Genomic DNA, 915,255 nt, shown 5'->3' with positions numbered 1-915,255 from the left:
GCGGATCCGCCGCGGTGGCGGTGCGGTTCCAGACGGTGGTGCGGTGGCCCGCGGCGAGAAACGCGTGCGCGAGGGCGCGGCCCATGCGGCCGAGTCCGAGGACGGTGACTGCGGTGTCGTTCGAAGGATTCATGGCACCATCGTCAACGTTGATACCGGTGTGAAGGTCAAGGGAGAAACGCGATGCGGATCGGGGAATTGAGTCGCCGGACGGGCGTCAACGCCCACCAGCTGCGCTACTACGAGGCCCAGGGCCTGCTCCCGGCGGACCGCGGCGCCAACGACTATCGCGACTACGACGAGAGCGCGGTGCTGCGGGTGACCCAGATCCGCCACCTGCTCGGCGCGGGCCTGTCCTCCACCGATATCGCCTATCTGCTGCCCTGCGCGAACGGCGAGGCACCGGAGCTACCCGGCTGTCCGGAACTGCTGGCCGCCATGCGTTCCCGGCTGCGCCGGATCGAGGAGCAGATGGCCGCGCTGACCACCTCCCGCGACGCGCTCACCGTCTACATCGCGGCCGCCGAGCGGATGGGTGGCGAGAACTACCCACCACTGACCGGCCCCGCCTGACCTAGTCGAGCCGCATCGTGGCCGAATTCTGTTCCTGCCCAGCGTAGGTCGACCCCTCCCCCGAGATGATGCGGGTCAGCATCGTGCGCAGCCGCTCGACCTCGCCCGCCCCGACCACCTGATCCAGGTGCCGGTCGAACCGCTCGACGACCCGCACCCCCGCCGCCACCACCGCCCAGCCCGCGTCGGTGAGGCGGACCAGGCGAGCGCGGCCGTCGGCCGGATCCGGCCCGACTTCCACATATCCGCGATCGGTCAGGTGCCGGATCAGCTCTCCCATGGCCTGTTTCGTCATGCCCGCCCGCTCGGCCGGCACGGTGAGCCGGGTTCCCTCCGGGTCGATGACCTGACCGGGCTCGATGTCGCGCTGCTCGTCGGGATCCGGACCCGATTCACCGCGTCCGCGGCGGCGGCGCTGTTCGCGGTGTTCGCCCTGGCCATGCTGACCTCGGTGGGTTTCGCGGCGACAGCCGAGTACGCGGTGCCCGTGCTGATCGGCGGCGCGCTGATCGTCGCCGCGACCGCGGGCGCGAGCGGGACCGCGCACACCGATCACGGTGTGGAGCAGCGGTATTCGGCGACGAGCGGAAACGCCCGATCCCGGTGAGCGAGTTCCGAGTCCTGCTGGACGGCGCCGTGGCCGGGAAGCGGCGGCGGCGCCGGGACGCGGAAATACCGTCGGCGAGCATGAGTAATTCATCGGTTTCGCGGAAGCGGAAATCACTGTTGTCGTCTGTGTTCGTGCCGCTCGTGGCGCTCGGGTTGGTGGCCGCCGGGTCGGTCGGGTCCGCGGGCGCGGCCCCGGCCGCGGGGGCGCCCACCAGGATCGAGCTGCAGGGCGCGGCCAATGTCCGGGATCTGGGCGGCTACGTCACCTACGACGGAGCCAAGGTCAAGTCCGGGAAGCTCGTCCGGGCCGACGCGCTGGCCAAACTGACCGACGCGGATCTGCAGAAGCTCGCGGGCCTGACACTGAAGCAGGTCATCGACTTCCGGACTCCGGCCGAGGTGCAGGCGATGGGCGCGGACAAGCTGCCCGCGGGAGTTCCCCTGGTGGCGCGCCCGATCGACGACGGCGGCATGTTCACCAAGATGTACCAGGCGATCTCGTCCAAGGACCCGGTGCAGCAGCAGAACATGCTCGGCGACGGCAAAGCCGAGCAGATCATGCAGAACGTGTACCTGAACTTCTTCACCCCCGACGCGCTCGGGAAGTTCGGCCAGTCGGTCCGGGATCTGGCGGACACCGCCGGCGCCACCCTGTACCACTGCACCGCGGGCAAGGACCGCACCGGCTGGCTGTCCTACGTGACGCTGCGCGCGGTCGGCGTGCCGGAATCGGTGGCTCGCCAGGACTATCTGCTGTCGAACCAGTACCGGGCGGCGGCGGATGCCGCCCTGCGGACCCAGCTGAAGCAGGCGGGCGTCATGCAGAACCCGGACCTGCTGATCCCCCTGCAGGAGGTGCGGACCGAATACCTCGAGGTCGCGCTCGCCCAGATCGACCAGAAGTACGGCGACTTCGGCACATTCCTCACCGACGGTCTCGGCCTCGACGGCTGGACGCTGGTGAAACTGCGCAAGAACCTGGTGTCCTGACAACGACGAAGGCCGCCCGGTCGATACCGGGCGGCCTTCGGTCGTCTGGATCAGCCGCGCAGTTCGGCGCCGACCGCGGCGGTGGCCGAGGCGACGGCGGCGTCGCGCGCGGCACTGGCCTCGTCCTCGGTCAGGGTGCGGTCGGTGGCACGGAAGCGCAGGGCATAGGTGAGGGACTTGCGGCCCTCACCGGCCTGGGCGCCTTCGTAGACGTCGAACAGCGAGATCTCCTCGAGCAGGTCACCGCCGCCGGAACGCAGCGCCGACTCGACGCTCGCGGCGGGCACCGCCTTCTCGACGCTGACCGACACGTCCTGCAGCACGGCGGGGAACGCCGACACCGTCGGCGCGGGACGGGCCTCGACCAGCGGCAACGCGTCGAGATCCAGTTCCAGCGCGCAGGTGCGCGGCGGCAGACCGGCCCGCTCCAGCACCGCGGGGTGCAGTTCGCCCGCATGGCCGACCACGACACCGTCGACGACCAGTTCGGCGCAGCGGCCCGGATGCCACGGCAGGTACGCCGCCGACCGGCGCTCGAGGGTGACCCCGGCGGCGTCGGCGATCTCGTCGGCCAGCGCGAAGGTGTCGGCGGCCTCGGCCTGCCTGCCCGGGCCCCACGGCCCGCGCGGGTCACGGCGTCCGCTGAGCACCGCGGCCACGTGCACCGGCTGGGCGGGCAGCGAGGCGTTCAGTTCCGCGATCTGCTCGTCGGTGGGCCTGCGGTCCACCGGCAGCGCGGCGACCGCGTGCGTCTCGGCGCCGGGCCGCACGACCTGGGCGATGCCGTAGATCGTGAGATCACGGGCGCCGCGGGAGATGTTGCGGGCGGCCACTTCCAGCAGACCGGGCAGCAGCGTGGTCGCCAGCTCGGGCCGCTCGGCGTCGAGCGGGTTCAGCACACGGGTGGTGGCGCGGCGGTCGTCGTCTGCGTCGAGACCCCACACGTCGAACACCCCGGCGGGCAGGAACACCGGCGCGGGCACCTCGACGGCACCGGCGAAGGCCAGCGCCCGGCTGACCGCGCGACGGCGCCGCTGGGCGGCGGTCAGGCCACGGCCGGCGGGTGCGGACGGCAGCACCGACGGGATCTGCTCGAGACCCTCCAGGCGCAGCACCTCCTCCACCAGGTCGGCGGGCTGGGACAGGTCGGGACGCCAGCTCGGCGGGGTCACCAGCAGCTGGGTCTTGCCCGCGTCGTTGACCTCGATCTCCACCCCGGCGCCGATCTGGGCGAGCCTGCGCACGGCGGTGCCCGCCGGGTAGGTGACGCCGGCGACGCGGTCGGGCAGGTCGATGTCCATCGCGATCGGCGCGACCGGCTCTAGCGGAACCCGGATGTCGGTGAGCGTGGATTCGATGGTGCCGCCGGTGATCTCGGCCAGCAGGGTGGCCGCCCGGTCCAGCGCGACGATGTTGATCTCCGGATCGACGACGCGCTCGTAGCGCTTGCCCGCCTCGGAGACCAGCTTGTGCCTGCGCGCGGTCCGGTACACCCGCAGCGGGTTCCAGGTGGCGGCCTCGAGCACCACGTCGGTGGTCTCGGGACCGACCTCGGTGCTGGCGCCGCCCATCACACCGGCCAGCGAGACGACGCCGGAATCGTCGGCGATCACCACATCCTCGGCGTCGAGGGTGCGCTCGGTGTCGTCGAGGGTGCGCAGGGTCTCGCCCTTGTGCGCGGAGCGAACGACCAAGCCGCCGTTGAGCTTCGCCGCGTCGAACGCGTGCAGCGGCTGACCCAGCTCGAGCATCACGTAGTTGGTCACGTCGACGGCCGGGGAGATCGGGCGCATGCCCGACAGCATCAGCCTGCGCTGCAGCCACAGCGGGCTCACCGCGTTCGGGTCGATCCCGGTGACCCGGCGCGCGCCGAAGCGGGTGCACTCGGAGTCGGCCTCGAGCCGCACCGGCCACGCCACCTCGTCACCGTCGGGCAGCGTGCGCACCGCGGGGTCGGCGTATTCGAGGTCGAAACCGCAGGCCAGCTCGCGGGCCAGGCCGCGCACGGAGAAGCAGTAGCCGCGGTCGGGGGTGATGTTGAGCTCGATGATCGTGTCGTCGGTGCCCAGCAGCACGTTCGCGTCGTCACCGGGCTGCGCCGAGCCGGGCTCGAGCACCAGGATGCCGTCGTGATCCTTGCCGATGCCGAGTTCGGCGACCGAGCAGATCATGCCGTTCGAGGTGTGCCCGTAGGTCTTGCGCGACGAGATCTTGAACCCGCCGGGCAGCTCACCGCCGGGCAGCACCACGACGACCAGATCGCCGACCGCGAAATTGCGGGCGCCGCAGACGATTTCCTGCAGTTCGGGGTTACCGACGTCGACCTTGCAGAAGCGGATCGGCTTCTTGAACTCGGTGAGCTCGGTGATCTCGGCGACCCGGCCGACGACCAGCGGCTTGTCGATGTCACCACCGATCGGCTGAAGCTTGTCGACCTCCTCGACCTCCAGGCCGACCCGGACGAAACCGGCGTCGAGCTCTTCGGCGGACACCGACCATTCCGGGGTGGTGCGCTGCAGGATCTCGGTCAGCCAGGACTGCGCTACTCGCACGTGACTTTTCGCTCTCTCTCAGGACCGGATACCGAAGGGCAGGGTGAACCGCACGTCGCCCTCGACGATGTCGCGCATGTCGGGGATGCCGTTGCGGAACTGCAGCGTCCGCTCCATGCCCATGCCGAACGCGAAACCGGAGTAGACCTCGGGATCGATGCCGCTGGCGATCAGCACCTTCGGGTTGACCATGCCGCAGCCGCCCCACTCGACCCAGCCCGCGCCGCCCTTCTTGTCCGGGAACCACACGTCGACCTCGGCCGAGGGTTCGGTGAAGGGGAAGTAGTTGGGGCGCATGCGGGTTCGGGTGTCGGGGCCGAACAGAGCGCGCGCGAACGCGTCCAGGGTGCCGCGCAGGTGGGCCATGGTCAGGCCCTTGTCGATCGCCAGACCCTCCACCTGGGAGAACACCGGGGTGTGGGTGGCGTCGAGCTCGTCGGTGCGGAAGGTGCGGCCGGGGCACACGACATAGATCGGCAGCTCGCGGGTCAGCATCGAGCGCACCTGCACCGGGGAGGTGTGCGTGCGCAGCACCTGGCGCGAACCCTCCGGGGCGATGTGGAAGGTGTCCTGCATCGTGCGCGCCGGGTGGTCGGGCAGGAAGTTGAGCGCGTCGAAGTTGAAGTGCTCGGTCTCGACCTCGGGACCCTCGGCGACCTCCCAGCCCATGCCGACGAACACGTCGGCGATCTGCTCGGAGATCACGGTGATGGGGTGACGGGCGCCGACCGGGCGGCGGCGCGCGGGCAGGGTGACGTCGATCTTCTCCGCCACCAGCACGGCCTGGTCCCGCTCGGCGAGCAGCGCGGCGCGGCGTGCCTCGAACGCGTCCGACACCCGCTTGCGGGCGACGTTGACCCGCTTGCCCGCGTCGGCCTTCTCGTCCTTGGGCAGCGCGCCCAGACCGCGCTGGGCCAGCGCGATCGGCGACTTGCCGCCGATGTAGTCGGTCTTGGCGACCGCCAGCGCATCCAGATCAGCCGCCGCGGCGAACGCCTTCTCGGCCTCCGCCGCCGCCGCTGCGAGTGCCTCCTCGGTCAGCAAGGCGTTCTGCTCGACTCCACTGTTGTCGTCGGCCACGATCGTTCGACTCTCCCCTGGGGATCGGTTCACGGGTGCGTCATTGCCTACCCGTATCGGTGCTGCACAAATCCTATGGGATGGGGTTCGCGCGGTTCATCCGGATTCCCGGCGACACCGTCGCAACCGGCCCGAAGACCCTCCCCGGGTCGTCTCCCGGACCGACAAGTCCAGGTCAGGGCCGTCTTCGCCGAGTTCGCAGCCCGGCCCGCGATCGCCGGGAATTCGAGGGAACCGAATCGGCGCCCGTTCCGTCCAATCGTGCATACACATCAGCGTGTTCGACTCGAGAACAGGACCACTCGATGCCTGAACAGACTCGCGATTCGATGCCCCCGGGCCGCCGCACGCGCCCGGGCAGCGGGCTGGCCCGGTGCGGGCTCGGTATCCGCGGCCCCCTGCGTCGTCCCTTCCCGCGCGCGGCGGGCCGGTGTCCGCTGGGACCGGACCAGGCCATCGCGCCGCAGCCCGACCATCGGGACCGCTCGCGTCTGGACCCGGACGAGCTCGCGTGACGCGCCCGCCCGTCCGCTCCGGCCGCTCCGAGCCCCCTGTCCCCGGCCGGTACGTCCGGTTCCAGGGGATCCACCCCGACGGCTCCGGCCGCCATCCGGGCGTCGCCGTGCTGGCGGAGCGGCTGTCGGCCGCCGGCCAGCTGACCGCGGAGCAGGAACGATTCCGCCGCAGCGGCGACGAGTGGTTCGCCGCGCACCTGGTCGACCCCTACCGGGTCCACCCGCGCGTCCGCCGTCCCGGCGCGGCGGCCTGGTTCAAGTCGACCGCGCTGCCGATGCTCGACCGGGTCACCGGATACCTCACGCTGCTGGACGCGCACGGCGTCGGCTGGGAACGCCTCGACACCGATACCCCGGGCATCGTCCTCTACGACGACCCACTCCAGATCGTCGCGGTGACCCAACGTCCCAGGGCCGCCCGCGAACCCCGCCGAGAACCCCGAGCGGACAGCCACGACACACCACCCCGCCCACGCGTCCGCCGCTGGCCGACCATCCTCAACTGCACCAGACATCGCTGCCGGATCGAGGGTTCCACCACGGGAAGCCCGTGACGGCAGGCGACGGCGGGTCTCCCTGCTACCAGGAAGACCCGCCGTCGAGGGGTCAGGCCGCGGGCCTGGAGTGGCGGGGGAGGAAGGCGGCGATGACGGCCGCCGCGGCGACCAGGGCGGCGCCGACCCAGACGGCGGGGACGAGGCCGTCGACGTAGGACTGGGGGTCGGAGTAGGCGCCGTAGGAGGCGAAGACCGAGGCCAGGATGGCGATGCCCATGGCGACGCCGACCTCGCGGACGGTGCTGTTGATGCCGGACGCCATGCCCTGGTCGTCGGGGGCGGCGCTGTCCATCACGATGGTGGAGGACGGGGCGAAGGTGAGGCCCATGCCGATGCCACCGAGGACGAACGGGGCGACGAAGTTCACGTACGGCAGGTCGACGGTGATGATCAGCGCCATCCAGGCCAGCGAGATCGCGAGGAAGACCTGGCCCGCGGCGATGAGCAGCCGGGGCCCGACCCGGTCGATCACCAGACCGGCCAGCGGCGCGACGACCATCGGAACCATCGTCCACGGCATCGTGCGGATCCCGGACTCCAGCGGTGAATACCCTTGCACCACTTGGAAATACTGGGCCAGCAGGAAGATCGCGCCGAACACGCCCGCGGAGAAGGCGAACGACACCAGGTAGCTCAGGCTCAGCCCGCGCGAGGCGAACATGTGCAGCGGGAGCATCGGGTCGGTGGTCCGGTTCTCCCAGAGCACGAACGCGGCGAGCAGCAGGCCGCCGCCGATCAGCGCGGTGAGCACGGCGGGCGCGGTCCAGCCGTCATCGGCGCCGTGGATGACGCCCCACACCAGGGCCAGCACACCGCCCGCCGAGAGCAGCAGGCCGAGCAGGTCCAGCGTGCGCGCCGCACCGAAGGACTCGGCCAGCATGCGGGCGGCGAACGGCAGCGCCAGCAGCCCGACCGGCACGTTCAGCCAGAAGATCCACTGCCAGTTCAGCCCGTCGACGACCGCGCCGCCGACCACCGGGCCGACCGCGACACCCAGCCCGGCGATGCCGCCCCAGATGCCGATGGCCGCGCTGCGCATCCGCTCGGGCACCGCGGCCGCCAGCAGCGTCAGCGACAGCGGCATCACCGCCGCGCCGCCCGCGCCCTGCACCGCCCTGGCCGCGATGAGCATCCACGGCTCGGTGGCCATGGCGCAGGCCGCCGAGGCGACGACGAACAGCGCGATCCCGGCCAGGAAGACCCGGCGACGGCCGAGCCGATCGCCCAGCGCCGAGGCCGTGAGCAGCAGCGACGCGAACGAGAGCGTGTAGGCGTTGACGAACCATTGCAGATCCGACAGCGAGGCGCCCAGCTCGGTCTTGATCACCGGCAGCGCGTTGGTGACCACCAGATTGTCCAGGGTGACCATGAACATCGGCACGGCGACCGCGGCGATGACGGCCCCCACCGGCGCGGTCGATTTCCTGGTCTCCGGCGGCGATGCCGCGGTCTCCGTCCCGTCCGGTTCGAGCGTGTGCGTCATGGTCGAGCCCCTTAGTTGTTATTCGCTGATAACTTCCTGCCTCATGGTTATGCATCCGCTGATAACATGTCAAGGGCAGGGGGTCGACGAGGAGGTGGACACCGGATGACCGGCACGACCAGAACGCGGATGACCGCGTCGGAGCGCAGCGCCCAGGTGCTCGCCGCCGCCGTCCGCGCGTTCGCCGAATCCGGTTACGCCGCAACGAAAACCGACGAGATCGCACGCCTGGCCGGGGTCTCCCAGCCCTACGTGATCCGGCTGTTCGGCACCAAGCAGCAACTGTTCGTGGCGGTACTGCACGAGGTGTGCGCGCGGATCGAGCAGGTGTTCCGCGGCGCGGAGATCGAGCCGGGCACCGACACGGCCGAGGCCCTGCGCACGCTCGGCCAGGCCTACGAGACCTTCCTCGCCGAACGCGAACTGCCGCTCAACCTGCTGCACGGCGCCTCCGCCAGCGCCGATCCCGCGATCGGCGAGCACATGCGCGAGCGCTTCGGGCGCATCTATCGCCTGGTCGGCGAGCTCACCGGCGCCGACGTCACCGAGGCACGCCGCTTCGTCTCCACCGGCATGCTGCTGACGATCATGACCGCCATGCAGGTGGCGGGCCCGTCCGCGATGCCCCTCCCCTGGGCCACCGAGATCCTCGACGACCTGCGCAGCACCATCGACCCCGAATGCTGACGCGCTAGCCCCGGTGCTGCACCCGGGAACCGGCGTAGAGGCAGATCGCCGCCGCGGCGGCCAGGTTCAGGCTCTCGGCGCGGCCGTGGATGGGAATGCGGATGCGATGGTCGGCCCTGGCGGCCACGGCCGGATCGAGGCCGTGTGCCTCGTTGCCGAACAGCCAGGCCACGGGCCCGGCCAGGATCTCGTCGGCGGCGTCCAGGTCGACCTCGCCGGTGGCGGCGGTGGCCAGGATCGTCGCGCCAGCGGCGGAGATCGCGTCCAGCGTGGCGGTGACGTCGCGGCTGCGCGCGATCGGGACGTGGAACAGGCTGCCCGCGCTGGCACGGACGCATTTGCCGTTGTGCGGGTCGACGGTGTCGCCCGCCAGCACCACACCGTCGGCGCCGACCGCGTCGGCGACCCGGATCAGGGTGCCCGCGTTGCCGGGTTCGGCGATCTCGACGGGGACGGCCAGCATGCGCGGGCCCCGGTCGAGGATGTCCGACAGCGCCACGTCGACCAGGTCGCACACCGCGACCAGGCCGGGCGCGGTGACGGTTTCGCCGAGGTGCTCGGCGGCGCGGTCGCTGACCAGCGTGGTGCGCACCCCGTCGGCGGCGGCGCCGGCGATCAGCGCGGTCTCGCGCGCGGCACCGGTGACCGAATAAAACAGCTCACGGACGCGGCCGGTCTCCAGCGCGGCGGTCACCGCGTTGGCGCCCTCGGCGAGAAACTGCCCGGTCTTGCGGCGCTGCGCCGCGCGCTGGAGCTTGACAGCGGAAACGACCCGCGGATTGCGCTCGGAGAGCGCGTCCACGGGTCGTTCCGACAGATCGCTGTGCGTCGTCAAGCTCAGGCAGCGGTGGCCGGGGCGTTGACGTCGGCGGGCAGCGCGGCCTTGGCGACAGCGACGAGACCGGCGAAGGCCTCGGCGTCGGAGACGGCGAGCTCGGCCAGGATCTTGCGGTCCACCTCGACACCGGCGGCCTTGAGGCCCTGGATGAAGCGGTTGTAGGTGATGTCGTTCAGACGCGCGGCGGCGTTGATACGAGCGATCCACAGCTTGCGGAAGTCACCCTTGCGCGCCTTGCGGTCGCGGTAGGCGTAGGTCAGCGAGTGGAGCTGCTGTTCCTTGGCCTTGCGGTACAGGCGCGAGCGCTGGCCCCGGTAGCCCTTGGAGGCCTCGAGGATGGAACGGCGCTTCTTCTGAGCGTTGACGGCCCTTTTGACGCGTGCCACTTTTCAGTCCTTGATCATCTGGGGGCGCGCGGCGGCGCCCGAATTCGGTAGTTGCCGGCGTCCGGTTATCCCGGCCGCGGAATCGTCAGGTTGCGACGGTCTCAGGCGAGACCGAGCAGCCGCTTCACGCGGGGGGCGTCGACGGAAGCGACGGACTCCGTGCCTTCCAGACGACGAGTCCGGCGGGTGGCCTTGTGCTCCAGGAGGTGGCGACGGTTCGCCTGCTCGCGAAGCAGCTTGCCACTGCCGGTCACCTTGAATCGCTTCTTGGCGCCGCTGTGGGTCTTGTTCTTCGGCATGGATTCCTCTATCTGTGTCGTTTGAAATCGGTGTTACTGCGGGTCGGCCGGCGCTGCCTGCTCGGCGGCGGGCGCGGCCTCGGCCGTCGCGGCCGGTTCGGCGCTCGCGGGACCGGTCGGCAGCGGACGTGCCGGCGCGGAGTCCTGCTGGGCCTTCACCCGCGTCTTCGCGCCCTTGTGGGGAGCGAGGACCATGGTCATGTTGCGGCCGTCCTGCTTGGCCGAGGTCTCGACGAAGCCGAGTTCGGCGACATCGGAGGCCAGACGCTGCAGCAACCGGAAACCGAGCTCGGGTCGCGACTGCTCACGGCCACGGAACATGATCGTGACCTTGACCTTGGACCCGGCCTCGAGGAAGCGAACCACGTTGCGCTTCTTGGTCTCGTAGTCGTGGTCGTCGATCTTCGGGCGGAGCTTCTGCTCCTTGATCACGGTCTGGACCTGGTTCTTCCGGGACTCGCGCGCCTTCTGCGCCGTCTCGTACTTGAACTTGCCGTAGTCCATGATCTTGCAGACCGGCGGACGGGCATCGGGTGCCACCTCGACCAGGTCGAGATCGGCTTCGAGCGCGACGCGTAGTGCATCTTCAACACGCACGATCCCAACCTGTTCGCCGCCGGGTCCGATGAGACGGACCTCGGGAACACGGATGCGATCGTTGATGCGGGTCTCAGTGCTGATGGGGCCTCCTAGGTCAAGCGGTGTCGTCATAACGACCGCACGCAATAACTGCAACCCCTGTTTCAACACGAAAGCCCCGTTGCGGTATTTCTCCGCGACGGGGCCCGATGTCGACCGATCGCCCACAGCCGAAACCCGCGAGGGCTCGGTGTCGACTCCCGCGTGCCAGGCACACGGGAAACCCCTCACATCGGAAGGGTGACCGGGACCGTTTGTCCAGTACGATTGCTCGCCGGTAACGGTGGGAGTCGGGCTCCACTTATCTGCCCCAGGTCTACATGACACAACCAGGGGCGGTCGTCAGCGAAAAGTCTAGCATCGCATTCCGCTATCGCCGAATCGGCCCGGCAGCAGCGACCCTCATCGGCCCCGCTATAGCCTTGTCGCCATGACTGACGAGCTCGATCCCCCCGTGCGCGACCTGGCCGACATCCCCGCCGTCGAAGTGATCAGCCGGGCCGCCGTGATGCTGATGAGTTCGGCCGCGGAGAAGCTGGGCCTGGCCGGGGACGACCCGCACTCGGGCGCGAACGTCGACCTCGACGAGGCGCGCCGGGTGATCACCGCGCTGGCCGGGCTGGTCACCGCGTCGGTGGAGTACCTCGGCCCGCACGCGGGCCCGATCCGCGACGGGCTGCAGGCCTTGCAGCGCGCCTTCCGCGAAGCCTCCTCGGTGCCCGACGCCCCGGGCGCGGGGCCGGGCGAGAAGTACACCGGCCCGGTGTTCTGAGCGCCGCCCTCCCGGAGACGAAAAGATCCGCCGACGCTCGCGTCGGCGGATCTTTCGCGTAGGTGGGCCGTCGCCGGCCGCTATCCGGTCGGGCTCAGACCGTGGGGGTCGGGGCAGGCGGGGTGCCGGGGGTGACCGACACGGCCGAGCCGGAGGTGATCATGTTCGCGAGGGCGGTGAACAGCGCCGCGCTTCCGGTGTCCATTTCTCAGGTGTTCCTTTCGGCTCAGCCGCGTCAGACAGTCGGCTTGGTGGGCTCGTAGGCCAGCGAGGAGCCGCCGCTGAGGAAAGACAGAATCTGGCCGATGAGCGCCGTGGTGGCTTCATCCATGGGGGACGTTCCTTTCAAACTGCACGACATCGCGATCGCGCCGCCCACTGGCGCGAGACACGTCGGGATGTCGGTTCGACTGACCGTTACTCTCCGGTATTCCGGCAACGGTGAGGCGAATGCTACCCACACGTGTTTCACTTTGTCGCGTTTTCGGAAAGTCCCCGCGCCGGAGGATATCCGCCGTCAGCGCAGCGCGGCCGCCTTTCGCGCCAGCCGTTTGGCCGCCGCCGTCTCGGCGGGCGCCTTCTTGGCCGCCGGGGCCGCCTTCTTGGCCGCTTTCTTCGCCGGAGCGCGCACCGGCGCGGGCGCCGCGAGCACCTCCTTGAGGAACTGACCGGTGTAGCTGCCCGACACCTCGGCCACGTCCTCCGGCGTGCCGGTGGCGACGACGGTGCCGCCGCCGGAACCGCCCTCCGGGCCCATGTCCACGACCCAGTCCGAGGTCTTGATGACATCGAGGTTGTGCTCGATGACGATCACCGTGTTGCCCTTGTCGACCAGGCCGTTGATCACCTTGAGCAGCTTGCGGATGTCCTCGAAGTGCAGACCGGTGGTCGGCTCGTCGAGAATGTAGACCGTGCGTCCGGTCGAGCGTTTCTGCAGCTCGGCGGCCAGTTTCACGCGCTGGGCCTCACCGCCGGACAGTGTCGGCGCGCTCTGGCCGAGCCGCACGTACCCCAGACCCACCTCGACGAGGGTCTTGAGATAGCGGTGGATCGAGGTGACCGGCTCGAAGAACTCCGCGGCCTCGTCGATCGGCATGTCCAGCACCTCGGCGATGGTCTTGCCCTTGTAGTGCACCTCGAGCGTCTCGCGGTTGTAGCGGGCGCCGTGGCACACCTCGCACGGGACGTAGACGTCGGGCAGGAAGTTCATCTCGATCTTGAGCGTGCCGTCACCCGAGCAGGCCTCGCAGCGGCCGCCCTTGACGTTGAACGAGAACCGGCCCGGCTGATAACCGCGCACCTTGGCCTCGGTGGTGGCCGCGAACAGGGTGCGGATCTTGTCGAAGACACCGGTGTAGGTGGCCGGATTCGAGCGCGGGGTGCGCCCGATCGGCGACTGGTCGACCTGTACCAGCTTGTCCAGGTGGTCCAGCCCGTTGATCCGGGTGTGCCTGCCCGGCACCTGGCGGGCGCCGTTGAGCTTGTTCGCCAGCACCGTCGCCAGGATGTCGTTGACCAGGGTCGACTTGCCTGAGCCGGACACACCGGTGACCGAGGTGAGCACGCCGAGCGGGAAGGCCACATCGATGCCGGCCAGATTGTGCTCGGTGGCGCCGACGACGGTGAGCTTGCGCTTCTTGTCGATCGGCCGCCGCACCATCGGCACCTCGATCTGCTCCCGGCCGGAAAGGTAAGCGCCGGTGAGTGATTCGGGCTCGCTGAGCAGCTCGGCGTACGGACCGCTGTGCACCACCCGGCCGCCGTGCTCACCGGCCAGCGGGCCGATGTCGACCACCCAGTCCGAGGCGCGGATGGTGTCCTCGTCGTGCTCCACCACGATCAGGGTGTTGCCCAGCTTCTTCAGCCGCAGCAGCGTCTCGATGAGCCTGCGGTTGTCCCGCTGGTGCAGGCCGATCGACGGCTCGTCGAGCACGTAGAGGACACCGACCAGGCCGGAGCCGATCTGGGTGGCCAGCCGGATGCGCTGCGCCTCGCCACCGGACAGCGTCGCCGCCGCCCGCGACAGCGTGAGGTACTCCAGGCCCACGTCGAGCAGGAAGCCGAGCCGGGCCTGGATCTCCTTGAGCACCTGGCCCGCGATCGCGGCCTCGCGCTCCCCCAGCGTCAGCGAGTTCAGGAAATGCGCGCAGTCGCCGATGGACAGGTCGCTGACATCGGCGATCGACTTGTCGGTGCCGTCGGCGGCGAGGGTGACGGCCAGGATCTCCGGACGCAGGCGGGCGCCGTGGCAGACCGGGCACGGCACGTCGCGCATGTAGCCGTCGTAGTGCTCCTTCATCTGCTCGGACTCGGTGTTGTCCATCCGCCGGTGCAGGAACGGCATCACGCCTTCGAAGTCGGCGTAGTAGGAGCGCTTGCGGCCGTACCGGTTGGTGTAGGACACGTGCACCTGATCGGAACTGCCCTCGAGCACCGCCTTGCGGGCCTTGGCGGGCAGGTCCTGCCAGGGCGTGTCCATCGAGAAGCCGATGGCCTCGGCCAGGCCCGACAGCAGCCGGTTGAAGTACTCGGCGGTCTGCCCCCGCGACCACGGCGCGATGGCGCCGTCGGCCAGGCTCAGCTCCGGATCGGGCACCACCAGCTCCGGGTCGACCTCCTTGCGGATGCCGAGGCCGGTGCAGTCGGGGCAGGCGCCGTAGGGCGAGTTGAAGGAGAACGAGCGGGGCTCGAGATCCTCGATGTCGAGCGGGTGGCCGTTCGGGCAGGCCAGCCGCTCGGAGAAGCGGCGCTCCCGGTCATGGGCGTGTTCGTCGCGGTCGACGAAGTCGAGCACCACGATGCCGTCGGCCAGCCGCAGCGCGGTCTCGATGGAGTCGGTGAGCCGCTGCTTGGAGGCGGGCTTGACCGCGAGCCGGTCGACCACGACCTCGACGTCGTGCTTCTCCTGCTTCTTCAGCTTCGGCGGATCGGTGAGCGGGTACACCACCCCGTCCACCCGCACGCGCGAGTACCCCTGGGTCTTGAGCTGGTCGAACAGGTCGACGAACTCGCCCTTGCGGGTACGCACCACCGGCGCGAGGACCTGGAACTTCAGGCCCTCCTCCATCGCCAGCACCTGGTCGACGATCTGCTGCGGGGTCTGCTTGGCGATCAGCTCGCCACACACCGGGCACCGCGGCGTCCCCGCGCGGGCGTAGAGCAGGCGCAGGTAGTCGTAGACCTCGGTGATGGTGCCGACCGTGGAACGCGGGTTGCGGTTGGTCGACTTCTGGTCGATCGACACCGCGGGCGAGAGGCCCTCGATGAAGTCGACGTCGGGCTTGTCCATCTGCCCCAGGAACTGCCGCGCGTAGGCCGACAGCGACTCGACGTAACGACGCTGCCCCTCGGCGAAGATCGTGTCGAACGCCAGGCTCGACTTCCCGGAACCGGACAGGCCGGTGAACACGATCAGGCTGTCCCGAGGCAGATCGAGGTCGACACCCTTGAGGTTGTGTTCCCGAGCTCCGCGCACAGTGAGGCGTTCCGCCACCTGGTGAATCCCTTCTTCATCGTCATCCGCCGACCGGACATGAACCCCCGTCAGCCATGCTAGGCGGACCCACAGACAGAAACAGTGGAGCGCTGGCGCGCCTGAGTTCGCGGCCCCTCGAGTCCCGTCGATCGGCGACCGTTGCTTGCTCCTTCGTCGCCTACGCGACGACCGCTGACCGACAGGACGGCCGCGACGCGGCCTGCCCTCCTCGGGGTCGGGGCGTGGTGGCCGAGTTCTCGGTCTGCGCCCACTATTTCGGCACGCGGATTATGTTTGACGGCAGGGGCGGGGACGATCGACATGATGAAGGAGCAGGCGTGCTCGAGGTGTTCCTGGTCGACGACCACGAAATCGTCCGGCGCGGCCTGATCGACCTGCTCGAGGGTGATCCAGAACTCACCGTGATCGGCCAGGCGGGCGGCGTCGCCGAGGCGATGACGCGGATCAGGGAGACCAGACCCGACGTCGCGGTGCTCGATGTGCGCCTGCCCGACGGCAACGGCATCGAACTGTGCCGCAATCTGCTGGCCGAGTTCGAGGACCTGCACTGCCTGATCCTCACCTCGTTCTCCGACGAGCACGCCATGCTCGACGCGATCCTGGCCGGTGCCAGCGGTTATGTGGTGAAGAACATCGACGGGATGAAGCTGGCCGACGCGATCAAGCAGGTCGGGGCGGGCCACTCGCTGCTCGACACCCGCGCGGCCGACGCGCTGCGCGCGCGTCTGCGCCGCAGCACCGAGCCGTCGGGTGCGCTGGCCGGGCTCACGGAGCAGGAGCGCCGATTACTGGAACTGCTCGGCGAGGGACTGACCAACCGGCAGATCGCCGCGCGCATGTTCCTGGCCGAGAAGACGGTGAAGAACTACGTCTCCCGGCTGCTGGCCAAGCTGGGGGTGGAACGCCGCACCCAGGCCGCCGTGCTGGCGACCAAGCTGCGCGAACCGTAGCGCGCGAGGACGGCGCTCAGGTGGGGACGACGATGGTCAGGTCGCCGTCGTAGCGGCGGTAGAGCAGGTTGCCGCGGCCGGAGTGGGTGTCGGTGAAGAACAGGTAGGGCAGCCCGCCGGTGCACAGCACGTCGGCGGCTTCGTCCTCGGCGTAGACCGGCGCGGAATCCTGGACGACCTTGACGGGCATCGCGCTCGCGGTCAGCGGTAGCTCGGCGGCCGCACCGGCCGCGGCGGTGTGGCGCTGCCTGGCCAGGCGCACGCCGTGCGGGTCGGCCCAGCTGACGATCGCGTCCTCACCGGTCTGGGCGTCGGTGAACAGGTAGGCGTCGTAGTCCATGGCGTCGAGGACGGTGCTGGCTTCCAGCGGGGTGCCGGTCAGCAGCGCGCAGTCCTTGCGGCGGATGATCGGGCGGGTCTCGGTGATCCGGGCCAGCGGGCGCCGGGCCGGATCGGGCCACGCGCCCCGGGTCTCCTTGCCCGCGCGGCGGGCCAGCTGCCGGTCGAGCCGCTCGGCGGCGAAGGTGACGGCGAACCCGCCCGGCCCGGTGACCTGCACGCGGGTGAGGGTGTCGTTGGTCCGGATGTTGGCCTGCACCAGGGTCGGCTCGTCGGTGGCCTGCGGTGCGGTGACGCGCACGCGGGCCGGACTGTCCAGGTGATGCCTGCGCATGACGCGGGTGATGGCGCGGACCGCGCGGGTGACGTCCTGGGGTGGTACCTCGCCGCAGGTGGTCACCGCGAGCTCCGGGTCCGCGGCGGTCGTCCAGTGCTGGGTAGTCGACAACGAATTCATCTCTTGCCCCACTTCTCGATCCCTTTTCCCGGTGACCTATGCCATCATCTGGCTCCTTGTCGGTGAAGGGCCGAAAGTCCCCACCTTGCGGACTAGACTTGCCCGTGACTCAATCGAGGTGGTGCGGCGACGGGATACGGCGATGGCGAATGACGGTCGGGGTGGCCGCTATTCGGCGGGCCGGACGGTGTCGCAGCAGCGATTACGCACCCTGCTCGGCGAGGTGGCCGATCGGGTCGAGGTGATGATCGGCTCGCGCGACCGGATGGACGGCCTGGTCGAGGCCATGCTCACGGTCACCGCGGGCCTGGACCTGGACGAGACGCTGCGCACGATCGTGCGCACCGCGATGAATCTGGTCGACGCCCGCTACGGCGCGCTGGCGGTGCGCGGACACGATCAGCAGGTCACGCAGTTCATCGACGAGGGCATGCCCGAACAGATCCGGGAGCGTATCGGCCGCCTGCCCGCCGGCCACGGGGTCCTCGGCGCGGTGTTCGCGCAGAAGGCGCCACTGCGGCTCGACGACCTCTCCGAACACCCGTCGTCGATCGGGTTCCCGGCGGGTCATCCGCCGATGCACACCTTTCTCGGTGTGCCGGTGCGCATTCGGGACGACGTCTTCGGCAGCCTGTATCTGACCGAGAAGTCCGACGGTCAGCCGTTCACCGAGGAGGACGAGGTCCTGCTGCTGGCCCTGGCCGCCGCGGCGGGCATCGCGGTCGACAACGCCCGGCTCTACGAGCAGGCCAGGACCAGGCAGGCCTGGATCGAGGCCACCCGCGACATCGCGACCGAGTTCCTGGCCGGCACCGAGTCGGACCGGGTGCTGGCGCACGTGGTCGACCACGCGCGCGGGCTGACCGGTTCGCATCAGGCGTTCCTGGCCTCGGTGCCGGTGCCCGACGAATTGCCCGGCGAGATCTCGGAATTGGTGATCACCCAGTGGACCGGTCCCGACGCGGGCCAGGACTGGCAGACCGTCCCGATCGCGGGCACCGCGCTGGGCGACGCCTTCTCCCGGCGCACCCCGCTGCGCTTCGACGACGTGTCGGCGGTGACGCTGGGCGTGGAGTTCCCCGACGCCGAATCGCCCGGCGCCGGACCGGCCCTGGTGCTGCCGCTGTGCACGCCCGATGCCACCCTCGGGGTCCTGGTCACCATCCGGCCGCCCGGTTTCGCGCCGTACTCCGACGAGATGCTGGAGCTCACCGCCGCGTTCTGCGATCAGGCCGCGCTGGCGGTGCGGCTGGCCGACGCCCAGCGCCGGATGCGCGAACTCGACATCGTCGCCGACCGCGACCGCATCGCGCGCGATCTGCACGACCATGTGATCCAGCGGCTGTTCGCGATCGGCCTGACCGTACAGGCCACCCTGCCCAAGGCCGTGGTTCCCGAAGTGCGGCAACGGCTTTCGACGGTGATCATGGATCTGCAGGAGGTCGTGCAGGAGATCCGGACCTCCATCTTCGACCTGCACGCCAGCGGCCCCGAGCACAGCGCGGGCCTGCAGCAGCGGATCGAGATGGCGATCCGGCGCCAAACCGCCGACATCGCGCTGCGGGCCACCATCCAGGTCTCGGGCCCGCTGTCGGTGGTCGACCCGCAACTGGCCGACCACGCCGAGGCGGTGGTGCGCGAGGCGGTGAGCAACGCGGTCCGGCATTCCGGCGCCGACACGGTGGCCATCGTCATCGACGTGGCGAACGACCTGACGATCATGGTCACCGACAACGGCTGGGGCATCCCCAACCACGTCATCCGCAGCGGGCTGCGCAATCTCGAGCAGCGCGCGCAGGAAGCGGGCGGTCTGTTCGACGTGCGGCCCGCCCAGCGGCCCGACGCCGAGGGCAATCATCCCGAGATGCCCGGTACCCAGCTGCGCTGGTCGGTGCCGCTGCCGCAGGACTCCCCCGCCACCGACGGCTACGAGCTGGCCGGCGGCCCGGAGGCCGGCCAGGGCGACTGAGCGACTCAGGCCGGACCGAGGACGACGGCGGCGTTGTTACCGCCCATGCCCATCGACAGTTTCAGGGTGAGCCCGTCGGTCATCGGGGCGGTGCCGTCGAGCAGCCGGGGATGCGCGGGCGCCACGATCGGCGCCGAGACGGCGATCCCGCGCTCGTAGGACAGGGCGATGGTGGCCACCTCGACGGCCGCGGCCGCGCCCTGGCAATGGCCGGTGAGCGGTTTGAGCGCGGTGATCACCGGGCGGTCGGCGAAGACGGTGGTCAGCACGTCGCGTTCGGCGGTGTCGCACTGCACGGTGCCGGTGGCATGCGCGTTGACGTAGGCGATGTCGGCGGCGTCGACGCCCGCCGCGGTCAGCGCGCGCCGGGCGCAGGCGATGATCTGCGTGTGCGCGGGGTCCACCGAGACCACGTGGAAGGCGTCGTTGGTCATCGCGCCACCGAGGACCCGGGCGTAGGACTGCTCGACGGCGTCGGTGAGCAGGAAGGCGACCGAGGCCTCGGCCATCGGGAAGCCCAGCGTGCCCTCCTGGAACGGCTTGCACGCGGTCAACGGGTCGGCGTCGGCGACCGCGGCGCCGAGCCGGACGAAGTGCTCGACCATCTCCGGGGTCGCCGAGATGTCGGTGGTGACGCACAGCACGTCGTCGACCAGGCCCGCGTCGCGCCACATCTTCGCGGTGAGCAGGCCCACCGAGCCGGAACTGCAGGCCGCCGAGACGTTCATCGCGGGTCCGTGGAACCCGAATTCCTGCATCACCACCGAGATGGGGGTGGACGGCAGCAACCGCAGATAGTCGCGGGAACGCCGGTGTCCCTCGTCGACGAGGTAGAAATCACGCCAGTCCGCGACATCGCCGAGGGTGAACGCGTGCACCAGCCCGACCGTGCGCCCGGCCCGGCACCAGCCCCTGGCCTCGGCGTCGGCGATGGCCTCGGCGGCGGCCGCGTGCACGGCGCGCCCGAACAGGCCGCCGCCGTGGGCGAGGTCACCGTCGTCGGGGATCCGGGCGATCCAGGCGTGCTGGTCGCGGTCGGGGCCGTATCCGGGGTACAGGCGCGCCGCCGGTTTGCTGCCCAGCACCCCTTTCCACAGGTGTTCGCGCCCCCAGCCGTAGCCGGAGACGACACCGATCCCGGCGATCGACATAGAATCGACTCGGTGGGCCATGCCGCCGGGAAGAACGTCCGGTTTCACTTCGCTCCTCGCGGATCTCATCGAGGGTCACCACAATAGTCCTGTTCGCCGTCGTCAGACCAGGTCGAGATCGGGGGTATCGCAGTGGGAGAAGTCAATACCGACGCCGCGAGCGCCGAGCAGCTCGCGCAGCGGTACCGGTCGCTGGTCGAACACACGCCCGACGCCATCTGCGTGCACGAGGCGGGAACAGTGGTGTACGTGAACCCGGCCATGGTGCGTTTGCTGGGCGCTCGCTCGGCCGACGACCTGCTCGGCATGGCGATCACCCACTTCGTGCATCCGGACTCGATCCCCCCGATGCTCGACCGCATCGCCCAGCTCACCGCCGAGGGCGCGGCCTCCCCGCCGACCGAGATGGACCTGGTGCGCATCGACGGCCGGACCGTGCCGGTGCAGACGGTGTCGGTGCTCACCGCCTGGCAGGACGCGCTGGCGTATCAGGTGGTGGTGCACGACCTGACCGCCCAGCGGGCCGCCGAGGCCTCGGCGCGGCGGGCCGAAGCGCACTTCACCACGGTGGTGTCGCAGCTGGAGGAGGGCGTGCTGGTCGTCGATCGGCGCGGCCGGGTGGAGTCGATCAACCCGGCGGGCAAGCGGATCCTCGGCCTCGACGACGCCATGCCGGTGCTCGGCCGGGCCATCGCCGAACTGCCGGTGTCCATGGTCGACCGCAACGGACTGCCGCTGCCGACCTCGCGGCATCCGATGGTGCACACGCTCACCACCGGCGAGGCGGTCACCCAGTTCATCTTCGGCGTGAACCGCACCGACGGGCGGCAGGTGTGGCTGTCGTGCAACTGCAGGCTGCTCAATCCGGAGAGCCCGGATTCCTCGGGCGTGTCCTCGTTCGCCGACATCACCGAGTTCCGGGCCAGCAGGCGCCAGCTCGAGTATCAGGCCACCCACGACGCGCTGACCGGCCTGGCCAACCGCTCGCTGATCCTGTCGCAGCTCTCGACGGCGCTGGCCGACGAGGGCGGCAGCCTGGTCACCACCGTGCTGTTCATCGACCTGGACGGATTCAAGGCGATCAACGACACGCTCGGGCACGCCATCGGCGACACCGTGCTGCAGATCGTCGCGCAGCGGCTGCAGGGCGCGCTGCGCGCCGAGGACGTGGTCGGCAGGCTCGGCGGTGACGAGTTCCTGGTGCTGCTGGCCGGTCATCCGCAGCGGGCCGATCTGCCCGGGCTGATCGAGCGGTTGCGCACCACGATGGCCGAGCCGATCATCGCCCGCGGGCACCGGCTGGAGGTGAGCGCCTCGATCGGCATCACCGAGCTCGGCCCGCACGAGAACCGCACGCCGGAGGCGGTCCTGCACGACGCCGACCTGGCGATGTACCGGGACAAGCCCTCGGCCCATCGTGACCTCGGTCTCGGTCAGAATCGACGATCGAACAACACCCACGCCTCCTGACAGACTGGTCGGCGTGATCATCGAGCACGCGGTGCTGCCCGTCCGTTCCGGCCACGCCGACGCCTTCGAGGCCGCGTTCGCGCAGGCCTACCCGATCATCGCCGGGATGCCCGGGTTCGGCGGGTTGTCGCTGTCGCGGTGTGTCGAACAGCCGGGCAACTACCTGCTGCTGGTGCGCTGGGAACAGCTGAGCGACCACACCGAGGGCTTCCGCGGCTCGCCGGAATACCAGCGGTGGCGGGCGCTGTTGCATCACTTCTACGACCCGTTCCCCGTGGTCGACCACTACACGCCGCTCGTCGGCGACGACGTCTTCCCCGAGTAGACTCGACAACTCTGTTCTCGCCGGTGACAAAGGAGTCCTGTTTTGCCCGACCGCCTCGCCGATGAACGCGCCGCGGAACAGCAGTACCTCACGGTGCTCTACGACCGGCTCGACGGCATGCGCGACTACGCGCAGAACCGGCTCAAGACCGTGCTGCTGGAGTCCGGCGGCACCCCGCAGGCGCGCAGTGAACGCGAGTCCTTCACCCAGCTCTACAGCGAGGACCTGGCCAAGTACGACGCCGCCGAGCACGGCCTGTGCTTCGGCCGGATCGATCTCGACGGCGACGAACCCGAGGCCCGCTACATCGGCAGGCTCGGCATCCTCGACGAGGACAACGACTACGAGCCGCTGCTGCTGGACTGGCGCGCCCCGCTGGCGCGACCGTTCTACCTGGCCACCACCGCCAACCCCGAGGACGTGGTCCGGCGCAGGCACATCCGCTCGCGCAACCGCGCGGTCACCGCGATCAACGACGAGTACCTCGACCTGAACGCCGCGCAACGCGACGGCGCGGTCGGCGCCGACGACGGTGTCGGCGGCGAGAGCGCGCTGCTGTCGGCACTCAACGCCGCCCGCACCGGGCACATGAACGACATCGTCGAGACGATCCAGAGCGAGCAGGACGCGATCATCCGCTCCGAGCACAAGAGCGTGCTCGTCGTCCAGGGCGGACCCGGCACCGGCAAGACCGCGGTCGCGCTGCACCGCGCCGCCTACCTGCTCTACACCTACCGTCAGCAGCTGGCCAAGAGCGGCGTGTTGATCATCGGCCCGAACGCCACCTTCCTCGACTACATCGGCCAGGTGCTGCCGTCGCTGGGCGAGACCGGTGTGCTGCTCTCGACCATCGGCGACCTGTATCCCGGCGTGAAGGCGGTCCGTGAGGACTCGCTGCGGGCGGGCGAGATCAAGGGTTCGCTCGACATGCTCGAGGTGCTCAAGCAGGCGGTGCGCGATCGTCAGGAGGTGCCCGCCGAGCCCGTGCGGCTCACCTTCGACGGCTACCCGGTGACGCTGGACCGCAAGATCGCGACCAAGGCCCGCGGCCGGGCCAGGTCCTCGCGCCGCCCGCACAACCTGGCCCGGCCGATCTTCGCGTCCTCGGTGATCGACGCGCTCACCGACCAGCTGGCCGCGACCATGGGCGCCGACCTGTCCGGCGGCACCAGCCTGCTCAGCTCGGCCGACCTGAGCGAGATCGGCGACGAGATGCGCGCCGACCCGCAGGTGCAGGCCGCCATCGGCGCCCTGTGGCCGATCCTGTCGCCGCAGGAAGTGCTGGCCGACCTGCTGGCCGACCCGGCCCGGCTCGACCGCGCGGCCAAGACGCTGAGCGCGGCGGATCGCGCCGAGCTGGTGCGCTCCGACGACGGCACGTTCGGCGCCGCCGACGCGCCGCTGCTCGACGAGCTGGCCGAGCTGCTCGGCGTCGACGACACCGAGGAACGCGAACGCGCGCGCCGCCGCTGGCGCGCCCAGCTGGCCGAGGCGCAGGACGCGCTCGACATCCTCACCGGTTCGGCGCCGCAGGACATCGAGGACGAGCTCGACCCCGAGATCCTGATGGCCTACGACCTGATCGACGCCTCCCAGCTGGCCCAGCGCCAGGAATTCGGCAACCGGCAGACCACCGCCGAACGTGCCGCAGGCGACCGCACCTGGACCTACGGTCACGTGATCGTCGACGAGGCGCAGGAGCTGTCGGCGATGGCGTGGCGGATGGTGATGCGGCGCATCCCGAACCGGTGGATCACCGTGGTCGGCGACGTCGCCCAGACCGGCGACCCGGCGGGCGCGTCGTCGTGGCAGCGGGTGCTGGAACCCTATGTGGCGCAACGCTGGAAGCTCACCGAGCTGACCGTGAACTACCGCACCCCCGCCGAGATCATGGCCGTCGCCGCCGACGTGCTCGCCGCGATCGACCCGGGCGTGCGGGTGCCGCGCTCGGTCCGCGAGACCGGCAATCCCCCACGCGCGTACCGGGTCCGACCGGCCGAGGTGGCCGGCGAAGTGGCGCGGCTGCTCGAGACCGAGCACGGTCCCGGCACCAGCGCGGTGCTCGCCCCCGCCGCGCTCGTCCCGTCCCTGTCGGCCCTGGCCGGTGAATCGGTGCAGGTCCTGACGGTGCACGATGCCAAGGGCCTCGAGTTCGACCGCGTGTATCTGGTGGAACCGCAGGCGATCCTGGACGAGTCGCCGCGCGGTCTCAACGATCTGTACGTCGCCCTGACCCGAGCGACCCAGCGCCTCGCGGTCGTCCACACCGCCGACCTCCCCGAGGTGTTGTCCGCGCTCGGCTAGTCCGCCTGCGCCAGCAAGCCGTCGACCAGGGCTTCCAGACCGGCGGCGTAGCTGCTGACGGCGTCGAATCCGGTCCAGCGGGAACCGATCTCGGCGAGCCTGGGCATGGTGTCGGGGTCCAGGTTCGCGAAGACCTCGGCGCGGTAGGTGGGGCCCTCGGCCGCCCGGCGGACCGAACGTCCCGTGACGATCAGCTCGCCCGCCGTGTAGTGCCAGATGGCGCGATAGGCGGCCACCGCCCCGTCCAGGCTCAGGCCCGCCGCGACGGCCGCGTCGATGATCGTCTCGGGCACCCACAGGGCCGAGCGGCCGAACAGGTCGCCGTTCGCCAGGACCTCGACGATCCAGGAGTGCGCGGCGAGCGCTTCGTGCATGGCGGTCGCGGCCACCAGGATGCGCTGCCGGGGATCGGCGGGCGGTTCGGGCCACTCGATCTTGTCGGCGTAGTCGTCCAGCAGCAGGCGCAGCAGGTCGTCCTTGTCGCGGACGTGGTGGTAGAGGGCCATCGGCGTGCAGCCGAGTTCGCCGGCCAGCCTGCGCATGGTCAGCTTGGCCACGTCCTCGGTCTCGAGCACCGCGTGCGCGGCCGCGACGATGTCGGCCCGGGAGATCCGGGCCGGTCTGCCGGTGCGCGCCTGCGGCGCTGACGGAGTCGACATGCCTCCATCTTGACCCATCGGCGAGCGCGGGTCTGGACACGGGGCGGATCGCGTGGTTAATTTTTATACATGTATAAAAACTCGTCTCCGCCACGTCCGCGCGCCGTGCTCACCGCCGTGGCTGTCGCGCAGTTCATGGTCGCCCTCGATATGGCCGTCGTGAACGTCGCGCTGCCCGCCATCGGCGACGCGTTGCGCTTCGCCCCGCTCGACCTGGCCTGGGTGGTGCACATCTACGCGCTGACCTTCGGCGGCTTCCTGCTGCTCGGCGGCAAGGCCTGCGATCTGTACGGGCGGCGCAGGCTGTTCACGATCGGGTTGGTCGCCTTCGGAATCGCTTCGCTCGCAGGCGGACTCGCGCAGGCGCCGTGGCAGCTGGTGGCCGCGCGGGCCGCGCAGGGCATCGCCGCGGCCGCCGTCGCGCCCGCCGCACTGGCCACCCTCACCACGGCGTTTCCCGAGGGGCCGGCCCGCGTTCGGGCGCTCGGGGTGTGGGGCGGGGTGAACGCGGCGGGCGGCGCGCTGGGTGTGCTCGCCGGCGGGCTGCTCACCGAGTACGCGGACTGGCGCTGGGTGATGCTGGTCAATCTCCCGATCGTCGCGGTCGCCCTGGTCGCCACCGCCGCGGGCGTACCCGCCGACCGGCCCGCGGACGGACCCGGCCGCCTCGACATCGCCGGCGCGGTACTGGCGACGGGTGGCATCGGGCTGCTCGTCACCGGCATCGTGCGCACCGACCGATTCGGCTGGGCCTCCCCCGAAACCGGCCTGACACTGCTGGCGGCGGCGGCCCTGCTGGCGAGTTTCGCGGTCGTGGAACGACGGGTACGCACCCCGCTGGTGCGGTTCGGGCTGTTGCGCAACCGCTGGGTACTCGGCGGCAATCTGTTCGTCCTGTGCGCGGCCGCGGGTCAGTTCTCGGCGTTCTACCTGGTGTCGCTGTATCTGCAGCGAGTGCTGGGACTCAGCGCGGGCGCGGCGGGCGCCGCATTCGTCCCGTTCTCGCTGTGCGTCGTCGCGGGCACCGTGGTGGCGACCCGGGTGGGCGCCCGGCGGTCCCCGCGCCCGCTGCTGATCGGCGGCGGGCTGCTGACCGCCGCGGGTATCGGAGGGTTCGCGCTCATCAGCCCCGGGGGCAGTGTCCTCGCCGATGTGCTCGGGCCGTCGATCGTCGGCGGCTTCGGTCTCGGCCTGTGCCTGGCACCCGTCGCCGCGGCGGTACTCGCCGCCACGGTCCTGCCGGGGCGTGACCACCCGAAAGTCGCTGTCCGCGAGAACATTCCCGCGGCCGCACAGTGAAAGGAAGACCGATGTCCCCCATCGATCTGTTCGACCGCGCCGTACACCTGCTGCCCGACGGCACCGTCGAATCGGGCGAGCGGCGGATGGCCACCGACGGCGGCGGCTGGCAGCTGGCCGTGTTCCACGTCGACTCCGACGCCGACGTCCACGCCGAGCACTGGGAGATGCACCCGGCGAGTGACGAAGCGGTGTGCTGCCTGCGCGGCTCGTTGCGCCTGTACCTGCGACCGGACATCGCGGGCGCGCCGGAGACCACCGTCCACCTGACCGCGGGCACGGCGTTCCTCGTCCCCCGGCGGCGGTGGCACCGCTTCGAACTTGACGAGCCATCGGACATCATGTCGATCGGATTGCGGGGCGGCACAAGACAGGAGCCCGTCTGATCAGCTCGGCCCGGAAACACTCGAGGGCGCCGCGATCGCGGCGCCCTCGAGGTGTTCTGTGTTCAGCTGTCCTAGCGGACGGTGTGCACGATCAGCACGTCGGACCGCGACTTGCGGGCGACGTCCGACGGGACCGAGCCGAGTAGGCGGCCGGTCAGGGTGTTCAGGCCACGGTTACCGACGACGAGCAGGTCGGCCTTGGTCTCGTTGACCAGGTCGAGCAGCGAATCGACCGGCTCGCCGACGATGGCCCGCTCGACGATGTTCTTCGCACCGGCGGCGGTGGCCTTCTCCCGGGCGATGTGCAGGATCTCGTTGGTCGGGGCCGAGCCACGCACCTGGTAGGCCTCGTCCTTGAGCACGTCGGCCGCGGCGGCGACGTCGCGATCATCGGTCGGGAAGTAGGCGCAGGCCAGCACGAGAGTCGCGTCCGCGTCGCCGGCGAGCGCTGCGGCCTTCTCCACGGCGACGTACGACGAGTCCGAGCCATCAGTACCGACGACAATGGTCCGGTAGGCGGTCATCTCTCCTCCAACTTGGTCGGTGCCGACGCCGACCGACCCGGGAATCGAGCGTCAGCGCGGCAATTGGGTCGACCCTAACGCCAAAACAGGCCGATTTATCGACAAATCGCAACAGATCACATCGGGAGTGTTGACGCCGATGTCCGCGATGCCCGTGGCCTTCGCGACAGTCGTGAAGACCCACCTGCGACGATCAGACCGCGATACGGGAAAACTGTGGCATATCACAACACAATCAACCCGCTTGCGCGACTGGGACTTTGCTCACATCAGCCGGAGAAACTGGGCAGTCCACAGGCGGCGCTGCCGGTGCCGGTCGACGGCGACACGGTCACCGTGAGCGGCACGATCCACCGCGCGCCGACCACGCCGACCACCTGCGCGGTCAATTCGTGCTGACCGGCCGCGCCGGGACGCCAGGTCGTCGTGGTGGACCCGATGCCCGGCACCTCGACCGTGCCGAACGCGACGCCGTTGTCATAGAAGGTCACGTCGGCACCGGAGTCGCTGCTGCTGTAGCCGACCACGTTCACCGCGGTGACCGTGTACGAGCACCCGGCCTGATGATCACTGCCCTCGACGCCGACGCGCTGGGTCGAGTCGGCGTGCGCGAACGGGGCGACCAGCGCCGCCGTGGCCATGATCGTGGCGATGCCGAACCCGGCCAGGCCGAGCCGCGAGTTCCGGCGGAAAGTTGTTGTCACCGTTGCTGTCCTCACTCCCACGCAGCAGCACCCGCTGCGAATGCGGTGACACTATCGACGGACAACACCGTTCCCAGTCGAAATGCTGATATTTCAGACACCCGAATTCCTGGGTCTGGACACCGCTTCACCCGGCTGTGGGCGCCGCGCTCGCCCGCGCTTTACGCGCGTATTCCGAGGGCGACATCCCGATCTCCGCGGCGAATTCCCGGCAGAAATGCGCCTGATCGAAATAGCCGAGCCCGGCGGCCAGCTCCGCGAGATCCGCGTGCCCGCCCCGGGCCAGCAGATCGGCGGCATCCTGCAACCGGAATCGGCACAGCACCCATTTCGGACCGGCCCCCACATAGCGCCGGAACAGCCGCTGCAAGGTCCGGATGGGGACCGCGAAACGATCGGTGACCTGGTCGACCCGGGTGAGCGCGCCGTCCTCGGCCATCGCGGCGACGATGCGGGCCACCAGCGCGTACTGCGGATCGTCGGCCCGGCCGCGACCGGCGAAGAACTTCTCGACCAGCGCCACCCGCGCCGCGTCCGAGGGCTCGGCCAGCACCCGCTCGGCCAGTCCCGCCGCGCCGGGCAGCACGGCGGTCAACGGTGCCGAGTCATCGCGCAGCACAACGACATCCAGGCCGGTGAACGCGCCGAAGCCACCGGGGCGGAACCGGATCCCGAAGGTCTCCCCCTCGCCGTCGAGCTCGCGGATGTACTTCGTGGTGCTCACCCCGTTCACGAAGCCGCCGGTGCGCGTGCTGCTTCGCTCGAAGGTGACGTTCACGCACGGGAACGACAGCACCTCGGCGCGATAGGCGGGTTTACCGCGCAGGTCCCAGCGCACGACCCAGTACCGGTCCGCGAAGCCGGACAGCGCGGGCCCGACCGTCAACCGGTCCAGCGACCGGTGCCTGGCCTGCTCCTCCGGATGCAGAATGCCCTTCATGTCCGCGGGATCGGGAGACGTCACCGGATCTGTCGCTTTCTTACAAGATCGAAAGCCGCCCACCGGCGAGGATTCATGACATGACCGAACCCGTTGCGCCCGTTCCGGAGGGCTACCACTCCATCACCTGTTTCCTGGCCGTGCCGGACGGCAACGCGGCCATCGACTTCTACACCGAGGTCTTCGGCGCGAAGGTGCTCAGCCGGGCCGACCGGCCCGACGGGCAGCCCGCGCACGCCGAACTGCTGATCGGCGATTCGACCATCCAGCTCGGCATGCCCATCCCCGAGAACAACGTGCGCGCGCCCGAGGACTGGGTACACACCTCGATCGTGCACTACTGCCCCGATGTCGACACCGTGATCGCCCGGGCGATCGACCACGGCGCCCGCACCGCGGAGGAACCGCAGACCTTCGTCAACGGCGAACGCTTCGGCGTCGTGATCGACCCGTTCGGGCACCGGTGGGCGGTGATCACCCGGGTCGAGGACATCTCCCGGGAGGAAGCCGACCGCCGGATCGCCGCCTGGATGGCGGAGCAGAGCTAGCGGTCGGCGCCGCGGGGTACCGGGCCGGGCCCGCATCTCAGCTCAGCCCCGCGGCGTCCATCCCGCGCAGTTCCTTCTTGAGGTCGGCGATCTCGTCGCGCAGCCGGCCGGCCAGCTCGAACTGCAGCTCGCGGGCCGCGTTCATCATCTGGTCGGTGAGCGAGGCGACCAGGTCGGCCAGCTCGGCGCGCGGCATCGACTTCACGTCGCGTTCGGCGTAGATGCCCGCGCTCACCGCGCGGCCCGGCTCGCCCTGGGCGCGCCTGCCCCGGCTGACATTGCGCCCGGACCCGCCGACGGCCACTTCGTCGTCGGCCTCCAGGTACACCTGGTCGAGGATGTCGGCGATCTTCTTGCGCAGCGGCTGCGGGTCGATCCCGTTGGCCTCGTTGTAGGCGACCTGCTTGGCGCGGCGGCGATCGGTCTCGTCGATCGCGTGCCGCATCGAGTCGGTGATCTTGTCCGCGTACATGTGCACTTCGCCCGAGACGTTGCGCGCCGCGCGGCCGATGGTCTGGATGAGGCTGGTGCTCGACCGCAGGAAGCCCTCCTTGTCGGCGTCCAGGATCGCCACCAGCGACACCTCGGGCAGGTCGAGACCCTCGCGCAGCAGGTTGATGCCGACCAGTACGTCGTACTCGCCCAGGCGCAGCTGGCGCAGCAGCTCCACCCGGCGCAGGGTGTCGATCTCGGAGTGCAGGTACCGCACCCGCACGCCGAGGCCGAGCAGGTAGTCGGTGAGGTCCTCGGCCATCTTCTTGGTCAGCGTGGTGACCAGCACGCGTTCGTCGCGCTCGGTGCGCTCGCGGATCTCGTGCACCAGATCGTCGATCTGGCCCTTGGTCGGCTTCACCACGACCTGCGGGTCGACCAGGCCGGTCGGACGGATCACCTGTTCGACGACCTCACCGCCCACCTGACCCAGCTCGTACGGACCCGGCGTGGCCGACAGGTACACCGCCTGACCGATCCGGTCGGCGAACTCCTCCCAGGTCAGCGGGCGGTTGTCGACCGCGGACGGCAACCGGAAGCCGAACTCCACCAGATTGCGCTTGCGCGACATGTCGCCTTCGAACATGCCGCCGATCTGCGGCACGGTGACATGCGACTCGTCGATGACGAGCAGGAAGTCGTCGGGGAAGTAGTCGAGCAGCGTCGCCGGCGCGGACCCGGCGGGGCGGCCGTCGATGTGACGTGAGTAGTTCTCGATGCCGGAGCAGAACCCGACCTGGCGGATCATCTCCAGGTCGTACTCCGTGCGCATGCGCAACCGCTGCGCCTCGAGCAGCTTGCCCTGCTTCTCCAATTCGGCCAGCCGCTCGGCCAGTTCGGCCTCGATGTCGGCGACCGCGCGTTCCATCCGCTCCGGGCCCGCCACGTAGTGGGTGGCCGGGAAGATGCGCAGCGAGTCGACCTGGCGAACCACGTCGCCGGTGAGCGGGTGCAGGTAGTACAGCGCCTCGATCTCGTCGCCGAAGAACTCGATGCGAACCGCGAGCTCCTCGTAGGACGGAATGATCTCCACGGTGTCGCCACGCACACGGAACGAGCCGCGGGTGAAGGCCATGTCGTTGCGGGTGTACTGCACGTCGACCAGCAGCCGCAGCAGCGCGTCGCGGTCGATCTCGGTGCCCACCTCCAGCTGCACCGACCGATCCAGGTACGACTGCGGGGTACCGAGGCCGTAGATGCACGACACCGAGGCGACGACGACGACATCGCGGCGCGAGAGCAGGCTCGAGGTCGCCGAGTGCCGCAGGCGCTCGACGTCGTCGTTGATCGAGCTGTCCTTCTCGATGTAGGTGTCGGTCTGGGCGATGTACGCCTCGGGCTGGTAGTAGTCGTAGTACGAGACGAAGTACTCGACCGCGTTGTGCGGCAGCATCTCCCGCAGCTCGTTGGCCAGCTGCGCGGCGAGGGTCTTGTTGGGCGCCATCACCAGGGTGGGCCGCTGCAGCTTCTCGATGAGCCAGGCGGTGGTCGCGGACTTACCGGTACCGGTGGCACCGAGCAGCACCACGTCCTTCTCCCCCGCGGTGATCCGCCGTTCCAGTTCGGCGATGGCGGCGGGCTGGTCACCGGCGGGCTTGTGCTCGCTGACCACCTCGAACTGTCCGCCCGCGCGCTCGATGGTGCCGACGGGGCGGTGCTCGGAATGAGCCAGCGGGTGTCCCCGCTCCTCGTACCCTTCCGTCGGGATCTCGGTTGCGAATGCCATGCTCTCCAGGTTAGGCCCGACCACCGACAAGTCGCGACGAGCGCCGTCGTGGCCGCGACACGAGCGGACGCCACGCCGGGCGGGCGCCCCGCGCCCGGTGTCGTCGCGATGAATTTCCGCTCATCGAGCCACGCGGCCCGCTGCGCGCGGATCGGGGGGCAACGCGCACCGGCAGCATCGTGGCGATCGCGATCCGGCGACCCGACGGCCAGGTCCGGCTGCCGCGCCCGACCGGACCTGGCCGGACCGGCAATCTTCCGGCACCCTCCGGCGATGTCCGAAAAGTCCCATGTACCAAGGGCATTCACCGTGGTGTGGCTCAGCGGACACCGTGCACGATGCCGAACCCGGCGTACCCTGAGCTGATCATCGGCACGTGGTGAGGACAAGGCCATGAGCGCACTGCTTCCCCTGCTCGTCGCGGCTCCGGCGGTGACCGGATTCGCCGGATACTTCGCGCGCGAGATCCGCGGCCCGCAGCCGCCGCCCGTCGCGACTCCCACCGCGCCGCCGCCGGGCAGACCCCGGGTGGAGTTCTTCGACGTGGCCGAACTCACCAGCACCGACGCCCGAGGCTTCATCCGGCCCGTCGACCGGTACGAAGTGCAGCCGTGGGGGCTCTACCTGGCCCGCACCGTAGGTCCGCGGCACCGCCACGAGGAGTCCTGGCTGCTGTCCGGACCGGGGGTGCGCGCCACGGTCACCCACGACCGGCCCGGCCATCATCGCAGCCACGACTACGTGCTCGACATCGTCGAGGTGGAACGGATCGGGCCCAAGCGCTGGCGCGCCACCGACTACCTGCTCGACGTGGCGGTCCGCCGCGGCCGGTCGGCGACCCTGCGCGGCGCCGGCGAACTGCTCGCCGCCCACGCCGCGGGGCACGTCGACACCGCACGCGCCGACCGGGCGTTCGAACGGGCCGCGGCGGTGCTCGACGGACTGGCCGCGCACGAGTACGACGTCGAGCGGTGGCTGCGATCCAGGGAGATCACCCTCACCTGGATGTGACGCGATCGGGCGCCGACGCCCGGTCACCGGTAGATTTTCCGGTCATGACGCAGGCATCCACCGTGCACGTGCATCCGCCCAAGATCGAGTACTTCGATATCGCGGCGCGGACGAACACCGATCCCAAGGGTTTCGTCCGCCCGGTGGAGGTCTACCGGGAAGAACCGTGGGGCCTGTACATGGGCCGCCACTCCGACCACGCGAACTTCTACTACCTCGAATCGTGGGTGCTGCCGGAGCTGTCGCTGCGGGCGACGAAGTTCCACTACAACCCCGGCGTCGACCAGTGGCAGGACGTCTACGTCGACGTGGGGGCGTTCACCCGGGAGTCGGCCACGCTGTACAAGTCCGTCGACCACTACCTGGACCTGCTGGTGCGGACGGGCCGTGAGGTCGAGCTCGTCGACGTCGACGAGCTACTGGCCGCGCACGCGGGCGGCCTGCTCGACACGGCGGAGTCCCAGGCCGCCATCCAGCACGCGACCGCCGCGATCGACGGGATGGCGGCCAACGGGCACTCGCTCGAGGGCTGGCTGGCGACCCGGGGCATCACGCTCACCTGGCGCTGAGACGACGAAACCGCCCGGACCTCGGTAGCGGGTCCGGGCGGTTTCGTCGATCCACGCGGCGGGGATCAGCCTGCCGACAGGCTGGGGAACAGATCCGCCAGGCCACCACCGCAGCCGGCGCTGCCGGTCGCGGCGGCCTCGCCGACGGTGACGGTGATCGAGTCGCTGATCAGCAGCTGACGCGCCTCGAGCTTGTGCTGACCCGTCGTGGTGGGCTTCCAGGTGATGCTCACCGTGCCCGAGAGCAGCGACGGCGAGACCGGGCTGCCCGGGATGTCGACGCCGTTGTCGGTGAACTTCACCGAGGTCAGCCGGTCGACTTCGACGCTGGCGGTCAGCTTGTAACTGCAGCCCACCTTGTGGCCGGAGCCGTCCACGTTGAGATTGCCCACCCAGGCCGAGGCCTGCGGAGCGGCCAGCACGATGCTGGCGGCGACGGCGCCGAGTGCGGTGACGCCGATACCCGCACGGCCGATTTGACGGTGATGTGTTGTCATACGCGCTACAACTTCCCTGTGAACCGAGTCACCAGCTGGTGACTCGGCACAATGTACACAGCGTGTAACCCGCGTTCACGGCTTTTTGAAACATTGATGTTTAACAGTTTGGTGTCGGGTCACCCGCGCGCGTGCGCCCAGGCGGTGACCTCCGGGTACACCGCGTCGAACCAGGGTTCCTTCACCGCGTAGTAGGCCTCGCCCGCCGCGTCGCCCGCCTTGTCGGCCGCCGCCTGCTCCGCTTCCCGCTTGACCGCCAGGTACGCCGCGCGCGCCTCGTCGCCGGCGCGCAGCCAGTCGCGCAGGTCGAGGGCGAAGCGCTGGCCGGGCGAATCCTGTACACGCAGATGGATGTTCGCCGGGCGGGCGGGATCGGCGTTGCCGTGCAGTCGCTTACCCCAGCGGGACAGGTCGGTGCCGGCCGGATCGCCGGGGGTGGGCTTGGGGTTGTCGTGGGTCACCGCGGCCGCGAGCGGGAATCCGGCGCCGGTCAGCGCGTCGGCCAGCGACTCCGCGGTGGTCATGTCGGCCACCGTCACCTGGATGTCGATGACGTCCTTGGCGGCCAGGCCCGGCACCGCGGTCGAGCCGACATGGTCGATCCGCACCGCCGAGGCGCCGCAGAGCAGATGCAGGCGGGCGATGATCCGGCGCGCCTGGGCGGGCCACTCCGGGTCGGCGGGCACCAGCCGGTAGTCGGCGCGCGACCGCACACCCTCGCGCTGATTGCGCTCGAAGGGCACCAGCCGCTGCTCCCACAGCGCGCGCACCTGCGCCTCGACGACTTCCGGGGCGCCGTTGTTGTCCAGCCAGACGTCGGCGACGGCGTGGCGCTGCTCGTCGGTGGCCTGCGCGGCGATCCGGGTCCGGGCGTCGGCCTCGGCGACACCGCGGTGCTCCACCAGCCTGCGCAACCGGGTCTCCACCTCGGCGCCGACCACGAGGACCAGCTGCATCAGCGGGGCGAGGCCGTTCTCGACCAGCAGCGGAATGTCTTGCACCACAATCGCATCGGCGGGGGCGGCGCCGATCAGCTCGGCAGTCCGAGCCCCGACCAGCGGGTGGGTGATGGCGTTGAGCTTGCCCCGCGACACGTCGTCGGCGAAGGCCACCGCGGCCAGCGCGGGCCGGTCGAGGCTGCCGTCGGCGGCGAGGATGTCGGGGCCGAACGCCTCGACCAGCGCCGCCAGTCCCGGCGTGCCGGGCGCGACGACCTCGCGGGCGATGGCGTCGGAGTCGATCAGCACCGCCCCGAGCTCGACCAGGGTCCGCGCCACTGTGGATTTACCCGCTCCCATGCCTCCGGTGAGGCCGATCCGCAACATGGCGCCCAGTCTCGCAGACGCCGCCGCGCCCGGGGGCACGCCGTCGGATTCTTCCGACACGCCCATGCGCCCACCGGCCAAAATCCGGGGTCGGGCGCGTCGCGTGGACTACTGTTCGCCGAGGCGAGAAGGCCGGCTCCAGCTACCGAAGGATGATGATGGGCACCAGAGACCACCGAACGGCTCGCCACCGTCTGGGAATGCCCGGTGGTGTGCATTGCGTCGAATACCCCGCTGTCGCAGCGACTCTCGCCGAATACCGCCGATCCTGGTTCACCGCCCTGATCTCCCCCGCCAGACACAGTTTCGCCGCGATGCGCAAACGCCCCAGCATGGCCGCCGGCGGCTACTGGGTGCCCGCCGCCGCGAGCTGACGCCCCGACCTCAGGACACTAGGTGGAGGTCATGTCGCCGGTGACGCCACGCCGTCAGGTTCGGCACGTCCGCCCCGAACCTGGTCTCGAGCAGCCGCAACTGCGAGGAGTGGTCGAAGGTCTGCGAGGCGACCAGCCCGCCCCGGCTGTACGGCGAGACCACCAGGCAGGGCGCCCGGTAGCCCAGGCCGGCCAGACCGTCGGGGTCGAGGGTGGCGCTGACCCAGTACAACCGGTTGGGATCGGTCGATTCGACGAAACCGTCTGCGGTGGGCCCGATTTCGGGCGACCAGCCGTATCGGCGCCACGACGCCGACGCCTCACCGAACCCGCGCACCCCCGACAGGGTGCCGAAGTAGTGGTCGAAGGACCGGTTCTCCTGCCACCGCGCCGGCGCCGACACTACCGCACCCCTACCAGGAAAAAGGCCGAAGGCCCCGGTCCGTGTGGACCAGGGCCTTCGGTACTGCTCTACCCGAATCAGGCGTTGCCGGAGAGCTTCTCCCGCAGAGCCGCCAGCTGGGCGTCGCTCGCGAGCGAGCCGCCGCTGGACTCGGCCGCACCCGAGGAGGCCTGCGAGCCGCTCTCGGAGGAGTAGTTGCCCGAGGTGGCACCGCCGTTGGCGGCCTCGGCGGCAGCGTCGGCTGCCATCTTCTCCATCTGCGCGGTGTGCATCTTGTGGCGACGCTCGGCCTCGGCGTAGCGGCCTTCCCACTCCTCGCGGACCTTGTCCGAGCCCTCGAGCCATTCGTTGGTCTCGGGGTCGAAGCCCTCGGGGAAGATGTAGTTGCCCGCATCGTCGTAGCTGTCGGCCATGCCGTACTTCGACGGGTCGAACTCGGCGTGGTAGTCCTCGTTCGCCTGCTTCAGCGACAGCGAGATCCGGCGACGCTCCAGGTCGATGTCGATGACCTTGACCATCGCGTCGTCGCCGACGGCGACGACCTGGTCCGGGACCTCGACGTGGCGCTCGGCCAGCTCGGAGATGTGCACCAGGCCCTCGATGCCCTCTTCGACGCGCACGAACGCACCGAACGGAACCAGCTTGGTGACCTTACCCGGCACGATCTGACCGATCGCGTGGGTGCGGGCGAACTGACGCCACGGGTCTTCCTGGGTGGCCTTGAGCGACAGGGAGACGCGCTCGCGGTCCAGATCGACGTCGAGAACCTCGACGGTGACCTCGTTGCCGACCTCGACGACCTCGGACGGGTGGTCGATGTGCTTCCAGGACAGCTCGGAGACGTGCACCAGACCGTCGACGCCGCCCAGGTCCACGAAGGCACCGAAGTTGACGATCGAGGAGACCACACCCTTGCGGACCTGGCCCTTCTGCAGCTGGTGCAGGAACTCGCTGCGGACCTCGGACTGGGTCTGCTCGAGCCAGGCGCGACGCGACAGGACCACGTTGTTGCGGTTCTTGTCGAGCTCGATGATCTTGGCCTCGATCTCCTTGCCGACGTACGGCTGGAGGTCGCGGACACGACGCATCTCGACGAGCGAGGCGGGCAGGAAGCCACGGAGGCCGATGTCGAGGATCAGGCCGCCCTTGACGACCTCGATGACGGTGCCCTTGACGGCCTCGTCCTTCTCCTTGAGCTCCTCGATCGTGCCCCACGCGCGCTCGTACTGCGCCCGCTTCTTCGACAGGATCAGGCGGCCTTCCTTGTCCTCCTTGGTGAGAACCAGGGCCTCGACCTCATCGCCCACGGAAACGACCTCGTTGGGGTCGACATCGTGCTTGATGGAGAGCTCACGGGAGGGGATGACGCCTTCGGTCTTGTAACCGATGTCGAGCAGGACCTCGTCACGATCGACCTTGACGATGGTTCCCTCGACGATGTCGCCATCGTTGAAGTACTTGATCGTGGCGTCGATGGCGGCGAGGAAATCCTCGGCGGAGCCGATGTCGTTGACGGCTACCTGCGGCGAGGTGACGGTGGTGGGCATATGTGGATTTGCTCCGGACGGATTGTGGTCGGTTGCGGACATTGGAACTTTCGGTACGCTGCGAGATCACCGCGACGAGGCGACGAAGGATACCGGGTAAGTATCGCACGGACCGCCACACTTGCTGGTGATCGAACTCAGCACGGGCGACTCCGTCATCGGATACTGTACGCATTCAACCCCGGCGCACAGCGCTCCTCGAAAGACACTCGCGTGCCTCAGCGTACGCGACCGCTGTCCAGCCGGGCAAACCACCCCCTCCACCCCGCCGATACCCTGGTCGCCGTGTCCGACGACGAACGCCATGCGCAGGCCAACGCGCTGCTGGGAACCACCGCGACCACCCGGACCAAGATCGGTTCGGCGGACAGCGAACGCGCGAGCAGGCGCTGGTGGGACGCCGACGCCGACCAGTATCACCAGACCCACGCCGACTTCCTCGGCGTCGACTCCCCCGGCGGCGAGTTCGTGTGGTGCCCGGAGGGCCTGCACGAGGGCGACATGGGCTTCCTCGGCGAGCTGACCGGCCGGACCGTGCTGGAGATCGGCTGCGGGTCCGCGCCGTGTTCGCGCTGGCTGGCGGGCCAGGGCGCGTACCCGGTCGGGCTGGATCTGTCGATGGGGATGCTCGAGCGCGGTGTCGCGGCGATGGAGCGGGGCGGGCCGCGGGTGCCGCTGGTCCAGGCGGGCGCCGAGGCGCTGCCGTTCGCCGACGCCTCGTTCGACCTGGCCTGTTCGGCCTTCGGCGGGGTGCCCTTCGTCGCCGACTCGGCGCTGGTGATGCGCGAGGTCGCCCGAGTGCTGCGGCCGGGCGGGCGCTGGGTGTTCTCGGTGAACCATCCGATGCGCTGGATCTTCCCGGACGATCCGGGCGAGGACGGGCTGGTGGCGCGGATCCCCTATTTCGATCGGACGCCCTATGTCGAGGTCGACGGCGACGGTGTGCCGACCTATGTGGAGCACCACCGCACCATCGGCGACCGGGTCAGGGAGATCGTCGGCGCCGGCCTGACGCTGCTCGACATCGTCGAGCCCGGCTGGCCGGAGTGGCTGGACCGGGAGTGGGGTCAGTGGTCGCCGCTGCGCGGGGAGATCTTCCCCGGCACCGCCATCTTCGTCACCGAGAAGCCGGGCGCCTAGAACTCGGGCAGCGCCGCGAAGGCCGGATCGACCCGCACGTTGGGCACGGTCTCCGCGACCCAGCGGCGCGCCCTCGTCAGGGCGTGGTCGGGGAAGACCGCGTCGAAGCGCACGTCGTCGGACAGCAGATAGGGCAGCCGGCCGCGCAGGCCCGGCGCGTACGGGTGCGGCGGGCACATCTCGCTGCGGTGCACCTGGGCGCCGATCGAGGACTCGCGCAGCCCGGGGATCCCCGTCTCGGGGCAGATGATCTGGAACACCGCCGAGCACCGGTCCTTGGGCACCACGATCGACGCGGCGAAGACGAGCTCCCCCCGCGGGCCCGGCAGCTGCGTCTTCTCCACCCGCAGCAACGCGGGCAGCTGGTCGACCCACACCACGAACGCCTCGATGAGACAGCCGGTGCGGGCATGGTGCTCGGCCAGCCGCCTGCGCAGCCGTGGCAGATCGTGCAGCCGCGCGGGCAGGTCGGGCGCGCCGTTGACATAGGTCAACGCGACGACATCACGAGTGGCCGGATTCCCCCAGGTCGTGTTGTCCAACTGCTGCATTCCAGGAATGTCGAACGAGATGGGCACCGGGACAACTTACCGGCGCGGACGAGTTCGGTTGTCGCCGTGCGCGGTAGAACGCGCCGCTCAGGCCGGAACGCGCTCTTCGACCAGGTCGACCAGCCACGATTCGTGACGAATCACCATGGCACGACTGCGCGAACTCGCGAGGACGGCGCCCAGCGCGGTTTGGAAGGCCTCGGCGCCCGCGCGGTCGTCGAAGTCCAGGTCGACCAGGACGCGGCCGGGCGCGCCGTCCACCAGGCCGATCCGGTAGGCGCGCACGCCGTGCTCGGCGCGGAATCGCGCGTAGGCGTCGAAGGCCGCCTTCCAGTCGTCGTAGTCGTGGACGGTGTTGTCGATGTGCAGGGTGGTGGTCATGATCGCCTCCGGGACGGGTCGAATGGGACTACTCGAGTGTCGGCCCGTCGCGGGCCCGCCGGACATCCCTGATCCTGGGGATCTTCGACGTAAACTGGGCCGGTGCCGAGCGCCCTGGCCGACCGGGTGGGCCGGCTGTGCCGCACCGGTCTGGCCGTCAAACCACTGCGTGAACTCGTCGTGGCCGAGATCCGGCGATCGATACCGTTCACCGGGTTCGTCTTCGCGCTCACCGATCCGGGTAGCGCAGTGGCGGCAGCGCCGCTGGCCGATGTGCCCGGACTCGCGCTGGACCGGCTCCCGGAGCTGATCCGGGCCCGCTATCTGACGCCGCTGAATCGCTGGGACACGCTGCGCGGCAGCGGCGCCCGGTCGCTGCTCGGCGCCACCGAGGGCCAACCGGAGCGTTCACCGCTGTGGCGGACCGCCCAGCGCGAACTCGGTGTCACCGACTCGGCGACGGTCACCTTCGCCGACCGGTACGGCTGCTGGGGCTTCCTCGAACTGCTGCGCACGGCCGAAACACCGTTCACCCAAACCGAACTCGCCGACCTGACCGCGCTCGCCCCGACCGTCACAGTTGCGCTGCGGGACGCGATCGGCGCCTGCTTCGTCGAATCCGAGGCGCAGTTGCCGCCGCTGGGCCCCGCGGTGCTGCTGCTCGACGGCACCCTGCACGTGCGCTCGCAGACCGTGGCCGCGGCAGAGTCCCTGCTGCGCCTGCTCCCGCCCGACGAACCGATCCCGCCGGTTCCCGCCTCGGCCTACAACGTGGGCGCGGCCCTGCTGGCCGCCGAAGCCGGCACGCCGATCGGCCCGGCGTCGGCCCGCATCCACCTGGGCGGCAACCGCTGGCTCACGGTGAAGGCCGACCGGATCGGTGAGCACGACATCGCGGTCGCCCTGGAACCGAGCACCGCCGCCGAACGCCTCGATCTCTTCGCCAGGGCCCACGGCCTCTCGGCCCGCGAGACCGAGGTCCTCACCCTGCTGGCCACCGGCCTGGACTCGCGCGAACTGGCCGCCGAGCTGGTGCTGTCCGAACACACGGTCAACGATCACGTCAAGGCGATCCTGGCGAAGTCCGCCACCCGCACCCGCCATCGGCTGCTCACCCGCGTCCTGGGCATCGCCTGACGCGACGCTGCCGGCGGTGGTGCGCCGAGTCCGTGGGCGACCGGACTCTGTCGCCGCGAGCGCTACGTCTCCTTCGACCGGGGTTTGCGGCCCGCCTGCTCGAGCGCGAGGCGCAGGGCGTATTCGATCTGGGAGTTGACGCTGCGCAGGTCGTCGGCCGCCCACTTGGCGATGGCCTCGTGGACGGCCGGGTCGAGCCGCAGCAGGACCTTCTTGGGTTCCTTCTTCGGCGCGGTCATGCGACTCAGGCGTAGAGCGATCCGGTGTTCACGACCGGCTGGGTGGCGCGGTCGCCGCAGAGGACCACCAGCAGGTTCGAGACCATGGCGGCCTTGCGCTCCTCGTCCAGTTCCACGGTGCCCGCGGCGGTGAGCCGGTCCAGGGCCAGGCCGACCATGCCGACCGCGCCCTCGACGATCTGCGTGCGCGCGGCCACGACCTGGGCGGCCTGCTGGCGGACCAGCATCGCCTGGGCGATCTCGGGCGCGTAGGCGAGGTGGGTGATCCTGGCCTCGATGACCTCGATGCCCGCGGTGAGGGTGCGTTCACGCAGTTCGACGGTGAGTTCCTCGGCGACCTCGGCGCCGTCGCGCAGGCTGGTGCGCTCGTCGTCGTGGGCGTCGTAGGGGTGGGTGGTGGCCAGGTGCCGGACCGCGGCCTCGGACTGGGTCTCCACGTACTCCTCGTAGTCGTCGACGGCGAAGGCCGCCTTGAAGCTGTCGACCACCTTGTAGACCACGACCGCCGCGATCTCGACCGGGTTGCCGTCGGCGTCGTTGACCTTCAGCTTCTGGGTCTCGAAATTGCGCACCCGCAACGAGATCGACTTGCGCTCGGTCAGCGGCAGCACCGAGTAGAAGCCGGGATCGCTCACAGACCCGACGTAGCGGCCGAAGAAGGTGACGACCTTGGCCTCGTTGGGGTTGACGATGATCAGCCCGGTGGCGGCGAACGCGAGGATCACCACCACCAGCGCGGCGGCACCGGCGCCGGCCCAGGCCACGGCGCCGCCGCCGTGCTGGGTCGCGGACAGGAATGCCAGGACGGCGCCCGCTCCGAACAACAGGGTGAGCACCAGCCACCCCAGCAAGACGACGAATCCGTTGACGCGGAATGCGGACCGCAGCTCCATGACATCCTCCCGATATCTGAGTGATATCACCAAGATAGTAGATGCCGCCTCGCCCGGCAAGCTCGCGAGCCCGACAACGCTTATGCCGGAGCGATATTGCGGTTGAAACGGAACATGTTGCGCGGGTCGTAGGTCGCCTTCGCGGCGGCCAGCCGGGTGTAGGTGGCGGGCGCGAATCCGGCTTCGGTCTGTGCCGCGTCCGCCGCCGCGCCCGCCCCGTACAGGAAGTTCAGGCTGTGCCCGATCGTCCACGGCGCCAAGGCCGCTCGCACGGCCGCGAGTCCGGCGGGGGCCGCGTCGCCCGGCCCGGCGTCGGTGATCACGCGCACGACATAGGCGGCGTCGCGATGGTCCACGGCGGCGGCGCTACCCCGGCGCAGCGCGCCACCCAGGTGCCGGATGTCGACGACGGCGTCGACCGGTCCGCCCGGTGCGGTCTGCCCGCGCAGCGCGGCGAGGGTGCCGGGCGTGAGCTCGGACAGCAGGGCGTTGGTCGCGGCGTAGGCGTGCGGGAAGTCGGGGTCGCTGTGGATGGTGTGCGAGTCGATGTAGGGCATGGTGCGCAGGTCGTCGCGCAGGCGGTCGCCGATCGCCCGCAGCGGCGCGACCAGCCGTTCACCCTCGGCGGCCGGGCCGTCGTAGGCGACGCGGATCGAGGCGACGTGCCTGCCGCGCAACGGTTCCGGCACCGGCGCGATGTCGGGAAAGGTGACGACGGCGACGGTCGAGGTGAGGGTGTCGGGCAGCGTCGCGGTCCAGGCGCGCCAGGCTTCGAGCGCCGCGTCGACCAGCGGGGTGTCGAAGATCAGCTGCCCGCCGTAGACCTCGGTGACCGGCATCAGGTCCAGCTCCAGCCCGGTGACCACCCCGAAGTTGCCACCCGAGCCGAGCACCGCGCCGAACAGGTCGTCGGCAGGGGTCAGGGTGCGCATGCGACCGTCGGCGGTGACCAGGTCGATCGCGCGCACATGGTCGGCGGCGTAACCGAATTCGCGGGCCAGCAGGCCGACTCCGCCGCCCAGCACGTAACCGACCACCCCCACCGACGGCGACGACCCGGTGAGCGGCGCCAGCCCGTGCCGGGCCGCGGCCTCGACCAGGGCACCGGCCCGCACACCGGCGCCGACGCGGGCCGTGTGGGCCCGCGCGTCGACGGTGACGGCGTCCATGCGGCGCGTGGTGATCAGCACCCCGCGGTCGGCGGCCACCGACAGCCCGTGCCCGGTCGCCTGCACCGCGGCCGGGAGCCCGTGCCGCGCGGCGTACTCCACCGCGGCCCGGACGTCCTCGGCGTGCACCGCGCCGACGACCAGCGCCGGCCGATGCGTGTAGGCGGTCTGGAAGCCGGCGATCTCCGCGGCGTAGCCCGCGTCGTCCGGGGTGAACACCGGGCCGGTGAAGTGTGTGGAATCGATGGTCTGTGTGACGTTCTCGGTCATGTCTTCGACCTTGCCGCCGTCACGGCGATAAGTACAACAGATGGTTCTTCTTACTCCGATAACTGCTAGTTATGGGATTGGCTCGGCGGCCCTTAGACTCCGGGTATGGAACTGCGCCAGCTGCGGTACTTCGTCACCGTTGTCGACGAGGGCGGGTTCACCCGCGCGGCGCAGCGGCTACACCTGACCCAGCCGGGGCTGAGCGCGCAGATCAGGCAGCTCGAACGCGAACTCGGCCGACCGCTGCTGGACCGGGGCGCGCGGACGGTGACCCCGACCGAGATCGGCGCGGCGGTGCTCGAACACGCCCGCGCCGCGTTGGCCGCCGCCGACCGCATCGGCGAGACGGTGCAGGAGTTCACCGGATTGCTGCGCGGGCACGTCCGGCTCGGCGTGATCTCCGGGGCCGCGACCGAGGAGTTCGATGTCGCCGGGGTGCTCGCCGACTTCCACGACGACCACCCGCAGGTGAGCATCAGCCTCACCGAGGACACCGCCGAGCAGATGCTGGCCGCGCTGGAACGCGGCGAGCTCGACATCGCGCTGGTCGGCCTCACGGGCGCGGCGCCGAATCCCGGTATCGGCCTGCACGTGATCCTGGAGACGCCGGTGGTCGCGGCCGTCGCCGCCGACGCGCCGGTGGATCCCGCCGAACTGGCGGGCACCATCACCCTGGCCGCCCTCACCGACCGGCAGCTGATCTGCCTGCCACCGGGTACCGGCCTGCGCGGCGTGTTCGAACGATCCTGTGCCGCTTCCGGTTTCAGTCCCGAGGTGGCCTTCGAGGCGGCCGCTCCCCCACTGCTGCTCCAGCTGGCCGCGCGCGGGCTCGGCACCGCCGTGGTGCCCGCGCTCAGCCCGGCCGAGGCCGCGGCGTTCGGGGTACGCGCGCTCGAGATCGTGGAGCCGCGCATCCGCGGCAGACTGGCCATCGCCTGGCGCACCGACCGGCCGGGCAGCCCGGCGGCGAAGGTACTGCTCGGGCAGATGCGTATCGCGTTGGGGCGCCGCGTCTCCGCCTAGCGCGCGGGCGCGGTCGCCTGGGCGCAGGCCCGCGCGTAGCCGCGCACCAGCGGGCGGTCGTCGTCGCGCCGCCAGGCCAGGGCCAGTTCGCACGGGCTGACCCCGGCCACCGGGCGGGTCACCACACCGTCGCGGGCGACCAGCGGCGCGTTGCCCGCGGCCAGCAGCACCACGCCGTCGCCGTTGATCAGCGCCTCGTAGGTCTCCTCGGTACTGGATACCTCGGCGCCCACGATCGGCGCCCGGCCCGCGCGTTCGCCGACGGCCAGCCAGTACTCACGCAGCGGCCCCGCGGCGGCGGGCAGGGCCAGGAAGGGCTCGTCGAGCAGGTCGGCGAAGTCGACGAGGTCGCGCCCGGCCAGCCGGTGCGTCCGTGGCAGCGCGACCAGGCGTGGTTCGGTGGCCACGACCAGCCAGTGATAGCGATCGGCAGCCGGAAGTGGCAGCCAGACGAAGGCCACGTCGGTCGACTCGTCGGCCAGTCCCGCGGTCGGGTCCTCCCAGCCCACCTGGCGCAGCACGGTGCGCGCGTCCGGGAACGCGGCCGTGAAACGGGAACGCACCGCGGGCAGGATGCCGCGGCCGGGACTGGTGCTGATGCCGATCGCCAGGCTCGCCGCCTGGTCGGCCTTGGCCGACTCGACGGCGGCCCTGGCCGCGTCCCAGGTGGCCAGCACCCGCCGGGCGTGCGGCAGCAGCGCGGCACCGACCGGTGTCAACGCCACCGACCGGGTGTTGCGCGCGAACAGCGGGGCGCCCAGCTGGGCCTCGAGCTTGCGGATCTGCTTGCTGAGCGCGGGCTGCGAGACATACAGCGCCTCGGCGGCCGCGGTGAAATTCAGCCGCTCGGCCACCGCGGCGAAGTAGCGCAGGTCGCGTCCGTTCACGTCCATAACCCTTGGTTATCACAACGGGTATTGGACGGCATCCGCTGACGACGGAAATATCGTCGGTGAAATCCGAACGGACACAGGAGAATCCGATGAGCACCCCACAGATCTGGCTGGTCACCGGCGCGAGCAGCGGCTTCGGCCGCGCCATCGCCGAAGCCGCCGTCGCGGCGGGCGACACCGTCGTGGCTGTGGCCCGGCGCACCGCGCCGCTGGACGATCTGATCGCCGCGCACCCGGATCAGGTCGAGGCCATCGCCCTCGACGTTACCGAGACCGCGCGCATCGACGCGGTCGTCGCCGATGTGCTCGCCCGGCACGGACGCATCGACGTGCTGGTCAACAACGCGGGACGCACCCAGGTCGGCGCGGTCGAGGAGACCACCGACGCCGAACTGCGCGACCTGTTCGACCTGCACGTCTTCGGGCCCGCCGCCCTGACCCGCGCGGTGCTGCCGCACATGCGGGCCCGGCGCTCCGGCGCGATCGTGCAGATGAGCAGCTTCGGCGGCCAACTGTCGTTCGCCGGTTTCGCCGCCTACAGCGCGACGAAGTTCGCGCTCGAGGGCCTGTCGGAGGCACTGGCCGACGAGGTCGCGCCGTTCGGCATCAAGGTGCTCGTCGTGGAACCGGGCGGTTTCCGCACCGGCCTGATGAGCCCGGGCGCCGCCACCCTCAGCGCCGCGAACGACGCCTACGCCGACACCGTGGGCGCCACCCGCCGCATGATCGCGACCAGCGACGGCAGCCAGCCCGGCGACCCGGCCAAGGCCGCCGCCGCCATCCGCGCCGCGCTGGCCGCCGACAAGACGCCGCTGCGTCTGCCCCTGGGCAGCGACGCCGTCGACGCCATCCTCGGCCACCTCGACACCGTGCGCACCGAGGTCCTGGAATGGGAAACCCTGGCCCGCGATACCGAATTCGACTGAGCGAGAGTCATATCGGCGGTGGCGGCGGACCGGCCCGCCGCCACCGCACCGTTAGGACACCGATACTGCGTCCGGGACCGTGCGCGCCGTCGTCCGGCCCGCGAACTCGCGCAGCACCAGGTAGATCGGGAACGCCACGGGCGACAACAGGATCGTGCCGACCAGCAGCGGCCCCATCACCAGCGGGTGGATGCCGCGCTCGCGGCTGTCGAGATAGATCCAGCGACCGAGGAACAGGTCCCAGGCGATGATCTGCGCCCACAGCGCCGTCAGCATCGCCGGGTCGGCGACCGCCTCGGTGATGGCGGCCAGCGACGGCTGCGTGACCAGCGACCACAGCGCGCCGAGCACCGGCACGGCGACGATCGCCCAGACCACCAGGGGTACCAGCGTGATCCACGGCGAGCCGATGATCACCCGGGTCCATCGCCAGGCGGGCGCCAGGATCATCAGCGCCCAGAACGGGACGGTGACGAAGAACGACAGGTCGAACAGGGTGCTCATGCGGTGACTACCTTTCGGGTGCCGATCGCGCTCGCGATCGAGATCAGGGCGCCGAGGGCGACGCCGGTGAGAATCGCGGCGGCCGCGGTCAGGGTGGTCCGATCGGGATGGATCAGCGGCTGTCCGCGCAGCGCCTGCCAGGTGAGCAGAGCCAGAGCCGCGGCGTATCCGGCGGCCATGGTGACGACCAGCCCCAACCGGACCCGGACCTGGGCGAGCAGCGGGACCCGCGGCGCGAGGACCACCAGCAGCGCGACGAACAGCGGCAGCACCTGCAGGGCGTGCATGCCGAAGAAGTGCGGGATGCGCAGGTCACCATGGGTGGTGCTCCAGCCGGTCACAGGCATGCCCGGGGTGCCGTCGGGCGCGCCGACGGTGTGCGCGCCGGCGATGTCGGCGACGCCGGATTCGCGGTTCGGCATCAGATTGCCCAGCGCCAGCCCCACCAGGGTGATCGCGAGACCGAGGCGGATCGCCCAGGTGGTCGCCGCGTCGCCGATGCGGGTCAGCGAGAGCTGCGCGGCGACCACCATGGTGGCCAGGAACAGCACGATGATGGTGCTGCCCATGGTGATCCAGAGGACCGAGTCGAAGGCCGTGGTCATGTTGTAGTGGCTGCGCGTGCCGCGCACCACCTGGCCGACGATGATCAGCTGTTCGATCGTGCCCGCGACGACGATCACCGTCGCCATCCACCCGACGAAACGGGAAGCCTTGGGCCGCAACGCGATCAGCCAGGCGAGCGCGACGCTGTAGAGCAGGAACGACAGGGCGAACTTGGCCGGTTTGAACCAGGCGGCCGAGCCGGTGATCACCCGGTCGTCGACCACCATGCCGACGACGGTGACGACGAACAGCAGGGCGTTGGCGGCCGCGAAATACACCAGCGGGCGATGGAGGCGAGTCTGCCTGCGCGGCAGGGAATCGAGGGCGGTGAGGGCAGTCATGGCTATTCTCCCAAGATAGATAGCTGCACTATCCGTTATGGATAGTTAGACTATCCGCTACCGGGGAGGTGGGCAAGGGGGCCGACGGAACACGGAGGGCAACGGTGCGGATCTCGGAGTTGAGCGAACGCAGCGGGATCGCGGTGGCGACGATCAAGTACTACCTGCGGGAGGGCCTGCTGCCGCCGGGCGCGCGCACCAGCCCCAACCAGGCCAGCTACGACGAATCCCACCTGCGCAGGCTGCGGCTGGTGCGCGCGCTGATCGAGGTGGGCGGACTGCCGGTGGCCACCGTCGGCGAGGTCATCGCCGCCGTCGACTCCCCCGACCTGCCGATGTTCCACCTGCTCGGCGTGGTCCAGGACAGCATCACCGCGCCGGTGCCCCAGGCCGACGACGCGGAATGGGAACGCGCCGCCGCGACCGTGCGCGCCGAGATGGACCGGCGCGGCTGGGACATGAAACCGAGCCCGGCCGCCATCGACACGCTCACCTCGGTGCTCGTGCGGCTGGCCCAGCTCGGCTACGCCGACTGGGGCGCCACGGCCCTGCCCGCCTATTTCGACGGGGCGCGCACGATCGCGGAGAACGACGTGACGACCGCGCTCGCCGCGGGCGGGCGCGACGACATCATCGACGCCGTCGTGGTGCTCACGATCCTCGGCGACACCGCGCTGGCCACGATCCGGCGCATCGCCCAGGCCCAGGTCTCCCTGGAACGCCTCGACGGCAGCACGGCGGACTGAGACGCGAAACGGCCCCCACGACAGGTTCGCGGGGGCCGTTCGTCCGTGCCGAGCTCAGAGCAGGCGGGACAGGAACGCCTTGGTGCGTTCGTGCTGCGGGTTCGCCAGCAACTCACGTGGCGGACCCGATTCCACGACCACACCGCCGTCCATGAAGACCAGCTCGTCGGCGACCTCGCGGGCGAAGCCCATCTCGTGGGTCACCACCAGCATGGTCATGCCGGAGTCGGCGAGCTCGCGCATGACGGTGAGCACCTCGCCGACCAGCTCGGGGTCCAGCGCCGAGGTGGGCTCGTCGAACAGCATCAGCTTCGGGTCCATCGCCAGCGCCCGCGCGATGGCGACGCGCTGCTGCTGACCGCCCGACAGCTGCGCCGGGTAGGCGTTGCGCTTGGCGGACAGGCCGACCCGGTCGAGCAGCTCCTCGGCGCGGGCGATCGCCTCGGACTTGCGGATCCCGCGCACCTGGGTGGGCGCCTCGATGACGTTCTCCAGCGCGGTCCGGTGCGGGAACAGGTTGAAGTGCTGGAACACCATGCCGATGTCGCGGCGCTGCAACGCGGCCTCGCGCGGGTGCATCTCGTAGAGCTTGCCGTTCTTCTCCCGGTAGCCCACCAGATCGCCGTCGACGTACAACCGGCCGGCGTTGACCTGTTCGAGGTGGTTGATGCAGCGCAGGAACGTCGACTTGCCCGAGCCCGACGGGCCCACCAGGGTCAGCACCTTGCCGCGCTGCACCTCGAGCGAGACGCCCTTGAGCACCTTCAACGCGCCGAAGTTCTTGCACACCCGGTCGGCGAGCACCATCGGCGGTGTGGTCACTGCTGGTTCGCTCATTTCGCCTTCACCGCCGCCTGCGCCGTGGCCAGTTCCTCGAGCTGCTTGGCCGTCAGCTGCCGGGTGGCTCCGCGCGAGAAGTAGCGCTCCAAGTAGTACTGCCCGACCATCAGGACGCTGGTGATCGCCAGGTACCAGGTGGCACAGACGAGCAGCAGCGGGATCGGCTGGAAGTTGACGCCGTAGATGTCGCGCGCCCGGCCGAACAGGTCGGTGCTGAGCGGGATGCCGATGACCAGTGAGGTGGTCTTGAGCATGCCGATCAGCTCGTTGCCGGTGGGCGGGATGATCACCCGCATCGCCTGGGGCAGCACCGTGCGGCGCATGGTCTGCGTCCACGACATGCCCAGCGCGATCGATGCCTCACGCTGGCCCTCGCCGACCGAGTTGATGCCGGCGCGCACGATCTCGGCCATGTACGCGGCCTCGTTGAGACCGAGGCCGATCACCGCGAACAGGAAACCGGCCTGCAGGGTCTGCACGTCGAAGTGGAAGAACTGCGGACCGAACGGGACACCGAGCTGGATCTGCTTGTAGAGCGAGGGCAGCAGGCCCCAGAACACCAGCTGCACGAACACCGGGGTACCGCGGAAGATCCAGAGGTACACCCACGCGGTGGTGCGCAGGACCGGGTTCGGCGACAGCCGCATCACCGCCAGCACCGTGCCCAGCGCGACGGCGATGGCCATCGAGAGCACGGTGAGTTCCAGGGTGACGATCGCGCCCGCGGTGATCCGGCTGTCGAACAGGTACTTGCCGTAGGTGTCCCACCGGTAGGCGGGATTCGTCGCGGCGCCGTAGACGAACAATCCCACCAGGATCAGGATGATTGTCGCCGCGATCCAGCGGCCCGGCCTGCGGAGCGGGACCGCTTTGATCGGTTCGGGTTCGGTGCCCGGTCCGGGCACCTCCACCGTGTCGTCCTTCTCGGTCACGTCAGCTCACTGCGCCGTTGATCACCGAGGTCTTGATCTGACCCTCCTGGACACCCCAGTTGGTGGTGATCTCGCCGTACTTGCCGTTGTCGATCAGGTGCTGCAGCGCCTTCTGCAGCGACACCGCCAGCGGCGAGCCCTTCTGCACGGCCCAGCCGTAGGGCGCGGAGTCGAACAGCGGACCGGCCGCCTCGATCTTGCCCTCGCTCTGCTTGATCGCGTACGCGGTGACCGGGGAGTCGGCCGACATCGCGTCGACCTGGCCCAGCACCAGCGCGTTGGTGGCGGCGCTCTGCTCGTCGAAGGCCTTCATGTCGATGGCCGGCTTGCCCTCGGCGACGCATTTGGCGCTCTTGGCGGGAATCTCGTCGGTGTGCTCGACCGTAGTGGACTGTACGGCGACTTTCTTGCCGCACGCATTGTTCGGATCGATGGCTTTACCGGTTTGCTGGGCCCACTGGATGCCCGCGGAGAAATAGGTCGTGAAATCGACCTGCTGTTCGCGTTCGCGCGAATCGGTGATCGAGGACATACCCACGTCGTAGGTGCCTGCCTGAATCGCCGGAATGATCTTCTCGAAGGAGGATTCGACGTAGTCGACCTTCAGGCCGAGGGTGCTCGCGACGGCGTCGAGCAGGTCCACGTCGAAGCCGACGATCTTGCCGCTCGCGTCCTTGTACTCGTTCGGCTGGTAGGGCACGTTGACGCCGACGACCAGCTTGCCTGCCTGCTTCACCTTGTCGGGAACGGCCGCGGCGAGCGCGTCGACCTTCTCCACCGACACCTTGGGCACCGCGGAGGTGTCGCCCTCGGTGTTTTCGGCGCAGCCACTCAACATCAGCGCACCGGCGGCCGCGGTACACAACAGCCGCACGGCGCCGCGGCCGAGAACAATACGAACAGACAAAGGAGCCTCCACATTTCACGTCGACGCCGGCCACGTGTCAGCGCCTGTTTGGCAATGTATGCGAACCGGACACAGCGTGGTGCGACAGTAACCGAAGATTAATCAGCCAATGTGAAAGGGGTCCCTTCACCTCCGGTGCACGCGCGCGCTGACCTGCTCGGTGAATTCGCTGGTGGAAGCCAGACCGCCCAGATCCGCGGTCGCGATTCCGGCCGCCAGGGTGGCCGCGACCGCGTGGGTGATCCGGTCGGCGGCGTCGTCGAGCGCGCGGTCCCCGTCGCGAACGGCCAACCACCGCAACAACATCGCCGCGGACAGTTGCAGGGCGGCGGGATTGGCGCGATTGCGGCCCGCCAGTCCCGGCGCGGCGCCGTGCACCGCCTGCGCCATCGCCCTGGTGTCGGAGCAGTTGAGCGAGGCGGCCATGCCGAGCGAGCCGGCCAGCTCACCCGCGAGGTCGGACAGGATGTCACCGAACAGGTTCTCGGTGACGATCACGTCGTACTCGCCGGGCGCGCGCACCAGGTGCGCGGCCATCGCGTCGACGTGCTCGTCGTCGACCCGCACGTCCGGGTACTGCTCGGCCACCTCGTAGCAGACGTCGCGGAACAGCCCGGTCGTCATCGGCAGCACGTTCGCCTTGTGCACCACCGTGACCCGCTTGCGCCTGCCCCGCGCCAGCCGCAACGCCTGGTGCGCGATCCGCTCACAGGCCTGCCGGGTGATCACCGCGACCGCCATCGCCACGTCCGGCGTCGGCCGGAACTCCCCCGACCCGGCGTACATGTTGCGGTCGGCGTAGAAGCCCTCGCTGTTCTCCCGCACGATCACCAGATCGATGTCGGGCGCGCTCGCCCGCACCCCGGCGAAGGCCGCCGCGGGCCGGATGTTGGCGTAGAGGCCGAGGCGTTTGCGGATGGCGCCGCCGGGGGCCACCCGCAGGTCGGCGGGATAGGACGCGTTGTCGTGCGGGCCCAGGATCCAGGCGTCGAGGTCTTCCAGCGCCGTGAGCGTCTGTTCGGGCAGCGGGTCGGCGTAGGCCGCGATGGCCTCGTGCCCCATCAGCAGCGGCACCCACTCCACCGGCGCCAGCCCCACGGCGCCGACGGCCTCGTCGACGACCGCCCTGGTCGCGGCGACCACCTCGGGCCCGATTCCGTCACCGTCGATCACACCGAGCCGCAGGCTCGTCTTCGTCGCGTTCACCCGTTCATCCTCGCGCCCGCCGGTGCCGACCTGCGCGCGGGGACACGCCGGAGCGACTATTTTCTGCAGACCATGGTGCAGTCGGTGGAGTTGCTGCTCGACGAACACGCCGAGGCCGAGGTCCGCAGGCAGTGGGCGGTCCTGGCGGCGGCGGGGATCGCCAGTCCCCGCGGCCCGGGCCACCGGCCGCACGTGACGGTCGCGGTGGCCCGCGAGATCTGGCCCAGGATCGACCGCGCGCTGACCGGGCTGGATTTCCGGCCGCTGCCGATCCGGCTCGGCGGGCTGCTGGTGTTCGGCGCGCGCAGGCCGATCCTGGTGCGCTCGGTGGTGGTCACCGCCGACCTGCTCGACCTGCAGCGACGCGTACACGCGATGGTCGAACCGTGCCCCGGGGTGCCCGCGACGATGCGGCCCGGCGCCTGGACACCGCACGTCACCCTGGCCCGGCGGGTGCCGCCGGAGCGGCTGGGCCCGGCGATCACCGCGGTGGCCGCCGACCACGATTTTCCCGCCGTTGTGGTGGGCATTCGCCGCTGGGACGGGGAGGCACGGCAGGAGCGTGTCGTGGTCGGTGGAAGATAGAGGGACGCCACGGCGTTACAGCCGAGGAACCGACAAGGAAGGGACGTCATGGCCACCCAGACGCTGACCCAGCAGAACTTCGACGAAGTCATCACCGGAAACGACGTGGTCCTCGTCGATTTCTGGGCCTCCTGGTGCGGACCGTGCCGCAGCTTCGCGCCGACCTTCGAGGCATCGTCGGAGAAGCACACCGACGTGGTGCACGGCAAGGTCGACACCGAGGCCGAGCAGGGGCTCGCCGCCGCGGCGAACATCCGGTCCATCCCCACCATCATGGCCTTCCGCGAGGGCGTACTCGTGTTCGCCCAGCCGGGCGCGCTGCCGCCCGCCGCGCTGGAAGACCTGGTGACCCAGGTCAAGGGCCTGGACATGGACGAGGTACGCAAGCAGATCGCCGAGCAGGCCTCCGCCGCCGAATAGGCGCGAAAAGCGAAGGGCCCGTTCACCTCCGGTGAGGTGAACGGGCCCTTCGCGTACTCGTGGCGGTCAGCCGGCGAGCTGGTTGACGCAGGCGATCATGGCGCGGACGGTGGATTCGGCACCGTCGGCGGCCATCGCCGCGGCCCAGCCGCGCCTGCCGTTGAACTCGCACTGCACGTAGGTGGCGGTGCCGTCGTCGGTGCGGCGCTGGTGGAACCGCAGGATCTCGAGGGGGTAGCCCTCGTCGTAGAGCGCGGAGGTCATGGCGGCGACGGGGCTGCCGGCCGCGATGACGGTGCGCAGGTGGTCGGCGAATTCCAGGGTCGCGGTGAAATCCGTTCCGGAACAGGTGAATTCACCGAGGGCGATGGGTCCCGCGAGGCGGGTGTACCGCGCGAGGAACTCGGCGGGAGTCAGGTCGAAGGTCTCGGCGCGCAGGCCCTTGGGGGCGGCGTCGAACAGGGCACGGTCCAGTGTCAGCAGTGTCATTGCAGGTGAGGTCTTCCCGAAGATGGTCTTCGTTGGCAGGTGGGGACCAGCAGAACAATGAAAATCAGCCCGCAGCGAGGGGGCCGGTCCGAATCAGACCCCGCTACGGCGGGTTACTACGAGAAGAATCTGCCGTGTGGCTGCCTGCGCGGTCTGCGCAGCAGCAACCGCGCGGTCGCGGTCAGCGACAAGCAGCGCGGTGAAGCGGTCGGCGGGATTCGGCACGCGTTCGAGAATAGGGCGATCGTCGCGAAACCGCAACCTGCATATCTTCCCGTCGTGTCTACTCGTGAGTACCATCACTGCAGCTCAGCACAGTGACCCGACCACCCGGGTACGGTGAGATGTATGGGTACGGTCTTCGCGATGACGATCCCCGGGCTGGCGATCCTGCTGATTGCGCTCGCCCTGCTCGAAGTGGTGGTGAACCGCCTGACCGGGACCCGGATCCTGCCCTGGACCCGCAAGCGCACCGGACCCGCCGTCGCGGCCACCGGGTTCGAACACCTCACCGCCATGTTCCAGGGGTCCAAGCATCACGAGTTCGAGCAGCGGCAGAGCACCCTGATGCACCGGGAGACGCCCTCCGAGGGCGCCCCACCCCGTGATCGGGTGGATCTGACGGGCGGCTCGGCCCGGTTGGTCGCCCGCACGCAGGCTCCCCCGCCCGCCTAGAGCGAGATCGCCTGCGGGCGAACTGCTTTCGTGTCCTACCGGGTGACCAGCCGGTCGACGGAGGCCAGCGCCCGCGCCGACCCGTCCACGTCCAGCTGCACCCGCAGACCCTCGGGGCGCGCGCTCGTGCGCAGCACCACCTTGTCGCCGATCATCACCGGTCCTACGTGCTCGACGATCGCCCGGTACGGCAGTTCGTGGTGGTCCGGATGCGCGGCGAGCGCTTCCTCGACCGCGCCCCAGTACACCGCGTTGTTGACGTGGCCGAGCCGGTCCACGTCGGTCACCCGCAGCGGGAACGCCACCGCCTCGACCTCGGGGTCGTCGAGTTCGGTGAGCGCGGCCCGCCAGCGCAGCCGGTGCTCGGTGGTGCTGGCCAGCATCGGCGCCATGAACGCGTCGCTCATCCGGGCGGGCCTGCCCGCGACCGGATCGATGTGGATCAGGAACGCGGCGGCCTCGATGTGCCCGCCGCGCTCCCCCTTCAGCTGAATCCGCATGTCGCACCAGCGGTTCGACAGCGCATCGCACCAGCGGCGCAGCTGCACCCGGTCACCGAACTCGATCGGTTCGTACACGTCGATGACCGTGCGCCGCACGATCCACGCCTGGTGGGTGTCGCCGTCCTCGACCGCGTCCAGGTGGTCGAACCCGATGTCCTGCAGGTAGCGCGCCACAGCGTCGAGCCGCAGCCGGTCCTGCCCGTCGGTGTCACCGAGCCGCACCGGCCACGAGACCGCGAAGGCGCGGGTGATGTCGGGGCAGTCGGGCAGCGGGCTGGCGATGACATCGGCGCTCATAGCGCCGATGCTGCCACACCGCGCGCACGAAACGGTGACGCATCTCCGGTCGACGCGGCACTACCCGCCCTCGGCCGCCGCCCTGATGCCGTCGACATGGCCGGTCCACATGGACCGGGCATGCTCGGCCTCGTCCGGGCTCGCGTTGTTGTCCTGGCTCAGCGACAGGTGGGTGCCCGCCTCGCTCGCGGTCAGCTCGTAGGTGAGCGTGTGGTAGTTCTCGGGCAGGTCGGGCGCGCCGCCCAGCGGGCTGTAGTGGGTGAGTTTCAGCAGCTTGCCGGGGTCGGCCGCCAGGATCGTGCCCTTGTCCTCGTAGCGCGTGCCCTCGTACTCGCCCTGCCAGACGATCGGGCTGCCCGGCTGCCAGTCGGTGTCGACCTCGGCACCGAACATGAACCGGCGAATCTGCGCGGGATCGGTCAGTACCTCCCAGACCCGCTCGGGTGACGCGGCGATCTCGGTCTCCGCGGTGGCCACGAATCCGGTCATGACTCTCATCTCCTCGGATCGGCTATCTCGACTCTACGACCGCCACCACCGCCGGGTCTTGGACGAACACGTCAACCGCTCCGGTCGCCGGGGTGACGCGCGGTCACCCCGGCGACGAGGCTCAGTGCGCCGCGGAGTCCCAGCTGCGGCCGGTGCCCACCGAGACGGTGAGCGGAACCGAGAGCTCGATGGCCGCCGACATCTGGTCCCTGGCCAGGGTCTCGAGCGCTTCCCGCTCGCCCTCGGCGACCTCGAAGACGAGTTCGTCGTGGATCTGCAGCAGCATCCGCGAACGCAGGCCCGCCTCGCGAATCGCGTTCTGCACGTTGATCATCGCGACCTTGATGATGTCGGCCGCGGTGCCCTGGATGGGGGCGTTGAGCGCCATCCGCTCGGCGGCCTCGCGGCGCTGGCGGTTGCTGGAATCCAGGTCGGGCAGGTAGCGGCGGCGACCGAACAGGGTCTGGGTGTAGCCGACCTTGCGGGCCTCGTCGACGACCTCGGACAGGTAGTCGCGGATACCGCCGAAACGGTCGAAGTAGACGTCCATCTGCTCCTTGGCCTCGGCCGTGCTGATCTTCAGCTGGGCCGACAGTCCGTAGGAGCTCAAGCCGTAGGCCAGACCGTAGGACATCGCCTTGATCCGGCGGCGCATCTCCGGGGTGACCTCCGACAGCGGGATGTCGAAGGCCTTCGAGGCCACGAAGGTGTGCAGGTCCTCGCCGGAGTTGAAGGCCTCGATCAGGCCCTCGTCGCCGGAGAGGTGGGCCATGATCCGCATCTCGATCTGGCTGTAGTCGGCCGTCATCAGCTCGGTGTAGCCGGCGCCGACGACGAAGGTGTCGCGGATCTGGCGGCCGGTGTCGGTGCGGATCGGGATGTTCTGCAGGTTCGGCTCGGTGGAGGAGAGCCTGCCGGTGGCGGCGATGGTCTGGTTGAAGGTGGTGTGGATGCGGCCGTCGTCGGCGACCGACTTGAGCAGGCCGTCGACGGTGACCTTGAGCCGGGTGGCGTCGCGATGCGCGAGCAGGTGCTCGAGGAAGGCGTGGCCGGTCTTCTCGAACAGCGATTCCAGCGCGTCGGCGTCGGTGGTGTAACCGGTCTTGGTGCGCTTGGTCTTGGGCATGTCGAGCTCGTCGAACAGCACCACCTGCAGCTGCTTGGGCGAGCCGAGGTTGATCTGCTTGCCGATCACGTCGTAGGCGGCGTTCGCGGCCTCGGTGACCCGGTCGGCGAACTGGCGCTGCAGCGATTCGAGCTGGGCCACGTCGACCGCGATGCCGGCCTCCTCGAGCTCGGCGAGCACGCCGAGCAGCGGCAGCTCCATCTCCTCGAGCAGGGCGGTCGACTCGATCTGGGCCAGCTCGGCGTCGAGGGCGTCGGCGAGATCGGCGACGGCGCGGGCGCGCAGCATCAGCTCGCGCGCGGTCTGCTCGGCGACGGTGTCCTCGTCGTCGAGCAGCGAGAGCTGGCCGGAGTCGCCGGTCTCGGCGCGCAGCTCGCGCTTGAGGTAGCGCAGCGACAGGTCGTCGAGGTTGAAGCTGCGCTGACCGGGCCGGACCAGGTAGGCCGAGAGCGCGGTGTCGCTGGTGAGCCCCGACAGGGTGAACCCCCGCCCGCGCAGCGCGTGCCCCGCGGCCTTGGCCTCGTGCAGCGCCTTCGGGACGGCGGGGTCGGCCAGCCAGGCGGCCAGCGCGGCCTCGTCCTCGGGGGTCAGCACGGTCAGGTCGATGTAGCCGCCCTCACCGTCAGCGGCGGCGATGGCCAGCGCGCGGGCCTCACCGTGCACCGGGGTGCCGGTGCCCGCGATCGAGATGCCGTGCCGCACACCAGCTTTCGCGTGCTCGACCAGCCAGTCGGTGACCGCGCCCTGGTCCAGGGCGCCTCCGCTGATCTCGAACCCCGACTCGGCTTCCGGCTCGGCGGACCCGAGGGTCTCGAACAGCCGGTCGCGCAGGACCCGGAACTCCAGGTCGTCGAAGAGCTGGTGGATCTTCTCCCGGTCCCACGGCGCCTGCGCCAGCTGATCGGGGGTGTAGGGCAGCGGTACCTCGCGCACCATCTCGGTGAGCTGGCGGTTGAGCACCACGCTGGACAGGTTGGCCCGCAGCGCGTCGCCGACCTTGCCCTTCACCTGGTCGACCTTGTCGACGAGGGTGGCCAGATCGCCGTATTCGCGGATCCACTTGGCGGCGGTCTTCTCGCCGACGCCGGGGATGCCGGGCAGGTTGTCGCTCGGATCGCCGCGCAGCGCCGCGTAGTCGGGGTACTGGGCCGGCGTGAGACCGTACTTGGTCTCCACCTCGGCGGGAGTGAACCGGGTCAGGTCGGAGACGCCCTTGCGCGGGTACAGCACGGTGACGTCGTCGTTGACCAGCTGGATCGCGTCGCGGTCGCCGGTGACGATGAAGACCCGGTAGCCCTGGGCCACGGCCTGGGTGGTGAGCGTGGCGATGACGTCGTCGGCCTCGTAGCCGTCGATGGCCATCACGGGGATGCCCAGCGCGCCGAGGACGTCCTTGGTGAGTTCGACCTGGCCGCGGAATTCGTCCGGGGTCGCGCTGCGGTTGGCCTTGTACTCCGGGTACGCCTCGGTGCGGAAGGTCTTGCGGGACACGTCGAACGCCGCGGCCACGTGGCTGGGCTTCTCGTCGCGCAGCAGGTTGATCAGCATCGAGGTGAACCCGTACACCGCGTTGGTGGTCTGCCCGGTGACGGTCTTGAAGTTCTCCGCCGGTAGCGCGAAGAACGCGCGGTACGCCAGCGAGTGCCCGTCCAGGAGCAGCAGCGTGGGCCGCTCACCCCCGGAGGCAGTGGTCGTTGTCGATGCCTGAGCAGTCGTCGGTGAACTCACCCGGATGAGTGTAGGGACCACCACCGACACGGGCTAACGCCGCCGCGCCGAACGGCCCGACCTCGAGGAGGGGCCCCGGCGGGTCGCGGCCGTCCCGCCGATCAGGTGCCGTTGCGTACGCGACGAAGGAGCAAGCAACGGTGCCTGATCGGCGGGACCCCCAGGGCCGCGACTCGAGCGCGCCAGCGCTCCGATAACTCAGTGCCCCAGGTAGGCGGACATGACGGCGGGGTCGGTGAGCAGGGCGGCGCCCGCTCCGGATTTGGTGACCTCGCCGGTTTCCAGGATGTAGGCGCGGTGGCTGCGGGTGAGGGCCTGCTGGGCGTTTTGCTCGACGAGCAGCACGGTGGTGCCCTGGCGGTTGATCTCGCTGATGATCTTGAAGATCTGCTGGATCACCATCGGCGCCAGACCCATCGACGGTTCGTCGAGCAGCAGCAGTTTCGGACGCGCCATCAGGGCCCGGCCGATGGCCAGCATCTGCTGTTCACCACCCGAGAGGGTGCCGCCGACCTGCTTGCGCCGCTCGGCCAGGCGCGGGAACAGCTCGAAGATCCAGTCCAGCGTCTGCTGATACTCGGCCTTCTGCTCGAACGGCCTGCCGTAGCAGCCCATGTCGAGGTTCTCGGCCACCGTCATCCCGGGGAACACCCCGCGGCCCTCCGGCGCCTGGATCAGGCCCTGCACGACCCGGTCGTGCGCCTTCATGCCGGTGATGTCCTTGCCCTCGAACAGGATCCGGCCCGAGGTGAGCGGCAGCAGACCCGACAGCGCGCGCATGGTGGTGGTCTTACCCGCACCGTTGGCGCCGAGCAGGGTGACCAGCTCGCCCTGCGACACCGACAGCGAGATGCCGTGCAGCGCTTCGATTCTGCCGTAGTGCACGACCATGTCGCGCACCTCGAGCAGCGGCACGTCCGCGGCGGCCGCGGGCTCCTCCTGCGCCGCTTCCACCACCGCGACCGGGGCCCGGGTGGGTTCGGCCGCGGCCGCCGCGGCGGCGCCGGCCTCCTCGCGGACCTCCGCGACGGTGTCCGCGTCGGGTACGCCGAGATAGGCCGCGATCACGGCCGGGTCCTCGCGCACCGCGGCGGGCAGGCCGTCGGCGATCTTGCGCCCGAACTCGAGCACCACGATCCGGTCGGTCACGCCCATCACCAGGCGCATGTCGTGCTCGATCAGCAGCACGGTGTAGCCGTCGTCGCGGATCTTGCGGATCAGATCCATCAGCGCCGACTTCTCGCTGGGATTGAACCCGGCGGCCGGTTCGTCCAGGCACAGCAGCTTGGGTTCGGTCGCCAGCGCGCGGGCGATCTCGAGCCGGCGCTGATCGCCGTAGGACAGGTTGCGCGCCTTCTCCACCGCGCGCGGCGCGATACCGACGAACTCGAGCAGCGCCATGCCGCGTTCGATGGCGTCGCGTTCCTCGCGCCGGTGCTTCGGCGTGCGGAACACCGCGCCCGGCACCGAGGTGGTGTGGCGGGCGTCGGTGCCGACGACCACGTTCTCCAGCGCCGTCATCTCGCCGAAGAGCCGCACGTTCTGGAACGTGCGCGCGATCCCGAGCCGGGTGATCTCGTTGCGCTTGGTCCTGGCCAGCGGCTTGCCGTCGAAGTGCACGCTGCCGGCGGCCGGCTTGTAGACGCCGGTGATGGCGTTGAAGCAGGTGGTCTTGCCCGCGCCGTTGGGGCCGATCAGGCCCAGGATCTCGCCGCGGCGGATCTCGAAGCTCACGCTGTCGAGCGCGGTCAGACCGCCGAACTGCACCGTGAGCCCGTCGGTGCGCAGCAGCGGCTCGCCCACCGCGGTGTCGATGTCGCGATGCGGGGCGACGACATCGGCCACCGTCTCCGCGTCGCCCAGTTCGGGCAGGACCGCGGTGACGTCGACCTCGCCCACCGGCTCGACCTCCGGCGCGGGCTTGTACCCGGCCGACATGTCCTCGTTGTCGTACAGCGCGTCTCCCGCGCCCGGGCCGGTCATCGCTGTGCTCCGATCGATCCGGCGGCCGGTTTGCGCACGACCGCCTGGTACACCTGCCTGCCATAGGTGAGCAGTTTCTGCCGCACCGGGAACAGACCCTGGGGCCGCAGAATCATCATCACCACCAGGGCGATACCGAAGTACAGGTACTTCAGGTCGCCGAGGGTCTGCGCGCCGCCCTTGCGGAACAGCAGCACGCTGCCGAACAGCAGCAATCCCCAGATCACCGCGACGATCGAGACGCCGATCACCGCCCGCTGTCCCCAGACGCCGATCGCGTCCCTGCGGTACTTCCACAGTGCCCACAGCCCGATCAACAGGACCGCGTCCACCGCGAGCAGCAGGTAACCGGTCGACTCGGTCGACACCAGCTGCACCGACTGCAACCGCAGCGGCAGGTACGCGATGAGGAAGGCGCCGACGATCACACCGAGCTTGTTGCCCGAACCGCCGAGCACGACCGCGCACAGGAACAGCATCGACAGGATGATGTCGAACTGCTTGGGATTGACGTAGGTGACCTGACCGGCGTACATCGCGCCGGACAGGCCGCCGACCGAGGCGCCGATCGTGAACGCCCACAGCTTGAACTTGAAGGTCGGCACGCCCATGATCTCGGCGGCGTCCTCGTCCTCGCGGATGGCCACCCACGCGCGGCCCACCCGGCTGCGCTCGAGGTTGCCGATGATCAGCAGCACGATGATCACCAGGACCATGCCGAGCCAGAACCACCAGGTGCCGTTGTTGGCCCGCTGGAACGGATTCCAGGTGTCGGGGTCGCCGAGGTTGCCGGGTGAGAAGTAGCCGCCCGGCAGTTCCTCCGACTCGCCCACCTGCGGGTAGGCGATCTTGGACAGGCCGAGGCTGCCGTTGGTGAGCTCGCCGAGATTGTCGGCCATCAGGCGCACGATCTCACCGAAGCCCAGCGTCACGATGGCCAGGTAGTCACCGCGCAGGCGCAGGGTGGGGGTGCCCAGGATCAGGCCGGACAGCGCCGTGAGCGCGACCGCGATCGGCACACACGCCAGCCAGGCCCAGCTCGGATTCAGCCAGCCGCCGTCGGTCTGGTTCCACGGGCTGTTCGCGCTGGTGAGCAGGCCCACCGTGTAGGCGCCGACGGCGTAGAAGCCGACATAGCCGAGGTCGAGCAGGCCCGCCTGGCCGACCACCACGTTCAGGCCGATCGCGATCAGCGCGTACATCGCGAACAGCGCCATCACGCCGCCGAAGCTCACCCCGGGGGTGTCCAGCAGCGGCGGTGGGAACAGCGGCACGATCGCCAGCACGGCGATGACCGGGATGCCGACCACCCACTGCTGCTGCCGCGACAGCCCGTCCCACCAGGTGCGGATCGCGTCGCCGACGCCGCGCCGATCAGGCTGTGCCACCGGGGTTTTCGTCAGGTCGGTCATGCGCGCGCCCTCCCCAGACTCTCGCCGAGAATACCGGTGGGCCGGAACATCAGCACGGTCACCAGCAGGACGAAGGCCACCACGTCGCGCCATTCGAAGCCGAACAGGATCTGGCCGTACTGCTCGGCCACACCGAGCAGCAGACCGCCCAGCAGCGCGCCGCGCAGGTTGCCGATGCCGCCGAGGACCGCGGCGCTGAAGGCCTTGATGCCGAGGATGAAGCCGCCGGAGAAGATGATGCCGGTGGGCACCCGCAGGGTGTACAGCATGGCGGCGGCACCGGCCAGCAGGCCGCCGATGAGGAAGGTCAGCACGATGACCCGTTCCCGCGAGACGCCCATCAGGGTCGCGGTGTCGGGGTCCTGGGCCACGGCGCGGATGGCGCGGCCGAATTTGGTGCGGTTGATGAGGATCTCGGTGCTGACCGCGAGCACCACGGCCGCGACGATGATCACGATCGCCACATTGGTGACGTCGGCGCCGAGGAAGCTGAACTGCACCTTCGGCTCGACGAGCCGGATACCGGTCTGGGCGTTGGTGCCGCCGAGGCCCGGCCGGATCTTGGGCAGGATGTAGTGGACGAACTCCTGGATCACGAACGACATACCGATCGCGGTGATCAGGAACGCGAGAGGTTTGGCACCGCGTTTGCGCAGCGGCCGGTAGGCCACCCGTTCGAGGCCGACCGCGGCGACGCCGGAGACCAGCATGCCGAACAGCATCGCCAGCCCGAGGTAGGTCACCGTCAGCACGACGCCCTGCGAGTACACATTGCCGCTGGGGGCGAAGCCGAGCAGTTCCAGACCGACGTAGGTACCGAACATGCCGAGCATGAAGATTTCGGAGTGGGCGAAGTTGATCAGCCTCAGCACGCCGTACACCAGGGTGTAGCCGACGGCGACGAGGGCGTAGACCGAGCCGTAGGTGAGACCGTCGACGGTCAATCGCCAGAACTGGTCGATCACCCCGGAGACGTTGAAATCGATGGAACCCTCGGCCAACAGGGTCACACCGAGCGAAGCCGCTGATGTCATGGTTTCTCTCGCGTCAGGCGAGCGGTGCGCGTGGCATGGCCACGCGCACCGCTACACACTTTCGTGGGGACTACTTGACCTCGTACATCCAGATCTGGATGTTGGCCAGCTCGCCGGTCGGACCCCACTTGTACTGGCGGGCGACACCGGTGCCGTCGTAGTTGCGGACGTAGTCCACCAGCTCGGGGCGGGTGATCTTGCCGGAGTCGATGCCCTTGAGCAGGATCGTGGTCAGGTCGTAGCCCTCGACCGAGTAGACGCCGGGTGCCTGGCCGTTGAGCGCCTTGTACTCGGTGGCGAACTTCTCCGGCGCCGGGCTGCACGGGCACGACAGCAGCGCGTCCTTGGACGAGCTGCCCGCCTGCCGCACGAACTCGGGGTCGTTGCTGCCGTCGGCGGAGACGAAGGTCGCGGTCACCCCGCCAGAGCGCAGCTGCTGCACGAACGGCGCGGCCTCGGCGTAGTACCCGGCGTAGAAGATGGCGTCGGGCTTGGCCGCCGACAGCTTCGACACCGCGGCGGAGAAGTCCTTGTCACCTTCCTTGACGCTGACCGCGCAGGACGGGTCGGCGGCCGCGCCGGCGGCGGCGTTGAAGGCCTGCGCCAGACCGGCACCGTAGTCGGTGTTGTCCTGGACCACGCAGATCTTCTTGTAGCCCTTCTCCCCGGTCAGGTAGTTGGCCACGGCCGGGCCCTGCGAGTTGTCGTTGCCGAGGCCGCGGAAGAAGGTCTTCCAGCCGTTCTCGGTGAGCGTCGGGTTGGTGGCCGAGGCGGTCAGCGTGGGCATGCCCGCCTCGCTGAGGATCTGGCCGGTCGCCTTGGTCTCCCCGGAGAAGGTCGGACCGACCAGCGCGACGATGCTCGGGTCGCTGACGATCGTCGGGATCACCTGGCTGGCGATCTGCGGCTTGCCCTCGGTGTCGAACTGCTTGACCGAGACCTGACAATCCGGGTTGGCCTTGTTGTGCTGGTCGAGGGCCAGCTTCACGCCGTTGATGATGTTGATGCCGAGCGCGGCGTTGCCACCGGTCAGCGGGCCCGCCATCGCGATGGTCTGCGGCGCGCACTTGGCCTTGCCGTCGCCGGCCGGGTCGGCGGCGGCCCCGGCGTCGGTCTGCGCGACAGCCTTACCCTGGGTATCGAGCTGGACCACCGGCTGGATCGAGAGATCGGTGTTGCCGCCACCGCCGCCGTCGGACGACTTGTCGCTGCATCCGGACAACACCAACGACGCGGCAGCTCCGATTACCAGAACTCCTCGCGTCGAACGACTGCGCCATGTCGAACTGAGCACGTCTCACCTCTATGTCCTGTGCTCCCCGGGGTCACCGAGGGGGCCGACCACGTTCAGCCCGGACAGAACATATCGCCGGTTTGTTAGATCCGCATCACATTCGCATCATGTCGGACGCTTCGTGTCCAGTCGTAGTTCACATTATTGTTTCGCTTACGTAAAGTTTTCCGGCTTTTCGCTCGCGATCCGACGTGCGGTTCTACGTCACTGCGGGGTGAGGTTCTCCAGGACCACTTCGGCGACCGCCTTCATCGTGGTGCGCCGGTCCATCGCGGTGCGCTGAATCCATTTGAACGCCTGCGGTTCCGAGAGCCCCTGGGTCTGCATGAGCACACCCTTGGCCCGCTCGACCAGTTTGCGCGTCTCCAGCCGATCCGACAGATTCGCGACTTCGGTTTCCAGCGCGGTGATTTCGTGGAAACGGCTCGCGGCCAGTTCGATCGCGGGCACCAGATCCGATTTGGTGAACGGCTTCACCAGATAGGCCATGGCGCCGGCGTCGCGGGCCCGCTCGACCAGGTCGCGCTGACTGAACGCGGTCAGGATCACCACGGGCGCAACACGTTTCGACGCGATCTCACCCGCGGCGTCGATACCGTCCCGGCGCGGCATCTTGACGTCCATGATCACCAGATCCGGACGCAGCTCCTCGGCCAGCTCGACGGCCTGCTGTCCGTCGCCCGCCTCGCCGACGACCTCGTAGCCCTCTTCCTTGAGCATCTCGACGAGATCCATCCGGATGAGGGCCTCGTCCTCGGCGACGACGACGCGCTTGGCCACGGCCTCACGTGCGGCGCCGGCGCCCCCTGCATTCGTGCTCATAGGTTCGACCCCTCTGGATTCCGATGCCTGTCGATCACACCACGACGGTCGACGGCATCGGACGAGCCGGCCGATAAACCCGTCGTGGGTGACCGAGTGATGTAAAGAGTACCTTTCGCTTCCGCACAGAATGCATTGAGCGGTCGGAAACCGCCGGTGAACGTCAGCGCGGAGACGTCGCGCACACCCCGCGATCGATACTCCCCCGCGGAGCGCGATCGCCTCGCGCCGCCGCCGTGGTGCCGAGTGTGGGACTCGAACCCACACGTCCTTTCGGACAACGGTTTTTGAGACCGTCGCGTCTGCCAGTTCCGCCAACCCGGCGCACCGCGGTCACTATAGCGTCTCGGCGCGCCGCGACGCGAACCGCCGGTCGAACCGCGCGCACCGCCAGGTCGTTGTACCGGTGAGGGCGGGACGGCGAAAGGGCTCGGACATGCGGGTGAACCGGCTGACGGTGGATCTGGACGACTATCCCGACCTGGTGATGATCCTGCTCGGCATGCGGGTGCGCACCCCGCGCGGGCTGCTGCGCCTGCTCGGCGTCGGCCCCAAGCTCTACCGGTCGCACGCCGACCGGCCCGACGGGCTGCTGCTGCACGAGGACGTGGTGTGGTCGATGCTGCCGCCGCACTGGGGCGCCCGGCAGTACTGGCGCGACCTCGACTCCCTCGAACGCTGGACCCGGTCGGCGCCGCACCGGCAGTGGTGGTCGGAATTCCTGCGCGATTCCGGTGGCACCGGCTTCTGGCACGAGGCCTACTTCCGCCGCGGCGGTATCGACGCCGTCTACGACGACATGACCCGGCCCGCGGGCCTGGCCGCGTTCGCGCCGGTGGTCCCCGCCCGCGGTCCGATGTTCTCCACCCGCGGCCGGGTACACGGCGACCAACCGGCCGTGCCACCGGTTATTTCCGAATCGAATTACTACGACACCGGCGAGTGACGCTCGACACATATGATCGAAAGGTTTTCAGACGTTATCTCGCGGGTATCACGGTCACACACAATGGATTTGCGCATCGCGATTCGTGTACGCAATTCAACCGAGAGGTGAATAACCAGCACCGCGCCTGTGATCGTTCCGATGTAGCTCTACTGCGCGACAATCGACGGGATTACGGTGTCGATATGCACGTGCTGTTCGTCTGCAACTCCAACGTCTGCCGCTCGGTGATCGCCGAACGGCTCACCCGGGCGTTCGCTGCGGACAACGGCCTGCCCGGGCTCACCGCGGAGAGCGCGGGAACGCGTGCGCTGGTCGGTTTTCCGCCGGAACCGCTGGCCGCGGAGACCATCGCCGGACTCGGTGGCGACACCACCGGATTCAAGGCCAGGAAAATCCGGCCCGAGATGGTGGATCGCGCCGATCTCGTGCTCACGATGACCGAATCGCTGCGGGAACAGGTCGTCGAGCTGGCCTTCGGGGCGGCGCCGCGGACCTTCACCCTGGCCGAGGCGCATCGCATCGCCAAGGTCACCGGGGCGAAATCCATTGCCGCGCTGCACCGGGCCCGCAACGACCTGGCCTACGTGGGCCGGGAGAACATCGCCGACCCCCTCGGCCTGTCGCCCGAGGCGTTCCTCGAGGTCGGCGACCGCATCGCCGAGCTGCTGTTCCCGCTGCTGGCCGCGCTGGCTCCGCACGAACGGAGCGAACTCGCCGACGACGACGATCGCCCCGGGCTGGTGATACAGCCCGGTCCGGCCCGGCCGCTGTCGGCGTTTCTGGCCGCGCAGCGCGCACGCTGACCGCTGTCGGGCTGTTCGTCCGGGCCCGTAGCGATTACACTTCGGCGCGGACGTGGGAAGTTCCCCTAGCTGGTTCGACACACGACAAGGACTGGAGACTTGCCGAAACGCATTTCGGATGTTTCGCTCCACGTGTTTGTGACGCCGGAAACGCTGGACCGCATCGTCGCCGGAATCCGGGCGGTCCTCGACGACCATCTGAGCGACCGCGACGTCTTCGCCTGGCGGTTCACGCTGCCCGTCGACGCCACCGATCCGGTCCACCTGGACCTCGAATCACAGTGGCGCCGTGCGCGTCCCGGTAGCGAACCGGACGGGGAGGCCACCGCCGAGATCGCGCTGAGCCTGGTGGGCGATCCGGCCGACCTCACCGACGCCGACATCGCCGACCTCGAACACGGACTGGCGCTGGCGGTGTACGGCGCGGCGAGCCACGCCGTCCCGTTCCGGCTGCGCGCCCATCAGCGCACCGACGTCGAGCTCGAACTCGACGTCGAGCGCCGCCGATGAGGCCGGCTCAGCGCGCCGGGAAGTGGCGGATGACGCCTTCCTGCACCGTGGTGGCCAGCAGTTCGCCACTGCGCGAATAGAACCGGCCGGTCGCCAGGCCGCGCGAGCCCGCCGCCACCGGCGACTCGGTGGCGTACAGCGTCCAATCGTCGAACCGGAACGGGCGGTGGAACCAGATCGAATGGTTCACCGTCGCCGCCAGGATCCGGTCCAGACCCCACGACAGTCCGTGCGTGGTGATGATCGAATCCAGCACCGTGGTGTCGGAGGAGTACCCCAGCGCGGCCACGTGCAGCAGCGGATCGTCGGGCAGCGTGCCGTCGGTACGCATCCAGACCCGGTTGTGGTTGAGCTTCTCGCCGGTGCCCTTGAGGATCCACGCCGGATCGTTGGTGTAGCGCATGTCGATCGGGTGCGGCGCGTTGATGAACATCTCCAGCTTGTCCTCGAAGCCGGCGAAGCTCTCCTCGATCCGCGGCAGCGACTCCGGATCGGGCACCTGGGGACCCTCGTGGGCGTGCTCGAGGCCCTTACCCCAGTCCTGGAACGCCGCCAGCATGACGAACAGCTCCTGGCCGTCCTGGCTGGCGGTGACGGTCCGATTGGCCAGCGCGCGCCCGTCGCGGTGCCGCTGCACGTGATACTCGATCGGCTTCTTCACGTCGCCGCCGCGCACGAAGTGCGCGTTGATCGCATGCAGCGGCCGCTCCCCCGCGGTCCGTCCGGCAGCGACGATCGCCTGCGACACCAGCTGCCCGCCGAAGGTGCGGCTCCACACCTTCTCCGGGTGGTTGCCGACGAAGACGTCATCCCCGATCGACTCGAGGTCGAGCAGGTCGAGCAGCACCCGCAGATCGGGTGACTGCTCGCCGTGCACTGGCTCGACCTCGGTCGATCCGCCTGCCGAACTGTTCACGACTAGTGGTCCTCCTCGCCGATGCGATGAACGTGGATCAGGTTGGTGGAACCGACGGTACCCGGCGGGGAACCGGCGACGATGACCACCAGGTCACCCTTGCGGTACCGATCCATCGACAGCAGCGCCTGGTCGACCTGATGGATCATCGCGTCGGTGCTCTCCACCATCGGCACGATGAAGGTCTCGGTGCCCCAGGTCAGCGTGAGCTGGCTGCGCACCTCCGGCAGCGGGGTGAAGGCCAGCAGCGGCAGCGGGGTGTGCAGCCGCGCCAGGCGGCGCACGGTGTCACCGGACTGGGTGAAGGCCACCAGCGCCTTGGCGTTGAGCCGCTCGCCGATGTCGCGGGCGGCGTAGGAGATCACACCACGCTTGGTGCGCGGCACATGGGTCAGCGGAGGGACCCGGTTCGTCTCGGACTCCACCGCGGTGACGATGCGGCTCATGGTGCGCACCGCGTCGATCGGCCAGGCGCCCACCGAGGTCTCGCCCGAGAGCATCACCGCGTCGGCGCCGTCGAGCACCGCGTTGGCCACGTCGGAGGCCTCGGCGCGGGTCGGGCGGGAGTTCTCGATCATCGACTCCAGCATCTGGGTGGCGACGATGACCGGCTTGGCGTTCTCGCGCGCCATCTGGATGGCGCGCTTCTGCACCAGCGGCACCTGCTCGAGCGGCAGCTCCACGCCCAGGTCGCCACGGGCCACCATCACCGCGTCGAAGGCCAGCACGATCGCCTCGAGGTTCTCGATCGCCTCCGGCTTCTCCAGCTTGGCGATGACCGGCACCCGGCGGCCGACCTTGTCCATGATGTCGTGCACGAGTTCGATGTCGGACGGCGAGCGCACGAACGACAGCGCGATGAAGTCCACGCCCAGCTTCAGGGCGAATTCCAGGTCCTCGATGTCCTTCTCGGACAGGGCGGGCACCGACACGTCCATGCCGGGCAGCGACAGGCCCTTGTTGTTGCTCACGGGGCCACCCTCGGTGACCCGGCAGACGACATCGTTGCCGTCGATGGACTCCACCGTCAGGCCGACCTTGCCGTCGTCGACGAGCAGGCGGTCACCGGCCTTGGCGTCCTTGGCGAGCTGCTTGTAGGTGGTGGAGACCCGGTCGTGGGTGCCGTCGACCTCGTCGACGGTGATCCGCACCTGCTCGCCGTTGGCCCAGGTGGTCCGGCCGTCGGCGAAGCGGCCGAGGCGGATCTTGGGGCCCTGCAGGTCGGCGAGGATGCCGACCGCGCGGCCGGACTCGTCCGAGGCCGCGCGGACCATCTTGTAGTTGTCGGCGTGGTCGGCATGTTCGCCGTGGCTGAAGTTCAGCCGGGCCACATCCATGCCGCTGTCGACGAGCTCACGAATACGGTCCTGGGTGGCTGTGGCCGGCCCGAGGGTGCACACAATTTTCGTCCGTCGCATCACGACCTAGAGCGTAGTCCTGTCCCGACTCTCCGCGTACTCAGCCGGTCGGCGGGTGCCCGACCGCCACCCGGCCGGACCGGCGGATATCGACGGGGCCCGGCCCGGGCGTTCCCGGCGAGTTACCCAGGTGTTCACGAAATCGGTTGTCACCGAACGGCGACGTGCCGCGAGAGCCGGGTTTCCAGGCGGGTCTGGAAGAAGCCGAGGATCAGGCAGATCACCCAGTAGTACAGGGCCGCCACGCCGTAGAGGGCGAAGAAGTCGAAGGTCGGGGCGGCGGCCAGCTGGGCGGTGCGCAGCAGCTCGGTCACCAGGATGGTCGAGGCCAGCGAGGTGTCCTTGACCAGGGAGATGAGGGTGTTCGACAGCGGCGGCACGGCGATCCGCGACGCCTGCGGGAACACCACCCACCACAGCGTCTGGGGGTAGGTCATGCCCAGCGATTCGGCCGCCTCCCACTGCCCGTGCGCCACGCTCATGATCGCCGAGCGCACCACCTCGGCGGCGTACCCGCCGACATTGAGGCTGAACGCGATGACCGCCGCCGGGAACGGCTCGATGACGATCCCGAACTGCGGCAGCGCGTAGAACACGATGAACAGCTGCACCAGCAGCGGGGTACCGCGGATGATCGAGATGTAGAAGCGGGCGGGCAGCGACAGCACCCGCTTCGACGACATCCTGGCCAGCGCCACCCCGACGGCGATCGCCAGGCCGATGACGAAACTGATCGCGGTCAGCGGCAGGGTCACCGTCACCGTGGCCTTCGCCATCGGCCACAGGTTGTGCCAGATCAGCTCCCTGGTCGCGGAATCCATCCGCTACTTGCTGACGTCGGTGCCGAAGTACTTCTCCGACAGCCGGGCCAGGGTGCCGTCGGCCCGCAGCTGTTCGAGCGCGGCGTCGATGTCGGCGATCAGCGCGGCGTCGTCCTTGCGGGCGGCCAGGGCCTGCTTGCTGGTCTCGCCGGTCTCGGCCGCGATCTTGATGCCGGTGTCGCCGGTCTTCTTGGTGTACTCGCCGACGGCCAGGGTGTCGTTGACGGTGGCGTCGACGCGGCCCGCCTTCAGCAGCTGCACCGCCTGCACGAACCCTTCCACCGCTTCGACTTTCGCGCCCGCGCCCGCGGCGACCTTGCCCCAGTTGCTGGTGGCCGACTGGGCGGTGGTCTTACCGTTCAGGTCGGCGAGCGAGGTGATGGTGGTGTTGTCGGCCTTGGTGACGATCACGCCCTCGGAGACGGTGTAGGGCTGCGACAGCGCGTATTTGGCGGCGCGCTCGGGATTCACGGTGACCTGATTGGCGACCAGGTCGAAGCGCTTGGACTCGAGGCCGGCGAAGATCGAGTCCCACGGGGTCTGCACGAACTCAACCCGCTTGCCGAGCTTCTCGCCGACCGCGCGCGCCACCTCGACGTCGTAGCCGGTGAGCTGGCCGTTGTCCTGGTAGCTGAACGGCGCGTAGGTGCCCTCGGTCCCGACCTTCAGCACGTTCGGGTCGGCGTCGGAGGAGCAGGCCGACAGGCCCGTCGCGGCGACGACGGCGAGTACGGCGGCGGCAAGCAGTGTGCGCACGGACATCCCTTTCTCCGCTGCGCGTATCGGGCACGCGCAGGCCAAGCGACGCTACGGCGCCACCACGGTGCGACACAGAGTATTGCGCATGGTGATCGCAATTCCGGCCGGGAAACGCGAAACGGGTACTCCGCCGGACGCGGAGTACCCGTTCACGAAGGGCAGGCGATCAGTCGCGCAGCGGGCGGCCCTGGGCGTCGGGCACCTTGCCGGTGAGCATCATGATGCCGTCGATCAGCGGCCAGATGGCGCCGATACCGCAGGTCAGCCAGACCACGGCGATCTGGGCGATGCCCAGGCCGGTGTAGCCGAGGTAGAAGCGGCCCACACCGAAGCTGCCGAGGAAGATCTCCAGCAGACCGGCCATCAGCTTCTGCTTGTCCGAGAACGGGACGCCGTACATGTCCCGGCCGTAGGGCGCCTCCGGGTCGTTCGGGTTGTACCCCTGCGGCATGGCGCCGTAGGGCTGGCCGTACGCGGGCTGCGGCTGACCGTAGGGGTCGGCGGGCTGACCGTACTGCGGCTGCGGCTGGCCGTACTGCGGCTGACCGTACCCCGGCTGCTGCTGGCCGTAGCCGGGCTGCTGGGCGTACGGGTCGGACGGCTGGCCGTAGGCGGGCTGACCGTACTGCGGCTGCCCGGGCGCGTCGGGCTGCTTGCTCAGGTCGGGCCCGTATTGCGGGTTGGGGTTATAGGGGTCGGTCACTCATGTCCTCCATCATTCGTGCGGGTACCCGTCGTGGCCCCCGGCCGGTGTGGCGATCTGCCGAACGGCGATGCGCCACCGACGATCACCGGCCATTGTGGTCATACCGACCGGCCGTTGTCTCCTCGGGTCCCGCACGGAACTGCCCTCGACACTCGCTCGCAATATCGCGACGGGCGCCCGGAATGTTGCCGGACGCCCGTCGGTGACTGGATGCGAAGCCGTGATCAGGCCTTTTTCGCTCCGCTCTGCTCGGGCTCCGCGGTCGCCGCGTCGTTGCCCGCTGCCGCGGATTCCGTCGATTCGGCGTCCTCGGTGGGCGTTTTGTCCGCGTCGTCGGCTTTCGCGTCGACGGGGTCCTTCGCCTCGGTAACGGCGGCGGCGTCCGCCGCCCGCAGCGCCGAGAACTGCCACGGCCAGGGCCGCGGCTCACCGCCCGGCTGCAGCTGGGCGGGCGTCTCGCGGCCCTTGGTGGCCAGCGCGAAATAGGCCATGGCGCCGAGGAACACGAGCGCGGAGGTGAACGAGTTGATCCGGATGCCGAGGATGTGGGTGGCCTCGTCGCTGCGCATCAGCTCGACGAAGAACCGGCCGAAGCTGTAGCCGGCGACATAGAGCGCGAACAGGCGGCCGTGCCCGATCTTGAACCGCTTGTCGATCTGCACCAGCGCGATGACGACCAGGACGTTCCACACCAGCTCGTAGAGGAACGTCGGGTGCACGACCTCGAGCACCTGACCGGTGGAGACACCGTTCATCATGTCCCGCGCGCCGGTCTCCGGATCGAAGCGCTCGTAGATCTCGAGACCCCACGGCACCTCGGTGGTGCGGCCGTAGAGCTCCTGGTTGAAGTAGTTGCCGAGCCGGCCGATGGCCTGGGCGAGCAGCACGGCGGGCGCGATCGCGTCGCCCAGCGCGGGCAGCGGGATCTTGTACACGCGGCAGCCGATCCAGGCGCCGATGCCGCCGAGGAACACCGCGCCCCAGATGCCGAGGCCGCCCTGCCAGATGTAGAGCGCCTCGATCGGGTGCTTGCCGGGGCCGAAGTACTTCTGCCAGTCCGTCGCCACGTGATACAGCCGGCCGCCGATCAGGCCGAACGGCACCGCGAACATCGCGACGTCGAGCACGGCGCCCGGCTGACCGCCGCGCTGTTGCCAGCGGCGCTCGCCCCACCAGATGGCGACGACGATGCCGAGGATGATGAACAGCGCGTACGCCCGCAGCGGGAAGGGTCCGAGGTGCCAGACACCCTGCGGCGGACTCGGAATGTAGGCCAGGACTGAGTTCACGGCCACCACGTTAGTTCAGTGCCGTACCGGCGAGTGACTGTGACCCTGACGGCGGTCGTCGTCGACATGACGAAGCCACGCGCGCCAGACTCGAATCCGTCCCGGCACGACACCGGTTCGCGAGGACATGGGTAACTCACCGGGGACGGGCTGCCCCGGCTCCCGCCCGACCGCCGGCCGCGTGGCCGTCCGACCCCGCACCTGGATCTGGCCAGAAGTCGCGGAGAGGCGGTACAACGCGGAGAGGCGGAACAGCTAGGAGCGAACGGTCGCCGACCGCACGCCTTCGGCGAGTTCGGCGGTGAGGGCGCGGACCGCGTCCAGGCCCTCGGCGGCGGCCGAGACCAGCGCCGATCCGACGATGACGCCGTCGGCGTAGGCGGCGATCTCGGCGGCCTGGGCCCCCGAGCGCACACCGAGGCCGACACCGATCGGGATGTCGGAGTGCGCGCGCACGCGGGCGCACAGCGCGGGCGCGGCCGAGGAGACCGCGTCGCGGGCACCGGTCACACCCATGGTCGAGGCCGCGTAGATGAAGCCGCGCGAGGCCTCCAGGGTCTTCACCAGGCGCTCCTCGGTGGAGGACGGCGCGACCAGGAAGATCCGGTCCAGGTTGTGGGTGGCCGAGGCGATGAACCAGTCGTCGGCCTCGTCCGGGATCAGGTTCGGCGTGATGATGCCCGCGCCACCGGCGGCGGCCAGGTCACGCGCGAAATTGTCGACGCCGTACTGCAGCACCGGGTTCCAGTAGCTCATCACCACGGCCTGGCCACCGGCGCCGGTGATCGCCTCGACGACGGAGAACACGTCGCGCACCCGCACGCCACCGCGCAGCGCCTGCTCGGCGGCGGCCTGGATGGTCGGACCGTCCATCACCGGGTCGGAGTAGGCGACGCCCACTTCGACGATGTCGCAACCGGATTCGACCATGGCCTTGCAGACCTCGATGGAACCGGCCAGGTCGGGGTAGCCCGCGGGCAGGTAGCCGATCAGCGCGGCCCGGTCCTGCGCGCGCGCGGCGGCGAAGGTGTTGGCCAGACGGGACTGCTGACTCACTTCGGGTTCTCCTCGGCGGCGTCGTCGTCGAACAGACCGAACCAGCGGCCCGCGGTGTCCATGTCCTTGTCGCCGCGGCCGGACAGGTTGACCAGGATGATCGCGCCCTGGCCGAGTTCCTTGCCCAGCTTCAGCGCGCCGGCGACGGCGTGCGCGGACTCGATCGCCGGGATGATGCCCTCGGCGCGCGAGAGCAGCAGCAGCGCGTCCATCGCCTCGGTGTCGGTGATCGGCGCGTACTCGGCGCGGCCGATGTCCTTGAGGTGGGCGTGCTCGGGGCCGACGCCCGGGTAGTCCAGACCGGCCGAGATCGAATGCGATTCGATGGTCTGGCCGTCCTCGTCCTGCAGCAGGTACGAGTAGGCGCCCTGGAAGGCGCCGGGCGTGCCGCCGGTGAAGGTGGCCGCGTGCCTGCCGGTCTCGACGCCGTCACCGGCGGCTTCGTAGCCGATCAGCCGGACGTGGGCGTCGGGGATGAAGGCGTGGAAGATGCCGATGGCGTTGGAGCCGCCGCCGACGCAGGCCACGACCGCGTCGGGCAGCCTGCCCGCGCGCTCCTGGATCTGTGCGCGCGCCTCGATCCCGATGATGCGCTGGAAATCGCGCACCATCAGCGGGAACGGGTGCGGGCCCGCGGCGGTGCCGAAGCAGTAGTAGGTGTCGTCGGCGTTGGACACCCAGTCGCGCAGCGCCTCGTTGATGGCGTCCTTGAGCGTCTGCGAGCCGGTGGTCACCGAGACTACCTCGGCGCCGAGCAGCCGCATCCTGGCCACGTTGAGCGCCTGGCGGGCGGTGTCGACCGCGCCCATGTAGATCACGCAGTCCAGGCCGAGCAGCGCGCACGCGGTCGCGGTGGCGACACCGTGCTGGCCCGCGCCGGTCTCGGCGATGACGCGGGTCTTGCCCATCCGCTTGGCGAGCAGCGCCTGGCCGAGCACGTTGTTGATCTTGTGCGAGCCGGTGTGGTTGAGGTCCTCGCGCTTGAGGAAGATCCGCGCGCCGCCGGCGTGCTCGGCCAGCTTGGTGCACTCGAACACCGGCGACGGGCGGCCGGTGTAGTCGCGCTGCAGCCGGTCGAGCTCGTCGAGGAAGCTGTGGTCGGTACGGACCTTGTCGTACTCGGCGGTGACCTCCTCGATCACCGCCATCAGCGCCTCGGGGACGTGCCGTCCGCCGTAGACGCCGAAGTGGCCGCCCGCGTCGGGCTCGTAGTCGCTGTGCTGGGCGACGCCGGCACTGGCCTGGGGCAGCGCGGTCACCGGATGCTCCGGCGGGCCGGCTTCGGGCAGGACGGGTGGGTACCGGCGGTCACCAGCTCCGACACCGCGGCGCGCGGGTTGCCGCTGGTCACCAGGCCCTCGCCGACGAGCACCGCGTCGGCGCCCGCGCCGGCGTAGGCCAGCAGGTCGGCGGTGCCGCGGATACCGGACTCGGCGACCCGGATGACCTCCGACGGCAGGCCGGGGGCGATCCGCGCGAACACGTCGCGGTCGACCTCGAGGGTCTTGAGGTTGCGGGCGTTGACGCCGATCACCGACGCGCCGGCTTCCAGCGCGCGATCGGCTTCTTCCTCGGTGTGCACTTCCACGAGAGCGGTCATGCCCAGTGATTCGGTGCGGTCGATCAGCGAGGACAGCACGTCCTGTTCGAGCGCGGCCACGATCAGCAGGATGACGTCGGCGCCGTGCGCCCTGGCCTCGTGGATCTGGTACGGGCCGACGACGAAGTCCTTGCGCAGGACCGGGATGTTCACGGCGGCGCGGACGGCGTCGAGGTCGTCGAGCGAGCCACCGAAGCGGCGGCCCTCGGTGAGCACGCTGATGATGCGGGCGCCACCGTCCTCGTAGGCCTTGGCCAGGACGGCCGGGTCGGGAATGTCGGCCAGCGCGCCCTTGGAGGGGCTGGCACGCTTCACCTCGGCGATGACACCGATCCCGTCCTCGTGCAGCGCGGCGCTCGCGTTCAGCGGCGCCTTCGCGGCGGCCGCGGCGGCCTTGATCGCCTGAAAATCGAGGAGGGCTTCGCGAGCGGCAACATCCGCCCGAACCCCGTCGAGAATCGAGTCGAGTACCGTCATCTGGCTCGAATCCTTTCTGGGGAGACGAACTTCTCACCTGAGAGTCCCCTCAGGCGCTGTCTCACCGATGCTTGACAACAATAAATGGCCGCCGCGCGTGTCACTGCGGCGGGGGTGCCGGGGGTCACTCCCACTCGGCGGGCACCGCGGACCGGTCCCCACCCCCGGCGTGTCACGGCGTGCGGCCGGGCGGCGTGGCGTCGTCCGGTCCCTCGTCGGTGTCGGTCGGGTCGGTGCCCGCGTCGAGGGCGTCCCACAGGACGCGATCCGACAGCGGTGCCGCCGTTGCGGTGTCCTCGCGCTGCTTGTTCACCTGCGCGCTGGCGTCGGCCCGGCGGAACACCGGGTTGTCGTATTTGCCGGAGAGCTGGCCGCTCTGGCCGGTCCGGCGGGTCAGCAGCACGCCGGCGGCCAGGGCGAGCACGGCGGCCACGATCGACAGGATCGCGGGCGCCACGTGCACGTCGGCGCTGCTCACCACCGCGCGCACCGGCAGCTCGGCCAGCGTGCCCGCCCGCTCGGCGGTCCGGCCCTCCCCCATTACCAAGGCGAAGCCGGGCACCGCGGCCACGGCGGCCACCACGGCGATGACCACGCCGAGCAGCTGACGCAGCCCGCCCTTCACCGCGAACACCGCGGCGATCGAGGCGAGCAGCACCAGCGCCAGCGGGGTGAGCGCGCCGAACCAGGTGGCGCCGACCAGCTCGTCGGTGCGCGGTTCGGTGAGGCCGTCGGCGGAGTGCACCGTCACCCAGGTCATCCGCGTGGACGCCCACAGACCCGCCGCGGCCAGCGCCAGCAGCGCCACCGGCAGGATCGGCCGGGCGGCCGGAGCGGGCGCGGCTGCCTCGGTCATGCCGGGCCGCCCTCGTAGGTTCGTAGCGTCTGGGCGGCCGCGATCGCCTTGAGCACCGCCATGGCCTTGTTGCGGGCCTCGGTGTCCTCGTAGACCGGATCGGAGTCGGCGACGACACCCGCGCCCGCCTGCACGTAGGCGGTGCCGTCCTTGAGCAGCGCGGTGCGGATGGCGATGGCGGTGTCGGCGTCACCGGCGAAGTCGAGGTAGCCGACCACGCCGCCGTAGACACCGCGCCGCGTCGGTTCCAGCTCCTCGATGAGTTCCATCGCCCGCACCTTCGGCGCGCCCGACAGCGTGCCCGCCGGGAAGCAGGCCTGCACGGCGTCCAGCGCGATCTTGCCCTCGGCGAGCTGACCGGACACCGTCGACACCAGGTGCATGACGTGGCTGTAGCGCTCGACGTGGCGGTACTGGGTGACCCGCACGGTGCCGGGACGGCAGACCCGGCCCAGGTCGTTGCGGCCCAGGTCGACGAGCATCAGATGCTCGGCGTTCTCCTTGTCGTCGGCGAGCAGGTCCTTCTCGAGCAGGATGTCGTCCTCGGCGCTCTGCCCGCGCCAGCGGGTGCCCGCGATCGGGTGCGTCGTCGCCACCCCGTCCTTCACGGTGACCAGCGACTCGGGGCTGGAGCCGACGATGGAGAACGCGGTGCCCCCGTCGCCGTCGGGAATGTGCATCAGGTACATGTACGGGCTCGGATTGGAGGCCCGCAGCATCCGGTACACCGCCAGCGGCGAACCGGTGTAGTCCATCTCGAAGCGCTGCGAGAGCACCACCTGGAAGGCCTCGCCCGCCTCGATCTCCTTGATCAGGCGCAGCACGCCGGCGCCGAACTCCTCGGTGGTGCGCCTGCGCAGGAACTGCGGCTCGGGCTGGTCGAAGACCGACACCGTCGACGGCGCCGGCGCGGCCAGCGCGGCGGTCATCCGGTCCAGCCGGGCCACCGCGTCGTCGTAGGCGGCGTCGGCGTTCTCGTCGGTGCCGTTCCAGTTGACCGCGTTGGCGATGAGGGTGATCGCACCCTCGTGGTGGTCGAACGCGGCCAGGTCGGTGGCCAGCATCAGGACCAGCTCGGGCAGCTGCAGGTCGTCGGTGGCGATCTCGGGCAGCCGTTCGATCCGGCGGACCGCGTCGTAGCCGAGGTAGCCGACCAGGCCGCCGGTGAGCGGGGGCAGGCCGGGCAGGCGTTCGGTGCGCAGCAGTTCGAGAGTCTCGTGCAGCGCGCGCAGCGGGTCGCCGCCGGACGGGGCGTCGGCGGGGACCGCGCCCAGCCAGGTCGCCTCGCCGTCGACGACGGTCAGCGCCGACGGGCTGCCCGCGCCGATGAACGACCAGCGCGACCACGACCGCCCGTTCTCGGCGGACTCGAACAGGAAGGTGCCCGGCCGGTCGTCGGCCAGCTTCCGGTAGGCCGAGAGCGGAGTTTCGGAGTCCGCCAGCACCTTTCGGGTCACCGGGACCACCCGGTGTTCGGCGGCGAGCAGCCGGAACTGGTCGCGGGTCGTGGTGGTTGGTGTCGACGCGCCCTGCATGAGCCCATCATCCCAGGCGGGTCGCGGCAGCCGTGCGCTGACCCGACCCCGCGACGCGACAACCGGTGATCGGGCTCACTACACTCGCGCGCGTTCCATGTCGCATGCGGTATTCCCACTCCCCGAGAGGAGCAATGTTGTACCCCTCGCATCAGGGCGCACAGGACGGCCGGCTGGCCGCCCCGTCGCAGCAGCACTACGGACCCGGTCAGCTGTCGGCGGCGAGCGCGCTCACGTCGTTCGTGACCTACGCCAAAGAGGTCCAGGATCTGGACGCGAAGACCTATCCGGACGAGTACGCGGCGCACTGCGACCGGATCCGGCAACTCGAGCCGATGCTGCGGGTCCACGGCATCCTCGACGTGATGGAGATCCGCAACCCGGAGATCGCGGCCCTGCTCAAGCGCTAGGCGCTCATGGTCCCCGTTCGCGTCCGCGGGCGGGGATCTTCCGTCCCCGCGGCCCGGTCGATAGGGTCGGGTCATGCAGCCAGGCCAGCGCGCTCCCCAGTTCGAGCTTCCCGATCAGACCGCCCAGCTCCGTTCGCTCGACAGCTTGCTCGCCGCGGGCCCGCTCGTGCTGTTCTTCTATCCCGCGGCCAACACCCCGGTGTGCACCGCCGAGGCCTGCCACTTCCGCGATCTGAGCGCGGAGTTCGCCGCCATCGGCGCCTCCTGCGCCGGCATCAGCACCGACAGCACCGAAGTCCAGGCCGGGTTCGCCACCAAGCAGCGGCTCGACTACCCCGTGCTCTCCGACGCCGACGGCGCGGTCGCCGCGGCGTTCGGCGTCAAGCGCGGGCTGCTGGGCAAGCTCGCGCCGGTCAAGCGGCACACCTTCGTCATCGACACCGACCGGACCATCCTGAAGGTGGTCACCGGAGAACTGCGCGCCGCCGTCCACGCCGACGAGGCGCTGGCGTTCCTGCGGGCCAGGACCACCGCGGGCGAGTAGCGAGCGATCGCCGAAACGCCGGGCGCCGGATCGGCGTCCGGCGGGTACCGCGCATCTACCCTGGTGCCATGACATCCGGCGAGGTGCAGACCAGCGGTCAGAAGTCCTCGATGACCGTATGGCGCAACCGCGCGATCATCACCCTCGCGACAGCCGTGGTGCTGGTGATCGCCTATTTCATCCTGTCGTCGTTCATTCCGCGCTGGTGGGCCCAGCAGCTGGGCAGGCTGGTGAGCGGCAGTTTCTCGGCCGGTATCTGGTGGGGTCTGGTCTACGGCCTGGTCTTCACGCTGGTACCGCTGCTGTTGCTGCTGCTCGCGGTGTCGGTGTGGAATCGCAAGGGCGGCAAGTTCATCGCCGGCGCGGCGGTGATCATCGCGCTGGTCGGCGCGATCCCGAACCTGATGACACTCACCATCGTGCTGGGCGGCAACAACGCCGCGCACGCGGGTCAGCGCATCCTCGATGTCGACGCGCCCGCGTTCCGCGGCGCCTGCCTGGTCGGCGCGATCGTCGCCGGGCTGCTGTTCCTGCTGGCGCTGGCCTGGGTGACCAAGCGCGGCTACACCCGCCGCAAGGCCGCCAAGGCCACCGCGACGCCCGCCCCGCAGATGACCGAAGAGAAATAGCATTTCCACATAATCCCTGCAACACGCCCTCGCGGAGCCGCCGCGGACCCGCAGCGCTGACCTAAGCTCCGTGCTCATGCGGGGGTGCGGCGAAACGACGACGGTCCTGGTGCTGGGTGCGGGCCCGGCCGGCCTGGTCCTCGGCAACATCCTGCGCGCGGCCGGCATCGACGTGGTGATCCTGGAACGCCGCGACCGCGCGCACATCGAACAGCGCGCCCGCGCCGGTTTCCTGGCCCCCGCCGGTGTCGCCGTCCTGGCCGAGCACGGACTCGACGCCGGGCTGCGTGTCGGCGGCCACGCCCACCGGACCTGCGAATTCCGCAGCGACGGCGGACGGATCGAACTGTCCTACGACACGCTCGGACGCGGCGAGGTGCACACGGTCTACCCGCAGCAGCGCCTGGTCACCGATCTGGTCGCCGAGTATCTGCGGCGCGGCGGCGACCTGCGGTGCGCGACCACCGCCGAGCAACTCGGCGACGAGCACACCGACCGGCCGTGGGTCCTCGCCCGCACCGCGGACGGCGACAGTCACCGGATCACCGCCCGGTACCTGGTGGGTTGCGACGGCGCCCAGGGTGCCGCCCGCCGCGCGGTACGCGGCCCTCGCTCCACGCACGACTACGCCGTCACCTGGCTCGCGCTGCTGGCCCAGGCCCCGCCGTCCACCGACACCGTCGCCTACGGCGTCCACCCCGACGGCTTCGCGGGCCAGATGCCACGCAGCCCGGAGGTGACCCGCTACTACCTGCAGTGCGCGGACGCCGACGCGCTGCGCTGGAGCGAGGACCGGATCTGGACCGCGCTGTCGCAGCGGCTGCGCGCCGACCGGTACGGGCCGCTGCGGACGGGTCCGATCATCGAGCGCGGCCTGGTCCGGTTGCGGTCGGAGATCCTCGATCCGATCCAGCAGGGGCGGCTGTTCCTGGCCGGCGACGCGGCGTCCACCATCAGCCCGTCCGCGGCCAAGGGCGCCAATCTGGCCATCCTCACCGCGCACTCGCTCGCCGCGGCCCTGGTCGCCGCGGTCGAGACCGGCGACGAGTCCGCGCTGCGGCGGCATTCGGCCGACTGTGTCCCGCGTATCCGGCGCGCGCACGAGTTCTCGCACTGGATGATCGGCCTGCTGCATCCGCCCACCGGCCCGCACGCGAACTTCGAGCGCGAACTGCAGCGGGCCCGGCTGCACAACCTGGCCACTTCACGACCACATCAGGACTTCTTCGCGCGCAACTACGTCGGTATCTGATTCCAGGAGGACGCGTGACCCGCTCGCCGGCAGTGCAATCCCGGATCGACCCGCTCGATCACGACCGCATCGCCGCGGCCGTGCGGTTCGTCGGCACCCAGGACACCGACAGCGTGCTCGCGCGCCTGCTGCCCCGGCTGAGCGAGGCCGAGCGCGTCGCCATCGCGGACCGCTGCCGGTTCGCGCACGCCGCGGTCCTGGTGTTCCCACCCGATCTCGCCGCACTCGACGACGTGCTCGCGGCGCACGACCTCACGATCGCCTCCGACGAGCCCAGCGTGGTGGTCCGGCAGCGGCTGGCCGCCCGCCACGGCCTGGATCCGCAGCGGGTGCCGGTGCGGATCGTGCGTGCCGCGCTCCCGGCCGCCGACGGAACACCCTGCGCGATCGAGATCTTCGCGCTGCCCGGCGCGCCCGCAGCGGTCACCGCCGCCGAGCGCGCCGGTGAGCACGAGGCCCACATCGCGCTGGCCACCGGACCCGTCGACCACGTGACACTGGCCGGGCTGCGCGCGCTGCTCACCGGACCGGGCGGGCTGCGCCCCGACCACGGCGGCTACAACGACCGCGAGGACGCGACCAGCTTCTACTTCCGCAGGCCGGGCGCACGCACCGACAAGCGGGTGGAGCTCTACGTCGAGGGCGCCCACCCCGGTGAACTGGCCCGCCACACGAGCGAATCCACCGACCCCGCGACCCGCCTGCTCGGTCTGTTCACCGGAGCGTGGGCGACCCAGGCGCTGGCCGTCACCGCGCGTTCCGGCATCGCCGACCGGCTCGCCGCCACCCCGGGCTCGGCGCTCGACGAGCTCGCCGCGGTGACCGGAACCCACCTCGACGCGCTCGGCCGGCTGCTGCGCTATCTGGCCCAGCTCGAGGTCGTCGAGCCGCTCGGCGACGGTTACGCGCTCACCGAGACGGGCGCGTTGCTCGTCGCCGATGCCCAGCCGTCGCTGCATCCGCTGGCCTGCCTCTACGGCGGCGCGTTCTACGAGTCCTTCGGCGAGCTCGGCTACGCCGTGCGGACCGGCCGGACGGCCTTCGACCATCATTTCGGCCTGCACCACTTCGACTACTTCCGCGCGGACCCGGAGCGGGCGAGCCTGTTCGACCGGGCCATGGCGGCGAGCGCGTCGATCTTCGGCCAGGTCGCCGGACTGGTCGGGGCCGCCACCGCGCGCACGGTGGTCGACGTCGGCGGCGGCTCCGGCGAATTGCTGGCACGCGTGGTGGCGGCGAACCCGCAGCTGCGCGGCATCCTGTTCGAGCGCGACACCACCCTGCCGCGGGCGCGGGCCACGCTGACCGCGGCGGGCTGCCTGTCCCGCTGCGAATTGGTCGCCGGTGACTTCTTCACCGCCGAGGTGCCGACGGGCGGTGACATCTACCTGCTGTCCCGGGTCCTGCACGACTGGGACGACGCGGACTGCCGCACGATACTGCGTGGCTGCGCCGCGGCGATGTCCGAGCACGCCCGGCTCTACCTCGTGGAACGGCTGCTCCCCGAGGACGGATCCGATTCCCTGGCCCCCGCGTGGGACCTGCACATGCTGTGCAATGTCGGCGGGCGCGAGCGCACCCTGACCCACTATCGCGCGGTCCTGCGATCGGCCGGGCTCGAGCTGATCGGACACGACGACCTGCCACTGGGATTCGCGCTGCTGGGCGCACGCCGCGCGGGCTGAGTCCACCCGGACGCCCACAGCCGCTGGGGCGAAGCGCTTTTCGCGATACGCCGCTCGCCCCGCTGTGAGTGACCTCACGACCCCGGCCAACTCGCGGACGTCGCAGCGACGTCGTGGCAAACTCGGTTCGGTGCGCGCATCCGAACACCCGCCCTGTCGTCTCGCCGCGAGTCAGTGCCTGCCATGACCCATTGGCTCGATCCTGTCGAACAGCGCGCCTGGCAGGCGATCGTGGCGCTCATGGCCCGGATTCCGGGCGCGCTGGACACCCGGCTGCAACGGGAGTCCGGGCTGACCCATTTCGAGTTCCGGGTGCTGAGCTTGTTGTCGGAGGAAGCGGGCCATCGGTTACAGCTGAGTGATCTCGCCCACAAAGCAAATGCGTCGCTATCGCGGCTGTCGCATGTGGTGTCGAAATTGGAGCGGCTGGGCTGGGCCCGGCGCGACACCACCGCCGGCAGGCGCGGCGTGCACGCGGTGCTCACCGACGCCGGTTTCGAGAAGGTCGTGGCGGCCACGCCCGGCTATGTCGACGCCGTGCGCAGGCTGGTGCTCGACGCCCTCGACGCCGAGCAGACCGCCCAGCTCGCGGCGCTCGGAGAGACGCTGTCGGAGCGGCTGAACGGCGTGCTCGCCGAGGACGGCGACTAGTCGGCGGCGAGCAGCACGTCAGTGTCGAAACAGGTGTGCGTGCCGGTGTGACAGGCCGCGCCCTCCTGATCGACGATCAGCAGGATCGTGTCGCCGTCGCAGTCGAGCCGCACTTCGTGCACGTACTGGGTGTGGCCGGAGGTCTCGCCCTTGACCCAGTACTGCTGCCGGGAGCGCGAATAGTAGGTGCCCCTGCGGGTTTCGATGGTCCGGGCCAGCGCCTCGTCGTCCATCCACGCCATCATCAGCACGTCGCCGGTCGACTTCTCCTGCGCGACGGCGGCGACCAGCCCCGCCTCGTTGCGCTTGAGACGTGCGGCGATGGCTGGATCGAGGCTCATGCCTCGTTTATAACAGCCGCCCCCGGCCTGCCCGGTTGCCCGGTCTGCAACTCGATCGCCACCAGCAGTTCGACCAGGTCGTTGACGCTGCGGACATTGCGGCCGGTGAGTTCCTGGATCCGGCCGAGCCGGTACTTGGCGGTGTTGAGGTGGATCCGCAGCGTGTCGGCGGCCTCGCGCAGGTTCATGTCGGCGGCGGCGAAGGCCAGGATGGTCTCGGCCAGCGAGCCGCCGCGGGCACGGTCGTCGGCCAGGGCGGCGCCGATGCGCGGGTCGACGAGCTGGCGGGTGGTGTCGTCGGCGCGCAACAGCAGGTAGCGGAACGGCGTGAGCTGGGGCAGTGCCAGCACGCCACCGTCCTCGGGCAGCAGCGCCAGCGCGGCCTGGGCCTGCCGGTAGGCGCGCGGAATCTGGGCGACCTCGGTGACGGCGGTGCTCACCCCGACGGCGAGCGCGATGCCCTCGGCGGCGAGGTCGGCGCGCAGCGTGCGCAGCCGTTCGCACAGCTGCTCGGCCGACCCGTCGGTGCCGAGCGCGGGCACGGCGACGATCTCGGCGCCGCGCACCACCGACAGCGTGCGCAGCCCGTTGACGCCCACCCGGGCCGCCGCGGCCGACACCAGGTGCCGGGTCTCGGCGATGCCGTCGCTGTCGGCGCGGGCCGAGCAGTCCAGCACGACCGCGGTCACCACCACCAGCGGCGTGGTGCGTTCGGCGCCGATGCCGTGCGCGGTGGCCACCGACAGATGCGGCCCGCTGGTCGGCAGGGTCCCGTCGAGCAGCGCGTCCATCAGCGCCTGCCCGTCGCGCCCGGATTCGGCCGCCACGTACTGCTGGAACTCCAGGTAGGCGTCGGTGGCCTGGGTGCTGATCAGATCGGTGTAACGGGCCAGCGGCCCGGCCAGCGACAACACGGCCTCGCGCCCGGCCTCGCTGTCGCCCGCGTGCGCGAGCAGCGATTTCCAGATCGCGCGCTGACCGAGCCGGAAGGCGGCGATGTAGTCGACCAGCGGCAGCCCGGACCTGGCCCGCCGGGCCGCGGCCTGCCGGGCGTAGGTGACATCGGCGGGGGTCACCCGCTTGCGTTCGAGCAGGGCACCCAGGCCGGTGCGGCTGAGCCGGGCCAGCTGGTCGTGCACGTCGGCCAGGAAACCGGAGTCGGCGGTGCCGTAACCGGGCAGCTGGACCCGGATGGTGGCCATCACGTCGTCGGCGATGTCGTCGGCGTGCTCGTAGGCGCAGGCCACGATCCGTGCGCGTTCGGCTTGCACCGTGTCCGACACCGGCGCGCCGACCAGATGTGATCCAGCTGACATGTCCGGGGAGTTTGCATGTCCGGTTTCCCGGTGTCAACCGGCCGCGGGCCTGTCCGCAGCGGACGAGAGGCCGCCGCAAAGTTGGTCCACAACGTCCGATGTGGCCGGTGACCTGTGCTTTTAGTTTCGTCCCATGCTCGAAACAACCAACCTGACGGTGCGCTTCGGCGGCATCACCGCGCTGCGGGAGGTCGGCTTCACCGTCGCTCCCGGCGAGATGGTCGGCCTGATCGGACCGAACGGCGCGGGCAAGACCACCCTGTTCAACTGTCTGACCCGGCGCACCAGCCCCACCTCGGGCACGCTGCGCTATCTCGACACCGACCTGTCGACCGTGCGGCCGGACGCCCTGGCCGGACTCGGCATCGCGCGCACCTTCCAGAACCTGGGTCTGTTCCCCCGGCTCTCGGTCCGCGACAACGTGCTGGTCGGCGCGCATCACCGGGCCCGTGCCGGTTTCGTCTCGGCCGGTCTGCGCCTGCCGAAGGTGCGCCGGGAGGAGCGGGCGCTGCGCGCCGAGGCCGACGCTCTGCTGGACCGGCTCGACCTGACCGCGGTGGCCGAGCATCCGGCCGCGGGGCTGCCGTTCGGCACGCTCAAGCGGATCGAGCTGGCCAGGGCGCTGGCGGTGCGGCCACGGCTGCTGCTGCTCGACGAGCCGGTCAACGGCCTGAGCCACGGCGAGGTCGACGAGTTCGCCGAGCTGCTGCGCGGCCTGCAGGCCGACCTCGAGCTGACCGTGGTCGTGGTCGAACACCACATGGGTTTCGTCATGGGCACCTGCGACCGGGTGGTCTGCCTGGAGTTCGGGCAGGTCATCGCCGAGGGCGAACCCGAAGCGGTGCAACGTGATCCGGCGGTCGTGCGCGCCTACCTGGGGACGGCGGCATGAGCAGCTACTTGTCTGTCACCGATCTGCACGCGGGCTACGGCTCGGCGAAGGTCCTGCACGGTGTGAGCTTCGCGGTCGCCGAGGGCGAGGTGTGCGCGATCCTCGGCCCCAACGGCGCGGGCAAGACGACGCTGCTGCGCGCCCTGTGCGGCATGGTCAAGGTGCGCGGCTCCCTGCGGCTGGCGGGCACCGAGGTGACCGGCCGCGCCCCGGAGGCGATGGCCCGGCTCGGTGTCGCCCACGTGCCCGAGGGCCGCGGCACCTTCGCCCCGCTCACCGTGGAGGAGAACCTGCGGCTCGGCGCGTACGCGCGCCGCGACCGCTCCGACACCGAGGCGAATCTGCGCCGGGTCTACGACTACTTCCCCATCCTGCGCGACAAGCGCCGCGATCCGGCGGGCGGGCTGTCCGGCGGCCAGCAGCAGATGCTGGCCATCGGCCGGGCACTGCTGCTGCGCCCGCGACTGCTGCTGCTGGACGAGCCGTCACTGGGGCTGTCCCCGCTGGTGACCCAGGAGCTGTTCGGGATCGTGCACACCATCAACGAAGAGGAACGCACCACCGTGATCGTCGTCGAACAGAACGCGCACCTGGCGCTGGGCATCGCCCACCAGGCTCATGTCCTGGAGACCGGGCGGATCGTGTTGTCCGGCACCGCGGCCCAGATCCGGGCCGACGACCAGGTCACCCGCTCCTACCTGGGATACCGGGTGCGGCCGTGACCGATCTCGTGCAGCAGCTCGTCGAGGGGCTCTCGGCGGGCGCGATCTACGCGGGCCTGGCTCTGGCGCTGGTGCTGATCTACCGGTTCACCGGGATCGTCAACTTCGCCCAGGGCGAGCTGGCCATGTTCTCGGCGTTCCTGGCCTGGCAGCTCAGCCAGACCTTCCCGTTCTGGGTGGCGCTGCCGCTCACCCTGGTCATCTCCTTCGGCGCGGGCATGCTGATCGAGCGGGTGATCATCCGCCCGGTCGAGGGCGCGCCCGAGATCACCCTGGTGATCGTGACGGTCGGGTTGTTCTTCACCGTGCACGCGGTGGCCGGCTGGATCTGGTCCTACCAGGTGAAGTCGTTCCCGAATCCGTTCCCCGACGGCGCGTTGCGCGCGGGTGGGGTCAGCGTCGGCTACGGCAGTCTGGGCATCCTGGCCATGGTCGCGATCGTGATGACGCTGCTGTACCTGCTGTTCCGTTTCACCGGGATCGGGCTGGCGATGCGGGCGGTGGCCTGCAATCCGTCCTCGGCCCGGCTGGTCGGGATCCGGGTGGGCACGGTGCTGGCCCTCGGCTGGGGTCTGGCCGCGCTGGTCGGCGCGGTCTCGGGGGTGCTGTCGGCGCCGCTGCTGTTCCTCGAACCCAACATGATGGGCGGAGTCCTCATCTACGCGTTCGCGGCGGCCACGCTCGGCGGCTTCGACTCCCCCGGCGGCGCGGTGGCGGGCGGCCTGATCGTCGGCGTCGCCGAAACTCTCACCGGCGCGTACGTCGATGCGATCGGCACCGAACTCAAGATCGGTGTGCCGCTGGTGATCATCCTGGGCGTGCTGTTGCTGCGCCCGCAAGGTCTGTTCGGGCACGCGGCGGTGGAGCGAGTATGAGCGAGTTGAACACTGCGGCGAATCCTGTTGCCGTACACACTGTTTCGATCGCCGACCGGTTCCGGCGGGTCCCGCTCCCGGTCGTCGCGACCGCGGTGGTCCTGGTGGCGGCCTGCGCGGCGCCGTTCCAGCTGGTGCCCTTCCACACCTTCCAGCTGGCCATGGCGATGATCTACGCGGTCACCCTGCTCGGCCTGAACCTGCTGGTCGGGCACACCGGGCAGATCTCGCTGGGCCACGGCGCGTTCTTCGCGGTCGGCGCCTACACCGCGGCGGTGGCGATGGAACGCTGGGACACCCCGTACGCCGCGACGATCCCGCTCGCGGCCGCGGTGACCTTCGTCCTGGGCTTCGCCCTCGGCATCCCGGCCCTGCGGTTGCGCGGACTGTATCTGGCGCTGGTGACCCTGGCGATCGCGATCTTCCTGGTCCCGCTGCTCAAGCGGTTCGACGGGCTCACCGGCGGCTCGATGGGCCTCACCGTCACCAAGCCGGTACCGCCCGCTTGGACGGGGCTCGCCGAAGACCAGTGGCTGTATTTCCTGGCCCTGGCCACCACCGTCGTCACCTTCGTGCTGGTCGCGGGCATGCTGCGCTCCCGGGTCGGCCGGGCGCTGCACGCGGTGCGCGACAACGAGATCGCCGCCGAGGTGCTCGGGGTGAACCTGGCGCACTACAAGACGCTCGCCTTCGCCTGGAGCGCGCTGCTGGCCGGGGTGGCCGGCTGTGTCTACACCTGGGTGATCGCCTTCGTCTCGCCGGACTCGTTCGCGCTGACGCTGTCGGTGACGCTGCTGGCCGGTCTGGTCGTCGGCGGGCTGGGGACCACGTGGGGTCCGCTGCTCGGCGGGTTGTTCGTGATGTTCGTGCCCAGCTTCGCCCAGGACGTCAATCAGGCCGCGCCCGGCGTCATCTTCGGACTGCTGATCATCGCGGTCATGTACCTCGCGCCCACGGGCCTGGCCGGACTCGCCGGCCGCCTGGCGCCACGGCTCGGACATCTGGTTCGGAAAGGGAAAACACATGCGCACTAAGGCGATCCACACTCTCGGCGTGACGGTGGCGCTGCTCGCGACGCTCACCGCCTGCGGTGGCCGCGGCGCCGACACCGGCACCGCCGCGACCGGCGACTGCCGCGGCCAGCAGACCACCGGCATCACCGACACCACCCTCAAACTCGGCGGGGTCTATCCGCTGTCGGGCCCGGCCTCGGCCTACAGCGAGGTGCCCAAGGGCATCAAGGCCTACTTCGACTACGTCAACGCCGAACAGGGTGGCATCGACGGCCGCAAGGTCGAGTACCTGGTGCGCGACGACGGCTACCAGCCGCCCAAGACCGTCGAGGAGACCCGCAGGCTGGTCGAGCAGGACCAGGTGTTCGCCGTCTTCCAGACCCTGGGCACCGCGACCTCCTCGGCGGTCTGGGACTACCTGGGCCAGCGCAAGGTCCCGCAGGTGTTCGTCGCCACCGGCGCCACCAAGTTCGGCGCCGACGCCGGGCACCCGTGGACCATGGGCTGGCAGCCCAGCTACCGCACCGAGGGCCTGGCCTACGCCGAGTACGTGCGCAAACAGCGCCCGAACGCGACGGTGGCGGTGCTGTACCAGAACGACGACTTCGGCAAGGATCTGCTCGCCGCGTTCACCGAGGGTGTCGCGGGCAGCGGGGTGAAGGTGGTCGCGCAGCAGAGTTTCGAGGTCACCGACCCCACCGTCGACCCGCAGGTCCGCAACCTGGCCAACACCAGAGCCGATGTGCTGCTGAACTTCTCGACGCCCAAGTTCGCCTCCCAGGCACTGGCCGCCGACGTGCGCAACACCGACTGGAACCCGCTGCACGTGCTCACCCAGGTGTCCAACACCATGGCCACGCTGCGCCCGGTGGGCCTGGAGAACGTCCAGGGCGCCGTCAGCGCCGCATTCCTCAAGGACCCGGCCGACCCGCGCTGGGCCCAGGACGCGGGCATGCAGACCTTCAAGACCAAGCTGGCGCAGTACGCGCCCGGCGCCGACCCGGACAACCAGCACACCCTGGCCGGCTGGGCGATGGCCGAGAGCTTCCGCAAGACCATGGACGCCGCGACCTGCCCGACCCGGGAGGGCCTGCGCGACGCGATGCGCGCGCTCGACGACGTCTCGGTCGACCTGCTCCTGCCCGGCATCACGATGAAGACCGGCGCCGACGACGGCTACCCGCTCGAAGCCGTCGGCATCCAGACCTTCGCCGGCGATCACTGGTCGCTCACCGACGGCCTGATCAACACCGGCAAATAGCCCCCGAACGTTCCGCGGTCCGCCGCGAAACACCCGAAGTACACCCCCGATCGATGAGGATCACCGATGAAGATGTCCACCACACTCGCCACCGCGGCCATGACGGCACTGGCCCTGTGCGTCGGCGCGGGCACCGGCACCGCCCAGGCCGACCCGGCACCGCAGTCCGAGGTGCACTACGAGGTCAGCAGGCAGGGTGACACCGCCGTCGTCACCACCAGTGACGGCAAGCTGCAGGTCGTCGGCGACCAGCTGGTGCTCACCACCGGCGCCGACGTCCCGGTGGCCGCGCTGCCGCTGTCGTACCGGATGGACGACAAGGTCTTTCCGATCGCCGCCGCCATCGACGGCGGCACCGCGACGCTGACCCCGGCCAAGGAGGCCGGCGCCCCGGTCGCCGCCGCGACCAACGTGATCACCCAGGACGCGGCCGTGAAGCAGGTCGCCGAGTCGTTCACCCCGCGCGATCAGACCGCGCTCGGCATGTTCACCCAGCGCCTGACCATCGGCAGCGCGGTCGCCGCCATCATCGGCGCGGTGCTCGGCGGCGGGATCGGCTGCCTGGTCGGCGGCGCGGCCGGGGCGACCATCGCCAGCCCGGTGATCGTGCTGCTGGTGCCGTGGGTCGGCGCGACCGTGGCCGGATGCGTGCTCGGCGCGGCCACCCTCGGCGCGGTCGGCACCATGGTCGGCCTGGTCACGGTGGGTGGCCCGCTGGCGCTGTTCTCGGCGTACCAGTACTTCTCGACGATCCTCGCGCCGTGCCCGGCCGAGCTCGGCGCGTACTGCAAGGACCCCGCGGTGCCCGCCCCCGCCAAGTAGGACCGCACCCTCGCCGGTCCGCCCGTTCCACGTCCGGGCGGGCCGGCTCGTGGCCGTTTCCGGCCGGTAAGGAATTCCCGATGCGCAGAACAGTTTTCGACACCGAGCACGCCGAGTTCCGGGCGACGATGCGCGCGTTCATCGAAGCCGAGGTGGTGCCGAGTTTCGGCAAGTGGTACGACGACGGCCTGGTGCCGCGCGAATTCTATTACCGGCTGGGCGAACTGGGCGTGCTCGGCATCGAGGCGCCGGTGCGGTTCGGCGGCGCCGGGCGCGCGTCGCTGACCTATCGCACCGTGCTCGCCGAGGAGATCGCCAGGGCGGCGGTGTCGTTCGGCGGGTCGAGTGCCCATATCGCCCGCTGCCTGCCGCTGGTGAACGCCCTGGCGACGCCGGCGCAACAGGCCAGGTGGCTGCCCGGCATCGTCACCGGGGAGACGATGTTCGCGCTGGCGGTGGCCGAGCCCGGTACCGGCGCCGAACCGGGCACCGGCGCGGCGGCCGCCGACATGCGCACCACCGCGCCGCTGTCGGCCGACGGCGGCGCGTATGTGGTGAACGGGTCCAAGACCTATGTCGCGGGCGGCGTGCACGCCGATCGGGTGATCGTGTGCGCGCGCACGGCCGCGCCGCGCCCCGGCGACCCGTCCTACGGGTTGTCGCTGCTGGTCGTGGACACCGCCTCGCCGGGTTTCCGGGTGGGCCGCAGGCTCGACACGCTGGGCCGCAAGGTCAGCGGCACCGCCGAACTGATCTTCACCGATGTGCGGGTACCCGCCGACGACCTGCTCGGCCCGCCGCATCTGGCTGTGGCCCATCTCGCCGGTCAGCTGCCCAGCGAACGGCTCGGCATCGCGGTCGGCGCGTACGCCCAGGCCAAGGCCGCGATCCGGTTCGCGCGCAGGCACACCGCCGACCGCGTCGCGTTCACCCGCCCGGTCGCCGCGTTCCAGAACACGAAGTTCGAACTGGCCGCCTGCCGCACCGAGGTCGACGCGATCGAAGCCGTCGTCGACCGTGCCCTGGCCGCCCACGAACGCGGCGAACTCGACGCCGCCCACGCCGCCTCGGCCAAACTGTTCGCCACCGAGACCGCGGGCCGGGTGATCGACCGCTGCCTCCAATTGCACGGGGGCGCCGGGTATCTCACCGACTCCCCCATCGCCCGCCTCTACGCCGACCACCGCATCGACCGCCTCCAGGGCGGCACCAGCGATGTCCTGCGCACCATCGTCGCCACCGACATGGGCCTGTAGCTCACCGGCTCCGATTCAGCTCGCCGAGCAGCCGCCAGGTGCGCCGCTGGTCTTCGGGCGTGGTGAGATCGGTCTGCGTGAACACCACCTCGGTGGCACCCGCCGCGAAGTAGTCGGCCACCCGCGCGGCGACGGTCTCCTCGTCGCCGTACACCACCAGCTCGGCCGCGCGCCGGGCTCCGGACAGCTCCACCACCCGGCGATACGACGGAATGGTGTCGTAGAAGGCGGTGTTCGCCTCGGCGGCGGCGCGGGCGGCGGTCACCTCCGAGGTGACGACCCCGGGTACGAAGGCGACGACGCGCGGCCGCGGCCTGCCCGCCCGCGCCGCCGCGGCCGTCAGCGGCGCCACGATGTGCTCGGCCAGCGCCTCGGGGCCGACCAGGAACGGGAGGGTACCGTCGGCCAGTTCCCCGGTGACCGCCAGCGCCCGCGGCCCCATCGCCGCGACCAGCACCGGGACGGTGGGTGTCGCGCCCGCGACGGTGGCGGGCATCGGGTTGGCCGCGGTGAGGAGCTCGCCGTGGAAGTCGGCCGCGCCGGTGTCGAGGATCGCGCGCAATGGCGTGAGGAACTCGCGCAGCAGGGCCGCGGGGCGATCGAACGGGCCGCCGAAGGCGCGCTCGGACAGCTCCCGGGCGCCCAACCCGAGACCGAGCGTGAACCGCCCGCCGGTGGCGGCCTGCGCGGTCTGGGCCTGACTCGCCACCAGCAGCGGGTGCCTGCCCGGCACCGGGATCACCGAGGTGCCCACCTCGATTCCGGGTACCTCGCGGCCGATCAGCGCCGCCACCAGCAGCGCGTCGTGTGAGAAGGTCTGGCCGAGCCACACCGAGCTCAGGCCGGCCGCGGCGGCGGCGCGCCCCAGGTCGACGGCGGTGTCCACCGCGTTACCGGACTGGTCGAGGGCGAACGGGGACAGTGCGATTCCGATGCTCATCCCGGAGACAACAAGGACGACACCGGAATTCATCGTCATCGGCGCGCGGTGATTTCAACCGCGCCCGGCTCAGCGGACGGTGATGCCGTCCGCCCGCATGACGTTCTTGACCTGGCCGATGGTGAGGTCGCCGAAGTGGAAGACACTGGCGGCCAGCACCGCGTCGGCACCGGCGTGCACGGCGGGCGGGAAGTGCCCGACCGCGCCCGCGCCGCCGCTGGCGATGACCGGCACGTGCACCGCGGCGCGGACGGCGGCGATCATCGGCAGGTCGAAACCGGCCTTGGTGCCGTCGGCGTCCATCGAGTTCAGCAGGATCTCGCCGACGCCGAGTTCGGCGCCGCGGATGGCCCATTCGACCGCGTCGATGCCGGTGCCGCGCTTGCCACCGTGGGTGGTGACCTCCCAGCCGGACGGGGTGTCGGGCTGACCGTCGGGCACGGTGCGCGCGTCGACCGAGAGCACGATGCACTGCGAACCGAACCGCTGCGACATCTCCGAGAGCACCTCGGGACGGGCGATGGCGGCGGTGTTCACCGACACCTTGTCCGCGCCCGCGCGCAGCAGCCGGTCGACGTCCTCGACCGTGCGCACGCCGCCGCCGACGGTGAGCGGGATGAATATCTGCTCGGCGGTGCGGGTCACCACGTCGAGCATGGTGCCGCGGTCGCCGGTGGAGGCGGTGACGTCGAGGAAGGTGAGTTCGTCGGCGCCCTGCGCGTCGTAGGTGGCGGCCAGTTCCACCGGGTCGCCCGCGTCGCGCAGGTTCTGGAAGTTCACGCCCTTGACCACGCGGCCCGCGTCGACATCGAGGCAGGGGATCACGCGGACGGCGAGGGTGCTCGGCGCCGCCGTGTCCGGCCGTTCGTCGGTGCGCGGTGTCATGGTGTTCAGCCTCGTTCCTCTTCGCTGACCGTGCAAATCATTTCCAGGAGTTCCTCGTGGACGCCGGGCGCCGCGGCCAGCACCGATCCCGAGGTGATCGTCCAGGGCGCACCCGCCAGGTCGGTGACCACGCCGCCCGCCGAGCGCACCAGCGCCACACCGGCGGCGTTGTCCCACGGATGGTGCCCGAAGACCACCGCCCCGCCGAGCACGCCCGAGGCGGTGAACGCCAGGTCGATCCCGGTGGCGCCGTGCATGCGCACCCGCGAGGACAGCCTGCTGAGCGCGCCGAGCAGGTCGAACCGGAACTGGCCGGGGATGCGGCCTGCCGAGTCGACGTTGAAGGCGCCGAAACCGATCATCGCCTCGCTCAGTTTGCCCGGCCGCAGCGGCGGCAGCGCGACACCGTCGAGCAGCACCGGGCCGCCTCGCACGGCGGCGTAGCGGCGGCCGAGCAGCGGCAGCCAGGTCAGCCCGATCACCGGCTCGCCCTCGTGCACCAGCGCCAGCAGCGTGCCGGACATGGGGTGGCCGGAGGAGTAGTTGAAGGTGCCGTCGATCGGGTCGAGGACCCAGGCCGTGCCGGAGGTGAGCGCGGGTCCGCCGAATTCCTCGCCGTGCACCTCGATGCCCGTGCGCTGCCGCAGCTGGTCGCCGATGGTGCGTTCCAGTTCGAGGTCGAGCTCGGTGGCGAAGTCGTTGCGGCCCTTGGCCACCGCGCTGGGCGCACCGATGCCCTCGACGAAACGCGGGACGATCCCGTCCAGTACCTGCGTGGCGACGGCCAGCAGATCGGTCAGTTCGGCGGTGCTCGGTGCGGCGGTCATCGTCGGTGTCAGCGCACCGCGGCCAGGGCCTCGGGCAGCGTGAACCGGCCCGCGTACAGCGCCTTGCCGATGATCGCGCCCTCCACGCCCTCCTGCGCCAGGCCCGCGATGGCGACGAGGTCGTCGAGCACCGAGATGCCGCCGGAGGCCACGACCGGGGCCTCGGCCGCGTTGGCGACCTCGCTCAGCAGTTCCAGGTTGGGGCCGGTCAGCGTGCCGTCCTTGGAGACGTCGGTGACCACGTAGCGCGCGCAACCGTCGCGTTCGAGGCGCTCGAGCGCCTCCCACAGGTCGCCGCCGTCGGTGACCCACCCGCGACCGCGCAGCCGCCATTCGCCGTCGATCTGCTTGACGTCGAGGCCGACCGCGATCCGGTCGCCGTACTCGCCCAGCACCCGCGCGCACCACTGCGGGTTCTCGATGGCCGCGGTGCCGATGTTGACCCGCGCGCACCCGGTGGCCAGCGCCGCTTCCAGCGAGGCGTCGTCGCGGATGCCGCCGGACAGCTCGACCTTGACGTCGAGTTCGCCCACGACCTGCGCGATCAGCTCGCGGTTGCTGCCCTTGCCGAAGGCCGCGTCCAGATCCACCAGATGCACCCATTCGGCACCGGCCTGCTGCCACGCCAGCGCCGCGTCCCGGGGCGACCCGTAGCTGGTTTCGCTACCGGCCTCCCCCTGCACGAGGCGCACGGCCTCCCCATTGGCGACATCGACGGCGGGCAACAGCACAAGACTCACGTGATCAGACTAGTGGGTCCGCACTGCCGATCTCCGCACCGGTCCGTACCGCTGAGGCCCGTGTCACTCCCCGGACGGCGCGCAGCGGCTGCGCAGTTCGGGCACGCCGCCACCGGTGAGCTCGTCGAGGACGACGTCACGGCCGACCACCGCCAGCGCGATGGCCTCGCCGGGCCCGCGCACTTCCGGGCCGTCGCCCCATGTCCAGTCGACGTCGGTGGCCACGAAGCGCAGGCCCCTGGTCCGCTTGCCGGGGAAGGCGAACGGGTCGGGGTAGGACAGGACCGCGATCAGCCGGTCGGCGGGAATGGCCCGGGGCCGGCCGAGTGGGCGGCGGATGTCCTGCTGGTGCACCAGCAGATCCGAGAGCATGAGCCGCGGCGAGAACCGCGACAGCCGCCCCGATTCGTGCTCGAACCGGCGCACCAGCTCGGCCGTCGGCAGGTGCGCGAACGACATCGACAGCGCGTTGTTGATCCGGTCGACCGAGCCGCGGTGGCGGGCGGCGGCCGCGGCGTACTGCAGCGGGCCCAGCGTGTCGGTCAGCAGATGACCGATGACGTCCCGCACGCGCCACCCCGCGCACAGCGACGGCGCTTCCCATTCCTGCTCGGTCAGCCCGTGTAGCAGCTCGACCAGCTCGCGGCGCTCGTCGGCCAGCATCCCCCGGTAATTCATATCGACAGCCTATGTCAGCGAGCCGGGTCACGGAACCGTCTCGGCCCGTACTTCCTTGTGGGAGAACCTGATCCGATGCTCCGATGCTGGCGCGGTGTGGGAGTCCGGGCAGGTCGGCGCGGGCCATGGCGGGTAGGGGGCCGATAATGCATCGGGCCACCCGAGGTCGTTGCGGCGGTGGCCCCCTGTCCGTACCGGCGAAGGAATGACGCGATCGTGGCCAAACAGAATCGTCGGCGCCGTACCGGGCGCAAGCCCGTCGCCGCGGACGCGCTCCCCCTCGACGCCGCGCTGTCGGGCGACCCCGGCCAGGTCGCCGACGCCGTCGCGACCGTCGCTTTTCTCGCGGCCCAAGGGGATACGACCGTCATCGAACGGTTCACCGCGCAGGTCGCCGCCGCCGATCTCACGGCGGGCGTGGCGCTGGCCGGACGACGGATCCTCGACCGCGCGATCGAGTTCGGCTGGCTGCCCGGCGATATCGCCGAGGCCGCGCGCAGGCAGGTCGACGAGTTCGCCGCCGGCTACCTGACCGATCTGCTGGCCGCGCACCGGGCCGGTTTCGCGGCGGGCACCGTCGACGAACTCTGGCAGGCCCAGCTCGACGCGCTGGGCGCCACGGTCTGGTGGCACGAGGACCGCCCCCACCTGCGGCAGTGGGCCGACCGGGCCCTGCTCACCGACGCCGAGGCCGTCACCGCGGCACTCACCGCCCTGGCCCTGCTGATCCGGCTGCCGAAACTCGCGCAGCTACTGCCGCCGCCCGGCGCCGCGCCCCGGTCCGCGCACCGGCACGTCGACGAGAAGACCCTCGGCCGGGTGCGCGGCCTGCTGGCCAAGGCCGAGTCGACCGCGTTCGCCGAGGAGGCGGAGACTCTCTCGGCCAAGGCACAGGAGCTGATGACCAAGTACGCGATCGACCGCGCGCTGCTCGACCGCGCCGGCGCCGACCCCGAACTGCCCGGCGCCCGCCGCATCTGGCTCGACACCCCCTACACCGACGCCAAGGCGCTGCTGGTCGACCGGGTCGCCCAGGCCAACCGCTGCCGGGCGATCTTCGTCGCCGACTGGGGTTTCGTCACCGTCGTCGGCGACGACACCGACCTCGACGCCGTCGAACTCCTGTCGACCTCGCTGCTGGTACAGGCGACCCGGACGATGATCGAGACGCCCGGCGCCGAGGCGGATACCCGCGCCTACCGCAAGGCCTTCCTCACCGCCTACGCGACCCGCATCGGCGACCGCCTGGCCACCGCCGCGGCCGCCACGGTCGCCGATTCCCCCGACGCGGGCGACCTGCTGCCCCTGTTGGCCTCCCACGACCGGCGCGTCGAGCAGGCCTTTGCCACCTATTTCCCCACCTCCCGGGCGCGCGGCATCACCGTGCGCAGCGCGCGGGGGTGGGATGCGGGAACCGAGGCCGCCGACCGCGCCCGGCTCGACGACCGCCGCTGAGTACCCCGAACCGACCTGGGTGACGGTCTCGGGGTGGGGTCCCCCGAACGGGTGACGACACCGCCGCGCGGCGCCGTGAAGATGAACCGCATGGTGATCCCGAAAGCCCTCGTCTGCGGTGTCGTCCTCGTCTCGGCGCTGGTCACGGGCGGGTGCGGCGCCGCGCAGCGGCAGGCGAGCGGTCCGGCGGCGGCCGAGCTGGTGGCGCAGGCCGATGCCGTGGCGACGCCGCGTATCGCCTGGGCGCCGTGCGCGCCGCCGATCCGCGACCTCGACTGCGCCGTCGTGCCGGTGCCGCTCGACTACGCGAATCCCACCGGGCCGCAGCTCACGCTCGCCGTGACCCGCCAGCCCGCCCGCGACCCGGAGCGGCGGATCGGCACGCTGTTCACCGCGGCTGGTGGCCCGGGTGGTTCGGGCCTCGAGTGGGCGGCGAAAGGCGAACTGTTCTCCGGCGAGCTGAGCGAGCGCTTCGATGTGGTGACCTTCGACCAGCGCGGCGTCGGGCGCAGCTCCGCCGTCCGCTGCTTCCCCGATTCCACTGCGCAGCAGGAGTTCTGGCGCACCCTCGCGCTACCGCCCACCGACGAGACGCAGCAGCGGGCCACCGAGGACGCGAGCAGACGCCTGGCCGCGGGGTGCGAACGCGGCGACGGCGCGCTCATCGCCCACCTCACGACCGTCGACGCGGCCCGCGACCTGGACCTGCTCCGCCGCGCGGTCGGCGATCGGCAGCTGACCTACGAGGGCGGCTCCTACGCCACCTACCTGGGCATCGTCTACGGCACGCTGTTCCCGGATCGGGTTCGCGCCCTGCAGCTTTCGTCGCTGATCGACCCGGTCGCCTACACCACCGACACCCGTGCGCACATCGCGGCGACGGCGGTGGGCACCGAGGAGGTGCTGGCCGAATTCCTGCGCCTGTGCGCGGCGGCGGGCCCGTCACGCTGCGCTTTCGGCGCGACGGGAGCCTCGGCGGCCGAGCTGCGGGCCCGTGACCTGGCCCTGCTCGAGCAGGCGAAACCGGCGGCCCTGCCGGTCGGCACCGGCCCCGACGCCGTCTCGGTGAGCTACGGCGAACTGATCCAGGCCCACGCGACGTTGCTGTACGACCCGGTCCGGGGCTGGCCCGCGCTCGCCGTCCTGCTGGCCCAGCTCGAGCTGGGGCCCGCCGGGAATCCCGCGGTGGTGCGGGAAGTGCTCGGCGCCGTCACGATGTCCGAGGATTTCCTCGACTCCTTCGTCGCGATCTCCTGCGCCGACAATTCCCTGCCCGCCCAACCCGGCCGATGGCCCGAATTCGCGGCGCAGTCCGACGCACCCGTCTTCGGCCCCTTCTGGCTCTACCTGCGCCAGCCGTGCGCCACCTGGCCCGCCCCCGCCACCGGCTACCCCCAGCGCTACACCGGCCCGTGGACCCAGCACACCACGGCCCCGGCCCTGCTCATCAACAACCGTTTCGATCCGGCCACCCCGCTGTCGTCCGCGCAACGCGCCGCCGAGGCACTGGGCACCGCCCGACTGGTGGTCGTCACCGACGGCTACGGCCACGAACCTGCCGGCCCCTGCGTCACCACCCTCCGCGTCCGCTATCTCGTCGACCTCCACCTCCCGGCCCCCGGCACCACCTGCACGACCGACCGCACACCGTTCACCGGCTGAGCCACGCCGGACGGTCCGCCGACGTGCGCTTCGCCGGGACGAACCGACGGGAATTTTCGTCCAAGACCCCGCCCCGGTCCGCGGGCGACAGTTGCGGTATGACGTCGAATCCCGCACCACCGCAGACAAACCCCATCATGGCCGGCCACGACCCGCTCACCCTCGCATCGACTCTCGCACCGTTCGACTTCCAGACGCTGGCGCCGTTCAACGACTCCGCATTCTGCTTCTTCTACGGTGACAAACTGCCGGCGTCGGACTGGGAACTGCACCCCGACACCGACGAACTCCTGCTGATCCTGCGCGGAAAGGTGACCGTCGAGATCCTCACCGACACCGACAGCCACCGAATACCGCTCACCGCAGGTCAATTCGTCATCGTGCCGAAGGGACACTGGCACCGCCACCTCGACGTCGACCACGTCGTGGAACTGTTCTACACCCCGGGCACCACGATCGAATCGACCGCCGAGGATCCGCGGACCGCCTGACGAATCGCGCGGCGTTACAGCGAATCCCGTTGGGTGGGCGGCGATTACCGGTTCGGTTCGGCACCGTGGATAGAGTCCGGGCGACGCGCGGGTCCGCGTCGTCTGAATCTATCGGAGGTAGAACAGTGTCACGTTCCGCAGTTCTGGGTGGGTTGCTGGGTTCTCTCGCGCTGGCCGGAGTCCTCGGCGCGCCGAACGCCGCGGCCTTCTCGCCCGAGCAGGCGCGGGTCGCCGCGTGTGACTTCGCGCGCGAGGTGTCGACCTACGACTACGCCCACGATCTCGACGGCTACTTCCAGCGGGTCGTCGACCGCACCAGCGGTACCCTGCGCGCCGAATTCACCGGCGCCAGGGCGGCACTCATCACGGCGATGCGGGACGCCGAGGTCACCTCGACGGCCGAGGCGGTCACCTGCGGGGTGATCGGGGGCGACATGCTCAATGCCGAGATCATGGTGAACCTGACGCAGGCGCGCACCACCGGGGGTGTCGGCAGCCGTCAGCACGTCGCCATCACCATGCGGCTCAACAACGACTGGGGCCGCTGGCTGGTGAACGAGATGGATTCGCCGATGCTCTGACCGTCGAGTATGCGCGTGCCGCCCGGTTCGGATGGAGCCGGGCGGCACGGACGGCGGCGAGCTACAGCGAGCCGATCCAGTTGCGCAGCAGCTGGGCGCCCGCGTCGCCGGACTTCTCCGGGTGGAACTGGGTCGCGGACAGGACACCGTTCTCCACGGCCGCCAGGAACGGGACGCCGTGCTCGGCCCAGGTGAGCTTGGCCGGAGCGATGTGCTCGGTCTCCGGCAGCTCCCACTGCTGGGCGGCGTAGGAGTGGACGAAGTAGAAGCGGGTGTCGGCGTCCAGGCCCGCGAACAGGGTGCTGTCGGCGGGCGCCTTCACCGTGTTCCAGCCCATGTGCGGCAGGACGGGGGCGTCCAGGCGCGCGACGGTGCCCGGCCATTCGCCGCACCCCTCGGTCTCCACGCCGAACTCGACACCCCGGTCGAACAGGATCTGCATGCCGACGCAGATACCGAGCACCGGGCGGCCACCGGCCAGCCGCTGACCGATGATCCGCTCACCACGCACCTCGCGCAGCCCGGCCATGCACGCCGCGTACGCGCCGACACCGGGGACCACGAGCCCGTCGGCGGCCAGCGCGGCCTGCGGGTCGGCGGTGACCTCCACCTGGGCACCGGCGCGCACCAGCGCGCGCTCGGCCGAATGCAGGTTGCCGGAGCCGTAATCGAGCAGGACGACCTTCGAACTCACAGCACGCCTTTCGTGGACGGGACACCGCTCACCCGCGGGTCGATCTCGACCGCGGCCCGCAGCGCCCTGGCGACCGCCTTGAACTCGGCCTCGGTGATGTGGTGCTGATCGCGGCCGTACAGCACGCGCACATGCAGGGCGATCCGCGCGTTCTGCGCGATCGACTCGAACACGTGCTTGTTGAGCACCGTCGAATACGAGGCGCCGGGGCCCGCGCTCGGAATGATGGTGTGCACCAGGTGTTCCGGCTCGCCGGTGAACACGCAGTAGGGCCGGCCCGACACGTCGACGGCGGCGTGCGCGAGGGTCTCGTCCATCGGGATGAACGCGTCGCCGAAGCGGCGGATGCCCTTCTTGTCGCCCAGCGCCTTGCCCAGCGCCTGGCCGAACACGATGGCGGTGTCCTCGACGGTGTGGTGCGCCTCGATCTCGATGTCGCCCTCGGCGCGCACGACGAGGTCGAACCCACCGTGCTGGCCCAGCGCGGTCAGCATGTGGTCGTAGAACGGGACACCGGTGGAGATCTCGGTCTGCCCGGTGCCGTCGAGGTTCAGTTCCACCAGGATCGACGATTCCTTGGTGACCCGTTCCACCCGTGCGGTTCTGCTCATGATGTGTTCCTCCACAGGGGGATTCGTCAGTGGGTCAGGTCGGTGGCCGCGACGGTGGCGCTCACCCGCAGGAACTCGTCGTTCTCCGCGGCGAGGCCGATCGTGGCGCGCAGGTAGCCGGGGATGCCGACGTCGCGGATGAGGACTCCGGCGTCGAGGTAGTGCTGCCAGGCGCGCGCGGCGTCGGTGAACCGGCCGAACAGGATGAAGTTGGCGTCGCTGGGGATCACCGCGAAGCCCTGCTCGGTGAGCGCGGCGGCGACCCGATCGCGCTGGGCCGCCAATTCCGCGACGCTGCCCAGGGTTTCGTCGGCGTGGCGCAGGGCGGCGCGGGCGGCGGCCTGGGTGACCACCGACAGGTGGTACGGCAACCGCACCAGCAGGATCGCGTCGATCACCGCGGGCGACGCCGCCAGGTAGCCGAGACGGCCGCCGGCGAAGGCGAAGGCCTTGCTCATGGTGCGGGTGACCACGAGCTTGGTCGGGAACCGGTCGATCAGGGTGATCGCGCTCGGCGCCGCGGAGAACTCGCCGTACGCCTCGTCCACCACCACGATGCCGGGCGCCGCGTCCAGGATCCGCTCGAGCTCGTCGACCGGGATGCTGTGCCCGGTCGGATTGTTCGGGCTGGTCACGAAGACCACGTCCGGGCGGCGTTCGACGATCTGGGCGACGGCGTAATCGATGTCGAGGGAGAAGTCGCCGCTGCGCTTGGCCTCGATCCACTCGGTGTCGATGCCCTCGGAGATGATCGGGTGCATCGAGTACGAGGGCACGAAACCCAGCGCGCTGCGGCCGGGTCCGCCGAAGGCCTGCAGCAGCTGCTGCAGGATCTCGTTGGAGCCGTTGGCCGCCCACACGTTCGCCGCGTCGACCGGAACGCCGGTCTGGCGGGTCAGGTAGGCGGCGAGGTCGGCGCGCAGCGCGACGGCGTCGCGGTCCGGGTAGCGGTGCAGGTCGGCGGCGGCCGCGCGCACGGATTCGGCGACGTCGTCGATCAGCGCCCGGCTCGGCGGGTGCGGGTTCTCGTTGGTGTTGAGCTGCACCGGCACGGTCAGCTGCGGCGCGCCGTAGGGCGATTTGCCGCGCAGGTTGTCGCGCAGGGGCAGCTGGTCCAGGGTCGCCGCGGCGCCGGGAACGGTGGGAGTGCTCACGACAGCGCCTCGAAGCGCGCGCGGACGGCCTGACCGTGGGCGGGCAGATCCTCGGCGTTGGCCAGCGCCACGACGTGTCCGGCGACGTCCTTCAGCGCGGCCTCGCTGTACTCCACGATGTGGATGCCGCGCAGGAAGGTCTGCACGCTCAGCCCCGAGGAGTGCCGCGCGCAGCCCGCGGTGGGCAGCACGTGGTTGGAGCCCGCGCAGTAGTCGCCCAGGCTCACCGGCGCCCACGGGCCGACGAAGATCGCGCCCGCGCTGCGCACCCGCGCGGCGACCGCGGCGGCGTCGACGGTCTGGATCTCGAGATGTTCGGCGGCGTAGGCGTCCACGACGCGCAGACCCTGGGCGATGTGGTCGACCAGGACGATCCCGGACTGCTTGCCGCTCAGCGCTTCCCGCACGCGGGCGTCGTGCTTGACGACGGCGAGCTGGGCGTTGATCGCGGCGTCGACCGCGTCGGCCAGCGCCACGCTGTCGGTGACCAGCACGCTGGCGGCGAGCACGTCGTGCTCGGCCTGGCTGATCAGGTCGGCGGCCACGTGTACCGGGTCGGCGGAGGCGTCGGCCAGGACCGCGATCTCGGTGGGGCCCGCCTCGGCGTCGATGCCGACCAGGCCGCGGCACAGCCGCTTGGCCGCGGTGACGTAGATGTTGCCGGGGCCGGTGATGAGGTCGACCGGGGCCAGCGCGGCATCGTCGGTGTCGGTGCCGCCGTAGGACAGCAGGGCCACGGCCTGCGCGCCGCCGACCGCCCACACCTCGTCGACGCCGAGCAGCGCGGCGGCGGCCAGGATCGTCGGGTGCGGCAGACCGCCGAACTGCGCCTGCGGCGGCGAGGCCACCACCAGCGACTCCACCCCCGCGGCCTGCGCCGGGACGACGTTCATCACGACCGAGGACGGGTAGACGGCGTTGCCGCCCGGCACGTACAGGCCCACCCGCTCGACCGGCACCCACTTCTCGGTGACGGTGCCGCCGGGCACCACCTCGGTGACGGTGTCGGTGCGCCGCTGGTCGGCGTGCACCTTCCTGGTCCGCTCGATGGCGACCTCGAGCGCGGCGCGCACGGCCGGATCGAGCTCGGTCAGCGCCTTGGCCAGCTCGCCGGCGGGCACCCGCACCGAGGCCGGGCGCACCCCGTCGAACTTCTCGCTGTAGTCCAGCGCCGCCGCGACGCCCCGGTCACGGATGTCCTCGACGACCGGCCGCACATGATGCAGCACCGAGTCCACGTCGACTCCTCCGCGCGGCAGCGCGGTGCGCAGCTCGGCAGCGGAAGGAGTACGACCGCGCAGATCGACGCGGGCGAGCTCGATGCGGGAAGTCATATCGGGGTGCAGTCCTGTCTGTGCAGTGGCTCAGGTCAGGTACCAGCCTAATGGGCGGCCGCCATCGCTTTTCCGGCACATCCCGCCGAGGCGGCCGGGCCCCGTGCCGGATCCTCGATCCGGACCCGGACGGCAGATGGCCGGTCCGCGCGCTCGGCGCGGGACCGGCTACCTGTCGGACGATGTCAGCGGGTGTCGCCGTCGATGCGTAGGCTGCCGCCGGAGTTCACCACGCGCATGACCATGGCCTTGGTCTGGCCGTTGATGGTGATGCTGGCCAGGCGCATGTCGGTGGAGCCGTCGGCGTTGTTGCCCTTCACCGCGGTGATGCTGGCGAAGGTGTCGACGGTGCGGTCGGCCCAGTACTCGCGGAACGCGGTCTCGCTGCCGTAGACCTTCTGCGCCGCCGGGGTGAGCATCGACCAGGAACCGGCCGGGTTGCTGTAGAAGTTCTCCACCAGCAGGCCGGCCGAGCCGATGTCGACGGTGCCGACATTGGCGGTCTGCCCGAGCGCGGCCGGGATGGCGGCGCTGCTGGAGGCCGGGCCCGCCGTCGACTGCACCGAGGACGGCGGGTTCGCCTGCACCTTCGGCGAATCCGAGTCCGAGCTGCTCATGGCGCTGATCGCGACCGCAATCGCGGCGATGACGGCGCCGACGCCGGAGCCGATCAGCACCGCGCGGCCCTTGCCGCCCTGCTTGCGCGGGACGGGGGCGGGCTGGGTGGTGGTCGGCGGGTGCGCCGCGGTGTCGTGGCGCATCGGCGGACGCGGGTTGGACCGGATCTGCCGGGTGGTCGCGGTGGACGCGCCGGCGTGCGAGGCGCGGTTGCCCGACTGCCGGATCACCTGGGTCGCGGCCGCGGAGTTGCGGCGGCCGTAGGCCTCGCTGGCCGGCACGAACCCGGCGGGCACCGCGTCGGCGTCGGCGAACGCGGCCAGCGCGTCGCGGGACTCGGTCATGGTCGGCCGGTCCAGCGGTTCGGGGCTGAGCAGGTCGAGCAGGAAGTCGGTGGCCGGGCCCGCGTTGCGCGGCTCCCTGACCTGGCCGTTGGCCGCCGCGTACAGCACGGCCAGCGGATTGGCGTTGGCGCCGTAGGGCGGCTCGCCCTCGAGCGCGTGGAACAGCGTGGCGCCCAGCGCGAACACGTCGGCGGCGGGCGTCGGATCGGAGCCGCGCGCCACCTCGGGAGCCAGGTAGGCGGCGGTACCGCAGATCAGGCCGGTCTCGGTGAGGGTGACGTCACCGGCGGCGCGGGAGATGCCGAAGTCGGTGATCTTCACCTCACCGTGGTCGCCGAGCAGGATGTTGCCCGGCTTCACGTCCCGGTGCACCAGACCTGCCTGGTGCGCGGCGATCAGCGCGGACGCGACCTGTTCGCCGATGCGGGCGACCTCGGTCAGCGGCAGCGGACCCTTCTGGCCCAGCTCGGCGGCCAGGCTGACCGACTTGAGGTACTCCATCACCAGACACGGGTCACCGTTGTGCTCGGTGATGTCGAAGACGACGATCGCGTTGGGGTGCTGGAAGCGTGCCGCGTTGCGGGCCTCCCGAATCGCGCGCTGGCGCAGGACATCCCGCTCGCCCTCGGGCAGGCTGGGTTTGATGTGGATCTGCTTCACAGCCACGGAGCGTTGGAGGCGTTCGTCGACAGCGCGCCACACGACGCCTGTGCCGCCGCTACCAATACGCTCGACCAGGCGGTAATGCTCCGCGATCTTCTGACCGGTATCGATGGCGCCTACTCCGAACCTTCTCGAAATTGTGACATCCCGCGTATTGACCATGGATATGGCCCGCGGACGAGTGTAGCTGCCCCGGTGCGGACCGCGTGCGGCAGCGTGGGTATTGCTCGCCCACAGAGCGTGACATAGATCATCGTTTGGCTCGCAACATGCGTCCCGCGGCCTCCACGGCGGGCCCGGAGCTGCCCGCGTCGGCGACGAAGACGGCGAACGCGAGGTCGCCGTCGATGCCGACGAACCAGCCGTGCGCGTGCTCGTCGTCGAGGTATTCGGCGGTGCCGGTCTTGCCGAGCAGACCCGGGATGTCGCGCAGCGCGGTGGCGGTGCCCGCGGTCACGGTCTCGGCCATCATGGTCTCTATCTGCGACGTCACGGTCGCGGGCACCGGCGCGGCGGTCCGGTCGGCGGTGCCGGGCTGCCCGCGCACGATCGACGGCGCCGGCGCCGAGCCGTGCGCGAGCGAGGCCGCGACGAGCGCCATCCCGAACGGCGACGCGGTGACCGTGCCCTGCCCGATGCTCGACTCGACCCGCTGGGCCGGGTTCGGCGCGGACGGAACCTTCCCGGTGACGGTCGTCAACCCGGGTGTCACATAATCCACGCCCAGACCCAGCTGCGCGGCGGCCGCGGTGAGCCCGTCGGCGGGCAGCCGCACCCCCAGTTCGGCCATCGTGGTGTTGCACGAGCGCGCGAACGCGGTGTGCAGCGGCACTTGCCCGAGATCGAAGCCGTCGTCGTTGGGGATGGTGCGGCCCTCGATCGTGGCGCGGCCGGGGCACGGCAGCACGGTGTCGACGGTGACGCCGCCCGCCTGCAGCGCGGCCGAGACGGTGACCGTCTTGAAGGTCGATCCCGGCGGGTAGAGGCCGGTCAGCGCGATCGGGCCCTGCGCGTCGGCCGGCGCGTTCTGGGCGACGGCGAGCACCTCCCCCGTCGACGGGCGCAGCGCCACGATCGCGGCGGGCTGGGTCAGCGGGGTCAGCGCGGCCTCGGCGGCGTTCTGCAGGTCGATGTCGACGGTGCTGGCGATATCGGTGGTGGGGCTCGCGTCGGGACCGGCGACGCGCTGGGTGCCCTCGGCGGTCTGCGCGCGCACCGCCCAGCCCGCGGCCTTGTCGGCTTGCTGCTGCCACAGTTCGGCCAGGCCGGCGGTGGTGGGGCCGGCCAGGGTCTTGTCGACGGTGAGCAGCCGGGTCTGGGGGGCCAGCGTCACCCCGCGCACGCCGGTCAGCGCCTGCTGCACGGGGGCGATGTCGGCTTCGCGCAGTGCGACCGCGGTGACCGGTTTGCCCTGTGCCGCGGCCAGATCCGCGCGCAGCGTGGCCTCGGTGACACCGTGCGCGGCGAGCAGCCCGGCCACCGCGGGCAGGTCGGCGTCCGGGGCGAGGTTCACCAGCGTCACCACCTGCTGGGTCATCAGGTCACCGCCCGAACTGTCCAGCACCCTGGCGGGTTTCGGGTACACCGGGCTGTAGCCGAGGGGGCCCAGTTCCAGTCCGGGCGCGACGGTCGCCGGGTTCCAGGTGATCTTCCAGCCGTCGGTGTCGGCGGCGGTGCCGGTGCTGGTGTAGGTCCACTCGTTGCGGCCGTCCGGGCCGAGTTTCCAGGTGGATTCGAGGGTGAACGCACCGTCTCCGGCGGTGGCGACGCGCACGGTGTCGGTGCGGCCGAGGTTGTCGAACAGGGTGGTCAGCGCGGGCAGGGCGCGCTCGGGTGCGTCGGTGAGGGCCGCGGCGGCGGCCGCGTCACCGCTGCTCAGGGCGGCGGCGAAGGCCTCGGCGACGGTCTGGGGCTGGTCGGGTCCGGACGAACACGCGACCGGCAGCAGGGCGAGCGCGGCGAGCAGGACCGGTGTCTTGCGGGAGATGCGCATCCGACCGAGGGTAGCGCCAGTCCCGGTGACGGACGGGATCTCGCGCTACCACCAGCCGGTGATCGCGCCGATCTGGCGACCCAGTTCGGGGGCGAGCGAGCGCGCGTAGCTGGCGGTCAGGTGGTGTTCGTCGCGGTAGATGAGCACATTGCCCTCCACCACCCGGCAGCGCTGCGGACGGCAGACGGCGTCGGACAGATCGAGCAGGTAGACGTTCGGATAGCCCGCCGCGGGTTCGGTGGCCGGGTCGTGATCGGCGAGCGCGTCGGCGCGGTCGAGGCCGCAGCTGTCGGCGGTGCCGCGATGAGCCAGGCAGTCGGTGGCGCGGTAGAGCACCCCGTCGCGGCGCAGGCGCGGAGTGTCGCGCAGCGCGAGCACATTCAGCCCGCGATCCTGCAGCGCCGACCACACCTCGAGGTATTCGCCGGGCACCTCGTCGCCCAGGCCGTCCTTGCGGTAGCGCGTCGACAGCGTGAGCACCCAGTCCGGTGGCTCGGCGGCGAGCCGGTCGAGCACCTCCTGCGACCACTCGTGACATTCCGGGAACGGCCACTCGGCGTAGGACGGCTGATCGGCGAGGGTCACCGGACAACCCTCCTTGAGGTAGGAGATCACCCGGATGCCGTATTCGGCGCCGAGCAGTTCCAGCGCCGGAATCCAGTGTTCGGAATGCGATCCGCCGACCACGGCGATCGAGCGGGTGCCCGCCGGATCGCCGTAGATACAGGTGCGGACCTCGCGGTTCGGGGTGATGCAGCCGTCGGTGGTCGGCGGCGGGGTGTCGGCCTGACCTTCGAACACGGTGGGCCGCATCGGTTCCGGTGAGTACTCGGCGCCCGAGAGCAGCGCGGCCGCGCCCGGATAGCGCTGGGTGTCCAGCGCCTGCGGCGGCACGGCGGGATTGGCGCGCAGCACCACCTGCCAGCCGACAGCGGCGACCAGCACGGTGACGGTCAGCGCGCCGACCAGCAGACCGGCCGGTCGCGACCGGCCCGCGACGCGCTCGTGCCCGCCCGAGGGCAGCCGCAGCGGCGTCTCGATCCACCGGGTGGTGGCGTAGGCCAGCACCAGCGAGACCGCGATCACGATCAGCCCGTCGACGAGTCCGGCGTGCGCCCGGCCGGATTCGGCCAGGTAGAAGATGAGGATCGGCCAGTGCCACAGATACAGCGGGTAGGCCACCGCCCCGAGTTCGGTGCACACCCGCCCGGCCAGCATCCGGTTCGGCCAGGCCGACATCGACACGGCCCCGAAGCCGGACGCGATCACCAGGCACGCCGCGGCCACCGGCCACAGCGCCGCGACTCCCGGAAACTGGTTGGCGCCGTCGAAGATCGGGCCACAGGCGAGCACCATGAGCAGCCCGGCCGCCGCGGCGAGTGCGCGCAGCCGCGGCGGGATCCGCAGCCAGGGCGCGGCCACCGCCAGCGCGGCACCGGCCAGCAGCTCCCAGCCGCGCGCGACGCTGTCGTAGTAGGTCCAGGCCTGATGCTGGGCGGTGCCGACCGTGGCGTACCAGAACGAGAGCAGTCCCAGCGCGAGCAGCGCGCCGAGCAGCGCGGGCCGCCCGGCCGCGCCGCGCCGCCGCAGCCACGCCCAGCCCGCCAGCACCGCGACGATCAGCACGTAGAACTGCCCCTGCACCGACATCGACCACAGATGCTGCAGCGGACTCACCGACGGGTCGGGGGCCAGATAGTCCAGTTCCGCGGTGGCCAGATACCAGTTCTGCGCGTAGAACATCGTGGACAGCGTCTGCGCGGCGGTCTCGCCGAGCTGGGTGTAGGGCCGCAGCACGACGGTCGCGACCCCGATCGCCGCCAGCACCACCACCAGTGAGGGCAGCAGCCTGCGCAGGGTCCGGCGCGCGGTGGCCCCGGCGGCGACGCCACCGCGGCGCTCGACGCCGCGCACCACCGCGCCGGTGAAGAAGAACCCGGACAGCACCAGGAACACGTCGACGCCACCGGACACCCGGCCCGCCCACACGTGGAACGCGACGACCAGCGCGATCGCGACCCCGCGTAATCCGTCGAGGTCACCGCGGCGCACGACCGGATCGGGTCGGGGGGTCGCCGACGGCGGACTCGACAGCGCGGATCCAACCTTCGGCACCTGATGCCCCCACAGACTCGGACCCGACCACGGCGGGTGTTTCCCGGCAAGTAACCATCAATTTGCCGTAGCGACACCGTGGAAGCAAACCGCCGAGCCGTGACCCGCGCCGCGGATGTGAGCGACTAGTCGGTGCGCCAGGGCGCGCGGGCCAGGACCGCGGCGTCGGTGTCGTCGAGGTCGATGTCGAACACGTCGGCCGCGACTTTCGCCAGCTCGGTGGGCTCGAGTTCGCGCACGGTCGAGGTGCCGTCGGGGTACTCGGTGATCAGGGTCAGGTCGTCGAGCACGTGGTGGACGCCGGGGACGAACCGCTGCAGGAACGGGCGGGTGGTGAACGGCGAACGTGGCGAGGTCGACACGAAATGATTGCCGACCGCGTAGTCGATCCGGTACTGCGGGTTCAGCGTGAAGCTGTAGCGGTCCTGCCAGCCGTCGCGGCCGAACTGGTGCAGGACCCACAGGTCGGTACCGAGGTCGCCGGTGCGGCGTTCGAGCCGGAATCGCCACAGGCCGAGGGCGAATTCGCCGGGCGCGTCGACCAGTTCGAACGGTGCGAGCGGTCCGGCGCCGAAGCCGACGTCGCAGATCCAGACCCGATCGTCGTCGCCGGTGGTGACCCGCAGCAGCGCGTGGGTCGCGGGCCGGATCGCCCCGGAGTCCAGCGAGCCCATGCTCACCCGGCCGCTGAGTCCGGTGACGCCGAACCCGATGCGTTCCAGCGCGGCGGCGAACAGCCCGACGTTCTCGTAGCAGTAGCCGCCGCGACGGCGGCGCACCATCTTGTCCTGCAGCGTCGCCAGGTCGAGCGGGATGCCGCGGCCGAGCAGGATCTCGAGGTTCTCGAACGGGATGGTGGTGGTGTGCGCGGCGACCAGCGCCCGCAGGGTCTCGACCGTCGGGGTCAGCGGCCCGTCGTAGCCGATCCGGGCCAGGTAGGCCGTCAGGTCCAGCTCTTCGCCCTGCCAGCGGTCCGCCCGCTGTGTCGGTTCGGTCACCGTGCCCTCGCTTCCGGTCGACGTCCGTCCACCACCTGTGGGGACAACGCGCGCGCCCGGAGCCGTGTTCCGGTCACGCCGCGCATTTCGCGCCGGCCGGGGTGGGCGGCGCGGTGACCACGCCCGCGGCCACGTCGACGACGTAGTCGCCGATCGCCGGCGCGAGCGGTTCGGCGCCGGCGAGCAGCCGCAGCACCACGCAGCCGCCTTCGAAGAACGCCGGCCCGATGTCGTGGTCGCCGGGCACGACGGCGCCGGTCAGGTCCCGGCCGCTGACCACGGTGTAGAACGAGAACGGCTTGCCCGCGGCGGCCAGCGCGGATCGCAGCTCGACGCTGGCGCCGAACGGGATGACGGTGTCGGCGGTGCCGTGGATCAGGAACGCCCGGCGCATGCTCATCCGCTCGGCCAGCAGCGCGGGTGAGCGTTCGGCGTAGGCGAGCGGGCAGATCATCGGGGTGCAGCCGCCCGCGTCGCGTTCGATCTGGCGCGGCAAGGCCGGGCTCACCTCAGCGCCGCGCGCCCACATCGTGAAATCGTCGGCGGGACCGTAGTTGTCGACCCAGTAGTCGAACAGGCCGGCGGGTCCGTGGGCCACCGCGAGGCCGCTGGTGATGCCGCCCTGGCTCCAGCCCCACAGCACGGTGGTCGCGATGCGGGGATGGGTGTCGCGGTACCACCGGGTCGCCGCGACCACGTCGTGCCAGCCCGCCCACAGGTTCCACTCCCCCGCCCGCCACCGGCCGTCGGCGCTGCGCAGGTCCATGAGCAGGATCGGGGACCCGCCCGTCGTCGCGAGCGAGGTCATGTACCCGGCGAAGTCGGCCGAGGAGCCGCCGTGCCCGTGGACCGCGACCACCAGCTGATCGTCGGCCAGGTCGCCGGGGACGCACCGGTACGGCTCGTAGACCCGGCCGGTGGCCCGTTCCCCGTCGACGGTGAGGGCGACCGGGACCACGGTCACGCCCGGCACGCACCCGGGTTGCGCCCCGGACGGCGGTACGCCGATCAGCGTCCCGGTCGTCATCGTCACGACTGCCGCGAATACCCGGCACCACCGAACCATGGCGCGATTGTCGTCGGCCCGGGGCACCGAATCCGGCGAATGCGGCACGACACGCGGTGCGGAGCTCGCGTCAGCCCAGCGCCACCTCGGCCCCGCGGTGCAGCTGGACCGGGGCGGTCTTGCTCGCGGTGGCGGCGTCGATGCCCTTCGCGGCCGGATTCGCCTGTTCCAGTTGTGGTTTGCGGGCGAGCAGGGTCTCGGTGAGCACGCAGGCCAGGTTCGCGTCGAGGTCTTCCCGCACGACGAGCAGGTTGGGCACCACGATCGTCGGCACATCGGCGCCCAGCCCATAGGTGGCGGCCGGGATGGCCGCGGTCTCGTAGACCGGGTTGATCTCCTGCAGCTTCGGCAGCACGCCGGTGATGTCGAGGAAGCGGACCTTGTCCCTGGCGGTGGTGAACAGGTCGGTGATGCCCGGCGTCGGCAGGCCGCCGGACCAGAACATGGCATCGATCGACCCGTCTTTGAGGCCGTCGACGGTCTTGGTGAGATCGAGGCGCTGGGCGGCGATGTCGCTGTCGGGGTTCAGGCCCGCGGCCTGCAGCACCCGCTGGGCGATGACCTCGGTGCCCGATTTCGGGGAGCCGGTGGAGACCCGCTTGCCGCGCAGGTCGGCCAGGGAGTTGATCCCGGCATCGGATCGGACGATCACCTGGGTGTAGTTGTCGTAGAGGCGGGCCAGCGCGCGCACCGGCTGAGCAGCGGTGAAGCTGCCCTTGCCCGCCACGGCGTCGGCCGCCGAGTCGGCCAGCGAGAACCCGACCTGATAGGTGCCGCCGACGACCTGCTGGATGTTCTGCACCGAGGCGCCGGTCTCGGCGGCGGTGGCCTTGATTTTGCCGTCGGTGGCGGCCGAAATCTGCTCGGCGTAGGCGTTGCCCAGCGCGAAGTAGACGCCGGTGGCATTGCCGGTGGCGATGCCGATCCTGGTGTCCTGCGTGACCTCACATGTCACGGCGCCGCCCGCGTCGGTGGTCGGGGCGTCCTGGCGTCCACCGCAGGCGGTGAGCAGTGTGGCCGCGGCCGACACCGCGGCCACGGCGGCAAGTGTTCTGACCATCGGGTTCCCTCTCGTGAGCTGATATCCACGGATCATGGTGTGGCGGTTCGGCGTCGCCGCCGGTCGACCACGCCCGCGAGCACGGCGGTGAGCAGCATCCCGAGGCCCAGGACGGTCGCGGCCGGATTCGGGTAGAGCAGGGTCAGGCCCGCCGCGGCGGCCAGCGCGCGCGGCACCGGTCCCACCGCGCCGATCCCGAACAGCCAGCCGCCGGTGGCCGCCGCCAGCGCCGCGACGCCGACGCAGGCGGCCGCGCTCACCCACAGCACGTCGACCAGGGCGCCGCGGCCGAGCAGATGCTGCCCGTCGTCGGTGAGCACGAACATCAACGGCACCAGGAACGCGGGCAGCGCGTAGCGCAGCGCGGCCCACATGGTCGGCATGGCCTGGGCTCCGGTGACCGCGGCCGCGCCGACGGCGGCCAGCGCGGTCGGCGGGGTCACCTCCGAGAGCACCGAGAAGTAGAAGACGAACATCGCGGCCGCGGGCGCGGCGACGTGCAGGTCGAGCAGGGCCGGCCCGATGATCACCCAGCCGATCACGAACGAGGCGGTCACCGGCACCGCCAGCCCGAGCAGCGACAACGCGATCGCCGCCAGCACCGCGGTGGTCGCCAGCACCACGGCGGGATCGTCCGACAGCACCGACCCGGCCCGGACCAGCAGGGACGCCAGTTGCGCACCGAGGCCGGTCTTAGTGGTCATCGCGGTGATCACGCCCGCCGCCGCGCACACGGCGATGACCGGCAGGGCCGCGCACATGCCGAGCGACAACGCGCGCAGGGCGTTCAGCGTGAACTGCCCGGCTGCCCGCGCCGACCATCCTTGTCCGGTCTTGTCGTCCGACGCGTCGTCGCGGGCGTCCCGCGCGCGCAGGATCCGGTCGGGCACGGCCAGGATCAGCGCCAGCACCATCGCGTAGACCACCGCGCGCGTCGCGCTCATCCCGGCCAGCAGCAGCACCACGATCAGGATCAGCGAGGAGAAGTGATACCCGAAGCGGCCCAGCAGTTTCCACCACGGCGTGGGCAGTGGGCCGTCGGCGAGGTCGGCGGGCGCACGGCCCTCGGCGTGAATCCTGCGGGCGTCGATCTCCACCGACAGCAGGATGCCCAGGTAGTAGAGCAGCGTCGGGATCAGCGCCCAGCCGAGCACCGTCACATAGGACACGTCCAGGTATTCGGCGACGATGAAGGCCGCCACCCCCAGCGTCGGCGGCGACAGGATCGCCCCGACCCCGGCCGCGGCGAGCATGCCGCCCGCCTGTTCGGGCCGGTAGCCGGCCCGGCGCAGGATCGGCCAGGTGACCGCGCCGGTGCTCACCGCGGTCGCGGTGCCCGACCCGGAGACGGTGCCGAGCAGGAATCCCGACACCACCGCGGTGCGGCCCGCCGCGCTGTGCGAGCGCCGGAACAGCGACACCGACAGATCCACGAAGAACCGTGCGGCGCCAGAGAATTCGAGCACGGCGCCGTAGAGGGTGAACAGCACGATATAGCTGGCCGCCACATCCAGCGGGGTGCCGTAGAAACCGCTGCCCGAGTTGTACAGCGCGTCCACGATCTGGTCGACATCCAGTCCCGCGTGCGCGATGGCCCAGCTCTGCGGGAGGAGTCCGCCGTAATACCCGTAGGCGAGGAACACCAGGCAGACCAGCGGCAGGATCCACCCGGTGGTGCGGCGGCAGGCCTCCAGGATCAGCACCAGCAGGATCGCACCGAAGACGACGTCGACCGGGGCCAGCATCCCCTGCCGGTCCAGGAAGGCGTCGTATCCGCCGCCCCCGGCGCCGATCGGGAACGGCAGCACCGGATACAGGCACACGACCAGCGTCAGCGCCGCCAGCACCCAGTCCAGCGGCGCCGGTCCGTCGGCTTTGTCGAGCCTGCCCCAACCGGAGCGGTAGCTGAGGAACACCAACGGCAGCGCGACGGCGAGGAACACGACCAGGTAGTACTGGCTGCCCTGCGGCAGCGGCCGGAACACCTGCCACAGCGCCAGCGCCGCCAGCCCGAGCGCGACGAGGCCGACCAGCCGGGCCGGGAATCCGAAGAGGGTGCGGGCCGGGCGTTCCTGGTCGTCGACGCCGAGTTCGGCCGAGGTCACGACCGGTGGCGCTGCGCTCATGAGCGCGACGATAACAACACCGGCTCGCGCCCGGCGGCGAAAACGACGACCGGGAATTCTGCACAAAAGTGACAGAACTCCCCACCGTCGGGTCCGGCCGGTGTTGTGTGACAGCATGATCCGCCTTGCGCCGCGCCGGGTACCGCGGGCGAGGACGCGGCTGGATTGCGCGGGATGTCGGTGGGCGCGCTTACGATCCGCGCATGCCTTCGATCGATACCGCGCAGCGCCGGGCCCGCCTGGCGACCAGGCATCGGCTCGCGCCGTCGACCCGTTCCGCCGACCCGGCCGAGATCGCGCGCTCGATGGTGGTGCTGCACGCGACCGACCCGGCCACGGTGTACCTGTCGGTCGGCGCGCGCGGCACCGGCCTCACTCCGGGCGACATGGAGCGGGCGCTCTACGACGAGCGCAGTCTGGTGCGGCTGCTCGCCATGCGGCGCACCATGTTCGTGGCGCCGACCGAACTGGTGCCGGTGTTGCAGTCGTCGTGTTGCGACGCGCTGGCGATCAAGCAGCGCAAGGCCTATGGCCGCTACATCGAGCTGGCCGGTGTCGTTGAGGGCGATATCCAGGCGTGGCTGTCGGAGGTCGAGGCCGAGACGCACGCCGCCCTGCTCACCCGTGGCGCGGCGACCGGCGCCCAGCTGAGCAAGGACGTGCCCCGCCTGCGCACCCAGATCGATACCGCGCCGGGCAAGCCGTATTCGAAACCGACCAGCATCACCACCTGGGTGCTGGTGGTGCTCGGCGCGGAGGGGCGGATCGTGCGCGGCCGTCCCAACGGCAGCTGGACCAGCAGCCAGTACACCTGGTCCCCCGCCGAAACCTGGCTTCCCCCAGACCTTTCCCCGGTTCCGGCGGCCACGGCCCGCGCCGAGCTGGTCCGCCGCTGGCTCTACGCCTTCGGCCCCGCGCCGATCACCGACCTCAAGTGGTGGACCGGCTGGACCCTCGGCGATGTCCGCAAGGCGCTGGCCGACGTGGACACCGTCGAGGTCGGCCTCGACGACGGCACCACCGGCCTGATCCTGGCCGACGACCTCGCCCCGGTCCCGGCCCCCGAACCCTGGGCCGCCCTCCTGCCCGCCCTCGACCCCACCCCCATGGGCTGGCAGTCCCGCGACTGGTTCCTCGGCCCGCACGCCCCGGCCCTCTTCGACCGCAACGGCAATATCGGCCCCACCGTCTGGGCCGACGGCCGCATCGTCGGTGGCTGGGCCCAGCGCCCCGACGGCGAGATCGTCACCCGCCTCCTCGAAGATGTCGGCCCCGACACCGAGAAACTGATCGACGCCGAAATCGACCGCACCACAACCTGGTTCGGCGACATCCGCGCCATCCCCCGTTTCCGCACGCCCCTCCAACGCGAACTCACCGCTTGATCCCCGCCCGAATCGCGACCCACCAGGTCTCTGCCTGCCGGTGGCAAGCCGCTTCGGAGCGCAGCCCGTGCGGCTGCGAGGCAATACGGGTCAAGCAGTGTGCGCGAGCTGAGCCGCGTGCGCGCGTCGAGCAGCATGCACGCGTCGAGCAGCCGGGCACCATGCGGGAGCTGCGTCGTACCGGCACCGACCATGAGCGGCTGGGTCTGGACCTGATCGCCATCCCGGCCGACGCCGTGGTGGAACTCGACCATGCACGCGTCGAGCCGCGTGTCAGACGACCGGAAACCGCTCGCTGATGCTGAGCACCGATATCAGCCGGCTACAGGGAACGCCGGTCGAGCAGCGTGGGCGAGTCGTGCAGCGTGCCAGGGCTATCGGGAACACTCGCCGATGCCGAGGGCCGATATCAGTCGGCGGTGAGGTCCAGGCGGTCGAGGACGCCGGCGAGTCCGCTGCGCACCGTCTCGGGGTCGGCGATGTCGGCCCCGTAGGTCACCTCGTGCCAGGGGCCGAGCTGGTGCCACAGCAGCGCACGGCGACGTAGGGGCTCGGTCACGCCGTACGTCACGGCCACGGCGGTGGCGAAGTCGGGCGGTGCGCCGTACAACGCCCAGGCCAGATCGACGGCGGCGTCGCCGAGGTGGGCGTCGCCGAAGTCGATCACGCCGGTGACGTGGTCGTCGTCCACCAGGATGTGCTCGGGACCGAGGTCGCCGTGCACCACGGTGTCCACGGGGGGATCCTGAGCGGCGTCGAGGATCGCCAGCGCCGGTGCTCGCCGATCGGCAGGCAGCAGGGGAACGACCTCGGCCCGAAATCGCCGAAGCGTCATCTCCCGGTCGTTCCTGGTCACCGTCGTCGACAGCACTCCGCGGCGTACCGCTTCGGCGGCGGGGCTGTCGTGCAACGCGCGAAGGAAGGCCCCGATCTCGCGACCGTGCTCGGCGGTCGGTCCCTCGATCGCCTGGCCGGGTACCAGCGCATGCCGCACCACCAGCGGGGAGTCCCCGATCACCGTGGGAACCGGCACCGCCAGCGGTAGTCGCGGCGCCAGCCACGGCATCAGCCGGGTCTCACGCCGGAGCTGGTCGGAGACCTCGGGACGACGCGGCCTGCGCTCGACCCAGCGACCGTCGACCAGGACAGCGATACTGTCCCACCCTTGCGAGAACTCCACGCCCCAACGGTAGAGCACCGGCCGTCGGGCCGGCTGGCGCTGAGCGCGACCAGACCGGCTACTCGCGCCGACGGACCGACCCGGCCGCGATCGTGGTGGGCGAGCGTCCCGGCCGGCGCCGGACTCACATGTCCAGACCGAGGTCCAGGACTCGCACCGAGTGGGTCAGCGCGCCGATGGCGAGGTAGTCGACGCCGGTGCGGGCGTAGTCGGCGGCCTGTTCGATCGACAGGCCGCCCGAGGACTCGAGTTTCGTGGCCGGGGCGGCGGCGTCGCGGCGCTGCACGGCGGCCTGGGTCTGCCAGAGAGGGAAGTTGTCGAGCAGGACCAGTTCGACGTTCTCGGCCAGCACCGCGTCGAGCTGTTCGAGGCTGTCGACCTCCACCTCGCAGGCGATGTCGGGGGCCAGCTCGCGCACGGCGCGCAGGGCGGCCACGACCGAGCCCGCGGCGACGACATGGTTGTCCTTGATGAGCGCCGCGTCGCCCAGACCCATGCGGTGGTTGACGCCGCCACCCACCCGCACCGCGTACTTCTGCAGTGCCCGCAGCCCGGGCAGCGTCTTGCGGCTGTCCCGGATCTTGCAGTCGGTGCCGTCGACCTCGTCGACCCACGCCGCGGTGGCGGTCGCGATGCCGGACAGGTGGCACACCAGGTTCAGCATGGTGCGCTCGGCGGTCAGCAGGCCGCGGGTCGGCGCCTCGATGCTCAGCACCGCGGTGCCCGGTTCCACCCGGGTGCCGTCGGCGACGCGGTCGGTGACGGTGTAGTTCCCCGCGCCGATCACCTCGTCGAGCACCAGCAGCCCGGCATCGAGACCGGCGACGGTGCCGACCTGCCGCGAGACCACCGACGCCTTGCTCACCGCGTCGGCGGGCACGGTCGCGACCGTGGTGACGTCGGGTCCGTAGCGCAGGTCCTCGTCGAGGGCGGTACGGATCAGCGTCAGCAGTTCCTCGCGATCCAGGGCGGCATCCAGAGCCATCACTGCACTCCTCTTGTCGGGCGCGTGGTGCGCCGGTTCCGTGACGGCGGTGGGCAGGGTCCGCCGCCGATGTTGTGTTGTACGACTACCGATTTCCGCGGTTCACCGCGCGCCCGTCGGCACAGCCACGGCGTCGACCGCGGAGAGGGCGAACCGGCCGTCGGCATCCCATCGCACCGCCGTGCTGCGGCGCCGATCCTCGACCGGGACCGGATACTCCGCACGCGTATGGCAGCCCCGGCTCTCGGCGCGGTCGGCGGCCGCGACGAGCAGTGCGCGGGCCGTCAGCGTCAGCGCGGCGTCCTCGATCCGGCGCAGCGTCCGCGCCGCGTCGAAACCGCTACGGCCGGAGCAGGTTCCGTCGTCGGGAACCGGATTCGCGGCGGCGTCGAGCGGTGCGGCCGCCGTGCGCGCCGCCTCGATCCGGGCGAGGGCGGTGGCCAGTCCCGCACCGTCGCGCACCACGGACGCGTGCTCGGTCATCGCCTGCTGCACCACCGCGCGTTCCGCGAATTCCACCGTCCACGTGGGGATCTCGCCCACATCGGTCGGTGAGCCGAGCCGTTCGAGAGCGGCCGCGCCGGCCCGCTCCCCCACGACCAGACCCTCCAGCAGGCTGTTGGATGCCAGCCGGTTGGCGCCGTGCAGCCCGGTCCGGGCCACCTCGCCCGCGGCGTAGAGCCCGGGCACCTCGGTCCGTCCGGCGGTGTCGGTGAGCACGCCGCCGCACTGGTAGTGGGCGCCGGGTGCGACCGGAATCAGTTGTGCCGCCGGGTCGATGCCCGCCGCGAGACAGGAGGCGGTGATCGTCGGGAACCGCTGGGCGAAGCCGGTGATCGCGCGCGCGTCGAGGAACACATGGTCGGTTCCCGTCGCCCGCATCCGCTCCGCGATGGCCCGCGACACCACGTCGCGCGGCGCGAGATCACCGCGCGGATGCACGCCCGCCGTCACCGATTCACCCGCGGCGTCGACGAGAATCGCGCCCTCGCCGCGCACGGCCTCGCTGATCAGCGGCCGCCTGCCCACCCCGCCCGGGGTGTAGAGCACCGTCGGATGGAACTGCACGAATTCGAGATCGGCCACCGCCGCTCCGGCCCACAGGGCCAGCGCCACGCCGTCGCCGGTCGCGCCGGGCGGGTTGGTGCTCGAGGCGTACAGCTGCCCGAGCCCGCCGGTGGCGAGCAGCACCGCCGGCGTGCGGACGACGCCGAAACCGTTGTCCGACACCGCGACCACACCGCGCACCCCGTCGGGGCCGGTGAGCACCCGCAGCGCGGCGGCGCCGAAGATCACCGGCAGCCCGGCCGCGTTGAGCGCGCGTTGCACCTCGGCGCCGGTGGCGTCACCGCCGGCGTGGATGATGCGGCGGGTGCTGTGCCCGCCCTCGCGGGTGCGCGAGATCTGGCCGTCGCGGCCCAGATCGAACACCGCGCCCAGGTCGGTCAGCGCGGCGACCGCGGCCTGCCCGCCCGCCACGATCGAGCGCACCGCCTCGACCTCGCACAGCCCGGCGCCGGCCTCGACCGTGTCGTACACATGCGAGTCGACCGAATCGCCGCGCGGCGCGACGACCGCGATGCCGCCCTGCGCGTACTGGGTCGAGGTGTCGGTGGGACCGCCCTTGCTCAGGATGAGCACGCGCAGCCCGCGCAGCGACGCCGTGCGCGCGGCCGTGAGCCCCGCGACGCCACCGCCGACGACAACCAGGTCGACCTCGGCCTCCCAGGAGACCGGAACCGTCGCCGTCATGGTCGTTACCGGTTCGACCACGCGGCGCGGCGCGGGGTCACTCCCCACCGCCGGGGTTGCCGATCGAGATCATCCGCTGCACCGACGCGCGCCCGGCCTCGGCCATGGCCAGGTCGACGTGCACCTCGTCGGCGCCCTCGACCAGGCAGCGCAGCAGCGCGGCGGGGGTGATCATCTTCATGTACGGGCAGGAGGCGCGATCGTTGACGGCCTGGAAGTCGATGCCGGGGGCCGCCTTGCGCAGCTGGTGCAGCATGCCGATCTCGGTGGCCACCAGCACCTGGGTGGACTTGGCCTGCTTGGCCGCGTCGATCATGCCGCCGGTGGACAGGATGTGCACCCGGTCGGCCGGGAACGAGCCCTCACCGGCCAGGTACAGCGCCGAGGTGGCGCAGCCGCACTCCGGGTGCACGAACAGCTCGGCGTCGGGGTGGGTGCGCGCCTGCTCGGTGAGCTCGTCACCGTTGATGCCGGCGTGCACGTGGCACTCGCCCGCCCAGATGTGCATGTTCGCGCGGCCGGTCTCCCGCTTGACGTGCGCGCCGAGGAACTGGTCGGGCAGGAACAGCACCTCGCGGTCGGGGTCGATCGAGGCGACCACGTCGACGGCGTTGGAGGAGGTGCAGCAGATGTCGGTGAGCGCCTTCACCTCGGCGGTGGTGTTGACGTAGGAGACCACCATCGCGTCGGGGTGCTCGGCCTTCCACTCCCGCAGCTGCTCGGCGGTGATGGAGTCGGCCAGCGAGCAGCCGGCCCGCTCGTCCGGGATCAGCACGGTCTTCTCCGGGCTGAGGATCTTGGCGGTCTCGGCCATGAAGTGCACGCCGCAGAACACGATGGTGTCCTCTTCGGCTTCGGCCGCGATCCGCGACAGGGCCAGCGAGTCGCCGACGTGGTCGGCCACGTCCTGGATCTCGGGCAGCTGATAGTTGTGCGCGAGGATGGTGGCATTGCGCTCGCGCGCCAGCCGCCGCACCTCCTGCGCCCACTCCGGCGTCGCCTCGACACCCGTGTACCCCGAGGGTCCGTCGAAAACCGAACCCATCAGCGTCGGCTGTGCGGTCGTCGTCGCCATGGTGGCTCCTTCCTCGTGCGAACGGCTTTCTCGCCTCGATTCGCACCTAACCAGGTTTTCGACTTATAATCGAAAACGTGCCCCATAGTAACACCATCCACGAATCGCTTACCGCGGTGTTCCAGGTTCGCCGCTTCCCCGCCGACATTTCCACAGGTGGAGGCGCTGCGAGCCGGTCGAGGCACCCGGAATTGGCCGTTCTGCTGTGGGAGCGGGCACTCGACCCACAGAAGGGCACCTGGTCGCTGCCCGGCGGCCGGCTGCGCGACGACGAGGACCTCGACGCCTCGGCCCGGCGCCAGCTCGCGGAGAAGGTCGACGTGCGCGAACTGGCCCACCTCGAGCAGCTGTCGGTGTTCAGCGCGCCCGATCGCGTCCCGGCTCCGCGCCGCATCGCCTCGGCCTACCTCGGCCTGGTCCCGCTGACCACAGAGCCCGAACTGCCCTCCGACACCACCTGGCACCCGGTCTCGGCACTGCCCGGCATGTCCTTCGACCATCGCACCGTCGTCGACCACGCCCGGACCCGGCTGGCCGCCAAACTCTCCTACACCAACATCGCCTACGCGCTGGCGCCGGACACCTTCACCATGTCGACGCTGCGCGAAATCTATTGCGCCGCACTGGGTTATGACGTCGACACGACCAACCTCCAGCGCGTCCTCTCGCGCCGCAAGGTGATCACCCCCACCGGCGACACCGCCCCCTCGGGCCGCGCGGGCGGGCGCCCCGCCGCCCTCTACCGCTTCTCCGACTCGGGCCTGCGCGTCACCGACGAATTCGCCGCCCTGCGCCCGCCGAGCTGATCCCCGGAACTTGTCGGTGGCCACTGTCACACTGGCCGACATGGACGAGGACGCGACCAAGACGCAGATCACTTCCTACGACGACCCGGACGCACCGTGGAACCGTGCGTACAGCCCGGACGAGATGGCCGGCTGGAACGACGACGTGATCCGTGAGTTCCGGGACAACGGCGGCCGCGTCGGCGGCGACTATCAGGGCGCGACTTTGTTGTTGCTCACGACCACCGGGGCCAGGAGCGGCAAGCCACACGTCGTCCCGCTCGGGGCCCTGTATCGCGACGACGTGCTGTACGTGAGCTCGTTCATCGAAGACCGCTATCCGGCCTGGTACCACAATGCGAAGGCCGATCCGCGGGTCACCATCGAGCTCGGCGGCGAACGGTTCGCCGCGACGGCCGAGGTACTCACCGGCGAGCGCTACGACGAGTTCGCGGCCTGGGCACTGACCGCGAACCCCCTGCTGGCCGAGTACCAGGCCAAGGTCGACAAGCCGCTACCCCTGGTGATCCTGCGCCGCGCGTAGCGATCCGCACGGCCGCGGCGGCGGTTCAGCTGTCGTATCGGCGATCTCGGTGCTTCGGCGAGCGCCGGTAGGTGCGGCCGCTGGGCACGGCGGTGGCTGCCGACGAGCGGCGTAGCGCGTGTCTGCGGCGCCAGGCGGCGAGGTCGGGCCGCTCGGCGGGTGGTTCGGTGTCGGTGTTCTCGGTGGCGCGCACGGCCAGGTCCTCCCCCGGTGCTGATGCTGACCGGTCGACGGTAGGTGAGCCGGTGCGGTGCGCGCCACCGGTTTTCGACGTGGTCAGCGCGCGCCGGTCCGGACCGCGACGAGCAGGTGCGCCAGGGTGAGCAGCAGGTCGGTGTCGGCGAGCACCGCGGGGCCGCCGTCGACCGGTCGTCCGCGCAGCGCCTGGCGCAGGATCGCGGCCGACAGGGCGGTCGGTGAACCGTCGGGTTCGGGGAAAGCCGCGCCGGCGCGGTGGTCGACGGCGGCGATGAGCGTTACCCGTTCCACACCGCCCGCGCCCTGCCAGTCCCAGCTCAGCCATGTCCAGCGCAGCGGTGTGCCGTCCTCGACGACAGTGCGCATCCGCCCGACGACACCGGCGCCGAGCTCGAAGTACGAGAGTGGGCCGAGTCGCGGAGCGGCCAACCGGTACTGCGCGAAGTCCGGGTATCCGCCGACGCGTTCGCCGCTCGCCACGCGGACCACATCGACTGCGACCCGGCGCTTACGCCCAGCGACATCCCAGTCGAGATCGACCTCCCCGGCCTCCAGAATCCGCCTCGAGCCGACGGCGTCAGGACCGAAACTTCGTGGTTTCCAGACATGTTCGTCCCCGTCGACCAGGTTCCACCCCGGCGCGCCGACCTCCTCGCCCACCACGACACCCGCGACCGTGGCGGGCACAGCGACGTCGCCTCCGGGCAACGGTATCCAGGCCAGCGCCGCCGCGACGATCACAACGACACCGACACCGGCCACCTCACCCCCTGCACCGGTGGACAGCGTGGCCTCACCTGCACGATGCCTGCTCCGGTCCACGCCGAGCGGCGTCGACCGGACAGCCCACGGGCGTGGTGCTGATCCGTGGCCCTCGTCGGCGCCGGCGCCGCAGCTGTCGCGGGAACCTCGCCGGTACCCACCGCGCACTCCCCGCCGGTCGATGAACCTGCCGAACGGCGGAAGCCACTTCTCGACCGCGATCAGCGACACCGCACCGATCAGCGCGGTCACCGCGACCGCCGTGACCCGGCGGATCAGCACCCCCACCGCGAACCCGGCGAACACCACCAGCAGCCGGCCCGCCGCCATATCGCCACCGCCGAGCAGCGCGACCCCGCCCTCGTACACCGGCGGCAGCAGCCCGAGCAGCAGCACCCACACCGGCCAGTACCGAGCAGCCTGCCGCCACCCGAAAACCAGCACCGCCGAGCTGATCACGAACACCAACGCCGCGGCCAGATCCAGGCGCAGCGGTAGGTACTGCTCGCCCAGCCGGACCGTCAGCAGACCGAGCAGACCCGCGGCGACGATCAGCCCCGTCAGGCCCAGTGCGACGTCGAGGCCCCGATCCCGGGGCACCCACGGCGCACGCCGCACGGCGATCCCGAGCGCGACCACGCCCGCCAGCACGAGCAGCGCCCCGCCGAACACCGGGTCGACCGGCGGACCCATCGCGCGCCAGGTCCGTCCGAACGCGATGGTGGTCGCGAGGCCGACGAAACCCCACCCCAGCAGCGGAACGACCGGCACCGCACGCGAACGGCAGGCGGTTGCCGGACCGGCGATCGTGCTGGTCGGCGCGGACATGGCGGCTCCGGTCTGTCGGGACAGCGGCGAACGGCGGGTCCTTCCGGCTCAGTAGTGGTCGGGTTCCCAGGTGCTCACCGCCCAGAGGACGGCCACGTCGAGCAGGATCACCACCACCGACCACCACGGGTAGTACGGCAGCGACGCGAAATTCACGATGATCGACAGCCCCGCCAGCCCGGCCGCGACCACCAGCGCCCACCGCGCGCCCAGGATCATGCCGAGCGCGACGGCGACGCCGGACAGCCCGGTCAGCAGGTGCAGCCAGCCCCACGTCGTGAGGTTCAGCTCGAAGGTGTAAGGCCTTGTCCCGTCGACCATCTCGTACCCGGCCACACAGGCGATGCCGCGCAGGATCTCCAGAATGCTCGCGACGAGCAACAGCGCCACGCCGAGCATGGTGACGCCCGCGGCGACGGACTGCCGCAGGGGACGCGGCGGAGCCATCAGCGCCGTCGTCACGGCTTCTCCGCTTCCGGCGCGGGCTCCGTTTCCTCTTCCGGCACCGGTGTGGGCAGCGGCGCGCCGATCAGCACGTCGGCCCACCGGGTCGACGGGTCGATGTCGAGCAGCAGTGCCTTGACCAGCAGGGTCAGCGGGATGGCGAGCAGGGCGCCGAGCGCGCCGATCACCCAGGCCCAGAACACCAGCGACAGGAAGGTGACCGTCACGCTCAAACCGACGGCGTCCCCGACGAATTTGGGCTGGATGATCGACTGGATGACGAAGTTGATGGCCGAATAGACCACGATCACCCAGACCATCAGCACCGGCCCGCTGTCCAGCAGCGCCAGCAGCGCGGGCGGGATGACGCCGATGACGAAACCGATGTTCGGGATGTAGTTGGTGATGAACGACAGCAGCGCCCACAGGATCGGCAGCGGCACACCCATCAACCACAGTGCGCCACCGTCGATCACCGCCACGATCGCACCGAACACGGTCGAGACCACCAGATACTTGCGGGTGCCCTCGGTGAAGGAGAGCAGCGCGCTCGCGATGGCGGGCCGCTGCCGCTGCACCACGGCCATCCGCCGGTCCATCGTCATCCCGTCGACGGCCATGAACAGCAGCAGCGCCAGGACGAAGAACAGATTCGAGAAGACCCCGAGCACGCCGCCGAGCAGTTCCTCGACGACCGCGGCCACCTTGCCGACATCGATACCGTCGAGCACCTTGTGGATCTGCTCGGTACTGATGCCCAGATCCGTGAGCAGCCCGCGGACATTGTCGAGCAGCGAGTCGAGCTTGTCCGCGTAGTCGGGCAGCAGCGAGGCCAGCTGCCACGCCGACAGCACCAGCGCCGAGCCGATCCCCAACAGAATCCCCACCACCGCCAGCAGCGCGATGGCCATGCCCGCCCACGCGGGCCAGCCGCGCCGCTGCGCCCAGCCCTGCAACGGTTGCACCGCGATGGTGAGCATGAGCGCCAGGAACACCGGTCCGACGATGCCGGAGAACACTTTCAGGCCCGCGATCGCGACCACACCCGCCGCCAGCGACAGCAGCACGATGAGTCCGCGGGGAATCGACCAGGTCGGCGGCGCGGCGGCGCCCGTGCTCGGCTCGGACATCGACTCTCCCTCGGTCTGGTGAACACAGCCGGAGAAGACTTCGCGCGGGTGGCCCAGTCCTCCGAGAACAAACGGTAGGGAGGGCAGTGGGCTCGCACATCGCCCGTTCTGGGTGAAGTTCGGCTAGGCCGTCTTCATCTGCGGGGTGGGCGGCGGTGTGGTGGTCCGCCTGCCGAGCCGGCCGGCGGCCCAGAAGATCAGCTCGACCACCCAGAACACCCACAGCGCCAGCGTCACCACCACGACGGGCACCGTCAGGAACACCAGCGACGGCACCGCGACGAGCACCCAGCGCGCCACGTCACCGGGCGTCGCGCCGCGCAGCCTGCTGCCCAGACGCACTGCGGCCCACATCATCCAGCGCCGCGGTGTCGAGACGGCGAACTCGTGCAGGCACCGGCGGAAGATGCCGTCGGCGTCGGCCCGGCTCACCGTGCCGGTGCGGCACAGGTAGTCGTGCAGGATGGCGGCGCGGGTGTAGGCGCCGTAGCGCGGGATCAACCACACCAGTGCCCGTGGCACCGAGGCGAAGTCGGTGCGAAAGCCCGCGGGGACCGTGAACGTCTGCTGCGCACCCTGATACGTGAGCGGTTCGATCAGGCGCCAGAATTTCGCGTCCAGCTCTTCGACGACCGGACCGCCACCGATGAATCCCACGACCGCCTCCCGAGCCGTCTACCTGCCGATATCGGCGATGGTAGCGCTCGGTCGGGGCCGGAAAGCGGCTCAGGCGCGCGGTTGCGCAGTCGAATCGAAATCGCCGCTGGGCCGATACTCCGCGACGGTTCCGGGCATCGGAAAGTCGTCGAGATCGGCCGGGCGCAGGTCACCGAGCAGCCCCACCGCGCCCGAACCGAGATCGGTGCGCGGGTGCAGCGCGGCCAGGAACAACAGCACGAGCGCGGCCAGGAACGGCTGCACCAGCAGGACGAGATCGGTGCCGATCTCGACCGGCAGGGCGATGATCTGTCCGACCGCCGGATCGTCCGGCCGGGGATGGCGGGACTCGGCGACGGCTTCGCCGAGCCACATCATCACGGCCGCACCGAGTCCCGAGGCGAGCAGCACGCCGACCACCAGGGCGGGACCGCGCGCGCTGCGCACCCGCCAGCCCGCGGCCGCGGACAGCACCGCGACCACCGCGCCCAGGCACAGGAAGATCCCGACGGCGTCGAACAGATGCAGGCTCTCGCCGATGAGCACCGCCGCGCGACCGGGCTGGGTCACCCGCAGCCGTTCGGTCGGCGCGAGGATGCCCCAGACCACGCCCGCGACCGCACTGGCCACGAGCACGCCCGCCGCGACCCCGGCGACGCCGATCAGCTCACGGCGCAACACCTCCGGACGCGGCTCGACGCCGACCTCGGCGACCACTACCGGCGTTCCAGCTGCGCCGAGTCGATGACCCCGTGCCGGGAGCACTTGGCCCACCAGCCGTCCGGGTTCACCTGCACGATCATCCGGCGACCGCACTGCTCGCAGAACCGCGGCGGCTCGAGCCCGAGCGCGGCGGCCGCGGGCATCGCGTCGTCGAGTCCGGGCACGATCCGCTTGCCGGTGAACGGGTTGTAGCGCTCGTCCATGTCAGTCACCCTACTGTGCCGCTGCGTCAGAGGGTTTCGTTCAGCGCCTTGATCGGCATCTTCAGCTCACCCAGCAGGTCCAGGTCCGACTCGGCCGGACGGCCCAGCGTGGTGAGGTAGTTGCCGACGATGACGGCGTTGATGCCGCCGAGCATGCCCTGCTTGGCGCCCAGGTCGCCGAGGGTGATCTCGCGACCGCCCGCGAAGCGCAGGATGGTGCGCGGCAGCGCCAGGCGGAACGCGGCGATGGCGCGCAGCGCGTCGGCCGCGGGCAGCACCTCGAGGTCGCCGAAGGGGGTGCCCGGACGCGGGTTGAGGAAGTTCAGCGGCACCTCGTCGGGCTCGAGCGAGGCCAGCTGCGCGGCGAATTCGGCGCGCTGCTCGATGGTCTCGCCCATGCCCAGGATGCCGCCGCAGCACACCTCCATGCCCGCCTCGCGGACCATCCGCAGGGTGTCCCAGCGCTCCTCGTAGGTGTGCGTGGTGACGACCTTCGGGAAGTGCGACTTGGCGGTCTCGAGGTTGTGGTTGTAGCGGTGCACACCCATGGCGGCGAGCTGGTCGACCTGCTCCTGGTTGAGCATGCCCAGCGAGCAGGCGACCTGGATGTCGACCTCGTTGCGGATGGCCTCGACACCGGCGGCGACCTGCGCCATCAGGCGCTCGTCCGGGCCTCGGACGGCGGCGACGATGCAGAACTCGGTGGCGCCGGTCTTGGCGGTCTGCTTGGCCGCCTCCACCAGGCTGGGGATGTCGAGCCAGGCCGCGCGCACGGGCGACTGGAACAGGCCCGACTGCGAGCAGAAGTGGCAGTCCTCGGGGCAACCGCCGGTCTTGAGGCTGATGATGCCCTCGACCTCGACCTCGGGGCCGCACCACTTCATCCGCACCTCGTGGGCGAGCTCGAGCAGCGCTTCCAGGCGGTCGTCGCCCAGGCGCAGCACCTCGACGGTCTGCGCCTCGGTGAGGCCTTCGCCGCGCTCGAGCACCTGCTCACGGGCGATGGCCAGAATGTCGGTCTGGACGGGTGCCTGCGTCACGACGTGATGTCCCTTCGACGGGTCGATGCACGCGCACAGGTGTGATCCACCCGGCGTGGCCGTGCAACTTGAACGGTGTTCAGGCTAGGGTAGCGGCAAGAAGTGAGACCCGACACCCGGGTCGGCGAATTCGATCGGAAGGACGCGCGTGCAGCTGCGGAAGACGGATGTGGTCGACGCCGCCGTCGAGATCCTGGATCAGTACGGGCTCGCCGACCTGACGATGCGCCGCCTGGCCGGATCGTTGCAGGTCCAGCCCGGCGCGCTGTACTGGCACGTGAAGGACAAGCAGACGCTGCTCGGCGCCGTCGCCGACCGCATCCTCGCGCCGATGGACGAGCCGATCGCCGCGGCCGAATGGCCCGAGCAGCTCACCGAACTCGCCCATCGGCTGCGCGACTGCCTGCTCGCCTACCGCGACGGCGCCGAGCTGGTCTCGGCCACCTACGCCTCCCGCCTCACCACCAGCAAGGCCCGCGAGCGGCTGGCGGGCATCGTCATCCGGGCGGGCATGACCAGGGAGGAAGCCGAGCTCACGGCCTACACCCTGCTGTACTACGTGCTGGGCCAGACCGTCGACGAGCAGTCGCGCATGCAGATGGACTCCGTCGGCGCGCTCCCCGACGGCGCCTCCCCCCTGCTCGACACGCCCGACCCCACCGCGCGTTTCGACTTCGGGTTGCAGCTGTTCATCGCGGGCGTGCGGACCATCCTGGGGCACCGGGTGCGCTGACGCCGGTCAGGGCGGCCCGTTCCTGATGTCGGTCTGGTACCGGCGGACGAACGGCAGCACCTGATTCTCGATGATCGCGTTGTAGTCCTCGGGCCGCTGGATGGGATTGGCGTGCCCGATCCCGCGCGGCCGCACCACCAGCAGCGTGCCGTCGACACCGCCGACCTCGTCGATCAGCACCTGGTGCGTGCGGTCCACGTCGACCACCCGGTCGCGGGCGCCGTCGCGGGGCCGGATGAACACGATGGCCGGGCGTTCCTTGTCCGGGCGCGGGCGCGACAGTGCCCGCAGATCCGCGGTGCTGCCACTGGCCACGATGGCCAGGAACTGCGCCTCGATCAGGCCGTTGCTGGCGACGTCGCGCGAAAAGATCTTGTCGCGCAACACTTCCGACACCACCGACCGCAGCGCCGGGAAGTCGAGCTCCGGAAACAGCCCGCGCCGACGGGCGAATCGGTCGCCCCGCGCCGAGACCTCGACCCCGAAGCGCAGCAGCCGGCTCTCCCGCGCGCCCGGCAGCCAGCCCATCCAGCGCACCAGATCCGTGCCGCGGCTGCGGCTCTCGGGCCGCACCGCGTCCAGGTCAAGCGGCGTGCAGTCCAGCAGCACCGCGACCAGCCGCCGATCGCTGCTCGTGTGGATGTGGCGGGCCACTTCGAGCGCGATCACCCCGCCCATACTGTGCCCGACCAGCACGATATTGCGCACCGCGCCGTAGCGGGCGGCGCGCACGATCATGTCCGCGATGACCTTGGTGTCGATACCGGCGTTGTCGTAGCGCACGGCCCACACCACGCCGAACCGGCTCAGCGCGGGCAGTGCCTCGGCGGTCGGCACCGCGTTGATCCCGCCGAGTCCCACCAGGTCGACGACGGCGGTGTCCCAGTCGCGCGCGTCGGCGGGCAGGTGCGCGGGCAGCAGATCCGGCGCGGTCTGTGCCAGCCGCTCGCGTTCGGGGGCCACGTCGTGCACCCAGTACTGGGTGAACACCGTCGCCGCGATCAGCAGTACGCCGACCACGCGCAGGAGAGTCAGCCGGGTACGCCGCAGGCGGCGCCACCCGTGACCGAGCCGGGTCTCACGCAACCGAGCCCGCCGTCGGCCCTCGTCGAAGTCCGCGACGGTGGACGGATGCCTGTCGATCGAAGGCATTCCTCCACTGTAGGAGCCCGTTTCCCGTACGGCTCGTGTCGATTCCGTGAACCCGGCGTCAGCGCTCGTCGTAGCGCCGCGCGTACCGGGTCGGCGGTTCGCCGAAGATCCGCCGGAAGTCCCGGCTCAGGTGCGCCTGGTCGGCGTAGCCGAGTTCGGCGGCGGTCGCGGCCCACTCGATCTCGATGCCGGCGGCGAGTCGTTCGGTGATCTCGTGCAGGCGATAGCGGCGCACCACCCATTTCGGTCCGAGGCCGACGTACTCGGCGAACAGCCGCTGCAACCCGCGCGTGCTCAGCCCGAACCGGTTCGCGATCGCGTCGACCCGGGTCACCGTGGTGTCCTCGGCGATCGTCGTCACCACCTCGGCGGCGAGTTCGGCCTGCGGATCGCGCGACGGTAGGTGCGTGGCGAGGAACCGCTCGACCGTGCCGACCTCGGCCATCGATGGGAGGGCGGGGCCGAAAACCGTTGCGGCGTCGACAGTCCGGTCACGCAACTCGGATACCGGCCGGTCGAGGAACGGACGGAACATCCCGGGCCGGAACGCGACACCGAACACCGAGCCGGTCCCCGAAAGCTCCCGATACACGTGCGAGGAGGACGGCCCGTGCAGTTCGGCGCGGCCGTCCCGGAAGCTCAAGTGCACGTTCGGCAACGGCACCACCAATTGCCGATACGGCCGCTCGTACGCCCAGCGCACCGACCAGTACCGCTCGACCCAGCCCGCGAACTCGTCCGACGGCTCCGCGAACGTGTGCCGCTGCGCCGCGCGCCAGGCGCCACCGAGTTCCCGCGGATCGCGCTCCACGCGGCGAGTGTATGTCGCGTTTGTTCAAGACAGACCCCGTCGGCCGGTGGTTACCTCGGAACATGTCCGAAACCGAACGCGTGGCCCGCGCCGCCGAACCCCTGTCGAAGCTCGTCCGCACCATCACGCCGGACCTGCTCGACGCGCCCACCCCGTGCGCCGACTTCGACGTGCGCGCGCTGCTGAACCACCTGCTGTTCTGGGGTCCGTCGCTGGTGGGCGCGGCCCGCAGACAGGCGATCACCCCGCCCGCGGCCACCGAGTCCGCGGTCGACCTCACCGCGGGCGACTGGACCGCGAGCCTCGACACCCACCTCGACGACCTCGCCACCGCCTGGCGCGATCCCGCCGCCTGGCAGGGCAACACCCACATGGGCGGCCCGACGGAACTGCCCGCCGCACTCGTCGGCGGCATGGTCGTCGGCGAACTGATCGTGCACGGCTGGGACCTCGCCCGCGCCGTCGGCGCCACCCTCCACTGGGACGACGACCTGCTGCGCTACGCCCACACCGAAACCGCCGCCACCGCGAGCCAGGGCCGCGACATGGGCATCTACGGCCCGGAGGTCCCCGTCTCCCCCGACGCCCCGCTCCTGGACCGCCTCCTCGGCCTCACCGGCCGCGACCCGGCGTGGACGCGCACCGGATAACACCGCTACTCGTCGCTCACCACCCGGGTCTGGACCCGGCCCGGGAACCAGCGATAGATCGCCATCGTCCCCAGGCCGATCCCGAGGGCGAGGACCGCACCGGCTGCGGCCAAGCCCGCGAACGCGCCGATGACGCCCACCGCGACGGGGCCGGCGAACATCCCCACGTCATGGGTCAGTCGCCAGGCGCCGAGGAATTCCGCGCGCCGGTCGGCCGGGGCGGCGAAGGCGCCGACGGTCATGATCAGCCCATTGCTCAAGCCGTTGGCCAGGCCGAGCAGCAGGGTCGAGACGCCCATGGTGAGCACCGACGAGGTGAACGGCAGGCTCGCGTAGCCGGCCGCGAAGCAGATCCCGCAGGCGATACCGGTGACCCGGCTGCCCGCCCGGTCCAGCCACACACCGGCCGGATACGACATCAGCACATCGATCGCCCCGGCCAGTCCGAACAGCAGACTGGTGGTCGCGGCATCGATGCCCAGATGGGCCGCCCAGAGCGGGAGCAGCGCGCTGCGGGAGGCCCGCGCGGCGCCGATCGCCACCGACGCGAGCCCGAGAGTGCCCAGTGCCCTGCGGTTCTCGGACAGCACGGTGTGCAGCGGCCGCAGTGCCGACGGGTCGCCGATCTCGGCCGACCGGATCGTCACCATGGCGGCACTGGCCAGCAGCGTGGTGACCAACTGCAGCCACAGAGCGCCGACCGGCCCGAATCCGTGCACCAGCGCCGCACCGAGGAACGGCCCGCAGAAGAACCCGAGCCGATGCGCGCCCGCGAGCGTCGACATGGCGCGGCCGCGCTGCTCGGGCGCGACCACCGACACCAGATAGGTCTGCCGGGCCAGCCCCCACACCGCGCCCGCGGCACCGTTGAGCAGCAGACCGACAGCCAGCACGGCCAGGTTCGGCGCCCAGATCGCCGCGAGCACGCCGACCGTGCCCAACACGCTGCCGACGCCGATGGCCGCGCGCTCCCCGATCCGCGCCACGATCCGCCCCGCGGGCAGATCGGTGAGCACCATTCCCAGCCCACCCAGCGCGACGATCAACCCCGCCGCACCGGTCGACGCGCCCAGATCCAGCGCCCGCAACGCGTACATCGGCGCGGCCGCCCCGACACCCACCCCGTACAGCGCCATCGGCGCGAACACCGGCCACACCAGCGACCGCAACCGCACCGGCGCCGGATCGATCACCTCAGCGGTCATCGGGTCCCGCCAGGTTCGACGGACCAGGCTGGAGGGAATTTCTCAGCGGTACAACAGTTTCCGTCGTGCGACCCACTCATCCGACGGTAGCCGGTTCCGGCGCGTACCGGCTGCGCGGACGGGCCAGACCGAAGTGGTCACGCAGCGTGGTCCCGGTGTACTCGGTGCGGAACAGGCCACGCTCCTGCAGGATCGGCACGACGGTCTCGGTGAACACCTCGAGCCCGCCCGGGTAGTACGGCGGCATCACGTTGAAGCCGTCGGCCGCGCCCTGGGTGAACCATTCCTCGATGGTGTCGGCGACCTGTTCCGGCGTTCCGGCGAACACGCGGTGCCCGCGCGCCCCGGCCAGCCGGTGCAGCAGCCCGCGCAGAGTCGGACGTTCGCGCTCCACGATGCCGGCCACCACCTGCAACCGGCTGCGCGCGTTGTCGGTGACATCGCCCGCCCCGGCGAACACCTCGACCGGCACCGGCTCGTCCAGCGCGAGGGCGCGCAGCGAGGTCCCGGTGATGGATTCCAGCTGCTTGATCCCGTATTCGGGCACGGTCAGCTCGTTGAACTCCTGTTCCAGCCTGCGCGCGCCCGCCTCGGTGTCGGCGATGAACGGGCTGATCCCAGGCAGGATCTTCACCTCGGTCGCGTCGCGCCCGAACTCGGCGGCCTTGGCCTTGATGTCGGCGTAGAAGGCCTGGGCGTCGGAAAGCCGCTGGTGCGCGGTGAAGATCGCTTCCGCGTACTTTCCGGCGAAGGCCCTGCCCTCATTGGAGGCGCCGGCCTGCACCAGCACCGGATGACCCTGGGGCGTGCGCGCGGCGTTGAACGGTCCACGCACGCGCAGATGTTCGCCGACGAAGTCGATCGGGTGGATCTTGTCGGGGTCGGCGTAGATGCCCGCGGCCCGGTCGAGCACGATCGCGTCGTCCTCCCAGCTGTCCCACAGCGACACCACCGCGTCCACGAATTCGCGGGCGCGCGCGTACCGGTCGGCGTGCTCGGGATGCCGGTCGAGCCCGAAATTGGCCGCGGCCAAGTCGGTTCCGGTGGTGACGATGTTCCAGCCCGCCCGACCGCCGGAGATATGGTCGAGCGAGGAGAACAGCCGGGCCAGGTTGTAGGGCTCGTAGTAGGTGGTCGACGCGGTCGCGATCAGGCCCAGACGCGTGGTGGCGGCGGCGATCGCGGTGAGCAGCGTGATCGGTTCCAGCCCGGGTGCCGCGTTGTGCCGCACGTCGGTGCGCAGGGCGGGGCCGTCGGCGAAGAACACCGCGTCCAGCTTGGCCGCCTCGGCGGTGCGCCCGATCTCCTGGTAGTAGGCCACGTCGTAGATGCGGTCGGGCCTGCTGTCGGGATGCCGCCAGGCCGCCTCGTGATGCCCCGACGGGTAGATGAACGCGTTGAGACTCAGTTGCCGGGGTGCACTCATGACGCTGCTTTCACTTCCTCGAATTCGGTGGTGTCCACGCCGAGCCCGGCGAGCAGGACCTCGCGCAGGCGGATGAACTCCGGGTGCGCGTGCCTGCGCGGGCGCGGCGTGTCGATGCGCTGGTCGAGCGCGATGCGGCCCTCGTCGAGCACCAGGACCCGATCGGCGAGCAGGACGGCCTCGTCCACGTCGTGGGTCACCAGCAGCACGGCGGGCCGATGCCGCTCGCACAGCGCCTGCAGCAGCGCGTGCATGCGGATGCGGGTGAGCGCGTCGAGCGCGCCGAACGGTTCGTCGGCCAGCAGCAGTTCGGGTTCGCGCACCAGCGACCTGGCCAGCGCCACCCGCTGCTGCTCACCACCGGAAAGCTCCCGCGGCCAAGCCTTCTCCCGGCCCGCCAGGCCGACCTCGGCCAGCGCGGCGCGGCCACGCGTAGCGGCGTCGCGGCCGGTCAGCCCGAGCACCACATTGTCGAGCACCCGTGCCCACGGCAGCAGCCGCGAGTCCTGGAACACCACCGCCCGCTGCGTGGGCACGGTGAGTTCGCCGGAACCGGGCACGTCGGCGTCGAGTTCGGCCAGTGCCCGCAGCAGCGTGCTCTTGCCGGAGCCGCTGCGCCCGAGCAGCGCCACGAACTCGCCGCGCCGGATCTCGATGTCGATGCCGTTCAGCACGATTCGCTCGCCGAAGCCGCGGGTGAGCGCGCTCGCGCGCACCACGGTCCGCTCGTCGGCGCTCAGTCGCCCAGTGTCTGTCGCCATGCCAGCGCCTTCCGTTCCGCCGCCCGCACGGCGAGATCGCCGAAGAGCCCGAGAAGTCCGTAGATCACCAGACCGACGACGATCACGTCGATCTGTCCGTAGGTACGCGCCTGCGTCATCAGGTAGCCGATGCCGCTGGTCGCGTTGACCTGCTCGACCACCACCAGCGCCAGCCACGAGATGGTCACCGCCAGCCGCAGACCGAGGAAGAAGCCGGGCAGCGACCCGGGCAGCGCGATCCGCCGCAGGAACCCCCACCGTGACAAGCCCACCGTCTCGGCGAGCTCCACATAGCGGGCGTCGACACTGCGCAGGTAGGCGTGGGTGTTGATGTACACCGGGATCAGCACGCTGGTCGTGATGACGATCAGCTTCATCTCCTCGCCGATCCCGAACCACACGATGAACAGCGGGATCAGCGCCAAGGTCGGGATGGCCCGCTTGATCTGCACCGGCCCGTCGACGATCGCCTCGCCGAGCCGGCTCAGCCCCGCCACCAGCGCGAGCACCACGCCGATCGCGACGCCGAGCCCGAGGCCGAACGCGGCGCGCTGTAGCGAGGTCAGCAGGTTGGACTGCAACCGGCCGTCGGCGATCAGGTCGCCCGCGGTCTGCGCGACCGTCCACGGCGCGGGCAGTGTCTCCGGGTCGATCGCGCCGGTGGCCGAACCGAGCACCCAGGCACCGACGAGCAGTCCGGGGCCGAGCGCGAACCCGAACGGGATCGGTGTGCCCGGGCCGAGCCTGCGCCGTCCGCGGCCCCGGGGCGCGAGCGCCGCCGCGGGGGCCGGGCCGCTGCGGATCTTGCGCAGCACACCGGCGTCGAGAGTGGCCATCAGCTCACCGCCGGCGCGAACGCCGCCCCGGCGCCGGTGACCGCTTCGGTGATCGCGGCGTCGAAGCGCAGGTCGAAGCCGTCGGCGGCCTTGATCTTCTTCGGCAGTTCACCCACGGCGTCGATCGCGTCGATGGTGGTCTGCTGCCGGGCGACAAGCTGCTGGTCCAGGTGCGGGAAGGTGTAGGTGCCCAGCGATTCGACGATGCGCCGGGCGTCGTCGGCGCTGACCTTCTGGCTGTCCACGTAGTACTTGGCCGCCCATTCGTCGCGGTGGGTGTTGGTCCAGTGCCAGGCCCGCACGAACGCGCCGACGAGGGCCCGGGTGGCGGCGGCCTTGGCCGGGTCCTGCACGACCGCGCGCCGCGCGTACAGGTACGCCAGACCGCTGTAGATGCCGGTCGTCTCGGAATCGGGGATGATCGAGGCGCCCTGGGTGCGCAGCAAGCGGGTCACATTGGGCTCGATCAGCGGCGCCACGTCGACCTGCCCGGTCCGCACGGCGTCGAGGAATTCGGCGAGCTGCAACCGGACCAGCTGCACGTCGGCCGGCTTCAGCCCGGCCTTGGTGAGCGCCTTGAGCACGGCGGCCTGCTGCGCGGTGCCCTCGGCGTAGGCGATCTTCTTGCCCTTCAGATCAACGAGTTTGGTGATCGAACGGCCCGGCGCGACAGCGAGTTTCAGCGCCTGCGGGTTGGTCTGGTACGAGCCGACGATCGGCACGTCCTGCCCGGCGGCCAGCGCGTGGATCGGCGGCACGTCGCCCACCTGGCCCACGTCGGCCGCGCCGGCCCGGAACGCCTCGAGAATGGCGGGCCCGCCGACGAAGTTGGCGAATTCGATCTTGAACGGCAGCTTGTCCAGCTCACCGGAGAGCCGCAGCGCGGACTGCAACCGTTCCTGCTGATCGGCCACGATCAGGGTGGTGCCCGGTGGCACCTCGGTCGGCAGGGGCGCGTCGGGGGTGCCGACCGGTGCGTCGCCGCCGTTCGAGCATCCGCTCAGGCCGAGCGTCGCGACGGTCGCCACCGCGAGGAACGCGGCGGTGGCACGGCCCCGCAGGCCGGGCAGGAAGGAATTCGGTCGGTGCATAGGGGGATTCAAGCAATCCGCGGTTTTCCCGAACAGCATTAGCCTTACCGTGATCGGAACATCGGTGACACTCACCCGCCCACCGCGGCCCCCGGTAACCGCCTGGCACCGCGTGCCAGGCTAGAGTTCGGTCGTCATCCCCGGCGGGTGCGGGAATCCGGTGCAATTCCGGAACGGTCGCGCCACTGTGATCGCCTCGCGGCGAAAGTCAGACCTCCCTCGCCGGGCACCCTCTGAAAGGGCCGCGCCTTGCCTCTGGAGACTCCGCGATGATCCGTGCCCGGACATCGTTCGCCTTCCCCCTGCTCGGGGCGCTGCTGCTCGCCGCCATGATCGCCGCGACCGGTTTCGGCGCCGAGATCATCCCCGTGCCCGCGGTGCTGGACACCCTCGGCGCCCGCCTGACCGGGACGGCGCCCACCGACCTCGGCGTCGACACCATCATCTGGCAGCTCCGGGTGCCACGTACGATCCTGGCCGCCGTGGTCGGCGCGGGCTTGGCGCTGGCTGGGGCGGCCATGCAGACCCTGGTGCGCAATCCCCTGGCCGACCCCTATCTGCTCGGCGTCTCCTCCGGCGCCGGTGTCGGCGCGGCCGCGGTGATCACCTCGGGACTGTTCGCGGGCGCCGGCATCTGGGCCCTGTCGGGTGGTGCGCTGGCCGGGGCGTTCGGTGCGGCCGCGCTCGTCTTCCTCGTCGCCGTCGCCCAGGGCGGTCTCACCCCGCTGCGGCTGGTCCTCACCGGCACCGTGCTCGGCTCGGCCTTCGCCGCGTTCAGCAGCTATCTGGTGTTCCGCAGCACCGACCCGGCGGCCGCCCAGTCGGTGCTGTTCTGGCTGCTCGGCAGCCTGGCCGGGGCCGACTGGACGACCCTCACGGTCCCGCTGGTCGTCGTGCTGTTCGCGGGCGCGGCCCTGCTGGCCGTCGCCGGCTGGCTCGACGCGCTCAGCCTCGGCGCGACCACCGCGTCCTCGATCGGGGTGCCGGTGCGGGAACTGCGCATCGGGTTGTTCGTCCTGCTGGCCGTCCTGGTCGGGGTACTGGTCGCCGTCTCGGGCGGTATCGGTTTCGTCGGTCTGGTCGTCCCGCACGCCGCGCGCATGATCGTCGGCCCCCGCCACCGGGTCCTCCTCCCCGCGTGTGTCCTGTGTGGCGCCCTGTTCCTCGTCGTCGCCGACGCCGCCACCCGGGTCCTGGTCCGCCCCACCGAGATCCCGGTCGGCGTCCTCACCGGCTTGATCGGCGCCCCTGCCTTCCTCCTCCTGATGGGCCGCCGCCGCTACCAGTTCGGTGCGTCATGAGGACGCCGGAAGGCGGTGCTCATCACCCGCCACCGACGCCCGACGGCGAACCCTGCCTACCTGGCGAGGCCACGCGAATCGCCCGCTCGGCTACCGAGGCGCAGCCGGATGAACTGGCGTGTGCAGTCGACGGCCCCCGCGGTGTTGTTGTCGGCGCGAGCTTCCCGGTCGCACCGAGTGAGTCTGTCGGCATCAGCGGCGCTTCCGCCTGCTACTCCGGCAGTGGAACCAGCGGTGGTTCCATTCCGCTGCGCGTCGAAGGCTTCGGGGGAGGTTCGGGTGCCGGGTCGATACAGGCGGAGGGGCTGACGTGTGCCGTCGGCCGCCGCCGCAATGTCGTTGTCGACGCCGACTTCTCGATCGCGCCCGGTGAGACTGTCGGCATCGTCGGTCCCAACGGCAGCGGCAAGACGACGTTGTTGCGCACGCTCGCGGGTTTGCGGAAACCTGGGCGCGGGCGGGTGCTGGTGGACGGGCGGGTGCTGCACGAGCTGCGGGCGCGGCAGCGGGCCACCGCGGTGGCCTTGGTCGCCCAGGACGAGAGCCCACCCGCAGACATGCTCGTCGGTGAGGTGGTGGCTCTCGGGCTGACCCCCTACCTGCCACCCTGGGGCCTCGGCGATCCGCGCGAACGGAAGCAGATCGTCGAAGCGCTGGCGGCCGTGGATCTTTCGGGCTTCGCCGATCGTCCCGTCCAGCAGCTGTCCGGCGGCGAACGGCAGCGGGTCCTGCTGGCCCGCGCGCTGCTGCAGGACACCCCGGTCCTGCTGCTGGACGAGCCCACCAACCACCTCGACATCACCCACCAGCTCGAACTCCTCGACCTGGTGCGTGGTCTGCGCCGCACCGTCGTCGCCGCCCTGCACGATCTGTCGCTGGCCGACCGCTACTGCGACCGGATCATCGTGCTGCACAACGGCATCGCCCGGCCACCGGCACCACCCGCCGAAGCGCTGACCCCCGAGGTCGTCTCCGAGGTGTTCGGGGTGGACGCGAGCCGGGTCGAGCATCCGGTCACCGGCGAACCCCATCTGTTGATCACCCCGCGAAAGGCGCGCTGATGAAGAACCCCGGCCGGATCCTGGCCACCACCGCACTCGCCGCCGTCCTGGCCGCGTGCACCGGCACCTCCGCCGACACCGCCGCGACCGTCACGATCCGCAACTGCGGCAAGGAGACCCGCTTCCCGGCGCCCGCGCAGCGGCTGTTCGTCAACGACGGAAACCTCGTCTCGATGGTGCTGGCGCTCGGCGCCCAGGACCAGGTGGCCGCGGTGTCGAGCATTCAGCGCGACGCCGACACCCTGCGCAGGCACTACGGTGCCCCCGCCGTCGACGGATTGAAGTCGGTCGCCCCGGAGTACCCGTCGCGCGAAACCGTCCTGGCCCAGCGCCCGGACGTGATGGTCGCCGGTTGGAGCTACGGCTACGACGAGACGAGCAACCTCACCCCGGCGGGCCTGGCGAAGGACGGCATCGCCGCCTACGTCCTCACCGAGAGCTGTCGCCAACAGGACGGCGCCGCCGCCCGTGGCACGGTCGAACCCTGGACCGCGCTGCGCACCGACCTGACCGACCTGGGCACGATCACCGGCCGCCCCGACCGCGCCGCGGAGGTCACCGCCGACCTCGACAGCCGCCTCGCCGCCCTGACCGCGGCACCGAAACCGGCGCGGACCCCGACGGTGTTCCTGTTCGACAGCGGCACCGACACCATCTTCTCCAGCGGCAGATTCGGTGCGCCCCAAGCAATTCTCGAAGCCGCGGGCGCGCGCAACATCCTCGACGACGTGGCCGACACCTGGACCAAGGTCTCGTGGGAGCGCCTGGCGGCCGCAGACCCGGACGCCATCATGTTCGTCGACTACCCCGGCCAGAGTTACGCCCAGAAGGTGGAACTGCTGCGTGGCAAGCCGGGCATCAACGATCTACGCGCTGTCCGCGACGGCCGGTTCTTCAACCTGCCGTACGCCCTGTGGACCAGCGGCCCCCTCAATATCGACGCCGCCGAACAGATCCGCAAGCAGCTCGAGTCCTGGAACCTCGTCCCCGCCTCGGGCATCACACCCCGCGCCGACGACGCCGTACGCTGACCGACGCTACCGGGCGCGGCCGGTCAGCCGACCGTGCCGCGTTCGGCCAGGGCGACCATCTTCCCCAGCGCCACCTGCCAGGCCACGTCGTTCTCGGCGAGCGTCATCCCTGTCGGCACCCCCTCGTGCAGTACCTCGAGATCGGTGCCGTCGCCCGCGTCGGCCAGCATGAAAGTGATGGTCTGCGCGCCGGCCATATCCGGCATATCGGTGACGAACTCCAGCACCTCCATCACCCGCTCATCCGGAACCAGTGACACGAACCGCCCGTAATAAGCATGGTGCTGCGGCGCCGTCGCCCCCGCATCGGACGTCTCGTCCCGCTCGACGGTGATCGAGAAGACCCCGCCCTCCTCAGGCTCGAACCGGTGCACCGCGCTGACCATCCCGTCGGGCACCATCCAGGCCCGCACCGCCTCGGCGTCGACCAGCAGCCGATAGACGGTTCCGCGGGGCGCGTTGAAATGCCTGCCGATCCTCGTGGTCGCCATAGCTCCACGGTAGTCCCCGAAGCCCCCGAACGGGCTCACGGACGCGACCGGTCCGGGAACGCAAAAAGGCCCTCCAACCGAAGTTGGAGGGCCTTTCGCAATGATGTTCCGGCGGTGTCCTACTCTCCCACACCCTGTCGAGTGCAGTACCATCGGCGCAGGTGGCCTTAGCTTCCGGGTTCGGAATGGGACCGGGCGTTTCCCCACCGCTATAACCGCCGTAACACTATGAAACTGTCACACAGAGAGCCACAACCTCCGCCTGCTCGAAAGAGCAGACAAGAATCGTTGTCTCGGTGATCTGTGTGTTGTTTCAGATACCGCACAGTGGACGCGTAACACCTTCGTAATAAGCCCTCGGCCTATTAGTACCAGTCACCTACACACATTACTGTGCTTCCAGTTCCGGCCTATCAACCCCATGGTCTGTAGGGGGCCTTAACCCATCAAGTGGGAGAGAAACCTCATCTTGGAACAGGCTTCCCGCTTAGATGCTTTCAGCGGTTATCCCTTCCGAACGTAGCCAACCAGCAGTGCTCCTGGCGGAACAACTGGCACACCAGAGGTTCGTCCGTCCCGGTCCTCTCGTACTAGGGACAGCCTTCCTCAAGTTTCTAACGCGCGCGGCGGATAGAGACCGAACTGTCTCACGACGTTCTAAACCCAGCTCGCGTGCCGCTTTAATGGGCGAACAGCCCAACCCTTGGGACCTACTCCAGCCCCAGGATGCGACGAGCCGACATCGAGGTGCCAAACCATCCCGTCGATATGGACTCTTGGGGAAGATCAGCCTGTTATCCCCGGGGTACCTTTTATCCGTTGAGCGACACCGCTTCCACTTGCCGGTGCCGGATCACTAGTCCCGACTTTCGTCCCTGCTCGAGCTGTCACTCTCACAGTCAAGCTCCCTTGTGCACTTGCACTCGACACCTGATTGCCAACCAGGCTGAGGGAACCTTTGGGCGCCTCCGTTACATTTTGGGAGGCAACCGCCCCAGTTAAACTACCCACCAGGCACTGTCCCTGAACCAGATCATGGTCCGAGGTTAGAAGTCCAATACGATCAGAGTGGTATTTCAACGACGACTCCACCTGAACTGGCGTCCAAGCTTCACAGTCTCCCACCTATCCTACACAAACCGTACCGAACACCAATACCAAGCTATAGTGAAGGTCCCGGGGTCTTTTCGTCCTGCCGCGCGTAACGAGCATCTTTACTCGTAATGCAATTTCGCCGAGTCTGTGGTTGAGACAGCAGAGAAGTCGTTACGCCATTCGTGCAGGTCGGAACTTACCCGACAAGGAATTTCGCTACCTTAGGATGGTTATAGTTACCACCGCCGTTTACCGGGGCTTAAATTCTCAGCTTCGCGCCGAAGCGCTAACCGGTCCTCTTAACCTTCCGGCACCGGGCAGGCGTCAGTCCGTATACATCGTCTTACGACTTCGCACGGACCTGTGTTTTTAGTAAACAGTCGCTTCTCTCTGGTCTCTGCGACCCCACCCAGCTCAGAGTGCAAGACTCGTCACCAGGCGTGGTCCCCCTTCTCCCGAAGTTACGGGGGCATTTTGCCGAGTTCCTTAACCACAGTTCTCTCGATCGCCTTAGTATTCTCTACCTGACCACCTGTGTCGGTTTGGGGTACGGGCCGTGTACCAACTCACTAGAGGCTTTTCTCGGCAGCATAGGATCACTGAATTCACCACAACGGCTACGCATCACCTCTCAGGCTACATGTTGTGCGGATTTGCCTACACAACGCCCTACAGGCTTACACCAGGTATTCCATCACCTGGCCCAGCTACCTTCCTGCGTCACCCCATCGCTTGACTACTACAGCCAGGGTCTCGTGCAGCAATTCTCCCTCTCACCCGAAGGCTCGATAAGAAAACATTTGGACGATTAGCACAACTGATTCGCCATTGGGCGCGGATACACGGGTACGGGAATATCAACCCGTTGTCCATCGACTACGCCTGTCGGCCTCGCCTTAGGTCCCGACTCACCCTGGGCGGATTAACCTGGCCCAGGAACCCTTGGTCATTCGGCGGACGAGTTTCTCACTCGTCTTTCGCTACTCATGCCTGCATTCTCACTCCCGTGGCCTCCACAGCTGGATCACTCCGCTGCTTCCACGGCCACAGGACGCTCCCCTACCCATCCCAGCTCCTGGCTCGAAAGCAGGATAATGCTGAAATGCCGCGGCTTCGGCGGTGTACTTGAGCCCCGCTACATTGTCGGCGCAGGATCACTTGACCAGTGAGCTATTACGCACTCTTTCAAGGGTGGCTGCTTCTAAGCCAACCTCCTGGTTGTCTAAGCGACCCCACATCCTTTTCCACTTAGTACACGCTTAGGGGCCTTAGCCGGCGATCTGGGCTGTTTCCCTCTCGACTACGAAGCTTATCCCCCGCAGTCTCACTGCCACGCTCTCACACACCGGCATTCGGAGTTTGGCTGACTTCGGTAAGCTTGTGGGCCCCCTAGGCCATCCAGTAGCTCTACCTCCGGCGTGAAACACGTGACGCTGCACCTAAATGCATTTCGGGGAGAACCAGCTATCACGGAGTTTGATTGGCCTTTCACCCCTACCCACAGCTCATCCCCTCAGTTTTCAACCTAAGTGGGTTCGGGCCTCCACGACGTCTTACCGTCGCTTCACCCTGGCCATGGGTAGATCACTCCGCTTCGGGTCCATAATGTGCGACTAAAGAGCGCCCTATTCGGACTCGCTTTCGCTACGGCTACCCCACACGGGTTAACCTCGCCACACACCGATGACTCGCAGGCTCATTCTTCAAAAGGCACGCCATCACCCCACTGCAAGCAGAAGGCTCTGACGGATTGTAAGCGCACGGTTTCAGGTACTATTTCACTCCCCTCCCGGGGTACTTTTCACCTTTCCCTCACGGTACTAGTCCGCTATCGGTCACCAGGGAGTATTCAGGCTTACCGGGTGGTCCCGGCAGATTCACAGCAGATTTCACGGGCCCGCTGCTACTCGGGTACTCACTACAACAGCCAAGAAGTTTTCGTTTACCGGACTATCACCGTCTATGGCAGGCCGTTCCAGACCACTTCAACTAACCACTTGGTTTCTTACTGTTGCTCAACTCGGCAGAATTGAGAAAATGAGCCCCACTACCCCAGCTAGACAACGACTGCCGTCTATCACATCTAACTGGTTTAGCCTCATCCGCTTTCGCTCGCCACTACTCACGGAATCACTGTTGTTTTCTCTTCCTGTGGGTACTGAGATGTTTCACTTCCCCACGTTCCCTCCACACACCCTATATATTCAGATGCGGGTAACACGACATCACTCGTGCTGGGTTTCCCCATTCGGAAATCCTCGGATCTCAGCTCGGTTGACAGCTCCCCGAGGCTTATCGCAGCCTCCTACGTCCTTCATCGGCTCCTGGTGCCAAGGCATCCACCGTACGCTCTTAAACACTTACTAACAAAGATGCTCGCGTCCACTGTGCAGTTCTCAAACAACACACCCGCATCGAATCGAATACTTGGACCTACCGGCAAAGCCGAGTGGTTTCACAAGAGATCCGAGCGGATCGTTTGTCTTGCCTGGAAAGAACGTCTGTTCTTTCAGGACCCAATAGTGTGTCGGTATATCACCGCGGTCGAAGACTTTGCCCCGACCTTGATGCGATGAGTCAGTCAGTGTTCCACCCATGAGCGTCCGCAGTTCCACGAATGGGAACTAAACGGTCTCTGCCACAACCACTTTCACCTGTGTGAAGCGTCGTGGAGATGTGCTCCTTAGAAAGGAGGTGATCCAGCCGCACCTTCCGGTACGGCTACCTTGTTACGACTTCGTCCCAATCGCCGATCCCACCTTCGACGGCTCCCTCCACAAGGGTTAGGCCACCGGCTTCGGGTGTTACCGACTTTCATGACGTGACGGGCGGTGTGTACAAGGCCCGGGAACGTATTCACCGCAGCGTTGCTGATCTGCGATTACTAGCGACTCCAACTTCACGGGGTCGAGTTGCAGACCCCGATCCGAACTGAGACCGGCTTTAAGGGATTCGCTCCACCTCACGGTATCGCAGCCCTCTGTACCGGCCATTGTAGCATGTGTGAAGCCCTGGACATAAGGGGCATGATGACTTGACGTCGTCCCCACCTTCCTCCGAGTTGACCCCGGCAGTCTCTCACGAGTCCCCGCCATTACGCGCTGGCAACATAAGATAAGGGTTGCGCTCGTTGCGGGACTTAACCCAACATCTCACGACACGAGCTGACGACAGCCATGCACCACCTGTACACCGACCACAAGGGGGCCTACATCTCTGCAGGTTTCCGGTGTATGTCAAACCCAGGTAAGGTTCTTCGCGTTGCATCGAATTAATCCACATGCTCCGCCGCTTGTGCGGGCCCCCGTCAATTCCTTTGAGTTTTAGCCTTGCGGCCGTACTCCCCAGGCGGGGTACTTAATGCGTTAGCTACGGCACGGATCCCGTGGAAGGAAACCCACACCTAGTACCCACCGTTTACGGCGTGGACTACCAGGGTATCTAATCCTGTTCGCTACCCACGCTTTCGCTTCTCAGCGTCAGTTACTTCCCAGAGACCCGCCTTCGCCACCGGTGTTCCTCCTGATATCTGCGCATTTCACCGCTACACCAGGAATTCCAGTCTCCCCTGAAGTACTCTAGTCCGCCCGTATCGCCCGCAAGCTTGGGGTTGAGCCCCAAGTTTTCACGAACGACGCGACGAACCGCCTACAAGCTCTTTACGCCCAGTAATTCCGGACAACGCTCGCACCCTACGTATTACCGCGGCTGCTGGCACGTAGTTGGCCGGTGCTTCTTCTACAGGTACCGTCACTTGCGCTTCGTCCCTGTCGAAAGAGGTTTACAACCCGAAGGCCGTCATCCCTCACGCGGCGTCGCTGCATCAGGCTTTCGCCCATTGTGCAATATTCCCCACTGCTGCCTCCCGTAGGAGTCTGGGCCGTGTCTCAGTCCCAGTGTGGCCGGTCGCCCTCTCAGGCCGGCTACCCGTCGTCGCCTTGGTAGGCCATTACCCCACCAACAAGCTGATAGGCCGCGGGCCCATCTCGTACCGATAAATCTTTCCACCCTCAGACATGCATCCGAAGGTCATATCCGGTATTAGACCCAGTTTCCCAGGCTTATCCCGAAGTACGAGGCAGATCACCCACGTGTTACTCACCCGTTCGCCGCTCGTGTACCCCGAAGGGCCTTACCGCTCGACTTGCATGTGTTAAGCACGCCGCCAGCGTTCGTCCTGAGCCAGGATCAAACTCTCCGTTGAAGACTCTCAACCACACCCCGAAGGGTGCAATCAGAATAATCTAAAGACTAGAGTCCGAAAACCTAGCAAAACCGAACACCAGCAAAAGTTTGCTGACATTCACAATGTCCACTCCTCAACCGGGGGGTATGAGAAGCGGAGCCAATAATAATTGGCACTGACATTCATCGACACACTATTGAGTTCTCAAAGAACACACGCACAAGCCTCTACCCACGACTCTTTGAAGGGGTTTCAGCAGGGCAAGGGTTCTAACTTTAGCGCAGGCAATCCGCCGGAACAAGTCCGGAAGACAGTGACCCTGCACACATGATCAGTCAGGCGCTCATCGTCCTACCTCGTTTCCCTGTGCGATCCGTTAGCCTCAAGAGGCTGTTCGGTTCGGCACCGGGTCGGTGTCCGTGTCGCTCTGACTCGAACTAAGTTACGCACCGACGAATACGAAGTCAAATCGCCTGGTCAGGATCGGTTTTGGACACCGTCCATGATCATCGGGTGGTCATGGACGCCAGTCGGGGGCGAACCAGCTGGGGGCCGCCGCGGTGAAGCGAGTGCGGTCCCATCGCCCCGCTCCTTCGGGGATGGTGCCGACCAGTCGGGTTTCAGTGACGCGCGGGAGATCGTCGTGATTGCACCGCGCGGCGAGGTCGGGGTCGGCGGGCCAGGAACCGATGACCAGGCCCGCGCAGGGCACGCCGGCGGCGGCCAGGGTGCGGGTGGTGAGTTCGCTGTGGTTGAGGGTGCCGAGGCCGGCCGCGGCGACGACGAGCACCGGGGCGCCGAGTTTCTGCGCGAGGTCGAGGAGCGTGAACTCCCCCATGCGCACGAGCAGGCCGCCCGCGCCTTCCACCAGCACCAGGTCGGCGTCGCGCTGCGCGTCGACGGCGGCGACGGTGTCGGTCAGCGACAGCAGCGGCATGCCCGCGCGCCGGGCCGCGGTGTCGGGCGCGAGGGGTTCCGGATAGCGGGCGAGCTCGACGGTGCGGGTGACGCCGGAGAGCCGGGCGACCTCGGCGAGGTCGCCGGGTTCGCCCGGGGCGATGCCGGTCTGCGCGGGTTTGCAGACCGCGACGGAGCGGCCCGCCGCAGTGGCCGCGGCGGCCAGGGCGGCGGTGACGACGGTCTTGCCGACGTCGGTGGAGGTGCCGCTGATCAACAGGACGCTCATGCGGTCACGACCTCCTTGCCGCGGGCGGTCGCGAGAACCTCGCCGAGGACTTCGGCGATGGTGTCCAGTTCGGCGGGGGTCAGGTTGGCGCGGGCGGTCAGCCGCAGGCGGGAGGTGCCCTCGGGGACCGACGGCGGACGGAAGCACCCCACATCGAGGCCGCGGGCCCGGCAGGCCTGGGCGGCGTCGAAGGCCAGCTGGGCCTCGCCGAGGACGACCGAGACCACCGCGGACTCGGGTTCGGGCACCCCGGCGATGCGGGCGATGTCGGCCGCCCGGTCCAGCACTCGCCGTGCCATGGCGGGTTCGCGGCGCAGCAGCGCGAGCGCGGCGCGGGCCGCGCCGACGGCGGCGGGCGCCAGTCCGGTGTCGAAGATGAAGGTGCGGGCGGCGTCGATGAGGTGGGCGCGGATCCGCGCGTCGGCCAGGACCACACCACCCTGGGCGGCGAAGGCCTTGGACAGCGTGGCGGTGATGACCAGGTCGGGAGCGCCGGCCAGGCCTACCTCGTGGACCAAGCCGCGGCCGCCGACTCCGCGTACGCCCAGGCCGTGCGCCTCGTCGACGATCAGTACCGCGCCGTTGGCCCGGGTCACCCGGTGCAGCTCCGCCAGCGGCGCGAGGTCGCCGTCGGCGCTGAAGACCGAGTCGGTGAGCACCAGCGCGCGCTCCTCGGCGCGTTCGGCGAGCAGGCGTTCGACGGCGGCCACATCGCGGTGCGGGGCGATCTCGACCCGGGCCCGCGAGAGCCGGCACGCGTCGACCAGCGACGCGTGGCTGCCGGCGTCGGAGACGACCAGGGCGCCGCGGCCCGCCAGCGCGGTGACCGCGCCCAGGTTCGCGGCATAGCCGGAGGCGAACACCAATCCGGTTTCGGCGCCGACGAATTCGGCCAGTTCGGCTTCCAGCTCGGCGTGCTCGGCGGTCGTCCCGGTGACCAGGCGCGAGCCGGTCGAACCCGCGCCCCAGCGGCGCACCGCGGCGACCGCGCCTTCGACGACCTCGGGATGCCGGACCAGTCCGAGGTAGTCGTTGGAGGCCAGGTCGATGGCGGGCGACTCGGCGGCGCGCACGCGCAGCTGCCTGCGTAGCCCGGCGTCGACCCGCTCGGCCGCACGCTCGTCCAACCAGCTCAACGGATCCGTAGTCACAGCTGAGGAGCATACTTGAACGCCGTTCAGGCGAGTCTCCCGCGTCATCCGAGCGACGCCTTCACCGCGGCGCGGACGGCGCCGGTGATGGTGGCGACGTCCGCGGTGGTGCTGATGAACGGCGGCATCGTGTAGACGAGATCGCGGAACGGGCGCAGCCAGGCGCCGGCGTCGACGGCCGCGTCGGTGGCGGCGCGCATGTCGACGGGACGGTCCAGTTCGACCACGCCGATGGCGCCGAGTACCCGCACGTCGGCGACGCCGGGCAGGTCGGTGAGCGGTGCGAGTCCGTCGCGCAGTTCGGCTTCGATGCGGGTCACCTCGCCGCGCCAATCCCGTGCGAGCAGCAGTTCCACCGAGGCCACCGCGACTGCGCAGGCCAGCGGATTGCCCATGAAGGTCGGCCCGTGCATCAGGCCGCCGTGCGCGGCGCTGAGCGTCTCGGCGATCGCGGTGGTGCACAGGGCGGCGGCGAGGGTGAGATAGCCGCCGGTCAGCGCCTTGCCGACGCACATCACATCGGGGGCGACACCGGCGTGGTCGGCGGCGAACAGCGCGCCGGTGCGGCCGAAACCGGTGGCGATCTCGTCGAAGACCAGCAGCACGTCGTGCTCGTCGCAGATCCGGCGCAGGGCGGTGAGGTAGCGCGGGTCGTGCCAGCGCATGCCACCCGCGCCCTGGACCACGGGTTCGACGATGACCGCGGCCAGTTCGTCGCGGTGGGTCGCGACGGCGCGTTCGAGTTCGGCGACGTAGTCCGGTTCGAAGGACGCCGGCGGCGCGGGGACGAAGACCTGCGGGGTGAGGACGTCGGTCCACAGCGCGTGCATGCCGCCGTCGGGGTCGCACACGCTCATCGGGGTGAAGGTGTCGCCGTGGTAGCCGCCGCGCCAGGTGAGCAGGCGATGCTTGCCGGGCTTGCCGACGCCGCGCCAGTATTGCAGGCACATCTTGGCCGCGACCTCGACCGAGACCGAGCCGGAATCACAGAGGAAGACTTTGTCCAGGCCGGCGGGGGTGATCTCGACTAGCAGCTGGGCCAGCCGGGCGGCCGGCTCGTGGGTGAGCCCGCCGAACATCACATGGCTCATCCGCTGCGACTGCGCGAGCAGCGCGGCGTCCAGCACCGGGTGCCGGTAGCCGTGGACCGCGGCCCACCACGAACTCATGCCGTCGACCAGTTCGCGCCCGTCGGCGAGGGTGAGCCTGGTGCCCGCCGCGCTCGCGACGATCAGCGGCTCGGTGGTCGCGGGAAACCCGCCGTAGGGATGCCACACGTGCTCGGCATCGATGGCACTGATCTGTTCGGGAGTCAGGTCCACAGGTTTCCTCGTCGTCGCCCGGCGCCGCCGTCACCGACAGCCTTGAACACCGTTCAAGTTAGCATTCACCCGGCGTCGACGCCCGGGCACCGGCGATCACGCCGGGCAGCCGAGCCAGCGCGTCGCGCACGCCGGCCAGCTCGGATGCGCCGAGTTCCGCCGCGACCGCGTCCTCGATCCCGCGGATGTACCCGGCCGCCACCGCGACCGCCGCCCGGCCCGCGGCGGTGGCCACGATCAGCCGGGCCCGCCCGTCGGCCGGGTCGGGCCGGCGCTCGACATACCCGCAGCGAGCGAGGTGGGCGACGAGCTCCCCCATCGACTGCTGCGTCATCCCGGCCGCCTCGGCGAGCGCGGTCACCCGGGAGCCCTCGGGCGCCAGCTGCCGGAACACCGCGTAGTGCGCGGGCCGCAGGTCGGCACCCAGCTCGGCGCGCAGCCGGTCGTTCAGGGCGCGCTCGTAGGCGCCGGTGGCCTGGACCAGCAACTTCAGCAGGGTCGTCGGCGGATCTCGGCGAGAGCTGGACGGTGCGGTCGGGGCGGATGCGGTTCCGGGTGGACGGCGCCGAGATCGTGGCCGGTCCGGGCGACACGGTGAGCGCGCCGCCACGGGCCGTGCACGAGTTCTGGAACGAGTCCACCGACACCGTGGTCGACCACGTGGTCCGGCCGCCGCTGCGGCACTGGGCGATGTTCGAGTTCTGGAGCGAGCTCGACAATGCCGGACGGACGACGGCGAGCAGGCTGCCCCGCAACCCGCTCGCGCTCGGCCTGCTCTGGGAGTACCAGGACGGTTACCTGGCCGGAGCGCCCGCACCGGTGCAGCGGCTGGTGTTCGGCGGACTGGCCGCGCTGGCCCGCCGCACCGGCTATGCCCGGCGGCTGCGGGCGGGCGAGGAGCAGGGGTGACGAAGTAGCCAGGCGCAGCGCGCGCGGGCGGTGGGCGGGTTCCATTACTGTCGTGGCATGTCGAGCCCGCACGACCGATCCGGTGAGGTGACTCCGCTGGGCGTGTGGCCGGGAACCGCGTATCCGCTGGGGGCCAGCTACGACGGCGCGGGCACCAATTTCTCGGTGTTCTCCGAGGTCGCCACCAAGGTCGAGCTGTGCCTGATCGCCAAGGACGGCGGCGAGACCAGGGTGGAGCTGGACGAGGTCGACGGGTATGTCTGGCACGCCTACCTGCCGACGGTGTCGCCGGGGCAGCGGTACGGCTACCGGGTCCACGGGCCGTACGAGCCTGAACTCGGGCTACGGTGCGATCCGGGCAAGCTGCTGCTCGACCCGTACGGCAAGGCCTTCGACGGACAGTTCGGCAACGATCCCTCGCTGTACACCTACGGCCAGGATTCGCTCGGCCACACCATGACCGGCGTGGTGATCAACCCGTTCTTCGACTGGGGCGCCGACCGGCCGCCGAACCGGCCCTACCACGAGACGGTGATCTACGAGGCCCACGTCAAGGGCATGACGATGACCCACCCCGACGTGCCGGAGGAACTGCGCGGCACCTACGCGGGCCTGGCCCATCCGGCGGTCGTCGGGCACCTGAAAAGCCTGGGCGTCACCGCGATCGAGCTGATGCCGGTGCACCAGTTCTTCCACGACCACATCCTGCTCGACCAGGGGCTGCGCAACTACTGGGGCTACAACAGCATCGGCTACCTCGCCCCGCACAACCAGTACTCGGCCCGCCCGCGTGGTGACGCCGCGGTCGCCGAGTTCAAGGCCATGGTCCGGGCGATGCACGCCGAGGGCATCGAGGTGATCCTGGACGTGGTCTACAACCACACCGGCGAGGGCAACCACTTCGGGCCGACACTGAGCCTGCGCGGCATCGACAACGCCGCCTACTACCGCCTCGACGACACCGATCCGGCGCTCTACAAGGACTACACCGGCACCGGCAACAGCCTCAACGTGCGGCATCCGCACACGCTGCAGCTGATCATGGACTCGCTGCGCTACTGGATCCTGGACATGCACGTCGACGGCTTCCGGTTCGACCTGGCGGCGACGCTGGCCCGCGAATTGCACGACGTGGACCGGCTTTCCGCGTTCTTCGACCTGGTACACCAGGACCCGGTGGTGAGCCAGGTGAAGCTCATCGCCGAGCCGTGGGACGTCGGCGAGGGCGGCTATCAGGTGGGCAATTTCCCGAGCCTGTGGACCGAGTGGAACGGCAAGTACCGCGACACCGTGCGCGACTACTGGCGCGGTGAGCCCGCGACGCTGGGCGAGTTCGCCTCCCGGCTCACCGGGTCCTCGGACCTGTACGAGCCGACCGGCCGCCGCCCGAGCGCCAGCATCAACTTCGTCACCGCGCACGACGGGTTCACGCTGCGGGACCTGGTGTCCTACAACGAGAAACACAACGAGGCCAACGGCGAGGACAACCGCGACGGCGAGAGCTACAACCGGTCCTGGAACTGCGGCGTGGAGGGCCCCACCGACGATCCGGCCGTGCTGGAACTGCGGGCGCGTCAGCAGCGCAATCTGCTGGCCACGCTGATCCTGAGCCAGGGCACGCCGATGCTGGCCCACGGCGACGAGATCGGGCGCACTCAGCTCGGCAACAACAATGTGTACTGCCAGGATTCGCCGCTGTCGTGGATGGACTGGTCGCTGGCGGAGACGAACGCGGAGTTGCTGGAGTTCACCCGCTCGGTGATCGCGCTGCGCACCGCGCACCCGATCTTCCGGCGCCGCCGCTTCCTCGCCGCGGGGCCCGGCGACGGGGGCGAGCGCAGGCGCGAGATCGCCTGGTTCACCCCCGCGGGCGCGGAGATGACCACCGGCGACTGGGACAGCGGCTTCGGCCGCTCGCTGGCGATGCTGCTCGACGGCGACGGCATCCCCGAACCCGGCCCCCGCGGCGAACGCATCACCGACGACTCGTTCCTGCTGTGCTTCAATGCGCACGACGAAGAGCTCGCGTTCGTGCTCCCCGGACCGGAGTTCGGCGCCGAATGGACCTCGGCGCTGGATTGTTCGACCCCCACCGGCGCGGCCGACGCGGTACACCTCGCGGCCGACACGCTGTCCGTCCCCAGCCGCTGCCTGCTAGTCCTGCGCCGAACCGCCCAGCCGAAACGATGACCGAGACCTACGTGACCGATCCGCTGACCCTGCTGCACCGCGCCCCCATCCGGCCGAGCACCGTGCGCAGCACCTACCGGCTGCAGCTGCGGCCCGACGCGCTCACCTTCGCCGATGCCCGCGCCATCGCCGAGTACCTCCAGCAGCTGGGGATCTCGCATCTGTACCTGTCGCCGATCCTCACCGCGACGCACGGTTCGACCCACGGATACGACGTCACCGACCCCACCACGGTGTCGGCGGCGCTGGGCGGGCCGAGCGGGCTCAAGGCGCTGTCGGACGAGGTGCGCAGTCGCGGGATGGGCCTGATCGTGGACCTCGTGCCCAATCACGTGGGGGTGGCCGATCCGCGGCAGAACCCGTGGTGGTGGGACGTGCTGCGCAACGGCCAGCAGTCCAAGTACGCCAGGTACTTCGACATCGACTGGAGTCCGGGCAACGGCGCGGGCGGGCGCCTGGCGCTGCCGGTGCTGCAGAACGAGAACGATCCGGCCGCGCTCACCGTCGACCGGTCGGGCGCGGAACCGATGCTGGCCCTGCACGATCTGCGGTTCCCGATCGCGCCCGGCACCGACGGCGACAACGCGCTGCGCATCCACGACCGTCAGCACTACCGGCTGGTGAGCTGGAAGGCCGGTGTGTGCACCTACCGGCGGTTCTTCGCGGTGAGCAGTCTGGCCGCGGTCCGCCAGGAGGACCCGGAGGTCTTCGAGGCGACGCACCGGGAGCTGGCCGCGTGGTGCGAACACGATCTGATCGACGGTGTCCGGGTGGATCACCCGGACGGGCTGTCGCATCCGAGCGCCTACCTGACGCGGCTGCGCAGGCTGATCGGCCCGAAGCGGCTGCTGCTGGTGGAGAAGATCCTGGCCAACCGGGAACCGCTGGACGCGACCCTGCCGGTCGACGGCACCACCGGCTACGACGCCCTCGCCGACATCGGCGGGGTGCTGATCGACCCGGCGGGCGAGGCCGCGATGACCGAGCTGTCCCAGCACGTCGCCGGGCACGGCAGCGACCGCGCCTGGTTCGGCGAGACCGAGCACCGGATCAAACGCGCGGTCGCGGAAACCATTCTGGCGCCGGAGATCCGGCGGCTGGTCTCGGCGATCAAGCGCGACGGCAACGCGGGCAGTTTCGACACGCTGGCGGTGAGCAACGCGACCATCGAGGTGCTCGCGTTCATGCCGGTGTACCGGGTGGACTACGCGCCGCTGGCCGGGATCACCGCGGCGGTCGTGGCGGAGGTGGAGAAGCGCAACGCCGAACTCACCGCGCCGCTGTCGGTGCTGGTGACCGCCCTCGCCGTGGGCGGTGAGGCGGCCACCCGGTTCTCCCAGGTGTGTGGCGCGATCACCGCCAAGGCCGTCGAGGACACCATGTTCTATCAGGGCGCCCGGCTGGTGTCCTTGCAGGAGGTGGGCGGTAACCCGGCGCGATTCGGGCACTCCGTCAACGACTTCCACCTGTCCAACAGCGAGCGCTCGCAGCGCTGGCCCGCGACCATGACGACACTGTCGACGCACGACACCAAGCGCGGCGAGGACGTGCGGGCCCGGATCGGGGTGCTGTCGCAGGTGGCCGAGATCTGGTCGCAGCGGGTCCGTGGCTGGCTGGAGACCACGCCCGCTCCCGACGGCGCGACGGCACTGTTCCTGTTGCAGAACATGTTCGGGGTGTGGCCCGCCGACGGGCGGCCCGCGTCGTCGGTGCCGGGGCTGCGGGACCGGTTGCATCTGTTCGCGGAGAAGTCGATTCGCGAGGCGGGGACCAAGACCTCGTGGGAGGAACCGGACGCGGAGTTCGAATCGGCGGTGCACGGCTGGCTGGACGCGGTGATCGACGGACCGGTCGGGACCGGCATCGGGGATCTGGCGCACGAGCTCGCCCCGCACGCCTGGTCGGATGCGGTGGCACAGAAGCTGTTGCAGCTGTGCGGGCCGGGCATCCCGGACATCTATCAGGGCACCGAGGTGTGGGAGGACTCGCTCGTCGACCCGGACAATCGCCGCCCCGTGAACTTCGCGGTGCGGGCCGGGCTGCTCCAATCCCTCACCGAGCCACCGACTCTGGACACCACCGGGGCGACGAAGATGTGGGTGGTGGCCTACGCGCTGTGGTTGCGCCGGGAGCGGCCGGAGTGCTTCGTGGGTGGCTCGTACCGGCCGCTGTACGCCGTCGGCGAGCACGCGCACCGGCTGGTCGCCTTCGGTCGCGGGCCCGCGGGCGAGGCGCCCGAGGTGATCGTCGCGGCCACCAGGCACTCGGTGGGACTGGCGGCCACCGGCTGGCTCGACACCGCGCTGCCGCTGCCGGAGGGCAATTGGGTCGACCGGCTCAGCGGCAACACCTTCGCGGGCAGTGTCCGGATGGACAAGCTGTTCACCCGGCTGCCGGTCGCGCTGCTGGTGCGCTGACACGACGTCGTGGGGCCACGATGATCGTGACCCCACGGGTGCCGGGCGCTCAGCCGCGCAGGCCGCGGTACTGCAGGGCGGCGAACGCGCCGACCGTGCCCGCCTGCACGACCGTCCAGACCGCGCCCACCGCGGTCAGCCCGAGCACGCCGGTGACCAGGGCGAGCAGACTCGCGACGACCCAGGCCGCGTTGCCGATCGCGACCGCCGCCGCCCCGGTCCTGGATACCGGCGACGTGCGGCCGACCACCGCCACCGCCAGACCGTAGGCGGTGAGGAACACGCCGATCGCCAGGCCGGCCCGGGAGTCGAGGCCGAGCAGATTTTCCAGTGGCCGCGCCAGGGCGAGGTAGGCGAGCCCGTTCACGGTGGTGACGACGGCGTCGAGGCGCAGCGACAGTCGCAACAGCGGCTCGCCCGGAGCGAGCAGGGTGGACAGGCGGGACGGGGCGGTGGCGGTGGTCATGGCGGATCTCCTGGTTCGGGGCTGGGTGGGGTCAGGCGGTGGCGGGGACCTGGTCGAGGAAGCCGTAGACGCTGTCGATGCGGCCGTCGGCGAGCACGGCGACGTCGAAGCCGATCACCACGGGGTCGGCGTCGGCGGGTCCGAGGCCCCAGGTGAACCGCACCTGGTCGTGGTGGGCGTCGACCGGGCCCGCCAGGCGGAAGGACCAGTCGGGGAACTGGGTCTGCACCCCGGCGATGGCGGCCTCGAGTTCGGCGTGACCGGTGACGGCGACCAGCGGGTCCACATAGCGGGCCTGCGGCGTGAACAGCCGGGCCACGGCGGCGCGGCGGGCACCGGGCTCGCGGGTGTTCCATGCCTCCAGGTACTGCGCGACGACGGTGTTCATCTCGACCTCCGAAAAGTGCTGTGAGCTGGTGTTTCGCGGGTTGTTCCCGCGATGACACCTACGGTATGGCGCAGCGGGGGCCGGTCGAATCAGTCGCCTATAGGTACTTTCCGTGACGCGGTGACCGCCGGTACCGGTACGGCGATACCGTGGTGCGCATGCTGCACGGACGCGACACCGAACAGGCCACGATCGACGCCCTGCTCAGCGGCGCGCGGGCCGGGCGCAGCGGGGCGCTGGTGCTGCGCGGCGAGGCGGGTATCGGCAAGACGGCGCTGCTGGAGTACGCGGCGGCACAGGGTGTTCCGACGGTGCGCAGCGCGGGCATCGAATCGGAGGCCGAATTGCCGTTCGCGGCACTGCATCTGCTGGTGCGGCCCGGGATGGCGCTGGTGCGGCAGCTGCCCGACCGGCAGCGCGCGGCGATGGAGGCCGCGTTCGGGCTCGGCGCCGACGCTCCCGCCGACCGGATGCTGATCGGGCTGGCCCTGCTCACCCTGCTGGCCGAGGAAGCGGCCGAGGGCCCGCTGCTGTGCCTGATCGACGACGCGCACTGGCTGGATCGCGCGACGGCGGAAACCCTGCTGTTCGCGGCGCGCAGGCTCGACGCCGAGGGGGTGGTGATCCTGTTCGCCACCCGGTCCGGACCGGACGACTTCCCCGCGCCCGGCCTGCCCGAGCTGGCCCTGTCCGGCCTGCGTCCCGACGCGGCGGCGGCACTGCTCGACGCGCACCCGGCCCGGCTGACCCCGGCGACGCGCTATCGCCTGCTCACCGAGTCCGGGGGCAATCCCCTGGCGCTGCTGGAACTTCCGTCCGCCGTCGGCGTCGAGGGCGTGGACGATCCGAACCCGCTGCCGCTGACCCAGCGGCTACAGCTGGCGTTCCACGGCCGGGTCGCCCGTCTGCCCGCCGCCACCAGGACGATCCTGCTCATCGCGGCCGCCGCGGGCACCGACGACCTGGCCCCGGTTCTGCGCGCCGCCGCGAGTCTCGGCGCGGCCCTGCCCGACCTGCAACCAGCCGCCGACGCGGGGCTGGTCCATACCGACGGCACCACGCTGTCCTGGCGGCATCCGCTCTCCCGTGCGGCGGTGTATCAGGGCTCGGCGCTGGCCGACCGGCTCGCCGCGCACCGCGCGCTGGCCGCCGCCCTCGACGACGCCGACGCCGCCGACCTGCGCGCCTGGCATCTGGCCGGCGCCGCCACCGGCCCCGACGAGACCGTGGCCACCGCCTTGGAGCAGACCGCCGACCGGGCCCGGCGCCGCACCGGATTCCACGGCGCCGTCGTCGCCTACGACCGGGCCGCCGCGCTCAGCGTCGACCCGCGGGCCCGGCTGCGCAGGCTGGTCCTCGCCGCCGAGACCGCCACCGAGGCCGGGCTCACCGAGCAGGCGGGCCGGCTGGCCGAGCGCGCCGAATCGATGACACCCGACGACGAGGTCGGGCGGCGGCTGGACCTGGTGCGCGCCCAGGCCGAATTCGCCGCGGGCGCACCGGGTTCCGCGCACCGTCGGCTGATCGCGGCCGCGACGGCGGCGCGCGGGGTCGATCCGCGCGGCGCGGCACGCATCCTGAGCCGGGCGGTGCACACGGCCTGGTATCTCGGGCCCGCCGAATTGGACGAGGTGGCGCGGCTGCTGGAGACGGTGCGCCTCGACGACGACGACCCGGGCACGCCGATCGTGCGATACCTGACCGGGTCGGTGTCCGGGCGGCGCACCGTCGACCTGCGCGCGGCCGCGGCGGCGGCCCGCGCGCACGGCGCCGACAGCCCGGCCGATCTGGTGCAGCTGTGCGGCAGCGGTCTGGTCGTCGGGCAGGACGACCAGGTCGGTGAGCTGGCCGATTCGCTCATCGGCGAGGCCAGGGACCAGGGCCGGATCGCGCTGCTGGCGCCGCTGTTGTTCTTCCGCGCCGAGGCCGAGCTGTTCGGCGGGCGTCCGGGGGAAAGCCGGATCGCGGCCGAGGAGGGGCTGCGCATCGCCGAGGACATCGGGCAGCCGCAGTGGATCAGTCAGCTCACCGCCTTCCTCGCCTACGGGGCCGCGCTGCGGGGTGACGAACCGTCCTGCCGCGCGCACGCCGACCGGGCGGTGGCCGAGGCGTTCGGTGGCGCGACCGCGGTCGGGGCGCCGTGGGCGCACGCGGCGCTGGCGCTGCTGGCGCTCGGGCAGGGCAGGCTCGAGCAGGCGCGGGCCGAGCTGGCGCACATGACCGTCGAGCCGGCCCGGCACCACGTCAGCGGGCTGCGCACGCTGGCCGACCAGATCGAAGTCGCGGTCCGGCTGGGCGACACCGAGCGCGCGCGGGACGCGCTGGACCGGCTCACCGCCTGGTCGGAGCGGGCCGGGGCGGACTGGATCGCGGCGCTGGTGGCCCGGGGCGCGGCCCTGCTCGCCGACGGCGCGGACGCCGAAGCCCGGTTCGAGGCGGCACTCGCCGGGAACCGTCCGTTCGACGAGGCGCGCACCCGGCTGCTGTACGGGGAATGGCTGCGCCGGGACAAGCGCAAAGTCGACGCGCGGGCACAGCTGGAGCAGGCCCTGGCGCTGTTCGACCGGCTCGGCGCCGGGCCGTGGCAGGAGCGCGCCCGGACCGAGCTGGCCGCGCTCGGGGTCGGCACGGCGGCACGGCCGGGTGGCGGGCCGCTGAGCGTGCTCACGCCGCAGGAGTCGCAGATCGTACGGCTGGCGGCGCAGGGGTTGTCGAATCGGGAGATCGCGGCGCGGCTGCTGCTGAGTCATCGCACCGTCGGCCATCACCTGTACAAGGCCTATCCCAAGCTGGGGGTGCTCTCGCGCGGGGAGCTGAGCGAACTCGACCTAGCGGAGTGAGTGGGCCCGCGCCGCGCCGACCGTCCATCGCAGGACGGCGACCGCGGCGCCACCGAGGACGGCGGCCTGCGCCGAACCGAGGATCAGCAACAGCAGGGCGGCCACGACAAGCGCGGCGACCAGCGCCTCGAGCTTGTAGACCGGCCAGGCACTGCCCGCGATGTCGACCGTCGCGGATGCTGCCGATGGGGTGACCACTGCCATGCACACAGGATAGACGCACACCGAAGTTCGGTCCACCGAACTTCCGGATACGGCACTGTCGGGAACATCACCGGGCCCGCGGTTGTTAAGCGGGGCATGCCATTGACAGGAGAGTACGCACCGAGCACTTCGGACTGGGCGCGGAGCCAGGCCGAGACCTACGAGAACTCCGGCGGCGCCGAGGGCACGTCCCTGCGCGGCGTGCCCGTCGTCCTGCTCACCACCAAGGGCGCCAAGACCGGCAAGCTGCGCAAGACCCCGCTGATGCGGGTCGAGCACGACGGCGAGTACGCCGTCGTCGCCTCGCTGGGCGGCGCGCCCAAGCACCCGGTCTGGTATCACAACATCACCGCCGAACCGCACGTCGAACTGCGCGACGGGACCGAGACCAAGGACTACACCGCACGCGAGGTCTTCGGTGACGAGAAGGCGCTGTGGTGGGACCGCGCGGTCGCGGTCTGGCCCGACTACGCCGAGTACCAGACCAAGACCGATCGCCAGATCCCGGTCTTCGTCCTCACCCCGCGCTAGCACCGCTACCGCCCCGCGGGACGCGCGGCGGGTCCGGTGTGTATACCCACGCGGGGCGCCGGATCCGCCTCGGTAGCATTTACCGGGTGTCCCCCATCGCTGACGTCGCCGAAGTGTCCGTAACCCGTCCGCCGCTGACCGCGGACGAGATCGACGCCGCCGCCAAGCGAATTTCCGACATCATCGAGCCGACGCCGCTGCAGTACTCCGCGCGGCTGTCGGCGAGCACCGGCGCGCAGGTGTACCTCAAGCGCGAAGACCTCACCGCGGTGCGCTCGTACAAGCTGCGCGGCGCCTACAACCTGATGGACCAGCTCACCGCCGCCGAGCGCGCGGCGGGTGTGGTCGCGGCCAGCGCGGGCAACCACGCCCAGGGCGTGGCGTTCGCGTGCCAGGCCATGGGGGTGCGCGGGCGGATCTACGTGCCGACCACCACGCCCAAGCAGAAGCGTGACCGCATCCGGGTGCACGGCGGCGAGTTCGTCGAGCTGATCGCCGTCGGCGAGACCTACGACGCGGCCGCCGCGGCCGCCGCCGCCGATGTCGCCCGTACCGGCGCCACCATGGTGCCGCCGTTCGACGACCCGCGCACCGCCGCGGGCCAGGGCACCATCGCCGCCGAGTTCCTCGAGCAGCTCGGGACCGCCCCGGATCTGGTCGTGGTGCCGGTCGGCGGCGGCGGCTGCCTGGCCGGCATCGGCACCTATCTGCGCGAGCGGGCGCCGCGGGCCGGTCTGCTCGGGGTGGAACCGGCGGGCGCGGCCTCGATGACCGCGGCGCTGGTCGCGGGCGGCCCGGTGACCCTGCCCGAGATCGACCCGTTCGTCGACGGTGCCGCCGTGCGCCGCATCGGCGACCTGCCGTACCAGGCGGCGGCCTCCTTCGGCGGCCGGGTGGTCTCGCACGCCTCGCTGCCGCTGCTCACCACCACCGAATCCCCGGGCGGCACCGCCTCGTTCCGGGTGATGCAGGTCGACGAGGGCGCCATCTGCACCGCGATGCTCGACCTGTACCAGAACGAGGGCATCATCGCCGAGCCCGCGGGCGCGCTGGCCACCGCGGCACTGTCCGAGCTCGAGATCGAGCCCGGGTCGACGGTGGTGGTGCTGGTCTCCGGCGGCAACAACGACGTCTCCCGCTACGGCGAGATCATCGAACGGTCGCTGGTGCACCGGGGCCTCAAGCACTACTTCCTGGTGGACTTCCCGCAGGAGCCCGGCGCGCTGCGCCGCTTCCTCGACGACGTCCTCGGCCCGGACGACGACATCACCATGTTCGAGTACGTCAAGCGCAACAACCGGGAGACCGGGGCCGCGCTGGTCGGCATCGAGCTCGGCGCCACCGACGATCTGGCCTCGCTGCTGCACCGCATCGAGGAGTCCCCGATCCAGGCCGAGCGCCTGGAACCGGGGTCACCCGCGTACCGCTACCTCACCTGAGCCCTACGCGGCCGCGCGGTCGAGCCTCGGCCCGCGGCCGCGGCCGGCGCGCGCACCCGCCATGACCAGCGGCAGCAACCAGCCCATCGCCACCTGGTCGTAGGCGAGCAGGCCCTGGTCCAGGCGGTTGTGTACGAAGCCGACCGACAGTCCGGACTGCGGGTCGACCCAGCCGAAGGATCCGCCCAGACCGATGTGGCCGAAGGCGTTCCTGGCGCCGGGCATCGGCATGGAGTGGTAGCCGAGGTGCCACATCATCGGCAGGTAGAACAGCGCGTGGTCGAGGTGGTAGGTCTGCACCCGGCGGATCCGCGTGTGGGTCTGCGGCCGCAGGTAGGGCCTGCCGTCGATGGTGGTGCCGTCGGCCAGCGCGGCGTACATCCTGGCCAGGCCGGTCGCGGTGCACACGCCGTTGCCCGCGGGCATCTCGGTGTCGAGGATGGTCGGTTCGTCACCGTCGAGGATGCCGTTCAGGCCACGGACGAACAGGCAGCGCGACGCGGCGCCGAGCGGACCGGGGACCAGCTTGCCGACGCGGTCGAGAACCCCCGCGGCGATCGGATGGCCGGCCACGCTCAGGTGCGTGCCCGCCAGCGGCGCGTACTCGGTCGACGAACCGGCCCGCGGACGCCCCAGATGGATACCGTCGAGCCCGAGCGGGTCGGTGACCTCGGTGCGGATCAGCTCGCCCATGGACCGCCCGGTGACGGCCCTGGCCAGCCCGGCCAGCAGCCACCCGTAGGTCAGCGCGTGGTAGGTCGGCACGCCGCGCAGTCGGTCGGGGGTGGCCAGCGCGAGCCGGTCCTCCATGAGTTCGTGGTCGAGGGATTCGGCGGCGCTGGTGGCCACCGCGCACAACGACGACAGCCCGGCGCGGTGGGTGAGCACGTCGGCGACGGTGATCGCGCCCTTGCCGTTGGCGGCGAAGCGCGGCCAGTATTCGGCCACCGGAGCGCGGTAGTCGAGCAGGCCGCGGTCGGCGAGCCGGTGGATGACGGTCGCGGTGACACCCTTGGTCGCCGAGAACACGATCGGCGCGGTGTCGGCCGTCCACGGCCGGTCTCCCGCGGTGCCGGTCCACAGGTGGGCGACGGGCTCGCCGTGCCGATAGATCGCGAGGGCGCCGCCCGCGGCGCGGCGATGACCGATCAGGGCCGCGAAGGCGCGCACCAGCGGACCGAATCCGGCCGGGGCGAAACCGCCGACACCGGCCGGAAGGGCAGCACTGTCCTGTCCGTAAGCGTCGTTGCTCATCGTTCAACCGTACGGTCGTCCGTTCGGTTGGGCAACGGTCGCGACCCGACCGTGCCCGAGCCGTGCCCTTGCCCCGGTCAGCCGGTGATCACGGTGCCCGCGCCGTCGCCCTCTTCGAGGACGGCGAAACTGTGCCCGGAGATGAGTGTTCCCGCACCGGATTCGGTAGCGGGCGCCCAGGCCAGCAGCACCCGCCCGTGGACCGGGATCACCGCTTCGTCCTCGGACAGGTTGCACACCACCGAGATCCGGCCGCGCCGCAGCACGAACCAGCGCCTGGCCTCGTCGTAGTCGGCCCAGACGTGGTCCAGCCACGGATCGGCGAACTCGGATCTGGCCTTGCGCAAGGCGATCAGGGCGCGGTAGCAGGCCAGCAGCCGGGCGTGCGGTTCGCGCCGGGGTTCGGTCCAGTCGAGCTGGGAGCGGGTGAAGGTGGCCGGATCCTGCGGGTCGGGTACCTCGTCAGCGGACCAGCCGTGCTCGGCGAACTCGGCGCGCCGTCCCGCCGCCGTCGCCGCCGCGACGACCGGATCGGTGTGCGAGGTGAAGAACTGGAACGGGGTGCGCGCGCCCCACTCCTCCCCCATGAACAACATCGGGGTGCTCGCCGACAGCAGCACCAGCGCCGCCTTCACCGCGAGCTGACCGGGCGTGAGGTATTCGCTCGGACGGTCACCGACGGCGCGGTTGCCGATCTGGTCGTGGGTGCAGGTGTAGCCGAGCAGGGCGCTGCCGGGGATCAGCTCCCGTGGGATCGGGATGCCGTGGGTGCGGCCGCGGAAGCTGGAATACGTTCCGGCGTGGAAGAACCCGTGCGTGAGGGTCTGCGCGAGGCAGGCCAGGGAGCCGAAATCGGCGTAGTAGCCCTGCCGTTCACCGGAGACCGCGGTGTGCACGGCATGGTGCAGGTCGTCGTTCCACTGGCCGGTGAGGCCGTAGCCGCCCGCGGCGCGCGGGGTGATCAGCCGGGGGTCGTTGAGATCGCTCTCGGCGATCAGGCTGAGCGGACGGCCCAGATGCGCCGACAGCGCGGTGGTTTCGACGGCGAGTTCGGTGAGCAGGTGGGTGGCGGTGCGGTCGACCAGGGCGTGCACGGCGTCGATGCGGAGCGCGTCGAGGTGGAATTCGCGCAGCCAGCGCAGGGCGTTGTCGATGATGTGGCGGCGCACCGCGTCGGAGCCGGGACCGTCCAGGTTGAGGCTCTGCCCCCAGGTGTTGTGCCCCTCGCTGAGGTAGGGACCGAAGCGCGGCAGGTAGTTGCCGGAAGGCCCGAGGTGGTTGTAGACCACGTCCAGGCAGACGGCGAGGCCGCGCGCGTGGCAGGCATCGACGAAGCGTTGCAGGCCGTCGGGACCGCCGTAGCTCTCCTGCACCGCGTACCAGAGCACGCCGTCGTAGCCCCAGTTGTGGGTGCCGTCGAAGGCGTTGACCGGCATCAGCTCGACGGTGGTGACGCCCAGGTCGACCAGGTGGTCGAGCCGCTCGATCGCCGCGTCGAAGGTGCCGTCCGGGGTGAACGTGCCGATGTGCAGCTCGTAGAACACCGAGCCGGCGAGTTGCCTGCCGGTCCAGCGGTGGTCGGTCCAGCGGGCGGGATCGAGGTCGTGCACGGCCGAGGGCGCGTGGACGCCGTCGGGCTGCCGTGGCGAGCGCGGGTCGGGCAGGACGGTCGGGTCGTCGTCGATCAGGAAGCCGTATCGGGCGCCCTGACCTGCGTCGACGGTGACCGACCACCAGCCGCCGCCGTTGCGCCGCATGGGCTGTGCCACCCCGTCCAGTTGCAGCCGGACCGTCCCCGCCTCCGGCGCCCACACCCGAAACTGCCTCATGGGCACAGCATGGCACGCGCGCGGTCATCGGGCAGGGCGACCGGTGTCGCCGGATGATCAGTCGTGCGCGACGACACCGACCGGACCCGTGCCGAGGCACAGTTCGAGGCCCGGGGTCAGCGCCCGCACGCGCAACGCGGAGCCGCCGCCGAGCATGCGGAGGTAGACCGGGTGCAAGCCGCGACCGATCTCGGTGACGGTTTCGGCACCGCCCTCGAACGACACCGCGATCATGGCGTCCCGGTCGGCCAGATAGTTCAGCTGGGCGGTCCATTCACGGGTCTGCATCGGGCCGTCCAGGGGCAGCCGCACCGACGACCCGCCGGTCACCCGGTAGCCGCAGTCCGGTTCGGGGCCGGGCAGGATCGAGCGGTTCCACCACACCGCCGCGTCGACGAGGGCGCCGTCGTCGGTGAACATCCGCAGCCGCGGGGTCGCGCGGGCGAAGGTGTCCGGCCCGGCCAGCGGGGCGAACACCTGGTCGGTCATGTTCTGCGGAAAGGCCAAGGGGTTGAGCACGTTCCATGGCACTTCCTGTGGCAGCAGCGGCGCGTCGGCGGTCGGCAGGGCGGCCCGTACGCCGGTGACGTAATCGCGGGCCGGGCTCGGTGACCACGAGCGGGTGAAGCTCACGGTCGAATAGGTGCTGCCCGCCACGAACAGGACCGCCATGGCGAGCCCGGCGACCTGTCGCCCGGACCGCGCACCGGGCTTGCCACCGGATAGGGGCGACCGTGGCGCGCGCATGATCAGGGCGAGCCCGACGCAGCCGACGACGGCGAAATCCGCGAAATACCGGATGGATTGCAGCAGCAGCGCCGCGGTGCCCGGCCCGTCGCGCAGGATCACTACGGGCGCGACCGTCACGACGGCGTAGGCGGTCAGGGCCACCCAGATCGGTCCGGTCCGCGTCCGGGTGCGAATCGTCCACGCGGCGAACAGGATCAGCGCCACCCAGCACAGCACGACCGCGACACCGGGCGGATCGGCCCACGGCGTGGCCGGTTGCCACCGCTCCCACCGCCACGGACCGCCGAACAGGGCGGGCACCAGCCCGTCGGACAGGGCTTGGCGCAGCAGGGCGGTCGGCTGTTCGGGGCGCGACAATCCACGCGGCTTCTGGATGACGAGCAGGAAGAACGCCGACCAGGCCAGCAGCACCGCGCCGGCCGCCGTCCACAGCACCGCACCCCGCCGCACGGCCGCCCGCACCGGCTCCCCCGTCACCCAGGCCAGCAGCGCCACCACGGCGACCGCGACCGGCAGCACCACCACGGCCTTCTCGAAGAACAGCAGCGCCACGGCGGTCACCGCCGCACCCGACACGGCGTACCGCGTGCGCCCGGTGCGCACCAGCCGCACGGCGTCGGCGCTCACCCAGGCCAGCGCGATCTGCAACGGCAGCGCGTTCACCGCCGCGGCCCACCAGGCGAACGCGGGCACCGTCAACGGCACGAACAGATAGAAGATCAGCGGCACCAGCAGGCGCGGCCCGGTGCCGAGCAGGACGACGAGCAGCCGCGACACCGCCAGCGAGGCGAGCAGTTGCAGCGCGACGAGCACCGCCGCCGCCACCCCCCACTGCAACGGTGCCACCGCGGTCACCAGCCACGTCAGCACGAACGCCAGCGGCATCACATGCCCGTCGTGGCTGGTGACCAGCAGATCGGGCGACCACAGCGCGTGCCTGCCCGCCTCGCCGATGAGGATGAAGTCGTCCCAGTAGAAGAACCCCGACGCCGCCACCCAGGCCCGCAGGGCCAGCTGCGCCACGATCAGCATCGCCGCGACGAGCAGCACCCGCCGTGACCTCGCCGACGGCGACAGCCGTGGCGGATCGGCGGGATGCGGTGGCGAGTCGAGCAGCAGCGCGGACATCACGCCACTCGACGCTAGCCCGTACCGCGCCGCGGGGCCATCACCCCCGGCGCCCGGGCGCGGCTCAGTCCAGGAAGTCCCCGATCGCGGCGCGGAAGCCGCCGGGATTGTCCTCGTGCACCATGTGCGCGGCATCGGGGACGAGCGCGCGACGCGCCGACGGCAACTGGGCCAGCACCTCGGTCGACTGCTCGACCGGGATCCAGGTGTCACCGGAACCCCACACGAGCAGCGTCGGCGCGGCGACGCGGGGGAGCAACGCGGTCACCGCCGCGAGGTCGAGCCCGCTCGCGCGCCACATCGCGGCGCGGTTGACCGGGCGGCTCGCCGCGTCCCAGTAGGCGGCGGCCACCTCGGGCGTGAGCCGTTCGGGATGGGCGTAGGAATTGCGCAGGCCGGTCGTGAACACGGGCTCGGTCATGAGCTCGGCCGCCGCCTGGCCCACCCCGGGCACCCGCACCAGGCGCAGCGCCGGATTGAGGTCCCGGTCCAGGACCAGCGGCGCGGCCAGCACCAGCCGGTCGACCCGCTCCGGATACCTGGCCGCGAGCGCGACCGCCAGCGCACCGCCCATCGAATGCGCGACGAACGACGCGCGCTCGATCCCGGCCGCGTCGAGGAACTGCACGATCGCGTCGGTGGTGGAGGTCAGGTCGAAGCCGAAGGCGGGGTCGGTGGGCGTGGTGTAGCCGTAGCCCGGCGGATCGACGGTGACGACCGTGTGACCGGCGGCCACCGCGGGCGCGATCTCGCGCCAGGTGTAGGACCACACGGTGCCGCCCGGCAGGAACACCACCGGCGAGCCCGCGCCCAGCTGCCGGTAGTGGAACCGCGCGAGCGGCGTATCCACGTACCGCGCCGGACCCAGTGCCTGCTCAGCGGCTCCCGGCGCCTCGGCCGCGGCCGGTACCGCCGTCAGCCAGACCGCGGCGGCCAGGACCGCCACCACCGCTCGCGACCGTCGCCGGCCACCCGTACTCCACCGCATCCGTCACTCCCCTGTGCCTCCGGCCGACGGCCGGATCGTCCGATTGTCTTCTCGACAGTCGGACGAGACACCGGCCCGAAAGGTGACGGCGGGTGTGGCAGATCACCTTTCGGCGAGTCAGCCCAGGCAGCCGGGACCGAGCAGCGCCTTCAGGTCGCCCATCAGCGCGGAGGAGGGACTGACCCGCCAGCTGTCGTCGAGCTTGAGCAGGGTGGTCTTCTCGCGGGCGCCGACATGGCGGACATGCACGTCGGAGGTACCGGGATGACGGGAGAGCACCTTCTTGAGCTCGCCGATCTTGTCGGGTGTGCACATGCGCGTCGTCATCACCACCGACACCGGTTTGGCGACACCGATGGCCGAGAGGTCGGGCACCACCAGGTCGTTGGCGATCAGCGAGATCCGGTCGTCACGGACCGACACCCGCGCCTTGACCAGCACCACGGCGTCCTCGACCACGTCCATGCCGTACACCGAGTAGGACTGCGGGAAGAACAGCACCTCCACACCACCGGTGAGGTCCTCCAGCTGCGCCGAGGCCCAGGCCAGGCCGTTCTTGTTGATCCGGCGGTTGACCGAGGCCAGGATGCCGCCGATGGTCACCTGCGCGCCGTCCTTGACGTCGCCTTCCAGGATCGCCGGGATCGGGGTGTCGACCTGAGCGGCCAGCACGTGCTCGACACCGTTGAGCGGATGGCCGGAGACGTAGAGGCCCAGCATCTCCCGCTCGAGGGCGAGTTTGTGCTTGGTCTCCCACTCGTCCTCGGGGACCTTCACGTTGAACACCGAGGCGACCGAGTCGTCACCGTCGTCGAGGCCACCGAACAGGTCGAACTGGCCGATCGCCTCGGCCTTCTTGGTCGACATCACCGCGTCGATCGCGTCGGAGTGGATCAGCAGCAGGCCCTTGCGCGGATGCCCGAGCGAGTCGAAACCGCCTGCCTTGATGAGCGATTCGGTGACCTTCTTGGAACAGGCGATCGCGTCGATCTTGTTCAGGTAGTCGGAGAAGTCGGTGAACTTCGACTTCTCCTTGCGGGCGGCGATGATCGAGGACACCACGTTGGCGCCGACATTGCGGACCGCGCCGAGACCGAAGCGGATGTCCTTGCCGACCGAGGCGAAGTTCTGCTCGGACTCGTTGACATCCGGCGGCAGCACCGTGATGCCCATCTTGCGGCAGTCCGACAGGTAGATGGCGGCCTTGTCCTTGTCGTCGCCGACGGAGGTGAGCAGACCGGCCATGTACTCGGCGGGATAGTTGGCCTTCAGGTAGGCGGTCCAGAAGGACACCAGGCCGTAGCCGGCGGCGTGCGACTTGTTGAACGCGTAGCCGGCGAACGGGAGGATGGTGTCCCACAGCGCCTTGATGGCGGGCTCGGAGAAGTCGTTGGCCAGCATGCCCTCGCGGAAGCCCGCGTAGGCCTCCTCCAGCACCGACAGCTTCTTCTTACCCATGGCGCGGCGCAGGATGTCGGCCTGGCCGAGCGAGTACCCGGCCACCTTCTGCGCGATCTGCATGATCTGTTCCTGATAGACGATCAGGCCGAAGGTGTCGGCCAGGATCTCCTTCAGTGGCTCTTCGAGCTCGGGATGGATCGGTTTGACCTCTTGGCGGCCGTTCTTGCGGTCGGCGTAGTCGTTGTGGGCGTTCATGCCCATCGGACCGGGCCGGTACAGCGCGAGAACGGCGACGATGTCCTCGAAGCCGGTGGGCTGCATGCGGCGCAGCAGGTCGCGCATGGCGCTGCCGTCGAGCTGGAACACGCCGAGGGTGTCGCCGCGGGCGAGCAGTTCGTAGGTGGCCTTGTCGTCGAGCGGCAGGTGATCCATGTCCAGATCGATGCCGCGGTTGGCCTTGATGTTCTCCAGCGCGTCACCGATGACGGTGAGGTTGCGCAGACCGAGGAAGTCCATCTTCAGCAGGCCGATGGCCTCGCACGACGGATAGTCCCAGCCGGTGATGATCGCGCCGTCCTGGGCGCGCTTCCACACCGGGATCGCGTCAGTGAGCGGCTCGGAGGACATGATGACCGCGCAGGCGTGCACGCCGGCGTTGCGGATCAGGCCCTCCAGGCCCAGCGCGGTCTCGTAGATCTTGGCGACATCGGGATTGGACCCGATCAGCTCGCGGACCTCGGCGGCTTCCTTGTACCGCTCGTGCTCCGGATCGGTGATGCCCGAGACCGGGATGTCCTTGGCCATGATCGGCGGCGGCAGCGCCTTGGTGATCTGGTCGGCGATGGCGAAACCGGGCTGGCCGAACAGGACTCGCGCGGAGTCCTTGATCGCGGCCTTGGTCTTGATGGTGCCGAAGGTGATCACCTGGGCGACCCGGTCGCTGCCCCACTTCTCGGTGGCGTAGCGGACCATCTCACCGCGGCGGCGATCGTCGAAGTCGATATCGATATCGGGCATCGACACGCGCTCGGGGTTGAGGAACCGCTCGAACAGCAGACCGTGCGGGATCGGGTCGATATTGGTGATGCCCATCGCGTAGGCGACGAGCGAGCCCGCGGCCGAACCACGGCCGGGGCCGACGCGGATACCGACGTCGAGGGCGTGCCGGATGAGGTCACCGACGACGAGGAAGTACGCCGGGAAGCCCATCTGGTTGATGACCGAGAGCTCGTACTCGGCGCGGTCGACGTAGTCGCGCGGGGGGCCGTCCGGGAACCGCCGGTCCAGGCCGCGCATGACCTCCTTGTGCAGGAAGGTGGCCTGGGTCTCGCCCTCGGGCACCGGGAAGATCGGCATCCGGTCGCGGTGGGCCCACACGTCGTCGTAGGACTGCACGCGTTCGCCGATGATCTCGGTGTTGTCGCACGCGCCGGGGACTTCGGCGTCCCAGATGGCGCGCATCTCCGCGGCCGACTTCAGGTAGTAGCCGTCACCGTCGAACTTGAAGCGGGTGGGGTCGGACAGCGTCTTGCCGGTCTGGATGCACAGCAGCGCTTCGTGGTTGGTCGACTGGTCCTTGGTGACGTAGTGGCAGTCGTTGGTGGCGATCGGCGGGATGTCGAGCTGCTTGCTCACCATCATCAGGCCCTCGCGGACCCGGCGCTCGATCGACAGACCGTGGTCCATCACCTCGAGGAAGAAGTTGTCCTTGCCGAAGATCTCCTGCCACTTGGCGGCGGCCTCGAGGGCTTCGCGTTCGTGACCGAGGCGCAGCCGGGTCTGCACCTCACCCGACGGGCAGCCCGTCGTGGCGATGATGCCCTCCGCGTACTGCGCGATGATCTCCTCGTCCATGCGCGCCCACTTGCCGAGCTGGCCCTCGATGGAGGCCAGGCTCGACAGTTTGAACAGGTTGCGCAGGCCGGTCGCGTTCTCGGCGACCATCGTCATGTGGGTGTAGGCGCCCGAACCCGAGACGTCGTCGCCCTTCTGGCCGGGATCGCCCCACTGCACGCGCTTGGTGTCGAACCGGGAGCCCGGCGCGATGTAGGCCTCGATGCCGATGATCGGCTTGATGCCCGCCTTCTTGGCGCTGTTGTAGAACTCCGAGGCGCCGTACATGTTGCCGTGGTCGGTCATGCCGACGGCGGTCATGCCCAGCCGTTCCGCCTCCGCGAACAGCGGCGAAATCTTCGCCGCACCATCGAGCATGGAGTACTCGGTGTGGTTGTGCAGGTGAACGAACGATCCGGACGAAGCCAAGACGGTCCTTCCTCCCATGGTGTCGACGGGGGTTGGCCTTGGCATTCTATGCACGGGGGTACGACAACATTTCGCGTGCCACACGGGCGCCCCGCCCCCGCCTGGCCCGGTCCGGCGTGTCGTGGCGAAGGTCACCGGCGAGTCCCCAGCAACCGTCCGTTTTCCGCCAGTCCCCGACCGGGCCCACGGCACGGCGCGCGCGTCCGCGATCACCGGAACACCGGCTGCGCGAACGGCGATAATCGGCGGATGTCCGCACGAGCGGTGCGGCAGGGCGAGGAGACGGGAGCACACGGTGACAACCACGGCGGTGGTGCTGGCTGGTGTCGCGATCGTGCTGGTCATCGCCTGGCTCGTCTGGCGGCGGACGCAGCGGGTGGTGACGACGCCTGCGCAGCGGGCGGTGCATCAGGCGCTGCATACCGCGTCGCTGGCGGCGGTGCCGTTGCGGCGGGGGTTGACGGCGGAGGCGGCCGGGGAGGCGGCGCCGTATCTGCGGGGGCTGGCGGGGGCCGAGGCGCTGGGGGTGGTGGACGCCGAGGCGACGCTGCTGGCCTGGGACGGGCCGCACCCCGGGATGGTCGCGGTGTTCGACGAGGCGGCGCGGCGGGCGATCGCCGAGGAGCGGGCGGTGCTGGTCACCGGGGACGAGCATTCGCTCATCGCGCAGCCGCTGTCGATCGACACGGGGGCGGTGGTGGGGGCGCTCGGGATGGTGACCACCGGGAAGCCGGGGCCGGGGATGCTGGGGGCGGCGGGTGAGGTCGCGCGGTACGCGTGTGGGCAGTTGGAGCTGGCGGAGCTGGATGCCTCGCGGGCGCGGGTCGATCGCGCCGAGTTGCGGGCGCTGCGGGCGCAGATCAGTCCGCATTTCATCTACAACGCGCTCAACACGATCGCCTCGTTCGTGCGCACCGATCCCGACCGGGCCCGCGAACTGATTCTCGAATTCGCCGACTTCACCCGCTACTCCTTCCGTGCCGCGGGCGAATTCACCGTGCTGGCCGACGAACTGCGCAATATCGAGCGCTACCTCGCCCTCGAACAGGCCCGCTTCGGGGACGCGCTGGACGTGCGCCTGCAGATCGCGCCGGAGGTCCTCGGCGTGGTGCTGCCGTTCCTGGCGCTGCAACCGCTGGTGGAGAACGCGGTGCGGCACGGGCTGGGCGGCGGCGGGCGCGGCGGCCAGCTGAGCATCGTCGCCACCGACGCGGGCACCGACTGCCTGATCAGCGTCGAGGACGACGGCATCGGCATGGACCCCGACCTGCTGCGCTCGGGCGCCCTCGACGCCGTCGACACCGGCACCGGCCCCGCCCGCACCGGCGAAGCCGCCCACGTCGGCCTGGCCAATGTCGACGACCGCCTCCGCGCCGCCTTCGGCAACGACTACGGCCTCGTCGTCGACACGGCCCCCGGCGCGGGCACCAAGGTCAGCATGCGCGTCCCCAAATTCCGCGCCGGCATCCGCGCCTGATCCGAGCCCCGCCGATCCGCAGGCGGCTGCGCCTGAGTCCCCCCATCGGCCCGGACGGCGACCTCACCTGACATCCGCCCGCCGGGCGACCGGGGATCCTGACCGACCGGGCAAGGAAGACAGCTACCATGGATGGGCTGTGACCTGGACCACCGATGAGACCTCGACCGCGTTGCGGGTGCTCGCTGTCGACGACGAGAAGCCCGCGCTCGACGAGCTGGTGTATCTGCTGAGCGCGCAGCCGGGGGTGGGGGAGATTCATCGGGCCGGGGAGGCGACGGGGGCGTTGCGGTTGTTGCGGGCGCATCCGATCGATGCGGTGTTTCTCGATATCGATATGCCGGGGCTCACGGGGATGGAGCTGGCGGGGATTCTGTCGGAATTCGCGGAGCCGCCCGCGGTGGTGTTCGTGACCGCGCACGACGATCACGCGGTGGCGGCGTTCGATCTGGGGGCGGTGGACTATCTGCTCAAGCCGCTGCGGGAGGCGCGGCTGGCCGAGGCGGTACGCCGGATCCTGGCCGCCAGGGTGCCCGCGCCCGCGGCGGCACCGCCCTCGCCCACGCACCCGAGCGAGGTGATCCCGGTGGAGCTGGGTGGCGTGACCACGCTGGTGAACCGGGCCGACGTGGCCTGGGTGGAGGCCGACGGCGACTACGCGCGCCTGCACACGGCGACCGGCTCGCATCTGGTGCGGATTCCGCTCTCGGCACTCGAATCGCGCTGGGAAGACGCCGGTTTCCTGCGTGTGCACCGGTCGTATCTGGTGGCGTTGCGGCTGGTCACCGGGCTGCGCAGCGCCGGAACCGGGACCGTGGTGTGCCTGCGCGCCGAGGGCGCGGCCGGTGCGGTGGAGCTGCCGGTGAGCAGACGGCAGGTGCGCGAACTCAAGCAGCGACTGGTGCACGGACCGCGGCAGAACTGGTCGCAGCGGTGACCGGCCCGCAGCGCCCGCCCCGCGAGCGGGTGGTGCTGGCGCAGCGGCGCGGCGCGCGGCAGATCCGGACCCGCACGGAGGTGGTCGAGCAGACCGATCTCGGCGCCGCGCTGATCGGCGGCCTGATCCGCGCGCAACTGGGCCTGGCACTACGGCTCGGGCTGGTGGTGGTCGCAGGGTTCGGCGCGCTGCCGGTGCTGTTCGGGATCGACGCGATCGCCGACGCGACCGTCCTCGGTCTCCGGCTGCCGTGGATCGTGCTGGGCCTGCTCGCCTTCCCCGCGCTGTACGCGGTGGGCCGGCTGTATGTGCGGCTGGCGCAACGCAACGAGGACGACTTCCTCGAGCTGGCCGGGGAGTGACCGCGTGAGCACCTTTCCCCGGCGGACCAGATGACACCGGACAGTCCGGCACTCACCATCGCCGCCCTGCTGCTGGCCGCGGTCGCCACCATCGGCATCGGCTTCTACGGAGTCCGCCTCTCGCGCACCACCTCCGACTTCCTGGTCGCCTCACGCACCGTGGGTTCCCGATGGAACGCCGCCGCGATCTCCGGTGAATACCTTTCCGCCGCCTCCTTTCTCGGCGTGGCGGGACTGATCGCCAAATACGGCGCCGACGCGCTCTGGTATCCGGTGGGCTTCACCGCCGGATACCTCGGTCTGCTGATGTTCGTCGCCGCGCCCCTGCGTCGCTCCGGCGCCTACACCGTGCCCGATTTCGCCGAGTTCCGGCTGGGTTCTATCCGGTTGCGGCGCTTGGCGGCCGGGCTCGTGGTGCTGGTCTGCGCGGTGTACCTCATCCCGCAGTTCCAGGGCGCGGGACTCACGCTGCACATCCTGCTCGGCGCTCCGCCGTGGGTGGGCGCGGTGGCGGTGGGCGCGATCGTGCTGGCCAATGTGATCGGCGGCGGCATGCGGTCGGTGACGCTGGTGCAGGCGTTCCAGTACTGGCTGAAACTGACGGCGGTGGCGGTGCCCGCGCTGGTGCTCGGCCTGCATTTCCTCGGTGACGAACCGCCTCTCGGCTCCCCCGCGCCGCCGACGGTGGACCAGCGCACCACCGTCGACATCTCCACCGATGTGGTGGTCCACCTCGACGTCGCCCAGCAGGTGCACGTCACCGGCACTGTCGACGGCGCGGCCGCGCGGGGCCCGGTGCTGCTCACCCCCGGCGACCACACCCTCACCGCCGGCACCGAACTGGTCCTGGAACCGGGAGCGGCGGTCCCGGTGGTCGCCGGCGCGCCCGCCGACGGGGCCAGCTGGGTGGCCGCCGGTGGCGGTTTCGGCGGCGAACATCCGCAGTACCAGGTGTTCTCGCTCATCGTGGCGACCTTCCTCGGCACGATGGGCCTGCCGCATGTGCTGGTCCGCTTCTACACCAATCGCGACGGTCCGTCGGCCCGCCGCACCGCGCTGACGGTCATCGGGCTGGTCGGGCTGTTCTATCTGTTCCCGATCCTGCTCGGCGTGTTCGCCCGCCTGTATGTGCCACAGCTGCTGATCACCGGCGCGTCCGACGCCGCGGTGGTGCTGTTGCCGGGCGCGGTACTCGGCGGCCTGGGCGGGCAGCTGCTCGCCGCGCTGGCCGCGGCGGGCGCGATCGCGGCCTTCCTGTCGACGTCCTCAGGTCTGCTGGTGAGCCTGGCCGGGGTGCTCAGCACCGACGTGCTGCGCGGGCGGATCCGCGACTTCCGGGCCGCCGCCCTGGTCGCCGGGCTCGTCCCGCTGACGCTGGCGCTCACCGTCGCCTCGCTCGATCTGTCGCGCACGGTCGCCCTCGCGTTCTCGGTTGCCGCCTCGACGCTGTGCCCGCTGCTGGTGCTCGGGATCTGGTGGCGTGGCCTGACCGCGGCGGGGGCGGCGGCCGGTCTGCTCACCGGCGGTGTCACGGCCGGCGGCGCGACGGTGCTGGCCGTGCTCGGTGGCGTCTCCCCCGAGCTGGCGGACGGCTGGGCCTCGGCGATCGTCGACTATCCGGGCGCGGTGAGCGTGCCGCTGGCCTTCGCGGTGACGATCCTGGTCAGCCTGCTCACCCGGGGCCAGGACGCGCGGACCGTCGCGGGGATCTTCGTGCGGATGCACGCGCCGGAACGGCTCGGGCTCAGCGCCGACCGCGACCCCGAATCCACCGCCCACCGGTGATCTCGCGCCGACCGTTCGTCGCACCACAGCGACCGTTCACCGCAGCGACGGCCACCTTCGGCGAGTGACCCACGCCACATCATAGTGCGCCCACGCCGGGAGCCTTACGGTCACTGCACGCACGACCACCCTCACGCTAGGACCCCAGGCATGACCGACACCGACACCGCAGAAGCGCCCGACCGGCGCACGCCGAGTGCCGACGAATGGCTCGCCGTGCAGCAGAGCCCGCAGTTCCAGGAACTGCGCAACCGCCTGCGCCGCTTCGTCTTCCCGATGACCGCCCTGTTCCTGCTGTGGTACCTCAGCTATGTGCTGCTCGGTGCCTACGCGCACGACTTCATGGCGACCGAGGTCTTCGGCAACATCAACGTGGGCCTGCTGCTCGGCCTCGGGCAGTTCGTCTCCACGTTCCTCATCACCGGGCTCTACGTCCGGTTCGCCAATCGTGAGCTGGACCCGCGTGCCGCGGCCATCCGCGCATCTCTCGAGGAAGGCCGAGCGTGAACATCCTCGCCGCGGAGACGACCGTGGGTAACCCGGTCGCCAATATCGCCATTTTCGCGCTGTTCGTCGCGGTCACCATGGTCGTGGTGATCCGGGCCAGCCGCAACAACGCCAGTGCCGCCGACTACTTCACCGGCGGCCGCGGATTCTCCGGTCCGCAGAACGGCATCGCCATCGCCGGTGACTATCTGTCGGCGGCGAGCTTCCTCGGCATCGCGGGCGCCATCGCGGTGTACGGCTACGACGGGTTCCTGTATTCGATCGGGTTCCTGGTCGCCTGGCTGGTCGCGCTGCTGCTGGTGGCCGAGATGCTGCGCAACACCGGCAAGTTCACCATGGCCGACGTGCTCAGCTTCCGGCTGAAGGAAGGCCCGGTGCGCACCGCGGCCGCGCTGACCACGCTCACCGTGTCGCTGTTCTATCTGCTCGCGCAGATGGCGGGCGCGGGTGGCCTGGTGGCGCTGCTGCTCGACATCTCCTCGCGCGCTGGGCAATCGGTCGTGATCGCGATCGTCGGCGTGCTGATGATCGTGTACGTGCTGGTCGGTGGCATGAAGGGCACCACCTGGGTGCAGATCATCAAGGCGGTGCTGCTGATCGCGGGCGCCGCGTTCATGACGGTGCTGGTGCTGGCCAAGTTCGGCTTCAACTTCTCCGACATTCTCGGCGCCGCACAGGAATCGGTGAGCGAGTCGGCCAACAAGGCCGTGGCCGCCCGCGACGTGCTGGCGCCCGGCGCCCAGTACGGCGGCAGCGAGACCTCCAAGCTGAACTTCGTCTCGCTGGGTCTGGCGCTGGTGCTCGGCACCGCGGGTCTGCCGCACGTGCTGATGCGCTTCTACACGGTCCCGACCGCGAAAGAGGCTCGGCGCTCGGTGGTCTGGGCGATCAGCCTGATCGGCGCGTTCTACTTGTTCACCCTGGTGCTCGGGTACGGCGCGGCGGCCATCGTCGGCCCGGACCGGATCCTCGCGGCGGCGGGTGGCCAGAACTCGGCGGCGCCGCTGCTGGCGTTCGAGCTGGGCGGCGTCATCCTGCTCGGGGTGATCTCGGCGGTCGCGTTCGCGACGATCCTGGCCGTGGTGGCCGGTCTGACGATCACCGCCTCGGCCTCGTTCGCCCACGACATCTACGCCAGCGTGCTCAAGAAGGGCAAGGTCGACGAGCGCAAGCAGGTGCGGGTCTCGCGGATCACCGCCGTGGTGATCGGTGTGCTCGCGATCGGGCTCGGCATCCTGGCCAACGGCCAGAACATCGCGTTCCTGGTGGCGCTGGCGTTCGCGGTGGCCGCGGCCGCCAACCTGCCGACCATCCTGTACTCGCTGTTCTGGCGCCGTTTCAACACCACCGGCGCGCTGTGGTCGATGTACGGCGGCCTGATCTCGACGATCGTGCTCATCGTGTTCTCCCCGGCGGTGTCGGGCACCAAGACCTCGATGATCACCGGCGCCGATTTCCACTGGTTCCCGCTGTCCAACCCGGGCATCGTGTCCATTCCGCTGGCCTTCGTCCTCGGCATCGTCGGCACCTATGTCGGCGGCCGTGGCGAGCAGGCCGACAACGCCAAGGCCGCGGAGATGGAAGTCCGGGCGCTGACCGGTGTCGGTGCGGAGAAGGCGATCTCGCACTGACGTTGCCCTGCCCGTGCCGGTGGTCCCAGCCACCGGCACGGGTTTCACCCCTGTTCGTTCGAAGGAGATTTCTCGTGACCGGTGCAGTCACCGACCCCACCCGGCCCGACCACGCGACCAGCTACCCGCCCGCCGCGGAGTTCGTCGCCCAGGCCAACGCCGATGCCTCGCTCTACGCCCGCGGCGACACCGACCGTGACGGCTTCTGGGCCGAGCAGGCCGACCGGCTGCACTGGCACACCCCCTTCACCCAGGTCCTGGACTGGAGCGACGCACCGGTCGCGCGCTGGTTCGCCGACGGCGAGCTCAACGTCGCCTACAACTGCGTCGATCGCCACGTCCTCGACGGCCACGGCGACCAGGTCGCCATCCACTGGGAAGGCGAACCCGGCGACTCCCGCGCCATCACGTATCGCGAACTGCTCGACGAGGTTTCGCGCGCGGCCAACGCGTTCACCGCGCTCGGGCTGGTGGCGGGCGATCGCGTCGCGATCTACATGCCGATGGTTCCCGAGGCCATCGTCTCGATGCTGGCGTGCGCGCGGCTGGGTCTGCCGCATTCGGTGGTGTTCGCCGGGTTCTCGCCGACGGCGTTGCGTCAGCGGGTCGACGACGCGCAGGCCCGCCTGATCGTCACCACCGACGGGCAGTGGCGCCGCGGCAAGCCCGCCCCGCTGAAGTCGGCGGTGGACGAGGCGCTCGGCGACGATCCCACCTCCGTGGAGCACGTGCTGGTGGTCCGCCGGACCGGGCTGGACGTGCCGTGGACCGAGGTGCGCGACCTGTGGTGGGACGAAACCGTCTCCCTCGCTTCGCCTTCCCACGAAGCCCAGCCCTTCCCCGCCGAACACCCCCTCTTCATCCTCTACACCTCCGGCACCACCGGAAAACCCAAAGGCATCCTGCACACCACCGGCGGCTACCTCACCCAAACCGCCTACACCCACCACAACGTCTTCGACCACAAAGCAGGCACCGACATCTACTGGTGCACCGCCGACATCGGCTGGGTCACCGGCCACAGCTACATCGTCTACGGACCCCTGGCCAACCGCGCCACCCAGATCGTCTACGAAGGCACCCCCAACTCCCCCACCGAACACCGCCACTTCGAAATCATCGAAAAATACGGCGTCACCATCTACTACACCGCCCCCACCCTCATCCGCACCTTCATGAAATGGGGACGCGAGATCCCCGACGCCCACAACCTCACCACCCTGCGCCTGCTCGGCTCCGTCGGCGAACCCATCAACCCCGAAGCCTGGCGCTGGTACCGCGAGGTCATCGGCGCGAACAAGACCCCCATCGTCGACACCTGGTGGCAGACCGAAACCGGCGCCATCATGATCTCCCCGCTGCCCGGCGTCACCGACACCAAACCCGGCGCGGCGACGGCGGCACTGCCGGGGATCTCGGCGGCGGTGGTCGACGACGACGGCACCCCGCTCGGCAACGACGCCTCGGGTCTGCTGGTGCTGGACCAGCCGTGGCCCTCGATGCTGCGCGGCATCTGGGGCGACATGGACCGGTTCCGCGAAACCTATTGGCAGCGTTTCGCTTCCGAGGGCTGGTACTTCGCCGGCGACGGCGCCAAGGCCGACGCGGACGGCGACCTGTGGATCCTGGGCCGGGTCGACGACGTCATGAACGTCTCGGGGCACCGCATCTCCACCGCCGAGGTGGAGTCGGCGCTGGTCGGACATCCGGCCGTAGCCGAGGCCGCCGTGGTCGGCGCCTCCGACGCCACCACCGGGCAGGGCATCGTCGCCTTCGTCATCCTCACCGGGTCGGCGGCGACCGGCGACGAACTCGTCACCGAGCTGAAGGCCGCGGTGTCGCTGGAGATCAGCCCGATCGCCCGGCCACGCGAGATCCACATCGTCCCGGAGCTGCCCAAGACCCGCAGCGGCAAGATCATGCGCCGGCTGCTGCGCGACGTGGCCGAGGGCCGCGAACTGGGCGACACCTCCACGCTGGTCGACCCGACCGTGTTCGAGGCGATCGCCAAGGGATGAGCGGACTTTCCGGCACGCGCGCATGTCGGATGGGCGCGGCGCGCACGACACCGGGCATGCTGTGATGGTGGAGATCCCTATGTTCCCGCTGGGCGCGGTCCTGCTGCCCGGCGAGCCGCTGTCGTTGCAGATCTTCGAACCGCGCTATGTCGCGCTGGTCGAGGACTGCCTCGACGGGCACCGGGAGCCGGAGTTCGGCGTGGTGCTCATCGCCCGCGGGCACGAGGTCGGCGGTGGCGACGTGCGCACCGATGTGGGCGTGATCGCGCGCATCGTCGACGTGATCGAGCTGGCGGGGTCGCGGTTCCGGCTGCGCTGTGTGGGCACCGAGCGGATCCGGGTCGACGAGTGGCTGACCGACGCGCCCTACCCCAGGGCCGACGTGCGGGTGTGGCCGGACGAGATCGGCGCCGACGACACCGATCTCGTGGCCGACCTGCGCAAGCGCGCCGATCGGCTGCACACGCTCACCGCGCAGCTCGCCCGGCGCTCCGGGATCCGGCGACCGCCGCCGTCGGCGTCGCTGGAGGACCTGTCGCCCGATCCGGGCATCCGCTCCTACGAGCTGGCCGCGCGCCTGCCGATCGGGCCAACCGATCGGCAGGCCGCCCTGGCGGCGCCGGACCCCCATGCCCGCCTGGAAACCCTCGTCACCGCGGTCGACGACGCGATCGCGATGATGGAGTTCCGCTTGCAGTGACCCCGGTCAGCCGACGGTGACGGTGATCTTCGCCCTGGCGTGCTCGGTTTCCCTGTAGTGGATCGCCGCGGACCAGATCGACATTGCGGGTGCTGCACACCCCCGTGACCACCGCGCCCGCGGCCTGCGCGATCTGCACCGAGAAGGTGCCCACTCCGCCCGAGGCGCCGATGATCAGCACGCGCTGCCGGTCCTGGACATGCCCCAGGCAGGTCAGCGCGGTATTGGCGGCCAGCGGGACGGCGGGCCCGCGACGGGCCGCTCGACCTGCGCCACCTCCAGCACCGCCGATGACCCGTAGACCTGCTGCACGATCGCCTTCACCCAGGTGACGGTAGGCCCTCGGACGCGGTGTCCACATCAGGGAATCCCTCGATTCGAACCCGGGACGGGCGGGTTCCGTTGAACCGATAAGGAGCGGGCCCCGGAGCAGCGGTCGCCTTGCTCATGTCGACAGCTTCGATCGGAGTTCCAGCGATGACCAGTAACGAGATCCGGATCGACCGCAGAACCGCGTTCGTCGGCGCGGGCGTACTGGCGGCCGCCGCGACCGTGGCGGCGTGCGGCGGGAAGGACGAGACCGCGCCCGCCGGGGCGCAGGCGCCGGCGGGCGGGCCGACGGGGGCACTGGCGAAAACAGCCGACGTGCCGGTCGGCGGCGGGGTGATCGCCGGGGACACCGTGATCACCCAGCCGTCGGCCGGGACCTTCGTCGGCCTGTCGTCCACCTGCACCCATGCCGGCTGCCGGGTGGGCGACGTGTCGAACGGGACGATCAACTGCCCGTGCCACGGCAGCCGGTTCGGGCTCGACGGAAGCGTCAGCGCCGGTCCGGCCACCACCCCGCTGCTGGCGAAACCGGTTCGGGTGGAAGGTGATTCGATCGTGCCCGCCTGAGCGCCGGCTCAGCCCGCGTCCATCATGGCGTCCATGCGGCGCTGCATCTCCTCGGGCGAGACGTCCTCGACGTGGGTCGCCACGGTCCAGCGGTGACCCCACGGGTCCTCGAAGGCGCCGCTGCGGTCGCCGTAGAACTGGTCGGTCATCGGGTTGATCTCGGTGGCGCCCGCGCCGAGCGCGGCGGCGAAGGCGGCGTCGGCGTCTTCGACGTAGACCATCAGATTCACCGGCGAACCACCGACCGCGGTCGGGTCGAGGAAACCCATCTCCGGCGCCGGGTCGCCGACCATCAGCACCGAGTCGCCGATGAGCAGTTCACTGTGCGCCACGGTCCCGTCGGGGCCGGGCATCCGCATGCGTTCGGTGACGCCGAAGACGGCGGTGTAGAAGTCGATCGCGGCCGCGGCGCCCGCGCACGAGATGCCGGGACAGATCCGCGGATAACCTGCGGGAAAGGGCGAAACATCAGACATCGGATTCCTCCGGGTCGAGGTTGATGCTCGGACCGTTCCGAGCCTATTCCCCTCGTCCAGCCGGGGAAAGGGCCTCCGCGCGGGTCTTCCGGCCGACCGGAAAGACTGATAGAACTTGTTCTAGTTTCATTGTCGAATCCGGAGGGGCCGAACATGCGGTACGGGCTCGTGTTGTTTACCAGTGACCGGGGCATCACGCCCGCCGATGCCGCGCTGGCCGCGGAGAAGGCCGGGTTCGATTCGTTCTACGTGCCGGAGCACACCCACATCCCGGTGGTGCGGGCCGCGGCGCATCCGCAGACCGGCGACTCCTCGCTGCCCGACGACCGCTACCTGCGCACCCTCGACCCGTGGGTCGCGCTGGCCACTGCCGCCGCGGTGACCGAGCGGATCACCCTGTCGACGGCGGTGGCACTGCCCGCCGAGCACCATCCGATCACCCTGGCCAAGACCATCGCCTCCCTCGACCACCTCTCCGGCGGCCGGGTCGAACTCGGCGTCGGATTCGGCTGGAACACCGACGAACTCGCCCACCACGGCGTCCCGCCGCAGAAGCGGCGCACCGTCCTGCGCGAGAACCTCGACGCGATGCGCACCATCTGGTCGCAGGAGGAAGCCGAGTTCGACGGCGAGTTCGTGCGATTCGGGCCGAGCTGGTCCTGGCCGAAGCCGACCAGCCCGACCATTCCGGTGCTGCTGGGCGCGGGCGGCACCGAGAAGACCTTCGGCTGGCTGGCCCGCCACGCCGACGGCTGGATCACCACCCCCACCGAGGGCGAGCTGGGCGACAAGATCGCGCTGCTGAACCGGGTCTGGAGCGAGGCGGGCCGCGAGGGCAGCCCGCGTGTGATCGCGCTGGCGGGCCGCCACAATGCGGCCCAGCTCGAGCAGTGGGCCGAGCTCGGCGTCACCGAGGTGGTCTTCGGGGTGCCCGACAAGTCGGCCGACGAGGTGCGCGGCTACATCGAGTACCTGGGCGGCAAGCTCGCCCCCGCCGCCGTCAGCGGCTAGCGGGTCAGCCGCGCAGCTTGCGAACCTGCGCGGCGGTCAAGTCGGCCAGCACGCCGGGATCGACCGATTCCGGCGCGGTCACCACCACCTGCACCAGGGTGTTGCCGACCTGCACCAGCGCCGTCGCCGAGGTGAGCGTGAGCCCCTCGCTGCTCGCGCTGAGGGTGAACGCGGAACTGGCGTCCCCGGCGGGCGGCTGGTCCAGCGCGGCGGTGCGGTAGTCGATGTGCACGCCTGCGTCGTCGCCGGTATAGCTGCCGCATCGGCGCGGCTGGGCCTGGAGCGCGTCGAACGCGGCGGCCAGCGCGGCATCGGGATAGCTCGCCGCGTCGATGTCGATGGTGGCGTAGCTCGGGCCCGCGAACTGCACCGACGCGGCGGCCGCCGAGCCCGGCCACTGCTCGGCGACGGGGCTGAGCAGGCGCCCGCAGTCGGGCGGATTCGTCGGTGCGGCGGGCGGCACCGCGGCGCCCTCGCCCGACGTGGTGCGCGGCGGCATGGCGGTGAAGTCACCGGGCAGATCGCCCGCGCCCAGCAGGCCCGCCGACAGCTGGGCGTTGTCGCGCACGACGGCGCCGGTGCCCGGCGCCGCGGTGGCGGCCGACGGGAAGGACGCGGTGGACTCGTCGTCGGACCCGCACCCGGCGACTCCGGCCAGCGCCGCGCACGCCGACACGGCCGCGCCCGCGCGCAGCAGGGTCGCTCGCATCATTCGGTCCAGGACACGCGCGTGGACTGCGTCTGCACGAGGGTGCTCACGCTGCGCTCGTCGCGGTAGATCTGCTGACCACCCACGTCGATGGCGCCCGCGACCGGTAACGGCAGCCCGAGATCGACGGTGATGGTGCCGGTGCCCTCCATGACATAGCCCGCGATGTCGAGCGCGCCCGCGTCGTTGGGCAGTTCCCAGACCTTGTCGGTCGGGGTCTGGGTCACCTGCAGGTCGATGGTGAGCCGGTCACCGTCGCGGCTGGTCAGGGTGGCGGTGGTGATCTGGTCGAGGGTGACGCCGCCGGTGATCTCCTGATGCACCGTCCATACCGCGCCCACGCCGACGGGCTCGTCGGGGAACGCGATCGAGCGGTACACCGCCTGGTAGAACGCCTGTTCCAGGGCCGCGCGCGCGGTATTGGGGGTATCGGGTGACGGCGCGAGGCGCAGTTCGGTGATCGCGCCCAGATCGCTCATCTCCAGCCCGGCGTGCGAGCCGTCGGCGGTGGTGAAGGCCTTGTTCAGGGCCGGGTCGGGCGTGGTGACGGTCCCGACCGTGAGGTCGACACCGTCGGCGCCCGCGGTCGCGGTCATCGGGATGGTCAGCGCGGCGGGCGAGAAATCACGCGCGGGCTGATCGTTGACCTGCTGCTGGATGCGGTAATCGGTGCGCAGCGTCACCTCCTGGGTGGTGCCTGCCGCGTAGCGCGGGCGCAGCAGGTCGCGCGGCTCGTCGCCGGGCGAGACCAGCGTGGTGACCGCCGCCGAGATCGGCACCGTCACTTCCTTGCCGTAGCCCAGCGGCTCGGTGCCCTCCCCGTCGACGGGCGACGCCGACCGATCGGCACAGCCCGCGCCGAAGGTCGCGAACCCGACCACGAGCGCCACGAGAAACACCCCGGGGCGCGCGACGCGGGGTAAGCGGGAACCAGACAACACCGTCACAGCCATCAGCGTACGACCGCTTCCTGAGTAACAGCTGGGACTGCGGGACACCGCGGCGCACCGTGGATCGCCACTAGGGAATGATGGACGCGTGAGTGAAGACCGGCCCACCGACAACGCCGCCGTCCCCGAGACGGGCGACGACACCGCGGCACCGGCCCCCGACGCCGCGCCCGAGGCCACCGGCACGAAGAAACCCGCTGGTCCGCGCCGGTTGACGACGCTGCTGATCATCGCCGTCGTCCTGTTCGGGCTCGACCTGCTGACCAAGTGCCTGGCGGTGGCCTTCATCGATCCCGGCGAATCGGTGCCGATCATCGGCGATTTCGCGCGGTTCACCCTGGTCCGCAACCCGGGCGCGGCGTTCTCCATGGCCACCGGCATGACCTGGCTGCTGACCCTGATCGCGGCGGCCGTTGTGATCGGCGTGATCCGCATCGGGCGCACGCTGCGTTCGCTGTGGTGGGCGATCGGCCTGGGCATGGTGCTCGGCGGCGCGCTGGGCAACCTGGTGGACCGGATCTTCCGTTACCCCGGCCCGCTGCAGGGCCATGTCGTCGATTTCGTCGCCGTGGGCTGGTGGCCGGTGTTCAACGTCGCCGACTCCGCCATCGTGTGCGGGGCGATCCTGCTGGTTGCGCTCACTGTCTTCGGCTTCGAACCGGACGGCACCCGCAGCGGTCGCAAGCACACCACCGAGGAGAACGCTGCGTGAGGGAAACAAGGACGATGCCGGTGCCCGACGGGCTCGACGGCATGCGGGTCGACGCGGGCCTGTCCCGGCTGCTCGGGCTCTCGCGCACCGCGGTGGCCGCGCTGGCCGAGGAGGGCTCGGTGCAGCTCGACGGCGTCGCCGCGGGCAAATCCGACCGGCTGACCGCGGGCGCTTGGCTCGAGGTGGTGTTCCCGGAGCCGAAGCGGGAGCTGACCGTCGAGGCCACCCCCGTGGAGGGGATGAACATCCTCTACGCCGACGACGACATCGTCGCGGTGGACAAGCCGGTCGGCGTGGCCGCGCACACCGGCGTCGGCTGGACCGGCCCGACGGTGGTCGGCGGCCTGGCCGCGATGGGCTACCGCATCTCCACCTCGGGCGCGCACGAACGCCAGGGCATCGTGCACCGGCTCGACGTCGGCACCTCGGGCGTGATGGTGGTGGCCCAGTCCGAGCACGCGTACACGATGCTCAAGCGCGCCTTCAAACAGCGCACGGTCGACAAGCAATACCATGCCCTGGTGCAGGGACATCCCGATCCGAGCAGCGGCACCATCGACGCGCCGATCGGGCGGGCGCGCGGCAACGACTGGAAGTTCGCGGTCACCGCCGACGGCAGGCCCAGCGTCACCCACTACGACACCATCGAGGCGTTCCAGGCCGCGAGCCTGCTCGACATCCATCTGGAGACCGGCCGCACCCACCAGATCCGGGTGCATTTCTCCGCCGTTCGCCACCCCTGCGCCGGTGACCTCACCTACGGCGCCGACCCGACCCTGGCCAAGCGGCTCGGGCTGGAACGGCAGTGGCTGCACGCGCGCCAGCTCGGCTTCCACCATCCCGCCGACGGCCGCTGGCTCGAGATCACCAGCGAGTACCCCGACGACCTGTCCGGCGCCCTGGACGTGCTGCGCAATGCCTGACGACCCGCGGTCGTCAGCTCCGGCACCGGACCCGGTGCCGGACGACCGCGGGCCCGAATCCGAGCACCACTCCCCCTGGCGCACGTGGCTCGCCGTCGCCGCCGCCGTCGTGCTGGCGGTGGTGATCGTGGTGCTCGGGATCGTGAACCCGAAGCCGTCGACGGGCATCACCACCGATCGGCTGGGCCCCGCGCAGGGCGAGCGCGTCGAGGACTATCTCGCCGACGCGCGCACCTCGCTGGCCGGCGGCGACACCGACCGGCACTGGGCCCTGGTGTCGTTCACCGATTACCTCACTCCCGACCGGATCCCCGCCGCCGCAGGCGGATTGCGGATCTCCGGGGTGATCCAGCACGTCCCGATCGACCGGGTGCAGACGCCGGTCGTCACCGTCGCCACCCCGGCGGGCGACGAGCCCGCGCGCAACTCCGCGGACGCGGCCGCCGGGCTGCTGCTGGCCCAGCAGTTCCGCGACCCACGCAGTGCCGAGATCGCCCGGGTCACCGCGGCCCGGCTCCGGGCGGACTGCGCGTGCACCGCGGGGATGGTCGTCCGCGGCACCCTGCCCCAATTGCGGGAGCTGGCAACGACACCCGGCGTCCGCGCCGTCCAGGCCCTGCCCGCCGACGCGATCGCGGGACGCTTCGCGGTGGCCCCGCTACTGCCGGAGGCGACCGGCGTCGTCGCCCCCACCCCCGACGACGCGCCCGTACCCGCCGAATAGCGCTCAGCCGGGCAGGGTGACCACGCCGTCGAGGTAGCGGCGGCAGCGGCCCAGCAGCAGCACCCGGTCCTCGGCGAGTTCGGCGCGCAGCGTGCCGCCGCGGCGCGACAGCTGACGCGCCGTGAGCACCGTGCGGCCCAGTTCCCGGCTCCACAGCGGCACCAGCTGCGCGTGCGCCGACCCGGTGACCGGGTCCTCGGCGACACCGACGCCGGGGGCGAAGAAGCGGGAGACGAAGTCGGTGCCGGTGCCGGGCGCGGTGATGATCGCACCTCGCGACAGCTCCGGGAACGCGCCGAGATCCGGTGTGGCGGAACGGACTTCGTCCTCGGTGGCGACCACGATCACCTCGTCCTGGCCGGTGTAGGCGCGCACCGGGGTGACGCCGAGCGCGGCGACCAGCGCGGGGTCGGGGTCCACCTGGACCGCGGCCAGGGCGGGCAGGTCCAGTACGTACTCGTCGTCGTCGGTGCGGTCGACGTGCAGCCAGCCGGAGCGGGTGTAGAAGCTCACCCGGTCGTGCTCGGGGTGCAGGTCCTCGATGATCTGGGTGGCCGAGGCGAGGGTGGCGTGCCCGCACATGTCCACCTCCACCGCGGGGGTGAACCAGCGCAGGTGGAAGGCGGGCCAGTCACCGGGCGGGCCGCCCGCGTCCGGGGGTAACTCGGAGGTATAGAACGCGGTCTCGGCGAGGTTGTTCTCCTCGGCCAGTTGTTGCAGCAGCGTGTCGGGCAGCCAGCGGGGCAGCGGCATGACCGCGGCCGGGTTGCCCGAGAACGGTGCGTCGGCGAACGCGTCGATCTGGTGCAGCAATACCTCCATAGTGCGCAAAGGTACTCCAACACCGAATGTTCATCCGGCGCAAGGGTTCTCGAGGCGAACCGGGCCTGGTCAGCGCGGGTTCAGGCGCCCTGGGCGCCCACCGGCGGCACGAACTTGCCGGTGTTGCCGGCCAGCCGCGCCTGCACCCACCACGCCAGCTCCACCAGCACGATGCCCACCGCGCCGCAGGCGAACGCCGCCAGCGTCAGGCGCGGATTCGACGGGTCGAGCTTGAAGAACTCGCGGGTGAACGGGATCGTGAACAGCGCGACGTAGGCGAGTACCGACACCGCGATGAGCACCACCTTCCACCACACGTAGGGCCGGGCCACCAGCGCGAGCACCCAGACCGCGATCATGATCAGCGTGATCAGCGCGGTGGTGCCCGCCTGGATCTTCTGGGTCTCGGTGGCTTCCGGACCGGCGTAGGCGATCAGGTACGCCACGAACGTCGCGACACCGATCACCACGCCCGAGGGGACCGCCAGCCGCATGACGCGGCCGACGAAACCGGTGCGGGCGCGCTCGTTGTTGGGCGCCAGCGACAGGATGAACGCCGGGATGCCGATGGTGAACCAGGCCGCGATGGTGACGTGGCGCGGCAGGAACGGGTAGCCGATCGGGTCGTACCCGAAGATCTGCGAGCCCACCCCGGCCAGGCCGACGAGGAACGCCAGCAGCACCGAGTACACGGTCTTGGTGAGGAACAGGTTCGAGACGCGCTCGATGTTGCCGATCACCCGGCGGCCCTCGCCCACCACATATGGCAGCGTCGCGAACTTGTTGTCCAGCAACACGATCTGCGCCACGGCGCGGGTGGCCGGGCTGCCCGCGCCCATCGCGACGCCGATGTCGGCGTCCTTGAGGGCGAGCACGTCGTTGACGCCGTCGCCGGTCATCGCGACGGTGTGCCCGCGCGACTGCAGCGCGCCCACCATCGCGCGCTTCTGATCGGGCCGCACGCGGCCGAAGGTGGTCTGCTCGTCGAGCACCCCGGCCAGTTCGGCGCGATCCTCGGGCAGGGTGCGGGCGTCGACCGCGTGGTCGCCGCCGGGCAGGTCGAGCGAGGCGGCGACCGCGCCGACCGAGACGGCGTTGTCGCCGGAGATCACCTTGATGGAGACCTGCTGGCTCGCGAAGTACTCCAGGGTGCCCTTGGCGTCGGGACGCACCTTCTGCTCGAGCACCACCAGCGCGACCGGCTCCACCCGGCCGGGAGCGTCGTCGGCGTCGACCGGCCGGTCGCTGCGGGCCAGCAGCAGCACGCGCAGCCCGGACGACCCGAGTTCCTCGGCGCGGGCGGCGTCGGCGGAGCCGGAGTCGAGCAGCACGTCGGGCGCGCCGAGCAGCCAATCACCCTGCGCGCCATAGGAGATACCGCTCCACTTCTTGGCCGAGGAGAACGGGGCGATCCCGGTCCGCGACCAGCCCGGCGCGTCGGGCAGCGCTTCGGCGATGGCCTGCACACTGGCGTTGGGGCGCGGGTCGTCGGCGGCGAGCGCGGCCAGCGCCTGCCTGGCCTGCTCCGCGTCGGCGCCGCCGAGCGGTTCGATCTGCGCCAGCCGCATGCCGTTCTCGGTGAGCGTGCCGGTCTTGTCGGCGCACACCACGTCGACGCGTGCCAGCCCCTCGATCGCGGGCAGTTCCTGCACCAGGCAGTTGCGCTTGCCCAGCCGCACCACGCCGACGGCGAAGGCGATGGAGGTCATCAGGACCAGGCCCTCGGGCACCATCGGCACCAGCGCGGCGACCATGCCGGTGACGGCGGGTCGCCAGGCCTCCTTGCTGGAGACCAGCTGGTTGTAGATGCTGAGCAGACCGGCCGGGATCAGCAGGTAGGTGATGAATTTGAGGATCTTGTCGATGCCCGAACGCAGTTCGGAGTGCACCAGGGTGAACTTGCTGGCCTCGTCGGCCAGCTTCGCCGCGTAGGCGTCCTTGCCGACCTTGGTCGCCCGGTAGGCGCCCGAACCCGACACCACGAAACTGCCCGACATGACCGGGGCGCCGACGCCCTTGTCGATCGGGTCGGCCTCGCCGGTGAGCAGCGACTCGTCGACCTCGAGCGCGGCGGCTTCCTCCACCTCGCCGTCGACGACGATCTGGTCGCCGGGGCCGAGCTCGATCAGGTCGTCGAGGACCACCTCGCCGGGCGCGATCTCGGTGGCCACCCCGTCGCGGCGCACCGTCGGCTTGGCCTGACCGACGATCGCCAGCTGATCGAGGGTCCGCTTGGCCCGGACCTCCTGGATGATGCCGACCGCGCTGTTGGCCACGATCAGCAGGCCGAACATGCCGTCGATGATCGAGCCGGTGGACAGCACCAGCAGGAGCAGGACGCCGAGAATGGCGTTGATGCGGGTGAAGACGTTCGCGCGGACGATGTCGCGGACGGACCGGCTGGCTCTGGTCGGTACGTCGTTGGTGCGTCCGTCCCGACGGCGTTCCTCTACCTGTGCCGCGGTCAACCCGGTCGCCGCGGGCTCCTGCACGGAAATGGACATGCTTGTCAGGCTACGTCAGTCGTAACATGGGATGAATGCAGCGCAGCGTGTCTCCGCCCGGTGTCGTCTTCGGTACCGGCGCCTATCTGATCTGGGGCATGTTTCCCGCGTTCTTCGGGTTGCTGGCGTTCGCCTCGGCCGCGGAGGTGGTGGCCCAGCGCATCATCTGGACGCTGGTGGTGGTGCTGATCGTGCTGGCGCTGGCCGGCAGGCTGCGCGAGCTGCGCGCCATCGACGCGCGGACCTGGCGGCTGGCGGCCGCGGCGTCGGCGGCCATCGCGATCAACTGGGGCACCTACGTCTACGGGGTCAATTCCGGCCAGGTCGTGCAGTGCGCGCTCGGGTACTTCATCAATCCGCTGGTGACGGTGGCGTTCGGGGTGGTGCTGTTCCGCGAACGGCTCACCAGGGCGCAGTGGATCGCGCTGGGCCTGGGCGCTGTCGCGGTGCTCGTGCTGACCGTCGACTACGGCCGCCCGCCGCTGATCGCGCTGATCCTGGCCTGCTCGTTCGCCACCTACGGCCTGGTCAAGAAGGTGATCCCGCTCGACGCGCTGCGCGGGATCGCCGCCGAGGGCATCGTCGCCGTCCCGTTCGCGCTGGCCTTCCTGGTCGTGCTGATGGTCACCGGCCGCACCGAATTCACCTCCACCCCGGCGCATTTCGGGCTGATGCTGGCCACCGGCCCGGTCACCCTGGTGCCGCTGCTGCTGTTCGCCGTCGCCGCCCAGCGCGTCCCGCTCTCGACCATGGGCATCCTGCAATACCTCACCCCGGCCCTCCAGATGGCCTGGGGCGTGGCCGTGATGCACGAACCGATGCCGGCGTCGCGCTGGGCCGGATTCGCCCTCATCTGGGCCGCGCTGGCCGTGTTCACCACCGATGCCCTGCGCCGTGCGCGCCGGGCCCGCCGCGCGGCCGCCGCCCCCGCGCCCCTCGGCGAAGTGACCACTCCGTAGCCGGGTCGAGACAGGCGCGCCGGAGTCGACGGCCGGTGTGTCGCACAAGCCGACCGGTAGGCTCGACAGCTGGACACAGACGGAATCGGACGCCCGAGAGGGGTGGGTTCGGTGCACGATGCGGGGTTCTCCGACCGGGTCGCCGGCGTGCTCGTCGGCGGGGCCGCGGGGGACGCGCTGGGGGCGGGCTACGAGTTCAGCGTGCCGGGACCGCAGGCGGTGATCGACATGGTCGGCGGCGGGCCGTTCCACTGGGCGCCCGGCGAGTGGACCGACGACACGTCGATGGCGCTGGCCATCGTGCTGGCCGCGGTGCGCGGGCCCGGCATCGACCTGGACGCGGTGGCCGCAGGCTTCCTCGCCTGGTACGACACCGTGCCGCCCGACATCGGCAACCAGACCCGGAATGTGTTGTCGGCCAGGCCGTCCTCGGCGTTGAGCATGCAGGCGGTGGCGATGTCGCTGTCCGGGCGGACCGGCGGCAACGGCTCGCTGATGCGGACCGCCCCGGTCGCGCTGGCCTACCTCGACGACGCCGAGGCCTGCGTCGCGGCCGCGGGCCGGATCGGGATGCTGACCCACTACGACGAACACGCCGTCGAAGCGTGCAAGCTGTGGACCTACGCCGTGCGGCACGCGGTGCTGCACGCCGACTTCGCCGGCGTCCGCGAATACCTCACCGGCTCACGGCATTCCGCCTACTGGACCGAACGGCTCGACGAGGCCGAGCAGGGCTCGCCCGCCGACTTCCCGGACAACGGCTGGGTGGTGCACGCCCTGCAGACCGCCTGGTGGGCCATCACCAGCACCGACCAGTCCACGCCGGAGCACCTGCCCCGCGCGCTGGAAGCCTGCGTTCGCGCGGGCAACGACACCGACACCACCGCCGCCATCGCGGGCGGTCTGCTGGGCGCCCGCTGGGGCGCCTCCGCGGTACCGCCGCGCTGGCGGGCGATGCTGCACGGCTATCCCGGCCTCACCGGCGCGGATCTTCCCGACCTGGCGCAACGGATCGCCGCGCACCAGCGCTGACGTGGCCCCGGCTTACCAGGCGGTGATGATCGGGCCGGGAGTCCATGTCCCCCAGCGGTTCTCGGAGTCGACCCGCGGGCGGGCGGGCACCGCGGCGGTGTCCAGCGGCAGGTACTGCTCGATCGAGCCCCAGTCCCGGCCCCACGCGTTGTTCAGGTAGGTGGGCAGGGTGCGGGCGGTGAACAGCAGCTGGGTCCAGCCGAGCGGGCCGCCACCGTCGTGGCCCTGCCACAGGTTGGTGATGGTGGCGCCGTTGCGGTCGGGCAGGATCCGGTAGGCGGGCAGCTCGGCGATGCCGTTGTAGGTGGGCAGGTGGTTCTGGCACGGGAAGTGCAGGCCCACCGCCCAATCCAGCAGCACGGGCGTCTCGTGGCCGACCAGCGCGTCCAGGGTGGTGGTGCGCGGCATCCGCGGCGGGGTCACCGCCAGCCACTGGTCGGCGCCGAGGTCCTTGTCCTGGGCGACGAGCCGGACGACGCCGGTGTCGGCGGGCAGCTGATCGAGTGGGACACGCAGGTTGCGCCACATCGGCGCCGGGCCGATGTCGATCGGCGCCACCTGTCCGGTGACGGTGACCGCGCCGTCGGCGGTCACGGTGCCGTACTCCACGGCCAGCTCCTGACCGGGATGCACCACCCCGTCCTCGTCGACCGAGCGGATCCGGCCCGCCACCGACACCGCGAGCAGCGGACCGCGCGGACCGTCGGGCAGCCGGAACCAGCCGCTGGTCAGCGACGCGGGCTCCTGCGCGCCGGCCCGGTAGCTGCCGAGCACGGGCGTGGTCGCGGGGTCGAGCCCGAACGGCAGCGCGAGCGAACCCTGGCGGGACTCCGAGCCCGCCGAGGTGGAGGCGTCGCGCAGCTCGTCCGGATCGTCGGAGACCGAGTTCGCCTGTCCCGTGGTCGATTCCACCTCGTCGGAGGTGAGGACCGGGGCCACGCCGCCGGGGCGGAAGCCGGTGGACTCACCGGTGAGCGCGGTGGTGGTGTCGCCGGACAGCGGCGCGAGCATCGAGGCGTTGGGGTCGGTTTCAACCAGCACCTCGTCGGCCATGCCGCAGCCGCCGCCGAACGCGGCCTCGAGGTTGGCGCCCGCCAGCGAGTACGCCGGGTACTGCTTGACGGTCGCCTTGGCGAAGGAGGCCAGCTCGAACAGCACCATGAGCGCCGCGACGACGGCCAGCACCGGCATCCGCGACAGCCTGCTCGACCGGGTCGAGGGGCGGGGGTGGACGTGGAACCAGGCCGCGACGGCCAGGCACAGCGCGGTGAGCCCGGCGAACACCGTGGAGATGCCGAAGCCCGCGACACTCGGCGGCTTGTCCCACCAGGGGATGCCCCACGACGAGACATACCAGTACCCGTTCGCGCCGACGAAGGTCATCGCCAGCGCGAAGAACACCGCGGCCGCGAACAGCGCCCGGTTGCGCAGCGGACGCAGCACCGCCGGGCCGACGGCGACGGCGGTCACCGCGGCGACACAGGTGGCCAGACCGGCGAACACCCCGAACTGGTGGGTCCACTTGGTGGGCGAGAACATCATCAGCACCATGGCGGCGAGCGTGATGCCCAGCAGTCTGCGGGTCGGGCCCACCGCGGTGCCCGGAATGTGGCCGCCGCGGCGCAGCATGGTGGCCGCGCACACGATCAGCCCGAGCAGCATCGCGAAGACACCGAAGCGGCGGGTCAGCCAGCCGTCGGCATTGAGCTGCAACAGGTACTGGTAGCGCAGGAATTCGAAGAACCAGGACTCCCCCGGCCCGATCTTTCCGTGCACCTCGAACATCTCCAGCACTCCGGCCAGCGTCCGGTCGGCGAACACGACCGTCAGCACCACCGTGCCCGCGGCCAGGATCGGCAGCAGCAGCGCGAGGTACCCCACCGACTTGGCCCGGCGCAGCACCACCGCGGTCACCACCCGCGCCCCGGCGACCAGCGCGCCCAGGCAGATCAGGCCCGACGGCGCGCCGGTGAGGGTGAACGCGGCGACGATCACCGCCACGGCGAAGGGCAACAGCCGCCGCGTCGCGATGGCCCGCTCCACCGACACCCAGGTGACCAGCACTCCGAGCGCGACCACGAACTCCGCGCGCAGGCCGTTGTTGTAGGGCAGCCAGAAGGCCAGGAACACCAGGGCCGCGGTCCAGGTCACCACGCGCTGCTTGCGCACGGCCATGCCGAGGCGGGGCAGCACCTCGCGGCTGATCAGCCACCAGGTCAGCAGGCCCGCGCCGAGCGCGGGCAGCCGCACCAGCGGACTGACCGCCGACAGGTGGGTGAGCCAGCCGATGATGTCGGTGTAGGGGGTGTAGAACGGCCCCTCGTCGACGCTGAACCAGCGGTAGTAGTTCGACATGTTGCCGGAACTGCGCGCGCCCCTCGCCATGCCGAGGATGTAGCCGTCGTCGGAGGTGTTGGCGCCGATGAAGTGCCAGACCGCGAGCACGGCGAACACCAGCCAGTCCACCGGGCGCAGCCGCCACCAGCGCTGCGGCAGGAACCGGCGGGCGGAGCGGCCGTCGAGGGCGTCGAGGCGGTGCAGCGCGAACAGCGAGATCGCGGTCGCCACCAGGCACAACACGATCGCGGCGAGCTTGATCGCCGAGGGCGAGGTGATGTAGCGGGAGTCGGCGACCACCCGCACCGCGAGGTCGGCGGGCGGTGCACCGGTGAGCTCGCTGAACACCCCGACGACCTGCGGGCGCAGGTCCGACGCCAGCACGGCGCCGGAGGCGGCCAGACCCGTTGTGGTGACGGCGGCTTCGTCCGGGGTGAGCCGCACCGAGATCGCGCACCCGCTGCCGAGCACGTCGGCCAGCGGGACCGTCCACAGCAGCGTCGAGCGCGACACCACGTCGACGCGGCCGGGCCGTTCGGCGGTGTCGGCGACGACCTTGACGACGAAGCCGTACTTCTCCATGTCGGCCGACTGGCGCGGAATCGTCGACACCGCGACGCCGCCGGTCTCGGCCAGCGTCCCCAGCGCGGCGCACGGCACGGTCGCCGACAAGGCGGCGGGAGCGTAGGCGACCAGCGGGGATTCGACCGAGGTGGTCGTGCCCCGCTGAGGCCAGGACACCGTCGCGGTGTCGACCCGCACCGGCAGGAACGGCAGGGCGACCGCGCTCAGCACGCCGATCAGGGCGGCGACGATCGCGACGACGCGCGCCCAGCCGCCGGCGGCCCGTCGCGCGGGCTCCGAAACATCCTCGGGCGGATGCCCCTGCCGCACGATCGTCTCTACCACGGGGCCCGATAGTAGCCGCGCCGCCGACGGGCCGCGAAACACGGACCGCCGCGCCGGGAACGGCCGGGGAACGGCGAAGCCCCGGCCGCGAGGAGGTCGGGCCGGGGCTTCGTCGAACTCGATCAGGCGCAGGCCACCGACTGCTGACCCAGGTTCGTCAGCATGGTGCACGCCCACACCTTCTGCACCTTCCACTTACCGTCCTCGGCCACGAACGGCACATCCACCACATTCGTCTGACCGTTGACCGTGAAATTCGCCTTCGCGTTCACACTGTCACCGAACGAGGTCACCTCCGTCACCTGCACCTGGACATTGGCGTCCTTGGCCGCCTGCGCCAGACGGTTCGGCAGCTCCGGATCGGCCTCGCCACCCTGCACGAAATCGGTCTTCTGCTCATTCGGGATCGACGGATCCAGCGCCGTGTTCAGCTGCGCGTTCAGCTGATCCACCGTCGGCACCGCAGGCAGATCCGCGGCGGCCGACGCCGACGCCTTCACACTGGTGGTGGTCTTGGCAGCGGGCTTGTCACCCTTGTCGTCACTGCACGCGCTCAGTCCCAGTGCGGCGACCACGGCCAGGCCGGCGATCGCGACACGTCCGGTCGTACGAAGCTTCAACTGCTCGTCCTTTGCGTTCGAGGTGGGGAGTGGGTTCCTTCGCGGTAGCCGAGGCTACTACTCACGCGAGGCTGCCGAGGGGATCGGCTCGGGTCAGGTGCTCGTCGTCGGCTGGAAACGTACGCGCCGGGCCGGGGCCTGTCGAGCTGGTCTCGAAGCGGACGGTCACCACGCCGTAGCCCGCGCCCTGGACCCAGCCGTGGCCGAAATCGGGGTGGGTGACGTCCATTCCGGGGTACCACCGGCCGGCGGGCAGGTCCTGCCGCCGGTCGTCGACGGGTGCCGGTGCGGTGTCCTCGACCTGGTCGAGGGTGAGGTCGTCGGGGACGGCCTGATCCAGTTCGGGGAACAGCGATTCCTGGCGGACCAGCGACAGTCCGCCGTAGCCGACGCCGACGAGGCGGATCGGCCCGAGCTCGGCCGGGTCGATGGCGGACCGCTGCGCGGCCGCGGACAGGGTGGCCGGGTCGGTGGTGGCGTAGGGCAGGGTGAACGACCTGGTCACCACGCTCATGTCGGACTTGCGGAGTTTGAGCACCACCGTGCGGGCCGCGCGGCCGTCGCGGTCGAGCCTGCGATGCGCGGCCGCCGCCATCGCGGTGATGGCGACGCGCAGGTCGGGCAGGGTGACGATGTCGCGCTCGTAGGTGTTCTCGGCGCTGATCTGTTTGGCCTCGGCGCGTTCGGCGACCGGCCGGTCGTCGATGCCGCGCGCGAGCCGGTGCAGCGCCGCGCCCACACTGCCGCCCAGGATCGAGGCCGCCTCCGACTCCGGCAGCGCCGCGAACGCGCCGACCGTCTCGATCCCGAGACTGCGCAGCCTGCCCTCGGCCACCGGCCCGATCCCCCACAGTTTCCGCACCGGCAGCCCGGCCAGCAGGTCGCCCTGCTCTGCGGGCGAGATCACCCGCATGCCGTCGGGTTTGGCCAGCCCGGAACCGATCTTGGCGAGCTGCTTGCCGGTGCCCGCGCCGATCGAGGCGGTGAGCCCGGTGCGGTCGGCGACCAGCGCGCGCAGCATCGCGCAGTAGTCCTCCACCTCGGCGACGCTCGCCCCGGCCAGCTCGGCCGGTTCGGCGAAGGCCTCGTCGAACGACAGCGTCTCCAGCACCGGCACCCGGCTGCGCAGCGCGTCGAACACCTGGCCGCTGAGCACCGAGTACACCGCGCCGCGCGGCGGCACCACCACCGCCGACACACCGATCAGCCGTCGCGCCTGATGCATCGGCATGGCCGAGCGCGCGCCGAACACCCTGGCCTCGTAACTCGCGCCCGCGACCACGCCGCGCTGCCCGACCCCGCCGACGAGCACCGGCCTGCCCCGCAGCGTGGGCCGGGTGAGCTGTTCGACCGAGGCGAAGAACGCGTCCATATCGATGTGCAGCACCCAGCGGCGGGCGGTGACCGCCGCATCCGCCCTGGCCGGGACGCCGCCGGTGCCGGCATCGGTACGCACGTCCGCAATCTACGCGGCGCCGCCGACAGATTCGGTCAGCAGGTTGACAGCCATGGCACAGCGATCACCCAGCCGGATATGTGATGATCGGGTGATGAAGATCCGCAAGGCTGTCATTCCGGCTGCGGGAATCGGCTCCCGGCTGCTTCCGCTGACCAAGGCGACGCCGAAGGAAATGCTGCCCGTCGGGGACAAACCGGTCATCGAACACACCGTCCGCGAGCTGGTGTCCTCCGGGATCACCGACATCACCATCGTGGTGAGCGGCGGCAAGTCGCTGATCCAGGATCACTTCCGCCCGAACCCGGCGCTGGTCGCGCAGCTGCGCGCCGACGGCAAGTCCGCCTACGCCGACGCGGTGGAGGAGGTCGGTGAACTCTCCCGCGCCGGTCACATCACCTATCTGGACCAGCACGGTCCCTACGGCAACGGCACGCCGGTGCTCAACGCGGCGCGGCACCTGGGCGACGAGCCCATGCTGGTGCTGTGGCCCGACGACGTGTTCGTCGCCGAGGTGCCGCGCGCCCAGCAGCTCATCACCGCCTACGAGTCCACCGGCTGCCCGGTGCTCGCGCTGCTGCCGATGGAACCGGGCGAGTCGCAGCGCTACGGCGTTCCGGTGGTGCGCGAGGACCTCGACGACGGTCTGCTGCGCATCTCGGGCCTGATGGAGAAGCCCAAGCCGGAGGACGCGCCGTCGGCGTTCGCGGCCATCGGCGGCTACGTGGTGACCCCGGGCATCATCGAGGAACTGCAGACGCAGACCGACAACTGGTACACCCACCAGTCCGGCGAGGTGTACCTGACCGACGCGATCAACACCTACGCCGCCAACCACGCGGTGTACGGCCAGGTGATCCAGGGCCGCTGGTACGACACCGGCAACCCGGCCGACTACCTGGTCGCGCAGTTCGCCTCGGCGCTGGCCCATCCCGAGTACGGGCCGCTGCTGCGTCAGCTGGTCGACTGACTCCGGTCAGAACCGGCGAATGGTGAAGATGTCGAATTCGCGCAGGGGATGCAGGCCGACCGGAACGCCCCAGTCGTGGGCGTCGAGGATCTGGCCCATCCCCGCGTAGATGCCGACGTGCGAACCGTCGCCGTTGAGGATGACGACGTCGCCGGGCGCGAGCCCGCGGAAGGTCACCGGCATGCCGACCTTCGCCTGTTCCCAGGTGGTACGCGGCAGCTCGACGCCGACCTGGCGGAAGGCCCACTGCACCAGGGCCGAGCAGTCCCAGGCGTGTGGGCCGTTCGCGCCCCACTCGTAGGGTTTGCCGATCTGGGTGGCGGCGGCGGTGAGCGCGCCGATCCCGGTGGCGCTGGGTAACGGGATCCCACCGGAGCCACTCGAACTGCCGGACGCGGAACCGGATCCGCCCGAGCCCGAGGCGCTGCCGGTCTGCGACCAGGCGGGGCCGGCGAGCACGAGGGTGGTGGCCAGGGAAGCGACGAAGCCGAAAGCCAACCGCCGCAGAACTTTTCGTTGCATTGCGCGCGTCCCGTCCTCACGGCCGGGACCGGGGTCACCGGCGGGTCGGTTACCGGGTGGCAGCACCGTGTCGACGGACCGGCCACCCCTTGTCGCGGCAGCGCGCCGACAGCTCGTCACCCCCGGCGCGTCACCATTTCCACAGCACAATCGTCACGAGCAGCTACTGCCGCCTCAGCGGGTTCCATGCGCATCAGCAGTAACACGCTCGATTGTGCCCGATGATCTTGGCATTGTCACCGATTTCAGCAACATTCCAGCATCGATCGTGACACGCGGGATCCGGCTGCCGGGTAACCGATCCCGGACACGCCGCGGGGGCGGACCGAATCGGTCCGCCCCCGTGACGATCTCGGTCAGGCCTTGGTGACCGTGGCGCGGGCGCCGCCGGTGAGTTCGGCGGCGTCGGCGCCGACCGTACCGAAATCCAGTGTGGTGGCCAGGATCTCGCCCGCGATCAGGTCGCGGTGGGCCAGGGCCCAGGCGGCGCGGTCGGCGGGCACCTCCAGGACCACGGTGATCCGGTCCGAGACCTCGAGGCCCTGGGACTTGCGGGTCTCCTGCAGGTCGCGGATGAGGTCGCGGGCCCAGCCCTCGGCCTCCAGTTCCTCGGTGACCACCGAGTTCAGCACCACCAGGCCGGCATTGCCGGGCAGGGCGGCGGTGGACTCGGGTTCGGCGGCCACCAGGCGCTGGGTGTACTCCTCGGGCAGCAGGGTGATCCCGGCGGCGGTGACGACACCGTCGGCCGACTCGCTCCACTCCCCCGCCTTGACGGCCTTGATCACGGTCTGGACCTCCTTGCCCAGCCGCGGACCCGCCGCGCGGGCGTTGACGGCCAGCTCGAAGCGCCCGTGCACGGCCACGTCGGTGGTCAGGTCGACCTTCTTGACGTTGACCTCGTCGGCGATCAGCTCGGTGAACGGGGTGAGCCGGGCGGCGTCGGCCGCGGCGATGGTCACCTCGGCCAGCGGCAGCCGCACCCGCAGGTTCTTGGCCTTGCGCAGGCTCAGCACCGTGGAGCAGACCGTGCGCACCTCGTCCATCGCGGCCACCAGCTCGGCGTCGTGCGGCAGCTCGGTCTCGGCGGGCCAGTCGGTCAGGTGCACCGAGCGCTCGCCGGTGAGCCCACGCCAGATGACCTCGCTGATCAGCGGCAGCAGCGGGGCGGCCAGGCGGGTGACCACCTCGAGCACCGTGTGCAGCGTGTCGACCGCGTCGCGGTCCTCGGACCAGAACCGCGAACGCGACCGGCGCACATACCAGTTGGTGAGCGCGTCGGCGAACGAGCGCAGCTCGTCGCAGGCGCCGGCGATGTCGTAGGTCTCGAGCGCCTCGGTGATGACGTCGCGGGTGACCGCCAGCTTGGCCAGGATGTACCGGTCGAGCACGTGCGGCGAATCCGTGCGCCACACCCCGGGCTTCGAGGCGTAGAGCTGCAGGAAGGTCCACGCGTTCCACAGCGGCCGCAGCGCGTGGCTGACGCCCTCGCGGATGCCGCGCTCGGTGACGATGAGGTTGCCGCCGCGCAGGATCGGCGAGCTCATCAGGAACCAGCGCATCGCGTCGGAGCCGTCGCGGTCGAAGACCTCGTTGACGTCGGGGTAGTTGCCCTTGGACTTCGACATCTTCAGGCCGTCGTCACCGAGCACGATGCCGTGCGCGGCAACGGTTTTGAACGACGGCGAGTCGAACAGCGCGGTGGACAGCACGTGCAGGGTGTAGAACCAGCCGCGGGTCTGGCCGTTGTACTCGACGATGAAGTCGCCCGGGAAGTGGCTGTCGAACCAGTCCTTGTTCTCGAACGGGTAGTGCACCTGGGCATACGGCATAGAGCCCGACTCGAACCAGCAGTCGAGCACCTCGGGCACCCGGCGCATGGTCGAGTTACCGGTCGGATCATCGGGATTCGGCCGGGTCAGGTTGTCGATGTGGGGGCGGTGCAGGTCGTCCGGGCGCACGCCGAAGTCGCGCTCGAGCTCGTCGAGCGACCCGTAGACATCCACGCGCGGGTGGGCCGGGTCGTCGGACACCCACACCGGGATCGGGCTGCCCCAGTAGCGGTTACGGCTGATGTTCCAGTCGCGCGCGCCCTCGAGCCACTTGCCGAACTGGCCGTCGCGGATGTGCTCGGGCACCCAGGTGATCTGCTTGTTCAGCTCGACCATCCGGTCGCGGAACTTGGTGACCGCGACGAACCAGGACGGCACGGCCATGTAGATCAGCGGCTGGCCCGAGCGCCAGCTGTGCGGGTAGGAGTGCTCGATCGTCTCGTGCCGCAGCAGCTTTCCGGCGGCCTTGAGGTCCTTGATGATCACCGGGTTGGCGTCGAAGACCATCAGGCCCTCGTACGGCGGCACCATCGAGGTGAACTTGCCCGCCGGGTCCAGCGGCTGCACGATCTCGATGCCGTTGGCGGTGGCGACGTCCATGTCCTCCTCACCGAAAGCCGGTGCGAGGTGGACGATTCCGGTGCCGGAGTCGGTGGTGACATAGTCGGCGGTGAGCACGCGGTGCGCGTTGGGGTGACCGACGAAGAAGTCGAACGGCGGGGCGTAGGACAGGTCGGCCAGGGCCGCGCCGTCGTACTCGCCGAGCACCGTCGGCTCCTCGCCGAACTCCCGGGCGTAGTGCGACACCCGTTCGGCGGCCAGCACATAGCGCTTGCCGTCGGCGGCCTGCACGTGCACGTAGCGCACGTCGGGGTGCACCGCGATCGCCAGGTTGGACGGCAGGGTCCACGGCGTGGTGGTCCAGATCAGGGCGTTGGCGCCGTCGAGGGCGGCCAGCGGGTGCTCGGCGGGCACGGACAGCACCATGTCGACGGTGACCGCCGGGTCCTGGCGCATCTTGTAGGCGTCGTCGAGGCGGGTCTCCTGGTTCGACAGCGGCGTCTGCTCGTACCAGCTGTAGGGCAGCACCCGGAAGCCCTGGTAGATCAGGCCCTTGTCGTAGAGGGTCTTGAAGGCCCACATCACCGACTCCATGAAGTCGAGATCGAGGGTCTTGTAGTCGTTGTCGAAATCGACCCAGCGCGCCTGGCGGGTGACGTAGTCACGCCACTCGCCCGTGTAGCGCAGTACCGAGGACTTACAGGCGGCGTTGAACTCGGCCAGCCCCATCGCGTCGATCTGCGACTTGTCGGTGATGCCGAGCTGCTTCTCGGCCTCGATCTCGGCGGGCAGGCCGTGAGTGTCCCAGCCGAAGCGGCGGTCGACCTTGTTGCCGCGCATGGTCTGGAAGCGCGGGATCAGGTCCTTGACGTAGCCGGTGAGCAGGTGGCCGTAGTGCGGCAGGCCGTTGGCGAAGGGCGGGCCGTCGTAGAAGACGAACTCGCCCGCGCCGTCGCGGTTGTCGATGCTGGCGCGGAAGGTGTCGTCGCGGCCCCAGTAGTCGAGGACCTGCTGTTCGAGTTCCGGGAAGGACGCGCCGGAACCCGCGCCGAAGTCGACCCGGGGGTACGCACCGGTGGTTGTCTCGTCCGCCATCGCGGATCTGCTCCTCGTGCCGCCGCGCCGTCGGCGCGAATGGTGGGCACGGGGACGATGCCGGCGCCGGTGCGCCGAAACCGCGGTACCACCCCGTTTGCCTGTGCCGACCCTGGCGGGACGAGACGGGCCTCTCGTTGTGTGAGCTGTGACGGGCTCACCCGTTCGGTTCTACTGAGCGCGTGGCGCCGTTCTTCCGAAGGCTCCCCGGTGATGGCCGGATCAGTGCCGTGATGTTCTTCGATTCTAGCGGGAGCCGTCCAGCGGTTATTCCGCGGCGGTCAGTGACGCCGGGCGTGCCTGCCGGGCGGAACCACGTCGTTCTCGGGTTTTCGGGTGGCCAGCGCGCTGACGAGCAGGGTGGCGGCACCGATCACGCAGATCAGAATGCACCCCCAGGCCCACAGCACCGAACCGGTGGCGAGCGCCGCGACGAGCAGAGCGAAACCGATTGCCGCGAGGACGAGCGTCAAGACGAGCATGCTGACTCCCAAGAAACCCGAGCAGCCCGACGAAAGCAGGGCGTTCCCGGGTCACACGGCGGACCGTGTGACCCGGGTCCAGTTTACTTGCCGCCCTTGGCGAAGGAGGCGGGAGCCAGACTGTTGGCCGAACCGTTGGTTTCCCCGGCGAACTCGCCGCCGTCGACCGGGACGGCCGACCCGCGGTTCTCCAGCTCCTCCAGCTGCGACTCCAGGTACGACTTCAGCCGCACGCGGTACTCGCGCTCGAAGGTCTTGAGCTGCTCGATCCGGCTCTCCAGCACCGTGCGCTGCTGGGTGATGGTGGCCATGATCTCGGCGTGCTGACGCTCGGCGTCGGCGGTCAGCGCCTCGGCCTTGTCCTTGGCCTGGCGGATCTGGGTGTCCGAGCGGTTCTGCGCGTCCGACAGCATCGCGTCGGACTTCTGGCGCGCGTCGGCGATCATCGCCTCCGAGCGGGTGCGGGCGTCGCCGACCAGTCGCTCGGAGTTTGCCCGCGCGTTCGACAGCAGGCCCTCGGCCTCGGTCTTGGCGTCGGTGGTGAGCCGGTCGGCCATCTCCTGCGCCAGCGTGAGGACCTTGGCGGCCTGCATGTTCGCGTCGGGGCCGGAGTTGTCGCGCACCGGAGCGGCGACCGGCATGGGCGCCGGCGGTGCCGCGGGCACCGGTGGCGCGATCGGTTCAGGTGCTGGGGGCGGTGCTTGCTGCACCGGCGCCTTCACGGCGTTGACCGGGGCGGACCCGCGGTTCTTCTTGGCGTCGGCAAGCTCGGTGTCGAGTTCGGCGACCCGCTGACGCAGGTCGGCGTTCTCCTCGATCAGGCGCGAGAGCTCCTGCTCGACGAGATCCAGGAAGGCGTCGACCTCGTCCTCGTTGTAGCCGCGCTTCCCGATCGGCGGTTTGCTGAACGCGACGTTATGCACATCGGCAGGAGTCAGCGGCATCGAAGGATCCCTTCACGCGTCTTTTGGAGAACTAGCAAGCGGTCTTCTCGATTCAGTATGTCACACGGAGGTCACGGGCTGCCCGAGCCTACCCACGATGGACATCAGGATGAAGACCACGAAGAGCAGGACCATTATCGACAGATCGAGCCGAATACCCCCGAGATTCACAGGAGGTATCAATCGCCTCAGGAGTTTCACCGGCGGGTCGGTCACGGTGAAGATCACCTCGAGGATGATCACCACCACCCCGGTCGGGCGCCAATCGCGCGCGAAACTGCGAATGAACTCGACGATCACCCGGCTGATCAGCAACAGCCAGAAGATGAAAAGCACCAGGTACAGAACCGCGAACAGGGCCACGGCTTCACTCTGCCGCAAAATCGGCGGCGTGCAAAATGGCCGCGCCGCGCGGTGCGCGGGCGGCCATCACGGTGCAGTGGACGAGGTGCCTATTTCTGGTTGTAGAAGCCGTTTTCGGCGATCCGGCGCCGCTCTTCCGCCGATACGTCGACATCGGCCGGTGAGAGCAGGAACACTTTCGTCGCCACCTTGTCGAACGAACCGCGCAGCGCGAACGCGAGCCCCGCCGCGAAATCGACCAACCGCTTCGCATCGGCATTGCTCAGGTCGACCAGGTCCATGATGACCGGGTTGCCCTCGCGGAAACGCTCACCGATGATCCTGGCCTCGCTGTAGTCCCGGGGACGCAGCGTGGTGATCTTGGACAAGGGACCTCCGTCCTCGAAGATCCCGGGGCGCCGCGCGGCGGCAGGCTCGGGGCGCATGCGCTCCTCCAGCCTGCGCTCCTCGGCGTCGGGATCGACCGCGAGCGCGCCGCGCGTCGAGCCGCGCATACCGGGAGCGACACCGCCCGCGCGGAACGAGCGTCCCGAGGACGGCGCGGTCTCGATCCTGGTGGGGCGACGCGGCGTCTCGTAACGATCGTCGGCATAGGTGTCGGCGACGTAGTCGTCACGACGCGCCTGGTAGGCCGACTTGTAGGCCGGCTGCGGGTAGTCGTCCGCCTCGTCCTCGAAACGGTCGGAGCCGTAACGGTCTTCGGCGTATCGGTCGTAGCTGCGCGGACGAGGGCGGCCCGCGCGCTCTTCGGCGCCACGAGGGGCGTGATCGTCGACGTAATCGTCTTCGTACTCGTCGAGCGGAACCATGCCGAAGTACGCCTTGAACTTGTGCAGCGTGCTCATCTGGTCGACCTTCCTTCGGCCCCGGTGGCGGCCGGGTGTTGAAGTTCTTGCTCAGCGCCTCGTCGGCCCAATCGTATGTGTCGAATGTGACTGATGAGGTTTCTTTGCTACGCCGAGGTTATCGGTCGCGCGCCCATCAAGGCGGTACCGACACGCACACAGGTCGAACCGTGTTCGACCGCAACTTCCAAATCACCCGACATACCTGCAGAAAGTTCGGTGGCGTCGGCGTGTCGCTCCAGCAGCGAAGTGTGCAAAGTCGCAAGATTCGCAAACGACGCATGAGTATCGGCGTCAAGGGGCGGAATCGCCATCAGACCGGCCAGATCCAGCCCGGGAGCCTTCGCCACCAGGTCGGCCAGGGCGGGCAGATCGGCCGGTGCGACACCCCCGCGCCCGGGGTCGTCGTCGAGGCTCACCTGGAGCAGCACGCGCAGCGGCGCGGTACGCTCGCCGGCTGCCAGTGCGTCCTGCGCGGCGCTGTCCAGCGCGGTTGCCAGGCGTTCGCTGTCGACCGAGTGGACGGTGTGCGCCCAGCGCGCCACCGCGCGGGCCTTGTTCCGCTGCAACCGGCCGATCATGTGCCATTCCACGTCGTCGAAAGCCAGCTCGGCGACCTTGGCCGAGGCCTCCTGCTCGCGGGACTCGCCGAACTCGCGCCTGCCGAGGCGGTGGAGGATCTCGACGTCGGCGGCCGGGAAGAACTTGGTCACCGGCAGCAGCCGGACCGAACCGGCCGGTCGGCCCGCAGCGGTCACGGCGGCGTCGATCCGGGCGAGCAGGCCGTCGAGCCGCGCCGACAGTTCCGCGGTGCGCGCATCGCTCATGCGGTCGGATCCATCCAGATCACACCGGCGATGCGGCCGGTCGGGGCGCCGCGCCGGTGGCTGAACAGGGTCTTGTCCTCGATGGTGCAGCGCGGGTCGACCGCGATACCGGCGACACCCGCCTCGGTGAGCTGCCTGCTGATACCCGCGCGCAGGTCGAGGCCGGGGGTCTTGCGGACCGTGGTGGTGGCGCTGCCGGGCAGGTGGGCCTCGACGTCGGCGCGCATCGCCGCGGGCACCTCGTACTGGCGGCCGGAGGCGGCGGGGCCGAGGAAGGCGCCGATCCGGTCGACCCGGGCGCCGACCGAGACCATCGCCTCGAGCACCCGCGGCACGATCCCGATCCGGGCGCCGATCCGGCCCGCGTGCACCGCGGCGATGACGCCCGCCTCGTCGTCGGAGAGCAGGATCGGCACGCAGTCGGCGGTGAGCACCACCAGCGCCAGCCCCGGCACGGTGGTGACCAGCGCGTCGGTCACCGGCACCGGCTCGGCGCGCGGGCCGTCGACGATCTCCACGGCGCGGCCGTGCACCTGTTCCATCCACACCAGCCGGTCGGGGGTGAGCCCGATGCCCTCGGCCAGCCGAACCCGGTTGCGGCGCACGGCTTCCGGATCGTCACCGACGTGATCGCCCAGATTGAACGAGTCGTACGGGGCGGCGGAGAAGCCACCGGCGCGGGTGGTGGTCACCCGGCGGACGGTCACGGTGGGAGGTGCGGAAGTCATGGCTCCGAGCGTAGTGCGGTGGCGGCGTGGTGGGTCGCCCGCGCACCGTGACGTCGGTCAACCCGGGTCCGCGGCGGTGAGCCGTGGTCAGGCGGGACCGACGGTAAGGTCGTCCAGCTTGCGGGCGATGCCCGCGCGGCTGGTCAGGCCGAGTTTGCGCAGGACGCGGCCGAGGTGGTCCTCGACGGTGCGTGGGCTCAGGTAGAGGTGGGTGGCGATGTCCTTGTTCGTGTGGCCCTGGGCCGCCAGTTCGGCGACTTCGCGTTCGCGCCTGGTCAACATGGTCGCGGTGCCCGGTGACCGGCTGCCCGCGAGGCTGCGCTGGGCGGCCGTCACCTCGGCCAGCAGCCGCTGCGCGCCCGCCTCCGCGAACACCGCGCGCGCCGCGGCGAATCGGTTCGTCGCCGCACCGAAGTCGCCGCGCCTGCCCGCCACGATCCCCGCGGCGAGTTCGGCCTGCGCGCGATGCACGACCATGCCGGCCCGCGCGAACGCATCGATCGCCACGGTGGCCGCCGCGTCCGCCGCGGCGAGATCGCCGATCACGGCGGAGTACTCGGCCCGGGCCAACGCAGCGACCCCGATCTGACTGCCCAGCCCGGACCAGTCGCCGGCGGAAACCGCTCCCCCGGCCGGGCCGTCGTCTGCCGGAGCGGTACCGACCACGGCATCGCCCACCGGAGCGGCACCGACCACGGCGTCAACCGCAGAAGCGGTACCGACCACGACCTCACCCGCCAACGCAGTACCGACCACGGCCTCACCGGCCGAAGCAGTGCCGACCACGGCGTCGTCTGCCGGAGCGGTGCCGCCGGCCGGGGTTTCGGCGGGGGCGTACTGGGTTCGGGCGGCGGATTCGGCGTGGGTGATGAGGGTGGCGGCGGTGGGGAGGTCGCCGGCGGACAGGGCGGCGTGGGCGGCTCGGGCGAGGTGGGTGGGGTGTAGGGGGCCGGGGCGGGGTGGGGGTGGGCCGGGGTCGGGGACGGGGAGGTCGAGGGGGCGGGCGGTTTCGGTGAGGGTGGTGTCGACGACCTGGCGCCACCAGCGCATGACCGGGCGGGGCAGGGCGGCGACGGTGTGCCATTGGGCGCGGGCGGTGTCGGCGGGTGCGGTCAGCAGCAGGGTGCGGAGTTTGATCGCGCCGGCGAAGGCGAGCAGATCGGGATAGTGGAAGGTGCTCGCGGCGTCGGTGGCCTCGTCGGCGGCGATGAGCGCGGCGTCGAGGCGGCCGAGTTTGGCCAGGGCGTAGGCGCGCACGGTCTGGAGTTCGGCCAGGGCATAACTGCGGCCGTAGCGGTGGCTGACGCGGATCGCGCGGTCGAGGTGGACGAGACCGTCGCGGTCGTGGTCGAGGAAGTACGCACACCAGCCCAGGGCGGGAATCGCGTGGATCACCTCGCGGAATCCGGTGTCGGTCAGGTTCTCGAACGCCTGGTGACAGTGCGGGTAGAGCTCGGCCGCGGCCCGGATCTGGCCGTCGGCGACGAAGCCGAGGCAGCGCAGCGCGGTCGCGGCGGCGCGGACCGCGGGGTCGTCGATCTCGGCGGACCCGAACAGCGCGTTGAGGCGGGCGTGGCCCTCGGCGTCCTGGTGGTCCTGCATCTCCAGGATGGCCAGTTCCAGCTGGACCGGGCCGTCGCCGGCGCGGCGGGGCAGGCGCGCGGCGATCGCGAGCAGTCCCCTGGCCTGGTCGACCCGGCCGAGCATGCGCGCACCTCGGGCCGACAGCAGCAGCGCCTCCAGCTGGTGCGGGCCCGGTTCCCCGGCGGCCGGTTCGAGGGCGGCCGCGGCGCGTTCGGCGGCACCCGCCAACAGCAGCGCCCGGCCCAGCGACACGGCGTCGGCGTACGGGTCGGTCGACGGCGCGATGCGGTGCGCGAGCGCGAGCCAGCGCGCGGCCGAGGCGGGCGCGTCGGCGAGAACCTGCGCGGCGGCCGACCGCAACTCCGCCCCCGACTCCTCGTCGGGGCCGAGCATGGCGTGCTCGAGGTGGGCGGCCCGCGCGGGCAGCGGGGCTTCGCGGGCGCGCAGGGCCAGCGCGGTCCGGCGATGCGCCATGGCCAGCCCGCCGTGGCCGGACAGCCGGTAGGCGGCGGTCCGGATCAGCGGATGGACGAAGGTGACCGCGCCCTCGGTCAGCCGGACCACGCCGCGCGCGTCCAGACCGTCGAGGGCGTCGGCCACCGTCGGCAACGGCAGATCCGCCGCCGCGCACAGCAGTTCGAGGTCGGGCGGCGCGCCACACACCGCAGTGGCCTGGGCGACCGCGCGTTCGAGGTCCGGCAGCTGGGCGAGTTCGGCGCGGATGGTGCGGTCCAGCGCGGCATAGCCGTTCGACGTGGGGTCCGGGTTCTCCCCGCGCAGCGCCCGATCCAGCTCCCGGTCGGGCAGGTCGGCCAGCAGGGCCAGATACAGCGGATTCCCGTGCGACGCGGTGAGCAACCGAGCCCGCCGCCGCGGCTCCTCCCCCGGCAGCAGCCCCGCCACATCGGCTTCGGTGAACGGCGGCACCCGGACATGGGTGGCCCGCACCCGGGGGCCCCGCAGCAGCCGGGTGATCGCGGGCGGACAGCCGCCGTCGCGGAACGCCAGGAGCAGCCGGAAGCCGTTCGCCGGGCGGTTCCGGATCAGGAAGGCCAGCAGCCGCACCGATTCCGCGTCGGCCCACTGCGCGTCGTCGACGATCAGTACGGTCTGCACCACGCCCAGCGCCCGGCGCAGCCGCCGGGCGACGGCACCGTCGGCGAGCACATCCGCCGCGCCCACACCACCGCGCAGGTCCTCGACGGAGGACGGCGGCGCATCGGCAACCAGGTCCGGGCCCTGCCTCTCCCCGCGGCCGAGGTCACCGAGCACGGCGGTCCCGGCGCCGACCGTGCCCGCCCGCGGGTCAGCGCCGCCATCGTCCAGTTGCTCGACGAGATCGTCGGTGAGATAACCCGGTTGCGCGCGGGCGTCCTCGGCACCGGTGACCGAGAACACCCGGCACGGCACCGATTCGGCGAAACGGGCGACGAGGCGGGACTTCCCGATGCCGGCGGGTCCTTCGACCAGCAGCACCCAGGGTGCGTCGGGGCCGGTGAAAGTGGTGGTCAAGGCGGCGAGTTCGGCAGCGCGGCCGACGAAGGCGCGGTCGAGCACCGCTTCACCCCCTCTCGCGCCCGGATCGATCGGTGTGAGCCTAACCCGGACCACCGACGGGCGAAATGCCGTGGTTTCCCGGATGTTGCCGGGGCGGGCGTGGGGTTGGGTGGGCGAGGCCGATCACCGCCGAAGGGTCCGCGGTGAGGTTCTTCAGAAAGAAGGTTCGCATGTCATTCACCGGCAAGGGCAGGGTTTCCCGGTTCGCGCTCGCACTGCTGGCGGTCTCGGCCCTCGGTGCCGCCGGCTGCTCCGCCATCGACAAGGCCACCGAGGTGGCCAAGGACGCGGGCAAGTCCGACACCGCGCGCTCGAAGGTCGGTGACTGCATCAACGTGATCTCCGCGTCGATGATCGACTCGAAGACCGAACCGGTCGCCTGCACCGCCGAGACCGCCGTCTACAAGGTCGTGCAGGTGCACGACACCAAGGTCGACTGCCACGAGGACTACACCTCCTACGAGGAGACCTTCGGCAGCGGCGGCACCCTCGCCTTCCTCTGTCTGGCGCCCAACTTCAAGGAGGGCAGCTGCTACAACGAGGGCATGATGACCGGCTACAAGTTCGTGCCGTGCACCTCCACCGAGGCCGACTTCAAGGTCGTGTCCCGCGTCGACGGCCAGGTCGACGAGCAGTTGTGCGGCGCGGACGCCGACTCGGTGCTCGTGGTCAACGACCCGAAGACCACGTTCTGCCTGGGCGACGCCAAGAGCTGACCCCCGGCACGAGAAAGCGCCCGAACTCCTGGGAGTCCGGGCGCTGTCGTCTGTCCGCTAGCGGCGCATGAAGATCGGCACCTCGATGTCGTCGTCATCGTCGCCGTCGTCGCGCTGATCGGGATTGTTCACCCGGTTCATCGCCTGCTCGGTGACCCGCTGCCGCTCGGACTCGCGGTACCGCTCGGTGTCGCGGTAGCTCGGCGCGCTGGTCCGGCCGCTGGAGACGCCGCTGGTGGCGGGCTCGGTGGCGCGCACCGGCGCCTCGCTCGCCCTGGCCTGGCCGACCTCGCCCGCCCGGCCCGCGCCGATCGGGTTGGTGCCGACCCGGGTGCCCGGGTTGTTCTCCAGCACCCGGCGGGACGGACCGCCGCCGTCGAAGCCCGCCGCGATGACGGTGACCCGCACCTCGTCGCCCAGCGAATCGTCGATGACGGTACCGAAGATGATGTTGGCCTCGATGTGCGCGGCCTCCTGCACCAGCGACGCCGCCTCGTTGATCTCGAACAGGCCGAGATCGGAGCCGCCCGCGATCGAGAGCAGCACGCCGTGCGCGCCGTCCATCGACGCCTCGAGCAGCGGCGAGTTGATCGCCGTCTCCGCGGCCTTCACCGACCGGCCCTCACCGCGCGCCGAGCCGATACCCATCAGCGCCGAACCGGCGCCGGACATGACGGACTTGACATCGGCGAAGTCGACGTTGATCAGGCCGGGGGTGGTGATCAGGTCGGTGATGCCCTGGACACCGTTGAGCAGCACCTCGTCGGCGGAGCGGAAGGCGTCCATCAGGCTCACCGCCGCGTCGCCCAGCTGCAGCAGCCGGTCGTTCGGGATGACGATGAGCGTGTCGCAGGACTCGCGGAGCAGGTTGATGCCGACCTCGGCCTGGTTGCCACGGCGCTTGCCCTCGAAGGAGAACGGCCGGGTGACGACACCGATGGTCAGGGCGCCCAGCTTCCGGGCGATGCTGGCGACGACGGGGGCGCCACCGGTACCGGTGCCACCACCCTCGCCCGCCGTGACGAAGACCATGTCGGCGCCCTTGAGCACCTCTTCGATCTCGTCCTTGTGGTCTTCGGCGGCCTTGCGGCCGACTTCCGGATCGGCGCCGGCACCGAGGCCGCGCGTGAGCTCGCGGCCGACATCGAGCTTGACGTCGGCGTCGCTCATGAGCAGGGCCTGTGCGTCGGTATTGACCGCGATGAACTCGACTCCCTTGAGTCCCTGTTCGATCATTCGGTTGACGGCGTTCACGCCGCCGCCGCCGATACCGACGACCTTGATCACTGCAAGGTAGTTGTGCGGGGGCGTCATGGGCTCTCGCCTTCCTTCGATCTTAAACCCTCAACCTCAACCATAGGGTTGGCGTTATGTCAAGTATCCGACTGTTGCGGAACGCTATTCGCAGCCAGCGCGATCACGGCGCAGGCGCGCCGACGTTTCGCTCACTTTACCGTGACCAGATTCGGACTCGACACGTCGAACACGGTCCCCTCACGGGTCAGCAGCGGCAGTACGACAGCAGCTTTTCGCTCGCCGTCGCCGGTGCCGCCCCAGACTACCTTCCTACCGTCACGAAGGTTCAGCGAGACGTCCGAAATCGACCGCGCGACAACCTCACCCACCTGCACAGATAGCGCGGGCGGCAGCGTGACCAGCACATCCACCGCGGCCTTGGCCGCCGCGGGCCCGGTGAAGGACCCCTCGGTGATCAACTTGGGCACGCCGATGGGCGAGGCGGGCTCGATCGCGAATTCGACGCTCTCGGCATCGATCAGGTGCGCGCCGTCCGGTGATTCGATGTACAGCACCGGTGTTCGTTCCACCACCGTCACCAGGACGGTCGAGGGGAACTTGCGCTGCACCCGAACCGAACGCACCTTCGGAATCGCGGCCACCCGCTGGGCGATAGCGGTGGTATCGATGCGCAACATCGAACGGCCGTCCGGGATTTCGAGCTTTCCCCGGACCTCCTCCTGGGAGACCGCGGCCAAGCCGTCCACGCGCACGGTGCGCACCGACAGCGCGGGGGTGAACCAGGCGAGGACGACCAGTACGGTCACCACCACCAGCCCGACCACCGTCCAGAGACGGTAGCCGTGCCACCCGCGCGCGGCGGGCATCGGCAACCTCACCGGCCGCCCTGCTGGGGCCGGGCCCGCAGGCCGTCGAGAATCTGGCTGCCGAGCATGGTGACATCGCCCGCGCCCATGGTGATCACGACGTCACCGGGCTGGGCCAGGCCCGCGACCTGCCTGCCCACCTTCGACATATCCGGCTGATAGTGCACCGCGACGGTCACCGCCTGCGCCACCAGCGCACCGTTGACGCCGGGCAGCGGCTCCTCGCGGGCGCCGTAGACATCGAGCACGACCACCTCGTCGGCCAGGCTCAGCGCGGCGCCGAACTCGGTGGCGAAGGTGGCGGTGCGGCTGTAGAGATGCGGCTGGAACACCACGATCACCCGGCCGCGCCGGGTGCGGGCGCCGTCGGCGGCCTCCTGGGCGACGAGCTGGGCGGCGGCCTCGAGCACGGCGCGCACCTCGGTGGGATGGTGGGCGTAGTCGTCGAAGACGCGCACGCCGTTCTCCCGGCCGGTGAACTGGAACCGGCGGTGCACCCCGCCGAAGCCCTCCAGCCCCTGCACGATCTCGTCGATGTCGGCGCCGGTGGCCTTGGCGGCCAGCAGCGCGGCCAGCGCGTTGAGCGCCATGTGCCTGCCGGGCACCGACAGCCGCACCGTGCGCGGCGTGGTCTCCCCCGCCAGCTGGAACTCGACGATGCCGCCCACATCGCGCGGCTGCCAATCGATCAGCCGCGCGCCGACCGGGACCGGGGCGTCGGCGAGCTCGCCGGAGCCGTATCCGAGCACCTCGACGCCGCGCTCACGCAGGCGCGGCGCGACCCGGTGGGCCAGCGCCAGCGAACCCGGGTCGTCCAGGCAGACCACCAGCAGGCCGCCGGGCGCGAGCCGGTCGGCGAAATCGTCGAAGACCTGGATATAGGCCTCGTCGGTGCCGAAGAAGTCCAGGTGGTCGGATTCGATGTTGGTGACCACGGCGACGTCCGGGTCGTACTGCAGCAACGAACCGTCGGACTCGTCGGCCTCGGCCACGAAGACGTCACCGCTGCCGTGGTGGGCGTTGGTGCCCGCCTCGTTCAGCTCGCCGCCGACCGCGAAGGACGGATCCGCGCCGCAGTGCTGCAGCGAGACGATCAGCATCGAGGTGGTCGAGGTCTTGCCGTGGGTGCCCGAGACCAGCAGCGTCTTGTGCCCGCGCATGAGCGCGGCCAGCACGGTCGGGCGCAGCAGCACCGGGATGTGGCGCCGATTGGCCTCGACCAGTTCGGGATTGGTCTTGGGAATCGCGGCGTAGGTGGTGACCACCACGGTCGGGCCGCCGGGCAGCAGGTCGAGCGCGTCGGCGTCGTGGCCGATGCGGACCTGCGCGCCGCGGGCCCGCAGCGACAGCACGCCACGGCTCTCCCTGGCGTCGGAGCCGGAGACCGCGCCGCCGCGCGAGAGCAGGATCCGGGCGATCCCGGACATGCCCGCACCGCCGATGCCGACCATGTGCACCCGCTCGAGCTCGGGCGGCAGGCTGGTCCCGGCGGTTTCGCTGATCCCGTTCGAGCTGTGCTTGTCACCGATGACCGGGCGGCCTCCGTGGTTACGCTCCGCTTCCGCCTCCGGCCGCTGACCGTTCATCGGGCGACCTCGGTGACGATCCTGGCCACCGTGTCGGCAGCGTCGCGATGGCCCGCGCCCGCGGCGGCGCGGCTCATCTCGGCGAGTCGAGCGGGGTCGAGCAGCAGCGGAATCACCTCATCGATCACGTATTTCGGGGTCAGGTCGGCGTCGGCGACAATTCTGCCACCTCCCTGGGCGACCACCGGCCTGGCGTTGAACTCCTGCTCGCCGTTGCCATGCGGCAGCGGCACGTAGAAGGCGGGCAGGCCGACGGCCGACACCTCGGCCACGGTCATCGCGCCGGAGCGGCACACGACCGCGTCGGCGGCGGCGTAGGCCAGGTCCATCCGGGACAGGTACGGCACCGCGACGTACGGCGCGGCCGCGTCGGCGGTGCTCACCTCGACGCTGTTCTTGGGACCGTGCGCGTGCAGCACCGAGATGCCCGCGGCGGCCAGCTGGGTGGCCGCGCCGGAGACGGCCTCGTTGAGGCTGCGCGCGCCCTGGGAACCGCCGAACACCAGCAGCACCGGGCCCTGCGCCGGCAGGCCGAAGTGCGCGCGTGCCTCGGCGCGCAGCGCGGCGCGGTCCAGGCCGGTGATCGATGCGCGCACCGGAATGCCGACGACCTGCGCGTTCGCCAGTCCCGAATCGGGAACGGCAGCAAGCACCTTGGCCGCGATCTTGGCGCCGACCTTGTTCGCGATGCCCGCCTTGGCGTTGGCCTCGTGCACGACCACCGGCACCGCGCGCCGGTCGCCGATCAGCCCGCCGCGCGCGGCGAGGTAGGCGGGCAGCGCGACATAGCCGCCGAAGCCGATGATCACGTCGGCCTGCACCTCGTCGATGACGGCCCTGGTGCGCTTGACCGAGGCGCGGACCCGGCCGGGCAGGCGCAGCAGGTCGGCGGAGAGCTTGCGCGGCAACGGCACCGGCGGGATCAGCTCCAGCGGGTAGCCGCGGGCGGGGACCAGCTCGGTCTCCAGGCCGCGTTCGGTGCCCAGCGCGGTCACCCGGATCGAATCGTCGAGCGCGCGCAGTGCGTCGGCGACGGCGAGCGCGGGTTCGATATGGCCTGCGGTGCCTCCGCCTGCGACGATCACCGACAACCCCGGACGCGGGTGACTCACTTGGATCTACCTCGTTCTTTAGCGTGTGGCATCGGATAGGTCGGTTCCCATGCTCGGGTCGACCGTAGCGAACTGGTGCCGCGGCTCTGTGGGGCACGTCGGCGGCGCGGGGCCGGGCCCTCCCGGCGCGGCGCCTGCCGCGGCCGCTCGGCCTTGGGCTTCGGGGTGGCGCGACGCGGAGCGTCGGCCTTGAAGGGGGTGTACACCTCGGGCACCGGCAGCCGCAGCATCCGGCTCACGCGGCCGTCCTGACCGGCCTGCAACGCCGAGACCGCCTCCGGTTCGTGCCGGGCCGCGCTGGCGATGATGCCGAACATGAACAGCGTGATCGCCAGCGACGAACCGCCCGCCGACACCAGCGGCAGCTGCAGACCGGTCACCGGCAGCAGGCCGACGACGTAGCCGATGTTGATCAGCGCCTGCGCGGTGATCCAGGTGGTCGCGGTGGCGGTGAGCAGCCGCAGGAACGGATCCACCGACCGCAGCGCGATCCGGATGCCCGTGTAGACGAACAGCGCCAGCAGCGCCAGCACCAGCATGCAGCCGAGGAAGCCGAGTTCCTCGCCGATGATGGCGAAGATGAAGTCGTTGTGCGAGTTGGGCAGATAGCTCCACTTCGCGCGGCTCTGGCCGAGGCCGCGGCCCCAGATGCCGCCGTCGGCGAGGGAGTACTTGGCCTGGCGCGCCTGGTAGTTGGCGCCCTGCGGGTCGTCACCCGGGTTGAAGAAGGCCCGCACCCGGTCGGAGCGATACCCGGCCGACAGCGCCAGGATCGAGGCCGCGACCAGGCCGGAGACCATGATCCCGACGAACAGCCGCACCGGCAGGCCGCCGAACCACAGCAGCGCCATCAGCACGATGCCGAGCGCGATCGTGGTGGACAGGTTGGGTTCCAGCACCACCAGCAGACACACCAGCAGCCCGGCGGGCACCAGCGGCACCAGGATGTCCTTGAGCTGGGCGCCGCGACGCGAGGCCAGCAGATGCGCGCCCCACACCACCAGCGTCACCTTGACGACCTCGGACGGCTGGATGGAGACCGGGCCGATGTCGAACCAGCGCCGGGCGCCACCGTGGATGGCGCCGATGCCCGGGATGAGCACCAGCACCAGCGCCAGCACCGAGATGCTGAACACCGGGAACGACCACTGCCGCAGCAACCGCAGCGGCAGCCGCAGCGCGATGTAGAACGCCACCGCGCCCAGTGCCGCGAACATCGCCTGCTGGATGAACAGCGAATAGGCCGACCCGCCACCGGCATAGGCCTCGACGCTCGACGCCGACAGCACCATGACCAGGCCGAGCACGGTCAGCAGCGTGGCGATGGTGACGATCAGATGGAAGGACGCGAGCGGACGGGCCAACCAGGCGCCGAAGCGCTCCCCCGCCCAACCCGTTCGCCGCGTCTCGCTCATAGCGCCCGCCCGATGTCACCGTCTTCCAGTGCCGTCACCGCGTCCACGAAGCAACGTCCGCGGTGGGTGTAGTCGTCGTACATGTCCAAAGAGGCGGCCGCGGGCGCGAGCAACACGGTGTCTCCGGCGCGGGCCAAGCCCGCCGCGGCGCGCACCGCGCGGCCCATGACCGCCTCGGCACGCTGGGATCTCGACGACTCCATGTCTGCATCGTCTCCCGCGTCCAGCTCGATGACCGGGACCTCGGGTGCGTGTCGCGCCAATGCGGCCGCGATCACCGGCGCGTCGGTCCCGAACAGGACCGCGCCGACGAGCCGGTCGCCGATCTCCTCGATGAGGTCGTCCACCCCGGCGCCCTTGAGCAGTCCACCGGCCACCCACACCACGTGCGGGTGGGCGATGATCGCGGCCCTGGCGGCGTGCGGGTTGGTGGCCTTGGAGTCGTCGATGAACTCGACGCCGCCCAGTTCGCGCACGAACGCGGTGCGGTGCGGGCCCACCTTGTGCTCGGCCAGGCCCTCCTTGACGAACTGCGGCGCCACGTCGATCGCCCTGGTCAGCGCGGAGGCCGCGAGGGCGTCGGCGATCCCGGCGGGCCCCTGCGGGCTGATGTCGGAGGTCTCGGCGAGGATGGCGGCCTTGGTGAACGCGCGGTCGAGTAGCTTGCCGTCGACCACGCCGAGTTCGCCGTCGGCGGGCACACCGATCCGGAAGCCGACGGTGCGCCGGGCCTTGGCCTTGCGGGCCAGCGAGCCCGCGACCGGGTCGTCCAGGCCGACGACGCCGACCCGCCCGGTCAGCGCCCGGGCCTTGGCGGCGGCGTAGGCATCGAGCCCGCCGTGCCAGTCCAGGTGGTCCTCGGCGACATTGAGCACCACGCCCGCCTCCGGCCGCACCGAGGGCGCCCAGTGCAGCTGGAACGAGGACAGCTCCACCGCGAGCACCTGCGGGCCGGGGTTGCGGCGCAGCGCGTCCAGGATCGGCAGGCCGATATTGCCGCAGGCCACGCTGGCGATGCCGGCGGCGCGCAGGATCGAGTGCGTCATGTTGGTGGTGGTGGTCTTGCCGTTGGTGCCGGTGATCACCAGCCACTTGCGGACCGGACCGTAGATCCGCGCCTGATCCACCCACCAGGCGAATTCGACGTCGCCCCAGACCGGGATGCCCTCGGTGACGGCGGAGACCAGCACCGGCGAGTCCGGTCGCCAGCCCGGGCTGGTGATGACCAGCGCGAACCGGCTCAGATCGGCGGTCTCCAGCTCGACGCTGGTGGCGACCTCGAGGCCCAGTTCGGCGGCCTCGGCCAGCGCCTTGGCGCCGCCGTCGGTGACCACCGGGTGCGCGCCGATATCGCGCAGCGGTTCGATCAGCGAGCGCCCGGAGACGCCCCAGCCGGCAACCAGGACATCACGGCCACGCAGGAATTCGAGCATCGGGCCCGGTGAGCGGAGTGCGCGGGGAGAGTGTTCGACCATGTTCGTCCTCACCCGATCTGGGAAAGATATTCACTGTAGAACAGCCCCAGACCCACGGCGGCGGCGATGCCCGCCAGGATCCAGAACCGGATGATCACCGTGGTTTCCGCCCACTTGCTCAGTTCGAAGTGGTGGTGGAACGGCGCCATCTTGAACAGCCGGTTGCGGGTGGTGCGGAACACCGCCACCTGCAGCACCACCGACGCCGCCTCGGCGACGAACAGCGCGCCGATGACCACCATCAGCAGCTCGGTGCGGGTGGTGACCGACAGACCGGCCAGCATGCCGCCCAGCGCCAGCGAACCGGTGTCGCCCATGAAGATCTTGGCGGGCGCGGCGTTCCACCACAGGAAGCCGATGCAGGCGGCGGCCGCGGCGGCGCAGACCAGCGCCAGGTCCAGCGGGTCGCGCACGTCGTAGCAGCCGGCTGCCGGATTGGTGGAGCACGCGTTGCGGTACTGCCAGAAGGTGATGATCACGTAGGCGCCCAGCACCAGGCTCATCGAGCCCGCCGCCAGACCGTCCAGGCCATCGGTCAGGTTGACCGCGTTGGACCAGGCCACCACCAGCAGGCAGACGAAGATCACGAACACGATCGCGCCCATCGACACCGTCGAGATGTCCCGCACGTAGGAGATGTGCTTGCTGCCAGGAGTGAGCCCGTTCTGGCCACGGAACTGCAGCACCAGCACCGCGAAGATCACCGCGGCGCCGATCTGGCCGATGTACTTGCCCGCCGCCGACAGGCCCAGATTGCGCTGCTTGCGCAGCTTGATGAAGTCGTCGAGGAAACCGACGACGCCGAGCGCCGTGGTGAGCCCGAGCACCAGCAGACCCGAGGCGGTGGGGCCCTCGGCGTCGTAGCCGATGCCGATCAGGTGCGAGCCCAGATAGCCGGCCCACATGCCGATCAGGATGGCGACGCCGCCCATGGTGGGGGTACCGCGCTTGGCCTGGTGGCTGGCCGGCCCGTCGACCCGGATCTCCTGCCCGAAGCCCTGCCTGGCGAAGATCCGGATCAGCAACGGCGTCAACAGGATCGACACCGCCAGCGCGATCCCCGCCGAGAATAGAATCTGCCTCATCGAGCCGCCTCCGTGCTACCTTCCCCTGCCCTGGTCAGGTGCTCGGCGACGGCCCACAGACCCACCGCCTTCGACGCCTTGACCAGTACCACATCGCCCGCGGCGATCTCGTCGTCGAGCAGCGCGATCGCCGCGTCGATATCGGGCACGAGAATCGACTCCTCGCCCCATGAGCCTTCCATCACCGCGCCCTGGTGCATGCCCCGGGAGGGTCGTCCGGTGCCGACCACGATCAACCGGTCGACGTCGAGGCGCACCGCGAGGCGTCCGATCGCGTCGTGCTCGATCACCGAGGTGTCGCCGAGCTCGCCCATCTCGCCCAGCACGGCCCAGCTGCGGCGCGGCTCCTCGCCCGCCTTGGCCAGGGTGACCAGCGCCTTGAGCGCGGCCTTCACCGAATCGGGATTGGCGTTGTAGGAGTCGTTGATGACGGTGACACCTTCGGCGGTGGTCCGCACGTCCATCCGGCGCGCCGAGGCCGCGGTGGCCCCCGACAGCGCCGCGGCGACGGTGGCCAGGTCGGCGCCGCATTCCAGCGCGACCGCGGCCGCCGACAGCGCGTTGCCGACCTGGTGCTCGCCGTGCACGGCCAGCCGCACCGGCACGGACTCACCGCGGGCGTGCAAGGTGAACCGGGCGCGTGCCTGCTCGTCGGTGACCACGTCGGTGGCGCGGATGTCGGCGTCGCCGGACAGGCCGACCAGCACGACCCTGGCCTCGGTGCGCGAGGCCATGGCCGCGACGTTCGGGTCGTCGGCGTTGAGCACGGCCAGCCCGTCGGCGGGCAGGGCCTCGACCAGCTCGCCCTTGGTCTGCGCGATCGCCTCGCGGCTGCCGAACTCACCCAGGTGCGCGGTGCCGACATTGAGCACCACACCGATCCGCGGCGGCGCGATGCGCGCCAGCGCGGCGATGTGGCCGGGGCCGCGGGCCGACAGCTCGAGCGCGAGGAACTTGGTGTCGAGACCGGCGCGCAGCGCGGTCCACGGGTGTCCGAGTTCGTTGTTGAACGATCCCGGCGGCGCGACGACCGGACCCAGCGGCGACAGCACGGCCGCCAGCAGGTCCTTGGTCGAGGTCTTGCCGGAGGAACCGGTCACGCCGACGACGGTGAGCCCGGTCCGCGCGGCCAGCCGCTCGGTGCTGGCCCTGGCCAGCTCGGCCAGCGCCGCCAGCACGGCGGCACCGGACCCGTCGGCGTCGGCGCTCAGCGCGACCGAGGTCGCGGGCACCGAGCCGCTGGCGGGCGCCACCACGATCGCCGGCACGCCGACCGGACGGGCCGCCAGCACGGCGACCGCGCCCGCGGCGACCGCGGCGGCGGCGTAGTCGTGTCCGTCGGAGTTGGCGCCCGGCAGGGCGAGGAACAGATCGCCGGAACCGATTCGGCGCGAATCGAATTCGACCGAACCGGTCACCAGTGCCTGGGGGTCGGGAACGTCGTGCAGCTCGCCGCCGACGACGTCCGCGATCTCCCGCAGTGTCATCTCGATCATGAAACCGTCAAGTCCTCCGAGTCCGTCTGCGGACTGTGTCGTGTGGGCAGGGTTTCCAGCGCCGCCGCGACCACCTCGCGGTCGTCGAAGGGATGCTTGACGCCCTGGATCTCCTGGCCCGCCTCGTGGCCCTTGCCCGCGACGAGTACCACGTCGCCGGGCCGCGCCCAGGCGACGGCCGCGGCGATGGCCGCCGCGCGGTCACCGATCTCGCGGATCTCGCCGCGATCGGTGGCCGGGAGTTCGTGCGCACCGGCCACCACGGCGGCCCTGATGGCCGCCGGGTCCTCGGTGCGGGGGTTGTCGTCGGTGACGATCAGCAGATCGGCACCGCGGGCCGCCGCGGCGCCCATCAGCGGGCGCTTGGCCGCGTCCCGGTCACCGCCCGCGCCGACGACCACCGCGAGCCTGCCGTGCCCGGCCTCGGTGAGGTGCCCGCGCAGGGTGGCCACCACCGACTCGACCGCGGCGGGCTTGTGCGCGTAGTCGACGACGGCCAGGAAGTCCTGGCCGCGCTCGACCCGCTGCATCCTGCCCGGCACGTCGACGCCCGCCAGCGCGGGCGCGGCCACGGCCGGGTCCACCCCGGCCGCCGCGCAGGTGGCGACGGCGAGCAGCGCGTTGGCGACGTTGTAGCGGCCGGGCAACCGCAGCCGCACGGTGAGCTCGCCGTCGGGGCCGGTCGCCGTGAAGTCCTGGGTGCCGCCGGTGGCGTGCACGTCACCGGTGACCTGCCAGGTGGCCGCCCCGACGGTCGACACGGTTATCGGCGCGTCGAGATCGCCGGCCAGGCGGGTGCCCCACTCGTCGTCCACGCAGATCACCGCGGTGCGCGCGGCGACCGGCGAATCCGCTTCGAAGAGTTTGCGTTTCGCGGCGAAGTAGTCCTCGAAGTCGGCGTGGAAGTCGAGGTGGTCCTGGGACAGGTTGGTGAACGCGCCGACCGCGAACCGCACCCCGTCGACCCGGCCCAGCGCCAGCGCGTGGCTGGACACCTCCATCACGACCGCCTGCACGCCCTGCTCGACCATCGCGGCGAACATCGCGTGCAGCTGGGGCGCCTCGGGGGTGGTGAGCGCGCTGGGCACCCGCCTGCCGCCGATGCGGGTCTCGATGGTGCCGATCAGCCCGGTGGACAGGCCTGCCGCGGCGAGCCCGGCCTCCACCAGGTACGAGGTGGTGGTCTTGCCGGAGGTCCCGGTGATGCCGATGATCCGGAGCCGGTCGCTGGGATGGCCGTAGATCTCGGCCGACAGCTCACCGAGCACGGCGCGCGGCTGCTCGCGCACGAGCACGGGGACGGCGACGTCACCGATCAGGGCGGCGCCCTCGGGGTCGGTGTACACCGCCACCGCGCCGCGGGCGATCGCGTCGGCGGCGAAACGCGCGCCGTGCGCGTTCGCACCGGGCAACGCGGCGAACAGGTCACCGGGGCGCACCGCGAGGGAACGCTGCTCGATACCGGTGACCGTGATCTCGGTGGTTACCGGGGTCGGCACCGTGGCGCCGGTGAGGTCCAGCAGGGCCTGCAGCGACGTCGACGGCGGCGTGTTCGGCCGGAGCGCGTGCGGGCTGGACTGCGCGGGCACAAGGCTCCTCTCTGAGAGTGATCGAGCGCGTGGGCGAGACGACGTGTCAGGTTACCGACGCGCGGTGTCGGGCGGACAACGCGGGTTGCGCCAAAGCCGGCTGTCAGAGCCCGGCCTCCAGGACCAGGCGCTTCGGTTCCGGCGAGGGGGGCACCCGGTCGCGCTGCAACGCCCAGGAGGCGATGCTGTGGAACAGCGGTGCGGCCGAGCCGCCGCCGGTGCCGTCGGAGCTGCGCACCGGCGCGTCGAGCATCATGCCGATCACGTACCGGGGGTTGTCGGCGGGCGCCATGCCGGCGAAGGTGATGTAGAACGACGAGGTCGAATAGCACCGGCAGGCGGGGTCGACCTTCTGCGCGGTGCCGGTCTTGCCCGCCACCTGGTAGCCCTCGATCGCGGCGGGCGCGCCGGTGCCCATCTGGTAGCCCATCGGGTCCTTCTGCACGGTCGCCTGGAAGATGGTGCGCAGCGTGCTCGCGGTCTGCGGGCTCACCACCCGCACGCCGTCGGGCTGCAGTTCCTCGGTGCGGGTGCCGTCGGGGGCGACCCTGGCCTTGACGATGCGCGGCGGGATGCGCAGGCCGTCGTTGGCGATGGCCTGGTACATGCCGGTCATCTGCAGGGTCGTCATCGACAGGCCCTGGCCGATGGGCAGATTGGCGAAGGTGCCGCCGGACCACTGATCGCGCGCGGGCACCTGGCCGGGGCTCTCGCCCGGCAGCCCGATCCCGGTGCGCTTGCCGAGGCCGAACCGGTCCACCATGTCGGCGAAGCGGTCCTCCCCCACCCGCTGCGCGAGCATGAGCGTGCCCACGTTGGAGGACTTCCCGAAGATCCCGGTGGTCGTGTACGGCGCGGTGCCGTGCTGCCACGCGTCGTTGACCGTGACGCCGGACATCCGGATCGAGCCGGGCACCTGCAGCACCTCGTCGGCCGTGGTGAGCCCGTACTCGACGGCGGCGGCCGCGGTGACGATCTTGTTCACCGAACCGGGTTCGAAGGGTTCGGCCACCGAGGGGTTGCTCATGTCGGCCGAGGCCCAATGCTGGGGCCCCAGTGCGGGATTGAAGGTGTTGTCGTTGGCCATGGCCAGTACCTGGCCGGTCTTGGCGTCGAGCACCACCGCCGACGCCGAGGACGCGCCAGAGGCCTGCTTGGCCTGCTGCACCTGCTGCTGCACGTAGTACTGCAGGTCGGCGTCCAGGGTCAGTTCCACGCCGTAGCCGTTGACGGCAGGCTGCTGGTCACGGTAGCTGCCCGGGATCACGGCACCGTCGGAACCCTTGTCGTAGGTGCGCGATCCGTCGGTGCCCGCGAGCACCGAGTCCAGGGCGGATTCCAGGCCGATCTGGCCGTGCCCGTCCCAGCCGGTCGCGCCGACCACATTGGCGGCCAGTGCGCCGCCGGGGTATTCGCGCAGGTCCTGCCGTTCGGCACCGACCTCGGGGAACTTGGCGGTGATCTCCGAGGCCACCCGCGGGTCGACATTGCGGGCGAGGTAGGTGAAGGTCTTGTCGCTGCGCAGCTTGTCGAGCAGCTCGTCCTCCTTGGGCGCCGCGGCGCCGAGCTTCTCGTGGACGAACTTGGCGATGTCCTTCAGCCGCTGCTCGGGATCGGGCGCGCTCGCCTTGGCCTTCCTCGCGTCGGCCAGCTGCTGGCGCACCCGGACCGGTTGGAAGGTCAGCGCTTTCGCGGTGATGGTGAAGGCGAGCTGGTTGCCGTACCGGTCGGTGATCGGGCCGCGCACGGCGGCCTCGGTCTCCTTGGTGGTGCGCTGCGAGGCGGCCTGCGCCGACAGCCCGGGCGCGGCGATGCTCTGGACGTAGAGCAGTTGCAGCGCCACCACGGCCAGCGTCGCCAGCAGGGTGACCCGGCCGACGCCCAGACGCAACCGGATCGGCCGGTCCGGCGAGAGCGAGCCGCCGCGACGGGCCCTCGACGACACCGGCCCGCGTCGCTGTCGCGACGCGGGCCCGCTGTTCTTCATCGGCCACCTTCCGGAGCGACGATCTGCGGTGTCTCGCTCGGCGGTCCGGCCGGTCGGCCGGGTAGGCCGGCCGCGACACCCGGTGCGGGCGGCGGCGTATCGGCCGGCGCGAGGGGGTCGCCCGGGGTGGCGACGTCGACCCGGTCCGGCACGGTGACCGGCGCGAGGGGGTCGCCGGGGGTTGCCACGTCGACCCGGTCCGGCGCGGGAGTACCGGCCGGAGCCTGACCGTCGACCGGAGCGGGCGCGTCACCGGCCGACGCGAGCGGAGCCGGTTCGGTAGCCGCGGGGGCCAGCGGCGCGGGCGGTGCCGCCACCGCGGGCTGCGGCGCCGGTGCGGCCTGGACCGTGGGGGCGGCCTGAGCACCCGGCGCGGCGAGGACCGGCGCGGGCGTGCCACCCGGGGTGGCCGGGCTCGAGGTCGGCGCGCCGGGCTGGACCGGCACCACCCGCTCGCCTTGGGCCTGCACATGACCGGGCAGCGGACCGTTGGGGGTGGTGGTCGGCGGGCCGTTCAGCGGCGGCACCGGGGCGCCCTGCGCGGGCGTCGGCGTGCCGATGACGGTGACCTCCCCACCCGGGCCGAGCACCAGCCGCGCCGGATCCTTGGCCGGGATCATGCCCAGTTCCCTGGCCCGCGAGGCCAATTCGGGGGCCGAATCGGCGGCGGCGACCTCACGCTGCAGCGCGGCGCGCTCGTCGGCGAGCTTGCGGTTGACGGCCCTGGCGTCTCCGAGCAGGTAGCTGTCCTCGGCGGCCCGGGTGGTGAGCAGCAGGGTCAGCGCCAGGCCGCAGCCGAGCAGACCGATGATCGCGGTGACGAAGGGGATCCGCCCGGCCATCGTGGATGCCCGTTCGGGCAGCTCGATGCCGTCGAGCAGCTGTTCCCTGGTGCGTTTCCGCGCGTAGGCGCGCTGCGCAGCACCGGATTTCACCCGCTCGGCCGCTTCGACGCGCCGGGCCGTCCGACTCGGCACCGCGACGGTGCTCGTCCGCACGCTCATCGTGTCCCCTCCTGTGTCCTCCCTGACCTCTCCGCGATCCGTTCGGCCGCGCGCATCCGCACCGGCGCGGATCGCGGGTTGACCTCGATCTCGGACTCGGTCGCCTTCTCCGCACCACGGGTCAGCATCCGGAATTCCGGTCCCATGCCGGGCAATTCGACCGGCAGGTCGACCGGGGAGCGGGACACGATCCGGGGTGCGAACTCCTGTTTGACCAGCCGGTCCTCCAGCGACTGGTACGACATCACGCAGATCCGACCGCCCACGCGCAGCGCGTCGAGCGCGGCGGGCAGCGCGGCCCGCAACGAGTCGAGCTCGCCGTTGACCTCCACCCGCAGGGCTTGGAACGTGCGCTTGGCCGGATGCCCGCCGGTGCGCCGCGCCGCCGCCGGGATGGTGGCGTAGAGCAGCTCGACCAGTTCGGCGCTGGTACTGAACGGCTTGACCGCGCGCCTGCGCAGCACCTCCGAGGCGATCTTGCCCGCGAACCGTTCGTCGCCATAGGTTTTCAGCACCCGGGCCAGATCGCCGTGGCTGTAGGTGTTGAGCACGTCGGCGGCGGTCGGGCCGGTGGTCGGGTCCATCCGCATGTCCAGCGGCGCGTCGACGGAGTAGGCGAAGCCGCGATCGGCCTCGTCGAGCTGCATCGACGACACACCGAGATCCATCAGGATCGCGGAGACCGAACCGATCTCGGACAGGCCGGCCTGGTGCAGCGCGTCGGCGATGCCGTCATAGCGGGTGTGCACCAGTGTGATCCGGTCGGCGTAGGGCGCCAAGCGCTCGCCCGCCAGTTTCAGCGCGGTGGTGTCGCGGTCGAGACCGACCAGGTGCGCGTTCGGATAGGTGCGCAGGAAATGCTCCGCGTGCCCGCCCAGGCCGAGGGTCGCGTCGATGTAGACGGCGCCCGGTTCGCTCAGCGCGGGGCCGAGCAGGTCGTCGGCGCGTTCGAGCAGGACCGGCACATGACGGGGGTTCTCGGTGTCATGGTTCACCTCGACCTCCCGGGATACTGCCTCGCGTCGCAGACGGGTCGCCTTGCCACACAGTGCTTTACGAATGAGATTGCGGTCCGAATGAAGCTGTTCCACCGCCCTTGCGGCGGAACCGGCGAATGCGTCGAGGTCTCTGACCGAGGCGCGGCACCTGGCGTCGGGGAAGTACGTCAGGGTCCGCGCCCGGGCAGAGGCCTCGCAGCACTCGCGTGCTCCGGGCTAGAAGATCCCGCCCAGCGACTCGTCTCTGGCTTGTGCGTAGTCCTCCTCGTGCTCGGCGAGGTAGGACTCCCACGCCTGCTTGTCCCATATCTCGAGGAAGTCGACCGAGCCGATCACCACGCAATCCCGGGTGAGACCGGCGTAGCGACGATGGTCCGGCGACAGCGTGATCCGGCCCTGTGCGTCCGGACGTTGCTCGTCGGTGCCCGCCGCCAGCGCTCGGACGAAAGCCCGTGCCTGCGGGTTGCTTCGAGACGCCGCGGCGGCTCGCCGCGCGAGCGCGGTGAACTCGTCTCTCGGATACACGGCCAGGCTGTGGTCTTGACCTTTGGTGACCATCAACCCTCCCGCCAGATCGTCTCGGAACTTCGCAGGCAACGTGAGTCGCCCTTTGTCGTCCAGCCGGGGGGTGTAGGTACCGAGAAACATCCCGGCCACCTCCCTACTGGATCACCTCGCCGTACGGCATGTCCTGTAGTGCGCGACCCACATTACCCCACTTTCCCCCACTTTCAATCGAAACCCTGGGTGATCTCGCTCCCCGCCAACACAATTCCGCAGGTCATGTCAGCTATCACCGAGATTCGGGGTTATCGCGTGTTCGGGCAACCCGCGCGGGTCGGCAACCCGGGGTTCCGACAACGTTCAGCAAACATCGCAGGTGCGACCGGCGCCGGCGCGCGCCGGAAATCCGCGTGGGGGCGCGGTGGGGAATGGTGGGGAAGGTGGGGGAACCGCCCTGATCACCGGCCCGGCAACCGATCCGCACCGGGCACGGACGAAGGCGGCGCCGCACCCGATCCGGGTGCGGCGCCGCCTTCGATGTCGTGACGCTCCGGCTACGGCCGAGCTACTCCTGCTCGAACCTTCGGCGGAACCGGTCCTCCATCCGCTCGGAGAAGCCGCCCGACTTACGGGGGCGACCACCGCGCCCGGTCGAGCCACCCGAGGGGCCGGAGCCCGCGGCGGGATGCTCGGTCGAGTCCGGCCGAGCGGACCTGCGCGAGTTGCCGATCATCAGCAGGACACCAGCGCCGAACATGGCGATGAATCCCACGAGACTGATGATCGGGAAACCGCCCGGCTTGAACGGGGCGGCGATGCCGGCGACGAGCAGGAACAGACCGACGGCGAACAGCGCCGCGGCCTGCAGTCTGCGTCGACTCGACGTGGAGCGAAGACGTCCGCCACGGACGGACGAGGCGAACTTCGGATCCTCAGCATAGAGAGCGCTCTCGATCTGTTCGAGCATGCGCTGCTCGTGCTCGGAGAGTGGCACGGTACCTCCCCCGGCACTAGGCGTGGCTGGTCGCCTCCGGGTAGGCGACGGGTAGCCGACCTTGGCGGCTATCTCCCCCCATGATACGAGTTCGATCGAGGCCGTACCACCTACTCGGTGATAACTAAGCGGTCATGTCCCGGTCGCGACTCGGCTGCGGGCGTGTCTTCGCGGCGGCGACCAGCGCATCGTCGACGTCGTAGAGGAACGCGCCGACCCGTGAGCAGAATTCGTCGGCGCGGGTGTCGGTGATCGCACGGTCCAATCCGGCCTCCAGATCGGCCCGCAATTGCGAGTGCGCCTCGAAGTAATCCGCCCACATCGCGAATTCCGGGGAGGCCCGCCGCAGCAGCACCCAGGCGCTGCGGGACCGGGCCCGCGGCGCCCGGTCGGCGCCGGTGAGCGCGATCATCGCGCCCGCGCCGCGCAGGGCGGCCAGGTAGGCGGTGCGGAACCGCTCCCCCGGCTCGTGCTCCCAGGCCGAATCGGTGAGCAGGGCGTCGGCCTGACGTAGCAGCCCGCCCGCGCGACCGTCGTGCCCCGCGTGCTCCCGACCATCGTTGCGACCAGCCATCTGCTGCCCCTTTCGCCCCTCGCACAGATCGAACAAGCATTCGAACGTTTGAATTGGGATTGAATATAGGGACACCCACCGACAACTTCCGCGCCAGCGCGCCATCGACGAGAGCCATGACAGCCGTCAAGCCGAATCACACCCCAGCACCCGTCGTCGTCGACCTCAGTGTCGCCGCCCTGCGCGCGCGCCTGCACGACGCCCTGTCGGTGTATGTCGCCGCCATGGACTATCCGCGCGGCACCGAGCACCACCGGGCCCCGATGTGGACCGAGCACACCACCAGGGCGGGCTGGCGCGCCGTGGCCGCCGTGCTGCCCGACGACTCCGGCGCGGTCGACCTGCGCACCGCCCCCATCCTGGCGATCGCCTACGGCTACCGCGGCGCGCCGCGGCAGTGGTGGCATCAGCAGGTACACACCGGGATGCGCCGCTGCGGCTGGCCCGAGGCGGCCGCGCGTGACCTGCTGGCGGACTACTTCGAACTCACCGAGCTGCACGTGCACCCGGCGGCGCAGGGCCGGGGAATCGGGTCCACGCTGCTCGAGCGGCTGCTGGCCGATCGCACCGAGGCCGCGGTCCTGCTGTCCACGCCGGAGGTGCCCGAGGAGGCGAACCGGGCCTGGCGCCTGTACCGGCGGGCCGGATTCACCGATGTGATCCGCAATTTCGTCTTCGCCGGCGATACCCGCCCGTTCGCCATCCTGGGGCGGCGGCTCCCGCTGCCCGCGTCCGGCCGGTGAGGGCGCCGGACACGGCGATCGTCGTCGGCTCCGGCCACAACGCGCTGGTCGCGGCCTGTTACCTGGCGAAGGCCGGCGTGCGGGTGCGAGTACTCGAACGCGACGAGGTGCCCGGCGGCGCGGTGTCGACCGTGGAGCGGTTCCCCGGTCACCGGGTGGACCGTGGTTCCTCGGCGCACATCATGATCCGGCACACCGGGATCGTCGAGGAGCTCGAGCTCGAACGGTTCGGATTGCGCTATCTCGACTGCGATCCCTGGGGTTTCACCCCGTCCGACGGTGTCCGCCCGCCGATCGTCTTCCGTCGCGATCTGGACCTGACCTGCGCCTCGATCGCCGCGGCGTGTGGGGCGCGCGACGCCGACGCCTACCGGCGCTTCGTCGGGGTGTGGGGTGAGCGCAGCGCGCGGGTGATGCGCGCGTTCGGCGGTCCGCCGACGCCGGGCAGGCTCGTGCGCTCGTTCTGGGGTCTGGACGCGCGCGACGGCGGCAGCGCGCTGTCGCGGGAGTTCCTGCAGACCGGTGACGCGCTGCTGGACTACTGGTTCGACGACGAACGGCTCAAGGCGTCGCTGGCCTGGTTCGGCGCGCAGTCCGGGCCGCCCATGTCGGAGCCGGGGACCGCGCCGATGGCCGGCTTCGCCGCGCTCATGCACACCCTGCCGCCCGGGCGGGCCGTGGGGGGAAGTGGGGCACTCAGTGCCGCCCTGATCGCCCGGCTGCGGTCCGACGGCGGCGAGCTGCACACCGGGGACGCCGTCACCGCGCTGCGCCACGCCGGCGACGGCTGGCAGGTCGACACGGCGTCGGGCCGGAACCTGCGCGCCGACACCGTGATCGCGGGCGCGCACATCCTGGCCACGCTGGACCTGCTGCGCGCGGGCGGTTTCGACGACAGCGTCCTCGACGACTGGCAGCGCCGCATCCGCGTCGGCCCGGGGATCGGCATGGTGGTGCGGCTGGCCACCGACCGGCTGCCCGACTATCCCGGCGCCACCCACGCCGAGTCCGCGCACGGTCTGCAGTTCCTGGTGTCGGACCGCAATCAGCTGCGGCTCGCGCACGGTGCGGCCATGGGCGGTGCGCTGCCGCCGCGGCCGGTGGTGCTGGCCATGAGTTTCAGCGCGCTGGATCCCTCCATCGCGCCGCCGGGGGAACACCAGCTGTCGCTCTGGGCGCAATGGCATCCCTACGCGCTGGCCGACGGCGGCGACTGGGCCGCGCACGGTGAGCGTGAGGCCGACCGGATCGTGGCCGAGGTCGAGCGGTACGCCCCGGGCTTCGCGTCCTCGGTGCGGCAGCGGTTCACGCAGACACCCGTCGACCTGGAACGGGAGATGGGTCTGCGCGGCGGCAATGTCATGCATGTGGAGATGTCGCTGGACCAGATGATGCTGTGGCGGCCGCTGCCGGAGCTGTCGGGTCAGCGGGTGCCGGGCGCCCCCGGGCTCTACCTGACCGGCGCGTCGACCCATCCCGGCGGCGGCGTGTCCGGTGCCAGCGGGCGCAGTGCCGCGCGCCTGGTCCTCGGCGATCGCCGCACGCGCCGATTCTCGTTGTCGCGTAGACGATGAGGAACCGGTCCGCCTGCGGGCGCCGTACCCAGCGCGGCGGGCGGCGGTACTCGACGAATTCCGAACGGGACGCCGGGTCACGCGTGCAACCGCGCGATTCCGCCGCCGCGACCCCGAACTGCGGCAGCGCCTCCGGCAACAGCGATGACGGCAGCGGCAATGCGAGCATCAACGGCAACGGCAGCTTTAGCAACGGCAACGGCAGCAGCAGCGGCGGCAGCAACGGCAACGGCAGCAGCAGCGGCGGCAGCAACGGCGGCAGCAGCAACGGCAGCAGCAGCAACGGCAGCAGCAGCAGCGGCAGCAGCAGCAGCAGCAGCAACGGCAACGGCAACGGCAGCAGCAGCAGCAACGGCAGCGGCAGCAACGGCAGCGGCAGCAGCAGCGGCGGCAGCGGCAGTGGCGGCGGCAGCAACGGCAGCAGCAGCAACGGCAGCAGCGGCAGCAACGGCAGCAGCAGCAACGGCAGCAGCGGCAGCAACGGCAGCAGCAGCAACGGCAGCAGCGGCGGCAGCAGCAGCAGCAACGGCAGCAGCAGCAGCGGCAGCAGCAGCAGCAGCAGCGGCGGCAGCAGCAGCAGCGGCAGCGGTAGCGGTAGCGGAAGTGATGGGAGCGGGCCGATGATCGGGGGGCCGCGGTGATCGGCGCGCGCAGCGGGCGGGTGCGTGGAGTCGCCGCGGCGTTCGGGCGGTGGGTGCGGGCCGAGCCGGGGCGGGCGCTGCCGGCCGCGACGGCGATCCTGCTGGTCGCGACGCAGATCGCCTATCCGTTGAGCGCGGGCACGACGCGGGATCGCATCACGATCGTCGTGGTCGGGCTCTCGGCCGCGACCGCCGTGCTGCACGCGGGGACGACTCGCGGTTGGCGATGGGCCCTGGGTTTTCTGGTCGTCGTCTCCGGGTTGGGGCTGAGCGCCGAGATCGCCGGGACCGCCACCGGGTTCCCGTTCGGCGCGTACGCGTATGCCGTCGAGCGGCTGGGGCCCGCGCTCGCGGAGGTCCCGCTGGTCGTCCCGCTGGCCTGGACCGGCGGGCTCTATCCGATCTGGATCGTCGCCACGCTGGTGGTGGCGCCGTCCGGAGCCGGGCCGGCCGGGGGCCGTGCCGGTTTCGCGGTGCGCCGGGCCTGCCTGTTCGTCGTCGGCGCGGTGGGGTGGGACCTGTTCCTCGATCCGCAGATGGTGGCCGACGGGCAGTGGACGTGGCGGGTCACCGATGCCGGGCTGCCGGGGCTGGCGCAGATCCCGTACACCAACTACCTCGGCTGGGCCCTCGTCGCGACGGTGATGGCGCTGCTGCTGACCGCGCTCGACCGGGCGGTCCCGGCCGCGCACGACCCGTCGGTGGCGGTTCCGGTGGCGGTGTTCGTCTGGACCTGGCTCGGCTCGACCCTCGCGCACGCGGTGTTCCTCGGGCTGCCCGCGTCCGCGGTGTGGGGGTTCCTCGGGTCGGCGCCGCTCGGTATTCCGCTGCTGCTGCGTGCTCGCAAGCTCGGCGCACCGAGCTGACGGGCCCGGTCGGCGCGGGTGAATCGCCTGGTCGACGTGGGTCGTCCCGGCCCGGTGGGCCCGTCGTGTGTGTTCTCGGGCCAGAGCCTGGCACGATGTCACCCGTGCAGCCGAGTCTCGTCGCCGACATGCCCACTCCGTCTCCGCGCCGGCGCGCGCGCCGCGTGACGGCCGTCGCCGTGCTGCTGGCGCTGCTGGTGCCCGCGCTGGCCGGGTGCCTGCGCGTGCAGGTGTCGATGGGTGTGTCGTCCAACGACCGGGTCTCGGGGCGGATCGTGGCCGCGGTCGTGCCGACCGGGCCAGCCGACAAGGGCCCGCAGCTGAAGGCGCCGGACCAGCTGGCCGCCAAGGTGCGCGTGGAGAACTACAACCAGGACGGTTACGTCGGCACCCAGGTGTTCTTCGATGACCTGACCTTCGGCGAGGTCGGCCAGCTGGGCGGGCTCTCGGACCAGACCCAGGGCATGTTCACCCTGGAGTTCCAGCGCACCGGCGACCTGGTGAGCCTCACCGGGCGCGTCGACCTGGAGTCGGTGCCGCCGCACGGTTCGGACGTGCAGTTCTCCATCGCCTTCCCGGCCCGCGTGGCCAAGACCAACGGCACCCGCGAGGGCGACAACACGGTGTCGTGGAAGCTGCCCGCCGGGGAGACCTCCACGCTGCGCGCCGAGGTGAAGTACGCCGACCCGAACACCCGCTCGTTCGCGGGCTGGGCCGGCATCGTCGGCGGCATCACGCTGGCCGTGGCGGCCCTGATCGCGGGCATGGCCTTCCGCGATCGCAACCCCGCTCCCCCGAACTCCCCGCGCGGCCCGTTCTCGCCGCAGGAGATGTGGCGCGAGATCGCCAGCCGCAGGCTGGGCCGCTGACATGGGCGCGGCGGGCCGTTACCTGACCTGGGCGGGCACCGGCCTCGCCGCGCTGGGCGCGACCACCGCCGCCTACAACCTGGCCACGCTGCGCACCCTCCCGCGCCGGGTCGCCGGGGTGATCGAACCGGTGACGGTGTGTGTCCCCGCCCGGGACGAGGCCGACCGCCTGCCCGCCCTGATCGCCGACCTGCGCGCCCAGACCGGCGTGCCGCGGCTGCACGTCCTGATCCTCGACGACGCCTCCGCCGACGATACCTACGCGGCCGCGCTCGCCGCCGTCGACGGCGACAGCCGGTTCACGGTGCTGCGCTCGGCCGCCCACCCCGCGCCCGGCTGGACCGGCAAGGCCGCCGCCTGCGCGCGCCTGGCCGCCCGCACCGACGCGGCGGCCCTGGTCTTCGTCGACGCCGACGTGCGACTGGCGCCGCACGCGATCGCCGCGGCGGTCACCGAACTGCGTGCGCGCGGTGCCGGTCTGGTGTCGGCGTGGCCGGTGCAGCGAGCCGGGTCCCCGGCCGAGCGGCTGGTGCAGCCGCTGCTGGCGTGGTCGTGGGCGTCCACCCTGCCGCTCGGCGCGGCCAACCGCAGTCTGCGCCCGTCGACCGCGGTGGCCTGTGGCCAGTTCCTCGCCGTCGACGCGGCGGCGTACCGGGCCGGTGGCGGGCACGCCGCCGTCGCCGCCAGCGCCACCGAAGATCTCGATCTGGCCAGGGCGCTGCGCCGGGCGGGTCATCGCACCGCGCTGGTGACCGCGGGCGAGGCCGCGAGCACCCGGATGTACACCGGCGCCACCGAACTCGCCGACGGCTACACCCGCTGGCTCTGGTCGGCCTACCGCGGCCGCCTCGACACCGGCGCCGCGGTGGGTCTGCTCGCCGCCCTGGCCTATTGGCTCCCCCCACTGGCCGCGCTGTGCGGCCGCGGCCGGGTCCGCCGCGCCGGCCTGCTCGGCTACCTGGCCGCGGTCGCGGGCCGCCTGGCCACCCGCAGCACCGAAACCCGCCGCCCGCCCACCCGCACCGACCTCACCTCCGCCCTGGCCCACCCGGCCGGCGTCGCCGCCTACCTCTCGCTGTGGCTGCGCTCCCACCACCGCCACCGCACCGGCACCCTCCGCTGGAAACACCGCCCCCTCGTCACCCCCGAACCCGCCACCGCCCGACACGCCTGACCCGCCGAATCGCGGAGGTGTTCGCAGCCCGCGGGATCGCTGACGAGCCTGTCGCTCAGGGGACTTCGGTGAGGCCGATGGTGGGGAAGAAGAAGCAGGAGCGGCCCGCGTTGTCGACGGTGCCGAAGACGGCGGCCAGGACGGTGCCCCGGCCGGTGTCGACGGGGACGGCGCGGACGCCGCCGACGGGGATGGCGGTGAAGAGGAAGTCGCGGATGGCGGTTTCGGCGAGGGGACGCAGTTCGATCGGGACCTCGGGTGGGACCAGGGCGCGCACGATGTCGGCGATCGAGCCCATCGAGGCCATCCCGCCGCGGCCGGTGCTGATGTTGAGCCAGGCCACCTGCATACCGGCGGTGCCGGTGGCCGGGTTGTCCGGCGCCAGGCCGTAGGGCAGGAAGGTGAACATCGTCTGCCCGGATTTCACGGCGTTGAGGTCCAGCCCCGGGATCTGCACCTTGCCGGCGGGCCATGGACCCGGCACGGCACCGGCGACGGCGGGGACGAGGCCCAGACCGTCCCCGGCGCAGTTCGCGGCCACCGTGGGATACAGGAACGGCTGAATGCCCAGTGCCTGCAAGGTCTGGACCACCGACTGATACGCGGTGAGCAGGTCGCCGGGCCCGGCCGTGGCGGCGGCGGGCGCATCCCTGGTTACCGCCGGTTCCGCGGCCGCGACCGGCGCGCTCAGCAGCACAGCGGCGGCGCAGGCCGCCAGCGTGATCACCCGGGTGGAACGACGCGGCTCGGTCACGACGCACTCCTCATCGACGCGGACAGATCCGACGCTACGCCGCCGACCGGCCGGATCCGCGCAGGCGAGGCCCTCGCGACGTCGGCGCGTCGCGGACAGTGTGCACCGGTGACACTCCGGAGCCAAGCTCTGCGCTCACGCTGATCCTTACCGTTGTGAAGTATCCCGGCGGTGCCACATGCTGATTCGGCACCGGCACTCGTGGCCGCGGCAACCATCCAGAGCGACCGAGAGACCTGGCTCCATGACGTCGCAGCAACCCGCCCGTTCCCGGGTGTGGGTGCTTCCGCCGGGTTCGATGGAGGAGAGACGTGGCGAGGTTCGCTGTCGCATGAAAATTCCCACCCCTGGCCGCAGGCCGCGTATTCCCTGGAGTCACCCCGTGATCGGTCCCCGTCATCGTCTCGCCGCCGTCGCCGGCGTCCTCGCCGTCGCCACCTCGGTGGTGGCCTGCGGCAGTGACAGTGGTGGCCCGGGTGGGCAGGCCGGTCCGCCGCAGCCCGGCGGCACCCTGCGCTACGGACTCTCGCAGGCACCCTCCTGCTCGGACCCGGCGCAGGCGGGCACGAACCAGACCATCTACGTGGCCCGCCAGATCGTCGACTCGCTCACCGATCAGGATCCGAAGACCGGGGCCATCACCCCGTGGCTGGCGCAGAGCTGGGAGGTCAGTCCCGACGCGAAGGTGTTCACCTTCAAGCTCGCCGACGGCGTGACCTTCAGCGACGGCACCGCGCTGACCGCCGATTCGGTGCGCGACACCTTCGACGCCGTCGTCAAGCTCGGTGGCGCCAAGGCGCCGCTGGGCGCGAGCTACCTGACCAACTACGTGGGCACCACCGCGGTCGACAAGCTCACCGCCCGCGTCGAGTTCAGCCAGCCCAACGCCCAGTTCCTGCAGGCCTCCTCGACGCCGCAGCTGGGCATCCTCGCCCAGGCCACCAACGCCAAGCCGGCCGAGGCCAGGTGCGCGGGCGACAACATCGGCAGCGGCCCGTTCACCTACGCGGCCTACAAGCAGGATGTCTCGGCGACGCTGGCCAAGCGGGCCGGATACCACTGGGGTTCGGCGGTGTTCGGCCACGAGGGCGAGGCCTATCTGGACCGGATCGAGTTCACCGTGGTCCCCGAGTCGGGCGTGCGCACCGGCAGCCTGGTGTCCGGGCAGCTCGACGCGATCAGCGACGCGCTGCCGCAGGACGCGCCGCAGATCGAGGCCGTGGGCGGTCGCATCCTGTCCACGTCGAACCCGGGCACCCCGTTCGGCTTGCAGCCCAATGTGAATCGCGGTCCGCTGCGTGACCCGGCGGTGCGCCAGGCACTGCTGCCCGCGCTCGACCGCAAGCAGCTGGTCGACACCGTGCTGGGCCCGCAGTTCAAGTTCGCGACCTCGTCGCTGGCCTCGGCCACGCCCGCCTACACCGATCTCTCGGCGCAGCTGCCGCACGACCCGGCCAAGGCGAAGTCGATCCTGGACCAGGCGGGCTGGGTGCCCGGCGGCGACGGCATCCGGACCAAGGACGGTGAGCGCCTGAGCTTCTCGGTGACCTTCAGCCAGGTGTTCGCCGGCAACCAGGCGATCCTGGAGCTGGTGCAGCAGCAGCTGCGCCAGGTCGGGGTGGAGCTGAAGCTGGACCTGGTCTCGGGTCCGGAGTCCACCGCGCGGATGGGCACCAAGGACTACGACGCCATCTACGGCAACTCGACCCGCGCCGACGGTGACATCCTGCGCACGAGCTTCTCGCTGGGCGGCCGCAATCTCAACGCGCGCGGCCCGATCCCGGCACTGGACGAAACCCTGGACAAGCAGCTGGCCACCAGCGACCCGGCCGCTCGCGCCGCGCTGCTCGGCACCGCGCAGCGGCAGATCCTCGACAACGGTCTCTACGTTCCCACGGTCGAGCTGTCGCAGGCGATCGGCGCCGCGGCGACCACCCAGGACCTGACGTTCGAGGCCTCGGCCCGGCTGCAGTTCTTCGACACCTGGCTGAGCGGGCGCTGAGCATGCTCCGCTACGTGGGTTCGCGCGTGCTGCAGGCGCTCTGGGTGTTGTGGGCGGCGTTCACGCTGTCCTTCGTGGTGCTGTACCTGCTGCCCGCCGATCCGGTCTCGATGGCCGCCGACGGCGGCGGCGTCGGCACCCCGGTCGACCAGGCCGCGATCGCCGAGCTGCAGGCCAGGTACGGCCTGGACAAGCCGCTGTGGGAGCAGTACGTGACCGCGCTCGGCAACGCCGTCACCGGTGACCTGGGGCGCTCGATCAGCACCGGCGCGCCGGTGACCCAGACCATCGGCGACGTGCTGCCCGCCACCCTCGGACTGGCCGCGCTGGCTCTGCTGTTCGCCACCCTCGGTGGCACCGCGCTGGCCTTCGCGGCCACCTACACGCGGCGGCCGTGGCTGCGCGACGCGCTGGCCGCGCTGCCGCCGCTGGGGGTGTCGGTGCCGACCTTCTGGACCGGGCTGATCCTGTTGCAGCTGTTCTCGTTCCGGCTGCACTGGTTCCCCGCGTTCGGCGGCACCGGCCTGCGCGGCACCCTGTTGCCCGCGCTCACCCTGGCCCTGCCGATCGGCGCGGTGATCGCGCAGGTGCTGGCCGCCGGGCTGGCACAGACGTGGCGGCAGCCGTTCACCGAGGTGGCGCTGGCCAAGGGCGCCTCGCGCTGGTGGGTGCAGCGCAGGCACGTGGCGCGGCTGGCGAGCGTGCCCGCGTTCACCATCGCGGGCGTGCTGGTCGGCACGATGCTGGCCGGGTCGGTGGTGGTCGAGTCGGTGTTCGCCCGCGCGGGCGTGGGCCGGTTGACCCAGACCTCGGTGCTCAATCAGGACATTCCCGTGGTGCAGGGCGTCGTACTCCTGTCGGCGCTGATCTTCGTGCTGGTGAATCTGGCGGTGGACCTGCTGTATCCGCTGCTCGATCCGCGGATCACCGGCACCCGCCGGACCGCGCGGGCGGACAGCTCCGGGACCACCGCCGCGAAGGCGGTGTCCGGTGCCTGACGTTTCCCATTCCTCCGAGACCGAAGGGAGCGACCATGGTCGACCTTCTCGTACGCCGTAGCACGGTCGCTCCCGCGACGGCGGCAGGCGAGGGCACCGCGCGCTCGGCCGGGTTCGGCGTCGTCGTGCGCTGGGTCCGCGGGCATCTCGGGCTCGTCGCGGCGAGCGCGGTGCTGGTCGTCGCGATCGGCTGGGCCCTGGTGCCGTCGGTGTTCGCCTCCGGTGACCCGCTCACCGGGGTACCCGCCGAGAAGTTCCAATCCCCCAGCGCCGCACACTGGTTCGGCACCGACAATCTCGGCCGCGACCTCTACACCCGGATGGTGCACGGCGCCGGCCTCTCGCTCACGGCGACGCTCACCGCGGTCGGTATCGCGCTGGTGGTCGGGTCGCTGTTCGGCCTGCTCGCGGGTGCGGCGGGCGGGATCGTCGACACCGCGATCATGCGCGTCGTCGACGTGCTGCTGTCGATCCCCGCGCTGCTGCTCTCGCTGGCGCTGGTGACGGCGCTCGGGTTCGGCACCCGCAATGTCGCGCTCGCCGTGGGTATCTCGCTGATCGCCAACTTCGCCCGGGTGATGCGCTCGGAGGTGCTACGGGTGCGGCACGCCCCGTATGTGGAGGCCGCGCACGCCTCGGGCGTCCGCTGGTACGCGGTGCTGGCTCGCCACGTCCTGCCGAACTCGGTGCAGCCGGTGCTGGCGCTGGCCGCGGTGGAGTTCGGGATGGCGGTGCTGGCGGTGTCGTCGCTGAGCTTCCTGGGCTACGGCACCAAACCGCCCACCCCGGAATGGGGTTCGCTGATCTCGGAGGGCCGCAACTTCCTCGCCTCGGCGTGGTGGCTGACCACCCTGCCGGGCCTGGTCATCGTCGCCGTGGTGCTCTCGGCGCAGCGACTGGGCCGGTCCGTCGGAAAGGCGGAGAATCGATGACGGCGCCCCTGCTGCGGGTCAGCGACCTGCGCGTCACCTACCGCTCCGGGTCCGGTCCCGTCGACGCCCTGCGCGGCGCCTCGATCGAGGTCGCGCGCGGTGAGGTGGTGGCCCTGGTCGGCGAATCCGGTTCGGGAAAGTCGACGTTGGCGCATTCGGTGATCGGCCTGCTCGGCGACTCGGCGCGCATCGTCGCCGGCGGAGTCGAGTTCGCCGGTGAGCCGGTGGACCCCACCGACGAGAAGTCGCTGCGCCGGTTGCGCGGAGTGCGGATCGGGTTCGTGCCACAGGATCCCGGGCTGTCGCTCAATCCGGTGCTGCGGGTCGGCGAGCAGGTGGCCGAAACCCTGCTCGTGCATCGGCTGGCCGATCGGCGCGGCGCCCGGTTGCAGGCGCTGGACCTGCTGGCGGAGGTCGGGCTCGACCGCCCCGAGCTGCGGGCGCGCCAGTATCCGCACGAGCTGTCCGGTGGACAGCGTCAGCGGGTGCTCATCGCCATCGCGCTGGCCTGCGGGCCGGAGCTGATCATCGCCGACGAGCCGACCAGCGCGCTCGACGCCACCGTGGCCAGGCAGGTGCTCGACCGGCTCGCCGAGCGGATCGCCGCGCGCGGGACGGCGGTCCTGCTGATCACCCACGATCTGGCGGTCGCCGCCGAGCGGGCCGATCGGCTGGTCGTCCTCGAGCACGGCGAGATCGTCGAATCCGGCCCGGCGGCACAGGTTCTCGACCGGCCGACGCACCCGTACACGCGCCGGCTGCTCGCCGCCTCCCCCGCGCTCGCGCCCACCCCGTTCCGGGCGCCGCGCCCGCGCGCGGAGTCGCCGCTGCTGTCGGTCCGCGCCCTGCACAAGCGGTTCCACGCCGCCGACGTGACCGCGGTCGACGATGTGGAGTTCACCCTCGACCGGGGCGAGACCCTGGCCCTGGTCGGCGAATCCGGGTCGGGCAAGTCCACCACCGCCCGCATCGCCCTGCGGCTGACCGAACCCGACAGCGGCACCGTGACCTTCGACGGACACGACCTCACCGGCGCCCGCAGGCGCAAGCTGCGGGAACTCCGGCGGCGCTTCCAGGTGGTGTACCAGAACCCGTACTCCTCGCTGGATCCGCGCTGGCAGGTGGGCGATATCGTCGCCGAACCGCTGCGCGCCTACGGCCTCGGCGACCGGTCCCGGCGGGTCACCGAGCTGCTGGACCAGGTGGCGCTGCCCGCCGAGTTCACCGCCCGCAGGCCCGCCGAACTGTCCGGCGGCCAGCGCCAGCGGGTGGCGATCGCCCGCGCGCTGGCGCTGCGACCCGACCTGCTGGTGCTCGACGAACCGGTCTCGGCACTCGACGCCTCGGTGCAGGCGCAGATCCTCGACCTGCTCGACACCCTGCAGGCCGAGCTCGCGCTGGGCTACCTGTTCATCTCCCACGATCTGGCGGTGGTCCGCCGGATCAGCGACCGGGTGGCGGTGATGCGGCACGGCCGCATCGTCGAGATCGGCCCCACCGCGACCCTGTTCACCGATCCGCAGCACGCCTACACCAGGGAGCTGCTCGCGGCGATCCCGGTGCCGCGCGCCCGGATCGCCCCACTCGACGGAAAGGACCTCACCCGATGAGCACCGACGGCTTGTTCCTCGGCATCGAAACCGGGGGCACCGGCGTACATCCCGCGTCCTGGCGGCGCGCCGATTCGCGCGCCGAGGACCTGTTCACCGCCGGCTACTGGACCGAGGTGGTCACCAGGGCCGAGCAGCTCGGCGCCGACGCGGTGTTCCTGCCCGACTCGTTCGGGCTGCAACCGGGCGGCACCACCGTCACCCGCGGCAGGCTCGACGCGGTCGCGATCGCCGCCCGCACCGCGCCGATCACCCGCCGGATCGCGCTCATCCCGCAGGTCCCGGTGACCCACACCGAACCGTTCCACGTGTCCAAGGCGATCGCCGCGCTCGACTTCGCGAGCCTGGGCCGCGCGGGCTGGGAGGTGGGCGTCTCCCCCGGCACCGCGCAGGCGAAGGCGTTCGGGCGCAAGGACGTCCAGACCGACGTGTCGCTGTGGCAGGAGGCCGACGAGGCGATCGAGGTGGTCACCCGGCTGTGGGACAGCTGGGAGGACGACGCGGAGATCCGCGACGTCCCCACCGGCCGGTTCATCGACCGCGACCGCCTGCACTACATCGACTTCACCGGCGCGCACTTCGCGGTGAAGGGCCCGTCGATCACGCCGCGCTCCCCGCAGGGACAGCCGATCGTGACGGTGCGCGCCGACGACCCGGTGGCCATCGACGTGGCCGTCCGGCGCGGCGACCTGCTGCGGATCAGCGCACCCGACCTCGCCACCGCGGCCGCCCGCCGGGTCGCCCTGCGCGCCACCCTGGCCACGGCGGGACGCGACCCCGACACGGTCCGCGTCCTGCTGGATCTGCCGGTGCACCTGGCGGATTCGGCCGCGCGGGCCCGCGCCGAGGTCGACGAACTGGACCGCTGGCACGCCGCCCCCGCGCCCGAGCTGCTCCACGCGGGCACCGTCGCCGACCTCGACGAACTGCTGGCCGAGATCGCCGCCTCCGGCATCGCCGACGGCGTCGTCCTGCGGCCGCTGGCCCTGCACGCCACCCTGGCCGCGCTGACCGCGCACCCCGCACGCCCGGCGGGCACCCTGCGCGACCGTCTCGGCCTCCCCCGTCCCACCAGCCGCTACGCCCGCCGAGGAGCCACGCTGTGAGCGCGAAACCCCGCAAGCAAGTCCATCTCGCCGCGCACTTCCCCGGCGTCAACAACACCACCGTCTGGGCCGATCCGGCGTCGAAGTCGCAGGTGGACTTCGCCTCGTTCGAGCATCTGGCGCGCACCGCGGAGCGCGGCCTGTTCGACTTCTTCTTCCTGGCCGAGGGCCTGCGGCTGCGCGAGCACCGCGGCCGGATCCACGACCTGGACGTCGTCGGCAGGCCCGACACGCTCACCGTGCTCAACGCGGTGGCCGCGGTCACCGAACGGCTGGGGCTGGCGGGCACCATCAACAGCACCTACAACGAGCCGTTCGAGCTGGCCAAGCAGTTCGCCGCGCTCGATCATCTCTCCGGCGGGCGCGCCGCCTGGAATGTCGTCACCTCCTCCGACGCGTTCACCGGCGAGAACTTCCGCCGCGGCGGCTACCTCGAGCACGGCGACCGGTACCGGCGCGCGGCCGAGGTGGTCGAGGCGACCAGGGCGCTGTGGGACAGCTGGCCCGCCGACGCGCTGGTGGTCGACCGGGAGCGCGGGATCTTCGCCCACGACGTGCCCGGCGCCGCGTTCCACAGCAGCCAGTTCGACATCGAGGCGCCGTTCGTGGTGCCGCCGAGCCCGCAGGGGCACCCGGTGCTGTTGCAGGCGGGCGATTCCGACGAGGGCCGCGAGTTCGGCGCCCGCACCGCCGACGCGATCTTCACCGCGCACGGCACCCTCGAGGCGGGCCGCGCCTTCTACGCCGACATCAAGGGCAGGCTCGCGAAATACGGCCGCGACCGCGACGAACTGCTGGTCTTCCCGGCCGCCACGTTCGTGCTCGGCGACACCGAGGCCGAGGCGCACGAGCGGGCCCGGCACATCCGCTACCAGCAGGTGAGCCCGCAGACCGCGCTCGCCTTCCTCGAACAGGTGTGGGGCCGCGACCTGTCGGCCTACGACCCCGAGGGCCCGCTGCCCGACATCGAACCCGACGCCACCGCCGAGATCACCCGCGGCCGGGTCCGGCACGCGAAAGACCCACTGGCCGTGGCGAAGGCCTGGCGGGCGCAGGCCGAGGCGGACAACCTCAGCATCCGCGAACTCATCATCGAGGTCACCAGCCGTCAGCAGTTCATCGGCACACCCGCCCAGGTCGCCGAGCAGATCGACCACTACGTGCAGTCCGACGCGGCCGACGGCTTCATCCTCGTCCCGCACCTGACCCCTGCCGGTCTCGACGAATTCGTCGACCGGGTGGTGCCGGAACTGCAGGAACGCGGCAGTTTCCGCACCGCCTACACCGGCACCACGCTGCGCGACCACCTCGGTCTGCGCCATCCCCAGCATCCCACCGTCGCCGAAGGAGCACGCGCGTCATGACGATCACGGTCGAATCCACCAGCACCGCAACCCCGTTCACCGACGACTGGCGGCGCTGGCACGAGGCCCGCGAGGACGGCCTGCGCGAGCCGCTGGGCTGGCTCAGCCTGGCCGGGCTGCACTGGCTCACCGACAGCCCGGAGCGGCTCGACGGTCTGCCCGGCACCTGGTGGGTCACCGACGAGAAGGTGTTCATCACCGCCCAGCCCGCCGACCTGCTCGACGTCGACGGCGAACGGATCGGCGGCGTGCAGATCCTCGTCCCCGTCGAGGGGGCGCCCGGGCTGACCGTGGTCAACGAGCGGCGGGTGTTCGAGGTGATCCGGCGCTCCGGACAGTTCGCGGTGCGGGTGCACGATCCGGCGGCGCCGGCGCTGGCGGCGTTCACCGGGGTCCCGCACTACCCGGTCGATCCGCGCTGGGTGGTGACCGGCCGGTTCACCGCCTTCGACACCGCTCGCACCGTCACCACCGGCGCGGTCGTGGACGGGCTCGCGCATCATCACAGCGCGGCGGGCACGATCGAGTTCCGGATCGGCGAGGTCACCGAGACGCTGGTCGCCTTCGGCACGCCCGGTGAGCTGAAGGTGCTGTTCACCGACGCCACCAGCGGTGTCACCACCTACCCGGCCGCGCGCTCGCTCGCGATCGGCGCGGTCGCGGCGGACGGCACCGTGACGCTGGACTTCAACCGGGCGGTGAATCTGCCCTGCGCCTTCACCCCGTACGCGACCTGCCCGGTGGCGCCGGCCGCGAACCGGCTGCGGGTGGCGATCGAAGCGGGCGAACAGGATCCGGCGCTGTGACCGTTCCGCTCTCGATCCTGGACCTCTCGCCGATCAGCGCCGGATCCAGCGCCGCGCAGGCGGTGCGCAACACCGTCGACCTGGCCCGGCACGCCGAACAGTGGGGCTACCACCGGTATTGGCTGGCCGAACACCACTTCGTCGCGGTGGCCAGCTCGTCCTCGCTGACCCTGCTCGGGCTGGTGGCCGCGGCCACCTCCCGGATCCGGGTCGGCACCGGCGCCGTGCAAGTGGGGCACCACACCTCGGCCTCGATCGTCGAGGCGTTCGGCACCGTCGACGCGGTGGCACCGGGCCGGCTCGATCTGGGGCTGGGCCGCTCGGGGCATCGGCGCGGCCAGTTCGGGGCCGAGGCCTCCACCGCCAAGGGCGGGCATCCGGTGCTGGACGCGGTCACCGGCCGCACCGAGATCCGCGACGGGGTGGTGGTACCGCCGCCGTTCGACCCGCGCGGGATCACCGACCGATCCAAGTTCGTCGCCTCGATCGAGGCGTTGCAGCAGCCCGGCGCCGAAGCGCCCGACTTCGCCGATCAGGTCGACGAGGTGCGCGCGCTGCTCGACGGCAGCTACGTCGGGTCCAACGAGGTTGCGCTGCACGCGGTTCCGGGTGAGGGCGCGCAGGTGGAGCTGTGGCTGTTCGGCAGCACCGCCGGGGAGAGCGCGGAGCTGGCAGGCCGGCTCGGACTGCCGTTCGCGGCGGCGTATCACGTGGCGCCGGGGACCGCGCTGGACGCGGTGCGGGCGTATCGGGCGGCGTTCCGGCCGTCGGCCACCCTCGCCGAACCGCACGTCATCGTGTCGGCGGATGTCGTGGTGGCCGCCGACGAGGTCACCGCCCGGCACCACGCGAGTACCTACGGGCACTGGGTGCACAGCATCCGCAGCGGCTCCGGCGCGAGCGAGTACCTCGACCCCGCCACCGCGGCCCCGCTCACCCCCGACCAGCACCGCCTGGTCGAGGACCGGCTCGCCGCCCAGATCGTCGGCGCCCCGGACACCGTCACCACCCGCCTCGCGGCGTTGGCGGCGCTGACCGGCGCGGCCGAGCTGCTGGTCACCACCATCACCCACGACCACGCCGACCGCCTGGAATCGCACCGGCTGCTCGCCGATGCCTGGGGCCTGCGCCCCGCCCGCGCGGCCTGACCCGATCCGGGGGCGGGGACGCTCCCGCCCCCGGACCCGGCGAGAGCTGACCGTGGCGGGCCGATTCAGCCTGCCGAACGTCGGCGTCAAGCGCTGATTCGTCACACCGGCGCGAGCTATACGTCGGCGTATATCAGCGGTATCCTCCTTTCCATACGCACCCGTACGGAAAAGGGGTTTCTCATGCGAGTGGAGACGTCGGCGCATACGGCACGACCGTGGCGGATTCACGAGATCGCGACCGATTTCGAGGTCGAGGACGTCTGGCGGTTCCGGACACCGGGTGGGCGCGCGGGCGACTTTCCCGCCCTGCTCGCGGCACTGCGCGCGAACCGGGCCTCGGACGACTCCGGGGTCAGCGGGGTGTTGTTCAAGATCCGGTGGAAGCTCGGCGAGCTGTTCGGGTGGGACCGGGAGTCGGCGGGCACGGGCCGCCGGGTTCGGTCGCTGCTGGACCGGTTGCCCGCGGATCTGCGGGACCTCCCCCGACCCGACGATACGGGCAGCCCGTTCACCAGCGTGTACGCGCTCGACGACGAATACGCCGCCGAACTCGCCAACAACACCATGCACGGGGTGCTGCACCTGGGTTGGGTGCCCGACGAGAGCGGACCCGGTTACCACTTGCAGATGGCGGTGCTGGTCAAGCCGAACGGACTGTTCGGCCGCGCCTACATGGCGTTCATCAAGCCCTTCCGGTACCTGATCGTGTACCCGGCCATGACGCGCTCGTGGGAACGCGTCTGGGCCGAGCTGGCGCTCACGCGCTGAGCGGGGCCGCCGTCACGCCGTAGCCGAGGTTGGTGAGCACCTCACTGGTGGCCTTGGCGAAGTTCAAGGTGATGAAGTGCAGGCAGGGGGCGCCCTCGTCGATCAGGCGCTGCGCCATCTCGGTGGCGATCTGGATGCCCTCGGCCCGCACGGCGGCCTTGTCCTCCTCGGGACCGGTGCCCGCCGCGCGGGTCAGCCGATCGAGCACCGCGGGCGCCAGCGGACGGCCGCACAGCTCCTCGGCGCGCTGCACGGTGCGCAGCGAGGTGATGGGCATGAGCTCGGGGATGATCGGCTTGGCGCCCTCGATCGGGTCCATCGCCACCACCCGGTCGCGCAGCCGCAGGTAGTGCTCCACGTCGAAGAACATCTGAGTGATCGAATACTCGGCGCCCGCACGCAGTTTCGCGGCCAGCTGACGGGTGTCGTGGTCGAGGTCGGGCGAGCGGTGGTGACCCTGTGGGAACGACGCGACGCCGACATGGAAATCGCCCAGGTCGCGCACGATCCGCACCAGTTCCTCGGCGTACTCGACGCCCTCGGGATGCTTGCGCCACTCGCCGAGCGGGTCGCCGGGCGGGTCGCCGCGCAGCACCAGCAGGTTGCGGATGCCCGAGTCGGCGTAGGAACCGACCAGCGCGCGCAGTTCGTCGAGGCTGTGCCCGACCGCGGTGAGGTGCGCGACCGGCAGCAGGGTGGTCTCGGTGGCGAGCTCACCGGTGATCCGCACGGTGCGGTCCTTGGTGGAACCGCCCGCGCCGTAGGTCATCGACACGAAGGCGGGGTGCATGCACTCGAACTCGCGCACCGCACGCCACAGCCTGGCCTCACCGGCGGCGTCGCGGGGCGGGTTGAACTCCACCGAGAACGGCACGCCGGAGCCCGCATGGGTCTGCAGGCTGCGCACCACCGAGGGGGTGTTCGAGACGATCGGCTGCTTCTGGGCGGGTCGATCTGGGGTCGAACGTCCCCGTCCATCGTCGAAAGTCACCGGTTCAGTGTAGTGGTGTGCACCGGCGCCGCGGCGCCGACCAGGAATCGGGCGAACCCGGCGGCCCGAAACCGGGCGCCGACCTGCCCGGCGAGCGTCAAGTCCGCTCGACGAACATTCGCAGACGCCGCCGAATCGCCGGGTGTGGGGTCGGTCGCAGCGGCCCCGTGCGCCGACGACACCCCCGCCCCGCCCGCGTATCCTGCGACGGAACGCCGGTGCGCGCGCCGCCGCGTGCGATCCCGGTCCATCCGCTCGCCCACTTCCGCCCCTGGAGGCCACCCTGTCCGCCGGAATCGGTACCCCACTCTCCCGGTCCGTCGCCGACACCACCGCCGCGGTCGACCTGGTCACGCTCACACCGGGCACACCCGCGTTCGTCAGCGCGGTCGAGCAGGTCCTCGCCGAGTTCTTCGCCTCGCGGCGCGAGATCGTCGAGCCGCTCGGCCCGGTCTTCGTCGACGCCGCCGCGTCGCTGGAACAGTTCGTCATCCGGGGCGGCAAGCGGACCAGGCCGGGTTTCGCCTGGACCGGCTGGCTCGGCGCGGGCGGCGATCCGGCCGGACCCGACGCGGCCGCGGTGCTCACCGCCTGCTCGGCGCTGGAGCTGGTGCAGGCGTGCGCCCTGGTGCACGACGACATCATCGACTCCTCGCAGACCCGGCGCGGCTACCCGACCGTGCACATCGAGTTCGAGGACCGCCATCGCGCGGCGGGCTGGCCCGGCGACGGCGCCGAGTACGGCAGGGCGGTCGCCATCCTGATCGGCGATCTGGCCCTGGCCTGGGCCGACGACCTGGTGCACGAGGCCGGACTCGCCCCAGCGGCGCTGGCCGGGTTCGCGCCGGTGTGGGCGCGGATGCGCACCGAGGTGCTGGGCGGGCAGCTGCTCGACATCAACGGCGAGGCGGGCGGCGACGAGTCGGTCGAGGCCGCGCTGCGGATCAACCGGTACAAGACCGCCGCCTACACCATCGAGCGCCCGCTGCACCTGGGCGCCGCGCTGGCCGGCGCCGACGAGGCCCTGGTGGCGGCGCTGCGGACCTACGGCACCGACGTCGGCATCGCCTTCCAGCTGCGCGACGACCTGCTGGGTGTGTTCGGCGACCCGGCCGTCACCGGCAAGCCCTCCGGCGACGACCTGCGCGAGGGCAAGCGCACCGTGCTGATCGCCGAGGCGCTGCGCCGGGCCGACCCGGAGTCGGCGGCGCTGATCCGGACCGGCCTGGGCACCGACCTCGACGACGCCGCGGTCGACCGGCTGCGCGCGCTGCTCACCGACCTGGGCGCCGTCGACGAGGTGGAACGCCGGATCACCGAGCTCACCGACACCGGCCTGCGCGCCGTGGCGACGAGCGGCGCGACCCCGCAGGCCAAGCAGCTGCTGCACGACATGGCACTGGCCGCCACCCGGCGCATCGCCTGAGCCTGATATGAAAAGCGTTGTGGGACAAGCGAACAATGTCGTGGTGGTCGGCGCGGGACTGGCCGGGCTGGCCGCCGCGCTGCACCTGCGCGGCGCGGGCGCCGAGGTGACGGTGCTCGAACGCGCCGATCATCCGGGCGGCCGGGTCGGGCGGTACCGGTTCGACGACTACGAGATCGACAGCGGCGCCACCGTGCTCACGCTGCCCGAACTGATCGACGAGGCCCTCGCCGCCGTCGGGCGGACCCGCGCGGACGTGGGCCTGCGGATCCACCGCATGGCCCCGGCCTATCACGCGCGCTACGCCGACGGCACCGACATCAAGGTGTTCGACGACGCCGAGACGATGGCCGCCGAGGTCGCCGCCACCTGCGGGCCCGCCGAGGCCCGCAACTACCGCAGGCTGCGCGACTGGCTGGACCGGATCTACCGCGCCGAGTTCGACGACTTCATGGACGCGAACTTCGACTCGCCGCTGGACCTGGTGCGCGGCCGCCGCTCGCGCGCTTCCCTGGCCACCCTGGCCCGGCTCGGCGGCTTCGGCAGGCTGGGCCCCAAGGTGCGGTCCTACCTGCGCGACGAGCGGCTGGCCCGGCTGTTCACCTTCCAGGCGCTCTACGCCGGGACGGTCCCCGACAAGGCGCTGGCGCTCTACGGCGCGATCCCGAACATGGACACCTGCCAGGGCGTGTACTTCCCCGAGGGCGGCATGCGCGCCGTCACCACCGCGCTGGCCGAGGCGTTCGTCGCCGCGGGCGGCACCCTCGTCCTCGACGCCGAGGTGACCGGCATCCGGTACGCGCCGGGGCGCGGCAGCCGCCGGGCCGAGGCGGTCCGGCTCGCCGACGGACGCAGTTTCGCGTGCGACGCGGTGGTGCTCACCGCCGATCTGGGCTCGCTGCCGAAGTTCGGCGTGCGGTACCGGCGTGGCCTGCGCGCCTCGCCGTCGGCCGTGGTGGCCCACGGGACCGTGCCCGCCGAGATCGCGGCGCGCTGGCCGATCCAGGCGCACCACACGATCGATTTCGGCGCCGCCTGGGCCGAGACGTTCCGTGAGATCGCGGCGCCACGCGGACGCGGCGCGCTGATGAGCGATCCGTCGATGCTGCTGACCAGGCCCGCGCTCACCGACCCCGGCCAGTTCGTCGACCGCGCCGACGGCCGCCACGAACCGCTCTCGGTCCTCGCGCCCTGCCCGAACCTGGACTCCGCGCCCCTGGACTGGGACCGGCTCGCCCCCGCCTACCTGGGCGAACTGCTCGCCGAGCTGGAACGCCGCGGGTACACCGGAATCGCCGAGCACTTCACCGTCGACCACGTCGACACTCCGGCGACCTGGGCGGCGCGCGGCATGATCGCGGGCACACCGTTCTCGGTCGCGCACCTGTTCCGGCAGACCGGTCCGTTCCGTCCACGCAACCTGCCACGGGGCATGGACAACGTCGTTCTCGCAGGTTGCGGCACCACTCCGGGGGTCGGGGTGCCCACCACGCTGCTGTCGGGCAAGCTGGCCGCCGCGCGAATCACCGGTGGCCGGACGCACAGCCGCACCGACCGCCGGGTTAGTGTTCGGAGTTGAAGCCGTAAACTTGCGGCCGACCATCAGCTCGCGGTTGCGACCGCCGACCATCCGGGGGGACGAACCGAATATGCCGCCCCCCGAGACGACCGTAGGCCCCATGGACACCACGCGCACCCTCGAACCGCAGCGCCACATGCCCACCGGGATCGATCCCGGCGTCCGGACCTGGCTACGCACCGCGGGCGATTTCGCCCGCAGCCCCGAAGGCCACGCGGCCATGATGGGCTTCTTCGGCGCGGCGATGATCACCTTCGGCGGTTTCGGCGCGGGCGCGGTGCGCAAGCGCGACCCACTGCTCGAGGCGCTACACCTGTCGTGGCTGCGGTTCGGCCACGGCTACGCGCTGTCCACGATCCTCATCTGGGCCGGTGTGCTGATGATGATCACCGCGTGGGTCCGGTTGGGCCGCACCACCATCGGCACCCGCGGCGCCGGGGTCACGCCCAACGAGCTGCGCGCGATCGTCGGCATCTGGATCACCCCGCTGCTGTTCGCGGCGCCGATGTTCAGCCGCGACGCCTACTCCTATCTCGCCCAGGGCGCGCTGCTGCGTGACGGTTTCGACCCCTACCAGGTGGGTCCCGTCGCCAATCCCGGTGTGCTGCTGGACAATGTGAGCCCGGTCTGGACCACGACCACCGCGCCCTACGGCCCGGTGTTCCTGCTCATGGGCCGCGCCATCACGCTCATCACCGGCGACAACGTCATCGCGGGCACCATCGCCCTGCGGTTCGTCATGCTGCCCGGCCTGGCGCTGATGATGTGGGCGGTGCCGTACCTGACCAAGCACCTGGGCGGCAAGCCGACCGTGGCGCTGTGGCTGGCGGTGCTCAACCCGCTGGTGCTCATCCACCTCATCGGTGGCGTGCACAACGAGATGCTGATGGTCGGGCTCATGTGCGCCGGTATCGCGCTGGTGCTGGAGCGTCATCACGTGGCGGGCATCGTCGTGGTGGCCATCGGCGTCGCGATCAAGGCGACCGCGGGCGTGGCACTGCCGTTCCTGGTGTGGATCTGGATGCTGCACGAGAAGGAACGCCGGGCGGCGCAGCGGGCCGCCGAGCATCCGGACGCGGCGCCGACGGAGGACCAGCGGCATCCCGACGCGGCCAGGGCCAGCGCCGACATGCCGCATCCGCTGTTCATGTTCGCCAAGATCGCCGGTCTGGGCGTGAGCGTGTTCGCGCTGGTGTTCGTGGCGGCCTCGGCCATCGCCGGCGTCGGCTTCGGCTGGGTGACCGCCCTGTCGGGCTCGAAGAAGATCATCAACTGGCTCTCGCTGCCGACGGTCCTGGCGCACATGATCACCTGGGTGACCCCGCTACGGATGGAGTCGGTGATCGGGGTGACCCGCACGCTGTGCGCGGCCGCGCTGGTCGCGGTGCTGGTGTGGACCTGGTGGCGATTCCGGCACAGCGAGCGCGAGGCCGTGATGGGGATCCTGATCGCGTTCGTCGCGATCGTGCTGCTCTCCCCCGCCGCGCTGCCCTGGTACTACTCGTGGCCGCTGGCCCTGGCCGCCGGTTTCGCGCTGTCGACGTCGACGTTGCAATGGCTGGTCGGCATCTGCACCTGGCTGATGCTGGTGTTCCAGCCCGACGGCTCGATCGGGCTGTACAACTTCTGGCACGTCGCGCTGGCCACCTTCGCCGCCGTCGTGGCCGCGGTGTCGCTGCGGGTCGTCGACCCGCTGCACCTGCGCTCGGCCAGTTCGCAGCCCGTCAGCAGGGAACCGGCGCCCACCCTGCGGGCATGAGCGAGCAGTCCCGCAGCACCCTCGCACCGCCTCCCGGCGGCACCGGAGGCGGTGACACCGCCGTGGCCGACGCGGCGTACGCGACCTGCCGCCGGATCGCCGCCGAGCACGGCCGCACCTACTACCTGGCGACCACCCTGCTCACGCCACCGCGCCGCCGTGCCGTGCACGCGCTGTACGCCTTCGCGCGCATGGTGGACGACATCGTCGACTGTGCCGACGATCCGGCGCACGTACTCGATCCGCGCGACGGCGCCCGCCCGCCGACGCCGGGCGACCCCGCCGCGATCAGCCCCGCCCAGCAGCTCGATCTGGCCGAGCGGCAGCTGCGCCGCGCGCTCGAGCACCGCGACATCGATACCGCCGACCCGCGCCGCGCCCAGATCCTCACCGCCGCCGCGGACACCATCCGCCGCTACGACATCGCGCACCGGCATTTCTGGACGTTCCTCGACGCCATGCGTATGGACGTGCCCGGTACCGCCGGTCACCGCACCCGCTACGCGACCATGACCGAACTCCGCGAGTACATGCGCGGTTCCGCGGCCGCCATCGGTCTGCAACTGCTCCCGGTGCTCGGCACGGTCGTCCCGGTGGCCGAGGCCGAGCCCCCCGCGGCGGCGCTGGGCGAGGCGTTCCAGCTGACGAACTTCCTGCGCGATGTCGCCGAGGATCTCGACCGCGACCGGATCTACCTGCCGGCCGAGGAGCTGGCCGCCTTCGGCGTCGACGAAGATCACCTGCGCGCCTGCAGGGCCACCGGTCGCACCGATCAGTCGCTGCGGCGCGCGCTGGCCCATCTGATCGCCGTCAACCGCGACATCTACCGCCGCGCCGAGCCCGGCATCGATCTGCTCGAGCCCCGGGTCCGTCCGGCCATCCGCACCGCGGCCGCGCTCTACGCCGAGATCCTCGACCGCATCGAGGCGGCGGAGTACCAGGTGTTCGACCGCCGGGCCACCGTGCCCAACCGCCGTCGAATCCTGGTCGCCGCCAAGGGATTGGCCACCGTCCGGCGCTGAAGGCGGGGCTCAGCCCACGATCTCGGGCCGTTCGACCAGGCCGAGACGCAGGTGCTCGCTGTGATAGACCGCCTCGTCCAGCAGCTGGGCGACGTGCTGGTCGTAGAGGCTGTAGACGATGTTGCGCCCGGCCCTGGTACCGGTCACCAGTCCCAGATTGCGCAGCAACCGCAGCTGATGGGAGACCGCGGACTGTTCCATCCCGACCGCGTCGGCGAGCTCGGTCACCGGACGCGGGCCCTGCCGGAGCTCGGACAGGATCAGTAGCCGGCTCGGCGTCGCCAAGGCCTGCAATGTCGTCGCCACGTGTGCAGCGGCCGCGGCGTCGAGCCGGGTCGCAGGCCGGTCGCCTTCCACACCGTGTCCCATGGCCGGAGTGTAGCTGACCCGTCATACATGAAAACCTCTTCATATGATCTGTTATTCTCGGGTCCTCGTTCCCCGCTTCGGAGGTGCCCTGTGGTCTCGTCCACCACCACGCTCATCCGCCCGGCCGACCCGGCCACCCGCGTGCCGCCGGCGCGGACCCGGCTGTTCGCGATTCCCGAGATGCGCTGGGCCGCTGCGGCGACCGCGCTGTTCGCCCTCGGACTGGTCGCGAAGTTCACCGGCGCCCCGGCGTGGCTGTGGTGGTCGCTGCTGCTGGCCTGTTACGCCACCGGCGGCTGGGAGCCGGGGCTCGAGGGGCTGAAGGCCCTGCGGGACAAGACCCTCGACGTGGATCTGCTGATGGTGGCGGCCGCGATCGGGGCGGCGGCGATCGGCCAGGTCGTGGACGGGGCGCTGCTCATCGTCATCTTCGCCACCTCGGGCGCGCTCGAGGCGCTGGCGACCGCCCGCACCGAGGACTCGGTGCGCGGCCTGCTCACCCTGGCCCCCGACACCGCCACCCTGCTCACCGCCGACGGCGAACAGACCGTCGCCGCCGCCGATCTCGCCGTCGGCGACGTGATCCTGGTGCGCCCGGGCGACCGGATCGCGGCCGACGGGCAGGTCGTCGACGGGGCGAGCGAGGTCGACCAGGCCACCATCACCGGCGAACCGCTGCCGGTCGACAAGGCCCCGGGCGACGAGGTGTTCGCCGGCACCCTCAACGGCACCGGCGCGCTGCGTGTCCGCGTGGAGCGCAGGGCCGAGGACTCGGTCGTCGCACGCATCGCGGCACTGGTCGAGGAGGCGGGCCGGACCAAGGCCAAGACCCAGCTGTTCATCGAGAAGATCGAACAGCGCTATTCGATCGGCATGGTCGTCGCCACCCTCGCGGTGTTCACCGTGCCACTGATTCTCGGTGCGACGCTGCGGGATTCGCTGCTGCGCGCGATGACGTTCATGATCGTGGCCTCACCGTGCGCGGTGGTCTTGGCGACCATGCCGCCCCTGCTGGCCGCGATCGCCACCGCGGGGCGCCACGGCGTGCTGGTCAAGTCGGCGGTGGTGATGGAACAGCTGGGGACCACCACCCGGGTGGCCTTCGACAAGACCGGCACCCTCACCCGGGGCCTGCCCGAACTGGTGGAGATCCACCCCCTGGCCGACATCTCCGGCGATCACGTCCTGCGCCTGGCCGCCGCGGTCGAGCTTCCGAGCGAGCACCCGCTGGCCGCGGCCACGGTGCGCGCCTGCCGTCAGCGCGGTCTCGCGATCCCCGACGTCACCGACTTCGCCGCCCAGCCCGGCCGGGGCGTCTCGGGCCGTATCGACGGCAGTCTGGTGCGAGTCGGCTCGCCCGCTGTCCTCGCCGAGCGCCGGACCAGCAGCGCGGCGGTACCAGGCCGAGACTGCACCGAGGCAGACGCTCGCCGGTCCGGTTCCGCGATACACAGCACCGGCGATCAGCCGCCTGCCATCGCGAAGGTCCCGCCGCCTACCCGCTTCGCCGCCGCACCCTCCACCGAAGCGCCGGAAGGGCACGCGCCGGCCCGACCCGCCGACCGCGCATCGAGCCTGGACTCTCCGCCCGCGACGCGAGCGGGGAAGGTGATCGCGGACCTGCAAGCACGTGGGCGTACCGCGGTGGTCGTGCTGCGGGACGGCGAAGCGATCGCGGTGCTGGGGTTCACCGATCAGGTACGACCGGAAGCGGCGGACGCGGTGGCCGCGCTGACCGAATCCACCGGCGGCACACCGGTTCTGCTGACCGGTGACAATCAGGCCACCGCGGATCGGCTCGCACGCGAGCTCGGCATCACCGAGGTACGGGCCGGGCTGCTGCCACACGACAAGGTCGCGGCGGTGCGCGCGCTGGAGGCCGACGGGTCACGGGTGACCATGGTGGGTGACGGCATCAACGACGCGCCCGCGCTGGCCGCCGCGCACGTGGGTATCGCCATGGGCGGCGCCGGTTCGGATCTCACGATGCAGACCGCCGACGCCATCGTCGTCCGCGACGACCTGACCGCCGTCCCGGCCGTCATCGCGCTGTCGCGCCGGGCCCGCCGGGTGGTGCTGGCCGACCTCGCCGTCGCGGCCGGTTTCATCGCCGTCCTGGTCGTGTGGGACCTGGTCGGCCACCTGCCGCTGCCGCTGGGCGTCCTCGGCCACGAGGGTTCGACCGTCATCGTCGGCCTCAACGGCCTGCGGCTGCTGCGCTCGTCCGCCTGGCGGCGCGCGCAGACGGAGGCGACAGGCACCGCCGTCGCGGCGAAGACGGGCGACTGAGCGCGGCCCTGCCCGTCACCGGCAGCTCGTCGGCGACGGGCAGGGCGCGGGGCTCAGAAGGGTTCGGCGGCGGCGCGGCGGACGACCTCGCGGGCCAGGGGACCGTGCAGCGCGTCGACGGGACGGCCGGGCAGCGAGTCGTCGGGGGTGTAGATCCAGCGCAGGATGTCCTCGTCGCTGTACTTGCCGTCGCGCATCACGGTGATGAGGCCGGGCAGCATCCGGACGATCTCGTCGTTGTCGTCGAAGAAGCGGGACGGAATGCCTGCGACACCGTTGCGGCGGATGGCGAGGAGCTGGTGGTCACGCAGCAGCTGGTGCACTGCGGTGACCGGAATACCGAGTATCTCGGCGGCCTCGGGAAGCGAGACGAGGGTTTCGGTGTCGGGCAGCACATCGTCGCTGCAGGGGAAGGCACTCACCCGCACAACCGTAGTACGTGCGAGCTGGTACGCATCGGCTGGCATGCCGTCTGGGCCCGGCTACGATCGTGGTGGCCGCACACGGTGGCCTGGTCGCTTGTCGCAGTGTGGCGAGGGGTGCGAAGTTCGTGAAAGCCGGAGGACATCACTTGATCGGCCAGATGCTGGAAGGGCGCTATCGGATCGATGCGCCGATCGCCCGCGGCGGAATGTCGATGGTGTTCCGGGGGACCGACACCCGGCTGGATCGGCCGGTCGCGATCAAGGTGATGGATCCCAAGTTCGCCGGTGATCCCCAGTTCCTCACCCGCTTCGAGTTCGAGGCGCGCGCGGTGGCCAAGCTCAAGCATCCGTCCCTGGTCGCGGTGTACGACCAGGGTATCGACGGCGAGTACCCGTTCCTGATCATGGAATTGGTGGAGGGCGGCACGCTGCGCGAACTGCTGCGCGAGCGCGGCCCGATGCCGCCGCACGCCGTGCGCGCCGTCGCCGAGCCGGTGCTGCGCGCCATCGGCACCGCTCACGACGCCGGGCTGGTGCACCGCGACGTCAAACCGGAGAACGTGCTCATCTCCGACGCGGGCGAGGTGAAGATCGCCGACTTCGGCCTGGTCCGCGCCGTCGCCGCGGCCAACACCACCTCGGCCAGCGTGATCCTGGGCACCGCCGCCTACCTGTCGCCGGAACAGGTCACCACCGGCACCGCCGACGCCCGCAGCGACGTGTACTCCTTCGGCATCCTGATCTTCGAACTGCTCACCGGCCAGGTGCCGTTCACCGGCGACAACTCGCTGTCGGTGGCCTACCAGCGGGTGGAGAACGACGTGCCGGCGCCGAGCACGCTCATCGGCGGGGTGCCGCCGGAACTGGACGCGCTCGTGGCCAAGGCCACCGCCCGCGACCCGCAGCAGCGTTTCGCCGACGCCAACGAGATGGCGGCACGCCTGCAGACCATCGCGATGGAACTGAACCTGCCGCCGTATCGTGTTCCGGCGCCGCGGGATTCGGCCGAACACCTCAGCGAGAGCTACCGCACCGGCGCCGCGCACCATCCCGGCGAGCGCCCGATGACCCCGCCGCCGGTGGCCCCGCACCCGGTCGCCGTGCATCAGGCCGCGCCGCCGGATCATCAGCCCCAGCACACCCGGGTCGTCACCGCCCCGCGGCCGCGGCCCGACGAGTACGCCTCGGCCCACGCGGCGCACAACCCGTTCGCGCCGAACGAGAACACCTCGCGCCGCACCGGGCTGGTGTGGGCGAGCATCGTCACCGCGCTGACCCTGCTGGTCGGCATCGGCGGCTGGTGGCTCGGCGTCGGCCGCTACACCGCGGTGCCGCCGATCGCGGGCATGGACTCCGAGCGCGCCGTGGCGGTGCTGCAGGAGGCCGGGTTCGAGACCGTGCTGCGCAACAAGGCCTCGGACACGATTCCGGTGGGCGGCGTGGTCGGCACCGATCCGTCGGCCGGCTCGCGGGTCACCAAGGGCTCCACGGTCGCGGTGCTGATCTCCAACGGCAAGCCCCGGGTGCCCGACATCAAGCCGGGCGACCAGATCAGCGCCACCAACCAGGCCATCCGCGACGCCGGGCTCCAGCCGATCGACAGCGGCGAGGCGCCCAGCACCGCGCCGAAGGGCACCCTGGCCAAGGTGGACCCGGCGCCGGGCACGATCCTGCCGATGGGCGCGCAGGTCAAGGTGTATCGCAGCAAGGGGTCGCAGCCGGTCAACGTGCCGGATGTGCGCGGCAAGTCCGCCGAGGAGGCCGCGCAGGCGCTGGCCACGGCGGGCCTGACGGTCCGCGACACCCGCGTGCAGTACGACAAGAGCGTCGAGGGCGACAAGGCGATCGGCACCGACCCCGCCGTCGGCACCACCCTGCAGTCGGGCGACAGCGTGACGCTGATCGTGTCGAACGCGGTGAAGGTGCCCAACGTGATGGGTCAGACCGTCGGCAACGCCCGCGCCAAGCTGCAGCAACTGGGCCTGCGGGTGGAGGTCAAGTCCATCACCGACTCCGACAGCTCCCTGGTCATCGGCCAGGTGCCCGGCTTCAACTCGAACGTGGAGGCGGGCAGCGTCGTGACGCTCACCGCCCTGCCTTGAAGAGATCAGGCCCCGGACAAGGACGACAAAGACAAGGAAAAGCCCGGACGCGGTCATCATCGCTGACCACGCCCGGGCTCGTCCCGGACTTCAGCGCAGCATCTCGGCGACCAGGAAGGACAGTTCGAGGGACTGCTGGGTGTTCAGGCGCGGGTCGCAGGCCGTCTCGTAGCGGTCCTCGAGGTCGAGGTCGGAGATGTCCTGCGCGCCGCCCAGGCACTCGGTGACGTTCTCGCCGGTCAGCTCGATGTGCAGGCCGCCGGGGTGGGTGCCCAGCGCGTGGTGCACCTCGAAGAAGCCCTGCACCTCGTCGACGATGCGGTCGAAGTGGCGGGTCTTGAAGCCGGTGGACGACTCGTGGGTGTTGCCGTGCATGGGGTCGCACTGCCAGATCACCTGGTGGCCGGTGGCCTGGACCTTCTCGATGATCGGCGGCAGCACCTCGCGCACCTTGCCGTTGCCCATCCGGGCGACCAGGGTGAGCCGGCCGGGCTCGTTGTTCGGGTCCAGCCGCTCCACGTATTCCACGGCCTGATCGGGCGTGGTGGTGGGGCCGATCTTGAGGCCGATCGGGTTGGCCAGCAGCTCGGCCAGCGCGATGTGGGCGCCGTCGAGCTGACGGGTGCGCTCGCCGATCCACAGGAAGTGCGCGGACAGGTCGTAGAGCAGCGGCTCGCCGGTCTCGCTCTCGCTCAGCCGCAGCATGGCGCGCTCGTAGTCGAGCACCAGGGCCTCGTGCGAGGCGTAGATGCGGGCCGACTTCAGGCTCGGGTCGTTGACCTGACAGGCGGTCATGAACCGCAGGCCGCGGTCGATCTCCTCGGCCAGCGCCTCGTAGCGGGCGCCCGCGGGCGACTGTGCGACGAAGTCGCGGTTCCAGTCGTGCACCTTGTGCAGGTCGGCCATGCCGGCGGTGGTCAGCGCGCGCACCAGGTTCATCGCGGCGCTGGCGTTGGCGTAGGCGCGGACCAGGCGCGACGGGTCGTGGCGGCGCACCGCCTCGTCGGCTACCAGCGAGTTCACCATGTCGCCGCGGTAGGACTTCAGACCGAGCGAGTCGACGTCGGAGGAGCGCGGCTTGGCGTACTGGCCCGCGATCCGCGCCACCTTCACCACCGGCAGGCTCGCGCCGTAGGTGAGCACCACGGCCATCTGGAGCAGTGTGCGGATGTTGCCACGGATGTGCGGCTCGGTGTTGTCGGCGAAGGTCTCCGCGCAGTCACCGCCCTGCATGAGGAACGCCTCACCGCGCGCGACGGCGGCGAGCTGCGATTTGAGCTCCTCCACCTCGGCGGGCAGGCAGATCGGCGGCACGCTCTCGAGCACCGTGCGCATGGTCGCCGCCTCGTCGGCGTCCCAGGACGGCTGCTGCAGCGCGGGCCGCGCGAGGGCGGCGTCGAGCCGGTTGCGCAGCTCGGCGGGCAGCGGCGGCAATTCCGGCAGGCGGTCAATGGGTACGTCGACGGTCCAGGTCACCAGATCAGAATACGGACCCGAGGGCTCGGGCGGAATCCGGCGTACCGGCTACCCCTGCGCAACGCGCCCGGACCGGCGGCATAGGGTTTCGTCGACCCATCGTGGGTCACGGACCGCGTCGTCCGCCCGGGGCGGACGCGGCCGCCCACCGGCACGAAGAGGCGATCTCCCTGCGATATTTCTACGACTCGGAATTCATCGAGGACGGGACGACGATCGATCTGATCTCGATCGGCGTGGTCTGCGAGGACGGCCGCGAGTACTACGCGGTGTCCACCGAATTCGACGCGGAGCGCGCGGGGCCGTGGGTCCGCAGGCATGTGCTGCCCAAGTTGCCGCCGGCCGGGTCGTCGCTGTGGCGCACGCGGACCCAGATCCGCGACGACCTGTTCAAGTTCTTCCTGCCCCGGCCCGGTGTGCAGCCGGAGCTGTGGGCCTGGGTCTCGGCCTACGACCATGTGGCGCTGTGCCAGCTGTGGGGTGACATGACCGCGCTGCCCAAGGGCATGCCGCGCTACACCAACGAGCTGCGCCAACACTGGGCCGCACACGGCAGCCCCGAACTGCCGCCGATCCCCGGCGACGCGCACGACGCGCTGGCCGACGCCCGGCACAACCTGGCCAAGTTCGAGGCCATCGAGACCTACCGCCGCGCACCCCGCCTGTAGGTTCCCCGGACACGCCGAAGGCCCCGAGTCACCTGGACTCGGGGCCTTCGTGGTGTGCGGGCTACACGATCAGTGACCGTGCGGCTCGTCGCCGTGGGCGCGCGCCTGCTCTTCCGCGAGCGCGGTGAGCATCTTGTGCTCCTCGGCGTGCTCGTTGGCGAAGTAGGCGTCCGACTCGGCGGTCGGGTCGGGCCGCAGGAAGCTGCCGGTACCCGGCTTGCCCGCCGAACCCAGCTTGTTCATCTTCTTGGGCACCGGGGCGCCCTGGTATTCCAGCGGGACCGCGTGGCCGTGGCCGTCGACCGGACCCAGCGGCTGGTGCACCTCGATGTACTCGCCGTGCGGCAGACGCTTGATGACACCGGTCTCGATGCCGTGCTCGAGCACCGCGCGGTCACTGCGCTGCAGGCCGATGCAGAACCGGTAGGCCACGAAGTAGGCCAGCGGCGGCAGCAGCAGCACGCCGATACGACCGATCCAGGTGGTCGCGTTCAGCGAGATGTCGAACTTCAGCGCGATGATGTCGTTGACACACGACAGCGTGAGCACCACGTAGAACGCGATGGCCATGGCGCCGATGGCGGTACGCACCGGCACGTCGCGCGGACGCTGCAGCAGGTTGTGGTGCGCGGTGGTGTCGCCGGTGAGGCGCTTCTCGATCCACGGGTAGGCGATCAGCAGCGTGAACACCAGACCCATGACGAGGGCGACCCAGAACACCGCCGGGATCGTGTAGCGACCCAGGTAGAGCTCCCACGGCGGCATCAGACGCGCCATACCGTCGGTCCACATCATGTAGAAGTCGGGCTGCGAACCCGCCGAGACCTGCGACGGGTTGTACGGGCCCAGGTTCCAGATCGGGTTGATCTGCAGGATGCCGCCCATGATGCCGACGATGCCGAGGGTGAACGCGAAGAACGCGCCCTGGTCCGCGGCGAACACCGGCACGATGCGCGCGCCGACCACGTTGTTCTCGGTCCGGCCGGGGCCGGGGAACTGGGTGTGCTTCTGGTACCAGACCAGCGCGACGTGCGCGCCGATCAGCGCCAGGATGATGCCCGGCAGCAGCAGCACGTGCGCGATGTAGAGGCGCGGGATGATGATGTCGCCGGGGAAGTCGCCGCCGAACATCAGCCAGTGCAGCCAGGTACCCACGACCGGGACACCGATGGTGATACCCGAGAACGCGGCCCGCAGACCGGTACCCGAGAGCAGGTCGTCGGGCAGCGAGTAGCCGAAGAAGCCCTCGAACATCGCCAGGATCAGCAGCAGCGAGCCGATCACCCAGTTCGCCTCACGCGGCTTGCGGAACGCGCCGGTGAAGAAGATGCGGAACAGGTGGATGATGATCGACGCCGCGAACAGCAGGGCCGCCCAGTGGTGGATCTGCCGGACGAACAGACCGCCGCGCACCTCGAAGGAGATGTTGAGCGCGGTCTCGTAGGCCCGCGACATGCCGACGCCGCGCAGCGGCTGGTAGGCGCCGTCGTAGGTGACGTGCGCCATCGACGGGTCGAAGTACAGCGTCAGGTAGATACCCGACAGCAGCAGGATGATGAACGCGTACAGCGCGATCTCACCGAGCAGGAACGACCAGTGGGTCGGGAAGACCTTGTTGATCGACCGCTTCATGAACGCGGCGGCGCGATACCGCTCGTCCATCTCGTTGGCTTGGTTCGCCACCAGAGTGCTCATGAACGACGCTCCCAGAAGGCCGGGCCGAGCGGCTCGATGAAGTCGCCGTTGGCGACCAGGAAGCCCTCGGAGTTGACGGTGATCGGCAGCTGCGGCAGCGCGCGGGCGGCCGGACCGAAGACCGGCTTACCCCACTCGGTCGCCGAGAACTGCGACTGGTGGCAGGGGCACAGGATGCGGTTGGTCTGCTGCTCGAACAGCGAGGTGGGGCAGCCGAGGTGGGTGCAGATCTTCGAGTAGGCGAAGTAGTCGCCGTAGTTGAAGCTCTCCTGGCCCTTGCGCTTGATGGCCTTCTCGGCGTCCGCGGTCCGCAGGCGGATCAGCATGACCGCGTTGCGGATGCCACGCAGCGACTGCAGGGTGGCGTGCTCGTCGCCGCGCCACTTCTCCTTCCACGGGAACACGGTCTCCATGGCGCCGGCGTCCAGGTCCTCCGGACGCACCAGCACGACATCCTGCGGGCGACCGGTGTCGCGGCGGATGTAGATGGTCTCGCCCGGGAAGTCCGGGGTCCAGCCCGAGACCCACAGCGGCGACTTGTCGCCCTTGGCCCACGGGTTCTTCACCATGCCGCCGACGAACACCAGCAGCGCGCCGATACCGAGCACGCCGACACCGGCGCCCGCGGTACCGAGCATCATCTTGCGGCGACCCAGGGTGGAGGTGTCGAGCGCGTCCTGCAGCTCGGCCGCCAGGGTGCGGCGCTCGACCTCGTCGGACGGGCCGTCGTGGCGCTGCTGGATCGAGATCTCGGCGGGGATGAACCGCTTGCGGATCAGCACGACCGCGATACCGATGACCAGCACCGCGATACCGAAGGTCAGACCGACCAGCGGGGTGAACAGCGAGTAGGCCGCGTGGCCCTCGTCGCCGTTGCCCTTCCATTCCCACGGCCAGAACAGGAAGACACCGATCAGCGCGGCGGCGGCCAGACCCGAGATGGCGAACCAGAAGGTGACCGCGCGCTCGGCGCGCTTCTCCGCGCGGGTGCCGGGCACCGGCCAGCGCTCGCCGCGGTACGCGACATCGACGCCGTCGCGCGCGGTACCGAGCTCGACCAGCTCGTCACGCGTCATCGCGTCCAGTTCGGCTTCGGTCGGTTCCCGACCCATGTCGTTGTGCTCCTGTCCACTCATGTGCGAGATCCGATCCACATCGCGGCACCCACCACGGCGGTGATGCCGATAACCCAGATCGCCAGACCTTCGGTCGCCGGGCCGAAACCGCCGAGGTCCCAGCCGCCGGGCGACTTCTCTTCCGCGGCGTTCTTGACGTAGGCGACGATGTCGCGCTTCTCCTCCGGCGTCAGCTGCCGGTCGGAGAACTTCGGCATGTTCTGCGGGCCGGTGAGCATGGCGTCGTAGATCTGCTGCTCGTTGGCCTCGGCCAGCGGCGGGGCGAACTTGCCGCCGGACAGCGCGCCACCGCGGGCGGTGAAGTTGTGGCAGGAGGCGCAGTTCATGCGGAACAGCTCCGAACCACGGGCGATGTCGTCGCCACGCAGCGATTCCTGCGCGATCTCACCGTTCGCGTCGCGGATCACCGAGGGGCCACCGCCGTTGGCGGCGACGAACGCGCCGAGCGCGTCGGTCTGATGCGCGTCGAACTTCTCGGGCTTGCGCATGGCCTGGGCCTCGTTGCGCGCCATCGGCATGCGGCCGGAGGACACCTGGAAGTAGACGGCGGCCTCGCCGACGCCGATGAGGCTGGGACCACGGTCCTCGACACCCTGCAGGTTGGCACCGTGGCAGGTGATGCAGGAGGTCTCGTAGAGCTGCTTGCCCTCGCGGATGAGCGCGGACTGGTCCTCGTGCGCGGTGGCGACCTGCGGCTCGGGAGTGAGCGCCGTGGCCAGGAAGCCGGCTCCGACCAGACCGACCATCAGCGCGAGCGCACCCGCGATACGACGGCGGGCGCGACGCTGCTTACGCGTCTTGGCGGCCTGACCGGTGCCGGGGCCAGCGGGCTCTGGGGCCGACGGGGGAGATGAACTCATCTGTGTCCCTTTGGAGTAGACGGAACCGACTTGTGCAAATGCTGTGCGCCCGCGCCTAGCGGACGAAGTAGATCGTGGCGAACAGCCCGATCCAGACGATGTCGACGAAGTGCCAGTAGTACGACACCACGATGGCCGCGGTGGCCTGCGCGGGCGTGAACTTGCTCAGCGTGGTGCGGATCAGCAGGAACACGAACGCAATCAGACCGCCGATCACGTGCAGGCCGTGGAAGCCCGTCGTGATGTAGAAGACCGAGCCGTACGAGCTGCCCGCGATCGAGGTGCCCTCGTGCACGAGGTGGTAGTACTCGTAGCCCTGGCCGGCGACGAAGAACGCGCCCATCAGCAGGGTGATCATGTACCAGCGACGGAGGCCGAACACGTCGCCCTTCTCCGCGGCGAACACACCCATCTGGCACGTGAACGACGATGCGACCAGCACGGCCGTCACCGGAACAGCGAGGCCGAGGTTCAGCTCGGTCGGCTCCGGGGGCCAGTTGCCGTGCGCCTGCGCGCGCGCAACGAAGTACATGGCGAAGAGGCCGGCGAAGAACATCAGCTCGCTCGACAGCCAGATGATGGTTCCGACGCTGACCATGTTGGGCCGGTTCAGCGAATGCACACGCTGAGTAATGGCCGATCCTGGGGTGCCTACTGCGGTCGTCACGGGGTAAGTATGACTCTTCGTAGTACGACAGCTGTACCCGGGTACGAAAGTTTGTCGCGAGAGTCGGAAAACCCACGCACAGAGGGGGTCCTGACCCGCCGTCGGCGTGTTGGCGACGATCACGTGACAACCGATTGTGGCAGCGTCAGATGTGGATAACCTGAGACGAGGAGGCGGCGATGGTCGTGGTGCGGATGTGGCGTCGGTGGTTCGGCGGTGCGGGCGAGTCGCTCGACCCGGCTCGCGACGATCTGGTCGTGGTGGCGGCGAGCTTCGACGACGCCGAGGCCTGTTCCACGGCGCTGGACCGGGCGAGCGCGCTCGACCGCGACGCCGACGCCGTGCTGCGCCACCATCTGCGCCTGCCCGCGGCCCAGCTCGACGCGGCCTGCGAGATCGCCGGATACGACGGCTACCAGCGGGCCGAGCCGGTCGACGCCACCGAGGGCGAGCTGGTGCCGCTGATCCTGCAGCGGGTGCAGCGGCTCGATCCGCTCTCCTGTTCCCAGGAACGGTCCCGGATGGCCGGGCTGGCGCAGCGCCACGACGGCGTGGCCGACGGCTGGGACGCGCTGCAGCCGCCGCGTCCCGCGCCGTAAACTCGGCACCCGGCGCAATAGGCTTGCGCTACCCCCTCGCGCCCGACCAGAGTTGCGCGATGGTGTTGTCGAACGGAGATGCGGAGCAGATGAGCGTGCGCAGCTGGCCCCAGGTGCTCGGAACCCTCGCCGACGGCGGCGACCTGGCCGCGGACGACACCACGTGGGTGATCGACGAGATCTTCACCGACAACGCCACCGCCGCCCAGATCGCGGCCTTCGGCGTGGCCATGAAGATCAAGGGCCCCACCCCGTCCGAACTGGCGGGCATGGTCGCGGGCATGCTCGGGCACGCGCGCCTGGTGCATGTCGACGGCGACGCAGTCGACATCGTCGGCACCGGCGGCGACCGGTCCGGCTCGGTCAACATCTCCACCATGTCCTCGGTGGTCGTGGCCGCCGCGGGTGTCCCGGTGGTCAAGCACGGCAACCGGGCCGCCTCGTCCAAGGCAGGCGGCGCCGACGTGCTCGAAGCGCTCGGGGTGAAGCTGACGCTGGGCCCGGAGTCGGTGGCGCGATCCGTGCGCGAGGCCGGGATCGGATTCTGTTTCGCGCCGCTGTTCCACTCCGGGCTGCGTTTCGCCGGTCCGGCGCGCAAGGAGATCGGCATCCCGACCGTGTTCAACGTGCTCGGCCCGCTGACCAACCCGGCGCAGCCGCGCGCGGGGCTGATCGGGTGCGCGTTCGCCGACCTGGCGCCCGTGATCGCGGGGGTGTTCGCCGAACGCGGCGCCAGCGCCTTGGTCGTGCGGGGGCGTGACGGCTTGGACGAGATCACCACCTCCGACGTCACCGATGTCTGGATCGTCAGCGGCGGGCGGATCCGGCAGACGGTGCTCGATCCGACCCGGCTCGGGATCGCCCGGGTCGAGTTGGACGCGCTGCGCGGCGGCGACGCCGAGGTCAACGCCGGGATCGCGCGCGAGATGTTCGCCGGGGCGCCGGGGCCGGTGCGCGACGCGGTGCTGCTGAACTCGGCCGCGGCGATCGTGGCCTACGACCTCTCGCGCGGCGCGGGTGACGTCGACCTGGATCTGGACGCGGCGCTGACCGCCGGGCTGGAGCGGGCCGCCGCCGCGGTCGACAGCGGGGCTGCCGCGAAGCTGTTGCAGGGCTGGGCCGAGCTCACCCAGGCGCTCGACGAGTCCTGAGCGAGCGAAACCCTCACTCCCCCAGCGAGAATCCGGCTTCCACGTCGGCGCTGGAATACGACTTGAAGGCGATATGGGTGGTGGTGCGGACGACGCCGGCCACCTTGTCGATGCCGCTGGTGACCACCTCGGCGATGCGCTCGTGATCGCGCACCCGCACGATGGCGATCAGGTCCACGTCGCCGGCGCAGGAGTACACCTCGGCCACGCCTGCGGTGTCGGCGAGCGCCTGCGCGGTCTCGGGGATGCGAGAGTTCTCGGCCTGGATCAGCACGATCGCGGTAATCATGGGATCAGCCTAGAACTTCGGGCCGCTCGGTGGCCGCTTTGAACCGTCGCATGAGGTCCAGGCTCTTCACGCCGGGTGCCGTTTCCAGCGAACTGGACACGTCGACGCCGTAGGGCCGGTGCCGGGCGATGGTGGCCGCGACATTGTCCGGGTCGAGCCCGCCGGCCAGCACGACCTTGCCCGGCAGCGTGCGCACCCAGTCGGGGAACTCCTCGAAGATCCCGGAACCGGCGCTGGCGTCGTAGAAGAAGTACTCGCTGGTCTGACCGGGCTCCGGCGGCTCGGCCGAGCAGTAGGCCAGGTTGGGCAGGTCGGTCCAGCGGTAGAGCTGGACCACGTCGAAGGCGTCGGCCACCTCGGTGACCTCGGCGGCCTCCAGCGCCACGACGAAGGTGGTGATCCGGCCGCGCGCGTAGTCGGCCAGCGCACGGGCCTGTTCGGGCGTGCGATACCGCTTGCTCTTGCGGGTGGCCATCACCCCGATCGCGGAATAGCCCAGCTCGACCGCCCAGTCGATCTGCTCCTCGGTGGTCAGGCCGCACACCTTCACGAACATCCGCGCCTTCGCCCTTTCTCCCGCTGCCACCAAACGGGGCAGGCGCGTCCATGATCCTCCGGCCGCGCGATCACCGTTGCGCCAGGTATTGCTCGCCCGCGCTGGGCGTGGTGGCGGCGGTCCGGGCCAGCTCGGCCCACCCCTTCCACCGCGCCGCGCCATACAGCGGCTCGCAGTACCCGTCGCTGGTACGCACGATGCGCGCACCCGGCTTGCTCAGCCAGCGCGCGATCACACCGACTTCCTCCGGCGGGGCACCGCGGAGCGGGGGGATGTCGTCAGCTGTGTGGGCGACGGGGCTGTCGTCGACCGCCGGGCCGTCGTGCGCAGCACCGCCGTCGCGGGCAGCACAGCCGTTGCAGCCGGGGCAGCAATCGTGCGCAGCACAGCCGTTGCGGCCGAAGCGGCCGTCGTGCGCAGCACGGCCGTTGCGGGCCGGGCAGCCGTCGTGTACGGGGCCGTCGTGGGCGGCGAGATCGTTGTGGGCGGGGCCGTCATGGGCAGCGGAGCCGTCGTGCGCAGCACAGCCGTTGCAGCCGGGGCGGCCGTCGTGCGCAGCACAGCCGTTGCAGCCGGGGCGGCTGTCGTGCGCAGCACGGCCGTTGCGGGCGGGACGGCCGTCGTGCGTGTGGGCGGCGTGGTCGTTGTGGGCGGGGCCGTCATGGGCAGCACGGCCGTCGTGGGCGGGGCCGCCGTGGGCGGAGAGGCCGTTGTGGGCGGTGCGGGCGACGTGGGTGAACAGGGCGCCGGCGGTGTCTGCTGTATGCGCGATCGGTGATGTTGCGGCACCAGGCGGTGTGATTGTCGTCGGGAGGGTGGGGCGGGGGTGGCGGGGGGACGATGCCGCGTCGCCCAGGTCGGGGACGACGGTTTCGGCGGACGCGACGATCTGGTCGACGATTGCCATGGGTGGGGTGCCTCGGCGGGCGGTGCCTGCGGCGGCGAGGCGGCCGTAGCGGATGACCGAGAATTCCCAGCCGCCCTCTCCGTCGGGGAGGGCGACGATCAGTTCGGCGAGCCGGGCCAGGGCGGCGAGGCGCTGGGTGCGGTGCAGCATGGTGACGACGGCGGCGGCGCGGTCGCGCAAGCGTGCGGCGGCTTCGAAATGCTGGGCGGCCGAATAGGTTTCGATGCGGTCGAGCATGGCGCGCAGCAGCGTGTCGGCGCGGCCGGTGAACAGGTCGAGCACCGCGTGCGTGGCGGGGGCGTAGTTCGCGGCGTCGAGGTCGCCATCGGCGCGCGCGGCCGGGCACCCGCCGACGGCGGCGGGCGGGCAGGTGTGCCGGGCGCTGCGGGACAGCCGGGTGGCGCAGGTGCGCAGGCCGGCGAACTCGGCGATCGTGGCCGCCACGTCGACGGCGTCGGTCCGGGAAGTGAACGGCCCCAACGCCGTTCGCGAGGGTGTGCGCACGGCGGTGAGCCGGGGGAAGGGCTCGTCGGTGAGCGTCAGCCACCAGCCGCGGCGCGGGAACTTCGAACGCCGGTTGTACGGCGGCGCGTGCGCCGCGAGCAGTCGCAGCTCGCGCACGCCCGCCTCCAGGCCGTGCGCGCAGACCACGTGATCGACCCGGATCGCCAGTGCCACCATCTCTTTCATCCGGCCGCGGGTCTCCGAACCGGTGAAGTAGTTGCGGACGCGGCGGCGCAGATTCACCGCCGTCCCTATATAGAGGACTTCGTCGGAGGGGCCGCGGAAGAGATAGACGCCCGGCGCGGACGGCAGATCGGTGGCGAAGGTGCGCTTGGCGCGCTGGGTTCCGGTGACGCCGGGCAGATAGTCGAGCAGCTCGGTCAGGCTGTGCACGCCCTGATTGCCGACCCGGCCGATCAGCGCGTGCAGCACGTCGACGGTGGCGCGGGCGTCGTCGAGGGCGCGGTGGGTGGGTGTGGTGGAGGCCCCGAGGATCTGCGCCAGGACACCGAGCCGGGCCGAGGGGGCTTCATCGCGGGTGAGTACCCGCCGCGCCAGTTTCACCGTGCACAGCACCTGGGGGTTGGGCCAGGCGATGTCCTGGCGGGCCGCGGCGGCCTTGAGGAAGGCGGTGTCGAAGCGCGCGTTGTGCGCCACCAGCACCGCGCCCGCGGCGAATTCCAGGAAGCCGGGCAGTACCGCCTCGATGCGCGGCGCCTCGTACACCATCGCGGTGGTGATCCCGGTGATCTGCACGATGGCGGGCGGGATCGCGAAGCCCGGATTCACCAGGGTCGCGAACTCCCCCAGCACTTCTCCCCCGCGCACCTTCACCGCCCCGATCTCGGTGATCGAATCCCCGTCGGGGCTGGTCCCGGTCGTTTCCAGGTCCACGACGACGAACGTGGTGTCGTACAGCGGGGTATCGAGCTCGTCGAAGGCCAGCTGACGCGCGGCGGCCGGAAGCGGTACGGGGTCGGGCACGGCGAGCAGCGTAGGACGGGGGTCCGACATGCTCGCCGCCGGTAATTCGGCGTGCGACTTTCGTTCCGGTGCGAACAAAATGACCTTGATCAGGGCTCGATGAGACCGGGCTCACAGTTTGCCGAGAATCACATCACCGCCGCGAATTTCATCGGGTAAGACCGATTACCGCTCGGAGCCTGCCGGAGCGGACCGGACGAGACGCCGGGGCGTGCCTGGGCGACCGACCGGTTCGAGAGGCGACGCGCCAAGGCGACCTGGGGGTTCACCCCTAGGGGTAGACCAATAGGCCGCGACCACGCCCGGTACGACACGCCCGGCGGCGATCGAGCAGCCCGCCGACGGCGACCTGGCGTTATCGTTTCGTGATTGGTGTGACGCAGCTCGCACGCAAAGTTCGGCCGTCGCGCCGAATTTGCTTCCCGGACCGATGTCCGACTTTACAAACCACCGTGATGTCTTCGTAACCTTTTCGAGACCTCACGGAGTTCCGTAGAGCCGGCAACGGTGCGACGGGATGAAGCCCGCCGCGTCATACGGACCCGGCGTCGTGGGGCAGATTGGAAGTACCCGCATCATGGCGACCAACACCGTCAAGCGTCAGGCGCAGCGAGCCGTTGCCGCCGGAGCCGTCGGCGCTGCCACCATCGGCGCGTTCCTCCTGCCGGCCGCCCCGGCGTCGGCGACGCCGGTCACCGTCCCCGGCATCGGCACCTTCGAGGTCCCCAACGAGATCCCGATCCCGCAGGGCATCCCCGGCATCGAGACCCCGGCCGCCCCGCAGGTCTTCACCGCCCCGCGCGCCACCGCCGCCGACATCGCCCTCGATGCCGCGCTGAGCAAGGTCGGCTCGCCCTACGTCTACGGTGCCGCGGGCCCGGACGCCTTCGACTGCTCGGGTCTGGTCCAGTGGGCCTACCGCCAGGCGGGCATGGACCTGCCGCGCACCAGCGACGCCCAGCTCGGCGCCGGCACCCCGGTCTCCATCGACAGCCTGCAGCCCGGCGACCTGGTGTCGTTCTACGGCGGCGGCCACTCGGGCCTCTACGCCGGTGACGGCAACGTGGTGCACGCCTCCACCTCGGGCACCCCGGTCCAGCTGGCGCCGATCTCCTCGATGCCGTTCGCGGGCGCTCGCCGCTTCTGATCGAGAAGGACGCGGTGCGTCGTTCGCGGGGAAGGGCGCACCGTGACCACTCCGTGGCCTACTGGACACGGGCACACGCAGTTCCGTAACCTGATCGAGACCTTCTCGCCGGACGCGGGGATCCGGTTCGGGTAAGGCGCTGTATCGGCGGACAACAAGAGAACGGGGCACCGCGCACTGTGACTGCACACCACCGGAACCGGCGCGGCCCGCGTGGCCTCGCCGCCGCCCTCTCCGCCGCGACCCTGGTGTGCGCCGCCTACGCGGCTGGACCCTCCCTCGCCGATCCGGTCGCCCTGCCGACCACCGCGGGGGACGCCATCGCCAGGATGGTCGAGTTGTCCCGCCAGGCCGAGGCCCTCAACCAGGCCTCGCTCACCGCGCAGTCCGACCTCGACGCCAAGCTCGCCGTGCAGCGCGATCTCGACGACAAGCTCGCCGCGAGCACCGCCGTCGCCGACGCCGCCCGCGCCGAGGTGCGCAAGTTCCAGCCGATGATCGATCGCACCGCGATCGCCACCTACACCGGCGCGCGCACCGATCGCATGTTCGCGGTGCTGTCGAGCAATTCGCCGCAGCAGCTGCTGGACAAGATGTCCACGCTGGACGTGCTCACCCAGCAGACCGCCGACGGGGTTCGGCAGTTCAAGCAGGCCGCCGACGTGGCCACCGCCGCCGAATCGGTCGCCCGTACCGCCGCCGACGCCGCGCGCACCGCGACCACCGCCGCCGAAGCCGTGCGCGCCGAGGTCGACCGCAAGCGCAACGACCTCACCGTCGCGACCACCCAGGTCGTCGAAGCCTGGGGCGCCCTGTCTGCCCGGGACAAGTCCACTCTGGCCGGCTCGCCGTTCCCGCCCGGCTTCGATCGCGACTCGCTGCTGCAGGGCCTGGTTCCCGGCAGCGGCACCAGCGCGCTGGCCGCGGCGCTCACCCGGGTCGGCGACCCGTACGTCTGGGGCGCCACCGGTCCGGACAAGTTCGACTGCTCCGGCCTCGTCCAGTGGGCCTTCAAGCAGGTCGGCAAGGACGTGCCGCGCACCAGCTCCCAGCAGGCGAACTACGGCACCCCCGTGGCCAAGGACGACCTGCAGCCCGGCGACGTCGTGCTGTTCTACCCGGAGATCTCGCACGTCGGCATCTACGCGGGCAACGGCATGATGGTGCACGCCTCCACCTTCGGAGTGCCGGTGGCCGTGGCGCCGATCAACACCACTCCGTTCCACTCGGCCCGGCGATACTGAGCCGGCGGTGACCGATCCGTCGCGCCGCCCGTCCGGCCTCCGTTCCTGGTTCTCGGCCAACGGCCGCCTCGAATTCACCCTCACGCTCGCCTCGGTCACCCTGCTGACCGGGGCGTGCGTGGCACTGATCCTGTTGCCGCGCAACGCCGGTCCGCTCCAGCTGGCCACCGACGAGGCCGAGGTGCTCGACACCACCGAGGGCATCGACGACCCCCGGCTCACCCCGGTGCGCCGCGAGCTCCAGCCGTTCGGCCCGATCCTCGTACGCCGCGTCGCCGCGGGCGGCGAGGCCGACGCGCTGCTGGTCGCGCACCCGGGTCACCGCACCGACCTCGACATCCTCGAACAGCAGCTCGCCCCGGCGATCGCCGACGTGAGCACCGTGTGGGGCACCGACTGGAATCGCGCGCCGGTGATCGTCGTCGCCGGGTCGCCCACCGAGTTCACCGCGCTGACCAGGGCGGCGGGCGCCGCGACGACCGCGGATGTGGCGGCGGTGTCGCTCACCGGCTCCTACGCGCCCGGCGCCAGGCCGACCGATCAGCGGATCGTGTTCAACCCCGACGCGCGCCGCCGGATCGGCACCGAGGGCCTGGCGACGCTGCTGCGCCACGAGCTCACCCATGTGGCGACCCGAGGCGCCACCACCGACGGCGCTCCGCTCTGGATGCTCGAGGGCTACGCCGAATATGTCGCCCAGCGCGGGCAGGGCAACACCTTCTCCCAGATCGCTCCGACGCTGACCACCCGATTACGCGCGGGCACCCTGCCCACCGAACTGATCACCGACGCCGATTTCGCCGGGCCCGACGCCGCCTTCGCCTACGAATCCGCCTGGAGCGCCTGCGCGTTCCTCGCCGACCGCTACGGCCAGGCCACCCTCACCACGCTGTACCAACGGCTCGCGACCGGCCCGCAGTCCCCAGCGGCGCAGGACGCCGCCTTCGCCGCGGTGCTCGGCGCCTCGCGCACCGACCTGCTCGACGGCTGGCGTGCCTGGTTGCGCGGCCACGCCGTCTGAACCGTTAGGTTGTTCCCTTATGGCCCGAACTCTGCTGGTTACCAATGATTTCCCGCCTCGGCCGGGCGGAATCCAGTCCTATCTGCAGGCGCTGGCGAATCAGCTGCCGCCCGACGACCTGGTGGTCTACGCGCCGCGCTGGAAAGGCGACAGCCACGAGAAGTTCGACGCCGCACAGAAGTTCCGCGTGGTTCGGCACCCGACGACGCTGATGCTGCCCACCCCGGGCGTGGTCAGGCGGGCGAGCGCGCTGCTGCGCGAGCACGAGTGCGACACCGTCTGGTTCGGCGCCGCCGCGCCGCTGGCCGCGATGACGCCGATGCTGCGCCGCGCGGGCGCCGAGCGGGTGCTGGCCAGCACCCACGGCCACGAAGTCGGCTGGTCGATGCTGCCCGGCGCCCGCCAGGTGCTGCGCTCGATCGGTGAGAACACCGACGTGGTGACCTACGTCAGCAAGTACACCCGGGGCCGGTTCGCCTCGGCGTTCGGCCCGCGCGCCGCACTCGAGTACCTGCCGCCGGGCGTCGACCCCGCCGAGTTCCGGCCCGACCCGGCCGCCCGCGCCGAGCTGCGCGCCCGCTACGGCCTCGGCGACCGCCCGACCGTGCTGTGCCTGTCGCGGCTGGTCGCGCGCAAGGGCCAGGACATGCTGATCGTGGCGATGAAGGAGATCCGCGCCCGGGTCGACGGCGCGGTCCTGGTGATCGCGGGCGGCGGACCCTACGAGGCCCGGCTGCGCGGCCTGGCCGAGGCGCTCGACGTCACCGACAGCGTGGTGTTCACCGGCCGGGTGCCCTCCGGCGAACTCGCCGCCCACCACACCATCGCCGACGTGTTCGCCATGCCCTGCCGCACCCGCGGCGCCGGCCTGGACGTGGAGGGCCTCGGCATCGTCTACCTGGAGGCCTCGGCCACCGGGGTGCCGGTGGTGGCGGGCAGCTCCGGTGGCGCGCCGGAGACCGTCCGCGAGGGCGAGACCGGTCTGGTGGTGCACGGCCGCTCGGTCGAGCAGATCAGCGACGCCGTCGTGGAGCTGCTCACCGACCGCGACAGGGCCGCCGCCATGGGGGCCGCGGGGCGGGCGTGGGTGGAGGAGAACTGGCATTGGGACCGCCAGGTCGCCCGGCTGCGGGAGCTGCTGCGGTGACACCCCGGCCGCTTCCGGTGTGGCGTCCACTACGCTCAGCGAGGTGAGCAGTATCCAGGTCGCAGATCAGACCTTCCTCGCGGCGCCGCCCGCCGCGATCGCCGACGTGCTGAGCGCCACCAACAACTGGCGCCGCTGGTGGCCCGACCTGCGCCTCGACGTGCGCGAGGATCGCGGTGACAAGGGCATCCGCTGGACGGTGGCAGGCCCGCTGGACGGGACCATGGAGGTGTGGCTGGAAGCCGTGCCCGAGGGCGCGATCCTGCACTACTTCCTGCACGCCGAGCCCACCGCGGCCAAGCCGATGACGCCGCGCGCGCTGGCCGCGGCGAACCGGGCCCGCCGGGTGGCGGGCAAGGACATGTCGTTCGAATTGAAGGCACGGCTCGAGGCCGGTCGTCCCGCGGGCGTCGCGCCCGCGGCCGCCGCGGCGTCCTGACGACGCCCCCGGCACCGACTGCTCGTCCCGCACGAAAGGAACCGTTGTCAGCCATGGCCGACCGGACCCAGAGATCGATCGTCATCGAGGCCCCGTCGCAGCAGGTGATGGCCGTCATCGCGGACCTGGCGTCGTATCCGGAATGGGTGGCGGCCGCGCAGTCGGTCGAGGTGCTCGAATCCGACGCGGCGGGCCGGGCGGCGACGGCGCGGTTCGTCCTCGACGCCGGTGTCGTCAAGGACACCTACGTGCTGGCCTACACCTGGCGCGCCGACGGCCGCGCGGTGAGCTGGCGACTGCTCAGTGGTGACCTGCAGAAGGCCCAGGACGGCAGCTACGAGCTCCGCGACCGGCCCGACGGCAGCACCGAGGTGGTCTACGAGCTGACGGTCGACTTGAACATCCCGATGATCGGCATGTTCAAGCGCAAGGCCGAGAAGGTGATCACCGATACGGCCTTGAAGGAACTGAAGAAGCGGGTCGAGGGCTGAGCGCCCCCGGCGGTACCCGCGTCGAACTGTTCGTCGGCAAGGGCGGAGTCGGCAAGACCACGCTGGCCTGCGCGACGGGCATGGCCTACGCGCGCGCCGGTCGGCGGGTGCTGATCGCCTCGCTGGACCAGGCCCATTCGCTCGGTGACGCGCTCGGCTTCCGGTTCCCGCACGATCCCGGGACGGTCGCGGGGGTGGCCAGGGTGGCGCCCGGCCTCGAGGTGATCGAGATCGATTCCCTGGCCCTGCTCGAGGATCGCTTCCGCGACGTGGTGCGGATGCTGGAGAAGGGCGGCGGGCACGATCACGGCATCGACATCACCGCGCTGGACCCGGCCGAGCTCACCGGGCTGCCAGGCGTGCAGGAACTGCTGATGCTGGTGGAGATCGCGCAGTACACCGAGGAGCAGGACTGGGACGTCATCGTCGTCGACTGCCCGCCCTCGGCCGACATGCTGCGCCTGGTGACCGCACCGGACACACTGCTCAGCTATCTGGAACGCCTGTGGCCCAAGCACGCTCGCACGATGAGCGCGATCGGTCCCGACCTGCGCAAGGCGGTGCTCGCGGCGACGGTGGAACGCATCGTCGGCGCGGTCACCCAGGTGCGCGACCTGCTGGCCGACCGCACGAGGACCAGCGCGCGGCTGATCACCGGCCCCGAGCAGGTGGCCGTCGCGGAATCGCGGCGGGTGCGGTCGGCGGCCGCCCTGCTGGGCCTGCGCCTGGACGCCGTGGTGGTGAACAAGGTGCTGCCGCCGGTGCCGCCGCCCGGTGAGCACGCCCATCCGGCCGTGCACTGGTATCTGAACCGCCGCGCCGAACAGCTCGAGGTGGTGGCCCGGCTGCACGAGCAGCTCACCGACGTCCCGATCCTGACCGCCCAGCACGCCGGCGCCGAACCGGTGGGGGTGAACGCGCTGACCGCCTTCTCCTACGCGGTCGACACGCTGCCCGCTCCGCACGCTCCGGGCGCGGATTCGGGCGAACCGATGGTTCGATGGGAGTCCGGCTCCGGTGTCGACTCCGTGTACCTCATGCGGATGCGGCTGCCGGTGGTCGATCCCGGCACCTTGCGGCTGGGCCGAGTGGAGGACGATCTGATCGTGGGAGCCGACGGGGTACGCACCCGTGTCCGGCTCGCGCCGGTGCTGCAACGCTGCACGGTGGCGGGGGCCGAACTCGACGACGGTCACCTGGTGGTCCGCTTCCGGCCCGATCCGCGGGTGTGGCCCGCCGATCCGAACTACACGAAGGCCACCGCAGATGAGCACTGAGTCCCAGTCCGACCGCCGCGGCCACCACCCGGACGGTTTCGCCGAGTTCACCGAGGAGCTGCGGCTGCTGGCCGAAGTGCTGCTGGCCCGGGTGGAGCCGGTGCTGCGCCGCACCGCCGCCGACGGCCAGGCCGATCTGGGCGGCTGCTCCTGGTGCCCGGTCTGCGCGGCCGCGGCCCTGGTCCGCGGCGAACACCACGACGTGGTCGCCGCGCTCGCCGACCACGGCACCTCGATGGTGACCGTCCTGCGCGAGGCCCTCGCCGGCGTCCCGGTGGAACCGGTCCTGCCGCCCGAGTGGGCCGAATACGCGGCGGCACATCATGATTCGCACGGCGCGTACGGCTACGACGACGACCGGCACGGGCACACCGGCACCGGATGGCCGACGGACGACGCCGCGCGCTCCGGATTCCCCACCCCTGGCACGGCGACGCCGACCGACGAGGTCCCCGCCGCCACGGAGCACGGGTCCGACGCGGCGGCGTCCACCGACACCGCCCAGGCCGCGGGCCGGACCCGCCTCCGCTGGGGCTCGGCCCGATCCAGCCAGGCACCACGCCCCCGCCGGGTCGACGAATTCGAGGCACCGCGCGCCGAGGGCATCCCCGGCACCACGGCCGGCCGCGGGACTCCGCCGGAGCACGACGGTGACACCCGCACCGGACCGGCGACCCAGCCCGCCGACACCGCCCGCGACGATCGATCGCGCTCCACCCGCGCGCCGCGCTCGCGTTATGTCGACATTCCGGTGACGATCCGGGGATGACCCAGCGGATCGACCGGCAGCATCTGCTCACCGTCGGGATCGACGTCGGCGGCACGAACATCCGCGCCTCGGTCGTCGACGCCGAGGGCGAGGTGCTCGACACTGTGCAGGCCCCCACCCCGCACTCGGCGCGCGCGCTCGAGGACGCCATCGACCGCGCGGTGCGCGAGCTGGCGCGCAGGCATCCGATCGCCGCGGTCGGTCTCGCGGTCGCCGGGTTCATCTCCGAGGACCGGTCGACCGTCCGGTTCGCCCCGCACCTGCCCTGGCGCGATGCCCCGGTGGCCCAGCGGCTGACCACCCGACTGGGGCTGCCGGTGATCCTCGAGCACGACGCCAACGCCGCGGGCTGGGCCGAGTACCACTTCGGGGCCGCGGCGGGCGGGCACACCGTGGTCCTCATCGCGATCGGCACCGGCATCGGCGCCGCCCTGCTCATCGACGGACAGCTCTACCGCGGCAGCCACGGCATCGCGCCCGAGCTGGGCCACCTGCAGATGGTCCCGGAGGGCCGTGCCTGCGCCTGCGGCAAGCGGGGCTGCTGGGAGCGCTACTGCAGCGGCACCGCCCTGGCCGACACCGCGATCGAGCTGCTGGCCACCGATCCGGTGCGCTCGGTGCTGGCCCGCGACGTCGCCCGCGACCCCGGCTCACTCACCGGTCGGCGGGTGGCGGGCGCCGCCCAGGACGGCGACCCGCTGGCGGTGCGGGTGATGGCCGACTTCGCGCGCTGGCTGGGCCTGGGCCTGGCCTTCGTCAGCGACATCTTCGATCCCGATCTGGTCGTGATCGCCGGCGGCGTGAGCAGTTCGGCGCCGCTGTTCCTGGACGAGGCCCGCGAGCACTACGCGGCCGCGGTCACCGGCGCCGGGCATCGTCCGCTGGCCCGGCTGCGCACCACCCAGCTGGGTGAGGCCGCCGGCATGATCGGCGCCGCGGAACTGGCCAGGGCCGCGGTCGACACGCCGGTGGCGGGCGGGACCGCGAGATGAGCGTCACAACCATGTCCGGCGGCTACCGTCCTGGGTTGGTTGTGACCTGCGACCAGCGGTAAAGTCGGATTCCGACGAGGCTGCACACCACGATCCCGGTCCCGGGGAAAGGACGCCATGTTCTACTGGCTGCTCAAGTTCGTGTTTCCGGGACCGTTCATGCATCTATACAACCGGCCCGTGGTCGAGGGCGTGGAGAACGTCCCCACCGACGGTCCGGCCATCATGGCGGGCAACCATCTGTCGTTCTCCGACTGGCTGTTCGCGCCGCTGCTGAGCCCGCGCCGGATCAGCTATCTCGCCAAGGCCGAATACTTCACCACCCCGGGCATCAAGGGCCGCCTGCAGAAGTTCTTCTTCAGCGGCACCGGCCAGTACCCGATCGACCGTAGCGGCGCCTCGGCGGCCGAGGACGCGCTGAACGCGGCGCGCAAGCTGCTCGACAAGGGCATGCTGGTCGGCCTCTACCCGGAGGGCACCCGCTCCCCCGACGGCCGCCTGTACAAGGGCAAGACCGGCATGGCGCGGCTCGCGCTGGAGACCGGCGTCCCGGTCATCCCGGTGGCCGTGATCGGCACCGACAAGGTGAGCCCGCCCGGACCGTTCAAGTGGCGCAGGCACAAGGTCACCCTGAAGTTCGGTGCCCCGCTGGACTTCTCGCGCTACGAGGGCATGAGCGGCAACCGCTTCGTGGAGCGCGCCGTCACCGACGAGGTCATGTACGAGCTGATGCGCCTCACCGGCCAGGAGTACGTCGACGTGTACGCCCACAGCCTCAAGAAGGGCGTCGCCCCCACCGACCGCCAGCTCGACGCGACCCGGATCCCGGACACCGCCGCCAGCTGAGCCGATCGCCCCAGTCCGCCGCACGTCGCACCCCGGTGCCGTGCGGCGGAGTTGTTTCCGGCTGGTGATCGGTACCGGACCCGCGACACGCCGCCCGCCCGGATTGGTAGCCTGCACAGGGCACGACGCCGCAGGGTGGGCATCCGGGACAGGATGTCGGTGAGGCAGTGAGGTGGACATGCGCGGTCGCGACCCCGACAGCCGGGTGACCCCGTTCGCCCGCCCCGCCAGGCCGTCCCCGGATCTGCGCACCGGCACTCCGCCGACCGGCAAAGTCGTGCGCAGTGCCCGGCTGGCCGCGGTGCCGGTCGCCTACGCCGGGCGGCGCATCGCCGGGCTCGGCAAGCGCGCCGTCGGCCGCGATCCCGAACAGGTCGACCGCGAGATCAGGACCCGCACCGCCGAGCATCTGTTCCAGGTGCTCGGCGAACTCAAGGGCTGCGTGGCCAAACTCGGTCAGCTGCTCGGTCTGCTCGAACTCGGCCTGGCGCCCGATCTGGCCGAGCCGTTCCGGCAAGCCCTTGCCCGCCTGCACGATTCGGCCCCGGCCATGCTGCCCGCCGCGGTGCACGCCGAACTGGCCGCGCAGCTCGGGCCCGACTGGCGTTCGCTGTTCCTGGAATTCGACGATCGCGCCGCCGCGGCCGCCTCGGTCGGCCAGGTGCATCGCGCCCGCTGGCACGACGGCACTCCCGTCGCGGTGAAGGTGATGTACCCGGGGGCCCGCCGCGCGGTGCTGGCCGATCTGCAGGCGCTGCGCCGGGCCACCCCGCTGTTCACCGCGCTGCTGCCCGGCGCCGACACCCGCCCGGTGATCGAGGCGCTGTGCGAGGAGATCAACGCCGAACTCGACTACGCGCGGGAGGCGGCCAACCAGCGCGCGTTCGCCGCCGCCTTCGCCGACGATCCGGACGTGGTCCTGAGCCGGGTGATCGCCCAGCGCGGCGACGTGCTGATCACCGAATGGCTCGACGGTGTGCCGCTGTCGCGGCTGATCCTGCGTGGCGGGGCCGCCGAACTCGACCGGCTCGGCGTGCTCATCCTGCGCTTCCTGTTCTCCGCGCCCGCCCGCGCCGGCCTCGTCTACGGCGACCCGCATCCGGGCAACTTCCTGCGCATGCCCGACGGCCGCCTGGGCGTGGTCGACTTCGGCGCGTGCATGCCGTGGCCCGCGGCCTTCCTCGACGTCGCCGGTGACGTGGGCGCCGCCGTGATCGCCGAGTCCACCGCCGATCTCGAGGCCGCGATGCGCCGCCACGGTTTCGTCGCCCCCGGCCGCGACCTCGACATCGCCACCGTCGCGGCCCGCCTGCGCCCGGTCCGCGAGGCCCTGCTGGCGCCGAGCTACCCGCTCTCGGCCGACTGGCTGCGCGAACAGGTCCGCCTGGCCACCGACCTGCGCCTGTCGAATGTGCTGCGCCAGCTGACGATGCCGCCCGGCCACACCCCCATCCTGCGTTCGTTCCTCGGCGGTGTCGCCGTCCTGTGCCAGCTCCAGACGGCGGTACCGCTGCGCGAGGAGTGCACCCGCTGGTACCCCGACACCGCCGCGGCCGCCGGCCTGTAGGACGGGCGATCGTCCAAGACCGTTCACGTCGTGTTGCCACGCGCGCGTCCCGGCGTTCGGACCCGCGATGCACCGTGAGCCCCATGGCTGGTTCGGATTTCGCGATATCCCGGCGCACACTGTTGCGCGCCACCGCCGTCGGTCTGGTGACCGCTCCCGCGCTGGCCGCGTGCGGTGACGGTCCCGGCCTGGTCCGGGCCAGGCCGGCACTGACCCACGGTGTCGCCGTCGGCGATCCACGCAGCGACGGCGCGCTGATCTGGGCGCGCTCGGACCGGCCCGCCACGCTGATCGTGGAGACCGCGGCGACCGAGAAGTTCGGCGACGTCCAGCGTTTCACCGGACCGCTGCTCACCCCGGACACCGACGGCACCGGGCGCGTCCGCGTCAACGGGCTGCCCGCCGGTCAGCTCGTGCACTACCGGGTGCGGCTGGAAGGCGAGGACGGCGCGGGTTCGGAGGCCGTGACGGGTGTCTTCCGCACCGCCCCGACCGCACCCTCGGACATCACCCTGCAGTGGTCCGGCGACGTGGCGGGCCAGGGCTTCGGCATCAACCCCGACGTCGGCGGCATGAAGGTCTTCGCCACCATGGCCGCCCGCGACCCGCACCTGTTCCTGCACTCCGGCGACTGCGTGTACGCCGACAACGCCCTGAAGGAATCGGTGACCCTGCCCGACGGCCGGATCTGGCGCAACATCACCAGCGAGGCCAAGAACGCCCCCGCCGAGACCCTCGACCAGTTCCGCGGCAACTACGCCTACAACCTCACCGACGACAACTACCGCCGCTTCAACGCCGCCGTCGCGCAGGTGGTCCAGTGGGACGACCACGAGACCACCAACAACTGGTACCCCGGCGGCACCGTGGCCGCCGACAAGGGCTACACCGAGCGCAGCATGGACACCCTGGCCACTCGCTCCTGGCAGGCCTTCCACGAGTGGATGCCGCTGGAGCCGAAGGAGGCCGTCGACGGGCGCCTGTACCGCAAGATCTCCTACGGCCCGCTGCTGGACGTGTTCGTCCTGGACATGCGCACCTACAAGGACGCCAACGGCGCCAACACCGCACCGCAGGGCGCCGTCCTGGGCACCGCGCAGACCAGCTGGCTCATCGAGGGCCTGCGGGACTCGAAGGCCACCTGGAAGATCGTCGCCGCCGACCTGCCGCTGGGCCTGATCGTCCCCGACGGCAAGACCGCCTTCGAGGGCCCGGCCAACGGGGCGCCCGGGGCGCCCTCGGGCCGCGAGACCGAGATCGCCCGCGTGCTGGCGGCGATCAAGTCGAACCGGGTCCGCGACGTCGTCTGGCTCACCGCCGACGTGCACTACACCGCCGCGCACCACTACTCGCCGGCCCGCGCGGACTTCACCGAGTTCGACGAGTTCTGGGAGTTCGTCTCCGGCCCGCTCAACGCAGGCGCGTTCGGGCCCAACCAGCTCGATCCCACCTTCGGGCCCGAGGCCGTCTTCGTGCACGCGCCGCCGGAGCCGAACACCTCGCCGCTGGACCCGCAGTTCCAGCATTTCGGCGAGGTCCGCATCGACGGGCGCTCCGGCGACCTGACCGTCGACCTGTGCGACGCCACCGGGAAAGTCCTGTTCACCAAACAGCTCGCCGCTACGCGGAAGTAGGTCGCAGGTACCGTGCGCAAGAATCGCCCAGCTGTGGTTAGCTATGCGGTCATGGGCACGCCGAACACCGTCATCTCCGAAGAGTATCTCCCCCGGGACACCGCGGATGTCGTTCGCACTGTACGTGATTCGCGCGATCGATCGGAACGCTTGACGGTTCGTGGCGGCGAGCAGACCGAAGAGTCCTATGGACTGACCGATCAGCGCGCGGTGCTCTCGCTGCGCAAGATGAACTCGGTGCTCGACATCAACCTCGGCAGGCGGACCGTGCGGGTGCAGGCCGGCGCCAAGCTCTCCGAGATCGACCGCCGCCTCGGCGCGCACGGCCTCGGCCTGCCCGTGGTGGGCGACCACCGCGACATCACCGCGGGCGGGTTCGCCTCGGTCGGCGGCGTGAGCACCGCCTCGCATCGCTACGGCATGTTCATCGACCAGATCGTCGACCTCGAGTACGTCGACCCCGACGGCCGGATCGGCACCTGCGGGCGCGGGCACCACACCGAGCGCTTCCATCGCATCCTGGGCGCGGGCGGTCGCGCGGGCATCATCACCGCGCTGACCCTCGACGTCGTGGAGGTCGACAAGGACCACACCTGGCTCACCACCGACGCCGACCGGTTCCTGGACTTCGACTCCTTCGTCGAGCACGCCACCACCGAGATCACCAACCCGGGCAGCGCGGCGCTGCAGGTCGGCCGCTGGGTCGACACCGCCCCGCTGAAGGTGGCGCGTCCGGTCGGCGCGGGCCAGGTGACCCTCGGCGCCGTGCGCTTCGGCCAGTGGTCGAGCCTCTACCCCACCGCCCCCACCCGCGGCCTGCGGGCCCGGCGTGAGGTCGGCACCCGCACCCGGAAGTCGCTGGGCGCCATCGCCTCCGCCGCGGGCGGGCGCGCGGGTATGCCGGTGCGCAACGCGGCGGCGGGCGCGCTGATGTTCGCGCCCAAGGTGCTCACCATGCGCGACGCGGAGTACCTGGCCGACACCGTGATCAGCTCGTCGGAGCGTGGCCCCGCCTACCGCGTGGGCGTGTTCGCGCCGCTGGCCAACTACGGCTCGGTGTTCTACGGCCTGCACGACCTGTTCGCCGACCATCGCGAGCGCACCGGCTGCTTCACCGTCATCTCGGCGATGACCTACGGTGTGCGCTCGCCGTACCTGCGCGCCGAGGCCGCCGCCCGTGGCCTCTCCCCCGCCGACTACGGCCTGATCACCTTCACCTGCCGCCTGCGCCCCTCCGCGCTGCCCTCCGAGCAGCTGCGCGAGATCGTGTCCGGCATCGACGACATCTGCCGCTCGGAGCAGGCGCTGCGCTACAGCGTCTGACCACGGCCCGACAGGAAAGGCCCCACCGGATTCCGGTGGGGCCTTTCCTTTGTCTGTGTGGAGCTGTGTGTGTAGCTGTCGCTCAGTGCTTCTCGGCGCCGAGGTAGTACTCGAACACCAGGCCCGCGGCGGCGGCGAGCACGAGGGCCACGCCGAGGCCGATCAGCCAGAACTGGAAGAACGCCAGGCCCAGCGCGGTGACCGAACCGGCGGCCGCGAGCAGGATGGGCCAGAAGCTACCGGGCGAGAAGAAGCCCAGGTCGCCGGCGCCGTCCACGATCTCGGCCTCCTCGTAGTCCTCGGGCCGCAGGTCGATGCGGCGCGCGACGAACCGGAAGTAGGTGCCGATGATCAGCGACAGACCCGCGGTCAGCACGATCGCGGTGGTACCGGCCCATTCGATGCCGGTGCGCGACTGCGCGGTGAAGAAGCCGTAGACGATGCCCACCAGGATGAAGAACGCCGTGAGCAGTTCGAAGATCCGCGCTTCGATCCTCATATCAGAATCCTCACTTGCTCTCGTTCACCGAAGCGCTCTTGCTGTCACGCTTGGTGTTGAAGGGATACGTGGAGGTGGCGATCGGCGACTCACCGATCGACTCGAGGGCCTCACCGTTGGTCTTGCCCTCGATGCGCGCCTGCATGTACTTGGCGTACTTCTCCGGCGACACCGCGCGGACCTCGAAGTTCATCATCGAGTGGTAGGTGCCGCACATCTCGGCGCAGCGGCCGACGAACGCGCCTTCCTTCTCGATCTCGGAGATCTGGAAGACGTTGTCGGACTGGTTTTCCTTCGGGTTCGGCATCACGTCGCGCTTGAACATGAACTCCGGCACCCAGAAGGCGTGGATCACGTCGGCGGCGGCGAGCTGGAACTCGATGCGCTTGCCGGTCGGCAGCACCAGGACCGGGATCTCGGTGCTGGAACCGATGGTCTCGACCTTGTCGTAGTGCAGGTACGAGAGGATGTCGTTCTCCGGCTTGCCGTGCACCGGGCCCGGCTGCGGGTGACCCTCTTCGTTCTTGCGCTCCTCGTAGCGGGCCAGCTGCTCCTCGTTGGCCAGCTCACGCTCGGTGTCGATGCCGTTCCAGGTGAGCCCACCGACGTTGTTCACGTTGCGGTAGCCGAACTTCCAGTTCCACTGGAAGGCGGTCACGTCGACGGTGACATCCGGGTTGTCGGTCTTCTCGTGCACGTAGTTCTGCACGACCACGGTGAAGTAGAACAGCACCGCGATGATCACGAACGGGATCGCCGTGTAGGTCAGCTCCAGCGACACGTTGTAGCCCGTCTGGCGCGGGAACTCCGGGGAGTCCTTGCGCTTGCGGTGCATGATGACGGTCCAGAAGGTCAGGCCCCAGACCAGCACGCCCATGGCGAGCGCGGCCAGCACGGACCAGGTCCACAGCTCCCGCATCCGGGTGGCCTGCGGCGTGATGCCCGAGGGCCAGCCGAACCGAAGCCAAACATTGTCGATCGAGCAGCCCGAGACGAGGACGGCAGTGATCCCCAAGGACACCGCCAGCCCGGCCCGTCGAAGGATGCGGCCCTGCCGACCCCGAACGGGTCGTGCCCCGATCTCTTCGCTCGCCTTGTGCGCCACGCTCACGCCTTCCTGGTCGCTACACATTCCGACACATTGCGTCGTCCGGGCCGCGATCCGCCCGTTCCGACACCGCTTTCAAGCACGTTTCAGGCCGCCCTCGAGTATTGCCGCTGTGACGCCTGCACACCTGAGAAGGACCTGAGTACTACGCAGCGTAGACCAAAGCGGGCGCTGACTTGTCGCGGGGTCGTGTTCGACACTCCGCCGTGACCGTGCCGGACGCGGCGACCTGGGGTTTGCCGGTGCGCGGGCCGTCCATCGGCCGCTGCGACGGGTTGGACGCGGCGCGTCGCGCGGGTGTGCGGCATACTCGGACACAGCGTTTCGGCCCGTACGTGGCCACCCCATCATCGAACGAGAGAAGGTTGCCGACACCGTGTGCGGACTGCTCGGATTCCTGACAGCTGATACGGCGACGACCGCGGTGGTCGATCAGGTGTACGACGCGCTGCACTGCCAGCGGCACCGTGGGCCCGACGAGAAGGGCACCTGGCACGACGAGCACATGATCTTCGGCTTCAACCGCCTGTCGATCATCGACATCGAGCACTCGCACCAGCCGCTGCGGTGGGGCCCCGCCGACAACCCGCAGCGCTACGCCATGACCTTCAACGGCGAGATCTACAACTACCTGGAACTGCGCGAGCAGCTGGCCGCCGAGCACGGCGCCGAGTTCCCCGAGGGCAAGATCTTCGCCACCGACGGCGACGGCGAGTCCATCGTGGCCGCGTTCCACTTCTGGGGTCCCGAGGCCGTGCGCAAGCTGCGCGGCATGTTCGCCTTCGCGATCTGGGACACCGAGACCCAGGAGCTGTTCCTGGCGCGCGACCCGTTCGGCATCAAGCCGCTGTTCTACGCGACCGGCCCCGGCGGCACCGCTTTCGCCAGCGAGAAGAAGAGCGTGCTGGAACTGCTGAGCCCGCTCGGCGTCTCCGACGAGCTGGACCCGCGCGCGCTCGAGCACTACACCGTGCTGCAGTACGTGCCCGAGCCCGAGTCGCTGCACCGCAACATCCGCCGCCTCGAATCCGGCACCTACGCCACGGTGAAGGTCGGGCAGGCACCGCAGGCCACCCGCTACTTCCGTCCCGACTTCCGGGTCCGGCCGTTCGCCGAGGGCGCCGCCCAGGCCCGCTACGCCGAGATCGCGGCCGCGCTCGAGGACTCCGTCGCCAAGCACATGCGCGCCGATGTCACCGTCGGCTCGTTCCTGTCCGGCGGCATCGACTCCACCGCCATCGCGGCGCTGGCCATGCGGCACAACCCGAAGCTGATCACCTTCACCACCGGGTTCGAGCGCGAGGGCTACTCCGAGGTCGACGTGGCCGCCGAGAGCGCCGAGCTGATCGGCGCCCGCCACATCGTGAAGGTGGTCTCGCCCGCCGAGTTCGCCGCCGCCATCCCGGAGATCGTCTGGTACCTCGACGACCCGGTCGCCGACCCGGCGCTGGTGCCCCTGTACTTCGTGGCCAAGGAGGCCCGCAAGCACGTCAAGGTGGTGCTGTCCGGCGAGGGCGCCGACGAGCTGTTCGGCGGCTACACCATCTACCGGGAGCCCTTGTCGCTCAAGCCGTTCGAGTACCTGCCCGCCGGGCTGCGCAAGCTCGTCGGCAAGCTCGGCGACAAGATCCCCGACGGCAGGCGGGGCAAGTCGCTGCTGCAGCGCGGCTCGCTCACCCTCGAGGACCGCTACTACGGCAACGCCCGCAGCTTCAACGACGCGCAGCTGCGCTCGGTGCTGCGCGAGTTCCGGCCCGAGTGGACCCACCAGGACGTCACCGCCCCGATCTACGCCCAGTCCGCGGGCTGGGACCCGGTGGCGCGCATGCAGCACCTGGACCTGTTCACCTGGCTGCGCGGCGACATCCTGGTCAAGGCCGACAAGATGACCATGGCCAACTCGCTGGAACTGCGCGTGCCGTTCCTGGACAACGAGGTCATGCGGGTCGCCCAGGGCCTGCCCTACGACCAGAAGATCACCAAGGAGACCTCGAAGTACGCGCTGCGCCAGGCCCTGGACGGGATCGTCCCCGACCATGTCCTCAACCGCGCCAAGCTCGGCTTCCCGGTCCCGCTGCGGCACTGGCTGCGCGGCACCGAGCTCTACGACTGGGCGCAGGCCCAGATCGCCGAGTCGCAGACCGACCACCTCATCGACAAGGCCGCGGTCCTGCAGATGCTGCGCGACCACAAGGCAGGCGTGTCCGACCACAGCCGCCGCCTGTGGACCCTGCTGGTCTTCATGGTCTGGCACGGCATCTTCGTCGAGGACCGGATCAAGCCGGAGATCCAGGAGCCGGTCTACCCGGTCTCGCTGTAGTCCCCCACGGCGCACGAACGCCCCCTCGATCCAACGATCGAGGGGGCGTTCGGTTTTCGCGGTTACAGCAGCGCGGACAGTTCGTCGGCGGCGTCGGAGCCGTAGGCCTTGGTGAGGCGCTCGACGGCCTCGTCCTTGTTGAGGGTCCACTCCTGGGTGCCGGTGGTCTCCAGGATCAGCACGGCGATCAGGGAGCCGAGCTGGGCGGCGCGCTCCAAGCTCAGGCCGGCGCGGTGGGCGGTGAGGAAGCCGGCGCGGAAGCCGTCGCCGACGCCGGTCGGGTCGACCTTGGCCACCTCCGGCACCACGCCCACGCGCACCTCGGTGCCGTCGGCGTCGACCACCAGCACGCCGTCGGAACCGAGGGTGGTGACCCGGATGCCGACCTTGGCGGTGATCTCCGCTTCGCTCAGCCCGGTCTTCTGCTGCAGCAGCGCCCACTCGTACTTGTTGGTGAACAGGTAGGCGGCACCGTCGACCAGTTCCGCCGCCTGCTCGCCGTCGAGGCGGGCCAGCTGCTGGGACGGGTCGGCGGCGTAGGCGATGCCCTGAGCCTTGGCCTGGCGGGTGTGGGCCACCATCGCCTCGGGGTCGTTGGCGCCCACCAGCACCAGGTCGACCTCGTGCGCGCCGGCGATCGCGGCGATATCGATGTCGCGGGCCTCGCTCATGGCGCCCGGGTAGAACGAGGCGATCTGGGCCATCGCCTCGTCGGTGGTGCAGACGAACCGGGCGGTGTGCGCCTTGTCCGAGACGTGCACGGCCGAGCAGTCGACACCGTTGGTCTCGAGCCACTGCCGGTATTCGGCGAAGTCGGCGCCCACCGCGCCCACCAGCAGCGGACGTTGCTTGAGCAGGCCCATCGCGTAGGCGATGTTGCCCGCGACGCCGCCGCGACGGATCTGCAGATCGTCGACGAGGAAACTCAGGGACACATGATCGAGCTGATCGGCGAGCAGCACATCGGCGAACTTGCCGGGAAAACGCATGAGATGGTCGGTGGCGATGGACGCGGACACAGCAACAGACACGAGGCGAGGCCCCTTCGACACTAGGCGCGGAAAGCAAGAAGTCCGGGATCGTCAGATCCCGGACTTCAACGGTAGCAAGCCGCTACCCCGCGTGGTTCGACCTCAGTTGAACGAGTCGCCGCAGGCGCAGGAGCCGGTGGCGTTCGGGTTGTCGATGGTGAAGCCCTGCTTCTCGATGGTGTCGACGAAGTCGATCGAGGCACCCTGGATGTAGGGGGCGCTCATGCGGTCGACGGCGAGCTTCACGCCGGAGAACTCGACGACGATGTCACCGTCGAGGATGCGGTCGTCGAAGAACAGCTGGTAGCGCAGACCGGCACAACCGCCCGGCTGTACGGCGATCCGCAGGGCGAGGTCGTCGCGACCTTCCTGGTCGAGCAGCGCCTTCGCCTTGGCGGCGGCAGCGTCGGTCAGCGTCGCACCGTGGGTCTCGGTGGCGGTCTCGTTCTGCACAGTCATGGACACTCCTAAGTCGGCCGGCCCGCGGAACGGACCTCAGGTGCACAGCGCACGACTGATTTCAACACCATCGCGGCGGCTGCTATTCCTATTTTGCCACCCGCGCCACGCGAGGTGGACTCGCCCTGGGTGGTTCCCCCCACAGTACGCGCGCGCACGACGTGATCCAGCTCGCACACCGGGGCCGATGAGACCGGCCACACCGCTGACCGGACCGCATTTCACCCTCGTCGGCGTCATCGAATAGCCTGGTGAACGTGAAATTGTTCCGTCGCGACGAGTCCAGCACCATCGACGAGTCCGTCGACCCCTCGGTGCCGGACGCCGATCAGGCCTCCGCACCCGCCTCCACCACCCCCGGCAAGGGGCGCCCGACCCCGAAACGGCGTGATGCCGAAGGCAAACGGCGCGGCCCGGTGGCCCCGGCCCCGATGACCGCCAAGGAGGCCCGCGCCCGCCGCAAGGCCACCAAGGGCTCCAAGGAGGACCGCAAGGCCGCCGCGGCCGACCGTCGCGCCGCCGTGCAGGACCGCCGCGCCCGGATGCTGGCCGGTGAGGACAAGTACCTGCTGCCCCGCGATCAGGGCCCGGTCCGCGGCTACGTGCGCGACCTGGTCGACGCCCGCCGCAACCTGGTGGGCCTGTTCATGCCGATGGCACTGGTGCTGATCATGTCGATGTTCGTGGCGCCGGGTCTGCAGACCATCGTCACGCTGGCGATGCTGGTGATGATGATCTTCATGATCATCGAGGGCTTCGTGCTGGGCCGGATCGTGAACAACCGGGTGCTCGAGCGGTTCCCCGACACCACCGACACCGGTTTCAAGCTGGGCTGGTACGCCTTCGTGCGCGCCTCGCAGATCCGCAAGATGCGCGCCCCCAAGCCGCGGGTCGGCCCCGGCGACGCCGTCTGACCTTCCGCACTCCCGAATGCCGTTCCACCCGCCGGGTGGGGCGGCATTCGTGGTTTCAGTGGTGGCCGGGCCGGATGTTGTTCGCGTAGCCGGCGATGGCGGCGAGTTCGGCGTCGACGCGCTGGGCGTCGCGGTCGACGATGCCGGTGGAGCCCGCGGTGCCGCGGCCGACGAGGACGGCGAGTCCGACGATGGCGGCGAGGACGATCAGGAAAGTAATCATGGCAGAAATTTTGCGCCCGCCAGTTTTCAGCCGAAAGTGGCTGTTCTGTCATTGTGCGTAAAAATTCGGCCAGATAGCATGGACGCATGCTGTCCAAGGTCGCGGTCGTCCTCAACGACAAGCTCGCCATGTTCGAATTCGGCGTCGTCTGTGAGGTTTTCGGGCTCGACCGGACCGCGGACGGGCTGCCGGGCTTCGACTTCCGGGTCTGCGGCGCCACCCCGGGCAAGCCGCTGCGCTCCACCACGCCCGGCGTCTCGGTGACCCCCGAGTACGGCCTCGACGAGCTGGTGCACGCCGATCTCGTGGCGATTCCGGCGTTCCCGTTCACCCTGGGCCACAGCTACGACGACCGGGTGGTGGCGGCGGTGCGCGCCGCGTCCGACGCGGGCGCGATCGTGCTGACCGTCTGCTCGGGCGCGTTCCTGGCGGGCGAGGCGGGGCTGCTCGACGGCCGCAAGTGCACGACGCACTGGCGCTACGTCGACATCCTGGCCGCCCAGTACCCGGCCGCCACCGTCGACCCCGACGTGCTGTTCGTCGACGAGGGCGATCTGATCACCAGCGCGGGCACCGCGGCAGGCATCGACGCCTGCCTGCACCTGGTGCGCCGCGAGATCGGCAGCGCGGCGGCCAACGGCATCGCCCGGCGCATGGTGGTGCCACCCCAGCGCGACGGCGGGCAGCGGCAGTTCATCGAGCAGCCGGTCCCCGAATGCCGCTCCGAGGGCCTGTCGACGACGCTGAGCTGGCTCACCGAGAACCTGGCCCACCCGCACACCGTCGACGAGCTGGCCGCACGCTCGAGCATGTCCACCCGCACCTTCGCGCGCCGTTTCGCCGCCGAGACCGGGACCACGCCGGTGAAATGGCTGACCACCCAGCGCGTCCTGTTCGCCAAGCACCTGCTCGAGGCGACGGACATGCCGCTGGAACGCATTGCCGACCAGTCCGGTTTCGGCTCCGGCGCGCTGCTGCGCCACCATTTCCAGCGCCAGGTCGGCATCGCACCCACCGAGTACCGCCGCCGCTTCGGCGCCCCTACCCGCGACGGCGCAGCCGACGGCCGTCCCGCGCGTTGAGCGTCATCAGCCCGATATTGACCGCGCCCGCGACCAGCTCCAGCGCCTGGACGAGGTAGAACGCGACGCCGAAGCGGTGCGCGGAGGCCAGCACCGCGAGCGTGACCGCCGACGGGATCAGCACGAGCAGCCCGTTGGCCGCGATGACCGGCATCCGCCGCTTCTTCGCGAGGACGACCGGGTCGTCCCACCCACCGGCCAGCCGGAACCCGGTGGCCCCGGTGACGGCGAGCGCGAGCACCAGCACCGGCAGCCCCCACGGGATCGCCAGTTTCACCGCACGCACGGCCGCTTCGGACCCGAACAGTTCGACCAGCACGGTGCAGGTCCAGAAGATGAGGATGGTGAGCAGGCCGACCGTCGCGGCGACCGGGTGGACACGAGCGAGCACGACTACCCCTCCAGATTGTGGATCGCATGGCGGAGCAGGCCCAGGAACGCCTCGCCGTCCTCGGCCGGGAAACCGGCGGTGGCCAGGTCGTTCACCTCGCGCGCGGCGGCGTGCAGCTCCGGGCGCAGGCGCCGGGCCCGCTCGGTGAGATGGATCAGCGCGCGCCTGCCGTCGGCGGGGTCGGGGGTGCGCCGCACGAGCCCGTCGCGCTCCATCCGCTTGAGGGTGTGCGCCATGGTCGACTGGTCGATGCGCACCTTCGCGCAGAGCTGCTGCTGGGTGACACCGTCCTCTTCGTAGAGCGCGAGCAGTTGCGCGAACTGCCCCGGCACCACGCCGTGCGGGGCGATGCGGTCGCGTAGCGCCTGCTCCATGAGCCGCGCCAGGTGATTCACCACGTATCCGAGCGAGGTACCGCGTTCCAGCGATGCCATGTCCACCTCCGTTCCCCTTCGACCGTTCCCCTTCGACAATACATGGCAAGCCATCTATTTAGGCTCGACGCCTGAAATCAATTGGTGAACAGCACAGTTCTCCACCTGCTCAACTGTCGGGAGTCGGAATCTTCTTGACCCGTTCCGGCGGGCGCTGGTCAGCTGACATGGTGATGAGTGTCGCGCGGGGAAATGTCGGTCGGCTGCGGAAGGTGCTCGCGGTCGCGGGGGCGGCGGTGCTCGCCGTGACGGCCGGGTGGTCCGCGACCGCGGGGGCCGCGCCGTCGGTAACACGCACTCCCGCAGGCGGTTTCGAGACGCTGCTCGTGCCGTCGAGCATGGGGCCGATCCCGGTGCAGGTGCAGTGGGCCGCGCGCGGCGGGAGCTCGGCGCTGTATCTGCTCGACGGATTGCGGGCGCCGGCCGACCACAGCCAGTGGACCACCGACACCGACGCGCTGCGCCAATTCGCCGGAGAAGACGTGACATTGGTGTTCCCGGTGGGCGGCCACTCCAGCTTCTACACCGACTGGTACCGGCCCAGCAGCACCAATCGGCAAGCCACGACGTACAAGTGGGAGACCTTCCTCACCCGGGAGCTGCCCGACTTCCTGGCCGGCTACGGCGTCTCGCGCACGAACAACGCGATCGTGGGCGCCTCCATGGGCGGCAATGCCGCGCTCACCCTCGCCGCCCACCACCGCGACCAGTTCCGCTTCGCCGGCTCGTTCTCCGGTTTCGTGAACCCGACCTACCCGATGTGGCGCGAGGCCATGCGCGCCGCCATGCTCGACGAGGGCATGTTCAACGTCGACGACATGTGGGGCCCCGCGGGCGATCCCGCCTGGGCGCGCAACGACGCCACCGTCCAGGCCGAACGGCTGCGCGGCCTGCCGCTGTTCCTCACCACCGGCAACGGCGTCCCCGGCCCGCTCGACCTGCCCAACGGCGCGGGCAACACCGTCAACGCCATGGGCCTCGAGGCGCTGAGCGCCGTTGCGGCGACCGGTTTCCGCGACCGGGTCACCGCGCTGGGTGTCTCCGCGCGCGTCGACATCCTGCCCGGCACCCACACCTGGCCGTACTGGCAGCGGGCGCTGGCCACCGCGCGGCCGATGATCCTGGACGCGCTGGGCGCCTGAGCGTTGCTACCGTGCTGGGATGCAGGCCATCCGCACCCTCGTCCTCGGCGGCGCCCGCTCCGGTAAGTCCGCCTTCGCCGAGGACCTGCTCGCCGGGGCGTCCGCCGTGCGCTATCTGGCGACCGCGCTCGTCGACCCCGCCGACTCCGACTTCGCCGACCGGATAGCTCTGCACCGCGAGCGGCGCCCGGCGCACTGGTCCACCGTCGAGAACAGCGAGCCCGCAACCGTTCTCGCCACTCCCGCACCCGCCACCCTGCTCGACGACATCGGCACCTGGCTGACCGCGCGGCTGGACGCCCGCGCCGCCTGGGACGCGCCGCGCGGCACGGTCGTCCCGGACTGCGACGCGCTGGTCGCGGCCGTCGCGGCCTACCGGCAGCGGCTGGTGATCGTCTCGCCCGAGGTCGGCATGGGTGTCATCCCAGCGACACGCTCGGGCAGATTGTTCCGCGACGAGATCGGCACCCTCAACCAGCGGCTCGCCCGGGCATGCGACGAGGCGTTCCTGATCGTGGCGGGGCTGCCGGTCCGGCTGAAATGAGCCGGGCCGGTCTGTGCGCGGCGCCGTGATCCGGGCAAGATGAGCGTCGGACACCCGGCACCACTGTCGAAAGGCTTGCTAGTGACTCACGGATTCGCCCCGGTGACGGCCCCGGACGCGCAGGTGCGCGCGGCGGCCGAGCAGCGTCAGACGCAGCTCACCAAGCCGGCCGGGTCGCTGGGCCGGCTCGAGCTCCTCGGCAACTGGATCGCCGCCTGCCAGGGTGTGTGCCCGCCCAAGCAGTTCGAGCGGGCCCGGGTCGTGGTGTTCGCCGGTGACCACGGCGTGGCCGCGCACGGCGTCTCGGCGTATCCGAGCGAGGTCACCGGGCAGATGGTGGCCAATTTCCTGGCGGGCGGCGCGGCGGTGAACGCGCTGGCCGCGGTGGCGGGCGCGACCGTGCGGGTCGCCGACATCTCCGTCGCCGGCGACACCGATCCGTCGGTCGCCGGGCACAAGGTGCGCCGCGGCAGCGGCGCGATCGACCGCGAGGACGCCCTCACCACGGACGAGGTCACCGCCGCGCTGGCCGCGGGCCGCGCCATCGCCGACGAGGAGATCGACGGCGGCGCTGACCTGCTGATCGCCGGTGACATGGGCATCGGCAACACCACCCCGGCGACCGTACTGATCGCCACCCTCACCGGGACCGAGCCGGTCGCCGCCGTCGGCCGCGGCACCGGCGTGGACGACGCCGGCTGGATCCGCAAGGTCGCCGCCATCCGCGACGGCATGCGCCGCGCCCGCCCGGTCGCCTCGGATCCGGTCGACCTGCTGCGGGTCGCCGCGGGCGCCGACTTCGCCGCCATGACCGGTTTCCTGGCGCAGGCCGCGATCCGGCGCACCCCCGTGGTGCTCGACGGCGTCGTCGTCACCGCCGCCGCGCTGGTCGCCGAGGACCTCGCCGCGGGCGCCAAGGACTGGTGGATCCCCGGGCACCGCTCCACCGAACCGGCCCACACCCTGGCCCTGCGGCACCTGCGCCTGGAACCGCTCGTCGATCTGGACATGCGCCTCGGCGAGGGCTCGGGCGCCCTCACCGCCCTGCCCATCCTGCGCGCCGCCGTCGCCGCCCTCGCGGAGATGTCGACCTTCGCCGACGCGGGCGTGAGCACCGCCGACGAGCCCGGCACCGTCGACCTGGCGAAGTGACACTCTCCCCGATCGCCGCACCGACCCGAGCCGGCCACGACCACCCGACGCCGCGCACCGGATCTCCGGGCCGATGCCCGCGACCGTCGTTCGGGGCCGGGCGTGAACAGCGTGCGGTTGGCGGTCTCCTGGCTCACCGTGCTCCCGATCGCCGGACCGACCACAGTCGATCGCCGCGCGCCGGACTACCGGCCCGGCGATACCAGGTCGCTGGTGCACGTACGCGAAGCGTCACCGGTCCGATGCCCGCGGCCGCCGATCGGGGCCGGGCGTGAACAGCGTGCGGTTGGCGGTCTCCTGGCTCACCGTGCTCCCGATCGCCGGACCGACCACAGTCGATCGGCGTGCGGCCGGGTACGCGATCGCATTGGCTCCGGCGGTCGGCCTGCTGCTCGGGGGTCTGGCCGCGGGCGCGATGGCGCTGTCGACCGCGGCGGGACTCACCGCGCTGCTGGCGGGTCTGCTCGCCGTCGGCCTGCTGGCCTTGCTGACGCGCGGCATGCACCTGGACGGCCTCGCCGACACCGCCGACGGGCTGGGCAGCTACGGCCCGCCGGAGCGGGCGCGCGAGATCATGAAGTCCGGGGACGTCGGCCCGTTCGGGGTGGCCGCGCTGATCTTCGCCGTCGCGGTGCAGGCTGTCGCGTTCGCGGCGCTGGCCGAGGGCGATCGATGGTTCGCGATCGTGCTCGCCGTCGCGCTGGGCCGGGTGGCGGTCGTGCTCGCCTGCCGTCGCGGCATCGATGCCGCGCCTGGATCGGGTTTCGGCACGCTGGTGGCCGGTACCCAGCCGGTCGGGCCGATCCTGGGGTGGGCGCTCGCGGCGGTGACGGCGGCGGTCTTTGCGGTGCCGGGCAACCTCTGGCTGGGCCCGCTCGTCGTGCTGATCGTGCTCGCGCTGGCCGCGACGATCGTGCGGCACTGCGTGCGCCGCTTCGGCGGGCTCTCCGGCGATGTGCTCGGCGCCGCGGTGGAGATCACGGTTTCACTTGCGGCCGTTGGCTTCTCACTCGGCGCCTGATCCCACCCCGGGGAAGTGAAACCTGCACTGGTCACAATCTCGCGGCCGTCCCCGTTGTGTGGTCCCACAGACAGTCCGCTCATCGGTACTCGGGTGCTTCCCCAGCACACCGGTGGCAATACAGTGGAGGACATGTCATCCGAGCGCCTCTACTTCCGCCAGCTGCTGTCCGGCCGGGATTACGCCGTCGGCGATCCGATCGCGACGCAGATGCGCAATTTCGCGTATCTGATCGGCGACCGGGAGACCGGTGAGACCGTCGTGGTCGACCCCGCCTACCAGGCTTCCGACCTGGTCGATGTCGCCGCGGCCGACGGGATGACCGTCACCGGGGTGCTCGCCACCCACCACCATCCCGACCATGTCGGCGGCACCATGCTCGGCTTCACCCTCGGCGGCGTGCGCGAACTGCTGGAGAAGACCAGCGTCGCGGTGCATGTGAACAAGCACGAACTGGACTGGGTGGCCCAGACCACCGGGATCGCGCCCAGCGAGCTGACCGGCCACGACAACGGCGACACCGTCAAGGTCGGGGCGCTCGAGATCGAGCTCCTGCACACCCCCGGTCACACCCCGGGCAGCCAGTGCTTCCTGTTCGACGGCCGCCTCATCTCCGGCGACACCCTGTTCGTCGACGGCTGCGGCCGCACCGACTTCCCCGGCGGCGACTCCGACGAGATGTTCCGCAGCCTCCGGCACCTGGCCGCCCTCGACGGCAACCCGGTCGTCTACCCCGGCCACTGGTACTCCGAACAGCCCAGCGCCGAGCTCTCGTCGGTGCGCGACAACAACTACGTCCTGCGCCCGCAGACGCTGCAGCAGTGGCAGGCGCTGATGCCGGGCTGACAGACCAGCGGAGCGGGCCCCGGCCGGGACCCGCTCCGCATCTGTCCTCGCGGCGGCTACGCCTCGCGCATCCACCCGTGGGTGTCGGCGAAGGTGCCGCGCTGGATGCCGGTGAGCGTGTCGCGCAGGGCCATGGTGACCTCGCCGGGCTCACCGCCACCGATGCTGAACTCGCCCTCGGTCGAACGCACCCAGCCCACCGGGGTGATCACGGCGGCGGTACCGCACGCGAAAACCTCGCTGATCTCGCCGGATTCGGCGCCCTTGCGCCACTCCTCGACCGAAACCTTGCGCTCCTCGACCGGGTAGCCGGAGTCGGCGGCCAGAGTGAGCAGCGAGTCGCGGGTGATGCCGGGCAGCAGCGAACCGGACAGCTCCGGCGTCACCAGCCGGGCTTCGGAACCGGTGCCGTAGACGAAGAACAGGTTGTTGGTGCCCATCTCCTCGACGTAGCGGCGCTCGCAGGCGTCGAGCCAGACCACCTGGTCACAGCCCTTCTCGGTGGCCTGGGCCTGGGCCAGCAACGACGCCGCGTAGTTGCCCGCCACCTTGGCCTCACCGGTGCCGCCGGGCGCGGCGCGCACGTACTCGGTGGACAGCCACACCCGCACCGGCTTCACGCCACGCGGGAAGTACGCGCCGGCGGGCGAGGCCAGCAGCAGGTACTTGTAGGCCGCCGCGGGCTTCACGCCCAGGCCCGCCTCGGTGGAGAACATGAACGGCCGCAGGTACAGCGACTCCTCGCCGCCCGCCGCGGGCACCCAGTCGGCGTCCACCTCGAGCAGCTGACGCACGGACTCGACGAACAGCTCCTCGGGCAGCTCGGCCATCGCCATCCGGGCCGCCGACCGGCGGAACCGCGCGGCGTTGGCGTCGATGCGGAAGGTGGCGATGCTGCCGTCGGGCTGCCGGTAGGCCTTGAGTCCCTCGAAGATCGCCTGGCCGTAGTGGAACACCATGGTGGCCGGGTCCATCGAGAGCGGACCGTAGGGCTCGACGCGCGCGTTGCCCCACACGCCGTCGGCGTAGTCGATCGACACCATGTGGTCGGTGAAGAACCGCCCGAAACCGGGGGCCGCCAGTACCTCTTCCCGCTGCTGCGCCGACCGGGGCGCCGGATGCGGAATACGAGTGAACTGTGCAGCGACTGTCATGATGCGATCCTATCCATTTGCGCGGGACTACTTCGTTTTGGTGTCGACGAACGGCGGCTTGACCACCGCGCAGCGCAGCCTGCGCCCGCGCACGTCGACCTCCACCTCGTCGCCGGGTTCCAGCTTCGCGGTGGTGTCGAGCAGCGCCAGCGCGATGCCGGCCTTGAGCGAGGGCGAGAACGTGCCCGAGGTGGTCTCGCCCACCGGCTCGCCGTCGCGCAGCACGGTCTGGCCCTGGCGCAGCACGCCGCGATCGAGGGCCCGCAGGCCCATCAGGGTGCGGCGCGGACCGTCGGCCTTCTCCTGCTCCAGTGCCGCCTTGCCCCAGAACTCGGGCTTCTTCCAGCCGACCGCCCAGCCGGTGCGGGCCTGGTTGGGGGTGATGTCGAGGGACAGTTCGTGCCCGTGCAACGGGTAGCCCATCTCGGTGCGCAGGGTGTCGCGGGCGCCCAGGCCGGCCGGCTGGCCGCCCAGCGCGCGCACCTGCTCGGCCAGCGCGCGGAACACCGGTTCGGCGTCGGCCCAGCGCGGCAGCAGCTCGTAGCCGTGCTCGCCGGTGTAGCCGGTGCGGCAGACCCGCACCGGGTGACCGTTCCAGTCGGCGTCGGCGTAGGCCATGTACTCCATGTCGGTGGGCAGGCCGAGCGCGGACAGCACCTCGGTCGACTTCGGGCCCTGCACGGCGAACACCGCGTAGTCGCGATGCTGGTCGGTGACGGTGATGCCGGCGGGCGCGACCTTGCTCAGCTCGGCCACGACGGCCGCGGTGTTGGCGGCGTTGGGGACGAGGAAGATCTCGTCGTCGGTGACGTAGTAGGCGATCAGGTCGTCGATGACGCCGCCGTCGGGCGCGCAGCACAGCGTGTACTGGGCCTTGCCGGGACGGATCCGCGCCAGGTCGTTGGTGAGCGCGGAGTTCACGAACGCCGCCGCGCCGGGACCGGCGACGGTCGCCTTGCCGAGATGACTCACGTCGAAGAGCCCGACGGTGGTCCGCACCGCGGTGTGCTCGCCGACGGTGCCGGCGTACTGCACGGGCATCTCCCAGCCACCGAACGGCGCGAAGGTGGCACCGAGTTCGACGTGGACAGCGTGGATGGGGCCCTCGAGCAGCGCGTTGTCGGTCATGGGCGAGAGCTTATCGGGCCGCGCGCGTGCCGCGCGAACCTCCGATCCCGTCTCGGCCCCGAGAATTGGGGTCCCCCGCGCGCGCCGCGCCGGTGCCAGGATCTGGGGCCATGAACACACGTAAACCGGCCGTCGGCCTGCTCCTCGTCGCCGCGGCCATGATCGTCGGCGGCCCCGCCGCGCACGCCGACACCGGCAGCGACGCCCTCGGCCCCTCCGGCTCGGGCGGCCAGATCAACCTCGGCTGTCTGCTCCAGTCCCTGTCGGGCACCCCGCCCACCGCCGACTGCGATCCGCCCACCATCCCGGTGCAGTGACCCGGGGCCCGTCGGGCCGTGGACAGCGACGCCCGTGCGATCGAGGGGTGCGGGGCGCCGGTGTCCACGGCCAAAGCTGGTGACGGGCAACGGCTGTAGTGTCTGTGAGGTGAGTGAGTTGCCCGGCCGTCGATTCCGCAGGGTCAGCCGCGTGGACGGCGCCCTGAGTCGCGCGGTGTCCCGGATCCCCGAGTCGGCGGCCGATCGCGGCATGCTGGCACTGACGAAATCGGCCAATACGGGCGGGCTGTGGCTGGCCACCGCCGCCGCGCTGGCGGTGCGGCCGGGTCCGCCGCGCCGGGCCGCGCTGCGCGGGGTGATCGCGCTGGGCGGGTCGAGCTTCCTGGTGAACCTGGTGCTCAAGTCGCTCATCCCGCGTCGCCGTCCGCCCGCCGAGCTGATGCCGCACGGCCGCAGGCTCGTCGACAAGCCGGTGTCCTCGTCGTTCCCGTCCGGGCACAGCGCCAACGCCGCGGCCTTCGCCACCGCCGTCGCCCTGGAGAGCCCGCGCACCGCGCTGGCGGTCGCGCCGGTGGCCGCCGCGGTGGCCTATTCGCGGATCCACACCGGCGCGCACTGGGCCTCCGACGTCATGGTCGGCGCCGCCGTCGGCACCGGGGTCGCGCTGGCCACCCGGCGCTGGTGGCCGATCCGGGAATCCGACGAGGCCGAAGCGCACGTCGTGCGGGACGCGCCCGTCCTGGTCGACGGCAAAGGCCTGCTGCTGCTGATCAATCCACGCTCCGGCGACAGCGCCTACGACCCGACGCCCGACATCGCCGAGGCGCTGCCCGCGGCCACCCTGCTGCACACCGAGCCCGGCCGCGACGCCGCCGAACTGCTCGAGGCGGCGCTGGACCCGTCGATCGTCGCGGTGGGCGCCGCCGGTGGCGACGGCACCATCGCCGCGGCCGCCGCCGTCGCGCTGCGTCACAGCCTGCCGCTGGTCGTGGTCCCGGCGGGTACGCTCAACCACTTCGCCCGCGATCTGGGCGTCTACGACCTGCGCGAGGTCGTCGACGCGACCGGAGCGGGCGAGGCCGTCGAGGTCGACATCGCCGCGGTGGAGATCGCGAACCCCGACAGCCCGCGCACGCACTACCTGATCAACACCGCGAGCATCGGCGCCTACCCCGAGCTGGTCCGGCTGCGTGAGCAGTGGGAGGACCGGTGGGGCAAGTGGCCCGCCTTCGCCGCCGCGCTGATCGTCACCCTGCGCCGGGCCGAACCGATCCGCATCCGGCTCGACGACCGCTGGCACGACCTGTGGTTCCTGTTCATCGGCAACGGCCCGTACCACCCGCACGGCGCGGTCCCCGCGTTCCGCTCCCGGCTCGACGAGGGCCTGCTCGACGTGCGCTGGCTGCGCGCCGACGTGCGGTTCTCCCGCACCCGCGCCGTCATCGCGCTGATGCTGGCCGCGATCGGGCACAGCCGCGTCTACGGCGAGCGCCAGACCCACGAGCTGACGGTGGCGCTGCACACCCCGGCCGGGGTGGCCGCCGACGGTGAAGTCATCGGCACCGCACGGGATGTGCGCTTCGAGGTCGCGGGCCGGGTGGTGGCCTACCGCCGCGACGAGGACAACCCGCGCTGGGAGAACCGCGCCCGCCCGCATCACCGGCGGCCGCTGGCCTGGCTCACCGACCGGCGCCGCTGAGTTCCTCACGAACCCGTCTCACCTCGATCACCATCGGCCACAACGCCTTGCGCGCGCCCGGCCGCTGGGAATGATGGAGTGATGAGCTCGCCGGACGCCGCCCGTCCGATCACCGCCGCCGAAGCCGACCGCCGCTGGGATCCGTGGACCCCGAGCGTGGTGGCCGCCCGCCTCGAAACCTGCACCGCCCCCTGGGCGGTCGCGGGCGGCTGGGCGATCGATCTGTTCGCCGGTGGCATCTCCCGCGCCCACGACGACATCGAGATCTGTGTCCCCCGTGCGGCTTTCCCGGAGATCGCCGAGGCGTTCCCCGAATACGAATGGGATGTCGTCGGCGACGGCCACCTGCGCCCCTACGCCACCGCGGCGCACGACCCCGAGCTGCATCAGACCTGGTTGCGTGACCCGTTCACCGGCGCCTTCCACCTCGACGTGTTCCGCGAACCGCACGACGGCGACACCTGGATCTGCCGCCGCGACCCCACCATCACCCTCCCCTACCGCGAGCTCGTCCGCACCACCCCCACCGGCATCCCCTACGTCGTCCCGGAGGTGGTGCTGCTGTTCAAGGCCAAGGCCACCCGCCCCAAGGACGACGCCGACTTCCGCCGCGCCCTCCCCCTCCTGACCGAAACCCAGCGAACCCGCCTGTCCGAGTGGCTGTCCCGCGTCCACCCCGAGCACCCGTGGCTGAGCACCACCTCGGTCTGACTCACTCCGGTGGGCACCAGCCCTGGCGGTAGTCGGTCCAGTCCTGGGGTCTGGCGGCGAAATCGACGTAGAGCGCGATGCCGAAGGTGGGGCGGGTGGGGTCGGTGGCGGTGAGGCCGAGCCGGATGCCCCGGACGGCGGCGGCGACCGTCTCGGCCGCGCCGTGGTGGCCGGGGTCGTCGGCCCAGAAGGCCGGGGCGCCCATGAGCAGGTCGACCTCGCGCGGGGTGACCTCCATGGCCAGTTCGGTCTGCTGGGCCAGGTAGCCGCTGTAGAGGGCCTGGGTGGGCATGGCGGTGTCGTAGGACATCACCGCCACCTGGTCGACCCGGCGGGCGACCTCGGCGAAATACGCTTGGCTCCACCATTTCCCGTGATCGGCGACGGCCAGGCCCACCGAGTGCAGGCCGGGCAGCGGATCGATCACCGGCGCCGACACCGACAGCCGAACCCCGGCCGCCGCGGTGACCGTCCTGGTGGCGTCGAGCAGGGCCAGGAAGCCGGGCGAACCCGAGCGCACCGGTTCCAGGTCGTAGTGCACGCCGTCGAAGCCGTAGGCCAGGACCCGCCGTGCCGAGGCGACCACGCGTTCACGCGAGGCCACCGATTCCACGTCGAGGCCGTCGAATTCGGGCTGCACAACGTCGCCGAGCCAGGACTGCACCCGGATGCCGGGCAGCTTCGCGTGCACCGCGCCGACGAACCAGGCCGCCCGTGGCGCGAGCTCGTCGCGCAGGCTCCCGTCGTGTTCGAGCGGGCCGGTGTGCACGTAGAGATCCCGGATTCCGGTGCCCGCCAGCAGGATCGCCAGCTGGTCGACATCGGCGTCGGTCTTGCGGCCGTCGACCCAGGCGTGGCCGAGCCAGAACGCGTCCATACCCCTGGACCGCGCCTGCTCCGACTGCTCGCCGACGTTCTTGCCCAGCAGATAGGCCACCGCGACGACCACCGGCGTCGCCAGGACCACCAGCAACATCAGCGCGATCACCGCGCCACGCGTCCACCACGACCATCCGTGCCATTTCCCCCGCATGCGCGCTCCTCCCGCCCGAGCTCCCCACATTACCCGCAGGTACCGACCCGCAGATTTCCGGCAAACCGCCCAGCTGTGAAACGCTGTGCGCCGCTGTACAACTGAACGGAGCACCATGAAATACGCCGTCACCCTCGGGACCGCCGCCATCGCGGCACTCGGCTTCGCGATCGCGACACCGACCGTGGCCACCGCCGCACCGTCCGGCAACTGCCACCAGTCGTACTCCCCCTGCCTACCGATCGTCAGCGATGTCGACTGCGAGGGCGGCAGCGGCAACGGTCCGGTCTACACCGGGCGCGTCCAGGTGATCGGCCCGGACGAGTACGGGCTGGATCGCGACGGCGACGGCATCGGCTGCGAGTAGACACGAAAAAGGGGCGTGCGATGACTCTCATCGCACGCCCCTCGTGTGTCCGGGGTCAGCGGGGGATGTCGTCCGGACCCTCCCCCGGCTTGCCCAGGTCGGGACCCGATCCGGGACCGCCGGGGGTGCCGTGACCGGGTCCGGAGCCGGGCGTACCCGGGGTGCCGTAGTCGGGACCGGGAGCGCCGTAGCCGGGCTGTCCGCCCTGGCCGGGGCCACCGTAACCGGGCTGACCACCCTGACCGGGGCCACCGTAACCGGGCTGACCACCCTGACCAGGGCCACCGTAACCGGGCTGACCACCCTGACCAGGGCCACCGTAACCGGGCTGACCACCCTGTTCCGGGCCGCCATATCCGGGCTGACCACCCTGACCGGGGCCACCATAGCCCGGCTGACCACCCTGACCCGGAGCGCCGTAACCGGGAGCCCCGTACCCCGGCTGCTCACCGTATCCGGGCTGCGTGCCGTACCCCGGCTGCCCGTACCCGCCCGCGGGCCCGCCGTACTGCTGCGGGTATCCCGGATCGGCCACCGGCGCCGCGCCGGCGACCGGGCCGCCGGTCACCACGCGGTAGGCGTAGGTGGAGGCGATGATGGTGAGCGGCACCGTGACCAGCAGGCCCAGACCGCACAGCAGCGCGCCGACGATGTTGATACCGAACAGCGCCAGGGTCAGCAGCAGCAGCGGACCGGCATTGCCGGAGATGGCCGCGAAACTCGATTTGATGGCGGTGATCGCGTCCTGGTTCCGGTCGATCACGAACTGCATCGTCCACCAGGTGAAGAACGCGACGACCAGACCCGGCAGGATGCACAGCACGAAACCGATACCGGTCGCCAAGCCGACCAGAATGCCGGCCAGGATCACCGCGCCGACATTGGTGAACCGGAAGAAATCACCGAATCCCGGTTTGCGCCCGTCGGTTTCGTGCAGCGCGCCACGCACGAACGCGGCCGAGATCAGATAACCGATCACCGCGCTCACGACGGTGCCGATGAATTGCCAGATCCCGAATCCGATACTGATTCCGCCGTCGTAATCGGTATCGGTGTCGTTGCCCAGCCCGAACAGGAAGTTGATCGCCACCTGGATCACGAACGCGATGAGCACGATGGCGATCCACACCACCGCGTTGTTCTTGAATTTGTCCCACCCGTAACCGATGGCGTCGCCGACACCGAGTTTCGGCCCCGCCGGTGGATACCCGGGTTGCTGCTGTCCATACGTCATCCGAATCGCATCCCCTCACCTTGTGCGGCGGCCGAGGCCGCCGATTATGAGTCTTCCGATCCGGCGCCACGGTCACGCCGACACCGCCGATCATTTCACACCACCACCCCGACATGCGGTTTCCCGCCCGCGAGCGGGCATATCGGCGTCCCGCGCGGGGAAATGCCGGACGGCGGAACGAGAACCGCCCCGGTACGGGACCGGGGCGGTGGGGGAATTACTTCTCGGCGTTCTCGCGCCGGGGGAGTTTCCAGCCGGGGCGCGGGAAATGGCAGGTGTAGCCGTCGGGGTAGCGGATCAGGTAGTCCTGGTGTTCGGGCTCGGCGTCCCAGAACGTGCTCGCCGGGGTCACCTCGGTGACGACCTTGCCCGGCCACAGCCCCGACGCGTCGACGTCGGCGATGGTGTCGAGCGCGGTGCGGCGCTGGTCCTCGTCGAGGTAGAAGATGGCCGAGCGGTAGCTCGAGCCGATGTCGTTGCCCTGCCGGTCCCTGGTGGTGGGGTCGTGGATCTGGAACAGGAACTCGAGCAGCGCCCGGTAGTCGGTCTGCGCCGGGTCGTAGACGATCTCCACGGCCTCGGCGTGACCGGGGTGGTTGCGATAGGTGGGGTGGTCGTTGCTGCCGCCGGTGTAGCCGACCCTGGTGGCCAGCACCCCGGGCTGGCGCCGGATCAGATCCTGCATTCCCCAGAAGCAGCCACCGGCCAGAATCGCCGTACGGGTTTCGGTCACGCGTCCTCCTTCGTAGAGCTCCACGGTCGCACAGAACGGCCACAACCGCCTCTATGGAACTCCGATTCGGGCCCCGGAATTCCCCGCCAGTAAGCTCCCCGCGCGAGCGATACCTCATGAACGTCCGTGTGTGCCCCAGCGTCACCGAGGAAACAGGAGGAATTCGGCGAAATGCCACGTAGCGTCGTTGCCCGGTATTCGATGATCGGATTGGCCGCAGCAGCTCTGACGGTGGGGGCGGTGAGCGCCGCGAGCGCCCATCCCGGCGCCGACGACTCCGTCGGGCAGTCCACCACCTGCGGTACCGAGCACCTACGCGACGACCTGCTCCTACACGCTCCCGGTGCCGCCGCCACCGGTCAGATCGACGCGGTGCTGATCGAGTCGCGCACGCGCGGCCCGGTGGCGGGCGGGAAAGTCGTCCTGACCGGGGTCGACGCGTGCGGTGACACCATCCACCGGCACCTGTCCACCGGCGCCGACGGCCAGGTCAGCTTTCGCGGACTGCAGCCGGGCCGCTATCAGGTGACCGCCTATCCGGCCGAGACGACGGCGCGGCCGATATCGAGCGCCGATGTCGAATTGTCGACACCCTCCCGGAAAACCCTGCAATTCACGGTCGGCACGCATCACGAATAGCGGCCGTTCGGGCCGGGGCGAACAGCCCCGGCCCGAAACCCGGTGACACCCAGCACAACCGGAGCCACCGTGATACAACTCACCCCGAGAGTGAGAAGGGGTGGTTTCCGTATGGAACCGACAGCCGAACAGCGGGCAGCACTGGGATTGATCTGCGACACATTCCTGCCGGGTGACGGGCACGAACTACCCGCGGCCACCGAATTGGGCGCCGTCGACACGATCTTCCGGATTCTGGGCCGCAATCCGCGCGAGGCCGAGACCAAACAGCTCGCGACCCTGCTCGGCCTGTGGGATTCCCGTGCCTTCGGGCTGTTCACCGGCAGCGGTCCGCGCCGGTTCTCCACGCTGTCGCAGGAGCGGCGCGAGGCGGCGCTGCTGCGGCTGGCCGATTCCGGCCTCGCCCCGGCCAGGGCCGTGTTCCAGGCACTCAAGCAGGCCTCGCTGCTCGCCTACAACGTGACGCCGAGCCCCACCGGGACGAATCCGCTGTGGACCCGGATCGGCTATCCGGCGCCCACCGGCCCGGTGGCGAGCGCGCCCGCGCCCGCGCTGAGCCCGCAGCGGTTCACCACGTCGACCACCCTCGACTGCGATGTGGTGGTGGTCGGCTCCGGCGCCGGTGGTGGCGCCGCGGCGGCCGTGCTGGCCGAGGCCGGTCTCGACGTGGTGGTGCTCGAGCGCGGAAACTATTACGACGACCAGGATTTCGGCAAGGGTGAGCTCGACGCGCTGACCAGCCTCTACGCACCCGGCCCCGCCGCCTCGGCGGAGGGCCAGATCACCCTGGTGGCGGGCACCTGTCTCGGCGGCGGCACCGTCGTCAACTGGAGCACCTCGCTGCCCACCCCGGACAATGTCCGCAAGGAATGGGCGGAATCGGGTGTCCCGCAGTTCGCCGACGACGAATTCGGCGACGCCCTCGACGTGGTGCAGCGCCGCATCGGGGTCACGACGGGCAGATCGCCGCTCTCGGCCCGCGACGGCGTGCTCGAACGCGGTGCCAAGGCGCTGGGCTGGGAGGTCGACGCCCTGCCCCGCAATGTCGGCGACGCCTGCGACGCCGGGATCGAGTGCGGTCGCTGCGGCTACGGCTGCCGCCTCGGCGCCAAGCAGTCCACGACCAAGACCTGGCTGCACGACGCCGCCGGGCACGGCGCCCGGCTGGTGGTGGACGCCGACGTCCGCACCATCGCGGTCAAGGCCGGACGGGCCGAGTCGGTGTCGGCGGTGACCTCCGACGGGGTGGAGATCACCGTGCGGGCGCGCGCGGTGGTCGTGGCGGCGGGCGCCATCCAGACGCCCGCGCTGTTGCGGCGATCCGGCCTGCGCAACAAGAACATCGGCAAGCACCTGCGCCTGCATCCGGCGGCGGCGGTGTTCGGGGTCTTCGAGGAGGAGATCCGGCCGTGGGAGGGCGCGTTGCAGGCCCGGATCAGCAGGCACCACGCGGACCTCGACGGCAACGGCTACGGCGTCATCTACGAGACCGGCCCGATCCATCCGGGCCTGGCCACCGGCTTCATGAGCTGGCGCGGCGCGGCCGCGCACCGCGACACCATGCTCGACTTCGCGCGCACCAACTCCATCGGCGTGATCACCCGCGACCGTGATCCGGGCACCGTCTCGATCGACCGCGCCGGCGAGGCCGTGGTGAACTACCGGCTCTCCGACTACGACGCCGCGCATCTGCACACCGGCATCGTCGGCGCCGCCTCGGTGCTGGAAGCCGCTGGCGCGCAGCGGATCTACTCCGGTCATCAGGCGGGCATCTCGTTCGAACCGGGCGTGCGCGGTTCGCTCGCCGAGTTCGACGCCGCCTGCAAGAAGGCCGGATACGCGCCGGGCCGGTGCTCGATGGGCGCGCTGCACATCATGGGCTCGGCCCGGATGGGCGGCTCGGCGGAGCTGTCGGCGACCGACCCCGACGGCGCCACCTGGGAGGTCGCCAACATCGTCGTGGCCGACGGTTCCAGCTTCCCCACCGCACCCGGGGTGAACCCGATGGTGACCATCGAGGCGATCGGCTACATGAACGCCAAGCGCCTGGCGGCCACGCTCACCTAGGAGTCGACGCGGCGGATGCCGGCGAGGACGGCCCGCAGGACGTCCACGTCGGCCCGGCCCGCCGCGGTCTGCCGCGGCGGCCGGGCCACCAGCCTGCCCTCGTCGACCAGGTCGGCGATCAGCACCTTGGCCAAATTCAGCGGCAGCCGCAGGTGCGCCGAGACCTCGGCCACCGCCATCGGCGTGCGGCACAGCTCCACGATGGCGGCGTACTCCGGCTCGGTGCGCCGCAACCGGGTGCCGGCACCCGCGTCGACCAGCAGCGTGGTGAGGTCGAGTTCGTCGCGCTGGATCTTGCCGCGCCCGCGGGTCACCGCGTAGAGCCGCACGATCGGACCCGCGTCCTCCTCGTACCAGTGCTCGCGTTCGTCGCTCATGCGCGCGGGGCGACGGCCGGGCACTGACCGGAGATCGGCGAGGACAGGTCGGCGGCCTCGGCCAGCGCCGACGGGATGAGCACCACCGCGCGCACCCCGCCGTACACCGATTCCGACAGCCGCACCGAGATGCCGTGCCTGCCCGCCAGTGTCGCGACGACGAACAGCCCCAGCCGGGAGCTGCCCGACAGCGTGGCCACGCTGAACTGGGGCGGATCGGCCAGCAGGGCGTTGCGCGCGGCGATCTCCTGCTCCGGCATGCCCAGGCCCTGGTCGATGATCTCCACCGCGATCCCGCGTCCGACCACCACGCCGGACACGGTGACCTGCGCTTCCGGCGGGGAGAACGCGGTGGCGTTGTCCATCAGCTCGGCGAGCAGGTGGATCACGTCGGCCACCGCGTGACTCGCGATCCGCACCTCCGGCAGCTGCTTGGTCTGGATCCTGGTGTAGTCCATGCTCTCGGCGATGGCGCCGCGGACCAGTTCCAGCAGCGCCACCGGGTTGCGCCAGCGCCGGCCCGGCTGTTCGCCGCCGAGGATGATCAGGTTCTCGGCGTTGCGGCGGGCGCGGGTGGCGAGATGGTCGAGCTGGAAGAGCAGTTCGAGCTGGTCGGCGTTGGCTTCGTCGCGTTCGGCGCGGTCGAGCAGGGCCAGCTGCCGGTGCACCACCACCTGGCTGCGGTGGGCGATATTGAGGAACACCGTGTTGATGCCGGCCCGCGTCTGCGCCTCGGCGACGGCCGCGGAGACCGCGGCCAGGTGCGCGCGGTTGAACGCGTCCGCGACCTGGCCGAGTTCGTCGGAGCCGAAGTCGAGCCGGGAGGTCTCGGCGCTCGCCTCGACCTGCTCACCGGCGGCGAGCCTGCGCATGAGGTCGGGCATGCGTTCGTCGGCCAGTTCCAGGGTGTCGTGCCGCAGCCGCCGCATGCGGGCGATGAACCGGTTGGCCAGCACCAGCGCCACCAGGAAGGCGCCGACCGCGACGAGCGCCACCAGCGCGCCGCCGACGAGCGCGTCGCGGGTCTCGGTCTCGCCCTGGGCGCGGGCGAGGGCGTGGGCGTCGCCGCTCTGGTCGTGCCACAGCTTCTGCAGGGCGAGATTCACCTGGCGGCTCGCGTCCTGCCAGCCCGCCAGGCTCACCGGCAGCGAGTCGCCGTGGTCGCCGGTGACCGGCCCGCGATCGAGCAGCGCGTCCTGCATCGCGGTCACCTGCTGCCACCCGGGACCCGCGGTGATATCGCGGAGCTGGGCGAGCCGGGCGCCTTTGAGTACCGTGCCGGAATAGGCCACCTCGCTGCGGAATTCGCCGACCCGGCGGCCGAAGTCGAGCAGCTCGGCCGCGGTGATCCGGCCGGTGGTCAGCGCGACCGAACCGAGCGAGTCGGCCTGTGAGAGCGCTTCGGCGGCCCGCAGCTGCTCGGCGCCGTAGACCAGTTCGATGCCGATCTTGGCGCTCGGGGCCACTCGCGCCGCCAGCAGCGACGCGGCGACGATGGTGCCGACCACCTGGGAGAAGAAGGTGAACACCTCGCCCGGCGGAATGTGCAGGGTGTCCACACCGCCCCGCACGGCCGGGACCATCGCGAACAGCGCGTTGTAGCCCTCGATGTCCTCGGCGGAGCCGTCCGGATTGAGCTCGCGCGCGGCGTCACCCTTGGCCATCACCGCCGCGAGCGCCTCGTCGGTGCGCTGGCGCGCGGAGACCAGGGCAGGTGTCGACGGCGGGTCACCGGCCAGCCGCAGCAGCGACAACCGGCGTTCCTCCTGGAAGGCCGACACCATGAGAATCGCGGGCGCGGTGGTGCTGCCCGCCAATTCGGCCCATTCGGTCGATTCCCGCGCCGAATCCACCAGATACACCGCCGATCCGCCACCGGCGGCGAGCAGGATGACGCTGGAGATGAGAACGATCGACAATAGTCGGGTCCGCACGCTGACCCGGCCGCGAACACCGCGCTTCCCGGACATCGAACTGCCGAACACCGAGCTACGCCTGATCTTCACACCGAATCTTTCCACTCCCGAAGCCGCCCCGGCGCTTCGCTGCGTGCCCGGCACCGAAGAACAGACGATCCGGCACGCTTGTCGTTCGCGGAGAGATTAACCGACCCGTCGTTCCCGCGTGCGATTTGCACGAGGTCCGAAAAAGGGCTTCCACCAAGCAAACTCCCAGCGTCCCGGCGGTGCGCCGGAACTCAGTGCGCCATCGCCCGCACGCGGTGGTTCGACAGGTGACTCAGCACCGACTGATTGGCTTCCCAGCCGTCAGGGAATTTCACCGGCACACCGAGGTGGACCGGTTCGGCCGACGGGTGCGCGTCGAGCAATTCCGGAATGCCGGCGCGCCCCACGAGAATGCAGGCGTGGCGGTGCCGGGAGGCCAGCACGCACAGCCGGCCCGCCTCGAGATGGAAGGCGCTGGCGTCGCGGCGGCCCGAGAGCGGATGCAGCACGAGGGTGACGTCGTATTCGCGGCCCTGCAGGCGATTGGCGGTGTCGACGGTGACGGGTTCGGCGGCGGTGCCGCGCAGCGCGGTACGCACGGCGTCGGCCTGGTCGCGGTGCGCGGTGCCGACGGCGACCCGGTCGACGGTGATCGGGCGGCTGCCCGCTTCGGAATGCGCGATGGCGCCGCGTTCGATCAGCCGGGCGGCGATGTCGGCCAGGGCTCGCACGGCTTCCCGGTCGGTGCGCAGGGTGTGCCGGGCGGGCAGTTCGTACCAGCCCCAGCCGGTGCCCGCGGCTTCCTCGAGCACCGCGTCGATCGGGCCGCCGAGCCCCCGGGTGGTGAATTCCATTCGGCGGTCGCCGAATCCGGTGCCGGACTCGAATCCGGTGAAGGGATAGAAAGCTCGCGACACGACCGGCGCCGCGGTGGCGGGCAGGCGCCACGACACCGGCAGCCGGTGGATCGGGATGCCGGTGTTGTTGGCCAGCATCACGCTCACCGCGCTCATCGTCGGGTCCCAGGTGAGCCCGGCCCAGCGCGCGGTCTCCACGGTGGCGAACGGGTCGAGCTGCCCGGGATCACCCACGAACAGACCACGGTCGAACCGGTTCGCGATGCGCAGCAACATGTCCGAGCGCATCTGGTAGGCCTCGTCGATGATGGCGTGCGACCAGCTGCCGTCGGTGACGGTGGCCCATTTGGCCGCGGTCCCGATGACGATCGCGCGGTCGGCCAGGTCGGCGGGTTTCGTCGCGACCCGCACGTTGGCGTGCTGGTCGACCCGCTCGCTGGTCACGTAGGCGGCGCTGGACAGGCGCCCGATCCGCAGCGCGGGGTCGGCGCCGGCCAGCCGATCGATGAGGTCGTCGACCTGCTCGTTGGTCTGGGCCACGATCATCCGCTGGTCGTCGTCCTCGGCGAGCTGACGGGCGGCGCGCACGACCAGCGTGGACTTGCCCGCGCCGGGCGGTGAGTCGACCACGATGGCGCGGTGGCTCGCGTCGCGCAGGTCGGTGAGGATGCCGGCGACAGCCTCGTCCGGAGTGGTCACCGCGGGTCCTCCGTCTCGTCGGTCTCCGGCGTCCATTCCGGCGGCGGGCCGCCGTGGGTCCACGGCGTTTCCTCGCGCGCGGGCAGATTCAGCTGCCCGTTGAACGGCGTGGGCGAGAAGCGGGCGAAGCCCAGCTCGTCGTCGGTGCCGGGGACGCTGCCGGGTTCGGGAATCAGCTTGCGGCCCATGCCGCCCGAGAGTTCGAGCACCAGCGTGTCGCCCTCGATCTCGACCACCACCCCGCTCTGCTTGGGCCGTTCGACGCAGGTCAGCTCCTCACCGAGGACCGCGGTGAACGGGTCGGTGGTGCGGATGTGGATGTGCGGGCGCAGTTTCGGGCGCGCGCCCGAGCGGTCGACGCGATCGGGTTCGCTGTGCACGACGGTGCCGCGGAAGGCCGCGCCCACCACCCGGTGCTCGAGCATGCGCAGCGGATCGTCGAACGCGCACTGGGCCTGCAGCGCCTCCAGCGCCCGCTCGCGCTGCAACAGCCTGCGCACCGCGCGCACGGCCGGATCGCGGCGCGCCTGCGGCGTCCCCTCCGCGACCTCCTCGGCGAAGTAGGAGAACGCGCCGCGGTCGTCGGTCCACCGGCTCTCCACGCTGGCGCCCGGCGGCAGCGCGCGCAGCAACCCGAGCGCCTGCCACATCAGCTGCCAGGTGGGTTCGAGCTGGGCGCGCAACGACCGTTCCAGCCGTTCGGCGGCCACCGAGCGGCCGGTGTCGTCGGTGGCGGCGTTGTAGGCGGCGATCAGCGGCGCGAGTTCCTCGTTGTCGAAACCGGGATCGGTGGTGGGGCCCGCGGGCGGGGACAGCAGCGGGTCCTCGGCGAGGGCGGCGGCCTGCGCGCCGGTGAGCCCGGCGGGCGGGTCGATCCAGCCGAGCAGGGCCGCGAGATTGCCGTCCTCCAGCCCGGATTGACCCGAGGCCCAGTGCGCCGACAGCACCGAGGTCATCGCGGGCAGCACCGCCGACCCGGGATGTTCGGCGCGTTCGCCGAACCAGGTCAGCCAGCGGCCCAGCAGCGGGATGGCGGCGGGCACGGGGTTCTCGCCGTCGACGCGATGGAACCGCACCGAGCGGCCGAGCAGTTTCAGGAAGTTGACCCCGCCCTCGTTCGGCGTCCACAGCTGGGGCGCGTCCAGGCAGCGGGTGTAGGTCTCGCCGGACTTGCTGGTGAGTTCCTCGTTCTCGGTCAGGAACGAGGCCAGATAGGGCAGCACCACGTCGGCCAGCTGCTCGACGAAGCGCAGGCGCAGCACCCGGTCGCGCGGCTGCGGCACGATCAGCACGTTCTGGTCGCCGCGCGCGGTGCCGATCATGATCGCCAGTGGCGCCGCCGCCTCCCCGGCCAGCCGCAACGGCACCGCGACCAGCGGCCGATCGGCCAGATGCACGTGCCGCACCGCCGCGGTGGGTTGCGCGCGTCCCGCCCGGACCGCCTGGGCCTTGGCCAGCGCCGACAGCACGCTCATCCGGCGATCTCCAGCCGCAGGCGGTGCGCGGTGCGCAGCAGGGCGGTGATGTCGGCGTGCTCGGGGCCGGGTTCCAGGGTGCCGTCGGCCAGGCCGAGCACGGTGTCGATGGTGTCGATGCCGCCCATCTCGTCGCACACGCCACGGCCGAGCGCGTCCACCGAACCGCAGGTCCTGGCCTCGTCCCGGCAGACGAAGGCCAGCTCGCAGCTGGACATGCACTCCGGGGCGTAGCGGGCCTGGATCGCCGCGATGGTCTTCTCCAGCCCCTCCCCCGGCGCGAACGTGGCCTCTGGCGGCAGCTGCTCGAGCAGCTCGGGCACGGCGGTGAGCCTGGTCAGCTGCCGCGAGACCACGGCCAGCTGCTTGCGCAGGTCCACCAGGGTGGCGGTGGGCCGGTTGCTGAAGTCCTTGGCGCACACCAGGATCGTGTTGTGCGACACCAGCTCCGGTGACTCCCCGATCTCGGACATCAACTCGCGCAGGGCGATCACGTACACCGCCGACTGCCGGGCCGCGGCCGCCACCTGCGCGGGATCGGCCTGTCCGTCGATCACCGGGAACGCCTTGATCTCCACCACGTGGAACTTGCCGTCGAGCTGTACGGCCACCACGTCCGGTTCCAGATAGGCGGTGGCGCCCGCGATGTCGAGGCGCAGCATCGGATGGTCGAACAGGGTGCCGTCCCCGGCGTCGATGGTGGACTTCAGCAGCTGCTTGGTGCGCTGATAGCGCACCGCGTTGCCGGTGTTCTCGCCCACCGAGTTCAGGTCGTGATAAGCCACTTCGGGAATGGTGAGGCCGAGGGTGTCGCGCAGCAGGGCCAGCAGCTCGGCGCACCCGTTGGCCTTCACCATCGATTCGAAGGCGTTGCCACGGGTGATGGCGAACTGCGACTGACCGAACTGCGGTGGAAAGCCCAGTGATCGGGCGATCACGGTCTTGTCCACCGCGGCCGCGTCGAGCAGGGCGCGCCGGGCGCAGCCGGGATTGGCTGTGAGCGCGGCGATGGTGCGGGCATTGTGCCTGGTCGCGGGCGTTCCGCCGCGCAACTGGTCCAACTGTGCTGCGAGAGTGCTCATTTCACCTCGATTCGTCGCCGGTCGGCCACCCCGAGCCGCACCCCGAAGAGTTGCGCGGCCGGGTCGGCCAGCTGCTCGGCCGCCCGGCGCGCGGCCGAGCGCCGCTGCCGTGCGTCCGCGTCCTCGTGCACCGCCAGTTCGCGCCGGGCGGCCTCGATCACCGCCGCCGGGTCGAGCGCGTCGGGCGCGCCGGTCACGCCCGGGATCGACACGGCGAGCCGCCACAGTACGCGCCTGCCCGCCGGTTGCGCGGCAGGCTGGGCCGAAAGATGTTCGGCCAGACGGATGGCCGAGGTCAGCAGGTCCACCCGCGGGCTCAGCGGGCCGACCATCCGCTGGTGCAGCGGCCAGGAACTCACCGCCATCACCCCGCGCGCCGGCGCGAGCAGGTCGGTGGTGAGCGCGGCGCACAGGTAGTAGGGACGCGCGTAGGGCGCGGACCGGAAGGAGCGTTCCTCGTCGCGGCGCAGGCTGGTCAGCCGGGCGGCGACCAGTTCGCCGGAGAAGAACGCCTCGTGCACGGTGAGGACCAGCTTCGGCGACGACGGCACCGACAGCAGCGTCAGCGCCCGGTGCACGTGTTCGCGCACGGGCACCGCGGGCGGCTCGACGCGCTCGGGCTCGTCCGGAATCGCGCCGAGTACCACCGCGTCCCAGGCGATCTCGGCCTTGCGCAGGTCGGCCCGCAGTTGCCGGGCGGTGGCCCGGTCACCGGACGCGGCGGCGCGGCGCACCTCGGCCCGCAGCTCGGCGATGCGCGCCTCCAGCTCCTCGGCCGAGTCCGTCACGAGCGTGAGCGTATTCAGCGGTTCCAGCATTGTCCAGTAATTGCCAGCATTTTCGCCGCGCGCCGCCGCTGGACCACGTCGCGATGCGGCACCCGACGGCGACCGAATAACCTGTGGCAATGACAGCTGTTGCAGATCGTTCACTCGGACCGGAACTGGCACGCATCGAAACCATCAGCCCGGACACCGATGTACTGGTGATCGGCTTGACCTCTTCGGAGAACGGACCGGCCATCGTCCCCGCCGACCTGTTCGGCGACGTGCTCACCGCCGAGGTTCGCGCGGAACTGCTGGATGCCCTCGGCGCGGTCGGCGCGAAAGGCAAGCCCGAGGAACTCACCCGGGTACCCGCCCCGGCCGGGCTGGCCGAGGTGACCAGCGTGCTCGCCGTCGGCCTCGGCGCGGCCGAGAAGATCGACGCCGAGCAGGTCCGCCGCAGCGCGGGCGTGGCCGGGCGCGCGCTCAGCGGCACCGAACTCGTCGCGACCACGCTGTCCGGTGTCGACCTGGCCGCCGCGGCCGAGGGCTTCTACCTCGGCGCCTACACCTTCACCACGTTCAAGTCGGCCAAGAGCGCGCCGAAGCCGGACGAGCAGCCGGTGCTGCGGGTGGAACTGCTGGTGCCCGAACCCGAGTTCGGGGTGCTGGAGCTACTGCGGGCGCAACTGGTCGCCGAAGCGGTCGCCACCGCACGCGATTTCGTGAACACCCCGCCGAGCGCGCTGTACCCGGCCGAATTCGCCGACCGCGCCCGGCTGCTCGCCGAGGGCGCGGGCCTCGAGGTCGAGGTGCTCGACGAGGACGCGCTGGCCGCGGGCGGCTACGGCGGCATCATCGGCGTCGGCCAGGGCTCGGCCCGGCCGCCGCGGCTGGTGCGCATCACCTACGCGGGCGGCCCGAAGAAGATCGCCCTCGTCGGCAAGGGCATCACCTTCGACACCGGCGGCATCTCGATCAAGCCCGCCGCCAACATGGAGAACATGACCTCCGACATGGCGGGCGCCGCGGCGGTCATCGCGACCACCCTCCTGGCCGCGCGCCTGGGCCTGCCGGTCACCGTCACCGCGACGGTGCCGATGGCCGAGAACATGCCATCGGCAACCGCGCAGCGCCCCGGCGACGTGCTCACCCAGTACGGCGGCACCACCGTCGAGGTGCTCAACACCGACGCCGAGGGCAGGCTCATCCTGGCCGACGCGATCGTGCGCGCCGCCGAGGACGAGCCCGACTACCTGATCGACGTCGCCACCCTGACCGGCGCCCAGATGGTCGCCCTCGGCACGCGCACCCCGGGCGTGATGGGCACCGAGGAGTTCCGCGATCGCGTGGCGGCGGTGTCGCGCGCGGTCGGCGAGAACGGCTGGGCCATGCCGCTGCCCGCCGAACTGCGCGCCGACCTCAACTCCAAGGTCGCCGACCTGGCCAATGTGGCCGCGCATCGCTGGGGCGGCATGCTCTCGGCCGCGCTGTTCCTCAAGGAGTTCGTGCCCGAGGGCGTGCAGTGGGCGCACCTGGACGTGGCCGGTCCGGCCTACAACACCGGCGGCCCGTTCGGCTACATCGGCAAGGGCGGCACCGGCGTCCCGGTGCGCACGCTGATCACCGTGATCGAGGAGATCGGCGCGGAGTAGTCACTGTTCGGCTTCGCGCGCCCGCCGCTGTTCGATGCGGCGGCGGGCGTCGTAGTCGCGCATGCGCTGCGGGTAGCCGGTGCGGTTCACGTCGTAGACCGGAATCCGCAGCGCGCTCGCCAACCGCCGGGCGCCGCGCTCCCCGACGACGCGCCGGGTCCATTCGCCGTCCGCCGCCACCAGCACCGCTGTGACATCGGTCACAGTGGTTTTCGGTTCGACGAACGCCTCGACGCCGCGCCGCGCCCGGGCCCACTCCGCGAGCGCGGCGATCTCCGCGCCGCGCTCACGTGTGACGTTCCTGCTCCGGCCGCGCGCGCCGCGGAAACGATCCAGCAAACCCACCGGTAACAACCTCCTGCGCTCCGGCGGAATTCTGCTCACCGCCGTACATTCCATGGTGCCAGCTCCGTCCGGATCGCCGCCCAGCGCCACGTCGTCGGCGGGCGAGTGCAAGGATGGTTGCCGGAACAAGAAACCAACGATTCCCGGACGCCCCGCCCGCCTGGCGGGGTGGACGTGCGCCGCGACCCGCGACGGGTGTCTGCCGGGGTCGAAGCACTGTTGTATTACCCGTCTAACAGTCAGAGGAGACAGAGGACATGGCCTTCTCCGTCCAGATGCCGGCTCTTGGTGAGAGCGTCACCGAGGGAACGGTGACCAGGTGGCTGAAGCAGGAAGGAGACACGGTCGAGGTCGACGAACCGCTGCTCGAAGTCTCCACCGACAAGGTCGACACCGAGATCCCGTCGCCCACCGCCGGTGTGCTGTCGAAGATCGTCGCCCAGGAAGACGACATCGTCGAGGTCGGCGGTGAGCTCGGCGTGATCAGCGAGGCCGGCGAGGCCGCCGCCGCTTCCGCACCTGCTCCCGCCGCCGCGCCCGCCGAGCCCGCCCCGGCCCCCGAACCCGAACCGGCGCCCGCCGCACCGGCTCCCGCCGCGCAGGCTCCCGCCGCCGCGCCCGAGCCCGCCGCCGCGCCCGCCGAGGCCGCCTCCGGCACCCCGGTGAAGATGCCCGAGCTGGGCGAGTCGGTCACCGAAGGCACCGTGACCCGGTGGCTGAAGGCCGTGGGCGACACCGTCGCCGTCGACGAGCCGCTGCTCGAGGTGTCCACCGACAAGGTCGACACCGAGATCCCCTCGCCCGTGGCCGGCACCCTGCTGGAGATCTCCGCGCAGGAAGACGACATCGTCGCCGTGGGTGGTCAGCTGGGTGTGATCGGCAGCGGTGCGCCCGCGGCCGCTCCGGCCCCTGCTCCGGCTCCCGCGCCTGCTCCGGAACCCGCTCCGGCCCCGGCACCCGCGCCCGCCCCTGCTCCGGCCGCCGCCGCTCCCGCGCCTGCCCCCGCGCCGGCTCCGGCCCCCGCGCCTGCGCCCGCCAAGGCCGCGCCCGCTCCGGCGGCCGCGGGCAACGGCAGCTCGCCGTACGTGACCCCGCTGGTGCGCAAGCTGGCCGACGAGAACAACGTCGACCTGTCGACCCTCACCGGTTCCGGTGTGGGCGGCCGCATCCGCAAGCAGGACGTGCTCGCCGCCGCCGAGGCCAAGAAGGCGCCCGCCGCCGCACCGGCTCCGGCCGCCGCCGCGCCCGCGCCCGCCGCACCGGCCAAGCAGTCCGCCGCACCGAAGCTGGCCGGTCTGGTCGGCACCACGCAGAAGGCCAGCCGGATCCGGCAGATCACCGCGACCAAGACGCGCGAATCGCTGCAGACCACCGCGCAGCTGACCCAGGTCCACGAGGCCGACGTCACCAAGATCGCGCACCTGCGTCAGCTCGCGAAGGCCTCGTTCAAGGAGCGTGAGGGCGTCAACCTGACGTACCTGCCGTTCTTCGCCAAGGCCGTGGTCGAGGCCCTCGGTGTGCACCCGAACGTGAACGCCTCCTACAACGAGGACACCAAGGAGATCACCTACCACGCGTCGGTGCACCTGGGTATCGCGGTCGACACCGAGCAGGGTCTGCTCTCGCCGGTCATCCACAACGCCAGCGACCTGTCGCTGGCCGGGCTGGCCCGCGCGATCGCCGACATCGCCAACCGCGCGCGCACCGGCGGCCTGAAGCCGGACGAGCTGTCCGGTGGCACCTTCACCATCACCAACATCGGCTCCGAGGGCGCGCTGTTCGACACCCCGATCCTGGTTCCGCCGCAGGCGGCCATGCTCGGCACCGGCGCGATCGTCAAGCGCCCGGTGGTGGTGACCGACGAGGCCGGTAGCGAGTCCATCGGCGTGCGCTCGATGGTGTACCTGCCGCTGACCTACGATCACCGTCTCATCGACGGCGCCGACGCCGGTCGCTTCCTCACCACCATCCGGCACCGGCTGGAAGAGGCGGCGTTCGAGGCGGATCTGGGTCTGTAGTCGAGGAATTCGACCGTATGAAGGTGGTGATCGCCGGTTCGTCCGGGTTGATCGGGACGGCGCTCGTCGCGGCTCTGCGCCGCGACGGGCACGAGGTGTCGCGATTGGTGCGCCGCGCTCCCGCGGCCCCGGACGAATACGCGTGGGATCCCGCGCGCGCCCAGCTCGACGAGCGGGCGCTGCGCGGGGCCGACGCGGTGGTGAACCTGTGCGGCGCGAGCATCGGCGCGCGCCGCTGGAACGGCAGCTACAAGCAGTTGCTGCGCGACAGCCGGATCACCCCCACCGACGTACTGGCCACGGCGGTCGCCGCCGCGGGCGTGCCGACGCTGGTCAACGCCAGCGGCGTGCACTACTACGGCGGCGACACCGGCAATGCCGTGGTCGACGAAACCTCCCCCGCCGGAACCGGTTTCCTCGCGACCCTGTGCCGCGACTGGGAAGCCGCGACCGCACCGGCCGGCGCCGCGGGCGTGCGCACCGTGCTGGTGCGCAGCGCCGTGGTGCTGGCCCGCAACGGCGGCATGCTGAGCATGCTGCATCCGCTGTACTGGCTCGGGCTGGGCGGCAGGCTCGGCACCGGCCGCCAGTACACGCCGTGGGTGTCGCTCGACGACGAGATCGGCGCCATCGTCTTCGCGCTGACCCACCCCGAGATCTCCGGCCCGATCAACTCCGCGGGCCCCGCGCCGGTGACCTACGCCGAGTTCAACCGCGCGCTCGGGCGGGCACTGCACCGCCCCACCCCGTTCGTCGTCCCCGGTTTCGCGCTGCGCGCGCTGGTGGGCGAGTTCGCCGACGAGGCGATCCTGCACGGCCCCCGCGCCATTCCCGCCGCGCTGGAGCAGGCCGGATACACCTTCCAGCACCCCACGATCGGCGCCGCGCTGGCCGCGGCGGTCGGTCCGCTCGGAGGTCACTGATGTTCGTCCGCGACGCCGACAAGGCCGATCTGCCCGCCGTGCTGGCGATCCACAACACCAATATCGCCGAGTCCACCGCGATCTGGGACACCGACCAGGTCGAGCTCGACGACCGCCTCAGCTGGTTCGCCGACCGCACCGCCGCGGGCATGCCGATCCTGGTCGCCGAGATCGACGGCGAGGTGGCCGGTTACGCCTCCTACGGACAGTGGCGCCCCAAGACCGGCTACCGCTTCACCGTCGAGAACTCCGTCTATGTCGACGACCGCTTCCAGCGCCGCGGCGTGGCGACCGCGCTGCTCACCGAACTCGTCGCCCGCGCCACCGAGTCCGGCCGCGTGCACGCCATGATCGCGGCCATCGAATCGGGCAACACCGGTTCCATCGCGCTGCACGAGCGGTTCGGTTTCCGGACCGTCGGCGAACTGCCCGAGGTGGGCCACAAGTTCGGCCGCTGGATGGACCTGACGCTGATGCAGCGCAGCTTTCCCATCGCCCCCTGACTGTCCCGCACACCCCACGGCGAACCGTACGTCCGACCAGCTCCGCGCGCACCGACCGGTCTTGGCGGCGGTTTCGGCTGGGCGTAACGTCACGAGGGTGAACGACACGCGCCCCACCGCGTCCGCTCGATTCGATACGACCCCGATCGTGGTCGAGGATCTCGGACTCATCGAATACAACGCCGCCTGGGAGCTGCAACGGCAGATCGCCGACGAACGCGCCGCGGGCGAAGGCGCCGACCGGCTGCTGCTGCTCGAGCATCCGTCGGTCTACACCGCGGGCCGCCGCACCGAGGCCGAGGACCTGCCGATCGACGGCAGCCCGGTGGTGCAGGTCGACCGCGGCGGCAAGATCACCTGGCACGGTCCCGGGCAGCTGGTCGGCTACCCGATCGTGCGCCTGGCCGAGCCGGTCGACGTCGTGCAGTACGTGCGGCGCCTGGAGGAAGCCCTGATCCAGGTGGTCTCCGGCCTCGGCATCGAATGTGGGCGCGTCGACGGCCGCTCCGGCGTGTGGCTACCCGCCACCGAGTGGTTCGCCGAACGCAAGATCGCCGCGATCGGCGTGCGCGTGCAGCGTGGCGTCGCCCTGCACGGCATCTCGCTGAACTGCAACTCCGCGCTCGACGGTTTCCAGGCGATCGTGCCGTGCGGCATCAAGGACGCCGGTGTCACCACGCTGAGCCGCGAACTGGGCCGCGAGGTCACCGTCGCCGAGCTCAAGCCGCTCGTCGCCGCCGCGATCGTTGCCGCGCTCGACGGCGAAATTCCCGTTCGGCCCCATGACATTGATCGCACCACCAGCGCCGCGACCGCCGTCGCCCCGAGCGTAGAGTCGGTCCAGTGACCTCCGTAGACGCCTCTGCCCCCGCCGGACGCAAGCTGCTGCGCATCGAAGCGCGCAACGCGGAGACCCCGATCGAGCGCAAACCCAAGTGGATTCGCACCCGCGCCACCATGGGCCCGGAGTACACCGAGCTCAAGGGCCTGGTGAAACGCGAAGGCCTGCACACGGTCTGTGAGGAAGCCGGCTGCCCCAACATCTTCGAATGCTGGGAGGACCGCGAGGCCACCTTCCTCATCGGCGGTGAGCAGTGCACCCGCCGCTGCGACTTCTGCCAGATCGATACCGGCAAGCCCGCCGCCCTCGACCGCGACGAGCCCCGCCGCGTCGCCGAGAGCGTCCAGGCCATGGGCCTGCGCTACTCCACCATCACCGGCGTCGCCCGCGACGACCTCGACGACGGCGGCGCCTGGCTCTACGCCGAGACCGTGCGCGCCATCAAGGCGCTCAACCCCGGCACCGGCGTCGAGCTGCTCATCCCGGACTTCAACGCCGACCCCGATCAGCTCGCCGAGGTCTTCTCGACCCGCCCTGAGGTGCTGGCGCACAACCTGGAGACGGTGCCGCGCATCTTCAAGCGCATCCGCCCGGCCTTCCGCTACGAGCGCTCGCTGGCGGTGATCACCGCGGCCCGCGAGGCCGGTCTGGTCACCAAGTCCAACCTCATCCTGGGCATGGGCGAGACCCCCGAGGAAGTCACCGAGGCGATGCGTGACCTGTACGAAGCCGGGTGCGACATCCTCACCATCACCCAGTACCTGCGCCCGTCGCCGCGGCATCACCCGGTGGACCGCTGGGTGAAGCCGGAGGAGTTCGTCGAGCACTCCAAGGTGGCCGAGGAGCTCGGTTTCGCCGGTGTGATGGCGGGCCCGCTGGTCCGCTCGTCCTACCGCGCGGGCCGCCTCTACGCGCAGGCCATGGCCCATCACGGCCGCGAGATTCCCGAGGCGATGGCCCATCTCGCGCAGGAGGGCACCGCCTCCCAGGAAGCCAGCTCGGTGCTGGCCCGCTACGGCAGCTGACCTGGCCGGGCCAGGGCTCGGTGAGCTCTGGCCCGTCAGTAGACTAAGGGTCCCCTCACCCCCGGAAGGACCCATGTCGAAGTTCGAAAACGTCTCCGTCGTGAAGAAGGCCAACGTCTATTTCGACGGTAAATGCGTCAGCCACAACATCGAGCTGCCCGACGGCACCTCGAAGTCCGTCGGCGTGATCCTGCCCGCCACCCTGACCTTCACCACCGGCGCGCCGGAGATCATGGAGCTCATCGAGGGCGAGGCGAAGGTGACCCTGCCCGGCGAGTCCGAGCCGACGGTCTTCCGTGGCGGCGAGTCGTTCTCGGTGCCCGGCAACAGCGCCTTCGACATCGAGGTCGTCGAAACCCTGCACTACGTCTGCCACTTCGGCTGATCGTCGTCGCGCAAGGGCGGTGGTTCCGGCGGAGCCGCCGCCCTTCGCCGTCTACTGGTCGGGGACGCCGATCAGGGCACGGCATTCGCGCCACAGAGTGGTGACGTCGGCCTCGGTGTACCGGGTGCCGGGCCGCAGGTGCTCCGGACGGATCTTGCGGTCGTGCCAGAAACGGCCGGACGGCAGCGTGTTCCGGGTGGCGGCGAGCCACACCGCCGTGTCCGCGCCCTCGGCGGGGGTGCGCAGCAACGGCCGGGTCAGCCCGCGGAACCGGGGCAGGGCATCGGCGATGCCGGGAGTGTCGACCCAGCCGGGGTGCACGGCGTGCACGCCGATGTGGTCCTCGCCCAGCTCCGCCGCCAGCAAGGGGGTCAGCGCGACCTGCATCCGTTTCGTGCGCGCGTACGCGGCCGCTCCCCGGTACTCACCACGCCGGTACTCGGGATCGTCGACGACCAGCGGCTGGGCGTACATTCCGCCCGAGGACATCAGCACCACCCTGGCTCCGCGCGCCGCCGCGAGCAGCGGCCGCACCAGCTCGGTCAGCAGCAGCGGACCGAGCACATGGGTGGCGAAGGTGAGTTCGTGGCCGGTACCGGTCTCCCGGCGTTCCGGCGACAGCACCCCCGCGTTGTGCACGAGGACATCGATCGGCGTCTCACCGAGCTCGGCGGCACAGCGCCGCACCGAATCCGGTTCGGCGACATCGCATCCGACCACCGTCACCGGGGCGTCGGGATGCCGTTCACGCAATCGGTCCGCCGCGTCCGCGCCGCGCCCGGCATTGCGGACCGCGAGCACGACCGTGGCGCCGAGCCCGGCCAGCCCGTCGGCGACGGCGAACCCGATCCCGCTGTTGGCGCCGGTGATCACGGCGCGCCGCCCGCGCATCGACCCCGGTGCCGGATCGTCGTCGGGCCAGGAGCGACGACGCACGGCGATCCCGAGGCGGCTGTACCCCGGCACCACGGTCCGATCGAGGAACGCATCGCCGAGCGACGGCTCGAATTTCGCATCGTTATTCCGGTCAGAAGCGGTCACCTCTCCAGAGTACCGCCAGAAACGATGCACAAACGTTTCAATATGGCGCGAAAGGGGGCTACAGTCGAGGTATGGGCATCGACTGTTCGACGGTTGTCCCGGCTCCGCGCGACGAGGTCTTCGCCTGGTTCGCGCGGCCCGGTGCGTTCACCCGGCTGGCGCCGCCGTGGCAGCCCGTCCGGCTCCTCGCCGAGGCCGGCGACCTCGCCCGGGGCGCGGCCGTCCTCGGCCTGCCGGGCGGCCTGCGCTGGGTCGCCCGGCACGATCCGGCCGCCTACGACCCACCGCGCCGGTTCGCCGACGCCGTCGCCGTGGACGGGCTCGCGTCCGCTCCCGTCGGCCGGCTGCTGCCCTGGCGCCACACCCACGAGTTCCAGGCGGTCGACGACGACCACACCCGGGTGATCGACCGCGTCGACACCCCGCTGCCCGCCCGCGTCTTGCGCCCGATGTTCGACTACCGCTCGCGCCAGCTCACCGACGACCTGGCCGCCCACCGCCGCGCCACCGCCCAGGGTTTCACCGGCCGCACCATCGCGGTCACCGGCGCGTCCGGGCTGGTCGGGACGGCGCTGTGCGCGTTCCTGTCGACCGGCGGTCACGAGGTGGTCCGGCTGGTGCGGCACGCGCCGACCGGTCCGGCCGAGCGCCGCTGGGATCCCGCCGATCCCGCGCCCGACCTGCTGACCGGGGTCGACGCGGTGGTGCATCTGGCCGGCGCGTCGATCGCGGGCCGCTTCACCGACGAGCATCGCCGCGCGATCGCCGACAGCCGCATCGAGCCCACCCGGGCCCTGGCCGAGACCGCCGCCCGCTGCGGTGTCGGCACCTTCGTCAGCGCCTCGGCCATCGGCTACTACGGCTACGACCGGGGCGACGAGATCCTCACCGAGACCGCCGATCCCGGCGACGGCTTCCTGGCCGACGTGGTGACCGCGTGGGAAGCCGCGAGCGAGCCCGCCGTGGCCGAGGGCGTCCGGGTGGTACGGGTGCGCACCGGCATCGTCCAGTCACCGGAGGGCGGCACCCTCCGGATGCTTCGCCCGCTGTTCGCCGCGGGGCTGGGCGGCCGCATCGGCGACGGCACCCAGTGGCTGTCCTGGATCGGCCTCGACGACCTGCTCGACATCTATCACCGTGCCCTCTGGGACGAGTCGCTCGCCGGCCCGGTGAACGCGGTGGCCCCGGAACCCGTCCGCAACAGCGTCTACACCGAGGTACTCGCGCACGTGCTGCATCGACCCGCCCTGCTCCCCGTCCCGTCGTTCGGCCCGGCCCTGCTGCTGGGCCGCCAGGGCGCCCGCGAGCTGGCCGAAGCCAGCCAGCGGGTGTCACCGTTGCGGTTGGCCGACGCCGGACATCAGTTCCGCGCGCCCGAGCTGGATCACGCCCTGCGCCACCTGTTCGGCCGCTGAGGCCGGGTCAGTCCCGGGCGAGCACGAACTGCCCGACGTCGAGGTACCCCGACCGGAAGCCCGCCTCCGAGTAGGCCAGATACAGCCGCCACATCCGCACGAAGGTCTCGTCGAAGCCGAGCGCGCCCACCTCGAAGCGCGCGGCCTCGAACCGCTCGCGCCACATCCGCAGGGTGCGCGCGTACTGCGGGCCCATCGAGAATTCCTCGCGGACACGCAGTTCCGTGCGCGCGGCGGATTCCCCGAGCGCGCGCACCGACGGCAGGAACCCGCCGGGGAAGATGTACTTCTGGATCCACGTGTAGGTGTGCCGGGTGGCGAGCATGCGCTCGTGCGGCATGGTGATGGCCTGGATCGCGGCCCGCCCGCCGGGCGCGAGCACCCGGTCGATGGTCGCGAAATAGGTGTCGAGATAGTCGTAGCCGACGGCCTCGATCATCTCCACCGACACCACCGCGTCATAGCTGCCGGTGACCCGCCGGTAGTCGAGCAACTCGACCCGCACCCGATCGGCGAGCCCCGCCGCCGCGACCCGAGCCAGGGCCGCCGACTGCTGTTCGGTGGACAGCGTCACGGTGTGCACCGTGGCGCCCCTGGCGGCCGCGCGCACCGCGAGTTCGCCCCAGCCGGTGCCGATTTCGAGCAGCCGGGTGCCGGAGCGCACGTCCGCGCGGTCGAGCAGCCGGTCGATCTTCGCGCGCTGCGCCTCGGCGAGATCGTCGGCGGCACCGGTGAACAGGGCGGCCGAGTAGGTCATGGTCTCGTCGAGGAACAGGCCGAAGAAGTCGTTGGACAGGTCGTAGTGCCTGCCGATGTTGCGGCGGGTGTTGTCCTCGGAATTGCGTTCGGCGGCAGGGTGTCCGGCCACGTGCAGGCGGCGCAGCCGGGCCAGCGGGCGCGGCACCAGGTCGTCGACGTGGGCCGCCAGCACCGTCAGCACCGCCACGAGATCGGGCGCGTCCCAGTCCCCGGCCATATAGGACTCACCGAAACCGATCAGCCCGGCGACGCCGACCCGCGCGGCGAAATCGTCGGGCCGGTGCAGCACCAACCGGGGTACCCCGTCGGACGCGCCGACCACGGTGCCGTCGGGGTAGACCACGGCCAGCGGCAGCCGCCGGGTCAGCCGCCGTACCAGCGAATCCACCACGGCTCCGGCCACTCTCGCCCGTGGGCCACGCGGCACCGCGAGCCCGGGCCACCGATCCGCTGCCGGGGCGACGGGGTGCGCGGTCGTGTCGACGGTCATCGGATTGCCTCCTCGGGCACGGTCACCGGGCGCGGCACCACGGGCAGGCCCCGGGCCCAGAGCCGCACGCCCTGCCACCGGATGCGCGCGGCCACGAGCAGCGACGGGAACGGATCGGTCAGCACGGCGCGCAGGACCGCGCCGGGGGTGGCGGGCACGCAGCGGCCCGTGACGGTGGCGACGAAGATCGGCCGGTCGGTGCCGAGGGTGATCGACACCCGCAGCACGTCGTCGGGTTCCGGCACGCGCAGCCGGTACTCGCCCGCCACCGGGTTGAACGGCGAGACGTAGAACTCCTTGCCCACCCGCGCGCACCCGTCGGCATCGGGGTGCAGCAGATACCGGTGGACGCCGCCGTAGGTGTTGCGCACCTCGGCGATCACGCACACGGGGGCGCCGTCGCGGTCCCGGCACCAGTACAGGGTCAACGGGTCGAACACGTAGCCGAAGGACCGGGCCCCGGCCAGCATGAGCACGCGCCCACCGCGCAGGTCGATGCCCTCGCTCGCCAGGTACGCGTCGACGGCGGCGCGCAGGGAACCGCCGCGCTCGCCCAGATGATCGCCCGCGTCGAAGCTCACGAACGGGCGCGACCACCGTGGCAGGCGCGGCATCCGATCCAGGTCGACCAGCCAGCTGTGCCCGTGATAGCGGAAGGCGTGGTGCGTCGGCGCCAGCCGGGTGTGGCGGATGTCGGTGCGGATCAGTCGCGCGGTCACGAGACGGGGTCCAGGTCGGGGACGCGTCCGGTCCAGCGCGCGCCCAGTCGCTCGGCGGCGCGCAGGCCCGACAGCGCGCCGTCTTCGTGGAAGCCCCAGCCGTGGTAGGCGCCCGCGAAAGCGGTTCGGGGGCAGCCCAGTTCACCGGTGCGGGCGCGGGCGGCCACCGATTCCGGGGTGTAGAGCGGGTGCTCGTAGGTCATCGTGTCCAGGACCGCAGCGGGGTCGACGCGGTCGCCGTCGCCCAGGGTCACCAGGAAACGACGGTCGCCGCCGAGGCGCTGGAGCCGGGTCAGGTCGTAGGTCACCAGCACCCGGTCCGGTTCGGCGGCGCAGGCGGGCAGCCGGTAGTTCCAGGACGCCCCGGCGGCGGTGGCGCGCGGCAAGATGCGCGAATCCGTGTGCAGCACCGTGTGATTCACCGAGTACGGCATCGCCGCCAGGATGTCCCGCTCGGCGGCGGTGGGGTCGGCGAGCAGGGCCAGCGCCTCGTTCGGGTGGGTGGCGATCACGGCGGCGTCGAAGTCGTCGACGGCGTCGTCGGCGGTGCGCACGGTGACCCGATCCGGATACCGATGCAGCGCGCGGACCGGCGCGGCCACCCGCACCCGGTGCAACCGCTCCGCCACGGCGGCGACATAGGTGGCCGATCCCCCCGTGACCGTCCGCCAGGTGGGTGAGCCGAACACCGTGAGCATGCCGTGGTGTTCGAGGAAGGTGAACAGATACCGGGCCGGGTAGCGCAGCGCGGAGCCCGGATCGCAGGACCAGACCGCCGAGATGAGCGGCACCAGGAAGTGGGTGCGGAAGTAGTCGGAGAATCCGGCGTCGGCCAGGAATTCGGCCACCGTGCGTTCGGCCCGCGCGTCCGCGGCGAGTTCCGCGCGAGCCAGCCGATGGAATCGGGGCACCTCGGCGAGCAGGCGCAGATACCGTCCGCGCGTCAGGTGCCCGGCCCGGGGGAACAATCCGGGCAGGCCCCGCGCGCCGGCGTATTCGAGCCCGCATCCGTCGCACCGCACCGACATGCTCATGTCGGTCTCGCCGGTGGCGATCCCGAGCTCACCGAACAGCCGCAGCAGGGTCGGATACGTGCGGTCGTTGTGCACGATGAAGCCGGTGTCCACCCCGAGGGTGTCCCCGTTCCCGGCGGTGACGCGGTGGGTGTCGGCGTGTCCGCCGAGCCGTCCCTGCGCCTCGTACAGCGTCACCTCGGCCGAGCGCGCGAGCACCCACGCGGCCGTGAGTCCGGCGACCCCGCTGCCGATCACCGCCACCCGGCGCGGCCCGGACCCGTTCGATGCGTTCATGCGATTCCTCCGGCCAGCGGATGGACGATCCACCCGAAGTGAATCAATTATGCATCGTTTGGTGTGCGGCGGCTAGTCGACCGTCAGCGCAGAGCGTCGACCGCGCCGGCGAGCGAGTCGATCCGGACGACGCCGGCGGGCAGCAGCACCGCGTCCCAGCCCGGGCCCCCGACGAACACCCGTGCGCCCGCGTTCACCCCGGCCAGCACGGCCGATGTGAGCGCGGTGGACTCCCGCTGCGACCACAGCAGCAGCGACGTCGGCCCCGCGGACCGGGCCAGGGCACCGCTCAGCGCGACGGTCGGCACATCGGCCCCCAGCATCCGGGCGCCGATCCCCTGCTCGGCGAGCGCCGCGCGCAGCACTTCCACCGGCAGCGAATGGGTTTCACCCCCGGTACAGGCGAGCACGACGGTCCGGTCACCGGCGGGCGCGGCGGGCACCCGCTGCATCACGGCCGCGATCGACCACGACAGCAGGTGCTCGACATCGATGCAGTTCTCCCCGACACCCTGGCGTGCCACGATGTCGGCGAAGGCGGGCCTGCACAGCTCGTCCCAGGTGCGGACCACGCCATAGGTGTGCACGTGCGCCTCGATCAGGGCGACCGCGGTCGCCGAATCCAGCGCGAAGGCCGCGGTCAGCAGGTCGTCGCGGTCACCGGCCCGCACCGCGGGTCCGCGCGCGGCGGCCGCCGCACCGGCCGGGCTCGCGCCGTCGCGGATCAGCGCGACCATGCGTTCCAGCAGCAAAATGTCGGCTTCGGTGTAGAGGCGATGCCTGCCCGGACGGTCCTGCGCGGGACCGATGGCGTAGCGGCGATTCCAGCTGCGCAGGGTCGCCGTCGGAATACCGAGTCGATCGGCCACCGCGCGCACCGTGTATCCGGCCGCGTCGGAGACAGGGGCGGTACCGGCGGGCATCGTTCCATTCTGACCGATGCCCCCGCGCCCCCGCGTCACGGCCGTGCGTCGGCGGGTCGGCGCGGCCACGCGAGGGCCGTGCTTCCCGCGCCCAGCAGGGACCAGACCAGCGGAATCGCGATCGCGGTGCGGCGTTTGGCCGGGTCGACGGCCGCGCCGAGCACCAGCGCGTCGGTGAGGTCGGCGGCGAGGCGGATACCGGCCGTGACCCGGCCGGTCCTGGCGTCCGGCGCCAGCAGCATGGCGGCGCCGGAGATCGCGTCCCGGCATCCGACCATGCGCGCCACCGCCCGGGCGTCCGGCCGTTCGCCGTCGAATCCGCACGGCCGCAGCAGGATCTCGGGCCGGGCGGCCACGGTGACGCCGTATCCGGCCGTCGCCAGGCCCAGCAGTCGGAACGGCCACTGTCGCTTCATGGGAATCCTCTCGTCCGGTGCATCAATTATGCATCGTTGAGTGGTAGCCTGTCAGTATCACCGACCCGAGGAGTTCTCGTGCGCATCGCCCGTTCCTCCGTTCCGCTCCGTCTGTCGCTGGCCGCCTGCGCGGCCGCGGCCGGCGCCGCCCTGTTCCCGGCCGCCGCCTCCGCGGCGCCGCCCGCGCCGGTGCCGTCGCTCGAACTCGCCCGCTATCTCGGCGTCTGGCACCAGCTCGCCGCCGTCCCCGCCCCGTTCAGCCTCAACTGCGCCGGTGACACCACCGCCACCTACACCCTCGACCCGGCGGGCGACGTCGGCGTGTACAACCGCTGCCGCACCTGGTCCGGTGGCACCGACGAGATCCGCGGCACCGCCACGGTGACCGATCCCGTCACCAACGCGCAGCTGCACGTCTCCTTCCCGAGCGTGCCCGGCCAGGATCAGCGCACCGGCGCCCCGAACTACATCGTCACCGCGCTGGGCCCGGACTACTCCTGGGCGGTCGTCACCGACCCCAGCCGCCTGTCCGGCTTCGTCCTGTCCCGCACCCCCGCCGTCGACGCCGCCACCTGGACCGACATCGACGCCGCCATCGTCGCCGCCGGCCAGAACACCTGCGTCTACCTGACCACTCCCACCGCGGGCGGGCGCTCCGACATGATCCCGCTGTGCGCCCGATGACCACCGCGATCGCCCTGTTCACCCGGGACCTGCGGATCGCCGACAACCCGGTCCTCACGGCCGCGCACCACGACGCCGACGCCGTGGTCCCGCTGTTCGTCGTCGACGAACGCATCGTCCCCGACCACTGCCCGCCCAATCGCGCGGTCTTCCTCGCCGCCGCCCTGGCCGAACTCGACGAGCGGCTGCGCGGCATCCGCGCCCGCCTGGTGGTGCGCCACGGCGACCTGGCCGACCAGGTCGCCCGCGTCGTCGACGAAACCGGCGCCCACGCCGTGCATCTCGCCGACGACGTCAGCGCCTTCGCCGCCCGCCGCGCAGCCGCCCTGCGCGACCGCCTCGCCGACACCGGCTGCGCCGTGCGTACCCACAGCGCCGTCGTCACCGCCGCCGACCCCGCCGTCCTCACCCCGGCGACCGGCCGCGATCACTACGCCGTGTTCACCCCGTATTTCCGCCGCTGGATCGACGCCCACCAGCGCCGCCCGCTCGGCTCACCGCGCACCCTGTCGGTCCCCGACGTGGCGAGCGATCCGCTGCCCACCGCCGCCGGCCTGTCCTCCGGCGACCCGTCCCCGAACTGCCCGCGGGGCGGCGAGATCAGCGGCCGGGTCCTGCTGCGCAAATGGCTGGCCGGTCCGATCGACGAGTACGCCGCCCGCAACGACGACCTCGCCGCCGACGCCACCTCCCACCTGTCACCCCACCTGCACTTCGGCTGCCTGTCCCCGGTCGAGATCGTGCACCGGACCGACCTGTCCACCGAGGGCGGTCACGCCTTCGCCCGTCAGCTGGCCTGGCGCGACTTCCATCACCAGCTCCTGTCGGCCCGCCCCGACACCGCCTGGACCAGCTACCGTCCCGGCCCCTTCGCCGTCCGCGACGACCCCGACGCCGTCGCGGCCTGGAAGGAAGGCCGCACCGGCTACCCCCTCATCGACGCCGCCATGCGCCAGCTCGTCACCGACGGCTGGCTCCCCGGCCGCGCCCGCCTGATCACCGCCTCCTTCTTCGCCAAATCCCTGCGCCTGGACTGGCGTATCGGTGCCGCCCACTTCCTGCACTGGCTCGTCGACGCCGACGTCGCCAACAACCAGCTCAACTGGCAATGGGCCGCGGGCACCGGCACCGACACCCGCCCCAACCGCACCCTCAACCCCCTCCGCCAAGCCGACCGCTACGACCCCGACGGCACCTACACCCGCCACTGGCTCCCCGAACTGGCCCACCTGGAGGGCCCCACCATCCACCGCCCCTGGCGCACCGACACCCCCCACTCCACCTACCCCCCACCCCTCCTCGACGTCCCGGGGATGTGACCCGTAAGTACCACCGCCACTTGTGACCGCGGGCACTAGCATCTGCTCATATGCCCGCGTTCGTTTTCAGTCTGCGCTATGAAGATTCGGCCAACTGGGCCATCTGCAAGTCCTCCGGCCTGATCGGCGTCAGGTCCAGCCCGTCTGCCATTCGCAGCGCCGCACAGGTGCGCGACGGCGACACCATCTTCGTCTGGCGAGGCGGTGGTCAGCGTCCGGGTTCGGGTCTGCTCGCCATGATCACAGCGACGGACCGGGCTCGACCGGCAGTGAACGCACCGTGGCCCGACCCCGAGATCTACACCTACGTTGTTCCGTTCGCCTTGAACCGTGAACTGCGCAAAGCCATCCCGGATCGGTTCCCCGACAATCGACGAGGGGTTCGGTTCGGCATCCAGAACACCGACCTCCAGAAGGGTTTGCGCCCGTTGTCGCCCGACTCGGTCGCCAAGCTCGCCGCGTGCTTCGGCGGAGCGACGACACGAGGCCCACGCTGACCTGCGACAAGGTCGCACGAGCCGCCGATGTCGGTGTGCCTTGCTACTTTTCGCTCGTTCGAAAGACGCACGAGCTCAGCGAGGATCCATGACGACCGCCGAAACCACCTACCTGGAACTGTCCGACGACACCGGTTCCTCGCACAAGTTCTACGAGGTGATCGTCACCGGTACCCAGGTGAACATCCGCTACGGCCGGATCGGTGAGCAGGGCCAGTCCAAGGCCAGCGCGTTCGCCACCGCCGACAAGGCGAAGGCGGCCGCGCAGAAGAAGATCGGCGAGAAGGTTCGCAAGGGCTACGCACCCGCGGTGATGGGCGCCCGGGAGCGTCGCTCGGTGACCCGCCGCGTCATCACCAGCCAGCGCTCCACCGCCAAGAGCGCCCCGGTGCTGTGGCGTTTCGATTCCGGCGCCGCCGCGTTCGGCATCTTCGTCGACGACCAGCGCTGCTGGGTCGGCAACGAGAGCGGCGAGGTCTACACCCTCACCCCCGGCGGCGAGGTGACCAACCGCTACCAGCTGCCGGACGGCGTGAAATGCCTGGTGGCCGACGACTTCTGGATCTACGCCGGCTGCGACGACGGCCGCGTCTACGACCTGTCCGGCAAGGTACCGCGCGCCGCCTACGACGTCTCGGCCACCGACGTCTACTGGCTCGACATCCACGACGGCATCCTCGCCGCCTCCGACGCCGCGGGCGGCCTGACCGTCATCGACCACGAGGAGGAATCCCTGTGGTCGGCGCGCAGCACGGGCAACTCCGGCTGGATGGTCCGCCTCGACTCCACCGGCGTCTACCACGGCCACAGCGCCGGCGTCACCAAGTACACCCTGGAAACCGGTGCCACCCAATGGCATTCGCCGACTCGCGGCTCGGTCCTGTTCGGCTGGCAGGAAACCTCCGACGTCTACGCGGGCACCGCCGCCAACCGTGTCGAGGAGATCACCAAGCAGGGCACCACCACCCGCGCCTACCAGTGCGACGCCGCCGTCTTCTCCTGCGCCGCCTCCCCCGACGGCCGCTACGTCTTCGCCGGCGACTCGCACTCTTCGGTCTACTGCTTCGACGCCACTGGCGCCCGCCTGTGGAAACTGGCCACCGGCTGCGGCTCGGCCTACTCCATGCAGTACCACGACGAGAAGCTCTACCTCGTCACCACCTCCGGCGCCCTGGCCTGCCTCGACGTGAGCGAAGCCGCCATCCGCGACGCCGACCAGGGCGTGCTCCCCAGCACCGTCTCGGTCAAAGCACCCGAGATCTCCGCCGTCGCCGTCTCCAGCACCGTCGAGGTCACCACCGACGCGGGCAACGGCATCGTCGTCGAATGCGTCGAACACGGCGGCTCCCTGCGCGTCCACGTCGTCTCCCCCGGCTACGACCGCTCCTGGAACGTCCAATTCCCCCGCGACATCCGCCAGCCGGGCACCCGCTACGTCGTCGACGCCGTCACCGAATCCGCCCGCGGCGGCTTCTACCGAGTCCGCGGCGACATCCGCCGCCTCAACTGACTTCGCCGCCGGAACCCGCGTCCTGCCCACGCGGGTTCCGGCGAGAATAATCATCGACCGTGGCGGACCAGGAATCTCGAACTAGCCGACGAGTCGTCCTGCCCTGGGGCGAGCTGGAAATATTCGCACCGGGCTTCTCAGTTCCAGCGCTTCTGCAACACACTGCCGCCGCGCTCAGCCTTATGGACGAACGATTTCTTTCGGCCCTCCTCACCTTTCACCAACATCCGCCTGCACCCGTCACCGCCGTATGGCCAGCCAACCGGTCACTGCCCGCGTTCACCGAATCGGCAGATCTGACCCTCGACGAGATGACAGGCGTGGTGCTCGGCGAAGTCCACACGCTGACCTGCCACGTCTGTGGCGTCCGACTCCGCGCGGTCTATCCCGACGCGGGTGTCCCCTTCTTCGGCAACAACCTGTCGGCACACCGCCTGATCAACGAATGCCCCACCTGCGGAACCGGCTTCTCTCGGTCGCGCATTCAGGCTCTGGCGGTAATCCCCTCTCCGTGACAAGTCACCAATCTCAGACCCGTTTCGCTCCAGCACTCAACACCAATATCCGCGTCTTTCAAATCCCGCGGATCGGTGAATCGATGGGTCAGAATGTGCGGATGCGCACATTTGCCAGAGTGTTGCACGTGGCTGTCGCGAGTGCTGTCGTCGTCGCGGTCGGTCACGGTGTCGCGAATGCGGGCCCGACCGGCAGTTCCGACGGGATCTGGCCCGCTGCCGGTCCCGCCGGACTGCAAGCGGTCGGCGCGGCGTTGGCCGACGGGATCACCGGCACGGTGGTCTGGTCCAAGCAGGCCCACACCCCGGTCCCGATCGCCAGCATCACCAAGGTGATGACCGCGGTCGTCGTCATCGACAGCAACGACCTGGAACGCCCGGTCACCGTTCCCGCCGAAGCCGTGGGCTACTGCGCCGAACACAACGGCAGCACCGCGGGCCTGGTCCCCGGCGAGGTCCTCACCGCCCGCCAGCTCCTCTACGGCCTGCTCCTGCCCTCGGGGTGCGACGCCGCCTACGCCCTCGCCGAATCCTTCGGCCCCGGCCAGGCCGGCTTCATCGCCAGGATGAACGACACCGCCCGCGCGATGGGCATGGGCGGCGCCCAGTTCACCGACCCCAGCGGCCTGCCCAACCCCACCGACGACTCCACCCACGCCACCCCCACCGACCTGGTCACCCTCGGCGCACGCGCCATGTGGCGCATCCCCTTCCGCGAGATCGTCGCCGCCCACTCCCACCACATCGCCGCGGGCCCCGCCAACCGCGAACACCATTGGGAGACCACCAACCGCCTGCTGCGCGAATACCCCGGCACCATCGGCATCAAGACCGGCAACACCAACGCCGCGGGCCACTGCCTCCTCTTCGCCACCGTCCGAGCCGGCATCCCGTTGATCGGCGTGGTCCTGCACAGCTCCCCCCACAGCAGCATCGCCGCCAAGGAAGACGCCGAACGCCTCCTCAACTGGGCCTACGACCCCATCCTCGGCCTACTCCCCATCGGCTGACCCCCGCGCCACGGTCGGCGGATAGAGATACACGCCGACCGTGGCCGAGAGCGGCTCGAAGGCCGACCGGATCAGCGGTTCGACAGCGGGCCAATCGAGACCGCCATACCCACATCCCAACGCAGGCACAGCGATCGACCGAATGCCGAGCTCCCGAACCGTCGACACCAGCTCACTCAGCCCCGCCTCGATATCGGCCACCGTGCTGCGCGAACGCCAATGGCGCTTCGTCGGAAAATTCACCACGAACCGCGGACCGTCGCGCCACACGAACATCGATCCGACGACCACCTCGCCCCGCTGACACGCCGCCGCGTGCTCCCGAAACATCTCGGGATATGCACGGCGAAACGCCAAGGCGAGCCCTTTGCCCATCACCCCGACGGTATTCACCGGATTGACCAGCGCGTCGACCTCTGCCCGAAGCAGATCGCCGCACACCTCCCGAACCCCCGTATCAACCATGCCAAACCAGTACCACCACGGTCCGACATCCGCCCACCAGCACTGAGTCCGCACGCCGCGATCGACGTGGCAGAACGGCGTGCCGGTAGTGGTGGGGCCCGCTCGTCAGGCGCACTGCACGGCCATGAACAAAGCACGGCTGTCACCATTTCGTCCAGTTGGGCCTTGGTAAAGTCGGCAGCCTCGCTGTCGAAAGGTGTTGTTGTGGAAGTCGATCCAGCCAGTTTGCGTGCTGCGGCAGTGGAGCTGACCAAACAATCCAATCAAGTGGATGAGTGGACCAAGCTAGGTGGGGCGAATGTCGCGACTCAGTTGACAGGTCTTTCCGCCGCCGCCCTGTTCACCGAGGCCGACACGGCGAGTCGCCAGGCCAAGACGGTTTTGCAGTCCAGAATCAAGCAGCTGGGCAACCTTTTGAACATCTCTGCCGCCGCTTACACCGACACCGACACCGACACGGCCGAACGCCTGGCGAAATTCGCCGACATGAACGCGGCCGACGCCCCAGCGAGAAGCTACTGATGAGCCCCGACCTTGTCCTGCCCACTCGGGATCAGGTCCTGTCCTGGGACCTCGCGTCGTTGAAAACCGTCGCGGAAAACGCCGGGAAGATCGGCGACTCGATCGTTCAATCATCGAACTACGTCTTCAAGACGATTCACGACGACCTCACATGGTCCGGCGACGCGAAGAACTCGGCTGAGGATCGCGCCGTCCGTGAACAACGCGACATGCGCGAGGTCGCCACCGCCTACTACAACCTCGAGGATGCCTCGACCAAGCTCCACCAGGCGATCGAATACTCGGTCGATCAGATCAAACAGATCGTTCGGCTGCGCGAAGTAGAGCCCGTGGTCATCGGCAACGACCAGGCGTGGACCGTGCACAACATGGACGACGCGAACGAAGCCGAACAGCTCAGCAGCAGCCTCGTCGGCTTCGCGACCACCATCGCGGAATCGGACGCTCTGTGGAAGACGAAGATTCAGGAGGCCATCGACGCAATCCTGCTGGTGGCTCCCCTCACCAACGCGGCGGGCGGCAGCAACCAGCCGCTGTCGCCGGAGCGGCAAGCTGCCGTCGACTATGCGAACCAGTGGGCGCTCGGCCGCAACCCTGACTACACCGACTACGGTGAAGCCGATTGCACCAACTTCGTCTCTCAGGCGTTGCGAGCCGCCGGCTTCGACGACGAAGGCGACGGCGGCGTGCCGCGTATGCACCGCGGTGACGACGGACGCTGGTACTACGACGACGACACCCTGGTATCCGACCCATCCCATACCTGGAGTGGCGCCCCGAACCTCTATGACTATCTGACCAGGGAAGACCCGAAGGACGGGACGCCCAGCGGCACCGACGTCCAGACTGGAACGATCGCGTCGACGACCGCGGACGCGGATCCGCTGGCACTCAGCAAGGCCGGCCTCAAGCCAGGCGATATCGTGCAGTACGAGCTGAGCGACGGCCGAAACGGTAACTCCGGCACCATCAATCACACCGCGATCTACGTCGGTCAGAAGGCGGTAACCCTGCCGAACGGCCAGACCGTCATGGCCGACGTGGTGAACTACCACTCCAAGGACAACAAAGAGGTTCCGTGGACACTTCAGCAGGGTGGCGAGAGTTCGTTCCCCGTGAAGTACCACATGATCCGGGTCAACTATCCAGGAGATCAGCAGTGACGCTGTCGACACGCAACACACTGGCAGCCGTCGCAGCCGTACTGGGTATCGGCCTGTCCGCCTTGGCGATCGACGCCTGGTACTCGGTGACCTACGGTTCGTGGACGTGGATGTTCACACCCCCACCACGGATCGACGACACGAAGTATTCCCGCATCGATTCGGCGCCGGAAGGCAGCGCCGAGTACGAACGGCTCACGACGCTCCATGGCGGGTCGGAACCGGCCGACCGCCGGTGGCCCCTACCGTTCGCGATCGAACGCTCCGTTCGGGGATGTGACCAGACGCCGTGGCTCCTGTATGTCCACGACTACACCGGAACGGTACACCTCTACGGATTGAACTCCGGCTGCGCCTGATCCCGGGCGGCCGCCATGCCGGTGGGCATGACCGGGGAGTCGGCTCGGCCTGCGCAGCCAACGCGCTGACCATGACGACAGCCCCGGTCCACCATCCGTCAGAAACTCTTGTGTGGCACCCCCACCGTCAACCCACCATCCACCACGAACTCCGCCCCCGTCGAATACGACGACTCATCCGAAGCCAGATACGCCACCAACGCCGACACCTCGTCCGGCTCGGCCGCCCGCTTCACCGGAATCTGCAGGAAGTCCGGCGGAATCCCCTCGGTCATCGGCGTGCTGATCAGCCCGGGATGCACCGAGTTCACCCGGATCCCCTGCGCCGCCAGTTCCAAGGCGGCCGACTTGGTGAGCCCGCGCACCGCGAATTTGGTTGCGGTGTAACCGTGCAACCCCGGGCTGCCGCGCATCCCCTCGACCGAGGAGATGTTCACGATCGACCCGCCGCCGGTCATGGCCGGCACCGCGGCCTGCATCCCGAGGAAGGTCCCGGTCAGATTGATGTCGATGATCCGCTGCCATTCGTCGAGCGCGAAGTCGACCAGCAGATTCCCGTTGACGATGCCCGCGTTGTTCACCAGCACGTGCAGCCCGCCGAAGGTCTCCACCGCGGCGGCGACCACGGCCGCCCACTGCTCGGGCTCGCGCACATCGAGGTGCCGGTAGATCGCGGAATCCCCGAGTTCCTTGGCGACGACGGCGCCTTCGGCGTCGAGCACATCGCCCAGAACCACCGACGCGCCTTCGGCGACGAACCGGCGCGCGTGCGCGGCGCCCATCCCGCGCGCTCCGCCGCTGATCACCGCGACCTTGCCGGCCAACCGTCCCATGTCCACATACCTCCTCGCGAGAACTGAGCCACCCTCACCGTAGGAGGGTGGCTCGATTCGCGTGGGGATATGCCTAGATGAAACACCGCCGGGCGGTGTCAGCAGGTAAGGTTCGCGGCACCGTAGGACGAGAACGACACGTGCACGTGGTCGTAGTGGTTCTGGGTCGGGCTGCCCCGGTCCTCCATGTACGACCAGCCGCTGCCGTCGTTGTAGCGCTGCTGCCAGATCACATAGGTGACACCGAACCGCGCCTTGTTGGCCAGGATGAACGCGGCCATCGCGTCACCCTGCGCGGGGTTCTGCGTCATGAGGTCGAGCGCGAGGCCCGCGCCGTGGTCGCCGTCGTAGCGCCCGTGCGCGCCGCCGATGTCGGAGAGCCCGAACATCTTCTGGATCATGTGACTGACCTGCGCGACGTGCGGCTGCGTGCCCTTCCACTCGGTCGAGCACAGGTACTTCAGCTTCTCCGCCGACAGCGACGCCATCTCGTCGTCGGCCGCCACGGGCGCGGGCGCGATGGTCGGCTCGTCGTGGGTCAACGCGGGCAGCGGGTCGATCTCGATGGCCGCGGGCGTGACCGGCTGCACGGACGCGACCTGCTGCACCTCGGTCGCGCCGGGCCGCAAGGCCATCCACAGCATTCCGGGAACAGTCGCCGCGAGGCTGCAGACAGTCAGCGACATGCGCCCCGAAGGGGGCGCGGGAGTGCGATGTTGACCAGGCACGATATCAATCACCAGCTACTGTCGAGAACAAGTCTCTGACACATTACGAAATGGTCGCGAAAATGTCACGCTCGTGCGGCGGGTCGCGACACGATCGGACCAGTATCCCTTACCGACCGAGATCTCGCGGCCCTTACGTTGCCGCGGAGTAGGCTCATTTTCGTTCGCGCCGGTGCGACGACCTGGAGGTCGGCAATGGACGTGCTGCTCGGAATCGGAACTCGCAAAGGGTTGTTCCTGGCCCGGAGCTCGGACGGCCGCGCGAGCTGGACCGTCAGCCCACCCCAGTTCCCGGTGGCCGACGTGAAAGCCCTGGCCATCGACACTCGCCGGGCCACCCCGCGCCTGCTCGCCGGCGTCCTGAACAGCCACTTCGGCCCGACCATGGTGGCCAGCGACGATCTGGGGCAGACCTGGACCGAACCCGACGACGCCCCGCTGTCCTTCCCCGACGACACCGACGCCGCGCTCCAGGGTGTCTGGCAGATCGCCCCGGCGACCGCGGCCGAACCCGATGTCGTCTACGCGGGCGTCGAACCGTCGGCGCTGTTCCGTTCCACCGACGGCGGTAGATCTTTCACGCTGGTCAGAGGGCTGTGGGAGCATCCGCACCGCCCGCAGTGGGAGCCGGGCGGCGGTGGCCTGGCGCTGCACACCGTCCTGCCGCACCCCACCGACAACCAGCGACTCGCGGTCGCCATGTCGACCGGCGGCGTCTATCAGACCGCCGACGGCGGCGCGTCCTGGCAGCCGACCAACAAGGGCGTGACCGCCGATTTCCTACCAGGCGAACTGCCCGAATGGGGCCAGTGCGTGCACAAGGTCGCCCGCGACGCCGACACCCCGAGCACCCTCTACCTGCAGAATCACGGCGGCGTCTTCCGCAGCACCGACGACGGCACGACCTGGCAGTCCATCGACGCGGCCCTGCCGCCGTCGAATTTCGGCTTCCCGATCGTCGCCCACCCGCGGCGCTCCGGCGTCGTCTACACCTTCCCGCTGGTCGCCGACATGGACCGTTTCCGCTTCCCACCCGACGCCACCTGCGCCGTCTACCGCAGCGAAGACGCAGGTCAGACCTGGTCGGCGAGCACGGAAGGTCTTCCGCGGGTGCCGTTCTGGGCCGCCGTCATGCGCGACGCGATGTGCGCCGACGACGCCGACCCCACCGGCATCTACTTCGGCACCCGCAACGGCGAGGTCTACTGCAGCCCCGACGAGGGCGACCACTGGCACCTCGTCGCCGACAAACTCCCCGACGTCCTGTGCGTCCGCGCCGCCGTCGTCGGCTGACCCATGGCCCGCGTCCTGCTCCCCTCCGCCCTGCGCCCCTACGCCGACGGCGCCCACGAACTCGACATCGAGGGCCCGACCCTGCGCGACGTCCTCGACACCCTCCGCACCCGATCCCCCGCCCTCGAACGCCGCCTCCGCGACGAACGCGGCACCCTCCGCCGCTACGTCAATTTCTACATAGACGGCGACGAATGCCGCACTTTGGACGGCGTCGACACGCCACTGTCCGCGACCACCGAGCTGATGATCATCCCCGCCGTCGCCGGCGGATGAACCGACCAGTCCGTGACGTGCCCGACGGGCATCGTCCCGGTCTCGTCGTCACAGCCCGTACTTGCGCACGAACTCCTCGGTGAGATCGACCGCGGGAACCCCCAGATCCGCCGCCCTGGTCTCGACCGTCGTCTCTTCGATGAACGCCTCGGGTTCCGGCGGAAGCTCCCGCCACTTCGCCCGCGGATCACCGTCATACTGCTCGGACATCGCCGCTCCCCTCGTTCACTTCCAGAGTATCCGGCAAGCGACCATCCGGCGATCAGCGCCGAAACCACAGACCGAATACGCTGTTCCGGGCCGCACCACCCGCGGCCGAACGAACAGACGAGGGGGACAGTTTCGTGGGGGACAGCACGTCGGCCGACCGAACACGCACCACACTCGACGATCCGCCCACCTCCCTACCGACACTGGAACGCCCCCTCGGCCAGCTCTCCCGCCTTCGCGCAGTCGCCGCCGCCGTCGGCACGGGCCTGCTGGCGGGCGGCGTGATCCTGGCGCTCGTCAGCCGTTTCGGCACCACCGCGGTCTCGGTCCGCGAATCCTTGGCCCAGCCGACCCAGTTCGCGATGGTCGCGGCGGTTCTCGGCGGCCTGACCCTGCTCATCACCCTCGCCGCCTGGCTCGCCGGCCGCCGCCGCACCGTCGACCTGTGGACCCGCCAGCACGACTGGGAACAGTTCGCCACCGCGGCCATCGTGCTCATGATCGTGATCCTGGCCGGAATGACTTGGCGCGAACACCTGCCGAGCAGCTACGACACCCTCCGCGCCACCCTGCCCTACTTCACCCAACTGCCCACCGCGGCCGCCGCGACGATCCTGGTCGGCATCGGCGCGATCCTCGTCCTGCCCCTCACGATTCACATGGGCGTGTCCCGCACGATCGGCCGAGGTGCGGTCGCGGTGGCGACCACCGCCGGCCTGGTCATCGCCGCCACCGTCGGCGCCCTCGCGATCCACGCCGGCGACGACAACGCCAATATCGACCACCGCACAGCCGATTCGACCACACCGCCCGCCCTCCCCGCCCGCGTGACCGCCGAGGCCTACCGACTCGAACTCCCACCGCTCAACAACAGACCCGAAGCGACCGGCCGCCAAGTCCTCCCGGCGGGCACCGGCTTCATCGTCGCGGGCGTCGACGGCCTGCGCGCCTACGACGGCGCGACCGGCGAACCACGCTGGCACTACCTACGCCGCCCGCAATCGGGAAAGCGCGTGTTCGCTCTCGAACGCGGAACGACCATCGTCACGTCCGACCGCTCCGTGGTGACGACTCGCTGGGAGGGTCCCGGCGACCAGTCACACCGCATCACCTTCGACGCCGTCACCGGCCACATTTTGTGGACATCCGACGACGACAACGACTTCACCGTCGACGAAAAGGATCGGCCCGGCCGGCTCTTCGACACCCCCGCGGCCGACGATCTGATCGTCGAAACCACCAGGCGCATCGAGGCATACGACGCTCGAACCGCCGTCCGTCGATGGTCGACATCCCGTTCGGATTCCGGCTGCAAATCCACGGACACACCCATCCAGGTCACCGCAGCTGCGATTTACCACCTGCTGAAATGCGGCTCGACCTGGCGCATCACCGCATTGAGCGCCCGCACCGGCGACGTTGTCGGCAGCCGCGACCTCCCCGCCGACAGCCAACCCGACCTCGACCTGCTGTCGAACACCCTCATGGCGAGTTGGGGCGATCCAGGTGCGGCGTACCTCCTCGCGAACGCACCGGACCAGCTCGCCAGCGCTCCTATCCGATCCGGCACCCGGCCCTCTGCCGCGGATCCCGACGGCCCGGCGGTCCTGGTCAGACAACCGAACTCGGCGCCCGCCGGCGAACACACCGCTGCCCTGACGAGCATCCACGACACCGCGAGCACACCGGTTCCAGAACTGACCGCGTGGAGCCGCGACTCCCTGCTCTTCCTCACCGATCAGATCATCAACCTGAACTTCGACGAATCCCCGGGTCTGTCGCTCTGGGACCGCCGAAACCTGAGCAGCCCCAGCACAACTTCTTTCGCCAGCTCGTGCCGCCCCAAACAGACTGTCCCGCGACTGCTCCCGATCTCCTCCGCGGTACTGATGGTCTGCCAGAACAACGAGGCGATCGGCGACGCCACCCTCGACATCATCGGCTTCCGCTAGCGGCCCAGCCGCACCACCGGTCGGCGACGAGCCGTAAATCGTCCACCGCGCACCCAACCGAAGAAGCGCCGGCGCTCCCCCACCGCTATCGTGTAATCGCCACTGCCACAACACTATCGAAGGAGCTCTTTCGGTGCCGGACCGCCTCGACCAGCTGACCGCGACCCTCGGAGCCCCTCCGCCGGCGGAGTTCGCGACCCTCGACCCCACCGACCTCACCCGCCTGAACACCTTCGTGGAATCAGCCCTGGCCGCCCGCAAGGCCGCGATGGACGACGCCCTCGGCGAGGGCATGCACCTCATCCCGCGCATGGCGCGCCCGGCCGTCCGAAAGGTTCTGGGACTATGACCAGTGTCCGCCACACCATCGCAGAAATCGCGAAACTGGCCAGGGTCCTCGACATAGAGCCCACCGAGCTGGACTTCCTGAAGACCCAGACCCCCACTGCCATCAAGGCTTTCCGCGACCAGGTCAGCGACGAGATGTCCGGCCGCGACGTCCTGCGCATGCAACGCGTCGCCGCCGCCGTGAAACTGGTCCCCAAGCCCATCGCCGCCCTGGTCGCCGAGAAAGCCCTCGGCCCCGCCCTGGCCGCCGCGGTCGCCGGCGCCGTCGAGCCCGCCCGCGCCGTCGGCATCGCCGAGAACCTGTCCCCCAAGTTCCTCGCCGACGCGACGGTTCTCCTCGACCCCAAACGCGCCGCCGAGGTCATCGCCCGCGTCCCCGACACCATGGCCGCCGAGGTCGCCAAGGAACTGATCGACCGCGGCGACTACCTGACCATGGGCCGCCTCGCCGGCGCCATGCCCGACTCCATCCTCTTCGCCGCCCTCCCCCAGGCCGCCGACAGCGACATCCTCCAGGTCGGCCTCCACCTCGAGGACAGCTCCCAGGCCGAACGCCTGCTCAACATGGTCACCGACCGCGTCCCCGGCATGGTCACCGCCATGTACGCCGAGGAGAAATGGGCCGACGCCATCTCCCTCCTCGACCTCATCGGCCCCGAGGAACGCGCCCGCATGGCCGACATCGTCGCCGAACAAGATGACGAGATCCTCGACGGCCTCCTCACCGCCGTCAACCAACTCGACGCCTGGGACGCTCTCCTCCCCGTCGCCGCGGGCATGGCCATCACCGGCCTCCAACGCCTGGCCCAACGCCCCGTCATGCACGACCCGGCCACCCTCACCCGAGTCTCCGACATCTCCCTCACCCAGAACCTCTGGCTCGACCTCCTCCCCCTGGTCCCCCACCTCGACCCCACCCAGCAACGCTGCATCGCCGAACGAGTCCTAGCCGAACCCGACGACTCCCTCCGCGCCCTCATCATCCTGGCCAGCCCCGAAGCCCCCACCATGCTCCCCCTGGCCCTCCTCGTCGAAGGCGCCCCCCGAACCCGGGTCCTCACCCTCCTCGACGACATGCCCGAACTCGACACCCTCGTCGACCTCCTGGACCCCACCCACCACACCGCCTGGCAAACCATCACCTCGATCACCGAAGAACTCCCCACCCGAGCCCGCAAACTCCTCACGGCCAGGGCCCACACCTGCGGCTTGGACGACACCGCGTCAACGTTGTCCAAGGAGGCCTAGCGCTGAAGGTTGACGCCGGCCGAAATGGTCGGTGTCAACTCAGGCACGGCGTCCCAGCAATCTCTCACACGACTGTTTCAGGGCCAACCCGTGTTCAGCCGGGTCACCGTAGCCATCCTCCCAGTCGACTCGAAGCACCTCGAAATCAGTTGCCAACGCGGAAAGCTCAGGCATCGGAGCATCTGCGATGTGAGCCAACTGGTGCAGATACTCTCCAATCACCGCGCAGTGTTCGTACGGGTCCCCGTCGCCGACCAGTACCCTTCTCGCAGATGCCTCGGTTCGGCGCACGATCACTTCGACTCGGCGCTGCTCCCAGCTGACATCCGCACGGTCATCGAGCCCCAGCTGCGCGAGCGCGATCCGAAACAGATCAGGCGCCCCTCCACTGTCCGCCCGATGAAGGCACGCGAGCTCGACCAGTGCAGCACAGTCCAGTCCTCGCGCCAACGCATCCGCCGCCACCATCGTCAATTCCTCGGAGCCGAGCTCACCCACAGCGAACCGGTCCGCGACATCGACGAGATGTTCCATCGGTCCATCGTAGGTACACGCAACCCATCACCACCGGGCCCGACACCTGACCGACTTCCAACGAGACCAGCTCCACGCTGTGGCACCATTGCCGCCGTGCCGGAGACCGCGATCATCACTCTCACGGCGTGGGCCGATACCCCGACGAATCGCTCGTCCGGTTCACGGCGGCGCCCAGCACATCACCCCCTCCTCACACCACCTCACCGACCGACAACCGCGAGCAGTGGTGCGAGCCCGCGGAAGCCCAATGGGATGAACGTCTCGGCCTCACCGTCGACTTCGATTCGACCCCCACGGAACTGACCATCCGCTACACCGCGACGAATCACCGCCCAAGCCCGATCTACGCGATAAACCGCGTCAAGCAAGATGCGAACTCGGCGCCACCACGCGAACGGCATTTCGTCGCACCACGTTCCGACGGCGTCATCGAGATGAGCCAGCGCCAGTTCCGCTACCGATCGCCGAACTGCATCGTGCCCCGCTCGATGCCGCTCCCCCACCCGTATCGAACCGGGATCCACCCTCAGCGACACCATCCATGTGCAGCTACCCCTTCGGGTGCAACACCCGGAGGGCCCATCCGCATCCGAACACCTACCGCCCCTGACTGGGCCCCGTACTCGCTGTCGTTGTGTCTGGGCTTCGCGTCATCCACTGATCCGACCCCGCTCGAAGTGGACGGAGAAAACCCTGTACGGCGGATTGCTCACCGGTCCCGAAACTCGCGTGCAGCACGCCGATCGACGTGCGTCGAGTGGGCGCGTCACGACCGAACACCAGTTCCCAGGCGGCCGCGAATCGTTACGCCCCACCGCCCAACACACGCCGGAACATACAGATCACGGAGGAAAGGATCGGCCTCGATCCGCGCAACCGTCTCCGCATCAGGCGGATACGGCCGCGCCCGCACCACCCACTCCCGCCACAACTCCGGAATACACACCTGGATCTCGTCGAATTCCCATGTCTTCCGCCCGGACCAATCCATCCGCTCCGGCTGATCCTGAAACCCGGTCGCATAGCCCAGATAGTCGTTCCACACGGCATACGAGGTCGCCATCGCCACCTCAGCGGGCACATCGAGCTTCAACAGCCATCGCCCATGCGCCCACTCATGATCACCGAGCAACATGCTCGCCGATTGCCGAACGGCTCCACGCCGCCACCCGCGACCGGGCCAGCACCACACCGGCGGCGCCCCGCCACAGTCGATCCCCCGCCGCCCCATCTCCGCCACCATGTCGGCATACGCACCGCGCCAATTGCCGACAACCAGATCCCAGTCGGCACGGTAGACACCGGAGTGACGCACTGTCGCCACCACCTCCGGAGCCTGCAACGTCCAAAGCCTCACCCACCCGACCTTAGCGAGGTGCCGCGCAACCCCCGAGCCCCGGAGCATCAGCAAGCCGCCGACGCTGCACACCTGGGGCCACTATTCGACGCCCGTCGCTACGGACTTTGAATTATGCTGGGACACAACGGGTTAGCGTCGGCAACGAACGCACCGACCAGGGTTCGAGGGGGAAACCATGGCCAACATCCGACGTGAACGCCGCCTGCGAGCAGCCGAACAGACACTCGCCGAACAAGCCGACCTGAGTTCACCGGAACGCCGCGTTCTCACAGGCATTCTCGCGACCGAGAACTGGCACCTGCTGACCCGCCGGGGACCCCGACGGACCGGCCACCCGACTGCCTTCGCGATCGGTCCCACCGGCGTATTCGCTCTCGTGTTCGCCGCCGCCACTCCGGATACCGCCGAATTCGGAGACCTGCGCAAGCACGCCGAGGAACCACTCGTGCGGCTCGCCACCGCCGGCTTCCGATTCGTCCCGCACATGGTCGAGATCGTCGTCGTGTTCCCCGGCCGCATTCGCGCCGAATCCGACGGCCGCGTCCACCTCGTCGACGAAGCCGGCTTGCTCGACACGCTGATCCGCCGGGAACGCCGATTCAAGCCCGCCCGTGCGGCCCAACTCGCAGCCTCGCACGTCGACAAATTCACCCGCCTGCACCTCGACCTCCCCACCACCGACGAGCCCACCGATCTCGCAGGCCTTTTCACCGAAACCGACCTCAATGACGCCGAACGCGAGGCGGTTCTCGCCCGCCCGATCAGCGATTGGATGACCTTCCTCGACCCTGCCCAGCTCACGCTGGTGCAGACCACCTTCACCGGTCCAGCTCGGATCAGCGGGCCTGCAGGCACCGGAAAGTCCGTCGTGGCGTTGCACCGCATGGCCCACTGGGCCAAACGCAACCAGGGCCGACTGCTGTTCACCACCTTCGTGAAGACGCTGCCCACCTTTCATGAACGCGGCTTCGCCCGCTTGGCACCTAGGGCGGCGGATCGCGCGGTCTTCACCGGTCTGCACGCCTGGACCGTCAATTTTCTCGGCAAGCGAGAGGTGCCGTTCAATCTCGACGAGAAGGCTGTCGACGCCGCGCTCGCCGACGCCTGGCGCGGCGTTCGCGACACCTTGGACAAAGTCAAAGACACCGACTTCGGCTATTGGCACGACGAGATAGACCGTGTCATCAAAGGCCGCGGCCTACCGAACGTCGAAGCGTACAAGCAGGTACGGCGCCGAGGCCGAGAGGGAATAAGCCTCCACGGAAAGCGCCGGGAATTCGTCTGGGAACACTGGTACGAGCCCTACCAACACGGCCTCGTGACCCGCGGCGCCCACGACTACAACGACCTCATCTCGCTCGCCGTCGAAGAACTCCGTGCGCGCCCACTCACCGAACGCGAGAGTTTCGACCTGGTGGTCGTCGACGAAGTCCAGGACTTCACCCTCTGCCAACTCCAGCTCGTCTACGAAATTGCCGGCGCCAGAACGAACTCTCTGCTCCTACTGGTCGGTGACGGCCAGCAGGAGGTCTACGCCGGCGGCTGCACACTCTCCGAGGCCGGTATTCCATTGGTCGGCGGCCGCGGCCGCGTGCTGCGCACCAACTACCGCAACCGAGCCGCGGTTCTCGACTACGCCCGACGCATCGAAGCCTCCGACACCGTCGACGACCTCGACGGCGGCACCGGCGTCGTGCTGCGCGACAGCGATGCCACCCTCCCCGACGGCAAAGTCGTCGAGGAGCACCTCACCCGGTACCAAGCCGAGTCAGCCCTGCCCAGGGCAATCCAGGCTGCGAATCTGACCAACGCGGACATCGCCGTGATCGTCCCGTACCGCAGCCACATCAGCCGCTACCTGACCATCCTCCGCCGAGCCGGCTTCCCCGCCATCCCCCTGGAACACTACGACGGCACCCAAACCACCGACATCAAAGTCGGCACCATCCACCGCGCCAAAGGCATGGACTTCACCGCCGTCTTCCTCCTCACCAAACAACCCCCGACCAACCTCGCCGACCTCACCCCCGCCGCCCGCGACCAGGCCGAACTCCAAGCCCGCCAGCACCTGGTAGCCGCCAGCCGCGCCCGCGACCATCTCTGGGTGGGGTTGCTCACCGATTGATCAGCCCGGGTCCGACCTCGGGCGTCCCACCGACCTTTGCCGCGCGTCCGACACGAAAACCCTCGGGGCACCGCGACCACTCACCGCGAAACGAGCGGCCCGATCAGCGCCTTGGGATCCACGCCCACGGGTAGGTCGCTGACCTGCCCGTCGCCGACTTCGATCACCCGCCAGCTGCCATCCGCCCGCCGAGCGACATCTGTGGTGACGAACCGGCACCCGAGAGCCGACACCGCAGGTGCGACCATCGACAGATCAGGTTCGGGACACACGGCAGGCTCATCGGGATGCGGTCCGACCAGCACGGGTTCACCGTCGAGCCACCAAACCCTGGCCTCCGCCGCCCGACCACCCGCGGCATCGGAGAAATCCTCGAACTCGCGCAGCACGACCCCACCGGCCAGATACTCGCCCTGCAACTCGACGAACCGCGCGACAATGCGCCGCAGCGCGCCCACGTCACGCAGATCGGGTACGTAACAGGCGGTATCCCACTCGTCCTTGCGGGACTTCACGTAGTCCTTGACGATCCCCGCGCCCACACCGAGCGATCCGGCCAGTCCCGCCACCACCGACTCGCTGGGCACCGCCCTCGGTTTCGTCTCCATCCACCGAGACCGCGGCGTCAATTCAGCGAAGGCCTCGTACCACCCCGGCAGCTCGTGGGCCTTGGCATAGCACTCCGGTGAAACCGCAAGCACACAATCTCGCGCCGAAAGCGCCTGTGCGAGATCATGATAGCGATCCACCGGGATCATCCAACCGCGATACCACATCGGCCCGGCCGCCCGCGGCACCCTCCGCACCGCCGCGGCCGGATCACCCGCCATCAGCGCATCGTGATCCAGCAAAGCGACCGTCCCGCCGGCAGCGCGCACGGCTTCGGCCTGCGCGAAGAAGTGGTCGTCGACCCGACGGGGATTCAGTGGGTCAGAGCAGAACAGCAATGTCGCGGGCACCGTCGAATTCTAGTGCCCTGACCAATAGCAGGAGCCGGACGACAACGGCCGCTCAGCTCGCCACAATCAAGCGTTCGACGTACCCGCCAAATCCCGTTTCGCCGCCGGCCGAGCACTGAACGGACACTGCCAATCCACCGGCTTGGGCCGCCCGGAATACCGACGCGCCTCCGACAATGTCTCGTACTCCATCAGATTCGGATTGATATCCCCCTGCAACGAGATGTCCTGCTTCCGGATCTTGTCCGCCAGCCGATCCCACATCCCATCGGCCTTGATCCGCGCGAACTGCTCATGCGAATTGAACGCCAACATCGGAAACGGCGGCCGCCGCCCGAACCGCCGATGCGTCTCGTGCAGCCCGATCACGAAGAACGGATGCCCCGCCACGCTGTACTTGAACTCACTGGCCTGCGGATCCGACGAACACCCCTCCGCCCACTCGAACCGCTCCACATCGGCCTCGTGCAAAAGCTGCAAATGCTCCCACAACAACTCTTCGAACCGCAGCTCATCCACCCCACGCGGCTGCTCGAACGTCGCAATGAAACTGGTGAACTTCCGCGACCCCCAGTCCGCCCCACCGACGAAATCCGCCAGATCTGCCGCCATCCTCCGCGCCGACTCATGACCACCCATCACCTCATAGTGGCGATGGCTGATCCCGCCCTGACGCCAGGCGGAGCGACCCGCCAGACAGGCGAACCGATCTCCGAGAAGAAACCGCTCCACCTCAGCCCGCGCATCCGTCGTCAACCCCGGCGATCCTTTCCAACTACATCTCAACACTGAGCGGGTGTGCACCGATCGAATCGACGAATGCAGCACCTCGCCCACACTGCGGGGCTGATCCTGTCAGCCGCCCAGCTCGCGCGCGAATCGATAGAAACGACATCGATTACCATCTGCGCCGCTCGAGGGCATGGTCAGCCCCGCTTACGTGCTGTGAATCACGTCCGGGACGTGCTCCTGCGGCCACTGCGGGGTAGCGAGTCGCCGACCCACCGACTCCGGAACTCTCCGAGCGATGCGTTTCCCAGCCTCCTGGGCCCGGCCGCTCCGCGGTTCTCCGACCGACGCAACCCCTGACCGAGTCAGGGAGCCGTCAACAAATCAAGGAACTCCGCGTTGATGAACACCCGGTCACGACCGATCTTCACGTCGCGAATCATCCCGGCTTCGGCCAGCCCGTTCAGCCAGCCGGTCGCGGTCGGCCGCGAAACACCACAGCGTTCCATCACCGTGGCGATGCGACAGTACGGCTGCTCGAAAAGCACTGCCTGAAACTCTGAATCGGCTCCGCCCTTGCACACCGCCCTGGCCCGCTGCGCGAAGTTCTCCTGGAGCTGCCGGATGTTGTTGATCTTCGCAACGGTGGTCTCCGAAGTCTGCGTGACACCGGCGAGAATGTAGAGCAGCCAGGATTCCCAGTCCCTCTCCGCGGTGACCGCGCGCAGCCGCCGGTAGTACTGACGTTTGGTGTCGATGATGTAGCGCGAGAGGTACAGCACCGGAAGCCGCAGCAATCCTGCTTCCACCAGCATCAGGACATTCAAGATGCGGCCAGTCCGTCCGTTGCCGTCGGAGAACGGGTGGATGGCCTCGAACTGGTAGTGAGCGGCAGCCATGATGACCAGCGGATCCACACCGTCTTCGGAGTGCACGAATCGCTCCCAGTCGGCCATTTTCGCAGCGATGACCTCCTGACCTTCCGGCGGGCTGTAGATGACCTCGTTGGTCGCTGGATTTCCGATGCGAGTACCCGGCAGATCGCGGAGCCTCATCTGCCGGTTCTTGATGATCCCGCACACCTCTACCGCGGTCGACGCGGTGAGCCCACGTGTCACTGTGTGGTCGTAGCCGATCCGCAGCGCGTGCCGGTACCGGAGGGTCTCCCTGGTCGCGGCGTCGGCATTGGCATCGTCATCGACGTGTCGGAACAGCGCGTCAGTGGTCGTGACGATGTTCTCGATCGCCGAGCTGGCTTGCGCCTCCAGCAGTGGGATCGTGTTGATCAGCACCGTCGGGTTGGGCATGGCCATTGCGGCCTGGTCGAGCTGCGCCAGCGCCCTGTTTGCCGCGATGGCCGCTTTCAGCACGGGTCGGGTCTCGAGAACCTCAGGCTTCGGAACCGCCGGAAGGTCGTTGTACGGGACATCCGGCCGCCAGCTGGTCATCGCCCCAACCTGCCACAACAGGTGGGACATGTAAAGTTTTCCCGATTTTTTTTACACATCATAGTGATATGTGAAGTTGTTTTGCACGACGCTTCACCTGCCTTTCCCCTCCGCGCGCGCAAGCCCCACGACCCGTTCCAATGCCACAGTTGCGTTACCGGTTAGCCGCACCTGACCGAAGGCCCTGATCACCGCGCGGAACAAACTTCCCTGGTCCGCCCAACCGAGCACCTGCCCGTTGTGCGCCATCACCTCGGCCAGTTCGCGGGGTGGGATCTGCTCGATGGGACGCGGACCGCGCAGCCGCCATCGCGACAGCGGCTGATCGGGCACACGGTAGGCCATCAGCCCCAGATCACCCAGGTCGAGCGGATCGTCGACCAGCAATCGACCATGCGCCACGGCGACGTGGAGCGCGCGATCAATCGCGGCCTTGACGTTGTCCCGCTCCCGAGTCTTGGCCGCGCTGACGTACGCCGCGCGCAGACGCAACCCGGTCACTGGCCCTTCGATGCCGACGATGCCGCACAGATCGGCGACGATCGTGGCATGTGCGGCGGTGGTGGGGCTCTCCAGCACACCCGTGAACTCGGAGTATTCGCTCAGCGAATCCGCGGACAGTTCCGCACACGGTGCAGCAGGTTCCGGGTCGGCGGATGCGGGCTTCAACCAGCGCGCCGGGTCCGTCAAGTCGGTCCCGTCGATCTCTACGGTGGGTGCGCCCACTGTCGGCTCATCAGCCGGTGCCGTTTCTGGCCGTTCCCAGACGAATTCATCGAGGAGGCCTGCCTCCGGCTGAGATGGCTCGACGGCGTAGCCCGCACTGTCAGCTTCTTCGATTTCGTCCTGGATAGGATCTTCGCCACGTGGCAGAATTCCGTGGGCTCCGAGGACCGCGCACAGCGAATCCAGAGTTCCCTCCTGGTCGACAATGAAATCCGCCTGCCGAATCCGATGAATCGGCCATTCGCAGCGTTCCAGATCGCGCTGCAACGCCAACTCGGATCGGTAGGCATCCGCGCCCTGCCAGCGATCGCTGTCGCACTGAACGGCGAGCTGTCCGCCCCGGCCGGTCACCACCATGTCCAGGTCGCAGGCCGTCTCCGTGTGATGCGCGGCGACCTGGTATCCCCGGTCGACGAGCTGGTTGTAGATCCGTTGTTCGAACAGTGACTCGAAGGGATTCGTCAGCAGGTCATCGCTGAATCTTTCAGGGGGAGAATCCGATTCCTCGACGCCGGCCTCGGCTGCCAGGAAATAGTCCAGCAGTCGGAATCGCATGTCCTCGCTGTTGGCGAGATGCCGAGTGGTCACCGAATGAAACAACCAGACCTGATCACGAGCCCGGGATACAGCCACGTTGTAGCGCTGTACGGTTTCATCCTTCGTCTGCGAGGTCAGTCTGCCGCTATCTCTGGGAGCAGCGACGAGCGACAGGAAAACCACATCGCGCTCGGCGCCCTGGAAGTCGGCGGCGCTTCCGCAGAGCAGGCGCCGCGCCTCGAGTTCCTCGGGCGGCACGACGTCGATCAGTTTGCGCCAGACAACCTTTGCCTGTTCGGTACCGAGCAGCGTGATGACACCGAAAGACTTGCCGTCGTACGCGGGGTCGGCCACGCAAGCAGTGATCTGCTCGACGATCCGGTCGGCCTCGACCTCATTGACCTTCGACCGAATCTCCTGCCCGTCTTCGACATACACCGCACGGACCGGCGGCAAGCGATCGCTACCGAAGCGACGCACCGGGATCAGTGACACGCCTTCCGGCTCATAGGCGATCTTGTTCGAGAAGCCGATGATCTCGGGGACGCACCGGCGGTGCTCGACCAGCGTCAGCTTCTTCGGGTACCGCATCGCCGCCTCGTCGAACAGACTGCGCTTGGGCAGCTTCCACGTGTCGGCGTACTGATCGCCGGCCAGGTATTGCTTACTGAGGCTGACGAGTTCGTCTTCATTCACACCGACGGCCGATGGCGATACCTGCTTGTCGTCACCGATCACGACAACCCGCGGTGCGAGGTACTGCAAGAACACCGCGGCGACGCCCGCTTGCGACGCCTCGTCGACGACGACCACATCGAACATGTCCGGTTTGATCTCGAACTGTTCGACCACACGGTAGATCGGCATGATCCACACCGGCACCGCGGGCCTGCACTTCGCCAGCGCCCGCTGCACCCCGACCCGCTTCCGCGCCGCATTCTGTCCGGTGCCCTTGCCCAGATCCTTGACCAGGTCCGAGTACTGCTTGAGATCTGCCCTGGCCTTATAGGTGAGTCTGTCGACCGCCCGGTCCCAGGCGCGGGTTGTTGCCAGGATCGTTGCCTGGACTCGCAACTGCTCCTCGACATAGTCGAGGCGGCGACAAAGGCCATTCACCTCACCCACGTTGTGGCTGGTCAGCCACTTGCCCATCGCGCTCCATTGCCACGCCGCCTCGAAGTCCTCGAACCTGCGGGTCCACACGACATCGTCATGATTCGCGATCACCGCGGCGTGCAAACCGGGCTGTCCGGCAATCTTGGCGTCGAGCTCACGTCGTCGCGCGAAGGCATGCCGGAGCCGGTGAAGCTGGTTGAGGCGCTCCCCCGCATGCCGGTATGCGGCGATATCGCGTGCACGGACGGCATCCGCCAGAGCGTGCAGGTTGTCCGTAGCCCTCGGATCACGGCACCAGCGGTCGAGTCGTTCGGTGAGCGCAGCCAGCGACTCACCGCTGTGCCGCCACGCCAGCTCGGCTTCGACGGCGGCGAATGCCTCCAGCAGACGCGCGACCTCGTCCGGCTTCGTCCAGTCGGGCACCACCATACCGGTGTTGCGCAACGCATTACCGGTCGCAGCGAGCCGGTCACTGTAGTCCAGAACCCGGCCGAGCAACACCCGCGCAGCATGGTGTGCAGCGACACGGTCCCGCAAAGTTCCGACGGCGGGAATCTGCACCGGCCAGGCGCCATCGAGTTGGGCGAGTAGTCGCCGGCAGTTCTGGGTTTCCAGGAATGCCGTGAGCTGTTCGACCCTGGTGGGTATCCGGCCGTCCACCCGGACCTTCTCGAACAACGGCTGTGCGTCTTTGACAACCCGCGAAGTGAGGAAACCCAGCTTGGGGCTGCCATCGGTCTTGATCTCGAACTTGCCACCTTGCTCGATATGACTGCGCAGGTTTTCGGCTATCGACAGCAGTGGCGCGAGATCCACCTCGGTCACCTGCACATCGGCGAAGCCGATTGCCGCCAGCGCAGTGTCTGCCTGCGAGATCAGGGCATCGATGATCTGCGCGCATCCTTGCCACATGTGCTGGCGACCGGCTCGGATCGCTTCGGCGGCCGCACGCACCCAAGCATCCGGCTGCGCGGCGAAATCTTTTGCCCGAGTGTCCAGCTCCACTACAGCGTGACAGAGCTCGGTACGAGCCTCCGGTGACAGCGCCAGCAACTGCGAGAATGCTTGCGTCCCACGATGGTGCGAATAGGAGTCTCGCAGTTCACCGGCCGCCTGTTCCCGATTGCGACTGTCCGCAAAGTCGTCCGCGCTGGGCAGATCTGCGGCCGCGACCAAGTCCGGTGCCGCGGCCTCGGGGTCGGCGAGATCAGGATCCCGCAGTAGCGCGAGCCATTCGAGCAACTCGCCCGCTGAGAACGGGCACTGCCCGTTCGGGCCGGCTTCGACCAGACCCATGGTCCAATCGAAAGCGTCGCGGTCCACGGACCACTGGGTAGCGATATCGGCGATGGTGCCGGTCTGCTCACCGATCCGATGTTCGGTGACGTCCCGTTCCCGCAGATCGACCAATTCGCAATGCAGCTCACCACGAATGCGGCGCAGTTCCTCGATACTCGCTTCGGCTGCGGCTGTCGTCCGTTTCGATCGAATCGGATCATGTTCCGCGGCAGCCTGATTGATTCGACCCACCGACATCTTGAGTTCTTCGAGCTCGGCGCGGGAATCCCCGACAACCGTCACGCACAGCGGCTTGATTTCGCCGGGCAGCCGATTCCGCACCTCGTGCAGTGCCCGGTCGGTGTGGGCAGTGATGAGGACACGCTTGCCCTGCGCGAGCAGGTGGGTGATGAGCGCGGCCGCGGTGTGGGTTTTGCCGGTGCCGGGAGGCCCTTGGACAAGCGTGTGCGCATGGCGGTCGACGTGGTCGAGGATGCGCAGCTGAACGTCGTTGAGCGGCAGTGGGAGAAACTTGTCCGGTCCGTCATGGACGATCGCGCCCGCATCGTTACAGGAGGCGACGGTAGGTTCATGATCGGGATCGACGAGGTTCACCATGCCTGTGGGCAGGTGACCGGTGTTCCTGATGTTGTCGGCGACCGCCCGAAGCGCGTTCACCATGCCCCGATTACTTCGTTTGCGGAGCACGATCGCGGGCGCATAGTAGGCGACCGGGTTCGATGTCGCGCCCGCGGGCGCAAGATCGTCACGGTATTCGGCATCAGGGTTGATGCAATTGACGAACATCCTGACCAGAGCCGCGATGTCAGGCCGCTCGAATGCGCTCACGTCACCGGTTCTGGCCTGCTCCTCTGCGCGCTGCAGATCGCCGGGCGCCGACATCTGGCCCGCCTCGACGATGTCTTGCAGTTCCGGGGTGTAGCCGGTACTCGTCGGATCCAGTGCGACGGACAATGCACCGTATCCGGAATCGAACCGCACCGTTACCGGCACCGTGAGGATGTGGCGGCGCACCGATCCGACCGCGCTGCTGTGCCAAGTGAGCAAACCGAGCGCGAAGACGACCTCGAAGGTCTCCCTCTCGCTTTCGTATCGGGTATATACCTCATACAGGGTCTGATACAACGCGAGTACCGTGAGCTTTGTTCGAGCCACCGGCGCCCACTCACGCCACCGCGGCAGCCACTCCTCGTAAGCCGTGGCGACGTCCGGATGGTCGGCGAGTTCGAGTTCGGCTCCGGCGGCATCGAACCGACGTGACTCCAGTTCGGGTTCGCTCTCGGGATCGGCGATGGTTCCGACCAGCCAGGCACGCAGGACCGACGGCGGCGCAGGCGCAGGCGGAATCTGCGTCTTCTCGGCGATGAGGAACGGCGCGCCTGGTTCGGCGGACTCGTACGTGACGGCGGGATCGTCGGGCAGGTCGGCCACCCAGATGACTTCACCATCGCGCTGATAGGTGGCGATGTCCTTGATTCGGCTCACCCGTAGCTGCTGCGCATGTGCCAGAAAATCGAACAGCCGCGCACCACGACCGGCCAGATCGGCGGGAGCCTGTTCCCCGCTCGCGGTGTCGATCACCCGAATCCTCCAATAACAGTAGTGAACAACCGTGGTGCTCAGCGAACGTGGATGCCGTCGATCTGGGTAGCCAGTTCGATGACACGAGGGTCCTGTGCACCGAATCGCACCGACATCTGCTGATGCAACCGCTTGAGCCGATTAAGCGCTGCCTTCGGATTACCGAGACGCAGTTGGCATATCGCGTGTCGCTGGACGCAGTACATCGCCTGTTCGTCATACGGCCCGTTCGCGGCCGTCAGTTCCTCGGCGCACGTTCGATACAACTCGGCCGCCGCCGCGAACTCGCCCGCGTCGAAATGCCTGTCCGCGGCGCCACGTCGATCGTCGCCGAATCCCTGCACTGTGGGAGCGCTGTGCGGCTCCATGAACGCGATGTCGGCCGGTGGCGCGATCAACGTGCGAGCCGTGCGGTAACTCGGTGGGGCCACGAGTGCCTGCGCGTACAGCCGCGCCGGGCTGGTCGGCTCGCGGACATCGTCGAGGTCATCGAGCCCACCGATATGCCGTTGCAAGACGCTGTGCACCGCCGACGCATCGCGCGGCCGCTGTCGCGGATCCTTGGCGAGCATGTCCGACAGCAGTGCGACCACGTCACGCGGAATGTCGCGTCGCAACGTCGAGACCTCGGGTGGAACAAACTCGATCTGCTTGCGCCACAACAAGAACGGCGTGCTCCCGGTGATCACTTGTGCACCGGTGAGCAACTCGTACAGCACCAGGCCCAGCGAGTACAGGTCGGTCTGCGCCACGACCGGGTCACCGTTGATCTGCTCGGGAGCCATATAGGCGGGCGTCCCGAGGGTGTTGCCTGTGGAGGTGAGTCGGGAAACATCACTGTCCAAGAGCACCGCCAATCCGAAATCCAGGACCTTCACCGTGCCGTCCGGGCACAACATCACGTTGGACGGCTTCAGGTCGCGATGGAAGATGGATTGCCGATGTGCGGCCGCCAGCACCGCTGCCACTTGGGCGCCGATCGAGGCGACCACCCCGACCGGCAGCATGCTGCGATATCCCGCGATCTGATCCAGAGACGCGCCGTGCACGAAATCCATCACCAGGTAGGGACGTTCGGGTGGGCCCGGCTCGATTCCCGCGTCATGGATCGCAGGCAGCCCCGGGTGCGCCAAGCGCGCCATCAACCGCGCTTCCCTGATGAACCGCTGGGTCCACTGGGGGTCGGTATCCAGGTCCGGCCGGGTGAGCTTCACCGCGATCGGACGTTCGAGGTGACGGTCGTATCCGGCGAACACTTGCCCCATGCCGCCGGCACCGATCTGGTTGGTCAGCTGATACCGACCACCGACGACCTGCGGTTGCAGCCCCACCATCACCCCTCCGTGCCTCTCGGTCGAAGGAACAAAATACCGGATGAAAGGAAGGCAGGCGGCGGAGGCGGCCACTATGCTTACCCAGACCGGCTGGCAGCCAAACCATTCGGTCGACTTTCGCGCCACTGCAGCACAGGGCGCACACTGTTTGACATAGTTTTCAGCCGATCTTAGAGTTGCCGTGGCTGGAACCACCAGCCGACTGCCGCAAGATTGGGTGACAACGACATGGCCAACGGGGGCGTGGACCTTTCCAAGACCGATTCCTTGTCTCTGCGTGAGCGTTCCATACCGCTGCCGACCAGCACCGATGGCTACCGAAAGGTGCTACTGCTCGGCACCACCGGAGCAGGCAAGACGACCGTCGTCCGTCAACTGCTCGGCACGAACCCGAGGACCGAGAAGTTCCCGTCGACCTCTACCGCGAAGACCACGGTCGCCGACATGGAAGTGATCGTCACCGACGAACCCGCCTTCCGCGCCGCGGTCACCTTTGCGCCACGTGACGTGATCGAAGGGCATCTCCAGGAGAACGTCGTCGAGGCCACCCTGGCCGCCTACGCGGGCAAGGATGACGCCGTCGTCGGCCGCAAGCTGCTCGATCACGTGAATCAACGGTTCCGGTTCAGCTACGCCCTCGGCCGAATCCAGGCTGCCTCGGCCGACGATGTCATCGACGACGAAGACGAAGACGACGAGGACGACCTCGACCCCGACGATTTCGGCCAGATCGACGAAGCCGCCACCGCGCTGGCTTTGAAGTCCGTTGTTCAGTCGCTTCGGCTGATGGCCGAGGAGTACGCGCTCGAGTCCGCCGACGCGACACCGCCCGACGAAGTCGCCAAATACGTCGAACGTAACGCTGATTCCGACCTCCCGCGCAACCCACGCTTCACCGAGATCGTGAACACGCTCCTCGCCGAGCTCATGCAGCGATTCGAAGCCATCGACATCGGTGAGCTGCGCTACGACTCCCGCGGCTGGCCCATCCTGTGGACCCTGCAGAGCACCGACCGTGCCGAATTTCTCACCACCATCACCCGTTTCACCGGCAACAACGCCAAACTCTTCGGTCGCCTGCTCACCCCATTGGTGAGCGCAGTTCGCGTGAGCGGTCCGTTCGTTCCGAAATGGGCCGAGACCCGCCCGCGTCTGGTCCTCATCGACGGTGAAGGTCTCGGCCATGCGAAATCCCACGCCTCACCACTGTCGACCCGCATCTCGCGCCAACTCGACCAGGTCGACGCAGTGCTGCTCGTCGACAATGCCCAGCAGCCCATGCAGGCAGCGGCGGCCGCCGCCCTGAAAAGCGTTGCCATCTCGGGGCACTCCGCGAAGCTGCACTTCCTGTTCACCCACTTCGATCAGGTCAAGGGTGACAACCTGGACACCTTCACCGAGCGCGAAGAACATGTCCGTCAGTCATTGCACAACGTGTTGAGCCAGCTCCGCGCCGAGGGCCGCCAGGTCAACCCCGCACTCGAATCGGCGGAGCGTGTACTGCAGCTGCGCCTCGAGCACGGCGCCTTCTTCGTGGGCGGCATCCACAAACAGCTCAAGCCGACCAGCAACGCCGGCCGCCGCACCATCGAGGAACTCAACAAGCTGCTGGCGCACATCCACGATCCGGAGATCGCGAACCGGGCAGGCGAGTCTCGCCCGGTGTATCGCAAGGCTGAGCTGTTCGACGGCATCTCGGCGGCAGTTGTCGAGTTCCGCGGCAAGTGGCAGGTCCTGCTCAAGCTGAAGTCACACGCCTCGGTCCTTCCCGAGCACGGCAGCCGCATCAAAGCACTGGCCCGCCGAGTCGCGAACCGGTGGGACAACAACGAATACGACAACCTCAAGCCGGTCGCCGAACTCCGCGAATCACTGAACGAGCAGGTCTGGAACATCGTCCAGAACCCGCAGCGATGGCTCGGGGCCCGGCCCACCCCCGAGGAACGCCAGGTCCTGATCGACAACTTCATGATCGCCGTCACCAGTCGCCTCACCGACCTGATCGAGAGTCGCATCGTCGAGGAACCCCACGCGGAGTGGGTAGAGGCCTACGCAATGTCCGGCAGCGGCTCGGTCGCTCGCCGTGCCCACGCACTCGACGTCCGGATACTGGAGCGTGGCGCGCCGATGCCGGTAACGGGACGAGCGCCGGAATCGAATGGGCTTCTGACAGCAGTGGCACGCCTGATCGATGCGGCGGCAGCCGAGCAAGGCGTCGTGTTCGAGTAAGCGACACCTCGTCGGTGTTCGGTGGTACCCAACGAAGGAGTAGCGAGTGGTCGCGGCACAGGAAACCAGCCTGCAGCGGATTCTCGAGGGGAGCTCGCAGTACCTTGTTCCGCTGTATCAGCGGCCCTACGGGTGGGGTGATGAGCAGCTGCAGGAGCTCTGGAATGACGTCATTCAACTGGCCGAGGACCGCCTCGACGAGCCTCGTGCGACCCACTTCATCGGGTCGGTGGTGCTTGCGCCGGCACCCGCGAGCGTCGCCGGGACCGTGACTCAGTTCCTCGTCGTCGACGGTCAGCAACGCCTGACCACACTGACGTTGTTGCTCGCTGCAATCCGCGATTTTCTGCGAGAAGTGGATGGTTCGACCAGCCGCGACAGCGACCGAATCCACAACCAACTTCTGACGAATCAATACAACGACGACCCCGACCGCCTCAAGCTCCTGCCGACACAGGTCGACCGGCCCGCGTATACCGCGGTGATCGATGGCCGACCGCTTCCCGATGACGACGGACGAGTCGTCAACGCCTACCGGTTCTTCCGAGGCCGACTGAGTGCCGTGACCGACGCAGAAGACATGTCGTTCGGATTGTCGCAGATCGTCGACGCCGTGGTTTCAGGCTTGTCGGTCGTCTCGATCAGCGCTCACGCCAGTGACAATGTGCACCGGATCTTCCAGTCGCTCAACAATACCGGCCTCATGCTCACTCAGGGCGACCTGCTGCGTAACTACCTGTTCATGCGTTTGCCATCGCGGAGCGAGGAGGTGTACCGCACACATTGGCTGCCGTTGCAGGAATCCCTCGGTAACGAGCGCATCGAAACCCTGTTCTGGATCGACATCCTGCACAAACGGCCGAAGTTGAAGCAGGGCCAGACCTTCGCAGCGCAGCAGGCCAGACTGGAGAAGTTGGCGACCGAAACTCACATCGTGGCCGAGGTCGAACGGATCGCCCGACTCGGCAGGCTCTACCGGTTGATCTTGGAGCCGGAGTTGGAGTCCGATCCAGGGGTACGGCTGAGACTTTCGCGGCTGGCCGAATGGGACTCGAACACCCCGGCGCCCTTGGTGTTACACCTCTTGGTGCTGCGCGATCAGGGCAAGGCGACCGACGAGCAACTCGCGACTGCGCTCCTCTACATCGAGTCCCTCCTGGTCCGCCGGTTCCTGACCGGTCGTACCACCATGAACCTCAACCGGCTGTTCGCCGAGGCGGTACCCCAACTCGATACCTCGATGCCCGTGGATGCGGCTCTCCGCATGCACTTCTCACTCGGCCGGAAGCACTACGCGACCGACAAGCAGCTCACCGAGGGAATTTCGAGCACGCCGTTCTATCTGTACGGCCGGGCAGCTCAGCGCAAGGTCATGATGACGTGGATCGAGAACCTCTTCGCCACCCGTGAGTCCGTATCCCCCGCGTCACTCACGATCGAGCATGTGATGCCGCAGAAACTCTCGGCCCAGTGGCGCGCTCAGTTGAGCGCCGAATTCGGCGAGGACAACGTCGACGCCCTCCACGAGCGTTACGTCCACACGCTCGGCAACCTCACACTGACCGGTTACAACGAGTCGTTGAGCAACCACGAGTTCGCCCGCAAGCGCGAGACATTGCGTGCCAGCAGCATTCGGATGAATCAGGAGATCGCCGCACACGAGTCCTGGGGGCCGGGACAGATCGAAAAGCGCGGGCTCAGCCTGGCCGAGCGGATCATCGAGTTCTGGCCTGGACCGGTCGACGAATCCGAACTTCCGGAAAACCCCCTCTGGACGGCCCTCTCCGAACTCCTCACAGCCCTTCCCGAAGGCCGATGGACCACCTACGGCGACCTTGCCGCCCAACTCGGAACGGCGCCTCAACCTCTCGGTAACCGCATGCGTACCCATCCCGCCCCAAACGCCCATCGAGTCCTCGGCGCAGGCGGCACGTTCGCCGACGGCTTCCGCTGGCCGGACCCTGATCGCACCGACGACCCCCGCCAGCTGCTCGAGAGCGAAGGTGTCCGGTTCTCCGCCTCCGGCCGAGCCGATTCGACCCAGCGTCTCACCCCTGCCGAGTTGCGACAGCTGCAGTCCGGCCCAGTACAGGCCGGTCATGACCACCTGCTGGCCACCTGAGATCGGCCGATTTCTGCCGATTTCAGTCTGAATTCATCTCGCGACGGAGCAGTGCGTGACGAAGAGTCGATCCGACCGGAAACAGCAGGCGATTCGCCTGGTTCTCGACGCCGGGCCTCGAACAACCGCGGAACTCGTTGCGCAACTCGCCGAACGAGGGGTTCGGATCGACTCCACCGAACTGTTCTTGCTGTGCAACGAATTCGGATTGGCGACCTTCGACGCGGCGACCAACACATGGGCCGTGCCGGGCACGGTCCGGCTGGCGCCGACACGGCCAGAACGCCGCGAGGCCGACCGCCAGGTCGGCCTTCGCAGGCAGCCAGGAATCGACATCAGCAGCAGGGTCGAACTGCGCAAGATGCGCGAACTCCTGCTCGACGACGAAACCCCCGACACGCCTACCGAATACCCGATCCACCCGTCCTGGCCCGCCATAGCCGCGCAGGTATCGGCAGCGCTGCGCGACGAACTATCCACTGTCACACGCCAGCGGACACAGCAGGAGATACCACTGGTTGCCGGGGAGCTGGTCGAGCGCGCGCCCACTCGGCTGATCGTCCGCTATGAAATCCAGAGCAGCGACAATGTTCGCGAGGGCCTCACCGCCACGCTCGTACCTGCCGAGCACTCCGGCGCCGCCGAGCCGGTCGAAGCCGAAGTTCTCTCTCAGTTCGGCGCGGAGATCACGTTGAAACTGCCAGCCGACAGCGTATTTCGCGAGACGGCGCGGCTACGCTGTGATTTGTCGTGGTTGGTGCACCGCCAGATTCAGACCTACGCCGACTTCCGTGCCGACGCGGCACCTGGCTTCTGCACGGAGGCCGCGCTGGCCACGATCAGCGCGGCCGGCCTCCTCGACACTGTCCCGCCGGTCGACCCTTGTTTCGCTGTCGGCCTGAATGATCGGCAGGCCTGCGCTGTCGCGCATGGTTTGCAGCCGCGGGTCACCTGGTTGTGGGGCCCGCCCGGCACCGGCAAAACCACGACTCTTGCCGCTCTGCTCGCAGAACTCCTGGATTCGGGAAGAACGGTCCTACTCGCAGCTCCTACCAACGCCGCCGTAGATGTGGCGCTCAGCGCACTACTGGCCCGGCGACCGAATTTCCGCAACGGTGAGATCGCCCGGATCGGAGTCACTGACAACACCGCGCTCGTCGGTCTACCCACACCGGTCGTCCTCGACGAGATTGCCGCCGTCGCCGGGGAAAGAGCCGCACGTCGACTGGTGGAGATCCAGGCCGAACTGAGCGAACTGCGCGATCGCCTGAAGGTCGCCACCGAAGCCAAGTCGCCCGACCGCAGTGCCTTGACTCGCAAAATCGCCGATCACACCGAGTTTCAGCGCGAACTCAACGCGTTACTCGGGGACGTTCGCGACCAGGTGATCCGAAAGGCGAAGTTGGTCGCCTGCACTACTCATCAAGTGATGCTGAAGGGCCTGCACAGCAAGAACTTCGACACTGTCATCATCGATGAAGCGAGCATGGTCTCGTCGTCGATGGCGATGCTCGTCGCGGGTGCCGGAAATGGTCATACTGTCATCGCCGGTGATTTCCGTCAGCTGTCTCCGATCGTTCAGGCCGACACACCTGGCTCCAGGGAGTGGCTCGGCCGCAGCGCATTCGAGAAGTCCGGGATCGCCGAAGCAGTGCGTCGTGGCAGACCACCGGCGAACCTGATCGCCTTGAACCAGCAACACCGCATGCGGCGGCAGATCGGGGACGCCATCGGCATTGCCTTCTATCCCGAGGTCGATCTGCGCACCGCGTCATCGGTTCACACCCGGTCGGTCCGGACAGTCCCCACCCACCAGCCACAGGTGGTGATCGTCGATACCGGCGGCCTCGCCGCTCTAGTTGCTCGCCGAGGCGGCACGAGCTCCCGGTACAACCTTGCCAACGCCCAACTCGCGGCCAATGTCCTGCATGTCCCCCTGACCAGCGCAACCAATCCGGGTTCTGTCGGCCTGATCAGTCCGTTCGTCCCGCAAGCCCGCCTACTACAGGCGCTCACGTCCGGTCTGCAGCCCGCGGCAGTGGCATCCACGGTCCACCGGTTCCAAGGCGGCGAAACCGACATCGTGCTCTACGACGCCGTCGAGTCGACCGGTAGTCGATTCTCCCCGCACACCTGGTTCACCGAGACCCACATGGGGAGTGAAGGCGCCCGGCTCCTGAACGTCGCTATGAGTCGCGCCCGCGAACAAGCAATCCTGTTGGCCGACATGAGTTATCTGCGCACCATCTGCCCGGCGGGCACCCCCGTCCGCCGATTCCTCTCACACATGAGCGAATACGCCGAGCTCCGACCCTGGCCGACGGTCGCAGACAGCAACGGCCCAACACGGCGCGATCAAGACCTGACCCAGGTGCTCGACGACATCGCCGCCGCAACCAGCACCGTCGACATCTTCACGGCTGCCACCGACGGGCCGCTCACACGTCAGATCTCCGAGGCGATCGCCATGCTCCCCGACACCGTGAAAGTGTCGATCTGGTACCGAGCCGACGACCCGACGAGCATGCGATGCGTGGAAGACCCGCTGCGCCACCACCACACGATGCTGCATCCACTTCGCCCGGTCTATGAGTCGTGCATAGTCGCCGACGCTGTCGTGTGGTCTGCGACCGGCCCGATCCTCGGCAGTCGATCCGGCACCTTGCTCCGCACGGACCACGCCGGCCTGGCCGATGCGCTCCGACGCCAGCTCCTGCGCCGCACAGTCGGTGGCGCACCCGGCACCGGCGAATACGCGGTTCGCTGCGGCTGCGGGTCACTGCGGGTCCGCGAAGAAATCAGCGGCGGCCCCCGAAAAGGCGTCCATAGTGTCTGCAGGTCCTGCGGCGATTAAGTAGCGGTCGCGGAGTCCTCGCGAGTGCCGAACTGCTTGGGCAGTGCGGCCGCCCAACGATGCCCTGACCAGAGTCGGGGTGCCCGACCTCGTTCGACGAGTCGGTAATCAGCTACCGGCCGATGGCTCATCGTCGAGAAAACGCTGCAGCGTCGCGGCTGCTTCCAGGGTCAGCGAGTCCTCCGGCCCCCGCACCAGCAGCAGATCGTCGTACACCTCGGTCAAGGTGGTGCGGGCTTCACTGCGGTGCCCGACAAGCGCCAGCAACCGACCCAACGCCAACCGCAACTCCAGCGCGGTTTCGCTGCCGTCACTCTGGGTAGCTCGAACATCAGCCAAGACCGCGCGCATTCCCGACAGCGCCTCGGTGAGCTCACCCAATTCGATCCGGCAGTCGACCGCGAACTTGCGGCAGTTGATGGTGAGCTGATCGGCGAAGCCACGCACTCGCGCACAGGCCACCGCGAGCGCATCGAACTCGGCTCTGGCCTTGCGGATTTCTCCGCCGATGAAGCGGGCGAGCGCAACGTCGAATCGAAGGTCGAGCACGCGGGGGTTGTCGGCTCCCAAGGCGCGACCCGCAGTCTCGATCACTCCACCGAGCACATCTGCAGCTTGCAGCGGGCGGCAGTCTGCGATCAACTCGCGGTATTCACCCACGACAGTTTCCAGCCGCTGCTCGAGTACGTCATCGCTCAACGGCGCGGTCGCTGGAAGTGCCCCTTGGAACCGGGCAGTCGGCGCCACTCGGTCTGGTTGCAGGGGCGCGTTGGGACGACGGAAAACCGCCGTCGGATCCGGCACACCCGACAACCGACCCGCTCCGAGATCGACCACGGATCCCAGCGATGGCAGCAGCGGTAAGAGCCGCTCGTATACCTCCGCAGCGTCGGCTGGTCGCTTCTCGGAATCCTTGGCCAGCAGATCCATGACCAACCGGTTCAGGTCCGCGGGCAAGCCTGTGCGCAGCTCGCTCGGCGGAACAGGTTCGGTGGCGTAGTGGTGGTGCATGACGATTGGACCCGAACCGCTGAAAACTGGGTACCCGCAGAGCATTTCGTAGAGAACGCATCCCAGGGCGTATAGGTCGGTGCGCGGTGCCGCCTTCGCGCCGATGGTCTGCTCGGGCGCCATGTACGCGGCCGAGCCGAGCGGCATACCCGTCGCGGTAAGTTTCGTCGCGCCAGCGGTGAGAAGCGCGGCGATACCGAAGTCGATCACCTTCACTACGCCGCCAGGTGTGACAAGGATGTTGTCGGGCTTGAGGTCGCGATGGACAACCGGCAGCGCATGGGCATACGACAGCGCGGTCGCGATCTGCGCGGCGACCGCGACCGCCCATTCCACCGGCAGCGGGGTATCGGGGTCGAGGTAGTGCCGCAATGTCGTCGCGCCCTCGACGAGTTCCATCACGAGGTATACCTCGGTCAGGTCGGCGTCGAGGACCGCGTCATAGACCTGCGGTACTCCGTGGTGTCGGATCTGCGCGGTGATACGGGCTTCGCGGCGGAATCGCTCGGCGAACTCGGCGGCATCGGTCGGGGATTTGATCTGGGTGAACCGGATCATCTTCACCGCAATCTCGCGGTCGAGCACGGTGTCGTACCCGCGCCAGACCGACCCGAACCCACCGAAACCGATCTCCTCGATCAGCTCGTATCGATTGCCGATCCGCTGTGCCGGCACTACGACCCCCTGCCATCCTGCGACAGCCTCACCGCCGCCGCACTACATCTCGGGCAGTCCGTGCCGCCGCCCGAGCAGCCGGAACGCCGCTGTGCGTGCCTGCCGATCAAGATCCTTCTTGAACTCATTGTCCCGCGCGAAGTACCGCTCGCCGAGATCATTCAGCGTATCGAAGTGTTCGACCATCTTCTCGGCAAACACCTTGTCGAAAACGACGCCGAAGTCGTCAACGTTTTTGTTCGCGAGTCGAGCCTGCTCCACCTGTGGCTCGTTCATGGCCGCGTCGAACGGGATTGCGAGGTGCTCCTCGGAAAACTCGGTGCCGAACCGCTCGTTGAACCGCTCGACCAGCGCCGACAGCAGCGACTTCTCCGGTTCCTTGGGCGCACCGGTACCGTCGCCGAATCCCCTCAACTCCTGCGAGCCTTCCGGCGCCAGTCCCAGGTCGTGCTCGCCGGTCTGTTCGAGCCGCAGGTGGCTCAGGTCGACCTCGCCGATGTCGAGTCCGCCGTCGGCACGACGTGGGAGCCGGTTGAGCAGGTGACGCCCGTAAAGATGCAGCAGTTCGAGGTCGGGGTCCTGGTAGGGCACGATCTGCGCGAGGAAGCCGTATTTGCGCACGTAGTCGTTGAGATCCGCGCGGAACGACTCCGCCAGTGCGATGTCGTCCTCCTCCTCGCTGTTGAGGAAGACCTGGAACCGCTCGACAGCCGGCTCCAGATGCCGATACAGCTCAGCGTGCAACTTCGCCCACTTGGCCGCGGAGCCGGCGGCCTTCTGCTCCGCGACGAGGTAGGCACCGGCGAAATCCTTCATCTCCTGCGTGATCAGAATCGGCGGGGCCACCGCACGGTCGCGGGCGACATAGAGCAGGTTCGGGTCGGTCGGCAGGGTGAACGCGTCCTCGTAGTACGGCGCGAACGATTCCTGGATCTTCTCGGCATCGTTGACGAAATCGAGCACCACCAGATCCTGCTGCGACTTCCCTTCCCGCGTGCGGTTGAGCCGCGACAACGTCTGCACGGCGGCGATACCGGTGAGCGACTTGTTCACGTACATGGTGGTGAGCAGCGGCTCGTCGAACCCGGTCTGGTACTTCTCGGCGACCACCAGAATCCGGTATTCCTTCTGCCCCTTACCGCCCGCCTGGGTGGCACGGTCATCGGCGCGCGTGTACCGGAACGCCTTCGGCAGGGCGGATTCGGCAAGTCCACCGTTCTCCGACGACTCGGTGACCTCCTCGCCGTCGACCTCCAAGCTCCCGGAGAAGGCAACCAGCACACCGACATCCGGATACTTGACGTCGTACTCCCGATCACCCAGGTATCGCTTGATGGCGCGAGCCATTGCGACCGCGCTCTGCCGCGAAGCAGTCACCACCATGGACTTCGCCCGTCCGCCGAGCCGCCCACGGGTGTGCGCGATGAAGTGTTCGACGATCACCTGCGCGTGCTGATCGACCGCATACGGGTGCATGAACGCGAACCGCGCGAGCAGACTCGACGCCTTCGCTTCGGGAACCTCGACATCGTCGGGGTTCTGGTTCACCAACCTGTAGTACGCCTTGTAGGTGACGTAGTTGCGCAGCGGGTCGAGGATGAACCCTTCCTCGATGGCCTGGCGCATCGAATAGGTGTGGAACGGACGGTATTCGACGCCGTCAGCGGTGCCGAAGTTCTCCAGTGTCTTCGCCTTCGGCGTCGCGGTGAACGCGAAGTAGGAGATGTTCGATGCCTTCGACCTCTCCACAGCCTTACGACGCAACCGCTCGTCGATACTCACCTCGACCGCGCCCTGGTCCTCATCGTCAGCATCGAGTCCCATGTCCCGCAGCGCGGTCCGCACTGCCGCGGCCGCATCACCCGACTGCGAGGAATGCGCCTCGTCGATGACCACGGCATAGCGCCCACCGGCGAGTTCGGTCTGCTCACGCCGCAGATAGTCCAACAGGGCTGGGAACGTGTGCAGAGTGACGGTGATGATCTTGCCGCTCTGCGAACTCAACGCCTTGGCCAACTGCTCGGACTTCGAGCCCACCTTGTCATCGATCTTCACCACCAGCCCCGACACCTGCTCGAACCCACCGACGGTGTCACGGAGCTGGGAGTCCAGATTACGACGGTCGGTGATGATGATGACCTTGTCGAAAACCGGTACACCCGGCTGCAATCCGGCCGCCCGCGCATCCGGATCTACGTTGTCGTACGAGGCGGTATGCAGGTCGCTGAGTCGATGCGCGAGCCAGCCGATGGTGTTCGACTTGCCGGAACCAGCCGACGCCATCACCAGATAGTCGTGCCCGGAACCGTGGGTCGCGGCATGCGCCGTGAGCTTCTTGACCACATCCCACTGGTGGAATCGCGGGAAGATCGTGGACCGAACAGCCTTGCCGCCCGCCACCTTCTTCTCGGTGGTATGCACGAATCGCTCGAGCAGATCGAGCCAGTTGTCCGGCTGCCAGACCTGCTCCCACAGATACGACGTCGCATACTTGCCCTCCACCGTCGCCGGCGGATTTCCCTTGCCGCCGGCATTACCCGGGCCCTCCGATCCCGTGTTGAACGGCAGAAACACAGTCTTCGCCGACCGCAGCTGGGTGGTCACGAACACCAGATCCGGGTCGACGGCGAAGTTCGCGATCACCCGATGCTTGAAGATCAGCTCGGTTGGATCCCGGTCCTCCCGATACTGTTTCTTCGCTTCCTCGACCCCCTGCCCTGTTAAGGGATTCTTCAACTCGGCCGTTGCCACCGGAATACCGTTGAGCAACAACGCCAGATCCAGCCGCGGCCGCGACGTCCCCGGCTTCGTCGCATACGGCAGTTCCCGAACCACCGTGAGCCGGTTAGCTTTATAAGCAGCCAGGACATCATCAGACCCGACGAGGTTCGGCTTGAAGTAGGCAACCCGAATCAACACCCCCCGATCCTTCACCCCCTCCCGAAGGACCTTCATCAGCCCCTTAGCGGCCAACTCCTGCCCCAACCGCTTCGCGAACCCGCTCTGGGCTTCGTTCTGATCCTCCCCGTAGGCAGCAACCAGGTCATCCCACTCCGCCTGCTGCGTCTGCGAAATGAAGGTCAACAGCTCCCCCACATCCAGCCCAAGCTCCGCGTTGTACTCGTGCGGATTCCCCTCCTCCCAGCCGTTCTCCACCATCGCCTGCACGATGGCCTCCCCGAACACCAGCTCACTGTGGACTGACATTGTTCGCTATACCCCCTGGGTGAGATTCCGCCCGGAGGCGGTAGTGACGTCGAGTTGGCCGGTCACTGCGGCGGTAATAAGAGATTGACGGCGCTCAGCAAGAAGCAATATCATACGCCGCAGGCTGCGCTCGAGCGATTCAGTAGGTCCGTCAGCCTCCGCTAGTTGACCTAGAATGATATCCTGCTCCGCTAGAGATGGCTCGGGCATCATGAAGTTCACAACATGTGAAACATTGATTTGCTCTTGAGCTGCTCCGTATCTAACCATATCTACGTATGCCCTGCCGAGAGAGCTGTTGAAATAGCTCTCAAGGTATTTCGGACGAATTCTCTGCCCCCTTTTTAGGACAAGTATGGAAGCACAGTTCGCCCCATCGAGTTCGGCTGTGACGACCGCTGCCCGACCCGGGTCACCAGCTCGTACGACAACTACGTCTCCCTCGGCGAGTCGTGAACGCCAAAGCTCCCGACTATTCTCCTCGGAGATCTTTCTCACATCCGTCAGATCGAACCCGCCACCGACGACATTAGATCCCCGCAAGAACGGCACGCCGACGTCACAGAAATACTTCGACGGATCGACGACCACGCCGACCCCAATTCTCGGAAGGAGCCGTTTTAGCGGCAGAATCGGCCAGCTCGCCAGTACGTCCCCTAGCACAGGATGAGTAGCAGTGGAACCGCCCAATCCCTCTCCCCTGAGGATCTGAGACCTCTCAATATCCCGTCGTTCAGCAAGCAAGCCCAAGGTGCGTGTACTCAGAGAGATCATGCGGTCGACACGGGAGGTTTCGGCGTCGAGGAAGTCGGCGATGCGGCGCTGCTCCTCCAGCGGCGGTAGCCATACCCGATATTGACTCATAAGTTCCCAGGAAGTCCGCGGCATTTTCGATCCATAAGAGGTCGCCGACGCCCAATCCAACCAGGGAGAGGATAATGTTACGTACAGTAGGAATCGAGAATCTATCTCCCCTCCGGGCCGAAGGACAAGTAGCTCCCCAGTCCCCGTGCCCGCCACCGCTGGAGCATACGACTTCGCCAGATAGGGCCGAAGTTTACTGAAGAGGACATCGCCACCATAGTGGCGAAGACTATCATCAGCTGCCTTCATCGGGATATCCTCGACCAATAGCCGACCAGTGCCGCTCGCCATATCCTCAAGACCCAGGAATGGCTGCACAGAGCCGTCGGATTTCTCGATACAGTTTCGGACCACGGACTTGATACGGGTTTCAGCAGATGTCACTGCGTCACCTCGTTCAACAAGTCTTGAATCTGGGTTTCCAACGCCTTTAGCTCTGCGTCAATCTCGGCGAGCGGCCGCGGCGGTGTGTATGCATAGAAATACCGAGTAAATGGAATCTCGTATCCCACTTTTGTTTTTACGTGGTCGAACCAGGCATCGGGGACCTGAGGCAGGACCTCACGGATCAAGTACTCGTTGATATCCTCGACCAACGGAACGTTCTCGAAGTCGCGCAGATCGGGGTCCGGTTCGGGGCCACCCTTTAGCATCTGAATCTCACCCTCTGCATCGCGTATCCCGACGGCTTCACGGAGGACCTTGACGAAAGGTGCGCCGCTGGGCCATGCCTCACCGGCGCCGACAACTGCATCGCGCATGGCAGACACAGCATCTGCCTTCCGCTTCCATGCAGTGCCGATCAACGGCGTAAGGAGGGCCCGGAACGCGTCGGAATCGCCGTACTGCTTACGGACCGGCGCCGAGGAAGCGAGCTTATCCAGGCCTTCGTCGGTCAGCTCGAACCGAAGCTTGAGCGGTCGCTCGACAGTGATGCGGCGGTATCCAAAGTCCTCGTTATTGAAGACTTTCACCTTGCTGTGGAGCGGGTGGGTCGGGTCCTTGGCGACCGTCAGCGCGTCTCCATAGAGCCGAGTGATCTCCTGAATCTGCTCATCGCTGAGCCGCTTCCGCTTGTCGCCCAACGACTTCCGCATCTTCACCCAATATTCCCGCGCATCCAGCAGCACCACCTTGCCCTGGTGATCAGGCTTCTTGCGGTTGGTGAGGATCCAGAAGTAGGTCGAGATACCGGTGTTGTAGAACAGTTGATCCGGCAGCGCGACAACAGCTTCCAGCCAGTCGTTCTCGATGATCCAGCGGCGGATATTGGACTCGCCGGATTCGGCGGCACCGGTGAACAGCGGCGAACCGTTGAAGACGATGGCGATCCGGCTACCACCCTCACCGGCCGCGTTGACCGGCTTCATCTTCGAGATCATATGCTGCAGGAACAGCAGCGAGCCGTCGTTGATGCGAGGCAGGCCAGCACCGTACCGACCGGCATCACCGAGGTTGGCAGCCTCCCATTCGACGTCGTCCTTTATCTTCTTCCACTCCACACCGAACGGCGGGTTGGCGAGCATGTAGTCGAACTTGGTTTTCGGGTGGCCGTCGTTGTCGTCGAGAGAGTTGCCGAGCACGATGTTCTCGGAGTCCTCACCCTTGATCATCAGGTCGGACCGGCAGATCGCCCACGATTCCGGATTCAGCTCCTGCCCGTACAGGTCCACCGTCGCCTGTGGGTTCAAAGCAGTGATGTGGGCCTCCGCGGAGCTAAGCATGCCACCTGTACCGCAGGCCGGGTCAAGCACACGACGCACGACACCCGGCACTCCGAGCAAATCAGCGTCCGGCGCGATCAGCAGGTTCACCATCAGCTCGATGACTTCACGCGGAGTGAAGTGCTCACCGGCGGTCTCGTTGGACTGTTCGGCGAAGCGCCGGATCAGTTCCTCGAAGACGTAGCCCATCTGGTGGTTGGACACCACCTCCGGACGCAGGTCCAGGTCCGCGAACTTGCCGACCACCTGGTACAGCAGCCCCGCCGATTCGAGTTTGCGGATCTGCTGGGCGAACTCGTACTTCTCCAGCACCTCCCGCGCGTTCTCGGAGAACGAGTTGATGTAGGCGAGGAGGTTCTTGCCCGCGTACGACGGGTCAGCGGCGATCTTCTTCAACGTCAGGTCGCTGGTGTTGTAGAACACCGCCCCGGCCGCCATCGTGAGGAACTTGTGTACGTCGATGTCCTTGCCCGCTAAGGACTCCGCTTTCGCCACGACCGCGTCGCGGGTCGGTGCCAGCACGCATTCGAGCCGTCGCAGAACCGTGAACGGTAGGATCACCTTGCCGTAGTCGGACTGCTTGTAGTCGCCGCGCAACAGGTCGGCGACCGACCATGCGTGGTTGGCCAGCTCGCTGTGCTTGCCGGTGTCCACTCACTACCTCCTTGGAAAATGCTGTCGGGTTCGAGCACGCCGATCGCGGGCCGACGGTCACCAGTTCGGAGACTTGATCGACCCCGTTACAGCTCACCCCGGGCCAATGGGAGCCGGTGCGCGCTACGAGTCGTCCCACCGTATCGCTGCCGCTGCCCGCGTGACAGCGATGGATGCGGTTGGCGTATGGGCACAGGGTGGGAGTGCCCCACCAACTCGTCGTATACAACGACCATCTTGAGTCACACTACGTAATTCGTCAAGGCTGAACTCGTAGATTGACAATGTTTTCATCCTAGTGCAGTCTAGGTACACGGCCTCGGTCATGCCCCGACGGGGGCATCAGCTGGGAGCGGATCCACTCGATCGCCGTCGCCGGCACGACAGCCGACGTAATAACCGGGCGTCTGAGTAGCGATACCAGCACTGCACCGGTCGCCCGGTCCAGTCGATCACCCGCTCTGACCTCAGTTCCCAGGTTTCACCCGAATCACGTTCATTACGAGAAGGGTTCACCCGCATGTCAGACACCACCGAGGCACACCCCGTCACCACCGATCTCGTTCCCTGGATCGCCGATCAACTCGACCGAGCCGAACTGAGCGACGAAGTCGGTCTGATGATCCTCACCGCACTCGAGGGCGACCAGTCGCTCGACGACTACCTTGGAGGTTCATCGCGAGACCTGCCCACGTCTGGCACGAACTCAGCTGGCGCACCGGATAGTTCACGCGGCACGTTCCTCACCGCGATCGAAATCGAGGGCTTCCGCGGAATCGGCCCGGCCACCACGCTGACACTTCGACCTGAACCAGGCCTCACCATCGTCGCCGGCCGCAACGGCTCCGGGAAGTCGAGCATCTCCGAAGCGCTGGAGCTCACGCTGACCGACAGCGCCTACCGCTGGACCGGCAAGAAGTCGACCCAGTGGCGCGATGAGTGGCGCAACCTGCACCACCCAACGGCACGAATCGCTGTTCACCTGGTCGAGGAAGGCGACGACCCGATCACGGTGAGCATCAACTGGGCCGATGGCGAAACCGATGTCGACCAGCACATCACCCGCACGCAACGGCGCGGCGGCAAAGAGAAGATCGGCCGCGCAGACCTCGGCTGGGACGGACCGTTGCGACAGTTCCGGCCGATCCTCTCCTACGACGAGCTCGGCGCCATGCTCACCGGCGCACCGAGCGACCTGCACGACGCGATCTCGCGGGTGCTCGGCGTCAGCCAGCTCACGGATGCGATCAACCGAATCCAGGTACGACACAAGGCCCGCAAGGGACCGGGCGACGAGCTCGCCAAACAGCGCCGCGACCTCGCTACCGAGGCCGCCGCGCTCGACGACAACCGCGCCGCTGTCGTTGCGCCCGTCCTGAAGAAGACCCTGCCCGACCTCACTCGCCTGCGCGAGCTGCTGCACAACGCCGAGACCGACAACGGTCCGCTCGCAGGCCTCCGCACGCTCGCACAGCTGCGCGCTCCCGCCATCTCCGACGACGCGAAAGCAGTGGCGAAACGTCTGCGATCGAGTATGACCGCGGTTGCCGAGCTCGGCGCCGCGGCCAGCGACAAGCAGCTCGCCACCCTGAACCTGCTCGAACAGGCCCTCCGGGTACACGCTGAGCACGGTGACATGACCTGCCCGGTATGCCAGGGCGGGCATCTCGACAACACGTGGGCCACGCTCAGTCGAGAAGCCGTCAGCGCCGAGCGCGACCACCTGGCCGCGCTCACTCAGGCCCGAAAGATGGTGGAGCTGGCTCAGTCCGAAGCGCTGGGCATGTTGTCGATGCCACCCTCGGTTCTCGACCACTCCCCTGTGCCAGAGCTCGACTCGGCTGTCGCGGCCGCGCGCACCGCGTGGAACCGGTGGGGATCGATCACCCGCGGCGATACCGCCCCCACCATGCTGCAAATCGCCGATCACCTCGAATCCGAGGTCGATGCTCTGGTGGAGGCCATCGATCAGCTCACCGATGCCGCCGCCGAGTGCGTGTCCGCGCGTGAGGACAACTGGCAGCCGCTCAATGCCCGCATCCGCGCATGGAGTGTGGCTTGGGAGGCATGGCTCGCGGACAAGCCGGTCGTCGACCAGCTCGCCGACGCGAAGAAGTGGCTGCAGGACAACGATATTCGACTGCGCAACGAACGGCTCGCGCCGATCCGCGAAGGCGCGATCCACGCGTGGGAAATGCTGAAGCAGGAAAGCAACATCGAAATCGGTGACCTCGTCCTGGAGGGCACCTCGACCCGGCGCAGGCTTCGCATCGACTCGAAGGTCGACGGCGTGCCTGCAGGCGGACTCACCGTGTTGAGCCAGGGCGAACTCCACGCCATGGCGCTGGCCCTGTTTCTTCCACGCGCAACCATGGCCGAATCACCGTTCCGCTTCCTTGTTCTCGACGATCCGGTTCAGGCGATGGACCCCGCCAAGGTCGACGGACTCGTTTCGCTGCTCAGCGAACTCGCCCAGACCCGACAGGTCATCGTCTTCTCCCACGACGACAGGCTGCCCGCCGCGGTGCGTCGCGCGAATTTCACCGCGACGATCGTGGAGGTGAGCCGCAACAACGATTCACAGGTGTGCATCACACCAGTCACCGACCCGTCCCGCCGCTACCTGTCCGACGCGTTCGGGCTCGTCATGGAGTACGAGAAGAACAAGATCCCTGACGAAGCACTCCGTCGCACGCTGCCAGGGATGTTGCGATTCGCGGTGGAGGCAGCGGCACGGCACAGCTACTTCACCCGCAATATCCGTGCGGGAAAGCCACTTACAACGCTCGAAAATGAGTGGGAAGCGGCCACGACCACCCGGTCGAAGGTGACCCTCGCCATCTTCGGTGAGCCGCGGGAGAATCATGTCCTCGACCAGTGGGCACGCGCGGAGTACCTCAAGTCGGCGTTGAGCACGGTCGGCTCCAAGATGCACAACGGGCTCGCCGTAGGGACAGACCCTCGGCAGGCAGCCAAAGACGTTCAGCGCATGGTGCGCGACATCGAGGCGGCGGCCAAATGACCGTCCTGCTGACGCTTGCGTCCGACCAGGTCGCGGGCCGAACACCACACACCAACCGGATCAGTGCCTGGCTGACGCGAACGGCGTTGGAAGAGATCATCGGCGACCTGCTCCGAGCACGTGGGATCGAACCCGGCCGGGCCAGCGGCAACGCACGCCTCTCCTGCCTGGAGGTCGCCTACCGCGACAGCCCCGAGGTGGCGACACAAGCGCAGTACGCGTGGGCGCGGCTGTCAGAGGCCTGCCACCACCACGCGTACCAGCTCTCACCGACCTACCAGGAAGTGATCCATCTGCTCGGCATCGTGCAGAAGCTACACGAACGGATCACCTCGAAGTCAACCCATCAGCAATAGGAGAACCAACCATGAAGACCACCATCGCCGCACTTGCCGGCTCGGCCTTGATCGCCCTCGGAACTGCCGGCCCCGCGGCTGCTGAGGCGGCACCTCCCATCCCTGCGTCTGCAGCCCCTTCGGCCGCGATCCTGATCAGTCTCGACGCCGCGGGACATCCGGTAGCCATGTGCATGATGCCCGGCGACACCTTGGAGCTGCGCGCGGGCATCGGCGCAGCGATCGGCGCGTTCGCCGGCCTGCCCATCTTCATCATCGGCGCGGTGCCAGGCGCCCTGATCGGTGCCGGGTTCGGCGTGCTCTCCTGGTGGATCGCCGATCAGCAGCGTCACCGAATCCCCGGCCCGTGCTGATGACCGACTCGACTACAGGACGTCACCGGAAATCTTGCGAATGTAGAAAGTAGCTAATGCAAATGAGTGAACTTGTGCAGCGAGAACTCGGCGGGCGCGCCGACCGGACGATCACCGATCACGATCGAGGCGTGACGGTCTACCTCCGGAAGGTGGCGCCCCGGCAATGGAGGTTCGTCGTTCGGACTGCCTATCTCGATTCCACCGGTGCACTCCAGATCGGTCAGACTGTGAGTACTGGTGAACGCACGACCGGCCGCCGTGCCGATTCGCTGGCGCTGGAGCTCGCCGCGGAGTCCGCACCGGCCGCGCAGGCGATCCTCACTGCCAAGTTCGCCGAAAGCGCTGAAGGGGCAGCATATTGGCGCCGTCAGGAAGAGGCACGGCTCGAGGAAGACAAGGCGAGAGGCCCTGTTGTCCAGGAGAGGCTGAGCCGACGGCTCGGCTCCGTTGACCCAGATCGTAAGGCCGGCGAATGGCGGCCTGGCGGTGTCATCGAGACCGCACCATATCGTCCCGGTGCGGGCAAGCCGATCTCCGTGGCGGAACTGTCCACCTATCGTGTGGTTGCCGCCGATCAAGTCGATCCGGATGTGTTCGCGACGTGCACCGAACACCGCACGCTGTACGGGACGTACAGCCAGGGCCGCGCCCGCGAACTGGCCCGACGTGATCGCTGGTGCCCGGATTGTTCGGTATCCGCGCGGAATTCCTCCGTTGCCGGTCGGGACTGATTATCGTCGGTGTGGCGATGCCGAATCCTGCGACCTCGAACAGAAAGAAGGGCTGAGCGATGGGTTTGAGGAAACGCATCGCGCAAGCTCCGTCCGCAGCGCGGGCGCAGATGTCCGAAGTTACGGCGAGCACACGGACGCGTCTCACCGCTGCGCGGAAACGCGCCCGCGAGCTGAAGGACGAATGGCAGGAACGCCGATACCGACGAAACCACCCGTCGACGGCGCAGGATCCTCAGATCAAAGATGCCGAGGATTCGTTCTACCAGGCAGCGAAGTCCGTCGTCGGTCACATCAGCGCGATCGAGCATGCGCAGCGAGAACTCGGCTCCGAGATGCCACCACGAGAGTTCCTCTCGACCGGGTCCGTGCGTGAGGAGCGACGGATGTATCGAGAGTCCATCCGTCAGTCCACGTCAGACGCACGCCGTGAATTCCCGTTCCTCCGAGAGCAATTCGTGACGACCATCAAACCGTCGTCCATCCGCGAAGTTGTGCTCCAGTCGAATGCGATGGTCGACTCCATCGACCTGTATCTGCGGAACCGATTCGATGGCCAGTTCCATCCGGAAGATGCTTTGACCCGGCTTCACGCCGCAATGTTCGATCAGTGCCCACCCGGTTCCAGTGAGGACGACGACGGCCCAGCGGACGCAGGTTCGGCGCCGTCTGATTCCGAGTTGACCGACGCGCAAGTTGCCGACGAAACGCCGAGCGACGGTGAACCAGCCGCGCCGGTGCTCCTTGCCCGACGCATGCGTGACCCGGAGTACCGGCGGCACCAGCATTCCCTCGTCTATGTAGATCGCCTGGCACCGATCAACCAGCTCGTCGACGCGCTTCGCAGCGAGCAGGGCGAATGGATGCCGTACGTCGCACCCACCTACGGTGGCATCGAGGCACGAGTCCTGGCAGTGTTTCGCGATCCTGGTCCACGCACCCAGCAGGACAAGGGCAGCGGATTCCTGTCGCTCGAGAATGACGATCCGTCCGCCGAACGGCATCTCGGGTTCGTCACAGATGCCGGTATTAGTCCCACCGACCTCACGGTGTGGAACGCCTATCCCTGGTACATCAACCGGAAACCCGCATCAGGCGAGATCGACCGTGGGCTCGACCCGCTGCGCCGACTGATCGATCTGCTGCCAGATCTCGAGGTACTGATCGCGCATGGGGGTGCCGCCCAGACAGCGTGGCTACGGTTTGAGCGCAAACACCCGCGCATCGCCAATCGTCTAGAGGTGATCAAGACCTACCACACCAGCCAGCAGGCACTCTGGACGCCCGACGTCGAAGAGCGACAGCGCCGCCAGGCCGATATCGCCCACGCGTATGCGAAGGCCGCCGCGCTGCTCGATTGAATCGCTCGCTCGGTCCCCGAGGTCCCCACGACGGCGGCCAACATTGCTCGTATCATCCGAGTGTGCGTTCGTGGTGGACCACCAACCGGAGCCGTCTTCATCCCGCCGACGACATTCCGGTCCATGGCTCGGCCAGTGGCGCAGAGAAGCGACATCGTCACAGTCGATGATGAGCTCACTGGGGCGTCACGTCATTGACCGCTGTCGCACCATTCCCTCGTTACGACATGTCAGGTATCCCACCACCGAGGGGATCCGCGCCGTGCCGACGGGAGACTGATGCTGGCTAACGATGCCTAGTCGACATGCGATATCACACACATGGCAGCCCAGGGCTTTCTCGTGGCGAGCGACACAAAGCGACTTTCGGCAGAGGAGCTTGCTGATGATAGTCACCGCTAGCCGACTATCAGTCGGACTGCTCACCGCTGTAGTAGTGATGCTGGCCGGCTGCAACAGCGATACACCGCCAACTTCTCCCGCATCGACCGAATCGGTGTCAGCGAGTTCCAACCCGCCGGAACCCCCTCCCGATACGTCGCATATTCCGCCACCACTCACTACCCACAGCACCACGCTGGACGCACCATTGCCGGCCCCGCCCGTTGAGTTGACGTCAGCTCCTACGCAACCGCAGGCGACAGAACCCGCCAGCCAGCCATCCGAGCCAACCTTCCTGTACTGCGAGAATGGCACCGCGATCTACAGTGGCCAGACGTATGTCGTCGAAGACCCACGTTGTCCACAACGCACGCCTGCCGACGACCCATACGGCCGGGGCTACCAATGCGATGCGCAGGGGACCAACTGCGCTTATCCCGACGGCTCGCCGGTTCCTGGTTATCAGCGATGCGGCACCCAGTGCGGAGAAGCACCGACTTCCGGCGAGGTACAGCGTAAGTGGATGGAATGCATCGCAGTGAAGTCAGAGGAGCAATGCCGAGCGGAGCGATGAGCACCCGCTGGCTACCGACGACTTGGACCCAGCACCCCCGCGGTCAATCCCGTTCCGATCAGCTCGGCGGCGCTGAGGGCTGCATCGGCAGTCCGGGCCGCCGCTACGCGTAGCAGATGCAGTCGACGGAACGCCTCGGCGTACGGCTTCTGCTCGGCAAGGCGCAGGATCGGGATCTTGAGTCGGGACGGATCGAGCCGAATCGTGGTTGAACCGAGCATCGCCGCCGCGTTGTCGGGGCTACCGATGAAGCCGGCGAAGAACCAGGGATCCATCCGGGTCGGGTCGGTCCGGAAGATGATCACGCCGGACCCGGGGACCGCGCCGATATCGGCACCCTCGGCGACGCGGGCGCCTTGTGCGGCGCCGTGATCGTCGCGGAATCGGGACACCAGGACGTCACCTTCGCGAATGAGTTCGGCAGACACCGGAACTCCTGTGCCGGTGAGACCGGATGGGCCTTGACCGGTGAGGAGGTCACGACCAGACAGCACAGGGCGCTGAGGGGCGTCGGCGTCGGCAGCCTCAGGAGTTGTCCGCACGAGTCGAACCGCCCCACCTCGTTCGAGATCACCGACGGTGGCGGTCCGCAGAGCGGTGTCGCCGTGGTTGGACCACTCCTGCACCGTCCCTGCGATGCCGCGAAGTTCGGCGAGTTGCTCGCCGAGAAGGGCGATGGCGGCGTGTGCGGCGGCCGCCACGTTGCGGGGGTCGATGGCAGCGCGGACTCGGCGGGCGGGCGTCAGGTCCACATCGTCGTCGAGAATGTCCATGGTTCGGACGACAGCCGAAAAGTCTGCCACAGTGGCGGCATCTACGTCACCGTGGTCGAAGGCTCGCCATGAGTCGAGGACACGTTCGGCGAGAACTTGCCAATCCGATTGGGCGTCACCATGTCCGGACAGTCGTGCCGAGTCGGTGAACAATACCGATTCAGTCGGCTCGGCCCCAGGTCGACGCAACACCCAGATTTGCAGACCGACCTGGCGCGGAGTCGATGCTCCCTGCGGTAGCGCGATCACCGCACGCAGGGCACCGCCGCGGAGCAGTTCCATTCGGATTCGACGGCCCGATGTTCGGGAGGTGACGGCAGGCGGAAGAAGGACAACGGCAGTCCCTCCGACACGCAGGTGCGCAAGGATGTGCTGAACCCAGGCAAGTTCGGATTCGCCGCGAGGGGGCACCGAGTACTCCCAGCGAAGGTCGACAGCCAACGACTCCGCACCCCAATCACGTTGCGCGTAGGGCGGGTTTGCCAACACAGCGTCGAACTGCTCACCGGGGAAGGCATCGTCGAGCAGGCTGTCGCCTGTACGGATATCTACCCTTACGCCGGGAACCTTCGCGTGCAGCAAAGCAGCAGTGCGGGCCGCTTGGACGGGAAGCACATCTTGGCCGGACAGCGAGGTGACACCGATCCTGGCCGCTTCGAGAAGAAGAGCGCCGCTGCCACACGCGGGATCGAGCAAGCTGCGCGGCCGCGGCGAGGCTGCGGCGGTGAGGATGTCGGCCATGAGAGCGGCGACCGGCGGGTCTGTCGGATAGACGCCGGTGCTCGGCACCGCATCCAAGCCACGCTCGGCAAGCACATCCAGTACCTGCTTGACGTCAGTCGCGGCCATGGCGTCGCGGAGGGCAGCGTGCACCGGCGTGCCGGACGCCGACGTGAGGTCACCGACCAATTCCATCAGCTCCGGCACGGCTGCAGGCTCGACACCAGACCGTAGCTCGGTGCGCAATTGCTGCAGTGGTGAGTCGGAGGTCTGCACCCCGTGGCCGCGAAGCCATTCCTGCACCTCGCCGAGATCGAACAGCGGTCGAGCCTCGGAGCCACCGGTCACCGGGGCTGGGAAGTCAGCGTGCCGACGGCGCCAATTGCTGACTGTAGCGCGGGTGACGCCGGCCATCCGGGCGATCTCCGCTGCGGCGACTGTGGCGGTTGAGTCCGACATATGCCTCCTTTCGACTTGCCACCACATGGAGTGGTCGTCAAGCGCAAGGTTACACGTATCGAGGTTGACGATGTTTTCAACATTCCGACCACGCAAGGCACACGTTCACAGGTCAATTCCTTGAAAACATTGTCAACCTGTTGACGGTTGGATGACGAAGCTGCTACCTTCTAGCCATCGGCAGCAACCCACCCGCCGACCAGATGGAGCACACCGAAGTTGTTGCTCCACAACAGATCCCAACCATGATCCGGCCGTCCCGGGCCGTGTTTCGTCGTGCCTTCCATCACTCGAGAGGAGAGCGTATGTCCACCCACCGACGAGCTCGACGCCATCGGCACCGGTCAGAAAGCTCACGCACGCTGACTCTCCGGAATGGCGACGATCTCCGCAAACAGCGACTTCGAACCCCGATGACCCGCTGCTTCCACGGCAAACGGCGGTACTTCACCCGCGCTGATGCCGAACTCGTCCTCGGCAGCATCGACACCCGTGACCCTCGACGTCGCGAGGTGCGGTGCTACCAGTGCCCGGCATGTCACGGCTGGCATCTCACCAGTCAGACGGTCGAGCAGTACTCGGCGAGCCGTGCGGAAACTTCGCCGGTCCGCGCGCCGATCAAGCTGGACGTTCCCGTCAGCAGCAGCCCGGTGCCGACCCCGGCGCAGCTGGCAGCCCGGCTCGGCGTACGGCCGATCACTCCACCCGCACCGCGTCCTTCCCCCGCGACCGCCCGGCTGCGCAGGCTGTTCGACCGGGTTCGGCGACAGCTCACCGAGCGCCGCAGGCACTGACGACCACCGATACACCCCCGCTGATTCCGCCCGGCAGGCACTGCCGCGGCGCGACCCCGCACGCCCGGAACGGGCCGCCGAACCACACGACCCAGCATTTGAAGGAACCCCGATGACTTTGTCGTTCGCCGCATTCGACGTCGAAACCGCCAACCCGGCCCGCGGCAGTATCTGTTCGATCGGCATTGCGGTTGTCCGTGATGGCGTCCGGGTGCGGACCTACTCGCTGCTGTGCAGGCCGCCTGCCGCCGTTGACAATTTCGCGCCGTTCAATGTGCGCATCCACAAGATCACGCCGGCGACTGTCGCGGGCCAGCCCACCTTCGCCGAACGGCTGCCCGAGGTACGAGCCCTGGTGGGCGACCTGCCGGTGATCGCCCACAACGCGACGTTCGACATGAACAACATGATGCGGGCCTGCGAGTTCAGCGGCGCACCGCTGCCCCGATGGTCGTACGGATGCTCGTTGTCGTGGTCGAAACAGCAACTGCGGCTGGCGAATTACAAGCTCAGCACTGTATCTGCCGCGCTCGGGGTGACGCTCGACCAGCACCACGAAGCGGGAGCCGACGCCGCCGCGGCCGCAGATATCACCCTTGCCTTGGCCCGCCTCGCCGGCGCCACCTCCATCGACGCATTGGCCCAGATCAACGGTTCACCGCTCAGTGTGCTCGGCGGGGTCTACGGCTGATTGCGGTCGATCGCAGCCAGATTCCGACAACTGAATACCAATTCTCTTCTCTCCCAGGAGTCACGATGACCAACCCCCAGTACCCCTCCCAGCCCGGCTACCCGCAGGGACCCCACTACCCGCAGCCGCCGCGGAGGAGGAAGGTATGGCCCTGGGTGGTCGGCGGCATCCTTGCCGTCATCCTGCTGATGTTCGGAGGCTGCGTCGCACTGATCGGCGGAGCGGCGAATGAGGTCGCCAAGGCAGAGGAGAAGCGCAACACTGCCGCGCCGGCCGGGTCCGAAGTCCGCGACGGAAAGTTCTCCTTCCTTGTCACCGGTGTGGAAGAACCGGTGGCGGTGATCGGTACCAACGACATCCTGCAGGAACAGGCGCAGGGCGAGTTCGTGCAGGTGCACATCGACGTGACCAACGTCGGCACCGTGGCGCAGCACTACTTCGGGTCGAATCAGAAGCTGATCGACGATCAGGGGCGCGAATTCGCCAACGACACAGGTGCCGAGCTCAACGTCAACGACCATCTGGCCGAAGAGATCAATCCCGGCAACAAAGTGTCGATCACCCTCGTATTCGACGTGCCCCAGGGCACTGTGCCCGCGGCGGTCGAGTTCCACGACTCGGCGTTCTCCGGCGGCGTGCGTGTCGCACTGAAGTAGCTGACGTCGGCGCCGGGACGAAGGTGTCCCGGCGCCTCGAACCGAGGAACCACGATGACGAACCCGCCCGGCTATCCACCTCAACCGCCCTTCAACGCGCCGCGCCCCTTTCCTGCTCCCGGATTCCGACCGCCGCCCAAGAACAACAACGCGCTGATCCTGTGGATCGCGGGTTCGTGCGGCGGCGTGTGCCTGCTCGGTGTGTTCGCAATCGGTGCGGACTCACCTGAGTCCTCGAATCATTCGCGCGCGACCACTACCAGCCGCGTAGTTCAGGGCGCAGGCATCCCGTCCAATCCCACGTCGCCGACCACCGTCGCCCCGAAACCGGCCAAGAACCAGTCGGCGCCCGCGGGGACAGCGGTGCGAGACGGCAAATTCGAGTTTCTGGTGACCGGCATCGAGCAGGGTGCCACGGCCCTCGGGAGTGGTTTCTGGTCAGAGCGCGCCACCGGAGAATTCCTCGTGGTTCGGGTCCAGGTCACCAATGTCGGCAACGAAGCCCGCACCTTCTACGGCACCAATCAGTACCTCTACGACGAGCAGAATCGAAAGTTCGACAGCAGCTTCGGTGCCAATGCGGCGCTGTCGGACGACTTCGGGAGTATCGAGCTCAATCCGGGTCTGGGTGTGAGCACGGCCATTGTGTTCGACGTACCGCCGGGGACTGTGCCCGCGGTGCTGCAGTTTCACGACTCGATCTTCTCAGGTGGGGTCAAGGTCCGAGTCGGTTAAGTCGTTTCCGCCCAGTAGAAACGGTCTCGCGCAGACCCACAACGCCGAATTCGGCACATCAAACAACGGAGATTTCCATGCGTCCGACGGCCTTCACCCGCCTCACAACTCACAGATCCAAGCATGCGGTCCTCGCCGCCCTGACAGTGGTAGCAACAGCGATGTCGGTCGCCGCCTGTTCGTCCGCCGACGGAACGGCAACGAGCCCGGCCAGCACGACGGCCATGAGCGTGGCACCGACGACGGCCGCGGTGGTGAGCGACGCAGACTTCATTCGTGACCTTCGAAGCAACAGAACCTACATGCTGTCCAACAGTGACCAGTCCCTGATCGACCTGGCAAAGACGTCCGCCCGCGCATTTCCAGAAGGCATCTCCGACGCGGAATGGCGCAGCACCTACGAGTCCGTTCGCGACATTCTCACCCAGTCCGGATTCACGCGCGACCTCTCGAAGGAATTCATCGTCAAATCGGTCAAGTACTACGGAACATCTCCCAGCTACGCTCAGGCGGTTCGGCTGGCCGCCACGATCACCGAACTTCGCACGGTGATCACCGCAGGCATCTACATCGCCGGCACAGACATCGAGTCCGGCACCTACAAGACCGACGGCGCCAGTTCCTGCTACTACGAGCTGCGACGTGACCCCACCAACGGCGCAGTATCCAACATCATCGAGAACGACAATCTCAGCGGCCCTGGCTACCTCACGGTCGACGATGGACAGGGCATCAAGATCTCGGGCGGCTGCGTGTTCACCAAGGTTCGGCCCAGATAGACAATCAGCCATCTCGACTTGGACGGTACCGGGCAGGTCGGCCAGACGCAGATCCACGACGATGCGCGTCCGGCCGACAACTCACATCCGCTGCGGTGCGGCGATTCCCAACTGCCCCAAACCCAGCTCGAGAGTACGAGCCGTCTACTGGCACAGCGCGATTCGATTCGAACGGATCGGCTCCTCAGCGGAGATCACCGGGCACGAATCGTAGAAGGCCGTATAGGCGCGGGCCAGCTCGGAGAGGTATCCGGCCAGTCGGTGCGGTTCCAGCGCCTCGGCTACCTCGTCCAGCACTGTCCCGTACCCCGTCGAGGACGAGCGCGAGTTCACGCTCGGCCGGTTCCATCGGAACATTTGCGTCGACTACGACTGGCGTGGTGGTGTCGGCCTTGCGGAGGATCGAGCAAACCCGAGCATGGGCGTACTGCAGGTAGACGCCGGTATTGCCGTTGAGCGACGTCATTCGAACAAGGTCGAAGGTGTAGTCCTCGACCCGGAGGTCGACAGATCCGCGTATTTCACCGCACCGATGCCGGCCTGTTCGGCGATGGTTTCGAGCTCGGCTGACGCGAGGTCCGGATTCTTCTCGGCGACCACGGCGCGGACGCGTGCGACCGCCTCGTCGCGGAGATCCATCAGCCGCACCGTGCCGCCCGCACGAGTCTTGAACGGCTTGCCGTCCGGCCCGAGAATCGTCCCGTAGGCAACGTGGTCCACCTGAATCGCTTCGGTCAGCCAACCCGCCCGGCGCGCGGCCTCGAAGATCAGTTGGAAGTGCAAGGCCTGGCAGGAGTCGGTGACGTACAGCAGCCGGTCCGCGCGCAGCGAGGCGATCCGGTACCGGATGGTGGCGAAGTCGGTGCTGTCGTAGCCGTAACCGCCGTCACGAGTCCCGCGACGACGTGGTCAGAGTCGCCCGCAACCGCGAGACGGGGTTACACTCGACCGGATCGCGGCCGATATCGGCGTCCGTCCGATGACGTTGTCGAAATGGATGCGCCAAGCCGACGTCGACGACGGCAACAGGCCCGGGACCACGCGCAGCGAGTCCGCCGAGTTGCGTGATTCTCGTCGCCGGATCCGCCTGTTGGAGCAGGAGAACGAGGTGCTCCGCCGCGCGGCCGCGTACCTGTCGCAGGCGCAGAGACCTCTACCCGCTCGTTAAGGAGCGATGGCGTGCGTGTGGGCGGCTACTGTACTCTCCAGCCCAGATCGCTGAACTACCAAGGGGGAGTAAGCATCACATGCGATTTTCGAGAGGGCACATACGCCACCAGCTACCTCGTCCCGGCCTGAACCATGTCTGAACTATCGGTAGAGACGGCTCAGCTCAACGGCTTCAAACTGGACCTGCAGGACATCGGATCGAACTTCTCCTCCAACGCTTCGCGCCTGATGCCCGAGATCCGGTTGCCCGACGGCGTCTCTGGTCTTCTCGCCGAAGTATCGCCGCCGCTTGCGCGGTTCCACGCCGCGGTCGAGGCCGCCCAACGCACGGATCAAACCACTATCCAGGACCTCGCCGACAATCTTTCGACTGCGGCAACCTCGTATCAAGCAACAGACCAGGACAATGCGTACGCCTTGGCGAGCGTCGGAGGCGATAGCCGCCCCGGCGACCAGTCGGCCACTGGCGACAGCGTCCGATACCCGTCGCTGCAGCTTCCAGCACTCACCAACACCGATTCCGTCACGTACTCGGTCCGCCAGACCGTGACCTCCGCCATCGAGTCGATCTCGTGCTACGACGCCGCGATCATGGCCGCTGTCGGCCTCCAGCCGGCAGCCGATCTCTTGAAGCCGCTGGAGGCCGACTGGGAGTCACTGAAGACCGTCGGCAAACTGGTCCGGCTGATCGGGATCAACGACTACGTCGCCTCCCAGAACCTTTCCGGCGGTACGACCTGGCTGCGGAGCAGTTGGTCCGGCAACGCCGCGCAAGCGTTCGAGTCGAGTTCGAACACCACGGCGGTATCGCTGGCCGGTCGCAGCGACGACATGGAGGCTGTCTGTCAAATCGTCGAGGCCGCCGCCGCCTTTCTCGAACGACTCGTCTGCAACCAAGCGACAGAACTCAGTGGCGGCCTCGCCAAGTCGATGACACTGCTCGACTTCACATTCCCGCTGGGAGTTTGGGCTCAAGCGTTGGCTGAGCCGATCCAGGAATCGTATCGCTCGACGATCTCCTCCGAGTTGGACGCCCTCATCGCGGCCGCTCGTTCTCGTCAGGACCAGATACGGGGCGCGATCGGAAAAGTGTCCCAAGCATTGGAGTACACGTCAGGCCGGGTCCCTCCGGCCTTTACGCCGGACGATTTCGCAGCTCCGGGCTTGGCCATCGCCGACATGGGAACCAGGCGATACGGTTGCAGCGACAACGTGTGGTGGGAGAACAGCCTTGCATCCACCGCCTGATCCGCCGAAGAAAAACCCGGCCGCGTATGGATCACGCACCGGAATCGCTGACAAGATCGAAGCCAGGACTTACAAGACCATAGATGCGTTCTTCGCTCTACAATATTTCGAGGGCGCCGGTTACACCTTCTCGGCGGACCTCTTCAAGTTCTACCTTTCGAACCCTGGGCCGAATTCGGACTTCACAATAAAATCCGAACATTTCCAAAAGACGGTAAGTACAACCAACGTGCGCGACACCATCTCGATGTGCCTCGACGGAATCATCGAACAGGCGAGACTCGATCCGCAGGTCGGGATCCTTCGAGAGCTTACCTCCGACTGGAAGGGCTGCGGACCAACAGAGGATCCAGACGTCGAGTTCGGGATCGGGCACTTCGATGTGTCAGTCGGAAGCGACACAATCGTACGTTCCCGAGACGACGGCCTCTACGCCGAATTGAGCTATAAGGTGTACGTCTGGGACTACTACAACTTTGAAACGAAGAATTGGATCCCATTTGGCAATGTCAAGCGAAACCAAGCCAACTCCATCGGCAATCACATGCGTGATCTCGAAGAATTCGGGTGGGCACGAAGTTTCATAGCCCGCGGACAATCCGACACCATCCAGACGTGGACGCAGAGGCTATGAAACGAAGACTGACCTTTGTACTCCTCACCGCCGCGATAGGCGCGCAATCATTTGCACTGACAGCCTGCTCGAGCGAGCGCAAAGACCTCCTATCCCTTGAGACCTGCAGCTCACTCGTCTTCCCACACGGCGTCAAACTTGTCGAATTCGAGCAGCAGACGGGTTTCGGAGACGAAGTGGTTACCGCAGTGGTGGAAATCCCCGCCGACGAAATGGATGATTTCAAGACCAAGTCAGGCCTTGCCAAGTTCACTGCCGGGGTGCCGAAAGATTGGAAGTACCACTGGCGGGACACGAAGAGCCTCCCACTGCTCGAATCGGAGCAGGCCTACCGCGCCGACGAAGGGCAGCTCGCCCAGACCAGGTGGGTCGCCTATACGACCAAGGACACATCCGAGATCGTCTTCATCCACGCCGTCTGCTAGCGCCTCGTCAAGCCGATTCTCGCATCGGCTGACACGACGCAGCATCAATCGCATGCGAAGCCCTGGTAGCCGGTGCGATCGCTGAACCGCTGCCCTCTCTTCCGTCGTTGCATGAGCTCGACGACAACCCCAGCTGAATGCCCACAGCCGTTGCATGCCTGTCGCACGTTCCACGTCACCCCACTGCCCACGTCCGCGATCCCGAGCAGGCGCTGGTCTCGAAGGAACTAATGCGACCGCGCAGATCTTCAACTATGTTGTCTAGCAAGGGATTACCGTCGCCTGACACCGCAAGCGGCGACATCGACCAGGTTGGGGGAACCATGGCCAATATCCGACGTGAGCGGCGCCTGCGCGCCGCCGAGCAGGCGCTCGCCGTCCAGACCCACCTGAGCTCGTCGGAACGTCGCGTGCTCACGGGCATTCTCGCCAACGAAGGCTGGCAGCTGTTGGTCAGCACCACGGCGTTCCGCCCAGGTAGGCCCACAGCTTTCGCAATCGGCCCGACCGGGGTGTTCGCCGTCGTGTTCGCCGCGACCATGCCGAACCCTTCCCAATTCGGTGAACTGCGCAAGCACGCCGAGGAACCGCTCGCGCGCCTGGCCCTCGACGACTTCCGTTTCGTCCCGCACATGGCCGAGATCGTCGTGGTACTCCCCGGCCGGGTCCGCCCCGAATCCGACGGTCGCATACACGTCGTCGACGAACCCGGCTTCGTCGCCACATTGACCGGAGGCGACCGGCGATACAAGCCTGCCCGCGTCGCCCAACTCGCGGCTTCCACCATCGACAAGTACACGCACCTTCGACTCGATCTGATCGACGAATCGGACTCTCCCGCTGAGCTTTTCACCGAAACCGACCTCAACGAGGCCGAACGTGCCGCCGCCCTGGCCCGCCCGTTCAGGGACTGGATGACTTTCCTCGACCCAGCTCAGCTCTCCTTGGTGCACGCGAACTTCAACGGTCCCGCACGCATCAGCGGGCCCGCCGGCACCGGTAAGTCCGTGGTCGCCCTGCATCGCATGGCCCACTGGGCCAAACGCAATCCGGGCCGCCTGATGTTCACCACGTTCGTGAAAACCCTTCCCACCTTTCACGAACGCGGCTTCGCCCACCTGGCCCCGCGGGCGGCCGACCGCGCGCTATTCACCGGCCTCCACGCCTGGACCCTCCGATTCCTCAAAGACCGCGACGTGCCGTTCAATCTCGACGAGGCGGCCGTCAATGCCTCCCTCGCGGATGCGTGGCGCCGTGTTCGCCACACCCTCACCGGCGTCAAAGGCACCGACTTCGGCTACTGGCACGACGAAATCGACCGCATCATCAAGGGTCGCGGGTTGCGCGACTCCGCCAGCTATCTGGCGGTACAGCGAACTGGCCGCGAGGGCATCAGCCTGCTGCCGTCGATGCGCAATACCGTCTGGGAAGACTGGTACGTCCCCTACGAGGAAGGTCTCGCGGCGCGCGGCGCACACGACTTCAACGACCTCATCGCCCTCGCCGTCGAGGAATTGCGTGCCCGTCCACTCACCGGCGACGAACGATTCGGCCTGGTCGTCGTCGACGAAGTCCAGGACTTCACTCTCCGCCAACTCCAGCTCGTCTACGAAATCGCCGGTGCCCGTGAGGATTCCCAGCTGCTCCTGGTAGGCGACAGCCAGCAACGCGTCTACGTGGGCAGCTGCACCCTGGCCGAGGCAGGCATCCCGGTCCCCGGTGGCCGCGGCCGCATCCTGCGCACCAACTATCGGAACCGCGCCGCAGTCCTGTCCTATGTCCAGCGCATCGACACAGCCGGCTCGGTCGACGACCTCAACGGCGGCGCAGGCGTCGTCATCCGCGAAAGCAACGCCACCCTCCCCGACGGCCGCGCCGTCGAAGCCCGACTCACCCGCCGCGAATCACTCGCCGCGCTCCCCCAGGCCATTCGCGACGCGAACCTGAATCCCGATGCCGACATCGCCGTCATCGTCTCCACCAGAAGCGATATCGACCGCTACCTCACCGTTCTACGCAGGGCGGGCCTGCGCGCCATGCCACTGGAGCACTACGACGGCACCCAACCGACCGACATCAAAGTCGGCACCGTCCACCGTGCCAAGGGCATGGACTTCACCGCCGTGTTCCTCCTCCTGGCGAATCCACCCACAACCCACCCCGGTGGGCGCGACACCGAGGCTCTCCGCTCCCGCCAGCACCTGGTGGCCGCCAGCCGCGCCCGGGACTACCTCTGGGTGTGCACGCTGACCGACTGAAGGCTCCTCCGACTTGGTCGAGACGCAGTCCCACCACTGTCGCTGAACTTCGCCCGAAATACCGAGACAAGGTCACCGCCAGCCGCGGGATCATGGAACAGACCTTCGCGCTGCTTCACCGGTAACGACGTTTGGCCGTGCGGTGGGAACACATACCGACATCCACCTCGGGTTCCGGAATCTCGATGCGGCGCTGATCCGTCCCCTACAGTGACGGCCCCGGCCTACCGTGGGCCATATGCTTTCATCTGTTCCCAGTCAAGTCCGGCGTCGTGGACGTCGTCCTCAGCAAGAAGGACGGAGCGCCACTTAGCCGCAATCTTCCCGCTGTTGTTGACAGTGTATGCCCAGGTCTTGGCGGCTCTTGCCTTAGCTTGGACGTCGGCAGCCCGGGCTTCCGTACGCTGGCAAAGCCGTTCGTGCTCATCGAGGAAGCGGAGAACCGGTTGCGGCCGGCCGCGCGGATCATCTCGACACCGAGGAGCTGCCGCGCCGAAGAATCGGCGGGCATATGTGACCGAGCCGGAACATCTGACGTTCGGTGGATAGGTGCACCTGCTGCAGAGTCCGACCAGTTGGCGGAAGCTGGGGTTCAGAGTCAGGTGATCGAGTTGCTGGAGCAGGTGCGGGTGGCGCGGAATGAGCTGATGCATTTCGCGACCGATCCGCTCTCGGCCGGACAGGAGGCCGCGGTACACGGTCTGCTCCAGGTGCTGCGGACGGCGGAACCCAACCCCTGATGCCGGTCAGGAACGCAGCTCAACGCTTCGAGCGGTCGTTACCCGCTGACGGAGAAGGGGAACAGCGGCAATTTCGCGAGTTGCTCGCCCGGCTTCATGACGAACGATCGGCCGGTGCAGTCGCCGTTCTCCCAGAAGGTCTGGGGGACGGTTCCGCCGTTGACGATGGAGCCTGCTCCTTGCGGGCCGAGACTGGCGACACCCAGCTCCAAGCAGTTCTGCGGATCCACCGACGGGACCTCGCCGTGTGGGAGGGAATGGAGCAGGTCCTCGAAGTCGGGCATCCCCCACCAGCAGACCGTGCCGGCCGGGCAGGGCTGGGTGAGGACCGCGGTCGGTGTGCGTGACGAGATCGCTGACGTCGCAGTCGGGTTCACCGTGTTCGGTGCGACCGAGGTGGTGACCACGGCCGGCGCTCCGGAGAGGGCAGCGGATGTCGTGGACCCGACGGTCGGCGCAGCGTCGCCATGCGCATCCGACTGGAAAGCCATGAACACCAGGGCCGCGCCGACTACGCCCGCCACGAGGAAGCCTCCTGCGACCACCAGCTTCAGGGTGTTGCGCTTCTCCTTCGTGCCCTCGCGGCTCACTTCGGATTCACGCCGCCACACACCGAAGTTCGTGCTGGACCGGGCACTTCGTGTATACGACTCGTTCTGTCCGCTCCTGTGCTCCGCCCCGAGGCTCGCGCGACCGTGGACGTGGGCCTTCGATTCGCCCTCGCTGGGCGGGAGTTCTGCACTCACCGGCACAGGGTAGCGCCAGTTCCGTTGGGAGGGGCGGTCATTCGTAGATCAGGAGAGTTCGGGAACGCAAAAAGGCCCTCCAACCGAAGTTGGAGGGCCTTTCGCAATGATGTTCCGGCGGTGTCCTACTCTCCCACACCCTGTCGAGTGCAGTACCATCGGCGCAGGTGGCCTTAGCTTCCGGGTTCGGAATGGGACCGGGCGTTTCCCCACCGCTATAACCGCCGTAACACTATGAAACTAGACAGCGCTCCCCACAAAGTAGGTTTGCTGCAGTGTCTGTTGTTTCAGATACCGCACAGTGGACGCGTAACACCTTCGTAGTAAGCCCTCGGCCTATTAGTACCAGTCACCTACACACATTACTGTGCTTCCAGTTCCGGCCTATCAACCCCATGGTCTGTAGGGGGCCTTAACCCATCAAGTGGGAGAGAAACCTCATCTTGGAACAGGCTTCCCGCTTAGATGCTTTCAGCGGTTATCCCTTCCGAACGTAGCCAACCAGCAGTGCTCCTGGCGGAACAACTGGCACACCAGAGGTTCGTCCGTCCCGGTCCTCTCGTACTAGGGACAGCCTTCCTCAAGTTTCTAACGCGCGCGGCGGATAGAGACCGAACTGTCTCACGACGTTCTAAACCCAGCTCGCGTGCCGCTTTAATGGGCGAACAGCCCAACCCTTGGGACCTACTCCAGCCCCAGGATGCGACGAGCCGACATCGAGGTGCCAAACCATCCCGTCGATATGGACTCTTGGGGAAGATCAGCCTGTTATCCCCGGGGTACCTTTTATCCGTTGAGCGACACCGCTTCCACTTGCCGGTGCCGGATCACTAGTCCCGACTTTCGTCCCTGCTCGAGCTGTCACTCTCACAGTCAAGCTCCCTTGTGCACTTGCACTCGACACCTGATTGCCAACCAGGCTGAGGGAACCTTTGGGCGCCTCCGTTACATTTTGGGAGGCAACCGCCCCAGTTAAACTACCCACCAGGCACTGTCCCTGAACCAGATCATGGTCCGAGGTTAGAAGTCCAATACGATCAGAGTGGTATTTCAACGACGACTCCACCTGAACTGGCGTCCAAGCTTCACAGTCTCCCACCTATCCTACACAAACCGTACCGAACACCAATACCAAGCTATAGTGAAGGTCCCGGGGTCTTTTCGTCCTGCCGCGCGTAACGAGCATCTTTACTCGTAATGCAATTTCGCCGAGTCTGTGGTTGAGACAGCAGAGAAGTCGTTACGCCATTCGTGCAGGTCGGAACTTACCCGACAAGGAATTTCGCTACCTTAGGATGGTTATAGTTACCACCGCCGTTTACCGGGGCTTAAATTCTCAGCTTCGCGCCGAAGCGCTAACCGGTCCTCTTAACCTTCCGGCACCGGGCAGGCGTCAGTCCGTATACATCGTCTTACGACTTCGCACGGACCTGTGTTTTTAGTAAACAGTCGCTTCTCTCTGGTCTCTGCGACCCCACCCAGCTCAGAGTGCAAGACTCGTCACCAGGCGTGGTCCCCCTTCTCCCGAAGTTACGGGGGCATTTTGCCGAGTTCCTTAACCACAGTTCTCTCGATCGCCTTAGTATTCTCTACCTGACCACCTGTGTCGGTTTGGGGTACGGGCCGTGTACCAACTCACTAGAGGCTTTTCTCGGCAGCATAGGATCACTGAATTCACCACAACGGCTACGCATCACCTCTCAGGCTACATGTTGTGCGGATTTGCCTACACAACGCCCTACAGGCTTACACCAGGTATTCCATCACCTGGCCCAGCTACCTTCCTGCGTCACCCCATCGCTTGACTACTACAGCCAGGGTCTCGTGCAGCAATTCTCCCTCTCACCCGAAGGCTCGATAAGAAAACATTTGGACGATTAGCACAACTGATTCGCCATTGGGCGCGGATACACGGGTACGGGAATATCAACCCGTTGTCCATCGACTACGCCTGTCGGCCTCGCCTTAGGTCCCGACTCACCCTGGGCGGATTAACCTGGCCCAGGAACCCTTGGTCATTCGGCGGACGAGTTTCTCACTCGTCTTTCGCTACTCATGCCTGCATTCTCACTCCCGTGGCCTCCACAGCTGGATCACTCCGCTGCTTCCACGGCCACAGGACGCTCCCCTACCCATCCACACACCTGGCACTTTTAAGGGTGCAGGCTAATGTGTGAATGCCGCGGCTTCGGCGGTGTACTTGAGCCCCGCTACATTGTCGGCGCAGGATCACTTGACCAGTGAGCTATTACGCACTCTTTCAAGGGTGGCTGCTTCTAAGCCAACCTCCTGGTTGTCTAAGCGACCCCACATCCTTTTCCACTTAGTACACGCTTAGGGGCCTTAGCCGGCGATCTGGGCTGTTTCCCTCTCGACTACGAAGCTTATCCCCCGCAGTCTCACTGCCACGCTCTCACACACCGGCATTCGGAGTTTGGCTGACTTCGGTAAGCTTGTGGGCCCCCTAGGCCATCCAGTAGCTCTACCTCCGGCGTGAAACACGTGACGCTGCACCTAAATGCATTTCGGGGAGAACCAGCTATCACGGAGTTTGATTGGCCTTTCACCCCTACCCACAGCTCATCCCCTCAGTTTTCAACCTAAGTGGGTTCGGGCCTCCACGACGTCTTACCGTCGCTTCACCCTGGCCATGGGTAGATCACTCCGCTTCGGGTCCATAATGTGCGACTGAAGGGCGCCCTATTCGGACTCGCTTTCGCTACGGCTACCCCACACGGGTTAACCTCGCCACACACCGATGACTCGCAGGCTCATTCTTCAAAAGGCACGCCATCACCCCACCACCGAAGTGGAAGGCTCTGACGGATTGTAAGCGCACGGTTTCAGGTACTATTTCACTCCCCTCCCGGGGTACTTTTCACCTTTCCCTCACGGTACTAGTCCGCTATCGGTCACCAGGGAGTATTCAGGCTTACCGGGTGGTCCCGGCAGATTCACAGCAGATTTCACGGGCCCGCTGCTACTCGGGTATCACTCACGAGAGCCAACATGTTTTCGTCTACCGGACTATCACCGTCTATGGCAGGCCGTTCCAGACCACTTCGACTAACACATTGGTTTCTAACTCTCGCTTGATCCGGCAGAATCAAGAAGAATGACCCCACAACACCCCAAACGCAACCCCTGCCGGGTATCACACGCTTGAGGTTTAGCCTCATCCGCTTTCGCTCGCCACTACTCACGGAATCACTGTTGTTTTCTCTTCCTGTGGGTACTGAGATGTTTCACTTCCCCACGTTCCCTCCACACACCCTATATATTCAGATGCGGGTAACACGACATCACTCGTGCTGGGTTTCCCCATTCGGAAATCCTCGGATCTCAGCTCGGTTGACAGCTCCCCGAGGCTTATCGCAGCCTCCTACGTCCTTCATCGGCTCCTGGTGCCAAGGCATCCACCGTACGCTCTTAAACACTTACTAACAAAGATGCTCGCGTCCACTGTGCAGTTCTCAAACAACACACCCGCATCGAATCGAATACTTGGACCTACTGGCAAAGCCGAGTGGTTTCGCAAGAGATCCGAGCGGATCGTTTGTCTTGCCTGGAAAGAACGTCTGTTCTTTCAGGACCCAATAGTGTGTCGGTATATCACCGCGGTCGAAGACTTTGCCCCGACCTCGATGCGATGAGTCAGTCAGTGTTCCACCCATGAGCGTCCGCAGTTCCACGAATGGGAACTAAACGGTCTCTGCCACAACCACTTTCACCTGTGTGAAGCGTCGTGGAGATGTGCTCCTTAGAAAGGAGGTGATCCAGCCGCACCTTCCGGTACGGCTACCTTGTTACGACTTCGTCCCAATCGCCGATCCCACCTTCGACGGCTCCCTCCACAAGGGTTAGGCCACCGGCTTCGGGTGTTACCGACTTTCATGACGTGACGGGCGGTGTGTACAAGGCCCGGGAACGTATTCACCGCAGCGTTGCTGATCTGCGATTACTAGCGACTCCAACTTCACGGGGTCGAGTTGCAGACCCCGATCCGAACTGAGACCGGCTTTAAGGGATTCGCTCCACCTCACGGTATCGCAGCCCTCTGTACCGGCCATTGTAGCATGTGTGAAGCCCTGGACATAAGGGGCATGATGACTTGACGTCGTCCCCACCTTCCTCCGAGTTGACCCCGGCAGTCTCTCACGAGTCCCCGCCATTACGCGCTGGCAACATAAGATAAGGGTTGCGCTCGTTGCGGGACTTAACCCAACATCTCACGACACGAGCTGACGACAGCCATGCACCACCTGTACACCGACCACAAGGGGGCCTACATCTCTGCAGGTTTCCGGTGTATGTCAAACCCAGGTAAGGTTCTTCGCGTTGCATCGAATTAATCCACATGCTCCGCCGCTTGTGCGGGCCCCCGTCAATTCCTTTGAGTTTTAGCCTTGCGGCCGTACTCCCCAGGCGGGGTACTTAATGCGTTAGCTACGGCACGGATCCCGTGGAAGGAAACCCACACCTAGTACCCACCGTTTACGGCGTGGACTACCAGGGTATCTAATCCTGTTCGCTACCCACGCTTTCGCTTCTCAGCGTCAGTTACTTCCCAGAGACCCGCCTTCGCCACCGGTGTTCCTCCTGATATCTGCGCATTTCACCGCTACACCAGGAATTCCAGTCTCCCCTGAAGTACTCTAGTCCGCCCGTATCGCCCGCAAGCTTGGGGTTGAGCCCCAAGTTTTCACGAACGACGCGACGAACCGCCTACAAGCTCTTTACGCCCAGTAATTCCGGACAACGCTCGCACCCTACGTATTACCGCGGCTGCTGGCACGTAGTTGGCCGGTGCTTCTTCTACAGGTACCGTCACTTGCGCTTCGTCCCTGTCGAAAGAGGTTTACAACCCGAAGGCCGTCATCCCTCACGCGGCGTCGCTGCATCAGGCTTTCGCCCATTGTGCAATATTCCCCACTGCTGCCTCCCGTAGGAGTCTGGGCCGTGTCTCAGTCCCAGTGTGGCCGGTCGCCCTCTCAGGCCGGCTACCCGTCGTCGCCTTGGTAGGCCATTACCCCACCAACAAGCTGATAGGCCGCGGGCCCATCTCGTACCGATAAATCTTTCCACCCTCAGACATGCATCCGAAGGTCATATCCGGTATTAGACCCAGTTTCCCAGGCTTATCCCGAAGTACGAGGCAGATCACCCACGTGTTACTCACCCGTTCGCCGCTCGTGTACCCCGAAGGGCCTTACCGCTCGACTTGCATGTGTTAAGCACGCCGCCAGCGTTCGTCCTGAGCCAGGATCAAACTCTCCGTTGAAGACTCTCAACCACACCCCGAAGGGTGTAATCAGAAATATCTAACTAGAGTCCGAAAACCTAGCAAAACCGAACACCAGCAAAAGTTTGCTGACATTCACGATGTCCACTCCTCAACCGGGGGGGTATGAGAAGCGGAGCCAATAATAATTGGCACTGACATTCATCGACACACTATTGAGTTCTCAAAGAACACACGCACAAGAATTCACCCACAACATTGTTGAGGGCTTCATCGGGGCAGGGTTCCAACTTAGCCCACGCAAGTGCCCCGACGCAAATCGGGGCTCGGTGAGCTGTCTTACTTGATGTTGTCGGCGCTCATCGTCCAACCTCGTTTTCCCTGGTACTCGGTACCGGGTCGGTGTCCGTGTCGCTCTGACTTGAATAAAGTTACGTGTCGACAAATGCAATGTCAAATTCCCTAGTCAGGGGTTGTTTCGTGTGTGGATTGCCGAATCGGGTTGCCGCGCCGGGGGGTCGGCGGCCGGTAGCGTGGCCGGCAACGACAAGACACGGGAGGGTCTGCGATGACGGGGCGGAATTCGAGGCGGCGGTGGGTTCGGCGGGTGGTGGGCGCCGGCATCGTGGTCGCCAGTGGCGTGGTGGTGGTGACGGCCGGGGCGAATATGGCTATGTGGGCCCTGTCGTCGGGGCATCGCAGTGATGTGGCCGGGGCTCCCGGGGTGCCCATGGTGATCGTGCCGGGGGCGAAGGTGGCGGAGGACGGGACGCCGATGGCTTATCTGCAGGGGCGGCTCGATGTGGCGATCGAGTTGGTGACGGCGGGGAAGGCCGGGGAGATCCTGTTGTCGGGGGACGCGGGTGGGACGTCCGGGGATGAGATCGCTTCGATGATGCGGTATCTGCTCGAGCACGGGATTGATCCGGCCATGGTGAAGACGGATGGGGAGGGGCTGTCCACGCGGGAGACGTGTGAGCGGGCGCGGGCGCTGTTCGGGGTGGAGCGGGCGATCATCGTCAGTCAGTTCCAGCATCTGCCGCGGGCGGTCGCGCTGTGCCGGGCGGCGGGGATCGAGGCCGACGGGGTGGTGGCGTATTGCGATTGCCGGCGGAGTACCGAGGTGCGCAACAACGTCAGGGAGTGGCTGGCCGCGCCCAAGGCTGTCGCGGAGATGGTGCTGCGCTGAGGTGCGCGGAACGTGCCCGGCTTCCCACCTCCGGCTAGCTGGCAGACGACGACCGGCGCAGCGCCTGCCACCATCTCCGCCTGGTCGGCGCGGGTGTGGCAGCGACGGGCCGGTTCCAGAGCGGGCCCGCCAACAGCATCCGGCACTTCGTGCGGGTGTCGTGCCGAAGAGAGGCCTGGTCGACGCTGTCGTCGTCGAGATGCCAGCAGAGGCCGTCGAAGTCGGCCGCCAGATCGGCCAGCTCAGGACTTCCGACTGCCGGCGTGAGCGCCAGATGGTCCAAGTCGGAGGCTATCCGGCTCAGGTGCTCGGGGACGACGCCGTCGTCGGTGAGCAAGCTGGTCGCGGCCCATCCGACCCGGCGCCTTCGCACGTCGACCTCCCGCGCAGACCACGCGGCTTCGCTGTTCTCGACCAACCCGAGTTCGGCGATCGCGATGCGGAACAGGGTGGGCGCGTCGCGGGTGTCGGTGCGATGCAGGCAGGCGAGTTCGACCAGCGCTGGGGAGTCATGGCCGTGCGTCAGGGCCTCGGCGGCCGCCATCGGCAGGTCTTCGGGGAAGAGTTCGCCCACCGCGAAGCGGTCGGCGATGCGGTCGAGGTCGCTCACCCGGTCAGCATGCGATAGCAACGCATGGCGGGCAACGGAGTTTCGGCACGACGTTTCCTCGGCGAAGGAACGGTCAACCCTGTCGGTCGGTCCAGACCTGCGAGGACCGGTTCTGATCAGCGCTTTCAGGAGGACATTGTGCGAATCGTCAAGGCAGTAGCGGTCGGTCTGGCTGTTGCGGCCGCCACAGTCACGGCGGCGGGTTCGGCCGTCGCGGAGCCGGAGCCGAAGGAGAACATCTACATCGATGTGACCGTGCTCGGGTGTTCGATCGGGGCGGGGCTGGGTGGGGACGTGCTCGTCGCGCTAGGCGGCGGGAGTGGGTCGAGTGCGTTGGTGAACTCGTCGCTGGCGGCGCGGATGCGGGCGGCCGGCTGCCTGCCGCGGCTGTAGGACCTGCGCCGATAGTCTCGCCGGCGACGGCGGGACCATCGGGGTGCCGCACCGGGGGAATCGCGATCGCGTACCGTGATCGGGGTTGTCAGCATGATGGCCGACGGAATGGGGTGCATCGTGGGCGGATCCGAGCATGCCGCGCGGCTCGTACGTTTCTGGCAGACCGTGGAGTTGTTCGGTCCGCAGCGCGTTCCCGACGTCGGCACGTGTCCGGACGGCGGGATCGTCGTCGAGCCGGCGGCGGATGATCCGGCGCCGTGGGAGAACCTGGCCGCACTGCCCGCCTTGCCGGCAGGCCGGGTGTGGCAGTTCGTCGTGTACGGCGGACTGTTCGGGATCGGGCGGGCGCGGGAGGCACTGGTCCGGGCGTTCGGTGAGGACCGGCTCGAACCCGACGCGCGGCGCGCGGGCGCTACCGCGGCGTTCGCGGTGACGTTGAGCGACGACGGTGTGGTGGTCGGTGGTTCGGCCACGCTGTCGGGGCTGGCCTGGGCGATCAATCGGCTTCGGTCCCCCGGGCCCGCCGACAGTGGCTGGACCGATGGGTTCGAGCATGATTCGGCGGCTTTCACCGCCGCCTTCGACACCATGACCAGGGAAGCCGCGGCGGTGAGCCCCGAGGAGGCGCCGCAGTCGCCCCGGTGGCGGGCGCTGGATGTCGCGGGGCGCGGGGTGGGGGCTTCGCTCATCGCGGCGGGGGCCGACGGTGTCATCTCCCCCGGGCTGGCGGGGATGTCGGCGCTGGCATTCGCCGAGCGTGTCATGCCGCGCGATCCGGAGGAACTCGCCGAGGCGCCCCGGCTGACCGGGCGTGATCTGCATTCCTTCGCCGGGGAACTCTGTGGGGCGCTCGGGATTCGGTCGGAGCTGCGGGCGGGTGGCCTGCGGATCGCGTGTGTGCAGGTCGCGGCGCGGGATGCCGACAGTGCGGCCGGTGCGGATCGGCTCAACAGTGGGCTGGGTGCGGAGCTGGCCGCGCTGGCCGGGGCGGTCGAGCGCGGGGATGTCGGTGTCGCGCTGCGGGACTATCTCGCCGCCACCGAGACGCTGCCGATCGACGATCGGATCGATGTCCGGCGGCGCCTGGACGTGGTGGTCGAGGGTCTGCTCCCCCATCTGGTGCCGGACGGGCGCTGGCCCGGTGACCCGCTGGTGTCCGGGCAGCAGTTCGCCGTGGACCGGGCGATGGCCGAATTGCGGGACAGCGCCGGGATTTTCGCGGTGCACGGTGCGCCGGGGACCGGCACGACGACGATGCTGCGTGATCTGCTGGCGGGCATCGTGGTCGAGCGGGCCGCGCAGCTGGCCGTGTTCGACAATCCCCTCGACGTGTTCACCGGGCTCACCGAGCAGGTGCAGGTCGCCAAGAACTACACGGTGGCCGCGCATCGGCTCGCGGGGAATGTCACCGGGTTCGAGGTGGTGCTGACGACCGGAAGCGAGGAAGCCGCGGCCGATGTGGTCAGCGAGATCCAGCGGCGCGACGCCGTCGACCGCGAAGTGGAGCACTTCACCCAGCTGGCCGAGCTTGTCGGCGGCGAACCCTCGTGGGGCCTGATCGCGGCGGCCATGGGTGACGACCGGCGCGCCTTCGGTGAGCGGTTCTGGTTCGGCGACCGGTTCGACACCGAACGCAAGTCGGGCGCGGCCGCGGGCGGGATGCTCGATCTGCTGAAACAGGCCGAGGCCGACCCGGATTCGATTCCGGACTGGTCGACGGCCGTACGCGACTTCACCACCAGGCACGCGGAGGTGCGCAGGCTCGCGCAGGAGCGGCAGGACGTCGCCGACGCGGTGGCCGAGCTGCCCGACATGAACGCGAGCTTGCAGTCGATGACCGCCGAGATCGCGAATGCCGATACCGCGCACGCGCATTGGCGGGAACGGCATCAGCTGGCCACCGAGCATCTGCGGGCCGCGCAGGCCACCCACCACCGGATCGGTGTGCTGCTCACCGAGCACGGCGGACAGAAGCCGGAGTTCATGGCGTCGCTGTCGTCCGGGTTCGGCGCGGGGCGGCGGTGGAGCGCCAAGAGCAACGAGCTGCTGCGCGAACGGCACATCGCCGAATCGGAGATGCGGCGGCGGCAGACCGAGGTCGAGTACACGCGCGGGCAGTGGGCGGAGGCCGCCGAGCACGGGCGCGGGCTGATCCGGGCGCATCTGGAGCTGACGGCGCGGCGCGAGGCGGCGCTGGAGATCATCGAGCGGGCCAGGGAGATCTGGGCCGACACCATTCCGTTCGGCGATGTGTCCGGCGACGACGAGCAGTTCCAGCTGTGCAATCCGTGGGCCGACGAGCAGTACGCCACAGCGCGGCGCGAGCTGTTCCTGTCCGCGCTGCGGCTGCACCGGGCGTTCCTGCTCGACGCGGCGCCGCGGGTGCGCGACAACCTGATCGTCGCCATCGCGTTGATCCGCGGGGAGCTGGCCGAGGAGCCCAAGCCGGACACTGTGGCGGCCGCATGGCAGACGCTGTTCCTGGCGGTACCGCTGGTCGTCACGACCTTCACGGCCGCGCCGCAGCTGTTCGCCGGGCTCGGGCGGGAAGCGCTGGGCTGGTTGTTCGTCGACGACGCCGGGCAGGCGGCGCCGCAGTCGGTGGCCGGCGGGTTGTGGCGGGCGCGACGCGCGGTGATCGTGGGCGATCACCGGCAGCTGGGCCCGGTCGGGACGCTGCCGACCTCGGCGCAGGAGGCACTGGTCCGCAAGTACGGGCTGGATCGGGAATGGCTGCCGGACCTGGCTTCGGCGCGGCGGGCAGCCGACCGGGGCGTGCGATACGGGACGTGGCTGACCCCGGCCGATGCCGCCGGGCCCGTGTGGGTGGGTGCGCCGTTGCGGGTGCATCGGCGCAGTGATCTGCCGATCTTCGAACTCACGCACCGGATCGCCTACGACGACGACCTGCTCGTCTTCGGGACGCCCGCGCGGGCGGAGTTCCCCGGGCAGGATCGCTGGATCGATGTGCGATCGGCGCGGGCCGAGGGGAATTGGATTCCCGGCGAGGGTGAGGCGCTGGCCGAGCTGCTCGCGCGGCTGGTCGAGGAGGGCGTCGCGGCGGGTGAGATCCGGGTCGTGAGTCCGTTCCGGGATGTGGCACGCGGGGCGCGGGAGGTGGCGCGGGAGGTCCTCGGGGCGGAGTTCGCCCGGCATCAGGTGGGGACCGTCCATGCGATGCACGGGAATTCGGCCGAGGTGGTGGTGTTGATCCTCGGTACCTCGCCCGCGGCGGGTGGGTCGCGGCGGTGGGCGGCGGCCACGCCGAATGTGCTCAATGCGGCGGTGTCGCGGGCGCGGCGGCGGGTGTATGTGATCGGCAACTACCGGTTGTGGAGCAGCCAGCGGTATTTCGACGCGCTGGCCGCTCAGTGGACCGTGCAGGACGAGCCGGTGCGTCAGACGGTGAGCCGGTAGAAGCGCCAGAAACCGAAGTCCTCGATGGGCAGGACCTCGACGTCGGTGAAGCCCGCCTTGGTCGCGTACTCGGCCAGGGTCGAGGTGCGCATGACGGTGCCGGTGCCCGCCGAACCGGGGTGAGCCATGCCGTCGGGCAGGCAGATCAGCAGGCTGAAGCCATACATCAGGCGGTCGACATCGTCGGCGGGGGCGGTGAATTCGGGGGCGACGGCTTCGTCCATGACGATGACGGCGCCGCCGGGGCGCAGCGCCTTGCGCATCGCGGTCAGCACCTCGACGGGGTGGGGCATGTCGTGCAGGCACTCGAAGGCGAAGACCGCGTCGTAGGTGGCTTCCGGAAGGGCGGTCGCGGCGTCGGCGTGGTGGAAGTGGACGCGGTCGGCCAGGTCGGCGGCATTGTCGCGGGCCATGGTCACCGAGGGTGGATCGATGTCGTAGCCGTCGACCGACAGCTCCGGGTAGGCGCGAGCCAGCGCGATCGAGGACCAGCCGCCGCCCGCGCCGATATCGGCGGCTTTGGCGCCGGGGCGGGCGAGCAGGGCGTGCAGGTCCGGGACGCCGGCCAGGTCGGCGGCGAGGCGGTGTTCGAACCACGGGCGGTTCATGTCGGACTGTGATTCGCGCATGTCGGCGCCGTATTCGGACCAGCCGACCCCGCCACCGTCGCGGTAGGCGGTGACCAGCGCGGGCAGCTGGACGGCGGCGCCGGCGAGCATGCGGGCCAGCGGTGCCAGGTAGTTGAGGCTGCCGCGATCGGTGAGCACCTCCGCCGCGCCCGCGGGCAGGGCGAATCGGCCGTCGGCGTCGACGGTCAGGATCTCGGACGCGGCCTGCTGTTCGAGCCATTCCCTCGCGTAGCGCGGGTCGCCGCCCGCCCGTGCGGTCAGCTCGGTCGCGTCGGCGGGGCCGTGGTCGACCAGCGCCTGATACCAGCCGAGCCGATCGCCGAGGTGCACCGCCAGGATGTCGACGGCGCCCAATGCCGCACCGAACAGCCGGTCGGCGAACTGCTCACTGGTCTGCTCCGCTGCGCTCATTGTCGAACCTCCTGCACTCGTGGCCACTGGGACGAACTACGAGCCGGCGGACGGGATGGTTCACCGGAACCAGTTCTGCCCGCCACCACCGCCGGGCGGGGAATGTCACCGGTCCTCCGGTCCGTGCGTCCCGATCACGTGGATTGGCGCCGGTGGCGGCGGGAACGGTCCCGTGTATACCGGGCGCGTGCGGGTGATCGGGCCCGACGAGTACGGACTGGACGACGACAACGACGGCGTCGGCTGCGAAAACAGCTGAGTCGCTACGGCGAATCGAACAGTGGGGTACCCGATTCGACTTCGGTGCCGATCGTGTCGGTGGTGATCGAGTCCTTCGCGGAGTCCATGACGACGATCGGGCAGACCGGGGAGTAGCCGGTGGCGGCGATCTCGGTGGGGTCGAAGGTGACGATCGGGCCGCCCGCGGTGACCTCGTCGCCTTCGGCGGCCAGCAGGTCGAAGCCTTCGCCCTTCAGCTTCACGGTGTCGATGCCCAGGTGGACCAGGACGCCGACGCCGCCGCCGAAGATGACGAAGGCGTGCGGGTGCAGCTTGAGGATCTTGCCCGCGATGGGGGCGGTGACCATCAGGGTGCCGCGGGTGCGGTCGGGGTCGATCGCCACGCCGGAGCCGACGAGTTGGCCGGCGAAGACCGGGTCGGGAACGTCGGCCAGGGCGACGACCTTCCCGGCGAGCGGGGCGAGCACCGGAATGCTCACAGGATGTCCTCGATGTCCTCGGCGAGGGTGTCCGCTTCGGGGCCGACGACCACCTGGACGACCGTGCCCGACTTGAGCACGCCGTGCGCGCCTGCGGCCTTGAGCGCGGCCTCGTCGACCTTGGCGCCGTCCTTCACCTCGGTGCGCAACCGGGTGATGCAGGCCTCGATCTCGACGATGTTGTCCGCGCCACCGAGACCCTGGACGATCGCTTCCGCTTTGGACATGTGTTCTCCCTTTCCGCGGTGGTTGCCGGTTCCAGTATGGGAGCCTCGAATGTGCGCCACGTCATATTTCGCGGTTGACATCCGGCGGCCACCTGGTCAAACTGACAACTGGTTATGACCGGACAGTACCCGTCGAGGGCACCGGTTCACAACAGTTAACCCGGACCGGCCGCCAAGTCCGTCCGGCTCGCCGAGACCGCCGGGAACCCGGCACGAAGAAGGTCGACATGACTGCCGTTACCGACAGCCCCCAGCAGGAATCGAAGGTGTTCGCGGGTTTGCAGCGCCTGGGTCGCAGCCTCATGCTGCCGATCGCGGTGCTCCCCGCGGCAGGCATCCTGCTGCGCCTCGGGCAAGACGATCTGCTCGGCCGGTTCTCCGCGCTCGAGAGCACGGCGTCGGTCATCTCGGCGGCGGGTCAAGCGGTCTTCACGTGGTTGCCGCTGATCTTCGCGGTCGGTATCGCGATCGGCTGGGCCAAGAAGTCCGACGGGTCGACCGCGCTGGCGGCGGTGGTCGGGTACATGGTGATCGACGGCGTGTTCAACGCGATGTCGCCGATCGTGCTGGAGGGCAAGACCGATCCGAAAGGCGCGCAGGCGCTGATCAACTACGGCGTGCTCGGCGGCATCGTGATGGGTCTGCTGTCGGCGATCCTGTGGCAGCGGTTCTATCGCACGAAGCTGCCGGACTTCCTCGGCTTCTTCAACGGCAGGCGGCTGGTGCCGATCCTGACCGCGATCACCGGCCTGATCGTCGGCGTGGGCATGGCGTTCATCTATCCGGCGTTCAACTCCGCGCTCACCTGGGTGGGTGAGACCGTCGCCGACAACACCGTGATCGGCGGCGGCATCTACGGCGCGGCCAACCGCCTGCTCATCCCGACCGGCCTGCACCACATCCTCAACTCGACCGTGTGGTTCCTCGTCGGCGACTACACCGACGCCTCCGGTCAGCTGGTGCGCGGCGACCTCAACCGCTTCTTCGCCGGCGACCCGACCGCGGGCACCTTCATGACCGGCTTCTTCCCGATCATGATGTTCGCGCTGCCCGCCGCCGCGCTGGCGATCTGGCGCAACGCGCGGCCCTCGCAGAAGAAGCTGGTCGGCGGGATCATGCTGTCGACCGGTCTCACCGCGTTCGTCACCGGCATCACCGAGCCGCTGGAGTTCTCGTTCATGTTCGTGGCGTGGCCGCTGTACGTAGTGCACGCGATCCTCACCGGCACCTCGCACGCGCTGGTCAACGCGCTCGGCATCCACGACGGGTTCACCTTCTCGGCCGGCGCCATCGACTACCTGCTGAACTTCGGCAAGGCGACCGACGCGTGGCTGCTGATTCCGATCGGTCTGGGCTACGCGGTGATCTACTACGTGTTGTTCAGCTTCGTGATCAAGAAGTGGAATCTGCGCACCCCGGGTCGCGAGGCGGAGACCGATGTGGAGGCGGGTGCGCCCGATGTCGCCGCGGTGGAAGCCGAGGCGGCGCTGACCGCGACCGGCGACACGCGCACCGACGCGCCGCTGGTCGCCGAAGTCGAATCGAAGCTGGACAAGAAATTGGAAGGTGAGTGAGGACATGACCACCCGCACTGTCGTCGTCGGATCCGAAGTGGGGCTGCACGCCCGGCCCGCCGCGACATTCACCCAGGCCGTACAGGCCACCGGGGTCCCCGTGCGGATCTCGGTGGGCGGCGGCGAACCGGTCGACGCGGCGAGCGTGCTCGCGGTGATGACGCTCGGCGCTGCACACGGCGCCGAGGTGACCCTCCACGCCGACGACGAGGCGGTGCTGGACCAGCTGGCCGCGCTGATCGCCACCGATCTGGACGCCGCCTGATGGGCGAACACGTGATCCGCGGTCTCGGCGTGAGTCCCGGGGTGGTGTGCGCGCCGTGGCTGCGGTTCGGCTCCCAGCTCGCGACCTCCCCGCAGGACCCGGTGGGCGGCTCGGTCGAGGACGAGCTGGCGCGGGTCAAAGAGGCGCTCGGCGGCGTGGCCGACGAGATGCAGGCCAGGGCGGCGCGCGTGAGTGGCGTCGCGGCGGAGATCCTGTCGATGTCGGCGACGATGGCCCGCGATCCGGGCATCGTCGCCGCCACCGAGCAGCAGCTCGGCGACGGGATGCCGACCGCGCACGCGGTGCACCTGGCGTTCGAGGGGTTCTGCGCCAAACTCGAGGCGCTCGGCGGGTACATGGCCGAACGCGCGACCGATCTGCGCGATATCGGCGGGCGCACCGTCGCGGTGCTGCTGGGCGAACCGATGCCGGGTATTCCGGCGCCGGGACATCCGTTCGTGCTGGTCGCGCGGGATCTCGCACCCGCCGATACCGCCATGCTCGGCGACAGCGATGTGGTCGGGCTGCTGACCACCGAGGGCGGGCCCACCAGTCACACCGCGATTCTGGCGAAGTCGCTCGGGCTGCCCGCGGTGGTGAACTGCCCCGACACCGACCGGCTCGTCGAGGACGCGCCGGTGCTGCTCGACGGCGGTACCGGCGATGTGGTGATCGATCCGAGTCCGCTGCGTCAGCAGGCCGCGATCGAGCAAGCGGCCGCCGACGCGGCGCGGCTCGCCGCGGCCAGCGGGCCCGGTCGGACCGCCGACGGGACACCGGTGCAACTGCTGGTGAACATCGGAACCGTCGACGACGCGGCCAAGGCGGGGCCCGAGGACAGTGAGGGTGTCGGACTGTTCCGCACCGAGTTCATGTATCTCGGGAAGGCGTCCGCGCCCGGTCTCGACGAGCAGATCGCCTCCTACACCGCGGTTCTCGAGCAGTTCGCGGGGCGCAAAGTGGTGGTGCGCACCCTCGACGCCGGCTCGGACAAGCCGCTGCCGTTCCTCGATCTGGGGACCGAGGAGAATCCCGCGCTGGGTGTGCGCGGGCTGCGGATCGGGACGGTGTTCCCGGATACCCTGGCCACCCAGCTCACCGCGCTGGCGCGGGCCCAGGAAGCCACCGGTGCCGATCTGTGGGTGATGGCGCCGATGGTCGCCACCGCCGACGAGGCGGTCGGATTCGCCACGCTCGCACGGGAATCCGGGTTGCGGACCGTCGGCGCGATGATCGAGATCCCGGCGGCGGCGCTACGGGCCAACGATCTGCTGACCCACCTCGATTTCGTCAGTATCGGCACCAACGATCTCAGCCAGTACACGTGCGCGGTCGACCGGATGGCCGGCGGGCTCGCGCACCTGCTCGATCCGTGGCAGCCCGCGGTGCTCGATCTGATCGCCATGGTCGGCGCGGCGGGGTCGGCGGCAGGGAAGCCGGTCGGGGTGTGTGGTGAGGCGGCGTCGGATCCGGCGCTGGCGCCGGTGCTGGTGGGGCTCGGGGTGACGAGTCTGTCGATGTCGGTGCCCGCGTTACCCGCGGTGCGGGCGGCGTTGTCGGCGGTGGATGTGGAGCAGTGCCGGGACGCGGCCGATGCGGCGTGCGCGGCGCGGAATCCACAGCTGGCGCGTGAGGCGGTCGCGGCGATCATCGGGCGGGCATGAATCGGAGAAGAGTCCGGGTAGGTCGGGTGCGGTCGGTGGCCGCCGGCCGGGTGATGGCAAGTTCGGCCTCTGACACCGACGATGCTGTCGATCACGCGGTACACCGTGCGCCTGCGCGATTCGTCGACCTGTTCGACTCGAGCCGGTGCCTCCATCCAGCGGAGTGGAAGCAGTGGTGAGCGCTGCCGGCGTAGTGCGGGGGCGACTGGTCGGGGCGGACAGCGGCGAAATCGCGGACGGGGTAATCGAATACGCGGATGGGGTCATTACGTGGGTGGGAGGAGCCTCCGAATATCCTGCCGCTGAAGAGCTTCCGATCCCTGGTGATGATCTGGTGGTGCCGGGGCTGATCGACCTGCACTGCCATGGTGGGGGCGGGTTCGGATTTCCCAATGCCGATGCCGGTGGGGGTCGAGTGGCGGCCGCCGAGCATCGGGGGCAGGGCAGTACCGGGTTGCTCGGGAGTTTGGTGTCGGCGCGGCCGGACGTGCTGATCCGGCAGGCGGGAATCCTCGCCGATCTCGTGGCCGACGGGCAGTTGCTCGGAATCCATCTCGAGGGGCCTTTCCTCAATGCGACGCGGTGTGGTGCGCAGGATCCGGCAGCGATCATCCCGGGCGATCCCGCGTTGTTCGAGCGGATCTGTGCAGCCGCACGCGGCACGGTGCGGTCGATGACATTGGCGCCCGAGACCGCGCACTTCGCGGAACTGCTCGCTGCCATGCGCCGGCACGGGGTTGTGCCGAGTCTCGGGCACACCGATGCCGACGCGGCGACCACGGCTGCGCGCATCGCCGACGCGATCGGCGGGCCGATCACCGCGACGCATCTGTTCAACGGGATGCCGGGGCTGCATCACCGCTCCCCCGGGCCGGTCGCCGCGTGCCTCGCGGCCGCCGGACGCGGGGACATGGTGGTCGAATTGATCGCGGACGGTGTGCATCTGGCGCCCGAGACCGTCGCGATGGTGTTCGACACGGTCGGGCCGGACCAGGTCGCGTTGGTGTCGGACGCGATGGCGGCCGCCGGGCTGGGCGACGGTGACTATCAGCTCGGCGCGCTGGACGTGCGGGTGCGCGAGGGTGTCGCCCGGCTCGCCACCACCGACGGTGTACCGGGCGCGATCGCGGGCGGCACCGCTCGCCTGCTCGATGTGGTGCGGCCGGACAGTGCGGGACGCGAAGGTTCCGCTCGTCGACGCCGTCACCGCCGCGACCCGCACGCCGGCCCGGGTGCTCGGGCTCGCCGATCGCGGCACGCTGTCCGTCGGGGCGCGGGCCGACCTGCTCGTCACCGACCAGTCATTGCAGCCGCGGCGGGTGCTCGTCGCCGGAACGGAAGGAACCTGATGGAAATCGTGATCCGGGCGGACGAACACGAGGTGGCCACCACCGTCGCCGATATCGTCGGCGGCTATGTGGCGCGCGGCAACGCGATCCTGGGGCTCGCCACCGGGTCGTCGCCGCTGGGCAGCTACCAGGAACTGGCGCGTCGCTGCCGAGCCGGGGAGATCGACTTCTCGACGGCGAGCGCGTTCCTGCTCGACGAGTATGTGGGGTTGCCGAAAGAGCATCCGCAGTCGTACTTCTCGGTGATCCGCGCCGAATTCGTCGACCACGTGAACCTCGATCCGGCGCGGGTGCTGAGCCCGAACGGCGAGGCGGGTGACATCGGCGGCGAGGGCAGGCGCTACGACGCCGCCATCGCCGCGGCGGGTGGGGTCGACGTGCAACTGCTCGGGATCGGCACCGACGGCCACATCGGATTCAACGAGCCGGGCTCGGCGCTCACCTCGCGGACCAGGGTGAAGACGCTGACCGAGCAGACCCGCAAGGACAATGCCCGTTTCTTCGACGGCCCGGACGATGTGCCGCATCACGTGTTGACCCAGGGGCTCGGCACCATCGGCGAAGCCGGGCACCTGGTGATGATCGCGCTGGGGGCGGGCAAGGCCGATGCCATCGCCGCGGCGGCGGAGGGACCGCTCTCGGCGTTCTGCCCCGCCTCGGTCATGCAGTGGCATCGGCACGTCACCGTGGTGAGCGACGAGGCGGCGGCGAGCAAGCTGAAGCTGGCCGACTATTACAAGTACGCACTGGCGAACAAGCCTGCCTGGCAGTCGTTCTGAGATGACCGCGCTCGAGTTCGCGGTGCAGGATGTGGCGGGTGCGCTGGCCGCCCGCCGGGTCGGCGCGGACCGGGTGGAGCTGTGTGCGGCGCTGGGCGGCACCGGTGGACTGACCCCGAGCATCGGGACTCTGTCCGCGGTGGTGGCCACCGGGATTCCGGTGCACGTGCTGATCCGCTGCCGGGCAGGCGGTTTCGTGTACGACGCGGACGAGGTCGCGGTGCTGAACGCCGACGCTATGGCTGCTGTCGCGGCCGGGGCTGCCGGCCTCGTACTCGGCGCGCTGACCCCGGATGGGCAGGTCGACACCGAGGTGCTGGGGCGCGTGCTCGACGGAGTTCCGGTCGACGACATCGAACTCACCTTTCATCGGGCCATCGATCGCATCGATGATCGGGCAGCGGCTTTGGACGAACTGATCTCGCACGGGATCACCCGGGTCCTCACCTCGGGCGGCGCACGGCGGTGCGCCGACGGCATGGACGAGCTGGCCGCCCTGGTCCGACACGCGGCAGGTCGCATCCAGATCATGGCCGGCGGCGGCGTCACCGTGGACGACATCGCGGCCCTACATCGGATCGGCGTCGATGCGGTGCACCTGTCGGCCCGCCGCATCGTCACCGATGACGGCGGACCGGGCGGTGGTGGCACGTCCGGGCGCGACCAGCTCGACGAGGTCTTGGCGGCCGCGGTCGCCGCTGAGCTGCGCGCGTTGGACGCGGCCCGCGTCGTTCCCGGCGAACAGGCGGTCCAGAACTACCCCGGCTTCGGCAGCTGACCGCGCGACGGGGCGGGGTGGGTACCCGCTGTAGGCGGTCCAGGTATTAGAGACCAACGTCGTAGGTCAGCGAGGAGCATGTTCCCGTCGAGCGAAAGGCACTGCGTGACGACGATGCCACCACGCCAGGCCGCGGGGCCGAGTCCGCAGCATCAAGAGCGTTCGGCGAGAATCAGTTCCGCCTCGCCGGGACTGCACTCGAAGGCGGCCTGGACCGCGGCGATCGCCTGTGTGTGGTCTCCCGCCGCGACGAGGCGGTCGATCTCGACCCAGTGATCTGTCGGCGGCGCCACCGACAGGTCGAGAGCACGCTCGAGCCGTTCCCACATGCGGGCGACGGTCGGATCGCCTTCCAGAAGCGCACCGAGGTGGGACTTGAACGTCGGGTGTTCGGTGCGGTACATGCCCATCCAGCTGCTGCCGGAGGGGCTGGCCTCGGCATTGGCGGTGCGGTCGGCCAGTTTCAGGATGACGGCGGGCGGATGGGCGGCGATCTTGGTGTAGGCGTCGAGATTGCGGGCCTTGCGGTCGGGGCCGACGCCGGTCACCGCCCACACGAGGTCGAGAACCGCACGGCCGAAACGGGATTCGACCTCGTCGGCGGTGATCGGGGTGTCCTCGACGACGTCGTGCAGCCAGGCGGCGGTCCCCAGCTCGCCGTCGTAGCCGAAGTCGTCGAGGACCCGGCGTACCGCGGCGAGATGGTAACTGTAGGGATGGTCGCCGTAGCGCTGGTCGCCGTGCGCGGCGAGCGCGAACTCCCGGGCTTCGGATTCCCGCTGATCGATGGCCATGCCGCACCCCCGTGCTCGACTGATCGTGTCGAGCTCGACCCTAGCCGAGGGCACCGACAGGTGCGGTCCGATCAGGTGGCCGGCTTCACCGCCGTGAGGATGCCGGTCTGATACCGGCTCTGGGTGTAGACCGGGTCGGTGAAGCCGAGTGCCTCGAGCTGATCGCGATAGCGCCGGATGTCGACGGCGGCGAACGGGTCACCGTCCTGGAAGCGGGCGAAAACCCGCCGCATCCGCGGGCTGGGCGAGGCATCGGCCAGCAGCAGCGTGCCGCCGGGACGCAGCACCCTCGCCATCTCGGCGAGCGCGGCGGAGCGATGCCGCTCCGGGATGTGGTGCATGACGAAAGTGCAGGTGACAACGTCGAATTCGGCATCGCCGAACGGGAGTTCCTGGGCTGGACCCCGCTCGTAGCGGTACCGGCCCGCGCGATCACGGCGGCGGTTGTCGGCGACGGCCACCTCGGACGGGTCGACGCCGGTGGCGAGTCCCGACGGACCGGCCGCGTCGCCCGAAGCGCGGACGAGTTTGCCCGGACCACACCCGATATCGAGCGTGCGACGGCCCGGCGTGATCCCGGCGCGCGCCACGAATTCGGCGAGCAGTGTGCGCTGCCTGCCGAGGAAGAACACCGCGGTGAACAGGTTGTAGCGGCGCAGCCCGGTCATGACGAGGCCGGTGTCGCCGTCGTCGACGAACATGGGAGTGAGAAGCTGATTCCTTGACATGGGTCCATGGTCGGACGCCGACAACGCCCCCGACCAGGACCAGAATCGCCGGAACTGTCCGTTTCCGGACAGATCGGGGGAATCCGTCCCGTGGAGGAACGATGGCCGAGCACACCGATCGCCGGGTCCGCCGGACCAGGGACAACCTGCACCGCGCCCTCATCGAGCTGATGATCGAGCGCGGCTACGACCGGGTGACCGTCAGCGATGTCATCGAGCGGGCCGATGTCGGGCGGTCCACCTTCTACGCGCACTATCGCGACAAGGACGACCTGCTCCTGGTGAGCTGCACCGATTTCCTCCGCAGCGAGATCACCCGGACCGCCGCGCCGGGATCACCGCTCGCGCCGCTGCGGGTGATGTTCCAGCTCGCCGCGCGCTACCCGGAGGTGTATCTGCCGCTGATCGGGCCGAAAGCGTCGACGACGGTGCTGCACAGCTATCGGCAGGCGGTCACCGACCTAGTCGGTGAACTGCTTCCCGATCAGTCCGCCGAGGCGGTGCCGTTCCTGTCATGGGCGCTGCTGGGCAGCCTCGGCACCGTGATCGACCGAGCATCCCCGACCCCGCCCGAGAAGGCCTGGCGGCGGTTCGAGGCGCTGGCACTGCACGGAATCAGTGGTGCCAGCGCAGATCCGGCCACGGCGGGCGGCGCAGCAGCGCCAGCGCCGCGATCACACCGGTGAGCAACCCTATCCATTCCCCCAGTTGCGCGATGCGGTTGCTGTCCATCGCCGGGGTCCAGTGCGCGCGACCCGCGTGGATCACGAACACCCCGACCGGGCGCGGTGGCCTGCCGAATCCGCCACCGCGCGCGACGGTGATCACCGTGGCGCCGTCGGCGGTCTCCACCGGCTCGCCGAACACCACGGGTGGCTCGGTGACCAGCTGTTCGACCTTGTCCCTGATCGTCATCCGAACCCCCGGTTCGTCGTCGCGACACTGCTGACGAACATACGCGAGCGAGGGCACGACGGGAGCCGGACCGACTTGGCATGATGGATGAGCCCCAGCCACGACGAGAGGTGCCGCGCCCATGACCACCACCCCGGAGCTCGACATCCTGGCGACGCCCTGGTCACGTTCGCTCGGTCTGCGCGTCCCGGTGGTGAACGCGCCGATGGGCGGCGCCGCCGGTGGCCGGCTCGCGGCGGCGGTGACCGCGGCGGGCGGGCTGGGCATGATCGGGATGGGCAGTGCCGGCTCGGTGGCCGCGCTGGAGCGCGAACTGGCCGCCGCCGACGGCACGGTGCCGGGGATCGGCCTCGTCGACTGGGTGCGACAGCGCGAGGCGGGGCTGCTCGAAACGGCGATCGCGGCCCGGCCGCGGCTGCTGTCGATCAGTTTCGGCACCGATTTCTCCTGGGTGCCACTGGTGCGGGAGGCCGGGATTCTCGCGGTCACCCAGGTGTACGACGTGCCGGGTGCGCATCGGGCGCAGGACGCGGGCATCGATGTGATCGTGGCCCGGGGTAGCGAAGGCGGTGGGCACGGCGCGGACCGGCTCGCACTGCTGCCGCTGCTCGACGCGGTGCTCGACATCGCGAACGTGCCGGTGCTGGCGGCGGGTGGTATCGGGTCGGGACGCACACTGGCCGCGGTGCTGGCGGCCGGCGCGTCCGGAGCCTGGCTGGGGACCTCCCTGGCCGCGGCGGAGGAATCGTTGCTGCCGGAGAACGCGCGCCGGGCGATGCTCGCCGCCGACTCCACACACACCGTGCTGACCACGTCGTTCGACGAAGTCCTCGACCTGCCGTGGCCGCCGATCTACCCGGCGCGGGTGCTGCGCAACGATTTCACCGATCCGTGGTCGCGACCCGAGCTCGACGAATCGCGGCCCGGCCCCGACCGGCTGCGCGCGGCCATGGCCGACGACGATGTGACCATCGCGCCGGTCGACGCGGGCCAAGGGGTGGGCCTGATCAGACACATCGAGCCCGCCGCGGCGATCGTCGAGCGGATGTGCGGGCAGGCCGCGGCGCTGCTGCGTCGCTGAGGGTCAGCCGACCGGATTGCGCAGCTCGACCGCGCGCGCCGGATCGTCGAGCAATCCGTGGTCGAGCTGGACGGTTTCCTCGGTGCGCCACCGCGCGTGCCAGATCGGTACGCCGCCGGGCAGATTCGTGTCCCTGGCCGTGGTGAGCAGCGGGAGTTCGAGGCGCGCCGCGCGCACGGTGACGGCGGCGTTGGCCGGGGCGTGCGACCACACGTCGTCGACGACATCGGTGATGCGGATGCCCAGGCGGTGCCCGGTGGCCAGGCGCGCGTCCTGCCAGAGCAGGCGGATCTCGGCCTGCGGGCGGACCGGCGCGATGCCACGCGACAGGACGGTGGCGCGACCGTCGGGCGCGATGTCGTAGAGCTCGAGCGCCACGGTGGCTTCCGGCGGTCCGGACAGGGACAGGGTCGCCGTGGAACGGCCTGCCAGATGCAGGGGCGCGGTCACCGGCGCCGAGACGGACCAGATCTCACGGTCGGGGCCGGGCAGCAGGCCGCGATCGGTGAAGGTGCCGGTGCGCAGGTCGACCGGCACGCGCTGGGAATCGGCCGGGGGCCAGACGTTTTCGCCACGCCAGCCGCCGTCGAACTGACCCACGGTGACCGGCGGACCCGGCACCTCCACACCGGTACCTGCCACGTGCCGGTCCAGGAACGCGGCCAGTTCGTCGGTGAAATGCGGTGTGCCGCATCGGCTGCGGCAGTCGGAGTGACCCCACTGACCGAACCAGGCGCGATGTTCGCCGGGGCCCATCGCCTGCCAGGCGTCGAGGACACGGTCGGCGCGGGTGTTGGAGTCGAGGAAACTCTGGCCGAGGAACAGCGGAGTGGTGTTGCCGCGCAGGTCTTCGACGATGTCGCGGTCGCGCCAGCCGGGGTTGGCGGCGTCGTGGTCGGTGGTGAGGGCGAGATAGCCGTCGAGGCAGGCCTGCGTCATCTGGACGGCGTTGGCCTGATATTCGGGTGAGTCGTCCCAGCGGCCGGGGGTGTGCGCGATGGCCAGGTGTTCCGGGCCCGCGAGATCGGCGGGACGCAGGCCGTCCTCGGTGAGCGGTTTACCGCCGAACTTCCACGAGATGCCCTGCATGTACAGGTAGGAATACGGGTCGACGACCGGTTCGAACGCGGCCACGGCGGCCAGGCCCTTCGGTTTCGCGGCCAGCGCGAGCATGCCGGTCCAGCCCTCGTAGGAGGTGCCGACCACGCCGACCCGGCCCGTCGACCACGGTCTGCTCGCCGCCCACTCGACCGCGGTGACCACGTCGGACTGCTCCCCCGGGCCGCCGAAGTCGGGGCAGCCGTTGGAGCCGCCGAAACCGCGCAGGTCCACGATCACATAGGTGTATCCGGCGCGCAGCGCCCACTCGACCGGCAGGTTGTCGGTCGACGGGCCGCCTTCGGGACGTGGCTGGGTGAGGTAGGCCAGGTGCGCGCGATAGGGGCTCGCGGTCAGCAGGACCGGGGTGCGCGCGTCGTCGGGGAGGCCGGCCGGGCGCAGGATGTCGGCGTGCAGGCGGGTGCCGTCGGGCGCGGTGAGGTAGTCCTGGGTCCAGGTGAACGGGACCGTCAGCGGGTCGGCCGAGGCCGGCGCCGTCATACCCAGGACCAGCGCCACACCGGTCAGCACCCGCGCCACCATCGCACCCCATTGCACGGATGGACTATCGCCGTTCGCCGGTCCGGCGTCCAGCCCCGAGATCCGGGGGCCGCTGGTGCGGTTGCGGGCGGACGGTGAGGATCTGCTCGGCGACGCCGACCGGACCGTTGACGTCGTGCAGCACGGTGCTGGTCAGGCCCTGGCCGGACCGGCCGAAGGTGACAGAGGTGTCGAGGCCGGTCCACTCGCCCTCGGGCCGCCGGTACAGGTGGATCGTCAGGTCCACGTTGGGGAACATCCACTTGGTGGGTTCCTGCCGGACCGCGATGCCGTTGGCGGTGTCGACCAACGCGACGAACGAGGCCAGCGCATCGGTGGGTTCACCGGCCACCAGATCAAGGGCCGAGTGGATCCAGGCGGCGGTGCGTCCCGGCTCCGGACGGCTGACGGGACGGGTGTCGATCGAGGCGATGTAGCCGCCGGACCACAGCGAGCTGAGCTGCCACGACTCCAAGGTCTCGGGCGCAGGCAGCCGGTCGGGCTCACCGCCGGCGACGCTGTCGGTGTCCTGGGCGCTCAGCAGCCAGGCCCTGGCGCTGACGACACTGCGGCCCGCGATGACGACCGTGGCTTCGACCAGTTCGATCGTCCGGCCCGGACGCAGGGTCCGCACCTCGATCTCGAATTCCTCGAAGCCGATGCGGCCGAGGATGTCGAAACTGATCCGGCTCATGACCAGGGCGTTTTCGCCGCGGCTGCGCTGGATCTCGTGGACGATCAGGCCCCCGAGCGGGCTGAAGTGCTGCTCGTCGTCGGCCCAGGCACCGCCCGCGTGGACGGTGGGCACGAATCGGTGTTCGCCCACGCGCTGGAAGTAGCTGGTTGCGCTCGTCTCCGTCACAAAAATCAACCTACGGGTCGAGTTTTCATCCCACAAGTCGAACCACCATCTTCGTGGTCGACTTCACGGCGCGAGCGATGGTCGGGCCCGGATATGATCGGCCGATGACTTCGATGGCGGACGAGAGCGTCGCGCCCGCCGGGCGCGCGGCCAGACGCCGCGATCGCCGCAAGGCGGAGATGATCGACGCCGCGCTGCAGATCCTGGTGAGCAGCGGCTACCAGGGGATGCGGTTCGAAGATGTCGCCGAACGCTCCGACATCGCGAAAGCCACGCTCTACCACTACTTCCCGAGCAAAGACGCGCTGGTCTCGGCGGCGCTGGAGAAACTGACCGGCGACGTGCTGACCCACCTCGGCGAAGCCTTGGACATGGCGGCCGACCGGTCGGCCACCGACCAGCTGCGCGCGCTCGTCGCGGCCCAGTTGCGGGTGCTGACGGTGCTGTATCCCGAAGTGGGCACGCTGTTCTCGTTCCCGGCGCCGTGGCCGACCGAGCACACCGAGTCGATCAAGACCATGCGGCGGCGCCACGACCGGATCTTCCGCGAGGTCGTCGATCGCGGGATCGCGGCGGGCGAGTTCGACTGTCCCGATCCGTCGGTGGCGCTGCACTGCCTGCACGGCATCCTCAACCACGCCTCGATCTGGCTGCGCCCGGACGCCGATCCGGACGGGCGCACCCGCGACGCCGTCGTCGACGAAGCGCTGCGCCTGTTCATCCGGGCCTGATCGACCCGCACCACGGTGTCGGACCGGGCGAGTAGGGTGGCGGCGCGGGCGGGGAATTCCCGTTCGGTCCGGGAGGGAATCACCGTGGCGGAACCCAGAAATCACCACTATCAGTTCGCGCATCGCGTACTGCCGGAACTGGCGCAGCGTATCGGCCCGCAGATGGTCACCGAGGAGCCGCCCGCCGGCTACACCGACGTGCTGAAGTTCCTGTGGGACAACGTCGGCGAGAACCTGGCGCCCGAAGACCGGCTACCCAGCGACAGCGTCACGGGCCGCCGCATCGAGGCCGACGGCTTCCGCCTGCTCCTCGTGCAGCTCCCGGAACCCGCCGCCCCCACCGAAGCCCACTTCGTCGCCGTCGTCCTGCCCGAGGACGCCGACCAGGTCCGCTACTTCACCCTCGAACGCGCCGCACTCCAGCCCGACGCCACCATGCTCGGCTCCTGGTCCGACCACAGCCACTTCAACCTGGGCCCGGGCCCCCACCCCGACCCCACCGCCTTCGTCGCCGCCATCCAGGCCCGCCTCACCACGCGGTAGGTTCACCCGGCTCGACGACCGAAGCACGAGCAAGTCGTGGGTGAAGTTCCGCGCGGGTGCGACCGGACCTCCGCGGTGCCAGAAGGTTGCCCCCGATGAGCGCGCTCGGCACCGACGGTCCATAATCGAACACATGTGCGAATCTGTGCGCCCTTATGTGCGCACCGGCGTGTGGACAGAACCGGCGCCCCGGTTCTGCCCGAACGGGCACCGCCTGGGCGCCGGGCGGTCGATCGTCACCGTGATGCCGTGTCGGCGCATCGGTGGCCACCACCGCATGCACTCCTGCCTCGCCTGCGGCGCGACCACCTACAGCCCGCCCGCGCACAACGATTGCGTGCACTGAGTCCGCGCGCCGTTCACCACCGGACAACAGAAAATCACCTCCGATGGGTCGAAGGGGATTTTCCTGCACTTACCACGTACCGGCGGACCTTTCAGCCCTGGCGGCGCAGGTCAGGCTTACACGTCGTAGAAAGTGCTCGGACTCACTGCAGGACGTTTGCAGGTGACGGACACCAACGGCACGGTTGCCTGACCTGCTCGTTTGATTGATGCCGTCGTTGGTCGCATGTGGGTGTCTCCGCGTTCGCTGCGGACGGATTGCGGACGGTCGACCTTTTGCTTCCTACCGCGCGGAGCCAATCGCCCATCGTCGAACGTCCGCTCATGCCGACGAGCGAGTGCTCAAACCGCATCGGAGGACCGGATACTGACGATCGCACCCGCTGCGCGCAGTTCAATTGCCAGAACCTCCATCTCGACCCTGGTTCCTTCGAGCCCCCTGCTACAGAGTTCCTCGGCCATCGCGCGGGCTTCGACGAGCGACAGCGCTCTGACCTTGCGAAGCGCCTGCATCACCACCACTGGCGTGGCGCTACCCGCGGCAAGCTCAAGGGCGGTCGGGCCGTTCGCGTCCAAGATTGCGATGCGCATACCGGTGAGCGGCGTCGGGTATCCGCATTCGTTCCAGCAGCACCCGCACTCGGGGCAATCACCTTCGAGATCCCACAGATGTGTACCGCCTGTGAGCACTTCGACGATCGTTACTTCGATCAGCGATCCACATTCGATGCACTCGGTCATGTAGGGCGCGGATTCGAGCACGGTGTTCATCTGTCGAGTCCTAGATTTTGTGTTGCAAGCCGTGCCGCCACCCCGTCGACAGTCGTCAATCGGCGGCACTCAAGGACAGGCGAGCCACGTGCGTGCGGGAGATCAACACGAAATCATCCCAGATATTGGCGTAGTACCCTTCCGGCTGGATCTTCACCTGCGCTGCGAATCGGATGGTGCCGAGCAAGTTCTCGACGTCGCGGGCGTAATCGTCTACCAGCGCATCCAGCGCGCCCTCATGGGCGCATAAACCTCGCGGTGGGTGCATCCGACGCACGGCGCTGCGCAAGTACTCTGGCCATCGCGAGACCGGTTTTATCACCTCGGTGTTGAGAACCGGGTCCGCGACGACGCGGAGTATGCGATCCCGCGGTGGCGTACGGCGAATGAACAGCTCGCCGTCCAACGCAATGACTGGGTCGAGGTCGATGCTGACGGCGTGATTGGTGGCCGACATCGTCTCCTCGAGGAGGAGCGCAGCGTTGGCCGCCGCCGATAGCAGGGATCGGTCGGCCGGATCGGCGCGGTCGCAGCGATGGCCAGTCTTCTTTCCCATGAAAAGAGTATCGATCAGCGATCGGGGCCAAGCGACCGGTTTGCCTGCTGAGACGGCCGAACTCAATACCCTGCAATTGCCGCCTATCGCACGTTCTGGTGACCGGCATCGGCCCTGGTCTGGGTTGGCCCGCGCATGAAGGGGGAACCGCGCTGGTTCAAGACCGTCACCGTGGTGAGCGACGACGGGACGAAGAAGCGCGAGCAGGTGCCATCGGCGAACTACGGAGTTGGCAAGAAGTGGCGTGCTCGGTACGTCGACGAACACGCCAAGGGGTTCGACCGCAAGACCGATGCGCAATCCTGGCTGAACGCGCAGATGTCCACGCTTGTGCAGGGCACTCACGTGTCACCACGGGATGCTCAACTGAACCGCTCCCCCGATGGGCAAGCAGAAGCCGTATGTAGCTACGCCGCAACAGGTTTGGGCGATCCATGACGCGTTTCCGGAACACCTCCGGGTGGCCGTTCTCCTCGGCGCGTTCGCGGATCTCCGAGTCGCTGAGGTATCCGCGCTCGAGGTCGCTGACGTCACCTACGGGCATCTGTGGCCGGACGCAGACGAGTCCACCCGAACCGCAATCGGTGAAGTGGTCGCGGAACGGATGGACTCGGGTACTGCAACTGCGGACGAACTGCGGACAGAGGACCGAGGTTAGGTGCTCAGCCGCAGGTCAAGCCGTCGAAACGACTTACACGTCGTAGTAGAGCTCGAACTCGTACGGGTGCGGGCGCAGGTTGACCGGCGCGATTTCGCTGTCGCGCTTGATCTGGATCCAGGTCTCGATGAGGTCCTCGGTGAAGACGTTGCCTTCGGTGAGGTAGTCGTGGTCCGCCTCGAGGCGGTCGATGACCGTGGCCAGGCTGGTGGGGGCCTGCGGGATGTTCTTGGCCTCCTCGGGCGGCAGCTCGTAGAGGTCCTTGTCGACCGGAGCCAGCGGCTCGATCTTGTTCTTGATGCCGTCCAGGCCGGCCATCATCATGGCGGCGAAGGCCAGGTACGGGTTGCCCGAGGAGTCCGGCGCGCGGAACTCGATGCGCTTGGCCTTCGGGTTGTTGCCGGTGACCGGGATGCGGACCGCGGCGGAGCGGTTGCGCTGCGAGTACACCAGGTTGATGGGGGCCTCGTAGCCCGGCACCAGGCGGTGGTACGAGTTGACGGTCGGGTTGGTGAACGCCAGCAGCGACGGGGCGTGGTGCAGGATGCCGCCGATGTAGTGACGCGCCAGATCCGAGAGGCCACCGTAGCCGGCCTCGTCGTGGAACAGCGGCTTGCCGTCCTTCCACAGCGACTGGTGCACGTGCATGCCCGAGCCGTTGTCACCGAAGAGCGGCTTCGGCATGAAGGTGACGGACTTGCCTTCCTGCCACGCGGTGTTCTTCACGATGTACTTGAACAGCTGCAGGTCGTCCGCGGCGGACAGCAGGGTGCCGAACTTGTAGTTGATCTCGGCCTGACCGGCGGTGCCGACCTCGTGGTGGCCGCGCTCGAGCTCGAAGCCCGCGTTCTGCAGGTTGGTCGAGATCTTGTCGCGCAGGTCGACGTAGTGGTCGTACGGGGCGACGGGGAAGTAGCCACCCTTGTTACGGACCTTGTAGCCCAGGTTGCGGCTGCCGTCCGGGTTGAACTCGTTGCCGGTGTTCCACGAACCCGAGACCGACTCGATCTCGTAGAACGAGCCGTTCATGCCCGAGCCGTAGCGGATGCCGTCGAAGATGTAGAACTCGGCCTCGGCACCGAAGTAGGCGGTGTCGGCGATGCCGGTCGAACGCAGGTACTCCTCCGCCTTGCGCGCGATGTTGCGCGGGTCGCGGGAGTAGGCCTCGCGGGTGAACGGGTCGTGCACGAAGAAGTTCAGGTTCAGGGTCTTCGCGGCACGGAACGGGTCGATCCGAGCGGTGCTGAAGTCGGGGAGCAGGAGCATGTCCGACTCGTCGATCGACTGGAAGCCACGCACCGAGGAGCCGTCGAACGCCAGACCCTCTTCGGCCAGGTCGGCGGTGAACGCCTTGGCCGGAATCGAGAAGTGCTGCTGGACGCCGGGCAGGTCGGAGAAGCGGATATCGACGTATTCGATGTCCTCTTCCTTGATGTACTGGATGACCTCTTCGGCCGTGCTGAACGTCACTTGTTCTCCTTACGGATCGGTTCCCAGCCAGTCACGATGCATGGGTTCGTCGCGACACGACGCTATGGACGCGGTGTTTCCCTACAGTCAAGGCTGTGTTTCGCCAGTGTTACGCGTGCCGGATTCGGGGTGATGTCTGCCATCCGGTCGCGAGCTGCATCGTAATCCTGCCATCCGCCGGGCGGCGCGGTGACGTGACCTCCACGAATGCGGTCGTGAGCGGGCGGTAGCTCGCCTCTATCCTGGAAGCCATGGCGCGTATCACCGGCACATGGCTCTCCGGCAATCCGGCGGAACCGGGCGACCCGGAAACATCCGGCTACCCCGGCGAGCTGTACGGGCTGCCGCGCGAGGGCGCCGGTTCGCTGGCGGCGACCTGGCGCCGGGTGGTGGCGTTGTTCATCGACTGGTTCATCGCGGTCGGGATCGCGGCGGTGATCACGCGCAGCTTCGCCTCGTCGTCGGTGCCGCTGCTGGTGTGGTTCGTGGTCGGCATCGCGGCGGTGACGCTGTTCGGGTTCACCCCGGGCCAGTACTTCATGAAGCTGCGGGTGATGCGGATCGACGCCCCGGTGGCGGTCGGGTTCGTCCGCGCGCTGGTGCGGCAGGTGCTGCTGGTGTTCGTGGTCCCGGCGCTGTTCACCGACGCCGACGGACGTGGCATGCACGACCGGGCGACCGGGACTGCGCTGGTCAACGCGCGCTGAGCGTGCGGGCTACCGCCGTCGAACATCCCGCGTTCGGCGCGGTCGGCTGCACGACCCGGTTCATGACCGAGGCTCAGAGCGCTCGGTTCTCGACCAAGCCGCCCGGGATGGTCGCCAGGAAGTCGGCGCCGAAAGCCTGGCTCGGTGTCCACGCGCCGGGCGGGACCGCGGGTTCCGACAGCAGCCGCTCGACCGCGGCCAGCGCGCTCGCCGCGGTGAAGTCGTAGGTGTTGGCCACGACCAAGCCGGCCGCGGCCACGTGCCCGTCGGGGGCGATGGCGCGGGCCCACAGTTCGCTGCGGGTATCGGCGCGCGCCGCGTCCGACGGACCGGAGATCACGGTCCGGACCGCGCCGGCGAGAGCCCAGCGGACGGGCCGGGGACTGAGGAGCAGACGCAGCGCCGGGTCGGCCAGGCCGGCCACACCACCCAGCGGCACGACGGTGAAGTCGGTGATGTTCGGGATACCGGTCGACCGGTACGCCGCGCTGATGTCGCCGAGCGGAACACTGTGCGCGACGACGGTTCCCCGCGTCGTCGGCACGCGGACCGAGCGATGCGACAGCGGCACCCCGGACAGTTTCCCGGCGCGCCGCACCAGACCGCCGCGGCCGGCGCTTTCCAACGCCGTCAGCAGGGTGCCCGCGCTGAATCCGCCACGGCTGATCAGCGCGATGTCCAGCTCGGTGGCCGTCGGCAGTTCGGCCGCCAAGCGGACCGCGAGGTGCTCGGTCGGCACGACATCGAAGCCGACGCCGGGCACGAGCGCGACCCCGGCGGCCACGGCCTGCTCGTGCCGGGCGTAGATGGACTCGAACACCTCGACCTCGCCGGTCAGGTCGACATAGTGGGTCCCGGTGCGCAGGCACGCGTCGACCATCGGCGCCGACGTGGCCGAGAACGGCCCCGCGCAGTGCGCGACCACGGTGACCTCGGCGAGCGCGGCATCCAGGGCCGCGGGGTCGTCCAGTCCGACGGTCCGGCTCGGTACCCCGAGCTCGGCGGCCAGCCGGGCGACAGCCGCGCAGGTGCGTCCGGCGAGAACGGGCCGGTGGCCTGCCGCCACCGCCGCGGCGGCCACCAGCGCGCCGGTATAACCGTTGGCTCCGTAGATCATCCAGGACACGGTTCCGACAATAGGCGCGGCAGGCGCGCGCCGCCGCGCGAACGGTTCCGGCGGATCGCCGAGCCGGCCGCGGAGTAGCAGACCCGCCGGTACGCTCCTGACGGTGTCACTGAATCCGGCCCTGCTGGCCGTGCGTTTCCTGCTCGAACTGATCGCCATCGCCTCGTTCGGCGTCTACGGCTGGCGGGTCGCCGACTCGCCCTGGCGATATCTGCTCGTCGTCGTGTTGCCCATCGTCGCCGCCGCGCTGTGGGGGACCTTCGCCGTCCCCGACGACCCGAGCCGCAGCGGTGCCGCGCCCGTGCCGGTGCCGGGTCCGGTGCGGCTGATCGTCGAGTTCGCGGTGCTGTTCGGCGGCGCCGCCGCGCTGTGGGGCGCGGGTCTGCCCCGGCTCGCGCTGATCTCCACGGCGGTGCTCGTGGGTTATCAGCTGCTCGCCTACGACCGGATCCTCTGGCTGCTCACCGGGCGCACACCGAACTCCTGAGACGACACGAGCCCGGCACCTGCGATCAGGTGCCGGGCTCGTGGAAACCGAGGCTCAGCGGCGACGGATCGCGCGCTGCATGCCCTTCATCTTGGCGCCGGGGGGCATCGGACCCTTCGGCATCGCGGGACCGCTGCGCGAGGACAGCGCCGAGAGCCTGCCCTCGATCTGGTCGATCCGCTTCACGTCGATATTGCGCGGCAGCTTGGTGAGGAACTTCTGCAGATCCTTGAGCGGGGTCTGGCCCTCGTCGTTGCCGACGATCACCTCGTAGATGGGGGTGTCACCGATCAGCCGGGCGGTGCGCTTCTTCTCCTGCGCGACCAGCGACTTCACCCGCTGCGGCGAGCCCTCGGCGACGAAGATCACGCCGGGCAGGCCGATGACGCGGTGCACCGCGTCGAGCTGGGTGGTGGCCGCGACGCCGTTGGCGACCCGCCACTTGCCCTGCAGGTTCTCCAGCACCCACGCGGCCGCGCCCGCCTGGCCCTCGGCCTTGCGGTAGACGTTCTTCTGCACACGCCGGCCGAAGATGATGAACGCGAACAGCACGCCCAGCAGCAGACCCAGCGGCAGCAGGAACCACTGCAGGTCGAAGATCAAACCGACGAGGAAGAACACCACCGTCGTGCCGACGAGCGCGCCGATCATCAGCGGCAGCAGCGCCTTGTCTTCCTTGCGCTGCATGTTGAACGCCTGCCACAGCTGCTGACGCCGTTCGCGTGATGCCTGCTTACGGGCCGCTTTAGCCGCGGCCTTGGCTTCCTTCGACGGCTTGCCGCCCTTGCCTCCTGCCATGGTGTTCAGCTTAGATGCCCGCTCGCGGACCCGTCTGACCGCATAAGGGTCCGACCCGAACACGGCGATTCGGACGCCTTCGCCGACACGGCGGCCGCGCACGGGCAAGAATGTCTGGGATGCGCCCGATCACCGAGAAACCGACCGGATCCCCCGTCACCGCGGGGGTCGACGACAAGGTCGCCGAGCGGCTGGCCGCGGCGCTGCGCTGCGCGACGGTCTCCACCGAGGACCCCGCCGTCACCGCCGACGCGGAGTTCGCCCGGCTGGCCGAGCACCTCGAGGCGTCGTTTCCCCGGGTCCACGCCGAGCTCGCCGTCACCACCTTCGGCCGCAGCAGGCTCTACCGCTGGGACGGCGCCGAACCCGGCCCGGTGTCGACGATCCTGCTGGCCCATCAGGACGTGGTCCCGGTCGACGATCCGCAGCGCTGGACCCACCCGCCCTTCGCCGGAGTCGTCGACGCCGAGTTCATCTGGGGACGCGGCGCGATCGACGACAAGAGCCGGGTGCTGGCCGTGCTCGAGGCGGTGGAATGGGCGCTCACGACCGGTCTCCGGCCGCGCCACACCGTGTACCTGGCCTTCGGTCACGACGAGGAGGTCTTCGGCGACGGCGGCGCGGTCCTGATGGCCGAGCACCTGCGCGCGGCCGGGGTGCGCGCCGACCTGCTGCTCGACGAGGGCGGGGTGATCACCGACGGCGTCGCCGACGGGGTCGACCGGCCGGTGGCCAGCATCATGCTCGGCGAGAAGGGCTATGCGACGGTGCGGCTCTCGGTCGCCGAGACCGGCGGGCACTCGTCGATGCCGGGCAGGCAGACCGCGGTGGGGCGACTCGCGCGCGCGGTGGCCCGGGTGCAGGACCACCCGATGCCGCTGCGGCTGACGCCGGTGATCGCCGACATGCTGGCCCGCATGCGGGTGGCGCTGCCCGAACCGCGCCGCAGGCTGCTCGAATTCACCGACACCCGCGGGCTCGGCGCGCTGGCCGGGCCGCTGGTCGCCCGGATCCTGGCCACCGGCCCCACCACCGAGGCGCTGGTCCGCACGACCACGGCGCCGACGGTGATCAAGGGCGGGGTGAAGGCCAATGTGCTGCCGCAGAGCGCCGAGGCGCTGGTGAATTTCCGGATCCTGCCCGGTGATTCGGTGTCGGCGGTGCTCGCGCACTGCCGCCGGGTGATCCGCGATATCGGCGTGGCCGTCGACCTCGTCGGGCCCGCGTCCGAACCGTCGCGGGTCACCGGGCCGGGACCGGCCTACGACCTGATCGCCGAGCTGGCCTCCGACATCGTGCCCGGCATCGTCACCACGACCGGGCTGGTGCCGGGCGCGACCGACTCCCGCCACTACGACGGCCTGGCCACGACCCGCTGTAACTTCGCCCCGATCGTGCTCACCGCGGCCGACCTGGAGCGGATCCACGGAACCGACGAGCGGATCTCCCGGCTCAACTACGCTCGGCTGATCGAGTTCAACCGGCGACTGCTCACGCGGCTCGCGGTGGCGCCCGGCGACGACGAAGGAGCGCAGCGATGACGACGGACACGGGCGAATTCGCCGGCAACGGCGGCCGGATCGCCTGGCGCGCATGGGAACCCGAGGGTCCGGCGCGCGCGGTGGTGGCGCTGGTGCACGGTGTGGCCGAGCATTCGGGACGCTACGAGTACGTCGGTGACACCCTGGCCGCCCAGGGGTTCGCGGTGTACGCGCTCGACCACGTCGGGCACGGCCTGTCCGAGGGCGCGGCGGCCAATATCGGCTCGCTGCACGCCGCCGCCGACAATGTGGCCGCGCTGCTCGACCTCGCCGCCGCCGCCCACCCGGGCGTCCCCCGCTTCCTGCTCGGCCATTCGATGGGCAGTCTGGTGGTGCTGCACCTGGCGACCCGCGGGCCCGTCGACGTCAGCGGCATCGTGCTGTCGGCGCCGCCGCTGGACATCCCGATCGGTAACCCGGTGCAGCGGCTGGCCGCCCCGCTGCTCACCCGCATCGCCCCGAATCTCGGGGTGCTGACGCTGGATTCGTCGACGATCAGCCGCGACCCCGCGGTGGTGCGGGCCTACGACGAGGACCCGCTGGTGTTCCGCGGCAAGTTGCCCGCGCGCACCGCGGTGGAGATCCTGCAGCACACCGCCCTGGTGAAGCAGCGTCTCGGCAAGCTGACCGCGCCCCTGCTGGTGCTGCACGGCACCGCCGACACCATCGCCGCGCCCTCGAGCACCGACCTGATCGAGCGCGCGGCGGGCTCGACCGACCTGACCGTGCGGCGCTACGCGGGGCTCTATCACGAGGTGTTCAACGAGCCCGAGCGCGATCAGGTCCTCGGCGACGTCGTCGCCTGGCTCTCCGGGCATGTTACCGACGAGTAGCTTATGAGCTAGTAGACTCCGCCCATGGGAACCACGTCTACCGGCGCCGTCGCCTTCATCCGCGCCAGCTGGCACAGCTCCATCGTCAACAAGGCTCACGAGGGCTTCCTCGCCGAGTACGCCGGACTCGGGTTCGACCCGGCCGCCGTCGAGGTGTTCGACGTCCCCGGCGCCTTCGAAATCCCACTGCACGCGCAGCGCCTGGCCCGCACCGGCCGCTACGAGGCGATCGTCGCGGCCGCGCTGGTGGTCGACGGCGGCATCTACCGCCACGACTTCGTCGCCTCCGCGGTGATCGACGGCCTGATGCGCGTCCAGCTCGACACCGACGTCCCGGTGTTCTCGGTGGTGCTCACCCCGCACCACTTCCACGAGCACAGCGAGCACGTCGACTACTACACCAACCACTTCGTGACAAAGGGAGCCGAGGCCGCCCGCGCAGTGGCGAACACCCTCAGCTCCCTCCGATCCCTGCCCGTGGCGCCCTGAGCTACTTGAACTGGGTCAGGCAGGCCGACTCGCCCTTCAGCACGCCGGTGCGGAAGGCCTCCAGGCGCTGGTAGCCGCTGGCCACCACCTTGCCGTTGACGTCGGCGGCCGCGAGGCCGTCGGCGAGCAGGCCGGACACGGCCTCGTCGAGGTCGCCGGCCGACAGGCGCGGATCACTGCTGGGCTCACTGAGTTTCGTGGTCAGCGCGCCGGACAGGCACGCGGTGCGCAGGCCCGCCGACTCGGCTCCGGTCAGCGACAGCTTGCGATCCTGCTGGACGGCCAGCGCGTAGCGCGACACGAAGACCACCGCCGCGTTGTAGTCACCGGTGACGACTGCCGACAGCGGTTCCTCCTTACCGTTGGCACCCTCGCCCGCGCGCTTGGCCATGGCGGGCACGTCGGTGCCGATGGTGTTGCTGCCCGGGCAGTACGACACCGGCTCGGTGGTGGCGGTCGACGCGCAGTTGCGCACCACGCCGTTGTAGTCGAACTTCGGCGCGTTCTTCACCGGCATCGACTTCTGCAGCTGGGTGGCCAGGTTGCTCAGGTTCTCCTTGTCCACCGGCAGCTGCAGATCGCGCTCGTTCTCCTGGAAGGTGACCGGCAGGCCCTCGCGGCGCTTCTCGATCTCGTCCTTGTTGATGTTCTTGCAGGACCCGGCGCCGTCGGTGTAACCCATCTGCACCGCGGTGACGCGTTCGAAGGCCGAACCGTGCACGGCGTCGGGGTCGTTGGGGTCACGGTCGCGCACGGCGACGGTCGCGCCGAGCACGCCGTTGAGGCCGTCGGTGGTGTTGAGGGTGAAGTGCTTGGACTTGCCCTCCGCGACATGGCGCAGGAAGACCCCGGCCAGGCAGTCGGCCTGCTGCTCCTTCACCAGCGCGTCGGTGAGGAAGCCGCGCAGCAGATCGGCCTGGGACTGGATGGCGTGGCCGTACTCGTGGGCCAGCACCATCACCACCGACATCTCCTTGTACTTGTCGACCAGCAGCGGCAGCAGGACCGAACGGTCCCAGCCGATGGTGTGGTCGAGCGGGCAGTACGCGGCGTTGACCAGCTTGTAGGTGCTGGACTTGCAGAACTGCACCGACTCGGACTCCGGCGCCTTCGCCGACCAGGAGATGTACTTCGAGGCGGGCTTGAAGTTGCCCCGGAAGGTCTTGGAATACTCGGTCTGCCAATACTCTTCGATATCGGCGATGGCGTTGAGCGCGAGCTTGTCGATCTTGCCGTTGTCGCCGTTGTCCGCCTTCTTGTCGGTGTCGGGCACGCCCGGCCTGGACCCGCTGGGACCGGTGCTCGACGACGCGCCTGCCACCTCCCACGGGTTGTCGATGGTGGGCATCGCCTGGTCGCTGGCGACGGTCGTCGCCGAGCAACCGGATACGAGCATCCCGATGCTCACCATGGCCGCCGCCGCGGCCATGCCGAAGCGCTGTCTGATCATCCGCTGTTCCTCCCCAAGGAATGACACGGACGCCGAGCGGTCCGATGTCGAGCGCTCACATGGTAATCGACGCCGTCAACCCTGCATCCGGACCGTCGCCAGCATCGCGCGATGATCGCTGCCGGGAATGGTGAGTGTGCGCACCTTTTCGGCCACCCCGCCGGCGACGAGGATGTGGTCGATCCCGATCACCGGTCCCCACCGGCGATCCGCGGGAAAGGTGAGCAGCACGCCGTCGCCGGTCTGTTCGGCCGCTGCCTGGAACGGCCCGTCGAGCAGCGCGCGATAGGCCGAATGGTTCTGCGTGGCATTGAAATCCGCGCCCACGATGGCGGGCGCGCTGGCTGCGGCGAGGATCTCGTCGACCCGGCGCAGCTCGGCCGACCACGCGCCGAAGTCGATGTTCGGCGGGATCGGATGGAAGGCGAACACCGCGATCGGGCCGCGCTGCGGGTGCTCCATCGTGGCGGAGATGTTGCTCATGATGAAGCCGTCGTATTTCTTGTTGTCGCGCAACGGGTATCGGCTGTAGATGCCCGTGCCGCCACCACCCGAACGGGCCGGTTCGAGGTAGAAGTGCGGCAGCCGTTCCTCCAGGCCGGCCGCCCGCAGCCGCACGATCGAGTCGTCGGTCAGTTCCTCGACGGTGAGCACGTCTACGTCGTTGTCGCGCACGGTGGCGACCACGGCACCGGCATCGGCCTGCCCGAACAGCAGGTTCGACTGCAGCACAACCAGTTCCGGCCCTTCGGCGGCCGCCGCCTCGGGAACGTAGGACGGCAACACCAGCCACAGCACCCCGGCCAGCACCACCCCGGCGGCCACCGCGCTGCGCCAGCCGCGCGCCAGCAGCACGAGCACCAGCCCGACGATCGCGCCGAGCATCAGCCACATCGCCCCCGAGGCCAGTAGCACCATCGATTCCCGCTGCCAATCCCCCAGGTGTAAGACGATCCCGGTCACCGCCGCGATCAGTGCGCCCCACCCCAGGACCAGCAACACCCGGTCCATCCATTTCCGCATCATGCGGCTCAGCCTAGGCGGGCCTGGATCGGGCCCCACTGTGACGCTTCTGAGGATTCTCTGAGGGGCCTACACTGGCGCTGCCGAAGGAGGTACCCGTGTACATCGAAGAATTCACGGCCGCAGGACCCCTCACCGAAGACGCCGTCGAGGCCCTGACCAGCCTGGGCCTGCGCTACACCTCGGCGCTGACCCTCACCGTCGCCGACCGGACCGTGCAGCTCCCGGTCCTGCCGGTCTGCTGGACCGAGCTGCCCATCCGCGCGGGCACCCCCGTCACCGTCGAAGCCGCGCGCGGCCACCGGCCAGCCGATCTCGAGGACCGCACAGCCCTGCGCGACTTCGTCGACACGTTCCAGCGGACCACCGGCGCACCGGCCTGAACCACGCCGCCCGGCCAAGTCCCGGCAGCGGATCCGGTACGGCGGTATCGTTCCCCGGGTGACGGTCCGGACGAAGATCTGCGGCATCCGGTCGGAACACGACCTGCGACTGGCGGTCCAGGCAGGGGCCGACGCGGTCGGATTCCTGTGTGGCCTGACCCATTTCAGCGAAGACGGGCTGGGCATCGACGACGCGAAACACATCGCGGACCAGGTGCCACCGTTCGTCAACAAAGTCCTGGTGACCCATCGCGAAGAGGCGGTCGCCATCCTCGACCTGGCCGAGCGAGTCGGCGTCGACACCATCCAGGTGCACGGGCTGGTCACGCCGCAGACGATGAAGCAGGTCAGGGACGGCGCGGGACGGCGCACCATCGTCAAGGCCGTACACGTCACGGGCGAACACTCTGTCGAGGAGGCCAAGGCCGCCGCCGCGCACTGCGACGCCGTCCTGCTCGATTCCCGGACCACCGACCGGCTGGGCGGCACCGGGTGCGTGCACGACTGGACGATCAGCGCCAGGATCGTCGCCGAGCTGTCCCGGCTCGACTGCCCGGTCGTGCTCGCCGGTGGTCTGAACGCCCGCAATGTCGCCGCGGCGATCGAGCGGGTCCGCCCGTTCGCCGTCGACGTCAACAGCGGCGTCGAGGACCCCGACGGCACCAAGTCGCTCGCCGAGTGCCGCGCCTTCGTGCGGGCGGCCCGCTATCCGGCGGATCGATCGTCGCTGCCGTAGCCCGCGTGGCTCAGGACGACAGCATGAAGGTGATCACCGGGATCGCGATGGCCGTGAGCGTGGTGAAGACCCCGGCGTAGATCCGCGCCGAGGGGACCGCGGGCAGGCGGGTGATCAGCGCGATGTAGGCGCCGATCGCCAGCACCGCCATGCCCCAGATGAGCAGGGCCCGCATCCCGGCCTTGTTCTGGGCGGTGGTGAAGGCGATCGACATCAGCATGATCGTGGCCCCGGCCGCGCCGGTCAGCAGGGCGAACAGCGAGCCCGCGTAGCTGTTGAGCACCACACCGTGCCTGCCCCAGCCGACGATCCGGCGCCCGTCGGTGTGGTGCCTGCCGTCGGTGCGGCAGAACAGGTCGAGGGCTTCGCCCGGATTGATGTGGGTGAGCAGCGCGCGCTGGGTGGCGACCATGGCTTCGAGCGCGATGGTCGTCGCGTAGGAGGCGAACGGGCCGTGCCGGGAGGTGCGGAATCCGCCGGTGCGTACGTGGGCCTGGGCGGTCTCCTGCAGATCGAGCAGTTCGATCAGCGACTCGCGCAGTACCGGGTCGAGCACCGCCTTCGGTTCGGCCGTCGCGACGGCGGCCACGGCCAGATGCAGGCCGAGGTGCCGCCAGCTGTGCAGCAGCGGCCCGCGTGCGAAGGTCTCCTCTTCGACCCGGTCGCCGCCTCCGCGCAACAACCCCAGCAGGGTCCGCACACCGGATGAGACGACCCGCCGGGCCCGGCGGCCGCCCAGCGCCGCGCATTCGGGCAGCGACAGCACGGAGACGATCAGCGCCGTGGACGCCATCGCCGGTCCCTCGAACGCATCCTCCCGATAGGCCCGCACCAGGAAGCCGACCCCGGACCGGACACACGCGGCGGAGGCTTCGTCGGTGGGCGTCACAGCGGCCAGCGCGTGCAGGACCGCCGTGGTGACGGTGATCGATTCGGTGTCCGGGTCGGTCGCACCGGAGAATCCCCAGCCGCCCGATTCACTGTTCTGGGTGGCGCGCAGCTGCCGCGCGGCGCGTTCCACATCCGGATCGTCGTGCGGGACGCCGAGCACCAGCAGGGCGCGCAGCCGCCACGCGGTGTCGATCGGCTCGTCGAACTCCCAGGGCTGGGTGCCGTGCCGCACCGACCGCCGCCGCAACAGGGTGATCACCTCGTCGGCGCGGGGCAGGACCTCCCGGACGGTGGGCGGCTGCTCCTCGGTATGTGGCAGCACTCCCCCTGTGGGCGAGGCCATTTCACCGGCGCGGGGTCCCAGCGAGCACACCGCGTGCACGGCGCAGACGACCTCGGCGGTGTTCTGCGGGTTCGGCGGGACATCGTCCACCCAGCCCCACCCCGCGCCGCCCTGACCGTCCGACTTCTGGGTGCGCTCGAGCCAGCGCACGGCCAGATCGATGCGTGTTCTCAGGTCGACCATGCTGCCCCCGCCCTCCGCGCACGCTGTCGCGCGGCGTTGCCGCCGAGGATACGCGGGCCGGGGCGGCTACAGCGGCAATCCCGCTTCGATCCAGTTGTAGGCCTGGATCTTTCGGGAGGCGGGGTCGTTGACGACCTGGTTGATGAGGTCGTTGATCTGGTCGGTGGACAGGGGGTAGCCGTAGTGTTCGGCGGCGCCGGCGGAGGCCCAGAGGGAGGCGAAGAGGCCGGGGCCGCCGAAGAGGTGGGACAGGGCGGTGGCGACCTCGTCGACGACCTCGAGGACGCCGTGCACCATGGCGATGGCGATGTCCTCGTCGGTGGGGGTGGCGCCGGGGGCGAGTGCGCCGGATTCGACGGCGCGGCGGGCCAGCCAGTCGTAGGGCACCAGCGGATTCGGGCCGATGGCGTCGCCCAGGTAGTAGCGCCACTCGCCCGGATTGCCCTGGTCGAAGGCGTGGATGTAGAAGGTGCGGGTGAGCGCCCACAGAGCGATGTAGCGCAGGGCGACCTGTTCGGGTTCGAGGACGACCGCGTCGGGACCCTCGGCGCGGTCGCGTTCGAGCTGGTTCCAGGCGTAGCGGAACCACACCTGCTCGGAATTGCCGACCCAGGTGGCGGGCAGGCGGTCGGCCAGCGCGGCCATATCGGCGGCGGGGCCGTAGAGCCCGGTGTCGCCGGAGACCTCCACGCGCAGATTGTCGACGTAGCCGCGCAGCGCGTCGACGGAGGTGAACACGGCGTAGCCGAGCTGGGCCAGCCGGGTCAGGTCGGCGTTGGCCGGTTCGAGCACCAGCACCACCGGCATGCCGACGCCGGGTTGCAGGCCCTCGGGCCAGAACGCCTCGGCGACGGCGAGTTCGCGGCCGGTGACCGGGTCGGACACCTCGCTGTCGAGCAGCGGGAAACCGAAACCGTCGGCGACCAGGTCGTCGACCAGCGCGTTCACCTGATCCACCGCCGGGTCACCCAGGGTCGCCCCGGCCACGCCGACGGTGAGCAGCGTGGGCCGGTGCAGCTTGCCGGTGCGCAGCTTCTCCAGGAACGCGTCGGCCGCGGTGGACAGCAGCAGCCGGCGCGCGCGCAGGAATTCGCGGTAGTTCTCCACCCGCCACAGTGCCGGATCGGTCGGAATCCATTGTGAGGCGAGCACTCCCGGGTTCCGGCGCTCCACCTCGGCGAGGTAGTCGGCCGGTTCGCGTTCGCCGAGTTCGGCTTCCGAGCCTGGGCTGAGGAAGCAGAAGTTGGCGATGGCGTTGATCTCGTTACGCTCGTAGCCCGCGTCGCGCAGCGTGGTCTTCGGGAACAGGTAGTGCACCTGCACCGGCGTGCGCTCGCCGAACTGCTCGATGCCCAGTTCGGAGCCGGTGCCCAGGTCGCGGGACCCGTCGACGCGGGTGAGCAGGTACAGCAGCGGGTAGAACCGGGAACCCCGGGTGGCGCCGCCGAAATCGTCGGCGCACAGGTCGAGCGAACCGCCGCGCAGCCGTTCCAGCGAACCGATCAGGGCATTGATGCCGCCGCGCTCGAGGGTTTCGTAGTCCTGTTGCAGGAAAGCCTCGGTGGAGCCGCTGAACCGGCCCCACAGCGCGGAGTGGATGTACCAGTACAGCGCCCGGTCGCGGTGCAGGTCGTCGTCGAAGCGGCCCCCGTTGAGGAACAGCAGGCGGGTGAGCACCGGAATCGCGTAGCGCCCCATCAGGACCCGGTCGTGATCGAGGCCGAGACGGCCCGCGACCGTGTCGAGGAAGGTGTCGACCTGGGTGGCGGTGGCACTGAGCGCCTGCTCGAACTCGGCGGGTGAGAGATCGCCGAGCGCGTCGAAGTGCGCGCGGCCGTTGCCGACGGCGATCACATTGCGCAGCAACCAGTCCAGGGTGAAGGTGTAGCCCTCCTTGTCCCAGCGGATCAGGTGGTCGCGCAGATTGCCGCGGGCCTGTGGCCACTGCGCGCACAGCGTCGCCAGCGCCAGGTCGCCCTTGGACAGCTTGGTGCCGCCGGAGTTGACCCGGTTGAAGATGTCGACGACCTCGTCGACGGTCCGGTCCGACCCGGTGATGGTCTCGACGTTGAATTCGCGATGGGTGATCTCGCGCAGCTTGTTCAGCCGGTCCAGATAGACCGCGAGGGTGTCCGGCGCGACATCGGTGAAGCGGGGCAGGTAGTGCACCGGGCCCTGGGCGAACAGTTCGGTGACGTCGATCCAGGTGGGCGCGGTGTCGCGGCCGGGCACCTGGAACTCGAAAACCTCACGGTCGACGTCGAAGTGGAGTCCGGTGAAGGCCACCGCGTCGCCCTCGAAGAAAGACGGCGCGCGCCCGCGCAGGATGCCGTAGAGGGTGGTGATGCGTTGCTGCCCGTCGAGCAGCAGCTGCCGCAGACCCGAGCCACCGCCGCCCGGGCCGCGCACCGCGATGTCCTCGGAACCGGTCTCCCACACCAGCAGCCCGCCGACCGGGTACCCGAGGTACAGCGACCGCATCAGCCCGCGCACCTGGTCCCGGTTCCACACGTACCCGCGCTGGAATTCGGGCAGCAGCACCGCGCCGGAGTCGATCTGGTCGAGCAGGGAGGACAGACGTGTCACGGCAGCCTTTCGATCGCGATCCGGTAGCGCAGGCGCTCCATCGTTGCACGGATCGTACCGACAAACACCGACGCGCCAGCGGCCGAACAGGACTCGCGTTCGCCGGGGGTGCGCTGCTACTCGCCGGTCACCGCCGCGCGGAACGCCTCGGAGGCGTAGAAGGGCGCCAGCCTGCGCCGGATCACCGTGTCGAGATAGCCACGCTCGTCGAGTTTTCCGAGCACCGAGGGACCGAAGCGCAGGGCTTCCTCGACCAGGTCGGCGCGCCCGATGCCGAGTTCGGCGAGCAGGTCGGCCAGCGGGGTGTCGCCGTATTTGTCGAAGACGTGGTCGATGCCCTCGTCGAGCAGCGCGTGGAAATAGTCGGTGTCGCGGAAGGTGCGCCAGAACTCGAAGGTGAGCACGACGGCGTCTTCCACGTCGTTGGCCGAGACCAGTTCGCGGAACGAGCCGATCGAGTCGTTGGTGTGCTTGCGCCAGGTCTCGCGGGCCGCGTCGAGCAGCACGTCGTCGGCGTCGTCGCGATTGCCGCGCAGGACGAAGCGGGCGCCCGTGCGGGTGAGCCTGCCGACGCCGTTCTCGATCGCGGGCAGCGCCGGCTCGGCCAGCCGGGCCAGCGCCCCGCGCAGCGTGTGCGCCAGGCCGCCGCCGTCGGCGTGCCTGCCGTCGTCGACGGCGGTGACCACCGCGCGCTGGACGGCCTCGACGCAGGCGTCGACCGTCACCGGGCTGTTGAGGACCAGCCGGACCAGCCGGTGCGAGACCTCCATGTCGGCCACCGCCGAGACCAGTTCGTCGAACCGGCGGTTGTCCACCACCTCGCCGACCGGGATCTCGTCCTGGGCGCGGTGGTTGTACAGGCGGGCGGCGATCTCGCCGACGAGTTCGGGGATGGCGCCCTCGACCGGGATCTGCACCGCGTACTTGTGCGCGACGTCCTTGATCTGCTCGCGGGTGACGGCCTCGGCCAGGGTCAGTTCGGCGGCCTCGGCGAGCAGGCCGTCGACCTCGTCGTCGACGAGCTCGCGGAAGCCGGCCGAGGTCAGCAGCTGATCCTTGGTGAAGGCCACATGCGCGTCGAGCACCCGCAGTGCCAGATCGACGTGTCCCCCGTGCCCCTCGTTGGTCTCACCCATGCGCCCAGCGTGACATACCGCGCGCGGATCCGTGATCTCGGCGCTCCGCGACCCGCGACAGGCCGCAGACTCCGCCCAGATCGCCGTGTGACGAGGCCGTCGGCACAGTTTGCCGGAGAGTATGGCATACTTGCCTACTGAGACTGGGCTGATCACAGAGATCGCCATGGCTCATCGACGGAAAAGACTTGCAAAAATCATGACTCAAGGCACTGTCAAGTGGTTCAACGGCGAGAAGGGCTTCGGCTTCATCGCCCAAGACGGAGGCGGCCCCGACGTCTTCGTGCATTACTCGGCCATCAGCGGCTCCGGCTTCAAGTCCCTCGACGAGGGTCAGCGGGTGGAGTTCGAGGTCGGTCAGGGCCAGAAGGGCCCTCAGGCTCAGGACGTCCGCGCCATCTGATTCCGGCGTGAACGAGAAAGGCCCCGCACTTGAAGTGCGGGGCCTTTCTCGTGCGCTCAGCCCCCGAACACCCGCTCGACCACCGCCTTGGCGCGACGGGTGATGCGCATGTAGTTGTCGAGGAATTCGCTGCCGTCGTCGGTGGGCCAGCCCGCCACCCGCGCGACCGCCGATAGTAGACGCCCAGGGCCGGGCAGCTGATCGGTCGGCTTGCCCTTCACCAGGACGAGGGCGTTGCGCGCGGCCGTGGCGGTGATCCACGATTCCCGCAACAGCGCGACGTCGTCGGGCTCGAGGATGCCCTCGGCCTCGATCACGTCCAGCGACTGCAGGGTCGAGGTGTTGTGCAGGGCCGGCACCTCGTGCGCGTGCCGCAGTTGCAGCAGTTGCACGGTCCATTCGATGTCGGCGAGACCGCCGCGGCCCAGTTTGGTGTGCGTAGCCGGGTTGGCGCCGCGCGGCAGGCGCTCGGCGTCGACCCGCGCCTTGATCCGGCGGATCTCCCGGACCGCCTCGGCCGACACGCCACCCGCCGGATACCGGATCGGGTCGATGACGTGCAGGAATCGCAACCCGAGATCCTGGTCGCCCGCCACCTGGTGCGCGCGCAGCAGCGCCTGCACCTCCCACGGCTGGGCCCACTGGTCGTAGTAGGCCTGATAGGCCGCCAGGGTCCGGACCAGCGCGCCGTTGCGGCCCTCCGGGCGCAGGCCCGCGTCGACCTGCAGTGGCGGGTCGGTGCTCGGCGCCCCGAGCAGGCGCTGGACCTTCTCCGCGATCCCGATCGCCCACTTCACCGCGGTGGTCTCGTCCTCGCCGGGGCGTGGATCGCAGACGAACAGCACGTCGGCGTCGGAACCGTAGCCCAGTTCCATGCCACCGAGCCTGCCCATGCCGATCACCGCGAAGTCGGCGGGCGCCGGTGCGCCGCGCTCGGCCTCCGAGGCCCGGATGACCGCCTGCAACGACGCCTCGAGCACGGCCACCCACACCGAGGACAGCGCCGCGCACACCTGCGGGACGTCGAGCATGCCCAGCAGGTCGGCCGAGGCGACGCGGGCCAGTTCGTGCCTGCGCAGCGAGCGGGCCGCCGCGACGGCGCGCGCCGGATCGTCGTAGCGGGCCGCGGCGGTCTGGATGCCGCGGGCCACGTCCTCTGGCTGCGGTCCGAGCAGCTGCGGGCCCGCGGGGCCGTCGGCGTACATCCGGATCGTCTCGGGGGCGTTGATCAGCAGATCGGGCAGGTACTCCGAGGAGCCGAGCACGATCATCAGCCGCTGCGCGATGGCGCCCTCGTCGCGCAGTTCGCGCAGGAACCAGATCTGGTCGTCGAGGCCCTCCGACACCCGGCGATACGCGAGCAGGCCCGCGTCGGGATTCGGGGTGTCGCCGAGCCATTCGAGCAGCGTCGGCAGCAGCAGCGCCTGGATGCGGCCCTTGCGCGAGACGCCGCCGGTGAGCGCCTTGAGATGGCCCAGCGCGTTGGCGGGCGCGGCGTAGCCGAGGGCGGCGAGCTGGCGAACGGCGGCGTCGGGGCTCAGCCGCAGCGCGTCGGAGTCGAGCCGGGCCACCGACTCGAGCAGCGGCCGGTAGAACAGCTTGCCGTGCAGCCGCCGCACCCGCAGCGAGTTGCGCCGGATCTCGGTCTCCAGCACGCCCACCGCGTCCTGCCTGCCGTCGGGCCGGATGTGGGCGGCGCGCGCGAGCCAGCGCATGCCCTCCTCGTCGTCGGCCGCGGGCAGGGTGTGGGTGCGCTTGAGTCGCTGCAGTTGCAGCCGGTGTTCGAGCAGGCGCAGGAACTCGTACGAGGCGGTGAGATTGGCGGCGTCCTCGCGGCCGACATAGCCGCCCGCGGCCAGTGCCGTCAGCGCCTCGACGGTGTTGGTGGCGTGCAGCGAGTCGTCGACCCGCCCGTGCACCAATTGCAGCAGCTGCACGGCGAATTCGACATCGCGCAGGCTGCCCGCGCCGAGTTTGAGTTCGCGCTCGCGCAGGTCGGCGGGGACCAGGTCCTCCACCCGGCGGCGCATGGCCTGTACGTCGGCGACGAAGTCGGGACGCTCCGAGGCGGCCCAGACCATCGGCATCAGGGCGTCGCGGTACTGCTGCCCGAGTTCGAGGTCGCCGGTCATCGGCCGGTTCTTCAGCAGGGCCTGGAACTCCCAGGTGCGGGCCCAGCGCTTGTAGTAGGCCAGATGGGAATCGAGGGTGCGCACCAGCGCGCCGGCTTTGCCTTCGGGGCGCAGCGCCGCGTCGACCTCGAAGAACGCCGAACTCGCGACGCTCATCATCTCCGCGGCCAGCCGGGTGGCGGTGGCGTCGGCCGGTTCGGCGACGAACACCACGTCGACATCGCTGACGTAGTTCAGTTCGCGCGCACCGCATTTGCCCATCGCGATCACCGCGAGACGCACCGGCACCGGGCCGGTCTTGCAGACCCGCGCCACGGCCACGGCCAGCGCCGCGGTGAGCGCCGCGTCGGCAAGATCCGACAGGTGCCTGCCCACCACCTGATACGGCGGCACCGGCTCGTTCTCGACGGTGGAGGCCAGGTCGACCGCGGCCAGCAGCATGAGCTGATCGCGATAGCGGCTGCGCAGCAGGGCGATCGCCTCCGGGCCCGCGATCTCGGCCCGGTACAGCATCGGGCCCGCGTTGGGTCCGGTCTCGGGTGTGGCCTCGACCGCGTCGAGCAGGTCGGCGATCAGCTCGTCGCGCTCGGGAAGCCGGGTGGCGCGCAACAGCTTCCACGCGGCGGGCGTGGCGACCAGGTGATCACCGAAGGCGGTGGAGGACCCGAGCAGACCGAACAGCCTGCCGCGCAACATGGTGTCGGCACGGATCGCCGAATCCAGTTCGGCCCAATCGTTTCCGAGCGACTCACGCAGCCGGACCAGGGTCGACAGCGCCAGATCGGCGTCGGGCGAGCGGGACAGCGCCCACAGCACCGGGACGCCGTCGACGTTGTCCCAGCCGAGCTGGTGCAGGGATGCCGCCGCGGCGGGCTCTAGCAAGCCGAGCCTGCCGACGCCGGGAACAGCGGAGCGGGCAGTCGGGGGCCGGACCATGCCCTAAAAGTACATGGTCCGCGCATCGACCGCGTTACGTCCTGCGCGCCGGACGCGGTGTCACAGGCTGAGGTATTCCTTCAGCTCCCACGGCGTCACCTGGCTGCGGTAGTCGGCCCACTCCCGGCGCTTGTTGCGCAGGAAGAAGTCGAACACGTGCTCGCCCAGCGTCTCGGCCACCAGCTCCGAGCGTTCCATCGCCTGCAGCGCCTCGTCGAGGGTGCCGGGCAGCGAGCGGAAGCCCATGGCGCGGCGCTCGGCGTCGGTCAGCGACCACACGTCGTCCTCGGCCTCGGGCGGCAGCGTGTAGCCCTTCTCGATGCCGCGCAGACCGGCCGCGAGCAGCACCGCGAAGGTCAGGTACGGGTTGCAGGCCGAATCGGGGCTGCGGATCTCGACGCGCCGCGAGGACGCCTTGTTCGGCGTGTACATCGGCACGCGCACCAGCGCCGACCGGTTGGACCGGCCCCAGGAGCCCGCCGTCGGAGCCTCGCCGCCGTGGATCAGGCGCTTGTAGGAGTTCACCCACTGGTTACTGATCGCGCTGATCTCCGGGGCGTGCTCGAGGATGCCGGCGATGAACGAGCGCGCCGTCGCGGACAGGTTGTCCGGGTCGTCGGGATCGGCGAAGGCGTTGGACTCGCCCTCGAACAGGCTCATGTGCGTGTGCATGGCCGAGCCCGGGTACTGCGCGAACGGCTTGGGCATGAACGTGGCGCGCACGCCCTCGTCGATCGCGACCTCCTTGATGAGGTAGCGGAAGGTCATCACGTTGTCGGCCATCGACAGCGCGTCGGCGTAGCGCAGGTCGATCTCCTGCTGGCCGGGGGCGCCCTCGTGGTGGCTGAACTCCACCGAGATGCCCATCGACTCGAGCGCGTCGATGGCGTGGCGGCGGAAGTTCGGGGCCGAGTCGTGCACGGCCTGGTCGAAGAAGCCGCCGTTGTCGGCGGGCACCGGCTCGCCGTTCTTGAGGCCGTTCTCCAGCAGGAAGAACTCGATCTCGGGGTGCACGTAGCAGCTGAAGCCCACGTCGGCGGCCTTGTTGAGCTGACGCCGCAGCACGTGGCGCGGGTCGGCCCAGGACGGCGAGCCGTCGGGCATGGTGATGTCGCAGAACATGCGGGCCGAGTGCTGATGTCCCTTGGAGGTGGACCAGGGCAGCACCTGGAAGGTCGACGGATCGGGCCGCGCGACCATGTCCGCCTCGGACACGCGCGCGAAGCCCTCGATGGCCGAACCGTCGAAGCCGATGCCTTCCTCGAAGGCGCCTTCGAGCTCGGCGGGCGCGATGGCGACGGACTTCAGATAGCCCAGCACGTCGGTGAACCAGAGCCGTACGAAGCGGATGTCCCGCTCTTCGAGCGTCCGCAGCACGAATTCCTTCTGGCGATCCATACCGGCGAGCGTAAGCACCTGGCGTTAAATCCGTGTTACATACGGACTCGCTTTTGCTATTCGATCACCGAGTTCGCACTTCTCACCGGCCACGACGGGGCGTGGTGAACCACGCGACAGCTCAGCAGGTGAGCCCGGACCCGGGCGCGGCGAGGTCCACCAGGTAGCTGATCACCGCGTCGTCGAGGCACCGATCGCCCGCGACCAGCGCCGCGGTGTGCCGGTTGCCGCGGAAGGTGATCAGGTCCGCGCCCAGCTGGGCGGCCAGGTCGACGCCTGCCTGGTACGGCGTCGCCGGATCGTCGGTGGTGGAGACGACGACCGTGGTCGGCAGGCCGGGCGCCGACACCCGGTGCGGGGTACTGGTGTTGGGCACCGGCCAGGCGGCGCACAGCTCCAGCGGCGCGGCGCCGGTGCCCCGGCCGTCGTCGAGGAAGGGCGCGGCCCTGCGGTATTCGGCGTCCTGGCGGGCCACGACGGCGGGATCGGTGATGCGCGGGTCGTCGACGCAGCGGATCGCGTTGAAGGCGTCCTGGGTGTTGGCGTAGGTGCCGTCCTCGCGGCGGCCGTCGTAGAGGTCGGCCAGTTGCAGCAGGGTGTCGCCGCGGCCGGCACGCAGCTCGGTCAGGCCCTCGGTGAGCACCTGCCACAGGTCGTCGCTGTAGAGGGCCTGCTGCACGCCGGTGATCGCGTCGCCGTAGGACAGCCCGCGCGGGTCGGTGGTCGCGGCGGGGGTGGCCGCGAGCGGGTCGACCAGCGCGCGGAACCGGGCGACGAACTGCGCCGGATCGGTCCCGAGCGGGCAGTCGGCGCTCTTGGCGCAGTCGGCGGCGTAGGCGTCGAACACGCCCTGGAAGCCGGCCGCCTGGCGCAGCGACTCCTGCACCGGGTCCTGCGAGGAGTCGACCGCGCCGTCCAGGACCATGGCCCGCACGTTCAGCGGGAACTTCTCGGCGTAGGCCGACCCGAGCCGGGTGCCGTAGGAGTAGCCCAGGTAGCTCAGCTTCTCGTCGCCCAGGGCCGAGCGCAGCACGTCCATGTCCTGGATCACCTCGCGGGTGCCGACATGGGCGAGCAGGTCGGTGCCGCTGCGTTCGGCACAGCGGTCGGCGTACTGCTTGTTGTCGGCCTCGGCCGCGGCGATGCCTGCGGGGGTGTTGTCGAGCGGGGGTTCGGCGCGTTCGGCGTCGGCCTGCTGCGGGGTCAGGCAGGAGATCGCGGGCACCGACGAGCCGACGCCGCGCGGATCGAACCCGACCCGGTCGAACCGCTCGGCCAGCTCGGTGCGGTTGCCGACGGTGACCATCGACAGCCCCGAGACGCCGGGACCGCCGGGGTTCAGCAGCAGCGAGCCGATCTTCTCGCCGGTCGCCGGGATCCGCGAGAGCGCGATCTGGGCGGTGGCGCCCTCCGGGTTCGCGTAGTCGACGGGCACGGTGACCCGGGCGCACTCGGTCTTGGGCGGCAGCCGGTCCTCGGGGCTGCCGAAGCCCTCGCACGAACCCCAGTCGACCTGCTGCTGATAGAACTTCTCCAGGCCCGCAGGCGCGGGGGGCCACTGCGCGTACGGCGTGCCGCTCTCGGTGGCGCTACAGCCGGACAACACCAGCGCGCCGAGAGCGCCCAGGAGCACGACGAACCTGCCACGCTGCACGGTGGGCCCACCTTTCCGCGCCGTCCGGCGCACAACACGATGCGCCCGAATCGGTCCGACCTGGGCTCGCCATCACGGTAGCCGAATACCGGCTGTGACCGATCACACCGGCGTCCGCCCTTAAACCGGCTCGGCCCGGGGTGGCACACTGGATGCGTCAGAAACACCCGGGGACCCGCTACGGGCCTCGAGGAACCAGACGAAAGGGACGATGATGTCCGTATCCGATGAGCAGACCCCTGCCTACGGTGCCGCTCCCGCCGCTGTCGACAAGCCCCGCCGCAAGACCCGCGTCCAGCATCTGCAGCAGATGAAGGCCGAGGGCGAGCGCTGGTCGATGCTGACGGCCTACGACTACTCCTCCGCGCGCCTCTTCGAGGAAGCCGGCATTCCAGTCCTGCTGGTCGGCGATTCCGCCGCCAACGTGGTGTACGGCTACGACACCACCGTGCCGATCACCGTCGACGAGCTGATCCCGCTGGTGCGCGGCGTGGTCCGCGGCGCGCCGCACGCGCTGGTCGTCGCCGACCTGCCGTTCGGCACCTACGAGTCCTCCCCGCAGCAGGCGCTGGCCACCGCCACCCGCTTCATGAAGGAGGGCGGCGCGCACGCGGTGAAGCTCGAGGGCGGCGAACGCGTCGCCGAGCAGATCGCGCTGATCACCGCGGCCGGCATCCCGGTGATGGCGCACATCGGGTTCACCCCGCAGAGCGTCAACACCCTGGGCGGGTTCCGCGTGCAGGGCCGCGGCGACGGGGCCGAGCAGCTCGTCGCCGACGCGATCGCCGTGCAGGAGGCCGGGGCGTTCTCGGTGGTCATGGAGATGGTGCCCGCCGAGCTGGCCGGGCAGGTCACCCACAAGCTGACCATCCCGACCATCGGTATCGGCGCCGGCGCCGACTGCGATGCCCAGGTGCTGGTCTGGCAGGACATGGCCGGCTACACCAGCGGCAAGACCGCCAAGTTCGTCAAGCGCTTCGGCAACGTCGGCGACGAGCTGCGCTCGGCCGCCGCCGCGTACGCCGACGAGGTGCGCCAGGGCACGTTCCCCGGCCCCGAGCACAGCTTCTGACGACCGATCCGGCGCACTGAGGCGTCGGCGGCGATGCGGGGGAAGTGGCAGACTCGATGCCGACACAGTCGACACGAGTAGAGGTACCGATGCCGCATCGCCGTTGGAAGACCCGCCCCGCACTGCTGGTGGCGGGCGCGCTCGCCGTCGCGGGCCTGACCGCTTGCGGCACTACCGAACCCACGGCGACCCCCACCTCCGCTCCCGCCACGACACCGGCGACCACCACCGCCGCGACGCCGGGCGCCCTGGTGATCAGCGACGCCGCCGCAGGCCAGCTGTGCGACCTGATCCGGCCCGAGCTGTCGAACTTCCGGGTGCAGGGCCCGACGCTGGGCCGGTTCGCGCTGAACACGATGGTGCACGAGTGGGCGCTGCGCAACGGCGGGATCAACGCCCAGGTGCTCGCCGACAAGGCGATCGTCGACCGGGTCACCACCGGCGCCTGCGCCGATGTGCGCACCGAGGCGCTGACCGCCCTCGAACTGCCCACTCTCGCCGCCGGATTGGCGTTCTGATGCGCACCCTCTACCCGCCGATCGAGCCGTTCCAGCACGGCCTGCTCGACGTCGGCGACGGCCAGCGGATGTACTGGGAGGTCAGCGGCAACCCGGCGGGCAAGCCGGTGGTGTTCGTGCACGGCGGGCCCGGTGGCGGTACCGGTCCGCTGCAACGGCGCTTCTTCGATCCGGCCGTCTACCGCATCGTGCTGTTCGATCAGCGCGGCTGTGGACAGTCGGTGCCGCACATCGCCGACGGCGCGAGCCTGGACGTGAACACCACCAAACACTTGATCGCCGACATGGAGCTGCTGCGTGAGCATCTCGGCATCGAGCGGTGGCAGGTGTTCGGCGGGTCCTGGGGTTCCACACTCGGCCTGGCCTACGCGCAGGCGCACCCCGCGCGGGTGACCGAGCTGGTACTGCGCGGCATCTTCCTGTTGCGGCGCAAGGAGATCGACTGGTACTACAACGGCGCCGCAGGCAACGTCTACCCGGCCGAGTGGGCGAAATTCCTCGCGCGCGTGCCGGTTTCCGAGCGTGGCGAGGACCTCGTCGAGGTGTATCACCGGCTGCTGCACTCCCCCGATCCGCAGGTGGCGCTCGATGCCGCCGTCGCCTGGTCGACGTGGGAAGGGGCGACGAGTTCGCTGCTGCCGCAACCGGATCGGGTCGCCGAGACCGGCGAGGCGCGGTTCGCACTCGCCTTCGCGCGGATCGAGAATCACTATTTCCGGCACGGCGGATTCCTCGACGAGGGACAGTTGCTGCGGGACATGGACCGGATCGCCGACATCCCCGGCGTGATCGTGCAGGGGCGCCACGACATCGTGTGCCCCGCCGTGAGCGCCTGGGACCTGCACCACGCCTGGCCGTCCTCGACCCTGCACATCGTCGAGGACGCCGGGCACACCGCGCACGAGCCGGGCATCACCCACCACCTGGTCGAGGCGACCGACGCGTTCGGGAAACGGGGAGGCTGAATCATGGCGCGCAAGGCCGGAAAAGCCGTCGTCGCGGCACTGCGCGAGGACATCGACCGGCTGCTCGCGGCCGAACCCGACGTGCGCGCCGACGCCGACGACTCGATCCACCAGATGCGGGTGGCCACCCGGCGGTTGCGCAGCGTGCTGCGCTCCTACCGCGACCTGTTCGACCACGACGCCGCCACCGACACCGTGACGGAACTGAAGTGGCTGGCCGAGCTGCTCGGCGTCGCCCGCGACGCGGAGGTGCGCGGCGAACGCTTCGCCGAGCTGCTGGCCGGCTATGACGACGTGCCCGCCGAGGTCACCGCGGCACTCGTCGACGCGGCGCGCGGCGCCTACGCCGAGGCGCACACCGCCGTCGTCACCGAGCTCGACCGCGACCGCTATCAGGCACTGGCCGAGACGCTGGTGGCCTGGCGCACCGGGCCACCGCTCGCGCGCGCCCTGGCCAAGGCCGACGCGAGCGCGGTGTTCAACCGCGTCCTGCGCCGCGACCACAAGCGGCTGCGCAAGCTGGTCTTCGCCGAACCGCGGGCCACCCCGGCCGACCGGGTGGAGCTGCTGCACGACATCCGCAAGGGCGCCAAGCGGTTGCGCTATTCCTGTGAAGCGGCGGGCGAGGTGCTCGGCGCCGATGCCACCGATCTCGGCGCCAGGGCCAAACGCCTGCAGAGCGTCCTGGGCGACCACCGCGACGCCGTGGAATCCCGCGAGGCCATCCTCGCGGCCGCCGCGGGCGCCCACGGCGCCGCCGCGACCGTCTACGAGCTCCTCGCCGACACCGAGGAAGCCGCCGCGGGCCGGGCCATCGCCCACTACCCCGCCGCCGCGGCGTTCGTCTCCGTCGCCGACTGAGCGGCGGTCACCGGCTCACGCCCGGGGCGTGCCGTCGTACTCGAATCCGACGGTGCGGGTGGCGATGTCGGCGGTCACCAGCCGGACGGTGACGTGCTCGCCCTCCGGTGGCCTGCCCTCGCAGCGGCCCAGGATCGGCGGTTCGGCGACGAAGATCTCGGCGGGCCGGGTGCCGTTGGCCTCGCGCAGGACCAGGGCGGCGAAGTCGGTGCCCACCCGGGGCGTGAGCACGGTGGCCTCGGTGAGGTCGACGCAGGCGCGGTCGACCTTGTTCGCCACGGAGTCGGTGCGGCGCAGGGTTTCCGCGGCCGGGGCCAAGCCGTCGCGCACCCAGTCCGGCACCGCCGTGCCCGCGCAGTGGGCCAGGCAGATCTCGGTGGTGAACCGGTCGGCCAGGCGGCGCAGCGGGGCGGTGACGTGGGCGTAGGGCGCGCCGATCGCGCTGTGCGTCAGCTGGTCGGGCGCCGGGTCGTCGAGGTCGGCGAGCAGGGTGTAGCCGGCACCGCGGAGCAGGCTCGTCGCCTCCGACATCAGCACCAGCGCGGCCGGGGTGTTCGGATCGAGACCGGCCAGCAGCCTGCCCACGGGCAGCTCGGCGGGCCAGGAGACGCCCAGGGCCGCGGCGGTGCGGCGCATCGAGGCGATGGCGGACTCCGGGGGCGGCGGCATCGTCCGCAGCAGGCCGAGCGAGCCGCCGTCGTGGTCGAGCATGATCCGCGCCGCGCACATCCCGGTGAGCAGCGAGACCTGCTCGTTCCAGTCGTCGGCGGCGGTACGCGGTTCCAGTTCCAGGCGCCAGTTGTCGCCGTCGCGCACCACGTCCTGGGCGGGCAGGCGCAGCGAGATCGCGCCCTGGTCCAGGCCCGCCTCGATGCGCAGCCTGCCGAACTCGGGCAGCGCGGCCAGCGACGGGTGCAGGGTCCCGGCCTCGGCGGCGGCCTGCACCTGGGCGTAGTCGAACCGTTCCCGGGAGCGCACCAGCGCGCGCGTCACCGAGAAGGTCAGCGGGGTGGCCTTGTCGTCGAGTTCGATGGTCCACAGCGCGGCGGGCCGGTCGACACCGGGCAGCAGACTGGCCGCGTCCTCGGACAGCACCGGCGGATGCAGCGGCACGGTCCCGTCGGGGAGATAGAAGGTCTGGCCGCGCGCTTCGGATTCGCGGGCGAGCGCACCGCCGGGGCTGATCACGGCGCCGAGGTCGGCGATCGCGTAGTGCAGCGTGAAGCCGGTGGGGGTGCGGGTCAGATGCAGCGCCTGGTCCAGATCCATGGCGCTGGGCGGGTCGATGGTGACGAACTCGATGTCGGTCCGGTCGGCCCTGGCGCCCGCGAACGCGTCGACCGCGTCGCGGGCCTCCGAGACGGCCTCGGCAGGATAGTCCGAGGCCAGCCCGAATTCGGAACGGATGGCGCCGAAGTCGACCGGCGCCGAGACGATCCGCTGATGGAGTTCCATCCTGGCAGGTTAGCGAGTGCCTACTGCAGCGCCAGCATGGTGCCGTTGAGCTGATCGAACGGGCCGTACACGGTGAAGGTGACCCGGCCGTTGGGCACGGCCGAGGACACGGTCGCCGCCGCGTCGAGCGCCTGACCGAAGGAGGCGGCCGACGGGTGCGGCAGACCGGCGACGGTCAGACCGAACCGGGTCTGGTGCACCCAGGCGGTATCGGCCGGGCTCAGGTCCACCTGGACCCCGCCCGCCAGCGGGGTCACCGCGACCGCGCTCGCCGAACCGGCCCCAAGGGAGGTGAAAACCGCGGCGGCACCGGCGATCAGTGCACCGGCGACAATGGAACGAACTACCCGCATGTAAATGTGACCTGCTTCCGCGATCGAATGTGTTGGGCTCGCTGCCCGGGCAGCGAGTCCTGCCGACGGCGAACACTCTATGACCTCGCTCACGTTCCCGGCGAGTTCCTGCGCATTTTCACCGGGCCGACACACTCCGCCCGCCGTCGCGCCCACAGTTGTTACTGTGTGCGCGGCACCCCCGGCACACGCCGGGCAGTGCGGCACCCACGTCGATAAATGGGAGTATCCGAGCGTATGTCGTCGCTGCTTTTCGATTACCTCTTGCCGATCCTCGGTCCGGACCAGGCGTCCTACTGGGCCCAGCTGCTGGTGATCAACCCCGCGTAGCTCACCGATTCGATCGAGTACCTGTCGCCTCCCGTTAACCTGACGGGAGGCGACTTGTTTTCTGGGGCGCTAGCATCCCGCTCCGTGAGTAGAACTACCGCCGCCATCGCGGCCAGCGCCACCGTCTTCGCCCTGCTTCTGGCCGGTTGCGGCGACGACACCTCCACCACCACCGCCGCCACTTCCACCTCCGCCGCGGCGGCCGCCCAGGTCGACTCCGGCAAGGCGGGCATGTTCGTGGTGAGCTACCGCAACGCCTTCCCGAAGCTGGCCGAGGGCCGCGACGACGCCGCGATCGGCGGACTGCTGACCCAGACCTGCGGCGACATCAAAGCGGGCAAGGCCGAGGCCGACGTCGTGGCCGGTGTCGTGAAGAACGCGAAGAACGGCGCCACCGCCCCGACCACCGAAGAGGCGCAGGCGATCTACCAGATGGCCAAGCTCATGTGCTGAGGCCGGTGCCCGGCTCGACGAGGCGGCGGTTCCCGTGCGGGACCGCCGCCTCGTCGTCTGCCGAAGGCGGGCGAGCCGGCCTGTAAGCCGGATCCTGTCCCCGGCTCGCGCCGGGGGGCGACCATCCATCTGGACACACCGTCGCCGGGTGCCTCGAGCGGTCCACCCGCAGGCTCGGGCGAGCAGCCCTCGAACACCTGCGCAGCCGCACCGCGAGGTGCGACCTTCGACCTTGCTCCGGGCGGGGTTTACCGAGCCGCCCCGGTCACCCGGGGCGCTGGTGCGCTCTTACCGCACCGTTTCACCCTTACCGCGCACGTGTGCGCGGCGGTTTGTTTTCTGTGGCACTGTCCCGCGGGTCGCCCCGGGTTGCCGTTAACAACCGCCCTGCTCTGTGGAGTCCGGACTTTCCTCGGCGGCGGGCAGCGGCACCATCGTGCCCGTTCCCGTCACCGCGGTCGCCCGGCCGACTCGTCCGCCCGTACAGAGTACTCGGTACCCTCAGCTTCCATGGAACGTGTCGACGTCAGTTTCCCTTCGGGAGACCAGCAGTGCGCTGCCTGGCTCTACCTGCCCGACGGTGCGCCCCGGCCGCGCCCGCTGGTGATCATGGGACACGGGCTGGGGGCAACCCGCGAAATGGGGTTGGATCGATATGCGCGGCGGTTCGTCGCGGCGGGGATGGGGGTGCTGGCGTTCGACTACCGGCATTTCGGTGCCAGCGAGGGTGCGCCCCGCCAGGTGCTCAACATCCCCCGCCAGCGGCAGGACTGGAAGGCCGCAATCGCCTACGCGCGCAGCATCCGTGGCTTCGACGCCACCCGGATCGCGCTGTGGGGCACCTCGTTCGGCGGCGGGCATGTGCTGTCCGTGGCGCCCGACGACGACTATCTGGCCGCGGTGGTCGCGCAGGTGCCGTTCACCAGCGGGTGGGCTTCGGCGCTGGCGAAGGGACCGATCAGCGTCACCAAGGTCGCCACCATCGCCGCCACCGACCTGCTGGTCGGCCCGATCCGCCGCAAGCCGGTGCCGATCCGGCTGGCGGGCCGCAAGCGCGCGGCGGCGCTGATGAGTGCCGCCGACGTGCCGGAGGGGTTCGGCAGGCTCGCCGAGGAGAGCGAGACCTACCGCCCGAAAGTCGGTGCCCGCGTAGCCTTCTCGACCCTGTTCGACTCCCCCGGCCGCCGCGCCAAGTCGCTCAAGGTCCCGGTGTTCTACGCCATCGCCGAAAACGACTCGGTGGCCCCCGCCGGCCCCACCCGCAAGGCCGCCGAACGCACCAAGCACGCCGTGGTCAAGCAGTACCCGGTGGGCCATTTCGACGTCTACTTCGACGACGTGTTCGAGCAGGTGGTCCGCGACCAGACCGACTTCCTGGTCTCGGTCCTGCGTCCCTGACCCCGCCGTTTCCGCCGGGTGGCCGGGAGCTCGAGGAACAGGACATGCGCACGGCCTGGTTCTCCCGCGCCCAGGTGGAGGCCATGATCCTGCGCGGCGAGATCGTCGACGCCCACGCCGTCGCCGCCTACGGACTGCTGCTCATGGGGAGCGCGGGCTCACCCTCTGACCACGTCGATCCCCGGCGCGCAGGCCCGCGTATTCCAGGGCGGCGAAGGTCGCCACCAGGACGGCACCGGCGAGCAGGAACGCGATGCCCGCGGCGGTCAACGGCAGAAGACCGGTGCAGGCCGACAGAGTCATGCCGACCGCCGAGATGGCGTTGACGGCGACCACGAGACGGCCGTGGCGATGGGGCCCGCGGGTGGCGATGGTCAGCAGGGCGGCGCCGCCGGTGATCAGGACGGCGCCGAACAGGACCGACAGCGAGGCGGGCAGGCCGAGCGGATCGGCGAGTAGCGGGGCGGCCGCGGCGAGGGCGACGCCGAAAACGGCGGTGCTCCAGCCGTCTACGCGCAGCACGGTGGTCAGCAGGTCGGTCCGGGCAGTGGTGGCGGTGCTCATCGTCGGCTCCTGTTCTCGGGGTGACCGACCCACTGTGCGGTGGTGGAGGTCAGCGTCGCAATGACCTCCGAGGTCATGGCCGGGCCACCGGAGAGGTGGATACGCTGGCCCGATGACGGCGCTTCGGACGGGGATCGGGCCGCTGCTGCGGGAATGGCGGCAGCGGCGCAAGCTCAGCCAGCTCGAGCTGGCGCTCGCGGCCGACACCTCCTCGCGGCATCTGTCCTATCTCGAGACCGGGCGTTCCCAGCCGAGCCGGGCGATGGTGCTGCGCCTGTGCGAAACCCTGGATGTGCCGCTGCGGGAACGCAATACGCTGCTCCTGGCCGCCGGTTACGCGCCCGCGTACCGGGAGTCGGCGCTCGACGATGCCGCGCTGTCGCCCGCGCGGCACGCGATCGAGACGATGCTCGCCGCACACGAGCCGTATCCGGCGGTGGTGGTCGATCGCTGGTGGGATGTGGTGGCGGGCAATGCCGCGATGCCCGTGCTGATGACCGGCGTGCCCGAACACCTGCTGACGCCGCGCCCCAACGTCTTCCGGCTGGTCCTGCACCCCGACGGACTCGCGCGGCGGCTGGAGAACCTGCGCCAGGTGCGCGAGCTGTTCCTGGAACGGCTGCTGCGTCAGCTCGGCGCGACCGGTGACGCGCGGCTGCGCTCGCTCTACGACGAGGTGCGCGGCTATCCGGTACCGGCGGATTCGCCCGGCGGCTACGAGCCGACCGGACCGTTCCAGGTGCCGATCCGGATCAGCTCGCCACTCGGCCCGCTCACGATGTTCTCCACCATGGCCACCTTCGGCGCCCCGGCCGATGTGACCCTGTCCGAGCTCGCGATCGAGTTCTTCTACCCGATGGACGACACCACCGCGGCGGCGCTGCGCGCGATGGCCGCGCAGTGAAGGTCGCGAACAGACAAGGGGCGCAGCACCGATTCGGTGCTGCGCCCCTTGTCTGTTCGAGCCGGGGATCAGATCGGGCGGAAGCCCGCGCCGACGCCACCCGCGCGGTTCAGCACGTCCAGGATGACCTGGATGGGCTGGAAGTAGGCGGGCGAGTGGATCGGGTTGGCGCCACCGGTGCACGGCACGTCGAAATCGACGGGGCCCAGGCCGGTGAGCCTGCCCTGGTTCATGCCGACCAGCTGGTCGCCGACGACGACCGGACCGCCGGAATCGCCCGGCTGCGAGCAGTACTGGTTGATCGAGGTGCCTTCGAGCTCACCCCACACCACGCCGCAGCTGCGACCGCTGGTGCGACCGTCCGAGCACACGGTGGCGCCCGGACCCGGCTGGGCCCCGATGCCGGCGACGGTGGTCTGCCCGATGGTGCGGACCGGCACCACCTTCGACGCGTCCAGCTGCAGCACCGCGAAGTCCAGGTAGTCGCCGTCGTCGGAGAAGGCGACGGTGCCGATCACGCCGGCCTGCAGCGCCTGCTCGGCGCCGACCCGCGCCCCCGTCGGCGCGCAGTGCCCGGCGGTCAGGCCGACCAGACGGCCTGCGTTGTCGTGGCCGATGGCCGTCAGCGAGCAACCGGAGTTGTTGTCGAAGACGATGCCCGAGGCCGCGCCGAGCACCACGCTCGGATCGGCCGACACGCTGCCCGCACCAGCGGACGCGGTGAGCGCCCCCGCGATGGCCGCCGCGAACGCCGCCATCCGTAGAAACCTCATCAAGTACCTTTCTCGACGGCCGCGGTGTCTCCGCACGCCCGAACCGATGTCGGGCGCCGGGGCGTCGTCGTTACGCCGCACCGCGAACCGGGGCGACCGTACCGCGCCCCGGCGACAGGCGGCCAGCGCTACAGGTAGGAGGTGTCGTTGACCAGCCGCACCGAGGAGCCGCCGTCGGGATAGAACTCGGCGACGCACAGCGAGGCCAGATCCAGGTGCAACCGGTACAGCAACGAGGGTCCGACACCCAGTGCCAGCTGCACCAGCGTCTTGATCGGCGTGACATGGCTGACCACCACGACGTTCTCGCCCGGATACAGCGCCACCAGATCGCGGCGCACCCCTTCGATCCGCTCACGCACCTGGTCGAAGCTCTCCCCACCCGGCGCGGGGATCGACGGATCGCCCAGCCAGTCGGCGTGCAGTTGCGGATCGCGCTGCACGGCCTCGGCGAAGGTGAGTCCCTCCCAGTCGCCGAAGTCGGTTTCGATCAGCCCGTCCAGGACTCGCAGCGGCACGTCCAGCGCGGCGGCCGCGGCCTCGGCGGTGGCGCGGGCCCGCTGCAGCGGCGAGGTGACCACGGCGGCGATATCGCCCTTGGCGGCCAGCATCTTCGCGGCCCGGTCGGCCTGTTCACGCCCCAGTTCGGTGAGCGGCGGATTGCCGCGGCCGGAATAGCGGCGCTGCACCGACAGCTCGGTCTGGCCGTGCCGCAGCAGCAACAGCCGGGTCGGCCTGCCGACCGCGCCCGTCCAGCCCGGCGCCACCGAAACCTTCTGCGCCGCAGTGGGTTCCGGCGCCGCGGGCACGGCGACCTGGTCGCCGGGCGCGTGCCCGGCGGCGACGGCGGTGCGCACGGTGGCGACCGTGTCGCCGTCGTCCATCGCCTCGTTCGCCAGCCGGTCGGCATGGGAGTTCTGCGCGCGCGGGATCCAGGTGAAGCTGACCCGATCGAACCCGGCGGCCAGCGCACGGGCCTGCTCGGCCAGCGGAATCATCGACGGGTGCTTGACCTTCCAGCGTCCCGACATCTGCTCGACCACGAGCTTGGAGTCCATCCGCACCGCGACCACCCGCGCGCCGAGTTCGGCCGCGGCCGCCAAACCGGCGATCAGGCCGCGATATTCGGCCACATTGTTCGTGGCGACACCCACGAACTCCTTGCGCTCGGCCAGCACCCGCGCGTGGTCGGCGTCGAAGACCACCGCGCCGTACCCGGCCGGGCCGGGATTGCCGCGCGAACCACCGTCGGCCTCGACGATCACCTCGGTCATCGGCGCGCCGATCCGCTCACAGCCCCGATTCCTTGGTGCGCACCATGATCGCGGAGCATTCCGGGCAGCGCAGCACCGCCTCGGGCGCGGCCTTGGCGATGCGCTGCATCTCGCCGCGGTCGATCTCGATCCGGCAGGCGCCGCAGCGGCGGGCCTGCAGCAGGGCGGCGCCGACCCCGTGGGCGGCGCGCTGCTTGTCGTAGACGGCGAGCAGCTCGTCGGGGAAAAGGCCGACCAGGCCGGACCGGTCCTGATCGCAGCGCTGCTGGGCGACGTCGAGATCGGCCAGCGCCTCGTCACGCAGGCGTTCGGCGTCGGCGAGGTCCTGGTCGGCCTTGCTCAGCCGGGCACCGGCGTGATCGTGGTCGGCGGCCATGGCCTCGCGCTGTTCCATCACGGTCAGCAGTTCGTCCTCGAGCACCGAGCGGCGGCGTTCCAGGCTGCCCAGCTCGTGCTGGATCTCGGCGAGTTGCTTGGCGGCGACGGTGCCCGCGGTGAGCATGCCGCGGTCGCGGTCCTCGCGCTTGCGGACCGCCTCGACCTCACCCTCGAGCTTGCGGATGTCGCGATCCAGATCGTCCATGCCGATCTCCACGGCGACGGCGGCATCCTTGTAGCCGTTGCGCTCGGTCGCGAGCCGGGCCACCTCCTGCTGCTCGGGCAGCGCGTTCCTGCGGTGCGCGATCCGCGTCAACTCGGCATCGACAGCGGCGAGCTGGAGCAGCTTGGACTGGACCGACGGTTCGACATTCAACGCGCACGAACTCCTGAACGCAGTGGACGGATGGGTTGATCAACCGTACCGCGCCGCGGGGGGTGCGCACGCCATGACCCGGAGACCCGGTGCCGGGCCGTGGGCGAGCGGGTCAGCCGGTGACCGTCCACGGGTCGGTGCGCAGGTCGGACACCCGGGTCGTGACGCCGGGCAGGGCGGCGCGCACGAACTGTTCGGCCTGCCCACACCAGGGGAACTCGGTGGCCCAGTGCGCGGCATCGATGAGGGCGGGGCCGCCGCGGCGCAGGTGCTCGTCGACGGGGTGGTGGCGCAGGTCGGAGGTGAGGTAGGCGTCGACACCCGCGCGGATGGCGGCGTTCAGGTAGGAGTCGCCCGCGCCGCCGCACACCGCGACCCGGTGGATCAGCCGGTCCGGGTCACCCGCGGCGCGCACACCCCAGACGGTGCGCGGCAGGCCGACGCCGACCCGGGCGGTGAAATCGCGCAGGGTCTCGGGCTCGGCGAGTTCGCCGATGCGGCCGATGCCGAGCGAGGACGGCAGCGGCGCACGCTCGGTGACGTGGTAGGCGGGCTCTTCATACGGGTGCGCGGCGCGCAGCGCGGCCAGCACGGCGAGACGCGAGGTCGGCGCGGCGACCACCTCGACGGCGTCCTCGGTGACGGTCTCCACCGCGCCCACCGCCCCGATCGCCGGATTCGCGCCGGGCAGCGGCCGGAATTGGCCGGTGCCCGCGGTGTACCAGGCGGCCTCGCGGTAGTCGCCGATCGCGCCGGCGCCCGCGGTGAACAGCGCCGACATCAGCGAGGCGGTATGCGTCTGCGGCACCTGGATCACCCATTTGTCCACCGAGGCAACGGGTTTGGGGTCCAGCGGGCCGGTGACGGTGAGGCCGACGGCGGCGGCGAGCGCGTCGGAGACGCCCGGGTCGGCGGAGTCGGCGTTGGTGTGCGCGGAGAACAGGGCGCAGCCGGAACGGATCAGCCGGTGCAGCAGCGCGCCCTTGGGGGTGTCGGCCGCGACGGTGTCGACCCCACGCAACAGCAGCGGATGGTGCACGACCAGCGCCTGGGCGCCCCACGCGATCGCCTCGTCGACGACGGCGGCGGTGGCGTCCACGGCGAACAGCACCCTGCTCACCTCCTGCGCCGGGTCGCCACACACCAGCCCCACCGAATCCCACGATTCGGCCAGCCGGGGCGGATACGCCGCGTCGAGTACCCCGATCAGTTCGGCCAGGTCGGACACCGCCGCCTCCTCCATGTCATCACGCTAGGGAATCACCTTGCACCACAATGCTTTCGCCCGCCGCACGGCTCGCCGGATCGCACACGGTGACACGATGCACTGCGGCGCGATCACCACAGCGCCGCTCGCAGCCCGTCGATCAATCGGTCGACCTCGCCGGGCGCGCGGACGGCGACCCGCAGGTGATCCGGTCCGAGGCCCGGGAAGGTATCGGCTCGGCGCACGGCGATCCCGCGATCGGCCAGGCGTTTGCGCACCAGCTCACCGTCGGTGACGCGCAGCAGCAGGAACGGGCCCGCGGCCGGGGTGTGCACCTCGATGCCGAGCGCGGTGAGCCGCTCGATCATGGCCGACCGCTCGACGGCGATGTCGCCCGCGTGCTCCCGGGCCGCGGCGACGGCCGACGGTTCGGCGGTGGCGCTGATCGCCTCGAGCTGGAGAGTGCCCAACGGCCAGTGCGGGCGCCCGTGGGTCAGCCGGGCCAGCACCTCCGGCGCACCCAGCGCATACCCGCACCGCAACCCGGCCAGCGCCCAGGTCTTGGTGAGACTGCGCAGCACGAGCACATCAGGCGCCGAAAGTGCGGCCAGCGATTCGGGATCGCCCTGCACCGCGCGCACAGTGAGGGTGTCCGGAGCACCGGACGATGCCGACCCTGCGAGCGCATCCTGACCTGCCTTCAATCCCAGCCCGGCGACCGCGTCCTGACCGGCCTGCGACCCCGACCCGACGAACGAGTCGGGTACCGCTGGGGCGAGTGGCCGCGATTCGGCCAATGAGGCGATGCCGGGCCCGTGGGCGACGGCCGCACCGAGCGCAGGTTGGTCGCTGTCGGAATCGGCCGACGACCCGGCCCCGACGACGGCGTCGGCAAAAGCCTCGTCGACCACGACGATCCGGCCCGGCCTGCGCAGCGCGTGGATCATCGCGGCGGGGTGCAGCACCGAGGTGGGGTTGGTCGGGTTGCCGAGAACGACGAGGTCCGCGTCCTCCGGGACCAGAGCCGGGTCGAGCGTGTACGGCGGTTCCAGCACCACGCGGGTCACCGGGATGCCCGCCTCGCGCAGGGCCAGCTCGGGTTCGGTGAAGGACGGGTGGATCACCGCGGCCAGGCGCGGGGTCAGGCGGGGTAGGAGGGCGAAGCCCTCGGCGGCGCCAGCGAGCAGCAGGACTTCGTCGGGACGGCGGCCGTGCCGGGCGGCGACGGCGGCGCGGGCGGCGGCCTCGTCCGCGGCGGACGGGTAGCGGCCGAGGTCGTCGAGGCGGGCGGCGAGGCGGTCGCGCAACCAGGCGGGCGGGGCGGTGCCGCGGACGTTGACCGCGAAATCGAGCATGCCAGGGCGCGCGTCCACGTCGCCGTGGTGGCGCAGCATCGCGGGGTCGACGGAGTCCTGGAACACAACTGAACACCCTACGTGGCGGCGATTCGGCGGCACCGGCGACAATGGCTGCGTGGGTCAGCTGCACGTGTCATTCATCTGCACAGGAAACATCTGCCGGTCGCCGATGGCGGCGAAGATGTTCGAGGCGCATCTGTACCGTGCCGGTCTCGCGAACCGGGTACGGGTGACCAGCGCGGGCACCGGATCGTGGCATGTGGGCGATCCGGCCGATCCGCGTACCGAGGCCACGCTGCGCCGGGCCGGCTACCCCACCGACCACATCGCGGCCACCTTCGGCACCGATCACCGCGACGCCGACCTGATCATCGCCCTCGACACCGGGCACGACCGGGAGCTGGCGCACCGCGGCGTCCCCACCGAGCAGCGCCGCCTGCTGCGCAGCTTCGACCCCGCCGCCGACGGCAGCGACGTGCCCGACCCGTACTACGGCGACCAGACCGACTTCGACCTGGTCCGCGACCAGATCGAGGCCGCCATCCCCGGCCTGCTCGACTGGGTGCGCGCCGCACTGGACGCCCACACCGTGGCCGACGCGCAGCGATGATGATCCGCAAACTCACCTTCCTGCTGCGCCCGAGCTGGCTGATCCTCGCGGTGATCGTCGCGGCGTTCGCCTACCTGTGCTTCACGGTGCTCGCGCCGTGGCAGCTGGGCAAGAACACCAGCACCGAGCACCGCAACCAGCTGATCGCCGACTCGGTGCGGGCCGACCCGGTGGACGTGACGAGCGTGCTCGACGGTGATCCGGCCGCTCACACCGAGTGGCGGCGGGTCACCGCGAACGGCGCCTACGTCGCGGATTCGACGGTGCTGGTGCGGCTGCGTCATCTCGACGGCGCCCCCGGCTACGCGGTGCTGGCCGCCTTCCGGCTGGACGACGGCCGCACCCTCCTGGTCGACCGCGGCCTGGTCGCCGCGGTGGACGGCACCCGTCCGCCGCAGATCGCCGCCCCGCCGGCCGGCCCGCAGCGCCTCGAAGCGCGGGTGCGCGCCTCGGAGGGCGTCGTCGCCGACAAGCCGCCGAGCACGCAGGACGGCTACCGCCAGGTGTACACCGTCGACACCACCCAGGAAGCCACCGTCCTCGGCACCCCGCTGACCGCCCTGCCCACCGGCACCGACAAGGGCGGTTATCTCCAGCTCGCCGCGGACCAGCCCGGCGCCTTCACTCCCACCCCGCTCCCCCAGCTCGACGCGGGCCCCTACCTCTCCTACGGCCTCCAGTGGCTGGCCTTCGGCATCATGGCTCCGCTCGGCCTCGGGTACTTCGTCGTCGCCGAACTCCGCGCCCGCCGCCGCGACCGCGCCGAGTCCACCCCGGCCGCGCAGCCCACGGATACCGCGACCCCGGCCACCACCGAAGCCCGCCTGGCCGACCGCTACGGCCGCAACCGCTGACCGAGCAAACGCGCTGCGCATTCAGCAGGACGACGGCGACCAGGGCGCCGAGCACGCCCGCCAGCCCGAGCGCCCGACAACGCTCCTGCGACCGGGCCGCAGCCGTTCATCGGCCGCAACCACGACGACGCTGCGCCGGTCGGCGCACACGGCGAGGAGTTCTCGGTTCGACCGACGACCGATCCGCTCAGCGCCGCCGGAGCCCCTTGGCAACTACCACCGACACCACGAGCGCGCCCACCTGCACCGCCTCCGACATCCGCACCGCCCGGCGCAGATCCGCGGTGGTCGGGGCGGGCCCGTCGCCCAGGGTGGGCCGTAGTTCGGCGCCGTGCCGGTACTGGGTGCGGCCGCCGAGGCGGACGCCGAGGGCGCCTGCCATCGACGCCTCGACCACGCCCGCGTTCGGGCTCGGGTGCTTGGCGGCGTCGCGGCGCCAGGCCCGCCACGCGGCGCCGGGGGTGCCGCCGACCAGGGGCGCGAGGGCGGCGGTGAGGACGCCGGTGACGCGGGCGGGGACCACGTTGGCCAGGTCGTCGGTGCGGGCGGCGGCCCAGCCGAAGCGCAGGTAGCGCTCGTTGCGGTAGCCGATCATCGCGTCGAGGGTGTTCACGGCGCGATACCCGAGCAGCCCCGGCACCCCGGCGACGGCACCCCAGAGCAGCGGCGCCACGGTCGCGTCGGAGGTGTTCTCGGCCACCGATTCCAGGGCGGCCCTGGCCAGTCCGTCGGCGTCGAGCACCGAGGGGTCGCGCCCGCACAGCGAGGGCAGCAATTCGCGGGCGCCGTCGAGGTCGCCGGCGTCGAGCCGCTCGGCCATGGCGTGCCCGGCGCGGGCGAGGCTGCGCCCGCCGAGCGCGGTCCAGGTGGCCAGTGCCGTCGCGAGGATACCCGCGCGGGCCGCGATCGCCCCGATCCCGAGCACCGCGCCCACCGCGATCACCTCGTGCACGACCCCGGCCTGCCGCTCGTCGGCGTAGGTCACCTCTTCCAATGCCGCAGCGGCGGAACCGAATCCGGCGACGGGGTGGTAGCGCCGCGGATCGGCGAAGATCCGGTCGAGCGCGAATCCGAGCGCCAGTCCGAGCGCGGTCGATGTCCCCTGCTGCACCCGGCCGAGGGTAGCCGACCCGGGAATGTCACACCCGCCCGTGCTGGTTCGTCTACTCGGTGACACCCTCCTAGAATCGCCCCGCACCGGGCCGGACGACTGAACGGCGACCAACGATGACCGACGCAGCACAGCCCCTCGACCAGGCCGAACTGGCCCGACGCTTCGAGGAACACCGCCCCTACCTGCGCCGGCTCGCCTACAGCACGCTCGGCAGCCTCACCGACGCCGACGACGTGGTCCAGGACGCGTGGCTGCGCCTGCAACGCCAGCACGAGGCGGGCAAGGCGGGCGAGATCGACAACCTGCGCGCGTGGCTGTCCACCGTCACCGGCAGGCTCGCCCTCGACCAGCTGGGTTCGGCGCGCGCCCGCCGCGAACAGTACGTCGGCGAGTGGCTGCCGGAACCCGAGGTCACCAGCTGGGACGACCCGGCCGACCGGATCTCCCAGGACGAGCGGGTCACCACGGCGCTGCTGGTGGTGCTGGAATCGCTGTCGCCCGCCGAGCGCACCGCGTTCGTGCTCCAGGACGTGTTCGGGATGACCGGCCCCGAGGTCGCCGCGGTGGTCGGCCGCACGCCGGCCGCGGTCCGCCAGCTGGCCTCGCGCGCCCGCAAGCATGTCGAGTCCGGCACCCCCCGTTTCCCCGCCTCGCCCGCCGAGCAGGAGAAGGTGGTCTCGGCCTTCGCGCTGGCGTGGCGCTCGGGTGATCTGAGTTCGCTGCTCGGCGTGCTCGACGAGAACGTGGTGCTCACCGCCGACGGCGGCGGCAAGGTGCCCGCGGTCCGCCAGCCGCTGCGCGGAGCCGAGCTCATCGCCAAGGCGCTGCTGGGCTGGTACCACGCGCCGTCGGCGTCCGGCGCGTGGGGCCGCGCGGTCCTGGTCAACGGGGTGCCCGGCCTGGTGGTCTTCGACGGCGCGAACACCGGGGTGTTCTCGTTCGTGATCGACGCGGGCCGCATCGTCGCGATCAATATCGTGCGCAACCCCGACAAGCTGCACGACCTGCCGATCGAGGGCGCCCCGGATTGGTACCTGGGCGGCGGCGCGTAGTCACACGTCCAGCGAATACCCGTGCGCCGCGGCCACTTCGGCCGACAGCAGTTTGCCGTCGACCGCGGTGAGCCCGGCCGCGAGCCCGGGATCGGCGGTGCACGCACCGCGCCAGCCCTTGTCGGCGATGGCGGTCGCGAACGGCAGGGTGGCGTTGGTGAGGGCGACGGTGGAGGTGTGCGGGACCGCGCCCGGCATGTTCGCCACGCAGTAGAACAGCGCGTTCGCCACGGGGAAGGTGGGATCGGCGTGCGTGGTCGGCCGGGTGGAGGCGAAGCAGCCACCCTGGTCGACGGCGATGTCGACGAGCACCGAACCGGGCCGCATCCCCGCGACGAGCTCGTCGGACACCAGCTTGGGCGCCTTCGCGCCCGGCACCAGCACCGATCCGATCACCAGATCGGCGCCGAGCACCGCCCGCTCGATCTCCAGCGCGTGCGAGGCGAGGGTGCCGAGCCTGCCGCCGAATCGCGCGTCGAGGGCGCGCAGGCGGGCCAGGTTGGTGTCGAGCACGCTCACCCTGGCGCCCATCCCGACCGCCACGCTCGCCGCGTTGGTGCCCGCGACGCCGCCGCCGAGCACCACCACGTCGGCCGGCCGTACCCCCGGCACGCCACCGAGCAAGACGCCGGCGCCGCCCATCGGCGCCATCAGGTGATAGGCGCCGACCTGGGTGCCGAGCTTGCCCGCGACCTCGCTCATCGGCGCCAGCAGCGGCAGCGAGCCGTCCGCGGCACGCACCGTCTCGTAGGCGATGGCGGTGATCCCGGAGGTGAGGATCGCGTCGGTGCATTCCTTCGACGCGGCCAGGTGCAGGTAGGTGAACAGCACCTGATCGCGGCGCATCAGCGAATACTCCTGCGCGATGGGCTCTTTCACCTTGAGGATCAGCCCGGACCTGGCCCAGACGGTGTCGGCGTCCGGCACGATCCCGGCTCCGGCGGCGAGGTAGTCCTCGTCCCGGAAGCCGGAGCCGGCCCCGGCGCCGGACTGCACGAGCACCCGGTGCCCGTGCGCGATGAGTTCGGTGGCGCCCGCCGGGGTGAGCGCCACCCGGAACTCCTGCGGTTTGACCTCTGCCGGTACCCCGACCGTTCCGCCTGTTCCCGTCATTGCGCCAGCTTAGGACGGTCGCCGAGGGGATTCGGGCGGTTGCCGGGCGTGTGTCGGCCGCTAGGCGGGTGCCACGGTGGCGGTGGTGGTCGCCGCCGGGTCGGCCGCCGGTGCCGCCGAGGTCGTCGCCGGGGTGGTGGTCTCCGGCGGCGCAGTCGTCGTGGTCGCCGCGGGGGTGGTGGCGGCGGGGGTCGTCGTCACCGGCGGCGCGACCGTGGTGGTCGGGGCGGGGTTCTCGCCGCACTGACCGGGGCCGCAGTTGTCGGTCCCGCACTCCGGGCCGGGCATGCAGTTGTGGCCGGGCGGCAGCCCGCATTCGTTGTGCCCGCAGCTGTCGGTCCCGCAGTCGGGGCCGGGCACGCAGTTGTAGCCGGGCGGCGGCACCTGCTCGGTGCCACCCGGCGCGACCGTCTGCCCGCCGCCGGAGGGCTGGCCGGGCACCGCCTGCCCGGGCGCCGGAGTTCCCCCATTCGGGCTCGCCGAGGTCGGCGCCGTACTCGTCGCCGAGGTCGTGGCGGTGACCGACTTCGTCACCGTGCTCGATCCCGGCTGGTCCGACCCGGCGTCGCCGGACGAACACCCGGCCACCACGAACATCACCGCGGCCAGCGCCAGCAGTAACCCGGCGATCACCCGCACGCGACGGAACCGTCTCTTGGGCAACTCTTCTCCTCCATTTCGTTCAGCGCCACCGCGATCGGCGGCGCGACAATCCCGGTTCAGACCGCGAACACTTCGCCCCGCACCGGAATCCGGAGCCGGCCCGCGAGATCGGCGTAGGCGAAGGTCCGCTCGAGGTAGTCCAGCGACTCGCTGAAATGCCCCCAGCCCTCCGCGTGCACCGCGACGACGACGGCATCGCCGAGCAGCTGGGCCGCCCGCACGGCCGTGCGCGCGTTCAGGGTCACGTCGCTGTCGCCGAACCGGCCGACATTGGCCGCGCCGATGTTCAGCACCGCCACATCGATCCGGCCGACCCGCGCCACGATCTGCTCGACCAGGTCCACCGAGGCGTTGTCGCCCGACACGTACACCGTCGGCTCGCCCTCGGCCCGCAGCACGAAACCGGTGACCACGCCACTGAGCGGTTCGCACCCCTCGGGCCCGTGCAGCGCGGGCACCGCGGTCACCACCACCGCGCCGACGCGCGCCTGCTCCCACGGCACCAGCCCGCGCACACCGTCGATGCGGCCGGCCGCGTCCGGTGTGGACAGCACCGTGCCGACCTCGGTCAGCAGCGCGCGGCCTGCGGTGTCGAGATTGTCGGCGTGCTGATCGTGCGAGAGCAGCACCACGTCGATCGCGCCGATCGACTCCACCGGCACCGCGGGACCGCTGAGCTTGTGCAGGGTGATCGGGCCGGGGTAGTCGCCGGGCTCGTCGAAGGTGGGGTCGGTGAGCCAGGTGAGCCCGCCGTAGCGGAAGCGCAGGGTCGGACCACCGATGTGCAGGACGTCGAGCAGGGCGGGGCGGGTGATCGTCTCGGTCATGACGATCACTGTCGCCCACCGCGACCCGGCACGACAGTGGCCTGCAGGCCGAGCATCGATAAGATCGGGCCATGCGTTCGGTGGCGGTCGTCGCGTTCGACGACATCAGTCCTTTCCACCTGTCGGTGCCCACGCTGGTCTTCGGCCGCTCCGGCACCGGCGTCCCCGGCGACTCACCCTACGAAGTCCGGGTGTGTGCCGAGGAGCCCGGAACACTCTCCACCGCAGCGGGTTTCGATATCACCGTGCATCACGGCCTCGACGCGATCGCCGGCGCCGACCTGGTGGTCTTCCCCGGCTGGCTGCGCGGCAGGGAGCTGTCCCCGCAGCTGTGCGACGCGGTGCGCACCGCCCACGGCTCCGGCGCGCGCCTGGTCGGGCTGTGCCTGGGCGCCTGGGCCATCGCGGCGACCGGCCTGGCCGACGGCCGCGAACTCACCACCCACTGGGCGGCCGCGGAGGCGATGGCCCTGGCCTACCCGAAGGTCCGGGTGCGCGCCGACACCCTGTGGACCGACCTGGGCGATGTCATCACCTCCGCCGGCGTGGCCGCCGCGCTGGACTGCTGCCTGCACATCGTCCGCGGCGACCTCGGCGCCCGCGCCGCCACCGACCTGGCCCGCGCGCTGGTCACCGCGCCGCACCGCAACGGCTCGCAGGCCCAGTTCATCCCGGTCGCGGTCCCTGACGACGACACCGACGATCCCATCGAACGCGCCATGGTGTGGGCCCGCACCCACCTCGACACGGGCATCGGCCTGGACGGCTGGTCCCGCGAGGCGCTCATGTCGCGGCGCACCTTCACCCGCCGGTTCCGCGAACGCACCGGCACCAGCCCGCAGCAGTGGCTGTTGCAGCAGCGCACCGATCATGCCCGGCTGCTGCTGGAATCGACCGACGAGACCGTCGACCGGATCGCGCGCGACACCGGTTTCGGCAGCGCGGTGAGCCTGCGTCACCACTTCCACCGCATGCTGGGCACCAGTCCGGCGGCCCACCGCGCCCAGTTCCGCGGGGCAGCGCAATAATCACCGCATGATCATCAAGGTTGCCGGGTTCGCGCCGGAGATCGACGACACCGCCTGGATCGCGCCGAACGCGACTGTCATCGGGCGGGTGAGCCTGGCCGCCGAGGTCGGCATCTGGTACTCGGCGGTGCTGCGCGGCGACATCGAGCAGATCACCGTCGGCGCGCGCACCAACATCCAGGACGGCTGCGTGCTGCACGCCGACCCCGGCTTCCCGCTCACCGTGGGCAGCGGAGTCTCGGTGGGCCACAACGCGATCCTGCACGGCTGCACCATCGGCGACGACGTGCTGGTCGGCATGGGCGCGACCGTGCTCAACGGCGCGGTGATCGGGGCGGGCAGCCTGATCGCGGCCAACGCCCTGATCCCCGAGGGCGCCCAGATCCCGCCCGGTTCCCTGGTCGCCGGCGTCCCCGGCAAGGTGCGCCGCGAGCTCACCGAGGCCCAGCGGGACGGGATCAAGCTCAACGCCGCCGTGTATGTGCACAGTCTTTCGGTCCACCAGGGCGCCGAAGTGGTGTGACACGTCACATTGAGCAAGTGACCAGTTGGGATCCCTGATAGCATTTGCCCTGCGTATCGCGTCCGGCCATGAGTGCGACGGCCGGCACCGGATACGCGAGGTAGGAGGTATCACGGTGGCATACATGCAGTCCGGTGTGCACCGAGCAGGGGGACGGCTCAGCGTGGCCGACATCGCCGCCCAGCCCGGCGGAATCGAGGCACTCCACTGCCGCGTCCACGAATTACGTTCCCGCGGAGTCCACTTCGCCGCCAACGCGATCGAGCAGGAGATGGCCGCCCTCGATCTCTCGCCGTAGGGATAATGGGTTGATGCCGACCGTTTCGTCCATCCTCGCGCGGATCCTGGAAAAACCCGTCTCCGACGGGGAGAAGCTGCTCGACAGCGCGCTGTCGGCTTTCCTCGATTTCGGGATCAAACGCACGAGCATGGGCGAGATCGCGCGGCGGGCGGGGATCAGTCCGGCGACGCTGTACCGGCGCTTCGAATCCAAGAACGAGCTGGTCGAAGCGGTGGGCGTGCGGGAGGCGCAGCGGTATGTGGCCGAGGTCGACGAGCGGGTGCGGGCGGTCACCGAGCCGGCCGAACAGCTGGTCGAGATCTTCGTCGCGTTCATGACCACCCTGGCCGGCAACGAGCTGCTGCGCAGGCTGCTGGCCACCGAGCCGGAGGTCGTGCTACCCCGGCTGACCACCGAGGGCGGGCCGATCCTGGCCGTCGGACGCGAGTACGTGGCCGAGAAGCTCCGCGAGCTCCAGGCCATGTCCCCGGTGCCCGACTTCGATCCGGATCTGGTCGCCGAGATCATGGCCCGGCTGGCCCTGTCGCTGGCGCTCACCCCGGACGGCCTGATCCCGCTGGACGACGTCGAGGCGGGCCGCGACTTCGCTCGCCGCACCCTGCTGCCGATGGTCGGGATCCGCACCGCTCACTGAGCCCGCACCCCGAACGCGGCGGCGACGGCGTCGTCGATCCCCGCCTCCGCCGCGGCCGCGCCCTCCTCCACCACGGCGCGCACCCGGGCGACGAGGGCGGCTGAGGCGGGATGGGCCGGATCCGGCACCGGCAGCCTGGCCACGTACTGGGTGATCCAGCGCCGCCTGCCCGAATACAGCCGGTTCCCGCACACCGCGTCGTAGAACCGCAGCCCCAGCGCCGAATTCGCCACGCCCATCAGCAGATACGCCAGATCGGTCGCCTGCGGGCCGGTCCCGAGGTCGGTCAGCGAGATCCAATAGCAGTCCCCGTTCACCACCGCCCCCGACCGATCGAGCGCGAACCGCGGCCGCTCACTGATGTCGGGGAACACCAGTTTCGGCGCCCGCCACAGATGCGGACGCTGCGGCACCCAGATCTCGAACCACTTGCGCCCGCCGTCGAGCACGTACCGCCGCCCGGACAGCACCTGCTCGTGCGCGCGCAGATACTGTGCCGCACCGGGGAATTCGGCGAGATCGATGGGCGTTCGGCGGGGCTGCATGACGTCGTAGGGGTACAGCACCCGCGTTCCACGATCCCGCCCGATCCGCCACGGTTGCAGATCGTGGTGGGTGATCAACTGCCGCAACAGTTCCGGCTCCGGGGCGGGGTCCATCTGGTCCCACCGGTCGGAGATGAACACCCGGTCGGCGGTCGTCTTGATGCCGACCCGGATGCGGGCGGTGTCACCGAAGGTGCGCCAGGTGCGCTCGGCGATGGCGGCCAGCCACCGGTCGACGCCGGGGCGGGACATCCGCCAGACGGTGTCGGAGCCGGGGCGCGACGAGTCCGGGGGCATGGCTTTGGCCGGCCGGGTGGAGAGTCCGGGCCGCCGTGGCAGGTCCCGGCTCGGCCGGGTGGACCGCCCCGGCCGCTCGGAAGCGGCGCGCGCAGACGTGCCCGGCACCGTGCGAGCCTTGTCCACCTCGGCCCCGGTGGACAGCACCCCCACCTCGACGGCGAACACCCGCCCACCCGCCCCGACCAGGCACGCCGCCTCCCCGGCCAGCGCGTCGAACAAGCCGGCGGCACAGTCGGGTTCGGCGCCGAGCTGTTCGTAGGCGGAGACATACCGGCACTCGCGTTCCCGGGGCGACCGCGTCGCGACCGTGATCGCGGGCAGCACGGCGGCCGCGAACAGCTTGGTGTCACCGAGGTCGTACAGCTCGGCCGGATGCAGCTCGCTGGTCAGGATCCGGCGCAGGTTGGCACCGGCCCTGGTGGTGAGAAACCGGTTGGCGCAGAGCAATCCGAGGACGCCGTCGGCGGCGAGCAGCCGGGGCGCGACGGCCACGAACGGATGGGTGAGGTCGATGCGGCCACGCAACCCGAACTGCTTGCTCAGCAGCTGGGCGGTCGACCCGCCGAGCTGCTGCGTCCGCACGTACGGCGGATTGCTGATCACCAGGTCGAAGGAACCGGCCGGGAGCCGCCCCGACGCGGCGAGGAAGTCACCGGCCCGGCCGTCGATGGTGACACCGCGGGCGGCGGCACGGGCGACCGCGTCGTCGACGGCCCGCCGGTCCAGGTCGTATCCGGTCAACCGGACCGTGACGCCGGGTGCCCGCGCGGCCAGTTCGTCGTGCACCGCGAGCAGTAGCTCGCCGTCGCCGCAGGCCGGGTCGAGGACCCGCAATTCGCGGTCGCGGGGCGCGTGCAGCAGCGCCCGGCGCGCCAGGAACCGGGCGAGCGCCGGCGGGGTGTAGTGCCTGCCGTGCCGTTTGCGCTCCTGCGCGTCCCGGGCCTGCGAAGCCATGGCGTCGATTGTGCCCCGCGTGATCGTCGCCGTGCGGCAGGCGCGAGGGGTCCGGCCGAAGAATCGAAGCGGACCTGCCGGAACAGGAATTTCGCCGGTAAACGATGGTGTGTGCCACCACTTTCCGGGGTGGAGGGATTCTTGACCGATCGGTAACGTATGCCCGGTTTTCATCCTTGTTCACGAAGTCGAGGACATGTCGAGATTTCGCACCCTGACCGCGGCCGCCACCGCCGCCGCGCTCACCCTGCTGCCCGCGGCACTGCCCGCGATCGCGCACGCCGAACCCGCGCAATACGCGCCCACCATGCTCATCCTGGACGCGTCCGGATCCATGCAGCGTCCCGACCAGGGCGCCACCATGATGGACTCGGCCAAGCGGGCGGTCCGCGCCTTCGTCGACTCGGCGCCCGCCGAATCGAAGGTGGGTCTGACGACCTACGGCACCGGCACCGGCAACACCGACGCCGAGAAGGAGGCCGGTTGCCGCGACGTGCAGATCCTGCGGCAGGCGGCCACCCTCGACAAGGCCGCGCTCACCGGCGCCGTCGACGGCATCCAGGCGCGCGGGTGGACCCCGATGGGCACCGCTCTGCGCCAGGCCGCCGAGTCGCTGCCGTCCTCGGGCCCGCGCTCGATCGTGCTGGTCTCCGACGGTGACGACACCTGCGCGCCGCCGGATCCGTGCCAGGTGGCCGCGGAGTTGAAGCAGCAGGGTCTCGACCTGATCGTCCACTCGATCGGGTTCGCCGTCGACGACAAGGCCCGCGCCCAGCTGACCTGCGTGGCCGAAACCACCGGCGGCACCTACAGCGATGCCGTCGACGGCGCCGCGCTGGAACGGATCCTGCCCCGGGTCAGCGCGTCGGCGCTGCGCAACTACCAGGCCACGGGCACACCGATCACCGGCACCGACACCTTCGGCACCGCGCCGGTCGCGGCCCCGGGTCAGTACGTCGACACCATCGGTCAGCACGAGAAGCGCTGGTACGCGGTGGACGTGCCCACCGGGGCGACCGCGTACGTCACCGGGATCGTCTCGTTCCCGCGAGCGAGCCTCGGCGCGAGCACCGAGGGCATCGCGGTGCTGGAGATGCGGATCTACGGACATGACGGCGCGTACTGCAATATCCGGGAGCGCGAACTCGAATCCCGCACCGGCGATGGCGTCGCGTTCACCATCGGCAACATCCTGACGCGGGCCACGGATCAGCCCTCCGGTGGCAGTGCCGACTCCTGCCAGGGCGGCGGCCGCTACTACTACGAACTGAACTGGGACGAGGCCCCCACCGGATTGCCCGCGCGCCTCCTGGTGGAACTGCTCGTCGGCATCGAACCGGGCGTCACCGATCCCGGCCCCGGCGCGGTCACGAAGGAAACCGCCTTCACCGCACCGGCGGGACCGGCGGCACCGGTCACCGGCGGCGGTTCGTTCACCGTCGCCACGGCCCTGGACGGCAGCGGCGCATACACCGACACGATCCAGTCCGGCGAGTACGTCTTCTACAAGGTGCGCCTCGGCTGGGGCCAGGGGCTGGCCTACCGGGTGCGGTTCACCGAGACCGGCGGGGCCGGATACACCACCGCCACGAACGTCACCACGACCCTGTACTCGCCGCTGGGCGGCGAGATCGACGAGGACACGAACTCGTTCTCCGGGCGCCAGGCCACCGAACTCGCGGGCGCGACCGTGCCGATCCGCTACGCCAACCGGGACTCCAGCGTGACCTCGGCGCAGCGTCAGTCGGTGGCCGGGTGGTACTACATCGCGGTGAAGGTCGGCATGCCGTCGGGAGCCACCGCCATGCCGCCGACGCCGATCGAACTCGACCTCACCGTCGCGGGCGACGTGGAGGCCGGGCCGGTCTATCTCGGCGGAACGCCCGACGTGCCCGGCTCGCAGGCGGACACCGAAAAGGCTGTCGCGGTCGGCGGTTCGGAGTCGGGCACGCCGTGGGCGGCGATTGTCGGTATCGGTGTCGGCGTGGTCGCGCTGATCGGTATCGGAGTGGCGATCCGGGTCGTCGCCCGGCGCCGCGCCTGATCGCCGACGAGCCCGTCCGCGCCCGGATTTCCGGGTGCGGACGGGTTCCGTGTTTCCGGCCCTCCTGCTAGCCTGGTCTCAAAATGAGACCAGATCTTCTGGCCGAGTGAAGGAGCCGACCCATGGCGCCGTCCGACCCCACCGACTTCGGCGCGCTCGAGCGCCTGGCCGACGACCGCTGGTCCTGCAGGCAGTTCCTGCCCGACGAGGTCGACCGCGCGCTGATCGACCGGCTGCTGAACCTCACCCGGCGCACGCCGTCGTGGTGCAACACCCAGCCGTGGCAGGTCGTCGTCACCGCGGGCGAGGGCACCGAGCGCTTCCGCAAGGAACTGCTCGCACACATCCAGACCAGCGGCACCGCACCGGATTTCGAGTTCCCCGCCCAGTACGAGGGCGTGTACCGGGAGCGCAGGCGGGCGTGCGGTTTCCAGCTCTACGACAGCGTCGGCATCGCCAAGGGCGACCACGAGAAGACGATGCGCCAGATGGTGCGCAATTTCGAGCTGTTCGACGCACCGCACGTCGCCATCGTCACCTCCGAAGCCGATCTCGGCGTCTACGGCGCCGTCGACTGCGGCCTCTGGCTCCAGAGCTTCCTGCTCGGCGCCCAGGCCCTGGGCCTCGGCGCCGCGCCCCAAGCCGCCCTGGCCTCCTACTCCCCCTTCCTCCACGACTTCTTCGACCTCCCCGCCCACCGCAAGGTCGTCTTCGGCGTCTCCTTCGGCTACCCCGACCCCACCCACCCCGTCAACACCTTCCGCACCGCCCGAGCCCCCCTCGAAGACCAGATCACCTGGCACACGAGCTGACGGACGAGAACCTCAGGCCGAACGCGCGGCGAGCCCCGGGCCCGGTTCCGGGGCGATGTCGCGTGCGGTGACCTCGTTGCCGCATTCGTCGCAGGTGAGGTGGACGTGTCCTTCGCCGGTGCAATTCTTGTGGCGGTACTCGACCGGCGGGCCGTCAGGGGCCATGTAGGTGTCGCCCCAGTCGCGGATGGCCATCAGGATCGGGTAGATGGCGTGGCCCTTCTCGGTGAGCCGGTATTCCTCGTAGGCACCCTCTTTCGCGGGCTGCTTGACGAGGATCTCGTGCTCGATCAGGCGGTCGAGCCGATCCTGCAACCGGCTACGGGAGATCCCCAGCGCGCCCTGGAACGCGTTGAACCGGCGGATTCCGGTGAAGCAGTACTTGAGGATCAGCAGCGTCCACCGGTCCCCGAAGATCACCAGCGGTCGCGTGATCGAGCACGGGACCTCGGCGAGTTCTTCGTAGCGCACCCTGCCATTATGCGCGCCTGAGCCGAACCCGGAGGTCAGGTGTCACCACGACGGCCGCACGCCCGACCGCCGCCGCATCTTGAACGCCACGACCTCACCGAGCGGCAAGTCCGGCCTCTTCCGCCAGTACGACGGCCGCCCCTTGGCCAGCATGTCGATCTCACACTGCTCGGCAGCCACCAGATCCACCGCCCCGACCGCACCGATGAAGACACCTTCCCGCCGCCGATCAACCCGATTCCGCAGCCGCTTCCGCAACGGAATGTTCTTCCGCGAACTCTTGTCGTTCTCCCCATAACAGTTACGCCGATCCCGCGCGTAACTGAGCGCCTTCTTCTCCTGCGGACTCCGCCGAACCACCGATCCTCCATTCGCCTGTGGCGGCCACGCTAGGGATCGGCGCATCGGACCGCACGCGAATTTTCGGCGTAGCGCGTGGGAACGGATGCGAAACGACCGTCGCCTCTTCCGTTTTCGGGAAGAGGCGACGGTCGGGAATGAGCTACCGCGCTGGGGTCAGAGCGGGATGTTCTTGTGGTGGCTCTTGCGGGCCGGGGCCGAGGCGAGGGCGGCGGCGATGGTGCTGCGGGTCTTGGCGGGGTCGATGACCTCGTCGACGACACCGATGGCGACAGCACGTTCGACGCCGCCCGCGATCTGCTCGTGCTCGGCGGTGAGGCGCTCGTGCAGGGCTTCGCGCTCGTCGTCGGGGGCGGCGGCGAGCGCCTTCTTGTGCAGGATGCCGACCGCGGCCTTGGCGCCCATGACGGCGACCTCGGAACCGGGCCAGGCGTACACGGCGGTCGCGCCGAGCGCGCGGGCGTTCATGGCGATGTAGGCGCCGCCGTAGATCTTGCGGGTCACCAGGGTGACGCGGGGAACGCGAGCCTCGGCGAAGGCGTGCAGCAGCTTCGCGCCACGGCGCACGACGCCCTCGAGCTCCTGACCCACACCGGGCAGGTAGCCGGGCACATCGGTGACGACGATCAGGGGGATACCGAACGCGTCGCACAGGCGCACGAAACGCGAAGCCTTCTCGGCACTTTCGGAGTTCAGGCAGCCGCCCAGCCGCAGCGGGTTGTTGGCGAGCACGCCGACGGTGCGGCCACCGAGGCGGCCCAAGCCGACGACCATGCTGCGCGCGTACCCGCCCTGCAGCTCCTCGAAGGAGGATTCGCCGTCGACGTTGTCGAGCAGCTCGTGGATGATCGGCTTCACGTCGTAGGCGCGCCGCGGCGAAGCGGGCAGCATCGCCTTCAGGTCGACGTCGCCGTGCGCGGCGACCGCCAGGTCGAACTCGCCCTGCTCGGCGAACATCGAGACCAGCCTGCGGGCGCGATGCAGGGCATCGGCCTCGTCGTCGGCGGCGATGTGGCACACGCCGGACTTCTTGAAGTGTGTGGTGGGACCGCCCAGGGTCTCCATGTCGACGTTCTCGCCGGTCACCGAACGCACCACGTCGGGACCGGTGACGAAGACCCGCCCCTCGGGCGCCATGATGACGATGTCGGTCAGCGCCGGGCCGTAGGCCGCGCCACCGGCGGCGAAACCGAGCACCACCGAGATCTGCGGGACCAGGCCGGACGCGCGGACCATGGCCTCGAAGACCAGGCCGACCGCGTGCAGCGCCTCGACGCCCTCGGCCAGGCGGGCGCCGCCGGAGTGCCACAGCCCGACGACCGGGAGGTCGGACTCGATGGCGGTGTCGATCGCGTCGACGATGTGCTTGCAGCCTTCGACGCCCATCGCGCCGCCCATGACGGTCGCGTCGGAGCAGTAGGCCACGGTGCGGACACCGTCGACCTCGCCGATCGCGGCCAGCACGCCGGACTTGTCCCGCGGATGCAAGGGAAGGACCGTGCCCGGGTCGAAGAAGCGCTGGAGCCTGCCCAGCGGATCACGCGGATCGGTCGTTGCGTCGTGAAATGCGGGAGCAATGATGGTCATCGCGTGCACTCCTACCTTCGTTGAGATTCTCGCCGCGGCGGCGGCTGCGTAAGGCGAAACGCCGGTGGGGGTCGAGCCATTCAGTTGGCGCGACCCCCACCGGAGATCGTTGATGCAGTCGATCGGTGCGGCTAGGCCCGACCGAAGGCGAGCGCGACGTTGTGCCCACCGAAACCGAAGGAATTGTTGATCGCGTACTCGATCTCCTGGTGACGGGCCTGCCCGTGCACCACGTCGAGGTCGATCTCCGGATCCTGGTTGTCCAGGTTCAGCGTCGGCGGAACGACGCCGTCCCTGATGGCGAGCACGGTGAGCACGGACTCGAGAGCACCGACGGCGCCGATCGAGTGGCCCAGTGCCGACTTCGGCGCGTACACCGAAGCGTGGTTGCCCACAGCCTTGTTGATCGCGTTGGCCTCGGCGGTGTCGCCGATGGGGGTCGCGGTCGCGTGGGCGTTGATGTGGGTGATGTCCTGCTTGGACAGACCGGCGGTCTGCATCGCGCGGGTCATCGCCCTGGCCGCACCGGTGCCCTCGGGATCGGGGGCGACCAGGTGGAAGCCGTCGGACGTGATGCCGGCACCCAGCAGACGCGCGTGGATGGTGGCACCGCGAGCCTTCGCGTGCTCCTCGGTCTCGATCGTCATGAGCGCGCCGGCCTCGCCGAAGACGAAACCGTCACGGTCCTTGTCGAACGGACGCGAAGCACCCTTGGGATCGTCGTTGCGCGTACTCATCGCCCGCATCATGGAGAACGCCGCGATCGGCACGGAGTCGATGAAACCCTCGACACCGCCGGTGACGACCATGTCGGCGTCACCCATCACGATCATCCGCCACGCGTTGGCGATGGCTTCCGAACCCGACGAGCACGCCGAGACCGGAGTGACCACTCCCGCCCTGGCCTTCAGCTCGAGACCGACGACGGCCGACGGACCGTTCGGCATGACCATCTGAACAGCCAGCGGCGAGATCTTGCGGTAGCCGCCGTTCTTCAGCTTGTCGACCGAGTCGATCAGCGCGTCGCCGCCACCGAGGCCGGTGCCGATCGCGACGCCCAGGCGGTCGGGGTCGACCTCCGGGCTGCCCGCGTTCTTCCACACCTCGCGACCGAGGACGGTCGCCAAGCGCTCGACATACGCCATACGGCGGATCTCGACCCGGCTCAGGAGGGTGTCGGGGCTGACTTTCAGGTGACCGCCGATGCGCACCGGCAGGTCGTATTCCTCGATGAAGGAATCCTCGAGAACGTCGATTCCGCTCTCACCGTTGAGGAGTCCCTTCCACGTCGCATCGACATCACCCGCGATCGACGTGGTCGCCGCCATGCTGGTGACGACGACGTTGGGGAAATTCCCGTTCAAGGTGGAAGGAGTGGTCACTGGTTCAGCCCTACTCGGCGTCGAACTTGGCCTTGAGCTCCGCGGCGGCGTCGGAGTTCTCCGCCTCGAGCTTCTGGATGTAGGAGACCGCGTCACCCACGGTCTTCAGGCTGGCGAGATCCTCGTCGGGGATCTTGACGCCGTACTTGTCCTCGGTCTGCACAGCGATCTCGACCATGGACAGCGAGTCGATGTCCAGGTCGTCGACGAAGGACTTCTCGATAGTCACCTCGGAGGGTTCGATACCCGTAACCTCTTCGATGATCTTGCCGAGCTCTTCGACGATCTGTTCCTGGGTCAGAGCGGCCACTTTGGTGGCTCCCTTCTTGTTCTCATTTGTAGGGGGTCTGAACGGTCGGCACCTCGTCGTGCGCGGCCGCCGGGGGGAAAGCTAACCGGAGATGGCCGCTTCGGCCAACGCGGGGAGGTCTTCCGGAGTCTTCAGGGCCAGGTTGGGCGTGCCCTTCAGCTCCCGTTTCGCGATGCCGACGAGGGTGCCCGCCGGTGGCAGTTCGGCCACAGCCGAGACGGCTGCCGCGCGGACGGTCTCGGTGCACAGGTCCCACCGCACGGGGCGGGTGACCTGGGCGGCGAGCTTGGCGATCGCGTCGGCGCCCGAGGTTACCGGCTTGCCGTCGAAGTTCGACAGCAGCGTCCGGGTCGGGTCGTTCGGCGTGATCTGGGCGATGGCATCGGCGACAGCATCCTGGGCCGGGGCCATGAAAGCGGTGTGGAAGGCACCGGCGACGGGCAATGCGCGGACCCGTGCCTTCTCGGGCGGGTTCGCGGCGAGCTCCGCCAGAGCTTCCAGGCGACCCGCCGCCACGATCTGGCCGACCGCGTTGCGGTTGGCCGGGACGAGATCGAGCTCGGCGAGCCGTGCGAGCACGGTGGCCTCATCACCACCGAGCACTGCGGACATGCCGGTCGGCTCCAGCGCACACGCCTTGGCCATCTCCCTGCCGCGGATGGCGGCCAGGGTGACCGCCTCGTCGGCGGAGATGACGCCGGCGACAGCGGCTGCGGCGAATTCGCCGACCGAGTGTCCGGCGACGATCGTATCGGCCGGAATCGTTTCGGGGGCGATTTCGGCGAACGCGAGCAACGCGGCCGCCACGACCAGCGGCTGGGTCACCGCGGTGTCGACGATCTCCTCGGCCGTCGCGGTGGTACCGAGACGGACCAGGTCGAGGCCTGCGGCCTTCGACCACAGCTCTAGGCGGTCGGTCGCACCGGGGAGGGCGAGCCAGGGCGCGAGCATGCCGGGTGTCTGGGACCCCTGTCCAGGGGCGAACAACGCGATCACTCCCTAAGAAAACACTGTGACCCCCGCCGCACGAGATGTCGGCGCGAATGAAGCTTTCGGATCGGTTTTGTAGGGGTCCCACAAAATCCGAGGTGGGCTGTCCCGATCGACCGATTCGCCGATCTCGTTACAGGGGGTCGTGGCCCACTGAGGTAGGCGGTGTTTCTGTGACGGGGGGTGACGATTCGTTATGGGTTCGTGTCAAACGGCCCACTGTGGCCGCGATTCGGAGCACATAAGCGTCTCGGGGATTCATGGGATCACGTCCGGTGATCTCGCCGATTCGTTTGAGACGGTACCGAACGGTATTTGGATGGACGTACAGCTGACGCGCGCACGTTTCTACTGCTCCGCCACAATCCAGGTAGGCGTCGAGTGTGTCGGATAACGAAGATCCGGCCGATGCCAACGGGAGCACAAGATACTCGTTCAGCGCCTCGATCGCAGCTCTATCGCCCAGCAGGGCGCGTTCGGGCAGCAACTCCGAGGCGTGAACGGGCCTTGGCGCGGCTCGCCAGCCCACCACGGCCTCCATCCCCGCCAGCGCTTCGATGGCGCTGGCGTGCGCGGCGCCGAGGGTGCGCATGGTCGGACCGATCACCACCGGGCCGTCGGAGAACACGTCGGCCAGCAGATCGGACAGGAACGGCGAGCCGATGCCCGCGTCCCCGAGATGGCCGCTGACCACCATCACCAGCCGGGCGCCCTGCACCACCGCCAGCGCGGCCCGGCCGTGCCTGGTCGCGATGGCGTGCACCGCGCCCACGGTGGACACGCCCTGATCCGCGGGCGGCGTCCCCACCAGCACGGTGGCGGGCGCGGTGGCGTCCCAGTTCAGCGTGGCGGCCCGGGAGAGCATGTCGGGGCCGGTGTCGCCGCGGACCACCGCGTCGACCACCAGCGCCTCCAGCCTGGTGTCCCAGGCGCCCCGCGACTCCGCCGCGCTGGCGTACACCGAGGCGGCCGCGAAGCCGAGCTCGCGCCCGTATCGCAGCACCGCCTCGGTGAGCGCCACCAGCTGCCGGTCGTTGCGCGCCAGCGCGGGCAGCCACTGCTCGAAGAAGTCCATGGCCACCCGGACCATGTCCACGGTCTGGCGCAGCGTGAGCCGCCGCGCCAGATCCTGCGGGATCACCTGGAACGCGTCCAGGCTGAAGCGGATGTCGGAGTCGGGATCCTGCAACCACTCCAGGAAGTTCACGACCGCCGTCTGCACCAGCATCTGCACGCCCGCGCGCTGCGCGGCGTCCAGATCGGCGAAGAACGGCAGCCGATCCTGCATCGACCCCACCGCCTCGGTGGACAGCCGGCCCGAGAACTGTTTGACCCGCTTGAGCAGCGTGTCGGGCAGCGGATCACGAGTCTGCCGATTCGGGGACAGTGCCCCGGTCGGCAGATAGACCTCGTGTTCGCTGGTGCCCTCGGTGATCCGACGGGGCCGCGGCGGTTTGCGCTCCACAGTCCAATAGTCCGCTACGCGAGTTCCTCGCCCGCGTCCGCACTGGGCTTCGGCGCGGCGGCGACGTCGTCGATGCGGTATTTCGCCGCCGCCTCCACCGCCTTCGCCTTGTCCAGGGTGCCGTCCTTGACCAGGCCCTCGAGCACCGCGACCACGATCGACTGCGCGTCGACGTTGAACACCCGGCGGGCGGCCGGGCGGGTGTCGGAGAAACCGAACCCGTCGGTGCCCAAGGTGATGTAGTCGCCGGGCACCCACTGCCGGATCTGGTCGGAGACCGCGCGCATCCAGTCGGTGGCCGCCACAACCGGGCCCTGCGTCGGCGCGAGCGCCTGGGTGACGTAGGGGACGCCCGGATCGGTGTCGGGGTGCTTGAGCGCCTGGATCTCCTTGTCCAGCGCCTCCCGGCGCAGCTCGCCGTAGGAGGTCACCGACCACACGTCGGCGGCCACGCCCCACTCCTGCGCCAGGATCTCCTGCGCGCGCAGACCGTCGGGCACGGTGACGCCGGAGACCAGGATCTGGGCGCGGATACTGCCCTCACCACCGCGCTGGTACAGGTAGAGACCCTTGAGCAGACCGGCCACGTCGAGGTCGTCCGGCTCGGCGGGCTGCTGGTAGGGCTCGTTGTACAGGGTGATGTAGTAGAAGATGTTCTCCCCCGCGAACGCGCCGTTCTCGGGCGGGTTCGTGCCGGGCAGCTCGCTGTGCTCGGGGGTGGCACCGCCGTACATCCGGCGCAGACCGTCGCGCATGATGTGCGCGATCTCGAAGGAGAACGCCGGGTCGTAGGTCACCACCGCCGGGTTCGACGACGCCAGCAGCAGCGACTGTCCGTCGTTGTGCTGCAGGCCCTCGCCGGTGAGCGTGGTGCGGCCCGCGGTGGCACCGAGGACGAAACCGCGCGCCAGCTGGTCGGCGGCGGCCCAGAAGCTGTCGCCGGTGCGCTGGAAGCCGAACATCGAATAGAAGATGTAGAGCGGGATCATCGGCTCGCCGTGAGTGGCGTAGGAGGTGCCCGCCGCGGTGAAGGTCGCGGTGGAACCGGCCTCGTTGATGCCCTCGTGCATGATCTGGCCGACGGTGCTCTCCTTGTAGGCGAGCATCAGTTCCGCGTCGACCGAGGTGTAGAGCTGGCCGTTGCGGTTGTAGATCTTCAGCGTCGGGAACCACGAGTCCATGCCGAAGGTGCGGGCCTCGTCGGGGATGATCGGCACGATCCGCTTGCCGATCTCCTTGTCCCGCAGCAGCTCCTTGACCAGGCGCACCAGCGCCATGGTGGTCGCCACCTTCTGCTTGCCCGAACCCTTGCGGACCGAGCGGTAGGCCTCGTCGCCGGGCAGGGTCAGCGGCTTGGGCGCCGTGCGCCGCTCCGGCACGAACCCACCGAGCGACTGGCGCCGGCTGAGCATGTACTGGATGGCCGGATTGTCCATGCCGGGGTGGTAGTACGGCGGCAGGTACGGATCCTTCTCCAACTCGGCGTCGGTGATCGGGATGCGCTGCAGATCGCGGAAGTCCTTGAGGTCCTGCAGCGCCAGCTTCTTCATCTGATGGGTGGCGTTGCGGCCCTCGAAGTGCTTGCCGAGGGTGTAGCCCTTGATGGTCTTGGCCAGGATCACCGTCGGCTGGCCCTTGTGCGCCATCGCCGCCGCGTAGGCCGCGTAGACCTTGCGGTAGTCGTGCCCGCCGCGCTTGAGGTTCCAGATGTCGCTGTCGGACATGTTCTGGACCAGCGCCTTGGTGCGCGGGTCGCGACCGAAGAAGTGGTCGCGCACGTAGGCGCCGTCGTTGGCCTTGTAGGTCTGGAAGTCGCCGTCGGGGGTGGTGTTCATCAGGTTCACCAGCGCGCCGTCGCGGTCGGCGCCGAGCAGCGCGTCCCACTCGCGGCCCCAGACCACCTTGATGACGTTCCAGCCCGCGCCGCGGAAGAACGACTCCAGCTCCTGGATGATCTTGCCGTTGCCGCGCACCGGACCGTCGAGCCGCTGCAGGTTGCAGTTGATCACGAAGGTCAGGTTGTCCAGCGCCTCGTTGGCGGCCACCTGGATCAGGCCGCGCGATTCCGGCTCGTCCATCTCGCCGTCGCCGAGGAACGCCCAGACGTGCTGGTCCGAGGTGTCCTTGATGCCGCGATCGTGCAGGTAGTGGTTGAACCGGGCCTGGTAGATAGCGTTCATCGGGCCCAGGCCCATCGACACCGTGGGGAATTCCCAGAAGTCCGGCATCAGCCGCGGATGCGGGTAGGACGGCAGGCCGTGGCCCGGTCCGCCGTGGCTGTACTCCTGCCGGAAACCGTCGAGCCGGTCGGTGCTCAGGCGGCCCTCCATGAAGGCGCGCGCGTAGATACCGGGCGAGGCGTGACCCTGGATGAAGATGCTGTCGCCGCCGCCGGGATGGTCCTTGCCGCGGAAGAAGTGGTTGAAGCCCACCTCGTAGAGCGCCGCCGAGGACGCGTAGGTGGAGATGTGCCCGCCGACGCCGATGCCGGGGCGCTGCGCGCGGTGCACCATGATCGCGGCGTTCCACCGGATCCAGGCGCGGTAGCGGCGCTCGACCTCCTCGTCGCCGGGGAACCACGGCTCGTTCTCGGTCGGAATGGTGTTGACGTAGTCGGTGGAGGTGAGCGCGGGAATCGAGACGCGACGTTCACCGGCGCGCTCGAGCAATCGCAGCATCAGATAGCGGGCGCGTCCCGGACCTTCGCGGTCGAGCATGTCGTCGAAGGACTCCAGCCATTCGCTGGTCTCTTCGGGGTCGATATCCGGAAGATACGACGCCACTCCCTCGCGGATCACCCGTACGCGCTCACCGGTGGGCTTGGCGGCGGACTCTGCGGGTGCCGCCGCAGCGGGATCGTTCGCGGTATTCGCTGAATCAGAGTGGATCAGGTCGGTCAAATCTGCTCCTCGTACTGGGGGCTGAACTGCTTGTTGGCGTCGCTATCCCCGGGCCTGCCCGCTTGGTGTGCGGGCCACCCGTCACGAAAGTTTCGGGCGCACTCCCATCCTTACCGAAAAGGCTGCCCGGGTCATCCCTGCCGAACAGGTACTGCCCGGTATCCCCGCCGGACCACGGCGTGCCACTCCCCCGCGGGCCCATTTCCCCGCACACGCAGCATATTCATATCACCCGACTATCGAATGACAGCCGAACAAAGCCACAGCGCGGCACGACGGCGATGGCCGGTATGGAACCATGAGAGCGATCGGGCGAGCGAGAGGAATCGGGGGAACGATGAGGCTGCTGGACACGCGCAGACTGGGGCTGGTCTGCGCCGCCGTCGCCGTGACCGCGGGCATGGTCGTGGCCGGGTGCGGCAAGCAGGTGCCGGGCACCCCGACCACCGACGCCGCCGAGGTCGCCGCGTACAAGACCGCCGCCGCCGCGTCCTCCTCCGCCGCCGCCGCGTCCAAGGCCGCCGCCGCGCAGGCCAAGGCGATCACCGACAACTGCACCCAGTTCCCCACCACCACCGGCGCGGGCGTGACCGCCTTCAACGAGTTCGTCACCGCGCACGACCGCAACACCCCCGACTACGCCGCCAAGCGCGAGACCGCGGCCACCACCCTCGACAACGCCGCCACCAAGGTCGAGACCGGCGTCACCGCCGCCGCGGGCGCCCTGCCCGCCGACCTGGGCGAGAAATTCACCGCCTACGTGGTCGCCGCGCGCGAACTGTCCGCCGAGACCAGGAAGATGACCTACAGCTCCCAGGTGGCCAAGCTCAACGACGCCAGCCGCAAGATCAACCAGGCCCGCACCGACGTCCACGACGCCTGCCAGAGCCGCTGAATTCGTCCCGCCGACACGCGGCATACGGTCCCAATTCATCCGATCGGCTTGCGCTGCGGCCGATAACCATGTTCGCTTGCACGTATCTACTGTCGGCAGTTTAGGGAGGACACCACCGTGGTCGCCGCGGCGGACGCGCAGAACTACGCTCAGAAGCTTGGCATTTCTCACGGCTTGGTCGTTCAGGAATTGGGCTGGGACGAGGACACAGACGACGCATTGCGCGCCGAGATCGAGGAGGTCAGCGGCGGCGAGATGGTCGACGTGGACTCCGACGAGGTCGTGGACGCCGTCCTGCTGTGGTGGCGAGAAGGTGACGGCGATCTGGCCGACGAGCTGATGGATGCCATCAGTCCGCTGGCCGACGAGGGCTTCATCTGGGTACTCACCCCCAAGACCGGTCAACCGGGACACGTCGATCCGAGCGAGATCGCCGAAGCCGCGCCCACGGCCGGCCTGACCCAGACCTCGACCATCAGTCTCGGCAGCTGGACGGGCTCGCGCCTGGTCCAGCCGAAGGCACCGTCCAAACAGCGCTGAATCCACCGTTCGCTAAGGTCTCAGCCGGACGAGAACGCTCGGCTGAGACCCGACACGACGGAGGATTCGCTGTATGCCGCTAGAGGTTGGCACTCTCGCGCCGGACTTCACGCTCAAGGATCAGAACAACCAGCCCGTCACGCTGTCGGACTATCGCGGCAAGAAGAACGTGCTGCTGGTGTTCTATCCGCTCGCCTTCACCGGCATCTGTCAGGGTGAGCTGTGCAAGGTGCGTGACGAGCTGCCCAAATTCCAGAACGACGACGCCGAGATCCTCGCGATCTCCGTCGGCCCACCACCCACCCACAAGATCTGGGCGGCCGAACAGGGCTACCTGTTCCCGCTGCTGTCGGACTTCTGGCCGCACGGCGCCGTCACCCAAGCTTACGACGTCTTCAACGAGAAGTCCGGTTATCCCAACCGCGGCACCTTCGTCGTCGACAAGACCGGTCACATCACTTTCGCGGAGATGAACGGCCCGGGAGAGGCCCGTGACCAGGCGGCTTGGGAGAAAGCGCTCGCCGCGCTAGATTCATAAACCGTCACCGCCGGTTCCCGCCGGCGGTGCCAGGGCGTATAGCTCAGCGGTAGAGCACTGGTTTTACACACCAGCGGTCGGGGGTTCGATCCCCTCTGCGCCCACTCATGACGCCGTCGCCGTGTCGCGCTCGGCGGTCAAGGCCGCGATCCGGTTCCGGGCGGAGTCCAGGGATCGGCGCAGGCGGTCGCCGCCGAATTCGTCGTTGCCCGTGTAGACGAAGTCGATCTCGTCGATGCCGATGAATTCCAGGGCCGTACGTAGGTGTGGCTCAACATGATTCATGTGGGCCAGGGGGCCGCCGCGTTCGTAGCCGGTGTCGCCGGTGCCGACGACGACGAAGGCGCGTTTGCCCGCGGTGAGTGGCGTGTACGGCGACGCGGCCTCGGGATCGAAGGCGAAGGTGCGGCCGACCCGGATGACGCTGTCGAGATAGGCCTTCAGCATCGCCGGTATCCCGAAGTTGTACATGGGGACTCCGAGGATCAGCACATCGGTGGCGAGCAGCTCGTCCACCAGATGGTCGCTGTACGCCAGGGTGGCGCGCATGGCCGGGGTGCGCTGGGCGGGGGTGGTGAACGCGGCGGCGATCCACTCCTCGGTGACGTGTGGCGGCGGTTGGTGGCCGAGGTCGCGGCGGATCACCGTGTCGCCGGGGCGAGCCGCCACCCAGCGGTCGACGAACTCCCGGACCAGCGTGCGGGTGTGCGAACGCGACCCGCGCGGGCTGGCATCGAGCTGAAGTAGCTGGGCCATCGGTGAACTCCTGTCGGAACTGGATCGGCTGACGGGATCCGAGCCTGCCCGACCGGGAATATCCGCGTAAGAACGCACATTTCTGATACCCGGTACCCTTTTCCATACCTTTGCCGGTGAGACGAGGACGAGGCATGACGCAACGTAAGCAGGATCTCGATTTCTTCTGCCCGGTCGAGGTCACCCTCGATGTGATCGGCGGCAAGTGGAAGGGCATGATCGTCTACCACCTGAGCGAGGGGCCTGCCCGCTTCAACGAGATGCGCCGCGCGATGCCGCCGGTGACGCAGCGGATGCTCACCGCGCAGCTGCGCGAGCTCGAGCGGGACGGCGTCCTCACCCGCACGGTATTTCCCGAGGTCCCGCCCCGGGTGGAGTACGAGCTGACCACCTTCGGCCGCGGTCTGGTCCCGATCATCGCGCTGATGGAGGACTGGGGCGAGCAGTACCGGGAGCAGCTGCGCCGCACCGGGTAGTCCGGCACGCGAGATCACCCCCGGCCCACTCCCCAACCGTTTCCGGTGCCCCGACGCGTCGCGATTCGCCGGTGCGAGCACGCGTGTCAGGCGGTCAGGAAACGCCCTGCTTCTCGCCTCCGGCGACGCGCAGTGTGCACACGCCGTCCGCGCAGGAGCGTTCCAGTTTGCCGCGCGAGATCGTCTGCGCGAGCCCGATCGCCCAGCAGGTCGGACAGCCGCGCAGGGCGAGCAGGCCGACGGGCAACAGCAGCAGGCTGAGGAACCCGAGGACCGGGATCAGGGCGACCGAGCCGGTCAGGGCGCCGAAGCCGAGTGCGCCGCGCAGCAGGTGTCTCGGCAGCGACGAACTCGCGAAGTCGGCGCCGTCAGGTTTCGTTCCGGTCATCGGGTCCTCCTGGTACCGGGTCGGATTGCAGGGTGTCGCGCACCGCGGCGCGCGCACGGTGCAGGCGGGATTTCATCGCGGCCGAACTCAGGCCGAGGGCGTCGGCGACCATCCGGCCGCTGTGGCCCTGGATGTCGCGCATGATCAGCACGCGGCGCTGGTCGGCGGGCAGGGCGGCGACCGCGGCCGCCACCCGTCCCGCTTCCAGCCGTTGCAGCACCTCGTCCTCGACCGAGGCCGCCGCGGCGATCTCGGGCACCGGCGTGTACGGCAGCCGCGTCCGCGCGCGCCGCAGGCACTCGTTGCGGACGATGCGGAACATCCACGACGCCAGCGCGCCCGACGCTCGCAGCATGCCGATCTTGCGGTACAGGATGATCAGGGCTTCCTGCGCCGCGTCCTCGGCGTCTTCCGGTGTGGCGCACAGGGATCGGGCGAAGCGCTGGATGTTCGGGTGCGCGCCCGACACCAGCGCCGCGATCGAATCCACGTCACCGCCCTGCGCCGCGACGATCAGCCGCTGGTCGGGCCAGGCCGGCTCAGCCACGTCCGGCTCGTTTGCGCCGCACCACGACCGTGCAGGTGCACAGCGCGATCAGGCCGACGACGACACCGATTCCGATGATCACAACAAACCTCCGTATCCGGTCCCGCCATTGTGTCGGGACAGGGATAAGAGGCGGCGGGCGGCCGAAAGGATTCAGGGCTTGCGCGCGGTGACGATCCAGGCCCGCGAATCGAAGCGCACGCCCTCGGCGGTGGTGTGCTCGGCGAGGGTCTCCAGCAGCCGGGTGCGGGTGCGGGCCGCCGTGTCGGGGTCGAGCGTGGCGAACAGGTCGCGGAAGCCTTGCAGGCGCAGCAGATTGTCGAGGGCCGACGCGCTGTCCGCGCCGTAGTGGACCGGTTCGTGCACCTCGGTGAACTCGATGTCGGTGAAGCCGGCCGCCGTCAGGATGCCGTCGGTGACGATCGGGTCGGCGAGGGCGAACGGGCCGGGGCCGTCGGCCGGTGTCGCGGCGCGGATCCGGACCAGCGCGGTGGCCCATTCGTTGCGGTCGTGGCCCTGCCAGACCAGCAGCACGAGCCGGGCGCCGGGGCGGAGCGCGCCCGCGAAATTGGTGAACGCGGCCACCGGGTCGGCGAAGAACATGGCGCCGAAGCGGCTCAGGCACAGGTCGAACGCGGCGTGCGGGAACGGGTGTGTCTGCGCGTCCGCCAGCAGGAATTCGATGTTCGACAGCCCCTCGGCCTCGCCGAGCAAGCGGGCGCGGGCGAGCATCGGCGCGGCGATGTCGACGCCGAGCGCGCTGCCGTCGACGGCGGCGCGGGCGGCTTCGCGCGTGGTCAGGCCGGTGCCGCAGCCGATGTCGAGCACCCGGTCACCGGGGCCGACGCGCGCGGCGGCGCGCAGCAGCGCGTTGTGGGGGCGAAGTTCGGCGTCGTAGTCGAACAGGTCCGTCTCGGCCGACTGCCGGGGCACATCGGGCATCACCGTCACCGCGTTCTCTCGGGGTCCGAACCTCCATCACACCACGCGGCGCGGGCGGCGTGTGGTGACCGGCCCGTGAGCCGGTCACCACACGCACCGCACTACGGCGTCGAGTAGCCGATGAGGGCGCCGATGCCCGCACCGATCGGGATGGTGATCAGCGCGCCGACACCGCCGAGGAAGAAGCCGAGCACCGCGCCGATACCCGCGCCGACGAGCGCGCCGATACCCGCGTTGTGCTGCTTGCGGGCCAGGGTGTCGCTCGCCTCGTCGACGAAGGAGGCCAGGTTGTCGGTGACCACGGCCGGCGCGGCGACCGGACGTAAGGTGACCGACTGCCCGTCGGCGGCGATCCCCGCGGCCAGGTCGAAATCGCCCGCGCCGGTGACGATGCGGGTCGGCACGGCCGCGACCACGCGGCCCGTCCGGTCGCTGAGGGTGACCACGCCCCCGGCGAGCTGGAACGTGCCGTCGGTGACGGAGGTGGTGAGTCCGGAACCGTCGGCGAGTGGACTCGCCGTGAACGCCACTCCCCCTTCGACGCCCTGGACGGCCGGAACCGCTGCTGCCGGTCCGGCGTGCGCGGTGGTGGCCGCGAGGCCGAGTGCCCCTGCCGCGAGTACGGCGACAGTGCCGAATCGCCGTGCGCCGGAGCCCGTTCGAGACGAGAAAATCATCTTGCCCCTCCAGTCTGCCCGCCGAGATCGGCGGAACATCCTCTGCTGGACCGGATCTCGATCCGCGAACATTTTCGCATCGGCAAGGATCAAGCGGAACCCCACCAGCGGTGATACCGGAAAAACATCGCCGAATGCGGCCGGATTCAGGTGAGGTTGTGCTCGAAGGCGAAGGCGGCGGCCGCGGTCCGCGAGCCGACCTCGAGTTTGCCGAAGATGTTGGACAGGTGCCGGGCGACGGTCTTCTCGCTCACCACCAGCTCCCCCGCGATCTGCGGATTGCTGTGTCCGGCCGCCACCAGCCGCAGTACTTCGGCCTCGCGTTCGGTGAGCCCACCGGGCAGCGCGGGGGCCAGCAGCCGGGCCACCTCGGCGGCGGCGGGAGCGGCGCCCAGCCGCGTGAAAACCTGGTGGGCGGCGGCGAATTCGAGGCGCGCGGAGTCCTCGTCGTCGAGTGCCCGCAGCGCGCGGCCGAGATCGGCACGGCAGCGGGCGGTCTCGTAGGGCGCGTCCAGCGCCGACCACAGCCGCGCCGCGCGCCGGAGCTCGCCGACCGCCACGGCGGGCTCGCCGCGAGCCACCGCGACGCATCCCGCCGCCCGCGCGGCCGCGGCTCGCAGCGCCGCGCAGCCGAATCCCGTGGCGATGGTGTGCAATTCGGCGCTCAGCTCGACGGCCTCGGCGGACTCACCGCACGCGAGCAGGATGTCGACGGCGGCGGGCAGCACCCGGCAGCGATGGACCGGATCGGGCGTCTCGGCGACGAGCCGCCGCACGGTGGCGCGTGCGGCGCCGGTCCGCCCCCGGTCGGCCCAGAGCAGGGCCAGCCCGGGTTGCGGGTCGTAGCCGAACCCGACGGCCGCGGCGTAGGCGTCGTCGGCCTCGGCGAAGGCGCCACGCAGGCGCAGGACATCGCCGCGTTCAGCCTGCGCGAGGCCGGCCGGCGCGACGCTGCCGGCGGCGACATAGCGGCCGAGCGCCGACTCGAATTCCTCCAGCGCGGCGTCGTAGGCGCCGTGCACCCGCATCAGCTGGCCACGATGGACCGCGCACTGCCCGGTGAACGGCACCAGCCCCGGCTGGTCGGCGCACCAGGTGGTCAGCGCCAGCGTCCACTGTTCCATCCGCGCGAAATCGGAGATCTCCTGGCAGGCTTCGACCAGTGAGCAGTAGATCTCGCCGGCGAACAGGGTGGAGACCTCGCCCGCAGTGACGGCGGCCATCGCCTCGTCCAGCAGCTCGAGGCCCGCGCGCACCCGGCCCGCGTAGATGGCCAGCCTGCCCTGCGTCGACAGGCCCATCGCGATCAGCTCCGGCACCTCGAAGCGGCGTCCGATGGCGGTGACGCGATCCGCGCAGGCGGCCATCTCGGCGAATTCACCGGCGGCCAGGTGCCGGTGCAGGACCGCCACCCACACGTAGCCGTGCTCGACGACCTCCTCCGGCAGGTCCGCCAGCAGCCGCTGCGCTCGCGCCACCCAGCCGCCGCCGACGGCGGCTTCCCCGCTGGAGAGCAGGGTCATGGCGAGCCAGAACGCGCAGCGCGCCGCCGCCGCGACGGCGCCGGCGTCCAGGTTCAGCTGATAGGCGCGCTGCATGGCCTGGATGCCGTCGTTGGTCCGGCCGGTGAGCTGGGCGGCGGAGGCGAGCCGGGCGAAATCGTCGGCGCGCAGCAGGTCGGCGTCGGTGGCGGACAGCGCCTCGAAGGCCGCCACCCATTCCCGGCGCTCGTACGCCTCCCGAGCCCGCAGCAAGCTGTCGACCACGCTCATCGCACATCACCTGTCTAGCAGGATACGCGCAGGTCGGCGGCGGTCGCGATCACGCGGCGGCGGCCATTCCGCCGGTACGGGCCGCCCGTTTCACGATGCGATCCGCGATATAGGCGGCGTCGCGGCCGACGCCGGGAAAGACCATCGAGGAGAACGCGTACTGGAAACTCAGGCCGCAGAAGAACAGGCCCGGCGCGTCGGCGACCACGCCGCGGTATTCCGTCGGCCAGCCGTCGGGGCCGAACACGGGCAGGTCGATCCAGTCGAACACCTGCCGGAATCCCGTGGCCCACACGATGTTCTCGACATCGAGGACGGTGCCGTCGTCGAGTTGCGGGCGGCCGTCGCGCACGCCGCGCACCCGCTGGGTGATCCGTTCGACGCCGCGTGCGGCGAGGTCGGCGCGCTTGACCCGCAGCATGGGCCCGCCGTGGACCCGCGTCTCGCGCATCTCCTTGCGGCCCATCGGTGTACGCCGGGTGAGGACGTGACGCCACAGGAACACCAGGACCGGCAGCGCCACCTTGATCGCACGCGCATCCCAGCGCAGCGGGATCTGCCCGCAGTCGCGCCCGCAGAGGATGGTCGGCCGGGTGGCGGCGAGTTCGTAGGCGATGTCGGTGCCCGAATGCGAGGCGCCCACCACCAGGACCGAACCCTCGCTCAGCTGGCCGGGCCTGCGGTATCGACTCGAATGCAGCTGTGTGATGGCGGGATTCAGCTCGGCGGCGAAGTCCGGGACGCGCGGCGTGCGGCCGAAGGTGCCGGTCGCGACGACCACATTGTCGCAGTGGATGACGTCGGCCCCGAGGTGTGCCAGGTAGCCGCCGCCGGGGCGGGGCGAGAGCCGGTCGACGCCGGTCTTCATCCGCACCGGCAGGTCCCAGTGCAGGGCGTACTGCTCGAGGTAGGCGGCCACCTCGTCCTTGCCCGGATAGCTCCACGTGTCCGCGGGGAACGGCAGGCCGGGCAGGCCGTCGTACTTGGCCGGGGTGTAGAGCCGCAGCGAGTCGTAGTGGCGGCGCCAGTTGTCGCCGATGCGGTCGGACCGGTCGACGATCAGGAAGGGGCGCCCGGCCCGCCGCAGCGCGCTGCCCGTCGTCAACCCGGCCTGACCGGCCCCGATGACGAGTGTCTCGATGTACTGCGTGGTCATGACGACCTCCTCGATAGCTGGGTTCTGCCTGACTTCCGACGCTAGGAATCGACGGCGGACCACCGCATCGGGCGATCTACCCATCCGGGACGCGCCACCGATGGGTGGATGCGCGCACTAGATTCGCGGGGAGACGAGCGGGAGCCGTTCGCGGAGGGAGGCGTCGTGATGCGCTGGTGGCGTGCGCGCGGCCGCGACGAAGCGCCGATGCTCGACGCGCTCGAGGGCCTGTCGGTCGGCGATGCGCTCGGCGCGCAGTTCTTCCTCATGGGCCGGTCACTCACCGCGCTGCGGACCGGCCGCCCACCGGAGGGGCCATGGGTGTGGACCGACGACACCGAGATGGCGGCGGGCGTGGTGGCCGAACTCCGGCGCCACGGCACGATCGACCAGGATCGGCTGGCGGCGCGCTTCGCCCGGCGCTGCGATCCCGCACGCGACTACGGCCACTCGGCCGTCGCGACCCTGCGGCGGATCCGGGAGGGCATGCCGTGGCGGCAGGCGGCCGGTGCCGTGTTCGAGGGGCAGGGGTCGTGCGGCAACGGCGCGGCCATGCGGGTCGCCCCGCTCGGGGCGTACTTCGCCGACGACCCGGCGCGGATCGTGTCCGAGGCGATCCGGTCCGCCGAGGTGACCCACCTGCATCCCGAAGGCGTGGCCGGGGCGGTGGCCGTCGCCCTGGCGGCCGGTCTCGCCGCCGACGCGCGGCGAAACGAAATCCGTCCCGCACCTGCCGAATTCCTCGGCACAGTGCTCGACCGGCTGGAACCCGGCGACACGGCCGGAGGGATTCACCGGGCCCGGGATCTGCTCGGCGCGACGGTCGCCGAGGCGGCGCGGGGGCTGGGGAACGGCTCGCGGGTGACGGCTCAGCAGACCGTGCCGTTCACCCTGTGGGCCGCGGCGACCCACCTCGACGACTACCCGGCCGCCGTCGCCGCGTGTCTCGAGGCGGACGGCGACATGGACACCACCGGCGCGATCGTCGGCGGAATCGTGGCCGCCCACACCGGAATCGGCGATCGGCCCGGCGCGCGCGGTGTGCCGCTCGCCTGGCGTGCCGCCCGGGAACCACTCCCCGTCTGGCTCGATCCGGACCGCCGTAAGTCGTGGTGACGCAGGAGTCTGCACGACGATCCGGACGAGTCCGCAGCACCGGCCGGAGTGATCGCCGGGCGGTGATTTGCTACGTGCGGGCCCCGAATTCCGTTGGCAGAATCGGTAGGTCACCGAGCCGCACCGGAAGGAAACACATGACCATCCTGGTAACCGGGGCCACCGCCAATATCGGCCGCAAGGTCGTCGACCACCTGCTCACCGCGGGCCACACCGATGTCCGCGCGCTCACCACCGACCCGCGCCGGGCCGCGCTGCCCGCCGGAGTGGACGTGGTCGAGGGCTATCTGCGGCGGCCCGGGAGTCTGCCCGCGGCCTTCGACGGCGTGGACCGGATGTACCTGGCGCCCACGCCGGACACCGTCGGCGCAGTGCTGGAGCTGGCGCGCGCGGCGGGCATCCGGCACGTGGTCGACCTGTCCGGTGAACCGGACAGCTGGTGGGGCACGGTGTGCACGGCGGTCGAGGACAGCGGCCTGGCCTGGACGCATCTGTGGCCCGCGGACTTCATGGAGAACACGCTCACCTGGGCGCACCAGATCCGCGAGACCGGCTCGGTCAGCGAACCGTTCCCCGACGCGGCGACCGCGCCCATCGCCATGGACGACATCGCCGCCGTGGCCGCCACCGCCCTGCTGGACGACACCTGGCACGGTCGCGCGCTGTCCCTGGGCGGTCCCGAGGTGCTGTCGCGCACCGACCTCGTCGGCCGGATCGCCGCCGCCCTCGGCCGCGAGATCACCTTCCGCCAGGCCTCCCGCGACGACACCGTCGCCGCCCTGACACCCACGATGGGCGACAACACCACCTGGTACGTCGACAATGTCCTGACCGGGTACAGCCCGGACCCGGCCACCCTGCCGGTCACCAGCGTGGAAGACATCACCGGCAAGCCCGCCACCACCTTCGCGCAGTGGGCCGCCGACAACGCCGCCCGCTTCCTCGCGCCCTGATCCGGAAACGTCGTTGCCGCGGGCCGGCGAGGTCGGCCACCATCGACGGATGGCCATCGACTATCCGCCCGCCCTGGCTCCCGGCGTCACGCCGCCGCAGCGGCTGGTCGTCGACGACCTGGTCATCCGCCGCCGGCACGCCGACGACCTCGCCGCCATGACCGCGGCCATCACCGCCTCGCACGAACACCTGCATCGGTGGATGGACTGGGCCGCGCACCCGCCGACGCCCGATGACCTCAGCGCCGTCCACGACCGCCTCACCGCGCACTGGCCGACCCCCGACGGCGGCTTCGACTACGGCATCTTCGCCCCCGACGGCACCGTGCTCGGCGTGATCGGCCTGCACGACCGGGTCGGCCCGGCCACCCTCGAACTGGGCTACTGGTGCCACGTCGACCATGTCGGCAAGGGCGTCATCACCCGCGCCGCCGGTGCGTTGACCGACATCGCCCTGGCGTTGCCCGGCATCACCCGCGTCGAAATCCGCTGCGACGCCGCCAACCTCCGCAGCGCCGCGATCCCCCGGCGACTGGGCTATCGATTGGCGAGCACCGGGCCCCGCCCCCGGAAGACCCCGGGCGAATCGGGCCGCGGCATGTGCTGGGTCATGGACGCCCGCGCGGCCGAAACCGACGGCCCCGCGTAGCGATCAGGCGCGCCCGAGCCAGTCCTTCACCAGCTTCGTGCCGTCGGCCTTGCACATCGCCTGCACGATCTTGTAATTGCCCGGATTCACCTTCGTCTGATAGCCGAGCTGGTCGGCCAGCGCCACCAGGGTCGACTTCTGCGTGGGGTCGTCGAGGGCCAGGAACTGGGCACAGGTCATCGTGGTCAGGTCGCCGGCCGGGACCGGTGCTGTCGAGGTCCCCGGCTTGGTCGTCGACGCGGCGGCGGCCGACGATGCCGGTGTGGCCGTGCCCTGCTCGGTCCCGGAACAGCCTGCCGCGGCCAGCACCGCACCGGCCACCACGACGAACAACCCGAATCCCGCTCCCCCACGTGTCATGTCGTGGACGCTAGCAGCGAACCGGGCCGGGAACCAACGCGGCCGGACCGATCCCGGTCGGTCAGCCGACGTCGCGGCGCAGCCAGGTGACCTCGGCGCCGACGCAGTCGGTGCCCTGGCGGTAGGCCTCGAGGTCGTCGTCCCAGGCGGTGCCCAGGGCCCGGTCGATTTCGGCGGACAGGTCGTAGGTGCCGTGACCGCCCAGTTCCCTGGCGGCTTGCAGTAAGGCACGTAATCGCATCTCGCCGAGCATCACATCGCCGTTGGCGCCGGTGGATCCGTGCCACAGGCCGAGGGCGGGGACGAAGCTGTAGCGCTCACCGTCGACGCCGTCGCTGGGATCCTCGGTGACCTCGAAGCGCAGCACCGGCCAGGCGCGCAATGATTGGGCAATCCGGGACGCGGTGCCCACCGGGCCGATCCAGTCGCTGCTGGCGCGCAGTTGTCCGTCGGCCGGTTGCGCGGTCCAGCGCAATTTCGCGGGCGAGGACAACGCGGTCGACAGCGCCCATTCGACGTGCGGGCACAACGCGGCGGGCGATGAGTGGATGTAGACCACACCCGCCGTCGCATCAGCGAACTGACTCGATGCGCGCACTACACAACACCTCCAGCCTCGACAAGGAGCGTCTTCCCCAACGGTCCGTCGGACTGGCGTGGCCCGAGTGTACTGAAGTGTTCGGTGTTGCGGGTGTTACTTCACAGCGTGTTGTGTGTCTCTGCGATCACGGAATCGCTGAATTTCGGCCACGCCGCTCGAGCCCAGTCGCCGAAATTCTCGTCGCTCAGCGCGATCGTCGCCACCCGGATTTCGGGGTCCACCCAGAGGAAGGTTCCGGACTGCCCGAAGTGTCCGTAAGTCCGTCCGGAATTACCCGCGCCCGTCCAATGCGGGGTTTTCCCGTCGCGGATTTCGAAACCCAATCCCCAGTCGTTGGGACGCTGGGAACCGTATCCGGGCAGCACGCCGTCGCGGCCGGGGAATTGCACCGAGGTCGCGTCGTCGAGGGTTTGCCGCGCGATCAATCGGGGGTTCAGCAACTCGGCGGCGAATCGGGCGAGGTCGTCGACCGAGGCCCGGCACGCGTGCCCAGCGGATCCGTCGAGGACCGCGCCGGTCATGCCCAGCGGCGCGAAAACCGCGTCATGCAGATAGCGCGGGAATTCGATACCCGTTTCGGCGGTGAGGAAATCGGCGAGCAGTTCGAAACCGGCGCTGGAGTAGATGCGGCGGGCACCGGGCGCGGCGATGACCTCGGGGGTGGCGAAGGCGACACCGGAAGTGTGCGCGAGCAGGTGCCGCACGGTGGACCCGGGCGGCCCGGCCGGCTGGTCCAGCTCCACCGCGCCCTCTTCGATCGCGACCAGGGCGGCATAGGCGACCAGTGGCTTGGTCACCGAGGCGAGCCGGAACACCCGCGCGGTGTCGCCGGTGCTGGTCACGCCGTCGGCGGTGACGACCGCCGCGGCCGCGTTGCCGACCGGCCACTGCTGTATCTGCTCGAACGCGCGCATACCGGCAGCGTACGGAACGCCGCTACGATCGAGGCACCATGAGTGCCGCACCATCGATCCACGGCGACGTGGCGGCCGGTTTCGGCCCCGTCGCCGACGCCTTCCGCCGCAACTTCACCGAGCACGCCGAGATCGGCGCCGCCGTCGCCGTCTACGCGGGTGACGAGCCCCTGGTCGATCTGTGGGCGGGCCATCGCGACCGGCGCCGGGAGGTGCCGTGGGAGCGCGACACCATCGTGCCGGTGTTCTCCTCGTCGAAGGGGATGTCGGCGTTCACGATCGCGGTGGCGGTCTCGCGCGGCCTGCTCGACTACGAGCAGCCGGTGGCGAAGTACTGGCCGGAGTTCGCGGCCAACGGCAAGGACACGGTCACCGTGCGGCAGCTGATCGACCATCAGGCGGGCCTGTCCAGGCTGGACCGGATCGTGAAGCTGGGCGAACTCGTCGACCGCGACACCCTGGGCGCGCTGCTGGCGGCGCAGAAGCCGGCCTGGCGGCCGGGCACCCGGCACGGCTATCACGCGCTCACCCTGGGCCTGTACCAGAGCGAGCTGCTGCGCCGGGTCGATCCGGCGGGCCGCAGCCTGGGCCGGTTCTTCGCCGAGGAGATCGCGGCGCCGGTCGAGGCCGACCTGTTCATCGGCCTGCCCGCCGAGCAGCCGATGGAGCGGATCGCGCAGCTCTCGGCCACCAAGGGCCTCGACATCCTGCGCTACGAGCTCGCCGACATCCCGCTGCGGATCGGCGCCGAGGTCTACGCCAAGCGTGGTTATTCCTATGCGGCGCTCACCAATCCGCGCCCCGGCGCCCCGGCCAGGGCCGCGCGGCGCGAGTTCCTCGAGATCGAGTGGCCCGGCATGAACGGGGTGGGCAATGCCCGCGCGCTGGCCCGGGTCTACGGCGCGGCGGCGGGGCGCACGGGTGCGCTGCCGATCGACGACGCCGTCCTGGATCTGCTGGCCGCCGCCGACACCGCCGACGACGTCCCCGCCGACGATCTGGTGCTGCACACCAAGAGCCGTTACCACCTCGGTTTCCGCAAGTCGCGCGGCAGTTTCCGGTTCGGTTCCGACAAGCGCGCGTACGGCACCACCGGCTTGGGCGGCTCGTTCGGGTTCGCCGATCCCACGACGGGTCTCGGCTTCGGTTACAGCATGAACCGGCTGGGCATGGCGATTCTCGACGACGTGCGCAGCCGCAAGCTACGCGACGCGGTCCTGCGCTGCGCCACGCGCTGACCTGGCGCGGCGTGCGCCGGCGACGAACGCCGGGCACGCCGCGCGGATCGGATCAGTGGGCGGTGACGCCGCTGATCTCGTTCGGCGCTGCCGGCAAGGTCACCGTGGCCGTGACCTTCCCGTCCGCGAGGTCCACGCGATGCACCTGCTTGGCGCCCGGATCGGTGACATAGGCGATGCCGCCGCGCACGAACAGCGCGGGCCGCGCGTCCTGCCAGTCCAGGGGTTCCTGCCAGCTGCCCAGCACCGGGATGGTCCGGGTGACGGTGCCCGCGACCGGGTCGAGGACATGGATCTTGCCGTCGGTGCCCAGCACCAGCGCCTCGCCCTGCGGGCCACGGCCCAGCGAGCGGAAGGTGTAGCTGGTGCCGAGGTCGACCAGGCGCAGTGTCCCGTCGGTGGTGTTCACCAGCGAGACCCGCTGCGGCCGTTCGAGTTCGGCGTCCTTGTCGACCTTGTAGTCGCCGAGCACGATCGGGGAGACCTCGCTGCCGGACATGTTGCCGATTCGGCCGTACGGCGTGGGGCTGGCGACCTTGGTGAACTTCCCGTCGCGGTAGACCACGGCACCGGTCTGGCAGCCGATCACCACGGCCTCGCCCTGCGCGGTGGCTTCCCCGTGCACGCCGGGGCAGTCCTCGGTGCGGGCGAGTTCGGCGCGCTTGCCGTCGAGCGCGGCCGCGCCGACGCGCTTGTCCTCGGTGCCCAGGGTCACCACCAGCTGTCCGTCGCTCAGTTCGATCGCGACACCGTGGTGCGGGGCGGCCGCCTTGTAGGTGCTGGTCTGCGGTTTGTCCTGGCCGAGCTGGGCCGAGTCGACGATGGTGACCTCGCCCGAGCCGTCGGCGAACAGCACGGTCTTGCCCGCGTGCCGCACGACGTGGCCCGGCTTGGCCGCCGGGAACTCGGTGCCGGTGAAGGCCTTGTCGTAGGCGTCGAAGACGCGGAACCCGTCCTTGGTCGACACCATCATGTGGTCGTCGTCGCCGGCGGGGTTGATCCGGTTGTAGCCGTCCAGCGGCACATCGGCCTGCTGGGCGAGGGTGGCGCCGTCGAGGACGTAGAGGCCGCCGGCGTAGGTGAGGACGATCGGCTCGGCGCCGGGGGTGTGCGCGTGCTCGTGGCCGGATTCCTCACCGCCACAACCACTCAGCGCCATCACCGTGACCACGACACCGGACATCGCCGCCAGGGTGGCGGTCCGTGACCGTCTGTGCATGTGCTGCTCCATTTCTCGTGCGTGAACTACGTCGTGGCGCCCAGGCCGCCGGCGATGGCCTCGGTGTTGGCGCGGGCCATCTCCAGGTAGGTGGCGGCGCCGCCGCCGGGCGCGGTCAGCGATTCGGTGTGCAGGGCGATCACCCGCACCCGCAGCCCGGTGTGTTCGGCGAGCACGCGCGACAGCCGGTCGGGCTGGGCGGAATCGGCGAAGATCGCGCCCACGCCCGCGGCGCGGATCGCGGCGGCCAGCCCGTCCAGGTCGGCCGCGCTGGGCGAGGCCAGGGTGGTGCCGCTGGGGATCACCGCGCCGATCACCCGGAAGCCGAAACGCTGGGCGAGATAGCCGAACACGTGGTGGTCGGTGACGAGTTGCCTGCGCTCGGGCGGGATCGCGGCGAAGCGGTCGGTCATGAACCGGTCGAGCTGATCGAGTTCGGCGAGGTAGCGGTCGGTATTGGCGCGCACCGCCGCCGTGTCCACGCCCGCGACGCGGGCGATGACTTCGCCGCTGATGGCCTCGACCGCGCGGCGCACCCGCTGCGGATCGGTCCAGAAGTGCGGGTCCGGCAGGCCCGCCGACTCGTCGGAGGTGTACGCGATCGGGTCGACCTGTTCGGCGACCGCCAGCGTCGGCACCCCCGCGTCCGCCGCCGCGGTCACGTGCCTGGCGATGCCTTCCTCGAGCCCGAGCCCGTTGTGCACCACCAGCGCCGACCGTTCGACCTCGGCTGCCTGCCGCGCGGAGATCGCGAACGAATGCGGATCGGCCCCCGCCTGCATGAGCACCGTCACCGGCACGGTGTCACCGACGACCGCCCTGGTCAGATCGCCGAGAATATTCGTCGTCACGACGATCCCGGTGCGGTCGGCATCGGTCGAGCAGGCGACCGCCGACGACATCGTCAACGCCAGGAGGATTCCCGACGCGATCACCCTCGCGCGGCGCAGGCGGCGGGTTCGGGAAGCGAACGAGGACAGCGACTTTCGCCGAGCGCGCATCCAGCCCGCCCCTGGCCGGCGCGCCACCGTTGCGCGCCCGCACTCCACACTTCTCTCCGTGCCACGCCGGTCCTTAAGGCTCGGCGAATCATGCACTGCCGCATAGGCAATCCCGCCTACGCCATCGGCACCGATACGCGCGTTCGCGATCCGGCCACCACCGTCAGCGCCGATGCGCAAGTCCACGGCGCGGCCTTCGCCAGTAGCGTCGATCCGCGGGTCCGGGATCCGGTCTCGACCAACGGCGTCGATGGGCGCGTTCACAATCCGGTCTCCACCATCAGGGTCGGGTCGATGTCCAGCGGGAAGGTGCGGGCGACCCGCAGGTTGTCGTTGTAGGCGATCTCGTGGACGGTGCGGGCGCGGGCGTCGTTGACATAGGCGCGATCCGGGTCGACGTGGATCGTGGCGTGCTCGTCGGCCGGGCCGGCGAGCAGGGCGAGCCGCGCGGTCTCCGCACCGGTCACCGGGTCGAGTCCGCGCAGGACACCGTCTCGGGTGAGGACCAGCAGCGACGCGCCTTCGCCCGCGGTGTTCACCGCCACCGCGTCGGCGACGGGTGTCAGCGTCCAGGTCTTGGCCCTGATGTCGAGGGTCCACACACCGTGCCGGCCGGCGAGCGCGGTCAGCGTGGTGCTGCCGGGCCGATGGGTGAACGCGGTGGCGCGGTCGGCGGGCGGAGCCGGGTACGGGATCTTCTCGGCGACGAACGCGCCGTCGCGCTGGGCGACGACGAGTGCGCCGTCGGCGCAGCCGAAGACGACACCACGCCGGGTCACCGCCTGCCCCCGCGGATCGGCGCAGGTGACCGGCTGCGTCTGTGCCGCCGACCCGTCGCGCTCGCGCGTCGTCACCTGTCCGGCCCGGTCGACGACGACCAGCCGCTCCGCATACGGCACGGCGATGCCCTCGATCCGCCGCGGCGTCGCGACCGTCCCCGCACCCAGCGCCGCGCGATCGAACACCGACGACTCACCGGCCGCCGAGACCGCGACCGTGAGCACGGCGTCACTGTGCGCCGAAACCCACACACCGCCGCGGTCGCCGGAACCCGGCGACCCCTCCGCCGCATCGGGCGATTCGGCGGACGGCCTTTCCGCAGCACCAGACGGTCGCACGGAACCCGGCGCCTCTTCCGCAGCACCGGTTGATCCCTCGGAGTCCGGTGATCGCCCCTCAGCACCGGACGATCCCACGGAACCCGGCGAACCTCCCGCAGCACCGGACGATCCTTCCGACGGCCCGGCCGAATCCCCACCGACCGCGCGGATCGGCGCGCTGTAGTAGTGCCGGTGATCGCCGTGGTCGACGGTCCACGCGCCGCCGTCCACGATCGTGTACCGCCCGCCGGAACTCAGGAATCCGAACCGGCCGTCCCCGGCCAGGCGCGTCGGCACCGTGTCGGAACCGGACTGTGCCACCACACTTCCGGCGGGAATCGGCGTCACCTCTTCCGACAGCAGATCCACGACCCGTGTCTCCCCCGTGCGCACGTCGGTCACGATCAGCCGGGTCTGTGCCTCCGACATCTCCTCGGCGCCTTCGACGAACCCGTGCGGCGTCTCCGCCACCACCGCGGGCTCCTCCCCCGACCCGCACCCGGCCAGCGGCAGCACCGCGAGCGCGGCCACCGCCGCGGCTCCCGCCCGGCGCGACCCGAACCGATCGCGCAGCGCGGAGACGGCCGCCGACAGGAAGAACGACGCCACGGCGACGGCCGCGATGGTCGCACCGGCCGCGGTCTGCGCATGCCACGAGATCAGCAGGCCCACCGCGGTGGACAGCCCGCCGATCAGCGCCGCCACCGCCATCACCACAGGAATCCGGTCCGACCAGTACAGGGCGGCCGCGGGCGGCGCGATGAGCAGCCCGAACACCAGCAGCGTCCCGACGACATGGAACGACGCCACGATCGCCAGCGTCACCAGGCCGACCAGCGCCACCTGCGCGACCTTCGGCGACAGGCCGAGGGTGTGCGCCTTGCGCGGATCGAAGGTCGACGCCACGAACGCGCGATGCCCCAGCACCGTCACCACCAGCGCGATCACCAGTGCCACCGCGAGATAGGCGAGATCGCGCGGCCGCACGGCGAGCACGTCACCGAAGAGGAAACCCGTCAGGTCGACGGCGAAGGACTGCGAGCGCGACACGATGATCACCCCCGCCGCCAGCATGCCGACGAACAGCAGTCCGATCCCGGTGTCCGGCGCGATGCGTTTGCTGCGCGCCAGGACGGACACACCGAAAGCCATGGCGGCGCAGCTGATCGCGGCTCCGAGGATCAGATTCCCGCCGAGCAGCGCCGCCACCGCGACACCGGGCAGCATCCCGTGCGCCATCGCGTCACCCAGAAAGGCCATGCCGCGCACCACCACCCAGGTGCCCGCGAGCGCGCAGACGCAGGAGACGAGCAGCCCGCCCCACAGCGCGCGCTGCACGAATGCCACCTCGAACGGGACGAACAGCCAATCCATGACGCGAGAGGCTATACTGAAAATGGTTATCGTTTCAAATGGGAGTGAGATGCAGCACACAGCGGACGCGGCGATCCGGATCGAGCGCGTGACGGCAGGCTACGGCGCGACGCCGGTGCTGTCGGAGGTGTCGGCGACGATTCCGCGCGGGCACGTCACCGCGATCGTGGGACCCAACGGGTCGGGCAAGTCGACGCTGCTCGGCGTGCTGGCCGGGACCGTGCCGGTGCGGGCGGGCGATGTCCACCACGCCACCGCGCGTCGACCCGCGTTCGTGGTGCAGCACACCGCGATTCCGCCGACGCTGCCGATCACCGTGCGCGAGACCGTGGCCATGGGCCGGTGGGCGCACCGCGGCCCGTGGCGGCGGCTGACCCGCGCCGACCGCGCGATCACGACCGAGTGCCTGGAGCTGCTGGACCTCACCGCGCTCGCGGCCCGGCGGCTCGACACCCTCTCGGGTGGACAACGCCAGCGCGCGCTGCTGGCCCAGGCGCTGGCCCAGGAGTCGGACCTGCTGCTGCTCGACGAGCCGGCGACCGGCCTGGACGCGGCCTCACAGGCAGCCATCGCCGCGGTACTGGCCGAGGCCACCGCCGCCGGGGTGACGGTCGTCCAGGCGACCCACGACCCGGCTGAGGCGCAGCGGGCCGACCTGCTCCTACGGCTGGACGGCGGGCGGATCACCGCCGCGAGTCACGCCGACGAGGTCGGCGCCCGGCCGTAGAATCGGCCGCGCACCGGCTCCACCCGCGCGTCCCGCAGCAGGAGGACAACCATGGCCGCGACACCGATATCGGTCGACGCCTACCTGGCCGAGCAGCCCGAGGCGACACGCGCTGTCCTGCAGCGCATTCGCGAGACCATCCACCGGGTGCTACCGGAAACCGGCGAGAAGATCAGTTACGCCATCCCGGCCGTCACACTGGACGGCCGGGCGTTCATGTCCTTCGCCGGCTGGAAGGCGCATGTGAGCGTGTATCCCGTCCCCGAGGGGGACGAGGCGTTCGATCGTGCCGTCGAACCGTACCGATCCGGCCGGGGCACACTGAAATTCCCGCTCGGGGAACCGATTCCGTACGACCTGATCGCCCAGGCCGCGGTCCGGCTCGCCGAACGGGAACGCGACCGGTGACTACCAGTCGGCTTCGGTGTAGCGGATGATGCCGCGAATGTTCTTGCCGTCCAGCATGTCCTGGTAGCCCTGGTTGATCTCCTCCAGCGAGTAGCTGCGGGTGACCATGTCGTCCAGGTTGAGCTGACCGGCCTTGTACAGCGACAGCAGGCGCGGCGCGTCCTGACGGGCGTTGCCGCCGCCGAAGATGCAGCCCTTCACCGTCTTCTGCAGCATCGACAGCAGGAAGCTGTTCATCTTGACGTCGCCGGCGTCCATGCGGCCCATCGAGGTGACCACCAGGGTGCCCGCCTTGCCGGTGAGGATCAGGCCCTCTTCGACGTAGTCGCCGTGCATCTCGCCCATGGTGAGGATGACCTTCTCGGCCATCCGGCCCTCGGTCGCGTCCATCAGCGGCATGATCGCGGCGGCCATGCTCTCGTAGGTGTGGGTGGCGCCGAACTTCTGCGCCTGCTCCCGCTTCCACGGGTTCGGATCGATCGCGACGACCTTCGAGGCGCCCGACAGCACCGCGCCCTGCAGCGCGCTCATGCCGACGCCGCCGATACCGGCGATGACCACGGTCTCGCCCGGCTGCACCTCGGCGACGTGGGTCGAGGAGCCGAAGCCGGTGGGCACGCCGCAGCCGACGAGGCAGGCGACCTCGAACGGGATGGTCGGGTCGATCTTCACGACCGAGGTGTGGTGCACCGTCATGTACGGGGCGAAGGTGCCGAGCAGGCACATCGGGATGACGTTCTCGCCGCGCGCCTGGATGCGGTAGGTGCCGTCGGAGATCGCCTGGCCCATCAGCAGGCCGGCGCCCAGGTCGCACAGGGCCATGTGGCCGGCGACGCAGGCGGGACAGCGGCCGCAGGCCGGGATGAACGACAGGATGACGTGGTCGCCCACCGCCAGGTCGCTCGGGCAGTTCGGGCCCAGCTTGGTGATGACGCCCGCGCCCTCGTGGCCACCCATCACGGGGAACGACGGCATCGGCGTGGCGCCGGTGACGATGTGATGGTCGGAGTGGCACATGCCCGCCGTTTCCATCCGGATCTGCACTTCACCGGCGACGGGATCGCCGACCTCGATCTCCTCCACCGACCACTGCTGGTCGGTGCCCCACAGGATCGCGCCCTTCGTCTTCATGTCCGGTCGACCTCTCGCCAAGCTTGTGCCACGTTGTGATTGCACTCACCCTAACGAAGAATCGCCGGATTCTGAAACACGTTCTAGAAATATTGCCGAGAATTATCTATCCGCGCACGTCATGGACGTGATGGACGAGGTCGTGCAGGAAGTACCGGGACAGCGAAACCACCGTGAACGCCGATCCGTCGCTGCGGGCGCCGCGATATTCGAGCCGATCCGCGGGCACCGCGGCGAAGGTGGCCGCGATCCGCTCGGCGGCTGCGGCGAGCTCCTCCGCCACGCGCGCCGGATCCTGTTCGTCGTAGCGGTCGGCGATCGCGGTCGCGTCCTGATCCCAGCCCGCGAACCGCGCGGGCTCCACGCCGTCACCGTCGCACATCAGGGCGACCCGGGTCTCGAAGATCCGGCAGACGTCGCGCACGTGCGCGCCGTACTCGAGCACCGACCAGGTGGCGTCGTCCGGGCGCACCCGGGCGTCGGCCCGCTCGAGGGCGGCGCCGAGCCGGGCGGCGCTGTCGAGCGTGCGCTCGGGCACCGCCGCGTAGGCGATCTCCTCGGCGTCGAAACCGCAGTCCGCGCAGGGGCGTTCGAGGACCCAGGTCCAGTTCTTGGTGTCGGGAACGATCATGCTCACAGCCTAGGATGTCCGCATATTGCGGTCCATCGATATTCCGCCAACCATCGCCGAGATCCGGGCATCAGGCGATGAGCTGCTGCGCCTTGTCGAACAGTTCCAGGGTCACCGCGTGCAGGAAGTCGCCGACCCGCTTGGGCGCCTTGCCCGCGAAGGCGCGGGCGTGCGTGCCCTCCAAGACGATGCCGAGCTTGAAGCAGGCCAGCACCTCGTACCAGGTGACAGCGCTCAGATCGCGCTCGGAGAAGGTGCCGTAGTGCTCGATCATCTCCGCCGGCGTCGGCAGTCCGCCGACCGTACCGAGGGTGCCCATCAGGCCCGCGCCGACCGTGCCCGGCACCGGCCGGGTCGCCAGCTGCCAGCCGAGGTCGAGCAGCGGGTCGCCGATGGTGGACATCTCCCAGTCGACCATCGCCGCCACCTGCGGGCTGTCGTACTCGAACATCATGTTCGCCAGATGACAGTCGCCGTGCATGATGCCGGGGGTCCAGGCGGCCGGGCGGTTGCGCTCGAGCCAGTCGCCGACCCGGTCGACGCCGGGGATCTGCGGGCCGGGGTAGTTCTCGTTGGCGGCGTAGGAGTCGAGTTCGCGCAGCCAGCGCGGCACCTGACGTTCCAGGAATCCCTCGGGCTTGCCGTAGTCGGCCAGACCCAGCTTCTCGTAGTCGAGCGACCCCAGCCGGGCGATGGCCTCCACCGCCGACAGGCCCATCTGCCTGCGAATCTCCGGGTCACCGGCGTGCAGTTCGGGCAGTTCGGTTTGCGGGTTGAAACCGTGGATCGGTTCCATCAGATAGAAGACCGCGCCGATCACGGTGTCGTCGTCGCAGGCGGCGATCACCCGGGGCGCGCGTACCTCGGTGCCGTCGAGCGCGCCGAGCAGTCGTGACTCGCGCCGGATCACGTCGTTGCTCTTGGCGCGCAGGTGCTTGGGGCCACGGCGCAACACGTACTCGCGGTCGCCGCGGGTGAACCGCAGCATGATGTTCTGCGTGCCGCCGCCGATCGCGGTGACCTCGCCGAAAACGCCGCCGGGCAGGCCGCGCTCGTCCATCAAATGCCCGATGGCCGCGAAATCCGCGATCGTCGGGTCGACCTCGACCGGTTGCGAAACAGACATGGCGATCATTGTGCCCGAGGCGGGCCCGCCATGTGCCCGGCGTAGGGTTTCTGCTCAGGATGCGCACGCTGTTGATCGACAACTACGACTCGTTCACCTACAACCTCTATCAGCTGATCAGCGAGGTCAACGGGAGCGAGCCGGTCGTCGTGCGCAACGACGAGGCGGACAGCGTCGCCGGGCTCGGTCTGGACCGCTTCGACAATGTGGTCGTCTCCCCCGGTCCCGGTCGCCCGGATCGCGCCCGCGACATGGGGATCTCCACCGCGGTGATCGCGGAATCCACGCTGCCGCTGCTCGGCGTGTGCCTGGGACATCAGGGCATCGTGATCGGCGCGGGCGGCACGGTGGGCCGGGCCCCGCAGGCCAGGCACGGCTACCTCGATCGGGTGGCGCACGACGATCGCGACCTGTTCGCCGGGCTGCCACCGGACTTCACCGTGGTCCGGTATCACTCGCTGGCCGCCGAGACGCCGCTGCCCGCGTCGCTCGAGGTCACCGCGACGACCGCCGACGGCGTGATCATGGGTGTGCGCCACCGGGAACGGCCGCAGTGGGGCGTGCAGTTCCACCCCGAATCGGTGGCCGGCGAATTCGGGGCGGCGCTGATCCGCAATTTCGCCGACCTCACCAAGGCGGGCACCCGCCCGGCCGCGCCGATCGTGGTGCGCGGGCCGCGCGCGGAGGCCGGCCGTCCCGAGCCCGAGCGCCGGTTCCGGGTGCGGCACCGGGTGATCGAGCGCGCCATCGACGCCGAGGCGATCTTCCTGCGGCGCTTCGCCACGTCACCGACGGCCTTCTGGCTCGACAGCGAGCATGTGGAACCGGGCCTGGACCGGTTCTCCTTCCTCGGCGACGCGCGCGGCCCACACGCCGAGACCGTCGGCTACCGGGTCGGCGACGGAGCCGTCACGGTGACGGACGCGGCGGGCACCCGCTCGGTACCCGGCACGATCCTGGACTATCTCGACCGCGAACTGCGCCGCCGCCACTGCGAAACCCCACCGCTGCCTTTCGATTTCGCGGGCGGTTATGTCGGCTATCTCGGCTACGAGGTGAAGGCCGACTGTGGCGCGGCGGCCGCGCATCGGTCGCCGACGCCGGACGCGCAGTGGATCTTCGCCGATCGGCTGATCGTGGTCGACCACGAGGCGGGCCGCACCTACCTGCTCGCCCTCACCGAGTCCGGCGCCGAGACCGCGGACGCCTGGCTCGCCGCGACCGACGCGGCGCTGGCCGATCTGCCCACCTGGGCGAACCCGGCCGACCTGCACGTCCCCGCCGATCCCGACGCCGTGCAGGCGCATCTGCTGCGCGGCCGCGACCGGTACCTGGCCGACATCGCGGTGTGCCAGGACCGGCTGCACGCGGGCGAGTCGTACGAGATCTGCCTGACCGACACCGTCGCCGTGGCCGCCGCCCCCGACGACGGCCTGGCGCTGTACCAGCGGCTGCGCCGCTGCAATCCGGCGCCGTACGCGGCGTATCTGCGGTTCGACGGGCTCGATGTGGCCTGTTCCTCGCCCGAGCGGTTCCTCAAGATCGACCGGGACCGGGTGGTGGAGAGCAAGCCGATCAAGGGCACCGCCCCGCGTGGTGCGACCGTCGCCGAGGACGAGCACCTGCGGCTGTCGCTGGCCGACGATCCGAAGACCCGCGCCGAGAACCTGATGATCGTCGACCTGCTGCGCAACGACCTGGGCCGGGTCTGCGAGGTCGGCTCGGTGCACGTGCCCGAGCTGATGGCCACCGAGACCTACTCGACGCTGCACCAGTTGGTGTCGACGGTGCGTGGGACACTGCGCCCCGAGGCCGGGGTGATCGACTGCCTGCGCGCCTGTTTCCCCGGCGGCTCGATGACCGGCGCGCCGAAGCTGCGCACGATGGAGATCCTGGACGAGCTGGAAACGCAGGCGCGCGGGATCTATTCGGGCACCATCGGCTTCCTGGGTCTCGGCGGCACCGCCGACCTCAATATCGTCATCCGGACAGCGATCTGCTACGACGACGAATGGCGGATCGGCGCGGGCGGCGCGATCGTCCTCGATTCCGACGCCGAGGACGAGTACGCCGAGATGGTGCTGAAGGCGGCGGCGACCTTCCGGGCGCTGCGCTGAGCCGCACGTAGCCGACTACGCTACTTTTCGGCTACTCCGCCGGTGGATACTCGAATCGGGGCCGGCGGCGGAAGGCCAGATCATGAGAGAGTGCGACGTCTGCATCGTCGGGGCGGGCGCGGCGGGGCTGAACGCGTTGTTCGCCGCGAGCCGGTATCTGGATCGCGAACAGAAGATCGTCCTCGTCGACCGCAGGGACCGGGTCGGCGGCATGTGGACCGACACCTACCCCTATGTCCGCCTGCATCAGCCACACCGCATGTTCACGGCGGGAAACATCGACTGGACACTCGGCGCCGATCCCTCCTACCTGGCCGCCGGACCCGAAGTCCTCGGGCACCTGGAGCACTGCCTCGACACCATCGAACAGCGCGTCCAGGTCGACGAACTGCTCGGCGCGACCATGGTCTCGGACACCGAGACCGACGGCGCCGTCCGGGTCGTCTGCGAAACCGTCGATGGCGCGACCGAGGTGATCGAGACGAAACGGCTGATCAAGGCGTGCGGTTTCCGGATCACGCCGAACGAGCCGCTGCCGCTGTCCAGCACCCGTGTCCGCTCGGTGTCGCCGAACTGCTGCGGCACCGACCTCGCGCCCGGCACCGGCCCGGTGTGGATCGTCGGCGGCGGCAAGACCGGTATGGACACCGCGCTCGAGGTCATCACGCGCTATCCCGGCCGGGAGGTGCATCTCGTGGCCGGGGCGGGCACGTTCTTCCACAACCGCGATCTGTTCTTCCCGACCGGCGCCCGGCGGTGGTGGGCCGGTCAACTGGCCAGCGATCTGTTGCGCGAGGTCAGCCGCCGTTTCGACGGCACCAACGAAGCCGAGATCTGGGCGTGGCACGCCGCCACCTACGGCAATTCCGTGACGCCGGAGACGGGACGGTTCCTGCTGGGTGTGCTCTCGGAGTCGGAGGCCGCACGGATCGGCGCGGGCCTGCGCAGCGTCGTCATGGACTATCTCGTCGACGCGGTCGACGAGCACGACACGACCCGGCTGGTCTTCCGTAGCGGCGCCACCGTCGCCGTGCCCGCGGACAGCGTGATCGTCAACTGCACCGGTTACGTCATGCGGCACGACCACCCCTACGAGCCGTACACCTCGCCGAGCGGCGCGGTCCTGTCGGTCCAGCCGCGCTCGGCCACTCTGTATCTGACCACGATGATCGCCTATTTCATGACCCACCTGATGTTCTCGGGCAAGCTCACCGAGACGCCGCTGTACGAACTCGACGTGCCCGACCTCCAGCGCAAAGCCCCCACCGTCATGCCGTACGCGCTGTTCGCCCTCACCCAGTACAACGTCAGCCTGCTCTACGACACCATCCCCTTCACGACCTTCCGCGACTGTGGACTCGACCTGGATCGCTGGTATCCGCTGCCGCGCCGAATGCTGGCGGTCGCCCGGTTCGCGCTCACCCACCGCCGCGACCGCGAGCACCTGCGGCAGGCACTCGACACCGTCCACGACCGCTTCGGCGTCCGCTGCGGTCCGCTGCCGGCCTAGCGCCGGGTTCCCGGACGCTTGCGCTTCTCCGGTTCGGCGGGCGGTTCCTCGCCCGCCCGGCCGGTGATGCGCCCGAGCAGGCCGACGCCCGGCAGCTTCGCGAGCGCGCCGAACAGGTCCTCGCCCAGCGAGATCATCGCCTCGAGCCGGGGCAGCAGCCGGTCGTAGGTGGCGAAGACCGGGTCGGCCAGGGCGAGGGTGCGGTCGAGGCGGTCGATGGTGCTGTTGAGCCGGTCGACGGCGATCGACAGGTTCTCCACCAGGTCCGGCAGCTGCGCGGCCAGCTGCGCGGAGGCCGGTGGCAACCGCACCGCCGCGTCGAAGGCGTAGCCCGCCGTCTGCTGCGCCGCGTCGATGGCCTGCCCGGCCGCGGTCTGCGCGGCGCCCACCGCCGCCTGGGCCGCCGAGAGCAGATCGGCGCCCGGCACCTTGCGGGCCTGCGGCGGCGGCTCCGGCGCGCGTCCCCGCTTCTTCGGGTTCGTCATGCCACCACTGTGCCGCACGGACGCCCGCGACGCCGGGATGCGCCCTCCTCGCGGACGTGTGTCTCCGGGCCGCGAAACCGTGTCGGCGGGTCGTGGCATCATGCGAGGACCATGGAACTCCGTAAGGGCGCGCACGCGCCGGTCCCGACATCGCTTCTCGCCGTGGTCCTTTCATGGCGCTCGGCGCATGCCGTCGACGCGCACGCGCTGCTGGTCACCGAGTCGGGGCTGGTGCGCGGCGACCGGGATTTCGTGTTCTTCAACGCGCCACGGCACGCCTCGCAGGCGGTGACCCTGGATCAGGAGCCCGCGCCCGGCACCGCGCGGCTGAGCGTGTCGTTGCCGCGCACGGAGGCGGAGGTCGCGCGGATCGTGGTGAGCGCGTCGCTGGACGAGGGCACCTTCGATGAGCTCACCGGGCTCACCTTGACGGTGCAGGCCGCCGACGGCCCGGTCGCCCGCTTCACCCTCGACGGCATCGAGGACGTGCAGGCGATGATGTTCGGCGAGTTCTACCGGCGCGACGGGCAGTGGCGCTTCCGGGCGATCGGGCAGGGCTGGGCGGGTGGGCTGGCCGGACTGGCGACCGAATTCGGTGTCACGGTGGACGAACCCGGCGCCGGGCGAGCCGGTGGCGACCGCCCCGTGCCGGCCGCGCCTTCCCGCCAGGCCGCGGCCACCGCATCGCGCAGGGAGCTGAGCCCGTTTCCGCAGGACACCGCGGGTGAGGCTCCCGACACCTACCCGGGTCATCCACGTCCGCCCGCGCTGACCCGCCGCGTCATCGATGTCCCGCCCCCACCACCGCCGAACCCGGAACTGGCCGACTGGCATCCCGACCCGCAGGTCCCCGACCAGCTGCGCTGGTGGGACGGCGACGAGTGGACCACCAGCACCCGCCCGCACCGCCAGGATCACCGGACCCGCTGCCCACGCTGCGGCAACCCGCTGCGGCGCAAACTCTTCGGCGGGCACGGCCGATGCCGCTCGTGCGCGGACGAGGTCGAGGAATTCCTCACGCACTGGCGTACCCGGGCGCGCCGGGTACTCACCGGACCGGGCACCCTGTCCGAGGAGTGGATCCAGGTGTGGGCGTCGCTGCGCTACCAGCGCATCGACGAGGAGCTCGGCCGCGAGGTGCTGCGCGAGGCCGGGCTGACCCAGGTGGAGCGCATGGTCGCCTTCGCCTTCGCCGACGGCGAGGTGTTCGCCGACGAGCTCGACGCGTTCGAGCACGTGGTCGGTGAACTCGCCCTGACCGGCCCGGTGGTCGAGGACCTGCGCCGCCGGATGCATCGCGGCCGCACCCTGTCCCGGCTACGGGCAGGCGAACTGCCCACCATCGACACCCCCGGCCTGCACCTGGACCCGGAGGAAAGGGTGCACCTGGACCTGCCCGCCGTGCACATCCGGATGCTCGCGCGCGGCCCACGCAACACCGAGGGCAGGCTGATCGGCAGCTCCAAGAAGCTCCGGTTCGTCGGCGACGGCACCGGTATCGAACTGCCGTGGAACCGGGTCGTTTCGGTGCACCCCGAGCACGGCACCGTGGTCCTCGCGGCGACCTCGGCGCGCGGCGGCGCCACCTTCGGCGTGACCGACCCCGACTATGTGGCGGCCGCGCTGGAAGGCGCGCTGCGGGTAGCCAAGCGCCTGGTCCTCACGCCCGGCCAACGCGACAGCCGCAGCATCCCGCAGGACGTGAAAGCCCAGGTGTGGCAACGCGACGGCGGCCGCTGCGTGGAATGCGGCGACGGCCACTACCTGGAGTTCGACCACGTCATCCCGCTCAGCCGGGGTGGCGCGACGAGCGCGGCGAACCTGCAGATCCTGTGCCGGGCCTGCAACCGCGCCAAGGGCGCCCGGATCTAGCCGAGAATCGCGTTCATGATGGTGCCGCCGCTGGTGGCGACCACGCCGCCGATCATGGCGCCCGCGATCATCTTCGGCGACTCCATGGCGCTGCCGTTCCACTTCTCCCAGGCGAACTTACCGCCGGCGACGGTGATGGCCAGCACACCGGACAGGATCATGAACCAGGTCAGGTACTGGACCATCTGCATGATCTTGTCCGACAGCGGCGGCGCCTCGGGTGTGGGGTTGCCGACCTGCGCGAACGTCGTGACAGTATCGGCCATCGACGTCAGGATGATGCTCATAGCCTGCTCCCCTTTTCGCGTGATGCGAACTACGTTCCAGCACTGCCGTATTCGGACGAGTCCAGGATAGGGGCGCAAACCCCCGGCACGCCAACAAAACCGATCGGTCCGCTCCGGGTGGGCGGCTGCGCCACCCGATTCGACCGGATACCATCAGCGACAGCAGTTCATCGCCGTTCCCCCCGAGTACCGAGTGAGAGCAAACATGATTCTGGCCGCCGTCACCGATACCCTGGCGCAGATCGGCAATCCGACGCCCGAAGCACCCCCGATGTCGGACAAGATCTTGCAGCTGGTGCGCTATTTCACCTGGTTCATCCTGCTCTCGGGCGTCATCGCCATCACCTACGCGGGCGGCAGGTTCGCTTGGGAGAAGTGGACCGGCGGCGGGCTCGAGTCGCCGAAGATGATCGCGGGCGCGATGATCGGCGGCGCGGTCGCCACCAGCGCGGGCACCATCATGAACGCCATGCTCTGATCCCTGTCCGCTCGCAGGCGGTCCGGACAACTCCGGGCCACCTCGACCGGCGAGGCACCACGACCCGAGTCCTGTTGTTCGGCAACAGAACTCGGGTCGTCCGGCGTGTCGGGTCTCGAGTGTCGGCACATGGCAGCTACCTCCTCGCGTGCGCTGGGCCGGGTCGGCTAGGTGTAGAGGCGATCCAGGAAGGCGAACAGGTTCTCGCGGACCCGCTGCGCCTTCTCCTCCGGCGTCAGGTCCTCGCGGTAGCGGCTGCCCAGGGCGGGCCGCTTCTTGTTGCGCGCGTACAGCGAGCACGCCAGGTCGGTGCACATGTAGCTGCCCACGGTGTTGCCGCGCCGGCCGGATTCACCGGCCTTGTTCGCGGTCATCAGCGAGACGCCGCCGCCGGTGTGCGTGGTCAGGCACAGCGCGCACATCTGCGACTTGCCCGTGCCACCGGTCTCGTGCCGCAGCGCCACGCTGAGCAGCTCGCCGTCGCGCGGGACGGTGAGATAGCAGCGGCCCGGGTACGACGGGTCGGTCCAGCCGAGGAAGTCGAGATCGTCCCAGGGGCGATCGTCGAGGTCGCGCGGGACGGAGAGCCGTTTGGCGTCGCCCTTCGAACAGTTGACGAACGACGACCTGATGTCGCGTTCGGTGACGGGTTCCATGGGGTGTCCTTTCGGTGTCGGAGACAAACGGTAGCCAGGCTAACGACGCGCCGCGCGGACGACAAGCGATTTTCCGTCGCGTGACCTCGGCGTCGACTCCGCACTATTCCGCGTGCACCGGTCCGGAGGTAGATTCGGGAGGCGGCGGATTTGTTCGTGTCACCGTCGCCATTACGGCACCGAGGAGCCGTCGCCAGGACACCGGAATACCCTCCGCGCGTCCGAGAAATTACGCCCATACTCTCGACTTCGCTGTCCGCGAATCGAACAGCAGCCGTGACACCGACACTGCGAGGACGATTTCCGATGACACCGGACGAACTCATGGAAGAGGCGTGCAGACTGGCCAAGGAGTCGGTCGACAACGATTGGGGCGGGCCGTTCGGCGCTGTCATCGCCAAGGACGGCGAGATCGTCGCGCGCGGCCAGAACCGGGTGCTGCTCACCGGTGACATCACCGCGCACGCCGAGATCGAGACCATCCGCAAGGCGGTCCAGGTACTCAATGCCGAAGCGCCTTCCATTTCCACCGAACACCAGAACGAATCGACGCTCGAATTGGTGCCGCGACCCGCGGGGTCGGCCGACAAACTGCCCGAACGCGCGAAGATGTTGATGGGAATGGAGATCTTCATCAGCGGCGCGCCCTGCCCCATGTGCATGAGCGCGATCTATTGGGCGCGGCTCGACGCCGTGCATTTCGCGAGCGACTTGGCCGACACCAGCGAAATCGGTTTCGACGACGCGTTCCAATACGAGGACTTCACCCGGCCGCTGTCCGAGCGGCGCGTGAAGATCGAGCAGTTCCGCCGGGATCTGGGCGCCGTCGCCTACAAGGCGTGGGCCGAGAAGCCCGACAAGCACCCGTACTGACATGCCGGCGGCGAAAGCGTCCCCGCCGCGGCCCGCGCCGGCCACGGTGGTCATCACCCAGCGGCTCCGGGCCGGTCGCGAGCCCGAGTTCCGGCGGTGGCAGGCGGAGGTGAACGACGCCGCTGCCACCTTCCCCGGGTTCCTCGGCGCCGAGGTCACGCCGCCGGGCGACGCCGGAGCCGAGTGGTCGGTCCTGTACCGGTTCGACGACGTCGCGCATCTGAAACATTGGCTCGACAGCGCCACGCGCCGCGATCTGCTCGCGCGCGGCACCGGGTTCTTCGAGCAGCCCTCGACCCAGCATGTGCTGGTCGACGAGCCGGACGAGGAAGTGGCGACCGTCGTCGTCGCGCATCCCGTCGCGCCCGGGCGCGAGGCCGAGTTCGTCGCCTGGCAAGACCGCATGACCGAGGCCGAGCGGACCTTCAGCGGCTTCCGCGGGTCCGAGCTGCACCGCCCGATTCCCGGCGTGCAGGACGAGTGGACGATCGTCTACTCCTACGCCTCGGCCGAGCACCTCGACCGCTGGCTCGCGTCGCCGCAGCGCAAGGAGTTGCTCGCGGAAGCGCCCGACTTCCGCGATTTCGAGGTCCACCGCATCGCCAACCCCTACGGCTCCTGGTTCCCGCCGACCGGGTCCGGGTCCGATCAGAGCCCCGCGTCGTGGAAGACGGCGCTGTCGGTCCTGGTCGGCCTGTATCCGACGGTGGTGATCCTGACCCTGGCCATCGACGAGCTCTGGCCGAGCGCGCCGCTGTGGCTGAGCCTGCTCATCGGGAACATCCTGTCGGTCAGCCTGCTGACCTGGGTGGTGATGCCCGTCGTCACCCGGGCGCTGGGGTTCTGGATGCGCCCGCGAACCGCCCCCGATCCCCGCACCGACCTGCTGGGACTCGTCTGCTCGGTGGGTTTCCTGACCCTCGCGGCGCTGTTCTTCTACCTGGTGACGCGAGTGTTCTGGACCCTGCCGTAGGGCGGTCCGCCCCGTCAGCCCGCGGCGGCCGCGCGGCGAGCCCGCTTGGTCGCGCGCCGCATGCGCAGCAGATAGCCCGGCGAAGGCGGGTTCCAGCCGAGCTGGATGGACGTGCCGAGATCGTCGCGATTGGCCCAATGCTCGATGACCTTGCCGTCGGCGACCCGGATCCAGTGGGTCTGCGTGGTGGCGAACGACTTGCCGGTCGCGGGAAACACCTGCGCCACCTCGCCCGCCTCGTCATAGGCGACGAAGGGCCCGACCTGCCGCCCCGACATCGTCGCGTGCACGACGACGAGGTCGCCCTCCGTCACCACCGTGTGCACGTCCCACCGCAGGTCCGCGTAGGCCTGCCGCAGCCACAGCGCGGTCGCGTAGAAGGCTTCCGGACCCAGCCCTCGGCACGCGGGCGGTTCCTGCACTCCCTCGCGGTTGAACGCCTCCGGATGGACCACGTCCTCGAAGTCGCCCGGTTCGCCGGTCGCCATGATCCGCATCGATCGCACCGCCAGGTCGCCGATCTCGCCGTATGTGCTCGTCATGACCGGATAGAACGCGGCTGCCCCGGAAATGGTTCAGACGAACCGACGATCGACGACTCCGCGCGGCTACTCGCTGACGATGCCCTCGGCTCGGGCGGCGCGGAGCCAGGCGGGGAATTCGGTGAGGAGGTGGCGGTAGAGGGTGGGGTCGTCGGTGTGGTCGATGTCGTCGACGGCGAAGAAGCCGGCGTTGTCCACGCGGCGGCCGTCGAGTTCGTCGAGGGTGCGCAGGACGCCGAAGTTGGCTCTGCCGAGGCCGATGAACTGCCAGAAGGCAGGCAGGTGGCTGGCTTCCCGCATCAGGGTGGCGATGTCGCGTTTCTTGGCGAAGCCGCCGTCGGTGAAGAACAGGACCAGGGTGGGTGCGGTGGTGGCGGTGAGGGTGTCGATGACGGCGCGCATGACGGGCAGTTCGTCGTTGCGGCCGCCGATGGCGTCGTAGTCGATGCCGTCGTGGGTGCCGGTGAGGTGGAGGTAGGTCTGGGTCCACCGGTCGGCGCCGGCGACGGTGATGTCGGGCAGCCGGGCGTAGGTGAGGGCGTACAGGTACGCCTCGAGGGTGCCGTCGTCGTCGAGCTGGGTGGCGATGGGGATCATCCGTTCCACCACCCGGTGCACGGTGCCGCCGCGGTACAGCTTCTGCATGCTGCCGGTCTTGTCGATCACCAGCACCACCCGGGCGCGTACCCCGAACGCGCGCTCGTCGATGAGCACCTTCGCGACCTCGCGTTTGCGCAGGTCGAGCTTCTGCCGCTTCTCGAACGAGAGGGCCGCCTCCCCGGGCACGGTCCGGATCTCCGGTACCGCCCCGGTTTCCGGCTCGTCGTCGACGCTGACGCCGTGGTCGGTCACCAGATCCGCGAACCCGCCGGCGTACCCCTGCCCGACGGCGCGCACCTTCCACTGGTCACCGCGCCGATACAGCTCGAGCGCGATCACCACCGACTCGCTGTCGAGACCGTCGATCACGTACTCGTACAGGCTGTTTCCCGCCCGGTCGGCCACCGAGGCGACCGGCGATGACCCCGAGCCGAACGTATCCCCCTCGGCCGCAACGGTGATCACCGCCCGGATCTGCTCGATCGCCGCGGGCACTCCGGCGAAGGTGACGGCGATCCCCGGCCCGTCCAACCGAACCCCCGGTGCCACCGGCTGATTGAAGAACACGAAGTCCGCGTCGGAGCGCACGGTGCCCGCCGCGGTCACCAGCAGTGCCGACAGATCCGCCGCCACCCCGCCGCGCACGCTCAGCACCACCTCCCCGGCTGCGATCCCCGCGTTCTGCCCCTTCACCAGCGCAGCAGCCACCGCCACTCCCTCGTCTAGTCCAGCCGTGCCCACACCCTAGGTCCACGGGCCGACGTTTGCCGGACGATGCGCAGGTTCAGGGCCGCTGAACAGCAGGCGACGGGGTGCCACGGACCAGTGCGATGCCGTAGGCCACGAACCAGACGACCCACAGCAGCCAGCCCGACAGCCCGACCCATCCGAGCGTCCCCGGACCATCGATGACCCAGGGCGTCAGGACTGCGCCAGCGAATTGCATTGCGGTGGCGAGGAATCCGATAGCGGCATGCCAGGTCCGAACCAGGCCACCCACCTTGCCCGCCAGCGTGAACCCGACGAGGGCGAGCGCGAGGAAAGTGCCGTTGAGCGCGAGCAGCGCGTCCTGCAGCACCCACAGCGCGGGCACCGCGCCGGCGGCGGTCGAGAGCGCGTAGCGCAGGCCGACGATCACGGTGAAGGTGGCGTTCTGCAAGAGGAGGCCGGCGAACCCGACCATCGACCAGCCGGTGCCGATATCCCGTTCCGTCGATCGCAGCGTCGCGAGCACGCCAGCGCCAAACAGCACGGCGCAGAACCAGGCCGCCGGGGTCAGCGCCAGAGCGGGCGACACGAGATCACGGTGGTCCTGGAAGAAGGTGACCGCTTGGTCGGCATCGGTGCCGGGTTTCGGTAGGCCGGCGGGCACCAGGATGAGATTCGCGCCGACGATGACCAGGGCGAACCCGATTCCGGCAAGACCCGCGAGGCGCCGAAATCCTTCCCCTTCGGGTTTATCTGTCATATTTTGAATATAGGTACCGTAAACCGAAAGAGGAACCCCCGTGTCCAGCGATCAGCCCCGCCGCCGCTACGAGTCGCTTCGCCGCACTCTGCAGGCCGAGGCGACCAGCGCCGAAATCGCCCGGGCCGCGCGCCGTCTGTTCGTCGCGCGGGGCTGGGCGGCGACCACGATTCGCGAAGTCGCCAGGGAAGCAGGCGTTTCCGTGCCCACCGTGTACGCCGCCTACGGCAACAAGACCGGCTTGGTGCAGGCCATCGTCGACGCCGCCGACCTGTCGGCCGACGCCCCGCGGATGCTCGCCGAGCTGGAGGCGGCGGCCGGCGACCCGACCCGCCAGCTCGCCGCCATGTCGGCCTACGACCGCCGCCTGTTCGAGCGCGCCGACGACGTGATCACCCTGGTCCGTGAGGCAGGCCGGACCGAACCCGAGCTGGCCACCACCTACATCGACGCCCGTCGTCGCGCCGACGACATCCGCGTCGAGATCTTCTCCGCATGGCCCGCGGGCACCCTGCGCGAGGACCTCACCACCTCCGTCGACATCTACGCCACCCTGTGCACCATCGACGTCTTCACCACCCTCACCGCCGAACGCGGCTGGTCGCCCGACCGGGTCGAGAACTGGTGGGCCGCCGTCCTGCCCCGCGAACTCCTGGCCTGATCCGCTGTCAGCGGCGGCGCAGGGCGGGGTCGAGGAGAGACGGTGGGGTGTCGTGCTTTTCGTCGGGGGCGAGATCGGTGCCGGGAGTGACCACCTTGTCGATGGCGTCGAGGACGTCGGCGGGCAGAACGGTGTCGGCGGCGGACAACTGGGCGCGCAGGTGGTCGAGGGTGCGGGGGCCGATGATGGCGCTGGTGACGGCGGGGTGGGCGGTGGTGAAGCCGAGGGCCAGCTGGATCAGGGTCAGGCCGGCCTGGTCGGCGATGTCGGCCAGCTGTTCGACGGCAGCCAGTTTGGCCTGGTTGGCCGGGATGGTGGTGTCGAAACGGTGCGGCATGAGGGCGGCCCGGTTGGTGGTCATCGCGCGGTCGGCGCGGATCGCGCCCGACAGCCAGCCCGAGGCGAGCGGACTCCACACCAGCACCCCGAGCCCGTATTCCCGGGTGACCGGCAGGACGTGGGATTCGATGCCGCGCTGCAGGATCGAGTAGTTGGGCTGCTCGGTGACATAGCGGCCGAGACGATGTTCGCGCGCCGCCCACTGCGCCTGGACGATGCGGTACGCGGGGAAGGTCGAGGAACCGAAGTAGCGGATCTTGCCCGCGCGTTGCAGATCGGTCAGCGCCGACAGCGTCTCCTCGTCGCTGACGCTCGGGTCCCAGCGATGGATCTGGTACAGGTCCACGTGGTCGACGCCGAGGCGGCGCAGGCTGTCGTCGAGCGCGGTGACCAGCCAGCGACGCGAACCGCCGCGGTGATTGCGTTCCTCCCCCATCGGCATGCTCGCCTTGGTGGCCAGCACGATGTCGTCGCGGCGACCGGCAATGGCCTTGCCGACCACCTCCTCCGACGCGCCCTGCCCGTACATGTCGGCGGTGTCGATCAGGTTGACGCCCTCTTCGAGCGCCGCGTCGACGATGGCGGTCGCCTCGTCCTGGGTGGCGCCGCCGAGCCAGCCGAAATTCATCGCGCCGAGGACGAGGCTGCTGACCTGGACGCCGGTGCGGCCGAGGGTGCGGTACTGCATGACTGCTCCTCCGAGAGACTTGGTTCCGGACGTCCGATCTGACATCCTGAACAAAACGGAACAATGTTCCGCTATCAACATACGGAACATTGTTCCGCTTGCCAACCCTTCGGAGGTCCGGTGGTGCAGAACGACAGCGCGACGCCGCGCAAACGCGCCGACGCGCGGCGCAATCAGCAGTCGCTGCTCGACGCGGCCGCGGCGGCGTTCGTCGCCTCGGGCGTCGACGTGCCGGTGCGGGAGATCGCGGCGTCGGCGGGAGTCGGGGTCGGCACGATCTACCGGCATTTCCCGACCCGCGCCGATCTCATCGTCGCCGTCTACCGGCACCAGGTGGAGGCGTGCGCCGCGGCCGGTCCCGAACTGCTGGCGAGCAGCGCCTCCCCGCACGCGGCACTCGGCGCCTGGATCGAGCTGTTCGTCGACTTCCTCGGCACCAAACACGGTCTCGCCGAAGCGCTGCAGTCCGACGACGCCGCGTTCGAGACCCTGCACACATATTTCCTCGACCGTCTCCTGCCGGTCTGCGCCGAACTCCTCGACGCGGCCGCGGCGGCGGGCGAGATCACGCCGGGCACCGACCCGTACGAATTCCTGCGTGCCGTCGGCAACCTGTGCATCGGCGCGGGCGCCAATCCGCGCTATCAGCCCCGGCGGGTGGTCGCACTGCTGGTGCGGGGGTTACGCGCGCGGTGACCTGGCTCACGCCTCGTCACAAACCCCGGCCGGTCGGCGTCTTATGACCGAACCCCTGGTGCGGCTGAGGAGGCGCTCATGAGCGAGAAGATCGAAGTGGTCGTGGTCGGCGGCGGGTACGCGGGCGTGATGGCCGCGAACCGCCTGACCCAGCGCGATGACGTGGCGGTGACGGTGATCAATCCGCGAGGCAGCTTCGTCGAACGGATCCGGTTGCATCAGCTGGTCGGCGGCACCGACGACGCCGTCACCGGCTTCGATACCGTGCTGGCGCGCGGTGTCGAGCTGGTGGTCGACGCCGTGGACCTCATCGACGCCGGCAACCGGCGGGTGGAACTGTCCGGCGGCGCCGCGCTCGGCTACGACTACCTGATCTACGCGGTCGGCAGCGGCAGTGCCGAGCCCCGGGTACCAGGTGCGGCCGAATTCGCCTATCCGATAGCGAGTCTGGAACAGGCTCAGCGGCTGAGCACGACACTCGCCGCCGCACGGCAGGACGCCCCGGTGACGGTGGTCGGCGCGGGCCCGACCGGCATCGAGACCGCCGCCGAGCTGGCCGAGGCGGGTCGGCAGGTGACCCTGATCTGCGGCGACGTGCTCGGCCCCTACCTGCATCCGCGCGGCAGGCGCGCGGTCGCCCGCAAGCTGACCGCGCTCGGGGTGACCATCCTGGACGGCCCCGACGCGAAGGTCGTCGAGGTGACCCGCGAGACCGTGCGACTCAGCGGCGGCCACCGCGTGCGCAGCGCGGTGACCATCTGGACCGCCGGCTTCGGGGTGCCGCGGCTGGCCGCACACAGCGGCCTGCGCACCGATGCCGTCGGCCGCCTGCTCACCGACGAAACCCTGACCAGCGTGGACGACCCCCGCATCGTCGCCGCGGGCGATTCGGCGGCACCGTCGGATCTGCCGTTCCGGATGAGCTGCCAGGCGGCGGGCCCGCTGGGCGCGCACGCCGCCGACACCGTGCTGGCCCGGATCGCGGGCGCCATACCCGCGCCGGTGAACCTGGGTTTCGCCGGTCAGTGCATCAGCCTGGGCCGCGGTGGTGGGATCTTCCAGTTCGCGGCCAAGGACGACACCGCGAAGTGGTACCACCTGCGCGGCAGGCCGGGCGCCAAGCTCAAGGAGTTCGTCTGCGCCCACACCATCAAGCAGCTGGCCGACGAGGCCCGCACCCCGGGCAACCACACCTGGGCCGCAGACGCGGGACGAAAGCTGGTGCTGCAGAACCGGACCGGCGGCCCGACCCTGCCGCACACGGCGGAGCACGCGCGCACTCGGCCGACTATCGCCCCGCGGTGACGGCCCAGAAGTCGGCGTAGCGGCCACCGCGGTCGAGCAGTTCCCGATGGGTCCCCGTTTCGGCGATGCGGCCCTGGTCGACGAAGACGACCTGATCGGCGGTCTGCACGGTGCGCAGGCGGTGCGCCACCAGCACCACCGTGCGGCCCGCCATCAGCTGGTCGATGCCCTGGTGCACGGCGGCCTCGTTGACCGGGTCCAGCGCGGAGGTGACCTCGTCGAGCAGGACGACGGGCGCGTCCTTCAGCAGGGCACGCGCGATCGAAACCCGTTGGCGTTCACCGCCGGACAGCAGCGCACCACCCTCGCCGACCGCGGCGGACCAGCCGCCGGGGAGCCGCTCGATCACCTCGTCGAGGCGGGCCGCCGTCGCCGCCGCGCGCACCTCGGCGTCGGTGGCGTCGGGACGGCCGAGCCGGATGTTGTCCTCGATGGTGCCGTCGAACAGGTAGACCTGCTGGAAGACGATGGCGATCCGGTCCATCAGGGTCGCGGTGTCGATCTGGCGGACGTCGACACCGCCGAGGCGGACCGTTCCGGCGTGCACGTCGTGGAAGCGCGCGAGCAGCTGGAGCAAGGTGCTCTTGCCCGCGCCGGACGGGCCGACGATCGCGACCCGGTGGCCGGCGGGGACGGTCAGGCTCAGGTCGTCGACCACTGTGCGGTCGCCGTGCCGGAAGGTGACCGCGTCGAAGGCCAGGTCGTGGCTTTCGGGCCGGAGCGGGTGGGCGGGTTCTGGCAGCGGCTCGGTGCGCAGCAGGGTGTCGAGCCGGTCCAGCTGGGCGCGGGCGCTGCGCAGCTTGCCGCCGATCTCGGCCAGCGACAGCAGCGGATCGGCACAGCGCGCCGCCAGCACCAGGATCGCCAGCAGCTCGGCGGCCCCGAGGCGACCGCCCAGCGCCAGCCAGGCCCCCAGCGCCAGCAGCGCGGTGAACACCGCCTGCACCGCGAGGGTGAGCCCGAGGATGCCGGGCAGCGCCGCGAAGGCCGAGCGGCGCGCGGAGCGCTGGATGCCGTGCAGCGCGTCGTCGAGCAGGCCGAAGCGCTCGGTCGTGCGGCCGCCCGCTCGCAGGACCGGCTGGGCCTGCAGGTATTCGATGACCCGGCCCGCGGCCTGCCGGTCGCGCTCGTGGCGTTCGGTGTCGGCGGCGGCCGTCGCCCGCCCGGCCCGGGACTGGATCAGCACGACGAGTGGGACGGCGAGCAGCGCGGCCAGCCCGAGCCGCCAATCGAAGACCAGCATCACCACGACGATCGTCGCCGGTGTCACCGCGGCCGCTACGAACGGGGCGAGCAGATGCGCGATCACGCTCATCGCCTCGAGTACGCCCCGGCTGGCCAGCACCGACACCTCGCCGACCCGGTCGGGCCCGTACCAGCCGATGGGCAGCCGGGCCAGGTGATCGCCGAGCCGGTGATAGGTGCCGCGCAACAGGGTGGTGCCCGCGCGGAATCCGGCGAGGTCGCTGACATACCGCAGCACCGCGTAGCAGGCGACCGCACCGCCGAACCCGACCAGCCACGGCCGGGCGGCACCGGGATCGTCGCCGAACAATTCCCGCAGGACCGGGACCAGCAGGAGGTAGGACAGACCCTCCACGATCGCGGTGACCGTCATCAGCACGACCGTGCGCCGCACCGGGCCGGCGTACCGATTTCCGAGTACGCGCAACAGGATTCGGATCATCGTTCGTCTCCTCGCTGGGATCACCGGAATTCGGCGAAGGGGCCGTCGCCGGACAGCAGGTGGGCCGGAGCACCGCGCTCCACGATCACGCCGTCGGTCATCATGACGACGGTGTCGGCGTCGGCGATGGTTTCCAGCCGGTGCGCGATGACCAGCACGGTCCGGTCCCCGCGCAGGCCGGACAGGGTGTGCCGCACGGCCTGTTCGGTCTGCGGGTCGGCGAACGCGGTCGCCTCGTCGAGGACGAGGACCGGGGTGTCGGCCAGCAACGCGCGGGCGAGGGCGAGTCGCTGAGCCTCGCCGCCGGACAGCCTGGTTTCCTCGCCGAGCACCGTCTCGTAGCCGTGGGGCAAATCCAGGATCCGGTCGTGGATCCCGGCCAGCCGGGCGGCCCGCACCACCTGGTCGCGGTCCGCGTCCGGAACCGCCAGGGCGATGTTGTCGGCGACCGAGGCGCGCAGCAGCCGTACGTCCTGGAAGACGAACGACACCGTGCGGTAGAGCTCGCGGCTGCCGATCTCGCGCAGATCGACTCCGCCGAGGGTGATCGAGCCGTGCGTCGGATCGAAGAACCGGGGAAGTAGTTGCACGAGCGTCGATTTGCCGCTGCCGGACGGACCGACCAGCGCCGTCGTCGTGCCCGGTTCGAGCACCAGATCGATCCCACGTAGCACCTCGCGATCTGCGTCGTAGCCGAAACGGACGTCGCGCAGTTCCACGCGATGCCCCTGTGGCGCAACAGGATCCAACGGCTCGGGCAACGGCGCGACGGCCAGCACCGCCCGGATCCGGCCGACCGCGCGCCCCGCCGCCTGGAGATCGTCGAAGCCGTGCCCGAGCGCCGCGACCGGGGCGGTCAGCCCGAGGCCCAGCAGCAGGAACGGCAGCAGATCGACCGGTGCCAGCGAGCCGCCGGTGATCAGGAACGCACCGCCGACGAGGATCACCAGCAGCACGAACGGCGGCGACAGCACCAGCTGCATGCCCGCCGCGATCGGCGACAATCCGCGCGCCCAGCGCAGGAAGGTGTCGGCGAATTCGTCCACCGCCGTGCGGAATCGGCGGTGCGCGCGGTCACCGCCGCCGAAGGCTTTCACCACGGCGATGCCCTGCACGAACTCCACCACCGCGTCGGCGATCCGGCCCAGCGCGGCATCGAAATCGGCCTGCTCGCGTTGCCGGGTGGGCGTCATCATGAGCGGCACCAGCAGCACCGCCAGCAGGACCGGGACGAGCGCGATCAGGGTCAGCCGCCAGTCGACGGTGAGCAGGTAGACCAGTGAAACCAGCGGCACCACGAAGGCCGCGACCAGTTCGCCGGGCGCGTGCGCGAGGAATGGATGCACCGCGCTCACGTCCTCCCCGACCACCTTGGCCAGTTCTCCGGTGCGGCGCCGGGAGAACCAGCCGATCGGCACCCGGCCCAGCTGGGTGGCCAGCAGCCGGCGCAGCGACAGCTGCACCCGGCCGTCGAGCAGATGCCCGAGCCCGGCCGAGGCTGTGGTGAACAGCAGTTTCACCAGGAGGCCGAGGGCGCCGAAAGCTACCGCCGACCAGACGCGGCCCTCATCGATCGGGCCGGGCGCCAGCACCGCGCGGCCCAGCTCGACCACCGCGAGCAACGGCGCCAGCCCGGCGACGGCGCCGACGATCTGCAAGGCCACGACCACGGCGAATCCGCCTGCGTGAGGACGGAGCAGGACCCCGAGTCCCGGCGCGGCGGGGACGGGATCCGGTGGCGGCGCGGTTCGCTTCGGCGCCACGGCCAGGTCGGTGGTGGTCATCGCTCTCCCTCTCCCGGTGACACCCGAGCGGCGTTTGAGAAAGTCACTTTCTCTAGAGAGTGACTGTAGGGATCGATTTTCAGACAGTCAATGTCTGAAAGACAGCAATGGTCCAGAGACAGTCACTATCTGATAACCTGCCCGCATGTCCGGACTTCGCGAACGCTGGCGGCGCAAGGCCGTGCACACCATCCAGGAACGTGCCCTGGACCTGTTCGACGAGAAGGGGTTCGGCGCCGTCACCATCGACGAGATCGCCGCCGCCGCCGAGGTCTCGCCGTCGACGGTCTACCGCCTGTTCGGCACGAAGGAAGGGATCATCGTCGCCGACGAGTTCGACACTTTGAGCGCGGAGGAGATCGGCGCGATGGTCGACCCGCACGACCCCATCGCGAGCCTGCTGCGGTCGGTCCGCACCGACGAGGCGGCCCCGGCCGAAGCGCCCGAACAGGGGCCGTGGCGGCGCGTGCGGTATCACTTCACCGAGCCCTCGGTCCGGATGGCCGCGTGCGCGTCCGCCGACCGGACCGCGCAGCGCTTGATGCCGCTCATCGCGTCCACCGGAAAGCTCACCGAGACGCAGGCGCGGGTCGCCGCGAACGCCCTGGCCTTCGGCTATTTCGCCGCTCTCGAGCAGTGGTATCTCGACGGCGGCGAGCGGCCCGTCGCCGACTATGTCGAGGACGGGCTGCGCCCGCTGCGCGCCATCTGGCCCGTCGCCGGCGATCGTTGAGCACCGGGACGCCGGGGCGGCGTCAGGCGCTCTTCGCCAGGTGCTCGGCCGCCGCGCCGAGTGTCGCGTGACCGTCGGTCAGCGTCCGCAGGAAGGCGGCGTTCTCCCGATCGCCCCGCGCCGCCGCGCGATGCATCCCGCCGGGCAGGGCGTAGGCGGCGACGGATCTGCTCAGGTTGATCGGCAGGCGCAGTAGCGGATACCACGGGAGGACGAAGGGCGACAGGCCCAGCCTGCGCATGGCCCCGGGGCCGAGGACGGTGGCGGTGACCGACAGGTGCGCCGAGCGCGCGATCCGCCTGCGCACCTGCGGGAACCGGTCGTAGTGCCAGCTCAGCGGGTCGTCGACCATCGGCGCGGCCAGGCGCCGCGTGGTCTCGTCGGCCGCCGCCAGCGCGGCGGTGGTGTGGTAGAGCACGCGGACCGCGTCGGCGAAGGACGTGGGCAGGAACCGCTCGTCGACGCCGATGAGCCAGCCCGTGTACCGGGTGAGGTGCGCGACGGCCTCGAGATCGGCGCGCGGGAGCAGCCTGCCCATTCCCAACCCGCCGACGACCGGCACGATGAGCGCGCCGACCAGCGTCGCGGCCATGTCTGTCTGGTTCACCGGCAGACCCCACCGCTCCGGTCGCCAGTCGGGCAGCCCGCTCACGTGCCGCCGCACGAACGCGTGGATCAACCGCACGCGCAGGGTGGATCGATACCCGGTGCCGAAGTGCCGCAGACCGTCCCGCGAGGCGACGTCCAGCCCCCACTGCATCGTCTCGGCGAAGCGTGCGTTGGACCCCTTCTCCAGCGCGCCGGTGCGCAGCAGGGTCTGATTGAAACCGGCGAATTGATAGCCGCCCAGCAGCGCCACATCTCGCGCGACATACATGCCGTCGGCGCCGAGGCCACGCATGACCAGCGCGGCCCGCGCGAGCTCGTCCTCGTCGACCCAGTCCGGGGTCGCCTCGATTCCGGCGAAGAACTGCCGCAACGGTTCCGGCGGCGCGTCCAGTGCGTCGACCCCCTCCGCCAGCGCCTGCTCGAACAGCGGCCGGGCCGTGCGCATCCCGACCTGATACATCCACTCGACCAGCCGATCCATCGGCTCGTCCCCGACCGTCAGCAGCTCGCCCAGCTGCCGGAACTGCGCGGAGTCGGGCCCACGCACTCCGAGCGTGAAGGCCAGGGCGCGGACCACCCCGGGCACCGGTTGGGGCTGCGCGGGATGCCGCGACGGCACGGACTGGGACATGACGACTCCTCGTTGAGCATCAAATCAAAGTGGATAACATGCGTTATCCAAACTAGGGCGGCAGTATCGTGGTGTCAATGTCCCGAACCGAGGTTGTGCGCGACTACGGCGGTCGCAGCGCCGACACCCGCCGCGACGAGCGCCGTCGCAAACTGCTCACCGCCGCCCGGCAGATCTGGGGGGAGTCCGGCATCGGCCAGGTCACCGTGCGCGGCGTCTGCACCGCCGCCGGCCTGACCCCGCGCTACTTCTACGAGCACTTCACCGATCGCGAGAAGCTGATCGTCCAGGTCGCCGAGGACGCGCGCACCGAGGTACTCGATCTCCTGGTCGGCACCAGCCTGGCCACCCCCGGCCGCCTGCGCCCCAAACTGCTCGCGGCCCTCACCGCCCTGTTCGAACTCCTCGCCACCGACCGCACCCTGCACCGGATCGTCGCCGACTGGGCCACCGCCGAGCCATTGGTCCAGATGCGCAACGAAACCCTCGACCAGCTCACCGAATTGGTGCTGACCCACGGCACCGGCCTGCTCGACATCGACCTTCCCGGCGCCGCCGACATCCGGCGCGGCGCGCTGTTCACCGTCGGCGGCGTCTCGATGGTTCTCGATCACTGGCTCCGCGACCCCACCGAGTCGGCCCCCGATTTGGCCCGCCAATGCACGAATCTGTGCCTGGCCGCCATCAACGGCTTCGGAGCCCCCGACCCGCGGCCCTCGACACCTGTCGACAACACCTGAGATCCCTACTCACCGACGACTCCCCGCAGCGGCAAGACCTGGCTTTTCGGGGTACCGACCCCACGAAAACTGTGGAACGCTACCGCTTCACGAGGGTTCCCGGGCGATCGCCGGAACCGACCACTCCGAGGCGAAGGACCACCGAACCCATGCGAATCGCAGGACTCACCGCCCTCGCGGCGGGCGCACTCGCCATCCCGGCCATCCTGTCCCCCGCCGCCTCGGCGGAGGTCGAAGACATCACCATCTACGCCTGGGGCAACAGCGAAATGCCCGTCGCCTGCGACTACGTGGGCGCCAACTGCTCCCTCATGGCCCGCATGTTCGGCCCCGACTACGCCCTACCCGCCACCGTCACGATCAACGGCCAGGAACTCACTTCCCTCGAACGCCTGGACTACCCGGACCGCGAGCGCAGCGCCCTCCGCGGCACCTGGCGCCCACCGGCCAAGGGCACCTACACCATCGTCGCCACCCAGGGCCCCTCCACCAAAACCCTTGTCCTCGAAATCACCGGCGACCCCCAACTCGACACCGGCTCCGCCGCACTCTTCCCCACCGGCTCCCACTGACCGACGAGGGCGGCGCGACCGACCGGCCCCAGGCGCCTCCGCATGGTCTGCGGAGCCTGGGCCGACGCTTCGCCAGCCTTCCTCACGACAGCGTCAGTCGGTCCCGACGTCCGGTAGCAGCGGCACTATCAGACCGCGGGATTCGCCACACTCGACGTATGCACAGTGCAGGCACAGGACATGGTTGCCGGCCCCTGGGCTGTAGATGAATCCGCCGCGCTCCCGAACACCTTGCCGGCATCCGATGCACAGCGCGCCGAACTGGTTCAATTGCATTCGATCCTCCCGACCGGGCCAGTCTTGACGTCACATCGATATCCTCGGCACTCACATTCTGTCGATACCTAGGAATCAACAGAATCAGCAGAGCAGCAACGTCGCGCCAAGCACACTGCACAGAACGAGGAGGACGATGATCACGACCCGCCGACGCCTGAACTTCGACTGCAATCGACGCAACTCTGCGGTGACCTTGGTCAACGTTTCCTCGGCCGCCTGCAGTCGCTCGACCTTGTCTGCTCGGGCATCCTCGGCCTCGGCCAGGGCAGCCGTCAGGTCATCGCCCCGCTTCGTGAGTTCGACCCGCTCCTCGATCGCATGATCGATCGTGCGCGCCTGCCGGGCGATCGTCGCAGCATTTGATTTGATCGCATCCTCGGCAGTTTCGACCTGGTACCGGAGTCGGTCGCGCTCGCCGAGCGCGTCGGCGAGCTGACGGCTCTTCTTCACGATTTCGGCAGCCTGGTCGCGGGTGAGCGTTTCCCAGTCAGTCACGGTGGCCCATCCTGCGGTCGTAGGTGTGGTGTACGCCCAGGCAAGCTCACCTGGAGTACTCCAGTGCTGGAGGAAGCTGTCGAGCGGATAGTGACGGTCGGCCATCGCCAACCGATTCGTGCGTGCAGAGGTGCGTGGTGTGAGGAAACCGGATTGGATGCGGTAGCCGCCACCAGAACCCGTGCGTTTGAACTCACCGAGACTGACCGCGGGAATCTTCTCGATCCAATGGCGATGCCGCGTTACCCACAGGACCTGGTCGCACCCGGCAGCTCGAAGGCCCGCGGTTCGTTCCCGAGCCCGATCCGGAGCCAGGTTGCTCCACTGAATCTCGACGGCATAGGAGACACCATCCCTGGTCCCGTAGACATCGGGGTACTGGTCACCGATGCGAGGTTCCACCGCCACGTCGGCCAGCCCGAACGTCGCGAGACGATCGCAAGTCCATTGCTTGAGGCGAGCATGCTCGAACGTCTCGGAGACCTTGCCACCCGCCGGGATAGTCCCTGCTGGAGTGTTCTTCCCGTGGCGGACGAAGACGTTGCCAGTACTGCGGCGGTAGTACACCTCGACCGGGCACCTGCACAGCAGACAAGTCAGACCTTTTCGTCCCGACCACTCGGCGTAGGCTCCCTCGACCCGTACGTCGACCAGAGTGCCGTACTGACCACGCGCGGCCGTCATCTCAGTACCGAGGCATGTCAGCCCACCTGTTCCTGCCATCCCCTTCGTACCCCCTCTGGTGCGCCAATCAGGCTGAGTCCGAAGGTAACTCGACGCACTGACAAACTCGCCGAAAACGGCCGATGAGCCCCTTCGCCTACGAACTCTCGTTCGATGCGCTACGCCTGGGTGGTCGTGTTGGTGATGTCGGCGATGTCGGCGACCAACCAACCCGATCCTTGGTTTGCGCAACTCCCAGACCCAGCTCGACGGCGATGTCGCGGTACCGCCCGTTGTGGTAGATGCCGGTACAGCTGGTGTCGGTCTGGACCGAACTGCCCAAGCCTCGCACCACGTCGGCCGACCGATCCTGAAGCGATAATGATCACTACATCCGTTACCTCGGGATGCCGGACTCGCAACCCCGTCCACGCCTTCTCGGTCGATAATCCATTGGCGCAGGTGCGCTGTACTGGATCAACACGACTGCAGCGAGACAGAGTATTCGCAGGTCATACGAGGAAAGTGGGGCGGGTGGGGCTCGAACCCACGACCAGCGGATTATGAGTCCGCGGCTCTAACCGACTGAGCTACCGCCCCTGGCCGCGGGTATCCCGCGCGCGTGTGGATGGTACCCGGTGCACTGCGGCGATGACCACTCGGTGAGGTCGAGGGTGGAGTGGGAGGTGGTAGTGGTCGGGATGCGGGGAAAGTGGGCCGGACAGTCGAACGGCGACCGGTCGCGCGTCCTTCGGGGGAAGGCGCGGCGACCGGTCGCCGTGTGGGGTGAGGAATCCGAATGCGGTACGCAGCTAAGCCTTTTCGACGTCACGCTGGCGCATCCGTGCTCGCACCTCGCGGTCGCGGTGTTCGACCCTGCCCCCGGGGTTGCTGGCGACCTTGATGACGCCGACTACCAACAACAGAACCGCCACTATCACCGCTATGACAATAAGTCCCTGCACACTATGAACTTAACGTGTATTCCGTTGCGGCGCTGAACAAGTTACAATCACGCGCCGATCGTCAAGAGGGTGCGGCCGAGGGCCGATCGACTCCCGATCACCGCGTGGGCGCGGGCCACCTCCGCGAGCGGGAACGTCTGTCCGATGACCACATTCAGCCTGCCTGCGGCCACTTCCGCCTGGGCACGCAGGGCGATCTCGGACCAGTCGACATCCCCGGCCACGAGGTCGAACAGTCCGGTCACGGTGACCCCGTGAGCGGCTGCGGCCGCTGTGTCAATGTCAGCGAAATCACCTGCGGCAGAACCATATCCGAGGAATTTTCCGTTGTCGGCGGTGGCGGTGAGCGCCTGTCCGCCGAGGGCGCCGCCCGCGCCGTCGAAGACGACGTCGGCTCCCCCGCCGGTGATCTCCCTGACCCGCGCGGCCCAGTCCGCCGCGGAGTAGTCGACCACGGCGGTCGCGCCGAGCCGCTCAGCGAGCGCGAGTTTGTCCGCGCCGCGCGCGGCGGCGACCACCTTGGCGCCCGCGGCGACCGACAGCTGGGTGAGCAGGGTGCCGAGGCCGCCCGCGGCGGCGGTGATCAGCACCCACGAATCGGGTTGCACCCCGGCGTGATCGAACACGGCGAAGGCGGTGCGGCCGTCGTGGGCGAGCGCGACGGCCTGCTCGGTGCTCAGCCCGTCGGGGATCTCGACCAGGGTGTCGGCCTTGGCCAGGGACTGTTCGGCGTAGCCGCCGATCGGCAGGCCGCCGCCGACACCACTGGCCGCGGTCTGGGTGACGACGCGCGTGCCGAGCCGACTCGGATCGACCTCGGCGCCGATCGCGGACACGACGCCGCCGATCGCGCCGCCGGGCACATACGGCAGGCTCAGTGGGAAGTAGTCCTGGCCCCACCCGCTGCGCAACCGGGTGTCGAGGAACATCACGTCGGCCACCTCGACGTCGACGACCACTTCCCCCGGCCCCGGCTGCGGCGTGGGCAGATCCCGCACCTCGAGCACTTCTGGACCACCGAATTCCTTGACCTGCACCGCACGCATAGCGACTCCCTCGTGGTGTTCACCGGACGCGTCCAGCATGAAACCTCGAGGCGAGTTCAGGTCAATGGTGCTGCGATGTGGATCACACCGATCAGGAACCGCCGCCGCAGCTGCTGCCACCGCCACAGCTGCTGCTACTGCCGGAACTGCAACTGCTGCTGCTCCCACCACCACAGCTGCTGCTGGACCCGCCGCCGCAACTGCTGCTCGACCCGCCACCGCAGCCGCTGTTCGCGGCGCAACCACCGGAACTGTCGCCCGACCCCGCGCACCCCGAACCGGTCCACGGATGCCCGGGCGACGCGTCGAAGAACCCGGTGGTCCCGGCCGCACCCGCGGTCCAGCGCGGGTCCAGCGGACGATCGACGCGGGGCGGGCTCAGTTTGCGGATCAGCACCACGATGGTGGTCACCAGGATCCCGACGCCGAGCACCAGGAACGCGAGCACGATCAACAGCATGGACAGCATGTCAGCAGGCTAACCGGCGCGGTCGTCCCGAGCAGCACGTCCGGGCGACGGCCCAGGGGCTTACAGTGAAATCGTGGCGCTCTCGTTCCTCCGACGCGGTCAGCGACCGGTCGATCTCACCGCGGTCGACCGAGCCGTGGCAGACCTGACCTTTCCCGACGCGATCTTCAAGACCTGCCCGTGGCAGCCGCGGGATCTGGTGGAAACCGGTCTGCGCCAATGGTTGCGCTGCTGCGGCGCGGCCATGCGCGACGACCAGGTGATCGGGATGCCCTCGCACGCCGTCGACGAGGCCTGGCACGGCTTCATCCTGTGCACCCAGCAGTACGCGCGTTTCTGCGCCGACGCGTACGGCCGGTTCCTGCACCACTTCCCCGACGGGGCCGGCGACAGCGCACCCGACCACGGGTCGATGATCGACCAGCTCGGCCGCACCGTGGTGGCCTGGTCGATGGTGGCCGCGCCCGGCGAGGAGTGCGTGCTGTGGGATCTGGACCGCCAGGTCGGGGTGGAGCAGCCGTGGGGCGTGGACGCCCGGCACGTCGCCGCCGTTCAGGAGCGACTGCGCCGGGCGTGACCGCCGTCAGACCAGCTTCATCCGGCGGGCCGCGAACCTGACCGCACCGGGGGCGATCCGGTTGATCCGGTACTGCACCCACGATTCCGGCGTCACCGGGACGATGTCGCGACCGCTGCGCACCGCCTTGACGATCTGCGCGGCGACCTTGTCGGGGGTGTAGCCGCGCCGCTCGTAGAGCTTGTCGAACTTGCGCTGCGTGGCCGCCTCCTCCTCGGCGGAGACACCCGCGAAGTGGGTGGTGGCGACGATATTGGTGTGCACGATGCCGGGGCACACGGTCGAGACCGAGATGCCGCGGTCGGCCAGCTCGGCGCGCAGGCAGTCGGAGAACATGAACACCGCCGACTTGCTGGTGGCGTAGGCGGCCATGTCGCGCTGTGGGCTGTAGGCGGCCATGCTCGACAGGTTCACGATGTGCCCGCCCAGGCCGCGCTCGGCCATCGCGGCGCCGAAGGCACGGCAGCCGTTGACCACACCGCCGAGGTTGATCCGCAGCACCCGGTCGAACTCCGCCGAGGTGGTGTCGAGGAAACTGCCCGCCTGGCCGACGCCGGCGTTGTTGATCAAGATGTCGGGCACGCCGTGGGCGGCGATCACCGCGTCGGCGTGCGCGCGCACCGCGGCCTCGTCGGACACGTCGAGCGAATAGGCGTGCGCCACACCGCCGACGGCGGCGATCTGCTCGGCGGTCTCCTTGGCCGCGTTCTCGTTCACGTCCGAGACCACCAGCTCGGCGCCGAGCCGGGCGAAGGCCAGCGCGGTCTCGCGGCCGATGCCGCTGCCGGCGCCGGTGATCACCACCAGCTGGTTCTCGAATTCCTTCCTGGTCCGGCCCACCTCGGCGCGGGCGAGCCCACGCGGCACGGCCGCGCCCGCGAGCGCGTCGATGAGTTCGGTGGTGGCGGTGGCCAGCAGTTCCGGATGCGAGAACGGCATCCAGTGTCCGGCGGGCACGTCGCGACGCCACAGCCGCGCGGTCCACTTGCGCGAGTCGTCGTAGCCCGCGGGCCGCACGGCGACGTCGCGCCCGGCCACGATCAGCTGCACCGGCACCTCGGTGCGGCGTTCACGCGGGGACAGCATGCGCTGCACGATGTTCGCGCGGTAGATGAGCAGTCCGTCGACCATGTCGCGGCGGAAGGTCGGGCCGAGCACCACATTGGACGGGGCGGTGTCGTTCATGAGGGCGACGGCGCGCTGCCACACCTTCTCGGTGCCGATGGCGCTGAAGGTGGCGCGCGGCAGCACCGGGGTCATGAAGAACGCGGTGTAGGCCGAGGACAGCGCCTGGGTCACCGGCTGCCAGATGTTGCGCGGGGTGGGGCGCGAGAGCCGGTCCCGGACCCAGGCGGCCAGGTGGTCGAGGTTGGGACCCGACACCGAGGTGAACGAGGCGACCCGCTCGGCGGCCTGCGGCTCGCACACGGCCTCCCACACCTGCACCGAACCCCAGTCGTGGGCCAGCACGTGCACGGGACGGTCCGGGCTCACGGCGTCGACGACGGCGTAGAAGTCGCGGGCGAGCTCGTCGAGGCGGAAGTCGGCGGTGCGCTGGGTGCGGGTGGACTCGCCGTGACCGCGGGTGTCGTAGGCGACCACGTGGAAACGCTGGGCCAGCAGCGGAATCACCTTGTCCCACAGGTGATGGGTGTCGGGCCAGCCGTGCACGAGCACGACGGTGTCGGCGGCGGCGTCACCGTATTCGAACACGGCCAGCTCGAAATCGCCGTTGCGGACTGTGCGCCGGTTGGCGGGTGCGAGGGTGTCGGTGGTCATGTGCGGACTCCTTGTCCTGGAATCGAACTCACAGGTCGAGCACCAATCGCTCACCGTGCGAACGGGATACGCAGGCGAGCAGCTCGCCCGCGGCGTGGTCGGCATCGGTGAGGGTGTGCTCCCGATGATCGGGCTCGCCTGCCAGTACCCGCACCACGCAGGTGCGGCAGAACCCCTGGCGACAGGAGTAGGGCTGGTCGGGGCGGGCTTCGAGGATGGCGTCGAGGGCGCTGCGGTCGGCGGGCACCTCGATCACCGTTCCGGTGGAGGCGAATTCGATCTCGAAGGCGGTGCCGTCGACGATCGGCGGCGGCGAGAAGCGTTCGAAATGCAGTTCCACGTCGGGCATGGTGCGCACCGCGGTCACGATCGCCGAGGTCATCGGCGTCGGGCCGCAGGCGTAGACGGCGGTGCCCGCGTCGACGCCGGGCAGCAGGTCGGCCGCGGTGGGCAGGCCGTGCTCGTCGTCGGTGCGGACCACGACGTGCGGCCCGAACGACTCCAGCTCGGCCAGGAACGGGATGGTGTCGCGGCTGCGTCCGCTGTAGACCATGGTCCACGGCACGCCGAGGCGGTGCGCGAGCCGGGCCATCGGCAGGATCGGCGTGATGCCGATGCCGCCCGCGACGAAATGCAGTCGCTGCGAGGGTGATCCGTGGCCGGGCACGGCGAACGGGAAGGCGTTGCGCGGTCCGCGCACCATGAATCGAGTGCCGACCGGCAGCTCGTCGTGGACTTCCGTCGACCCGCCACCGCCGCCGGGGATGCGGCGTACCGCGATCCGGTAGGCACGTTCGTCGGCGGGGTCACCGCACAGCGAGTACTGGCGCAGCCGGCCCGACGGCAGCTCCAGATCGAGGTGCGCGCCGGGTCGCCAGCGCGGCAGCGGCCTGCCGTCGTGCGCGGCGAGCCGCAGGCTCACCACGTCCTGGTCGTGCGCTTCGATCCGGCGCTCGGTCACCACCACCGGGAAGCGGCGGTCGTCCACGCGCGGATTCGGTTCCCGCCGGTTGACCAGTGCGCTCCAGCGCAGTCGCGCGCCCGCGATCGCGTCGAGCACCCGCAGGCTCGGGTCGTGGCGGTGTTTGCCGTAGAGGTCGGCGGGCAGGGCCGCGGGGATCTCGCGGGTGGTCACGACGCGGCCGCGCGCGCCGCGGGCGACTGCGCGAGGTAGGCGACGGCCTGGGCGGTGGATCCCACGTTCTCCGGGCTGTAGCCGGGCTGGAACGTCGACAGCGCGCTCACCAGCAGCGACGGGATGCCGGGCAGCGCACCGCGCCACATGGCGCCCAGCACGTGGCCGATGATGCTGGGGTAACCCTGGTCGGGCAGCTTCGGGTCCTGCTGCACCAGGAACTTCGACCCGCGCACGACGAGGGCGATGAAGATCGGGAACACCAGCGTCATCGAGGCGCAGCGGCGCACGTACCCGACGCCGAAGTACTCGGCGACGTCGTGGGCCACATTGCGGTGCTCGACCTCCTCGGCGCCGTGCCAGCGGAACAGGTCGGCCATGCGCGGGTCGGCGCCGAACTTCTCCAGGTCGGCGTTGATCACCCAGTCGCCGAGCCAGGCGAAGAAGTGCTCGAGGCAGGCGATGAAGGCCAGCCGCTCGATCAACATCTGCCTGCTCGCGCGGTCGTCGCCGCCCTGCGAGCCGAGCGACTTGCGGAACAGGTACTCCATCTGGCGCACATACGGCCTGGCGTCGACCCCGTTGGCGGTGAGCACGTCGCGCAGCACCTTCTCGTGGGTCTCGGCGTGCATGGATTCCTGGCCGATGAAGCCGAGCATGTCCTCGCGCAGCTTCTCGTCCTTCACCAGCGGCAGCGCTTCGCGATAGGTCTCGATGAACATGCGCTCGCCCTCGGGCAGCAGCATGTTCAGCGCGCTGATCAGGTGCGCCGCGTACGGTTCGTCGGTCATCCACTGCAGCTCGACGCCCGACCAGTCGAAGGTCACGTTGCGCGCGTGCAGCGCCACCGTGCCGGGATCTACCTCGGGTCGCCGTGCGCTCCGGCGAAGTAGCTTCATCGGTACTCCTCGTCCTACCGCGCGACGCTCGGTCGAACGCCGGGCGCGACGGTGCGCCGTTCCTGCGGTAGTCGCAATGATACATGTACGTAGTATTCGAAGTAACACCTATTTTCCTGCGGTTTTCCGGGAGCGGCCACGAAATCTGCCGATCAGCAGGCCCGGATCCCAGCTCGCGCCGCGGCCTCGCGTCAGCGGATAACAGGCGAATCCGATGGCCGCCGCGCTGGCGTGTCCGATGTCGGTGAACGTGCGGTTGAGCAGGATCGGCGGCACCACGACAGCGAGCACGCCGAGGATGTACAGCAAGCGCCACCGCGGCACCAGGCGATAGGCCAGCACCGCGGCGACCCCGGCCAGCGCGTAGCTGACGCCGACATCGAGGGTGTAGACCGCCCGGTCCGGCGCGATGTCGGTGCGGATCGCCCACAGCAGCACGCCCTCGCTCAGGTAGGTGGCGCCGACGTGGGCGAGCACGGCCACGAGCAGCCAGCGCACCGTGCCCAGCCAGCGTTCGGCATTGGCGTGGAAGAGCGTGAACAGCACCGCGTAGCCGAGCCAGCCGCCGCCGTCGAGCCAGAACGCGCTGCCGATCAGCACCCGGATCGGGTCCTCGCCGAGATGGTGCAGATTGGTCGACCGGGAGCCGAGCCAGATCCTGGCCTCCTCCGGCGTGAGCCGATGGATGATCAGCGTCGTCACCGCCAGCACCGCCAGCCACAGGTACGTTCCCGGCGCACTGCGCAGCCACCGCCACACCGCACCGATCCGCGCCCGCCCGCCTGATGCGCTCACCAGGCCAGTCTGCCCGATCCCTGCCCGCCGCCGGACGCAGGCGCGACGGTGCCGACGTCCCCGGGCTCGCGGCACACCACTGGATAAGTGGACGGCAGTACCATTACCCTGCTCGGACGCGAGGAGGGCAGTGGCATGGTCAGCGAGGGGAAGGTTGACGGACGGGTGCGCCGGGGCGCGCAGTCGCGGCGCGCCATTCTGGACCGGGCGATGGACATCGCGTCGGTGGAAGGCCTGGAGAGCCTGTCGACGCGGCGGCTCTCGACCGATCTCGGGCTCAGCAACAGCGGCGTCTTCGCGCAGTTCGGGTCCAAGGAGGAATTGCAGCTGGCGACCGTGCGAGCCGCGATCGAGGCGTTCGCGGCCCAGGTGGTGAAGCCGGCGCGGCGCGCGCCCGGCGGGCTGCGGCGGGTGCGGGCGCTGGCCGAGGCGTGGCTGGCGTACGCGGCCAAGCCCTTCTTCAGCGGCGGATGCTTCTTCCTGTCGGCGATCTCGGAGTTCGACGCCCGCCCGGGGCGGGTGCGCGACGCGCTCGGCGCGGCCCGCCAGGACTGGCTGCGCCTGTACGAGGCCACAGTCACCGAGGCGATGTCGCTCGGCGAGATCACCGCCGACGTCGACCCCGGCGATCTGGCGTTCGAGCTCGACGCGGTCGCCAGGCAGGCCGCCCAGGACGCGTTGCTCTTCGACGATCCCGCCCGCTTCGAGCGGGCCCGCCGCATCATCGACGCCCGGCTGGCCCTGCTGGCGACCACGTAACCCCCTGCGCGTCAGTCCAGTTCGGCGACGGTCAGCACGATCTTGCCGGTGGTCTTGCCGCGAGCCACCAGCTCGAGCGCGGCCGCCGCGTCGGCCAGCGGCAGTTCCCGGTCGACGTGCACGCGCAGCTGTCCGCGCCGGATCAGCTCGGCCAGCGCGTCCAGTCCGGCGCCGTCGGGGTCGACGAGATAGGCACCCCCTGGCCTTGGCGATCTGCACGGCCAGGTGGCCGACTCCACCGCCCGCCCCGGCGACTAGAACCCGTTGCCCCGCAGACACATCCGCGACCTCGACCAGCATCTGCCACGCGGTGAGCCCGGCCAGCGGCAGCGCTGCACCCTCGGCGAAACTCAGCCCGTCGGGCAGGTGCGCGAAGTGCCGGGCGGGCGCCGTGAGGTACTCGGCGTAGGTGCCCGCCTCGCGCGGGAACATCGGCATGCCGAAGACCCGGTCGCCGGGCCGGAATCGGTTCACGCCGTAGCCGACCTCGGCGATCACGCCCGCATGTCGCCCTACCTCCCAAAACTATATGAACGTTCGTACCATAAATTTGCCCGTAACCGACGTCAATAGGCCAGCGAACTGGGCAAACAGGTCGATCGACCGTCCTAGCAGTGTGTCCGCAGAGCGTGACGCCGCCCATACCTGCCGGGCCAACGGGCGCGGCTGTTTCCGGTGGCGGGGCCCGGGTAGTCGGCACTCAGTAGGCACCCTGTCGTACCGGCGCGCGCGACTGCCGGGGAAAGGTTCCGCCATGCAGATCGGATACAAACTGGCCGCCGAGGCCTTCGGGCCCACCGAACTGGTCCGGCAGGCCGAGCGGGCCGAGCAGGCCGGATTCGACTTCGTCGAGATGAGCGACCACTTCCATCCGTGGCTCGACAACCAGGGCCACTCCCCCTTCGCCTGGACCGTGCTCGGCACGATCGCCGCCCGCACCGACCGGATCGGGCTCGCCACCGGCGTGACCTGCCCGATCCTGCGCTATCACCCCGCGATCGTCGCCCAAGCCGCCGCCACCACCGCGCTCGTCTCCGACGGGCGGTTCACCCTGGGCATCGGCTCCGGCGAGCGACTCAACGAACACATCGTGGGCCGGGAGTTCCCGCCGGTCCGGGTGCGGCAGCGGATGCTGCGCGAAGCGCTCGAGATCATCCGGCTGCTCTGGCAGGGCGGCTATCAGAGCTACGACGGCCACTACCTGTCGCTGTCGGACGCGCGGATCTTCGACCTGCCCGACACCCCGCCCGAGATCGCGATCGCGGCGGGTGGACCGCAGGCCGCGCGCCTGGCCGCCGAGCTCGGTGACGGACTGTTCTCCACCGAGCCGGATCCCGAGCTCGTCGAGAACTACCGGCAGGCGGGCGGATCGGGTCCGCGCTACGCCGAACTCGGCGTCGCCTTCGCCGAGACCGAGCGTGACGGCGCGGCGGCCGCGCTGTCGACGAACCGCTGGTCGGTCGGCGGCTGGAAGGTACTCAGCGAGCTGCCCAATCCGGCCAATTTCGCCGCGGCCACCACCACGGTCCGCGAGGACGACATGCTCGACGCGTTCGTCTGCGGCAACGACCCCAAACGCTATGTGGAGGCCGTGCGCGAGTACACCGACGCGGGCTTCGACCGGGTGGTCCTGATGAACGCGGGCCCCGACCCCGACGCGTTCCTCGACTTCTACGCGAGCGAACTCGACCCGCTGCTGCGCGCGGCCTGAGCGCCGCGTTCGGAAAGGTCAGGTGGGAGTGGTGATCCGGGTCGGTACCTCCGGCTGGCAGTACCGCGACTGGCGCGGCGTCCTGTACCCCGACGGGGTGCCGATGCGGCGCTGGCTCGAGTGCTACGCCGAGGGTTTCGCCACGGTCGAATCCAACAACGCGTTCTACCGGTTACCGAGCCGGGAGACCTTCGCCGCGTGGCGGGACCGCACGCCCGCGGACTTCCTGCTGGCGGTCAAGGCCAGCCGCTTCCTCACCCACATCAAACGCCTGCGCGACCCGGCCGAACCGGTGCAGCGGCTGCTGGATCGCGCCGAGGGGCTGGGCGATCGGCTCGGCCCGATCCTGCTGCAACTGCCGCCGACGCTGCGCGCGGACGCGAACCTGCTCGACGACTGCCTGGCCTGTTTCCCCGCCGCGGTGCGGGTGGCGGTGGAACCCCGGCACGACTCCTGGTGGACCGACGACATCCGCGCGGTCCTGGAATCCCGGGGCGCGGCCCTGGCGTGGGCCGATCGCGACTCACGTCCGGTCACGCCGCTGTGGCGCACCACCGACTGGGCCTATCTGCGCCTGCACGCGGGCCGCGCCACGCCGGCCCCGCACTACGGTCGCCACGCTCTCGACAGCTGGGTCCATCGGCTGCTCGACACCTGGTCCGGCGAGGCCGACCTGCACGTCTACTTCAACAACGACCCCGGTGGCGCCGCGGTCCGGGACGCGATCACCTTCGCCCATCTCGCCGACCGTGCCGGTGCCTCCGTCACCCGGGTGCCGGAATCGGTGCCTGCCCCAGTGGGAGGATCACGATGACCACCAGAACCCGCTATCCCGGTGCGGCGGAATACATTCCGAACACCGATGACCTGTCCAGGGTCCGCGAGGCAGCCGCCGGGTGCCACGGCTGCGACCTCTATCGCGCCGCGACCCAGACCGTGTTCGGCGAGGGCGCGCCGACGGCCGACACCGTCGTGGTCGGCGAGCAGCCGGGCAATGACGAGGACCTCGACGGTCACCCCTTCGTCGGCCCCGCCGGGCACCTGCTGGACCGGGCGCTCACCGAGATCGGCGTGGACCGCGAGACGCTGTATCTCACCAACGCGGTCAAACACTTCCGGTTCACCGAGCGCGGCAAACGCCGCATCCATCAGACCCCGCGGCGCACCGAGATCGTGGCCTGCGCGCCGTGGCTGGCCACCGAGCTCGAGCTCATCGCGCCGAAGCTGGTGGTCTGTCTCGGCGCGATCGCCACCCAGGCGGTGCTCGGCCCCAAGGCCAAGGTCACCGAGCTGCGCGGGCGGGTCGTCGACGCCGACCGCTATCGGGTCGGCGCGACGGTGCACCCCGCCTCGGTGCTCCGTGCGACCGATCGCACGGTGGCCTACGCCGAGTTCGTCGACGATCTGGCCGCGCTGTTCGAGGCGGGGTGAACCGGGGTCACCAGCCCGGGTCGGTGTCCAGCGGGATGTTGATCCAGCTCGGGCGAGCGGGGTCGAGCTCCAGGTGCTGGGTGCGCAGGCCGCTCTCGTTCAGCAACGGCCGCAACGGGATTCCGCTGGGGAAATTGCTCGCGAACACGTCGATCCGCAGGCGATGGCCCGGCAACAGCACACCGTCGGTGGCGCGGATGCCGATGTCGATCGTGGTGGGCTCGCCCGGCACGACCGGCTGCCTGGTGTCGAGAGTCAGGTACGGGTACGGATCGGTGTAGTCGCCGTTGGGCGAGCGGGTCGACTTGCCCTCGTCGACCGCGCGCAGCGACGCGGTCAGCTGGCCCTGCGACCAGACCGTCGAGCGGCCGTCGGGGGCCACGTCGTTGATCGTGACCGTCCAGTACCCGTCGGTCGCGTCGAGCACCGTGTTCAGGTGCGCGGCGATGGAACCCGAGATCCGGGTCGGCTGGGTGACGGGCGCCGTGGTGAAGGTCAGTGCCGCGCCCTCGCTGATCCGCGCGTCCTTGGCGCACACGTCGGGCAGCGGAAGGATGCCCGCCGTACCCTGCGCGGCGTCGCGCGAGCAGATGGTGGTCAGGCTCGGGTCCACCGAGACCCGCTGCGTGGCCCCGCCGGGCGCGGCGACCAGGCTGCCGTCGTAGCGACTGCCGGGCGAGGACCCCGAGGACGCGCCGTCGAGGTACATCCGCCGGTACTGCATGCCGGGACGCGGGAAGGCGACGTCGGTGGTCCACTGCTCGCTGCCCTGCTGCCACAGGGTCACCGGCTCGTAGCGCTCGACACCGTTGTCGATGCCCTTGAGCCACTTGTCGAACCAGGCGCGCTGCAACGACTCCAGCGGGGCGGGCGCGCCGGCCTGGCCCAGGCCCGAGCTCACGGTCACGTGGTAGACGTTGCCCATGATGAGCTTCTTCTGCTCGGCGGGCACATCGACGGCGTTGTAGATGCGCGGCGTGGAGTAGGTGAAGATGTCGTGCCAGCCGCCGTAGAGGAACGTCGGCACCTGCACCTGATCCGGCTGACCCACCCAGGCGGTGCGCAGCGGGCTCTGGTCGTCGAGGATCGAGGCCATCTCCGGCGGGATCTGGTCGATGCTGGGGGTGGTCAGTGCCGCGATGAGCACGTTGAAGAAGGTGAACGGGTCGCGGATGCGATCGCCCAGCCAGGTCCAGTCGAACTTGCCGGTCAGGATCGACACCATGTCGGGCAGCAGTTTCGCGCCGTCCACGGCGAGCAGCCAGGCCGGGATGAAGCCGATGCCGAGCGCGCCGCCGGGCGCGGCCACGTCGCGGATCAGGTCGCTGCCGGGGACGATCGGGAAGATCGCCTTGAGCGCCTCGGGATGCCGCTGCGCGGTCTGCAGCTGGTTGATCCCCGAATAGGAGATGCCGCTCATGCCGATCTTGCCATCGGACCACGGCTGCTTGGCCGCCCAGTCCACCACCTCGACGCCGTCGAGCTGCTCGCGCTCACCGAACACCTGCCAGGTGCCCTGCGAGAACCCGGTGCCGCGCACGTCGACGACGACCTGCGTGTAGCCGCCACGGATCAGGTTGCGGTCGACGCCGAAGGTGCGGGCGGCGCCGCCCGGCAGAGCCTTCATCATGTCGCTGAGGCTGCTGAAACCGAAGGCGCTGAAGTCGAGGTTCTGCAGCACCGGCAGCAGCACCTCGGACAGGCCGGGCACGGCCAGCGCCGAGTCGGCGACATTGGACACCAGCTTGGTGTAGGGCGTCAGATTGACCACGGTCGGCGTGGGCTCGGCGATCGGCTGACCGTCGGCGCCCGCCGGGTGATATACGTTGGCTTTCAGTACCGTTCCGTCACTCATCGTGATCGGTACGTCCCATTCGATGAAGACGTTCGGGTACTGCTGCGGCCCGTTGTGCGTGGCCACGAACTGCGCGTCCAACCCGGAACCGGCAGGCAGCGCCTGGCCGACCGGGGCCGATGCGACCGCCCCCGCGAACACGACGACGGATGCGACCAGCGCGGCCAGTCGCCCTCGATGTTTGATCATGCTTCGGTCTCAGCCCTCCACCATCGGGAACCACGACGTTCCCGTACCGGGAAGTAACGTAGCCTGCGTCACGTTCGATCGCAAGAACATGTTCTCGGCACGCCGCACGCCACTCCCGACCGTCACGTCGGCCCGTTCCACTCACCTGACAGAATCGGTGATGTGAGCGCGCCCGATCTCGATGCCGACGGCCGGCGATACCGTGGGGCGGCCCCCGGGCAACGCCAGCAGGAGCGGCGCACCCGGCTGATCGATGCGGCGACCGAGGCCTTCGGCACCGAGGGCTACCGCAACACCACCGTGACCACCATCTGCGCGGCGGCCGGTGTCGGCAAGCGCTATTTCTACGAATCCTTCACCGACAGCGAGGATCTGCTGCTCGAGGTGTATCGCGAGGTCACCGCGCGGATGCTGGAGGCCATCCACGTCGGGATCGGCGACGTGAACGCCGACATCGACACCAGGGTGCGCGGCGCGCTGACGGAGTACTTCCAGCTGATCCAGCGGGACCCGCGGGTGCCGCGGATCGCCTTCTTCGAGATCCTCGGCGTGAGCCCGACCGTCGACCGCGCCTATCACGATGTGCTCGACGCGCTCGTCGACATCTGCCAGGCACTGCTCACCCCGTACGTGGACCTGGATTCCCATCCCGCGCCGAGCGTGCGCATGGTGATCCTGGGCCTGGTCGGCGCGATCCTGATCATCGCCCAGAAGTGGGTGCTCGACGACTACCGCCAGCCGCTGGCAGATGTCGTCGACAGCGGGTTCCTGGTGGTCGGCGCGGTGCTGGCCAGAATCGGCTCGGACGCCGAATAGCCTTGCGCTACCCCGCTTTCCGCGCGGCGATGCCGTCGAGGAGCGCGGCGAGGCCGAAGTGGAAGGTGCTGTCGGGCGCGGCGTTGTAACCGGTACCCGTGGCGGCGCGCTCGACGCGGGCGCGCAGCCGGGGATAGGCGGCGGCGATCTCGGTCGCCTCGGCGACAGCCTGCGCCAGCGGGACCTCCGGATCGGCACCACCCTTGCCGAGCCTGCGGCGCAGGGAGACGTTCGCGGCCGGGCCGGTGGCATTGCCGAGGACGAACAGGAACAGGGCGGCGACGGCGCGGTCGGCATCGTCGTCGGCGAAGCCGGCCGCCTCGAACACGGCCAGCGCGCGCTCGTCGTGGCGTGACTTGTTGGGGCCGTAGAGCAGATGGCTCGCCTGCGCCTGTACGAGCCAGGGATGCCTGGTCAGCGCGGCGTACATGCCGGTGGCCATCGTCTCGGCGGCGGCGCGCCAGTCGGTGGCGCCGGGTTCGGGCAGGTCGATCTCGCCCCACACCTCGTCGACGGCCAAACGCACGAGATTGTCCTTGTTGCGCACATGCCAGTACATGGCCGTGGCGGCGGAGTCGAGACGCTGGCCGAGGGCGCGCATGTTCAGGCCGTCGAGCCCTTCCTCGTCGAGCAGCGCGATCGCGGCGCCGACGATCTGCTCCTTGCTCAGGGTGTCGCGTGGCATGCCGTCACCCTAGGCGCGCGGAGCACACTTTTACAAAGTTCAAGAAGGCTCTTGCACTTAGTTCAAGTTCGGCGCTATGGTTCTTTTACTTAGTTCAAGTCGGATCGGAGACCCTGATGAACACCCTCGTCGCCGCCATCGAGATCGCCATCGCCGCAGCCTTCGTGAGCATGCCGGCCGTCCGGCACCGCTACGGCAAGGCCGCCATGGCGACCGCGCAGGCCGAGCTGTCCCGGCAGGGGGTGCGCACCACGGCGCTGCACGAGCACGGGATGCGGTTCGACGCCAGCGGTCACGAGAGCGCCGCGCCGCTGAGCGTGGCCGCGATCATGCTGTTCGCGGCGGGCCTGAACCTGGCGGGGTCCGACCTCGCCCGGCCGGTGAACTGGGTGGTGCTGGCGCTGGTGTTGCTCGGCAACTGCGTGATCGTCTACAGCAATCACACGGCCGTGCGGTCGGTGACGGCCGCGTTCGCCCGGACCGGTGATGCCGAACTCGCCCGCATCGATGTGCCCGCGCTGCTGGACCGCGCCGAGGCCGGGTTCCCGGCGTGGACGTGGACTCTCCAGAAGGCACGCAACGCCATGGTTTTCGGTGGCGCCCTGCTCGGACTGGCTCTGGCGATCGTCGGCTGACCTGCCCGCGGGTCAGCGGACCCCGGCCGTGAACGCCGTGACCAACTCGGCGATGCGGTCGGGGTATTCGCCGTTGACGGCGTGCGAGGCGTCCGGCCACATCTCCACTCGCGCACCGGGAATCAGCCGCGCGGTCGCCGCGGCCACCGTCGGATCGTGCACGATGCTGCGACCGGCGAACAGCGCCAGCACCGGCACGGTGAGCGCGCGCAACTGCGCTTCGGTGGGGCGCGGCAGCAGCGGCTGGGCACCGCGATAGTCCTTCATCCCGGCAGCGACGAGCCTGCCCTCGGGAACGGTGTCGTCCACGGGCACACCGCCGGAGATCCAGCTCAGCAGGCGATGCCGCAGTGCCGTTGGCATCGACGGGATCGCGCTGCCCAGGGAGACCACGATCATCTTCCAGCTCAGCGGCGCGAAGGTGTTGGCCGCGTCGAGCAGCGTGATCGAGGCGACGCGGCCGGGGCGGTGCAGGGCGGTCTGCACGGCCAGGTTGGCGCCGATACTCACCCCGAGCAGGTGCGCGCGCGAAACACCGAGTCCCGCCAGGGTTTCATCGATCCACTGCGCCTGATCCGGGCCGTCGGTCAGCGGCACGGTCTGGCCGCTGGCTCCCGGTTCGCCGATGCTGTCCACGGACCACACGGTGTGCCGGGCCGTCAGCCCGGGCAGATTGACGCCCCACATCGGCGTCGAGGCCTGGCGCCCGGACAACAACACGACGGGGATGCCGCCGCCGGGCCCGAACCGGTAGGCGCGGACCGGACCGAACGCGGTCGGCACCGCGGCCAGCGCGTCGGGGCTGGGCAGCTCGGCCATGGCGGCGTGGTAGGCGGCGGCGAAGCGGTCGAAGCTCGCGCGGTCGGGGTAGTAGCCGACCTTGTCCGCGGGCCGGCCGATCGTGGGGGCAAGGAAGTACCCGTCCTCGGCCATGCTGCCGAGAGTAGTCCGGTTTCCGCGCCCGCCGGGTGATCCCGGCCGGTCAGCGGCCGCGCAGCAGGGCGACGATGGCGTCCTGGCCGAGTCGCTCGGCGTTCTGCGGCGCGGTGCGGCCCTCGGCGTCGCGGATCTGCGGGTCGGCGCCCGCGGCGAGCAGCGCGGTCACGGTCTCCTGATAGCGCTGGGAGCCGTCGCCGTAAACGATCGCTTCCTGCAGCGCTGTCCACCGCGGCTTGTTCACGTGGTTCACCTCCACGCCCGCGGCGATCAGCATCCGCACTGTGCTCACGTGCCCGTGTTCGCTCGCCGGGATGAGCGCGGTGCCGCCATAGCGGTTGACACTGCGCAGGTCGGCGCCGTGGCGCAGGGCGGATTCGAGGATCTCGTCGAAACCCTCGGCGCCCGCATAGAGGTAGGCGGAGTCCTGCAGGTCGTCCTTGGCGTTGACGTCGGCGCCCGCGTCGATCAGGGCCACGGCGGCTTCGCTCGCCCGATTCTTGGTGGCGGCGACCAGCGGTGTCCGGCCGTTGTCGCCACGGGTCTCCATGTCGGCGCCGCGGGCGATCAGGTCCCGCACCGCGGCCACGTCGTTGTCCTCGGCCGCGGCGTACAAGTCGTCGTCGAGGCTGTGGTCGACCGGCCGGGCACCCGGCAGCTGGGTGGTCTGCGGCGCGGTGTCGGTCACGGTCGCCGGCGCGCTCGTCGGCGGCTCCGGATCGGCGGAGCAGGCGCCGATCCCCACCGCGAGCACCGCCAGGGCCAGCACGCTCGCGCGAATGCCACGAACTGTCGGTCGGGCCGGATTCATACGTTCTCCTCTGCTCAGGTCCCCTCCACCGTGCCCACGCCACGACCGCCCGTCCAGGACGCAGGACCGATGACCCCCATCGACACCGCCTATGGCGCGCGCGGCGATGACCACCGGGTGAACACCGACCATCCCGTCCGCCGTATTGCCCTGTGTGGCAGCGCTATCCACACTGGACCGAGCTCGACAGCGTGGTCGGCGCCACCCGCGCGCCCCGTCACCGTGGGCGTTTCCGGCCGAGCCGAAGGACCGCGCGATGCCGTTTCTGCTGATCTCCGGAGCGCGGCCGCCGAACTGCTGGCCTGGCTGGGTTTCACCGGGGTGGTGCGCAACGCGAGCGAGACCGTCACCGCCGCCGATCAGGACTCGGTGCCCGGCTTCATCCTTCGCCGCGGTCGCGACGGCGGCGGCCACCGCGGCCACGCCGCTCGGGGTGTGGGCGGCCGACGTCACCACCAGCGGCGCCACCGTGAGCTCGCCGACCTCGCTGTCGGACGACGTGGTGCTGCTGCCGAAGCTGTTCCGCCGCCTCGCCGACTACCTCGAGCTCGGCGACGGCGACCTGTCGCTGGACGGCTTCCCCGCCTTCCTCACCCAGGGCCGCGGACCGCTTCTTCATCCTGTCCACCGGACACTCCACCATCGGCCTCGACGCGATCACCGTGATCGACGGCCGGACCGTGCGCCTCACCCACCCGCCGACCGATCTGGTCTTCGACGAGAAATGACAGGGGCCTGTTGACCGGCGCGGTGCACGGGGTACTCCCGGGTCATGACTACTCACGAGGATCGACAGCTCGACGAGGTCATCGAGCGGTTGACCGTCCGCTATCCCACCATCGAACGCACCGAACTCGCGGGGATCGTCCGCGAGACCTACGAGCATTTCGCGCGATCGCAGGTCCGTGATTTCGTTCCGCTGCTGGTCGAACACCAGGTGCGGGAAGAACTCGGCACTCCCACCGGCGATATCCCACCCATACCCGAGTGATCGGCCGGACGGCCCCGCTAGCGTGAAGGGGAAGTCGCCGACATGAGGAGATGCGCATGACCCAGACCGTCCGTGGAGTCATCGCCCGCGCGCAGAACGCGCCGGTCGAGACCGTCGAGATCGTGATCCCGGATCCGGGCCCACACGATGTCGTCGTCCGCGTCCAGGCCTGCGGGGTCTGCCACACCGATCTGCACTACCGCGAGGGCGGGATCAACGACCAGTTCCCGTTCCTGCTCGGGCATGAGGCCGCGGGTGTGGTCGAGTCCGTCGGCGACGCCGTCACCCATGTGGCCGAGGGCGATTTCGTCGTCCTCAACTGGCGCGCGATCTGCGGCGAGTGCCGGGCCTGTCGTCGCGGCCGTCCCTGGTACTGCTTCGACACGTTCAACGCGAGCACCCCGATGACGCTCACCGACGGCACCGCGCTCACCCCCGCGCTCGGTGTCGGCGCGTTCGCCGACAAGACGCTGGTGCACGAAAGGCAGTGCACCAAGGTCGATCCCGATACCGACCCCGCCGTCGCCGGGCTGCTCGGCTGCGGCGTGATGGCGGGCATCGGCGCGGCGATGAACACCGGTGCCGTCTCGCGTGGTGACAGCGTCGCGGTGATCGGCTGCGGCGGCGTCGGCGACGCGGCCGTGGCGGGCGCGGCGCTGGCCGGGGCGGGCACCATCATCGCCGTCGACCGCGACCCGCGGAAGCTGGACTGGGCCAAGGACTTCGGCGCGACCCACACCATCGACGCGACCACCGCCGACGTGGTGGAGCAGATCAAGGAACTCACGGGCGGTTTCGGTGCCGATGTGGTGATCGACGCGGTCGGCCGACCCGAGACCTGGAAGCAGGCGTTCTACGGCCGCGACCTGGCGGGCACGGTCGTTCTCGTCGGCGTCCCCACCCCGGACATGACCCTCGACATGCCGCTGATCGACCTGTTCTCGCACGGCGGCGCGCTCAAGTCGTCGTGGTACGGCGACTGCCTGCCCGAACGCGATTTCCCGATGCTGATCGACCTGTACCGCCAGGGCAGGCTGCCGCTGGACCGGTTCGTCACCGAACGGATCGGGATCGACGGCGTCGAGCAGGCCTTCGCCGCGATGGGCGAGGGCAAGGTGCTGCGGTCGGTCGTGGTCTGGTGAGCGCGCGCGTCGAGAAGGTCGTCACCTCCGGCACTTTCGCGCTCGACGGCGGCACCTGGGACGTCGACAACAATGTGTGGCTGATCGGCGACGACACCGAGGTGCTCGTCGTCGACGCCGCCCACGATGCCGACGCCATCGCGGCGGCGGTCGGTAACCGCCACGTCACCGCGATCCTGTGCACGCACGGCCACAACGACCACGTGACGGTGGCGCCGGAGCTGGCCCGGCGCCTGGACGCCCCGGTGCTGCTGCACCCCGGCGACGAACCGCTGTGGCGGATGACCCATCCGGACGCGGACTACCGTTCGCTGGCCGGGACCGACCGGATCACGGTGGCGGGCACCGACATCGACATCCTGCACACCCCCGGACACTCCCCCGGCTCGGTCTCCCTGCACCTGCCGGAACTGGCGGCCCTGTTCACCGGCGACACCCTGTTCGCCGGCGGCCCCGGCGCCACCGGGCGCTCGTTCTCCGATTTCGGCACCATCATCGACTCGATCCGCGACCGCCTCTTCGCGCTTCCGGACGAGACGACGGTGCACACCGGTCACGGCGACTCGACGGCCATCGGCGCCGAGAAGCCCGCGCTCGCCGACTGGATCGCCCGCGGACACTGATCCCGTCCGAGGGTGTCCGCCGGACAATCAGGTGGACACCCTCGGTCACGCACCAGTGCCGTTGCCGACCGGTCCGGCCGGACTCGCACGCCGCCGAGGCAGAGGACCGGTGCGGACGAAGTGCGCATCCCCGAGGCGGAGGGCCGGTCAGCCGAGTCGGCGGGACCGCATCACGGCCAGGCCACCGATTACTGCTCCGAGGACGCCGAGGACCAGGGCGATGTAGCCGCCCGCGATGCCGTTGCCGGTGCCGAGTCCGCCGTCGGCTGTGACGACGACGAACGTCCCGACGACGGCGGCGACCATCCCGGCGCCCGCGGCGATCGTCGCGCGCGAACCGGACGGCCGCGCCGTCGCGAAGCCGCCGAGGAGGACCGCGAACAGGCCGAGGAACGCGGCGGAGGTCGCGATCGCGCGGTCGGCGGTCAGGCCGTAGGCGTCCGCGAGGAGCACCGTCGACGCGGAGGCGGGCGCGGCCGCGACGAGTCCGGTGGCGAGGACGGCGCCGACGACGGCGGGGAGGTGACGGAAAGACGGCATGACATGCTCCTTCGATCGGATCGGTACGGCTCGATCATCGGCCCGCATCCCGGCCCCGGTCGTCCTGCGGCCGTGGGCAATTCGCGCTACAACTAACGCGGTACACCCGGTGCGACTACCGCGTTCGCGGTAGCGCGGGATCATCCCGCCGCCGGATTCGGCGCGGCCCGGATCGGGCTAGGGTGCACAGATGGCCAGGGCGCGGATCACGGACTGGGCGATCGCCGTCGGGGTGGCGGTGGTCCTGCTGGTCACCGGGCTGAGCGGGGAGCATCCAGACACCCGGTGGGACCCGCTGGGATACGCGCTGCTCGGCGCCGGTGGGCTGGCGCTGGCCGGGCGCGGACGCGCACCGGTCGCGGTGCTGGTGGCCACGGGGCTGTGCGCGCTGGGCTACCAGGCGCTCGGCTTCGACGTGCCCGCGGTGGCGTTCCTGTTCGCGGTGTATTTCGCGGTGCGCGCCGGACATCATGTGGTGACGGTGGCGGCATCGGTGGCACTGGTCGCGGCCCTGCCGCTGGCGGCGATGATCTCGCTGCACGACACCGCCGCCGCGCTCGCCAGGGGCCGCGACGCGCTCGAGATCGCCTGGCTGATCGCGGCGGGCGCGGCCGGTGAGGCGCTGCGGCAGGCCGAGCGCCGCGCCGACGAAGCCGAACGCACCAGGGAGGAGGCCGCGCGCCGCCGCGCCGACGAGGAACGCCTGCACATCGCCAGGGAACTGCACGATTCGCTCACCCATCAGATCTCGGTGATCAAGGTGCAGTCCGAGGCGGCGGTGCACGTCGCGCGCAAGCGTGGCGAGGAGATCCCCGCCGCGCTGCTGGCCATCCGCGACGCCGGGCGCGAGGCCTCGCGCGAACTCCGCGCCACGCTCGCGGCGCTGCGCGACGACGACGCGCCGCGACCCGGGCTGGCGCAGGTCGGTGATCTGGTCGAACGGGCAAGGGAGGCAGGCGTGGACACGACCCTGACGATCGCGGGCGAGCGCGGCGATCTGCCCGCCGCGGTGGACCGCACCGGCTACCGGATCGTGCAGGAATCGCTGACCAACGTCGCCCGCCACGCCCGCGCGGCCACCGCCTCGGTGCGCATCGGCTACGGCCCCGACGGCCTCGTCGTCGACGTCGAGGACGACGGTGCCACCCCGACGGCGGTGCCGGCGCCCGGCGTCGGCCTGCTCGGCATGCGCGAGCGGGTGACCGCGCTGGGCGGCAGGCTCCGTGCGGCGCCACGCGCCGAGGGCGGTTTCGCCGTGCACGCCGAATTGCCGGTGGAGCGAGCATGATCCGGGTCCTGCTGGTGGACGACCAGCCTCTCATCCGCAGCGGTTTCCGCGCCCTGCTCGACGTGGAGGACGACATCGAGGTCGTCGCCGAGGCCGCCGACGGCGCGCAGGGCGTCGAGCTGGCCCGCCTGCACCGGCCCGATATCGCCCTGGTCGATATCCAGATGCCGCGCGTCGACGGCATCGAGACCACCCGGCGCATCGCCGCCGACCCCGACCTGGCCGCGGTGCACGTGGTCATCCTGACCAACTACGGCCTCGACGAGTACGTCTTCGACGCGCTGCGCGCCGGCGCCGCGGGCTTCCTGGTCAAGGACATCGAACCCGAGGACTTCCTGCACGCCCTCCGGGTGGCCGCCCGGGGGGACGCGCTGCTCGCCCCGTCGATCACCCGGCGGCTCATCGCCCGCTACGTCACCCAGCCGCGCACCACGGGCACGCCCGCCGCGCTGGCCGAACTCACCACGCGCGAACGCGAGGCCGTCGCGCTGGCGGCGCGGGGCATGTCCAACGACGAGATCGCGGCCCACATGGTGATCAGCCCGCACACCGCCAAGACCCACCTCAACCGCGCGATGACCAAGCTGCACGCCCGCGACCGCGCCCAACTCGTCGTCCTCGCCTACGAATCCGGCCTGGTCACTCCCGGAAACCGGTGAGTGCATCATCGGCCGCGACGGGAACGTGGCGCTGCGGGAGGCGAGCTCATGTGCGACGACCAGTCACCATGGGATCGGAGCAGCACCACGTCACGAGGAGGAATGCGGCGATGCCGACAGGAACATGGGACCGGCTCGTGCCCGAGCGGCGCGCCGCCGTGGTCGCGGCCGCCGAGACGGAGTTCGCCGCCCGTGGGTTCAGCGGGGCGAGTATGAACACGATCTGCCGGGAGGCGGGCGTGTCCAAGGGCAGCCTGTTCCAGTACTTCACGGACAAGGCCGATATGTACGTCTACCTGGCCGAACAGTCCAGTGAGCGGATCCGGTCGTCGATGGAGGCGGTCGTGCTGCGCCTGGACTGGGACGCCGATTTCTTCGCGGCGCTGGAGTCGCTGCTCGACTCCTGGGTGCGCTATTTCTACGATCATCCGCTCGAACGCGCGATGACCGCGGCGGCCAATCTGGAACCGGATCCGGTGGCCCGCACGGCGGTGCGCGAGGCCGTCGACAAGCATTACCTGGCGGTGTTGCGGCCCCTCATCGGGCAGGCGGTCGACACCGGCGCGTTGCGCCCCGACGCCGAGATCGACGTGCTGCTGGCGCTTTTGCTGCTAATGCTGCCGCACCTGGCACTGGCGCCGCACGTCGAAGGTCTCGATCCGCTGCTCGGCCTGGCCGAGGGCGATGCCGACCACGCCGCCGAGACCGCCCGGCGCGTGGTGCTCACCGCCCTCGCCCCCTATCGGGCGGGCTGATCGGCCGGCATCCACAGCACGAGGGCGATGATCAGCGCGAAGGCGCCCAGTGCCGTACCGGTACGCAGGAAGTGGAACGCGTCCCAGCGAGTGAGGATCTCGGCGTAGTCGGGCGTGGGTCCCGTGACGGCCCATTCGTTGATCCGGTGATTGATCGGCACGTTGCCCAGCCGGGTGATCAGGAACGAGGCCACCACCAGCACGGTGGCCGCGGCCGCTACGAGCCGGTGCCGTCCCGCGGCGAGCACCGCGACGGCGAGACAGCTCAGCGCCGCGACCGCCATGGTGGCCTGCATGCTGATGCTGTTGTTGCGCATGAGCTCGGTGTGGAATTCCAGGCGCATCGGCAAGGGCACCCGGTCGAAGGTGGGGACGAGATTGGCGGCGCCGTAACCGAAGGCACCGGCCAGGAGTCCGGTGGCGAGCAGGGCGAGCGAACGGACGGTGCGGACGAGCACGGTGATCTCCTGGTCAGGCGGCGAGGGCGCGGGTGAGCTGATCGGCCCGGCGGAGTTTCCCGTCGGGAGTGAACTCGCCGAACAGGAAGACCTCGGTGGCGACGGTCCCGGTGGTGCGCATCGTCGCGTGGATGGTCATCCGCACGGCCATCCGGTCGCCGTCGGCGATCACCTCGTGCACCTCGAAGCGGTAGTCGCGCAGGTTCTTTCGCACCGGCCGCAGATGCGCGACGAGCCGGTCCCGGTCGAGCCGGATCCCGTCGGCGATCTGCACCACGTCGGGCGTGTGGAACCGGTCGACGACCGCGGCGGGGTCGGCGCCGGGGTCGAGCGCGGCCGCGGTGAACTCGGTGAAGAAGTCGGCGACGAACCGCTCCGGCGTGCGGGGCATTGCGGGATCCATGACACTCCTGCGTAGAATTCTTACAGTGATGTAAAGGTTAGACATGGCCAAGCAACTTTGACAAGGGTGTAAGATTTTGACTGGATCCCCGACACCGAAACGCCGCGCCGACGCCACCCGCAGCCGCGCGGCCGTCCTCGAGGCCGCCACCCGGTTGCTCGCGACGCATCCCGACGCGGGCATGGCGGCCATCGCCGCCGAGGCGGGCGTCACCCGGCAAACGGTGTACGCGCACTTCGCTTCTCGCGACGACCTGGTCAATGCCGTGGTCGACCACACCACCGGCCAGGCCGTCGCGGCCATGCGCGAGGCCGACCTGGACAGCGGCCCCGCCACCGACGCCCTGCTGCGCATGCTCGCGGTGGGCTGGCGATTCTTCCGCGTCTCACCCCTGGCCCACCATGTCGGCGCGTTCGCCCGGCAGCGCGACGAAGACCGTCAACTGCCCGTCAACGAGCGGCTGCTGCGGCTGGTAACCCGGGGACAGCGCGCGGGCGAATTCGCCGACACGGCGACGCCGGAGTGGCTCGTGACCGCGATCGTCGCGGTGAGCCATGCCGCGGGCGACGAGGTCAGGGCGGGCAGGCTGACCCAGCCGGCGGCCGAGCTGGCGCTGCGCGCGAGCGTGCTGCGCCTGGTCGGGGCAGCGTAAACATTCCGTAAGGCGGTTCGGCGACAGTGGTGACACACCAGCGAAACGCCGAAAGGACGCACCTCATGCGCAAGTTCAAGCTCCAGGTCCAGACCACCATCGACGGCTTCATGGCAGGCCCGAACGGCGAGATGGACTGGCTCACCTTCGACTGGAGCGACGACCTCGCCGCCCACATCGGCGCGCTCACCGACTCCGTCGACACCATCGTGCTGGGCCGCAAGCTCGCCGAGGGTTTCATCCCGCACTGGGCCGCCCAGCCCGAGCACGAGACCCAGGAGGCGATCGACACCATGAACAAGACCCCGAAGGTGGTCATCTCGCGGACGATCACCGAATCCCCGTGGGACAACACGGTTGTCGCCGCCGACGCGGCCGCGGCCATTCGCGAACTGAAGGCCGGCCCGGGCGGCGACATCATCGCCTACGGCGGCGGCGAACTCGTCGCGAGCCTGATCGCCCAGGGCTTGTTCGACGAACTGAATCTGTTCGTCAATCCGACCGCCATCGGCGCGGGCCTGCCGGTCTTCGCCGCCACCGGCGCGAACCAGCAGTTCGTCCTCGAATCCGCCACCCGCTTCGACTGCGGCGTCGTGGGCCTGCGCTACGTGCCCGCCGCCGCGTAACCGGCCTGGCTCACCGGGCGGCGGCCGCGATCAGCGCGTCGATCAGGCGGTGGCTGCGCTCGCTCATCTGTGCGGCCGTCTCCCCGGGATGCCGCAGCCACCAGGTGACCAGGGAGGTCACCGTCCCCATCCAGACGTCGGTGAGCGCCGAGAGGTCGGCCGGGTCGGTGAGTTCCACCGCGCCGAGCACGTCGGCCACACCACGGGCCGCCTGGGCGGCGATGCCGCGGCGCGCGGCGCGGATCGCGTCGGCGACCGCGCCCTCGTCGGGGTGGGTGCGATCGAACACGACAGTCCAGTCGTGCGGACGCGGTTCCAGTGCGGTGAAGATCGCGTCGAGCGTGCGCCGCGCCATCGACAGCTCCCCGCCCGCGGCCACCGCCGCTTCGATCGCCGCCCCGAGGTTCGCCGCGGCCCGCGCCACACAGGCGAGGTAGATCTCGTCCCTGGTGTGGAAATACGTGTAGACCAGCGGTTTGGAGACCTCGGCGCGCTGGGCGACTCCGGCCAGCGACAGCCCCGCGTAGCCGACCCGGCCGATCTCGGCCACGGCCGCGTCGAGGATCAACTGCTCGCGCCGCGCGCGCGGGACGCCCTTGGTTCCGGCTGTGCTCACCGCTTCATCCAACCAAACCCGCCGCCCCCACATTGACACCGAATTTACTATTTCGTAAATTACCCTCACGTCTATATGAGGAGTCGGCATGGTGTCCGCATTCTGGGAGCACATCAACAACCCCCTGCTCTACGCAGTCCCCTTCTTCCTGGTCTTCATCGCCATCGAGGCGGTGAGCCTGCGGCACGCGGGCGCGGACGCGGCGCCGCGCGCCTACTCGCCGATCGACACCCGCACCAGCATCAGCATGGGTTTCGGGGCACTGGGCGCGATGGCGCTGTTCAAGCTGCTCACCCTGGTCCTGTTCGTGATCCTGTGGACCGAGCTCGCGCCGTGGCACCTGCCGACGCACGCGTGGTGGTACTGGCCGGTGCTGATGCTGGTGGTCGACTTCGCCTGGTACTGCAACCACCGCTTCTCCCACCGGGTGCGGATCGGCTGGGCCGCGCACCAGGCCCATCATTCGAGCGAGTACTTCAATCTCGGTACCGCGCTGCGACAGAAGTGGAATCCGTGGTCGGAGGCCATCTTCTGGGCGCCGCTGCCGCTGCTCGGGTTCGCGCCGTGGACGATCTACGTCGCCTTCGCCCTGAATCTCATCTACCAGTTCTTCACCCACACCGAGACGATCGGGAAACTCTGGCGACCGGTCGAATTCGTGCTCAACACCCCCTCGCACCACCGGGTCCACCACGGCAGCGACCCGGAGTACCTGGACCGCAACTACGGCGGCATCCTGATCATCTGGGACCGGATGTTCGGCACCTTCCAGCGTGAACTGCACACGCCCACCTACGGTCTCACCACCCCGGTCGGCACCTACAACCTGCTGCGGCTGCAATATCACGAGTACGGCAACATCATTCGTGACGTGCGCGGCGCGCGTGGCTGGCGGGCCCGGCTCGGCTACGTCTTCGGCCCGCCCGGCTGGCAACCCGCCGCGCCGGAGTCCACCGCCGTTCCGAAGAAGCAGGCGGCGTGAGTTCCGTCGACACGGCAGCACTTCTGCTCCGCTCGACGCTGGGGGCGGTGCTGCTCGCACACGGCGTCAATCACGCCTGGGGCGCGGGCGCGCTCACCGCCACCGGCGCCTGGTTCGCCTCGATCGGCCTGCGCCCGGGCCGGCTGCACGCCGTGCTCGCCACCGCGACCGAGATCGCCGCGGGCGCTCTGCTTCTGGCGGGACTGCTCACGCCGTTCGCCGCGGCCGCCGTCATCGCCACCATGGCCGTGGCGCTGATCACCGCGCATCGCGGCAACGGATTCTTCATCTTCCGTCCCGGTCAGGGCTGGGAATACACCGCGGTGCTGGCCGCCGTCGCCCTGGCCACCGCCACCCTCGGTCCCGGCCGCTGGTCAGCGGACCACCTGCTCGGGATCGAGATCACCGGAACCACCGCGCTGGTGATCGCCGGCGTACTCGGCGTGCTGTCGGCGACACTGCTGCTCGCGACCTGCTGGCGACCGCGGGCATCGCGACCAGCTGGCTAGCCACAGCCGGTCCCAGCCATCGCGGCCGAAGGCATCGCGACCAGACGGCTACTCATAAGGACCGGTCGCCTAGCCACCAGGGCGAGTCGGTCAGCCACCGCGGCCGGAAGCGCCGCGGCCGGGCAGCCAACCACCAACGGCCGGTCAGCCGATCACCACAGCCGGTCAGCCGGTCACCACGGCCGGCCAGCCGGTCACCACAGCCGGCCAGCCGGTCACCACAGCCGGCCAGCCGGTCACCACAGCCGGCCAGCCGGTCACCACAGCCGGCCAGCCGGTCACCACAGCCGGCCAGCCGGTCACCACAGCCGGCCAGCCGGTCACCACAGCCGGCCAGCCGGTCACCACAGCCGGCCGACCAGGGCCGGAACCGGCTGGCCAAGGGCACCGGCACCGGGACTGCACCGGCACCGGCCCCCGCACCGGCCCCGGCACCGGCACCGGCCTCGGCACCGGCACCGGCACCGGGGGCTGACTACGGCACCGCGACCGCGATGAGGTCGCGGGCCGAGGTGGGGGTGAGGTCGAGGCCGGCGGTGTGGGCGGTGGCGAAGGCGGCTGGGCCCAGACCGGCGCGGACCGCGGCGGTGGCGCGGTCGATGTCGGGTTGTTCGGCGGGCAGCAGGGGCATTCCGGTGCTGGTGCGCAGCGCTTCGGCCGCGCCGAGCAGGCGGGCGGCGGTGTCGAGTTCGCCGAGGGCGGCGGTGGCCGCCGCGGCGCCGCCGAGGGCGAAGGCGGCGTCGCGGGGTGCGTCGATGCGGTGCGCGCCGTCGAGTGCGCGCAGGTGCTCGGCCAGGCCCGCGGCGGGTTCACCGCGCTGTTCGAGCAGGTAGCCCAGTTCCACCTGGAGCATCGGCAGGAACAGCGGCGTCTCGGTGTCGTCGGAGGCGGCGGCGAGCAGACCGCGCAGCAGTTGTTCGGCCTCATCCGGGTGACCGTCGCGCCGCGCGGTGAAGGCCAGCACAATCGAGCCGAACAGCTTGCCCGCACCGTCGCCCTGTTCGGCGGCCAGCACCATGGCCTGGGCGGCGAAGTCGCGGGCCGCGTCGAATTCGGTGTGCTGCATGGCGATCCAGCCGAGCCAGCACAGGTGCGACGAGACCTGTCCCCACAGTTCCAGTTCCCTGGCCAGGACCAGGGCTTCACGGTGGATGTCCGCGGCGCCGGCGAGATCACCGGTGAGTTCGGCCAGGCCGCCGAGCCATTCGGCGGCCTGCAAGCGGCCCCAGCGGTCGCCGAGTTCGGCGAAGAGCCGGGCCGCGTCGGCGGCGTAGCGGGCCAGCGCGTCCACGTCGGCGCGGCTGTGCGCCGACTTCGCCAGCGCCACCTGGATCGTCGCGACACTCCAGCGGTCGCCGAGCTCGTGGCATTCCGCGCGCAGTTGCCGCACCGAGGTTTCCAGATCCTGATCGGCACCGGCCTCCAGCGCCGACATCAGCAGGATGACCTCGGCACGCACCCGAACGGCCGGGTCGTCGAGCGCGGCCAGCGCGGCCGATACCTCGGCACGCCGCGCGCTCGCGTCGGTGAAATCGCCCTGCTGGAAAGCGGCGGTGAGCCGCCACGCCGCGACCGGCGCCCGGTACCGCGCACTGCCGCCGAGCGCCAGCGCCGCGTCGAAGCGGCGCCGGGCCGGGCCGAGCCGCCCGCGCAGCAGCCAGTACCAGGCCAGTGCCGCGGTGAGCCGCAGCGCGGTGTCGGCGTCGGCGCCGTCCAGCGCCACTTGCAGATTCGCGTCCTCGGCGTCGAGGCGGGCCAGCCAGCGTCGCTGGTCGGCGCCGTACAGTTCGGGCGCGGCCCGCTCGGTCAACGCCAGGTAGTAGGCGCGGTGGGCCTGCCGAACCGCCTGCTCCTCGCCTGCCTCGGCCAGCCGGTCCACACTGAACGCGGCCACCGACTCCAGCAGCCGGTAGCGCCGCCCGCTCTGCTGGACCAGGGAGCGGTCGACCAGCCTGGCGATCACATCCGCGACCGCGCCGGACGCGATTTCGATACCGGCGCAGACGGATTCGGCGGCATCGAGGGTGCAACCACCGGCATGGACCGCGAGCCGCCGCAGGACGACCCGTTCGTCCGCGTCGAGCAGCCCCCAGCTCCAGTCGATCATCGCCGCGAGAGTCTGCTGCCGTGGCGGCGCGCCGCGATGCCCGGTGGCCAGCAGCCGGAACCGGTCGTCGAGCCGGGCCACCATCTCGTGCACGCCGAGGGCCCGCACCCGGGTGGCGGCCAGCTCGAGGGCGAGCGGGATGCCGTCGAGTCTGCGGCACAGTGTCGCGACGGCGTCGGCGTTGTCCGCGTCGAGGGTGAATTCACGCGCACCCGACTTGGCCCGGGCCACGAAGAGCCGCACGGCATTCGACTCGGCGATGTCGGTCACCGCGCTGCCCGCCGAGGGCACGCCGAGCGGTTCGACGGTGACGATGTCCTCCCCCGGCAGCCGCAGTTGTTCGCGGCTGGTCGCCAGGACGTGCAGCCCGGGCGCGGCGCCGAGCAGGGCTTCGGTGAGGTCGGCGACCTGGTCGACGAGGTGTTCGCAGTTGTCCAGGACCAGCAGCAGTTCCTGCTCGGCCAGCGCCTCGCCCAGAGCCACGGCAGGCGCATCCGCGGCGTCGCCGAGGCGAACGCCCAGCACCTGCGCCACCGTGTCGGCGATGCGATCGATATCGGTGGTCGCGGTCGCGAGTGGCGCCAGTTCGACGAGCCAGCTGCCGTGCGGGAACCGCTCGGTGAGCCCGGCCGCGGTGGCCGTGGCGAGGCGGGTCTTGCCCACCCCGCCGGGCCCGATCAGGGTGACCAGACGGGACGCGTCCACCGCGCGGCTCAGCTCGTCGAGATCATCTGCGCGGCCGATCAACTCGGTGCGTTGCGCGGGAATGTTGGTCGTGCGCCGCCGGACCACCGCGCGCGGACGGGTCACCACCAGCCCGGGGTCCTGACCGAGGATCGAGCGATGCAGGTCGACCAGTTCCGGGCTGGGATCCAGCCCGAGTTCGTCCGCCAGCTGCCTGCGCAGGTCCTCGTAGCTGTCGAGGGCTTCGGCCTGGCGCCCCGCGCCGTACAGGGCGCGCAGCTGTGCGGCCCGCAGACGTTCCCGCAGCGGGTTTTCCGCTACGAATCTGGTGAGATCACCTGCGACGGCACCGTATTCGCCTTCGGCCAGGCGCGCTTCCGCAAGTTCCTCGACGGCGACCAGCCGCAGCTCCGAGAGCTGGGCGATGACCGAGCGGGTGAACTCCGCGTCGCGGAAGTCGTCGAAGGCCGGGCCACGCCACAGGCCGAGCGCCTCGGTGAGTGTGTCGATGCGGACGCGCGGCTCGGTGGCGGCGCGGGCCCGGGCCAGCAGCGCCCGGAAGCGCAGCGCGTCGACCTCGGTGGTGGCGAGGCGGTAGCCCGGCGGCGGTGAGACCACCAGGTCCCGGCTGCCCGCTTCGGCGTCCTCGAGGGCACGCCGCAGCTGGGAGGCTTTCGCGGCCAACGTGCCGGCGGGGTTGCCGGGCGGGTCCTCGCCCCAGATGTCGTCGATCAACCGGTCGGCCGACACCGGCTGCCCCGCGGCGAGCAGCAGGTCGGCCAGCAGCGCGCGCACCTTGGTGCCGGGGATCGGCACGACCGTGCCGTCATCGGTCCAGACCGTCAGCGGACCGAGCACACCGAAACGCATAACCGCACCCTAGCGGGTTCCGAACGCACCGGAATCCGACCGTAAACAAACCGGAAGGGGCCGGGCGCACTGTGGTCCCAACGAGATCGGCACACCACAGGAGAACGACATGAAACTCACCGCCTTCGCCCTCACCGCCGCCGTCGCCGTCACCGCGCTGCTGAGCGCCTGCGGTAGCGACCAGACCACCACCGCCGCACCGGACCCGGGCGCGTACGCCGAGGTCAACGGCTTGCGCATGTACTACGAGCGCCACGGTGTCGCCACCGATCAGCCGCCGCTGGTGCTGCTGCACGGCGCGCTGTCGGGCATCGGCACCGACTTCGGCGAGCTGATCCCCGAGCTGGCCAGGACCCGCGAGGTGATCGCGATCGAACAGCAGGCACACGGTCGCACCGCCGACATCGACCGACCGCTGCGCACCCCGCAGATGGCCGACGACACCGTCGCGCTGCTCGCACAGCTCGGCATCCACCGCGTCGACGTCCTCGGCTACAGCATGGGCGCGGGCGTGGCACTCGACATCACGCTGCGCCACCCGGAGCTGGTGCGCAAGCAGATCCTGCTCTCCGGTGGCCTCGGCGCCGAGGCCATGCACCCCGGCCTGATGGAGGGCATGGACGAGCTGAAGCCCGAGCACCTGCACGGCTCGACCTTCCACACCGACTACCTGAAGAACGCGCCGCGCCCCGAGGACTTCCCGCGGCTGGTCGCCGAGGTCCTCGACCACGATCTCAACGGCATGCCCTCGGTCTCGCACGAGGCAGCCCGTAAGGTCGAGGCCCCGACGCTGACCATCATCGGCGACTCCGACATCGTCCGCCCCGAGCACTCGGTGGAGATGTTCCGGCTGTTCGGCGGCGGCGTCATGGGCGACACTCCCGCCGGTCTGCCGAACGCGCAGCTGGCGATCCTGCCCGGCACCTCCCACATCACCGCACCGCACCGGCCCGAGTTGCTGCTGCCGATGATCCCCGCGTTCCTCGACGCCCCCGTCAAGGATGCCCGGTGACCGCGCCGGCGCGGGTGGCCATGATCCTCGGGTCCACCCGCACCGGCCGGTTCGGCCCGCTGGTGGCGGACTGGTTCGCCGGCCGGGTCACCCGCCGCCGCGACCTGGTGCTCGACCGGATCGACCTGGCCACCGCCGCCCTGCCCGAGCAACTGCCCGACCTCGACGACCCGACCCCGGAACCCGTGCGCGCGCTGGGTTCCCGGCTCGCCGCCGCCGACGCGTTCGTCGTCGTCACCCCCGAGTACAACCGCAGTTTCCCGGCCGCGGTGAAGAACGCCATCGACTGGTTCGACCTCGAATGGGCCGCCAAGCCGGTCTCGGTGGTCACCTACTGCCGCGACGCCGAGGGCGGCCACGGCGCCGCCCAGCTGCGGCAGGTCTTCGCCGAGCTCAACGCCGTCCCGATCCGCCGCACCGTCACCATCCCCAAGGCCTGGCAACGCTTCACCGTCGACGGCGCGTGGCCCCGCCCCGACCCCGACCTGCACGACGCCGTCGAAGCCACTCTCGACCAGCTCACCTGGTGGGCCACCGCCCTGCGCACCGCCCGCGCCGCGACCCCCTTCGTCCCGTGACGGCGTCGGGGCCGCCCGGACGTGGAGCCTCGTGGCTCCGCGCCATGGCTGTGGCCGCTCAGCCCGCCATCGGCAGCGGGATCGGATCACCGGCCTCGGCGCCCGCACCCCGCACGATCGCGGCCAGCAGACTGAACAGCACGAACTGGTCGCGCGGCAGCAGCAGGGCCTCCGGCGCCCAGTTGTGCACGAACCCGACGGCGAGGCCCGACTCGGGGTCGGCCCAGCCGCCGGAACCGACGAAACCGATGTGCCCGAAGGCATTGCGCGCGCCGACGACCGGCATCGAGTGGTAGCCCAGCCGCCAGCCCATCGGCAGCAGCAGGTTGCGGTCCGGCAGCACCGATTGCAGCCGCGACATGGTCCGGACACGGCTGCGCGGGAACAGCGGTGACTCGGTGGCGATGGCGCTGTAGACGGCGGCCAGCGAGCGAGCGGTGAAAACGCCGTTCGCCCCGGGCAATTCGCCCTGCAGGATGCGCGGGTCGGGCCCGTGGGCCAGCCGGTCGATTCCGTCGGTGTAGATCGCGCGCAGGAAGCCCGCGCCGGGGACGGGCGTGCGCGCGGCGAGCCGGATCATCGTGCCCGCCTGCGGAATTCCCAGCGGGGTGGCCGAGCCGTGGGTCACCGCGACGGTGGTGTTCGCGCCGGGGCGCGGCGCGCCGAGGTGCAGGCCGTCCAAGCCGAGCGGTTCGGCCAGTTCCGTGCGGTACAGCTCCCCCATGCTCTTGCCGGTGACCGCCCTGGCGATGCCGGCGATGATCGTGCCGTAGGAGATCGCGTGGTAGGCGGGGATGCCACGGAAACGGTCCGGCGCGGCGGCGGCGAGGCGGTCCTCGATCAGCTCGTGGTCGGCCAGGTCGGCGGCGGTGTGGGCGAACACGCCGATCCGGGACAGCCCGGCCCGGTGACTCATCGCCTCGGCGACGGTGATGGTCTTCTTCCCCTTGGCCCCGAATTCGGGCCAGTACTCGGCGACGGGCGCCTTGTAGTCCACCAGGCCGCGCTCGGCGAGCAGGTGCAGCACCGTCGAGGTGACGCCCTTGGACGTGGAGTACGACAGCGCGGCGGTGTTCTCCTGCCAGGGCACCGCCCCCGTGGCGTCCGCGTGCCCGGCCCAGACGTCGACGACTCGCCGTCCGTGGTGGTATACCGCGAGCGCACCGCCGCCGCGTCCGCCGTCGAACAACCGGCCGAACCGGTCGACAGCCTCCTGGAACTGGGGTGCAGCACTACCGCGCATAACGAAACCTCACCTGTCACCATTGACAAACCGACTCCGGGCTCCTCGTCGGAATCAGTCGAAGTTTTTACGTTACCGCAGGTGAACAGGAATTTCGAGACCGCGGCGGCCACCCACCGCAATTCTCTCCAGTGGAGAAAACCCCGCGACCGATTCGTCTCCGGAAACCAACGCCGAGTTCGGGTAGCGCGCTACTCGTGTTCCGGCCCCACGCGGATCCCTACCGTTTCGCCAGAGCCGGAAAACCCCTGAAGCGCAGGAGAACAGCCATGCCCAGGACTCACACCACCGTCGCGGGCGACACCCTCGCCTCGATCGCGCGCACCTGCTACGGAGACGCCGGATTGTTCGGCTTCCTCGCCGCGGCCAACGGAATCGCGGACCCCGACCAACTCGGCGTCGGCCTGGTCCTGACCGTGCCCGACCCCGGCCGGGTCCGGCGGGTCCAGCCCGGTGACACCCTGTCCGGCATCGCCGCGGAGGTGTACGGCGACCCGAACCTGTTCGATCTGCTGGCGGCGGCCAACGCCATTCGCGATCCCGACCACATCGAACCGGGCTGGACGCTGTCCATTCCCCACCGTCCCGGCACCCCGCCGCCGCCCTCGCCCGCGCCGGGGATCATGCCGTACGCCAGCGAACCGTTCGGCGTCTACCAGCCGCTGATCGGCTGGCGCAGCAAGCTCCAGCAGGAACGGGTGCGCAGCGGGCTGGCCAACCGGTTCTCCCAGGCGGTGAACCTGGCCCATCTCGAGACCCCGGGCCCGCACGTGGCCGACCCGGTCTTCGCGGACCCCACCGGCACGGCGATCGGCCGCGAACTGGTCGCGCGCGCCTCGGCAGCCCCCGACGACCCCAACGCATGGCAATCGCTGCTCGCCGACTCCGTGATCGTGCCGGTCGACGCCCCCGCCGACGCCGCGGCCGACACCCCGCAGCGCGAGACGGTGACCACCCAGCTGCTCCAGCAGCTCACCCAGGCCGACCCGGCGATCGTGCCGCAGCTGTTCGCCCGCGATGTGCAGCCGTGGGAGCGGGCGCTGGCGGCCGTGAAGTTCCTGGCCCAGCAGCATCCGTCGAAGGCGATGTTCCTGTCCCCCATCGGCATTCTGCACCGATTCCGCGAGTATTTCTTCGAGCTGGGCACCTTCCTCGGCCCGCCGGTCGGGCACGTCTGGATCAGTCCCGGCGGCATGGTGGAGCTGATCGAGGTCAACACCCGCCGCACCCTGGTGGAGCGGACCACCGAGCAGTCGACCGAGACCGTCGAGAAGGCCGAGCAGTCCGCGACCGATCGCGACGAGATCGCCGACGCGGTCAAGGCCGAGAACGCCAGCGACATGAAGCTGGGCGTCACCACCTCCGCCAGCGGCGGGCTCGGGACGATCTTCCAGGCCAGCGGCAGCGCGTCGTTCAATCTGGACCAGTCGCGCAAACAGGCGCAGGAGCAGACGCACAAGCGGATGCGCGAGCAGACCTCGAAGCTGTCGAGCGAGGTCAAGCAGAACTTCAAGACGACCTTCCGCACGGTCACCGAGACCACCGACACCTCCAGCCGCCGCTATGTCCTGCAGAACACCACCTCGCGGCTGGTCAGCTATCAGCTCAGCCGCAAGATGCGCAAGGTCGCGGTGCAGGTGCAGGACCTGGGGCAGCAGCTGTGCTGGCAGCTCTACGTCGACTTTCCCGGCGACTTCCTCGACACCGGCAAGTTCGTGCACGAGACCGCCGAGGCGCTGGATCCGTCCATCAAACGTCCCGACCGCATCCCCTATCCGCCGGACAAGCCGGTGGTCTACCAGTTCGCATGCGGGTTCCTGCAGCACAACGGTGGCGACGACGACACCGACCTGACCTATGTGCAGTCCAACGAGAACGGCGATCACGGCATCAACCGCAACGCCGGGGCCAACAGCATCATCAAGTTCAAGTTCGATTTCGACATCCCGCCCGCGCCGGAGGGGTTCGTGCTGTCGAGCCTGGCCGCGGTGGATTTCAAGAACGAGCAGGCCAGCGTGAAAGACGCCCTGCTGACCCCGAATCCGGCCGGCGGTCCGCCGAAGAGCTTCATGATCCGGCTCGCCAAGGCGAATTTCGGCGGCAAACGATCGATGCCGTTCGAGGTGACGATGATGTACACCCCCACGAAAACGGCCAAGGACGCGATCGACGCGCAGAACGCGCAGGCGATGAAGGACTACACCGACCTGGTCGCGGCGGAGAAGGAACGGCTGTTCTACGAGACCCTGCGCAAGCGCATCAAGCTCAGCAGCCGCGTCACCACCCGCAAGCCGGAGGATCTGCGCGAGGAGGAACGCAACATCATCTACCGCAAGATCATCGCCCGCCTCTACGGCAAGACGGCGAACTGGGAGAACGACGACTACCACGTGGCGTCCGAGCTCATCCGCTACTTCTTCGACGTCGACGCGATGCTCTATTTCGTGGCCCCCGACTGGTGGCGGCCGCGTCCCGGCCGACGGGTACTGATGACCGCCGACGGCGCGCTGCAGACCACCGCGTTCGAATCAGCGGACAAGAAATACCTGTTCACCGACGAGTCCGCGCCCGCACCGCTGGGTGCCTCCCTGGGCTGGTTCCTGCAACTCGACGGTGACGCCAACCGCAACGCCTTCCTCAATTCGCCCTGGGTGAAGGCGGTCCTGCCGATCCGGCCGGGCCGGGAGGACGAGGCCATGACATTCCTCGGCCGGCCCGAGGTCGCGGGCACCGACGGCCTCAACGAGGACTATCCGTTCGATCCCGCGCAGGACCCGCCGGAGTATCAGGGCAAGAAGCTGCGCGAGGTGCTGCTGATGATCGCCGACAAGATCGCGGCCGAGCAGAAGCAGTCGCTGACCCCGGTTCCGCTGCGGCCGGGCGATCCGAATTCGGAGATGGCGCTGCCCGCCGAGGTGGTCTTCGCGCACGGTTTCGACCCGCTGCAGGGCGGGATCTCCTTCGGGAAGGAACCGTTCAAGGTGTTCAGTCAGTGGACCGAGATCCTGCCGACCGAGCAGGTGGTGGCCACCGAATACGACCTGAACACCCCGTCGTGAGGGCGGCGGGCGATGGAGCTGCGTGACATCACGAACGAGGGCTCGCTGCTGCACAGCTACAAGACCGTGTTCGTCGACAATCAGGGTTACGAGTTGCTTCGCCCGTACCGCGACCATCAGCGCCGCTTTCCCGTCTTCCTGGACCGGGTCTTCGCGACCGCGCCGGCCGCGAGCCCACTCGAACTGCTCGACTACCGGACTCGGGCCGCGATGGACGACGCCGACGCGGGCCGGGTCTTCGTCCTCGAACGCAACGACAATTCCGCCGACACCGCGGTGACCCGGCTGTTCTGGGTGTGGCTGTCACCGGCGCTGGTGAAACAGTTCGCCGACGACAAGTCCGGCACCCCGGTGCTGCGCGCCAATGTCGTGCTGCATCCGCGGGCGGGTCTGGAGAAATACCCGGCGTATTGGCGCGGCGGTATCGACCCGGTCAAGACCCCGAACTATCTGGAGCTGGGCGCCCGCTATCTCTGCAAGGAGAAATTCGCGGTGACGCAGCATTTCTGCGCGGTGCGGCGGGCCGCGCCGAAGGTGGAGGGCGGCCCGTGCCTGTCGGCGTTCGCGGTGGTGGTCCCGGTGTCCAGCGCCGGCGCGTACGCCAACCTCACCGATCCGGCCGTGCTGTCGGAAGCGTTGCGCCACATCGGCCGTCGCTGCTACGAGGCGATCACCACCCGGCTGGTGCCGGTGGCAGCGGTGAAACTGGAACGTATCGCGGTCTCGGCCTACAGCCGCAGCGGCACCGTGCTGAGCGGGCTGCTGGCCAACAGCCGCAAGGACGACCGGTTCATGTCGGAGTCGCTGCGCGAGATCTACGCGTTCGACATCGTGCTGAACGAGGTGGTGAACGGCAAGGTCGTCAAGACGAAAAAGCAGGGCTACGACGAGTTCTGGGCCCGGCTGAAGGCGTGGCAGGGCGACGACGCCGACAGACGGATCCGCCTCTACAGCGCCGAGCCCGCCACCGTCGCCGACGTGCGCGCCGAGCTGCGCACCCGCCTGACGAAATACGGCGGCGGCTACCACAACGCCGCGGTGCCCTTCGCCCGTTTCAACGGCACCCGACGGCCCGACGGCACTCCCTTCAACGGCCTGACCGACGGCTACGAGATCTATTCCACCGACAATTCCCGATCCCTGGTCGTGCTGCCGTCGAACAATTCCCTCGTCTATCTGTCCACGGAGAACATCAAGAACGACGGCGGTTTCGGTCCCGGCGGCAGCTACGAGCCAGGTCTGGAGGGACACAGCTGGTTCGTCTCCCGGCTGATGTCACACGCGCTGTTCCACAGCGGCTTCTAGGGGGCGGCGGCCACGGTGTAGCGCGTGGTGCCCCGGCACGGGTTCGGCAGCGACGACATGGTCGCCAGGTCGCAGATGCCGCTGGTCAGGATCTGGAACGGGGTCACCCCGAGCAGGACGATGAACCCGATCAGGTCGCCGTTCTGGGCGAAATAGACCGCCGAGCGGGCGGCGGCCGATCCGGCGTCCACCGCCGAGGACCCGGTCTCGGCTTCGTCGGCCACGGGCACGGGCTGGGCGGTCGCGGTGCCGAACAGGCCCGCCGTGACGACCGCGGCGGCGGTGAGAGAAAGGACGGTACGCATCATCGCGCTCCCTAGCTGAAGTGGAATCGTGGACAGGTGTTTTCGTGGCTCAGCGCGGCGGCACGCTCATATCCCGGTTCATCGTCGGGATCTCGATGCTGATCGGCATCCGCAGCTCGGACAGATAGATCAGCGCGGCTTTGCGCAGGAATTCGTCGAGCAGCCAGTACGGGTCGCCGATCGGCGGGACCGCGGCGAGCAAGCCTTCCCGCACCGCGATGAACGGACCCCAGCTGAACCGCAGCAGCGGATCCCACACGGGCTCACGGGGAATGGCCAGTCCGTCGGCGATCTTGTCACCGAGCAGAAACCGCGTGAACGAGCCGAGCACCGGTTTGGTGAGCAGGGCGAAATCGATATTGCCGCCCAGGCCCAGCAGCCGGTCGGCGAGCTTGGCGCCTTCGGGCGTGGCGGCGATGATCGGGTCGAGCACCTGCGCCGCTTGCGAATTCGCCGATTCCCATGAGTTGGGGATGTACTCGTCGCGCACGCCCAGCATGTGCGCGGCCACCTGCCAGGAGTGCAGGAAAGCCTCCGATTCGTGGGCCGGGATGGGCACCTTCCACGAGTTCAGGTGCTTCATCACCGTGGTGGGCAGGCTGTGCCAGGTGACCATGATGTCGTTCTGGCTGATCGGGATGTCTTCCTCGGCCGAGTGCACCCAGTGCGGTGACTGCGGCAGCAGATGCCGCACCGCCGCGTGCACCAGCCGGGTCTTCACGCAGGTGACGATCATCTCCCCGTCGGGGCTGTAGGCGTTGACATTGCCGATGTCGTAGCCGAGTTTGGCGGTCTTGGAGATCCGGTCCTCGAGGTCGTGACCGCCCTTGGAGTAGTAGACCGCCCGCGCCTCCTTGGGGATGACGGTGCTCATCATGCCGCTGGCGAAGCCGTAGAGCACCCCGAGGTACAGTCCGCGCTTCTTGTTGAACTCGATCGCGGTGTGCAGTTTGGTGGGGTCGGTCCAGTGCGGCAGCCTGCGCGCGTATTCCATGAAATCCCGCAGGTCCGTGGGTAGCCCCTCGGGTAGGGCCTGACCGTTCCTGGTCCAGGTCCGCAGTAGTTCGTTGACCCGGGGCACATCACCCCGGTCGATCAACCCGGCCACCAGATCGTCGGCTTCGGGGTCCCACACCGTCATCGGGTCGGCACCGGCCCCGGATCCGGCGACCGACGACTCCGGCGACCAGGACCACGGTTCGGCCCGCGCGGGCGTCACCATCCCGAGGGCACCGAGCGCGCCCAGAATCCCGCCGGCTTTCAACGCATCGCGCCTGTTGAGTCCATCCATGGCGTCACTCCTCATTGAGTACGAGCACACCGCGATCTCCCGGGACAGTCGATACACTCGCGCCCGCGACTCGCGGAATGAGTATTAACTTAACAGCGACTTCATGCCGCTGACATCGATTCGCCGAAAGCACTCGAGCTCGCTACACACCGTGTGCGACAGGAGGTTTTCGCCGAAGAATTGACACCTGTTCTAGCCATTGAGGCGCAATATCTTTCGATAGCCCCAGACCGCCTGGAGCAGGCCCGCGTCCACGAGACATGCCGGAAGTGGATCGACCAAGTCCAATCAGTCGGCGAAATGAAAAGTAACTTCCGAGTCACTGCCATCCAGTCTCGATCTAGACTGCTGACGCTCCGTGCCATCACAGCCAGGCGGTCACCGGGGGCGGCAGCTCATCGATCCGCGGCCCTCCTCCATCCCCGGATATTCGCTTGCCGCGCGAGCCCGCCGCGCCGCACAATGGGCGACCGATGCCTGGACCTGCGGAAATACGGATCAGCCGGAGCGCGCGAACACGCCGCCCCGGCCGACCGCGCACGGTTCCTGGGTGGGTGACAACCGGGCGAACGGGTGGTTCATGTTCGATGTGATCATTGCCGGCTGCGGACCGACCGGCGCGATGCTGGCCGCCGAACTGCGCCTGCACGATGTGCGAGTCCTGGTCCTGGAGAAGGACACCGAGCCCGCGTCGTTCGCCCGCATCGTGAGCCTGCACATGCGCAGCCTCGAACTGATGGCGATGCGCGGCCTCCTGGATCGCCTGCTGGAGCACGGCCGCCGACGCCCGGTGGCCGGCATCTTCGCGGCCATCGTCAAACCGGTGCCCGAGGGTTTGGATTCCCCCTACCCCTACCAGCTGGGCATCCCGCAGCCGGTCGTGAATCGCGTGCTCCGAGACCACGCGATCGCCTGGGGCGCACAGGTCAGAAGTGGTTGCGCGGTCACCGGTTTCGACCAGGACGACGAGGGCGTCACGGTGGAACTGGCCGACGGCGAGCGGCTGCGGACGCGCTACCTCGTCGGCTGCGACGGCGCCCGCAGCACGGTTCGCAAACTGCTCGGCGTCGCCTTCCCCGGCGAGCCGTCCCGCAACGACACGCTCATGGGCGAGATGCGGGTCGGCGTGCCTGCCGAGGAGATCGCGGCGAAGGCCGCCGAAATCTACGCCACCAACAAACGATTCAACTTCCAGCCCTTCGGCGAAGGCTTCTACCGCGTGGTGGTTCCCGCCGCCACCGTCGGCGGCCCGAACCCACCCACCCTCGACGACTTCCGACACCAGCTACGCACTCTCGCCGGCACCGATTTCGGCATCCACTCCCCACGTTGGCTGTCCCGCTTCGGCGATGCCACCCGCCTCGCCGACGCCTACCGAGTCGGCCGCGTCCTCCTGGCCGGCGACGCCGCCCACATCCACCCACCCATCGGCGGCCAGGGCATGAACCTCGGCATCCAGGACGCGGTCAACCTCGGCTGGAAACTGGCCGCCCACCTCCACGGCTGGGCCCCGACCGACCTCCTCGACACCTACCACGCCGAACGTCACCCGGTTGCCGCGTCGGTCCTCGAAAACACCAGAGCCCAAACCGAACTCCTCTCCCCCACCCCCGGCGCCCAGGCCGTCCGCAATCTCCTCACGGACCTGATGGACTTCGACGAAGTCAATCGCCACCTGATCGAGAAGATCGCCGCCACCGACGTCCGCTACTTCGGCGAGGGCCCGTCCCTCCTCGGCCGCCGCCTCCCCGACATCGCCCTGAAGCAGGACACCCTCTACCCCCGGCTCCACCACGCCCGCCCCGTAGTCCTCGACCGCACCCGTTCCCTCACCGTCACCGGCTGGTCCGACCGCGTCGACCTCATCACCGACTCGACGGCCGACCTCGACGTCCCAGCCGTCCTCCTCCGTCCCGACGGCCACGTCGCCTGGATCGGCGAATCCCAACAGGACCTGAACACCCAGCTCACCCGGTGGTTCGGCGCGCCCTCCCACCAGCCGTGATCCGGTGATGTCGCATCGTCAACTCTAGGTTGACGGAACAGGGATCGTCAACTACTAGTTGACGATGAAGCGAGAGCGCAGTGCGTGGCTTTCGCCGTCGACGAACCGATCAGGAGTAGTGGTGATGGCTTCAGACAACGCGGCGCCGCCGACCGCAGGCGCGGGGAAAAGAGTGGTCATCGTGGGGGCAGGTATCGCCGGCTTGGCCGCAGCCCTCCGGATGCACCAGCACGGCTGGGATGTGGTCGTGGTCGAACGTGCCCAAAGCCGACGCAGCAGCGGATATCTGGTGAACCTGCACGGACCCGGATACGACGCCGCCGAGCGGCTCGGACTGCTGCCGGCGCTGAATCCCCGCGATATCGGGTTCTTCACCTCGGTCCTGGTGCACGCGGACGGCCGGGAGAAGTTCACGATCCCCGCCGCCGTCGCCCGAGCCGCAGTCGGCAGTCGCGCGCTGACCCTGTTCCGCGGCGACCTCGAATCGGCGCTGTATCACGCGGTGGCCGACTACATGGATATCCGTTTCGGCACCACCGTGCAGGCCGTGGTCCAGGACGGCGACCAAGTCGTCGTCACTCTCAGCGACGGCACCCGCCTCCGGTCCGATCTACTGATCGGCGCCGACGGCGTGCACTCCCGAATCCGAGAGCTCGTGTTCGGCCCCGAGTCCGACTATCTGGTGGACCTGGCCCACATGGTGGGAGCATTCCCACTCGCCGAGATCCCCGAGCACGTCCCCGAAGGCGTCGGCACCACATTCCTCGGCCCGCGCCGAACCGCCGCGGTGATGAACCTGGGCCCGGACCGATCCTCGGCGTTCTTCACCTATCACGCCCCCGACACAAGTGCCGAACTAGCGCTCGGCCCCACACCGGCGCTCACCCGAGCCTTCGGCGACCTCGGCGGCGGCATCGCCGACGCCCTCCGCGAACTCGAGGCCGACTCCACCGACGCCTACTTCGACTCCGCGGGCCAGATCGTCATGGACCACTGGAGCCACGACCGAGTCGTCCTGCTCGGCGACGCGGCATGGTGCGTGACCGTCTTCTCCGGGTACGGCGCAGCCCTCGCCCTCGACGGCGCCGACCGGCTCGGCGACGCCCTGGCCACACACGCCGACATTCCCACAGCACTCGCCGCTTGGGAGACATCACTGCGTCCCGAAGTCACCAAACGGCAGGCATTGGCCCGCAAAGGAATAAGCCGCTTCGCCCCGCCCTCCCGCGCTCACGTCTGGGCCGGCGAACTCATGCTCCGCGCCATCCAGCTCCCCGGCATCCGCGGCCTGGTCAAGCGCTCGATCCAACGCGCCAACAATTAGGTGGTGGGCGTCCGCGAACCGGCCCACCGCAAAGCCGTGCTGCGGTCGTGTCTCGATGCCCGAGGGCCGGTCTCCGCACTCCGCTGGGCTACAGCCTATTTCGGCGCCATCACGCTGTTACCCGTCCGCCGCCAGGCCCCTCTCGCCGGTGGCAACTCATGGTGCGACCACACGCAGATCGCACCGCGCGATTCGCGCCAGTTCAGCAACCCGGTCGCCGTGCTCGGCCGGGACGAACCCCAGCCCGTATCCGTCAGCCTCGATGTCGAGCGTGATCAGGGCGACGCCGAGTTCACGACACCGCGCCGCGAGAGGTCGCAGAAAGCTGTCGATATCGTCAGGATCCCAGTCGTCCTCATCGAACTGATCCACCCAGCCCCAGTCCAAAGCCCCAGGACAGCTGGGCAACTGAACCAGATCGTCACGAATTTCAGCGGGTTCGGAACCCCAGTCACACCACACCATCCCCGCCTGCTCGAGCGCGCCGTTCTCGTCATACAGAGCAGCGAGCAACACCTCAGCCGCTGCAGTCTCCTCCCCGAGGTCGTGATCACCGACCGCTTCAGCGAGCCGTCGTCGGACGACCGTGGATCCGGGAGCAACGAGTTCGGCGATATCCGCCAGGGCCTGAACTGTCGGCTGAGTATCGAGCACGAGAAGACCATATTCGCCCCCACCGACAGGCGCGAAGATGCTCGATCGGCGTGGGGCCAGTTCAAGATCGAGATCTGTCCCACGCCGTCGAGATGTCAACTGACCGTGCGGAATCCCCGGTCGACGTACACCAACGGAGCCGGCGACGACGTGGTCTCAGCCGCGGTGACCTGGCCGAACAGCACCATGTGATCACCCGCCCGGTATCGGTCGGTGGTGTCACAGTCGAGGGTGGCCAACGCGCCACCGACCACCAGGCCGCCGGCGGTGCTGCGTGCGAGCCCACCACCGGAGAACTTGTCACCGAGCCCGCCGGCGAACCGCAATGCCGTGCGCTCCTGGTCCGCGGCGAGAATGCTCACCGCGAACCGCTGCGCCCGGGCGAACACCGGATAGGAATTCGCTGAGCGAGCCAAGCAGACCAGCAGCAGTGGCGGATCGAGCGAAACCGAGCACAGCGAACTGGCGGTGAAGCCGTACGGCCTCCCGTCCTCATCCTCGGTGGTGACCACCACGACCCCGGAGGGGAAACGCGACATCGCCAGACGGAAATCGTCAGCGGAACACTGCCGCTGTTCGGCGGTGGTCACCCACGCACCTCCTGCAGTGATGCGGAAGGCCGGGTGCTGGCGGCGAACACACCCAGCGCCACCAAGCTCACGACGATTCCGAGTGCGACCACCGCGTGCCAACCGGCTTGCGTCCACAGCACCGCGCCCAGGGCGGAGCCGGCACTGATACCCGCGAACCGCGTGAAGAAGTACAGGGTGTTGAGCCTGCTGTGGTCGCGTGCTGCCGCACCGAACAGCGCAGCCTGGTTCACGACTTGGTTGCCCCACAGCCCGACATCGATGAGGATCGCGCCCAGGACGACAATCGGCCATGCCGGCGGCCCCGCCACTATCAGCCACCCCACAACCAGCATGCCGATCAGCACTGCCTGGGTCAGTCGTACTCCGTGCTGGTCCGCGATGCGACCCGCGACGGGAGAAGCCAGGGCACTGACGGCTGCTATCAATCCGAATGCACCCAATGCCGCTGAGCCGAAACCGAATTCGGCGTGCATCTCGAAGGTGATGGTGTTCCAGAACGCCCCGAAGGCGATGCCGACCAGCCCGCCGGACACACAGACGCCCGCGACCGCCGGCCTGCGAATCAGGACGGCCATCGACCGCACGAGCCGCGGATACGTCAGCGACTCCGTAGACTGCGCTGTCGAGGGCAGCGCGCGGAGTAGCAGCACCATCACCACCACCATGGCCGCCAATGAGCACCAGTACGCACTGCGCCAACCCACCCATTCGGCCATGGCGCCCGCGTAGGCGCGGGAACAGACGATGCCGATGAGCAGTCCGGCCTGGAGGATGCCGACCGTGCGGCCCCGGCCTTCGTCTCCGCTGAGCAAGACCGCCAGCGGGATCACGACCTGCGGGATCGGGGTGAACATGCCGATGAGAAAACCGGCGACGGTCAGTGCCGTCACTGTCGGCGCCAGCGCGGAAGCTACCAGCGCGGCTCCGGTGAGGCCCATCATCGTCAGGATCAGGGGCCGGCGGTCCCTGATATCGCCCAGCGGCACCAACAGCAGGATGCCGAGCGCGTAACCGATCTGGGTCGCCGAGAGCACCAAGCCGGTGGTCTCGGCCGTCGCGCCCAGATCGGCGCCGATCTGTGGCAGCAACGGCTGTGTGAGGTAGATGTTGGACGAGGTCACGCCGCAGGTGATCGCCAACAGTACGGTCAGCGACCGTGGCATGCCCGACCTTTTCATCGCCCCGCGACCGGGTCCGTGTCTGCCGGCACTCCGGGTACGACGGTGAACTCGGCGTCGAGCGACCCCTTGCTGCGGTATACGTCGACCATGTCGCGCAGCGCGGTCAGCGAGATGCCACGTCGCGAGCCCGCAGCGATCTGCGCGCGTTCGGGATGCGAGAAATAGCTGCCGCCGCTCTGATGCCTTCCCGCGGCAATCGCGCTCGGAAGATCGGCCAGCACCGCCGAGAGCAATTCGGTGCCACTGCGATTCACGATGTCGTCCTGGTAGAGGACCGACCGGCCGGTGTCCGCAACCGACAGCTGCCCGATGATCGGGCCCGCGTCGATCTGCTCGTCCTCGATCAGGTGCGCCGTTATTCCGAACTTGCGGTCGTTCTCGATCGCCGAGAACAGCACCGGCCACAGCCCGCGACACACCGGCAACGGCGCAGCATGGAGGTTGACCACACCGTGGGCGGGTAGATCGATGACCCGCTGTTTGAGAATCTGGTCGAACCAGTAGATGACGATCAGATCGATGCCTTCGGCACGCATCGCCTCGATCACGTCCGCGCCGTTGACATTCTGCGAGTGGATGTGGCGCAGACCGTTCTGCGCGCACAGTTCGGCCACCGACAGGCGGTCCCGCTCACCACGGGTCACCGCCGAGCGGACCCGGTCGAAGGACAACCACGCGTTGTAGAACTGGAACGACGACAAAAGGTAGCCCGCGAAACCCAAGCCGGAACGGCGGATGTGTTGGACCGCCTGCTGGGCTGCGCTTCCTCGCGCCGGGCGGGTGACGTCGGAGGTGACGATCATCCTCACCTCTGGGTGCCGAGCCACGATCTCAGCCATGGCGGCCCCGGTCTGTGCGCATTCGACAGTGAAAAGCGCGATCCGGTATTCGCTCATCGCGCACCAGCTTCCTGTTGTTGCCTGTAGATGTAGCCTGCGAGCGCCTCGAACGACGCGGTGGTGTCCGGAGCCATGTCGTCGTCCCATTCGATGCCGAGTACGTCTTCGACCTCGACCATGAACGCCAGCAGTTTCACGCTGGTCAGCTTCAGCGCCCGGATGCTCTGGGGACCAGTGGTGTCGACATTCGGCGGCACCGCGCCCTCGGTGACCTCGCCCAAGATCTCGACAAGCTTGCTGACGAGCTCCGCGTGGGTCATGCGGACTCCAGGCGCAGCTGGGCGCGGACCGAGCCCGGCCAGGTCGAGGGATTGGTCCCGTGGGCGTGGATCAGGGCCAAGGCGATGCGCTCCAGTCCGAAGGCCGCGCACGCGGTATGGGCCGGTTCGCCGGCGACGGTGATGTCGAACGGCTCGCCGAAGTGCTCCTTGTGGCAGTTGGCACTGGCCACTGCTTGCACCTGTCCGTCACCCACCGCGACACACTGCTCGAATTTGAGTTCCTGCTCCTTCTGCGTCGCGCTCATCAGGCGACCCGCCGCGCCGAAGAACGGATCGCTGGCCGGGACCACCGATACCTCCAGACCCAGCGATTCCAGCCAGGCGCGCTGGCGCTGCACCCATTCGTCGCGCCAGGCGGTGCAGTCGTCGGCGCCGGCGATCCGGACGAATTCGCGCATGCGGAAACTGCGCAGCCTGCCCAGCTCGTGGGTGCCTTCCTGGCGATAGCAGTGTGCTTCGGCGGTGAGCACCGTGGGAGCGTCCAGATTCTGACCCTCGAACAACGGATACACGTGGTAGCAGGTCGCGGGCAGCACGCACAGATCGCTGATCTGCTGGTCGTCGTGCCAGTGCCCGGTTCCTGCGGTACGTGCCGCGTCCAGCTCCCGCCAGCGCTTGGCCGAGCCGGTGAACGAGTGGATGGTGCCGAGCAGGTTGGGGAAGGTATCGACGTAGCCGACGCGTTCGAGCAGCGATCGAGAGATCACCGGCGGCACCGCGAGTGGTGTCGGCTGCTGCGGCGCGGCGAGTTCGAGCAGCGAGGCCCGCATGCCCGAGATGATGGTGTCGAAGGCGTGGTTGGTCACGCTGATACCAGGCGTTTCCGACGCGATCAGCTCGGCGTCGGGCGAGGCCAGCAGGGCATTCGGGGTGATGGTGTCGACGCTCATGGTCATCCTCGCTTCAGCAGGGCAAGTCGGGTGTTGGTGGCGATGAGCCGCTCGTTGCCGATCATCAGCCGCGCGGAGTACAGGTCGCGCAGGTGCCGGGCAACCGAGAGCGGGCCAGCTTCGGCATAACCGGCCATGCCGCAGATCTCGAGGGCGAGTTCGACGACATCGACCGCGCCCCGGGAGACGAGCACCTTCAAGTCGTTGAATTGCATGGTCAATCCGGGTCCGCCGAGAGTCTCCAAAGCCGCCGGATCGTCCCAGATCGGGGTATAGCGACGGACCGAGTCAGCCAGCAGAGCTTCGAGCTGAGTCAGGGCTCGCGCCGCATCGGCCAGTCGCACGTCGGTGGTGCCACGCTTGCGCACCGCGGTCTGGGCGCGCTTGAAGGCGTCCGCGGCGATGCCGATCCATACCGCCGCCCACAGGATGTGGGAGTGCGGGACCATGGTGGCCGCCGCGATGGTGTCGAACCCGACAGGCAGGATGTGCGAAGCAGGCACTGTGGTGGTGAAACCGAAGGCGGGACTGCACGTTCCGCGCATGCCCATCGGATTCCATCCGGGGCCCGTCGGAGCGAGTTCGCTGCACGTGGCGTCGGCCAGCACCGCGACCTGGTCCCCGGCCTCGGCATCGGCACTGCGTCGGGCGGTGACCAGGTAGGCACCGGCGTACGCGCCGTAGGACACGGTGGGCGCCTTCTTGCTGAGGACCGCGCGATCGCCGTCGCGTTCGACGGCCGCGGTGGAGGTGCGCAAACTGCCGCCCACTCCGGCTTCGGAGGTGATCGAAGCGATGAGCGTACCGGTGGTGACGTAACGAGTCAGGGTGGCGACGAGGTCCGGGTCATCACCGTGGTGGCGGGCCACGCAAGCGATCTGCACCTGGTGCATCGCCCACACCATGGCCGTCGCCGAACACCCGCGGCCCAGTTCTCGTGCGACGCCGACCTGCTCGTTCAGCGAGAGTTCCGCGCCGCCGTACCGTCGTGCGACGGCGGCGCCCAGCAACCCCGCCGCGTGGATCGCCGCGATGGATTCGGCCGGGAAGACAGCCTCACGGTCGACGCTGCCCGCGTGCGCGGAAAGCACCTGCGCGGCAATTGTCTTCGCCGCCGCGACGGGATCACCGTTCGTCATCTGCTCGGGTAGAGCCGTAGACGTCGTCATGCCGACGCCATCGCGACGTCGGCGCTCTGGGAGCGCACCGCGGCGGCGATCGACGCGACCGAAGTGAAGGTGGCGCGGGTGAGGAGTTCTTCGGGGAACTCGATGTCGAATTCGTCCTCGACGGCCATCATGACGTTCACACTGTGCACCGAGCTCATCCCGGCTGCCCACAGATCTGTGTCGTTGCCGAGGACGGTTCCGGCCGCGCCGAGTGATGTGTGCGCCAGAACAATCGCAATAATGCGGTCTTCCATCGCTTTCCTCCTGTGGTTCTCGTAGTCAGAGGGGATCGATCGGGGTGGTGAAATGGAGGGCGACCATCGCGATCGCGTAGTCGCCGTCGTGGCTGAGGCTGATCGAGCTGCCGACGCACCCGTGCGCCAACGCCGCAGCCCTGGTGTGCTCGTGTAACCGCAGTACCGGTCGGCCGTCGTCGCGGCTGACGGTCTCGATCTCGCGCCAGCGCAACGTCGGCACAGCCGAGGCCAGCGCCTTGAACGTGGCCTCCTTCGCCGCGAACCGGGCCGCCAGCGATGCGGGACCGGCAGCACCTTGCGCGGCGCAGTAGGCCCGTTCGGTGTCGGTGAAGACCCGGTGCAGGAATCGTTGACCGTGGCGAGCCACGACCTGCTCGAATTCGGGTTGGAACACCAAGTCGACGCCGACGTGGGCGGCGGTCACGTCCTGATGCCGTCGGCGGCCAGATAGTCGGTGAGCATCTCGTTGAAGACGGTTTCACGGCCGTGCAGCTCGGTCAGCAGGCGCGCCAGCCGTGCCGGTCGCGGCGCGGCGTTGCCGCACGCCACCTCTCTGGCCATGGTGTGCGCCAGATACCAGCGCCGCGACAAACCCGCCGAGGCCTTGGCCGCCTCGGCGGCCCACGACCGGTTCAATCCGGCGACCAACTGCCCGAGCACGAGTCGCTCGGCGGCGACATCGGCGACATCGGCGATGCCGTCACCATCCGCCACCTCGGCCGCGAAGGCGGCAGCGAGGGGAAGTTCGGCGCGGTGGGCTGTGACTTCGCGAGCCAGGAAACCCACCATTCCCGCCTCGTCGAGAGGTTCGCCGACTCGACCGGCGCAGACGAGCGACACACCAGCACCGGCTGCGCTCATCCGGGACTCGGCGTACGTGGCCGGGTCCATCCGCCGTGGCTGTGGATGGTTCATCGCATCGGATACCAGCACGTGGTCGTCGCGATGTCCGAGGACGACGACAGCGTGAGTGAGATGCTCGACCTTCTCATAGGGGGACGGGATGTCGAACGAGTCCAGCCCCACGATCAGATCACCACCGGCGTCGAGGGTCTCCTGTTCGAACCGAATCGCGTGCGACCAGTCCATGTGGTGGTGCCTGGTCAGCGCCAAGCCGGTGAGCGCGGCCGTGTTGGCGATCATGCGCTCGCCACCGGTCAGCCGCGTTTCACCCCGGCGCCCGAAACCGAGCGCCGGGCCGAGTCGACGCAGCGGGTCCGCGACACCGCGCGTGTCGAGAACGTTCGCCAATGCCTGCAAGAAACAGGTGGCGAAAGGAGTGTCACCTCGCATGGTCAGTCCGGCGTTCAACGCCCCGATCATTCCCGTGCCTCCTGCAGTACCCGGATCTTGCGCAAGGGTGCCGGGAAATACCAGTTCCAGCGGCCGAGCATCGTCATCGTGGCGGGAACGAGAATCAGCCGGGTGATTGTCGCGTCCACCGCGACCGCCACACCGCAGGCGATACCGAGTTGCTGCACGACCGGTATTCCGGTCACGCCGAAGGCCGCGAAGACGGCAATCATGATCACAGCGGCACTCGAGATGACCCCTGCGGTACTCCCGACGCCCTCGGCGACTGCTCGCCGATCATCGCCGGTGGCTTCCCATCGCTCCCTGATTCTGGACAAGAGGAAAACCTCATAGTCCATCGACAGCCCGAAAACGACGGCCAGCACCAGCGGCAGCGCGAGACTCTGCACGTGGCCCAGTGGTTCGATCCCGGTGAGGTCCTGCAACCAGCCCCATTGGAACAGCGCGACGATGACACCGAACCCCGCACCCACCGAGAGCATGTTGGTGACGATCGCTTTGAGCGGAAGCACCAGACTGCGCAGCAGCAACGCCAGGAGAATGTAGGACAGCACCAGCACGAGCACAGCCACCAGGGGCAACCGATCATGGATGAGGCCGATCAGATCGACTCCGCTCGCGCCCGCTCCACCGACCGCGACATGCGATGTCGCCTCGATGCCGGTGGCCGGCAGGATCTCGGACCGCACTGTCCGGACGAAGCCACGCGCCGCCTCGCTCTCATAGTCGACGCTCAGCACCACTGCCAGTACCCGGACATCGCCTTCGGCGCCGATGACCTGTGCCGACTCGACCAGCGCGTCACCGCGAAGCGCCTCGGCCAACCGTCCCGTGTCCGCGTCGACGGAACCACCCGGGCGGCCTTGCAGGGTAATGACGACGGGTGCGTCGGCTCCTGGTCCGAGTAGCCGGTGCGCGGTTTCCGCGGCCTGGCGCGCCGAATTCTGTTCGGGGAGCTGACGCAGGGTGTCATCGCCCATCCGCAACGAGAAGACCGGGGCGATGAGCAGAGCGAGAGCGCCGAGGGCGAGCACCGTCGCGACGACGGGGCGGTCGACGACGCGCGCGGTCCAGCGATACCAGAACGTCGATTCCAGCGGCCGCTCGACCCCGTCCGATTCCACGCGCCCGATCCGGCCGGCGAGCAGGCTCAGCAGAATCGGTAGCAAGGTCACTGTCACGAGCACCGCGACACATACAACCAGGACCGCACCGAGCGCCATCGATCGCAACGCCGCGTTGTCGATGACGAACACACTGCTCAAGGCCGCGACAACGGTCGCGCCGCTGGCGACGACGGCCATCCCGGAGGTCCGCATGCTCGTCGCACGAGCCTGCTCGACGGTCGCCCCGCGCCGCAGTTCTTCACGGAACCGCACCACGACGAACAGGGCGTAGTCCACGGCGACGCCGAGACCGATCATCGACGACATGTTCAACGCGAACACCGACATCAGCGCGTGCTGAGAGATCAGATAGATCGCGGCGCCGGTCACAGCCAGACTGACGCCCGCGATCACGAGTGGCAGCGCGGCCGCGGCCAACGAGCCGAAGATCACCAGCAACATGAGCAGCAGAACGGGCATGCCGATCATCTCGGCCAGCTTCAGCCCGCTTTCGGAGACGTCGTGCAACGCCGCCGCCTGGGCACCGCGCCCGGCAACCTGGGTACGGCAACCCGGTTCGCCGCTCGACTCGTCGAAGTGATGGGTGAGATCGCGTCCAGCGTCGATCGCGCCGTTCCATCCTGTCGTCACGTGCAACGGAATCGCCAGCTCACGATGCCCGGTGGCCACCGCCTGCCGCGCCGCCACGGCAGCCGGCGCGGCAACCGAAACGGCGCTACCGCCGGCACCGACCTGCGCCAGGGTCCGCTCCAATTGCCGCTCTACCGATTCCGGGGCCGCGCCGGTGTCGCACCGGACGACGAGAAGCAGTTGTTCCTGGGACAAGGCCGGGAACTTTTCGGCGACTACTCGCTGAACTTGTTGCGATCCGCTCCCGGGGACCTCATAGCCACCGGCCGTGAGCCGGTCGGCTTGATGCAGCATGAGCGGCACCGCGGCTGCCACCAGGAGCAGCCATGCGCCGACGACCCACCAGCGATGGACGCGGGTGATCTGGATCAGTTTCTCCACCAGCGGATCTACTTCGCCCGCGACTCGGTCGTGGCGACGAAATCCGCCACCGATGCCTGGAATCGGTCGGTCGCCTCGAAGAACGGCAGATGCCCACAGCCTTCGATGATTTCGACGCTCGCCCGGGGCAGAATCTCGGCCAGGGCATGCAGGGAGGCGGGGCTGTTGCAGAAGTCGTCGTCCCCGTTGAGCAGGAGTGCGGGCGCGGTGATGCTGCGCAGCAGCTCCACGTCATCGCTGGCGTCGATGGACTCGCGCAGGTTCTCCGCGAGCTGCTCAGCGGTGTTCATGGCCAGGAAGCGCTCTCGCAGCGCCAGATAGGTGGCATTGCCGCCGAGGGCGAGCATCTTGTCGCCGAACACGAGCGGGTAGATCTGATCGAACAGTGCTCGTGGGCCGCCGGTTTCGACCGCGGTCAGCCAAGACTTCGCGATCCGACGACGGCGGTTGGACCCCCACGGGCTCAGCGGAGTCCCGATCAGCACCAGCCCGGCGACACGGTCGGGATGCGCGACAGCGAAGTCACGACAGATCAGCGTGGAGATCGAGGTTCCCACCAGGTAGGTCTTCTCGATGCCGAGGTGGTCGAGCAGGGACAGCAGGTCGTCGGAATGCTGACCGAATCCGAGCGCGGTGTCGCCGGAGGTGCCCTGGTTTCGGAGGTCGTAGGTCAGCACCTGATGGTTCTGCACCAGGTTGCCGGTGAAGGCGCGCCACGCGGTGCTCACCACGTAGATGGTGGAGACGAAGGTGATGCTGGGGCCCTGGCCCTCGACCTCGTAGTACAGGTCGCAGCCGTCGGCCGTCCGATGCACCGGGCTACCCTCCCGATAGCTCAGATCCACCGCTTCGATGCGGTCCGCTTCCATCATGTTGCTCATCCGTACATCCCTTGCGCACAGCAAAGTAGAGGTGCACCGCGCACCTCTGCTTCGACCAAAAAACGTAGAGACCACCCAGGGCCCCCACCTGTCAACGAACCCAGGAATCGAACTGGCCCATCGGTCTACACCGCCTGAGCCCGGCCACAGTCGGCCGTCATCCCCTGCCACCGACCTGCCCATCAGCGACGCCTGTGACCGTACGTCACAGATATACGTCCATGCAACGTAGCGCAGTAGTGCTCCGCCTCACACGATGTGTGCCGGAAAAGTTCTCACACCCGAGCACCCCCGGCGGTGAACCATGACGTAGACGCCATAAGCGCAGCAAGATGTACGAAGATCAGGCCGATTCGCGAAATCTCATGCCACCCAGCTAGGTTGGCGCTCCAGGCACCGGCTCGTGCCGACTACAGGGGTGAGACAACGCCCGCGACGACAGAACTCGTGGTCGCGATCACAGGGGAGGCCGTTCCACATGACCAGAACAAGCTTCGGCACCGACGATCGACCATGCCGATCCGCCGGCTACGTTTAATTTGCAACGAGGATGTACAGCGGATGCGAATCTTGGTCGCCCCGGTAACCATTACCCCGACGAAACCGATCGTCCCGTCTCACGTAAAAGCTTTTCTCTGGGCAGATCTGCTGCTCAAGGCAACAGCACAGACAACGAATATCACATGCCTGTGGAATCCCCGCACACCGAATTTATCGGGCCAAGCAATCGGATTCTGGGAATATCTCGACCGCACATACGGCCGCCGCGACTATTCGGACCTGGACGAGTTGTCGATCGGCCGGCTCTACGTCGAGTTCCACTCCCGCGGCGAGGTCGTACCGCACTCGGCCCTGGCACCGTACGTGGCCAAGGTCGAAGCCGAGGGATGGGCGCATCCGGCCACCACACGGATGGTCGAACTCTGGTCCCGGCAACTGGCGGACCTCGGCGTGCTCGATCCGGGCCTCAGCGATGACCGCCCCTCGAGATGGTCGGTCGATCGACTGGTCGCGGAACTGGAAACCGAGGGTTTGTGCTTGGACCATCGCACCATGGGCGGTCCCGTGTATCTGGACGGCACCCGATGGGGCGTCCCACTTCGGACTGTCATCAGCACGGCCGGTCATGCCAACTACGTCGCGACCGCCCTACGCGACATTTTGCCGCACGCACTGGAAAGCGACCACGTTCTCCTTGTTTTCGACGAAGAAGTCGGCCCGGATTTCATTCTGATAGCCAAACTGCTCCAACATTTCGGCATCTCGACATCACGACTCGCGCTCGGGCGGGTGCCCGTCGATGGCCGAACCCTGTCGAGTCGTCACGGCGGGTGGGCCGGCGTGAGTCTGTCCGAAATTCAAACGAAAGCACTCGCCGAGTTCTCCGAGAGTGAGTACCGACTCGCGATGCGAATCTATTTCATATCGACACTGGGTCGCGCGTCCCCAGTCTCGTTCAGCTACCAAGGACTGTTCCGCGCCCTGAAGAAGGCTCGGAGACTGCTCGATCAGGAGCACAGCGCCGCCGCCTCGGTCACCGAATTCATCCGACCCCATATCACGCAGTCCGGGTGGACAGACCCCTACCGTCTCACCACTGCCGTGATCAGCCGGCCGGTCCCACGGGCCGTCATCGACTCCCTCTATATCCGTTGATCGAACCCACGAGGAACACCTTGTCCAACAACGCCGCGAACAACAGCGAACCGATCAGGGCCAAGGCATTCGCAGCGCGAGATGCCCTGCTGACAGCTCTGGCCGACCCCGAGGGCACGCAGAACTCCCTTCTCGCGCACATACTTCGCCGCAATTCGGGCACCCAGTTCGGCATCTATCACGACTTCGCCGATCTGCGGGGCGCAGACGACTTCCGCAGCGGCGTTCCCATACGCATGCATGAGGATTTCGAACCTTGGCTGGATCGGGCGATAGCCGGCGAGGCGAACGTGCTGGCCGACGAGGAGGCCATCGCCTACTTTTCCAGCAGTGGAACGACGGGCCGGGAGAAACAGATTCCGGTCACGCTCTCCTATCTGACGGAGAGCTTCATCCCGTTCTACTTCACCGGACTCGCCAATCTGCTGGACCGCCATCCGGATGTGCTCGCAGATGACAACGCGGTCCTCAATCTCTGGCAGGACCCCGACGCACCGATCGATCGAACCGCCGGTGGTCAACCACACCTGGGCGCCAGTCAGCTGGACTACGAGCGATTCGGACGGGAGTCGGCCGTCGGCCTCGGGAACCATGCCGTCTGGAGTCGGTTACCCGCAGAGCTTCACGATGCCGATCCGCTCACGCGCACCTACGCCAAAGTTCGCATAGCTGCCGAGTACGACGTCCGCTGCGTGTTCGCCGTCAATCCAGCTATCGCACATGCGCTTCCGACGCAGCTGCGTATGTGGTGGCCGCGAATCGCCGAAGAGATCCGCCGAGGGACCGTGGCCGACGCTCCGTTCTCCGTCGGCGATCCTGCGCGCGCCACACAGATCGAAACTACGGCCGCTCGGACCGGAACCGTCCGGCCGAAGGATCTCTGGCCCAACCTGACCGGCGTCGTGACCTGGACTGCCTACACCGCAGGCTTGTACCTGCCCAAACTGATGCAGGACTACGGACCGAACGTCGAGATCGTCGCGGCTCCGATCGGTTCGTCCGAGGGGCCACTCGCGGCACCCATCGATCGACATCCCACCGGCGCCCCGCTCGCCATCACCTCGAGCTTCCTGGAGTTCGTCCCAGTCGAACACGAGATCCGCCCGACTTCGTCCACCCTGCTGGCTCACCAGCTCGAACTCGGACGCGATTACCACGTCGTGATGACCCGCTTGGGCGGTATCTATCGTTGCGCGACCCGCGACATCGTGCGCGTGGTCGGGTTCGTCGGCCGCACACCACGGATCGCCTACCGCGGACGCCAAGGCGATCTGATCGCGGGGTCTGCGCGGTTACGTGAGGACCAGATCATTCAGGCCGTGCGGGATGCCGTGTCCGAGTCCGGGCTTGCCGTGGAGAATCTGGCGGCCCGCGTGAGTCCGTCGGCAGTGTCCCGGTACGAGATCGCCGTGGAATTCGATCGAAACGAGCCGCCGACCGAAACACAGCGGTTCGCCGAATTGCTCGACACTCACCTGGCGAGAGAGTCGGCATCGTACGCAGACGCCCGTGAGCGCGGTTCGATCGACGCCGTACGGGTATTACACGTGCCGCCGTCCACCTTCATGCGAGAGTGGCTGGAGCGAGTCGCCTCTGGTCAACGCCCCACCAGGATCAAGGATCGCGTATTCGCGCCGACCGTGGCGGCATGGTCGACGGCGTCCCCCGCCGAGCTGTGAGCATGATGCGCGCGATTGCGGTCCGGTCGAATCAAAACGGCCGGCTCGATGCCGATTCGGCTGTGTTCGACGAAACCTCAGCAGACCGGCTGCCTCCTGTTGTCGCGCTGGTCGGCATCGACGGCTCCGGCAAGTCCACCACCGCCGAGCTCGTCAGGCGGCTCCTCGCCCCACACTGCGCGATGGTCACCTGCCTCCGCAATCATCACTCGGTCGACGCGCCCCTGCAGAGTCTGTCCCGCGCGCTGGAAAGACTCAGCCGCCATGCCGACACCATCGGCAGCGAGCGACTCAAGCTCGTGGCCGTCTACCTACAGCTGTGTATGTACGGACCGACGACAAGGTTTGTCGCTCACGCCACCGCACCGACGGTGATCATCTCCGATCGCGATCCCATCATCGACGCGGCGGTCTATCTGCCCCTGTTGCGGACGGCGGTCAGCGATTCCGATGACATCGATCGTCTCGAACGGTGGTGGGAGCGGGCAGACACCGGCGAGCGAGAACTGATCGACGATTGGGCAGCGGCGCAGCGACGTCGATTGGGCATCGAAGCCGACCTCGTAGCCACCTCGGATGAGCTCGTGGCGGTACTCGGGCTACCTGTCAACCTTCTGATCGAACAGATCGCCGATCGAATTCAATCGGAACTCCCCCAGCTGCTCATCTGGCTGGACGCGGACGTCGACCAAGCGGTTCAACGGATCGCCCGTCGAGGAGGACCGGCGAGACCTCATGAAACCGGCACCCGCCTGGAGGCGATTCGGGGCCGGTATCAGCAAGTCTTGGCCGAAGCCTCGGCCCTCGTGCCGACCTATCGCATTCCGATGGCAGAAACACGCCCCGAGGCGGTAGCGAGGCAGGTCATCGAGTTGATCGAAGTGGAGCTGTAGTGTTCTCCCAGAACTTCCTGCAGCGTGAAATCGACTCCAGGATCGAGCAATTCGGCGGACGGAACGGCCGACGAGATGACCAGGGTGCGGCTGCCGTGGTGGTCGGCGCTTTCGATCCGGTGGTCTTCATCCGATCCAGTCTGGATTTCGCCCTCGGACTTCCGGACGAAGAGCTGAGCGACTGGTGCGCGAGCTTCACACGAACGATCTTCCTGGCGGGCAACCCGGCCAACCTCGAGTCGAGGCATGAACCACGCTGCAAATCGAGCGACAACACGATCGCTTGGTACGCGCCGACAGCTACCAAGTCCGTCCTCGCCGTTCGCAGGCTACTGAAACCGCTACAGGGCCCGTCGGGTGTTCCGCCTGTCGGATTCTCGACGCGAATCGAAGCCCGGGGCGCCGATAGTCCGCAGGTTGCCGAGGTGCTGGTAGAAGTCACCGGCCTCAGCACTGAGCACTACCTTGTGCATGTAAACCATCTGATAGCCGAATCAGTAGCCGTGAAACTGATATCGAAGTCCACGGTCCTACATCTTCGACACGTCGAGCGCATCACCCCAGCCGATGGGCCATTCGGCTATCTGCGGGTGGCGCCGGGTCGCGATGGCCTACTTCGTTGCTACTCAGCGCTGGTCGTGCGTGGTCAGTCCGCGGTCTTCTCATCATCCGAGTGAGTTCTTCCACCGAGCCGGCACGTGGCTCAGCACTCCTTCACGACGGCCACGAATTGGAGGCGGCCTCCGGCCAGGTGTGAACCGGAACTCCTCGCGCATCTTATCGCCAGACAAACAACACAGGCCAGGCACGGTTAACGTGCCTGGCCTGGTGGTTTATGCTCCCCCATCTGGACTCGAACCAGAAACCTGCCGATTAACAGTCGGCTGCTCTGCCAATTGAGCTATAGGGGAATGCTGCCCTGAGTGGTTAGACTCAGGCGGTCTGCCTTGGCGGGCTGACCGAGATGAAACTTTAGCGCATGGGGTTGCGGGTTCCCAAATCGGAGCTCTACCTGCGGTCATGCGGCGTATAACGATGTGTCGACGAAGGGTGGCCGGATCGACACGGGTGGGGCGGCTGGGGCAGGATGGAGCCCGCACACAGACGTGGGAGGAGCTCCAGGAGATGCTGCGGTTGATCATCGGCGTAGCGGCCGGTTATGTGCTGGGCACCAAGGCCGGGCGCGCGCGCTACGAGCAGATCAGTGCGGCGACACGGGCCGTCACGGGGAGCCCGGTGACGAAGAAGCTGGTGTCGGTGGGCCGGCAGAAGCTGTCGGACAAGTTGAGCACGCAGCCGAAGCTGGAGCCGATGACGCCGATCGACGAGCGCACCACCGTGCTGGTGCCGCACAACCAGCTGCGGCGCTGACCTAGACGCCCGCGGACTCGCTGCCCATGGCCTGGGCGGCGAGGCTCTTGCGGTACTGCTCGAGCGCGACCAGGTCGCCGAACAGGGTCATGTAGGCGTCGGGTTCCTCGCTGGCCGACAGGCGCTGCAGCTTGGACTTCAGCTCGGCGATCTGGCGGCCCACCCAGGCCTCCTGCGTGCGCGCCAGGATGCCGGTGATGAAGCGTGGGGTGTCGTTGTGGGAACGCACCGGGAGCTGCTCGCCGGCCAGCTCGGAGACCAGCGCGCGGATCATCAGGTCGTCGGTGTGGTCGGCGACGGCGGCGACCCATTCGGCGCCGCTGAGGCCCGCGGCGGTGCCGCCCGCCTGGCTGATCATGATGCGCACCGCGACGTAGGCCGGGTGGGTGAAGGCGGCGGCGTCGATGGAGTCGAACACCACACCCGCGATGCCCGGGTATTGCAGTGCGGCACTGAGGGTTTGGCGCTGGGCTAGCAGGACGGGGTCGTTGGGCGCGGGCCGGACCGAGCTCTCCTCGACGCGGGGCGCGGCGATCGGCGCTGCAGCCTTGCCGTTGGGCGCGGCACCGCCCATCCGGTTCTTCTTGGCTTCCTCGCCGACCCGGCGGACGACGAGCTGGATGTCGTCCCAGCCGACCCAGCCTGCCAGTTTGGTGGCGTAGCCCTTGCGGGTGGCGTTGTCCTTGATCTGGGCCACCACGGGCACCGTGCGACGCAGCGCCTCGACGCGACCCTCCACGTCGTCGAGGTTGTGTTCGGCAAGCAGGCCGCGGATCACGAACTCGTACAGCGGAGTTCGGCGCGCGACCAGGTCGCGGACAGCGGCGTCGCCGGAGTGCTGACGCAGTTCGCACGGGTCCTGGCCGTCGGGGGCGACGGCGATGTAGGTCTGGCCGGCCAGGCGCTGATCGCCGCTGAAGGCCTTCAGCGCTGCCGCCTGGCCCGCCGCGTCACCGTCGAAGGTGTAGATGATCTCGCCGCGCCAGAAGTTGTCGTCCATGAGCAGCCGGCGCAGCACCTGGAGGTGTTCCTCGCCGAAAGCGGTGCCGCAGGAGGCGACGGCGGTCTTGACGCCGGCCAGGTGCATCGCCATCACGTCGGTGTAGCCCTCGACGACGACGGCCTGGTGGCCCTTGGAGATCTCCCGCTTGGCGTGGTCGAGACCGAACAGCACCTGAGACTTCTTGTACAGCAACGTCTCCGGCGTGTTCACGTACTTGCCGGGCATGGTGTCGTCGTCGAACAGCTTGCGCGCGCCGAAACCGATCACCTCGCCGCCGAGATTGCGGATCGGCCACAGCAGACGCCGGTGGAACCGGTCGATCGGGCCGCGCTTGCCCTGCTTGGACAGGCCCGCGGCCTCGAGCTCCTTGAACTCGAAACCCTTGCGCAGCAGGTGTTTGGTGAGCGCGTCCCAGCCGCCGGGGGCGTAGCCGCAGCCGAACTGCTGGGCGGCGGCGCCGTCGAAGTTGCGGTCGGTGAGGTACTTGCGGGCCGTCTCGGCCTCGGGTTCGCGCAGCTGTGCCATATAGAACTCGTGCGCGGCGGCGTTGGCGGCGACCAGCCGGGAGCGGGTGCCGCGGTCGCGCTGGACCGAGGTGCCGCCGCCCTCGTAGTTGATCTGGTAACCGATGCGGTCGGCCATCTGCTCGACGGCCTCGACGAAGCCGATGTGCTCGATCTGCTGCAGGAACTTGTAGACGTCGCCGCCTTCGCCACAGCCGAAGCAGTGGAACAACCCGTGGTTGGGCCGCACATGGAACGACGGCGATTTCTCGTCGTGGAAGGGGCACAGGCCCTTGATCGAGTCGGCGCCCGCGCGCTTGAGCGCCACGTACTCACCGACGACGTCTTCGATCCGGACCCGGTCACGGATCGCCGCGATATCGCGATCTGGGATTCGTCCGGCCACGATGACTGAGTCTAGTCGGGCCGGTTCAGCGGCAGTCGAGTGAGGCGGCCACGCGCTCGAAGCGGCTCTCGGTGTAGGAGGCGATCTGGTCGATGATCACGCGCACCCGGGCGGTGTCGTCGGTGGCGGCGTTCCACCAGGGCAGCATCTGGTCGTCGAGGTGGGCGGGCGCGGTGGTGAGCAGCCGGTCGGCGACGGCCTGCACGCGCTCGCGCTGGGTCTGCTGACGGGCCAGGTGGCCGGGGTCGGAGCGCACGTAGCGCAGCGCGACGGTCTTGAGCACGGCGACCTCGGCGGCCACGATCGGCGGCACGATCAGATCCGATTCGTAGCGGATCAGCGGACCCGGCCCGTGCTGTTCCTGGGTGGCGGCGATCGCGGCGGTGGCGAAGCGTCCGACGAGCTCGCTGGTCATCCGCTTGAGCGCGACCGAGGCGGCGAAGGTGCCGTCGTAGTGCACCGCGTCGGCCACCACGTCCAGTTCGGACAGGCGTTGGGCGGCGGCGGCCAGCGCGCCGATCGTCTGGTCGGGGTGCTGGCCGTGGCCCTGTTCGGCGAGGGCGGCCTGTTCGGCGGGGTCGGCCAGGGCGCGCAGGTCGATCCGGCCGACGATCACGCCGTCCTCCACGTCGTGCACCGAGTAGGCGACGTCGTCGGACCAGTCCATGATCTGGCATTCCAGGCTCTGCTTGCGCTCGGGCGCGTCCTTGCGAACCCAGGCCAGGCGCTGCAGGTCGTCTTCGTAGGCGCCGAACTTGGTGCCGGAACCGCTTCTGCCCCACGGGTATTTGAGGGTGGCGTCGAGCGCGGCGCGAGTGAGGTTGAGCCCGGCGCTCTCTCCCGCCGGGTCGAGCACCTTCGGTTCCAGCCGGGTGAGGATGCGCAGGTTCTGCGCGTTGCCCTCGAAACCGCCGTATTCGTCGGCGAATTCGTCGAGGGCGCGTTCACCGTTGTGGCCGTAGGGCGGGTGGCCGATGTCGTGGGCCAGGCCGGCCAGGTCGACCAGGTCGGGGTCGGCGCCGAGACCGTCGGCGATGCTGCGCCCGATCTGGGCGACCTCGAGCGAATGGGTCAGCCGGGTGCGCGGGGTGTCACCCTCGCGCGGGCCCATGACCTGGGTCTTGTCGGCGAGGCGGCGCAGTGCGGCCGAATGCAGGACGCGGGCGCGGTCACGGGAGAATTCGCTGCGGTGACCTTTGCCCGCCGCGCCGGGCCAGGCGGTCTTGCCCGGCTCGTGGACCATGCGTTCCCGGTCGTGCGAGGTGTAGCTGTCGCTCATCGAATCTCACTGTCCCGCCGTATAAGAGAAATCTGCCGAGAAATGGGTGAGCTGGTACCAGAGCAGCGCGCCGGTCTCGCGAGCGATGCCGTGGAACTGCGACTCCCTGGTGTAGACGGCCGGTCCGGTGCGGGTCGGCGCGGTCCACGCGTCCAGTCCGGCATCTCGGGCCATCGTCCTGGTGCGCAGTGAATGCCACGGATCGCTGACGAGTACGGCCGATGACATTCCGCGCGCCTGCATGGCGGTCGCCACCGCTTCCACACTGCGCAGGGTGTCCGAGCCCGTCTCCACGGCGAGGATGTCCTCGCCGGGGACGCCCTTGTCCTCGAGGTAGCGCTTGCCGGAGGCGGCCTCGGTGTAGAGGTCGCCCTCCTGTTTGCCGCCGACGGTGATCACCCGGGGCGCCACGCCCGCCTCGTAGAGCCGCCACGCCTGGTACAGCCGAGCCTCGAACACCGACGACGGCGTGCCGGAGTACTGCGCGGCGCCCAGCACCACGATCGCGTCGGCCGGGCTGTAGTCGTCGATCCGCGCGACCTGCCACACCCGGACCGCCGTCCCGGCCACCAGCACCAACCCCATCAGTACCGCCCCCGCGATCAGCCGGCCGGTCCAGAGCGAGACGGTCGACACGAGCCCGCGCGGACGTGGAGCATCCGGGGCAGGAGCGGCCGTTCGCGGGAAACCCGATTTCATCCTGATCAGTCTGCCAGGTCGGTACGACGACCGATCATGCCAGCGGTCACCACCGGATTCCGGTCCGGTGAACTACCGGGCGCGGGTCCGTTCCCCCGGCTGTTCGAGACCGCCGGGCGGGTGGGGCCGCGTACATCCGGATCGAATTCGAGTAGTCGCGGGGGTCGACAATTGCCTGGTCAGGGGCGTGTACTGGGATTGGTGCCCTGCGACGACACCAGGACACCACCTAGTTGGGCGGTCTGGTCAACCGGGTAGCCCTCCCACCGGTCGTTCGCCTGGCGAGCGGCATCTCCCGGTCCCCGTGGAGCGGGAATCGACAGGTTCCACAAGCATTCTCTGTTGCGCGAACCGGTTTTTGTAACGACGGCTCCTCGAAGGAGGTGCCCACCTCAGAGATCTCCGCGCGACCCCCCGAAGGAGGTCGCATGACCCACAGAAACAACAAACCGGTCTTCAGGATGACGCTGTTCCGTGGAGGCAAAGTGGTTATCCACTGCGCATTCCGCCTACGGACCGTCACGAAGGCCGGGAAGATCGCGCTGACGATCTTCGTGCTGGCCGGGGCGTTGTCGACAGGCTCGCAGCCTGATCTACTGCCCGTCTCGCTCGCAGCGCCGACAACCGGCATCGTCGGGTCGGCGGTGTAATCACCGTCAGGAGTTGGCGGCGTCAGAACCGTCGGAGGAACGGCACTATGGCCCGGGCCAGGTGCCGTTCGTTCCGTCCGGACGGGTTCACCAGCCGCGTTCGCGCCACTCCGCGAGGTGCGGGCGGTCGGCGCCGAGGGTGGTGTCGTCGCCGTGGCCCGGGTAGACGACGGTGTCGTCGGGGTAGCGGTCGAACAGCTTGGTGGTGACGTCGTCGAGGAGGGTGCCGAAGTCGGCGGGGCTGTGCGTTTTGCCGACGCCACCGGGGAAAAGGGAGTCGCCGGTGAAGAGGTGGGTTCGGCCCGCGCCGTCGATGAGGGACAGCGCGATCGAACCCGGGGTGTGGCCGCGCAGGTGGATCACCTCGAGCGCGAGGTCGCCGACCTGGATGGTGTCACCGTCGGCCAGCAGGCGGTCGGGCTGGACGGGCAGGATGCCCGCGTCCAGTGGGTGCGCGGCGGTCGGGACGCCGAGGGTCTCGGTCACCTCGGCGAGGGCCTGCCAGTGATCGGGGTGCTGGTGGGTGGTGACGATGAGGTCGAGCTGGCCCGGCGTCTCCTGCGCGGTCAGGTCCAGGATGCGGGCGGCGTCGTTGGCGGCGTCGATCAGGACGGCGGCGCCGGTGGCGGTGCACTGCACGAGGTAGGCGTTGTTGTCCATCGGGCCGACGGACATCTTCACGATGCGGGCGCCCGGCACGTCGCGCTGCTGGGCGGCCTCGCCTGCGGTGACATGTCCGGAGTAGAGGCGATCGACTGTGACCATGCGCCGATCGTAGAAGCCACGCGGCGCGCTGTCGTACCCGCGTCCTCGGCACCCGACCGTTAGATTCGACACATGCGGCAGTCGAGGACGAGTTCGGCCCCCCATCCTGTTCCGGTGCGCGCGTGGACCGGTGTGCTGTGCGCGGTGCTCGCCGCACTGGCCGTGCTGTGCGCGCCGGGCGTGCGCGCGGAGCCGCCGTCGCGGATGGGCCCGCGGGTGGTGGACTCCGCCGGCGTGCTCAGCGGTGCCGACGAGGAACGGGTGCTCGCGGCCGTCGACCGGCTCTACCGCGATCACCAGGTCAAGATGTGGGTGATCTACGTGCGCGACTTCGCCGCGATGGCTCCGCGCGAGTGGGCGGCCCGCACCAGCGAGCTGTCCGGGTTCGCCGAGCACGATCTGCTGTTCGCGGTGGCGGTGGACGACCGCGGCTACTGGCTCGACGGCACGCTGCCCGACGAGGTCAGCGACAGCGAGCTCGACACGCTGCTGGCCGGGACGGTGGAGCCCGATCTGCGCGACGGTAGATGGGCCCAGGCCGCGGTCGGCACCGCCGACGGCATCGGCTCGGCGATGACCGGCGGCGGCGTCGCCTGGGGCTGGCTGATCGGTATCGCGCTGGCGGTCGTGGCGGTGGCCGGCGGGCTGATCCTGTTCTCCCGCAAGCGTCGCCGGGATGCCGGTCGTGCCGAGCTGGATACCGCGCGCACGGTGGATCCGGCGGATTCGGCCGCGCTGGCGAAACTGTCGCTGCCCACCCTGCACGCCCTCTCCCGCGAGCGGCTCGTCGAGATCGACGATGCTGTGCGGACAAGCACCGAGGAATTGGCGCTGGCGACCGGCGAATTCGGGGAGACCGCGGTGACACCGTTCCGCACCGCCCTGGATGCGGCCCGTGCCGCCACGGCCACGGCGTTCACCCTTCGCCAGCAGCTCGACGACGCCGTGCCCGAAACCCCCGACCAGCAGCGCGGCATGCTGATCGAGCTGATCACCACCGCGGGCAAGGCCGATCGCGAACTGGACGCCCAGGTGGCCGATTTCGACGCCATGCGCGACCTGCTCATCGATGCGCCCGCCCGGCTGGACGGCCTGACCCGCGACGTCGTCGACCTGACCGCCCGCACGCCCGCCTCCGAAACCGAACTGGCCCGGCTGGATACGGCCTACCCGGCCTCGGTGCTAGCCCCGATCCACGACAACGTGCGCATGGCGCGCGAGCGGATCGCCTTCGCCGAGCAGAACATCGACACCGCTCGGGCCGCGCTGACCCAGCCGGTCGGCAAGCAGGGTGGTGCGGTGGCGGCGATCCGCGCCGCCGAGGGCGCTGTCGGGCAGGCTCGCGCGTTGCTCGACGCCGTCGACCAGGCGGCGACTAATATCCAGCAGGCCCGCGACGGGCTGCCCGGTGCGCTCGACGAGCTGCGCGCCGATCTGGCCGCGGCGGCTCAGCTCACCGAGTTCGGCGGCCCCGAGCTGGCCGCCGCGGTCACCCGGGCTTCGACCGTGCTGAACAGTGGCGAAGGTGAGGCCGATCCGCTCGGCGCCTTCCACGACGCGGTCACCGCCGACGCCGAACTGGACAAGGCGATCGCCGCCGCCTCGGATCGCAAACTCGCCGTGGAGGACCTGCGGCGCAGGCTCGACCGCGCGCTCACCGACGCGGCCGCGCGCATCGATGCCGCGTCCTCCTTCATCACCACCCGCCGCGGCGGCGTCGACGCCGAGGCACGGACCCGGCTGTCGGAGGCGCAGCGGCACCTCGACGAGGCGCGCGGGCTGGCCGCGACCGCCCCGGATCGTGCCCTGACCAGCGCGCAGGCCGCCGCCGACCTCGGCGGACGGGCCATTGAACAGGCGCAGGCCAGCGTGCGGGCGTGGGAGTCGCGGCAGCCGGTGGCGGGCAGCTCGCAGGCGGGTGCGGTCCTGGGCGGCATCCTGCTCGACGGGTTCCTGCGGGGCTCGCTCGGCGGCGCGACGCGCGGTGGCGGCGGTTTCGGTGGGGGCGGGTACCGGCCCGGGTCGTACGGCGGGTCCTCGGGGTCACGGCGGGTCAGCCGGGGCGGGCGATTCTGAGTCGGGCTTGACCCTCACACCGTGTGAGGCCGTAGACCGGGAGCGTCATGTTCAGTATCGGAGATTTCGCCAGACACGGTCAGGTGTCGGTGCGCATGCTGCGCCACTACGACGCCGTCGGATTGCTGCGACCTGCCCGGGTGGACCCGGGCACCGGCTACCGGTTCTACACCGCCGCCCAGCTGGCCCAGCTGAACCGGCTCGTCGCGCTCAAGGAGCTGGGGTTCACGCTGGAACAGGTGGGCCGGATGCTCGACCCGGGTCCCGAGCCCGGCGAGCTGCGCGGCATGCTCGCGGTGCGCCGGGCGGAGCTGGAGCAGCGGATCGCGGCCGACAGCGCCCGGTTGACCGAGGTCGAGGTGCGACTCCGCATCATCGAGAAGGAGGGCGTCATGCCCGATCAGGATGTCGTCGTGAAGTCCCTGCCCGCGGTCCGGGTGGCCGAATCGACCGGGGTCGCCGCGGGATTCGAGCCCGCCGCGATCAGCCCCGTGATCCAGCCGCTGTTCGGCGGGCTCTGGGAGAAGATCACCGAGGCCGGGATCCCGGTGGTCGGGCCCGCCATCGCGTACTACCGCGAGCTGCCCGACGGCACCGTCGGCATCCACGCGTGCGTGCCGGTGAATGTGGAACCCGAGGCCGCGCCGGGCTTCTCGATCGTCGACCTGCCCGCGCTGGGCCAGGTGGCGACCACCATCCATCGCGGCAGTGTCGACGGGATCGGCGCGGCGTGGCAGGCGCTGGGCCGCTGGGTGGAGGACAACGGCTACCGCACCGCGGCGCCGGTCCGCGAGGTCACCCTGGAATGGACTCCCGATCCCGACGGGTGGGTCACCGAGCTCCAGGAGCCGATCGCGCCGCGGTGATCCTTGCGGGAATTGTTGTCGGACAGTCGATCTAGAGTTGCGGAAGATCGACGGAAAGAGGACACAGTCATGCTGAAGTACCGGATCACCGTGGCGGCCGCGGCGTGTGCCGCACTCCTGGCGGGCGCCGGCCTCGCCCAGGCGGCGAGTCCCGAGGACGAGACGCTCTTCCTCGACACGGCACGGCACTACTCGCCGTCGCTGCTGTGGCAGTCCGACGAGGGACTGCTCGACGTGGGCTACGCGATGTGCGAGGTGTTCGACTCGCGCGGGGTGAGTCCCGACGTGTTGCGCAAGGTCATCGGGTTCGGCACCGAGGGTGGATTCACCGAGCCGGAGACGCGCAATCTCATGGGCGCGGCCACCCGCGGGCTGTGTCCGCAGCACGGCGACGCGCTCATGATCGCGTTCGGTGAGATGGTCGAGGGCCGTTAGGCGCTGGCCGCTTCCGCCGCGGCGGGGCGGCCGGTCAGCTCGGCGGCGACCGCGGGCAGCAGTTCGGTGGCCCGCGGCCCGCCGCCGAGCCGAGCCAGGGTGAGCCTGCCGAGGTAGGTGTAGACGAGGAAGGTCACGGCCGCCGAACCACCGGTGGACGGACGGGGATGGGCCGAGAGGTAGACGATCTCGTAGTCGTCGAGGATCAGCCCGGCCGGCGCGCGGAAGGTGGGGACCGTGCCGGTGTTGGTCAGGGCGATGTGCCCGGCGGTGGAGTGCACGCGGGTGGAACCGAAGAAGTCGGGGAAGTGCAGCACCGACTGTTCGATCACGCCGTCGGCCAGGTCGTCGTGCAGCGCGGTGCCGATCCGGCGCGCCAGCGCGACGATGTCGTCGGTGTCGGTGACGTCGGTGGTGAACGCGGCAAGCCCGGAGATGTTGGTGCCCGCGGCGGCCGCCAGCGGCGGGTCGAGACGCCTGCGCATGTCGACCGGATAGAGACAGCCGACCTGCGCGACATCGTAGAGCGTGGCGAACGCGCGCAACGCCGCCGCGGTGACCAGGCCGTTCACACTCACCGCATGGGTCCGCGCCAGCTCCAGCACCCGCGCGGTCTCGGTGGGGTCCAGGTGGATCCGGTCCGGGCGGGCCAGCGCGGGCGTCGCCGCCGGCGAGGGTTCGACCACCCCGACCGCGTCCGCGACGACCAGCGGCCGGATCACGGCTTCGAGACCCGACTTCGGTCCGCGCGTGGTCCCCCGCCGCGCCAGCAACGACTCCAGCGACACCGGGTACTCCCGGGCCGCGGCCGCGATGGTGCCGGTCTCCACGTGGTCGGTGTAGTACCCCCACAGCCGCTCGAACAGTTCCACGCAGTGCGCGGCGTCGGCGACGCTGTGGTGCACGAAGAGGGTGACCCTGGCCCGATCCTCTTCGGCGAGAACCACATCCAGATAACCCAGCTGGGCGCCGGGATCCATCGACTCGGTGGGAATCCGTACCTCGTCCGGATCACCGAAACTCACCCACGCGCCGACCGGCTCGATATCGCCGGGGCGCACCAGGATTCCGGTCTCGGTGTCGTCCTCAACGATCCGGCAGACCAGGATCGGGAAGGCGCGCTGCAGCGCCGCGAAGGCCGCGCCCAGCGCCGCGGCGTCGAGTTCACCGCGTACGGTGACCGAGCGTCCGGTGAAGGTGGCGTGCCGGACGAATCGTTGTTCCGAGGGGTCGAGCACCCGCACCACGTCTTCCGGTTCCCACAGCACAACGGAAAGAGTGCGGCACGCGGGCGGGCGATGCAAACCATCAGGTACGCACTGTGATCACCTGCACGCGCGAGAGCCCGCACCATGACTCGGTGCGGGCTCTCGCTACGGTCGGATCAGGCGCCGATGAGGTGGGTGGCCAGGTAGGACTCCACCTTGTCCAGGGCGATGCGTTCCTGGGCCATCGAGTCGCGTTCGCGGATGGTCACGGCCTGGTCGTCGAGGGTGTCGAAGTCGACCGTGATGCAGAACGGGGTACCGATCTCGTCCTGACGGCGGTAGCGGCGGCCGATGGCGCCCGCGTCGTCGAAGTCGACGTTCCAGTTGCGGCGCAGCTGGGCGGCGAGGTCCTTGGCCTTGGGCGTCAGGTCGGCGTTGCGCGAGAGCGGCAGCACCGCGGCCTTGACCGGCGACAGACGGCGGTCCAGGCGCAGCACCGTGCGCACGTCGACGCCGCCCTTGGCGTTGGGGGCCTCGTCCTCGGCGTAGGCGTCGACCAGGAACGCCATCAGCGAACGGGTCAGACCGGCCGCGGGCTCGATGACGTACGGGATGTAGCGCTCACCGGAGGCCTGATCGAAGAAGCTCAGATCGGTGCCGGAGTGCTCCGAGTGCGTCTTGAGGTCGTAGTCGGTGCGGTTGGCGATGCCCTCGAGCTCGCCCCACTCGCTGCCCTGGAAGCGGAAGCGGTACTCGATGTCGGTGGTGCCGGCCGAGTAGTGCGACAGCTTTTCCTTGGGGTGGTCGTAGAGGCGCAGGTTGTCGGGATCGATGCCGAGGTCGGTGTACCAGGCCAGGCGGGTGTCGATCCAGTACTTGTGCCACTCGGCGTCTTCGCCGGGCTTGACGAAGAACTCCATCTCCATCTGCTCGAACTCGCGGGTCCGGAAGATGAAGTTGCCGGGGGTGATCTCGTTGCGGAAGCTCTTGCCGATCTGGGCGATGCCGAACGGCGGCTTCTTGCGCGCGGTGGTCTCGACGTTCTTGTAGTTGACGAAGATGCCCTGCGCGGTCTCGGGACGGAGGTAGTGCAGGCCCTCTTCGTCGTCGACCGGGCCGAGGAAGGTCTTGAGCAGACCGGAGAAGTTCTTCGGCTCGGTCCACTTGCCGGGCTGGCCGGTCTCGGGGTCGTTGATGTCGGCCAGGCCGTTGGCCGGCGGGTGGCCGTGCTTCTCCTCGTAGGCCTCGAGCAGGTGGTCGGCACGGTAGCGCTTGTGCGTGTGCAGCGACTCGACCAGCGGGTCGGAGAAGGTCTCGACGTGGCCGGAGGCCTCCCAGACCTGGCGCGGCAGGATCACCGAGGAGTCCAGGCCCACGACGTCGTCGCGGCTGGTCACCATGGTGCGCCACCACTGCCGCTTGATGTTCTCCTTCAGTTCGACGCCCAGCGGACCGTAGTCCCACGCCGACTTGGTGCCTCCGTAGATCTCACCGCACGGGTAGACCAGACCCCGGCGCTTGGCGAGGTTGGCAACGGTGTCCACCTTCGACTTGGGTGCCACGCGAGATTTCTCCATCCCTTGGGAGTCGGACAGTATTCAGTCAAGCGTATCGGCACCGGCCAACCGGTTTTGCACCGCACGGGGTGAAGTGACGCCCCGACCGGCCTTCGCGCGTGCCACATTCGACATGCGCACCTTTGCATGTCAAAATGGCATCGGTTTCCATTAAGGAGTTGGTTGATGACCACCGATGCCACCGCAGCGCACACGCACAGTCCGTACCACTCGCCCGCCCCGGCGACGGTACCCGCCCGGCAGGTACTCGAGGACGCGGGCGAGCTGTTGCGCGCGCTCGCGGCCCCGGTGCGGATCGCCATCGTGCTCCAGCTGCGCGAGTCGCCGCGCTGCGTGCACGAGCTGGTCGACGCGCTCGGCGTCACCCAGCCGCTGGTCAGCCAGCACCTGCGCATTCTCAAGTCGGCCGGGGTAGTGCACGGGGAGCGATCCGGCCGCGAGGTGCTCTACGAACTCGTCGACGACCATCTGGCGCATATCGTCGTCGACGCCGTCGCCCATGCCGAGGAAGGGTAATCCGTTGGCAGACAATCTTTCCGGCAAGCAGGTCGGAGTCCGCAGCACCCGTCAGCGCAGTGCCATCTCGGCACTGCTCGGCGATATCGACGAGTTCCGCTCCGCGCAGGAACTGCACGACGAGCTGCGCAAACGCGGCGAGGGCATCGGCCTGACCACCGTCTACCGCACGCTGCAGTCGTTGGCCGACGCGGGCATGGTCGACGTGTTGCGCACCGACTCGGGCGAGTCGGTGTACCGGCAGTGCTCGAGCGGGCACCACCATCACCTGGTGTGCCGCCACTGCGGCCGCACCGTCGAGGTCGAGGGCCCGACCGTCGAGGCCTGGGCCGCCACCATCGCGGGCGAGCACGGTTTCACCGACGTGAGCCACACCCTGGAGATCTTCGGCACCTGCCGCGATTGCGTGCGCGCCCGGGCCACCGCCGCGGAGGATCAGCCCGCCTCGGTCTGATCATGTGACTCACGTCACATCACGGAACCCTCGCTCCGAGTGCCCCGTCCAACCCTCACGAAGAGTCCGATCCGTGCGGCGGTACCGACGGCCACCGGCCGCTTCGGCGCCTGAGGAGGGGGAATCGTGAGCACGCTGGGTGTCGAACCCGATCAGTTGAAGACGTTGGCGACCACGTGGCGGCAGGAGGCCGACGGCGTCGGCACGCTGCCCTGGACGGCGATGAGCGAGGCCACCGGCGAGGGCAGCGAGGTACTGGCCGTCGCCCGCGCGCTGGCCGATCCCGCCCAGCAGGCGATGTCGTCGATCACGACCAGGCTCACCACCCTGGCCGATCTGGTCGACAAGTTCTCGGCCGACATCCAGGCCAAGGACGGCGAGATCGCCGGCGAGATCGGGAAGCTGCAGGCCCGCTGATGCGCCCGACCCTCCCCCAGCTCGACGGCTGGAATCTCGACGGTCTGCACCGCGCCGCCGACGCCGCGCGCGCCAACGCCGATGTGGTGTCCACCTCGGTCGACGACTGCTCCCGCGCCGTGTCGACCACCGGCAGCTGGTTCGGCCAGACCCGCGACGCGGCGGGCAGGCGGATCGACGAAGAGGTCGACCACGGCTACGAGGTGCGCACCGTACTGCTGCGCATCGCCGACGATGCCGAAGACGCCTACCTCGGCCTGAAACACGCCCGAACCTATGTGCTCGACCAGCGCGACCTCGCCGTCGGCCAGGGTTTCACCGTCGAATCCGACGGACGGGTCAGCCACACCGATCCGGAGAAGGAAGGCGCGGCAGGAGTATTCCAGCTCAACCTGTTCGGCGGTCTCGACGAGATCGAACGCCTGGACGGCCAGTTCGGCACCAGCCTGAAGGAATCCCTGGCCGACCTCACCGCGATCCGCGACGGCCAGCCCGACATCACCCTCGCCGACGGCTCGATCCAGGACCCCGACACTGTCGCGACGCAACTGGCCGGGATGTCGGCCGACGAGCGCGCCACGTTCCTGGCGGGATTGAGTCCCGAGGCGCAACGTCAGCTGGTGATCGCCGCGCCGGAAAAACTCGGCAACCTCAACGGTGTGCCGTTCGCGATGCGGATCGATGCCAACGAGATCAACATCCGCAATGCGCTGACGGCGGAAAAGGCGAAGCCGAATCCGGATTCCTCGCGGGTGAAACAGCTCGAGGCGATGCTCGCACCGATCCCGAACCCGGACGGTGCGGGTGATCGCGACACCGTGGCCGCGGCGACCGGTGACGGCGCCACGCCCCGCCTGGACATGGTCGACCGCAAGTTCGTCATGTTCAGCCAGGAAGGCAACGGGCGGATGATCGAAATGCTCGGCACCATGAAGTCCGGGGCGCCCGGCGTCGGTGTCTACGTGCCCGGCACGTCGACGAATCTGAACGGTTCCGGATCCAATCACGTGGCCGCGTGGAATCTCGCCGACCAGACCGGCGGCCCGATCTTCCTCTATATGGAAGGCGATTTCCCGCAGAGCCTGACCAGCCTGTCCGACGGCGCCCCGAGCCCGTCGTTCGCCGCGGACATGGCGCCCAAACTGGTCGATTTCGGCCGCGAGATCGACCGTGAAGTGGCCGCCACGAGCCCCGGAACCCCCGTCACCTATGTCGGCCATTCCTACGGCGGCTCGATCGTCGGCTCCGCCGAACAGCTCGGCCTGCGCGCCGACCGCATCGTGCACGCCTCCTCCGCGGGCACCGGCGTCTTCGACACCGGCTGGAACAATCCCAACCCGAACGTCCAGCGGTATTCGATGACGGCGCCGGGTGATCTGATCGGAGTGGTGCAGTCGTATCCCGAAGGGGGACTGACCATTCCGGGTGGAATACATCTGCCGGGGAATCCGCACGCGTCCGAGATTCTCGGTGGGGATCCGGACGAGGCGCCGGGGGTCATCCGGTTGGATACGGGTTACTACAGCGACAGGTCGGCCGACCACGCCGGCGAAGTGGTCTTCGGAACCGACGGCCACGGCGAATACTGGGACGATCCCGGATCCACCGCATTTCAGAACATCGTCGGCGTCATCGAGGGTTCGTCGGCGACGGCCTACGTCGAGCGTGGCATCGAGACCTCCTATGTCGATATCGGATTGGGCGACAACGGAAACGGTGGCAAGGAGTCCTTCGACGCCGCCAAAGCGGCCGCGGCCCAGCAGGCCGCCAAGGCTTTGGGCATCGATATCGACCCGTACGCCGGTCCGCGGGTCACCGACAACCCGGACCGTGGCGCACGGATCGGAATCCGATGAGAATCGCCGCAGTAATCGCCGTGGCGGCAGCACTCCTGTCCGGGTGCGGCCTCCTCGAAGAAAAAGGCCCGACCAACGACGAGGTGCTGAAGCACAGCGGTCTCACCGTCGCGACCGCCAGGCCGATCGTCGCCGACAATTTCGAGCTGATCTGGCCGACGCCGCTCTCCGTCGATCCGGCAACGGTTGACGTCAGCAGAGGCTGCCGGAGCCGGATGGACTCCATTCGCGCGGAGGGCCCACCGTGGCGCCCGAACTACACACGGGAAATCGTGAACCCGTCGCAGGAGTTCATCGACCGCGCCATGAGCAATCTCGAGGCGATGACCAGCCGCGGGTTCACACTGGTGCCGAGCCAGAATCCGGACCAGGACACGGTGAGCAGGTTCTATCGGGACTCACGCGGGTTCTCGGTGTCGTCGTCGCTGATCAGGGTCGGTCAGCACGACCAGGAAGTACGGTTCTCGATGGCTTCCACCTCGCCGTGTGCGGCCGAATGACGAGACCGACCGGTGCCGCCCGGCTGCTTCCGCTGCTGGTGGCGGTCATGGCGTCCACCCTCGCGGGTTGCTCCGGCTGGATCTACGAAGGGCCGAGCAACCAGGACATCGAAGACACCACCGGCTTGACGGTCGCCGAGGCGAAACCACTTGTCGCCCAGCACTTCACGCTGATATGGCCCGAACCGACAACGGTCGAACTCGGCAATGTCCGGCTCGGCAACGGCTGCCGCAACGACCCGAACTCGCTGCGGGCCGTGGGCCCGCCGTGGACGCCCTACTACGAGAAGACGAAGATCGACCCGACTCCGGAGTTCATCGACCGCGCCCTGGCAAACCTCGAGGCCATGACCGCGCACGGTTTCACCCCGGTACCCGACCCGGTCCCTGGCGACGACCCCGTGAACAGGTCCTACGAGGATTCCCGTGGATTCTCTGTCGCGGTACAGCGCCACCAGACCAGCCGCGAAACACGCTTCACCCTGACCGCGGCCTCTCCGTGCGCGGCTGAGTAGGGGTACGCGCGCCCGACGATGCCGAAGGCCGGTCCTGACAAAACCCGTGGTGGGGGATCCGACGAGGGTCGTCGTCTGTCCTCGGCGCGGTGTCCGCAGCTCCTGCCGCATGGATGCGGGCGGCCAAGTTCGGCAAGGTTCGGACTAGACTCTGCACAGCCGTGGTCGCTCGGGGCGAGAGCGTCGCTGTCTACCAGGAGGGGATGGTCGCGATGACAGTGCGGGGCAGTGTGGTGAAGGTCGTCGGAGTTCTCGCTGTGGGGCTGGCCGCCGTCGGCTGCGCCGACAGCGAGCCGGAATCGGGGGCCACCTCGACGAGCAGTGTGAGTGTGGCGGCGAGTCCCAGTTCGGTGGATGCCGAGGCGAAGGTGTGGGATCCGTGTTCGCTCCCGGATTCGGCCGTCAGTGGGGTGGGGTTGAATGCGGGGAGTAAGACCAAGGATGTCGCCGGTGTCGACTTCACCGGGTGGAAGGTCTGCGCCTGGAAAGACCCCGCGAATCAATACAGCATCGCGCTCATGTCGTCCGAGCACACCCTGGCCGAGTCCAGGCAGCAGACGACGAAGTACACCGGCTTCACCGATCTGCAGGTCGGCGAGCACAACGCGCTCCAGTTCCGACCGATCGGCGCATCTAGCGATCTTGCCTGCTATGTCAGCGTCGAGGTCGCCGACGGTTCTGTCGACTTCCATCTACAGAACCGCGTTTCGGCGAAGAATCCGCCCGAACCGTGTGCCGAGGCGACACGTATCGCCAATGCCCTGGCCGCATACCTCCCAGCGAACTGATGGTGACGAGATGATTCTCGGCGTCGATCCGAAGCAGTGGAATCAGCTGTTGACCCAAGCGAACGCGGGTGAATTGGCGCTCGATCCGGAAGTCGGCCGCGATCTCGATCGAGTGTGCGATGACCACATCGCCCGTCTCGAAGACGTGTTCGCATCGGTCGAGCGCGTAAGCCGAATCTCGGGGTTCGGCACATTCGATTCGAGCAAGACGCTGGAGGACAAGTTTTCTCTCACCGCATCGGGTGGCGACCGAGCGCTGGACACCGTTCTCCGACAGCACATCGAAGCCGTGCAAACAGCGAAAGAAGTTGTCGCCAAGGCGATTGCCAACTTCGTCGCCCAGGATGAAAACTCCGGCGCCCAGATCACCGCGGCGGGAGGCCCGTTGTGACCTACGAGGAGTACAAGAGCCGGGTGATCGCCGCGCAGGAACAGTGGAACACCGAGCGCGCCGGGATCTACAACCGCCAGAAATCGGGCAACTACGCCTCCATCTTCAGTGGCGACACCCAACCGCCGCACATCGGCACCCCGGACAACTACGACAGTCTCTCGCTGGCGGACATGCAGGCCGCGGTGGCCGCGATGAAACCGAAGCTGGTCGACGACGCGGTCACGGCGTGGGCCAATATCGGGATGAACCTGATGGGCACGTTCTACAAGTTCAATCAGGAGTTCGCCCGCACCGTCACCGGCGTCGGTGATCGCGGCGGCTGGACGGGACTCGCCGCCGACGCCGCGGTGCAAGCCGTGAACAGCTATGCGGAGCAGTCGATTCCGCTGTCGCAGGCGGCTACGGCGATCAGCCTGAAACTGTCGGAGATGCGTACCGGCATCGAGGAGACCCAGGCGTTGATGCCGGGTCTGACCGCCAGGGAGAGCGTCACCGGCAAGACGCTGCCCGGCGACGGCGTGATGAAGGTCGACGAACACAATCAGCAGGAGGCCACCGACGAGGCCCGGCGGATTCTGCGCACGGTCTACGGTCAGGTCGCCGTCCAGACCGACAACGGCGTGCCCTTCCTGCCCACCGCGCCCACCATCACCGACAGCACCGGCGACACCGGGTTGACGGGCGGCACCGGCGGGGCGAACAACGGTGGCACACAGGATCAGTCGGCCGGTACCGGTTCACTCGACGAGACCACCGCGGACGGCACGACACCGAATTCCACGGATGACGGTTCTTCCGGCGACGACACCGAAACTTCTTCGACTACACCGTCCGCCACGGAGGCCAACACCACGACGCAGAGCACGACACCGCAATCCACGACAGCGGGTTCGACCACGCCCGGCACCACGTCGACCAGTCCGGGCACCGGCACCACGCCGCTGGGGGGCGGCGGATCGGCGGGCGGCAGCCGGGGGTCCCTGGGGAGTCGGCAACCGGGAACGCCGGGCAGCGGGAATCCCGGTGTGGCGTCACCGGGGCGCAGCGTCCCCGGGAACCAATCACCCGGCGCGGCGGCAGCGGCCAGTCGTGCGGGCTCGGCCGCCGGTGGTCGTGGCGCGACCGGCATGTCGGGGATGGGCGCGCCCGGCGCCCATCGCGGCGGCGCGGACGACGAGCGGACCAAGGGCATCCCCGAGTACCTGATCACCCAGGAGAACGGAGACGAGTTGATCGGTGCGGACGGAATCAGGACAGTGCCCCCGGTGATCGGCGGAGACCTCGACAGTGCATCGAACTGAATTCACCGGCACCGAGTTCGAGATCCTGTGGTCGGGCTACGGTCGTGACCGTCTCCCCTACCCGTTGCAGTACCGCACCGATATCGCGGACTTCGACGAGCTGAAACGGCATCGGGAGGCCGCGGTCGAGAGCCTGCTCCGCAAATACGATCCCGCGGTCGAACACGCGCTGACGGTCCTGCTCGATCCCGATGCCAGAGTCGAATCCAAAGGGTTTGTCGGACAAGACGACTCGCATGCCATCCGCTTCCACGGTGCGATCCGGGGGCCCGTGGGCGCCACTCTCACCCAGGCGCGGGGCAGCGCGGCGGATGTGGGCGGCGATGTCGTGCTGACCTACTGCACCGCCGACCAGGTGGCCGCGCTCACGGTCGCGGCGCTCCCTCGCGCGAAGCCGGGCACCAGGTCACCGGTCGAGGTGCGCCGCGAACAACTCGCCGCCGAGGAAGAGCACTTCGAATACCGGGCCGGCCAGCTCAGCTCCGCCGACCAGCTCAACCGCATCTTCCAGCGCCGCCGCCACGCCTTCGGCGAGATCTCCGCCTTCTCCGGTCCCGCTGTCGACGCCCGCCCCGGCCCCGGCCGCACCTTCTGGTGGATGGACTACGACGACGGCCGCTACTACGTCAAAACCGGCGACCCCATCATCGCCGAACCCCTCTCCACCGACCGCATGATCGCCGGCATCCGCCGCATGCTGCTGCGCGCCCAGCGCTACCACCAGGAATTCGGCGAGCCGGACGAACGCCTCGCCTGAGACCCCTCACCACCCGCCGTCGAACACGGCGTGCAACGCGGGCGCCGGATCGGCGACAGTCGTCGCATTCGCCGCGGCGACCACCCCGAACAGCACCCCCAGTCCCACCGCGACAACCGCCGACCCCGTCACCACTCGCCGCAGCCGCCGCTCCGCGAACCCCGCCCGCGCCCGCCACAGCGCCACCCCGGCCCCGAGACTTCCGAGCGCCACCAGCCCCGCGATCACCACCATCGCCAGGTGATACAGCGAGAAGTCCTCCACCATCACCTCGACAGCGGGCGACCACCCCTGCGCACTCCCCAACTCCCGGTCGACCTGCCCGAGCACGACCGAAAGCTCCTCCCCCACAGCCCCTTCCATGACCATCGGAAGCACCGACGAATACGGCGCCACCGCCCCTTGCACATTGACCATCACCGCCACCAACGCGACCAACCCCGCCCCCAGCGTGGAGCTTCCCGCGAATCCGAGCGCGATCCGGAAGCCCCGCGAACGACCGGCCGCCTGCCGAAACGACCGCCAGACCACCGCTCCCAGCAGAGCCAGCACCACCAACAACCCCACTGCCACAACAGCTTTGGCGACGTGATACCAGAACCAGTAGTCCACCACGTCGGCCAGCGCCGGCGAGAACTCCCGAACACCGGTCCCCCAGTACCCGACAAAGGCTTCCTGAAGCGCAGCCCGCAACTCCCCCGCCCCGCCGATCCCCACACCGACCGCCTTCGCCGCAACAGGACCGGGCGCGAGCACAAACGCGACCACCAGCAGCCCCGCGGCGCCACCGAGAAGTGGAGTGCGCCAGCGACCGAAGCCGTCAACCGATTCCGAATTCATCTATCACCTTTCAGCCCTGTCGGGGCGCACGTGTCGCAACGCCACTCGTCCTGACTCGACTGGCGAGACTTCGATGCAGGAGCGATTGTCAACCGATCGAGTGGGTGAATGTTCGGAAAGCGAGCATCGTATGGGAGCGCTCCGACAAGATTCAACATGGCATTGTGTGGCGGATCCAGCAGGTCGCAGTCCTGTCCGTACCGAAGAATTCGCGAGACCTCGAGGCATACCACGACTTCTGTGCCGTCACCTGCCCAATGCGAACTGACAACGTCGCCGATTCTCAGCGTGCCGGAAAGACACCTCACGACGCATTCGGACAACGCTGAACCTACCGGGCGAAACTGGACGATCTCCAGACACGAGATAACATCCGCATCAACAGCTTCGAGCCTACTGTCTTCCCGCATCGGGGAGGTTCCTTCCAACCGAGGACATCATGTCTTCGTACGAGGACTGCATTCCGTGCAGAGTCCGCGTCAGCTCACTGAGCACGAACTTCGACTCCGAACCACCTGACCAGTGCATAGTCACCTCTACTGGCCATCGCCTCGACATTGGCATCGGCAACCAGCTCACCGAGACCGTCGGCGGATCGCGGCAGGTACAACGACTTCCCGGCTGCCTGCAGACGCTCGAAGTATGTGCGCGTGACCTGATGCTCGTCTTCGTACAAGCGCGAGCACAGCGTGTCGAACGCGAGTCCGTACTCACCGGCGGTGATGAAATCTCGAATGTCGTCGATTGCGCTGGGAGACGTCAGCGGCGAGTCGTCGAGAAGCCCTAGCAGCGTCCGGTCGTCATCGGTCATTGGAACCACGATACGAACCTCATCCAGGGATCGCCTGCCAGCGCGACAGGTTGCAAGGACGCGAGGGGGTTCGCATGGCCCGCAAACAGGCTGAGGCTCCGCACGAAGGTTCTCGTGCGGAGCATCGTAGGTCGTGTGGTCAGGCTGGGACGGCGACCGGGTCGGGGGTGGTGGGGGCTGTGGTGGGGGTGCGGAGGGCGCCGACGGCGAGGAGGGTCAGGCCTGCGGCGGACCAGGTGAGCAGGACTGCGAGGGGAGCCAGAGCGCCGGCGCCGTCGAAGTAGGCGATCGAGCGGAGGAGGGAGGCGGCGGCGCCGGGCGGGCAGAGCTGGCCGATGGCGCCCCAGGGCTGCGGGAGGAGTTCGGGGGCGGAGGTGGCGGCGGAGAAGGGGTTGCCGATGAGGAGCATCAGGAGGGCGCCGAGGCCGATGCCGGGGCGGCCGATGGCGGCGGCCAGGCCGACGATGGTGGTGGAGACGGTGAAGGCGGCCAGGCCGGCGATGGCGGCCAGTTCCAGGTAGGAGCCGGGGACGATCGACAGCCAGGTGTGGAAGATCAGGGTGCTGAGCAGGCCGCCCGCGACGCCGAAGGTGACCAGGCCCGCAAGCCGGGCGCCGAAACCGGGGACGAGCATGGTGAGCAGGACACCGGCGGCGATCCCCGACATCACCAGGGGCAGCACCATGGAACCGAAACCGGCGCCACGCGGATCGTCGGAATCGGTGGCGACCACGTCCTGCACCGGCGCGGCCGGGACGCCGCTGAGCTGCTGGGCCAGGGCGGTGAGCTGCTGCGCGACGGCGGGTGAGGCGGCCGAGGCGACGAGCACCTGCGGCGCGCCCTCGCCGGTGACGACGGCGCCGTAGATCTCGTTGTCGGCCAGGGCGGCGCGGGCGGCGCGGGAGTCGGTGAGGGTGCTGATGGCGAAGGAGTCGGGGCTGCGCTGCTGCAGCTGCTGGATGACCTGCGCGGACTGCGGGCCGGTGACCGCGATCGGCAGGTCACGCGGTGCGAGGTTGACGGCGGGCCAGGCGAAGGCGATCAGGAGCAGGGCCTGCAGCGCGGTGGCCGCGAGACCGAGAGCCACTGCTCGGCGGGTGATCGTCATGACATTCTCCCCTTAAAGCGAATGTTCGTTCTTTTTGATGGATCTCACGGTGACACCCCTCGCACCCGCTTGTCAAGAACGGATATTCGTTTTATTTTTAGTCATGCCCCGAGTCAGCGAAGAACACCTCGAACGCCGCAGGCAGCAGATCCTCGACGCGGCCCAGCTCTGCTTCGCCAGGAAGGGCTTCCACGAGACCTCGATGCAGGACGTGTTCACCGAATCGGGACTGTCGGCCGGCGCGGTCTACCGGTACTTCACCAGCAAGAACGAGATCATCGCCGCGCTCGTGGCGCGCACGATGACACCACTGCGGGCCCGGCTCGCCGAGATCATCCGCAGCGAGGTCGCGCCGACACCCTCGGAGGTGGTCCGGCTGCTGACCACCGAGGTGATCAAGCGCGGTGGACCCGACGGCCCGTTGCGGCTGGCGCCGCAGGCATGGGCGCTGGCGATGGTGCAGCCGGAGACGGGCGAGCCGGTGCGGTTCGCCATCGCGGCCATGCGCGATCTGTGGCGCGAGTACGCGGTGCGGATGCGCGAGCTCGGCTGGATCGCACCCGACGCCGACGTGGACGCGCTGGCCAAGACGATCATCGGCGTGCTGCCCGGCTTCATGCTGCAGCACCTGCTGCTCGACGACGCCCACCCGGACGACTTCGCCCGCGGGTTGGACGTGCTGATGTCGATCGATCCGGGCCGCGAAGGTTAGAAAGCTCACTGTTACGCACGCGGTCGAGGGGGTAGGTTCGGGTGCGGTGCCGGTCGGGGTCGAGCGCCGAAATTCACCGAACAACGATTCGACCAGGGAGTTTCCTGTGGCATTTCACCGACGAACCCTTCGATCGCGCGGGATCGCCGTGCTGGCGGCCGCGGCCGTGCTGCCCTTGGCCCTCGCGGGCACCGCGCAGGCGCGCAAGATCGGCGACTTCGAGGTGGGCGGTGCGATCGAGATCGAATACGACCAGGCGGGCGGCGCCGCGCTCGGTGACCCCACCTCCCCCGAATCCGACGCGGCCGCGGGCGGCAAATACCAGACCTTCGCCAACAACGCGGCCATCTACTGGCACCCCGACACCGAGGCGCGCACCGTCGCCGGGCAGATCCGCGACAAGTTCGCCGAACTGGGCAACGAGGGCGGCAAGCTCGGGTACCCGGTGACCCGCGAGGAATCCACCCCGGGCGGCGCGGGCCGGTACAACCACTTCCAGAAGGGCTCGATCTACTGGTCCGTCGGCACCGGCGCGCACCAGATCAGCGGGCCGATCCGGGACAAGTGGGCCGCGCTCGGCTGGGAGTCGAGCCCGCTGGGGTTCCCGCTCAGCGACGTCGCCAAGGCGGGCAAGGCCGACGGCCAGTTCTCGATGTTCCCGACCGGCGCCATCTACTGGTCCTCGGCGACCGGCGCGCACGCGGTGTGGGGCAGCATCCAGGCCGACTGGATCCGCGCGGGCTCCGAAGGCGGCCGCTACGGCTACCCCACCAGCGACGAGTACGACTACCAGGGCGGCAAGGCCCAGGATTTCCAGGGCGGCAAGATCACCTGGAAGCCGTCGAACTGACGCCTACGGCGCGAGCAGGCCCTGCCTGGCCCTGCTCGCGCCGGACAGCGCGAGCAGCAGCATGGTGGTGAGGGCCTGGTCGTCGAGGCCCTCGGCCGGGAACGTGTAGCGCAGGATGACATCGCCCAGCTTGCCGCGCCCGATCAGGGTGACCGAGCCGAACTGGATCTCGTTGTTGCGTTCGGCCACGCGCTTGTGCAGCTGCGGCTTGAGCGGGCGATCCCAGGCCAGCACGCTGGTCAGCGACAGCACGGTCAGGCCGGGCGCCAGGGTGACGGCGCGGATCGAGCACAGCGCGCCGTCGTATTCGAAGCCGAGCGATCCGTCGGCGTCGACCCGGATGTCGACGTCCTGCATCTGCAGGCAGGCGCCGGTGCGCGCCTGCAGGTCGAGTTCGGGGGTGACCGCAGCGTCCATGTCGGCTCCGTCGCTCATTTGGTGCCGCCGAAGCGACGATCGCGCTTGGCGTATTCCAGGCACGCGGCCCACAGGTTACGCCGGTCGAAATCAGGGAAAAGCGTGTCCTGGTAGACGAATTCGGCGTAGGCGGCCTGCCAGATGAGGAAGTTCGAGCTGCGGAACTCGCCCGAGGGCCGCAGGAACAGGTCGACATCGGGCATGTCGGGTTCGTCCAGGTAGCGGGCGACGGTGGCCTCGTCGACCTTCTCGGGATCAATCTCGCCCGCCGCGACCCGGCGCGCGATTTCGCGTGCGGCGTCGGCGATCTCGGCGCGGCCACCGTAGTTGACGCACATGGTCAGCGTCATCACGTCGTTGTCCCTGGTGAGCTCCTCGGCGACCTCGAGCTCCTTGATCACGCTGCGCCACAGGCGCGGTCGGCGTCCCGCCCAGCGCACGCGCACGCCCATCTCGTGCATCTCGTCGCGGCGGCGGCGGATCACGTCGCGGTTGAAGCCCATCAGGAAGCGCACCTCGTCGGGGCTGCGCCGCCAGTTCTCGGTGGAGAAGGCGTAGGCCGACAGCCACTTCACGCCCATCTCGATGGAGCCTTCGACGGCGTCCATCAGCACGGCCTCGCCGCGTTCGTGTCCCGCAGTGCGCGGCAGCCCGCGCTCCTGCGCCCAGCGGCCGTTGCCGTCCATCACCAGCGCGACGTGGTTGGGCACCAGCTCCGGCGGGATCGCGGGCGGACGCGCGCCCGAGGGGTGCGGCGACGGCGGGCGAACGGTGCGGGCCGGCTTGCTCGCGGTGGAGGTGTCACGACGCAGGATCACGGCATCCATCCTGCCTGATCGCCGGGTGCGGCCCGCACGGGCTCCGGGTTCGGCCGCTCCGGTGGCGGCTCAGCCAACCCGGCCCGCGGGCGCCGTCTCGGCGCGGGTGCGCTCGATCAGCGGCAACGTGCGCAACTGCCGTTCCAGATGCCACTGCAGGTGGGCGGCGACCAGGCCGCTGGCCTGGCGGCGGGTGTTGTCGGGGACCCCGGCGATGTAGTCCCACTCCCCCTTCAGCAGGGCGACGAGCAGATCGAGCACACCCGGCGCGGGCGTGCTCGCCCCCGGCGGACGGCAGTGCACGCAGACCGCGCCACCCGCCGCCACGTGGAACGCGCGATGCGGGCCCGGGGTCGCGCAGCGGGCGCATTCGTCGAGCGCGGGCGCCCAGCCCGCGAAACCCATGGCGCGCAACAGGTACGCGTCGAGGATCAGTTCGTGCGGGCGCTGTTTGGCGGCGATGGCGCGCAGCGCGCTCGCGGTGAGCGCGTGCAGTTTCGGCGCGGGCGCGCGCTCCTCGCCCGCCAGCCGTTCGGCGGTCTCCAGGATGGCGCAGGCGGTGGTGTAGCGGCCGTAGTCGTCGATGATGTCGGCGGCGAACGCCTCGACCGTGGTCACCTGGGTGACGACGTCGAGCGTGCGGCCCGGATGCAGCTGCACGTCGATGTAGGCGAACGGCTCGAGCCGCGCCCCGAACTTCGACTTGGTGCGCCGCACCCCCTTGGCCACGGCCCGGACCAGGCCGTGCTGCCTGGTCAGCAACGTGACGATGCGATCGGCCTCGCCCAGCTTGTGCTGGCGGACCACCACCGCCTCATCCCGATACAACCGCACGGGCCCAGTCTTCCACGTCGACCCGACACCGTCGGCACGGACACACCCCCGCTCAGCCCTGCCGCAGCAGCCCGGCGAGGATCAGCAGCAGCGACTGCTGGGTTTCGAGGCGGGCGCGGTCGGGGTCGTCGGCGTGGGCGACGATGAGGGAGGCCTCGGTGATGGCGCTGAGCAGCAGCTGAGCCAGGACCGCGACCGGGGCGGTGGGAATCAGGCCCGCGTCCACGGCGCGCTGGAGTTCGCCGGTGATCAGGCCGAGGCCGTGGCGGGATTCGAACTCGCGGAAGGCGGGCCAGCCGAGCACCGTGGGCGCGTCCATCAGGACGACGCGCAGCATCTCCGGACCCGCGCAGAGGTCGAGGAAGCGGGCCAGGCCCGCGGTCATCCCGGCGACGACGTCGGCGGGGTCGACCGCGGCCACCGCGGCCGCGATCTCCGCGGTGGCCTCGGTCTCGATCTGTTCGAGCACGGCCAGGAACAGGCCGCGTTTGTCGCCGTAGTGGTGGTGCAGTGCCCCGCGGGTGACCCCGGCGGCGGCCACCAGCTGTTCGGCGGACGTCGCGGCGAAGCCGCGCTCGGCGAACAGGCTGCGGCCTGCCTGCTCGAGCGCGGCCCGGGTGGTGCGGGAGCGATCCTCCTGACTACGGCGCTGCATGCAGCCGAGTGAACTCCACGATCATCTCGACGAGCAACTCCGGCCGGTCCTCGGAGACGAAGGTGTAGGAATCGTCGACCGTGCGCAGGCTCGCGCGCGGCAGCTCGGCGACGAGCCGCTGCGCCAGCGCCATCGGGAACAGCTTGTCCTCGGTCGCCCAGACGACGAGCACCGGCAGATCGACCTCGCCGAAGTGCTCGGCGGCCGCCAGCGTGAGCCGGTTGTCCACCCCGGCGGCGAAACGGCGCAGGTCGGCGCGGATCGCCGGGTCACGGCGCGCGGGCCGCAGATACGACTCCGCGATCTCGCGGGGCAGCGGGTGTTTGGTGACCCAGCCGAAGCCGAGCGGCAGCCGCTGCACGGCCTTCCACCGCATCGGCGCGAGCAGCGGCGCGATCGTGCCGGGGATCTTCGCCACCTTCAGCAGCGCGCCGAAGGGGAACGGCGGGAAGACCTCGTAGCAGTCGACGGCGGCCAGCACGACACGGCCGATCCGTTCCGGTCGCCGGGTCATCAGGAGCTGGGTGAGCGCACCGCCGGTGTCGTTGGCGACGACGGTGACGTCGGTGAGGTCGAGCACGTCGAGGAACTCGGCGATCAGATCGGCGATGCCGGTGGGCGTGAGGTCGGCGTCGGGCATCGGGATCGAGTGCGAACCGAGCGGCCAGTCGGGCGTGAGACAGCGGTGTCCGGCGGCGACGAGACCGGGCACCACCCCACGCCAGATGTCGGCGTTGACGAGCAGTCCGTGGACGAACACCACCGGCGATCCGGTGCCGGTGTCGTGATAGCGGATACGGCCGGACGACAGGGCGATCTCACGTGCCGGGCCGAGTGTCGAGCTGATTCCCATGGGGTCCTCCCCTGGTCGAATGCTGGGCAGCACCACTGTTACATACATACGGTATGTATGTCTATAGCTGAGAAATCCACCCAGGGTATGTGGACGGGTGACCAGATTCGCGGTTACGGTCGAGCCCACGACCTGCAGAGACGGAGTTCACATGACCGCGCCCGACCGCGTCGCGCCGAAGCCCTCGGCCGATCTCGGCCTCACCGAACTGTCCACGGCGATCGCCGACGGTCAGCTGTCCTCGGTCGCGGCCGTCACCGACGCGCTCGACCGGATCGAGGCGTCCCAGCCGACGCTCAACGCCTTCCGCGTCGTCCGGCGCGAGGCCGCGCTGCGCGAAGCCGCCGAGGCCGACGCGCGCCTGGCCGCGGGTGCCCGGCTCCCGCTGCTCGGCGTGCCGATCGCGGTCAAGGACGACACCGATGTCACCGGCGAGGTCACCGCGTTCGGCTGCGGCGGCGAATTCGCGCCCAAGACCGAGGACGCCGAGGCTGTACGCAGGTTGCGCGCCGCGGGCGCGGTGATCGTGGGCAAGGCCAATACCTGTGAGCTGGGCCAGCTGCCGTTCACCAGCGGTGACGCCTTCGGCCACTCCCGCAATCCGTGGGACCGTACCCGCACGCCCGGTGGTTCCTCGGGCGGTTCGGCGGCGGCGGTCGCGGCCGGGTTGGTGCCCGCCGCACTGGGTTCCGACGGCGCGGGCTCGGTGCGCATCCCGGCCTCGTGGAACAACCTGGTCGGCATCAAACCGCAGCGCGGACGCATCTCCACCTGGCCGCACGCGGAGGCGTTCTACGGGCTCACGGTCAACGGGCCGCTCGCGCGTACCGTCCGCGACGCGGCCCTGCTGCTCGACGTCGCCGCCGGACCACACCGCGGCGACCTGCACACCCCGGCGCCGATCGACGCGAGCGCCGCGGTGGGCCGCGATCCGGGCAGGCTGCGCATCGCGCTGTCGCTGCGCATCCCGTTCACCGCGACCAAGACCGCGCTGGACCCGCAGATCGCGGCGGCCGTGCACGAACTGGCGAGGACCCTGCGCGGGCTCGGCCACACCGTCACCGTGGCCGATCTGCACTACGGGCTGATGATCGGCGCGTCCTTCCTGCCGCGCTCGATGGCCGGGATCCACCGGGTGCACCGGGAGATGCCCGAGGCGATCGTCGACCCGCGCACCACGGCCAACTCCCGGCTCGGCCGGGTGCTCGGCGGCCCGGTGCTGGCCGCGGCCCGGCGCGCGGAGCCGCTGCTGCACAAGCGGATCGGTACCTTCTTCGACGACTACGACCTGGTGCTGGCCCCGACCACGGCGACTCCTCCCCCGCGCGCCGAGGAGATCGACGGGATCGGCGTCGGCGCCACGAACAACCTGATCACCGGCGCCTGCCCCTACACCTGGCCGTGGAATGTCCTCGGCTGGCCGAGTGTGAACGTGCCCGCCGGCTTCACCGAGGCCGGGCTGCCGATCGGGGCGCAGCTGATGGGCACCGCGAACACCGAGCCGATGCTCATCTCGCTGGCGGCGCAGCTGGAGGAGGAACTGCACTGGGAGCGGACCCGGCCGACGCCGTGGTGGTGAATCAGAACGGCGGTAGGCCATGCCGTCGGTCGCCCCGCGATCGCGCACCGCGACGAGGTTCGGACGGGCCGCACTACCTCCCCGGTTCGGCCCAGCCTTCGAGATCACTCTTCGTCCCGGCCGGGCACCCGTCCTGACCGGTCTGGCGCGGGAACATCATCAGGCAGCGTTGCGGGCCTGCCGCACCGACCGCCGTGGTGACCAGGACCGCGATCGACGACCCGTCGGCGACGCGGCGCGTCGAGAACCCCAGTGTGCCGGTGACACCGCGATAGTCGCTCTCGCGCAACTGCACCGCGATCGCCGTCCGGTTCGGCGGCAGGTCCGCGAGCACCCCGCGACTGCTGCGCACGGCCTGCAGGAACAGCCCGCTCACATCGAAGGCCAGGCCGGTGCGGTCGCCTGCCCAGGTCGGCCGGTAGTCGTCCAGTCCCGGATAGCCGCGCAGTTCCTGGATGAGCCCGGCCAGTTCGACACAGAGCTGTTCGTGCTCGAACGGCACCGGCTGACTGCCGAGTTTGCCGATGCCGCCGACACAATCGGCGCCACCGAGCATCACCGGCGCGGCCTTGGCCACGTAGCGCACCGTGAGATTGGCGGGCAGGGCGGCGGTGGCCCGCTGGTCGGTGATCAGACGGGTCACCGCGTCGTTGCCGAGGATCGCCGGACCCGCCCCGCTGAGGCAGCCCCGGCTGACCGACTTGGCGAAGGTCGGGAAATCGTCGTTGCGGCCCGCGAAGAACAGCAGGGTGCGCCGGTCGAAGTTCTCCGTCTCGCAGGGCGCCGCGAAGCGATACAGCTGCTGCTGTTCGCGCCAGCTCAGACTGTTCTGGGCGACACCGCGTTTGCGGAGTTCGGCCTCCAGGTCGGCGACCAGGGTAGTCACGTACAGATCGTCGGCCGCCTCGGGGTGGTAGATCGTCACCTTGTCGTAGCGGGGCGTCCCGTTCGGTTCCCGCGCACCCTGCACGTAGTCGGCGATGAGCCGGGCCTGCACGGTATTGCTCGGCGCGGCCTGGAAATACAGCGGGGAGGCCTGGTCCAGGCCGTCGGCCGACAGCGTCGTCGCCACCGCGGGGACGCCCAGTTCGCCCAGCCGGGTGATGGCGCCGCGGGTCTCGTCGGTACTGCGGTCGATGCCGACCACACCGAGCACACTGGGATCGTCGGCCACCAGGCCGCGCAGCTTGTGCTCGACCACCCAGCCGGCCTGGCGCATGTCCGAGCCGCCGTTGGCGATCACCACGCGCAGCAAGGGTTCGGACTCGTCCGACGCCAGCAGCGCGCGCCGCTGCTGCACCGCGAGCCCGGCCAGCTCCTCCACCTGGGCGTGCGGGTAGCGCACATTGGCATCGGCGTAGCTGAGGCCGGCGAAGTACACCAGCGAGACCAGCGGGCGGTTCGGGTTGTGCTCCTTGGCTTCCCGCGCGACACCGTTGAGCCGGAACACCTCGCGCTGCATCGCCGTGAGCTCGGGATCGTCGGCGAAGATCTGCCGGGTGTTGTCGCTGTAGCCGACGCACTCACCGTCGCGCAGGCTCACCGAGACGCCGCCGGTCCACGGCCACTGCGAGCACGGCGCACCGCGCAGCGGCGGGAAGTACACCAGCGCGGCGGCCACGGCCAGCACGATCGGGATAAGCACGCACAGTCCGACGAACCAGCTACGCGCCGCCATCGGCGGAGCGGGCGGTAGGGCCAAGCCGCGGAAGCGGGCATCGCTGATCTTCGGCGGAACGTCGGCCGGGAGCAGCGCGCGCAGCGGCAGGAACCAGGCGTCGGCCTGCCGGTGGGTGCGGCGATTGTCGATCTCACGCACCCAGGTCTGCAGCGGGTCCGGCGGCTGCGGTGACGGCTGGTCGGCCAGGCTCTCCAGCGTGCGCAGCGACCGCAGCTCACCGATGTGCCCGAGCTCGCCGACCTCGCGGTTGGGACCTTCGTCCCGGAAGGCGACGAGCACCAGCGGGTCGAAGTGACCGGTCTCGTTCCTGATCTCGTTGATCCAGGTGAGAATCCGCGCGCCGTCGCTGCCCTCGGCCAGCCCACCGAGCAGCGCCACCGGATAGGCGGTGCGCCGCCAGCTCGACGGCCGCCAGATCCGGCGCCGGTAGGCGTCGCGCAGGTCCTCGAGGAAGGCGTGGATGAGCAGCTTGGCGACCTGCTCCTCGTTCTCGTCCACCCGGTGCGAGGCGGTCAGCCGCGAGGCGAAACCCAGGAAGCTTCCCGACAATTCGGGCGCCAGATACCGCTGGTGCAGGAACCACCTGGTCACCTTCGACATGCCCGGAATGCGCCCGGACACCCACAGCCACAGTCGCAGCACGGGCCACAGCGCGAGCACGCCGAAGACCACCCGCGAAAGGGTATCGCCGGCAACGCCTTCGGCGGTGTCGGACCGGCTCGTCGGCGACCCGCTGCGCAGCAGCTTGGGCAGCCTGCGGCGCAGCTCGTCCGGCGCCTCGGATTCGTCGCTGGTGACGCGCTGCCTGGTCAGCCAGTCGGCGGTGCGGTAGCGCGGGAACTTGATCGCGCCCATCGCGGTGTCGTCGGCCGCGAAACCCGCGACCAGCTGCTGGATGATCGGCAGGCAGTGCCCGGCGATCTCCTGATCGTCGTGCGAACTGACGGCGCTGAGATCGGGTGTGAGCGTGGTCCGTGGCAGGTCGGGGGCGTGCAGGTCGATCTTGGCGCGCGGGGTGGCGCGCCGGCCGCCGGATTCGCCCAGCCAGCTGTAGAGATCGGCGACCAGCGCCGAATGCCCCTGCACCCCGACCAGTTCCACGATCGGCCGGGGCAAGATGCGGCGGCCACGCAGCAGCGTGCGCAGCACCCGCGGCTTGGTGTCGGGGATCTCCAGCGCCCGCAGCAATTCCAGCAGTTTGCCGACATCATTGGCATCGGGCACTTCGGCGGCCTCCCCGGGGCGAACAGCGAGCACGCCGCGACTGCCGGCGTATTCGCCGAACGATACCCCGTCCGGCCGACCGTCAAACGATCAAAAGCCCAGCTTCCCCAGCTGTTTGGGGTCGCGCTGCCAGTCCTTGGCCACCTTCACGTGCAGGTTCAGGTAGATCCGGGTGCCGAGGATGTGCTCGATCTGCTTGCGGGCGTTGGTGCCCACTTCCTTGAGCCGGGACCCGTTCTTGCCGATGATGATCGCCTTCTGGCTCGGCCGCTCGACATACAGCAGGGCATGCACCTCGAGCATGTCCTCGTTGGCCTCGTACGGCTGGATCTCCTCGATGACCACGGCCAGCGAGTGCGGCAGCTCGTCGCGCACGCCCTCCAGCGCGGCCTCGCGGATCAGCTCGGCCATGAGGGTTTCCTCCGGCTCGTCGGTGATCTCGCCGTCCGGGTAGAACGCGGGGCCCTCGGGCATCTTCGCGGCGATCACGTCGACCAGCACCTCGACCTGCTCGCCCTTGACCGCCGAGACCGGCACGACCTCGGCCTCGGGGCCGAGCAGCTGCGAGACCGCCATCAGCTGGTGCGCGACCTGGTCGCGGCTCACCTTGTCGATCTTGGTGACCACGCCGAGCACGGTGGTCTTGGGCGCCATCATCTTGATCTGCTCGACGATCCAGCGGTCGCCGGGGCCGATCTTCTCGTCGGCCGGGATGCACACCGCGATCACGTCGACCTCGGAGTAGGTGTCGCGGACGAGGTCGTTGAGCCGCTGGCCGAGCAGCGTGCGCGGACGGTGCAAACCGGGGGTGTCGACCAGGATCAGCTGGGCATGGTCACGGTGCACGATGCCGCGGATGGTGTGCCGGGTGGTCTGCGGGCGCGAGGAGGTGATCGCGATCTTCGTGCCGACCAGCGCGTTGGTCAGCGTCGACTTGCCGGTGTTCGGGCGGCCGACGAAACAGACGAAGCCGGAGCGGAATTCCTTCTCAGCCACCGTGCACCTCGCTCAGCACGGCGCCGGAGCGATCGGTGCGGATCACCGCCGCCGACGGCGACACCTCACGCACCGCGGCGATCCCCGCGTCGTCGGACGCGCCGCCGACGACCACCGCCGCCTCGAAACCCTCGGCGCCGCTGGAGATCGCGGCGGCCACGGCAGCCTGCAGGGCGGTCAGCCGCAGCGCGGCGAGCGCCACCTCGCCCGCCGCGTAGGTGCGGCCGTCGGTGTCGCGGATCGCGGCGCCGCTCGCGCCGCCGGTGCGGCCCAGCGCGCCGCGGGCCAGTACGAGCAGTTTGTTGTCCTCGGCGTCGAGTTCACTCATGGGTTTCTCCGTTGTCGTCGGGCACCGTGGCCGCCGTGGGCGCGGCGGTCTCGTCGGTGCCGTTGGTCCTGCTCTGGCGGCCGTTGTCGGCCTTCTTGTCCTTCTCCGGGGTGTCCCGGCGCACCAGCACCGTGTTGACCCGCATCCGGCCGCGCGCGTCGGCGCCGCCCTCGCCCCGCAGCACCAGCCCGTGGACGGTCACCTTCGAACCGGGCAGCGGGACGCGGCCCAGCTCGTGCGCCAGCAGGCCGCCCACCGTGTCGACGTCCTCGTCCTCGATCTCGAGCCCGTACAGCTCGCCGAGGTCCTCCACCGACAGCCGGGCCGACACCCGGTAGCGGCCGTCGCCGAGGTCCTCCACGGGCGGGGTCTCGTCGGTGTCGTACTCGTCGGCGATCTCGCCGACGATCTCCTCGAGCACGTCCTCGATGGTGACCAGGCCGGCGATGCCGCCGTATTCGTCGATCAGCAGGGCCATGTGGTTGCGGCGGCGCTGCATCTCGTCGAGCAGATCGTCGAGCGGCTTGGAGTCGGGGACGAACACCGCGGGCCGCATGACCTCGCGCACGGTCACCTTGCGGCTGCGATCGGCGTACGGGACAAGGTCTTTCAGGTACACCACGCCCAGCACGTCGTCGACGTTCTCGCCGACCACCGGAATCCGGGAATGCCCGGACCGCACGGCCAGCGACATCGCCTGCGCGGCGGTCTTGTCGGCTTCGATCCACACCATCTCGGTGCGCGGCACCATCACGGCGCGGGCCGCGGTGTCGCCGAGTTCGAACACCGACTGGATCATCCGGCGTTCGTCGTCGGCGACGACGCCGCGCTCGCGGGCCATGTCGACCACTTCGCGCAGCTCGATCTCGGAGGCGAAGGGCCCGTTGCGGAATCCCTTACCGGGGGTGATCGCGTTGCCGAGCAGGATCAGCAGTCTGCTCACCGGGCTCAGCACCGCGCCGATGATCTGCAGCGGCACAGCGGCGCCGAGCGCGATCGAATACGCGTGCTGGCGGCCGAGCGTACGCGGCCCGACCCCGATCACGACGTAGGAGATCACCACCATCACCGCGGCGGTGACCAGCAGCGCGGTGCTGGTGCGCCACAGTTCGAGGGTGGCGGCGGCCAGCAGCACGGTGGCGGTGATCTCGCACAGGATGCGCAGCAGCACCATGAGATTCACGTACCGCGGCCGGTCGTCGACGATCTTGCGCAGGCGGGCGGCGCCGGGCCGTTCCTCGCGGACCATGTCGTCCAGGCGGGCCCTGGACACCGTGTTCAGGGCCGAGTCGACCCCGGCGAAGACGCCGCCGAGACCGATCAGCACGGTCGCCAGCAGGATCTGGGTCAGTGAGGTCACGCGGGGCCCAGCGCGTCACCGGGTGCGGTGAAACCGGCCTTGCCGAGCAGTCTGGCATCGCGTTCGGCGAGCTCGGCGCGACGCTGTTCCTCGCGCAGGCTCACGTACCACTCCTCGAGCAGCTGGCCCTGCAGCGCGAACATCTCCTTCTCCTCCTCCGGCTCGGCGTGGTCGTAGCCGAGCAGGTGGAGCACGCCGTGCACGGTGAGCAGGGCCAGCTCGTGATCGAGCGAATGGCCGGCCTTCTGCGCCTGACCCATCGCGAACTCCGGACACAGCACGATGTCACCGAGCATCGAGGGACCGGGCTCGGGGCTGTCGGGGCGACCGCCGGGCTCGAGCTCGTCCATCGGGAACGACATCACATCGGTGGGGCCGGGCAGATCCATCCAGCGCACGTGCAGGTCGGCCATGGTGTCGAGATCCACGAGCACCATGGACAGCTCGGCGGCGGGATGCACGTCCATCCGGCCGATCACGAACCGTGCCACGCTGACCAGGTCTTCTTCGGGGACGTCCATGCCCGATTCGTTGGCGATCTCGATGCTCACCTGTTCAGGGTACGGTGCCGACCCGACGCCGCCGGGAGCGGCATCGGGCCAGCGTGGCGTGAGTTACCCCCGGTTCGCCCGGCCCGCGGCACGGCGCTGCGCCCGGTTGCCCGGGTAGTGCGGGCCGGGGACCGTCCGGGTGTCGGACTCGTACCGGTCGTAGGCGTCGACGATGTCGGACACCAGCCGGTGCCGCACCACATCGGCGCTGGTCAGCTCCGAGAAGTGGATGTCGTCGATGTCGGTGAGGATCTCCGAGGCCGCGCGCAGACCCGACCGCTGCCCGTTGGGCAGGTCGACCTGCGAGATGTCACCGGTGACCACCATCTTCGAGCCGAAGCCCAGGCGGGTCAGGAACATCTTCATCTGCTCGGCCGTGGTGTTCTGCGCCTCGTCGAGGATGATGAACGAATCGTTGAGGCTGCGGCCACGCATGTACGCCAGCGGCGCGACCTCGATGACACCGGAGGCGAGCAGCTTGGGGATCGCCTCCGGGTCCATCATGTCGTGCAGGGCGTCGTAGAGCGGCCGCAGATACGGGTCGATCTTGTCGTTGAGGGTGCCCGGCAGGAAGCCGAGCCGCTCCCCCGCCTCGACCGCGGGCCTGGTCAGGATGATGCGGGTGACCTGCTTGGACTGCAGGGCCTGCACCGCCTTGGCCATCGCCAGATAGGTCTTGCCGGTGCCGGCGGGACCGATGCCGAACACGATGGTGTTGGCGTCGATCGCGTCGACATAGCGCTTCTGGTTCAGCGTCTTGGGTCGGATGGTCTTGCCGCGCCGGGACAGGATGTCCAGGCTGAGCACCTCGGCGGGCGATTCGGACACGCCTTCGGTGAGCATGGACACGGTGTGCCGGACCGCCTCGGGGGTGATCACCCGATTACGCCCGGTCAGCGCGACGAGCTGCTCGATGACGCGTTCGGCCAGCGCCACATCGCCGGCCTTGCCGGTGATGGTGACGGTGTTGCCGCGGACATGGATGTCGGCCGGGAGCAGTTTCTCCAGCTGACGCAGATTCTGATCGGCCGAGCCGAGGAACGGGAAGACAGACTCCGGGGCGAGTTCGATGCTGGAACGCACGGTTCGCGCCGCGGGACCCGCGTTGTTACCGCCTGCGCCGATGCCTGTTACGGGGTTGGTGGGGTCGCCGATCTCGCCTGAGTTCTTCAAAAGTGGCTATGGCCTGCTTCCGGTCTCGACTGTGTGTTCGATGATCACAGTTTAACGCGCCCCACCGACACCGCCCAGCGATATAACGGGGGTATCGGCCGAACCGCGATCGTCCGGTGACCGCAGGTCAGGACTGGTGACTACCAGCGCGGGGTGAGGGCGCCGAGAGCACCCAGTGCCACCGCGGCCGCCGTCGAGGTGCGCAGCACGGTCGGGCCGAGCAGCACGATGTCGGCACCGGCCTCGGCCAGCGCGCCGAGTTCGGTGTCGTCCAGGCCGCCCTCGGGGCCGACGATCAGGACGACCTCGCTCGCCTCGGCCAGCGGCAGTTCGGTGAACCTGCCCGCGCCGGACTCGTGCAACGCGGCCACGATCGCGCCGTCGCCCTTGGCTTTTCGTACCAGCTCCACCAGGTCGCGGGTGCGGTGCAGCTCGGCGACCTCGGGTATGTAGGCACGCCGGGACTGCCGGGCCGCCGATTTCGCGGCAGCACGCCACTTCTCGATCCCTTTGGCCGCCTTGGCTTCCCAGTTGGCGACACAGCGCGCGGCCTGCCACGGCACGATGACGTCGGCGCCCGCCTCGGTCATCAGTTCCACCGCCAGCTCGGAGCGATCCGACTTGGGCAGTGCCTGCACCACGGTCACCGGCGGGGTGACCGGCGGCGCGAGCACCCGGTTGCGCACCGCGAGTTCGAGCCGGTCCTTCTGGGCCGCGACGACTTCCGACTCGGCCAGCACCCCGCGTCCGTCGGACAGGGTGATCGGCTCGCCGACCTTGATCCGGCGCACGGTCGCCGCGTGGCGACCCTCCGGACCGTCGAGGACCGCGACGGCGCCCGGGGCGGGTACCTCGTCGAGGTAGAAGACCGTCGCGGCCACGGCCTCAGCGTCCGCTGAAGGAGGCGCGCAGGCGGGCGAACAGGCCGCTGTTGTGCTCGGACTGGGCCGACATCACCTCGGCGCGGTCCTTGTCGCGCAGGCCCTTGAACTTGCGCAGCAGATCGGTCTGCTTACCGTCCAGTTTGCTGGGCACGACGATGTCGAGGTGGGCCAGCAGGTCACCGCGGGCGCCCGAACGCAGCCGCGGCATGCCGTGGGCGCGCAGCTGGATGATCTCGCCGGGCTGGGTGCCCGCCGCGATGGTCAGCTCGGTCGGGCCGTCCAGGATGGTGTCGACGACCACGGTGGTGCCCAGGATCGCGTCGACCATCGGGACACGCACGGTGCAGTGCAGGTCGTCGCCGTCGCGGACGAAGGTGTCGTGCGGCTGCTCGACGACCTCGACGTAGAGGTCACCGGCGTGACCGCCACCGGGGCCGACCTCACCCTGCGCGGCGAGCCGCACCCGCATGCCGTTGGCGACACCGGCCGGGATCGGCGCGGCGATCTCGCGGCGGGCGCGCACCCGGCCGTCGCCGCCGCACTTGTGGCAGGGGTCGGGGATGGTCTCGCCCGCGCCGCGGCAGGTGGGGCAGGGCCGCGAGGTGAGGACCTGGCCGAGGAAGGAACGCTGCACCGACTGCACCTCACCGGCGCCGTCGCAGGTCTCACAGCGGACGGGCTTGGAGTTGCCGTTGGTGCCCGCGCCCTGGCAGATGTCGCAGAGGATGGCGGTGTCGACGGTCAGGTGCTTGGTGACACCGACCGCGCATTCGGCCAGGCTCAGCCGGGTGCGGATCAGCGAGTCGGCGCCGGGCTGCACGCGACCACGCGGTTTGCGCGCGCCGCCGCCCTGGCCGCTCATGCCGCCGAAGAACGCCTCGAAGACGTCGCCGAGGCCGCCGAAACCGGCGCCACTGAATCCGGCTCCGCCGCCGCCGTTTTCGAGCGGGTCACCACCGAGGTCGACGATCCGGCGCTTCTCCGGGTCGGTCAGCACCTCGTAGGCGGTGGAGACTTCCTTGAACTTGGCCTGAGCGGCCTCGTCCGGGTTCACATCGGGGTGGAGTTCCCGCGCCAGCTTGCGGTAGGCGCGCTTGAGCTCCTGGTCGGTGGCGTTCTTGCCGACGCCGAGCAGTCCGTAGTAGTCCCGTGCCACGTGAGTTCTCTAGTCCTTGGTCGCTGTGGTCCAGCCGAGCGCCGCGCGCTCCTTTAGTCGAATCCACTCAACTTTACCGGCCGAAGTATCGACCTTAACAGTGTGGGTCGGCCGGTTACCCGGCCGCAGTCACCTTTCGGCGAGCACCTCGCCGATGTACCGGGCAACAGTGGCCACCGAGGCCATTGTTCCCGGATAGTCCATCCGGGTGGGGCCGAGCACACCCATCCCGCCCAGCACTGCGCCCGCCGCGCCGTAGCCGGTGGACACCACCGAGGTGCCGCGCATCTGCTCCACCTGGGTCTCTTCGCCGATCTGCACCGTCACCTGGCCCGGTTGCTGCGCCGCGGCGAGCAGTTTCAGCACGATGACCTGCTCCTCCAGCGCCTCCAGCACGGTGCGCAGGGAGCCGGGGAAGCCGAAGTCGGCGACATTACGGGTGAGATTGGCGGTGCCGCCGAGGACGAGCCGTTCCTCCGGATGCTCCACCAGGGTCTCCACCAGCACAGTCGAGACCCGGACGAGGACATCCCTGATCTTGGCGGGCGCCCGTTCGGGCAGGCCGGCCACCGACGCACTGGCCACCGACAGCAGCTTGCCGTCCATGGCACCGCCGAGCAGGCCGCGCACCGCCGCCAGATCGTCGTCGGAGATCACCGTGCCCAGGTCGACGAGGCGCTGGTCGACCCGGCCGGTGTCGGTGATGACCACGAGCAGCAGGCGGGCGGGGTTGAGCGCGACGACCTCGATGTGGCGCACCGTGGAGGCGGAGACCGTCGGGTACTGCACCACCGCGACCTGCCGGGTGAGCTGCGCCAGCAGCCGCACGCCGCGGCGCAGGACGTCGTCGAGGTCGACGCCGGATTCCAGGAATTCCATGATCGCCCGGCGCTCGGCGCCCGAGAGCGGCTTCACCTCGGCAATACGGTCGACGAACTCGCGATAGCCCTTGTCGGTGGGGATGCGGCCGGAGCTGGTGTGCGGCTGGGTGATGTATCCCTCCGCCTCCAGCACCGCCATGTCGTTGCGGATGGTGGCGCTGGATACACCCAGGCTGTGCCGTTCCACGAGCGACTTGGAGCCGATCGGTTCCTTGGTGGCGACGTAGTCCGCGACGATCGCTCGCAGGACCTCGAACCGCCGATCCTCGGTGCTCGACGCCATCGACCCCACCTCCTCGCTCGTGCCGGGTACGTCATCGGCCCGCGTGTGCTGCTGTGTACGCCGCACAGACTCGCACGCGGACGCTCGGAGCGTCTCGTTGTCCAGTCTAATTGTCCGATCCGGGATCGCCCGCTCACCGGGCGCACCCGAGCCCGGTTGTCCACAGGCCGCGAGTTGTCCACAGGCGGCGGAAGTCGCCGGCCGCTGGCCCGTCCACCGGGGTAGTTTCGGCACTGATTCAGCTGTTCACCAGTGGTTTTCAGACGGCCGGGGAGGGCTTGTGCACCAGCGGAACGAGGGCTATCAGGCAACGGGATCGGCAGTGGATCCGGCGGCGTTCGCCGGGGTCGACCAGGGGTGCGCGGCCTTTCTGGCGGTGATCGACCAGATCGTCGCGCTGGCCACCGAGATCGGCGAACAGGCCCACTGGGGACTGGGCGAGGGAGACCCGCGGCTGATCTCCTCCGCGGCCGTCGTGGCGCGATTGCGGGCCAAGGCCGCCGGAATCGACGGAAACAGCATCCACGCGGTGATGACCGCGCACGCGTCCGCCATCTCGGAGATCCGGAAGGCACACCGGCTCGCGCTGTCCCAGCTCACCGGCGCGGACATCGACTGGAGCCGCCAACTCCAGACCACGAATCCGGCTGCGAGCGGACGTGATCCACGGGAGCAGGCACAGTGACCACCTGGGAACCGCCTGCCATACCAGGCGGCGGCGAGAACCCATGGCACTGGCGGCACCTCGACATCGCGTCGGCCTTCACCCCGATCCAGGTAGCTGATGCCGCCACGCAGGCGGACCGGTTCGAACGGATAGCCCATAGGTGGGCCGAAGGGGTCGCGGCATTCGAGAGGGCATTCACCGCAGCCCACACGGGTTGGTCAGGACTCGCCGCCGATGCCGCCTGGACGCGTCTGCGCGCCTATCTCTACGACGCACACAACCTCACCACCGCACTTTCCGAACTACCCACCGCCGTCCGGTCCGCGGCCGACGCGATCGCAGCAACCAAATACGCGATCCCCTCTCCGATCACCACCGGCGCGGCAACGCCCGAGCTCGTCATGGACGACGCGACGGCGTACCACGCGGAGAACGACGCCCTCGAAGAGGCGCGCTCGGCAATGCATTCGCGCTATGTCGTGCCGTTCGCGGCGATCGACGCACGAATTCCCCTGCTGCCGATGCCGTTTCGATACTCACAAAGCACGACCACCGATACATATCCCTCCGGTTCCGCTCTCACCGATCGCCGCGCCCCGTTCGCGCCCAGCACCGAGCCAGACGGCGCCCACGACACATGGACCACAGCGGACCATCGCCTGACAGCCCTGGCCTCCACCGCCTCGAAAGCCGCCGACAGCACAGCAGCTGACGGCGACACCTCGCCATACTCCGGGACGGACGGAGCTGGGGTTGCGATTGGGGCTGAAGCCGTAGCCGTGACCGGCGCTGAAGCCGTGCCCGGGGCTGGAGATGCCGTCGGTACCGAAACCGGGCCCTCGCCGACCGAAGGCGCAGCCGGAACCGGCACCGCCGCTGGAGCTGGCACTGCGGCCGGGGCAGGAGGCGAAGCAGGCGCTACACCCGGATCTGAAGCTGCGACCGAGTTTGAGACCTTGGCTGGAGGCGGGGCGGAGGCTGACGCCGCGAGCACTGGAGCCGCGGTCGAGACCGGAGCTGGAGGTGCCGTCGACGCTGTCGCCGGGGCAGGGTTGTCCGGAGCTGCAGCCGGGACTGAAGCCGCGGGCGGGGCTGAGGCCCGAGCTGAGGCTGAAGGCGGGGCTGAGGCCCGAGCTGGGGTGGGAGGCGGAGCCGGCGCCGCGACGGGATCCGGAGCTGCGACCGAGACTGGGACCGTGGCCTGGGCTGGAGTTGGAGCAGCCGAATCTGGTGCCGGGGCTGGGACGGCTGGAGTTGGAGCAGCCGAATCTGGTGCCGGGGCTGGGACGGCTGGAGCTGGAGCCACGACCGGGGTCGGCGGCGGACCTGGTGCTGGGGTTGGCGCTGGAGCTGGACTCGGAGCCGGGACCGGAGCTGAGGCCGCGACCGGAGCTGGGGCCGCGACCGGAGGCGGAATCGGGGCTGGGGCTGGTGGGGCCACAGCCGGAGTGGGCGCTGGGGCCGGGGTCGCTACCGGGCATGGAGCCAGTGCCTGGGCTGGAGGCGGAAGCGCAGCTGCGTCCGGGCTCGGGACCGGAGTCGGGTCCGGGCTCGGGACCGGAGTCGGGTCCGGGCTCGGGACCGGAGTCGGGGGTGGGGCCGGAGTTGGTGCGGCGGCCGGGGCTGGGGCGGGGAATGTGCCGCAGCAGGGTGGGGTGGCTCGGCCGGCTGTGGAGCGCGGTAGTCCTGGTGGGACGGGACAGGTCGCGTCCTCGAATACGCCGGCCGGGGCGCCGGTGGTCCGAGCCGGGGATCGGCTTCAGTGCGCGGTGATGCCGAGCACCGGGGCTCCGGTGGCGGCCGCGAGCGAGCGTGAGCTGCCGGGGTATCTCGTTACACGGGCGAATACCGATGTGCTGCTTGCTGATTCACGGCCGGTGGTTCGCGGCGGGGTGATCGGTGGCGCGGTCGACGTGGAGTCGAGTGGGCAGCGAGAATCCGCGGCTGGGGATGACGATGTCGGCAGGCGGTAGCGCGCCGGGGCGGTCGAGCCGATCGACCGCGGGCTGGGGCCACCCGGTGGGCGGCCCCGCCGGGGTCAGCTGCGGGCTGCGGAGTGGGCGGCGCCGACCTGCTTGCCCGCGAGGGCGTCGAGGCCGAGCATCGCCAGCAGTGATACGCAGTCCTCCGCGTCGTTGGAGTGCGACGCGACCGTGCGGGCGGCGACCGCGCACTGCCGCGCGTTCTCCGCCTTCTCGGCAGAGCGCGCTTCGGCGAATTCGCTCTGCTCTTGGACGAGGGTGATGTGCCGTTCGGTGGACATATAGCTCCCTAGGATCGAGCCGAAGCCTACGCCCCTGATCGTTATCTTCGGCTCCGAACCCCGGGATCGGACCGGTTTGCGACCCCGGTGCCCTGGCCCTCCGATGAGGTGTGCATCACGCCGTTTCCGGTTCACGACCGGGCGATCTTCTCCGGAGCCCGCAGCGGCGGTGAGCCCGGAAATTCGGATCACGAATGGATCTCACCGGACGGCTCGCCGGCGGCGCGCAGCAGCCGCAGCTGACCGATCTCGGCCACGTTCTTCATCAATTCCGCATCGACCCAGGAGACCAGGTGTGCCACTGTCAGCCCGGCGTCGGCCGACCACGGATAGGCCGACGTTGCGTCCAGATCCGCGTCGTCGAGTGCGGCGAGCACGTCGAGCCAGTCCGCGCGCAACTGCCGCAGCCAATCGATGGTCTGCGGCCCGGGGCCGGGCCAGCTGACAGCGGTGCGTTCCCGCGGCGTCCGGCCGCGGACATGGTCCGTGGCGACGCTCCACCACCAGCCGATGTGCCAGGTGAGCCAGCCGATCGTCGGCACGGGGATCGGGTCGGGTTCGGTGTCGGCCCAGTCGGGGACCCAGCCACCCTCGCCGTCCGGCCGCAGCGTCCAGGACAGCGCGGACGGTTCCCACAGGAAGTCCGCAGGCGTCAACCGTTCCAGGTGGTACTCGAACAGCGACCAGACAAGGTCGAAGTGCCAGCGCACCAGATCGTTCCGCGAGGTGGTCACCCGGCGCATCGTGCCACCAGGCCGCCGGAATCGACAGCGATTTTCGCCGGGTCAGTCGAGCAGGTCGCGGACTACGCCGTCGGCCAGCAGCCGCCCGCGGTCGGTGAGGACGAGCCGTTCGTCGGTGAGCACGGCGAGGCCGTCGGACAGGATGCGATCCAGCGCCGGGCGCGCGGAGGGCGCGAGGGTGTCGAGCGGGAGGCCCGTGCGCAGCCGCACGGTGAGCATGAGGTGTTCCAAGTAGCGCTCGTCCTCGGTGAGCGCTTCCCAGCCCGCGGCGGGCAGCCCGCCCAGCGCGACCCGGTCGGCGTAGCGGGCGGGATGCTTGATGTTCCACCAGCGCACCCCGCCGACGTGACTGTGCGCGCCGGGGCCCGCGCCGAGCCAGTCGCCGCCGTCCCAGTAGCCGAGGTTGTGGCGGCAGCGGGCGTCGTCGCCTGCGGCCCAGTTGGACACCTCGTACCAGGACAGGCCCGCGGCCTCGAGCCGGGAGTCGATGCGCTCGTAGCGGGCGGCCAGCACGTCCTCGTCGGGGGCGGGCAGTTCCCCCCGGCGGACCTTGCGGGCCAGGGCGGTGCCGTCCTCGACGATCAGCGAATAGGCGGACACGTGGTCGACCCCGGCGGCGAGCACCGCGTCGAGGCTCGCGTCGAGATCGGCGTCGGTTTCGCCTGGGGTGCCGTAGATCAGGTCCAGATTGACGTGGTCGAAGCCGGCGGCCCTGGCCTCCTTGGCGGCGGCGACCGCGCGGCCGGGCGTGTGGGTGCGGTCGAGCACCCGCAGCACATGCTGCGCAGCGGACTGCATGCCCAGCGAGACCCGGGTGTACCCGGCGGCCCGGATGCGCTCGAAGAACTCGGGCAAGGTGGACTCGGGATTGGACTCGGTGGTCACCTCGGCACCGGCGGCCAGGGTGAACTCGGCGCGCACCGCGTCGAGCACCGACGCCAGCCCGTCACCGCCCAGCAGCGAGGGTGTGCCGCCTCCGACGAAGATCGTCGACACCTCGGGTGTCGCGCTGGGCAGGGCGGCGAACTCGGTCGCCGCGGTCGCGAGTTCGCCGCGCAGCGCCTCGAGCCACGACTGCGGCGACGCGGACGTGCCGAGTTCCCCCGCCGTGTAGGTGTTGAAGTCGCAATATCCGCAGCGCGTCGCACAGAACGGCACGTGTACATACACCCCGAACGCGCCGCCCCCGAAGTCACGCAGCACCGGCCGCTCGGCATCGGCGGGAGTCACGCCGGGAGCCCCGGTGGCAGCGCTGGAAGTCACCCCTCCAGTCTGCCCGTCCCCGGCGCCGCGCCCCGCACGACCCCTGACCCGGTGCGAGCGCCGTCACCGTCCCGTCCACGCGGCGAGACCGGCTCACGTGCTCACTGCGGCTCGCGCGGGCAGCGATGTCGGCAACCTCCGTCGCCGCGCCAGGCACAACGTCACCCCACATCCACGTACCCACCGACGGCAGGCGCTGTCCGGCTCGCGGTCGGAAACTGCGTTCCGCCGTGCCGCAGGTCGCGGCCGACGCCGGGCCGGCGACCGGATCGATCGAACGGATCAGTCCGCCACCACCGGCGTGTTCTGGTTGGCGGTCAGAACCCATGCGCCGTCTTCCTTGGTCATCACGTACATCGGTGTGCCCCGACCCGAGAGTTCGCCGTCGAGGGTGAAGTAGCTCTGGCGGATCTTGACGGCGGCCACGTCTGGGCGCAGGAACAGGACGTGCTCGATTTCGTAGGTCGCCGTGCCGTGGGTGGTGGCGCCCGGCAGGACCTGGGCGGTGAACTCGGCGATGGCCGCGCGGCCGAACAGCCGCTTGCCGTGGCCGGTGGTCCAGATCGCGTCCGCGCGGAAGACTCCGGTGAACTCGTCGATCAGTTCGTTGTCCTGGGCGTGGGCGACGGTGTCGACCACGGCGCGAATGGCCGCGAGTTCGGTCTCGATGTCGATGGGGGTCTGTCCGGCCACGGTGGCGTCGGTGCTCATGAGACCCACTGTGCAACCTCAACGACGCTCCAGGTCAATGCGCTGTGCCGTACCGCACAGCGATGGCAGATGACGAATCACCAGTCGCTTCCGCGGGGTGAACTATGACCCCCGTCACAGAACGGCACGACCGTCCAGGGAATTTCCCCCAAAAGTGCGGGAAATATCTCCTTGCGGTCGGAACGACCCGGCTGACATGGCACAATAGGCCCATGCACGCAACTGGAGTACGACTCGTGGCCCGGCGCCACGTCGACTTCCAGCGTGTCTGCAGCGCCTGTTGTCGGCCCGGTCTCCACCGGTAGCGCAGCGGCGTCCACGCCCGGGTCCACCCCGGTGCCATCGACATTCATCGGCCCGCTGACCACCTGACGCGAGCCAGCCCCTCGCGCCTTCAGCACGGATGTACCACCCACCCCGCAGGAGCGACCCCACATGACGTCGAGCACCGACGCCGCTTCGACCGAACAGTCGTCGCCGGCCCGCCCCGAGCGCCCGGCAGCCGAACGCCGCGTCCGACCCGATCGGCCGCGCAGCGAAGCCCCCGTCGCGCCGCGCGAGCGCACCGGCAAGCCGGTCCGGCGCCGCTCCGAAGGCCAGTGGGCCCTCGGCTACCGCGAGCCGCTGAACCCGAACGAGCAGTCCAAGAAGGACGACAACCCGCTCAACGTGCGCGCGCGCATCGAGAACATCTACGCCAAGGGCGGCTTCGACTCGATCGACAAGGCCGACCTGCGCGGACGTTTCCGCTGGTGGGGCCTCTACACCCAGCGCGAGCAGGGCTACGACGGCACCTGGACCGACGACGACAACGTCGACATCCTCGAGGCCAAGTACTTCATGATGCGGGTGCGCTGCGACGCCGGCGCGCTCAACGCCGCGCAGCTGCGCACCATCGGCCAGATCTCCACCGAGTTCGGCCGCGACACCGCCGACCTGTCCGACCGCGAGAACGTCCAGTACCACTGGATCGAGGTCGAGAACGTGCCGGAGATCTGGCGCAGGCTCGAGTCGGTCGGCCTGCACACCACCGAGGCGTGCGGCGACTGCCCCCGCGTGATCCTGGGTTCGCCGCTGGCCGGTGAATCGCTCGACGAGATCATCGACCCGACCCCGGCCATCGACGAGATCGTCAAGCGCTACATCGGGAAGAAGGAGTACTCCAACCTTCCCCGCAAGTTCAAGACCGCGATCTCGGGCCAGCAGGACGTGGTGCACGAGATCAACGACGTCGCGTTCGTCGGCGTGAACCACCCCGAGCACGGCCCCGGCCTGGACCTGTGGGTCGGCGGCGGCCTCTCGACCAACCCGATGCTGGCCAAGCGGGTCGGCGCGTGGGTGCCGCTGGACGAAGTGCCGGACGTGTGGGAGGCCGTGGTCTCGCTGTTCCGCGACTACGGCTACCGCCGCCTGCGCACCAAGGCCCGCCTGAAGTTCCTGATCAAGGACTGGGGCATCGAGAAGTTCCGCCAGGTGCTCGAGGACGAGTACCTGAAGCGCAAGCTGATCGACGGTCCCGCGCCGGAGCAGCCGGCCAAGCCGATCGACCACGTCGGCGTGCAGAAGCTGCGCAACGGCCTCAACGCCGTCGGCTTCTCCCCCATCGCGGGCCGCGTCTCGGGCACCATCCTGAGCAAGGTCGCCGACGCCGCGGAGAAGTACGGCTCGGACCGGATCCGGTTCACCCCGTACCAGAAGCTGATCGTGCTCGACATCGCCGACGACCAGGTCGACGCGCTGATCGACGAGCTGGAGCCACTCGGCCTGCAGGCCCGCCCGTCGATCTGGCGGCGAAACCTGCTCGCCTGCAGCGGTATCGAGTTCTGCAAGCTGTCGTTCGTGGAGACCCGCAAGCGCTCGCAGGTGCTGGCGCCGGAGCTCGAGCAGCGCCTCGCCGACATCAACGCGCAGCTGGACGTGCCGATCACGATCAACATCAACGGCTGCCCGAACTCGTGCGGCCGTTCCCAGATCGCCGACATCGGCTTCAAGGGTCAGCTGGTCGACGACGGCGCCGGGAATCAGGTCGAGGGTTTCCAGGTTCACCTGGGTGGCAGCCTCGGCCTGGACAGCGGGTTCGGCCGCAAGCTGCGTCAGCACAAGGTGACCAGTGTCGAGCTCGGCGACTACATCGAGCGTGTCGTGCGCAACTTCGTCAAGGGCCGCGAAGACGGTGAACGCTTCGCGGTGTGGGCTGTGCGCGCCGACGAGGCCGACCTCCGCTAGTGGATGAGGAGATCTCAACTGTGACAACGAATCTCGCCGCCAAGCTGTCCGAGGACGAACTGCGCGCCATCGCCGAGCAGGGCGCGGCCGAGCTGGGCTCCGACGCCTCGGCCGCCGACCTGATCGCCTGGACCGACCGCACCTTCGGCAACGGCTACATCGTCGCCTCCAACATGCAGGACGGCGTGCTGGTGCACCTGGCCGCGCAGGCCAGGCCCGGCGTCGACGTGCTGTTCCTCGACACCGGCTACCACTTCGCCGAGACCATCGGCACCCGCGACGCGGTGGAGGCCGTGTACGGCGTGAACGTGGTCAACGTGCGGCCCGAGCACAGTGTCGCCGAGCAGGACGAACTGCTGGGCAAGGATCTGTTCGCCCGCGACGCCGCCGAGTGCTGCCGGTTGCGCAAGGTCGTGCCGCTGAAGAAGTCGCTGACCGGCTACAACGCCTGGATCACCGGTATCCGCCGGGTGGAGGCTCCCACCCGCGCCAACGCGCCGCTGATCTCCTTCGACGAAGCTTTCGGCCTGGTGAAGATCAATCCGATCGCACCGTGGTCCGACGACGAGATGCAGGCCTATATCGAGGCCAACGGCATTCTCGTCAATCCCCTGGTGGAAGAGGGCTACCCGTCCATCGGCTGCGCACCGTGCACGCGCAAGCCCGAACCGGGGTCCGATCCGCGTAGTGGCCGGTGGGCCGGCCTCGCCAAGACCGAATGCGGATTGCACCAATCATGACCGTCACCACCACTGGGAGTGAGCCTGTGAGTACCGACACCACCGAACGCGACCTCGGCCTGACCGAGTTCGACACCCTCGCGGCGCTGGAGTCCGAGGCGATCCACATCTTCCGTGAGGTCGCGGGCGAGTTCGAGCGGCCGGTGATCCTGTTCTCCGGCGGCAAGGACTCCACCGTGCTGCTGCACCTGGCGCTCAAGGCCTTCTGGCCCGCGCCGCTGCCGTTCGCGCTGCTGCACGTGGACACCGGGCACAACCTGGACGAGGTGCTCGAGTTCCGCGACAAGGTGGTGGACAAGTACGGGCTGCGCCTGCACGTGGCCTCGGTCGAGGAGTACCTGGCCGACGGCCGCCTCACCGAGCGCCCCGACGGCATCCGCAACCCGCTGCAGACCGTCCCGCTGCTCGACGCCATCACCGAGCACCGCTTCGACGCGGTGTTCGGCGGTGGCCGCCGCGACGAGGAGCGTTCGCGCGCCAAGGAGCGGATCTTCTCGCTGCGCAACGCCTTCGGCCAGTGGGATCCGAAGCGGCAGCGGCCCGAGCTGTGGAACCTCTACAACGGCAAGCACGCTCCCGGTGAGCACGTGCGGGTGTTCCCGCTGAGCAACTGGACCGAGCTCGACATCTGGCGCTACATCGCCCGCGAGAACATCGATCTGGCCAGCATCTACTACGCCCACGAGCGCCCGGTGTACCAGCGCGACGGCATGTGGATGACCCCCGGCGTGTGGGGCGGCCCGAACGAGAACGAAGTGCTCGAGACCCGGTCGGTGCGCTACCGCACCGTCGGCGACGGTTCCACCACCGGCGCCATCATCTCCGACGCCGCCGACAACGAGGCCATCCTGGCCGAGGTCGCCGCGTCCCGACTGACCGAACGTGGTGCGACCCGTGGCGACGACCGCGTGTCCGAGGCCGCCATGGAAGACCGCAAGCGAGAGGGTTATTTCTGATGTCCGACCTATTGAGGCTGGCCACTGCCGGTTCTGTCGACGACGGCAAGTCAACCCTGGTCGGACGGCTGCTCTACGACACGAAGTCCGTGCTGGCCGATCAGATCGACGCCGTCACCCGCGCCTCGGTGGACAAGGGTCTGTCGACCCCCGACCTGTCGCTGCTCGTCGACGGCCTGCGCGCCGAGCGTGAGCAGGGCATCACCATCGACGTGGCGTACCGCTACTTCGCCACGCCGAAGCGGTCCTTCGTGCTGGCCGACACTCCCGGTCACGTGCAGTACACCCGGAACACGGTGTCCGGCGCGTCCACCGCGCAGCTGGTGATCCTGCTGGTCGACGCGCGCAAGGGCGTCATCGAGCAGACCCGCCGCCATGCCGCGGTGCTGGCGCTGCTCGGTGTGCCGAAGCTGGTACTGGCCGTGAACAAGATCGACCTGGTGGAGAACCCGGCCGAGGTCTTCGCCGCGATCTCGGCGGAGTTCAACACCCTCACCGCGAAGCTGGGCTGGGCCGACGAGGACGTCCTCGAGATCCCGGTGTCGGCGCTGCACGGCGACAACATCGCCAGCCGTTCCGAGAACACCCCGTACTACGACGGCCCCTCGCTGATCGAGCACCTGGAATCGGTTCCGGTGGACGCCGATTCGACCGGTGAGCACGCGCTGGGTCTGCGGTTCCCGGTGCAGTACGTGATCCGCCCGCGGACCGCCGAGTACCCGGACTACCGTGGCTACGCGGGTCAGATCGCGGCCGGCTCGGTCTCCCCCGGTGACGAGATCGTGGTGCTGCCCTCGGGCAAGCGCACCACCGTCGAGCGCGTCGACACTCCCGACGGTGAACTCGCCGTGGCGCAGGTGGGCCGCAGCGTGACGCTGCTGCTGGCCGACGAGGTCGACATCTCGCGCGGCGACATCATCGCCTCCCCCGCGGACGCGCCTGAGCCGATCGACACCTTCGACGCCACCGTGTGCTGGCTCGGCGACAAGTCGCTGCGCCCCGGCGCGCGGCTGCTGCTCAAGCACGGCGCCAAGACCACGCAGGCGATCGTCGGCGCGCTCGTGGAGCGTTTCGACGAGCAGACCCTGACGGCCGAGCCGAGCCCGGAGACGCTGGAGCTCAACGACATCGGCCGGGTCTCGCTGCGGCTGGCCGAGCCGATCCCGGCCGACGACTACCGCACCAACCGGCACACCGGTTCGTTCCTGCTGATCGATCCCGCCGGCGGCAACACGCTGGCCGCGGGCCTGGTCGGCGATGTGCTGACCGCCGTCGAGGTCGGTAGCGCGGTCTGATGTCGCTCGTGCTCGCTCCGCCGCGCGGCGCCGTCACGGTGCCGCGCGGCGGGAGCGAGCCCGCGTTGATCCTGGTGGCGCACGGCAGCCGGGATCCCCGTTCGGCGGCGAACGCGGCGGCTGTCCGCGATCTGGTCGCCGCGACCCGGCCGGACTTGACGGTCCGGTTGGCCTTTCTCGACCTCAACGCGCCCTCGGTCGACCAGGTGGTCGATTCGGTTGCGGCGCAGGGTTTCTCCCACGCCGTCGTCGTTCCGCTGCTGCTCGGCAGCGCGTTCCACGCCCGGGTCGATCTACCCGGTTTGCTGGACTCCGCACGGCGGCGTCACCCCCGGCTGCGGCTCGACCAAGCCGATGTCCTCGGGCCCGATCCGCGTCTGCTCGCCGCGCTGTGTGATCGGATCGCCGACGCGGCGCCCCATGCCACCGGCATCGCCGTGGCCGCCGTCGGCTCGACCCGTCCCGGCGCCAACGAGCGCACCGCCGAAGTGGCCGCCGAGATCGCCCGCCGCACCGGCCTTGCGGCCGAGATCTGCTTCGCGACAAGCGAACCCACCCTGACCGCCGCCGCCACTCGGCTGCGCGCCCGGGGCGCGGACGCCGTCGTCGTCGCGCCCTGGTTCCTGGCCCCCGGCCTGCTCACCGACCGGTTGCGCACTGCCGCACCGGATCTCGTGCATGCCGATACTCTCGGCGCCCACCCGATGCTCGCCGAAGTCGTCTGGGATCGCTACGACGCCGCGATCGAGGCCGACCTGGAGCTGTCTGCCTGACCCTCGCGGGTCGCTCGGCAACGTCTGACGCTCCCCCGGACGGTGCCGTAGACGCCGAGCATCGGCACGGACGCAGGTACCAGTTCGGACGCATCCCGTCCTGCGCGATGTCTCTCCTACGGTGAGCCCGCCGAGCTGACGGCGCCCGGTTCCCCCGCACCGGAATTCGCCGTACCGACCACCTCCGACCCGGAGGCCCCTCCCTCCGAATGCGCCGCTTCCGCCGCATCCGACGCCGATGTACCCGCGCTGGGCTCCGATACCCCCGCCCCGGGGCTCGGCGTCCCGTGATCCGGATCGTCGACATCGTGAGCGGGGACTGCCGCCTGGTCTCCTCCGGTCTCGGACTGCGGCCCGCCGCCGGGCACCGAAGCCGTGGATGTCACCTGCTCGGTCGCGGATGCCATCGTGGCCGTGATGGTGTCGCGCGGGCCGGACAACTCGGGATAGTCCGGTACCGAACCCGACGGGACTCGCAGTTCAGCGGCGAAGGGCAAGGGGCGATCCCGGCCAGGAGACGTCGAGTTCGGCGCGGCATCGGCGGCGGGCAGGGTGGCCGAGGTGAACGTCTCCAGCGCCGGTACCGCCTCGCCCGTGGCCCGGACGAGCGTAGCCGGATCCGGTGCCATGGCTCCCGGCACGCGCGGCGGTTCCGGTTGTGACCCGGCCGGCGACCAGCGGACCGCCGAGACGGTGAGCGGTCGTTCCGGCCATCCGGGGACACCGCGAGGTTCGACCGTCCCGCCGACACCTGGTTCGCCGATCGCCGGCACCACCCGGACGGGTGCCGCGACGGTGTTCCCCGGTCGGCCGTCCTCGATGCGCAGGAGACCGAGAACGGCCGGAATACCCAGGGGCACAGCGATGGCGGCGGCGATCAGGACACCGCGGGATCGCGGTCGCCGGACCGGGACCAGGACGCCGTCCACGGCCGGTCGGGCAGCGCCGAGCAGGGCCGCGCCCCTGGCGATGGTCTCGGCGGGTTTCGCACCGCGCACGACGGAACAGCGGAGCAGGTCGGCCAGGGTATGGGCCACGTCAGCCGGCGTCGCCGCGCCGCCGACGAGCAGCACCGCCGCCACCTCGTGCGGGGAAACCCCTGCGGTGCGCAGGCATTCGCGGACCAGCGGGAGCGAGTCCCGCACGTGCTGCGCGCGCACGGTCGCGACCCGGGCCGGGTCGACCCGCTCCCCCGGCGAATGGTCAGCGGCCGCCAGATCGTGCGCGGCCTCGGCCACGGCCGCGGCGCAGGCACGGCCGCCGAACTCGTAGGAGCGCACCGGCCTGCCCGCGACGCGGTGACCGTCGCTGTCGCGCACCAGCACCGCGAGATCGAGGGAACTCGCGCCGAGGTCGTATACCAGCAACGCACCCGAATCATTCGCGCCGTCTGGGCTGTCGTCCTCCGATCCGAGGTCGGCGAAGCCGTCCAGTGCCGCGGCTGCCGCGATCGGCTCGGCGATCAGTTCCAGCTCCGCCAGTCCCGCCCGGTCCAGCGCCTGCCGGAGCGCAGTGAGCTGACGCGCGCTGTACACCGCCGGGTACGCCAGCACCGCACGTTCGGCGACGGCGCCCGCCGCAGCCATCGCCGCGCCGAGCGCGGTCGCGACCAGGTCGGCGGCAGTCGCGCACGGAATGTCGCCGACGGCGGTCAGGTCACCGAACCCGAGAATCCGGGTGCCGTCGTCGGCCTCGACGGTCGCCCTGGTCACGCTGATCGCCGGATCGACACCACCGCCCACGGACACGCACACGCTGTTGCGGGCGCCGAAGGAGATACCCCAGCCGACCGGCATCACTCACCGCCTTGTCTCGGCCGATGCGCGACCGGGAACGTCTTTACCAATACCGAAGAAATAGTTTAGCCTCACCTAATCTTTTTTGGGAACGCACGTGAAGGGCAGCGATGACGGACGGTTTAGTGGTCATTCGACCGAATAACGCGGTGACGCCGACGGTCTGGGGCGCGCCACACGCGCCCGCGCCGCTCCCGCACGGCGGGCGGTGGCCGGCGCCCGAGCCGACCCGCCCACTCGGACCGCTCGACTCCTGGTGGCTGCTCGGCGCCACCACATTGGCCACGCTGGGCGCATTGGGGACGGCGGTATGGGTCGCCACCCACGTTCACCCGGATCCGATCCTGCACACCGCAGGCCTTTTCGTCCACCTGGCCGGACTGACCCTCGGATTTGGCGGCGTACTGATCGCGGACTACCTCACCGCCCTGTGGCTGCTCGGGCGCAGCACCTTGGCCGAAGCGATGACCGGCGTGAACCGGATGCATCTGCCGATCTGGCTCGGTCTCGCGATCCTGGTCGTGAGTGGATGCGTTCTGGAACCGAACCTGAGTTCCCCACTGACCCAGGTCAAGATGGCGGCGACCGCGATCCTCACCGTCAACGGATTGCAGACCACGATCCTGGGCAGGCGATTGTCGAACCATTCCGTGGCACCGCTGTCGGCGCCGCTCCTGCTGTGGGGTGCGGCATCGGGCGCGATCTCACAGATCTGCTGGTGGCCCGCCGTCGCCATCGGATTCTGGAACGCACAGCACTAACCCGTCGACGTGACCCAGCCCACAGGAGAATGCCCTTACCGACATACCCCCTAGGGGTATATGGTGGTGTCAACGCACAGAGCACGCAGAGAGGCGAGAACGATGACCACCAACGCCCACGCCGGACACCACGCCCACACCGAGCATCAGCACCACCACGCCGGGCACGGGATCGACACCACCGAGCGCGCCCCGCGTCAGCACGGCAAGCACGCGGCACCGGAGCACGGCGAGCACGCGGGTCACGGCGGCGCCCACGCCGGCCACGCCGCCGGCGCACCGGGCGGACTGCTGGTCACCCAGGACGGCTACACGCTCGATCTGGACACCACCGTTGCCGAGCCGGGCGCGATCGACTTCCGCTTCCGCATCCTCGGCCCGGACGGCACCCCGGTGACCGAGTTCGACCCGATCCACGACCGCGAGCTCCACCTGATCGTCGCGCGCCGCGAACTGACCGGGTTCTGGCACGTGCATCCGGTCCGCGAGGCCGACGGCACCTGGGCCATCCGGCTCGAACTCCCCGAGGCGGGCGCCTACCGGGTGTTCACCGACATCGCGCCGCGGGCACTGGGCCGCACGATCACCCTCGGCGCCGATCTGGCGATCGCGGGACACTATGCGCCGCAACCGGTTCCCGCGGTCGGCCGCACCGCGAGGGTCGACGGCTACGAGGTCACCGTCGACGGCGAGCTGCGCACCGAGGGCGACCTGCTGACTCTCACCGTCCGCAAAGACGGTGCGGCCGTGACGGATCTGCAGCCCTACCTGGCCGCGTTCGGCCACCTGGTGATCCTGCGGGCGGGCGATCTGGCCTACGTGCACGTACACCCGAACGGCGAGCCGGGCGACGGGGTCACCCCGGCCGGACCGGAGATCACCTTCCACACCGCGGTTCCCGGCCCCGGCACCTACCGCCTGTTCCTCGACTTCCGGCACGGTGACGTGGTGCGCACCGCCGCGTTCACCCTGACCGCCGCTGTCGCGGCGCCCCAGCACGCCCACCACCACTGAAGTCCATCGCGAACGGCGTCGTCACCCCCTGGTGACGACGCCGTTCGCGTTCGCGGGTCAGTCCGCGAGCAGCCGGGTCGCGATCGCCCGCGCGGCGTCGACCCGCGCCGAATCACCCAGCTGGCGTGCGACATTGGCGGCGCTGACCACCGCGTTGAGCTCGAAGACCAGCTGACCGGGGTCGACGCCGGGAAAGTCGCCGCCCTCCTGCGCCTTGCCGATCTCGGTCGTCAGCAACGCGAGCCATTCGTCATGATCGGACACCACCGCGTCGCGGACCGCGCCGTGCTTGCTGCTGAACTCGACCAGCGTGGCGACCCGGAAACAGCCACCGGGGAACGGCGGATCCTGGATGTGGGCGAACCAGCGCTCGATCAGGGTGCGAACCCGGCCCGCGCCGCGCGGCTCCTGGAGGCTGGGCGCGATCACCCGCTCGATGAAGACCTCCCGGGCGGTCTGGACAGCGGCGAGCTGCAGGGCCTCCTTCGTGCCGAAGAGGGTGGCGATGCCGCTTTTACTGAGGCCGAGATCGGTCGCGAGCATCCCGATGCTGATGCCGTCCAGCCCTTCGACGGAGGCGAGCTCGGCGGCCCGGCGGGCGATGGTCGCCCGCGCGCGGGCGCCCTTGGCCAGCCGCTGGTCGCCGGGCTCGGTCAGCTGAGTCATGGGAACCATTCTTCCACCACCTCTTGCCTATGTGAACGATCGGTCGTACTTTATTTTACGAACGATCGTACGTTCTTATTTCTCTCCGAAGGATTCCCATGACCGATGTATCCGCTCGGCCCCATGACCCACCCGCCGCGCTGCCCGGCGCCGCGGGGCGAACCCTGGCGGTGGCCTCCGGTGCGGCCTTCCTGGCGTTTCTGGATCTGTCCGTCGTCAATATCGCGTTCCCGACCATCGCCGCGACCTATCCCGGCACCGCGACCAGCACGCTGACCTGGATCGTCAGCGGCTACGCGATCGCCTTCGCCGCCCTGCTCACCCCGGCCGGACGCCTCGCCGACGTGCTCGGCAGACGCAAGCTCTTCGCCCTGGCCCTGGCCGGATTCGCGGTGACCTCCCTGCTGTGCGGGCTGGCGCCCGGCGCGGACTGGCTCATCGCCGGCCGGGTCCTGCAAGGCATGACGGCGGCGTTCATGGTGCCCGCCGCGATGGGCCTGGTCCTGGCCGCGACCCCGCGCGAGCGCATCGGCGCCGCCATCGGAGTCTGGACGGCCGCGGGCGGATTCGCCGCCGTGGTCGGCCCGGCCATCGGTGGCGCGCTGGTGGAGAGCCTGGGCTGGCGCGCGGTGTTCCTGGTCAACGTCCCGGTCGCGATCGCCCTGATCGTGCCGGGCCTGCGCCTGCCCGCGACCGAGGAACCGCCGCGGGGCGGTTCGCTGCCCGACCCCCTCGGCATCGTCGCCGTCGCGCTGGGTCTGGGCGCCCTGGTCGCCGCCGTCACCGAGGGGCAGAACTGGGGGTGGACGGCGCCGGGCACCCTCGTCGCGCTGCTCGGCGGAGCCGCCCTGGTGCTGTTCGCGCTCGTGCGCTCGTGGCGGCACCCGGAACCCGCGGTGGCCGTGTCCCTGTGGCGCGACCGGCGATTCGCGATCGCCAACGCCGGCTCGTTCCTGTTCGGCGCGACCATGTTCGCGTGGCTGCTCGCGGGCCCGCTGTTCCTGGATCAGATCTGGGGCTATTCGGTCCTCGGATCGGCGGCGGCGCTGACCGTCGGCGCGGCGGCGTCGATGGTGACCTCGATGATCGTCGGACGGCTCACCAGGCCGCAGGCCCAGCGCTGGGCCGGTGTGGTCGGCGCGCTGATGTACACCGCGTCGCTGGCGTGGATGAGCACCGACGCGTTCGGACCCGATCCCGCGCTGTGGTCGGCCTGGGTGCCCGCCGGGCTGCTCGGCGGCGGCGGTATCGGCATCGTCGTCACCGTGTTCGGCACCGCGGCCGCCAGTTCCGTTCCACCGCAGCAGTTCGCGGCGGGCATCGGCATGAATGTGACCGCGCGGCAGGTCGGCGGGGCACTCGGCGTCGCGGTGCTCGCCGCCGTGTTCACCGCGGTGCCCGGCGACCCGGTGCGCGCCTTCCACCTCGTGTTCGCGATCGGCGCCGCGATCGGACTGGCGGTCGCGCTCCTGCTGGCCCTGCCCCTCCGCGCCACCGACCATCAGAACTAGGAGCTCCCGATGACTTCCACCACCCCACTGTCGGATCCGAACACCGAGGCCGACGATCCGCTGCTGCTGTCTCGTGCACAGGCGGTCGCGCTGCTCGACGGCGCGCCATGGCAGCGCTTCGCCGTGCTGGGCGATTCGATCGCCGCGGGAACCGGCGATCCCAGCCCCGGCTATGCCGCCACCGGCTGGGCCGATCGGGTGGCCGCCGTCCTGTCGTCGGTGAATCCGGCGCTCGTCTACCGCAATACGGGGCGGATCGGCGCGACGAGCACGCAGGTCAGGGAACGGCAGTTGCCGCAGGTACTCGAGTTCGCGCCGGATCTCGTGCACGTCAGCTGCGGCGGGAACGATCTGTTCGAGGCGGGTGGGGATCCGAATCGGCTGCACGACAATCTGTCCGCCATGTTCGAGGAGCTGGCCGCGATCGGCGCCCAGTTGTCGGTCTTCACGGTGGCCGATGTGTGGGAGGTCGAGCGGATGGCGCCGATGCGGCCGATGCGCGAGCGCATGGCCGCGATGAACGAGGTGGTCCGGGCCGTCGCCACCGAGTACGACGCGGTGCTCACCGAGTTCTGGGACCATCCGGTCCGCACCCGGCCGACGCTGATGAGTGCCGATCTCATCCACTTCACCACGAGTGGGCACGCGGTGGTCGCGACCGAGGTCGTGCGGTCGCTGGCGCGGCGCGTCGACCGCGGCTGAGCGGACTGCATCCGGCTGCCCGCAGCCGGATGCACCTCAGCTGTTGCCGCGGACCAGTTCGGTGCCCAGGGCGACGAGTTCCGCCCTGACCTCCGGCGGGCCGACGACCTCGACATCGGCGCCCCAGCCCGCCAGCTGCCGGGCTACCATCTTCGCGGTGTCGGCCGTGATGCTCGCGCGGACGCGGCCATCGGGGGCCGGGCCGAGCAGAGTGCAGTTGCGCCCCTGCTGATCGGCGAGAATCGGCGCGAGTGCGGACGAGACCAGCACGGACGCGGCCACCGCGGCCCGGCGGCCCTCCATCGTGGTGACGATCGCCGCCCACGCGGCCTGCAAGTCGAAATCGGCGGGACGCTGGGCGGCTTCGTCGAGTATCTCGACCTCGCCGATCCGGTCGAGACGGAAGGTGCGCTGCCCGCGCTCGGTGCCGGCGACGAGATACCAGATCGTCTCCTTCTCGACCAGTCCCCACGGATGCACCACGCGGACGGTGCGCGCGCCCGAGCGCAGATATTCGATGCGGGCCTGGCGCCGGTCGACCACCGCGCGCTGGAGCGGCGGCAGCGCGGCGGGTTGCGCCGGATCCGGCCTGCCCCAGCGGGCCGGGTCGACCACCACCGCGTCGGCCGCCGCGGCCGCGTCCGCCCGGAAGGTCTGTGGCAACGCGCGAACGAGTTTGCGCAGCGCGGACTTCACCTCCGGCGCGGCCTGCGCGGCGGGTCCCGCGAGCAGGAACAACGCCCTGGTCTCGCCCGCGGTGAGACCGGACAGATCGGTGCGGGCACCGCCGACCAGGGACCATCCGCCGCCGCGACCCGCCTGCGGATACACCGGGATGCCCGCCGCCGACAGTGCCTCCAGGTCGCGCCGGGCGGTCGCCACCGACACCTCGAGTTCCGCGGCGACCTCCGCAGCCGTCACCCGTCCGCGCGCCTGCATCAACAGCAGGGTGGCCACCAGTCTGTCCGCTCGCATGGTCCGGAATTCTGCCCGACAAAGTGCTCATTCGGTGAGCACTTTGGCTGGCAGAGTCGTTCTCATCGACACCGACGAACCAGGAGCGAACATGCTGCAGGGAATGGCTACGACCACCTACTACGCCGACGACCTCACCGCCGCCAAGGACTGGTACACCGAGTTCCTCGGCCTGGCACCGTATTACGAGGTGCCGGGCGGGTACTACGAGTTCCGCGTGGGGCCGATGCAGGCCGAACTGGGCATCATCAACCGCGCCTACGCGCCGGCGGGCGCCCGCAACGCACCCGGGGGCGGCGGCGTGGTGTTCTGGCACGTCGACGACCTGGCCGCGACCTTCGACCGGTTGCTGGCGCTGGGCGCCACCGAGTACGAGCCGATCACCGAGCGTGGTGAGGGTGCCGGGTTCGCGACCGCGGCGGTGGTCGACCCGTTCGGCAATGTGCTCGGGATCATGACCAATCCGCACTTCGTCGCGATGACGGCGGCGAAGGCGGCGTCGGCCTAGCCGGTCAGGCGGCGAACCAGCGTTCGAGGACGGTGGCGACACCGTCCTCGGTGACGTCGCCGGTGACCTCGTCGGCCAGGGCGAGTACCGAATCGGGTGAACTCGCCATCGCGACCGAGTGGGCCGCCCAGCTCAGCATCTCGCGATCGTTGAAGCCGTCGCCGATGGCCAGGGTGGCGTCGGGCGCGACACCCAGCGCGCACCGGAGCCGTTCCAGCGCCCAGCCTTTCGTGACGCCCCGGCGCGAAACCGTGACCCACGGGCCGAATTCGCCGTGCACCCACGAGGTGTCGGGCACCTCGAGCGAGGCGAGCAGGCGCAGCATCTCCTCGATGCTGCCGCCGGGCCACCAGCCGTTCAATCGCGGGGTCGGCTCGCTGCTCAGCCGCTGATGGTCGACGAGCAGGAACTCGCCGATCGAGAACTCACCCGGCCCGTGGCCTGTCGCCCAGGGGTCCTCCCCCACCCGTTCGGCGGCGAAGATCATGTCCGGGAACAGCGCGCGCAGGGCGAGCACGGCCGGGCCCGGATCGAACGACTGCACCGCGACCGGCTCGCCGCGGGCCACGTCGAGATGGATGGCGCCGTTGGAACACAGCGCATGCCCCTCGATGAGCCCCAGCTCCCGCAGCACCGGACGCGTGGTCATGACGGTGCGCCCGGTCGTCACCACGACATGCGCCCCCGCCGTCACCGCCGCCCGCACCGCGGCCACGACCCGCGCGCTGATCCCCAGCCCCGTCGCCAACAGGGTCCCGTCCACGTCGAGCGCGATCAGTTTCGGCGCTCCCCCGAGTGATGCCATCGCCCTATTGTGCCCGCCCCCACCGACACCCACCCATTTTTCCCGCACGACTACCAGCAACGATCACCACCCGGCCCTCCGAAACCGTCACCCATAGCCAGACCACCCCCGACGAGGTGCCGCCGCTGGTGGTGCCGTCGGAGGCACTGCCCGAGGAAGCACCACCGGAACTGCCACCGCTGCAAGCACCACCGGGCGTGCTGTCGGAAGCAGTCGTCGGGCTCCGACCCGCCGCACGGCCATACGTACGCCACGCGGAAGACACCGCCACCGTATGCACTCAGCCACCGCGACAGGACCGAGCATCGCTCGTGGACGTGCCAGAAGTTTCGCCGCCGGAAGGGCCGCCATCGGCGATATCGGCTCCGTTCGATGCGCAACCGTGCTGGCTTACGCCCTCTCGATGCGCGCAAAGGCCACCGTGATTCAGCGGCGTGAATCACCGCCGCCTCCACCACCGGCGCCGGCGCTTCGCCGCCACCCGTCGAGCCGCCGCCCCGAATCGAACCGCCGGACAAGGTGTCGGCGAAGGAGCCATTCCGCTAGATGCGCAATCGTGCTGGCCTAAGCCCTCTCGATGCGCGCGCGAAGGCCACAGTTGTGCACGGCGTGAATCACCGCCGCGTCCACCACCGGCGCCGGCGCTTCGCCGCCACCCGTCGAGCCGCCGCCCCGAATCGAACCGCCGGACAAGGTGTCGGCGAAGGAGGCACTCTGCTCGATACGCATCCGCGCTGGCTCAATCGGTTCGATGCGCACGCTCGAAGGTCACCGTGATTCAGCGACGTGAACCGCCGCCGCCTCCGCCCCCGCCGCCTCCACCGGCGCCGCCGCTTGCACCGCCGGACTTCGAGCCGCCGCCGCTCATCGAGCCGCCGGAAGAGGTGCCGCCGCTGGAAGCACCGCCGGAAGAGGCACCGCCTGAGGACGCGCTGGAGGATGCGCCGCCGGACGTGCCACCCGATGCGCCACCGCTGGAGGCACCACCGGAAGTGCCGCCGCTGGAAGCACCACCTGAGGCGCCGCCGCCGGACGCGCCGCCGCTGGAAGCTCCGCCGCCCGAAGCACCACCGCCTGAGGCGCCGCCGCTGGAATCGCCACCGCCAGAGGCACCACCACCGGACGCACCCCCGCCCGATGCGCCGCCGCCGGTGCTGCCACCTGAGTCGCCACCGCCGGACGCGCCACCGCCGGACGCGCCGCCACCGGACGCGCCGCCACCGGACGCGCCGCCGCCGGACGCGCCGCCGCTGGATGCGCCGCCACCCGAAGCACCACCACCGGTCGACGTTCCACTGTCCGAGCCACCGGTCGAGGTGCCACCGCCGGTGGTGCCGCCACCCGTGCTGCCGCCGCCGGTGGACGTGCCACCGTCGCCGGTTCCGGAGGTTCCCCCGGTGGTGCCTCCACTGGGGGTGCCGCCGCCATCGGTCGGCGCTCCACCAGTGGTTCCGCCGCCGGTCGTACCGCCCGCGCTACCGCCTTCGGTCGTGCCGCCGGTGCCGGCGCCGTCGGTTGTTCCTCCGGTAGTGGGGGTGCCGCCGGTTTCGCCGGAAGGTGCTGTGCCAGTGCCGGCTCCACCGGGTGTTCCCGCGGTGTCGGTGGAGGTGCCGGCGCCGGGGGCGGGAGCCGACGGGTCGGTGCCGGGCGTTCCGGTTCCGGGGGTATCGGTGCCGGGTGTGCCCGTTCCGGGGGTGCCCGTACCTGGTGCGGTCGGGTCGGTCGGCGTGCCGGGGCTGGAGATGGGGCCGGGTTTGGTGGGGGTGTTCTGTGGCTGGCCGAGTGAACCCGGGAACGGCAGCGGGTTGATGAAGCGCGCCGGGTCGCCGTACGTCGAACGGGCGGGGGGACGGCAGTCGTCGCGTAGGTCCTTGGGGCTGGTGCCCCGCTCGCCGCCGGCCGCCTCGGTCTTGTCGCGGGCGGGGGTCTTGGGGGCGACGATCATCTCGTAGGCGCTCTGCGCGATCGCCGCGCCCGCGGCGCCGACCCGGCCGGTGACCGGGTCGACACCGCCGAGGAGACCGGAGTTCCTGGCGGCGACCAGGTCGGCGCTCATGTCGTAGAGCATTGCCTCGGCGGGCGCGCCCAACGCGGGGAAACGTTCGAGGACCGGGGTCAGGCCGGGATCGAAGGGGCTGCCGAATACCGTCATGGCCGACATGGCGAGCGCGGAAACGACCGCGGCGCTGGAGAACACGGCGACGTGCGGCGCCGACGGACCACCCTGCTGGACCGGCGCGAACGTCCGGGCCGCCAGTGCCGAGGCGCCCGCGGCGACGACCTGACCGGGATCGGCGACGGTGACCAGCGGCACCCCGAGTTCGGCGAGCGTGCGCGCGACCTCGGGCGGCCGCGTCGCTCCGCCGACGAGCAGGATGCGCGACAGATCGGCCAGCCGCAGGCCCGCGGCGGCCACGGTCTTGCTGACCAGCGGGAAGGTGTCCCGGATGTGCTCGGCCCGCAGCGCGTCGGTGTTCACCATCGACGTGAGCGTCTGGGTGGCGCGCCCCGAGCTGGGCGAACCGGCGTAGCGGGCCACCATCTCACCGAGCGGTTTGCCGCCGAAGTCGGTGGAGCGCACCGGGGTTCCGACCATCGGATGATGCGGCCAGTCCGGTCCCACCCGCAGCACGGTGAGATCGAGGCTGTTGGCGCCCAGGTCGTAGACGAGGACGAAACCCGGTGCCAGCGGCCCCTGATCGACCTCGAGCCATTCCGCCGCGGCCACCGGTTCCGGTGCGAGCAGCACCTGCCCGGCACCGGCCAGATGCAGCGCCTGCCCGAGCAGGGCGACCTGTTTGTCGGAATACACTGCCGGATAGGTCAATACGACACCGGCGGCGGGTTCGGCGAGCTCGATGAGCCCGGTGACCACCGCGGCGATCAGGTTGGTCGCCGAATAGAACCGGCCGTTCACCACCAGCGGTTCCGGATCGCGGCTCAGATCCGCGAAATCGGTGATCGCCGAGGCGAATTCGTTGATCGCGCCGATGCGGGGCCGACCCGCTTCGTCGAAGGTGAGTGCGGTACGCCGTGTGCGCACTGTCGGCTTGGCCGGATCCTCGACCGTCACCGCCGACATCGCATTGACCGTACCGATGCTTAAGCCCAGACCTCTGGTCATGTATTTGCTATCCCGTCAACGCACCGTGACCACGTCCAGCACGCGAGCGCACCATGTGGCCGCGGTCGTCTTCCAAACAGCTCGCACAGATTAACCGGCACAAAGCCGAATTGCTGCCTGATTGATACGAAACACGTGACCTTTGGCCCTTGTTAGGGGGTTTTCGCAGGTGAACGGGTGAAAGGTCAGGCGTCCAGTCCCCTGGATGTCGCCAAATCGGCTGACAGACTCCGAGATCCAGCTACTAGCGAGTAATCGACTTACGCGCCTGCGGAATACATTCTTACGGTTTGTTATGGCCGCCAAATAGCGCACCTACCGCCCGGTAACCAATTCTTTTGCCGCTTGTCCGATTTCGATCGACGCCGAAATGCGGGACCACATAGCGAAGTACACGCCGAAAACTATGACGCGTCAATGCTACGGCCGATACCCGCCAGCACCCGTCGGTTTCCGACGGTTGACTGAATGCCGGAGCGACACCGAGGCGCGCTCCGAAGATACAGGGAGAGAAGGGAATTCACATGTCCACTCGATTCGCCGACCAGGTTGTGCTCATCACCGGCGCTGGTTCCGGGATCGGCCGGGCCGTCGCGGTGCGGGTCGCGGCCGAAGGCGCGGCCGTGGTGCTCGGTTCGCGCGGCAAGGATCAGGGCGAGCAGGTCGCCGACGAGATCAGGTCCGCGGGTGGGCGTGCGCTGTTCGTACCGACCGACGTCACCGTCGACGCCGATGTCGCACGGCTCACCCAGGCCGCGCTCACCGAGTACGGCAGGCTGGACGCGGCGTTCAACAACGCGGGCGCGGTGTCGGCCTTCGGTCCGGTCGCCGAGATCGCCGACGACGCGTGGCGCGCCGAGCTCGACCTGAACCTCACCGGCGTGTTCCACGGCCTGCGGCATCAGGTACCCGCGATCATCGCCTCCGGCGGCGGCGCGATCCTGAACAACGCCTCCAATCTCGGTGTCGTCGGAATGGCCTCGGTCGCACCGTATGTGGCCGCCAAACACGGCGTCGTCGGTCTGACCAGGTCGGTGGCGCTGGAGACGGCCGCCGCGGGCGTGCGGGTCAACGCGCTGGTGTCGGGGGCCGTCGACACCCCGGCCTTCCGCACCTCGATGGGGGCGACGCCGGAGGGCGAGGCGGCGATCGCGGCCCTGCACCCGCTCGGGCGGATCGCGCAGCCGGCCGAGATCGCCGCGCTGTGCGCGTTCCTGCTCAGCTCCGAGGCCTCGTTCGTCACCGGGTCGGCGGTGGCCGTGGACGGCGGCTTCACCGCGCAGTGAAACGCCGAAGGCCCGCCCGCCGAATCGATGTCGGCGGGCGGGCCTTCGGGTGTCGCTGCGTCAGCCCCGCGCGAGCAGGCGCTTGATCGGGCCGGTCGCGGCCGGTGCCGCGGCGCCGCCGGCGCGAGCCTGCGGACGGCGGGCACGGACCAGGCGGTCGAACTCCACCGCGTCGCGGACCGGCGCGCGCAGCTTGCCGGTGTTGAAGTCCTCGGCCAGCTGCTGCACGGTCTCCTGCGCGCACGACTTGTTCGTGCCGATGAAGCCGGTCGGGCCACGCTTGATCCAGCCGGTCACGTACGTGCCGGTGACGACATCGCCACCCGGCGCGGACAGCACCCGGCCCCGGTCGTTGGGGATCACGCCGCGCGCGTCGTCGAACGGCAGATCCTTGCTCGGCACACCGCGGTAGCCGACCGAGGTGAGCACGACGCCCGCCTCGAGCAGCTCGGTGTCGCCGGTCGGCACCGCGCTGGTGCGACCGTCGGCGCCGGTGACCAGCTCGTTGCGCTCGACCCGCACCCCGGTCACCGCGTCGGTGCCCAGGATCTCCACCGGCGAGGACAGGTAGCGGAACACGATCCGCTTGCGCTCGCCGAAGGGCCGGTTCGCGACACTGTGCAGCAGCCGCAGCTTCTGCTCGACCTTGAACGGCAGATCCGGGGTGACCTCGGGCAGCTCGCCCTCGATCGCGATGTCGATGTCGGCGGCCAGCAGGCCGACGAACTCGGGGACGGTGAACGCCGACTCGGCCGGGCCACGACGGCCCAGGATCACGACCTCTTCGATCTTGCTCTGCCGCAACGCCCGCAACGCGTAGGGCGCGATGTCGGTGTTGGCGAGCGTGGCCGGATCGACGGTCAGGATGCGGGCCACGTCGAGGGCGACGTTGCCGTTGCCCACGATCACGACGCGCTTCTGGTTCAGGTCGAACTGGTCGTCGGCGTGGTCGGGATGACCGTTGTACCAGGCGACGAAGTCGGTGGCCGAGACATTGCCCGGCAGACCCTCGCCCGGAATGTCGAGCTTGCGATCCGAGGACGCGCCCACGGCGTACACCACACCGTGGAAGTGCTCGAGCAGCTCGGCCTGGCTGATGTGCTTGCCGATCTCCACGTCCAGGTAGGTGCCGAAATCCTGCTGCTTCGACATCACGTCGAACAGCTCGGCGACCTGGCGGGTGCGCTTGTGGTCGGGCGCGACGCCGAGCCGGGCCAGACCGTAGGCCTGCGGCAACCGGTCGAACATGGTCACCGAGACCCCGGGCTGGGTCAGCAGTTCGTCGGCGGCGTACATCGCCGACGGACCCGACCCCACGATGGCGACCCGCAGCGGCGAACGCTGGGTGTCGATCGCGGGCGGCATCACCGGACGGGCCAACGTCGGCCGGTCCCGCTGGATGCGGTAGAAGTCGGCGTTGATCTCGATGAACGGCTTCTGCTCGTCGGTCAGCTTCTTCGACGAGGTGATCGCGTCGACCGGGCAGGCGGTGGCGCAGGCGCCACAGTCCACGCAGGCCGACGGATCGACATACAGCATTTCCGCGGTGAGGAAGTCCGGCTCATCCGGGGTCGGATGAATGCAGTTCACCGGGCATGCGTAGACACACGAGGCGTCACTACAGCATGACTGGGTAACGACGTATGGCATCTGGCTATCGTCTCAGGCTGCGTGCTTGGCGGAGCGCTTGGGCTCCGACCGGTAGCGGCTGGACGGACCGTCGATGCCGAGCAGCTTCCACACCCGCTTGGCGACCGGGTTCATCAGACCGACCTCCTCGGCGAGCGCGCGCACGTCGATGAAGTAGTCGGCGAAGACCTGCTTGGACTCCTTGGCGCCGTAGAACAGCTCCTTGCGGACGTCGGCGGGCATGTCGAACTGCTTGAAGAAGGTCTTCGGCGGCGTCGCGATGGCGCGGCCGAGAATGAACATGATCGTGGGCATCGCGATCGACAGCACGAACTTGTTGAACGGCCGCTGCGCGGGCACGTTCTTCTTCAGGAACTCGTGGGCGAAGGAGATGTGGCGAGCTTCCTCGGCCACGTGGATCGCCATCACGCCGCGCATGATCGGGTGGATGTCGTCACCCGAGCGCAGGATGTCCTTCTGGATGTGGTCGATCGGCTCTTCGCCGGCCAGCACGGCCATGAAGAACAGGTTCGGCATCAGCGCGCCGACCGGGGCGGCCAGGTGACGCAGCTGACGCACGAGCGGGTTCATGCCCGGCACGTCGGCGACGCGGTTGACCATCTCCTGGAACATCAGAGTGTGGTTGTGCTCTTCGATCATCTCGTGCGAGCAGTACCGGAACTCCGGGTCGTTGTTCTTCAGGTTGAAGATGTGCTGCATCATGCCGATGATCAGGATGGCCTCGAACTGCAGGCCGACCTTGGCGACATTGGCCTGGCGGACCTTGCCGATCTCGATCTTCTTGTCCAGCGGCAGCGCCTGGTACCAGGGGTGGCGACCGATCGGGTCGGCCGAGGTGACCAGGACCCAGCGCTCGGGCTTGTGGTTCGGGTCGAACTCGGGGTTGTCCCAGTCGATGTCCTCGAACGGGTCGAAGTGACGGTCGACCGATGCCTCGGACAGCATCAGCAACTTCTCGGCGTACGCCTGAGCCTCCGCGACTACAGGATCGACGTCAGGGGTGGTGGGCGCAGACATCGTCGTCACTGCCTCTCCTCAAGGGACGTTTACTGTTTCCAATAGTTACACCTACGAGAGGTCACGTCAACTCTGTCGACGTCTCGATTTGCGGTGTTCGGCGCGCCGAAATGCCAGGACGAAAAGCTACTCACCAGTAAAAATGGCTCTACCTGTGACACTGCGTCATGCACAGTCGGCGGGCGCGCGCGGCGGGTTCGGGAAAATTCTTCGCGCCGGGTGTGCCGTTCCGGCCGGTGGACCGCCGGTACCGGCTATCCTGCGCGGCCTCGACCGAGCATCCGCGCCGCGCCCGCCCAGCGAACCGCTCGGCAACCCGCGCCCGCTCAGGGCAGGGCGGGCGAGATGTTGGCGTTGTGCCGGAAGACGTTGGTGGGGTCCCACCGCCCCTTGACCGCGCGCAGCCGGTCGTATTTGGCGCCGTAGGTCGCCGCGACCTGCGCGGTGTTCCCGTCGCCGAGGAAGTTGACGTAGGTGCGGTCGTCGCGGGCGAACGGGCGCAGTTCGTCCCAGAACTCGCGCACCCACTGCCGCTCCGCGGCGAACGTCGCCGGATCCGGGCTGGAGGTGGAGATATTGACGATCAGGCCGGGCGCGCGGGACCCGCCGAACGCGGTGTCAGCGTCGGCGAGCCTGCTGTAGTGCCCGCACAGCGGCAATGTCGGCATCACCGACAGCGGCGCGCGCGAGCGCGGATACTGCTCGACCATCACCTCCGCGACCGCGGCGTCGATCCGGTCCAGGTACAGCGACTTCTCGTAGGACCACAGGCCCCACGGCGCGGTGCCGTCGAACAGCTGCTGCAGCGCGGGATAGGGCATCTCGGCGACCAGCTCCCAGGCCGGCGTGGGGGTGAGCGCGCGCAGCGGGGCCACCGCGTCGGCCAGGTCGAATGCCGAGCCGTCGCCCGCGATGCCGACCACGAATCCGGGCTTGCCCTGCCAGTGCCGCGGCACGAAGGGCGCGGGCGGCCCGCTGATCGCGTTGATCGTGCCGCAGTGCCGGGCGGGCAGGTCCATCAGGACGGCCTGACCCTCGACCAGCGCGGCCACCGCCTCCTCCGGCGGCCACCACAGCAGCGCCACCTGCACCATCGGCCCGAACGCGTGCAGCACGAACTCGAACCCGGTGACGATCCCGAAATTGCCGCCGCCACCGCGCAGCGCCCAGAAGAGGTCGGGGTTCTCCTGGGCCGACGCGGCGACCACGTGCCCCTCGGCGGTCACCACCTCGGCCTCGACGAGGTTGTCGCACGACATCCCGAACAGCGGGGTCAACCAGCCGAAACCACCGCCGAGGGTGAGCCCGCCGATGCCGGTGTCGCTGATGAATCCCCCGGTGACGGCCAGCCCCTGGGCACCGGCCATCCCGTCGAGTTCGGCCCAGGTCGCGCCGCCGCCACAGCGGGCGCGCTGCCGCAGCGGGTCGACCAGCACCTGATCGAGCCTGCCCAGGTCGAGCAGCACCGCGCCGTCGGCGACGGCGTGCCCGGCGTAGTTGTGGCCGCCGCCGCGCACGGTCAGATCCGCGCCGCTCGCCCGGATCGCGGCGACCGCCTCGGCCACCTCGGCGGTGTCCGCGGGACGGACGACCGCCGACGGCCTGCGATCTATCGCGCCGTTCCATACCGCGCGGGCCTCGTCGTAGCCGGGCTCGCCCGGCCCGATCACCTGCGCCGCGACGGCACGCCGCAGCGCGCCGACATCGAACACCCCGGTCGACATGATGTCTTCCTCCGGTCGGGGCGTTACCGCCCCAGAGCGCCTGTCCAGGTCCCGACCACGGTCGACGCGACCTGAGCGCGCCCCCGCGCTGCCCGGTCCCGCCCGGTGCGATATGACCGAGGCCACATCGCACTCATCGTCTCACCGCGGGCGCCGGGGCGACAGGGGTCGCCGGTCTCAGCTCGACGGCAGGTCCGGGATCCGGGTGGCGCGGGCGTAGACGGTCTCGCCCTCGCTCAGGTGCAGCGCGGCCGCGTCACCGCGGGTGACCTGCGCGGCGAACTGATCCCCGGTGGCGGCGTTGCGCAGCTCCAGCCGCACCTCGAAGCCGAGCCGCACGATCCGCTCCACGGTGGCCCTGGTGACGCCCGCGGACTCCGCGGTGCCCTCGTGCTCGGCCATCGCCATGCTCGGATCGCGGCCGATCCGGATGTCGTGCGGGCGCACCAGGTGGCCGTTGAGCCGGGCCACCGCGCCGAGGAACGACATCACGAACTCGTTGGCGGGCCGGTCGTAGACGTCCTCGGGAGAACCGACCTGCTCGATCCGGCCCTTGTTCATCACCGCGATCCGGTCGGCGACGTCGAGCGCCTCCTCCTGGTCGTGGGTCACCAGCACGGTGGTCACGTGGACCTCCTCGTGCAGCCTGCGCAGCCACTGCCGCAGGTCGGTGCGGACCTTGGCGTCGAGCGCGCCGAACGGCTCGTCGAGCAGCAGCACCTGCGGGTCGACGGCCAGCGCGCGGGCCAGCGCCATGCGCTGGCGCTGACCGCCCGACAGCTGCGCCGGGTAGCGATGCTGGAAGCCGTCGAGGCCGACGATGCCGAGCAGCTCGTCGACGCGCTTGTCGATCTCCTTCTTGGGCCGCTTGCGGATGGTCAGGCCGAAGGCGACGTTGTCGCGCACGGTCATGTGCTTGAACGCGGCGTAGTGCTGGAACACGAACCCGATGTCGCGCTTCTGCGGCGCCACGTGGGTCACGTCGTTGCCCGCGATCCGCACGATGCCCGAGTCCAGCGACTCCAGGCCCGCGATCGAGCGCAGCAGCGTCGACTTGCCCGAACCGGACGGGCCGAGCAGCGCGGTGAGCTCGCCGGAAGTGATGTCGATGCTGACATCGTCGAGAGCGGCGAAGGAACCGTAGTTCTTGCGCGCGTTGGTCACGGTGATCATTCGGAGCCCCGCTTGCGTTCGAGGAGAGTCATCAGGAGAAGTACGACCAGCGCCATAGCCATCAGCAGCGTGGCCGCGCTGTAGGCGCCGAAAGTGTTGTGGTCGTTGATATAGCGGCCGTGCACCAGCAGGGTCAGCGTCTGCGACTTGCCGGGCAGCGCGGTCGAGACCATGATCACCGCGCCGAATTCGCCGAGCGCGCGGGCCACGGTGAGCACCACGCCGTAGGTCAGGCCCCAGCGGATGGCGGGCAGGGTGATCCGCCAGAAGGTCTGCCAGCGCGACGCGCCGAGGGTGGCCGCAGCCTGCTCCTGGTCGTCGCCGATCTCGTGCAGCACCGGCTCCACCTCGCGCACCACGAACGGCAGCGTGACGAAGATGGTGGCGATCACCATGCCGGGCAGGCTGAAGATCACCTTGAACCCGGCCGACTCCAGACCGCCGAACCAGCCGCCCGCACCCCACAGCAGGATCAGCGACACACCGACGACCACCGGCGACACCGCGAACGGCAGGTCGACGATGCCCTGCACGAGACTGCGCCCGGGGAACTTGCTGCGCACCAGCGCCAGCGCCGTCACCACGCCGAACACCACGTTCAGCGGGACCACGATGGCCACGATGAGCATCGACAGCTGGAACGCCGAGATCGCCGCCGGGGTGGTGATCGAGTCCAGGAACGCGCCGATCCCGCGCTCGAAGGTGCGCCACAGGATGATCACCAGCGGCAGCACCAGCAGCACGAGCAGATAGCCGAGGGCCACTGTGCGCAGCGAGAGCCGGGTGAACAGGGACAGCTTCATCGGGAGGCCTCTTCCTTGCGCGCGGTGCGCTCGGCGAGCAGCCGCAGGACGAGCAGGCTGGCGAAGGAGATGGCCAGTAGCGCCACCGACACCGCGGCCGCGTTGACCGGCCGGTCGACCTCGATCTGCTGCTGGATGTACTGCGAGGTCATCTGCGTCTCGCGCGGGATGTTGCCGCCGATCAGCACGACCGAGCCGTACTCACCGATCGCCCTGGCGAAGGCCAGGCCGCCGCCGGAGATGATCGCGGGCGCCAGCGTGGGCAGCACGATCCGGCGGAAGGTGATCCAGTTGCTCGCGCCCAGCGAGAGCGCGGCCTGCTCCACTTCCTTGTCGACCTCGATCAGCACCGGCTGTACCGAGCGCACCACGAACGGCAGCGTCACGAACGCCAGTGCCACCACCAGACCGGGCTGGGTGGCGTTGAGGTGGATGTCGATCGGGCTGTTCGGGCCGTACAGCGAGAGCAGCACGATCGAGGCGACGATCGTCGGCAGCGCGAACGGCAGATCGATCAGCGCGTTGACGATCCCCTTGCCGGGGAACTCGTCGCGCACCAGCACCCAGGCGATGAGCGTGCCCATCACCACATTGAGCAGGGCCACGACCACCGAGACGCCGACCGTGATACGCAGCGAGTCCAGGGCCGCGGGCGCGGTGACCGCGTCCCAGAAGCCCGACCACCCGTCCTCGAACGAGCTGACGGTGAGCGCGGCCAGCGGCAGCAGCACGATGACGCTCAGCCACAGCACGGCGATGCCGATGCCGACCGGGCCGACCGAACCGGTCACGCGCAGCCACTCCCAGCGGCGGCGACGCGCGGGCGCAGATTTCTCCAGTTTCACGGCAACGCCGGGATCGGGGGTTTCCCCGGTCCCGGCGTGCCCACTGCTGTCAGTCACAGTTGTCCAGTATCGCGTGTGTGCTGGGTCACGCCCTACTTGGTGGCCTGGTCGTAGATGACGGCGACCTTGCCGGTGCCCTGCGCGAACAGGTCCTTGTCGACGGCCTTCCAGCCACCGAGGTCGTCGATGGTCCACAGCTTGGCCGGGGTCGGGAAGTCCGCGGCGAACTCGGCGGCGACCTTCGGGTCCACCGGGCGGAAGCCGGCCTGCGCCCAGGCCTTCTGGCCCTCGGGGGTGAACAGGAAGTCGCGGAAGGCGGTGGCCTTGGGCAGGTTCTTGGAGTTCTTCAGCACCGCGACCGGGTTCTCGATCTTGAAGGTGGTCGGCGGGTTGATGTGCTCGATCGGGTCGCCGTTGCGCTCGGAGAAGATGGCCTCGTTCTCGTAGCTCAGCAGCACGTCACCGGTGCCCTGCAGGAAGGTCTCGGTGGCTTCGCGGCCCGACTTCGGCTGCACCTTGACGTGCTCGGGCGAGATCAGCTGGGTCAGGTAGTCCAGGCCGGCCTGCTGGTTCTTGCCGCCGTCGCTCTTGGCGGCGTAGGGCGCGAGCAGGTTCCACTTGGCCGAGCCCGAGCTGAACGGGTTCGGGGTGACGACCTCGACACCGGGCTTGATCAGATCGTCCCAGTCCTTGATGCCCTTGGGGTTGCCCTTGCGGACGACCAGGGTGACGACCGAGCCGAACGGGATGCCCTTGCTCGCGTCGGCGTTCCAGGTGGAATCCACCAGGCCGGCGTCGACCAGGCGGGTGATGTCGGGCTCGACGGAGAAGTTGACGACGTCGGCCTCGGCGCCGTCCTTGACCTTGCGCGACTGGTCGCCGGAGGCGCCGTAGGAGGCCTGGATCTGGACGCCCTTGCCCGCCTCGGTCTTGTTGAACTCGGGCACGACCTTGTCGAAGCCCGGCTTCGGCACGGCGTAGGCGTAGAGGTTGAGCGAGCCCCCGCTGCCGTCGGCCCCGGTGTCGCCGTCGGTCGAGTCGCTGGCGCCACCGCCGCAGGCGGTCAGCGCGACCGCGGCGACGGCAGTGAGAGCGACAGCGGCGGCGCGACGGCGCGAGCCGATCCAGGTGTTGCGAGACATCGGGGTGAACCTTTCGGAAGGGCCTGCGGCACAACGTCTTTCGTTGGCGGCAGGAACGCTCTGGTCGATCGGTAGACCTGTCGTGGACGAACGGCACGACAGTTGGCGCGACTCGGGCCTGCTGGCCCCCGGAGTACGGACTACGACTGCGAAAGGAAAGCGCGCGCCAGTCTACTGGGCAAGAACGCGCAGAGGAGTCCGGTGGCCGATCATCGACAGAGGATGTCCGCGACCGCGAGGTTGCCGACAGCGATCAACGCCAGTTCATGGCGGATCTGCGGGGCGACACTCGACGACACAGGCAGACTGTAGCAGATTGCGACATGATGATTCGAATCGACGAGAGTTCCACACCGAGGGGGGATTTCATCCTATGACCATGGCACCCGACCGCGTCCGTGTGCGTTTGCCGGAAATCAGCACGCGCGCCTGGGAGCATCCGGCCGACCGCACCGCCCTGGTGGCGCTGCGCTCGCTGAGCGGTTTCGACACGGTGCTGCGGGCACTGTCGAGCCTGCTGCGGGAACGTCAGCACCGGCTGATGTACCTCGCCACCGCCGTGCGGGTCGACGATCGCCAGTTCCGCACCCTGCACCAGCTGCGGGCCGACTGCGTCGACGTGCTCGACGCGCCGACCACGCCGGAGATGTACGTCCTGCAGGACCCGTCGGTGAACGCCTTCACCATCGGCATGGACCGGCCGTTCATCGTGCTCACCACCGGCCTGCTCGAACTGATGGACACCGAGGAGCTGCGCTTCGTGGTCGGGCACGAGCTCGGGCACGCGCTGTCCGGGCACGCGGTGTACCGCACGATGCTGATGCACCTGCTGCGGCTGTCGGCCTCGGTCGGCTGGATGCCGGTGGGCGGCTGGGCGGTGCGCGCGATCGTGGCCGCGCTGATGGAGTGGAGCCGCAAGTCGGAACTGTCGGGTGACCGGGCGGGCCTGCTGTGCTGCCAGGACGTGGAGGCCTCGGTGCGCGTGCACATGAAGACCGCCGGTGGCGCCTGGTTGCACGAGATGAACCACGGCGCGTTCCTCGACCAGGCCGACGACTACCTGCGCTCGGGCGACCTGCGCGACGGCGTGCTCAAGCTGCTCAACCTGGAGTTGCAGAGCCACCCGTTCTCGGTGCTGCGGGCCGCGGAACTGCGCCGCTGGATCCAGTCCGGCGACTACGACCGGGTACTCGGCGGCGCCTACCCGCGCCGCGACCAGGACCGCAACGCCCGCATCGGCGAGGAGGTCAAGGAGGCGGCGCGCAGCTACCGCGAGACCTTCGACCAGTCCGAGGACCTGCTGATCCGCACCGTGCGCGATCTGGGCCGCGACGTGGGTTCGGCGGTGAACACCGTGGGCCAAGAGGTCGGCAAGACCGTCGCCGACCTCGGCAAGCGGTTCGACGACTGGCGCCGCAACTAGGTCAGCGGGTGAAGAACCAGGCCACCACGACGAGCACCAGCAGGGCAATCAGGGCGAGCTGAACGCGGGAACGTGGCATCAGCGGGCACCGCTGCCGACGGTCGGACGTTCCGGCGCGGCGGCGGTGACCGGCACCGCCGTGGCGCCGGCCGGCGCGGGCTCGATCCGGTCGGTGCGCCCGAGCAGGCGGAAGATCACCCGCAGGGTGCGATCGAGCAGGAAGGCGATGGCGAAGCTGATCGGGACCATGCCGATCAGCACGACGAGGAACTGCGGGATGAAGGGCAACCCCGCCACCCAGAGTTCGAAGCCGTCCCACCAACCCGCGATGCGTTCCACGTCGACCAGACTAGTCGGTCGCCGCGAACGCACGAATTCCGTCGCCCTGACCGGCGGAATCGGCCGATCGCGACGCTGTCGCGGTGGACGCGGAGCCGGTATCGCCCCGATGATGGGGTATGGAGTCCAGCGCCGACAACCTGCCGATTCTGAGTCCCGTCTCCTCCAGTGGCCGCCGTGGCGCCTTCCCGCCGATCGACGACTACGCGTTCCTGTCCGACTGCGAGACCAGCTGCCTGATCGCCAGCAGCGGCTCGGTCGAGTGGCTGTGTGTCCCCCGGCCCGACTCCCCCAGTGTGTTCGGCGCCATCCTGGACCGCAGTGCGGGTCACTTCCGGATCGGCCCGTACGGCAAGCATGTGCCCGCGGCGCGCCGGTATCTGCCCGGCGGCATGATCATCGAGACCACCTGGCAGACCGAGACCGGCTGGCTGATCGTGCGCGACGCGCTCGTGCTCGGCCCCTGGCACAACAACACGGCCAGGTCCAAGACCCACCGCCGCACTCCGATGGACTGGGATGCCGAGCACATGCTGCTGCGGACGGTCAAGTGTGTCAGCGGCACGGTCGAATTGGAGATGAGCTGCCAGCCCTCCTTCGACTACCACCGGGGCGGGTCGCGCTGGGAGTACACCGGCAAGGTCTACGAGGAGGCCACCGCCGTCTCCGTGAACGACCCGGACGCGGGCCCGGCCCTGGTGCTCACCACCGATCTGCGGCTGGGTCTGGAGGGCAGGGAGGCGCGGGCGCGTACCCGGATGAGCGAAGGCGATGCGGTGTTCGTCGCGCTGTCCTGGTCGGACCTGCCCGCACCCGCCACCTTCGACGAGGCGGCCGCCCGGATGTGGACCACGGCCGAATGCTGGCGCCGCTGGATCACCCTCGGCGACTTCCCCGACCACCCGTGGCGCAGCTATCTGCAGCGCAGCGCCCTCACGCTCAAGGGCCTGACCTACGCGCCCACCGGCGCGCTGCTGGCCGCCGCCACCACCTCGCTGCCGGAAACCCCGGGCGGGGAACGCAACTGGGACTACCGCTACACCTGGGTCCGCGACTCCAGTTTCGCGCTGTGGGGCCTGTACACCCTCGGTCTCGATCGCGAGGCCGACGACTTCTTCAACTTCCTCAACGACGCCACCACCGGCGAGAACGGCGACGCGCTGCCGCTGCAGGTGCTCTACGGGATCGGCGGGGAGCGCCAGATCACCGAGGAGCTCCTGCCCGAGCTGTCGGGCTACGACGACTCGCGCCCGGTCCGGATCGGCAACGCCGCCTACAACCAGGATCAACACGACATCTGGGGCACCATGCTCGACGCGGTGTACCTGCACGTGAAATCCCGTCAGCAGGTGCCGGAATCGCTGTGGCCGATGCTGCAGCGCACCGTGCAGGCCGCGATCTCGCGCTGGCGCGAGCCCGACCGGGGCATCTGGGAGGTGCGCGGCGAACCGCAGCAGTTCACCTCGTCGAAGGTGATGTGCTGGGTGGCGCTCGACCGCGGCGCCCGGCTGGCCCTGCTGCACGGCCAGCGCGAGCGGGCGGCCGAATGGTTCGAGATCGCCGAGGAGATCCGCGAGGACGTGCTCGCCCACGGCGTCGACGAGGAAGGGGTGTTCACCCAGACCTACGGCGGCACCACCCTCGACGCCTCACTGCTGCTGGTGGTGCTCACCCGCTTCCTGCCGCCGGAGGACCACCGGGTGAAGGCCACCGTGCTGGCCATCGCCGATCGGCTCACCGTGCACGGACTGGTGCTGCGCTACGACACCGACACCACCGACGACGGCCTGTCCGGCGAGGAGGGCACCTTCACCATCTGCTCGTTCTGGCTGGTCTCGGCGCTGGTGGAGATCGGCGAACTCGAGCGCGCCACCCAGCTGTGCGAGCGGCTGCTCGGCATGTCCAGCCCGCTGCGGCTCTACGCCGAGGAGATCGACCCGCACACCGGCAGGCACCTGGGCAACTACCCGCAGGCGTTCACCCACCTGGCGCTGATCAACGCGGTGACCCATGTGATCAGGGCCGAGGACTCCCGCCTGGCCGGTCAGTTCCAGCCGGCGCACTCGCCGTCGAACCGGCCGAATTGACCCGTCTCAGTACGCGAGTCGTTCGGCGCGTTCCCGGAGCCCGGCCAGCGTGCGCAGGCCCGCGTCGATCTCGGTGATCCGCAGTTCGCGGTGGTCGCCGTAGCGCAGGCCGGTCTCCTCCGCGGCGCGCAGCGCCTCGTCGGCGGTGCGGCCCACCTCGGCGGCGATCTCGGTGTAGTGGTCGCGCAGCACTCGCTGCAGAGTGCGCAGCCGGTTGCGGGATTCCTTGCCCACCTGGAAGATCACGTCGTCGGCGAGCCGGGCGACGGCCACCTTGGCCTCGGCCTGCCTGCGCTGCTTGCGGTTTCGCCGGTCGTCCCACAGCGCGTTCACGCCGAGTAGCACGCCCGCGCCCGCTGAGTACCAGTTCACCAGCGACATCCCGAGCAGGCTGGTGGCCAGACCCACCATCAGGATGCCGCCGTAGGAGCCGCGCAGCGCCGAGAGCGCCTGCTGTCCCACACTGGATTTGGCGCTCTCCAGCGACTCCAGCGACTGCACCGGCTCGAGCACGTCGCCCGGGTTGGTCAGGCGCAGTTCGGGCAGCGGCGGCGTGCGGTTGTCCGGCGGGAACTTGGTGGCGACCTGTTCGGCCAGTTCCACGGCGCGGTAGTGCGCCATCACGAAGTTCTCCTCGACGGCCTCGCAGATCCGGGCGTCGAGTTCGGTGGCGAATTCGTTCCACTTGCGCGCCGGATCGGTGCGCGAGATCTCGGCCTCGGCCTCGCGGACCAGGGTGCGCAGCCGGTGCCGCAGGTCGTGTTCGATGTCGGCGCTCAGTTCGGAGCTGCCGTCGACGAGGGTGACCTGCCAGGTGGCGGTGCGCTGGCGCAGCAGGTCGGCCTCGGTCCTGGCCGCGGCCAGCCGCTGGGTGATCTCGGCGCGGCTGCGCGGGTCGCGCAGGGCGTCGGCCTCGGCGCGCAGGGTCAGGGCCAGCTGGTCGACGACCAGCGCGATGTCGCGCGAAGCCGCCGTCACCGCGACGGAGTCGGCTTGGGCGACAACGTAATCGTGCAGATGATCGATGAGCTGCGGTACGCCCGACTCGATGTCGCGCTGCTGATCGCCCGAGTCCACGGCCTGCCGGTGCATCAGCGCCGAGACCGGGGCCACCGCGAAGTTCAGGCCCGCCCCGTCGAGCAGCGTGCGGTTGCGGCGCTGGGTGAGCGACCAGTGCGGGTTGCGGTCAATCTTGGTGAGCACGCACACCACCGACGGGCACACCTGCTCGACCCGGCGCAGGTAGTCCAGCTGGGCCTCGGTGAGTTCGGCGGCGGCGTCGGTGGCGTAGAGGACCACGTCGGCGGCGGCGATCATCGACCAGGCCGCGCTCTCGTGGGTGGCCGAGCCGGGAGCGTCCATCACGACCAGGCCGTCGGCCAGCAGCGGGCTCGGCTCGGCGAACTCGGCGCGCAGCACCCCCAGCGCGGTGAGCGCGGGACCGGGGTTCAGCGGGTCGACCGACACGCGTTCGACCCGGCCGCGCGGCGCCGACTTCACCAGGGTCGCGGCCGGCGCCTGACCGTATTCGACGATCACCGGGACGCTCGGCTTGCCGTCGGTGGCACTGACCGGGGTACCGACCATGCTGTTGACCAGCGTGCTCATCCCGGCCTGCGGTTCGCCGACGACGACGAGCCGTACCCGCGGATCGCTGAGCCTGGCACGCACCATTCCGAGCCGGGCGTCGAGGTCGTCACGACCGCCGGTGCGGACCAGTTCCCGCAGTTCGTCGACCAGGGAAACGACCGGAGCCATCACATCCGGATGCTTCACGGTCGCGGCCTGCAGTCCGGCTGCGGCTGACAACCTGTTCCTCACTCTCGTTGCATGAACCCGGCCGAGATGCCTGCGCCCGACGTCGTCATGTCAGACGAAGTCGTACCCAACGGGCTCGTGCGGAAACACGGCGGCCGTCAGATCGGCGCCGCCCATTCCCGGATCGAACAGCCCGGCCGACACGCCATGGTAGCCGCCGTCGGTGTGCCCGAAGTCGGCGGCGATCGGCTTGGTGTCGATGACCGGCGGCTTCACCGGGGCCTGGGTGGGCTGCACGGTGACCACCGGCGGCGGGGTGACCATCGTCGGCGGATCGATGTCGACCGTCGGCTGCTTGGTCGGCGCGGTCGGCTGGTGGGTCGGCACCGTGGCGGTGGGCTGCTGGGTGGGGACCGTGGCGGTCGGCTGCGAGCCGGTGGGCTCGGGCAGGTCGACGGTGGGCTGGGTCGGCGCGGTCGACGGCGTGCTCACGCCACCGGTGGTGCCGGTCCCGGTGCCGGGCGTGGTGACCGTGTCGTCCGGGACGGACGGCTTGACGGTCGGCGCCACCGTGATCGGCGACTTGGTGGTGTCCGGCATCGTCGGAGCCGTGGCGGTCGGCAGGGTGGGCAGTTTCACCGTGGTCGGGGTGTCGAGGTCGACGGTGGGCTGCTTCGACGGCACCGTCACCGGCACCGTGGTCGGGGTGTGCTGGCCACCCGTGACCTCCGGCAGCACAACGGGTTTCGTGGGCGTGGTGGGTGCGAACAGCGCGGGCACCGCGGCCGCGGGCGCGGTCAGCGGCGACGCGGCGCCCGCCCCGCCGAAGACGTTGGCGATCGGCGTGGAGGCGGCGTCGGGCTGGATGGTGGTCTGCAGCGGCGTGCTGACGACGGGGCTCACCGCGGCGGGCGCCGGCGCGGCGGGCGCGACCGGAGCCGGCGCCGGAGCGACCGGAGCCTGCACGACGGGTGAGGGCGTCTGGGCCATGGGCGCGGCAGGCGCCGGTGCGGGGGCCGTCGGCGCCACCGGTGACGGCGCCGTGGCCGAGCCGGGCAGACCGACGCCCGAGGACGACGAACCGGGCAGGCTGGGGCCGGTCGGCGAGGTGAACCCGCCTGCGCCGCCGCCGGTGGTGTCACCGGGGACCTTCAGGCCGTCGCCGAGCCACTTGCCGTAGTCGTCGAGCTGGTCGCCGACCTGCCCGACCTGGGCGTTGACCTTCATCTGCGAGGTGAACCAGACGCCGTCGAGGCCGACGTGCGCGTCGACCTGCCACTGGGCGTCGACCATCGCGCCGAAGCCGTCGAACATGTCGCCGATGCCGTCGAACGGGCTGTCGCCGGGCTGCGCGCCCACCGGGCTGGTCGCGCCGGGGATGCCGATGCCGTGGCCGGGCAGGCCGTCGTAGCCGGGGATGCCGATGCCGTTGCCCGGCAGGCCGTCGAAGCCCGGGATGCCGATGCCATGACCGGGCAGGCCGAGCGCGGGGTTGCCCGCGCCGGGCAGCCCGAACGGGTTGTCGTCGTCGAAGCCGACGCCGGGCTTGGTCGGGGCGGGCGTGTAACCGGGGATGCCGAAGCCGTTGGCGTTGCCGCTGTCGGAGCCGGGGATTCGCAGGCTGTGGTCGTTGTCGTCGGAGCCGGGAATCTGTGGGCGCCAGTCGGATTCGGTGGCGCGCGCGACCATGGACACGTCCGGATCGCCCGCGGGCGGGTGCGCGCCGAACGGCGCGTGCGGAACCGGGTGCGGGGCGGGCGTTTCGGCCAGGTCGGGGAAGGTCACGACCGGGCTCGGCGCGTCCGGACTGGGATCGGAGTGGTACTGCGAGGACCAGCCCGCCGCACGGCTGTCGGCATTGCTGGTGCCGGGCACCGGGTCACCGCCGGAGCCGTTCGCGGCGACGAGCGCACCACCGGTGACGTAGGCGCCCGCCCTGGCCACCCGGGCGACGCCGTTGGCGACGCGGTAGGCGGTGTCGGCACCCTCCGTGCGCGCGGCATCGTCGTCGAAAGGCAGTTCACGCGTCATCAATGCTCCAACACTCGCATCACTGTCGGCCCCCCACCACGAACGAGGCGAAGTGAAGATCATCCAACACTATTCCGGGCACGCCGAACTGTCGTTTCGACCAGAACGGTTGGTCCCCACCTTATGGCGAACAACGGCTTTCGGCGACCCGTCGGAATCGGGGGGTCCCGATCCCAAGAGAACTCTAACGATTGCTCAACGGAGCGTGAAGATCGGCTGCTTAGCGTCGGTTTCGCCGGTCGCCCCGACCGGCGGATCCCACCGGAGGAGACCTTCGCCATGACCGTATTCACCGCCCACCGCCGGGCCCGCGCCGCCGCCGTGGTCGGCGGCCTCGCCGTCCTGACCGGCACCGTCGCCGGCGTCGCCAGTGCCGATCCCGCCGTGACCAGGGAGATCGGCCCCGACCGGACCCTGATCCTGTGTACCGCGCCGGACGGTCCCGGCGCCCCGGGCCTGCCGCCGCTCGCGGACGGGGCGCCCGGCCCGCGCATCCACATCGAACGCTTCGACGACGCCCCCACCGCACCCCTGCCGACGCTGCCCGGCGCACCCGGCGCGGACCTGCCCGGCGACTGCACGCGGATCGAATCCGGGGACGCGCCCGGCGGCGCCGTGCTCATCCGTCCGCCGCACGCACGCTGACCGGGGCCGATGATGGATCGCACTAGGGTGAGCGGATGACCGGACAGCAGATCTTGGTCGTCGACGACGAGGTCAGGGTGCTGGCGTCCCTGCGACGCGGCCTCGAGCTCTCCGGCTTCGACGTCGTCACCGCCGGTGACGGCGCCCGCGCGCTCGCCCTGGTGCGGTCCGCCGCGCCCGACGCCATGGTCCTCGACGTGAACATGCCCGAACTCGACGGCGTCGGCGTGGTCACCGCCCTGCGGGCGATGGGCAACGACATCCCCATCTGTGTCCTCAGCGCCCGCAGCGCGGTCAGCGACCGGATCGCGGCGCTGGAACGCGGCGCCGACGACTACCTCACCAAGCCGTTCGACCTGGGCGAGCTGGTCGCGCGATTGCGCGCGCTGCTGCGCCGCAGCGCGGCCGCGAGCGCGGCGCCACCGGGCAAGACGGTCCGGGTCGGCGCGGTGGACATCGACCTGGCCGGCCATCGGGTACACGCGGGCGGCAGGCAGGTCGAGCTGACCAAACGCGAATTCGAGCTGCTGGCCATGCTCGCCGACCACCTCGGCGTGGTGCTGGGCCGCGAGCAGATCCTGTCCGCGGTCTGGGGCTACGACTTCGCCACCGACACCAATGTGGTCGACGTGTTCGTCTCCTACCTGCGCCGCAAGCTGGAAGCCGACGGTGTCGCCCGGGTCGTGCACACGGTGCGCGGCGTCGGATTCGTCCTGCGCGAGCGCCCGTGAGGACCGGGTCGTGGTCGCTGCGCACCCGGGTCGCCGTGGTGTCGGGGGTGGTCGCCGCGCTGGTGGCGATCACGCTCGGGCTCACCTACGCGGCGCTGCTGAAGGTGGCGGGCACCCGTCAGCTCGACCAGACCGTGTCGACCATGCACGTGCAGGTGGTGCGCGGACCCGACGGGGTGACGATGCGCACGCCGATCGCGCCGCCGGAGCCGTTGCCCGCGCCCGACGTCACCGAGCCACCGATCCTGGGCGCCCCGTTCGATCCGGCACTGGCCCCGGTGCAGGGCGCGCCCGGCCTGGTGGTGCGGCTCAACCCGGACCGTGACCTCGTCGACGCCGCCATCACCCGCAGCCAGCTGATGGGACTCGGCATCGGCGTCGGCGGGATTGTCGTCGCGGCCGGATTGGGTTGGGTGCTGGCCGGTTTCGCGGCCCGGCCGCTACGCAGACTGGCCACGGCCACCCACGAGATCGACACCCTCGACGAGCTGCCTCCGCTGTCGGGGCGCGGCGCACGCGAAGCCGAGGAACTCTCCGACGCGATCACCCGGATGCTGGCCCGGCTCGAGACCGCGCACGGCGAGACCAGGCAGGCGCTGGCGAGCGCCCGCGATTTCGCCGCGGTCTGCGCGCACGAACTGCGCACCCCGCTCACGGCGATGCGCACCGATCTGCAGGTGCTGGCCGGTGACGACCTGCCCGCCGAGCACCGCGGCGCCGTCCTGGCCGACGTGCTGGCCGCCGAGCGCCAGATCGAGCGCACGCTGGCCGATCTCGAACGGCTCGCCGTCGGCGAGCTCACCGATCGGGGCGCCTTCGAACCGTTCGAGCTGTGCGAAACCCTCGACCGGGCCGTCCAGAACGCACGGCGCGCCCAGCCCGGCGTCGACATCACACTCACCGCCTGCGAACCGGTGCCGATGACCGGGCTGCCCGGCGGCATCCTGCTGATCGTCACCAACGCCGTCGCCAACGCGGTGCTGCACGGGCAGGCCACCGAGATCGCGGTGGCCGCCACCGTCGACACGGACGGCATCGCGATCACCGTCGACGACAACGGCACCGGGATCCCGGAGCACCTGTCCCCCACCGCGTTCGACCGCTTCGCCAAACGACCCGGCTCACCGGGTTCGGGACTGGGACTCGCGCTGGTCCGGCAGCAGGCTGCCCTGCACGGCGGCACCGCCGCACTGACCCGAAGCCCGCTCGGCGGCACGCGCCTGCTGGTGCGCGTCACCGCCGAGCCAGCCTGAGCTACTTGCCCTTCGGCTTGTCCGAGGCGGCGTCGGAGGACAGCGCGGCCACGAAGGCCTCCTGCGGCACGTCGACCCGGCCGATGGTCTTCATGCGCTTCTTGCCTTCCTTCTGCTTCTCGAGCAGCTTGCGCTTACGGCTGATGTCACCGCCGTAGCACTTGGCCAGCACGTCCTTGCGGATCGCCCGGATGTTCTCGCGGGCGATGATCTTGGAACCGATCGCGGCCTGGATCGGCACCTCGAACTGCTGGCGCGGGATCAGCTCGCGCAGCTTGGTGGTCATCTTGTTGCCGTAGGCCTGGGCGGCGTCCTTGTGCACGATGGCGCTGAACGCGTCGACAGCCTCGCCCTGGAGCAGGATGTCGACCTTCACCAGCGCCGACGACTGCTCGCCCGCCTCCTCGTAGTCGAGCGAGGCGTAGCCGCGGGTGCGTGACTTGAGCGAGTCGAAGAAGTCGAAGATGATCTCGGCCATCGGCAGCGTGTAGCGCATCTCCACGCGCGTCTCGGACAGGTAGTCCATGCCGAGCAGTTCGCCGCGCCGGCTCTGGCACAGCTCCATGATGGTGCCGACGAACTCGCTCGGGGCGATCACGGTGCACTTGGTGACCGGTTCGAAGGTCTGGCGCACCTTGCCCTCGGGCCAGTACGACGGGTTGGTGACGATGTGCTCGGTGCCGTCCTCCATCACCACCCGGTAGATCACGTTGGGCGCGGTGGAGATCAGGTCCAGGCCGAACTCGCGCTGCAGCCGTTCGCGGGTGATCTCCATGTGCAGCAGCCCGAGGAAGCCGCAGCGGAAGCCGAAGCCCAGCGCCACCGAGGTCTCCGGCACATAGGTCAGGGCCGCGTCGTTGAGCTGCAGTTTGTCCAGCGCGTCGCGCAGATCCGGGTAGTCCGAGCCGTCCACCGGGTACAGGCCCGAGTAGACCATCGGCCGCGGTTCCTGGTAGCCGGCCAGTGCCGAGGCGGCGCCGTCGCGGGCGGAGGTGACGGTGTCACCGACCTTGGACTGACGCACGTCCTTCACGCCGGTGATGAGATAGCCCACCTCACCCACGCCCAGGCCCTGGGTGGGCTTGGGTTCGGGCGAGACGATGCCGATCTCGAGCAGCTCGTGCTGCGCGCCGGTGGACATCATCTTGATCTTCTGGCGCGGGGTGAGCTTGCCGTCGACCACACGCACGTAGGTGACCACGCCGCGATAGGTGTCGTAGACCGAGTCGAAGATCAGCGCGCGGGCCGGGGCGTCGGCGTCGCCGACCGGCGCGGGCACCTCGGCGATCACCTTGTTCAGCAGCGCGTCGACGCCGACACCGGTCTTGCCCGAGACCCGCAGCACGTCGTCGGGCTCACAGCCCACGATGTGGGCGATCTCGGCGGCGTAGCGGTCCGGGTCGGCGGCGGGCAGATCGATCTTGTTCAGCACCGGGATGATCACGAGGTCGCGTTCCATCGCCAGATACAGGTTCGCCAGCGTCTGCGCCTCGATGCCCTGCGCGGCGTCGACCAGCAGGATCGCGCCCTCACACGCCTCCAGCGCCCGCGACACCTCGTAGGTGAAGTCGACGTGGCCAGGCGTGTCGATCATGTGCAGGACGTAGTCCTCGCCGTCGACACTCCACGGCAGCCGCACGTTCTGCGCCTTGATGGTGATGCCGCGCTCGCGCTCGATGTCCATCCGGTCCAGGTACTGGGCACGCATCGCCCGCTCCTCGACCACACCGGTGAGCTGCAGCATCCGGTCGGCCAGGGTCGACTTGCCATGGTCGATGTGCGCGATGATGCAGAAGTTCCTGATCCGGGCCGGATCGGTGAACGTCGTATCGGCAAAACTGGAAGCCACTCCACTCCTCGAGGGGTATCGGCGAACTGGGTCCATCGTCCCATGCGCCGAATCGCGGCCCTGTCACCGGTGCACCGAAGCGGTGAGTCACCGTTATATTTCAGGGATGGCCAGCAGTTGGAACACACTCGGCAAGCAACTCGGCGTCATCGCCAAGGAGCAGGGACCGAAGATCGTGCGCAAGCAGGGGCCGCGGCTGCTCGAGAAGCTGGTGGGAGCGCTGGCGGCCAAGCCGGAACCCACCGTCGCGGTGCGTCCCACCGCGTCCACGCCGGTGCCCACCGCCCATCGCGCGCGCCAGATCGTCTACTGCCCGCAGCTCGACGGACGCGCCGACCCCGGCGAGATCGTGTGGACCTGGGTGCCGTTCGAAGAGGATCCGACCAACGGTAAGGACCGCCCGGTGCTGGTGGTCGGACGCGACCGCAAGACCCTGCTCGGGCTGATGCTGTCGTCCAAAGCCGAACGCGCGCACGACCGCAACTGGGTCGGCATCGGCGCTGGACCGTGGGACCACGACGGCAGGCCGAGCTGGGTGCGCCTGGACCGGGTGCTCGACGTGCCCGAGGACGGGATCCGGCGCGAGGGCGCGATCGTCGAACGCAAGACATTCGACCTGGTCGCGCACCGGCTGGTCGCCGAGTACCACTGGAGCTGAGCACACGGGAAACCCCCGACCGGCCGATGCCGGATCGGGGGTTTCATCGTTCGGGAATCAGCTCAGGACGTCGCGGGAACGGCCGAAGATCAGGCCGTACAGCAGCGAGCCCAGCACACCGCCGACCAGCGGGAACAGCACGAATGCCCACACCTGCCCCAGCGCGCCGTCCTGATAGGGCGCCACGGCCAGGCTGCGCACCGGATTGACCGAGGTGTTGTCGATCGGCAGCGAGACCAGGTAGATCACCGTCAGCGTGACACCGATCGAGAGCCCGGCCAGCGGTACATCGGAGATCTGGTCGGTCGAGGCCAGCACCACGAAGACCAGCAGCGCGGTCAGCATCACCTCGATGATGATCGTCGCGGCCAGGCCGTATCCGTTCTGGACCACGACCGCGCCGAGCGGCCCGCGGATCGCCGAGGGGCTGTGCGCGCCCCAGCCGTTGGCGCCCAGCCCGTCGACCGGGCGGTCGTAGGCGGGCAGATTGTTGGCCAGTGCGAACACCACCAGTCCGGCGAGGAAGCCGCCGACCAGTTGCGCGACGACGTACGCACCGGCGCCGACAGCCGAGATCCGGCCCAGCAGCAGCTGTCCGAGCGTCACCGCGGGATTGACGTGGCAGCCCGAGATCGGCCCGATCGCGTAGACGAGGAACATCAGCGTCAGACCGAACGCCAGGGCGACCCCGAGCGCGCCGACCCGGTCACCCGCCAGCACCAGGGTCCCGACGCCGCAGACCACCAGGATGAAAGTGCCTATCGCTTCGGCGGCCCATTTCTTGACCTCGGGCACGACTTCGGGTTCGACGAGTTCCTGTGCAGTGGGAGACATCTGCCACCACCTCTCCGGGAGGATTCATCCCCGCGGCGAGCGGGGTCCGCACGAGCGAAGTGGACATTACGCGAGGCGGGTCACCTCTACAACGACCTCGAGGTCCGTCGAGCCGCCGCCGGAGAACACGCCTTTCAGCGGGGGCACGTCGGCGTAGTCACGCCCGACGCCCACCGAGACGTGCTGCTCGTTGACCGCCAGATTGTTGGTGGGGTCGTAGCCCCACCACTGCCCGGTCCACGCCTCCACCCAGGCATGGGACTGCCCCGCCACCGTCTCGCCGATCCCGGCGCCCGGCTTCGGATGCAGATAGCCCGAGACATACCGGCTCGGAATTCCCATGCTGCGCAACAACACCAGCGTCAGGTGCGCGTAGTCCTGGCAGACGCCGCGCCGCTCGGCGAAGGCCTCGAGCGCCGAGGTGTGCACCGAGGTCGTGCCCGCGATGTAGTCCATCTCCTTGTGCACCCACTCGGCGGCACGCACCACGGCCTTGGCCGGTTCCTCCCCGCGCGAGAGCTGCCGGGCCACGGTGGCGAGCTTGCGATCACGCGGGACATAGGCGGTGGGACTGAGCATTTCGTCGAACCGGTCGACGATCCGGCCCGCGCGCAGCTCGTCCCAGCTCAGTTCCTCGGTGGGCTCGGCGAACGGTTCGGTCTCCACCACCGACGAGCCGGTCACCTCCAATTCGGTGTGCGGGGCGTGCAGATCGAAGGCGGTGACCGCGGTGCCCCAGTAGTCGGTGTAGCGATACGACCTGGTGGCGGGCACGGTTTCGACGCGATTGAGGATCACGTTCTGCCTGCTGTCCGCCCGTGGGGTGAGCCTGGCCTCGTTGAACGACCGCGTCACCGGCGCGTCGTAGACATAGCCGGTGGTGTGCACCACCCTGATCCGCCAGCTCACAGTTCGCCCTCCACCTGCACGCGCCCGTCGGAATTGCGGCGCACATCGGTCCAGGCCACCCAGGGGGCGGCGTGGAAGTACTGCCGGGACACGGCCTCGCTCACCTCGCGGCAGCATTTCTGCAGCGCGAGCAGCCTGCTCTGCAGATCCTCCAGCAGCACGCCCGGCGGCAGGAATTCGAGTTCGCTGCGGGCGCGGCCGAGCACCCGCTGCGCCTCGTGCCGCGCGCCGACCCGGCTGCCCGGCCGCTGATCCAGCTCGGTCAGGCAGGCCTCGGCGACACGCAGCGTATGGAACACCGAGCGCGGGAACAGCCGGTCGATCAGGATGAACTCGGCGACCCGGGCCGCGTCCAGCGCGCCGCGATGGGTGCGCAGATAGGTGTCGTGCGCGCCCGCCGAGCGCAGCACCGTCACCCAGGCCGGTGAGGAGGTGCGGTCGCCCGCGCGCGAGAGCAGCAGGCGCACCATCATGTCCACCCGTTCGATGGACCGGCCCAGCAGCAGGAAGCGGTAACCGTCGTCGCGCGAGAGCGTCGAGTCGGTGAGCCCGGTGAACATCGCCGCGCGGTCCTTGATGTAGGAGAAGAACTCGTGCGGGCCCAGGCCACGCGCCGCCTTCTCCGCCGTCGCCAGCCCGTTGTAGGTGGCGTTGAGGCATTCCCACATCTCGCTGGAGGTGACTTCGCGTGCGCCACGGGCGTTCTCACGGGCCTTGCCGATGGAGTCGCTGATGGACACGCCGTGGTCGTGGCTGAACGCGACCAGGTCGGTCACCGACCACACGTCCAGGCGCAACCCCTCGGGCGGTTCGATGCCGAGCACCTTGAGCAGCACGCGGGAGGTGCGGTCGGCGTCGACGGTGGCGTCCTCGAGCAGCTGGTGCACGGCGACGTCGAGGATGCGCGCGGTGTCGTCGGCGCGCTCGACGTATCGGCCGATCCAGTAGAGGGATTCGGCGTTGCGAGCAAGCATGTGTGTCAGTCCCCGATCAGCCGCTGCGTCTGTTGTTGTTGCTGCTGTTGCTGATTGGCCTGCGGCGCGCTGAGCTCGCGGCCCAGCTCGAACGAGTCGGCCTGCGGCGGATCGCTCACCAGTTCCGGCCCCGCCAGCTCCCGGTCGACCGGTCCGGAGCGGCCCGCCAGCACCCAGGTGTCCTTGCTGCCGCCGCCCTGGCTGGAATTCACCACCAGCGAACCTTCCGGTAGCGCCACCCGGGTGAGCCCGCCGGGGAGTACCCAGATGTCCTCGCCGTCGTTGACCGCGAAGGGCCGCAGGTCCACGTGCCGCGGCACCAGCTCGTTGCCGATCTTGGTCGGCACGGTCGACAGCTGCACCACCGGCTGGGCGATCCAGCCGCGCGGATCGGCCTTGATCTTGCGCTTGACCGCCTCCAGCTCGCGCGGCGTCGCGTCGGGGCCGATCACGATGCCGTAGCCGCCCGACCCCTCCACCGGCTTCACCACGAGTTCCCCGACGCGATCGAGAACTTCCTCGCGTTCCTCGTCGAGCCAGCAGCGGAAGGTGTCGACATTGGGCAGGATCGGCTTCTCGCCCAGGTAGTACTCGATGATCGTGGGCACGTAGGTATAGATGAGCTTGTCGTCGCCCACGCCGTTGCCGACCGCACTCGAGATCACCACATTGCCCGCGCGGGCCGCGTTGAGGACGCCGGCGACGCCGAGCACCGAGTCGGGCCGGAAGTGCATGGGGTCGAGGAAGGTGTCGTCGATGCGCCGGTAGATCACGTCGACCTGCCGCTCCCCCGCCGTCGTGCGCATGTAGACGACGTTGTCGCGGCAGAACAGGTCGCGGCCCTCCACCAGCTCCACACCCATCTGCCTGGCCAGCAGTGAATGCTCGAAATAGGCCGAGTTGTGCACGCCGGGGGTGAGTACCACCACCGTGGGATCGGCCTCGTTCGGCGCCGCGGAGGCCCGCAGCGCCCGGAGTAGGTGGGTGGCGTAGTCGCCGACCGCGCGTACCCGGTGCGAGGAGAACAGGTCGGGGAAGACCCGGGCCATCGTGCGCCGGTTCTCCATCACATAGGAGACCCCCGAGGGCGAGCGCAGGTTGTCCTCGAGCACCCGGAAGTCGCCGCGCTCGTCGCGCACCAGATCGATGCCGGAGACGTGGATGCGCACCCCGTTCGGCGGGACCAGCCCGGCGGCCTCGCGGTGGAAGTGCTCGCACGAGGTGACCAGCCGCTTGGGGATCACCTGATCGCGCAGGATGTTCTGCTCGCCGTACACGTCGGCCAGGAACAGCTCGAGCGCGGTGACGCGCTGTTTGATGCCGCGTTCGAGCTTGGCCCACTCCGCGGCCGCGATCACCCGCGGCACCAGGTCCAGCGGGAACGGGCGCTCCTGACCGGACAGCGAGAAGGTGATGCCCTGGTCGATGAACGCGCGGTCCAGCGCCTCGGAGCGCTTGGCCAGGTCGTCGACGTCGTTGGAGGCCATGGCGGCGTGGATGCCCTTGTAGGGCGCCCGCACCCGGCCCTGGGCGTCGAACATCTCGTCGAAGGCGTCGGCGAAGCGGCCGGGTCCGTACCCGTCGAACAGGCCCGCGGTGCCCGGGTGCCCGTTCGTCCTCACCACCGCCGGTGATCCAGATCGAGCCGTTGTCGGCGCTGTGGTGGAGGTCATGGGAAAAACTGTGCATCACCCGGCGGCAGGGTCGTGTGAGACACAGGTAAATTTCTTGCATCACCTGAAACGGGTGAATTCGGCGCAGGGGTGATCGAGGCCCGATTTCGCCGGGCGGTGCCGAGCTGGTAACCTCGATCTTCGGCGCGGTGTTACCCGTAGTTCAGCACCATCTGCTGCATCGTGGGCGCGCGCCCGACGAGCTTTCAAGGCATACCACCCAGCGACAGGAAACCAGAGGATACAGGCGTGGCCAACATCAAGTCCCAGATGAAGCGGATCCGTACCAACGAGGCGGCGCGCAAGCGCAACCAGTCGGTCAAGTCCGCGCTGCGCACCGCGATCCGCAACTTCCGTGAAGCTGCCGCCAGCGGCGACAAGGAAAAGGCTGCCGAGCAGCTGCAGTTCGCGAGCCGCAAGCTCGACAAGGCCGCCTCGAAGGGCGTCATCCACGCCAACCAGGCCGCCAACAAGAAGTCCGCGCTCGCGCTGGCTCTGAACAAGATCTGATCCGGGCGGGGTCACCCCGCTCAGCAATACTTCGCAAGACGCAGCCGCCGTGGCCTCGATGACCACGGCGGCTTTTGTCGTCGGCTACCATTCCGCGCATGTTGACGGTGTACGCGAATCAGACGGTGGTACGAGGCGACGACCTGGCCGAGGTGGTCCGCGCCGCGGAAATCCTCGGCATCGGTCTCAAGATCGAGAACGTGATGGTCCCCGACGAGGACGGTGGCTATTCCGCCGCCTGGATCGTCACCAGGGAGGACGAGGTTCCGCTCTACGAGGAGTGGGACGGTCGCTACGAGGATCTCGACGAGGACGAGGAACAGCTCGCCGCCGTCGGCGAGTGATCGGGCCCGGTTCCCGCAGCTTCAGTTCACACAGGGGATCCGTCCCGAGGTGATGTCGCCGCGGACCGGCCTGCCCGCGTCCGGTGTCCCCGACAGCGGTGTGGTGGTGGTGCTGGTCCGCCAGGCGCCCGTCGACGTCTCGACGGGCCAGGCGGCAGGCGGTTCGGTCCGGGGGGTCGTGCGCCGCGTGGTCGTCGGCAGGACGGGGACGGGCAGACCGAATGCGGTGGCGATCTCGCGGCGGATCGCCGTACGGTCGACGATGTTCACGTCCTGCCCGTTGATCACGTCGTAGCGCACGATCGGCAGGGTCCGGAATTCCACCTGCGGATCCTGCGCGGTGCCCAGGGTGCGGACGAACTCGGTCATGTTCCAGCCCTCCGACAGCACGATATTGCGGTGGGCCACCTCCATCAGCTCCGCCAGCTTTCCGGGATCGGTGAGGGTGCCCGCGCTGCGCAACTGCTGCGCGACCGAGGTGAGGAAGGCCTGCTGCCGGTGAGTGCGGTCGAGGTCGCCGTGCTCGAGTCCGTGCCGCTGCCGCACGAATGCCAGCGCCTGCGCCGGGTCGAGATGCTGGCGGCCGGCCGGGAAATCGGCGCCGGAGAACTCCAGGTCCCGCACGGGATGGTTCAGGCACACCTCCACGCCGCCGAGCGCGGCCGCCAGCTCGTAGAAGCCGCCCAGGGTCACCTCGGCGAACCGGTCGATCGGCACGCCGGTCAGGTCGCGCACCGCCCGCACGATCGAGGCGCGCCCCGCTTCGCGTCCCGCCTGTTCCAGCCGCCGCTGATCGGTGACGCCGCGCGCGATGAGCTGATCCTGCACGGCGGCCTTCTTCAGCCCGTACGCCTCCTTGATCTTGGCGTGCGTGTAGCCGGGGATGCCGCTGACCTGCACGTAGTCGTCGCGCGGGATGGACACCGCGACGATCTTGTCCAGCGCGGCCGGGATGTGCACCAGGATCAGCGTATTGGCGTTGTAGCCGCCTTCGTCGCCGTCGCCGGCGTGCAGCTGGTCGAGCACGGCGGGCGGGAGTTCGTCGCCGTTCTGGTCGCGCCGGGTGTCCAGGCCGATCAGCAGGATGTTGAGGTCCCCGCCCAGGGAGTGTGGTGCGTCGTCCTCGATGGCGTTCGAGCGCAGGAACCCGGCGTCGAAATCGCCGGCGGTGGACCAGCCGTACGCGGTGACGGCGACCACGAGGGCCGACAATCCGGCGGCGAACCCCCGGCCGAACGCGGTCGCCCAGCGACCCGCCGAACCCCGAGCGCGGCGGCGTCGTCCGCGCTCCCCGGTCCCGCTGTCGGTCGGGTGGTCCATGTCATGATCAACTGTGCCAGCCGCGAGGGCGGGCGGACATCGCGATTCGGTCCCGATTCCGTGGCGAGCCCGCGTGTCGGCTCGGCGGCTCAGCCCGCCGCGCGGAGATCGAGAATCCGGGCCAGGGCGTGTTCCACGGCGTAGGTGGAGTCGGCCGCACCGCCTTTGACGTCGGCGTTGAGGGCGGCGACCACCTGGAGGGCGGTGCCGATCGTCGCCGGGGTCCAGCCGCGCGCCTGGGCCTGGGCCTTCTTCACCTTCCACGGCGGCATGCCCAGCGTCTGGGCGAGCTTGAACGGATCACCGCGCCCCGCGGATCCGACCCGGGCGATGGTGTGCACGGAGTCGGCCAGGGCATCGGCCAGCAGCACGTGCGGGACACCCCGGTCGGTGGCCCAGCGCAGCGCTTCCATCGCGGCGGACCGGTCGCCCGCCACCGCCAGTTCCGCGACATCGAACCCGGTGACCTCGGCCCGCCCGGAGTAGTACCGCCGGACCGCGTTCACATCGACCTTGCCGCCGGTGTCGGCCACCAATTGCGAACAGGCGGCGGCCAGCTCACGCAGTTCGGACCCGACGGATTCGATCAGCACCTGCACCGCGTCGGCGGGCACCCGTACCCCCGCCGCCCGGAACTCCGCGCGCACGAACTCCATCCGCTCACCGGCCTTGGTGAGTTTCGCGCAGTCGTGCACCTGGGCGCCCTGCTTCTGCAGCGCCGGTGCCAGTGCCTTCGCCCGTCCGCCACCGGAGTGCAGCACCATGAGCACCACACCGTCGGGCGGGTCGGCCGCGGCGTCGGTGATCACCGCGACCGCGTCCTTGCCCGCCTCGGCGGCCGACTCGAGCACGATCACCCGGTCCTCGGCGAACAGCGAGGGACTCAGCAGCTCGGCCAGTTCGGCGGTGCTCGCGTCACCGGCGCGGAGCCGGTCGACCGGCACCGAGTCCGGATCGGGGGCACCCGCCCGCACCTGCGCGGTCACCAGCGCGACGGCGCGTTCGACCAGCAGTTCCTCGTCACCGAGAACCAGATGTACCGCGGCAGGGCGTTCGCTCACCAGGCGATCCTACGTTCGCCCGCCGACAGGCCGGCGGTGCCCGGTCGTCGCCTCGCGGTTCCGGGCTCTTTCGTCCACGAGGACCCCGACGGCGAGCAGTGATCACTCGCGGCTCGGCCGCCGTGCCGAAGACGACCACGTCACCGTCGCGGTCGGTGCGGGCAACGGTCGCGCCCAGTGCCGCCAGGGCCGTGGTGATGCTCGGGTGCGGGTGGCCGAAGGTGTTGTCGGCACCGGAACTGATCAATGCCAGCCGCGGCCGCACTGCGCGCAGGAACTCCGGCGTAGTGGTCCGTGACCCGTGATGCGGCACCTTCAGAATGTCGGCCCTGACCTCGCCGCCCCGCAGCACCCGCGCCTGCGCCGCGGCTTCTATATCGCCGGTCAGCAGCACCGTCCCCACCGAAGTCCGTGCGCTGAGCACCACCGACCGATCGTTGGCTTCGTCCGCGTCCAGCGCCGATGCCCGGTTCCCTGCCGGAGCCAATACCGTCAACTCCACCGCCCCGAACGTCAGCACCTGCCCAGCAGACAACTCCAGCAATGAAACCCCCGCGGCTTTCGAGAGCTCAGCGACCTTGGCCATCCCGCTGGCGCCGCTCGATTTGCCCTGCACGACACCATGTTCGGGCTCGACGTCCTGGTGCTCCCGACAGGTGGGCGCTGCTGCCCCGTTCGCGCAGCATGGCACCGGACCGCCCGGCCGAGCATCGGTGGGCAGTTCCGAGCGCGCGGGTACGGCACTCTCCAGCCGAGCGACGGCGGCCGGTGCAGTGCGTACAGGCAGGGCCCCCTGCTGCCGCGCGACCGCGGCCGGTGCCAAGTACATCGGCACCACACCTCCCCGCCGAGCGGCGGCCAGTGCCGAGTCCGCTGGCGCGGCATCGCCCGACCGAGCGACGAAGGGCCGTTCCCGCTGCATCGGAGTGGCGCTTCCCCGCCAAGCGACGGTGGCCGACGCAGGGAGCGCGGCACCGCCTGGCCGAGCGTCGATCGGCGGTCCCGGATGCGCAGGCGCGGCATTGTCCGGCCGAGCATTGGTGGCCGGTCCCGGCCCCACGGGCACAGCACTTCCCCGCGCATCGCCGACGGCCAGTTTCGAGTGCGCTGCCGCGTCACCACGATGCCGAGCGTCGGTTGCTGGAATCGAGCGCACCGGCACAGCGCCTCCCGGCGCAGCGGCGGTCGCCGGCTCCGCAGGCGGTTTCGGGTGCACGGGCGCGGTGCTTGCCGATCGAGCATCGGCGGGCGGCGCCGAGTGCGCCGGGGCGGCGTCTCCCGACCGAGCATCGGCGGGCGGCGCCGAGTGCGCCGGGACGGCGTCTCCCGACTGAGCGACGATGGCCGGTTTCGAGCGCGCAGACGTGGCGACTCCCGACCGAGCATCGGTAGACGGTCCAGAGTGCACAGGCACGACGACCCCCAACCCAGCATCGGTAGACGGTCCAGAGTGCACAGGCACGACGACCCCCAACCCAGCATCGGTAGACGGTCCAGAGCGCACAGGCACGACGACCCCCAACCCAGCATCGGTAGACGGTACCGGCTGGGCAGTACCGGCGACTCCCGGCAAAGCGTCGGTGGCCGGTTTCGAGTGCGCGGGCGCGGTGCTCCGCGGCTGAACGTCGGGTGACGGTGCGGAATGCGCGGGTGCGGTGCTGGTTCGGGGGTGGGTGATGTTCTGGGGCTCGGCGGTTTTGTTTCCGGTGCGCGGTGTGCTGGGGCAGGGAGGGCTGTGGTCGAGTTCGCCGGGTGCGGTGGCTATGGCGGTGATCGTGCGGCCGCGGAAGGCGCCGGCGAGGCCGTCGATGTGGTCGGCGTGGGGGTGGGTGAGGACCAGGAGCGGGATGTGGGTGATGTCGAGGTGGTCTAGGCAGCGGCGGATGGCTCGGGGGTCGGGGCCGGTGTCGATGACGACGGCGGCGTGGGGGCCGACGGCGAGGGCGAGACCGTCGCCCTGACCGACGTCGCACATGGCCACCGCCCAGCCGTCAGGTGGCCATCCCGGGTGCCACAGGCGCATCGGGATCAGCACCGTGGAGACCCCCAGTGCACAGACCGCGAGCAGGCGCCGGGTCTTCGACCAGCGCAGGGCGGCTATCAGAAGCACCATGATCGCCGCGGCCACCAACCCGCCGAGTGCGCCCTCGGGCACCGCCATCGTGGCGCCAGGTACCGCGGCCAACCGGTCGGCGACCGAGAGCAGCCACCACAGCGGCGGTCGCGCGCACCACAGCACCGCGACCGCGGCGTCTCCCCAGAGCCAGGCGAGTGCGGCGCCCATCGCGCCGATCACGGTGATCACGCCGACAACGGGCGCCACCAGGGCGTTCGCGAGGATCGCGACCAGGCTGACCCGTCCCGAGAGCGCCACCATGAGCGGCAGGGTCACGACGAACGCGGCCGCGGCGACGGCGACGATCTCCGCGGGGGCCCGCCACCATCCTCGCGCTCGCAGCCAATCCGCCCAGCTCGGCGCGAGAAGAATCAGCCCGGCGGTGGCGAGCACCGACAGCGCGAATCCGGCGCTCACCGCGAGATACGGTGCCACACCGAGCAATCCGATCACCGCGGCACCCAAGGCGGGCAGCGCCTGTTTGCGTCGGCCGGTGAGCAGGGCGAGCACCGTCACCGATCCCATGGCCGCCGCACGCAACACACTCGGGTCGGGGCGGGCGAGGACGACGAACACAACCACCGTCCCCGCCGCCGCGATCGCACTGGATCGAGGACCGAGAGTGAGCAGTCTGGTGAGGGCGAGGAGCGCAGTCAGAAGGATCGTGAAATTCGCGCCGCTGACAACTGCCAAGTGCTGCAGGCCAGTGATGTCGAAATTGTCCCGGACCTCGTCGGACAGGGCCGCCGTGTCACCGACGACGAGTGCGGGCAGCAGGCCGGCAGCGGCGGGCGAGAGTGCCCGTGCCGCAGCGGCCGACAGATCAGCCCGCACTCCGGTCGCCAGGCGCTGCCACCACGGCGGGACGCCGACCAGTTCCGGTGCGGCTACCGGATGCAGGGCCGCGACGGTGAGATCCGACCGGGTCGGCTCACTCACCTTGCCGCGGAACCGAATAGCTTGCCCCGGCGACAACGCCGACCATTCGGCACCCTGGGCGATGATCACCAGCGAACCACCGACTCGCGTGGTCCCCGAGCCGCCCCCGAACTCCCGCAGCCCGGCGTGCACGATCCACGGGCGCTGACCACCGAAACCGCCCGCCCGCATCAGTTTCGGATCATCGGTCACCACGGCGACCACCGGTACCGTTCGCCCGAACGACTCCCGCAAGGGATGAGCCTCGACGTGATACGCCCGCCACGCCCCCGCCGCCCCAAATCCCGCCGCCAGCAGCATCGCGGCCAACCCCGCCACCGCGACCACCCGCCACCGCTCCCGCTCGTGCGCGACGGCCCACAACCAGACCACCCACAGGGCGATCGCCACGACAACGGCACCGACCGCCAGAAGCACCCCGGCGAACCAGCCGAGGGACAACGCGACAATCGTCGCCACCCAGCACCCGAGCGCCGCGGGCACCAAGCGCAGATCGAGCGCCTGCCGCTCCCCCGTCGGGGTCACCAACTCCTCCCCCGCCGTCCCCCTCATCCGCCCGCCGGGTCCGTCACCGGCGCGTCAGCGCACACCGATCGGCGCCCGAGCACCGACGAAACGCCGAAACACCCGAATTCCATACTGCTGTAAGAATGTTCGACGCAATCCGGAAAGCAGGTCGAGAATCCCGCGTTAGATTCTCCGCGAGCGTCCGACCCCGGCGCCGTATCGACGCCGCGCGACGGGGACGAGCCGACCAGCGGGCCAAGGTCACGTTCGGTCCCCGGGCTCTCCCCTGCGCCCGATCCGGCCCACGTACCCGCCCCATCTCGCGGGCGCACATCCGCCAGGACAACTTCTCCATCTAGGCCACCAGCTGGACGGCCAACGGTGGCCCCTGCACCTGTGTCATCGTGCCCGTGCGTCTCAGAGGCCGCGGTTTCCGCGCACGCTCCCGCCACCGGTGTGCTCGCATCCGACTGCGGCGCTGTGTCGGGCTGGGCAGCAGTCCTTCTCACGTCGTCACCAGGTCGCGCAGGCGGGCGAGGCGGGCTGGGCCGATTCCGTCTACTTCGCCGAGCTGGGAGATGTCGGTGAAGCGGCCATTGGTTGTGCGCCAGCTGATGATGGCGGTGGCGGTGACCGGGCCGACGCCGGGGAGCGCGTCGAGTTCGGCTTCGGTCGCGGTGTTGAGGTTGACGCGGTTCTTGGGTGCCTGTGCGGTGCCGGTGCTCGTGGTGCGTGGCGAGTTCGAAGTCGGGCCCGCGGCACCGCGCGAGACACTGCTCGTCCTTGGGCCGGAGTCCGGGGCAGAGGCCGCGACCACGATCTGGTCGCCGTCGGAAAGGCGCTGGGCCAGATTCAGTCCGGCGAGGTCGGCGCCGTCGGTCGCGCCACCTGCGGTGTCGATGGCATCGGCGACGCGGGCGTCGCCGGGGAGCCGGTGCAGGCCCGGTCTGGCTACCAGGCCGACCACGCTGACAACGACTTCTGCCGTGGTGTTCTGGCTCGCACCTGGCACCGCGTGCGCCGCGGAGACCACTTCACCGGGTACCGAGGTCCGTTCCGCGCGCACCATCGGCACCGGTGGCACCGATTGCGCCACCGGCTGATCGCGCACGACCAGCACGCCGGTCAGTACCACCGCGACCACACCGACCACGCCGAGGACCATGGTTCCCCGGCGGCCGGGATCGACACGGGCGCCGCGGAACCGTTCGGGCACGAAACGTCGGAGGCCGCCTGTGTCGGCGCCGTCGTCGAGCCACCCCGGTGGGCGGACCTCACCGGTCGACGGCACGAGTTCGTCGTCGTCCCAGCGTCCGCCGGTGCCGGCGTCGGTGCGGGCCGTTCCGGCTCCCGGAACGGCGGGCCGGGCACCGCCGGGTCCGGGTTTGTCGCGCAGTGCCAGCCCGCCCAGCCGTTGCCGTACCCGTTCGCGCTCTTCGTGTCGTGGCATGGGCTCGACGCTACGAGCGGACGACGCCGCGAAATGGCTGCCGACCTGCGCGAGTGGCCGGCCTGTGGACAACCGCGAACCTGTGGACAACCCCCGGTCGCAGGCCGTTCCGGACCGGGATCGGCGCGGTGTGCGCGAATACGGTGCGGGCATGGCCGAGACGACGTACGGATGGATCCATGGAACTGGCACAACGCTTCCGCGACTTCGCCGAGCGCGAGGCCGGCGGGAATTCCCCGCGCTATCACCGGCTCGCCCTCGAGATCGCCGAGGACTCGGCGGTGCTGGCGCTGATCGCCGAATTGCCCACGGACAAGCAGCAACCCAATCTGGTGCTGGCGTCGGCGCGCGTGCACGGAGCGGTCCCGTCGCCCTATCGCCGGTTCCGCGACCATCTGATCGCGCACTGGCCCGCGATCGCGGCGACAGCGCGGACCCGCCGCACCCAGACCAACGAAGCCGGACGCGCGGCCACGCTGCTTCCGGTGCTCGCCCGGCTGCCCGGACCACTGTCGCTGATCGAAGTCGGCGCATCGGCCGGTCTGTGCCTGTACCCCGACCGATTCAGCTACCGCTACAACGGGAACGGGCCCGATCCCGCCGACGGCCCTTCCTCGGTGGTGCTGCCCTGCGCGGTCACCGGCCGAGCGCCGATCCCGGCACGGCTGCCCGTGGTGGTGCATCGAGCGGGCGTGGACCTGAATCCCCTGGACGCGGCCGACAGCCACGACCGCGAATGGCTGGAGGCCCTGATCTGGCCGGGGCAGGAGGAACGCCGCACGCGACTACGGGCGGCGTGCGCGATCGCCGCGGCCGACCCACCCCGGCTTGTGGCCGGCGACGCGCTCGAGCACCTCGCCGAACTGGTGCGGTCCGCGCCGCCGGACAGCACCGTGGTCGTGTTCCACAGCGCGGTGCTCACCTACCTCGCACCGCGAGCACGGGCCGAATTCGTGGCAACGGTGCGGACACTGCCCTGCCACTGGATCTCGCAGGAGGGCACCGGCGTACTCGCGGAGTTCGCCGGTCGGCTGCCCGGGCGCGAGACGATCGCCGCGCGGATGGTGCTCGCGGTCGACGGCGAGCCGGTGGCCTACGCCGGGCCGCACGGTCAGTCGCTGGACTGGTTCGGCCCGGCCTGATCTCAGACCCGGCGCATCACCGACACCACGCGGCCCAGGATCACGGCCTCGTCACCGTCGATCACGGAGTAGGCGGGGTTGCGTGGTTCGAGGTACACGTGGCCGTTGCGGCGGCGATACACCTTCACCGTGGCTTCCTCGCCGATCATGGCGGCGACGATATCGCCGGTGTTCGCCTCACGCTGACTGCGGACCACGACCAGATCGCCGTCGCAGATCGCGGCATCGATCATCGAGTCGCCGCGCACCCGGAGCGCGAAAACCTCACCGCGCCCGACGAGTTCCCGCGGCAGGGTCAGCAGATCGTCGGCGTGCTGCTCGGCCAGGATCGGCGCGCCCGCGGCGATGTCACCGACGACGGGCACCGAGACCGACGTCTCGGACTGTGGCGCGGGGCCGTGGCGCAGGAACAGGCGCACATCGATGGGACGGGTCACCGCGGCGCTGCGCCGCAGGAATCCGTCCTCCTCCAGGGCTTTCAGATGCTTGGAGACCGTGGAGGTCGACTTCACGCCGACCGCGTCGGCGATCTCCCTGGCGCTGGGCGGATAGCCGTGGGCCAGTACCGAATCCCGGATCACGGCGAGGATGTGTTGCCTGCGCTGCGGCAGGTGCGAGGCGTCGAGGTAGTCGAGGTCGTCGAATCCGGTCACCGGGGCATCGTAGTGGCCCACCGGATCCGGGCGTTCGCGCAGGCTGTCGGCGTGGCGCCGGAATCCGGCCGGCGCCGTCTCCTACGAGCAGCCGCCCGGCACCACGAGCACGCCGAGCGCACCGACACCGAGGTGGACGCCCAGGGTGGGGCCGAATTCGGTGACGTGCAACTCCTCGACCTCCGGCACCTGGTCGCGCAGCTGAGCGGCGATGGTCTCGGCGGCGTCGGCGGCCCCGAGGTGCTGCACCGCCAGCGCGGCACCGTCGCGGCCGGCCGCTTCCACCGCGGCGGCGACCAGTTTGGCGTAGGCACGCGACCGGGTACGCACTTTCTCGCGCAGTTCCAGCTTGCCCTCGACCAGCTGCAGCAGCGGCTTCGACACCAGTTCACTGCCGAAGAACGCCGCGGCACTGCTCAGCCTGCCGCCACGACGCAACTGCTCGGTGCGGTTGACCAGGATGAACGTCCGGGCTTTGGCCGCCGCGGTCACCGCACGCTCGTAGACCGCGTCCAGCGCGTCTCCGGCGCGGGCCCGGCGGGCGGCGGCGAGCACGGGCAGTCCGGTCGCCAAGCCTGCACCCAGCGAATCCACCAGGCGCACACTCTTTTCCGCGTCCATGTCGCGCACCGCCTGCCTGCCCGCCTCCCAGGTGGCCGACAGGGTGCGCGACAGGTGCACCGCGACGACTCCGTCGCCGTCGCTGTGATCCAGCGCGCGCTCGTAGACCTCACGCAACTCGCCGGGCGAGGCCGCGGACGTGGTGACCGAGTCCGTCGTGTAGTCGATCTCGACGGGGTCGACGCCCTCCCGGATCTCCCGGTCGCCGACGAACACGTGCAACGGCACCACTTCGATACCGAGCTCGGCGACGACGTCGGCGGACAGGCCCGCGGCCGAGTCGGTGACCACCACTACGGTCACGGACTACCTGACCTCCTGCAGCGCCTTGGTCATCGCCGTCGCGACCGCGGCGTGCCCGGCCCAGCCCCAGTGGATACCGTCCGGGTTGGCGGCACCGGATTCGATGTCGTCGCGGACGGCCTCGCCGAGGTCGACCAGCGGTACCGAGGTACGGCCCGACCACGCCTGCAGTGCCTTGACCGCGCGCGCCCGGCCGCGATGCACCCGGCCGTAGGCATCGCACTTGTGCACCGACGGCAGCACCGCGACCACGGGCAGCTCGGGACGCAGGTGCTGCAGCGCCTCGCGCGACTGCTCGAGATAGTCGACGCTCACCTTCGGCGGAAGCGCCACGGGCCGCCCGAGTTTCGACAGCTTCGGCTGCAGCCAGTTGTAGGTGGAGCGCACCCCGCGCCGCAGCTTGGGCGGACGGATGTAGCGGATGAGTTCGCGCAGCGCGGTCGGCAGCGGCGAGGGCAGGGTGTCCATGCCACCGACGGCGAACACGACGGCGCCGGCACGCGGCACCGCGGCCCACACCCGAGGATCGCCGATCAGCGCCCAGTAGGCGTCCCGGCAGGTCCAGCCGATCCGGGCGATCAGCTCCACGTCCCAATCCAGTTCCGCGGCGACCATATTCGGCCAGATCCGCGGATCGTCGGCGGGCAGGCCGCCCTTGGGCCCGTAGTACGCGAGCGAGTCGGCGATCACCAGCAGCACCGGACGCGGCGAGGCGGACTCCACCGCCCGCGGCTCGGTCTCCGCGGCAACCAGCACGGCGTCCTCGACGACGAGCTCGACCTCGGCGAGTGCAGTCGCGGCCGGACCAGCGGCAAAACCGACGGACGCGGTCTCGGCGACAGCACCCGCGGCCGAACTGGCGACGGAACCGGCGGAAACCGTCTCGGCGACAGCACTCGCGGCCGGACCGGTGGCGGAGCCGACGGAAGTGGTCTCGGCGGCCGCCGGAGCAGCCCCGAGAGAATCGCTTGCCACCGGCGCCGACGAATCGGCGGGGCCGACCGACGAATCAGCCGAGGCCGCGACCTCGTCGGCGGATCGACGTTCCTGCGCCGCACCCGAATCCGCTTCGGTCCTGGCTGCGGTGGAAGCTTGCGAGTCGCCCGGGGCGGGAGCCTCCGGGTCGCCCTGGGCGGTGCCCGCCGCCTGGCGGTCCGCCTCTGACACCGCGCCCGCAGGCGCCTGCGCGCCCACAGCATCACCGGGGAGACCAGCAGTGTCCGAAGACTCTACTTCCCCAGCTGGATCCGGCTCCGCGCCGGTAACCGGCGCCGAGGCCTGGGCTTGCCCGAGCGAACTGTCCGAATCCTCCGGTGCACCGGAGTCGCTGCCTGTCGTCGCCCCAGCCTCAGCGGCGGACTTCGCGTCGGTCACCACGGCTTCGGCGGCGACAGCACCGGTTTCCGGCTGCGCCGCAGCGGTTTCCGCCGAAGCACTCGCCGTCGAAGACCCGCCGGACTCGCCGAGGCTCTCGCCTACCGAAGCCACGTCGTCCTCGGCGGACGCCGATTCACCGGCAGCTTCGGCCGATTCGGGCTCGGCGGCGACCGGCGCGGGTACGGGCGGCGGGCCGAACAGCGCGTCGGGTAGGGATCGTTCGCTGCGCGCGGTGACCTGCTTGAAGAGTTCGTCCGGTACCGAACGGATGGGCTCCTCACGCTCCTGGCGTGCGGGCCGAGCGGGTGGCGGGCCGAACAGCGCGTCCGGCAATTGCCGTCCGGCCTTGGCCGTCACCTGCTGGAACAGTTCGTCCGGTACCGATCGGACGGGCTCTTCAGAGGACATCGGGAGCTACCTTCGCCGCTGCGTTCCAAACATCGAGGCGCCAACCGGGCCGGTCGATGTCAGGGCCGTGGCTGGACAGCTGCACCCAGCTCGTATTCGCCAGCCCACCGAGGGCGGGCCAGTTGTCCGGGGGCAGTTCCAGCAACGCGGCCGTGAGGGCAGCGATCAGCCCGCCGTGCGCAACCAGGATGATAGTCCGGCCCGGCCAATCCTGCCGCTCGTTGTACAGTTCGCGCACCACGGGCAGGGCCCGCGCGCCGACCTCGAGTTTGCTCTCGCCACCGGGCGGTGTGTAGGTGGCGTCGAGCCGCCACTGCACGCGCGCGCCGGGGTAATCGGCGTCGACCTCGATGTGGGTCAGCCCCTCCCAGTCGCCCAGGTGGGTTTCGCGCAGCCGCTGGTCGGTGACGACCGGCAGATTGCTGATGTCACCGAGCGCCTGCGCGGTCTCCTTGGCCCGGCGCAGATCCGAGGCGTGCACCGCGATCGCGTTGCGGGACACCAGTTCCCGCGCCGCCTCCTTGGCCTGCTGCCTGCCCAGATCGGTGAGATCGGTATCGATCTGACCTTGCATGCGGTCGGCGGCGTTCCACTCGGTCTGTCCGTGCCGCAGCAGGATCAGCGTGCGGACGTGCGCGTACTTGCCCACCCGGCGCTGCTCGGTGGTGTGCGGGGGCCCTGCCTGGGGACGTTGCGCTCCCGTCTCCTGGCCCTGGCTGCTCACTCGGTGTCGCCCTCTACCTGTGCGTCGTCGTCGGCGGCCGGCGGGGTCGCCGGTGCGGCGATGCCCTCCACGGCCACGGTCGGGCAGTCCCGCCACAACCGCTCCAGCGCATAGAAGTTGCGCTCGTCGTTGTGCTGGATGTGCACGACGATGTCGACGTAGTCGAGCAGCGCCCAGCGACCCTCGCGGGTGCCTTCGCGACGGACGGGCTTGTGCCCGGCTTCGCGCAGCTTCTCTTCGACGTTGTCGACGATCGCGTTGACCTGGCGCTCGTTGGGCGCCGAGGCGATCACGAAGCAGTCGGTGATCACCAGCTGCTCGGAGACATCGAGGACGACGACGTCGGTGGCGAGCTTGTCGTCGGCCGCGAGCGCGGCGACCTTGGCCATCTCGATCGCTTCTGCCGTGGCGCTCATGCGGCCTCCCCCGGACAGGTCAGAACCTCGCTCGTGTGGCTCACCGTCAGCTACCTTCCGTTCCTGCGGGCCCATACAGGTGCCGCTTCGATATGTACTGCACCACGCCGTCGGGGACGAGGTACCAGACCGGCCGACCCTCCGCGGCGCGGCGGCGGCATTCGCTCGACGAGATGGCCAGCGCCGGGATCTCGATCATCGTGACGGCGTCGGCGGGCAGGTCCCGCAGATGCTCCTCGAGATGGTCGGTGTTCAGCTCGTACCCCGGACGGCTCACCCCGACGAACTTCGCCAGTTCGAACAGTTCGGTCCAATCCTGCCATGTCAGGATGTTGGCCAGCGCATCTGCACCGGTGATGAAGTACAGCTCGGCGTCGGGATGCGCGTTCTGCATCTCGCGCAGCGTGTCCACCGTGTAGGTGACCTTGTTGCGTTCGATGTCGGCCCGGCTGACCGAGAACCTGGGGTTGGACGCGGTGGCGATGACGGTCATCAGGTAGCGGTCCTCGGCGGGGCTGACCTGCTTGTTCACCTTCTGCCACGGCTGTCCGGTCGGCACGAAGATGACTTCGTCGAGCTCGAACCGGTTCGCGACCTCGCTGGCCGCGACCAGGTGGCCGTGATGGACGGGATCGAAGGTGCCGCCCATGACGCCGAGCTTGCGGCGTGGCCGAGCTGTTTCGTGCATGAGGTCCGAGCTTAACGGGGTCGCCACCATTCGAGCGGATCGGTCCGCTCCGGGACGGCCCGATCCCCGGCCGGGCCCGACGCTTGCGCGCACATCTGGGCGAACTGGCCGCGGGTCCGGGCCAGCTCCTCGGCGATGTGGGCGGCTGGCTCGGCCGCCTGCAGCCGGTTCAGTTCGGCCATGAGCACGTCGACGGTGATCCACCACGGTCCGCGGATCCGCCCGCCGGGACCGCGTAGCTGCAGCCAGGCCGCGGCGCGCAGGCAGCGGGCGCGCGGGACGATCTTGCCCAGTTCGCCCCACAGGCCGGCGGCGCGCAGGTAGCCGCCCAGCGCCTCGGATTCCTGCCCGCAGCACTCGCGGGCGACGGCGGCCGACCACACCAGGTCGGCGTGCAGGCGGCGCTGCGCGGGGGTACCGGCGATCAGCCGGGCCGCCTCGGTGAACTGCCAGGCCGCCTGCCGGTAGCGGCCGAGCCGCATCAGCGATTCGGCGAACTCACCGCGGACCAAGGCGAGCTCGCCGGCCGGATAGCCGACGCCGTCGGTGACCAGCGGCCGGTCGAAGGCGGTGACGGCCTCGGCGTGCCTGCCCGCCCGCGCCCACGCCCGTCCGGCGACCACCCACAGGTGTGCGGCGTCGGCCGCCGAGATCGGCTGCCAGCAGGCGGCCGCGGTGGCCGCCGCGCGGGCCAGGTCGCGGTCGCGATCGGGCTGGGCGGCGATCGCCGTGACCAGCCGGGTGCGCAGCTGGGCGAGTTCGCGGCCGTCGAGCTCGCCGCAGCCGACGACGAGGGCGCGGCGCAGTTGTTCCTCCGCGGCGGCCGGTGCGTCCGCCAGCCGGATCGCCGCGATGCCGGCCAGCCGCCGTGCGGCCGCGGCGGCGGCGCCGGGGCGCAGGTGCTCGGGCGGGGACGGCGCGGTGGACTCGCCCGGGACGGCCGGGGCCGACAAGGGGATCGCACCGGACTCGACCGCGGAACCACCGCCCTTGTTCGCGAACGGGTCGGTCACCGGGCGAACCGCACCGATCGCGATGCCATCGATTCTCCGGTGCCTCGTCGCACGCACTGCTCGTCGTCGCACGACGCCCCTGCCAGCATGGCGGCGATTGTGACCGGCCCGGCCTACAGCCGGCTTAACGTCCGCTGAAGAGATCAGGCCTTGGGGCGCTTGGATTTCGGGAGCTTGGCGACGACCGCGTCGTAGGAGGCGTCGATCAGCTCCCGCAGTTCGTCGGGCGGGACCGCGCCGCCGACGGTGACACTGTTCCAGCCATACCTACCGATATAGGCCGAGGCACTGACATCGCCGGGATAGATCCGCACGAGTTCGTCGGCCTCCATGCGGTCGCGGCCGCATTTCAGGCCGATGGCGGTCCCGGTGCCGAGGAAGGCGAAGATCTTGTCGCCGACCTTGGCCACGATGTCGCCCTCCCACGGTTCGTCCTGCCAGGCACCGGGTTTGGCCAGGCAGTACGCCAGCAGATCCGCGCTCATAGCGACTCCTTCACACCGGCAACAACCGGGAGACCACCTCGGTCAGCTGGCGCGCCGACCGGCATTCGTGCATCTCGATCACCTCGCCGTACTCGCGGGCCGCCGAATCACCGGTGCCCCAGAGGGTGCGTGGCTCGGGATTGAGCCAGTGCGCGTGCCGGGCGGTACCGACGAGCTGACGCAGGGTGTCCAACCGCGGATTGCGGTAGTTGGTGCGGCCGTCGCCGAGGACGAGCAGCGAGCTGCGGCTGGTGACGGCATCGGCGAAATTGTCGGCGAAGGTGCTCAGCGCCTGCCCGTAGTCGGAGTGCCCGTCGGCGTCGATGATCCGCGACTGGGTGAAGATCCGGGTGAGCACGTCGTCGAGGCCCGCGTGCGGGTCGAAGTAGCCGGTGACCTCGTCGGTACGGTCGACGAAGGCGAAGATCCGCACCCGGGAGAACTGTTCGCGCAGTGCGCTCACCAGCAGCAGCGTGAAATTGCTGAAGCCGGCCACCGAGCCCGAGATATCGCACAGCAGCACCAGTTCCGGCCGTCCTGGCCGGGGTTTGCGATTCACCAGGTCGATCGGCACGCCGCCGGTGGACATGGACGCGCGCAGGGTCTTGCGCAGATCGATCTCGCCGCGGCGGGCCTTGCGGCGCCGCACCGCGAGCCGGGAGGCGAGGATCCGGGCCAGGCGCTGGGTGCCGCGACGCAACTCGATGAGTTCGCGTTCGGACGCGCGCAGGAAGTCGGCGTCCTCGGCCTGGCGGGCGACGCCGTAGGTGGCGACGCGGTCGCGGCCGATCTGCTCGGCGACGCGCCGATTCGTCTCGGCTTCGACACTCGCGCGGAACCCCGCGATCCGTTCCCGCACCACCCGCTGCGCGACCTCGGTGTCCCGATCGCTCGCGTCGGGCGGCAGGGCGAGACCGGCGAGCACCCGCGACAGCAGGGTCTGCGGCGCGAGGTCCTTCATCGCCTGATAGGCCGAGAACGACGGACCCCGGGCCGACTGGTACTGCCCCAGCTGCTCAACGACCTGGCCGGCCAGCAGCTGCAACTGGGCGCCGCCGTCCTCCAGAGCGAGCAGTTCGGCCAGCTGCTCCCGCAGAGCGGGCAGGTCGATCTCGCCGGTGGGCGTGCGGGGCAGCTCGGCCGCCTGCGCGGTGCGCTCCCCCACCGCGACCGGGAACCACAGGTCGAACAGCCCGTCGAAGGTGGCGCGGTGGGTGGGGCGGCGCAGCAGGGCACACGCCAGCCCCTCCCGGACCGATTCCCGGTCGAGCAAATCGAGCACGGTGAGTACCCGGCCCGCGTCGACCGTCTCCGACGGCCCGACCGGCACCCCGCGGGCCCGCAGGGCCGCGACGAACCCGGCGACGTGACCGCCGAGTCCGTGCGGGGCAGGCGCTGTCATCTCATGCCAGTTTCAGCTCGGCCAGCGCGCGCTGGTGGTCGCTACGGTGCTTGAGCACCACCCCGAGCGTGGCGCGCACGGTGGCGTCGTCGAGGTCCTCGGCGCCCAGGGCGAGCAGGGTGTGGCCCCAGTCGATGGATTCGGCCACCGACGGCAGCTTCTTGAGCTGCATGCCGCGCAGCACGTGCACGATGCGGACCAGCTGCTCGGCGACCGCCGTCGACAGCTCCGGTACCCGGCTGGCGAGGATGCGCCGTTCGAGGTCTTCGTCGGGGAAGTCCAGGTGCAGGTAGAGGCAGCGGCGCTTGAGCGCCTCGGACAGCTCCCTGGTGGCGTTCGAGGTGAGGACGACGAACGGCTTGCGGGTGGCGGTGATGGTGCCCAGCTCCGGCACGGTGACCGCGAAGTCGCTGAGCACCTCCAGCAGCAGGCCCTCGATCTCGACGTCGGCCTTGTCGGTTTCGTCGATCAGCAGCACCGTCGGCTCGCTGCGCCGGATGGCGGTGAGCAGCGGGCGCGAGAGCAGGAATTCCTCGGTGAAGACGTCGGCTTTGGTTTCGGCCCAGTCGTTCTCGCTGGACGCCTGGATCCGCAGGATCTGCTTGGCGTGGTTCCACTCGTAGAGCGCGCGGGCCTCGTCGACGCCCTCGTAGCACTGCAGCCGGACCAGTTCGGCGCCGGCGACCTGGGCGACCGCGCGGGACAGCTCGGTCTTGCCGACACCGGCCGGACCCTCGATGAGCAACGGCTTGCCCAGCCGGTCGGCCAGGAAGACCGAGGTGGCCGTGGCCTTGTCGGCCAGGTAGCCGGTGCCGGCGAGGCGGGTGACGACGTCGTCGACCGAGGTGAAGATCGGTTCTTGTACCAGGGTCACGATCACACCGGCCGAGTCTGGCCGTCGCCCCACACGATCCACTTGGTGGAGGTGAGTTCGGGCAGTGCCATCGGGCCGCGGGCGTGCAGCTTCTGGGTGGAGATGCCGATCTCGGCGCCGAAGCCGAACTGCTCGCCGTCGGTGAACGCGGTGGACGCGTTGACCATGACGGCGGCCGCGTCGACCCGGGTGGTGAACGCGCGGGCCGCGGCCAGGTCGGCGGTGACGATGGCCTCGGTGTGGCCGGTGCCCCAGGTGTTGATGTGCTCGACGGCCGCGTCGAGATCGTCGACCACCTTCAGCGCGATGTCCAGGGTGAGGTACTCCTCGCCCCAGTCGGCGTCGGTGGCCGGCACCTGACCGGGCAGGTCACCGTGGATGGTGACGCCGGCGTCGGTCAGCGCCTTGCTCAGCCGCGGCAGCGCCGTCTCGGCGACGGCGGCGTCGATGAGCACGGTCTCGGCCGCGTTGCAGACACTCGGACGGCGGGTCTTGGCGTTGAGCAGGATGGCCTCGGCCATGTCCAGGTCGGCGGCGGCGTGCACGTAGACGTGGCAGTTGCCGGTGCCGGTCTCGATGGTCGGCACCTGCGCGTCGCGCACGACGGCGTTGATCAGGCCGGCGCCGCCGCGCGGGATCACCACGTCGACCAGGCCGCGGGCCTGGATCAGGTGGGTGACGCTGGAGCGGTCGTGGCTGGGCAGCAGCTGGACCGCGTCGGCCGGAATGCCCTGGGCGGCCAGCGCTTCGCGCAGTACCTCCACGAGCGCGGCGTTGGAGTTCGCGGCCGAGGACGAGCCGCGCAGCAGTGCCGCGTTGCCCGACTTGAGGGCCAGCCCGAACGCGTCGACGGTGACGTTGGGCCTGGCCTCGTACACCATGCCGACGACGCCGAGCGGTACCCGCGTCTGGCGGATCTCGAGACCGTTGGGCAGCGTGGAACCGCGCACGACCACACCGACCGGGTCGGGCAGCCCGGCGACCTGGCGCAGGCCGGAGGCGATGCCGTCGATGCGGGCCTTGGTGAGCCGCAGCCGGTCCAGCAGGTTCTCCTCGGTGCCCGCCGCCTGCGCGGTCGCGATGTCGGCGGCGTTGGCCGCGAGGACGCGATCGGCGGCGGCCAGCAGCGCGTCGGCCGCCGCGTGCAGTGCGTCGTTCTTCTGTGCCGTGGTGAGCTGAGCCAGCGCACGGGACGCGACGCGAGCCCTGCGGGCGGCGTCGTGCACCGCTGCGCGGATGTCGAGCTCGGGGGTCACTTCTACCGTCATGGGTATCAGCCTACGCAGGCCACCTGCCCGTCCCGTCGCCACCCGGACCCCGGAAAGCGGCTCCGACCGGCGGCGGGACGAAGTTGTCCACAGGGTGGACAAGGCGCCGCTCGACCGCCGACCCGCCCGGTCCGGTGGCGCCGGCGCCGGTACCGCCGCGCGCCGATCGTGGCCGCCGGGGACGGCGACGCGGCTAGATTCGCCGATATGGACAGCGTGGCGGCCCCGACCATCGTCGTACTCGGCAGCGTGAACATGGACCTGGTGACCAGCACCGCCCGCAGGCCAGCCCCCGGGGAGACGGTGCTCGGGTCCGGGTTCACCACCGTGCCCGGCGGCAAGGGCGCCAACCAGGCGATCGCGGCGGCCCGCTCCGGCGCCCGGGTGCGGTTCCTCGGCGCGGTCGGCGCGGACGCGTTCGGCGAGACCCTGCGGGCGACGCTGACGGGCGCGGGCGTCGACACCGCGCTGCTGCGCACGGTGGACGGGCCGAGCGGGGTCGCGACGATCGTGGTGGACGACGCGGGCGAGAACAGCATCATCGTGGTCGCCGGCGCGAACGGCCGGGTGCGCGAGCTGACCGCCGACGAGCTCGCCGCGATCGCCGACGCCGATCTCCTGCTGTGCCAGCTGGAGATCCCGCTCGACACCGTCGCGGCGGCCGCCCGGCACGCGCGCGCGGCGGGCACGACCGTGGCGCTGAACCCGTCGCCGGTGCGGCCGCTGCCCGCCGCCCTGTGGGCCGAGGTGGATCTGGCGATCGTGAATTCGCTGGAATCCGAACACTATTCGACGGAGCTGGACCAGGTGCCGCACGTGGTGCGCACGCTCGGTGGTGACGGCGCCCGGTACCGATCGACCGACGGCACCGAGTTCGCCGTCGCCGGTCGCCGGGTCGACGTCGTGGATACGACAGGCGCGGGCGACGCCTTCACCGGCGCGTTGGCCGCCACCTGGGCCCGCGGCCCACGGGCCGCCGTGAGCTGGGCCAATGCCGCCGGCGCGGTGGCGACCACCCGGCTGGGCGCCAGTTCGGCGATCCCGGATCGCGCCCGGATCGAACGCGCGCTCGCGGCGGACTGATCGTTTCGACGCGGCGGATCCCCTCCGTGCGAAGCCTGTCGCCCACGTCCACCACCCAGGTGACGGCCCGAAATTCAGGTGCGCGGCCCCGGTCGTCGGTCCTACCGTGGGTAGTACACCAAGGAAAGGACCGACCATGTTTCCCGTCGAGCTGCGCGGTACCAAGGCGCAGACGCTCATGTGGGCCGACGAGCACCAGATCGAGCAGGCCGCGCTGCGACAGCTTCGCAATATCGCGGATCTGGAATGGGTGCACGGACTGCGCGTGATGCCCGATGTGCACCTGGGCAAGGGCGCGACGGTGGGGTCGGTCATCGCCATGCGGGACGCGGTCGCGCCCGCCGCGGTCGGTGTCGACATCGGGTGCGGGATGGAGAGCGTGAAGACCGGGCTGACCGCGTCGGATCTGCCCGACGACCTGCGGTCGCTGCGCTCGCGGATCGAGCGCGCGGTACCCGTCGGGTTCAACGCGCACCAGCAGGCGGTCGACGTCGGCGCGCTGCACGCGGGCTCGCACGGGCAGTCGGCGCGGACGAAGGGCTGGGACCGGTTCTGGCGCGCGTTCGACGACCTGCACCCGGGGGTGTCGTCGCTGGAGTCGAAGGCGCACAAGCAGATCGGCTCGCTCGGCGGCGGCAACCACTTCATCGAGGTCTGCCTCGACCAGGACGACGCCGTGTGGATCCTGCTGCACTCCGGGTCTCGCAACATCGGCAAGGAACTGGCCGAGCGGCACATGGCGGTGGCGCGGACGCTGCCGCACAACCAGTCGCTGCCGGATCGGGACCTCGCGGTGTTCCTGACCGGGACCCCGGAGATGGACGCGTACCGGCGCGACCTCACCTGGGCGCAGGAGTACGCCGCGCGCAACCGCGCGGTGATGCTGTCGCTGGTGTGCCGGGCGGTGCGTGACGAATTCGCCGACCGCACGGTGCGTTTCGACGAACCGATCTCGTGCCACCACAACTACGTGGCCGAGGAGATCATCGACGGCGTGCCCATGCTGGTGACCCGCAAGGGCGCGGTGCGGGCGGGCGCGGGCGATCTCGCGTTGATCCCCGGTTCGATGGGGACGCGGTCGTACGTGGTGCGGGGCAAGGGCAATCCGGCCTCGTTCCAGTCGGCCTCGCACGGCGCCGGACGGCGGATGAGCCGGACCGCGGCCAAGAAGCAGTTCACGGTCGCGGACCTGGTCGCCCAGACCGAGGGCGTGGAGTCGCGCAAGGACGCGGGCGTGGTCGACGAGATCCCGGCCGCGTACAAGGACATCGACGAGGTGATCGCCGCGCAGGCCGACCTGATCGACGTGGTGGCGACGCTGCGTCAGGTCCTCTGCGTCAAGGGCTAGGGCCCGCCGGGGTGTCGGTGGGGTAGGCCAAGATGGGGGTATGACCTCAGCGACCGGTGGTGACCTGCTCGATCTGACGGCTTCGGACCTGCGGGAACGTGGGGAGGAGTTGTTGCGGGAGCTGGCGGGGCCCGCTGCCCGCCTGCGGGAGGATCAGTGGGTCGCCATCGAGGCGCTGGTGGTGCGGCGGCGCCGGGCGCTGGTGGTGCAGCGGACGGGGTGGGGCAAGTCGGCGGTGTACTTCATCGCGGCGAAGCTGCTGCGCCGCGCCGGGCGCGGGCCGACGGTGATCGTGTCGCCGTTGCTGGCGCTGATGCGCAACCAGGTGGCGGCGGCCGAGCGCGCCGGGGTGGTGGCGGCCACCATCAACTCGGGCAATGTCACCGAGTGGGACGAGATCCATCAGCGGGTCGCCGACGGCGCGGTCGACGTGCTGCTGGTGAGCCCCGAACGGTTGAACAACCCGGACTTCCGCGATCAGGTGCTGCCCCGGCTGGCCGCCGACGCCGGGCTGGTGGTGATCGACGAAGCGCACTGTGTCTCGGACTGGGGACACGATTTCCGGCCCGACTACCGCCGCATCCGCACCCTGATCGCCGACCTCGGCTCCGATGTGCCGGTGCTGGCGACCACCGCCACCGCCAACGACCGCGTGGTCACCGACGTGGCGGGCCAGATCGGCACCGACACGCTGGTGCTGCGCGGCACGCTGGACCGCGAGTCGCTGCACCTGTCGGTGGTGAAGTTCGACGATGCGGTACAGCGCACGGCCTGGCTGGGCGCGCAGCTGGACCGGTTGCCCGGCTCGGGCATCATCTACTGCCTCACCGTCGCCGCCGCGCACGATCTGGCCGACGTGCTCACCGCGCAGGGCCACACCGTCGCCGCCTACACCGGCCAGACCGACCCGGCCGAACGCGAGGCGCTCGAGAGCGCGCTGCTGGACAACGAGGTGAAGGCGCTGATCGCGACCTCGGCGCTCGGCATGGGCTTCGACAAGCCCGATCTGGGCTTCGTGGTGCACGTCGGGGCGCCGTCCTCCCCCATCGCCTACTACCAGCAGGTCGGGCGCGCCGGCCGCGGCACCGACCGGGCCGAGGTGGTGCTGCTGCCCGGCCCGGAGGACGCCCGGATCTGGAGCTACTTCGCCTCGGTGGCGTTCCCGCGCGAGCACATCGTGCGCGCGGTGCTGGCCGCGCTCGACCAGGACCGGCCGATGTCGACCGTGGCGCTGGAACCGCTCGTCGAGCTGAACCGGTCGCGGCTGGAGATGGTGCTGAAGGTGCTCGACGTGGACGGCGCGGTACGCCGGGTGCGCGGCGGCTGGCTGTCCACCGGGCAGCCGTGGACCTATGACACCGAACGCTACGAACGCCTCGCCGCCGCCCGCGACACCGAGCAGCAGGCGATGGTCGACTACCAGGCGACCACCGCCTGCCGGATGACCTTCCTGCGCCGCCAGCTCGACGACCCCGGCCTCGGTTCGCTCGACGCGGGGACGCCCGACTGCGGCCGCTGCGACAACTGCACCGGCACCACGCCCGACACCACCGTCGACGCCGAAGCGGTCGCCGCCACCAGGGCCAGGCTGGATCGGCCCGGGCTCGACCTGGCCCCGCGCAAGCAGTGGCCCACCGGCATGGCCAAGCTGGGAGTCCCGTTGTCGGGCAAGATCTCCGCGGGCGCCGAGACCGGCCGGGTGTTCGGCAGGCTCACCGATCTCGGCTGGGGACGCAGGCTGCGCGCCCTGCTCGACGGCCCCGACGCCCCGTTACCCGACGCCGTGTTCGACGCGTGCGTCGCGGTCCTGCGCGACTGGGACTGGGCGTCGAGGCCGACCTCGGTGCTGGCCCTGGAGTCGCCGCGCTACCCGCAGCTCACCGCGAGCCTGGCCGCGCGGCTGGCGCAGGTGGGCAGGCTCGACAATCTCGGCATCCTGCACACCAGGCCCGACCGGCCACCGGTGTCGGCGGCGAATTCGGCGCACCGGGTGGCCGGGCTGTTCGATTCCTGGGAGGTGCCCGATCTGTCCGGGGTGGCCGGGCCCATCCTGCTCGTCGACACCGTCACCGACACCGGCTGGACGATGACCGTCGCGGCCCACGCGCTGCGGACCAGCGGCGCGGACGCGGTACTGCCGTTCGCGCTGGCGACGCCGACCTGATCCGCACCCCTCCCCAGGGCACCGCAAATCCCGTACGCTCAGTCCGTACGTGCAGGTCAACCGGCCGACGATGGAGTCGCGATGACGTCCACAGCACCGAAGAAACTGCCCCCGATCCCGGTCCTGCGCGCGCTCGATCGAGTGCGCGACGCGCTGGCCGCGCTCAACCGCAGGCTGGTTCCCGGCCATATCGCGCTGCTGGATCTGCAGATCGCGGGATTCCTGTCCCAGGCCGTCAGCACCGCGGCCGAACTCGGCATCGCCGACGAACTGGCCGACGGCCCGCGCACGGCGGCCCAGCTGGCCCGCGCGCTCGATGTCGACGAGGAAGGCTTGCGCAGGCTCCTGCGGCTGCTCGTGAGCTACGGGGTGTTCGCGCAGCGCCGCGACGGCAAGTACGCGCTGACCCGCATCGGTGACGCGTTGCGCAGCGACGCCCCGGTGACCCTGCGCGACCTGTCCCGGTTCTTCGGTTCGCCGTATCACCGCAACCACTGGACCCACCTCACCGACGCGGTCCGTACCGGCGAGGCGGTCGGCCCGACCCTGGACGGCGCGAGCTTCTTCGAGTACGCCGCCGCCCATCGCGAGATCGGCGACCTGTTCGACCGGGCGATGACCAGCGTCAGCACGCTGGCGATCGAACCGCTGCTGGCCGCCTACGACCTGGGCCGGTTCGGCACCATCGTCGATGTCGGGGGCGGCCGCGGCAGCCTGCTCACCGAGATTCTCGGCCGTCACCCCACCGCGCAGGGCGTGGTGTTCGATCTGCCGAGCGTGGTCGACGATCTGGGCGAGGATCTCGCCGCGGCCGGGCTCGCGCAGCGCTGCGCGGTGGAGGCGGGCTCGTTCTTCGAGTCGGTGCCCCAGGGCGGCGACGCCTACCTGCTCAAACACATCATCCACGACTGGTCCGACGAGCACGCCGAGCGGATCCTGCGCACCGTGCACGCCGCGATGAGCCCGACCGCGACGCTGCTGGTGATCGAGCTGGTGCTGCCCGAGCACCAACGTCCGCACCCGGGCAAGATGATCGATCTGGAGATGCTGGTCAACACCGACGGCGGCCACGAACGCACCGAAGCGCAGTTCCGTGAACTGCTCGCCCGCAGCGGCTTCACCCTGCGGCGCACGGTAGCGACGGCGGCGCCGGATTGTGTGCTGGAGGCCGTTCCGCGCTGATCGGGCCCGACACGCCGTCACGATTGTGGGCACTGCCGGTGACCAGTGCTTCAATGCGGCTATGACCAGGACCTCATTTGCTCGATCCCTGATGGCCGTCGCCGCGGGCTGTGCGGCCGGATTCACCCTCTTGACCGTTCCCGCCCAGGCGTCGAACGAGAACCCGCTCGACTGCGCCGGTGTGCCCGGCGCCCAGGCCGCCGCCGACCGCGAGGGCGCCCGGCGCGGCATCGCGATCACTCCGCTGTGCTTCAGTGGCGGTCTCTACAGCGGCATCCACGCCGGCATCCCGCTGGCCGTGCTGAACCCGCTGACCATGCCCGGCACCGCGAGCGTGTGCGTCGACGAACGCGGAACCGTCGAGGCCGCAGCGAAATTCGAGTGGACCGATCAGGTGCACGTGATGCCGATGTGCATTCAGAACCGGGCATTCGGGGTGTACGAGCTGTAGTTCGCCGCTCGCACCCGCGGTCCGCACGGAGTCGATCCGTGCGGACTTTTTACTCTTGCCCTATACGTATACATCTACTTATAGCGAGACGGCCGGGTCACGCGACAGGCCCGGAAAGGACCTCTCACCATGTTGGTCAGACTGGGACGCGTCGTCGTCCATCACCCGTGGAAAGTGATCGGGCTGTGGGTGATCGCGATCGTCGCCGTGTTGTCCACGGCGCCGGCGCTCACCGCGACGACCGACCAATCCGCCTTCCTGCCTTCGCATTACGAGTCGATCCAGGCGATGCAGTTGCAGGAGCGGGCGTTTCCACAGCAGTCCGCGCAGGCCGCGCTCATCGTCGCGGTGCGGGCGACGGCGCCGCGCTGACCGAGGCCGACTCGGTGACGTGCGCGCGGCCGCGGCGGCGCTCACCGCGCGGAACATCGAGGGCGTCACCGGAATCCAGGTGACGCCGCCGTCGGAAAACCGGCTGGTGCAGGTCATCGCGGTGCAGATGACCAAGACCACCGACGCCGCCGACAAGACCCAGGGCGAGGCGGTGCGTGACTTGCGCGAGCAGTTGCGGGAACAGGTGCGCGACACCGGGCTCCGGGCGGGCATCACCGGCACCGCGGCACAGACGCTGGATCAGACCGAGCAGGGCGAGAAGGGCATGGCCATCATCGGCATCGCCACGATCGTGCTGATCCTGGTGCTGCTGCTGGTGATCTTCCGCAGCCCGGTCATCGCGTTGCTCCCGGTGATCACCATCGGGGCGATCTCGAGCATGGTCGGCGGCCTGATCGCCATGAACCACGACTACCGGATCGTGTTCCCGGTGGCGGCGATCGTGATCATGCTGGTGCTGGCGCTGCTGCTGCGCAGCCTGGTGGCGCCCTGGTACCTGATGGCCTCGGTGTTCGTCGGCTTCGCCGCGACCCTGGGCGCGACGGTGCTGGTGTTCCGGCATCTCCAGGGCGAGCACGGGCTGATCTTCACACTGCCGGTGATCATGTACCGTTCGTCGTCGCGCTCGGCACCGACTACAACATCCTGAATCACGATCGCGGCGTTCGTGATGGCGATGTTCTTCACCCCGGCCGTCACCGCTCTGCTCGGCCAGCGCGCCTGGTGGCCCGGACACGGTGGCGACCGGCGCTGACACACCCCGTGCCGCAGGTCCGCTCCCCGCCGGGAGCGGGCCTGCTCGTCTATCGTGGCCGGTGTGGCCAAGTCTGCGACACCGGCGGTCGAGCTTCCGGTGGGCGAGCACACGGTGCGGGTCAGCAATCCCGACCGGGTGTATTTCCCCGAGCTCGGCGTCACCAAGCTCGACCTGGTGCGGTACTACCTCAGCGTGGGCGACGGGATCGTGAACGCGCTGCGGGACCGGCCGTGCATGCTGCACCGGTTCCCGAAGGGACTGCCCGGCGGCAAGGTGCATCAGAAGCGGCTGCCCGGCGGTGCGCCGGACTGGATCTCCACGGTGCGGGTGTACTTCCCGCGCTACGGCAGGCACGCCGACGAGCTGTGCGTGCAGGAGCTCGCCGAGGTGATCTGGGCGGTGCAGATGTCGACGGTGGAGTTCCATCCGTGGAACTCGCGGGCGAGCGACACCGAGTCACCCGACGAATGGCGCATCGACCTGGACCCCATGCCGGACTGCCCGTGGCCGCGGGTGCAGCGCGTCGCCGGGGTGGTGCACGAGGTGCTCGACGAGCTGGGTGCGGTGGGCTGGCCCAAGACCTCCGGCGGCGCCGGGCTGCACGTGTATGTCCGGATCGCGCCGGAGTACGGGTTCAAGGAGGTGCGGCGGGCGGCGCTGGCGTTCGCGCGCGAAGTCGAGCGGCGCGCGCCCGAGGACGTGACCACCGCCTGGTGGCGCCGCGACCGGGACCCGGCCCAGCTGTTCGTCGACTACAACCAGAACGCGCGCGACCACACCATCGCCGCCGCCTATTCCGTGCGCGGGGTGCCCGCGGCGACGGTGTCGACACCGGTGCGCTGGACCGAGATCCCCGACATCCACCCGCGCGACTTCACCGTCGAGACCGTGCCCGCCCGCTACGCCGAGCTGGGCGACATCCAGGCCGACATGGACCAGGCGGTCTTCGACATCGCCCCGCTGCTCGAGCTGGCCGACCGGCACGGCGTCGACGAACCCGTCGACCTCGACGAACCGTAGCCCGGCACGACACCGCGGGCCCGGAGAGGGAAGAATCGAGGGCGGCCGCGCGCCCGCGCCGCCGCGCACTCCAGGAGGCTCCTGTGCAGGAATCCGCGACGACGATCGCGATCGGCCCGGACGATCCGGCGCCCCGCCTGCTCGAGAAGGCCGTCGTCGGGGCCGGTGCCCAGCTCGGCGAGCTCGCCGACGCCGACGCGCTGATCTGGACCGGCACGCCGCGCGAGTTCCCCGCGACGCTGCCGTCCTCGGTCCGCTGGGTCCAGCTGCCCGCCGCCGGGATCGAGGACTTCTTCGCCGCCGACGTCTTCGCCGCGCATCCCGGCGTCGAGTTCACCTCCGCGGCGGGCGCGTTCTCGCACAGTGTCGCCGAGCACGCGCTGATGCTGCTGCTGGCCGGAGTGCGCTATCTGCCCGAGCAGCTGCGGGCGACCTCCTGGCAACAGCGCGAGTTCTTCCCGCACGTCGGATCGTTGCGCGGCAAGACGGTGACCATCGTCGGCGCGGGCGGGATCGGGCGCGCGCTGATCCCGATGCTGACGCCGCTGGGCGCGCACGTGATCGCGGTGAACCGGTCGGGCCGCCCGGTCACCGGTGACGGTGTCCCGGCGGGCCTGGAGACGCTGCCCGCCGATCAGCTGGGCCGGGTCTGGTCGCGCACCGATCACGTGGTGGTGGCCGCCCCGGCGACCGCGCAGACCCGGCACCTGATCGGCGCCGACGAACTTGCCCGGCTCAAGCCGTCCTCGTGGGTGATCAATGTGGCCCGCGGCAGCCTGATCGACACCGACGCGCTGGTCGAGGCCCTGGCCACCGGGGTGATCGGCGGCGCGGGCCTCGATGTGACCGAGCCGGAACCGCTGCCGGACGGGCACCCGCTGTGGACGCTGCCGAACGCGATCATCACCCCGCACGATTCGAATCCGCCGCAGCTGCGACTGGCCGCGTTCGCCGATCATGTGGGCGCCAATGTGGCCAGGTACGTGGCGGGTGTGCCGTTGCTGGCGGTGGTGGAGCCGGACCGGGGTTACTGACCGATCCCGCCGCGGCCGACCCAGGCCGCGATCTGGCTGCGCTTGGCGAAGCCGAGTTTGGTGAGAATGTGCTGCACGTGGTTCTGCGCGGTGCGTTCCGACAGCACCAGGTGCGCGGCGATCTCCCGGTTGGTGAGGCCGCGGGCCACCAGGTCGGCGACCTCGCGTTCCCGCGGTGTCAGCGTGGTACAGCCGTCGTCGTGCGCGGCGACGGCCCGCAGCCGGGTGGCCCACGGTGTCATGCCGACCGAGTCGGCCACCGGCAGGGCGCCCACGGCCAGGGCGACAGCTTCGGCGACGGCACCGCGGGTGAGCAGCAACTCGGCCAGTTCGCAGTCGGCCTCGACCGCGAAGCCGGGGGCGCCGATCGCGCGGGCGGTACGGGCCGCCGCGCGCAGCTCGGTGGCGGCGGTGTCCGGATCATCCAGCGCGGCAGCGAATTTCCCCAGCCACAGGGTGACCGGCCCGAGATAGTGCGCGGTACCGCCACCGCCGGTGACGTGCCCGTCGCGGTAGCGCGCGAGCCGCGCACGGAAGTAGGCGACATCGTCGGTGATGCCGAGCCCGGCCGCCACCGCACCGCCGACGGCGAGCACGTTCAGCAGGAAATACGGTGGCACGGGCCAGTTCCCCGGCCGGCCGAGCCCGCGGTAGAGCGGTTCGGCCTCGCCGGTCAAACCGCTGTCGATCATCGGGAAGGCGGTGCCGAGCGCGGCGAACAGCAGATTGCGGACCTCCCCGCGCAGCGGCGCGGGGGGCACCGTCAGCGCCTCCGGGCGATGGCCGCGATGATGACCGACGACGGCCAGCAGGGCGCGGTAGGCGCCGTCGCCGGCGGGGTGACCGAGGGTGGTCGCCAGCTCGTGCGCGCGGCCCGCCCGGTCCAGGGCATCGTCGAATTCGGCCCTGGCCTGGGCCAGCGCGGCTTCGGCGATCAGCCGGTGCCACTGCGACATCGGGCCGCCGGTGTGCTCGGTGCACCAGCTCAGGCAGGACAGTTCCCCGGTGATCGCGCCCAGCTCGCCCTGTTCCCACAGCGCGTCGATGCGCCACAGCCTGCCCCACATCTCGACCGCCGGGTCGCGCGCGCGTTCGCCCGCGATGATCATCCTGGTGGCCAGCTCGCGGTGTTCGGCGCGATGGTCGGGTCCGCTGCAGGCGAGTTGCCTGGCGCGCAGCGCCGCGGCCAGCACCGCGGGGTCGTCGCTGTGTTCGGCGGCGGCGAGGGCCGCGCGGCTCGACGCGTCGACATCGTCTGATCGACCCAGGTAGATGGCGGTTTCGGTGGACCGGGCCAGCAGGCGGGCGCGCAGCGCGGCGGGTAGGTCGTCGGCGGCGAGCGCCTCGGCGCAGGCGTCGGCGATATCGCGGTCCCAGCCGCGCTCCCCGATCGGTTCGAGCACCAGCGCGGCTTCCGCGTGCAGGACCGGCTCCCCTGCCTTACGGGCCAGCGCCTCGGCGGCGGCGCAGTCGGCGCGAGCGGCGCGGCGGTCGCCCGCACGGGCGGCGGCCGCGGCGCGCTCCAGCAGCAGCCTGCCCCGGTCGAGCGGGTCGAGGGCGGCGGCGTGGGTCAGCGCCAGCCCGTAGAACCGCACCGCGTCCTCGAAGGCCAGCTCCCGCAGCGCCACCTCGGCCGCCCGCCGGGCCCAGCGCACGGCGGGTTCGTGCGCCCCGGTGACGGCCGCGTTGGCCCAGTGCCAGGCCAGCGCGGCCGAATTCGCTTCGACCGCATCGGGATACAGCGCCTCGATGGCCAGCGCCGCGCGCTCATGCAGGACAACGCGCTGTTGCAGCGACAGCCCGTCGAGCAGGGCGGCGCGCACCAGCGCGTGCGTGAACCGCACGGTGCCCGGGTCGGCCGCGGTGGCGAGCAGGCCCGCGTCGATCGCCTCGTCGATCGCGGGCAGGCAGTCCGCCGCAGGCCGCGCGACCAGCCGCGCGGCGACCGCGATGGCGAACCGCTCCCCCAGGATCGAGGCCGCCCGCAGCAACTGCTGGGTCCGGGCCGAACGCGGCGCCATCCGTCCGCGCACCACCTCGCACAGACTGGTGGGCAGGCGCAGCGCGTCGTCGGTGGTCCCGCGCAGGGATCGTCCCAGTTCGCGCAGGTAGAAGGGGTTTCCACCGGTCATGTCGAAGGCGTCGCCCGCGAGCTGGTCGGGCAGCGCGCGCCCGGCTTCCCGTTGCAGGCAGCGGGACGAGTCCGCCGGGGACAGCCCGCGCAGGGTGAGTGAGGCGCTGACCGGTTCGCGCAGCAGGTCCGGTTTGATCGTGGTCCAGCCGCTGTCCTCGGCACCGGTGCGCTCGGTGGCGCACACCATGATCCGGCGGTCCCGCAGCCCACGCACCACATAGAGCAGGGCTTGCAGCGAGGGCTCGTCGGCCCAGTGGACGTCGTCGATCACCAGCAGCGCGCCGCCGACCGCGCCGTCGAGGCCCGCGGCGAACGCCTCGAACAGCGCGACCCGGTCCGCGCCCGGCGACGGGGCACCGGGCCCCAGCGCTTGCCGCCACAGCCAGAACGGCGGCGTATCGGGTAGTTCCAGGGCCCGCGCCCACAGCGTGCGTACCCCGCGCTCCCGGGCGCGGGCGGCCAGTTCGGCGACCAGCCTGGTCTTGCCGACCCCGGCCTCACCGCTACAGATCACCAACTGCGGAGCGCCGTGGAGCGCGTCGTCGAGCCGGGCCAGCAGATCCGCCAGTTCCCACTCGCGCCCGATCAGCTCGGTGATCACGCCTCACCTCCGAGTAAGAGAGCATACTCGCAGGTGAGGGCGTTATAGAAGGGTCAGGAAGCGGTGCGCTCGGTGAACCCGCCGACCGAGACGACATATTCCTTCGCGTTGTCGTCGAAGCGGATCGAATAGGTGGTCGGATACCGCGTGCTGTGCTGGTAGGCCTGCGGCTGCGGGATGTCGCCGGTGAACGACGGCTTGGTCAGCAGCCAGTCCCGGGTGAACATGGGCTCGGTGAAGATGTACTCGCCGTCCCAGGCGCCGTTGATCAGGGTCTGGGTGAACTGGCCCGGCGCGACGGGATTGCTCATGTCCACCCAGTGCACGCCCATCGCGGGCACCGCCTGCACCTCGATCGGCTCGGGGATGGTCGCGTTGCCGGCGGGCATGTACTTCGGGTCGGGGCTGTTGGCCGCCTTCGTCAGGAACGCCGGGTCCTGCGGGTCGATCGCCGCCACCGCCGCCGGGTCGATGAAGTAGAAGTGCGAATCGAAGTGCGGCTTGTCGAACATGCCGACCGGCGGGTGACCGTGCGGCACCCAGTCGAAGGTGAGGTGGTCGACCACCGTGCCGTCGGCCTCCGCGGGCAGGGCCAGCGGCGGGCTGGCGGGCGGCGGGCCCTCCGGCATGGTGGCGGGCATCGGCAGGCCTTCCAGTGCGGCCTCCTGAATCCGCAGGCCCACCTCGGTCGGTGTGCCGTCGTCGGTGACGACATAGGTGCGGATCTGCCCGTTGCCGAGGGCGCGTTCGTCGCCGTAGTAGGTCTTGTCGCCGTCGTCGCCGCAGGCCGCGGCGGAGGCGAGGACGAGCAGCGCGGCCAGTGCCGCGGTGACCGTGCGGGTACGCATGACACTCACCCCAGTTCCGCGGGTCGGATTCGACGGATCTGTCCTGAAGGTAGGAGCCGCGACGCCCGCCGACGTCCGCCGAAATACTCATCCGGCTACTCATTGCGCCGAAGATTCCATTCGGACGGATGAACGATGCGCCGGAATCGGACACGCCGGTTAGGCTGTCCTCGTCCTGGTTCGGTAAGGATGGGATCGGCAATGGGATGGACCTTCAGCGCTGACGAATTCGCGCACGTGTGGCGGGAATCCGGTCAGGACCGAATGCCGTTCCCGCTGCGAGTACTCGAATCGCCACGCACCGAGGACGAAGCCGTCCGCGTACGGGCAGCACTGCGCGAGCGACTACCCGGCGGCGGCGACCCCGATCTCGCCGCCTGCCTGCGGATCATCGCCGCACCGCACGCCAGGATCGTGCTCGTCGGCGGCGCGCACACCCCCGGCAGCGAGATCCGGCTGCTGGCCTGCTCGGTGTACGACCACGCCGTGCTCGCGGTACAGGAACCCGGCACCCGCCCCGATTTCGGTGGCCGCGTGCGGGTTTCGATCGGCCATACCGCCGGTATCGGGGCCAGGGTCGCCGCGTGCCTGCCCGACACTCCGCCCGGCCGTGAGCCCGCGCGCGAGGCCGACGCGGACGCGGTGCGCGACGAGGAGACGGTGGTCGCGACCCATCCCGCCGTGCCGCGAATCCAGCGGCTGCTGCGCCGCCCGCACACCGCCGAGGGACACATCCGCATCGAAACCGGGCTCGACCGCCCGACACCGACCCCACCGGTGCACTACAGCTGGATCGATGTGGCCGGCGACGGCCGCTACCTGCTGCGCGCCGGGGAAACGGTGCACGTGGTGCCCGCGGCCGCCGGTCAGCTCGCCGCCCAGCTGCAGCGCAGACTGGCTCCGGTGCACAGCTCGAACACCAGAAGGTCCGGTTAGCCTGGACGCCGACGCACGATCTGGAGGGGAGACGCGATGACGATCGACAGCAGCAGAGCCGAGATCTCCCGGTTCCGCAGCGCCGCCGCGGCGGGGACCGTGAAGTTCGACCCCGATGCCGCGCGCCGTTGCGCCGCGCTCTACGAGGAGCAGGCCGACAAGCTCGCCGCCCTGCGTCAGCGGCTCGAAACCGCTTCCGAGGCGGGCGGATTCGGCGGTTTCGTCTCCGCCCAGCAGTTGCAGGCCGGTTTCGCGCACAAGGCCCGCGACGCGGCCGATCTGCTCGACCGCTACATCGAGGCGGCCTACCGGATGAAGGAGGCGTTCCTGCTCAGCGCCGGACTGCTCGACGAGGCCGACGCCGCCGCGGCCGCCGCCCTGCGCGCCGTCGATCCGAGGCAGCGCCGATGAGCGGCACCGATCCCACCTACATCAGCGCGATGGAGCACTTCGAGTCCGTCCCGCACGAGCAGATCTACGCGCGCACCCAGCAGATCGACGCCGCCGAGATCCTCGGCGCCTCCATGGCCTGGCTGGAAGCCGCCGCGGCACTCACCACCTCCATGCCGCTGACCAGGGACAACGCCGACAGGATCATCGCCGACACCGGCTGGGAGGGCGCGGCCGCCGAGGCCGCCTTCGCCGGTACCCGCAGTTACGCGGCGTCGGTGGACGAGCTGGCCGCCGTCCTGGCCGAGGTCGGCGCCCGCCTCGGCGGTGTGGCCGCCGCGGCGGAAGCGGTGAAAGTCGCGGTGGTCGCGCCAGGCGGTTCCGGGCCCATCGGGACCATCGCCCGGCTGCTCGAAGCGGCCCACGTCATCGACGCGCAGATGGCGGCGGAGGCGTTGCGGCAGGAAGCCGTGCTGGCCATGAACATGATCTACAAGCCGGCCTACACCCTCGCGGGGACCGCAGTCCCGGCCCTGCCCGCCCCGCAGGACACGCCCTCGACGCCCAACGGGTCGGCGCCCACGCCGGATTCCGGCGCACCGCGGGGATCCTCACCCAACGGATCGGCACCGACACCGGATTCCGGTGCACCGCAAGAATCCTCACCCAACGGCAACTCCCCCCAGCCCGGCACCGCACCACCGGAAACGCAGACCGCTCCGGAAACGCCCGCGAACCCGAACCAGCCCGGCGACGATTCCGCGCCGAACCAGAACCCACCCACCACCGAGCACCCACCGAGCACGACACCCACACCCTCCAGCGAGAACCCCACGCCGAGCACCACGCCCCCGGCCACGGAACAGCCTCCGACACAACAGGACTCGACCCAACCGACGACCCCGCCGCCGTCGACCACCGATCAGCCCGCCCCGACCTCGGAGCAGCCGGCACCACCCGCGCCCACCTCGGAACCGCCCGTTCCCCCGACAACCACCGACAGTCCAGCGCCAGAAACCCCCGCCCCGAGCTCGGAACAGCCGGCACCGCAAGCACCCGCGCCTACCTCGGAGCGACCTGCCCCAGCACCGGAAACGTCTGCGCCGCAGCCCGCTCCGCCCGAACCACCGGCACCCTCCACAGCGGAGCCTGCGCCGGAAACACCCGCACCGAGCTCGGAACTACCGGCACCACCGCAGATACCCGCACCACCTTCGGAGCGGCCCGCCCCACCGCCGGAAACATCTGCGCCACAACCCGATCCGCCCGCCCCCACAGCGGAGGAGCCGGCGCCGCAGGCGTCACCCGACCAACCGGCACCACCCGCTCCCACCTCGGCGCAGCCGGCTCCGCCGCCGGAAACGTCTGCGCCGCAGCCCGCTCCGCCCGAACCGCCCGCCCCCACCAGGGACGAGCCGGCGCCCCAGGTTCCGGTGCCCACCTCGGAGCAGACGCAACCACCGCGTGCGCCGGAACCGCCGCCGGTTCAGCAGGCGCCACCGCGTGCTCCGGAACCGCCGCCGGGTCAGCAGGCGCCGCCGCTGCCGATCGATCCCGGTCCGCTCGATCCGGGCGGTCAGCCGGGTGTCACGGGGCCGATTCCCGATGCGGGTGGCCCACCCGCGCAGACGGTTCCGCCCGCGCCGCCGCTCGATCTCGATCAGCCCGGCGTGATCCCGCCGCGGGGGTGATCGGGTGAGCGCGGTGCTGGGTGTGGTGACGTTCGCGGTCGCGGTGATCGCTATCGATCGGCTCGGGTTGTGGGCGGAGCGGCGCGGCTGGATCCATTGGCGGCGGACGCGGGGCACCGGCGCGGGGGCCGGGATGCTGAGCGTGGTCGACGAGGTGGTGAATCCGGCGAGCAGGCACAGCGTCGAGGAACGAGAGGCCAAGCAGCACACGCGAGTCGAGGACGGCACGGGCTGGGGCCTCGACCTCGACAGCCGGACGGTGTATCTGCGCTGAGCGGTGCGCCCCGGCTCAGACCTTGACGAGGTCGTCGGCGTGGATGACCGGGCGCTGCATGGTGTCGGGCAGTTCGGTGGTGGACCGGCCGAGCATGGTCGACAGCTCGGTGCTGTCGTATTCGACGACACCGCGGGCGACGACGCGATTGTCGGGGCTCACCAGGTCCACGACATCGCCGCCGAAGAAGCGCCCGCGCACGCCGGTGATGCCCGCGGCCAGCAACGACCGGCGTTTCGCCACGGCCTCGACGGCGCCCGCGTCGAGCAGCACCGCACCGCGGGTGTCGGCGGCGTGCCGGACCCAAAACTTGCGGCCGGACAGGCGCACCGGGCGGGCGGCGAAGGCGGTGCCGACCGTGCCGTCGGCGAGCGCGGTCGCGGCGTCGGCGGCCGAGGCCAGCAGCACCGGAATGCCCGCGTCGGCGGCGAGGCGGGCCGCGGACAGTTTCGACGCCATCCCGCCGGTGCCGAGCGCGCCGCCGCTCCCGGCGATCACGCCGTCGAGGTCGGCGCTGCTGCGCACCTCGGGGATGAAGTTCGCGGCGCGCTTGCGCGGGTCGCCGTCGTAGAGGCCGGCCACATCGGAGAGCAGGATCAGCGCGTCGGCGCCGACCAGATGCGCCACCAGCGCGGCGAGCCGGTCGTTGTCGCCGAAGCGGATCTCCTCGGTGGCCACCGTGTCGTTCTCGTTGACCACCGCGACCGCGCCGAGTGAACGCAACCGATCCAGCGTGCGCTGGGCATTGCGGTGATGCTCGCGCCGGGCGAAGTCGTCGGCGGAGAGCAGGACCTGGCCGACGGTGCGGTCGTAGCGGGCGAACGAGGTCCCCCAGGCGTGGGCGAGCGCGAGCTGGCCCACGCTGGCGGCGGCCTGCTTGGTGGCCAGATCCTTGGGCCTGCGCGACAGCCCCAGCGGCGCGATGCCCGCTCCGATCGCGCCGGAGGACACCACCACCACATCCGACCCAGCCCGCATCCGCGCCTCGACGGCGTCGGCCAGCCGGTCGAGCCGGTCGGTGTCGAGCCCGCCCTCGAGGCTGGTCAGCGCCGACGAACCGATCTTCACCACCACCGCGCGCGCCGACACGATGGCCTGACGCGCCGCGCTCAGCTCCGAACTCACCTGCATCGCCTAACTCCCTGCACCGCGATCACCATCGTCGACGGTCCCGGCCGACGCCGGTGACCCACCGCAGTATGCCGATCGAACGGCCCCGTCCGACACCGGTTTTCGACGGCGCGGACGCGGCCGGACCCTACTTCTCGTTCTCGTCGAGCAGACCGCGCCGCGCTCGCGAGGCGTGCTTGCGCTCGGCCGCGCCCACGCGGTCGTTGCGTTCCAGGCGCACGTCGGTACCGCGACCGGTCGGCGTGATGTCCACACCGGCGGAGACCTGCGGCTCCCACTCGAACGACACGTCACCGATGGTCACCGAGCACCCCGGCTCGGCGCCCTGCTTGACCAGCTCGGCCTCGACACCGAGGCGGGCCAGCCGGTCGGCCAGGTAGCCGACGGCCTCGTCGTTGTCGAACTGGGTCTGCCGCACCCAGCGCTCCGGCCTGGTGCCGCGCACGATGAAGCCACCCGGCTCCTGCGGATCGGCGTACACGCTGAAACCGGACTCGTCGGCCGCGATCGGGCGGATGATCTGGCGCTTGGGCGCGGCCTTGGGGTGATCCTCGCGATACTGGCGGACCATGTCGGCCAGCGCGAAGGTGAGCGGGCGCAGTCCCGCGCGGCTCACCGCGGAGATCTCGAACACCGGCCAGCCGCGTTCGGTGAACTCGGGGGTCACCATCTCGGCGAGTTCGGCGGCGTCGGGGACGTCGGTCTTGTTCAGGATCACCACGCGCGGGCGGTCGGCCAGGTCGCCCAGGCTCGCGTCACCGGCCAGGGCCGGCTTGTAGGCGGCCAGTTCGGCTTCCAGGGCGTCGACGTCGGAGACCGGGTCGCGGCCGGGCTCGAGGGTGGCGCAGTCGACCACGTGCGCGAGCACGGCGCAGCGCTCCAGGTGGCGCAGGAAGTCCAGGCCGAGGCCGCGGCCGTCGCTGGCGCCGGGAATCAGGCCCGGCACGTCGGCGACGGTGAAGGTGGTGTCACCGCTGGCCACCACGCCCAGGTTCGGGACCAGGGTGGTGAACGGGTAGTCGGCGATCTTGGGCTTGGCGGCCGAGAGCACCGACACCAGCGAGGACTTGCCCGCCGACGGGAACCCGACCAGGCCGACGTCGGCGACCGACTTCAGCTCCAGGACCAGGTCGGACTCTTCGCCCTCCTCGCCGAGGAGCGCGAAACCGGGCGCCTTGCGCGCCTTGGACGCCAGCGAGGCGTTGCCCAGGCCGCCGCGTCCGCCCTTGGCGATCACGTAGCGGTTGCCCGCGCCGACGAGGTCGACCACGACCTCACCGTCGCCGTTGACGACCACGGTGCCGTCGGGCACCTTCAGCACCAGATCGGTGCCCATCTTGCCGTCGCGGTTGCCGCCCTCACCGGGCTTGCCGTTGCCTGCCTTGGCGTGCGGGTGGAAGTGGAAGTCGAGCAGGGTGTGGACGTTGGCGTCGACCTCGAGGATCACGTCCCCGCCGTTGCCGCCGTTGCCACCGTCGGGCCCGCCGAGCGGCTTGAACTTCTCACGATGCACCGAGGCGCAACCGTGTCCACCTCTACCGGCACGAACATGTAGCACGACGCGGTCGATGAATTTGGACATGGGTTGATCCTCCTCCTTCTGACTGGTCGATTGCGGTAAGGGTGGGCGAACACGACGGAGCGGGTCAGGGAATGAACCCTGACCCGCTCCGGTGTCCGTGGGGAGCTGACGCTCCAGGCGGTCAGGCCTGGGCCGGCTCCGGGACGACGATGTTGACGGTCTTGCGGCCACGCTTGGTGCCGAACTCGACCGCGCCCGCCGCCAGGGCGAACAGGGTGTCGTCGCCGCCACGACCGACGTTCACGCCGGGGTGGAAGTGGGTTCCGCGCTGACGGACCAGGATCTCGCCCGCGCTGACCTTCTGGCCACCGAAGCGCTTCACGCCGAGGCGCTGGGCGTTCGAATCACGACCGTTCCGGGAGCTGGATGCGCCCTTCTTATGTGCCATTGCTTCGTCTCCTCGCGCTTACTTGATGCCGGTGACCTTGATGACCGTCAGCTGCTGACGGTGACCCTGGCGCTTGTGGTAGCCGGTCTTGTTCTTGAACTTGTGGATCCGGATCTTCGGGCCCTTGGTCTGGTCGACGACCTCGGCGGCCACGGAGATCTTGGCCAGCTTGTCGGCGTCGGTGGTCAGATCGGCGCCGTCGACGACGAGAACCGGGGTCAGGGCCACGGCAGTGCCGGGCTCGCCCTCGATCTTCTCGACCTTCACCAGGTCACCGACCGCGACCTTGTACTGCTTTCCGCCGGTCTTGACGATTGCGTACGCTGCCATCGGTCGGCTTCCTCCACTCACGGTTGGTCGTGCTCGTTTCACGTCACAGCTGCGACGTGGATCTTTGGCTCATCCCCGCCTGCGCAGGGAGGGAATTTGGTCGCTTGCCTGCGGTATCACCCGGACTGGTCAGCCAGGTGCCCAATCGCTGGGCAGCGACCGACCCAGGTTACCAGAACCGCACCCCGTCCCCCAATTCGGCAGGTGAGCACGGTTTTGGTGCGCTTGCGTGCGCGGGACGGACCCGCGCACGCAAGCGCCCGGCTACTGCGAGTCGGCGGGCGCGCCCGCGGGACGCGCCACCGCCCGCCTGCGCGGCTTGCGCTCGGGGACCACCACCGGCTCGGCGGCGAAGTCCACCACGGCCGCAGCGGGCGGCTGCTCGTTCGTCGACAGGACGAACACGGCACCCGCGCTGTCCGCCGCCGGAGCGGCCGTCGAACGGGCCACCCGCCGCCTGCGAGGCGTGCGCGGGGCAGGTTCCTCGGCGACGGGCTGTTCGGGTTCCGGTTCGGGCTCGACCGCGGCGGCCGCGGGCTGCTCGGCCACCGGCTGCTCGGGCTCGACCGCGGCGGTCACCGGCTCATCGGCCGGCGGCTCCTCGGCTTCCGGCTCCGCTGCCTCGGCGGCGGGCTCGGCCGGGATGACCCCGGTCAGCGCCGGCGCCTCCGCGGCCTGCTCACTGCTCGCGGCGGCCCGGCTGGACCGACGCGACCGCGACCGCGTGCGGCGGGCGGGCTCGGCGGCGACGGTCTCCTCGACCACCGCCTCCTCGGGCGCCGCGGCCACGGCCTGCTCCTCGACGTGCTCGGCGTCCTCACCGTGGTGGGCGGCCATCGCGAGCGCGACCGGGTGGGCCCGCTTGACCGCGATGTCCTCCTCGCCCGCGTGCTCGGCGGCCGGGGCCGTGCCGTTGGTGGCGGGCGCGGCGGTCTGCTTGTCGCGGTCCTTGTCCTTGCCGCGGCGACGGCGCGAACCGCCCTCCTTGGCCCGGCCCGCCTGCTCGTCGGCGCCCGACGCGGCGTCGACCGGGTAGGAGTGCACGAGGATGCCGCGACCGTGGCAGTGCTCACAGGTGGTGGAGAACGCCTCGACCAGTCCGGTGCCCAGCTTCTTGCGGGTCATCTGGACCAGGCCCAGCGAGGTCACCTCCGACACCTGGTGCCGGGTGCGGTCCCGGCCCAGCGCCTCGGTGAGACGGCGCAGCACCAGGTCGCGGTTGGATTCGAGCACCATGTCGATGAAGTCGACGACGATCATGCCGCCGATGTCGCGCAGGCGCATCTGCCGCACGATCTCCTCGGCCGCCTCCAAGTTGTTCTTGGTGACGGTCTCCTCCAGGTTCGAGGAACCCGAGCCGGTGAACTTGCCGGTGTTGACGTCGACGACGGTCATCGCCTCGGTCCGGTCGATCACCAGGGTGCCGCCCGAGGGCAGCCACACCTTGCGGTCGAGCGCCTTGGCCAGTTGCTCGTCGATGCGGAACGCGTCGAACACGTCGACACCGTTGTTCTCGTGCCGGTTCACCCGCGGCAGCAGGTCCGGCGCGACGGTGCGCACGTAGGTCTCGACGGTGCTCCACGCGCGCTCGCCCTCGATGACCAGCTTGGCGAAGTCCTCGTTGAACAGGTCGCGGATGACCTTGACCAGCATGTCCGGCTCTTCGTAGAGAGCCTTGGGCGCGTCCTTGCCCGAGGACTTCGAGGCCTCCTCGATGGTGCGCCAGGTGGCCTGCAGCCGCTCGACGTCGCGGGCCAGCTCGGCCTCGCTCACGCCCTCGGACGCGGTGCGGATGATCACCCCGGCGTCGGCCGGGACGATGTCGCGCAGGATCTCCTTGAGCCGCTTGCGCTCGGTGTCGGGCAGCTTGCGGCTGATCCCGGTGGAGGTGCCGCCCGGCACGTACACCAGGAAGCGACCGGCCAGCGAGATCTGGGTGGTCAGCCGGGCGCCCTTGTGACCCACCGGGTCCTTGGACACCTGCACCAGCACCTGATCGCCGGGCTTGAGCGCCTGCTCGATCTTGCGCTCCCGGCCGCCGAGACCGGCGGCCTCCCAGTTCACCTCACCGGCGTAGAGCACGCCGTTGCGGCCACGGCCGATGTCGATGAACGCGGCCTCCATGCTGGGCAGCACGTTCTGCACCTTGCCGAGGTAGACGTTGCCCACCATCGACGCCTGGCCGGAGCTGGTCACGAAGTGCTCGACCAGGATGTTGTCCTCCAGCACCGCCACCTGGGTGGTGGTCTGGTGACCGGCGTGCTCGCTCGCCTCGAACGCCTTCTCCCGCACGACCATCACCCGGTCGACCGCCTCGCGGCGAGCCAGGAACTCCGACTCGGTCAGGATCGGCGGACGGCGGCGGCCCGCCTCGCGGCCGTCGCGGCGGCGCTGGCGCTTGGCCTCGAGCCGGGTGGAGCCGGAGATGCCCTGCACCTCGTCGGAGCCCGAACGGCCCCGGCTCTTGTTGCGCGGCTCGCGCTCGTGCACCACGGTGTTCGGCGGATCGTCGTCGGACCCGGCGTCCTCGCCGGATTCCCCGCCGACCTTGCGGCGGCGGCGACGACGGCGGCGACGGCTCGCGCCCTCGGGCAGTCCGTCCTCGTCCTCGGTGTCGGTCTCGGCGTCGTCGGCCTGCTCGGCCTCGTCGGTCGAGGCCTCCGCGGCGGCCGACTCGTCGTCGGTGTCGGTGTCGGCGCCCTCGGTGTCGGTGTCGTCACCGTCGGCGGCCTGCTCGCCACGGCCGCGGCCACGGCCACGGCGGCCACGACGACGGCGACGCGGCTGACCGTCGGCGTCGTTGTCGCCGGTGTCGTTGTCGCTGGCGTCGCCCGGCTCGGCCTCGTCCTCGGCGGCGGTCTCGGGCTCGACCTCGTCGACCGGCTCCTCGACGCGCTTGGCCGTGCGCTCGGCGCGGCGGCGCTTGCGGGTCTCCTCGGCGGCGGTGGCGTCCGGCGGCAGGAACAGCGGGGCCACGAAGGCGGGCGCGTCGAAGGTCACCGGCTCGGCCACCGGGGTCTCGGTGACGCGATGGGTGAACAGATCGGTGTGCGGGTCGGTGCCCGCGGGCTCGGTCGCCGAGAACATCGGCGCGGGCGCGGTCGGGTCGGCCGGCTGCTCGGCGACGGTGGGTGCGGCGGGCTGCGCCGCGGCGGGGGTGGATGCCGGGGATTCGCCGGTCTCGGCGTCGGCGGCGGCGATCGCGTCCCGGACGGTCTCGGCGACCGCGCGATCCACGTTCGACTGGACGCTGCGTGCCTCGGCTCCCAGTTCGGCCAGTTTGGCCAGGATGCGCTTGCTGGTCACTCCCAACCGCTTGGCCAGTGCATGAACTCGAATTCGCTCCGGCAATTGATCGGCATCCTGTTGTGTTGTGTCCAGCGGCTCTGTATCGGCCACGAAGTCTCCTCGGGCCCCCGGGCGCGTCCCTCCCCGGTACGGGAGTGACGCGGCCGTCGCGGGGGCATCGTCCGTGCACCTCGCACCGAAGGTACGAGGGTCATCTGGTCTCGCCCCGCGTGTCCGGCCACACCTCGATCGAACTCTGGCGGGCCAACCGGTCACGCGGCGCCTGGCTGTACGGCGTGACGCCGCGTTCCGAGCGCTCATCCAGCGTGCCGGGCGGGCAACCCCAGCAACAGGGTCGTCCATGGCAGCGATGATCGGCATCCGATCGCGGTGTCATCCGGTCATGTCCGTCGCCGCCGTCGCGTACCTGCGCGACAGGCTGTCACCAACCGCCCATGAGAGGCATCGGCGTCGAACACATCCATAGTCAGTATCCCATACGGTTCGCGCTGCGATCGCCATCGGCGCAACTCAGGCGAACTCCGCGCCGCTCGAGCTCGTCGCGTCCGCACCGGACGCGACGAGCGAGTACAGCGCGAATCAGGCAGGAAATTCCGGGAACCAGAGCGTGATCTCACGCTTGGCGGACTCGGGCGAGTCGGAGCCGTGGACGAGGTTGAACTGGGTCTCCAGACCGAAGTCGCCGCGGATGGTGCCCGGGGTGGCCTTCTCCACCGGGTCGGTGCCGCCGGCCAGCTGACGGAACGCCGCGATCGCGCGCGGACCCTCCAGCACGGCCGCGACGACCGGGCCCGAGGTGATGAACTCGATGAGCGAGCCGAAGAACGGGCGCTCGGCATGCTCGGCGTAGTGCTCCTCGGCGAGCGCCACGGACACGTTCTTCAGCTCCAGCGCCTTGATGATGAGGCCCTTGCGCTCGATCCGCGCGAGCACCTCGCCGACGAGGCCACGGGAGACGCCGTCCGGCTTGATGAGTACCAAAGTCTGCTCAGTCACGGCGACACTCTATCCGGCGCCGCCGCGCCGGGCCGAACTCGTCTCAGTTCTTGCGGCCCATCCGCTGGCTGGGCAGCAAACCGGCGTCCATCCGGCGCTGTACATCCGAGCGCAGCACCAGGATGAACGCCCACACCGCCAGGAAAACCAGACCGATGATCCCGATGGACAGATGGATGAAGACGCCCGCCAGCACCAACACCTGCAGGCCGAGGTTGAACGGGATCGCCCACGGTTTGCGCTGCAACCCGGCGCCCAGGATCATCAGCACCGCCAGGGTCACCAGGTAGGTGCCGGAGAACCAGGTCACCCCGCCGCCGACGTCGGCGACCACCGGCAGCGCCAGCAGCACCACGATCGCCTCGAGGACCAGCGTCCCGGCCATGACCCCGCGCAGTCCCTTCCAGGGATCGGTCGTGGGAGGAGGGACATCGCTCATGACGGGGCCTTTCCGAAGAGGGCGCGCGCGGCGCCCGCGGTGACCACCGAACCGGTCACCACGACACCGGCGCCGGAGATCACGTCGCCGGCGTCGCCCGCCTGCTCGGCCAGCGCGATCGCCGATTCCAGCGCGTCGGGCAGGGTCTCGGCGATGACCACCCGCTCGTCGCCGAAGCGCTGCACGGCCAGGTCGGCGAGCGCGTCGACCTCCATCGAGCGCGGCGAGCCGTTGGTGGTGACCACGACCTCGTCGAAGACCGGTTCCAGCGCGTCCAGGATGCCCGCGGCGTCCTTGTCCGCGAGCACGGCGACGACGCCGACCAGCTTGCGGAAGTCGAACTCGCCGGTGAGGGTGTTCGCCAGCGCCTGCGCGCCCGCGGGATTGTGCGCCGCGTCGACGAAGATGGTGGGCGCGTTGCGCATCCGCTCCATCCGGCCCGGGCTGGCCGCGCTCGCGAAACCGGAGCGCACCGCCTCGATGTCGAGCTGACGATCCGCGCCCGCGCCGAAGAAGGCTTCCACCGCGGCCAGCGCGAGCGAGGCGTTGCGGGCCTGGTGCTCGCCGTGCAGCGGCAGGAAGATCTCGTCGTAGACACCGCCGAGACCCTGCAGCGTCAGCAGCTGGCCGCCGACCGCGACCGCCCGCTCCAGCACCCGGAACTCCGCACCCTCGCGGGCGACGGCGGCGTCGGCCTCGACGGCCCGGCGCAGCAGCACGTCCATCACCTCGGGCTGCTGCTCGGCGATCACCGCGACGGTGTCGGTGGGCACCAGCGACTCGGGCGCGCGCTTGATGATCCCGGCCTTCTCCTTGGCGATGGAGGGCAGGTCGGGGCCGAGGTACTCGGTGTGGTCGAGACCGATCGGGGTGATCACCGCGACCTGGCCGTCGACGACGTTGGTCGCGTCCCAGGTGCCGCCCATGCCGGTCTCCACGACCGCCACGTCGACCGGCGCCTCGGCGAAGGCGGCGAAGGCCATGCCGGTGAGCACCTCGAACTTGCTCATCGCCGGGCCGCCCGCGGCCGCGGACTGCTGGTCGATCATGCCGATGTAGGGCTCGAGCTCGCGGAAGGTCTCCACGTACTTCGCCGGGCTGATCGGGGCGTTGTCGACGCTGATCCGCTCGGTCGCCAGCTGCAGGTGCGGGCTGGTGATCCGGCCGGTGCGCCGGTGCAGGGCGGTGAGCAGGGCGTCGATCATCCGGGTGACCGAGGTCTTGCCGTTGGTCCCGGCGACGTGGATCGCCGGGTAGTTGCGCTGCGGGTTGCCCAGCAGGTCCATCAGCGTGGCGATCCGCGTCAGCGACGGCTCGATCTTGGTCTCCGGCCAGCGCTTGTCGAGCTCGGCCTCGACCAGCGCCATCTCGGCCAGGTCGACCGGCGACGGACCGGCGCCCAGCGGCGCCGGGGTGTGGTCGTCGGCGTCGAACTGGGGCTCCGGCTCGTCGTTCACTTGCCGCTCAGCTCCGCCAGCCGGGCGCCGATCCGCGCGACCTCGGCCGCGGCGACGTCGCGGCGGCCGGTGATCTTGTCCACCACCTGCTGCGGCGCCTTGGCCAGGAACGCCTCGTTGCCCAGCTTGGCCGTGGTGGTGTCGAGGTCCTTCTGCGCGACCGCGAGATCCTTCTCCAGCCTGCGCCGCTCGGCGTCGAGGTCGATGGCGCCGGAGGTGTCGAGCTGCACGGTGACCGTCGCGGACGACAGGCGGACCTGCACCTCGGCGGTGGTGGCGAAGTCGTCACCCGGTTCGGTCAGGCGGGCCAGGTTGGCCACCGAACCGGCGAACGCGCCGAGCCCGGCCTCGTCCAGACCGACCAGGGTGGCCTTCACCTTCTGCTTGTCGGCCAGGCCCTGATCGCTGCGGAAGCGGCGGATCTCGGTGATCAGGCGCTGGGTGTCGGCGACCCGCTGGGCGGCCACGGTGTCGGTGCCGACGCCGGTCGCGGCCGGCCACGGGGCGACGACCACCGATTCGCCGCCGGTCAGGGCCTTCCACAGGGTCTCGGTGACGAAGGGGATCACCGGGTGCAGCAGGCGCAGCACCGCGTCGAGCACGGTGCCCAGCACCACGGCGGTGCTCTCGGCGCGCGCGTCGGACTCGGCGAACTGCACCTTCGACAGCTCCAGGTACCAGTCGCACAGCTCGTCCCAGGCGAAGTGGTAGAGCGCCTCGCAGGCCTTGCCGAACTCGTAGGCGTCGAAGGCCGCGTCGACCTCGGCGCGCACCTCGTCGAGCCGGTCGACGATCCAGCGATCGGTGTCGGTGAGGGTCTCGCGCGGCGGCAGCTCACCCGAGCGGGCGCCGTTCATCAGCGCGAACTTGGTGGCGTTGAACAGCTTGGTGACGAAGCTGCGCGAGGCCAGCGCGTGCGCCTCGCCGACGGAGAGGTCACCGCCGGGCTGGGCGCCGCGGGCCAGGGTGAAGCGCAGCGCGTCGGCGCCGTAGGAGTTGATCCAGTCCAGCGGGTCGATGCCGTTGCCGCGCGACTTCGACATCTTCTTGCCGTGCTGGTCGCGAATCAGGCCGTGCAGGAAGACGTCCTCGAACGGCACCTGCTTCTGCGCGCCCTTGCCGACCGTGAGCACCGGATCGTCGCTGACGAACATGCCGAACATCATCATCCGGGCCACCCAGAAGAACAGGATGTCGTAGCCGGTGACGAGCACGCTGGTGGGATAGAACTTGGCCAGCTCCGGGGTGGCCTCGGGCCAGCCCATCGTGGAGAACGGCCACAGGCCCGAGGAGAACCAGGTGTCGAGCACGTCCGGGTCCTGCACCCAGCCCTCGGGCGCTTCCTCGTCCGGGCCCAGGCACACGATCTCGCCCTCGGGGCCGTACCAGATCGGGATGCGGTGACCCCACCACAGCTGGCGCGAGATGCACCAGTCGTGCATGTTGTCGACCCAGTCGAACCAGCGCGGCTCCTGGCTCGCGGGGTGGATCTTCACGTCGCCCTCGCGGACGGCGTCACCGGCGGCCTTGGCCAGCGACTCGACCTTGACCCACCACTGCATGGACAGGCGCGGCTCGATCGGTTCGCCGGAGCGCTCGGAGTGGCCGACGCTGTGCACGTAGGGCCGCTTCTCGGCGACCACGCGGCCCTCGGCGGCGAGGCGCTCGCGCACCTTCACCCTGGCCTCGAAGCGGTCCATGCCGTCGAATTCGGTTCCGGTGCCGGTGATCCGGCCGCCCTCGTCCATGATCGTGGGCATCGGCAGGTTGTGCCGCAGGCCCATCTCGAAGTCGTTGGGGTCGTGCGCGGGGGTGATCTTCACCGCGCCCGTACCGAACTCCGGGTCGACGTAGTCGTCGGCGATGATCGGGATCTGGCTGCCGGTGATCGGGTGGTAGACGGTGGTGCCGATCATCGCGGCGTAGCGCGGATCGTCGGGGTGCACGGCCACGGCGGTGTCACCGAGCATCGTCTCGACACGCGTGGTCGCGACGACGACATGCGGCTCGTTGTCGTCGAGCGAGCCGTAGCGCAGCGAGACGAGCTCGCCCTCGACGTCCTTGTAGTCCACCTCGAGATCGGAGATACCGGTTTTCAGCACCGGCGACCAGTTCACCAGCCGCTCGGCCCGGTAGATCAGGCCCGCGTCGTACATTTTCTTGAAGATGGTGCGGACGGCGCGCGAGAGGCCCTCGTCCATGGTGAAGCGGTCACGGCTCCAGTCCACGCCGTCGCCGAGGCGGCGCATCTGCGCCTGGATCGCGCCACCGGATTCGCGCTTCCAGTCCCAGACCTTGTCGATGAACAGCTCGCGGCCGAAGTCCTCTTTGGTCTTGCCGTCGACGGCGAGCTGCTTCTCCACCACGGTCTGGGTGGCGATGCCGGCGTGGTCCATGCCGGGCAGCCACAGCACCTCGTAACCCTGCATCCGCTTGCGGCGGGTGAGGGTGTCCATCAGGGTGTGGTCGAGGGCGTGGCCCATGTGCAGGGTGCCGGTGACGTTCGGCGGCGGCAGCACGATCGAGTAGGCGGGCTTGCCGCTGGTCGCGTCGGCGCCGAAGTATCCGGCGGCTACCCAGCCCTCGTACAGGTCGGCCTCTACCTCGCTGGGGTTCCAGCTCTTGGGCAGGGCATCGGCACGATTACGCGAGTTGTCTGGGGCTGCGCTGGTCACGCCCCAATCCTAAGGGGCGCCGCCCTCGCGGCTTACCACCACCTCCGGCGGCAGGTCCCGGAGAAAAACAGAGACGGAATCTTCGGTGGATGAGGGACACCGAAGACTCCGTCTACTCCTGTGATACTACCGGCGATTTCGGGCGGGCCACCGAATCCATAGGCAATTCTCAGTTTCTGGTTGCCCCACGGGTAACTTTTGTTCCGCAGCACCGGCGACACGCGGAAGTTGTTGTGAGACATGCCGCTCCGGCGCGAATCCGGGAAATCCCCGATTGCCGAATTGTCCGTTTTCACGGAGCCTGGAGAGGGTGACGCCCCCGCTCGATTCCGCAGCAAGTTCAACGCCTCGATCCGCGCCCCGCCGGATCGTCGCCCCGGTCGATCTCGTGGACCTACGCGCGGGGGTCGTCGACGAGCTCCGCTATCCCGCGGGCACCGTGCTGGTCTTCGCCGGTGTCCCCGGCGCGGGCAAATCCACTGCGCTGCACCGCTTCTTCGCCGCGGGTCCCGACGCCGAGCAGCCGGTGCGCACGGCAGCGGGCGCGCTGGTCCTCGATTCCCAGCACAGCCGCAACCGGCTCCGGCACCGGCTCGGCCTGCTCCCCTATCCGCTGTGGCGGCCCCTGGTGCACCTCGCGCACTATCGCGCCATCCGCGACGCGCTGCGCGCGGCCGACGGTCCGGTGGCGATCCACGACTGCGCGACCTTCGGCTGGAGCCGCAGGATGATCGCGCGATGGGCGCGCGAGGGCAGCCGGGAACTGCACATGGTGCTGATCGATGTGCCCGCGGCGCAGGCCAGACACGGTCAGATCACCCGGGGCCGACGGGTCAACGGGGTCGCGTTCACCGCGCACTGCCGCCGCTGGGAACAGCTGATGGGCGAGCTCGGCGCCCGCGGCGACGGGCCGCTTCCGGTGGGCTCGACGCCATTGGACTCGGCCTCGGTGGTGATCGTCGACCGGCCGACGCTGAGCGCGGTCGACCGCGTCACCTTCGACGCCGCCTGAGCCACGCCCTCAGGGCACCAGCACCGTCAGCGCGCCCGGCATCGCCTGCACGGTCACCGGCAGCATGCCCGCGGGTTCACCGTCTGCGGTCGCGTAGCCGCCGTCGGCGCTCACCGTGATCCGGCGCGCGCGGTAGCGCTTGGTCGACGGGTGGTCGATGCGCTTGCCCGCCGACAGGGCGGGCAGCAGCCGCGCCATCTCGAGCCGGGAGACCGCGCCGACCACGGTGATGTCGAGGTAGCCGTCGTCGGCCAGCGCCTCCGGGCACACCAGCATGCCGCCGCCGTAGGTACGGGTGTTGCCGATCGGCGCCATCACCGCGTCGGTGCGGACCACCGCGTGCTCGCCCTCGGGGTTGTCGAGCGCGCCGGGCGCCAGGCCCGACAGCTCGATCGTGAAGGGCAGCGTGTAGCCGCGCATCAGTTCGGCGACCGCGGCGACCGTGTAGCGCAGCGGGCCGCGCGGGTAGCGCATCTTGTTGGCGCGCAGGGTGACCCGCGCGTCGAAGCCGGTACCGACGACGGTGGCGAACCAGGTGGGAGCCGCGTAGGTGGACTCGATGCGGCCCAGATCGATGTGGCGGACCCGGCCGCGCAGCACGATGTCGACGGCCGCCTCCGGATCGCCGGTCGGGATGCCGAGTTCCCTGGCCAGGTCGTTGCCGGTGCCCGCGGGCACCAGGCCCAGCGGCACCGTGCTGTGCGCCACCGCGGCCAGCAGCACGTTCATCAGCCCGTCACCACCGACGCAGAGCACCGCGTCGGGCCTGCGGTTCTCGCTCGCGATCGCCGCCCGGACCTGCTCGACCGACTCGGCCGCGCTGGGGGCCCTGACCTCGGCCACCTCGACACCCTGGGTCAGCAGCCGCTCGAGCACCGCCTCGGCCACGCCGTCGCCACGTCCCGACCCCGAGTGCGGGTTCGTGACGACGAGGACGCGCCGCACCGAAAGTTCGTTCACGGAACCAGCTTTCCAGGATTGAGCACGCCGGCGGGGTCGAGTTCGCGTTTCACCGCACGCAGCACCCGCACGCCCAGGTCACCGACCTCGGCCCGCATCCACGGGCGGTGGTCGGCGCCGACCGCGTGGTGGTGGGTGATGGTGCCGCCCGCCGCCACCATCGCGTCGCTCGCCGCGGACTTGGCCAGGCGCCACTGCGCGATCGGGTCGTCGAGCTGCTTGGCCACCACGGTGAAGTACAGCGAGGCGCCGGTCGGGTAGGTGTGCGAGATGTGGCACATCACCAGGGCGGGGGTGCCCTGCGAACCGAGCGCGTCCATCAGCGCCCCGGTGACCTTGGTCTTCAGGTTCGTCAGGTTGACCCAGGTGGTGGCGGTCTCCAGGGTCTCGCACAGCACGCCGACGTCGAGCAGGGCATCGCGCAGGTACGGCGCGGCGAAGCGACCGTGCTCCCACTGCCGGGCCGGCGCCTCGCCGAGCGCGGTGCCGCCCGCGGCGGTGAGCAGGCCGCTCGCCTCCAGCGCGCGGGCCGCGACGTGATCCTCGGTGCCCTCGTAGGTGGTGATGGCCAGGCAGCCGGAAACCGGCGCGCCACCGATGTCGCCGGAGCGGGCCAGGTTCAGTCCGGTCTCGGCCTCGTCGGACAGCCGCAGCACGGTCGGCGCGGCGCCGGTCTGCACCAGCGTGCGCAGCGCGGCCGCGCCGGTGGCGAAGTCGGGGAACGACCAGGCCTGGTAGGCGACCGTGGCCGGGACCGGATGCACCCGCAGGGTCACCGAGGTGATGATGCCGAGGGTGCCCTCGGAGCCCACGAACAGCTCCCGCAGGTCGGGGCCCGCGGCGGAGGCGGGCGCCCGGCCCAGCTCGACGCTGCCCTGCGGGGTGGCCACGACCAGGCGTTCGACCATGTCGTCGAACCGGCCGTAGCCCGCCGAGGCCTGGCCCGAGGACCTGGTCGCGGCGAACCCGCCGATGGTGGCGAATTCGAAGCTCTGCGGGAAGTGCCCGAGCGAGAGCCCGTGCTCGCCGAGCAGTTCCTCCGCGCGCGGGCCGGTGAGTCCGGCGCCGAGGGTCGCCAGGCCGCTGACCGGGTCCACGCCGGTGACACTGTCGAGCCTGCGCAGATCGATCGCGACGACGGTGTCGAACTGTCCGCGCGCCGGGTCCACACCGCCGACCACGCTGGTGCCGCCGCCGAACGGAACCACGGCGATGCCGTGTTCGGAACAGTAGCGCAGGACCGCGAGCACCTGCGCGTGATCGGCGGGCAGCACGATGGCGTCCGGCGCGTCCTGGGGACCGTCGGCCCGGCGGCGCAGCAGATCGGGGGTGCTCTTGCCGCCCGCGTGTCGCAGCCGCTCGACGTCGGCGCTGGTGAGATGTTCCTCACCGACGAGCGCGGCCAGTCCGGCGCGGTCGGCGTCGGTGAGGGCGGTGGGGCGCAGCGGCACGTCGCCCTCGTCGCGACGCGCCACCGGCTCGCCCGAGATCCCGAACACCTGCGCGAGCAGGCCGCGGATCTGCGCCGACAGGGGCTGGTGTCCAGCGGGGACACCCCAGGCGTCCCACACCATACGCGGCGGCAGGGTGGTGGCACCGGTGTTTTCGGGTTGCGTCTCGACCATGCGTTACATTCTGACATATAGTGTCAAGCAGTAACCAATAGAGATTCCCTCGAGATCGGCAGCCGACCACTGTCGGATGTCACCGCAGCCCCTTCACGACAGCGACCCCGCTGGCCCGCTCGATACCCTTGGGCGTTCCAGCTCGAGCACGGCGCCCCTCCCGGCGCCGCCGAACACACCCGGGGTGAAGCCACGATGATCGAACTCGCGTCCACAGCGGACGAGCAGCTCTCGCCCACCGACGTGGCGATCCTCGATGCCACGCGCGCCTGCGTGGTCGACTTCGGCGTCCGGCGCACCACCCTCACCGAGGTGGCGCGGCGCGCGGGTGTCAGCAGGCCGACGGTCTACCGCCGCTGGCCCGACACCGGGTCGCTGATCGCCGAACTGCTCGTGCGTGAGCTACGCACGATCGTCGGCGAGACCATGCCCGATATCGGCCTCGGCCGGGACCGGCTGGTGCGGGGCATCGTGGCGGGCGCGGCGGCGATCCGGTCGAACGCGGTGTTCGCCAAGATCTTCCGCACCGACACCGACCTCATGCTCACCTACGTGTTCGGCAGGCTGGGCCGCAATCAGCGCACGCTGATCGAGCTGTTCGCCACCGCGATCCGGCTCGGGCACGAAGACGGGTCGATCCGGGCGGGCGACGCCGAGCAGATGGCAACCATGCTGCTGCTCATCACCCAGTCCGCGGTGCAGTCCGCGGGCACGGTGGAGCCGCTGCTGGCCGGTACGGAGTTCGACGCCGAGCTGTCGAGGGCGATCGAGGGTTACCTGCTCCCGCCCCGCGACAAGGACTGTGATGACTCCTGATTCGAACCTCACCGCCACCCGCCGCTCCGCCGAGCTGACCGCGCTCGGCGACCGACCCGAGGTCGACGTGCTGGTGATCGGCGGCGGCGTCACCGGCGTCGGCGCCGCCCTCGACGCCGCGTCCCGCGGCCTGCGCACGCTGCTGGTCGAGCGCGACGACCTGGCCTTCGGCACCAGCCGCTGGAGTTCGAAACTCGTGCACGGCGGCCTGCGCTACCTGGCGAGCGGACGGGTCGGCATCGCGCACGAGAGCGCGGTCGAGCGCGGCATCCTGTTGCGCACCACCGCACCGCACCTGGTGCGCCCGCTCCCCCAGCTGGTCCCGCTGCTGCCCGGCATCAAGGCCACCCAGAGTTCGCTGATCCGGGCGGGTTTCGCCGCCGGTGACGCGCTGCGGGTCGCCGCCCACACCTCCGCGGGCACCCTGCCACGCTCGCGCCGGGTCGCCGCCGCCGAGGCGCTGCGGCTGGCCCCCACCGTGCGCCGTGCCGGGCTGCGCGGCGGCCTGCAGGCCTGGGACGGACAGCTGGTGGACGACGCGCGTCTGGTCGTCGCGCTGGCCCGCACCGCGGCGGCCGCCGGCGCCACCGTGCTCACCCGGGTCGAAGCCGTTGCCGCGACCGGTGATTCGGTGCGGCTGCGCGACACCCTTTCCGGCGAGACGCTGACCGTGCGGGCCAAGGCGGTGCTCAACGCCACCGGTGTCTGGGCCGCCGAGGTCGACCGCAGCATCGAACTGCGCCCCAGCCGCGGCACCCACCTGGTGTTCGACGCCGCCGCGTTCGGCGGTCTGAGCGCCGCGCTGACCGTGCCCGTCCCCGGCAGCATCAGCCGGTTCGTCTTCGCCTTCCCGGCCGCGCACGGCCGCGTCTACCTCGGGCTCACCGACGAGGACGCCCCCGGCCCGATCCCCGCCGAGCCGCAGCCCACCGAGTCCGAGATCGACTTCCTGCTCGACACCATCAACACCGCGCTGCGGGAACCGCTGACCCGCGCCGACATCCGCGGCCGCTTCGCCGGCCTGCGCCCGCTGCTGAAGACCGCCGACGACAGCACCGCCGACATCTCCCGCGAGCACGCGGTCCTCACCTCCCCCGACGGCCTGATCACCGTGGTCGGCGGCAAACTCACCACCTACCGCAAGATGGCCGAGGACGCCGTCGACGCCGCCGTCGCGCACGCGGGCCTGCCCGCGACGCCCTGCCGCACCACCCGCCTTCCGCTGGTCGGCGCGGTGTCCGGCGCCGCGCGCGACCGCATCGACGCGCCCCCGGTCCTCATCGAGCGTTACGGCAGCGAGGCGGGCACCATCGTCTCCGCCTGGCTGGCCGACCCGGCCCTGCGCACCCCGGTGGCCCCCGGAATCGACGTCACCGCCGCCGAATTCGACTTCGCCGTCACCCACGAGGGCGCCCTGACCGTGGACGACCTGCTCGACCGGCGCACCCGGATCGGCCTGGTCGCCGCCGACCGCGACGCCGCCCGGCCCGCCGCCGAAGCCGCCCTCGCCCGAGCCACCGTCGGCGGCTGACCCGTCGCCCGGACACCCGAGCGGGTCGGCAGATCACCGATCGTCGCCGCGGCGACCCGGCGCGGCGACCCACCCGGTGCGATCAGTCCGCGAGCCAGTCGTCCAGGTCGACCCGCATGCAGGCGCGGGGCCATTCGTCGAGGCCGTGGGCGATTTCGGCGGCGCGGACGGCCCGCAGTCCCGGCGTCTCCTCGGCCGCGGTGACATAGCGGAATCCGAGCCGCTCGTAATAGGGCCCGTTCCAGGGGACTTCGGTGAACGTGGTGAGGGTGAGTTCGCGCAGGCCCTGCTCACCGGCCCAGCGCACGGCGTGGTCGATCAGGCGTTTGCCGATGCGCAGGCCCGAATACGCCGGGTCGACGGAGACCTGGTCGATGTGCGGCTGCCCGTCGACCAGGCCGAGCACCAGGTAGCCGACGGGCAGGCCGACCTCGTCGGGCCAGACCCAGGCACGGCCGACGGTGATGAACTCGCGCAGGGTGTCGGCCGAGGGCGGATCGTCGTCGGCGACGGCCGTCATGCCGATGTCGGCGAAGGGCGCGCCCGCGCGGCGCTCGATCTCCTGCAGGATCGGGATCTCGGCCTCGGTCGCCGGCCGGATCGGGCCGCCGATCGTGGGCCGCGCGAGGCTGCCCTGCCGGTCGCTCACGACGCGCTCACCGGGGTCGCGAGAATGCCGTTGAGCATGGCGCGCAGGGCCCAGCGGGCGCGGGTGTCGCCGTCACCGGCCAGCATCGGCCCGCGCAGGGCGACGATGGTCGGGTACCGCTCGGCGGGCAGTTCGTCGAAGCGGCGGGCGATATCGGCCAGGTACTCCGATTCGGTACCGCCCTTGGTGTCGTAGGCGGCCTGTTCGGCGGCCGCGGCGGTGATGTGCAGGTGGATCAGGTCCACGGCCCAGCTCGCGGTCGCCGGGTCAAGGCCGCCCTCGCGCAGCAGCGCGAGCAGCTGTTCGATCAGGCCGAGCGCGTGCTCGGTGGTCGGGATCCGGCCCAGCGCGACGAGCGCGAGCCCTTCGTGCCTGCCGAGCACCTCGACGGCCGATTCCACGACCGCGGTCAGCCGCTCCCGCCAGTCACCGCTGTCGGGCGTGGTCACCGTGGCCAGCACGTGGTCGAGCATGCCGGTCATCAGGTCGTCGCGATTGGCGACGTAGACGTAGAGCGAGGCGGCGCCGGTATCGAGTTCCTGCGCCACCCGGCGCATGGTGAGCGCGGCGAGTCCGTCGGTGTCGAGGACGCGCAGGCCCGTCTCGATGACGACCTCGCGGCTCAGTGGTGCTTTCGCCGGTCGGGCCCGGCGACTCACGGGAGCGGCGTTCATGCGCCGATCATACGCGCCCGACGAACGACGTTTGGCACGAACGATGTTCGCACCGCACCCCTGGGACGCGTCTTCCGCCTCGCCCACCTGCGGTGATCATCGGGGCGAGCGCGCCGCCACCGAAACCGGTAGCGCCACTGGCTCGCTCGGCCTCGCGCGCGCACCCGGCCGCCGACCGTTCACCCGCCCAACCCTTATCGCCGCGCGCGCGAGCGCTCTATGCTGACAGAGGCCAATCCGACAAGGAGGCATTGATGCGCGCGCATTCGTCTACCGTGGCCATCGTGCCCGGTACCGGGATCGTCGCCCGATTCGGCGACGTCGTCGTCTATCTCGCCGGGGAGACACCGTCCACCGACCGCCTGCTCGGCGCGGTCGAAACCGTCGCCATGAGCACCGCGGCATCCGCGCCGGGAGCGGCGCTGGCCCAGCGGCTGGCCGGCGTGGTCTTCGGCGGCGCTTCGGCGCCGCCGCCGTTCGGCGTCCTCGCCCCGACCGGTGACGGGATGCTGATCCTGTTGCGCGGCGCGGTGATCGCCGAGATCTCCGGCGCCGAGGGCAATCGCAGGCTGGCCGGCGACCGGGCCTTCACCTGGGTCGACGAGATCATCCGCGAACCCGTCCGCCGGATCGCGGTGGGTGCCGAGATGGCCGACCCCACCAGCGCCAACCCCCGGACCGATCTGCGCGCGGGCATCGTCAACGGCAACGGCTTCGTCCTCACCCTGGGCCGCCGCCGCAATCCCGCGCCGCGCCGGGTCGAGACGATCGACGAGCCGCCGCCCACCGAGGCCACCGGCTTCCGTGCCCTGCGCGACCCCGCGAACCACACCGAGAACGGCGAGGCCAGGCCCGCCACCGCCGGCTTCACTCCGCCCAGCGCCGAGACCGCGACCGCGGGACCGGCGACCGGTTTCACGCCCGCCGCCGAGACCGTCGACGCCGAGGGCGAGACCGTGAGTACGGGGTCGCGCCCGATCACCGGCGACGGCGCCACCGTCAGCACCGGTCCGCGCAACACGCCCGCCACCAACGCGCCGCTAGCCTGGTCCCAAGCGCTCGACGCGGCCAAGCGGGCCGAGCCCGTCGCGCTGGGTAAGACGGGGACGCAGCAGAGCAGTCCCCGGGGCGCCCTGGTCACCGAGGACGGGCTCAGTTATCCCCTGGATCGGCCCTACGTCCTGGGCCGTAACCCCTCCGGTGACGAATCCGTGCGGGCCGCCGCGGCCACGCCGATCCTGATCGAACGCGACCGGCTCGTCTCCCGGGTCCATGCCTTCGTCGCCCCCGACCGTGGCAAGGTTTTCGTCCGGGAGGCCCCCGCCACCTCCGGTACGTTCTTCGCCGCCCCCGACTCCGAACGCTGGTCGCGCGTCGGCACCCTGCCCATCGAACTGCAGCCGGGCTGGCGCCTGCGCATCAACGATTTCCTGCTGACCTACTGCGTGTGATCCGCTGCGGGCCGAACTGTCCCGACGCCCGTGGCCGTGGTGCCCACGGGCGTCGGATCGCGATTCGGCTCAGGCCTCGAGGGCGTCGAGCAGCGCCGCGCGCTGGCGAGCACCGAGGCCACCGATGCGGCGGTCCTCGGGGATCTCGGCCTGATCCATCAGCTTGGCCGCCTTCACCGGGCCGACACCCGGCAGCGCCTTGATCACCGCGGCGACCTTGGTCTTCTTGACCAGGTCGTCGCTGTCGGCTTTCTTGAGCAGATCGGCGACGGTGACCTTGCCCTCCTTCACCTTGCCGATCAGTTCCGAGCGCGCCTTGCGCACGGCAGCCGCTTTGGCCAACGCCTCGGTGCGCTGTTCGGCGGTCATCGTAGGCAGTGCCATGTCTCCTCCGCTTCCACTCGTCACTCGAACATCTGATTGACGGACCGAGTAAACAGCACGGGATCGGCAGCATCAGTCCGACACACCGCGAGGATACGCCGATGAGTTTTGCGCGTCGGGCCCGTCGTAATGGGTGAACGCCCTACAAGGCGGACGAAACGGACGAAAGAACCGCCGCGTAACACCGCACCCACCTGCGGCGAAACATCAGCAGAAGCACAAAACGGGACAAGGTTCAACGGCGAACCACGGAGGATCGACGACGCTCCTCGGCCCCGGGCGCGACCGTCCCGACGGTTGTCACCGGCTCCCCGTGATCGTGCGGTTACAGCTACACAGTTGTGCGCCAGACGTTTCCGCGCATCGCGGGCCGGCCCCGAATCGGCCCGCGATTGCACGCCCGGCCCGTCGATGCGCAAGAATGACGCGACCCGGCGAACCCCCACAGCTGTCTGGAGTTGCGATGCGCGAGGAACACCCGCTCGATGACGAGGTCGTCGCACTGCCCGTCCGGGTGGAACGGGCCCGCAGGCGCATCGAGTTCCAATCCGATCCGGCGCTGACCGACGCGCTGTCCGAGGACGAACTGCGCGCCGAGCGGGAGCTCGCCGAGAAGATCCGCACCTACGAGCGCGACCAGCGCTGGAAGCAGATCAAGGCGGCCTCCACCCACGCCGACCGGCTGCGCGAGACCAACGCCGAGCTGGAACGGGCCGAGATGGCCGATCTGATGCTGGCCCGCAAGGCCATCGCCGCCCAGCGCCGCGAATCCAACCCGCGCGCCCGCCTGGCCTCGCTGTACCAGCACCGCACCTGGTCGCTGCGCGCGCTCGCCGGCGTGGTGATCGCGGGCATGCTGTGGTCGGCGGTGAACGTGCAGCACAACATCGCCCCCGGCGGCCCGAGCGACCCGCTCTACTGGGCCAGCTTCGGCTTGGAGGCCATGATCAGCGTCTGCCTGGTCATCATCATGATCGGTACCACCCGGGTGGCCGAGTGGGGCGTGATGGGCAACCGCACCCAGGTGCTGGTCGCCGAGCTGTTCCTGCTCACCCTCACCATCGCCCTGAACACCTATCCGCACCTGAGCGCGCGGCACTGGTACGACGCCGCCGTGCACGCCGTGGCCCCGGTGATGATCGGCGTGGCCCTGATGATCCACAACGCCGCCAGCGCGCGCTACAGCACCGCCATCGCCCGCGCCTCGGCCGAGATCCCCGCCGAGGACGAGGCGGATCTGCTGGCCGCCGCGCCTTCCTTCCGCGAGGGCTGACGAACCGCGCCCCCGAACGAAAAGAGGGCCCGTACTCCTTCGGGAGTACGGGCCCTCTTCTCTGACCTGTGGGCGATCCTTACGCCGACTTCTCGCGACGCTCGGTGCGCTGGGTCTTGCGCGGGACGATCGTCGGCAGCACGTTCTCGGTGACGGTGTCGGCGTTCACGACCACCTTGGCGACGTCGTCACGGCCGGGGATGTCGTACATCACCGGCAGCAGGACTTCCTCCATGATGGCGCGCAGGCCACGGGCGCCGGTGCCACGCAGGATCGCCTGATCCGCGACGGCCTCGAGCGCGTCGTTGGTGAACTCCAGGTCCACCCCGTCCATCTCGAACAGCCGCACGTACTGCTTGACCAGCGCGTTCTTCGGCTCCGAGAGGATCTTGACCAGCGAGTCCTTGTCCAGGTTGGTCACCGAGGCCACGACCGGCAGGCGGCCGATGAACTCGGGGATCAGACCGAACTTGATCAGGTCCTCCGGCATCACGTCGGCGAAGTGGTCGTCGGTGTCGACCTCCGCCTTGGAGCGCACCTCGGCGCCGAAGCCGATCCCGCGGTGACCGGTGCGGTCGGAGATGATCTTCTCCAGGCCCGCGAACGCGCCCGCCACGATGAACAGCACGTTGGTGGTGTCGATCTGGATGAACTCCTGGTGCGGGTGCTTGCGACCGCCCTGCGGCGGCACACTCGCCTGGGTGCCCTCCAGGATCTTCAGCAGCGCCTGCTGTACGCCCTCACCGGAGACGTCGCGGGTAATCGACGGGTTCTCGCTCTTGCGGGCGATCTTGTCGACCTCGTCGATGTAGATGATGCCGGTCTCGGCGCGCTTGACGTCGTAGTCGGCGGCCTGGATCAGCTTCAGCAGGATGTTCTCGACGTCCTCGCCGACGTAGCCCGCCTCGGTGAGCGCCGTGGCGTCGGCGATGGCGAACGGCACGTTCAGCATCTTCGCCAGGGTCTGCGCGAGGTAGGTCTTACCGCAGCCGGTGGGGCCGAGCATCAGGATGTTCGACTTGGCCAGCTCGACGGTCTCGCCGCGGCTGTCGCGGCCCTTGTCGCCGGCCTGGATGCGCTTGTAGTGGTTGTACACCGCGACCGCGAGGGTGCGCTTGGCCGTGTCCTGCCCGATGACGTAGTTCTCCAGGAAATCCCGGATCTCCGACGGCTTGGGCAGTTCGTCGAGCTTGACCTCGCTCGACTCGGCCAGCTCTTCCTCGATGATCTCGTTGCAGAGGTCGATGCACTCGTCGCAGATATAGACACCGGGGCCCGCGATGAGCTTCTTGACCTGCTTCTGGCTCTTTCCGCAGAACGAGCACTTGAGCAGATCGCCGCCGTCTCCGATGCGCGCCATCTCGTAGGTCCCTACTTCCTTTTCCGAGTGCGACCGTCGTCCCCCGATTGGGCCGGAAATACGTTTCGGTGCCGTCAATCAGAGCAATGGTCCCTGAGTCGACCGTACCTGGTGTGCGCGAGAGAGGTCGACAACTCGCGCATGTTTCTGTGAACGGTTGTGCGGGTTCTCACCATTGTGAGGCCCACGGTCGAAAAATGGTGGGCCCGCCGCCCAGATCGGGCGACGGGCCCGGGCGTGTCACTTCTGACCGCTGAGCTTCCGGTAGTCGAAGACCTGGTCCACGATGCCGTAGTCCTTGGCCTCCTCGGCCGTCAGGATCTTGTCGCGGTCGGTGTCCTTGCGGACCTGCTCCTCGGACTTGCCGGTGTGGCGCGCGATGGTGACCTCCATCAGGCGGCGCATCCGCTCGATCTCGGCCGCGGCGATCTCGAGGTCGGACACCTGGCCCTGCACGCCGCCCGAGGACGGCTGGTGGATCAGGATGCGCGCGTTGGGCAGCGCGGCGCGCTTACCCGGCGCACCGGCGGCCAGCAGCACCGCGGCGGCCGAGGCGGCCTGACCCAGGCACACCGTCACCACGTCGGGGCGGACGTACTGCATGGTGTCGTAGATCGCCATCAGCGCGGTGAACGAGCCACCGGGCGAGTTGATGTACATGGTGATGTCGCGGTCGGGGTCCTGGGACTCCAGCACCAGCAGCTGCGCCATGATGTCGTTCGCCGAGACGTCGTCGACCTGGTTGCCCAGGAAGATGATGCGCTCCTCGAAGAGCTTGTTGTACGGGTCCGACGTCTTGACACCGAACGAGGTCTGCTCGGTGAACTGCGGCAGGATGTAGCGCGCCTGCGGGAGGCCCGCAGCGGAGCCGCCATGTCCGGCGCGCGGGTCGAAGAGGTTGGCCATCTTTATCTCCAAGCTTGGTCTCGAGTGAGGGGGGACGGCGGCGTTACTTCGCCTGGTTCGCGTGGGTGACCACGTGGTCGATGAAGCCGTACTCCAGGGCTTCCTTCGCCGTGAACCAGCGGTCGCGGTCCGCGTCCTCGGTCACCTGCTCCACCGACTTGCCGGTGTGCAGCGACTGCAGCTCGTTGAGCTCGCGCTTGGTGTGGGCGAACTGCTCGGCCATGATCGCGATGTCGGCCGCCGAACCACCGATGCCCGCCGACGGCTGGTGCATCATGATCCGGGTGTGCGGCAGCGCGAAACGCTTGCCCTTGGTGCCCGCGGTGAGCAGGAACTGCCCCATCGACGCGGCCAGACCCATCGCCACGGTCTTGATGTCGCACTCGGCGAACTGCATCGTGTCGTAGATGGCCATGCCCGCGGTGACCGAGCCACCCGGGGAGTTGATGTAGAGGGAGATGTCCTTGGTGGGATCCTCGGCCGAGAGCAGCAGGATCTGCGCGCACAGCTTGTTCGCGATGTCGTCGTCCACCTGGGTGCCCAGGAAGATGATGCGCTCGCGCAGCAGCCGCTCGTACACCGAATCACTGAGGTTGAGACCAGCAGTAGCGGCTGTCATGACCCCTGCCTGGTTGATTGTCACGGATACCTGCCTTCTCTTCTCACCGATTTGCTACGGCCATACGGTTCGTCGTCACAAACACTAACGAAGCAGGGCGGCACCGAACTCCCGGTACCGCCCTTCTTCGCTCACAGCGCAATCTCGCTCCGCTCGATCGCACTGTGCGCGAGGCGCGCTGCGCAGCCGGTTCGCTCGCTTCGCTCCCTCACAGCGCAATCAAATCACGCCGCCACAACTTATTCGGCAGCCGCCTCGGCCTGCTCGGTCTCGGCGGAATCGGCCGGGTCACCGAACATTTCGGTGGTGTCGACCACATTGCCCTCGGAGTCGGTGACCTTGACCTGGCCCACGACACCGGCCAGCGCCTTGCCGCGACGGACGTCGGCGAACACCGCGCCGAGCTGACCGGCCTGCTGCACCTGCTGGATGAACTGCTCCGGCGACATGCCGTAGCGCTGCGCCTGGAACAGGATCCGCTCGGTCAGCTCCTGCTGGCCGACCTGGGTGTTCTCGGCCTCGGCGATGGCGTCGAGCAGCAGCTGGGTCTTCACCGACTTCTCGGCGGCTTCCTGGGTGTCCTTGTCGAACTCCTCGCGGGAGGAGCCCTGCGCCTCGAGCGCCTCGGCCAGCTTGGCCTCGTCGTGGTCGAAGCCGTGGACGGCGTCGTGCAGCACCGCGTCGACCTCGGCCTTGACCACGGCCTCGGGCAGCGGGACCTCGACGGTCTCGAGCAGGGTGTCGAGCACCTTGTCGCGGATCTGACCGGCCTGCTCGACCTTCTTGGTCCGCTCGACGCGGCCCTTCAGGTCTTCCTTGAGCTCGTCGATGGTGTCGAATTCGCTGGCCAGCTGGGCGAACTCGTCGTCGGCCTCGGGCAGCTCGCGCTCCTTCACCGACTGCACGGTGACGGTGATGACGGCTTCCTTACCGGCGTGCTCGCCCGCCACCAGGGTGGAGGTGAACTCGGCGGACTCGCCGGCCTTCAGACCGGTGATCGCCTCGTCGAGGCCCTCGATCAGCTGACCCGAACCGACCTCGTGCGACAGGCCGGTGGTGGCCGCCTCGGGGACGTCCTCACCGTCGACGGTGGCCGAGAGGTCGATCGACACGAAGTCGCCGTCCTGCACCGCGCGCTCGACACCGGTCAGGGTGCCGAAGCGCTGACGCAGCGAGGTGAGCTGCTGCTCGATGTCGGCGTCCTCGATGGTGAACGCGTCGACGGTGACCTCGAGGCCCGAGTAGTCCGGCAGCGCGATCTCGGGGCGCACGTCGACCTCGGCGGTGAACGCCAGCTCCTCGCCGTCCTCGATCTTGGTGATCTCGATCTCGGGCTGGCCGATGACCTTCACCTCGGTGGACTGCACGGCCTCGGCGTAGCGGCCCGGCAGCGCGTCGTTGACGACCTGCTCCAGCACGGCGCCACGGCCGACACGGGTCTCGATCAGCTTGGCCGGGGCCTTGCCCGGACGGAAGCCGGGGATACGGACCTGCTGGGCCAGCGCCTTGTACGCCTTGTCGAAGTCGGGCTTCAGCTCCTCGAAGGGCACCTCGACGTTGATCCGGACCCGGGTCGGGCTCAGCTGCTCGACGGTGCTCTTCACGGACATGCTCCTTGGTTCGTAGTTCAGTGGTGTCCCCGCATGGGACGTCGCGCCCTGAATCGGGTGCGGCGAACGCATCCCGACCAGGGTAGTTGACCGCCCTCGCGGCCGTGCAATCGGCGTCTCGGCTAGCGGCCGACCTGCACCGCATCGGTGACGAAGACCAGCGTCTCGTTCGGCGCGACGCCGTTGCCGCCCGCGCCGTAGCCGAGGTTCGGCGGCACGATCAGCAGCCGGCGCGCACCCTGCTGCACGCCGAGCAGACCCTGGTCCCAGCCCTCGATGACCTGGCCGGCGCCGAGGGTCAGCCCGAAGGGCTTGCCGCGCTTGAAGGAACTGTCGAGGGTCTGCTTGTCCGACCAGGTGACCAGCGCGTAGTTCATGGTCAGCGGCTGGCCCGCCGCGGCGCCGGGGCCGTTGCCGGGGACCAGGTCCTTGACGATCAGGGTGGTCGGCGGGTCGCAGGAATCGGGGATGGTGATCTCCGGTGCGTCGCCGTAGCCGCCGCTGACCTTCACGTCGTCGGCGGTGCACTCGCGGCCCTTGCTCGCGGTCGGCGCGCCCGCGGCGGTGCTGGTGCTCGGCGAGCTCGCCGAGTCCGAATCCGACGAGCCACACGCCGCCGTCGCGACCGCGGCCGCAGCGACGAGTCCGATGCCGATGATCCTGCCGAGAGAATGCATGGCCCGCACAGTAGTGCACGGCGGCGGTAGGCTCGGCGATGCGTATCTCCACCGGTGACGCCGAGTGCCGATCGGCGCCACGGACAGGTCCCGGCGGCGCGGTCGCGCCGCAGCTCACCGAGTACGAGGAGAGTCCGCGATGACCCGGACCCGCGATATCCACGCCGACACCGCCGCCGACGATGTGGGCGGCGGCGAGGGCGAGACCGTCGCCCCGAAGCCCTATGTCCTCACCGACGCCGCGGGGCCGCTCTCGCGCGAGGAACTCGTCGCGGTCGACACCTGGTGGCGCGCGGCGAACTATCTGGCGGTCGGCCAGATCTATCTGATGAGCAACCCGCTGCTGCGGGCACCGCTGCGCGAGCAGGACGTCAAACCCCGGCTGCTGGGCCATTTCGGGACCGTGCCAGGCCTGAATCTGGTGTGGGCGCACGCCAATCGGCTGATCCGGGCCCGCGACCTGAACGCGGTGTACGTGGCCGGCCCCGGCCACGGTGGTCCCGGCCCCAATGCCTGCGCCTGGCTCGAGGGCGCCTACGCCGAGCTCTATCCCGACATCCCGCGCGACGCCGACGGCATGCGCAGGCTGTTCCACCAGTTCTCCTTCCCCGGCGGCGTGCCGAGCCACTGCGCGCCGGAGACCCCCGGCTCGTTCCACGAGGGCGGTGAACTCGGCTACAGCCTGCTGCACGCCTACGGCGCCGCCCTCGACAATCCCGATCTCACGGTCTTCTGCGTGATCGGCGACGGCGAGGCCGAGACCGGCCCGCTGGCGGGCAGCTGGCACGCGAACAAGTTCCTCAACGCGGGCCGCGACGGCGCGGTGGTGCCGATCCTGGCGCTCAACGAGTACAAGATCGCCAATCCCACGATTCTCGCCCGCATTCCGGAGGACGAGCTGGTCTCGCTGCTGCGCGGGTACGGCTACGAACCGCTGATCGTCTCCGGTGACGACCCGGCGCCGGTGCATCAGGCGATGGCCACCGCGATGGAGACCTGTCTGGACCGGATCGCCGAGTTCCAGCGCGCGGCGCGCGTGGACGGTGACATGTCCCGCCCGCGCTGGCCGATGATCGTGCTGCACACCCCGAAGGGCTGGACCTGTCCCCCGGTCGTCGACGGCGAACGTGTCGAGGGCACCTTCCGCGCGCACCAGGTGCCACTGCCCGCGGCCAGGACCGACCCGCGGCATCGCCGGGTGCTGGAGGAGTGGCTGCGTTCCTACCGGCCCGAGGAACTGTTCGACGACGCGGGCGCCCCGGTGCCCGCGCTGCTCGCACAGGTCCCGGACCAGCCGATGAGCCTGAACCCGGTGGCCAACGGCGGCCTGCTGGTACGCGATCTGGACCTGCCCGACTGGCGCGCGTACGGCGTCACCGTCGAGCGGCCGGGCGCCACCCAGCACGAGGCCACCCGGGTGCTCGGCGGCTGGCTGCGCGATGTCACCGCCCGCAACGAGCGCGATTTCCTGGTCCTCGCCCCCGACGAGCTGGTCAGCAACCGGCTCCAGGACGTGCTCGAGGTGACCGGCCGCGACTGGCAGGCCGAGGTGGGCCGCTGGGATGTGGACCTGTCGCCGGTGGGCCGGGCCGTGGAAGTGCTCTCCGAGCACATGTGCCAGGGCCTGCTCGAGGGGTATCTGCTCACCGGCAGGCACGGGGTGTTCACCTGCTACGAGGCGTTCATCCACATCGTCGACGCCATGTTCAACCAGCACGCCAAATGGCTCGACGCCAGCCTGGCGGTGCCGTGGCGGCGCAAGATCCCCAGCCTGAACTACCTGCTCACCTCGCACGTCTGGCGGCAGGACCACAACGGCTTCACCCATCAGGACCCTGGCTTCCTCGACGTGGTGGCGAACAAGAGCCCCGAGATCGTGCGGGTGTATCTGCCGTCGGACGCGAACACCTTGCTGTCCACCTACGACCACTGCCTGCGCTCGCTGCACTACGCGAATGTCGTCGTCGCGGGCAAACAGCCGGGTCCCGACTGGCTCTCGGTGCCGGAGGCCGCGGTGCACTGCGCCAGGGGCGCCGGGATCTGGGAGTGGGCCTGCCACAACGACGAGCTGGGCAGCACCCCCGACGTCGTGCTCGGATGCGCGGGCGACATCCCCACGCTGGAAACCCTGGCCGCCGCCGCGATCCTGCGGGATCGGCTGCCGCAGCTGCGGATCCGGGTGGTCAACGTGGTCGACCTGATGCGCCTGCTGCCCGCCGACGAACACCCGCACGGCCTGTCCGACGCCGAGTTCGACGCGTTGTTCACCACCGACCGCCCGGTGATCTTCGCCTTCCACGGCTACCCCTGGCTGGTGCACCGGCTCACCTACCGCCGCACCAACCACGCCAACCTGCACGTGCGCGGATACAAGGAGAAGGGCACGACCACCACCCCCTTCGACATGGTGATGCTCAACGACCTCGACCGCTTCCACCTGGTCCTGGACGTGATCGACCGGGTGCCGGGCCTGCGCGAACAGGCGGCCGGGCTGCGGCAGGAGATGGTCGACGCCCGGCTCGTCGCGCGGCGCTGGACCCGCGAACACGGCGCCGACATCCCGGTCGTCGCCGACTGGGTGTGGCCCGACGCGGCGATCCCCACTGTGACGTAACGCGGTTGCAGCGCGGGCCCGGCCTGCACGACGATGGAATCGATGACCGAGCCCCGCCGCCCCCACACCCTCCCCCGTGATCGTCGCGACCTCACCGGCCCCTTCGACGTGATCGGCGACGTCCACGGCTGCCGCGGCGAACTGGAGACCCTGCTCGGCGAGCTCGGCTACACGATCGTCCGCGACGAGCGGGGCCGCCCGGTCGACGCCGCCCATCCGGCCGGTCGCACGGTGGTCTTCGTCGGCGATCTGGTCGACCGCGGCCCCGACACCCCGGGCGTGCTGCGCCTGGCGATGGGCATGGTGGCGGCGCGGACCGCGCTGTGCGTCACCGGCAATCACGACGACAAACTCCGGCGCGCCCTGGACGGCCGCAATGTCCGGATCGCGCACGGACTCGAGCTGTCACTGGCCCAGCTGGCCGACGAGGACACCGAATTCCGTTCGGCCGCACTGAGTTTCCTGCACGACCTGCCCAGCCACTATCTGCTCGACGGCGGGCGCCTCGTCGTCGCGCACGCCGGCCTGCCGGAGAGCCTGCACGGCAGCACCTCGGGCCGCGCCCGCTCGTTCGCCCTCTACGGCCACCCCACCGGCGACTACGACGAGCACGGCCTGCCCATCCGCTACGACTGGGCCAAGGACTATCGCGGCGCCGCCACGGTGCTCTACGGCCACACCCCCGTCACCAAGCTGACCTGGGTCAACAACACACTGTGCCTGGATACCGGCGCCGTCTTCGGCGGCACCCTGTCGGCGCTGCGCTACCCGGAGCTGACCACCGTCTCGGTCCCCGCCGAACAGATCTGGAGCGAGCGCGCCGGCATCACCCCCACCGGCTAGACCTCGCCGCGTTCCTTCTTGATCGCGCGCCAGCCACCGGCGCGATTGTCGGCGATGATCTGCTTCAGCATGGCGCCGAGGGCCCGCTCGTTCAGCACTTCGCCCTCGTGCACAGCGACGGTCCGCGCGGTCTTGTTGTCGTGGCCACCGGTGATGATGTGCTCGGGGTCGGGCACGATGGCGCCGCCGCGCCCGGATCGTCGCCGAATCGTCAACTCGACATCCCGCGACGACGAACCGTCACTGGCGGAAAACGGCCTACCATCACGGCGGACGACCCACTCACCGCCGAGGAGAGGTTCATGCGCCGAACATTGCTCGCCCTGTCCGTGCTCTGCCCACTGGTCGGCGCGGGCGTGGTCGCCGCCGATCCGGCCCCGCCGGGGACGAGCACCGCGGGGACACTCACCGTCCTGGCGTTCACCGGCCGCGATCCGATCCCGGTCAACCGGGCCGAGATCGCCGTCACCCGCTGCGGCGAGAGCCAGGTCGTGACGACCCTGACCAGCGGCGCCGACGGCCGCGCCACCGCGGCCCTGCCCGACGGCTGCTACGAGGCGAAGGTGATCACGGTGCCGGGCGGTTGCGCGCTGGCCGATGTGGACCCGGTGCGCCTGCAGGTGGCCGCGGGGACCGGGGTGGGCGCCGAGTTCCGCTTCCGCTGCGCCTGAGGCGTCAGCCGCAGGCCGGGGTGAACCGATCGAGGTCGACCGCGTCGGCCATCGCCCGGTAGCCCGCCGCGTTCGGATGTAGGTTGTCCGGGCCCGCGTAGCGCGGATCCAGGACGTCCGGATTCGCCGGGTCCCGCAGCGCCGCGTCGAAATCGATGACGCTGTCGGACAATTCCTGCGTCCGGATCCACGCGTTGATCCGCTGCCGGACCGGATTCGCGTACGGCAGCGTCAGCATGCCGTCGGCCAGCGCGTTGCTCGTGGGCAGGATGGTGCCCAGGTGCACGCGCAACCCGGCGGCACGCAGGCGCCCGATGATGTCGGTGTAGCCGGTGACGATCTCCTCGTAGCTCGCCCCGATGGGGATACCCAGGTCGTTGATGCCCTCGAGCACGATCACGTCGCCGACCCCGGCCTTGTCGATGACATCGGCCTGCAGCCGGGCGGTGGCCCGGGGGCCGAACTGCGGGATGAACCCGTCGCGGGTGACCCGATTGCCGGAGATCCCCGCGTTGAGCACACTGAACGGCTTGCCCGCCGCGTCGAGGCGGCGCTGCAGGAAGTCCGGGTAGCGCACGTTCCGGTCGACCACGCCCGGGTCCTGCGGCGTGCCGAGGTAGTTGGCCGAGACGTATCCGTCGGTGATGGAGTCGCCGAACGCCACGATGGCCGAGACCCCCGCCGGAGCCTCGACGTCGAGGCCGGAGACCAGCGGGACCGCGGTGGTGCTCAGGGGCAGCCGCGCGCCCGACGGATCGGCGGTGCGATCACCGGCGAACGGCAGGCTGTAGTAGCTGGTGGCGTTGCCGTTGAAGTGTTCGGTCGGCAGCACCGCGAGCCCGGGCACGTGCACGCTCACCGCCAGTGGCGCGAACGCGGCGACATCGAGCTGGACCGGGTCGCTTACCACGTCGCTCCACGGCGGGATGGTCACCGCTCGCGCGCCGCCGAAGGTCACCTCACGCACGGAGTCTGGGTGCACGTCCGCGCCCACGGTCTGATTCGCGACGGTCACGCGGCCTACGCCCATCGCGATCGGCCGGGTGCGGTTGGTCAGGTGGACCCGCAGTTCCGATCCGCCCCGATGCGGGGTGATCACCACGCGGTAGGTCTGATCCGAGATCGACAGCTGGGGAATCAGCGACGGGTCCGCGGCACTGAGGGAATCGGACGGCGCGGCCATCCAGCTGCCCACCCAGCCGGGTCCGTCGCAGCTGCGCGGTGCCGCCCCGGCGATTCCGGTGGACATCGATCCGGCCAGTACCACCGCGGCGCCGAAGACCGCCCACTTTCCCACGCCGCACAGCCTCCCGAGTCACACCCCGACCGTTATCGGGGGTAACAGTAAGAGCGGCGACGCTACCGGCAGGTAGGAATCGTGAAAATTCCTGGCACCCCTCGGTCTTCGCGTCAGTCCTTGGGCCCGCCGGCGACGTAGATGACCTGACCGGAGACGAACCCGGCGCCCTCGCTCACGAGGAACGAGGCGGTGTGCGCGATGTCGGCCGGGGTGCCCACCCGGTTGACCGGGATCTGCGCGGCGGCGGCCTGCTTGAACGCCTCGAAGTCGGCGCCGACGCGGGCCGCGGTGGCCGCGGTCATCTCGGTCTCGATGAAGCCGGGGGCGATGGCGTTGGCGGTGACGCCGAACTTGCCGAGCTCGAAGGCCAGGGTCTTGGTGAAGCCCTGCATGCCCGCCTTGGCGGCGGAGTAGTTGGCCTGGCCGCGGTTGCCGAGCGCGGAGGTGCTCGACAGGTTCACGACGCGGCCGTACTTCGCCTCGACCATGTACTTCTGCACGGCGCGGGTCATCAGGAAGGCACCGCGCAGGTGCACGTTCATGACGGTGTCCCAGTCGTCGACCGACATCTTGAACAGCAGGTTGTCGCGCAGCACACCGGCGTTGTTGACCAGCACGGTCGGCGCGCCCAGCTCGGCGGCCACGCGCTCGACCGCCGCGGCCACGGCCGCTTCGTCGGCGACGTCGGCGCCGACGGCCAGCGCGGCGCCACCGGCGGCCTCGATGGCGGTGACGGTGTTGACGCAGGCGGCCTCGTCGAGATCGAGGACGGCGACGGCGAATCCGTCGGCGGCGAGCCTGCCCGCGACGGCGGCGCCGATACCGCGCGCGGCACCGGTGACGATCGCGACCTTGCGTTCCTGGGACATGGGCACTCCTAGCGCGCTGACACAACCGGCCGAATGGGCGAACTGGTGATGGTCGGGGTGACAGGATTTGAACCTGCGACCCTCCGCTCCCAAAGCGGATGCGCTACCAAGCTGCGCTACACCCCGAGGCCTCGCAGGCGAGACGCCGTCGAGGGAATACATGTTTGAGCGGGTGACGGGAATCGAACCCGCACCATCAGCTTGGAAGGCTGAGGTTCTACCATTGAACTACACCCGCAGGCATACGACATCGATGGGATCGCCACGATGTCGTGTGCGCCACGACTGTACCGAATCCCGCGCGAGAAACGCCAATCCGCCCCCGGGCGAGCACGGCGCCGCGCCGGCGCGCACGGCGCTCGGCCCCGTCGCCCCAGGTGCCCGATTAGGGCCTAATGACCCTATTAATCCCACCCCCGCCCGGACACCATTGTCTGTGCGCGCCCATGGGGACCGGCGCCTGCTCCACCGGGGGAATAAATAGGAGAATTTTCCTCAAAAACCTGGCATGGGGGCGGCGAGTAGGCCACCATGAGATGGCGCGTGACGGCTCCTTGTCGGGGGGAGCCATCGGTCACTCGGCCGCTTTGTCACGACCCGCCCCTGTGCCAGGAGGAACCATTGGCGACGCAACGTCCACCCCCACCGGAGGGGCAACACGCTGCACGTTTCGATGCTTCCAAAGTTTTTCGGGGAAGTGTGTAACACCGGAGCGGCTGTAGCGATGTCATAGCCGATCGCCATTCGCGAGAGACCTGCAACGCGTTCTATTGCGCGCCATTTCGGTCTCGGGTGGCTTGCTAGGATCCTTTTTGCCGGACGGGGGTATCTGGAAAGGGGGCGGTGAGCGTGTACCGAACTCGGTGGACTCAACCGCGTAGCAGTGCGAACGATCGAGGTGGCATGCCCGTCGCCACCGACCGCCGGTGATCTCGATGACTGTCCACATCGAGCCACCGGTCGCCGCCATGGCCCGCGCCTGGGCCCGTGCGGTGTGCGCCGAACCGGGTTCGTCCACGGCGCCGCACCAGCTGGAGCCGGTGCTCGTCGACATCGTCGAGCGGCTGCTGCACCTGGCGCGGACCGAACCGTTCCCGGTGCCACAGGCGCGCATGCTCGGCGCCCGGCTTGCCGAGGCGCCCTTCGAACGAACCCGGATGCTGGCACATGCCACCCGCTGGCTGCTCGGGTTCCCGTCCGGTGTGCCGGGCTCGCTGGTCGCCACCCGGTGGCCGCTGGTCGCCAGCCAGGCCATCGACAGTTACGCGCAGGCGTTGCAGGAACGCGCGCTCGCGCAGCAGGAACAGAACATTTCGGCGAAGGTGTCGCTGCGCGTTCAGGAGATCGCCGCGCTGCAGCATCGCCTCCGCCACGAGGCAACCCACGACGCGCTCACCGATCTGGCCAACCGCACGCTGCTGCAGGAACGGGTCCGCGCCTTCGCGGCCGACCCCACCCGTGGTGTCGGCGTGCTGGTGGTCGACCTGGATCGGTTCAAGCAGATCAACGACGGCTACGGACACGCGATCGGCGACGAGGTACTGGTCGAACTGGCCAACCGGCTGCGCGAGGTGTGCCCGCCCGACACGGTGATCTGCCGGTACGGCGGCGACGAGTTCGTCGTCGCGGCCAATCCGCGGCGCGACACGCTCGGCGAGCTGGCGCACCGCGTGGTGGCGGCGCTGCGCGACCCGGTGTGGTCGAGCGCGGGGCCGGTACCGGTCTCGGCCAGCGTGGGCACGGCGTTCTGCGCGCCGGGAAAGACGTGCGATTTCACCGACCTGCTGCGTCGCGCCGACCGCGCGATGTATTCGGCGAAATCCGCGGGCGGGCGGCGTTTCGCGCTCGCCGAATCGGGCGACCCCGAACTGGGAACGGCGGTCGCGGGCTGAGTCGGATCGCGAAGCCTGCACTTCGCGGTCCGGCTCAACCCTTCTCGATGCTCGAGCTCAGCGGGGCTGGCAGGTGGGGCACCAGAAAAGGTTTCGGGCGTCCATCACCTGGTGGGCCACGGGGGTGCCGCAGACGCGGCAGGGTTCGCCCTGGCGGCGGTAGACGTAGGTGCGGGGGCGGTCCTGGGCGTAGGACGGTGCGCCGGTGTCGTGTTCGGGGCGGACGACGTGCATGCGGCCGGTGGCCACGCCCACCGGCATCAGGTCGACGAGGTCGGCCCACAGCGCGTCCCATTCGGCGGCGCTGATCGAGGTGCCGGGCCGGAACGGGGAGATTCCGTGCCGGAACAGCACTTCCGCGCGGTAGACGTTGCCGACGCCGGCGATGATCGACTGATCCATCAGCAGCGCGCCGATCGCCCTGCGGGAGCGGCGGATCCGCGCGCCCGCGCGTTCGTGATCGGCGTCGGGCCGCAGCGGGTCGGCGCCGAGGCGGGCGGTGAGCGCGTCGACCTCGGGTGGCAGCAGGACCTCGCAGGCGGTCGGCCCGCGCAGGTCGGTGCCGAAATCCGTTGCGGCGCCCAGCATCCGCATCCGCACCTGGCCGACCGGCGCCGCCATCGGCAGCTCGGCCTCGCTGAAGGTGCCGTACAGGCCGAGGTGCACGTGCACCGTCAGCCCGGACGCGTAGTGATGCAGCAGGTGCTTGCCGTAGGCCTCGGCCGACTCCAGCACCTGCCCGTCCACCCGCGCCGCACCCTCGGTGAAGCGCCCCTGTGGACTCGAAACCCGCACCACCCCACCGGAAAGCCGCTCCTGATGCAGCCGGGCGATCCGGTGGAGGGTGTGTCCCTCAGGCAAGGATTCCTCAGTACGCGGGGACCGCGGGCGCTTCGCCGGACTTCTCGTAGTCGGCGAGGATGTCGATGCGGCGCTGGTGGCGCGGCTCCTCCGACCACGCCTGGGCGAGGAAGGCGTCGACGATGGCCAGCGCCTCGGCGGTGGTGTGCATGCGGCCGCCGATGCCGATCAGCTGGGCGTTGTTGTGCTCGCGGGCCAGCTTGGCGGTCTCCACGCTCCAGGCCAGCGCGCACCGGGCGCCGGGCACCTTGTTGGCGGCGATCTGCTCGCCGTTGCCGCTGCCGCCGAAGACCAGGCCCAGCGAGCCCGGGTCGGCCACGGTGCGCCGGGCCGCCTCGATGCAGAAGGCGGGGTAGTCGTCGAGAGCGTCGTATTCGAGAGCTCCGCAGTCGACGACATCGTGTCCGGCCTCCTGCAGATGGGCCTTGACGTGATTCTTCAGTTCGAAACCGGCATGGTCGGCACCCAGGTAAACGCGCATGGCTGCGATTGTGTCAGGCCCGCTTAGAGTCGTTTCATGCACCCGCACGATCCGCATTCCCCGCATTCGGCAGGTCCCCCACCGGAGCAATCGGGCAGGCCCACCGACGCGGCGCCGTCGCCGGCCACGGGCACCGGTGACATCGCTTCCCCACCCCCGCAGCCGTCCCCGTGGGCCCAGCCCGGCCCGCCGACCGGCGCCTTCCCGGCCCCGCCGAGCGGTGCGTACGCGCCGGCGCCGCAGTATCCCGGCCCGTATCCCCCGGTCCCGCAAGGCGGTTACCCGCCGGGGTACTACCCGCCCGGCGGCCCGCCGGTCCCGCCTCGGCAGCAGCCGCGCGGATTGTCGCCGTTCGGGATGCCGGCCCGGCATTCGTGGGAGATCCCGCTGCTGGTGGTCGTGATCATGTTCACCACCGTCGCGTATCTGCTCGTCGCGCTGATCCTGCTGGCCGAACTGTTCGCCGAGCCGGTGCTCGACGAGAAGGGCCAGACCGTGGAGACCGATTCGATCCTCACCAGTCCGTATGTGCTGCTGCTGGTCTTCGCGCCGGTGCTGCTGTGGATCGGCCGTGGTCTCAATTACGCGACCCAGCGGATCAACGGCGTGAAGATGTCGCCGACGCAGTTCCCGGAGGGCTATCGCCTGGTGCAGGAGGCGGCGGCGCGGTTCGGGATGAGCAAGGTGCCCGACGCCTACGTCGTGCTCGGCAACGGCCAGATCAACGCGTTCGCGTCCGGGCACGGGTTCCGGCGATTCGTCGTGGTCTACAGCGATCTGTTCGAAATCGGCGGCGCCGCGCGCGATCCCGACGCGCTGGCCTTCATCGTCGGCCACGAGGTGGGCCATATCGCGGCGGGCCATGTGTCCTACTGGCGCCAGCTCGGCATGTTCGTGGCGCCGTGGCTGCCGATCCTGGGGTCCTCGCTGATCCGCGCGCAGGAGTACACCGCGGACAATCACGGCTTCTGCAACCGTCATCAGGGCGCGCCGGGTGCGATGGGCACGCTGGCCGCGGGCAAATACCTCAACGCCCAGGTGGGTTTCGACGAGATGGCCGACCGCGCGGCGGTGGAGAAGGGCGGCTTCGTCTGGCTGGTCAACGCGATGTCGAGCCATCCGGTGCTCACCTGGCGGATGTGGGCGCTGCGCGACCGCAGCAAGCACGGCCCGATGTTCCTGCGCCCGAACGCGCCGAAGCCGGGCATGATCCCGCCGCCGGGCGGCTACCCGCCGATCACGGCGCCGCCCGCGTCACCGCCGCTGCCGGTGCGCTGACGCGAACGGGGTGCCGGATCGTTCCGGCACCCCGTGCTGTGTCTCAGTCGAAGACCGGGTCCTCGGTGCGGGTGCGCTTGAGCTCGAAGAAGTGCGGGTAGGAGGCCAGCGCGACGACGCCGTCCCAGACCTTGCCCGCGTCGTCGCCGCGCGGAATGCGCGAGAGCACGGGACCGAAGAACGCGACGCCGTTGACGTGGATGGTCGGCGTGCCCACATCGGGACCCACCTTGTCCATGCCGGCGTGGTGGCTCGCGCGCAGCGCCTCGTCGAACTCGGTGCTGGTCGCGGCGTCGGCGAGCTCGGCGGGCAGGTCCAGTTCGGCGAGGGCGTCGGCGACGACCGCGGCCAGGGTCTCCTGGGTGGTCTCGCGCGCGTACTCCTCGCGGCGCTCGTGGATGCGCGTGCCGAGGGCGGTGTAGAGCGGCGACAGGATCTCCTCGCCCGCCTTCTCGGCGGCGGCGATGGCGACCCGCACCGGGCCCCAGCCCGCGGACATCAGCTCGACATACCGTTCGGGCAGGTCGTCCTTGCCCTCATTGAGCACCGACAGGCTCATCACGTGGAAGCGCGCCTCGATGTCACGCACCTTCTCCACCTCGAGGATCCAGCGGGAGGTGATCCAGCACCACGGGCACAGCGGATCGAACCAGAAATCGACGACGTCCTTCGTGGCCTGATCGCTCACGGTTGTTCCTCTCGACAGTCAGCACGGTCGGGCCCGATGCGGTCCCACCGGTTGGTGCAACCCCGCCAGGTTCGGAATCGTTCCCGTCCGGCGTGGCGCGCACTAGGCTCGGGGCGAGGAGTCCGGTCGTCCGCGAGAAGGAGTCCGTTCATGAGCTCGAATCAGCATTTCGTCGTCATCGGCGGCGGACTCGGCGCAGCCAAGCTCGCCGAAGCCCTGCGCGCCAACGACTTCGACGGCCGGGTGACGGTGCTGGCCGCCGAGGAGGAGCTGCCTTACGAGCGGCCACCGCTGTCGAAACAGCATCTGGCGGGCACCCAGCAGCTGCCCGATTTCACCGTCGACCAGGGATCCTGGTACCGCGATCATCACATCGACCTGCGGCTGGGCACCACCGCGACCGCGTTCGATCCGGTCGCGCACACGGTGACGCTGCCCGACGGGTCCACCCTGTCCTACGACAAACTGGCCCTGGCCACCGGTTCCCGCCCGCGCACCCTGCCCATTCCGGGCGCCGACGCGCCGAACGTGTACACCCTGCGCACGATCGGCGATTCCGATGTGCTCGCCCAGATCCTGCGCACGCGTCGGCAGCTGGTGATCATCGGGGCGGGCTGGATCGGGCTCGAGGTCGCCGCGCAGGCGCGGGCCAGGCAGGTGGAGGTCACCGTGCTGGAGGCGGCCGAACTGCCGCTGATCGGCGTGCTCGGCCCGGAGATGGGCGCCTTCTACGCCGACCTGCACCGCTCCCGTGGCGTCGACCTGCGAACCGGCACCAAGGTCGACATGATCCTCACCGACGACGGCGACGCCACGGGTGTGCAACTCGGTGACGGCACCGTGGTGCCCGCGCAGGCGGTGCTGGTGGCGGTGGGCGCCGCACCCAACATCGAGGGCGCGCTGGCGGCCGGGCTGGCCACCGACGGCGGGGTGCTGGTGGACGCCGGCCTGCGCACGAGCGACCCGGACGTGGTCGCGGTGGGCGACATCGCCGAACAGGATCATCCGGTGTTGCGGCGGCGGGTGCGCGTCGAGCACTGGGCCACCGCGCTGAACCAGCCCGCGGTGGCTGCGCTGACCATGCTCGGCAAGTCCGCCTCCTACGACCGGCTGCCGTACTTCTTCAGCGATCAGTACGACGTGGGCATGGAGTACACCGGCTATGTCGGCCGCGGCGACGACGTGCGGGTGGTGGTGCGCGGCGAACCGGACGAGCGCGAGTTCGTCGCGTTCTGGCTCGATCCGGAGAACCGGGTGCGCGCGGGGATGAACGTCAATGTGTGGGATGTGACCGAGCGGATCAAGCAGCTGATCCTGGCGGGCACACCCGTCGATCCGGAACGGCTGGCCGACCCCGACATTCCCTTGTGACCCAGTTCACATCCACGGCCGGGGTCGATGTGTCGAACACGGCACGTCGGCTCCGACCCTGTCTCGAGCGCGCCCGCAGGGCGCCACCGACACCAGGAGCGATCCGATGAAGTACATGCTGGTCAAGACCTACGGCGAGACCGCCCACTGCCGCACCCCGCTGCCGGAGTGGGCGCCCGAGGACATCGCCGCCCACATCGATTTCCAGCGGGCGCTGGGTGAACAGCTCGCCGCCGCGGGCGAACTGGTCGACGCGCAGGGCCTGGCCGGCCCGGAACAGGCGCTGATCGTATCCTCCGACGGCCGGTCGGCGCCGGTGGTCACGGACGGGCCTTTCCCGGAGACCAAGGAGTTCCTCGCCGGCTACTGGATTGTCGACGTGGACTCCCCCGAACGCGCGATCGAGATCGCCGCGCAGGCCTCGGCCGCACCCGGCCCCGGCGGCGCGCCGATCGGCGAGTACATCGAGGTGCGCCAGATCATGAGCGCGCCCGCCGAGTGACGACCACGGCCCGCACCGAGGACCTGCTGCGCGAGCTCGCCCCGCAGGTCCTCGGCGTCCTGGTCCGCCGGTTCGGCGATTTCGACCTGGCCGAGGACGCCGTGCAGGACGCGCTGCTGGCCGCGGCCACCCAGTGGGCCGCCGACGGGCTGCCGGAGAATCCGCGCGGCTGGCTGATCCAGGTGGCCCAGCGCCGGATGGCCGACGCGGTGCGCGCCGAGGTGGCGCGGCGGCGCAGGGAGACCACGGTTTTCGTCCGCGATGTCGCCGTCGAGGCGAGCGACCGGGACGACACCCTGGACATGTACTTCCTGTGCTGTCACCCGGACCTGCCGCCCGCGGGCGCGATCGCGCTCACCCTGCGGGCGGTCGGCGGTCTGAGCACCGGCGAGATCGCCGCCGCGTTCCTGGTCCCGGAAGCGACCATGGCGCAACGCATCTCCCGCGCCAAGAAGCGGCTCGCCGAGTCGGAGCGTCCGTTCGCCGACGGCGCGCACGACAGCGCGCGGCTCGGCGCGGTGCTCCAGGTGCTGTACGTGATCTTCACCGAGGGCCACACCAGCACCGCGGGCGCCGGGCTGCGCCGCGCCGACCTGTCGGCCGAGGCGATCCGCCTCACCAGGGCACTGCGCGCACTGCTGCCCGACAGCACCGAGGTCACCGGCCTGCTGGCGCTGATGCTGCTCACCGATGCCCGCCGGGCCGCCCGTTCCGGCCCGCACGGCGAGCTGATCCCGCTGCACGAACAGGACCGCTCCCGCTGGGACCGCGCCCAGATCACCGAGGGCCTGCGGCTGCTCACCGGCACCCTGCCCGCCGGGCTCACCGGCACCTACCAGATCCAGGCCGCCATCGCGGGTCTGCACGCGCAGGCCGCCCGGGTCGAGGACACCGACTGGGCCCGGATCATGGTGCTCTACACCATGATCGAGCGCGCGAATGCGAATCCGATGGTCACGCTGAACCGGGCCGTGGCGACCGCCATGGTGCACGGCCCGGCCGCCGGGCTCGCCGTGGCCGAGTCCGTCGCCGCACCGTTGGCCCGCTCCCACCGCCTCGCCGCGGTGCGCGGTCACCTGTACGAGATGGCGGGCGACGCCGCCGCGGCCGTCACGCAGTACCAGCTGGCCGCGAGCCAGACGGCGAGCACCCCCGAACGCGACTATCTGCTGCTGCGCGCGGCCCGGTTGCGCGCGGGCGAATCCGGCGCGACCGCCGGGCGAGATCCGATCGCGGCCTCCGGACGGCCCGACCAGCTCAGCTGAGCGGTTCCAGGTTGGCGATCAGGCGCGTGAGCGTCTCGGTGAACTCGGTGAATTCGGCGGGGGTGATGCCGTCGGTCATACGCTGCCGGACGACACCGACGGCCCGCGTCGCCTGTTCGTGCGCGGCGCGGCCGAGCTCGGTGGCGACATGCCTGCCGACCATGTCGCGCACGATCCACCCCCGGTCGGCCAGCACCGCGGTGACTTCGGTGACCGATTCGGCACCGCGTTCCCAGAAGGGCCGCAACGCGTCCCGCAGGTCGGCGTCGGCGGCGGGCGTCCGGACGATGGTGTTCAGCGTCTGCCATTCCCGGCGGGTCATGCCGACCTCCGCGATCGCCTGCTCGAAGGTGCTCTCGATGAGCTGATCCAGGCGCTTGACCTGGTATCCGATCAATCTGCGCGTGACCATCGCACACCTCCATAACCGATCACAACTACTTGTCCTATTGCATGTATATGCACGAAGGTAGCATGGGCGCGTGGACGAGGTCGAGCGGATCGAACGGGCGATGATCGCCATCCGGCGGCGGCAGACGCGGCGCACGCTCGCGGCGGACGAGCCGAGCGGGCAGTCCTTCGACGTGCTCGACGTGGTCGAGGACGCCACCGAACCGACCGTCTCGACGGTGGCCGCCGCGCTGGCCGTGGACCAGCCCCGCGCGAGCAAGCTCGTCGCGGGCGCGGTCGCCGCGGGACTGCTGCGCCGGGAGGCCGACCAGGCCGACGGCCGCCGCTCGCTGCTGGTCCTCACCGAACACGGCCGCGACCTGCTGGACCGGGCCCACGACCGCCGCCGCGGCGCGTTCGACCGCGCGATGACCGGCTGGTCCGCCACCGACCGCGCCGCCTTCGCCGATCTGCTCGGCCGGTTCGTCGCGGCCCTCGACTGACCGCGGGGCTGGCAGACTTGCCCGCGTGACGGATGTTTTCAGCGCGGGCGTGCTGCTGTACCGCCGGGGCGAGGCGGGGATCGAGGTCCTGCTCGGACACATGGGCGGCCCGCTGTGGGCGAAGAAGGACGCCTCGGCGTGGTCGATTCCCAAGGGCGAGTACCGACCCGACGAGGAAGCGGCCCGTGCCGCCGCGGCCCGCGAGTTCACCGAGGAACTGGGCCTGCCCGCGCCGGGCGGGGACTGGGTCGAACTCGGTGACGTCCGGTACGGCAGCGGCGGCAGGCGCAAGACGCTCACCGTGTGGGCGGCCGAGGGCGACCTGAACCCGGACGAGATCGTCCCCGGCACCTTCGACATGGAGTGGCCGCCCCGCTCGGGCAAGATCGCCGCCTTCCCCGAGATCGACCGCGCCGCCTGGTTCGATCCGCTGACCGCGCAGGACAAGCTCGGCAAGGGCCAGCGCCCCTTCCTCACCCGCCTCACCGAGCACCTGGGCTGAACGCGGCTTACCGGGGTAGATTGCGGTTATGCCCAGCGATCTGCAGCTGAAGATCATGAACGCCGGTCACCGATTCCTGCTCGCCGTCAGCGGTGGCCGGATCGGCAACAGCATCTTCGGGATGCCCTCGCTCGAACTCACCACGATCGGCCGGAAATCGGGCACTCCGCGCGCGGTGATGCTGACCGCGCCGGTGGTCGACGGCGACACCATCGTCGTGGTGGCCTCCCGCGGCGGCGACCCCACCCACCCGGCCTGGTTCCTGAACCTGCGGGACAACCCCGATGTCGAGGTGTCGCTGCAGAAGGGCCCGACCCGGCCGATGACCGCGCACGTGGCCACCGCCGAGGAACGTGCCGAACTGTGGCCGCGCGTCGTGGCGAGCTACAAGGGTTACGGCGACTACCAGACCAAGACCAGCAGGGAGATCCCGCTGGTCCTGCTGACCCCGCGCGCCTGAGCTACACCAGCGCGGCCCGGAACTCGGTCGGGCTGGTACCCCGGGACCGCTTGAACGCCGCGCTGAACCCGAACGCGTCGGAATAGCCGACGGTGGTCGCCACCTGGGCGACGCTGCGGGCCGGGTCGGCGAGCAGTTCCTCGGCCTCGGCCATCCGCCACTCGGTCAGATAGGTCAGCGGCGGTTCGCCGATCACCTCGGTGAACCGCCGGGCGAACAGCGCGCGCGAGACCGCGGCCTCGGCCGCCAGGCTCGCCACCGTCCAGCGCTGGAAGGGCTTGGCGTGGATGGCTTCCAGCGCGGGCCCGACCACGGGATCGGCCATTCCCCGGTACCAGGCAGGGGCGCAGTGCTGCTGCTCGGCGAGCCAGGTACGCAGGTTGCAGACCAGCGCCCAGTCGAGCAGGCGATCCATCATGGCCTGTGAGCCCGCGCTGTGCCGGACCGCTTCGGCGGCCGAGTCTTCCAGCCAGGTACAGACATCGCTGTCCGCCGCGACCACCATCACCGGCGGCAGGGCGCGCAGGAGCCGTTCGTGCCGCCGGCCCGAGGCGCGGTAGGCACCGACGATCATCGACGTCTCCTCGGGCGCACCGGTTTCGGCGGCCTTCTCGATCAATTCCGGGGTGGCACAGGACAGATCGGACGGACCGAAGCCGTCGGGCACGAAGCAGGACAGCTCGTACTCCACCGGTGGCCGGTCTGCGACGGTGTCGGTGTCGGTGTCGGTGAGCCGGAACGGTTCCGCGGCCTGCACCACCGCCGTGTCGCCCGCGCCGAGCCGGGTGCGCGAGCCGTCGGCGAGCACCAGGGTGCCGCCGCCGCGCAGCACGCAGATCATGATCAGTGGGGCCCGGTCGGCGAAGTGGATCGTCCAGGGCGCGTGCAGCACGGCGTGGGCGAGGGCCGAACCGTCGGCGCGGATGCCACTCAGCAGTGAACTCAACGGGTCCATGCCACCAGCGTAGACGAACTCCTATCAACCCGAGATGATCACCCATAGATCGTCCACGCGATTCACGGTGTACTCGAAGGCACGGGGCTTCGAGCCCCCTCACCAGGATCGAACAGGGAGAACACCGTGTCGCAGTCGCCCAGCACCCCCGTCGCGTCCCAGCGGGCCGAATCGGCCACCCGGACAGCGCTTGTCGTGCTCGCCCATCATCGCGCCGACTCGCTGTCGGCCCACGTCGCCCGGCGCGCGGCCGACCGGCTCACCGCCGCCGGCTACACCATCGACTTCCTCGACCTGCACGCCGAGGGTTTCGACCCCAGGATGACCGTCGCCGACCAGCCCGACTGGGGGCATCGCGACAAGCGCTACTCCCCCGGCGTGGAGGCGCACATGGCGCGCCTGCTCGCCGCCGAGGTGGTCGTGGTGGTGTTCCCGGTGTACTGGCAGAGCGTGCCCGCCACTCTCAAGGGCTGGATCGACAGCGTCTGGAACTACGGCTTCGCCTACGGCCGCAGCAAGCCGCGCCTGGCGGGCAAGCGCATCCTGTGGCTCGGCCTGGCCGGAGCCACCGCGGGCGACGACATCGTCCCCGGCATGCAGCAGCTGCTCGAAGCCCAGCTCAGCGCGGGCCTGGCGTACTACAGCGGCTTCGCCGACTCCCGGGTCGGTCTGCTTCCCGATGCCGAGGACCAGCCGCAGAGCCTCGACGCCGAGGGCAATCTCGTGATCGGCGAGGCGATCAGCGGCGATGCCAGGGCCGCGCACTACGCGGCGTTCGAGGCCACCGCCGAGGGCTTCGTGGACGACTTCCTCGCCGCGGCTCTCGTCGCCGCCTGAGTGGCGGGATCGCGGCAGCCGCGCGAGCGTGTGGTGACCGGGAGTCGCCGGTCACCACACGCCGTCTCACCTATCGGTCAGCACTCGGCGCACGACACCGAAAAGCTCGGTGGCAGTCCCGGATTCGGTGGCCGCCTGGTCGATCAGGTCGATGGCGGCGGCGGTGAATTCGTCGCTCTGTTCCGGAACGTGGTCCGCCGGAGTGTCGATGCCCGGCGCGTGCTGGGCGAGCAGGGTCGCCATCGCCTGCAGGAACGGCGCCATCAGGGCCGCGAGTCGCGCCGCCGAGCCGCCGGTGGTGCGAACCATCGCGCCACCCTGCTGGAAGGCCGCGAACATGGCGTACATGCCACCGAGGATCGACACGTCGTACATCGCCGCGGCGCCGGGATCCGCGCCGACGAACTCGGCCCGGCCGAAGACCTCGAGCACCGTCCGATAGCGCTCGAACGCCGCGGGCACGCCGCTGTAGAGCACGAACGACCCCGGCCCGCCGATCATCGACGGCACCGCCATGATGCCGCCGTCGATCAGCGCGATCTCGCGTTCGGCGGCCCACCGGCCGAGTGCGCGCGCCTGCTCGGGCGTGGTGGTGGTCAGGTTCACCACGGTGCGCCCGCGCAACCGGTCGGCCGCGGGCTCGAGGTGCTCGCGCACCGCCGCGTCGTCGAGCAGGCACAGGATCACCAGGTCGGCCGCGCCCATCGCCTCGGCCGGATTCGCCGCGAGCAGCGCGCCCGCCGACACCAGCGGCTCGGCCCTGGCCGCGGTGCGATTCCACACGGTCACCTCGTGGCCGCCCGCCAGCAGCGCCTGGGCCAGCGCGGCGCCCATCGCGCCGAGTCCGAGCACCGAAACCCGCTGTGCCGTCGCCGAGTTGGTCATGTCTCCCCTTGCTCCGAAACTCTCGTCACCGGTCGGCGACGCCCTCCCAGATTCGCCGGTAGCGCTACACTGCACAAGTACCGACTATCAAGTCGGGTACTCACCTAAAAGTAAGTAAGGCGAGCATGAAGCAGCGAGAGCGCCCGTATTCCTGCGGTATCGATGCCGCGCTCGACGTCGTGGGCGGCAAATGGAAGGCCCTGATCCTGTGGGCGCTGTCCACCGGCACCCAGCGTTTCGGCGATCTGAAGCGGCTGGTGCCGGGGGTGACGGAGAAGATGCTGATCCAGCAGCTGCGCGAGCTCGAGCACGACGGCATCGTGCACCGCGAGATCTACGCGCAGGTGCCGCCGAAGGTCGAGTACTCGCTCACCGAGCTCGGGGTCTCGCTCAACGCGGCCCTGGTGACGCTGGGTGCGTGGGGCAGCGACAACATGGCCCACATCTGCGAGGTGAAAGGTGTTGCGGCGCCGGTGCATTGACGCACCGGACCGGCGCCCACGGTCAGCGGGCGCCGGGAGCGATCAGGCCTGGATACCCTGCCAGGTCCGGCCGGTGACGCGTTCGTAGGCCTCTTCGTACTTGCGCCGGGTCGCCTCGACCACATCGGCCGGGATCTCCGGGCCCGGGTACTCCTTGTTCCACCCGGTGGAGGTGGACCAGTCGCGCACGAACTGCTTGTCGAAGGAGCGCTGGGCGCGGCCCGGCTCCCACTCGTCGGCGGGCCAGAAGCGCGAGGAGTCGGAGGTGAGCACCTCGTCGCCGAGGGTGAGCACGTCACCGTCCCAGCCGAATTCGACCTTGGTGTCGGCGACGATCACGCCCGCCTTCGCGGCGTGCTCGGCCCCGCGCGAGTAGATCTCCAGCGTGAGGTCGCGCAGTTTCTCCGCGACCTCGCGGCCCTCCTGGTTCACCACGTCGGCGAAGCTGATCGCCTCGTCGTGGCCCTCGGCGGCCTTGGTGGACGGGGTGAAGATCGGCTCGGGCAGCTTGTCGCCGTCGCGCAGGCCCGGCGGCAGCGCGATGCCGGAGACGGTGCCGGACTGCTGGTACTCCTTGAGCCCGGAGCCGGTCAGGTAGCCGCGCGCGATGCACTCGACCTGCACCATCTTCAGCGGCTTGACCCGGATGCCGCGCCCGGCGAACTCGGCGGGCACGTCGGTCGCCGAGACCACGTGGTTGGGGATGCCGGTGAAGTACTCGAACCACCAGTTGGACAGCTGCGTCAGCAGCGCGCCCTTCTCCGGGATCGGAGTCGGCAGGACGACGTCGTAGACCGAGACGCGGTCGGAGGCGACGAGCAGCAGGGTGTCGCCGTCCTCGTAGAGGTCACGAACTTTCCCGGCGTGCACATGCTTCAACGTCGAGCCTCCGAATCCTGGATTGACTTACCTACGCGGTACGCAAGAACTGTACTGGCCGACCCCAAGTCGAATCCGGCCTGGTCACCGCGACGCGAGACCGGTCACATTCCGGCGTGGCGCGCTCCGGGTTCCGGCGCCGCGCGCCGGCCCGGACCACGGTCGCGACGCGTGCGGCCTTCGGCGCCGAACAAGGGTCAGGCGCTCGCGCGCTCGCCGTCGCTGCGGCGAAACGTCCGGCGGTAGGCCAGCGGGGCGACGCCGACCGCGACCTGGAAGTGCTGGCGCAGCGATGTTCCGGTGGCGAAGCCGACCCGGCTCGCGATCTGCTCGACCGACAGGTCGCTGACCTCGAGCAGTTCACGGGCGCGCGCTACGCGCTGCTGGGTGAGCCAGCGCCCGGGACTCAGCCCCACCTCGTCGCCGAAGCGGCGGGCGAAGGTCCGGCTGCTCATGCCCGCGTGCCGGGCGAGCTCGGCCATGGTCAACGGCAGCACCAGGTTCTCCAGCGCCCAGTGCCGGGTCGCGGCCGTGCTCGCCATCGCCGGATCGGGCACCGGCTGCTCGATGTACTGGGCCTGCCCGCCCTCGCGCCACGGCGGGACCACGCAGCGGCGGGCCACGTGGTTGGCCACCGCGCTGCCGTGGTCGGCGCGCACGATGTGCAGGCACAGGTCGACGCCGGAGGCTGCGCCCGCCGAGGTCAGGATGTCGCCGTCGTCGACGAACAGGACCTCGGGGTCGAGCCGGACCCGAGGGAAGTGGCGCCGGAACACCTCGGCCATCCGCCAGTGCGTGGTCGCGGGCCTGCCGTCGAGCAGGCCCGCCGCGGCCAGGATGAACGCTCCGGTGCAGATCGACACGATGCGGGTGCCGGGCCGGATCCGGGCGAGCGCGTCCCTGGTCACCTCGCCGAGCCCGGCGAGCGCCTCGGCGATGTCGGACGCGGGAATCACCACCGTGTCGGCGGTGGCCAGCAGCTCGGGCCCGTGCTCGACCGCGATCCGGAAGTCGGCGCAGGTCCGTACCGATGCGCCGTCGGCCGAGCAGGTGAGCACCTCGTACCGGTCGTCGAGCATGCCGAACACGCGTTGTGGCGTACCGAGTTCGAACGGGTAGACGCCGTCGAGTGCCAGGACCACCACACGATGCATGGCACGATCCTATCGGATGATGACTTTCATGCCATTTTCTCGACGGCCGCCGCCCGGCACCGTTGACCCCATGACCGACACCATGCGCGCCATCAGCCAGGACACCCTCGGCGGACCCGAGGTCCTGCGCGAGATCGAACTGCCCCGCCCCACCCCCGGCCCGAGTCAGCTGCTCGTGCGGGTACACGCGGCCGGGCTCAACCCGACCGACTGGAAACACCGCGCGCTGCCCGGATTGTTCCTGCCCGCACCGCCTTTCGTGCTCGGCTGGGACGTCTCCGGCATCGTCGAGGCGGTCGGTTTCGGCGTCACCCTGTTCGCGCCCGGCGACGAGGTGTTCGGCATGCTGCCCTACCCGCACGGGCACGGGTCGCTGGCCGAGTACGTCACCGGGCCTGCGCGCGCCTTCGCCCACAAGCCCGCCGGTGTCGACCACGTCGTCGCCGGGGCGGCCCCGCTCGCCGCCCTCACCGCGTATCAGGCACTGGTCGACACCGCAGATCTGCGGTCCGGACAGCGGGTGCTGATCCACGCGGCAGGCGGCGGAGTGGGCCACCTGGCGGTGCAGATCGCCAAGGCCCGCGGCGCCTACGTCATCGGGACGGCGCGCGCCGACAAGCACGAGCATCTGCGCGCGCTCGGCGCCGACGAACTGATCGACTACCGCACCGTCGACTTCGCCGCCGCCGTCGCCGAGGTGGACGTGGTGCTGGACACCCTCGGCGCCGAGAACGCCCGCCGCTCGCTGCCGACGCTGCGCCCCGGCGGCGTGCTGGTCAGCATCCTGCCGACCGGCGACCCGGAACTGCGCGCCGACGCCGAGCGCCGGGGCGTGCGCTACACCGAGATGCTGGTGGAGGCCGATCACGCGGGCATGACCGCGATCGCCGACCTGCTCGCCGCGGGGACCGTGCGACCCACCATCGCCGGGGTGTTCCCGCTGGCCGAGGCGGCGAAGGCGCACGCCATCGGCGAGACGGATCGGACCCTGGGCAAACTCGTCGTCACCGTGGGCTGATCCGCCCGGCGCCGCCGCCTCGCGCGCGGCGGCGCCCGCGTGTCCGGCGCGGCCGGAAACTCGTGAGCGGGCGCCGTCGGCAAGTGGCATTGTGGACGCTGATGTGCGCACCGGCGGCAGCCGGGACCGCTCGACCGTGCCGTGTTCGTCGACGACGAAGGAGATCTATGTCCGCCCCGAATCTCACCCGCGACCAGGCGGTCGAACGCGCGGCCACCGTGGCCGTGCAGAACTACCGGATCGAACTCGACCTCACCGACCAGCCGCGCGGCGCCGGTTCGGAGGTGTCGGACACCTTCGGTTCCACCACCACCGTGACCTTCACCGCCACTCCCGGCGCGAGCACCTACATCGATCTGGTCGCGCCGCGGGTCCGCTCGGCCGTGCTCAACGGCACCCCGCTGGACGTGAGCGGCTACGACGAGTCGACCGGCATCGCGCTGCCCGACCTGGCCGCCGCCAACGAGCTCGTCGTCGAGGCCGACTGCGAGTACTCGCACACCGGCGAGGGTCTGCACCGCTTCGTCGACCCCGCCGACGACCGGGTCTACCTGTACTCGCAGTTCGAGACCGCCGACGCCAAGCGGATGTTCGCCTGCTTCGACCAGCCCGACCTCAAGGCCACCTTCGACATCGTGGCCACCGCGCCCGCCGACTGGCAGGTGGTGTCCAACGGCGCCACGATCGAGGAGCACAAGGTCGGCGCCGTGGTGCGGCACACCTTCGCCACCACCCCGAAGATGAGCACCTACCTGGTCGCCATGATCGCGGGCCCGTACGCGAAGTGGACCGACTCCTACACCGACAGCCACGGCGAGATCCCGCTCGGGCTGTTCTGCCGTGCCTCGCTGGCCGGGCACATGGACGCCGATCGGCTGTTCACCGAGACCAAGCAGGGCTTCGCCTTCTACCACGACAACTTCGGCGTGCCGTATGCCTTCGGCAAGTACGACCAGCTGTTCGTGCCGGAGTTCAACGCGGGCGCGATGGAGAACGCGGGCGCGGTCACCTTCCTCGAGGACTACGTCTTCCGCTCCAAGGTGACCCGCGCGTCCTACGAGCGCCGCGCCGAGACCGTGCTGCACGAGATGGCGCACATGTGGTTCGGCGACCTGGTCACCATGAAGTGGTGGGACGACCTGTGGCTCAACGAGTCGTTCGCGACCTTCGCCTCGGTGCTGTGCCAGGCCGAGGCCACCGAATACACCAGCGCCTGGACCACCTTCGCCAATGTCGAGAAGTCCTGGGCCTACCGGCAGGACCAGTTGCCCTCGACCCACCCGATCGCGGCCGACATCCCCGACCTGCACGCGGTGGAGGTGAACTTCGACGGCATCACCTACGCCAAGGGCGCCAGCGTCCTCAAGCAGCTCGTCGCCTACGTCGGCCTGCAGCCGTTCCTGGCCGGCCTGCGCGCGTACTTCGCCGAACACGCCTACGGCAACGCCACCTTCGACGATCTGCTGGCCGCGCTGGAGCAGGCCTCGGGCCGCGACCTGTCGGACTGGGGCGCGCAGTGGCTCAAGACCACCGGCCTGAACATCCTGCGCCCGGACTTCCTGGTGGCGCCGGACGGGACCTTCTCGAGCTTCGCCGTGGTGCAGGAGGGCGCCGCGCCGGGCGCCGGTGAGCACCGGGTGCACCGGATCGCGATCGGTGTCTACGACGACGTCGACGGCAAGCTGGTGCGCACCCATCGCGCCGAGCTCGACCTCGACGCGACCGGGCGCACCGAGGTGTCCGAGCTGGTCGGGGTGCCGCGTGGGCAGCTGGTGCTGGTCAACGACGACGACCTCACCTACTGCTCGCTGCGCCTGGACGCCGACTCCCTGGACGTGGTCGTACAGCGCATCGGCGACATCGCCGACTCGCTGCCGCGCACGCTGGCCTGGTCGGCCGCCTGGGAGATGACCCGCCAGGCGGAGATGAAGGCGCGCGATTTCGTCGCGCTGGTGCAGCGCGGGATCGGCGCGGAGTCCGAGATCGGCGTGGTGCAGCGGCTGCTCATGCAGGCCGTCACCGCCATCTCCAGCTACGCCGATCCGGAGTGGGCCGAGCGGGAGGGCTGGCCCGCTTTCGCCGACCGGCTGCTGGAGCTGGCCCGCGCCGCCGAGGCGGGCTCGGATCATCAGCTCGCCTTCGTCAACGCCCTGACCGGCGCGAAGCTGGAATCGCGGCACACCGGGGTGCTGGCCCAGCTGCTCGACGGCGACCCGGCGGCGGCCGGACTGAGCGGGCTCACCGTCGACACCGATCTGCGGTGGCGCATCGTCACCGCGCTGGCCGCGGCAGGCCAGATCGACGCCGACGGCGTGAGCACCCCCACCATCGACGCCGAGCTGGCGGGCGACCCCACCGCGGCGGGCAAGCGCCAGGCCGCGGCCGCGGCCACCGCGCGCCCGATCGCCGAGGTGAAGGCGCAGGCCTGGCAGACCGTGATGGGCGACGACTCGGTCCCCAACATCACTGCCCGCGCCATCGTCGGCGGGTTCGCCCCGGCGGGCCAGGGTGAGCTGCTGGCACCGTATGTGGACCGCTACTTCGCCGAGATCCCCTCGGTGTGGGAGCGCCGCTCCAGCGAGGTCGCCCAGACCGTCGTCATCGGGCTCTACCCGCACTGGGCGATCAGCGAGGACGCGGTGGCCAAGGCCGACGAGTTCCTCGCCGGCGACCACCCGCCCGCCCTGTACCGCCTGGTATCGGAAGGCCGGGCCGGCATCGAACGCTCCCTGCGCGCCAGGGAGTTCGACGCCAAGTAGGGACCCCCGCGACCGGCCCTCGATCCTCGTGATCGGGGGCCGGTCCGCGTCCGGTGAGCTGAATCCCTGCGGCCCAGCTCTTTCCGCCCGCCCCGTCGATCGCCGGTAGGCTGCGACGGGGAGCTTCCTCCATGTCGGCTTTCAAGGGCCCGCTCCGACGCACGACCGCGGGCTGAGCCGGCGGCGCTGCGCTGCTGTGAGCAGATCCGCTCACAGCAGCGAAGGGCGCGAATCACGGTGCGCGCCAGGCACCGTGGAGTCATGGCACACGACGACAAGACTCCGATGTTCAGCTGGCGGGTCCGCGAACAGCTGTTCGGCCGCCGCATCCTCGTCCTCGACGGCCCGCTCGACGACGACAACGGCACCCTGCTCATCACCCAGCTGCTGACCCTGGCGGCCCAATCCCCCGAGGCGCCGATCTCGCTGTGGATCCACTCCCCCGGCGGCTCGGTGCCGTCGATGCTCGCCATCCGGGACGTGATGCGGCTGGTGCCGTGCGAGGTGTCGACGCTCGCGCTCGGCCTGGCGTGCAGCGCCGGTCAGTTCCTGCTGTCCTCGGGCACCCCGGGACGGCGGTTCGCCCTGCCGCACGCGCGCATCCTCATGCACCAGGGCTCGGCCGGGATCGGCGGCTCGGCCGTCGAGGTGGAGGTGCAGGCCGACGATCTGCGCTACACCGTCGACACGGTGCTCGGCCTGATCGCCGCCGACACCGGTCAGCCGTTCGACCGGATCTACGAGGACTCCCTGCACGACCGCTGGTTCACCGCCGCCCAGGCCAAGGAGTACGGCTTCGTCGACCACATCGTCGAATCCTTCGACCAGGTCGTCCCCAACCGTCACCGCATCGGCATCACGGCGTGAGACGCGCTGTCCCAGAGGAGTTCTCATGACCAGCTACACCATTCCCAATGTGGTCTCGCAGCATCGCGGCGGCGAGCGCATCACCGACATCTACTCGCACCTGCTCAGCGAGCGCATCGTCTACCTGGGCACGCCGATCGACTCCGGGGTCGCCAACGCGCTCATCGCGCAGCTGCTGCACCTGGAGTCGGACAGCCCCGGTCAGCCGATCAGCCTGTACATCAACTGCGAGGGCGGCGACCTGTCGGCGATGCTCGCCGTCTACGACACCATGCGGTTCATCAAGGCGCCCGTGCACACCACCTGTGTCGGCCAGGCCATCGCGGTCGGCGCCGTCCTGCTCGCCGGTGGCGCGCCCGGGCATCGCGCGATGCTGCCGCACACCCGGATCGTCTTGCACCAGCCCGCGACTCGCGGTCAGGGCACCATCCCGGACCTGATCCTGCAGGCCGACGAGATCGTCCGGATGCGCGCCGCGATCGAGGCGATCCTGTCCCGGCACACCGGGCAGACGCCGGAGACGCTGCGCCGGGACACCGATCGCGATCGGGTGTTCACCGCCGACACCGCACCGGAGTACGGCCTGGTCGACATGGTGCTGCACGAACGGGAGTGAGCCCTACTGCTTCTCGATGCGGTCGAGGTAGGCGCGGCGCACGCGGTCGTCCACCCGGGTGATCGCGGCGTCGTCGTGCGCGGCCCTGCGGGCCAGGCGCATCACCCGCTCGGGGACGAGTCCGGCGGCATTGGCCGCCAGCCCTACATACGACGGCACGGCCGTCTCGGCCGACCTGGTCCGGACCGTGCGCACCACCGCGGCGGCGATGTCCTCGGGGTCGACGGCGGGCAGGATGCCGTAGTCGATGCCGGAGCTCAGTTCGGTGCGCACCGCCGAGGGCAGCACCGCGCTCACGCTGACGCCGGTGTCGTCCATCTCCAGGCGGGTGGCCGCGGTCAGCCCGACCACCGCGTACTTGCTGGCGTTGTAGACCGCCAGGCCCTTGATCGGGAACTTGCCCGCCAGTGAGGCCACGTTCACCACGTGACCGTAGCCGCGCTCGACCATGCCGGGCAGGGCCAGCCGCATGCCGTGGATGACGCCGTAGACATTGACGTCCATGGTGAGCTGGTCGATCCGGTCGGACTGCTCGAGGAACGCGCCGTTGGGCATGACGCCCGCGTTGTTGACCAGCACGTCCAGCGGGCCACCGCGCCACGCGGACGCGGCGGCGAGAAACGCCGCGTACGAGGCCTTGTCGGTGACGTCGAGGACGTGTCCCATGGCCCGGTCGCCGAGCCCTTCGGCGGCCTGCACGGCCAGCGCCTCGTCGAGATCGCCGAGCGCCACATAGGCGCCTTCGGCGAGGAAGGCCGCCGCCGTGGCCAGGCCGATGCCGCGCGCGGCGCCGGTGATCGCGACCAGCGCGCCGTCGAGGTCGATGCGGGGATAACTCATGCCGGTACCGCCATTTCGTCGTCGTTGACAATGGAGAAATCGTCGGGGTGGAAGGCGCTGACCCGCCGGGTCAGTTCGCCGGTGGACCAGGGCCAGCTGAAACTGTTGCGGCCGTTGGCGTCCAGGTAGTAGCTCTGGCAGCCGCCCGCGTTGTAGACGGTGCCCGCCAGCGCGGCCTGCACCTGCTCGACATAGCGGGCCTGGACCTCGGGACGTACGTCGAGGATCGCCCAGCCGCGCCTGCGCGCGCTCGCGATCGCCGAGACCAGGAAGTCCACCTGCGCCTCGAGAATCGCGAACGCCGAGGAGTGGCCGGTGCCGAGGCTGGGACCGAGCACGGTGAACGCGTTCGGGAATCCGGTGGTGACGGTGCCGAGGTAGGCCTCGGGCGAGCCCTGCCAGTGCTCGGCCATGGTGCGGCCGTCGGTGCCGCGCACGATGTCGGCCAGCGGGGTGTCGAGGATGTGGAAGCCGGTGCCGAGGATGACCGCGTCCACCTCGGCGGTGCTGCCGTCGGCGCCGATCACCGTGTTGCCGCGGAATTCGGCGACGGCGGTGGCGTGCACGGCCACGTTGTCCTTGGTGAGCGACTGGAGGTAGCTGTTGGAGAACAGGATTCGCTTGCAGCCGAGCAGGTAGTCGGGAGTGAGCTTGGCGCGCAGTTCCTTGTCGCGCACCACCGCGCGCAGATACGCCGAGCCCACCTTCTGCACCGTCTGCATCAGCGGCCGCGGATTGCGGAACGCGACACCCAGGCTCTCCATCAGCGAGTACTCGATCGACCGCAACGCCTTGTGCGCGAACGGGACCCGGCGCATGACGCGCTTCTCGAAGCCGGGCACCGGGTGGTCGAGCTTGGGCAGCACCCACTGCGCGGTGCGCTGGAACAGGTGCAGGGCGGCCACGTCGGGCTGGATCTCGGGCACGAACTGCACCGCCGAGGCCCCGGTGCCGACCACGGCGACGCGCTTGCCGCGCAGGTCGTAGTCGTGGTTCCAGCGCGCGGAGTGGAACACCTCGCCGGGGAACTGCGCCAGGCCGGGGATCTCCGGCACCCGCGGCTCGTTCCACGGGCCCGCGGCCGAGACCACGAAGCGCGCGGTCAGCTCGCCGTCGCTGGTGTCGAGCCGCCACCGGCGCTCGGTCTGGTCCCACGCGGCGCCGCGCACCTCCACACCGAAGCGGGTGCGCTCGGCCAGCCCGTGCTCGCGCGCCACACCGTCGACGTAGGCGAGGATCTCGGGCTGGGTCGCGAACAGCCGCGACCATTCGCTGTTGGGGGCGAAGGAGAACGAGTACAGCCCGGAGGGGACGTCGCAGGCGCAGCCGGGATAGGTGTTGGCGCGCCAGGTGCCGCCGAAGGTGTCGGCCTTGTCCAGGATCACGACATCGCGCACTCCCGCCTCGGCGAGTTTGATGGCGGCGCAGATACCGGAGATGCCTGCGCCGATGACGATCACCTCGTGGTGGGTGGTCATACGGTTGCTCCTTCGTTCGCGGTGCGGATCGCGGCCGCGACGCGGGTGGGGGTGGTGCGCCGTGCGGTCGCGAGGGTGTTCGCGCGGCGGGCGAAATCCATGAAGTTGGGGCCCATCACGGCCAGGTCCTCGGGGCCGGGCTCGACCCGGATCACCCGGGTGCCCGCGCGACGCAGTGCGGCGACCTCCCGGTCGAGACCGCGCGTCATCTGGGCACGCAGCAGCCGTTCGACCCGGCTCAGGCCGGTGGCGGGGGCGCCGCCCGCGGAGGTCATCGGGGCGACGACCACCACCTCGTCGAGGCCGAGCGGGACGAGCAGATCGGCCGAGACCGACGACACCGCGCCACCGTCGACGTACTCGCGGCCGTCGATCGACACCGGCGGGAACCAGCCGGGAATCGCCCAGGACGCCGCGATGGCCGCACCGAGGTCGACATGCGGTGCGGTGGGCGAGCCGAAGGCGACCCGTTCGCCCGTGCGGCGATCGGCGCCGACCAGCCAGGTGGCCGGATGGCCGACCCAGCCGCCGCGCGGGACCAGTCCCCGGCCGTAGGCCCGCAGGAAGTTCGCGTCGCCGCGGCCCTTCGGCAGCAAGCCGGCCAGCGCGGTGTAGGCCGAACCGGCGCGCACGCCCGCTCCGACGAGCGCGAGCCCGGGCAGCACCGGCGCGGGGACCGGCGGCACGGAACCGGGGTCGACGGCCACATGGGCGGCGAGCACGGGGTCGGCGTCCGGGGCGCCGTCGAGGGCTGCGAGCAGATCCGCCGGAGTACGGCCGGCGCCGAGCGCGGCGACGATCTCGGCGCCGGCCGAGGTGCCGATCAGCACGTCGGCGGTGCGCACGTCCCAGTCCAGCGCGCGCCCGACGGCGTCCAGGGCGACAGCGGTCCAGGCGAAGCCGAGGATGCCGCCGCACCCGATGGCGAGGCCACGTCGTGTAGTCATAATTCGGATACTAACGGTATTTGAGTTCTAGCGGTAGCCCGATTTGCTAAACTCCAGCGTATGGCCCGGATGACACGCAAGGAATCGCACGCGCAGACGCGTGAACGTCTGGTCGAGACCGCCAAGCGCCTGTTCCTGGCCGACGGCTACAACGTGACGTCGCTGGAGAAGGTCGCCACGGCGGCCGGTTTCTCCAAGGGCGCGGTGTACTCGAATTTCGCCACCAAGCACGAACTGGGCCTGGCCGTCATCGACGTCGTGCACGTGGAACGCGCCGAATCGCTCAGCGCCGCGGTCATGGGGCACGACACCATGGCCGAACGCATCGAGGGCTTCGCCCGCTGGGCCGACGAGAACATCGGTGACGTCGGCTGGACGGCACTCGAGGTGGAGTTCGCGACCAGTACCCGGCACATGCCCGAGGTGCGCACCGAACTGGCGGCACGCAGGCGGTCGATGACCGCGGTGCTGGCCTCGCTGGTTCAGGTGCAGGCCGACGAGATGGGCTTCGAACTGCCGGTCCCGGCCGAGGAAGCCGCGCTGCAGCTGCTCTCGCTCGGTATCGGTCTGGGCGTGCAGCGCGCGATCGACCCCGAGATGCCGGTCGGTTCGCTGGTCGACATGCTGCGCGGCCTGAGCGAATCGCTCCCGGCGCGGGCCTGAGGCGCAGGCAGGCTCAGGCCGCCAGCAGCACGGCGTTCGGGGCGAACGAGTTCCGCACCGGCGCGGGTCCCGTCGGCGCCGCGATCCGGCGATCCTCGCCGACGACCACCGCGCGCACCGGCACGGCCCGCCGCATGGCGTCGGCCACCTGGGCGACGAGCTCGCTCAGCGACGTGTCGAGGGCGCCGGCCAGCGCGGCGATCATCTCGCTGGAGGGTTCCTTGCGGCCCCGCTCCACCTCGGACAGGTACTGCGGGGAGATGCCGGCCCGGCTCGCCGTCTCGACCAGAGTCGATCGCCGTTCCTGGCGCAAGGCGCGCAGGCGGTCGCCCAGCGCCTCCCGCCACAGCGGTTCGGGGCGCGGCCGCCCCTCGCCGCGTCCGCCCGGAATCACCCGCAACCCGCTGTGTTCGCCCATACTCCGAGGGTAGGGACGGCAGACCGAATCCACCCGGTTCTTCTGCTCTCGGCGTAACCGGACTCAGCGGGTGATGCCGAAGCGGGTGTCCACCCAGCCGAGCGCGTCGGCGAACGAGGCGGCCGCGATGCCGCTGTGGTCCACGTCGTCGTACTTGCGGTAGTCCACCGACTGGCCGCGCACCTGCTGCTCGGCGACCATCGCGTCGGTGGACTGCAGCGGAACGGTCATGTCGGAGCGCCCCTGCAGCACCAGCACCGGCGTGGTGAAACTCAGGCCGCTCGGATCGTTGTCGTCCAGGACGCGCAGCAACCCGGACACGTCACCGTCCTTGCTGAACACGTCCTTCGGGGCCAGCCCGCCCCATTTGCTCCGATCCCGCAGTCCCGCCGTGCATTCGGAGTCGGCCAGCGGCAGCAGCGACTGCGCGCGCTGGGTGAGGAAGCGGGCCGGATCGACATCGGTGATGGTCTGCGCGCCGCGCACCAGCAACGGCAGATAGAGCGAGACGTCGCCGGTGCCGAGTTTGCCGAGCGGGTTGGACACCGCCCACTTCGCCATCCGCACCTGCTCACCCAGGTGCGAGGCCGGCGCCAGCGCGACCGCGCCCAGCGGTGCCGAACCGGGCGTCCAGGCGCCCGCCGCGCTCGCGGCGAACAGGGCGGCGTGGCCACCCTGCGAATGTCCCATGGCGACCCAGCGCGTACCGACGGATCGGTCGACTTCGCCTGCGGCCGTAGCGATATCGGCCATGGCCCGCTGTTCGGTCTCCCCGATCAGGTAACCGTGCGGGCCCGGCGTGCCCAGCCCCTGATAGTCGGTCCTGGCCACCGCGTAACCCTTGGCGATCCAGCGCGCCTGCTCGTCCTTGCCCGGCGTGGACCCTTCGGTGCGCGAGGGCGCGCACACATCGGCGACGCCGTTGGTGCCGGGCGCCCAGGAGATGAGCGGCCAGCCACCCGCGGGCGGGGTACCCTCCGGCACCGCGAGGGTGCCCGAGACCGCCACCGGCTTGTTCTGCGCGTCGACCGAGCGGTACAGCACGAGGAAGTTGCGCGCGCCCGGCACCGCGGACGTGCCGGTCAGCGGCTTGCTCCGGATCACCGAACCGTGCTGTCCCGGAATCGATTCCGCGGGTGGCGAGTAGAAATCGGATTGCGGCGTCCCCGCGACCTCGGTCGCGCTCATCGTGTCGTGCGCGCACGCCGAGACCGAGAGCACCAGACAGGCGACCGCGGCCGCGACGAAGCCCCGAGCGATACCTGTGCGCATGTTCCCCCCACTGCCACCGACGGCCGCCACACGCGGCCGCCACACCGCCGATCAGGGTACTCGATCGCATCGCGGCGGCCGGGCGCCGTGGGACGCCCGGCCGCCGGCCCGGATCAGCGCAGGATGCGGCCCAGGAAGTCGCGGATCAGCGCGGCGATCTCCGGACCGTGCGATTCCAGGGCGAAGTGACCGGCGTCGAGCAGATGCAGTTCGGCGTCGGGCAGGTCGCGCAGGTAGGCGCGGGCGCCGTCGGCGCCGAAGATCTCGTCGTGCTCACCCCAGGTGATCAGGGTCGGCGGGCGGTGCTCGGCGAAGTACTTCTGGAAACCGGGGTAGCCGTCGAGGTTGTTCTTGTAGTCGGCGAACAGCTGCAGCTGGATCTCCTTGTTGCCCGGGCGATCCAGGTACGCCTGATCCAACGTCCAGGTGTCGGGGCTGACCAGTGCGAGCCGGTCGGCCGGAACACCGTGCGTGTACTGCCATTTCGTGGCGTCCAGGTCGAGCAGCTTGCGCACCTCGGGCTCGTGTGTGGCGCGATCGTTGGCGTGTGCGAACAACACCTCCCAGAAGGGGGTGAAGCCCTCCAGGTAGGCGTTGCCGCTCTGGGTGATCAGCGCGGTGATCCGCTCGGGATGGGCCGAGGCGATGCGCAGGCCGATCGGGGCGCCGTAGTCCTGGATGTAGAGCGCGAAGCGGTCGACGCCGAGGGTGTCGAGCAGTTCCAGGGTGATCTCGGTGAGCTTGTCGAAGGTGTAGTCGAATTCGTCGACGGCGGGCATGGCCGACTGGCCGAAGCCGAGGTGATCGGGGGCGATCACGTGGTAGTCGGCGGCGAGCTCGGGGATCAGGTTGCGGAACATGGCCGAACTGGTCGGGAACCCGTGCAGCAGCACCACGGTCGGGGCGTTCGGGTCGCCCGCCTCCCGGTAGAAGACGGTCTGTCCCTGGATCTGGACGGTGTTGTGGCGGATCTGGCTCATGCCGGTTCTCTCTTTCTGGATGGGTTTTCGGTTCAGACGGTGACCGGTTCGCGGCGGCGAACCGGGGTGATCAGGGCGGCCGCCGCGACGGTGAAGACCAGCGCGAGGGCGAAGTAGCCGCGGTAGCTGTCGGTGAGGGCGTGCACGAGGGTGGCCACGCCGAGACCGGCGGCGGCGGAGAGCTGGTGGATCACCCAGGCGGGCGCCAGGGTGCGGCCCATCCGCGCCGGGTCCAGACCACGCGACAGGATCGCCATGGTCAGCGGGATGACGGGAAACGAGGCGATGCCGAACAGCACGGCCACCAGCACCAGCGCCGCGGGTCCCGGCACGAACACCGCGGGCAGCAGCGCGGCCAGACGCACCGAATACAGCACGCGCAGCAGGGTTTCCGGCGGGTACACGCGCAGCAGCCGGACCATCGCGGCCGAGGTGAGACCGGCCGCCAGCGCGGCCAGCGCGACCAGCCTGCCCGCCCCCGCCACCGACCAGCCCTGCTCCACCGCGTGTTTCGGCAGCATCAGCACGACGACGTACAGCGTCGCGGCGTGTAAGCCGAACGACACCAGCATCTTCCATCGATCGGCCAGCGACTCGCCCGCCCCCGCGACGGCCGGCACGCGCGGGTCGTCGGGCAGCAGCTGCCAGAGCACGGCGGTCGCGGCCAGGCCGATCGCGCCGAGCAGGGCGAACGTGCCGCGCACCCCGATCGGATCGAACAGCGCCGTCGCGGCCCACGGGGTGATCAGCTGTCCCAGGTTGATGCCGATGGCGGCCCTGGCCATGGCCGGTCCGGCCTGCGCACCGTGCGCCCGGCCGAGCAGGGTGGTCACCGTGAGGGTGGACGAGGACGCGAAGCCGAGTCCACCGAGCACCATGTAGGCCGCCACGAACTGCCAGGTCTCGGTGACCGTGGCCAGCACCAGGTAGCTGCCCGAGATGAGCGTGAGCCCGCCGATCAGCACGAGCTTGGGGCCGACCACGTCCAGCAGCCTGCCGATGCCCTGCTGGGCCAGGCCGGTGACGGTGGTACCGAGCGCGGCGGCCACGGCCAGCGCGGTCGCCGAGACGCCGTAGGCCGCGGCGGTGGGCGCGAAGAACACGCCCATGGTGAAGTTCAGCCCGAAGGAGACGGTCATCGCCGCCAGTCCGGCCCAGGCAAGGTGCTCGCGCCGCATGCCCTCACATCCTAACTGTCTAAAGTGATTTCAGTGGTTACAACTGGGCAGTGGCCGATCCCATTCCCGCTCGGGGAAATTCAGTCGCGCCCGGATTCGCTTCGCAGCCGGGCGATCTCACCTTCGAGCTCGACGATCCGGTCGCGCAGCACCTGCATCGCCTCGGCGACCGCGGCCCGCGGATACAGCGGCGGAATGTGCTGACGGCAGTTCCAGTCGAACGCCTCGACCTCGATCAGCACCGCGCGCTCGACCGGCGCGCGATACCCCTCGACCGTGAGCGCGGCGATCAGTTCGGGATCGTCGGCGGCTTCCACCACCCGGGCCCGGCCGAAGATCTTCATCCGCGACTGCGCGGCGTAGTCCATCAGGAACAGCGAGACCCGGTCGTCATGATCGAGATTGCCTCGGCTGATGTACTGCTTGTTGCCCCGGAAGTCGGCGAAGCCGAGCGTGCGCTCACCGAGCACCTTCAGGAATCCCGGCGCGCCACCGCGGTGCTGGATGTAGGGCCAGCCGGTCTCCCCGACCGTCGCCAGGTAGAAGCTGTCGCGCTCCCCGATGAACCAGGCCTCGTCCGGCCCGATGCGGTCGGCCACCTCGGGCACCTGCGCCATGCGCTCATAGCTGCGCAGGCTGCCGTGCGCGCGCTGATGTTCGCGCACGAGCGGGGTGAACGCGACCTGCGCGTAGCGGCCGGTCACGACTCCTCCTGGGCGCGTTCGTTTTTCACGGTGGCGGCGGTGCGGGGCACCCGGGCGGGGACGGTGTGGTTCGTCATGGCTCGATTCCTGAGACGTCGGATTTCGGTCTAACCATTCATCACCTTTTTAAAGGTTACAGCAAGCGTGTTTGATTCCCGATCAGCCGGGAAAGTTTCGGAGTGGTGGTGTCGTCGTGGTTGCTTCGACCGTACGGCGCACCCGCGGGCCCGCCCCCGGACCTCCCACGTCGAGAGGCGGACTCCACGCGCCGTTGCACCCAGCCGGAAACGTTCTCCCGCGCCGCGGCCGGTGCGCGTGCAATACCATCCGCTGGTGATCGACCGCACCATCCCCGTCCGGACCGCCCGGCTGATCCGGGCCACCGCGCGGGGCATCGGTGTCACCGAGGGCGAACTCCGCCATCTGCCCGGCCCTGATCCGGCGGGCATCGCCGACGACCTGTCCCGGCTGCCGACCGAAACCACCTGGCGCGTCTGGGAACTCATCGACGCCGTCGGCGGTGCGGGTGCGGGACTGCGAGCGGGCAGCGCGGCCGAACGCGGACGGCTGCTCGAATGGGACTACCTGTTCACCAGCGCACCCACCCTCGCCGACGGCATCCGGGCGGCATTCGACCTGCGCGCCCTGGCCACCGACCCCGGCGTCGTCTGGACCGTGCACGAGGACGACCGGCTACTGGTGCTGCGGATCGCCGCCATCGAACCGGTCCCGGTGCTCGCTCCGGTCGAGGAGTTCGTGCTGTCGACCGTGCTGCGCCGGATGCGCGAGGCGACCGGCACGCCGATCACGCCCGTCCACGTCGCGTTCAGCCAGCGCCCGCCGTCGACCCGGCAGCACCTGGTCGACGCGTTCGGCACCCGGCGCATCGATTTCGACGCGCCCCACGCCCAGCTGACCTTCCTCGACGCCGCGGCCCTGCCCACCGGCGGCGACCCGCAGCTGGGCGCCCTGGTCCGCAGGCATGCCGAACTCGCGCTGGCCGGCAGCGCTCCCGTCCCCACCTACGAGGAAGCACTGCGCGCCGCCATCCTCGACGACCTCGCCGCGGGCGCCCTCGACCTGAGCGCGGTCGCGGCCCGCTTCGCGGCCAGCCCGCGTACCTTCCAGCGACGGCTGGCCGAGGCGGGCACCACCTGGCGCGCGGAGGTCGACGCCGCCCGCCGTGACCGCGCCGAACGCCTGTTGCGCGAGTCCGACCTGCCCGTCGGGTCGATCGCGGCGCGCCTGGGCTATGCCGACGCCCGCACCCTGCGCCGGTCCTTCCAGCGCTGGACGGGACAGAGCCCCGATGCCTACCGGCGGGCGCGGGTGTGACCGAAACACGTTCGGCGCGGGCACCACAGGGGTGCCCGCGCCGAACGGTGGAGAAGAGGACTAGCGGCCGATGGCGGCGGCCATCACGCGGACCGCGGAGATCAGGCCGTCGATCAGGTTGCCCTGACGGAACGACGCCAGCGCGGCGGTGACGCCCAGCTGGCAGATGCGGTCGTTGGCCCGCTCGGCCACGTTCGCACCGGAGAGCACCTCGATGGCCTGCTGATTCGGGGAGACCGCGATGAGGACCGAGTCGGCCGCCTCGGGGGTGCCGGGCAGGATCGCCGCGGCACCGGCCGCCGGATCGTTGCCGAGGTCACCGAGGTAGATGTTGAAGCGGACCTTGGTCGCGCGGGTCGCCTCGGTGAGCGCGTTGTCCAGGGCGATGCGCTCCCGATCGGTGAACGGCACCTCGTCGAAGACCGTGCCCGACTCGTGCACCGCGGAGACGCGACCGCTGCTGGTCAGCGCCGCACCGTGCGGCAGGTCGGCCTCGACCACCGCGGGCCAATTAGAACTTGCCACTTGCCCGGCCTCCGATCAGCTCCGCGTTCGCGGCTTCGAGAGACGCATGGCTGCCATGCGACTCGGCGGTGTGGTGACCACCAGCGGCGGTCACCTCGTCGGTAGCGCTCCACAGCACCGGCGGGTGGGTCCACTTCTGCCCGAGTGCGAAGTGGGCCGGCTTCTCACCGGGCAGTGGCTTACCGAGATAGGACAAACCCGCGATCGCGAAGTAGATCGCGGCCGGGATGCCGACGAAGATCAGCACTGTCTCGAGAATGCTCACGGTCCAACGGTAGACGATGCTGTGTAGTAGTTCATCCTCCGGCCGGTCCTCGGGCTCGCGTGTCCGCCGCGATCACACCAGCCAGGCCGCCGCGTTCGCGGGCAGGCGGTCGTCGGAGACCGGCGCGCTGGCCAGCAGCACCTCGCCCGGCGGCAGCTGGATCGGCCCGTCCGAGGCGTTGAGCACACAGATCAGCCCACCCGGCCTGCGGAACGCCAGGCAGCCGTCGGGGCTGCCGTACCACTCCAGCCGCTCACCCGCGAATTCCGCACGCGTGCCACGCAAGTCGATCGCCAGCCGGTACAGCGACAGGGTCGAGTGCAGGGTCTCCAGCTGCGCTTCCACGGTGCGGTCGGCCCACTCGGCGGGGATCGGCAGCCACGGCGTGCCCGCGGTGAATCCGAACGGGGTGCTCGCGCCCTCCCACGGGATCGGCACCCGGCAGCCGTCGCGGCCGCGTTCGGTGTGGCCCGAGCGCTCCCACACCGGATCCCGCAGCGCGTCGTCGGGCAGATCGTCCACATTGGGCAGGCCGAGTTCGGCGCCGTTGTAGACGAACACCGCACCGGGCAGCGCCAGCTCGACCATCATCATCGCCCTGGCCCGCGCCACCCCGTCCGCGCCGCCGCCGTAGCGGGTGACCTCGCGCTCGATGTCGTGGTTGGACAGAGTCCACGTCGGCGGGGCGCCCACACCGGCGACCGCCTCCATCGAATGAGTGATCGCCGCGCGCACGCCCTCGGCGGTGAACGGGGTCTCGGCGAGGCGGAAGTTGAACGCCAGGTGCAGTTCGTCGGGCCGCACGTATTCGCCGAAGCGGGTGTTGTCGTCCACCCAGACCTCGCCGATCGAGACGGCGTGCGGGTAGTCGTCGACGACGGCGCGGATGCGGCGGTGGATGGCGTGTACGCCGGGGTTGTTGAAGCGCGGATCGTCGTCGTCGTGCACGAGCATCTTGGTCTCGACCACCGCCATGTCGGGCAGGCCGTCGGGCTTGGCCATGCCGTGGGCGACATCGATGCGGAAACCGTCGACGCCGCGGTCCAGCCAGAACCGCAGGGTCTTCTCGAAATCGGCGGCGACCTCGGGATTGTCCCAGTTCAGGTCGGGTTGTTCGGGCGCGAAGATGTGCAGGTACCACTGGCCGGGCGTGCCGTCCGGCTCGGTGACCCGCGTCCAGGCCGGGCCGCCGAAGATGCTGGGCCAGTTGTTCGGCGGTTCGGCGCCCCCGGGTCCGCGCCCGTCGCGGAAGAGGTAGCGGGCCCGTTCCGGGCTGCCCGGCGCCGCTTCCAGTGCCGCGGTGAACCAGGGGTGTTCGACGCTGGTGTGGTTGGGCACCAGGTCCATGGTCACCTTGATCTCGCGGTCGTGCGCCTCGGCGATCAGCTCGTCGAAGGCGGCCAGCCCGCCGAAGAGCGGGTCGATGTCGCGCGGATCGGCCACGTCGTAGCCGCCGTCGGCCTGCGGCGAGCGCATCACCGGACAGATCCACAGCGCGTCGACGCCGAGTAGCTCCAGGTACCCGAGCTTCTCGCGGACGCCGCCCAGGTCACCGACGCCGTCACCGTCGGAGTCGGCGAACGAACGCGGATAAACCTGATAGAACACGGCGGTCTTCCACCACGGAGCGGTGCTGTTTTCCCCCGGCACCGGCGAGGCAGGTGTCTGTGTCACATCCGCAATATTGCCAAAGATTGCCCGGGATATTCCTCCGGCGCGACACTTTCTTTCGATCCGGCAAATCGCCAGCGTTCGCCACGCCGTGCCGAAACACCGGGGTAAAGCCCGGCATCGACCGGAAACCGCGTCGCCATCGGCCGGTCACCAGCGAACGCCGGGCACCCGTACCGTCAGCCGGGCGCGTTCTGCAGCGAGTTCGCGGCCATCTGGAAATAGTCCAGCAGCGCCCGGCGATGCTCGTCGTCCAGGATCGACGGCTCGATCTCGCCGACGGCGATCGTCATGCAGCGCATCCACGCGTCGCGTTCCAGCGGGCCGATGACGAACGGGTGGTGCCGCATCCGCAGCCGGGGGTGCCCACGCTCGTCGGAGTAGGTGCGCGGACCGCCCCAGTACTGTTCGAGGAACATCCGCAGCCTGCGCTCGGCCGGGCCGAGGTCCTCCTCGGGGTAGAGCGGGCGCAGGATCTCGTCGGCGGCGACCTCGCGATAGAACACGGACACGATGCGGCGGAAGGTCTCGGCCCCACCCACCGCCGCGTAGAACGAGGTCGTCGTCTGCTCACCTGAAGTCACGGGCTCCATTGTGCCCCGCCGACCCGGCGGACGGCCCGGCGGCAGCCTGGGTCACGAACGCGTGGCCCTTCAACCACAGTTCACCGGAAAGTTTGAAAAATAGCCGTGCAATACCGGCGGAACCATGGTCAACTGGGGGGCAGTATCGGCCCCAGATACCACATGATCCTGCCAATCATGAAATTGAGGTCACGACGATGAAGCAGCGACCAGGCGCCCGGTCACACGAGGCGCGCGCGCATCGACAACTCCAGCCCGCCGACGTCCACAACCGTGGCTCGGGGGCCATTCCGCTGCACATCTTGTCCGATCACCATCCGGGCGCAACCGGTCATCACGACCTGCCGCATCTCCCCGCGCCATTGCATCTTGCCGGAGACCACGACGCCGCCGCGTGGCGCAAGCGCCGGGTCCTCCTCCTCAACGCCACCTACGAGCCGCTCACCGCGCTGTCCGCGCGCCGCGCCGTCGTCCTGCTGATCTGCGCCAAGGCCGACGCGGTCCACGACGATCCCGAGGCCCCGATCCTGCATTCGGCGGGCGCCGAAGTGGCCATTCCCTCCGTCATCCGGCTGCGTACCTATGTGCGCGTGCCCTATCGCGCCCGGGTTCCGATGACCCGCGCCGCGCTCATGCACCGCGACCGCTACCGCTGTGGCTACTGCGGCGGCAAGGCCGAGACCATCGACCACGTGATCCCGCGCAGCCGCGGCGGCGAACACTCGTGGGAGAACTGCGTCGCCAGCTGCGCCCCGTGCAACCACCGCAAGGCCGACAAGATGCTGACCGAGCTCGGCTGGACGCTGCGCCATCCCCTGGTCTCCCCCAAGGGCCCGCACTGGCGGCTGCTCTCCACCACCGCCGATCTGGATCCGCTCTGGTTGCAGTACCTGGGCGAGGGAGCGGCCTGAGTCAGGGGCTCTCGATGACCATCGAGGCCCAGGTGCCCGGTTCCAGCGCCTCGAAGATGTGCGGAAGGTCGCCCAGGTAGCGCACGTAGTCACCCGGGCCGATCTCGATGGGCTCGTCCGCCGGGCCGACGAGCGCGCGGCCCGCCGCCAGGACGACGTGCTCGACGACGCCGGGGTTGTGCGGGTCCGAGCGCCGGGTGTGCCCCGGCTCGGCCGCGATGCGGTAGACGTCGCAGCGGGTGTGCGATTGGCCCGCTGCGAGCAAGGTCACGCGATAGTCCGCGTCGGCCGACGGCACCGGGTCGCCCTCCGCCGCGCGGATCACCTGGACGTTGGGCCGGGGCGGGTCGAGCAGCCGCGAGAACGGCATCTCCAGCGCGACGCACAGCGCCCACAGGGTCTCCAGGCTGGGATTGCCGGTGCCCGACTCCAGTTGGGACAGCGTCGATTTCGCGACGCCGGCCCGGCTCGCCACTTCGGTCAGCGACAAACCTGCGCGGGCGCGTTCGCGCCGCAGCGACGCCGCGATCACCGCTTGGGGTGGTCCGGCGACCGGGTCCTGCCGGTCCATCAACGCCTCCTGGGAGCTGGCGAGTTCGCGTTGACTTTACCCACCGGCGCCGTTCATTATGAGAAACATGCGTTCGATATGGCGAACACTGGATCGGCGGACCGTCGCCGCCGTGGCCGCGGCCTGCCTGGCCGTCGGCCTCTTCGGGGTGTCCTACGGCGCCTCGACGATCGCGGCCGGGTTCCCGGCGTGGATGCCGATCGTGATGGCGGTGACCGTGCTGGCCGGGGGCTCGGAGCTGCTGTTCTTCGGCATCGTCGCCGCCGGCGGCAGCCCGCTGGCCGCGGTGGTCGCCGGGCTGCTGCTCAACGCCAGGCACCTGCCGTACGGCCTGTCGGCGCCGGAGGTGTTCGGTCGCGGCTGGCAGCGGGTGCTGGGCATCCACGTCCTCAACGACGAGTCGGTGGCCTTCGCGACCGCCCCCGGAGACCAGGACCGCAAACGCGCGGCGTACTGGGCGTGCGGTATCGGCGTCGCCCTGTGCTGGCCACTCGGCGCGGCCCTGGGCGCCGCGCTCGGCTCCCTGGTCCCCGACACCTCCGCGCTCGGCCTCGACGCGGTGTTCCCGGTGATCCTGCTGGCCCTGATCCTGCCCGCCCTGCGCGACCGCGCCACCCTGCGCCCGGTGCTGGTCGGCGCGGGCCTGGCCGTGGCCGTCGCGCCGTTCGTGCCCGCCGGGTTGCCGGTGCTCATCGCGCTGCTGGGGCTGGTGTTCGCGCTGCGCCCGCCGGAGCAGACGGCCGAGGCTTCGCCGTGCTGACGTTCCCGGATCGATACGCGGGACGCGTGTCATGAATACGCCGTACCTGATTCCGGCGATGCTCGCGCTGGCGGTCGGCACCTACGCGCTGCGCTGGACCGGCCCCGCGCTGCGGCATCGGCTTCGCCTGTCGGCCAGGACGATCCACCTCCTTGACACCGGCGCCCTGATCCTGCTCGCGGCCTTGGTGGCGACCGCCACTCTGCCGACCGGTTCCGGCGAACTCGGTGTGGCCCTGCCCGCGGGCGTCGGCGTGGGCGGCGTCCTCGCGTGGCGGCGAGCCCCGCTGCTGGTCACCGTACTCGCCGCAGCGGCAACCACCGCCCTGCTCCGCCTCGTCGGCGTGCACTGAGCCGGACGGTCCCGGCTCCGCGCCGCTCACGCAGCGCTGCTCGCCGGCGTCCCGGTCGGTGGCGGCGCCGCTGCCCTGCCGTCCGGTTCACCTATCGACCGTCAGAGGGCCTGGGAGCGCCGGGCGAGGGTGCCGGGATGTCCGACCCTGCTGGCACCCTGTCGCGCATGACGACGAACGAGCGGCCGACGCCGCCGATGACGGCCGACGAGCGCGCGACCGCGGAGGGGTGGCTGGACTTCTACCGCGCCACCTTGGCGCAGAAGTGCGCGGGGCTCACCGACGAGCAGCTACGCACCGCGGCCGCCGGGCCGTCACCGCTGACCCTGCTCGGCCTGCTCCAGCACCTGGCCGAGGTCGAACGGAACTGGTTCCGCCGCGTCCTCGCCGGGGAGCAGGCGCCGCCCATCTACGACCCGCACGCCGATCCCACGGGACACGACGGCGGCTTCGAGCTCACCGCCGACTCGTCGTACGACCGCGCTCTGACCATCTGGCACGACGAGATCGCCCAGGCCCGCCGCAACTGCGCCACCCGCGCCCTGGACGACACGGCCCCGTTCCTGGGTGGCAACGTCAGCCTGCGGTGGATCTACACGCACATGATCGCCGAGTACGCCCGCCACTGCGGCCACGCCGATCTCCTCCGCGAACGCATCGACGGCGCCACCGGCGTGTGAGCGGCTGATTCAGCTGGGCGACAAGGGAATTCCACCACCCAGGCGGCGGGCCACCGAGCCGTAGCGGGCATCGAGCCGCAACCAGGTGCGCGTGGCCCGCACCCGCACCAGCTCGGTCGGCTGGATCCGGCGGGATTCGGCCTTCTCCCCCGCGTGCGGGATGAAGTCCATGGCGGTCAACGCGAAGACCACACGCATCGGCACTTCGACGGCGAGATCGTCGGCGCCGGTCACGGTGAGCACCGACTGGTCGAGCAGCGATGCGGGCGGGCCGTGCGCGCCACCGTGCTCGCGAGCCAGGTCGGCGCCGCGCTCGGCCAGTTCCACCAGGGCGCGGGCGGGCACGTCGTCGACGTGGGTGAAGCCCTCGGTGGGCGGCAGGGCACCGCGCCAGGCCGAGTCCATCGAATAGCCGAGGTCGACCGGATGGCCCGTGCGCAGCCCGGCGAGCACCGTGTCGGCGCCGACGGTGACGTCGTCGACGCCGAGCTCGGCGGTCACCGTCCGCACCGCGAGCGTCTCGAAACCGGTGGCCACCCAGGCGGACACCAGACTCGATCCCCGCCGCCGCAACCGGACGACGGCGGCGTCGTCGAGCCGGATGGCGCGGGTCAGGAACGTCGCCAGGTTCTCGCGTTCGGCCGGGTCGGGCGTGTACAGCACCCGCTGTTCGGAACTCACGAACTCAGGCCCGCCACAGCGCCAGGTAGTCACGTTCGGTGTCGAGGAGCCTGCGCAGCCGCTGTGTCTCGATGTCGAACGCGGCGAGCTGCGTGGTCGCGGTGACCGCCGGCGGCGAATCCGGGGCGGCGCCGTTGGCCCGCACCTCGTAGCCGATGGTGAAATCGACCGCGCGCAGCTGCTTGACCCACATGGCGATGTCGAGCGGCGTGTCCTCGTGCCGGAGCTGACCCCGGTACTTCACGTGCAGGTCCACCAGCACACAGCCCTGCCGTCCCATCGAGGCCGTCGGCTTGTCGTCGTCGAACAGCCACGGGATCCGCGCCTCTTCCAGCAGGGTCACCATCCGCGCGTGGTTGACGTGCTGGAACACGTCCATGTCCGACCAGCGGATCTCGACCTTGGCGTGAAAGCGCTGGGGCAGAACCAGGTTCGCCCCGGCCGTGGCTGTCTTCGGCGAGCTCGTCACCGTGGTACCTCCGATTGGGCGCCCACCCCGCTCACCATGCTCCGCACCTGTCGCGCGGCGACCGACAGTGTGGCGAGGTCGTGGGTCCCGGACTCGAACAGTTCCGACAGTGCCGCGCGCGCACGACCCAGCCGGGACTGGTTTTTCGACTCCCAGTATGCAATTTTCTCGTCGGCGGTCTCCTCCGGGTCACCCGCGGACAGCACATCCAGGGTGAGCGAGCGCAGCGAACCGTACATGTCGTCGCGCAACGCGAGCCGGGCCAGCGCGTGCCAGCGATCGCCGCGTTCCAGGTGGCTGACCGCCTCGAGCAGCCAGTCGATCTTGAGGTGCTCGTTGAGCGCGTAGTACAGCGCGCCCACCTCGGCGCCGTCGCGGTCGGCGATGTCGGCGATGTCGACCACGTCGAGCAGCGGGTACAGGCTCAGCAGCCCGAACACCTCGGTGGCCAGCTCGGTCGGCGCGCCGCGGGCGATCAGCTCGGCCGCGCCCTGGGTGAGCGAGGTGACGTGATGGCCGCGCAGCCAGCCCGGCACCTGCGGCGCCAGTTCCTGCACCCGGCGGTGGTAGCGGTTGATCTCGGCGCCGACGGCGATCGGCTGCGGCCGGTTGCTCAGCAGCCAGCGCGAGGCCCGGTCCAGCGTCCGCTTGGACTCCAGTTCCAGCAGATCGCACACCCCGGCCGGGGCGTCGGCGCTACGGATCCGGGTCCACACGTCGCGCAGTTCGAAGATCTCGGTGGCCGCGGCGAACGCGCGCACGGTGTCGGAGGTACTGGCCCCGACCTCCTCACTGAGCCGGTGCGCGTAGGTGATCCCGCCGTAGTCGACCACCTCGTTGACGATCATCGTGGTGACGATCTCGCGGCGCAGCCGGTGTTTCTTGATCGCGACGCCGAACCGCTCGCGCAGCGGCGTCGGGAAGTACATCGGCAGCCTGCGCGCGAAGTAGGCGCTGTCGGGCAGGTCGGTGTCGAGCAGGTCGGCCTTGAGCCCGAGCTTGACGTGGGCGAGCAGGTTGGCCAGTTCGGGCGAGGTGAGGCCACGGCCCTCCTCGTCCCGCCGCTTCAGTTCCGCGTCGGACGGCAGTGCCTCGAGCTCGCGGTCCAGGCCGCGGCGCTGTTCGAGATCGTCGATGACGCGGGCGTGCACGCTCGCCATCTGCGGTGCGTCGGTGCGCGCGATACCGATCAGCACGTTCTGATCGACGTTGTCCTGCAACACCATCCGCGCGACCTCGTCGGTCATCGAGGCCAGCAGCGGATTGCGCTCGGCCGCGGGCAGCGCGCCCGAGCTCACCACGCCGTCGAGCAGCACCTTGATGTTGACCTCGTGGTCGGAGCAGTCGACGCCGGCCGAGTTGTCCAGCGCGTCGGTGTTCATCTTGCCGCCGCCCCGGGAGAACTCGATCCGGCCCAGCGCGGTGGCGCCCAGATTGCCGCCCTCGCCGATCACCTTGACCCGCAACTGATTTCCGTCCACCCGCACCGCGTCGTTGGACTTGTCGCCGACGTCGGCATTGGACTCGGTGCTGGCCTTGATGTAGGTGCCGATGCCGCCGTTCCACAGCAGCTGCACCGGGGCCAGCAGGATCGCGCGCACCAGTTCCGGCGGGGTGAGCGCCTGCACCGCATCGGGCAGGCCCAGCACGGCCCTGACCTGTGGCGAGATCGGCACCGACTTGACGGTGCGCTCGAACACGCCGCCGCCGGCGCTGATCAGGGCGCGGTCGTAGTCGGCCCACGAGGACCGCGGCAGCGCGAACAGCCGCTGCCGCTCGGCGTAGGAGGTGGCGGCGTCGGGGTTCGGGTCGAGGAAGATGTGCCGGTGGTCGAAGGCGGCGACCAGCCGGATGTGGTGCGAGAGCAGCATGCCGTTGCCGAACACGTCACCGCTCATGTCGCCGACGCCGACGACGGTGAAGTCCTGGCTCTGGGTGTCGATGCCCATCTCGCGGAAGTGGCGCTTGACCGCCTCCCACGCGCCCTTGGCGGTGATGCCCATGGCCTTGTGGTCGTAGCCCGCCGAGCCGCCGGAGGCGAACGCGTCGCCGAGCCAGAAGCCGTAGCGGGTGGCCACGTCGTTGGCGATGTCGGAGAAACTGGCGGTGCCCTTGTCGGCGGCGACCACCAGGTAGGTGTCGTCGTCGTCGCGCCGGACCACCCGCGCGGGCGGCAGCACCGCGCCGGTGGCGAGGTCGACATTGTCGGTGACGTCGAGCAGGCCGGAGATGAAGGTGCGGTAGCAGGCGACGCCCTCGGCGATGCTCGCCTGCCGGTCGACGCCGGGGTCACCGGTGGCGGCGGGCGGCATCTTCACCACGAAGCCGCCCTTCGCGCCGACCGGCACGATCACCGCGTTCTTCACCGCCTGCGCCTTCACCAGGCCGAGGATCTCGGTGCGGAAATCCTCGAGCCGGTCCGACCAGCGCAGGCCACCGCGGGCCACCGAGCCGAACCGCAGGTGCACGCCCTCGACCCGGGGCGAGTACACGAAGATCTCGAATTGCGGCCGGGGCTTGGGCAATTCGGCGATCTCGCGCGGCTCCACCTTGAACGACAGGTAGTCGCGCGGGCGGCCCTCGGCGTCGAGGATGTAGTAGTTGGTGCGCAGGGTCGCCTTGATCAGCCCGAGGATGGCGCGCAGGATGCGGTCGGCGTCCATGCTGACCACCTCGTCGATGCCGGCCCGGACCGACTGCTCGAGCTCGGCGGCGGCCTCGGCCGACACGGTGTCGGGGTCGAACCGGGCGGCGAACAGGTCGACGAAGCAGCGGGCCACCTCGGGGTGGGCCAGCAGCACGCGCGCAATATTGACCTGGCTGTAGGGGAATCCGGCCTGCTGCAGGTACTTGGCGTACGCGCGCAGGATCGCGACCGAGCGCCACGGCAGCCCCGCCCGCAGCACCAGTTCGTTGAGGCTGTCGGCTTCGGCACGCCCGTACCAGACCGCTTCGACGGCGTCGGTGAACCGGGTGTGCAGCTCGTCCTCGTGCCCGTCCCGCTCGAGCAGCGCGGCGTCGAGGTCGCCGCCGAGGGCGTTGCGCAGCAGCTCCGGCCGGGCCAGCAGGCCGAAGTCGTAGATCCAGCGCTCGGCGCCGCTGTCGAGTTCCAGCTGGTAGGGCCGCTCGTCCACGACCTCGACGCCGAGGCTCTGCAGCACCGGCAGCACCTGGCTCAGCGACACCCCGGAGCCGGCGATGTACAGGCTGAACCGCCAGGAGCCCGGCGCGGCCTCGGCCTTGCGGTACAGGTACTGGTCGATGCCGCCCTCGGTGAGGCGCTCCAGCCTGCCGATGTCGGCGAGGGCGCGGACGGGACCGAAGTCCTCCTTGTAGCTTTCGGGGAAGGCGTCCGAATACCGCGTCACCACGGCGGGATCCAGCGCGGTGGAGCCGGCGACCGCGTTGTCGATCCGGTCGCCCCAGGTGTGGCTGGCCGCGTTGAGCAGGCCCTGCAGGCGCAGCCGGTTCTCCTCGGAGGTGTCCGGCGCCGCGGTGGCGTCGGCGGGCAGCGTCACCGTGAAATACACACTGGCGAGCTCGCTTTCGCTCACCCGCGCGGAGTAGTCGATGTCGGCGCCGCCGAGTTCGCGGACCAGGATCTCCTGCATGTGCAGGCGCACCGCGGTGGTGTAGCGATCGCGCGGCAGGTACACCATGCAGGCCACGAAGCGGCCGTAGTTGTCGTTGCGCAGGAACAGCCGCACCTGCCTGCGCAGGCCGACGCCGAGCACGGCCACCGCGGTGCGGCGCATCGCCTCGGTGTCGGCGGAGAACAGCTCGGTGCGCGGGAAGGACTCGATCACCTCGAGCATCGCCTGCCCGGAGAACGAGTCCTTGTCGAAGCCCGCCGCCTCGATCGCGGTGCGCACCCTGGTGTTGATCACCGGGATGTCGAGCACGTTCTCGTGCACCGCGCTCACGGTGAACACCCCGATGAACAGGTGCACGCCGACCACGGCGCCCGCGTCGTCGACATCGGCGACACCGACGAAGTACGGGTACACCGACCGGTGCACGGTCGCGCGGACCAGGCCCTGGGTGAGCATCAGCAGCGGGCGGTCGCCCCCGTTGATCGGCACCTGGAAGTCGGTGCCGATGTCGGCGCGCAGCACGCCGAGGCTGGCGCCCGCCACCGGCGTCGACACAGTGTGGCCGTGCTGGGTGTCGCGGCGGTAGCGCGCGTAGCCGAGCAGGGTGAAGTTGCCGCGGGCCAGCCAGCGCAGCAGCTGCGCGCATTCGGCCAGGTCGGCGGCCGGGAACGGGGCCGAGCCCGCGCCCGCGGTGCGGTCGAGCTGGTCGGCCAGCGAACTCTGGACCTGGGTCATCGCCTCGGTGTCGTCGATGACCTGGCGGACGTCGGCGAGCACCTCGGGCAGGGTGCGCTCGATGTGGTCGAGCTGGGCCCGGGTGGTCGACGGGTGCAGCTGCAGGTGCATCCACGATTCCGGCAGGCCCGTCGCGCCGTTGCCGTCCACCTCGTGCGGCGCCGCGCCGACCAGCACGCCCGCGGCGTCGCGGGTGACCTCGAAGATCGGGTGGATGACCTCGGTGACGCTCACCTGCATCCGGCTCAGCGCCGCGGTGATCGACTCGACCAGCAGCGGCATGTCGTCGGTGACCAGCTGCACCGCCGCGCCCATCTCCGACCCGTCGTCGGGATGGTGGACCCGCACCAGCGCCGTGCCCGCGGGCCGTTCGGCGGCCAGTTCCATATGTCGCCGGAAGATCTGGTTGATGCCGGTGACCGGGAAGTCCGCGTCACCGGCGTCGACGTGTCGGAAATACGCCCCTTCGAGTGTCGCGAGATCACCGCGCAAGCTCTGCGGCATTCCCGCGGCCCACGCCGCGCTCGACATTTCCGACGAGACCGTCATCGTTCGCCCACTCCCATGGATTTGGTTCGCTTCGATTCCGCAACTCAGGTGACGCAAATTCGAGACTAGCCCGGGCCAGTTGGACACGCGCAGGGAATCAGCGCTTGCCGCGCCGGTAACTTGGCGAACCGTCGGTGAACATCCGGGAGTTCGCCGCTACCAGCACTTTTCGCACGCCAGACGCCGACGGCCCGGCGGGTCGATCGGTGTCGATCATCCCGCCGGGCCGTCGTGGCAAACCGCGGCTCAGTCGCGCGTGAGCTTGCGGTGCGTCACGCGGTGCGGACGCGCCGCCTCGGCGCCGAGGCGATCGATCTTGTTCGCCTCGTAGGCCTCGAAGTTGCCCTCGAACCAGAACCACTTGGCCTCGTTGTCGTTGTCGCCCTCCCACGCGAGGATGTGGGTGCAGGTCCGGTCCAGGAACCAGCGGTCGTGGGAGATCACGACGGCGCAGCCCGGGAACTGCTCGAGCGCGTTCTCCAGCGAGCTCAGGGTTTCGACGTCGAGGTCGTTGGTCGGCTCGTCGAGCAGGATCAGGTTGCCGCCCTGCTTGAGGGTCAGCGCCAGGTTCAGGCGGTTGCGCTCACCACCGGAGAGCACACCGGCCGGCTTCTGCTGGTCCGGGCCCTTGAAGCCGAACGCGCTGACGTAGGCGCGCGAGGGCATCTCCTGGTTGCCGACCTCGATGAAGTCGAGGCCGTCGGAGACGACCTGCCAGACGTTCTTGTTCGGGTCGATGCCGGCGCGGTTCTGGTCGACGTAGCTGAGCTTGACCGTCTCGCCGACCTTCACCTCGCCGCTGTCCGGCGCCTCCAGCCCGACGATGGTCTTGAACAGCGTGGTCTTACCGACACCGTTGGGGCCGATCACGCCGACGATGCCGTTGCGCGGCAGCGTGAAGGACAGATCCTTGATCAGCTGACGGTCGCCGAAGCCCTTGTCCAGGTTCGACACGTTGACCACGATGTCGCCCAGGCGCGGACCTGCGGGGATCTGGATCTCCTCGAAGTCCAGCTTGCGGTGCTTCTCGGCCTCCGCGGCCATCTCCTCGTAGCGGCCGAGGCGGGCCTTGTTCTTGGCCTGGCGGGCCTTGGCGCCGGAACGCACCCAGGCCAGCTCCTCCTTGAGGCGCTTCTGCAGCTTCTGGTCCTTCTTGCCCTGCACCTCCAGCCGCTGGGCCTTCTTCTCCAGGTAGGTGGAGTAGTTGCCCTCGTACGGGTACGCGCGGCCGCGGTCGAGCTCGAGGATCCACTCGGCGACATTGTCGAGGAAGTACCGGTCGTGGGTGACGGCCAGCACGGCGCCCGGGTAGGAGGCCAGGTGCTGCTCGAGCCACAGCACGCTCTCGGCGTCGAGGTGGTTGGTGGGCTCGTCGAGGAGCAGCAGGTCGGGCTTGCTCAGCAGCAGCTTGCACAGCGCCACGCGGCGGCGCTCACCACCGGAGAGGTTGGTGACCGGCTCGTCCGGCGGCGGGCAACGCAGCGCGTCCATGGCCTGCTCGAGCTGGGAGTCGACGTCCCACGCGTCGGCGTGGTCGAGGAACTCCTGCAGCTTGCCCATCTCGTCCATGAGCTCGTCGGAGTAGTCGGTGGCCATGAGCTCGGCGATCTCGTTGAAGCGGTCCAGCTTCACCTTGACCTCGCCGAGGCCCTCCTCCACGTTGCCGCGGACGGTCTTCTCCTCGTTGAGCGGCGGCTCCTGCTGCAGGATGCCGACGGTGGCGCCCGGCGCGAGGAACGCCTCACCGTTGTTGGGCCGGTCCAGTCCCGCCATGATCTTCAGCACGGAGGATTTACCCGCGCCGTTCGGTCCGACCACACCGATCTTGGCGCCGGGCAGGAAGTTCAGCGTCACGTCGTCGAGGATGACCTTGTCGCCGTGCGCCTTGCGAACCTTGATCATCTGATAAATGAACTCAGCCATATACGGAAGCCTATCGGTGCGGGTAACGGGGGTGAGATGCGGAGCGGGCCGGGTGCCGCGGACCAGCCCTCAGGCGTCGACCCGCGCGGGTGTGCCGTCGATCGGCACCGCAACCGGCGATCGCGCCGGGAGGGAATCCGCCGCGGTCGTAGAGGGTACGGCAGTCACCGGGGTGGATGCATACTCACCCACATCCTCCCCGGAAGCCGGTGGTACAGCGCCCACCCGCCCCGAAATATTCCGCACCGCGTGTCAGAGGACGGGGAGTTCGGTGTTCGCGCCGCAGAGGACGACGATCGGGCGGACCCCGGGGTCGGGGCGGTAGACGCCGCTCTGGACGGCGGCCAGGGCGGCGGCGCCCTCGAGCTCCACGACCACGCGGAATTCGCGCCACAGGTATTCGCGGGCCCGGCCGATGGCGTCGTCGGCCACCGCGAGGGCGGGCATGCGGTGGCGGCGGGCGATGTCGAACGCGATGTCGCCGACCCGGGTGGCGCACAGCAGTTCGGTGGGCCTGGGCTGCACGCCCACCTCGACGGGCCGTCCCGCCGCGAGCGCGGCCGACAGCGCCGGAGTGTGCTCGGACTCGATGCCGACGATCTGCCTGCGCTTGCCCAGCGCGGCGCCCAGCCCGGCGATGAGGCCACCGCCGCCGACCGCGGCCAGCACCGGCGGCCTGCCGCGCACCTGTTCCTCCAGCTCCAGCCCGATGACACCGGCGCCGGCGACCACCGCGGGCATGTCGTAGGCGTGCAGCTGGACGGCGCCCCGCTCGTCCGCCAGGGTGACGGCCCGGCGCTGCGCCTCGGCGTAGCTGGTGCCGTGCCAGAGCACCTCGGCGCCGTGCGCCCACATCGCGGCGACCTTGGTGTGCGGCGCCGACTCGGGCACCACCACCGTGCAGGCCTTGCCCAGCTGCGCCGCGGCCAACGCCACCGCGATCCCGGCATTGCCGCCGGAGGCCACCACGACATGGTCGGCCTGCTCGCCCGCGGCCAGCAGCGCGTTGAGCGCGCCGCGCACCTTGAACGTGCCGCCGTGCTGCAGGAACTCCAGCTTCAGCGAGACCGGCACCGGACCGTCGGGCCCGTCCACGCTGGTGTGGAACACCGGGGTCTTGCGGACCCGCCCGGCCAGTCTGCGCCGCGCCGACCGCACGTCGGTGCGGAGCACGCGGGGCGGTTCGGCGCGAGAGGTCGATTCGGGCGCAGGCACACCGCGTCCGCTCACCGGCGCACCTCGCCGTCACGACGCGCCAGTTCGGCGTACATCGCGTTGTAAGCGGACAGGTCGGCGTCGTTGTCGCGGTCGGCGGCGCGGTCGGTGCGCTTGGCCAGCCGCTGATCGCTGCGCGACCACTGGATCAGCAGGGCCAGCATCACCACCACCAGCGGCACCTCACCGCTGGCCCAGGCGAAACTGCCGCCGTTGCGCTGGTCGGCCAGCAGGTCGATGTTCCAGCCGAGACCGAGCGTGCGGTAGAACCAGCCGCCGAGCACGGTCGTCATGCTCATCAGCGCGATGCCGAAGAACGCGTGGAACGGCAGCGTGCCGAAGACCATGCCCAGCTTGGTCAGCGGCGCCACCTCGCGCGGCTTGGGATCGATGCCGATCACCACCCAGTAGAACAGGTAGCCGCTGAGCAGGAAGTGCGCGTTCATCATCAGGTGCGCGGCGTGCGAGTCGACGGTGGCGTCGAAGATCCCGCCCAGGTACAGCGCGTAGAAGCCGGCGACGAAGATGATCGACGCGACCACCGGCTGGGTGAGGAACCGGGAGACCGGGTTGTGCACCGCGGCCAGGATCCACTCGCGCGGGCCGGGCACCCCGCCCTTGCCCGCGGGCGGCAGCGCGCGCAGCGCCAGCGTCACCGCGCCGCCGAGGGCGAGCAGGATCGGCGCCAGCATCGACAGTGCCATGTGCGCGCCCATGTGCACGCTGAACATGGCGGGCGAATACCGGCCGACACCCGAGGACGTGGCCAGCAGCAGCACCAGGCAGCCGCTGCACCAGGCGATGGTGCGCCCGATCGGCCAGGCGTCGCCGCGCTTGCGCAGGCGATACACCCCCAGCAGGTACAGGGCCGCGAGGACGATCGCCAAGGTGCCGAAGATCAGGTCGAAGCGCCAGTCGAACAGCAGCCTGCTCACCGTCGGCGGCCCGGCCAGCGTGTAGCCCAGTTCCACCTCGACGGGCGTGGGGATCGAGGTGGGCGGTGGCGGCGGGGTGCGGCCCAGACCGACGGCCAGGCCGATGGTGGCCGCGAAGATCAGCATCTCCACCCCGGCGAAGCGGATCAGCGCCGTCCGATCGCGCGGGTCCGCGGCGAGCGCGGGCAGCGCGGCCCGGCGCTGCAGGAAGCCGAGCACGCCCAGGACCAGCAGGGCCGCCGCCTTGGCGAGGACGAGCTTGCCGTAGGTGGTGTCGAACAGGTCGCCCGCGGGCACCCGAACCCAGGCGTTGATCACGCCGCTGAGCCCGATCACCACGAAGGCGATCGTCGCGAACACCGAGAACCGCCGCGCGGCGACATCGGTGCCCGCGCCGCCGCGCAGCGCGTTGGCGAGCACGGCGATCAGGCCACCGACCCACACCGCGGCGGCGACCATGTGCAGGATCAGCGAGTTGGTGGCCACGTCGTGGGCGCCACCGGAGGACGAATGCCCGGTCAGCGCCAGCGGCATCATCGTGATCAGCGAACCCGCCAGCAGCAGCGGCGTCCAGCCCCAGCGCAGCGCCAGCCGGCAGCCGATGGCCACGATCAGCGCGAACAGGGTGGTCGTGCGCCAGGCGCCCGCCACCTCGACCTGCGTGATCACCGGCCACAGCACCTCGGGCCGCCAGATGTCGCCCACCGGCTGGCCCGTGGTGTCGGAGACGGTCAACGGCACCAGCAGCGCCGCGCACGCCGCCCAGACCAGCGCGGCGTCGGAGGCGCGGCGCACCGCCCGATACCCGCCCGCTTCGAGCAGGCCGCTGTCGCGGGGCGGCAGCAGGAACGCGGCGAACAGCAGGGACCCGACGGTCACCGCGGCGGCCAGATCGGCCACCGCGCGCAGCGCGGGCAAGCCATATGTTGTCAACGGTCCCGGATCGGGTATACCCAGCAGACTCAGCGCCTGCGCCGCCGACAACCCGACCACGATGGCCGCGACAACCGCCGCCATCGCACCCGCGACGACACTCAGCACACCGAAAAGCGCGGTGTTCCCCGCCGGCGCCACGCGACCCGCTTCCGCCGGTGGCGCGCCGTCCACGGCGGTTCCAGCGGAGGGGTCCTGCGATAACGACATGACCACGAGGGTAGTTCGGCCTGCTCCGAGCCGCCCCGATGGGGCGTCGTCGCCGCCGACCCCGCCCATAGATCTGGTCGGTCGCTATACTTTTCGCGCTGGACACCGGGGCCGAGTTCGGCCAAGGTGGATGCCACTGCCTCCGTAGCTCAGTTGGATAGAGCAAGGGCCTTCTAATCCCTAGGTCGCAGGTTCGATTCCTGCCGGGGGCACGAAGAACATGGGCAACTGTAGTAGCGGTTTCCCGTGGCGTGCCGGGTAGCCCCGTACCGCCGCCGCTGTGCGCTGGTGGCGGTACGGGCCCCGTTTCGGGGGTTGTAGCGGGGGTCAGCGGTGCGGCGGCTGTGGCGGCGTCGGGGAGTGTTTCTTCGGTCAGCGTGGCGTAGATGGTCACGTGTTTGCCGGTGTGGTCGTAGACGATCTTGATGCCGAACGCCTCGTACAGGTCGCGTTGCAGGACGTCGGGGGCGCGGGTGAGATGCAGCGTTAGCCGGGGCAGGTGGTCCAGGAGAGCGGGTTCGTCGGGTTGCTGGCGGGCGGCTTGTTCACGCAGGGTCTCCAGCTCGGCGTTTTTGGTGCGGCGTTGCTGTTCGAGTTCGGTGTAGCGGCGACGCAACCGTTCGGCCCAGGCGTCGGACAGCTCGTCGCCGCCGGTGATGGGGCGGGATTCCAGCTCGGCGAGCAGGTTGTCCTGTCGTCGGGCGATGTCGGTGAGGGTCTTGTGGATCGCGGCGGCCCGCTGCTCGAGGTCGTGGCCCTTGCTCGAGGACTGCCCGCGTAGTTGATGGCGCAGCAGGGTCGCGCGGTCGGGACCGAAGACGCGTTCGTTGAAGAACGTCTCGACGCAGTCGAGGAGCCTGTCTTCGCGCACGTACACCGAGCGGGGGTGGTCGGCGTATTCCTCGGGTTTGCCGACGAGGTCGAGTTTGGGTTGGCAGGTGTAGTAGCCGTAGCCCTTGCGGGTTTTGCCGAACATCCTCTTGTTGCACTGCTGGTGGTGGACGAACGAGCGCAGCACGTAGGTGCGGTAGGTGTCGGGGTGGGTGTTCTTCACGCTCATCCGCGACCCCTGGCGGGTGGTCCTGTTGTTTTGCACCGCGTCCCACACCGCGCGGGTGACCAGGGGTTCGTGGGTGGGCTCGGGTGACCACACCCATTTCTCGGGCGGGACGAGCGCGCCGCCTTTCTTGCTGGCGCGCCGGTTCCACACCATGTAGCCGGTGTATTTGGGGTTGATCAGGATCTCGCGGACCGAGGACCCCGACCAGCGGCCCCGGGCGCGTTTGCCGCTGTTGGGTTGCGGGGGCGGGTAGCGGTCGGGGTCGGTGTTGAGCCGTTCGGCGATCACCTGGTAGGCGAGGTTCTCGTCGTGACGCAGCTGGAAGATCCGCACCACGGCGGGTGCGCGTTCGGGGTCCACGACGAGCCGGGATTTGGTGCGGCCCTCCTCGCGTTTCGCGGCGACAGGGTGTGGGAGTTTCTCGTTGCGGTAGCCGTGGCAGGCTTTGCCGATGTTCCAGCCCTGTTTGGCGTGTTCGCGGAATCCCTCCCACGATTGTTCGAGGGTGTGACGCAGGAACCATTCGGCGACACCTTGTTTCATGCGGCGCACGAGGATCTGGGTGGCACGTTTCTCCGACAGCGAGATCGGTCCCTCGTCGGCGGCAAACAGTGGCACCCCGACCTTTTCCAGCTCGTGTTCGAGCTGGGTGGACTGGTGGGTCCACCGGGCGGCGCGTTCGATCTCCTCGACCACGACCGCTTCGAACCGGCGATTGGGGTGGCGGGCTTCGGCCATCAGATCGGCCAAACCGCCGTCACGCGGGATGGGGATGTCGAACGCCTCGTGCGCGCTGCCCAGGCCACGCAGTTCGAGGTCTTTGCGGGAGGATTCGACGTCGTAGAAGAACGCGACGATCACGAACCCGTTCGGCAGCACCTTGCGGCAGTTGTCGAGCTGGCGCGGCAGCGACAACGTGGGGTCCTGCAAATCCCGGGTCGAGGTGCGCAGGAACACCGCCACCGGGACCGGGGACGAGCCGCCCATCCCGAGCAGGTCCGGGCTGTCGGATCCGGCGAATGCGGGCAGGCTCATGCCGCCTCCTGCTCACCGTCGGCGGTGATGGCGTCGAGATCGACCAGCTCGGCGGGGGCCGGGTCGTGGCTGTCGAGCCAGCGCAGCAGCGCCGAGATCGCGCGGGCTTGCCGGTCGGCGACATGTTCGGCCTCGGCCCCGCTGACGTAGCGGATCTGGAACGAGGCCGTCAGTTCACCCACGCGGGCGTCGACGTGCCCCGGCACCTCGTCGCCGGTGTGCGAGCGGCGAGCGCGCTTGTTCAGCGGGATCACCACGGCCTCATCCGAGAATTCCTCGTCCATGGATCGTTCTCCTTCTCCGGCTACCACACGCTCCGAAAACGTGTGCGGTGGTGGCTGTTTGGTGGGTTGTGGCACGTCTCGGGAACCGTCCGGATCCCTGTGCAGCGGGGTCCATGAACGCTCCGTAGCGGCCACGGCGTCAAATGTCTTCTCTTGCACCGTTTCTGCCGCCATGACCGCCCGCATCCCCACCCGGGATGCCGAACCACGGCATCCGGCGGCCAGCGCCGTTCTGGCGGGGTAGACGCGCGGACCGGCGCGGCGTGGTCCTTGACCGGCCACCGTCCCCCGGCAACGATTCCGCCGCTGGCGACGGAGCGGGCAGCGGAGGCGGGTTCACGCCGCCCATCGGTCGACTGTTTCGTGGGCCGTCTCGTCGGAGTCGATGCCGACTTCGGTGTCCTGCGATTCCGTGGCCGCTGCTAGTTCGCCGGGATCGGTGGTGATGAGCGCGTTCTCGGTGGCCGAGGCCAGCGACCCGAATACCGCGCGGTCGCCGCCGACCGCGAGAAGTCCCGAACCGCGTGCGGCGGAGAGGAGGAACTGTTGCTCGCCGTCGGAGAGGTGGAAGGCGGTGGCGACCTCGTCGATGGCTTGAGGTGCCTGGCGCAGCAGGATCTGGGTCGCGGCATTGGAGATGATCGCGCGCCCCAGATCGGTCGAGAGCACATCCGCGCAGTCCTGGGTGGCGACGGTGAGTCCGGCCCAGTGTTTGCGGAAGCTCTTCGCCGCTCGGAACAGGAATGCGGCTCCGGCAGGTTCGCGCAGCAGTAGCCATGCCTCGTCCACGGTGATCATGCGAGGCCGACGCTGGCCTGGGTTCGATACCCGCCTCCAGGTGAGGTCCAGCACGAGCAGGGTGCCGATGGTTTTCAGCTCGTCGGGCAGCTCCCGCAGCGAGAACACGATCAGCCCACCCTCGGGTTCGGTGGTGGTGGGCCCGTCGAGCAGCCCGGCATAGGCTCCCTGCCCGGTGTAGGGGTGCAGCCCGGCAGCCAGCTCGGCCCCAGCGGGTGTGCCGAGCTGGCCGAGCTGATCACGCAGTCCGCTCAGCGTGGGCGCGGGCAGGGTCCAGGTGGTGGGGTCGTCGGTGATCCCGGCGGCGGTGTAGGTGGCTGCCAGCGCGGCGTCCAGGGCCGCCCGTTGCGCGGCGTTCTGGTTTCCCAGCAGCACCTGGATCAGGGTGTGGCAGAACAGCTTGCGTCGGGTGAGCCCATCGGCTGGTGCGCTGCGGCGGCCGTCGGATCGGGTGTGGACTTCCAGATCGAACGGGTTGAGCCGCACCCCGGGTGCGCCGAGGCGGATGTGGGTGCCGCCCACGGACTCGGCGAGGCGGCGGTATTCGTCTTCGGGATCGATCACGACCTGCTCGATCCCGCGATACAACGCCCGAAGGATCTCGGTTTTGACCAGATACGACTTGCCCGCGCCCGAACGTCCCAGCACGACGAGGTTGTGGTTGTGCGCCTCATGCCCGAAACGGTCCACGAACAACAACCCCGACGCGGCGTCGCGGCCGTATAGGACTCCCTGGGGTCGGGCAGCCTGGGCGGGGTCGACGGCGGGGAGTTGGGGTGAGTCGAAGGGGAATGCCGCGGCGAGGGCGGTGGTGTCGAAAGTCCGCTGGACCCGGATCAAGTCGAGCCCGAGAGGCAACGTGGTCACCCAGGCTTGAGCTGCCCGGTAGGACAGGGTGCAGGTGTCCACAAGCAGGCTCGCCGCCAGCGCCCGCACTGCGGCCACCTCGTCGGCCAGTTCGGTTTCCGAAGCGGCGTGCACGGTGAGATACACCCCGACCCGGAACAGGCGTGCCTCGGCGCGGGCGACGCGGGCCGAGAGGTCTGCGGCGTCCTCGACGGCGACGTCGACCTGCGGGTCGGTCAGGCGGCCCCGGCCGAGATCATGCATCCGGGAGGATTCGAGGCGGGCCTGCTGGCGGCGCAGCCGGGTGGCGGCGGTGGCCGGGTCGACGGGCTCGACGTGCACGGCGACCTCGACTCGCCCAGGGTGCGAGAGAAGTGGTGCGAGCCAGCCGGCCGTCACCTCGCGCGGGTATCCGGTGACTGCGAGGGTCGCACTCCAGTCAGATCCGATTTCGAGGTGCCGGGTGCCGATGGTGAGGGACTCCGGGGCGAACCGGTCGAGTCCTTCCCCGGCGAACGGGTCCGGGGTCGGGGTGTCGGGGTCGGTGGTGATCACGGTGTCGGCGGTGGTGATGTCGGCGGCGGGCGAGACGAGGCTCTCGGGGTTGGTGCAGCTGGTCAGGACGGCGGTGGCGGCGTCGTTGTCGAGTGCGGTGACCGAGATTCCCAGTGGGTGCAGGACATCGGCGGCTTCGTTCATCCGGCGCAGGAGCCGGGACTCGGCGGCGCGGCGCGCGCCACCCGAGAGCGTGCGCTGAGCCTGTTTCCGGCCGGGCAGCCGTGCACGCAATCCGGTGGAAGCGAGGGACGCGGTCTGTTCGCGCCAGATCAGCAGGACTTGCCGGTGCACCGGGTCTTCGCGGGCGGCCAGGTCGGCGAGGTGGTCGGCGTGGTCGAGGGCTGCCGCGGCGAGGTCGGCCGACATCTGGGATGCGGCGGTGTGCAGGCCGGTGATGTGTTCGGTCAGGTCCAGCCGCGCCGAGCGCACCAGGATCTGCACGGGTTGGCGCAGGGTGTGCAGCCAGCCCGCGAGTTGGCCGACGAGGCTGTCTTGTTCGGCTGGGGTCCGCAGCGACAGGTTGAGGGTCCCGGCGACCGCGAGAACAGCGAGGCCGTCGGCGCCGAGGTCGATCACGGCGACGTCACCGCCTCCCCCACTGCTGGCAGACACCGACTTCGGGAGTCGCGCCGCTTGCGCGGTCAACAGAGCCGGTGTCGGCGGTTGCGAGCGGGTTCTGGTGCTGCGACGGGAGATCCATTTCGGGTGGGCCTGAACGCGGGTCCTGGCCAGGCGGTGCGGCCGAAGGCGGTGGCGGATCGCTGCCACGAGCAGCAGGTCGGCTGACAAGCCGTCGCGGCGGGTGAGCACCGCGACCGCGACGACGACGAACACCAGAGCAGCGGCGACGGCGAACACCGGCAGAGCCAGCACGGTTCGGGCGGCGGCCCAGGTCGAATACAGCAGGACGGCTGTGGTGGCGAGGACGGCGAGTTGGCGGGCGGTGAAGGGACCGAGGAGCCGGTCGGAGCGGTCGACGTCGGCGGGAATGCGCACGATGGTGCTCACTGGAGGTTTCCTCCTCTCGGGGCGCGAGGCGCGCGGCGGCGCACGGGCAGATCGGGCATTGGCAGATGCAGCTGCCGCCCCGCCGGACGTGCCGGGGCCGGTGCGGGTGGTGGTGGGTTCGGTGGCGGTGGGGCGGGTTTGACCCGGGTGACGGGGAACGGCAGCGGGTACTGGCCGCTGCGCGTCGGGCGAAGACGCGCGTACGGGTCGGGCGGGGTGGGTTCGGTGAAGTCGAAGGCGAGCTGTTCGGTCCGCCGTCGAGGGGTGGGGCGTTCCGGTGGCGGGGCCGGGGCCGCCGGTGTCGTGCGGACGCGGCGCACGGGGATCGGGAGTGGGTACTGTCCCCCGGCCCCGGCGCGGATCCCCCGGTACGGGTCCGGCGGAGTGAAGTCGAGCGCGAGCTGGCGTCCCCTCGCCGACCGGGTGGGACGCGGCGGTGGAGTGCCGGTCGCCTCGGCCGGTGTTGGGCTAGGTTGCCTGGCGACCCGGCGGACTCCTTCCAGGGGCAGCATGAGCTGCCCGTCTCGTGTCGAGCGCACCCGCGCGTACGGATCGGGCGGCCCACTGCTGGCGGCGGTGCGAGGTGCTCGTGGGGCGCGGGCAGGGCGAGGAGGTCGCCGTGCCGATGCCCCCGAGGCAGCGGTACGGGCGCTGCTCGAGGTGGCTCCTTTGAGCATGCCGAGGGTTTTGTAGGCGATGAACCCGCGCACGATCGACCCGAGGAACGAGCGGCCTTGCCCGATCTTGAGCACCGACAACAGCCACATCGGTGTTTTGATCAGGACGAACATCAACGCCAAAGCGACGGTGAGGTCGGCGATCTCGTTGGTGTCGGGGCCGAAGAGGTGCCAGCCGCCGGGGGTGAGCAGGACCCGTAGGACGGTCACCAAGGTCAGTGATTGCACGACCTGGATCGCCAGGCACGCGGCGAAGGAGCGCCACCACCAGCGGGCGATGCCGTCGAGGCCGGGCAGCCCGTGACACATCAACGCCAGGGGCGCGCCCACGATGAGCAGGATCGTGATCGTGACCCGCACGACGTAGGAGATGAGCAGCACCAACAGCATCACCGACAGCGCCAGTTGCAGCAGCACGAACACGCCTCGGCTCTGGTGGCTGGTGAATGCGAGCTCGGACAGCGCGTCGGCGGCCGATCCGGAGTCGACACCGTCTCCGGCCAGTGCACCGGCGAGGGTGTTGGCGAAACCGATTCCGGCGGTGGCGATCATCATGCTCAATCCCCCGGCCGCGAACCCGATCACCAAGCGGGGGGCGAGTTCGCGGATGGACCATTGGGTTTGGACGGTCTCGCGCATCATCAACAGCACACCTGCGGCCATCACGACCAGGACGTAGAGCGCGACCACGATCTGCCACGACTGATTCCACAGAGCCCCGATCTCGGGTATCTCCCCGGGTTCGGGTGTGGTGAGCAGGGTGTGCGAGAGCAGTTCCAGCAGCGGGTTGAGCGAGGTCTCCACGATCCGCTGGAAGAACCCGTCGACGGCGTTCTCCACACAACCGTTGATGTTGGTGACCCCGCACTCCGCCGACCCCGAGCCAGAACCGGATCCGGGTGCCGTTGTCGTGCCGGGCGCGGTCGTTGTCGGTGGGGTGGTGGTCGAGGGTGGTGTCACCCAACGGCGTGGGGTTGTGGTGGTCGGTGGAGGGGTTGTCGGGGCGGGTGTGGCCGGTGCGGTGGTCACCGGCGGGGCCGGTGTTGGGGTGGCGGGTTGGGCGGCGGCATCGGCGGAACTGGTGAGCGCGATCAGGACCGCGGCGAGCACCGCCGCTGCGCTGGCGGCAGCGATGCGTGCGGCCGGTGTGAACCGGGCGGGTGCCGGGGGTGCCTGGGCCGAGGTGGTCACGGTCAGGCTCCGATGATGGACTTGAGCACGGCGACGATGACCGGGGCCAGCATCGCCAGCGCGTATCCCAGGCACGCGGCGCGGAAGGCGGTTTTGGCTTTCTCGATCTCGCTGGGGTCGCCGCCGCCGAGCAGGTAGCGGGCTCCGGCGATGGTCAAGAACAACGTCGCCAGCCCGGCCAGGATGCCCACCAGCCAGTTGCGGGCGTTGTCGATGACCTCCCCCAACGACGAGGCGATGGCCAGCACATCGGTGTTCGGTGGTGTCGCCGAAGCGGATCCGGTGATCAGTACCAGCAGCACCATGCTCGTGGCCGCGACCGCGAGCACCCGCAGCCAATGCCGCGCGCGCCGAGCTGACCGTGGCGTCGTCTGGTCGAGATGTCCCTGGTTGGTGTTCATGCCGCCACCTGCCCGTGCTCGATGCTCGACGGTGCTGGAGTGACCGAGTGCCGGTTCGGCCGGCGACCTCGCCGCGGTGACCGATCCGGTGGTGCGAGGGCGGTGACCGCCGCCGCCTCGACCGGGCTGGTGCGCTCGGGATCGACGTCGCGGGCACGGTCGTTCAGCCATGCGAGCAGAGCGCGTTCGGCGCGGGGCCGCTGCTTGCGCAACTTCCACAGCGACACACCACGTTCAGCGGCCAAGGCGGTCAGTGACCGGCCCTCCCACCGTGACGCGGCGATGAGTTCGGCCGCGTCGGCGGAGATCACTCCAGCGGCCACGGCATCGGCCAGCACCGTTTCGGGGTGCCCCGGCTCCGACACCATCGCCTGGCCCTGCTCCCCCAGCGCAGCCAGGTCACGGTCGAGGTCTCCGACGATGGTCACGCTGGTTCGCTGACCAGTTGCCGCCGCGAGAGCCGCACGGTAGGCACCCCAACGCAGCCGATGCCATACCCCCGGCTGGTCCAGGCCGACGCGCGGGAGATGGGCCAGGAACGCGGTCAGGATTTCGGACTCGATGTCGTGGCGGACGGTGTGGCTCGAGGTCACGCACTCACTGGCGGTCCGCGACAGCATCGGCGCGGCCAGCCCAGCGCAGACGAGCATCGCGTCAGCCTCCTGGGCGCGGACCCGTTGCAGAAGCCACACCCAGATCGTGTCGACCTCTGCCATCGGGGTGGCCGGGTGCCACAGCCGCTCGCGCAACTGCCCCCACGTCGGCACCGGGGTGGCGGGGTCGGGCTGCGAGGTAGGCACCGGGCGCGGGTCGGCGGGCAGGGTTTCGGCGGCCATCCGGTCGAAGCCCGCCCACACCACCGCCAGCGGCGAGCCCGGCTTTCCGCCCGGTCCCGCATATGTCGCTACGTGTGAATTCGTCACTACAGATCTCCTTGTTCGGTCGAGAACTTCCGACCTCGCAAGGACACCTCGCACCCATATCCGAAACGCATCCAAACCCTATCCAAACCCTATCTGAAACATATCCAAGTCATATCCTGCGCGGATTGGCGAATATTTCGCTATCGCTCGCCACGCCGCCACCAGACCACCGGATATCCGCCCGGATATGTACTCCTACCTGCACTTGTGAAGGTGCGGATAGAGCCAGGATATGAACCGGATATGTTTCAGATAGTTTCCGGATAGTGCGCAACACCTCATCGGCAACCCAGCACAAAAATTCTCAAAAAAATTCTTAACCCCAGTGAACGGACCGCCTTCCCCGGGCCCAATTTTCAGCCTCAGGAAATTCTCAGAAAAAATATCGGGCACCCGTGTCCCGATTTCGGCTTTTTGGCGGAAGTAAGCGAGTACACACCGCTCTCTCGCTCAGGAGGCCACAATGCCCGCCAGTTCCCGCCGACCCCGTTCCACCTCCGCCGCCGTGCGCGTCCCCTCGACCCTGTGGGCGCTGGGGTCCGAGCCGCTCGATCCCGACGACCGTTGGCCCGATCGGGCTCTGGTCCACACGATCACCGAATTCTCCGCGCCCGGCGCGCGAGTGATGCTGCTCGGTTGGCCCGCCCCCGTCACCCGAGGGGCGTTGCGGATCATCGAGCCCGACACCGCCGCCGCACTGTCCACGATCGGCGATCTGGGACGCCACGGACTCGACGCCCCCGCCAACCAAACGTTGACGGGCGAGCCGGTGGATCTGGTCGTCGCGAGCCTGCTCGCCGATCATCTCGACCCGATCGCCGCCGCCGAGCACATCACCGCTCTCGCGACCGAAGTCCTCGCGATGGGCGGGTTGCTGGTCGTTATCTCCCGCTGCCGACACAGCGACTCCGGGATCCTGTTCGACCCGGCCGGATCGGTCGTGGCTGCCGCTCAAGCCGCCGATCTGCTCTACCTCCAGCACATCATCGCCGCCCCCATCTCCGGGCAGATCGTCACCGCGACTCCCACCCCGGCTCCCTCGGGCAACGCGCGCCACACCGTCGCGCACACCGACGTCTTCGTCTTCCTCCAGCCCGCCCATGGCTGAGCCCATCCGCCCTCTGCCCCACCGCAACTCTCACGCGAAGGACGCCCCGATGACTCTCGAACCGACCACCACCGCCACCGCCACCGCCGACATCGACTCCGGCACCCCCGCACAGACCGGCCCGGCGGTCGCGCCGGTGTCGGTGTGGGCCACCGCGCAGACCGCGCCCACCGCGCAGCGGCGGGGCCGCTATCACCCCGACAGCACCGCCCATCCCGCGAAGATGTTCCCCGCCATCGTCGCCCACGCCGTGAACACCTACACCCGGCCCGGGGACCTCGTGCTCGACCCGATGTGCGGGATTGGCACCACCCTCGTCGAGTCCCTGCATCTGGGCCGCCGCGCGGTGGGTGTGGAGTACGAGTCGCGGTGGGCGGAGCTGGCGCGCACCAACATCGAGCTCGCTCGTGAGGCCGGGATCGATCTCGCCGCGGACGTCTTCCACGGCGATGCCCGCAAGCTGGGTGATCTGATCCCGGCCGAGCTACGCGGTCAGGCGAAGCTCGTCATCACTTCTCCTCCTTACGGCGACAGCTTGCACGGGCACGTACGCGCCAACCGCAAAGACCCGGTGCTGAAGTCCAACCACCGCTACGGCGCGGTGCTGGATCGCGGCAACCTCGCCAACGTCGGCCTCGGCAGACTGCTGTCCGGGTTCACCAAGATCCTGGCCGGAGCCGCCGAATACCTCGCGCCCGGTGGGTATGTGGTGATCACCGCGCGACCGTGGCGGCAGCACGCCGAACTCGTGCCGCTGCCCGCCCACCTCTACACCTGCGGCGAGCTGGCCGGGCTGGTCCCGGTGGAGCGGTGCGTGGCCTTGCTGGGCCGCCTCACCGACGGCGAACTCATCGCCCGCAGCTCGTTCTTCCAGCGCGACTTCATTGTCAAGCAGCGCGCGGCCGGGCTGCCGATGCACCTCATCGCCCACGAGGACGTCATCATCCTGCACAAGCCCGAAGCCACCGAGGCGACCGGACGCCGTCGCGCGGGCCGGTTCCCGTTCGGCAGCGCGGCGACTCTGCCGAACACCGAGATCACCGGCCCGGGATCGGTGGCCGCGTGAATCCCGAGCAGGGATGGCTGGGCCGGGCGCTTCTCGCGCCCAGCCGGGCCGTGGCCGACCTCCGCGACGCTCTCGAACACGCCCTCGTGTCCGCCGATGCTCTGTTTCTGGTCGCGGTCGGTGTCGCGGTGCTCGCCGCGGTACGGCTCACGGTTCGGTGGCGGCGAGGCCGGCTGAGTGCGCGTGCCCGCCAGATCACCGTGCTCACCCCACCGGAGGTCGACGCCAAAGGCGCACTGACCTTCTGGGCACACCTCATCGGCCAGCTCCGCCCAGCATGGGCGAGAACGCTGCTGGGGCAGCCACATCTGGGGTTCGAGTATACCGTCACCCCCGAGGAAGGCGCGGCGATCCGGCTGTGGGTGCCGGGCACGGTTCCGCCCGGGTTGATCGAGCGGGCTGTCGCCTCGGCGTGGCCCGGCGCGCACACCGACACAGCCGAACCCGCCCGGCCCCCGCTGCCGAACCCGGTCAAAGGGATCCGGCGGATTGTGGCCGGAGGCGAGCTGCGCCTCGGGCGCCACGAGGGACTCCCGCTGAGCACCGATCACTCCGGTGATCTGGTGCGCAACCTGATCACCGCCGCCGACGATCTGGGCCCCGGTCACGCAGTGTGCGTGCAGATCCTCGCCCGCCCGGTCACCGGCCGCCGCGTCGCCCGCGCCACCCGCTCCGCGGCGAGCACGGGTGCCCGGGCCGGTGTCGCGGCGGGACTGCTGCGCGAGGCCCTCGACCTTCTCACTCCCGGCTCGAGCACCGGTCGCGCCTCCCGCACCGCCACCGGGGTGGGGAGCGCGCGGGGCACCGACCGGCAGACCTCCCTGGAATACAGTGCCGCCGCCCGCGCGGCAGCGGCCAAAGCGCGAGGGGCGCATTGGGAGACGGTCGTCCGCTATGCCGCCTCGATCCCGGTCTCCACCGACCCCGCCGAGATCGACTCGACAGCCCAAGCGCGAGCGGTGGCGCGCGGGCGCGCCGATGCTCTAGCCACGACGTTCGGGGCGTGCACCGATCACAACTACTACCGGCGTCGCCGTCGACTCTTCCGCCTTCAGCGGTTGATCCGGGAGCGGCGTCTCGGGCGTGGGGATGTGTTGTCGGTGCCCGAGCTGGCCACGATCGCCCATCTGCCCACCGACGACGGGCTACCGGGCCTGCAGCGCGCCGGAGCCCGCGCGCTGTCCCCGGCACCGGAGATCCCCGTCGGTGGGGAGTTCACGAAGCCGTTGGGGATGTCCGACACCGGCACTCGCCGCCCGGTCGCGGTGAAAGTCTCCGACGCCCGTCACCACCTGCACATCCTCGGCCCGACCGGGGTCGGCAAATCCACGCTGCTGGCGCGCACGATCCTCGATGACGCCGAGGCGGGGCGCGGGGTGATCGTGATCGACCCGAAAGGCGACCTCGTCACCGATGTCTTGTCGAGGCTGCCGTCGCGCATGGGTGAGCGGGTGGTGCTCTTCGACGCCGACGCATCCAGTGCTCCGCCGTGTGTGAATCCGCTCGACATCGGCCGGATCGGGCGCGCGGGGATGGATCTCGCGGTCGACAACCTGACCACAGTTTTCCGCCGGATCTTTCACCAGTGGTGGGGGCCGCGCACCGACGACATCATGCGCGCGAGCCTGCTCACCTTGTGCGCGCAGCCCGGGACCGCGACCCTGGCCGACCTGCCCCGCCTGCTCACCGAGGGTGCGTTCCGGTCCCGGGTCACCCGCACCACCGCCGATCCGGTCCTGCGCGGGTTCTGGGACTCCTACGAGCAACTCTCCGACACCGGCCGCGCCCAGCTCACCGGCCCCCTACTGAACAAGCTGAGGGCGTTCCTGCTGCGCCCGTTCGTGCGCGCGGCCATCGCCGGTGGCCCCTCGACCGTGGACTTCGGCGACATCCTCGACCACGGCGGCATCTGCCTGGCCCGATTGCCGAAAGGCTCACTCGGCGAGGAGACCTCCCGACTGGTCGGGTCACTGCTGGTCGCGCGTACATGGCAGGCAGTGACCGCCAGAGCCCGGGTCGCCGCCGCTGACCGGCCTGACGCCGCGCTCGTGCTCGACGAGGCGCAGAACTTCCTCAACTTGAGCACGCCGATCGAGGACATGCTCGCCGAAGCCCGCGGACTCCGGCTCTCCTTGCTCCTGGCGCATCAGAACTTGGGCCAGCTCTCGCGCGAACTGCGTGACGGCATCTCGGCCAACGCGCGCAACAAGATCGTCTTCGCCGTGTCGCCCGACGACGCGCGCGATCTGGCCCGCCACACCGACCCGTGGCTGTCCGAGCACGACCTGTCTCACCTCGACGCCTTCCACGCAGCCGCCCGCCTGCTGGTCGACGGCCGCAACGCCAGACCGTTCACCCTCACCACCCGGCCGCTGGACCCGCCGATCCCCGGGCGTGCCCGGGAGATCGCTGCCGCCGCTCGCGCCCGCCTCACCGACACCCGCCCGGACCGCGACGAGTGACCCGACCACCGACAGCTCCGCCACCGCCCGTCTGTTCGTTCCGAGAAAGGTTGTGCCACCGATGCTCTCCCGTCCCGCCCAGCAGGCAGACAACCGGCGTCCCCGCCCCGACAACCGGACCCGGCCCCGGCCGCTCGACAGCACCGCGCTCGTCTCCCGGTTGACCGAGCGCGACCGCTGGATCCTGCGGATGCTGCACGAGCACCGCGTCCTGACCACCAACCAGCTCACCAGCCTGGCCTTCCCCACTCAGCCCATCGCGCTGCGGCGACTGAACCTGCTGCACCGCTACGGCGTCGTGGACCGTTTCCGGCCATGGCGCACCGAGGGCAGCGCGCCGATGCACTGGGTACTCGCACCGGCCGGGGCAGGCGTGCTCGCCGCGGAAGCCGGGATCACGGTGCGCGAGCTGGGCTACCAGCATCAGCGTGCCCTCGCCATCGGCCACAGCCTGCACCTGACCCACACCCTCGGCGTCGCCGAATGGTTCACCGCCCTGATCACCCACCCCGCCCTCGACCAGCGCGGCAACCCCGCCCAGGTCCAGGCATGGTGGTCGCAGACCCGCTGCGAGCGTTTGTGGGGCGACCTCGCCCGCCCCGACGCCTTCGGCCGCTACGCCCACGCCGAGGATGTGCTCGACTTCTATCTCGAGTACGACCTGGAGAGCACCACGGCGCTGTCGCGGGTTGCGGCGAAACTCACCGGCTACGCCGAACTAGCTCGCACCACCGGCGTCGTCGCCCCCGTGCTGCTCTGGGTGCCGAGCGTCGCCCGCGAGACCAAAGCCCGCGCGGCGCTGCACCGGACCTGGGAACGGCTCCCCGACCCCGAGGCCGTGCCCGTGGCCACCGCCGCCGCCGAACTCCTCGCCCCCACCCTTGAGGCCAGTCCCGCCGACCAGGTCTGGCTGCCCCTGGACGCCAACGCCGCCAACGCCGCCAACGGCTCTCGAAGGCGACACCTACACCAGCTCGCCACCGCGTGGCCCCGGCGCACCCCACCCGAGCCCGACAGCGAACCCGACCCGGGCTGGGCACCGCAGAGCGGCATCGTCACTCTGTCCCCGCCACCCCCACAGCCACCGACCTACGAGTCCTGGTGAGCTGACGATGCTGGTCAAGGCGCTCGGGGCAGGGTTCGGCGCGTTCGTGTTCCTCACGGTCGTCATCGCGACCGTGGTCAGCGCCATCGTGGTGTTCGACCAGTCGCTCACCGCACCTACCCCGGGAGCCTCGACCGGCACCGGCTCGACCCCGAGCACCGAAGCACAGCAAGACATCCCGGCCGAGATGCTCGTGCTCTACCAAGCCGCCGCCGGAGACTGCCCCGGCCTGGACTGGAGCGTGCTCGCCGCGATCGGCAAGATCGAAACCGACCACGGCCGCTCCACCCTGCCCGGCGTCTCCTCGGGCGAAAACGCCTCCGGGGCCGGTGGACCGATGCAGTTCCTCGCCCCGACGTTCGACTCCGTTGTCTCGCGCCATCCCCTGCCCGCTGGTGGCGCGAATCCGCCCTCGCGCTACAACCCCTCCGACGCCATCCACGCCGCCGCGTTCTACCTGTGCGACTCCGGTGCGCCCGCCGACATGTACAGCGCGATCTTCGCCTACAACCACGCCGACTGGTACGTGCGCGACGTCCTCGACCAGGCCGCCCGCTACCGGACCACCACGCCCGACACCTCCGGCGGCGACTGCGACACCACCTCACCGACGAACCCGACAGCCGCGCAGGTGATCTCGTTCGCCTGCGCGCAACTCGGCTTGCCGTATGTGTGGGGTGGCAACGGGCCCGAGGTGAACGGCGGCTGGGACTGCTCCGGACTCACCCAAGCCGCCTACCGCGCCGCAGGCATCTCCATTCCCCGCACCACCTACGACCAGGTCCACACCGGCACACCGGTATCCGAGGACCAGCTCGTCCCGGGCGATCTCGTCTTCTACGGCACTGCCGCCGACGTCCATCACGTCGGGATCTATCTCGGCGCGGGCCAGATGGTGCACGCGCCGACCTTCAACGAGCCCGTCCAGGTCTCGCCCTACCGGTGGAGCGGCGACGACTTCTACGCCGCCCGCAGACCCACGTCCGCCCACGACGACTCCCGCGCCGCGTCCTGACCAGTCCCTCACCTGAACGGAGAACACACCATGCACCGCAACAGCTCCCAGCTCCGCCGCAACGCCCACGCGGCGTTGTGCGCGGTCATCGCCGCGACCACTGTGACAGCCGGTGTCGCCGCCGCAGAACCCACACCCGACCGCACCGGTACCAAGTGCCCGCGCTGGACCGCGCTGCTGGCACCGGGCACCTACGAGACGACCCCTACCATCGGGCAAAGCACGAACGGGATCCTCACCCAGCTCGGGGAGTCCCTGACGACGCGTTACGGCACCGACATCGAGGTCCGTACGCTCGCGCCCTCCACCGGCGCGGGTTCGGTGAGCGGCGCGGACCTCTCCGCGGGGATGAAGGGGCTGTGCTCGGACACCCGAGTCGTTTTGGCCGGCTACGGCCAGGGCGCCGAGGTCACCGGCGACCTCGCCACCACCCTCGGCAATCGAGGGGGTCCGATTCCGGCCTCTCGGGTCGTCGCTGTCGCGCTCGTCTCGGACCCGCGCCGCGACTCCACCACCGCCCAGCTCGGTACCCCGGTCTCTGGGCAGGGTGTCACCGGGCCACGCACGAAGGGCTTCGGCGAGCTGACCGATCGGGTCCGCACGCTGTGCCTCGACGGTGACAGCTACTGCTCGACCACCGCCGAGTCCTCGCCCGTCCTCGCCGCGGTGAGCCGCGCCCTCACCACCGCCACCTCGGCCACCGCCACGTCCGGCTCGGCTCCGACCGACGCCACCTCCCCTACCACCACAACGAGACTCCCCGCCCCCACGACGAGCACACCGACCATCAGCATCGGCTCGTCCTCGACCGGGCAGATCAGCGTGTCCCAGGTTCTGGCCCAGGTAGTCACCGTGCTGAACGGACTCGCCAGCTTCACCGCGAACGTGCCCGCGATCGTGGCCGACCTCGCCCAACTACCCGGACTGGTCACCGCCGCCGACGTGCGCGGCGTACACCGCGTCTCCGGTGACCTCAACAACCAGTTCGCCCCGCTGGTCGAGCTGGCCGATGGACTCGACCTGCGCCTGATCGCGCGGGCTCTGGCGCTGGCCGCGCCGCTGGACACCACCGGGGTCGCGACGATCGCCGCCGAGATCGTCGGTGTCCTGGCCGGACTCGACATCTCCCGCATCGCCACCGATGTCGGCCGCGCGCAGGAGATCGCCTGGACCGCCGTGGAATTCCTCGCCGATGGTGACCCGGTGGCGGCCGTGCTGACTCTGACCGAGCTGGCACCGGTCGCCGCCGATCTCGTCTCCGCCGCCGCCGCAGCGTTCACCGGCCAGCAGTTCCCCACCCTGACCAACACCTACACCGCCACCACCGCCGGAACGGGCACAGCGGACAGCGCCACCGGCACGGGGACCGCCGTTCCGGCCGCCCAGGACGGCCACACGGGCGCGTTCGACGCCACCGGATACACCACCGCCGCCCCCGTGCTGACCGACTGGATCACCCAGGCCATCGACCGCAGCAAGTAGCCCGCGCCGTCCCGCACAGCGCACAGAAAGCGGCCCGTGGTGCCGAGCGGAATGCTCGGCACCACGGGCCGTTTCAGCGGGTAGGCGGGTCAGGAGATGAGCGGGGGCACCGCGCGCGGGGTGAACGCGGGCGGGGTCCCCTTGTCGCGGAACCGCCACGACGGCAACGGCGTGGGCGCGCCGTCGATCTGCTCACCGCCGCCGCTGTCGCCGCTGTTGTCGTCGCTGGTGGTGCCGTGGTCGATCAGCTCGTTCAGGGTGGCCACGACCACCTCGCGGGCGGCGGTCTCCGCGTCGCGGTACAGGGTGCCGGTCAGCGGGCCGGTCATGATCCGCACCGACCCGGTGTGCGGGAAGAACTCGCCGTCGGTGGTCACCTTCTCGTAGCGCAGCGCGATCGGCACCCACGGCACCAGCGACACCAGCACCGGCATTTGCAGCTCCCGCACGGCCTTGTCGGCGATGGCGATCCACAGCTCGAGGCTGTCGGGGGCGTGGCTGGACTCGGCGTACACCTGGTACAGAGCCGAGGCGAGGACCTTGGGGGTTGGGGTGGAGTACATAGTCGAGCACCTTTCTCAGGGGTTAGATTGAGAGGGCGGTGTCGGACTCCCCGGAGCTAAGCCCTCCGGGGATTCCGGCATCGCCCAGTTGTCAGGACGCGAGGGTGAATTTCTTGGGGGCCGTGCTGGTCTGGCGTGCGGTCCCGCCATCGGTCAACTTGACCAGGGCGTTGTGGACCGCGCCGCTGGAGCGGGCCAGGGCTTTACCGATCTGGTGTGGGGTGAACTCCTTTCCGGGGTTTTCGTGCAGGAAGTCCTCGACCTGTCCCCGCAGCGCACCGGCGGGCAGGCGTTCCACCGTCGACTCCTCGTCCGCCGTAGCCGTGTTGTCGGCCGCCGCCGGGGGTTCCGGGGCCACGGTGGCGGGTTCGTCGCCCGTGGGGGCACCTACCGCCATCTCCGCCGTGGTGTCGGGCGCGGGGTCGGCCGGGGCCGCCTGCTCGGCAGGCGCGGCCGGTTCGGGCACAACCGGTTCCGGGGTCGCCGGTTCGGCCGGTGCGGGATCCGGTTCGGCCGGTGCGGTGTCCGCCACTTCGGTCACGGCGGGCGCGGCCGGGGCCGGTTCGGGTTTCGCCCCGGCGGTCCAGCGCTTCCCGGCCCGAGGCTTGCTCGGATCGGTGGCCGCCCACACGGCCCCGGCGAGTTCCCACTCGGTCAGCAGATGCCGCACGGGAATGGTCCCGATGACTGCGAGTTGCGCCAGCTCGGCGGTGGTGCTGGCGGGGTGGGTTTCCAGCGCCTCCCACAGCGCCCGTGCCTCGGCGCTGTGCAGCGCGGGCACTTCCGCCGCCGTCACGGTGGCGGGTTCAGGTGCGGGCTCGGGGGTTTCGGGAGACGATGCGACCGGTTCGGCCGTCTCCGGCGAAACCGGTTCCGGCGTGGCGGGTTCGGCCGGGTCCGTGTCGGCGGGCGCGGCGGGGGCCGGGTCCGGTTCGATGGTGGCGGGTGCGCCCGTGCCCTGGGTCCAGGTCTTGGCGGCCCGGGGCGATTCGGGGTCGGTGTGCGACTGTGCGCACCCGGCGGTTTCCCACTGAGCCAGCAGACGCCGCGCGGTCGACAGGCCGATCCCGGCGATGTCGGCCAGCGCGGCGGTGGTGCTGTCGGGGTGGGCCCGCAGCGCCGCCCACAACGCCCGGATGCTGTCGCGGCGCAGCACCGGCACGACACCCGACCGCGAACCGTGTTCCGGGGCGGGTGCGGCCGTTTCCGTGGCCACGGCGGCGTTCTTGGTTTTCGACATGGGATTTCCTTCCAACAAATGGGTTTGGTGAATTCGTGACGTCCCTGGGTGGGGACGGGATGCGCACCGATCGGGGCGATTTCCCCGGGTGGTCGGTGCCGTTCCGGTTTCCATGACCGCTCGATAGGGCGTGTGATGTCAAGCGGAATGTCGAAATTGGTTCCGGTCCCGAATTCCTCTCGTCCGATTCCGTAATGGCCTCGGCGCGAATGGAATTCGCCTCGCATCATTCAGCTCAAGAGATGCGAGGGCGCCTCGCGCCGGCGGCCTCGCCGCGGGCACTGTGGCGCGCGAGTCGCGCGGACTCGACGCCCGAGTCGGTCACGGGTGCGCCAGCGACGAGTCGGCCGTATCGGTGCCGGGCTCGCCGGTGTCGTCCTCGGCGGGCTCGTTGCTCGTGGGTGCGGCACGCTGGGTGTCGAGGGCCTCGCGTAGCCGTCGCCCGCCGCCGGTCAGCTCGTAGTCCACGTGGTGGTCGAGTTCCCAGCTGTCGGCGCACTCGACGCAGAGGGTGTAGCCGTGGTGGCAGCGGCGCGGGTTGCGTACCAGCAGGATCCGGCCGGGCGGGTGGTCGCGGTCGCGCAGCCTCACCACGACGTAGGCGTTGCCGCTGAGTTTGGCTCCCGGTTTGATGACGCCGTCCTCGTCGTGGGTGCGAGTGTCTTTCATGAGGTGCTCCTGTTCGGGTTCGGTTGGGGTGCTGGCGGGTTCATCGAGTCAGGCGCGCGTGCAGGGGGCCGGTGGTGCGGTCGAGCCACACCGTCGCGGCGTGCCCGTGCGCACCCCGGCGCAATCGGTCGGCGGCACCGGCGGCGTAGGCGGCGATGTCGTCGGGGTGCACGAGGTGGATACGCGGGGCGGCGTAGCCGCCGGTGCCGCCGGTCACGTGCGCCACGGTGTACATGCCGCGCTCGTCGTGCGGTCCGAGTCCGTAGATGACGAACTGGTCGCCGGTGACGGCGTTGGCGATCACGTAGATCGCGTCGAGCGCGGCGGTGGTGGGAATCGCGGGATCGGTCACGGTGTCTCCTGTGTGGTTGCCGCCCCGGGGTGCGGGACGGGGTGGGCGGGGTGGGTGATGGTTGGGCCGCGCCGGTGGCCGATGTCGGCCCGGTCCGGGTGCCCCGGGGGCGTGCTGCGCGCCCGGGGCACCCGGGGTTTAGGTGGCGCGTATGGCGCGTACGGCGGCGGGTTCGAGTCGACTCAGCAGGTTGATTCGCCCGCGCTTGTGCCATCCGTCGAGCTATGACCGGTTCAGTCGAAGTCGAGGTACTGCCGGATCTCCGGGGGTGAGAGCAGGCCGCTGTCGATGAGGTTCTGCCGGGTTTCGGCGAGATGGCCGAGACCGTCATCGATGCTGGTTCCCTCGTGCTCGATGGGATCCTCGTCCTCAGGGTCGCGGAAGCGGCCCGTGCGCAGCGTGGCCGCGATCTCAGTCAGGCGCTCGGCGAGGGTTTCCGCCGCTTCGGCGAGTTCTTCCTGGTCACTGCGAAGCCGGTCGAGCGCTTCGTCGCGTTTGGCATCCCGGTAGGCGCGCATCCGATCGAGCCACTGCGCCGAGGGGTCCTGGTGTGCAGGCACAAGCGACCACGGGGCGGCGAAACCTCTCCCGCCGGTGTCGGTTTCGATCACACACTCGGGAACGTGGTGGTCGAAAACCTGGAGCACAACGCCGCGCCAAGTGCGGTTGTTGAGGCCCGTTACCTCGTCGCCGACCTCGATCGGGCAAACCACCTCGCCTCGGGTGTCGGTGTCGGTGGGGGTCTGGTCGGTAGCGGTGTTGTCGGTCATGGTGAAGCCTCCTTGTCGTTGCCGCCCCGGGCGGGGCGGGTAGGGGTGTTGGTGGGTGATGGGAGGGCCGCGCCGGTGACCGGTAGCGGCCCGGTCCCGGGTGCCCCGGGCGCGGTGTGCGCCCGGGGCCCCGGGGGTCTAGGCGGCGCGCACGGCGGCAGTGATGGCGCGGGCGATCGCGGTGGCGGTGGTGGCCGGGTCGGTGACCACGTGCACGGTCGCCCCGTTCAGCGGAGTCGGGGCCCCCGGCCGACCGGGGCGTTTGCCCGTGTTCGGTGCCAGCCACAGCACCGCGCACCCGGCCGCGCGCACGGCGTCGAGTCGGCGCTGGGCGGACTCACGTTCGTGGGTTCGGAAGATGCCGTCGGAGATGACGACCAGCAGCCGGGTCGCGCCGGGCCGCGACAGACCCAGGGCCCCGTCGAGGGCGAACGTCGCAGCACCGAGGGCGTGGTATTTGTCCGGGCAACCGAACTCGCTGACCTGGGCGGGGGCGGTGCCCGGGTAGGTGATGGGGGCCACCGTCGCGCCGAAAGTCACGGTCGCGGTGGTGGCGGGCATTGCGGCCAGCTCGGCGGCGCGGGCGATGATCCACGCGGCAGAGGACACCGGCGCGGCGAACGCGCTCATCGAGGAGGACACGTCGCACGCGATGCCGACCCGCAGCGGCGGGTGCGGGCTCGTTTTGCGGGCGGTGCGGGTGAACGGTTCGGCGGTCGGGATGGCACCGGCCGCGAGCTGGGCCTGCCTGGCCAGCACACCGCGCATCCGCACCCGCCCCGGCGGCACCACCGAGGTCGTTTTCACCGTGGCACGTTCGCGGGCGGCGGCGGTGTCCAGCGCGCGGGCCAGCACACGCGCGGCGGTCTGTTCCGTGGTCAGCGGGGTGCGGGTGCGGGCCACGGTGCGCGAGATGCCCGATGCCGCATCGTCGCCGAACACATGCTCGGCCATCTGTTGTGCCTCTTCGGCAGTGGCGGCGGCAGCCTGGCGAGCGGCGGCGGCGGACTCGGCCGGGTCGGCGGGAACCGGGTTCGCCGCGACCTCGCGGGCGATGGCGGCGGCGGTGGCAGCGATGGCCGCGCCCAACGGCGAGCTCGGTACCGGTGTGGCGTGCGGTTCGGGGCCCACGATGTCGAACCAGCGCCGCCCGAGCTCGAGCATGGCGGCGGTGTCGGCATCGGCCACCGTGTGGGCCTCACGCCAGATCGCCCGCAGTTTGGCGAGGGTGTCTGTGCCGAGGATGGACTCGAGCTCGCCCAGCAGCGGCGCGCACTCGGACTCTTCCAGCACCCCGGCGTCGATCCGTCCCAGCACGAGGGCGGCGTTGTGGGCGGCGGCGTAGGTGGTGCGCGGGAGGTGGGCGGCGGCGGTCGCGCCGCCGTTGTCGCCGATCACGATCTCGGTGGCGCTGGCGCGCAACCAATGACGGTCATCGGGGCGGCGGCGAATCTGGGCGGCCTCGATGCGCGACTCCTCGAGCAATTTCGCCGCCTTCACTACCTCCGGGTGCGCCAGCAGCGGGGCCCGCCATACCGAGTGTTTGGCGTGCGCGCACTCGTGCACGAGCGCGCCCCACACCGCCGGGTAGTTGTTGCGGTCACTGTTGCGGGCCGGGTGCGCGTCGGCCGGGTCGATTTTCAGGTGTGAACCGTCGAGTTCGATGGCGCGCAGTGCTGGCACGAACACCGCCGGGTGCCCGAACGCGGCACCGGGGGCGATGCTCACCGTCAAGTCGTCACGGTCGGCGATCGGCGGAACCTCGGCGGTCATGGCGGCGGACAGGGTGGCCCATCCCCCGGTGACGGGTACCGATGCCGGGGCGGGGGTGGCAGGCGCGGCGGGGGCCGCCCCCGCCCCGGCGGCGGCCGGGGCGGAAGCGGTGCCGGTGCCCGGGGTAGCGGGCGCGGCGGGGCTAGCGGGGGCGGGGGCGGCGGCGGTGATCACGTGGCCGGTCATGGCGGGCAATACCTTTCGTGCGTGCGGGCGGGTGGCGGGTGGTCAGAGGCGGGGGCCGAGGGCGAGCGGGGTGTGGGTGGTGCCGCACACGGTCCGCATCACGGCGGCCACCACCTCGCGGTCCTCTTCCGGGGCGGCCCCGAGGAGGTTGGCCATGGCGGTGTCGGGGTCGGTGGCGGCGGCGATCTTGCGGAACGCCAGCAGCTCGCGCAGTTGCGGGGCCCACCCGACCTCGCCCTTGGCCTGCCGTGCGGCCAGCTCGCGGGCCACTTTCACCGCGCGCCGTTCCACGCCGAGCTGGGTGGCGAGGTCGAGGTCGCTGACCACCTGCACCTGGAACGCGAACCGCGAACTCAGCGCGTCGGACAGGATGGCCCCGTGCACGCCGGGGTTGTGCCCGGCTACCACAAAGAAACCGGGCTCGGCTTTGACCACCTCGCCGGTGGCTTTGACTACCAGCTCTTTACGGCCGTCCATCGCGGGATACACCGCCGCGAGCACGGTCGGGGAGATGAGGGTCGCGTCATCGATGAACAGCACCCGGCCCTCTTTCATCGCGCGGACGAGGGGGCCGTCCATGAAAACGAAACGGCCGTCCGGGGTTTGGGTGTACTCGCCTACGAAATCGGCGACCGTGGTGTCCCCGTCGCCCTGCACCGTCAGCAGGTCCCCGTAGGCGGCCTCGATGAGCGAGGTCTTCCCGGTGCCGGGCGGGCCGTACAGCAGCACCGGAACCTCGGCTGCGCGCATCGTCTGCAACACATCCACATCCGCGCGCCCGGCGAGCTTGCGCAGGTGGTAGTCCTGCCCGTTCGGCCGGGCCACCGTGTTACCCGTGCGGGCCGGGGCCGCCGGGGCGGCGGGCGCGGCCGGGGCCGGGGCCGGGGTGGCGGTTTTCTTGGTGCGGCGGCGGGCCGGTTTCGGCTTGCTGGGGGCCGGGGCCGCCGGGGTGGCAGGCACGGCCGGGGCCGGGGCGGCGGCCGGGGCGGCGGCGGTGGCCGTGGTGGAGGTGGCGCGGTAGCGGCGGGGCGCGGCCGAGGTGCGTTCAGCGTGCCCGGCGGCGGTCAACGCCTCGAGCGCGTTGCCGACCGCACCGGAGGACCGGCCGAGCCCGGTGGCGATTTCCCGGGGCGACTGTTCGCGAACGGGGTCGGCGGCCAGCGCGGCGGCCACCATACGGCGAAGTTCGCCGTTGGGCAGGCGACCGGCGGCCGGGGCCGGGGTGGTAGTGGTCGGGGCGGCGGGGGCGGTGGTGGCGGGCATCGTGACTCCTGCAATTTCCGTTCCGAATTCGCGCCGGTTTCCGGCATACGTGCGGCGTGGCCGCCATTCGGATTTCTGCGAATTTCCCGGCGAATTCCGGGAACGGGGTCGACGCTAGCTCGACCTCGAACAGCCTCACAACCCCGAAAAGCGCTCAATTTTCCGGAATTTTTCCGGACAATGGCGAGTCCGGCTAGGCAATACGGAAACGCGGCGCGGACATGCGCTCGCCAGCCAGGCCACGCCTCGGCCGGAAAAGACTGGAAAGAATGGAGAGATGATAAGCAATAGGAAGGCGAGAAGGGGGCGAGGAAAGGAAGCAACCGAACAGGTAGGCAGACGCGAGAGGTCACAGAGAACCAGGCGTCAGACACCGCCCGAGCATGTCTATACATCTTTGTGTATAGACAATCCCCGCCGATATCCGCCCAGATATTTGCCCGCTGACCTGCTATTTCATGCAGACAGGGTGCGTCGTTCCAATCCTCGCACTGAATCATGCATCGAATCTCGCCATGGAACATCGCATGGATAATTTCTCATCGAGCCACTCAGGCAAAAGGGAGCTCCACCCTCGCAAATAGCAATGAAATACCCGGCGCATGAATACGGCCTTTTCAGCAATTCTTGAATTGAACAGAGCAACACCCCGAACGTGCTGAATGCCGTTTCGGAAACGATCGGAATACCGATTTCTACAGTAATCGACAATCAGCGCGAGCGGTAATATCCGGGCCACATAGGACTCTATTTCTTGGCGCGGCGGAGCGTTGCGAGAAGCTGTCGGGTTTCCTGACTCGGAGTCTGGCCGATTTCGGCGAGTCTCCGCGTCAGAAGGCTGTAGGTGCGGGCGAGTGCGGCGGTTTCACCGAGGCGGGCGTGCAAACGCAGGAGGTCGTGCCAGACCGCTTCGTTGTAGGGGTCGTTCTCGACAGTGGTTTCGAGCATTCCCAGGGTGGCGCGGGGGTCGTCAGTGTTGCGGGTGGCCAGCCAGCTCAGGGCGTTGAGCGAGGTGCGTCGCGCCGATTCACGGATGGATTGAACCCAGGTGTCGGTGAGGTCGCTGGCCAGTTCGCTCGTGGCCAGGGCAGCGATGCGGCGAGCGGCGTCGGTCTGCTCGGTGTCACTGCGGGCGTGGCGGCGTTGCGCTACCGCCGCGTTGAAGTCCCAGTAGTCGACGCCGAGGTGGCCCGAGAGCCGGACCTGGGTGCGGTCCTCGGCGAGTGCGTCGGTGATCTGCCCGCCGGTGGCGGTGCCCAGCGCGGCGCGTAGGCGGCTCAACGTGTTCGCCAGCGCGCTGCCGCCCCGGTGTCCGGGTCGCTGGCCCCACAACAGCTCGATCAGCTGCTGTCGTGGCAGCCCTTCGGGATGCAGGGCGAGCACGGCCACCAGTTCGCGGGCACGCGGCTGCAGCTGCGTGGTGATCTCCACGCTCTCACCGGATTCCGCGTCGTGCCAGAAGATTCGGGTGGGCCCGAAGACCCGCACCGTCAGCGCGGGTGCACCGTCGGCCGGTGTCGGCACCGGCGCAGTATCGGTGGTGTCGGTCTCGGGGTGCGGGATCGGCTCAGGCGCCGCGGCGAGGTCGCTCTCCGCGAGTTGGCCGGCATCCTCGGCCTCAACCGCGAGCACAGACTCAGAGGACGGTGCTGCGATGGTCTCAGCGATGTCCACCACCACGGGCTCGCGTAGACGAGGGCGCGGTGTAGGCACGGTGGCGGGGTCGATGCTGTAGATCCTCGGACCGTCCTCGCCGCGGCGTCTGCGGCGGTCCTGGCGGACCGCAGGGGCCGCGCGAGGTGGGTCGAACTGGCCGGAGTGTTCGTAGCGGCGCAGCTGGATCTCCACGTCGATGATGGTGCCGCGCGCGGGCGGGATCAGGTGCTGGCGTGTGCGGCGGCCGGTCAGCAGGGCACGGGCACCGGCGCGGGAGGCGGGCAACTCTCCCACGACCGGGAACCCGATCGCGTCGATATAGGCGCGGCTGCCGCCGATGACCACGATGCCCCGAGGGCGTCGACGGCGGGTGAGATCGAGGACCCGCTGCGCGGCGGGCCCGGGATCGATGTGCTCGGCGCGGACCACGAACAAGGCGGCGTCGGCGGCGGCGATCACCGGATGCGCGGGTGAGCCTGGCTCGGGGACACCGCAATCGGCGAATATCGTCGCGCCGAGCCCGCGCCAGCCCCGGTCCGGATCGGTCAGCAGCGCAGCGGCCGGAACCGGATCGTCGGGGTCGTGCCCGGGCGGCGCGGCCAGGAACGCCTGCCCGCCGGGCAGATACTGCACGTGCTGGGCCAGGAGTTCCGGGGTGACGGGCAGGCCGAGGGCGCTTCGGCGGGCTAGGCTCGCCGAGCCGAGATGCGGGTCCGCGCCGACCATTTCGGCGAGCTGGCCGCCTGCGGGGTCGGCTTCGACGATGAGCGCGGTTTCGGGGCCGGGCCAGGTGTGGGCGAGCGCGACGGTGGTCGTGGTGGTCCCTGCGCGCGAGCTCAGTCCGGCGACGGCGATCAGGTACGGCGCCTGCGGCCTCATCGATGGGTTTCCTATCCCTGTTTTTGGACGTTGGAGATCAGCAACGCGCCACCGGTTTCGGCGGGGCGGGTGTTGATCAGCTGGAGGTAGTCGGTCCGTGTGCGGTCGGGGCGAATCTCGGCGATGTGGACGTTGGCGGTGGTCGGGGCGATCGGGGTGATCGCGACGCAGTGGCGGGTGCCGGGTGGGACGGAGGCGATGCCCGCGGCGAGGCCCTCGAAGGTGATCCCGCTCTCCGGTGCGAGCAACGGCATCGCGCGCGCCGCATCGCGGTGGATGTAGTAGGCGGCCTCGAAAGAGGCGATGACCCCGGCCAGGGTGGCGGGGTCACCGGCGCTTTCGGTGACCACCTCTCCGGTGAGCCCGGTGCACGGACCCGAAACCGTGGTGCTCGAGCTGGGCGGGGCGGCCGTGGACGGCACCTGCGCGCCGGTGTCGCCGGTCTCCTCGGTCGGCACCAGCAGGACCCCGGCCAGGACGGCGACAGTGGCCGCCAGCGCGGCCCAGGCACCGCGCGGCAGCCGGTCCGCAAGACCGGTCCCCCACCGGGGAACACGGGCGGCGTCGGCCGTGCCGGGAGTCTTGCGTATCCGGTTGAACCAGAACTCCTCCGGTAGGAGTGGCTCGTCTGACTCGTCGAGGTCATGGCCGGAGCCGGTGTCGGCGACGAGCCGCAGGTCCGGAAGAGTCTGGGGCAGGTCGACCCAGGCTTCGGCGCCGTCGTCCTCGTTCTCAGGTGGGTTGTGCGGGTACCTCGGCATTCATCTCGCCTCGCCTCGGGTCAGATGTCTCCGGGGCCTGCCCGCACCCCGGGAAGGGGGGTTGCGGGGTGCGGGCAGGGTTCCCCGGAGGGGTCAGGGGTGGCTCACGCGCTGGGCCGCACTTCGGCCTCGGCCGGTGCCGGGATCGGTTGGGACACGGGACCGTTGGCGATGTCGGTGGTGAGCCGGGCCAGGACATCGGAGATGGCCCAGTGCGCGGTGCTGCGGTGGTCGCCGTCGTACTCGCGCCAGTCCACCGTCGTGCCGCGCTGTCGGTAGGCGATCAGCGCCTTGCGTCCGGCGCGGACCGGCACGATCAGGTCGAGTTCGCCATGGTAGAGGTGCAGGGGCACATCGGATTTCACGTGCGCCAGCGACTCCAACGCGAGAACCCGCCGCCACCAGTGGTCGTTCCACGGATCGGGCTCACGGCACCAATGCGCCAGCGGCTCGGGAAAGCGCTGCAAGAGTTCGACGACGGTGAGGTGTCGTGCCTCGGCAGCAGCGACGAGACCCGCTTCGTTGAGCACGTGCCGCAGCGGGAGCTGGTTGTAGGCGTGAGACAACCCGATCAGCCCGGCGAACGCCAACCCGGCCAGACCGGTGCGGGTGCCCCGGCCGACCAGCGGGGCCAGGACCGCCAGGTCGGAGAAGACTGCTCCGGCAGCGACGCCGCGCAGGTCGATCTCCGGGGCGTACCAGCGCTGCAGCTCCCCCGCCACCGCTGCGATCCGGCCGCCGTCGGCGTATCCCCACGCGACCACCGGCGCGACCGGCAGGTCCAGGTCCGAGGCGCGGTAGACCGCACGAGCCAGGTCGAGGACCGGTTTGGCACCGGCGGCGCGGGCGGCGAGGAAGGTGTGCGGGCCGGTGCCCGCGCCGAGTCCCTGCCCGTCGGGGATGGCGACGACCCAGCCTCGCGTGAGCGCGGCATCGATGCCGGCGAGGTCGTACTCGGTCCCGGTAGCGAGCAGCTGCGAGGGCGCGCAATGGCCGCCCAATCCGCGAAACGGTGGGCAATAGAGCAGAATCGCTCCGGTTCCCGGTTTCGGCTTGGCCTCGGGGATGCAGACGATCGCCGAGGCCGCGATCGGCTGAGACCGCGAATCGGTGGTGACGTAGACGAGTTGCCACGCCCCGGCCGCGCCCGCCAGCTGCGGAACGAAGACGGGTCGGGCGCGCACGATGTCACCTGGGCGAACGCCTTCGCGCAGGATCGGTGTCTGGTGGAAGTCGCTGATGGTCATGAGGGGCTCCCGGCGAGGTCGTGGGCAGCGGCGGTCAGCCACGCGGCCCCGCTGGCGATGGTCCCGTTCGCGGCGTAGCCGGTGTGGCGGGCGGGAATGTCGGTGTAGCGCAGCAACACCGCAGGATTGATCAGGTCCGCGTGGTCGGACACGAGCTGGCCCCACGCGGCCGACAGTCCGGCCGCGAGCGGCGGCAGCGTGGTCAGCGGGTTACTGGCGACGGTGGCCGTGATCTCGGCCCAACGCGCGGTCGCGGCGGCTGTCTCATCTGGGCCCGGTGCCGGGGTGCGGGAGTCGGCGGCATCGATGAGCCGCTGCGCCAGACTCGCCGCGGGCACATACGCGACGGTGCCGGGCCCAGTCTGAAAGTCGTTGAGCACCAATGAGGTCCAGGCGTCACCGAGCGCGCCCGACAGCAGGTTCTGGATGGATCCGACGGCGGCGATGGGGTCGCGCAAGTCGGCCTGGGCGGCGAGCTGGGCGGCGATCCGAAGCAGGGCGGCGTGGTCGGGTGCCGCGCAGCTGAGATCGCCCTCGACGCAGATGTCGGTGACCCGGCCGGTGAGCGCCCCGTAGTCGACACCGGAGGTGGTGGCGATCCCGCCACCGGAGGCGACGGCGGTACTCAGGTTCACTCGCGACACCGCCGCGCCGCTCGTGCCGGGGGCCGGGTCCGGGCTCGTCTGCCCGGGGCGGCCCGCGATCACGGGCGAGCCCGGGGCACGGTCGGGGTCGGAGTACAGGATCACCGCGGCGACTCGCGCAGCCGCCACAGGGCCTTCCCCGGCCCCCACCATCTGCGCGAACCCCGAAGCGACTTGCGCGCCTTGGGAATAGCCGACGATCGCCTGGGAGGTCCCGGGGCAGATCGCAGCAACACGCTCGGACTCGGACAGGAGTGTGTTCAGTCCCGCACTGGCCGAAGCCGCGTACGGGGCGGTGCCGCCCCCGGTGCCCGGTGCGCCGCCGAACGACGCTGGATAGCTGATGTAGGAGCGCGCCACCAGACTCGGGTCGTCGGCGGCGACCGGGCCGAGCAGGTGACCGAGCATCCCGGAGTCGGCGGTCTCGGACGCGCCCGGTGAGGACTCGGACGTGCCCTGCACACCGAGGACCCACAGGGCCGGGCAGCTCAGGCCGACGAGCTCGGGTTGCGCTGTCGCTGGGCCCGCGTTCGTGGGGCCGAGGGCAGCGACGAAGGTGGCGGCGGCGACGGTTGTGGTGGTGAGCAGGCGTAGGCCGGTCATGGCTGCCCGACCCCCACACCCGCGCCGAAGCCCGCGCCGACCGTGCCACCGACAAGTGCGCCCAGCGCGGCGGCAGGCGCACCTGCCACCACCGCGCCAGCAGCGGCCCCGGCCGCGGCACCCAACGCGGTACCGGCGACGCCGGAGGTGATGGTGCCGATCACCGGCACGGCGATCACCGTGCCGAGCGCAGCTCCGGCGATGCCGCCGATTGTTCCTCCGGCGAGCCCGCCGACCACGGCACCGACAGCGGCGGCGGGAGCACCGGCGAGTGCACCGCCGATCGCTCCCCCGGCACCGGCCCCGGCGACGGTGGCACCGGCGACCCGGTCCGAACGCCCGGCCGGGAGGCCGACGCTGTCGAGGAAGGTAGCGGCCTGGGCTTCGAGGTCGGCGGAGACGTTGTTGATCGTGTCGCCGACTTCCGGCGGCAGCCAGTCCGGTTCGGCAAACTGGGCTTGACCGATCCGGATCGTGTCCGGCGGCGGTTCGATCGGCGCGACCGGCTCCACCGGCTCCGGCGAGTGCAACTCCATGACGTACACCGGCGGCGCGGGAGCCGGGGACGGCTCCGGACGCGGAGCCGGGCCATTGCGGATCTCGGGCGGTTGTTCCTGGTAGACGGTGGGTTCGGGCACAGCAGGGGCCGGAGGCGGTGCGGGAGCGTCGGTTCCGGGCTGTGCCGGAGCGGTCACGCCGGGCTGGTCCGCGATCGGGGCGAGTGTCGTCATCGCGCTCGCGTTCGTAGCGGCCAGCACCATCAGCACCGGCACCGTGCTGGCAGCGACCAGGCGGCCACCCCACAGCATCCGCCCGCCATAGGTCAGACGGGAACCGCGAGCCTGCACGCAGGCACCGGCGGGATCGAGCGGCGCGGCAGCCGAGGAATTGCGTCCTGTTTTGGGCATGGCAAATCACCCCTTCGGGGGTCAGAAATAGAACTAGATGAATGGCGAATTTAGGTACTGCATTGTGCAGTACATTTCTCCGGCTCTCCCGGCTGCACGCCGCAGCCGGGAGCCCGGTGAAAGCTCTAATGAATTAGAGCTGCGAGGTCTGCCTCAGAGGTAGGGCAGCGCCAGCGCGGCGACCTGTGACGCGATGGCCAGCACGTTCGACAGCAACGACGCGCCGATGTTGAGGAACGAGACGATCGAGTACGGATCCACGAGTTTCCCTTTCGGAGGAGGTGCGGTACTCCACCATCAAAACCCCGAAACCGCCTGGTGCGCCAGCCTTTTGACAGGTAAGAAAATCGGTGCCGTTTTCCTTACCCCTGCGCAAACGCGCGGTGGCCTGCAAGGATCGGCGAAACAGGTAAGAAAAGCGTCACCAAAGAAATTTTCCGGCGGGTGTCCCGCATCGGAGAAAGGGTGGCCAGAATACTCCGCGCGCCCCTCGCGGAGGTCCGTAGCTAATTGTCAGCCAGGTCACAGTGAATGATCGGTGGCCGGGCTGTTCCCTTTCTGGTAGAAGTTAATCAACTCGGGGGAGTTAACCCTTCAACCTATCGCGTGGTGGAGGGGTGACGGAAGACTGAAATAGGAGGGGCTTGACACATGAACCGGAGGACCCGCCCGACCCGACGACCGCGGCGAGGCATGGCCCGCCGCACCACATCAGAGCTACCCGACCTGGGACGATGGATCCGCCAGATCCGCGAGCACCACGGACTCATCCGATCCGAGGCCGCCGGCCGAATCCAGGTCAGCGAGGACCTGATCAAGAAGATCGAACTCGGCACCCACCCGGCCTCCCCGACCGTTCTCGAACAGATCATCACCGGCTACGAACTCGACAAATCCCAGGCCCGCCACACCCGCGAACTCGCCGAACCACCGACACCGCTGCCTTCGATCGAGGAGCTACGAGCCCGCCCCGTTGCCTGCGAGCACCACACGACGTTGCGCCGCCTCGATGAACGAGGCTGGGTCGGCGCGTATCTCGACCCCTTGTGGAACGTGGTCTACGCCAACGAACGCTTCCGCGCAGAGCTGCCCGACCTCGCCGACTACGACAATAACCTCAGCCAGTGGTTCTTCCACCCCGGCAGCACCACACCCACCGCCGAGCCGTGCGTTGTGCACTGGGATGCCGCCGCCGCGTACATGGTCGCGTCCCTGCGCGTGAAGTTCGGCATCTACCGCCACAGTGCCCGTGCACGGGACCTGCACGAGACACTCAGCGCAGCAGCGCCTTTCCGGCAGTTGTGGACCGGCAGCACCGAGGTCGCCTACGGCCACAAAACCGTGCACCCCATGCAGGTACGTGATCCCGACACCGGCGAAGAATGCACCATCCGCATCCACCTCGGCGTCGGGGCGGAAGGTCCTCCCGACCTGCGGTTCTGCTTCGTCTATCCCGACCCGTGCGAGGGGCCTCGCAGCATCTGACCTTTCCACCGCACCCACGACCTCTCCCCCGGATGTCCCGGAGGAGCACAACCGAACAAAGGAGTATCGCCATGAACGGCATCCCTCAGCGCACCCGCCATCGCGGAGCCGATCCGGACGTCCTCAACCAGCCACCGGCACCCTGTGCTGCGCTCGGCGTCGACATCGTCCTCATCCCGCCGCAGAAGCGAGACAACTGACATGTCCCTCGTGCTATCCGGGATGCCCGACTTCCACGACACCGTGGAGTTCCTGCGCCACAAGCGCCAGCTATCCCGCGAGTCCACCGCCAACAAAGCAGGATTCAGCATTTCCCGCCTCAACGAGGTCATCCAGAACCGCACCCAGCCAGGACCCAAGCTGAAGAAGGGACTGTTCGCCTTCTTCGACCTCACCCCCACTCAACAGCGCCACCTGCAAGACCTGCTTCGCCCCTCCGCCGAGCTACCCCCGCTCACCGGCCTGCGTCAGTACCTCACCGATCAGGGAGTCCATCACCACCTCGACTACCTCGACCAATGCGAGGTCATGGGCGCCTACCTCGACCCACTCCAGAACGTCCTACACGGCAACAAGGTCTTCTACCGGATCATGCCCGGCCTCGACGACGCCGACCACAACATCGGGCGGTGGATGTGCTCACCCACCGCCCGCGACCTCGTCGAGGACTGGCACGAACACCTGCTCCACCACATCCGCCGCCTGCGCGCCTCGCTCGGCCGCTACCGCGACGCACCCCGAGCACAAGCACTGTTCCAGACACTGCGCAACAACCCCGAGTTCCGAGCCGCATGGGACTCCACACCCCTACAGGTCAGCTACAACTCGCACCGGTCGACGCCACTGCGTCTCCACCACCCCGACAACGAACACCCGATCCACCTGAATCTCGAAATCGACCAATACGGCGCATGTTTCGAGATCCTGTCCGTCCACGGCCTCTACAACACACACGCCATCGCATCCTGAGGCGACCTGGCCACCGAGCCACATCGGAGCGCCGCCGGGCGAGGCGGGCAACCCTCGCCCGGCGTGTAGGCGTAGTGATGGTGTAGACCGGCAATGCCCTCCGCAGACTGCCATGATGGGCTCATGACTGACCGAACTCGGGTGCTGAATGCCATCGTGACCGTCGCACCGCCAGCGCTGGCTTCTGCAGGCTCCGCTACCGTCTGCGAGGATCGATGAACATGGCTGAGGCACGGACGGGGCTGATCATCTGGGATGTGGACGGCACGCTCATTCCTGCGGACTTGCGGTGGCTACGGCGAGCAGTCTCCCGTACCTACGACATCGAAGAGTCGGCAGTCGTGTTCCCCGCTGCGCGGATACATGGTTACACCGATGAGTCCATCGTCGTGGACACGGCCATAGCCTCGGGCGTCACCAGCGAGACCGCCGAAGAAGGATTCAGTCGGTACGCCGAGGTGCTGATGCAGGTCATGAAGCAGGGAGAGGCTGAACTCGCCCGCGACCAGGCAGCATATCCGGGTGCCGCCCAAACGATCGCTACTTTGGCGGAGCACGGGTACGTCCAGACGGCGCTCACGGGGAACTTGCGTGTGTCGGCAGAATTCAAACTGGCCGTGGCGGGCCTGGATACCCACCTCGACCTCGAGGTCGGTGCGTTCGGCTCGGACGCGCGTGATCGGTTCGACCTGCCTGCGTTCGTCGCCGACCGGTACAAGGCGAAGTACCGGCACTCCATTGAGCCCGCGCGGACCGTCATCATCGGCGATGCGGCAAACGACATTGCCACTGCTCGGCACGCCGGATTCAGAGTTGTCGCGGTTGCCCACCGGATTAGCTCGGAGCAGCTGTGGGAACACTCGCCGGATGCGGTCGTGGATCGGCTGGATCCATACGAGGTTCTCGAAGCAATCCGTTCGGTACAGACGATCCGATCGTCCGCCCAGCTCGACCGCTAGGTGGAGATTTCGCCTACTCGCTCCATCAAAGCGAGGACCGGCTTTTCGTTCTGCCAGGGAGCCATCCTCTCGATAGCACATTGCGCACGTTCGAGTCCACGACGATTGCCCATGGTCGCCAGATCCTCGTAGGTCTCACCGAGCACCCTGCAACCCTCGTCCAGCTCTCCTGACAGCGCGTACGCGCTGGCTAGGTCGACGCGCGCCGCCAGCGCGACGTTAGGGCTGTCCATATCAGGCGAGTCCTGCGCGGCGGTAAGGGCGGCGATAGCGCGTTTCGGTTGCCCGAGCAGGAGCTGGCAGGTGCCGACATAGACTTGGATCCGGGTGCTGTTCCAGTCGCTGAACAGGCCGGAGCGGTCATCTTCATCGATGCTCTCCGCGGCGCGCTGGGCGCGAGTCAACGCTTCCTCGCATTCATCCCGCAAGTCCAGCACCGCATAAGCCTGCGCCTGCTCAGCACCGATCCGTGCTCGCGCCGCAGGTGGCAAGAAGGCGGAGAGACCGGCTGCCTCATTGAGTACTCGGAGCCCGATGACCACGTCACCGTCCGAACTGATCAATGTCGCCGCATCTGACCGGAGATTGCTTTCGAAAATTCGTGCGATACCGCCCATCGTTTTGTCCTGGAGCTGGTCTGCAAGCTTTCGGGCAAACGCGGCATGGGTCAGTGCCATCGACCGGTCACCGATGGCGCTCCACACCCGGCTCGCCACAACGGATGTCTCGCCCAGCAGCGCCCCCGCCCGCCGCTTGATCACATCGTCGGTCGCAGCTCGAAACAACGACGCGACAGCATCTCGGTGGGCCTCGATCGGGCCGATCAACGCATCCGGTGCCAAACTCTGACGCTGACCAGCCAGCAGATCGGTCACGGCAGCGAAACTGCGGAGGGAACTCGGCGCAGCCCGCGTTCGCATCAATGCCGCAGCCTCTTCCACTTCCAACACATCGATTGCCGGGTGATCGGTCCCGACCAGCACCGAACTGCTGATCGGTGCGAGGTTAGGTGTCGGCACGGAGTAGTCATTGCCCCCGGCCAGCGGAACATCCGTTCTCACCAACGCTGACTCAAGGGCCGGGGCCATGTCAGCACTGGGCACACCGGCGTTCGAGCCAGATTTGCTTCTACGCGCAGCTTTCGGGTGCCGTGCTCGCCACGCGGCTTCTCCTTCGGCCACAATCTGCTCGAACCGTTCCCGGTCTTCCGGGGTTGCACGTTGGGCGTAGGCGGTGTCCAGGATCGATTGGGTCTGCGCGCGGAGTTTGACCGCGCTCAGTCCCACCTTCCAATTGCTGACCGTGGTGGTTTCGATTCCGAGCATCGTGGCGAACTGCCGGATCGGCAGTCTCATGGCCTCTTGCAGCACGGCTGCTTCGAAGCCGGTCCATGCCCGCCCTCGTATCATTCGGCCCCCTCATTCCCGCTCCTGAACTGGGAAATGCCTACGGTACGCCAACGCTACGCCAACACTCTGCGGTTCCTCCCGATACCGCTGGCGGGCCACGATTTTCAGCAGGAACCCGTTTTCGTGGGAGGCCGAGGCGCAACCGCCCGATCCGACTTCCCTCGACGTTGGAAAGCCCTCAGGGAGGCCGCGCATGAACGGCAGCAACGAGCCGAACTCACCCCAGTCCGCGGCGAGACAGGCCGACGTGGGTGAGTCGGCCGGCGCCCTCGCCAATCCCGAGATCACCCACGGCTTCGATTGCACACTGTCGACTCTGGTCCGGCAGCTCGACGCGATGACGATCGCCGGATGGGTCACCAGCGTGGCCGAACCGTCCGGGGAGTTGCGATGACGCCGATCAGCACGCCGGTGCAGCCGTTCACCGAGTCTCCCCACAGCCGGTGCGAGTTCTACCGTCGCATGTGCTCGCTGCCGACCGTGGTCGACCCTCAGACGGGGCGGATCACGATGAAGGCCGGGTCTCTCGTCGGGGCGGTGATGATGCCGACCGGACTGGCGCAACAGGTCAAGAACAGCCTCGATCTGCGCGGTGTCGCTCCGCTGTCGATCATCGGCCACCCCAGCGCGGGAATGTGGACGTTCTTGGTGCGAGCCGACATGCGGCCCATCGCCGACCCTGCCGAAGTCGCGCAGCTGCGGAACGCCCGGGTGGTGGTCATCCGCGACGGAGACATCGCCCTGCCCTCCCCGGTACCGGACCAGCTGATGATCCGCACCTGGATCTCCCCGGCGACCGGCACATTCCGGCCCTCCGGCGAAGTGGTGATCGAATGCGCCCGAGCACTCCTACCCCGGACGGATCGGAAATGACACCCGACAGCAATCGGTCGCCGTGCCCAGACGAACCCGACGTCCGACTCTCAGTCCTGATTTCCAGTGTCCGAATGGAATTCGTCGCCTGTCTGACCGCCGCGCTGGTGTTCGTCTGCGACGTGGCCGCCCACCGCCCCGGAACCGTCACCGTGGAGCCCGGCACTTGCGCCGGACTGCCGCGCTTGCCCGCCGAACGCCTCTATCTCCAGCCCTGAGCCGCGACCGCGCGGCTCTCTGACCACCCAAATGGCCTCCGCACGTGCCCCGGCGAGATACCCGCGACGTCTCCTCGGCCGTGGCCCCGGTGCCGAGGCGGCCCCGGAGTTGCTTCCCGGCGACTCCGGGGCCCCAACAGCCCCTCCACCTCGAAGGAACCCATGTACGCCGAGTTCGACACACCCGAACCGTCACCCGCAACCCGCCGCGACCGGCACCTGATCGCCTTCGGCATCGGTGCGGCCGTCGTGTCCACGGTCCTGTTCGTCATCACTCTGACCGTGCTCGCGCCTGGCATCCACGCCCAGCAGCGCGGCATCGACTGCCCGAGCACGACCTCGCCGGCCGGGGTAGTCACAGGCTCTGGTCCCGGCGACTTCTCGAACGGCCCGGCCGCGATCCTGGGGTTCAACCACGCCTACTACGTCCAGCGCTCCGCCGAGCAGGCACGCCGATTCCTGACTGCCGACGCCCTCGTCGGCCCGAGTGGCAAGTTGCAGGCAGGGATCGACGCCGTACCCGCCGACACCTACCACTGTGTGACCATCTCGCCACTCGAACGGATTGGCGACGCCGACCTCTGGGCAGTCACCGTCACCGAGTACCACCCCGACAGCGAGCCCTATGCGCCTCGCCAGATCATCACCACCCGCACCGTCGGAGAACTGACGCTCATCAGCTCTATCGCCCGCGCATGACCAGCGCGTAGACCACCTGGATACCTCGGGCCATCACACCGACCGGGCAACCGGCCGGTCGACCCGAGGGTGGGGAACCGCCCCCGGAGGCCGCCCCAACACCCCCGCGCCTCCGGGGGCGCTCACCGAGCGCTACCGACCACACCCGTTGGACTCCCACGGGATTCCCTCAACCACTGAAAGCAACTGAAAGGTTAGACAATGTCCTACTCCAGCTGGTACGACGCGACCGACAACAGCGGCCTGGAAACCTTGCAGCGCAGCCTGATCGACATCGAGTCCGACACCAAATATCAGCGCAGCCACAGCCCCGAAATCCTGCCCGGCCTGCTCCAGACCCTCGACTACGCCCGCGCCATCCTCGCCAAATGCACCGCCGTGCTCGGCCTGCCCGACGACAGCGAGGCAACCGCGGCGGCACGCATGCAGCGCCAGGCCGTTCTCGACGCGCCCGGGCACCGCTTCCACCTGCTCATCGGCGAAGCCGCGCTGCGCCGCACCGTCGGAAGCCACGCGGTCATGGCGGCACAGATCCGCCAACTCGGCGACATCCTCACCCAGCGCGACAACCTCGACATCGGCATCATCCCCCTCGATGCCGAATTCATCGGCCAAGCCGACAACTTCGTGATCCACGACGAATCCGGCGTCGCGATCGAGACAGTCACCGGATCCGTCGAGACCACCGGCGCCGACGAGATCGCCCTCGCACTGCGCACCTTCGAGCTGCTCGCCGACCAGGCCGTCTACGGCGAACACGCCCGCGCCCTGCTCGACCGGGCGTTGGCCGAGCACGTCGGCCCCGGCATCTGAACCATCCGACCCGCTGCCCGGGCCCCGACCCCGTCCCCGCTAGGCCGTATCCCTCGTCACGGCTGGGAGCAGTCGGGCCCGGCAGCCCCCTCTCACCACTGGAGTTGGTCGACATGACCAATCACGAGGTCGCGCTGCGACACAACATGCCCAGCAGCGCCCGCGTCGTCAACAAGCTGCTCGGCGGCAAGGACAACTACGAGATCGATGGTCTCGTCGCAGCCAACATCAGCAACAGGTTCGTCGTCGCACTGCGTGAGGGACGACGGTTCCTGCTGCGCGCCGTGGACTACCTCAGTAGCGAACACGCCGTGCACCAGTATGTCGACCTCGGATGCGGCATTGCGATGCCTCCCGATGTCGGTGATGCCGCCACGCACCGCGGCGAGTCTGCTCGCGTTCTCTACCTCGACAACGACCCCCTCGTCGCTGTCCACGCACGGGCCTTGCTGGCAACGAACCCGAACCGCCACTTCGCCCTGCTCGACATCACCGACACCGCAGCTGTTCTGGACAAGATCGCCGCCGTATTCGACCTCAACGCCCCGTTTGCGGTCTGCCTTTCCGGCACCGCCGAGCACCTGCCCGAGGCCCCCACCCTGCTCGCGGAACTGACAGCAGGGCTCCCGCCCGGTACCTGGATCGTGTTCAGCCACATCACCGACGACGTCTTCGCCCACGCCATCGGCGCATCAGCACGGGAACTGGGCCACCACGGCATCGCCTACCACCCCCGCGACCGCGACACCCTCGCCACCATGCTCGCCCCTTACCAACTCCTGCACCCCGGCCTGATCGCACCGCACCGATGGCATCCCATCACCCGCGTCCCCGCTCTCAAACCACAACACCCCCTCAAACATGACCTCGCCGCCTACGCCGCCGTAGGACAGCGACACCAGCGGTAAGACACCGAAAACCGAACAGAGAAACGGGGCGACAGCGATGGGCTGGGACCGAGACAACACCGACTACGACGACCAAGGAACCGAACAACAGCGGTACTACGCACACCTTGATTTCCTGCGCCGCGCCGGAAAGACCGCACAAGCCGACAGGCTCGCCGCCGGTGGCCCACCCCCACCCAGAAAAGCAGACGGTCCCGAAGGCTGGCTGGCCTGGCACGAACACCACCCGCCCACACCCGAGGAACTCGACAAGCTCGTGGACCGGCTACTCGACGCGGGACAGATCACCGCCAGTCAGCTCACCGGCCACACCCTCGCCCCACACGACACCGCAACCATCGCCACACTGCGGGCACTCATCGGCGCCCGAGTGACCTCACGCGCCTCGACGACCCCTCAATAGCGCCGTGCATCGGTGTCGTTGGTGTCGGCCGACTCGGACCTGAGCGCCTATGCCGCCATCGGACGACTACCCGAATAGACGACCTGCGAGCCGGAACCCGTCGCGGCAGGCCATGCCCCCGCCCACGTTGATCTTCGTCATCTCTCGACCCAGGAGGTACTCATGCCGTTGACATACATGTTCCGTGAAACACCCGCCGGTTTGGCCTCGGCAGCCGCCGATCTAATTGCCACACAAATTCATTCAGCGATCGAGAAGACTGGTGAATGTCTTATCGCTGTTGCCGGTGGAACGACGCCGGTCGCAACCTACCGAGAGCTAGCCGCGCGCGATATCGACTGGGCCAGAGTGGTTTTTGTTCAAACCGACGAGCGAATGACACCGGAGCCAACCGACCGATCAGCGAAGCCGATCGAGACGGCGTTGGGACTGACCGACCCGGGCCATCGCGCTACCTGGTACCCGATTCGGGCGAGCTGCACTGGTCACACAACCGCTGCAGCGTATGACGAACAACTGGCTAGACTGCGCGCCGAGGGTGGTCCCGACATCGCGGTGCTCGGTTTGGGAACCGACGGCCACACGGCCTCGATCTTCGACCACGCTCGCCCCGAAGGCGTATGCCAGCGGGTGATCGCCACGACCTACCACGGCCAGCAGCGAGTCAGCCTCGGCCTGGCCTATCTCCGCGCCGTGCCGACTCGAATCCTGCTGGCCACCGGGACCAGCAAGAGCGCGGCGCTGGCGGCAATCCTCAACCCCGCGCCGGGCGCTGCACCGGTATCGGCCGCTGTCGTACTCGGCCAGGACGGGTATGTCCTGGCCGACGCCGCAGCTCACCCAGGCCAGGTGTGAAATGAAAGACGTAGCAGGCGATAGCCGCTCGGTGATCGTGTTCGATCTCGGCGGGACATGGTGGCGTCTGGCGGTCTTGTCACCGTCCGGTGAGCTCACCGATCAGGACCGGCACCCGGCGGTGACGAAGGCCGGTACCGGGAGCAACACCGCCACCCTGCGCGAGCTGATGGTGCAGTTTCTCCTCACCCAGACCCGTCGACTGCTCGAAATCCATCCCGATGTCGTGGACGTAGGGATCTCGATCGGTGCCGCCACCAACGGGCACACCGGACAGATCCTGGCCAGCGCCCCGCTGTGGGGCGACAGCGCCGACCCGTTCGATCTGCAAGCCGTGCTGTGCGAGAACGAACCACGGACCCGGTGGTGGGTGGTCAACGACGTGACCAGTCTCGCGCTGGCCATCACCCGCAGGCCCGAGGTCCGCGCCATGAACCTCAAAACCGTTGCGGCGGTGACGGTCAGCAGCGGCATCGCCGCGCGCACCATCGACATCGAATCCGGCGAGGTAGTGCTCGACCGTATACACGGGACTCAAGGCGAGATCGGGCACCTGCCAGCCGCCGTCACCGCGCCACTGTCGACCGAACCCTCGGTCTGCGACTGCGGAGCTGTCGGGCACGTCTCCGCCCTCGCCGCGGGGAAGGCGATCGACCGACAGCTGACACAGCTGGCAAGCATCGTCGGCGCTGAGGCCACCACCGATCCGCCGCTGACGCGACTGCGATGCGCACTCGAGGCCAACAATCCGCACGCGAAGGCGTTCCTGGACTCGGTGACCGCGCCACTGGCACGGGCACTGCTGTACCTACTGGCCATCGATCCCCACATCGACCATGTGTTCCTGTCCGGCGGGGTCGTCGACACCCTCGCCAATCACTACATGAACAGCATGTACCGCTGCCTGGAAGCGGACGGTCTCTACCTCGTTTCCACGCACCAGCCCACCGTCTTTCGCGACCGGATCACGCGCCTGGAATCCGATGGGCTCGACCCACTTCGGGGTGCCGGGCTCTTCGCTCGCACGCAATCACTGCTCGCAACCGCCCGGCCCGGGGGAAGGAATCACTGACATGGACCGCATCTGGGGTGTCGCCGCAACACAACAAGTCTGCTACCGAATCCGACGGACACGAGACTGCCTCGACCCTGACAACAGCGACCTGGCCGACGCCGTGGGTATCGGCAATCGCCGCACCCTGGTCTTCGTCGACTCGACGGTCATGAGCTTTGTCGGCGACCAGATCCTCGCCTACTTCGACACCTACACCTCGAACTGCACCGTCGTACCGATCGAAACCACCGAGCGCACCAAGAACTCCGAAACGGTGAGCCGGATCATCCGCGAGTACGACAAGTTCGGACTCAGCCGGCGCCGCGATGCCGTCGTCGCCCTCGGCGGTGGAGTCCTCACCGACGTCGTCGGCTTCGCCGCGAGCATCTACCGCCGCGGCGTGCCCTATGTCCGAGTGCCGACCACCCTGCTGGGGATGGTCGACGCCGCCGTGGGAGTCAAGACCGGGATCAACTTCAACGGCCGCAAGAACCGGCTCGGCACCTACTACGCCTCGAGCGAGACCATCGTCGACCCCAGCTTCCTCGCGACGCTGCCCGACCGTCAGATCTCCAACGGAATGGCCGAGATCCTCAAGATCGCACTGGTCAAAGACAGCGGCCTGTTCGACCGGATCGAGCGGGAATGGACCACCGCCTCCGGTTTCGCTGCCAACACCACCGTGAGCGGTCCGATCATCGACGCCGCGATCACCGCGATCGTCGAGGAACTGGAACCGAACCTGTGGGAGGACAACCTCGCCCGACTGCCCGACTTCGGCCACACCTTCAGCCCCTCGTTCGAGCTGGCGGCGAAACCGAAGCTCTACCACGGTGAAGCGGTCGCCATCGACATCGCGCTGTCGTGCGTGCTCGCCCAGCGACGTCAGCTCATCGACGACGAATGCCTGGGCCGCATCCTGACATTGATGGCCCGGGTCGGGCTGCCACTGAGCCATACCTGCATCACCGACGACATGTTGCGAGCGGGATTGTCGGACTCGATCCGCCACCGCGACGGCAACCAGAACATCCCGCTGCTCACCAAGATCGGCACCGCGATCTTCGCCCAGGACATCGCCGCGACCGAGCTGGCCACCGCAGCCGATGTCGTGCGTCCGTTCCACAACGAACTGTGCACCGCATGAGCGCCACCGACACCAGCGCCGTCAACCGCGCCCTCGTCCGCAGCGGCGATGAACTGCGCCTGCAGCACACACCTGTGCCCTGCACCTGCGAACCACCCACGGCCCGCCGTGTCCTGCGAGTTGGTGTCTGTGGCACCGACTTACAGATGCAACGCGGCGCACGGTCGGACCGCGCCACGATCCTGGGCCACGAAGGTCTCGCCTTCAACCCGGACAAACGAGGCTGCGAGATCTTCAATCCCGTCAACCCGAACGACCAGGACGTGATCTTGGGCCACAGCTACGACGGCATCCTGCGCGACTACGTGCCCACCGGACTCCCCTGCGGAGTCGTCGCCGCGCACGAGGCCCTTCCGCTCGACCTCGGCGCGCTGGTCGAACCCACCGCCACCGCCCTGTACGCGTGGGATCTGATGCGCGTGCATTTGCGCCCGGCCGGGACGGTCGCGGTCTTCGGCAGCGGTTCGGCGGCCCTGCTGGTGGCGATGCTGGGCGAGGACCTCGGATACCGGATGCAACTGGTCCACCCACGCCGCGAGCGACTTCGCTACATCGAGCAGCTCGGCGTGCTGCCCGCGAGCACCCTCACCAATCGGATACCACCGGCCAGCGTCCACGGCGCGCTCGTGTGCTTGCCGCGCGAGGCGACCGTCACGGCCATCCGCGCGGCAACCGCCAGCCTCGTCGACAAGGGCATGCTCGACCTGTTCGGTGGCATCCCCGCCGGGCTGCGGCACCCGGCGCTGCCCGGCATCGACTTGTCGGCCGTCCGACGTGCCAACGTCTGCGGGCGCTCCTCCGGCTACGACTCCGTCCAGGTGTTCCCCACCGCTGGCAAGCGGGTGTGGGTGACCGGTCATCGCGGAACATCACCCGCCCACCTCGTCCGAGCCCAGCAGCATCTCCTCGCGGCTCCAACCAGATTCGGCAGGCTCATCAGCCACGTGATCTCGCTCGAAGAAGCCGCCTCGCGGATGCCGGCCATGGCCCGAGGCGAACGACCTTTCGGCGAGCACGTCAAGGTCGTCGTCGACCTGACCATGTCGGAGCGTGCGCGCGACGCCGACCTGTCGACCACGGTCGCTGATCACCTTGAGGCGGTCCGATGACCACTCATCTGACCACGACCTACCGGCGTATCGAGCACCATGACCACACCGCTTTCCTCACCACCGCCACAGTTGCCGGTGCATCGTCGGTGCTCGCCACCGGAAAGGTTGTTCTGGCGCCACGAGTAGTCGGTGTGTGCCGCTCGGATCTGCGCGAGATCAGCGGTACCCGTTTCGGCCGCCGCGACTTCGGCCACGAGATCATCGGCAGCGTCCTCGACACCACCCCGGCCTTGGCAGACCTACGGGGGCGCACGGTGGCGTTCGATCCGCACCCACAGCTGGAGCACCGGACGTCGGGATTCGCTGAACTGGTCGAGCTCACCGGCGACTCCCACCAACTGCGTGCCGCGCTGGTACCCGTCCCGGCCGGGTTGCCCGATCAGGTGGCGGTGTTCGCCGAACCGCTGGCGTGCGCGGTGCACTGTGCCACCCGGCTGCACACCGTCACCGCGGACCTCGCGCTGGCGCCCGAGACCACAGTCGCGGTGTACGGCGCGGGCATGGCCGGAACGTTGATCAGCGCGGTCCTCACCGCCACCGGCCACAAGAGCGTCCTGCTCAATCCCAGCGGCCCGCGTCTGGTGTTCCTGCGCCGCCGCCACGCCTTGTCCTCCTCGGCCTTCGAATCCCGCCAACACCGGCCACCGTTTCAGCGCATCGTGGTCGCCACCGCCACCGCCACACCACAGGTGCTGGCGACCTGCATGGACATGCTCGCCGACGACGGATTGCTGATGCTCTTCGCAGGTACACAGCCCGGTGACCGGCTGGGCACCATCGACATCGACCAGGTGCGCCGAACCGAAGACACTCAACTCTCCGGTTCGAGCCAGCGGTACCACCTGGCGGGCACTCACGGAGCCAACCGCGCCGATTTCCACACCGCCCTGGCCCTGTTGCAGCAAGCCCCCGATGCCGGGTGGTCACCGTCGATGTGCGTCAAGCGACTGACCACACAAGTCCTCGACCTCGACGCCGCTGCCGACCATCTCACCGCCAGTGCTGCCCACGGCGGACTCGGCAAAACGATCGTGCAGATCCGTCCACCCGTCCCCCTGGAGTCGTGATGAAGATTCCCCGTTACAACTACCTCGCCCAGTTCGCCGACCTGCCCGCGACCGCCGACCAGATCCGAGGTGCGCTGGCCTCCGGGGATTACATCCTCGGTGAAACAGTCATCCGCTTCGAACAGCGCTTCGCCGACTACCTCGGCGCTGCCCACGCGATCGGCGTCAACACCGGCACCGACGCGCTGACCCTCGCTTTGATCGCACTAGGTCTCGGGTCGGGCGATGAAGTCGTCACCGTCGCGAATACCTTCCACGCCACAGCTCTGGCGATCGCCGCCGTCGGGGCGACACCGGTGCTGGTCGACTGCGAACCCGATACCTACCTGATGGATCTCGATGCGCTCGACGCGGCGTGCGGGCCGGACACGAGAGCGATCCTCGCGGTCCACCTGTTCGGCCGCAGCCTCGACATGGACCGGATCACGACAATCGCCGCCCGCCACCAGATTCCCGTCGTGGAGGACTGCGCCCAAGCCGTCGGAGCGACCTGGGCTGGCAGGCGGGTCGGCACCTTCGGCGCTGCCGCCGCGTTCAGCTTCCATCCGAGCAAGAACCTCGCCGCGGCTGGCGACGCCGGAGCCGTCGTCACCGACAACCCCGAGATCGCCCACACGATCAGGGTCCTGCGTGGCCTCGGACAGCACGGCCAGGGCAACCACGTCGCTCTCGGGGTGAACTCCAAACTCGATGCGATCCAAGCCATCGTCCTCGACGCCAAACTCGACCTTCTCGACGGCTGGAACGCCCAACGCCGCACCCTCGCCGCCCGATACACCCGCACCCTGACCCACCCCGCCATCACGGTTCCACCGCCGATACAAGACCCCGGCGACCACGTCTATCACCTGTACCAGGTCGCCGTGCCGCATCGCGATGCAGTGCTCGCACGGCTGCGCTCGGACGGCATCGATGCCGTCATCCGCTACCCCGTCCCCGTTCACCGCCAGCCCGCGTTCGCGCGCTACCGGTTCGACGGCACCTACCCCCATGCCGACCATCAGGCAGCCGACACCCTGTGCTTGCCGATCCGGCCGGACTTGTCACCAGCAGATGTCGACTTCGTCTGTGCCCGCCTGACCACCGCAATCACCGACTCCCAGGAGGCCCTCGCATGACCGTGTCCATCGCCCCGGCACTGATCGGCGCTGACCCTCTCGCGCTGCGCGACGCCATCGACAGCGTCGCAGCCAGCACCGCCAAATACCTTCACCTCGACATCATGGACGGTCACTACACGCCCGCGATCAGCTTCGGCATGCGCACCGTCGCCGCCATCCGCCACCACACGTCCCTGCCGCTCGAGGTCCACCTGCAAACCCTCGAACCCGAGCGCTACATCGACGACCTCATCGAGATCGGGGCCGACCGGGTCTGCTTCCACGTCGATGCCGCGACCGACATCAGTACTGCCCTCGACACCCTCCAATTGGCCGGCATCGGCAAAGGGCTCGTACTCAACCCTGACCTCGGCCTCGAACTGCTCGACCCCTACTTCGGACGCGTGGACTTCGTCGTCCTCATGACCAGCCGACCCGGCACCAGCACCTTCGAGCCCGCCGTCCCGGACAAGATCCGCGCTCTGCGAACGCTCCTGCGCGACCGGCAACTCGATACGGTGGAACTCGTCGCCGATGGCGGGATCACCACTATCACCGCACCACAGACAATCGAGGCCGGAGCCGACACCCTCGTCGCGGGCAGCGCGATCTTCAGCTCCACCGACCCCGACCTGTCCACAGCTGTCCACGGCCTCGCCCAACCCGTCCAGACCACCGCCTCCGTGCAGCAACACTGACCGAACCAGCAGGCAGCCGTGCGAGAACCGCGAGACGCACCAGCGGGTGGCCGCCGCAGGCCCACCCGGCACCACACGGGATACGCTGGTGCCAACGCCGCCGCTGCCACCTGGCCGGTTCTGGTGAACTATTCGAAAATCGTTCCGGCCCCCCACTTTTCGACCCATATCGCGGCGTCGAATCCGTAGCGCAACGCAGGAGGAGCCCATGGTGTCGCAGACACCCGAGGCAGTTGTGATCGACATCGTGACCCAGGTAGACGACGAGACGCTGACGGCGCTGACGGACCTTCTACCGCAACTGTCCACCACCGCAGCACCTCTGACCCGTGATGTCCTGGAGGCGGTGATCGATTCCACCTCGACGCGGCTGCTCATTGCACGTGTCGATGGAGCGATCGTCGGCGCGCTGACTCTGGTCATGTACACGATCCCCACCGGACTGCGCGCACGCATCGAAGATGTCGTGGTCGACCAAGCCGCGCGAGGACACGGCATTGGACGAGGTCTGACCACCGCTGCGCTGGCCATCGCGATAGACCACGGAGCGCGCACGGTCGATCTCACGTCGACCCCGAAGAGATCCGCAGCCAACCAGCTCTACCAACGGCTCGGATTTGCCCCACGCCAGTCCACGACCTACCGCCTAACTCTCTGACCTATGTCGAACAGCCGCTGCGACAACGCCGATCCGACCAAAGGACCCTGGATGGACAACGCTCAACCGACAGCCGAGACCCAGATCCGCCAACACGCTATTGCTCTGGCCGCCCTCGCGCACAACGGCCTCGTCTTCTCCACCGACGTCTTCGACCGGCAACGCTACGAACAAGCCAAACAGATAGCCACCGACCTGCTGGCCCTCATCAGCAACGGCACCCTCGAGGACCTGCACAAGAACGTGTTCCTCGAACACGGCTACATGACACCCAAAGTCGACGTCCGAGGCGGCGTCTTCGACGACAAGGGCCGCATCCTGCTCATCCGCGACCGCAGCGACGAGAAATGGACCCTGCCCGGCGGCTGGTGCGACGTCCTGGAACCGCCCTCACTCGCCGTCGAACGCGAAGTCCACGAAGAATCCGGCATAACCGTGCGCGCCCGCAAACTCGTGGCCCTGCACGACCGCGATGTGCAGGGCCACCAGCCCGCCTTCCCCTACCACGTGTACAAGCTGTTCTTCCTGTGCGAGACCATCTCCCACGGCCAACCCAGCCCCGTCGAGACTATGGAAGTCGGCTGGTTCAACGTCGACGAGCTGCCCGAACTGTCGACCACCCGTGTACTCGACGCCCAAATCCAGCTTCTCCACGAGCACTGGAACAAGCCAGACCTACCAACCATGTTCGACTGACAGCTGTCATCACCTGACGAGGCGTGCGACGTAGAACTCGCGATCGACATGAGCTGCAGTCCTGTCGGCCTCCCGGAAGCTCCTGCCGGACAGGCTCCAGTAGGTTCCAGCCGCGCGATGCCCCGGTCCATCTCCAGCGGTCCGGGGCACTGTCATTCGACTATCAACGCGCACAAACAGGTCACACTGCAGGTAAGGCGATTGGCCCAAAACCCTGAGGGCTACGAACAACCAGGCCACCACCCTGGCGATCCACCACCCCCTGTAGCTGGACGGTCTCGCCGCTTGTCATCCACTCCGTGACCGTCTTTAGTGGCAAGCTTGGGAGAATGGCTGTGACGTTGCACGGGTGACCCCCTCGAACCGTCTTGATCGTCGCGTAGACATTCGGATCGTCTGGAAACTTGCTAACAGTGACGATCGGACCAGTCATGACGTTGAATTCTCGCCGTTTCGATCGCTTCAGGATCCGGATTGTTTCGGTCAGCTTCTCCTCGGCCGCAGCGGGAATGCTAACTGACTGAGCGATACGCGTAGGAGTGGGTTGCGACGGTGCCCATTCGAAACGGGTTTCAAATTCCGCTACCGCGCCTTCCGCAAGGACACGGGTGATAGCCGACACGAACTCGCGTGTGACCCCCGCTGATACCAGCCCCATCACCTGTTCCGCTCTTGGTAGATGCTCTGGTGTCAAGACATGATCGTGGATGGCTTGCATTGCCTGAGCGAAGGTTCGCGTCATTCGACGTTCCGCCGACTCAACCATCTCCACCGTGGCAACCGACTCACGCTCCAACCCTTCAAAAGGCTGCTCGTTGTCGACGACTTCCTTCGGGTCGCTCAGTTTCACGTAGACGGGGATGACATACGAGCCTCGCTCAGTGTGTCCCATCCGTACGGTATTGCTGAGATCGTCCCCAATTTTCGAGTACCCACCGCTGATCTCAGGGCGCAGCCGAATGGCTGCGGTGGCTGAACATCGGTACATCAGCCGTGCGGACTCGACCATGACGGCGGCGGCAGTCAGCGGGATCGTTTCGGCTATCACGATGTCATTAGCTGCCCGGAGCATTGTGACATCTGTGCCCCACATCTTCAGCGTTCGTTCGACCTCAGCCGTGGGTGCCCCGTGCGCTGCCGCTAGACGTTGGACCACACCATTGAACGCGCCGCTGTCGTTGGCGAGGTTTCGCACGATCGCGATCTTGCGAGCATCCCCACCGGCTGCGGTGTGCTTCCACATCCATCCAGCTGGGCCCTCGGAGACCTCCGTCCAGCCGTGTTGCAGCATCCACGCCTTAGTGTGTATGACTAGTTCGTCGCCGGACATCAGGATGCCGCCTCCTCTCCGAAGCCGACCGCGAATGCAGAGTGCCACTTGGCGAGCGTAGAGGTATCCAATCGGTTGGCACGCGGGATCACGATCGACTTCGCCGTCGAGCTCTTGTCGAATTCTGCCCAGTACGCCTGCGTTCGATGCACCGTCTCGTCATCTCCATACTGCACCCAATCAGCCTTGTGCTCGGGAACAAGAACAAGAACGACGAACGTTGTCCCTTGGTACTTTCTCCACTTGTCGATCCATTGCTGTTTGAGCTGAAACCGAATTTGAGACCCGGTCATTCGATGGGTGCTGGAGCACTTCATCTGAACTCGAACGTCACCCTCTTCGAACTGAACTGTCGCATCGATAGAGTGAACGTCCGAGTCCTGCGGGGTCTCGATCACAGTGCACCCGGCCTGAGAGCACACCGCATACAGGTACGACAGACTGTACCTCGACTTTGCACCATTAAGGTCCAGCCCGTAATGGGGATGCGGTACCGCCACCACCGTCATCTCCCAGCCTCACCCACAGCCCGCGAGACGTTGCCGCGGCTCAGATCGTAGTGCCGAATGTCTAGCGGCATCGTCCCGCCCTCCCTATCCATCACCACACGATTCTCGTCGGAACCGCAAGCCCTACGGGCGTTTCCGAACATTTAGCTCCGAGTCGGGTCCCCCACGAGGCGAGATCGGCGGTCAGTCGCGACGGCGGTTGGCTACGGGGCCCACCTCGGAGGTAGCCCGACGCGACGTGGCCGAGCCAAGTTGATCAGGGTGCTCAATGCACCGCTGATCCCTCTTCATCCCAGGGCGGCATCCGCCGCGACTACCGGTCGACCAGCGCGACGTCCCAGCCACTGCGACGTAAGGGATGACGGGAACGGCCTCTGCCTCGCCGAGCGTTTGCCCCGCCGGCGAGTTCGAGTGTTTCGGTGCGGGCGAGGATGATGTGACAGCCAGGCAAGGCCATCAGTCCTCACACCTGAGTGTTCCCACCGCAATACCGAAGCCTCCAACGGTTCTGCAAGTACCTGACGGGCGTAAACGGGACTGATGCAGGATCCGGTGACAAGTTGACCTGCTCCACCATGCATCAGTCCCCGACCACCCCGACGTCCCCGGTCTGATCGTCGACATGGCCCAGGCACACGAACTCGGCAACCACATCTTCGCGAATCTGCTCCGAAAGGTCCTCGAACTGTCGCCCACCACGCGTCCACTACCGCGGTCAGCGCGTCGACCTTCGCGACACGGCGGGTAGCCACCAGTTCCAGTCGCCGAACAGCCGCATGAGGGCTGGGACGAGAACCAGACGGATGAGCACGGCGTCGATGGCGACAGCGACGGCAAGGGCGAGTCCGAGCTGTTTGAGTTCGAGGATGTCGGCGGTGAGGAAGCTGGCGAAGATGGCGATCATGATCGCTGCCGCGGCGGTGATAGGGCGGGCGGTGTGAGTGAGCCCTGCGGCGACGGCGTGTCGGTTGTCGCCGGTGGCGTCCCAGTGTTCGCGGATGCGGCGGATGAGGAAGACCTCGTAGTCCATCGAGAGCCCGAACAGCAGGGCGAACACGACGGTGGGCAGATAGACCTGGACGAAGCCCGGGCTGGTGAAGTCGAGGATGTTCTCGCCCAGACCCCACTGGAACACCGCGACGGTGATGCCGAGGGCGGCGCCGGTGGCGAGCAGGTTCATCGCGATGGCCTTGACCGGTAGGGCGATGCTGCGGAACGCCGCGATCAGGAAGATCAGCGAGGCCGACAGCACCAGGGCCATGACCAGCGGCAGTTTGGAGGTCATCTCGTCGGAGAGGTCGACGAATTCGGCGGTGCTGCCCCCGATGCGGAGTTCGGTCCCGGCCGCCATATCAATGGTTGCGGCGCTGGTGCGGAGGTCGCGGATGAGGTCGGTGGCGTCCGTGGAGTCGAACGCCACCTGCGGGATCACCATCGTGAGGATTCGACCATTGCTGACCTGCGCCGGGAGCACTGCGGCGATTCGGTCGTCGCGGTCGATCTCGCTGAGGAATTGGTTGATCTGTGCCGCGGCGTCGGCTGTGAGTGGGGTGTCGGAGGCGCCGGTGGCGATGATCTCGACTGGTGAGAGTGCTCCGGCGGGGAAGTTGGTGGTCAAGGCGGTGCTGGCGCGTCCGGTGGGGGTGTCGTCGAGGGCGGTGGTGCCCATGTCGAGGCCGTAGCGGATCCCGAAGACCGGCAGTGCGGCCACGACGAGCACCGCGATCACGGCCGTGCCGAACAGCACCGGTTTGCGCATGACCAGGTAGGCCCAGCGCGCCCACCGGCCTGGCGCGCCACCGGTGACGGTAGCGGTTTCGGCGGGGCGCCACCGGGGCGGGAGAGCGCCGCGATTGATGGCGGGGCCTAGGGCAGCGAGCAAAGCGGGCAGCAGGGTGACAGCAACGATGAGCATGCTGGTGACGGCGGTGGCAACGCCGATGGCGATGCCACGGAAGATCGGTGCGTCGATGATGATCAACGCGCACAGCGAGATCATCACCACGAGCCCGGAGACGAGGATCGTCTTGCCTGCGGTCTCCAGCGACCGTCCGACAGCGGCGGCGATGCCGTCATGGTCGGCGCGTTCGGTGACGTTGCGGCGGGCGAGTTCTTCGCGAAAGCGGCTGACGATGAACATCGCGTAGTCGATGCCGACACCGAGTCCGACCATGGTGGCCATGGCGACGGTCAGCGAATCGAACGCGGTGATCGTGGTGAGGGTGAACAGCGCACCGACCGCGGCCAGCAGGCCGGCGAGGGCCACTCCGATCGGAACCGCCGCCGCAGCAAGAGCGCCGAGTGCGAGCACCAGCAGCAGCAGGGCGACGGGGATGCCGATCGCTTCGGCGCGGGCCAGGTCGGCGTTCTGCAGTTCGGTGGCCGCGTTCTGCACCGCCGAGTATCCGGTCAGCCCGACCTCGACGGGGGCATCGCTATTCGCCGCACCGATGGCGTCTTGCAGATCGCGGGCGATGCGTGCGCGTTCGGCCATGTCGCCATCCATACCGGCCAAGGCGATCGCGACGTGCTTGTCGGCCGAGATCTGGGTGCCGGGCAGTCCGAGGTAGGGGTCGACGACCTCTGTCACACCGGAGACCGCTCGCGCGGCGGTGACCGCACGGGAGACAGCCGCCCGGAAGTCTGGGCTATCGGCGGTGAGGGTGGGCGACTGCAGCACGATGACCGCTTGTTCGGCGCCGAACTGCGGGAAGTGCTGCGCGACGAGGCGGTCGACCTCGGCGGATTGGGAGTCCTCGACCCCGAAGTCCATGGCGCCGAGCCGATCTTCGAGTAATGGATAGGCCACCGCGCACATCACCAGTAGCAGCGCCCAGATCGCCAGGACGGGGCGTCTGTGTCGTGCCATGGCCGCACCCCACCGATACAGCAGGCCGGAGTCCGCGACAGAGGTGGATCGTTGTGGTGGCTCGGTGGTCGCGATCGTGTGCTGCTGGTTCACGGGGTCTCCCTCCGGCGCCGATCAAGATTGATCGACAAAAAACGATGTGATCGGTGAAATAAGATTAATCACAGAGAGTGGCGATATCAATAGCCTTGGGCGCTATCATCGTTTTATGACGATGAATCATGGCAGGGACTGCCTCGTCGGAACAGAAGGCTTGGATCCGGCGGTGGCGTTGTTCCACAGCCTGTCGGATGCCACACGGTTGGCGATTGTGCACCGGCTGGCGTGCGGGGAGGCACGGGTGTCGGACCTGATGGCGGGACTGGAGTTGGCGCAGTCGACGGTGTCGGCGCACGTGGCGTGCTTGCGTGACTGTGGGCTGGTCGTGGGCCGCCCGCAGGGTCGGCAGGTGTTCTACAGCCTGGCCCGCCCCGAACTGATGGACCTGCTCTCGGCGGCGGAGACCTTGCTTGCCGCGACGGGCAACGCGGTGGCGCTGTGCCCGAACTACGGCACCGACGCCGCTACCACCACCCCGACCGAAACCACTACGGAGGTGCGAGCATGAGCGACGCGTGCGGCTGCGGCCACGACGAACCCCCCGGCGAGAACGCCGAAGGCGAGGAGCGCGAACCCGAGAAACTCTGGGAGGTCAGCGAACTGCGCGCGGCCGCGCTCGCGGGTGTGTTATTGCTCGCGGCGTTGATCGTCGGCTGGAGCGGCGGTCCGCGCGCGGTCGAATTGGGCTTGGAGGCCGCCGCGCTGGCGGTCGGCGCCTATACCTTCGTGCCCTCGACGATCAAGCGGCTGGCCAAGGGCAAGATCGGTGTCGGAACGCTGATGACGATCGCGGCAATCGGTGCGGTGATCCTCGGCGAGGTCGGCGAAGCCGCGATGCTGGCGTTCTTGTTCTCCATCAGCGAAGGACTCGAGGAGTACGCGGTCGCGCGCACCCGCCGCGGCCTGCGCGCGTTGTTGAGTCTGGTACCAGCGCAGGCCACTGTGCTGCGCGGTGGCACCGAAGCCGTCGTCACGCCGCCCGAGTTGCGCATCGGTGACCGGATGCTGGTGCGTCCCGGCGAGCGCATCGCCACCGACGGTGTGATCATCGAAGGGCGTAGCGCACTAGATGTTTCGGCGATCACCGGCGAATCGGTGCGCGTGGAAGCCGGACCGGGCGCGGAGGTTTTCGCCGGATCCATCAACGGCACCGGAGTCCTCGAGGTCGAAGTCACCACCACCGCCGAGGACAACTCCCTGGCCCGGATCGTGCGGATCGTGGAAGCCGAACAAGCCCGCAAGGGCGAAGCTCAGCGCCTGGCGGACAAGATCGCCAAACCCCTCGTTCCAGGGATCATGCTCGCCGCCGCAGCGATCGCGGTGATCGGGTCGCTGCTGGGCGATCCGACGACCTGGATCGAACGCGCGCTGGTGGTGTTGGTCGCCGCGTCGCCGTGCGCACTGGCGATCGCGGTGCCGGTGACCGTTGTGGCCGCGATCGGCGCTGCGAGCAAGCTGGGTGTGCTGGTCAAGGGCGGCGCCGCGCTCGAGGCGATGGGCAAGGTCCGCGAGGTCGCGCTCGACAAGACCGGCACCCTGACCGCGAACAAGCCTGCCGTGGTGGAGATCTCCACAGTCGGGGGCGTCGACCAGGCCACCGTCCTCGCGGTCGCGGCAGCGCTGGAATCGCGCAGCGAACATCCCCTCGCTCGGGCCATCCTCGCCGCCGCCGACACCGTCACCCCGGCCACCGACGTCGAGGCTGTCACCGGCGCCGGGCTCACTGGTCTGGTCGACGGGCGCCCGGCCCGGCTGGGTCGACCAGGCTGGATCGAGCCCGGCGAGCTGGCCGTCGACGTCGAGCGGATGCAGCATGCCGGGGCGACCGCGGTGCTCATCGAAGACGACGGCCGGCTGATCGGTGCGATCGCGGTGCGCGACGAACTGCGACCCGAGGCCCGCGAGGTCATCGACCGCCTGCATGCCTCGGGTTGCCGCGTATCTATGCTCACCGGCGACAACGCCCGCACCGCTGCGGCTCTCGCGGCCGAGGCGGGTATCGAGGACGTGCACGCGGACCTGCGTCCGGAGGACAAAGCCCGCATCATCGGTGAACTGCGCAAGGATCGGTTCACCGCGATGGTCGGCGACGGCGTCAACGACGCCCCCGCTCTGGCGACCGCCGATCTGGGCATCGCGATGGGCGCTATGGGCACCGACGTGGCCATCGAAACAGCCGACGTCGCGTTGATGGGTGAAGACCTTCGACACCTGCCGCGAGCGCTCGACCACGCCCGCAGGGCGCGTTCGATCATGCTGCAGAACGTCGGGTTGTCGCTGGGCTTGATCACTGTGCTGATCCCGCTGGCGTTGTTCGGTGTCCTCGGGTTGGCGGCAGTGGTCGCGGTGCACGAGCTCGCCGAGATCGTCGTCATCGCCAACGGCGTCCGTGCCGGACGCACCACCTCGCTGGCGCCGGTCCCGGAACGCGTCGCGCCCGTGACGCCGACGCCAGCTGGCCTGCCCGCATGACCGCCACTGACGCGCCGGTGGCGGCGGCGTGGCGGCGCCGGTTGGCGTGGGGCGCCACTGCCTCCGGAATCGCTGTGGCCGACCTCGCGATCAAGGGGTGGGCGGTGACCGCTCTGAAGGGATCCGCGATCGAAGCGGGCCCGGTCGATCTGCGGTTGGCGTTCAACCCAGGCGCGGCGTTCTCGATCGCCGCGAATGCGCCTGATTGGGTGCTGCTGAGCGTGACAATGGTGATCACGGTCGCTGTCGCGGTCGCGGGTTATCGGGTCGCGCCGCACGCGTCGTTGCTCACCCGGGTCGCACTGGCCGCGCTTTTGGGTGGTGCGGCGGCAAACGTCATCGACCGCATCCCTGATGGTGTCGTCACCGACTATCTGCACACCGGGTGGTGGCCGACGTTCAACCTCGCCGATTCCTTCATCGTTCTGGGTGCCATTACGTTGGTGATCGCGAGCCTGTTCACCGATACCGCCGATTCGTCGTCGCACGAGGCCGGTCGGGGGTGAGTGTGGCCGGGCAACGGTGGCGCGGTGGGCTCGTGTTCGCGCCGGGGGTGATGGCGTTCACCGGCGAGATAGGCGACGCCACACCCCATTCACACGCCGCGGTCCAGGTCCTGCTCGTCACCGCCGGCCAGGTGACTCTCACCGACGCCGCCGGTGATACCCGGCTGGCCGACCTGGCGATCATCCCTGCTGGTGTCCGTCATGAAGTACGCGTCACCACCCCGACCGCACGAGGGCTGCTGGCTTTGCTGGATCCGGCAGGGTCCACCGGCCGTGCCGCGCTGGCCCGGCTCGATGGGCTGCCCGCCCACGAGGTATCGAGTTGGATCTCCGCGGCCACGCCACGAACCGACCCGCTCCCGTCGATGACGGATCCGGTCTCTGCGCTACGTCGGCGGAATGTGCACCCCGCGGTCGCGGCGGCGATGCGCGAGGCAGACGGGGCCGCCGGAGGGCCGCCGCCGCTGGGCGTGGTGGCCGCAGCGGTGTCGATGTCGCCGAGTCGGCTCTCGCACTTGTTCACCGCCGAGGTCGGATTGCCGTACGCGGCATGGCGGCGCTGGACCCGGTTGCAGCGTGCCGTCGATCAGGTCCGCGCCGGGAGCTCGTTGACCGAGGCCGCGCATGCCGCCGGGTTCGCCGACAGTGCCCATCTCACCCGCACCTGCCGTGACTTGTTCGGTCTCACCCCCACCGAGGCGTTAGCGGCGACCGGATGGCGGCCGACCACCTCGGCGCGAGTCAGCTGATTTGTTCAAGCCCCCACCCTGACCCGTCGGCGACGCTGGATTCATCGGCCCACACCCACTAACCCATCGGTGCGCGTTACCGATGCGAAAGGACAAGTCATGGCATCGATTCCGGCCCCAGTACGCGCCCGCTACCACGAGGAGATGCGTGCGGCGAAAGCCACGCTCGACCCGGCTCAACGCTGGACCCACCTCGAACGCGCCCACATCCTGTCCCAACCCGCCCCGTGGCTGCATACCCGCAACCACGTCGCGATGTTCGTCCTCGCCGTCGGTCAGCGTGATCGACGCGAGGCGTTCGGGCAGGTCGTGCGGATCATCGTCGCCGCCCCCGGCTCTCTGTCGGGACGCTACCCCGAGGGCAACACCGGGCGAGCCGGTGTCGGGCTGCGGCAACCGATGACGACCCCACCGGACCTCGCTGTGCTGATGTCGCGATAGAGGCGGGATTTCAGGGGTCTCCCTGATGTGCGCACACCGAACGCGGGCCGACACTGAACAACACCTACCGGATGATCGGAAAGAGGCACCGCCCATGCAGCAGCCGAGTACCGACGAGATCGCCGCGGTCTTCGACCGCAACGCCACACGCTATGACCGGCAAATCGGCACCTTCGAGCGGCTGGCGTTGGGCAGGGCCCGCGAATGGGCAGTCGGCCGTGCGCATGGCCGGGTGCTCGAACTCGCCGTCGGGACCGGGTTGAACCTGCCGCTCTACGGCGACGACGTCGAGGAGGTCACCGGCATCGACCTGTCCCAGGGAGTGCTCGACATCGCCACCCGACGCCAGCGTCGCCCGGGACTGCAGGTGCGGCTTCGTCGCGGTGACGTGCAGGATCTGGATCTGCCCGACGCGAGCGTCGACACCGTCGTCTCGACCTACAGCTTCTGCACGATCCCCGACCCAGCTCGTGCGAGCGCGCAGGCCTACCGGGTGCTGGCCCCGGGCGGGATGTTCGTGTTGGCTGAGCACGGGCCATCGACACTCGCGCCGGTACGGACATTGATGCGGCTGCTCGACCCGATCAGTGTGCGGTTCGGCGCGGACCACCTGCTGCGCGATCCGCTGCCGTACCTGGAGGCTGCGGGATTCACGATCACCGAGTCCTACCGGAGTGGGCGCGGTGGAATCGTGTTCCGCGTCCTGGCCCACAAGCCCACCACGCGCTAGCCGCGCGCCGACTACGTCCTGGTACCGAACGGTCAGCTGACGATGAGGGTGTTGCCGTCGATCGTGGCGGTGCGTTCGGGCAGCGGCCGCTGGGCCGGGCCCTTGGCGACCGATCCGTCGGTGAGGCGAAACTTGCTGCCGTGGCACGGGCACTTCACGACGTCGCCGTCGACGTCGGTGACCGCGCACCCCTGATGGGTGCAGACCGCGGAGAACGCCCTGTACACCCCGTCGTTGGGCTGGGTGACCAGGATCCGGTGTTCGGGAAACACTGCGGCACCGCCGACGTCGATCCCGGCGCGCGGTACCCGCACCGGCTGGCCGTCGGATTGGGATGCCTGCCCCGTCGCGCAGCCGGTGACCGCGACCGCGCACAGCGTGCACGCACCGGCCAGCGCAGCGCGGCGGGTGAGCGAGGTCGTGGTGATGGGGTCGTAGCTCATGCCGCCACCAGCAGTCCGGTTGCCCACATAGTCACCAGCCCGGCCGCGATCCCGGCGAGGGTGCGGACACCGAGCGTTGTGGTGCCGGGTTCGCGCACGCTGGGGATGATCTGCACGATCACCTGAACGATCGCACCGACACCGACGCCGAGCAGCAGCGCCGAGACTTCGGGATTGTTGGCGCTCGCGCCGATGACCGCGCCCAGGATCGCCGGCGCTCCCGCGATGAGGCCCAATCCGGCCAGCGTTGCCAGCGAGGGACGTCGTTCGGTCAGGGGCGCGACGACGGCCAGGCCTTCGGTGGTGTTCTGGATGGTGAACCCGATGACGAGGAAGGCCCCCAGGGCGAGTTCGCCGATGGCGTAGGCGGATCCGATGGCCAGGCCTTCGCCGAGGTTGTGCAGACCGATGCCGATCGCGATCATCAAGGCCAACCGGATGCCGCTCGCGGTGCCCTGCTCGGCGGCCGCATGGCGGCGAGCACGCAGCCATTGGTCGACCGCGGTCAACGTCAGGAACGCCAGGATCGCGCCGAGGACGACCAGGGAGGCGCCGCCGAACGCGGCACCGGAGGTATCGGCGATTTCGAACCCTTCGCGGGTGCCCTCCCACGCCAGGAACATCAGCAGGCCGATGGTGAACCCGAGCAGTACTCGCACGGTGGCGGTGCCGACCGAGCGCAGGAACGGCAGGAACAACATCCCCAACACGACGGGGATGATGCCGACGTAGGTGCCCAGCAACGCCATCAACCCGAAGAACGACGCCCCTGTCTGTGGAGTTTCGACCGCGGCGGCGATGTCGTGTTCGATCACCAGGCCGGTGGAGGTGAGCATCGACACCTTGTAGGGCTGCCCGTTCTGCCATGGGTAGTCCAGCACCAGATGCGCCGAGGTCAGCCGCCCGATCGGTTCGGTCGGTCCGGTGAAGTCGACATAGGCGTCGTTGACGAAGATCTGCGCGACCGTGACGGGGTCGGGTCCGGTATTGCGCAGGTTCAGCTCGATCGATCCAGGCTCGAGAATCACGCGTTCGACGCCGACTTCCTCGACCGGGGGTCCGGCCCGATCGGGCAGGCTCGCCCCGCCGAGCAGGGCGATCCCGATCAAGGCCAGCAACAACAGGATCAGGGTCGCCAGGCCCAGCAGCCACGGGCGCCGCGTAGTCGTAGTGTCCATCAGTCGCTCACCTCGAAGAACCCCATCCACCCGAGTTCGGCGAACTCTGTTTTGTGGGCGTGGAACATGTACTTGCCCGGGTGCGGGAACCGCATCTCGCAGATGCCACGCTGGCCTTGACCCTGCACGATCGTGTCGGTGAATTCCGAGGACTGCAGCCGGGTGCCGGTCGGGTAGTAGTCGAAGAAGTTGCCGTGGACGTGGAAGCTGTTGATCGGGTCGTACTCGAGCACATTGACCAGATAGATCCGGACCAGCTCGTTGCGCTTCACCCGCACCGGCTCATGCATGTAGTGGAACGGGATCCCGTTGACCGCATACAGCTGGTTGCCTTCACCGTCGAAAGTGGTGTTGTAGCCGTGCATCACCATCACCATCTCGTCCGCGGGTGGACGCGGAGAGGGCGGGTCGACGATGAACGTGCCGTACATGCCGCGAGCGATGTGTTCGGCCAACGGCCCGACGTGGCAATGGAACAGGTGCAACCCGAACGGGGTCGCGTCGAACTCGTAGGTCGTGGACTGGCCCGGGTGGATGATCCCGGCGCCCAGGCCGGCTATGCCGTCCATCTCGGCGGGGTGGATGCCGTGGAAGTGCAGCGTATGCGGGTGTTGGGAGCCGTTGCGGAAATGCACCCGCAGCAGGTCGCCTTCGCGACAGCGCAGGGTCGGGCCCGGGATGCGGGCGTTGAGCGTCCACGCCGGGAAGGTGACACCGGGAGCGACTTCGATGTCTTCGTCGCTGGCGAAGACCTCCCACTCACGCAGGGTTCGCCCGTCGGGCAGCCGCGTCGTGGTGCCGTAGTCGAAGTCACGCAGCACCTGGGTCGGGTTGAACCCGTTGGCGGCGTGATCGACGGTCTGACCTATGCGGAACGTGGGGCCATCAGCTCCGCCACCATGGGCGCCACTGTGGCCAGAGGAGGATGGTGTTTGGGCTTTGGCCGGGGACGCGTCGAGCAGACTGCGGCCCGCCAGCGCCAATCCGGCGGTGCTCGCCAGTGCACCGCCCAACAAAAAACGGCGGCTCGGATCATTCATAGTCCGGATAGTTTGGCATACCGAAATATTTGATTCAACATGCCGAACTCTGGCCGGCTGGCATATCGATCTTCCCAGGTGGGCGAGCAACTCCGCAGTGAATCGAGGCGAGATCCGGTGGAGACAGCCGGTTGTCCGGCCTGATGAAGCACAGCCGGGTGTCGCCCGCTCTCGGGCGACACCCGGCACGTCATCGACGTTGGCCGTGGCCTGTCACATCGGACAGCAAGGACCCATCACTGCGCACATCCAGTCGCAGAGCATCTTCAGCGGGTTCATCACGGTCACCTCCTTTGCATTAGGTTCGTTCCGGTTGCCGTGGGGCGTCCGGTGCCGCCGTGGCGTGGCCCGTCGCCGATGGGAGTCTCGCCGGTAGCGGGCCGCAGGGATGCTAAACATTCCAGTCGAGTGGAAGGTCAAGTCCTGCACCCGCACCAGGAGGTCAGTGCGGGGTGAGGGTGGCGGTATAGCCGAGTTCGGCGATCGCGGCGACGACCTGCTGCGGCGCCATCACTGCTGGGTCGAGCTCGACGGTAGTCAGGCCGGACTTCTTGGATGTGCGAGTGTCGCGGACGCCGGGCAGGTCGGCGAGGGTGTCGTCGATGAGCAACGCGCAGCTGCCGCAATGCATGCCATAGACCTGAAACGTGTGAGTTTTCATGGGTTTTCGTCTCCTCTCAGTTGACGGTGAGGTGGCCGGTGTACATGCCCATGCCGCAGGCGTAGTCCAACCGGCCCGGCGCCAGCAACCCGAGCTCGATGCGCGTCTGGCCGGTTCTGGGCAAGATCTTCTGTATGTCGAGGCTGGGGATGACCAGCGATCGGATGCAGCCCTGGGTGCCGTTGGTCTGCACGACCAACGTCGTCGGCAGCCCGGCCTGGACTGCGATGTTGGCTGGACTGTAGGCGCCGGTCCGGGCGGTGACCGTGACGGTTTGAATCCCGTCGGCGATGACCGCGCCGGTCGGGTCGGCGGCCGGGACGGGTGAGCCGAGTGATTCGGCGATGCGGGCGGCGGCCAGTGGAGATCCGGCCAGTTCCAAGCCACCGTTGAGGGTGTAGAGACCCATACCCAGGACCAGCACGCCGGTCAGCGCGGCCAACCGGCCCCGCCACGCGGTGGCCGTGACGCGGGCGGCGTAGCCGAGCAGCGCGAACAACGGCCCGGTGCCCACGACGAACACCGCCATCGTGGCCGCACCCCACCACGGCGAGCCCGAGGCCAACGCCAACGCCTCCACCGAGAGAGTGACCCCGCACGGCAGCAACACAGTCAACGCCCCCAGCAGCGCCGGAGCCGCCGCGGACTGCCATCGGGCGCCGTCGCGCACCACGCGCATCCACGACGCGGGCGGCTCGATCACGATCCGCCGGAATCCGGGCACACCGAGTTGGGCGAGCCCGAAAACGACGATCAGCACCCCGGCGCCGATCTGCAGCCATGTCCGGGCGCTCACCGACAATTCGACAGCCCCACCGAGCGCTCCCAGCAGCGCCCCGAGCACGGCGTGGGAGACGAGTTTTCCGGCGAGGAATCCGCCGACCGGGGCGAGGTCGTCACCCAGTCGGGTGCTCGCCGCGACACGCGAACCACCCGATTCGGTGGTCGCCGCACGTCGCTGCCGGGTGATCACCCCGGCCAGCAGGCCGCCTTGCACGGCGGCGCAGGACACGCCACCGGCGAACAAGCCGGTGACAAGGACAGGAACAAGGTTCACGAAAGACACTCCTGCGTATCAGGGAGAACGACACGTGCACAGGCACTCCCGTGGCGTCGGCGACGCAGCACGGGATCGTCCCATCGCTAGGCGAGGGACGTGGAGCGCACAGTGGTCATGTCCGCAGGATGCACAATTCGGCCAGGCTGGGAGGCCTGGGCAGCACAGAGCGCAGAACCGGACTCGGCGGCTGGTGATAGCGCCCGATGAGCAGGGCTCGTCGCAGCGAGCCTGCGATCGCCAGCACTGTCAGCAGTGCCAGGAACACTGCAAGGCATGCCATCGCGAGCCCCGCCGCCGGTGCAGCCTCGGTCTGGTGATCGTCGGGGGCGGCCATCAGGTCATCCGCGATGACGGTGGGCTGATCCTGTATCGGGGCGGCCGCCGTATCGTGATGATCGCCGGGATCGGCGTCGGCGGTGATGGGCCCGCACGGGCCGGTGGCGAACGTCCCGATGGTCGGCATGGTCATTCCCGCCATCGACGCGGCATGGCATTGCGCGCCCTGGATCAGCGCCACACCCACCAACGCCGCCAGCATCACCGCGAGCCGGAGGAAACCGGCGCGGCGTCGCTGGGGCAGGGCGGCGATCACACAGCGATCCTAGCCACGCAAAATCCTGCGAGGCGGTCCGTAGGCTCGACATCGAGGAGGCATGCAATGAAGATCGGCGAACTCGCCGCCGCGAGCGGTGTCACCACCAAGACGATCCGGTTCTACGAAAGCCAAGGTTTGATGCCCGAACCCGATCGCACCCCCAGCGGATACCGCGACTACACCACCGCCCACATCACCCGCCTGCACTTCATCCGCCGCGCCCAATCCGCTGGCCTGTCCCTGCGCGAAGCCGCCCAGATCCTGGCCATCCACGACACCGGCGAACAACCCTGCGGACACGTTCGCACCGTGCTCAACGACCGCCTCGAACACGTCCAAGCCCAGATCGCCGAGCTCACCACTCTCGAATCCCACTTGCGCGCACTGCTCGAAACCGCTGAAGGCGAACCGCCCAGCCCCCATGACACCGCAGGCGTGTGCTGGATCCTCGAGACCCAGGTGTAGCCCCGCTGGTCGAACACCATAAGGAACTTCCCCGCTGGGTCCACTGAGATGTCGCTACAGGCATCTACTATGATGCATAGTAGATTGGATCTTGTTCGATCGGCGCCGGGGAAGGAATCACACGTGCGCCTAGCACTCGGTGGCTGATCGTTTTCACAGGGCCGAAATGCAAGCCGTTACGGCTGCTCATGGCGATCGATCGGACCTACCGAGGCGGCGGATCAGTCGGCGCCCCATCGCTGCTCGGTGAGAACGCCGTTGCCGGCGAGCCACGCGACAGGATCGATCTTGTTGCTGTTCTCGTCCCAGATCTCGAGGTGCAGGTGTGGACCTGTGGACTGGCCGCGGTTGCCGACAGAGGCAATCACGTCACCGGCGTCGACTCGGTCTCCGGCTTGCACGTAGTAGTCGTTGATGTGTCCGTACACCGCGATGGTGCCGTCGTCCTGCTGCACCCGTACCCATTGGCCGAATCCGGACGCGGGACCGGCTTCGATGACGGTTCCGCCCATCGCGGAGCGGATCGGGGTGCCCAACGAGTCGGCGATATCGACACCGTAGTGGAACGCGCCCCAGCGGCTGCCGAATCCGGAACTGATCTCTCCGCCGACGGGAAGAACCGCGGGTGCCGCAACCGGGGGCGCCACCGGCTGGGAGATCTTCTGGAAATCCTGGATGGCCTGCTCGGCCTGGGCTAGCGGTCCGGCGAGTTCCGCGGGCAGGCCCGCCAACCCGAATGGGGCAGCGACCGGCGCCGGGGCGGGCGCAACCAGGTCGGGAAGTTCGACCGAGTCCGAAACCCCTTCGGCCCCTTGGTCTGTCGATGCCGCCATTGCCGGAGCTGCCTGCGCCATCGTGCCGAGCAGGGCACCTGCGGCCACCGCGACACCCGCTACCCCTTTGAACCTGTCAGTAGAGCTGTCAGGTGTGCGATGCCGAGCCACGCGCTCGACGGTGACATCACCGAGCAGGTCCTTGACGGGAATGGAACCAGAGGTCACGCGATGGTGGGGCACAACTTTTCCTTACGTCGATCAGAGTTGTCGTGAGGCGGGTTCACGGGCGAGGTGACACCGATGGCTGTTGCTACGACGTGACACAAACTGTACCTGGCCGTGACCATTCCGCGACCGGCTTCGGGACAGAACCCAGGCTTGTTGCAGAACTCAATTCATCGGCAGCGCGGGTGCACCGCGTTGCGCGAGCATGTCACGGAGGGTTCGAGATTCGGCGGTCTGTGCGTTATCGATTTGTTTGGCCAGTGCCGCGACGGCAGGGATCGTTGCGTTGTCGCGCGCCGTCCGCGCCATCGTCACGCCGCCCTCGTGGTGGCGCAGCAACAGTTGCAGATACCGGGTGTCGAAGTCTGTACCGCGAGTCCTTCGCAGGTCGGCGAGTTCCTCGGTTGTCGCCATTCCTGGCATTCTCATCGACTTCTGCTCCGGCATCTGATGGGCCGATCCTGGCGTATGCGCATCCGGCGTGCTCATCCACAGCATCGGTTGCTCGGAGGCCACCGGCCGATCCCACAGCATCAGCCAGCCGCGCATCATCCCCAGCTGGCTCTGCTGGCTCGTCAGGACATCGAAGGCCAATGTCCGGACCTCGGGGTCGACCGCTTGCGTCAACGCCATCGCCGACATCTCGACAGCTTGATCGTGATGCGTAGCCATGTCCTGAGCGAACCCCACATCGACGACATCGAGCGCTGGCTCCGACGTGTCCGTAACCACCATGCCGCGCGCCCAGAATCCGGCCAGCAGACCCACAAGCAGCGTGGCGGCTACCACCGCGACCATGATCGAGGTGGATCGGGACCGCTCGGGTGCGGCCGACACCGATTTGGGCTCAGAAGTCACCGTCGACCTCCGGACGGATTGGTGGAACCACTACCGGCCGGGTTGAGCGGGACGGCATCGGGTCCCGGTGGGGCCGGGTCGAACGGGGGCGGCGCGTCGGGGTTGAAACCGGCCCCGGGGGTGGCGCAACTGGCACCCGGTTCGGGATGGGTGTTGGGATTCTGCCGCAAGGCCGTGACAAACCGCGCGATGCGGGGGTCGTCGACGTTGTCGAGTTTGAGCTGACGCCCCCACGACTGAAGCGCCACAGGCGAATCCAGGTTCGGGTAGGGCGACATCAGCATGTAAGGCTTGCCGTCTACCTCGTCTCGCAATGCGGCGAGGTCCTCGGTGTCGAGACGATCGGGGTTGTAGGTGACCCAGATGGCGCCGTGTTCGAGCGAATGGACGGCGTTCTCGCTGCGGATCGGGCTTGCGTATACCTCGCCTGTGCAGGTTGCCCAGCTCTGGTCGTGCGGGCCGCCGAACGGCGGGGACTGATCGTAGGCGACGCGCTGGGTCGCGCGGACGTGACTGCCAGCCGGGTATTCCTGCTTGGTGACTCCGTCGATGCGATCGGAGGGGTCCGGCTGACTGGTGCCGGGAACGTAGCGCTGGGCTTCGGTGTACTCGCGGTACTTGGGCACGTAATGCCAGGCGAGTCCGGCGGTCAACGCGATGATGGCTGCCGTCGCCCCGATCAATGGCCACGGTGGCTGTTTGCGAGCGACCTTCCCTACTGCGGCTTTCTTGACCGCGCGAGAGCCGCGTTTCCTGTTGCCTGCCGGGGGTCTAGATTTGTTGATCATTCGATGTTCCCTTGTGCTGTCGAGCCGACAGGAATGGAGTGGGCTGGCGTATCGCCGGTGTGCGAGGCGGTAGTCGGATGGAGGTTCTTGAGAAAGGCGTTGTAGGCGGCCAGTTCGGCGTCGCCGAGAAGGTCGGCGCGATGGTCGGCGACGGCGTTCTCGCGCAATTCGTCGCGCCGCCAGCGAATCGCGAAAACGATGACCACGACGAGCGCGACCGGTTCGCCGTAGGACCACGCGAGCGCTCCCGCCAAATATTGGTCGCGCATCGCGTCGATTCCCCAATCCGGCGGCGGATCAGCGAACAGCTCCACAATCGGAGTGGTCCCCATCATCAAGATGACGCCGAAGAACACGTGCAGCGGCATCTCCACGAACAGGTCGAAGAATCGCCCTAGGTTGGTCTGGCGGATGGGCAGTGGACCGACCGACAGGATTGGCACGACGAACAACAAGCCACTGAGCAGGAAGAACAGTTCGAGCATTTGGTGACCGACGGCCGTGGACCCGACAGCGTCGAACACCGGCGTCAGATAGATCCCGTAGTAGCTGAACAAGAACAGCGGGATGGTGAATCCAGGATGCAACATCAGTCGCGCGGTGCGGCTACGCAATCCGCTCACCGCCCCGACGAGGACGAGCCGTCCGAGCCCGTGGTGCGGTGTCGCGCGCAGCAACATCAGGCCAGGACAGCCCCACACCAACAGCGGGGGGATCGTCATCGACAGCGTCAGATGCTGGAACATCCAGACGCTGAACAACTGGTATCCATAGCCTTCGATACCCAGGCCGGTCGTTCCCGCCAGCAGCAGGCACCCGCCGAGGAAGCACGCGGTGCGCCACCACGGCCAGGGCCGCCGCAACCGGCGCAGCCGCGCCAGGCCGGCCAGATAGAGCACGGCAGCTGCTACCGCGAGCGCGGGAAGGACAGGAACCGGCTGTGGATTCCACGCCAGCATCGAACCGACCGACGGTGCCGAGTCGGGCACATGGATCGACGTGGCGAGCAGGTCCGACACAGTCATGGTGGCCAGATTCACGTCGAACGTCTCAGCGCTGCGATCGCTTGCTGGCACGTAGCGTCACGACCGTGCCACCGATGACCAGGGCAATCAGTATCCCGATCAGCGGCCACGGGAGTTCACCCGACGATGGTGACATAGCCGAAGATTCGCCAGTTCCAGCACCCATGTTCGACGGCGCATCTGCCGGCGCGACTCCGGTCGAGGCCGTCGGCGCGGCGGTGTAGGTGAAGTCGTAGGAGCCGGTGATGGGATGTCCGTCATCGGAGACCACTCTGTATGCCACGGTGTACTGCTGCGGTGGCATCGTCGGACTCACCGCGACACGCACCGTTTCGCCCTCGACCTTCGACACCTGGGCGGCCCAGCTCGTGCCGCTGCTGTCGGTTAGTCCGACGGTGGCGAATGCGGTCCCGATCTGCTGGTTGAACGTCAATTCGATCATTGTCAGAGGGGAGTCGACGCTGGCCCCGGCCGCCGGTATCGAGCTGTCGAGCTGGCTGTGAGCACTCGCCGGGCCGACCGGAAGCGCCACCGCCAAAGCTGCCAGCAGTGCGACAACGATGGTCCGTCCAACCATTCCGGCCTCCCGAGTTGTACGCATTCCGCGGAGGCAGTCGTCGCCGCGCGGCGCGGGCGATGACCCGGCGCCGAAAACTATGCTACATAGTTGTTCCTCGACGTCCAGTTCGGTGTCAGGACACGAGCAGGCAAGCGGCTGCGGCACAGGCGAGGACGCCGGTCGGCGCGGCTGTCGCGGCCAACACGGGATACAGGCTCACCGCTATCCACCGCGACGATCGCTGCGGCTGGGTCGATGGCTCCAATCGCTGCAGACGTTGCTGCAGGACCTGTCCCCCCAGTGACAGCGTGGCAGATTGCTGACCACCGGTCGTTTCCGCGACGGCGCAGAGAGCTGAACGGATCGTCGCGGGACTGGTGGTGGCCGCAGCGGAGTCGTCGGCAGCGAACTCGGCCAAAGCGGCCACTGCTTTCGGCGCGCTGGCGAACAGCGGAATCCAGGGCAGCGCCGCGGCCAGAACTTCACAACCTCTGATCAGACGATGGTGGCCGCCACGAAGGTGGGCATACTCGTGCGCCAGCACGGCCCGCCGCTGACCATCGTTGAGCTTGCGCGCCAATCCCTCGGTGGCTACGACCATTCCCGGCCTGCCGTCGACGCTGTAAGCCATCGGCTTCGGGTGGTCGAGCCACATAACGGGCATCTCCTCGTTGCCCGGACGAGCAACCACGCTGACTACATCGCGGTGGTAGGCGCGCACCCGCGCTCCGGCACGGGCATGTCGCCGCGCACTGCGCGCGACGCGAATAGCCAAGGCGGCGACCACTGCCAGCCCGGTGGCAGTCAACGGATCGTTCACCCAAACCGGCACCGCGTGGACGACCCGGGTCAGACATCGCAGGGCCGCTTCTGCCAGGCCAACGCCTGGCGCATGCCCGGGCCACACTGCCGCGATCACCGCGACCGCGCCCAGTGCGACTACCGCAGCGAGGCAGGCCAGCCAGCACCCGAGCGCAGCGCGGGGATTCATCGACGGGGTTATCCGGTGCAAGAGGGTCGGTGCGGCGAGTGCCAAGACTGCCGCAGCCCACGTCGCTCCCAAGGCGATGATCATTTCTTCGACCGCTTCGCCGGACGGGTACGCCCCCGATGGAACGCTTCGGATTCGGACTCGGTCACGATGGAAGCCAGGTGTAGCAGCACGGATTCGGGGTCGTTGCTGGAGTCGATGATCCCGCGCACGACCTCGGCAGTTGCTTCGGCACGTGAGCGCGTCGGCCGGTACAGATACGCCCGCCGGTGCATGACGCGCACTACCCACTCCTTCTCGTGCAGGTGGGTAAGGACCGTCAGGATGGTGGTGTAGGCATAAGGGTCGGGAAGCCGCTCGAGGATGTCACGCACCGTCAGCGCTTCGGTGGTGTCCCACAGTACGTCCATCACTCGGGCTTCCAGAGTGCCCAGTCCGTTCATCATCTCGCCTCTCTGTGCGTCCTGACTGCCGTCGATCGACCGTCCCGGGAGTTCGACGATGGTCGCTGCACCGCGCGACCAGGTGGCAATCATGCAGACACCCACCGATCAACTATCGCTGATCGGCGATGCGGGATCCACACCGACCATTGGGACCCGGCCCAGTTCTACGACCAGCTAAGTACTATGCAGCATAGTTGTTTCTGAGAAGTGGCTTAGAGATAGCTGGATTGTGACGTGGGCAACGGTCGCCGCAGCGGGCCTGGTCCTAGAGTTCCCGTTCGTGCCGCTTCCCCTCATCAAGGTAGGCACATGTCCGACGGGCCGATGACTTCCCCCGGCAGGGAACCATCCGCCCGTCGGACCTCGAGCAGCCCCGTGGGCGTTGTACCGATCAGCCCTCACTCTCGTCCGACGACGGCACACCGTCGACGGCCAGTAGACCGACACCGGTGGAGGAAAACAATCATGTCCCAGGCCGAGGCGCCCGAGCGCGCAGGCGACCTACCAGCTCCACAACCACCACTGAGCGATCGGCTCCGTGGTGTCCTGCGCCATGATCTGCCCGCCTCGGTCGTGGTGTTCCTGGTGGCGTTGCCGTTGTCACTCGGGATCGCCATCGCCTCCGACGCCCCGATCATGGCCGGTCTGATCGCCGCGGTCGTCGGCGGCATCGTCGCGGGCGCGGTCGGTGGCTCGCCGATGCTGGCCAGCGGCCCGGCAGCCGGACTGACCGTCGTCGTGGCCGAACTGGTCGCGAAATTCGGCTGGCAGGTCACGTGTGCGATCACCGTCGCTGCCGGCGTGCTGCAGATTCTGTTCGGGCTCAGCCGAATCGCCCGTGCGGCGTTGGCGATTTCCCCCGTCGTCGTGCATGCCATGCTCGCGGGAATCGGTATCACGATCGCCCTGCAGCAGGTGCATGTCCTGCTCGGCGGGACATCGCGAAGCTCGGTGTGGCAGAACCTCAGTCAGCTGCCCACTCAGCTGACGCGCCTGCACTGGGCAGACCTGGTGATCGGGCTCATCGTCATCGTGACGTTGCTGTCCTGGAAGAAGGTACCCGGCGCACTGGGACGAATTCCCGGTGCACTGGTCGCCGTGGTCGCGGCAACTGTGGTGTCGTTGGTGGCGCCGCTGGGTGTCGAGCGAATCGTGATGAACGGATCCTTGTTCGACGCGATCGCACTACCGACGCTGCCCGAAGGCAAGTGGCTGGCAGTAGCTACCGGCGTATTGACCGTGGCGCTGATCGCGAGCGTGGAAAGCTTGCTCTCGGCCGTGGCGGTGGACAAGATGCACTCCGGTGCGCGGACCGATCTGAACCGCGAACTCGTCGGCCAGGGCACGGCGAACATCGCCTCCGGCATGCTCGGCGGCCTGCCGATCACCGGTGTCATCGTGCGCAGCGCGACCAATGTCGCGGCGGGCGCGAAGAGTAAGGCATCAACGATCCTGCACGGCGTCTGGATTCTGTTGTTCTCGGTTCTGTTGGCCGGCATCGTGCAGCAGATCCCCAAAGCCGCTCTGGCCGGGCTGTTGATCGTCATCGGTATCCAGCTGGTCAAGCTGGCTCATATCCGCCTCGCGCGCCGTACCGGCGACCTGTGGGTCTACCTGATCACCGTGGCCGGAGTGATGTTCCTCAACCTTCTCGAAGGTGTGCTGATCGGTCTGATCGTGGCGATCGCCCTGGTCGTCTGGCGCGCCTCCCGTGCGGATATTCACGCCGAACCGGTCGGTGACCCGGATTCGCGGCGCTGGCGGGTCGTCATCGAAGGAACATGCAGCTTCCTGTCGCTGCCGAAACTTTCGACTGTGCTGGACTCCGTGCCCGAAGGTGCCGATGTCACCGTCGAACTGACTGTCGACTTCATCGACCACGCTGCCTCGGAGGTGCTCCATGAATGGGAGCGCCGCCACCGCGAAGCCGGCGGCACCGTCCTCATCGATGAACTCGGCTCCGACACGCTCTCGGCCACCACCCAGGGGCCGCCTCAGCGCGCCGCCGCGGCGCAAGCCCGCGGTCTGGAACCATGGAAAGCCTGGCAGCACACCGACACGGCCACCGAACCTGTTCTCTCATCTGGGCCGTTGCGACCCATGCTCGACGGCATCTCGCGCTACCACCGCCGACAAGCACCGGTAGTGCGCGCTCACCTCAACGAACTGCGCGACAGTCAAGCCCCCACCTCGCTGTTCTTGACCTGCGCCGACTCGCGAGTGGTTCCCAATGTCATCACCCACAGTGGTCCCGGTGACCTGTTCACCGTCCGTAACGTCGGCAACCTGATCCCAGCCGAGAACGCCGACGCCTCCGTCGAAGCGGCCTTGGCCTTCGCGGTCGAGGAATTGGCTGTCTCCTCGATCATCATCTGCGGACATTCCGGGTGCGGCGCGATGAGCGCGTTGCTCAACGACGCTCCGGTGTCTGCGAGCATCCGCGAGTGGCTCGACCACGCTCGGCCCAGCTTGCAGGCCTACCTTGTCGGGCATCCGGTCGCTGCGGCGGCCGCAGCGGCAGGATTCGATACGCGCGACCAGTTGAGCATGGTCAACGTCGCGGTCCAGGTCGCGACCGCCCGCCAACACCCTGTCGTGGCGGCCGCAGCGGCCACCGGCGCGGTGCATATCGCGGGGTTGTTCTTCGACATCGCCACTGCCACCGTGTGGCACGTCGGGACAGACACAGTCACCGAACACCACGACGAACTGATACCAGAAGCCGTGCGCATCTGATCAGGTGCCCGAATCGACCGGGCTCGCAGCCTCACCGGTTTGCGAGCCCGGTCCCGGCGTCTGGCGAGGCAGCGAAGACGACCCGATCGTTGTGGCGGCGCACTCCACTGATTGCGGCATGCCGCCGCGACGATGTGTCTGCCGCTTTCAAGATCACGTCGGCGTACGATCGGCTGCCGTGAGGAACAGGGTGCGCGTTCCGGGTATGTGGTGCGCCGTTGTGCTCATTCTTGTTGGCGTCGTCCTGGCATCGGGTATCGCTGATTGTCGGCTACTCGAATCTCGCGACATTGTCGCCACCGGTCATCGCCACCTCGTTGTCGACCCATCCGAATCGGATGCGATCACCGAATCCGCCTGCAGGCACACCGATCTCGACGGCGGCTCGACCCATTGCTCCTACAACGGGGTCCGGGCGGACGCTGTACTGACCCGCACCGACGAGACCGGCCCCGGAATGCTCGACCAGGTTGACCCACTTTTCGGGACCGACCCGTGGCCTACGCCGCAGCTACGCGGTCCGCCGCGGTCGAGCACAGTTCGTGTCCAAAGCGGCCCCGAACGTCTGATCCGAATCTGTATCCGCCGTTGCTGACAGGCAAGCACCAGGCCGACGCATCAGTTGCTGTCGGCCAGTGGTCGCTGCCGGTCACACGCTCTTGGCGAACAGAACGGAAACCTTCATGGACGACGCTTTGCTCGACGAACTGCGAATCACCCCCGCCAACCTGCTCACCACGGCCGCACGCTGCCTCCGGCCGGACGCGCTGGTCGGAAACACCCCGGTCTTGTGGATCGGTCCACCGCTGGCCCCGCGCGGGCGCGGGTTCTGGGCGAAACTCGAAGGGGCCAACCCAGGTGGCATGAAAGATCGGCCCGGCCTGCACATGGTCGAGCGCGCCCGCTCCCGCGGCGAATTGCTGCCAGGCGCACGGATAATCGAATCCACCAGCGGAACCCTCGGATTGGGATTGGCGCTGGCAGGCACATTCTTCGGACACCCGGTCACCCTCGTCACCGATCCAGGCATGGAGCCGCTGATGCGCAGCATGCTCGCCGCGTACGGCACCCGGATCGAACTCGTCACCGAGCCACACGCCAGCGGCGGATGGCAACTTGCGCGATGCGACCGGGTCGCCGAACTCCTCGACGCCGACTCCACGGCCTGGTGCCCGAACCAGTACAACAATCCCGACAACGTCGATGCTTATGACTCCTTGGCGTTGGAATTGGTCGCCCAGCTGGGTCGCGTCGACGTGCTGGTGTGCTCGGTCGGCACCGGCGGACACTCCGCGGGGATCGCGCGAGTGCTGCGCCGATTCCATCCACACATGCGCTTGATCGGGGTCGACACCATCGCCTCGACAATATTCGGGCAACCTGCGGGGACCCGCTTGATGCGCGGGCTGGGCTCGAGTATCTACCCCTGCAACGTCGACTACGCCGCGTTCGACGAAGTGCACTGGGTCGCACCGGCCGAAGCTGTCTGGGCCGCACGCGCACTGGCCGGCACCCACCACGCCACCGGAGGCTGGAGCGTAGGCGCCGTCGCGCTCGTCGCGGGTTGGGCAGCAGGGAATCACTCAGCTGATACCCGAATCGCGGCCGTCTTCCCCGATGGTCCCCACCGCTACTTCGACACCATCTTCAACGACGAGTACTGCCACCGTCACGGGCTGCTCGACAGCGGCCCACCGATCGAGCCTGCCACCATCGGTCATCCCACCGAGCAGGTCGTGCAGGCGTGGACACGCTGCACCACTGTCATCGCCCCTCACCGAACGCAGCCGGTTGATTCTGTGCGTTTCTCGCGGAGCACTCGATGATCCAGGCCATCCGCAGCTTCGGCAGTGGCCGGATGATGCCTCGTTGATCGGCAACGTTTATGGCGGTACAGCGAGCAAACAGCGGTGGGTCATCCACGGGTCGGCCAAATAGAGATACACATGCGCACATGCGCATGTTATTATTTACGAGTCAGGCATGAGTGCCTGGACGGGGAGTTCACCACAGCAACGAGGGAGGTCGTCCGATGGGCGCGGGACACGGGCACAGTCACGGATCGAGCAATCCGGATCAGGGCAGCGCGTCGAGTCGCTACACCATCCGCCTCGCGATCGTGATCGGTCTGGGCCTGGTCACCTTCGTCGCGCAGGTCGTGGTCGGGCTCTCGACCTCGTCGCTGGCACTGTTGTCGGATTCAGCGCACGTGTTCACCGATGTGTTCGGGGTGACGATGGCGCTGGTGGCGATCTTGATCGCCCGCCACGCCACTATCGGCGGTGCACGCTCGTTCGGGATGTATCGCGCCGAGGTCTTTGCCGCACTGTTCAACGCGATCCTGCTGTTCGGCGTTGCCGGTTGGGTTCTCTACGAAGCCGTCGGGCGCCTGTCGGATCCGCCGGAGGTACCCGGCCTGCCCGTGGCGGTCGTCGCGGTAGTCGGCCTGCTGATGAACGTGATCAGCATGCTGATCTTGCGCGAAGGCGCCAAGGACAGCCTCAACGTGCGCGGTGCGTACCTGGAAGTCATGGCCGACATGCTCGGCTCACTCGGCGTGCTGGCCAGTGGCCTGATCACCATCATCTTCGGCTGGCGCTACGCCGACCCCGCGATCGGCGTCGCCATCGGACTGTTCGTCCTGCCACGCGCGTTCCACCTGGGCCGCCAAGCTCTGCGGATCCTGTTCCAGCACGCGCCCGCCGAGCTTGACCTCGCCCAGATCGAACACTCCTTGCAGGGCCTCGACGGCGTCGAGGAGGTACACGACCTGCACGTGTGGACCCTGACCCCTGGCATGGAAGTCGCCTCCACGCACCTGGTGACCAACCCCGACGCCGACGCCGACACCGTGTTGCGCGCGGCCCAACAGCTACTAGCCGAGTCCTATCACCTCGGCCACGCCACGGTGCAGATCGAACCTGGGCACGGCAGCGAGCAGTGCCGGAAAACAACCTGGTAGGCGCTACACAACAGGCCATCCGGCACCGACCCCACGACTACTGCTACGACCTCTGCTTGAAACGAGGAGAAACACCATGACGGTTTGGTGGGCGCTGGCCCTGTATCTGATCTTCGGAGTACTGGGTTTCGGGTGGCGCAGCTGGCGCCAGCACCGACACACCGGATCGACCGGATTCCGTGGAGTCAGCGGCCGCCCCGGCTCGCTGGAGTGGTTCGCCGGAGTCGGCTTCATCGCTGCCATCGCCGTCGGCGTGGCCGCGGCGCTACTGCAGCTGACCGGGCTACTCGCACCCATAGCGGCCCTGACCGCCACACCGGTTCAGGCGCTCGGCGTCGCGCTGGCGGTCGCCGGGATCGCCGCGACGCTCTATGCGCAAGACCAAATGGGCGATTCCTGGCGCATCGGCGTCGACGACACCGAAACAACCACCCTCGTGCACACCGGAGTGTTCGGGCTGGTGCGCAACCCGATCTTCACCGCCATGCTCGTCTTCGCCGCCGGGATCACCCTGATCATTCCAAACCTCATGGCTATCGTCGGATTCGTCCTGCTCGTGGCCATGATCGAACTGCAGGTCCGGATCGTCGAGGAGCCCTACCTGACCCGCGTCCACGGCGCAGACTACCGCAACTATCTGGCCACCACCGGCCGCTTTGCCCCCGGGATCGGCCGAATCACTACCTGAGCGAACCCGCCCGTCCTGCCGCGCTCCGCTCCCCCGCCCGGTTCCAAGGCCCAACCTGGCAATCAAGCTCGAAAGGCTGTAGACCTCCGCCAGCGAGAAATCAGCTTCCACCACCAGCTGCCCAGCGAGAGACATCAGGTCAATCGCGTTCCCATGTTCGATGTGCCCCGCCGTGGGCACATCGAACATGGGACCAGAGACCTATCCGTACCGGCAGACCGTGATCGTCAGATCGGATAGGAACCCGCGATGACCAGGCGTTTTCCAGTTGCCCATGTTTTGCGTGTCCTGCCGAGGGCACAAACCTGCGACACCGTTCCCCAGGTCAGAAGGTTTCCTTATCCGTGCTTTGCTTCCGAATCGCCAACGAAACGGAAATGTGCAAGTCACGCGGTTGCCTTGCGCCTCCCCCTAGGAAACCCAAAGCATGGGCAACCGGGCCCGGCACCAGACCGGAATTCAGGAACAACCGACTTCGGAGCTATCCGCCTGCCACGATCCGGCCGTCGTCCCGCGGCCGACCGGGGCGCGGCGTAACGTCATTCCGAGCCGCCGCGACCCGTGACCACACCTAATCCTCGGCCAGCAACTGCTCGATCCGCTGAGCGCAGAACGCGGTCACGTCGATCTCCGGCGGCAGCTGTAGCCGGTGCGCCATCCGCAGCAGCGGGATGCTGAGCAGGACGGCCGCCAGAATCTCGTTGTAGCGCAGGTTGCGCACCGTCATCCCACTGCGCACCTCGTAGCGCGCGATGGTCTCCTCCCGGGTCGGCGTGCCCGGAAGTCGTTCGGTGTCCTGGAATTCCGAACACGCCCAGTCCAGGAACAGCATCCAGGCGAGGTCGGCCTCGTGGTCGCCGATGTAGGCGATCTCCCAATCGAGCACGCCGGTGACCCGGAATTCGGTGTCGTAGAGGATGTTCGACATGCGGGCGTCGCCCCAGCACAGCGTCACGTGCTCGGGTTCGTACAGATTGGCGCGCAGCCAGTCCACAGCCCGGCGCAGTGCGGGCGGCTGGGTGGCCGACGCCCAGTCCAGCGCGGTGTCGACATAGCCGATCATCTGCTCGAGCGGCGCGGTCCCGTATTGCGGAAACGACAGGAAGTCCAGATTCAGGGCGCGCCAGTCGAGCTGGTGGATCTCGGCGATGGTGTCGACGCAGCCCCACCACATCTTGGCCCGATCGGCGGGCTCGGCATCGAAGTACAGCCCGGCCGAATGATAGGACGGCAGGTCACCGGGCGCGCTGCCCTCGATCCGGTCCATCACGAAGTACTGACTGCCGAGAGCGTCGGCGCCACGATCCAGCCAGCGGACGGCGGGAACCGGGATCGCGGTGTCGGCGAGCCGACGCATGACGAGCACCTGCCGCAGCAGGTCGTAGTCGGGAAACAGCGCGACCTCGGGCGGGCGGCGCAGCACCAGCGACACCGGCTCGGCGTCATCGCGCTCCACGTCGAACAGGAAGGTCTCGGTCGCCAGCCCGCGCGGGCTGGCCGACCAGTTCGACACCCGGGCGCCGGAGAATACTTCGCGCAGCACGGGGACGACGGCCGCGGGCAGATCTTCTGCCGTGGGTCGAGCGGTCATCAGTAGCCCTCGTATCCGTAACGGGCGTTGCGCCCCATGAACACCATCTCCACCAAGCCGTAGCCGACTTCGCCCGCGCTGCTCTCGACTTTGCAGAACGTCTCGGTGAGCATGCTGACCTGCCGCAGTTCGTCGGTGTTGTCGAGATCGACGGTGAAGCCGTCGCTGTAGGACTCGCCCTTCCAGATGCCGGAGGCGTAGCCGCGGTACATGTCGTAGCCGGCCAAGCCCGGCCAGAAGTCGTGCAGCGCGGTCACGGTGAAGGTGCGGACGGTGCCATCGGCGGCGGTCGTGGTGAACGCGCCCTCGGTGACGATCCGGAAGTCGTCACGGAACTTCAGGTCGTGGGTCACGCTGACGATCGGCACGGTCGGCACCTGCGCCTCGATGGGCTGCTGGATGGAGCCTTCGAAGTGCCAGCGCTGCCCATCCGCGGTCTCGCGCTGGGCGAAATGCACCAACTCGTCGTCGAACTGGAAGATGCCCATGAAGTACAGGACGCCGTCCGGGATCTCCGAGGGCTGCAGGCCGGCACCCTCACCGAGGCTGCCGCCACCACCGCCGTGCCTGGTGCCCCACGAGTGGTCGCGACCGAACCACCAGGTGCTCGGATCGATCTCGATGCGTTCGCCGTCGACCTCGAGCCAGCCGGAGATCTCACCGTTCTGGTAGTAGCGTCGCGCGTCCTCGCGGACCCGGCCGCGGGTGCGGAAGAAGGCGGGTTCCTGCTCGTAGGCGGGGAACTGGCCGGCGAAGTTCAGTTCGAGGCGCAGCCCGTGATCGTTGTCGCCGAGGCTCGCGCGCACGCCGCGCAGCGGCTCGGTGATCTCGTAGCGGTAGGGGCCGACCTGCCAGGCACCCAGGTCGTCGTACTTGCCGCTGATCTCCCGCGACAGGCGCGTCACGTGCGCCTTGCCGTCGATAGTGACCATCGCGTAGGCGTCTATGACATTGCGGTTGGGGTAGCGCGCCATGCCGGTCATGACGCTGACCCGGCCGGTGGTGTCGAAGCCGTAGAGCACGATGCGCTCGGTCCAGCGCAGATCGCTCTGGACGACGTGGTCGAACGTGGTCGGCAGTTGGTGGCAGAGCAGTTCGTCCTGAGGAGTCAGCATGGCGTTTCCTTCGCGAGTAAGGGAGGAACAGGTTTCAAGTTAGCCCAATTTGAATACACCATGACGCGTTTTTAAAAAGATCCGATCTCGGCTACGCTCTGCCGACATCGAAGGAGGAGTGATCGGTGACCGAACAGAGCGAGGTCCGGCAGGGTCCCGGCCGTCCACGTGACCCACAGCTGGACGAACAGGTGCTGCGCGCCACCCAGGAACTGCTGGTGGAACAGGGTTTTCAGGCCACGACGATCCAGGGCGTCGCGCGCCGAGCCGGGGTCGTCGCCACCTCGATCTACCGGCGGTGGCCCAACAAGATCCACCTCGTCGAGGACGCGATCTTCGCGCTCGACACCGGCGTGGTCCCCCAGCCCACCGGTGACATCGGCGCGGATCTGCTCGCGTGGACCAGGTTGTTCTTCGCCGCCGCCACCCACCCCGCGGCGCGCTCCGGCATCCCCGGCCTGCTCTCGGCCTATCACGACGACGAGCAGAGCTACCAGCGGCTCCGTGAGCGCGGCGAGGGCCTGGCGCGGGTCGCGCTGCGCGCCACCATCGACGCGGCGATCGAGTCCGGCCAGGTCTCCCCTACCTGTGATCCCGATCTGCTCTTCGAATTCCTGCGCGGCGCCACGCTGCTGCGCGCCCTCACCCGCGGCGACGAGGACGGCGAGCGCTTCTGCCGCCAGACGGCCGACGCCCTGGTCACTCTGGCCATCCACCACGAAAGTACGACATGAGAACTCCCCATCGCCGCCTGCTCGTCGCCGCGGCGGCCGTGCTGCTGATTCCCACTACCACCGGCCTGGCACAGCCCGACTCCACCGGGGTCGTCCTGGAGAACCGGACGATCGCCGACACCTCCGTCGCCCGAGCGAGTTGCGCGGGCGACGCACTCCCGGAACCCGGCCTACAGGGCGACGTATCCGCCGCCGACCGCGACAGTGGCCGCAGCACCCAGGGCTACCGGTGCAATATCAGCCGCATCGGCGGGTACGCCGGGCGCGGCGCCGGAATCACCTCGACCCAGTTCGACCACTGCGTCTACCTGGGCAGCTTCTTCCCCGGCAACCTGCTCGGTCCCGCGCAGGGCGTGCAGGTGATCGACGTCGCCGATCCGGCGAACCCGGTGCTCACCGCCACGCTCACCGAGCCGGCCATGCTGGCCGGCACCTGGGAGAGCCTCAAGGTCAACGCCGCGCGAAAGCTACTGGTCGGCACCGGCGTTCCCGCGTTCACCGGCGCCGGGCTGATCTCGGTCTACGACATCTCCGACTGCGCGCACCCGCGCCTGCTCAACCCGGGCCCCGGCACCGACCTGAGCCTGCCGGTGCAGATCACGGCGCACGAAGGCGGCTTCTCCCCCGACGGCCGCACCTATTGGGCATCGGGCGTCATCCCCGGCATCGTCAGCGCCGTCGACCTGACCGATCCGGCCGACCCCCGCGTGATCTGGCAGGGCATGCCGGGCCAGTCCATGCACGGCATGGGCCTGCGCGCCGACGGCAACCGTCTGTATCTGGCGAACAACATGGGCGGGCTGACCATCCTGGACACCTCCGCGGTGCAGCGACGTGATCCCGACCCGCAGGTGCCGATCATCGCCCAGCTCACCTGGACCGACGGCTGGGCGACCCAGCAGAACGTCCCCGTCACCTACAACGGCGTGCCGTACCTGTTCAGCGCCGACGAGGCGGGCTCGGGCGGGGTCAAACTCATCGACATCTCCGACGACACCCACCCGCGCGTGGTGAACACGATCAAGCTGGAGATCAATCTGGCGCAGCACCGCGACAGCGCGATGGCCTCCAGCATGGGCGGCTCACTGTTCGCCTACGACGCCCACTACTGCTCCGCCGACCGTCCGGTGAATCCCACCGCGCTCGCGTGTGGCTGGATCTCCTCCGGTATCCGGGTGTTCGATGTGCGCGATCCGTTCCAGGCGCGCGAGATCGCCTACTACAACCCGCCCGCGCGCACCGGCCAGAACAGCGAGCTGTGGAACTCCCCGCACGCCCTCGCCTCGATCATCGGTATCCCGCTGCTCAGCGCGCCCTCGGTCATGCAGGCCGTCGAGTCGGGCGCCTTCGATCCCGAGCAGGCGACCAGCTCGCGCACCGGCGACGTGGCCTTCGGCGACCTCTCCACCGACTGGTGCTTCTCCGCTCCCGAATGGCGTGGCAATCAGCTGTGGGCCACCTGCGCCGACAACGGCCTGCTCACCCTGGAGTTGTCGCCCGAGGTGTACACCCCGCCCGCCGACCAGCACTCGACGGTCGGCTCATGAGTCGGCGGGTGCTGCTGGGCGCCGCGGCCGCCGCGTCGATCCTGCTCCTGCTGGTGCTCGGCGCGGCCCTGCGACCGGCCGTGGTGCCCGAGACCGCTTCGACCGCAGCGGCATTGACGCCCACCGAGATCGGCTTCGTGCAGGACATGACCGGCCATCATCAGCAGGCGCTGATGATGGTCGATCGGCTCGCCGCCGACGTCGATCCCACCGTGCGGCAACTGGCCGACCAGATCGCCGACGCCCAGCGCCTGGAGATCGGCATGATGCTCGGCTGGCTCCGGTTGGCCGGGACGACCCCGACCAACCCGCACCCGATGTCATGGATGCCTACCGGTCACCACCACGCCGCGTCGGCGACAATGCCCGGCATGGCCACCCGGGCCGATCTCGACGCCCTCGCCCAGGCCCGCGGCGCCGAAGCGGAAACGATGTTCCTGCGCCTGATGTATCGCCACCACCAAGGCGGCGTCGCCATGGCCCAGACATTCGACGAGCTGTCCACCGGCGGCCCCGTCGAACAGGCGGCCCGCGACATGATCAGCACACAGAGTCAGGAGTCCGGGCTGATCGGTCTGCTGCTCAGCCGGCGCGGCGCGGCAGCCACCGGCTGAGTCGGCCGAGCTCGGGGATGCGCGGGGACGGTGGCGCGCAGCGCCGGTCCGGCCGCGGCCGAGCACCCGCGCTCACGGATGCCTGACCATGTCGCGGATCGCGCCGCGGACTTCGCCCACCGCCGGGACCGCAGCGAACTCGACCGACTCATGCCAGACGTCGGACAGCCGGGCGGCGGTGCGGCCGGTCGGGTTGCCATCGAGCGACAACGCCAGCCCGACCTGCTCGGCCGCGTGTTCGGGCTCGCCGAGCATCAACTGCAGGCGAGCCGAGGAGATCGCCGCCATCGCCGGTGTCAGGAGTTCCCGCGGCAACGGTGGATGGACCTCGCCGAAGGCGATCCGGGCCAGCTCGGGCCGGGTGGCGATGAGCTGCCGGTAGCTGTGCCCGAGTAGCCGCGACTGCCGGCCCGGCCCCGGCCAGTCCCGGCGCGGGCCGAGGAGCATGCCAATGGTGGCCGCGGTGAGGCTGCGGTCGGCGGGGCGATCAGCGGCCGCGGTCTCCGCGGCTTCGCCACGGCACTCCGCGGCGACGACGATCGCGCGCTGGAACGCGGCCTGTTCACCGAGAATGCCGTGCGCGTACGCCTCCAGTTCGGCCAGCGCCAGCCGCAGCGGCGGCGTCGCCGTGCGGCGCGCCAGATACTGGGCGAGCTGGGCGACCTCCAGCGCCTCCGCCGGGCTGCCACTGTCGAGGAGCTGCCACGTCGACTCGGTGAGGATCGCGGCCGTCAGCACCGTGTCACCCGCGGCGTGGGCCAGCCGCGCGGCGGCGACCGAATACCGGCGAGCCGCGGCGATGTCCTCCACGTCCCAGCTCATGGCGGCGGCGATGTCGGCCAGTTCCGCACCGACCCGCAGGGCACGACCGTGCCGGGTGGCATCCGAGAGCTGCTGCAATCGGGGCAGATTCGCGGTCAGCCACGCTGTGACCGCGTGGCGCGGCGCCTGCCCGTCGCCCCACTGTCGGCCCCGCGCCCAGGTCACGAGCTGCTCGGCGGCCGCCAGTTCGGTCGTGGCGAAGGTGGGGTGATCGCCACGCGCGTGCGTGCGGTGCGGCAACAGCAGCGACGACAGCTGGGTGGGCAGATCGTCGAGTTCGTCGACCGATTCGACGGCGAGCTGGTCGTGCAGATGATCCAGCGACGTGTCCAGCGCCGACTCGTAGGCGGCCACGTGCTCGGCACGCACCGCCCGGGCCCCGGTCTCGAGCTGACCGAGATACGGCTTGGAATAGTTCGTGCGCGCGGCCATGCCCTGAAGGCTGATTCCCGCGGCTGTTCGCGCGACACGCAGCGCCGAGCCGACCTCGCTCATGCGAGGTCCGCGACAATGCGGGCCGACTCGTTCATCATTTCGAGCTTACGTCGCCGATTTCCCCCCGCGCGGGGTGTCTGCAAATAGTCTGCAAGACGGCGCGGCCCGCCTTGTCCAGCCGTTGATCTCCCTATCGTCCGACATCGTGAGCAACAAAACTGTCTTGTCCGGTCGGCGCCCGCGCACCGGCGCGCGGGCCGCGCTGATCTCTCTCGCACTGCTCGTCGCCGCGGCGACCGGGGTGACACCGGCAGCGGCGGCGCCGTCCTATCAGCCCGCCGCCCCGCTGGAAGCCACCTATTACGCGCCCGGCCCTTGGGCAGTGGCCGAGCGAACCGGCATCGACTGCTGCACGTCGACCGGCGACAGCTACGAGATCTGGCACCCGGCCGATCTGGGCGCAGGCGGTGTCGTGCATCCGGTGATCACCTGGGGCAACGGCACCCTGGCCCACCCGCGCGAATACGCGTATCTGCTCGCGCATCTCGCGTCGTGGGGATTCGTGGTGATCGCCGCCGACCGCACCGACACCGGCACCGGCGTGCAGATCCTCGACGCGGTGCGGTACCTGGCTCAGCAGAACAGCGACCCGGGCAGCGTCTTCCACGGCAAGATCGACACCACCACCGCGGGGGCCGCGGGGCATTCACAGGGCGGCCTCGGCGCGATCAACGCGCTCGCGCGCGGCGGCACTGCTGTCGACACCGCGGTGACCCTCGAGATGCCGTGGTCGGCGGCCTGCGCGTCGCTGCCGACCGTCGACAGCCAGAGCGCCTGCATCGATCCCACCGCGGTCACCTCGGGCTCGGTGCTGCTGGTCAACGGTTCGGCAGACGGTGCCTCGCCCTCGACACAGCAACTCCCGCCGCAGCTGATCGGCATGCAGTCGATGCAGGCGTACTACGACGCGCTACCCGCGGAGCTGCCCAAGGCTCGCGCCGCGGTGGTGGGTGCCCAGCACAATGACGTCCAAGGCCAGCCGACCTGCACCAACTACAGCTGCACCGAGGGCGTCCACCGCTACCTCGGCTACGTCACCGCCTGGTTCATGGACCGGCTGCGCGGCGATCCCGATGCCCGCGCCGTGTTCCTCGCCGACACCGGCGAAATCCTGCACAACCCCCACTGGTCCGATCAAGCCAGCACCATCACCCGCTGACCTAGGAAAGGCTGCCTCCTTCATGGAAGACCACATCGAGGAACTACTCGCCAAGCTGGATCTGGACGGCAAGCTCCGGCTGATCTCCGGCGCGAGCCTGTTCCGGATGGCCGGTGACCCCGCGCTCGGACTCGCCGAGATGCCGGTCTCCGACGGACCCTCCGGTGTTCGCGGCGAGAACTGGGACGAACGCGACCCGTCGGTGAGCCTGCCCTCGGGCACCGCGATCGCCGCGACCTGGGACCCCGCCCTGCTCACCGAGATCGGCGCCCTCATCGCCGCCGAAGCCCGCCGCAAAGACGTCTACGCGGTGCTCGGCCCGACGATGAACCTGCACCGCTCCCCACTGGGCGGCAGGCATTTCGAATGCTTCTCCGAGGACCCGCTGCTCACCGCCGAGATGGCCGAGGCCTACGTGCGGGCGGTGCAGGCGCACGGGGTCAGCGCGTGCCCGAAGCACTACGTGGCCAACGATTCCGAGACCGATCGCTTCACCGTCGACGTCCACGTCGACGACCGTGCGCTGCGTGAGCTCTACCTCTACCCGTTCGAACGCACCGTCGAGGCGGGCGCGTGGATGATCATGGACGCCTACAACGCCGTCAACGGCACCACCATGACCGAGAACCCACTGCTCGACGAACCGCTCAAGGGCACATGGGGATTCGACGGGGTGGTGGTCTCGGACTGGACGGCCGTGCGCACCACCGAGAGCGCGGCGCGGGGCACCGACCTGTGCATGCCCGGCCCGCCGTACCTGTGGGGTGAACCGCTAGCCGCCGCCGTGCGTGCCGGCGAGATCGCCGAGTCGGCCATCGACGACAAGGTGCGCCGCATCCTTCGCTTCGCCCAGCGGGTCGGCGCCCTGGACGGAACACCCCAGCCCACACCGGTTTTCAGTGACGAGCAGGCCCAGGATCTGGTCCGCCGGATCGCGGCGCAGGCCATGGTCCTGGTGCGCAACGACGGCGCACTGCCGTTGGCGCCGGAGACGACCGTCGCCCTGCTCGGCCCTTCGGCGGGCGAACCCCGCTTTCTCGGCGGTGGCAGCGCGACCGTGATCCCCGGCCACGCCACCACCCCGGTGGAGGGCCTGACCGGGCGCCTGCCGCTGACCTACACCGCGGGTGTTCACCTGTCCGAGGACCTGATTCCGGCCCCGCTGGCGATCATGACCGACCCGGAGACCGGCGAGCCGGGCCTGTCCGCGCGGTACCTGAAGGACGACACCGTGCTCGGCACCCAGCACCGCACCACCAGTCGCCTGGTGCTGCTCGGCGAACCGCTGGCCGCGCAGTCGAACACGGTCGAGATGCGCACCCGCCTGCGGGCCGACATGGCCGGTGACTGGCAGATCGGTTTCGGCGGTGTCGGCCACATCCGGCTCGACATCGACGGCGAGACCGTGCTGGACGAGAACGTAGCCCTGGATTCCGGCGATCCGGCGGCGGCCCTGCTCAACCCGCCCCAACGTCACGTGACCCGCGCGCTCGCCGTCGGCGACGAGATCGAGGTGCGGCTCGTGACGAGCATCGAGGAGGCGATGCCCGGCCTCGGCATCATTCTCGGCGCCACCCTCGGCATCCGGCGTCCCCAGCGCGACGACGACGAGGAATTCGCGGCCGCCGTCGAACTGGCACGCGCGGCCGAGGTAGCGGTGGTCGTGGTCGGCACCACCGAGCAGATCGAGAGCGAGGGTGTCGACCGCACCTCCCTGCGGCTGCCCGGCCGTCAGGACGAGCTCGTCGCCGCCGTCGCCGCGGTGAATCCGCGCACCGTCGTCGTGGTGAATTCCGGTGCGCCGGTGGAGATGCCGTGGCGTGACGACGTCGCCGCGGTGCTGCTGGCCTGGTTCCCCGGCCAGGAGTTCGGCGCGGCACTGGCCGACGTGCTCACCGGCACCGCCGAACCCGGCGGCCGGCTGCCGACCACCTGGCCCAAGACCATGGCCGACGTCCCGGTCCTGAACACCACGCCGGTCGACGGTGTTCTCGACTACACCGAGGGCATCCACCTCGGCTACCGCGCGTGGCTGCGGGCGGGCACCGAACCCGCCTACCCGTTCGGCCACGGCCTCGGCTACACGACCTGGTCGACCGACGATCTCGTCATCGAGGGGCGCACCGTCTCGATCACGGTCACCAACACCGGAGATCGCGAAGGCAAACAGGTCGTTCAGGTCTACCTCTCGCGCCCGGACAGTGCCGTGGATCGACCGGTCCGCTGGCTGGCCGGCTTCACCGCCGTCACCCTGGCTCCCGGCGATTCGCGGACCGTCGCGATCCCCCTGCCCGAGCGCGCCTTCCAGCATTGGGGACCCACCGGCTGGGAGAGCGAGCCGGGCGAGTTCATCGTGCGGGTAGGTACCTCGGTCGCCGATCTCCCCCACACCGCCTGCGTCTACTGACCCAACTGCTCGACCATCTCGACCGAACAACGGAGCGTGGCCATGTCCACCAGTACCTCTCAACTCGCCAAAGACGACTACAACGACACCGGGCGGCTGGACGGCGCCTCGCGCGCCAGGATTTTCACGGTGCTGGCCGCGATCGTCCTGTTCTCCGAGATCGCCCCGATGCAGTACACGATCGTCGCGGCGGCAATACAGAAGATCGCGCCGAGCTTCCCCGGTGTCGGGGCCGACATCAACTGAGCCATCATCGTTTTCGGGTTGATCGGAGCGGCCGCGTCTCCGTTGATCGGCAAGATGAGCGACGTGTCGGGCAAGAAGCGGATGTTCCTCATCTGCGGCGTCCTGTTCGTGATCGGCTGTGTGCTCGACGCGACCACCTCGAACTGGGCCGTCTTCCTGTTCGGCCGCTGCTTGCAGGCCACCGCCATCGCCACCGCGGTGATCGCCTACGGACTCATCCGGGACCTCATGCCGCGCACCATGATTCCGCTCGCACTCGGTCTCACGGCGACGGGCTTCGGTATCGCCTCCATCGCGGGCCCGATCCTGGACGGCTACCTGGTCGACAACCACAGCTGGCGCGCCATCTTCTGGGTACTCGCCGCGTTCACCCTGGCGATGCTGCCGCTGGTGTGGCTCATCGTGCCCGAGTCCAAGCTGCGGGTCCCCGAGCGGATCGACGTCGTCGGCGCCGCGTTGCTGTCCGGCGGCGCCGCGCTCACCCTGATCTACGTCGACAAGGGCCACGACTGGGGGTGGGCGAAGCCGACCACGCTGGCGTGGCTGATCGCCGGCATCTCGCTGCTGGTGCTGTTCGTCGTCGTCGAAAAGCGTGTGTCGACACCGATCATGGACATGGAGCTGCTCTTCCACCCGCGCGTCGCGCTGGTCCTGGCCGGTGCGCTCCTGGCGTCGCTGCAGATCGGCATCGTCTCCTACGCCATCGCCTACATGGCCCAGACCCCACCGGAGTCGACGGTCGTCGCCGGTGTCGAGCAGGGCACGCTGGCCGAGATCCAGGAGCTGACGGGTCAGGCGCTGCCGCCCGAGGCGGTGCAGGTCGCCCTCGATCCCGGCTACACCTATGGCAGCGGGTATTCCCTGCTCGAGTTCGCGATCCGGATCGCGCTGATCGGTTCGGTGATCACGATGATCTTCGGAGCGGTGGCGGGCCTGCTCGCCAAGCGGATCGGTGCCCGTCTGCCTCTGGTCGTCGCCCTGTTCATCTTCGCCGGTGCCGGCATCGCGTTCGCGCTGCTGCCGCTGACCACCACCAACTTCCTGATCGTGAACTCGATCTTCAGCATCGGATTCGGGATGTACTACGCCTGCATGCCGATCTTGCTTGTCGAGGCGGTTCCACAGGAACAACAGGGCATCAGTCTCGGCATGCTCGGTGTCATGCAATCCATGGGAGTCGCGATCGGCTTGGCCATCGTCACCGCATTCCTGCACAACAACGGCATAAGCGCCCTGGTGAGCGTCGGCGGGCAAGCCCAACCGGCCACCCCGCTGCCGGACCTGTTCGGTGATCACGGCTACCAGTTGGGTTTCTGGGTCAGCGCGGCCGCTTCGGTGCTCGCCCTCTCGCTCGCGCTGATAATGAGGCACGGCCGCACCCCGGCCACCGGCGGCATCGCCCACTGACATCGTGGTGCCGGTCGGCACCCAAAAACCAGCGGCGACAAGACGTAGCCTGATTCGGCTGTGGGCCCGAAGGGCTGCCCGAGCAATCGGGAAACCGCAGCTCGGATCCGTTCGCATGTTCACAGTGCCCCGGCCTCGGCACGACAAGGGCGAACAATAGACCCGTGGGGGCCACCTCAATCGTCAGATCGGATACATACTGACGATGACCAGGTGTTTTCCAGTTGCCCATGTTCTGTGTGTCCTGCCGGGGGCGCACAATGGCTCTGACCTGCTGACATAGCAGGTCAGAGCCGCTTCGTCCGCGTCAGTGCGAGTAGTCCCGGAACGTCATGATGCCGCCCACCAGGACGATCATCACCGTGAGGATGTACACGGTGACGCGGAACCAGGTCGGTCCGTAGTAACTGACCGCCATCGACGCACCGAGCGCCGCGAGAATCAGCACCACTCCGTAGAACGGTGTCCGCTGCTCCCTGTCAACCATCTCTCCAGTGTCCGCCGACGGTGTGGCGGGTGGCAATGCCGTCGGCGGACCGGATCGCGGCGCCGCCGGTCAGAACCAGTCCGGGCGGCAGTCCCTGGTGGTGGTGTCGAGGCTGTCGAGGAGGTCGAACTGGGGGCCGGTGCGCGGCAGTTCCACACGGAAGAAGTAGCGGGTGGCTTGGCGTTTGCCCTCGTGGAAGGGGTCGGTGGCGGCGCCGACGGCGAGGAACTGTTCGAGCCAGATCCAGGCCAGGACGACGTGGCCGACGGCCTCCAGGTAGGTGGTGGCGTTGGCCAGCGCGGTGGCGGGGTCGCCGGTGGACCACAGGGTGGCGGTGGTCGCGGCGACGCGGGCCGTGGCCTGGTTCAGCTGGGCGGCCAGCTCGGCGGCCTCACCGCCCGCCGTGGTGGCCCGCTCGGTGGTCGCGGCGATGGTCTCGAGCAGCAGCACCAATCCGGCGCTGTTCTGCATGATCACCTTGCGGCCCAGCAGGTCCAGGCCCTGCACGCCGTGGGTGCCCTCATGGATCGGGTTGAGCCGGTTGTCGCGGTAGAACTGCTCCACGTTGTACTCCCGCGTGTAGCCGTAGCCGCCGTGCACCTGGATGGCGAGGTCGTTGGCCGCCAGGCACCACTGCGCGGGCCAGCTCTTCGCGATCGGGGTCAGGACATCCAGCAGCAACCTGGTCCGCGCCCGGTCCGCCTCGGTCTCGGCGGTGCGTTCCTCGTCCAGCAGCCGATAGCAGTACAGGTTGAACGCCAGCGCGCCCTCGACATAGCTCTTCTGCGCCAACAGCATTCGCCGCACATCGGCGTGCTCGATGATCGGCACCTGCGGCGAGTCCGGATCCTTGACTCCCAGCGCCCGGCCCTGCGGGCGGGTCCGCGCGTAGTCCAGCGCATGGAGGTATCCGGTGTATCCCAACGCGGTCGCGCCCTGACCCACGCCGACGCGGGCCTCGTTCATCATGTGGAACATGTAGGCCAGACCATGGTGGGCCTCGCCCACGAGGTAGCCCACCGCGCCGGCCGACCCACCGGGGGTGTACTTGCCCTCACCGAAATTCAGCAGGGTGTTGGTCGTGCCGCGATATCCCATCTTGTGGTTCAGGCCCACCAGCACCACGTCGTTGCGCTCCCCCAGCGTGCCGTCGTCCTCGACCAGGAACTTCGGCACGATGAACAGCGAGATCCCCTTCACCCCCGACGGCCCGCCGGGGATCTTGGCCAGCACCAGATGCACGATGTTCTCCGACAGCTCGTGCTCGCCACCGGAGATCCACATCTTGGTCCCCGTGAGCCGGTAGGTTCCGTCGTCCTGGGGCACCGCGCGGGTGGTGATGTCGGCCAGCGACGACCCCGCCTGCGGCTCCGACAGGCACATGGTCCCGAAAAACCGGCCCTCCACCATCGGCCGCACGAACGTCTCGATCTGCTCCTTGCTGCCGTGCGCCTGCAAGAGGTTCGCGTTGCCGACGGTCAGGAACGGATACGCGGCGGTGCCGACATTGGCGGCCTGGAACCAGGCCGTACACGCACCCGCGACCACCGCGGGGAGCTGCATGCCGCCGATCTCGTAGTCCATCGCCGCACCGATCAACCCCGCCTCGGTGAAGACCTTCAGCGCTTCCTTCACCTCGGGGATGATGTGCACCCGTTCGCCGTCGAAGTGGGGTTCCTCGGCGTCGTTCTTCTTGTTGTGCGTCGCGAAATACCGGGTCGCGATGGCCTCGCTGAGCTCGAGCACCGCGTCGAAGGTGCCCCGGTCGTGATCGGCGTAGCGCGCCCGGCTGGTCAGTGACGTGACATCGAGCCAGTCGTGGAGCAGGAAATCGAGATCGCGACGCGAGAGCAGCAGGGAGTCCATACCGATCATCCGATCAGAGAACGCGGCGCAGCGGGAGGGGAATGTGCCCGCGAGCCCGCGACCTGCGGCGATGCCGGGACCGGGCGACGCGATGCGGGTGACACGCCCGGGTACAGGTAGCCTTCCCACTCATGTGGATCATTCTCGCCATTTCCGTGGTCAGCTCCGTGATCATCGCGATCCTGTTCGCGACCGGCTTCCCCGAGCACTGAGCGGGCGGTAACTGTCACATTGCTGTCCGTCCCCGGCGACGGGGATGGATGAGAAGATCACTGGGTGCCGACCAGTAGCCAGCCCAGTGCGCGGTCCGATGACGGCCGCTCCTTCGTCGTTTCCGATGCCACCGACAGCGCCCTCGTCGCCGGTTCACTGGCCGTGATCGTCGCGGCCGAGCACCGTCAGCTGGTGCTGGTCGAGGAGCGGTCCGAGACCACCCCGGTCCGCCTGCGCGGCCGGTTGATCGGCGAACTCGTCGACGGCGGTATCGACATCCGCGCCGGTTACCCGTTCACCGACGGCGAGGTCGAACTCGTCGACGCGGCCACAGTCGCCACACTGCACGAGACCACCGGCGCGCTGCTCGACATCGGCGTCAACCTCACCCCACCCGGTGGACCGGCCCGGCTGCTGCCCAAGCGCTTCAACCGGCACACCTTCTGGTGCGGACAGAGCGGTTCGGGCAAGACCTACGCGCTCGGCGTGGTGCTCGAGCAGCTCATCGCGCATACCGCACTGCCGGTGGTGATCTTCGATCCCAACTCCGATTTCGTCCGGCTGGGCGAGGTCGACCCCGCGGCCACCGGACCGACCGCCGACGCGCTGCGCGAACGCGACATCCGGGTCCTGCGACCGCATTCCGGCCTGCCGTTGCGGGCCAGGTTCACCGCCCTGCCGCTGTCGTCCAAAGCCGCCATCCTGCAACTCGATCCGATCGTCGACCGCGAGGAGTTCAACGAGCTCATCCACCTCGCCGACCAGCTGGCCGCCGCCGAACTCGACGTGACGCTGCCGGTGCTGCGGCGCTCGGAGTCCGCGGCCCAGCGGCGCCTGGCCATGCGGATCGAGAATCTGGGCCTGCGTGACTGGGAGGTGTGGGCGCGCAGCGATCGCGCGGTCACGGAGGTCGTCGCCGAGCGCCCCGACGCGACCGTGCTCGATCTCGGCGGATTCTCCACCGCCGCACAGCAGCTCGTGGTGGCCCTGGCCCTGCTCGACGACCTGTGGGAACACCGCGAGGAACGCAGGCCGGTGCTGCTCGTCATCGACGAGGCGCACAATCTGGCCTCGCCCCGGCTGGACTCACCGATCGCGATCGCCGTGCGCGAGCGGCTGATCCAGATCGCGGCGGAGGGGCGCAAGTTCGGGCTGTGGCTGCTGCTGTCGACGCAGCGGCCGTCGAAGGTGCACCCCGGCATCATCTCCCAGTGCGACAACCTGGCCCTGATGAAGATGACCTCCCCGGTCGACCTCACCGAACTCGGCACCTATTTCGGCTACGCGCCCGCGGCCCTGCTCGACCGCTCCCCCGCGTTCCGGCAGGGCGAGGCGCTGTTCGCCGGCGGCTTCGTGCCCGCGCCCGCGCTGCTGAAAGTGAAGGCGCGCATCACCCCGGAGGGCGGCAGCGACGTCGGGGTTCCGCTGCGCTGAGCAGTCACGATCACGGTCGTTTTCGTCCGGATCGTGGGGTGGCCGCCTAGAGTTGACTGATTGTGCGGGGCGATGCGGAGGGGGACGGCCGACTTGCCATCGCCGTGAGCCGGTGCGGCGCGCGTCGCCGCAGGCGCAGTGCGCTGGGCGTGTACTGGACGCTGGCGCGGGCGGGGTTCAAACGTCAGGCCCAGTACAAGCTGGCGATGTTCGCCGGCCTGTTCACCAACTGTGTCTTCGGCTTCGTGCGCGCCGCGGTGATGGTGGCCGCGGTCCGCGCCGCCGGTGATTTCGGCGGCTACGACGAGGGCACCATCGGCGCCTACGTCTGGCTCTCACAGGCACTGCTCGGCGCCACCCAGTTCATGGGACCGCAGATCGACCTGGTCGACCGGATCAAATCCGGCGATGTCGCCATCGATTTCCTGCGCCCGGTAGACATCCAGCTCAGCTACCTGGCCACCGACATGGGCCGGGCCGCCTGCACCTTCCTGCCGCGTGGCGTGCCGAGCATCGCCATCGGCGCGGCGACCTTCGGCCTGTCGCTGCCGACGACGCCGGTCGCCTACCTGCTCGGGCTGGTCAGCGTGCTGCTGGCGGTCGCGTTGTCGTTCCTGTGCCTGTTCGCGATCGCGCTGATCGGGTTCTGGGTGGTGGAGATTCGCGGAATCCGGGTGCTGTACCAGATCGTCGGTACGTTCCTCGCCGGTCTCTTCGTCCCCGTCCACATGTTTCCCGACTGGTTGCGGACGATCGCGATGGCGACACCGTTTCCCTCCATCCTGCAAGCCCCGATCGATACGCTGTCAGGACGGGTAGTCGGGATGGATGCGCTGATCATCGTTGCGGCGCAATGTTTCTGGGTGTTGGTGATCGGGTTGCTCGGCAGGGTGTTGCTGCGGGCGGGTCAACGCAGGTTGGAGGTACAGGGTGGCTGAACCGGATTCCGCGCGCATCGTGGCCGGGACCTGGTTCACCCCCTATCTCGCAGTATTGCGTTCGCGTGTGAAAGCACAGCAGGTCTACCGGCTCTCCTTCGCCACCGAGGTGTTCAGCGCCTTCCTGATCGGCCTGGTGGAGTTCGCCGAGGTGTGGGTCATCTTCCACAATGTCGGCACACTCGGCGGACTCGACACCGACGCGGCGCTGTTGCTGTTCGGCCTGTCCAACACCTCCTTCGCGCTGGCGCAGGTGCTGGTGGGACATCTGGATTCGCTGCCGACGATGATCAGGATGGGCACCCTCGACGCCTATCACCTGCGCCCGCAACCACTGCTGCTGCAACTGATCACCAGCGACATCTCCCTGCGCAGGCTCGCCAGGGCCGCCGTGGCCGTTTTCGTGCTCGGTATCGGGCTCTGGCGCAACGAAATCGACTGGGGCATCGCCCCGGTTACCTTGATCGTGATCACCCTGCTGAGCGGAATCGCGCTGTTCTGTGGCCTTTTCGTATGCGCGGCGGGACTACAGTTCTTCCTGATAGACGGTGCCGAGCTCACCAACAGCTTCACCTACGGCGGATCCTTCGCCGCGATGCAGCCCGCGTCGGTGTTCCCGACTCCGTTGAAGCTGTTGTTCGGGTTCGCGATTCCCGTCGCGTTCACCGCCTACGTGCCGACCGTCGAGCTGCTCGGGCTGCCCGGCCCGCCGCTGCTGCCCGCCTGGTCGGCGTGGTTGACCCCGGTCGCGGCGGCGTGGGTCTGGTTGCTGGCGTTCGCCGCGTGGCGGATCGGTACGAGGCACTATCAGGGAGGAGGGGGATAGCGATGGACGAGCACACCGGATCGGATCCGATCATCGACATCGACGACCTCACCCGGCAGTTCACGGTGTACCGCAAGAACGGCAGCCGCTGGCGCAGACATCGCGACACCATCACCGCGGTCGACCGGATGAGTTTCCGGATCGAACGCGGTTCCGCGGTGGGCTATATCGGGGCCAACGGCGCGGGCAAGTCGACCACGATCAAGATGCTCACCGGCATCCTGGTCCCCACCACCGGCAGCGTCCGCACCTGCGGCCTGGAACCGGTGCGTCAGCGCAGGGAGCTGGCCTCGCGGATCGGTGTGGTGTTCGGGCAGCGTTCCCAGCTGTGGTGGGATCTGCCGCTGCACGAATCGTTCTCGATCCTGGCCGCCATCCACCGGCTCGACCCCGACATCGCCGACAAGCGCACGCACGAACTGGTCGAACAGCTCGAGATGGCCGACACGCTCGACACACCGGTGCGCCAGCTGTCGCTCGGCCAGCGCATGCGCGCGGAAGTGGCTGCCGCCCTGCTGCATTCACCGGAACTGGTGATCCTGGACGAGCCGACGATCGGCCTGGACGTGCTGTCCAAGCAGCGCCTGCGCGAGTTCCTGCGCGCCGAGCGCATCGAACGCGGGACCACCCTGCTGCTCACCACCCACGACATGGGCGATGTGGAACGGCTCTGCGACCGGGTGCTCGTGGTCGATCACGGCAGGCTGGTGTACGACGGTTCACTGGCCGGGCTCGGCGCCACCGTCGGCGCGCGCCGGGTCCTCGTCGTCGACCTGGCCGCGCCGACACCGGATCTCGACGATCTGCCGGGCGGGGCGCAGCTGCTGTCCAGCGAGGCGGGCGGGATGCGGCAGCGGCTGGCCTTCGACGCCGAACACACCACCGCGGCGGCGCTGCTGGCCACGGTGTCGGATCGGGCGCAGGTGCGGGATCTGTCGATCGAGGAGCCCGGCATCGAGGACGTGGTGCGCCGGATCTACGAGTCGGCGCGCTGAGCGAGTTCAGCTCGGCGCGTCGGGCGTTCCCGAATACAGGCTGACCTCGCCGTTCTCCCCGAGGAAGGCGTTGACCAGCATGATCCGCTGCTCGCGCAGGTCGGCGGGCTCGGGGGCGCTGGTGGTGATGGAGATCTGCGGGATGGACGCCCAGTTCACGACATAGCGCTCGGGCGGGCCGTCGTCGTCGGAGAGCCGGGCTATCCGGAACACCGAGACCGCGCGCCGCTCCATCAGGTCGCGGACCACGTCGGCGATTCGCTGCGGGTCTTCCAGCGAGAACAGGAACCCGAAGGTCAGTTCGGGTGAGGAGACATAGGCGGGCACATTTGTCGAGGTTAGTGCATACGCCGGCGCCGGTGGCCCGCACCGGGGATCGGATTGCCCGGAATGCGCCGGTGGGTTACCCGGTGGACCTCGCCCGGTGACACCGCCGTAACGCTGGATAACAATTCCGGCCGACCGCGGAATTTGTACACCCGACTATTGCGCGCTCACGCCGGATCGCGCTTTCCTGAAAGGGTCCCGATTTTCCCCGGGTCGTCTTCCTCGCCGCAGCGTCGCGGATATTCGTCGACGCCCGGGCGGGGCTACGCCGGAGCCGGGGAGCGCACTCCCCCGATCCTCCCCGGCCCTGGCGTATCCAAGCTCAATTCAGCGTTATCCACGGGGCGTGAACCATGCCGAACCATCCCGGCCAGCGCGAGTCTGCCACGCAATTCCCACCGCCGTCGGCGTTGTTGCGGGCCTTTCTCGACACCGCCGACCCCGAGCAGGCCCGGCATCAGGTGCTCGACGCGGCCAACAGTCTGGCCCGCTGCCACGACCGCAGGCACTCGGCCATCACGGCGGCCCGCGCACCGCAGGCCAGCAGCAGCCGGATCGCGGCGTGCGGGCGGGTGATCGACGGCATCGATCGCGACCGCGCCGCCCTCATCGCCCGGATCGACGGCTGGGTGGCGGCGAACGTGGCGCATCGGGCGGGCGCTTCGCTGCACACCGAGACCCTGGGCGCGGTGATCGATCGGATGGCGGCGAAATGGATCGCCGCCCAGCAGGCGCTGGGCGGCGATCCGATCGAGCCGCATTCCCCGCGGCAACGGGAGGCCAGGACCCACCTGCACTGGTGCAGGCTGGCCGAATTGACCGACGGCTACCGGGATCTGATCACCGATGTCACCGAACACCGCAGGCGGTTGCCGGTGTGGTGAGACTCAGGCCTTCTCGCCGGGAGCCGGCTCGGCCGGTTCGGCGATCGGAGTCTCGGTGAACACGGCGGTGGTGACCTCGACGTCGTCGTCGGCGTCGAGATCGACGGCCTCGCGGTAGTCCCGCTCGGCCTCGCGCTGCTGCTCGGCGTCGCGGCGGGCGGCCGCCGCGGCCTCGTTCATCTCGATGGCGTCGGTGACGAACTCACCGATCTCGCGCGCCACCTCGGCGACGACCCCGGTGATCAACGACGCGATATTGCCGACGTGCCGGGCACCGGAGGACGTCAATTCCTGGACAAGATCTTTGTTGCTTTCGAATTTGCCGACCATTTACACGCCCACTTCGGTTGCCTTCCGATTACGCACAACGATAACACCGGGCTGCGGCGCCCTCTTCACGAAGCGATCCGGCACCGAGAGCAGGAAGATCTTGGCCCAGACCGAGCCGATCTGCTTGGAGAAACGGCCGGTGTTGTAGGGCAGACCGAACTTCTCGGCCAGCGCCTTCACCTCGGGCGCCATCTCCGGGTACCGGTTGGCCGGGATGTCCGGGAACAGGTGGTGCTCGATCTGGTGCGAGAGGTTGCCCGACATGATGTGGAACAGCTTGGAGCCCTTGATATTGGCCGAGCCGAGCATCTGCCGGACATACCACTCACCGCGGGTCTCGACCTCGGTCTCCTCCTTGGTGAACGTCTGTACACCGGCCGGAAAGTGGCCGCAGAAGATGATCGAGAAGGTCCAGAGGTTGCGCACCAGGTTGGCCGCGGCGTTGCCGGCCAGGGTGTGCAGGAACAGCGGGCCGGTCAGCGCGGGGAACACCACATAGTCCTTGAGGACCTGCTTGCCCGCCTTCTTGCCCTGGCCCTTGAGCAGCGGCTTGAGCTCGGCCCAGGTGCGCTTGCCCTTGATGATGTTGTCGGCCTCGAGGTCGTGCACCATCACGCCCCACTCGAACAGCACCATCAGCAGGAACGCGTAGATCGGGTTGCCCAGGTAGTAGGGGTTCCACTTCTGGCCCTCGTCGATGCGCAGGATGCCGTAGCCGATGTCGCGGTCCATGTCGTGGACGTTGGTGTAGGTGTGGTGCATGTAGTTGTGCGAGTGCTTCCACTGGTCGGCCGGGCAGACCGTGTCCCAGTCGAATTCGCGGGAGTTGATGCCGCGCTCACGCATCCAGTCGTACTGACCGTGCATGACGTTGTGGCCGATCTCCATGTTGTCCAGGATCTTCGACACACCGAGGGCGGCCACGCCGGCCAGCCAGAACGGCGGCAGGAAGCCCAGGTACATCAGCCCGCGGCCGGCGATCTCGAAGCCGCGCTGGGTCTTGATGATCTTGTAGATGTAGTCGCGGTCGCGTTCGCCGAGGTCGGCTTCGACGCGGGCGCGCAGTTCGTCGAGCGTGCGGCCGATCTCCTCGACCTGGTCCGGGGTCAGGATGACCGGGCCGTCTTTGCCTTCGGTGAGGATCGTCATGTCTGTATCTCCCCTTGGTTGGTGTCGGTATTCGGTTGTCGTCGTCTAGAGGGCGATGTCGACGTCGCCGACGGGCGCGTTGACGCAGATCTGGATCTGCTTGTCCGGGTCGGCGTCGAGTTCGCCGGTGCGCACGTTGCGGGTGCAGCCGGAGACCTTGGTGGCGGTGCAGGAGAAGCAGATCCCCATGCGGCAGCCGTATTCCGGGGTGAGCCCGGCGGCCTCGGCCTGCTCGAGCAGCGTCGCGCCGGTGTTCTCGGCGGCCACGTCGCTGCCGGAGAACGAGACCGTGCCGGTGGCCTCGGCCGGGTCGGCGGGCACGGTGGTGAGGGTGAACTCCTCACTGTGCACCCGGTCGGCCAGGCCCTCGGCCTCGAAGATGGTCCGCACGGCGCGCATCAGCGGCGGCGGGCCACACACGAAGGTCTGCGCGTCGGCGAACCAGGGCGCGACCCGCTCGAGCTCGTCGTAGTCGAAGAAGCCGCTGCCGGTGGAGGTCTCGCCACCGACGACGGTGCCGGGCTCGACCGGGTAGCGGTACTCGACCCGGAAGTTGGGGCGGCGGTTGGCGATCGCGGTCAGCTCGGCCCGGTGCGGCACCATCTCGGGCTGACGCGCGTAGTGCAGGAAGGTGACCTCCCCGGCGAAGCCCTCGGCGTCGAGGGTGCGCAGCATCGACAGTACCGGGGTGATGCCGCTGCCGCCGCTGACCAGCAGCACCCGCTCGGGCCTGCGCGCCGGTAGCGCGAAGACGCCGGCGGCGGGCGCCAGGTCGACGACCAGGCCCGGCCTGGCGTTGTCGTGCAGGTAGTTGGAGACCAGCCCGCCCGGGTGCGCCTTCACCGTGAGCTGCAGGTAGCGGTCGCCGCGGCTCTCCGGGTCGATCGGCGAGTAGCAGCGGGTGTGCCGCACGCCGTTGATCGAGACGCCGATCTGCACGTACTGACCGGCGGTGTGGCCGCGCCACTGCCGGGAGGCGCGCAGGGTGAGCGTCACCGAGCCGGGCACCGCGTGCGAGACATGGGTGACCTCGGCCCGCAGCTCCCGCGCGGTGAGCGCGGGGTTGACGAGTTCCAGGTACCGGTCCAGCGGGTGCGGCGTCGTCAACGTCTGCACCAGGTCGATCAGTCCCACCATGCGTCTTGCCCCTCTGCGGAAGTCCCTCGGCATGCGATTCACATTTCAGTGCACGCCTGTACACTCACCAGTGTGCCGGATGAACCCAGCCCGCTGTCAACCGGCAAAGATGTGAGGCGGGCAACAGAACCAGGGAAGCGACTATGGTGAACGGATGTATGCTCACCGATGTGACTGAGCAGGCAGGAACCCGCAACGAGCGCAAGGCGCACACCCGTGCGGCCCTCCTCGAAGGCACCCTGACGCTGGCCGCAGACCGCGGATTCGCGGCGCTGAGCCTGCGGGAGATCGCTCGCTCGGCCGGCATCGTACCGACCGCCTTCTACCGCCATTTCGCCTCGCTGGACGATCTGGGCGCCACCCTCGTCGACGAGGGCGTCACCGCGCTGCGGCTGGCGTTGCGCGAGGTCAGGCGCAAGCCCGACGCGCATCTGGCCGACACCGTGCGGTTCGTCTTCGAGCAGGTGGGGGCCAAGCGCGCGCTGTTCGGCTTCCTCATCCGCGAACGCCACGGCGGCCCGGCGCCGCTGCGCCAGGCGATCGCGATGGAGATGCAGCTGATCGTGCGCGAGATCGTGGCCGACCTGTCCCGGTTGCGCGCGCTGGACACGTGGAGCACCACCGAGCTCGAGATCGCGGCCGATCTACTCGTCACGACGGTCACCGACGGCATCGCCGCCTATGTCGCCGCCTCGCCGCGCGAGGAGTCGGCGGTGGTGGAGCGCACCGTCATGCAGATGCGCCTGATCGCCCTCGGCATCGGCGGCTGGGTGCCCAAAAGCGCTGACTGAGGGGTATTTCCGCGGCGGCATGCGGTCCATGGTGTAACACACCGCACATCCGGCACCACGAGAATTTCAGAGTACGGGCGTACACACAACGCCGCCCTGGCACGGTTGGTGAAGTAGCACTATTTCACCACCGCGAGCGGCGCGGGCGCGCGCACCGGCAGCAGCACCAGCAATCCGGCGGCCAGCACCACCAGCAATCCGGCGATCCCGGCGCGGTCGGTGCCGAAACCCCAGACGAACAGGCCGAACAGGGCGGGCGCGAGGAACGACACCGCCCGCCCGGTGGTGGTGTAGAGCCCGAACAGCTGACCCTCGCGGCCGGGCGGCGCCAGCCGCGCCAGGAACGAACGGGCCGAGGCCTGCGCGGGTCCGACGAACACCGTCAGCGCGAGGCCGAAGATCCAGAACATCAGCGTGCCCGACACCACCAGCAGCACCAGCCCGCACACCAGCATCCCGGCCAGCGAGGCCACGATCACCCGCTTGGGACCGATCCGGTCGTCGACCCGGCCCGCCGCGATGGCCGCCGCACCGGCCACCACATTGGCCGCGATGCCGAACAGCAGCACGTCGGCGTCGGCGAATCCGTACACCTGCACGGCCAGCACCGCGCCGAAGGTGAACACCCCGGCCAGCCCGTCACGGAAGACCGCGCTGGCGAGCAGGAACCAGACGGTGTGCCGGTCCTGCGCCCACAGGTCCCGCACGTCGCGCCACAGCACCCGGTAGGAGCCGAGGAACCCCGCGCGCGCCGCGCCGGAGTCGGCCGCCGTGCGCGGCATCTCGGGTACGGCGAACAGCACCGGCAGCGCGAACACGGTGAACCAGACCGCCGCGGCCACGATGGCCAGCCGCACATTCAGGCCCTGATCGGTGGGCATGCCGAGCACGCCGCGCGCGTCGCCGTCGCCGGCGAGGAACCCCACGTAGCAGATGAGCAGGAGCACGATGCCGCCGAAATAGCCCATCGCCCAGCCGAATCCGGAGACCCGGCCCACCGTCGGCGGGGTGGAGACCTGGCGCAGCATCGCGTTGTAGGGCACCCCGGCCAGCTCGAACACCGCCGCGGCGAAAGCCAGCAGGCCCAGGCCCAACCACAGGTCGTGATAGTCGTCGTGGACGAAGAACATCAGCGCCATCGCGCCGACGGTGAGGCCGGTCAGGGTCGCCAGCGCCCGCTTGCGTGAGCCCACGGCGTCGAAGTATTGCCCGCAAACCGGCGCGGTGAGCGCGACCACCAGGCCCGCGCCGGCCAGCGCCCAGCCGAGCCAGGCGCTCGCCGAGGTCGAGCCGGGCAGATCGTCGCCCACCTTGTCGGTGAGATACACCGAGAACACGAAGGTCAGCGTGACGGCCTGGAACGCCGACGACCCCCAGTCCCACAGCCCCCAGGCCACTACCTGTCCGCGCCCGGCCGCCTCGCCGACGGTGTCGGACGCGTTCACCTCGGTCATGGGCGAAGCGTAATGGGCGTCGCGCCGGTCGGCAGGGCACATCGGCGTTTCGGCTCGCCGACGGTTCATATGAACCTGGTTGCATAGTACCGCGCGTTCCGGATACCCTCGACGCATGGCACTGGAGCACGCGCTGCTGGTCTCGCTCAGCGAACGGGCCGGCTCGGGCTATGAACTCGCTCGCCGGTTCGACAAGTCGATCGGCTACTTCTGGAGTGCCACCCACCAGCAGATCTACCGGGTACTCAAGCGTATGGAGGATTCCGGCTGGGTGACCGTGGAATCGGTCGCGCAGCAGGGAAAACCCGACAAGAAGGTGTACTCGGTGGCCGCGGCCGGACAGACCGAGCTGGCCCGCTGGATCGCCGAACCCACCGAGTACAGCCCGTCCCACGACGAACTCGGCGTGAAGATCCGCGGTGCGGCGCACGGCGACATCGACGCCGTGCTCGGCGAGGTGGCCCGTCACCGCGCCCAGCACGCGCAGCGGCTCGACGAGTACCGCCTCAGCGAAAAGAAATTCTTCCCGGCGCCGGACCAGCTCTCCGGCGCCGCCCTGCACCAGTATCTGGTGCTGCGCGCGGGCATCCGCGCGGAGTCCGGCTACGTCGAATGGTGCGACGAAGTACTGCAGGCCCTGCGACCGCGAAAAGGTGACGACCTTCCATGACTGCCTATCCCCACCTGTTCGAGCCACTCGACCTCGGCCACACCACCCTGCGCAACCGGGTGGTCATGGGGTCCATGCACACCGGTCTCGAGGACCGTGCCTGGGACACCAACAAGCTCGCCGCCTACTTCGCCGAGCGCGCCCGCGGCGGCGTCGGCCTGATCATCACCGGCGGCTACGCGCCCAACCGCACCGGCTGGCTGGCGCCCTTCGGCGGCAAGCTGACCACCAAGTCCGAGGCCTACCGGCACCGCACGATCACCAAGGCGGTGCACGCCGAGGGCGGCAAGATCGCCATCCAGATCCTGCACGCGGGCCGCTACTCCTACATGCCGACCAGCGTGTCCGCCTCGGCGGTGAAGTCCGCGATCAACCCGTTCAAGCCGCGCGCGCTCTCGGCCAAGGGCATCGAGAACACCATCGACGACTACGCCCGCTGCGCCGAGCTGGCCAAGTTCGCCGGCTACGACGGCTGCGAGATCATGGGCGGTGAGGGCTATTTCATCAACCAGTTCCTCGCACCGCGGGTGAACAAGCGCACCGACAAGTGGGGCGGCACCCCGGAGAACCGGCGCAGGCTGCCGGTGGAGATCGCCAAGCGCATCCGGGCCGCCGTGGGTCCCGACTTCATCATCGTGTTCCGGCTGTCCATGGCCGAGCTGGTGGAGAAGGGCCAGACCTTCGACGAGATCATCGCGCTGGCCCAGGAACTGGAAGCCGCCGGCGTCGACATCCTCAACACCGATATCGGCTGGCACGAGGCGCGGGTGCCCACCATCGTCACCTCGGTGCCGCGCGCGGCGTTCGTGGAGTTCACCGCGAAGGTCGCGCGCCGGGTGAACATCCCGGTGTGCGCCTCGAACCGGATCAACATGCCCGAGATCGCCGAGGAGATCCTCACCCGGGGCGACGCGGCGCTGATCTCGCTGGCCCGCCCGCTGCTGGCCGACGCCGAATGGGCCAACAAGGCGATGGGCGACCGCGCCGACGAGATCAACACCTGCATCGCCTGCAACCAGGCCTGCCTCGACCACGCCTTCGGCAACAAGAAGGTGTCGTGCCTGGTCAACCCGCGCGCGGGCAGCGAGACCACGCTGCAGCTGCTGCCGACCCGCCGGGCCAAGCGGTTCGCGGTGGTCGGCGCCGGACCGGCTGGGCTGTCGGCGGCGGTCAACCTCGCCGAGCGCGGTCACCACGTGGACCTGTTCGAGGCCGACGACAAGATCGGCGGCCAGTTCGACATCGCCCGCCGCATCCCCGGCAAGGAGGAGTTCGACGAGTCGATCCGCTACTTCCGGCGCAAGATCGAGCTCACCGGCGTCACCCTGCACCTGGAGAAGCGGGTCACCGCCGACGAGCTCATCGCGGGTAAGTACGACTCGGTGGTATTGGCGACCGGTGTGCGCCCGCGCATCCCGAACATCCCCGGCATCGACCACCCGATGGTGCTGTCCTACGCCGAACTGGTGAAGGAGGAGAAGCCGGTCGGCAAGAAGGTCGCGGTGATCGGCGCCGGCGGCATCGGCTACGACGTGAGCGAATACCTCACGGTGGAGGGCCATCCCACGCTCAAGCTCGACGAGTGGAAGGAGGAGTGGGGTGTCGACGCCGACGACGAGCAGGTGCGCGGTCAGCTCAAGCAGCCCAAGCCCTCCCCCGCCGCCCGCGACGTGGTGCTGCTGCAGCGCAAGTCGACCCCGTTCGGCAAGGACCTGGGCAAGACCTCGGGCTGGGTGCATCGCGCCGCGCTCAAGGCCAAGGGCGTCGAGCAGGTCGGCGGCGTGAACTACGAGCGCATCGACGACGCGGGCCTGCACATCAGCTTCGGTGACAAGCGCGAGAACCCGCGGGTGATCGCCGTCGACAACGTGATCGTCTGCGCCGGACAGGAATCCGTGCGCGAGCTGGAGGAGCCGTTGCGCGCCGCGGGCGTCGACCTGCACCTCATCGGCGGCGCCGACGTGGCCGCCGAGCTCGACGCCAAGCGGGCCATCGCCCAGGGCACCCGCCTGGCGGCGCGCCTGTAGTTCCCCGATCCCGGTCGTCCTCCGCGAGGGACGGCCGTCGCACCGCCCCGTCCACCGACCTCGCATCCGGTGGGCGGGGCGGTGTTCCGCGCACGGGACCGCCGACGGCGGAGCTAGTCGCGTGCCGCGTCGCGCACGAGGTCGAGGACCGCGCGCCCGTCCGCGGTGTGGAACCAGGTCAGATGGCCGAGAAGCCAATCCTGGTAGGCGATCTCGGCGTTGCGTGGTTCGCCGGACACGGTCAGGAAGTAGTCGATCTCGGACAGTTCGTAGCCGAGGTGCACCACCGGGAGGATCTCCGCGAGTGCTCGCTGTTCGGCCGCAGGCAGCGGACGGACCGCGCGATACCCCTCGACGAGCGCGCGCACCTGGTCGGCGCGGACGTGCGCCGGGCCGCCGTCACGCAGCGAAACCCAGTCCACCACAGCGCGTTCGACGGCGGTGGCGAGGTCGAAGACAGCGGTGGTGCGGTCGGCGAGACCGAAATCGAATACCGAGGTGACCGTGTTCCCCGTCCACAGCAGGTTGGTCGGATGCCAGTCGCCATGGGTCCACAGCGGGTCCACCCCGGACAGATCGACGCGCGGGTCGGGGAGGTCGGCACGCCAGTCGCGGTCGTCCAGGAACCGTGCGACGGCGGGCCTGCGCGCTCGATGCCATTCGACGACCTGCCAGGGACCGCTGCCGTGCAGGCTCGCCACCAGCGGCCGGGCCGGGCGCGCGGGAGCATCGAAACCCGCTGCGGCCACATGGAGTTGGGCCAGCATGGCGCCCGCCGCCGCGGCATCGGCGGTGTCGCGATACGGCGACCAGGAGAAGTCGCTGCGATACCGATCCACCCCCACGCCGGCCCGCTGGACCTCGTAGACGAATCCGGCGCGACCGGCCGGCTCGCCACTCACCGCGCGTACCTCGGGGATGGGTACGCCCCGGTCGCGCAGGTAGGTCATGAACCGGTGCTCCTCGGCGAGCGCCGCCAGGTCACGCAGTCGACTCGGGACGCGCTTCACGACGACCATGGCCCCATCGCTCAGCCGCGCTCCCACGGTGGCGGACAGTGGCCGCGCGCTGCGCCATTCGATGCCGACCAGCTCGGGACCGCCCCGGGTCGCCGCGACGGCCGCGGCGATCTCGGTCTCGGTCGGCGGCGGCCAGGTCGGCGCCGCCGCCGGGGCGTCACCCATCCCGAACACGTGGTGCCCGGTCACCGCGGCCCCCGATCGGCAAGCCCGGTGGACGCGTGCGCGGACGGCGGCTCGGCGCCGGGCAGCGACGGCTCGTCGAGACCGGCGCGGGGGCGCGGTGTCTTCCTCGTCATGGCGGTTCCCATGCTAGGGCCGCGACGGGGCCACACCCGGCCCCAGCCGATCCCCTAAGCTCCCCGTGTGAGCTTGCCCTCCCCCACCGCAGACAATCGTGCCGTCGTCACCGGCGCCTCCTCCGGCATCGGCACCGCGCTGGCCGCCGAGCTGGCCGGACGCGGCTATTCGCTGATCCTGGTCGCCCGGCGCGGTGAGGTGCTGACCGAGCTGGCCCAGCGGCTGACGCTGGCCCACGGCATCACCGCCGAGGTGCGCGCGGTCGACCTCGCCGACCGGACGCAGCGGGCCAGCCTGGTCGACGAACTCGCGGTCCGCGACATCGCGGTGCTGTGCAACAACGCGGGCATCGCCACCTTCGGCCCGGTCGCCGAGCTGGACTTCGCCTACGAGCGGGCGCAGATGGAACTCAACGCCACCGCGGTGCACGATCTGACCCTGGCCGTGCTGCCCGGCATGATCGAGCGGAAGGCGGGCGGCATCCTGATCAGCGGCTCGGCCGCGGGCAACATGCCGATCCCGAACAACGCCACCTACGCCGCGTCCAAGGCGTTCGCCAACACCTTCTCCGAGTCGCTGCGCGGCGAGCTCAAGGGCACCGGCGTCCACGTCACCCTGCTCGCGCCCGGCCCGGTGCGCACCGAGACGCCCGCGCCCGAGGACGAGTCGATCGTCGACAAGATGGTGCCCGACTTCCTGTGGGTCTCCTCGGAGTACACGGCCAAGGTCTCCATCGACGCCCTGGCCCGCAACAAGATGCGGATCGTGCCCGGCCTGATCTCCAAGGGCATGAGCGTGGCGGGCAACTACGGCCCGCGCGCGGTGACCGCCCCGATCGCCGGCGCGTTCTACAAGAAGCTGGGCGGTTGATCCCACGCTGACGGGTTGCCGCGTCAGCAACCCGTCAGGATCGGGCCGGTGCGGGTCAAGGACCCGTCAACGCCGCGTCCACCGGCCCGCGGTCGGCGTAGTCCTGGAATCGGCCCCGCCGTCCGAGCGCGGGGGCGTCCCCAGGAGACCACCGTGACGTTGCTCGACATCTTCCCGTCGTTGCGCGCGACCACCGTGCCGCGGCTCGATCCCGCGCTCTGGCCCGCCGACACCCACTACGACGGGGACGGCCGGATCACCCTCGGCGGGGTCGCGCTCGCCGATCTCGCCGACCAGTACGGGACCCCGGTCCATGTCGTCGACGAGGCCGAGGTCAGGGCCCGCTGCCGGGCCTATCGCAAGTACTTTCCCGACGCCGAGATCGTCTACGCGGGCACCGCGCTGATGATCGGCGCGCTCGCGCGCTGGGTCACCGAGGAGGGCCTGTCGGTGCAGGCGGGCTCCGGTGGGGAGCTGTCGGTGGCGCTCGCCGCGGGCGTCGAGCCGCGTCGCGTCGTCCTGCACGGGCCCGGCAAGACCTGTGACGAGCTGCGGACCGCCGTCGAGCACGGTGTCGGCCGGATCGTGGTGGGCTCGCTCACCGAGATCTCCCTGCTGGCGGCCCTGGCGACCCGGCCGCAACAGGTGCTGCTGCGGGTGGACCCCGCGATCGAGGTGCCGGGTGGGCCGCGCTTCGGTTTTCCGCTGCGCGGCACGTCACTGGCGACGGCCGTCGCCCGCATCGCCGGTCAGCCGAACCTGCGGCTGGTCGGCCTGCACTGCCACCTCGGCGCGCAGATCAGCAATCCCGATCTCTACGGCGAGGCGATCCGCAGGCTGATCGGCGAGATGGCGTGGATCGACGCCGAATACGGCCTGCTGCTGAGCCACCTCGACATCGGCGGCGGGCACGCGGTGGCCGTGCGCGGCGGGGACGCCGAACTGAACCTGCCGGAATTCGCCGACATCGTCGAGGACGCGCTCGACGCCGGGTGCGCGCGGCACCGGTTTCCGCGTCCGGTGCTGGTGCTGGAACCGGGACGCGGCATCGTCGCCAGGGCGGGCGTGAGTCTGCACCGGGTGCTTGCCGTCACCGAGACCGCCGACGGCGGCACCACCGTGCTCGTCGACGGTGCCGGCGCCTGCCCGGCCCGTGGGAGCGCGGTGCTGGTCAACCGGCATCCCACCGGCGCCCGGCTGACCGCGTCGATCCTCGGCAGTCACGGCGGATCCGGGATCCCGCTCGCCGCCGACGTGCGGCTGCCCGCCGATCTGCGCCCGGGTGAGGTGCTCGCGCTGCCCTGCGCGGGCGCCTATCATCCCGGCCTGGTCTCGACCTACCGCGGCGTGGGCAGGCCGCCGGTGGTCGCCGTCGCCGCGGGCCGCTGCACCCCGCTGCTGCGCCGCGAGACGACCGCCGATCTGCTGCGCCGCGAAACAGCCGTCTGACCGGGCCGAGGGCTGGTGGCCGCCCCCACATCGGGCCTAGTATCAGATAAGTCGGGGAAAAGCAAATATCCACTCGACCGGCGGTGCGCCGAGTCCGGCGACCGGTGCACCGGAAGAGGCAACCATGAATACCGACACGACCCGTGTGCGCGGCCCGCGCAGACTGCTCCTCGGCGTGGCGGTGGTGGGTGCGGCGGTCACCATCCCGCTGACGGCGGCCACCCCCGCCCTCGCCCTCCCCGCTTCCGCCCCCGACGTGGTGCAAACCAACCGGCCACGGTGCGACGACTGGAATCGCTACGACAACTGGGACTACTGCGACCGCGATCGCCGCCACCGCTGCGATTACGGCTACCACGACCAGTGGAACGACTGGGATCGCTGTGATCGTGGCCGCGGCGGCGGCTACCACAACTGGTTCCCCTGGGGCTGGTTCGGCAGCAGCTGATCGCTACCGCCGACGCCGGGTACCGAAGAGACTGCGGCTGATCTCGCGGCCCGCGGCGCTGGCCGCCGACCGCAGGAAGCTCTTGACCGCCGGATTGTTCATGATCCGCTCGGCGGCCGAGTCCTCCTCCTGCGGCGCGGCCGAGCGCCCCGGCGCCGTGGGCGCCTCGGGCTCGGGTTCGGCCGCGGCGACGCTGGCCAGCAGCATCTCGTAGGCCGACTCCCGGTCCACGCTCTGCCCGTACCTGCCCTGCAGCGGACTCGACAGCGCCTTGGACTTGATCGCGTCGTCGCCGACGGTGTCCATCAGCGAGCGCGGCGGCGCGATCTTGGTCCAGGCCACCGGCGTCGGCGCGCCCTTCTCCGAGAGCACCGTGACGATCGCCTCACCGGTGCCCAGTGAGGTGAGCGCCGCCTCCAGGTCGTACACCGACGACTTGGGGTAGGTCCGCACCGTCTTCGACAGCGCCTTCTGATCGTCGGGGGTGAAGGCGCGCAGCGCGTGCTGCACGCGCGCGCCGAGCTGTGACAGCACCGGATTCGGGATGTCGGTGGGCAGCTGCGTGCAGAAGAACACCCCGACGCCCTTGGAGCGGATCAGTTTCACGGTCTGCTCGACCTGCTGCAGGAACGCCTTGGACGCCTCGGCGAACAGCAGGTGCGCCTCGTCGAAGATGAAGACCAGCTTGGGCTTGTCCACATCGCCGACCTCCGGCAACGTCTGGAACAGGTCGGCGAGCACCCACATGAGGAAGGTGGAGAACAGCACCGGCCGCGCCGCCTGCTGGCCGAGTTCGAACAGCGTGATCACGCCCTGCCCGCCCGCGGTGCGCAGCAGGTCGGCCGGGTCGAGTTCGGGTTCGCCGAAGAAGGTGTCGCCGCCCTCGGCCTCCAGATTCACCAGCGAGCGCAGGATCACCCCCGCCGTCTGGGCCGACACCCCGCCGATGCCCTTGAGGTCCTCCTTGCCCTCGGGGCTGGTGAGGTGGGTGATCACCGCGCGCAGATCCTTCAGATCCAGCAGCGCCAGTCCGCGCTGATCGGCCCAGTGGAAGATCAGGCCGAGCGTGGACTCCTGGGTGTCGTTGAGGCCGAGCACCTTGCTGAGCAGGATCGGGCCGAACGAGGAGATGGTCGCCCGGATCGGCACCCCGATGCCGCCGGTGCCGAGCGAGACGAACTCGGTGGGAAAGGCGCTGGGCGCCCAGTCGCCCGCACCGGTCTCGGCGGCCCGTGCCCGGATCTTGTCGTTGTCCGCGCCGGGTTCGCTCAGGCCCGACAGGTCGCCCTTGATGTCGGCCATCACCACCGGCACACCGGCCCGGGACAGGTGTTCGGCGATGCCCTGCAGGGTCTTGGTCTTGCCGGTACCGGTGGCGCCGGCGACCAGGCCGTGCCGGTTCATCATCTTCAGCGGAATGCGCACGCGCGCGGCGGGATCGGCCACCCCGTCGACCATCACCGTGCCGAGCTCCAGGGCCGGGCCGTCGAACGCGTACCCCGCCCCGATCTCGGCCGCCGCACCGACGGCCGCGGGCGGCTGCGCCGGTTCGGCATTCGCCGCCGCGGCTTCCTTCTCGGCGGCCTCCGCCGCCGCCGCGGCCTCCGCGGCGACCCGCGCCGCGTCCTCGGCCGCCTTGCGGGCCGCTGCCGCCTTCTCCTGGGGGGTGGTCATCGCGCGTCCTCCGTCTGGTCACAACTGCCGTACGCAAGAAATGCTCGAAAACGTCTGCGGGGAATTCCAGGCAAACTGTATCGCCCGGTTAGGGTGACTCAGGTGTCCGACAAACTCTTGGTCTGGATGGATTGCGAGATGACGGGGCTCCGTCTCGACAGCGACAAGCTGATCGAGATCGCCGCGCTCGTGACCGACAGCGACCTGAACATCCTCGGTGACGGTGTCGACATCGTCATCCACGCCGACGACGCCTCGCTGGCCTGCATGCCACCGGTCGTCGCCGAGATGCACGCCAAATCCGGTCTCACCGAAGAGGTTCGGCGCTCCACGGTGACGCTGGAGCAGGCCCAGGCCGAGGTCCTCGCCTACATCCGCCAGTACGCGCCCACCGCGCGCACGGTGCCGCTGTGCGGCAACTCGATCGCCACCGACCGCGGTTTCATCGCCCGGGACATGCCCGAGCTCGACGAGCACCTGCACTACCGGATGGTCGATGTGAGCTCGATCAAGGAACTGTGCCGCCGCTGGTATCCGCGCATCTACTTCGGCCAGCCGGAGAAGGGCCTGGCGCACCGCGCGCTGGCCGACATCAAAGAGTCCATCCGCGAGCTCGAGTACTACCGCCGCACCGCGTTCGTGCCGCTGCCCGGCCCGTCCACCACGGAGATCGCGACCGCCGCCGAAGCCGTCACCGAGGCCGTGGATGTCACCGGATCAAGCCCCCGACCAGCCGATTAGGGTCTGAGGCCGCAGACAAGCTACTATTTACCGCGCCGGTGAATAACCGGTGATGGTGACTGTAGTTCAGTTGGTAGAGCACCAGGTTGTGATCCTGGCTGTCGCGGGTTCGAGTCCCGTCAGTCACCCCGAAGAGAAGGACCGGTTCCCCAGGAACCGGTCCTTCTTCGTTTCCCCGGTACGGATGTCACACTCGCGGGCCCACCGCCGTCTACTCGATGAACCACCGAGCAGAGTGAGGAAATCGGACATGGGAATCGACGAACTGCGCAGCACCGTCCGCGGCACCGTGCTGCTGCCCGGCGACGACGGCTTCGACCGGGCGGCCCAACCGTGGAACGTGGCGGTGCGCCAGTCCGTCGGCGCCGTGGTGGCGGCCGCCGACGCCGACGACATCGCCGCCGTCGTGCGCTACGCGCGCCGGACGGGCCGCACGATCGTGACGCAGCCGACCGGCCACGGCGCCACCGGCGACATCGACGACGCCATCCTGCTGCGCACCGGCGCGCTCGACGAGATCACCGTCGACGCCGAGCACCGGGTGGCGCGGGTGGGGTCCGGCGCCCAGTGGGGCCGGGTCCAGGCGGCCGCGGCCGCGCACGGCCTCAGCGGGCTGGCGGGCAGCAACCCTGTCGTCGGGGTCACCGGCTACACCCTGGGCGGCGGCTTCGGCTGGCTGGCGCGGGCGCACGGCTGGGCGTGCAATGCCGTGCGCGCGTTCGACATCGTCGACGCCGACGGCGCGCGCGGCCGGGTCACCGCCGAGAGCGACCCCGAACTGTTCTGGGCGCTGCGCGGCGGCGGTGGCGACTTCGCGATCGTCACCGGCCTCGAGTTCGACCTCTTCCCCCTGCCCCAGCTCTACGGCGGCCGGGTGAGCTGGCCGGCCGACCGCACCCACGAGGCGTTCGAGCTGTTCACCGCGCTCACCACCGACGCGCCCGCCGAGCTGTCGGTATGGCTGCAGCGCTACCAGCTGCCCGGCGCCGCGCCCACGGTCGCCCTCGACTTCGCCTACCTCGGCGACCCCGCCACGGGCCGCGCGCTCACCCGCGGCCTGGACGCCCTGCCCGGCGCCCTCCTCGACACCCGCGCGACCATGACGCCGGACCAGCTCGGCACCATCACCGCCGAGCCGACCGACCCGAGCCCGTCCCTGTCGCGCGGCGAACTGCTCACCGATCTCGGCGACGCGGTGGTGAAGACCCTCGTCGACGCTCCCGTCGCGCCCCTGCTCAACATCCAGCTGCGCGGTCTCGGCGGCGCGCTCGCCGAGGCGAACCCGGACGACGGCGCGCGCGGACCGGTCACCGAGCCGTACGCGCTGTACCTGCTCGGCCTCGGCCTGCCCCACCTCGTCGACGACGTGCACGCCGGCTTCGCGGCCGTCCTCGACGGGCTCGGCTCGCACATCACCGGCGCCAAGCCCTACACCTTCCTGGCCCCCGGCGAATCGGCGAGCGCCGCCTTCGACGCCCCGACCCTGACCCGCCTGCGCGCCCTCAAACAGGCCCGCGACCCCCACGGCGTGCTCCGCGCCAACTTCCCGGTACTGAGCTGAGATCCCGGCGACCACCGCGCCGCGCACCGGGTTTCCGGTGCCGGGCCGAGGCTCGGCGACAACCGCGCCGCGCGCCGGGATCCGGGCCCTGGGCCGTGGGCGGCGGCTACGGGCCCGCGCTGCGTGCCCGGTGTCTGCGGACCGCCGACCGGTTCGCGCAGGCGGGGCTGCAGAACCGCTGTCTGCCGTTGCGTGAGGTGTCGGCGTAGGCCCGCGCGCAGCCGTCGGCCGCACAGACGCCGAGCCGGTCCATCCCGAGGCCGGTCAGGTGCAGTGCCGTGCCGACGGTGATGAGCGCGGCGATCTGCCGGTCGGTCGCGACGCCGGGGTCACGGAAATGCAGATGCCAGCCGTCGCCCAGGTGGTCGGTGAGCCGGGGCGCCGAGGCGTATTCGACCAGCAGTGCGTTGAGCAGCTCGGCGCGAGCCGGGGCCGCCGGGCACTCCACCACGCGCCGCCAGCGCCGCAGGAACGCCGTCACCGAGGCGAGATCACCGTCGGTGGGGGCGCAGGACAGGGCCAGCCCGGCGGCGGCGCAGCGCGCGGCGAGCTCGGCGGCCGACGCGCACGGGTCGTTGAGCAATTCGATCCCGAGCTGCACCGGCTCCCGTCCGTAATGGTTGTAATGCACAATGCCATTACAACAGACTCGAAGCATGAACAGCCACAGCTCCCACACCTGGTGGATCGAGTCCTGCCATCGGACCAGCGAGGGCCTGGTCGCCTACCAGCGCTGCCGCTGCGGCACCCGCCGGGTGGTCGCGGGCGATCTCGCCGTCGGCATCTCGGCCGAGCTCCCCGGCGATTCCGGGCTCGCGGCTACCGCGTAGTAGATCCGGCGCCGGGGTTCATGACGAACATCACGTTTGCCCGCTACACTCTGGACCACTGCCCAGATGTGGGGCAGATCTCGTCAGAGCTCGACCGGAAAGACCACTTGATGAAGCGTTCCACCGTCGTCGCCGCCTTCGCGGCCGCCACCGCGCTCGGCCCCGTCGCGGGGGTCGCGGCGGCCGAGTCGCCCGGCCTGCCCCTCACGGCCTACGTCGCGGAGACCCCCGCGCCCAAGGCCGACCTCGGGCTCCCGAGCGAACTGCCCGAGTCCGGTTCGGCCCAGAGCGGCTCGACCTCCGGCGTGGAGACCACCGGCTCCTCCGGCACCGGCTCGGCCGGCCTGCCCAACCTGGACCGGCTGCTGTTCGGCGGCCGCATCCTGTGCGGCGCGTTCGGCAGCGCCATGGCCGTGGCCGGCGAGGCGATGATGGACTGCAGCGACCTGCCGACCCCCGCCTGAGCCACCCCACGAACGACGAAGGGCCACCGGAAACCCCGGTGGCCCTTCGCTTTCCGCACGACTCAGGCGACGTCGGCGTTGCCCGCCTTCCATTCCGGCCACGGGATGTTCCAGTCACCGAGGCCGTCGACACCGGACAGCGTGCCGCCCACGGTGTTCTTCACGATCGTGATGTCACCGCGCTTGGCGTTCTCGTACACCCAGCGCGCGTTGGCCGGGCTCAGATTCAGGCAGCCGTGACTGGCGTTGGAGTAGCCCTGCTGCCCCACCGACCACGGTGCCGAGTGGAAGAAGATGCCGCTGTAGGAGATTCGCGTCGCGTAGTCCACCGGGGTGCGGTAGCCGTCCGGCGAGTTCACCGAGACACCGTAGGTCGAGGAGTCCATGATGATCTTCTCGTGCCGGTCGCTGACGATGTAGATGCCGTTGTCGGTGGGCGTGCTGTCCTTGCCCATCGAGGTCGGCATGGTCATGATCACCTGGCCGTTGCGCTCGACGGTCACCTGGTGGGTGTTGTCGTCGGCGGTGAAGATCTGCGCGTCGCCCACGGTGAAGTACGAGTGGATGTTGTCCTGCCCGAACAGGCCCTTGCCCAGGTCTTTTCCGTAGACGTTGACGTCGATGGTCACCTTGGTGCCCGGCGCCCAGAAATTCTCCGGCCGCCACCGCACCTCGCGGTTGTTCACCCAGTAGAAGGCGCCCTCCACCGCGGGCTCGGTGGTGATCTTGATGGCGTCCTGCGCGGCACGGCGATCGGGAATGTTCTCGTCGAACTGGATGGCCACCGGCTGACCGATGCCGACGACCTCGCCCTCACCGGGCAGCAGGTACGGCTTGGTCTGGCTGTTCGGCGAGCTCGTGGTGAAGCTGAGCGTCGTCGAGTTCACCCCGCCCAGGCCCATCGCCGAGGCGGTCAGGTTGTAGGTCTTGCCGTAGCCGAGCACCTCGCTGGTCGCCCAGGAGCGTCCGTCGGCGGCCAGCTTGCCCGCGACCGCGCGACCCTCCTTGTTGGTCAGCGTGACCTCGGTAAACTTGCCGTCCTCGACCTGGAACGCCATCGGCATGCCGGGCGAGACGCCGACCTGGCCGTCCTTGATCTCGGAGACCAGTTTCGGCTTCATCAGTTCGGTGATCGGGTTGCGGTCGATCGCGACCTCGACCCCGGCGCCCTCCGCGGCCGAACACGCCGTCGCGCCCACCGCGAACACCGCGAGCAGTGCCACCGGAACCATCGTCCGCAGCGACCGAGGTCGCCCCCGCTTCTTACCCATGTTTCAACCCCGTTTCCATACCGACGCCCCGCCATTCTGCCAGCCCAGCTGGTCGCCACCAACGGGAAAGACCCCGCGACACGACCAAGTCACAATCGTTAGATACGTCCGGGGGCCGCTGTCGTTAACAACTCGAAGGGCCCGGCATCGCCGCTGGTCAGAGCCCGATTTCACTTTCCGGCCCCAAGCCTGTTAATGTTTGTTCCGCACCGGAGAGCGGGGCTGAGAGGGAGACCGAGAGGTTCTCTCCCAGAGTCGCGAATCCAGCAAACCAAGCGCCATTAGCTCAATTGGCAGAGCAGCTGACTCTTAATCAGCGGGTTCGGGGTTCGAGTCCCTGATGGCGCACAACAGACCGCATCCCGGCAGTTACCGAAACTGCCGGGATGCGGTCTTTTTGCATCGGAGTGGCACGTTCGACAACGGTCACGAGGCTGTTATCGGATCGCCATCGACATCGCTCGATCCGTCACAGCTGTCCCGATCCGGACACGCTCGAGCTGCGCAAACGCTCGCGAAACCAGATTTGGGCAAACTTTTTCTGTGACCCGCGGCACACCGCTGACGTCGGCAAACCCCCTGCATAGATAACGATTCTGCAACCACCCGGCGAAGCGACCAAGATCGGCAACGTTTGCCGTTCAGGTTCCGTTCACCTTGCGTTAACCCGTCGTGACCATTCTGCAATCAGGTCACAAACAGACCTGCGGTTTGGTTAGCCCCGAGGTATCCAACCTTCGGAGCACGAGAACCGAACAGCGCGTGGTCTCCCCGCAGCCAGCTGTGGAGCACCGTGCGACGCGCGGGACCGCCATCGAGCGTCCCGACCCCGACAGCGTCGCACATTCCCATACAGACAGAAACAACACATCGCCTGACCGGCGTGCGCCGCTGCGTGCGCTGCGCGATCCACCGCGCCCGTCACCCGGGCCCGCGGTCGCCAGACAGAGATGAAGGAACAGAACAGCAATGCTCAACAAAGACAAGCTCAGCACCGTCATCGGCCGTCGATCTCGCCGTGAGGCGTTCACCGTGGCCGTCGCCGCGGTCGGCCTGGTCGCCGTAGCAGCGTCCTCCGCCGTGTCCTTCGCGGACGACAGCGTGCCCGAGCGTGCAGCCATGGTCGTCGAGCAGGCGGAGGCCGTCCCCGCCGTCGGCGCCGCTCCCGCCGTCGAGGCGATCCCCGCCCCGGCCCCCGCGCCGGAGGCCGCTCCGGCTCCCGCGCCCGCCCCCGAGGCCGTCCCGGCCCCGATGCCCGAGCCCGCCCCGGCCCCGCCGGTGTACGCGGACAACCTGGACGGCTGGATCCGCCAGGCCCTCGACATCATGGCCGCCAAGGGCATCCCCGGCACCTACGAGGGCATCCACCGCAACATCATGCGCGAGTCGACCGGTAACCCCCAGGCGATCAACCTGTGGGACTCCAACGCCGCGATGGGCATCCCCTCCAAGGGCCTGCTCCAGGTGATCGACCCGACCTTCGCCGCGTACCACGTGGAGGGCACCCCGTTCGACGTGTGGAACCCGGTCTCCAACATCGTCGCGGCCTGCAACTACGCCGCGCACCGCTACGGCTCGATGGACAACGTCAACAGCGCGTACTGAGCCATCCCACGGGTGAACGCCCGCGTCCCGGTCTCCGCCGACCGGGACGCGGGCGTTCGTCGTAGAATCGCCGGGTGCCAGACAGCGCCGATCAGGCACCCGATCACGCGCATTCCGACGCGGCCACCGCGAGCCGCGTCGCCAAGGCCCGCCGACTGGCCGCCTATCTCTGGGACCGCGACATCCACGGCGCCGAACTCCTCGCCCTGCCCGCGGCCACGTTGCGCAAGCTGGCCAGGGCCGCCGACACCAATCCACCCAGCACGGGTGAGACCTGGCAGGTGGTCGCGGACCTGCTCGACCGGAAGGACGCCTGGGCGGCCCGCAATCCCGGGCACACCGCCGCGGTGCGCTCCCACGCCGACGAGAAGCTGCTGTGGGTGAAGCCGCCGGTGAAACCCTGGGCCGAGTCCTGAGCGCGGCTCAGGACAGCACCAGGCCGACCGCCAGCGTGAGCATGACCACCGCGATCAGCGCGTCGAGTACCCGCCACGCGGCCGGGCGCGCGAACAACGGGCCGAGCCTGCGCGCCCCGTAGCCCAGCGCCAGGAACCAGACGACGCTGGCCAGCATGGCGCCCCCGGCCAGGAACCAGCGATCGGGCGCGGCGTAGGTGCCGGCGAACGAGCCGAGCAGTACGACGGTGTCCAGGTAGACGTGCGGGTTGAGCCAGGTCAGCGCCAGGCAGGTGAGCACCGAGGCCCCCACCGCCGCCGAGGCGCCCGCGGCATCGGCGATCAGCGACGACGAACGCAGCGCCCGCCGCGCCGCCAGCACCGCGTAGCCGAGCAGGAAGGCCGCCCCCGCGTACCTCGCCACGGCCAGCACCGCGGGCACGGCCTCGACGACGGCCCCGAACCCGGCCACGCCCGCCGCGATGAGCACGATGTCGGACACCGCGCACACCGCGATCACCGGCAGCACGTGCTGCCCGCGCACGCCCTGGCGCAGGACGAACGCGTTCTGCGCGCCGATCGCCACGATGAGCGAGAGCCCGAAGCCCAATCCGGAGAGGGCGGCCAGTGCCGCGGAAGATGCCGTCACGTCTGTCGACGGTAAGAGACCATCAATTTTCAGACCAGCTAATGATTCTTCAGCACCATTAGAATCGCTTAGGTGGATCTGCAACTGGACCAGCTGCGCGCGCTAGACGCCGTGCTCACCGCGGGCACGTTCGACGGCGCGGCGCGGCGGCTCAATGTCACCCCGTCGGCCATCAGCCAGCGGATCAAGGCGCTGGAGGAGGCGGCCGGGCGCATCCTGGTGCAGCGCTCGAAACCGGTGCGCGCCACCGAATCCGGGCTCGCCGTATTGCGGCTGGCTCGCCAGGTGGAACTGCTCGCCGGGGACACCGCGCGCGAACTCGGCGACGCGGACCGGCCCGCCGGTCGGCCCGCCCGGATCCCGATCGCGGTCAACGCCGATTCGCTGGAAACCTGGGTGCTGCCCGCGCTGGCCCGCGTCTCCGGCACGATCTGCTTCGAGTTGCACCGCGAGGACGAGGAACACACCACCCGGCTGCTGCGCGACGGCACGGTGATGGCGGCGATCACCGCGACCGCGACGCCGGTGCAGGGCTGCAAGGTCGAACCGCTGGGCGCCATGCGGTACCAGCCGCTGGCCCGCCCGGACTTCGCGGAGCACTGGTTTCCCGACGACGCGCGGCCCGGCTCCTACGCGCGGGCCCCGATGATCCAGTTCGACCGCAAGGACGACCTGCAGTTCCGCCACGTGCGCGGCCGGTCCCCCGACCCCATCGACCCGCCGACCCACTTCGTGCCCTCGTCCAACGCCTTCGGCGATGCGGTGCGGCTCGGCATGGGCTGGGGCATGTTGCCCGACCTGCAGACCGAAAACGACCGCGCCGCAGGCACTCTCGTGAACGTCGACGGCCGGTCCCGGATCGACGTCCCGCTCTACTGGCAGCAGTGGAAGCTCGACTCCCCCGCCCTGTCCGCCACCGCGCGCGCCATCGCCGCCGCCGCGGCCGACAAGCTGATCCAGCCCGAGCCGCCGCGGCGAACCGTCACGTGATCAGCCGGCGAGGAATTCGACCAGCAGCCGGTTGATCTCGTCGGGCTGTTCGAGGTAGCCGTAGTGGCCGCAGCGCTCGATCTCGGCGTAGCGGGCGTTCGGGATGGCCTCGGCGACCTCGCGGCAGAAGCGCGGCGGCACCATCTGGTCGTCGGCGAAACCGACGACCAGGCTGGGCACGGTGATCCGGCGATAGGCCTCGCGACGGTCCTGCGACCGGTCCATGCCGAGCTGCGCGCGGGTGCCGGGAGTGCCCTTGCCCGAGGTGAATTCGAAGATGTCGAGCCATTCCTGCGCCTTGGCCGGGTCGGCCAGGGTGTGCGGCGACAGGTTGAGCATCGCCTTCACCGCGGCCGCGTACTCGGCGGGCAGCTGGATGCCCTTGTCGAACAGCGCCTGCTCGCCGCGGTTGAGGGTGCTCGTCACCGGATGCGGGCGGGCGGTGGCGGCGAACATGACCGCCTTGCCCAGCAGTTCGGGCCGGGCCAGCGCGAGCTCGGCCACCACCCGCGACCCCATCGAGGTCCCGACCACGTGCGCGGGCGCGCCCAGGTGCTCGATCAGCGCGGCGGTGTCGCCGACCAGATCGGCCATGGTGATCCCCGCGGCCGACTCGGCCGACGGCGCGATCCCCCGGTTGTCCACCGTGACGACGCGAAAACCCGCCTGCACCAGTGCGGGCACCTGATAGGTTCGCCAGACCCGCCCCGGACTGCCACTGCCCATCACCAGCAGGACCACCGGGCCCGACCCGGTGACGTCGTAGTTGAGCTGGATCCCGTCGAGCGAAACGAGCGGCATATCTCTCCTGTTAGCTTGTTTGCTAAAGTTAGAAAACACCATACCGCCACTTCAGGGACGGGGTTCGCCACGGTGCCAGGACTGAGCAGGCCGCTGTATCAGATGAAGGCCGACTTCTTCAAAACCCTCGGACACCCCGTCCGCATCCGGGTGCTGGAGCTGCTCAGCGAGCGCGAACACGCGGTCTCGGAGATGCTGCCCGAAGTCGGCGTCGAGGCGGCCAATCTCTCTCAGCAACTGGCGATCCTGCGCCGGGCCGGACTGGTGACCGCGCGTCGCGAGGGCCTGTCGGTGACCTACGAACTCACCTCACCGCGGGTGAAGGAACTGCTGACCGTGGCTCGCGCCATCCTTACCGGTGTCGTCGCGGGCCAGGCCGAACTCCTGGAGAACCCCACGGAGTCGACCGTCGCCTGACCTCACCTACGCGGGGCGGGTGCGGAACTGGCGGCGGTACGCCGTCGGGGTGAGGCCCGTCGCGGCGGCGAGGTGGGTGCGCAGATTCACCGCGGTGCCGAGGCCGCTCGCGGTGGCGACCTGCTCGATCGGCAGCTCTCCGGATTCGAGCAGTCCACGGGCGTGATCGAGGCGGCGGGCGGTGAGCCAGGCCAGCGGGGTACAACCGAGTTCGGCGCGGAAGCGGCGGTGCAGGGTGGCCACGCTGACGCAGGCGTGCGCGGCGAGGTCGGCGACGGTGATCGGCTGGGTCGCCCGCTGTTCGGCCCACTCGACGGTCGCCGCCAGGGACGGCCCGGGGTCCCGCGGCACCGGCCGTTCGATGAACTGGCGCTGCCCGCCCCGGCGATGCGCGGCGAAGACGAGCCTGCGCGCGACGGCGGCGGCGACGCGGGAACCGTGGTCGCGGCCGACCAGATGGAGCGCCAGATCGAGGGCGGCCGCACTGCCCGCCGAGGTGAGGATGTCGCCGTCGTCGATGAACAGCACGCCGTCGTCGACGGTGGTCTCGGGAAATCGCCGCCGGAACTCCGGGGCCCACTGCCAGTGCAGGGCGACGGTCCGCCCGGTCAGCACCCCGGCTTCGGCGAGGGTGAACGCTCCACTGCACATGCCCACCAGCCGGGCTCCGCGCGCGTGCGCCCTGGCGATGGCGGCGAGGACCGCCGGATCACGCAGTGTCGCGGTGTCGGGCCGGTTGGGCACGATCACCGTGTCGGCGGTGTCCAGCAACGACAGGCCGGCCAGCCCGGTCATGGTGAAGAAGTCCTGACGCATCGGCACCGCGCGCTGATGGGCGCAGAGCCGGAAATCGTAGAGCAGCCCGCCGATCTCGGGCCGATCGATGCCGAACACCTCGGTCATGCAGGCCAGTTCGAACGGGTTGGAGCCCACGTCGACCAGCGCCGCGATCCGGTGCAGGCCCGGGTGCGAGAAATCTTTCGGCATATGCCATTCATCGCACTGTCGGGATGCCCGGCGCAACCGTGACGATGAGGTCATGACCGATCGACCGAGCAATATCGACGCCGCCCTCGCCTCCTTCGACGAGCTGTGGAGCCCGCGCATCCTGGCCCGCGTGAACGACTGGGATGTGCGCCTGGCCACAGGTGCGCGGTGCGCACCTGTGGCACGCCCACCACGACACCGACGAATTCTTCCTGGTCCTCGACGGCGTGCTCGACATCGACCTGCGTGCGCCCGATCGCCGGGTCACCTTGCGCCGCAACGACACCTACGTGGTGCCGCGCGGCGTCGAGCACCGTCCGTCCTCGGCGGACGGGGCGACCCTGCTGCTGTTCGAGCCCGCGGGCAC

The 915,255-nt window shown here is 69.7% G+C and carries 859 protein-coding genes, 9 tRNA genes, 6 rRNA genes, 1 other RNA gene, 10 pseudogenes and 2 riboswitches (2 of these 887 only partly in view); of the genes and pseudogenes, 410 read left to right on the top strand and 475 right to left on the bottom strand.

Annotated features, from left to right (window positions below; genetic code table 11):
- Positions 1-133, bottom strand: partial view of an NAD(P)-dependent oxidoreductase gene (locus tag EL493_RS14980; protein WP_019046435.1) — the 5' end (the start) only. The gene continues 746 nt to the left of window position 1, outside the view; 133 of the gene's 879 nt are visible here — the first part of the coding sequence; it begins with the start codon at positions 131-133; the stop codon falls past the left edge of the window.
- Between the two features lie 50 nt (positions 134-183).
- Here EL493_RS14980 and EL493_RS14975 point away from each other — a divergent pair, with 50 nt between their 5' ends.
- Positions 184-573 carry a MerR family transcriptional regulator gene (locus tag EL493_RS14975; RefSeq protein ID WP_019046434.1) on the top strand — a complete coding sequence of 130 codons (390 nt, stop codon included), beginning with the start codon at positions 184-186 and terminating at the stop codon, positions 571-573.
- Position 574: 1 nt separating this feature from the next.
- Here EL493_RS14975 and EL493_RS32745 read toward each other — a convergent pair whose 3' ends face one another.
- The gene (locus EL493_RS32745) at positions 575-853 is read right to left on the bottom strand and encodes a MarR family winged helix-turn-helix transcriptional regulator (protein WP_019046433.1); all 279 of its coding nucleotides are present in this window, start codon (positions 851-853) and stop codon (positions 575-577) included.
- Between EL493_RS32745 and EL493_RS32740 the strand changes: the two genes are divergently transcribed.
- Both EL493_RS32740 and EL493_RS14965 read left to right on the top strand, forming a co-directional pair.
- Positions 833-1,180 carry a hypothetical protein gene (locus EL493_RS32740; protein ID WP_019046432.1) on the top strand — a complete coding sequence of 116 codons (348 nt, stop codon included), beginning with the start codon at positions 833-835 and terminating at the stop codon, positions 1,178-1,180. The genes EL493_RS32745 and EL493_RS32740 overlap by 21 nt on opposite strands.
- Positions 1,181-1,308: 128 nt before the next feature.
- A complete protein-coding gene (locus EL493_RS14965; RefSeq protein ID WP_019046431.1) occupies positions 1,309-2,172 on the top strand; it encodes a tyrosine-protein phosphatase in 864 nt (287 codons plus the stop codon).
- Positions 2,173-2,222: 50 nt separating this feature from the next.
- Here the strand turns inward: EL493_RS14965 and pheT are convergent, their stop codons facing one another.
- Positions 2,223-4,724, bottom strand: a complete 2,502-nt coding sequence (pheT, locus tag EL493_RS14960; protein ID WP_019046430.1) for a phenylalanine--tRNA ligase subunit beta — start codon at positions 4,722-4,724, stop codon at positions 2,223-2,225.
- Positions 4,725-4,742: 18 nt separating this feature from the next.
- A complete protein-coding gene (pheS, locus tag EL493_RS14955) occupies positions 4,743-5,804 on the bottom strand; it encodes a phenylalanine--tRNA ligase subunit alpha (protein ID WP_019046429.1) in 1,062 nt (353 codons plus the stop codon).
- 305 nt (positions 5,805-6,109) lie between these two features.
- Here pheS and EL493_RS14950 point away from each other — a divergent pair, with 305 nt between their 5' ends.
- Positions 6,110-6,319, top strand: coding sequence for a hypothetical protein (locus EL493_RS14950; RefSeq protein WP_126405711.1), 210 nt, complete (start codon positions 6,110-6,112; stop codon positions 6,317-6,319).
- On the top strand, positions 6,316-6,873 hold the full coding sequence (locus tag EL493_RS32735) for a hypothetical protein (RefSeq protein ID WP_019046428.1): 558 nt from the start codon (positions 6,316-6,318) through the stop codon (positions 6,871-6,873). The genes EL493_RS14950 and EL493_RS32735 overlap by 4 nt, the downstream gene beginning before the upstream one ends.
- A 52-nt stretch (positions 6,874-6,925) precedes the next feature.
- On the opposite strand, the gene EL493_RS14940 is transcribed toward EL493_RS32735, so the two are convergent.
- A complete protein-coding gene (locus EL493_RS14940; protein ID WP_022566599.1) occupies positions 6,926-8,359 on the bottom strand; it encodes an MFS transporter in 1,434 nt (477 codons plus the stop codon).
- 105 nt (positions 8,360-8,464) lie between these two features.
- On the opposite strand from EL493_RS14940, the gene EL493_RS14935 reads away from it, so the two are divergent.
- Positions 8,465-9,046: a TetR/AcrR family transcriptional regulator gene (locus EL493_RS14935; protein ID WP_019046425.1), complete on the top strand. Its 582-nt coding sequence runs from the start codon at positions 8,465-8,467 to the stop codon at positions 9,044-9,046.
- A 4-nt stretch (positions 9,047-9,050) separates the two neighbouring features.
- Here EL493_RS14935 and EL493_RS14930 read toward each other — a convergent pair whose 3' ends face one another.
- The 4 genes from EL493_RS14930 to infC form a co-directional block, all read right to left on the bottom strand.
- Complete coding sequence (locus EL493_RS14930) at positions 9,051-9,848, bottom strand: TrmH family RNA methyltransferase (protein WP_019046424.1); 798 nt, start codon at positions 9,846-9,848, stop codon at positions 9,051-9,053.
- A 35-nt stretch (positions 9,849-9,883) separates the two neighbouring features.
- Positions 9,884-10,270 carry a 50S ribosomal protein L20 gene (gene rplT / locus EL493_RS14925; protein WP_019046423.1) on the bottom strand — a complete coding sequence of 129 codons (387 nt, stop codon included), beginning with the start codon at positions 10,268-10,270 and terminating at the stop codon, positions 9,884-9,886.
- Between the two features lie 101 nt (positions 10,271-10,371).
- A complete protein-coding gene (gene rpmI, locus EL493_RS14920) occupies positions 10,372-10,569 on the bottom strand; it encodes a 50S ribosomal protein L35 (RefSeq protein WP_019046422.1) in 198 nt (65 codons plus the stop codon).
- 33 nt (positions 10,570-10,602) lie between these two features.
- Entirely contained in the window at positions 10,603-11,280 is a 678-nt protein-coding gene (gene infC / locus EL493_RS14915; protein ID WP_030203874.1) for a translation initiation factor IF-3, read from the bottom strand.
- Positions 11,281-11,638: 358 nt separating this feature from the next.
- Here infC and EL493_RS14910 point away from each other — a divergent pair, with 358 nt between their 5' ends.
- On the top strand, positions 11,639-11,980 hold the full coding sequence (locus tag EL493_RS14910) for a DUF1844 domain-containing protein (protein ID WP_019046420.1): 342 nt from the start codon (positions 11,639-11,641) through the stop codon (positions 11,978-11,980).
- A gap of 517 nt (positions 11,981-12,497) precedes the next feature.
- On the opposite strand, the gene uvrA is transcribed toward EL493_RS14910, so the two are convergent.
- On the bottom strand, positions 12,498-15,473 hold the full coding sequence (uvrA, locus tag EL493_RS14905; protein WP_019046417.1) for an excinuclease ABC subunit UvrA: 2,976 nt from the start codon (positions 15,471-15,473) through the stop codon (positions 12,498-12,500).
- A gap of 320 nt (positions 15,474-15,793) precedes the next feature.
- Between uvrA and EL493_RS14900 the strand changes: the two genes are divergently transcribed.
- Positions 15,794-16,426 carry a response regulator transcription factor gene (locus tag EL493_RS14900; RefSeq protein ID WP_019046416.1) on the top strand — a complete coding sequence of 211 codons (633 nt, stop codon included), beginning with the start codon at positions 15,794-15,796 and terminating at the stop codon, positions 16,424-16,426.
- A gap of 16 nt (positions 16,427-16,442) precedes the next feature.
- On the opposite strand, the gene EL493_RS14895 is transcribed toward EL493_RS14900, so the two are convergent.
- Positions 16,443-17,222, bottom strand: coding sequence for a sigma 54 modulation/S30EA ribosomal C-terminal domain-containing protein (locus tag EL493_RS14895; protein ID WP_019046415.1), 780 nt, complete (start codon positions 17,220-17,222; stop codon positions 16,443-16,445).
- A 142-nt stretch (positions 17,223-17,364) separates the two neighbouring features.
- On the opposite strand from EL493_RS14895, the gene EL493_RS14890 reads away from it, so the two are divergent.
- Entirely contained in the window at positions 17,365-19,191 is a 1,827-nt protein-coding gene (locus EL493_RS14890; RefSeq protein ID WP_019046414.1) for a sensor histidine kinase, read from the top strand.
- A gap of 5 nt (positions 19,192-19,196) precedes the next feature.
- On the opposite strand, the gene EL493_RS14885 is transcribed toward EL493_RS14890, so the two are convergent.
- Positions 19,197-20,342 (bottom strand): beta-ketoacyl synthase N-terminal-like domain-containing protein, encoded by a 1,146-nt coding sequence (locus EL493_RS14885; RefSeq protein WP_019046413.1) that lies wholly within the window; start codon positions 20,340-20,342, stop codon positions 19,197-19,199.
- A 132-nt stretch (positions 20,343-20,474) separates the two neighbouring features.
- Between EL493_RS14885 and EL493_RS14880 the strand changes: the two genes are divergently transcribed.
- Genes EL493_RS14880 through EL493_RS14870 form a run of 3 tightly spaced genes read left to right on the top strand, consistent with a single transcriptional unit; the run spans position 20,475 to position 24,441 of the window.
- Positions 20,475-21,812 (top strand): diguanylate cyclase domain-containing protein, encoded by a 1,338-nt coding sequence (locus EL493_RS14880; protein ID WP_019046412.1) that lies wholly within the window; start codon positions 20,475-20,477, stop codon positions 21,810-21,812.
- Between the two features lie 13 nt (positions 21,813-21,825).
- The gene (locus EL493_RS14875; RefSeq protein ID WP_019046411.1) at positions 21,826-22,137 is read left to right on the top strand and encodes an antibiotic biosynthesis monooxygenase family protein; all 312 of its coding nucleotides are present in this window, start codon (positions 21,826-21,828) and stop codon (positions 22,135-22,137) included.
- 42 nt (positions 22,138-22,179) lie between these two features.
- The gene (locus EL493_RS14870) at positions 22,180-24,441 is read left to right on the top strand and encodes a HelD family protein (RefSeq protein WP_019046410.1); all 2,262 of its coding nucleotides are present in this window, start codon (positions 22,180-22,182) and stop codon (positions 24,439-24,441) included.
- On the opposite strand, the gene EL493_RS14865 is transcribed toward EL493_RS14870, so the two are convergent.
- Positions 24,438-25,100 carry a TetR/AcrR family transcriptional regulator gene (locus EL493_RS14865; RefSeq protein WP_019046409.1) on the bottom strand — a complete coding sequence of 221 codons (663 nt, stop codon included), beginning with the start codon at positions 25,098-25,100 and terminating at the stop codon, positions 24,438-24,440. The genes EL493_RS14870 and EL493_RS14865 overlap by 4 nt on opposite strands.
- 69 nt (positions 25,101-25,169) lie before the next feature.
- Here EL493_RS14865 and EL493_RS14860 point away from each other — a divergent pair, with 69 nt between their 5' ends.
- Positions 25,170-26,399 (top strand): MFS transporter, encoded by a 1,230-nt coding sequence (locus EL493_RS14860; RefSeq protein WP_167686196.1) that lies wholly within the window; start codon positions 25,170-25,172, stop codon positions 26,397-26,399.
- An 11-nt stretch (positions 26,400-26,410) separates the two neighbouring features.
- Positions 26,411-26,785, top strand: coding sequence for a cupin domain-containing protein (locus EL493_RS14855; protein ID WP_019046407.1), 375 nt, complete (start codon positions 26,411-26,413; stop codon positions 26,783-26,785).
- 71 nt (positions 26,786-26,856) lie between these two features.
- Here the strand turns inward: EL493_RS14855 and EL493_RS14850 are convergent, their stop codons facing one another.
- The 3 genes from EL493_RS14850 to EL493_RS14840 form a co-directional block, all read right to left on the bottom strand.
- Complete coding sequence (locus EL493_RS14850) at positions 26,857-27,309, bottom strand: universal stress protein (protein ID WP_019046406.1); 453 nt, start codon at positions 27,307-27,309, stop codon at positions 26,857-26,859.
- Between the two features lie 269 nt (positions 27,310-27,578).
- Positions 27,579-28,013: a hypothetical protein gene (locus tag EL493_RS14845; RefSeq protein ID WP_022566594.1), complete on the bottom strand. Its 435-nt coding sequence runs from the start codon at positions 28,011-28,013 to the stop codon at positions 27,579-27,581.
- 127 nt (positions 28,014-28,140) lie between these two features.
- Positions 28,141-28,977, bottom strand: coding sequence for an AraC family transcriptional regulator (locus tag EL493_RS14840; protein ID WP_019046404.1), 837 nt, complete (start codon positions 28,975-28,977; stop codon positions 28,141-28,143).
- A gap of 56 nt (positions 28,978-29,033) precedes the next feature.
- On the opposite strand from EL493_RS14840, the gene EL493_RS14835 reads away from it, so the two are divergent.
- Entirely contained in the window at positions 29,034-29,501 is a 468-nt protein-coding gene (locus EL493_RS14835; protein WP_019046403.1) for a VOC family protein, read from the top strand.
- 37 nt (positions 29,502-29,538) lie between these two features.
- Here the strand turns inward: EL493_RS14835 and uvrB are convergent, their stop codons facing one another.
- Positions 29,539-31,719, bottom strand: a complete 2,181-nt coding sequence (gene uvrB / locus EL493_RS14830; RefSeq protein WP_019046402.1) for an excinuclease ABC subunit UvrB — start codon at positions 31,717-31,719, stop codon at positions 29,539-29,541.
- A 393-nt stretch (positions 31,720-32,112) separates the two neighbouring features.
- On the opposite strand from uvrB, the gene EL493_RS14825 reads away from it, so the two are divergent.
- Positions 32,113-32,730 (top strand): DUF402 domain-containing protein, encoded by a 618-nt coding sequence (locus EL493_RS14825; RefSeq protein WP_019046401.1) that lies wholly within the window; start codon positions 32,113-32,115, stop codon positions 32,728-32,730.
- A 44-nt stretch (positions 32,731-32,774) separates the two neighbouring features.
- Complete coding sequence (locus tag EL493_RS14820) at positions 32,775-33,299, top strand: DUF402 domain-containing protein (RefSeq protein WP_019046400.1); 525 nt, start codon at positions 32,775-32,777, stop codon at positions 33,297-33,299.
- Positions 33,300-33,364: 65 nt separating this feature from the next.
- Here EL493_RS14820 and EL493_RS14815 read toward each other — a convergent pair whose 3' ends face one another.
- Complete coding sequence (locus EL493_RS14815) at positions 33,365-33,796, bottom strand: hypothetical protein (RefSeq protein ID WP_019046399.1); 432 nt, start codon at positions 33,794-33,796, stop codon at positions 33,365-33,367.
- Between the two features lie 119 nt (positions 33,797-33,915).
- Positions 33,916-35,121, bottom strand: coding sequence for a dephospho-CoA kinase (gene coaE / locus EL493_RS14810; protein ID WP_036836674.1), 1,206 nt, complete (start codon positions 35,119-35,121; stop codon positions 33,916-33,918).
- Positions 35,122-35,321: 200 nt separating this feature from the next.
- On the opposite strand from coaE, the gene EL493_RS14805 reads away from it, so the two are divergent.
- Positions 35,322-35,495: a hypothetical protein gene (locus tag EL493_RS14805; RefSeq protein WP_019046397.1), complete on the top strand. Its 174-nt coding sequence runs from the start codon at positions 35,322-35,324 to the stop codon at positions 35,493-35,495.
- Between the two features lie 43 nt (positions 35,496-35,538).
- Here the strand turns inward: EL493_RS14805 and EL493_RS32730 are convergent.
- From EL493_RS32730 to rpsA, 3 genes and pseudogenes are all read right to left on the bottom strand, one after another.
- Positions 35,539-35,694 (bottom strand): annotated as a pseudogene (locus tag EL493_RS32730) (alkaline phosphatase family protein); the annotation flags it as partial.
- A 135-nt stretch (positions 35,695-35,829) separates the two neighbouring features.
- A pseudogene (locus EL493_RS33115) lies at positions 35,830-35,898 on the bottom strand (hypothetical protein); the annotation flags it as partial.
- A gap of 77 nt (positions 35,899-35,975) precedes the next feature.
- Positions 35,976-37,445, bottom strand: a complete 1,470-nt coding sequence (rpsA, locus tag EL493_RS14790; RefSeq protein ID WP_019046396.1) for a 30S ribosomal protein S1 — start codon at positions 37,443-37,445, stop codon at positions 35,976-35,978.
- A gap of 285 nt (positions 37,446-37,730) precedes the next feature.
- Here rpsA and EL493_RS14785 point away from each other — a divergent pair, with 285 nt between their 5' ends.
- Positions 37,731-38,585 carry a class I SAM-dependent methyltransferase gene (locus tag EL493_RS14785; RefSeq protein WP_019046395.1) on the top strand — a complete coding sequence of 285 codons (855 nt, stop codon included), beginning with the start codon at positions 37,731-37,733 and terminating at the stop codon, positions 38,583-38,585.
- Here the strand turns inward: EL493_RS14785 and EL493_RS14780 are convergent.
- Positions 38,582-39,136: a hypothetical protein gene (locus tag EL493_RS14780; RefSeq protein ID WP_019046394.1), complete on the bottom strand. Its 555-nt coding sequence runs from the start codon at positions 39,134-39,136 to the stop codon at positions 38,582-38,584. The two genes, EL493_RS14785 and EL493_RS14780, sit on opposite strands and share 4 nt — an antisense overlap.
- 87 nt (positions 39,137-39,223) lie before the next feature.
- Entirely contained in the window at positions 39,224-39,517 is a 294-nt protein-coding gene (locus EL493_RS14775) for a hypothetical protein (RefSeq protein ID WP_019046393.1), read from the bottom strand.
- Positions 39,518-39,619: 102 nt separating this feature from the next.
- Between EL493_RS14775 and EL493_RS14770 the strand changes: the two genes are divergently transcribed.
- Entirely contained in the window at positions 39,620-40,654 is a 1,035-nt protein-coding gene (locus tag EL493_RS14770) for a helix-turn-helix transcriptional regulator (protein ID WP_019046392.1), read from the top strand.
- A 62-nt stretch (positions 40,655-40,716) separates the two neighbouring features.
- On the opposite strand, the gene EL493_RS32340 is transcribed toward EL493_RS14770, so the two are convergent.
- From EL493_RS32340 to EL493_RS14760, 3 genes are all read right to left on the bottom strand, one after another.
- Entirely contained in the window at positions 40,717-40,893 is a 177-nt protein-coding gene (locus EL493_RS32340; protein ID WP_019046391.1) for a hypothetical protein, read from the bottom strand.
- A 5-nt stretch (positions 40,894-40,898) separates the two neighbouring features.
- Positions 40,899-41,786 (bottom strand): SPFH domain-containing protein, encoded by an 888-nt coding sequence (locus EL493_RS14765; RefSeq protein ID WP_019046390.1) that lies wholly within the window; start codon positions 41,784-41,786, stop codon positions 40,899-40,901.
- 80 nt (positions 41,787-41,866) lie between these two features.
- A complete protein-coding gene (locus tag EL493_RS14760; RefSeq protein WP_019046389.1) occupies positions 41,867-43,225 on the bottom strand; it encodes an FAD-binding oxidoreductase in 1,359 nt (452 codons plus the stop codon).
- A 105-nt stretch (positions 43,226-43,330) separates the two neighbouring features.
- Between EL493_RS14760 and EL493_RS14755 the strand changes: the two genes are divergently transcribed.
- The gene (locus EL493_RS14755; protein ID WP_019046388.1) at positions 43,331-44,248 is read left to right on the top strand and encodes a LysR family transcriptional regulator; all 918 of its coding nucleotides are present in this window, start codon (positions 43,331-43,333) and stop codon (positions 44,246-44,248) included.
- Here the strand turns inward: EL493_RS14755 and EL493_RS14750 are convergent.
- On the bottom strand, positions 44,245-45,141 hold the full coding sequence (locus tag EL493_RS14750; protein ID WP_019046387.1) for a LysR family transcriptional regulator: 897 nt from the start codon (positions 45,139-45,141) through the stop codon (positions 44,245-44,247). The genes EL493_RS14755 and EL493_RS14750 overlap by 4 nt on opposite strands.
- Positions 45,142-45,230: 89 nt before the next feature.
- Here EL493_RS14750 and EL493_RS14745 point away from each other — a divergent pair, with 89 nt between their 5' ends.
- The gene (locus tag EL493_RS14745; RefSeq protein WP_022566590.1) at positions 45,231-46,067 is read left to right on the top strand and encodes an oxidoreductase; all 837 of its coding nucleotides are present in this window, start codon (positions 45,231-45,233) and stop codon (positions 46,065-46,067) included.
- Positions 46,068-46,118: 51 nt separating this feature from the next.
- Here EL493_RS14745 and EL493_RS14740 read toward each other — a convergent pair whose 3' ends face one another.
- The gene (locus EL493_RS14740) at positions 46,119-46,571 is read right to left on the bottom strand and encodes an ABA4-like family protein (protein ID WP_019046385.1); all 453 of its coding nucleotides are present in this window, start codon (positions 46,569-46,571) and stop codon (positions 46,119-46,121) included.
- On the bottom strand, positions 46,568-47,518 hold the full coding sequence (locus EL493_RS14735) for a hypothetical protein (protein WP_019046384.1): 951 nt from the start codon (positions 47,516-47,518) through the stop codon (positions 46,568-46,570). The genes EL493_RS14740 and EL493_RS14735 overlap by 4 nt, the downstream gene beginning before the upstream one ends.
- 104 nt (positions 47,519-47,622) lie before the next feature.
- On the opposite strand from EL493_RS14735, the gene EL493_RS14730 reads away from it, so the two are divergent.
- Positions 47,623-48,264, top strand: coding sequence for a MerR family transcriptional regulator (locus EL493_RS14730; RefSeq protein WP_019046383.1), 642 nt, complete (start codon positions 47,623-47,625; stop codon positions 48,262-48,264).
- Between the two features lie 54 nt (positions 48,265-48,318).
- Here EL493_RS14730 and EL493_RS14725 read toward each other — a convergent pair whose 3' ends face one another.
- The 4 genes from EL493_RS14725 to EL493_RS14710 all read right to left on the bottom strand — a co-directional run bounded on the left by EL493_RS14725 (position 48,319) and on the right by EL493_RS14710 (position 52,149).
- Entirely contained in the window at positions 48,319-49,071 is a 753-nt protein-coding gene (locus EL493_RS14725; RefSeq protein WP_019046382.1) for an amino acid ABC transporter ATP-binding protein, read from the bottom strand.
- 26 nt (positions 49,072-49,097) lie between these two features.
- Positions 49,098-50,036: an amino acid ABC transporter permease gene (locus EL493_RS14720; protein WP_019046381.1), complete on the bottom strand. Its 939-nt coding sequence runs from the start codon at positions 50,034-50,036 to the stop codon at positions 49,098-49,100.
- 1 nt (position 50,037) lies between these two features.
- Complete coding sequence (locus EL493_RS14715) at positions 50,038-50,874, bottom strand: ABC transporter substrate-binding protein (protein WP_081723154.1); 837 nt, start codon at positions 50,872-50,874, stop codon at positions 50,038-50,040.
- 195 nt (positions 50,875-51,069) lie between these two features.
- The gene (locus EL493_RS14710; RefSeq protein ID WP_019046379.1) at positions 51,070-52,149 is read right to left on the bottom strand and encodes an isocitrate/isopropylmalate dehydrogenase family protein; all 1,080 of its coding nucleotides are present in this window, start codon (positions 52,147-52,149) and stop codon (positions 51,070-51,072) included.
- Positions 52,150-52,221: 72 nt separating this feature from the next.
- Between EL493_RS14710 and EL493_RS14705 the strand changes: the two genes are divergently transcribed.
- Complete coding sequence (locus tag EL493_RS14705) at positions 52,222-52,734, top strand: 2'-5' RNA ligase family protein (RefSeq protein WP_019046378.1); 513 nt, start codon at positions 52,222-52,224, stop codon at positions 52,732-52,734.
- 48 nt (positions 52,735-52,782) lie between these two features.
- Positions 52,783-53,154 (top strand): thioredoxin, encoded by a 372-nt coding sequence (gene trxA, locus EL493_RS14700; protein ID WP_019046377.1) that lies wholly within the window; start codon positions 52,783-52,785, stop codon positions 53,152-53,154.
- A 66-nt stretch (positions 53,155-53,220) separates the two neighbouring features.
- On the opposite strand, the gene EL493_RS14695 is transcribed toward trxA, so the two are convergent.
- Positions 53,221-53,643 (bottom strand): 2-isopropylmalate synthase, encoded by a 423-nt coding sequence (locus EL493_RS14695; RefSeq protein ID WP_019046376.1) that lies wholly within the window; start codon positions 53,641-53,643, stop codon positions 53,221-53,223.
- A 348-nt stretch (positions 53,644-53,991) separates the two neighbouring features.
- On the opposite strand from EL493_RS14695, the gene EL493_RS14690 reads away from it, so the two are divergent.
- Positions 53,992-54,318, top strand: a complete 327-nt coding sequence (locus EL493_RS14690; RefSeq protein WP_019046375.1) for a DUF6191 domain-containing protein — start codon at positions 53,992-53,994, stop codon at positions 54,316-54,318.
- Between the two features lie 35 nt (positions 54,319-54,353).
- Here EL493_RS14690 and EL493_RS14685 read toward each other — a convergent pair whose 3' ends face one another.
- From EL493_RS14685 to EL493_RS14645, 10 genes and pseudogenes are all read right to left on the bottom strand, one after another.
- Positions 54,354-55,118, bottom strand: a complete 765-nt coding sequence (locus EL493_RS14685) for an acyl-[acyl-carrier-protein] thioesterase (RefSeq protein WP_019046374.1) — start codon at positions 55,116-55,118, stop codon at positions 54,354-54,356.
- 60 nt (positions 55,119-55,178) lie between these two features.
- Complete coding sequence (locus EL493_RS14680) at positions 55,179-55,607, bottom strand: SRPBCC domain-containing protein (protein ID WP_019046373.1); 429 nt, start codon at positions 55,605-55,607, stop codon at positions 55,179-55,181.
- 121 nt (positions 55,608-55,728) lie between these two features.
- Complete coding sequence (gene polA, locus EL493_RS14675) at positions 55,729-58,461, bottom strand: DNA polymerase I (RefSeq protein WP_019046372.1); 2,733 nt, start codon at positions 58,459-58,461, stop codon at positions 55,729-55,731.
- Between the two features lie 198 nt (positions 58,462-58,659).
- Positions 58,660-59,352: an ABC transporter ATP-binding protein gene (locus EL493_RS33110; RefSeq protein ID WP_198041158.1), complete on the bottom strand. Its 693-nt coding sequence runs from the start codon at positions 59,350-59,352 to the stop codon at positions 58,660-58,662.
- Positions 59,353-59,499: 147 nt separating this feature from the next.
- Positions 59,500-60,444 (bottom strand): annotated as a pseudogene (locus tag EL493_RS33105) (ABC transporter ATP-binding protein); the annotation flags it as partial.
- Positions 60,441-61,856, bottom strand: coding sequence for a branched-chain amino acid ABC transporter permease (locus EL493_RS14665; RefSeq protein WP_019046370.1), 1,416 nt, complete (start codon positions 61,854-61,856; stop codon positions 60,441-60,443). The gene EL493_RS14665 and the pseudogene EL493_RS33105, both read right to left, overlap by 4 nt.
- Entirely contained in the window at positions 61,853-62,890 is a 1,038-nt protein-coding gene (locus EL493_RS14660; protein WP_022566587.1) for a branched-chain amino acid ABC transporter permease, read from the bottom strand. Before EL493_RS14660 ends, EL493_RS14665 begins: the two co-directional genes overlap by 4 nt.
- Before the next feature lie 70 nt (positions 62,891-62,960).
- Positions 62,961-64,118 carry a branched-chain amino acid ABC transporter substrate-binding protein gene (locus EL493_RS14655; protein WP_019046368.1) on the bottom strand — a complete coding sequence of 386 codons (1,158 nt, stop codon included), beginning with the start codon at positions 64,116-64,118 and terminating at the stop codon, positions 62,961-62,963.
- Positions 64,119-64,388: 270 nt separating this feature from the next.
- A complete protein-coding gene (locus tag EL493_RS14650; RefSeq protein ID WP_019046367.1) occupies positions 64,389-65,006 on the bottom strand; it encodes an ANTAR domain-containing response regulator in 618 nt (205 codons plus the stop codon).
- A gap of 237 nt (positions 65,007-65,243) precedes the next feature.
- Positions 65,244-65,330, bottom strand: a tRNA-Leu gene (locus EL493_RS14645).
- A gap of 112 nt (positions 65,331-65,442) precedes the next feature.
- Here EL493_RS14645 and EL493_RS14640 point away from each other — a divergent pair.
- The 3 genes from EL493_RS14640 to EL493_RS14630 all read left to right on the top strand — a co-directional run bounded on the left by EL493_RS14640 (position 65,443) and on the right by EL493_RS14630 (position 67,268).
- The gene (locus EL493_RS14640) at positions 65,443-65,952 is read left to right on the top strand and encodes a monooxygenase family protein (RefSeq protein ID WP_019046366.1); all 510 of its coding nucleotides are present in this window, start codon (positions 65,443-65,445) and stop codon (positions 65,950-65,952) included.
- 185 nt (positions 65,953-66,137) lie between these two features.
- Positions 66,138-66,758: an arsenate reductase/protein-tyrosine-phosphatase family protein gene (locus EL493_RS14635; protein ID WP_019046365.1), complete on the top strand. Its 621-nt coding sequence runs from the start codon at positions 66,138-66,140 to the stop codon at positions 66,756-66,758.
- Positions 66,759-66,896: 138 nt separating this feature from the next.
- The gene (locus EL493_RS14630) at positions 66,897-67,268 is read left to right on the top strand and encodes a hypothetical protein (protein WP_019046364.1); all 372 of its coding nucleotides are present in this window, start codon (positions 66,897-66,899) and stop codon (positions 67,266-67,268) included.
- Between the two features lie 7 nt (positions 67,269-67,275).
- Here EL493_RS14630 and EL493_RS14625 read toward each other — a convergent pair whose 3' ends face one another.
- The 11 genes from EL493_RS14625 to EL493_RS14575 form a co-directional block, all read right to left on the bottom strand.
- A complete protein-coding gene (locus EL493_RS14625; protein WP_019046363.1) occupies positions 67,276-68,145 on the bottom strand; it encodes an acyl-CoA thioesterase in 870 nt (289 codons plus the stop codon).
- Between the two features lie 41 nt (positions 68,146-68,186).
- A complete protein-coding gene (pyk, locus tag EL493_RS14620; protein WP_126405707.1) occupies positions 68,187-69,605 on the bottom strand; it encodes a pyruvate kinase in 1,419 nt (472 codons plus the stop codon).
- A gap of 146 nt (positions 69,606-69,751) precedes the next feature.
- Positions 69,752-70,423: an amino acid ABC transporter permease gene (locus EL493_RS14615; protein ID WP_019046361.1), complete on the bottom strand. Its 672-nt coding sequence runs from the start codon at positions 70,421-70,423 to the stop codon at positions 69,752-69,754.
- A gap of 3 nt (positions 70,424-70,426) precedes the next feature.
- Complete coding sequence (locus EL493_RS14610) at positions 70,427-71,185, bottom strand: transporter substrate-binding domain-containing protein (RefSeq protein WP_019046360.1); 759 nt, start codon at positions 71,183-71,185, stop codon at positions 70,427-70,429.
- A gap of 163 nt (positions 71,186-71,348) precedes the next feature.
- Positions 71,349-71,885, bottom strand: a complete 537-nt coding sequence (locus EL493_RS14605) for a TM2 domain-containing protein (protein WP_019046359.1) — start codon at positions 71,883-71,885, stop codon at positions 71,349-71,351.
- Positions 71,886-72,112: 227 nt separating this feature from the next.
- Positions 72,113-73,183 (bottom strand): prolipoprotein diacylglyceryl transferase, encoded by a 1,071-nt coding sequence (lgt, locus tag EL493_RS14600; protein WP_019046358.1) that lies wholly within the window; start codon positions 73,181-73,183, stop codon positions 72,113-72,115.
- 249 nt (positions 73,184-73,432) lie between these two features.
- Positions 73,433-74,233 carry a tryptophan synthase subunit alpha gene (trpA, locus tag EL493_RS14595; protein ID WP_019046357.1) on the bottom strand — a complete coding sequence of 267 codons (801 nt, stop codon included), beginning with the start codon at positions 74,231-74,233 and terminating at the stop codon, positions 73,433-73,435.
- On the bottom strand, positions 74,230-75,492 hold the full coding sequence (trpB, locus tag EL493_RS14590; protein ID WP_019046356.1) for a tryptophan synthase subunit beta: 1,263 nt from the start codon (positions 75,490-75,492) through the stop codon (positions 74,230-74,232). Before trpB ends, trpA begins: the two co-directional genes overlap by 4 nt.
- A complete protein-coding gene (gene trpC, locus EL493_RS14585; protein WP_019046355.1) occupies positions 75,489-76,310 on the bottom strand; it encodes an indole-3-glycerol phosphate synthase TrpC in 822 nt (273 codons plus the stop codon). The genes trpB and trpC overlap by 4 nt, the downstream gene beginning before the upstream one ends.
- Before the next feature lie 172 nt (positions 76,311-76,482).
- On the bottom strand, positions 76,483-77,166 hold the full coding sequence (locus EL493_RS14580; RefSeq protein ID WP_019046354.1) for a TIGR02234 family membrane protein: 684 nt from the start codon (positions 77,164-77,166) through the stop codon (positions 76,483-76,485).
- Positions 77,163-78,701 (bottom strand): anthranilate synthase component I, encoded by a 1,539-nt coding sequence (locus EL493_RS14575; RefSeq protein WP_019046353.1) that lies wholly within the window; start codon positions 78,699-78,701, stop codon positions 77,163-77,165. Before EL493_RS14575 ends, EL493_RS14580 begins: the two co-directional genes overlap by 4 nt.
- Positions 78,702-78,835: 134 nt before the next feature.
- Here EL493_RS14575 and EL493_RS14570 point away from each other — a divergent pair, with 134 nt between their 5' ends.
- The 6 genes from EL493_RS14570 (at position 78,836) to EL493_RS14545 (ending at position 83,872) form a co-directional block, all read left to right on the top strand.
- Positions 78,836-79,111, top strand: a complete 276-nt coding sequence (locus tag EL493_RS14570; RefSeq protein WP_019046352.1) for a hypothetical protein — start codon at positions 78,836-78,838, stop codon at positions 79,109-79,111.
- Between the two features lie 73 nt (positions 79,112-79,184).
- The gene (locus tag EL493_RS14565) at positions 79,185-79,655 is read left to right on the top strand and encodes a peroxiredoxin (RefSeq protein WP_019046351.1); all 471 of its coding nucleotides are present in this window, start codon (positions 79,185-79,187) and stop codon (positions 79,653-79,655) included.
- A gap of 68 nt (positions 79,656-79,723) precedes the next feature.
- Positions 79,724-80,284, top strand: a complete 561-nt coding sequence (locus EL493_RS14560; RefSeq protein ID WP_019046350.1) for a hypothetical protein — start codon at positions 79,724-79,726, stop codon at positions 80,282-80,284.
- Between the two features lie 76 nt (positions 80,285-80,360).
- Entirely contained in the window at positions 80,361-81,536 is a 1,176-nt protein-coding gene (locus EL493_RS14555; protein ID WP_030203839.1) for a 4-hydroxybenzoate 3-monooxygenase, read from the top strand.
- A 14-nt stretch (positions 81,537-81,550) separates the two neighbouring features.
- Positions 81,551-83,221, top strand: coding sequence for a methyltransferase (locus EL493_RS14550; protein WP_019046348.1), 1,671 nt, complete (start codon positions 81,551-81,553; stop codon positions 83,219-83,221).
- Positions 83,222-83,404: 183 nt separating this feature from the next.
- On the top strand, positions 83,405-83,872 hold the full coding sequence (locus EL493_RS14545) for a MarR family winged helix-turn-helix transcriptional regulator (protein WP_019046347.1): 468 nt from the start codon (positions 83,405-83,407) through the stop codon (positions 83,870-83,872).
- Here EL493_RS14545 and hisI read toward each other — a convergent pair.
- Together hisI and EL493_RS14535 are read right to left on the bottom strand one after the other, a co-directional pair.
- Complete coding sequence (hisI, locus tag EL493_RS14540; protein ID WP_019046346.1) at positions 83,869-84,213, bottom strand: phosphoribosyl-AMP cyclohydrolase; 345 nt, start codon at positions 84,211-84,213, stop codon at positions 83,869-83,871. The genes EL493_RS14545 and hisI overlap by 4 nt on opposite strands.
- Entirely contained in the window at positions 84,210-85,529 is a 1,320-nt protein-coding gene (locus EL493_RS14535) for a PucR family transcriptional regulator (protein WP_030203837.1), read from the bottom strand. Before EL493_RS14535 ends, hisI begins: the two co-directional genes overlap by 4 nt.
- Before the next feature lie 133 nt (positions 85,530-85,662).
- On the opposite strand from EL493_RS14535, the gene EL493_RS14530 reads away from it, so the two are divergent.
- The 7 genes from EL493_RS14530 to EL493_RS14500 all read left to right on the top strand — a co-directional run bounded on the left by EL493_RS14530 (position 85,663) and on the right by EL493_RS14500 (position 92,370).
- Positions 85,663-86,421, top strand: coding sequence for an ABC transporter ATP-binding protein (locus EL493_RS14530; protein ID WP_019046344.1), 759 nt, complete (start codon positions 85,663-85,665; stop codon positions 86,419-86,421).
- Positions 86,418-87,143 carry an ABC transporter ATP-binding protein gene (locus tag EL493_RS14525; protein ID WP_019046343.1) on the top strand — a complete coding sequence of 242 codons (726 nt, stop codon included), beginning with the start codon at positions 86,418-86,420 and terminating at the stop codon, positions 87,141-87,143. Before EL493_RS14530 ends, EL493_RS14525 begins: the two co-directional genes overlap by 4 nt.
- Entirely contained in the window at positions 87,140-88,018 is an 879-nt protein-coding gene (locus EL493_RS14520) for a branched-chain amino acid ABC transporter permease (RefSeq protein WP_019046342.1), read from the top strand. The genes EL493_RS14525 and EL493_RS14520 overlap by 4 nt, the downstream gene beginning before the upstream one ends.
- On the top strand, positions 88,015-89,052 hold the full coding sequence (locus EL493_RS14515) for a branched-chain amino acid ABC transporter permease (RefSeq protein ID WP_019046341.1): 1,038 nt from the start codon (positions 88,015-88,017) through the stop codon (positions 89,050-89,052). The genes EL493_RS14520 and EL493_RS14515 overlap by 4 nt, the downstream gene beginning before the upstream one ends.
- Positions 89,042-90,292: an ABC transporter substrate-binding protein gene (locus EL493_RS14510; protein WP_019046340.1), complete on the top strand. Its 1,251-nt coding sequence runs from the start codon at positions 89,042-89,044 to the stop codon at positions 90,290-90,292. Before EL493_RS14515 ends, EL493_RS14510 begins: the two co-directional genes overlap by 11 nt.
- A gap of 72 nt (positions 90,293-90,364) precedes the next feature.
- Complete coding sequence (locus EL493_RS14505; protein ID WP_074965636.1) at positions 90,365-91,114, top strand: hypothetical protein; 750 nt, start codon at positions 90,365-90,367, stop codon at positions 91,112-91,114.
- A gap of 80 nt (positions 91,115-91,194) precedes the next feature.
- On the top strand, positions 91,195-92,370 hold the full coding sequence (locus EL493_RS14500; RefSeq protein WP_019046338.1) for an acyl-CoA dehydrogenase family protein: 1,176 nt from the start codon (positions 91,195-91,197) through the stop codon (positions 92,368-92,370).
- Position 92,371: 1 nt separating this feature from the next.
- Here EL493_RS14500 and EL493_RS14495 read toward each other — a convergent pair whose 3' ends face one another.
- The 5 genes from EL493_RS14495 to EL493_RS14475 form a co-directional block, all read right to left on the bottom strand.
- The gene (locus tag EL493_RS14495; protein ID WP_019046337.1) at positions 92,372-93,310 is read right to left on the bottom strand and encodes a TIGR03564 family F420-dependent LLM class oxidoreductase; all 939 of its coding nucleotides are present in this window, start codon (positions 93,308-93,310) and stop codon (positions 92,372-92,374) included.
- 69 nt (positions 93,311-93,379) lie between these two features.
- On the bottom strand, positions 93,380-94,195 hold the full coding sequence (gene hisF, locus EL493_RS14490; protein WP_019046336.1) for an imidazole glycerol phosphate synthase subunit HisF: 816 nt from the start codon (positions 94,193-94,195) through the stop codon (positions 93,380-93,382).
- 5 nt (positions 94,196-94,200) lie between these two features.
- Positions 94,201-95,022 carry an inositol monophosphatase family protein gene (locus EL493_RS14485; protein ID WP_019046335.1) on the bottom strand — a complete coding sequence of 274 codons (822 nt, stop codon included), beginning with the start codon at positions 95,020-95,022 and terminating at the stop codon, positions 94,201-94,203.
- Between the two features lie 8 nt (positions 95,023-95,030).
- Positions 95,031-95,762, bottom strand: coding sequence for a bifunctional 1-(5-phosphoribosyl)-5-((5-phosphoribosylamino)methylideneamino)imidazole-4-carboxamide isomerase/phosphoribosylanthranilate isomerase PriA (gene priA, locus EL493_RS14480; RefSeq protein ID WP_030203832.1), 732 nt, complete (start codon positions 95,760-95,762; stop codon positions 95,031-95,033).
- Positions 95,763-95,825: 63 nt separating this feature from the next.
- On the bottom strand, positions 95,826-96,440 hold the full coding sequence (locus EL493_RS14475) for a maleylpyruvate isomerase family mycothiol-dependent enzyme (RefSeq protein WP_022566582.1): 615 nt from the start codon (positions 96,438-96,440) through the stop codon (positions 95,826-95,828).
- A gap of 216 nt (positions 96,441-96,656) precedes the next feature.
- Here EL493_RS14475 and EL493_RS14470 point away from each other — a divergent pair, with 216 nt between their 5' ends.
- The 4 genes from EL493_RS14470 to EL493_RS14455 all read left to right on the top strand — a co-directional run bounded on the left by EL493_RS14470 (position 96,657) and on the right by EL493_RS14455 (position 100,629).
- The gene (locus tag EL493_RS14470) at positions 96,657-97,895 is read left to right on the top strand and encodes a DUF2786 domain-containing protein (protein WP_019046332.1); all 1,239 of its coding nucleotides are present in this window, start codon (positions 96,657-96,659) and stop codon (positions 97,893-97,895) included.
- Positions 97,896-97,928: 33 nt separating this feature from the next.
- Positions 97,929-99,557: an alpha/beta hydrolase gene (locus EL493_RS14465; RefSeq protein WP_019046331.1), complete on the top strand. Its 1,629-nt coding sequence runs from the start codon at positions 97,929-97,931 to the stop codon at positions 99,555-99,557.
- 98 nt (positions 99,558-99,655) lie between these two features.
- A complete protein-coding gene (locus EL493_RS14460; protein WP_081723143.1) occupies positions 99,656-100,048 on the top strand; it encodes a cupin domain-containing protein in 393 nt (130 codons plus the stop codon).
- Positions 100,049-100,173: 125 nt separating this feature from the next.
- Complete coding sequence (locus EL493_RS14455) at positions 100,174-100,629, top strand: hypothetical protein (protein ID WP_022566581.1); 456 nt, start codon at positions 100,174-100,176, stop codon at positions 100,627-100,629.
- A 61-nt stretch (positions 100,630-100,690) separates the two neighbouring features.
- Here EL493_RS14455 and hisH read toward each other — a convergent pair whose 3' ends face one another.
- The 11 genes from hisH to EL493_RS14400 form a co-directional block, all read right to left on the bottom strand.
- Entirely contained in the window at positions 100,691-101,323 is a 633-nt protein-coding gene (hisH, locus tag EL493_RS14450) for an imidazole glycerol phosphate synthase subunit HisH (protein ID WP_019046328.1), read from the bottom strand.
- Complete coding sequence (hisB, locus tag EL493_RS14445; protein WP_030203827.1) at positions 101,320-101,934, bottom strand: imidazoleglycerol-phosphate dehydratase HisB; 615 nt, start codon at positions 101,932-101,934, stop codon at positions 101,320-101,322. The genes hisH and hisB overlap by 4 nt, the downstream gene beginning before the upstream one ends.
- Positions 101,935-101,960: 26 nt before the next feature.
- The gene (locus tag EL493_RS14440) at positions 101,961-103,088 is read right to left on the bottom strand and encodes a histidinol-phosphate transaminase (RefSeq protein ID WP_019046326.1); all 1,128 of its coding nucleotides are present in this window, start codon (positions 103,086-103,088) and stop codon (positions 101,961-101,963) included.
- The gene (hisD, locus tag EL493_RS14435) at positions 103,085-104,422 is read right to left on the bottom strand and encodes a histidinol dehydrogenase (protein ID WP_019046325.1); all 1,338 of its coding nucleotides are present in this window, start codon (positions 104,420-104,422) and stop codon (positions 103,085-103,087) included. The genes EL493_RS14440 and hisD overlap by 4 nt, the downstream gene beginning before the upstream one ends.
- A gap of 185 nt (positions 104,423-104,607) precedes the next feature.
- Positions 104,608-106,209, bottom strand: a complete 1,602-nt coding sequence (locus EL493_RS14430; RefSeq protein WP_022566580.1) for a serine/threonine-protein kinase — start codon at positions 106,207-106,209, stop codon at positions 104,608-104,610.
- 88 nt (positions 106,210-106,297) lie between these two features.
- Positions 106,298-108,040, bottom strand: a complete 1,743-nt coding sequence (locus tag EL493_RS14425; protein WP_019046323.1) for a penicillin-binding transpeptidase domain-containing protein — start codon at positions 108,038-108,040, stop codon at positions 106,298-106,300.
- A 45-nt stretch (positions 108,041-108,085) separates the two neighbouring features.
- Positions 108,086-110,092: an acyltransferase family protein gene (locus EL493_RS14420; RefSeq protein ID WP_019046322.1), complete on the bottom strand. Its 2,007-nt coding sequence runs from the start codon at positions 110,090-110,092 to the stop codon at positions 108,086-108,088.
- Positions 110,093-110,280: 188 nt separating this feature from the next.
- Positions 110,281-111,153: an arylamine N-acetyltransferase family protein gene (locus tag EL493_RS14415; protein WP_019046321.1), complete on the bottom strand. Its 873-nt coding sequence runs from the start codon at positions 111,151-111,153 to the stop codon at positions 110,281-110,283.
- Positions 111,154-111,226: 73 nt separating this feature from the next.
- Complete coding sequence (locus tag EL493_RS14410) at positions 111,227-112,180, bottom strand: alpha/beta hydrolase family protein (protein WP_022566578.1); 954 nt, start codon at positions 112,178-112,180, stop codon at positions 111,227-111,229.
- 109 nt (positions 112,181-112,289) lie between these two features.
- Positions 112,290-113,279, bottom strand: a complete 990-nt coding sequence (locus EL493_RS14405; RefSeq protein WP_022566577.1) for a TAXI family TRAP transporter solute-binding subunit — start codon at positions 113,277-113,279, stop codon at positions 112,290-112,292.
- A gap of 32 nt (positions 113,280-113,311) precedes the next feature.
- Positions 113,312-115,405, bottom strand: coding sequence for a TRAP transporter permease (locus tag EL493_RS14400; protein ID WP_036836655.1), 2,094 nt, complete (start codon positions 115,403-115,405; stop codon positions 113,312-113,314).
- Between the two features lie 203 nt (positions 115,406-115,608).
- Here EL493_RS14400 and EL493_RS14395 point away from each other — a divergent pair, with 203 nt between their 5' ends.
- Positions 115,609-116,790 (top strand): winged helix DNA-binding domain-containing protein, encoded by a 1,182-nt coding sequence (locus EL493_RS14395; protein ID WP_019046317.1) that lies wholly within the window; start codon positions 115,609-115,611, stop codon positions 116,788-116,790.
- 161 nt (positions 116,791-116,951) lie between these two features.
- The gene (locus EL493_RS14390) at positions 116,952-117,089 is read left to right on the top strand and encodes a hypothetical protein (RefSeq protein WP_019046316.1); all 138 of its coding nucleotides are present in this window, start codon (positions 116,952-116,954) and stop codon (positions 117,087-117,089) included.
- 110 nt (positions 117,090-117,199) lie between these two features.
- On the opposite strand, the gene EL493_RS14385 is transcribed toward EL493_RS14390, so the two are convergent.
- The 4 genes from EL493_RS14385 to nadA all read right to left on the bottom strand — a co-directional run bounded on the left by EL493_RS14385 (position 117,200) and on the right by nadA (position 121,782).
- Positions 117,200-117,970, bottom strand: a complete 771-nt coding sequence (locus tag EL493_RS14385; RefSeq protein WP_019046315.1) for a phosphotransferase — start codon at positions 117,968-117,970, stop codon at positions 117,200-117,202.
- Positions 117,971-118,094: 124 nt separating this feature from the next.
- Entirely contained in the window at positions 118,095-118,955 is an 861-nt protein-coding gene (gene nadC / locus EL493_RS14380; protein WP_019046314.1) for a carboxylating nicotinate-nucleotide diphosphorylase, read from the bottom strand.
- A 102-nt stretch (positions 118,956-119,057) separates the two neighbouring features.
- Complete coding sequence (locus tag EL493_RS14375; RefSeq protein ID WP_019046313.1) at positions 119,058-120,707, bottom strand: L-aspartate oxidase; 1,650 nt, start codon at positions 120,705-120,707, stop codon at positions 119,058-119,060.
- A 37-nt stretch (positions 120,708-120,744) separates the two neighbouring features.
- Positions 120,745-121,782, bottom strand: coding sequence for a quinolinate synthase NadA (gene nadA, locus EL493_RS14370; protein ID WP_019046312.1), 1,038 nt, complete (start codon positions 121,780-121,782; stop codon positions 120,745-120,747).
- A 77-nt stretch (positions 121,783-121,859) separates the two neighbouring features.
- On the opposite strand from nadA, the gene EL493_RS14365 reads away from it, so the two are divergent.
- A complete protein-coding gene (locus tag EL493_RS14365; protein WP_030203817.1) occupies positions 121,860-122,588 on the top strand; it encodes an NUDIX hydrolase in 729 nt (242 codons plus the stop codon).
- 40 nt (positions 122,589-122,628) lie between these two features.
- Complete coding sequence (locus EL493_RS14360) at positions 122,629-123,111, top strand: nitroreductase/quinone reductase family protein (RefSeq protein ID WP_019046310.1); 483 nt, start codon at positions 122,629-122,631, stop codon at positions 123,109-123,111.
- Between the two features lie 25 nt (positions 123,112-123,136).
- On the opposite strand, the gene EL493_RS32335 is transcribed toward EL493_RS14360, so the two are convergent.
- The 8 genes from EL493_RS32335 to bioB form a co-directional block, all read right to left on the bottom strand.
- A complete protein-coding gene (locus tag EL493_RS32335; RefSeq protein WP_019046309.1) occupies positions 123,137-123,304 on the bottom strand; it encodes a hypothetical protein in 168 nt (55 codons plus the stop codon).
- Positions 123,305-123,387: 83 nt separating this feature from the next.
- Positions 123,388-124,899, bottom strand: coding sequence for a hypothetical protein (locus EL493_RS32330; protein WP_019046308.1), 1,512 nt, complete (start codon positions 124,897-124,899; stop codon positions 123,388-123,390).
- 48 nt (positions 124,900-124,947) lie between these two features.
- The gene (locus EL493_RS14350; RefSeq protein ID WP_019046307.1) at positions 124,948-125,361 is read right to left on the bottom strand and encodes a DUF7144 family membrane protein; all 414 of its coding nucleotides are present in this window, start codon (positions 125,359-125,361) and stop codon (positions 124,948-124,950) included.
- Complete coding sequence (locus tag EL493_RS14345; protein WP_019046306.1) at positions 125,358-126,473, bottom strand: AI-2E family transporter; 1,116 nt, start codon at positions 126,471-126,473, stop codon at positions 125,358-125,360. The genes EL493_RS14350 and EL493_RS14345 overlap by 4 nt, the downstream gene beginning before the upstream one ends.
- 123 nt (positions 126,474-126,596) lie before the next feature.
- Entirely contained in the window at positions 126,597-127,130 is a 534-nt protein-coding gene (locus EL493_RS14340; protein ID WP_019046305.1) for a DUF1353 domain-containing protein, read from the bottom strand.
- Between the two features lie 69 nt (positions 127,131-127,199).
- The gene (locus EL493_RS14335) at positions 127,200-127,847 is read right to left on the bottom strand and encodes a DUF2567 domain-containing protein (RefSeq protein WP_019046304.1); all 648 of its coding nucleotides are present in this window, start codon (positions 127,845-127,847) and stop codon (positions 127,200-127,202) included.
- On the bottom strand, positions 127,847-128,056 hold the full coding sequence (gene bsaP, locus EL493_RS14330; protein WP_019046303.1) for a biotin synthase auxiliary protein BsaP: 210 nt from the start codon (positions 128,054-128,056) through the stop codon (positions 127,847-127,849). The genes EL493_RS14335 and bsaP overlap by 1 nt, the downstream gene beginning before the upstream one ends.
- A gap of 26 nt (positions 128,057-128,082) precedes the next feature.
- Complete coding sequence (bioB, locus tag EL493_RS14325) at positions 128,083-129,096, bottom strand: biotin synthase BioB (RefSeq protein WP_019046302.1); 1,014 nt, start codon at positions 129,094-129,096, stop codon at positions 128,083-128,085.
- 148 nt (positions 129,097-129,244) lie between these two features.
- Here bioB and EL493_RS14320 point away from each other — a divergent pair, with 148 nt between their 5' ends.
- On the top strand, positions 129,245-129,829 hold the full coding sequence (locus tag EL493_RS14320) for a TetR/AcrR family transcriptional regulator C-terminal domain-containing protein (protein WP_019046301.1): 585 nt from the start codon (positions 129,245-129,247) through the stop codon (positions 129,827-129,829).
- Positions 129,830-129,835: 6 nt separating this feature from the next.
- Here the strand turns inward: EL493_RS14320 and EL493_RS14315 are convergent, their stop codons facing one another.
- Entirely contained in the window at positions 129,836-130,981 is a 1,146-nt protein-coding gene (locus tag EL493_RS14315; RefSeq protein WP_019046300.1) for an alpha/beta fold hydrolase, read from the bottom strand.
- 58 nt (positions 130,982-131,039) lie between these two features.
- A complete protein-coding gene (locus EL493_RS14310; RefSeq protein ID WP_019046299.1) occupies positions 131,040-131,792 on the bottom strand; it encodes a helix-turn-helix domain-containing protein in 753 nt (250 codons plus the stop codon).
- Between the two features lie 62 nt (positions 131,793-131,854).
- On the opposite strand from EL493_RS14310, the gene EL493_RS14305 reads away from it, so the two are divergent.
- Positions 131,855-132,442 carry a TIGR03086 family metal-binding protein gene (locus tag EL493_RS14305; protein WP_019046298.1) on the top strand — a complete coding sequence of 196 codons (588 nt, stop codon included), beginning with the start codon at positions 131,855-131,857 and terminating at the stop codon, positions 132,440-132,442.
- Between the two features lie 5 nt (positions 132,443-132,447).
- Here the strand turns inward: EL493_RS14305 and EL493_RS14300 are convergent, their stop codons facing one another.
- The 5 genes from EL493_RS14300 to EL493_RS14280 all read right to left on the bottom strand — a co-directional run bounded on the left by EL493_RS14300 (position 132,448) and on the right by EL493_RS14280 (position 137,761).
- Positions 132,448-133,647: an MFS transporter gene (locus tag EL493_RS14300; RefSeq protein WP_019046297.1), complete on the bottom strand. Its 1,200-nt coding sequence runs from the start codon at positions 133,645-133,647 to the stop codon at positions 132,448-132,450.
- Between the two features lie 76 nt (positions 133,648-133,723).
- Positions 133,724-135,073 (bottom strand): LLM class flavin-dependent oxidoreductase, encoded by a 1,350-nt coding sequence (locus EL493_RS14295; RefSeq protein WP_019046296.1) that lies wholly within the window; start codon positions 135,071-135,073, stop codon positions 133,724-133,726.
- Positions 135,070-135,834 carry an ABC transporter ATP-binding protein gene (locus EL493_RS14290; RefSeq protein WP_022566570.1) on the bottom strand — a complete coding sequence of 255 codons (765 nt, stop codon included), beginning with the start codon at positions 135,832-135,834 and terminating at the stop codon, positions 135,070-135,072. The genes EL493_RS14295 and EL493_RS14290 overlap by 4 nt, the downstream gene beginning before the upstream one ends.
- Positions 135,810-136,670 carry an ABC transporter permease gene (locus tag EL493_RS14285; protein ID WP_019046294.1) on the bottom strand — a complete coding sequence of 287 codons (861 nt, stop codon included), beginning with the start codon at positions 136,668-136,670 and terminating at the stop codon, positions 135,810-135,812. The genes EL493_RS14290 and EL493_RS14285 overlap by 25 nt, the downstream gene beginning before the upstream one ends.
- On the bottom strand, positions 136,670-137,761 hold the full coding sequence (locus EL493_RS14280) for an ABC transporter substrate-binding protein (protein WP_019046293.1): 1,092 nt from the start codon (positions 137,759-137,761) through the stop codon (positions 136,670-136,672). The genes EL493_RS14285 and EL493_RS14280 overlap by 1 nt, the downstream gene beginning before the upstream one ends.
- A 105-nt stretch (positions 137,762-137,866) precedes the next feature.
- Positions 137,867-137,997, top strand: a riboswitch (cobalamin riboswitch).
- A gap of 33 nt (positions 137,998-138,030) precedes the next feature.
- Between EL493_RS14280 and EL493_RS14275 the strand changes: the two genes are divergently transcribed.
- From EL493_RS14275 to EL493_RS14265, 3 genes are read left to right on the top strand one after another with little or no spacing between them, the layout of a single operon-like run.
- Positions 138,031-139,062, top strand: a complete 1,032-nt coding sequence (locus EL493_RS14275; protein ID WP_019046292.1) for a FecCD family ABC transporter permease — start codon at positions 138,031-138,033, stop codon at positions 139,060-139,062.
- A complete protein-coding gene (locus EL493_RS14270; protein WP_022566569.1) occupies positions 139,059-140,123 on the top strand; it encodes an ABC transporter ATP-binding protein in 1,065 nt (354 codons plus the stop codon). Before EL493_RS14275 ends, EL493_RS14270 begins: the two co-directional genes overlap by 4 nt.
- Complete coding sequence (locus EL493_RS14265; RefSeq protein WP_019046290.1) at positions 140,123-141,154, top strand: ABC transporter substrate-binding protein; 1,032 nt, start codon at positions 140,123-140,125, stop codon at positions 141,152-141,154. Before EL493_RS14270 ends, EL493_RS14265 begins: the two co-directional genes overlap by 1 nt.
- Positions 141,155-141,177: 23 nt before the next feature.
- Here EL493_RS14265 and EL493_RS14260 read toward each other — a convergent pair whose 3' ends face one another.
- The 8 genes from EL493_RS14260 to EL493_RS14225 form a co-directional block, all read right to left on the bottom strand.
- The gene (locus EL493_RS14260; RefSeq protein ID WP_019046289.1) at positions 141,178-141,645 is read right to left on the bottom strand and encodes an SRPBCC domain-containing protein; all 468 of its coding nucleotides are present in this window, start codon (positions 141,643-141,645) and stop codon (positions 141,178-141,180) included.
- A gap of 106 nt (positions 141,646-141,751) precedes the next feature.
- A 5S ribosomal RNA gene (gene rrf / locus EL493_RS14255) occupies positions 141,752-141,868 on the bottom strand.
- A 122-nt stretch (positions 141,869-141,990) separates the two neighbouring features.
- Positions 141,991-145,106 (bottom strand): 23S ribosomal RNA (locus EL493_RS14250).
- A gap of 321 nt (positions 145,107-145,427) precedes the next feature.
- A 16S ribosomal RNA gene (locus EL493_RS14245) occupies positions 145,428-146,944 on the bottom strand.
- Together the 16S, 23S and 5S rRNA genes form the textbook arrangement of a ribosomal RNA operon.
- A gap of 499 nt (positions 146,945-147,443) precedes the next feature.
- Positions 147,444-148,112 (bottom strand): dethiobiotin synthase, encoded by a 669-nt coding sequence (gene bioD, locus EL493_RS14240; RefSeq protein ID WP_030204287.1) that lies wholly within the window; start codon positions 148,110-148,112, stop codon positions 147,444-147,446.
- A complete protein-coding gene (locus EL493_RS14235; RefSeq protein WP_030204291.1) occupies positions 148,109-149,263 on the bottom strand; it encodes an 8-amino-7-oxononanoate synthase in 1,155 nt (384 codons plus the stop codon). The genes bioD and EL493_RS14235 overlap by 4 nt, the downstream gene beginning before the upstream one ends.
- Before the next feature lie 44 nt (positions 149,264-149,307).
- Positions 149,308-150,585: an adenosylmethionine--8-amino-7-oxononanoate transaminase gene (locus EL493_RS14230; protein WP_019046286.1), complete on the bottom strand. Its 1,278-nt coding sequence runs from the start codon at positions 150,583-150,585 to the stop codon at positions 149,308-149,310.
- A gap of 58 nt (positions 150,586-150,643) precedes the next feature.
- Positions 150,644-151,072, bottom strand: a complete 429-nt coding sequence (locus EL493_RS14225) for a MarR family winged helix-turn-helix transcriptional regulator (RefSeq protein ID WP_019046285.1) — start codon at positions 151,070-151,072, stop codon at positions 150,644-150,646.
- A gap of 56 nt (positions 151,073-151,128) precedes the next feature.
- Between EL493_RS14225 and EL493_RS14220 the strand changes: the two genes are divergently transcribed.
- Genes EL493_RS14220 through treY form a run of 3 tightly spaced genes read left to right on the top strand, consistent with a single transcriptional unit; the run spans position 151,129 to position 156,101 of the window.
- Positions 151,129-151,494 carry a cupin domain-containing protein gene (locus EL493_RS14220; protein ID WP_019046284.1) on the top strand — a complete coding sequence of 122 codons (366 nt, stop codon included), beginning with the start codon at positions 151,129-151,131 and terminating at the stop codon, positions 151,492-151,494.
- 57 nt (positions 151,495-151,551) lie between these two features.
- Positions 151,552-153,684, top strand: coding sequence for a glycogen debranching protein GlgX (glgX, locus tag EL493_RS14215; RefSeq protein WP_030204293.1), 2,133 nt, complete (start codon positions 151,552-151,554; stop codon positions 153,682-153,684).
- Positions 153,681-156,101 (top strand): malto-oligosyltrehalose synthase, encoded by a 2,421-nt coding sequence (gene treY / locus EL493_RS14210; protein ID WP_019046282.1) that lies wholly within the window; start codon positions 153,681-153,683, stop codon positions 156,099-156,101. The genes glgX and treY overlap by 4 nt, the downstream gene beginning before the upstream one ends.
- Before the next feature lie 49 nt (positions 156,102-156,150).
- Here the strand turns inward: treY and EL493_RS14205 are convergent, their stop codons facing one another.
- Positions 156,151-156,567 carry a hypothetical protein gene (locus EL493_RS14205; RefSeq protein ID WP_019046281.1) on the bottom strand — a complete coding sequence of 139 codons (417 nt, stop codon included), beginning with the start codon at positions 156,565-156,567 and terminating at the stop codon, positions 156,151-156,153.
- A gap of 31 nt (positions 156,568-156,598) precedes the next feature.
- Positions 156,599-156,955, bottom strand: coding sequence for a nuclear transport factor 2 family protein (locus EL493_RS14200; RefSeq protein WP_019046280.1), 357 nt, complete (start codon positions 156,953-156,955; stop codon positions 156,599-156,601).
- A 158-nt stretch (positions 156,956-157,113) separates the two neighbouring features.
- On the opposite strand from EL493_RS14200, the gene EL493_RS33540 reads away from it, so the two are divergent.
- The gene (locus EL493_RS33540) at positions 157,114-159,795 is read left to right on the top strand and encodes an ATP-binding protein (protein WP_030204299.1); all 2,682 of its coding nucleotides are present in this window, start codon (positions 157,114-157,116) and stop codon (positions 159,793-159,795) included.
- Here the strand turns inward: EL493_RS33540 and EL493_RS14190 are convergent.
- Positions 159,784-159,999 (bottom strand): hypothetical protein, encoded by a 216-nt coding sequence (locus EL493_RS14190; RefSeq protein WP_030204306.1) that lies wholly within the window; start codon positions 159,997-159,999, stop codon positions 159,784-159,786. The genes EL493_RS33540 and EL493_RS14190 overlap by 12 nt on opposite strands.
- A 96-nt stretch (positions 160,000-160,095) precedes the next feature.
- Between EL493_RS14190 and EL493_RS14185 the strand changes: the two genes are divergently transcribed.
- Together EL493_RS14185 and ilvA are read left to right on the top strand one after the other, a co-directional pair.
- Positions 160,096-160,530 (top strand): nitroreductase family deazaflavin-dependent oxidoreductase, encoded by a 435-nt coding sequence (locus EL493_RS14185; protein ID WP_022565981.1) that lies wholly within the window; start codon positions 160,096-160,098, stop codon positions 160,528-160,530.
- Positions 160,531-160,616: 86 nt separating this feature from the next.
- The gene (gene ilvA / locus EL493_RS14180; RefSeq protein WP_019046276.1) at positions 160,617-161,969 is read left to right on the top strand and encodes a threonine ammonia-lyase IlvA; all 1,353 of its coding nucleotides are present in this window, start codon (positions 160,617-160,619) and stop codon (positions 161,967-161,969) included.
- Positions 161,970-161,972: 3 nt separating this feature from the next.
- Here ilvA and EL493_RS14175 read toward each other — a convergent pair whose 3' ends face one another.
- The 5 genes from EL493_RS14175 to dnaE form a co-directional block, all read right to left on the bottom strand.
- Positions 161,973-163,223: a serine hydrolase domain-containing protein gene (locus EL493_RS14175; RefSeq protein ID WP_019046275.1), complete on the bottom strand. Its 1,251-nt coding sequence runs from the start codon at positions 163,221-163,223 to the stop codon at positions 161,973-161,975.
- Positions 163,224-163,300: 77 nt separating this feature from the next.
- Complete coding sequence (treZ, locus tag EL493_RS14170; RefSeq protein ID WP_074965660.1) at positions 163,301-165,052, bottom strand: malto-oligosyltrehalose trehalohydrolase; 1,752 nt, start codon at positions 165,050-165,052, stop codon at positions 163,301-163,303.
- A 57-nt stretch (positions 165,053-165,109) separates the two neighbouring features.
- Positions 165,110-166,930: a hypothetical protein gene (locus tag EL493_RS14165; protein ID WP_019046273.1), complete on the bottom strand. Its 1,821-nt coding sequence runs from the start codon at positions 166,928-166,930 to the stop codon at positions 165,110-165,112.
- Positions 166,931-166,994: 64 nt separating this feature from the next.
- Entirely contained in the window at positions 166,995-167,879 is an 885-nt protein-coding gene (locus EL493_RS14160; RefSeq protein ID WP_019046272.1) for an alpha/beta fold hydrolase, read from the bottom strand.
- A gap of 156 nt (positions 167,880-168,035) precedes the next feature.
- Positions 168,036-171,599: a DNA polymerase III subunit alpha gene (gene dnaE, locus EL493_RS14155; RefSeq protein WP_022565984.1), complete on the bottom strand. Its 3,564-nt coding sequence runs from the start codon at positions 171,597-171,599 to the stop codon at positions 168,036-168,038.
- A gap of 277 nt (positions 171,600-171,876) precedes the next feature.
- On the opposite strand from dnaE, the gene EL493_RS14150 reads away from it, so the two are divergent.
- From EL493_RS14150 to EL493_RS14105, 9 genes are all read left to right on the top strand, one after another.
- Positions 171,877-173,058, top strand: a complete 1,182-nt coding sequence (locus EL493_RS14150) for a sensor histidine kinase (RefSeq protein WP_022565985.1) — start codon at positions 171,877-171,879, stop codon at positions 173,056-173,058.
- 139 nt (positions 173,059-173,197) lie between these two features.
- Positions 173,198-173,995 carry a LytR/AlgR family response regulator transcription factor gene (locus tag EL493_RS14145; RefSeq protein ID WP_019046269.1) on the top strand — a complete coding sequence of 266 codons (798 nt, stop codon included), beginning with the start codon at positions 173,198-173,200 and terminating at the stop codon, positions 173,993-173,995.
- Positions 173,992-174,357, top strand: a complete 366-nt coding sequence (locus tag EL493_RS14140) for a hypothetical protein (protein WP_019046268.1) — start codon at positions 173,992-173,994, stop codon at positions 174,355-174,357. Before EL493_RS14145 ends, EL493_RS14140 begins: the two co-directional genes overlap by 4 nt.
- A 30-nt stretch (positions 174,358-174,387) precedes the next feature.
- The gene (locus tag EL493_RS14135) at positions 174,388-176,142 is read left to right on the top strand and encodes a sodium/solute symporter (protein WP_019046267.1); all 1,755 of its coding nucleotides are present in this window, start codon (positions 174,388-174,390) and stop codon (positions 176,140-176,142) included.
- Between the two features lie 150 nt (positions 176,143-176,292).
- Positions 176,293-176,649: a DUF485 domain-containing protein gene (locus tag EL493_RS14130; RefSeq protein WP_019046266.1), complete on the top strand. Its 357-nt coding sequence runs from the start codon at positions 176,293-176,295 to the stop codon at positions 176,647-176,649.
- A complete protein-coding gene (locus EL493_RS14125; RefSeq protein WP_019046265.1) occupies positions 176,646-178,280 on the top strand; it encodes a solute symporter family protein in 1,635 nt (544 codons plus the stop codon). Before EL493_RS14130 ends, EL493_RS14125 begins: the two co-directional genes overlap by 4 nt.
- 74 nt (positions 178,281-178,354) lie before the next feature.
- Positions 178,355-180,298: an acetate--CoA ligase gene (gene acs, locus EL493_RS14120; protein WP_019046264.1), complete on the top strand. Its 1,944-nt coding sequence runs from the start codon at positions 178,355-178,357 to the stop codon at positions 180,296-180,298.
- Between the two features lie 64 nt (positions 180,299-180,362).
- Positions 180,363-180,998, top strand: coding sequence for an LON peptidase substrate-binding domain-containing protein (locus EL493_RS14115; RefSeq protein ID WP_019046263.1), 636 nt, complete (start codon positions 180,363-180,365; stop codon positions 180,996-180,998).
- 477 nt (positions 180,999-181,475) lie between these two features.
- Positions 181,476-181,895 carry a Rieske (2Fe-2S) protein gene (locus tag EL493_RS14105; protein ID WP_019046262.1) on the top strand — a complete coding sequence of 140 codons (420 nt, stop codon included), beginning with the start codon at positions 181,476-181,478 and terminating at the stop codon, positions 181,893-181,895.
- Positions 181,896-181,903: 8 nt separating this feature from the next.
- Here EL493_RS14105 and EL493_RS14100 read toward each other — a convergent pair whose 3' ends face one another.
- Positions 181,904-182,371: a VOC family protein gene (locus EL493_RS14100; RefSeq protein WP_019046261.1), complete on the bottom strand. Its 468-nt coding sequence runs from the start codon at positions 182,369-182,371 to the stop codon at positions 181,904-181,906.
- 153 nt (positions 182,372-182,524) lie between these two features.
- Here EL493_RS14100 and EL493_RS14095 point away from each other — a divergent pair, with 153 nt between their 5' ends.
- Positions 182,525-183,382, top strand: a complete 858-nt coding sequence (locus EL493_RS14095) for an LLM class F420-dependent oxidoreductase (protein ID WP_019046260.1) — start codon at positions 182,525-182,527, stop codon at positions 183,380-183,382.
- Between the two features lie 4 nt (positions 183,383-183,386).
- Here EL493_RS14095 and EL493_RS14090 read toward each other — a convergent pair whose 3' ends face one another.
- Together EL493_RS14090 and EL493_RS14085 are read right to left on the bottom strand one after the other, a co-directional pair.
- Positions 183,387-184,094: a sensor domain-containing protein gene (locus EL493_RS14090; RefSeq protein ID WP_022565989.1), complete on the bottom strand. Its 708-nt coding sequence runs from the start codon at positions 184,092-184,094 to the stop codon at positions 183,387-183,389.
- Positions 184,091-185,044, bottom strand: coding sequence for a hypothetical protein (locus EL493_RS14085; protein WP_030204343.1), 954 nt, complete (start codon positions 185,042-185,044; stop codon positions 184,091-184,093). The genes EL493_RS14090 and EL493_RS14085 overlap by 4 nt, the downstream gene beginning before the upstream one ends.
- 85 nt (positions 185,045-185,129) lie before the next feature.
- Here EL493_RS14085 and lspA (EL493_RS14080) point away from each other — a divergent pair, with 85 nt between their 5' ends.
- The 3 genes from lspA (EL493_RS14080) to EL493_RS14070 are packed head-to-tail and all read left to right on the top strand — an operon-like array spanning position 185,130 to position 187,400.
- Positions 185,130-185,753 (top strand): signal peptidase II, encoded by a 624-nt coding sequence (lspA, locus tag EL493_RS14080; RefSeq protein WP_019046257.1) that lies wholly within the window; start codon positions 185,130-185,132, stop codon positions 185,751-185,753.
- A complete protein-coding gene (locus tag EL493_RS14075) occupies positions 185,750-186,676 on the top strand; it encodes an RluA family pseudouridine synthase (RefSeq protein WP_036836926.1) in 927 nt (308 codons plus the stop codon). Before lspA (EL493_RS14080) ends, EL493_RS14075 begins: the two co-directional genes overlap by 4 nt.
- Entirely contained in the window at positions 186,669-187,400 is a 732-nt protein-coding gene (locus EL493_RS14070; protein WP_198041219.1) for a hypothetical protein, read from the top strand. Before EL493_RS14075 ends, EL493_RS14070 begins: the two co-directional genes overlap by 8 nt.
- A gap of 3 nt (positions 187,401-187,403) precedes the next feature.
- Here the strand turns inward: EL493_RS14070 and EL493_RS14065 are convergent, their stop codons facing one another.
- Both EL493_RS14065 and EL493_RS14060 read right to left on the bottom strand, forming a co-directional pair.
- Positions 187,404-188,222 carry a PhzF family phenazine biosynthesis protein gene (locus EL493_RS14065; RefSeq protein ID WP_019046254.1) on the bottom strand — a complete coding sequence of 273 codons (819 nt, stop codon included), beginning with the start codon at positions 188,220-188,222 and terminating at the stop codon, positions 187,404-187,406.
- An 80-nt stretch (positions 188,223-188,302) separates the two neighbouring features.
- Positions 188,303-190,726 carry a cation-translocating P-type ATPase gene (locus EL493_RS14060; RefSeq protein WP_019046253.1) on the bottom strand — a complete coding sequence of 808 codons (2,424 nt, stop codon included), beginning with the start codon at positions 190,724-190,726 and terminating at the stop codon, positions 188,303-188,305.
- Positions 190,727-190,761: 35 nt separating this feature from the next.
- Between EL493_RS14060 and rarD the strand changes: the two genes are divergently transcribed.
- Together rarD and EL493_RS14050 are read left to right on the top strand one after the other, a co-directional pair.
- A complete protein-coding gene (rarD, locus tag EL493_RS14055) occupies positions 190,762-191,685 on the top strand; it encodes an EamA family transporter RarD (protein WP_019046252.1) in 924 nt (307 codons plus the stop codon).
- A gap of 102 nt (positions 191,686-191,787) precedes the next feature.
- Positions 191,788-192,717 carry an ADP-ribosylglycohydrolase family protein gene (locus tag EL493_RS14050; RefSeq protein ID WP_019046251.1) on the top strand — a complete coding sequence of 310 codons (930 nt, stop codon included), beginning with the start codon at positions 191,788-191,790 and terminating at the stop codon, positions 192,715-192,717.
- A gap of 12 nt (positions 192,718-192,729) precedes the next feature.
- Here EL493_RS14050 and EL493_RS14045 read toward each other — a convergent pair whose 3' ends face one another.
- From EL493_RS14045 to EL493_RS14035, 3 genes are all read right to left on the bottom strand, one after another.
- Positions 192,730-195,963, bottom strand: a complete 3,234-nt coding sequence (locus EL493_RS14045) for an arabinosyltransferase domain-containing protein (RefSeq protein ID WP_019046250.1) — start codon at positions 195,961-195,963, stop codon at positions 192,730-192,732.
- A 122-nt stretch (positions 195,964-196,085) separates the two neighbouring features.
- Positions 196,086-196,583, bottom strand: coding sequence for a hypothetical protein (locus EL493_RS14040; RefSeq protein ID WP_019046249.1), 498 nt, complete (start codon positions 196,581-196,583; stop codon positions 196,086-196,088).
- Positions 196,584-196,644: 61 nt separating this feature from the next.
- A complete protein-coding gene (locus tag EL493_RS14035; RefSeq protein WP_198041221.1) occupies positions 196,645-197,955 on the bottom strand; it encodes a DNA polymerase IV in 1,311 nt (436 codons plus the stop codon).
- 178 nt (positions 197,956-198,133) lie between these two features.
- Here EL493_RS14035 and EL493_RS14030 point away from each other — a divergent pair, with 178 nt between their 5' ends.
- Entirely contained in the window at positions 198,134-199,009 is an 876-nt protein-coding gene (locus EL493_RS14030; RefSeq protein WP_019046247.1) for a UTP--glucose-1-phosphate uridylyltransferase, read from the top strand.
- Positions 199,010-199,015: 6 nt separating this feature from the next.
- On the opposite strand, the gene EL493_RS14025 is transcribed toward EL493_RS14030, so the two are convergent.
- From EL493_RS14025 to EL493_RS33535, 9 genes are all read right to left on the bottom strand, one after another.
- Positions 199,016-199,531, bottom strand: coding sequence for an NlpC/P60 family protein (locus tag EL493_RS14025; RefSeq protein ID WP_030204361.1), 516 nt, complete (start codon positions 199,529-199,531; stop codon positions 199,016-199,018).
- 356 nt (positions 199,532-199,887) lie between these two features.
- The gene (ileS, locus tag EL493_RS14020; RefSeq protein ID WP_019046245.1) at positions 199,888-203,019 is read right to left on the bottom strand and encodes an isoleucine--tRNA ligase; all 3,132 of its coding nucleotides are present in this window, start codon (positions 203,017-203,019) and stop codon (positions 199,888-199,890) included.
- A gap of 281 nt (positions 203,020-203,300) precedes the next feature.
- On the bottom strand, positions 203,301-203,501 hold the full coding sequence (locus EL493_RS14015) for a hypothetical protein (RefSeq protein WP_019046244.1): 201 nt from the start codon (positions 203,499-203,501) through the stop codon (positions 203,301-203,303).
- Positions 203,502-203,584: 83 nt separating this feature from the next.
- Entirely contained in the window at positions 203,585-204,445 is an 861-nt protein-coding gene (wag31, locus tag EL493_RS14010; RefSeq protein WP_022565993.1) for a DivIVA-like cell division protein Wag31, read from the bottom strand.
- Positions 204,446-204,505: 60 nt separating this feature from the next.
- A complete protein-coding gene (locus tag EL493_RS14005; protein WP_019046242.1) occupies positions 204,506-204,808 on the bottom strand; it encodes a YggT family protein in 303 nt (100 codons plus the stop codon).
- 89 nt (positions 204,809-204,897) lie between these two features.
- On the bottom strand, positions 204,898-205,653 hold the full coding sequence (locus tag EL493_RS14000) for a cell division protein SepF (protein ID WP_019046241.1): 756 nt from the start codon (positions 205,651-205,653) through the stop codon (positions 204,898-204,900).
- A 107-nt stretch (positions 205,654-205,760) separates the two neighbouring features.
- Positions 205,761-206,480 (bottom strand): YggS family pyridoxal phosphate-dependent enzyme, encoded by a 720-nt coding sequence (locus tag EL493_RS13995; RefSeq protein WP_019046240.1) that lies wholly within the window; start codon positions 206,478-206,480, stop codon positions 205,761-205,763.
- A complete protein-coding gene (gene pgeF, locus EL493_RS13990; RefSeq protein ID WP_030204363.1) occupies positions 206,477-207,208 on the bottom strand; it encodes a peptidoglycan editing factor PgeF in 732 nt (243 codons plus the stop codon). Before pgeF ends, EL493_RS13995 begins: the two co-directional genes overlap by 4 nt.
- An 87-nt stretch (positions 207,209-207,295) precedes the next feature.
- Entirely contained in the window at positions 207,296-210,349 is a 3,054-nt protein-coding gene (locus tag EL493_RS33535) for a helix-turn-helix transcriptional regulator (protein WP_019046238.1), read from the bottom strand.
- 170 nt (positions 210,350-210,519) lie between these two features.
- Between EL493_RS33535 and EL493_RS13970 the strand changes: the two genes are divergently transcribed.
- Entirely contained in the window at positions 210,520-211,065 is a 546-nt protein-coding gene (locus EL493_RS13970; protein ID WP_022565995.1) for an LppU/SCO3897 family protein, read from the top strand.
- Positions 211,066-211,122: 57 nt separating this feature from the next.
- Here the strand turns inward: EL493_RS13970 and ftsZ are convergent, their stop codons facing one another.
- From ftsZ to EL493_RS13895, 15 genes are all read right to left on the bottom strand, one after another.
- Complete coding sequence (gene ftsZ / locus EL493_RS13965) at positions 211,123-212,379, bottom strand: cell division protein FtsZ (RefSeq protein WP_019046236.1); 1,257 nt, start codon at positions 212,377-212,379, stop codon at positions 211,123-211,125.
- 131 nt (positions 212,380-212,510) lie between these two features.
- Positions 212,511-213,188, bottom strand: coding sequence for a cell division protein FtsQ/DivIB (locus EL493_RS13960; RefSeq protein ID WP_019046235.1), 678 nt, complete (start codon positions 213,186-213,188; stop codon positions 212,511-212,513).
- 8 nt (positions 213,189-213,196) lie between these two features.
- Entirely contained in the window at positions 213,197-214,639 is a 1,443-nt protein-coding gene (gene murC, locus EL493_RS13955) for a UDP-N-acetylmuramate--L-alanine ligase (RefSeq protein WP_218158996.1), read from the bottom strand.
- Between the two features lie 131 nt (positions 214,640-214,770).
- Complete coding sequence (gene murG, locus EL493_RS13950; RefSeq protein WP_022565996.1) at positions 214,771-215,886, bottom strand: undecaprenyldiphospho-muramoylpentapeptide beta-N-acetylglucosaminyltransferase; 1,116 nt, start codon at positions 215,884-215,886, stop codon at positions 214,771-214,773.
- The gene (ftsW, locus tag EL493_RS13945) at positions 215,883-217,301 is read right to left on the bottom strand and encodes a putative lipid II flippase FtsW (RefSeq protein WP_022565997.1); all 1,419 of its coding nucleotides are present in this window, start codon (positions 217,299-217,301) and stop codon (positions 215,883-215,885) included. Before ftsW ends, murG begins: the two co-directional genes overlap by 4 nt.
- Complete coding sequence (gene murD, locus EL493_RS13940) at positions 217,298-218,734, bottom strand: UDP-N-acetylmuramoyl-L-alanine--D-glutamate ligase (protein ID WP_019046231.1); 1,437 nt, start codon at positions 218,732-218,734, stop codon at positions 217,298-217,300. The genes ftsW and murD overlap by 4 nt, the downstream gene beginning before the upstream one ends.
- Positions 218,735-218,784: 50 nt before the next feature.
- On the bottom strand, positions 218,785-219,861 hold the full coding sequence (gene mraY, locus EL493_RS13935) for a phospho-N-acetylmuramoyl-pentapeptide-transferase (RefSeq protein ID WP_019046230.1): 1,077 nt from the start codon (positions 219,859-219,861) through the stop codon (positions 218,785-218,787).
- A complete protein-coding gene (locus tag EL493_RS13930; protein WP_019046229.1) occupies positions 219,858-221,357 on the bottom strand; it encodes a UDP-N-acetylmuramoyl-tripeptide--D-alanyl-D-alanine ligase in 1,500 nt (499 codons plus the stop codon). Before EL493_RS13930 ends, mraY begins: the two co-directional genes overlap by 4 nt.
- Entirely contained in the window at positions 221,354-222,946 is a 1,593-nt protein-coding gene (locus EL493_RS13925; protein ID WP_019046228.1) for a UDP-N-acetylmuramoyl-L-alanyl-D-glutamate--2,6-diaminopimelate ligase, read from the bottom strand. Before EL493_RS13925 ends, EL493_RS13930 begins: the two co-directional genes overlap by 4 nt.
- Before the next feature lie 103 nt (positions 222,947-223,049).
- Positions 223,050-224,933 (bottom strand): peptidoglycan D,D-transpeptidase FtsI family protein, encoded by a 1,884-nt coding sequence (locus EL493_RS13920; RefSeq protein WP_030204057.1) that lies wholly within the window; start codon positions 224,931-224,933, stop codon positions 223,050-223,052.
- Positions 224,930-225,937, bottom strand: coding sequence for a hypothetical protein (locus EL493_RS33065; RefSeq protein WP_019046226.1), 1,008 nt, complete (start codon positions 225,935-225,937; stop codon positions 224,930-224,932). Before EL493_RS33065 ends, EL493_RS13920 begins: the two co-directional genes overlap by 4 nt.
- Positions 225,934-226,932 (bottom strand): 16S rRNA (cytosine(1402)-N(4))-methyltransferase RsmH, encoded by a 999-nt coding sequence (gene rsmH, locus EL493_RS13910; RefSeq protein ID WP_019046225.1) that lies wholly within the window; start codon positions 226,930-226,932, stop codon positions 225,934-225,936. The genes EL493_RS33065 and rsmH overlap by 4 nt, the downstream gene beginning before the upstream one ends.
- A 219-nt stretch (positions 226,933-227,151) precedes the next feature.
- Positions 227,152-227,583 carry a division/cell wall cluster transcriptional repressor MraZ gene (gene mraZ, locus EL493_RS13905; RefSeq protein WP_022565998.1) on the bottom strand — a complete coding sequence of 144 codons (432 nt, stop codon included), beginning with the start codon at positions 227,581-227,583 and terminating at the stop codon, positions 227,152-227,154.
- A 421-nt stretch (positions 227,584-228,004) separates the two neighbouring features.
- The gene (locus tag EL493_RS13900; RefSeq protein WP_022565999.1) at positions 228,005-228,433 is read right to left on the bottom strand and encodes a DUF3040 domain-containing protein; all 429 of its coding nucleotides are present in this window, start codon (positions 228,431-228,433) and stop codon (positions 228,005-228,007) included.
- A gap of 124 nt (positions 228,434-228,557) precedes the next feature.
- Positions 228,558-229,007, bottom strand: coding sequence for an SAV_6107 family HEPN domain-containing protein (locus EL493_RS13895; RefSeq protein ID WP_019046222.1), 450 nt, complete (start codon positions 229,005-229,007; stop codon positions 228,558-228,560).
- 116 nt (positions 229,008-229,123) lie between these two features.
- On the opposite strand from EL493_RS13895, the gene EL493_RS13890 reads away from it, so the two are divergent.
- The 6 genes from EL493_RS13890 (at position 229,124) to EL493_RS13865 (ending at position 234,874) form a co-directional block, all read left to right on the top strand.
- Positions 229,124-229,750 carry a GNAT family N-acetyltransferase gene (locus EL493_RS13890; protein WP_019046221.1) on the top strand — a complete coding sequence of 209 codons (627 nt, stop codon included), beginning with the start codon at positions 229,124-229,126 and terminating at the stop codon, positions 229,748-229,750.
- Positions 229,747-231,324, top strand: a complete 1,578-nt coding sequence (locus tag EL493_RS13885) for a phytoene desaturase family protein (protein ID WP_019046220.1) — start codon at positions 229,747-229,749, stop codon at positions 231,322-231,324. Before EL493_RS13890 ends, EL493_RS13885 begins: the two co-directional genes overlap by 4 nt.
- A gap of 83 nt (positions 231,325-231,407) precedes the next feature.
- The gene (locus EL493_RS32320; protein WP_051719615.1) at positions 231,408-231,965 is read left to right on the top strand and encodes a hypothetical protein; all 558 of its coding nucleotides are present in this window, start codon (positions 231,408-231,410) and stop codon (positions 231,963-231,965) included.
- A complete protein-coding gene (locus EL493_RS13875) occupies positions 231,962-232,831 on the top strand; it encodes a carotenoid biosynthesis protein (RefSeq protein ID WP_019046219.1) in 870 nt (289 codons plus the stop codon). The genes EL493_RS32320 and EL493_RS13875 overlap by 4 nt, the downstream gene beginning before the upstream one ends.
- Before the next feature lie 128 nt (positions 232,832-232,959).
- The gene (locus EL493_RS13870; protein ID WP_036836707.1) at positions 232,960-233,700 is read left to right on the top strand and encodes an LppM family (lipo)protein; all 741 of its coding nucleotides are present in this window, start codon (positions 232,960-232,962) and stop codon (positions 233,698-233,700) included.
- A gap of 1 nt (position 233,701) precedes the next feature.
- Positions 233,702-234,874: a glycosyltransferase gene (locus tag EL493_RS13865; protein WP_019046217.1), complete on the top strand. Its 1,173-nt coding sequence runs from the start codon at positions 233,702-233,704 to the stop codon at positions 234,872-234,874.
- 55 nt (positions 234,875-234,929) lie between these two features.
- Here the strand turns inward: EL493_RS13865 and EL493_RS13860 are convergent, their stop codons facing one another.
- Positions 234,930-235,628, bottom strand: coding sequence for a hypothetical protein (locus EL493_RS13860; protein ID WP_019046216.1), 699 nt, complete (start codon positions 235,626-235,628; stop codon positions 234,930-234,932).
- A gap of 211 nt (positions 235,629-235,839) precedes the next feature.
- Positions 235,840-235,933, top strand: a riboswitch (SAM riboswitch).
- 77 nt (positions 235,934-236,010) lie between these two features.
- Between EL493_RS13860 and EL493_RS13855 the strand changes: the two genes are divergently transcribed.
- The 9 genes from EL493_RS13855 (at position 236,011) to EL493_RS13815 (ending at position 246,365) form a co-directional block, all read left to right on the top strand.
- Entirely contained in the window at positions 236,011-237,630 is a 1,620-nt protein-coding gene (locus EL493_RS13855) for an ABC transporter substrate-binding protein (protein WP_019046215.1), read from the top strand.
- A 2-nt stretch (positions 237,631-237,632) separates the two neighbouring features.
- Positions 237,633-238,628, top strand: a complete 996-nt coding sequence (locus EL493_RS13850) for an ABC transporter permease (RefSeq protein ID WP_019046214.1) — start codon at positions 237,633-237,635, stop codon at positions 238,626-238,628.
- Positions 238,629-238,663: 35 nt separating this feature from the next.
- Complete coding sequence (locus EL493_RS13845) at positions 238,664-239,560, top strand: ABC transporter permease (RefSeq protein ID WP_019046213.1); 897 nt, start codon at positions 238,664-238,666, stop codon at positions 239,558-239,560.
- Complete coding sequence (locus EL493_RS13840) at positions 239,557-241,170, top strand: dipeptide ABC transporter ATP-binding protein (protein WP_019046212.1); 1,614 nt, start codon at positions 239,557-239,559, stop codon at positions 241,168-241,170. Before EL493_RS13845 ends, EL493_RS13840 begins: the two co-directional genes overlap by 4 nt.
- Positions 241,167-242,276 carry an LLM class flavin-dependent oxidoreductase gene (locus tag EL493_RS13835; protein WP_019046211.1) on the top strand — a complete coding sequence of 370 codons (1,110 nt, stop codon included), beginning with the start codon at positions 241,167-241,169 and terminating at the stop codon, positions 242,274-242,276. Before EL493_RS13840 ends, EL493_RS13835 begins: the two co-directional genes overlap by 4 nt.
- The gene (locus EL493_RS13830) at positions 242,273-243,640 is read left to right on the top strand and encodes an NtaA/DmoA family FMN-dependent monooxygenase (protein WP_019046210.1); all 1,368 of its coding nucleotides are present in this window, start codon (positions 242,273-242,275) and stop codon (positions 243,638-243,640) included. The genes EL493_RS13835 and EL493_RS13830 overlap by 4 nt, the downstream gene beginning before the upstream one ends.
- Positions 243,637-244,446 (top strand): DUF1684 domain-containing protein, encoded by an 810-nt coding sequence (locus EL493_RS13825; protein WP_019046209.1) that lies wholly within the window; start codon positions 243,637-243,639, stop codon positions 244,444-244,446. Before EL493_RS13830 ends, EL493_RS13825 begins: the two co-directional genes overlap by 4 nt.
- Positions 244,443-245,594 carry an LLM class flavin-dependent oxidoreductase gene (locus EL493_RS13820; protein WP_019046208.1) on the top strand — a complete coding sequence of 384 codons (1,152 nt, stop codon included), beginning with the start codon at positions 244,443-244,445 and terminating at the stop codon, positions 245,592-245,594. The genes EL493_RS13825 and EL493_RS13820 overlap by 4 nt, the downstream gene beginning before the upstream one ends.
- Positions 245,595-245,777: 183 nt before the next feature.
- Complete coding sequence (locus EL493_RS13815; protein WP_022566004.1) at positions 245,778-246,365, top strand: DUF2867 domain-containing protein; 588 nt, start codon at positions 245,778-245,780, stop codon at positions 246,363-246,365.
- Here EL493_RS13815 and EL493_RS13810 read toward each other — a convergent pair.
- Entirely contained in the window at positions 246,355-247,356 is a 1,002-nt protein-coding gene (locus EL493_RS13810; protein ID WP_081723048.1) for a methylenetetrahydrofolate reductase, read from the bottom strand. The two genes, EL493_RS13815 and EL493_RS13810, sit on opposite strands and share 11 nt — an antisense overlap.
- A gap of 271 nt (positions 247,357-247,627) precedes the next feature.
- Here EL493_RS13810 and EL493_RS13805 point away from each other — a divergent pair, with 271 nt between their 5' ends.
- The 4 genes from EL493_RS13805 (at position 247,628) to EL493_RS13790 (ending at position 253,142) form a co-directional block, all read left to right on the top strand.
- Positions 247,628-248,782 (top strand): polyprenyl synthetase family protein, encoded by a 1,155-nt coding sequence (locus tag EL493_RS13805; RefSeq protein ID WP_030204045.1) that lies wholly within the window; start codon positions 247,628-247,630, stop codon positions 248,780-248,782.
- A gap of 7 nt (positions 248,783-248,789) precedes the next feature.
- On the top strand, positions 248,790-250,361 hold the full coding sequence (gene crtI, locus EL493_RS13800) for a phytoene desaturase family protein (RefSeq protein ID WP_030204043.1): 1,572 nt from the start codon (positions 248,790-248,792) through the stop codon (positions 250,359-250,361).
- A gap of 136 nt (positions 250,362-250,497) precedes the next feature.
- Positions 250,498-252,120: an alpha-(1->6)-mannopyranosyltransferase A gene (locus tag EL493_RS13795; protein ID WP_030204041.1), complete on the top strand. Its 1,623-nt coding sequence runs from the start codon at positions 250,498-250,500 to the stop codon at positions 252,118-252,120.
- Entirely contained in the window at positions 252,117-253,142 is a 1,026-nt protein-coding gene (locus tag EL493_RS13790) for a phytoene/squalene synthase family protein (RefSeq protein WP_019046201.1), read from the top strand. The genes EL493_RS13795 and EL493_RS13790 overlap by 4 nt, the downstream gene beginning before the upstream one ends.
- A gap of 9 nt (positions 253,143-253,151) precedes the next feature.
- Here EL493_RS13790 and EL493_RS13785 read toward each other — a convergent pair whose 3' ends face one another.
- Positions 253,152-253,511, bottom strand: coding sequence for an ArsR/SmtB family transcription factor (locus EL493_RS13785; protein ID WP_030204036.1), 360 nt, complete (start codon positions 253,509-253,511; stop codon positions 253,152-253,154).
- A 90-nt stretch (positions 253,512-253,601) separates the two neighbouring features.
- On the opposite strand from EL493_RS13785, the gene EL493_RS13780 reads away from it, so the two are divergent.
- Positions 253,602-255,800 carry a heavy metal translocating P-type ATPase gene (locus tag EL493_RS13780; protein WP_019046199.1) on the top strand — a complete coding sequence of 733 codons (2,199 nt, stop codon included), beginning with the start codon at positions 253,602-253,604 and terminating at the stop codon, positions 255,798-255,800.
- Positions 255,801-255,853: 53 nt separating this feature from the next.
- On the opposite strand, the gene EL493_RS13775 is transcribed toward EL493_RS13780, so the two are convergent.
- Entirely contained in the window at positions 255,854-256,222 is a 369-nt protein-coding gene (locus tag EL493_RS13775) for an Rv2175c family DNA-binding protein (protein WP_030204034.1), read from the bottom strand.
- Positions 256,223-256,383: 161 nt separating this feature from the next.
- On the opposite strand from EL493_RS13775, the gene pknB reads away from it, so the two are divergent.
- Positions 256,384-258,327: a Stk1 family PASTA domain-containing Ser/Thr kinase gene (pknB, locus tag EL493_RS13770; RefSeq protein ID WP_019046197.1), complete on the top strand. Its 1,944-nt coding sequence runs from the start codon at positions 256,384-256,386 to the stop codon at positions 258,325-258,327.
- Between the two features lie 90 nt (positions 258,328-258,417).
- On the opposite strand, the gene EL493_RS13765 is transcribed toward pknB, so the two are convergent.
- Positions 258,418-259,803 carry a class II 3-deoxy-7-phosphoheptulonate synthase gene (locus EL493_RS13765; RefSeq protein WP_019046196.1) on the bottom strand — a complete coding sequence of 462 codons (1,386 nt, stop codon included), beginning with the start codon at positions 259,801-259,803 and terminating at the stop codon, positions 258,418-258,420.
- A gap of 170 nt (positions 259,804-259,973) precedes the next feature.
- On the opposite strand from EL493_RS13765, the gene EL493_RS13760 reads away from it, so the two are divergent.
- Positions 259,974-260,471: a polyadenylate-specific 3'-exoribonuclease AS gene (locus EL493_RS13760; protein WP_030204031.1), complete on the top strand. Its 498-nt coding sequence runs from the start codon at positions 259,974-259,976 to the stop codon at positions 260,469-260,471.
- A gap of 69 nt (positions 260,472-260,540) precedes the next feature.
- On the opposite strand, the gene qcrB is transcribed toward EL493_RS13760, so the two are convergent.
- From qcrB to ctaE, 4 genes are read right to left on the bottom strand one after another with little or no spacing between them, the layout of a single operon-like run.
- Positions 260,541-262,166 carry a cytochrome bc1 complex cytochrome b subunit gene (gene qcrB, locus EL493_RS13755; protein WP_019046194.1) on the bottom strand — a complete coding sequence of 542 codons (1,626 nt, stop codon included), beginning with the start codon at positions 262,164-262,166 and terminating at the stop codon, positions 260,541-260,543.
- Positions 262,163-263,302 carry a cytochrome bc1 complex Rieske iron-sulfur subunit gene (gene qcrA / locus EL493_RS13750; protein WP_022566007.1) on the bottom strand — a complete coding sequence of 380 codons (1,140 nt, stop codon included), beginning with the start codon at positions 263,300-263,302 and terminating at the stop codon, positions 262,163-262,165. The genes qcrB and qcrA overlap by 4 nt, the downstream gene beginning before the upstream one ends.
- Positions 263,299-264,162 (bottom strand): cytochrome bc1 complex diheme cytochrome c subunit, encoded by an 864-nt coding sequence (gene qcrC / locus EL493_RS13745; protein WP_022566008.1) that lies wholly within the window; start codon positions 264,160-264,162, stop codon positions 263,299-263,301. Before qcrC ends, qcrA begins: the two co-directional genes overlap by 4 nt.
- A 55-nt stretch (positions 264,163-264,217) precedes the next feature.
- Positions 264,218-264,829: an aa3-type cytochrome oxidase subunit III gene (ctaE, locus tag EL493_RS13740; RefSeq protein ID WP_030204029.1), complete on the bottom strand. Its 612-nt coding sequence runs from the start codon at positions 264,827-264,829 to the stop codon at positions 264,218-264,220.
- A 179-nt stretch (positions 264,830-265,008) separates the two neighbouring features.
- Here ctaE and EL493_RS13735 point away from each other — a divergent pair, with 179 nt between their 5' ends.
- The gene (locus tag EL493_RS13735) at positions 265,009-265,428 is read left to right on the top strand and encodes a hypothetical protein (RefSeq protein ID WP_019046190.1); all 420 of its coding nucleotides are present in this window, start codon (positions 265,009-265,011) and stop codon (positions 265,426-265,428) included.
- An 89-nt stretch (positions 265,429-265,517) separates the two neighbouring features.
- Positions 265,518-266,579, top strand: a complete 1,062-nt coding sequence (trpD, locus tag EL493_RS13730) for an anthranilate phosphoribosyltransferase (RefSeq protein WP_019046189.1) — start codon at positions 265,518-265,520, stop codon at positions 266,577-266,579.
- A 13-nt stretch (positions 266,580-266,592) separates the two neighbouring features.
- Here the strand turns inward: trpD and EL493_RS13725 are convergent, their stop codons facing one another.
- From EL493_RS13725 to EL493_RS13715, 3 genes and pseudogenes are all read right to left on the bottom strand, one after another.
- Complete coding sequence (locus tag EL493_RS13725) at positions 266,593-266,868, bottom strand: Lrp/AsnC family transcriptional regulator (protein WP_019046188.1); 276 nt, start codon at positions 266,866-266,868, stop codon at positions 266,593-266,595.
- A gap of 4 nt (positions 266,869-266,872) precedes the next feature.
- The gene (gene trpF, locus EL493_RS13720; RefSeq protein WP_019046187.1) at positions 266,873-267,424 is read right to left on the bottom strand and encodes a phosphoribosylanthranilate isomerase; all 552 of its coding nucleotides are present in this window, start codon (positions 267,422-267,424) and stop codon (positions 266,873-266,875) included.
- Between the two features lie 856 nt (positions 267,425-268,280).
- A pseudogene (locus EL493_RS13715) lies at positions 268,281-269,849 on the bottom strand (DEDD exonuclease domain-containing protein); the annotation flags it as partial.
- 547 nt (positions 269,850-270,396) lie between these two features.
- Here EL493_RS13715 and EL493_RS13710 point away from each other — a divergent pair.
- From EL493_RS13710 to EL493_RS13650, 13 genes are all read left to right on the top strand, one after another.
- Positions 270,397-270,966 carry a C40 family peptidase gene (locus tag EL493_RS13710; RefSeq protein ID WP_019046185.1) on the top strand — a complete coding sequence of 190 codons (570 nt, stop codon included), beginning with the start codon at positions 270,397-270,399 and terminating at the stop codon, positions 270,964-270,966.
- Positions 270,967-271,145: 179 nt separating this feature from the next.
- On the top strand, positions 271,146-272,210 hold the full coding sequence (locus EL493_RS13705) for an NlpC/P60 family protein (protein WP_019046184.1): 1,065 nt from the start codon (positions 271,146-271,148) through the stop codon (positions 272,208-272,210).
- Between the two features lie 7 nt (positions 272,211-272,217).
- Positions 272,218-273,231 (top strand): hypothetical protein, encoded by a 1,014-nt coding sequence (locus EL493_RS13700; protein ID WP_019046183.1) that lies wholly within the window; start codon positions 272,218-272,220, stop codon positions 273,229-273,231.
- Between the two features lie 19 nt (positions 273,232-273,250).
- Positions 273,251-274,378: a glycosyltransferase family 4 protein gene (locus EL493_RS13695; RefSeq protein WP_019046182.1), complete on the top strand. Its 1,128-nt coding sequence runs from the start codon at positions 273,251-273,253 to the stop codon at positions 274,376-274,378.
- A 43-nt stretch (positions 274,379-274,421) separates the two neighbouring features.
- Entirely contained in the window at positions 274,422-274,817 is a 396-nt protein-coding gene (locus EL493_RS13690; protein ID WP_019046181.1) for a hypothetical protein, read from the top strand.
- A gap of 53 nt (positions 274,818-274,870) precedes the next feature.
- Positions 274,871-275,308: an SRPBCC family protein gene (locus EL493_RS13685; RefSeq protein ID WP_019046180.1), complete on the top strand. Its 438-nt coding sequence runs from the start codon at positions 274,871-274,873 to the stop codon at positions 275,306-275,308.
- Positions 275,305-276,585 (top strand): ArsA family ATPase, encoded by a 1,281-nt coding sequence (locus EL493_RS13680; RefSeq protein WP_232017322.1) that lies wholly within the window; start codon positions 275,305-275,307, stop codon positions 276,583-276,585. Before EL493_RS13685 ends, EL493_RS13680 begins: the two co-directional genes overlap by 4 nt.
- A complete protein-coding gene (locus EL493_RS32720; RefSeq protein ID WP_019046178.1) occupies positions 276,575-277,354 on the top strand; it encodes a hypothetical protein in 780 nt (259 codons plus the stop codon). The genes EL493_RS13680 and EL493_RS32720 overlap by 11 nt, the downstream gene beginning before the upstream one ends.
- A complete protein-coding gene (locus tag EL493_RS13670) occupies positions 277,351-278,346 on the top strand; it encodes an ROK family protein (RefSeq protein WP_019046177.1) in 996 nt (331 codons plus the stop codon). The genes EL493_RS32720 and EL493_RS13670 overlap by 4 nt, the downstream gene beginning before the upstream one ends.
- Positions 278,347-278,463: 117 nt before the next feature.
- Positions 278,464-279,192, top strand: coding sequence for a lysophospholipid acyltransferase family protein (locus EL493_RS13665; RefSeq protein WP_019046176.1), 729 nt, complete (start codon positions 278,464-278,466; stop codon positions 279,190-279,192).
- 178 nt (positions 279,193-279,370) lie between these two features.
- Positions 279,371-280,759: an ABC1 kinase family protein gene (locus tag EL493_RS13660; RefSeq protein WP_022566012.1), complete on the top strand. Its 1,389-nt coding sequence runs from the start codon at positions 279,371-279,373 to the stop codon at positions 280,757-280,759.
- 83 nt (positions 280,760-280,842) lie between these two features.
- Entirely contained in the window at positions 280,843-282,393 is a 1,551-nt protein-coding gene (locus tag EL493_RS13655; RefSeq protein WP_019046174.1) for an alkaline phosphatase D family protein, read from the top strand.
- 51 nt (positions 282,394-282,444) lie between these two features.
- Positions 282,445-283,716 carry an FAD-binding oxidoreductase gene (locus tag EL493_RS13650; RefSeq protein ID WP_019046173.1) on the top strand — a complete coding sequence of 424 codons (1,272 nt, stop codon included), beginning with the start codon at positions 282,445-282,447 and terminating at the stop codon, positions 283,714-283,716.
- 82 nt (positions 283,717-283,798) lie between these two features.
- Here the strand turns inward: EL493_RS13650 and EL493_RS13645 are convergent, their stop codons facing one another.
- The gene (locus EL493_RS13645) at positions 283,799-284,215 is read right to left on the bottom strand and encodes a cytochrome c oxidase subunit 4 (protein WP_019046172.1); all 417 of its coding nucleotides are present in this window, start codon (positions 284,213-284,215) and stop codon (positions 283,799-283,801) included.
- A gap of 10 nt (positions 284,216-284,225) precedes the next feature.
- Complete coding sequence (gene ctaC, locus EL493_RS13640; protein ID WP_030204020.1) at positions 284,226-285,347, bottom strand: aa3-type cytochrome oxidase subunit II; 1,122 nt, start codon at positions 285,345-285,347, stop codon at positions 284,226-284,228.
- A gap of 352 nt (positions 285,348-285,699) precedes the next feature.
- Between ctaC and asnB the strand changes: the two genes are divergently transcribed.
- Positions 285,700-287,643, top strand: coding sequence for an asparagine synthase (glutamine-hydrolyzing) (asnB, locus tag EL493_RS13635; protein ID WP_019046170.1), 1,944 nt, complete (start codon positions 285,700-285,702; stop codon positions 287,641-287,643).
- A gap of 62 nt (positions 287,644-287,705) precedes the next feature.
- Here the strand turns inward: asnB and EL493_RS13630 are convergent, their stop codons facing one another.
- Together EL493_RS13630 and EL493_RS13625 are read right to left on the bottom strand one after the other, a co-directional pair.
- A complete protein-coding gene (locus tag EL493_RS13630; protein ID WP_407938941.1) occupies positions 287,706-288,632 on the bottom strand; it encodes a carbohydrate kinase family protein in 927 nt (308 codons plus the stop codon).
- Positions 288,633-288,776: 144 nt separating this feature from the next.
- Positions 288,777-289,133, bottom strand: coding sequence for a HesB/IscA family protein (locus EL493_RS13625; protein WP_019046168.1), 357 nt, complete (start codon positions 289,131-289,133; stop codon positions 288,777-288,779).
- Between the two features lie 314 nt (positions 289,134-289,447).
- On the opposite strand from EL493_RS13625, the gene EL493_RS13620 reads away from it, so the two are divergent.
- Positions 289,448-290,047, top strand: a complete 600-nt coding sequence (locus EL493_RS13620) for a DUF3043 domain-containing protein (RefSeq protein ID WP_232017321.1) — start codon at positions 289,448-289,450, stop codon at positions 290,045-290,047.
- Between the two features lie 55 nt (positions 290,048-290,102).
- Here the strand turns inward: EL493_RS13620 and EL493_RS32315 are convergent, their stop codons facing one another.
- Entirely contained in the window at positions 290,103-290,270 is a 168-nt protein-coding gene (locus tag EL493_RS32315) for a hypothetical protein (RefSeq protein WP_019046166.1), read from the bottom strand.
- A gap of 86 nt (positions 290,271-290,356) precedes the next feature.
- Here EL493_RS32315 and EL493_RS13610 point away from each other — a divergent pair, with 86 nt between their 5' ends.
- Complete coding sequence (locus EL493_RS13610; RefSeq protein WP_019046165.1) at positions 290,357-291,352, top strand: helix-turn-helix domain-containing protein; 996 nt, start codon at positions 290,357-290,359, stop codon at positions 291,350-291,352.
- Here EL493_RS13610 and EL493_RS13605 read toward each other — a convergent pair.
- Both EL493_RS13605 and EL493_RS13600 read right to left on the bottom strand, forming a co-directional pair.
- A complete protein-coding gene (locus EL493_RS13605) occupies positions 291,312-291,743 on the bottom strand; it encodes a hypothetical protein (RefSeq protein ID WP_019046164.1) in 432 nt (143 codons plus the stop codon). The genes EL493_RS13610 and EL493_RS13605 overlap by 41 nt on opposite strands.
- Before the next feature lie 2 nt (positions 291,744-291,745).
- Positions 291,746-292,177, bottom strand: coding sequence for a MarR family winged helix-turn-helix transcriptional regulator (locus tag EL493_RS13600; RefSeq protein ID WP_022566017.1), 432 nt, complete (start codon positions 292,175-292,177; stop codon positions 291,746-291,748).
- Positions 292,178-292,350: 173 nt separating this feature from the next.
- Here EL493_RS13600 and EL493_RS13595 point away from each other — a divergent pair, with 173 nt between their 5' ends.
- The 5 genes from EL493_RS13595 to EL493_RS13580 all read left to right on the top strand — a co-directional run bounded on the left by EL493_RS13595 (position 292,351) and on the right by EL493_RS13580 (position 296,882).
- Positions 292,351-293,319, top strand: coding sequence for an alpha/beta hydrolase (locus EL493_RS13595; RefSeq protein WP_022566018.1), 969 nt, complete (start codon positions 292,351-292,353; stop codon positions 293,317-293,319).
- Between the two features lie 19 nt (positions 293,320-293,338).
- Positions 293,339-293,863, top strand: coding sequence for a bifunctional adenosylcobinamide kinase/adenosylcobinamide-phosphate guanylyltransferase (locus EL493_RS33060; RefSeq protein WP_019046161.1), 525 nt, complete (start codon positions 293,339-293,341; stop codon positions 293,861-293,863).
- Between the two features lie 39 nt (positions 293,864-293,902).
- The gene (cobT, locus tag EL493_RS13590; protein ID WP_051719614.1) at positions 293,903-295,015 is read left to right on the top strand and encodes a nicotinate-nucleotide--dimethylbenzimidazole phosphoribosyltransferase; all 1,113 of its coding nucleotides are present in this window, start codon (positions 293,903-293,905) and stop codon (positions 295,013-295,015) included.
- 271 nt (positions 295,016-295,286) lie between these two features.
- A complete protein-coding gene (locus EL493_RS13585) occupies positions 295,287-296,036 on the top strand; it encodes an adenosylcobinamide-GDP ribazoletransferase (RefSeq protein ID WP_019046159.1) in 750 nt (249 codons plus the stop codon).
- A 132-nt stretch (positions 296,037-296,168) separates the two neighbouring features.
- A complete protein-coding gene (locus EL493_RS13580) occupies positions 296,169-296,882 on the top strand; it encodes an MBL fold metallo-hydrolase (protein WP_030204014.1) in 714 nt (237 codons plus the stop codon).
- Between the two features lie 56 nt (positions 296,883-296,938).
- Here the strand turns inward: EL493_RS13580 and EL493_RS13575 are convergent, their stop codons facing one another.
- Together EL493_RS13575 and gcvT are read right to left on the bottom strand one after the other, a co-directional pair.
- On the bottom strand, positions 296,939-298,036 hold the full coding sequence (locus EL493_RS13575) for a branched-chain amino acid aminotransferase (protein ID WP_019046157.1): 1,098 nt from the start codon (positions 298,034-298,036) through the stop codon (positions 296,939-296,941).
- 27 nt (positions 298,037-298,063) lie between these two features.
- Positions 298,064-299,164, bottom strand: coding sequence for a glycine cleavage system aminomethyltransferase GcvT (gcvT, locus tag EL493_RS13570; RefSeq protein WP_019046156.1), 1,101 nt, complete (start codon positions 299,162-299,164; stop codon positions 298,064-298,066).
- Between the two features lie 110 nt (positions 299,165-299,274).
- Between gcvT and EL493_RS13565 the strand changes: the two genes are divergently transcribed.
- The 3 genes from EL493_RS13565 to EL493_RS13555 all read left to right on the top strand — a co-directional run bounded on the left by EL493_RS13565 (position 299,275) and on the right by EL493_RS13555 (position 301,852).
- The gene (locus EL493_RS13565) at positions 299,275-299,481 is read left to right on the top strand and encodes a hypothetical protein (protein WP_019046155.1); all 207 of its coding nucleotides are present in this window, start codon (positions 299,275-299,277) and stop codon (positions 299,479-299,481) included.
- A gap of 109 nt (positions 299,482-299,590) precedes the next feature.
- Positions 299,591-301,141, top strand: coding sequence for a bifunctional phosphatase PAP2/diacylglycerol kinase family protein (locus tag EL493_RS13560; RefSeq protein ID WP_051719613.1), 1,551 nt, complete (start codon positions 299,591-299,593; stop codon positions 301,139-301,141).
- Positions 301,142-301,222: 81 nt separating this feature from the next.
- Positions 301,223-301,852: a nucleotidyltransferase domain-containing protein gene (locus tag EL493_RS13555; protein WP_019046153.1), complete on the top strand. Its 630-nt coding sequence runs from the start codon at positions 301,223-301,225 to the stop codon at positions 301,850-301,852.
- A 1-nt stretch (position 301,853) separates the two neighbouring features.
- Here the strand turns inward: EL493_RS13555 and EL493_RS13550 are convergent, their stop codons facing one another.
- Positions 301,854-302,885 (bottom strand): glycoside hydrolase family 18 protein, encoded by a 1,032-nt coding sequence (locus EL493_RS13550; RefSeq protein ID WP_022566022.1) that lies wholly within the window; start codon positions 302,883-302,885, stop codon positions 301,854-301,856.
- A gap of 115 nt (positions 302,886-303,000) precedes the next feature.
- On the opposite strand from EL493_RS13550, the gene EL493_RS13545 reads away from it, so the two are divergent.
- The gene (locus EL493_RS13545) at positions 303,001-303,252 is read left to right on the top strand and encodes an excalibur calcium-binding domain-containing protein (protein ID WP_019046151.1); all 252 of its coding nucleotides are present in this window, start codon (positions 303,001-303,003) and stop codon (positions 303,250-303,252) included.
- Positions 303,253-303,307: 55 nt separating this feature from the next.
- Here the strand turns inward: EL493_RS13545 and EL493_RS33740 are convergent, their stop codons facing one another.
- Positions 303,308-304,486 carry a hypothetical protein gene (locus EL493_RS33740; RefSeq protein ID WP_019046150.1) on the bottom strand — a complete coding sequence of 393 codons (1,179 nt, stop codon included), beginning with the start codon at positions 304,484-304,486 and terminating at the stop codon, positions 303,308-303,310.
- Positions 304,487-304,703: 217 nt separating this feature from the next.
- On the bottom strand, positions 304,704-305,219 hold the full coding sequence (msrA, locus tag EL493_RS13530; RefSeq protein ID WP_030204002.1) for a peptide-methionine (S)-S-oxide reductase MsrA: 516 nt from the start codon (positions 305,217-305,219) through the stop codon (positions 304,704-304,706).
- A gap of 240 nt (positions 305,220-305,459) precedes the next feature.
- Here msrA and EL493_RS13525 point away from each other — a divergent pair, with 240 nt between their 5' ends.
- Positions 305,460-305,858 (top strand): prealbumin-like fold domain-containing protein, encoded by a 399-nt coding sequence (locus EL493_RS13525; protein ID WP_126405699.1) that lies wholly within the window; start codon positions 305,460-305,462, stop codon positions 305,856-305,858.
- 111 nt (positions 305,859-305,969) lie between these two features.
- Positions 305,970-307,925, top strand: coding sequence for a GMC family oxidoreductase (locus tag EL493_RS13520; RefSeq protein WP_022566024.1), 1,956 nt, complete (start codon positions 305,970-305,972; stop codon positions 307,923-307,925).
- Here EL493_RS13520 and EL493_RS13515 read toward each other — a convergent pair.
- From EL493_RS13515 to EL493_RS13490, 6 genes are all read right to left on the bottom strand, one after another.
- Positions 307,922-308,302, bottom strand: coding sequence for a DUF742 domain-containing protein (locus EL493_RS13515; protein ID WP_022566025.1), 381 nt, complete (start codon positions 308,300-308,302; stop codon positions 307,922-307,924). The genes EL493_RS13520 and EL493_RS13515 overlap by 4 nt on opposite strands.
- Positions 308,299-310,221: a sensor histidine kinase gene (locus EL493_RS13510; RefSeq protein ID WP_198041168.1), complete on the bottom strand. Its 1,923-nt coding sequence runs from the start codon at positions 310,219-310,221 to the stop codon at positions 308,299-308,301. Before EL493_RS13510 ends, EL493_RS13515 begins: the two co-directional genes overlap by 4 nt.
- A 278-nt stretch (positions 310,222-310,499) precedes the next feature.
- Entirely contained in the window at positions 310,500-311,804 is a 1,305-nt protein-coding gene (locus EL493_RS13505; protein ID WP_019046144.1) for an AAA domain-containing protein, read from the bottom strand.
- On the bottom strand, positions 311,801-313,279 hold the full coding sequence (locus EL493_RS13500; RefSeq protein ID WP_019046143.1) for a hypothetical protein: 1,479 nt from the start codon (positions 313,277-313,279) through the stop codon (positions 311,801-311,803). The genes EL493_RS13505 and EL493_RS13500 overlap by 4 nt, the downstream gene beginning before the upstream one ends.
- Positions 313,276-314,361, bottom strand: a complete 1,086-nt coding sequence (locus EL493_RS13495; protein WP_022566027.1) for a hypothetical protein — start codon at positions 314,359-314,361, stop codon at positions 313,276-313,278. Before EL493_RS13495 ends, EL493_RS13500 begins: the two co-directional genes overlap by 4 nt.
- On the bottom strand, positions 314,358-315,149 hold the full coding sequence (locus EL493_RS13490; RefSeq protein ID WP_036836695.1) for a hypothetical protein: 792 nt from the start codon (positions 315,147-315,149) through the stop codon (positions 314,358-314,360). Before EL493_RS13490 ends, EL493_RS13495 begins: the two co-directional genes overlap by 4 nt.
- Positions 315,150-315,268: 119 nt before the next feature.
- Here EL493_RS13490 and EL493_RS13485 point away from each other — a divergent pair, with 119 nt between their 5' ends.
- Entirely contained in the window at positions 315,269-316,780 is a 1,512-nt protein-coding gene (locus EL493_RS13485; protein ID WP_030204000.1) for a leucyl aminopeptidase, read from the top strand.
- On the opposite strand, the gene EL493_RS13480 is transcribed toward EL493_RS13485, so the two are convergent.
- On the bottom strand, positions 316,781-317,125 hold the full coding sequence (locus tag EL493_RS13480) for a hypothetical protein (protein ID WP_019046139.1): 345 nt from the start codon (positions 317,123-317,125) through the stop codon (positions 316,781-316,783).
- 257 nt (positions 317,126-317,382) lie between these two features.
- On the opposite strand from EL493_RS13480, the gene sucB reads away from it, so the two are divergent.
- The 6 genes from sucB (at position 317,383) to ppnP (ending at position 322,820) form a co-directional block, all read left to right on the top strand.
- Positions 317,383-319,143, top strand: a complete 1,761-nt coding sequence (gene sucB, locus EL493_RS13475) for a 2-oxoglutarate dehydrogenase, E2 component, dihydrolipoamide succinyltransferase (RefSeq protein WP_030203999.1) — start codon at positions 317,383-317,385, stop codon at positions 319,141-319,143.
- 17 nt (positions 319,144-319,160) lie between these two features.
- On the top strand, positions 319,161-320,066 hold the full coding sequence (locus EL493_RS13470) for a TIGR01777 family oxidoreductase (protein WP_019046074.1): 906 nt from the start codon (positions 319,161-319,163) through the stop codon (positions 320,064-320,066).
- Entirely contained in the window at positions 320,066-320,569 is a 504-nt protein-coding gene (locus EL493_RS13465; RefSeq protein WP_019046075.1) for a GNAT family N-acetyltransferase, read from the top strand. Before EL493_RS13470 ends, EL493_RS13465 begins: the two co-directional genes overlap by 1 nt.
- A gap of 97 nt (positions 320,570-320,666) precedes the next feature.
- A complete protein-coding gene (gene lipB, locus EL493_RS13460; protein ID WP_019046076.1) occupies positions 320,667-321,416 on the top strand; it encodes a lipoyl(octanoyl) transferase LipB in 750 nt (249 codons plus the stop codon).
- Complete coding sequence (gene lipA, locus EL493_RS13455) at positions 321,413-322,435, top strand: lipoyl synthase (RefSeq protein WP_019046077.1); 1,023 nt, start codon at positions 321,413-321,415, stop codon at positions 322,433-322,435. The genes lipB and lipA overlap by 4 nt, the downstream gene beginning before the upstream one ends.
- A 73-nt stretch (positions 322,436-322,508) precedes the next feature.
- A complete protein-coding gene (ppnP, locus tag EL493_RS13450; RefSeq protein WP_019046078.1) occupies positions 322,509-322,820 on the top strand; it encodes a pyrimidine/purine nucleoside phosphorylase in 312 nt (103 codons plus the stop codon).
- 51 nt (positions 322,821-322,871) lie between these two features.
- Here the strand turns inward: ppnP and EL493_RS13445 are convergent, their stop codons facing one another.
- Positions 322,872-323,861, bottom strand: a complete 990-nt coding sequence (locus tag EL493_RS13445; RefSeq protein ID WP_019046079.1) for an SDR family NAD(P)-dependent oxidoreductase — start codon at positions 323,859-323,861, stop codon at positions 322,872-322,874.
- A 71-nt stretch (positions 323,862-323,932) separates the two neighbouring features.
- Between EL493_RS13445 and EL493_RS13440 the strand changes: the two genes are divergently transcribed.
- On the top strand, positions 323,933-325,276 hold the full coding sequence (locus EL493_RS13440) for a TIGR01777 family oxidoreductase (protein WP_019046080.1): 1,344 nt from the start codon (positions 323,933-323,935) through the stop codon (positions 325,274-325,276).
- 7 nt (positions 325,277-325,283) lie between these two features.
- Here the strand turns inward: EL493_RS13440 and EL493_RS13435 are convergent, their stop codons facing one another.
- The 5 genes from EL493_RS13435 to EL493_RS13415 all read right to left on the bottom strand — a co-directional run bounded on the left by EL493_RS13435 (position 325,284) and on the right by EL493_RS13415 (position 329,893).
- The gene (locus tag EL493_RS13435) at positions 325,284-326,525 is read right to left on the bottom strand and encodes an SAM-dependent methyltransferase (protein ID WP_022565422.1); all 1,242 of its coding nucleotides are present in this window, start codon (positions 326,523-326,525) and stop codon (positions 325,284-325,286) included.
- Positions 326,522-327,244, bottom strand: a complete 723-nt coding sequence (locus EL493_RS13430; protein WP_019046082.1) for a DUF1365 domain-containing protein — start codon at positions 327,242-327,244, stop codon at positions 326,522-326,524. Before EL493_RS13430 ends, EL493_RS13435 begins: the two co-directional genes overlap by 4 nt.
- Positions 327,241-328,554: an NAD(P)/FAD-dependent oxidoreductase gene (locus EL493_RS13425; protein WP_022565423.1), complete on the bottom strand. Its 1,314-nt coding sequence runs from the start codon at positions 328,552-328,554 to the stop codon at positions 327,241-327,243. The genes EL493_RS13430 and EL493_RS13425 overlap by 4 nt, the downstream gene beginning before the upstream one ends.
- 83 nt (positions 328,555-328,637) lie before the next feature.
- Positions 328,638-329,477, bottom strand: a complete 840-nt coding sequence (locus EL493_RS13420) for a MerR family transcriptional regulator (protein ID WP_019046084.1) — start codon at positions 329,475-329,477, stop codon at positions 328,638-328,640.
- A 35-nt stretch (positions 329,478-329,512) separates the two neighbouring features.
- On the bottom strand, positions 329,513-329,893 hold the full coding sequence (locus EL493_RS13415; protein WP_019046085.1) for a hypothetical protein: 381 nt from the start codon (positions 329,891-329,893) through the stop codon (positions 329,513-329,515).
- Positions 329,894-329,971: 78 nt separating this feature from the next.
- On the opposite strand from EL493_RS13415, the gene EL493_RS13410 reads away from it, so the two are divergent.
- From EL493_RS13410 to EL493_RS13385, 6 genes are all read left to right on the top strand, one after another.
- On the top strand, positions 329,972-330,577 hold the full coding sequence (locus EL493_RS13410) for a lipocalin family protein (RefSeq protein ID WP_019046086.1): 606 nt from the start codon (positions 329,972-329,974) through the stop codon (positions 330,575-330,577).
- On the top strand, positions 330,574-331,896 hold the full coding sequence (locus EL493_RS13405; RefSeq protein WP_022565424.1) for a cryptochrome/photolyase family protein: 1,323 nt from the start codon (positions 330,574-330,576) through the stop codon (positions 331,894-331,896). The genes EL493_RS13410 and EL493_RS13405 overlap by 4 nt, the downstream gene beginning before the upstream one ends.
- A gap of 50 nt (positions 331,897-331,946) precedes the next feature.
- Positions 331,947-332,393, top strand: coding sequence for a hypothetical protein (locus EL493_RS13400; RefSeq protein ID WP_019046088.1), 447 nt, complete (start codon positions 331,947-331,949; stop codon positions 332,391-332,393).
- 88 nt (positions 332,394-332,481) lie between these two features.
- Positions 332,482-333,903, top strand: coding sequence for a WGR domain-containing protein (locus EL493_RS13395; RefSeq protein ID WP_019046089.1), 1,422 nt, complete (start codon positions 332,482-332,484; stop codon positions 333,901-333,903).
- 59 nt (positions 333,904-333,962) lie between these two features.
- Complete coding sequence (locus EL493_RS13390) at positions 333,963-334,418, top strand: hypothetical protein (RefSeq protein WP_126405697.1); 456 nt, start codon at positions 333,963-333,965, stop codon at positions 334,416-334,418.
- 128 nt (positions 334,419-334,546) lie between these two features.
- Positions 334,547-335,428, top strand: a complete 882-nt coding sequence (locus EL493_RS13385) for a D-alanyl-D-alanine carboxypeptidase family protein (protein WP_198041167.1) — start codon at positions 334,547-334,549, stop codon at positions 335,426-335,428.
- Here EL493_RS13385 and EL493_RS13380 read toward each other — a convergent pair.
- Positions 335,411-335,893, bottom strand: coding sequence for a macro domain-containing protein (locus EL493_RS13380; protein ID WP_019046092.1), 483 nt, complete (start codon positions 335,891-335,893; stop codon positions 335,411-335,413). The two genes, EL493_RS13385 and EL493_RS13380, sit on opposite strands and share 18 nt — an antisense overlap.
- Before the next feature lie 204 nt (positions 335,894-336,097).
- Here EL493_RS13380 and EL493_RS13375 point away from each other — a divergent pair, with 204 nt between their 5' ends.
- From EL493_RS13375 to EL493_RS13365, 3 genes are read left to right on the top strand one after another with little or no spacing between them, the layout of a single operon-like run.
- A complete protein-coding gene (locus EL493_RS13375; RefSeq protein WP_126405695.1) occupies positions 336,098-336,415 on the top strand; it encodes a type VII secretion target in 318 nt (105 codons plus the stop codon).
- The gene (locus EL493_RS13370) at positions 336,415-337,578 is read left to right on the top strand and encodes an amidase domain-containing protein (protein ID WP_019046094.1); all 1,164 of its coding nucleotides are present in this window, start codon (positions 336,415-336,417) and stop codon (positions 337,576-337,578) included. Before EL493_RS13375 ends, EL493_RS13370 begins: the two co-directional genes overlap by 1 nt.
- Complete coding sequence (locus tag EL493_RS13365; RefSeq protein ID WP_019046095.1) at positions 337,575-337,937, top strand: hypothetical protein; 363 nt, start codon at positions 337,575-337,577, stop codon at positions 337,935-337,937. Before EL493_RS13370 ends, EL493_RS13365 begins: the two co-directional genes overlap by 4 nt.
- Before the next feature lie 98 nt (positions 337,938-338,035).
- Here the strand turns inward: EL493_RS13365 and EL493_RS13360 are convergent, their stop codons facing one another.
- Positions 338,036-338,770: a glucose 1-dehydrogenase gene (locus EL493_RS13360; protein ID WP_030203985.1), complete on the bottom strand. Its 735-nt coding sequence runs from the start codon at positions 338,768-338,770 to the stop codon at positions 338,036-338,038.
- A gap of 98 nt (positions 338,771-338,868) precedes the next feature.
- The gene (locus EL493_RS13355; RefSeq protein WP_019046097.1) at positions 338,869-339,414 is read right to left on the bottom strand and encodes a hypothetical protein; all 546 of its coding nucleotides are present in this window, start codon (positions 339,412-339,414) and stop codon (positions 338,869-338,871) included.
- A 279-nt stretch (positions 339,415-339,693) separates the two neighbouring features.
- Between EL493_RS13355 and EL493_RS13350 the strand changes: the two genes are divergently transcribed.
- On the top strand, positions 339,694-340,791 hold the full coding sequence (locus tag EL493_RS13350; RefSeq protein WP_019046098.1) for a WD40/YVTN/BNR-like repeat-containing protein: 1,098 nt from the start codon (positions 339,694-339,696) through the stop codon (positions 340,789-340,791).
- Between the two features lie 3 nt (positions 340,792-340,794).
- The gene (locus EL493_RS13345; protein ID WP_019046099.1) at positions 340,795-341,067 is read left to right on the top strand and encodes a MoaD/ThiS family protein; all 273 of its coding nucleotides are present in this window, start codon (positions 340,795-340,797) and stop codon (positions 341,065-341,067) included.
- A gap of 48 nt (positions 341,068-341,115) precedes the next feature.
- Here EL493_RS13345 and EL493_RS32305 read toward each other — a convergent pair whose 3' ends face one another.
- A complete protein-coding gene (locus EL493_RS32305) occupies positions 341,116-341,277 on the bottom strand; it encodes a hypothetical protein (RefSeq protein WP_019046100.1) in 162 nt (53 codons plus the stop codon).
- A 134-nt stretch (positions 341,278-341,411) separates the two neighbouring features.
- Between EL493_RS32305 and EL493_RS13340 the strand changes: the two genes are divergently transcribed.
- The 3 genes from EL493_RS13340 to EL493_RS32300 all read left to right on the top strand — a co-directional run bounded on the left by EL493_RS13340 (position 341,412) and on the right by EL493_RS32300 (position 344,825).
- On the top strand, positions 341,412-343,229 hold the full coding sequence (locus EL493_RS13340; RefSeq protein WP_019046101.1) for an outer membrane protein assembly factor BamB family protein: 1,818 nt from the start codon (positions 341,412-341,414) through the stop codon (positions 343,227-343,229).
- Positions 343,230-343,362: 133 nt separating this feature from the next.
- Positions 343,363-343,578, top strand: a complete 216-nt coding sequence (locus tag EL493_RS13335) for a hypothetical protein (protein WP_019046102.1) — start codon at positions 343,363-343,365, stop codon at positions 343,576-343,578.
- Positions 343,575-344,825 carry a hypothetical protein gene (locus EL493_RS32300; protein WP_019046103.1) on the top strand — a complete coding sequence of 417 codons (1,251 nt, stop codon included), beginning with the start codon at positions 343,575-343,577 and terminating at the stop codon, positions 344,823-344,825. Before EL493_RS13335 ends, EL493_RS32300 begins: the two co-directional genes overlap by 4 nt.
- Positions 344,826-344,864: 39 nt before the next feature.
- Here EL493_RS32300 and EL493_RS13325 read toward each other — a convergent pair whose 3' ends face one another.
- The gene (locus EL493_RS13325) at positions 344,865-345,359 is read right to left on the bottom strand and encodes a hypothetical protein (RefSeq protein WP_019046104.1); all 495 of its coding nucleotides are present in this window, start codon (positions 345,357-345,359) and stop codon (positions 344,865-344,867) included.
- 769 nt (positions 345,360-346,128) lie between these two features.
- Positions 346,129-346,719, bottom strand: a complete 591-nt coding sequence (locus tag EL493_RS13320; protein WP_174435965.1) for a hypothetical protein — start codon at positions 346,717-346,719, stop codon at positions 346,129-346,131.
- Between the two features lie 379 nt (positions 346,720-347,098).
- Between EL493_RS13320 and EL493_RS13315 the strand changes: the two genes are divergently transcribed.
- Complete coding sequence (locus EL493_RS13315) at positions 347,099-348,847, top strand: UvrD-helicase domain-containing protein (protein WP_232017286.1); 1,749 nt, start codon at positions 347,099-347,101, stop codon at positions 348,845-348,847.
- Between the two features lie 80 nt (positions 348,848-348,927).
- Here EL493_RS13315 and EL493_RS13310 read toward each other — a convergent pair whose 3' ends face one another.
- The 5 genes from EL493_RS13310 to EL493_RS13290 form a co-directional block, all read right to left on the bottom strand.
- Positions 348,928-349,806, bottom strand: coding sequence for an ATP-grasp domain-containing protein (locus EL493_RS13310; RefSeq protein ID WP_022565428.1), 879 nt, complete (start codon positions 349,804-349,806; stop codon positions 348,928-348,930).
- A gap of 66 nt (positions 349,807-349,872) precedes the next feature.
- Positions 349,873-350,562, bottom strand: coding sequence for a guanitoxin biosynthesis heme-dependent pre-guanitoxin N-hydroxylase GntA (gntA, locus tag EL493_RS13305; RefSeq protein WP_022565429.1), 690 nt, complete (start codon positions 350,560-350,562; stop codon positions 349,873-349,875).
- A gap of 338 nt (positions 350,563-350,900) precedes the next feature.
- Positions 350,901-351,983, bottom strand: a complete 1,083-nt coding sequence (locus EL493_RS13300) for a Fic family protein (RefSeq protein WP_030203974.1) — start codon at positions 351,981-351,983, stop codon at positions 350,901-350,903.
- Positions 351,984-352,076: 93 nt separating this feature from the next.
- Positions 352,077-357,242 (bottom strand): AAA domain-containing protein, encoded by a 5,166-nt coding sequence (locus EL493_RS13295; protein WP_019046110.1) that lies wholly within the window; start codon positions 357,240-357,242, stop codon positions 352,077-352,079.
- Positions 357,243-357,280: 38 nt separating this feature from the next.
- Entirely contained in the window at positions 357,281-358,576 is a 1,296-nt protein-coding gene (locus EL493_RS13290) for a serine/threonine-protein kinase (protein ID WP_019046111.1), read from the bottom strand.
- Between the two features lie 213 nt (positions 358,577-358,789).
- Between EL493_RS13290 and EL493_RS13285 the strand changes: the two genes are divergently transcribed.
- The 3 genes from EL493_RS13285 to EL493_RS13275 are packed head-to-tail and all read left to right on the top strand — an operon-like array spanning position 358,790 to position 365,781.
- Positions 358,790-360,805 carry a hypothetical protein gene (locus EL493_RS13285; RefSeq protein WP_022565431.1) on the top strand — a complete coding sequence of 672 codons (2,016 nt, stop codon included), beginning with the start codon at positions 358,790-358,792 and terminating at the stop codon, positions 360,803-360,805.
- A 46-nt stretch (positions 360,806-360,851) separates the two neighbouring features.
- Positions 360,852-362,927 carry a GmrSD restriction endonuclease domain-containing protein gene (locus EL493_RS13280; RefSeq protein ID WP_019046113.1) on the top strand — a complete coding sequence of 692 codons (2,076 nt, stop codon included), beginning with the start codon at positions 360,852-360,854 and terminating at the stop codon, positions 362,925-362,927.
- A gap of 55 nt (positions 362,928-362,982) precedes the next feature.
- On the top strand, positions 362,983-365,781 hold the full coding sequence (locus EL493_RS13275) for a DEAD/DEAH box helicase (protein WP_022565432.1): 2,799 nt from the start codon (positions 362,983-362,985) through the stop codon (positions 365,779-365,781).
- Positions 365,782-365,889: 108 nt separating this feature from the next.
- On the opposite strand, the gene EL493_RS13270 is transcribed toward EL493_RS13275, so the two are convergent.
- The 4 genes from EL493_RS13270 to EL493_RS13255 are packed head-to-tail and all read right to left on the bottom strand — an operon-like array spanning position 365,890 to position 373,916.
- Entirely contained in the window at positions 365,890-367,467 is a 1,578-nt protein-coding gene (locus tag EL493_RS13270; RefSeq protein ID WP_019046115.1) for a serine/threonine-protein kinase, read from the bottom strand.
- Positions 367,468-367,509: 42 nt separating this feature from the next.
- Positions 367,510-370,653, bottom strand: a complete 3,144-nt coding sequence (locus EL493_RS13265; RefSeq protein WP_197724370.1) for a type I restriction endonuclease subunit R — start codon at positions 370,651-370,653, stop codon at positions 367,510-367,512.
- Between the two features lie 27 nt (positions 370,654-370,680).
- Positions 370,681-371,922: a restriction endonuclease subunit S gene (locus EL493_RS13260; RefSeq protein ID WP_022565434.1), complete on the bottom strand. Its 1,242-nt coding sequence runs from the start codon at positions 371,920-371,922 to the stop codon at positions 370,681-370,683.
- Positions 371,919-373,916: a type I restriction-modification system subunit M gene (locus EL493_RS13255; protein ID WP_019046117.1), complete on the bottom strand. Its 1,998-nt coding sequence runs from the start codon at positions 373,914-373,916 to the stop codon at positions 371,919-371,921. The genes EL493_RS13260 and EL493_RS13255 overlap by 4 nt, the downstream gene beginning before the upstream one ends.
- Before the next feature lie 520 nt (positions 373,917-374,436).
- Between EL493_RS13255 and EL493_RS13250 the strand changes: the two genes are divergently transcribed.
- The 5 genes from EL493_RS13250 to EL493_RS33055 all read left to right on the top strand — a co-directional run bounded on the left by EL493_RS13250 (position 374,437) and on the right by EL493_RS33055 (position 379,742).
- Positions 374,437-376,938, top strand: coding sequence for an AAA family ATPase (locus tag EL493_RS13250; RefSeq protein ID WP_019046118.1), 2,502 nt, complete (start codon positions 374,437-374,439; stop codon positions 376,936-376,938).
- Positions 376,935-377,294, top strand: coding sequence for a hypothetical protein (locus EL493_RS13245; protein ID WP_019046119.1), 360 nt, complete (start codon positions 376,935-376,937; stop codon positions 377,292-377,294). Before EL493_RS13250 ends, EL493_RS13245 begins: the two co-directional genes overlap by 4 nt.
- Before the next feature lie 11 nt (positions 377,295-377,305).
- Positions 377,306-377,647 (top strand): DUF4349 domain-containing protein, encoded by a 342-nt coding sequence (locus EL493_RS13240; RefSeq protein ID WP_022565435.1) that lies wholly within the window; start codon positions 377,306-377,308, stop codon positions 377,645-377,647.
- 62 nt (positions 377,648-377,709) lie between these two features.
- Positions 377,710-378,381 carry a hypothetical protein gene (locus EL493_RS13235; RefSeq protein WP_126405693.1) on the top strand — a complete coding sequence of 224 codons (672 nt, stop codon included), beginning with the start codon at positions 377,710-377,712 and terminating at the stop codon, positions 378,379-378,381.
- Positions 378,382-378,440: 59 nt separating this feature from the next.
- A complete protein-coding gene (locus EL493_RS33055) occupies positions 378,441-379,742 on the top strand; it encodes a uracil-DNA glycosylase (protein WP_022565437.1) in 1,302 nt (433 codons plus the stop codon).
- Between the two features lie 966 nt (positions 379,743-380,708).
- On the opposite strand, the gene EL493_RS13225 is transcribed toward EL493_RS33055, so the two are convergent.
- Positions 380,709-382,649 (bottom strand): N-6 DNA methylase, encoded by a 1,941-nt coding sequence (locus EL493_RS13225; protein WP_022565439.1) that lies wholly within the window; start codon positions 382,647-382,649, stop codon positions 380,709-380,711.
- Positions 382,650-383,062: 413 nt separating this feature from the next.
- Between EL493_RS13225 and EL493_RS13220 the strand changes: the two genes are divergently transcribed.
- From EL493_RS13220 to EL493_RS13200, 5 genes are all read left to right on the top strand, one after another.
- A complete protein-coding gene (locus EL493_RS13220; RefSeq protein ID WP_019046125.1) occupies positions 383,063-383,443 on the top strand; it encodes a hypothetical protein in 381 nt (126 codons plus the stop codon).
- A 112-nt stretch (positions 383,444-383,555) separates the two neighbouring features.
- Positions 383,556-384,134: an exonuclease domain-containing protein gene (locus EL493_RS13215; protein WP_019046126.1), complete on the top strand. Its 579-nt coding sequence runs from the start codon at positions 383,556-383,558 to the stop codon at positions 384,132-384,134.
- Between the two features lie 65 nt (positions 384,135-384,199).
- Positions 384,200-384,790 carry a DUF4352 domain-containing protein gene (locus EL493_RS13210; protein WP_022565440.1) on the top strand — a complete coding sequence of 197 codons (591 nt, stop codon included), beginning with the start codon at positions 384,200-384,202 and terminating at the stop codon, positions 384,788-384,790.
- Positions 384,791-384,844: 54 nt separating this feature from the next.
- Positions 384,845-385,525, top strand: coding sequence for a DUF4352 domain-containing protein (locus EL493_RS13205; protein WP_022565441.1), 681 nt, complete (start codon positions 384,845-384,847; stop codon positions 385,523-385,525).
- 77 nt (positions 385,526-385,602) lie between these two features.
- Complete coding sequence (locus EL493_RS13200; protein ID WP_022565442.1) at positions 385,603-386,304, top strand: hypothetical protein; 702 nt, start codon at positions 385,603-385,605, stop codon at positions 386,302-386,304.
- 144 nt (positions 386,305-386,448) lie between these two features.
- Here EL493_RS13200 and EL493_RS32715 read toward each other — a convergent pair whose 3' ends face one another.
- From EL493_RS32715 to argS, 3 genes and pseudogenes are all read right to left on the bottom strand, one after another.
- Positions 386,449-386,637, bottom strand: a complete 189-nt coding sequence (locus tag EL493_RS32715; protein ID WP_197724369.1) for a DALR anticodon-binding domain-containing protein — start codon at positions 386,635-386,637, stop codon at positions 386,449-386,451.
- A 37-nt stretch (positions 386,638-386,674) separates the two neighbouring features.
- Positions 386,675-386,770, bottom strand: a pseudogene (locus tag EL493_RS33735) (hypothetical protein); the annotation flags it as partial.
- A complete protein-coding gene (gene argS, locus EL493_RS32710; protein ID WP_232017320.1) occupies positions 386,767-387,141 on the bottom strand; it encodes an arginine--tRNA ligase domain-containing protein in 375 nt (124 codons plus the stop codon). The gene argS and the pseudogene EL493_RS33735, both read right to left, overlap by 4 nt.
- A 465-nt stretch (positions 387,142-387,606) precedes the next feature.
- Between argS and EL493_RS13185 the strand changes: the two genes are divergently transcribed.
- The 5 genes from EL493_RS13185 (at position 387,607) to EL493_RS13165 (ending at position 392,779) form a co-directional block, all read left to right on the top strand.
- Positions 387,607-388,722: a type VII secretion target gene (locus EL493_RS13185; protein WP_022565445.1), complete on the top strand. Its 1,116-nt coding sequence runs from the start codon at positions 387,607-387,609 to the stop codon at positions 388,720-388,722.
- Positions 388,706-389,356 (top strand): hypothetical protein, encoded by a 651-nt coding sequence (locus EL493_RS13180; RefSeq protein ID WP_022565446.1) that lies wholly within the window; start codon positions 388,706-388,708, stop codon positions 389,354-389,356. The genes EL493_RS13185 and EL493_RS13180 overlap by 17 nt, the downstream gene beginning before the upstream one ends.
- On the top strand, positions 389,338-389,781 hold the full coding sequence (locus EL493_RS13175) for a hypothetical protein (RefSeq protein ID WP_126405691.1): 444 nt from the start codon (positions 389,338-389,340) through the stop codon (positions 389,779-389,781). The genes EL493_RS13180 and EL493_RS13175 overlap by 19 nt, the downstream gene beginning before the upstream one ends.
- Positions 389,782-390,035: 254 nt before the next feature.
- Positions 390,036-392,039 carry a UvrD-helicase domain-containing protein gene (locus EL493_RS13170; RefSeq protein ID WP_022565448.1) on the top strand — a complete coding sequence of 668 codons (2,004 nt, stop codon included), beginning with the start codon at positions 390,036-390,038 and terminating at the stop codon, positions 392,037-392,039.
- Between the two features lie 419 nt (positions 392,040-392,458).
- On the top strand, positions 392,459-392,779 hold the full coding sequence (locus EL493_RS13165) for a hypothetical protein (RefSeq protein ID WP_126405689.1): 321 nt from the start codon (positions 392,459-392,461) through the stop codon (positions 392,777-392,779).
- 38 nt (positions 392,780-392,817) lie between these two features.
- Here EL493_RS13165 and EL493_RS13160 read toward each other — a convergent pair whose 3' ends face one another.
- From EL493_RS13160 to EL493_RS13145, 4 genes are all read right to left on the bottom strand, one after another.
- Positions 392,818-393,525 carry a hypothetical protein gene (locus EL493_RS13160; protein WP_126405687.1) on the bottom strand — a complete coding sequence of 236 codons (708 nt, stop codon included), beginning with the start codon at positions 393,523-393,525 and terminating at the stop codon, positions 392,818-392,820.
- A 112-nt stretch (positions 393,526-393,637) separates the two neighbouring features.
- Positions 393,638-393,754, bottom strand: a 5S ribosomal RNA gene (gene rrf, locus EL493_RS13155).
- A gap of 90 nt (positions 393,755-393,844) precedes the next feature.
- Positions 393,845-396,968 (bottom strand): 23S ribosomal RNA (locus EL493_RS13150).
- 321 nt (positions 396,969-397,289) lie between these two features.
- Positions 397,290-398,806 (bottom strand): 16S ribosomal RNA (locus tag EL493_RS13145).
- Positions 398,807-399,377: 571 nt separating this feature from the next.
- Here EL493_RS13145 and EL493_RS13140 point away from each other — a divergent pair.
- The gene (locus tag EL493_RS13140) at positions 399,378-399,956 is read left to right on the top strand and encodes a SanA/YdcF family protein (RefSeq protein ID WP_198041027.1); all 579 of its coding nucleotides are present in this window, start codon (positions 399,378-399,380) and stop codon (positions 399,954-399,956) included.
- 34 nt (positions 399,957-399,990) lie between these two features.
- Here the strand turns inward: EL493_RS13140 and EL493_RS13135 are convergent, their stop codons facing one another.
- Positions 399,991-400,566 (bottom strand): hypothetical protein, encoded by a 576-nt coding sequence (locus tag EL493_RS13135; RefSeq protein ID WP_019050167.1) that lies wholly within the window; start codon positions 400,564-400,566, stop codon positions 399,991-399,993.
- Positions 400,567-400,704: 138 nt separating this feature from the next.
- On the opposite strand from EL493_RS13135, the gene EL493_RS13130 reads away from it, so the two are divergent.
- Both EL493_RS13130 and EL493_RS13125 read left to right on the top strand, forming a co-directional pair.
- Positions 400,705-400,959 carry a hypothetical protein gene (locus EL493_RS13130; protein ID WP_019050166.1) on the top strand — a complete coding sequence of 85 codons (255 nt, stop codon included), beginning with the start codon at positions 400,705-400,707 and terminating at the stop codon, positions 400,957-400,959.
- A 93-nt stretch (positions 400,960-401,052) separates the two neighbouring features.
- Positions 401,053-404,379: a DEAD/DEAH box helicase gene (locus EL493_RS13125; RefSeq protein WP_019050165.1), complete on the top strand. Its 3,327-nt coding sequence runs from the start codon at positions 401,053-401,055 to the stop codon at positions 404,377-404,379.
- Here EL493_RS13125 and EL493_RS13120 read toward each other — a convergent pair.
- The 3 genes from EL493_RS13120 to EL493_RS13105 all read right to left on the bottom strand — a co-directional run bounded on the left by EL493_RS13120 (position 404,361) and on the right by EL493_RS13105 (position 406,365).
- Positions 404,361-405,419, bottom strand: coding sequence for a class I SAM-dependent methyltransferase (locus EL493_RS13120; protein ID WP_019050164.1), 1,059 nt, complete (start codon positions 405,417-405,419; stop codon positions 404,361-404,363). The genes EL493_RS13125 and EL493_RS13120 overlap by 19 nt on opposite strands.
- A 263-nt stretch (positions 405,420-405,682) precedes the next feature.
- Entirely contained in the window at positions 405,683-406,138 is a 456-nt protein-coding gene (locus tag EL493_RS13110; RefSeq protein ID WP_019050163.1) for a PTS sugar transporter subunit IIA, read from the bottom strand.
- Positions 406,135-406,365, bottom strand: coding sequence for a glucose PTS transporter subunit EIIB (locus EL493_RS13105; RefSeq protein WP_019050162.1), 231 nt, complete (start codon positions 406,363-406,365; stop codon positions 406,135-406,137). Before EL493_RS13105 ends, EL493_RS13110 begins: the two co-directional genes overlap by 4 nt.
- 227 nt (positions 406,366-406,592) lie before the next feature.
- Here EL493_RS13105 and EL493_RS13100 point away from each other — a divergent pair, with 227 nt between their 5' ends.
- The 6 genes and pseudogenes from EL493_RS13100 to EL493_RS13075 all read left to right on the top strand — a co-directional run bounded on the left by EL493_RS13100 (position 406,593) and on the right by EL493_RS13075 (position 412,774).
- Positions 406,593-407,939 carry a PTS transporter subunit EIIC gene (locus EL493_RS13100; RefSeq protein WP_022566318.1) on the top strand — a complete coding sequence of 449 codons (1,347 nt, stop codon included), beginning with the start codon at positions 406,593-406,595 and terminating at the stop codon, positions 407,937-407,939.
- A gap of 4 nt (positions 407,940-407,943) precedes the next feature.
- Entirely contained in the window at positions 407,944-408,204 is a 261-nt protein-coding gene (locus EL493_RS13095) for an HPr family phosphocarrier protein (protein WP_019050160.1), read from the top strand.
- Positions 408,204-409,868, top strand: a complete 1,665-nt coding sequence (ptsP, locus tag EL493_RS13090; protein WP_019050159.1) for a phosphoenolpyruvate--protein phosphotransferase — start codon at positions 408,204-408,206, stop codon at positions 409,866-409,868. The genes EL493_RS13095 and ptsP overlap by 1 nt, the downstream gene beginning before the upstream one ends.
- A 172-nt stretch (positions 409,869-410,040) precedes the next feature.
- A pseudogene (locus EL493_RS13085) lies at positions 410,041-411,217 on the top strand (N-acetylglucosamine-6-phosphate deacetylase).
- A complete protein-coding gene (gene nagB / locus EL493_RS13080) occupies positions 411,217-411,996 on the top strand; it encodes a glucosamine-6-phosphate deaminase (protein WP_030202716.1) in 780 nt (259 codons plus the stop codon). The pseudogene EL493_RS13085 and the gene nagB overlap by 1 nt, the downstream one beginning before the upstream one ends.
- A gap of 1 nt (position 411,997) precedes the next feature.
- Positions 411,998-412,774 (top strand): copper homeostasis protein CutC, encoded by a 777-nt coding sequence (locus tag EL493_RS13075; protein ID WP_019050158.1) that lies wholly within the window; start codon positions 411,998-412,000, stop codon positions 412,772-412,774.
- A 152-nt stretch (positions 412,775-412,926) separates the two neighbouring features.
- On the opposite strand, the gene EL493_RS13070 is transcribed toward EL493_RS13075, so the two are convergent.
- Together EL493_RS13070 and EL493_RS13065 are read right to left on the bottom strand one after the other, a co-directional pair.
- Positions 412,927-413,568 (bottom strand): HD domain-containing protein, encoded by a 642-nt coding sequence (locus EL493_RS13070; RefSeq protein ID WP_019050157.1) that lies wholly within the window; start codon positions 413,566-413,568, stop codon positions 412,927-412,929.
- Between the two features lie 71 nt (positions 413,569-413,639).
- The gene (locus tag EL493_RS13065) at positions 413,640-414,296 is read right to left on the bottom strand and encodes a class I SAM-dependent methyltransferase (protein ID WP_126405685.1); all 657 of its coding nucleotides are present in this window, start codon (positions 414,294-414,296) and stop codon (positions 413,640-413,642) included.
- 101 nt (positions 414,297-414,397) lie between these two features.
- On the opposite strand from EL493_RS13065, the gene EL493_RS13060 reads away from it, so the two are divergent.
- Positions 414,398-414,982 carry a TetR/AcrR family transcriptional regulator gene (locus EL493_RS13060; protein WP_019050155.1) on the top strand — a complete coding sequence of 195 codons (585 nt, stop codon included), beginning with the start codon at positions 414,398-414,400 and terminating at the stop codon, positions 414,980-414,982.
- Here EL493_RS13060 and EL493_RS13055 read toward each other — a convergent pair.
- Entirely contained in the window at positions 414,912-415,211 is a 300-nt protein-coding gene (locus EL493_RS13055; protein WP_019050154.1) for a hypothetical protein, read from the bottom strand. The two genes, EL493_RS13060 and EL493_RS13055, sit on opposite strands and share 71 nt — an antisense overlap.
- Positions 415,212-415,356: 145 nt before the next feature.
- On the opposite strand from EL493_RS13055, the gene EL493_RS13050 reads away from it, so the two are divergent.
- Entirely contained in the window at positions 415,357-416,292 is a 936-nt protein-coding gene (locus tag EL493_RS13050; RefSeq protein WP_030202711.1) for an NAD(P)H-dependent flavin oxidoreductase, read from the top strand.
- Positions 416,293-416,295: 3 nt separating this feature from the next.
- Here EL493_RS13050 and EL493_RS13045 read toward each other — a convergent pair whose 3' ends face one another.
- Together EL493_RS13045 and EL493_RS13040 are read right to left on the bottom strand one after the other, a co-directional pair.
- Complete coding sequence (locus EL493_RS13045) at positions 416,296-417,948, bottom strand: CocE/NonD family hydrolase (RefSeq protein WP_022567279.1); 1,653 nt, start codon at positions 417,946-417,948, stop codon at positions 416,296-416,298.
- Positions 417,949-417,955: 7 nt separating this feature from the next.
- Positions 417,956-418,792, bottom strand: coding sequence for a thioesterase family protein (locus EL493_RS13040; RefSeq protein ID WP_019046070.1), 837 nt, complete (start codon positions 418,790-418,792; stop codon positions 417,956-417,958).
- A 104-nt stretch (positions 418,793-418,896) separates the two neighbouring features.
- Here EL493_RS13040 and EL493_RS13035 point away from each other — a divergent pair, with 104 nt between their 5' ends.
- The 3 genes from EL493_RS13035 (at position 418,897) to EL493_RS13025 (ending at position 420,412) form a co-directional block, all read left to right on the top strand.
- Complete coding sequence (locus tag EL493_RS13035) at positions 418,897-419,523, top strand: TetR/AcrR family transcriptional regulator (protein ID WP_022567278.1); 627 nt, start codon at positions 418,897-418,899, stop codon at positions 419,521-419,523.
- A gap of 84 nt (positions 419,524-419,607) precedes the next feature.
- Positions 419,608-420,066, top strand: coding sequence for a hypothetical protein (locus EL493_RS13030; protein ID WP_022567277.1), 459 nt, complete (start codon positions 419,608-419,610; stop codon positions 420,064-420,066).
- Positions 420,067-420,199: 133 nt separating this feature from the next.
- Positions 420,200-420,412, top strand: a complete 213-nt coding sequence (locus tag EL493_RS13025; RefSeq protein WP_126405683.1) for a hypothetical protein — start codon at positions 420,200-420,202, stop codon at positions 420,410-420,412.
- Positions 420,413-420,753: 341 nt separating this feature from the next.
- Here EL493_RS13025 and EL493_RS13020 read toward each other — a convergent pair whose 3' ends face one another.
- Positions 420,754-421,182, bottom strand: coding sequence for a hypothetical protein (locus tag EL493_RS13020; RefSeq protein ID WP_022567275.1), 429 nt, complete (start codon positions 421,180-421,182; stop codon positions 420,754-420,756).
- 55 nt (positions 421,183-421,237) lie between these two features.
- Positions 421,238-421,738: a hypothetical protein gene (locus tag EL493_RS13015; RefSeq protein WP_019046065.1), complete on the bottom strand. Its 501-nt coding sequence runs from the start codon at positions 421,736-421,738 to the stop codon at positions 421,238-421,240.
- A 135-nt stretch (positions 421,739-421,873) separates the two neighbouring features.
- On the opposite strand from EL493_RS13015, the gene EL493_RS33045 reads away from it, so the two are divergent.
- Entirely contained in the window at positions 421,874-422,176 is a 303-nt protein-coding gene (locus EL493_RS33045) for a hypothetical protein (protein WP_022567273.1), read from the top strand.
- 253 nt (positions 422,177-422,429) lie between these two features.
- Here the strand turns inward: EL493_RS33045 and glnA are convergent, their stop codons facing one another.
- Positions 422,430-423,866: a type I glutamate--ammonia ligase gene (glnA, locus tag EL493_RS13005; protein ID WP_019046063.1), complete on the bottom strand. Its 1,437-nt coding sequence runs from the start codon at positions 423,864-423,866 to the stop codon at positions 422,430-422,432.
- 251 nt (positions 423,867-424,117) lie between these two features.
- Between glnA and EL493_RS13000 the strand changes: the two genes are divergently transcribed.
- On the top strand, positions 424,118-424,573 hold the full coding sequence (locus EL493_RS13000; RefSeq protein ID WP_019046062.1) for an RDD family protein: 456 nt from the start codon (positions 424,118-424,120) through the stop codon (positions 424,571-424,573).
- Between the two features lie 73 nt (positions 424,574-424,646).
- Here the strand turns inward: EL493_RS13000 and EL493_RS12995 are convergent, their stop codons facing one another.
- A complete protein-coding gene (locus EL493_RS12995; protein ID WP_019046061.1) occupies positions 424,647-425,690 on the bottom strand; it encodes a saccharopine dehydrogenase family protein in 1,044 nt (347 codons plus the stop codon).
- 112 nt (positions 425,691-425,802) lie between these two features.
- On the opposite strand from EL493_RS12995, the gene EL493_RS12990 reads away from it, so the two are divergent.
- Positions 425,803-426,186, top strand: a complete 384-nt coding sequence (locus EL493_RS12990; protein ID WP_019046060.1) for a YrdB family protein — start codon at positions 425,803-425,805, stop codon at positions 426,184-426,186.
- A gap of 54 nt (positions 426,187-426,240) precedes the next feature.
- On the opposite strand, the gene EL493_RS12985 is transcribed toward EL493_RS12990, so the two are convergent.
- Complete coding sequence (locus EL493_RS12985) at positions 426,241-426,984, bottom strand: DUF4191 domain-containing protein (RefSeq protein WP_030202696.1); 744 nt, start codon at positions 426,982-426,984, stop codon at positions 426,241-426,243.
- 119 nt (positions 426,985-427,103) lie between these two features.
- Here EL493_RS12985 and EL493_RS12980 point away from each other — a divergent pair, with 119 nt between their 5' ends.
- From EL493_RS12980 to EL493_RS12970, 3 genes are read left to right on the top strand one after another with little or no spacing between them, the layout of a single operon-like run.
- Entirely contained in the window at positions 427,104-428,525 is a 1,422-nt protein-coding gene (locus tag EL493_RS12980; RefSeq protein ID WP_019046058.1) for a M20/M25/M40 family metallo-hydrolase, read from the top strand.
- A complete protein-coding gene (locus tag EL493_RS12975; RefSeq protein WP_019046057.1) occupies positions 428,522-429,358 on the top strand; it encodes an alpha/beta hydrolase in 837 nt (278 codons plus the stop codon). Before EL493_RS12980 ends, EL493_RS12975 begins: the two co-directional genes overlap by 4 nt.
- 24 nt (positions 429,359-429,382) lie before the next feature.
- Positions 429,383-429,847, top strand: coding sequence for a 6,7-dimethyl-8-ribityllumazine synthase (locus tag EL493_RS12970; RefSeq protein ID WP_019046056.1), 465 nt, complete (start codon positions 429,383-429,385; stop codon positions 429,845-429,847).
- 1 nt (position 429,848) lies between these two features.
- Here the strand turns inward: EL493_RS12970 and EL493_RS12965 are convergent, their stop codons facing one another.
- Positions 429,849-431,297, bottom strand: coding sequence for a neutral zinc metallopeptidase (locus EL493_RS12965; RefSeq protein ID WP_019046055.1), 1,449 nt, complete (start codon positions 431,295-431,297; stop codon positions 429,849-429,851).
- Between the two features lie 75 nt (positions 431,298-431,372).
- Positions 431,373-432,323 carry an endonuclease/exonuclease/phosphatase family protein gene (locus tag EL493_RS12960; protein WP_019046054.1) on the bottom strand — a complete coding sequence of 317 codons (951 nt, stop codon included), beginning with the start codon at positions 432,321-432,323 and terminating at the stop codon, positions 431,373-431,375.
- Positions 432,324-432,418: 95 nt separating this feature from the next.
- On the opposite strand from EL493_RS12960, the gene EL493_RS12955 reads away from it, so the two are divergent.
- Positions 432,419-432,703, top strand: coding sequence for a hypothetical protein (locus EL493_RS12955; protein WP_019046053.1), 285 nt, complete (start codon positions 432,419-432,421; stop codon positions 432,701-432,703).
- A gap of 58 nt (positions 432,704-432,761) precedes the next feature.
- Positions 432,762-433,439: a phosphoribosylanthranilate isomerase gene (locus EL493_RS12950; protein ID WP_019046052.1), complete on the top strand. Its 678-nt coding sequence runs from the start codon at positions 432,762-432,764 to the stop codon at positions 433,437-433,439.
- Positions 433,440-433,449: 10 nt separating this feature from the next.
- Here the strand turns inward: EL493_RS12950 and EL493_RS12945 are convergent, their stop codons facing one another.
- The 3 genes from EL493_RS12945 to EL493_RS12935 form a co-directional block, all read right to left on the bottom strand.
- On the bottom strand, positions 433,450-434,856 hold the full coding sequence (locus EL493_RS12945; protein ID WP_019046051.1) for a prenyltransferase/squalene oxidase repeat-containing protein: 1,407 nt from the start codon (positions 434,854-434,856) through the stop codon (positions 433,450-433,452).
- Positions 434,857-434,922: 66 nt separating this feature from the next.
- Positions 434,923-437,442, bottom strand: a complete 2,520-nt coding sequence (locus tag EL493_RS33530) for a GmrSD restriction endonuclease domain-containing protein (protein ID WP_019046050.1) — start codon at positions 437,440-437,442, stop codon at positions 434,923-434,925.
- A 116-nt stretch (positions 437,443-437,558) separates the two neighbouring features.
- Positions 437,559-438,578 (bottom strand): hypothetical protein, encoded by a 1,020-nt coding sequence (locus EL493_RS12935; protein ID WP_019046049.1) that lies wholly within the window; start codon positions 438,576-438,578, stop codon positions 437,559-437,561.
- 199 nt (positions 438,579-438,777) lie between these two features.
- Here EL493_RS12935 and EL493_RS12930 point away from each other — a divergent pair, with 199 nt between their 5' ends.
- Entirely contained in the window at positions 438,778-438,981 is a 204-nt protein-coding gene (locus EL493_RS12930; RefSeq protein ID WP_019046048.1) for a cold-shock protein, read from the top strand.
- Positions 438,982-439,037: 56 nt separating this feature from the next.
- Here EL493_RS12930 and EL493_RS12925 read toward each other — a convergent pair whose 3' ends face one another.
- The 3 genes from EL493_RS12925 to EL493_RS12915 form a co-directional block, all read right to left on the bottom strand.
- Positions 439,038-442,049, bottom strand: a complete 3,012-nt coding sequence (locus EL493_RS12925; RefSeq protein ID WP_019046047.1) for a bifunctional [glutamine synthetase] adenylyltransferase/[glutamine synthetase]-adenylyl-L-tyrosine phosphorylase — start codon at positions 442,047-442,049, stop codon at positions 439,038-439,040.
- Positions 442,050-442,109: 60 nt separating this feature from the next.
- Positions 442,110-443,447: a glutamine synthetase family protein gene (locus EL493_RS12920; protein WP_019046046.1), complete on the bottom strand. Its 1,338-nt coding sequence runs from the start codon at positions 443,445-443,447 to the stop codon at positions 442,110-442,112.
- Positions 443,448-443,568: 121 nt separating this feature from the next.
- The gene (locus tag EL493_RS12915; protein ID WP_022567269.1) at positions 443,569-445,101 is read right to left on the bottom strand and encodes an alpha/beta hydrolase; all 1,533 of its coding nucleotides are present in this window, start codon (positions 445,099-445,101) and stop codon (positions 443,569-443,571) included.
- A 214-nt stretch (positions 445,102-445,315) separates the two neighbouring features.
- Here EL493_RS12915 and panB point away from each other — a divergent pair, with 214 nt between their 5' ends.
- The 4 genes from panB to EL493_RS12895 all read left to right on the top strand — a co-directional run bounded on the left by panB (position 445,316) and on the right by EL493_RS12895 (position 448,517).
- On the top strand, positions 445,316-446,173 hold the full coding sequence (panB, locus tag EL493_RS12910; RefSeq protein WP_030202690.1) for a 3-methyl-2-oxobutanoate hydroxymethyltransferase: 858 nt from the start codon (positions 445,316-445,318) through the stop codon (positions 446,171-446,173).
- An 89-nt stretch (positions 446,174-446,262) separates the two neighbouring features.
- Entirely contained in the window at positions 446,263-446,691 is a 429-nt protein-coding gene (locus EL493_RS33030; RefSeq protein WP_019046043.1) for a hypothetical protein, read from the top strand.
- Positions 446,691-447,656: a prolyl aminopeptidase gene (pip, locus tag EL493_RS12900; RefSeq protein WP_019046042.1), complete on the top strand. Its 966-nt coding sequence runs from the start codon at positions 446,691-446,693 to the stop codon at positions 447,654-447,656. The genes EL493_RS33030 and pip overlap by 1 nt, the downstream gene beginning before the upstream one ends.
- Before the next feature lie 3 nt (positions 447,657-447,659).
- The gene (locus EL493_RS12895; RefSeq protein ID WP_019046041.1) at positions 447,660-448,517 is read left to right on the top strand and encodes a CHAD domain-containing protein; all 858 of its coding nucleotides are present in this window, start codon (positions 447,660-447,662) and stop codon (positions 448,515-448,517) included.
- Between the two features lie 15 nt (positions 448,518-448,532).
- On the opposite strand, the gene EL493_RS12890 is transcribed toward EL493_RS12895, so the two are convergent.
- Both EL493_RS12890 and EL493_RS12885 read right to left on the bottom strand, forming a co-directional pair.
- On the bottom strand, positions 448,533-449,972 hold the full coding sequence (locus EL493_RS12890; RefSeq protein WP_019046040.1) for an RNB domain-containing ribonuclease: 1,440 nt from the start codon (positions 449,970-449,972) through the stop codon (positions 448,533-448,535).
- A gap of 20 nt (positions 449,973-449,992) precedes the next feature.
- Positions 449,993-450,325: a hypothetical protein gene (locus EL493_RS12885; protein WP_019046039.1), complete on the bottom strand. Its 333-nt coding sequence runs from the start codon at positions 450,323-450,325 to the stop codon at positions 449,993-449,995.
- Positions 450,326-450,739: 414 nt separating this feature from the next.
- On the opposite strand from EL493_RS12885, the gene EL493_RS12880 reads away from it, so the two are divergent.
- Entirely contained in the window at positions 450,740-451,108 is a 369-nt protein-coding gene (locus EL493_RS12880) for a hypothetical protein (protein WP_019046037.1), read from the top strand.
- A 67-nt stretch (positions 451,109-451,175) separates the two neighbouring features.
- On the opposite strand, the gene rnpB is transcribed toward EL493_RS12880, so the two are convergent.
- Positions 451,176-451,582: RNase P RNA component class A (gene rnpB / locus EL493_RS12875), an RNA gene on the bottom strand.
- A gap of 36 nt (positions 451,583-451,618) precedes the next feature.
- Between rnpB and EL493_RS12870 the strand changes: the two genes are divergently transcribed.
- Complete coding sequence (locus tag EL493_RS12870; RefSeq protein WP_022567268.1) at positions 451,619-452,506, top strand: alpha/beta hydrolase; 888 nt, start codon at positions 451,619-451,621, stop codon at positions 452,504-452,506.
- A gap of 23 nt (positions 452,507-452,529) precedes the next feature.
- Positions 452,530-452,670 (top strand): annotated as a pseudogene (locus EL493_RS33025) (NUDIX domain-containing protein); the annotation flags it as partial.
- Here EL493_RS33025 and EL493_RS12860 read toward each other — a convergent pair.
- Positions 452,648-453,070, bottom strand: a complete 423-nt coding sequence (locus EL493_RS12860; RefSeq protein WP_019046035.1) for a hypothetical protein — start codon at positions 453,068-453,070, stop codon at positions 452,648-452,650. The pseudogene EL493_RS33025 and the gene EL493_RS12860 sit on opposite strands and share 23 nt — an antisense overlap.
- Positions 453,071-453,182: 112 nt before the next feature.
- On the opposite strand from EL493_RS12860, the gene EL493_RS12855 reads away from it, so the two are divergent.
- Positions 453,183-453,974, top strand: a complete 792-nt coding sequence (locus EL493_RS12855) for a helix-turn-helix domain-containing protein (RefSeq protein ID WP_019046034.1) — start codon at positions 453,183-453,185, stop codon at positions 453,972-453,974.
- 68 nt (positions 453,975-454,042) lie between these two features.
- Here EL493_RS12855 and EL493_RS12850 read toward each other — a convergent pair whose 3' ends face one another.
- From EL493_RS12850 to EL493_RS12830, 5 genes are all read right to left on the bottom strand, one after another.
- Positions 454,043-454,732 (bottom strand): S1 family peptidase, encoded by a 690-nt coding sequence (locus EL493_RS12850; RefSeq protein ID WP_019046033.1) that lies wholly within the window; start codon positions 454,730-454,732, stop codon positions 454,043-454,045.
- A 143-nt stretch (positions 454,733-454,875) separates the two neighbouring features.
- A complete protein-coding gene (locus tag EL493_RS12845) occupies positions 454,876-456,021 on the bottom strand; it encodes a bifunctional RNase H/acid phosphatase (RefSeq protein WP_019046032.1) in 1,146 nt (381 codons plus the stop codon).
- A 16-nt stretch (positions 456,022-456,037) separates the two neighbouring features.
- Positions 456,038-456,775, bottom strand: a complete 738-nt coding sequence (locus EL493_RS12840; protein WP_019046031.1) for a zinc ribbon domain-containing protein — start codon at positions 456,773-456,775, stop codon at positions 456,038-456,040.
- 112 nt (positions 456,776-456,887) lie between these two features.
- Positions 456,888-458,018: a Nif3-like dinuclear metal center hexameric protein gene (locus tag EL493_RS12835; RefSeq protein WP_019046030.1), complete on the bottom strand. Its 1,131-nt coding sequence runs from the start codon at positions 458,016-458,018 to the stop codon at positions 456,888-456,890.
- Between the two features lie 95 nt (positions 458,019-458,113).
- Entirely contained in the window at positions 458,114-459,403 is a 1,290-nt protein-coding gene (locus tag EL493_RS12830) for a pyridoxal phosphate-dependent aminotransferase (RefSeq protein ID WP_019046029.1), read from the bottom strand.
- A gap of 106 nt (positions 459,404-459,509) precedes the next feature.
- Here EL493_RS12830 and EL493_RS12825 point away from each other — a divergent pair, with 106 nt between their 5' ends.
- Complete coding sequence (locus tag EL493_RS12825; protein ID WP_019046028.1) at positions 459,510-459,950, top strand: arsenate reductase/protein-tyrosine-phosphatase family protein; 441 nt, start codon at positions 459,510-459,512, stop codon at positions 459,948-459,950.
- Between the two features lie 2 nt (positions 459,951-459,952).
- Positions 459,953-460,804, top strand: coding sequence for an SURF1 family cytochrome oxidase biogenesis protein (locus EL493_RS12820; RefSeq protein ID WP_030202681.1), 852 nt, complete (start codon positions 459,953-459,955; stop codon positions 460,802-460,804).
- Between the two features lie 187 nt (positions 460,805-460,991).
- Here EL493_RS12820 and EL493_RS12815 read toward each other — a convergent pair whose 3' ends face one another.
- A complete protein-coding gene (locus EL493_RS12815) occupies positions 460,992-461,915 on the bottom strand; it encodes a cobalamin biosynthesis protein (protein ID WP_019046026.1) in 924 nt (307 codons plus the stop codon).
- A 116-nt stretch (positions 461,916-462,031) separates the two neighbouring features.
- Here EL493_RS12815 and sigJ point away from each other — a divergent pair, with 116 nt between their 5' ends.
- A complete protein-coding gene (gene sigJ, locus EL493_RS12810) occupies positions 462,032-462,970 on the top strand; it encodes an RNA polymerase sigma factor SigJ (RefSeq protein WP_019046025.1) in 939 nt (312 codons plus the stop codon).
- On the opposite strand, the gene ald is transcribed toward sigJ, so the two are convergent.
- The 3 genes from ald to EL493_RS12795 are packed head-to-tail and all read right to left on the bottom strand — an operon-like array spanning position 462,971 to position 465,573.
- Complete coding sequence (ald, locus tag EL493_RS12805) at positions 462,971-464,083, bottom strand: alanine dehydrogenase (protein WP_022567264.1); 1,113 nt, start codon at positions 464,081-464,083, stop codon at positions 462,971-462,973.
- Positions 464,084-464,143: 60 nt separating this feature from the next.
- A complete protein-coding gene (locus EL493_RS32295; RefSeq protein WP_022567263.1) occupies positions 464,144-464,746 on the bottom strand; it encodes a hypothetical protein in 603 nt (200 codons plus the stop codon).
- Between the two features lie 56 nt (positions 464,747-464,802).
- Positions 464,803-465,573 (bottom strand): MBL fold metallo-hydrolase, encoded by a 771-nt coding sequence (locus EL493_RS12795; RefSeq protein WP_019046022.1) that lies wholly within the window; start codon positions 465,571-465,573, stop codon positions 464,803-464,805.
- 71 nt (positions 465,574-465,644) lie between these two features.
- On the opposite strand from EL493_RS12795, the gene EL493_RS12790 reads away from it, so the two are divergent.
- From EL493_RS12790 to EL493_RS12775, 4 genes are all read left to right on the top strand, one after another.
- Positions 465,645-466,601 carry a GlxA family transcriptional regulator gene (locus EL493_RS12790; protein ID WP_019046021.1) on the top strand — a complete coding sequence of 319 codons (957 nt, stop codon included), beginning with the start codon at positions 465,645-465,647 and terminating at the stop codon, positions 466,599-466,601.
- A 7-nt stretch (positions 466,602-466,608) separates the two neighbouring features.
- The gene (locus EL493_RS12785; RefSeq protein WP_019046020.1) at positions 466,609-467,124 is read left to right on the top strand and encodes a gamma carbonic anhydrase family protein; all 516 of its coding nucleotides are present in this window, start codon (positions 466,609-466,611) and stop codon (positions 467,122-467,124) included.
- Positions 467,125-467,239: 115 nt separating this feature from the next.
- Positions 467,240-467,422 carry a hypothetical protein gene (locus tag EL493_RS12780; protein WP_022567261.1) on the top strand — a complete coding sequence of 61 codons (183 nt, stop codon included), beginning with the start codon at positions 467,240-467,242 and terminating at the stop codon, positions 467,420-467,422.
- 13 nt (positions 467,423-467,435) lie between these two features.
- A complete protein-coding gene (locus tag EL493_RS12775) occupies positions 467,436-468,059 on the top strand; it encodes a TetR/AcrR family transcriptional regulator (RefSeq protein WP_019046018.1) in 624 nt (207 codons plus the stop codon).
- Here EL493_RS12775 and EL493_RS12770 read toward each other — a convergent pair.
- Complete coding sequence (locus EL493_RS12770) at positions 468,053-469,858, bottom strand: Eco57I restriction-modification methylase domain-containing protein (protein WP_019046017.1); 1,806 nt, start codon at positions 469,856-469,858, stop codon at positions 468,053-468,055. The genes EL493_RS12775 and EL493_RS12770 overlap by 7 nt on opposite strands.
- A 196-nt stretch (positions 469,859-470,054) precedes the next feature.
- Between EL493_RS12770 and EL493_RS12765 the strand changes: the two genes are divergently transcribed.
- Together EL493_RS12765 and EL493_RS12760 are read left to right on the top strand one after the other, a co-directional pair.
- Positions 470,055-471,902: a vWA domain-containing protein gene (locus EL493_RS12765; protein ID WP_019046016.1), complete on the top strand. Its 1,848-nt coding sequence runs from the start codon at positions 470,055-470,057 to the stop codon at positions 471,900-471,902.
- 122 nt (positions 471,903-472,024) lie between these two features.
- Entirely contained in the window at positions 472,025-472,714 is a 690-nt protein-coding gene (locus tag EL493_RS12760) for a nitroreductase (RefSeq protein ID WP_019046015.1), read from the top strand.
- 12 nt (positions 472,715-472,726) lie between these two features.
- On the opposite strand, the gene EL493_RS12755 is transcribed toward EL493_RS12760, so the two are convergent.
- The 8 genes from EL493_RS12755 to aceE all read right to left on the bottom strand — a co-directional run bounded on the left by EL493_RS12755 (position 472,727) and on the right by aceE (position 482,179).
- Positions 472,727-473,185, bottom strand: coding sequence for a winged helix-turn-helix transcriptional regulator (locus tag EL493_RS12755; protein ID WP_019046014.1), 459 nt, complete (start codon positions 473,183-473,185; stop codon positions 472,727-472,729).
- Between the two features lie 42 nt (positions 473,186-473,227).
- On the bottom strand, positions 473,228-473,545 hold the full coding sequence (locus EL493_RS12750) for a hypothetical protein (RefSeq protein WP_022567260.1): 318 nt from the start codon (positions 473,543-473,545) through the stop codon (positions 473,228-473,230).
- A 156-nt stretch (positions 473,546-473,701) separates the two neighbouring features.
- Positions 473,702-475,132, bottom strand: coding sequence for an acyl-CoA carboxylase subunit beta (locus tag EL493_RS12745; protein WP_019046012.1), 1,431 nt, complete (start codon positions 475,130-475,132; stop codon positions 473,702-473,704).
- A gap of 131 nt (positions 475,133-475,263) precedes the next feature.
- Positions 475,264-476,514 carry a KasA/KasB family beta-ketoacyl-ACP synthase gene (locus EL493_RS12740; protein ID WP_019046011.1) on the bottom strand — a complete coding sequence of 417 codons (1,251 nt, stop codon included), beginning with the start codon at positions 476,512-476,514 and terminating at the stop codon, positions 475,264-475,266.
- Positions 476,515-476,524: 10 nt separating this feature from the next.
- The gene (acpM, locus tag EL493_RS12735) at positions 476,525-476,824 is read right to left on the bottom strand and encodes a meromycolate extension acyl carrier protein AcpM (protein ID WP_019046010.1); all 300 of its coding nucleotides are present in this window, start codon (positions 476,822-476,824) and stop codon (positions 476,525-476,527) included.
- Positions 476,825-476,905: 81 nt separating this feature from the next.
- Positions 476,906-477,820: an ACP S-malonyltransferase gene (locus EL493_RS12730; RefSeq protein ID WP_022567259.1), complete on the bottom strand. Its 915-nt coding sequence runs from the start codon at positions 477,818-477,820 to the stop codon at positions 476,906-476,908.
- Positions 477,821-477,947: 127 nt separating this feature from the next.
- Positions 477,948-479,249, bottom strand: coding sequence for a PucR family transcriptional regulator (locus EL493_RS12725; protein ID WP_174436016.1), 1,302 nt, complete (start codon positions 479,247-479,249; stop codon positions 477,948-477,950).
- 44 nt (positions 479,250-479,293) lie between these two features.
- Positions 479,294-482,179 (bottom strand): pyruvate dehydrogenase (acetyl-transferring), homodimeric type, encoded by a 2,886-nt coding sequence (aceE, locus tag EL493_RS12720; protein ID WP_022567258.1) that lies wholly within the window; start codon positions 482,177-482,179, stop codon positions 479,294-479,296.
- A 337-nt stretch (positions 482,180-482,516) separates the two neighbouring features.
- Here aceE and EL493_RS12715 point away from each other — a divergent pair, with 337 nt between their 5' ends.
- The 4 genes from EL493_RS12715 to EL493_RS12700 all read left to right on the top strand — a co-directional run bounded on the left by EL493_RS12715 (position 482,517) and on the right by EL493_RS12700 (position 484,256).
- The gene (locus EL493_RS12715; protein ID WP_019046006.1) at positions 482,517-483,074 is read left to right on the top strand and encodes a hypothetical protein; all 558 of its coding nucleotides are present in this window, start codon (positions 482,517-482,519) and stop codon (positions 483,072-483,074) included.
- Positions 483,075-483,191: 117 nt separating this feature from the next.
- Positions 483,192-483,614: a DUF3052 domain-containing protein gene (locus tag EL493_RS12710; RefSeq protein ID WP_019046005.1), complete on the top strand. Its 423-nt coding sequence runs from the start codon at positions 483,192-483,194 to the stop codon at positions 483,612-483,614.
- Between the two features lie 73 nt (positions 483,615-483,687).
- Positions 483,688-484,152: a peroxiredoxin gene (locus tag EL493_RS12705; protein ID WP_019046004.1), complete on the top strand. Its 465-nt coding sequence runs from the start codon at positions 483,688-483,690 to the stop codon at positions 484,150-484,152.
- A 32-nt stretch (positions 484,153-484,184) separates the two neighbouring features.
- Positions 484,185-484,256: transfer RNA gene (locus EL493_RS12700), tRNA-Val, on the top strand.
- Between the two features lies 1 nt (position 484,257).
- Here EL493_RS12700 and EL493_RS12695 read toward each other — a convergent pair.
- Positions 484,258-484,908, bottom strand: a complete 651-nt coding sequence (locus tag EL493_RS12695) for an FMN-dependent NADH-azoreductase (RefSeq protein WP_019046003.1) — start codon at positions 484,906-484,908, stop codon at positions 484,258-484,260.
- Positions 484,909-485,042: 134 nt separating this feature from the next.
- Between EL493_RS12695 and EL493_RS12690 the strand changes: the two genes are divergently transcribed.
- On the top strand, positions 485,043-485,384 hold the full coding sequence (locus tag EL493_RS12690; RefSeq protein ID WP_019046002.1) for a winged helix-turn-helix transcriptional regulator: 342 nt from the start codon (positions 485,043-485,045) through the stop codon (positions 485,382-485,384).
- Positions 485,385-485,478: 94 nt separating this feature from the next.
- Here EL493_RS12690 and EL493_RS12685 read toward each other — a convergent pair whose 3' ends face one another.
- The 6 genes from EL493_RS12685 to EL493_RS12660 all read right to left on the bottom strand — a co-directional run bounded on the left by EL493_RS12685 (position 485,479) and on the right by EL493_RS12660 (position 490,866).
- Positions 485,479-485,772, bottom strand: coding sequence for a hypothetical protein (locus EL493_RS12685; protein WP_019046001.1), 294 nt, complete (start codon positions 485,770-485,772; stop codon positions 485,479-485,481).
- A complete protein-coding gene (locus EL493_RS12680; RefSeq protein ID WP_019046000.1) occupies positions 485,753-486,319 on the bottom strand; it encodes an RNA polymerase sigma factor in 567 nt (188 codons plus the stop codon). The genes EL493_RS12685 and EL493_RS12680 overlap by 20 nt, the downstream gene beginning before the upstream one ends.
- A gap of 153 nt (positions 486,320-486,472) precedes the next feature.
- Positions 486,473-487,261 carry a class I SAM-dependent methyltransferase gene (locus EL493_RS12675; protein ID WP_030202674.1) on the bottom strand — a complete coding sequence of 263 codons (789 nt, stop codon included), beginning with the start codon at positions 487,259-487,261 and terminating at the stop codon, positions 486,473-486,475.
- 101 nt (positions 487,262-487,362) lie between these two features.
- Complete coding sequence (locus EL493_RS12670) at positions 487,363-487,938, bottom strand: hypothetical protein (protein ID WP_022567257.1); 576 nt, start codon at positions 487,936-487,938, stop codon at positions 487,363-487,365.
- 146 nt (positions 487,939-488,084) lie between these two features.
- Positions 488,085-489,710: a helix-turn-helix transcriptional regulator gene (locus tag EL493_RS12665; protein ID WP_030202670.1), complete on the bottom strand. Its 1,626-nt coding sequence runs from the start codon at positions 489,708-489,710 to the stop codon at positions 488,085-488,087.
- A 49-nt stretch (positions 489,711-489,759) separates the two neighbouring features.
- Positions 489,760-490,866, bottom strand: coding sequence for a flavin-containing monooxygenase (locus EL493_RS12660; protein ID WP_019045995.1), 1,107 nt, complete (start codon positions 490,864-490,866; stop codon positions 489,760-489,762).
- 168 nt (positions 490,867-491,034) lie between these two features.
- On the opposite strand from EL493_RS12660, the gene EL493_RS12655 reads away from it, so the two are divergent.
- The 3 genes from EL493_RS12655 (at position 491,035) to EL493_RS12645 (ending at position 493,584) form a co-directional block, all read left to right on the top strand.
- Positions 491,035-491,982: an ADP-ribosylglycohydrolase family protein gene (locus EL493_RS12655; RefSeq protein WP_019045994.1), complete on the top strand. Its 948-nt coding sequence runs from the start codon at positions 491,035-491,037 to the stop codon at positions 491,980-491,982.
- A 137-nt stretch (positions 491,983-492,119) separates the two neighbouring features.
- A complete protein-coding gene (locus tag EL493_RS12650; RefSeq protein ID WP_019045993.1) occupies positions 492,120-492,935 on the top strand; it encodes an SDR family oxidoreductase in 816 nt (271 codons plus the stop codon).
- 49 nt (positions 492,936-492,984) lie between these two features.
- The gene (locus tag EL493_RS12645; RefSeq protein WP_019045992.1) at positions 492,985-493,584 is read left to right on the top strand and encodes a GNAT family N-acetyltransferase; all 600 of its coding nucleotides are present in this window, start codon (positions 492,985-492,987) and stop codon (positions 493,582-493,584) included.
- A gap of 3 nt (positions 493,585-493,587) precedes the next feature.
- Here the strand turns inward: EL493_RS12645 and EL493_RS12640 are convergent, their stop codons facing one another.
- The 3 genes from EL493_RS12640 to EL493_RS12630 all read right to left on the bottom strand — a co-directional run bounded on the left by EL493_RS12640 (position 493,588) and on the right by EL493_RS12630 (position 495,459).
- Positions 493,588-493,944 (bottom strand): hypothetical protein, encoded by a 357-nt coding sequence (locus EL493_RS12640; RefSeq protein ID WP_022567254.1) that lies wholly within the window; start codon positions 493,942-493,944, stop codon positions 493,588-493,590.
- A gap of 61 nt (positions 493,945-494,005) precedes the next feature.
- Positions 494,006-494,542: a DUF3145 domain-containing protein gene (locus EL493_RS12635; RefSeq protein ID WP_022567253.1), complete on the bottom strand. Its 537-nt coding sequence runs from the start codon at positions 494,540-494,542 to the stop codon at positions 494,006-494,008.
- 101 nt (positions 494,543-494,643) lie between these two features.
- Positions 494,644-495,459, bottom strand: a complete 816-nt coding sequence (locus EL493_RS12630; protein WP_019045989.1) for a serine hydrolase domain-containing protein — start codon at positions 495,457-495,459, stop codon at positions 494,644-494,646.
- 38 nt (positions 495,460-495,497) lie between these two features.
- On the opposite strand from EL493_RS12630, the gene EL493_RS12625 reads away from it, so the two are divergent.
- Positions 495,498-496,697, top strand: a complete 1,200-nt coding sequence (locus EL493_RS12625; RefSeq protein WP_022567252.1) for a serine hydrolase domain-containing protein — start codon at positions 495,498-495,500, stop codon at positions 496,695-496,697.
- 52 nt (positions 496,698-496,749) lie between these two features.
- On the opposite strand, the gene aztD is transcribed toward EL493_RS12625, so the two are convergent.
- From aztD to aztB, 3 genes are all read right to left on the bottom strand, one after another.
- The gene (gene aztD / locus EL493_RS12620; protein WP_022567251.1) at positions 496,750-497,916 is read right to left on the bottom strand and encodes a zinc metallochaperone AztD; all 1,167 of its coding nucleotides are present in this window, start codon (positions 497,914-497,916) and stop codon (positions 496,750-496,752) included.
- A 26-nt stretch (positions 497,917-497,942) separates the two neighbouring features.
- Positions 497,943-498,818, bottom strand: a complete 876-nt coding sequence (gene aztC / locus EL493_RS12615; protein WP_022567250.1) for a zinc ABC transporter substrate-binding protein AztC — start codon at positions 498,816-498,818, stop codon at positions 497,943-497,945.
- Between the two features lie 359 nt (positions 498,819-499,177).
- Complete coding sequence (gene aztB, locus EL493_RS12610) at positions 499,178-501,391, bottom strand: zinc ABC transporter permease AztB (protein WP_019045985.1); 2,214 nt, start codon at positions 501,389-501,391, stop codon at positions 499,178-499,180.
- 49 nt (positions 501,392-501,440) lie between these two features.
- Between aztB and aztA the strand changes: the two genes are divergently transcribed.
- Positions 501,441-502,118: a zinc ABC transporter ATP-binding protein AztA gene (gene aztA / locus EL493_RS12605; protein WP_019045984.1), complete on the top strand. Its 678-nt coding sequence runs from the start codon at positions 501,441-501,443 to the stop codon at positions 502,116-502,118.
- 51 nt (positions 502,119-502,169) lie between these two features.
- Positions 502,170-502,526, top strand: a complete 357-nt coding sequence (locus EL493_RS12600; protein WP_019045983.1) for an iron chaperone — start codon at positions 502,170-502,172, stop codon at positions 502,524-502,526.
- Here EL493_RS12600 and EL493_RS12595 read toward each other — a convergent pair whose 3' ends face one another.
- From EL493_RS12595 to EL493_RS12585, 3 genes are all read right to left on the bottom strand, one after another.
- Positions 502,527-503,657 carry an NDMA-dependent alcohol dehydrogenase gene (locus tag EL493_RS12595; protein ID WP_019045982.1) on the bottom strand — a complete coding sequence of 377 codons (1,131 nt, stop codon included), beginning with the start codon at positions 503,655-503,657 and terminating at the stop codon, positions 502,527-502,529.
- Between the two features lie 106 nt (positions 503,658-503,763).
- Entirely contained in the window at positions 503,764-504,288 is a 525-nt protein-coding gene (locus tag EL493_RS12590; RefSeq protein ID WP_022567249.1) for a DinB family protein, read from the bottom strand.
- Positions 504,289-504,358: 70 nt separating this feature from the next.
- Positions 504,359-505,423, bottom strand: coding sequence for a phosphotransferase family protein (locus EL493_RS12585; RefSeq protein ID WP_019045980.1), 1,065 nt, complete (start codon positions 505,421-505,423; stop codon positions 504,359-504,361).
- 50 nt (positions 505,424-505,473) lie between these two features.
- Between EL493_RS12585 and pabB the strand changes: the two genes are divergently transcribed.
- Both pabB and EL493_RS12575 read left to right on the top strand, forming a co-directional pair.
- Entirely contained in the window at positions 505,474-507,531 is a 2,058-nt protein-coding gene (pabB, locus tag EL493_RS12580; RefSeq protein ID WP_019045979.1) for an aminodeoxychorismate synthase component I, read from the top strand.
- An 82-nt stretch (positions 507,532-507,613) separates the two neighbouring features.
- On the top strand, positions 507,614-509,041 hold the full coding sequence (locus tag EL493_RS12575; RefSeq protein WP_019045978.1) for an FAD-dependent oxidoreductase: 1,428 nt from the start codon (positions 507,614-507,616) through the stop codon (positions 509,039-509,041).
- Here EL493_RS12575 and EL493_RS12570 read toward each other — a convergent pair.
- Entirely contained in the window at positions 509,038-509,526 is a 489-nt protein-coding gene (locus EL493_RS12570) for a hypothetical protein (protein WP_019045977.1), read from the bottom strand. The genes EL493_RS12575 and EL493_RS12570 overlap by 4 nt on opposite strands.
- Positions 509,527-509,637: 111 nt before the next feature.
- Between EL493_RS12570 and EL493_RS12565 the strand changes: the two genes are divergently transcribed.
- The gene (locus EL493_RS12565; protein ID WP_019045976.1) at positions 509,638-511,398 is read left to right on the top strand and encodes a TerD family protein; all 1,761 of its coding nucleotides are present in this window, start codon (positions 509,638-509,640) and stop codon (positions 511,396-511,398) included.
- Here the strand turns inward: EL493_RS12565 and EL493_RS12560 are convergent.
- On the bottom strand, positions 511,395-511,685 hold the full coding sequence (locus tag EL493_RS12560; protein WP_019045975.1) for a hypothetical protein: 291 nt from the start codon (positions 511,683-511,685) through the stop codon (positions 511,395-511,397). The two genes, EL493_RS12565 and EL493_RS12560, sit on opposite strands and share 4 nt — an antisense overlap.
- A 205-nt stretch (positions 511,686-511,890) precedes the next feature.
- On the opposite strand from EL493_RS12560, the gene EL493_RS12555 reads away from it, so the two are divergent.
- Positions 511,891-512,163, top strand: a complete 273-nt coding sequence (locus tag EL493_RS12555; RefSeq protein WP_019045974.1) for a hypothetical protein — start codon at positions 511,891-511,893, stop codon at positions 512,161-512,163.
- Positions 512,164-512,330: 167 nt separating this feature from the next.
- On the opposite strand, the gene EL493_RS12550 is transcribed toward EL493_RS12555, so the two are convergent.
- Entirely contained in the window at positions 512,331-512,819 is a 489-nt protein-coding gene (locus EL493_RS12550) for an FBP domain-containing protein (protein ID WP_019045973.1), read from the bottom strand.
- Between the two features lie 306 nt (positions 512,820-513,125).
- Here EL493_RS12550 and EL493_RS12545 point away from each other — a divergent pair, with 306 nt between their 5' ends.
- Together EL493_RS12545 and EL493_RS12540 are read left to right on the top strand one after the other, a co-directional pair.
- Positions 513,126-513,692, top strand: a complete 567-nt coding sequence (locus EL493_RS12545; RefSeq protein WP_019045972.1) for a nucleoside deaminase — start codon at positions 513,126-513,128, stop codon at positions 513,690-513,692.
- 1 nt (position 513,693) lies between these two features.
- On the top strand, positions 513,694-514,665 hold the full coding sequence (locus EL493_RS12540; RefSeq protein ID WP_019045971.1) for an antibiotic biosynthesis monooxygenase: 972 nt from the start codon (positions 513,694-513,696) through the stop codon (positions 514,663-514,665).
- Positions 514,666-514,679: 14 nt separating this feature from the next.
- On the opposite strand, the gene EL493_RS12535 is transcribed toward EL493_RS12540, so the two are convergent.
- The 3 genes from EL493_RS12535 to EL493_RS12525 all read right to left on the bottom strand — a co-directional run bounded on the left by EL493_RS12535 (position 514,680) and on the right by EL493_RS12525 (position 517,275).
- Positions 514,680-515,207 (bottom strand): ester cyclase, encoded by a 528-nt coding sequence (locus EL493_RS12535; protein ID WP_019045970.1) that lies wholly within the window; start codon positions 515,205-515,207, stop codon positions 514,680-514,682.
- A gap of 66 nt (positions 515,208-515,273) precedes the next feature.
- A complete protein-coding gene (locus EL493_RS12530) occupies positions 515,274-516,515 on the bottom strand; it encodes a vWA domain-containing protein (protein ID WP_022567246.1) in 1,242 nt (413 codons plus the stop codon).
- A 76-nt stretch (positions 516,516-516,591) separates the two neighbouring features.
- Positions 516,592-517,275 carry a hypothetical protein gene (locus EL493_RS12525; RefSeq protein WP_019045968.1) on the bottom strand — a complete coding sequence of 228 codons (684 nt, stop codon included), beginning with the start codon at positions 517,273-517,275 and terminating at the stop codon, positions 516,592-516,594.
- Between the two features lie 40 nt (positions 517,276-517,315).
- Here EL493_RS12525 and EL493_RS12520 point away from each other — a divergent pair, with 40 nt between their 5' ends.
- Positions 517,316-517,936, top strand: coding sequence for a TetR/AcrR family transcriptional regulator (locus EL493_RS12520; protein ID WP_019045967.1), 621 nt, complete (start codon positions 517,316-517,318; stop codon positions 517,934-517,936).
- A gap of 7 nt (positions 517,937-517,943) precedes the next feature.
- On the opposite strand, the gene EL493_RS12515 is transcribed toward EL493_RS12520, so the two are convergent.
- Complete coding sequence (locus tag EL493_RS12515; RefSeq protein WP_019045966.1) at positions 517,944-518,963, bottom strand: aldo/keto reductase; 1,020 nt, start codon at positions 518,961-518,963, stop codon at positions 517,944-517,946.
- A gap of 120 nt (positions 518,964-519,083) precedes the next feature.
- Here EL493_RS12515 and EL493_RS12510 point away from each other — a divergent pair, with 120 nt between their 5' ends.
- Complete coding sequence (locus EL493_RS12510; RefSeq protein WP_019045965.1) at positions 519,084-519,659, top strand: TetR/AcrR family transcriptional regulator; 576 nt, start codon at positions 519,084-519,086, stop codon at positions 519,657-519,659.
- A gap of 78 nt (positions 519,660-519,737) precedes the next feature.
- The gene (locus tag EL493_RS12505) at positions 519,738-520,964 is read left to right on the top strand and encodes an NAD(P)/FAD-dependent oxidoreductase (protein WP_019045964.1); all 1,227 of its coding nucleotides are present in this window, start codon (positions 519,738-519,740) and stop codon (positions 520,962-520,964) included.
- Here the strand turns inward: EL493_RS12505 and EL493_RS12500 are convergent.
- Together EL493_RS12500 and EL493_RS12495 are read right to left on the bottom strand one after the other, a co-directional pair.
- Positions 520,948-522,651, bottom strand: coding sequence for an ABC transporter ATP-binding protein (locus tag EL493_RS12500; RefSeq protein ID WP_019045963.1), 1,704 nt, complete (start codon positions 522,649-522,651; stop codon positions 520,948-520,950). The two genes, EL493_RS12505 and EL493_RS12500, sit on opposite strands and share 17 nt — an antisense overlap.
- 20 nt (positions 522,652-522,671) lie before the next feature.
- Entirely contained in the window at positions 522,672-524,435 is a 1,764-nt protein-coding gene (locus EL493_RS12495; RefSeq protein ID WP_019045962.1) for an ABC transporter ATP-binding protein, read from the bottom strand.
- A gap of 145 nt (positions 524,436-524,580) precedes the next feature.
- Between EL493_RS12495 and EL493_RS12490 the strand changes: the two genes are divergently transcribed.
- Positions 524,581-525,168 (top strand): TetR/AcrR family transcriptional regulator, encoded by a 588-nt coding sequence (locus tag EL493_RS12490; protein WP_019045961.1) that lies wholly within the window; start codon positions 524,581-524,583, stop codon positions 525,166-525,168.
- Positions 525,169-525,190: 22 nt separating this feature from the next.
- Here EL493_RS12490 and EL493_RS12485 read toward each other — a convergent pair whose 3' ends face one another.
- The gene (locus EL493_RS12485; protein WP_019045960.1) at positions 525,191-526,408 is read right to left on the bottom strand and encodes an oxygenase MpaB family protein; all 1,218 of its coding nucleotides are present in this window, start codon (positions 526,406-526,408) and stop codon (positions 525,191-525,193) included.
- A 77-nt stretch (positions 526,409-526,485) separates the two neighbouring features.
- On the opposite strand from EL493_RS12485, the gene EL493_RS12480 reads away from it, so the two are divergent.
- Both EL493_RS12480 and EL493_RS12475 read left to right on the top strand, forming a co-directional pair.
- On the top strand, positions 526,486-527,148 hold the full coding sequence (locus EL493_RS12480; protein ID WP_022567245.1) for a TetR/AcrR family transcriptional regulator: 663 nt from the start codon (positions 526,486-526,488) through the stop codon (positions 527,146-527,148).
- Positions 527,149-527,297: 149 nt separating this feature from the next.
- A complete protein-coding gene (locus EL493_RS12475) occupies positions 527,298-527,720 on the top strand; it encodes a hypothetical protein (protein ID WP_019045958.1) in 423 nt (140 codons plus the stop codon).
- A gap of 360 nt (positions 527,721-528,080) precedes the next feature.
- Here the strand turns inward: EL493_RS12475 and EL493_RS12470 are convergent, their stop codons facing one another.
- The 3 genes from EL493_RS12470 to EL493_RS12460 form a co-directional block, all read right to left on the bottom strand.
- Complete coding sequence (locus EL493_RS12470; protein WP_126405681.1) at positions 528,081-529,178, bottom strand: competence protein CoiA family protein; 1,098 nt, start codon at positions 529,176-529,178, stop codon at positions 528,081-528,083.
- Positions 529,179-529,683: 505 nt separating this feature from the next.
- Positions 529,684-529,757, bottom strand: a tRNA-Ile gene (locus EL493_RS12465).
- 412 nt (positions 529,758-530,169) lie between these two features.
- A complete protein-coding gene (locus tag EL493_RS12460; RefSeq protein ID WP_019045956.1) occupies positions 530,170-531,168 on the bottom strand; it encodes a zinc-binding dehydrogenase in 999 nt (332 codons plus the stop codon).
- 77 nt (positions 531,169-531,245) lie between these two features.
- On the opposite strand from EL493_RS12460, the gene EL493_RS32705 reads away from it, so the two are divergent.
- Positions 531,246-531,650 carry a hypothetical protein gene (locus EL493_RS32705; RefSeq protein ID WP_019045955.1) on the top strand — a complete coding sequence of 135 codons (405 nt, stop codon included), beginning with the start codon at positions 531,246-531,248 and terminating at the stop codon, positions 531,648-531,650.
- Between the two features lie 60 nt (positions 531,651-531,710).
- On the top strand, positions 531,711-532,214 hold the full coding sequence (locus tag EL493_RS12450) for a glycine-rich domain-containing protein (RefSeq protein WP_019045954.1): 504 nt from the start codon (positions 531,711-531,713) through the stop codon (positions 532,212-532,214).
- A 6-nt stretch (positions 532,215-532,220) separates the two neighbouring features.
- Here the strand turns inward: EL493_RS12450 and EL493_RS12445 are convergent, their stop codons facing one another.
- From EL493_RS12445 to EL493_RS12435, 4 genes are all read right to left on the bottom strand, one after another.
- Positions 532,221-533,993, bottom strand: a complete 1,773-nt coding sequence (locus EL493_RS12445) for an SDR family oxidoreductase (RefSeq protein ID WP_019045953.1) — start codon at positions 533,991-533,993, stop codon at positions 532,221-532,223.
- A gap of 28 nt (positions 533,994-534,021) precedes the next feature.
- A complete protein-coding gene (locus EL493_RS33020; RefSeq protein WP_019045952.1) occupies positions 534,022-535,128 on the bottom strand; it encodes a PDR/VanB family oxidoreductase in 1,107 nt (368 codons plus the stop codon).
- Positions 535,125-536,027, bottom strand: coding sequence for a metal-dependent hydrolase (locus EL493_RS33015; RefSeq protein ID WP_022567240.1), 903 nt, complete (start codon positions 536,025-536,027; stop codon positions 535,125-535,127). The genes EL493_RS33020 and EL493_RS33015 overlap by 4 nt, the downstream gene beginning before the upstream one ends.
- Positions 536,028-536,135: 108 nt before the next feature.
- Complete coding sequence (locus EL493_RS12435) at positions 536,136-536,822, bottom strand: rhomboid-like protein (protein ID WP_030202654.1); 687 nt, start codon at positions 536,820-536,822, stop codon at positions 536,136-536,138.
- 135 nt (positions 536,823-536,957) lie between these two features.
- On the opposite strand from EL493_RS12435, the gene EL493_RS12430 reads away from it, so the two are divergent.
- Complete coding sequence (locus tag EL493_RS12430) at positions 536,958-537,581, top strand: TetR/AcrR family transcriptional regulator (protein WP_030202652.1); 624 nt, start codon at positions 536,958-536,960, stop codon at positions 537,579-537,581.
- An 11-nt stretch (positions 537,582-537,592) separates the two neighbouring features.
- Here EL493_RS12430 and EL493_RS33010 read toward each other — a convergent pair whose 3' ends face one another.
- Positions 537,593-537,820 carry a zinc-binding dehydrogenase gene (locus EL493_RS33010; protein ID WP_019045948.1) on the bottom strand — a complete coding sequence of 76 codons (228 nt, stop codon included), beginning with the start codon at positions 537,818-537,820 and terminating at the stop codon, positions 537,593-537,595.
- A gap of 178 nt (positions 537,821-537,998) precedes the next feature.
- Positions 537,999-538,055 (bottom strand): annotated as a pseudogene (locus tag EL493_RS33875) (hypothetical protein); the annotation flags it as partial.
- A gap of 280 nt (positions 538,056-538,335) precedes the next feature.
- Here EL493_RS33875 and EL493_RS12420 point away from each other — a divergent pair.
- Genes EL493_RS12420 through EL493_RS12410 form a run of 3 tightly spaced genes read left to right on the top strand, consistent with a single transcriptional unit; the run spans position 538,336 to position 540,723 of the window.
- The gene (locus EL493_RS12420) at positions 538,336-539,292 is read left to right on the top strand and encodes a TIGR03557 family F420-dependent LLM class oxidoreductase (RefSeq protein ID WP_019045947.1); all 957 of its coding nucleotides are present in this window, start codon (positions 538,336-538,338) and stop codon (positions 539,290-539,292) included.
- Between the two features lie 28 nt (positions 539,293-539,320).
- A complete protein-coding gene (locus EL493_RS12415; protein ID WP_019045946.1) occupies positions 539,321-540,106 on the top strand; it encodes a DUF72 domain-containing protein in 786 nt (261 codons plus the stop codon).
- Positions 540,103-540,723 (top strand): UdgX family uracil-DNA binding protein, encoded by a 621-nt coding sequence (locus EL493_RS12410; protein WP_019045945.1) that lies wholly within the window; start codon positions 540,103-540,105, stop codon positions 540,721-540,723. The genes EL493_RS12415 and EL493_RS12410 overlap by 4 nt, the downstream gene beginning before the upstream one ends.
- 7 nt (positions 540,724-540,730) lie before the next feature.
- Here the strand turns inward: EL493_RS12410 and EL493_RS12405 are convergent, their stop codons facing one another.
- Complete coding sequence (locus EL493_RS12405; protein ID WP_019045944.1) at positions 540,731-542,767, bottom strand: CocE/NonD family hydrolase; 2,037 nt, start codon at positions 542,765-542,767, stop codon at positions 540,731-540,733.
- A gap of 162 nt (positions 542,768-542,929) precedes the next feature.
- Here EL493_RS12405 and EL493_RS12400 point away from each other — a divergent pair, with 162 nt between their 5' ends.
- A complete protein-coding gene (locus tag EL493_RS12400) occupies positions 542,930-543,583 on the top strand; it encodes a TetR/AcrR family transcriptional regulator (protein ID WP_019045943.1) in 654 nt (217 codons plus the stop codon).
- A 7-nt stretch (positions 543,584-543,590) separates the two neighbouring features.
- Here the strand turns inward: EL493_RS12400 and EL493_RS12395 are convergent, their stop codons facing one another.
- A complete protein-coding gene (locus EL493_RS12395) occupies positions 543,591-544,268 on the bottom strand; it encodes a TetR/AcrR family transcriptional regulator C-terminal domain-containing protein (protein ID WP_019045942.1) in 678 nt (225 codons plus the stop codon).
- Between the two features lie 116 nt (positions 544,269-544,384).
- On the opposite strand from EL493_RS12395, the gene EL493_RS12390 reads away from it, so the two are divergent.
- Positions 544,385-544,903, top strand: coding sequence for a hypothetical protein (locus EL493_RS12390; protein WP_019045941.1), 519 nt, complete (start codon positions 544,385-544,387; stop codon positions 544,901-544,903).
- 12 nt (positions 544,904-544,915) lie between these two features.
- On the opposite strand, the gene EL493_RS12385 is transcribed toward EL493_RS12390, so the two are convergent.
- Both EL493_RS12385 and EL493_RS12380 read right to left on the bottom strand, forming a co-directional pair.
- The gene (locus EL493_RS12385; protein ID WP_019045940.1) at positions 544,916-545,836 is read right to left on the bottom strand and encodes an alpha/beta fold hydrolase; all 921 of its coding nucleotides are present in this window, start codon (positions 545,834-545,836) and stop codon (positions 544,916-544,918) included.
- 49 nt (positions 545,837-545,885) lie between these two features.
- Entirely contained in the window at positions 545,886-546,650 is a 765-nt protein-coding gene (locus tag EL493_RS12380) for an ankyrin repeat domain-containing protein (RefSeq protein ID WP_022567238.1), read from the bottom strand.
- A 256-nt stretch (positions 546,651-546,906) separates the two neighbouring features.
- Here EL493_RS12380 and EL493_RS12375 point away from each other — a divergent pair, with 256 nt between their 5' ends.
- From EL493_RS12375 to EL493_RS12360, 4 genes are read left to right on the top strand one after another with little or no spacing between them, the layout of a single operon-like run.
- Positions 546,907-547,392, top strand: a complete 486-nt coding sequence (locus EL493_RS12375) for a hypothetical protein (protein WP_126405676.1) — start codon at positions 546,907-546,909, stop codon at positions 547,390-547,392.
- Between the two features lie 30 nt (positions 547,393-547,422).
- Positions 547,423-547,641: a three-helix bundle dimerization domain-containing protein gene (locus tag EL493_RS12370; RefSeq protein ID WP_019045938.1), complete on the top strand. Its 219-nt coding sequence runs from the start codon at positions 547,423-547,425 to the stop codon at positions 547,639-547,641.
- 56 nt (positions 547,642-547,697) lie between these two features.
- Positions 547,698-548,783: an S-(hydroxymethyl)mycothiol dehydrogenase gene (locus tag EL493_RS12365; protein ID WP_019045937.1), complete on the top strand. Its 1,086-nt coding sequence runs from the start codon at positions 547,698-547,700 to the stop codon at positions 548,781-548,783.
- Positions 548,780-549,406: an MBL fold metallo-hydrolase gene (locus EL493_RS12360; protein ID WP_019045936.1), complete on the top strand. Its 627-nt coding sequence runs from the start codon at positions 548,780-548,782 to the stop codon at positions 549,404-549,406. The genes EL493_RS12365 and EL493_RS12360 overlap by 4 nt, the downstream gene beginning before the upstream one ends.
- Positions 549,407-549,553: 147 nt before the next feature.
- Here EL493_RS12360 and EL493_RS12355 read toward each other — a convergent pair whose 3' ends face one another.
- Positions 549,554-549,946, bottom strand: coding sequence for a DUF6223 family protein (locus EL493_RS12355; protein WP_019045935.1), 393 nt, complete (start codon positions 549,944-549,946; stop codon positions 549,554-549,556).
- Between the two features lie 190 nt (positions 549,947-550,136).
- Here EL493_RS12355 and EL493_RS12350 point away from each other — a divergent pair, with 190 nt between their 5' ends.
- From EL493_RS12350 to EL493_RS12340, 3 genes are all read left to right on the top strand, one after another.
- The gene (locus tag EL493_RS12350) at positions 550,137-551,234 is read left to right on the top strand and encodes a sensor histidine kinase (protein ID WP_019045934.1); all 1,098 of its coding nucleotides are present in this window, start codon (positions 550,137-550,139) and stop codon (positions 551,232-551,234) included.
- Complete coding sequence (locus tag EL493_RS12345) at positions 551,231-551,893, top strand: response regulator (protein WP_019045933.1); 663 nt, start codon at positions 551,231-551,233, stop codon at positions 551,891-551,893. The genes EL493_RS12350 and EL493_RS12345 overlap by 4 nt, the downstream gene beginning before the upstream one ends.
- Before the next feature lie 110 nt (positions 551,894-552,003).
- On the top strand, positions 552,004-552,648 hold the full coding sequence (locus tag EL493_RS12340) for a TetR/AcrR family transcriptional regulator (RefSeq protein WP_022567236.1): 645 nt from the start codon (positions 552,004-552,006) through the stop codon (positions 552,646-552,648).
- On the opposite strand, the gene EL493_RS12335 is transcribed toward EL493_RS12340, so the two are convergent.
- Positions 552,633-553,106 carry a DUF1772 domain-containing protein gene (locus EL493_RS12335; protein WP_019045931.1) on the bottom strand — a complete coding sequence of 158 codons (474 nt, stop codon included), beginning with the start codon at positions 553,104-553,106 and terminating at the stop codon, positions 552,633-552,635. The genes EL493_RS12340 and EL493_RS12335 overlap by 16 nt on opposite strands.
- 13 nt (positions 553,107-553,119) lie before the next feature.
- Positions 553,120-553,509 (bottom strand): nuclear transport factor 2 family protein, encoded by a 390-nt coding sequence (locus tag EL493_RS12330; protein ID WP_030202648.1) that lies wholly within the window; start codon positions 553,507-553,509, stop codon positions 553,120-553,122.
- Positions 553,510-553,585: 76 nt separating this feature from the next.
- Here EL493_RS12330 and EL493_RS12325 point away from each other — a divergent pair, with 76 nt between their 5' ends.
- The gene (locus EL493_RS12325; RefSeq protein ID WP_019045929.1) at positions 553,586-554,161 is read left to right on the top strand and encodes a TetR/AcrR family transcriptional regulator; all 576 of its coding nucleotides are present in this window, start codon (positions 553,586-553,588) and stop codon (positions 554,159-554,161) included.
- 65 nt (positions 554,162-554,226) lie between these two features.
- Positions 554,227-554,787 (top strand): dihydrofolate reductase family protein, encoded by a 561-nt coding sequence (locus tag EL493_RS12320; protein WP_019045928.1) that lies wholly within the window; start codon positions 554,227-554,229, stop codon positions 554,785-554,787.
- A 10-nt stretch (positions 554,788-554,797) separates the two neighbouring features.
- Here EL493_RS12320 and EL493_RS12315 read toward each other — a convergent pair whose 3' ends face one another.
- On the bottom strand, positions 554,798-555,403 hold the full coding sequence (locus EL493_RS12315) for a TetR/AcrR family transcriptional regulator (protein ID WP_030202646.1): 606 nt from the start codon (positions 555,401-555,403) through the stop codon (positions 554,798-554,800).
- 88 nt (positions 555,404-555,491) lie between these two features.
- Between EL493_RS12315 and EL493_RS12310 the strand changes: the two genes are divergently transcribed.
- Together EL493_RS12310 and EL493_RS12305 are read left to right on the top strand one after the other, a co-directional pair.
- Positions 555,492-556,385 (top strand): sterol desaturase family protein, encoded by an 894-nt coding sequence (locus EL493_RS12310; protein WP_019045926.1) that lies wholly within the window; start codon positions 555,492-555,494, stop codon positions 556,383-556,385.
- Positions 556,382-556,894, top strand: a complete 513-nt coding sequence (locus EL493_RS12305) for a DoxX family protein (RefSeq protein WP_019045925.1) — start codon at positions 556,382-556,384, stop codon at positions 556,892-556,894. The genes EL493_RS12310 and EL493_RS12305 overlap by 4 nt, the downstream gene beginning before the upstream one ends.
- A 52-nt stretch (positions 556,895-556,946) precedes the next feature.
- On the opposite strand, the gene EL493_RS32290 is transcribed toward EL493_RS12305, so the two are convergent.
- Together EL493_RS32290 and EL493_RS12295 are read right to left on the bottom strand one after the other, a co-directional pair.
- Positions 556,947-557,288, bottom strand: coding sequence for a hypothetical protein (locus tag EL493_RS32290; protein WP_022567234.1), 342 nt, complete (start codon positions 557,286-557,288; stop codon positions 556,947-556,949).
- An 81-nt stretch (positions 557,289-557,369) separates the two neighbouring features.
- Positions 557,370-560,555 (bottom strand): AfsR/SARP family transcriptional regulator, encoded by a 3,186-nt coding sequence (locus tag EL493_RS12295; RefSeq protein ID WP_019045923.1) that lies wholly within the window; start codon positions 560,553-560,555, stop codon positions 557,370-557,372.
- A gap of 109 nt (positions 560,556-560,664) precedes the next feature.
- On the opposite strand from EL493_RS12295, the gene EL493_RS12290 reads away from it, so the two are divergent.
- Positions 560,665-561,567: an alpha/beta fold hydrolase gene (locus tag EL493_RS12290; RefSeq protein WP_019045922.1), complete on the top strand. Its 903-nt coding sequence runs from the start codon at positions 560,665-560,667 to the stop codon at positions 561,565-561,567.
- A complete protein-coding gene (locus EL493_RS12285) occupies positions 561,564-562,145 on the top strand; it encodes an NADPH-dependent FMN reductase (protein WP_019045921.1) in 582 nt (193 codons plus the stop codon). Before EL493_RS12290 ends, EL493_RS12285 begins: the two co-directional genes overlap by 4 nt.
- 58 nt (positions 562,146-562,203) lie before the next feature.
- Here the strand turns inward: EL493_RS12285 and EL493_RS12280 are convergent, their stop codons facing one another.
- Positions 562,204-563,388 carry a serine hydrolase domain-containing protein gene (locus EL493_RS12280; RefSeq protein ID WP_022567233.1) on the bottom strand — a complete coding sequence of 395 codons (1,185 nt, stop codon included), beginning with the start codon at positions 563,386-563,388 and terminating at the stop codon, positions 562,204-562,206.
- 269 nt (positions 563,389-563,657) lie between these two features.
- On the opposite strand from EL493_RS12280, the gene EL493_RS12275 reads away from it, so the two are divergent.
- Positions 563,658-566,447: a LysM peptidoglycan-binding domain-containing protein gene (locus EL493_RS12275; protein ID WP_019045919.1), complete on the top strand. Its 2,790-nt coding sequence runs from the start codon at positions 563,658-563,660 to the stop codon at positions 566,445-566,447.
- Positions 566,448-566,459: 12 nt separating this feature from the next.
- Positions 566,460-567,752 carry a hypothetical protein gene (locus tag EL493_RS12270; protein WP_019045918.1) on the top strand — a complete coding sequence of 431 codons (1,293 nt, stop codon included), beginning with the start codon at positions 566,460-566,462 and terminating at the stop codon, positions 567,750-567,752.
- Here the strand turns inward: EL493_RS12270 and EL493_RS12265 are convergent.
- Both EL493_RS12265 and EL493_RS12260 read right to left on the bottom strand, forming a co-directional pair.
- Positions 567,749-568,060: a hypothetical protein gene (locus EL493_RS12265; protein WP_019045917.1), complete on the bottom strand. Its 312-nt coding sequence runs from the start codon at positions 568,058-568,060 to the stop codon at positions 567,749-567,751. The two genes, EL493_RS12270 and EL493_RS12265, sit on opposite strands and share 4 nt — an antisense overlap.
- Positions 568,061-568,106: 46 nt before the next feature.
- A complete protein-coding gene (locus tag EL493_RS12260) occupies positions 568,107-569,348 on the bottom strand; it encodes an oxygenase MpaB family protein (RefSeq protein WP_019045916.1) in 1,242 nt (413 codons plus the stop codon).
- A 580-nt stretch (positions 569,349-569,928) separates the two neighbouring features.
- On the opposite strand from EL493_RS12260, the gene EL493_RS12255 reads away from it, so the two are divergent.
- Both EL493_RS12255 and EL493_RS12250 read left to right on the top strand, forming a co-directional pair.
- Positions 569,929-571,353, top strand: a complete 1,425-nt coding sequence (locus tag EL493_RS12255; RefSeq protein WP_022567232.1) for an FAD-dependent monooxygenase — start codon at positions 569,929-569,931, stop codon at positions 571,351-571,353.
- A 124-nt stretch (positions 571,354-571,477) separates the two neighbouring features.
- Entirely contained in the window at positions 571,478-572,677 is a 1,200-nt protein-coding gene (locus EL493_RS12250; RefSeq protein ID WP_022567231.1) for an FAD-dependent oxidoreductase, read from the top strand.
- 156 nt (positions 572,678-572,833) lie between these two features.
- On the opposite strand, the gene EL493_RS12245 is transcribed toward EL493_RS12250, so the two are convergent.
- The 12 genes from EL493_RS12245 to EL493_RS12190 form a co-directional block, all read right to left on the bottom strand.
- Positions 572,834-573,331, bottom strand: coding sequence for a DUF6630 family protein (locus tag EL493_RS12245; protein WP_019045913.1), 498 nt, complete (start codon positions 573,329-573,331; stop codon positions 572,834-572,836).
- A gap of 95 nt (positions 573,332-573,426) precedes the next feature.
- Positions 573,427-573,921 (bottom strand): flavin reductase family protein, encoded by a 495-nt coding sequence (locus EL493_RS12240; RefSeq protein ID WP_019045912.1) that lies wholly within the window; start codon positions 573,919-573,921, stop codon positions 573,427-573,429.
- Positions 573,918-575,087: an MFS transporter gene (locus EL493_RS12235; RefSeq protein WP_019045911.1), complete on the bottom strand. Its 1,170-nt coding sequence runs from the start codon at positions 575,085-575,087 to the stop codon at positions 573,918-573,920. Before EL493_RS12235 ends, EL493_RS12240 begins: the two co-directional genes overlap by 4 nt.
- An 11-nt stretch (positions 575,088-575,098) precedes the next feature.
- A complete protein-coding gene (locus EL493_RS12230; protein ID WP_022567230.1) occupies positions 575,099-576,001 on the bottom strand; it encodes a formyltransferase family protein in 903 nt (300 codons plus the stop codon).
- Positions 575,998-576,264: a hypothetical protein gene (locus EL493_RS12225; protein ID WP_019045909.1), complete on the bottom strand. Its 267-nt coding sequence runs from the start codon at positions 576,262-576,264 to the stop codon at positions 575,998-576,000. The genes EL493_RS12230 and EL493_RS12225 overlap by 4 nt, the downstream gene beginning before the upstream one ends.
- Complete coding sequence (locus EL493_RS12220; protein WP_022567229.1) at positions 576,261-577,175, bottom strand: aminoacyl--tRNA ligase-related protein; 915 nt, start codon at positions 577,173-577,175, stop codon at positions 576,261-576,263. The genes EL493_RS12225 and EL493_RS12220 overlap by 4 nt, the downstream gene beginning before the upstream one ends.
- 2 nt (positions 577,176-577,177) lie before the next feature.
- Positions 577,178-578,344: an acyl-CoA dehydrogenase family protein gene (locus EL493_RS12215; protein WP_022567228.1), complete on the bottom strand. Its 1,167-nt coding sequence runs from the start codon at positions 578,342-578,344 to the stop codon at positions 577,178-577,180.
- Positions 578,341-578,598 (bottom strand): acyl carrier protein, encoded by a 258-nt coding sequence (locus EL493_RS12210; protein WP_019045906.1) that lies wholly within the window; start codon positions 578,596-578,598, stop codon positions 578,341-578,343. The genes EL493_RS12215 and EL493_RS12210 overlap by 4 nt, the downstream gene beginning before the upstream one ends.
- 25 nt (positions 578,599-578,623) lie before the next feature.
- On the bottom strand, positions 578,624-579,025 hold the full coding sequence (gene acpS, locus EL493_RS12205; protein WP_019045905.1) for a holo-ACP synthase: 402 nt from the start codon (positions 579,023-579,025) through the stop codon (positions 578,624-578,626).
- Entirely contained in the window at positions 579,022-579,924 is a 903-nt protein-coding gene (locus EL493_RS12200; RefSeq protein WP_019045904.1) for a hypothetical protein, read from the bottom strand. The genes acpS and EL493_RS12200 overlap by 4 nt, the downstream gene beginning before the upstream one ends.
- Complete coding sequence (locus EL493_RS12195) at positions 579,921-582,053, bottom strand: MMPL family transporter (RefSeq protein WP_019045903.1); 2,133 nt, start codon at positions 582,051-582,053, stop codon at positions 579,921-579,923. Before EL493_RS12195 ends, EL493_RS12200 begins: the two co-directional genes overlap by 4 nt.
- Positions 582,054-582,061: 8 nt before the next feature.
- Entirely contained in the window at positions 582,062-582,934 is an 873-nt protein-coding gene (locus EL493_RS12190) for an alpha/beta fold hydrolase (protein ID WP_019045902.1), read from the bottom strand.
- Between the two features lie 561 nt (positions 582,935-583,495).
- Here EL493_RS12190 and EL493_RS32285 point away from each other — a divergent pair.
- Genes EL493_RS32285 through EL493_RS12175 form a run of 4 tightly spaced genes read left to right on the top strand, consistent with a single transcriptional unit; the run spans position 583,496 to position 587,839 of the window.
- The gene (locus EL493_RS32285; protein WP_022567227.1) at positions 583,496-584,590 is read left to right on the top strand and encodes a hypothetical protein; all 1,095 of its coding nucleotides are present in this window, start codon (positions 583,496-583,498) and stop codon (positions 584,588-584,590) included.
- 20 nt (positions 584,591-584,610) lie between these two features.
- Positions 584,611-586,269 carry a GH3 family domain-containing protein gene (locus EL493_RS12185; protein ID WP_022567226.1) on the top strand — a complete coding sequence of 553 codons (1,659 nt, stop codon included), beginning with the start codon at positions 584,611-584,613 and terminating at the stop codon, positions 586,267-586,269.
- Positions 586,239-587,162 (top strand): hypothetical protein, encoded by a 924-nt coding sequence (locus tag EL493_RS12180; RefSeq protein ID WP_126405673.1) that lies wholly within the window; start codon positions 586,239-586,241, stop codon positions 587,160-587,162. The genes EL493_RS12185 and EL493_RS12180 overlap by 31 nt, the downstream gene beginning before the upstream one ends.
- Positions 587,162-587,839, top strand: a complete 678-nt coding sequence (locus tag EL493_RS12175; RefSeq protein WP_022567224.1) for a DUF6182 family protein — start codon at positions 587,162-587,164, stop codon at positions 587,837-587,839. The genes EL493_RS12180 and EL493_RS12175 overlap by 1 nt, the downstream gene beginning before the upstream one ends.
- Before the next feature lie 161 nt (positions 587,840-588,000).
- Here EL493_RS12175 and EL493_RS12170 read toward each other — a convergent pair.
- A tRNA-Asn gene (locus EL493_RS12170) sits at positions 588,001-588,073 on the bottom strand.
- Positions 588,074-588,287: 214 nt separating this feature from the next.
- Between EL493_RS12170 and EL493_RS12165 the strand changes: the two genes are divergently transcribed.
- Positions 588,288-588,533 (top strand): hypothetical protein, encoded by a 246-nt coding sequence (locus tag EL493_RS12165; RefSeq protein ID WP_030202633.1) that lies wholly within the window; start codon positions 588,288-588,290, stop codon positions 588,531-588,533.
- Position 588,534: 1 nt separating this feature from the next.
- Here EL493_RS12165 and dnaG read toward each other — a convergent pair whose 3' ends face one another.
- From dnaG to EL493_RS12150, 3 genes are read right to left on the bottom strand one after another with little or no spacing between them, the layout of a single operon-like run.
- Entirely contained in the window at positions 588,535-590,445 is a 1,911-nt protein-coding gene (dnaG, locus tag EL493_RS12160; protein ID WP_019045896.1) for a DNA primase, read from the bottom strand.
- Positions 590,446-590,470: 25 nt separating this feature from the next.
- The gene (locus EL493_RS12155; RefSeq protein WP_019045895.1) at positions 590,471-591,724 is read right to left on the bottom strand and encodes a deoxyguanosinetriphosphate triphosphohydrolase; all 1,254 of its coding nucleotides are present in this window, start codon (positions 591,722-591,724) and stop codon (positions 590,471-590,473) included.
- A 6-nt stretch (positions 591,725-591,730) separates the two neighbouring features.
- A complete protein-coding gene (locus tag EL493_RS12150; RefSeq protein WP_232017319.1) occupies positions 591,731-592,309 on the bottom strand; it encodes a YdcF family protein in 579 nt (192 codons plus the stop codon).
- A gap of 542 nt (positions 592,310-592,851) precedes the next feature.
- On the opposite strand from EL493_RS12150, the gene EL493_RS12145 reads away from it, so the two are divergent.
- The gene (locus tag EL493_RS12145; RefSeq protein WP_022567222.1) at positions 592,852-593,073 is read left to right on the top strand and encodes a hypothetical protein; all 222 of its coding nucleotides are present in this window, start codon (positions 592,852-592,854) and stop codon (positions 593,071-593,073) included.
- Positions 593,074-593,160: 87 nt separating this feature from the next.
- Here EL493_RS12145 and EL493_RS12140 read toward each other — a convergent pair whose 3' ends face one another.
- Positions 593,161-593,838 carry an MBL fold metallo-hydrolase gene (locus EL493_RS12140; RefSeq protein ID WP_019045892.1) on the bottom strand — a complete coding sequence of 226 codons (678 nt, stop codon included), beginning with the start codon at positions 593,836-593,838 and terminating at the stop codon, positions 593,161-593,163.
- A 114-nt stretch (positions 593,839-593,952) separates the two neighbouring features.
- Here EL493_RS12140 and EL493_RS12135 point away from each other — a divergent pair, with 114 nt between their 5' ends.
- From EL493_RS12135 to EL493_RS12125, 3 genes are all read left to right on the top strand, one after another.
- Entirely contained in the window at positions 593,953-595,914 is a 1,962-nt protein-coding gene (locus EL493_RS12135) for a TPM domain-containing protein (RefSeq protein ID WP_019045891.1), read from the top strand.
- Positions 595,915-595,961: 47 nt separating this feature from the next.
- Entirely contained in the window at positions 595,962-596,780 is an 819-nt protein-coding gene (locus tag EL493_RS12130; RefSeq protein ID WP_030202628.1) for a MerR family transcriptional regulator, read from the top strand.
- Positions 596,781-596,849: 69 nt separating this feature from the next.
- The gene (locus EL493_RS12125; RefSeq protein ID WP_019045889.1) at positions 596,850-597,215 is read left to right on the top strand and encodes a DUF732 domain-containing protein; all 366 of its coding nucleotides are present in this window, start codon (positions 596,850-596,852) and stop codon (positions 597,213-597,215) included.
- On the opposite strand, the gene EL493_RS12120 is transcribed toward EL493_RS12125, so the two are convergent.
- Positions 597,212-598,483, bottom strand: coding sequence for a phthiocerol/phthiodiolone dimycocerosyl transferase family protein (locus tag EL493_RS12120; RefSeq protein ID WP_019045888.1), 1,272 nt, complete (start codon positions 598,481-598,483; stop codon positions 597,212-597,214). The two genes, EL493_RS12125 and EL493_RS12120, sit on opposite strands and share 4 nt — an antisense overlap.
- A 116-nt stretch (positions 598,484-598,599) precedes the next feature.
- A complete protein-coding gene (locus EL493_RS12115) occupies positions 598,600-600,000 on the bottom strand; it encodes a glycine--tRNA ligase (protein WP_174436012.1) in 1,401 nt (466 codons plus the stop codon).
- A 165-nt stretch (positions 600,001-600,165) separates the two neighbouring features.
- On the opposite strand from EL493_RS12115, the gene EL493_RS12110 reads away from it, so the two are divergent.
- The 10 genes from EL493_RS12110 (at position 600,166) to EL493_RS12065 (ending at position 607,498) form a co-directional block, all read left to right on the top strand.
- Positions 600,166-600,516 (top strand): ArsR/SmtB family transcription factor, encoded by a 351-nt coding sequence (locus EL493_RS12110; RefSeq protein WP_019045886.1) that lies wholly within the window; start codon positions 600,166-600,168, stop codon positions 600,514-600,516.
- A gap of 4 nt (positions 600,517-600,520) precedes the next feature.
- Complete coding sequence (locus tag EL493_RS12105) at positions 600,521-600,970, top strand: Fur family transcriptional regulator (RefSeq protein ID WP_019045885.1); 450 nt, start codon at positions 600,521-600,523, stop codon at positions 600,968-600,970.
- 126 nt (positions 600,971-601,096) lie between these two features.
- Positions 601,097-601,387 (top strand): hypothetical protein, encoded by a 291-nt coding sequence (locus EL493_RS12100; protein ID WP_019045884.1) that lies wholly within the window; start codon positions 601,097-601,099, stop codon positions 601,385-601,387.
- A complete protein-coding gene (locus EL493_RS12095; protein WP_022567219.1) occupies positions 601,387-603,243 on the top strand; it encodes an alpha/beta hydrolase in 1,857 nt (618 codons plus the stop codon). Before EL493_RS12100 ends, EL493_RS12095 begins: the two co-directional genes overlap by 1 nt.
- Positions 603,240-603,743 (top strand): hypothetical protein, encoded by a 504-nt coding sequence (locus EL493_RS12090; protein WP_022567218.1) that lies wholly within the window; start codon positions 603,240-603,242, stop codon positions 603,741-603,743. Before EL493_RS12095 ends, EL493_RS12090 begins: the two co-directional genes overlap by 4 nt.
- Complete coding sequence (locus EL493_RS12085) at positions 603,740-604,258, top strand: hypothetical protein (RefSeq protein ID WP_019045882.1); 519 nt, start codon at positions 603,740-603,742, stop codon at positions 604,256-604,258. Before EL493_RS12090 ends, EL493_RS12085 begins: the two co-directional genes overlap by 4 nt.
- 203 nt (positions 604,259-604,461) lie before the next feature.
- The gene (locus tag EL493_RS12080) at positions 604,462-605,046 is read left to right on the top strand and encodes a DUF3558 domain-containing protein (RefSeq protein ID WP_022567217.1); all 585 of its coding nucleotides are present in this window, start codon (positions 604,462-604,464) and stop codon (positions 605,044-605,046) included.
- A gap of 10 nt (positions 605,047-605,056) precedes the next feature.
- The gene (locus tag EL493_RS12075) at positions 605,057-605,437 is read left to right on the top strand and encodes a hypothetical protein (RefSeq protein WP_019045880.1); all 381 of its coding nucleotides are present in this window, start codon (positions 605,057-605,059) and stop codon (positions 605,435-605,437) included.
- Positions 605,434-606,741, top strand: a complete 1,308-nt coding sequence (locus EL493_RS12070; protein ID WP_019045879.1) for a hypothetical protein — start codon at positions 605,434-605,436, stop codon at positions 606,739-606,741. Before EL493_RS12075 ends, EL493_RS12070 begins: the two co-directional genes overlap by 4 nt.
- The gene (locus EL493_RS12065; RefSeq protein ID WP_019045878.1) at positions 606,728-607,498 is read left to right on the top strand and encodes an ESX secretion-associated protein EspG; all 771 of its coding nucleotides are present in this window, start codon (positions 606,728-606,730) and stop codon (positions 607,496-607,498) included. The genes EL493_RS12070 and EL493_RS12065 overlap by 14 nt, the downstream gene beginning before the upstream one ends.
- A gap of 6 nt (positions 607,499-607,504) precedes the next feature.
- Here the strand turns inward: EL493_RS12065 and EL493_RS12060 are convergent, their stop codons facing one another.
- The 3 genes from EL493_RS12060 to EL493_RS33525 form a co-directional block, all read right to left on the bottom strand.
- Entirely contained in the window at positions 607,505-608,338 is an 834-nt protein-coding gene (locus EL493_RS12060) for a hypothetical protein (RefSeq protein ID WP_022567216.1), read from the bottom strand.
- Between the two features lie 484 nt (positions 608,339-608,822).
- Positions 608,823-609,149, bottom strand: coding sequence for a MafI family immunity protein (locus EL493_RS12055; protein WP_019045876.1), 327 nt, complete (start codon positions 609,147-609,149; stop codon positions 608,823-608,825).
- Positions 609,150-609,288: 139 nt separating this feature from the next.
- Complete coding sequence (locus EL493_RS33525; RefSeq protein ID WP_019045875.1) at positions 609,289-610,257, bottom strand: hypothetical protein; 969 nt, start codon at positions 610,255-610,257, stop codon at positions 609,289-609,291.
- 103 nt (positions 610,258-610,360) lie between these two features.
- Here EL493_RS33525 and EL493_RS12045 point away from each other — a divergent pair, with 103 nt between their 5' ends.
- Both EL493_RS12045 and EL493_RS12040 read left to right on the top strand, forming a co-directional pair.
- Complete coding sequence (locus EL493_RS12045) at positions 610,361-610,969, top strand: TetR/AcrR family transcriptional regulator (protein ID WP_019045874.1); 609 nt, start codon at positions 610,361-610,363, stop codon at positions 610,967-610,969.
- A 106-nt stretch (positions 610,970-611,075) separates the two neighbouring features.
- Positions 611,076-611,819: an LGFP repeat-containing protein gene (locus EL493_RS12040; protein WP_022567214.1), complete on the top strand. Its 744-nt coding sequence runs from the start codon at positions 611,076-611,078 to the stop codon at positions 611,817-611,819.
- 3 nt (positions 611,820-611,822) lie between these two features.
- Here EL493_RS12040 and EL493_RS12035 read toward each other — a convergent pair whose 3' ends face one another.
- From EL493_RS12035 to EL493_RS12015, 5 genes are all read right to left on the bottom strand, one after another.
- The gene (locus tag EL493_RS12035; protein WP_232017318.1) at positions 611,823-612,176 is read right to left on the bottom strand and encodes a YbjN domain-containing protein; all 354 of its coding nucleotides are present in this window, start codon (positions 612,174-612,176) and stop codon (positions 611,823-611,825) included.
- Between the two features lie 74 nt (positions 612,177-612,250).
- Positions 612,251-613,063: an isoprenyl transferase gene (locus tag EL493_RS12030; protein ID WP_019045871.1), complete on the bottom strand. Its 813-nt coding sequence runs from the start codon at positions 613,061-613,063 to the stop codon at positions 612,251-612,253.
- A gap of 60 nt (positions 613,064-613,123) precedes the next feature.
- Positions 613,124-613,888 carry a DNA repair protein RecO gene (recO, locus tag EL493_RS12025; RefSeq protein WP_019045870.1) on the bottom strand — a complete coding sequence of 255 codons (765 nt, stop codon included), beginning with the start codon at positions 613,886-613,888 and terminating at the stop codon, positions 613,124-613,126.
- A 52-nt stretch (positions 613,889-613,940) separates the two neighbouring features.
- Positions 613,941-614,543, bottom strand: a complete 603-nt coding sequence (locus tag EL493_RS12020) for a TetR/AcrR family transcriptional regulator (RefSeq protein ID WP_019045869.1) — start codon at positions 614,541-614,543, stop codon at positions 613,941-613,943.
- Positions 614,530-615,396, bottom strand: a complete 867-nt coding sequence (locus EL493_RS12015) for an alpha/beta fold hydrolase (RefSeq protein WP_019045868.1) — start codon at positions 615,394-615,396, stop codon at positions 614,530-614,532. Before EL493_RS12015 ends, EL493_RS12020 begins: the two co-directional genes overlap by 14 nt.
- A 151-nt stretch (positions 615,397-615,547) precedes the next feature.
- On the opposite strand from EL493_RS12015, the gene EL493_RS12010 reads away from it, so the two are divergent.
- Positions 615,548-616,975 carry an amidase gene (locus tag EL493_RS12010; protein ID WP_019045867.1) on the top strand — a complete coding sequence of 476 codons (1,428 nt, stop codon included), beginning with the start codon at positions 615,548-615,550 and terminating at the stop codon, positions 616,973-616,975.
- Positions 616,976-617,048: 73 nt separating this feature from the next.
- Here EL493_RS12010 and EL493_RS12005 read toward each other — a convergent pair whose 3' ends face one another.
- The 9 genes from EL493_RS12005 to hrcA form a co-directional block, all read right to left on the bottom strand.
- Complete coding sequence (locus EL493_RS12005) at positions 617,049-619,880, bottom strand: ABC transporter substrate-binding protein (protein ID WP_036836235.1); 2,832 nt, start codon at positions 619,878-619,880, stop codon at positions 617,049-617,051.
- Between the two features lie 90 nt (positions 619,881-619,970).
- Positions 619,971-620,876, bottom strand: a complete 906-nt coding sequence (gene era, locus EL493_RS12000; RefSeq protein ID WP_019045865.1) for a GTPase Era — start codon at positions 620,874-620,876, stop codon at positions 619,971-619,973.
- Positions 620,869-621,204, bottom strand: coding sequence for a hypothetical protein (locus tag EL493_RS11995; protein WP_019045864.1), 336 nt, complete (start codon positions 621,202-621,204; stop codon positions 620,869-620,871). Before EL493_RS11995 ends, era begins: the two co-directional genes overlap by 8 nt.
- Positions 621,197-622,564 (bottom strand): hemolysin family protein, encoded by a 1,368-nt coding sequence (locus EL493_RS11990; RefSeq protein WP_019045863.1) that lies wholly within the window; start codon positions 622,562-622,564, stop codon positions 621,197-621,199. Before EL493_RS11990 ends, EL493_RS11995 begins: the two co-directional genes overlap by 8 nt.
- A complete protein-coding gene (ybeY, locus tag EL493_RS11985) occupies positions 622,561-623,115 on the bottom strand; it encodes an rRNA maturation RNase YbeY (RefSeq protein ID WP_019045862.1) in 555 nt (184 codons plus the stop codon). Before ybeY ends, EL493_RS11990 begins: the two co-directional genes overlap by 4 nt.
- Before the next feature lie 63 nt (positions 623,116-623,178).
- Positions 623,179-624,240: a PhoH family protein gene (locus EL493_RS11980; protein ID WP_030202621.1), complete on the bottom strand. Its 1,062-nt coding sequence runs from the start codon at positions 624,238-624,240 to the stop codon at positions 623,179-623,181.
- Between the two features lie 188 nt (positions 624,241-624,428).
- A complete protein-coding gene (locus EL493_RS11975; RefSeq protein ID WP_019045860.1) occupies positions 624,429-625,169 on the bottom strand; it encodes a 16S rRNA (uracil(1498)-N(3))-methyltransferase in 741 nt (246 codons plus the stop codon).
- A gap of 4 nt (positions 625,170-625,173) precedes the next feature.
- Entirely contained in the window at positions 625,174-626,328 is a 1,155-nt protein-coding gene (gene dnaJ, locus EL493_RS11970) for a molecular chaperone DnaJ (protein ID WP_019045859.1), read from the bottom strand.
- 129 nt (positions 626,329-626,457) lie between these two features.
- Positions 626,458-627,492: a heat-inducible transcriptional repressor HrcA gene (gene hrcA / locus EL493_RS11965; protein ID WP_019045858.1), complete on the bottom strand. Its 1,035-nt coding sequence runs from the start codon at positions 627,490-627,492 to the stop codon at positions 626,458-626,460.
- 280 nt (positions 627,493-627,772) lie between these two features.
- Between hrcA and EL493_RS11960 the strand changes: the two genes are divergently transcribed.
- On the top strand, positions 627,773-628,177 hold the full coding sequence (locus EL493_RS11960; protein ID WP_022567213.1) for a hypothetical protein: 405 nt from the start codon (positions 627,773-627,775) through the stop codon (positions 628,175-628,177).
- Positions 628,178-630,197: 2,020 nt separating this feature from the next.
- Here the strand turns inward: EL493_RS11960 and EL493_RS11955 are convergent.
- The 4 genes from EL493_RS11955 to EL493_RS11940 all read right to left on the bottom strand — a co-directional run bounded on the left by EL493_RS11955 (position 630,198) and on the right by EL493_RS11940 (position 633,139).
- On the bottom strand, positions 630,198-630,422 hold the full coding sequence (locus tag EL493_RS11955; RefSeq protein WP_019045856.1) for a hypothetical protein: 225 nt from the start codon (positions 630,420-630,422) through the stop codon (positions 630,198-630,200).
- Positions 630,423-630,610: 188 nt separating this feature from the next.
- Positions 630,611-631,165, bottom strand: a complete 555-nt coding sequence (locus EL493_RS11950; RefSeq protein WP_019045855.1) for a DinB family protein — start codon at positions 631,163-631,165, stop codon at positions 630,611-630,613.
- A 42-nt stretch (positions 631,166-631,207) separates the two neighbouring features.
- Entirely contained in the window at positions 631,208-632,428 is a 1,221-nt protein-coding gene (hemW, locus tag EL493_RS11945) for a radical SAM family heme chaperone HemW (protein WP_036836121.1), read from the bottom strand.
- Positions 632,429-632,710: 282 nt separating this feature from the next.
- Positions 632,711-633,139, bottom strand: coding sequence for an SgcJ/EcaC family oxidoreductase (locus EL493_RS11940; RefSeq protein ID WP_019045853.1), 429 nt, complete (start codon positions 633,137-633,139; stop codon positions 632,711-632,713).
- 435 nt (positions 633,140-633,574) lie between these two features.
- On the opposite strand from EL493_RS11940, the gene EL493_RS11935 reads away from it, so the two are divergent.
- From EL493_RS11935 to EL493_RS11915, 5 genes are read left to right on the top strand one after another with little or no spacing between them, the layout of a single operon-like run.
- Positions 633,575-635,365, top strand: a complete 1,791-nt coding sequence (locus EL493_RS11935) for a nitrite/sulfite reductase (RefSeq protein ID WP_019045852.1) — start codon at positions 633,575-633,577, stop codon at positions 635,363-635,365.
- 20 nt (positions 635,366-635,385) lie between these two features.
- The gene (locus EL493_RS11930; RefSeq protein ID WP_019045851.1) at positions 635,386-636,105 is read left to right on the top strand and encodes a phosphoadenylyl-sulfate reductase; all 720 of its coding nucleotides are present in this window, start codon (positions 635,386-635,388) and stop codon (positions 636,103-636,105) included.
- Positions 636,102-637,061 (top strand): sulfate adenylyltransferase subunit CysD, encoded by a 960-nt coding sequence (cysD, locus tag EL493_RS11925; RefSeq protein WP_019045850.1) that lies wholly within the window; start codon positions 636,102-636,104, stop codon positions 637,059-637,061. The genes EL493_RS11930 and cysD overlap by 4 nt, the downstream gene beginning before the upstream one ends.
- Entirely contained in the window at positions 637,061-638,356 is a 1,296-nt protein-coding gene (locus EL493_RS11920; protein ID WP_019045849.1) for a sulfate adenylyltransferase subunit 1, read from the top strand. Before cysD ends, EL493_RS11920 begins: the two co-directional genes overlap by 1 nt.
- The gene (locus tag EL493_RS11915) at positions 638,356-639,129 is read left to right on the top strand and encodes a sirohydrochlorin chelatase (RefSeq protein ID WP_019045848.1); all 774 of its coding nucleotides are present in this window, start codon (positions 638,356-638,358) and stop codon (positions 639,127-639,129) included. The genes EL493_RS11920 and EL493_RS11915 overlap by 1 nt, the downstream gene beginning before the upstream one ends.
- 116 nt (positions 639,130-639,245) lie before the next feature.
- Here EL493_RS11915 and EL493_RS11910 read toward each other — a convergent pair whose 3' ends face one another.
- The gene (locus EL493_RS11910) at positions 639,246-640,925 is read right to left on the bottom strand and encodes an Hsp70 family protein (protein WP_019045847.1); all 1,680 of its coding nucleotides are present in this window, start codon (positions 640,923-640,925) and stop codon (positions 639,246-639,248) included.
- 149 nt (positions 640,926-641,074) lie between these two features.
- Between EL493_RS11910 and EL493_RS11905 the strand changes: the two genes are divergently transcribed.
- Both EL493_RS11905 and EL493_RS11900 read left to right on the top strand, forming a co-directional pair.
- The gene (locus EL493_RS11905) at positions 641,075-641,686 is read left to right on the top strand and encodes a hypothetical protein (RefSeq protein WP_019045846.1); all 612 of its coding nucleotides are present in this window, start codon (positions 641,075-641,077) and stop codon (positions 641,684-641,686) included.
- A 102-nt stretch (positions 641,687-641,788) separates the two neighbouring features.
- Positions 641,789-642,700, top strand: coding sequence for a hypothetical protein (locus EL493_RS11900; protein ID WP_019045845.1), 912 nt, complete (start codon positions 641,789-641,791; stop codon positions 642,698-642,700).
- 57 nt (positions 642,701-642,757) lie between these two features.
- On the opposite strand, the gene EL493_RS11895 is transcribed toward EL493_RS11900, so the two are convergent.
- The gene (locus EL493_RS11895; protein WP_019045844.1) at positions 642,758-643,366 is read right to left on the bottom strand and encodes a TetR/AcrR family transcriptional regulator; all 609 of its coding nucleotides are present in this window, start codon (positions 643,364-643,366) and stop codon (positions 642,758-642,760) included.
- 98 nt (positions 643,367-643,464) lie between these two features.
- On the opposite strand from EL493_RS11895, the gene EL493_RS11890 reads away from it, so the two are divergent.
- Both EL493_RS11890 and EL493_RS11885 read left to right on the top strand, forming a co-directional pair.
- The gene (locus EL493_RS11890; RefSeq protein WP_019045843.1) at positions 643,465-644,877 is read left to right on the top strand and encodes an MFS transporter; all 1,413 of its coding nucleotides are present in this window, start codon (positions 643,465-643,467) and stop codon (positions 644,875-644,877) included.
- A 9-nt stretch (positions 644,878-644,886) separates the two neighbouring features.
- A complete protein-coding gene (locus EL493_RS11885) occupies positions 644,887-645,579 on the top strand; it encodes an SGNH/GDSL hydrolase family protein (RefSeq protein WP_019045842.1) in 693 nt (230 codons plus the stop codon).
- A 36-nt stretch (positions 645,580-645,615) separates the two neighbouring features.
- Here the strand turns inward: EL493_RS11885 and EL493_RS11880 are convergent, their stop codons facing one another.
- Positions 645,616-646,554, bottom strand: a complete 939-nt coding sequence (locus tag EL493_RS11880; protein WP_019045841.1) for a helix-turn-helix transcriptional regulator — start codon at positions 646,552-646,554, stop codon at positions 645,616-645,618.
- A 91-nt stretch (positions 646,555-646,645) separates the two neighbouring features.
- On the opposite strand from EL493_RS11880, the gene EL493_RS11875 reads away from it, so the two are divergent.
- Positions 646,646-647,062 carry a VOC family protein gene (locus EL493_RS11875; RefSeq protein WP_019045840.1) on the top strand — a complete coding sequence of 139 codons (417 nt, stop codon included), beginning with the start codon at positions 646,646-646,648 and terminating at the stop codon, positions 647,060-647,062.
- 4 nt (positions 647,063-647,066) lie between these two features.
- On the opposite strand, the gene EL493_RS11870 is transcribed toward EL493_RS11875, so the two are convergent.
- The 3 genes from EL493_RS11870 to EL493_RS11860 all read right to left on the bottom strand — a co-directional run bounded on the left by EL493_RS11870 (position 647,067) and on the right by EL493_RS11860 (position 650,991).
- Positions 647,067-647,867: an HAD family hydrolase gene (locus EL493_RS11870; RefSeq protein ID WP_030202615.1), complete on the bottom strand. Its 801-nt coding sequence runs from the start codon at positions 647,865-647,867 to the stop codon at positions 647,067-647,069.
- A 564-nt stretch (positions 647,868-648,431) separates the two neighbouring features.
- Positions 648,432-648,626: a hypothetical protein gene (locus EL493_RS11865; RefSeq protein WP_022567203.1), complete on the bottom strand. Its 195-nt coding sequence runs from the start codon at positions 648,624-648,626 to the stop codon at positions 648,432-648,434.
- A gap of 19 nt (positions 648,627-648,645) precedes the next feature.
- Positions 648,646-650,991, bottom strand: coding sequence for an Hsp70 family protein (locus tag EL493_RS11860; RefSeq protein WP_022567202.1), 2,346 nt, complete (start codon positions 650,989-650,991; stop codon positions 648,646-648,648).
- Between the two features lie 524 nt (positions 650,992-651,515).
- Between EL493_RS11860 and EL493_RS11855 the strand changes: the two genes are divergently transcribed.
- Positions 651,516-652,277, top strand: coding sequence for an SDR family NAD(P)-dependent oxidoreductase (locus tag EL493_RS11855; RefSeq protein WP_019045837.1), 762 nt, complete (start codon positions 651,516-651,518; stop codon positions 652,275-652,277).
- Positions 652,278-652,337: 60 nt separating this feature from the next.
- On the opposite strand, the gene EL493_RS11850 is transcribed toward EL493_RS11855, so the two are convergent.
- The 8 genes from EL493_RS11850 to EL493_RS33730 all read right to left on the bottom strand — a co-directional run bounded on the left by EL493_RS11850 (position 652,338) and on the right by EL493_RS33730 (position 660,930).
- Complete coding sequence (locus tag EL493_RS11850; RefSeq protein ID WP_030202613.1) at positions 652,338-653,927, bottom strand: FAD-dependent oxidoreductase; 1,590 nt, start codon at positions 653,925-653,927, stop codon at positions 652,338-652,340.
- Between the two features lie 12 nt (positions 653,928-653,939).
- A complete protein-coding gene (locus tag EL493_RS11845) occupies positions 653,940-654,953 on the bottom strand; it encodes an AurF N-oxygenase family protein (RefSeq protein ID WP_378771846.1) in 1,014 nt (337 codons plus the stop codon).
- 317 nt (positions 654,954-655,270) lie between these two features.
- A complete protein-coding gene (locus EL493_RS11840) occupies positions 655,271-656,668 on the bottom strand; it encodes an FAD-binding oxidoreductase (RefSeq protein ID WP_019045834.1) in 1,398 nt (465 codons plus the stop codon).
- A 177-nt stretch (positions 656,669-656,845) separates the two neighbouring features.
- Entirely contained in the window at positions 656,846-657,841 is a 996-nt protein-coding gene (locus EL493_RS11835; protein ID WP_019045833.1) for a sulfate/molybdate ABC transporter ATP-binding protein, read from the bottom strand.
- A complete protein-coding gene (gene cysW, locus EL493_RS11830; RefSeq protein ID WP_019045832.1) occupies positions 657,838-658,644 on the bottom strand; it encodes a sulfate ABC transporter permease subunit CysW in 807 nt (268 codons plus the stop codon). Before cysW ends, EL493_RS11835 begins: the two co-directional genes overlap by 4 nt.
- Positions 658,641-659,489, bottom strand: a complete 849-nt coding sequence (cysT, locus tag EL493_RS11825) for a sulfate ABC transporter permease subunit CysT (RefSeq protein ID WP_019045831.1) — start codon at positions 659,487-659,489, stop codon at positions 658,641-658,643. Before cysT ends, cysW begins: the two co-directional genes overlap by 4 nt.
- Before the next feature lie 92 nt (positions 659,490-659,581).
- Positions 659,582-660,631, bottom strand: coding sequence for a sulfate ABC transporter substrate-binding protein (locus EL493_RS11820; RefSeq protein ID WP_019045830.1), 1,050 nt, complete (start codon positions 660,629-660,631; stop codon positions 659,582-659,584).
- 209 nt (positions 660,632-660,840) lie between these two features.
- Positions 660,841-660,930, bottom strand: a complete 90-nt coding sequence (locus EL493_RS33730; RefSeq protein ID WP_019045829.1) for an Ms4533A family Cys-rich leader peptide — start codon at positions 660,928-660,930, stop codon at positions 660,841-660,843.
- 74 nt (positions 660,931-661,004) lie between these two features.
- Here EL493_RS33730 and EL493_RS11815 point away from each other — a divergent pair, with 74 nt between their 5' ends.
- On the top strand, positions 661,005-662,054 hold the full coding sequence (locus EL493_RS11815; protein ID WP_019045828.1) for a M48 family metallopeptidase: 1,050 nt from the start codon (positions 661,005-661,007) through the stop codon (positions 662,052-662,054).
- Positions 662,055-662,132: 78 nt separating this feature from the next.
- Here the strand turns inward: EL493_RS11815 and EL493_RS11810 are convergent, their stop codons facing one another.
- Positions 662,133-662,393 carry a hypothetical protein gene (locus EL493_RS11810; protein ID WP_019045827.1) on the bottom strand — a complete coding sequence of 87 codons (261 nt, stop codon included), beginning with the start codon at positions 662,391-662,393 and terminating at the stop codon, positions 662,133-662,135.
- Positions 662,394-662,512: 119 nt separating this feature from the next.
- On the opposite strand from EL493_RS11810, the gene EL493_RS11805 reads away from it, so the two are divergent.
- Positions 662,513-664,480, top strand: coding sequence for a glycoside hydrolase family 15 protein (locus tag EL493_RS11805; RefSeq protein ID WP_019045826.1), 1,968 nt, complete (start codon positions 662,513-662,515; stop codon positions 664,478-664,480).
- Positions 664,481-664,486: 6 nt separating this feature from the next.
- Here EL493_RS11805 and EL493_RS11800 read toward each other — a convergent pair whose 3' ends face one another.
- Both EL493_RS11800 and EL493_RS11795 read right to left on the bottom strand, forming a co-directional pair.
- On the bottom strand, positions 664,487-666,289 hold the full coding sequence (locus EL493_RS11800; RefSeq protein WP_022567197.1) for a P-loop NTPase family protein: 1,803 nt from the start codon (positions 666,287-666,289) through the stop codon (positions 664,487-664,489).
- A gap of 60 nt (positions 666,290-666,349) precedes the next feature.
- Positions 666,350-668,269 (bottom strand): hypothetical protein, encoded by a 1,920-nt coding sequence (locus EL493_RS11795; RefSeq protein WP_022567196.1) that lies wholly within the window; start codon positions 668,267-668,269, stop codon positions 666,350-666,352.
- Between the two features lie 279 nt (positions 668,270-668,548).
- On the opposite strand from EL493_RS11795, the gene EL493_RS11790 reads away from it, so the two are divergent.
- The 3 genes from EL493_RS11790 to EL493_RS11780 are packed head-to-tail and all read left to right on the top strand — an operon-like array spanning position 668,549 to position 670,898.
- Entirely contained in the window at positions 668,549-668,914 is a 366-nt protein-coding gene (locus EL493_RS11790; protein ID WP_019045824.1) for a hypothetical protein, read from the top strand.
- A 35-nt stretch (positions 668,915-668,949) separates the two neighbouring features.
- Positions 668,950-669,645 (top strand): response regulator transcription factor, encoded by a 696-nt coding sequence (locus tag EL493_RS11785; RefSeq protein WP_019045823.1) that lies wholly within the window; start codon positions 668,950-668,952, stop codon positions 669,643-669,645.
- The gene (locus EL493_RS11780; RefSeq protein WP_019045822.1) at positions 669,642-670,898 is read left to right on the top strand and encodes a HAMP domain-containing sensor histidine kinase; all 1,257 of its coding nucleotides are present in this window, start codon (positions 669,642-669,644) and stop codon (positions 670,896-670,898) included. The genes EL493_RS11785 and EL493_RS11780 overlap by 4 nt, the downstream gene beginning before the upstream one ends.
- A 1-nt stretch (position 670,899) precedes the next feature.
- On the opposite strand, the gene lepA is transcribed toward EL493_RS11780, so the two are convergent.
- Positions 670,900-672,783 carry a translation elongation factor 4 gene (gene lepA, locus EL493_RS11775; RefSeq protein WP_051719511.1) on the bottom strand — a complete coding sequence of 628 codons (1,884 nt, stop codon included), beginning with the start codon at positions 672,781-672,783 and terminating at the stop codon, positions 670,900-670,902.
- Between the two features lie 70 nt (positions 672,784-672,853).
- Here lepA and EL493_RS11770 point away from each other — a divergent pair, with 70 nt between their 5' ends.
- On the top strand, positions 672,854-673,405 hold the full coding sequence (locus tag EL493_RS11770) for a type II toxin-antitoxin system PemK/MazF family toxin (RefSeq protein WP_019045820.1): 552 nt from the start codon (positions 672,854-672,856) through the stop codon (positions 673,403-673,405).
- 57 nt (positions 673,406-673,462) lie between these two features.
- On the opposite strand, the gene EL493_RS11765 is transcribed toward EL493_RS11770, so the two are convergent.
- The 4 genes from EL493_RS11765 to EL493_RS11750 all read right to left on the bottom strand — a co-directional run bounded on the left by EL493_RS11765 (position 673,463) and on the right by EL493_RS11750 (position 677,663).
- The gene (locus EL493_RS11765) at positions 673,463-674,239 is read right to left on the bottom strand and encodes an aquaporin (protein WP_022567195.1); all 777 of its coding nucleotides are present in this window, start codon (positions 674,237-674,239) and stop codon (positions 673,463-673,465) included.
- Between the two features lie 66 nt (positions 674,240-674,305).
- Positions 674,306-675,148 (bottom strand): transglutaminase family protein, encoded by an 843-nt coding sequence (locus EL493_RS11760; RefSeq protein WP_019045818.1) that lies wholly within the window; start codon positions 675,146-675,148, stop codon positions 674,306-674,308.
- Complete coding sequence (locus EL493_RS11755; RefSeq protein ID WP_019045817.1) at positions 675,145-676,122, bottom strand: alpha-E domain-containing protein; 978 nt, start codon at positions 676,120-676,122, stop codon at positions 675,145-675,147. The genes EL493_RS11760 and EL493_RS11755 overlap by 4 nt, the downstream gene beginning before the upstream one ends.
- 5 nt (positions 676,123-676,127) lie before the next feature.
- Positions 676,128-677,663, bottom strand: coding sequence for a circularly permuted type 2 ATP-grasp protein (locus EL493_RS11750; protein WP_232017317.1), 1,536 nt, complete (start codon positions 677,661-677,663; stop codon positions 676,128-676,130).
- A gap of 381 nt (positions 677,664-678,044) precedes the next feature.
- On the opposite strand from EL493_RS11750, the gene rpsT reads away from it, so the two are divergent.
- Together rpsT and EL493_RS11740 are read left to right on the top strand one after the other, a co-directional pair.
- A complete protein-coding gene (gene rpsT, locus EL493_RS11745; RefSeq protein ID WP_019045815.1) occupies positions 678,045-678,305 on the top strand; it encodes a 30S ribosomal protein S20 in 261 nt (86 codons plus the stop codon).
- Between the two features lie 98 nt (positions 678,306-678,403).
- Positions 678,404-678,649, top strand: a complete 246-nt coding sequence (locus EL493_RS11740) for a hypothetical protein (RefSeq protein WP_019045814.1) — start codon at positions 678,404-678,406, stop codon at positions 678,647-678,649.
- Between the two features lie 21 nt (positions 678,650-678,670).
- Here EL493_RS11740 and EL493_RS11735 read toward each other — a convergent pair whose 3' ends face one another.
- The 4 genes from EL493_RS11735 to EL493_RS11720 form a co-directional block, all read right to left on the bottom strand.
- The gene (locus EL493_RS11735) at positions 678,671-679,969 is read right to left on the bottom strand and encodes an LCP family protein (RefSeq protein WP_019045813.1); all 1,299 of its coding nucleotides are present in this window, start codon (positions 679,967-679,969) and stop codon (positions 678,671-678,673) included.
- Between the two features lie 89 nt (positions 679,970-680,058).
- Positions 680,059-681,030, bottom strand: coding sequence for a DNA polymerase III subunit delta (gene holA, locus EL493_RS11730; protein WP_019045812.1), 972 nt, complete (start codon positions 681,028-681,030; stop codon positions 680,059-680,061).
- Entirely contained in the window at positions 680,990-684,637 is a 3,648-nt protein-coding gene (locus EL493_RS32700; protein ID WP_019045811.1) for a ComEC/Rec2 family competence protein, read from the bottom strand. Before EL493_RS32700 ends, holA begins: the two co-directional genes overlap by 41 nt.
- A 460-nt stretch (positions 684,638-685,097) precedes the next feature.
- Positions 685,098-686,042, bottom strand: a complete 945-nt coding sequence (locus EL493_RS11720; RefSeq protein WP_019045810.1) for a ComEA family DNA-binding protein — start codon at positions 686,040-686,042, stop codon at positions 685,098-685,100.
- Between the two features lie 179 nt (positions 686,043-686,221).
- On the opposite strand from EL493_RS11720, the gene EL493_RS11715 reads away from it, so the two are divergent.
- On the top strand, positions 686,222-687,184 hold the full coding sequence (locus EL493_RS11715; RefSeq protein ID WP_019045809.1) for a DUF2332 domain-containing protein: 963 nt from the start codon (positions 686,222-686,224) through the stop codon (positions 687,182-687,184).
- A gap of 2 nt (positions 687,185-687,186) precedes the next feature.
- Here EL493_RS11715 and lexA read toward each other — a convergent pair whose 3' ends face one another.
- The 11 genes from lexA to EL493_RS11655 all read right to left on the bottom strand — a co-directional run bounded on the left by lexA (position 687,187) and on the right by EL493_RS11655 (position 697,416).
- Positions 687,187-687,837 (bottom strand): transcriptional repressor LexA, encoded by a 651-nt coding sequence (gene lexA / locus EL493_RS11710; RefSeq protein ID WP_030202594.1) that lies wholly within the window; start codon positions 687,835-687,837, stop codon positions 687,187-687,189.
- An 81-nt stretch (positions 687,838-687,918) separates the two neighbouring features.
- On the bottom strand, positions 687,919-688,761 hold the full coding sequence (locus EL493_RS11705) for a DegV family protein (protein ID WP_022567193.1): 843 nt from the start codon (positions 688,759-688,761) through the stop codon (positions 687,919-687,921).
- A gap of 3 nt (positions 688,762-688,764) precedes the next feature.
- Positions 688,765-689,514 carry a diglucosylglycerate octanoyltransferase gene (gene octT, locus EL493_RS33725; RefSeq protein ID WP_081723254.1) on the bottom strand — a complete coding sequence of 250 codons (750 nt, stop codon included), beginning with the start codon at positions 689,512-689,514 and terminating at the stop codon, positions 688,765-688,767.
- A gap of 1,021 nt (positions 689,515-690,535) precedes the next feature.
- Positions 690,536-691,195, bottom strand: coding sequence for a histidine phosphatase family protein (locus EL493_RS11690; protein WP_019045805.1), 660 nt, complete (start codon positions 691,193-691,195; stop codon positions 690,536-690,538).
- A 71-nt stretch (positions 691,196-691,266) separates the two neighbouring features.
- On the bottom strand, positions 691,267-691,686 hold the full coding sequence (gene rsfS, locus EL493_RS11685; RefSeq protein ID WP_022567190.1) for a ribosome silencing factor: 420 nt from the start codon (positions 691,684-691,686) through the stop codon (positions 691,267-691,269).
- A 46-nt stretch (positions 691,687-691,732) separates the two neighbouring features.
- The gene (gene nadD, locus EL493_RS11680) at positions 691,733-692,374 is read right to left on the bottom strand and encodes a nicotinate-nucleotide adenylyltransferase (RefSeq protein WP_022567189.1); all 642 of its coding nucleotides are present in this window, start codon (positions 692,372-692,374) and stop codon (positions 691,733-691,735) included.
- A gap of 11 nt (positions 692,375-692,385) precedes the next feature.
- Complete coding sequence (locus tag EL493_RS11675; protein WP_019045802.1) at positions 692,386-693,387, bottom strand: hypothetical protein; 1,002 nt, start codon at positions 693,385-693,387, stop codon at positions 692,386-692,388.
- 143 nt (positions 693,388-693,530) lie between these two features.
- Positions 693,531-693,872, bottom strand: coding sequence for an MmcQ/YjbR family DNA-binding protein (locus tag EL493_RS11670; protein ID WP_019045801.1), 342 nt, complete (start codon positions 693,870-693,872; stop codon positions 693,531-693,533).
- Positions 693,873-693,882: 10 nt separating this feature from the next.
- Positions 693,883-695,274, bottom strand: coding sequence for a vWA domain-containing protein (locus EL493_RS11665; protein ID WP_022567188.1), 1,392 nt, complete (start codon positions 695,272-695,274; stop codon positions 693,883-693,885).
- 1 nt (position 695,275) lies between these two features.
- Positions 695,276-696,154 carry an AAA family ATPase gene (locus EL493_RS11660; RefSeq protein WP_019045799.1) on the bottom strand — a complete coding sequence of 293 codons (879 nt, stop codon included), beginning with the start codon at positions 696,152-696,154 and terminating at the stop codon, positions 695,276-695,278.
- Positions 696,151-697,416, bottom strand: coding sequence for a glutamate-5-semialdehyde dehydrogenase (locus EL493_RS11655; RefSeq protein WP_022567187.1), 1,266 nt, complete (start codon positions 697,414-697,416; stop codon positions 696,151-696,153). Before EL493_RS11655 ends, EL493_RS11660 begins: the two co-directional genes overlap by 4 nt.
- Positions 697,417-697,623: 207 nt before the next feature.
- On the opposite strand from EL493_RS11655, the gene EL493_RS11650 reads away from it, so the two are divergent.
- The 9 genes from EL493_RS11650 to EL493_RS11615 all read left to right on the top strand — a co-directional run bounded on the left by EL493_RS11650 (position 697,624) and on the right by EL493_RS11615 (position 706,848).
- A complete protein-coding gene (locus EL493_RS11650; RefSeq protein WP_019045797.1) occupies positions 697,624-698,499 on the top strand; it encodes a ribokinase in 876 nt (291 codons plus the stop codon).
- Between the two features lie 136 nt (positions 698,500-698,635).
- A complete protein-coding gene (locus EL493_RS11645; protein ID WP_019045796.1) occupies positions 698,636-699,847 on the top strand; it encodes an RtcB family protein in 1,212 nt (403 codons plus the stop codon).
- A gap of 40 nt (positions 699,848-699,887) precedes the next feature.
- On the top strand, positions 699,888-702,011 hold the full coding sequence (locus EL493_RS11640; RefSeq protein ID WP_019045795.1) for a RecQ family ATP-dependent DNA helicase: 2,124 nt from the start codon (positions 699,888-699,890) through the stop codon (positions 702,009-702,011).
- Positions 702,012-702,092: 81 nt separating this feature from the next.
- A complete protein-coding gene (locus EL493_RS11635; protein ID WP_019045794.1) occupies positions 702,093-703,193 on the top strand; it encodes a methyltransferase in 1,101 nt (366 codons plus the stop codon).
- A gap of 61 nt (positions 703,194-703,254) precedes the next feature.
- Positions 703,255-703,644 (top strand): hypothetical protein, encoded by a 390-nt coding sequence (locus EL493_RS11630; RefSeq protein WP_198041021.1) that lies wholly within the window; start codon positions 703,255-703,257, stop codon positions 703,642-703,644.
- Between the two features lie 129 nt (positions 703,645-703,773).
- Positions 703,774-704,016: a hypothetical protein gene (locus EL493_RS32695; RefSeq protein ID WP_022567186.1), complete on the top strand. Its 243-nt coding sequence runs from the start codon at positions 703,774-703,776 to the stop codon at positions 704,014-704,016.
- Positions 704,017-704,035: 19 nt separating this feature from the next.
- Entirely contained in the window at positions 704,036-704,686 is a 651-nt protein-coding gene (locus tag EL493_RS32690; RefSeq protein ID WP_022567185.1) for an MMPL family transporter, read from the top strand.
- 159 nt (positions 704,687-704,845) lie between these two features.
- Positions 704,846-705,814, top strand: coding sequence for a non-homologous end-joining DNA ligase (ligD, locus tag EL493_RS11620; protein ID WP_019045792.1), 969 nt, complete (start codon positions 704,846-704,848; stop codon positions 705,812-705,814).
- A gap of 83 nt (positions 705,815-705,897) precedes the next feature.
- Entirely contained in the window at positions 705,898-706,848 is a 951-nt protein-coding gene (locus EL493_RS11615) for a D-isomer specific 2-hydroxyacid dehydrogenase family protein (protein ID WP_019045791.1), read from the top strand.
- Here the strand turns inward: EL493_RS11615 and EL493_RS11610 are convergent.
- Both EL493_RS11610 and EL493_RS11605 read right to left on the bottom strand, forming a co-directional pair.
- Positions 706,842-709,583: an ATP-binding protein gene (locus tag EL493_RS11610; protein ID WP_019045790.1), complete on the bottom strand. Its 2,742-nt coding sequence runs from the start codon at positions 709,581-709,583 to the stop codon at positions 706,842-706,844. The two genes, EL493_RS11615 and EL493_RS11610, sit on opposite strands and share 7 nt — an antisense overlap.
- Before the next feature lie 53 nt (positions 709,584-709,636).
- Positions 709,637-710,431: a DUF5602 domain-containing protein gene (locus tag EL493_RS11605; RefSeq protein WP_019045789.1), complete on the bottom strand. Its 795-nt coding sequence runs from the start codon at positions 710,429-710,431 to the stop codon at positions 709,637-709,639.
- 201 nt (positions 710,432-710,632) lie between these two features.
- On the opposite strand from EL493_RS11605, the gene EL493_RS11600 reads away from it, so the two are divergent.
- From EL493_RS11600 to EL493_RS11585, 4 genes are read left to right on the top strand one after another with little or no spacing between them, the layout of a single operon-like run.
- A complete protein-coding gene (locus EL493_RS11600; protein ID WP_019045788.1) occupies positions 710,633-711,367 on the top strand; it encodes an ESX secretion-associated protein EspG in 735 nt (244 codons plus the stop codon).
- A gap of 36 nt (positions 711,368-711,403) precedes the next feature.
- Complete coding sequence (locus EL493_RS11595; protein ID WP_019045787.1) at positions 711,404-711,778, top strand: hypothetical protein; 375 nt, start codon at positions 711,404-711,406, stop codon at positions 711,776-711,778.
- Complete coding sequence (locus EL493_RS33520) at positions 711,775-713,448, top strand: hypothetical protein (RefSeq protein ID WP_022567183.1); 1,674 nt, start codon at positions 711,775-711,777, stop codon at positions 713,446-713,448. The genes EL493_RS11595 and EL493_RS33520 overlap by 4 nt, the downstream gene beginning before the upstream one ends.
- A gap of 4 nt (positions 713,449-713,452) precedes the next feature.
- Complete coding sequence (locus tag EL493_RS11585) at positions 713,453-713,722, top strand: DUF6191 domain-containing protein (RefSeq protein ID WP_019045786.1); 270 nt, start codon at positions 713,453-713,455, stop codon at positions 713,720-713,722.
- A gap of 15 nt (positions 713,723-713,737) precedes the next feature.
- Here EL493_RS11585 and proB read toward each other — a convergent pair whose 3' ends face one another.
- The 9 genes from proB to EL493_RS11540 form a co-directional block, all read right to left on the bottom strand.
- Positions 713,738-714,835: a glutamate 5-kinase gene (proB, locus tag EL493_RS11580; RefSeq protein ID WP_030202577.1), complete on the bottom strand. Its 1,098-nt coding sequence runs from the start codon at positions 714,833-714,835 to the stop codon at positions 713,738-713,740.
- Between the two features lie 145 nt (positions 714,836-714,980).
- Positions 714,981-716,435 (bottom strand): GTPase ObgE, encoded by a 1,455-nt coding sequence (gene obgE / locus EL493_RS11575; protein ID WP_022567182.1) that lies wholly within the window; start codon positions 716,433-716,435, stop codon positions 714,981-714,983.
- Positions 716,436-716,556: 121 nt separating this feature from the next.
- Complete coding sequence (rpmA, locus tag EL493_RS11570; protein WP_022567181.1) at positions 716,557-716,823, bottom strand: 50S ribosomal protein L27; 267 nt, start codon at positions 716,821-716,823, stop codon at positions 716,557-716,559.
- Positions 716,824-716,841: 18 nt separating this feature from the next.
- Complete coding sequence (gene rplU / locus EL493_RS11565) at positions 716,842-717,153, bottom strand: 50S ribosomal protein L21 (RefSeq protein WP_019045782.1); 312 nt, start codon at positions 717,151-717,153, stop codon at positions 716,842-716,844.
- A 264-nt stretch (positions 717,154-717,417) separates the two neighbouring features.
- Entirely contained in the window at positions 717,418-720,492 is a 3,075-nt protein-coding gene (locus EL493_RS11560) for a translation initiation factor IF-2 N-terminal domain-containing protein (protein WP_411550725.1), read from the bottom strand.
- A gap of 549 nt (positions 720,493-721,041) precedes the next feature.
- Positions 721,042-721,458 carry a nucleoside-diphosphate kinase gene (gene ndk, locus EL493_RS11555; RefSeq protein WP_019045780.1) on the bottom strand — a complete coding sequence of 139 codons (417 nt, stop codon included), beginning with the start codon at positions 721,456-721,458 and terminating at the stop codon, positions 721,042-721,044.
- Between the two features lie 43 nt (positions 721,459-721,501).
- A complete protein-coding gene (locus tag EL493_RS11550; protein WP_022567179.1) occupies positions 721,502-721,897 on the bottom strand; it encodes a DUF4233 domain-containing protein in 396 nt (131 codons plus the stop codon).
- On the bottom strand, positions 721,894-723,264 hold the full coding sequence (gene folC, locus EL493_RS11545) for a bifunctional tetrahydrofolate synthase/dihydrofolate synthase (protein ID WP_051719521.1): 1,371 nt from the start codon (positions 723,262-723,264) through the stop codon (positions 721,894-721,896). Before folC ends, EL493_RS11550 begins: the two co-directional genes overlap by 4 nt.
- A gap of 86 nt (positions 723,265-723,350) precedes the next feature.
- Positions 723,351-726,029, bottom strand: coding sequence for a valine--tRNA ligase (locus EL493_RS11540; protein WP_019045777.1), 2,679 nt, complete (start codon positions 726,027-726,029; stop codon positions 723,351-723,353).
- Between the two features lie 388 nt (positions 726,030-726,417).
- On the opposite strand from EL493_RS11540, the gene EL493_RS11535 reads away from it, so the two are divergent.
- Positions 726,418-727,041, top strand: a complete 624-nt coding sequence (locus EL493_RS11535) for an AAA family ATPase (RefSeq protein WP_019045776.1) — start codon at positions 726,418-726,420, stop codon at positions 727,039-727,041.
- A 9-nt stretch (positions 727,042-727,050) separates the two neighbouring features.
- Here the strand turns inward: EL493_RS11535 and EL493_RS11530 are convergent, their stop codons facing one another.
- Both EL493_RS11530 and EL493_RS11525 read right to left on the bottom strand, forming a co-directional pair.
- Entirely contained in the window at positions 727,051-728,001 is a 951-nt protein-coding gene (locus EL493_RS11530; protein ID WP_019045775.1) for a YegS/Rv2252/BmrU family lipid kinase, read from the bottom strand.
- A complete protein-coding gene (locus EL493_RS11525) occupies positions 727,998-729,626 on the bottom strand; it encodes an FAD-binding oxidoreductase (RefSeq protein WP_019045774.1) in 1,629 nt (542 codons plus the stop codon). Before EL493_RS11525 ends, EL493_RS11530 begins: the two co-directional genes overlap by 4 nt.
- A gap of 195 nt (positions 729,627-729,821) precedes the next feature.
- On the opposite strand from EL493_RS11525, the gene EL493_RS11520 reads away from it, so the two are divergent.
- The gene (locus EL493_RS11520) at positions 729,822-730,442 is read left to right on the top strand and encodes a TetR/AcrR family transcriptional regulator (RefSeq protein ID WP_019045773.1); all 621 of its coding nucleotides are present in this window, start codon (positions 729,822-729,824) and stop codon (positions 730,440-730,442) included.
- Positions 730,432-731,973, top strand: a complete 1,542-nt coding sequence (locus EL493_RS11515) for a glycerol-3-phosphate dehydrogenase/oxidase (RefSeq protein ID WP_019045772.1) — start codon at positions 730,432-730,434, stop codon at positions 731,971-731,973. The genes EL493_RS11520 and EL493_RS11515 overlap by 11 nt, the downstream gene beginning before the upstream one ends.
- A gap of 82 nt (positions 731,974-732,055) precedes the next feature.
- Here EL493_RS11515 and EL493_RS11510 read toward each other — a convergent pair whose 3' ends face one another.
- Both EL493_RS11510 and EL493_RS11505 read right to left on the bottom strand, forming a co-directional pair.
- On the bottom strand, positions 732,056-732,622 hold the full coding sequence (locus EL493_RS11510; RefSeq protein WP_019045771.1) for a GNAT family N-acetyltransferase: 567 nt from the start codon (positions 732,620-732,622) through the stop codon (positions 732,056-732,058).
- The gene (locus EL493_RS11505; RefSeq protein WP_019045770.1) at positions 732,619-733,296 is read right to left on the bottom strand and encodes a TetR/AcrR family transcriptional regulator; all 678 of its coding nucleotides are present in this window, start codon (positions 733,294-733,296) and stop codon (positions 732,619-732,621) included. The genes EL493_RS11510 and EL493_RS11505 overlap by 4 nt, the downstream gene beginning before the upstream one ends.
- 254 nt (positions 733,297-733,550) lie before the next feature.
- On the opposite strand from EL493_RS11505, the gene EL493_RS11500 reads away from it, so the two are divergent.
- Entirely contained in the window at positions 733,551-734,747 is a 1,197-nt protein-coding gene (locus EL493_RS11500) for an FHA domain-containing protein (RefSeq protein WP_022567178.1), read from the top strand.
- Between the two features lie 69 nt (positions 734,748-734,816).
- Here EL493_RS11500 and mihF read toward each other — a convergent pair whose 3' ends face one another.
- Positions 734,817-735,131 carry an integration host factor, actinobacterial type gene (gene mihF / locus EL493_RS11495; RefSeq protein ID WP_019045768.1) on the bottom strand — a complete coding sequence of 105 codons (315 nt, stop codon included), beginning with the start codon at positions 735,129-735,131 and terminating at the stop codon, positions 734,817-734,819.
- A gap of 463 nt (positions 735,132-735,594) precedes the next feature.
- Here mihF and EL493_RS11490 point away from each other — a divergent pair, with 463 nt between their 5' ends.
- A complete protein-coding gene (locus tag EL493_RS11490) occupies positions 735,595-736,404 on the top strand; it encodes a hypothetical protein (protein ID WP_019045767.1) in 810 nt (269 codons plus the stop codon).
- Positions 736,405-736,483: 79 nt separating this feature from the next.
- Here EL493_RS11490 and clpX read toward each other — a convergent pair whose 3' ends face one another.
- The 5 genes from clpX to EL493_RS11465 all read right to left on the bottom strand — a co-directional run bounded on the left by clpX (position 736,484) and on the right by EL493_RS11465 (position 741,576).
- On the bottom strand, positions 736,484-737,764 hold the full coding sequence (gene clpX / locus EL493_RS11485; RefSeq protein ID WP_019045766.1) for an ATP-dependent Clp protease ATP-binding subunit ClpX: 1,281 nt from the start codon (positions 737,762-737,764) through the stop codon (positions 736,484-736,486).
- A 240-nt stretch (positions 737,765-738,004) separates the two neighbouring features.
- Complete coding sequence (locus EL493_RS11480; RefSeq protein WP_019045765.1) at positions 738,005-738,670, bottom strand: ATP-dependent Clp protease proteolytic subunit; 666 nt, start codon at positions 738,668-738,670, stop codon at positions 738,005-738,007.
- A gap of 43 nt (positions 738,671-738,713) precedes the next feature.
- Positions 738,714-739,289 (bottom strand): ATP-dependent Clp protease proteolytic subunit, encoded by a 576-nt coding sequence (locus tag EL493_RS11475; protein ID WP_030202569.1) that lies wholly within the window; start codon positions 739,287-739,289, stop codon positions 738,714-738,716.
- 239 nt (positions 739,290-739,528) lie between these two features.
- Positions 739,529-740,893 carry a trigger factor gene (gene tig / locus EL493_RS11470; protein WP_022567176.1) on the bottom strand — a complete coding sequence of 455 codons (1,365 nt, stop codon included), beginning with the start codon at positions 740,891-740,893 and terminating at the stop codon, positions 739,529-739,531.
- Positions 740,894-741,021: 128 nt separating this feature from the next.
- The gene (locus EL493_RS11465) at positions 741,022-741,576 is read right to left on the bottom strand and encodes an FKBP-type peptidyl-prolyl cis-trans isomerase (protein ID WP_019045762.1); all 555 of its coding nucleotides are present in this window, start codon (positions 741,574-741,576) and stop codon (positions 741,022-741,024) included.
- A gap of 139 nt (positions 741,577-741,715) precedes the next feature.
- Here EL493_RS11465 and EL493_RS11460 point away from each other — a divergent pair, with 139 nt between their 5' ends.
- Both EL493_RS11460 and EL493_RS11455 read left to right on the top strand, forming a co-directional pair.
- A complete protein-coding gene (locus EL493_RS11460; protein WP_019045761.1) occupies positions 741,716-744,190 on the top strand; it encodes a phosphoketolase family protein in 2,475 nt (824 codons plus the stop codon).
- Positions 744,191-744,259: 69 nt separating this feature from the next.
- Positions 744,260-745,006: pseudogene (locus tag EL493_RS11455) on the top strand (metallophosphoesterase); the annotation flags it as partial.
- A 23-nt stretch (positions 745,007-745,029) separates the two neighbouring features.
- Here EL493_RS11455 and EL493_RS11450 read toward each other — a convergent pair.
- The gene (locus EL493_RS11450) at positions 745,030-745,248 is read right to left on the bottom strand and encodes a hypothetical protein (RefSeq protein WP_197724368.1); all 219 of its coding nucleotides are present in this window, start codon (positions 745,246-745,248) and stop codon (positions 745,030-745,032) included.
- Positions 745,249-745,335: 87 nt separating this feature from the next.
- Between EL493_RS11450 and EL493_RS11445 the strand changes: the two genes are divergently transcribed.
- The gene (locus EL493_RS11445) at positions 745,336-745,704 is read left to right on the top strand and encodes a hypothetical protein (protein WP_022567174.1); all 369 of its coding nucleotides are present in this window, start codon (positions 745,336-745,338) and stop codon (positions 745,702-745,704) included.
- Between the two features lie 4 nt (positions 745,705-745,708).
- Here the strand turns inward: EL493_RS11445 and EL493_RS11440 are convergent, their stop codons facing one another.
- From EL493_RS11440 to EL493_RS11425, 4 genes are all read right to left on the bottom strand, one after another.
- A complete protein-coding gene (locus EL493_RS11440; RefSeq protein WP_019045757.1) occupies positions 745,709-747,001 on the bottom strand; it encodes a GDSL-type esterase/lipase family protein in 1,293 nt (430 codons plus the stop codon).
- Between the two features lie 113 nt (positions 747,002-747,114).
- A complete protein-coding gene (locus EL493_RS11435; protein ID WP_019045756.1) occupies positions 747,115-747,873 on the bottom strand; it encodes an SDR family oxidoreductase in 759 nt (252 codons plus the stop codon).
- A gap of 49 nt (positions 747,874-747,922) precedes the next feature.
- Positions 747,923-747,999, bottom strand: a tRNA-Pro gene (locus EL493_RS11430).
- A 41-nt stretch (positions 748,000-748,040) separates the two neighbouring features.
- A tRNA-Gly gene (locus EL493_RS11425) sits at positions 748,041-748,111 on the bottom strand.
- Between the two features lie 697 nt (positions 748,112-748,808).
- On the opposite strand from EL493_RS11425, the gene EL493_RS11420 reads away from it, so the two are divergent.
- Positions 748,809-749,765: a GGDEF domain-containing protein gene (locus EL493_RS11420; RefSeq protein ID WP_022567173.1), complete on the top strand. Its 957-nt coding sequence runs from the start codon at positions 748,809-748,811 to the stop codon at positions 749,763-749,765.
- A 57-nt stretch (positions 749,766-749,822) separates the two neighbouring features.
- On the opposite strand, the gene EL493_RS11415 is transcribed toward EL493_RS11420, so the two are convergent.
- The gene (locus EL493_RS11415) at positions 749,823-750,626 is read right to left on the bottom strand and encodes an Fpg/Nei family DNA glycosylase (protein WP_022567172.1); all 804 of its coding nucleotides are present in this window, start codon (positions 750,624-750,626) and stop codon (positions 749,823-749,825) included.
- 7 nt (positions 750,627-750,633) lie between these two features.
- A complete protein-coding gene (locus tag EL493_RS11410) occupies positions 750,634-751,107 on the bottom strand; it encodes a ribose-5-phosphate isomerase (protein ID WP_019045753.1) in 474 nt (157 codons plus the stop codon).
- Between the two features lie 36 nt (positions 751,108-751,143).
- On the opposite strand from EL493_RS11410, the gene EL493_RS11405 reads away from it, so the two are divergent.
- A complete protein-coding gene (locus EL493_RS11405; RefSeq protein WP_022567171.1) occupies positions 751,144-752,385 on the top strand; it encodes a M48 family metallopeptidase in 1,242 nt (413 codons plus the stop codon).
- A gap of 43 nt (positions 752,386-752,428) precedes the next feature.
- Here the strand turns inward: EL493_RS11405 and EL493_RS11400 are convergent, their stop codons facing one another.
- Positions 752,429-753,073 (bottom strand): mycothiol-dependent nitroreductase Rv2466c family protein, encoded by a 645-nt coding sequence (locus EL493_RS11400; RefSeq protein WP_019045751.1) that lies wholly within the window; start codon positions 753,071-753,073, stop codon positions 752,429-752,431.
- Between the two features lie 150 nt (positions 753,074-753,223).
- Between EL493_RS11400 and EL493_RS11395 the strand changes: the two genes are divergently transcribed.
- The 3 genes from EL493_RS11395 to EL493_RS11385 all read left to right on the top strand — a co-directional run bounded on the left by EL493_RS11395 (position 753,224) and on the right by EL493_RS11385 (position 756,211).
- The gene (locus tag EL493_RS11395; protein ID WP_019045750.1) at positions 753,224-754,444 is read left to right on the top strand and encodes an NAD(P)/FAD-dependent oxidoreductase; all 1,221 of its coding nucleotides are present in this window, start codon (positions 753,224-753,226) and stop codon (positions 754,442-754,444) included.
- A gap of 106 nt (positions 754,445-754,550) precedes the next feature.
- Positions 754,551-754,946 (top strand): YciI family protein, encoded by a 396-nt coding sequence (locus tag EL493_RS11390; RefSeq protein WP_019045749.1) that lies wholly within the window; start codon positions 754,551-754,553, stop codon positions 754,944-754,946.
- Positions 754,943-756,211 (top strand): RNA polymerase sigma factor, encoded by a 1,269-nt coding sequence (locus EL493_RS11385; protein WP_019045748.1) that lies wholly within the window; start codon positions 754,943-754,945, stop codon positions 756,209-756,211. Before EL493_RS11390 ends, EL493_RS11385 begins: the two co-directional genes overlap by 4 nt.
- Here EL493_RS11385 and EL493_RS11380 read toward each other — a convergent pair.
- Positions 756,204-756,623 (bottom strand): MarR family winged helix-turn-helix transcriptional regulator, encoded by a 420-nt coding sequence (locus tag EL493_RS11380; RefSeq protein ID WP_019045747.1) that lies wholly within the window; start codon positions 756,621-756,623, stop codon positions 756,204-756,206. The two genes, EL493_RS11385 and EL493_RS11380, sit on opposite strands and share 8 nt — an antisense overlap.
- Before the next feature lie 70 nt (positions 756,624-756,693).
- Between EL493_RS11380 and EL493_RS11375 the strand changes: the two genes are divergently transcribed.
- Genes EL493_RS11375 through EL493_RS11365 form a run of 3 tightly spaced genes read left to right on the top strand, consistent with a single transcriptional unit; the run spans position 756,694 to position 758,066 of the window.
- Positions 756,694-757,104 carry a MarR family winged helix-turn-helix transcriptional regulator gene (locus EL493_RS11375; RefSeq protein WP_019045746.1) on the top strand — a complete coding sequence of 137 codons (411 nt, stop codon included), beginning with the start codon at positions 756,694-756,696 and terminating at the stop codon, positions 757,102-757,104.
- A gap of 25 nt (positions 757,105-757,129) precedes the next feature.
- Positions 757,130-757,606: an NUDIX domain-containing protein gene (locus tag EL493_RS11370; RefSeq protein WP_019045745.1), complete on the top strand. Its 477-nt coding sequence runs from the start codon at positions 757,130-757,132 to the stop codon at positions 757,604-757,606.
- Between the two features lie 28 nt (positions 757,607-757,634).
- A complete protein-coding gene (locus tag EL493_RS11365) occupies positions 757,635-758,066 on the top strand; it encodes a nitroreductase family deazaflavin-dependent oxidoreductase (protein WP_019045744.1) in 432 nt (143 codons plus the stop codon).
- 1 nt (position 758,067) lies between these two features.
- On the opposite strand, the gene EL493_RS11360 is transcribed toward EL493_RS11365, so the two are convergent.
- A complete protein-coding gene (locus EL493_RS11360) occupies positions 758,068-759,021 on the bottom strand; it encodes an AraC family transcriptional regulator (protein WP_019045743.1) in 954 nt (317 codons plus the stop codon).
- 126 nt (positions 759,022-759,147) lie between these two features.
- Here EL493_RS11360 and EL493_RS11355 point away from each other — a divergent pair, with 126 nt between their 5' ends.
- On the top strand, positions 759,148-759,858 hold the full coding sequence (locus EL493_RS11355; protein WP_019045742.1) for an NAD(P)H oxidoreductase: 711 nt from the start codon (positions 759,148-759,150) through the stop codon (positions 759,856-759,858).
- A gap of 66 nt (positions 759,859-759,924) precedes the next feature.
- On the opposite strand, the gene EL493_RS11350 is transcribed toward EL493_RS11355, so the two are convergent.
- Positions 759,925-760,743: an NAD(P)-dependent oxidoreductase gene (locus tag EL493_RS11350; protein ID WP_019045741.1), complete on the bottom strand. Its 819-nt coding sequence runs from the start codon at positions 760,741-760,743 to the stop codon at positions 759,925-759,927.
- Between the two features lie 125 nt (positions 760,744-760,868).
- Between EL493_RS11350 and EL493_RS11345 the strand changes: the two genes are divergently transcribed.
- Positions 760,869-761,225: a winged helix-turn-helix transcriptional regulator gene (locus EL493_RS11345; protein ID WP_022567170.1), complete on the top strand. Its 357-nt coding sequence runs from the start codon at positions 760,869-760,871 to the stop codon at positions 761,223-761,225.
- A 42-nt stretch (positions 761,226-761,267) separates the two neighbouring features.
- Here EL493_RS11345 and EL493_RS11340 read toward each other — a convergent pair whose 3' ends face one another.
- Both EL493_RS11340 and EL493_RS11335 read right to left on the bottom strand, forming a co-directional pair.
- Complete coding sequence (locus tag EL493_RS11340) at positions 761,268-762,104, bottom strand: phosphoribosylaminoimidazolesuccinocarboxamide synthase (protein ID WP_022567169.1); 837 nt, start codon at positions 762,102-762,104, stop codon at positions 761,268-761,270.
- A gap of 197 nt (positions 762,105-762,301) precedes the next feature.
- A complete protein-coding gene (locus tag EL493_RS11335; protein WP_019045738.1) occupies positions 762,302-763,258 on the bottom strand; it encodes a GlxA family transcriptional regulator in 957 nt (318 codons plus the stop codon).
- A 70-nt stretch (positions 763,259-763,328) separates the two neighbouring features.
- Between EL493_RS11335 and EL493_RS11330 the strand changes: the two genes are divergently transcribed.
- The 4 genes from EL493_RS11330 (at position 763,329) to EL493_RS11315 (ending at position 768,518) form a co-directional block, all read left to right on the top strand.
- Positions 763,329-764,276, top strand: a complete 948-nt coding sequence (locus tag EL493_RS11330; RefSeq protein WP_019045737.1) for an NADP-dependent oxidoreductase — start codon at positions 763,329-763,331, stop codon at positions 764,274-764,276.
- Positions 764,277-764,443: 167 nt separating this feature from the next.
- Entirely contained in the window at positions 764,444-767,035 is a 2,592-nt protein-coding gene (pepN, locus tag EL493_RS11325) for an aminopeptidase N (RefSeq protein ID WP_019045736.1), read from the top strand.
- Positions 767,036-767,296: 261 nt separating this feature from the next.
- A complete protein-coding gene (locus EL493_RS11320) occupies positions 767,297-767,902 on the top strand; it encodes a ClpP family protease (RefSeq protein WP_019045735.1) in 606 nt (201 codons plus the stop codon).
- 25 nt (positions 767,903-767,927) lie between these two features.
- The gene (locus tag EL493_RS11315; protein ID WP_019045734.1) at positions 767,928-768,518 is read left to right on the top strand and encodes a ClpP family protease; all 591 of its coding nucleotides are present in this window, start codon (positions 767,928-767,930) and stop codon (positions 768,516-768,518) included.
- 3 nt (positions 768,519-768,521) lie between these two features.
- Here EL493_RS11315 and EL493_RS11310 read toward each other — a convergent pair whose 3' ends face one another.
- Genes EL493_RS11310 through EL493_RS11300 form a run of 3 tightly spaced genes read right to left on the bottom strand, consistent with a single transcriptional unit; the run spans position 768,522 to position 771,783 of the window.
- On the bottom strand, positions 768,522-769,358 hold the full coding sequence (locus EL493_RS11310; RefSeq protein WP_019045733.1) for an SDR family oxidoreductase: 837 nt from the start codon (positions 769,356-769,358) through the stop codon (positions 768,522-768,524).
- Positions 769,355-770,836, bottom strand: coding sequence for a flavin-containing monooxygenase (locus tag EL493_RS11305; protein WP_019045732.1), 1,482 nt, complete (start codon positions 770,834-770,836; stop codon positions 769,355-769,357). The genes EL493_RS11310 and EL493_RS11305 overlap by 4 nt, the downstream gene beginning before the upstream one ends.
- Positions 770,833-771,783 (bottom strand): patatin-like phospholipase family protein, encoded by a 951-nt coding sequence (locus EL493_RS11300; RefSeq protein WP_019045731.1) that lies wholly within the window; start codon positions 771,781-771,783, stop codon positions 770,833-770,835. Before EL493_RS11300 ends, EL493_RS11305 begins: the two co-directional genes overlap by 4 nt.
- Positions 771,784-771,843: 60 nt before the next feature.
- Between EL493_RS11300 and EL493_RS11295 the strand changes: the two genes are divergently transcribed.
- Positions 771,844-772,446 (top strand): TetR/AcrR family transcriptional regulator, encoded by a 603-nt coding sequence (locus tag EL493_RS11295; protein WP_019045730.1) that lies wholly within the window; start codon positions 771,844-771,846, stop codon positions 772,444-772,446.
- A 13-nt stretch (positions 772,447-772,459) separates the two neighbouring features.
- On the opposite strand, the gene EL493_RS11290 is transcribed toward EL493_RS11295, so the two are convergent.
- The 5 genes from EL493_RS11290 to EL493_RS11270 form a co-directional block, all read right to left on the bottom strand.
- Positions 772,460-772,864 carry a helix-turn-helix domain-containing protein gene (locus tag EL493_RS11290; protein WP_019045729.1) on the bottom strand — a complete coding sequence of 135 codons (405 nt, stop codon included), beginning with the start codon at positions 772,862-772,864 and terminating at the stop codon, positions 772,460-772,462.
- Positions 772,865-772,927: 63 nt separating this feature from the next.
- Positions 772,928-774,136 carry an alpha/beta hydrolase family protein gene (locus EL493_RS11285; RefSeq protein WP_019045728.1) on the bottom strand — a complete coding sequence of 403 codons (1,209 nt, stop codon included), beginning with the start codon at positions 774,134-774,136 and terminating at the stop codon, positions 772,928-772,930.
- A gap of 113 nt (positions 774,137-774,249) precedes the next feature.
- Positions 774,250-775,116: an alpha/beta fold hydrolase gene (locus EL493_RS11280; RefSeq protein ID WP_019045727.1), complete on the bottom strand. Its 867-nt coding sequence runs from the start codon at positions 775,114-775,116 to the stop codon at positions 774,250-774,252.
- Positions 775,117-775,148: 32 nt separating this feature from the next.
- Complete coding sequence (locus EL493_RS11275; protein ID WP_019045726.1) at positions 775,149-776,294, bottom strand: MFS transporter; 1,146 nt, start codon at positions 776,292-776,294, stop codon at positions 775,149-775,151.
- Between the two features lie 80 nt (positions 776,295-776,374).
- Positions 776,375-776,998 (bottom strand): pyridoxamine 5'-phosphate oxidase family protein, encoded by a 624-nt coding sequence (locus tag EL493_RS11270; protein ID WP_019045725.1) that lies wholly within the window; start codon positions 776,996-776,998, stop codon positions 776,375-776,377.
- A gap of 333 nt (positions 776,999-777,331) precedes the next feature.
- On the opposite strand from EL493_RS11270, the gene EL493_RS11265 reads away from it, so the two are divergent.
- Positions 777,332-778,333 carry a helix-turn-helix domain-containing protein gene (locus EL493_RS11265; protein WP_126405667.1) on the top strand — a complete coding sequence of 334 codons (1,002 nt, stop codon included), beginning with the start codon at positions 777,332-777,334 and terminating at the stop codon, positions 778,331-778,333.
- A gap of 60 nt (positions 778,334-778,393) precedes the next feature.
- On the opposite strand, the gene EL493_RS11260 is transcribed toward EL493_RS11265, so the two are convergent.
- The 4 genes from EL493_RS11260 to EL493_RS11245 form a co-directional block, all read right to left on the bottom strand.
- On the bottom strand, positions 778,394-778,858 hold the full coding sequence (locus EL493_RS11260; protein ID WP_030202557.1) for a DUF5130 domain-containing protein: 465 nt from the start codon (positions 778,856-778,858) through the stop codon (positions 778,394-778,396).
- Positions 778,845-779,123 (bottom strand): aa3-type cytochrome oxidase subunit CtaJ, encoded by a 279-nt coding sequence (gene ctaJ / locus EL493_RS11255; RefSeq protein WP_019045722.1) that lies wholly within the window; start codon positions 779,121-779,123, stop codon positions 778,845-778,847. The genes EL493_RS11260 and ctaJ overlap by 14 nt, the downstream gene beginning before the upstream one ends.
- Positions 779,124-779,195: 72 nt before the next feature.
- Positions 779,196-780,797 carry a glycoside hydrolase family 13 protein gene (locus tag EL493_RS11250; protein ID WP_081723239.1) on the bottom strand — a complete coding sequence of 534 codons (1,602 nt, stop codon included), beginning with the start codon at positions 780,795-780,797 and terminating at the stop codon, positions 779,196-779,198.
- Between the two features lie 176 nt (positions 780,798-780,973).
- The gene (locus EL493_RS11245; RefSeq protein ID WP_019045720.1) at positions 780,974-781,387 is read right to left on the bottom strand and encodes a globin; all 414 of its coding nucleotides are present in this window, start codon (positions 781,385-781,387) and stop codon (positions 780,974-780,976) included.
- A 188-nt stretch (positions 781,388-781,575) separates the two neighbouring features.
- On the opposite strand from EL493_RS11245, the gene EL493_RS11240 reads away from it, so the two are divergent.
- Positions 781,576-782,289, top strand: coding sequence for an HNH endonuclease (locus tag EL493_RS11240; protein WP_022567167.1), 714 nt, complete (start codon positions 781,576-781,578; stop codon positions 782,287-782,289).
- A 1-nt stretch (position 782,290) separates the two neighbouring features.
- Here EL493_RS11240 and EL493_RS11235 read toward each other — a convergent pair whose 3' ends face one another.
- Positions 782,291-782,860, bottom strand: a complete 570-nt coding sequence (locus EL493_RS11235; RefSeq protein ID WP_022567166.1) for a helix-turn-helix domain-containing protein — start codon at positions 782,858-782,860, stop codon at positions 782,291-782,293.
- A 67-nt stretch (positions 782,861-782,927) separates the two neighbouring features.
- Between EL493_RS11235 and EL493_RS11230 the strand changes: the two genes are divergently transcribed.
- The 3 genes from EL493_RS11230 (at position 782,928) to EL493_RS11220 (ending at position 784,652) form a co-directional block, all read left to right on the top strand.
- Complete coding sequence (locus EL493_RS11230; protein WP_022567165.1) at positions 782,928-783,620, top strand: AzlC family ABC transporter permease; 693 nt, start codon at positions 782,928-782,930, stop codon at positions 783,618-783,620.
- Between the two features lie 31 nt (positions 783,621-783,651).
- Positions 783,652-783,972 (top strand): AzlD domain-containing protein, encoded by a 321-nt coding sequence (locus tag EL493_RS11225; protein WP_019045715.1) that lies wholly within the window; start codon positions 783,652-783,654, stop codon positions 783,970-783,972.
- Between the two features lie 167 nt (positions 783,973-784,139).
- Entirely contained in the window at positions 784,140-784,652 is a 513-nt protein-coding gene (locus EL493_RS11220) for a DinB family protein (protein WP_019045714.1), read from the top strand.
- A gap of 9 nt (positions 784,653-784,661) precedes the next feature.
- On the opposite strand, the gene EL493_RS11215 is transcribed toward EL493_RS11220, so the two are convergent.
- The 6 genes from EL493_RS11215 to EL493_RS11190 all read right to left on the bottom strand — a co-directional run bounded on the left by EL493_RS11215 (position 784,662) and on the right by EL493_RS11190 (position 795,895).
- Entirely contained in the window at positions 784,662-785,333 is a 672-nt protein-coding gene (locus EL493_RS11215; protein ID WP_019045713.1) for a hypothetical protein, read from the bottom strand.
- A gap of 4 nt (positions 785,334-785,337) precedes the next feature.
- On the bottom strand, positions 785,338-785,712 hold the full coding sequence (locus tag EL493_RS11210) for an acyl-CoA thioesterase (protein ID WP_126406135.1): 375 nt from the start codon (positions 785,710-785,712) through the stop codon (positions 785,338-785,340).
- Between the two features lie 86 nt (positions 785,713-785,798).
- On the bottom strand, positions 785,799-790,679 hold the full coding sequence (locus EL493_RS11205; RefSeq protein WP_019045711.1) for an NAD-glutamate dehydrogenase: 4,881 nt from the start codon (positions 790,677-790,679) through the stop codon (positions 785,799-785,801).
- A 246-nt stretch (positions 790,680-790,925) separates the two neighbouring features.
- Positions 790,926-792,602 carry an energy-dependent translational throttle protein EttA gene (ettA, locus tag EL493_RS11200; protein ID WP_022567162.1) on the bottom strand — a complete coding sequence of 559 codons (1,677 nt, stop codon included), beginning with the start codon at positions 792,600-792,602 and terminating at the stop codon, positions 790,926-790,928.
- Positions 792,603-792,854: 252 nt separating this feature from the next.
- The gene (locus EL493_RS11195; RefSeq protein ID WP_022567161.1) at positions 792,855-793,832 is read right to left on the bottom strand and encodes a serine/threonine dehydratase; all 978 of its coding nucleotides are present in this window, start codon (positions 793,830-793,832) and stop codon (positions 792,855-792,857) included.
- Positions 793,829-795,895, bottom strand: coding sequence for a cytochrome c oxidase assembly protein (locus EL493_RS11190; protein WP_030202551.1), 2,067 nt, complete (start codon positions 795,893-795,895; stop codon positions 793,829-793,831). The genes EL493_RS11195 and EL493_RS11190 overlap by 4 nt, the downstream gene beginning before the upstream one ends.
- A gap of 138 nt (positions 795,896-796,033) precedes the next feature.
- Between EL493_RS11190 and EL493_RS11185 the strand changes: the two genes are divergently transcribed.
- A tRNA-Arg gene (locus tag EL493_RS11185) sits at positions 796,034-796,107 on the top strand.
- 287 nt (positions 796,108-796,394) lie between these two features.
- Positions 796,395-796,676, top strand: coding sequence for a hypothetical protein (locus EL493_RS11180; RefSeq protein ID WP_022567159.1), 282 nt, complete (start codon positions 796,395-796,397; stop codon positions 796,674-796,676).
- A gap of 351 nt (positions 796,677-797,027) precedes the next feature.
- Here EL493_RS11180 and EL493_RS33870 read toward each other — a convergent pair.
- The 6 genes and pseudogenes from EL493_RS33870 to EL493_RS11150 form a co-directional block, all read right to left on the bottom strand.
- Positions 797,028-797,693: pseudogene (locus EL493_RS33870) on the bottom strand (recombinase family protein); the annotation flags it as partial.
- A gap of 293 nt (positions 797,694-797,986) precedes the next feature.
- Positions 797,987-798,274, bottom strand: a complete 288-nt coding sequence (locus EL493_RS11170; RefSeq protein ID WP_019045707.1) for a hypothetical protein — start codon at positions 798,272-798,274, stop codon at positions 797,987-797,989.
- Positions 798,275-798,610: 336 nt separating this feature from the next.
- Positions 798,611-801,484: a PrgI family protein gene (locus tag EL493_RS11165; protein ID WP_019045706.1), complete on the bottom strand. Its 2,874-nt coding sequence runs from the start codon at positions 801,482-801,484 to the stop codon at positions 798,611-798,613.
- On the bottom strand, positions 801,481-803,001 hold the full coding sequence (locus EL493_RS11160; protein WP_019045705.1) for a conjugal transfer protein TrbL family protein: 1,521 nt from the start codon (positions 802,999-803,001) through the stop codon (positions 801,481-801,483). Before EL493_RS11160 ends, EL493_RS11165 begins: the two co-directional genes overlap by 4 nt.
- A 353-nt stretch (positions 803,002-803,354) precedes the next feature.
- Complete coding sequence (locus EL493_RS11155) at positions 803,355-803,753, bottom strand: pilin (protein ID WP_022567157.1); 399 nt, start codon at positions 803,751-803,753, stop codon at positions 803,355-803,357.
- On the bottom strand, positions 803,750-804,676 hold the full coding sequence (locus EL493_RS11150; RefSeq protein WP_022567156.1) for a hypothetical protein: 927 nt from the start codon (positions 804,674-804,676) through the stop codon (positions 803,750-803,752). Before EL493_RS11150 ends, EL493_RS11155 begins: the two co-directional genes overlap by 4 nt.
- Before the next feature lie 463 nt (positions 804,677-805,139).
- Between EL493_RS11150 and EL493_RS11145 the strand changes: the two genes are divergently transcribed.
- The 6 genes from EL493_RS11145 to EL493_RS11120 all read left to right on the top strand — a co-directional run bounded on the left by EL493_RS11145 (position 805,140) and on the right by EL493_RS11120 (position 812,914).
- On the top strand, positions 805,140-805,784 hold the full coding sequence (locus EL493_RS11145; RefSeq protein WP_022567155.1) for a hypothetical protein: 645 nt from the start codon (positions 805,140-805,142) through the stop codon (positions 805,782-805,784).
- 49 nt (positions 805,785-805,833) lie between these two features.
- Complete coding sequence (locus EL493_RS11140) at positions 805,834-806,850, top strand: TRM11 family SAM-dependent methyltransferase (RefSeq protein ID WP_019045700.1); 1,017 nt, start codon at positions 805,834-805,836, stop codon at positions 806,848-806,850.
- Positions 806,847-809,312, top strand: a complete 2,466-nt coding sequence (locus tag EL493_RS11135; protein WP_019045699.1) for a type IV secretory system conjugative DNA transfer family protein — start codon at positions 806,847-806,849, stop codon at positions 809,310-809,312. The genes EL493_RS11140 and EL493_RS11135 overlap by 4 nt, the downstream gene beginning before the upstream one ends.
- A gap of 61 nt (positions 809,313-809,373) precedes the next feature.
- The gene (locus EL493_RS33515) at positions 809,374-810,417 is read left to right on the top strand and encodes a replication-relaxation family protein (protein WP_022567153.1); all 1,044 of its coding nucleotides are present in this window, start codon (positions 809,374-809,376) and stop codon (positions 810,415-810,417) included.
- 7 nt (positions 810,418-810,424) lie between these two features.
- A complete protein-coding gene (locus EL493_RS11125; protein ID WP_019045697.1) occupies positions 810,425-811,432 on the top strand; it encodes a C40 family peptidase in 1,008 nt (335 codons plus the stop codon).
- Positions 811,433-811,462: 30 nt separating this feature from the next.
- Entirely contained in the window at positions 811,463-812,914 is a 1,452-nt protein-coding gene (locus EL493_RS11120; protein WP_019045696.1) for a cutinase family protein, read from the top strand.
- Between the two features lie 89 nt (positions 812,915-813,003).
- Here the strand turns inward: EL493_RS11120 and EL493_RS11115 are convergent, their stop codons facing one another.
- The 12 genes from EL493_RS11115 to EL493_RS11060 form a co-directional block, all read right to left on the bottom strand.
- The gene (locus EL493_RS11115; protein WP_019045695.1) at positions 813,004-813,477 is read right to left on the bottom strand and encodes a hypothetical protein; all 474 of its coding nucleotides are present in this window, start codon (positions 813,475-813,477) and stop codon (positions 813,004-813,006) included.
- Positions 813,478-813,568: 91 nt separating this feature from the next.
- Positions 813,569-814,717, bottom strand: coding sequence for a hypothetical protein (locus EL493_RS11110; RefSeq protein ID WP_019045694.1), 1,149 nt, complete (start codon positions 814,715-814,717; stop codon positions 813,569-813,571).
- A 321-nt stretch (positions 814,718-815,038) separates the two neighbouring features.
- Entirely contained in the window at positions 815,039-815,386 is a 348-nt protein-coding gene (locus EL493_RS11105) for a hypothetical protein (RefSeq protein WP_019045693.1), read from the bottom strand.
- Positions 815,387-815,426: 40 nt separating this feature from the next.
- Complete coding sequence (locus tag EL493_RS11100; RefSeq protein ID WP_019045692.1) at positions 815,427-815,738, bottom strand: hypothetical protein; 312 nt, start codon at positions 815,736-815,738, stop codon at positions 815,427-815,429.
- 233 nt (positions 815,739-815,971) lie between these two features.
- Positions 815,972-816,508: a hypothetical protein gene (locus EL493_RS11095; protein WP_019045691.1), complete on the bottom strand. Its 537-nt coding sequence runs from the start codon at positions 816,506-816,508 to the stop codon at positions 815,972-815,974.
- A gap of 138 nt (positions 816,509-816,646) precedes the next feature.
- Complete coding sequence (locus EL493_RS11090) at positions 816,647-818,467, bottom strand: VWA domain-containing protein (protein ID WP_022567152.1); 1,821 nt, start codon at positions 818,465-818,467, stop codon at positions 816,647-816,649.
- Between the two features lie 42 nt (positions 818,468-818,509).
- Positions 818,510-819,730 (bottom strand): AAA family ATPase, encoded by a 1,221-nt coding sequence (locus EL493_RS11085; protein ID WP_019045689.1) that lies wholly within the window; start codon positions 819,728-819,730, stop codon positions 818,510-818,512.
- Between the two features lie 747 nt (positions 819,731-820,477).
- On the bottom strand, positions 820,478-822,265 hold the full coding sequence (locus EL493_RS11080; protein ID WP_019045688.1) for an AfsR/SARP family transcriptional regulator: 1,788 nt from the start codon (positions 822,263-822,265) through the stop codon (positions 820,478-820,480).
- An 11-nt stretch (positions 822,266-822,276) separates the two neighbouring features.
- Positions 822,277-823,026 carry a hypothetical protein gene (locus EL493_RS11075; protein ID WP_019045687.1) on the bottom strand — a complete coding sequence of 250 codons (750 nt, stop codon included), beginning with the start codon at positions 823,024-823,026 and terminating at the stop codon, positions 822,277-822,279.
- 104 nt (positions 823,027-823,130) lie between these two features.
- Complete coding sequence (locus EL493_RS11070; RefSeq protein ID WP_019045686.1) at positions 823,131-824,273, bottom strand: lipase family protein; 1,143 nt, start codon at positions 824,271-824,273, stop codon at positions 823,131-823,133.
- A complete protein-coding gene (locus EL493_RS11065; RefSeq protein WP_019045685.1) occupies positions 824,270-825,520 on the bottom strand; it encodes a cutinase family protein in 1,251 nt (416 codons plus the stop codon). Before EL493_RS11065 ends, EL493_RS11070 begins: the two co-directional genes overlap by 4 nt.
- The gene (locus EL493_RS11060; protein ID WP_022567151.1) at positions 825,517-826,428 is read right to left on the bottom strand and encodes a hypothetical protein; all 912 of its coding nucleotides are present in this window, start codon (positions 826,426-826,428) and stop codon (positions 825,517-825,519) included. The genes EL493_RS11065 and EL493_RS11060 overlap by 4 nt, the downstream gene beginning before the upstream one ends.
- A gap of 693 nt (positions 826,429-827,121) precedes the next feature.
- On the opposite strand from EL493_RS11060, the gene EL493_RS11055 reads away from it, so the two are divergent.
- The 4 genes from EL493_RS11055 (at position 827,122) to EL493_RS11045 (ending at position 829,841) form a co-directional block, all read left to right on the top strand.
- A complete protein-coding gene (locus EL493_RS11055) occupies positions 827,122-827,913 on the top strand; it encodes a helix-turn-helix domain-containing protein (protein ID WP_019045682.1) in 792 nt (263 codons plus the stop codon).
- Positions 827,914-827,984: 71 nt separating this feature from the next.
- Positions 827,985-828,113, top strand: coding sequence for a hypothetical protein (locus tag EL493_RS33510; protein WP_267890428.1), 129 nt, complete (start codon positions 827,985-827,987; stop codon positions 828,111-828,113).
- Position 828,114: 1 nt separating this feature from the next.
- Positions 828,115-828,882, top strand: coding sequence for an MmyB family transcriptional regulator (locus EL493_RS11050; protein WP_022567149.1), 768 nt, complete (start codon positions 828,115-828,117; stop codon positions 828,880-828,882).
- Between the two features lie 221 nt (positions 828,883-829,103).
- A complete protein-coding gene (locus EL493_RS11045; protein WP_019045680.1) occupies positions 829,104-829,841 on the top strand; it encodes an HAD family hydrolase in 738 nt (245 codons plus the stop codon).
- On the opposite strand, the gene EL493_RS11040 is transcribed toward EL493_RS11045, so the two are convergent.
- On the bottom strand, positions 829,838-831,196 hold the full coding sequence (locus EL493_RS11040) for a hypothetical protein (protein ID WP_126405665.1): 1,359 nt from the start codon (positions 831,194-831,196) through the stop codon (positions 829,838-829,840). The two genes, EL493_RS11045 and EL493_RS11040, sit on opposite strands and share 4 nt — an antisense overlap.
- 247 nt (positions 831,197-831,443) lie before the next feature.
- Here EL493_RS11040 and EL493_RS11035 point away from each other — a divergent pair, with 247 nt between their 5' ends.
- The 16 genes from EL493_RS11035 to EL493_RS10970 all read left to right on the top strand — a co-directional run bounded on the left by EL493_RS11035 (position 831,444) and on the right by EL493_RS10970 (position 843,551).
- Positions 831,444-831,644, top strand: a complete 201-nt coding sequence (locus EL493_RS11035) for a hypothetical protein (protein WP_019045678.1) — start codon at positions 831,444-831,446, stop codon at positions 831,642-831,644.
- A complete protein-coding gene (locus EL493_RS11030; RefSeq protein WP_019045677.1) occupies positions 831,641-832,123 on the top strand; it encodes a hypothetical protein in 483 nt (160 codons plus the stop codon). Before EL493_RS11035 ends, EL493_RS11030 begins: the two co-directional genes overlap by 4 nt.
- A 74-nt stretch (positions 832,124-832,197) precedes the next feature.
- Positions 832,198-832,341 (top strand): hypothetical protein, encoded by a 144-nt coding sequence (locus EL493_RS32280; RefSeq protein WP_019045676.1) that lies wholly within the window; start codon positions 832,198-832,200, stop codon positions 832,339-832,341.
- A gap of 162 nt (positions 832,342-832,503) precedes the next feature.
- Positions 832,504-833,040 carry a hypothetical protein gene (locus tag EL493_RS11025; RefSeq protein ID WP_019045675.1) on the top strand — a complete coding sequence of 179 codons (537 nt, stop codon included), beginning with the start codon at positions 832,504-832,506 and terminating at the stop codon, positions 833,038-833,040.
- A gap of 201 nt (positions 833,041-833,241) precedes the next feature.
- On the top strand, positions 833,242-833,853 hold the full coding sequence (locus EL493_RS32275; protein ID WP_019045674.1) for a DUF5753 domain-containing protein: 612 nt from the start codon (positions 833,242-833,244) through the stop codon (positions 833,851-833,853).
- Positions 833,854-833,966: 113 nt separating this feature from the next.
- On the top strand, positions 833,967-834,761 hold the full coding sequence (locus tag EL493_RS32270) for an SAM-dependent methyltransferase (protein WP_019045673.1): 795 nt from the start codon (positions 833,967-833,969) through the stop codon (positions 834,759-834,761).
- Between the two features lie 37 nt (positions 834,762-834,798).
- Positions 834,799-835,164, top strand: coding sequence for a hypothetical protein (locus tag EL493_RS11015; protein WP_019045672.1), 366 nt, complete (start codon positions 834,799-834,801; stop codon positions 835,162-835,164).
- A gap of 162 nt (positions 835,165-835,326) precedes the next feature.
- On the top strand, positions 835,327-836,019 hold the full coding sequence (locus EL493_RS11010) for a 6-phosphogluconolactonase (RefSeq protein ID WP_022567146.1): 693 nt from the start codon (positions 835,327-835,329) through the stop codon (positions 836,017-836,019).
- A 1-nt stretch (position 836,020) separates the two neighbouring features.
- A complete protein-coding gene (locus EL493_RS11005; RefSeq protein ID WP_054815573.1) occupies positions 836,021-837,091 on the top strand; it encodes an ROK family protein in 1,071 nt (356 codons plus the stop codon).
- Between the two features lies 1 nt (position 837,092).
- Entirely contained in the window at positions 837,093-838,220 is a 1,128-nt protein-coding gene (locus EL493_RS11000) for a sedoheptulose 7-phosphate cyclase (protein WP_030202519.1), read from the top strand.
- Positions 838,217-839,329: an MDR/zinc-dependent alcohol dehydrogenase-like family protein gene (locus tag EL493_RS10995; RefSeq protein ID WP_022567145.1), complete on the top strand. Its 1,113-nt coding sequence runs from the start codon at positions 838,217-838,219 to the stop codon at positions 839,327-839,329. The genes EL493_RS11000 and EL493_RS10995 overlap by 4 nt, the downstream gene beginning before the upstream one ends.
- Positions 839,326-840,399: an MDR/zinc-dependent alcohol dehydrogenase-like family protein gene (locus EL493_RS10990; protein WP_019045668.1), complete on the top strand. Its 1,074-nt coding sequence runs from the start codon at positions 839,326-839,328 to the stop codon at positions 840,397-840,399. Before EL493_RS10995 ends, EL493_RS10990 begins: the two co-directional genes overlap by 4 nt.
- On the top strand, positions 840,399-841,517 hold the full coding sequence (locus tag EL493_RS10985; protein WP_022567144.1) for a DegT/DnrJ/EryC1/StrS family aminotransferase: 1,119 nt from the start codon (positions 840,399-840,401) through the stop codon (positions 841,515-841,517). Before EL493_RS10990 ends, EL493_RS10985 begins: the two co-directional genes overlap by 1 nt.
- On the top strand, positions 841,514-842,197 hold the full coding sequence (locus EL493_RS10980) for a ribulose-phosphate 3-epimerase (protein WP_019045666.1): 684 nt from the start codon (positions 841,514-841,516) through the stop codon (positions 842,195-842,197). Before EL493_RS10985 ends, EL493_RS10980 begins: the two co-directional genes overlap by 4 nt.
- A gap of 208 nt (positions 842,198-842,405) precedes the next feature.
- Positions 842,406-842,855, top strand: a complete 450-nt coding sequence (locus EL493_RS10975) for a GNAT family N-acetyltransferase (RefSeq protein WP_019045665.1) — start codon at positions 842,406-842,408, stop codon at positions 842,853-842,855.
- A gap of 3 nt (positions 842,856-842,858) precedes the next feature.
- Positions 842,859-843,551 carry an NUDIX hydrolase gene (locus tag EL493_RS10970; RefSeq protein WP_019045664.1) on the top strand — a complete coding sequence of 231 codons (693 nt, stop codon included), beginning with the start codon at positions 842,859-842,861 and terminating at the stop codon, positions 843,549-843,551.
- Between the two features lie 181 nt (positions 843,552-843,732).
- Here the strand turns inward: EL493_RS10970 and EL493_RS10965 are convergent, their stop codons facing one another.
- The 3 genes from EL493_RS10965 to EL493_RS10955 form a co-directional block, all read right to left on the bottom strand.
- Positions 843,733-844,881 (bottom strand): hypothetical protein, encoded by a 1,149-nt coding sequence (locus EL493_RS10965; RefSeq protein ID WP_022567142.1) that lies wholly within the window; start codon positions 844,879-844,881, stop codon positions 843,733-843,735.
- Entirely contained in the window at positions 844,881-845,390 is a 510-nt protein-coding gene (locus tag EL493_RS10960) for a DUF4365 domain-containing protein (protein WP_022567141.1), read from the bottom strand. Before EL493_RS10960 ends, EL493_RS10965 begins: the two co-directional genes overlap by 1 nt.
- Positions 845,391-846,105: 715 nt before the next feature.
- The gene (locus EL493_RS10955; RefSeq protein WP_019045662.1) at positions 846,106-848,352 is read right to left on the bottom strand and encodes an MMPL family transporter; all 2,247 of its coding nucleotides are present in this window, start codon (positions 848,350-848,352) and stop codon (positions 846,106-846,108) included.
- 115 nt (positions 848,353-848,467) lie between these two features.
- On the opposite strand from EL493_RS10955, the gene EL493_RS10950 reads away from it, so the two are divergent.
- The 6 genes from EL493_RS10950 (at position 848,468) to EL493_RS10925 (ending at position 853,256) form a co-directional block, all read left to right on the top strand.
- Positions 848,468-848,866: an ArsR/SmtB family transcription factor gene (locus EL493_RS10950; protein WP_019045661.1), complete on the top strand. Its 399-nt coding sequence runs from the start codon at positions 848,468-848,470 to the stop codon at positions 848,864-848,866.
- Complete coding sequence (locus tag EL493_RS10945) at positions 848,863-850,830, top strand: heavy metal translocating P-type ATPase (RefSeq protein WP_019045660.1); 1,968 nt, start codon at positions 848,863-848,865, stop codon at positions 850,828-850,830. Before EL493_RS10950 ends, EL493_RS10945 begins: the two co-directional genes overlap by 4 nt.
- Positions 850,827-851,336, top strand: coding sequence for a signal peptidase II (gene lspA / locus EL493_RS10940; RefSeq protein WP_019045659.1), 510 nt, complete (start codon positions 850,827-850,829; stop codon positions 851,334-851,336). Before EL493_RS10945 ends, lspA (EL493_RS10940) begins: the two co-directional genes overlap by 4 nt.
- Before the next feature lie 32 nt (positions 851,337-851,368).
- On the top strand, positions 851,369-852,085 hold the full coding sequence (locus EL493_RS10935; protein WP_198041020.1) for a helix-turn-helix transcriptional regulator: 717 nt from the start codon (positions 851,369-851,371) through the stop codon (positions 852,083-852,085).
- A 99-nt stretch (positions 852,086-852,184) separates the two neighbouring features.
- Entirely contained in the window at positions 852,185-852,526 is a 342-nt protein-coding gene (locus EL493_RS10930) for a DUF3703 domain-containing protein (protein WP_022567139.1), read from the top strand.
- Positions 852,527-852,620: 94 nt separating this feature from the next.
- Positions 852,621-853,256 (top strand): class I SAM-dependent methyltransferase, encoded by a 636-nt coding sequence (locus tag EL493_RS10925; protein WP_019045656.1) that lies wholly within the window; start codon positions 852,621-852,623, stop codon positions 853,254-853,256.
- Positions 853,257-853,288: 32 nt separating this feature from the next.
- On the opposite strand, the gene EL493_RS10920 is transcribed toward EL493_RS10925, so the two are convergent.
- The 6 genes from EL493_RS10920 to EL493_RS10895 form a co-directional block, all read right to left on the bottom strand.
- Positions 853,289-853,699 (bottom strand): Rieske (2Fe-2S) protein, encoded by a 411-nt coding sequence (locus EL493_RS10920; RefSeq protein WP_019045655.1) that lies wholly within the window; start codon positions 853,697-853,699, stop codon positions 853,289-853,291.
- The gene (locus EL493_RS10915; RefSeq protein WP_019045654.1) at positions 853,696-854,877 is read right to left on the bottom strand and encodes a ZIP family metal transporter; all 1,182 of its coding nucleotides are present in this window, start codon (positions 854,875-854,877) and stop codon (positions 853,696-853,698) included. The genes EL493_RS10920 and EL493_RS10915 overlap by 4 nt, the downstream gene beginning before the upstream one ends.
- Positions 854,877-855,917, bottom strand: coding sequence for a multicopper oxidase domain-containing protein (locus tag EL493_RS10910; RefSeq protein ID WP_022567138.1), 1,041 nt, complete (start codon positions 855,915-855,917; stop codon positions 854,877-854,879). The genes EL493_RS10915 and EL493_RS10910 overlap by 1 nt, the downstream gene beginning before the upstream one ends.
- 442 nt (positions 855,918-856,359) lie before the next feature.
- Positions 856,360-856,578 carry a heavy-metal-associated domain-containing protein gene (locus EL493_RS10905; protein WP_022567137.1) on the bottom strand — a complete coding sequence of 73 codons (219 nt, stop codon included), beginning with the start codon at positions 856,576-856,578 and terminating at the stop codon, positions 856,360-856,362.
- Positions 856,579-856,594: 16 nt separating this feature from the next.
- The gene (locus EL493_RS10900) at positions 856,595-857,635 is read right to left on the bottom strand and encodes a sulfite exporter TauE/SafE family protein (protein ID WP_022567136.1); all 1,041 of its coding nucleotides are present in this window, start codon (positions 857,633-857,635) and stop codon (positions 856,595-856,597) included.
- A 115-nt stretch (positions 857,636-857,750) separates the two neighbouring features.
- Positions 857,751-858,230 carry a hypothetical protein gene (locus EL493_RS10895; protein ID WP_019045650.1) on the bottom strand — a complete coding sequence of 160 codons (480 nt, stop codon included), beginning with the start codon at positions 858,228-858,230 and terminating at the stop codon, positions 857,751-857,753.
- A 66-nt stretch (positions 858,231-858,296) separates the two neighbouring features.
- Between EL493_RS10895 and EL493_RS10890 the strand changes: the two genes are divergently transcribed.
- Positions 858,297-858,698 (top strand): heavy metal-responsive transcriptional regulator, encoded by a 402-nt coding sequence (locus EL493_RS10890; protein WP_019045649.1) that lies wholly within the window; start codon positions 858,297-858,299, stop codon positions 858,696-858,698.
- A gap of 221 nt (positions 858,699-858,919) precedes the next feature.
- Here the strand turns inward: EL493_RS10890 and EL493_RS10885 are convergent, their stop codons facing one another.
- The 7 genes from EL493_RS10885 to EL493_RS10855 all read right to left on the bottom strand — a co-directional run bounded on the left by EL493_RS10885 (position 858,920) and on the right by EL493_RS10855 (position 864,456).
- Complete coding sequence (locus EL493_RS10885; RefSeq protein WP_022567135.1) at positions 858,920-859,714, bottom strand: M23 family metallopeptidase; 795 nt, start codon at positions 859,712-859,714, stop codon at positions 858,920-858,922.
- Between the two features lie 150 nt (positions 859,715-859,864).
- Positions 859,865-860,497 carry a DUF305 domain-containing protein gene (locus tag EL493_RS10880; protein WP_019045647.1) on the bottom strand — a complete coding sequence of 211 codons (633 nt, stop codon included), beginning with the start codon at positions 860,495-860,497 and terminating at the stop codon, positions 859,865-859,867.
- A 56-nt stretch (positions 860,498-860,553) separates the two neighbouring features.
- Positions 860,554-861,345 carry a DUF3105 domain-containing protein gene (locus EL493_RS10875; protein ID WP_022567133.1) on the bottom strand — a complete coding sequence of 264 codons (792 nt, stop codon included), beginning with the start codon at positions 861,343-861,345 and terminating at the stop codon, positions 860,554-860,556.
- A complete protein-coding gene (locus EL493_RS10870) occupies positions 861,342-862,370 on the bottom strand; it encodes a cytochrome c oxidase assembly protein (protein ID WP_030202506.1) in 1,029 nt (342 codons plus the stop codon). Before EL493_RS10870 ends, EL493_RS10875 begins: the two co-directional genes overlap by 4 nt.
- 25 nt (positions 862,371-862,395) lie before the next feature.
- Positions 862,396-862,947 carry a copper resistance CopC family protein gene (locus EL493_RS10865; protein ID WP_022567132.1) on the bottom strand — a complete coding sequence of 184 codons (552 nt, stop codon included), beginning with the start codon at positions 862,945-862,947 and terminating at the stop codon, positions 862,396-862,398.
- A gap of 115 nt (positions 862,948-863,062) precedes the next feature.
- Entirely contained in the window at positions 863,063-864,004 is a 942-nt protein-coding gene (locus EL493_RS10860; protein WP_022567131.1) for a M56 family metallopeptidase, read from the bottom strand.
- Positions 864,001-864,456, bottom strand: a complete 456-nt coding sequence (locus EL493_RS10855) for a BlaI/MecI/CopY family transcriptional regulator (RefSeq protein WP_019045642.1) — start codon at positions 864,454-864,456, stop codon at positions 864,001-864,003. The genes EL493_RS10860 and EL493_RS10855 overlap by 4 nt, the downstream gene beginning before the upstream one ends.
- Before the next feature lie 375 nt (positions 864,457-864,831).
- Here EL493_RS10855 and EL493_RS10850 point away from each other — a divergent pair, with 375 nt between their 5' ends.
- The 4 genes from EL493_RS10850 (at position 864,832) to EL493_RS10835 (ending at position 870,752) form a co-directional block, all read left to right on the top strand.
- Positions 864,832-867,102, top strand: a complete 2,271-nt coding sequence (locus EL493_RS10850) for a SulP family inorganic anion transporter (protein ID WP_022567130.1) — start codon at positions 864,832-864,834, stop codon at positions 867,100-867,102.
- 683 nt (positions 867,103-867,785) lie between these two features.
- A complete protein-coding gene (locus EL493_RS10845; protein WP_019045639.1) occupies positions 867,786-868,928 on the top strand; it encodes a PLP-dependent cysteine synthase family protein in 1,143 nt (380 codons plus the stop codon).
- Between the two features lie 206 nt (positions 868,929-869,134).
- On the top strand, positions 869,135-870,064 hold the full coding sequence (locus tag EL493_RS10840; RefSeq protein ID WP_019045638.1) for a cation diffusion facilitator family transporter: 930 nt from the start codon (positions 869,135-869,137) through the stop codon (positions 870,062-870,064).
- Positions 870,065-870,140: 76 nt separating this feature from the next.
- Positions 870,141-870,752 (top strand): methyltransferase family protein, encoded by a 612-nt coding sequence (locus EL493_RS10835; protein WP_019045637.1) that lies wholly within the window; start codon positions 870,141-870,143, stop codon positions 870,750-870,752.
- Positions 870,753-871,323: 571 nt separating this feature from the next.
- On the opposite strand, the gene EL493_RS10830 is transcribed toward EL493_RS10835, so the two are convergent.
- Both EL493_RS10830 and EL493_RS10825 read right to left on the bottom strand, forming a co-directional pair.
- A complete protein-coding gene (locus tag EL493_RS10830; RefSeq protein WP_022567128.1) occupies positions 871,324-872,343 on the bottom strand; it encodes a phosphotransferase family protein in 1,020 nt (339 codons plus the stop codon).
- Positions 872,343-873,458 carry a hypothetical protein gene (locus EL493_RS10825; RefSeq protein WP_019045635.1) on the bottom strand — a complete coding sequence of 372 codons (1,116 nt, stop codon included), beginning with the start codon at positions 873,456-873,458 and terminating at the stop codon, positions 872,343-872,345. Before EL493_RS10825 ends, EL493_RS10830 begins: the two co-directional genes overlap by 1 nt.
- Positions 873,459-873,583: 125 nt before the next feature.
- Between EL493_RS10825 and EL493_RS10820 the strand changes: the two genes are divergently transcribed.
- Genes EL493_RS10820 through EL493_RS10810 form a run of 3 tightly spaced genes read left to right on the top strand, consistent with a single transcriptional unit; the run spans position 873,584 to position 876,353 of the window.
- Entirely contained in the window at positions 873,584-874,192 is a 609-nt protein-coding gene (locus EL493_RS10820) for a TetR/AcrR family transcriptional regulator (RefSeq protein ID WP_019045634.1), read from the top strand.
- The gene (locus EL493_RS10815; protein WP_019045633.1) at positions 874,189-875,739 is read left to right on the top strand and encodes an LVIVD repeat-containing protein; all 1,551 of its coding nucleotides are present in this window, start codon (positions 874,189-874,191) and stop codon (positions 875,737-875,739) included. Before EL493_RS10820 ends, EL493_RS10815 begins: the two co-directional genes overlap by 4 nt.
- Positions 875,736-876,353, top strand: a complete 618-nt coding sequence (locus EL493_RS10810; RefSeq protein ID WP_030202501.1) for a DUF305 domain-containing protein — start codon at positions 875,736-875,738, stop codon at positions 876,351-876,353. The genes EL493_RS10815 and EL493_RS10810 overlap by 4 nt, the downstream gene beginning before the upstream one ends.
- Before the next feature lie 72 nt (positions 876,354-876,425).
- On the opposite strand, the gene EL493_RS10805 is transcribed toward EL493_RS10810, so the two are convergent.
- On the bottom strand, positions 876,426-877,607 hold the full coding sequence (locus EL493_RS10805) for a helix-turn-helix domain-containing protein (RefSeq protein WP_232017282.1): 1,182 nt from the start codon (positions 877,605-877,607) through the stop codon (positions 876,426-876,428).
- A 208-nt stretch (positions 877,608-877,815) separates the two neighbouring features.
- On the opposite strand from EL493_RS10805, the gene EL493_RS10800 reads away from it, so the two are divergent.
- The 4 genes from EL493_RS10800 to EL493_RS10790 are packed head-to-tail and all read left to right on the top strand — an operon-like array spanning position 877,816 to position 882,889.
- Positions 877,816-878,829 carry a poly(ethylene terephthalate) hydrolase family protein gene (locus tag EL493_RS10800; protein WP_126405661.1) on the top strand — a complete coding sequence of 338 codons (1,014 nt, stop codon included), beginning with the start codon at positions 877,816-877,818 and terminating at the stop codon, positions 878,827-878,829.
- A gap of 22 nt (positions 878,830-878,851) precedes the next feature.
- On the top strand, positions 878,852-881,236 hold the full coding sequence (locus tag EL493_RS10795; protein ID WP_019045629.1) for a beta-glucosidase H: 2,385 nt from the start codon (positions 878,852-878,854) through the stop codon (positions 881,234-881,236).
- 42 nt (positions 881,237-881,278) lie between these two features.
- Complete coding sequence (locus EL493_RS32980) at positions 881,279-881,482, top strand: hypothetical protein (RefSeq protein ID WP_019045628.1); 204 nt, start codon at positions 881,279-881,281, stop codon at positions 881,480-881,482.
- A 54-nt stretch (positions 881,483-881,536) separates the two neighbouring features.
- Positions 881,537-882,889: an MFS transporter gene (locus tag EL493_RS10790; RefSeq protein WP_022567127.1), complete on the top strand. Its 1,353-nt coding sequence runs from the start codon at positions 881,537-881,539 to the stop codon at positions 882,887-882,889.
- Positions 882,890-883,196: 307 nt separating this feature from the next.
- Here EL493_RS10790 and EL493_RS10785 read toward each other — a convergent pair whose 3' ends face one another.
- A complete protein-coding gene (locus EL493_RS10785; protein ID WP_022567126.1) occupies positions 883,197-883,376 on the bottom strand; it encodes a hypothetical protein in 180 nt (59 codons plus the stop codon).
- Between the two features lie 69 nt (positions 883,377-883,445).
- Complete coding sequence (locus EL493_RS10780; protein WP_019045625.1) at positions 883,446-885,242, bottom strand: acyl-CoA dehydrogenase; 1,797 nt, start codon at positions 885,240-885,242, stop codon at positions 883,446-883,448.
- 276 nt (positions 885,243-885,518) lie between these two features.
- Here EL493_RS10780 and EL493_RS10775 point away from each other — a divergent pair, with 276 nt between their 5' ends.
- The 4 genes from EL493_RS10775 to EL493_RS10760 all read left to right on the top strand — a co-directional run bounded on the left by EL493_RS10775 (position 885,519) and on the right by EL493_RS10760 (position 889,648).
- Positions 885,519-886,889 carry an ATP-binding protein gene (locus EL493_RS10775; RefSeq protein WP_019045624.1) on the top strand — a complete coding sequence of 457 codons (1,371 nt, stop codon included), beginning with the start codon at positions 885,519-885,521 and terminating at the stop codon, positions 886,887-886,889.
- A gap of 62 nt (positions 886,890-886,951) precedes the next feature.
- A complete protein-coding gene (locus EL493_RS10770) occupies positions 886,952-887,827 on the top strand; it encodes an ABC transporter permease (RefSeq protein ID WP_022567125.1) in 876 nt (291 codons plus the stop codon).
- Positions 887,820-888,653, top strand: a complete 834-nt coding sequence (locus EL493_RS10765) for an ABC transporter permease (protein WP_019045622.1) — start codon at positions 887,820-887,822, stop codon at positions 888,651-888,653. The genes EL493_RS10770 and EL493_RS10765 overlap by 8 nt, the downstream gene beginning before the upstream one ends.
- Before the next feature lie 2 nt (positions 888,654-888,655).
- Positions 888,656-889,648, top strand: coding sequence for an ABC transporter ATP-binding protein (locus EL493_RS10760; RefSeq protein ID WP_019045621.1), 993 nt, complete (start codon positions 888,656-888,658; stop codon positions 889,646-889,648).
- Between the two features lie 6 nt (positions 889,649-889,654).
- Here EL493_RS10760 and EL493_RS10755 read toward each other — a convergent pair whose 3' ends face one another.
- Complete coding sequence (locus EL493_RS10755; protein ID WP_019045620.1) at positions 889,655-889,975, bottom strand: hypothetical protein; 321 nt, start codon at positions 889,973-889,975, stop codon at positions 889,655-889,657.
- A 353-nt stretch (positions 889,976-890,328) separates the two neighbouring features.
- Between EL493_RS10755 and EL493_RS10750 the strand changes: the two genes are divergently transcribed.
- A complete protein-coding gene (locus EL493_RS10750; RefSeq protein WP_022567124.1) occupies positions 890,329-890,859 on the top strand; it encodes a DUF4254 domain-containing protein in 531 nt (176 codons plus the stop codon).
- A gap of 3 nt (positions 890,860-890,862) precedes the next feature.
- On the opposite strand, the gene EL493_RS32975 is transcribed toward EL493_RS10750, so the two are convergent.
- Genes EL493_RS32975 through EL493_RS10735 form a run of 3 tightly spaced genes read right to left on the bottom strand, consistent with a single transcriptional unit; the run spans position 890,863 to position 893,475 of the window.
- On the bottom strand, positions 890,863-891,147 hold the full coding sequence (locus tag EL493_RS32975; protein ID WP_198041018.1) for a hypothetical protein: 285 nt from the start codon (positions 891,145-891,147) through the stop codon (positions 890,863-890,865).
- Positions 891,148-891,189: 42 nt separating this feature from the next.
- Positions 891,190-892,338 (bottom strand): fatty acid desaturase family protein, encoded by a 1,149-nt coding sequence (locus EL493_RS10740; RefSeq protein WP_019045617.1) that lies wholly within the window; start codon positions 892,336-892,338, stop codon positions 891,190-891,192.
- Between the two features lie 45 nt (positions 892,339-892,383).
- Positions 892,384-893,475, bottom strand: a complete 1,092-nt coding sequence (locus EL493_RS10735) for a ferredoxin reductase (protein ID WP_019045616.1) — start codon at positions 893,473-893,475, stop codon at positions 892,384-892,386.
- A gap of 143 nt (positions 893,476-893,618) precedes the next feature.
- On the opposite strand from EL493_RS10735, the gene EL493_RS10730 reads away from it, so the two are divergent.
- The gene (locus tag EL493_RS10730; RefSeq protein ID WP_036836103.1) at positions 893,619-894,266 is read left to right on the top strand and encodes a TetR family transcriptional regulator; all 648 of its coding nucleotides are present in this window, start codon (positions 893,619-893,621) and stop codon (positions 894,264-894,266) included.
- A gap of 119 nt (positions 894,267-894,385) precedes the next feature.
- Here the strand turns inward: EL493_RS10730 and EL493_RS10725 are convergent, their stop codons facing one another.
- Positions 894,386-895,720: an MFS transporter gene (locus EL493_RS10725; protein ID WP_019045614.1), complete on the bottom strand. Its 1,335-nt coding sequence runs from the start codon at positions 895,718-895,720 to the stop codon at positions 894,386-894,388.
- Positions 895,721-895,835: 115 nt separating this feature from the next.
- Here EL493_RS10725 and EL493_RS10720 point away from each other — a divergent pair, with 115 nt between their 5' ends.
- Together EL493_RS10720 and EL493_RS10715 are read left to right on the top strand one after the other, a co-directional pair.
- Positions 895,836-896,390, top strand: a complete 555-nt coding sequence (locus tag EL493_RS10720) for a PadR family transcriptional regulator (RefSeq protein ID WP_019045613.1) — start codon at positions 895,836-895,838, stop codon at positions 896,388-896,390.
- Positions 896,387-898,417, top strand: coding sequence for an NADPH-dependent 2,4-dienoyl-CoA reductase (locus tag EL493_RS10715; RefSeq protein WP_019045612.1), 2,031 nt, complete (start codon positions 896,387-896,389; stop codon positions 898,415-898,417). The genes EL493_RS10720 and EL493_RS10715 overlap by 4 nt, the downstream gene beginning before the upstream one ends.
- 113 nt (positions 898,418-898,530) lie before the next feature.
- Here EL493_RS10715 and EL493_RS10710 read toward each other — a convergent pair whose 3' ends face one another.
- A complete protein-coding gene (locus EL493_RS10710) occupies positions 898,531-899,625 on the bottom strand; it encodes a phosphotransferase enzyme family protein (protein ID WP_019045611.1) in 1,095 nt (364 codons plus the stop codon).
- Between the two features lie 177 nt (positions 899,626-899,802).
- Between EL493_RS10710 and cmrA the strand changes: the two genes are divergently transcribed.
- The 3 genes from cmrA to EL493_RS10695 all read left to right on the top strand — a co-directional run bounded on the left by cmrA (position 899,803) and on the right by EL493_RS10695 (position 902,503).
- Positions 899,803-900,606 (top strand): mycolate reductase, encoded by an 804-nt coding sequence (cmrA, locus tag EL493_RS10705; protein ID WP_019045610.1) that lies wholly within the window; start codon positions 899,803-899,805, stop codon positions 900,604-900,606.
- Between the two features lie 153 nt (positions 900,607-900,759).
- Positions 900,760-902,055 carry a diaminopimelate decarboxylase family protein gene (locus tag EL493_RS10700; protein ID WP_019045609.1) on the top strand — a complete coding sequence of 432 codons (1,296 nt, stop codon included), beginning with the start codon at positions 900,760-900,762 and terminating at the stop codon, positions 902,053-902,055.
- 124 nt (positions 902,056-902,179) lie between these two features.
- Complete coding sequence (locus tag EL493_RS10695) at positions 902,180-902,503, top strand: hypothetical protein (protein ID WP_019045608.1); 324 nt, start codon at positions 902,180-902,182, stop codon at positions 902,501-902,503.
- A gap of 3 nt (positions 902,504-902,506) precedes the next feature.
- Here the strand turns inward: EL493_RS10695 and EL493_RS10690 are convergent, their stop codons facing one another.
- Entirely contained in the window at positions 902,507-904,177 is a 1,671-nt protein-coding gene (locus tag EL493_RS10690) for a helicase HerA-like domain-containing protein (protein ID WP_019045607.1), read from the bottom strand.
- Positions 904,178-904,279: 102 nt separating this feature from the next.
- Between EL493_RS10690 and orn the strand changes: the two genes are divergently transcribed.
- The 3 genes from orn to EL493_RS10675 all read left to right on the top strand — a co-directional run bounded on the left by orn (position 904,280) and on the right by EL493_RS10675 (position 906,479).
- Positions 904,280-904,918: an oligoribonuclease gene (gene orn, locus EL493_RS10685; RefSeq protein ID WP_019045606.1), complete on the top strand. Its 639-nt coding sequence runs from the start codon at positions 904,280-904,282 to the stop codon at positions 904,916-904,918.
- A 55-nt stretch (positions 904,919-904,973) separates the two neighbouring features.
- Positions 904,974-905,046, top strand: a tRNA-His gene (locus tag EL493_RS10680).
- 122 nt (positions 905,047-905,168) lie between these two features.
- Positions 905,169-906,479, top strand: coding sequence for an FAD-binding oxidoreductase (locus EL493_RS10675; protein ID WP_019045605.1), 1,311 nt, complete (start codon positions 905,169-905,171; stop codon positions 906,477-906,479).
- A 106-nt stretch (positions 906,480-906,585) separates the two neighbouring features.
- Here EL493_RS10675 and EL493_RS10670 read toward each other — a convergent pair whose 3' ends face one another.
- On the bottom strand, positions 906,586-907,110 hold the full coding sequence (locus EL493_RS10670) for a CGNR zinc finger domain-containing protein (RefSeq protein ID WP_019045604.1): 525 nt from the start codon (positions 907,108-907,110) through the stop codon (positions 906,586-906,588).
- 25 nt (positions 907,111-907,135) lie between these two features.
- On the opposite strand from EL493_RS10670, the gene EL493_RS32265 reads away from it, so the two are divergent.
- Positions 907,136-907,309: a hypothetical protein gene (locus EL493_RS32265; RefSeq protein ID WP_019045603.1), complete on the top strand. Its 174-nt coding sequence runs from the start codon at positions 907,136-907,138 to the stop codon at positions 907,307-907,309.
- 110 nt (positions 907,310-907,419) lie between these two features.
- Positions 907,420-907,773: a hypothetical protein gene (locus EL493_RS10665; protein ID WP_019045602.1), complete on the top strand. Its 354-nt coding sequence runs from the start codon at positions 907,420-907,422 to the stop codon at positions 907,771-907,773.
- Positions 907,774-907,835: 62 nt separating this feature from the next.
- On the opposite strand, the gene EL493_RS10660 is transcribed toward EL493_RS10665, so the two are convergent.
- Complete coding sequence (locus EL493_RS10660) at positions 907,836-909,044, bottom strand: L,D-transpeptidase (RefSeq protein ID WP_022567123.1); 1,209 nt, start codon at positions 909,042-909,044, stop codon at positions 907,836-907,838.
- 275 nt (positions 909,045-909,319) lie between these two features.
- Here EL493_RS10660 and EL493_RS10655 point away from each other — a divergent pair.
- The 3 genes from EL493_RS10655 to EL493_RS10645 all read left to right on the top strand — a co-directional run bounded on the left by EL493_RS10655 (position 909,320) and on the right by EL493_RS10645 (position 911,065).
- A tRNA-Lys gene (locus tag EL493_RS10655) sits at positions 909,320-909,392 on the top strand.
- A gap of 621 nt (positions 909,393-910,013) precedes the next feature.
- Positions 910,014-910,649 carry a transglycosylase SLT domain-containing protein gene (locus EL493_RS10650; RefSeq protein WP_019045600.1) on the top strand — a complete coding sequence of 212 codons (636 nt, stop codon included), beginning with the start codon at positions 910,014-910,016 and terminating at the stop codon, positions 910,647-910,649.
- A 74-nt stretch (positions 910,650-910,723) separates the two neighbouring features.
- The gene (locus EL493_RS10645; protein ID WP_019045599.1) at positions 910,724-911,065 is read left to right on the top strand and encodes a hypothetical protein; all 342 of its coding nucleotides are present in this window, start codon (positions 910,724-910,726) and stop codon (positions 911,063-911,065) included.
- Positions 911,066-911,072: 7 nt separating this feature from the next.
- On the opposite strand, the gene EL493_RS10640 is transcribed toward EL493_RS10645, so the two are convergent.
- Positions 911,073-911,693 (bottom strand): LysE/ArgO family amino acid transporter, encoded by a 621-nt coding sequence (locus EL493_RS10640; protein WP_022567122.1) that lies wholly within the window; start codon positions 911,691-911,693, stop codon positions 911,073-911,075.
- A 72-nt stretch (positions 911,694-911,765) separates the two neighbouring features.
- Between EL493_RS10640 and EL493_RS10635 the strand changes: the two genes are divergently transcribed.
- On the top strand, positions 911,766-912,683 hold the full coding sequence (locus EL493_RS10635) for a LysR family transcriptional regulator ArgP (RefSeq protein WP_019045597.1): 918 nt from the start codon (positions 911,766-911,768) through the stop codon (positions 912,681-912,683).
- Here EL493_RS10635 and EL493_RS10630 read toward each other — a convergent pair whose 3' ends face one another.
- Positions 912,684-913,484, bottom strand: a complete 801-nt coding sequence (locus EL493_RS10630; protein ID WP_019045596.1) for an alpha/beta fold hydrolase — start codon at positions 913,482-913,484, stop codon at positions 912,684-912,686.
- A gap of 102 nt (positions 913,485-913,586) precedes the next feature.
- Between EL493_RS10630 and EL493_RS10625 the strand changes: the two genes are divergently transcribed.
- Positions 913,587-913,901, top strand: coding sequence for an ArsR/SmtB family transcription factor (locus EL493_RS10625; protein ID WP_019045595.1), 315 nt, complete (start codon positions 913,587-913,589; stop codon positions 913,899-913,901).
- A gap of 6 nt (positions 913,902-913,907) precedes the next feature.
- On the opposite strand, the gene EL493_RS10620 is transcribed toward EL493_RS10625, so the two are convergent.
- Positions 913,908-914,888 carry a GlxA family transcriptional regulator gene (locus EL493_RS10620; RefSeq protein WP_019045594.1) on the bottom strand — a complete coding sequence of 327 codons (981 nt, stop codon included), beginning with the start codon at positions 914,886-914,888 and terminating at the stop codon, positions 913,908-913,910.
- 143 nt (positions 914,889-915,031) lie between these two features.
- Here EL493_RS10620 and EL493_RS10615 point away from each other — a divergent pair, with 143 nt between their 5' ends.
- Positions 915,032-915,255, top strand: partial view of a cupin domain-containing protein gene (locus tag EL493_RS10615; RefSeq protein ID WP_019045593.1) — the 5' portion only. It continues 73 nt past the right edge of the window; 224 of the gene's 297 nt are visible here — the first part of the coding sequence; its start codon is at positions 915,032-915,034; the stop codon falls past the right edge of the window.

The sequence above is a fragment of the Nocardia asteroides genome, assembly GCF_900637185.1.
Taxonomy (GTDB): Bacteria; Actinomycetota; Actinomycetes; order Mycobacteriales; family Mycobacteriaceae; genus Nocardia; species Nocardia asteroides.
Note: the sequence above shows the minus strand (reverse complement) of the source record. Positions and strands in the feature narration are given on the sequence as shown.

Excerpts from the sequence above, each read along its gene's own strand:
- EL493_RS11915 (WP_019045848.1), top strand. The coding sequence starts at position 638,356 with ATGTCGCTCGTGCTCGCTCCGCCGCGCGGCGCCGTCACGGTGCCGCGC.
- qcrA (WP_022566007.1), bottom strand. The coding sequence starts at position 263,302 with ATGAGTGGACAGGAGCACAACGACATGGGTCGGGAACCGACCGAAGCC.
- EL493_RS10985 (WP_022567144.1), top strand. The coding sequence starts at position 840,399 with ATGAAGATTCCCCGTTACAACTACCTCGCCCAGTTCGCCGACCTGCCC.
- EL493_RS12030 (WP_019045871.1), bottom strand. The coding sequence starts at position 613,063 with ATGGATGCCGTGATCCTGCGTCGTGACACCTCCACCGCGAGCAAGCCG.
- EL493_RS11190 (WP_030202551.1), bottom strand. The coding sequence starts at position 795,895 with ATGTCGTTATCGCAGGACCCCTCCGCTGGAACCGCCGTGGACGGCGCG.
- EL493_RS13300 (WP_030203974.1), bottom strand. The coding sequence starts at position 351,983 with ATGACCAGCTGGCGGCCGGATGTCCCGTACAACGACCTTCCGGCGGTT.
- EL493_RS13650 (WP_019046173.1), top strand. The coding sequence starts at position 282,445 with ATGGGCACGCCGAACACCGTCATCTCCGAAGAGTATCTCCCCCGGGAC.
- EL493_RS10905 (WP_022567137.1), bottom strand. The coding sequence starts at position 856,578 with ATGAAAACTCACACGTTTCAGGTCTATGGCATGCATTGCGGCAGCTGC.
- EL493_RS11850 (WP_030202613.1), bottom strand. The coding sequence starts at position 653,927 with ATGCCATACGTCGTTACCCAGTCATGCTGTAGTGACGCCTCGTGTGTC.
- EL493_RS10785 (WP_022567126.1), bottom strand. The coding sequence starts at position 883,376 with ATGGTTGACAGGGAGCAGCGGACACCGTTCTACGGAGTGGTGCTGATT.
- EL493_RS12960 (WP_019046054.1), bottom strand. The coding sequence starts at position 432,323 with ATGATGCGGAAATGGATGGACCGGGTGTTGCTGGTCCTGGGGTGGGGC.
- trxA (WP_019046377.1), top strand. The coding sequence starts at position 52,783 with ATGGCCACCCAGACGCTGACCCAGCAGAACTTCGACGAAGTCATCACC.
- mraZ (WP_022565998.1), bottom strand. The coding sequence starts at position 227,583 with ATGTTTCTCGGTACCTACACCCCCCGGCTGGACGACAAAGGGCGACTC.
- EL493_RS13850 (WP_019046214.1), top strand. The coding sequence starts at position 237,633 with ATGCTCCGCTACGTGGGTTCGCGCGTGCTGCAGGCGCTCTGGGTGTTG.
- EL493_RS13795 (WP_030204041.1), top strand. The coding sequence starts at position 250,498 with ATGCCCACCGGGATCGATCCCGGCGTCCGGACCTGGCTACGCACCGCG.
- EL493_RS32695 (WP_022567186.1), top strand. The coding sequence starts at position 703,774 with ATGTTGGTCAGACTGGGACGCGTCGTCGTCCATCACCCGTGGAAAGTG.
- EL493_RS14165 (WP_019046273.1), bottom strand. The coding sequence starts at position 166,930 with ATGTCCGCGCTGCTGCTCGACTCGCCACCGCATCCCGCCGATCCGCCA.
- rpsA (WP_019046396.1), bottom strand. The coding sequence starts at position 37,445 with ATGCCCACCACCGTCACCTCGCCGCAGGTAGCCGTCAACGACATCGGC.
- EL493_RS10795 (WP_019045629.1), top strand. The coding sequence starts at position 878,852 with ATGGAAGACCACATCGAGGAACTACTCGCCAAGCTGGATCTGGACGGC.
- cobT (WP_051719614.1), top strand. The coding sequence starts at position 293,903 with ATGAGCGTCGGACACCCGGCACCACTGTCGAAAGGCTTGCTAGTGACT.
- EL493_RS14610 (WP_019046360.1), bottom strand. The coding sequence starts at position 71,185 with ATGTCCGTGCGCACACTGCTTGCCGCCGCCGTACTCGCCGTCGTCGCC.
- EL493_RS13825 (WP_019046209.1), top strand. The coding sequence starts at position 243,637 with ATGACGATCACGGTCGAATCCACCAGCACCGCAACCCCGTTCACCGAC.
- EL493_RS12365 (WP_019045937.1), top strand. The coding sequence starts at position 547,698 with ATGACCCAGACCGTCCGTGGAGTCATCGCCCGCGCGCAGAACGCGCCG.
- hrcA (WP_019045858.1), bottom strand. The coding sequence starts at position 627,492 with ATGGCGTCGAGCACCGAGGATCGGCGGTTCGAGGTCCTGCGAGCGATC.
- EL493_RS11405 (WP_022567171.1), top strand. The coding sequence starts at position 751,144 with ATGCACCCGCACGATCCGCATTCCCCGCATTCGGCAGGTCCCCCACCG.
- EL493_RS10760 (WP_019045621.1), top strand. The coding sequence starts at position 888,656 with ATGGACGAGCACACCGGATCGGATCCGATCATCGACATCGACGACCTC.
- EL493_RS12765 (WP_019046016.1), top strand. The coding sequence starts at position 470,055 with ATGTCGAGATTTCGCACCCTGACCGCGGCCGCCACCGCCGCCGCGCTC.
- EL493_RS13600 (WP_022566017.1), bottom strand. The coding sequence starts at position 292,177 with ATGGCATCGCTGGAACGCGGTACCTCGCTCGGATACGTGGTGAATCAC.
- EL493_RS13890 (WP_019046221.1), top strand. The coding sequence starts at position 229,124 with ATGACAGCCGTCAAGCCGAATCACACCCCAGCACCCGTCGTCGTCGAC.
- EL493_RS10835 (WP_019045637.1), top strand. The coding sequence starts at position 870,141 with ATGACGGTTTGGTGGGCGCTGGCCCTGTATCTGATCTTCGGAGTACTG.
- EL493_RS12870 (WP_022567268.1), top strand. The coding sequence starts at position 451,619 with ATGGAACGTGTCGACGTCAGTTTCCCTTCGGGAGACCAGCAGTGCGCT.
- EL493_RS13250 (WP_019046118.1), top strand. The coding sequence starts at position 374,437 with ATGTCAGACACCACCGAGGCACACCCCGTCACCACCGATCTCGTTCCC.
- EL493_RS13515 (WP_022566025.1), bottom strand. The coding sequence starts at position 308,302 with ATGAGCGACGAACGCGAGCACTGGTACGAGGAGGACGCGGGTCCGATC.
- EL493_RS14580 (WP_019046354.1), bottom strand. The coding sequence starts at position 77,166 with ATGACCGAGGCAGCCGCGCCCGCTCCGGCCGCCCGGCCGATCCTGCCG.
- EL493_RS13425 (WP_022565423.1), bottom strand. The coding sequence starts at position 328,554 with ATGAACGCATCGAACGGGTCCGGGCCGCGCCGGGTGGCGGTGATCGGC.
- EL493_RS11025 (WP_019045675.1), top strand. The coding sequence starts at position 832,504 with ATGTACGCCGAGTTCGACACACCCGAACCGTCACCCGCAACCCGCCGC.
- ptsP (WP_019050159.1), top strand. The coding sequence starts at position 408,204 with ATGGGCGAACACGTGATCCGCGGTCTCGGCGTGAGTCCCGGGGTGGTG.
- EL493_RS32980 (WP_019045628.1), top strand. The coding sequence starts at position 881,279 with ATGTCCACCAGTACCTCTCAACTCGCCAAAGACGACTACAACGACACC.
- EL493_RS13225 (WP_022565439.1), bottom strand. The coding sequence starts at position 382,649 with ATGTCGGACTCAACCGCCACAGTCGCCGCAGCGGAGATCGCCCGGATG.
- nadC (WP_019046314.1), bottom strand. The coding sequence starts at position 118,955 with ATGGCTCTGGATGCCGCCCTGGATCGCGAGGAACTGCTGACGCTGATC.
- EL493_RS11480 (WP_019045765.1), bottom strand. The coding sequence starts at position 738,670 with ATGGCCAACCTCTTCGACCCGCGCGCCGGACATGGCGGCTCCGCTGCG.
- EL493_RS14200 (WP_019046280.1), bottom strand. The coding sequence starts at position 156,955 with ATGAACACCGTCGTCGCGCAGTACCTGGAGGCATGGAACACCCGCGAG.
- EL493_RS12655 (WP_019045994.1), top strand. The coding sequence starts at position 491,035 with ATGCGCTGGTGGCGTGCGCGCGGCCGCGACGAAGCGCCGATGCTCGAC.
- EL493_RS13495 (WP_022566027.1), bottom strand. The coding sequence starts at position 314,361 with ATGAGCACTCTCGCAGCACAGTTGGACCAGTTGCGCGGCGGAACGCCC.
- EL493_RS14860 (WP_167686196.1), top strand. The coding sequence starts at position 25,170 with ATGTATAAAAACTCGTCTCCGCCACGTCCGCGCGCCGTGCTCACCGCC.
- EL493_RS11635 (WP_019045794.1), top strand. The coding sequence starts at position 702,093 with ATGACGTCCACAGCACCGAAGAAACTGCCCCCGATCCCGGTCCTGCGC.
- EL493_RS10695 (WP_019045608.1), top strand. The coding sequence starts at position 902,180 with ATGAATACCGACACGACCCGTGTGCGCGGCCCGCGCAGACTGCTCCTC.
- murC (WP_218158996.1), bottom strand. The coding sequence starts at position 214,639 with ATGGTCGGCATCGGCGGTGCGGGCATGTCCGGGATCGCCCGGATCCTG.
- EL493_RS12535 (WP_019045970.1), bottom strand. The coding sequence starts at position 515,207 with ATGACGAGCACATACGGCGAGATCGGCGACCTGGCGGTGCGATCGATG.
- EL493_RS14815 (WP_019046399.1), bottom strand. The coding sequence starts at position 33,796 with ATGACAACACATCACCGTCAAATCGGCCGTGCGGGTATCGGCGTCACC.
- EL493_RS11500 (WP_022567178.1), top strand. The coding sequence starts at position 733,551 with ATGCGCGCGCATTCGTCTACCGTGGCCATCGTGCCCGGTACCGGGATC.
- treZ (WP_074965660.1), bottom strand. The coding sequence starts at position 165,052 with ATGAGGCAGTTTCGGGTGTGGGCGCCGGAGGCGGGGACGGTCCGGCTG.
- EL493_RS12225 (WP_019045909.1), bottom strand. The coding sequence starts at position 576,264 with ATGACCCACGCGGAGCTCGTCAGCAAGCTTGTCGAGATCTTGGGCGAG.
- EL493_RS12010 (WP_019045867.1), top strand. The coding sequence starts at position 615,548 with ATGACCGCGCCCGACCGCGTCGCGCCGAAGCCCTCGGCCGATCTCGGC.
- EL493_RS13065 (WP_126405685.1), bottom strand. The coding sequence starts at position 414,296 with ATGTCAAGGAATCAGCTTCTCACTCCCATGTTCGTCGACGACGGCGAC.
- EL493_RS12085 (WP_019045882.1), top strand. The coding sequence starts at position 603,740 with ATGACGAGACCGACCGGTGCCGCCCGGCTGCTTCCGCTGCTGGTGGCG.
- mraY (WP_019046230.1), bottom strand. The coding sequence starts at position 219,861 with ATGAGGCAGATTCTATTCTCGGCGGGGATCGCGCTGGCGGTGTCGATC.
- EL493_RS11040 (WP_126405665.1), bottom strand. The coding sequence starts at position 831,196 with ATGAGACTGCCGATCCGGCAGTTCGCCACGATGCTCGGAATCGAAACC.
- EL493_RS13055 (WP_019050154.1), bottom strand. The coding sequence starts at position 415,211 with ATGACGATCAGGGACAAGGTCGAACAGCTGGTCACCGAGCCACCCGTG.
- EL493_RS14280 (WP_019046293.1), bottom strand. The coding sequence starts at position 137,761 with ATGCACCGACCGAATTCCTTCCTGCCCGGCCTGCGGGGCCGTGCCACC.
- EL493_RS12290 (WP_019045922.1), top strand. The coding sequence starts at position 560,665 with ATGAAACTCACCGCCTTCGCCCTCACCGCCGCCGTCGCCGTCACCGCG.
- EL493_RS14735 (WP_019046384.1), bottom strand. The coding sequence starts at position 47,518 with ATGACTGCCCTCACCGCCCTCGATTCCCTGCCGCGCAGGCAGACTCGC.
- uvrB (WP_019046402.1), bottom strand. The coding sequence starts at position 31,719 with ATGGCATTCGCAACCGAGATCCCGACGGAAGGGTACGAGGAGCGGGGA.
- pabB (WP_019045979.1), top strand. The coding sequence starts at position 505,474 with ATGCGCACGCTGTTGATCGACAACTACGACTCGTTCACCTACAACCTC.
- EL493_RS11085 (WP_019045689.1), bottom strand. The coding sequence starts at position 819,730 with ATGCCCGCCACCACCGCCCCCGCCGCCCCGACCACTACCACCCCGGCC.
- EL493_RS11605 (WP_019045789.1), bottom strand. The coding sequence starts at position 710,431 with ATGCGTACCCGCACGGTCACCGCGGCACTGGCCGCGCTGCTCGTCCTC.
- EL493_RS11310 (WP_019045733.1), bottom strand. The coding sequence starts at position 769,358 with ATGAGTTATCCCCGCATCGACCTCGACGGCGCGCTGGTCGCGATCACC.
- EL493_RS14615 (WP_019046361.1), bottom strand. The coding sequence starts at position 70,423 with ATGGATTCCGCGACCAGGGAGCTGATCTGGCACAACCTGTGGCCGATG.
- EL493_RS13520 (WP_022566024.1), top strand. The coding sequence starts at position 305,970 with ATGGAACCGACAGCCGAACAGCGGGCAGCACTGGGATTGATCTGCGAC.
- EL493_RS13420 (WP_019046084.1), bottom strand. The coding sequence starts at position 329,477 with ATGCCCGCCGGTACCGCCCCTGTCTCCGACGCGGCCGGATACACGGTG.
- EL493_RS12985 (WP_030202696.1), bottom strand. The coding sequence starts at position 426,984 with ATGGCAGGAGGCAAGGGCGGCAAGCCGTCGAAGGAAGCCAAGGCCGCG.
- EL493_RS10825 (WP_019045635.1), bottom strand. The coding sequence starts at position 873,458 with ATGCTGACTCCTCAGGACGAACTGCTCTGCCACCAACTGCCGACCACG.
- EL493_RS10845 (WP_019045639.1), top strand. The coding sequence starts at position 867,786 with ATGGACGACGCTTTGCTCGACGAACTGCGAATCACCCCCGCCAACCTG.
- EL493_RS10960 (WP_022567141.1), bottom strand. The coding sequence starts at position 845,390 with ATGACGGTGGTGGCGGTACCGCATCCCCATTACGGGCTGGACCTTAAT.
- EL493_RS10690 (WP_019045607.1), bottom strand. The coding sequence starts at position 904,177 with ATGACCACCCCCCAGGAGAAGGCGGCAGCGGCCCGCAAGGCGGCCGAG.
- EL493_RS11205 (WP_019045711.1), bottom strand. The coding sequence starts at position 790,679 with ATGACGGTCTCGTCGGAAATGTCGAGCGCGGCGTGGGCCGCGGGAATG.
- lepA (WP_051719511.1), bottom strand. The coding sequence starts at position 672,783 with ATGGACCCAGTTCGCCGATACCCCTCGAGGAGTGGAGTGGCTTCCAGT.
- EL493_RS10970 (WP_019045664.1), top strand. The coding sequence starts at position 842,859 with ATGTCGAACAGCCGCTGCGACAACGCCGATCCGACCAAAGGACCCTGG.
- EL493_RS12585 (WP_019045980.1), bottom strand. The coding sequence starts at position 505,423 with ATGATCGCCATGTCTGTTTCGCAACCGGTCGAGGTCGACCCGACGATC.
- EL493_RS12690 (WP_019046002.1), top strand. The coding sequence starts at position 485,043 with ATGACGCAACGTAAGCAGGATCTCGATTTCTTCTGCCCGGTCGAGGTC.
- EL493_RS14505 (WP_074965636.1), top strand. The coding sequence starts at position 90,365 with ATGTCCACCACACTCGCCACCGCGGCCATGACGGCACTGGCCCTGTGC.
- EL493_RS12860 (WP_019046035.1), bottom strand. The coding sequence starts at position 453,070 with ATGAGCACCGCCACCACTGCCCGGACCGACCTGCTGACCACCGTGCTG.
- EL493_RS14375 (WP_019046313.1), bottom strand. The coding sequence starts at position 120,707 with ATGACGGCGACGGTTCCGGTCTCCTGGGAGGCCGAGGTCGACCTGGTT.
- panB (WP_030202690.1), top strand. The coding sequence starts at position 445,316 with ATGTCCGTATCCGATGAGCAGACCCCTGCCTACGGTGCCGCTCCCGCC.
- EL493_RS14825 (WP_019046401.1), top strand. The coding sequence starts at position 32,113 with ATGAGCGCACTGCTTCCCCTGCTCGTCGCGGCTCCGGCGGTGACCGGA.
- EL493_RS13400 (WP_019046088.1), top strand. The coding sequence starts at position 331,947 with ATGCCCGCGTTCGTTTTCAGTCTGCGCTATGAAGATTCGGCCAACTGG.
- EL493_RS13630 (WP_407938941.1), bottom strand. The coding sequence starts at position 288,632 with ATGCGTTTTCCCGGCAAGTTCGCCGATGTGCTGCTCGCCGATCAGCTC.
- EL493_RS14935 (WP_019046425.1), top strand. The coding sequence starts at position 8,465 with ATGACCGGCACGACCAGAACGCGGATGACCGCGTCGGAGCGCAGCGCC.
- EL493_RS13960 (WP_019046235.1), bottom strand. The coding sequence starts at position 213,188 with ATGCCCGCCGCGCGCGGGTGGCACGGCTACCGTCTCTGGACGGTGGTC.
- ppnP (WP_019046078.1), top strand. The coding sequence starts at position 322,509 with ATGTCGAAGTTCGAAAACGTCTCCGTCGTGAAGAAGGCCAACGTCTAT.
- EL493_RS32285 (WP_022567227.1), top strand. The coding sequence starts at position 583,496 with ATGCGAATCTTGGTCGCCCCGGTAACCATTACCCCGACGAAACCGATC.
- EL493_RS11235 (WP_022567166.1), bottom strand. The coding sequence starts at position 782,860 with ATGGACCGGCAGGACCCGGTCGCCGGACCACCCCAAGCGGTGATCGCG.
- EL493_RS13655 (WP_019046174.1), top strand. The coding sequence starts at position 280,843 with ATGGCTGGTTCGGATTTCGCGATATCCCGGCGCACACTGTTGCGCGCC.
- EL493_RS12490 (WP_019045961.1), top strand. The coding sequence starts at position 524,581 with ATGTCCGGACTTCGCGAACGCTGGCGGCGCAAGGCCGTGCACACCATC.
- EL493_RS10850 (WP_022567130.1), top strand. The coding sequence starts at position 864,832 with ATGTCCCAGGCCGAGGCGCCCGAGCGCGCAGGCGACCTACCAGCTCCA.
- EL493_RS10665 (WP_019045602.1), top strand. The coding sequence starts at position 907,420 with ATGAAGCGTTCCACCGTCGTCGCCGCCTTCGCGGCCGCCACCGCGCTC.
- dnaE (WP_022565984.1), bottom strand. The coding sequence starts at position 171,599 with ATGGGAGGAAGGACCGTCTTGGCTTCGTCCGGATCGTTCGTTCACCTG.
- EL493_RS12345 (WP_019045933.1), top strand. The coding sequence starts at position 551,231 with ATGATCCGGGTCCTGCTGGTGGACGACCAGCCTCTCATCCGCAGCGGT.
- EL493_RS13075 (WP_019050158.1), top strand. The coding sequence starts at position 411,998 with ATGACCGCGCTCGAGTTCGCGGTGCAGGATGTGGCGGGTGCGCTGGCC.
- EL493_RS12500 (WP_019045963.1), bottom strand. The coding sequence starts at position 522,651 with ATGATCCGAATCCTGTTGCGCGTACTCGGAAATCGGTACGCCGGCCCG.
- EL493_RS14300 (WP_019046297.1), bottom strand. The coding sequence starts at position 133,647 with ATGACCGCTGAGGTGATCGATCCGGCGCCGGTGCGGTTGCGGTCGCTG.
- EL493_RS12790 (WP_019046021.1), top strand. The coding sequence starts at position 465,645 with ATGCGTTCGGTGGCGGTCGTCGCGTTCGACGACATCAGTCCTTTCCAC.
- EL493_RS14190 (WP_030204306.1), bottom strand. The coding sequence starts at position 159,999 with ATGGCAGTGGTCACCCCATCGGCAGCATCCGCGACGGTCGACATCGCG.
- EL493_RS14835 (WP_019046403.1), top strand. The coding sequence starts at position 29,034 with ATGACCGAACCCGTTGCGCCCGTTCCGGAGGGCTACCACTCCATCACC.
- EL493_RS14890 (WP_019046414.1), top strand. The coding sequence starts at position 17,365 with ATGGCGAATGACGGTCGGGGTGGCCGCTATTCGGCGGGCCGGACGGTG.
- EL493_RS14635 (WP_019046365.1), top strand. The coding sequence starts at position 66,138 with ATGCACGTGCTGTTCGTCTGCAACTCCAACGTCTGCCGCTCGGTGATC.
- EL493_RS13220 (WP_019046125.1), top strand. The coding sequence starts at position 383,063 with ATGACCCGCTGCTTCCACGGCAAACGGCGGTACTTCACCCGCGCTGAT.
- EL493_RS13575 (WP_019046157.1), bottom strand. The coding sequence starts at position 298,036 with ATGACAGTCGCTGCACAGTTCACTCGTATTCCGCATCCGGCGCCCCGG.
- EL493_RS12630 (WP_019045989.1), bottom strand. The coding sequence starts at position 495,459 with ATGCGCGCGTTCGAGCAGATACAGCAGTGGCCGGTCGGCAACGCGGCC.
- EL493_RS11940 (WP_019045853.1), bottom strand. The coding sequence starts at position 633,139 with ATGAGCACCGACGCCACCGTGGCCGGACAGACCCCCATCGACATCGAG.
- EL493_RS10790 (WP_022567127.1), top strand. The coding sequence starts at position 881,537 with ATGAGCGACGTGTCGGGCAAGAAGCGGATGTTCCTCATCTGCGGCGTC.
- EL493_RS10840 (WP_019045638.1), top strand. The coding sequence starts at position 869,135 with ATGGGCGCGGGACACGGGCACAGTCACGGATCGAGCAATCCGGATCAG.
- EL493_RS12970 (WP_019046056.1), top strand. The coding sequence starts at position 429,383 with ATGGGAACCACGTCTACCGGCGCCGTCGCCTTCATCCGCGCCAGCTGG.
- EL493_RS12080 (WP_022567217.1), top strand. The coding sequence starts at position 604,462 with ATGGTCGCGATGACAGTGCGGGGCAGTGTGGTGAAGGTCGTCGGAGTT.
- EL493_RS12645 (WP_019045992.1), top strand. The coding sequence starts at position 492,985 with ATGGCCATCGACTATCCGCCCGCCCTGGCTCCCGGCGTCACGCCGCCG.
- EL493_RS11380 (WP_019045747.1), bottom strand. The coding sequence starts at position 756,623 with ATGGTCACGCGCAGATTGATCGGATACCAGGTCAAGCGCCTGGATCAG.
- trpC (WP_019046355.1), bottom strand. The coding sequence starts at position 76,310 with ATGACGGTACTCGACTCGATTCTCGACGGGGTTCGGGCGGATGTTGCC.
- EL493_RS14680 (WP_019046373.1), bottom strand. The coding sequence starts at position 55,607 with ATGACCGGATTCGTGGCCACCGCGGAGACCGAGATCGCCGCGTCACCC.
- EL493_RS14765 (WP_019046390.1), bottom strand. The coding sequence starts at position 41,786 with ATGGAGCTGCGGTCCGCATTCCGCGTCAACGGATTCGTCGTCTTGCTG.
- EL493_RS10915 (WP_019045654.1), bottom strand. The coding sequence starts at position 854,877 with ATGGACACTACGACTACGCGGCGCCCGTGGCTGCTGGGCCTGGCGACC.
- EL493_RS11890 (WP_019045843.1), top strand. The coding sequence starts at position 643,465 with ATGACCGATGTATCCGCTCGGCCCCATGACCCACCCGCCGCGCTGCCC.
- EL493_RS10750 (WP_022567124.1), top strand. The coding sequence starts at position 890,329 with ATGCCGAACCATCCCGGCCAGCGCGAGTCTGCCACGCAATTCCCACCG.
- EL493_RS12090 (WP_022567218.1), top strand. The coding sequence starts at position 603,240 with ATGAGAATCGCCGCAGTAATCGCCGTGGCGGCAGCACTCCTGTCCGGG.
- glgX (WP_030204293.1), top strand. The coding sequence starts at position 151,552 with ATGTCGAGCCCGCACGACCGATCCGGTGAGGTGACTCCGCTGGGCGTG.
- aztD (WP_022567251.1), bottom strand. The coding sequence starts at position 497,916 with ATGCACAGACGGTCACGGACCGCCACCCTGGCGGCGATGTCCGGTGTC.
- EL493_RS13350 (WP_019046098.1), top strand. The coding sequence starts at position 339,694 with ATGGACGTGCTGCTCGGAATCGGAACTCGCAAAGGGTTGTTCCTGGCC.
- EL493_RS12835 (WP_019046030.1), bottom strand. The coding sequence starts at position 458,018 with ATGGAGGAGGCGGCGGTGTCCGACCTGGCCGAACTGATCGGGGTACTC.
- EL493_RS14535 (WP_030203837.1), bottom strand. The coding sequence starts at position 85,529 with ATGTCAGCTGGATCACATCTGGTCGGCGCGCCGGTGTCGGACACGGTG.
- EL493_RS12745 (WP_019046012.1), bottom strand. The coding sequence starts at position 475,132 with ATGACCATCATTGCTCCCGCATTTCACGACGCAACGACCGATCCGCGT.
- EL493_RS14695 (WP_019046376.1), bottom strand. The coding sequence starts at position 53,643 with ATGACACTGCTGACACTGGACCGTGCCCTGTTCGACGCCGCCCCCAAG.
- EL493_RS13470 (WP_019046074.1), top strand. The coding sequence starts at position 319,161 with ATGAAGGTGGTGATCGCCGGTTCGTCCGGGTTGATCGGGACGGCGCTC.
- EL493_RS33515 (WP_022567153.1), top strand. The coding sequence starts at position 809,374 with ATGCTCTCCCGTCCCGCCCAGCAGGCAGACAACCGGCGTCCCCGCCCC.
- wag31 (WP_022565993.1), bottom strand. The coding sequence starts at position 204,445 with ATGCCGCTGACTCCTGCCGATGTGCATAACGTCGCGTTCAGCAAACCG.
- EL493_RS10730 (WP_036836103.1), top strand. The coding sequence starts at position 893,619 with ATGGTGAACGGATGTATGCTCACCGATGTGACTGAGCAGGCAGGAACC.
- EL493_RS13610 (WP_019046165.1), top strand. The coding sequence starts at position 290,357 with ATGCTGTCCAAGGTCGCGGTCGTCCTCAACGACAAGCTCGCCATGTTC.
- EL493_RS11770 (WP_019045820.1), top strand. The coding sequence starts at position 672,854 with ATGGCCAGCAGTTGGAACACACTCGGCAAGCAACTCGGCGTCATCGCC.
- EL493_RS14285 (WP_019046294.1), bottom strand. The coding sequence starts at position 136,670 with ATGGCCACTCTCGACGCCGGTGTGCTGCGCAAGATCCGCAGCGGCCCG.
- EL493_RS14690 (WP_019046375.1), top strand. The coding sequence starts at position 53,992 with ATGGGTACGGTCTTCGCGATGACGATCCCCGGGCTGGCGATCCTGCTG.
- EL493_RS11715 (WP_019045809.1), top strand. The coding sequence starts at position 686,222 with ATGGAACTGGCACAACGCTTCCGCGACTTCGCCGAGCGCGAGGCCGGC.
- EL493_RS11840 (WP_019045834.1), bottom strand. The coding sequence starts at position 656,668 with ATGTCGACCGGGGTGTTCGATGTCGGCGCGCTGCGGCGTGCCGTCGCG.
- EL493_RS14760 (WP_019046389.1), bottom strand. The coding sequence starts at position 43,225 with ATGACCGAGAACGTCACACAGACCATCGATTCCACACACTTCACCGGC.
- EL493_RS13840 (WP_019046212.1), top strand. The coding sequence starts at position 239,557 with ATGACGGCGCCCCTGCTGCGGGTCAGCGACCTGCGCGTCACCTACCGC.
- EL493_RS33060 (WP_019046161.1), top strand. The coding sequence starts at position 293,339 with ATGCAGGCCATCCGCACCCTCGTCCTCGGCGGCGCCCGCTCCGGTAAG.
- EL493_RS33055 (WP_022565437.1), top strand. The coding sequence starts at position 378,441 with ATGGGTTTGAGGAAACGCATCGCGCAAGCTCCGTCCGCAGCGCGGGCG.
- EL493_RS11295 (WP_019045730.1), top strand. The coding sequence starts at position 771,844 with ATGGCCCGGATGACACGCAAGGAATCGCACGCGCAGACGCGTGAACGT.
- rpmA (WP_022567181.1), bottom strand. The coding sequence starts at position 716,823 with ATGGCACATAAGAAGGGCGCATCCAGCTCCCGGAACGGTCGTGATTCG.
- EL493_RS11015 (WP_019045672.1), top strand. The coding sequence starts at position 834,799 with ATGGGCTGGGACCGAGACAACACCGACTACGACGACCAAGGAACCGAA.
- EL493_RS14400 (WP_036836655.1), bottom strand. The coding sequence starts at position 115,405 with ATGAGCGCAGCGCCACCGGTCGTGACCTCGGCCGAACTCGGCGTCGAC.
- EL493_RS32700 (WP_019045811.1), bottom strand. The coding sequence starts at position 684,637 with ATGAGGGGGACGGCGGGGGAGGAGTTGGTGACCCCGACGGGGGAGCGG.
- EL493_RS13735 (WP_019046190.1), top strand. The coding sequence starts at position 265,009 with ATGGTCGTGGTGCGGATGTGGCGTCGGTGGTTCGGCGGTGCGGGCGAG.
- EL493_RS12045 (WP_019045874.1), top strand. The coding sequence starts at position 610,361 with ATGCCCCGAGTCAGCGAAGAACACCTCGAACGCCGCAGGCAGCAGATC.
- sigJ (WP_019046025.1), top strand. The coding sequence starts at position 462,032 with ATGACCGACGCAGCACAGCCCCTCGACCAGGCCGAACTGGCCCGACGC.
- EL493_RS12340 (WP_022567236.1), top strand. The coding sequence starts at position 552,004 with ATGCCGACAGGAACATGGGACCGGCTCGTGCCCGAGCGGCGCGCCGCC.
- EL493_RS10780 (WP_019045625.1), bottom strand. The coding sequence starts at position 885,242 with ATGGACTCCCTGCTGCTCTCGCGTCGCGATCTCGATTTCCTGCTCCAC.
- EL493_RS12385 (WP_019045940.1), bottom strand. The coding sequence starts at position 545,836 with ATGGCCGAGGACGGGTACTTCCTTGCCCCCACGATCGGCCGGCCCGCG.
- EL493_RS14000 (WP_019046241.1), bottom strand. The coding sequence starts at position 205,653 with ATGAGCACGCTGCACAAGTTCAAGGCGTACTTCGGCATGGTTCCGCTC.
- EL493_RS11920 (WP_019045849.1), top strand. The coding sequence starts at position 637,061 with ATGTCCGACCTATTGAGGCTGGCCACTGCCGGTTCTGTCGACGACGGC.
- EL493_RS12845 (WP_019046032.1), bottom strand. The coding sequence starts at position 456,021 with ATGACCGAGGTGATCGTCGAGGCCGACGGTGGTTCGCGCGGCAATCCC.
- EL493_RS13095 (WP_019050160.1), top strand. The coding sequence starts at position 407,944 with ATGACCACCCGCACTGTCGTCGTCGGATCCGAAGTGGGGCTGCACGCC.
- qcrB (WP_019046194.1), bottom strand. The coding sequence starts at position 262,166 with ATGAGCACTCTGGTGGCGAACCAAGCCAACGAGATGGACGAGCGGTAT.
- EL493_RS14315 (WP_019046300.1), bottom strand. The coding sequence starts at position 130,981 with ATGCCTTCGATCGACAGGCATCCGTCCACCGTCGCGGACTTCGACGAG.
- EL493_RS12545 (WP_019045972.1), top strand. The coding sequence starts at position 513,126 with ATGACACCGGACGAACTCATGGAAGAGGCGTGCAGACTGGCCAAGGAG.
- EL493_RS33015 (WP_022567240.1), bottom strand. The coding sequence starts at position 536,027 with ATGAAGCTACTTCGCCGGAGCGCACGGCGACCCGAGGTAGATCCCGGC.
- EL493_RS12890 (WP_019046040.1), bottom strand. The coding sequence starts at position 449,972 with ATGGAACTCCATCAGCGGATCGTCTCGGCGCCGGTCGACTTCGGCGCC.
- EL493_RS32275 (WP_019045674.1), top strand. The coding sequence starts at position 833,242 with ATGTCCTACTCCAGCTGGTACGACGCGACCGACAACAGCGGCCTGGAA.
- EL493_RS13035 (WP_022567278.1), top strand. The coding sequence starts at position 418,897 with ATGACTTCGATGGCGGACGAGAGCGTCGCGCCCGCCGGGCGCGCGGCC.
- EL493_RS11735 (WP_019045813.1), bottom strand. The coding sequence starts at position 679,969 with ATGGACCACCCGACCGACAGCGGGACCGGGGAGCGCGGACGACGCCGC.
- EL493_RS11030 (WP_019045677.1), top strand. The coding sequence starts at position 831,641 with ATGACGCCGATCAGCACGCCGGTGCAGCCGTTCACCGAGTCTCCCCAC.
- EL493_RS12600 (WP_019045983.1), top strand. The coding sequence starts at position 502,170 with ATGGCCGCGACACCGATATCGGTCGACGCCTACCTGGCCGAGCAGCCC.
- EL493_RS11315 (WP_019045734.1), top strand. The coding sequence starts at position 767,928 with ATGACCAGCTACACCATTCCCAATGTGGTCTCGCAGCATCGCGGCGGC.
- EL493_RS14425 (WP_019046323.1), bottom strand. The coding sequence starts at position 108,040 with ATGCGCATCTCCCGCAAGACACCGGTCCTGCTCGCCGCGCTCGCCCTG.
- EL493_RS12095 (WP_022567219.1), top strand. The coding sequence starts at position 601,387 with ATGCGCCCGACCCTCCCCCAGCTCGACGGCTGGAATCTCGACGGTCTG.
- EL493_RS11435 (WP_019045756.1), bottom strand. The coding sequence starts at position 747,873 with ATGTCCCAGGAACGCAAGGTCGCGATCGTCACCGGTGCCGCGCGCGGT.
- EL493_RS10965 (WP_022567142.1), bottom strand. The coding sequence starts at position 844,881 with ATGTCCGGCGACGAACTAGTCATACACACTAAGGCGTGGATGCTGCAA.
- EL493_RS33065 (WP_019046226.1), bottom strand. The coding sequence starts at position 225,937 with ATGAGCGTGCGGACGAGCACCGTCGCGGTGCCGAGTCGGACGGCCCGG.
- EL493_RS14345 (WP_019046306.1), bottom strand. The coding sequence starts at position 126,473 with ATGTCCGAGCCGAGCACGGGCGCCGCCGCGCCGCCGACCTGGTCGATT.
- EL493_RS32265 (WP_019045603.1), top strand. The coding sequence starts at position 907,136 with ATGAACAGCCACAGCTCCCACACCTGGTGGATCGAGTCCTGCCATCGG.
- EL493_RS11000 (WP_030202519.1), top strand. The coding sequence starts at position 837,093 with ATGGACCGCATCTGGGGTGTCGCCGCAACACAACAAGTCTGCTACCGA.
- pepN (WP_019045736.1), top strand. The coding sequence starts at position 764,444 with ATGTCCGCCCCGAATCTCACCCGCGACCAGGCGGTCGAACGCGCGGCC.
- EL493_RS11595 (WP_019045787.1), top strand. The coding sequence starts at position 711,404 with ATGACGATCGACAGCAGCAGAGCCGAGATCTCCCGGTTCCGCAGCGCC.
- EL493_RS11475 (WP_030202569.1), bottom strand. The coding sequence starts at position 739,289 with ATGACAGCCGCTACTGCTGGTCTCAACCTCAGTGATTCGGTGTACGAG.
- EL493_RS11245 (WP_019045720.1), bottom strand. The coding sequence starts at position 781,387 with ATGGAGCCCGTGACTTCAGGTGAGCAGACGACGACCTCGTTCTACGCG.
- EL493_RS12475 (WP_019045958.1), top strand. The coding sequence starts at position 527,298 with ATGCGAATCGCAGGACTCACCGCCCTCGCGGCGGGCGCACTCGCCATC.
- EL493_RS14640 (WP_019046366.1), top strand. The coding sequence starts at position 65,443 with ATGCGGGTGAACCGGCTGACGGTGGATCTGGACGACTATCCCGACCTG.
- EL493_RS14015 (WP_019046244.1), bottom strand. The coding sequence starts at position 203,501 with ATGCTCGTCTTGACGCTCGTCCTCGCGGCAATCGGTTTCGCTCTGCTC.
- EL493_RS13415 (WP_019046085.1), bottom strand. The coding sequence starts at position 329,893 with ATGAAGCGACAGTGGCCGTTCCGACTGCTGGGCCTGGCGACGGCCGGA.
- EL493_RS14745 (WP_022566590.1), top strand. The coding sequence starts at position 45,231 with ATGAGCACCCCACAGATCTGGCTGGTCACCGGCGCGAGCAGCGGCTTC.
- EL493_RS12505 (WP_019045964.1), top strand. The coding sequence starts at position 519,738 with ATGAGCGAGAAGATCGAAGTGGTCGTGGTCGGCGGCGGGTACGCGGGC.
- EL493_RS12895 (WP_019046041.1), top strand. The coding sequence starts at position 447,660 with ATGGCGCGCAAGGCCGGAAAAGCCGTCGTCGCGGCACTGCGCGAGGAC.
- EL493_RS32315 (WP_019046166.1), bottom strand. The coding sequence starts at position 290,270 with ATGATTACTTTCCTGATCGTCCTCGCCGCCATCGTCGGACTCGCCGTC.
- EL493_RS11220 (WP_019045714.1), top strand. The coding sequence starts at position 784,140 with ATGACGACGAACGAGCGGCCGACGCCGCCGATGACGGCCGACGAGCGC.
- EL493_RS14805 (WP_019046397.1), top strand. The coding sequence starts at position 35,322 with ATGCCCGGTGGTGTGCATTGCGTCGAATACCCCGCTGTCGCAGCGACT.
- EL493_RS14260 (WP_019046289.1), bottom strand. The coding sequence starts at position 141,645 with ATGGCGACCACGAGGATCGGCAGGCATTTCAACGCGCCCCGCGGAACC.
- EL493_RS11900 (WP_019045845.1), top strand. The coding sequence starts at position 641,789 with ATGACCACCAACGCCCACGCCGGACACCACGCCCACACCGAGCATCAG.
- EL493_RS13215 (WP_019046126.1), top strand. The coding sequence starts at position 383,556 with ATGACTTTGTCGTTCGCCGCATTCGACGTCGAAACCGCCAACCCGGCC.
- EL493_RS11290 (WP_019045729.1), bottom strand. The coding sequence starts at position 772,864 with ATGGGCGAACACAGCGGGTTGCGGGTGATTCCGGGCGGACGCGGCGAG.
- EL493_RS12555 (WP_019045974.1), top strand. The coding sequence starts at position 511,891 with ATGATTCTGGCCGCCGTCACCGATACCCTGGCGCAGATCGGCAATCCG.
- EL493_RS11225 (WP_019045715.1), top strand. The coding sequence starts at position 783,652 with ATGAATACGCCGTACCTGATTCCGGCGATGCTCGCGCTGGCGGTCGGC.
- hisF (WP_019046336.1), bottom strand. The coding sequence starts at position 94,195 with ATGACACCGCGCACCGACGAACGGCCGGACACGGCGGCGCCGAGCACC.
- EL493_RS33510 (WP_267890428.1), top strand. The coding sequence starts at position 827,985 with ATGAACGGCATCCCTCAGCGCACCCGCCATCGCGGAGCCGATCCGGAC.
- ald (WP_022567264.1), bottom strand. The coding sequence starts at position 464,083 with ATGACGGGAACAGGCGGAACGGTCGGGGTACCGGCAGAGGTCAAACCG.
- EL493_RS12130 (WP_030202628.1), top strand. The coding sequence starts at position 595,962 with ATGTTCAGTATCGGAGATTTCGCCAGACACGGTCAGGTGTCGGTGCGC.
- EL493_RS14205 (WP_019046281.1), bottom strand. The coding sequence starts at position 156,567 with ATGACCACCGCCACCGCCCCGTCCCGCCTGTCCACCCTGCTCGCTCCG.
- EL493_RS12270 (WP_019045918.1), top strand. The coding sequence starts at position 566,460 with ATGGAGCTGCGTGACATCACGAACGAGGGCTCGCTGCTGCACAGCTAC.
- EL493_RS14175 (WP_019046275.1), bottom strand. The coding sequence starts at position 163,223 with ATGAGCAACGACGCTTACGGACAGGACAGTGCTGCCCTTCCGGCCGGT.
- EL493_RS11505 (WP_019045770.1), bottom strand. The coding sequence starts at position 733,296 with ATGAACGCCGCTCCCGTGAGTCGCCGGGCCCGACCGGCGAAAGCACCA.
- EL493_RS14265 (WP_019046290.1), top strand. The coding sequence starts at position 140,123 with ATGAAGAACCCCGGCCGGATCCTGGCCACCACCGCACTCGCCGCCGTC.
- EL493_RS14855 (WP_019046407.1), top strand. The coding sequence starts at position 26,411 with ATGTCCCCCATCGATCTGTTCGACCGCGCCGTACACCTGCTGCCCGAC.
- EL493_RS12255 (WP_022567232.1), top strand. The coding sequence starts at position 569,929 with ATGTTCGATGTGATCATTGCCGGCTGCGGACCGACCGGCGCGATGCTG.
- EL493_RS12165 (WP_030202633.1), top strand. The coding sequence starts at position 588,288 with ATGCTGCGGTTGATCATCGGCGTAGCGGCCGGTTATGTGCTGGGCACC.
- EL493_RS11080 (WP_019045688.1), bottom strand. The coding sequence starts at position 822,265 with ATGAGGCCGCAGGCGCCGTACCTGATCGCCGTCGCCGGACTGAGCTCG.
- EL493_RS13240 (WP_022565435.1), top strand. The coding sequence starts at position 377,306 with ATGAAGACCACCATCGCCGCACTTGCCGGCTCGGCCTTGATCGCCCTC.
- EL493_RS10870 (WP_030202506.1), bottom strand. The coding sequence starts at position 862,370 with ATGACTGTGTCGGACCTGCTCGCCACGTCGATCCATGTGCCCGACTCG.
- EL493_RS11105 (WP_019045693.1), bottom strand. The coding sequence starts at position 815,386 with ATGAAAGACACTCGCACCCACGACGAGGACGGCGTCATCAAACCGGGA.
- trpF (WP_019046187.1), bottom strand. The coding sequence starts at position 267,424 with ATGTTCGTGAAGGTGTGCGGCCTGACCACCGAGGAGCAGATCGACTGG.
- EL493_RS13120 (WP_019050164.1), bottom strand. The coding sequence starts at position 405,419 with ATGAGCGCAGCGGAGCAGACCAGTGAGCAGTTCGCCGACCGGCTGTTC.
- EL493_RS11360 (WP_019045743.1), bottom strand. The coding sequence starts at position 759,021 with ATGGACCCGTTGAGTTCACTGCTGAGTGGCATCCGCGCCGACGGTTCG.
- EL493_RS13105 (WP_019050162.1), bottom strand. The coding sequence starts at position 406,365 with ATGTCCAAAGCGGAAGCGATCGTCCAGGGTCTCGGTGGCGCGGACAAC.
- EL493_RS12330 (WP_030202648.1), bottom strand. The coding sequence starts at position 553,509 with ATGGATCCCGCAATGCCCCGCACGCCGGAGCGGTTCGTCGCCGACTTC.
- bsaP (WP_019046303.1), bottom strand. The coding sequence starts at position 128,056 with ATGGACGAGCGCTACAACCCGTTCACCGGCAAGCGGATCGTGCCCGGA.
- EL493_RS10715 (WP_019045612.1), top strand. The coding sequence starts at position 896,387 with ATGACTGCCTATCCCCACCTGTTCGAGCCACTCGACCTCGGCCACACC.
- EL493_RS10720 (WP_019045613.1), top strand. The coding sequence starts at position 895,836 with ATGGCACTGGAGCACGCGCTGCTGGTCTCGCTCAGCGAACGGGCCGGC.
- EL493_RS12495 (WP_019045962.1), bottom strand. The coding sequence starts at position 524,435 with ATGACCACCACCGACCTGGCCGTGGCGCCGAAGCGAACCGCGCCGCCA.
- EL493_RS10675 (WP_019045605.1), top strand. The coding sequence starts at position 905,169 with ATGGGAATCGACGAACTGCGCAGCACCGTCCGCGGCACCGTGCTGCTG.
- EL493_RS14705 (WP_019046378.1), top strand. The coding sequence starts at position 52,222 with ATGGTGCAGTCGGTGGAGTTGCTGCTCGACGAACACGCCGAGGCCGAG.
- EL493_RS13895 (WP_019046222.1), bottom strand. The coding sequence starts at position 229,007 with ATGGCTGGTCGCAACGATGGTCGGGAGCACGCGGGGCACGACGGTCGC.
- EL493_RS13170 (WP_022565448.1), top strand. The coding sequence starts at position 390,036 with ATGTTGTCTAGCAAGGGATTACCGTCGCCTGACACCGCAAGCGGCGAC.
- EL493_RS14390 (WP_019046316.1), top strand. The coding sequence starts at position 116,952 with ATGCGGGAGCTGCGTCGTACCGGCACCGACCATGAGCGGCTGGGTCTG.
- EL493_RS12550 (WP_019045973.1), bottom strand. The coding sequence starts at position 512,819 with ATGGAACCCGTCACCGAACGCGACATCAGGTCGTCGTTCGTCAACTGT.
- EL493_RS12075 (WP_019045880.1), top strand. The coding sequence starts at position 605,057 with ATGATTCTCGGCGTCGATCCGAAGCAGTGGAATCAGCTGTTGACCCAA.
- EL493_RS14105 (WP_019046262.1), top strand. The coding sequence starts at position 181,476 with ATGACCAGTAACGAGATCCGGATCGACCGCAGAACCGCGTTCGTCGGC.
- EL493_RS11645 (WP_019045796.1), top strand. The coding sequence starts at position 698,636 with ATGTTTCCCGTCGAGCTGCGCGGTACCAAGGCGCAGACGCTCATGTGG.
- EL493_RS13380 (WP_019046092.1), bottom strand. The coding sequence starts at position 335,893 with ATGGTTGATACGGGGGTTCGGGAGGTGTGCGGCGATCTGCTTCGGGCA.
- infC (WP_030203874.1), bottom strand. The coding sequence starts at position 11,280 with ATGACGACACCGCTTGACCTAGGAGGCCCCATCAGCACTGAGACCCGC.
- EL493_RS33110 (WP_198041158.1), bottom strand. The coding sequence starts at position 59,352 with ATGGTCGTGCACTACGGCAGAATCGAAGCGCTGCACGGCATCTCGCTG.
- EL493_RS12640 (WP_022567254.1), bottom strand. The coding sequence starts at position 493,944 with ATGACACGTGGGGGAGCGGGATTCGGGTTGTTCGTCGTGGTGGCCGGT.
- EL493_RS13785 (WP_030204036.1), bottom strand. The coding sequence starts at position 253,511 with ATGGGACACGGTGTGGAAGGCGACCGGCCTGCGACCCGGCTCGACGCC.
- EL493_RS13685 (WP_019046180.1), top strand. The coding sequence starts at position 274,871 with ATGGCCGACCGGACCCAGAGATCGATCGTCATCGAGGCCCCGTCGCAG.
- EL493_RS14755 (WP_019046388.1), top strand. The coding sequence starts at position 43,331 with ATGGAACTGCGCCAGCTGCGGTACTTCGTCACCGTTGTCGACGAGGGC.
- EL493_RS11490 (WP_019045767.1), top strand. The coding sequence starts at position 735,595 with ATGCGCGAGGAACACCCGCTCGATGACGAGGTCGTCGCACTGCCCGTC.
- EL493_RS12795 (WP_019046022.1), bottom strand. The coding sequence starts at position 465,573 with ATGACCGAGACGATCACCCGCCCCGCCCTGCTCGACGTCCTGCACATC.
- EL493_RS10945 (WP_019045660.1), top strand. The coding sequence starts at position 848,863 with ATGAGCGACGCGTGCGGCTGCGGCCACGACGAACCCCCCGGCGAGAAC.
- EL493_RS13070 (WP_019050157.1), bottom strand. The coding sequence starts at position 413,568 with ATGGCCATCGATCAGCGGGAATCCGAAGCCCGGGAGTTCGCGCTCGCC.
- EL493_RS12460 (WP_019045956.1), bottom strand. The coding sequence starts at position 531,168 with ATGCGTGCGGTGCAGGTCAAGGAATTCGGTGGTCCAGAAGTGCTCGAG.
- EL493_RS13020 (WP_022567275.1), bottom strand. The coding sequence starts at position 421,182 with ATGAACACCGTGCTCGAATCCGCGCCCTACATGACCGAGTGCATCGAA.
- EL493_RS12125 (WP_019045889.1), top strand. The coding sequence starts at position 596,850 with ATGCTGAAGTACCGGATCACCGTGGCGGCCGCGGCGTGTGCCGCACTC.
- EL493_RS11550 (WP_022567179.1), bottom strand. The coding sequence starts at position 721,897 with ATGAGCGATGTCCCTCCTCCCACGACCGATCCCTGGAAGGGACTGCGC.
- rarD (WP_019046252.1), top strand. The coding sequence starts at position 190,762 with ATGCAGCGCAGCGTGTCTCCGCCCGGTGTCGTCTTCGGTACCGGCGCC.
- EL493_RS12220 (WP_022567229.1), bottom strand. The coding sequence starts at position 577,175 with ATGAGCGTCGACACCATCACCCCGAATGCCCTGCTGGCCTCGCCCGAC.
- EL493_RS11070 (WP_019045686.1), bottom strand. The coding sequence starts at position 824,273 with ATGACCATCAGCGACTTCCACCAGACACCGATCCTGCGCGAAGGCGTT.
- EL493_RS13360 (WP_030203985.1), bottom strand. The coding sequence starts at position 338,770 with ATGGGACGGTTGGCCGGCAAGGTCGCGGTGATCAGCGGCGGAGCGCGC.
- EL493_RS11520 (WP_019045773.1), top strand. The coding sequence starts at position 729,822 with ATGATCGAACTCGCGTCCACAGCGGACGAGCAGCTCTCGCCCACCGAC.
- folC (WP_051719521.1), bottom strand. The coding sequence starts at position 723,264 with ATGGCGCTGGTCGAGGCCGAGCTCGACAAGCGCTGGCCGGAGACCAAG.
- EL493_RS11145 (WP_022567155.1), top strand. The coding sequence starts at position 805,140 with ATGCCCGCCAGTTCCCGCCGACCCCGTTCCACCTCCGCCGCCGTGCGC.
- EL493_RS13000 (WP_019046062.1), top strand. The coding sequence starts at position 424,118 with ATGGCGCGTATCACCGGCACATGGCTCTCCGGCAATCCGGCGGAACCG.
- EL493_RS12770 (WP_019046017.1), bottom strand. The coding sequence starts at position 469,858 with ATGGCTTCGCAGGCCCGGGACGCGCAGGAGCGCAAACGGCACGGCAGG.
- EL493_RS13325 (WP_019046104.1), bottom strand. The coding sequence starts at position 345,359 with ATGGAACATCTCGTCGATGTCGCGGACCGGTTCGCTGTGGGTGAGCTC.
- clpX (WP_019045766.1), bottom strand. The coding sequence starts at position 737,764 with ATGGCGCGCATCGGAGACGGCGGCGATCTGCTCAAGTGCTCGTTCTGC.
- EL493_RS12660 (WP_019045995.1), bottom strand. The coding sequence starts at position 490,866 with ATGACCACGCAGTACATCGAGACACTCGTCATCGGGGCCGGTCAGGCC.
- rsfS (WP_022567190.1), bottom strand. The coding sequence starts at position 691,686 with ATGAGCGCCACGGCAGAAGCGATCGAGATGGCCAAGGTCGCCGCGCTC.
- EL493_RS10920 (WP_019045655.1), bottom strand. The coding sequence starts at position 853,699 with ATGAGCTACGACCCCATCACCACGACCTCGCTCACCCGCCGCGCTGCG.
- EL493_RS10865 (WP_022567132.1), bottom strand. The coding sequence starts at position 862,947 with ATGGTTGGACGGACCATCGTTGTCGCACTGCTGGCAGCTTTGGCGGTG.
- EL493_RS11460 (WP_019045761.1), top strand. The coding sequence starts at position 741,716 with ATGACCCGGACCCGCGATATCCACGCCGACACCGCCGCCGACGATGTG.
- EL493_RS11210 (WP_126406135.1), bottom strand. The coding sequence starts at position 785,712 with ATGGACGTGTTCCAGCACGTCAACCACGCGCGGATGGTGACCCTGCTG.
- EL493_RS12515 (WP_019045966.1), bottom strand. The coding sequence starts at position 518,963 with ATGCAGTACCGCACCCTCGGCCGCACCGGCGTCCAGGTCAGCAGCCTC.
- EL493_RS14565 (WP_019046351.1), top strand. The coding sequence starts at position 79,185 with ATGCAGCCAGGCCAGCGCGCTCCCCAGTTCGAGCTTCCCGATCAGACC.
- EL493_RS12850 (WP_019046033.1), bottom strand. The coding sequence starts at position 454,732 with ATGGCGGCGTTCGCGGCGGCCATCGCGGGGGCGCTCACCGCGTCCGCT.
- EL493_RS10855 (WP_019045642.1), bottom strand. The coding sequence starts at position 864,456 with ATGATTGCCACCTGGTCGCGCGGTGCAGCGACCATCGTCGAACTCCCG.
- EL493_RS14660 (WP_022566587.1), bottom strand. The coding sequence starts at position 62,890 with ATGACATCAGCGGCTTCGCTCGGTGTGACCCTGTTGGCCGAGGGTTCC.
- EL493_RS12480 (WP_022567245.1), top strand. The coding sequence starts at position 526,486 with ATGTCCCGAACCGAGGTTGTGCGCGACTACGGCGGTCGCAGCGCCGAC.
- EL493_RS11050 (WP_022567149.1), top strand. The coding sequence starts at position 828,115 with ATGTCCCTCGTGCTATCCGGGATGCCCGACTTCCACGACACCGTGGAG.
- EL493_RS13025 (WP_126405683.1), top strand. The coding sequence starts at position 420,200 with ATGTGCGAATCTGTGCGCCCTTATGTGCGCACCGGCGTGTGGACAGAA.
- EL493_RS13355 (WP_019046097.1), bottom strand. The coding sequence starts at position 339,414 with ATGCTGTGGATGGCCTTGCGGCCCGGCGCGACCGAGGTGCAGCAGGTC.
- EL493_RS12565 (WP_019045976.1), top strand. The coding sequence starts at position 509,638 with ATGGAACTCCGTAAGGGCGCGCACGCGCCGGTCCCGACATCGCTTCTC.
- EL493_RS10860 (WP_022567131.1), bottom strand. The coding sequence starts at position 864,004 with ATGATCATCGCCTTGGGAGCGACGTGGGCTGCGGCAGTCTTGGCACTC.
- EL493_RS14975 (WP_019046434.1), top strand. The coding sequence starts at position 184 with ATGCGGATCGGGGAATTGAGTCGCCGGACGGGCGTCAACGCCCACCAG.
- cysW (WP_019045832.1), bottom strand. The coding sequence starts at position 658,644 with ATGAAGCTGTCCCTGTTCACCCGGCTCTCGCTGCGCACAGTGGCCCTC.
- EL493_RS11410 (WP_019045753.1), bottom strand. The coding sequence starts at position 751,107 with ATGCGCGTTTACCTGGGTGCCGACCATGCCGGTTTCGAACTGAAGAAT.
- EL493_RS14865 (WP_019046409.1), bottom strand. The coding sequence starts at position 25,100 with ATGTCGACTCCGTCAGCGCCGCAGGCGCGCACCGGCAGACCGGCCCGG.
- EL493_RS11420 (WP_022567173.1), top strand. The coding sequence starts at position 748,809 with ATGACTGTCCACATCGAGCCACCGGTCGCCGCCATGGCCCGCGCCTGG.
- EL493_RS12375 (WP_126405676.1), top strand. The coding sequence starts at position 546,907 with ATGCCGTTTCTGCTGATCTCCGGAGCGCGGCCGCCGAACTGCTGGCCT.
- nagB (WP_030202716.1), top strand. The coding sequence starts at position 411,217 with ATGGAAATCGTGATCCGGGCGGACGAACACGAGGTGGCCACCACCGTC.
- EL493_RS13835 (WP_019046211.1), top strand. The coding sequence starts at position 241,167 with ATGAGCACCGACGGCTTGTTCCTCGGCATCGAAACCGGGGGCACCGGC.
- EL493_RS11230 (WP_022567165.1), top strand. The coding sequence starts at position 782,928 with ATGCGTTCGATATGGCGAACACTGGATCGGCGGACCGTCGCCGCCGTG.
- EL493_RS11525 (WP_019045774.1), bottom strand. The coding sequence starts at position 729,626 with ATGGTCGAGACGCAACCCGAAAACACCGGTGCCACCACCCTGCCGCCG.
- pip (WP_019046042.1), top strand. The coding sequence starts at position 446,691 with ATGCGCACCCTCTACCCGCCGATCGAGCCGTTCCAGCACGGCCTGCTC.
- EL493_RS11140 (WP_019045700.1), top strand. The coding sequence starts at position 805,834 with ATGACTCTCGAACCGACCACCACCGCCACCGCCACCGCCGACATCGAC.
- EL493_RS12140 (WP_019045892.1), bottom strand. The coding sequence starts at position 593,838 with ATGGTCACAGTCGATCGCCTCTACTCCGGACATGTCACCGCAGGCGAG.
- EL493_RS11275 (WP_019045726.1), bottom strand. The coding sequence starts at position 776,294 with ATGCGGCGCGAGCACCTTGCCTGGGCCGGACTGGCGGCGATGACCGTC.
- EL493_RS11630 (WP_198041021.1), top strand. The coding sequence starts at position 703,255 with ATGACCAGGACCTCATTTGCTCGATCCCTGATGGCCGTCGCCGCGGGC.
- EL493_RS13060 (WP_019050155.1), top strand. The coding sequence starts at position 414,398 with ATGGCCGAGCACACCGATCGCCGGGTCCGCCGGACCAGGGACAACCTG.
- EL493_RS11120 (WP_019045696.1), top strand. The coding sequence starts at position 811,463 with ATGCACCGCAACAGCTCCCAGCTCCGCCGCAACGCCCACGCGGCGTTG.
- bioD (WP_030204287.1), bottom strand. The coding sequence starts at position 148,112 with ATGAGCGTCCTGTTGATCAGCGGCACCTCCACCGACGTCGGCAAGACC.
- EL493_RS13205 (WP_022565441.1), top strand. The coding sequence starts at position 384,845 with ATGACGAACCCGCCCGGCTATCCACCTCAACCGCCCTTCAACGCGCCG.
- EL493_RS11155 (WP_022567157.1), bottom strand. The coding sequence starts at position 803,753 with ATGAACACCAACCAGGGACATCTCGACCAGACGACGCCACGGTCAGCT.
- EL493_RS14410 (WP_022566578.1), bottom strand. The coding sequence starts at position 112,180 with ATGACGACCGGGACGCTGATCGGCGTACCGCCGTCCGGGGCGCAACCC.
- EL493_RS10805 (WP_232017282.1), bottom strand. The coding sequence starts at position 877,607 with ATGGCCGCGCGCACGAACTATTCCAAGCCGTATCTCGGTCAGCTCGAG.
- EL493_RS12320 (WP_019045928.1), top strand. The coding sequence starts at position 554,227 with ATGCGCAAGTTCAAGCTCCAGGTCCAGACCACCATCGACGGCTTCATG.
- EL493_RS11750 (WP_232017317.1), bottom strand. The coding sequence starts at position 677,663 with ATGTTCGACGCCCAGGGCCGGGTGCGGGCGCCCTACAAGGGCATCCAC.
- EL493_RS32280 (WP_019045676.1), top strand. The coding sequence starts at position 832,198 with ATGGAATTCGTCGCCTGTCTGACCGCCGCGCTGGTGTTCGTCTGCGAC.
- EL493_RS10660 (WP_022567123.1), bottom strand. The coding sequence starts at position 909,044 with ATGGGTAAGAAGCGGGGGCGACCTCGGTCGCTGCGGACGATGGTTCCG.
- EL493_RS12110 (WP_019045886.1), top strand. The coding sequence starts at position 600,166 with ATGACCACCGATGCCACCGCAGCGCACACGCACAGTCCGTACCACTCG.
- EL493_RS12685 (WP_019046001.1), bottom strand. The coding sequence starts at position 485,772 with ATGACCGGAACGAAACCTGACGGCGCCGACTTCGCGAGTTCGTCGCTG.
- EL493_RS11045 (WP_019045680.1), top strand. The coding sequence starts at position 829,104 with ATGGCTGAGGCACGGACGGGGCTGATCATCTGGGATGTGGACGGCACG.
- EL493_RS10740 (WP_019045617.1), bottom strand. The coding sequence starts at position 892,338 with ATGACGATCCTCACCGAAGGCAAAGACGGCCCGGTCATCCTGACCCCG.
- EL493_RS33045 (WP_022567273.1), top strand. The coding sequence starts at position 421,874 with ATGAAGGGGGAACCGCGCTGGTTCAAGACCGTCACCGTGGTGAGCGAC.
- EL493_RS13865 (WP_019046217.1), top strand. The coding sequence starts at position 233,702 with ATGGGCGCGGCGGGCCGTTACCTGACCTGGGCGGGCACCGGCCTCGCC.
- EL493_RS13670 (WP_019046177.1), top strand. The coding sequence starts at position 277,351 with ATGACCCAGCGGATCGACCGGCAGCATCTGCTCACCGTCGGGATCGAC.
- EL493_RS12945 (WP_019046051.1), bottom strand. The coding sequence starts at position 434,856 with ATGGTCGACCTGAGAACACGCATCGATCTGGCCGTGCGCTGGCTCGAG.
- EL493_RS13595 (WP_022566018.1), top strand. The coding sequence starts at position 292,351 with ATGAGTGTCGCGCGGGGAAATGTCGGTCGGCTGCGGAAGGTGCTCGCG.
- EL493_RS10975 (WP_019045665.1), top strand. The coding sequence starts at position 842,406 with ATGGTGTCGCAGACACCCGAGGCAGTTGTGATCGACATCGTGACCCAG.
- EL493_RS13440 (WP_019046080.1), top strand. The coding sequence starts at position 323,933 with ATGGGCATCGACTGTTCGACGGTTGTCCCGGCTCCGCGCGACGAGGTC.
- aztA (WP_019045984.1), top strand. The coding sequence starts at position 501,441 with ATGCAGCACACAGCGGACGCGGCGATCCGGATCGAGCGCGTGACGGCA.
- EL493_RS11650 (WP_019045797.1), top strand. The coding sequence starts at position 697,624 with ATGGACAGCGTGGCGGCCCCGACCATCGTCGTACTCGGCAGCGTGAAC.
- EL493_RS14510 (WP_019046340.1), top strand. The coding sequence starts at position 89,042 with ATGCGCACTAAGGCGATCCACACTCTCGGCGTGACGGTGGCGCTGCTC.
- EL493_RS12035 (WP_232017318.1), bottom strand. The coding sequence starts at position 612,176 with ATGCAGGACGTCGACATCCGGGTCGACGCCGACGGATCGCTCGGCTTC.
- EL493_RS14530 (WP_019046344.1), top strand. The coding sequence starts at position 85,663 with ATGCTCGAAACAACCAACCTGACGGTGCGCTTCGGCGGCATCACCGCG.
- EL493_RS11005 (WP_054815573.1), top strand. The coding sequence starts at position 836,021 with ATGAAAGACGTAGCAGGCGATAGCCGCTCGGTGATCGTGTTCGATCTC.
- EL493_RS11060 (WP_022567151.1), bottom strand. The coding sequence starts at position 826,428 with ATGCCCAAAACAGGACGCAATTCCTCGGCTGCCGCGCCGCTCGATCCC.
- ctaC (WP_030204020.1), bottom strand. The coding sequence starts at position 285,347 with ATGTGTAGCGACCAGGAAGGCGTGAGCGTGGCGCACAAGGCGAGCGAA.
- EL493_RS10910 (WP_022567138.1), bottom strand. The coding sequence starts at position 855,917 with ATGAATGATCCGAGCCGCCGTTTTTTGTTGGGCGGTGCACTGGCGAGC.
- EL493_RS10925 (WP_019045656.1), top strand. The coding sequence starts at position 852,621 with ATGCAGCAGCCGAGTACCGACGAGATCGCCGCGGTCTTCGACCGCAAC.
- EL493_RS13870 (WP_036836707.1), top strand. The coding sequence starts at position 232,960 with ATGCCCACTCCGTCTCCGCGCCGGCGCGCGCGCCGCGTGACGGCCGTC.
- EL493_RS13545 (WP_019046151.1), top strand. The coding sequence starts at position 303,001 with ATGAAATACGCCGTCACCCTCGGGACCGCCGCCATCGCGGCACTCGGC.
- EL493_RS10830 (WP_022567128.1), bottom strand. The coding sequence starts at position 872,343 with ATGACCGCTCGACCCACGGCAGAAGATCTGCCCGCGGCCGTCGTCCCC.
- EL493_RS14750 (WP_019046387.1), bottom strand. The coding sequence starts at position 45,141 with ATGGACGTGAACGGACGCGACCTGCGCTACTTCGCCGCGGTGGCCGAG.
- EL493_RS12405 (WP_019045944.1), bottom strand. The coding sequence starts at position 542,767 with ATGATCAAACATCGAGGGCGACTGGCCGCGCTGGTCGCATCCGTCGTC.
- EL493_RS14500 (WP_019046338.1), top strand. The coding sequence starts at position 91,195 with ATGCGCAGAACAGTTTTCGACACCGAGCACGCCGAGTTCCGGGCGACG.
- EL493_RS11345 (WP_022567170.1), top strand. The coding sequence starts at position 760,869 with ATGAAGCAGCGAGAGCGCCCGTATTCCTGCGGTATCGATGCCGCGCTC.
- EL493_RS14185 (WP_022565981.1), top strand. The coding sequence starts at position 160,096 with ATGCCATTGACAGGAGAGTACGCACCGAGCACTTCGGACTGGGCGCGG.
- EL493_RS11835 (WP_019045833.1), bottom strand. The coding sequence starts at position 657,841 with ATGATCACCGTGACCAACGCGCGCAAGAACTACGGTTCCTTCGCCGCT.
- EL493_RS11790 (WP_019045824.1), top strand. The coding sequence starts at position 668,549 with ATGACCGTATTCACCGCCCACCGCCGGGCCCGCGCCGCCGCCGTGGTC.
- EL493_RS12995 (WP_019046061.1), bottom strand. The coding sequence starts at position 425,690 with ATGATCTACGGAGCCAACGGTTATACCGGCGCGCTGGTGGCCGCCGCG.
- EL493_RS12920 (WP_019046046.1), bottom strand. The coding sequence starts at position 443,447 with ATGGATCGCCAGAAGGAATTCGTGCTGCGGACGCTCGAAGAGCGGGAC.
- EL493_RS12590 (WP_022567249.1), bottom strand. The coding sequence starts at position 504,288 with ATGATCGTTCCCGACACCAAGAACTGGACCTGGGTCCTCGAACGCCCC.
- EL493_RS14740 (WP_019046385.1), bottom strand. The coding sequence starts at position 46,571 with ATGAGCACCCTGTTCGACCTGTCGTTCTTCGTCACCGTCCCGTTCTGG.
- EL493_RS14295 (WP_019046296.1), bottom strand. The coding sequence starts at position 135,073 with ATGAGTGCACCCCGGCAACTGAGTCTCAACGCGTTCATCTACCCGTCG.
- EL493_RS12470 (WP_126405681.1), bottom strand. The coding sequence starts at position 529,178 with ATGACGGCCGCGCGTGGTCAGTACGGCACTCTGGTCGACGTACGGGTC.
- EL493_RS13405 (WP_022565424.1), top strand. The coding sequence starts at position 330,574 with ATGACCACCGCGATCGCCCTGTTCACCCGGGACCTGCGGATCGCCGAC.
- EL493_RS14515 (WP_019046341.1), top strand. The coding sequence starts at position 88,015 with ATGAGCGAGTTGAACACTGCGGCGAATCCTGTTGCCGTACACACTGTT.
- EL493_RS32720 (WP_019046178.1), top strand. The coding sequence starts at position 276,575 with ATGAGCACTGAGTCCCAGTCCGACCGCCGCGGCCACCACCCGGACGGT.
- EL493_RS11870 (WP_030202615.1), bottom strand. The coding sequence starts at position 647,867 with ATGGCATCACTCGGGGGAGCGCCGAAACTGATCGCGCTCGACGTGGAC.
- EL493_RS12055 (WP_019045876.1), bottom strand. The coding sequence starts at position 609,149 with ATGACCGATGACGACCGGACGCTGCTAGGGCTTCTCGACGACTCGCCG.
- EL493_RS13200 (WP_022565442.1), top strand. The coding sequence starts at position 385,603 with ATGCGTCCGACGGCCTTCACCCGCCTCACAACTCACAGATCCAAGCAT.
- EL493_RS12015 (WP_019045868.1), bottom strand. The coding sequence starts at position 615,396 with ATGGGAATCAGCTCGACACTCGGCCCGGCACGTGAGATCGCCCTGTCG.
- EL493_RS13930 (WP_019046229.1), bottom strand. The coding sequence starts at position 221,357 with ATGATCGAGATGACACTGCGGGAGATCGCGGACGTCGTCGGCGGCGAG.
- pknB (WP_019046197.1), top strand. The coding sequence starts at position 256,384 with ATGCTGGAAGGGCGCTATCGGATCGATGCGCCGATCGCCCGCGGCGGA.
- EL493_RS33525 (WP_019045875.1), bottom strand. The coding sequence starts at position 610,257 with ATGACGATCACCCGCCGAGCAGTGGCTCTCGGTCTCGCGGCCACCGCG.
- pgeF (WP_030204363.1), bottom strand. The coding sequence starts at position 207,208 with ATGACTTCCGCACCTCCCACCGTGACCGTCCGCCGGGTGACCACCACC.
- EL493_RS13920 (WP_030204057.1), bottom strand. The coding sequence starts at position 224,933 with ATGAAGAACAGCGGGCCCGCGTCGCGACAGCGACGCGGGCCGGTGTCG.
- EL493_RS11075 (WP_019045687.1), bottom strand. The coding sequence starts at position 823,026 with ATGCCGAGGTACCCGCACAACCCACCTGAGAACGAGGACGACGGCGCC.
- EL493_RS11300 (WP_019045731.1), bottom strand. The coding sequence starts at position 771,783 with ATGACTACACGACGTGGCCTCGCCATCGGGTGCGGCGGCATCCTCGGC.
- EL493_RS13290 (WP_019046111.1), bottom strand. The coding sequence starts at position 358,576 with ATGGTGGGGCTGCAACCGCAGGTCGTCGGTGGTCGGTATCAGCTGACC.
- EL493_RS12965 (WP_019046055.1), bottom strand. The coding sequence starts at position 431,297 with ATGATCAGACAGCGCTTCGGCATGGCCGCGGCGGCGGCCATGGTGAGC.
- cysD (WP_019045850.1), top strand. The coding sequence starts at position 636,102 with ATGACCGTCACCACCACTGGGAGTGAGCCTGTGAGTACCGACACCACC.
- EL493_RS11875 (WP_019045840.1), top strand. The coding sequence starts at position 646,646 with ATGCTGCAGGGAATGGCTACGACCACCTACTACGCCGACGACCTCACC.
- EL493_RS32745 (WP_019046433.1), bottom strand. The coding sequence starts at position 853 with ATGGGAGAGCTGATCCGGCACCTGACCGATCGCGGATATGTGGAAGTC.
- EL493_RS12560 (WP_019045975.1), bottom strand. The coding sequence starts at position 511,685 with ATGAGCATCATCCTGACGTCGATGGCCGATACTGTCACGACGTTCGCG.
- EL493_RS10950 (WP_019045661.1), top strand. The coding sequence starts at position 848,468 with ATGACGATGAATCATGGCAGGGACTGCCTCGTCGGAACAGAAGGCTTG.
- EL493_RS11010 (WP_022567146.1), top strand. The coding sequence starts at position 835,327 with ATGCCGTTGACATACATGTTCCGTGAAACACCCGCCGGTTTGGCCTCG.
- EL493_RS12190 (WP_019045902.1), bottom strand. The coding sequence starts at position 582,934 with ATGAGCAACATGATGGAAGCGGACCGCATCGAAGCGGTGGATCTGAGC.
- EL493_RS13790 (WP_019046201.1), top strand. The coding sequence starts at position 252,117 with ATGAGCGAGCAGTCCCGCAGCACCCTCGCACCGCCTCCCGGCGGCACC.
- EL493_RS12310 (WP_019045926.1), top strand. The coding sequence starts at position 555,492 with ATGGTGTCCGCATTCTGGGAGCACATCAACAACCCCCTGCTCTACGCA.
- EL493_RS12695 (WP_019046003.1), bottom strand. The coding sequence starts at position 484,908 with ATGGCCCAGCTACTTCAGCTCGATGCCAGCCCGCGCGGGTCGCGTTCG.
- EL493_RS11320 (WP_019045735.1), top strand. The coding sequence starts at position 767,297 with ATGGCACACGACGACAAGACTCCGATGTTCAGCTGGCGGGTCCGCGAA.
- EL493_RS11995 (WP_019045864.1), bottom strand. The coding sequence starts at position 621,204 with ATGAGTGAACTCGACGCCGAGGACAACAAACTGCTCGTACTGGCCCGC.
- EL493_RS11125 (WP_019045697.1), top strand. The coding sequence starts at position 810,425 with ATGCTGGTCAAGGCGCTCGGGGCAGGGTTCGGCGCGTTCGTGTTCCTC.
- EL493_RS33520 (WP_022567183.1), top strand. The coding sequence starts at position 711,775 with ATGAGCGGCACCGATCCCACCTACATCAGCGCGATGGAGCACTTCGAG.
- EL493_RS32305 (WP_019046100.1), bottom strand. The coding sequence starts at position 341,277 with ATGTCCGAGCAGTATGACGGTGATCCGCGGGCGAAGTGGCGGGAGCTT.
- EL493_RS12200 (WP_019045904.1), bottom strand. The coding sequence starts at position 579,924 with ATGATCGGGGCGTTGAACGCCGGACTGACCATGCGAGGTGACACTCCT.
- EL493_RS11465 (WP_019045762.1), bottom strand. The coding sequence starts at position 741,576 with ATGCATTCTCTCGGCAGGATCATCGGCATCGGACTCGTCGCTGCGGCC.
- EL493_RS14305 (WP_019046298.1), top strand. The coding sequence starts at position 131,855 with ATGTCCGAAACCGAACGCGTGGCCCGCGCCGCCGAACCCCTGTCGAAG.
- EL493_RS11855 (WP_019045837.1), top strand. The coding sequence starts at position 651,516 with ATGTCCACTCGATTCGCCGACCAGGTTGTGCTCATCACCGGCGCTGGT.
- EL493_RS12650 (WP_019045993.1), top strand. The coding sequence starts at position 492,120 with ATGACCATCCTGGTAACCGGGGCCACCGCCAATATCGGCCGCAAGGTC.
- EL493_RS14395 (WP_019046317.1), top strand. The coding sequence starts at position 115,609 with ATGCCTTCGATCGATACCGCGCAGCGCCGGGCCCGCCTGGCGACCAGG.
- EL493_RS10650 (WP_019045600.1), top strand. The coding sequence starts at position 910,014 with ATGCTCAACAAAGACAAGCTCAGCACCGTCATCGGCCGTCGATCTCGC.
- EL493_RS14820 (WP_019046400.1), top strand. The coding sequence starts at position 32,775 with ATGACGCAGGCATCCACCGTGCACGTGCATCCGCCCAAGATCGAGTAC.
- EL493_RS13995 (WP_019046240.1), bottom strand. The coding sequence starts at position 206,480 with ATGAGCGATGCGCGCACCGCGGAACTGTCGGCGCGGCTCGACGGCCTG.
- EL493_RS12250 (WP_022567231.1), top strand. The coding sequence starts at position 571,478 with ATGGCTTCAGACAACGCGGCGCCGCCGACCGCAGGCGCGGGGAAAAGA.
- EL493_RS11390 (WP_019045749.1), top strand. The coding sequence starts at position 754,551 with ATGAAGTACATGCTGGTCAAGACCTACGGCGAGACCGCCCACTGCCGC.
- EL493_RS12625 (WP_022567252.1), top strand. The coding sequence starts at position 495,498 with ATGAGTGCCGCACCATCGATCCACGGCGACGTGGCGGCCGGTTTCGGC.
- EL493_RS11065 (WP_019045685.1), bottom strand. The coding sequence starts at position 825,520 with ATGACCGGCCTACGCCTGCTCACCACCACAACCGTCGCCGCCGCCACC.
- EL493_RS12355 (WP_019045935.1), bottom strand. The coding sequence starts at position 549,946 with ATGCCGTCTTTCCGTCACCTCCCCGCCGTCGTCGGCGCCGTCCTCGCC.
- EL493_RS14060 (WP_019046253.1), bottom strand. The coding sequence starts at position 190,726 with ATGTCCATTTCCGTGCAGGAGCCCGCGGCGACCGGGTTGACCGCGGCA.
- EL493_RS12855 (WP_019046034.1), top strand. The coding sequence starts at position 453,183 with ATGACGGCGCTTCGGACGGGGATCGGGCCGCTGCTGCGGGAATGGCGG.
- EL493_RS10735 (WP_019045616.1), bottom strand. The coding sequence starts at position 893,475 with ATGGTGGGACTGATCGACCTGGTGCAGACGTTGACGACGCCGCACCCG.
- rplU (WP_019045782.1), bottom strand. The coding sequence starts at position 717,153 with ATGGCAGCGTACGCAATCGTCAAGACCGGCGGAAAGCAGTACAAGGTC.
- EL493_RS14780 (WP_019046394.1), bottom strand. The coding sequence starts at position 39,136 with ATGCAGCAGTTGGACAACACGACCTGGGGGAATCCGGCCACTCGTGAT.
- EL493_RS14495 (WP_019046337.1), bottom strand. The coding sequence starts at position 93,310 with ATGAGCATCGGAATCGCACTGTCCCCGTTCGCCCTCGACCAGTCCGGT.
- EL493_RS14135 (WP_019046267.1), top strand. The coding sequence starts at position 174,388 with ATGACACCGGACAGTCCGGCACTCACCATCGCCGCCCTGCTGCTGGCC.
- EL493_RS14525 (WP_019046343.1), top strand. The coding sequence starts at position 86,418 with ATGAGCAGCTACTTGTCTGTCACCGATCTGCACGCGGGCTACGGCTCG.
- EL493_RS10930 (WP_022567139.1), top strand. The coding sequence starts at position 852,185 with ATGGCATCGATTCCGGCCCCAGTACGCGCCCGCTACCACGAGGAGATG.
- EL493_RS13345 (WP_019046099.1), top strand. The coding sequence starts at position 340,795 with ATGGCCCGCGTCCTGCTCCCCTCCGCCCTGCGCCCCTACGCCGACGGC.
- EL493_RS13625 (WP_019046168.1), bottom strand. The coding sequence starts at position 289,133 with ATGACTGTGCAGAACGAGACCGCCACCGAGACCCACGGTGCGACGCTG.
- gcvT (WP_019046156.1), bottom strand. The coding sequence starts at position 299,164 with ATGACCGACAACGCGCTGCTCGAGGGCCCCATCCACGCTGTCCACGTC.
- EL493_RS11035 (WP_019045678.1), top strand. The coding sequence starts at position 831,444 with ATGAACGGCAGCAACGAGCCGAACTCACCCCAGTCCGCGGCGAGACAG.
- EL493_RS12420 (WP_019045947.1), top strand. The coding sequence starts at position 538,336 with ATGCAGATCGGATACAAACTGGCCGCCGAGGCCTTCGGGCCCACCGAA.
- EL493_RS12980 (WP_019046058.1), top strand. The coding sequence starts at position 427,104 with ATGCGCCCGATCACCGAGAAACCGACCGGATCCCCCGTCACCGCGGGG.
- EL493_RS11795 (WP_022567196.1), bottom strand. The coding sequence starts at position 668,269 with ATGACGCGTGAACTGCCTTTCGACGACGATGCCGCGCGCACGGAGGGT.
- crtI (WP_030204043.1), top strand. The coding sequence starts at position 248,790 with ATGAAAAGCGTTGTGGGACAAGCGAACAATGTCGTGGTGGTCGGCGCG.
- rpmI (WP_019046422.1), bottom strand. The coding sequence starts at position 10,569 with ATGCCGAAGAACAAGACCCACAGCGGCGCCAAGAAGCGATTCAAGGTG.
- EL493_RS12155 (WP_019045895.1), bottom strand. The coding sequence starts at position 591,724 with ATGAGCGACAGCTACACCTCGCACGACCGGGAACGCATGGTCCACGAG.
- EL493_RS14035 (WP_198041221.1), bottom strand. The coding sequence starts at position 197,955 with ATGGACGCGTTCTTCGCCTCGGTCGAACAGCTCACCCGGCCCACGCTG.
- EL493_RS14085 (WP_030204343.1), bottom strand. The coding sequence starts at position 185,044 with ATGGCTGTGACGGTGTTGTCTGGTTCCCGCTTACCCCGCGTCGCGCGC.
- EL493_RS12575 (WP_019045978.1), top strand. The coding sequence starts at position 507,614 with ATGAGAGAGTGCGACGTCTGCATCGTCGGGGCGGGCGCGGCGGGGCTG.
- EL493_RS14715 (WP_081723154.1), bottom strand. The coding sequence starts at position 50,874 with ATGTTGAGTGGCTGCGCCGAAAACACCGAGGGCGACACCTCCGCGGTG.
- EL493_RS13565 (WP_019046155.1), top strand. The coding sequence starts at position 299,275 with ATGAACACACGTAAACCGGCCGTCGGCCTGCTCCTCGTCGCCGCGGCC.
- EL493_RS14940 (WP_022566599.1), bottom strand. The coding sequence starts at position 8,359 with ATGACGCACACGCTCGAACCGGACGGGACGGAGACCGCGGCATCGCCG.
- EL493_RS14065 (WP_019046254.1), bottom strand. The coding sequence starts at position 188,222 with ATGGAGGTATTGCTGCACCAGATCGACGCGTTCGCCGACGCACCGTTC.
- sucB (WP_030203999.1), top strand. The coding sequence starts at position 317,383 with ATGGCCTTCTCCGTCCAGATGCCGGCTCTTGGTGAGAGCGTCACCGAG.
- EL493_RS11895 (WP_019045844.1), bottom strand. The coding sequence starts at position 643,366 with ATGACTCAGCTGACCGAGCCCGGCGACCAGCGGCTGGCCAAGGGCGCC.
- EL493_RS12260 (WP_019045916.1), bottom strand. The coding sequence starts at position 569,348 with ATGGATGGACTCAACAGGCGCGATGCGTTGAAAGCCGGCGGGATTCTG.
- EL493_RS12445 (WP_019045953.1), bottom strand. The coding sequence starts at position 533,993 with ATGACCACCGACACCCTCGCACCCGCCAACCGGCGCACAGTCCGCAAC.
- EL493_RS11815 (WP_019045828.1), top strand. The coding sequence starts at position 661,005 with ATGACCATGGCACCCGACCGCGTCCGTGTGCGTTTGCCGGAAATCAGC.
- EL493_RS14650 (WP_019046367.1), bottom strand. The coding sequence starts at position 65,006 with ATGAGCACGAATGCAGGGGGCGCCGGCGCCGCACGTGAGGCCGTGGCC.
- EL493_RS14360 (WP_019046310.1), top strand. The coding sequence starts at position 122,629 with ATGGACGAGGACGCGACCAAGACGCAGATCACTTCCTACGACGACCCG.
- EL493_RS14725 (WP_019046382.1), bottom strand. The coding sequence starts at position 49,071 with ATGGTGCTCGCCGACCGGGTGTGCAAGAACTTCGGCGCGTTGAAGGTG.
- EL493_RS11755 (WP_019045817.1), bottom strand. The coding sequence starts at position 676,122 with ATGCTTGCTCGCAACGCCGAATCCCTCTACTGGATCGGCCGATACGTC.
- EL493_RS12210 (WP_019045906.1), bottom strand. The coding sequence starts at position 578,598 with ATGGAAGACCGCATTATTGCGATTGTTCTGGCGCACACATCACTCGGC.
- EL493_RS12525 (WP_019045968.1), bottom strand. The coding sequence starts at position 517,275 with ATGACAGATAAACCCGAAGGGGAAGGATTTCGGCGCCTCGCGGGTCTT.
- EL493_RS12280 (WP_022567233.1), bottom strand. The coding sequence starts at position 563,388 with ATGCGCGGTAGTGCTGCACCCCAGTTCCAGGAGGCTGTCGACCGGTTC.
- EL493_RS33540 (WP_030204299.1), top strand. The coding sequence starts at position 157,114 with ATGCTGCACGGACGCGACACCGAACAGGCCACGATCGACGCCCTGCTC.
- EL493_RS10815 (WP_019045633.1), top strand. The coding sequence starts at position 874,189 with ATGAGAACTCCCCATCGCCGCCTGCTCGTCGCCGCGGCGGCCGTGCTG.
- EL493_RS12235 (WP_019045911.1), bottom strand. The coding sequence starts at position 575,087 with ATGCCACGGTCGCTGACCGTACTGTTGGCGATCACCTGCGGCGTGACC.
- EL493_RS13665 (WP_019046176.1), top strand. The coding sequence starts at position 278,464 with ATGTTCTACTGGCTGCTCAAGTTCGTGTTTCCGGGACCGTTCATGCAT.
- EL493_RS13435 (WP_022565422.1), bottom strand. The coding sequence starts at position 326,525 with ATGACCGTCGACACGACCGCGCACCCCGTCGCCCCGGCAGCGGATCGG.
- EL493_RS14775 (WP_019046393.1), bottom strand. The coding sequence starts at position 39,517 with ATGACCACCACCCTGCACATCGACAACACCGTCCACGACTACGACGAC.
- EL493_RS12230 (WP_022567230.1), bottom strand. The coding sequence starts at position 576,001 with ATGAGCGAATACCGGATCGCGCTTTTCACTGTCGAATGCGCACAGACC.
- EL493_RS14095 (WP_019046260.1), top strand. The coding sequence starts at position 182,525 with ATGCGGTACGGGCTCGTGTTGTTTACCAGTGACCGGGGCATCACGCCC.
- EL493_RS11095 (WP_019045691.1), bottom strand. The coding sequence starts at position 816,508 with ATGACCGACAACACCGCTACCGACCAGACCCCCACCGACACCGACACC.
- EL493_RS11740 (WP_019045814.1), top strand. The coding sequence starts at position 678,404 with ATGTTGACGGTGTACGCGAATCAGACGGTGGTACGAGGCGACGACCTG.
- EL493_RS11955 (WP_019045856.1), bottom strand. The coding sequence starts at position 630,422 with ATGTCCACCGAACGGCACATCACCCTCGTCCAAGAGCAGAGCGAATTC.
- EL493_RS12265 (WP_019045917.1), bottom strand. The coding sequence starts at position 568,060 with ATGATGCGTACCGTCCTTTCTCTCACCGCCGCCGCGGTCGTCACGGCG.
- EL493_RS13125 (WP_019050165.1), top strand. The coding sequence starts at position 401,053 with ATGATGGCCGACGGAATGGGGTGCATCGTGGGCGGATCCGAGCATGCC.
- hisD (WP_019046325.1), bottom strand. The coding sequence starts at position 104,422 with ATGACTTCCCGCATCGAGCTCGCCCGCGTCGATCTGCGCGGTCGTACT.
- ftsW (WP_022565997.1), bottom strand. The coding sequence starts at position 217,301 with ATGAGCGAGACGCGGCGAACGGGTTGGGCGGGGGAGCGCTTCGGCGCC.
- EL493_RS12825 (WP_019046028.1), top strand. The coding sequence starts at position 459,510 with ATGGCGGCGAAGATGTTCGAGGCGCATCTGTACCGTGCCGGTCTCGCG.
- EL493_RS14485 (WP_019046335.1), bottom strand. The coding sequence starts at position 95,022 with ATGACCGCCGCACCGAGCACCGCCGAACTGACCGATCTGCTGGCCGTC.
- EL493_RS10625 (WP_019045595.1), top strand. The coding sequence starts at position 913,587 with ATGAAGGCCGACTTCTTCAAAACCCTCGGACACCCCGTCCGCATCCGG.
- EL493_RS13185 (WP_022565445.1), top strand. The coding sequence starts at position 387,607 with ATGTCTGAACTATCGGTAGAGACGGCTCAGCTCAACGGCTTCAAACTG.
- EL493_RS14220 (WP_019046284.1), top strand. The coding sequence starts at position 151,129 with ATGCGGTTCCGGGTGGACGGCGCCGAGATCGTGGCCGGTCCGGGCGAC.
- EL493_RS11365 (WP_019045744.1), top strand. The coding sequence starts at position 757,635 with ATGCCCAGCGATCTGCAGCTGAAGATCATGAACGCCGGTCACCGATTC.
- EL493_RS11785 (WP_019045823.1), top strand. The coding sequence starts at position 668,950 with ATGACCGGACAGCAGATCTTGGTCGTCGACGACGAGGTCAGGGTGCTG.
- EL493_RS11640 (WP_019045795.1), top strand. The coding sequence starts at position 699,888 with ATGACCTCAGCGACCGGTGGTGACCTGCTCGATCTGACGGCTTCGGAC.
- EL493_RS13970 (WP_022565995.1), top strand. The coding sequence starts at position 210,520 with ATGTCATTCACCGGCAAGGGCAGGGTTTCCCGGTTCGCGCTCGCACTG.
- EL493_RS12705 (WP_019046004.1), top strand. The coding sequence starts at position 483,688 with ATGCCGCTAGAGGTTGGCACTCTCGCGCCGGACTTCACGCTCAAGGAT.
- EL493_RS14570 (WP_019046352.1), top strand. The coding sequence starts at position 78,836 with ATGTTGTACCCCTCGCATCAGGGCGCACAGGACGGCCGGCTGGCCGCC.
- treY (WP_019046282.1), top strand. The coding sequence starts at position 153,681 with ATGACCGAGACCTACGTGACCGATCCGCTGACCCTGCTGCACCGCGCC.
- EL493_RS11445 (WP_022567174.1), top strand. The coding sequence starts at position 745,336 with ATGCGCCGAACATTGCTCGCCCTGTCCGTGCTCTGCCCACTGGTCGGC.
- EL493_RS12675 (WP_030202674.1), bottom strand. The coding sequence starts at position 487,261 with ATGCCCGATGTGCCCCGGCAGTCGGCCGAGACGGACCTGTTCGACTAC.
- EL493_RS14575 (WP_019046353.1), bottom strand. The coding sequence starts at position 78,701 with ATGCAGGGCGCGTCGACACCAACCACCACGACCCGCGACCAGTTCCGG.
- EL493_RS12430 (WP_030202652.1), top strand. The coding sequence starts at position 536,958 with ATGGTCAGCGAGGGGAAGGTTGACGGACGGGTGCGCCGGGGCGCGCAG.
- nadA (WP_019046312.1), bottom strand. The coding sequence starts at position 121,782 with ATGGCGACGACGACCGCACAGCCGACGCTGATGGGTTCGGTTTTCGAC.
- EL493_RS12670 (WP_022567257.1), bottom strand. The coding sequence starts at position 487,938 with ATGATTTTCTCGTCTCGAACGGGCTCCGGCGCACGGCGATTCGGCACT.
- EL493_RS12060 (WP_022567216.1), bottom strand. The coding sequence starts at position 608,338 with ATGAATTCGGAATCGGTTGACGGCTTCGGTCGCTGGCGCACTCCACTT.
- EL493_RS14290 (WP_022566570.1), bottom strand. The coding sequence starts at position 135,834 with ATGGCGACAGACACTGGGCGACTGAGCGCCGACGAGCGGACCGTGGTG.
- EL493_RS14560 (WP_019046350.1), top strand. The coding sequence starts at position 79,724 with ATGACATCCGGCGAGGTGCAGACCAGCGGTCAGAAGTCCTCGATGACC.
- EL493_RS11805 (WP_019045826.1), top strand. The coding sequence starts at position 662,513 with ATGGAGTCCAGCGCCGACAACCTGCCGATTCTGAGTCCCGTCTCCTCC.
- EL493_RS13465 (WP_019046075.1), top strand. The coding sequence starts at position 320,066 with ATGTTCGTCCGCGACGCCGACAAGGCCGATCTGCCCGCCGTGCTGGCG.
- EL493_RS13725 (WP_019046188.1), bottom strand. The coding sequence starts at position 266,868 with ATGATTACCGCGATCGTGCTGATCCAGGCCGAGAACTCTCGCATCCCC.
- EL493_RS13845 (WP_019046213.1), top strand. The coding sequence starts at position 238,664 with ATGGTCGACCTTCTCGTACGCCGTAGCACGGTCGCTCCCGCGACGGCG.
- EL493_RS11910 (WP_019045847.1), bottom strand. The coding sequence starts at position 640,925 with ATGCCGGTCGGCTGGGGTATCTCCTTCGGCGCCCGCAACAGCGTGTGC.
- EL493_RS14115 (WP_019046263.1), top strand. The coding sequence starts at position 180,363 with ATGGTGGAGATCCCTATGTTCCCGCTGGGCGCGGTCCTGCTGCCCGGC.
- trpD (WP_019046189.1), top strand. The coding sequence starts at position 265,518 with ATGAGCGTGCGCAGCTGGCCCCAGGTGCTCGGAACCCTCGCCGACGGC.
- EL493_RS13550 (WP_022566022.1), bottom strand. The coding sequence starts at position 302,885 with ATGCGGGGGAAATGGCACGGATGGTCGTGGTGGACGCGTGGCGCGGTG.
- EL493_RS10990 (WP_019045668.1), top strand. The coding sequence starts at position 839,326 with ATGACCACTCATCTGACCACGACCTACCGGCGTATCGAGCACCATGAC.
- EL493_RS11860 (WP_022567202.1), bottom strand. The coding sequence starts at position 650,991 with ATGACCAGAGGTCTGGGCTTAAGCATCGGTACGGTCAATGCGATGTCG.
- obgE (WP_022567182.1), bottom strand. The coding sequence starts at position 716,435 with ATGTCCAAATTCATCGACCGCGTCGTGCTACATGTTCGTGCCGGTAGA.
- EL493_RS12570 (WP_019045977.1), bottom strand. The coding sequence starts at position 509,526 with ATGACGAACCCGAAGAAGCGGGGACGCGCGCCGGAGCCGCCGCCGCAG.
- EL493_RS13395 (WP_019046089.1), top strand. The coding sequence starts at position 332,482 with ATGACGACCGCCGAAACCACCTACCTGGAACTGTCCGACGACACCGGT.
- EL493_RS11885 (WP_019045842.1), top strand. The coding sequence starts at position 644,887 with ATGACTTCCACCACCCCACTGTCGGATCCGAACACCGAGGCCGACGAT.
- EL493_RS12665 (WP_030202670.1), bottom strand. The coding sequence starts at position 489,710 with ATGAGCGTGGTCGACAGCTTGCTGCGGGCTCGGGAGGCGTACGAGCGC.
- EL493_RS13015 (WP_019046065.1), bottom strand. The coding sequence starts at position 421,738 with ATGGGAAAGAAGACTGGCCATCGCTGCGACCGCGCCGATCCGGCCGAC.
- EL493_RS33030 (WP_019046043.1), top strand. The coding sequence starts at position 446,263 with ATGCCGCATCGCCGTTGGAAGACCCGCCCCGCACTGCTGGTGGCGGGC.
- EL493_RS13245 (WP_019046119.1), top strand. The coding sequence starts at position 376,935 with ATGACCGTCCTGCTGACGCTTGCGTCCGACCAGGTCGCGGGCCGAACA.
- EL493_RS11330 (WP_019045737.1), top strand. The coding sequence starts at position 763,329 with ATGACCGACACCATGCGCGCCATCAGCCAGGACACCCTCGGCGGACCC.
- EL493_RS10630 (WP_019045596.1), bottom strand. The coding sequence starts at position 913,484 with ATGCCGCTCGTTTCGCTCGACGGGATCCAGCTCAACTACGACGTCACC.
- EL493_RS11670 (WP_019045801.1), bottom strand. The coding sequence starts at position 693,872 with ATGAGCGCGGATCTGCTGGCGTACTGCCTGGCCAAACCCGGTGCCTGG.
- EL493_RS11720 (WP_019045810.1), bottom strand. The coding sequence starts at position 686,042 with ATGCCACGACACGAAGAGCGCGAACGGGTACGGCAACGGCTGGGCGGG.
- EL493_RS11350 (WP_019045741.1), bottom strand. The coding sequence starts at position 760,743 with ATGACCAACTCGGCGACGGCACAGCGGGTTTCGGTGCTCGGACTCGGC.
- EL493_RS12180 (WP_126405673.1), top strand. The coding sequence starts at position 586,239 with ATGGTCGACGGCGTCCCCCGCCGAGCTGTGAGCATGATGCGCGCGATT.
- EL493_RS10980 (WP_019045666.1), top strand. The coding sequence starts at position 841,514 with ATGACCGTGTCCATCGCCCCGGCACTGATCGGCGCTGACCCTCTCGCG.
- EL493_RS12595 (WP_019045982.1), bottom strand. The coding sequence starts at position 503,657 with ATGAAGACGAAGGGCGCGATCCTGTGGGGCACCGACCAGCAGTGGTCG.
- EL493_RS12150 (WP_232017319.1), bottom strand. The coding sequence starts at position 592,309 with ATGGGGTTGGTGCTGGTGGCCGGGACGGCGGTCCGGGTGTGGCAGGTC.
- EL493_RS12930 (WP_019046048.1), top strand. The coding sequence starts at position 438,778 with ATGACTCAAGGCACTGTCAAGTGGTTCAACGGCGAGAAGGGCTTCGGC.
- aztB (WP_019045985.1), bottom strand. The coding sequence starts at position 501,391 with ATGGATTGGCTGTTCGTCCCGTTCGAGGTGGCATTCGTGCAGCGCGCG.
- EL493_RS13555 (WP_019046153.1), top strand. The coding sequence starts at position 301,223 with ATGAGCTCGCCGGACGCCGCCCGTCCGATCACCGCCGCCGAAGCCGAC.
- EL493_RS13815 (WP_022566004.1), top strand. The coding sequence starts at position 245,778 with ATGCGAGTGGAGACGTCGGCGCATACGGCACGACCGTGGCGGATTCAC.
- EL493_RS11305 (WP_019045732.1), bottom strand. The coding sequence starts at position 770,836 with ATGACCACCCACCACGAGGTGATCGTCATCGGCGCAGGCATCTCCGGT.
- ettA (WP_022567162.1), bottom strand. The coding sequence starts at position 792,602 with ATGGCTGAGTTCATTTATCAGATGATCAAGGTTCGCAAGGCGCACGGC.
- EL493_RS14910 (WP_019046420.1), top strand. The coding sequence starts at position 11,639 with ATGACTGACGAGCTCGATCCCCCCGTGCGCGACCTGGCCGACATCCCC.
- EL493_RS11820 (WP_019045830.1), bottom strand. The coding sequence starts at position 660,631 with ATGTCTCGCAACACCTGGATCGGCTCGCGCCGTCGCGCCGCCGCTGTC.
- EL493_RS12380 (WP_022567238.1), bottom strand. The coding sequence starts at position 546,650 with ATGAATCCGGCCCGACCGACAGTTCGTGGCATTCGCGCGAGCGTGCTG.
- EL493_RS33740 (WP_019046150.1), bottom strand. The coding sequence starts at position 304,486 with ATGACGTATGGACAGCAGCAACCCGGGTATCCACCGGCGGGGCCGAAA.
- EL493_RS14130 (WP_019046266.1), top strand. The coding sequence starts at position 176,293 with ATGACCGACACCGACACCGCAGAAGCGCCCGACCGGCGCACGCCGAGT.
- EL493_RS11765 (WP_022567195.1), bottom strand. The coding sequence starts at position 674,239 with ATGTCTCCCACTGCACAGGAACTCGTCGAACCCGAAGTCGTGCCCGAG.
- EL493_RS12395 (WP_019045942.1), bottom strand. The coding sequence starts at position 544,268 with ATGCCACGCGACACCCTGAGCAAGGAGCAGATCGTCGGCGCCGCGATC.
- aztC (WP_022567250.1), bottom strand. The coding sequence starts at position 498,818 with ATGTCGTCGGCGGTCGCCTGCTCGACCGATGCCGACCGCACCGGGATC.
- EL493_RS14885 (WP_019046413.1), bottom strand. The coding sequence starts at position 20,342 with ATGTCGATCGCCGGGATCGGTGTCGTCTCCGGCTACGGCTGGGGGCGC.
- EL493_RS13235 (WP_126405693.1), top strand. The coding sequence starts at position 377,710 with ATGAGTGAACTTGTGCAGCGAGAACTCGGCGGGCGCGCCGACCGGACG.
- EL493_RS11880 (WP_019045841.1), bottom strand. The coding sequence starts at position 646,554 with ATGCGAGCGGACAGACTGGTGGCCACCCTGCTGTTGATGCAGGCGCGC.
- EL493_RS12775 (WP_019046018.1), top strand. The coding sequence starts at position 467,436 with ATGCCGACCGTTTCGTCCATCCTCGCGCGGATCCTGGAAAAACCCGTC.
- EL493_RS12410 (WP_019045945.1), top strand. The coding sequence starts at position 540,103 with ATGACCACCAGAACCCGCTATCCCGGTGCGGCGGAATACATTCCGAAC.
- EL493_RS11090 (WP_022567152.1), bottom strand. The coding sequence starts at position 818,467 with ATGACCGGCCACGTGATCACCGCCGCCGCCCCCGCCCCCGCTAGCCCC.
- EL493_RS13100 (WP_022566318.1), top strand. The coding sequence starts at position 406,593 with ATGACTGCCGTTACCGACAGCCCCCAGCAGGAATCGAAGGTGTTCGCG.
- EL493_RS32330 (WP_019046308.1), bottom strand. The coding sequence starts at position 124,899 with ATGTCCGCGCCGACCAGCACGATCGCCGGTCCGGCAACCGCCTGCCGT.
- EL493_RS11110 (WP_019045694.1), bottom strand. The coding sequence starts at position 814,717 with ATGTCGAAAACCAAGAACGCCGCCGTGGCCACGGAAACGGCCGCACCC.
- EL493_RS14665 (WP_019046370.1), bottom strand. The coding sequence starts at position 61,856 with ATGACCGACCTGACGAAAACCCCGGTGGCACAGCCTGATCGGCGCGGC.
- ileS (WP_019046245.1), bottom strand. The coding sequence starts at position 203,019 with ATGGCGGACGAGACAACCACCGGTGCGTACCCCCGGGTCGACTTCGGC.
- EL493_RS12295 (WP_019045923.1), bottom strand. The coding sequence starts at position 560,555 with ATGCGTTTCGGTGTGCTCGGTCCGCTGACGGTCTGGACCGATGACGGC.
- EL493_RS32340 (WP_019046391.1), bottom strand. The coding sequence starts at position 40,893 with ATGACCGCGCCGAAGAAGGAACCCAAGAAGGTCCTGCTGCGGCTCGAC.
- EL493_RS12540 (WP_019045971.1), top strand. The coding sequence starts at position 513,694 with ATGCCGGCGGCGAAAGCGTCCCCGCCGCGGCCCGCGCCGGCCACGGTG.
- EL493_RS11515 (WP_019045772.1), top strand. The coding sequence starts at position 730,432 with ATGACTCCTGATTCGAACCTCACCGCCACCCGCCGCTCCGCCGAGCTG.
- EL493_RS13500 (WP_019046143.1), bottom strand. The coding sequence starts at position 313,279 with ATGAGCGTGCTGTCGGCGCTGGCCAAGGCCCAGGCGGTCCGGGCGGGA.
- EL493_RS14070 (WP_198041219.1), top strand. The coding sequence starts at position 186,669 with ATGCCTGACGACCCGCGGTCGTCAGCTCCGGCACCGGACCCGGTGCCG.
- qcrC (WP_022566008.1), bottom strand. The coding sequence starts at position 264,162 with ATGAGTTCATCTCCCCCGTCGGCCCCAGAGCCCGCTGGCCCCGGCACC.
- EL493_RS14950 (WP_126405711.1), top strand. The coding sequence starts at position 6,110 with ATGCCTGAACAGACTCGCGATTCGATGCCCCCGGGCCGCCGCACGCGC.
- EL493_RS14090 (WP_022565989.1), bottom strand. The coding sequence starts at position 184,094 with ATGATGCGAGCGACCCTGCTGCGCGCGGGCGCGGCCGTGTCGGCGTGC.
- EL493_RS14405 (WP_022566577.1), bottom strand. The coding sequence starts at position 113,279 with ATGGTCAGAACACTTGCCGCCGTGGCCGCGGTGTCGGCCGCGGCCACA.
- EL493_RS14850 (WP_019046406.1), bottom strand. The coding sequence starts at position 27,309 with ATGACCGCCTACCGGACCATTGTCGTCGGTACTGATGGCTCGGACTCG.
- EL493_RS11335 (WP_019045738.1), bottom strand. The coding sequence starts at position 763,258 with ATGCATCGTGTGGTGGTCCTGGCACTCGACGGCGTCTACCCGTTCGAA.
- EL493_RS12485 (WP_019045960.1), bottom strand. The coding sequence starts at position 526,408 with ATGTCCCAGTCCGTGCCGTCGCGGCATCCCGCGCAGCCCCAACCGGTG.
- murD (WP_019046231.1), bottom strand. The coding sequence starts at position 218,734 with ATGCTCGAATTCCTGCGTGGCCGTGATGTCCTGGTTGCCGGCTGGGGC.
- EL493_RS12390 (WP_019045941.1), top strand. The coding sequence starts at position 544,385 with ATGAACACCCTCGTCGCCGCCATCGAGATCGCCATCGCCGCAGCCTTC.
- EL493_RS14270 (WP_022566569.1), top strand. The coding sequence starts at position 139,059 with ATGAGGACGCCGGAAGGCGGTGCTCATCACCCGCCACCGACGCCCGAC.
- EL493_RS14895 (WP_019046415.1), bottom strand. The coding sequence starts at position 17,222 with ATGAATTCGTTGTCGACTACCCAGCACTGGACGACCGCCGCGGACCCG.
- EL493_RS12275 (WP_019045919.1), top strand. The coding sequence starts at position 563,658 with ATGCCCAGGACTCACACCACCGTCGCGGGCGACACCCTCGCCTCGATC.
- EL493_RS11665 (WP_022567188.1), bottom strand. The coding sequence starts at position 695,274 with ATGACAGCGCCTGCCCCGCACGGACTCGGCGGTCACGTCGCCGGGTTC.
- EL493_RS12145 (WP_022567222.1), top strand. The coding sequence starts at position 592,852 with ATGACCCACAGAAACAACAAACCGGTCTTCAGGATGACGCTGTTCCGT.
- EL493_RS14025 (WP_030204361.1), bottom strand. The coding sequence starts at position 199,531 with ATGCAACGAAAAGTTCTGCGGCGGTTGGCTTTCGGCTTCGTCGCTTCC.
- EL493_RS11600 (WP_019045788.1), top strand. The coding sequence starts at position 710,633 with ATGGGATGGACCTTCAGCGCTGACGAATTCGCGCACGTGTGGCGGGAA.
- EL493_RS10620 (WP_019045594.1), bottom strand. The coding sequence starts at position 914,888 with ATGCCGAAAGATTTCTCGCACCCGGGCCTGCACCGGATCGCGGCGCTG.
- EL493_RS10725 (WP_019045614.1), bottom strand. The coding sequence starts at position 895,720 with ATGACCGAGGTGAACGCGTCCGACACCGTCGGCGAGGCGGCCGGGCGC.
- EL493_RS11935 (WP_019045852.1), top strand. The coding sequence starts at position 633,575 with ATGACGTCGAGCACCGACGCCGCTTCGACCGAACAGTCGTCGCCGGCC.
- EL493_RS12350 (WP_019045934.1), top strand. The coding sequence starts at position 550,137 with ATGGCCAGGGCGCGGATCACGGACTGGGCGATCGCCGTCGGGGTGGCG.
- EL493_RS13695 (WP_019046182.1), top strand. The coding sequence starts at position 273,251 with ATGGCCCGAACTCTGCTGGTTACCAATGATTTCCCGCCTCGGCCGGGC.
- nadD (WP_022567189.1), bottom strand. The coding sequence starts at position 692,374 with ATGCACGAAACAGCTCGGCCACGCCGCAAGCTCGGCGTCATGGGCGGC.
- coaE (WP_036836674.1), bottom strand. The coding sequence starts at position 35,121 with ATGTTGCGGATCGGCCTCACCGGAGGCATGGGAGCGGGTAAATCCACA.
- EL493_RS11170 (WP_019045707.1), bottom strand. The coding sequence starts at position 798,274 with ATGGACGAGGAATTCTCGGATGAGGCCGTGGTGATCCCGCTGAACAAG.
- EL493_RS14685 (WP_019046374.1), bottom strand. The coding sequence starts at position 55,118 with ATGAGCGCCGATGTCATCGCCAGCCCGCTGCCCGACTGCCCCGACATC.
- EL493_RS13210 (WP_022565440.1), top strand. The coding sequence starts at position 384,200 with ATGACCAACCCCCAGTACCCCTCCCAGCCCGGCTACCCGCAGGGACCC.
- EL493_RS14430 (WP_022566580.1), bottom strand. The coding sequence starts at position 106,209 with ATGGTCAATACGCGGGATGTCACAATTTCGAGAAGGTTCGGAGTAGGC.
- EL493_RS10995 (WP_022567145.1), top strand. The coding sequence starts at position 838,217 with ATGAGCGCCACCGACACCAGCGCCGTCAACCGCGCCCTCGTCCGCAGC.
- EL493_RS12760 (WP_019046015.1), top strand. The coding sequence starts at position 472,025 with ATGGCGCCGTCCGACCCCACCGACTTCGGCGCGCTCGAGCGCCTGGCC.
- EL493_RS14460 (WP_081723143.1), top strand. The coding sequence starts at position 99,656 with ATGACGTCGAATCCCGCACCACCGCAGACAAACCCCATCATGGCCGGC.
- EL493_RS10810 (WP_030202501.1), top strand. The coding sequence starts at position 875,736 with ATGAGTCGGCGGGTGCTGCTGGGCGCCGCGGCCGCCGCGTCGATCCTG.
- EL493_RS14275 (WP_019046292.1), top strand. The coding sequence starts at position 138,031 with ATGATCCGTGCCCGGACATCGTTCGCCTTCCCCCTGCTCGGGGCGCTG.
- EL493_RS12885 (WP_019046039.1), bottom strand. The coding sequence starts at position 450,325 with ATGCGGGTAGTTCGTTCCATTGTCGCCGGTGCACTGATCGCCGGTGCC.
- EL493_RS12115 (WP_174436012.1), bottom strand. The coding sequence starts at position 600,000 with ATGGAGAAATCTCGCGTGGCACCCAAGTCGAAGGTGGACACCGTTGCC.
- EL493_RS11655 (WP_022567187.1), bottom strand. The coding sequence starts at position 697,416 with ATGACGGTAGAAGTGACCCCCGAGCTCGACATCCGCGCAGCGGTGCAC.
- EL493_RS12975 (WP_019046057.1), top strand. The coding sequence starts at position 428,522 with ATGACGACGGACACGGGCGAATTCGCCGGCAACGGCGGCCGGATCGCC.
- EL493_RS12215 (WP_022567228.1), bottom strand. The coding sequence starts at position 578,344 with ATGACGACGTCTACGGCTCTACCCGAGCAGATGACGAACGGTGATCCC.
- EL493_RS11395 (WP_019045750.1), top strand. The coding sequence starts at position 753,224 with ATGAGCTCGAATCAGCATTTCGTCGTCATCGGCGGCGGACTCGGCGCA.
- hisI (WP_019046346.1), bottom strand. The coding sequence starts at position 84,213 with ATGAGCCTCGATCCAGCCATCGCCGCACGTCTCAAGCGCAACGAGGCG.
- hisB (WP_030203827.1), bottom strand. The coding sequence starts at position 101,934 with ATGAGCAGAACCGCACGGGTGGAACGGGTCACCAAGGAATCGTCGATC.
- EL493_RS14100 (WP_019046261.1), bottom strand. The coding sequence starts at position 182,371 with ATGTCTGATGTTTCGCCCTTTCCCGCAGGTTATCCGCGGATCTGTCCC.
- lspA (WP_019045659.1), top strand. The coding sequence starts at position 850,827 with ATGACCGCCACTGACGCGCCGGTGGCGGCGGCGTGGCGGCGCCGGTTG.
- EL493_RS13580 (WP_030204014.1), top strand. The coding sequence starts at position 296,169 with ATGTCATCCGAGCGCCTCTACTTCCGCCAGCTGCTGTCCGGCCGGGAT.
- EL493_RS12715 (WP_019046006.1), top strand. The coding sequence starts at position 482,517 with ATGAGGCTGCTGGACACGCGCAGACTGGGGCTGGTCTGCGCCGCCGTC.
- EL493_RS10880 (WP_019045647.1), bottom strand. The coding sequence starts at position 860,497 with ATGGTCGCGGTGGTAGCCGCCACGCTGCTTGTGGGTCTGCTGGCCGGA.
- EL493_RS10875 (WP_022567133.1), bottom strand. The coding sequence starts at position 861,345 with ATGATCAACAAATCTAGACCCCCGGCAGGCAACAGGAAACGCGGCTCT.
- EL493_RS12020 (WP_019045869.1), bottom strand. The coding sequence starts at position 614,543 with ATGCAGCGCCGTAGTCAGGAGGATCGCTCCCGCACCACCCGGGCCGCG.
- EL493_RS12935 (WP_019046049.1), bottom strand. The coding sequence starts at position 438,578 with ATGGGTGAGACCAACGAGGGGCACGGGGGACACGTCGATCTGGCACTG.
- EL493_RS12370 (WP_019045938.1), top strand. The coding sequence starts at position 547,423 with ATGACTACTCACGAGGATCGACAGCTCGACGAGGTCATCGAGCGGTTG.
- EL493_RS13370 (WP_019046094.1), top strand. The coding sequence starts at position 336,415 with ATGAGCCCCGACCTTGTCCTGCCCACTCGGGATCAGGTCCTGTCCTGG.
- EL493_RS11055 (WP_019045682.1), top strand. The coding sequence starts at position 827,122 with ATGGCCCGCCGCACCACATCAGAGCTACCCGACCTGGGACGATGGATC.
- EL493_RS14545 (WP_019046347.1), top strand. The coding sequence starts at position 83,405 with ATGACCCATTGGCTCGATCCTGTCGAACAGCGCGCCTGGCAGGCGATC.
- EL493_RS12785 (WP_019046020.1), top strand. The coding sequence starts at position 466,609 with ATGATCATCAAGGTTGCCGGGTTCGCGCCGGAGATCGACGACACCGCC.
- EL493_RS11285 (WP_019045728.1), bottom strand. The coding sequence starts at position 774,136 with ATGCGCACAGGTATCGCTCGGGGCTTCGTCGCGGCCGCGGTCGCCTGT.
- EL493_RS32300 (WP_019046103.1), top strand. The coding sequence starts at position 343,575 with ATGACCAGTGTCCGCCACACCATCGCAGAAATCGCGAAACTGGCCAGG.
- EL493_RS13710 (WP_019046185.1), top strand. The coding sequence starts at position 270,397 with ATGGCGACCAACACCGTCAAGCGTCAGGCGCAGCGAGCCGTTGCCGCC.
- EL493_RS10890 (WP_019045649.1), top strand. The coding sequence starts at position 858,297 with ATGAAGATCGGCGAACTCGCCGCCGCGAGCGGTGTCACCACCAAGACG.
- mihF (WP_019045768.1), bottom strand. The coding sequence starts at position 735,131 with ATGGCACTGCCTACGATGACCGCCGAACAGCGCACCGAGGCGTTGGCC.
- EL493_RS14475 (WP_022566582.1), bottom strand. The coding sequence starts at position 96,440 with ATGAATTACCGGGGGATGCTGGCCGACGAGCGCCGCGAGCTGGTCGAG.
- EL493_RS13660 (WP_022566012.1), top strand. The coding sequence starts at position 279,371 with ATGCGCGGTCGCGACCCCGACAGCCGGGTGACCCCGTTCGCCCGCCCC.
- EL493_RS13485 (WP_030204000.1), top strand. The coding sequence starts at position 315,269 with ATGACAGCTGTTGCAGATCGTTCACTCGGACCGGAACTGGCACGCATC.
- EL493_RS11115 (WP_019045695.1), bottom strand. The coding sequence starts at position 813,477 with ATGTACTCCACCCCAACCCCCAAGGTCCTCGCCTCGGCTCTGTACCAG.
- EL493_RS14030 (WP_019046247.1), top strand. The coding sequence starts at position 198,134 with ATGAAGATCCGCAAGGCTGTCATTCCGGCTGCGGGAATCGGCTCCCGG.
- EL493_RS12925 (WP_019046047.1), bottom strand. The coding sequence starts at position 442,049 with ATGGTCCGGCCCCCGACTGCCCGCTCCGCTGTTCCCGGCGTCGGCAGG.
- EL493_RS14555 (WP_030203839.1), top strand. The coding sequence starts at position 80,361 with ATGCGGGGGTGCGGCGAAACGACGACGGTCCTGGTGCTGGGTGCGGGC.
- EL493_RS11240 (WP_022567167.1), top strand. The coding sequence starts at position 781,576 with ATGAAGCAGCGACCAGGCGCCCGGTCACACGAGGCGCGCGCGCATCGA.
- EL493_RS13645 (WP_019046172.1), bottom strand. The coding sequence starts at position 284,215 with ATGAGGATCGAAGCGCGGATCTTCGAACTGCTCACGGCGTTCTTCATC.
- EL493_RS11950 (WP_019045855.1), bottom strand. The coding sequence starts at position 631,165 with ATGCGCCGGGTGACCACCTCGCGGAACGATCTGGTGCGCTGGCACTTC.
- EL493_RS11280 (WP_019045727.1), bottom strand. The coding sequence starts at position 775,116 with ATGAGCCAGATCCGCCACAACACCGTCCAGATCCAGGGACAGACCGTC.
- EL493_RS32270 (WP_019045673.1), top strand. The coding sequence starts at position 833,967 with ATGACCAATCACGAGGTCGCGCTGCGACACAACATGCCCAGCAGCGCC.
- ftsZ (WP_019046236.1), bottom strand. The coding sequence starts at position 212,379 with ATGACGCCCCCGCACAACTACCTTGCAGTGATCAAGGTCGTCGGTATC.